This is a genomic window from Vibrio spartinae (genome assembly GCF_024347135.1).
GTDB classification, from domain to species: Bacteria; Pseudomonadota; Gammaproteobacteria; order Enterobacterales; family Vibrionaceae; genus Vibrio; species Vibrio spartinae.
Map to the genome: position 1 here is coordinate 3,052,687 of NZ_AP024907.1, position 922,746 is coordinate 3,975,432.

Annotated in this window: 732 protein-coding genes, 37 tRNA genes, 12 rRNA genes, 1 other RNA gene, 11 pseudogenes, 1 CRISPR repeat array, 3 riboswitches and 1 other annotated feature (2 of these 798 cut by a window edge); of the genes and pseudogenes, 278 read left to right on the forward strand and 515 right to left on the reverse strand. The window is 46.0% G+C overall.

Annotation, left to right across the window (positions count from 1 at the left end; translation table 11 throughout):
- From OCU60_RS13695 to OCU60_RS13715, 5 genes are all read right to left on the reverse strand, one after another.
- Positions 1 to 1,226 carry the 5' portion of a NupC/NupG family nucleoside CNT transporter gene (locus tag OCU60_RS13695; RefSeq protein WP_074371761.1) on the reverse strand. It extends 37 nt beyond the left edge of the window, so only the first 1,226 of its 1,263 coding nucleotides appear in the window; its start codon is at positions 1,224 to 1,226; its stop codon lies off the left edge, out of view.
- Between the two features lie 748 nt (positions 1,227 to 1,974).
- Complete coding sequence (locus OCU60_RS13700; RefSeq protein WP_074371763.1) at positions 1,975 to 2,802, reverse strand: TatD family hydrolase; 828 nt, start codon at positions 2,800 to 2,802, stop codon at positions 1,975 to 1,977.
- Positions 2,771 to 2,914 (reverse strand): DUF5363 family protein, encoded by a 144-nt coding sequence (locus OCU60_RS13705; RefSeq protein ID WP_159439441.1) that lies wholly within the window; start codon positions 2,912 to 2,914, stop codon positions 2,771 to 2,773. The genes OCU60_RS13700 and OCU60_RS13705 overlap by 32 nt, the downstream gene beginning before the upstream one ends.
- A gap of 19 nt (positions 2,915 to 2,933) precedes the next feature.
- Positions 2,934 to 3,707 (reverse strand): peroxide stress protein YaaA, encoded by a 774-nt coding sequence (gene yaaA / locus OCU60_RS13710; RefSeq protein WP_074371764.1) that lies wholly within the window; start codon positions 3,705 to 3,707, stop codon positions 2,934 to 2,936.
- A gap of 165 nt (positions 3,708 to 3,872) precedes the next feature.
- A complete protein-coding gene (locus OCU60_RS13715) occupies positions 3,873 to 5,300 on the reverse strand; it encodes an alanine/glycine:cation symporter family protein (protein ID WP_074371765.1) in 1,428 nt (475 codons plus the stop codon).
- A 673-nt stretch (positions 5,301 to 5,973) separates the two neighbouring features.
- Between OCU60_RS13715 and OCU60_RS13720 the strand changes: the two genes are divergently transcribed.
- Complete coding sequence (locus tag OCU60_RS13720) at positions 5,974 to 6,153, forward strand: DUF3545 family protein (protein ID WP_074371766.1); 180 nt, start codon at positions 5,974 to 5,976, stop codon at positions 6,151 to 6,153.
- A 39-nt stretch (positions 6,154 to 6,192) separates the two neighbouring features.
- Here the strand turns inward: OCU60_RS13720 and OCU60_RS13725 are convergent, their stop codons facing one another.
- From OCU60_RS13725 to nfo, 3 genes are all read right to left on the reverse strand, one after another.
- Positions 6,193 to 6,744: a hemerythrin domain-containing protein gene (locus tag OCU60_RS13725; protein ID WP_074371767.1), complete on the reverse strand. Its 552-nt coding sequence runs from the start codon at positions 6,742 to 6,744 to the stop codon at positions 6,193 to 6,195.
- 102 nt (positions 6,745 to 6,846) lie between these two features.
- Positions 6,847 to 7,524, reverse strand: a complete 678-nt coding sequence (gene ung, locus OCU60_RS13730; protein ID WP_074371768.1) for a uracil-DNA glycosylase — start codon at positions 7,522 to 7,524, stop codon at positions 6,847 to 6,849.
- 268 nt (positions 7,525 to 7,792) lie between these two features.
- Positions 7,793 to 8,671 carry a deoxyribonuclease IV gene (gene nfo, locus OCU60_RS13735; RefSeq protein ID WP_074371769.1) on the reverse strand — a complete coding sequence of 293 codons (879 nt, stop codon included), beginning with the start codon at positions 8,669 to 8,671 and terminating at the stop codon, positions 7,793 to 7,795.
- A gap of 304 nt (positions 8,672 to 8,975) precedes the next feature.
- Here nfo and grcA point away from each other — a divergent pair, with 304 nt between their 5' ends.
- A complete protein-coding gene (gene grcA, locus OCU60_RS13740) occupies positions 8,976 to 9,353 on the forward strand; it encodes an autonomous glycyl radical cofactor GrcA (RefSeq protein ID WP_074371770.1) in 378 nt (125 codons plus the stop codon).
- A 98-nt stretch (positions 9,354 to 9,451) separates the two neighbouring features.
- Here grcA and thrC read toward each other — a convergent pair whose 3' ends face one another.
- From thrC to OCU60_RS13765, 5 genes are all read right to left on the reverse strand, one after another.
- Positions 9,452 to 10,735, reverse strand: coding sequence for a threonine synthase (thrC, locus tag OCU60_RS13745; RefSeq protein WP_074371771.1), 1,284 nt, complete (start codon positions 10,733 to 10,735; stop codon positions 9,452 to 9,454).
- A complete protein-coding gene (gene thrB, locus OCU60_RS13750; protein WP_074371772.1) occupies positions 10,732 to 11,703 on the reverse strand; it encodes a homoserine kinase in 972 nt (323 codons plus the stop codon). Before thrB ends, thrC begins: the two co-directional genes overlap by 4 nt.
- Positions 11,704 to 11,707: 4 nt before the next feature.
- Positions 11,708 to 14,170 carry a bifunctional aspartate kinase/homoserine dehydrogenase I gene (thrA, locus tag OCU60_RS13755; protein WP_074371773.1) on the reverse strand — a complete coding sequence of 821 codons (2,463 nt, stop codon included), beginning with the start codon at positions 14,168 to 14,170 and terminating at the stop codon, positions 11,708 to 11,710.
- Between the two features lie 27 nt (positions 14,171 to 14,197).
- Positions 14,198 to 14,313 (reverse strand) — a sequence feature (Thr leader region).
- 184 nt (positions 14,314 to 14,497) lie between these two features.
- Positions 14,498 to 14,983 (reverse strand): putative 4-hydroxy-4-methyl-2-oxoglutarate aldolase, encoded by a 486-nt coding sequence (locus OCU60_RS13760; protein WP_074371774.1) that lies wholly within the window; start codon positions 14,981 to 14,983, stop codon positions 14,498 to 14,500.
- A gap of 75 nt (positions 14,984 to 15,058) precedes the next feature.
- Positions 15,059 to 15,496, reverse strand: coding sequence for a DUF3293 domain-containing protein (locus OCU60_RS13765; protein ID WP_074371775.1), 438 nt, complete (start codon positions 15,494 to 15,496; stop codon positions 15,059 to 15,061).
- A 315-nt stretch (positions 15,497 to 15,811) separates the two neighbouring features.
- On the opposite strand from OCU60_RS13765, the gene arcA reads away from it, so the two are divergent.
- Positions 15,812 to 16,528, forward strand: coding sequence for a two-component system response regulator ArcA (arcA, locus tag OCU60_RS13770; RefSeq protein WP_074371776.1), 717 nt, complete (start codon positions 15,812 to 15,814; stop codon positions 16,526 to 16,528).
- A 58-nt stretch (positions 16,529 to 16,586) separates the two neighbouring features.
- Here the strand turns inward: arcA and arcB are convergent, their stop codons facing one another.
- The 3 genes from arcB to OCU60_RS13785 form a co-directional block, all read right to left on the reverse strand.
- Entirely contained in the window at positions 16,587 to 18,968 is a 2,382-nt protein-coding gene (arcB, locus tag OCU60_RS13775) for an aerobic respiration two-component sensor histidine kinase ArcB (RefSeq protein ID WP_074371777.1), read from the reverse strand.
- Between the two features lie 90 nt (positions 18,969 to 19,058).
- On the reverse strand, positions 19,059 to 20,456 hold the full coding sequence (locus OCU60_RS13780) for a GGDEF domain-containing protein (protein ID WP_074371778.1): 1,398 nt from the start codon (positions 20,454 to 20,456) through the stop codon (positions 19,059 to 19,061).
- 152 nt (positions 20,457 to 20,608) lie between these two features.
- On the reverse strand, positions 20,609 to 21,553 hold the full coding sequence (locus OCU60_RS13785; RefSeq protein WP_074371779.1) for a TIGR01212 family radical SAM protein: 945 nt from the start codon (positions 21,551 to 21,553) through the stop codon (positions 20,609 to 20,611).
- A gap of 616 nt (positions 21,554 to 22,169) precedes the next feature.
- Here OCU60_RS13785 and gltB (OCU60_RS13790) point away from each other — a divergent pair.
- The 9 genes from gltB (OCU60_RS13790) (at position 22,170) to OCU60_RS13830 (ending at position 38,924) form a co-directional block, all read left to right on the forward strand.
- Entirely contained in the window at positions 22,170 to 26,702 is a 4,533-nt protein-coding gene (gltB, locus tag OCU60_RS13790) for a glutamate synthase large subunit (RefSeq protein ID WP_074371780.1), read from the forward strand.
- Entirely contained in the window at positions 26,702 to 28,171 is a 1,470-nt protein-coding gene (locus OCU60_RS13795) for a glutamate synthase subunit beta (protein ID WP_074371781.1), read from the forward strand. Before gltB (OCU60_RS13790) ends, OCU60_RS13795 begins: the two co-directional genes overlap by 1 nt.
- Before the next feature lie 344 nt (positions 28,172 to 28,515).
- Positions 28,516 to 32,979, forward strand: coding sequence for a glutamate synthase large subunit (gltB, locus tag OCU60_RS13800; RefSeq protein WP_074371782.1), 4,464 nt, complete (start codon positions 28,516 to 28,518; stop codon positions 32,977 to 32,979).
- Positions 32,980 to 32,999: 20 nt separating this feature from the next.
- On the forward strand, positions 33,000 to 34,412 hold the full coding sequence (locus OCU60_RS13805) for an FAD-dependent oxidoreductase (RefSeq protein WP_074371783.1): 1,413 nt from the start codon (positions 33,000 to 33,002) through the stop codon (positions 34,410 to 34,412).
- A gap of 181 nt (positions 34,413 to 34,593) precedes the next feature.
- On the forward strand, positions 34,594 to 35,295 hold the full coding sequence (gene mtnN / locus OCU60_RS13810; RefSeq protein ID WP_074371784.1) for a 5'-methylthioadenosine/S-adenosylhomocysteine nucleosidase: 702 nt from the start codon (positions 34,594 to 34,596) through the stop codon (positions 35,293 to 35,295).
- 20 nt (positions 35,296 to 35,315) lie between these two features.
- Positions 35,316 to 36,269: a cobalamin biosynthesis family protein gene (locus OCU60_RS13815; RefSeq protein ID WP_074371785.1), complete on the forward strand. Its 954-nt coding sequence runs from the start codon at positions 35,316 to 35,318 to the stop codon at positions 36,267 to 36,269.
- A gap of 61 nt (positions 36,270 to 36,330) precedes the next feature.
- On the forward strand, positions 36,331 to 37,176 hold the full coding sequence (gene btuF / locus OCU60_RS13820) for a vitamin B12 ABC transporter substrate-binding protein BtuF (protein WP_074371786.1): 846 nt from the start codon (positions 36,331 to 36,333) through the stop codon (positions 37,174 to 37,176).
- A 119-nt stretch (positions 37,177 to 37,295) separates the two neighbouring features.
- Entirely contained in the window at positions 37,296 to 37,907 is a 612-nt protein-coding gene (locus tag OCU60_RS13825) for a TRIC cation channel family protein (RefSeq protein WP_074371787.1), read from the forward strand.
- A gap of 150 nt (positions 37,908 to 38,057) precedes the next feature.
- Positions 38,058 to 38,924: a LysR family transcriptional regulator gene (locus OCU60_RS13830; protein ID WP_074371788.1), complete on the forward strand. Its 867-nt coding sequence runs from the start codon at positions 38,058 to 38,060 to the stop codon at positions 38,922 to 38,924.
- On the opposite strand, the gene OCU60_RS13835 is transcribed toward OCU60_RS13830, so the two are convergent.
- The 6 genes from OCU60_RS13835 to secA all read right to left on the reverse strand — a co-directional run bounded on the left by OCU60_RS13835 (position 38,854) and on the right by secA (position 48,874).
- Positions 38,854 to 39,636: a TSUP family transporter gene (locus OCU60_RS13835; protein ID WP_074371789.1), complete on the reverse strand. Its 783-nt coding sequence runs from the start codon at positions 39,634 to 39,636 to the stop codon at positions 38,854 to 38,856. The genes OCU60_RS13830 and OCU60_RS13835 overlap by 71 nt on opposite strands.
- A 189-nt stretch (positions 39,637 to 39,825) precedes the next feature.
- Complete coding sequence (carB, locus tag OCU60_RS13840; RefSeq protein WP_074371790.1) at positions 39,826 to 43,050, reverse strand: carbamoyl-phosphate synthase large subunit; 3,225 nt, start codon at positions 43,048 to 43,050, stop codon at positions 39,826 to 39,828.
- 17 nt (positions 43,051 to 43,067) lie between these two features.
- On the reverse strand, positions 43,068 to 44,207 hold the full coding sequence (gene carA, locus OCU60_RS13845) for a glutamine-hydrolyzing carbamoyl-phosphate synthase small subunit (RefSeq protein ID WP_074371791.1): 1,140 nt from the start codon (positions 44,205 to 44,207) through the stop codon (positions 43,068 to 43,070).
- A gap of 481 nt (positions 44,208 to 44,688) precedes the next feature.
- Positions 44,689 to 45,498 carry a 4-hydroxy-tetrahydrodipicolinate reductase gene (dapB, locus tag OCU60_RS13850; RefSeq protein WP_074371792.1) on the reverse strand — a complete coding sequence of 270 codons (810 nt, stop codon included), beginning with the start codon at positions 45,496 to 45,498 and terminating at the stop codon, positions 44,689 to 44,691.
- A 156-nt stretch (positions 45,499 to 45,654) separates the two neighbouring features.
- Complete coding sequence (gene mutT / locus OCU60_RS13855) at positions 45,655 to 46,056, reverse strand: 8-oxo-dGTP diphosphatase MutT (protein ID WP_074371793.1); 402 nt, start codon at positions 46,054 to 46,056, stop codon at positions 45,655 to 45,657.
- A 97-nt stretch (positions 46,057 to 46,153) separates the two neighbouring features.
- Entirely contained in the window at positions 46,154 to 48,874 is a 2,721-nt protein-coding gene (gene secA / locus OCU60_RS13860; RefSeq protein ID WP_074371794.1) for a preprotein translocase subunit SecA, read from the reverse strand.
- A 318-nt stretch (positions 48,875 to 49,192) separates the two neighbouring features.
- On the opposite strand from secA, the gene OCU60_RS13865 reads away from it, so the two are divergent.
- On the forward strand, positions 49,193 to 49,657 hold the full coding sequence (locus OCU60_RS13865) for a DUF721 domain-containing protein (RefSeq protein WP_074371795.1): 465 nt from the start codon (positions 49,193 to 49,195) through the stop codon (positions 49,655 to 49,657).
- 87 nt (positions 49,658 to 49,744) lie between these two features.
- Here the strand turns inward: OCU60_RS13865 and lpxC are convergent, their stop codons facing one another.
- From lpxC to OCU60_RS13950, 17 genes are all read right to left on the reverse strand, one after another.
- On the reverse strand, positions 49,745 to 50,662 hold the full coding sequence (lpxC, locus tag OCU60_RS13870) for a UDP-3-O-acyl-N-acetylglucosamine deacetylase (protein ID WP_074371796.1): 918 nt from the start codon (positions 50,660 to 50,662) through the stop codon (positions 49,745 to 49,747).
- 95 nt (positions 50,663 to 50,757) lie between these two features.
- Positions 50,758 to 51,990, reverse strand: coding sequence for a cell division protein FtsZ (gene ftsZ / locus OCU60_RS13875; RefSeq protein ID WP_074371797.1), 1,233 nt, complete (start codon positions 51,988 to 51,990; stop codon positions 50,758 to 50,760).
- A gap of 30 nt (positions 51,991 to 52,020) precedes the next feature.
- A complete protein-coding gene (gene ftsA / locus OCU60_RS13880) occupies positions 52,021 to 53,283 on the reverse strand; it encodes a cell division protein FtsA (RefSeq protein WP_072956012.1) in 1,263 nt (420 codons plus the stop codon).
- On the reverse strand, positions 53,264 to 54,058 hold the full coding sequence (locus tag OCU60_RS13885) for a cell division protein FtsQ/DivIB (protein ID WP_074371798.1): 795 nt from the start codon (positions 54,056 to 54,058) through the stop codon (positions 53,264 to 53,266). The genes ftsA and OCU60_RS13885 overlap by 20 nt, the downstream gene beginning before the upstream one ends.
- Before the next feature lie 183 nt (positions 54,059 to 54,241).
- Positions 54,242 to 55,705 carry a UDP-N-acetylmuramate--L-alanine ligase gene (gene murC / locus OCU60_RS13890; protein ID WP_074371799.1) on the reverse strand — a complete coding sequence of 488 codons (1,464 nt, stop codon included), beginning with the start codon at positions 55,703 to 55,705 and terminating at the stop codon, positions 54,242 to 54,244.
- 11 nt (positions 55,706 to 55,716) lie between these two features.
- A complete protein-coding gene (murG, locus tag OCU60_RS13895; RefSeq protein ID WP_074371800.1) occupies positions 55,717 to 56,781 on the reverse strand; it encodes an undecaprenyldiphospho-muramoylpentapeptide beta-N-acetylglucosaminyltransferase in 1,065 nt (354 codons plus the stop codon).
- The gene (gene ftsW / locus OCU60_RS13900) at positions 56,768 to 57,937 is read right to left on the reverse strand and encodes a cell division protein FtsW (protein ID WP_074371801.1); all 1,170 of its coding nucleotides are present in this window, start codon (positions 57,935 to 57,937) and stop codon (positions 56,768 to 56,770) included. Before ftsW ends, murG begins: the two co-directional genes overlap by 14 nt.
- Before the next feature lie 42 nt (positions 57,938 to 57,979).
- Entirely contained in the window at positions 57,980 to 59,299 is a 1,320-nt protein-coding gene (murD, locus tag OCU60_RS13905; RefSeq protein ID WP_074371802.1) for a UDP-N-acetylmuramoyl-L-alanine--D-glutamate ligase, read from the reverse strand.
- 113 nt (positions 59,300 to 59,412) lie between these two features.
- Positions 59,413 to 60,495, reverse strand: a complete 1,083-nt coding sequence (mraY, locus tag OCU60_RS13910; protein ID WP_074371803.1) for a phospho-N-acetylmuramoyl-pentapeptide-transferase — start codon at positions 60,493 to 60,495, stop codon at positions 59,413 to 59,415.
- On the reverse strand, positions 60,492 to 61,853 hold the full coding sequence (locus OCU60_RS13915; RefSeq protein WP_074371804.1) for a UDP-N-acetylmuramoyl-tripeptide--D-alanyl-D-alanine ligase: 1,362 nt from the start codon (positions 61,851 to 61,853) through the stop codon (positions 60,492 to 60,494). The genes mraY and OCU60_RS13915 overlap by 4 nt, the downstream gene beginning before the upstream one ends.
- Entirely contained in the window at positions 61,850 to 63,343 is a 1,494-nt protein-coding gene (gene murE, locus OCU60_RS13920) for a UDP-N-acetylmuramoyl-L-alanyl-D-glutamate--2,6-diaminopimelate ligase (protein WP_074371805.1), read from the reverse strand. Before murE ends, OCU60_RS13915 begins: the two co-directional genes overlap by 4 nt.
- Positions 63,344 to 63,352: 9 nt before the next feature.
- Positions 63,353 to 65,074 (reverse strand): penicillin-binding transpeptidase domain-containing protein, encoded by a 1,722-nt coding sequence (locus OCU60_RS13925; protein ID WP_074371806.1) that lies wholly within the window; start codon positions 65,072 to 65,074, stop codon positions 63,353 to 63,355.
- On the reverse strand, positions 65,071 to 65,403 hold the full coding sequence (ftsL, locus tag OCU60_RS13930) for a cell division protein FtsL (RefSeq protein WP_074371807.1): 333 nt from the start codon (positions 65,401 to 65,403) through the stop codon (positions 65,071 to 65,073). The genes OCU60_RS13925 and ftsL overlap by 4 nt, the downstream gene beginning before the upstream one ends.
- Positions 65,400 to 66,356 (reverse strand): 16S rRNA (cytosine(1402)-N(4))-methyltransferase RsmH, encoded by a 957-nt coding sequence (rsmH, locus tag OCU60_RS13935; protein WP_074371808.1) that lies wholly within the window; start codon positions 66,354 to 66,356, stop codon positions 65,400 to 65,402. Before rsmH ends, ftsL begins: the two co-directional genes overlap by 4 nt.
- 229 nt (positions 66,357 to 66,585) lie before the next feature.
- Positions 66,586 to 66,978, reverse strand: an RNA gene (gene rnpB, locus OCU60_RS13940) — RNase P RNA component class A.
- Between the two features lie 194 nt (positions 66,979 to 67,172).
- Positions 67,173 to 67,802 carry an MATE family efflux transporter gene (locus OCU60_RS13945; RefSeq protein ID WP_235862139.1) on the reverse strand — a complete coding sequence of 210 codons (630 nt, stop codon included), beginning with the start codon at positions 67,800 to 67,802 and terminating at the stop codon, positions 67,173 to 67,175.
- 11 nt (positions 67,803 to 67,813) lie between these two features.
- Positions 67,814 to 68,542 carry an MATE family efflux transporter gene (locus tag OCU60_RS13950; protein ID WP_235862140.1) on the reverse strand — a complete coding sequence of 243 codons (729 nt, stop codon included), beginning with the start codon at positions 68,540 to 68,542 and terminating at the stop codon, positions 67,814 to 67,816.
- 130 nt (positions 68,543 to 68,672) lie between these two features.
- Here OCU60_RS13950 and OCU60_RS13955 point away from each other — a divergent pair, with 130 nt between their 5' ends.
- Positions 68,673 to 69,572: a LysR family transcriptional regulator gene (locus OCU60_RS13955; protein WP_074371809.1), complete on the forward strand. Its 900-nt coding sequence runs from the start codon at positions 68,673 to 68,675 to the stop codon at positions 69,570 to 69,572.
- A gap of 116 nt (positions 69,573 to 69,688) precedes the next feature.
- Here the strand turns inward: OCU60_RS13955 and OCU60_RS13960 are convergent, their stop codons facing one another.
- From OCU60_RS13960 to OCU60_RS14010, 11 genes are all read right to left on the reverse strand, one after another.
- Positions 69,689 to 71,794, reverse strand: coding sequence for a methyl-accepting chemotaxis protein (locus OCU60_RS13960; RefSeq protein WP_074371810.1), 2,106 nt, complete (start codon positions 71,792 to 71,794; stop codon positions 69,689 to 69,691).
- 326 nt (positions 71,795 to 72,120) lie between these two features.
- The gene (locus tag OCU60_RS13965) at positions 72,121 to 73,299 is read right to left on the reverse strand and encodes a carboxymuconolactone decarboxylase family protein (RefSeq protein WP_235862142.1); all 1,179 of its coding nucleotides are present in this window, start codon (positions 73,297 to 73,299) and stop codon (positions 72,121 to 72,123) included.
- A gap of 33 nt (positions 73,300 to 73,332) precedes the next feature.
- Positions 73,333 to 74,946 (reverse strand): bifunctional 3-(3-hydroxy-phenyl)propionate/3-hydroxycinnamic acid hydroxylase, encoded by a 1,614-nt coding sequence (locus OCU60_RS13970; protein WP_074371811.1) that lies wholly within the window; start codon positions 74,944 to 74,946, stop codon positions 73,333 to 73,335.
- 12 nt (positions 74,947 to 74,958) lie between these two features.
- Positions 74,959 to 75,801: an alpha/beta fold hydrolase gene (locus tag OCU60_RS13975; RefSeq protein WP_205410465.1), complete on the reverse strand. Its 843-nt coding sequence runs from the start codon at positions 75,799 to 75,801 to the stop codon at positions 74,959 to 74,961.
- A 42-nt stretch (positions 75,802 to 75,843) separates the two neighbouring features.
- Positions 75,844 to 76,446: an amino acid synthesis family protein gene (locus OCU60_RS13980; RefSeq protein ID WP_074371812.1), complete on the reverse strand. Its 603-nt coding sequence runs from the start codon at positions 76,444 to 76,446 to the stop codon at positions 75,844 to 75,846.
- 36 nt (positions 76,447 to 76,482) lie between these two features.
- Positions 76,483 to 76,941 (reverse strand): VOC family protein, encoded by a 459-nt coding sequence (locus OCU60_RS13985; protein WP_074371813.1) that lies wholly within the window; start codon positions 76,939 to 76,941, stop codon positions 76,483 to 76,485.
- Positions 76,942 to 76,994: 53 nt separating this feature from the next.
- The gene (locus tag OCU60_RS13990) at positions 76,995 to 78,029 is read right to left on the reverse strand and encodes a VPS10 domain-containing protein (RefSeq protein WP_074371814.1); all 1,035 of its coding nucleotides are present in this window, start codon (positions 78,027 to 78,029) and stop codon (positions 76,995 to 76,997) included.
- Positions 78,030 to 78,037: 8 nt separating this feature from the next.
- Positions 78,038 to 78,832: an SDR family NAD(P)-dependent oxidoreductase gene (locus OCU60_RS13995; RefSeq protein WP_074371815.1), complete on the reverse strand. Its 795-nt coding sequence runs from the start codon at positions 78,830 to 78,832 to the stop codon at positions 78,038 to 78,040.
- 13 nt (positions 78,833 to 78,845) lie between these two features.
- A complete protein-coding gene (locus tag OCU60_RS14000; protein ID WP_074371816.1) occupies positions 78,846 to 80,339 on the reverse strand; it encodes an aldehyde dehydrogenase family protein in 1,494 nt (497 codons plus the stop codon).
- Positions 80,340 to 80,347: 8 nt separating this feature from the next.
- Positions 80,348 to 81,889, reverse strand: a complete 1,542-nt coding sequence (locus OCU60_RS14005) for an acetolactate synthase large subunit (protein ID WP_074371817.1) — start codon at positions 81,887 to 81,889, stop codon at positions 80,348 to 80,350.
- A 267-nt stretch (positions 81,890 to 82,156) separates the two neighbouring features.
- The gene (locus tag OCU60_RS14010; RefSeq protein ID WP_074371818.1) at positions 82,157 to 83,569 is read right to left on the reverse strand and encodes an aldehyde dehydrogenase family protein; all 1,413 of its coding nucleotides are present in this window, start codon (positions 83,567 to 83,569) and stop codon (positions 82,157 to 82,159) included.
- Positions 83,570 to 83,993: 424 nt separating this feature from the next.
- On the opposite strand from OCU60_RS14010, the gene OCU60_RS14015 reads away from it, so the two are divergent.
- The 6 genes from OCU60_RS14015 to OCU60_RS14040 all read left to right on the forward strand — a co-directional run bounded on the left by OCU60_RS14015 (position 83,994) and on the right by OCU60_RS14040 (position 90,487).
- Entirely contained in the window at positions 83,994 to 84,755 is a 762-nt protein-coding gene (locus OCU60_RS14015) for an IclR family transcriptional regulator (RefSeq protein ID WP_074371819.1), read from the forward strand.
- A 328-nt stretch (positions 84,756 to 85,083) separates the two neighbouring features.
- Positions 85,084 to 86,223, forward strand: a complete 1,140-nt coding sequence (locus tag OCU60_RS14020) for a tyramine oxidase subunit B (protein WP_074371820.1) — start codon at positions 85,084 to 85,086, stop codon at positions 86,221 to 86,223.
- Between the two features lie 47 nt (positions 86,224 to 86,270).
- On the forward strand, positions 86,271 to 86,693 hold the full coding sequence (locus OCU60_RS14025) for a Rid family hydrolase (RefSeq protein WP_074371821.1): 423 nt from the start codon (positions 86,271 to 86,273) through the stop codon (positions 86,691 to 86,693).
- A 63-nt stretch (positions 86,694 to 86,756) separates the two neighbouring features.
- Positions 86,757 to 88,049 (forward strand): NAD(P)/FAD-dependent oxidoreductase, encoded by a 1,293-nt coding sequence (locus OCU60_RS14030; RefSeq protein ID WP_074371822.1) that lies wholly within the window; start codon positions 86,757 to 86,759, stop codon positions 88,047 to 88,049.
- A gap of 311 nt (positions 88,050 to 88,360) precedes the next feature.
- Positions 88,361 to 89,785 (forward strand): APC family permease, encoded by a 1,425-nt coding sequence (locus OCU60_RS14035; RefSeq protein ID WP_074371823.1) that lies wholly within the window; start codon positions 88,361 to 88,363, stop codon positions 89,783 to 89,785.
- Between the two features lie 174 nt (positions 89,786 to 89,959).
- The gene (locus OCU60_RS14040; RefSeq protein WP_159439442.1) at positions 89,960 to 90,487 is read left to right on the forward strand and encodes a cytochrome b; all 528 of its coding nucleotides are present in this window, start codon (positions 89,960 to 89,962) and stop codon (positions 90,485 to 90,487) included.
- A gap of 135 nt (positions 90,488 to 90,622) precedes the next feature.
- Here the strand turns inward: OCU60_RS14040 and rsmI are convergent, their stop codons facing one another.
- Positions 90,623 to 91,486 carry a 16S rRNA (cytidine(1402)-2'-O)-methyltransferase gene (rsmI, locus tag OCU60_RS14045; protein WP_074371825.1) on the reverse strand — a complete coding sequence of 288 codons (864 nt, stop codon included), beginning with the start codon at positions 91,484 to 91,486 and terminating at the stop codon, positions 90,623 to 90,625.
- Positions 91,487 to 91,547: 61 nt separating this feature from the next.
- Here rsmI and OCU60_RS14050 point away from each other — a divergent pair, with 61 nt between their 5' ends.
- The 4 genes from OCU60_RS14050 to OCU60_RS14065 are packed head-to-tail and all read left to right on the forward strand — an operon-like array spanning position 91,548 to position 94,893.
- Entirely contained in the window at positions 91,548 to 93,356 is a 1,809-nt protein-coding gene (locus tag OCU60_RS14050) for a penicillin-binding protein activator (RefSeq protein ID WP_074371826.1), read from the forward strand.
- Entirely contained in the window at positions 93,343 to 93,711 is a 369-nt protein-coding gene (locus OCU60_RS14055) for a YraN family protein (protein WP_074371827.1), read from the forward strand. Before OCU60_RS14050 ends, OCU60_RS14055 begins: the two co-directional genes overlap by 14 nt.
- Positions 93,712 to 93,714: 3 nt before the next feature.
- Positions 93,715 to 94,305: a phosphoheptose isomerase gene (locus tag OCU60_RS14060; RefSeq protein ID WP_074371828.1), complete on the forward strand. Its 591-nt coding sequence runs from the start codon at positions 93,715 to 93,717 to the stop codon at positions 94,303 to 94,305.
- Positions 94,306 to 94,308: 3 nt separating this feature from the next.
- Complete coding sequence (locus OCU60_RS14065; RefSeq protein WP_074371829.1) at positions 94,309 to 94,893, forward strand: BON domain-containing protein; 585 nt, start codon at positions 94,309 to 94,311, stop codon at positions 94,891 to 94,893.
- Between the two features lie 107 nt (positions 94,894 to 95,000).
- Here the strand turns inward: OCU60_RS14065 and sspB are convergent, their stop codons facing one another.
- The 5 genes from sspB to zapE form a co-directional block, all read right to left on the reverse strand.
- Positions 95,001 to 95,465 (reverse strand): ClpXP protease specificity-enhancing factor, encoded by a 465-nt coding sequence (sspB, locus tag OCU60_RS14070; RefSeq protein WP_370738663.1) that lies wholly within the window; start codon positions 95,463 to 95,465, stop codon positions 95,001 to 95,003.
- A gap of 30 nt (positions 95,466 to 95,495) precedes the next feature.
- A complete protein-coding gene (gene sspA / locus OCU60_RS14075) occupies positions 95,496 to 96,131 on the reverse strand; it encodes a stringent starvation protein SspA (protein WP_074371831.1) in 636 nt (211 codons plus the stop codon).
- A gap of 381 nt (positions 96,132 to 96,512) precedes the next feature.
- Positions 96,513 to 96,905: a 30S ribosomal protein S9 gene (rpsI, locus tag OCU60_RS14080; protein WP_038183163.1), complete on the reverse strand. Its 393-nt coding sequence runs from the start codon at positions 96,903 to 96,905 to the stop codon at positions 96,513 to 96,515.
- 15 nt (positions 96,906 to 96,920) lie between these two features.
- Positions 96,921 to 97,349 (reverse strand): 50S ribosomal protein L13, encoded by a 429-nt coding sequence (gene rplM / locus OCU60_RS14085; RefSeq protein ID WP_074371832.1) that lies wholly within the window; start codon positions 97,347 to 97,349, stop codon positions 96,921 to 96,923.
- Between the two features lie 228 nt (positions 97,350 to 97,577).
- Positions 97,578 to 98,681, reverse strand: coding sequence for a cell division protein ZapE (zapE, locus tag OCU60_RS14090; protein WP_074371937.1), 1,104 nt, complete (start codon positions 98,679 to 98,681; stop codon positions 97,578 to 97,580).
- Positions 98,682 to 98,831: 150 nt separating this feature from the next.
- On the opposite strand from zapE, the gene zapG reads away from it, so the two are divergent.
- The 3 genes from zapG to degS all read left to right on the forward strand — a co-directional run bounded on the left by zapG (position 98,832) and on the right by degS (position 101,935).
- A complete protein-coding gene (zapG, locus tag OCU60_RS14095) occupies positions 98,832 to 99,275 on the forward strand; it encodes a Z-ring associated protein ZapG (protein ID WP_074371833.1) in 444 nt (147 codons plus the stop codon).
- A gap of 117 nt (positions 99,276 to 99,392) precedes the next feature.
- Positions 99,393 to 100,760, forward strand: coding sequence for a DegQ family serine endoprotease (locus OCU60_RS14100; RefSeq protein ID WP_074371834.1), 1,368 nt, complete (start codon positions 99,393 to 99,395; stop codon positions 100,758 to 100,760).
- A 110-nt stretch (positions 100,761 to 100,870) separates the two neighbouring features.
- Positions 100,871 to 101,935 carry an outer membrane-stress sensor serine endopeptidase DegS gene (degS, locus tag OCU60_RS14105; protein WP_074371835.1) on the forward strand — a complete coding sequence of 355 codons (1,065 nt, stop codon included), beginning with the start codon at positions 100,871 to 100,873 and terminating at the stop codon, positions 101,933 to 101,935.
- Between the two features lie 92 nt (positions 101,936 to 102,027).
- On the opposite strand, the gene rplS is transcribed toward degS, so the two are convergent.
- The 5 genes from rplS to ffh form a co-directional block, all read right to left on the reverse strand.
- Positions 102,028 to 102,381: a 50S ribosomal protein L19 gene (rplS, locus tag OCU60_RS14110; protein WP_074371836.1), complete on the reverse strand. Its 354-nt coding sequence runs from the start codon at positions 102,379 to 102,381 to the stop codon at positions 102,028 to 102,030.
- A gap of 42 nt (positions 102,382 to 102,423) precedes the next feature.
- Positions 102,424 to 103,167 (reverse strand): tRNA (guanosine(37)-N1)-methyltransferase TrmD, encoded by a 744-nt coding sequence (gene trmD / locus OCU60_RS14115; protein WP_074371938.1) that lies wholly within the window; start codon positions 103,165 to 103,167, stop codon positions 102,424 to 102,426.
- Between the two features lie 25 nt (positions 103,168 to 103,192).
- Positions 103,193 to 103,747, reverse strand: coding sequence for a ribosome maturation factor RimM (rimM, locus tag OCU60_RS14120; protein WP_074371837.1), 555 nt, complete (start codon positions 103,745 to 103,747; stop codon positions 103,193 to 103,195).
- A gap of 22 nt (positions 103,748 to 103,769) precedes the next feature.
- Positions 103,770 to 104,018 (reverse strand): 30S ribosomal protein S16, encoded by a 249-nt coding sequence (gene rpsP, locus OCU60_RS14125; protein WP_074371838.1) that lies wholly within the window; start codon positions 104,016 to 104,018, stop codon positions 103,770 to 103,772.
- Between the two features lie 177 nt (positions 104,019 to 104,195).
- Positions 104,196 to 105,563 (reverse strand): signal recognition particle protein, encoded by a 1,368-nt coding sequence (gene ffh, locus OCU60_RS14130; protein WP_074371839.1) that lies wholly within the window; start codon positions 105,561 to 105,563, stop codon positions 104,196 to 104,198.
- 252 nt (positions 105,564 to 105,815) lie between these two features.
- Here ffh and OCU60_RS14135 point away from each other — a divergent pair, with 252 nt between their 5' ends.
- On the forward strand, positions 105,816 to 106,610 hold the full coding sequence (locus OCU60_RS14135; protein ID WP_074371840.1) for a cytochrome C assembly family protein: 795 nt from the start codon (positions 105,816 to 105,818) through the stop codon (positions 106,608 to 106,610).
- A gap of 82 nt (positions 106,611 to 106,692) precedes the next feature.
- Positions 106,693 to 107,967, forward strand: a complete 1,275-nt coding sequence (locus OCU60_RS14140) for an HlyC/CorC family transporter (protein WP_074371841.1) — start codon at positions 106,693 to 106,695, stop codon at positions 107,965 to 107,967.
- Between the two features lie 147 nt (positions 107,968 to 108,114).
- Here OCU60_RS14140 and luxS read toward each other — a convergent pair whose 3' ends face one another.
- The 21 genes from luxS to kdgR all read right to left on the reverse strand — a co-directional run bounded on the left by luxS (position 108,115) and on the right by kdgR (position 127,173).
- The gene (gene luxS, locus OCU60_RS14145) at positions 108,115 to 108,633 is read right to left on the reverse strand and encodes an S-ribosylhomocysteine lyase (RefSeq protein WP_074371842.1); all 519 of its coding nucleotides are present in this window, start codon (positions 108,631 to 108,633) and stop codon (positions 108,115 to 108,117) included.
- A gap of 150 nt (positions 108,634 to 108,783) precedes the next feature.
- The gene (gshA, locus tag OCU60_RS14150) at positions 108,784 to 110,385 is read right to left on the reverse strand and encodes a glutamate--cysteine ligase (RefSeq protein ID WP_074371843.1); all 1,602 of its coding nucleotides are present in this window, start codon (positions 110,383 to 110,385) and stop codon (positions 108,784 to 108,786) included.
- 98 nt (positions 110,386 to 110,483) lie between these two features.
- The gene (locus tag OCU60_RS14155; protein WP_074371844.1) at positions 110,484 to 113,327 is read right to left on the reverse strand and encodes a M16 family metallopeptidase; all 2,844 of its coding nucleotides are present in this window, start codon (positions 113,325 to 113,327) and stop codon (positions 110,484 to 110,486) included.
- Positions 113,328 to 113,336: 9 nt separating this feature from the next.
- Positions 113,337 to 113,798 (reverse strand): YqaA family protein, encoded by a 462-nt coding sequence (locus OCU60_RS14160; RefSeq protein WP_074371845.1) that lies wholly within the window; start codon positions 113,796 to 113,798, stop codon positions 113,337 to 113,339.
- Positions 113,792 to 114,742: an NADP-dependent oxidoreductase gene (locus OCU60_RS14165; protein ID WP_074371846.1), complete on the reverse strand. Its 951-nt coding sequence runs from the start codon at positions 114,740 to 114,742 to the stop codon at positions 113,792 to 113,794. Before OCU60_RS14165 ends, OCU60_RS14160 begins: the two co-directional genes overlap by 7 nt.
- A 123-nt stretch (positions 114,743 to 114,865) precedes the next feature.
- The gene (locus OCU60_RS14170; RefSeq protein ID WP_074371847.1) at positions 114,866 to 115,996 is read right to left on the reverse strand and encodes a sodium ion-translocating decarboxylase subunit beta; all 1,131 of its coding nucleotides are present in this window, start codon (positions 115,994 to 115,996) and stop codon (positions 114,866 to 114,868) included.
- 9 nt (positions 115,997 to 116,005) lie between these two features.
- The gene (gene oadA, locus OCU60_RS14175) at positions 116,006 to 117,823 is read right to left on the reverse strand and encodes a sodium-extruding oxaloacetate decarboxylase subunit alpha (protein ID WP_074371848.1); all 1,818 of its coding nucleotides are present in this window, start codon (positions 117,821 to 117,823) and stop codon (positions 116,006 to 116,008) included.
- Between the two features lie 17 nt (positions 117,824 to 117,840).
- Complete coding sequence (locus OCU60_RS14180; protein ID WP_074371849.1) at positions 117,841 to 118,101, reverse strand: oxaloacetate decarboxylase subunit gamma; 261 nt, start codon at positions 118,099 to 118,101, stop codon at positions 117,841 to 117,843.
- 286 nt (positions 118,102 to 118,387) lie between these two features.
- Positions 118,388 to 118,464: transfer RNA gene (locus OCU60_RS14185), tRNA-Arg, on the reverse strand.
- A 38-nt stretch (positions 118,465 to 118,502) separates the two neighbouring features.
- Positions 118,503 to 118,579: transfer RNA gene (locus OCU60_RS14190), tRNA-Arg, on the reverse strand.
- Between the two features lie 41 nt (positions 118,580 to 118,620).
- Positions 118,621 to 118,697: transfer RNA gene (locus tag OCU60_RS14195), tRNA-Arg, on the reverse strand.
- A gap of 54 nt (positions 118,698 to 118,751) precedes the next feature.
- A tRNA-Ser gene (locus OCU60_RS14200) sits at positions 118,752 to 118,844 on the reverse strand.
- 17 nt (positions 118,845 to 118,861) lie between these two features.
- Positions 118,862 to 118,938 (reverse strand) — tRNA-Arg (locus OCU60_RS14205).
- A gap of 27 nt (positions 118,939 to 118,965) precedes the next feature.
- A tRNA-Ser gene (locus tag OCU60_RS14210) sits at positions 118,966 to 119,058 on the reverse strand.
- Positions 119,059 to 119,336: 278 nt separating this feature from the next.
- Entirely contained in the window at positions 119,337 to 119,537 is a 201-nt protein-coding gene (gene csrA / locus OCU60_RS14215) for a carbon storage regulator CsrA (protein ID WP_072955909.1), read from the reverse strand.
- Positions 119,538 to 119,626: 89 nt separating this feature from the next.
- Positions 119,627 to 120,814 carry an aspartate kinase gene (locus OCU60_RS14220; RefSeq protein ID WP_074371850.1) on the reverse strand — a complete coding sequence of 396 codons (1,188 nt, stop codon included), beginning with the start codon at positions 120,812 to 120,814 and terminating at the stop codon, positions 119,627 to 119,629.
- Between the two features lie 231 nt (positions 120,815 to 121,045).
- On the reverse strand, positions 121,046 to 123,628 hold the full coding sequence (gene alaS, locus OCU60_RS14225; RefSeq protein ID WP_074371851.1) for an alanine--tRNA ligase: 2,583 nt from the start codon (positions 123,626 to 123,628) through the stop codon (positions 121,046 to 121,048).
- Between the two features lie 229 nt (positions 123,629 to 123,857).
- Complete coding sequence (gene recX, locus OCU60_RS14230) at positions 123,858 to 124,331, reverse strand: recombination regulator RecX (protein ID WP_074371852.1); 474 nt, start codon at positions 124,329 to 124,331, stop codon at positions 123,858 to 123,860.
- A 65-nt stretch (positions 124,332 to 124,396) separates the two neighbouring features.
- Positions 124,397 to 125,446, reverse strand: a complete 1,050-nt coding sequence (gene recA, locus OCU60_RS14235; protein WP_074371853.1) for a recombinase RecA — start codon at positions 125,444 to 125,446, stop codon at positions 124,397 to 124,399.
- Positions 125,447 to 125,685: 239 nt separating this feature from the next.
- Positions 125,686 to 126,189 (reverse strand): nicotinamide-nucleotide amidase, encoded by a 504-nt coding sequence (gene pncC, locus OCU60_RS14240; protein ID WP_074371854.1) that lies wholly within the window; start codon positions 126,187 to 126,189, stop codon positions 125,686 to 125,688.
- 201 nt (positions 126,190 to 126,390) lie between these two features.
- The gene (kdgR, locus tag OCU60_RS14245; protein WP_074371855.1) at positions 126,391 to 127,173 is read right to left on the reverse strand and encodes a DNA-binding transcriptional regulator KdgR; all 783 of its coding nucleotides are present in this window, start codon (positions 127,171 to 127,173) and stop codon (positions 126,391 to 126,393) included.
- 256 nt (positions 127,174 to 127,429) lie between these two features.
- Between kdgR and kduD the strand changes: the two genes are divergently transcribed.
- From kduD to OCU60_RS14270, 5 genes are all read left to right on the forward strand, one after another.
- Positions 127,430 to 128,191 carry a 2-dehydro-3-deoxy-D-gluconate 5-dehydrogenase KduD gene (gene kduD / locus OCU60_RS14250; RefSeq protein ID WP_074371856.1) on the forward strand — a complete coding sequence of 254 codons (762 nt, stop codon included), beginning with the start codon at positions 127,430 to 127,432 and terminating at the stop codon, positions 128,189 to 128,191.
- A gap of 89 nt (positions 128,192 to 128,280) precedes the next feature.
- Positions 128,281 to 128,607 carry a cupin domain-containing protein gene (locus OCU60_RS14255; RefSeq protein ID WP_074371857.1) on the forward strand — a complete coding sequence of 109 codons (327 nt, stop codon included), beginning with the start codon at positions 128,281 to 128,283 and terminating at the stop codon, positions 128,605 to 128,607.
- A 36-nt stretch (positions 128,608 to 128,643) separates the two neighbouring features.
- The gene (locus OCU60_RS14260) at positions 128,644 to 129,285 is read left to right on the forward strand and encodes an RpiB/LacA/LacB family sugar-phosphate isomerase (RefSeq protein WP_074371858.1); all 642 of its coding nucleotides are present in this window, start codon (positions 128,644 to 128,646) and stop codon (positions 129,283 to 129,285) included.
- Positions 129,286 to 129,525: 240 nt separating this feature from the next.
- Positions 129,526 to 130,482, forward strand: a complete 957-nt coding sequence (locus tag OCU60_RS14265) for a 2-dehydro-3-deoxygluconokinase (protein WP_095533262.1) — start codon at positions 129,526 to 129,528, stop codon at positions 130,480 to 130,482.
- A 44-nt stretch (positions 130,483 to 130,526) separates the two neighbouring features.
- Positions 130,527 to 131,150, forward strand: a complete 624-nt coding sequence (locus OCU60_RS14270; RefSeq protein WP_074371859.1) for a bifunctional 4-hydroxy-2-oxoglutarate aldolase/2-dehydro-3-deoxy-phosphogluconate aldolase — start codon at positions 130,527 to 130,529, stop codon at positions 131,148 to 131,150.
- 220 nt (positions 131,151 to 131,370) lie between these two features.
- On the opposite strand, the gene OCU60_RS14275 is transcribed toward OCU60_RS14270, so the two are convergent.
- The 6 genes from OCU60_RS14275 to OCU60_RS14300 all read right to left on the reverse strand — a co-directional run bounded on the left by OCU60_RS14275 (position 131,371) and on the right by OCU60_RS14300 (position 137,691).
- Positions 131,371 to 131,550, reverse strand: a complete 180-nt coding sequence (locus OCU60_RS14275) for a hypothetical protein (RefSeq protein WP_074371860.1) — start codon at positions 131,548 to 131,550, stop codon at positions 131,371 to 131,373.
- Between the two features lie 81 nt (positions 131,551 to 131,631).
- Entirely contained in the window at positions 131,632 to 133,302 is a 1,671-nt protein-coding gene (locus OCU60_RS14280; protein ID WP_074371861.1) for a pectate lyase, read from the reverse strand.
- 109 nt (positions 133,303 to 133,411) lie between these two features.
- A complete protein-coding gene (locus tag OCU60_RS14285; protein ID WP_074371862.1) occupies positions 133,412 to 134,692 on the reverse strand; it encodes an ABC transporter substrate-binding protein in 1,281 nt (426 codons plus the stop codon).
- Positions 134,693 to 134,733: 41 nt separating this feature from the next.
- A complete protein-coding gene (locus OCU60_RS14290) occupies positions 134,734 to 135,873 on the reverse strand; it encodes an ABC transporter ATP-binding protein (protein ID WP_074371863.1) in 1,140 nt (379 codons plus the stop codon).
- A 19-nt stretch (positions 135,874 to 135,892) separates the two neighbouring features.
- Entirely contained in the window at positions 135,893 to 136,804 is a 912-nt protein-coding gene (locus tag OCU60_RS14295; protein WP_074371864.1) for a carbohydrate ABC transporter permease, read from the reverse strand.
- Between the two features lie 2 nt (positions 136,805 to 136,806).
- Complete coding sequence (locus OCU60_RS14300) at positions 136,807 to 137,691, reverse strand: carbohydrate ABC transporter permease (RefSeq protein WP_059121587.1); 885 nt, start codon at positions 137,689 to 137,691, stop codon at positions 136,807 to 136,809.
- A 603-nt stretch (positions 137,692 to 138,294) separates the two neighbouring features.
- Between OCU60_RS14300 and OCU60_RS14305 the strand changes: the two genes are divergently transcribed.
- The 5 genes from OCU60_RS14305 (at position 138,295) to mutS (ending at position 147,700) form a co-directional block, all read left to right on the forward strand.
- Positions 138,295 to 139,008, forward strand: a complete 714-nt coding sequence (locus OCU60_RS14305; protein ID WP_074371865.1) for an oligogalacturonate-specific porin KdgM family protein — start codon at positions 138,295 to 138,297, stop codon at positions 139,006 to 139,008.
- A 260-nt stretch (positions 139,009 to 139,268) separates the two neighbouring features.
- Entirely contained in the window at positions 139,269 to 141,497 is a 2,229-nt protein-coding gene (locus tag OCU60_RS14310) for a right-handed parallel beta-helix repeat-containing protein (protein ID WP_074371866.1), read from the forward strand.
- A gap of 362 nt (positions 141,498 to 141,859) precedes the next feature.
- A complete protein-coding gene (locus OCU60_RS14315; protein WP_074371867.1) occupies positions 141,860 to 143,629 on the forward strand; it encodes a sodium:solute symporter family protein in 1,770 nt (589 codons plus the stop codon).
- Between the two features lie 56 nt (positions 143,630 to 143,685).
- Complete coding sequence (locus tag OCU60_RS14320) at positions 143,686 to 144,849, forward strand: oligogalacturonate lyase family protein (RefSeq protein WP_074371868.1); 1,164 nt, start codon at positions 143,686 to 143,688, stop codon at positions 144,847 to 144,849.
- 259 nt (positions 144,850 to 145,108) lie between these two features.
- Complete coding sequence (gene mutS, locus OCU60_RS14325) at positions 145,109 to 147,700, forward strand: DNA mismatch repair protein MutS (RefSeq protein WP_074371869.1); 2,592 nt, start codon at positions 145,109 to 145,111, stop codon at positions 147,698 to 147,700.
- An 86-nt stretch (positions 147,701 to 147,786) separates the two neighbouring features.
- Here the strand turns inward: mutS and OCU60_RS14330 are convergent, their stop codons facing one another.
- Positions 147,787 to 149,349: an HD domain-containing phosphohydrolase gene (locus OCU60_RS14330; protein ID WP_074371870.1), complete on the reverse strand. Its 1,563-nt coding sequence runs from the start codon at positions 149,347 to 149,349 to the stop codon at positions 147,787 to 147,789.
- A 176-nt stretch (positions 149,350 to 149,525) separates the two neighbouring features.
- Here OCU60_RS14330 and OCU60_RS14335 point away from each other — a divergent pair, with 176 nt between their 5' ends.
- Complete coding sequence (locus OCU60_RS14335) at positions 149,526 to 151,583, forward strand: ATP-binding protein (RefSeq protein WP_074371871.1); 2,058 nt, start codon at positions 149,526 to 149,528, stop codon at positions 151,581 to 151,583.
- 43 nt (positions 151,584 to 151,626) lie between these two features.
- Here OCU60_RS14335 and hpxO read toward each other — a convergent pair whose 3' ends face one another.
- Entirely contained in the window at positions 151,627 to 152,781 is a 1,155-nt protein-coding gene (gene hpxO / locus OCU60_RS14340) for an FAD-dependent urate hydroxylase HpxO (protein WP_074371872.1), read from the reverse strand.
- Positions 152,782 to 153,370: 589 nt separating this feature from the next.
- Between hpxO and OCU60_RS14345 the strand changes: the two genes are divergently transcribed.
- On the forward strand, positions 153,371 to 154,420 hold the full coding sequence (locus tag OCU60_RS14345; RefSeq protein ID WP_074371874.1) for a pectate lyase: 1,050 nt from the start codon (positions 153,371 to 153,373) through the stop codon (positions 154,418 to 154,420).
- Positions 154,421 to 154,515: 95 nt separating this feature from the next.
- Here the strand turns inward: OCU60_RS14345 and rpoS are convergent, their stop codons facing one another.
- The 11 genes from rpoS to folB all read right to left on the reverse strand — a co-directional run bounded on the left by rpoS (position 154,516) and on the right by folB (position 162,265).
- On the reverse strand, positions 154,516 to 155,502 hold the full coding sequence (gene rpoS / locus OCU60_RS14350) for an RNA polymerase sigma factor RpoS (protein ID WP_074371875.1): 987 nt from the start codon (positions 155,500 to 155,502) through the stop codon (positions 154,516 to 154,518).
- An 81-nt stretch (positions 155,503 to 155,583) separates the two neighbouring features.
- Positions 155,584 to 156,492 carry a peptidoglycan DD-metalloendopeptidase family protein gene (locus tag OCU60_RS14355; protein WP_074371876.1) on the reverse strand — a complete coding sequence of 303 codons (909 nt, stop codon included), beginning with the start codon at positions 156,490 to 156,492 and terminating at the stop codon, positions 155,584 to 155,586.
- A 2-nt stretch (positions 156,493 to 156,494) separates the two neighbouring features.
- Entirely contained in the window at positions 156,495 to 157,121 is a 627-nt protein-coding gene (locus OCU60_RS14360; protein ID WP_074371877.1) for a protein-L-isoaspartate(D-aspartate) O-methyltransferase, read from the reverse strand.
- A 5-nt stretch (positions 157,122 to 157,126) separates the two neighbouring features.
- A complete protein-coding gene (surE, locus tag OCU60_RS14365; protein ID WP_074371878.1) occupies positions 157,127 to 157,867 on the reverse strand; it encodes a 5'/3'-nucleotidase SurE in 741 nt (246 codons plus the stop codon).
- Between the two features lie 3 nt (positions 157,868 to 157,870).
- Positions 157,871 to 158,917 (reverse strand): tRNA pseudouridine(13) synthase TruD, encoded by a 1,047-nt coding sequence (truD, locus tag OCU60_RS14370; protein ID WP_074371879.1) that lies wholly within the window; start codon positions 158,915 to 158,917, stop codon positions 157,871 to 157,873.
- Positions 158,918 to 158,997: 80 nt separating this feature from the next.
- Positions 158,998 to 159,471 (reverse strand): 2-C-methyl-D-erythritol 2,4-cyclodiphosphate synthase, encoded by a 474-nt coding sequence (gene ispF / locus OCU60_RS14375; protein ID WP_074371880.1) that lies wholly within the window; start codon positions 159,469 to 159,471, stop codon positions 158,998 to 159,000.
- Between the two features lie 45 nt (positions 159,472 to 159,516).
- Positions 159,517 to 160,209 (reverse strand): 2-C-methyl-D-erythritol 4-phosphate cytidylyltransferase, encoded by a 693-nt coding sequence (gene ispD / locus OCU60_RS14380; protein ID WP_074371881.1) that lies wholly within the window; start codon positions 160,207 to 160,209, stop codon positions 159,517 to 159,519.
- Positions 160,210 to 160,491 carry a cell division protein FtsB gene (ftsB, locus tag OCU60_RS14385; RefSeq protein WP_074371882.1) on the reverse strand — a complete coding sequence of 94 codons (282 nt, stop codon included), beginning with the start codon at positions 160,489 to 160,491 and terminating at the stop codon, positions 160,210 to 160,212. It lies immediately after the preceding gene.
- 140 nt (positions 160,492 to 160,631) lie between these two features.
- Positions 160,632 to 161,399 (reverse strand): undecaprenyl-diphosphate phosphatase, encoded by a 768-nt coding sequence (locus tag OCU60_RS14390; RefSeq protein WP_074371883.1) that lies wholly within the window; start codon positions 161,397 to 161,399, stop codon positions 160,632 to 160,634.
- 3 nt (positions 161,400 to 161,402) lie between these two features.
- Entirely contained in the window at positions 161,403 to 161,915 is a 513-nt protein-coding gene (gene folK, locus OCU60_RS14395) for a 2-amino-4-hydroxy-6-hydroxymethyldihydropteridine diphosphokinase (RefSeq protein WP_074371884.1), read from the reverse strand.
- Positions 161,912 to 162,265, reverse strand: coding sequence for a bifunctional dihydroneopterin aldolase/7,8-dihydroneopterin epimerase (folB, locus tag OCU60_RS14400; protein ID WP_074371885.1), 354 nt, complete (start codon positions 162,263 to 162,265; stop codon positions 161,912 to 161,914). The genes folK and folB overlap by 4 nt, the downstream gene beginning before the upstream one ends.
- Positions 162,266 to 162,556: 291 nt before the next feature.
- On the opposite strand from folB, the gene plsY reads away from it, so the two are divergent.
- A complete protein-coding gene (plsY, locus tag OCU60_RS14405) occupies positions 162,557 to 163,147 on the forward strand; it encodes a glycerol-3-phosphate 1-O-acyltransferase PlsY (RefSeq protein ID WP_074371886.1) in 591 nt (196 codons plus the stop codon).
- A 75-nt stretch (positions 163,148 to 163,222) separates the two neighbouring features.
- Here plsY and OCU60_RS14410 read toward each other — a convergent pair whose 3' ends face one another.
- The gene (locus OCU60_RS14410) at positions 163,223 to 164,044 is read right to left on the reverse strand and encodes an alpha/beta fold hydrolase (protein ID WP_074371887.1); all 822 of its coding nucleotides are present in this window, start codon (positions 164,042 to 164,044) and stop codon (positions 163,223 to 163,225) included.
- Between the two features lie 232 nt (positions 164,045 to 164,276).
- On the reverse strand, positions 164,277 to 165,296 hold the full coding sequence (gene tsaD / locus OCU60_RS14415; RefSeq protein ID WP_074371940.1) for a tRNA (adenosine(37)-N6)-threonylcarbamoyltransferase complex transferase subunit TsaD: 1,020 nt from the start codon (positions 165,294 to 165,296) through the stop codon (positions 164,277 to 164,279).
- A 223-nt stretch (positions 165,297 to 165,519) separates the two neighbouring features.
- On the opposite strand from tsaD, the gene rpsU reads away from it, so the two are divergent.
- From rpsU to OCU60_RS14440, 5 genes are all read left to right on the forward strand, one after another.
- A complete protein-coding gene (gene rpsU / locus OCU60_RS14420; protein WP_001145625.1) occupies positions 165,520 to 165,735 on the forward strand; it encodes a 30S ribosomal protein S21 in 216 nt (71 codons plus the stop codon).
- Positions 165,736 to 165,760: 25 nt separating this feature from the next.
- Positions 165,761 to 166,204: a GatB/YqeY domain-containing protein gene (locus tag OCU60_RS14425; RefSeq protein ID WP_074371890.1), complete on the forward strand. Its 444-nt coding sequence runs from the start codon at positions 165,761 to 165,763 to the stop codon at positions 166,202 to 166,204.
- Between the two features lie 108 nt (positions 166,205 to 166,312).
- Positions 166,313 to 168,079, forward strand: coding sequence for a DNA primase (dnaG, locus tag OCU60_RS14430; RefSeq protein ID WP_074371891.1), 1,767 nt, complete (start codon positions 166,313 to 166,315; stop codon positions 168,077 to 168,079).
- A 98-nt stretch (positions 168,080 to 168,177) separates the two neighbouring features.
- A complete protein-coding gene (gene rpoD, locus OCU60_RS14435; RefSeq protein ID WP_074371892.1) occupies positions 168,178 to 170,079 on the forward strand; it encodes an RNA polymerase sigma factor RpoD in 1,902 nt (633 codons plus the stop codon).
- 144 nt (positions 170,080 to 170,223) lie between these two features.
- Positions 170,224 to 170,300: transfer RNA gene (locus OCU60_RS14440), tRNA-Ile, on the forward strand.
- A gap of 504 nt (positions 170,301 to 170,804) precedes the next feature.
- Here OCU60_RS14440 and OCU60_RS14445 read toward each other — a convergent pair.
- The 7 genes from OCU60_RS14445 to OCU60_RS14475 all read right to left on the reverse strand — a co-directional run bounded on the left by OCU60_RS14445 (position 170,805) and on the right by OCU60_RS14475 (position 179,382).
- Positions 170,805 to 171,152: a hypothetical protein gene (locus tag OCU60_RS14445; RefSeq protein ID WP_074371893.1), complete on the reverse strand. Its 348-nt coding sequence runs from the start codon at positions 171,150 to 171,152 to the stop codon at positions 170,805 to 170,807.
- On the reverse strand, positions 171,152 to 172,618 hold the full coding sequence (locus OCU60_RS14450; protein ID WP_235862144.1) for a hypothetical protein: 1,467 nt from the start codon (positions 172,616 to 172,618) through the stop codon (positions 171,152 to 171,154). The genes OCU60_RS14445 and OCU60_RS14450 overlap by 1 nt, the downstream gene beginning before the upstream one ends.
- 299 nt (positions 172,619 to 172,917) lie before the next feature.
- Positions 172,918 to 173,823 (reverse strand): ROK family protein, encoded by a 906-nt coding sequence (locus OCU60_RS14455; protein ID WP_074371894.1) that lies wholly within the window; start codon positions 173,821 to 173,823, stop codon positions 172,918 to 172,920.
- Positions 173,824 to 173,835: 12 nt separating this feature from the next.
- Positions 173,836 to 174,639: a MurR/RpiR family transcriptional regulator gene (locus OCU60_RS14460; RefSeq protein ID WP_074371895.1), complete on the reverse strand. Its 804-nt coding sequence runs from the start codon at positions 174,637 to 174,639 to the stop codon at positions 173,836 to 173,838.
- Positions 174,640 to 174,732: 93 nt separating this feature from the next.
- Positions 174,733 to 177,402: a glycoside hydrolase family 38 N-terminal domain-containing protein gene (locus tag OCU60_RS14465; RefSeq protein ID WP_074371896.1), complete on the reverse strand. Its 2,670-nt coding sequence runs from the start codon at positions 177,400 to 177,402 to the stop codon at positions 174,733 to 174,735.
- Positions 177,399 to 177,893: a PTS sugar transporter subunit IIA gene (locus OCU60_RS14470; RefSeq protein WP_074371897.1), complete on the reverse strand. Its 495-nt coding sequence runs from the start codon at positions 177,891 to 177,893 to the stop codon at positions 177,399 to 177,401. The genes OCU60_RS14465 and OCU60_RS14470 overlap by 4 nt, the downstream gene beginning before the upstream one ends.
- Complete coding sequence (locus OCU60_RS14475) at positions 177,874 to 179,382, reverse strand: PTS fructose transporter subunit IIC (RefSeq protein ID WP_074371898.1); 1,509 nt, start codon at positions 179,380 to 179,382, stop codon at positions 177,874 to 177,876. Before OCU60_RS14475 ends, OCU60_RS14470 begins: the two co-directional genes overlap by 20 nt.
- A gap of 444 nt (positions 179,383 to 179,826) precedes the next feature.
- Here OCU60_RS14475 and OCU60_RS14480 point away from each other — a divergent pair, with 444 nt between their 5' ends.
- Complete coding sequence (locus OCU60_RS14480) at positions 179,827 to 180,063, forward strand: DUF2789 domain-containing protein (RefSeq protein WP_074371899.1); 237 nt, start codon at positions 179,827 to 179,829, stop codon at positions 180,061 to 180,063.
- Positions 180,064 to 180,179: 116 nt separating this feature from the next.
- On the opposite strand, the gene OCU60_RS14485 is transcribed toward OCU60_RS14480, so the two are convergent.
- Together OCU60_RS14485 and OCU60_RS14490 are read right to left on the reverse strand one after the other, a co-directional pair.
- Positions 180,180 to 181,268, reverse strand: coding sequence for a hypothetical protein (locus OCU60_RS14485; protein WP_074371900.1), 1,089 nt, complete (start codon positions 181,266 to 181,268; stop codon positions 180,180 to 180,182).
- A 190-nt stretch (positions 181,269 to 181,458) separates the two neighbouring features.
- Positions 181,459 to 181,797 (reverse strand): hypothetical protein, encoded by a 339-nt coding sequence (locus OCU60_RS14490; protein WP_074371901.1) that lies wholly within the window; start codon positions 181,795 to 181,797, stop codon positions 181,459 to 181,461.
- A 346-nt stretch (positions 181,798 to 182,143) separates the two neighbouring features.
- Here OCU60_RS14490 and OCU60_RS14495 point away from each other — a divergent pair, with 346 nt between their 5' ends.
- Positions 182,144 to 182,521 (forward strand): PEGA domain-containing protein, encoded by a 378-nt coding sequence (locus OCU60_RS14495; protein WP_074371902.1) that lies wholly within the window; start codon positions 182,144 to 182,146, stop codon positions 182,519 to 182,521.
- A gap of 109 nt (positions 182,522 to 182,630) precedes the next feature.
- Here the strand turns inward: OCU60_RS14495 and OCU60_RS14500 are convergent, their stop codons facing one another.
- The 3 genes from OCU60_RS14500 to acuI form a co-directional block, all read right to left on the reverse strand.
- On the reverse strand, positions 182,631 to 182,942 hold the full coding sequence (locus tag OCU60_RS14500; protein ID WP_074371903.1) for a hypothetical protein: 312 nt from the start codon (positions 182,940 to 182,942) through the stop codon (positions 182,631 to 182,633).
- A gap of 172 nt (positions 182,943 to 183,114) precedes the next feature.
- The gene (locus tag OCU60_RS14505; RefSeq protein ID WP_095533265.1) at positions 183,115 to 185,070 is read right to left on the reverse strand and encodes an LTA synthase family protein; all 1,956 of its coding nucleotides are present in this window, start codon (positions 185,068 to 185,070) and stop codon (positions 183,115 to 183,117) included.
- A gap of 593 nt (positions 185,071 to 185,663) precedes the next feature.
- Entirely contained in the window at positions 185,664 to 186,653 is a 990-nt protein-coding gene (acuI, locus tag OCU60_RS14510) for an acrylyl-CoA reductase (NADPH) (protein WP_074371905.1), read from the reverse strand.
- A gap of 301 nt (positions 186,654 to 186,954) precedes the next feature.
- Here acuI and OCU60_RS14515 point away from each other — a divergent pair, with 301 nt between their 5' ends.
- Entirely contained in the window at positions 186,955 to 188,712 is a 1,758-nt protein-coding gene (locus OCU60_RS14515) for a lysophospholipid acyltransferase family protein (protein WP_074371906.1), read from the forward strand.
- 101 nt (positions 188,713 to 188,813) lie between these two features.
- Here OCU60_RS14515 and OCU60_RS14520 read toward each other — a convergent pair whose 3' ends face one another.
- The 4 genes from OCU60_RS14520 to OCU60_RS14535 form a co-directional block, all read right to left on the reverse strand.
- Entirely contained in the window at positions 188,814 to 189,296 is a 483-nt protein-coding gene (locus tag OCU60_RS14520) for a hypothetical protein (RefSeq protein ID WP_074371907.1), read from the reverse strand.
- A gap of 62 nt (positions 189,297 to 189,358) precedes the next feature.
- A complete protein-coding gene (locus OCU60_RS14525) occupies positions 189,359 to 189,601 on the reverse strand; it encodes a hypothetical protein (protein ID WP_074371908.1) in 243 nt (80 codons plus the stop codon).
- Between the two features lie 114 nt (positions 189,602 to 189,715).
- Complete coding sequence (locus OCU60_RS14530) at positions 189,716 to 190,405, reverse strand: DUF2589 domain-containing protein (RefSeq protein ID WP_074371909.1); 690 nt, start codon at positions 190,403 to 190,405, stop codon at positions 189,716 to 189,718.
- Positions 190,406 to 190,597: 192 nt separating this feature from the next.
- Complete coding sequence (locus OCU60_RS14535) at positions 190,598 to 191,215, reverse strand: DUF2589 domain-containing protein (protein WP_074371910.1); 618 nt, start codon at positions 191,213 to 191,215, stop codon at positions 190,598 to 190,600.
- A 250-nt stretch (positions 191,216 to 191,465) separates the two neighbouring features.
- Here OCU60_RS14535 and OCU60_RS14540 point away from each other — a divergent pair, with 250 nt between their 5' ends.
- The 7 genes from OCU60_RS14540 (at position 191,466) to OCU60_RS14570 (ending at position 203,738) form a co-directional block, all read left to right on the forward strand.
- On the forward strand, positions 191,466 to 192,569 hold the full coding sequence (locus tag OCU60_RS14540) for a hypothetical protein (protein WP_074371911.1): 1,104 nt from the start codon (positions 191,466 to 191,468) through the stop codon (positions 192,567 to 192,569).
- Between the two features lie 99 nt (positions 192,570 to 192,668).
- Positions 192,669 to 193,559 (forward strand): N-acetylmuramidase family protein, encoded by an 891-nt coding sequence (locus OCU60_RS14545; protein WP_074371912.1) that lies wholly within the window; start codon positions 192,669 to 192,671, stop codon positions 193,557 to 193,559.
- A 175-nt stretch (positions 193,560 to 193,734) separates the two neighbouring features.
- Positions 193,735 to 194,496 carry a lamin tail domain-containing protein gene (locus OCU60_RS14550; RefSeq protein ID WP_074371913.1) on the forward strand — a complete coding sequence of 254 codons (762 nt, stop codon included), beginning with the start codon at positions 193,735 to 193,737 and terminating at the stop codon, positions 194,494 to 194,496.
- A gap of 94 nt (positions 194,497 to 194,590) precedes the next feature.
- Positions 194,591 to 195,637, forward strand: coding sequence for a hypothetical protein (locus OCU60_RS14555; protein ID WP_074371914.1), 1,047 nt, complete (start codon positions 194,591 to 194,593; stop codon positions 195,635 to 195,637).
- Between the two features lie 608 nt (positions 195,638 to 196,245).
- Positions 196,246 to 199,473, forward strand: coding sequence for a non-ribosomal peptide synthetase (locus OCU60_RS14560; protein WP_074371915.1), 3,228 nt, complete (start codon positions 196,246 to 196,248; stop codon positions 199,471 to 199,473).
- A 1-nt stretch (position 199,474) separates the two neighbouring features.
- Positions 199,475 to 202,594, forward strand: coding sequence for a beta-ketoacyl synthase N-terminal-like domain-containing protein (locus OCU60_RS14565; RefSeq protein ID WP_074371916.1), 3,120 nt, complete (start codon positions 199,475 to 199,477; stop codon positions 202,592 to 202,594).
- Between the two features lie 10 nt (positions 202,595 to 202,604).
- On the forward strand, positions 202,605 to 203,738 hold the full coding sequence (locus OCU60_RS14570) for an alpha/beta hydrolase family protein (protein ID WP_074371917.1): 1,134 nt from the start codon (positions 202,605 to 202,607) through the stop codon (positions 203,736 to 203,738).
- 437 nt (positions 203,739 to 204,175) lie between these two features.
- Here the strand turns inward: OCU60_RS14570 and OCU60_RS14575 are convergent, their stop codons facing one another.
- A complete protein-coding gene (locus OCU60_RS14575) occupies positions 204,176 to 204,556 on the reverse strand; it encodes a hypothetical protein (protein ID WP_074371918.1) in 381 nt (126 codons plus the stop codon).
- A 149-nt stretch (positions 204,557 to 204,705) separates the two neighbouring features.
- Here OCU60_RS14575 and OCU60_RS14580 point away from each other — a divergent pair, with 149 nt between their 5' ends.
- The 4 genes from OCU60_RS14580 to OCU60_RS14595 all read left to right on the forward strand — a co-directional run bounded on the left by OCU60_RS14580 (position 204,706) and on the right by OCU60_RS14595 (position 208,021).
- A complete protein-coding gene (locus OCU60_RS14580; RefSeq protein WP_095533266.1) occupies positions 204,706 to 205,140 on the forward strand; it encodes a hypothetical protein in 435 nt (144 codons plus the stop codon).
- A gap of 98 nt (positions 205,141 to 205,238) precedes the next feature.
- Entirely contained in the window at positions 205,239 to 205,538 is a 300-nt protein-coding gene (locus OCU60_RS14585) for a hypothetical protein (protein ID WP_074371919.1), read from the forward strand.
- 69 nt (positions 205,539 to 205,607) lie between these two features.
- Positions 205,608 to 207,077, forward strand: a complete 1,470-nt coding sequence (locus tag OCU60_RS14590; RefSeq protein WP_235862147.1) for a hypothetical protein — start codon at positions 205,608 to 205,610, stop codon at positions 207,075 to 207,077.
- 14 nt (positions 207,078 to 207,091) lie between these two features.
- Positions 207,092 to 208,021 (forward strand): hypothetical protein, encoded by a 930-nt coding sequence (locus OCU60_RS14595; protein ID WP_074371920.1) that lies wholly within the window; start codon positions 207,092 to 207,094, stop codon positions 208,019 to 208,021.
- A gap of 389 nt (positions 208,022 to 208,410) precedes the next feature.
- Here the strand turns inward: OCU60_RS14595 and OCU60_RS14600 are convergent, their stop codons facing one another.
- The gene (locus OCU60_RS14600; protein ID WP_074371921.1) at positions 208,411 to 208,959 is read right to left on the reverse strand and encodes a hypothetical protein; all 549 of its coding nucleotides are present in this window, start codon (positions 208,957 to 208,959) and stop codon (positions 208,411 to 208,413) included.
- Positions 208,960 to 210,340: 1,381 nt separating this feature from the next.
- Here OCU60_RS14600 and OCU60_RS14605 point away from each other — a divergent pair.
- A complete protein-coding gene (locus tag OCU60_RS14605) occupies positions 210,341 to 210,523 on the forward strand; it encodes a hypothetical protein (RefSeq protein ID WP_074371922.1) in 183 nt (60 codons plus the stop codon).
- Positions 210,524 to 210,580: 57 nt separating this feature from the next.
- A CRISPR array of direct repeats spans positions 210,581 to 210,848; the repeat unit is 28 nt; unit sequence TTTCTAAGCTGCCTATGCGGCAGTGAAC.
- Between the two features lie 314 nt (positions 210,849 to 211,162).
- Here OCU60_RS14605 and OCU60_RS14610 read toward each other — a convergent pair.
- The 11 genes and pseudogenes from OCU60_RS14610 to OCU60_RS14660 form a co-directional block, all read right to left on the reverse strand.
- On the reverse strand, positions 211,163 to 211,693 hold the full coding sequence (locus OCU60_RS14610; protein ID WP_074371923.1) for an ankyrin repeat domain-containing protein: 531 nt from the start codon (positions 211,691 to 211,693) through the stop codon (positions 211,163 to 211,165).
- Positions 211,690 to 213,249: an S-type pyocin domain-containing protein gene (locus OCU60_RS14615; RefSeq protein ID WP_083602575.1), complete on the reverse strand. Its 1,560-nt coding sequence runs from the start codon at positions 213,247 to 213,249 to the stop codon at positions 211,690 to 211,692. Before OCU60_RS14615 ends, OCU60_RS14610 begins: the two co-directional genes overlap by 4 nt.
- 308 nt (positions 213,250 to 213,557) lie before the next feature.
- On the reverse strand, positions 213,558 to 215,561 hold the full coding sequence (locus OCU60_RS14620; RefSeq protein WP_074371925.1) for an acyltransferase family protein: 2,004 nt from the start codon (positions 215,559 to 215,561) through the stop codon (positions 213,558 to 213,560).
- Between the two features lie 372 nt (positions 215,562 to 215,933).
- Positions 215,934 to 217,142, reverse strand: a complete 1,209-nt coding sequence (locus tag OCU60_RS14625; protein WP_261854726.1) for an IS256 family transposase — start codon at positions 217,140 to 217,142, stop codon at positions 215,934 to 215,936.
- Between the two features lie 747 nt (positions 217,143 to 217,889).
- Positions 217,890 to 219,530 carry a hypothetical protein gene (locus OCU60_RS14630; protein WP_074374991.1) on the reverse strand — a complete coding sequence of 547 codons (1,641 nt, stop codon included), beginning with the start codon at positions 219,528 to 219,530 and terminating at the stop codon, positions 217,890 to 217,892.
- Positions 219,527 to 220,000 (reverse strand): baseplate complex protein, encoded by a 474-nt coding sequence (locus OCU60_RS14635; RefSeq protein ID WP_095533347.1) that lies wholly within the window; start codon positions 219,998 to 220,000, stop codon positions 219,527 to 219,529. Before OCU60_RS14635 ends, OCU60_RS14630 begins: the two co-directional genes overlap by 4 nt.
- A 3-nt stretch (positions 220,001 to 220,003) precedes the next feature.
- On the reverse strand, positions 220,004 to 220,597 hold the full coding sequence (locus tag OCU60_RS14640; protein ID WP_235862241.1) for a DUF2586 family protein: 594 nt from the start codon (positions 220,595 to 220,597) through the stop codon (positions 220,004 to 220,006).
- Positions 220,598 to 220,599: 2 nt separating this feature from the next.
- A complete protein-coding gene (locus OCU60_RS14645; RefSeq protein ID WP_038157299.1) occupies positions 220,600 to 221,259 on the reverse strand; it encodes a phage virion morphogenesis protein in 660 nt (219 codons plus the stop codon).
- Positions 221,252 to 221,740, reverse strand: coding sequence for a phage tail protein (locus OCU60_RS14650; RefSeq protein WP_074374990.1), 489 nt, complete (start codon positions 221,738 to 221,740; stop codon positions 221,252 to 221,254). The genes OCU60_RS14645 and OCU60_RS14650 overlap by 8 nt, the downstream gene beginning before the upstream one ends.
- Positions 221,737 to 222,201, reverse strand: coding sequence for a head completion/stabilization protein (locus tag OCU60_RS14655; RefSeq protein WP_074374989.1), 465 nt, complete (start codon positions 222,199 to 222,201; stop codon positions 221,737 to 221,739). The genes OCU60_RS14650 and OCU60_RS14655 overlap by 4 nt, the downstream gene beginning before the upstream one ends.
- 108 nt (positions 222,202 to 222,309) lie before the next feature.
- Positions 222,310 to 222,561: pseudogene (locus tag OCU60_RS14660) on the reverse strand (terminase); the annotation flags it as partial.
- A 25-nt stretch (positions 222,562 to 222,586) separates the two neighbouring features.
- Here OCU60_RS14660 and OCU60_RS23045 point away from each other — a divergent pair.
- The 3 genes from OCU60_RS23045 to OCU60_RS14680 all read left to right on the forward strand — a co-directional run bounded on the left by OCU60_RS23045 (position 222,587) and on the right by OCU60_RS14680 (position 225,714).
- Positions 222,587 to 223,861, forward strand: a complete 1,275-nt coding sequence (locus OCU60_RS23045) for a replication endonuclease (protein ID WP_095533346.1) — start codon at positions 222,587 to 222,589, stop codon at positions 223,859 to 223,861.
- Positions 223,861 to 224,379 carry an ankyrin repeat domain-containing protein gene (locus tag OCU60_RS14675; RefSeq protein ID WP_074374988.1) on the forward strand — a complete coding sequence of 173 codons (519 nt, stop codon included), beginning with the start codon at positions 223,861 to 223,863 and terminating at the stop codon, positions 224,377 to 224,379. The genes OCU60_RS23045 and OCU60_RS14675 overlap by 1 nt, the downstream gene beginning before the upstream one ends.
- A 732-nt stretch (positions 224,380 to 225,111) precedes the next feature.
- Entirely contained in the window at positions 225,112 to 225,714 is a 603-nt protein-coding gene (locus tag OCU60_RS14680) for a hypothetical protein (RefSeq protein ID WP_074374987.1), read from the forward strand.
- 90 nt (positions 225,715 to 225,804) lie between these two features.
- Here OCU60_RS14680 and OCU60_RS14685 read toward each other — a convergent pair whose 3' ends face one another.
- The 14 genes from OCU60_RS14685 to OCU60_RS14750 form a co-directional block, all read right to left on the reverse strand.
- Complete coding sequence (locus tag OCU60_RS14685; protein ID WP_021019365.1) at positions 225,805 to 226,071, reverse strand: RebB family R body protein; 267 nt, start codon at positions 226,069 to 226,071, stop codon at positions 225,805 to 225,807.
- A gap of 67 nt (positions 226,072 to 226,138) precedes the next feature.
- On the reverse strand, positions 226,139 to 226,378 hold the full coding sequence (locus tag OCU60_RS14690) for a RebB family R body protein (protein ID WP_228448897.1): 240 nt from the start codon (positions 226,376 to 226,378) through the stop codon (positions 226,139 to 226,141).
- Between the two features lie 52 nt (positions 226,379 to 226,430).
- Positions 226,431 to 226,697: a RebB family R body protein gene (locus OCU60_RS14695; protein ID WP_074374986.1), complete on the reverse strand. Its 267-nt coding sequence runs from the start codon at positions 226,695 to 226,697 to the stop codon at positions 226,431 to 226,433.
- An 11-nt stretch (positions 226,698 to 226,708) separates the two neighbouring features.
- Positions 226,709 to 226,969 carry a hypothetical protein gene (locus OCU60_RS14700; protein ID WP_074374985.1) on the reverse strand — a complete coding sequence of 87 codons (261 nt, stop codon included), beginning with the start codon at positions 226,967 to 226,969 and terminating at the stop codon, positions 226,709 to 226,711.
- A complete protein-coding gene (locus OCU60_RS14705) occupies positions 226,966 to 227,406 on the reverse strand; it encodes a RebB family R body protein (RefSeq protein ID WP_228448899.1) in 441 nt (146 codons plus the stop codon). Before OCU60_RS14705 ends, OCU60_RS14700 begins: the two co-directional genes overlap by 4 nt.
- A 190-nt stretch (positions 227,407 to 227,596) precedes the next feature.
- The gene (locus tag OCU60_RS14710; RefSeq protein WP_074374984.1) at positions 227,597 to 227,890 is read right to left on the reverse strand and encodes a RebB family R body protein; all 294 of its coding nucleotides are present in this window, start codon (positions 227,888 to 227,890) and stop codon (positions 227,597 to 227,599) included.
- Between the two features lie 58 nt (positions 227,891 to 227,948).
- Positions 227,949 to 228,209, reverse strand: coding sequence for a RebB family R body protein (locus OCU60_RS14715; protein ID WP_021019359.1), 261 nt, complete (start codon positions 228,207 to 228,209; stop codon positions 227,949 to 227,951).
- A 108-nt stretch (positions 228,210 to 228,317) separates the two neighbouring features.
- On the reverse strand, positions 228,318 to 228,578 hold the full coding sequence (locus OCU60_RS14720) for a RebB family R body protein (protein ID WP_021019358.1): 261 nt from the start codon (positions 228,576 to 228,578) through the stop codon (positions 228,318 to 228,320).
- 23 nt (positions 228,579 to 228,601) lie between these two features.
- Positions 228,602 to 228,877, reverse strand: a complete 276-nt coding sequence (locus tag OCU60_RS14725) for a RebB family R body protein (protein WP_074374983.1) — start codon at positions 228,875 to 228,877, stop codon at positions 228,602 to 228,604.
- A 52-nt stretch (positions 228,878 to 228,929) separates the two neighbouring features.
- Entirely contained in the window at positions 228,930 to 229,136 is a 207-nt protein-coding gene (locus OCU60_RS14730; protein ID WP_074374982.1) for a RebB family R body protein, read from the reverse strand.
- Positions 229,137 to 229,249: 113 nt separating this feature from the next.
- Positions 229,250 to 230,428 (reverse strand): AraC family transcriptional regulator, encoded by a 1,179-nt coding sequence (locus OCU60_RS14735; protein ID WP_074374981.1) that lies wholly within the window; start codon positions 230,426 to 230,428, stop codon positions 229,250 to 229,252.
- Between the two features lie 844 nt (positions 230,429 to 231,272).
- On the reverse strand, positions 231,273 to 232,700 hold the full coding sequence (locus OCU60_RS14740) for a PTS transporter subunit EIIC (RefSeq protein ID WP_074374980.1): 1,428 nt from the start codon (positions 232,698 to 232,700) through the stop codon (positions 231,273 to 231,275).
- A gap of 344 nt (positions 232,701 to 233,044) precedes the next feature.
- On the reverse strand, positions 233,045 to 234,367 hold the full coding sequence (locus tag OCU60_RS14745) for a methyl-accepting chemotaxis protein (RefSeq protein WP_074374979.1): 1,323 nt from the start codon (positions 234,365 to 234,367) through the stop codon (positions 233,045 to 233,047).
- Between the two features lie 214 nt (positions 234,368 to 234,581).
- Positions 234,582 to 235,529 (reverse strand): LysR family transcriptional regulator, encoded by a 948-nt coding sequence (locus OCU60_RS14750; protein WP_074374992.1) that lies wholly within the window; start codon positions 235,527 to 235,529, stop codon positions 234,582 to 234,584.
- 139 nt (positions 235,530 to 235,668) lie between these two features.
- Here OCU60_RS14750 and OCU60_RS14755 point away from each other — a divergent pair, with 139 nt between their 5' ends.
- Together OCU60_RS14755 and tssD are read left to right on the forward strand one after the other, a co-directional pair.
- A complete protein-coding gene (locus OCU60_RS14755) occupies positions 235,669 to 237,090 on the forward strand; it encodes an MFS transporter (RefSeq protein WP_074374978.1) in 1,422 nt (473 codons plus the stop codon).
- Between the two features lies 1 nt (position 237,091).
- Positions 237,092 to 237,364, forward strand: a complete 273-nt coding sequence (gene tssD, locus OCU60_RS14760; RefSeq protein WP_074374977.1) for a type VI secretion system tube protein TssD — start codon at positions 237,092 to 237,094, stop codon at positions 237,362 to 237,364.
- A gap of 512 nt (positions 237,365 to 237,876) precedes the next feature.
- Here the strand turns inward: tssD and OCU60_RS14765 are convergent.
- The 9 genes from OCU60_RS14765 to OCU60_RS14805 form a co-directional block, all read right to left on the reverse strand.
- On the reverse strand, positions 237,877 to 239,796 hold the full coding sequence (locus tag OCU60_RS14765; protein ID WP_074374976.1) for a PI-PLC domain-containing protein: 1,920 nt from the start codon (positions 239,794 to 239,796) through the stop codon (positions 237,877 to 237,879).
- A gap of 161 nt (positions 239,797 to 239,957) precedes the next feature.
- Entirely contained in the window at positions 239,958 to 240,383 is a 426-nt protein-coding gene (locus tag OCU60_RS14770; protein WP_074374975.1) for a hypothetical protein, read from the reverse strand.
- Positions 240,384 to 240,442: 59 nt separating this feature from the next.
- Positions 240,443 to 240,634: a hypothetical protein gene (locus tag OCU60_RS14775; protein ID WP_139302170.1), complete on the reverse strand. Its 192-nt coding sequence runs from the start codon at positions 240,632 to 240,634 to the stop codon at positions 240,443 to 240,445.
- 343 nt (positions 240,635 to 240,977) lie between these two features.
- A complete protein-coding gene (locus tag OCU60_RS14780; protein ID WP_139302169.1) occupies positions 240,978 to 241,262 on the reverse strand; it encodes a hypothetical protein in 285 nt (94 codons plus the stop codon).
- Positions 241,263 to 241,572: 310 nt separating this feature from the next.
- On the reverse strand, positions 241,573 to 242,424 hold the full coding sequence (locus tag OCU60_RS14785) for a hypothetical protein (protein ID WP_074374972.1): 852 nt from the start codon (positions 242,422 to 242,424) through the stop codon (positions 241,573 to 241,575).
- A gap of 647 nt (positions 242,425 to 243,071) precedes the next feature.
- Positions 243,072 to 243,512 carry a DUF411 domain-containing protein gene (locus OCU60_RS14790; protein ID WP_074374971.1) on the reverse strand — a complete coding sequence of 147 codons (441 nt, stop codon included), beginning with the start codon at positions 243,510 to 243,512 and terminating at the stop codon, positions 243,072 to 243,074.
- 19 nt (positions 243,513 to 243,531) lie between these two features.
- A complete protein-coding gene (locus OCU60_RS14795; protein ID WP_139302168.1) occupies positions 243,532 to 244,092 on the reverse strand; it encodes a hypothetical protein in 561 nt (186 codons plus the stop codon).
- An 18-nt stretch (positions 244,093 to 244,110) separates the two neighbouring features.
- Positions 244,111 to 244,665, reverse strand: coding sequence for a copper-resistant cuproprotein CopI (gene copI, locus OCU60_RS14800; RefSeq protein WP_074374969.1), 555 nt, complete (start codon positions 244,663 to 244,665; stop codon positions 244,111 to 244,113).
- A gap of 67 nt (positions 244,666 to 244,732) precedes the next feature.
- A complete protein-coding gene (locus OCU60_RS14805) occupies positions 244,733 to 247,858 on the reverse strand; it encodes an efflux RND transporter permease subunit (protein WP_074374968.1) in 3,126 nt (1,041 codons plus the stop codon).
- A 79-nt stretch (positions 247,859 to 247,937) separates the two neighbouring features.
- Between OCU60_RS14805 and OCU60_RS14810 the strand changes: the two are divergent.
- Positions 247,938 to 249,090 (forward strand): annotated as a pseudogene (locus OCU60_RS14810) (IS3 family transposase).
- Between the two features lie 13 nt (positions 249,091 to 249,103).
- Here OCU60_RS14810 and OCU60_RS14815 read toward each other — a convergent pair.
- Together OCU60_RS14815 and OCU60_RS14820 are read right to left on the reverse strand one after the other, a co-directional pair.
- Positions 249,104 to 250,792: pseudogene (locus OCU60_RS14815) on the reverse strand (efflux RND transporter periplasmic adaptor subunit); the annotation flags it as partial.
- A 13-nt stretch (positions 250,793 to 250,805) separates the two neighbouring features.
- On the reverse strand, positions 250,806 to 252,125 hold the full coding sequence (locus OCU60_RS14820) for a TolC family protein (protein ID WP_370738707.1): 1,320 nt from the start codon (positions 252,123 to 252,125) through the stop codon (positions 250,806 to 250,808).
- Positions 252,126 to 252,450: 325 nt separating this feature from the next.
- Here OCU60_RS14820 and OCU60_RS14825 point away from each other — a divergent pair, with 325 nt between their 5' ends.
- Positions 252,451 to 253,659 carry an IS256 family transposase gene (locus OCU60_RS14825; RefSeq protein ID WP_261854726.1) on the forward strand — a complete coding sequence of 403 codons (1,209 nt, stop codon included), beginning with the start codon at positions 252,451 to 252,453 and terminating at the stop codon, positions 253,657 to 253,659.
- Between the two features lie 366 nt (positions 253,660 to 254,025).
- Here OCU60_RS14825 and OCU60_RS14830 read toward each other — a convergent pair whose 3' ends face one another.
- The 8 genes from OCU60_RS14830 to OCU60_RS14865 all read right to left on the reverse strand — a co-directional run bounded on the left by OCU60_RS14830 (position 254,026) and on the right by OCU60_RS14865 (position 261,003).
- Positions 254,026 to 255,354, reverse strand: coding sequence for a heavy metal sensor histidine kinase (locus tag OCU60_RS14830; RefSeq protein WP_074373093.1), 1,329 nt, complete (start codon positions 255,352 to 255,354; stop codon positions 254,026 to 254,028).
- Positions 255,351 to 256,034 carry a heavy metal response regulator transcription factor gene (locus OCU60_RS14835; protein WP_074373094.1) on the reverse strand — a complete coding sequence of 228 codons (684 nt, stop codon included), beginning with the start codon at positions 256,032 to 256,034 and terminating at the stop codon, positions 255,351 to 255,353. The genes OCU60_RS14830 and OCU60_RS14835 overlap by 4 nt, the downstream gene beginning before the upstream one ends.
- A 30-nt stretch (positions 256,035 to 256,064) precedes the next feature.
- Positions 256,065 to 256,406 carry a P-II family nitrogen regulator gene (locus tag OCU60_RS14840; protein ID WP_074373095.1) on the reverse strand — a complete coding sequence of 114 codons (342 nt, stop codon included), beginning with the start codon at positions 256,404 to 256,406 and terminating at the stop codon, positions 256,065 to 256,067.
- Positions 256,407 to 256,458: 52 nt separating this feature from the next.
- Entirely contained in the window at positions 256,459 to 256,833 is a 375-nt protein-coding gene (locus tag OCU60_RS14845; RefSeq protein WP_074373096.1) for a DUF3316 domain-containing protein, read from the reverse strand.
- Positions 256,834 to 257,116: 283 nt separating this feature from the next.
- Complete coding sequence (locus OCU60_RS14850; RefSeq protein ID WP_074373097.1) at positions 257,117 to 257,359, reverse strand: hypothetical protein; 243 nt, start codon at positions 257,357 to 257,359, stop codon at positions 257,117 to 257,119.
- Positions 257,360 to 257,378: 19 nt separating this feature from the next.
- Positions 257,379 to 257,666, reverse strand: coding sequence for a hypothetical protein (locus tag OCU60_RS14855; RefSeq protein ID WP_074373098.1), 288 nt, complete (start codon positions 257,664 to 257,666; stop codon positions 257,379 to 257,381).
- A 180-nt stretch (positions 257,667 to 257,846) separates the two neighbouring features.
- On the reverse strand, positions 257,847 to 260,567 hold the full coding sequence (locus OCU60_RS14860; protein WP_074373099.1) for a heavy metal translocating P-type ATPase: 2,721 nt from the start codon (positions 260,565 to 260,567) through the stop codon (positions 257,847 to 257,849).
- Between the two features lies 1 nt (position 260,568).
- On the reverse strand, positions 260,569 to 261,003 hold the full coding sequence (locus OCU60_RS14865) for a MerR family transcriptional regulator (RefSeq protein ID WP_074373100.1): 435 nt from the start codon (positions 261,001 to 261,003) through the stop codon (positions 260,569 to 260,571).
- Between the two features lie 903 nt (positions 261,004 to 261,906).
- Here OCU60_RS14865 and ltrA point away from each other — a divergent pair.
- Positions 261,907 to 263,298 (forward strand): annotated as a pseudogene (gene ltrA, locus OCU60_RS14870) (group II intron reverse transcriptase/maturase); the annotation flags it as partial.
- Between the two features lie 7 nt (positions 263,299 to 263,305).
- Here the strand turns inward: ltrA and OCU60_RS14875 are convergent.
- From OCU60_RS14875 to OCU60_RS14910, 8 genes and pseudogenes are all read right to left on the reverse strand, one after another.
- Positions 263,306 to 264,458 (reverse strand): annotated as a pseudogene (locus OCU60_RS14875) (IS3 family transposase).
- An 11-nt stretch (positions 264,459 to 264,469) separates the two neighbouring features.
- Complete coding sequence (locus OCU60_RS14880) at positions 264,470 to 265,063, reverse strand: hypothetical protein (RefSeq protein ID WP_235862249.1); 594 nt, start codon at positions 265,061 to 265,063, stop codon at positions 264,470 to 264,472.
- A 10-nt stretch (positions 265,064 to 265,073) separates the two neighbouring features.
- Positions 265,074 to 266,591: a TnsD family Tn7-like transposition protein gene (locus tag OCU60_RS14885; protein ID WP_074375067.1), complete on the reverse strand. Its 1,518-nt coding sequence runs from the start codon at positions 266,589 to 266,591 to the stop codon at positions 265,074 to 265,076.
- Positions 266,592 to 266,593: 2 nt separating this feature from the next.
- A complete protein-coding gene (locus OCU60_RS14890) occupies positions 266,594 to 268,252 on the reverse strand; it encodes an AAA family ATPase (protein WP_049845552.1) in 1,659 nt (552 codons plus the stop codon).
- Complete coding sequence (locus OCU60_RS14895) at positions 268,252 to 270,336, reverse strand: DDE-type integrase/transposase/recombinase (RefSeq protein WP_074375066.1); 2,085 nt, start codon at positions 270,334 to 270,336, stop codon at positions 268,252 to 268,254. The genes OCU60_RS14890 and OCU60_RS14895 overlap by 1 nt, the downstream gene beginning before the upstream one ends.
- Entirely contained in the window at positions 270,323 to 271,153 is an 831-nt protein-coding gene (locus OCU60_RS14900; RefSeq protein WP_074375065.1) for a heteromeric transposase endonuclease subunit TnsA, read from the reverse strand. The genes OCU60_RS14895 and OCU60_RS14900 overlap by 14 nt, the downstream gene beginning before the upstream one ends.
- 139 nt (positions 271,154 to 271,292) lie before the next feature.
- Complete coding sequence (gene glmS / locus OCU60_RS14905; RefSeq protein WP_074375064.1) at positions 271,293 to 273,125, reverse strand: glutamine--fructose-6-phosphate transaminase (isomerizing); 1,833 nt, start codon at positions 273,123 to 273,125, stop codon at positions 271,293 to 271,295.
- An 82-nt stretch (positions 273,126 to 273,207) separates the two neighbouring features.
- A complete protein-coding gene (locus OCU60_RS14910) occupies positions 273,208 to 273,978 on the reverse strand; it encodes a DeoR/GlpR family DNA-binding transcription regulator (protein ID WP_074375063.1) in 771 nt (256 codons plus the stop codon).
- Positions 273,979 to 274,417: 439 nt separating this feature from the next.
- Between OCU60_RS14910 and pykF the strand changes: the two genes are divergently transcribed.
- A complete protein-coding gene (pykF, locus tag OCU60_RS14915; RefSeq protein WP_074375062.1) occupies positions 274,418 to 275,830 on the forward strand; it encodes a pyruvate kinase PykF in 1,413 nt (470 codons plus the stop codon).
- A gap of 116 nt (positions 275,831 to 275,946) precedes the next feature.
- Here the strand turns inward: pykF and OCU60_RS14920 are convergent, their stop codons facing one another.
- The 6 genes from OCU60_RS14920 to tkt all read right to left on the reverse strand — a co-directional run bounded on the left by OCU60_RS14920 (position 275,947) and on the right by tkt (position 283,806).
- Positions 275,947 to 276,627, reverse strand: a complete 681-nt coding sequence (locus OCU60_RS14920) for an oxidative stress defense protein (protein ID WP_074375069.1) — start codon at positions 276,625 to 276,627, stop codon at positions 275,947 to 275,949.
- Between the two features lie 343 nt (positions 276,628 to 276,970).
- On the reverse strand, positions 276,971 to 277,846 hold the full coding sequence (gene mscS, locus OCU60_RS14925) for a small-conductance mechanosensitive channel MscS (protein WP_074375061.1): 876 nt from the start codon (positions 277,844 to 277,846) through the stop codon (positions 276,971 to 276,973).
- Between the two features lie 149 nt (positions 277,847 to 277,995).
- Complete coding sequence (gene fbaA / locus OCU60_RS14930; protein ID WP_074375060.1) at positions 277,996 to 279,072, reverse strand: class II fructose-bisphosphate aldolase; 1,077 nt, start codon at positions 279,070 to 279,072, stop codon at positions 277,996 to 277,998.
- A gap of 178 nt (positions 279,073 to 279,250) precedes the next feature.
- Positions 279,251 to 280,414: a phosphoglycerate kinase gene (locus tag OCU60_RS14935; protein ID WP_074375059.1), complete on the reverse strand. Its 1,164-nt coding sequence runs from the start codon at positions 280,412 to 280,414 to the stop codon at positions 279,251 to 279,253.
- A gap of 152 nt (positions 280,415 to 280,566) precedes the next feature.
- Positions 280,567 to 281,592: an erythrose-4-phosphate dehydrogenase gene (epd, locus tag OCU60_RS14940; protein ID WP_074375058.1), complete on the reverse strand. Its 1,026-nt coding sequence runs from the start codon at positions 281,590 to 281,592 to the stop codon at positions 280,567 to 280,569.
- A 219-nt stretch (positions 281,593 to 281,811) separates the two neighbouring features.
- Positions 281,812 to 283,806: a transketolase gene (tkt, locus tag OCU60_RS14945; protein ID WP_261854728.1), complete on the reverse strand. Its 1,995-nt coding sequence runs from the start codon at positions 283,804 to 283,806 to the stop codon at positions 281,812 to 281,814.
- Positions 283,807 to 284,176: 370 nt separating this feature from the next.
- Here tkt and metK point away from each other — a divergent pair, with 370 nt between their 5' ends.
- From metK to ruvX, 6 genes are all read left to right on the forward strand, one after another.
- Positions 284,177 to 285,331, forward strand: coding sequence for a methionine adenosyltransferase (gene metK, locus OCU60_RS14950; protein WP_074371400.1), 1,155 nt, complete (start codon positions 284,177 to 284,179; stop codon positions 285,329 to 285,331).
- Positions 285,332 to 285,558: 227 nt separating this feature from the next.
- Positions 285,559 to 286,071: a SprT family zinc-dependent metalloprotease gene (locus tag OCU60_RS14955; protein ID WP_370738657.1), complete on the forward strand. Its 513-nt coding sequence runs from the start codon at positions 285,559 to 285,561 to the stop codon at positions 286,069 to 286,071.
- Positions 286,072 to 286,224: 153 nt separating this feature from the next.
- A complete protein-coding gene (gene rsmE, locus OCU60_RS14960) occupies positions 286,225 to 286,956 on the forward strand; it encodes a 16S rRNA (uracil(1498)-N(3))-methyltransferase (protein ID WP_074371401.1) in 732 nt (243 codons plus the stop codon).
- A gap of 30 nt (positions 286,957 to 286,986) precedes the next feature.
- A complete protein-coding gene (gene gshB / locus OCU60_RS14965) occupies positions 286,987 to 287,934 on the forward strand; it encodes a glutathione synthase (RefSeq protein WP_021019828.1) in 948 nt (315 codons plus the stop codon).
- Positions 287,935 to 287,975: 41 nt separating this feature from the next.
- On the forward strand, positions 287,976 to 288,539 hold the full coding sequence (locus tag OCU60_RS14970; protein WP_074371402.1) for a YqgE/AlgH family protein: 564 nt from the start codon (positions 287,976 to 287,978) through the stop codon (positions 288,537 to 288,539).
- Positions 288,540 to 288,582: 43 nt separating this feature from the next.
- The gene (ruvX, locus tag OCU60_RS14975) at positions 288,583 to 289,005 is read left to right on the forward strand and encodes a Holliday junction resolvase RuvX (RefSeq protein ID WP_074371403.1); all 423 of its coding nucleotides are present in this window, start codon (positions 288,583 to 288,585) and stop codon (positions 289,003 to 289,005) included.
- 44 nt (positions 289,006 to 289,049) lie between these two features.
- Here the strand turns inward: ruvX and OCU60_RS14980 are convergent, their stop codons facing one another.
- Entirely contained in the window at positions 289,050 to 290,051 is a 1,002-nt protein-coding gene (locus OCU60_RS14980; protein WP_074371404.1) for a type IV pilus twitching motility protein PilT, read from the reverse strand.
- A 214-nt stretch (positions 290,052 to 290,265) separates the two neighbouring features.
- Here OCU60_RS14980 and OCU60_RS14985 point away from each other — a divergent pair, with 214 nt between their 5' ends.
- From OCU60_RS14985 to OCU60_RS15005, 5 genes are all read left to right on the forward strand, one after another.
- The gene (locus OCU60_RS14985) at positions 290,266 to 290,973 is read left to right on the forward strand and encodes a YggS family pyridoxal phosphate-dependent enzyme (RefSeq protein ID WP_074371405.1); all 708 of its coding nucleotides are present in this window, start codon (positions 290,266 to 290,268) and stop codon (positions 290,971 to 290,973) included.
- A gap of 26 nt (positions 290,974 to 290,999) precedes the next feature.
- Entirely contained in the window at positions 291,000 to 291,821 is an 822-nt protein-coding gene (gene proC / locus OCU60_RS14990) for a pyrroline-5-carboxylate reductase (protein WP_074371406.1), read from the forward strand.
- Positions 291,822 to 291,872: 51 nt separating this feature from the next.
- The gene (locus tag OCU60_RS14995) at positions 291,873 to 292,430 is read left to right on the forward strand and encodes a YggT family protein (protein WP_074371407.1); all 558 of its coding nucleotides are present in this window, start codon (positions 291,873 to 291,875) and stop codon (positions 292,428 to 292,430) included.
- A complete protein-coding gene (yggU, locus tag OCU60_RS15000) occupies positions 292,415 to 292,726 on the forward strand; it encodes a DUF167 family protein YggU (RefSeq protein ID WP_074371408.1) in 312 nt (103 codons plus the stop codon). Before OCU60_RS14995 ends, yggU begins: the two co-directional genes overlap by 16 nt.
- Positions 292,727 to 292,938: 212 nt before the next feature.
- The gene (locus tag OCU60_RS15005; RefSeq protein WP_074371409.1) at positions 292,939 to 294,402 is read left to right on the forward strand and encodes a UbiD family decarboxylase; all 1,464 of its coding nucleotides are present in this window, start codon (positions 292,939 to 292,941) and stop codon (positions 294,400 to 294,402) included.
- A gap of 124 nt (positions 294,403 to 294,526) precedes the next feature.
- On the opposite strand, the gene OCU60_RS15010 is transcribed toward OCU60_RS15005, so the two are convergent.
- Genes OCU60_RS15010 through OCU60_RS15035 form a run of 6 tightly spaced genes read right to left on the reverse strand, consistent with a single transcriptional unit; the run spans position 294,527 to position 301,161 of the window.
- Positions 294,527 to 295,657 carry a response regulator gene (locus OCU60_RS15010; RefSeq protein ID WP_074371410.1) on the reverse strand — a complete coding sequence of 377 codons (1,131 nt, stop codon included), beginning with the start codon at positions 295,655 to 295,657 and terminating at the stop codon, positions 294,527 to 294,529.
- The gene (locus OCU60_RS15015) at positions 295,650 to 298,820 is read right to left on the reverse strand and encodes a response regulator (protein WP_074371411.1); all 3,171 of its coding nucleotides are present in this window, start codon (positions 298,818 to 298,820) and stop codon (positions 295,650 to 295,652) included. The genes OCU60_RS15010 and OCU60_RS15015 overlap by 8 nt, the downstream gene beginning before the upstream one ends.
- Complete coding sequence (locus tag OCU60_RS15020) at positions 298,817 to 299,410, reverse strand: SpoIIE family protein phosphatase (RefSeq protein ID WP_074371412.1); 594 nt, start codon at positions 299,408 to 299,410, stop codon at positions 298,817 to 298,819. The genes OCU60_RS15015 and OCU60_RS15020 overlap by 4 nt, the downstream gene beginning before the upstream one ends.
- Complete coding sequence (locus OCU60_RS15025; RefSeq protein ID WP_074371413.1) at positions 299,400 to 299,864, reverse strand: ATP-binding protein; 465 nt, start codon at positions 299,862 to 299,864, stop codon at positions 299,400 to 299,402. The genes OCU60_RS15020 and OCU60_RS15025 overlap by 11 nt, the downstream gene beginning before the upstream one ends.
- Positions 299,857 to 300,228, reverse strand: a complete 372-nt coding sequence (locus OCU60_RS15030; RefSeq protein WP_074371414.1) for an STAS domain-containing protein — start codon at positions 300,226 to 300,228, stop codon at positions 299,857 to 299,859. The genes OCU60_RS15025 and OCU60_RS15030 overlap by 8 nt, the downstream gene beginning before the upstream one ends.
- Positions 300,229 to 300,243: 15 nt before the next feature.
- Positions 300,244 to 301,161 carry a protoglobin domain-containing protein gene (locus tag OCU60_RS15035; RefSeq protein WP_074371415.1) on the reverse strand — a complete coding sequence of 306 codons (918 nt, stop codon included), beginning with the start codon at positions 301,159 to 301,161 and terminating at the stop codon, positions 300,244 to 300,246.
- A 417-nt stretch (positions 301,162 to 301,578) separates the two neighbouring features.
- Here OCU60_RS15035 and OCU60_RS15040 point away from each other — a divergent pair, with 417 nt between their 5' ends.
- The 8 genes from OCU60_RS15040 to OCU60_RS15075 all read left to right on the forward strand — a co-directional run bounded on the left by OCU60_RS15040 (position 301,579) and on the right by OCU60_RS15075 (position 308,288).
- Positions 301,579 to 303,531, forward strand: coding sequence for a M6 family metalloprotease domain-containing protein (locus tag OCU60_RS15040; protein WP_074371416.1), 1,953 nt, complete (start codon positions 301,579 to 301,581; stop codon positions 303,529 to 303,531).
- Positions 303,532 to 303,691: 160 nt separating this feature from the next.
- Positions 303,692 to 304,204, forward strand: coding sequence for a lipocalin family protein (locus OCU60_RS15045; protein WP_074371515.1), 513 nt, complete (start codon positions 303,692 to 303,694; stop codon positions 304,202 to 304,204).
- Positions 304,205 to 304,251: 47 nt separating this feature from the next.
- A complete protein-coding gene (locus tag OCU60_RS15050; RefSeq protein WP_074371417.1) occupies positions 304,252 to 304,959 on the forward strand; it encodes a helix-turn-helix transcriptional regulator in 708 nt (235 codons plus the stop codon).
- A gap of 61 nt (positions 304,960 to 305,020) precedes the next feature.
- Entirely contained in the window at positions 305,021 to 305,341 is a 321-nt protein-coding gene (locus tag OCU60_RS15055; RefSeq protein WP_074371418.1) for a hypothetical protein, read from the forward strand.
- A gap of 118 nt (positions 305,342 to 305,459) precedes the next feature.
- Complete coding sequence (locus OCU60_RS15060) at positions 305,460 to 305,960, forward strand: GNAT family N-acetyltransferase (protein ID WP_074371419.1); 501 nt, start codon at positions 305,460 to 305,462, stop codon at positions 305,958 to 305,960.
- A 113-nt stretch (positions 305,961 to 306,073) separates the two neighbouring features.
- A complete protein-coding gene (locus tag OCU60_RS15065) occupies positions 306,074 to 306,448 on the forward strand; it encodes a hypothetical protein (RefSeq protein WP_074371420.1) in 375 nt (124 codons plus the stop codon).
- 217 nt (positions 306,449 to 306,665) lie between these two features.
- Positions 306,666 to 307,544, forward strand: coding sequence for a HEPN domain-containing protein (locus tag OCU60_RS15070; RefSeq protein WP_074371422.1), 879 nt, complete (start codon positions 306,666 to 306,668; stop codon positions 307,542 to 307,544).
- 315 nt (positions 307,545 to 307,859) lie between these two features.
- Positions 307,860 to 308,288: a SymE family type I addiction module toxin gene (locus tag OCU60_RS15075; RefSeq protein ID WP_205410463.1), complete on the forward strand. Its 429-nt coding sequence runs from the start codon at positions 307,860 to 307,862 to the stop codon at positions 308,286 to 308,288.
- A gap of 108 nt (positions 308,289 to 308,396) precedes the next feature.
- Here OCU60_RS15075 and OCU60_RS15080 read toward each other — a convergent pair whose 3' ends face one another.
- Both OCU60_RS15080 and OCU60_RS15085 read right to left on the reverse strand, forming a co-directional pair.
- Positions 308,397 to 308,696 (reverse strand): hypothetical protein, encoded by a 300-nt coding sequence (locus OCU60_RS15080; protein ID WP_074371423.1) that lies wholly within the window; start codon positions 308,694 to 308,696, stop codon positions 308,397 to 308,399.
- Between the two features lie 10 nt (positions 308,697 to 308,706).
- A complete protein-coding gene (locus tag OCU60_RS15085; RefSeq protein WP_074371424.1) occupies positions 308,707 to 310,488 on the reverse strand; it encodes an RHS repeat domain-containing protein in 1,782 nt (593 codons plus the stop codon).
- 268 nt (positions 310,489 to 310,756) lie between these two features.
- Between OCU60_RS15085 and OCU60_RS15090 the strand changes: the two genes are divergently transcribed.
- Entirely contained in the window at positions 310,757 to 311,638 is an 882-nt protein-coding gene (locus OCU60_RS15090; RefSeq protein WP_074371425.1) for a HEPN domain-containing protein, read from the forward strand.
- Positions 311,639 to 311,726: 88 nt separating this feature from the next.
- On the opposite strand, the gene OCU60_RS15095 is transcribed toward OCU60_RS15090, so the two are convergent.
- From OCU60_RS15095 to tssI, 10 genes and pseudogenes are all read right to left on the reverse strand, one after another.
- Positions 311,727 to 312,392, reverse strand: coding sequence for a hypothetical protein (locus tag OCU60_RS15095; RefSeq protein WP_074371426.1), 666 nt, complete (start codon positions 312,390 to 312,392; stop codon positions 311,727 to 311,729).
- A complete protein-coding gene (locus OCU60_RS15100) occupies positions 312,389 to 317,161 on the reverse strand; it encodes an RHS repeat-associated core domain-containing protein (RefSeq protein ID WP_074371427.1) in 4,773 nt (1,590 codons plus the stop codon). Before OCU60_RS15100 ends, OCU60_RS15095 begins: the two co-directional genes overlap by 4 nt.
- On the reverse strand, positions 317,158 to 318,072 hold the full coding sequence (locus OCU60_RS15105) for a DUF4123 domain-containing protein (RefSeq protein ID WP_074371428.1): 915 nt from the start codon (positions 318,070 to 318,072) through the stop codon (positions 317,158 to 317,160). The genes OCU60_RS15100 and OCU60_RS15105 overlap by 4 nt, the downstream gene beginning before the upstream one ends.
- On the reverse strand, positions 318,069 to 319,073 hold the full coding sequence (locus tag OCU60_RS15110; RefSeq protein WP_083602564.1) for a DUF4123 domain-containing protein: 1,005 nt from the start codon (positions 319,071 to 319,073) through the stop codon (positions 318,069 to 318,071). The genes OCU60_RS15105 and OCU60_RS15110 overlap by 4 nt, the downstream gene beginning before the upstream one ends.
- Positions 319,074 to 319,189: 116 nt before the next feature.
- Positions 319,190 to 319,483: a hypothetical protein gene (locus tag OCU60_RS15115; protein WP_074371430.1), complete on the reverse strand. Its 294-nt coding sequence runs from the start codon at positions 319,481 to 319,483 to the stop codon at positions 319,190 to 319,192.
- Between the two features lie 70 nt (positions 319,484 to 319,553).
- Positions 319,554 to 320,339 (reverse strand): PAAR domain-containing protein, encoded by a 786-nt coding sequence (locus OCU60_RS15120; protein ID WP_074371431.1) that lies wholly within the window; start codon positions 320,337 to 320,339, stop codon positions 319,554 to 319,556.
- Positions 320,340 to 320,671: 332 nt separating this feature from the next.
- The gene (locus OCU60_RS15125) at positions 320,672 to 321,103 is read right to left on the reverse strand and encodes a hypothetical protein (RefSeq protein WP_074371432.1); all 432 of its coding nucleotides are present in this window, start codon (positions 321,101 to 321,103) and stop codon (positions 320,672 to 320,674) included.
- Positions 321,100 to 321,738: a deaminase gene (locus OCU60_RS22965; protein ID WP_306345722.1), complete on the reverse strand. Its 639-nt coding sequence runs from the start codon at positions 321,736 to 321,738 to the stop codon at positions 321,100 to 321,102. The genes OCU60_RS15125 and OCU60_RS22965 overlap by 4 nt, the downstream gene beginning before the upstream one ends.
- Positions 321,739 to 321,753: 15 nt before the next feature.
- Positions 321,754 to 322,083, reverse strand: a pseudogene (locus tag OCU60_RS22970) (PAAR domain-containing protein); the annotation flags it as partial.
- A 2-nt stretch (positions 322,084 to 322,085) separates the two neighbouring features.
- A complete protein-coding gene (tssI, locus tag OCU60_RS15135) occupies positions 322,086 to 324,149 on the reverse strand; it encodes a type VI secretion system tip protein TssI/VgrG (protein WP_074371433.1) in 2,064 nt (687 codons plus the stop codon).
- Between the two features lie 474 nt (positions 324,150 to 324,623).
- Between tssI and rdgB the strand changes: the two genes are divergently transcribed.
- Positions 324,624 to 325,226 (forward strand): RdgB/HAM1 family non-canonical purine NTP pyrophosphatase, encoded by a 603-nt coding sequence (gene rdgB, locus OCU60_RS15140; protein WP_074371517.1) that lies wholly within the window; start codon positions 324,624 to 324,626, stop codon positions 325,224 to 325,226.
- Positions 325,220 to 326,425, forward strand: a complete 1,206-nt coding sequence (hemW, locus tag OCU60_RS15145) for a radical SAM family heme chaperone HemW (RefSeq protein ID WP_074371434.1) — start codon at positions 325,220 to 325,222, stop codon at positions 326,423 to 326,425. Before rdgB ends, hemW begins: the two co-directional genes overlap by 7 nt.
- A gap of 48 nt (positions 326,426 to 326,473) precedes the next feature.
- Here hemW and glsB read toward each other — a convergent pair whose 3' ends face one another.
- Both glsB and trmB read right to left on the reverse strand, forming a co-directional pair.
- A complete protein-coding gene (gene glsB / locus OCU60_RS15150) occupies positions 326,474 to 327,394 on the reverse strand; it encodes a glutaminase B (protein WP_074371518.1) in 921 nt (306 codons plus the stop codon).
- A gap of 204 nt (positions 327,395 to 327,598) precedes the next feature.
- Positions 327,599 to 328,318, reverse strand: coding sequence for a tRNA (guanosine(46)-N7)-methyltransferase TrmB (gene trmB / locus OCU60_RS15155; protein WP_074371435.1), 720 nt, complete (start codon positions 328,316 to 328,318; stop codon positions 327,599 to 327,601).
- A 262-nt stretch (positions 328,319 to 328,580) separates the two neighbouring features.
- Here trmB and mutY point away from each other — a divergent pair, with 262 nt between their 5' ends.
- From mutY to OCU60_RS15215, 12 genes are all read left to right on the forward strand, one after another.
- Positions 328,581 to 329,600, forward strand: coding sequence for an A/G-specific adenine glycosylase (gene mutY, locus OCU60_RS15160; protein ID WP_074371519.1), 1,020 nt, complete (start codon positions 328,581 to 328,583; stop codon positions 329,598 to 329,600).
- A gap of 69 nt (positions 329,601 to 329,669) precedes the next feature.
- Positions 329,670 to 329,945, forward strand: a complete 276-nt coding sequence (locus OCU60_RS15165; RefSeq protein WP_074371436.1) for an oxidative damage protection protein — start codon at positions 329,670 to 329,672, stop codon at positions 329,943 to 329,945.
- A 94-nt stretch (positions 329,946 to 330,039) separates the two neighbouring features.
- Complete coding sequence (gene mltC / locus OCU60_RS15170) at positions 330,040 to 331,221, forward strand: membrane-bound lytic murein transglycosylase MltC (RefSeq protein WP_083602570.1); 1,182 nt, start codon at positions 330,040 to 330,042, stop codon at positions 331,219 to 331,221.
- 134 nt (positions 331,222 to 331,355) lie between these two features.
- A tRNA-Phe gene (locus OCU60_RS15175) sits at positions 331,356 to 331,431 on the forward strand.
- Between the two features lie 78 nt (positions 331,432 to 331,509).
- Positions 331,510 to 331,585: transfer RNA gene (locus OCU60_RS15180), tRNA-Thr, on the forward strand.
- Positions 331,586 to 331,595: 10 nt separating this feature from the next.
- Positions 331,596 to 331,671: transfer RNA gene (locus OCU60_RS15185), tRNA-Phe, on the forward strand.
- A gap of 5 nt (positions 331,672 to 331,676) precedes the next feature.
- Positions 331,677 to 331,752, forward strand: a tRNA-Asn gene (locus OCU60_RS15190).
- A 385-nt stretch (positions 331,753 to 332,137) separates the two neighbouring features.
- Positions 332,138 to 332,213: transfer RNA gene (locus OCU60_RS15195), tRNA-Phe, on the forward strand.
- A gap of 23 nt (positions 332,214 to 332,236) precedes the next feature.
- Positions 332,237 to 332,312 (forward strand) — tRNA-Thr (locus tag OCU60_RS15200).
- A gap of 36 nt (positions 332,313 to 332,348) precedes the next feature.
- Positions 332,349 to 332,424, forward strand: a tRNA-Asn gene (locus OCU60_RS15205).
- Between the two features lie 11 nt (positions 332,425 to 332,435).
- Positions 332,436 to 332,511 (forward strand) — tRNA-Thr (locus OCU60_RS15210).
- A 35-nt stretch (positions 332,512 to 332,546) separates the two neighbouring features.
- Positions 332,547 to 332,622 (forward strand) — tRNA-Asn (locus OCU60_RS15215).
- Between the two features lie 67 nt (positions 332,623 to 332,689).
- Here the strand turns inward: OCU60_RS15215 and djlA are convergent.
- Positions 332,690 to 333,541 carry a co-chaperone DjlA gene (djlA, locus tag OCU60_RS15220; RefSeq protein WP_074371438.1) on the reverse strand — a complete coding sequence of 284 codons (852 nt, stop codon included), beginning with the start codon at positions 333,539 to 333,541 and terminating at the stop codon, positions 332,690 to 332,692.
- A gap of 146 nt (positions 333,542 to 333,687) precedes the next feature.
- On the opposite strand from djlA, the gene lptD reads away from it, so the two are divergent.
- From lptD to apaH, 6 genes are all read left to right on the forward strand, one after another.
- Positions 333,688 to 336,000, forward strand: a complete 2,313-nt coding sequence (lptD, locus tag OCU60_RS15225; protein ID WP_074371439.1) for an LPS assembly protein LptD — start codon at positions 333,688 to 333,690, stop codon at positions 335,998 to 336,000.
- A gap of 129 nt (positions 336,001 to 336,129) precedes the next feature.
- Positions 336,130 to 337,422: a peptidylprolyl isomerase SurA gene (gene surA, locus OCU60_RS15230; RefSeq protein WP_074371440.1), complete on the forward strand. Its 1,293-nt coding sequence runs from the start codon at positions 336,130 to 336,132 to the stop codon at positions 337,420 to 337,422.
- Positions 337,412 to 338,404 (forward strand): 4-hydroxythreonine-4-phosphate dehydrogenase PdxA, encoded by a 993-nt coding sequence (gene pdxA, locus OCU60_RS15235; protein ID WP_074371441.1) that lies wholly within the window; start codon positions 337,412 to 337,414, stop codon positions 338,402 to 338,404. Before surA ends, pdxA begins: the two co-directional genes overlap by 11 nt.
- A 9-nt stretch (positions 338,405 to 338,413) precedes the next feature.
- Positions 338,414 to 339,217: a 16S rRNA (adenine(1518)-N(6)/adenine(1519)-N(6))-dimethyltransferase RsmA gene (gene rsmA, locus OCU60_RS15240; protein WP_074371521.1), complete on the forward strand. Its 804-nt coding sequence runs from the start codon at positions 338,414 to 338,416 to the stop codon at positions 339,215 to 339,217.
- A 50-nt stretch (positions 339,218 to 339,267) separates the two neighbouring features.
- Positions 339,268 to 339,648 carry a Co2+/Mg2+ efflux protein ApaG gene (gene apaG, locus OCU60_RS15245; protein ID WP_074371442.1) on the forward strand — a complete coding sequence of 127 codons (381 nt, stop codon included), beginning with the start codon at positions 339,268 to 339,270 and terminating at the stop codon, positions 339,646 to 339,648.
- 82 nt (positions 339,649 to 339,730) lie between these two features.
- Entirely contained in the window at positions 339,731 to 340,552 is an 822-nt protein-coding gene (gene apaH / locus OCU60_RS15250) for a bis(5'-nucleosyl)-tetraphosphatase (symmetrical) ApaH (protein WP_074371443.1), read from the forward strand.
- Positions 340,553 to 340,575: 23 nt separating this feature from the next.
- Here apaH and folA read toward each other — a convergent pair whose 3' ends face one another.
- From folA to rplU, 6 genes are all read right to left on the reverse strand, one after another.
- A complete protein-coding gene (folA, locus tag OCU60_RS15255) occupies positions 340,576 to 341,064 on the reverse strand; it encodes a type 3 dihydrofolate reductase (protein ID WP_074371444.1) in 489 nt (162 codons plus the stop codon).
- Positions 341,065 to 341,128: 64 nt separating this feature from the next.
- Positions 341,129 to 341,599 (reverse strand): threonine/serine exporter family protein, encoded by a 471-nt coding sequence (locus OCU60_RS15260; protein ID WP_370738659.1) that lies wholly within the window; start codon positions 341,597 to 341,599, stop codon positions 341,129 to 341,131.
- Positions 341,600 to 341,613: 14 nt separating this feature from the next.
- The gene (locus OCU60_RS15265; protein ID WP_074371446.1) at positions 341,614 to 342,375 is read right to left on the reverse strand and encodes a threonine/serine exporter family protein; all 762 of its coding nucleotides are present in this window, start codon (positions 342,373 to 342,375) and stop codon (positions 341,614 to 341,616) included.
- 134 nt (positions 342,376 to 342,509) lie between these two features.
- Entirely contained in the window at positions 342,510 to 343,685 is a 1,176-nt protein-coding gene (cgtA, locus tag OCU60_RS15270) for an Obg family GTPase CgtA (protein WP_074371447.1), read from the reverse strand.
- A 305-nt stretch (positions 343,686 to 343,990) separates the two neighbouring features.
- Positions 343,991 to 344,248, reverse strand: coding sequence for a 50S ribosomal protein L27 (gene rpmA, locus OCU60_RS15275; protein WP_074371448.1), 258 nt, complete (start codon positions 344,246 to 344,248; stop codon positions 343,991 to 343,993).
- Between the two features lie 16 nt (positions 344,249 to 344,264).
- Positions 344,265 to 344,576, reverse strand: a complete 312-nt coding sequence (rplU, locus tag OCU60_RS15280) for a 50S ribosomal protein L21 (protein ID WP_021019783.1) — start codon at positions 344,574 to 344,576, stop codon at positions 344,265 to 344,267.
- 270 nt (positions 344,577 to 344,846) lie between these two features.
- On the opposite strand from rplU, the gene ispB reads away from it, so the two are divergent.
- On the forward strand, positions 344,847 to 345,818 hold the full coding sequence (gene ispB / locus OCU60_RS15285; protein WP_074371449.1) for an octaprenyl diphosphate synthase: 972 nt from the start codon (positions 344,847 to 344,849) through the stop codon (positions 345,816 to 345,818).
- A 70-nt stretch (positions 345,819 to 345,888) separates the two neighbouring features.
- On the opposite strand, the gene mdh is transcribed toward ispB, so the two are convergent.
- Positions 345,889 to 346,824 (reverse strand): malate dehydrogenase, encoded by a 936-nt coding sequence (gene mdh, locus OCU60_RS15290; RefSeq protein WP_074371450.1) that lies wholly within the window; start codon positions 346,822 to 346,824, stop codon positions 345,889 to 345,891.
- Between the two features lie 388 nt (positions 346,825 to 347,212).
- Here mdh and argR point away from each other — a divergent pair, with 388 nt between their 5' ends.
- The 4 genes from argR to OCU60_RS15310 all read left to right on the forward strand — a co-directional run bounded on the left by argR (position 347,213) and on the right by OCU60_RS15310 (position 352,247).
- The gene (gene argR / locus OCU60_RS15295) at positions 347,213 to 347,683 is read left to right on the forward strand and encodes a transcriptional regulator ArgR (protein ID WP_021019780.1); all 471 of its coding nucleotides are present in this window, start codon (positions 347,213 to 347,215) and stop codon (positions 347,681 to 347,683) included.
- A 337-nt stretch (positions 347,684 to 348,020) separates the two neighbouring features.
- A complete protein-coding gene (locus OCU60_RS15300; RefSeq protein ID WP_074371451.1) occupies positions 348,021 to 348,992 on the forward strand; it encodes a TAXI family TRAP transporter solute-binding subunit in 972 nt (323 codons plus the stop codon).
- Between the two features lie 188 nt (positions 348,993 to 349,180).
- On the forward strand, positions 349,181 to 351,733 hold the full coding sequence (locus OCU60_RS15305) for a TRAP transporter permease (protein WP_074371452.1): 2,553 nt from the start codon (positions 349,181 to 349,183) through the stop codon (positions 351,731 to 351,733).
- A 73-nt stretch (positions 351,734 to 351,806) separates the two neighbouring features.
- A complete protein-coding gene (locus tag OCU60_RS15310; protein WP_074371453.1) occupies positions 351,807 to 352,247 on the forward strand; it encodes a universal stress protein in 441 nt (146 codons plus the stop codon).
- Between the two features lie 123 nt (positions 352,248 to 352,370).
- Here OCU60_RS15310 and OCU60_RS15315 read toward each other — a convergent pair whose 3' ends face one another.
- The 4 genes from OCU60_RS15315 to OCU60_RS15330 all read right to left on the reverse strand — a co-directional run bounded on the left by OCU60_RS15315 (position 352,371) and on the right by OCU60_RS15330 (position 356,474).
- A complete protein-coding gene (locus tag OCU60_RS15315) occupies positions 352,371 to 353,171 on the reverse strand; it encodes a glycosyl hydrolase 2 galactose-binding domain-containing protein (RefSeq protein WP_074371454.1) in 801 nt (266 codons plus the stop codon).
- 150 nt (positions 353,172 to 353,321) lie between these two features.
- A complete protein-coding gene (uxuA, locus tag OCU60_RS15320) occupies positions 353,322 to 354,512 on the reverse strand; it encodes a mannonate dehydratase (protein ID WP_074371455.1) in 1,191 nt (396 codons plus the stop codon).
- An 80-nt stretch (positions 354,513 to 354,592) separates the two neighbouring features.
- The gene (locus OCU60_RS15325; protein WP_083602566.1) at positions 354,593 to 355,363 is read right to left on the reverse strand and encodes an FCD domain-containing protein; all 771 of its coding nucleotides are present in this window, start codon (positions 355,361 to 355,363) and stop codon (positions 354,593 to 354,595) included.
- A 121-nt stretch (positions 355,364 to 355,484) separates the two neighbouring features.
- A complete protein-coding gene (locus OCU60_RS15330) occupies positions 355,485 to 356,474 on the reverse strand; it encodes a TRAP transporter substrate-binding protein (RefSeq protein WP_074371456.1) in 990 nt (329 codons plus the stop codon).
- 313 nt (positions 356,475 to 356,787) lie between these two features.
- On the opposite strand from OCU60_RS15330, the gene OCU60_RS15335 reads away from it, so the two are divergent.
- The 15 genes from OCU60_RS15335 (at position 356,788) to OCU60_RS15405 (ending at position 373,351) form a co-directional block, all read left to right on the forward strand.
- Positions 356,788 to 357,315 (forward strand): TRAP transporter small permease, encoded by a 528-nt coding sequence (locus OCU60_RS15335; RefSeq protein WP_074371457.1) that lies wholly within the window; start codon positions 356,788 to 356,790, stop codon positions 357,313 to 357,315.
- 10 nt (positions 357,316 to 357,325) lie between these two features.
- Positions 357,326 to 358,627, forward strand: a complete 1,302-nt coding sequence (locus tag OCU60_RS15340; RefSeq protein ID WP_074371458.1) for a TRAP transporter large permease — start codon at positions 357,326 to 357,328, stop codon at positions 358,625 to 358,627.
- Between the two features lie 59 nt (positions 358,628 to 358,686).
- On the forward strand, positions 358,687 to 361,062 hold the full coding sequence (locus tag OCU60_RS15345) for a glycoside hydrolase family 31 protein (protein ID WP_074371459.1): 2,376 nt from the start codon (positions 358,687 to 358,689) through the stop codon (positions 361,060 to 361,062).
- Positions 361,063 to 361,074: 12 nt separating this feature from the next.
- Positions 361,075 to 362,550: a mannitol dehydrogenase family protein gene (locus OCU60_RS15350; protein ID WP_074371460.1), complete on the forward strand. Its 1,476-nt coding sequence runs from the start codon at positions 361,075 to 361,077 to the stop codon at positions 362,548 to 362,550.
- The gene (gene uxaC / locus OCU60_RS15355; protein ID WP_074371461.1) at positions 362,550 to 363,962 is read left to right on the forward strand and encodes a glucuronate isomerase; all 1,413 of its coding nucleotides are present in this window, start codon (positions 362,550 to 362,552) and stop codon (positions 363,960 to 363,962) included. Before OCU60_RS15350 ends, uxaC begins: the two co-directional genes overlap by 1 nt.
- A gap of 3 nt (positions 363,963 to 363,965) precedes the next feature.
- Complete coding sequence (locus OCU60_RS15360) at positions 363,966 to 364,922, forward strand: sugar kinase (RefSeq protein WP_074371462.1); 957 nt, start codon at positions 363,966 to 363,968, stop codon at positions 364,920 to 364,922.
- Positions 364,923 to 364,931: 9 nt separating this feature from the next.
- On the forward strand, positions 364,932 to 365,561 hold the full coding sequence (locus OCU60_RS15365) for a bifunctional 4-hydroxy-2-oxoglutarate aldolase/2-dehydro-3-deoxy-phosphogluconate aldolase (RefSeq protein WP_074371463.1): 630 nt from the start codon (positions 364,932 to 364,934) through the stop codon (positions 365,559 to 365,561).
- Between the two features lie 843 nt (positions 365,562 to 366,404).
- On the forward strand, positions 366,405 to 367,916 hold the full coding sequence (locus tag OCU60_RS15370) for an asparagine synthase family protein (RefSeq protein WP_074371464.1): 1,512 nt from the start codon (positions 366,405 to 366,407) through the stop codon (positions 367,914 to 367,916).
- A 4-nt stretch (positions 367,917 to 367,920) separates the two neighbouring features.
- On the forward strand, positions 367,921 to 368,688 hold the full coding sequence (locus OCU60_RS15375) for an enoyl-CoA hydratase/isomerase family protein (RefSeq protein ID WP_074371465.1): 768 nt from the start codon (positions 367,921 to 367,923) through the stop codon (positions 368,686 to 368,688).
- A 5-nt stretch (positions 368,689 to 368,693) separates the two neighbouring features.
- Positions 368,694 to 369,527 (forward strand): TauD/TfdA dioxygenase family protein, encoded by an 834-nt coding sequence (locus tag OCU60_RS15380; protein ID WP_074371466.1) that lies wholly within the window; start codon positions 368,694 to 368,696, stop codon positions 369,525 to 369,527.
- Positions 369,528 to 369,603: 76 nt separating this feature from the next.
- Positions 369,604 to 370,755, forward strand: coding sequence for a proline dehydrogenase family protein (locus OCU60_RS15385; RefSeq protein ID WP_074371467.1), 1,152 nt, complete (start codon positions 369,604 to 369,606; stop codon positions 370,753 to 370,755).
- A gap of 3 nt (positions 370,756 to 370,758) precedes the next feature.
- Positions 370,759 to 371,031: a 2Fe-2S iron-sulfur cluster-binding protein gene (locus OCU60_RS15390; protein WP_074371468.1), complete on the forward strand. Its 273-nt coding sequence runs from the start codon at positions 370,759 to 370,761 to the stop codon at positions 371,029 to 371,031.
- The gene (locus OCU60_RS15395; RefSeq protein WP_074371469.1) at positions 371,031 to 371,870 is read left to right on the forward strand and encodes a formylglycine-generating enzyme family protein; all 840 of its coding nucleotides are present in this window, start codon (positions 371,031 to 371,033) and stop codon (positions 371,868 to 371,870) included. The genes OCU60_RS15390 and OCU60_RS15395 overlap by 1 nt, the downstream gene beginning before the upstream one ends.
- A 33-nt stretch (positions 371,871 to 371,903) precedes the next feature.
- On the forward strand, positions 371,904 to 372,830 hold the full coding sequence (locus tag OCU60_RS15400; protein WP_074371470.1) for a DMT family transporter: 927 nt from the start codon (positions 371,904 to 371,906) through the stop codon (positions 372,828 to 372,830).
- Positions 372,827 to 373,351 carry a carbapenem self-resistance protein CarG family protein gene (locus OCU60_RS15405; RefSeq protein ID WP_074371471.1) on the forward strand — a complete coding sequence of 175 codons (525 nt, stop codon included), beginning with the start codon at positions 372,827 to 372,829 and terminating at the stop codon, positions 373,349 to 373,351. The genes OCU60_RS15400 and OCU60_RS15405 overlap by 4 nt, the downstream gene beginning before the upstream one ends.
- Before the next feature lie 110 nt (positions 373,352 to 373,461).
- Here the strand turns inward: OCU60_RS15405 and OCU60_RS15410 are convergent, their stop codons facing one another.
- Positions 373,462 to 374,601, reverse strand: a complete 1,140-nt coding sequence (locus OCU60_RS15410; RefSeq protein ID WP_074371472.1) for an ROK family transcriptional regulator — start codon at positions 374,599 to 374,601, stop codon at positions 373,462 to 373,464.
- A gap of 41 nt (positions 374,602 to 374,642) precedes the next feature.
- On the reverse strand, positions 374,643 to 375,518 hold the full coding sequence (locus OCU60_RS15415) for a BadF/BadG/BcrA/BcrD ATPase family protein (protein WP_074371473.1): 876 nt from the start codon (positions 375,516 to 375,518) through the stop codon (positions 374,643 to 374,645).
- 305 nt (positions 375,519 to 375,823) lie between these two features.
- On the opposite strand from OCU60_RS15415, the gene OCU60_RS15420 reads away from it, so the two are divergent.
- Complete coding sequence (locus OCU60_RS15420) at positions 375,824 to 376,972, forward strand: Gfo/Idh/MocA family protein (RefSeq protein WP_074371474.1); 1,149 nt, start codon at positions 375,824 to 375,826, stop codon at positions 376,970 to 376,972.
- 306 nt (positions 376,973 to 377,278) lie between these two features.
- Here OCU60_RS15420 and OCU60_RS15425 read toward each other — a convergent pair whose 3' ends face one another.
- The 4 genes from OCU60_RS15425 to OCU60_RS15440 all read right to left on the reverse strand — a co-directional run bounded on the left by OCU60_RS15425 (position 377,279) and on the right by OCU60_RS15440 (position 381,736).
- Complete coding sequence (locus OCU60_RS15425; protein WP_074371475.1) at positions 377,279 to 378,625, reverse strand: glycoside hydrolase family 28 protein; 1,347 nt, start codon at positions 378,623 to 378,625, stop codon at positions 377,279 to 377,281.
- A gap of 23 nt (positions 378,626 to 378,648) precedes the next feature.
- Positions 378,649 to 379,467 (reverse strand): carbohydrate ABC transporter permease, encoded by an 819-nt coding sequence (locus tag OCU60_RS15430; RefSeq protein WP_072958094.1) that lies wholly within the window; start codon positions 379,465 to 379,467, stop codon positions 378,649 to 378,651.
- Complete coding sequence (locus OCU60_RS15435; protein ID WP_074371476.1) at positions 379,467 to 380,339, reverse strand: carbohydrate ABC transporter permease; 873 nt, start codon at positions 380,337 to 380,339, stop codon at positions 379,467 to 379,469. The genes OCU60_RS15430 and OCU60_RS15435 overlap by 1 nt, the downstream gene beginning before the upstream one ends.
- Before the next feature lie 71 nt (positions 380,340 to 380,410).
- A complete protein-coding gene (locus tag OCU60_RS15440) occupies positions 380,411 to 381,736 on the reverse strand; it encodes an extracellular solute-binding protein (RefSeq protein WP_074371477.1) in 1,326 nt (441 codons plus the stop codon).
- Between the two features lie 509 nt (positions 381,737 to 382,245).
- Here OCU60_RS15440 and OCU60_RS15445 point away from each other — a divergent pair.
- Together OCU60_RS15445 and OCU60_RS15450 are read left to right on the forward strand one after the other, a co-directional pair.
- Complete coding sequence (locus OCU60_RS15445) at positions 382,246 to 382,845, forward strand: GNAT family N-acetyltransferase (RefSeq protein ID WP_074371478.1); 600 nt, start codon at positions 382,246 to 382,248, stop codon at positions 382,843 to 382,845.
- Positions 382,846 to 382,863: 18 nt separating this feature from the next.
- Positions 382,864 to 383,958 (forward strand): ABC transporter ATP-binding protein, encoded by a 1,095-nt coding sequence (locus OCU60_RS15450; protein ID WP_074371479.1) that lies wholly within the window; start codon positions 382,864 to 382,866, stop codon positions 383,956 to 383,958.
- 64 nt (positions 383,959 to 384,022) lie between these two features.
- Here the strand turns inward: OCU60_RS15450 and rraB are convergent, their stop codons facing one another.
- The 33 genes from rraB to lysC all read right to left on the reverse strand — a co-directional run bounded on the left by rraB (position 384,023) and on the right by lysC (position 423,782).
- Positions 384,023 to 384,439: a ribonuclease E inhibitor RraB gene (gene rraB / locus OCU60_RS15455; RefSeq protein WP_074371480.1), complete on the reverse strand. Its 417-nt coding sequence runs from the start codon at positions 384,437 to 384,439 to the stop codon at positions 384,023 to 384,025.
- A 37-nt stretch (positions 384,440 to 384,476) separates the two neighbouring features.
- A complete protein-coding gene (gene tldD / locus OCU60_RS15460; protein ID WP_074371481.1) occupies positions 384,477 to 385,928 on the reverse strand; it encodes a metalloprotease TldD in 1,452 nt (483 codons plus the stop codon).
- Positions 385,925 to 386,758 (reverse strand): carbon-nitrogen hydrolase family protein, encoded by an 834-nt coding sequence (locus tag OCU60_RS15465; protein ID WP_074371482.1) that lies wholly within the window; start codon positions 386,756 to 386,758, stop codon positions 385,925 to 385,927. Before OCU60_RS15465 ends, tldD begins: the two co-directional genes overlap by 4 nt.
- On the reverse strand, positions 386,755 to 390,702 hold the full coding sequence (locus tag OCU60_RS15470; RefSeq protein ID WP_074371483.1) for a YhdP family protein: 3,948 nt from the start codon (positions 390,700 to 390,702) through the stop codon (positions 386,755 to 386,757). The genes OCU60_RS15465 and OCU60_RS15470 overlap by 4 nt, the downstream gene beginning before the upstream one ends.
- Positions 390,703 to 390,721: 19 nt before the next feature.
- Entirely contained in the window at positions 390,722 to 392,191 is a 1,470-nt protein-coding gene (gene rng, locus OCU60_RS15475; RefSeq protein ID WP_074371484.1) for a ribonuclease G, read from the reverse strand.
- Positions 392,192 to 392,211: 20 nt separating this feature from the next.
- A complete protein-coding gene (locus tag OCU60_RS15480; RefSeq protein ID WP_074371485.1) occupies positions 392,212 to 392,781 on the reverse strand; it encodes a Maf family protein in 570 nt (189 codons plus the stop codon).
- On the reverse strand, positions 392,778 to 393,266 hold the full coding sequence (mreD, locus tag OCU60_RS15485) for a rod shape-determining protein MreD (protein ID WP_074371486.1): 489 nt from the start codon (positions 393,264 to 393,266) through the stop codon (positions 392,778 to 392,780). Before mreD ends, OCU60_RS15480 begins: the two co-directional genes overlap by 4 nt.
- On the reverse strand, positions 393,256 to 394,143 hold the full coding sequence (gene mreC / locus OCU60_RS15490) for a rod shape-determining protein MreC (protein WP_074371487.1): 888 nt from the start codon (positions 394,141 to 394,143) through the stop codon (positions 393,256 to 393,258). Before mreC ends, mreD begins: the two co-directional genes overlap by 11 nt.
- Positions 394,144 to 394,200: 57 nt before the next feature.
- The gene (locus OCU60_RS15495) at positions 394,201 to 395,244 is read right to left on the reverse strand and encodes a rod shape-determining protein (RefSeq protein ID WP_021019751.1); all 1,044 of its coding nucleotides are present in this window, start codon (positions 395,242 to 395,244) and stop codon (positions 394,201 to 394,203) included.
- Between the two features lie 178 nt (positions 395,245 to 395,422).
- Entirely contained in the window at positions 395,423 to 397,411 is a 1,989-nt protein-coding gene (csrD, locus tag OCU60_RS15500) for an RNase E specificity factor CsrD (protein ID WP_074371488.1), read from the reverse strand.
- A gap of 360 nt (positions 397,412 to 397,771) precedes the next feature.
- A complete protein-coding gene (hypB, locus tag OCU60_RS15505) occupies positions 397,772 to 398,866 on the reverse strand; it encodes a hydrogenase nickel incorporation protein HypB (RefSeq protein ID WP_074371489.1) in 1,095 nt (364 codons plus the stop codon).
- Positions 398,859 to 399,209 (reverse strand): hydrogenase maturation nickel metallochaperone HypA, encoded by a 351-nt coding sequence (hypA, locus tag OCU60_RS15510; protein WP_074371490.1) that lies wholly within the window; start codon positions 399,207 to 399,209, stop codon positions 398,859 to 398,861. Before hypA ends, hypB begins: the two co-directional genes overlap by 8 nt.
- Before the next feature lie 8 nt (positions 399,210 to 399,217).
- Positions 399,218 to 400,219, reverse strand: a complete 1,002-nt coding sequence (gene hypE / locus OCU60_RS15515; RefSeq protein ID WP_074371491.1) for a hydrogenase expression/formation protein HypE — start codon at positions 400,217 to 400,219, stop codon at positions 399,218 to 399,220.
- 6 nt (positions 400,220 to 400,225) lie between these two features.
- Positions 400,226 to 401,380, reverse strand: coding sequence for a hydrogenase formation protein HypD (gene hypD / locus OCU60_RS15520; RefSeq protein ID WP_083602567.1), 1,155 nt, complete (start codon positions 401,378 to 401,380; stop codon positions 400,226 to 400,228).
- A gap of 4 nt (positions 401,381 to 401,384) precedes the next feature.
- On the reverse strand, positions 401,385 to 401,636 hold the full coding sequence (locus tag OCU60_RS15525) for a HypC/HybG/HupF family hydrogenase formation chaperone (protein WP_074371492.1): 252 nt from the start codon (positions 401,634 to 401,636) through the stop codon (positions 401,385 to 401,387).
- 68 nt (positions 401,637 to 401,704) lie between these two features.
- Entirely contained in the window at positions 401,705 to 403,984 is a 2,280-nt protein-coding gene (gene hypF / locus OCU60_RS15530; protein WP_074371493.1) for a carbamoyltransferase HypF, read from the reverse strand.
- Positions 403,985 to 404,072: 88 nt separating this feature from the next.
- Positions 404,073 to 404,651 carry a HupE/UreJ family protein gene (locus OCU60_RS15535; protein ID WP_074371494.1) on the reverse strand — a complete coding sequence of 193 codons (579 nt, stop codon included), beginning with the start codon at positions 404,649 to 404,651 and terminating at the stop codon, positions 404,073 to 404,075.
- Between the two features lie 35 nt (positions 404,652 to 404,686).
- Positions 404,687 to 405,514 carry a formate dehydrogenase accessory sulfurtransferase FdhD gene (gene fdhD, locus OCU60_RS15540; protein WP_074371495.1) on the reverse strand — a complete coding sequence of 276 codons (828 nt, stop codon included), beginning with the start codon at positions 405,512 to 405,514 and terminating at the stop codon, positions 404,687 to 404,689.
- 14 nt (positions 405,515 to 405,528) lie between these two features.
- The gene (locus OCU60_RS15545; protein ID WP_074371496.1) at positions 405,529 to 407,610 is read right to left on the reverse strand and encodes a sigma 54-interacting transcriptional regulator; all 2,082 of its coding nucleotides are present in this window, start codon (positions 407,608 to 407,610) and stop codon (positions 405,529 to 405,531) included.
- A gap of 90 nt (positions 407,611 to 407,700) precedes the next feature.
- Positions 407,701 to 409,845 (reverse strand): formate dehydrogenase subunit alpha, encoded by a 2,145-nt coding sequence (gene fdhF / locus OCU60_RS15550; RefSeq protein ID WP_074371524.1) that lies wholly within the window; start codon positions 409,843 to 409,845, stop codon positions 407,701 to 407,703.
- Between the two features lie 43 nt (positions 409,846 to 409,888).
- Positions 409,889 to 410,437 carry a 4Fe-4S dicluster domain-containing protein gene (locus OCU60_RS15555; protein ID WP_074371497.1) on the reverse strand — a complete coding sequence of 183 codons (549 nt, stop codon included), beginning with the start codon at positions 410,435 to 410,437 and terminating at the stop codon, positions 409,889 to 409,891.
- Positions 410,438 to 410,677: 240 nt separating this feature from the next.
- Positions 410,678 to 411,136 (reverse strand): hydrogenase maturation peptidase HycI, encoded by a 459-nt coding sequence (gene hycI / locus OCU60_RS15560; RefSeq protein WP_074371525.1) that lies wholly within the window; start codon positions 411,134 to 411,136, stop codon positions 410,678 to 410,680.
- Positions 411,137 to 411,147: 11 nt separating this feature from the next.
- The gene (locus OCU60_RS15565) at positions 411,148 to 411,600 is read right to left on the reverse strand and encodes a formate hydrogenlyase maturation HycH family protein (RefSeq protein ID WP_074371498.1); all 453 of its coding nucleotides are present in this window, start codon (positions 411,598 to 411,600) and stop codon (positions 411,148 to 411,150) included.
- Positions 411,587 to 412,405, reverse strand: coding sequence for an NADH-quinone oxidoreductase subunit B family protein (locus OCU60_RS15570; protein WP_074371499.1), 819 nt, complete (start codon positions 412,403 to 412,405; stop codon positions 411,587 to 411,589). Before OCU60_RS15570 ends, OCU60_RS15565 begins: the two co-directional genes overlap by 14 nt.
- Positions 412,402 to 413,070, reverse strand: coding sequence for a formate hydrogenlyase complex iron-sulfur subunit (locus OCU60_RS15575; RefSeq protein ID WP_083602568.1), 669 nt, complete (start codon positions 413,068 to 413,070; stop codon positions 412,402 to 412,404). The genes OCU60_RS15570 and OCU60_RS15575 overlap by 4 nt, the downstream gene beginning before the upstream one ends.
- 7 nt (positions 413,071 to 413,077) lie before the next feature.
- Positions 413,078 to 414,817, reverse strand: coding sequence for a hydrogenase large subunit (locus OCU60_RS15580; RefSeq protein ID WP_074371500.1), 1,740 nt, complete (start codon positions 414,815 to 414,817; stop codon positions 413,078 to 413,080).
- A gap of 12 nt (positions 414,818 to 414,829) precedes the next feature.
- Complete coding sequence (locus OCU60_RS15585) at positions 414,830 to 416,434, reverse strand: hydrogenase 4 subunit F (RefSeq protein WP_228448913.1); 1,605 nt, start codon at positions 416,432 to 416,434, stop codon at positions 414,830 to 414,832.
- 4 nt (positions 416,435 to 416,438) lie between these two features.
- Entirely contained in the window at positions 416,439 to 417,074 is a 636-nt protein-coding gene (gene hyfE / locus OCU60_RS15590) for a hydrogenase 4 membrane subunit (RefSeq protein WP_235862135.1), read from the reverse strand.
- Between the two features lie 22 nt (positions 417,075 to 417,096).
- Positions 417,097 to 418,536 carry a hydrogenase 4 subunit D gene (locus tag OCU60_RS15595; RefSeq protein ID WP_074371502.1) on the reverse strand — a complete coding sequence of 480 codons (1,440 nt, stop codon included), beginning with the start codon at positions 418,534 to 418,536 and terminating at the stop codon, positions 417,097 to 417,099.
- A gap of 11 nt (positions 418,537 to 418,547) precedes the next feature.
- On the reverse strand, positions 418,548 to 419,504 hold the full coding sequence (locus tag OCU60_RS15600) for a respiratory chain complex I subunit 1 family protein (protein ID WP_370738658.1): 957 nt from the start codon (positions 419,502 to 419,504) through the stop codon (positions 418,548 to 418,550).
- Complete coding sequence (hyfB, locus tag OCU60_RS15605; RefSeq protein ID WP_228448915.1) at positions 419,501 to 421,534, reverse strand: hydrogenase 4 subunit B; 2,034 nt, start codon at positions 421,532 to 421,534, stop codon at positions 419,501 to 419,503. The genes OCU60_RS15600 and hyfB overlap by 4 nt, the downstream gene beginning before the upstream one ends.
- Before the next feature lies 1 nt (position 421,535).
- Complete coding sequence (locus tag OCU60_RS15610; RefSeq protein WP_074371504.1) at positions 421,536 to 422,141, reverse strand: 4Fe-4S dicluster domain-containing protein; 606 nt, start codon at positions 422,139 to 422,141, stop codon at positions 421,536 to 421,538.
- 279 nt (positions 422,142 to 422,420) lie between these two features.
- The gene (gene lysC / locus OCU60_RS15615; RefSeq protein WP_074371505.1) at positions 422,421 to 423,782 is read right to left on the reverse strand and encodes a lysine-sensitive aspartokinase 3; all 1,362 of its coding nucleotides are present in this window, start codon (positions 423,780 to 423,782) and stop codon (positions 422,421 to 422,423) included.
- Between the two features lie 113 nt (positions 423,783 to 423,895).
- Positions 423,896 to 424,072: riboswitch (Lysine riboswitch) on the reverse strand.
- Between the two features lie 186 nt (positions 424,073 to 424,258).
- Here lysC and OCU60_RS15620 point away from each other — a divergent pair.
- The gene (locus OCU60_RS15620; protein WP_074371506.1) at positions 424,259 to 425,389 is read left to right on the forward strand and encodes a pyridoxal-phosphate-dependent aminotransferase family protein; all 1,131 of its coding nucleotides are present in this window, start codon (positions 424,259 to 424,261) and stop codon (positions 425,387 to 425,389) included.
- A gap of 2 nt (positions 425,390 to 425,391) precedes the next feature.
- On the opposite strand, the gene OCU60_RS15625 is transcribed toward OCU60_RS15620, so the two are convergent.
- The 4 genes from OCU60_RS15625 to OCU60_RS15640 form a co-directional block, all read right to left on the reverse strand.
- Positions 425,392 to 427,104, reverse strand: coding sequence for a PglL family O-oligosaccharyltransferase (locus OCU60_RS15625; RefSeq protein ID WP_159439437.1), 1,713 nt, complete (start codon positions 427,102 to 427,104; stop codon positions 425,392 to 425,394).
- An 89-nt stretch (positions 427,105 to 427,193) separates the two neighbouring features.
- Positions 427,194 to 430,016, reverse strand: a complete 2,823-nt coding sequence (uvrA, locus tag OCU60_RS15630; protein WP_074371508.1) for an excinuclease ABC subunit UvrA — start codon at positions 430,014 to 430,016, stop codon at positions 427,194 to 427,196.
- A gap of 138 nt (positions 430,017 to 430,154) precedes the next feature.
- Positions 430,155 to 431,042, reverse strand: coding sequence for a UTP--glucose-1-phosphate uridylyltransferase GalU (gene galU / locus OCU60_RS15635; protein ID WP_074371509.1), 888 nt, complete (start codon positions 431,040 to 431,042; stop codon positions 430,155 to 430,157).
- A gap of 117 nt (positions 431,043 to 431,159) precedes the next feature.
- Complete coding sequence (locus tag OCU60_RS15640) at positions 431,160 to 431,807, reverse strand: LuxR C-terminal-related transcriptional regulator (RefSeq protein WP_074371510.1); 648 nt, start codon at positions 431,805 to 431,807, stop codon at positions 431,160 to 431,162.
- 272 nt (positions 431,808 to 432,079) lie between these two features.
- Between OCU60_RS15640 and OCU60_RS15645 the strand changes: the two genes are divergently transcribed.
- Complete coding sequence (locus OCU60_RS15645; protein WP_074371511.1) at positions 432,080 to 432,619, forward strand: single-stranded DNA-binding protein; 540 nt, start codon at positions 432,080 to 432,082, stop codon at positions 432,617 to 432,619.
- Positions 432,620 to 432,710: 91 nt separating this feature from the next.
- Here OCU60_RS15645 and metH read toward each other — a convergent pair whose 3' ends face one another.
- Complete coding sequence (metH, locus tag OCU60_RS15650) at positions 432,711 to 436,385, reverse strand: methionine synthase (protein ID WP_074371512.1); 3,675 nt, start codon at positions 436,383 to 436,385, stop codon at positions 432,711 to 432,713.
- A gap of 190 nt (positions 436,386 to 436,575) precedes the next feature.
- Here metH and OCU60_RS15655 point away from each other — a divergent pair, with 190 nt between their 5' ends.
- On the forward strand, positions 436,576 to 437,889 hold the full coding sequence (locus OCU60_RS15655; protein WP_074371528.1) for a cation:proton antiporter: 1,314 nt from the start codon (positions 436,576 to 436,578) through the stop codon (positions 437,887 to 437,889).
- A gap of 70 nt (positions 437,890 to 437,959) precedes the next feature.
- Here OCU60_RS15655 and OCU60_RS15660 read toward each other — a convergent pair whose 3' ends face one another.
- The 29 genes and pseudogenes from OCU60_RS15660 to OCU60_RS15800 all read right to left on the reverse strand — a co-directional run bounded on the left by OCU60_RS15660 (position 437,960) and on the right by OCU60_RS15800 (position 503,635).
- A complete protein-coding gene (locus tag OCU60_RS15660) occupies positions 437,960 to 438,904 on the reverse strand; it encodes a phospholipase A (protein ID WP_074371513.1) in 945 nt (314 codons plus the stop codon).
- A gap of 356 nt (positions 438,905 to 439,260) precedes the next feature.
- A tRNA-Asp gene (locus OCU60_RS15665) sits at positions 439,261 to 439,337 on the reverse strand.
- A 68-nt stretch (positions 439,338 to 439,405) separates the two neighbouring features.
- Positions 439,406 to 439,521 (reverse strand): 5S ribosomal RNA (gene rrf / locus OCU60_RS15670).
- Positions 439,522 to 439,598: 77 nt separating this feature from the next.
- Positions 439,599 to 442,489: ribosomal RNA gene (locus OCU60_RS15675) — 23S ribosomal RNA — on the reverse strand.
- A 496-nt stretch (positions 442,490 to 442,985) separates the two neighbouring features.
- Positions 442,986 to 443,061, reverse strand: a tRNA-Val gene (locus OCU60_RS15680).
- Positions 443,062 to 443,093: 32 nt separating this feature from the next.
- Positions 443,094 to 443,169, reverse strand: a tRNA-Lys gene (locus OCU60_RS15685).
- A 17-nt stretch (positions 443,170 to 443,186) separates the two neighbouring features.
- Positions 443,187 to 443,262, reverse strand: a tRNA-Glu gene (locus OCU60_RS15690).
- A gap of 58 nt (positions 443,263 to 443,320) precedes the next feature.
- A 16S ribosomal RNA gene (locus OCU60_RS15695) occupies positions 443,321 to 444,862 on the reverse strand.
- Positions 444,863 to 445,236: 374 nt separating this feature from the next.
- Positions 445,237 to 445,352 (reverse strand): 5S ribosomal RNA (rrf, locus tag OCU60_RS15700).
- A 77-nt stretch (positions 445,353 to 445,429) separates the two neighbouring features.
- Positions 445,430 to 448,320 (reverse strand): 23S ribosomal RNA (locus OCU60_RS15705).
- A 436-nt stretch (positions 448,321 to 448,756) separates the two neighbouring features.
- A tRNA-Ala gene (locus OCU60_RS15710) sits at positions 448,757 to 448,832 on the reverse strand.
- Positions 448,833 to 448,923: 91 nt separating this feature from the next.
- Positions 448,924 to 449,000: transfer RNA gene (locus tag OCU60_RS15715), tRNA-Ile, on the reverse strand.
- Between the two features lie 61 nt (positions 449,001 to 449,061).
- Positions 449,062 to 450,603: ribosomal RNA gene (locus tag OCU60_RS15720) — 16S ribosomal RNA — on the reverse strand.
- Together the 16S, 23S and 5S rRNA genes with 6 tRNA genes alongside form the textbook arrangement of a ribosomal RNA operon.
- Before the next feature lie 618 nt (positions 450,604 to 451,221).
- Positions 451,222 to 451,998 carry a phosphoadenylyl-sulfate reductase gene (locus tag OCU60_RS15725; protein WP_074375042.1) on the reverse strand — a complete coding sequence of 259 codons (777 nt, stop codon included), beginning with the start codon at positions 451,996 to 451,998 and terminating at the stop codon, positions 451,222 to 451,224.
- On the reverse strand, positions 451,991 to 453,724 hold the full coding sequence (gene cysI, locus OCU60_RS15730; protein WP_074375041.1) for an assimilatory sulfite reductase (NADPH) hemoprotein subunit: 1,734 nt from the start codon (positions 453,722 to 453,724) through the stop codon (positions 451,991 to 451,993). Before cysI ends, OCU60_RS15725 begins: the two co-directional genes overlap by 8 nt.
- Positions 453,724 to 455,577, reverse strand: a complete 1,854-nt coding sequence (locus tag OCU60_RS15735) for an assimilatory sulfite reductase (NADPH) flavoprotein subunit (protein WP_083602775.1) — start codon at positions 455,575 to 455,577, stop codon at positions 453,724 to 453,726. The genes cysI and OCU60_RS15735 overlap by 1 nt, the downstream gene beginning before the upstream one ends.
- 83 nt (positions 455,578 to 455,660) lie before the next feature.
- On the reverse strand, positions 455,661 to 455,897 hold the full coding sequence (locus OCU60_RS15740; protein WP_074375044.1) for a hypothetical protein: 237 nt from the start codon (positions 455,895 to 455,897) through the stop codon (positions 455,661 to 455,663).
- Positions 455,898 to 456,032: 135 nt separating this feature from the next.
- Positions 456,033 to 456,233: an envelope stress response protein PspG gene (locus OCU60_RS15745; RefSeq protein WP_228448917.1), complete on the reverse strand. Its 201-nt coding sequence runs from the start codon at positions 456,231 to 456,233 to the stop codon at positions 456,033 to 456,035.
- Positions 456,234 to 456,389: 156 nt separating this feature from the next.
- Positions 456,390 to 457,370 carry a tRNA dihydrouridine(20/20a) synthase DusA gene (gene dusA, locus OCU60_RS15750; RefSeq protein WP_074375038.1) on the reverse strand — a complete coding sequence of 327 codons (981 nt, stop codon included), beginning with the start codon at positions 457,368 to 457,370 and terminating at the stop codon, positions 456,390 to 456,392.
- Between the two features lie 189 nt (positions 457,371 to 457,559).
- Complete coding sequence (locus tag OCU60_RS15755; RefSeq protein WP_205410545.1) at positions 457,560 to 460,892, reverse strand: type I restriction endonuclease subunit R; 3,333 nt, start codon at positions 460,890 to 460,892, stop codon at positions 457,560 to 457,562.
- Positions 460,893 to 460,971: 79 nt separating this feature from the next.
- Positions 460,972 to 462,357 (reverse strand): restriction endonuclease subunit S, encoded by a 1,386-nt coding sequence (locus tag OCU60_RS15760; protein ID WP_074375036.1) that lies wholly within the window; start codon positions 462,355 to 462,357, stop codon positions 460,972 to 460,974.
- Positions 462,357 to 464,693 carry a type I restriction-modification system subunit M gene (locus OCU60_RS15765; RefSeq protein ID WP_074375035.1) on the reverse strand — a complete coding sequence of 779 codons (2,337 nt, stop codon included), beginning with the start codon at positions 464,691 to 464,693 and terminating at the stop codon, positions 462,357 to 462,359. The genes OCU60_RS15760 and OCU60_RS15765 overlap by 1 nt, the downstream gene beginning before the upstream one ends.
- 282 nt (positions 464,694 to 464,975) lie before the next feature.
- A complete protein-coding gene (locus OCU60_RS15770) occupies positions 464,976 to 465,407 on the reverse strand; it encodes a DUF1240 domain-containing protein (RefSeq protein ID WP_074375034.1) in 432 nt (143 codons plus the stop codon).
- Positions 465,397 to 465,696, reverse strand: coding sequence for a hypothetical protein (locus OCU60_RS15775; protein ID WP_074375033.1), 300 nt, complete (start codon positions 465,694 to 465,696; stop codon positions 465,397 to 465,399). Before OCU60_RS15775 ends, OCU60_RS15770 begins: the two co-directional genes overlap by 11 nt.
- Before the next feature lie 1,592 nt (positions 465,697 to 467,288).
- Positions 467,289 to 467,573 (reverse strand): annotated as a pseudogene (locus OCU60_RS15780) (type VI secretion system PAAR protein); the annotation flags it as partial.
- 221 nt (positions 467,574 to 467,794) lie between these two features.
- Positions 467,795 to 469,501 carry a cyclic peptide export ABC transporter gene (locus OCU60_RS15785; RefSeq protein ID WP_074375031.1) on the reverse strand — a complete coding sequence of 569 codons (1,707 nt, stop codon included), beginning with the start codon at positions 469,499 to 469,501 and terminating at the stop codon, positions 467,795 to 467,797.
- Between the two features lie 76 nt (positions 469,502 to 469,577).
- Positions 469,578 to 477,866 (reverse strand): non-ribosomal peptide synthetase, encoded by an 8,289-nt coding sequence (locus tag OCU60_RS15790; protein ID WP_261854729.1) that lies wholly within the window; start codon positions 477,864 to 477,866, stop codon positions 469,578 to 469,580.
- A 2-nt stretch (positions 477,867 to 477,868) separates the two neighbouring features.
- Positions 477,869 to 490,738, reverse strand: a complete 12,870-nt coding sequence (locus OCU60_RS15795) for a non-ribosomal peptide synthetase (protein WP_261854730.1) — start codon at positions 490,736 to 490,738, stop codon at positions 477,869 to 477,871.
- A 15-nt stretch (positions 490,739 to 490,753) separates the two neighbouring features.
- A complete protein-coding gene (locus tag OCU60_RS15800) occupies positions 490,754 to 503,635 on the reverse strand; it encodes a non-ribosomal peptide synthetase (protein WP_261854731.1) in 12,882 nt (4,293 codons plus the stop codon).
- A 1,616-nt stretch (positions 503,636 to 505,251) separates the two neighbouring features.
- Here OCU60_RS15800 and zur point away from each other — a divergent pair.
- Both zur and OCU60_RS15810 read left to right on the forward strand, forming a co-directional pair.
- The gene (gene zur / locus OCU60_RS15805; protein ID WP_095533337.1) at positions 505,252 to 505,734 is read left to right on the forward strand and encodes a zinc uptake transcriptional repressor Zur; all 483 of its coding nucleotides are present in this window, start codon (positions 505,252 to 505,254) and stop codon (positions 505,732 to 505,734) included.
- Positions 505,724 to 506,185: a chemotaxis protein CheX gene (locus OCU60_RS15810; protein ID WP_074374467.1), complete on the forward strand. Its 462-nt coding sequence runs from the start codon at positions 505,724 to 505,726 to the stop codon at positions 506,183 to 506,185. Before zur ends, OCU60_RS15810 begins: the two co-directional genes overlap by 11 nt.
- Positions 506,186 to 506,274: 89 nt before the next feature.
- On the opposite strand, the gene pgi is transcribed toward OCU60_RS15810, so the two are convergent.
- Positions 506,275 to 507,924 (reverse strand): glucose-6-phosphate isomerase, encoded by a 1,650-nt coding sequence (pgi, locus tag OCU60_RS15815; RefSeq protein WP_074374468.1) that lies wholly within the window; start codon positions 507,922 to 507,924, stop codon positions 506,275 to 506,277.
- Between the two features lie 309 nt (positions 507,925 to 508,233).
- Between pgi and OCU60_RS15820 the strand changes: the two genes are divergently transcribed.
- Entirely contained in the window at positions 508,234 to 508,653 is a 420-nt protein-coding gene (locus OCU60_RS15820; protein WP_074374469.1) for a secondary thiamine-phosphate synthase enzyme YjbQ, read from the forward strand.
- 96 nt (positions 508,654 to 508,749) lie between these two features.
- Here the strand turns inward: OCU60_RS15820 and OCU60_RS15825 are convergent, their stop codons facing one another.
- Entirely contained in the window at positions 508,750 to 510,162 is a 1,413-nt protein-coding gene (locus OCU60_RS15825; protein ID WP_074374470.1) for a replicative DNA helicase, read from the reverse strand.
- Between the two features lie 155 nt (positions 510,163 to 510,317).
- On the opposite strand from OCU60_RS15825, the gene OCU60_RS15830 reads away from it, so the two are divergent.
- Positions 510,318 to 511,073: a DUF481 domain-containing protein gene (locus OCU60_RS15830; protein ID WP_205410526.1), complete on the forward strand. Its 756-nt coding sequence runs from the start codon at positions 510,318 to 510,320 to the stop codon at positions 511,071 to 511,073.
- Between the two features lie 104 nt (positions 511,074 to 511,177).
- On the opposite strand, the gene rplI is transcribed toward OCU60_RS15830, so the two are convergent.
- From rplI to fkpA, 15 genes are all read right to left on the reverse strand, one after another.
- Positions 511,178 to 511,627 carry a 50S ribosomal protein L9 gene (rplI, locus tag OCU60_RS15835; RefSeq protein ID WP_074374472.1) on the reverse strand — a complete coding sequence of 150 codons (450 nt, stop codon included), beginning with the start codon at positions 511,625 to 511,627 and terminating at the stop codon, positions 511,178 to 511,180.
- Between the two features lie 33 nt (positions 511,628 to 511,660).
- Positions 511,661 to 511,888, reverse strand: a complete 228-nt coding sequence (gene rpsR, locus OCU60_RS15840; RefSeq protein WP_000090471.1) for a 30S ribosomal protein S18 — start codon at positions 511,886 to 511,888, stop codon at positions 511,661 to 511,663.
- A 15-nt stretch (positions 511,889 to 511,903) separates the two neighbouring features.
- Positions 511,904 to 512,206: a primosomal replication protein N gene (gene priB, locus OCU60_RS15845; protein WP_074374473.1), complete on the reverse strand. Its 303-nt coding sequence runs from the start codon at positions 512,204 to 512,206 to the stop codon at positions 511,904 to 511,906.
- An 8-nt stretch (positions 512,207 to 512,214) separates the two neighbouring features.
- Positions 512,215 to 512,598: a 30S ribosomal protein S6 gene (rpsF, locus tag OCU60_RS15850; protein ID WP_021021813.1), complete on the reverse strand. Its 384-nt coding sequence runs from the start codon at positions 512,596 to 512,598 to the stop codon at positions 512,215 to 512,217.
- 195 nt (positions 512,599 to 512,793) lie between these two features.
- Positions 512,794 to 513,270, reverse strand: coding sequence for a bacterioferritin (gene bfr, locus OCU60_RS15855; protein ID WP_074374474.1), 477 nt, complete (start codon positions 513,268 to 513,270; stop codon positions 512,794 to 512,796).
- 89 nt (positions 513,271 to 513,359) lie between these two features.
- Positions 513,360 to 513,548, reverse strand: a complete 189-nt coding sequence (locus OCU60_RS15860) for a (2Fe-2S)-binding protein (RefSeq protein ID WP_074374475.1) — start codon at positions 513,546 to 513,548, stop codon at positions 513,360 to 513,362.
- 182 nt (positions 513,549 to 513,730) lie between these two features.
- Positions 513,731 to 514,915 (reverse strand): elongation factor Tu, encoded by a 1,185-nt coding sequence (gene tuf, locus OCU60_RS15865; RefSeq protein ID WP_182287811.1) that lies wholly within the window; start codon positions 514,913 to 514,915, stop codon positions 513,731 to 513,733.
- Positions 514,916 to 515,057: 142 nt separating this feature from the next.
- Complete coding sequence (gene fusA / locus OCU60_RS15870; protein WP_074372938.1) at positions 515,058 to 517,154, reverse strand: elongation factor G; 2,097 nt, start codon at positions 517,152 to 517,154, stop codon at positions 515,058 to 515,060.
- Positions 517,155 to 517,229: 75 nt separating this feature from the next.
- The gene (gene rpsG / locus OCU60_RS15875; RefSeq protein WP_074372937.1) at positions 517,230 to 517,700 is read right to left on the reverse strand and encodes a 30S ribosomal protein S7; all 471 of its coding nucleotides are present in this window, start codon (positions 517,698 to 517,700) and stop codon (positions 517,230 to 517,232) included.
- Positions 517,701 to 517,810: 110 nt separating this feature from the next.
- A complete protein-coding gene (gene rpsL / locus OCU60_RS15880) occupies positions 517,811 to 518,185 on the reverse strand; it encodes a 30S ribosomal protein S12 (protein ID WP_004737194.1) in 375 nt (124 codons plus the stop codon).
- A gap of 133 nt (positions 518,186 to 518,318) precedes the next feature.
- Positions 518,319 to 518,594 carry a sulfurtransferase complex subunit TusB gene (gene tusB, locus OCU60_RS15885; RefSeq protein WP_074372936.1) on the reverse strand — a complete coding sequence of 92 codons (276 nt, stop codon included), beginning with the start codon at positions 518,592 to 518,594 and terminating at the stop codon, positions 518,319 to 518,321.
- A gap of 8 nt (positions 518,595 to 518,602) precedes the next feature.
- On the reverse strand, positions 518,603 to 518,959 hold the full coding sequence (gene tusC / locus OCU60_RS15890; protein ID WP_074372935.1) for a sulfurtransferase complex subunit TusC: 357 nt from the start codon (positions 518,957 to 518,959) through the stop codon (positions 518,603 to 518,605).
- On the reverse strand, positions 518,956 to 519,351 hold the full coding sequence (gene tusD, locus OCU60_RS15895; RefSeq protein WP_074372934.1) for a sulfurtransferase complex subunit TusD: 396 nt from the start codon (positions 519,349 to 519,351) through the stop codon (positions 518,956 to 518,958). Before tusD ends, tusC begins: the two co-directional genes overlap by 4 nt.
- Positions 519,348 to 520,064, reverse strand: a complete 717-nt coding sequence (locus OCU60_RS15900; protein ID WP_074372933.1) for a helix-turn-helix transcriptional regulator — start codon at positions 520,062 to 520,064, stop codon at positions 519,348 to 519,350. Before OCU60_RS15900 ends, tusD begins: the two co-directional genes overlap by 4 nt.
- Positions 520,065 to 520,261: 197 nt before the next feature.
- Entirely contained in the window at positions 520,262 to 521,047 is a 786-nt protein-coding gene (gene fkpA, locus OCU60_RS15905; protein WP_074372932.1) for an FKBP-type peptidyl-prolyl cis-trans isomerase, read from the reverse strand.
- A 138-nt stretch (positions 521,048 to 521,185) separates the two neighbouring features.
- On the opposite strand from fkpA, the gene OCU60_RS15910 reads away from it, so the two are divergent.
- Positions 521,186 to 522,166: a WD40 repeat domain-containing protein gene (locus tag OCU60_RS15910; RefSeq protein WP_074372931.1), complete on the forward strand. Its 981-nt coding sequence runs from the start codon at positions 521,186 to 521,188 to the stop codon at positions 522,164 to 522,166.
- Positions 522,167 to 522,170: 4 nt separating this feature from the next.
- Positions 522,171 to 522,398, forward strand: coding sequence for a SlyX family protein (locus tag OCU60_RS15915; RefSeq protein ID WP_074372930.1), 228 nt, complete (start codon positions 522,171 to 522,173; stop codon positions 522,396 to 522,398).
- Positions 522,399 to 522,430: 32 nt separating this feature from the next.
- Here OCU60_RS15915 and OCU60_RS15920 read toward each other — a convergent pair whose 3' ends face one another.
- From OCU60_RS15920 to tsaE, 9 genes are all read right to left on the reverse strand, one after another.
- Positions 522,431 to 522,619 carry a DUF2065 domain-containing protein gene (locus tag OCU60_RS15920; protein ID WP_021021726.1) on the reverse strand — a complete coding sequence of 63 codons (189 nt, stop codon included), beginning with the start codon at positions 522,617 to 522,619 and terminating at the stop codon, positions 522,431 to 522,433.
- Positions 522,620 to 522,695: 76 nt separating this feature from the next.
- A complete protein-coding gene (gene hflC, locus OCU60_RS15925; protein ID WP_074372929.1) occupies positions 522,696 to 523,673 on the reverse strand; it encodes a protease modulator HflC in 978 nt (325 codons plus the stop codon).
- 2 nt (positions 523,674 to 523,675) lie between these two features.
- Entirely contained in the window at positions 523,676 to 524,872 is a 1,197-nt protein-coding gene (gene hflK / locus OCU60_RS15930; RefSeq protein ID WP_074372928.1) for an FtsH protease activity modulator HflK, read from the reverse strand.
- A gap of 45 nt (positions 524,873 to 524,917) precedes the next feature.
- Positions 524,918 to 526,207 carry a ribosome rescue GTPase HflX gene (gene hflX / locus OCU60_RS15935; RefSeq protein WP_074372927.1) on the reverse strand — a complete coding sequence of 430 codons (1,290 nt, stop codon included), beginning with the start codon at positions 526,205 to 526,207 and terminating at the stop codon, positions 524,918 to 524,920.
- A 32-nt stretch (positions 526,208 to 526,239) separates the two neighbouring features.
- Complete coding sequence (gene hfq / locus OCU60_RS15940; protein ID WP_021021730.1) at positions 526,240 to 526,500, reverse strand: RNA chaperone Hfq; 261 nt, start codon at positions 526,498 to 526,500, stop codon at positions 526,240 to 526,242.
- Positions 526,501 to 526,683: 183 nt separating this feature from the next.
- The gene (gene miaA, locus OCU60_RS15945; protein WP_074372926.1) at positions 526,684 to 527,631 is read right to left on the reverse strand and encodes a tRNA (adenosine(37)-N6)-dimethylallyltransferase MiaA; all 948 of its coding nucleotides are present in this window, start codon (positions 527,629 to 527,631) and stop codon (positions 526,684 to 526,686) included.
- Entirely contained in the window at positions 527,628 to 529,589 is a 1,962-nt protein-coding gene (gene mutL / locus OCU60_RS15950) for a DNA mismatch repair endonuclease MutL (protein ID WP_074372925.1), read from the reverse strand. The genes miaA and mutL overlap by 4 nt, the downstream gene beginning before the upstream one ends.
- 4 nt (positions 529,590 to 529,593) lie before the next feature.
- On the reverse strand, positions 529,594 to 531,315 hold the full coding sequence (locus tag OCU60_RS15955) for an N-acetylmuramoyl-L-alanine amidase (protein WP_074372924.1): 1,722 nt from the start codon (positions 531,313 to 531,315) through the stop codon (positions 529,594 to 529,596).
- Positions 531,312 to 531,773: a tRNA (adenosine(37)-N6)-threonylcarbamoyltransferase complex ATPase subunit type 1 TsaE gene (tsaE, locus tag OCU60_RS15960; protein ID WP_074372923.1), complete on the reverse strand. Its 462-nt coding sequence runs from the start codon at positions 531,771 to 531,773 to the stop codon at positions 531,312 to 531,314. Before tsaE ends, OCU60_RS15955 begins: the two co-directional genes overlap by 4 nt.
- A gap of 198 nt (positions 531,774 to 531,971) precedes the next feature.
- Here tsaE and queG point away from each other — a divergent pair, with 198 nt between their 5' ends.
- Positions 531,972 to 533,087, forward strand: coding sequence for a tRNA epoxyqueuosine(34) reductase QueG (queG, locus tag OCU60_RS15965; RefSeq protein ID WP_074372922.1), 1,116 nt, complete (start codon positions 531,972 to 531,974; stop codon positions 533,085 to 533,087).
- A gap of 537 nt (positions 533,088 to 533,624) precedes the next feature.
- Here the strand turns inward: queG and OCU60_RS15970 are convergent.
- From OCU60_RS15970 to orn, 8 genes are all read right to left on the reverse strand, one after another.
- Positions 533,625 to 533,700: transfer RNA gene (locus OCU60_RS15970), tRNA-Gly, on the reverse strand.
- 23 nt (positions 533,701 to 533,723) lie between these two features.
- A tRNA-Met gene (locus OCU60_RS15975) sits at positions 533,724 to 533,800 on the reverse strand.
- 37 nt (positions 533,801 to 533,837) lie between these two features.
- Positions 533,838 to 533,913: transfer RNA gene (locus tag OCU60_RS15980), tRNA-Gly, on the reverse strand.
- 23 nt (positions 533,914 to 533,936) lie between these two features.
- Positions 533,937 to 534,013, reverse strand: a tRNA-Met gene (locus OCU60_RS15985).
- 36 nt (positions 534,014 to 534,049) lie between these two features.
- A tRNA-Gly gene (locus tag OCU60_RS15990) sits at positions 534,050 to 534,125 on the reverse strand.
- Between the two features lie 23 nt (positions 534,126 to 534,148).
- Positions 534,149 to 534,225, reverse strand: a tRNA-Met gene (locus OCU60_RS15995).
- 38 nt (positions 534,226 to 534,263) lie between these two features.
- Positions 534,264 to 534,339: transfer RNA gene (locus OCU60_RS16000), tRNA-Gly, on the reverse strand.
- 142 nt (positions 534,340 to 534,481) lie between these two features.
- On the reverse strand, positions 534,482 to 535,027 hold the full coding sequence (orn, locus tag OCU60_RS16005; protein WP_074372921.1) for an oligoribonuclease: 546 nt from the start codon (positions 535,025 to 535,027) through the stop codon (positions 534,482 to 534,484).
- 139 nt (positions 535,028 to 535,166) lie between these two features.
- Between orn and rsgA the strand changes: the two genes are divergently transcribed.
- The 6 genes from rsgA to OCU60_RS16035 all read left to right on the forward strand — a co-directional run bounded on the left by rsgA (position 535,167) and on the right by OCU60_RS16035 (position 542,864).
- Positions 535,167 to 536,228 (forward strand): small ribosomal subunit biogenesis GTPase RsgA, encoded by a 1,062-nt coding sequence (gene rsgA / locus OCU60_RS16010; RefSeq protein WP_074372920.1) that lies wholly within the window; start codon positions 535,167 to 535,169, stop codon positions 536,226 to 536,228.
- 85 nt (positions 536,229 to 536,313) lie between these two features.
- A complete protein-coding gene (asd, locus tag OCU60_RS16015) occupies positions 536,314 to 537,171 on the forward strand; it encodes an archaetidylserine decarboxylase (RefSeq protein ID WP_074372941.1) in 858 nt (285 codons plus the stop codon).
- Between the two features lie 152 nt (positions 537,172 to 537,323).
- Positions 537,324 to 538,739 carry an SLC13 family permease gene (locus tag OCU60_RS16020; RefSeq protein WP_074372919.1) on the forward strand — a complete coding sequence of 472 codons (1,416 nt, stop codon included), beginning with the start codon at positions 537,324 to 537,326 and terminating at the stop codon, positions 538,737 to 538,739.
- Positions 538,740 to 538,951: 212 nt separating this feature from the next.
- Positions 538,952 to 539,833: a DMT family transporter gene (locus OCU60_RS16025; protein ID WP_074372918.1), complete on the forward strand. Its 882-nt coding sequence runs from the start codon at positions 538,952 to 538,954 to the stop codon at positions 539,831 to 539,833.
- Between the two features lie 182 nt (positions 539,834 to 540,015).
- Positions 540,016 to 541,545 (forward strand): 2,3-bisphosphoglycerate-independent phosphoglycerate mutase, encoded by a 1,530-nt coding sequence (gpmM, locus tag OCU60_RS16030; protein WP_074372917.1) that lies wholly within the window; start codon positions 540,016 to 540,018, stop codon positions 541,543 to 541,545.
- Between the two features lie 185 nt (positions 541,546 to 541,730).
- Positions 541,731 to 542,864 (forward strand): murein hydrolase activator EnvC family protein, encoded by a 1,134-nt coding sequence (locus tag OCU60_RS16035; protein WP_370738678.1) that lies wholly within the window; start codon positions 541,731 to 541,733, stop codon positions 542,862 to 542,864.
- An 85-nt stretch (positions 542,865 to 542,949) separates the two neighbouring features.
- Here the strand turns inward: OCU60_RS16035 and OCU60_RS16040 are convergent, their stop codons facing one another.
- The 3 genes from OCU60_RS16040 to nudC all read right to left on the reverse strand — a co-directional run bounded on the left by OCU60_RS16040 (position 542,950) and on the right by nudC (position 545,755).
- The gene (locus OCU60_RS16040) at positions 542,950 to 543,588 is read right to left on the reverse strand and encodes a TetR/AcrR family transcriptional regulator (protein ID WP_074372939.1); all 639 of its coding nucleotides are present in this window, start codon (positions 543,586 to 543,588) and stop codon (positions 542,950 to 542,952) included.
- Between the two features lie 76 nt (positions 543,589 to 543,664).
- Positions 543,665 to 544,729 carry a uroporphyrinogen decarboxylase gene (gene hemE, locus OCU60_RS16045; RefSeq protein WP_074372916.1) on the reverse strand — a complete coding sequence of 355 codons (1,065 nt, stop codon included), beginning with the start codon at positions 544,727 to 544,729 and terminating at the stop codon, positions 543,665 to 543,667.
- Between the two features lie 237 nt (positions 544,730 to 544,966).
- Positions 544,967 to 545,755: an NAD(+) diphosphatase gene (nudC, locus tag OCU60_RS16050; protein WP_074372915.1), complete on the reverse strand. Its 789-nt coding sequence runs from the start codon at positions 545,753 to 545,755 to the stop codon at positions 544,967 to 544,969.
- 164 nt (positions 545,756 to 545,919) lie between these two features.
- On the opposite strand from nudC, the gene OCU60_RS16055 reads away from it, so the two are divergent.
- On the forward strand, positions 545,920 to 546,414 hold the full coding sequence (locus OCU60_RS16055; protein ID WP_074372914.1) for an Rsd/AlgQ family anti-sigma factor: 495 nt from the start codon (positions 545,920 to 545,922) through the stop codon (positions 546,412 to 546,414).
- Positions 546,415 to 546,515: 101 nt separating this feature from the next.
- Here OCU60_RS16055 and rpoC read toward each other — a convergent pair whose 3' ends face one another.
- From rpoC to OCU60_RS16120, 13 genes are all read right to left on the reverse strand, one after another.
- Entirely contained in the window at positions 546,516 to 550,718 is a 4,203-nt protein-coding gene (gene rpoC / locus OCU60_RS16060; RefSeq protein ID WP_074372913.1) for a DNA-directed RNA polymerase subunit beta', read from the reverse strand.
- Positions 550,719 to 550,799: 81 nt separating this feature from the next.
- On the reverse strand, positions 550,800 to 554,831 hold the full coding sequence (gene rpoB / locus OCU60_RS16065) for a DNA-directed RNA polymerase subunit beta (protein WP_074372912.1): 4,032 nt from the start codon (positions 554,829 to 554,831) through the stop codon (positions 550,800 to 550,802).
- A 241-nt stretch (positions 554,832 to 555,072) separates the two neighbouring features.
- Positions 555,073 to 555,441: a 50S ribosomal protein L7/L12 gene (rplL, locus tag OCU60_RS16070; protein ID WP_074372911.1), complete on the reverse strand. Its 369-nt coding sequence runs from the start codon at positions 555,439 to 555,441 to the stop codon at positions 555,073 to 555,075.
- Positions 555,442 to 555,498: 57 nt separating this feature from the next.
- A complete protein-coding gene (gene rplJ, locus OCU60_RS16075) occupies positions 555,499 to 555,990 on the reverse strand; it encodes a 50S ribosomal protein L10 (protein ID WP_074372910.1) in 492 nt (163 codons plus the stop codon).
- Between the two features lie 264 nt (positions 555,991 to 556,254).
- Positions 556,255 to 556,956: a 50S ribosomal protein L1 gene (gene rplA, locus OCU60_RS16080; RefSeq protein WP_074372909.1), complete on the reverse strand. Its 702-nt coding sequence runs from the start codon at positions 556,954 to 556,956 to the stop codon at positions 556,255 to 556,257.
- Positions 556,957 to 556,960: 4 nt separating this feature from the next.
- A complete protein-coding gene (gene rplK, locus OCU60_RS16085; RefSeq protein WP_021021755.1) occupies positions 556,961 to 557,389 on the reverse strand; it encodes a 50S ribosomal protein L11 in 429 nt (142 codons plus the stop codon).
- A 129-nt stretch (positions 557,390 to 557,518) separates the two neighbouring features.
- The gene (gene nusG / locus OCU60_RS16090; RefSeq protein WP_074372908.1) at positions 557,519 to 558,067 is read right to left on the reverse strand and encodes a transcription termination/antitermination protein NusG; all 549 of its coding nucleotides are present in this window, start codon (positions 558,065 to 558,067) and stop codon (positions 557,519 to 557,521) included.
- A gap of 12 nt (positions 558,068 to 558,079) precedes the next feature.
- Entirely contained in the window at positions 558,080 to 558,463 is a 384-nt protein-coding gene (secE, locus tag OCU60_RS16095; RefSeq protein ID WP_074372907.1) for a preprotein translocase subunit SecE, read from the reverse strand.
- Positions 558,464 to 558,679: 216 nt separating this feature from the next.
- Positions 558,680 to 559,864 (reverse strand): elongation factor Tu, encoded by a 1,185-nt coding sequence (gene tuf, locus OCU60_RS16100; protein WP_182287820.1) that lies wholly within the window; start codon positions 559,862 to 559,864, stop codon positions 558,680 to 558,682.
- Positions 559,865 to 559,964: 100 nt separating this feature from the next.
- Positions 559,965 to 560,040 (reverse strand) — tRNA-Thr (locus OCU60_RS16105).
- Between the two features lie 12 nt (positions 560,041 to 560,052).
- Positions 560,053 to 560,127 (reverse strand) — tRNA-Gly (locus OCU60_RS16110).
- A 38-nt stretch (positions 560,128 to 560,165) separates the two neighbouring features.
- Positions 560,166 to 560,250, reverse strand: a tRNA-Tyr gene (locus OCU60_RS16115).
- Between the two features lie 38 nt (positions 560,251 to 560,288).
- Positions 560,289 to 560,364: transfer RNA gene (locus OCU60_RS16120), tRNA-Thr, on the reverse strand.
- A 208-nt stretch (positions 560,365 to 560,572) separates the two neighbouring features.
- Here OCU60_RS16120 and coaA point away from each other — a divergent pair.
- Positions 560,573 to 561,496: a type I pantothenate kinase gene (gene coaA, locus OCU60_RS16125; RefSeq protein ID WP_074373007.1), complete on the forward strand. Its 924-nt coding sequence runs from the start codon at positions 560,573 to 560,575 to the stop codon at positions 561,494 to 561,496.
- A gap of 150 nt (positions 561,497 to 561,646) precedes the next feature.
- Here coaA and birA read toward each other — a convergent pair whose 3' ends face one another.
- Positions 561,647 to 562,624, reverse strand: coding sequence for a bifunctional biotin--[acetyl-CoA-carboxylase] ligase/biotin operon repressor BirA (gene birA, locus OCU60_RS16130; protein ID WP_074373006.1), 978 nt, complete (start codon positions 562,622 to 562,624; stop codon positions 561,647 to 561,649).
- Positions 562,621 to 563,667 (reverse strand): UDP-N-acetylmuramate dehydrogenase, encoded by a 1,047-nt coding sequence (murB, locus tag OCU60_RS16135; protein ID WP_074373005.1) that lies wholly within the window; start codon positions 563,665 to 563,667, stop codon positions 562,621 to 562,623. Before murB ends, birA begins: the two co-directional genes overlap by 4 nt.
- A gap of 64 nt (positions 563,668 to 563,731) precedes the next feature.
- Between murB and OCU60_RS16140 the strand changes: the two genes are divergently transcribed.
- Entirely contained in the window at positions 563,732 to 564,172 is a 441-nt protein-coding gene (locus OCU60_RS16140) for a GNAT family N-acetyltransferase (protein ID WP_074373004.1), read from the forward strand.
- A gap of 148 nt (positions 564,173 to 564,320) precedes the next feature.
- On the forward strand, positions 564,321 to 565,661 hold the full coding sequence (pssA, locus tag OCU60_RS16145) for a CDP-diacylglycerol--serine O-phosphatidyltransferase (RefSeq protein ID WP_074373003.1): 1,341 nt from the start codon (positions 564,321 to 564,323) through the stop codon (positions 565,659 to 565,661).
- 78 nt (positions 565,662 to 565,739) lie between these two features.
- Here the strand turns inward: pssA and fre are convergent, their stop codons facing one another.
- From fre to trxA, 6 genes are all read right to left on the reverse strand, one after another.
- Entirely contained in the window at positions 565,740 to 566,456 is a 717-nt protein-coding gene (gene fre, locus OCU60_RS16150; RefSeq protein ID WP_074373002.1) for an NAD(P)H-flavin reductase, read from the reverse strand.
- A gap of 15 nt (positions 566,457 to 566,471) precedes the next feature.
- Positions 566,472 to 566,741, reverse strand: a complete 270-nt coding sequence (locus OCU60_RS16155; protein ID WP_074373001.1) for a 2Fe-2S iron-sulfur cluster-binding protein — start codon at positions 566,739 to 566,741, stop codon at positions 566,472 to 566,474.
- Positions 566,738 to 568,204, reverse strand: coding sequence for a 4-hydroxy-3-polyprenylbenzoate decarboxylase (gene ubiD, locus OCU60_RS16160; RefSeq protein ID WP_074373000.1), 1,467 nt, complete (start codon positions 568,202 to 568,204; stop codon positions 566,738 to 566,740). Before ubiD ends, OCU60_RS16155 begins: the two co-directional genes overlap by 4 nt.
- A gap of 140 nt (positions 568,205 to 568,344) precedes the next feature.
- Positions 568,345 to 569,331, reverse strand: coding sequence for a hypothetical protein (locus OCU60_RS16165; RefSeq protein WP_074372999.1), 987 nt, complete (start codon positions 569,329 to 569,331; stop codon positions 568,345 to 568,347).
- A 112-nt stretch (positions 569,332 to 569,443) separates the two neighbouring features.
- On the reverse strand, positions 569,444 to 570,703 hold the full coding sequence (gene rho / locus OCU60_RS16170) for a transcription termination factor Rho (RefSeq protein WP_074372998.1): 1,260 nt from the start codon (positions 570,701 to 570,703) through the stop codon (positions 569,444 to 569,446).
- 196 nt (positions 570,704 to 570,899) lie between these two features.
- On the reverse strand, positions 570,900 to 571,226 hold the full coding sequence (trxA, locus tag OCU60_RS16175; RefSeq protein WP_074372997.1) for a thioredoxin TrxA: 327 nt from the start codon (positions 571,224 to 571,226) through the stop codon (positions 570,900 to 570,902).
- A 111-nt stretch (positions 571,227 to 571,337) separates the two neighbouring features.
- Between trxA and rhlB the strand changes: the two genes are divergently transcribed.
- On the forward strand, positions 571,338 to 572,660 hold the full coding sequence (gene rhlB, locus OCU60_RS16180; RefSeq protein ID WP_074372996.1) for an ATP-dependent RNA helicase RhlB: 1,323 nt from the start codon (positions 571,338 to 571,340) through the stop codon (positions 572,658 to 572,660).
- 8 nt (positions 572,661 to 572,668) lie between these two features.
- Positions 572,669 to 574,165 carry a guanosine-5'-triphosphate,3'-diphosphate diphosphatase gene (gene gppA / locus OCU60_RS16185; protein WP_074372995.1) on the forward strand — a complete coding sequence of 499 codons (1,497 nt, stop codon included), beginning with the start codon at positions 572,669 to 572,671 and terminating at the stop codon, positions 574,163 to 574,165.
- A gap of 187 nt (positions 574,166 to 574,352) precedes the next feature.
- On the opposite strand, the gene OCU60_RS16190 is transcribed toward gppA, so the two are convergent.
- Together OCU60_RS16190 and OCU60_RS16195 are read right to left on the reverse strand one after the other, a co-directional pair.
- Positions 574,353 to 577,808 carry a PAS-domain containing protein gene (locus OCU60_RS16190; protein WP_074372994.1) on the reverse strand — a complete coding sequence of 1,152 codons (3,456 nt, stop codon included), beginning with the start codon at positions 577,806 to 577,808 and terminating at the stop codon, positions 574,353 to 574,355.
- Positions 577,809 to 577,968: 160 nt separating this feature from the next.
- Positions 577,969 to 578,673: a GntR family transcriptional regulator gene (locus tag OCU60_RS16195; RefSeq protein ID WP_074372993.1), complete on the reverse strand. Its 705-nt coding sequence runs from the start codon at positions 578,671 to 578,673 to the stop codon at positions 577,969 to 577,971.
- Positions 578,674 to 579,095: 422 nt separating this feature from the next.
- Here OCU60_RS16195 and OCU60_RS16200 point away from each other — a divergent pair, with 422 nt between their 5' ends.
- Entirely contained in the window at positions 579,096 to 580,652 is a 1,557-nt protein-coding gene (locus tag OCU60_RS16200) for an alpha-glucoside-specific PTS transporter subunit IIBC (RefSeq protein ID WP_074372992.1), read from the forward strand.
- A gap of 86 nt (positions 580,653 to 580,738) precedes the next feature.
- Positions 580,739 to 582,067, forward strand: a complete 1,329-nt coding sequence (locus OCU60_RS16205; protein WP_074372991.1) for a 6-phospho-alpha-glucosidase — start codon at positions 580,739 to 580,741, stop codon at positions 582,065 to 582,067.
- A gap of 113 nt (positions 582,068 to 582,180) precedes the next feature.
- Here OCU60_RS16205 and OCU60_RS16210 read toward each other — a convergent pair whose 3' ends face one another.
- Positions 582,181 to 583,362 carry a 3-phenylpropionate MFS transporter gene (locus tag OCU60_RS16210; protein WP_074372990.1) on the reverse strand — a complete coding sequence of 394 codons (1,182 nt, stop codon included), beginning with the start codon at positions 583,360 to 583,362 and terminating at the stop codon, positions 582,181 to 582,183.
- Between the two features lie 292 nt (positions 583,363 to 583,654).
- Between OCU60_RS16210 and OCU60_RS16215 the strand changes: the two genes are divergently transcribed.
- From OCU60_RS16215 to OCU60_RS16260, 10 genes are all read left to right on the forward strand, one after another.
- Positions 583,655 to 585,481, forward strand: coding sequence for a DUF294 nucleotidyltransferase-like domain-containing protein (locus OCU60_RS16215; RefSeq protein ID WP_074372989.1), 1,827 nt, complete (start codon positions 583,655 to 583,657; stop codon positions 585,479 to 585,481).
- Positions 585,482 to 585,485: 4 nt separating this feature from the next.
- The gene (locus OCU60_RS16220; RefSeq protein ID WP_074372988.1) at positions 585,486 to 586,109 is read left to right on the forward strand and encodes a 3'-5' exonuclease; all 624 of its coding nucleotides are present in this window, start codon (positions 585,486 to 585,488) and stop codon (positions 586,107 to 586,109) included.
- Positions 586,110 to 586,402: 293 nt separating this feature from the next.
- Positions 586,403 to 588,352, forward strand: a complete 1,950-nt coding sequence (acs, locus tag OCU60_RS16225; protein ID WP_074372986.1) for an acetate--CoA ligase — start codon at positions 586,403 to 586,405, stop codon at positions 588,350 to 588,352.
- A 544-nt stretch (positions 588,353 to 588,896) separates the two neighbouring features.
- Positions 588,897 to 589,346 carry a type II 3-dehydroquinate dehydratase gene (aroQ, locus tag OCU60_RS16230; RefSeq protein ID WP_074372985.1) on the forward strand — a complete coding sequence of 150 codons (450 nt, stop codon included), beginning with the start codon at positions 588,897 to 588,899 and terminating at the stop codon, positions 589,344 to 589,346.
- Positions 589,347 to 589,409: 63 nt separating this feature from the next.
- Positions 589,410 to 589,862: an acetyl-CoA carboxylase biotin carboxyl carrier protein gene (gene accB / locus OCU60_RS16235; RefSeq protein ID WP_074372984.1), complete on the forward strand. Its 453-nt coding sequence runs from the start codon at positions 589,410 to 589,412 to the stop codon at positions 589,860 to 589,862.
- A gap of 14 nt (positions 589,863 to 589,876) precedes the next feature.
- A complete protein-coding gene (gene accC / locus OCU60_RS16240; protein ID WP_074372983.1) occupies positions 589,877 to 591,223 on the forward strand; it encodes an acetyl-CoA carboxylase biotin carboxylase subunit in 1,347 nt (448 codons plus the stop codon).
- A 140-nt stretch (positions 591,224 to 591,363) separates the two neighbouring features.
- Positions 591,364 to 592,248, forward strand: coding sequence for a 50S ribosomal protein L11 methyltransferase (gene prmA / locus OCU60_RS16245; protein WP_074372982.1), 885 nt, complete (start codon positions 591,364 to 591,366; stop codon positions 592,246 to 592,248).
- 140 nt (positions 592,249 to 592,388) lie between these two features.
- Positions 592,389 to 593,360 carry a tRNA dihydrouridine synthase DusB gene (gene dusB, locus OCU60_RS16250; protein ID WP_228448919.1) on the forward strand — a complete coding sequence of 324 codons (972 nt, stop codon included), beginning with the start codon at positions 592,389 to 592,391 and terminating at the stop codon, positions 593,358 to 593,360.
- Between the two features lie 25 nt (positions 593,361 to 593,385).
- Positions 593,386 to 593,682: a DNA-binding transcriptional regulator Fis gene (gene fis / locus OCU60_RS16255; protein ID WP_074372980.1), complete on the forward strand. Its 297-nt coding sequence runs from the start codon at positions 593,386 to 593,388 to the stop codon at positions 593,680 to 593,682.
- Positions 593,683 to 594,091: 409 nt separating this feature from the next.
- Positions 594,092 to 594,340 (forward strand): hypothetical protein, encoded by a 249-nt coding sequence (locus tag OCU60_RS16260; protein ID WP_074372979.1) that lies wholly within the window; start codon positions 594,092 to 594,094, stop codon positions 594,338 to 594,340.
- A 172-nt stretch (positions 594,341 to 594,512) separates the two neighbouring features.
- On the opposite strand, the gene OCU60_RS16265 is transcribed toward OCU60_RS16260, so the two are convergent.
- Entirely contained in the window at positions 594,513 to 595,277 is a 765-nt protein-coding gene (locus tag OCU60_RS16265; protein WP_074372978.1) for an SDR family oxidoreductase, read from the reverse strand.
- A gap of 75 nt (positions 595,278 to 595,352) precedes the next feature.
- On the opposite strand from OCU60_RS16265, the gene OCU60_RS16270 reads away from it, so the two are divergent.
- From OCU60_RS16270 to OCU60_RS16280, 3 genes are all read left to right on the forward strand, one after another.
- Positions 595,353 to 595,742, forward strand: coding sequence for a winged helix-turn-helix transcriptional regulator (locus tag OCU60_RS16270; RefSeq protein ID WP_074372977.1), 390 nt, complete (start codon positions 595,353 to 595,355; stop codon positions 595,740 to 595,742).
- A gap of 212 nt (positions 595,743 to 595,954) precedes the next feature.
- Positions 595,955 to 597,592 (forward strand): methyl-accepting chemotaxis protein, encoded by a 1,638-nt coding sequence (locus OCU60_RS16275; RefSeq protein WP_074372976.1) that lies wholly within the window; start codon positions 595,955 to 595,957, stop codon positions 597,590 to 597,592.
- 37 nt (positions 597,593 to 597,629) lie between these two features.
- On the forward strand, positions 597,630 to 597,812 hold the full coding sequence (locus tag OCU60_RS16280) for a type I phosphomannose isomerase catalytic subunit (RefSeq protein WP_228449039.1): 183 nt from the start codon (positions 597,630 to 597,632) through the stop codon (positions 597,810 to 597,812).
- 193 nt (positions 597,813 to 598,005) lie between these two features.
- Here the strand turns inward: OCU60_RS16280 and OCU60_RS16285 are convergent, their stop codons facing one another.
- Positions 598,006 to 598,452 (reverse strand): hypothetical protein, encoded by a 447-nt coding sequence (locus OCU60_RS16285; RefSeq protein WP_074372975.1) that lies wholly within the window; start codon positions 598,450 to 598,452, stop codon positions 598,006 to 598,008.
- Positions 598,453 to 600,303: 1,851 nt separating this feature from the next.
- Between OCU60_RS16285 and manA the strand changes: the two genes are divergently transcribed.
- The 3 genes from manA (at position 600,304) to purD (ending at position 604,705) form a co-directional block, all read left to right on the forward strand.
- Positions 600,304 to 601,506 carry a mannose-6-phosphate isomerase, class I gene (manA, locus tag OCU60_RS16290; protein WP_074373011.1) on the forward strand — a complete coding sequence of 401 codons (1,203 nt, stop codon included), beginning with the start codon at positions 600,304 to 600,306 and terminating at the stop codon, positions 601,504 to 601,506.
- Between the two features lie 223 nt (positions 601,507 to 601,729).
- The gene (gene purH / locus OCU60_RS16295) at positions 601,730 to 603,322 is read left to right on the forward strand and encodes a bifunctional phosphoribosylaminoimidazolecarboxamide formyltransferase/IMP cyclohydrolase (protein ID WP_074372972.1); all 1,593 of its coding nucleotides are present in this window, start codon (positions 601,730 to 601,732) and stop codon (positions 603,320 to 603,322) included.
- A 96-nt stretch (positions 603,323 to 603,418) separates the two neighbouring features.
- Positions 603,419 to 604,705 (forward strand): phosphoribosylamine--glycine ligase, encoded by a 1,287-nt coding sequence (purD, locus tag OCU60_RS16300; protein ID WP_074372971.1) that lies wholly within the window; start codon positions 603,419 to 603,421, stop codon positions 604,703 to 604,705.
- A 175-nt stretch (positions 604,706 to 604,880) separates the two neighbouring features.
- Here purD and OCU60_RS16305 read toward each other — a convergent pair whose 3' ends face one another.
- A complete protein-coding gene (locus OCU60_RS16305; RefSeq protein WP_074372970.1) occupies positions 604,881 to 606,548 on the reverse strand; it encodes a methyl-accepting chemotaxis protein in 1,668 nt (555 codons plus the stop codon).
- Between the two features lie 305 nt (positions 606,549 to 606,853).
- Here OCU60_RS16305 and greB point away from each other — a divergent pair, with 305 nt between their 5' ends.
- Entirely contained in the window at positions 606,854 to 607,333 is a 480-nt protein-coding gene (gene greB / locus OCU60_RS16310; protein WP_074372969.1) for a transcription elongation factor GreB, read from the forward strand.
- A 24-nt stretch (positions 607,334 to 607,357) separates the two neighbouring features.
- Positions 607,358 to 609,667: a Tex family protein gene (locus OCU60_RS16315; RefSeq protein WP_074372968.1), complete on the forward strand. Its 2,310-nt coding sequence runs from the start codon at positions 607,358 to 607,360 to the stop codon at positions 609,665 to 609,667.
- Positions 609,668 to 609,797: 130 nt separating this feature from the next.
- Here OCU60_RS16315 and OCU60_RS16320 read toward each other — a convergent pair whose 3' ends face one another.
- Positions 609,798 to 610,274 (reverse strand): ATP-dependent Lon protease, encoded by a 477-nt coding sequence (locus OCU60_RS16320; protein WP_074372967.1) that lies wholly within the window; start codon positions 610,272 to 610,274, stop codon positions 609,798 to 609,800.
- A 150-nt stretch (positions 610,275 to 610,424) separates the two neighbouring features.
- On the reverse strand, positions 610,425 to 611,189 hold the full coding sequence (gene bioH, locus OCU60_RS16325; protein WP_074372966.1) for a pimeloyl-ACP methyl ester esterase BioH: 765 nt from the start codon (positions 611,187 to 611,189) through the stop codon (positions 610,425 to 610,427).
- 90 nt (positions 611,190 to 611,279) lie between these two features.
- Between bioH and OCU60_RS16330 the strand changes: the two genes are divergently transcribed.
- The 4 genes from OCU60_RS16330 to cysQ all read left to right on the forward strand — a co-directional run bounded on the left by OCU60_RS16330 (position 611,280) and on the right by cysQ (position 614,213).
- The gene (locus OCU60_RS16330; RefSeq protein ID WP_074372965.1) at positions 611,280 to 611,981 is read left to right on the forward strand and encodes a phosphoribosyltransferase family protein; all 702 of its coding nucleotides are present in this window, start codon (positions 611,280 to 611,282) and stop codon (positions 611,979 to 611,981) included.
- Positions 611,982 to 612,064: 83 nt separating this feature from the next.
- A complete protein-coding gene (gene nfuA, locus OCU60_RS16335) occupies positions 612,065 to 612,652 on the forward strand; it encodes a Fe-S biogenesis protein NfuA (RefSeq protein WP_074372964.1) in 588 nt (195 codons plus the stop codon).
- Between the two features lie 164 nt (positions 612,653 to 612,816).
- Positions 612,817 to 613,395, forward strand: a complete 579-nt coding sequence (gene nudE, locus OCU60_RS16340; protein ID WP_074372963.1) for an ADP compounds hydrolase NudE — start codon at positions 612,817 to 612,819, stop codon at positions 613,393 to 613,395.
- Positions 613,392 to 614,213 (forward strand): 3'(2'),5'-bisphosphate nucleotidase CysQ, encoded by an 822-nt coding sequence (gene cysQ, locus OCU60_RS16345; RefSeq protein ID WP_074372962.1) that lies wholly within the window; start codon positions 613,392 to 613,394, stop codon positions 614,211 to 614,213. The genes nudE and cysQ overlap by 4 nt, the downstream gene beginning before the upstream one ends.
- 69 nt (positions 614,214 to 614,282) lie before the next feature.
- Here cysQ and OCU60_RS16350 read toward each other — a convergent pair whose 3' ends face one another.
- Genes OCU60_RS16350 through gspC form a run of 12 tightly spaced genes read right to left on the reverse strand, consistent with a single transcriptional unit; the run spans position 614,283 to position 625,549 of the window.
- Positions 614,283 to 615,053, reverse strand: a complete 771-nt coding sequence (locus tag OCU60_RS16350; RefSeq protein WP_139302110.1) for a type II secretion system protein N — start codon at positions 615,051 to 615,053, stop codon at positions 614,283 to 614,285.
- Positions 615,054 to 615,058: 5 nt separating this feature from the next.
- Positions 615,059 to 615,550 (reverse strand): type II secretion system protein M, encoded by a 492-nt coding sequence (locus tag OCU60_RS16355; protein ID WP_074372960.1) that lies wholly within the window; start codon positions 615,548 to 615,550, stop codon positions 615,059 to 615,061.
- Between the two features lie 9 nt (positions 615,551 to 615,559).
- The gene (gspL, locus tag OCU60_RS16360; RefSeq protein WP_074372959.1) at positions 615,560 to 616,771 is read right to left on the reverse strand and encodes a type II secretion system protein GspL; all 1,212 of its coding nucleotides are present in this window, start codon (positions 616,769 to 616,771) and stop codon (positions 615,560 to 615,562) included.
- Positions 616,740 to 617,768, reverse strand: a complete 1,029-nt coding sequence (gene gspK, locus OCU60_RS16365; protein WP_074372958.1) for a type II secretion system minor pseudopilin GspK — start codon at positions 617,766 to 617,768, stop codon at positions 616,740 to 616,742. Before gspK ends, gspL begins: the two co-directional genes overlap by 32 nt.
- The gene (gene gspJ, locus OCU60_RS16370; protein ID WP_083602637.1) at positions 617,755 to 618,393 is read right to left on the reverse strand and encodes a type II secretion system minor pseudopilin GspJ; all 639 of its coding nucleotides are present in this window, start codon (positions 618,391 to 618,393) and stop codon (positions 617,755 to 617,757) included. The genes gspK and gspJ overlap by 14 nt, the downstream gene beginning before the upstream one ends.
- The gene (gene gspI / locus OCU60_RS16375) at positions 618,371 to 618,733 is read right to left on the reverse strand and encodes a type II secretion system minor pseudopilin GspI (protein WP_074372957.1); all 363 of its coding nucleotides are present in this window, start codon (positions 618,731 to 618,733) and stop codon (positions 618,371 to 618,373) included. The genes gspJ and gspI overlap by 23 nt, the downstream gene beginning before the upstream one ends.
- Entirely contained in the window at positions 618,720 to 619,307 is a 588-nt protein-coding gene (gene gspH / locus OCU60_RS16380) for a type II secretion system minor pseudopilin GspH (protein ID WP_074372956.1), read from the reverse strand. The genes gspI and gspH overlap by 14 nt, the downstream gene beginning before the upstream one ends.
- A gap of 24 nt (positions 619,308 to 619,331) precedes the next feature.
- Entirely contained in the window at positions 619,332 to 619,781 is a 450-nt protein-coding gene (gene gspG / locus OCU60_RS16385; protein ID WP_074372955.1) for a type II secretion system major pseudopilin GspG, read from the reverse strand.
- 44 nt (positions 619,782 to 619,825) lie between these two features.
- Positions 619,826 to 621,055 (reverse strand): type II secretion system inner membrane protein GspF, encoded by a 1,230-nt coding sequence (gspF, locus tag OCU60_RS16390; protein WP_074372954.1) that lies wholly within the window; start codon positions 621,053 to 621,055, stop codon positions 619,826 to 619,828.
- Positions 621,055 to 622,554: a type II secretion system ATPase GspE gene (gene gspE / locus OCU60_RS16395; protein ID WP_074372953.1), complete on the reverse strand. Its 1,500-nt coding sequence runs from the start codon at positions 622,552 to 622,554 to the stop codon at positions 621,055 to 621,057. Before gspE ends, gspF begins: the two co-directional genes overlap by 1 nt.
- Positions 622,532 to 624,571, reverse strand: coding sequence for a type II secretion system secretin GspD (gene gspD / locus OCU60_RS16400; protein ID WP_074372952.1), 2,040 nt, complete (start codon positions 624,569 to 624,571; stop codon positions 622,532 to 622,534). Before gspD ends, gspE begins: the two co-directional genes overlap by 23 nt.
- Before the next feature lie 33 nt (positions 624,572 to 624,604).
- Positions 624,605 to 625,549: a type II secretion system protein GspC gene (gspC, locus tag OCU60_RS16405; protein WP_083602636.1), complete on the reverse strand. Its 945-nt coding sequence runs from the start codon at positions 625,547 to 625,549 to the stop codon at positions 624,605 to 624,607.
- A gap of 206 nt (positions 625,550 to 625,755) precedes the next feature.
- Here gspC and hslR point away from each other — a divergent pair, with 206 nt between their 5' ends.
- The 4 genes from hslR to OCU60_RS16425 all read left to right on the forward strand — a co-directional run bounded on the left by hslR (position 625,756) and on the right by OCU60_RS16425 (position 631,062).
- The gene (gene hslR, locus OCU60_RS16410; RefSeq protein ID WP_074372950.1) at positions 625,756 to 626,142 is read left to right on the forward strand and encodes a ribosome-associated heat shock protein Hsp15; all 387 of its coding nucleotides are present in this window, start codon (positions 625,756 to 625,758) and stop codon (positions 626,140 to 626,142) included.
- 23 nt (positions 626,143 to 626,165) lie between these two features.
- Positions 626,166 to 627,041: an Hsp33 family molecular chaperone HslO gene (hslO, locus tag OCU60_RS16415; RefSeq protein ID WP_074372949.1), complete on the forward strand. Its 876-nt coding sequence runs from the start codon at positions 626,166 to 626,168 to the stop codon at positions 627,039 to 627,041.
- 339 nt (positions 627,042 to 627,380) lie between these two features.
- Entirely contained in the window at positions 627,381 to 629,012 is a 1,632-nt protein-coding gene (gene pckA / locus OCU60_RS16420; protein WP_074372948.1) for a phosphoenolpyruvate carboxykinase (ATP), read from the forward strand.
- A 121-nt stretch (positions 629,013 to 629,133) separates the two neighbouring features.
- Positions 629,134 to 631,062, forward strand: coding sequence for an AsmA family protein (locus tag OCU60_RS16425; RefSeq protein WP_074372947.1), 1,929 nt, complete (start codon positions 629,134 to 629,136; stop codon positions 631,060 to 631,062).
- On the opposite strand, the gene OCU60_RS16430 is transcribed toward OCU60_RS16425, so the two are convergent.
- The 4 genes from OCU60_RS16430 to typA form a co-directional block, all read right to left on the reverse strand.
- Complete coding sequence (locus OCU60_RS16430) at positions 631,048 to 631,965, reverse strand: bifunctional GNAT family N-acetyltransferase/hotdog fold thioesterase (RefSeq protein WP_074372946.1); 918 nt, start codon at positions 631,963 to 631,965, stop codon at positions 631,048 to 631,050. The genes OCU60_RS16425 and OCU60_RS16430 overlap by 15 nt on opposite strands.
- 21 nt (positions 631,966 to 631,986) lie before the next feature.
- Positions 631,987 to 632,421, reverse strand: coding sequence for a D-aminoacyl-tRNA deacylase (gene dtd / locus OCU60_RS16435; protein WP_074372945.1), 435 nt, complete (start codon positions 632,419 to 632,421; stop codon positions 631,987 to 631,989).
- Positions 632,393 to 633,304: a virulence factor BrkB family protein gene (locus OCU60_RS16440; protein WP_074373009.1), complete on the reverse strand. Its 912-nt coding sequence runs from the start codon at positions 633,302 to 633,304 to the stop codon at positions 632,393 to 632,395. The genes dtd and OCU60_RS16440 overlap by 29 nt, the downstream gene beginning before the upstream one ends.
- Positions 633,305 to 633,528: 224 nt before the next feature.
- Entirely contained in the window at positions 633,529 to 635,358 is a 1,830-nt protein-coding gene (gene typA / locus OCU60_RS16445) for a translational GTPase TypA (protein WP_074373008.1), read from the reverse strand.
- A 543-nt stretch (positions 635,359 to 635,901) separates the two neighbouring features.
- Between typA and glnA the strand changes: the two genes are divergently transcribed.
- From glnA to glnG, 3 genes are all read left to right on the forward strand, one after another.
- Positions 635,902 to 637,311: a glutamate--ammonia ligase gene (gene glnA, locus OCU60_RS16450; protein WP_074372944.1), complete on the forward strand. Its 1,410-nt coding sequence runs from the start codon at positions 635,902 to 635,904 to the stop codon at positions 637,309 to 637,311.
- Positions 637,312 to 637,627: 316 nt separating this feature from the next.
- A complete protein-coding gene (gene glnL / locus OCU60_RS16455) occupies positions 637,628 to 638,677 on the forward strand; it encodes a nitrogen regulation protein NR(II) (RefSeq protein ID WP_074372943.1) in 1,050 nt (349 codons plus the stop codon).
- Positions 638,678 to 638,783: 106 nt separating this feature from the next.
- Positions 638,784 to 640,187, forward strand: a complete 1,404-nt coding sequence (gene glnG, locus OCU60_RS16460; protein ID WP_074372942.1) for a nitrogen regulation protein NR(I) — start codon at positions 638,784 to 638,786, stop codon at positions 640,185 to 640,187.
- A gap of 344 nt (positions 640,188 to 640,531) precedes the next feature.
- On the opposite strand, the gene OCU60_RS16465 is transcribed toward glnG, so the two are convergent.
- From OCU60_RS16465 to OCU60_RS16510, 10 genes are all read right to left on the reverse strand, one after another.
- A tRNA-Asp gene (locus OCU60_RS16465) sits at positions 640,532 to 640,608 on the reverse strand.
- A 68-nt stretch (positions 640,609 to 640,676) separates the two neighbouring features.
- A 5S ribosomal RNA gene (rrf, locus tag OCU60_RS16470) occupies positions 640,677 to 640,792 on the reverse strand.
- A 77-nt stretch (positions 640,793 to 640,869) separates the two neighbouring features.
- Positions 640,870 to 643,760, reverse strand: a 23S ribosomal RNA gene (locus OCU60_RS16475).
- A gap of 301 nt (positions 643,761 to 644,061) precedes the next feature.
- Positions 644,062 to 644,137: transfer RNA gene (locus OCU60_RS16480), tRNA-Ala, on the reverse strand.
- Positions 644,138 to 644,199: 62 nt separating this feature from the next.
- Positions 644,200 to 645,741 (reverse strand): 16S ribosomal RNA (locus OCU60_RS16485).
- Positions 645,742 to 646,114: 373 nt separating this feature from the next.
- A 5S ribosomal RNA gene (rrf, locus tag OCU60_RS16490) occupies positions 646,115 to 646,230 on the reverse strand.
- Positions 646,231 to 646,308: 78 nt separating this feature from the next.
- Positions 646,309 to 649,199 (reverse strand): 23S ribosomal RNA (locus OCU60_RS16495).
- A 436-nt stretch (positions 649,200 to 649,635) separates the two neighbouring features.
- A tRNA-Ala gene (locus OCU60_RS16500) sits at positions 649,636 to 649,711 on the reverse strand.
- Between the two features lie 91 nt (positions 649,712 to 649,802).
- Positions 649,803 to 649,879 (reverse strand) — tRNA-Ile (locus OCU60_RS16505).
- Between the two features lie 61 nt (positions 649,880 to 649,940).
- Positions 649,941 to 651,482 (reverse strand): 16S ribosomal RNA (locus tag OCU60_RS16510).
- Positions 651,483 to 652,084: 602 nt separating this feature from the next.
- Here OCU60_RS16510 and OCU60_RS16515 point away from each other — a divergent pair.
- Positions 652,085 to 652,537 (forward strand): RNA recognition motif domain-containing protein, encoded by a 453-nt coding sequence (locus OCU60_RS16515; RefSeq protein WP_074375293.1) that lies wholly within the window; start codon positions 652,085 to 652,087, stop codon positions 652,535 to 652,537.
- Here the strand turns inward: OCU60_RS16515 and murI are convergent.
- Positions 652,476 to 653,297 carry a glutamate racemase gene (gene murI / locus OCU60_RS16520; RefSeq protein ID WP_074375292.1) on the reverse strand — a complete coding sequence of 274 codons (822 nt, stop codon included), beginning with the start codon at positions 653,295 to 653,297 and terminating at the stop codon, positions 652,476 to 652,478. The two genes, OCU60_RS16515 and murI, sit on opposite strands and share 62 nt — an antisense overlap.
- Positions 653,298 to 653,420: 123 nt before the next feature.
- A complete protein-coding gene (locus OCU60_RS16525) occupies positions 653,421 to 655,259 on the reverse strand; it encodes a TonB-dependent receptor domain-containing protein (protein WP_074375291.1) in 1,839 nt (612 codons plus the stop codon).
- A gap of 40 nt (positions 655,260 to 655,299) precedes the next feature.
- A riboswitch (cobalamin riboswitch) is annotated at positions 655,300 to 655,520 on the reverse strand.
- 138 nt (positions 655,521 to 655,658) lie between these two features.
- On the opposite strand from OCU60_RS16525, the gene trmA reads away from it, so the two are divergent.
- Positions 655,659 to 656,768, forward strand: coding sequence for a tRNA (uridine(54)-C5)-methyltransferase TrmA (gene trmA / locus OCU60_RS16530; RefSeq protein ID WP_074375290.1), 1,110 nt, complete (start codon positions 655,659 to 655,661; stop codon positions 656,766 to 656,768).
- A 154-nt stretch (positions 656,769 to 656,922) separates the two neighbouring features.
- Here trmA and OCU60_RS16535 read toward each other — a convergent pair whose 3' ends face one another.
- Entirely contained in the window at positions 656,923 to 660,735 is a 3,813-nt protein-coding gene (locus OCU60_RS16535) for a hypothetical protein (protein ID WP_074375289.1), read from the reverse strand.
- Between the two features lie 465 nt (positions 660,736 to 661,200).
- Between OCU60_RS16535 and OCU60_RS16540 the strand changes: the two are divergent.
- A pseudogene (locus OCU60_RS16540) lies at positions 661,201 to 662,353 on the forward strand (IS3 family transposase).
- 5 nt (positions 662,354 to 662,358) lie between these two features.
- Here the strand turns inward: OCU60_RS16540 and OCU60_RS16545 are convergent.
- Positions 662,359 to 662,556: pseudogene (locus tag OCU60_RS16545) on the reverse strand (Arm DNA-binding domain-containing protein); the annotation flags it as partial.
- A 362-nt stretch (positions 662,557 to 662,918) separates the two neighbouring features.
- Positions 662,919 to 663,116 carry a hypothetical protein gene (locus OCU60_RS16550; protein WP_074375287.1) on the reverse strand — a complete coding sequence of 66 codons (198 nt, stop codon included), beginning with the start codon at positions 663,114 to 663,116 and terminating at the stop codon, positions 662,919 to 662,921.
- Between the two features lie 169 nt (positions 663,117 to 663,285).
- Here OCU60_RS16550 and OCU60_RS16555 point away from each other — a divergent pair, with 169 nt between their 5' ends.
- From OCU60_RS16555 to OCU60_RS16595, 9 genes are all read left to right on the forward strand, one after another.
- On the forward strand, positions 663,286 to 664,029 hold the full coding sequence (locus OCU60_RS16555; RefSeq protein ID WP_074375286.1) for a helix-turn-helix domain-containing protein: 744 nt from the start codon (positions 663,286 to 663,288) through the stop codon (positions 664,027 to 664,029).
- Entirely contained in the window at positions 663,999 to 664,400 is a 402-nt protein-coding gene (locus tag OCU60_RS16560) for a VOC family protein (RefSeq protein ID WP_074375285.1), read from the forward strand. Before OCU60_RS16555 ends, OCU60_RS16560 begins: the two co-directional genes overlap by 31 nt.
- A gap of 1 nt (position 664,401) precedes the next feature.
- A complete protein-coding gene (locus OCU60_RS16565; protein WP_074375284.1) occupies positions 664,402 to 665,610 on the forward strand; it encodes an MFS transporter in 1,209 nt (402 codons plus the stop codon).
- A gap of 366 nt (positions 665,611 to 665,976) precedes the next feature.
- Entirely contained in the window at positions 665,977 to 666,291 is a 315-nt protein-coding gene (locus OCU60_RS16570) for a hypothetical protein (protein WP_074375283.1), read from the forward strand.
- 451 nt (positions 666,292 to 666,742) lie between these two features.
- Positions 666,743 to 667,261, forward strand: coding sequence for an Hcp family type VI secretion system effector (locus OCU60_RS16575; protein WP_074374046.1), 519 nt, complete (start codon positions 666,743 to 666,745; stop codon positions 667,259 to 667,261).
- Positions 667,262 to 667,699: 438 nt separating this feature from the next.
- The gene (locus tag OCU60_RS16580; RefSeq protein ID WP_074375281.1) at positions 667,700 to 669,850 is read left to right on the forward strand and encodes a type VI secretion system Vgr family protein; all 2,151 of its coding nucleotides are present in this window, start codon (positions 667,700 to 667,702) and stop codon (positions 669,848 to 669,850) included.
- Positions 669,851 to 669,853: 3 nt separating this feature from the next.
- Positions 669,854 to 670,420, forward strand: coding sequence for a DUF4123 domain-containing protein (locus tag OCU60_RS16585; RefSeq protein ID WP_074375280.1), 567 nt, complete (start codon positions 669,854 to 669,856; stop codon positions 670,418 to 670,420).
- Positions 670,413 to 674,465: a LysM peptidoglycan-binding domain-containing protein gene (locus OCU60_RS16590; protein WP_261854732.1), complete on the forward strand. Its 4,053-nt coding sequence runs from the start codon at positions 670,413 to 670,415 to the stop codon at positions 674,463 to 674,465. Before OCU60_RS16585 ends, OCU60_RS16590 begins: the two co-directional genes overlap by 8 nt.
- Complete coding sequence (locus OCU60_RS16595; protein ID WP_139302181.1) at positions 674,452 to 675,618, forward strand: SEL1-like repeat protein; 1,167 nt, start codon at positions 674,452 to 674,454, stop codon at positions 675,616 to 675,618. Before OCU60_RS16590 ends, OCU60_RS16595 begins: the two co-directional genes overlap by 14 nt.
- Positions 675,619 to 675,666: 48 nt before the next feature.
- On the opposite strand, the gene OCU60_RS16600 is transcribed toward OCU60_RS16595, so the two are convergent.
- On the reverse strand, positions 675,667 to 675,852 hold the full coding sequence (locus tag OCU60_RS16600) for a hypothetical protein (protein WP_074375129.1): 186 nt from the start codon (positions 675,850 to 675,852) through the stop codon (positions 675,667 to 675,669).
- 562 nt (positions 675,853 to 676,414) lie between these two features.
- Here OCU60_RS16600 and OCU60_RS16605 point away from each other — a divergent pair.
- Positions 676,415 to 679,168, forward strand: a complete 2,754-nt coding sequence (locus tag OCU60_RS16605) for a hypothetical protein (protein WP_261854733.1) — start codon at positions 676,415 to 676,417, stop codon at positions 679,166 to 679,168.
- A gap of 3 nt (positions 679,169 to 679,171) precedes the next feature.
- Positions 679,172 to 680,308 carry a tetratricopeptide repeat protein gene (locus OCU60_RS16610; RefSeq protein ID WP_074375118.1) on the forward strand — a complete coding sequence of 379 codons (1,137 nt, stop codon included), beginning with the start codon at positions 679,172 to 679,174 and terminating at the stop codon, positions 680,306 to 680,308.
- 48 nt (positions 680,309 to 680,356) lie between these two features.
- On the opposite strand, the gene OCU60_RS16615 is transcribed toward OCU60_RS16610, so the two are convergent.
- The gene (locus tag OCU60_RS16615) at positions 680,357 to 680,542 is read right to left on the reverse strand and encodes a hypothetical protein (RefSeq protein ID WP_074375119.1); all 186 of its coding nucleotides are present in this window, start codon (positions 680,540 to 680,542) and stop codon (positions 680,357 to 680,359) included.
- 840 nt (positions 680,543 to 681,382) lie between these two features.
- Here OCU60_RS16615 and OCU60_RS16620 point away from each other — a divergent pair.
- The gene (locus OCU60_RS16620; RefSeq protein ID WP_074374604.1) at positions 681,383 to 682,519 is read left to right on the forward strand and encodes an SEL1-like repeat protein; all 1,137 of its coding nucleotides are present in this window, start codon (positions 681,383 to 681,385) and stop codon (positions 682,517 to 682,519) included.
- 46 nt (positions 682,520 to 682,565) lie between these two features.
- Here OCU60_RS16620 and OCU60_RS16625 read toward each other — a convergent pair whose 3' ends face one another.
- A complete protein-coding gene (locus tag OCU60_RS16625; protein WP_074374605.1) occupies positions 682,566 to 682,751 on the reverse strand; it encodes a hypothetical protein in 186 nt (61 codons plus the stop codon).
- Positions 682,752 to 683,594: 843 nt separating this feature from the next.
- On the opposite strand from OCU60_RS16625, the gene OCU60_RS16630 reads away from it, so the two are divergent.
- Both OCU60_RS16630 and OCU60_RS16635 read left to right on the forward strand, forming a co-directional pair.
- The gene (locus tag OCU60_RS16630) at positions 683,595 to 684,728 is read left to right on the forward strand and encodes an SEL1-like repeat protein (protein WP_074374757.1); all 1,134 of its coding nucleotides are present in this window, start codon (positions 683,595 to 683,597) and stop codon (positions 684,726 to 684,728) included.
- Positions 684,729 to 685,387: 659 nt separating this feature from the next.
- A complete protein-coding gene (locus OCU60_RS16635) occupies positions 685,388 to 686,536 on the forward strand; it encodes an SEL1-like repeat protein (protein ID WP_074374756.1) in 1,149 nt (382 codons plus the stop codon).
- Positions 686,537 to 687,224: 688 nt separating this feature from the next.
- Here the strand turns inward: OCU60_RS16635 and OCU60_RS16640 are convergent.
- The 6 genes from OCU60_RS16640 to OCU60_RS16665 all read right to left on the reverse strand — a co-directional run bounded on the left by OCU60_RS16640 (position 687,225) and on the right by OCU60_RS16665 (position 695,224).
- Entirely contained in the window at positions 687,225 to 688,082 is an 858-nt protein-coding gene (locus OCU60_RS16640; protein ID WP_159439496.1) for a Calx-beta domain-containing protein, read from the reverse strand.
- A 139-nt stretch (positions 688,083 to 688,221) separates the two neighbouring features.
- Positions 688,222 to 688,713: a hypothetical protein gene (locus OCU60_RS16645; protein ID WP_074374754.1), complete on the reverse strand. Its 492-nt coding sequence runs from the start codon at positions 688,711 to 688,713 to the stop codon at positions 688,222 to 688,224.
- A complete protein-coding gene (locus OCU60_RS16650; RefSeq protein ID WP_074374753.1) occupies positions 688,713 to 689,357 on the reverse strand; it encodes a YMGG-like glycine zipper-containing protein in 645 nt (214 codons plus the stop codon). Before OCU60_RS16650 ends, OCU60_RS16645 begins: the two co-directional genes overlap by 1 nt.
- Positions 689,341 to 691,461 carry a hypothetical protein gene (locus OCU60_RS16655; RefSeq protein WP_074374752.1) on the reverse strand — a complete coding sequence of 707 codons (2,121 nt, stop codon included), beginning with the start codon at positions 691,459 to 691,461 and terminating at the stop codon, positions 689,341 to 689,343. Before OCU60_RS16655 ends, OCU60_RS16650 begins: the two co-directional genes overlap by 17 nt.
- A gap of 6 nt (positions 691,462 to 691,467) precedes the next feature.
- Positions 691,468 to 693,741, reverse strand: a complete 2,274-nt coding sequence (locus tag OCU60_RS16660) for a hypothetical protein (RefSeq protein WP_139302158.1) — start codon at positions 693,739 to 693,741, stop codon at positions 691,468 to 691,470.
- Between the two features lie 16 nt (positions 693,742 to 693,757).
- Positions 693,758 to 695,224 carry a glycosyltransferase gene (locus tag OCU60_RS16665; RefSeq protein WP_074374750.1) on the reverse strand — a complete coding sequence of 489 codons (1,467 nt, stop codon included), beginning with the start codon at positions 695,222 to 695,224 and terminating at the stop codon, positions 693,758 to 693,760.
- Positions 695,225 to 695,449: 225 nt separating this feature from the next.
- Between OCU60_RS16665 and OCU60_RS16670 the strand changes: the two genes are divergently transcribed.
- Positions 695,450 to 695,608: a hypothetical protein gene (locus tag OCU60_RS16670; protein WP_159439495.1), complete on the forward strand. Its 159-nt coding sequence runs from the start codon at positions 695,450 to 695,452 to the stop codon at positions 695,606 to 695,608.
- A 654-nt stretch (positions 695,609 to 696,262) separates the two neighbouring features.
- On the opposite strand, the gene OCU60_RS16675 is transcribed toward OCU60_RS16670, so the two are convergent.
- The 8 genes from OCU60_RS16675 to yihU all read right to left on the reverse strand — a co-directional run bounded on the left by OCU60_RS16675 (position 696,263) and on the right by yihU (position 704,389).
- Entirely contained in the window at positions 696,263 to 696,493 is a 231-nt protein-coding gene (locus tag OCU60_RS16675; RefSeq protein WP_074374749.1) for a hypothetical protein, read from the reverse strand.
- 296 nt (positions 696,494 to 696,789) lie between these two features.
- Positions 696,790 to 698,172, reverse strand: a complete 1,383-nt coding sequence (locus OCU60_RS16680; protein ID WP_074374748.1) for a carbohydrate porin — start codon at positions 698,170 to 698,172, stop codon at positions 696,790 to 696,792.
- Positions 698,173 to 698,470: 298 nt separating this feature from the next.
- Entirely contained in the window at positions 698,471 to 699,721 is a 1,251-nt protein-coding gene (locus OCU60_RS16685; protein ID WP_074374747.1) for an AGE family epimerase/isomerase, read from the reverse strand.
- 56 nt (positions 699,722 to 699,777) lie between these two features.
- Positions 699,778 to 700,050 carry a PTS transporter subunit EIIB gene (locus tag OCU60_RS16690; RefSeq protein ID WP_074374746.1) on the reverse strand — a complete coding sequence of 91 codons (273 nt, stop codon included), beginning with the start codon at positions 700,048 to 700,050 and terminating at the stop codon, positions 699,778 to 699,780.
- A 47-nt stretch (positions 700,051 to 700,097) separates the two neighbouring features.
- The gene (locus OCU60_RS16695) at positions 700,098 to 701,387 is read right to left on the reverse strand and encodes a TRAP transporter large permease (RefSeq protein ID WP_074374745.1); all 1,290 of its coding nucleotides are present in this window, start codon (positions 701,385 to 701,387) and stop codon (positions 700,098 to 700,100) included.
- 16 nt (positions 701,388 to 701,403) lie between these two features.
- Positions 701,404 to 702,021, reverse strand: coding sequence for a TRAP transporter small permease (locus OCU60_RS16700; protein WP_074374744.1), 618 nt, complete (start codon positions 702,019 to 702,021; stop codon positions 701,404 to 701,406).
- Between the two features lie 74 nt (positions 702,022 to 702,095).
- Entirely contained in the window at positions 702,096 to 702,959 is an 864-nt protein-coding gene (locus OCU60_RS16705) for a class II fructose-bisphosphate aldolase (RefSeq protein WP_074374743.1), read from the reverse strand.
- Between the two features lie 530 nt (positions 702,960 to 703,489).
- A complete protein-coding gene (gene yihU, locus OCU60_RS16710; protein WP_074374742.1) occupies positions 703,490 to 704,389 on the reverse strand; it encodes a sulfolactaldehyde 3-reductase in 900 nt (299 codons plus the stop codon).
- A gap of 209 nt (positions 704,390 to 704,598) precedes the next feature.
- On the opposite strand from yihU, the gene OCU60_RS16715 reads away from it, so the two are divergent.
- Positions 704,599 to 705,486 (forward strand): PfkB family carbohydrate kinase, encoded by an 888-nt coding sequence (locus OCU60_RS16715; RefSeq protein WP_074374741.1) that lies wholly within the window; start codon positions 704,599 to 704,601, stop codon positions 705,484 to 705,486.
- 18 nt (positions 705,487 to 705,504) lie between these two features.
- Complete coding sequence (locus OCU60_RS16720; protein WP_074374740.1) at positions 705,505 to 706,263, forward strand: DeoR/GlpR family DNA-binding transcription regulator; 759 nt, start codon at positions 705,505 to 705,507, stop codon at positions 706,261 to 706,263.
- 148 nt (positions 706,264 to 706,411) lie between these two features.
- Here OCU60_RS16720 and OCU60_RS16725 read toward each other — a convergent pair whose 3' ends face one another.
- A complete protein-coding gene (locus tag OCU60_RS16725) occupies positions 706,412 to 707,476 on the reverse strand; it encodes an aldose epimerase family protein (RefSeq protein WP_074374739.1) in 1,065 nt (354 codons plus the stop codon).
- A 305-nt stretch (positions 707,477 to 707,781) separates the two neighbouring features.
- Here OCU60_RS16725 and OCU60_RS16730 point away from each other — a divergent pair, with 305 nt between their 5' ends.
- On the forward strand, positions 707,782 to 708,522 hold the full coding sequence (locus OCU60_RS16730) for a sulfite exporter TauE/SafE family protein (RefSeq protein WP_074374738.1): 741 nt from the start codon (positions 707,782 to 707,784) through the stop codon (positions 708,520 to 708,522).
- 138 nt (positions 708,523 to 708,660) lie between these two features.
- On the opposite strand, the gene OCU60_RS16735 is transcribed toward OCU60_RS16730, so the two are convergent.
- From OCU60_RS16735 to OCU60_RS16750, 4 genes are all read right to left on the reverse strand, one after another.
- Positions 708,661 to 709,743: a glycerol dehydrogenase gene (locus OCU60_RS16735; protein ID WP_074374737.1), complete on the reverse strand. Its 1,083-nt coding sequence runs from the start codon at positions 709,741 to 709,743 to the stop codon at positions 708,661 to 708,663.
- Positions 709,744 to 709,801: 58 nt separating this feature from the next.
- Positions 709,802 to 711,439 (reverse strand): dihydroxyacetone kinase subunit DhaK, encoded by a 1,638-nt coding sequence (locus tag OCU60_RS16740; RefSeq protein WP_074374736.1) that lies wholly within the window; start codon positions 711,437 to 711,439, stop codon positions 709,802 to 709,804.
- A gap of 179 nt (positions 711,440 to 711,618) precedes the next feature.
- Positions 711,619 to 713,625: an alpha-glucosidase gene (locus OCU60_RS16745; RefSeq protein ID WP_074374735.1), complete on the reverse strand. Its 2,007-nt coding sequence runs from the start codon at positions 713,623 to 713,625 to the stop codon at positions 711,619 to 711,621.
- A gap of 93 nt (positions 713,626 to 713,718) precedes the next feature.
- Positions 713,719 to 714,768: a TRAP transporter substrate-binding protein gene (locus OCU60_RS16750; RefSeq protein ID WP_074374734.1), complete on the reverse strand. Its 1,050-nt coding sequence runs from the start codon at positions 714,766 to 714,768 to the stop codon at positions 713,719 to 713,721.
- Between the two features lie 522 nt (positions 714,769 to 715,290).
- On the opposite strand from OCU60_RS16750, the gene OCU60_RS16755 reads away from it, so the two are divergent.
- Positions 715,291 to 716,169, forward strand: a complete 879-nt coding sequence (locus OCU60_RS16755) for a LysR family transcriptional regulator (RefSeq protein ID WP_074374733.1) — start codon at positions 715,291 to 715,293, stop codon at positions 716,167 to 716,169.
- A 173-nt stretch (positions 716,170 to 716,342) separates the two neighbouring features.
- On the opposite strand, the gene OCU60_RS16760 is transcribed toward OCU60_RS16755, so the two are convergent.
- Positions 716,343 to 716,699: a YijD family membrane protein gene (locus tag OCU60_RS16760; RefSeq protein WP_074374732.1), complete on the reverse strand. Its 357-nt coding sequence runs from the start codon at positions 716,697 to 716,699 to the stop codon at positions 716,343 to 716,345.
- The gene (fabR, locus tag OCU60_RS16765) at positions 716,699 to 717,331 is read right to left on the reverse strand and encodes an HTH-type transcriptional repressor FabR (protein WP_182287877.1); all 633 of its coding nucleotides are present in this window, start codon (positions 717,329 to 717,331) and stop codon (positions 716,699 to 716,701) included. The genes OCU60_RS16760 and fabR overlap by 1 nt, the downstream gene beginning before the upstream one ends.
- 252 nt (positions 717,332 to 717,583) lie before the next feature.
- Here fabR and sthA point away from each other — a divergent pair, with 252 nt between their 5' ends.
- Positions 717,584 to 718,984 carry a Si-specific NAD(P)(+) transhydrogenase gene (sthA, locus tag OCU60_RS16770; RefSeq protein ID WP_074374730.1) on the forward strand — a complete coding sequence of 467 codons (1,401 nt, stop codon included), beginning with the start codon at positions 717,584 to 717,586 and terminating at the stop codon, positions 718,982 to 718,984.
- A 162-nt stretch (positions 718,985 to 719,146) separates the two neighbouring features.
- Here the strand turns inward: sthA and OCU60_RS16775 are convergent, their stop codons facing one another.
- The 3 genes from OCU60_RS16775 to OCU60_RS16785 all read right to left on the reverse strand — a co-directional run bounded on the left by OCU60_RS16775 (position 719,147) and on the right by OCU60_RS16785 (position 721,198).
- Positions 719,147 to 719,959 (reverse strand): class I SAM-dependent methyltransferase, encoded by an 813-nt coding sequence (locus OCU60_RS16775; RefSeq protein ID WP_074374729.1) that lies wholly within the window; start codon positions 719,957 to 719,959, stop codon positions 719,147 to 719,149.
- Between the two features lie 160 nt (positions 719,960 to 720,119).
- Positions 720,120 to 720,743, reverse strand: coding sequence for a transcriptional repressor LexA (gene lexA, locus OCU60_RS16780; protein WP_074374728.1), 624 nt, complete (start codon positions 720,741 to 720,743; stop codon positions 720,120 to 720,122).
- 92 nt (positions 720,744 to 720,835) lie between these two features.
- Positions 720,836 to 721,198, reverse strand: a complete 363-nt coding sequence (locus OCU60_RS16785; protein WP_074374727.1) for a diacylglycerol kinase — start codon at positions 721,196 to 721,198, stop codon at positions 720,836 to 720,838.
- Positions 721,199 to 721,426: 228 nt separating this feature from the next.
- Here OCU60_RS16785 and plsB point away from each other — a divergent pair, with 228 nt between their 5' ends.
- Positions 721,427 to 723,850 carry a glycerol-3-phosphate 1-O-acyltransferase PlsB gene (gene plsB / locus OCU60_RS16790; protein ID WP_074374726.1) on the forward strand — a complete coding sequence of 808 codons (2,424 nt, stop codon included), beginning with the start codon at positions 721,427 to 721,429 and terminating at the stop codon, positions 723,848 to 723,850.
- Between the two features lie 142 nt (positions 723,851 to 723,992).
- Here the strand turns inward: plsB and ubiA are convergent, their stop codons facing one another.
- On the reverse strand, positions 723,993 to 724,853 hold the full coding sequence (gene ubiA / locus OCU60_RS16795) for a 4-hydroxybenzoate octaprenyltransferase (RefSeq protein WP_074374725.1): 861 nt from the start codon (positions 724,851 to 724,853) through the stop codon (positions 723,993 to 723,995).
- 13 nt (positions 724,854 to 724,866) lie between these two features.
- Entirely contained in the window at positions 724,867 to 725,430 is a 564-nt protein-coding gene (locus tag OCU60_RS16800) for a chorismate lyase (protein WP_315972120.1), read from the reverse strand.
- Between the two features lie 131 nt (positions 725,431 to 725,561).
- Here OCU60_RS16800 and OCU60_RS16805 point away from each other — a divergent pair, with 131 nt between their 5' ends.
- Complete coding sequence (locus OCU60_RS16805) at positions 725,562 to 725,972, forward strand: flagellar basal body-associated protein FliL (protein WP_074374723.1); 411 nt, start codon at positions 725,562 to 725,564, stop codon at positions 725,970 to 725,972.
- 81 nt (positions 725,973 to 726,053) lie between these two features.
- On the opposite strand, the gene glpG is transcribed toward OCU60_RS16805, so the two are convergent.
- The 6 genes from glpG to ftsY form a co-directional block, all read right to left on the reverse strand.
- Entirely contained in the window at positions 726,054 to 726,890 is an 837-nt protein-coding gene (gene glpG / locus OCU60_RS16810) for a rhomboid family intramembrane serine protease GlpG (RefSeq protein ID WP_074374722.1), read from the reverse strand.
- A 91-nt stretch (positions 726,891 to 726,981) separates the two neighbouring features.
- Positions 726,982 to 727,305: a thiosulfate sulfurtransferase GlpE gene (gene glpE / locus OCU60_RS16815; RefSeq protein ID WP_074374721.1), complete on the reverse strand. Its 324-nt coding sequence runs from the start codon at positions 727,303 to 727,305 to the stop codon at positions 726,982 to 726,984.
- 398 nt (positions 727,306 to 727,703) lie between these two features.
- The gene (rpoH, locus tag OCU60_RS16820; RefSeq protein WP_074374720.1) at positions 727,704 to 728,558 is read right to left on the reverse strand and encodes an RNA polymerase sigma factor RpoH; all 855 of its coding nucleotides are present in this window, start codon (positions 728,556 to 728,558) and stop codon (positions 727,704 to 727,706) included.
- Between the two features lie 171 nt (positions 728,559 to 728,729).
- Positions 728,730 to 729,713 (reverse strand): permease-like cell division protein FtsX, encoded by a 984-nt coding sequence (ftsX, locus tag OCU60_RS16825; protein ID WP_074374719.1) that lies wholly within the window; start codon positions 729,711 to 729,713, stop codon positions 728,730 to 728,732.
- Entirely contained in the window at positions 729,703 to 730,377 is a 675-nt protein-coding gene (gene ftsE / locus OCU60_RS16830; RefSeq protein WP_074374718.1) for a cell division ATP-binding protein FtsE, read from the reverse strand. The genes ftsX and ftsE overlap by 11 nt, the downstream gene beginning before the upstream one ends.
- Positions 730,378 to 730,543: 166 nt before the next feature.
- On the reverse strand, positions 730,544 to 731,791 hold the full coding sequence (gene ftsY, locus OCU60_RS16835) for a signal recognition particle-docking protein FtsY (RefSeq protein WP_074374717.1): 1,248 nt from the start codon (positions 731,789 to 731,791) through the stop codon (positions 730,544 to 730,546).
- Between the two features lie 242 nt (positions 731,792 to 732,033).
- Between ftsY and rsmD the strand changes: the two genes are divergently transcribed.
- Positions 732,034 to 732,636, forward strand: a complete 603-nt coding sequence (rsmD, locus tag OCU60_RS16840; RefSeq protein ID WP_074374716.1) for a 16S rRNA (guanine(966)-N(2))-methyltransferase RsmD — start codon at positions 732,034 to 732,036, stop codon at positions 732,634 to 732,636.
- A gap of 35 nt (positions 732,637 to 732,671) precedes the next feature.
- Here the strand turns inward: rsmD and OCU60_RS16845 are convergent, their stop codons facing one another.
- The 5 genes from OCU60_RS16845 to OCU60_RS16865 all read right to left on the reverse strand — a co-directional run bounded on the left by OCU60_RS16845 (position 732,672) and on the right by OCU60_RS16865 (position 736,269).
- Complete coding sequence (locus OCU60_RS16845; protein ID WP_074374715.1) at positions 732,672 to 733,259, reverse strand: YhgN family NAAT transporter; 588 nt, start codon at positions 733,257 to 733,259, stop codon at positions 732,672 to 732,674.
- Between the two features lie 133 nt (positions 733,260 to 733,392).
- Complete coding sequence (locus OCU60_RS16850; protein ID WP_074374714.1) at positions 733,393 to 733,986, reverse strand: lysoplasmalogenase family protein; 594 nt, start codon at positions 733,984 to 733,986, stop codon at positions 733,393 to 733,395.
- A gap of 333 nt (positions 733,987 to 734,319) precedes the next feature.
- Positions 734,320 to 734,505: a hypothetical protein gene (locus tag OCU60_RS16855; RefSeq protein WP_139302157.1), complete on the reverse strand. Its 186-nt coding sequence runs from the start codon at positions 734,503 to 734,505 to the stop codon at positions 734,320 to 734,322.
- Positions 734,506 to 734,842: 337 nt separating this feature from the next.
- Positions 734,843 to 735,214 carry a DUF4145 domain-containing protein gene (locus OCU60_RS16860; RefSeq protein ID WP_074374712.1) on the reverse strand — a complete coding sequence of 124 codons (372 nt, stop codon included), beginning with the start codon at positions 735,212 to 735,214 and terminating at the stop codon, positions 734,843 to 734,845.
- A 50-nt stretch (positions 735,215 to 735,264) separates the two neighbouring features.
- Complete coding sequence (locus OCU60_RS16865; RefSeq protein ID WP_074374711.1) at positions 735,265 to 736,269, reverse strand: acyltransferase; 1,005 nt, start codon at positions 736,267 to 736,269, stop codon at positions 735,265 to 735,267.
- A 215-nt stretch (positions 736,270 to 736,484) separates the two neighbouring features.
- Here OCU60_RS16865 and OCU60_RS16870 point away from each other — a divergent pair, with 215 nt between their 5' ends.
- Positions 736,485 to 736,955, forward strand: a complete 471-nt coding sequence (locus tag OCU60_RS16870) for a Dps family protein (RefSeq protein ID WP_074374710.1) — start codon at positions 736,485 to 736,487, stop codon at positions 736,953 to 736,955.
- A gap of 107 nt (positions 736,956 to 737,062) precedes the next feature.
- On the opposite strand, the gene OCU60_RS16875 is transcribed toward OCU60_RS16870, so the two are convergent.
- Together OCU60_RS16875 and rhtB are read right to left on the reverse strand one after the other, a co-directional pair.
- The gene (locus OCU60_RS16875; protein ID WP_074374709.1) at positions 737,063 to 738,289 is read right to left on the reverse strand and encodes an EAL and HDOD domain-containing protein; all 1,227 of its coding nucleotides are present in this window, start codon (positions 738,287 to 738,289) and stop codon (positions 737,063 to 737,065) included.
- Positions 738,290 to 738,298: 9 nt separating this feature from the next.
- On the reverse strand, positions 738,299 to 738,916 hold the full coding sequence (gene rhtB / locus OCU60_RS16880) for a homoserine/homoserine lactone efflux protein (RefSeq protein WP_074374708.1): 618 nt from the start codon (positions 738,914 to 738,916) through the stop codon (positions 738,299 to 738,301).
- Between the two features lie 72 nt (positions 738,917 to 738,988).
- Here rhtB and OCU60_RS16885 point away from each other — a divergent pair, with 72 nt between their 5' ends.
- Both OCU60_RS16885 and OCU60_RS16890 read left to right on the forward strand, forming a co-directional pair.
- The gene (locus tag OCU60_RS16885; RefSeq protein ID WP_074374707.1) at positions 738,989 to 739,987 is read left to right on the forward strand and encodes an alpha/beta fold hydrolase; all 999 of its coding nucleotides are present in this window, start codon (positions 738,989 to 738,991) and stop codon (positions 739,985 to 739,987) included.
- A gap of 154 nt (positions 739,988 to 740,141) precedes the next feature.
- Positions 740,142 to 740,963 (forward strand): Cof-type HAD-IIB family hydrolase, encoded by an 822-nt coding sequence (locus OCU60_RS16890; protein ID WP_074374706.1) that lies wholly within the window; start codon positions 740,142 to 740,144, stop codon positions 740,961 to 740,963.
- Between the two features lie 123 nt (positions 740,964 to 741,086).
- Here the strand turns inward: OCU60_RS16890 and OCU60_RS16895 are convergent, their stop codons facing one another.
- The 4 genes from OCU60_RS16895 to OCU60_RS16910 form a co-directional block, all read right to left on the reverse strand.
- A complete protein-coding gene (locus OCU60_RS16895) occupies positions 741,087 to 744,692 on the reverse strand; it encodes a non-ribosomal peptide synthetase (protein ID WP_074374705.1) in 3,606 nt (1,201 codons plus the stop codon).
- 13 nt (positions 744,693 to 744,705) lie between these two features.
- On the reverse strand, positions 744,706 to 744,918 hold the full coding sequence (locus tag OCU60_RS16900) for an MbtH family protein (protein WP_074374704.1): 213 nt from the start codon (positions 744,916 to 744,918) through the stop codon (positions 744,706 to 744,708).
- Positions 744,919 to 744,969: 51 nt separating this feature from the next.
- Positions 744,970 to 745,659, reverse strand: a complete 690-nt coding sequence (locus tag OCU60_RS16905; protein ID WP_074374703.1) for a 4'-phosphopantetheinyl transferase family protein — start codon at positions 745,657 to 745,659, stop codon at positions 744,970 to 744,972.
- Positions 745,660 to 746,087: 428 nt separating this feature from the next.
- The gene (locus tag OCU60_RS16910; protein WP_074374702.1) at positions 746,088 to 746,540 is read right to left on the reverse strand and encodes an EVE domain-containing protein; all 453 of its coding nucleotides are present in this window, start codon (positions 746,538 to 746,540) and stop codon (positions 746,088 to 746,090) included.
- A 61-nt stretch (positions 746,541 to 746,601) separates the two neighbouring features.
- Between OCU60_RS16910 and OCU60_RS16915 the strand changes: the two genes are divergently transcribed.
- Both OCU60_RS16915 and OCU60_RS16920 read left to right on the forward strand, forming a co-directional pair.
- Positions 746,602 to 747,615, forward strand: coding sequence for a hypothetical protein (locus OCU60_RS16915; RefSeq protein WP_083602754.1), 1,014 nt, complete (start codon positions 746,602 to 746,604; stop codon positions 747,613 to 747,615).
- Positions 747,612 to 748,271, forward strand: coding sequence for a tRNA-uridine aminocarboxypropyltransferase (locus tag OCU60_RS16920; RefSeq protein WP_074374701.1), 660 nt, complete (start codon positions 747,612 to 747,614; stop codon positions 748,269 to 748,271). The genes OCU60_RS16915 and OCU60_RS16920 overlap by 4 nt, the downstream gene beginning before the upstream one ends.
- Before the next feature lie 37 nt (positions 748,272 to 748,308).
- On the opposite strand, the gene yigB is transcribed toward OCU60_RS16920, so the two are convergent.
- The 6 genes from yigB to lptM are packed head-to-tail and all read right to left on the reverse strand — an operon-like array spanning position 748,309 to position 752,967.
- Complete coding sequence (yigB, locus tag OCU60_RS16925; RefSeq protein ID WP_074374700.1) at positions 748,309 to 749,025, reverse strand: 5-amino-6-(5-phospho-D-ribitylamino)uracil phosphatase YigB; 717 nt, start codon at positions 749,023 to 749,025, stop codon at positions 748,309 to 748,311.
- 3 nt (positions 749,026 to 749,028) lie between these two features.
- Entirely contained in the window at positions 749,029 to 749,958 is a 930-nt protein-coding gene (xerC, locus tag OCU60_RS16930; protein WP_074374699.1) for a tyrosine recombinase XerC, read from the reverse strand.
- 37 nt (positions 749,959 to 749,995) lie between these two features.
- Complete coding sequence (locus OCU60_RS16935; protein WP_074374698.1) at positions 749,996 to 750,682, reverse strand: DUF484 family protein; 687 nt, start codon at positions 750,680 to 750,682, stop codon at positions 749,996 to 749,998.
- Between the two features lie 42 nt (positions 750,683 to 750,724).
- Entirely contained in the window at positions 750,725 to 751,555 is an 831-nt protein-coding gene (gene dapF, locus OCU60_RS16940) for a diaminopimelate epimerase (protein ID WP_074374697.1), read from the reverse strand.
- A gap of 8 nt (positions 751,556 to 751,563) precedes the next feature.
- Positions 751,564 to 752,817, reverse strand: a complete 1,254-nt coding sequence (gene lysA, locus OCU60_RS16945; RefSeq protein WP_074374696.1) for a diaminopimelate decarboxylase — start codon at positions 752,815 to 752,817, stop codon at positions 751,564 to 751,566.
- A 30-nt stretch (positions 752,818 to 752,847) separates the two neighbouring features.
- Positions 752,848 to 752,967 (reverse strand): LPS translocon maturation chaperone LptM, encoded by a 120-nt coding sequence (gene lptM, locus OCU60_RS16950; protein WP_072959588.1) that lies wholly within the window; start codon positions 752,965 to 752,967, stop codon positions 752,848 to 752,850.
- A 76-nt stretch (positions 752,968 to 753,043) separates the two neighbouring features.
- Here lptM and cyaY point away from each other — a divergent pair, with 76 nt between their 5' ends.
- Entirely contained in the window at positions 753,044 to 753,358 is a 315-nt protein-coding gene (cyaY, locus tag OCU60_RS16955; protein ID WP_074374695.1) for an iron donor protein CyaY, read from the forward strand.
- A gap of 130 nt (positions 753,359 to 753,488) precedes the next feature.
- Here the strand turns inward: cyaY and OCU60_RS16960 are convergent, their stop codons facing one another.
- Complete coding sequence (locus OCU60_RS16960; RefSeq protein ID WP_074374694.1) at positions 753,489 to 756,026, reverse strand: class I adenylate cyclase; 2,538 nt, start codon at positions 756,024 to 756,026, stop codon at positions 753,489 to 753,491.
- 405 nt (positions 756,027 to 756,431) lie between these two features.
- Here OCU60_RS16960 and hemC point away from each other — a divergent pair, with 405 nt between their 5' ends.
- From hemC to OCU60_RS16980, 4 genes are read left to right on the forward strand one after another with little or no spacing between them, the layout of a single operon-like run.
- Entirely contained in the window at positions 756,432 to 757,370 is a 939-nt protein-coding gene (gene hemC / locus OCU60_RS16965) for a hydroxymethylbilane synthase (RefSeq protein WP_074374693.1), read from the forward strand.
- 2 nt (positions 757,371 to 757,372) lie between these two features.
- The gene (locus OCU60_RS16970; RefSeq protein WP_074374692.1) at positions 757,373 to 758,125 is read left to right on the forward strand and encodes a uroporphyrinogen-III synthase; all 753 of its coding nucleotides are present in this window, start codon (positions 757,373 to 757,375) and stop codon (positions 758,123 to 758,125) included.
- Positions 758,122 to 759,276 (forward strand): uroporphyrinogen-III C-methyltransferase, encoded by a 1,155-nt coding sequence (locus tag OCU60_RS16975; RefSeq protein ID WP_074374691.1) that lies wholly within the window; start codon positions 758,122 to 758,124, stop codon positions 759,274 to 759,276. The genes OCU60_RS16970 and OCU60_RS16975 overlap by 4 nt, the downstream gene beginning before the upstream one ends.
- Positions 759,276 to 760,460 (forward strand): heme biosynthesis HemY N-terminal domain-containing protein, encoded by a 1,185-nt coding sequence (locus OCU60_RS16980; RefSeq protein ID WP_074374690.1) that lies wholly within the window; start codon positions 759,276 to 759,278, stop codon positions 760,458 to 760,460. Before OCU60_RS16975 ends, OCU60_RS16980 begins: the two co-directional genes overlap by 1 nt.
- A gap of 139 nt (positions 760,461 to 760,599) precedes the next feature.
- On the opposite strand, the gene hemN is transcribed toward OCU60_RS16980, so the two are convergent.
- The 4 genes from hemN to OCU60_RS17000 all read right to left on the reverse strand — a co-directional run bounded on the left by hemN (position 760,600) and on the right by OCU60_RS17000 (position 763,823).
- Positions 760,600 to 761,985 (reverse strand): oxygen-independent coproporphyrinogen III oxidase, encoded by a 1,386-nt coding sequence (gene hemN / locus OCU60_RS16985; protein ID WP_074374689.1) that lies wholly within the window; start codon positions 761,983 to 761,985, stop codon positions 760,600 to 760,602.
- Between the two features lie 141 nt (positions 761,986 to 762,126).
- The gene (locus OCU60_RS16990; protein ID WP_074374688.1) at positions 762,127 to 762,615 is read right to left on the reverse strand and encodes a DUF2489 domain-containing protein; all 489 of its coding nucleotides are present in this window, start codon (positions 762,613 to 762,615) and stop codon (positions 762,127 to 762,129) included.
- A 12-nt stretch (positions 762,616 to 762,627) separates the two neighbouring features.
- Positions 762,628 to 763,185, reverse strand: coding sequence for a Der GTPase-activating protein YihI (gene yihI, locus OCU60_RS16995; protein ID WP_074374687.1), 558 nt, complete (start codon positions 763,183 to 763,185; stop codon positions 762,628 to 762,630).
- Complete coding sequence (locus tag OCU60_RS17000; protein ID WP_074374686.1) at positions 763,185 to 763,823, reverse strand: class I SAM-dependent methyltransferase; 639 nt, start codon at positions 763,821 to 763,823, stop codon at positions 763,185 to 763,187. The genes yihI and OCU60_RS17000 overlap by 1 nt, the downstream gene beginning before the upstream one ends.
- An 850-nt stretch (positions 763,824 to 764,673) precedes the next feature.
- On the opposite strand from OCU60_RS17000, the gene yihA reads away from it, so the two are divergent.
- Positions 764,674 to 765,330 carry a ribosome biogenesis GTP-binding protein YihA/YsxC gene (gene yihA / locus OCU60_RS17005; protein WP_074374773.1) on the forward strand — a complete coding sequence of 219 codons (657 nt, stop codon included), beginning with the start codon at positions 764,674 to 764,676 and terminating at the stop codon, positions 765,328 to 765,330.
- Positions 765,331 to 766,058: 728 nt separating this feature from the next.
- Here yihA and polA read toward each other — a convergent pair.
- Both polA and hemB read right to left on the reverse strand, forming a co-directional pair.
- The gene (gene polA / locus OCU60_RS17010) at positions 766,059 to 768,830 is read right to left on the reverse strand and encodes a DNA polymerase I (RefSeq protein WP_074374685.1); all 2,772 of its coding nucleotides are present in this window, start codon (positions 768,828 to 768,830) and stop codon (positions 766,059 to 766,061) included.
- Positions 768,831 to 769,537: 707 nt separating this feature from the next.
- Positions 769,538 to 770,584 (reverse strand): porphobilinogen synthase, encoded by a 1,047-nt coding sequence (hemB, locus tag OCU60_RS17015; protein WP_074374684.1) that lies wholly within the window; start codon positions 770,582 to 770,584, stop codon positions 769,538 to 769,540.
- Positions 770,585 to 770,919: 335 nt separating this feature from the next.
- On the opposite strand from hemB, the gene OCU60_RS17020 reads away from it, so the two are divergent.
- Positions 770,920 to 771,684 (forward strand): TatD family hydrolase, encoded by a 765-nt coding sequence (locus OCU60_RS17020; RefSeq protein WP_074374683.1) that lies wholly within the window; start codon positions 770,920 to 770,922, stop codon positions 771,682 to 771,684.
- Positions 771,685 to 771,739: 55 nt separating this feature from the next.
- On the opposite strand, the gene OCU60_RS17025 is transcribed toward OCU60_RS17020, so the two are convergent.
- Entirely contained in the window at positions 771,740 to 772,708 is a 969-nt protein-coding gene (locus OCU60_RS17025) for a LysR family transcriptional regulator (RefSeq protein ID WP_074374682.1), read from the reverse strand.
- A 204-nt stretch (positions 772,709 to 772,912) separates the two neighbouring features.
- Here OCU60_RS17025 and OCU60_RS17030 point away from each other — a divergent pair, with 204 nt between their 5' ends.
- Positions 772,913 to 773,437 (forward strand): NAD(P)H-dependent oxidoreductase, encoded by a 525-nt coding sequence (locus tag OCU60_RS17030; RefSeq protein ID WP_074374681.1) that lies wholly within the window; start codon positions 772,913 to 772,915, stop codon positions 773,435 to 773,437.
- A 39-nt stretch (positions 773,438 to 773,476) separates the two neighbouring features.
- Here the strand turns inward: OCU60_RS17030 and tatC are convergent, their stop codons facing one another.
- The 8 genes from tatC to OCU60_RS17070 form a co-directional block, all read right to left on the reverse strand.
- Positions 773,477 to 774,226, reverse strand: coding sequence for a twin-arginine translocase subunit TatC (gene tatC / locus OCU60_RS17035; RefSeq protein ID WP_074374680.1), 750 nt, complete (start codon positions 774,224 to 774,226; stop codon positions 773,477 to 773,479).
- Positions 774,227 to 774,326: 100 nt separating this feature from the next.
- Entirely contained in the window at positions 774,327 to 774,650 is a 324-nt protein-coding gene (gene tatB, locus OCU60_RS17040) for a Sec-independent protein translocase protein TatB (RefSeq protein ID WP_074374679.1), read from the reverse strand.
- A 6-nt stretch (positions 774,651 to 774,656) separates the two neighbouring features.
- Positions 774,657 to 774,878: a twin-arginine translocase TatA/TatE family subunit gene (gene tatA / locus OCU60_RS17045; protein ID WP_074374678.1), complete on the reverse strand. Its 222-nt coding sequence runs from the start codon at positions 774,876 to 774,878 to the stop codon at positions 774,657 to 774,659.
- Positions 774,879 to 774,922: 44 nt separating this feature from the next.
- Positions 774,923 to 776,560, reverse strand: a complete 1,638-nt coding sequence (gene ubiB / locus OCU60_RS17050; RefSeq protein WP_074374677.1) for a ubiquinone biosynthesis regulatory protein kinase UbiB — start codon at positions 776,558 to 776,560, stop codon at positions 774,923 to 774,925.
- On the reverse strand, positions 776,557 to 777,162 hold the full coding sequence (locus OCU60_RS17055) for a ubiquinone biosynthesis accessory factor UbiJ (protein ID WP_074374676.1): 606 nt from the start codon (positions 777,160 to 777,162) through the stop codon (positions 776,557 to 776,559). The genes ubiB and OCU60_RS17055 overlap by 4 nt, the downstream gene beginning before the upstream one ends.
- A 13-nt stretch (positions 777,163 to 777,175) precedes the next feature.
- Positions 777,176 to 777,928: a bifunctional demethylmenaquinone methyltransferase/2-methoxy-6-polyprenyl-1,4-benzoquinol methylase UbiE gene (gene ubiE / locus OCU60_RS17060; RefSeq protein ID WP_074374772.1), complete on the reverse strand. Its 753-nt coding sequence runs from the start codon at positions 777,926 to 777,928 to the stop codon at positions 777,176 to 777,178.
- A 156-nt stretch (positions 777,929 to 778,084) separates the two neighbouring features.
- Positions 778,085 to 779,650 carry a DNA recombination protein RmuC gene (gene rmuC / locus OCU60_RS17065; RefSeq protein ID WP_074374675.1) on the reverse strand — a complete coding sequence of 522 codons (1,566 nt, stop codon included), beginning with the start codon at positions 779,648 to 779,650 and terminating at the stop codon, positions 778,085 to 778,087.
- Positions 779,651 to 779,747: 97 nt separating this feature from the next.
- Positions 779,748 to 779,981 carry a hypothetical protein gene (locus OCU60_RS17070; protein ID WP_074374674.1) on the reverse strand — a complete coding sequence of 78 codons (234 nt, stop codon included), beginning with the start codon at positions 779,979 to 779,981 and terminating at the stop codon, positions 779,748 to 779,750.
- Between the two features lie 275 nt (positions 779,982 to 780,256).
- Here OCU60_RS17070 and OCU60_RS17075 point away from each other — a divergent pair, with 275 nt between their 5' ends.
- The gene (locus tag OCU60_RS17075; RefSeq protein WP_074374771.1) at positions 780,257 to 781,165 is read left to right on the forward strand and encodes a DMT family transporter; all 909 of its coding nucleotides are present in this window, start codon (positions 780,257 to 780,259) and stop codon (positions 781,163 to 781,165) included.
- Positions 781,166 to 781,214: 49 nt separating this feature from the next.
- Here OCU60_RS17075 and araC read toward each other — a convergent pair whose 3' ends face one another.
- From araC to OCU60_RS17100, 5 genes are all read right to left on the reverse strand, one after another.
- A complete protein-coding gene (gene araC, locus OCU60_RS17080) occupies positions 781,215 to 782,051 on the reverse strand; it encodes an arabinose operon transcriptional regulator AraC (protein WP_074374673.1) in 837 nt (278 codons plus the stop codon).
- A 161-nt stretch (positions 782,052 to 782,212) separates the two neighbouring features.
- On the reverse strand, positions 782,213 to 782,737 hold the full coding sequence (locus OCU60_RS17085; protein WP_228448933.1) for a hypothetical protein: 525 nt from the start codon (positions 782,735 to 782,737) through the stop codon (positions 782,213 to 782,215).
- Positions 782,738 to 782,782: 45 nt separating this feature from the next.
- A complete protein-coding gene (gene araA, locus OCU60_RS17090; RefSeq protein ID WP_074374672.1) occupies positions 782,783 to 784,285 on the reverse strand; it encodes an L-arabinose isomerase in 1,503 nt (500 codons plus the stop codon).
- Between the two features lie 9 nt (positions 784,286 to 784,294).
- Positions 784,295 to 784,996 (reverse strand): L-ribulose-5-phosphate 4-epimerase, encoded by a 702-nt coding sequence (locus tag OCU60_RS17095; RefSeq protein ID WP_095533342.1) that lies wholly within the window; start codon positions 784,994 to 784,996, stop codon positions 784,295 to 784,297.
- 56 nt (positions 784,997 to 785,052) lie between these two features.
- A complete protein-coding gene (locus tag OCU60_RS17100) occupies positions 785,053 to 786,771 on the reverse strand; it encodes a ribulokinase (protein WP_074374670.1) in 1,719 nt (572 codons plus the stop codon).
- 497 nt (positions 786,772 to 787,268) lie between these two features.
- Here OCU60_RS17100 and OCU60_RS17105 point away from each other — a divergent pair, with 497 nt between their 5' ends.
- From OCU60_RS17105 to araH, 3 genes are read left to right on the forward strand one after another with little or no spacing between them, the layout of a single operon-like run.
- Entirely contained in the window at positions 787,269 to 788,273 is a 1,005-nt protein-coding gene (locus OCU60_RS17105; protein ID WP_074374669.1) for an arabinose ABC transporter substrate-binding protein, read from the forward strand.
- Between the two features lie 54 nt (positions 788,274 to 788,327).
- Positions 788,328 to 789,845, forward strand: a complete 1,518-nt coding sequence (araG, locus tag OCU60_RS17110) for an L-arabinose ABC transporter ATP-binding protein AraG (protein ID WP_074374668.1) — start codon at positions 788,328 to 788,330, stop codon at positions 789,843 to 789,845.
- Positions 789,846 to 789,857: 12 nt separating this feature from the next.
- Positions 789,858 to 790,847 (forward strand): L-arabinose ABC transporter permease AraH, encoded by a 990-nt coding sequence (gene araH / locus OCU60_RS17115; RefSeq protein WP_095533341.1) that lies wholly within the window; start codon positions 789,858 to 789,860, stop codon positions 790,845 to 790,847.
- Between the two features lie 135 nt (positions 790,848 to 790,982).
- Here araH and OCU60_RS17120 read toward each other — a convergent pair whose 3' ends face one another.
- On the reverse strand, positions 790,983 to 791,468 hold the full coding sequence (locus tag OCU60_RS17120) for a hypothetical protein (RefSeq protein WP_205410537.1): 486 nt from the start codon (positions 791,466 to 791,468) through the stop codon (positions 790,983 to 790,985).
- A 186-nt stretch (positions 791,469 to 791,654) separates the two neighbouring features.
- On the opposite strand from OCU60_RS17120, the pseudogene OCU60_RS17125 reads away from it, so the two are divergent.
- The 5 genes and pseudogenes from OCU60_RS17125 to OCU60_RS17145 form a co-directional block, all read left to right on the forward strand.
- Positions 791,655 to 791,882 (forward strand): annotated as a pseudogene (locus OCU60_RS17125) (type B chloramphenicol O-acetyltransferase); the annotation flags it as partial.
- 175 nt (positions 791,883 to 792,057) lie between these two features.
- Positions 792,058 to 792,228: a hypothetical protein gene (locus OCU60_RS17130; RefSeq protein WP_182287908.1), complete on the forward strand. Its 171-nt coding sequence runs from the start codon at positions 792,058 to 792,060 to the stop codon at positions 792,226 to 792,228.
- Between the two features lie 243 nt (positions 792,229 to 792,471).
- Complete coding sequence (locus OCU60_RS17135) at positions 792,472 to 792,951, forward strand: Hcp family type VI secretion system effector (RefSeq protein WP_261854748.1); 480 nt, start codon at positions 792,472 to 792,474, stop codon at positions 792,949 to 792,951.
- A gap of 85 nt (positions 792,952 to 793,036) precedes the next feature.
- Positions 793,037 to 793,741, forward strand: coding sequence for a hypothetical protein (locus OCU60_RS17140; protein ID WP_074374666.1), 705 nt, complete (start codon positions 793,037 to 793,039; stop codon positions 793,739 to 793,741).
- Entirely contained in the window at positions 793,738 to 794,187 is a 450-nt protein-coding gene (locus OCU60_RS17145) for a hypothetical protein (RefSeq protein WP_074374665.1), read from the forward strand. Before OCU60_RS17140 ends, OCU60_RS17145 begins: the two co-directional genes overlap by 4 nt.
- A gap of 218 nt (positions 794,188 to 794,405) precedes the next feature.
- On the opposite strand, the gene OCU60_RS17150 is transcribed toward OCU60_RS17145, so the two are convergent.
- On the reverse strand, positions 794,406 to 794,801 hold the full coding sequence (locus tag OCU60_RS17150; RefSeq protein WP_074374664.1) for a hypothetical protein: 396 nt from the start codon (positions 794,799 to 794,801) through the stop codon (positions 794,406 to 794,408).
- Positions 794,802 to 794,849: 48 nt separating this feature from the next.
- Entirely contained in the window at positions 794,850 to 795,728 is an 879-nt protein-coding gene (locus tag OCU60_RS17155) for a LysR family transcriptional regulator (protein WP_074374663.1), read from the reverse strand.
- Positions 795,729 to 795,852: 124 nt separating this feature from the next.
- Between OCU60_RS17155 and OCU60_RS17160 the strand changes: the two genes are divergently transcribed.
- Both OCU60_RS17160 and OCU60_RS17165 read left to right on the forward strand, forming a co-directional pair.
- Complete coding sequence (locus OCU60_RS17160; protein WP_074374662.1) at positions 795,853 to 797,061, forward strand: hypothetical protein; 1,209 nt, start codon at positions 795,853 to 795,855, stop codon at positions 797,059 to 797,061.
- Positions 797,062 to 797,067: 6 nt separating this feature from the next.
- The gene (locus OCU60_RS17165) at positions 797,068 to 798,057 is read left to right on the forward strand and encodes a DMT family transporter (protein WP_083602753.1); all 990 of its coding nucleotides are present in this window, start codon (positions 797,068 to 797,070) and stop codon (positions 798,055 to 798,057) included.
- Between the two features lie 116 nt (positions 798,058 to 798,173).
- Here OCU60_RS17165 and OCU60_RS17170 read toward each other — a convergent pair whose 3' ends face one another.
- From OCU60_RS17170 to OCU60_RS17190, 5 genes are all read right to left on the reverse strand, one after another.
- Positions 798,174 to 806,219 (reverse strand): non-ribosomal peptide synthetase, encoded by an 8,046-nt coding sequence (locus OCU60_RS17170; RefSeq protein ID WP_074374661.1) that lies wholly within the window; start codon positions 806,217 to 806,219, stop codon positions 798,174 to 798,176.
- A 664-nt stretch (positions 806,220 to 806,883) separates the two neighbouring features.
- Positions 806,884 to 808,458 carry an acetolactate synthase large subunit gene (locus OCU60_RS17175; RefSeq protein WP_205410536.1) on the reverse strand — a complete coding sequence of 525 codons (1,575 nt, stop codon included), beginning with the start codon at positions 808,456 to 808,458 and terminating at the stop codon, positions 806,884 to 806,886.
- A 267-nt stretch (positions 808,459 to 808,725) separates the two neighbouring features.
- Complete coding sequence (gene queF / locus OCU60_RS17180) at positions 808,726 to 809,547, reverse strand: NADPH-dependent 7-cyano-7-deazaguanine reductase QueF (protein ID WP_074374659.1); 822 nt, start codon at positions 809,545 to 809,547, stop codon at positions 808,726 to 808,728.
- A 22-nt stretch (positions 809,548 to 809,569) separates the two neighbouring features.
- Positions 809,570 to 810,424, reverse strand: a complete 855-nt coding sequence (locus tag OCU60_RS17185; RefSeq protein WP_074374658.1) for a queuosine precursor transporter — start codon at positions 810,422 to 810,424, stop codon at positions 809,570 to 809,572.
- Positions 810,414 to 811,016, reverse strand: a complete 603-nt coding sequence (locus OCU60_RS17190) for a helix-turn-helix domain-containing protein (protein ID WP_074374765.1) — start codon at positions 811,014 to 811,016, stop codon at positions 810,414 to 810,416. The genes OCU60_RS17185 and OCU60_RS17190 overlap by 11 nt, the downstream gene beginning before the upstream one ends.
- A 285-nt stretch (positions 811,017 to 811,301) precedes the next feature.
- On the opposite strand from OCU60_RS17190, the gene OCU60_RS17195 reads away from it, so the two are divergent.
- Positions 811,302 to 811,514 carry a hypothetical protein gene (locus OCU60_RS17195; RefSeq protein ID WP_074374657.1) on the forward strand — a complete coding sequence of 71 codons (213 nt, stop codon included), beginning with the start codon at positions 811,302 to 811,304 and terminating at the stop codon, positions 811,512 to 811,514.
- A 265-nt stretch (positions 811,515 to 811,779) separates the two neighbouring features.
- Here the strand turns inward: OCU60_RS17195 and OCU60_RS17200 are convergent, their stop codons facing one another.
- The 22 genes from OCU60_RS17200 to OCU60_RS17305 all read right to left on the reverse strand — a co-directional run bounded on the left by OCU60_RS17200 (position 811,780) and on the right by OCU60_RS17305 (position 840,752).
- A complete protein-coding gene (locus OCU60_RS17200) occupies positions 811,780 to 812,955 on the reverse strand; it encodes an MIX and LysM peptidoglycan-binding domain-containing protein (protein ID WP_074374656.1) in 1,176 nt (391 codons plus the stop codon).
- A 252-nt stretch (positions 812,956 to 813,207) separates the two neighbouring features.
- Positions 813,208 to 813,681 (reverse strand): EVE domain-containing protein, encoded by a 474-nt coding sequence (locus OCU60_RS17205; RefSeq protein WP_074374655.1) that lies wholly within the window; start codon positions 813,679 to 813,681, stop codon positions 813,208 to 813,210.
- Entirely contained in the window at positions 813,678 to 814,061 is a 384-nt protein-coding gene (locus OCU60_RS17210; protein WP_074374654.1) for a VOC family protein, read from the reverse strand. The genes OCU60_RS17205 and OCU60_RS17210 overlap by 4 nt, the downstream gene beginning before the upstream one ends.
- A 106-nt stretch (positions 814,062 to 814,167) precedes the next feature.
- Positions 814,168 to 814,869: a helix-turn-helix transcriptional regulator gene (locus OCU60_RS17215; protein ID WP_074374764.1), complete on the reverse strand. Its 702-nt coding sequence runs from the start codon at positions 814,867 to 814,869 to the stop codon at positions 814,168 to 814,170.
- A gap of 280 nt (positions 814,870 to 815,149) precedes the next feature.
- Positions 815,150 to 816,211 (reverse strand): hypothetical protein, encoded by a 1,062-nt coding sequence (locus tag OCU60_RS17220; protein ID WP_074374653.1) that lies wholly within the window; start codon positions 816,209 to 816,211, stop codon positions 815,150 to 815,152.
- 36 nt (positions 816,212 to 816,247) lie between these two features.
- On the reverse strand, positions 816,248 to 817,507 hold the full coding sequence (locus tag OCU60_RS17225; protein WP_074374652.1) for an eCIS core domain-containing protein: 1,260 nt from the start codon (positions 817,505 to 817,507) through the stop codon (positions 816,248 to 816,250).
- Positions 817,508 to 817,519: 12 nt separating this feature from the next.
- Entirely contained in the window at positions 817,520 to 818,881 is a 1,362-nt protein-coding gene (locus OCU60_RS17230) for an ATP-binding protein (protein WP_083602757.1), read from the reverse strand.
- Positions 818,882 to 819,007: 126 nt separating this feature from the next.
- Complete coding sequence (locus OCU60_RS17235; RefSeq protein WP_074374650.1) at positions 819,008 to 820,132, reverse strand: hypothetical protein; 1,125 nt, start codon at positions 820,130 to 820,132, stop codon at positions 819,008 to 819,010.
- A gap of 22 nt (positions 820,133 to 820,154) precedes the next feature.
- Positions 820,155 to 821,921, reverse strand: coding sequence for a hypothetical protein (locus tag OCU60_RS17240; RefSeq protein WP_074374649.1), 1,767 nt, complete (start codon positions 821,919 to 821,921; stop codon positions 820,155 to 820,157).
- A 69-nt stretch (positions 821,922 to 821,990) separates the two neighbouring features.
- On the reverse strand, positions 821,991 to 825,887 hold the full coding sequence (locus OCU60_RS17245; protein ID WP_139302156.1) for a contractile injection system tape measure protein: 3,897 nt from the start codon (positions 825,885 to 825,887) through the stop codon (positions 821,991 to 821,993).
- Positions 825,874 to 828,999 carry a hypothetical protein gene (locus tag OCU60_RS17250; protein WP_074374647.1) on the reverse strand — a complete coding sequence of 1,042 codons (3,126 nt, stop codon included), beginning with the start codon at positions 828,997 to 828,999 and terminating at the stop codon, positions 825,874 to 825,876. Before OCU60_RS17250 ends, OCU60_RS17245 begins: the two co-directional genes overlap by 14 nt.
- Positions 828,999 to 832,898, reverse strand: a complete 3,900-nt coding sequence (locus tag OCU60_RS17255; RefSeq protein ID WP_074374646.1) for a baseplate J/gp47 family protein — start codon at positions 832,896 to 832,898, stop codon at positions 828,999 to 829,001. The genes OCU60_RS17250 and OCU60_RS17255 overlap by 1 nt, the downstream gene beginning before the upstream one ends.
- Entirely contained in the window at positions 832,882 to 833,319 is a 438-nt protein-coding gene (locus OCU60_RS17260; RefSeq protein ID WP_074374645.1) for a GPW/gp25 family protein, read from the reverse strand. Before OCU60_RS17260 ends, OCU60_RS17255 begins: the two co-directional genes overlap by 17 nt.
- A gap of 2 nt (positions 833,320 to 833,321) precedes the next feature.
- Positions 833,322 to 833,621, reverse strand: a complete 300-nt coding sequence (locus tag OCU60_RS17265; protein WP_059123105.1) for a PAAR domain-containing protein — start codon at positions 833,619 to 833,621, stop codon at positions 833,322 to 833,324.
- An 87-nt stretch (positions 833,622 to 833,708) separates the two neighbouring features.
- Positions 833,709 to 835,496, reverse strand: a complete 1,788-nt coding sequence (vgrG, locus tag OCU60_RS17270) for a type VI secretion system tip protein VgrG (RefSeq protein ID WP_074374644.1) — start codon at positions 835,494 to 835,496, stop codon at positions 833,709 to 833,711.
- Complete coding sequence (locus OCU60_RS17275; RefSeq protein ID WP_205410535.1) at positions 835,496 to 836,167, reverse strand: CIS tube protein; 672 nt, start codon at positions 836,165 to 836,167, stop codon at positions 835,496 to 835,498. Before OCU60_RS17275 ends, vgrG begins: the two co-directional genes overlap by 1 nt.
- 42 nt (positions 836,168 to 836,209) lie before the next feature.
- On the reverse strand, positions 836,210 to 836,380 hold the full coding sequence (locus OCU60_RS17280; RefSeq protein ID WP_159439494.1) for a DUF5908 family protein: 171 nt from the start codon (positions 836,378 to 836,380) through the stop codon (positions 836,210 to 836,212).
- Positions 836,381 to 836,391: 11 nt separating this feature from the next.
- A complete protein-coding gene (locus OCU60_RS17285; RefSeq protein ID WP_074374643.1) occupies positions 836,392 to 836,868 on the reverse strand; it encodes a phage tail protein in 477 nt (158 codons plus the stop codon).
- A 41-nt stretch (positions 836,869 to 836,909) separates the two neighbouring features.
- Positions 836,910 to 837,374, reverse strand: coding sequence for a phage tail protein (locus tag OCU60_RS17290; RefSeq protein WP_059123109.1), 465 nt, complete (start codon positions 837,372 to 837,374; stop codon positions 836,910 to 836,912).
- A 122-nt stretch (positions 837,375 to 837,496) separates the two neighbouring features.
- Positions 837,497 to 839,077, reverse strand: coding sequence for a phage tail sheath family protein (locus tag OCU60_RS17295; protein ID WP_162841958.1), 1,581 nt, complete (start codon positions 839,075 to 839,077; stop codon positions 837,497 to 837,499).
- A 236-nt stretch (positions 839,078 to 839,313) separates the two neighbouring features.
- The gene (locus OCU60_RS17300) at positions 839,314 to 840,162 is read right to left on the reverse strand and encodes a hypothetical protein (protein WP_074374642.1); all 849 of its coding nucleotides are present in this window, start codon (positions 840,160 to 840,162) and stop codon (positions 839,314 to 839,316) included.
- A complete protein-coding gene (locus OCU60_RS17305; protein WP_205410534.1) occupies positions 840,162 to 840,752 on the reverse strand; it encodes a DUF4255 domain-containing protein in 591 nt (196 codons plus the stop codon). The genes OCU60_RS17300 and OCU60_RS17305 overlap by 1 nt, the downstream gene beginning before the upstream one ends.
- Positions 840,753 to 841,050: 298 nt before the next feature.
- Here OCU60_RS17305 and OCU60_RS17310 point away from each other — a divergent pair, with 298 nt between their 5' ends.
- The 4 genes from OCU60_RS17310 to OCU60_RS17325 all read left to right on the forward strand — a co-directional run bounded on the left by OCU60_RS17310 (position 841,051) and on the right by OCU60_RS17325 (position 842,775).
- Positions 841,051 to 841,701 carry an NAD-dependent epimerase/dehydratase family protein gene (locus OCU60_RS17310; protein WP_074374761.1) on the forward strand — a complete coding sequence of 217 codons (651 nt, stop codon included), beginning with the start codon at positions 841,051 to 841,053 and terminating at the stop codon, positions 841,699 to 841,701.
- A gap of 204 nt (positions 841,702 to 841,905) precedes the next feature.
- Entirely contained in the window at positions 841,906 to 842,121 is a 216-nt protein-coding gene (locus tag OCU60_RS17315; protein WP_074374640.1) for a DUF4177 domain-containing protein, read from the forward strand.
- Between the two features lie 10 nt (positions 842,122 to 842,131).
- Positions 842,132 to 842,347, forward strand: coding sequence for a membrane protein insertion efficiency factor YidD (gene yidD / locus OCU60_RS17320; RefSeq protein ID WP_083602751.1), 216 nt, complete (start codon positions 842,132 to 842,134; stop codon positions 842,345 to 842,347).
- Positions 842,347 to 842,775, forward strand: a complete 429-nt coding sequence (locus tag OCU60_RS17325; RefSeq protein ID WP_235862231.1) for a hypothetical protein — start codon at positions 842,347 to 842,349, stop codon at positions 842,773 to 842,775. The genes yidD and OCU60_RS17325 overlap by 1 nt, the downstream gene beginning before the upstream one ends.
- Before the next feature lie 107 nt (positions 842,776 to 842,882).
- Here the strand turns inward: OCU60_RS17325 and OCU60_RS17330 are convergent, their stop codons facing one another.
- From OCU60_RS17330 to OCU60_RS17345, 4 genes are all read right to left on the reverse strand, one after another.
- Entirely contained in the window at positions 842,883 to 843,242 is a 360-nt protein-coding gene (locus tag OCU60_RS17330) for a hypothetical protein (RefSeq protein ID WP_139302155.1), read from the reverse strand.
- A 118-nt stretch (positions 843,243 to 843,360) separates the two neighbouring features.
- Positions 843,361 to 850,758, reverse strand: coding sequence for an RHS repeat-associated core domain-containing protein (locus tag OCU60_RS17335; RefSeq protein WP_159439493.1), 7,398 nt, complete (start codon positions 850,756 to 850,758; stop codon positions 843,361 to 843,363).
- A gap of 29 nt (positions 850,759 to 850,787) precedes the next feature.
- Positions 850,788 to 851,114, reverse strand: coding sequence for a hypothetical protein (locus OCU60_RS17340; protein WP_139302154.1), 327 nt, complete (start codon positions 851,112 to 851,114; stop codon positions 850,788 to 850,790).
- A gap of 381 nt (positions 851,115 to 851,495) precedes the next feature.
- Positions 851,496 to 852,212, reverse strand: coding sequence for a GntR family transcriptional regulator (locus OCU60_RS17345; protein WP_074374634.1), 717 nt, complete (start codon positions 852,210 to 852,212; stop codon positions 851,496 to 851,498).
- A 251-nt stretch (positions 852,213 to 852,463) separates the two neighbouring features.
- Between OCU60_RS17345 and OCU60_RS17350 the strand changes: the two genes are divergently transcribed.
- The 7 genes from OCU60_RS17350 to OCU60_RS17385 all read left to right on the forward strand — a co-directional run bounded on the left by OCU60_RS17350 (position 852,464) and on the right by OCU60_RS17385 (position 859,871).
- The gene (locus OCU60_RS17350; RefSeq protein WP_074374633.1) at positions 852,464 to 853,951 is read left to right on the forward strand and encodes an FGGY-family carbohydrate kinase; all 1,488 of its coding nucleotides are present in this window, start codon (positions 852,464 to 852,466) and stop codon (positions 853,949 to 853,951) included.
- Positions 853,951 to 854,976 carry a 2-hydroxyacid dehydrogenase gene (locus tag OCU60_RS17355; RefSeq protein WP_074374632.1) on the forward strand — a complete coding sequence of 342 codons (1,026 nt, stop codon included), beginning with the start codon at positions 853,951 to 853,953 and terminating at the stop codon, positions 854,974 to 854,976. The genes OCU60_RS17350 and OCU60_RS17355 overlap by 1 nt, the downstream gene beginning before the upstream one ends.
- A gap of 47 nt (positions 854,977 to 855,023) precedes the next feature.
- Positions 855,024 to 855,671: an L-fuculose-phosphate aldolase gene (locus OCU60_RS17360; RefSeq protein ID WP_074374631.1), complete on the forward strand. Its 648-nt coding sequence runs from the start codon at positions 855,024 to 855,026 to the stop codon at positions 855,669 to 855,671.
- Between the two features lie 63 nt (positions 855,672 to 855,734).
- Entirely contained in the window at positions 855,735 to 856,304 is a 570-nt protein-coding gene (srlA, locus tag OCU60_RS17365) for a PTS glucitol/sorbitol transporter subunit IIC (RefSeq protein ID WP_074374630.1), read from the forward strand.
- 12 nt (positions 856,305 to 856,316) lie between these two features.
- A complete protein-coding gene (locus OCU60_RS17370) occupies positions 856,317 to 856,859 on the forward strand; it encodes a PTS glucitol/sorbitol transporter subunit IIB (RefSeq protein ID WP_074374629.1) in 543 nt (180 codons plus the stop codon).
- Between the two features lie 925 nt (positions 856,860 to 857,784).
- On the forward strand, positions 857,785 to 858,855 hold the full coding sequence (locus OCU60_RS17380) for a nucleoid-associated protein (RefSeq protein ID WP_074374628.1): 1,071 nt from the start codon (positions 857,785 to 857,787) through the stop codon (positions 858,853 to 858,855).
- Positions 858,852 to 859,871, forward strand: coding sequence for a GTP pyrophosphokinase (locus OCU60_RS17385; RefSeq protein WP_074374627.1), 1,020 nt, complete (start codon positions 858,852 to 858,854; stop codon positions 859,869 to 859,871). The genes OCU60_RS17380 and OCU60_RS17385 overlap by 4 nt, the downstream gene beginning before the upstream one ends.
- Positions 859,872 to 859,934: 63 nt before the next feature.
- Here the strand turns inward: OCU60_RS17385 and OCU60_RS17390 are convergent, their stop codons facing one another.
- Positions 859,935 to 861,404: a TniQ family protein gene (locus OCU60_RS17390; RefSeq protein WP_074374626.1), complete on the reverse strand. Its 1,470-nt coding sequence runs from the start codon at positions 861,402 to 861,404 to the stop codon at positions 859,935 to 859,937.
- A gap of 112 nt (positions 861,405 to 861,516) precedes the next feature.
- Between OCU60_RS17390 and OCU60_RS17395 the strand changes: the two are divergent.
- From OCU60_RS17395 to lamB, 19 genes and pseudogenes are all read left to right on the forward strand, one after another.
- Positions 861,517 to 861,732 (forward strand): annotated as a pseudogene (locus OCU60_RS17395) (DUF4158 domain-containing protein); the annotation flags it as partial.
- A gap of 847 nt (positions 861,733 to 862,579) precedes the next feature.
- Positions 862,580 to 864,916 (forward strand): heavy metal translocating P-type ATPase, encoded by a 2,337-nt coding sequence (locus OCU60_RS17400; protein ID WP_205410533.1) that lies wholly within the window; start codon positions 862,580 to 862,582, stop codon positions 864,914 to 864,916.
- 11 nt (positions 864,917 to 864,927) lie between these two features.
- Positions 864,928 to 865,281, forward strand: coding sequence for a cupredoxin domain-containing protein (locus tag OCU60_RS17405; RefSeq protein ID WP_074374625.1), 354 nt, complete (start codon positions 864,928 to 864,930; stop codon positions 865,279 to 865,281).
- 81 nt (positions 865,282 to 865,362) lie between these two features.
- Positions 865,363 to 865,650 (forward strand): DUF2933 domain-containing protein, encoded by a 288-nt coding sequence (locus tag OCU60_RS17410; protein WP_074374624.1) that lies wholly within the window; start codon positions 865,363 to 865,365, stop codon positions 865,648 to 865,650.
- Between the two features lie 26 nt (positions 865,651 to 865,676).
- A complete protein-coding gene (locus OCU60_RS17415) occupies positions 865,677 to 866,312 on the forward strand; it encodes a methyltransferase family protein (RefSeq protein WP_074374623.1) in 636 nt (211 codons plus the stop codon).
- 40 nt (positions 866,313 to 866,352) lie between these two features.
- A complete protein-coding gene (locus OCU60_RS17420) occupies positions 866,353 to 866,805 on the forward strand; it encodes a hypothetical protein (protein ID WP_074374759.1) in 453 nt (150 codons plus the stop codon).
- 108 nt (positions 866,806 to 866,913) lie between these two features.
- Positions 866,914 to 867,303 (forward strand): hypothetical protein, encoded by a 390-nt coding sequence (locus OCU60_RS17425; protein ID WP_139302153.1) that lies wholly within the window; start codon positions 866,914 to 866,916, stop codon positions 867,301 to 867,303.
- A 145-nt stretch (positions 867,304 to 867,448) separates the two neighbouring features.
- Positions 867,449 to 868,090 carry a c-type cytochrome gene (locus OCU60_RS17430; protein WP_139302152.1) on the forward strand — a complete coding sequence of 214 codons (642 nt, stop codon included), beginning with the start codon at positions 867,449 to 867,451 and terminating at the stop codon, positions 868,088 to 868,090.
- A 16-nt stretch (positions 868,091 to 868,106) separates the two neighbouring features.
- Entirely contained in the window at positions 868,107 to 868,547 is a 441-nt protein-coding gene (locus OCU60_RS17435; protein ID WP_074374621.1) for a DUF411 domain-containing protein, read from the forward strand.
- A 771-nt stretch (positions 868,548 to 869,318) separates the two neighbouring features.
- On the forward strand, positions 869,319 to 869,765 hold the full coding sequence (locus tag OCU60_RS17440) for a MerR family transcriptional regulator (protein WP_074374620.1): 447 nt from the start codon (positions 869,319 to 869,321) through the stop codon (positions 869,763 to 869,765).
- Entirely contained in the window at positions 869,755 to 872,475 is a 2,721-nt protein-coding gene (locus OCU60_RS17445; RefSeq protein WP_074374619.1) for a heavy metal translocating P-type ATPase, read from the forward strand. Before OCU60_RS17440 ends, OCU60_RS17445 begins: the two co-directional genes overlap by 11 nt.
- 177 nt (positions 872,476 to 872,652) lie before the next feature.
- Positions 872,653 to 872,976 (forward strand): hypothetical protein, encoded by a 324-nt coding sequence (locus OCU60_RS17450; protein ID WP_074374618.1) that lies wholly within the window; start codon positions 872,653 to 872,655, stop codon positions 872,974 to 872,976.
- A gap of 100 nt (positions 872,977 to 873,076) precedes the next feature.
- A complete protein-coding gene (locus tag OCU60_RS17455) occupies positions 873,077 to 873,370 on the forward strand; it encodes a hypothetical protein (protein ID WP_074374617.1) in 294 nt (97 codons plus the stop codon).
- A gap of 178 nt (positions 873,371 to 873,548) precedes the next feature.
- Positions 873,549 to 875,501 (forward strand): HAMP domain-containing methyl-accepting chemotaxis protein, encoded by a 1,953-nt coding sequence (locus tag OCU60_RS17460; RefSeq protein WP_074374616.1) that lies wholly within the window; start codon positions 873,549 to 873,551, stop codon positions 875,499 to 875,501.
- A gap of 1,188 nt (positions 875,502 to 876,689) precedes the next feature.
- Positions 876,690 to 878,036, forward strand: coding sequence for a hypothetical protein (locus OCU60_RS17465; RefSeq protein WP_235862230.1), 1,347 nt, complete (start codon positions 876,690 to 876,692; stop codon positions 878,034 to 878,036).
- Positions 878,037 to 878,399: 363 nt separating this feature from the next.
- Positions 878,400 to 878,783 (forward strand): DUF3316 domain-containing protein, encoded by a 384-nt coding sequence (locus OCU60_RS17470; protein ID WP_261854734.1) that lies wholly within the window; start codon positions 878,400 to 878,402, stop codon positions 878,781 to 878,783.
- Positions 878,784 to 878,947: 164 nt separating this feature from the next.
- Entirely contained in the window at positions 878,948 to 879,631 is a 684-nt protein-coding gene (locus OCU60_RS17475; protein WP_074374615.1) for a heavy metal response regulator transcription factor, read from the forward strand.
- Complete coding sequence (locus tag OCU60_RS17480) at positions 879,628 to 880,965, forward strand: heavy metal sensor histidine kinase (protein WP_074374614.1); 1,338 nt, start codon at positions 879,628 to 879,630, stop codon at positions 880,963 to 880,965. The genes OCU60_RS17475 and OCU60_RS17480 overlap by 4 nt, the downstream gene beginning before the upstream one ends.
- Positions 880,966 to 881,480: 515 nt before the next feature.
- A complete protein-coding gene (gene lamB, locus OCU60_RS17485) occupies positions 881,481 to 882,710 on the forward strand; it encodes a maltoporin LamB (RefSeq protein ID WP_074374613.1) in 1,230 nt (409 codons plus the stop codon).
- 311 nt (positions 882,711 to 883,021) lie between these two features.
- Here the strand turns inward: lamB and OCU60_RS17490 are convergent, their stop codons facing one another.
- The 14 genes from OCU60_RS17490 to ftnA all read right to left on the reverse strand — a co-directional run bounded on the left by OCU60_RS17490 (position 883,022) and on the right by ftnA (position 901,346).
- Positions 883,022 to 883,378, reverse strand: coding sequence for a hypothetical protein (locus OCU60_RS17490; RefSeq protein WP_139302151.1), 357 nt, complete (start codon positions 883,376 to 883,378; stop codon positions 883,022 to 883,024).
- A 252-nt stretch (positions 883,379 to 883,630) separates the two neighbouring features.
- The gene (gene copI / locus OCU60_RS17495; protein ID WP_074374611.1) at positions 883,631 to 884,125 is read right to left on the reverse strand and encodes a copper-resistant cuproprotein CopI; all 495 of its coding nucleotides are present in this window, start codon (positions 884,123 to 884,125) and stop codon (positions 883,631 to 883,633) included.
- A 30-nt stretch (positions 884,126 to 884,155) separates the two neighbouring features.
- Entirely contained in the window at positions 884,156 to 887,275 is a 3,120-nt protein-coding gene (locus tag OCU60_RS17500; RefSeq protein ID WP_074374610.1) for an efflux RND transporter permease subunit, read from the reverse strand.
- Positions 887,272 to 888,744 carry an efflux RND transporter periplasmic adaptor subunit gene (locus tag OCU60_RS17505; protein ID WP_074374609.1) on the reverse strand — a complete coding sequence of 491 codons (1,473 nt, stop codon included), beginning with the start codon at positions 888,742 to 888,744 and terminating at the stop codon, positions 887,272 to 887,274. Before OCU60_RS17505 ends, OCU60_RS17500 begins: the two co-directional genes overlap by 4 nt.
- Positions 888,745 to 888,759: 15 nt before the next feature.
- On the reverse strand, positions 888,760 to 890,124 hold the full coding sequence (locus OCU60_RS17510) for a TolC family protein (RefSeq protein WP_083602747.1): 1,365 nt from the start codon (positions 890,122 to 890,124) through the stop codon (positions 888,760 to 888,762).
- 619 nt (positions 890,125 to 890,743) lie between these two features.
- Positions 890,744 to 891,121 (reverse strand): DUF3316 domain-containing protein, encoded by a 378-nt coding sequence (locus OCU60_RS17515; protein WP_074374607.1) that lies wholly within the window; start codon positions 891,119 to 891,121, stop codon positions 890,744 to 890,746.
- 532 nt (positions 891,122 to 891,653) lie between these two features.
- Positions 891,654 to 893,243 (reverse strand): TnsD family Tn7-like transposition protein, encoded by a 1,590-nt coding sequence (locus OCU60_RS17520; RefSeq protein ID WP_074374606.1) that lies wholly within the window; start codon positions 893,241 to 893,243, stop codon positions 891,654 to 891,656.
- Positions 893,244 to 893,264: 21 nt separating this feature from the next.
- Positions 893,265 to 894,473, reverse strand: coding sequence for an IS256 family transposase (locus tag OCU60_RS17525; protein WP_261854726.1), 1,209 nt, complete (start codon positions 894,471 to 894,473; stop codon positions 893,265 to 893,267).
- A gap of 110 nt (positions 894,474 to 894,583) precedes the next feature.
- Positions 894,584 to 896,023, reverse strand: a complete 1,440-nt coding sequence (locus tag OCU60_RS17530) for an ATP-binding protein (protein WP_074374800.1) — start codon at positions 896,021 to 896,023, stop codon at positions 894,584 to 894,586.
- Complete coding sequence (locus OCU60_RS17535) at positions 896,024 to 898,135, reverse strand: transposase (protein ID WP_074374799.1); 2,112 nt, start codon at positions 898,133 to 898,135, stop codon at positions 896,024 to 896,026.
- Positions 898,122 to 898,958 carry a TnsA endonuclease N-terminal domain-containing protein gene (locus tag OCU60_RS17540; protein ID WP_074374798.1) on the reverse strand — a complete coding sequence of 279 codons (837 nt, stop codon included), beginning with the start codon at positions 898,956 to 898,958 and terminating at the stop codon, positions 898,122 to 898,124. The genes OCU60_RS17535 and OCU60_RS17540 overlap by 14 nt, the downstream gene beginning before the upstream one ends.
- Positions 898,959 to 899,087: 129 nt before the next feature.
- Positions 899,088 to 900,275, reverse strand: a complete 1,188-nt coding sequence (locus tag OCU60_RS17545; RefSeq protein ID WP_074374797.1) for a BaiN/RdsA family NAD(P)/FAD-dependent oxidoreductase — start codon at positions 900,273 to 900,275, stop codon at positions 899,088 to 899,090.
- Positions 900,276 to 900,428: 153 nt separating this feature from the next.
- On the reverse strand, positions 900,429 to 900,752 hold the full coding sequence (gene uspB / locus OCU60_RS17550; RefSeq protein WP_074374796.1) for a universal stress protein UspB: 324 nt from the start codon (positions 900,750 to 900,752) through the stop codon (positions 900,429 to 900,431).
- 66 nt (positions 900,753 to 900,818) lie between these two features.
- A complete protein-coding gene (gene ftnA / locus OCU60_RS17555) occupies positions 900,819 to 901,346 on the reverse strand; it encodes a non-heme ferritin (protein ID WP_074374795.1) in 528 nt (175 codons plus the stop codon).
- A 158-nt stretch (positions 901,347 to 901,504) separates the two neighbouring features.
- Between ftnA and uspA the strand changes: the two genes are divergently transcribed.
- On the forward strand, positions 901,505 to 901,930 hold the full coding sequence (uspA, locus tag OCU60_RS17560) for a universal stress protein UspA (RefSeq protein WP_074374794.1): 426 nt from the start codon (positions 901,505 to 901,507) through the stop codon (positions 901,928 to 901,930).
- A gap of 58 nt (positions 901,931 to 901,988) precedes the next feature.
- Positions 901,989 to 902,852, forward strand: a complete 864-nt coding sequence (locus tag OCU60_RS17565) for a carboxylate/amino acid/amine transporter (protein ID WP_074374793.1) — start codon at positions 901,989 to 901,991, stop codon at positions 902,850 to 902,852.
- 147 nt (positions 902,853 to 902,999) lie between these two features.
- On the opposite strand, the gene OCU60_RS17570 is transcribed toward OCU60_RS17565, so the two are convergent.
- Together OCU60_RS17570 and OCU60_RS17575 are read right to left on the reverse strand one after the other, a co-directional pair.
- Positions 903,000 to 903,365 carry a hypothetical protein gene (locus OCU60_RS17570; protein WP_074374792.1) on the reverse strand — a complete coding sequence of 122 codons (366 nt, stop codon included), beginning with the start codon at positions 903,363 to 903,365 and terminating at the stop codon, positions 903,000 to 903,002.
- Positions 903,366 to 903,481: 116 nt separating this feature from the next.
- Positions 903,482 to 904,261, reverse strand: a complete 780-nt coding sequence (locus OCU60_RS17575; RefSeq protein WP_083602758.1) for a class I SAM-dependent methyltransferase — start codon at positions 904,259 to 904,261, stop codon at positions 903,482 to 903,484.
- A gap of 197 nt (positions 904,262 to 904,458) precedes the next feature.
- Between OCU60_RS17575 and asnC the strand changes: the two genes are divergently transcribed.
- Positions 904,459 to 904,923, forward strand: a complete 465-nt coding sequence (gene asnC / locus OCU60_RS17580; protein WP_074374790.1) for a transcriptional regulator AsnC — start codon at positions 904,459 to 904,461, stop codon at positions 904,921 to 904,923.
- Between the two features lie 43 nt (positions 904,924 to 904,966).
- Here the strand turns inward: asnC and tsrA are convergent, their stop codons facing one another.
- Complete coding sequence (gene tsrA, locus OCU60_RS17585) at positions 904,967 to 905,251, reverse strand: H-NS-like global regulator TsrA (RefSeq protein WP_074374789.1); 285 nt, start codon at positions 905,249 to 905,251, stop codon at positions 904,967 to 904,969.
- A gap of 252 nt (positions 905,252 to 905,503) precedes the next feature.
- Between tsrA and OCU60_RS17590 the strand changes: the two genes are divergently transcribed.
- The 7 genes from OCU60_RS17590 (at position 905,504) to choV (ending at position 914,454) form a co-directional block, all read left to right on the forward strand.
- Positions 905,504 to 907,300, forward strand: coding sequence for an aminopeptidase P family protein (locus OCU60_RS17590; RefSeq protein ID WP_074374788.1), 1,797 nt, complete (start codon positions 905,504 to 905,506; stop codon positions 907,298 to 907,300).
- A 265-nt stretch (positions 907,301 to 907,565) separates the two neighbouring features.
- Positions 907,566 to 908,180 (forward strand): transcriptional regulator BetI, encoded by a 615-nt coding sequence (gene betI, locus OCU60_RS17595; protein WP_074374787.1) that lies wholly within the window; start codon positions 907,566 to 907,568, stop codon positions 908,178 to 908,180.
- Positions 908,177 to 909,661: a betaine-aldehyde dehydrogenase gene (gene betB / locus OCU60_RS17600; protein WP_074374786.1), complete on the forward strand. Its 1,485-nt coding sequence runs from the start codon at positions 908,177 to 908,179 to the stop codon at positions 909,659 to 909,661. Before betI ends, betB begins: the two co-directional genes overlap by 4 nt.
- Positions 909,645 to 911,348 (forward strand): choline dehydrogenase, encoded by a 1,704-nt coding sequence (betA, locus tag OCU60_RS17605; protein ID WP_074374785.1) that lies wholly within the window; start codon positions 909,645 to 909,647, stop codon positions 911,346 to 911,348. Before betB ends, betA begins: the two co-directional genes overlap by 17 nt.
- Positions 911,349 to 911,372: 24 nt before the next feature.
- Entirely contained in the window at positions 911,373 to 912,320 is a 948-nt protein-coding gene (locus OCU60_RS17610) for a choline ABC transporter substrate-binding protein (protein WP_074374784.1), read from the forward strand.
- A gap of 69 nt (positions 912,321 to 912,389) precedes the next feature.
- A complete protein-coding gene (gene choW, locus OCU60_RS17615; RefSeq protein WP_370738701.1) occupies positions 912,390 to 913,235 on the forward strand; it encodes a choline ABC transporter permease subunit in 846 nt (281 codons plus the stop codon).
- A 4-nt stretch (positions 913,236 to 913,239) separates the two neighbouring features.
- A complete protein-coding gene (gene choV, locus OCU60_RS17620) occupies positions 913,240 to 914,454 on the forward strand; it encodes a choline ABC transporter ATP-binding protein (protein ID WP_074374782.1) in 1,215 nt (404 codons plus the stop codon).
- 349 nt (positions 914,455 to 914,803) lie between these two features.
- On the opposite strand, the gene thiH is transcribed toward choV, so the two are convergent.
- From thiH to OCU60_RS17660, 8 genes are all read right to left on the reverse strand, one after another.
- A complete protein-coding gene (gene thiH / locus OCU60_RS17625) occupies positions 914,804 to 915,916 on the reverse strand; it encodes a 2-iminoacetate synthase ThiH (RefSeq protein WP_074374781.1) in 1,113 nt (370 codons plus the stop codon).
- Between the two features lies 1 nt (position 915,917).
- The gene (locus OCU60_RS17630) at positions 915,918 to 916,694 is read right to left on the reverse strand and encodes a thiazole synthase (protein ID WP_074374802.1); all 777 of its coding nucleotides are present in this window, start codon (positions 916,692 to 916,694) and stop codon (positions 915,918 to 915,920) included.
- Positions 916,695 to 916,740: 46 nt separating this feature from the next.
- Positions 916,741 to 916,947 carry a sulfur carrier protein ThiS gene (gene thiS / locus OCU60_RS17635; protein WP_074374780.1) on the reverse strand — a complete coding sequence of 69 codons (207 nt, stop codon included), beginning with the start codon at positions 916,945 to 916,947 and terminating at the stop codon, positions 916,741 to 916,743.
- Positions 916,925 to 917,776, reverse strand: coding sequence for a HesA/MoeB/ThiF family protein (locus OCU60_RS17640; protein ID WP_074374801.1), 852 nt, complete (start codon positions 917,774 to 917,776; stop codon positions 916,925 to 916,927). Before OCU60_RS17640 ends, thiS begins: the two co-directional genes overlap by 23 nt.
- Positions 917,766 to 919,367, reverse strand: a complete 1,602-nt coding sequence (thiE, locus tag OCU60_RS17645) for a thiamine phosphate synthase (protein WP_074374779.1) — start codon at positions 919,365 to 919,367, stop codon at positions 917,766 to 917,768. Before thiE ends, OCU60_RS17640 begins: the two co-directional genes overlap by 11 nt.
- Before the next feature lies 1 nt (position 919,368).
- Complete coding sequence (thiC, locus tag OCU60_RS17650; RefSeq protein WP_074374778.1) at positions 919,369 to 921,345, reverse strand: phosphomethylpyrimidine synthase ThiC; 1,977 nt, start codon at positions 921,343 to 921,345, stop codon at positions 919,369 to 919,371.
- Positions 921,346 to 921,503: 158 nt separating this feature from the next.
- Positions 921,504 to 921,602, reverse strand: a riboswitch (TPP riboswitch).
- Positions 921,603 to 921,646: 44 nt separating this feature from the next.
- Positions 921,647 to 922,030, reverse strand: a complete 384-nt coding sequence (gene crcB / locus OCU60_RS17655; protein ID WP_074374777.1) for a fluoride efflux transporter CrcB — start codon at positions 922,028 to 922,030, stop codon at positions 921,647 to 921,649.
- A 446-nt stretch (positions 922,031 to 922,476) separates the two neighbouring features.
- Positions 922,477 to 922,746, reverse strand: the end of a protein-coding gene (locus OCU60_RS17660) for a glycoside hydrolase family 43 protein (protein ID WP_074374776.1). The gene runs 672 nt beyond the window's last position; 270 of the gene's 942 nt are visible here — the last part of the coding sequence; its start codon lies off the right edge, out of view; its stop codon occupies positions 922,477 to 922,479.

Genomic DNA, 922,746 nt, shown 5'->3' on the forward strand with positions numbered 1-922,746 from the left:
ATCAGATTAGATAATGTTCCAGCAATGACAGCCTTCACACCCATCCGGGCAATATCATGTCTCCGGGTCGGTGCAATGCCCCCCAAACCGCCTAACAAAATGGCAATTGAAGATAAATTAGCAAAACCACATAGAGCAAAAGAGATAATTGCAGTTGTTTTCTCTGACATCACTTGCCCTGTCGCAGCAACAAGCTGAGCATGATCACCCATATAAGGCACAAAGTTGGAATAAGCGACAAACTCATTCAACACAATTTTTTGCCCAATAAATGAACCGGCTGTTGTTGCTTCTGCCCAAGGAACACCAATGATAAAGGCCAATGGCGAGAACAACCAGCCAAGAAGCAAATTCAAAGAAAGTTCAGGCATCCCGAACCAACCACCGATACCGCCAAGCATACCGTTGACCAAAGCAATCAAGCCGATAAATGCCAGTAACATTGCACCGATATTTAACGCCAGCTGCATCCCTGTCGATGCACCACTTGCTGCGGCATCAATCAAGTTCGATGGTTTGTCATTGCCTTCGTCAAAATCCGTCATTTCCTGACTATCTGGCGTTTCGGTTTCTGGTTTCATAAGTTTCGCAAACAGTAAACCACCGGGTGCGGCCATAAAAGATGCAGCAACCAGAAACTCCAAACGAACCCCCATCGCAGCGTATCCGGCAAGTACGCTGCCCGCAATCGAAGCTAAACCACCACACATGATGGCAAATAGCTCAGACTGTGTCATTTTCGATACGTAAGGACGCACCACTAATGGTGCCTCGGTTTGCCCGACGAAGATGTTTGCAGCCGCAGACATGGATTCCGCACGAGATGTCCCCAATGCTTTCTGCAACGCACCACCAATGATTTTAATGGCAACCGGCATAACACCGATGTAGTACAGCACCGCAATCAGAGAGCAGAAGAACACAACAGCCGGGAGCACTTGAAACGCGAAGATGAAACCTAATCCATCAACCGAAAAGTTCACTAAGCTGCCGAACAAGAACCCTGTGCCGTCCTTGCCGTAATTAATGACGTTCTGCACACCAGCGGTTAATCCCGCCAGAAGATCGCGTCCCCAAGGGTTATAAAGAATAAAACCACCTAATAAAAATTGGATGGCAAAAGCACCGCCAACCGTTCTAAAATTGATCGCTTTACGATTATCTGAAAGCAGAAAGGCAATTCCAATGAGAACAACCATTCCCACTAAGCTCATAAACAAGCCCATAGTTTATGAATCCTTATATGTGAATTATTCGTTTGAGTGGAGGAAGACGTTTCGGTGGCGGATTATACGATGCCCCAAACCAAAAGCAATTACGGGTCACACATTTATCCACAAAAGAAAAATCATTCACCACAATTATTGATGCTAATCACAAAAACTGCCAAACCAAAAACCATTCAACGTCATCAGTTAACAAAAAGTCAACATCAAGCAAACAAGGTTATATGCAATAGACATACAATACGACAATTTGCAGATATCAAACGATTGCACCAAAAAATAGAATCAGTCAGCAAAAATAACCATATCAGATAAACCATTCGAGAATTTTGTGGCATATCAAATATTACATTATATAGAAATATCAACTATTTGATGTTGAATGTTCTTGCCCTTGAAACTGCACCAAAATGAAACAAAATTAATTAAATTACAAAAATAAACGATATGAGTAGCAAAAAATCACATCTTTTATGATAAAACATGCCGATTTTAACAAAAAATAAACACAAACAGTTAAATACCACATTAAACGTCAATAAAAACGTGATCTACATTAAAAAGCCATTCTTTTACTGACTCAATCGATAGGCTCATCGTCTACCTATTGATGTATTTATAAATGCATTCAGTGAATATGTTGATATTAAAGGTAGACCAAGAATGGTCTTTCAATAACGGGATATAGAAATATAAAAGAGAAAAATGAAGGGGCTTATCGCTCAATAAGAAGTATGTTTTAAACCAGTCAGTCCGCGTCAAGGCCAAAGATCTGATGGCTGTTCAGCCATAAGCGCTCGGCAATATCTGTGACTGCACACGCCCTCAGCTGCGCCAAAGCTTGCAAAACCAGTGGTAAATATTTGGGGTGATTTGACTGCCCCTGTAATCCGCACAATGGCATATCCGGAGCATCTGTTTCTAGCACCAAAGCCTCTATCGGAAGCTGAGCAACAGCTCGGCGCGTCTTGGCTGCCCTTGAATAGGTAATCACGCCACCAATGCCGATTTTAAATCCCAGTTGAATAAATGCCTGCGCTTGCTGTTCACTGCCTGAAAAGGCATGTAATACACCACCACGGGTAAATTGATGGTATTTGATCAACTGTAACAAGCGAGACTGCGTCTTACGACTATGGAGAATCACCGGTAATCCGGCATTCTGGGCGATACTCAGTTGAGCAATAAAGATCGCTTCCTGAAGCGCCGGCGGAACATCGACAACGGCATCCAATCCACACTCTCCGATTGCAACACAGTTTTCATCAGAAGCGGCCAAACGCGCTTCTAAAAACCGCATGCGTTCAGAGCAGCTCATTTCAGCGCAATCGGTATTTAAAAAATAAGGGTGGAAGCCAAGGGCATAGAAGCATTGCTGCGGTGCGGTGATCGTCAGTTCTTGCACCGCATCCCAGTTACTGATCCCCACCGCAGGAATCAGCAGCCGTGAAACACCGGCATCAGAAGCCTGCTGCCAGTGTAACGTGCTCTCAGACTGAAAGGGCTCAAAATCAAAGTGACAATGCGTATCAAACAATCGCGGCTTAACGATCTTGGCTATGTTCTTGCTTTGCATCGGTCGTTTCACTCCGATAAGGGACACAACTTCGTTTTTGTGCCGGTGTTAAGCCCATACGCAGACACCAGCTATCGTAACGTGCCAGACAACGTTTCAACCAACACCACATCAGTCAATCCTCCGAACAATTATTGTTCTTCCCGTTTAAACACCAACTCGGTTGCTGTGGACTCTCCTGCCTCATAACGATACCCGGCAACATCAAAGTCCAACAATTTCTCTACAGACGAAATCCGATTCTCAATAATATAACGAGCCATCATACCTCTTGCTTTTTTCGCATAGAAACTGATCACTTTATATTGACCATTTTTGCAATCTTTAAACACTGGCGTGATCACTTGGGCATCCAATGCTTTAACATGAACCGATTTAAAATACTCGTTGGATGCGAGATTGACCAAAATGTTATCTCCCTGCGCCTGAATCGCCTCATTGAGCTTTTCAGTAATCACACTCCCCCAAAACTGATAGAGATTACTGCCACGAGGATTGGCCAGTTTGGTCCCCATTTCCAACCGATAAGGTTGCATTAAATCAAGGGGTTTTAGTAAACCATAAAGGCCAGACAACATCCGCAAATGCAACTGAGCATAATCCAGATCATCGTCAGAGAGGGTTTCCGCTTCAAGGCCCGTATAAACATCCCCTTTGAATGCCAGAATCGCTTGACGAGAATTTTCAAAAGAGAATGTGTTTTTCCACTCAGCGAATCGGGCGACATTGAGGCCGGCAATCTTATCACTCACTTTCATCAGTGAAGCAATATCAGCCGGGGTGAGCTGACGACAAACATCAATTAAAACTTCTGAATGTTCGAGCAATTCAGGGAGCGTATGTTTATCGGTCTTTAAAGGCGACTCATAATCCAGTGTTTTAGCGGGGGAAACGACGATTAACATACTCTATTCCTTTCTCTGCTGATCATTATATTGATGTTATATGTATGACGGTCATGACGAACCAGTTTCACAGTGAATCTGGCACGTTCTATTGCATAGCGTACAAAAAAAGCCATGCGTTGTCTGCATGGCTTTTTCAATCCTTATTATTGGTTTTACCGATAATTAATCTTTCGGGTTTTCCCAGATGCCTTCTTCTAACTGAGATTGCAATTCAGGGTAGTCCTTCACATTAAAAGTTGGTAGTTTTCCGGCTTTCAATTGGCGGTTATAGTCTTTTGCCAATTTCACCACAATGCCGGATAACAACAGAATCGCAATCAGATTCACAATTGCCATCAGTCCCATGGAGACATCAGCCATCGACCAAACGGTCGGCAATGTTGCTAAAGAACCAAACATAACCATTGCAAGGAAAACGATCCGGAAAATCGCTAAGCCTCTTTTATTGTTGTGTTCCAAGAACACCAAGTTCGTCTCAGCATAAGAGTAGTTGGCAATAATTGACGTGAAAGCAAAAAAGAAAATGGCAAAGGCAACAAAAATACTGCCCCATGCACCAACCTGAGAATCCAACGCACGCTGGGTTAATTCAATCCCGGTAATTTCACCATGCGGCACGTACTCACCTGACATCAAGATAATCGCAACCGTGGCAGAGCAGATCACGATGGTATCAATAAACACGCCCAGCATCTGTACATACCCCTGAGATGCAGGATGCGGTGGATACGGTGTAGCCGTTGCAGCTGCATTCGGCGCCGACCCCATCCCGGCCTCATTTGAAAACAGTCCACGTTTGACACCATTGATCATCGCTTGAGCAATCATGTAGCCCAAACCACCGGCAGCAGCTTCCTGAAAACCAAAAGCACTTTTAAAAATTAGGCTAAAGACTGCTGGAAGCTTATCAAGATTCGTTAGCATAATGAAAACCGCAATCGCCAAATAGGCCAAAGCCATCACCGGAACAATTAATTCAGCCGTACGAGCAATTTTCCGGATACCACCGAAAATCACAAACGCGGCTAAAATCACAATGCCAATGCCGATATGCATCGGTTCATAACCAAATGCGGTATTCATAGCATTGGTAATCGAGTTGGCCTGCACAGCATTGAAAACCAGACCGAATGCAATCATCAGGAAGATGGAGAACAACACGCCCATCCAACGCATCCCCAAGCCTTTCTCCATGTAATAAGCGGGGCCACCACGATAGTTACCATCGCGATCTTTGGTCTTATACAATTGCGCTAATGTACTTTCGGCAAAGGACGTCGCCATCCCGACCATCGCAGTCATCCACATCCAAAAAATGGCGCCCGGTCCACCGGCTGTCAGTGCCACAGCAACCCCTGCCATGTTTCCGGTTCCGACTCTGGCAGCGAGACTGGTACATAATGCCTGAAAAGAAGAAATGCCTGCCTTATCTGATTTACGGCTATTTTTCAACACACTGAACATATGGCGGAAATGACGAATTTGAATAAATTCAAGTCGGATAGTAAAGTAAATCCCGACGCCCACCAATAGATAAACAAGGATTGACCCCCAAAGCAGGTCATTTAATAAGTTGATTAAGTCTGTCACAAGAACCTCTTTAAGAGTTCAGAGCATAAATTTGCTCTACACCATCACTTGATATGTCCCTATCTTATAATAATTTAATTTAGCAACAGTCCCTGTTGTTTCTCGCATATATATCCGAATAAATCGCAAACACATTCACTCAGCGCGGAAGATAATGCTATCGAATAAACAAAAAATCAATACACAACACTGTTCGCAAAAGCTATTTTTATAATCATACACACAACAAAACAATACGAACTAAAAACAAATAATTAACATTTATTTAAAATAACACTTTACAAACCGGTTAAAAAAAGCGAATTTTAGAGCGACAGAGGCATTGCATGATTCAAGCGTTTCACCAATGTTGACAGTTACCGAAGACGTTACCGAAGACAAGTCACCTGATTCGCTTAGAACATCACCTCAACATTGACACATTCAGTTGTCTATCACTCAAATTTGTTAACAATCTCAGAAAAATTTGCAGTATACTCGCGACGCTCAGTAGCACAAAAAACGTACAGATTTATTTCTCTCAGTATGAAAATAGGGATCTTTGTTCAGAAATAAGTCATCAAATCGAAACAAATGAGAAACATATCATAGATATACTTACTGCGATTGTGATATTTAAGACTCATACAGAGCAGATTTCGTCATAGAGCATACATAATAAAAGAGGCTAATTATGGATGATTTGCACTTTGAAGATATACTTGAAAAAGAGATTAGTAAAATCCGAGTAACCCGCTCTAAACCAACAAAGCGAATGTGGAGAGAAATAGAAGCAATACGCGATAAACGTCGATTACAGAAAGAATTAATGGAAATTGATATCAGTCTTGAACTCGATGATATCGATATCTGAGAAAGTAAAAAGGTTCCCTCTCGGGAACCTTTTTACTTATTACTTACTTTCCAGCATCTCTTCTCTCACGAGCTGAGCGAGCTGTTTATATCGATCTGCAATGGTCTCACCAAAAACGGGGTCATCTTCGTTTTGCGTCCATTTCCCTTCTACATGCTGCCAATCCTCAACAGTAAAGGTCTGCTTAATCAGCGGTAAAATTTCTTTTTCTTCCAAATCCAAATGACGTTTCTGTTCCACAATAAAATCAGATAACTGATTAATAAATACATCCTGAGGGACAATTACGTCCTGCAAAATCATATCAATCACGCCAAGAAACTCATGGGTTTTCTCCGACAGATTACGATGGTCAGCTTCCAGATCAGCGATATACTCCCTTTCCCCGTACTTTTCCATATAGTACTGGTAGATTAAATCCTCTTTTGGATGGTGTGCGGCTTCTGAATGTGAACACAAATAATCGACAATCTCTTTAATCAGGGAATAATTGACCGCCTGTTCATTCTTCAGTGTTTGCAACTTCCGCTTGAGGATGGCTAATAACCGGGTCATGTAACCATGTTCCCGACGAATCCGTTCTATCATCATGTCGCCTCTCCGGTTCATCATATGATAAACAAATTGTATATAACTTATCGGGGAACTGATTTGATTCTGGTCGTAAAAAATACAATTTCTCTCAGTGATGCTCTAATCCAGAATAGGCTGCCAGTTGATCGGTGTCTCACCATGTTCTTGAAGATACTGATTTGCTTTAGAAAAATGTTTACAGCCAAAAAAGCCGCGATGTGCCGATAAAGGAGAAGGATGTGGCGCAGTCAAAACACAATGTTTTTGACGATCAATGAAATGCCCCTTTTTCTGCGCATGAGCGCCCCACAGGAGAAAGACCACGTCTTGCTGATGCTGGTTAATTGCTGCAATCACTTTGTCTGTAAACGTCTCCCAGCCGGTACCTGCATGAGAATGAGCTTGACCTTGTTCGACGGTTAAAACGGTATTAAGCAAGAACACGCCTTGCTCAGCCCAACTTTTCAAATAACCATGCTCCGGTATCGAAAAACCGGGAATATCTTGAACAAGCTCTTTATACATATTGGCTAAGGAAGGCGGTGTTTTCACGCCCGGCAACACCGAAAAACACAGTCCATGAGCCTGATTCGGCCCGTGATACGGATCTTGTCCAAGGATGACAACCTTCACTTCACTGAATTCCGTATAACGAAAAGCGTTAAACACTTCTTTCGCTGGCGGATAAATGACCTTTCCTCGCTGACGCTCTTTTTCTACATAAGTAAGCGTTTCTTGAAAATAAGGCTGTTGTTTTTCCGCACCGATAACATCGTGCCACGTCAGTGAGTGTGTCATGAACCATCCTAAAATAATGTCGAGAATGGTTCTATTCTACTCATAAAAAGAATCGAGTTGCACCAACAAAGAGGTTAATCCGTTTTATCGACCCCGTGGTGGCACAACACTGCGATGACGTCCACCCGGACCAGAAACATGACGGTTCGGTATCGGTAAAGGAGATGACGGGCGGGATATTGAATGGATCATGCATGGCATAACGGCCTCCAGAGACATAATGTCTGAAAATAAAACACCCAATATTCCATGAAAAAAATATGCCAAGTTATGCGGGGACAATTTCTGAATGAACTGTGGCAGCATAATCCCGTAATGTCTGGATTTCTTGCGGCCATAACTCTGGTTTAATTGTCTCTAAAATCAATGGGATATTATTGAATCGTGGGTCTTTGGCTATATATTCAAAACATGTCCAACCAATCATCCCTTCGCCCAATGAATGATGACGATCAACGCGGCCCCCCAGATCGATTTTTGAATCATTAAGATGCATTGCTCTGAGGTAGTGCATCCCAACATGTTGATCAAATTCAGTAAATGTTTGCTGACAAGCTTTTGCCGTTCTCAGATCATATCCAGCGGCAAATAAGTGGCAGGTATCCAGACACACACCGACGCGTTCCTTGTCATCGACCAACTCAATAATTCGAGCCAGATGTTCGAACCGCCAGCCAAGATTACTGCCCTGTCCTGCCGTATTCTCAATCACGGCAATCACTTCAGGCACCTGTTGATGAGCGAGATTAATCGATGCGGCAATGGTTTCCAGACACGCATCTTCACTGATCCGGTTCAGATGACTACCCGGATGAAAATTCAGTAAGCGTAGTCCGAGCAACTGGCACCGCTCCATTTCATCAATGAAAGCAGCCCGTGATTTTTCCAGCTTTTCTGGATCCGGTGTCCCTAAATTAATTAAATAGGAGTCATGCGGCAGAATATGTTGGGGTTCAAATCCATATGTCCGGCAGTTCACCCGAAATGCATCAATGGAACTTTGCAACAACGGTTTAGCCTGCCACTGCCGCTGATTCTTGGTAAAAAGTGCAAAACTATTCGCACCGATCTCGTATGCACGAAGTGGTGCATTTTCAACACCACCAGCGGCTGAAACATGGGCACCGATAAATTTTTGCTCTTGCATTGAATCACCTCACATCCACGAATTGAGTTGATATACCCATTTCTTCACTCAGTTTTTTGTTGTAAATTTACTACACCAGAATATTTTAAAATAATTTTTAAATATTAAAAAAAATTTAAATTTATATTTTTTAATAGCTTATTGACAAAAATCAATAAAACAGCATCGAACCACCTCGATTTTACTGTTATTTTTTGACTTATATCAATACAATAAGAAAGGTTATTTGCTATACAATACTTAACTCGACTTATTTTGAAAGTTAACACCAATCAGCGCCACATCAGTGGATGAGGAGAAAGCAATGCTTCAAGGTATCCAAATTACAAAAGCCGCGAATGACAATCTGATCAATTCTATCTGGTTACTTGACCAAGAAAAAAACGAAGCACGTTGCATGGCAGCAACCGCCGGTTATCAATACGATCAAGTCATTCCTGCCAGCGATCTGGGTGAGTATGAATCTCGCGAACTCGCTATTGAAAAAGCACCACGTATTGAAGGCGGTCAGCATCTGAACGTCAATGTCTTGAAAAGAGAGACGCTGGAAGATGCTGTTGCACATCCAGAAAAATACCCACAATTAACGATTCGTGTCTCTGGTTATGCCGTGCGTTTCAACTCACTGACTCCGGAACAGCAACGTGACGTCATCGCACGTACTTTCACAGAATCGCTGTAATTTTATGAGAAACCAAGCATAGTCAATAACAACTTGCTTGGATGCCTCGACAGGCCATCAAAAACGGCACCTTTCGGTGCCGTTTTTTTGTGTGATATTTATGACTGGACTCGACGTAAAATCGTTTTCAGTGCCTCAAAATCATCATCAATTTCTTCAGAAAGCAGTGCCATTTGGGCATGTTTTGCCAATGGTCCCGGCAACGGGATATCGGTCTCTAGAATCTCATCGACAACTTCTTTAAATTTCGCAGGATGAGCGGTACAGAGGAATAACCCCGTCTCTCCCGGTTGTCGTTGTTGCTCTAAAGTTCGATAGGCAATCGCACCATGCGGCTCACACAAATAGCCCAACTCATAAAGCTCACGTACCGATGCTGCACTTTGCTCATCCGTAACCGCGCCTTTGCCAAGCGTTTCTAAGCCCCATCCCTGAAGACGGCATAACTCTTCAATGCGTGGCCAGTTATTTGGCTGGCTCACATCCATTGCATTGGATGTCGTGGCAATCGTAGCTTTCGGTTCCCACTTACCGGTTTCCAAATAACGCGGTACAGTATCATTCACATTGGTTGCCGCGATAAAACGCTGAATTGGCAATCCCAATGCTTTGGCTAACATGCCAGCCGTCAAATTACCAAAATTACCACTTGGTACAGAAACAACCAGATTTTCGCGCTCTGCTTTACTCATTTGAGCCGCTGCTTCAAAGTAGTAACAAATCTGAGCCATCAAGCGGCTGATGTTAATTGAGTTGGCAGAATTCAACCCGACTTCATCACGCAGTGCCTGATCATCAAAGGCTTTTTTCACCAAAGCCTGACATGCATCGAAATCACTGTGAATGGCAACGGTATGGATGTTTTTACCCAGTGTGCAGAATAACTTTTCTTGCAACGGACTAATCTTTCCTTTCGGATATAAGATCACAACCTGAATATTCTCCATGCCATAGAAAGCATGTGCCACGGCGGCACCGGTATCACCGGATGTTGCCGTCAGAATGGTGATTTTTCCACCATTTGATACGACAGCCAAGGACTGAGCCATGAAACGCCCCCCAAAGTCTTTAAAAGCCAATGTCGGGCCGTGGAACAGCTCTAATGCGTAAACCTGATCTTTCACCTTCTGGATCGGTGCAGGAAACTGAAACGCATTCTCGACCAAAGTCTTCACCGCTTCAGGAGACAGCTCATCACCAATCAATGCAGACAGAATTTTTGCACTGCGGGAGACAAAATCCTCAGCTAACAATGCATCAATATCATCAAACCGAGGGAGTTCTGATGGGAAAAATAGTCCTTGATTACGGCCAAGCCCCTGACGGACAGCCTGACCAAAAGAAACCTGCTCATCATTCTCTTTAATATTATAAAGCTTCATAGCTTACTTCCTGTCTGTTTGGAGCCTTGCTTATTCAGGCGACAAATATGGACGAATCCACTTTCATTCTGTACATAATTCTGTTCGAGCCATTGAGCGACACGTTCTGCGACATCACGCTCCCGGCAGACACTAAACAACGTTGGACCACTTCCGGAAATCCCCGTTGCTAAAGCACCGGCTGAAGCCGCATACTGGCGAGCCGCAGCAAAACCGGGCAGCAGTTTCTCACGGTATGGTTCGGCAATCACATCTTTAATCATTTTTGCCGCCAACTCCGGCTGATTCGAGTGACAAGCATGGATAAAACCGGACAAATAACGACCATGCGCAATGATGTCCTGACGCCGATATTGGGCCGGTAAAATGGCGCGCGCTTCAGCAGTCGAGACTTTGATTCCCGGATAAGCCATCACCCAGAACCAATCATCAAAACAAGGCACTTCTTGGCTGATAATTCCCAGTTCTTCAATCATCAGTTGCACGCCGCCAAGATAGCACGGTGCAACATTATCATAATGAACGCCACCGGAGATCTGTCCTTCCATCTCGCCCATCAGCGCAAGGAGTTCCGTCTCATTCAAAGGATGACCATGAAACTGATTCAGGGCATCCAATGCTGCCACAATCGAACAGGCGCTCGAGCCAAGTCCTGAGCCGATTGGCATGTTTTTCTCAAGTGTCATTTCAAGCGGTTTTAAATCAACCGCTTTCTTTTTCAGTTCTCGTCCAAAAACAACCCAGCAATCATAGACAATATTGTCTTGCGGATTGGCTGGTAATTTATCCACAAAGCGCCCGACAGCGTTGAGAGAAAACGCAGCCTCGCCGCTTTTCACTTCCACACGATCGCCAAGCAATGTGCCGTCTACCGGAGACACCGCAGCGCCCAGAACATCAAATCCGACACTGACATTGCCGATAGAAGCCGGTGCATAGATCACCACACTCTCTTGTTGTGTGCTCATAAAATTAAACCCCTAGTTTCCAACCGAGTGTCCGCATCACATCAGCAAAGACACCAGCGGCCGTGACTTCTGTCCCTGCGCCATATCCTCTCAGCACCAGAGGAATCGGTTGATAATAACGACTATAAAATGCCAATGCATTCTCGCCATCTTTGATTTTAAACATTGGATCATCTTCACTCGCCTGCGCAATACGTACGCGGCAACGCCCATCGGCAATTTCTCCGACATAACGTAAAACTTTCCCTTCATCGGCCGCTTTTGCATAAAGCGATGCAAAATAATCATCAGCTTGCGGTAAGCGCGCCATAAACTCATCGATACTGCCTGAAGAATCAAAACCCGGTGGCAATGCCTGATCAATGTCGATATCACTCAGTTCAAGCTTCATTCCGGCTTCACGGGCCAGAATCAATAGTTTACGGGCAACATCCATTCCTGATAAATCATCCCGAGGATCGGGCTCAGTAAACCCTTTATCTTTCGCGACTTGAGTTGCCTGACTTAACGTCAATCCTTCATCCAGTTTACCAAAAATAAATGAGAGAGAACCAGACAGAATCCCATTGAAACGCTCCAGCTCGTCTCCGGCAGCAATCAGATTCTGAAGGTTTTCAATCACTGGCAGACCGGCACCGACGGTTGTCTCATACATCAGTTTTCGACGCGAATTTCTCGACACTTGACGCAGTTGCTGATAGTACGCCATGCTCGCGGTGTTCGCCCGCTTGTTCGGTGTGACGACATGGAAGCCGGCACTGAGAAAATCAACATATTGATTGGCAATGACTTCACTTGAAGTACAGTCAACTAAAACTGGGTTAATAATATGATTCCGTTGCACCAAAGCGATCAGCCTTGTCAGACTGAATGACTCAGAAGCACCTTCTTGCAAACGCTGACGCCAGTTGTCGAGCGGTAGCCCTTCGGCATCCAATAAGCAACCTTTACTATTGGCAAGACCACACACTCGGATCACAATATCTTTCGATGCTAACTTTTCTTGTTGGCGATTGATTTGATCAATCAGCTCACCGCCGACACCGCCGACACCAACCACAAAGACATCCAGATAATGTTTTGAATTGAACAAATTTTCATGACACGCTTTGATCGCTTCAGAAATCTTATCTTCCGGAATCACCGCTGAAATCGCACGTTCCGATGATCCTTGAGCAATCGCCACAATATTGACGTGAACTTCAGCCAGAGATGAGAAAAATTGCGATGCAATCCCCCGCGCGGTTCTCATTCCGTCACCAACCAGCGTCACAATCGCCAGATCATCCATGAAATCAACGGGTTCCAGCAAACCATCTTTCAGTTCTAACTCAAATGATTCAGACAACGCTCGTTTGGCCTTCTCTTTATCCTGAGATTCGATACAAAAACTGATTGAGTATTCAGATGAAGACTGGGTAATCAATACAATGGAAACACCGGCAGAAGACATTGAACCAAAGACTCGGCTGGCCATGCCAACCATTCCTTTCATTCCGGGACCAGAGACATTGACCATCGTTAAGTCATTGAGCGTGGTAATGCCTTTGATTGGCAGTTTGTCTTCACCGGTATCTTGACCGATAAGCGTCCCGGGACCCTGTGGGTTAAAACTATTTTTAATCAGACAGGGAATCTGGAAGCGAGAAATCGGGGCAATGGTTTTAGGATGTAACACAGAAGCGCCGAAATAAGAGAGTTCCATGGCTTCTTGATAACTCAGCGACTTGAGTAATCGGGCATCATTCACTAACCGCGGGTCACAGTTATAAACACCGTCAACATCGGTCCAGATCTCACAGCATTCAGCCCGTAAACAAGCAGCTAAGACAGCTGCAGAATAATCCGAACCATTGCGCCCTAAACAAACCAGCTCACCTTTCGGATTACCCGCTGTAAAACCGGGCATGATATGCACATGATTTTGAGGCAGTGGTGACTGTTTAAAGTTTTCTGTGGATGCGTCGACATCAACCATCGCTTCAAGATAACTACCGTTGGCCCGCAAGTATTTCACTGGATCAATCAGACTGACATGATGGCCTTTTGCTTCGAGAACCGCCTTCATCAATTGGATGGAGATGCGCTCCCCTTTACTGATAATCCGTGCATTCACATGTTCCGGGCACGCGCTTAACAATCCGATCCCATGGACATAACTTCTCAACTGGGCCATTGACTGACTGACTGTCTCGTCAAATGCTTCCCCTTTGAGGTTGGGTAATTCAGATTGAATGTCTTGATACAAACTGTGGAAAGAGGCTTCCAACTCATTGATCTGTAATCCAGCTTCTCCGATTGTCTGTGCAGATTCAATCACTGCAACTAACTTGTTGGTCGTTTTCCCCGGCGCTGAAAGCACTACAGAAATATCTTCTTGTTGGGCATTATTGGCGATAATTTGTGCAGCTCTAAGAAAACGGTCGGCATCCGCCAAAGATGACCCACCAAACTTTAATACACGCATCCCTTCCTCCAGTGTGATTAAATAGTATAAAAAAAGGCCTGTATCTTGTGGGATACAGGCCTTTTTTTGAAGTTTTTTCGCTCAGCAGCCTGCCCCAACATTAATGGTGTTGGTAATAATAATGGTGGTGGTGCTAATCATTACTACAGGGTGGCTGAATGTCATGTAACTTCGACTCAATAAGATAACGTTTTCCTACGTGTACCTTATTATGAGGGGGAGAGTCAATTAAAAATTATACTTTTTTGCCCATTCGAGAGAAAATACGCTCAAAATAAGATTCTTCATAACTTTCCCTGAATGTCTCCAAACGAAACCATAAGTGAATTAGTTAACTTCTAATGGTTGCTCTGAAACCAGAATGCCATTCCAGTCGGCATAAATGTAGTCTCCGGGTTGAATCATCTGATTCATGATAGAGAGTGTCACATTGACATAACCGGCACCCTTTTTCTCGGTACTAAATGGACAAACACCTAAAGCTTTCACGCCTAAGTTCAACTCTGACAACGCCATGACATCTCGGACTGCACCATAGACAATCACACCTTCCCAGCCGTTTTTTACGGCGTCAAATGCCACTATATCTCCCATAAGCGCTTTCTTACATGAACCATGCCCATCGATGACTAAGACTTTCCCCTTACCATTTTGCTTCAGTATGTCTCTCACTTTCGAGTTATCGTGATAACAACGAATCGTGACAATTTCGCCCCAAAAGGCATCTCTCTGCCCAAAATTCTGTAAGGGCAGGTCAAGCAAAGTCACCTGTGACTCGTACTTGTCGCAAAGATCTGGTGTTATATCTCTCATCGTTCCTCCATGATTTCTCATTCTAAATTTGGCTACAGACGGATCACGAGTCACCTCTTCATCTTTGGTCGAGGTCTATCTCAACCGCCCTGAAGAGGTCAATATTCGTGAGCCGGACACATCAATTCTTTCGGACAATACTCCCAATTCATCACATCTGGAATCGACACAGGAATGCAAGAAAACAGTCTCACTTTGGACATAAAATATAGCATTCTGTTCAAACTTTCGGCCTAAATTCAAAGCTAATTCAAGACAAATTGCAACTGCAAAACTTTCTTCTACCCACTCAAAAACAGCATCACCTGCTAAAACGGGGGTCCACGGGGAGGTGTTGAAGTGCTGACATAATTGTTCATTATTCGTTTTATTGTCCTGATAAGACAACTGACAGCTTCGCGGGTTCCATGCCGTGATGATAGAAAACTCAGGCCCCGGCAACGGCTGAGAAAAAATAAAATACGTCGATGCATAAGCTTGCCACAGTCGATCATCAATCTGATATTTTCCCATGATATCAACCCTATAAAGATGCCGATGTTTCTGGCGTTGACCTCTATTGACATAAATCAACAAACTGTTGGGTATTAACAATCTATCGTTGTTACCATGCTGTTAACAATATAAAATCCATCGCAACAAATAGTAGAAACAGACAAGGTTACGGAGCACCTTGCATAACACATCCACGGATGGCGGGACAATGAGCATGTTGTATTCTATGTGAATACTTTGCTTTTTTATCAACATATTATTACTGGTGTGTTATATATTACCAATAATAAGTTCTATATTTAGTACAAATTTTTCATAAATTAGGTACCGCCGATGCAAACCCCGCAGATTCTTATCGTAGAAGACGAGCAAGTCACTCGTAACACTCTTAAGAGTATTTTCGAAGCAGAGGGATACGCTGTATACGAAGCTAGTAATGGCGAAGAGATGAACCATATTCTCTCAGACAAATCCGTTAATCTAGTGATTATGGACATCAATTTACCCGGCAAAAATGGACTACTTCTCGCTCGAGAGCTCAGAGAACAAGCCGACGTTGCGCTGATGTTCCTGACCGGTCGTGATAATGAAGTCGATAAAATTCTTGGCCTAGAGATCGGTGCCGACGACTATATCACCAAGCCATTTAACCCGAGAGAACTCACGATCCGTGCTCGCAACCTCCTGAGCCGCTCCATGAGTTCAAATACCGCATATGAAGAGAAACGTTCAGTCGAACGCTATATTTTCAACGGGTGGGAATTGGATATCAATAGTCGTTCGCTGATCAATCCGGATGGTGAAAGCTATAAGCTCCCTCGTTCCGAGTTCAGAGCACTGCTGCATTTCTGTGAGAATCCCGGCAAAATTCAGACGCGTGCCGATCTGCTGAAAAAAATGACAGGGCGTGAGCTCAAACCGCATGATCGGACAGTTGATGTCACGATCCGCAGAATTCGGAAACATTTTGAATCCATTCCAGGTACCCCTGAAATCATCGCGACCATTCACGGTGAAGGTTATCGCTTCTGTGGTGATATCGAAGAATAACCACTTCGGGTTGTGCACTGATTAAAAAAAGCCTCCTTGTCCGGAGGCTTTTTATTGGTCATTTTTCACTGAGCCATTGACGAAGACATTGAATATCTTGCGCATATTCAGTCTTGATTTCTTCAACCCAATCGGTAATATTTTCCCACCAGGCTGGTGCTTGTGGGGATTGCGCTTTTTGTGCCACCGCCTGAATTCGGGCTAAACCGATAGAACCAGCTGCACCTTTGATTTTATGCGCTTCAGAAACAATGCCACTTTGATCTTTGGCGACCATATTTGAATCCAGAATATCGAGATAATCCGGCATCATCGCTTCGAACATCTCAATACTGTCCAGTACCGGTTGTTTGCCGACAATATCAACATAAGCACCCAACATATCCAAATCCAGAATACGGTTATACTGTTCTTTTTTCTTATCGGCTTCAGAATGTGGATGAGGCGTCTCCACCACATGATCAATCCGATGCGACACCTCACGTTCGAGCTCATGCTCCGCCCCGAAATAACGATGAATGATGCTCTGGACAGCCCCCACGGAAAGCGGCTTACTGATCGCATCATCCATGCCTTTCTCCAGATATTCCCGCTTATCTTTTAGCACATTGGCCGTTAAAGCCACCAGTGGCGGCAATGGGTAGTTTTGGCCATATTGTTGCCGATAGAACTGAGCGACATCAAAGCCGGTCATATCCGGCAACTGGATATCCAGCAAGACCAAGTCATAACGATCCGGCACAAACAGTTTTTTCGCTTCTTCGCCACTCATGGCAACCGTGATTGAATGCCCTAAACTTTCCAGCAGCGATTTGGCGACCGTCACATTCAATTCAATATCTTCAACCATAAAGATATTCAGCGTTTTCTGCGTCACAGGAGAAGCGGGCGTCAACAGCGCATCATCAGCCAAAGGTACATTCAGTGAAATAGTAAAGGTACTGCCGAACCCTTCTTCACTACTGACGGTTATATCCCCATCCATGAGGTTTATCAGTTGTCGTGATACCGCCAGACCAATACCGGTCCCGACGGCATGCAAGTTATCCTTACCAGATTTCACCTGGTAATACATGGCAAAAATCTTATCCAATTCTGCTTCAGCAATCCCAATCCCCGTATCCTCAATATCCATGATGATATGCGCACTATCTTCCTCAATCTCAGAACTGATGGTCATCACGATGCCGCCTTCACGGGTAAACTTCATCGCATTACTAATCAGGTTCCAAAGCACCTGTCGTAGCCGAGTACCATCGACCATCACTACATATGACAGTTCGGTCAGCCTTTCCAGATCAAAGCGCAATCCTTTCTGCTCCGCCATTAATGCAGCCAGATTCTCAAGTTCCGTGACAAATTCACCAAGATTCAGCGGTTGCGGGAAAAGCTCTAGTTTGCGCTGATCAAATTTATCCATATCGATAATATCGTTAAAAATATTGCCCAATGTGATCGCACTGATATGAATGGTTTGTAGATATTTCCGTTGTTCCTGAGTCATGGTCGTATCCAATAGCATCCGACTCAGCCCCACAATCCCATTCAGTGGGGTTCTTAACTCATGACTGATAGTGGCAATAAAGGTAGTTTTATCGCGGCTGGCTTTCTCCAGTGACTCTTCATGACGCTTACGCTCAGTGATATCCCGACCGAAACCAACTAAGCCCAAATGGCGGCCTTCTTTGCTGTAAAACGGTACTTTTCTGATTTCAAAGTAGTTCTTACGACCATCAGGGTATTCCAACCACTGTTCATAGGTTACGGCACAGTTTTGGGAGAACAACTGTTGATCCGTTTCCACAATCGGCTGAGCAATTTCTTCACTGTAAACATCCCACGGTGTCAGTCCAACCAGCTCTCTTTCTTTTTTCCCCGTCAACTCTTCCATGGCCCGGTTACAACCGGAGAAAACGCCCTCAGCATTGCGGTAATAAATTAAATCAGGCGAAGCATCGATAAATGATCGAAGCAGTGCGGTTCGCTCTGCTAACTCCAACTGGGTCTTTTCTCGCTGATAGACCTCGTTTTCCAGATCCGCCATGGCTTCTTCCCGCGCTTCCTCGGCTTTGATCCGCTCTTCAATCTCCTGATTCAGTTTGACAATATTCTGCTGTAACTGATAATTCAGCTCTTGATCGCGAGAGCGCATATCTTTTAATTTTGCGACCAGCTTAGATAACCGTTGTCTCGATTCTTCAAGTTGATCCACCACGACAGAAAGAAAATAGACAGCCCAAGGTGTAATAATCAATCCAAAAAACACCGAACGGATAATATCGATATTATCGACATAGCCATGCAGTGCGAGGGTAATCCCGACCTGAACAATCACCGCCAGTGCCATCAGAGCCAAGGCTAAAAGAATTGAAAAACGGAGAATCCCCAGCTTAACCAATAGGTCCACATAATACTGAGCCAGATTTTTCATCGGTTTCATTAAAAACGCTCCAGACAACGATATCGCGCTAAATTCGGTAGGAAGAACATGTTCAGACCAAGGCCGTCCAAACGACAAACAGGCAATCCATTATCGCCTGCCCAAAGATTCATAATAGATACATGTGCGGTTACGCCCCTGCATTTTTGCCTGATGCAGGGCCTGTTCCGCATAGGCAACAAATTGTTCAGATAACTCATCGGTTTTGGGCACTAGAGAGACAATGCCCATACTCACCGTAACGTGATTCGAGACATCCGACACCGGATGAGGCAACTGAATCTGTTTAAATTCAGAATGAATTTTTTCAGCGACCCAACAGGCGCCGTCAATATGGGTATTGGGCAAAATAAAAGCAAACCGATCACCATCATAACGGGCAATACAATCTGAAGAACGACTCATCACCCGTTGCAGCGCCAATGCAACCGTGCATAGCGTCTCATCCCCTTGCTCATCGCCATAATGTTGATTGTAACTCTCAAAACAATCGACATCACATAGGATAACCGCCAGTGGCTGCTTCTCTCGAATATGAATATGCCATAGTGTTTCCAACGTTTCATCAAAACGCTTGCGGCTGATAATCCCCGTCAGTTGCTCAAAAGAGTGAATGTGGTGAGCATTGACCAGTTGCACTGAAGGTTCGCCAGAATACCACGCTGTAATATCGCGGATAATCAACAGCGCAAACACTTGATTGGTCGCTGGTGAACGATACACAGATTTCAGCACATCAAACCATTGTCGTGGCTCTCTTGCTAACTGATCAATGTAACGAATGGGTTGTTCAGCCTCTACATCTTGTTCGGTCAACGCAAACATCTGTTGAAAAAAGGGCGCCTCTTGTACCGGCCAAGTCAGCGGCTGACCGGTCACTTGTGCCATCTCATCCTGACCCAATAAATGTGCAAACGACAAATTACAGGAACGACAGTAACCATCATCTTGAATGACCGCGATCGCATCCGGAGAGGCATCCCAGAGTTGTTGCATCAGATCATCGGTTCGAATCGAGTGATGGTCCTCAGTCGCTTCTGCGCACTCATGATGAATCAGCATTTGTACCATCCAGGCGGTTTGTCCTTGGAACACCGTATCCTTGACCTGAAATTCAATTTGTACTGAATGATCTTCACCCACCGGCCAGTCGATGAACTGGCGGGAATGCTCTTGATAACTTTTATCAATGAGTTCAGAGAAATACTCGCGTTGAGAAGCACTCACCCAAGGAGAGAACTGAACAAGACGCCCATGCGTCTGAAGCTGAAGTGCATGTTGTGCCAGCGCGTTGGCAAACAAAATTTGATGATTTTTCCGCGACACCATTAACAACGCACATGGCACATGAACAAACATATCGTGCAAATGGCGAATTTTTCGGCGGTATAACATCCATAAGGCAATCCCAGCGAGTACAGCAATGATACTCCCCATACCAAGCGCAATTTCCAGCTGAGTATAATGTTCCCATGTCAACTGCGACATCGCTATTACCTTCTGTTAACAATTCTTCTTATAAGAATAACAAGTTATTTCATAAATACTCTATACGTTTGAGTAAGATATCTAACTGTGTCACTGAAAAAAGGCAAAGCACCGCAAAAACAGCCAATCGGTCCGCGATTCACGACATGTCATCACTTGATGCTGTGAACCTGAGGAAACACAAATTCTTTGCCGATGAAGGAACCTTGTCCCCCTTTTTGATTGAGAGCACGTTCAATTTCCGTCATCGCCAGCCAGCGATTTTCACACCATAACGGTGCGAGCAGCGTCGGTCTGCGGGCTGATGCGGAGACCCGATGATAAATCACATCGGCCGGTGTTCGGCGGATGATGTCACTGGCTGTTTCAACATAGTAAGATAATTCTGGTGCATGGAGTCTGCCGGCGCGCCAAGACTTTGCCATCACACTGCCTTCCACAATATGTAACCCATGCAGTTTAAGACCATCCGTGCCTGTATTCAGAACCTGATCAAGCGTCTCAAGATTATCACACGATGATTCACCGGGAAGTCCGACGATCAAATGCGTGCAAACTTTCAGCCCCAATGCCCGGGCTTGTCTCGTGACCTGATCATAGCAAGCAAAATCATGTCCCCGATTAATCCGTTTCAATGTTCGCTGATGTGCGGTTTGCAATCCCAGTTCCAGCCAGACTTCATAGCCTTGCTGTTGATAATCGGCTAGCAGTGCCAGCACACCGGGGGCCACACAGTCCGGACGAGTACCGACACACAATCCCACCACATCTGCCGTACAAAGCGCTTCTTCATACATCTGTTTGAGCCGTTCAACCTCAGCATAGGTACTGGTATATGCTTGAAAATAAGCTAGATACTTTCTGGCACGCGACACTTCGCCCGCTCGGGCGACCAGTTGCTCACGGATACTTTGATGCTGAGTCTGTTCATCCGCAAATGAAGCCACATTGCAAAAAGTGCATCCGCCCCGACCTATCGTGCCATCCCGGTTGGGACAGCTGAACCCGCCATGTAATGTTAACTTATGGACCCGTTCACCATAACGACGTTTCAGATCTTGTCCTAATGTATTAACCAGCTCATGTAACTGTTTCAAACCCAGCCTCGAAATAAATATTCAATTGCATCAATGACAGATGTTGCCTGACTCATTAGCACGCTGATCGCCAACCGCTCAATTTATGTGAGGAAACAACAACTTCTCAGAGGAAACCACAACCTGTCACGAAATAAAATTACAACATACTGATAATTTTTCTCATTTTAGAATAATCCATCCGGGGACGCCCTAACCCACATCAATAAATAAACAGCCATTCAATGTTAAATAAAAGTTAACTTTTACCGCCTTCGCAATCGATTAACTTGCATAAAAATTCCAGCGCTTTGCTATTGGATTTTATGTCACAAAAATGTAGGATAGTTTCAGTTTCGTTCGTATTTGTCATATTTGGAGACGACGCAGCGGATGAAACTTCGGTGATAAGCTAACCCACCAAAATAAAGCACTAGCTGCATATAAAGAATAACCTGCATATCACTAAGGATTGTTTTCCCCACCCTATTTCCGGTGGGAGACGGAACGGATTCAGGCCGGCGCCACCCGTCGGTTTTGAGACAATAAAGATAAAAAGAAAGGACCAGACACACCATCATCCGGGGGAAATTTCTCCGGCCCGTGTGCGTCTTTATTGAACTGGAAGGATGTATCAATGTTAAATTCATCAGGGCTATATACGCCCGAACTGGAGCATGACGCCTGCGGTATCGGCTTTGTTGCCCATTTAAAAAACCGCAAATCCCATCAGGTTGTCACTCAGGCACTGGACATGCTGGCCCGAATGGAACACCGCGGTGGTCAGGGATGTGATCCATGCAGTGGCGACGGTGCTGGCATTCTCCTACAGAAACCCCATGAGTTTCTTCTTGAAGAAACCGTCAAACTCGGGATTCGTCTGCCCTCATTCGATCAATATGGTGTGGGTGTGGTGTTATTTCCGCAGGATGAATACAAACGAGGACAGTGTCGTGACATTCTGGAAAGGAATGCCAAGCGTCTGGATTTAGAAATTCTCGGATACCGCATTCTTCCGACCGATAACCATATGTTAGGGGCGGATCCACTCAGTAGCGAGCCACAATTCGAACACGTCTTTATCAGTGGTGGTCCGGGCGTCACCCCGGAAGAACTGGAACGCAAACTCTATGTGCTGCGTAACTATACGGTGCGCGTTTGTCTGGAAAGTATCTCCAATATCGGGGATGACTTTTACATCAACTCAATGTCATATAAGACACTGATCTACAAAGGACAGTTGACCACCGAGCAAGTCCCGCAGTATTTCCTTGATCTGCAAAATCCAACGATGGTCACCGCGCTGGCCTTGGTGCATTCTCGCTTTTCTACCAATACTTTCCCGAAATGGCGTCTGGCTCAGCCTTTCCGTTATATTGCCCATAATGGTGAAATTAATACGGTTCGCGGCAACCTCAACTGGATGAAAGCCAGAGAAGCAATTCTTGAATCTGAGCGGTTTACCCAAGCTGAAATCGACATGCTGTTACCGATTTGTCAGGAAGACAGTTCCGATTCATCAAACTTCGATATGGTGCTGGAACTACTGGTTCTCTCAGGCCGCAGCTTGCCTCATGCGCTGATGATGATGATTCCCGAAGCATGGCAGGAAAATAAAAAAATGGATGCCAAGCGTCGTGCATTCTATCAGTATCATGCCAATGTCATGGAACCGTGGGACGGTCCGGCATCTGTCTGTTTCAGTGATGGGGTGATGGTCGGTGCGACGTTGGATCGTAATGGCTTGCGCCCTTCCCGTTATACCGTCACGAAAGATGATTTCCTGATCATGGCATCAGAATCAGGTGTCGTCGATATCGCAGCAGACAATATTCAATATCGGGGTCGCCTCCAACCCGGCAAAATTTTTGTCGCCGATCTGGAAGAAGGACGGATTATTTCAGACGAAGAGATCAAAGAGAGTATTGCGAACGCACAGCCTTACGAGCAGTGGGTTCAAGATAACTTACTCAGTCTTAAATCACTTCCTGAAGCTGAAACCGGACATAATCAGCCGCAACCAGAACGATTGCTACATCGTCAGCAGGCATTTGGGGTCAGCAGCGAAGAAGTCAATCAGATTATTCTGCCACTGGCTCAAACCGGCTACGAACCCTTAGGCTCGATGGGAGCAGACTGGCCTCTGGCTGTGCTGTCTCACCAGTCTCAGCATTTATCTCACTATTTCAAACAGCTATTTGCTCAGGTCACCAACCCACCGATCGACCCGATCCGTGAACGGATGGTGATGTCCCTGAACACCTATCTGGGAAAAGATCAAAACTTGCTCAGTGAGTCACCGGCACACTGTCGTAAAGTCGAACTCGAATCACCGGTCATTTCCAATGCTGAGCTTGAAAAACTCAGAGCAATAGATAACGAGCACCTGCAAGCAAAAACGCTGGATATCGTTTTTCAGGCCAGTGGCGAACCGGGTAAACTGGAACGCGCACTGAAACGGATTTGTCAGTATGCGGAAGACGCCGTCATCGATGGTTATTCGATTATTTTGCTGACTGACCGCGCAGTGAACTCAAACCATGCCGCCATTCCGGGGATGCTGGCTGTCGGTGCAGTCCACCATCACCTGATCCGCAAAGGATTACGGGCCAAATGCGGTATCGTCATCGAAACGGGCGATGCACGGGAAACGCACCACTTTGCCACATTACTCGGTTATGGTGCCAATGCCGTCAACCCATATTTGGTTACGGAAACCATTGTCGATCTACAACTGAAGAACAAGCTGGATCCGCAAGCGAATATCAATACGCTCTTCGATAACTATCGCAAAGGGGTCAACGGTGGTCTGCTGAAGATTTTCTCGAAGATGGGAATTTCAACCCTTCAGTCTTATCACGGTGCGCAAATTTTTGAAGCCCTGGGCATTAGCAAAGCCGTCGTGGATAGATACTTTACCGGAACAGTGACCCGGATTCAGGGGCTCACACTGGACGATATTGCCAAAGAAGTTCTGATCCGTCATCGCCTCGGCTATCCATTACGCGAAATTCCGCTGCAAGTCTTAGATGTCGGTGGGGTTTATCAGTGGAAACAACGCGGTGAACAACACTTGTTCAATCCGGAAACCATTCACTTGTTACAACAATCAACGCGTCATCAAGACTATGCGCAGTTCAAAGCATATGCCGAAGCCGTGGATCGTCAGGGTGACAAAGCCGTGACACTCCGTAGCCAGCTTGAGATGGTGAAAAACCCGGCTGGGCAGATTACTCTCGATGACGTTGAACCGATCGAAAGTATCGTCAGACGATTTGCCTCCGGTGCCATGTCATTCGGTTCAATTTCCTATGAGGCGCACGCCACGTTAGCCGTTGCGATGAACCGCCTCGGCGCAAAATCAAACTCAGGTGAAGGCGGTGAAGACCCGATCCGCTTTGAGAAGAAAGAAAACGGTGACTGGGAACGCTCCGCTATCAAACAGGTTGCTTCAGGTCGCTTCGGCGTTACCGCCTATTATCTGACCAATGCGGATGAATTACAGATCAAAATGGCTCAGGGAGCAAAACCCGGAGAAGGCGGACAACTTCCCGGAGATAAAGTCGATGATTGGATCGGTGCCACCCGTCACTCCACTCCGGGCGTCGGTCTGATTTCCCCGCCACCGCATCACGATATTTATTCTATCGAGGATTTGGCACAGCTCATATTTGACTTGAAAAATGCCAACCGTGCCGGTCGTGTCAACGTTAAACTGGTTTCTGAAGCCGGTGTCGGCACAATCGCTTCCGGGGTTGCCAAAGCCAAAGCCGATGTCGTGCTGATCGCAGGTTATGACGGCGGTACAGGGGCATCCCCGATTTCATCGATTCGTCATACTGGTCTGCCGTGGGAGCTGGGACTGGCTGAAACGCACCAGACCCTACTGAAAAACGGGCTACGCAACCGAATCGTCGTTCAGGCGGACGGACAGATGAAGACACCGCGCGATCTGGCAATTGCAACCCTACTCGGCGCTGAAGAATGGGGCGTTGCCACCGCAGCACTGGTGGTCGAAGGTTGTATTATGATGCGTAAATGTCACAAGAATACTTGTCCGGTCGGCATTGCCACACAGAACAAAACCCTGCGTGAACGATTTGACGGTCGCGTCGAAGATGTGGTGACGTTCTTCCGCTATATGGCGCAAGGACTCCGTGAAATCATGGCAGAACTGGGCTTCAGAACCATTGATGACATGGTCGGTCAGGCCCACAAACTGAAAGTCAGAAGCGATACCGAACACTGGAAGTATCACAACCTTGACTTGAGTCCGCTGCTGTATATGGAGTCACCAAGAAGCGATGATGGCATTTTCTGCCAGACCACTCAGAATCATGCTCTGGAAAATATCTTAGATCGCCAGCTCATTCAGATCGCCCAACCTGCCTTAACGCAGGGGAAAGCCGTTCAGGCAGCCTTCCCGATCCGCAATACCGACCGGAGTACCGGCACCATGCTCTCGAATGAGATTTCGAAAGTCTATCGCGATCAGGGGTTACCTCAGCTCATGCAAGTGAAATTTACCGGCTCTGCCGGCCAGTCTTTCGGTGCATTTCTGAGTCCAGGCGTTCAGTTCGAAGTTGAAGGCGACGCAAATGACTACTGGGGCAAAGGTTTATCCGGTGGCACACTGATTCTTTATCCAAACCACAATACATCTCTTGTTCCTGAAGAGAATATCGTGGTCGGTAATGTCTGTTTCTACGGCGCCACATCCGGTGAGTCTTACATTCGGGGGAAAGCCGGTGAGCGTTTCTGTGTCAGAAACTCCGGTGCCCGTGTCGTGGTTGAAGGCATTGGTGATCACGGTTGTGAATACATGACGGGCGGTGTTGCTGTCATCTTAGGTTCAACCGGCCGTAATTTCGCAGCCGGCATGAGTGGCGGCGTCGCCTATGTCTGGGATACCGACGGTGATTTCCAGAATAAACTCAACGCTGAACTGGTTGATCTGGATCCACTGGATCAAGAGGATATCGATTTGCTCGAGACTATGCTCAACAATCACATCCGTTTCACCGGGAGTGAAGTGGCACTGCGCTTTATGGATAACTTTGAGCAGAACCTGCAATCTCTGGTGAAAGTCATGCCGAGAGATTACAAAGCCGTCCTGCAAAAACAACAAGCAGCACAACAAGTACCGACAACGGAAGCGGAGGCCGTGTAATGGGAAAACCAACTGGATTTTTAGAACATGGCCGGGAGCTGCCTGCAAAAGTGGCACCGGAAGTCAGACTCAAGCACAACCAAGAGTTTGTGCTCAATGATGAGTTCGGTGACAAAATTAATACGCAGGCTTCTCGCTGTATGGATTGTGGCGTGCCCTTCTGTCACAGTGGCTGCCCGATCGGCAACATCATTCCTGAATTTAATGATGCGGTTTACCGGAACAGCTGGCAAGAAGCATGGCAAATTCTCAGTTCAACCAATAACTTCCCGGAATTTACCGGCCGCGTGTGCCCGGCGCCCTGTGAAAGTGCATGTGTGTTGGGGATCAATCAGGATCCGATTACTATCTGTAATATCGAGAAAACGATTGTCGAAACGGCTTATCGCGAAGGATACGCTCAACCGAAAACCCCACGCAGCCGTACCGGCAAAACCATTGCGATTATCGGCTCCGGCCCGTCGGGATTATCCGCTGCCGAGCAGCTCAATAGTGCCGGTCACACGGTCACTGTGTATGAGCGGGATGAGAAAGTCGGTGGATTACTGCGGTTTGGGATACCGGACTTTAAACTTGGTATGGACATTATTGATCGCAAGATCGAGTTGATGCGTCAGGCTGGTATCAAATTTGTTGTCGATGCCCATATTGGGGTCAACATCAATGCTCAGCAACTGCGTCAGGAATATGATGTGGTTCTGCTGACTGGTGGCTCGACCGTCCCTCGCGATCTGCCGATTCCGGGCCGAGACTTGAACGGTGTTTATTTTGCGATGCAATTTCTTGCTCAGAATAATCGCCGCGCCAACAACATGGATCTCAAAAGCGAAGACATCCACGCGAAAGGGAAACATGTGGTCGTGATCGGTGGTGGCGATACAGGCTCCGACTGTGTCGGAACCTCAAACCGTCACGGGGCAGCAAGCATTACTCAGGTTGAGATCATGCCAATGCCACCGGAGAAACGTCCGGCTAATATGCCGTGGCCGCAATATCCGATGATTCTTCGCACTTCGACTTCTCATGAAGAAGGGTGTGACCGTCACTGGAATATCCTGACCAAAGCATTTATCGGCAATGAGCAAGGTCAAGTAACGGGGCTGAAAGTTGCCGACATCGTTTGGCAACCAGCCAAGGCCGGTGAACGTCCGACTTACGAGGAAGTCGCTGGCAGCGAACGGGTCATGCCATGTGATATGGCATTTCTGGCCATGGGCTTTCTTCACCCTGAACCGCATGGTGTGCTGGCCCAGTTGGACATTGCGCTTGACGAGCGTGGTAATGTGGCGACAACGGATTACCAAACCAATCAGGCTGGTGTGTTTGCCGCTGGTGATATGCGTACAGGACAATCGCTGGTCGTCCGGTGTATCAATGAAGGGCGCGAATGTGCCCGTGCCATTGATGGCTATCTGATGGGTGAAACGAACCTCGAAGCCAGAGCGGATTCTCTGATGCGCTCGGCCTAAATCATCATATATCGACCTCTCTGTCTCCCCCAATCTGACGGAGGGGTCGCCTCAACCAGCGACGCCTGAATACCGCCCTATCAGACACATTTCCCGCTTAAACCTGAGACATATCAACCACTCATAATCGTTACTTATTCACCAACGTCATTTATTGCCGCAATTTTCTATGAATCACTTGATCTTTGGTTCTATAAAGGATAGCGTTTAACCTCGCATTGTTTTGGGCGCTCAATTGAATGTATTTTTAACCCAATTTAATGCATAAAGATTCAAAAAAATAACAACAACATAGAATAGTTAGTCATTCACTGTCGAAGACAGAACGCAAAGGGAGACTTGCAATGGCTCTATATGATCCAAGTCTTGAGAGAGATAACTGTGGGTTTGGCCTGATCGCGCACATGGAAGGTCAGGCGAGTCACAAACTGGTTCGTACAGCAATTTCAGCACTGGACCGCATGACACACCGTGGCGGTATCGCAGCCGATGGTAAAACGGGAGATGGCTGCGGTTTACTCCTGCAAAAACCAGATTCTTATCTCAGACACATTGCACAAGAACAAAACTGGAAGCTGAGCAAACAATATGCTGTCGGGATGATTTTCCTGAGCCGGGATCCGGTAAAAGCACAATCAGCCTGCGACATTATCAATCAAGAACTCGCTCAGGAAACTCTCTCCGTGAGCGGGTGGCGTCAAGTGCCAACCAACCCAGACGTGCTCGGGCCTATCGCAGCCCAATCATTACCGGATATTCAACAAGTCTTTATTTCTGCACCAGCCGGATGGCGGCAGCAGGATATTGAACGACGCCTGTATATCGCCCGACGTCGTATCGAGAAAAAAATCACCGATGATGCTGATTTCTACATCTGCTCACTGTCTACTCAGGTCATCGTCTATAAAGGGCTGTGTATGCCCGCAGATTTGCCCCGTTTCTATCTGGATCTCGCAGATTTACGGATGGAATCGGCTATCTGTCTGTTCCACCAGCGCTTCTCAACCAACACACAACCACGCTGGCCACTGGCTCAGCCTTTCCGCTATCTGGCTCATAACGGTGAAATCAACACCATTGAAGGGAACCGTCAGTGGGCAAGAGCAAGAGCGTATAAATTCGTTTCACCTTTATTGCCAGACCTCCAGTCAGCGGCTCCGTTTGTCAACGAAACCGGCTCTGACTCATCAAGTCTCGATAATATGTTGGATCTGTTCCTCGCCGGTGGCATGGATCTGTTCCGGGCGATGCGGATGCTCGTGCCGCCAGCATGGCAGAACCATCCGGATATGGATTCGGAGTTACGCGCATTCTACGATTTTAACTCCAAGCATATGGAACCATGGGATGGCCCGGCCGGGATAGTCCTGTCTGACGGACGTCATGCAGCCTGCAACCTCGATCGCAATGGACTGCGACCAGCCCGTTATGTGATCACCAAAGATAAACTCATTACGCTGGCGTCAGAAGTCGGTATCTGGGATTACGCACCGGATGAGGTCGCGACCAAAGGTCGGGTTGGCCCCGGAGAATTGCTGGTGATTGACACCAAAACAGGCAAGCTGTGGCAATCGTCAGAAATCGATAACGAACTGAAGAGTCGCCACCCTTATCAAGAGTGGCTGGAACATAACGTTTATCGCCTCAAGCCATTTGCAGAATTGGGTGACGATCAAATTGGTCAACGTGATTTTGATAATGCACAACTGAAGATTTATCAGAAACAGTTTGCCATGACCAATGAAGAAATGGATCAGATCCTGCGGGTATTAGGCGACATGGGACAGGAAGCTGTTGGCTCAATGGGTGACGATACCCCAATGGCTGTGCTTTCCTCCAAAGAACGTCTGATCAGTGACTACTTCCGGCAAAAATTTGCGCAGGTGACCAACCCACCGATCGATCCATTACGTGAAAAACATGTGATGTCGCTGGCAACCAGTATCGGTCAGGAGATGAATGTCTTCTGCGAAACCGATGGTCATGCGCACCGGGTAACATTTGATTCACCGGTACTGCTCTATTCCGACATGCAGCAGCTATTAAGTCTGGATGACGAGCACTATAAAAACACCATCTTTGATATCAACTACGATCCACAGGAAAAAGATCTCAAACAAGCGATTCTTGACCTGTGTGACGCTGCCGAACAAGCCGTGCGTGATGGAACCGTCCTGATCATTTTATCGGATCGAGCGATCACCAAACATAAACTACCGATCCCTGCCGCGATGGTTGTCGGTGCTGTTCAGACCCGGCTGGTCAATACCCAGTTGCGTTGTGATGCCAATATTATTGTCGAAACGGCAACCACCCGTGATCCACACCAATTTGCGGTACTGTTGGGCTTTGGTGCGACAGCGATTTACCCCTACCTCGCTTATGAAGTGCTCAGCAAAATGCTGGATGAAAGGGTGATCGACAAGAGTTATCGGGAAGTGATGCAAAACTATCGTTACGGCATCGATAAAGGCCTGTATAAAATCATGTCGAAAATGGGCATCTCAACCGTTGCTTCTTACCGTTGTTCCCAGCTTTTCGAAGCCGTCGGACTACACCGGGAGCTGGTTGATCTCTGTTTCCACGGTGTCGCCACCCGGATTCAGGGTGCGAGCTTCGCGGACTTCCAACAGGATCTGTTTAACCTGTCACGTAAAGCCTGGGCAAAACGCAAATCAATTGAACATGGTGGACTGCTGAAATTTGTCCACGGTGGTGAATACCACGCATATAACCCCGGTGTTGTGAATCATCTGCAAGCTGCGGTTCGTTCCGGTGAGACGCAGGACTATCAACAGTTTGCCGCACAAGTCAACCAACGCCCGGTGGCGATGTTACGTGACTTGATGAAACTGAAAAAATCAGACACACCACTCGCACTGGAGAAAATTGAACCAGCGACAGATCTGTTTAAGCGCTTCGATTCTGCCGCGATGTCAATCGGTGCGCTCAGTCCGGAAGCGCACGAAGCGCTGGCAACGGCCATGAACCGTTTAGGCGGTCATTCAAACTCTGGTGAAGGGGGTGAAGATCCACGCCGTTTCGGTACCGAGCGTAACTCTCGCATCAAACAAGTTGCCTCAGGACGCTTTGGGGTAACACCTCATTATCTGACGAATGCCGATGTCTTGCAGATCAAAGTGGCTCAAGGTGCGAAACCCGGTGAAGGCGGTCAGTTACCCGGTCATAAAGTGACGGCTGAAATTGCCCGTCTGCGCCACTCAGTCCAAGGCGTGACCCTGATTTCACCGCCACCGCACCACGACATCTACTCAATCGAAGATTTAGCCCAACTGATCTTCGATCTGAAGCAAGTCAATCCCAATGCACTGGTCTCGGTAAAACTGGTTTCCGAACCGGGTGTCGGCACCATCGCAACCGGCGTTGCCAAAGCCTATGCCGACTTGATTACGATCTCCGGTTATGACGGTGGAACGGCAGCCAGCCCGCTGACGTCAGTCAAATATGCCGGTAGCCCTTGGGAGCTGGGGCTTGCAGAAACACAGCAAGCACTGGTGGCAAATGGCCTGCGCCATAAAATCCGCCTTCAGGTCGATGGCGGTCTGAAAACCGGATTAGATGTGATTAAAGGGGCGATTCTGGGGGCAGAAAGCTTTGGATTTGGTACATCACCAATGATTGCCATGGGATGTAAATTCCTGAGAATCTGTCATCTGAATAACTGTGCAACAGGGGTCGCCACTCAGGATGAAACCCTGCGTCGGGATTATTTCAAAGGATTACCGGAGATGGTGATCAACTACTTCACCGGATTAGCCAATGAAGTCCGTGGCTATCTGGCTGAATTAGGTGTTGAGAAATTAACCGATCTCATCGGACGTACCGACCTGTTGGAAGTGGTTGAAGGCTTGACGGCCAAGCAGACCAAACTGGATCTGTCCGGCATTCTGGAGGCACCGGTGTCTCCTGCAGGTCACCCACTGTTCTGCACAGAACCCAATACACCATTTGATAAAGCTGCGCTCAACCAAAAAATCGTTGAGGATGCACTCAGTGCTGTTGAAAGCCAGCAATCGCTGAACCTGTACTACGACATCATCAACACCGATCGCTCTGTCGGCGCCCGGTTGTCCGGAGAAATCGCCAAACGTTACGGTAACCAAGGGCTGGCGGCATCGCCAATCCGGATTTACTTACAAGGGACTGCCGGACAGTCGTTCGGTGTCTGGAATGCCGGCGGAGTGGAGCTTCATCTGACGGGTGATGCGAACGACTATGTCGGCAAAGGCATGGCAGGCGGTAAAATTGTTATCAAGCCGCATTTGGGCACAGCTTTCAAATGCAATGAAGCAACCATCATCGGGAACACCTGCTTATACGGTGCAACCGGCGGTAAACTGTTCGCTGCCGGTAAAGCAGGCGAACGTTTCGGAGTTCGTAACTCCGGAACCATTGCGGTGATTGAAGGCGCTGGCGATAACGCCTGTGAATACATGACCGGTGGCGTGGTGGCAATACTGGGGGCTACCGGGGTGAACTTCGGTGCCGGAATGACCGGTGGGTTTGCCTATGTCCTCGATGAGAACGAAGACTTCCAAGGCCGTGTGAATAATGAATCTGTTGAAACGATTTCGCTGCAAGAACTCTACATTCATCAGGAACATTTACGTGGTTTAATTGCAGAACATCTGGAGAAAACCGGCTCCGTTCACGCTGAATCGATCTTAGCGAATTTCGATGCGTGGATTCCGAAGTTCTATCTCGTTAAACCACAAGCGGCTGATCTGCAAACACTGCTGGGGCATCAAAGCCGCAGTGCTGCAGAACTTCGCGTTCAAGCACAATAATTGGAAGGAGCCAGATTATAATGAGCCAGAACGTTTATCAGTTCATTGATGTCAATCGAGTCGATCCGGCCAAAAAGCCGCTCAATATACGCAAAATAGAATTCGTTGAAATCTATGAACCATTTACCCGCCAACAGGCAACTGCTCAGGCAGATCGCTGTCTCGACTGCGGTAACCCTTATTGTGAATGGAAGTGTCCGGTCCATAACTACATCCCTCAATGGCTAAAACTGGCCAATGAGGGCCGGATTATCGAAGCCGCGGAACTCTCACATCAAACCAATAGCCTGCCGGAAGTGTGTGGCCGGGTTTGTCCCCAAGACCGTCTGTGTGAAGGGTCTTGTACGTTGAATGACGATTTCGGTGCCGTCACCATTGGTAATGTTGAAAAATATATTACCGATAAAGCCTTCGAAATGGGCTGGAAACCCGACCTTTCTCAAGTCGAGTGGACAGACAAAAAGGTGGCAATTATCGGTGCCGGTCCCGCAGGTTTAGCGGCAGCGGATGTGTTGGTCAGAAACGGTGTCAAAGCAGTCGTCTTTGATCGCTATCCGGAAATCGGCGGATTGCTCACTTTCGGAATTCCGTCATTCAAGCTGGAAAAAGAAGTGATGCAAAACCGACGTCGCATCTTTACCGAAATGGGGGTTGAATTTCGCTTGAATACCGAAGTTGGTAAAGATGTCGAACTTCAATCGTTAATCGACGAATACGATGCGGTGTTCCTTGGCGTCGGCACCTATAAAAATATGCGTGCCGGACTGGACAATGAAGATGCCAACGGCGTGTACGATGCTTTGCCGTTCCTGGTGTCCAATACCTATCGGGTCATGCAGTTGGAGGATCCTCAACCCTTCATTGATATGGCCGAAAAAAAAGTGGTCGTCCTCGGTGGCGGCGATACAGCTATGGACTGTGTCCGAACGTCTATCCGTCAACAGGCAACCCATGTGATTTGTGCCTACCGACGCGATGAAGAGAACATGCCGGGCTCACGTCGTGAAGTTAAAAATGCCAGAGAAGAAGGCGTCGAGTTCATGTTCAACCTGCAACCACTCGGTATCGAAGTCGATAGCCGTGGTCAGGTCACCGGTGTCAAAGTTGTCAAAACAGCGCTGGGGGAACCGGATGAAGCCGGGCGGCGACGTCCTGAACCTGTCCCTGACAGTGAACATGAGCTTGCTGCCGATGTGGTCATTATGGCATTTGGCTTCCAGCCTCATGCGATGCCTTGGCTTGAGCCTTTCGGTGTCGAGCTTGATCAATGGGGCCGCCTCAAAGCACCGGATAACGGTCAGTACCCTTATCAGACCACCAATGAAAAAATCTTCGCCGGTGGTGATGCAGTTCGCGGTTCCGATCTGGTTGTAACGGCCATAGATGAAGGCCGCAAAGCAGCCGATGGTATCCTCGATTACTTGGATGTCTGATTTCGTCGCCGTCACGAGCATGTCATTCAAAACACATGTTTGAGAACACAAGTTATTATCTCCCGGCACTGGCTTCAGTGCCGGGATTTTTTTGCGCTGGATTCCGGCCCGGATAACTAGTTGAATCCCAAAAAATCATGCTAAACTCAGCGCTAATCTGAATAAAGAAAAGAGACTTGATATGAAAATTGGCATCATTGGCGCAATGGAGCAAGAAGTTGCAGTTCTCAAATCGTCAATCCAGAATCTGCAAGAAGAACAAAAAGGCGGCTGTACCTATTACTCTGGTCAAATCAACGGCTTGGACGTAATCCTTCTCCAGTCAGGTATCGGTAAAGTTGCAGCGGCAGTCGGCACTGCCTTGTTGTTAGAACTCTACAAACCCGATGTTGTCATCAATACAGGTTCAGCCGGTGGTTTTGATCCATCACTGGCGATGGGTGATGTGGTCATTTCCACTGAAGTCAGACACCACGATGCAGATGTCACTGCTTTTGGCTATGAAATCGGTCAAATGGCGGGCCAGCCGGCAGCTTTCCAAGCCGATGAAACATTAATTCAACTGGCAGAAGATGCACTCGCACAGTTGGGAGATAAACATGCGGTCCATGGGCTGATTTGCACCGGTGATACTTTTGTCTGCCAGCCAGAAAAACAGGCATTCATCCGCCAAAACTTCCCGCAAGCGATTGCTGTTGAGATGGAAGCCTCTGCGATAGCTCAGACATGTCATCAGTTTAAAACACCGTTTGTGGTGGTCCGGGCAATCTCTGATGTCGCCGACAAAGCGTCACCAATGTCGTTTGATGAGTTCTTACCGCTCGCGGCTGCAAGCTCTTCAGAAATGGTACTGAAGATGCTAGAACGTCTGCGTCAGGCATAATCGAGCCCTATCCGCCACTTATGAATCATGTTCAAGAATTACTGCAAACCCAAAGTGCGCTCCTCATCATGTGGGGAGCGTTGTTGATCCATCTCATATTGCCTTTGCCAAGAACGGCTCATCCGGCGCTTTTGTGGCACAAGTTTGCAGAAATTCTGGCAGAAAAGGTCAATACGCAGGGCAGCTATGCACAGCGGACACTGTCCGGCATATTAGCCACATGTTTGATGCTCATTCCGGCACTGATGGTTCTGGTTGCCCTGGAGCCATTGGTCTGGCAGCCTGAACTCTATCACCTGCTGTTATTAATTCTGGCTCTTGACTGGCGAGGATTAACCACCTTGAGTAAGCCGCTGTTTCAGGCGCTGGCGGTACAGGATAAACCCCAAGCCCGCCAGTTACTCGCGGAACGGCTGAATCGTCAGACTGAGACGTTGTCAGTGGTTGGATTAGGCAAGGCAAGTGCGGAGTTACTGATTGTCGGTCAAGCCCGTCAGGTTATCACAGTCCTGTTCTGGTATGGCTTACTGGGTGGTATCGGCGCATTCATGTATCGTCTGATTGTCGAACTGAGCCGTGTCTGGTCACCGTCTGTGCCGGCCAACTATCCTTTTGGTCTGGCAGCAAGTCGCCTCAATGTTTGGTGTGAATGGATCCCGGCCCGTCTCTTTGCGCTGTTACTGATGGCGGGGCAGAGTCTGTCATCAACCTGGACTCAGACTCGTCGGCAAAGTTGTACTTGGCCGTCCCGAAATATTGGTTGGCTCCTATGTTCTGTCGGACATAAACTCAATCTTTCACTCGGCGGACCGGCCATTTATGAGGGCAAAAAGAGTGTCCGGGCTAAACTCGGTGGCAGGGTTATCCCGTCGGTCTTACATCTGTCCCAGATCCAGAAACTACTCAATCAACGCACTTATATTTGGATCGGTATCGAAAGTCTGCTGATATTGATTGCTGCACAACTGCTCTAAATAATAAATAGCCCAGTTTATAAAACGCATTCGTAAATCATCTCAATCACAAGGTTGCCACATGTTGATTCACCGACTTTATTTATTCACGTTGCTGCTTTGTATCCCGGGGCTCATAATGGCAGCGACATCGGTTCAGCGTATTATTACCCTTGCACCGCATGCCACCGAACTCGCCTATGCTGCCGGTCTCGGTGACAAAATTGTGGCCGTGAGTGATTACAGTGACTACCCGCCTCAAGTGAAGAACTTACCGAAAGTTGCGAACTATAAGGGCATCAAGATTGAAAAAATCCTCAGCCTCAAACCCGATTTGGTGATCATCTGGCCGGATGGCAATCCGCCCCGGGAATTACAAAAATTAAAACAGATGGGGATCCGAACCTACCCTTCTCAAATTCACCGACTGACCGATATTGCAGATAACATCGAGGCGCTCAGCCAATATGCAGATAACCCGCAAATTGGTCGTAAAAACGCGCAACAATTTCGCCAGAAGCTGACAGCGCTCAAACAGCGATATCAACATGTCCGCAAGGTTCGCTTCTTCTACCAGCTCAGTGAGAAACCCATCATCACCATCGCTCAAGATCACTGGCCCAGTGAAGTGTTTGAGTTTTGTGGCGGAGAAAATGTATTTAAAAATAGTCCGGCTCCCTACCCGCAAGTGAGCCGAGAGCAAGTATTACTGGCACGGCCTGACGTCATTTTCAATTCCCGTCATGCGCTTGAAAATCTAAATATGTGGGCAGACTGGCAGCGTATTCCAGCCGTTCGCTTACATCATGTCTGGACGCTGAATTCAGACTGGCTCAATCGCCCCACCCCCAGAACCATTCGGGCGATTGAAGAGGTCTGTGATTACCTTGATGAGGCCAGAAAAAGTAACCCCGACCTGAGCCACTGAAAAGCCGGGTTATAAAACTATCGGTTGACACCTTTTTCCCGTACAATGCGCCCTGTTTTTGTCTATACCTAAAAAATAATAGCGCTGTGCGCAAGTAATATTGTGGACCCACTCAACGTATGTTTCTTTATCTGATCGATTTATTCGGAACAATCGTATTTGCCATTTCCGGTGTGCTGTTAGCAGGCCGTTTAAAAATGGATCCATTCGGTGTTGTCGTACTTGCCAGTGTTACCGCAATTGGTGGCGGAACCATGCGCGATATCGCTTTGGGCGCGACCCCGGTGTTCTGGATTACCGATACCACCTACCTTTGGGTCATTCTTGCCACCAGCTTCCTGACAATGTTAATCATCCGTCGCCCCAAACGCCTCTCTTGGTGGGTACTGCCAGTCTGCGACGCGATTGGATTAGCGGTATTTGTTGGCATTGGCGTCGATAAATCAATGCTTTATCAGGAGTCGTCACTGGTCGCAATTATTATGGGCGTTCTGACCGGATGTGGTGGCGGTATCGTTCGGGATATTCTTGCACGGGAAATACCGATGGTGCTGCGCAGCGAAGTGTATGCCACCGCCTGTATCGTCGGCGGTATTTTCCATACCACGGCACTACAAATGGGCTACGACCACAATACGGCATTCTTATCCGGGGTCCTCTCAACCCTGATCATTCGTCTTGGCGCAATCCGTTGGCACCTATCACTACCGGTTTTTGCGATTAATCGATAGCATTTTTGTCATGAATCACTCGTTTTAGCATCGACCAGTCGTCTCCCTGTCCGTTACGGACAATTTTCCCGATCAAACATTCCTTTATCGCAATCAGAGACAGCTTTCGCTAAAGTAAGCGCATGCTCTCTTTGATTGATTCTGAAAACTATGTTGCTTGAAGGTATTGAAACACTCCTCATTCTCAGCAAAGAAAAGACCATGAGCCGGACCGGCAGCGTGCTGTATATTAGTCAATCTGCCGTCAGCAAGCGCATTGCTAATTTAGAAAACCGACTGGACAAGAAACTGGTGGTTCCCGATGGGCGACACATCAAACTCACAGCGGACGCTCAGGCATTAATCGAGCGTGTGGGTCCGAGCTTTCACGAATTAAGCGGACTGATATTTGAACAACAGGCACTGGAAGAGCATACACTGATCCGGTTTGATTGCTCAGAAACACTGGTAGCGGGGTTGCTCAGCCATGTGATGGGAGAATATTTCAGTCATGACCACAAAATTACCATCACTACGAACCACACGCCAAGAATCGTTGAACATGTCCGGTCAGGCAAAGCAACACTTGGGCTTTGTGCCGGTTACCTGCCCGGAAATCATGGTCTGCAAACATTTCATCTCTATAATGAACCGGTTTTCATTGTGAGTCAGGCACCGTTACAGCAACTCCCCCAACAAATTATCACCACGGATCTGTCTAACAGTGCGAACACTTATCAGGCATCCGTGCTGGAGCATCTCGCGATTACCCCCATCATGGAAATGGATTCATACACAGCCGCGGCACAACTGGCGTTAAAGGGAGTCGCACCAGCTTTAATTCCACTGTCTATCGTACACACCCTGTCGATCGCGCCCCGTTACTGCTTCAGCTTTGATGAACTTCAGCCATTATTCCGACCGATTCATCTCTGTTTGAGGGCAATGACCTACCGTTCTCCACGGATCAGAACACTGATAGCAGCCATTGTTGATGCTGTTCCCAAAGTAACTTCAGTGCCATCGACAAAGACATGAAAATAACCAACGGCCGAATCCATTTCTGACCTTTATTCATGACGATACGAGCGCCGACTCGCGCGCCGATAAATTGTCCGACAGCCATCACCAATCCAATTTTCCATATCGGTAATCCTGCTGCCAAAAAGAAAATCAACGCTGCAATATTCGATGTAAAATTCAGCACTTTTGCGCGCGCTGTCGCTTCAATAATCGACAATCGGCCAATAACGACAAAGCAAACGGCAAAGATCGCCCCGGTTCCCGGACCAAAGAAACCGTCATAGAACCCGATACTTGTTCCGACCAGCAAAGCAAATAATCCATCGGATAAAGCCGCTTGTTTATTCGTCTCAGCCTTGGCTTGAGGGGCCAGTAAAAAATACAGCGAAATGACAATCAATAAGCCGGGAATCAGGCTGGTCAGTAACTCACCATCAAGAATCTGTACTAATTCAGCACCGATAGCAGCACCGGTAAAAGTACAAACAATGGCCAACCACATTTGCCGGAGCGAAACCAAACCATGACGAACGAAGTAAAATGTAGAAGAGAAGCTACCAAACGAACTTTGCAGTTTATTAGTTGCAATCGCTTGTGCAGGAGATATCCCCGTAGCCATTAACACCGGGAGTGTAATCAAACCACCACCACCGGCAATCGCATCAATGCATCCTGCCAGTGACGCAGCCACAAAAAGCAATGCCAGGATATCGATTGAAATTTCCATAGGATTCCTTAACCGATTAGATAAGGCTCAAAATTACCATTTAAAAATAAACAGATATAGTGAAAACTCGGACAGCGTCCTATTCCATATATTCATCATTGCGTTTGATGCACAGATGAACATATCACGATCAAAAAACCCGGGGAAATCCCGGGTTTTGATAACACTCAACAATGGACGAGTGATGGATTAAGCATGTCTGACTTGCTCGTGCATTTCTTGTACGGAAATGACAGAAGCTTTCGGGTCAGCGGTGTGCCCCATCGCCGTCGCAAATGCAGCGTTCAGGGTCGTTGCATAATTCACTTTCTCAGCCAACGCACCGCGGCGGAGAACTTTTGAATCTTCAATGGCCTGACGCCCGGAAGCAGTATTGATAATGTAGGTATATTCATTGTTCTTGATCCGATCAAGAATATGAGGTCGACCTTCATGAACCTTGTTCACCAGCCGAGGATTGATCCCGGCTTCACCAAGAACGACTGCCGTACCATGTGTCGCATCCAACTGATAACCTAATTGAATCAACTTCTCGGCCAAAGCAACCGCACGCTGCTTATCACTTTCGCGAACAGAAATCAGCGCGCGTCCACCTTCAGGGTAAACACAGCCACATGCTAACTCTGCTTTTGCAAAAGCCTCGGCAAATGTGCGTCCGACACCCATCACTTCTCCGGTTGAGCGCATCTCAGGGCCAAGTAATGGATCAACACCCGGGAACTTGTTAAATGGCAATACCACTTCTTTCACCGAGTAATACGGGGGAATGATTTCTTGGGTAAAGCCTTGCTGTTCCAGACTCTGTCCGGCCATCACCCGCGCAGCAATTTTTGCCAATGGTGCACCGGTTGCTTTAGATACAAACGGCACTGTCCGTGCAGCACGTGGGTTAACTTCGATGAGATAAACTTCGTTGTTTTTGACCGCAAACTGCGTATTCATCAGTCCACGTACACCCAGTTCAAACGCCAGCTTTTCAACCTGCTCACGCATCACATTCTGGATATCCAGGCTCAGCGTATAGGCAGGCAATGAACATGCTGAGTCACCTGAGTGAACACCGGCCTGTTCAATATGCTCCATGATGCCACCGATAACGACACGTTCACCATCGCAAATCGCATCAATATCGACCTCGACGGCATCATCAAGGAAATGATCCAGCAAAACCGGAGACTCATTGGACACACTGACCGCATCATTGAAATAACGACGCAAATCTGCTTCATCATAAACAATTTCCATCGCACGGCCACCGAGCACATAAGACGGACGAACAACCAGTGGGAAGCCAATTTCTTTGGCTTTATCGACGGCGTGCTCTAGTGCTGTAACGGTTGCATTTTCAGGCTGCTTGAGACCTAAACGCTCAACAGCGTGTTGGAAACGCTCCCGGTCTTCAGCACGGTCAATTGCATCCGGGCTGGTACCGATGATCGGCACACCGGCAGCTTCTAAGGCACGAGCCAGCTTCAGCGGTGTTTGACCACCATACTGAACGATAACACCCGCAGGTTTCTCAACACGGGCAATTGCTAAAACATCTTCCAGAGTCACGGGCTCAAAGTAGAGACGATCCGAAGTATCGTAGTCGGTTGAAACCGTTTCAGGGTTACAGTTAACCATGATGGTTTCATAACCGTCTTCCCGTAATGCCAATGAGGCATGAACACAGCAATAGTCGAATTCAATGCCTTGGCCAATACGGTTCGGACCACCGCCCAACACCATGATTTTCTGATTATCCGTTGGATAAGCTTCACATTCTTCATCATATGAGGAGTACATATAAGCGGTTGAAGAAGCAAATTCAGCGGCGCACGTATCGACACGCTTATAGACCGGGTGGATGTCGAACTGATCGCGCAAGCGACGAATTTCATGTTCAGAAACCCCAACCAATGTCGATAAACGTGCATCGGCAAAGCCTTTACGCTTCATCCGCCGGAGTACATCTTGGGTCAGTCCGGCAAAACCATAGGTTTTAATCTCTGCTTCCAGCAGAATTAATTCTTCAATCTGCACAAGGAACCAACGGTCAATACCTGTCAGGTTAAAGATGGCGTCAACCGACATACCGGCACGGAAAGCATCACCGATGTACCAGATCCGCTCAGCACCGGCTTCTTTCAGCTCATGACGAATCTTCGTCAGTGCTTCCGGAGATGCCAGATCAACCATTTCATCCAAGCCATCAGCACCAACTTCAAGGCCCCGCAGTGCTTTTTGCAAAGACTCTTGTTGGTTACGCCCGATTGCCATCACTTCACCAACAGATTTCATCTGCGTGGTTAGCTTCGCATTCGCGCCAGCAAATTTTTCAAAGTTAAAGCGTGGAATCTTGGTGACAACATAGTCGATCGTCGGTTCAAACGATGCTGGCGTCGCTCCTCCGGTAATATCATTCATCAATTCATCAAGCGTGAAACCAACCGCAAGCTTTGCTGCAATCTTCGCAATCGGGAAGCCCGTCGCTTTCGATGCCAGTGCTGAAGAACGAGAAACCCGTGGGTTCATTTCAATGATCACCATCCGACCATCTTCCGGATTGATGCCGAATTGCACATTCGATCCACCGGTTTCAACCCCAATTTCACGTAATACCGCTAAAGAGGCGTTTCTCATCAGCTGGTATTCTTTATCAGTGAGAGTCTGAGCCGGAGCAACCGTAATTGAATCTCCGGTGTGAATCCCCATCGGATCAAAGTTTTCGATTGAACAGACGATGATACAGTTGTCGCTCTTATCCCGAACCACTTCCATTTCATACTCTTTCCAGCCAATCAGCGACTCATCAATAAGTAACTCATTGGTTGGAGAAAGATCTAATCCGCGGTGACAGATTTCTTCAAACTCTTCTTTGTTATAAGCGATACCACCACCGGTTCCCCCCATCGTAAATGAAGGACGGATAATACATGGAAAGCCGACTTTCTCGAGGACGCCGTAAGCTTCTTCCATGGTCTTTGCCGTATCGGCCCGAGGGCATTCCAAGCCAATCGACTTCATCGCAGCATCGAAACGAGAACGATCTTCAGCTTTATCAATCGCATCGGCAGTTGCCCCGATCATTTCAACACCGAACTCGGCCAGAACCCCTTGACGATCCAGCTCAAGCGCACAGTTCAATGCCGTCTGACCACCCATTGTCGGCAGAACAGCATCAGGACGTTCTTTTTCAATAATTTTACGGACAACTTCCCATTGGATCGGCTCGATATAGGTTGCATCAGCCATCTCAGGATCGGTCATAATCGTTGCCGGATTCGAGTTGACCAGAATAACCCGATAACCTTCTTCTCTCAGAGCCTTACATGCTTGTGCTCCGGAGTAGTCAAACTCACAGGCTTGGCCGATGACAATCGGGCCCGCACCTAAGATTAGAATACTTTGTATGTCACTACGTTTTGGCATCGTCTACTCGCTCCGAATTAAGCACGGTGTTGTTGGATAAGTTCAATAAAGTGATCAAATAGAGGCGCTGCATCATGTGGCCCGGGGCTCGCTTCGGGATGCCCCTGGAAACTAAACGCAGGTTTATCAGTACGATGAATGCCCTGAAGAGAACCGTCAAACAATGATTTATGGGTCGCTTTCAGCGTTGCCGGCAAACTGGTTTCATCCGCCGCAAAGCCGTGGTTTTGCGAGGTAATCATCACAACATTTCGCTCGATGTCTTTGACCGGATGGTTTGCACCATGGTGACCAAACTTCATTTTGATCGTTCCTGCACCGGATGCCAGCGCGAGAATTTGGTGCCCCAAACAGATACCAAAGAGTGGAATCCCTTTTTCCAAAAAGGCTTTTGTCGCGTCAATGGCGTATGTGCAAGGTTCCGGGTCCCCCGGTCCATTTGACAGGAAAATACCATCAGGATTCATGGCTAAAACCGTTTCCGCTGGGGTTTCTGCCGGAACAACGGTCAGACGGCATCCACGGTCAACCAACATCCGCAAAATATTTCTCTTGGCGCCAAAGTCGTATGCAACGACATGATAAGGGAGCTCACTTTCACTTTTAGCCTGAGGGAGTCCACTTGCCAAAGACCAAGATCCTTGTGTCCACTCATAAGCTTCTTTGGTTGTCACAACTTTGGCTAAATCCATGCCTTTCAGGCCGGGAAACTCTTTCGCTTTTGCAAAAGCAAGTGACTCATCCAAGTTATCACCTGCCATAATACAACCGCTTTGAGCACCTTTCTCACGAAGGATCCGAGTCAATTTTCGTGTGTCGATGTCCGCGATTCCAACGATATTTCGACCCTTCAGATACTCAGATAAACTTTGCTCACTTCTGAAGTTCGACGCAATCAATGGCAAATCACGAATAATGAGTCCTTGGGCATGAATGTCTGAGGATTCTTCATCTTCTGAGTTAGTGCCGGTATTACCAATGTGGGGATAGGTCAGTGTGACGATTTGTTGGGAGTAGGAAGGATCAGTGAGGATTTCTTGGTACCCCGTCATCGAGGTATTAAAAACGACTTCACCAACGGAGACGCCATCTGCGCCAATGGACAGTCCGTGGAACACTGTCCCATCTTCTAGGACTAACAGTGCTGACTTGCTCAAGACAACCTCCAGAATAAAAATGCAAAAAATTTAGATTAAACTGCAAATTTGCCTTCCTTAGTCACTATAGGTTAGGACCATAGTGTATTTCGGACAAATTAGACGCATCTTATAGATATCTGTGATTTGTGTCAATATTCAAAATTTATTAAATGTGTTTTTTACCGTGTTATATAAAAAAACAAAATGAACAGAGTAAAAAGACACATTAAATATGCATTATCAAACGACAAAAGGGAGACATAAGTCAAAAAAGGAGAAATGTATAAAAAGAACTCACAAAAAAAATAAACAAACTAACGCAATCGATAACGGAAGCATTAAAAGATAACTTTTCTTGCCTTTAACACCAATAAATTGTCATGTCTTTTATTATATAAAATAAAAGAGCCCCTCGCATGGCTGATGATAGAGCAAAAGTGAGATTTATAATTTGAGAAGAATCGAATGCGCCGGAGACATCCAGCGCATAATTATGTATTTAAAGTTGATTAAGAGAAAGGACATCCGTCATCGTATAAAAGCCAGCGGGTTTGTCTGATAACCAAATCGCAGCTTTCACGGCACCATTGGCAAAAGTCATCCGGTCAGAAGCTTTATGAGAAATCTCAACTCGCTCACCAAGATCAGCAAACATTGCTGTGTGTTCACCGACAATATCTCCGGCCCGAATCGTCGCGAAGCCTATTTCTTCCCGGCGTCTTTCACCCGTAATACCTTCTCTGGCATAGACAGCGACATCTTTCAGTTCATTGCCCATTGCATGAGCAATCGCCTCTCCCATCCCTAAAGCTGTCCCGGATGGTGCATCCACTTTGTGGCGATGGTGCGCTTCAACGATTTCGATATCACAGTAGCTGCCCATGACCTTGGCGGCCTTTTCCAGTAGTTTGAATACCAAATTCACGCCGACACTATAATTAGGAGCCATGATCACCGGAATCTCTTGTGCAGCCTGATGAATTTGTGCAATTTCAGAATCAGAAAATCCAGTTGTACCAATGACAATACTTTTGCCGTGCTTTTTACATAACGCGATATTTGCCAAGGTGCTCACGGGTGATGTGAAGTCAATAATGACGTCAAATTGATCAATTGCATTTTCCAGATTATCAACCAATGTGACACCAAAGTGCCCCTCACCACATAACTCTCCGATATCGACACCAACCAGTGATGATTCCGGACGCTCAGACCCCACACCGACAGTTGCGACATCATGATGATGTGTAGCTTTGACGAGGTTACGCCCCATGCGACCGGCAGCACCTGCTATTGCAATTTTAACCATTGCTAACTTCTCCATTCTACTCAGATACGAATCGAAAAATTCCATCCGTATTTCATATGTCTTGATTTATTTATCTAAACTAACAACATTCCATCAATGTGGCTAGGCTTGTTCACGCTTCATGGCCTAATATCGCTCTATTGACGCCAGTTCGGCTCAACGGGAAAAGTCATCAATGAGTTGTTCAACGATGGGCTGATTCGCTTCCGGAAATTGATAGTCAGTCAGTGCAGCAATAGAAACCCATTGCCCTTCCTGACCTTCTCTGCCATAAGGCGTGCCGGTAAAATCCGTCACCGAAATAAAGTCAAACACCAGTGACTTCTCCGGATAATCATGAGTCAGATGCTGATATGGATGTTGAACAACAACGTCAATGCCAATCTCTTCGTCTAACTCACGGTGAATCGCTGCTTCAATCGACTCCCCGCTCTCGACTTTGCCACCGGGAAATTCCCAAAATCCGCCTTTATGCAGATGCGCTGGCCGTTTGGTAATATAGACTTGTGATTGATCCTGATTGAAAATGATCGCAGCAACAATATGTGTTCTTTTCATACATCCCTCTGACACGCTGTAATCCATCGAGTCTAACGATAATTGCTTGGCAAAAAAAGAGCCGCTTGGTCAGCGGCTCTCTAACTATGTTGAATTTTTATGCAATACGTCCATGGCACTGCTTGTATTTTTTGCCGCTACCACATGGGCAAGGCTCATTACGTCCAACTTTTTTCTCTTCACGAACCAGTGGCTGATGGCCTTCTTGTGATTCGTCGCCTTGCAAGGTATCACTCGTAGCATGTTGAGCTTGCGCATGACGAGCCGCCTCTTCGACTTGAGCCTGACGACGAGCTTCCATCTCATCAACTTCTTCAGGTTGTTGAACCCGAACTTTTGACAGAATTGTAATCACATCAGATTTCAGAGAATCCAGCAGACCTTCAAACAGTTCAAACGACTCGCGTTTATATTCCTGCTTAGGATTTTTTTGTGCATAGCCACGTAAATGAATTCCCTGCCGTAAATGATCCATCGCTGCCAGATGTTCTTTCCATAATGTATCCAGCGTTTGTAGCATGACGGATTTTTCGAAATTACGTAGCACTTCCACGCCAACTAATGTCTCTTTCTCTTTGTAAACGTTGACGGCTTCTGTAATGATGCGCTCACGAAGCACTTCTTCATACAACTTATCATCTTCATCCAACCACGCCTGAATCGGCAAATTCAGATCAAAATCGTGCTTCAGGCGATTGTGTAATCCCTGAATATCCCACATATCTTCCAGAGACTGCGGTGGAATATATTCGTCAATGACAGCAGTGAACACATCGAAACGGTTCTGCTCGAGCATTTCCTGAATATCTTCCGCTTCCATCAACTCATCACGGAGCTCATAAACAACCTTACGCTGATCATTGGCAACATCATCATATTCCAGCAACTGCTTACGAATATCGAAGTTGCGTCCTTCGACCTTACGCTGTGCTTTTTCTATGGAGCGAGACAGCAGCTTGCTTTCAATTGCTTCACCTTCATCCATACCACTTTGAATCAGACCGGCCATTCGATCCGAAGTAAAGATTCTCAGCAGTGCGTCTTCCATTGAAAGATAGAAACGCGATGACCCCGCATCCCCTTGTCGGCCAGAACGTCCTCTCAACTGGTTATCGATCCGGCGGGATTCATGTCGCTCGGTACCGATAATATGCAAACCACCAGCTTCAAGTACCTGTTCATGTACTTTCTGCCACTCCGCTTTGATTTGGTCAATCTGTTCCTGAGTCGGGTTGTCCAGAGTATCAACTTTTGACTGCCAACTACCACCTAAGACGATATCTGTCCCACGACCAGCCATATTGGTTGCAATCGTAACAGAACCGGGCTTACCCGCTTCAGAAACAATTTCAGCCTCTTTTTCGTGAAACTTAGCATTCAATACATTGTGTTTTACTTTAGATTTTTTCAGCGCCTGAGACAGAAGCTCGGATTTCTCAATTGAAATCGTCCCCACCAAGATGGGCTGCCCTTTTTGTACCCGCTCTTTAATATCCTCAATGATCGCTGCAAATTTTTCGGTTTCAGTCCGGTAAACAACATCCGCCATATCATCACGGATCATCGGTTTATTGGTTGGAATCACCACAGTCTCCAAACCATAAATGGTCTGGAATTCGAATGCTTCTGTATCGGCAGTCCCTGTCATACCTGACAGTTTGTCATAGAGGCGGAAGTAGTTCTGGAAGGTAATCGAGGCTAATGTCTGGTTCTCATTCTGGATTTTCACCCCTTCTTTGGCTTCAACGGCCTGATGCAAACCATCAGACCAGCGACGACCGGCCATTGTCCGCCCAGTATGTTCATCAACAATAATCACTTCGCCTTCGTTTGAAACGATATAATCGACATCTTTCTCAAACAAAACATGCGCTCTAAGCCCTGCATTCACGTGATGGAGCAAGCTGATATTCGCTGGAGAGTATAGGGTATCCCCTTCATTCATCAGGCCATTTTTCACCAACAGTTCCTCGACATATTCTTGCCCGGTTTCTGTCAGGTAGACCTGTTTCACTTTCTCATCAACGGTGTAGTGTTCATCGCCACGGTACTCTTCCGAATCTTCCTTTTCTTGCCTTTTCAGCAAAGGAATCAAGGTATTAATACGAGTGTACAATTCAGAGCTATCTTCAGCAGGGCCGGAAATAATCAGTGGTGTTCTGGCTTCATCAATCAGGATAGAGTCCACCTCATCGACTATCGCGAAAAAGCGAGCTCGCTGAACACGGTCTTCTTTACGAAACGCCATATTATCGCGTAAGTAATCGAATCCGAACTCATTGTTTGTCCCATAAATAATATCGGCCAGATAGGCTTCTTGCTTCTCTTGAGGCATCATTCCGGGGACGTTGACACCAACGGTCATGCCCAAAAATTCAAACAGCGGCCGGTTGGTTTCAGCATCCCGTTTGGCAAGATAATCGTTCACGGTGACGACATGGACACCATGTCCCGGTAAAGCATTCAGGTAAGCGGCCAGAGTCGCTGTCAGCGTTTTCCCCTCACCTGTACGCATCTCGGCGATTTGCCCGCCATTAAGAACCATCCCACCAATCAGCTGAACATCAAAATGACGCATGCCAAACACGCGTTTCGATGCTTCGCGAACCGTTGCAAACGCTTCAGGAAGGAGTCGGTCGAGTGTTTCTCCCTGAGCCAAACGCTCCCGAAATTCAATCGTTTTCGCTTTTAAATCTTCATCAGAGAACGCTTCATAAGCAGGTTCATAATTATTGATTTCTTTAACAATTTTTCTCAGGCGTCGCAATGTTCTGTCATTGCGGCTACCAATAACCTTAGTCAGTAGCTTAGTTATCATTTTTATCCAAATCTCTCTGTGCTTAGATCATTTGAGATCTATTCTTGTTCCATCAGTCTCTACCCGTCATCAACTAAGTGTACTGAGATAAATCATGTCTATCCGATATTGAGGCTTATCGATGGTTTTTCAAGGCAATCCTTTTAAGAAGGATATAGTGTAAGGAATTTTTAGCCTGATCACCAATATCAGCAATGATTTGTTTGATTGCAATACTTAAAATCATTCATCAAACGAAGAAAGAAACACCGGACACGCCATTGACGAGCGATTTGAGATAGAATAGAACAGCAAAAGTGATGCAAATTGGATCCCATAATGAGAAACCACCGCCCGACTGCGACCAATGAATTAATCAGCAATTCAAAGCTGAAAGAAATTCAGAAACATGCTGAGTCAATCAATCAGCTCAGTCAGATTATTTTGCCACTGCTGCCAAGGGGCTCCCAGCCTTATGTTCGCGTGGCAAATCTTCGCCGCAGTCATTTAGTGCTGGAAGTGGCCAGTGCGGCAATCAAGATGAAAGTGGACTATGAGCGCTTACAAATCCTGAGTCATTTACGTAATCAGGGATTTGCTCACCTGATCAGTCTCGAAGTGGTGATCAACCCATCAATTTATCGAATCAAATCATCTTCAGATGAAGATAAAACGCCTAAAAATCCACGAATAATTTCTTCTCAAACAGCAGATCTACTCAAATGCATCGCGGATCATGCTTCACCGAAAGTGAAAAAAAGACTGGAAAATATTGCCTGTCTTGCCAACAAGAAAAACGAATAAGTCAGCGGCTCTCGCATATAAACAACAGCCTGATGCAAAAAAACCAGACACAAAGTCTGGTTTTTTTTTTACGAAAAAGATTGTCGATTAAGCCAGTACAGTACTCGGATCGGCAAAAGCAACCGGAGAACCAACGTCTTCACCAAACGTCGCCCATTCCCATGCTTCCTGGTCTGCTAGAAGTGCTCGTAATAACTGATTGTTCAGACCGTGTCCTGATTTGTAAGCTCTAAATTCACCGACGATAGAATGACCACACATGTATAGATCACCAATGGCGTCCAAAACTTTATGCGTGACAAATTCATTCGCAAAACGGAGTCCGTCTTCATTTAGAATTCGATAGTCATCCAGAACGATGGCACAATCGAAACTACCGCCCAGACAAAGATTCTGTGACTGTAGGTATTCAATATCACGCATGAAACCGAATGTTCTCGCCCGAGAAATATCCCGAACAAACGATTGAGATGAAAAGTCAAATAATAGACGTTGCTCATCGGATTCAATTGCCGGATGGTTAAAGTCAATCTCAAAATCCATCCGAAAACCTTGATAAGGAACGAGTTCGGCCCATTTATCACCATCCTCAAAACGAACAGGCTTCTTCACCCGAATGAATCGCTTCGGTGCATTCTGAACGTCAATCCCAGCTTGCTGTAAAAGAAATACAAACGGGCTGGCACTTCCGTCCATAATCGGAATTTCCGGTGCATCGACTTCAACCACTGCATTATCGATTCCCATCCCTGCCAGAGCTGCATTTAAATGCTCTACGGTAGAAATCCGGATGCCTTCGTCATTCACCAGCGCAGTACATAACATGGTGTCACGTACATCTTCTGGGTTTGCCGGAAAATCAACAGGTGGTGTTACGTCAGTTCGGCGATAAATGATACCGGTGTTTGCAGCGGCAGGGCGAAGAGTTAACGTGACTTTCCGACCAGAGTGAAGTCCCACCCCAGTTGTTTTCACTATCTCTTTCAACGTACGTTGTCTGATCATCTACTTGCCTCAATGTCAGTGCTACAAAACACGGCCAAAATAACTATTGGCCGCAAATAATATCACAATTGTGAGCGGTGTCAAATTATGATAAATCAATCAGCCTGACGACGTAAAAAAGCCGGAATATCGAGATAACCACTTTCTTTCTCTTTCGGAGCCGTACTCTGACCGGCGCCTTGAGAATTTGCCGATGAAGGCTGAGATTTTGACTCAACATTCCCCTGCAATTTCGATGCCGCTTTCTCTTCTGTCTTCGCAGCAACGTGAGAAGCACCGCTTTGCTGTGGTGATACGGCTTGCTGTTGAGTGCTAGCTGCTGCCTGAGCATTTGCTTTACCACCGGCAACGAGCGTGATATCTGGTTTCTTCTCATTGCCGATGCCTGTTGCAACAACCGTCACACGAATTTCATCAGCCATATCCGGGTCAAGCGAGGTACCGATAACAACGGTTGCATTATCTGAAGCAAATGCTTTCACCGTATTACCAACCGTCTCAAACTCATCCAGACGCATATCGAGACCAGCGGTAATGTTAACCAGTACGCCACGTGCGCCAGCAAGGTCGATATCTTCCAATAGCGGACTGGAGATAGCCATTTCAGCGGCTTCTTCTGCCCGGTCTTCGCCTTTTGCGACACCACTCCCCATCATTGCATGTCCCATTTCAGACATGACCGTTCTCACATCTGCAAAGTCCACGTTGATCATACCGGGGCGGGTAATCAATTCAGCAATCCCCTGAACTGCATTCTTCAATACGTCGTTCGCACTGCCAAAGGCTTCAAGTAACGTGATACCGCGTCCCAAGACCTTAAGCAGCTTCTCATTCGGAATCGTAATCAAAGAGTCAACATGTTTTGATAACTCTTCGATGCCTTGTTCTGCAAAGGCGAGTCGTTTCTTTCCTTCAAAGCTAAACGGCTTGGTAACTACAGCAACTGTTAACACGCCCAGTTCTTTTGCGACTTCAGCAATCACTGGCGCCGCTCCAGTACCGGTTCCGCCACCCATACCAGCTGCGATAAACACCATATCGGCACCTGTTAGGTATTCTTTAATTTTTTCTTTATCTTCAAGAGCAGCATCACGCCCTACTTGAGGATTTGCACCAGCACCTAACCCTTTGGTGATATCACCACCAATTTGAATGACAGCACTTACACTCGTCTTACGTAGTGCCTGTGCATCAGTGTTAACACTGATGAATTCCACGCCTTCGATGGATTCACGCACCATGTGTTCTACAGCGTTACCGCCGCCGCCGCCAACTCCAACGACTTTAATTACAGCATCGTCAGACATTTCCATCATCGGTTCAAACATGTGTTATCTCCGTTTTTCCTGCAACTCAGGTTAAAACTCTTTCTGTATCCAATTACGCAAACGACCAAATAGTCCGGACATCGATTGGCGTTTAGGTTCGCTATATTCTGTCTCATCACTAATTTGACTATCCCTTGCATAATGAAGTAAACCAACTGCCGTAGAATGATACGGCTCTTTTACGTAGTCCGTGAGTCCACTCACTTCAAGTGGTTTCCCAACACGGACCTGATTGCGGAAAACACGTTCCGCACACTCGACCAGTCCTTCAATCTGAGCGGCACCACCCGTCAAAACGACCCCTGCAGCTAAATGATGTTTGATCCCTTCGGATCGTAACTTTTCTTGCACAGTATCGATAGTCTGATGAACCAGTCCCATTAATTCAGTGTAGCGAGGCTCTATCACTTCCGACAGGGTTTGACGCTGCAAACTCCGGGAAGGACGTCCTCCGACACTGGGTACATTAACCGTGTCATCTTTACTGACTAACTCGCTCAATGCACATCCATATTTTACTTTTATCTCTTCAGCATCGCTGACGGGCGTCCCGAATGCAAATGCAATATCACTGGTCACAGCATTACCGGCATACGAAAAAACTTCCGTATGGCGTAGTGCTCCGCCGGTCCAGATTGCAATATCCATCGTTCCAGCACCGATATCGACCACACAGACACCGAGTTCTCGTTCATCTTCAGTGATCACGGCGTTGCTGGCTGCTAGTCCTGAATAGACCAACTGTTCAACTTTCAACCCACAACGCTCGACAGCCTTAATGATATTTCTAGCCATATCATTATGGCAGGAAATAAGATGCACACTGACTTCCATGCGCACGCCTGATAAACCAAGTGGATTTTTAATTCCTTCTTGGTAATCGATCGTAAACTCTTGGGGAATGACATGCAGGATTCGCTGCTCATCGCCAATCTTAATCGATTTCGCTGTATGAATCGCCCGATCCATATCTTCCTGAGAAACTTCTTCCTCAGAAATTGTGCCCATTCCCTTTTCAATCCGACTCGCAATATGTTTACCAGAGATTGATAAAAAAACATTGCTAATCTGACATTCCGCCATCAGTTCAGCTTGATCGATCGCTCGCTGAACGGACTTTACAACCGATTCCAAATCATTGACACCACCCTTATCCATGCCTCTGGATGGGCTTGTTCCTGCACCGATGATATTAATCTGCCCATCAGGCAATATTTCTCCGACCAAAGCAGAAACAGTTGCCGTGCCAACATCGAGACCTACAATTATGTTGTCATCGGTCATTTTTGTCATCCGTTGTATTCTCTTGTTCTAACTCTTGTTCCGAAAACCACCCGACAGCAGCTCCGGTATCATATCTGAGGTCAATATAGCTTATTTTTTCAGCTTTTTGACCAAAATAACGATAAAGTGCAACGAACCTCATGATTCGCTCCTTGATGGATTCTTTCCCCAGCTCAAGTCGAATACCGTTATCCAGTATTATCTGCCAAGCTCTTCGCTCATTGAGCAATAGAGAGGAAATATTCAATCCTAATTTTTGAAACTCAGGATTATATTTTCGCCACATATCAAGTACTTCAACCGACGAATTTTCAGGGCCATATAATTTGACATGTTCCCCTTGCACAACCCCTAAATCGCCATGAAATACCACACCATGTTCATCTAAAAGAGACTGACCATTCCATATCGCCTGAACTTGGTGTTCAGTCAGAAACACTTTAATCGTATCAGGCCATTGCTTACGAATCGACGCATGTTCAACCCATGGAATCATTTGAACACTACGTTGTAACTGATCCACATCCTGAGACATAAATGTTCCGACATGTTCCAACGAGGCAAACGCCTGCTGCACATCATGTGCCGTGACATACTTTAAGTGTCCCTGCAAAATAATTCGGGACAGTGGTAATCGGTCTTCATCCCACATCCAACTTAACGCTGAATAAAGTAACAATCCGATGAAGAAAGTCACCGAGAACAGAAAAATCCCACCCCAGACTCGTTCTCTGAGCCATGGCGACAGTGATAACTGATGGCTTTTCATTAATCTTTGCTTCATTCAAGTTCACCATCAGCCATCAATTGATTTTGTTGTTCCTGCTTTCGAATTACAATTGTGGCAAAACATTCACTATAACTTTCGGATTATACTGAGCTCACTCAAAGTATCAAATAAAGAAAAACAGAAATTTAGCTCTGATGCCAACTTCCACATTATTTGAAACGGATAAATATTAGTTTTTTATCCTACTTGTTGCATCTTATCGATATTCAACTGCAATGATGCTAATTGTCTCGCTACTTTGCCAATATCACCAGCACCTTGCGTCAACACTAAGTCACCATCTTGTAATACATTGGCGAGAACACTCGGTAACGTTTGACTATCGGGAACAAATATTGGGTCTATTTTGCCACGACTCCGAATCGTGCGGCATAATGAACGCCCATCCGCGCCGGCAATCGGTTTTTCGCCTGCCGGATAAACATCCAGCATAATCAACACATCAACCTGCTCAAGTACATTAGCAAAGTCATCGTATAAGTCTCGGGTGCGACTATAGCGATGCGGTTGAAAAATCATCACTAAGCGTTTTTCAGCCCAACCGCTTCTGGCAGCCTGAATCGTCACATCAACTTCTGTCGGATGATGACCATAGTCATCAACCAGCATCACTTCTCCTCGTCCAGAATCGAATACACCTAAGTGATCAAAGCGGCGACCGGTTCCCTGAGTACTTTCCATCGCTTTCAAAATCGCTTCATCACTAATGTCATCCTCAGTGGCAACAGCAATTGCTGCGGCTGCATTCATCGCATTATGACGGCCGGGAATATTCAAAGTAATCGATAAGTTCTGGCGTTCTTTGCGAACCACGGTAAATTGACCCTGTTGACCACGTTGCTGATAATTTTCGATACGAACATCAGCATCTTGTGAAAAGCCATATGTGACCACATGACGACTCAATTGAGGAATCAGTTCTCGGACGACAGGGTCATCAATGCAGAGGATCGCCTGACCATAAAAAGGCAAATTATGTAAAAACTCGATAAACGTTCGTTTCAGGGTTTCAAAATCGCCTTGATAGGTGTCCATATGATCCGCTTCGATATTGGTCACAATACTAACCATCGGTTGCAGATGTAAGAAAGAGGCATCACTTTCATCGGCTTCAGCGATGAGGATCCGGCTACTCCCCAATCGTGCATTTGTGCCTGCACTTTTGACTAACCCGCCATTGACGAATGTCGGGTCTAACCCGGCTTCGAAATAGATTTGTGTCACTAAAGCGGTCGTCGTCGTTTTTCCATGTGTTCCCGCGACAGCAATCCCATGACGGAAGCGCATCAGTTCAGCCAACATCTCTGCCCGACGCACAATCGGTACACGTCTTTCTCTGGCTTCGACGAGTTCAGGGTTATGCATATCAATGGCAGTCGAAACAACGACAACACTCGCTTTCGCAACATTTGCCGCCTGATGCCCAATGTGAATGATCGCACCTTTCGCCTTTAAACTATCGGTGATCGCATTTGCCGCGATATCGGATCCGGTGATCTGATAGCCTTCATTCAACAGAACTTCAGCGATACCACTCATACCTGCGCCACCAATCCCGACAAAGTGAATACTCTTCACCCGACGCATTTCAGGAACGATTGTTCTAAGCTGGGATAAGTCAGGCGTATAGGTCATTGTCATGAAACTTTCCATTATTCAGTTAAAGAGATGATCGCATTCGCAACGATCTTATCGGCATCAGGTTGCGCTTGTTGTCTGGCTTTCGCAGCCATATCGCGCAATCGGCTTCGATCAAGTTGAGCGATCGCATCAGCCATTTTCTGCGCACTCAGTTGTGGTTGCTCGATCATCATCGCAGCATCTGCTGCAACCAAATGATCAGCATTCAGTGCCTGTTGGCGATCTTTGTGCATAAAGGGAACAAAAATTGCTCCCACACCAGCGGCTGCAATTTCAGAAACCGTTAACGCGCCAGACCGACAAATCAGCAAATCAGCCCATGCATAAGCTTCGGCCACATCATCAATAAATTCTGTCACGCAAACATGTTCAATGTGTTGTTGACGATATTGTTGTTCAACAGACGACTGATTTCCCTTACCGGCCTGATGACGAATTTCAACCGGATGATTCGCCAACAATGCCATCGCATCAGGCATCGTCTGATTCAAAATTCGAGCCCCTTGGCTCCCGCCCATCACTAATATACGAATGGGACCATGGCGATCTTTCATTCTCTGCATCGGCTCAGTCAATCGGGCCACGTCAGTGCGTACCGGGTTACCGACGACATCAGCATCCGGAAACGCTCCGGGAAAAGCCTGAAAAACACGTCGGGCAATGCGAGCAAGCCAACGATTGGTTAAACCTGCAACCGCATTCTGTTCATGTAACACAACCGGAATCCCCAACAGCCATGCTGCAACGCCTCCGGGACCGCTCACATAGCCGCCCATCCCTAACACCACATCAGGTTGCCATTGTTTGATATAAGCTCGGGCCTGAAAAATTGCATTGATAATTTGAAACGGCGCTTTCAATAAGCGCAAAATGCCCTGTCCCCGCAATCCTTTGACTTGGATGAAATCAATCTCAATCTGGTGCTTAGGAACCAATTCTGCTTCCATTCGGTCAGCGGTTCCCAACCAACGAATTTCCCATCCTTGCGCTTGTAGTGCTTTGGCAACGGCAAGTCCGGGGAAAACGTGTCCACCGGTACCACCTGCCATAACCATTAAACGTTTATGTTTGTTCATCTGCGTTCTTTACAACTTCTCTTTCCACATCTGCGAGTCGGCATTCAAAATCAATTCTCAATAAGATTGAAACCGCAACAGACATTACAATTAAGCTCGAACCACCATAACTGATAAGTGGCAGCGTTAACCCCTTGGTCGGAACAATCCCCGCAGCCGCCCCAACATTGACTAATGTCTGAAAGGCAAACCAAATACCAATACCGAAAGCAAGATAACCACCAAACTGTTGCTCATGCTCAAATGCCTTTTTACCGATGAATATCGCTTTCATCACTAACCACATCAGTAACAGCAAGACCAGAACAACCCCGACAAATCCAAGTTCCTCGGCTAAGACAGCAAAGACAAAATCGGTATGCGCCTCAGGTAAATACTCCAGTTTTTGAATCGAATTTCCAAGTCCCTGACCAAACCAGCCACCGCGGCCGAAAGCCATCAGTGATTGTGTCAACTGATAACCACTGCCGAAAGGGTCTTCCCACGGGTCGAGAAACGATGTCACCCGACGAATACGATACGGTTCAGCGATGATCAGTCCGATGACTGAAATCACCCCGGCAACCATCAACGCAATAAACTGTGACAACTTTGCACCGGCAATAAATAGCATGCCGAATAAAGTCACCAACATCACAACGACCGTGCCAAGGTCTGGCTGAAGCAACAGCAAAATGGCCAGACAGGAGAACACCATGATCGGTTTCATGAACCCGCCAAAAAAGGTTTGCCGGACTTCCTCATGCTTTCTGACCAAATAGCCAGACATAAAAATAAACAATGTCAGTTTTGCAACTTCAGCAGGCTGTAGGTTAAACAGTCCCAAAGGAATCCAACGAGATGCACCATTCACCGACTTCCCGGCAATCAGGACAATCACCAACAACACAAATGAGAGCGCTAATAACAATGAGCTGTACTGAAACCAACGATATAACGGTATTTGCAACACAACCGCAGACACAACTAAGGCTAACGCTAAAAAAGTCGCCTGACGAAACATAAAATGAAACGGTTGATCGGTCAGCCGTGAACTCACAGGAAATGATGCCGAAGTCACCATCACCAAACCGATTAACATGAGTCCCAATGCAATCCATACCAATTGTCGATCAAACAACACCTGAGGACTCGGGGTCTTCAGCCATCGGATCATTCTGGCGGTCGCTTTCGATACGAGTGACACAATATCCCTACACTATGCGTACTGGTGCGCTAAATCGGCAAAAGCATCACCTCTTGCCATAAAATTCTTAAACTGATCAAAGCTGGCACAAGCGGGTGAAAGCATCACGATATCCCCTTGTAACAACTGAGGTGCAATATCGGCAACAACATCAGCCATCGTTTCGTACTGTTTCGCTGCGGGGTGTAACGGCATAAACTGCTGACCATCACGACCAAAACAACACAGCCGAACATTCAGGGAATCCAGAGCCGGAGCCAGCGGCGAAAAGTCAGCCCCTTTACCGACACCACCGACCAACAAATACAGTGTCCCTTTTAAAGTCAAACCTGAGAGTGCTGCCAATGTACTGGCAACATTCGTCGCTTTAGAATCATTGACCCATTGAATCCCTCGATTATCTTCAACAACCTGGCAACGATGTGTCAATCCAGTGTAAGACTTGAGTACATCAAGGCCTTTTTCATAGGCAATGCCGGCGTGTTGCAACAATGCCAATACAGTTAAGACATTCGCCAGATTATGTCGTCCGACTAATTTGAGTTGCTCACAGCCAATCACCGGACGTCCATTCACCACCAAATATTCACATTCATCGAGATACTGAAGAGAAAAATCAGCCGCTTGTGAGATAGAAAATGAGACGACTGCTCCAGAAAAAGTATCAGGGAATGTGCATGGGTCATCGCGATTGACAATGGCAGCTTCGGCATGAGTAAAGATCCGCAATTTGGCTTGACGATATCCCTCAATATTCCGATATCGATCCATATGATCTTCAGATAAATTCAAAAATGCCGCAGCTTTCAGCTTGAGATGACTCGTTGTCTCCAATTGAAAACTGGAAAGCTCCAGAACATACAAGTCAACCGACTCATCAATCAAATCCAGTGCCGGAATGCCGATATTACCACCTACAGCAACCCGGAGACCGGCCGCTGCGGCCATTTTTCCGGTTAAATCAGTGACGGTACTCTTACCGTTGGAGCCGGTAATGGCGATGACAGGCTTGTCGATATGCCAGGCAAATAACTCGATGTCACCAACCACGGGCGTTCCCGTCTTGATAACTTGTTGAATGTCTGGCGTCGATAAGGCGATACCGGGATTAATGACGACTAAATCGGCTGCCGCTAGCCATTCACTGCACCAGCCGCCTTGATGACATTCAACACCAGCCGGTAACTCACTCAATCCCGGTGGATTGTCCCGGGTATCAATGACTTTGACAGACAGATTCGGATGATATCTACCCAGATATTTCACAACCGAAAGGCCTGTAATCCCCAATCCAACGACAACGACATTCTTTATATCTTGCCAATCATTCATCTTATACCAGCCATTCCAAGTCGATTCTTAAACGGTCACCCGCCGATAGATAACATCGTCATCCCCAAACCACCATAGCGCTTGCCCTTCAACTCAACTGAAGGAACAAAGCATCAACGGACTTTCAGTGTTGCCAGACCAATCAGAACCAGCACAATTGAAATAATCCAGAAACGCACGATCACACGAGGCTCAGGCCACCCTTTCAACTCATAGTGATGATGGATCGGTGCCATTCTGAAAATACGTTGTCCACGCAATTTATAAGACCCGACCTGTAGGATCACCGAGAGTGTTTCCATGACAAATACTCCGCCCATGATCACCAGAACAAATTCCTGACGAACAAGCACAGCGATGGTTCCCAGTGCACCCCCTAAAGCGAGTGAGCCGACATCTCCCATAAATACTTGTGCAGGGTAAGTATTGAACCATAGAAACCCAAGCCCGGCTCCGACAATAGCGGTACAGACGACCGACAGCTCTGAAGCATAAGCGATATAGGGAATATGGAGATAATTGGCAAAATTCACATTGCCCGTCGCCCAAGAAATCACGCCAAAACCGGCAGCCACTAAAACGGTCGGCATAATCGCCAGACCATCCAGTCCATCCGTTAAATTGACCGCATTACTGGTTCCGACAATGACGAAGTAAGTCAGAACAATATAAAGCATCCCCAATTGTGGCATGACATCTTTAAAGAAAGGCACCACAAGTTCCGTCGCACTGGTATCTTTGCCATGAATATACAAAGCAAATGCGACACATAAAGCAATCAGAGATTGCCAAAAATACTTCCACCGAGCGATCAGACCATCGGTATTTTTGCGTACAACTTTACGATAATCATCAACGAAGCCAATCGCCCCGTAACCGAGTAGAACAAACATCACCGCCCAGACGTAAGGATTGGACAAATCCGTCCACAATAATACCGTAATAAAGATGGATGCGAGAATCATCACCCCGCCCATCGTCGGTGTCCCACGTTTGCTGAAGTGAGATTCAGGTCCGTCATTACGAACGACTTGCCCGATTTGTAGCAATTGGAGTCGCTTAATGAGGAGTGGTCCCATCCAGAGGGAGAGCCCCAGTGCGGTCAAAATACTGAGAATGGCTCTGAATGACAGATATTCAAACAAACGAAAGAAAGAAAAATATGGCTGTAATAATTCTGCAAGCCAAATAATCATGCGTATTTCTCCTTGAGAGCAGCAACTATCTTACCCATGCCAGCACTATGCGCACCTTTGACGAGTAAGACATGCTCTTGATTTTGATCATTATCGAGTTGCCGCTCGATATACTCCATCATGTGTTGATGTGAAGAAAAGTGTACGCCTTGACACACCTCACTGATAACTTTGGCATCTTCGCCATATGTCAGCACATAATCAAACCCAAAGGGTGCTGCATGTTCACCGACTTGACGGTGAAGTGCAAGACTTTCATCGCCGAGTTCAGCCATATTCCCTAACACAAGCCATCGCACCGCTGAGAATGTTGCCAGAAGATCAATGGCAGATTTTACAGCTGGCACACTGGCATTATAGCTATCATCAATCAGACAAATTTGGGAGGTCAGCATCGACACATCCACGCGCCCCGGCACATTTTCCGCGTTTTCTAATCCATTTTTTATTTCATCTAACGTGGCACCAGCAGCCGTTGCCAATGCAGCCGCAGCCAGTGCATTGGTAATATTATGTTCACCGATAATATTTAATTGCACATCTCGCTGACCTTGAGGTGCAATCAGAGTAAAGCTTGGACGGGCAGACGCATCCAGACGAATGGATTGTGCATAGAAATCAGCAGACGTCTGTTGTTGTGAAAAAGTCACAACGTGCTTATCAGCGAGAACCTTGTCCCACAAGGCATTCCCCTGACTATCGAGGTTAATGACCGCTGTCGCTCCGGGAGCCAGTCCTTCAAAGATCTCCCCTTTGGCAACCTTGACTCCCTCTAAAGACCCAAAACCTTCTAAGTGAGATGCAGCAACATTATTGACCAATGCCGCATCCGGTCTGACTAATCGAGTCGTATAAGCAATTTCTCCGACATGATTCGCCCCCAGCTCAATAATAGCAAAATCATCTTCCGGGCAGGATCGGAGTAATGTCAGAGGTACGCCGATTTCATTGTTGAAATTCCCTTGTGTATACAGCACCCGCCCTTTTTGGGCTAAAATCTCTGCAACCATTTCTTTCACGGTCGTCTTACCACAGCTTCCCGTAATTGCGACGGTTTTCGTCTGACACTGCTGATGAACCCACGCAGCAACTGTGCCTAAAGCCTGGCGGGTATCGCGCACAACAATCTGAGGCACATTCACTTTCAATGCCCGACTCACCAGTAATGCCTGAGCGCCTTGCTCGATAGCTTGAGCGGCAAAATAATGAGCATCAAAACGTTCACCGACCAAGGCAATGAACAATGCTCCCTTGTCAATATGGCGGGTATCCGTCGAAATTGCGTGAATATAAACATCGTCGCCAATCAACTCTGCTTCAAGAACGTTTGCCAATTGTGATAAGGAAACCTGAATCATGCCGTTAACTCCAACAGTCTTGTTGCCGTCTCTCGATCAGAGTAGTGGTGAATCCCTTCAATAGTAATCTGATAGTCTTCATGCCCTTTGCCTGCGAGCAAGATAATATCGTTCTCATCTGCATGGGATAGCGCGTATTCTGTCGCTTTTTGCCGTTGATGCTCGATATGTATATCCGCCGGAGACTGTAAGCCTTGCAACATATCCTGAATAATCAGTTGAGCCGCTTCACTGCGTGGATTGTCATCCGTCAGAACCACATGATCAGCCAGTCGCTCCGCAATGGCAGCCATCAACGGACGCTTACCGCGATCTCGATCACCACCACAGCCGAAGATAGCCCACAGTTTGCCGTGACAATGAACCCTCAGAGCAGAAAGAGCCTTTTCCAGGGCATCGGGGGTATGCGCATAATCAACGACTATTTTCGCGCGTCCCGCTTTCTGGAATAACTCCATACGCCCAACGACAGGCGCTAAATGCCCGGCTGTCGCGACTAAATCATCTTTATCAAATCCAAGCGCCAGCATCGTCGTAAACGTCAATAATACGTTACTGGCGTTAAAAGCCCCGATTAAAGGTACCGAAAAACTGCCGCTTCCCCATGAACCATCAAAAGACAGGTGAATGCCATCTTCACGATAGTCGATATCCGTCGCCCAAACACCAAGTTGAGTCGGTGGTCGCTCCGACAAAGAGACCCCGATCGCTTCATCCAATTCATCACACCATGACCGACCAATCGGATCATCGACGTTTATTACGGCTCGCTGGCACTGATGCGTACAGAATAATAACTTCTTCGCTTGCGCATAACTTTCCATATCACCATGATAATCAAGGTGATCACGACTTAAGTTGGAGAACACTCCCACATCAAAAGATAACGCTTTCACTCGCCCTTGAACCAGACCGTGGGATGAGACTTCCATCGCTGTATAGTTCGCCCCCTGATTCACCAAAGCGGATAATGTTTCCTGAATTTCAATCGCGCTACCGGTTGTGTTGCCAACGGGTTGTAACTGTTCAAGAAACCCATTTCCGGTCGTGCCCATCACGGCACACTGATTGCCCAATAAATTCAACCATTGGGCAATCAATTGAGAAATCGTTGTTTTACCGTTTGTTCCGGTGATTCCCACCAATGAGTGATGTTGACTCGGATGATGATACAGTCGCCCGGCTAATTCAGACAGATGTGCATTCAGTTCATCCAGATAGATGATCGGCACTGAAGCATGAGATTCGATGGTGCCGTGTTGTTTGTGTGAATCAGACTGCGCAATCACCAAATTGGCGCCCGCTGTAACCGCTGCATCAATAAACGCCCGCCCATCGATTTGATGGCCGATGACGGCAACAAAAGTATCACCGGAGTGAATCTGACGACTATCGAGTACCAGCCGGTGAATCGCGATATCAGCATATGTGGTTGCCTCTAATTGAAGCCAAGGAGAAATCAATTCCGCAATCGAGATACTGTCACACATACACGTTCCTTATTTACTTCGGGGCTGGTTATCATCGGGAGCAATATTCATAATCTGAAGTGCTCCTTTCATTATTTCGGCAAAAACAGGCGCGGCAACCGAGCCGCCGTAATATTCATCGCCCTGAGGCTCATTGACCACCACAACCAAAGCCAAACGAGGATCACTTACCGGAGCAATCCCAGAGGTAATCGTGACATACTCATCACTATATCCCCCTTTGGTTGCTTTCCGTGAGGTTCCCGTTTTTGCCGCAATCCGATATCCGGGAATCGCAGCTTTCGTCGCAGTTCCTCCGGGTTGAGTCACCGTTTCCATATATCCCAGCACTAACTTTGCGGTATCATGGTCAATCACCTGCTTCGACATGTCCTGCTGGTTATTCTCGATAATATGCAACGGTTGATAAACGCCATAATTTCCCAGCGTGGCATAAGCATGAACCAGTTGAATCGGAGTAACAGAAATGCCATATCCGAATGCTAAAGTCGCAATCTCGAATTTGGACCATCGAGTCCGGTTCGGGAAGATCCCCACGGATTCCCCAACCAAATTCAATCCGGATAACTCTCCTAAGCCGACGGAACCATATACCCCCAATAACGACTGAATCGGCATCCGTAAAGCCAATTTTGCGACCCCAATATTACTCGATTTTTGGAGAATTTTTTGTAGGTTGGCTTTTCCGACCCGAGACACATCCCGAACACGGCTGCCACCAATGCGGAACACACCGTTCTTGGTATCAATCACTGTATCTGGATCAGCAACACCATTCTCTAGTGCAGCAATCTCGGTGAAAGGTTTAATGGTAGAGCCCGGTTCCATGGCATCGGTCAGAACTCGGTTTCTCATGCGAAAGGTTTGGAGATCTGAACGATTATTCGGGTTATACGATGGCGCATTGACCATGGCCAGAATGGCACCACTTTTCACATCGACAATCACAGCTGATGCCGATGTTGCCCGGTGATCCGCCTTCGCTTGCTTCACTGCCCGATAAGCGATGGCCTGAATCCGTTGATCAATCGTGAGTTGTAACGGTTTTCCTTCCTGCTTGGCTTCCAAAGCAATATTCTCAACCACCCGCCCATAGCGGTCTTTACGAATCACCTGCTTGCCAGCTTCACCGCTGAGCCAGTTGTCATAACTTTTTTCTACCCCTTCTAATCCGTGACCATCAATCCCGGTGACACCAATTAAGTGAGCACTAACTTCACCAGAAGGATAATACCGTCGGGATTCAGATTTCAGGCCGACACCTTTTAATTTCAATTCACGGATGTATTTTGCCATCGGTGGATTCACCTGACGCTGCAAGTAGATAAATCGACGACTTTTATTGTCAGTAATTTTATCAATCAAAGCCTGCCGATCGAGTCCCAGCACATCGGCTAAAGCGTACCATCGGTTCCGCTCATCCAATTCATGATATTTAAAAATGGTTGCGGGGTCAGCCCATACGGCATCGACAGGGACACTCACAGCCAACGGTTCTCCGTTTCGATCGGAGATGATCCCTCGTGCTGATGGGATTGTTTTCGCGCGAATTGAGCGCAAGTCTCCTTGATACACCAAGTTATCAGGCTCAATGACTTGAATATAAGCGGTACGCCCAACCAGAATAGCGAAGGCCGAAAAAACAAAGAATAAGATGATATAGAAGCGCCAACGGATGAAAACATGGCTTTGAGAAGGCTGCTTTTGGGGAGAGGGCTCTATCTTTTTCATTTCAGAGGAACTACCACTTCCTTGTCTGCATCGGGACGAATCATATTCAGGTCTTTCTGTGCCAGATCCTGAACTCGACTGTTATCTGAAAGCGCAGTTTCTTCCAATAACAAGTTACGCCATTCACTATCTAAGCGCTCTCGTTCAACCATCTCATGTTCTCTGGCTGTGATAGCGAGCCGAGCTTGATGGGTCGTAAATACGATTCCCATCGCTGTAACAAACATAATGAAAAGCAAAAACAGCGCTAAACGACCCGCGGTGAATAGGTCGGTCAAAATCAATCGAACCAAATTCGGACTGAGTTGGCTGTTTTTTGTCTGTGTCATGCCAGTTTTTCCGCAATCCGGAGCACTGAACTTCTGGAGCGGGTATTCTGTGCGACTTCTTGTTCAGAAGGTTTGATAGCCTTACCAATCGTCTTCAGACTAGCACTGCCCAACGCCTGAATCTGAGCATCCGTTAAGGGAAGTCCATGAGGAACTTCAGGCCCTTTGCTTTCTTTACGCATAAAGTGCTTCACCATACGATCTTCTAACGAATGGAAGCTAATCACGGATAAACGACCTTGCGGCGCAAGGATCGATAACGCACCTTTTAGTGCACAATCAATCTCTTCTAGTTCACTATTGATATAAATCCGAAACGCCTGAAAAGCGCGCGTTGCCGGATGTTTCTTCTCTTTATAATTTTTCGGCACGACATCGGCAATCAGTTGAGCCAGTTGCCGGGTCCGCAATAACGGTTCATTTTCTTCATCATTGCGATAACTGATAATTGCTTTGGCAATTCTGCGGGCATAACGATCTTCACCAAATTCACGAATGACCCAAGTGATATCATCTAAATCCGCCTCATCCAGCCACTGAGAAACCGGCATACCGGATGTCGGATCCATGCGCATATCGAGCGGACCGTCTTTTAAAAAGCTGAATCCGCGATCAGCGTCATCCAACTGCGGTGAAGAGACGCCTAAATCAAGCAAAACACCGTCCACTTTACCGTTCAAACCATATTCCCCGGCATAATCAGCAATGGCGGAAAACGGGCCATGAATGATTGTAAAACGGGGGTCATCGATCTGTCGGGCGACGTCAATCGCCTGTGGATCACGATCGATACTGTAGAGTTTTCCTTGTGGCCCTAATTTGGACAAAATCGTACGCGAATGCCCACCCCGACCAAATGTGCCATCGATGTAGGTACCGTCCGGTTTGATATCCAGTCCCCGGATTGATTCATCCAATAGGACGGAAATATGCTGAAATGCTGTTTGCGTCATTCGTTCTCTCGTAAAACCTATGCAAGTAACCATCCCATATGCAACAGACACAAGGGCCGAATACGTTCAACTTGCTCAGAACACTATGGTAGTAGAATGCCTGAAACACTGCTACCGTCTTCCCGAATACCAGACGTGATATTGCGCCAAGTTTAAACGATCTGGGACAGATAACGTCAATATAAAGCAAAAAACCCATCATGACTGAATATCATGATGGGTCAAGAATAGCCGGAGTTAACCTATAAGCCGGGTTCTGTTCCGTTTTGCAACGGTAGTAGCCATTCCTCTAGGCCAGCAATCACTCACTGGCTCAAGCAACCTACCCGCTCCCAGACGCGAGCCACGCCATATGAGAGCCTATTTGGTCTTGCTCCGGGTGGAGTTTACCTTGCTACGAACTGTTGCCAGTCGCACGGTGCGCTCTTACCGCACCCTTTCACCCTTACCTGACCACAAGGGTCATCGGCGGTCTTCTCTCTGCTGCACTTGTCGTAGGCTTGCGCCTCCCAGGCGTTACCTGGCACCCTGCTCTATGGAGCCCGGACTTTCCTCCCCTCTATCAGTCTCCCCCAGAAAAACCAAGGGACATCAATAAAGCAGCGGCTACCCAGTCAACTCCGAGCGCGAATTGTATAGAGAAAGGGGAACGCTGTCTACCGATGAAAAAGCGACTGGTTATTTTTCCATCCAACGTCAACACAATTCGACCGCATCAATCCAAATGCTCTGGTCCCCACTGAATCAAGCGTGTTTTTCTTCAGAGCATCAATTGCAGCCACGCGCGGTGTTTCTTATTTATACACCTAACACCGATTAGCTAAAATTTGTCAGTGTCATCACTTGAGCATTCTCGCTACGGTACAATCTCATCAAGCCTTTTAAGTTCATGAATAACAGAGGCAAAACAATCGCGGTAAAGGCGATGTTCGATAACGGTACTGCCAGCCACACGCCCTCAATGCCAAAAAACCTTGGTAAGATAAGCAAGAATGGTAGTTGCACCACCATATTCCCGACAGAGACAAATAAGGCCTGACCGCTCTTTCCCACCGCAACAAAGTAAATAGAGGCCATAAACAAGAAGCCATCTAAAAACAACGCCATCAAATGCAAACGAATGCCGACCTTGGTAGCCTCAATCAAGGGTTCATTAACATTTGCAAAAAAGCTGGCGAAAAATTCAGGAAAAAGGTTCAGCACAATCACCACCACAATCCCTGAACCAACGGTCACCGAAAATGCCAACTTGACGGTTTGGATAATTCGTTGGTACTGCTTCGCACCAAGGTAATAACTCACCGGTGGCTGCAAGCCACTGACCAACCCTTCGGCAAAAAAATAGTAACAACTGGCTAAATAGCCCACGATAGCAAACGCCGCTAATTGAGTGGTGTCACCGTAGTCGATAAATAATCGATTATGCAGTGCGATAATAAAACTCATGTAGATAAACATCACCAAGTTCGACGCCCCAAGCTGTATAATCCGTTTGGCAATGTTTTTATCAAACTGACGGAGCGATAAAACGGTTTTTGCTTTAGACGAGGTGAAATACTGACACACGTGGCAAGCTGAGCAATCAAGGTGGCCACCGCTGCCCCTTTTAAACCCATTCCTAACGTCCCTAAAAAGATATAATCCAAGACAATATTCAATAATGCCCCGACCACAATAAAGAGAGTCGCCATGTTCGGACTATCATCATTTCGTACTAACATGGGCATGGCACTGGCACCAATGGAAATCAATGCCCCATAAGACATGATCTCAACATACTGCCAACTGAGCATCAGGGTGTTGCCCGTGGCGCCTTGCAGATGCAGGCTACTTTTCCCCAAGGCCGTAAACACCAAAGAGGCCAATAAACCAATACCAACAACCAAAAACAAAGCGGTCACCAGCGTCGATCGCGTTGCTGAATCATTATTCTCGCCGCGATATTGGGACAATACACTACCGCCGCCCATCCCGATAAGCAGACCAAAGCCCATGATTAGGCCCAATAATGGCATCGCCATATTGATTCCGGCCAATCCTTCACTGCCGACATAATGCCCGACAAAGAAACCATCGATGATCTGGTACAAACCACTCACCAGCATGGCGACAATAGAAGGAATCGCAAAGCGCCAAAAGGCCTGTGCGACCGATTTGGGTGGTTGAGTTGGTGTCACGGTTGGCATTTTGCCTCTCCCATTGCATCGATATGGAAGAATGATATAACAAATTGAGATACAATAAAGTTAGCTACTATCTGCTTATAGGATAGGTCGAACCACATTCCATCTGCAAATCATGCTATTGGAGAACGACATGAACTGGACCCTTGACCAACTGCTTGCTTTTGTAACTGCCGCCGAATCAGGCTCTTTTTCTGCCGCTGCAAGAAAGCTTAATAAAGCACAATCACGCATCAGCAGTGCGATTTCCAATTTAGAACTTGATTTAGGCTTTGAGCTGTTTGATCGCAGTTCTAAGTACCCGGTACTTACCTCACTAGGAGAAGAAATACTGCCTGAAGCTCAAGCCGTTCTAAACCAATGCTTACGCTTGGAATCAAGGGCCTTAACGGCCGCACGTCAGGAGCCGATTTCATTACGCATTGCCATAGACGAAGCGCTTCCCTTAGAAACTATCCATACCATTTTTCCCCAATTCGGCGATATGTTCCCCAACACTCACTTGGTCATCACCAATGGTTCCCAAGATGATATCGCCGTTGCCATTGCCCATCACAATGCGGATATTGGCCTCATGCTCAGTAACAATCAATTGCCCGCTAAATTACAATTACATCCGCTTGGCTATTTAAAACAGGTTCTCATTGTTGGAAAACAGCACCCTCTGGCCAGTAAAGACATACTAAGTTTGGCGCAATTACAGCAGTATCGACAATTCGTCTTATGCAACCGCTCAGGAGAAAATCGGGAACACGCTTTAAGTCCAGATCATTGGGATATAGACAGTTATTATTTAATTTGTGAGTTGGTCACGCAGAATCAAGGATGGGCCATCGTGCCTGAGCACATTGCCAGCGACCAGTCGTTTTCGCAGAACATCAAAATCGCCAGAAGTGACGTGTTATCGGATCGCTTTATTGAAGTAGGCATTGTCACGCTCATCCAAAGCCCTCGCTCTAAGCTCACGGATTGGATTATTGATAAAATGCGTCAGTTAATGGCAAACCGCCCGAATGAAAGAGCAACACCATGACACCGTGATACGCTTATACATGGGTAAAGCTCTAAATAGATAAAAATCTAAATGGATAAAACGTGATATTCTTATGAAGAATATCACGCTTACGTAAGCCAGCGATGAACCGCTGATTATTTCACTTTCAACAGAGACAAAATGGCGGAGAGTTCTGCTACAGCCTTAGAACTATTCGTATTGCTACTTTCCAACTCACTTACTGTTTCTTTCAGCTTGGCAGAAGATTCATGAATCCCAACCAAACTTCGAGTAATACTCTCAGCCACATTCGATTGCTGCTCTGCTGCTGAGGCAACTTGGATCGTATTATCCGAAATACCGGCAACTCTTTCGTTCACAACGCCTAATTTATCGGCATTTTCAATCGAAGAGGCCACCGTTCGCTGAGCACTGTCCTGGCTCTGCACAATCAACTCGACAGCCGATTGAACATCCTGCTGCAAGTCTTTAATCAGTTTATCGACTTCTTCTGTTGACTCCTGAGTCCGTGCCGCCAAGTTACGCACTTCATCAGCCACCACAGCGAAACCTCGGCCTTGTTCACCTGCCCGGGCGGCTTCAATGGCTGCATTCAGTGCCAATAGATTGGTTTGTTCGGCAATGGCCCGAATCGTATCCAAAATACTGTAAATAGAATCACTGCGTTGGGACACTTGCGCAATTTGATTGCTGGCATCGTTTAACTGATCAGCAAGACCTTCGACCATCTGTCGATTTGATTGAACCAGCTCAAACGACTCAGTCAGGTACTGGCTAATTTCCGTTGCAGCTTCGCCATTATGCCGGGCCAAGTTCGCCACTTCTGTTGCCGAGCTGGACATTTCCGTCACAGCAGAGACCACAGAATCTATCTGTTCCGCCTGCAACATCGTGGACTGATGGGCTGTCGCTGTCTCCTTGGTAAACTCATCATTCGTCGTGGCAACCACATCCCGTTGCTGAATCAGGCGAATAATCATGTCCTGCAATTTGCCCGCAAACTGATTAAATCCTCGCGCCAACAACATGAGTTCTAAATGTTTTTGCGAATCCAAACGCTGAGTTAAATCTCCATCTTCTGATGCCAACGTTTCCATGCGTAAAGCAATACTACGTAGCGGTGACGTCACCGTATTGACGACTAAAAAGACCAGCACAAGCCCAGCCAATAAAAGCCCGACGGACAAACTCACAAACAAGGTGATTGAGCTTTGTGTTTTATCGCCCAATTGACCGGATATTTTCGTCACCGGTGCCAGTAACACCGAGGTTGGAACAGAGACATAAATTTTCCAGACATTGGGGGCTGTATTGATGGTTAGGTTACCGCTGTATATCCACTGTTTAGCACCTTCGTTCAGCCCTGATTTTTGATTCGCAAAGGAGAGCCCCTGCTTATTAATGTTTTTACCGATGGCATCAGGCAGCTCACTGGAGCCCACGACCACACCTTTATCACTGACAATGGTGATCTCACCGGCCCCATCAAATAAAGTACTGCTGATTTGCTCTAGCTTTTTTTGAATCTCAGACAAATTGATATCCGCCCCAACCATGCCGACAAATTTGCCATCTGCCATAACAGGTGCCGAATAGGTGGTCATCAATACTTTTTGACCACTTGTCAGTTCAAATAAATAAGGGTCTAACAGACATGCTTTTTTCGTGTCCATAGGACACAAATACCATTCAGATACCCGAACGCCATTTTCATCCCGCTTCTGAACATATTTCAGGTCAGGCTGCCCCGCACTATAAATATAATGACCGTTATCGTCTTTTAACCAATAGGTGTCTAATGTACCGACAGAGGAGGTATGGTCTCCTGTTCCCATCGACGCTTGGTCTTTTCCATCGTAACCATTCGGTTCAAATTGCGCATACAGTGCATTCATATTCGGTGAGCTTTTGAGTAAAGACAGGGTCATCTCTTTGACTTTTTGACGCGTCAAAGGCGTCCCATCATTATTCACTGCCGTATCCGTTAAAATTTTAGAAAAGCTTGAGACAATCGCAGCAGTATCTCCAAGGTAATTAGACACTTGGGCACGAACTTCATTGGCTGCTGATTCTAATAAAAGACCGGCTTGATCTTCTTGGTATAGTTTTAATTCATTGGCAGAAAAGTCACTCAAAGAACGAATTGAGTGAGCAGATAGATAAATAAGTATACCAATAAGACAAGTAAAGAAGACGCCGGTTATCACAACCAATTTTATTCTGATACTGAATTTAGACATAAAGATACCTCAGGTCATACTGAATATACTTTCCACACCCGATGTAAGTAAGAAAACATACCCTTAGATTTAAGTAGCACCCAAAACAGCATCGAACTAAAAACAGGGTGCGCCCTTATAAAGATTAGTATTGTTTTTATATAAATCACTTTATCGGTTTTTGTGACAAGACACATCAATTTCTATTGAAAAAAGGCAAGGTAACTCACTGGCGAAAAAAGCAATCAATGATGATCGCTTCATACCACTCACCGCATTTCTGTTATGTCTTTGATGGTAAGGTACCTGTTGATTATCTTGGTGATGAAAAGAAGACCGTTATCGCATTAGGCAAGGTCTGGTGCATCTAAATCCAAGCCCATTTCCTTTAGTACAGCGCCCGCTGTGCGAAAAGCATCAATCGACGCCGGTACACCGCAGTAAATCGCCACTTGTAATAAAACTTCACGAATCTCTGCGACCGTGACGCCATTGTTCACGGCACCTCGCACATGCAAGGCCAATTCATGAGGACGATTCAGCGCGGAGATCATCGCCAAGTTAATCAGACTGCGCTCTCGCTTGGCTAAGCCTTCCCGCTGCCAAACTTCGCCCCAGCAATACTCAGTGACCAACTGCTGAAGCGGTCGTGTAAATTGGGTCGCATTATTGATTGAGCTGTCAACGTATTCTTCACCTAACACTGCCTTACGGGTGGCAAGGCCTTTATCAAATTTATCTGTCATCGCGTTACCTATAAATGACTTATATTGAAGTTCTATCGTCTGATCGAGTAGTCGGAGACGATAGGTCTGTCCCGATATCATATCAACAGGCTTGGTCAAAGAGCCGCTCAAAAAATGCTGTCCGGCACGCACTTCGCCAAAAATAGTCAATATGCCTCGTATCATGCGCACGATTGACCCTAGCGGCCCAGCCAAAACATTCTCCGCAGAGCCGGCTTCACTGGTGCCCTCGGCGGTTTCCAATAGACAGGAACAACCTGACTGTTCAAGCACATTGGCATCAAACGGAACCATATTGCCAACCTGATAAAAACCCGCTGCGGCGTTGTCGGACACAAAGTGACTAATATCAAATTTCCAGCCCTGAAGACGACAATCTGCGACTTCAATCGCAGGCGCCATCCACGCAATGGCTGCCAATATTTCGTCGTCAGAAACATGATTTCCAGCGAGATCGTTCCCTAAAACAAATACCATTTCAGATTCAATTTTCGGGGCAATGACTTGCGCCTGCATGAGCTCACCGCACAGTCTATTGGCGGCAAACAGGGGCGCATAAATCGGCTCTTGCAAGGAAAAACGGTCTAAAGCTGGCTGACTGGACAACGCGACTTTCCAGCCGGTTAATTCATTACCTGCTTGTTGATTCAGGCGAATAAAGGCTTTCTGTACCTGATAGCCAAATGCAATATCTTGTTTGGAAAGCGCGTCGATTAAAGGGATAGCAATACATTTACGACGCGCTTCCATCAATACCTTAGCAACTTGCTCTTCTAACACGAGACTCTCCTACTTCGGGTGACCATGTCGCAATTATTTGGCTGCGAGTTTGGCCCGCAATTCATCTAACACTTCGTTGAGACGTTTTGGTGAGGTTAAGGCTGCCACAAAACGGTCTGGGCGAATCACCACGATTTTATCCCGCGCCTGACTAAACCAATCGGCTAAGCGGTTCTCTAAATCCTCAACACTACAACAGCCAGATGCGGTCAAACGTTCGTCATAGCTGAATCCACTCCGCGAGGGATTGACCTGCACATATTGGGTCTGCATATCATTCCAGAACGCTTTATTTTCATCCGACATAAAGTCCGTCGGATTCATGCGATAGCCGACAATGGAGAACCAATCGCCCAATACGGTATCGAACTTCTCTTTGTTGCCTGTCACCGTTTCTATATTTGGCTGGATAAAGAGTTTACCCACGAGGCTATCCTCATAGATTTCCTCACTCTCGTGATACACAATGCCCTTGATAATGTGCGCTTTGGGCTTGAATTTGAACTCCACCAAATGCTCGCGCAGGCTGTCCACCGAGTCCGTTGCCTTGAACATCCAGTCACGAATACCCGCCATAATCGGATTCGTCATGCCCAATACCGCGCCCATGTTGTCAGCCAAGCCAACCAGATCCGTTGCATGACCACGACGTTCATCATCATAGGTTTGCAAAATGCTGGGGGAAGCCAAGCCTTTCACCACTGCGGCAACTTTCCAGCCGATGTTCGCCACATCGCGAATACCGGAGTTCAGACCCTGACCAGCCCAAGGGGGCGTGATATGGGCGGCATCACCACACAGTAAAACACGACCTTTAACGAACGTATCTGCAACACGGGAATTATGGGTATAAGCACGAATACGCACGATATCCAGATCATCCACTTTGTCACCGATATGGCGACGAATCAGGCCGCGAATTACCTCTTCCTGGCAAATATCTTCTTCTTTCTCATGCGGGAACAACATGAATTCCCAACGACGATGTTGATAAGGCAGATAAATACAAACGAAAGGTCTCACCGGATCGCCATGTAAGGCAGTAAAAGGCGCATCCAACGTGTCATTCGCCGCATCCACCACCACCCATTTTGCCGGGTGAGTCAGACCGGTGAAGCCCACGTTTAATTGCTTACGAATCTCTGAACGACCGCCATCGGCAGCAATCACATAGCCGGCTTCCAGACAGTACTCTTCACCGGATGGGTCGGTGATTTCCAACATCACTTGATCGCTTTTGTCGTGGATACCGGTCATCGTATGACCCAAACGCAGATCCACCGAGTCAAAACGCTTCAAGCCATCACGCAGGGTCACTTCCAATAACTGCTGCATAAACATATTACGCATCGGCCAGCCATACTGGGCAGCGGTGGGTTTGACTTCCGCAAAACACACACCACGGGCGTTGTAATAGCGCAGTGGTACATTACTGATCATGTCTTTGACCGCCGTATCAGCCAGCCCGACACCTTGTAAAACACGCAAAGCTTCATCATCCATCCCCACGGCTCTTGGGTATGGCAGAATCTCTTCTGAGGTTTCAATCAACACCGTATTGATATGATACAGCCCCATATAATTGGCTAAGGTCACACCATTTGGCCCACCGCCAACAATCACGACATCTGCTTTTTGTGTTTTCATCCCTCAAGACCTCTAATCTGTAAGAACTGTTTGCATGAAACGCACCACCGCCTCATTAAATTTTTCTGGTTGATCGTCGTGGACATAATGACTGGCATGCTCAATTTGCACCGCCTGAACCCGCTCACTCGATGCAACAATTTCCGCCACGGTTTGACTGGATAAAAAGTCGGAATGGCTGCCTTTAATCAATAAAGTCGGACAAGCGATAGCCCGGAACGCAGGCCATAAATCCATCGGTTCAATGGTTAAGCGTGCCTCCGCAATGCCCTGCTGATCGTGTTTCCATGTTATTTTTCCGTCCACTTCACGGAATGAGTAAGTCAAGCGTGCTTGCAAGGCTTGCTCGGTTAAATTCGGGCGCGAACCTGTCCAAAAATCTTGCGCAGCTTGCCAAGAATCAAAGCTTAACGGTGTATTGCTCATTTCCCGACGAATCCGTTCTGCCCCTTCCCCTTGTTTGGAAGAACCGGGACCAATGTCTTCAATCACCATCGCCATCACTCGTTCTGGATACTGCCGTGCAAACTCAGCCACGTTCTGACCACCTAATGAATGGCCAATCAAGACAAAACGTTGCAACCCCAAATGATCGATGAACCGGGCTAGGTCTTGTACGTAAGTTTGTGCGTGATAATCCTTGGTCGGCCCCCAGTCGCTGTCACCGCGTCCCCGTTGATCCAGGGCAAAAAAGGTAAAACCGTTTCCCATCGCATCAACGAGGTCTTGCCAGGTTTGCGCAAAACCGCGTAGCCCGTGCAACATCACCACCGGTACGTTGCCATCGCCCCATTGGAGGTAATGCAACTGAAGTCCATCACTGGTGAAAAAATGGCTGCTACTCGACATTGTCATGGCTATTACCTCTACAAAAATGATCGCTATAAAAAATGACCGCTAAATAAGGCCATTTTCTCCTTTAACATCTGCTGCTTGTAGGCCACCTAAACGTGCATGCAAGCGACCACGAGTCGCAAAGGACCAAATGATCAAAATCTCATCGTTACGAGGTGCATCATTAAAAGACACTGCAATCGAGTCATAATGAGAACGGACATAGAGCGCGTTTTTATGGGCTAACGGCACATCAATAATGGTGCCGGGTGCACCGACTTTACCGGTAGAAGGCACCCAGGACTTCCCCCCACCGACAGCATCGCGGACAGGGTTTGCCGCAGGATTGGTCAAAAATGCATTGCCATGTTCATACTCACCAAAGGCGCCCACCAGAACGGCTTTACCATAGCTCACGATCTCGTTATCGCCCGCCAGCGCTTGAATGCGGTGACCAAACTCTTTCCCCAACTCGGGTGAATTTTCCACTAAGACAGACAAATCTTCAGCGTAAGTATTCGCCAATGGATTATGAATTGCTGCTGCAATGACGTATTTTTTAACGGGCTCACCATCGGCCAGTTTGCCAGTTTCATTGGCCAGGGTTTCTTCGTAATGGTAGAACCACTTACGAATATGATATGAACTGAAGTTTGCTTCTTTCATGGTTTGAAATCCTTAGTACATCGGTACAAAAGTACATCAGTCAAAAATAGGGTCGAGTTTGATCGGACGACTCGGGGCATGCGCATGTTTAAAGCGATACTTGCCGAGCTCATCATCGTGTTCTGTCTCAAGGAAAAACTCTAAGCGGTTGCCGTCCGGGTCTTCAAAATACAGCCCAATCCCCACCTCATGATCCGTGGTTTTGACAATCGGAACCTTTTTCGTCAATAACATGCCATACAGTCGGCGTAAGGTCGTTAAGTCACCATCAATCTCCATACCATAATGCTGAAGACCGATGATGCCTTTGCTCGCCCCTTCCGGCGCTTTAATCAACGCAATATCATGGTGCTTGTCACCAAAACTCATCATCACCCACTCGTCACCATTGCTGGCATTTTTCTCCATCGATAACACATCTGCATACCAATCTGCGGAGGCAACGGGGTCGGATACAAATAAAGAGATATGAGTACGATTGATTTTCACCTTCATCTTCATCACCTATGTTTATGTGATCACTCGCGACTATGTGTTGTGATCACCGACTATTTCTTGATTACAGAGGCATGAGCAGCCTCAATAACGGCTTCTGCTGGTGTCCAGAGTACATCTGATATTTCACTGAACTCACGCCATTCCTTTTTCCAGGACAATCCCGCTTTCTCACTGGTAAACAAATGTCCGTATTTGGTGCCGGCAACCATTTGGTCCGGGTTTGCAGGGTTCACATGAATCCCCCAGACACACGAGTTTGGCTGCTGTGGCAAAGGTAATAGTTGCCAGGTTGCAGCGGCATCGTGAGAAACATAAACCTGACTGGTCGTCCCCGGTGTCCCATCTGACACACTTAAATAAATCGTACTTTCCGTCCCCATTGGCACGGCAGTGGAACGCGCGTAGTACAACCCAAAGGCTTCCTTGGCAATCACACCTTCCCATGTTTCTCCATCGTCAAAACTGCGATATACGGCATTGACACATACTGCGACCACCACCTTTTTACCGTGATTCGGGAGTACCTGAATGGTATGGATGTCGGAGTTGAAGTCCCATAACAAACGATCATCAACCCGTTCCCACGTATCGCCACCATTTTCACTTTTAAACAACCCGCCTTCTTCTAAGCCAAACCAGACTTTATTGGAATCGGTCGGGTCAAATGCAAAGGCCAATAGCCGCGGTTTGCTTACGCCGGCACAAAACTCAGGAATCTCAACCGGTGCACGATCCCACGTTTCACCGGCGTCTTTAGTGCGCCACAGTACCGCGCGAGACGGTGCCCCCGTGCCCACAAAAAGACGCTTTGAATCATTCGGGTCGACCGCCACTTTCCACACGGTTTCACCATTAAAAGGGGAATCAATACGTGTCCATTTCGTGCCCGCATCTTTACTGACACACAAGCCCGTATCCGTACCAATATATAAGGTACTTGGATTCTCCGGATCCACATCCAGAGAACGGGTGACCGCATCAAATTCAATGTCCTGACCTAAACCAAGACGATGCCATGTTTGACCATTATCGGCACTTTTCACCACGCCTTGGCCAACTGTCGATACTAAAATCGTGCCACTCATACTGCCTCCTAAAGGAAAATACCGCGGGTTAACCCACCATCAATACCAATCGACTCGCCCGTGACCGCACCCGCTTTGGGTGAGGCCAAAAAGCCAATCAAGTAAGCAATTTCAACCGGCGCTAAGGTCCGACGGATTGGCGTGACATCGATGTACCCCTGTTCCACTTCTTGTGGCGTTTTGTTTTGGAGATTCCCTTCACGCTCATACAACTCTTGAATGTGCGGGGTATCCACCACACCGGGATGAATGATGTTGCAGGTAATGCCGTGTGGCCCCAGTTGATCCGACAAGTTTTTGGTCATATGAACAATGGCAAGGTTGCGCATCCCTGACATCACCTTACTACTACGACCAGTTAAACCACCAATATTGATAATGCGACCAAAACCTTGTTCTTTCATATAAGGGGTGACGGCTTTCGCACAACGGAAATAACCAATCACTTTGGTATCTAAATCGCCCAGTAATTCGTAATCATTAGCAAACTCAATAGCGTTACGCACTACACCAGAAGGCGCTGCCGCACCATTGACCAAAATATCTACCCGGCCAAATTCTTTGGCTGCGACTGCCACCATGGTTTCGACAGAATCCATGTCCGTGGTGTCACACACCACAGGCAAGACGCGACGACCGGTTGCTGCGGAAATCTCAGCTGCGGTCTTTTCAAGCACTGACATAGTGCGTGAGCAAATCACCACATCACAGCCTTCTTCAGCTAGAAATCTGGCGACATCTTTGCCAATCCCCATGCCGCCACCGGTGACAATGGCAACTTTATCTTTGATTTCTAAATCCATAATCCACTCTCTGTTAACCTAAATTGACGAAAACACTCTTGGTTTCGGTATAGGCATCAATGACATTTTTGCCCATTTCACGTCCCCAGCCTGATTGCTTGTAGCCACCAAATGGCGACGCAGGATCCACCACATTCCAGCAGTTAATCCACACGGACCCTGCTTTTATGCGACCGGCAATGGTGTGTGCCTGAGTCAGATCATTGGTCCAAAGACCGGCGGCCAAACCAAAGGGGGTATCATTGGCGCGATGTACCAACTCATCCACATCAGACCAGCTCATGACCGTCACCACCGGGCCGAAAATTTCTTCACGGGCGATGCGAGCCTGTTCTTGTTTGTCCAAAAACACTGTCGGCGACATAAAGTAACCATCACCTAACTCACTGGGTTTATGACCACCGCAAACCAGCTCCGCCCCTTCGGACACGGCACTGTCTACGTAACCTTTGACGACATTAAACTGTGCGGAGGAGACTAAAGGCCCCATGGTGGTTCGTTCATTCAAACCGGGCCCAACCACATGGGCAGCGGCATGCTTGCGCAACTCTTCCAAGGTTTGATCGAGTACACTTTCATGAACATATAAGCGAGAGGCAGCGGTACACACTTGGCCTTGGTTATAAAAAATGCCGTCGGCGGCACCCTTCGCCGCCTTGATAATGTTGGCATCGGGTAAAATGATGTTGGGGGATTTCCCCCCCAATTCGAGGGAGACTTTTTTCATATTGCCGGCTGCACTTTGCGCAATCAGACGTCCCACACCGGTTGAACCAGTAAAGGCGATTTTATCCACACCGGGGTGGGCTGCCAGTGGCGCACCAGCGCCCTCACCAAAACCGGTTAACACGTTCACAACACCACGAGGAATACCGGCTTTTTCGATCAGATGCGCCAAACGTAAGGCGGATAAAGGCGTTTGTTCCGCTGGCTTTAAAATAGAGGTACAACCGGTCGCCAACGCAGGCCCAAGTTTCCAGGCACACATAGACAGCGGGAAATTCCATGGCACAATCAGCGCACAAACCCCTACCGGCTCTTTAACCGTGTAGTTGAGCATGCGCTCGCCAGTACGCGGTGACACAGGAATGGTACTGCCTTCAATTTTGGAGGGCCAGCCAGCAAAATAGCGGATGATACTGGCGGTAATAACGACTTCACCGTTTTTCGCATTACTATAGGGCTTGCCATTTTCCAGCGAGATAATTTGCCCAAGGTTTTCCGCGTCTTCCTCGATCAAATCCGCTAAGCGTAACATCAGTTTGGTGCGCTGAGCTGGTGACACTCGATGCCACTCACCTTCTAACGCTTGACGTGCGGCTTGAACCGCGTGATCCACATCAGCAGCAGTGGCTTTGGCCACACTGGCGATGTTGTGTGTTGTCGCAGGATCCTCAACATTAAAATATTCGCCTGTCGCAGGCTCAACCCACTCACCGCCGATAAACAAACGTTTTTGTTCGGCAAGAAAGCCTTGTACTTCAGGAAACAGTGCCATGGTAGTCATGATCAACCTCACAAAGACATTTCGATTAAGCGTGGCGCTTTTGCGTCGCACGCGGCTTTAAATTCACGCATGAGTTCCGCGTTATTGGTGACGCAGACCGAGTCCACACCATATGCCTTAGATAAGGCTCGCCAATCGACGCGAGGTCTATCCAACTCAGTTAACGCCAAGGAATTTTGACCAAACTCGGTGACGCCATAACGGCGCAATTCATTTTGTAGAATGCTGTATTTATGATTGGCAGCGATCAGGATCACCACAGGCAGGTTCTCGCGAGCGATGCTCCACAAGGCTTGAATGGTGTACTGGGCACTGCCGTCTGATTGCAAACACACGACGGTATTCCCCGGCTCAGCCAATGCCGCACCAAAACCGGCGGGAATACCTTGGCCAATGGCACCGCCGGTATTGGTTAACACGCGATGGCGCGGTGCCAAAGCCGATTCGGTGAAAAATGGGTAACCACAGGTGCCACCTTCAACGGACACAATGCAGTTATCAGGCAAAGTGCTGGAGATGATTTTGCCAATAGATTGCGGGGTCAAAGCTTCATTCGCCGCAGGTAACTCAATCGTGCCCACCAGATCTTGATGGGCGGGTGCATTGAGCAACTCGGCGAGCGCTTCCAGCGCACCGGACACATCGTCGCCCACTTCCGCCAGCGTCACCAAACGATCGGTTTGGGCTAAACGCGATGGCATCCCTTCGTAACCGAAATAGGCAATCGGCTCAACCACACCGGCACAAACCACTTCGTCGTATTGTTCTAACTCAGCAATCGCTTTTTCAGGGAAGTAAGGCAAACGGTCAAGGTCTGGCAAGCCCCCCCCACGATAAGAAATACGCGGGAACGTCTCAGCAAACATTTTGATGCCGGGTAACTGACCAATACGACCAGCAGCGATTAGGCCTCTTTCATCTAAACCGTTATCCCCCACAATAAAGACCAAACGCTTGCCCGCTTTAATACGCTGTGCCACGACGTCAATATAGTCGGCTTTAAAATGGCGTTTCGGTGGCAGAATAGACACCTTAGGCATCCCTTCTGCCAACGCTTTGGCTTGTAAATCCATCGGTAAGACAAGGGTCGAAATCGCACCGGAAGGTTGCCAAGCAGCACGCATAGCTGCTGCAAAATCTTCGACCATGCGATCAACGGATTTAGAGGTACGGAAAAATGCAGAAACCGGACGCGCCAGAGACTCAATATCACTCGCTAACGGTGGATCATAATTCACATGCCAAGAGGCGTGATCGCCCACCAGATTAACAATCGGGCTGTTGGCACGACGCGCGTTGTGCAAATTGGCAATGCCATTGGCAAAGCCGGGGCCCAAATGGGTCAGCGTCAATGCCGGACGACCCGAAACTCGACCATAGCCATCCGCAGCCCCAGTACACACACCTTCGAACATACTGAGAACAGGGCGAAATTTTGGCTCACTGTCCATCGCTGCCACAAATGGCATTTCGGTGGTTCCTGGATTTGCGAAACAGTACTCAACGCCTGAGTCAACTGCCGCTTTAACAATTGCTTCTGCACCATTCATAGGAAGACCTCTTTATTTGGATAATTCTCACAATATGCGAAAACAACAACAAATGTCAACGAAACAAAGCCAACAAAATGAAATAAAATGAGCCAATATAAGATTTTTGTGACAATTTGCGTCTTTTTATTAATTATTTTTTCATGATTCTCAAAATACGAAAAAGAACTGCAAACACACATAAAAAAACAGCGCCAGCAGATAAACCGCTGACGCTGTCAACATGGGAAGGATGGTCTAGAACAGAAATATCTAAAACAAAAACAATTATTTATTGATATGCACAACCTGCAGAGAGGTAAACTCCAGTAATCCTTCCTCTCCAAACTCCACCCCAAAGCCCGACATTTTACAGCCGCCCATTGGGATATTGGGCTGAATTTTAGCGTGAGTGTTGACGAATGTTGTACCACACTCTAAACGAGCAGCCAGCGCTGTTGCTTCTGCCGTGTCCGGCCCCCAGACCGAACCGTCGAGCCCCACATCCACACCGTTAGCCATCTCTATCGCATCATCAACATTTGAGAATTTGATCATGGGTAAAGCCGGACCAAACTGCTCTTCTTGAACCAGCAGAGCATCGTTGGAAATATCAGCAACCAGCGTCGGAGGATAGAAGTAGCCCACCCCCTCAAGAGGCTGACCACCCGTTAATATGGTCGCCCCGCCTTGACGGGCATCTTCCACAAAATCTACAACAATTTGCAGTTGGTCTTTGTTTTGCACCGGACCAAAGTTCACGCCTTCATCCATACCGTTACCAACCACTTGCTCATTGGCAATCGCAACCAGAGCAGCACACATATCATCATAGATCGACTCGTGTACATAAAGACGTTTGATCGCCCCGCAGGTTTGTCCCATGTTCAAGAAAGCCGCGGCAAAAATATCCGGTGCAACTTTGGCGACATCCGTACCTTTTAGTACGATTGCCGCATCATTACCGCCCAACTCAAGGGTCAGACGCTTCAAGTTATCAGCCGCATTGCGCATTACCGACTGACCCGTTTCTGTAGAACCAGTGAAGACAATCTTACTAATCTGAGGATGAGCCGTCATGCCACTGCCAATACCACTTTCGCCAGTGATGATGTTAATGACCCCTTTCGGCACATGGTTACTGATAATTTCTACCAACTTAATGGTACTTAAAGGCGTTAATCCGGATGGCTTATTGATCACCGTATTTCCCGCACGAATGGCAGGAATGATGTGCCAGATAGCAATCATTAAAGGCCAGTTCCAAGGGGTAATAGAAGCGACCACACCAAGCGGTTTATGATGTACCTCAATACGTTTAGTGTCGGTCTCTTCCGCGACTTCGACTGGAATGTCTTGCGATGCGGCAAAGCGTAACCAAGCGATACCCGCTTCCACTTCGCCCATGGCAAGCGGGAAAGGTTTTCCTTGCTCAGCGACAATCAACGCTGCCACTTCACTGGCGCGCGCTTCCAGTTCGTCACCGGCCTTGTTTAAACAACGCTGACGCTCTTCATGGCTGGACACAGACCAACTTTTGAAAGCGGTTTGTGCCGCCTTAACCGCTTCTTCTAGTTGGGATTTATCCCCATTCGCACATGTTGCCACAACGTCAAATGTAGCGGGGTTGATGACATTGAAAGGTGCATGATTCCCTTCTACCCACTCCCCATTAATCAGAAATTTAAAGTGACGACTCATTGCTAACCTCCACTTGCTTGCGATGCTTCGTACCCATACGACACGACAGCATGGCATCGACAATAAATTAACCCGGCAGCGCCATCAGCATGTTGATATCAACTTCACTGATTTCGCCAAGACACAGCATCGAAAAACACAATGTAAGATTTATTGCACACAAAAGCACTCATGTAAACGATAATTTATCATTTTTTCTCAAATTAAGAAAATACACTTAAAATATAACCCTTAAGATAACCGTTTAGCAGCATTCATTATCCGGAATATGAGAATAGAGACATTTTTCAGCAGCAAATAAAATGCTATATTGACGGCATAAGAAAAGAAAAAGTCTCATCATGTTAGAAAAAAACACAAAAATGAGTTAAATCGCGCTTTCGAACATATAATCTAAACACTTATCGATCATTAAGGGGTCTTCGTGTCCAGTCTCAATAAAATGCTAAACGTCCTCAATATTTTTGGGCCAGGTTCTCTCGTCATTAATGTCGACGACATCGCCAAACAACTATCCCTTTCCCGTGCAACTGCCTATCGTTATGTACGGGAGCTATGTGATGCCGGCTTATTGACCCGTATTGAGACAAGCTACACCCTTGGCCCCAGAATCATCGAACTGGATTGGATGATGCGTCAACATGATCCGCTGATATCCCACGGGCGCGAAGTGATGGCCGAGCTCTCCAAAAACACCGGACTCACTGTCTACATGAGTGTCTTTTACGATGGACACATCATCAATACCCATATCGAATCCGACATTAAAAAGTATGGCTTCACCTTTGGTCGGGGGCGTCCGTTGCCGATTTTTAAAGGGGCACAATCGAAGGTGCTGGTCGCATTTCAAAAAACCAATCGCCTGAAAAAAATCTATGATGAGCAGATTGAGCCCAGTGAAGACTATCATCTCACCTGGAAAGAATTTAATACGGAAACCAAAAAAATCCGTAAAGATGGTTTTTGCGTCACGCATGATGAGCTCAATCTCGGCCTGACGGGAATTGCAGCGCCCATTCTTAACCTTGAAAACGATGACATTATTGGCAGCATCGCCTTTGTCGGTACCACCAGCGCATTTGAACTGTTCCGTCTTGAAGCGGTTGTTGAGCGTCTGCAACAGGCCACAGCCCACATCGAAAGAGGTACCTATTTAGACAATGAGCAAGCCCCCGATAAAACGTAAAAATCGCTCACCAAACAAACGCCCCGCACATCAAAAGCAGAGTCAGGCATAAGCCTCTCTGCTTTTTTTATATGATGACTCAATCACGCTTAAAGCCACACGCAACTCCCACATTCAACATTCAACATTCAACATTCAACATTCAACATTCAACATTCAACATTCAACATTCAACATGATTCTCACCCCATCACTTGTAAACACAAAAATAGAAAAATGTTAAAAAAATGATAAAAGATACTTTAAAAAAACACATTTTTATCGTAATGTGAGAATTAATATAAAAACAATTCATCAAAATAACAATTGATCCTTTGAGGTGAACCCCATGCAAGAGAACACAAAAATCGATTTTATCTATCTTTCAGAGCCAGACATGATTAAAGCTGGTGTCATGGATATGCCTCGCTGTGTAGATACCATGGAAGACATGTTTGCTCTTTTATACAAGGGGGATTATCGAATGGCGGGAGCGAATAGTGACTCACATGGCGCCTTAATTACTTTTCCTGAGCAATCGCCTTTTCCCACCATGCCAAAGCCTACAGCCGATCGTCGTTTGATGGCTATGCCAGCCTACCTTGGCGGTGACTTTCAAACCTCCGGCGTGAAGTGGTACGGTTCAAATATCGCCAACCGCGAAAAAGGTCTGCCGCGCTCCATCCTCACCCTTATCCTCAATGACATTGATACGGGCACACCTCTGGCCTTTATGTCTGCCAACCTTTTATCCGCCTACCGTACCGGGGCGATCCCGGGCGTTGGTGCTCGCCACCTTGCCCGTAAAGATTCTAAAGTGATTGGTTTATTAGGCCCTGGCGTCATGGGCAAAACCACCGTATCTGCGTTTATGGCGACCTGCCCTCATCTTGATACGATCAAGATAAAGGGTCGTGGTCAAAAGAGTCTGGATGATTTCATCGGATGGCTGAAGGAAACTTTCCCACAAATTACCAACATCCAAGTCGTCGATAGTATTGAAGAAGTGGTTCGGGGGTCTGACCTGGTCACTTACTGTAATTCCGGTGAAACGGGTGACCCATCCACTTATCCAATGGTGAAGCGCGAATGGGTGAAACCAGGGGCTTTTCTAGCCATGCCAGCGAGCTGCTCTTTAGATGAAGGCATGGAAGATTCCGGGGTTCGTAAGGTGTTGGATAATACGCGCCTATATGAAGCATGGTATGAAGAATTACCGAAACCTGCCCATAACTGTGTGCCGCTCATTGGCGTTCGTTTTATGGACATGATTGCCGCAGGTCAGCTTGATAAAGCAGAACTGGAAGACATTGGCAAAATTGTGGCGAACGATGCACCGGGTCGCCAGAACGATGAAGAAATCATCATTATGTCAGTCGGTGGTATGCCGGTCGAAGATGTTGCTTGGGCGACGGTGATTTATCGCAATGCGATTGAACAAGGCATTGGCGTGAAACTCAACCTTTGGGATACACCGGTTTTACGCTAAACGTACAAGTGTGACTCTCCTCTGATGCTATTTTTAGGAAAACTCAAATGACCATGATTACCAAAGTAAAAACCGGCTCAAAACTGGAAGAACTCAGTAGCTACTCACGCCTAGTGTGCGTTGATAATTGGATTTTTGTTGCCAATACCGCAGGCAGAAATCCCGTCACCAAAGAAATCCCTGAAGATGTACTTGAGCAAACCCACCAAGTATTCAGCAATGTTGAAGCCGCGCTAAAAAGCGTCGGCGCAAGCCTTGCCGATGTTGTGATGTCGCGGGTGTTCATCCAAAATCCCGCGGATACCCAAGCCGTCATGACGCTCATCGGTGATAAGTTTCGCGGCGTCGATCCTGCAACAACGGTGACTTGCCCGCCATTGGGTTCAACCCTCTACAAGATGGAGTTAGAAGTCACCGCGTATCGTGGTGCTGCCAACGCTGATGTTGAAACGATTACCCTTACTCAATAGAACCGCTTTGTCAGGCAGAGTCTCACTGGCTCAGCCTTTCGGACAATATTCAGGAAACAAATGATGACGAAAACACTTGAGGCTATTCATACACAGGATGAACTACCAGAATCCACGACGGTTGTGATTATCGGTGGCGGCATTATTGGTGTAACAGCCGCATTAACACTGGCCGAAAGAAACATTCCCGTGGTCTTGCTCGAGAAAGGTCATATCGCTGGAGAGCAATCTTCTCGTAACCTTGGGTGGATTCGGAAAACCAATCGTCATTTGCACGATGTACCACTAGCACTCGCCGCCGATAGACTTTGGCAAGAAATGCCGGAGCGAATCGGGCAATCCGTCGGCTACAAGGCATCCGGCATTATGTTTTTAGCCAAAACCGAAGAACAGGTCGCAATGCATGAAGCGTGGCTAAAGTCGGTGGAATCGCTTTCTTTGGACGCCAGAATGCTCAGCGCCCAAGAAATCGGCCAGCATGTTCCCGGTGGTAAAGGGGATTGGCAAGGCGGCATATACACCCCTTCAGATGGACGAGCAGAACCTGCCATTGCCACCACCGCAATGGCCAGAACGGCGATCGAGAAAGGTGCCATCATGGTACAAAACTGTGCGGTTCGAACCCTTTCCACAACAGGCGGTAAGATCAGCGGTGTTGTCACAGAACAAGGTGAGATCCGTTGTGAGCAAGTACTACTCGCCAGTGGTGCGTGGTCGCGTCGTTTCCTCGGCAATCATGGGATATCTCTGCCAACGCTCCCATTGGTTTGTTCCGTATTCAGGACCAAACCCATGGAAGGCCCAACCGACATCTCCGTCGGTGGTCCGGATTTTTCCTTTAGAAAACATAAAGACGGTGGTTTCATTATCACCCAGCGTGGTGCCTTAGATGCCCATATTACCCTGGACCATTTACTGATCGGCTGGCGCTACTTGAGTCAGCTTCGTACACAACGCAGTTTCTTACGCACTTCATTTGGCAAAGCGTTCTTTCAAGACCTGAAACTAGCACGACGTTGGAAGGCTAACAGTCATTCACCTTTTGAGCAGATCAGAACCTTAGATCCGAGTGCCAACCCAGCGCTCAATAACGAAGCACTAACCAACTTAAGAAAAGCCTGGCCTATTTTTGAAAAAGCAGAAATGGAAGAATCTTGGGCAGGAGTGATTGATATTACCCCGGATTCAAACCCAATCATTGATAGCATCTCTGCGCTCCCCGGTTTAACCATTGCGACCGGCTTCTCTGGGCATGGCTTTGGTACCGGACCGGCAGCAGGACAGTTGGCAGCAGATATTGTCACCAATTCAGCGCCGATTATTGACCCAAGCCCATACCAGTTCGAGCGACTTTAAGCTCCCCCCTGAAGTCTTCGCTCATGCCAGTATCACTTCGAGTATGCTGGCATTTTTTATTGATAATCCCGACCCAACCCACCGAGATAACCACTAAAAACAAAACTATCAGTTACCAAACAAGATAAATAAGAGAAAAAAATCCGTAAAAAACCGATTAAAAAAACCAAAAATCTCATTTTGTGATATTTTTTCAATTTTTAGTAGGAAACTTTGTCATTTTCCGATAACATAAAGTTAACAAGTTATTAACGAACTATTGCTCGCTCAATAGACGGAAATAACAATTAACATAGTTAGGAACCTTTGATATGAAACAGACCACATTAAAAAAAGAGAGCTTAGGACTATGGTCGATAGTATTTTTCGTCATAGCCGCAGCTTCTCCTCTCACCGGTGCGGTGGGGGCATTACCTATTGCTTTTATGGCTGGAAATGGTGCAGGGATTCCCGGGATCTATGTTGTTGCGGGTATTCTGCTGACTTTATTTAGCTTTGGCTTTATTGCAATGAGTCGTCATGTCGTCAACTCAGGCGCATTTTACTCCTACGTCAGCAAAGGCCTTGGCCCTTCTACTGGTTTAGCGGGCTTTTTTATTGCGATTCTTGCCTATCTGTCGATGGTTTTTTCTGTCAGCTCATTATTCGGTTTCTTTACCAACATTTTCTTAGTTAACAACTTCGGCATCGATGTCCCTTGGTGGATGCTGGCCATCGCCAATCAGGTGATCGTTGTTTTACTTGGTATTGCCAAAGTAGAAATTGGGGGGCGCATTCTTGGGGTTTTGATGTTACTCGAGGTCGCCATCATCCTATTGGTTGACCTTGTTATCATCAAACAGCCGATTGCCATGACGTTTTCCTCTTTCACACCTTCCGTGACTTTCAGTGGTAACGCTGGTGTCGGACTTATATTCGCTATCTGTTCATTTATCGGCTTTGAAGCCTCTGCGATTTATTCGGAAGAGTGTAAAACACCGGAAAAAACCATTCCTCGAGCCACACTCGTGGCTGTCGCCATTATCACTGTATTCTATGCTGTTACAGCATGGGCAATCGTTCAATTCGTGGGCGACACTAAAGTCGGTGAAGTTGCTGCACAAGACCCGGGGATGTTCATTTACAATATTGCGGACCAATTGCTTGGCCCTTGGTCAAGTCAAGTGATGTCTATTTTACTGATCACGAGCCTATTTGCAGCAACTCAGGCCTTTCACAACACGCTTTCTCGCTACTTATTCTCTTTAAGTCGTGATGGGTTGTGCTGGTCAAAGTTCTCAACGCTGCATCCCAAATACCACACACCTTATGTTGCCAGCCTGATTCAAGGGATCGCCATTGTCGTTGGTTTACTGATTCTGGTCGCGATGGGCCTTGATCCAATGGCAAATATTTTTGCTTGGGCATCAGCACTTGGCGCAATTTCCATACTCACCCTACAGTGTGCGGTTTCATTTGCAGTTGTAGTTTTCTTCATAAGAAATCCTTCTTTACAAGCCTCACTTTGGAGCCGCTTCATTGCGCCAGCGCTGGCATCTGTAGGAATGGTTATTTCTCTGTATATGGTGATTAATAATCTAGACGTCCTCAGTGGGTCTGATTCACCGGTTGTTAAGGCTCTACCTTATTTAGTTGTCGCTTTTGCTGCTCTGGGATTTTTTATCGCCAAACGATTGCATCAGGCCAACCCCGAACGCTTTGCAAGCATCGCTAAAGTCGTAGAGACGTTGAAGTAACATTCGGGAAATGGGCGAATGAGTCATCAATTTCTCTGCTTTGTTCACCCCTTGCCTAACGGCTTAAGACGTATAGAAAGCTTGTTTCAAACCGTTAAGAAATAACATTACCGATTAACTTAATGGCTTTAGTAATTTTTACTCAGTCATATTGAAATACAGAGGAACTTCAAATTGAAATACTCTAAATCTATCAGAGCAATACACTGGTTAAGCGCGACTATCGTTATAGGATTACTTTCATTAGGTCTCTATATGACACCGTATGATGAAGCTAACGCAGCGTTTGCCGACAACTTATATTTTTGGCACAAGTCATTTGGAGTACTATTTTTTATCATCGTGCTGGTGCGTATCATGGTGCGCAGAAGAAGTAAATTACCACCGTTACCAGACGGCATATCTAAACCAGAGAGAATCGTTGTCAATCTGGCTCATAAATTATTTTACATTTTGATGGTCGCTATTCCTCTACTGGGCTATGTGCAATCTAGCACTTACGAATACAGCGATGGGGTCCATTTCTTCTTTGTTGATTTGCCTGAACTATTGCCAAAAAATCAAGCGGTCTATGAGGTAGCCAACACATTACATAAATGGTTGTCATTTGTATTAATCGGTCTGATTGCACTCCACATCCTTGGCGCTTTAAGACACCGTTTATTCGATAGAAAAAATGATGTCTTAAAGAGAATTTTATAAAGTCCGGCAGGAATACTCCGATTCGTCCAAGGTAGCGGAAAAAACGCATCAGATACAATGTCAGACGAGACATGATGCCGCTCAAGCCCCGTTCAGCAGCGACTGAACGGGGCTTTCAGTTCACAACTCATCGTATCAATCCAGATGTTCAAGCCCCCATTTATAGAGTGCGTTTTTCTTCAGATGATAAATTTCAGCCACAAGAGCAGCCGCTTTTTTTAAAGGCAGCTCCTGAGTCAGAATTCTGAGTGTCCGAATCGCCTCTTGAGGAAATTCATCCTGTTCAGAACGCCGATAGCCATGGATCAGTAATACCATCTCCCCCTTGCGGCGGTTGTCGTCTGCCATCACCCACGGGAGCAGCTCTCCCAACGGCAATCCCTGAATGGTCTCAAAGGTTTTCGTCAACTCTCTTGCCAACACAACTTCTCGCTCAGGGCCGAGCACATCCTGCAAATCATGTAGTGATTCAATGATACGATGGGTTGATTCATAGAAAATACAAGTTCGCTCCTCATGGGCGATCGCTGCTATTTTATCTTTACGAGCTTTCGTTTTCGGGGGAAGGAAACCTTCAAAACTGAATCGGTCCGACGGTAAACCGGAAGCGCTTAATGCCGCGATAACTGCACAAGCCCCGGGCAGAGGAACCACTTTTACACCCGCCTGACGACAAAGTTTCACAAGATGATATCCTGGATCGCTGATCAACGGTGTTCCGGCATCAGAGACTAAAGCAATCGACTCTCCGGATAGCAGTTTATCAACCAATACCGACGCTTTCTCCTGTTCATTATGATCATGGAGAGAAAAAGTTTTGGTTCGAATGTTCAGGTGAGATAAAAGTTTCCCAGTGTGGCGCGTATCCTCAGCAGCAATCATGTCAACCTGAGAAAGAACATCAATGGCTCTTTGCGTTATATCGCCTAAATTACCAATTGGCGTAGGAACAATGTATAGTGTTGGCGCTTGCTCCTGCAACGTTTTATGATTTGTCATTTGTTTATCATCACTTCAAAGATTATTATAGAGACAATTTTACCGGAATAAATTACAGCTTATGGCTCAGAAAAAGCATAACAGACTCAATGTGGCACGCCTGATCACTCAGATTACATTCACAATCCTTCTTGCGGCATGTGCTTCCAATTCAATAGACTCGAACCGTGTCGATATTACTCAACGTCCGACACTCAGTTCTCAGGACTATCTCATGAGAGCCGACAGCAATGAAGGGTCAATCCAAAATGACTGGCTGATCATGGCGCTAAAAGCAGCGGTGAAAGAAAACCAGGTCGCCCAAGCGAATCTACTGTTATTCCGACTGACCAAACAGAAACTGACCGAAACGCAGCAAGCGGAATGGCAACTTGCCCGAGCCAGACTATTTCTCAATAATGATCAGAATGAAACAGCACTCAAACGACTGAATTTTAAACCCTGGTGGAAACTTCCTGATGCTCAATGGTTAGCATTCTATCAGACTAAAGCTGATATTTTTATGAGTCTTGAAAAATGGTTTGATACCGCTCGGGCTTTAGTCGAGGTCTATGACCTGAGTCCGCAGAATATCCAACCTAAAGTTGCCCGTCAGATCTGGCAGAATCTTTCCCATTATTCCGCGACAGAGATTACAGAGTTAAACGTGGCATCCGATGAAGATGAATTAGCGGGTTGGCTGCAACTCGCCATTTATATGAAAACGCTGGATGGTGATCTCTCACAACTCAAAAACACACTGGAAAAATGGTTAGCAGAGAATAGCCATCACCCGGCTGCCATCCATATGCCCGGAGGTGTCAAAGCGGTTCTGGCAATGAAAATCTCAACGCCAAAAAACACAGCTTTACTCCTGCCACTGAGCGGTAAGTTTTCTCAGCAGGCGCAGTTAATCCGAGACGGATTTATGTTTGCGATGATGAATGATCGAAACAGAGATACCGAGATGACACTGAATGTGATCGATACAAACGAACAATCATTTTCAGACACCGTCAGTCAATTGATGCAAGAGCATATCGATTTCGTTGTCGGTCCGCTGATCAAAGAAGATATCACCCAACTACAACAGATAGAGAAGCAAAAGAAACATCAAATCCCCATGCTGGCCTTAAATATACCCGAAAATATCAGCTCGAATTCGGCCGCGTGTTACTTTGCCCTGTCTCCTGAACAAGAGGCCAGCCAAGCCGCAAAACATTTGTTCCGCTTGGGATATCAGTATCCAATGATCCTTGTGCCTCGGGGAAGTTATGGTGAAAGAGTCGCAGATGCCTTCCAACAAGAGTGGCAGAAATATAGTAAGCATCCACTGACGATCAGCAGATTTGGCGATAAACGTCACTTACAGCAAAATATCAATGCTGTTTTCGGCCTACAGAGCAGCCAAAAAAATATTGCTCAAATGGAATCATTACTGGATATAAAGCTGAAAAGTCAGCCTCGTAGCCGACGCGATATCGATACCGTTTATATTGTTGCCAACAGCGCTGAGCTGACACTCCTCAAGCCATTTATTGAAGTTGCGATCAACCCGGATACAACGCAGCCGAAACTGTTTTCAAGTTCCCGGAGTAATAGTAACAATCAATATGAAGATCTCACGGGGGTCACATTCAGTGATATTCCGTTACTGCTCAAGCCACAAGCAGCGACCAAAGAACAGATGGAAGATTTGTGGCCGAAAGATTCCAATGCTGAGAAACGATTGAAAGCGATGGGGATGGATGCGTACACTTTAATGACATCGCTCCCGCAAATGAAAGCGGTCGAGGGGTATCAAGTTCAGGGGCAAACCGGCACGCTCAGTATTGATAAGCAATGTATTGTTCAGCAAGAATTAACTTGGGGAGAGTATGGCTCGCTTTAGCCATCGGGAGATTGGCGCTCACTATGAACAAGCCGCCTCGGCCTTTTTAATCGCGCGAGGCTTACACTTGATCACCCAAAATTTTTCATGTCGTACTGGTGAAATTGATCTAATCATGCGCGATCAACAAACGACTGTATTTGTTGAAGTAAAATATAGAAAGAACCGACACTTCGGTCATGCGGCTGAAGCCGTGACACCGACAAAAACCAAAAAATTAATTCAGACAGCTCAGTTCTGGTTATTAACACAAGGCTTGTCACCTTATGACACTGATTTTCGTTTCGATGTGATTGCCATTCATCAAGATGGCGATGACATCGATTGGTTCCAAAATGCAATAACGCAGGGATAATCGATGCTCGAAAGCATTAAAGCTAGTTTTACTGAAAGTATCCAAATTCAGATTGCTGCCGCTGAAGCATTACCAGATGCTATTACACATGCAGCACAGGCCATGGTTTCCAGTTTGCTTAATGGGAACAAGATCCTTTGTTGTGGTAACGGGGGCTCATCAGCAAACGCGCAACAGTTTGCGTCTTGCCTGCTCAACCGTTTCGAAACTGAGCGCCCTAGCCTACCGGCTATGGCCCTGACGGCAGACAACACAACGATGACTGCCGTTGCCAACGATTACCATTACCAAGAAATTTTTTCCAAACAGGTGCGAGCCTTTGGGCAAACAAACGACATCTTGTTGGCAATTTCAACCAGTGGTAATAGTAAAAATATTATCAAAGCCATGGAAGCAGCAGTCACCCGGGACATGACCATCATTGCCCTGACAGGGAAAGATGGTGGTGAAATGGCTGGCCTATTGGGAGAAAACGATGTAGAAATTCGCATTCCTTCTCTCCGGACTGCCCGTATTCATGAAGTCCACATGGTGACACTGCACTGCCTCTGTGACCTGATTGATCAAGTTTTATTTCCGCCCCATGAAGAGTAAATCATGAAAAATTTAACCATTCTGATTACGTTATCTCTTGCTGTCATGTTATCCGGATGTGTTGGGTTGTTTATTGCTGGTGCAGCAACAACAGCCGATATCGTCACGGATCCACGAACCACTCAAGAAATCTGGGATGACAATTACATTGAAGCTGAAATAACCGGCTTAATCAGAAAACCACCTTATCGTGGCAAGACCCGAATTGTATCCAACTCTTTCCGTGGTATCGTTGTGTTGATGGGTCAATCTCAAGATAACAATTTATTGAAATCATTAGAAAAAGACGTACGTCAAGTTAAGGGCGTTAAAGATGTTCATGATCAGGTTAGAATTCGTAAGCCCTTAAGTACATCGGACATCAGCCAAGATAGCTGGATCACCACAAAGGTTAAATCATCACTGCTAACAGACGATCAACTGAGCGGAGTGAAGATTAAAGTGATTACAGAAGATAAAGAAGTGTTCTTATTTGGCTATGTCACACCGGAACATGGCAACCATGCTGCAGAAGTAGCACGTAATATCTCTGGTGTGAAACGAGTGATTAAAGCATTTCAATATTCGCCCAGTCAGCAGAAACAATAATAAATACTGGGTGATAACAGCATCACCATCGTTATCATGATGACCGAAACAAAAAAAGCAGCAAAAGCTGCTTTTTTATTACGAATTTTGACCATTCTACTGTATGTCTATTTTACGACTCTCAAACTCGGTTTCCCGCGAGGTCGTGGAGGCTCATCATCAGGGGAAACGGTGTCATCCGTATCAGTCGTCTCTACGACATCAATGCTTTGCAGTTCTTCCTGCTCTTGTTCTTGAGCCTGTTCAAGTTGCTGAATGTATGAGTCTTCCGGTTCAAACATCGTCCCTGCACCATTTTCACGTGCATAGATCGCCTGAACAGCAAAAATAGGAACAATAACAGAATGAGGACGCCCGCCAAAACGAGCGTTAAACATAATTGCATCGTTACCTAGCTCTAGATTCCCGATAGCCCTTGGGGCTATGTTCAGAATGATCTGCCCATCCTGAATAAATTCGACAGGTACCCGAACGCCAGGCAGTGTTGCATCAACAACCAGATGAGGTGTCAAATCGTTCTCTAATAACCAGTCATAAAAGGCCCGAAGCATATACGGGCGCCGAGGCGTCATATTATCCATGAGTTATACATCCTACCCGAACTAACGAGATAAACGCATCTCACGCTCAGTTTCAGTTAAAGAAGCCAAGAATGAATCTCGTTCAAAAACACGGTTCATATATACTTTCAACTCTTTTGAACCCGGACCGATGAGCTCGATACCCAACACAGGCAAACGCCATAATAACGGCGCAAGGTAACAATCCACCAGACTAAATTCTTCACTCATGAAGTACTCAAACTCAGCAAACACTGGCGCTAATGTCAGTAAATCATTTTGTAACTTACTTCTTGCTGACTCAGCTTCGCTAACAGAACCATTTATAACTTTGTCAGCGAGTGAATACCAGTTCCGCTCAATACGATAAACCATCAAACGGCTATTACCGCGTGCTACAGGATAAACCGGCATCAGTGGTGGATGTGGAAAACGCTCATCCAGATATTCCATAATAATTTTTGAGTCATAAAGTGCAAGTTCACGATCGACAAGGGTCGGTACTGATTTATATGGATTTAACTCAATCAGTTCCGCAGGTAAGTTTGATTCATCAACTAACTCTACCTCGACACTCACACCTTTCTCAGCCAGAACAATTCTCACCTGATGACTATACATATCTGAGGCACTTGAAAATAAAGTCATCACAGAACGTTTATTGGCAGCAACAGCCATGGAATCCTCCAGCACACAATAATAATAAAAACAATGGAGGCAAGCCTCCATTGATAATTCAAAACCCTGACAAACAGCACGACATAATAGCATAATTCGTGTACATCACGCCAACACTCTTTCTTCAGAGAACAAAGAATCACCTAAGGATACTTATCTAAAAGATAATATGTCATACGCCTTGCTCAACCCTGCCCTCACCATCGATTACATGCGAGAGCCTGACGTGTCGAATATTCACCTCTCGGGAAGAGACTTAAACCAATAACACAATAAGTTCGATACTTCACTCTTTCAAACCGCTCGAATAGCGAATTCATAAACAACCGATATAAAAAAACCCGGCATATTGCCGGGTTTTCGAAACCACATAAAACGTAATTAACGTTTTGAAAACTGTGGACGACGACGTGCTTTACGTAGACCAACTTTCTTACGTTCAACGCGACGAGCGTCACGAGTAACGTAGCCAGCTGCACGTAGAGCAGGACGTAGAGACTCATCGTATTCCATCAGAGCACGAGTGATACCGTGACGAATAGCACCTGCCTGACCTGAAATACCGCCACCTTTAACAGTGATGTACAGATCAAGTTTGTCAGTCATCTCAACCAACTCAAGCGGTTGTTGAACAACCATACGAGCTGTAGGACGACCAAAGTATTCATCAAGGCTACGCTTGTTGATTACGATGTTACCGCTGCCTGGTTTAATAAAAACACGTGCAGCTGAGCTTTTGCGACGGCCAGTGCCGTAGTATTGATTCTCTGCCATTTCCGAAATCCCCAATTAGATGTCTAGTACTTTTGGTTGTTGAGCAGCATGGTTGTGCTCAGCGCCAGCGTAAACTTTCAGTTTACGGTACATAGCACGGCCTAGAGGACCACGTGGAAGCATACCTTTAACCGCTAGCTCGATAACCATCTCTGGTTTGTAGTCGATCAACTTATTAAAAGTGATAGACTTGAGGCCACCAGGGAACTCAGAGTGACGATAATAAGTCTTAGCTGCAGATTTATTACCTGTTACAGTCACTTTTTCTGCGTTAACAACGATGATGTAATCACCTGTATCAACGTGAGGCGTATATTCAGCTTTATGCTTGCCACGTAAGCGAGATGCAATTTCACTTGCCAGACGACCAAGAGTTTTACCCTCTGCGTCCACAACATACCAGTCGCGTTTTACAGTTTCTGGTTTAGCAACGAAAGTTTTCATGCTAATAATAACCCGTTATTTAAAATTTACACTTAAGGAGCAATTGCTCCCACTGTCTAGAGCCCAGTCATCACCCCTTCGAGTGGTTGGCACTCTCGGCCTGAATAAAAAAACAGACCTACAGTAACGGTGGGTCGCAGGATTATAGAGAAGTGCGAAAAAAAAATCATCTTTTTTCTGACAAAAATTTATTTTTTAATCCAATTCATTTAGAAGCTTGTTAAACGATTACGACAAGTGCTCTTTCAGCAAATATTCACGACTTTGCATCTCAATCAAACGAGACCGGCAACGCTGAAACTCAAATGCTAACTGCCCACCTTGATATAACGCATCCAAGGCTACTTCTGCTGAAATGATCAATTTAACATGACGCTCATAAAACTCGTCAACAAGGGCAATGAAACGCCGGGCGGCATCATCCAGCGTTGCATTCATCTGCTTCACATCAGCTAATAAAACGGTATGGTACAAACGAGACAATTCAATGTAGTCATTCTGACTTCTCATACTCTGGCATAACTGTGCAAATGTAGCGAACAACACACCATTTGCTGCTTTTAATACTGGTATCTGCCGATGGTTGACTTCAATACTAGACATAACATCCGAGTCATGGCTGATGAGTTGACGATAGTAACTCTCCAAACTGGTTCTTGATTGCTCATCATTCGGGAAATGGTAAATTTCTGCCTGTTCGAGCGTTCTCAACCGATAGTCAACGCCACTATCCACATTCATCACAAGACAATGCTCTTTGATTAACTCGATTGCAGGGAGGAAACGTGCTCGTTGTAAACCATTCCGATATAAATCGTCCGGTGGAATATTCGAGGTGGCAACCAAAATGATATTCCGAGCGAAAAGCGCCTGAAAAAGAGTCCCCAAAATCATAGCATCGGTAATATCTGAGACAAAAAACTCGTCAAAACAGATAATCTCGGTTTCCGCGCTAAACTTATCAGCAACCATTTCGAGTGGATCATTGACATGATGAAGTAGCTTCAGCTCTTCATGAACACGATACATAAAGCGGTGGAAATGCACTCTCATCTTTTTCTGAGTCGGGAGCGAATCATAAAAAGTATCCATCAGGTAAGTTTTCCCTCTCCCGACCCCACCCCAGAAATATAACCCTTTGGGGGGAACTGGACCCTGGACTTTTTTTCTGAGCAAACGAGTCAGCAACGAATCCCGTTCAACCGGCTTTTCCAGATAGGCGAGAAATCGATGATACAGTTCATCTAAAGCCTCGACAGCCACTAACTGGGCGTCATCTTTCTGAAAATTATTGTCTTTCAAATCCTGATCGTAACGTTGCCTAGGTGTCATAAATATCGAGTAAAATAAGAGGAGAGGAAAGTGTGCAGCGCAACACATGCTTTTTGCTTTATCAGCCAAGGAAGTCATAGTACCATGTCCTTTGAGCATGTGTAACCTTTTGGTAAAAAACATGTTAAATAACAACAATAAGGAGCGGTTATGCCTTGGATCTATACCATCATAGGTTTGCTGATTGGATGTGTCGTCGGTGTCGTGATCACTCGCCTGACAACCCCTCAATATAAAAACCAGAAGTCCGTACAAAAAGACTTGGATAATACGAAGTTTGAGCTGGAGCAACAACGGCAAGAGCTAATGGATCATTTTGCCCAAACCGCAGAGATGCTGGACACAATAGGCAAAGATTATACCAAGCTCTATCAACATTTAGCGAAAACATCTTCAGAGCTGATTCCGAATCTTCCTGAGCAAGATAATCCATTCATCAAAACAATCGCCAAACACCAAGAGGTTGAATCGCAAGAATCTCAGGATCAAAGCCTGCCGCCAAAAGACTACGCGTTGGGCGCTTCAGGCCAGCTAAGAAATGAAGAAAAACCGATCATCCACTCAAAAGATATTATTAACGCGCAACCAAATTAAAAATTTTTGTGAACTTTGCTAAGGTTTTTGAGTCTTAAAACACACTGACGCTGTTGAAAATTTTATATCAAGATATCAAATAGTTACAACAGGTGATTTCCAAAGAGGAGTTTTAAGATGAAAAAACCTTTGCTTGCATTAGCAACCCTATCATTATGCATGAGTTCGATCATCACCCCGCTACCAGCAGCGGCAGCTCTGCCTATTGCCGTTAACGGAGAGCAATTACCAAGCCTGGCGCCAATGCTTGAGCATGTGACACCAGCCGTCGTTTCTATCGCTGTTGAAGGGACACAAGTATCTCATCAACGCCTGCCAGAACAATTCCGTTTCTTCTTTGGCCCGAACTTTCCAACTGAACAGCTCCAGGAACGTCCTTTTAAAGCACTGGGTTCAGGGGTCATCATTAATGCAGACAAAGGGTATGTCGTCACCAACTACCATGTGATTAACGGTGCCGACAAAATCCGAGTAAAACTCTATGATGGTCGTGAATATAAAGCCGAACTCGTCGGTGGCGATAAAATGTCAGATATCGCGCTGATTAAATTGGATAAAGCGAAAAATCTCACTCAAATCAAACTCTCCGATTCAGACAAAATCCGGGTTGGTGATTTCGCAGTTGCGATTGGTAATCCATTCGGTCTGGGACAGACCGTCACTTCCGGCATTATCTCTGCTTTAGGTCGAAGCGGACTGAATATTGAAAACTTCGAAAACTTCATCCAAACCGATGCCGCAATTAATAGTGGTAACTCGGGTGGCGCACTGGTGAACCTAAAAGGCGAACTGATCGGGATTAACACTGCGATACTTGGCCCGAATGGCGGCAATGTGGGCATTGGTTTTGCGATTCCAGCCAACATGATGAAAAACCTGACGGATCAGATCCTCGAATACGGTGAAGTCAAACGTGGGATGCTTGGTGTTCAAGGTGGAGAAGTGACTTCAGAGCTGGCACAAGCGATGGGTTATGAATCGAGCAAAGGTGCTTTTATCAGTCAAGTCGTCCCGGATAGTGCCGCAGATAAAGCTGGGTTAAAAGCAGGTGACATCATTATCTCCATCAATGGTAAAAATATTGATTCTTTCTCTGAACTGCGTGCCAAAGTGGCGACACTCGGTGCAGGTAAGAAAGTGAAACTGGGTATCCTCAGAGATGGAAAAGAACAAACATTCGATGTCACACTAGGTAAACAGAATGAGACCAAAACTCAGGCTAAAGCCCTGTATGAAGGACTATCTGGCGCCGAGCTGTCTAACACGACTTCAAGCGACCCAATCCAAGGGGTCAAAGTGACTCATGTTGAAAAAGGGTCTCCAGCTGAAGGTTATCAGCTTCAAGAAGGCGATATCATTATCGGTCTGAACAGACAGCGTGTGAAAAATATTGCTGAGTTGAGAAAGGTTCTGGAGAAATCACCAAGTATTCTAGCTTTGAATATTCAGCGTGATGATCGCACCATCTACCTCGTCATTCGTTAATTCCATTCATTATTGGGCCTTTCTGATGAAAGGCCCATTTTCTATTGATTCAGAGAGTGCTATTCTTTCCACCCTATATACATGTTTATAATGGTTCTGTGGATTGAAATATGATAGCTAACTTACTTCGTTCTGTTGGAATTGGATTAGTGACCGCACTCGTCATCGTCATTTCTGTTCCTTCTTTGAGAAGCCATATTTTCCCACCGGCAAAGAACCCACAACCAACCAATATCAACTCGCTGCAAATTACTTTCAATCAAGCGGTGCGCAGAGCTGCACCGGCAGTGGTTAACATTTATAGCCGTAAATATGCTGCTAATGACCGCTCAAAGTTATCAACACAAGGTTTGGGCTCTGGCGTCATTGTCAGTGAAAAAGGCTATATAATCACCAATTACCACGTCATTGCTCAGGCCGATCAAGTGATCGTTGCACTTCAGGACGGCCGGGTTGCAGCAGCACAACTGGTCGGTAAAGACCGTCGTTCAGATATTGCCGTACTCCGGATTGAAGACTCGAACTTACCCGTTATTCCTCAAAATCCAAACTATTCGCCGCAGGTCGGAGATGTCGTCCTCGCGATTGGTAACCCCTATAACCTAGGTCAAACGACCACTTTCGGAATTATTTCGGCGACGGGGCGCTCTTCAATCAGCATTGATGGTCGACAAGCATTTATTCAAACGGATGCGGCGATCAACGAAGGTAACTCTGGTGGCGCTTTAGTCAATACCCAAGGTGAACTTGTCGGTATCAATACGGCTTCGTTTCAGCAAGCAACTGATCTGGAAACTTACGGTATCTCTTTTGCCATTCCCTATAAGCTTGCCAATAAGATTATGGAAAAAATCATTGCTGACGGACGCGTGATTCGAGGGTATATCGGGATTGACGGGCAGGATATCAGTTCGGTTGAATCTCGGCTTCTCGGGAATGAACATATCGGTGGGATCATTGTTCTCGGTGTCGATCCGAATGGGCCGGCAGCTTCAGCAGGCTTTAAGCCTCAAGATATCATTATAAAAATTGATGGTAAAAAAATTAACGGACGTCAAAGCGTCATGGATTTAGTGACCGATCTGCGTCCGGGGACAACCATTCATGTCGATGTCATCAGAAAAGGCAAAGAGATCACCATTCCAGTCACTGTCGCTGAAGATACTCGGGATTAGTTCAGTTCTCTGAATATCTCGTATCATGAGAAGACATAAAAAAACGGAGCCTGATGGCTCCGTTTTTTTGAGAACGCATGTCTGAGACAGCATTACTTCTTAGTAAGTTTCTCTTTAATACGAGCAGACTTACCAGAGCGTTCACGTAGATAGTACAACTTGGCACGACGTACTGCACCACGACGCTTAACTTCGATACTGTCAACAGCAGGAGAATGTGTTTGGAACGTACGCTCAACACCCTCACCGTTAGAAATTTTACGAACGGTAAATGCTGAGTGAAGACCACGGTTACGAACAGCGATTACAACACCTTCAAATGCCTGTAAACGCTCACGCTCACCTTCTTTAACCTTGACTTGCACAACGACAGTGTCGCCTGGTGCAAACTGAGGTAGGTCTTGTTTCATTTGCTCTTGCTCAAGAGCTTTGATGATATTACTCATTGTTAATTTTCCTAGAATAAACTGATACTCAATTAATTGAAGTTACTTAGCTTGATACTCTTGAATGAACTCAACTAGTAACTGTTCCTGTTCGTCAGTCAGAGCTAGGTTTTCCAGGAGCTCCGGTCTTCTTAGCCAAGTACGGCCTAGCGACTGTTTCAGTCGCCAACGACGAATGTCACGATGATTCCCCGATTTCAATACGGCGGGAATGTCTTTCCCATCCAATACTTCCGGGCGCGTATAATGTGGACAATCCAACAATCCATTAGCAAAAGAATCTTCTTCTGCTGATGCAAAATCCCCAAGAACACCGGGGACAAACCGAGCTGCTGCATCAATCATTGTCATTGCTGGCAATTCACCACCAGTCATAACAAAATCTCCGACAGACCACTCTTCATCGACTTCAGACTCAATAATACGCTCATCAACCCCTTCGTACCGACCGCAAATCAAAATTAAATTTTCATCTGCTGCCAGTTCTTCAACCCCACATTGATCGAGTTTTCGTCCCTGTGGAGAAAGGTATATAACTTTCGTCTTTCCGGGAGCGGATGCTTTGGCCGCATGGATGGCATCACGCAAAGGCTGCACCATCATGAGCATACCAGGCCCACCCCCATAGGGTTTATCGTCAACTGTACGATGTCTATCATGCGTAAAGTCTCTCGGATTCCAGACTTCAACTGATAGTAACCCTTTTTTTACCGCTTGACCTGTGACGCCATAATCAGTCACAGAACGAAACATTTCAGGAAAAAGGCTAATCACGCCAACCCACATCATTTTCTCGCTCTGTACCGTGGAATCAGAATCCAGGATCCCAGTCAACTTCGATCCGTTGAGCGGAGCGATCAATATTCTTAATCACTTGCTCTTCGAGGAACGGAATTAAACGTTCCTTTTGTCCAAAAGCATCTTTTAGATTCGCTTTCACAACCAAAACATCATTTGAGCCGGTTTCCATGAGGTCAATAACCTCACCCAGATGGTAGCCACCTGTGGTGAACACCTGCATCCCAAATAATTCTCGCCAGTAGAACTCATCTTCTGACAGTTCAGGTAATGAAGCAGAGTCGACTGAAATTTCAAAATTGGTTAAAAGATGGGAGTCTTCACGAACATCCAACCCTTCAAGCTTTATCACCATCCCTTTGTTATGGCGTTTCCAGCTTTCAACTTTGTACTCAATCCACTCTCCCTTATGGTTAATATACCAAGGACTATAATCAAAAATACTTTCCGGATTGTCTGTGAAGGAAAGAACCTTAAGCCAACCGCGGATGCCGTAAGTTGATCCAAACTTACCAACAACAATTTTACTTTTCGGTTCACTCATTTTGTCTTGACCTTCCATCGACATTTACTAGTCATCTACCAATAGATTAAGCCGCTTTTTGAGCGTCTTTTACTAGTTTTGCTACACGTTCAGACAGAGATGCACCTTGTCCAACCCAGTGGTTTACACGATCCAGATCAAGGCGAAGACCTTCTTCCTGACCAGATGCAGTCGGGTTGAAGAAGCCTACTTTCTCAATAAAACGACCAGTAGCAGCGTTGCGGCTATCCGCAACTACAATTTGATAAAATGGACGCTTTTTAGCGCCGTGACGTGCCAAACGAATGGTTACCATATCGTCCTCTTTGCTTGCTTATATAATAAAATTAACCCCAAGAACTGTTTTTCAGAACAGTCGATTGGGGTCTCGTGCCAATTTAAAGCCCCCGAATTTTACTCTTATTCAGAGTCATTGCAAGGGCTTTAGCTATTTTTTAGCCATTGTGCGTCAACATGTCGAAACTGCAGTAACTTACCGTCCAAATGGGTTAAAACCACCACCCATCATCCCCTGCATATTTCTCATCATGCCTTTCATGCCGCCTTTCTGCATTTTTTTCATCATTTTCTGCATTTGCGTAAACTGCTTCAGTAACCGATTCACATCTTGAACCTGAGTGCCGGAACCAGCAGCGATTCTCTTCTTCCGGGATCCTTTAATCACATCGGGATTCTGACGCTCTTTCATTGTCATCGAGCCGATAATCGCTTCCATCTGTTTGAACATCCGATCATCAACTTTATCTTTGATGCCATCTTTCATGTTTGCCATTCCGGGAAGTTTATCCAGCATTCCCATCATGCCACCCATATTTTGCATCTGCCCCAGCTGCTCCCGGAAGTCTTCCAAATCAAAGCCTTTTTTCTCTTTAAACTTTTGAGCAAGTTTCTGGGCTTTTTCCTGATCAACGTTACGCTGTAAATCTTCAATGAGAGAAAGCACATCCCCCATCCCCAAAATACGTGAGGCAACGCGATCAGGATGGAAGGGTTCTAAAGCATCGGTTTTCTCTCCGACACCCAAAAATTTGATTGGCTTTCCAGTCACATAACGAACAGATAGCGCGGCACCACCCCGAGCATCCCCATCAACTTTCGTTAAGACCACCCCCGTCAGAGGCAGCGCATCACCAAAAGCCTTGGCGGTATTTGCAGCATCCTGACCTGTCATTGCATCGACAACAAACAGCGTCTCAACAGGATTAACCGCACGATGAAGATCCTGAATTTCAGACATCATCTCTTCATCGATAGCTAAGCGCCCTGCCGTATCGACGATGAGAACGTCGTAAAACTGTTTCCGCGCCTGATCAATTGCAGCTAAAGCAATATCAATCGGTTTCTGGTCTGCACTTGAAGGAAAGAAGTCAACGCCAATATCACTTGCCAGTGTTTCCAATTGTTTGATTGCGGCAGGACGATAAACGTCTGCGGAAACAACCAAGACTTTTTTCTTATCTCGTTCTTTCAGTAGTTTCGACAGCTTACCGACACTGGTTGTTTTACCTGCACCTTGTAAGCCCGCCATCAAAACCACAGCCGGTGGCTGAGCGGCAAGGTTCAGCGCTTCATTTGAGGCCCCCATCACCGCTTCAAGTTCCGCTTGTACAATCTTGATGAATTCTTGCCCCGGCGTGAGCGATTTGGAGACTTCGACGCCAACGGCACCTTCTTTGACCCGCTTGACAAATTCACGGATAACAGGAAGTGCAACATCAGCCTCAAGCAGAGCCATCCGCACTTCTCTCAGGGTTTCTTTGATGTTTTCTTCGGTCAAACGACCTTTACCACTGATATTCTTCAGCGTCTTGGACAAACGATCAGTTAGATTCTCAAACATACTGCATCTCTTCGCGGTGCTGTGAATTTCTATAAATTAGGTCCGAGTATACCTTAGCCAAAGCAGATAGTCATATCTGTTCAGTCATCGATATTACTTCTCTGGCCTCGATATTCCAGCGAAATCGGCAACCACTCATTTCGGCTGTAAACGATTTGTTTTATGTCATTCAAAATTAAGTAGTCAACCGTGGCTCATTGACACTTAGCCATGTATAATTCATCTTCTTTACAATCTTTTTTGATGAGATATATGGATAAATTTATCGCAATAGTTGCTTCGCTTTTTTACTTTCTCGCTATTGCAACCATCATTCCGGGACTGGTCAATCAAACGGGCATCAAAGCAAAGGCCGTGTTGATTTTTGCTGCAACTGCGCTGCTATTACATGCGTGGTTACTCAGCGATCTGATCTTTCATCCTAACGGCCAGAATCTAAGTATTCTGAACGTGGGGTCTCTCATCAGTTTCATCATTGGCTTAGTGATGAGCGGTGCGATGCTAAAAACTCGGTTGTGGTTTATGCTGCCCGTCGTTTACTGTTTTGCGGCAATTAATTTGTCGGCAGCAGCAAGTCTCCCCGGAAACTTCATCACTCACATGGAAGATAACCTGCCGCTGCTAATTCACATTTTCCTGGCGCTGTTCTCTTATTCAACACTGACAATCGGTGCACTGTATGCGCTCCAATTAGCTTGGTTAGATCATAAACTGAAAACAAAAAAATCATTAGCGATTAATCCGAATCTCCCTCCTTTACTCCAAATAGAGAGACAACTATTCCGTATCATTCTGATCGGTAATCTGCTGTTAACTGGTACCTTAATCACCGGTTTTATCTTCATTGAAGAAATCTTTGCTCAAGGGAAAGCACACAAAGGAATCTTGTCGGTCATTGCCTGGATTGTGTATACCGTGCTTCTGTGGGGCCACTATCAGAAAGGATGGCGGGGAAGAAAGGTGACTTGGTTTGCGATTGCCGGGGCTTTCATTTTAACTCTGGCTTACTTCGGTAGCCGTTTTGTCCGAGAATTCATCTTACATTAACTTGTTGAAATACTTTATGGATTGACAGAAAAACAGCGTTCAGCCATAAAGATCACAACATCAATAAAGGAAGTCATTAATTTTGGACGACATATCAACTGGTGTCTTATTTACGCTACTTGCGTGTCTTATCATCATCTCAGGATATTTCTCCGGTTCAGAAACAGGCATGATGGCATTGAACCGCTATCGCCTGAAGCATCTGGCTAAAACGGGCCATAAAGGTGCAAAGCGTGTTGAAAAACTATTAAGCCGCCCAGACCGTCTGATTGGTCTGATTCTGATCGGCAATAACTTAGTCAATATTATCGCTTCCGCAATTGCTACGATTCTCGGAATGCGGCTAGGTGGCAACATGGGTGTTGCGATTGCAACCGGTATTTTGACACTGGTGATTTTGGTCTTTGCCGAAGTCACACCGAAAACACTCGCCGCACTCCACCCAGAAAAAGTTTCTTATATCAGTAGTTTGCTACTGATGATTCTCATGAAACTCCTGTCTCCACTGGTGTTCTTCGTCAATCTAATTACCAACGGATTTATTAAGCTGCTGGGTGTATCGGCACGACAAGGTGGTGGTGATCATCTCAGTTCGGAAGAGCTGAGAACCGTGGTTAATGAGGCGGGCGGGCTGATTCCGAAACGACATCAAGACATGCTGTTATCTATTCTTGATTTAGAGCACGTCACCGTAAACGATATCATGGTCCCTCGTAATGAAATTACCGGTATTAATATCAATGATGACTGGAAATCGATCGTCCGTCAGTTAACCCATTCACCTCATGGTCGAGTGGTTCTCTATCGGGATAAAATTGACGAAGTCGTGGGTATTTTAAAACTCAGAGACCCCTTCCGTCTGATGCTTGAGAAAAACGAGTTTAATAAAGAGATGTTACTTCGTGCCGCAGACGAGGTGTACTTCATTCCGGAATCGACGCCACTCAATGTGCAATTGCTGAAATTCCAGAGAAATAAAGAACGGATTGGACTGATTGTTGATGAATATGGCGACATCAATGGCCTCGTCACGCTTGAAGATATTCTTGAAGAAATCGTTGGCGAGTTTACGACCTCGATTTCTCCAAGCCTTGCGGATGAAATAACACCGCAAAGTGATGGTAGTTTCTTAATAGAAGGCAGCGCCAACATTCGGGATATCAACAAAAGCCTGAAATGGAAATTACCAACCAACGGACCAAGAACCTTAAATGGTTTAATTCTGGAGCATCTGGAAGATATACCTCAAACTCAACTCAGTCTCAATGTTGCCCAACATGCGATGGAAATTATTGATATTGAAGAAAATAGAATTAAGCTCGTCAAGGTTTTTCCGGATCAAGCCAAAAAGTCGTAACGCATTATTTTTATAACAGATCATTGATAACTGATCATTGGTGATGGCTTTAACTTCAGTATTTAGAATCAACTGACACACCCGTTAAAAGTAAAAAAGCTTGGCACAGAGCCAAGCTTTTTTGTGAACATGAGCTGTCAGGAACAATCAGTCCACTTTCAGTTCCTGAAGCATTGATTCCGGTAGCGCCAGATCATCATTCTGATTCACGCGAATACCACTTGAAATCACAGTTTTGGCAATGTCTTTCGCCTCACCCAGAGAGTGCATCGCTGCAGTTCCGCATTGATAAATGTTTAATTCCGGAATTTTGTTCTGGTCTTCAACCTTCAGTACATCCTGCATTGCGGCTAACCAAGCATCAGCAACTCGCTGCTCAGAAGGTGCACCGATTAAGCTCATGTAGAAGCCAGTCCGACATCCCATCGGGGAAATATCAACAATTTCAACACCGTTACCATTGAGATGAGCTCTCATAAAGCCCGCAAATAAGTGTTCTAATGTATGAATACCTTTCTCGGAAAGGATATCTTGATTCGGTATGGTAAAGCGTAAATCAAACACCGTAATCGTATCGCCTTTCGGGGTATTCATTGTTTTAGCAACACGGACGGCTGGGGCATTCATACGTGTATGATCCACCGTAAAACTATCTAATAATGGCATAATAACAATTCTCCATTTCGACTGATTCGAACAATCAGCATCAATTGTATCTCGTTGGTCGTACGACGTTATCTCAAATAACCGTCACTAAACTTTGATGTTTAGGCACGAGTCATTACAGCGACAACCCGACATCTGTGTTCCCAGTGATCATTCACATGCAGCCTGGGCCGGCTGTTCTTCCTGAGTATCCAAATAAGAAAAATACTGCTGCAAAAATGCATCGAAGTCACAACGATCATTTTGTTCAATCTGATCTTGCTCCATCATAGAACGAGTGACTTCTTCTTCCATCAATTTTTGCGAGTAATACTGATAATTATGTGCCAGATGATACTGACGATAAACGCCACCAAGCGCTCTGCCTGTTTTCCCTAATCCACCAGACTGCTTAATCTGTTCCAAGAACTGTCCGGATAATGTATTTTCCGGCAGATCAATACAACGAGATAATTGTTCGCAAACATCCTGATAAGCGTGATCACCCGCGGCTTGATCCATCCATTCAGCGACGAGCTTTAACTCACCGAAAACCCGCTTCGCCCAAGCTTGTAAAGTCAGCACTTCACCATGACACCCGATTTGCAGCTCTAATCCGGGCTTTCTTCCTTCCAGAATGACTTTTTGCCAGTTTTCTCTCCAACAACTTAACTCACAGTCATCCATCGGTTCTGAGTCCGATAATGCCGCCCAAGTCAGGAAAAGATCTAAGAAACGTATTTGAGTTTCAGTAATGCCTATCGGACTAAATGGATTAACATCCAATGAACGCACTTCAATGTATTCAATGCCTCGATTAGCCAATGCTTCAGAAGGCTTTTCGCCACTTTGAGTCACTCGCTTGGGTCGAATCGGGGCATATAATTCGTTTTCGATTTGAAGCACATTACTATTCAGCTGATTGTACTCATCATTGACTTTCACACCAATCTGAGCAAATTCTTCCGATGGAGAATGAATCGCCTGACGAAGCCCTTCAAGATACTGTTCGAGGCTATTAAAACCGATTTTGAGAGTACTCTGAGCACTATTGGTATAACCTAAATCACTCAGTCGTAACGAGGTTGCATGTGGCAGAAATAACGTTTCACCAATATTTTCAAAAGGCAGCGACGTTTCACGCCCTTTAATAAATGATGAACATAATGCTGGCGATGCACCAAACAGATAAGGAAGTAACCAGCCGAACCGGTAGTAGTTTCGAATCACGCCCAGATAAGCTTCTGACTTTGAGGCGCAGCGTTCACTGTCAGACTGCGTACCGTATATAGCATCCCAAAAGGATTCCGGAAAAGAGAAATTAAAATGAACCCCGGAAATAATCTGCATCAGGCTGCCGTAACGATTCTTTAATCCCTGACGATACAGCGTTTTCATCTTACCGATGTTCGACGTCCCATATTTTGCGAGTTGAATATTCTCTTCATCGCCGACATAGCAAGGCATTGACATTGGCCATAGCCCCTCGTCACCGATTGTGACCTGCGCAAAACGATGGATGTCGGATAGTTGCTGAACCAAAGTCGAAATATCCTGACTCACCGGTGTAATAAACTCAAGCAACTGCTCTGCAAAATCTGTCGTAATAAACTGGTTTGTTAATGCAGCACCCAATGCTTCCGGGTGTGGTGTCTGTACTAACTGTCCATCCTTGGTATATCGTAACGTCTCTCGCTCAACACCCCGATTAAAAGCGTTGACGATACCCGGTTGTTGAGCAACCAACTTTAGTCGTGTGGCAAAATTAGTCAAAATATTATTCGCTTCTTGTAAGTTTGTCGTACCCAGTCAGAAAATCCCAAGACACACCGACAGTATAATAAGCTTCTCGTATAGTCTTTATGTGTACTCTAGTGGACGATTTCAAGATCTTCCATCGGGATTTTTAACTTTTCTAACTGCGGTTTTAGGGTCTTCATGTCACCCACAACAATAATCTGATAATCCTTCGGATTGAACCATTTTTTTGCCAGTTGATCCAATACATCTCGATCGACAGTCGCAACAATCTGATTTCTCTGCTGAAGATAATCATGGTCCAAACTATAGGCCATAATACCATTGAGCAGTTGAGACTTCTGTGACGGTGTCTCATAAGACAATGCATCCTGCTGCCCAACAGCAAGTCGCATAAAATGCACCTCTTCCGGCGTCATCCCCGATTGACTGTAACGTTTCATTTCACGCTGCATTTCCCGAATCGCATTCACTGTTGCATCATTGCGAACCGAGGCACTATAGACGATGACACCAATTTCCCGGTTTCCCGCCAGCGTGCTACTCACGCCATAGGTATAACCTTTGTCCTCTCTCAGGTTCTGATTCATTCGGCTGTTAAAGTTCCCAGCCAAATTAAAATTCGCCAATTGGGTCAGGAATTGCTCCCCCGTCGCATCAAACGGTAATCCCTGACGGACATAACGAACAATACTTTGCAAAGCGCCGGGCTTGTCAACAAGATAGATTTTCTGCCCATGCAGCTCAGGAACAATTTGGGGATCCAATAAAGGCGCATCATCGCCTTTCCATGCCGATAAAGAAGCAACTGATTTAATCGCTTCTTGCTTGGAGATATCACCAACGACAGCAATCTGAGTACCATGAGGGGTATAGTGCTGACGATAAAAAGACTTCACGTCATCTAAAGTGATTGCAGCAAGCGACGTTTCCGTTCCCTCACTGATACGTGAAAACAACGAATCACCGAACAACACTTGCTGAGTAGCTTGTGAAGCAAGCCAGCTCAACTTTTGATGTTGATAAATCGCACCTTGAATCATTTGGTTTCGAATCCGCTTAAAGTCTGACACGGCAAACTTAGGCTGGAATAGCATCTCATCAACAATTGCCAGTGTTCGGGCCAAATTCTTACTCAAACTCGATATGGTAATACGCGTGGTATAAGTTTGAGTATCAACAGATATCACGGAGCCGAGCTTATCCAGCTCAGATTGTATTTGCTCCGCTGAGTGAGTCAGACTACCTTCCGATAATAGCAGAGCCGTTAATTCAGCCAGTCCCTCTTTTCCCTGAGGAACAAAGCGATTTCCTGCCGGTAAATTAATGCTCACCAAGACCGTCGGTGTTTCTGTCGTGACCGTCCCCATCAGCGCAATACCATTTTCATAATATGCGCTATAGAGCTTCGGCATGTGCAACGTCACAGGACCCAATGTAGAGGGAATCACCGAGCGGTCAAAAGAGTCGCTAACGGTCCGAAGTGCCAGAGCCTGATCATTAATATGACGAGGGGCGGCACTAATATGCTTTGGTGCGACAAAGTTTTCAGGTCTGACCGCCAGATTATTTTTTCCTTGAGGTACCACACTTAAAGTCACTTTATGATGGTGAACAATAAATTGCCGCAACACATGCTGCACCGACACAGAAGAAACCATGTCCAGATCATCCAGCTCCTGCTGCAACCGATCCGGTTGCCCGTAGAATGTTTGGTTGCTGGCTAACTGAGCAACCTTACCTTTAACACTTTCCAAGGCAAAAACGGCATTGGCTTTTGCCATCCCTTTAATTTCATCCAGTCGTTCCTGTGCAATGCCTTGTTTTTCAAGCTTTCTGACAATATTGAGTAGTTTCTGAGATAATTGTTGCAAATCATGCTGCTTGTCTGATGCTGCCATCGCATAAACATAGAATGTACAGGCAAGCTCACCACACTTCTGAAAAGCACCGGCACTTAACGCTTGCTGAGTTTTGACCAGTGACTGATAAAGTAAACTATTATTCCCATCACCAAGCACCTGAGCCAGAACATCAAGTGAAGCTTGGCTTTTTGCCCCTTTATATTCCGCCGGCCATCCAATCACAACCATCGGTTGCCGGATACGATCTTCCATCGTGACATATCGGTCACTCGACAACGTGACTGGACGTTTTGGGGGCGCTTTCACCTCTGGTCCTTTAGGAATCGAACCAAAATACTTTTCGACCCAAGCGAGTGTCCGTTCAGTATTGATATCCCCCCCAATCGTCAAAACAGCATTATTCGGGCCATACCAACGGAGAAAGAATGCTTTTAAATCATTGACATCAACATGATCCAAATCCTGAACATATCCGATCGTCTGCCATGAATAGGGATGATCCTGAGGAAACATTGCTTCCCCCATTTTTTCCCACATCAAGCCATAGGGACGATTATCATAATTCTGAGCCCGCTCGTTTTTAACCGTATCGCGCTGAATTTCGAATTTTCGTTGAGAGACCGCGTCCAACAAAAAGCCCATCCGGTCAGACTCAAGCCAAAGCACTTTTTCAAGCTGGTTAGCCGGCACCGTTTCATAATAATTAGTGCGGTCCTGATTTGTAGATCCATTCAAAGAGCCACCCGCTTCGGTAATCAACTTAAAATGCTGTTGATCCTTCACATGCTTTGAGCCTTGAAACATCATATGTTCAAAAAAATGAGCAAACCCAGTTCTTCCCTGAGACTCTCTGGCTGAACCGACATGATAAGTGACATCGACATGCACTAATGGATCAGAGTGATCCGGAGACAAAATAACCGTCAGGCCATTGGCTAATTTATATTTAGAATACGGAATTTGTACTTTACCGGGTTGAGGCAATTGCTGATCAACCAAAGTAACACCTTGAGGAAGAGCATCAGAATCACGAGCGGAAGAACAACCGGAAAGAACAGCCAGACAGAGAAGGCACAGCAATAGCTTTCTCATCTTATCTCCTTAAAACAAACCATAAAATAACGCTGCCAATATGGCATATCGAATCGCTTTACCAATCAGGATCAAAAACATAGAAGGAAGAAAACGCATTCGAAGCCAGCCAGCGGCAATACACATTGCATCACCAATCACAGGTAACCAACTAAATAACAAAGCCCAGTAGCCATATTGTCTTAACCAAGCTAAAGACTTCTGACCACGTTTATTCTCTTGAGTTCTGTTCGGAAGCCATATACCGATGCCATAATTAACCATACCACCAAGCGTATTGCCCAAAGTAGCGATCGCAATAATCGTGAAAGTCGGATATTGATGAAGATTGAGGGTCGCAATTAAAGCAGCTTCAGAACCGCCCGGTAGAATGGTAGCACTCAGGAATCCGCCCATAAATAGCACCCAAAGCGCTGATTCCTGCAAAGAAAATCCGAATCCTGAAATAAATGCTTCCAAGAATTCTAACATTGCATATCAAGCAAAATTTTGCCTCGGGTATGACCGGTTGCAACTTGGCGATGCGCTTCTTGCACCTCATGCAGCGGATAAATATGCTGAATTTCTGTTTTCAGTAAGCCGACCCCGACCATATAGAGCATGGTATCAAGTTGTTCCGGCTCCGGATCGACCAGCATTCCCATCGCATTAAAGCCGAGTAACTTGGCTTTTTCACAAATCATCTCAGCCGTCACCGTCGGTACTGTAACAACGGTTGCCTGATCTCTTAGACATTTCAAGGCATCCAATGCAACCTGCCCGCCGACCAGATCGATCAATACATCAACATCTTCCAGTCGTTCAGATACTGGTGCAAAGTTATAATTAATTGCGTGCGCACCCAGCGTTGCCAGATAATCAAGATTCTCTTCACTACAAGTGGTGTAAACTTCCGCTTTGGCAGCCACGGCTATCTGGACAGCTAAATGCCCGACCCCGCCAGCTCCGGCAAGAATCAAAACTCGCTCGCCTTCTTTCACCTGTGCTTTATTTAATGCCTGAACCGCCGTCTGGCCCGCCAATGGCAATACCGCAGCGGCTTCCAGCGTGACCGAAGGTGGCACATAGCTTAATTCACTTTCAGGTACACAGACGTACTGACTGTAGCCACCGCCTTTCAAGGGAAAACCAATAAAGCCAGCGACAAAATCACTCACCTGAAACCGTTCAGCATCTTGACCACATCGAATCACGGTCCCGGAAATATCATAACCGGGCACCCATGGCAGTTGATCTTTATTCTGATCGGCAGCCCACCCCAAACCGGATCGGGTTTTTACATCGATTGGATTGATACCAGCAAAAGCAACTTTGACCAAAACTTCTCCGGCTTCGGGTTCTGGTATCGAATTGGATTGAATCACCAATACGTCTTCGTCACCAAACTGGGTTATCGCAATTTGCTTGTTATCCATATCCAAACTTCCTTTACCTATTCATATCGATGTAAAAATCAAAGGAACACCCTAGGGTATTCCTTTGAATATATATCATTTTACCCTGTATCGTGAACAACTGACGGTAAATTTGCAGAAAAATTAACCGACTAGCGCTAAAAGAATCCCCGCAGCAACCGCAGATCCTAAAACGCCAGCCACATTGGGGCCCATTGCGTGCATCAGTAGAAAATTCTGCGGGTTTGCCTGCAATCCGACCTTATTCACCACCCGAGCGGCCATCGGTACAGCGGAGACACCCGCCGCACCAATCAGCGGATTAATACTTTCTTTAGACAGCTTATTCAATAACTTAGCCATCAATACGCCACCGGCAGTCCCGATACTAAATGCCACCGCACCCAATGCCAGAATACCTAATGTTTCAAGATTTAAGAATTTATCGGACTGTAATTTAGAGCCGACCCCTAATCCAAGGAATATGGTCACAATATTAATCAGCTCATTCTGAGCGGTTTTCGATAAACGCTCGACAACCCCAACTTCCCGCATAAGATTGCCGAGACAAAACATGCCAACTAAAGGCGTGGCTGATGGCAACAAGAGGATCGTCATCAATAACACCAGCATCGGGAAGAAAATTTTCTCTAGCCTGCCAACATAGCGCAATTGTGCCATTTGTATTTGCCGCTCTGCCGGTGTTGTCAGCGCTTTCATGATTGGTGGCTGAATAATTGGTACTAACGCCATATAGCTATATGCTGCAACGGCAATCGCCCCTAATAAATCAGGCGATAAACGACTCGCCAGAAATATCGCTGTCGGCCCATCAGCCCCACCAATAATTGCGATTGACGAAGCATCCGCCATGGAGAATTCCATCCCCGGAACCAAATTGAGCAAAATCGCCCCAATCAAAGTGGCAAAAATCCCCAATTGGGCTGCGGCCCCCAGCCATAACGTCTTCGGGTTCGCAATCAACGCCCCAAAATCAGTCATAGCGCCGACCCCCATAAAGATCAACAGCGGAAATACACCAGACTCAATACCGACATGATAGATATAATAAAGTAATCCGCCCGGCTCGGTAAAACCAGCGTTGGGAATATTGGCTAAAATGGCGCCAAAGCCAATCGGTAATAGCAGTAAGGGTTCAAACCCTTTGGCAACCGCTAAAAATAGCAACAGACATCCGACAAGAATCATGCAAATCTGACCAAATTCAAAATTTGCAATACCAGTCTCCGTCCATAAGGTTAGTAATCCGTCCATGAGTCACCCTTATGCCAAACTGAATAGCGGTGAACCGACATGCACCGAGTCACCTTCTTTCACCAGAACGTCCTGCACAGTGCCATTTTTAGCAGCGCGAACCTCTGTTTCCATTTTCATCGCTTCTAATACAATCAGCACATCGCCTTCATTCACGGGGTGACCGGGCAAAGCATTCACTTTAAAAATCGTTCCCGCCAAAGGCGCAGCAATCACCTCAGCCTCGCCTTTCGAGACCGTCTCGGTCGGTTGTGCTGCCGCATTCGAGGCGGATGCCACAGACGTTAACTGCCCTTGCGGACCAACTTCAACCGCATAGACTTGACCATCGACTTTCACACTATAAGATTCGACACCTTTATTGTCAGAAACAGTGTTGTTGGAGACAGTACCATCAGAGCCAGCTCCAGGCGCAGCTTTAACTGCTGTCGCATCTTCAACGGTAGGTAGAGGTTCGAACGCGTCAGGGTTATTTCTATTTTTGAGGAACTTGAGTCCAACCTGCGGGAAAAGAGCATACGTCAGCACATCATCAACAACTGACTCAGCCAAGTTGATACCTTCCGCTTTTGCTTTCTCAGTCAGCTCATCGGTGAGTCTCGCCATTTCAGGCTCAATCAAGTCCGCCGGGCGACAAGTAATTGGCTGCTGACCGTCGAGTACTCGCGCCTGAAGTTCAGCATTGACAGGAGCCGGTGCAGCGCCATACTCCCCTTTCAAAACCCCGCCGGTTTCTTTGGTAATACTCTTATAACGCTCACCCATCAGCACGTTAATCACAGCCTGAGTCCCGACGATTTGTGATGTTGGTGTCACCAGTGGGATATAACCAAGATCATGACGAACTTTCGGAATTTCAGCCAAAACTTCATCAATACGATCGGCCGCACCTTGATCCTTTAGCTGACCTTCCATATTGGTTAGCATGCCACCGGGTACCTGAGCGATCAGAATACGAGAATCGACCCCTTTAAGCTGTCCTTCCCATTTCGCATATTTCTTACGAACATCACGAAAATAAGCAGCAATGGGTTCTAACTGATCCAGAGAAAGCCCGGTATCCCGCTCACTTTTCTCTAACATGGCAACAACCGTTTCCGTCGGTGTGTGTCCATATGTCTGACTCATCGATGAAATCGCTGTATCTAAAATATCGACTCCCGCTTCAACAGCTTTAATTGCTGTTGCTGTCGATAACCCCGTGGTCGCATGGCAATGCAATGCTAACGGCACATCACAGGCCTGCTTAATTCTACGGATTAACGTTTCAGCTTCATAAGGTTTCAACAATCCTGACATGTCTTTGATACACAAAGAGTGACAGCCAAGATCTTCCAGACGCTTCGCCAAATCAACCCACATATCGATATTATGAACAGGGCTTGTGGTGTAAGAAAGCGTACCTTGCGCATGAGCGCCGACATCAATTGTCGATTGAACCGCTTTCTTGAAGTTACGCACATCGTTCATCGCATCAAAGATTCGAAAGACATCCATCCCATTTCGATGTGCACGTGCCACGAACTTTTCAACGACATCATCTCCGTAATGACGATATCCCAATAAATTCTGACCACGCAACAGCATCTGCATCGGGGTTTTCGGCATCGCTTGCTTCAACGTTCTGAGCCGCTCCCATGGATCTTCTCCCAGAAAGCGAATACAAGAATCGAACGTTGCACCTCCCCAAGTTTCTAAAGACCAATAACCAACCTGATCAAGCGCTGAAGCGATAGGTAACATATCTTCAATACGCATCCGCGTCGCAAACAAAGACTGATGCGCATCACGGAGAACGACATCAGTAAGTGCCAATGGTTTAGACATACAACACTCCTATTATACTATTTATGTTTGGCTGATGAGCGATATTGGTGTACAGCGGCTGAAATAGCAGCAACAACCTGAGGGCTAACATCCGTTGAATGGGTAAGCGTCTGTGGAGACTGACTGACGTTAGGCGGTAGTGGTGGTGTCTCTTGAGGAACAATCTTGGACATCAGACTGACTAGATAGACCATAATCGTCAGAAACGCGAAGACAACCAGCATTCCTGTCATCATTAGGGTAGCAGCTTCTGATAATAAGCTTCCTATATGACTCATTCTATTTCCTTTTCATCGATTCCCTGAGTCGGGCATTTGTTAAATATCCGTATCAACAAACTTAAAACGGGTTTCTCTCAAATCCTGATAGATCTCATTTCACCATACATATGGTCGAGATCCCGTATATCACATCAAAAATTCAATGCAAACAGTATCGAATAAAGTTTATGCAAATGCTGGGATAAAGATAAGAAAAGGAATAAATCAAGGCAGCAATACTGTGAGTAAGCTATCAAAAAATAAAAGAATAATCGAAAAACAGAGAGGAAGAAAAATAAGGAAATGGCGCGCTCGGAAGGATTCGAACCTTCGACCGCCTGGTTCGTAGCCAGGTACTCTATCCAGCTGAGCTACGAGCGCGCTGATGAAATGCATCATTGATCAAAAAATTGAAGTAATGGCGCGCTCGGAAGGATTCGAACCTTCGACCGCCTGGTTCGTAGCCAGGTACTCTATCCAGCTGAGCTACGAGCGCACTGTTAAATCAATTTACTGATATTGCCGTCAACATTAAAGTGGCGCGCTCGGAAGGATTCGAACCTTCGACCGCCTGGTTCGTAGCCAGGTACTCTATCCAGCTGAGCTACGAGCGCGCAATACTTCAATATTTACTGCTGTGTTCCATATTCACGAATAATTCGTGCTTATGGCGGTGAGGGAGGGATTCGAACCCTCGATACGGCTACAAACCGTATACTCCCTTAGCAGGGGAGCGCCTTCAGCCTCTCGGCCACCTCACCACAACACAATCACAAAGTGGCGCGCTCGGAAGGATTCGAACCTTCGACCGCCTGGTTCGTAGCCAGGTACTCTATCCAGCTGAGCTACGAGCGCGCAATACTTCATGTATCAAGCAAGACATGGCGGTGAGGGAGGGATTCGAACCCTCGATACGGCTATAAACCGTATACTCCCTTAGCAGGGGAGCGCCTTCAGCCTCTCGGCCACCTCACCGTCTTGCGGAGGCACATATTACGATTTACCAAAAATATGTCAAACATTTTCTTGGAAAAAATGGTAAAAAGCGCATTAAGCGTTGGGTATTTAATCAATGTGAAATAAATTGATTCTTTTATCGCCAGACGAGACACTGCTCGCCTTAAGTTACCAATCTATCGATTTGTGACTCGAATCATCAACATGATAAAAAAGTAGGAAGACAGAAGAGTTATCACGATCTGGTTTGCATAAAAAAGGCTGACAAAAATGATTGCCAGCCCTTCATCGAGGGGTTAATAGCTCGGTGTACCTGAGCTGCTATTCCCCCCCTTTTCTGCTTGAATGCGCATGTATATTTCTTCACGGTGAACAGATACCTCTTTGGGAGCATTGACACCAATTCTCACTTGGTTGCCTTTCACACCGAGTACAGTTACTGTGACTTCATCACCTATCATGAGCGTTTCGCCTACACGGCGAGTCAAAATTAGCATTCTTTGGCTCCTTGAGTTATCTCTGTTTTGCCTTAACTACATTATTATCTATTAAAAACCCTACAGGGGGTAAATTATCTCATACAAAATCAGCCCATAAAACGCTGTTTGGGCTCATGATCAACAAATGAACCGGAAATGACATAAGCTTCATGGATGACATTTGCTGCACTATCTATTTGTTCAGGCGCGATCACCAAACTATGAGATAAGCTATCAGAATAACCACTATCTATCAGAATACTGGCAGAACAAAGCAACTGATATGTTGAATCAATCAAATCATTCGCTTTCTTGCCGACAATCGTCAGTAAGCTAACTGGCTTACTATTACGGATTTTATCTTCAAACACCAGTCCCAACTTAGCACTAGCATCCGGTTTAATCAGTAAAGCTGTAAATTCTGCCTCCCCGATCACATTCCATACATCAATTCCTAACAAATGACACTGTTTCAGAATGGAATCAATATGATGAGGTTCAAAACTCAGCTTGACCATCTCTTTTTGGACCGCGATACCACACACATCATATGGTGAACTTTCCCCATGAATGAGCGTCCCCTCATTTTGTTCAAATGTCGATAAAACCCTCAACGGAACCTGATATTGCCACGCATATTGGACACACGGCAAATGGAGCACTTTTGCGCCTTTCCGGGACATCTCTTCCATTGACGGGAAATCGATAACATCGAGTTTTCGGGCATTGTCGACAATTCTGGGGTCCGTGCTATAAATGCCATCAACATCGGTAAAGATCTGACATTCATCTGCTGCCAGCATTCCGGCAAGCGTCACCGCAGTCGTATCAGAACCGCCCCGCCCCAGTGTCGTGATATCACCTTTCTCATTCACGCCCTGAAAACCAGCAACAATCACGATTGTATCTTCATTCAATAACTGCTGAATTTTCACTGTATCAGCTTGTAGAATCGTCGCATCATTGTGCTGATTTGTCGTCATAATACCAAGCTGGGAACCTGTGAATGAACGCGCTGCATACCCCATTTTATGCAGCGTCATTGCCAGAAGAGACATCGATACTTGCTCTCCAGCGGATAAAATCACATCCAGTTCCCTAGCATTTGGAACCCGATCAACCTGATGGGCTAAATCTAATAACCGATTGGTCTCACCAGACATCGCCGACACCACGACGACCACCTGCTGACCTCGTTCTTTCGCATCAATTACATGTTTTGCTACCATATGGATTCTTTCAATCGAACCCATCGATGTCCCACCAAATTTTTGAACTATAAGGGGAGTTTTCACCAGTCGTCACCTTCCTAAGACAGAGTCTCACTCAGAAATCAACCCAGACAATCAGTTTGGGCCTTATTCGGTCCATAGCGATGTCATCTCAGTATTCAAGAACATCACCGTAAAAATGTGCTAAAAACAAAACCAAGTGGCTTATCAGCTTAGTTTACAGAGGCTAATTAAACCACTTGGTCAAGGATAAATAATTATTTTGAATCAATCTAAAGATAGATGTAACTCAGATTACAACTGGGACTCAATCCATGCTTCAGCCGATGCCAAAGCTTGAGGCAGTGCATTTACATCGCTACCGCCAGCCTGAGCCATATCCGGACGACCACCGCCCTTGCCACCAACTTGCTGAGCAACCAGATTGACAAGCTCACCGGCTTTCACCTGCCCCGTCAAATCTTTCGTTACCCCGGCAATGAGGCCGACTTTGTCATCATTCACATTGCCCAACAAAATCACCCCGCTACCCAGTTGATTTTTCAACTCATCAACCATACCGCGAAGTGCTTTATTGTCGGCACCTTGTAATTGAGCCACCAAGACTTTAACGCCAGCCATTTCTTTCACTTGCTGGAGCAGATTTGAACTGGCCTGAGATGCCAGTTTATCTTTTATCTGCTGGATTTCTTTTTCCAACTGTCTGGCTTTCTGCGCGGCTTCCGCCAGTTTATCTTCATAAGTGGCTTGCTGCTCATCAATCATATCCAGCGCAGATTCACCAGTGACCGCTTCAATCCGACGAACACCCGCAGCGATACCACTTTCAGAGACAATTTTAAACAACCCGATATCACCGGTACTGCTCGCATGGACACCACCACACAGCTCGGTCGAAAAGTCACCCATCGACAATACGCGAACTTTGGTATCGTACTTTTCGCCGAATAAAGCCATCGCGCCTTGTGCTTTCGCTTCATCGAGCCCCATGATATTCGTTTCAACCGTATGGTTCGTCCGAATATGCTGGTTAACCATCCGCTCAACTTCTTTCAGCTCTTCAGCCGTCATGGCCTCCATGTGAAAGAAGTCAAATCTCAGGCTTTCCGCCCGAACCAATGAACCTTTCTGAGTCACATGCTCACCCAAAATGCGGCGCAATGCTTCGTGCAACAAATGTGTCGCAGAATGGTTCAGTGATGTGGCCGATCTCCTTTTGGCATCAACCTGAGCATCAGCTGTTTCACCTTGGGTCAGAACGCCTTCAACCAGTGAGCCATAATGAATGATGGCACTGCCCTGTTTCTGAGTGTCGACAACCTGAAACACACCGCTATCGGTACGGATAACACCGGCATCGCCACACTGACCGCCCGATTCCGCATAAAATGGCGTTTCATCCAATACCAGCATTGCGTGATCACCAGATGAAAGTGTCTCAACCGGTTCGCCATGAACAAACATCGCAACAATTTTGCCTTGTCCTTCCGTGCCTTCATAACCACAGAAATGGCTTGAAGCGTCAACTTTAATCATGGTGTTGTAATCCGTGCCAAACTGTCCGGCTTCGCGAGCACGTTGACGTTGTGCTTCCATCGCCTGTTCAAATCCGGCTTCATCAATACTGAGACCATGTTCACGCACAACATCATTAGTCAAATCTGCAGGAAAACCATAGGTGTCATAAAGTTTGAAGACCGTCTCTCCGTCGAGAACTTTTCCATCCAGATTTTCCAGCGCGTCATTCAGAATAGACATGCCGCGTTCTAGTGTTCGCCCGAAGTTTTCTTCTTCGATACGGAGCACTTTTTCAACCACAGCTTGCTGTTTTTTCAATTCTTTACCGGCACTGCCCATGATCTCAGCCAATGGACCAACCAATTTATGAAAGAATACGCCCTGAGCACCCAGTTTATTACCATGACGGACAGCACGACGAATAATGCGTCGTAGAACATAACCACGCCCTTCGTTAGATGGCACCACCCCATCAACAACTAAGAACGAACAAGAACGAATATGATCCGCAACCACGCGAAGTGACTGATCTGAAAGATCATCACACCCAATCACTTGTGCAGCATCTTTAATCAGAGTCTGGAATACGTCGATTTCATAATTGGAGTGCACACTTTGCATGATGGCAGAAATACGCTCAATCCCCATTCCTGTATCGACAGATGGTTTTGGCAGCGGTTCCATCGTGCCATCAGCATGACGGTTGTACTGCATGAAAACGTTATTCCAGATTTCAATGAATCGGTCACCGTCTTCTTCAGGTGATCCCGGAGGACCACCCCAGATATGGTCACCATGGTCATAAAAAATTTCAGAACACGGACCACACGGGCCGGTATCGCCCATTTGCCAGAAGTTATCCGACTCGTAAGGCTTGCCACCCTCTTTATCGCCAATGCGGATGATCCGATCAGCAGGAAGACCAATCTGCTTGTGCCAGATATCGAACGCTTCATCATCAGTCTGATAAACGGTGACAAGCAAACGCTCCTGAGGCAACTGAAGGATTTCAGTCAGAAACTCCCACGCATACTGGATTGCGTCTTGCTTAAAATAATCACCGAAACTGAAGTTACCCAGCATTTCAAAAAATGTATGGTGTCGTGCAGTAAAGCCGACATTTTCCAGATCATTATGCTTTCCACCCGCCCGAACACAGCGTTGCGCGGTGACAGCACGGGTATAGTCACGCTTTTCTAATCCAAGAAAACAGTCTTTAAACTGGTTCATCCCCGCATTCGTGAATAGCAGTGTTGGATCATTGGCAGGGACCAAAGATGAACTGTCTACGATTTGATGTCCTTTTGTCTCAAAGAACGAGAGGAACGCCTGGCGAACCTCGTCAGTGCTCATGTACATGCGCTATTCCTGAAATATTCAAAGATTCAACTAAAATTTTGCGACCTATTGTAAAGCATGGATAAGTGTTCGCCTAGTTTTGTTTTGAAGTGTAAATATGGATAAATAAGGTCGAACATCGACTTCATGCGATTGAATAGAGAGCGCAATCTATAACGCGTCAATAAAAAGATGGGTCAGCGACATGAATCTGGACGGGGGCTTAAACATAGCAGTCGATGATCTGTGGTTAGGTGTACTCATTCAGGTGAGGATTCAATGCATATTGAATCTGTTCAAAATTAAACCCTCGATACTGCAAAAAACGGACTTGTTTCGCATACACCTTGGGATCTTTCACAGGCTCTCCGGTACTGATGCCAAACTTTCTTTCCGCTGTTGATGTTGCTAATTCAAACCAATCAATATCTAACTCAGCCAACTGCTCAGCGATAATTGACTCATCAACTCGCTTTTGCTTCAGCGATTGATAAATTCTCTGTTCACCGTGACCTTTGGCAATATGATGCCGAATCATACCTTGTGTATAGCGAACATCATCCAAGTAGCCGTTCTGTTCACAGGCCTGAACAGCCTGAGCAACTTCATTGTCGTCAAAGCCTTTCGTCATCAACTTATGGTATAACTCGATTCGACCGTGATCCCGGCGACTCAATAGCTGAATAGCCGTTTCCAGACATGTTCTTGAATGTTCTCTACTCATCCGGAATTTCCTTAAAAAAAGCCCCGCATCTGCAGGGCTGTTTCAACATCGGATCGCGTTGCGGATTAATCTTCTTCTTGTGGAAGAGCTTGCTCACCCCCTTCATTCCCATCTTCAGGAAGCGTGGCTTTGCTCAGCAACATTTCACGAACTTTATGATCGATGGCCTTGGCAACTTCAGGATTTTCACGCATGTACTTACATGCATTCGCTTTACCCTGACCGATTTTATCCCCGTTATAGCTGTACCAAGCACCGGCTTTTTCAACCAGCTTATGCTTGACACCCAGATCAACCAGTTCCCCTTCACGGTTAAACCCTTGACCATACATAATTTGTGTATTTGCTTCTTTAAATGGTGCAGCAATTTTGTTTTTCACAACTTTAATGCGGGTTTCATTACCAACCACCTCATCGCCTTCTTTTATTGAGCCAGTACGACGAATATCAAGACGAACAGAGGCGTAGAATTTTAAGGCATTACCACCGGTTGTTGTTTCAGGGTTACCAAACATCACCCCAATTTTCATTCGGATTTGGTTGATAAAAATACACATACAGTTCGATTGCTTCAGGTTTCCGGTCAGCTTACGCATCGCCTGAGATAACATCCGCGCCTGTAGCCCCATATGGCTATCACCCATCTCACCTTCAATCTCGGCTTTTGGCGTCAGTGCCGCAACCGAGTCAATAACCATGACATCAATCGCACCAGAGCGCGCCAATGCATCGCAGATTTCCAACGCTTGTTCACCGGTATCTGGTTGAGAAACGAGCAATGCATCAATATCAACCCCAAGTTTTTTCGCATAAACAGGATCCAACGCATGTTCAGCATCGATAAATGCACAGGTTTTACCGACACGTTGTGCAGCAGCGATCACTTCCAGAGTCAAAGTGGTCTTCCCTGAAGATTCAGGACCGTAGATTTCAACGATCCGGCCCATCGGCAAACCACCGGCACCTAAAGCAATATCCAGCGAAAGAGACCCTGTAGAGATCGTTTCAACATCCATGGCACGGTTATCACCAAGACGCATGATTGACCCTTTACCAAACTGCTTTTCAATTTGTCCCAGTGCCGCGGCCAGTGCTTTTTGTTTGTTCTCGTCCATTACGTTCTCCAGACAGTCACTTTCAAGTATTAAGTCTATGGGTTGTTTCCCCGAAATATGTTGAATGATTATACTGTAAATTCATACAGTGTCCAGACCTGTCGATGAATTTTCCTGACAGGTTTGAATCCTTGGGATCATATCACTTTCAGGTCATGTCTTGATACGGCATGTCGTTCATTCAATGCCATTATCAATGCCCTTAATAGCAGAGACAAGCAGCTCAAACGGTGGTTATTTCATGACTGTGGCGCTCGTTCATGTAGCAGATAATCATGAATCGTCTGCAAAGCATGGTAAACCGCTTGTGAACGAACTTGCGTGCGACTTCCTGAAAAATGTACAGTTTCAACCTTATTCCATCCCGAGCGTGTTTTCCAAGCAAAACAAACCGTTCCCACCGGTTTCTCAACGCTACCGCCACTGGGCCCGGCAACGCCACTCACAGAGACTGCCAGCGATGCCTGAGAATGTAATAAAGCCCCCGACGCCATTTCTAAAACCGTCTGCTCACTGACTGCCCCCCACTCTGACAACGTTTCCTGCCGGACACCCAACATTTGCTGTTTGGCTTCATTAGTGTATGTGACAAACGCACGATCAAACCAAGCTGAGCTCCCGGCAATCTCTGTAATGGCAGTTGCAATGCCGCCACCGGTACAGGATTCAGCCGTCACCAGAACATCGCCACATTCAAGAAGTAATTCGCCGATACGTTGGCTTAACGTTTCATGTAATTCCATTCATGTTCCCTCCGTATTGCAATTGCTCAGGCGGTCTCAATTCGATCATCCTAAGCGCTCACCCAACCAGATAAAAGCAGTTACCCTGAAACCGACTCACCGACAAAATTTGTCTCCGGCAAGCCATATTCACGATGACTGTCCCCAATAAAAAATGGCAGCCTTTGCTGCCATTGACAAATAAATCCGATCATTGAAGGGCTAGACTGGATATTGATGATACCCAAGTTGCTCAGAAATATTTTTGCCGGCCTGATGTAGCAACCCGACATAATAAGACATCCGTTTTTCATCGAAACGAATCGTTGGAAACGAGATCGACAAACCGGCAATAATATTCCCAAAGCGGTCATACACCGGTGCAGCAAGGCAACGCAAACCGGATTCTTGCTCTTCATTATCTTCGGCAAAATGTCGTTCTCTGACATACGCCAACTCTGCTAATAGCTGATCAACATTCTCTAATGTTCTATCGGTATGCTTCACAAATTCAACAGACTCGAGAACCTGACGAACAAAAGACTCATCTCGCTCAGACAGTAAAACTTTACCTATCGCGGTACTGTAAAGTGGATTACGTCGCCCGATACGAGACTGCATTCTTAAGTTGTACCCAGAATCAATCTTATGGATATAGATAATTGCACCATCATCCAAAGCGCCCAAATGCACCGCTTCATTAGTTTTTTCCGAGATACAGTGCATTTCTTTATCAGCAAGAGAAACGAGATCAACATACTCGAGTGATTTTGCGCCGAGTTCAAACAATTTCAGGGTCAGAGAATATTTATCAGCTTCGCCTTCCTGAGAGATATATCCTAGAGACTTCATGGTCTGCAAAAAGCGGTAAGTCGTCGCTTTAGACATCATTAAACGTTGAGATAACTCAGACACGCCGATTTCTTTTTGTTCGCCTAATGCCTGAAGAATACTAAATACTTTCAATACCGAAGAAACGGCTTCTGGCTGGGTAGATTTCTGCATGAATAATCTATTCCTACAAGTTTGGCTTTTTCTCATTATAGCGAAGAGAATTCAGAGAGCCAGTAATTTAAAAAAGCCATTTCAAAATTTTAGAACCAGAGCTGCTCACCAGCAAAATAAATACGTGAATCATATTTTATGAAAAACTGTTTCAAAAAAATTGCCAGATTTATTTTTTTTGTGTAGGGTAAATCATACAAACCGTGAACGAACATGATTCATTCGCGCTGCATGTTACCACTGGAGGAAGCAGAATATGATTCTCGATTCATTTAACCTGCAAGGAAAGGTTGCAATTGTCACTGGATGTGACACAGGATTAGGTCAGGGAATGGCATTAGGTTTAGCAAGTGCTGGCTGTGATATTGTCGGAGTCAACATTGCTCACCCCACAGAAACAATTGAAAAGGTTCAAGCACTCGGCCGAAAATTCGTTGCGATTCAAGCGAACTTAATGACGCTGGACGATATTCCTAACATTATTGATCAAGCCATCACTGAACTTGGTCACATTGATATTTTAGTTAACAATGCGGGTATTATCCGCCGCAATGATGCGATCGAATTTTCAGAGCAAGACTGGGATGATGTCATGGACATCAATGTGAAGTCAGTGTTCTTTATGTCTCAAGCGGCGGCCAAACAGTTCATTGCACAAGGTACCGGTGGCAAAATCATCAACATCGCTTCAATGCTTTCTTTCCAAGGTGGTATTCGTGTTCCTTCGTATACTGCATCAAAAAGTGGTGTGATGGGCATTACGCGCCTCATGGCCAATGAATGGGCGCAACATCAGGTTAATGTCAACGCGATTGCACCCGGTTATATGGCGACCAATAACACGGCAGCTCTCCGGGCTGATGAATCGCGTAATCAAGAAATTGTTGAACGGATCCCGGCGGCACGTTGGGGACTTCCTGAAGATTTAGCCGGACCGTGTGTATTTCTGGCATCACCAGCATCAGACTATATCAATGGTTATACGATTGCCGTTGACGGTGGCTGGCTCGCTCGTTAATTCGGGGAATGGGTAAAAAACCCACCGCATCGGGAATCGAAGTAGATTTCCGATTGATGGTCCTTCCGTCAAATTTAAAGAGGGAAAACATGTTCATTTATAATCAAGACGTTGCGCTGGAAGATCTTGGAAGTGGCGTATCACGAAAAATCCTCGCCTACAGCGATAACATTATGAGCGTCGAAGTTCATTTTGAAAAAGGTGCTGTTGGTCCGATGCATAACCACCCTCACGAACAACTTACTTATGTATTGTCCGGTGAATTTGAATTTACGATTGGTGATGAAACAAAGATCGTCAAAACTGGGGACGTTCTTTATAAAGAGCCCAATGTTATGCACGGGTGTACCTGTCTCGAACCCGGTGTGTTACTCGATAATTTCACACCGATGCGGCAAGATTTCCTCAAATCATAAATTTATATTGCGGTATTCGACCGCAGGAGCATAAACATGAAAATCGCGTTAATGATGGAAAACAGTCAAGCGGCTAAAAACGCTGTGGTACTGAATGAGCTGACCCAAGTCGTCACACCACAAGGCGACTCAGTCTACAACGTGGGTATGAGTGATGAAAATGATCACCACCTCACCTACATTCATCTCGGCATCATGGCAAGCCTGCTTCTGAATTCAGAAGCCGTAGATTTTGTCGTGGCCGGATGTGGCACGGGGCAAGGTGCGATGATGTCACTCAACATTCACCCGGGTGTTGTATGTGGGTACTGCCTAGAACCGTCCGATGCATTTTTGTTCAATCAGATCAACAACGGTAACGCCCTCTCACTCGCCTTTGCTAAAGGTTATGGCTGGGGAGCAGAGCTCAATATCCGCTATATTTTTGAAAAAGCATTCACCACTGGCGAACGTGGACAAGGTTACCCACTGGACCGTGCCGTGCCACAAAAACAAAATGCCGGGATCCTCAATCAAGTCAAATCTGCGGTTGTCAAAGATAACTATCTCGATACATTAAAAGCGATAGATCAAGAACTGGTCAAAACGGCTGTGTCAGGACCCCGCTTTCAGGAATGTTTCTTCGACAATTGCAAGAAACCAAACATTGCCGCATACGTGCGTGACTTGCTGAAGTAGTTTCCACTGATTGTTCTACCTGCCAACTCAAGATTAAGAATCCGTTGTTTGTCAGCCTGTCATGGGCTGACTTTTCTGTGTCCAGGTTCCCGCAATCATGACGAGTGAGTTTGGATGATGTTTCATGCCAAACAATCAATAACCAAGATCTTAATCACATAAAAATGAAACGTTATTTTATTTTTTATTAATTATAAATAGAATAACTTTTTTACTCGGTTGTTATTCTCAGGAGCTTTTATGTTGCCAATAACTCAGGTCGCCATTATTGGTGAATGTATGGTTGAATTGCAGCGAGCCAATGATCAAGTCAAACAAGGGTTTGGCGGGGATACGCTCAACACCGCAATCTATCTGTCAAGATTAACTCACTCGCGAGGGCTCACCACAGCTTATGTCACAGGATTGGGAAGAGATCCATTCAGTCAAGATATGCTCAACGCGTGGCAGCAAGAAGGCGTTGACACGAGTATGGTTACAATTTCACCTGACAAGTTACCCGGTATTTATGCCATCGAAACCGCCGCAGATGGTGAGCGCAGCTTTTACTATTGGCGTAATGACTCAGCAGCAAAATACTGGTTACGACAGCAGACCCCAACCGAGCTTGCCGCTCGATTAGCACAGTATGGTTTAATTTACTTAAGTGGGATTAGTCTAGCAATTCTACCCGCAGACTGTCGTGAAATATTACTTGAATCATTGCGCCTCTGTCATCAGGATGGCATTTCTATTGCGTTTGATAATAATTATCGGCCGACTCTGTGGGAGAATGCAGAAGATGCCCAACATTGGTATACCCAAGTCTTATCTATTACCGATTTTGCATTTCTGACCTTTGATGATGAAATCGCACTTTGGGGCGATACGCAAGTTTCCCAAACACTGGCGCGCACGCGCGGCCTCGGCGTCAAAGAAATCATCATTAAACAAGGGGGAGAAGCCTGCCTTGTGGTGAATGAAACGGCCCAATGGTCAGTCGCACCAGCGCCCGTCACACAAATTGTTGATACAACCGCGGCCGGTGACTCTTTCAGTGCCGGATATCTCGCCGCTCGACTTCTGGGTAAATCTTGCGAATCATCGGCTCAATCAGCCCACCAGCTTGCCGGATTCGTCATTCAACATCGTGGTGCCATTATTCCCAAACAAAATATGCCTGAGATTGAGACGTCAGTTGATATGGAAACAAGGTAAACAGAATTGCTCGAATATTCAGTATCGGATAATGAGGAAACAAGATGAAAACACTCGAACAACAGTTAGAAACCATTGGTGTCATTCCGGTAATCGCGCTAGATGATGCACAAAAGGCAGTCAAGCTGGCACAGGTTCTCATTGAGAATGGTCTGCCTTGCGCTGAAGTCACGTTCAGGACAGCACAAGCAGCACAGGCGATAGCCAGTATGCGCGAAGCATATCCAGAGATATTAATCGGGGCGGGAACGGTACTCACTCCCACTCAGGTTGACGCTGCAATGAATGCGGGTGCCGATTTTATCGTCAGTCCGGGATTGAACCCGACAACCGTGAAATATTGCCAGCAGAAACAAATCGCGATTATCCCGGGAATCAACAACCCCAGTCTGGTTGAACAGGCAATGGAAATGGGACTGAAGACACTGAAGTTCTTCCCTGCCGAACCATCCGGTGGTACCGCGATGCTCAAAGCGATGTCCGCCGTCTATCCGGTGCGTTTTATGCCAACGGGAGGCATTAATCCTCAGAATATTAAAGATTATCTGGGCATCCCTAGCGTACTGGCTTGTGGTGGCACATGGATGGTACCTAATGCGCTGATTAATGAAGAAAAATGGGATGAACTGGCTGCACTCGTCAAAGAAGTGGCTAACATCATCCGCTAAACCGGCAGCGATTCAACAAATAGTCGCTAAATGAACCGTTCAACCAAACGGTTATCGATATGAGGGCTCTCGCAGAAATCACACCGCTGTGAATCAATCAGGTGTTTTTGGGCGAGAGTTTTTTCTATGTTTATCCGATATCCTTCGATAAGAAACTTTCTATGGCAAACGAGGGACTAGGATAGTCTTTTTCTCCGATAGACGGTCAACCAACCTCAAGTCACCATGCGGTAGAAATAGACAACAATCCAAGTACGACTATCGGCAATGCCACCGCAGCAGTCTCTTCCGGACCAAGTCGGCTGACCAGAATCGTACTGATGATGCTCACCATGACAACACAAGTCAGTTCAATAAAAATCGGCCAAGCGAATGGCCAAATATCATGTTGAAATAACACGTTGAAATAACACCCAGTGCCGTTTACGTAACCAACAGCGTCTGCCGGAAGCCGAAATTGTCACCGAGAAAGAGGTTTCGCTCACTCAGTAGGTCCCGTTGACATCGCCATCTCAGGATAAGGCTGCTCGTAGATAACATCTCGGTCGTACACGACTTTGATCTCTCCGGCAATACGTTGCTCTCCATGTAAATAGCCACCAGTGGACAACAACGGTGGGAGCTGCGCATAGCACTGTTGATATGCCGCTTCTATCGCCACTAAAGCATAGGGAATCGGGTCATCGAGTCGCGCATTTTTCTGTTGAGAATGTGCAGTAAACAATCCACTTCCCGCATGATAGTGTCGTGCCAGTAAATTTTCCGCGACTAAATCAGCCAAATGTAATACCTCAGGGACAGGATGATGTTGATTCAGCTCTAACAGCGCAAAAATCAGATAAGCCGATGCACATGTCGTTGTTTGAGTCAGATGGGTGGGAACCAGCGTGACCGGATCAAGCGCTCCTAAATTGAACCGCGCAAACATACGGCTCACCAGTTGATATAACTCAGGATCACCCGTCAACAATGCTGCTTTCACCAACGGAAATAAATAAGCCGGATCTGCGGGCTGACGCGACAATATGGTGCCTTTATCACCATAGTAACCATCCCGGACAAATGTATACCCAGTCATATCCTGTCCGCTATTCCACATCGGGATCATTTGATTATCGTGTTCATCCCAAGCATAGCGAAAATAAGCTTTTAATCCGTCACAAACCCATTCAAGCCACTGCCGATCACCGACTTGCTCGGCACAAGCCATCATTGCCAGTGGGTTATCCATGATCAACGGCCAACAATCCCGAAACAGGACATTAGCTTCACGGGCAATCGCACCAAACTCAGGACCAAACTGACGGGCCGCCCGATCCCCAAACCAAGAGTAAGTTAAACGATCATCGTCCGGGACGGGTTCACGCTGCTGCGGAGAAGAAAACTGATAAACCGGCATCCCGGTCTCTGGATGACGAGCCAAAACAAACTGATGATATAAATGCTTCGCCCAGTTTAAAGCATCTTGATCACCGGTATAGCGATAGTAATGAACAGCCGCATAGATCAAATCGGTTGACGCATTCACAAATGTCAAACCGATGGTTTCCGGCAAGCGTGGCCATTGATGCGGATCCACCACGGGCTCAGGAGCGTGCTGTTGAAAAATATTCTCGGGAAATGGTTGGCCATACTCACCGTGTCGGGTGAGATCCAGTTTTTGCCAATCGGTCACATGGGCAGCCCAAAATCCTTTCAGGTAATGCTTCGTTACCTCGGGCCGAATTTGATGAAGCAGATCGTAATAAGGGAAATGATGCTTCAACTCATGCACTCGGGCTTTACTCTCCGGCCCTTCCGGATGATCTGAATTGAGAGCAACAAACAGATGTCCGCCCCAGTGAAATAAGCCACTGTCATGATCAACATGGTGATCCAGAAAATAAGCCGTCGTGGCTTGTGCCTGTCGCAGAAAAGCGTCATCCCCGGTCACAATACTGATGGCTGTCAGCCCACGCATCAGGTTTTGCTGGCTGGCAAAGTTACTCATCGCAACACGCTGACCATCCGGATAAACCCAGCAAACCGGCTCCCTTGATGTAATACAGAGACCATCGGCCAACAGCGGAGAAAACTCAGAATGCGTCAATGTCAGCACCTGTTGATAAAAACGAGTCACGATAGCCAGCCGCGAGTGTCGAGATACAGACATGCAACCCCTCCAATTCAAAATAGATATAGCCCCGGAACCGGGGCTTTTATCGAACAGAACCACAGAATAAAAAAGTGCAATAACCTATCAGGTGAGCAGGACCATGACGTTAATCAGCAATCCGTTTCAACACTCGGTTACCACGACGCAGGAAGTTTTTAGCTGCGCCTTCGACATCCGTCTGACCATAATCCAGTTGCTGCATTGACTCTTCAAACAACTCCAACAATTGTGCATTATCGGTATAAGGGGTCGGGATAATGTGCTTCGGTAATTGCTGAGCTAAACGATAGCCCTGATAAGACAAGCTTTTATCATCAATCTGACCATCCTCCCGTAAGGTTTTAAAGCCTGTCAGACTGATCGGCATGCCACGAGCCAAGCCCATAGCTTTCACTCCCGCAGGATCATTGAGCAAAAAGTCGACCAGCAACGCAGCTTCTTTCGGATGCTTGGTGTTCCGCCCGATAGAGAACATCATCGAAGGTCTGGCCAACAATCCGGAGTCTGTCGCACCATCAAGCATGGGATAAGGCCCGAGTTCCAACATCATCGGTGGTGCTAAGTTCGCAGCATATTTACCGATGGCGGTGTCCCACATATACAGACCACCAAAGCGACCGTCGATCCACGGACGCATCTCATACATATTCCCTTTTCCGTAAGAAGCAAACTCTTTGGTTGATGGGAAAAGATGATTTTTGACCTGATCGACGTAAAGCTGGAAAAACTGAGCCATTTCTTCTTGGTTAAAGTTGATCAAGTTAGTGTCGTGATTGATGATATCTTTGCCGTATTTCTGAATAAAATAAGAGCGGTTCATGGCAAAAACATCACGGGCTTCAATGACCAACGGATAGTAATCCTTACCGAGCTTTTCTTTGAAAGCCAGCCCGACTTTCATCAGTTCATCCCATGAATGTGGATAACCGACACCCGCTTTCATCCACATATTGCGATTATAAAAGAACACGCGGGAAGTCATACTGACCGGTAGCCCATCCAATTTCCCGTCAATGGTTGTCAGTCCGAGCGCACCGGGAAAATTAAACAAATGCAGCGTTTCAGCTTGGGCATTCATGTCATAAAAACCCTTACCATCGCGGGAAAAAATCGGCATCCAGTTCCAGTTGGTCTGCATCACATCCGGTTCAGTATTACCGGCAATTTGGGTGGTCAGACGAGACAAATGTCCGTCCCAACCGGTATATTCGCCTTTTACTTTAATATCAGGATATTTTTCCTGAAATTTTCCCAACGCTTGCAAAGTCGCTTGGTGACGGCTATTGCCTCCCCACCACGACATCCGCAGTTCAGTTTGGGCTTGTACAGCCACAGAGGTGGTTGCAATCACAGCAGAAATCAGTGTAGTCAGTACCTTGTTATTCATGGATTAGTCTCCAAATAAATGATTGTTGTTCTCCGGTTTATTTATTGTTGTATAGAGATATTCTTTTCCGTCTCCTTGTCGAAGATGTGGGCTTTGTTCATATCCACCACAAACGTCACCCCTTTCCTTAATTCCATATTGAGCTTATCCCGGGCATCATCGATCGAGATTCTGGCAATGAATTGATACTCACCGACCAAAAAATGGACATACACTTCATGCCCCATGTTTTCCATACGAATTACATCCCCGATGATGGTCTGTTGACCGATTCCCGGCTCCGTCAGCGCAAGCGTAATGCTATCCGGACGGATGCCTAACACGGTATGTTGATAACCATGACTACGGATTGTGGCCGCCTTATGTGAAGGGAGGTGTAAAATTTGATTATCGAGCTGGACTGCCATGTCATCTCCCTGTTCAGAGAGCGAGACATCACACATGTTCATCTCCGGAGCACCGATAAATCCGGCCACGAACATATTGACGGGGTTGTTATACAATTCATCCGGTGTATCAACCTGCATGATCTCGCCCTGCTTCATCACACAGATGCGATCCCCCATCGTCATTGCCTCCGTTTGATCATGGGTCACATAAACCGCTGTTGCCGGGTGATTTTCACGCTTCAGATGACGGTGCAGGTCGGTGATTCGAACCCGCATGGATGCACGCAGTTTGGCATCAAGGTTTGATAGCGGTTCATCAAACAAAAAAACATCGGGTTTTTTGACAATCGCCCGGCCGACAGCAACACGTTGTGCCTGCCCACCGGACAACTGTCTTGGCAAACGGTCAAGTAATTCCTCGATCTCAAGAACATTGGCAGCTTCTTCGACGCGCTGGTTAATTTCATGCTTGGGTAGTTTTTGAAGTTTCAGACCAAAACCAAGATTTTCCCGTACCGTCATATGCGGATACAACGCATAATTCTGGAAAACCATCGCAATGCCCCGATCTTTCGGGGCCAAGTTGTTGACGACTTGCCCACCAATCACGATTTCGCCGCTCGTCACATTTTCCAGACCGGCAAGCATTCGTAATGTCGTCGATTTGGCGCAACCAGAAGGACCGACGATCACCATAAACTCACCGTCATTAATGGTTAAATCAACACCATGGACTGCTTTAAAACCGTTCGAATAGACTTTCTCTAATTTGTTAAAATTCACTTCCGCCATTGTGATTACTCCTCAGAATTTAACCTTTAATACCACTGCTGGTGACGCCTTCGACAAAATATTTCTGTGACATGAAGAACACCAGAATTGAAGGAATGATAGCGATGGAAGCCATTGCCAAAATTTCGTTCCACCTTGCGCCTTCCGTAACATCAATGGACATTTTCAACGCCAGTGCGATGGGGTATTTTTCAACGCTGGAAATGTAGATAAGTGGGCTAAGAAAGTCGTTCACCGACCACATAAACTGGAACAGTGCCACGGAAATAATTGCCGGACGAATGACCGGCACAACCACATGCCAGAGCACTTGAAAAGAATTACATCCATCAATCATTGCAGCCTCTTCCATATCGGTCGGAACCCCGCGCAAAAACTGGATCAGCATGAAGACAAAGAATCCCTGTGTTGCAAATGCAAAAGGCAAATAGAGCGGTAAATAAGTGTCGAGCAATCCCATTTCACGAAACATCAAATATTGTGGAATCAGCAGAACCGATTGCGGTAACAAGACCGTGGCGATGAGCGTGGCAAACCAAAAATTTTTCCATGGGATATCAAACCGGGCAAACCCATACGCGACAATGGTTGACGACACAACCGTCACGAAAACCTTCGGTAACACGTAAGCAAATGTGTTGAAAATATAGTGACCAAACGTATATTCCGTGCCGGTCTTCCACCCATTGATGAACCCATCGAGGCTCCATTCACTCGGAATCAGATTCATCGACGAAAAGATTTCATGGTTTGGTTTCATTGCGGCAGAAAACATCCACAGCAACGGATAGAGCATCATGACACCGACAGTAATCAGAATCGTATAACGAATTGCTGCATTGATTTTTTCACGACGAACCGTACGATCATTCGCCACATAGCTATGATTATTTTTTTTCTGTTCGGCAGAGACACCAATCACTGAAGCCATAATTATTTACCTCCCTTATCACCTGAATAAAACACCCAGTACTTCGAAGAACGGAATGTGATTGATGTAAATATTGCCACGACAATAAACAGCGCCCATGCCAGTGCACTTCCGTACCCCATATCAAAAAACTTAAACGCAGTTTCGTAGATATAGAGCGAAATCAGATAGGTTGACTTCATCGGCCCGCCGCCGGTAATCACATAAGGTGCGGTAAACTCCTGAAAAGCCTGTGTGGTTTGCATAATAAAGTTGAAGAAAATGACTGGCGTAATGAGAGGCACCGTGACTTTGATAAACATCTGCCATTTGCTGGCACCATCAATCAATGCCGCCTCATACTGAGATTGAGGCACATTCTGCAAAGCAGCCAAAAAAATCACCATGGCCGACCCAAACTGCCAAGCTCGCAGCAGTGTGATCGAAAATAGCGCAAAAGATGGTTCACCAAGCCAGTTCACTGCATCGATACCAACGAGGGCTAACATACCGTTTAATACCCCGTCGATGGCAAACAATGCCCGCCATAAAACCGCGATGGCAATACTACTCCCAAGGATTGAAGGGATATAATATGCCGTTCTGAAAAAGCGAATCCCTCGTAATTTAAAATTCAAGATAAACGCAATGAATAAGGCAAATGCCAACTTCACTGGAATGGTCAGGAACACATACAAGAATGTGACACTCATTGATTTCCAGAATAGGTCATCTTCCGTCAGCATATACCGATAGTTTTCAATACCGACGTACTCTGGCGATGTCATCAGATCGTAGTCGGTAAAACTCATCAGAAATGACGATACGAAGGGAAATGCAGTAAAAACCAATAGCCCGATAATATAAGGCGACAAGTAAGCAAGTCCCAGCTTACGACTTTCATACATATTGCTCTCGTCCTCTGAAAAAAAACAACAGTGGCCGAATGGTCAATTCAGGTAAACGTCTCATCCGGATTCGTTATTCTATTAAACTGAATCCCACCTGAACTACTAGCATTCAACCTCATATTTGTGATCCACAATACCATTTTAAATATTAAAAACAAAAAATATGAAATAGAGTTTTAATTTTTGATATCAAATAAAAACATCATTGATAGGTTTAAAAAATAACATGTATATGCTGCATATTGGATATAATAAAAAATTAATATGGACGCAAAAACACGGAAAAATGCGATTAAAATCAAATAAAACTTAAGTATAGTTCAGATATTACACATCAAACCCTCGGTAACAATAGTGATAAAATATAAATATTATCAATCATATAAAATAAAAATCATTAAAAAGTACGCCATTCCGCCTTCTCATCAAGACAAAAACACCAAGAAAATTCTACAAATACTAAAGAGATCACGTTTATTGACACATTTATATTAAAACATCGCTTCACAGATCACGTTATTCATACCAAGCAGTTCAAAGATACTAGGATTGTATATAAATTAAACCAATACAATATAAATAACAAAACGGTGTTTCATTATGAACAACAAGCTAATTATCTCTGCTCTACTTCTTGGTTTAACTGCAAGCGCAGCACATGCGACTTCACTGAATGTCCGACATGAGTTCATTCCTGAACAGGGAGAAAAAGCAGCACGTCATCGCGATCGATTATCGATTTCACATCGATTCGATAATGGCATTGGCATCAGCGAAGAAGTGAAATGGGGCTACGAAAAAGACAGCGTCAATTTCGGCGAGATGAAGAGTGCCGGTCACGAAACGAAAATCGGTTACAACTACACCATCAATGAAGATTTTAAACTTCAACCTGCCTATGCGCTCGACTCATCTTCCAGTGCCATCGTGCATAAATTTGAGTTGAAAGGGGTCTATAAAATCAGTGACAACTGGAATGCATCCCTTCGCTATCGCTACGGGATGAAAGTACCGTCCAACGACTCACCGAACTCACATTACAGTCAGGTCAACTTTGTCACCGCATATAAAATGGAACAATACAAAGTGGGCGTTGACTTCGAAGGCAAGTTCGAGCAATCCGCTTCCAGCGGCTACGACGGAGATAACAATTACCTGAATCTGGTTAACTTGTTCGCTGAATATCAGGGGTGGGACAACGGCTGGCGTCCGTTCGTCGAATTTGGGCTGACATCTCAAAACACGAACAAAAGTACGGCAGGCAAAGACCAATACGTCCCACGCTACCGGGTTGGTTTGAAATACAACTTCTAAATACCTGCTTTTGAACATTGGTCATTCAGGCAGATATCGAATCAGCACTGCACTCGGGATGCGACCGCCCAACAACAGGGACTGCGCCGCATTATATCGATATCTGCCTCCCCAAAGTGGGGCTTCGGCAACGCAATCGAATGTGACCGTAGCCCAACAATAGCGCCACCACTCATGCATCAGGCTGTCATATGGGGACATGTGAGAATGTCACACGACTTCGAATTCAGCCTTTTCTTTTCAATACGAGGTTCACCATAATGAAACAGTACAGAACGACATTACTCATGACGTCGATTTTGTCTTTATCTGCCTGCTCACAATATAGCGCCCTACCCGCGCCTCAGGATTTAACTTGGCAGGCGATCACCTTCGGTCAGTCAACCGATCTGAATTTTGCATCAACAATTTTACCGGAAAAAGTCGGACTCAATGCTGTCACTCTGAATGGCCAATCCGTACAACCAGGTCATCTGCTCAATAGATTTACCATTGAAAGTCGTGGGGGCAAACTGGCGAATTCACATGAAGGTATGACGTACTACTACACCAAGCTCCCAGCCAATGCGAACTTCACCTTATCAGCAACCGTCACACTCAACCAACTCGGTCCGGAAACAGGCTCAACCCCGAACCGTCAGGAAGGGGCCGGTATCATGGTCCGTGATATTCTGGGCTCTCCGCGTTTAGAACCTCAGCCTCCCGGCGCAGAAGAATTCCCCTCGGCATCGAATATGGTGATGCATGTACTGCGCGCCAACAAAAAGAAAAATAATGGGCTGATCAATGTCAATGCCACTTACCGGGAAGGGGTTTACCAACCTTGGGGAACCAAAGGAAACCACATCGTCCGCAATGAATTTGTCAAAGGCGTTCCCTACGGAAACAACATTGCCTACCAGATGTCACTCAGCCGGACCGATGCCGGCTATACTGCGACCTATCATTATGGTGACATCAACGAAAGTCATCACATCAAAGGCGCGAGAACCAATATCATCGCCATGCAGGATCCAAAATATCAATATGTTGGTTTTTTTGCTTCACGTAATGCCAAAGTCACCATCAGCAATGCTCAGCTGACTGTTCAGCCGGGTACGCTGACCAATGCACCAGCCTATCACCCTCAATCGGCACCGCTGGTGCTGCAACCGGCATCTCCCAAGCAATCAGCCACAGCAGATTATCGGTTTCAGGCACGGGCTAGTGACACGGGTGAATTTACCCTCTACCAAGACGGCAAATTACTGGTTAAGCATCAAAAAGTGCCAGCGGGCCAACTGTTCAGTGTTGCAACATATTTAGCAACACCAAAAACGCTATTTTCGCTCCGCTTTACCCCCGCAACCGGTGTTGATCGTTCTCCTGAACAGTATCAGCAAACCGTCACTAAAGTGGCACTCAACGATCCAATGCATCTCCTCGTCAATCCCAATGGCGATCATGGCCGCCTCACCCTCAGCGATGCGATTCGACTACTCCCTTCGGGTGGCACGATCACACTCGAAGATGGCGAATATGGGGCACTGAGCATTCCACTGACAGCAAGTGGGCAAGCCAACCAGGTCAAAACCCTGAAAGCCGGGGGGGATCATGTTCGTTTTACGGGGGACATTACCCATCAGGCAAACTACTGGCATGTGTCTCACCTTGAAGTTGCTGGTGCGCGCTATATTGTTTATGGCAGTCACAATACATTTGATCGCATTATCACCCATGACGCGTCAGATACCGGTTTTCAAATTACCTCACCGGCAAAATCTCCCCGGGCATTTTGGGCGAGTCATAACCTTGTGCGGGACAGTCAAAGCTATAACAACATGGATCCATCCCAGATCAATGCCGACGGTTTCGCGGCGAAAATGCGCATCGGTAATGGCAATACCTTCATCCGCTGCATCTCTCACCACAATATCGATGATGGCTGGGATCTGTTCAATAAAGTGGAAGATGGCCCCAATGGTGTCGTAACCATCATCGATTCGATCTCTTATAAAAATGGTCAAACCCTACAGGTGAAAGCCAGAGGCGGGAGCCGAGGCAACGGATTTAAACTGGGCGGAGAAGGACTGCCGGTGCCGCATATCATTAAGCATAATCTTGCTTATCAAAACAATATGGACGGCTTTACCGATAATTTTAATCCGGGTCGTTTATCCCTTGAAAACAATGTTGCTATAGATAATAAGCGTTTCAATTTCCTGATCAGGAAAAGTCCTTATACCGACACTCAAAAACAAGGAACCTTCATTGGCAATCGTTCTTATCGGTTCTATTCTACGAGTCCATACGATGATGTCGTTCATGCGGATACACGTCAGAACAATACGTTAATTGTCGATGGTCAACCAACCGATGATAACGGAGAGCATCCTACGAACGCGATGCTATCTAAATTGAAACAGGCTGCCAAAATTTCCTCTCAAGAACCAATCCCCGGTCAAATGGCCGTTCACAACATCCGGACATGGCTGTATCAACACCCCTGATCAACCTCTTGTCTATGTTGATGTTACTTGTCAGGTTTCATCCAGAAACCTGACACTCATCGCAAATAAATCAATATAACCATCTGATTTATATAGATTCAATGCCTACTTCTACCAAGGTATTCTACACTCATTCAATGATGACTCGTGAGCAAAGGCCGCACCTTTCCGGTGATGGTGCGCTTCTCCAGTTGTGACATCCTGCTGACCGAATCCCCGTCAGCTCGTCGTTCATAATCACGACACACATCACACTTAATTATAAAAAAACAAAATTGAACCGTCGTTTTGATATTAATCACACACCTTTTCACTTTTTTGTTTAAGAATGGGCACATCAAATATTCATAAAGGGATAAGTAATGCAATATGATTATCTTGTGATTGCAGGTTACTTCATACTGATGATCGCGATCAGTCTACTGTTTAAAAAGATGGCGAGCGCCAGTACCAGTGATTACTTCAGAGGTGGTGGTAAAATGCTCTGGTGGATGGTGGGTGCAACCGCATTTATGACCCAGTTTTCTGCTTGGACGTTTACCGGCGCTGCCGGAAAAGCATTTAACGATGGGTTCGCAGTTCTTGCCGTTTTCATCGGCAATATGGTGGCTTATGTTTTTGCACACTTCTATTTTGCCCGCCGTTTCCGCCAAATGCGTGTTGATACACCAACCGAAGGCATCAAACGCCGTTTCGGTAATGGGAACGAGCAATTTTTTACGTGGGTGATTATTCCACTGAGTGTCATCAATGCCGGGGTGTGGTTGAATGGACTTGGCGTTTTCGCCTCAGCAGTCTTTAATGCCGATATTATTACCACGATTTATATCACTGGTGCCGCGGTTTTAATTATTTCGCTACTCAGTGGTGCTTGGGGAGTGGTTGCATCGGACTTTATCCAGACACTCATCGTGGCCGTTATTTCTGTAGCCTGTGCTATCGTCGCACTTTACTTTGTCGGTGGCCCGGGTGAAATAATCCGTAAATTCCCCGGCGGGTTTGTTTCTGGCCCGGATATGAATTACCCACTGTTGTTGGTTTGTACATTTATCTTCTTTGTGGTCAAACAGTTACAAAGTATCAACAACATGCAGGAGTCATATCGTTTCCTCAATGCCAAAGATTCACGTAATGCGAGTAAAGCAGCATTAATGGCGTTAATCATGATGATGGTCGGTGCGGTGATTTGGTTTATTCCACCTTGGGCATCAGCCATTCTTTACCCCGATGCAGCAAAAGCCTATCCAGAGCTCGGCGCTAAAGCCAGAGATGCGGTGTATCTGGTTTTTGCCAGAGAAACCATGCCGGTAGGCACCGTCGGACTCCTTATGGCGGGTCTGTTTGCAGCCACCATGTCATCGATGGATTCTGCGCTGAACCGAAATTCAGGGATCTTTGTGCGTAGCTTCTACGCCAATATTGTCCGTCATGGTAAAGCGAATGACAAAGAACTACTGCGCGTCGGCCAATTGGCTTGTCTGGTGAATGGTATTCTGGTCATTTTGATGGCTCAGTTCTTTAATTCACTGAAAAGCTTAAGTCTGTTTGACTTGATGATGCAGGTTGCAACGTTACTGCAATCCCCGATACTGGTGCCATTATTCCTTGGAATCTTAATCCGTAAAACACCGAAATGGGCACCTTGGGCAACGGTTGTGGTCGGCATGTTTGTATCTTTACTGGTTGTGAAGGTATTCACCCCACAATTCGTCTCCGGCTGGTTCGGTATTGAAACGCTGACCGGAAGAGAAACCAGTGAAATGCGGACGATGATTACTATCGCTGCGCACTTATTCTTCACTGCTGGGTTCTTCTGCCTGACAACGCTATTTTACCAAGAAGCCAGCGACACCAATAAAGTCGAAACAGACAAGTTTTTTGCTGATGTCGAAAGAGAATGTGTCGTGACCGATAAAGATCAGGATCAATTTGACCGGATGCAGCGTGCCAAACTCGGAACATTGGTCACCTATATGGCTTGTGGTCTAACGCTGATGGTTCTCATCCCGAATCCACTGTGGGGACGACTGATGTTTCTTGCCTGTGCCGGGGTCATCTTTATCGTCGGGTTCGCTTTGAAAAAAAGTGCCAGAGTGGAACAACTTCAGGGAAAAGCAGTTCCCGTTCGTTAATCAAATCATGAGGACTGCCGGCATCGGCAGTCCGACTATATAACAGGAGAACATTCATGGCCAAAGGTGATGTAATCAACCTTGATTTTGAAAGCTTCGTCGATTCAGATACGCAAGTCAAGGTGACACGACTGACACCCAAGAATGTGATATGCCATCGCAACTATTTTTATCAGAAATGCTTTACCCAAGACGGACAAAAATTGTTATTTGCCGGAGATTTCGACACCAATCGAAATTACTATTTGCTCGATCTCACCACCCAACAAGCAACACAACAGACCGAAGGCAGCGGCGATAACACCTTCGGTGGGTTTATTTCATCCGATGAGCAAAGCTTCTTCTATGTAAAAAATGAACGCAACTTAATAAAAGTTGATTTCAAGACCCTCGAAGAAACACTAATTTATACGGTTGATGAAGCATGGAAAGGTTACGGCACATGGGTGGCGAATTCAGACTGTACCAAGCTGGTTGGCATCGAAATTCATAGAGATAGCTGGCAACCGCTTACATCATGGGAGAAATTTGCTGAGTTCTATCATACCAATCCGACCTGCCGCCTGATTCAAGTCGATATTGCGACAGGTGATGTCAAAGTCATCCACCAGGAAGATACTTGGCTGGGACATCCGATTTATCGTCCGTTTGATGATCAGACCATCGGGTTCTGTCATGAAGGACCTCATGATCTTGTCGATGCCAGAATGTGGCTGGTTGACGGAGACGGCAATCACATCCGTAAAGTCAAATCTCATGCTCCGGGAGAATCTTGTACTCATGAGTTCTGGATTCCGGACGGTCGTGCGATGGCATACGTTTCCTACCTGAAAGGGCAGACCGAACGAGTTATTTGTCGTGTCGATCCCCAAACATTAATCAATGAAGTCGTGATGGAAATGCCACCGTGTTCTCACTTAATGAGTAACTTTGATGGTTCGCTGATGGTCGGTGACGGATGTGACACCCCACCGGATGTTAACGACACCGATAGCTACAACATCGAGAATGATCCTTTTCTCTATGTTCTCAATACACGCAAGAAAACATTCGCCCGATTAGCAAAACACAGTACCTCTTGGCAAGTGCTCGATGGTGATCGCCAAATCACCCATCCCCACCCTTCATTTACACCCAATGATCATGGGGTGTTGTTTACCAGTGATTTTGAAGGAGTGCCGGCAGTATATATTGCTGATCTACCCAACGAGCTAAAGTAACACTCACTGTTTCGTGGAGAGGTGTAACACCTCTTGCCCAATACGATTAGAGCCCTCAAACGTTTCACCTCCCCCAATTCGAAGCGTTTGTTGCGCTCTTCATTGCAGGTTTGCTATTCTTTTCACCCACTGCTCAACACTCGCATATGATTATTTCGGGTGCAAAGCACTCATCATTCGAGCCACCAGCGCATTCAACAGAATCGTATTTTTCGGTGAGCCGTTTTATCACGACCTAATTGGCATTGAAATATAAAAAATGATCGATAATCCCACCTCAAATAAAGCACCAGAAAGTAAACATACGCCCATGATGCAACAGTATCTGAAGCTCAAGGCCGAAAATCCTGATATTTTGCTGTTTTATCGTATGGGGGACTTTTACGAACTATTCTATGATGATGCGAAACGCGCTTCTCAGTTGCTTGATATTTCACTGACCAAACGTGGCGCATCCGCCGGAGAACCTATTCCGATGGCAGGCGTTCCTTTCCATGCCGTTGAAGGTTATTTAGCCAAGCTGGTTCAGCTCGGTGAGTCGGTTGCTATTTGTGAGCAAATCGGAGATCCCGCGACCAGTAAAGGTCCGGTAGAGCGAAAAGTTGTCCGTATCGTTACACCGGGAACCATTACTGACGAAGCCCTGTTGCCAGAACGACTCGATAACCTGATTGCTGCCATTTACCAACAAGGCCAACAGTTTGGCTATGCCACACTTGATATGACTTCAGGTCGTTTTCAGCTCTGTGAGCTAGATAGTGAAGAGGCAATGGCAGCCGAATTACAAAGAACCGCACCGAAAGAACTGCTCTTTCCTGAGGATTTTCAGGCCGTTCATCTCATGGGAAGCCGTAAAGGAAACCGCCGTCGTCCGGTATGGGAATTTGAACTGGACACAGCCAGACAACAGTTAAACCAACAGTTCGGTACCAAAGATTTAGTTGGCTTCGGGGTCGAAACGGCCGAAAAAGGGCTATGTGCTGCGGGTTGTCTGATTCAGTATGTCAAAGATACTCAAAGAACCGCGCTCCCTCATATTCGCTCTCTGATCTATGATCGCCAAGACGAAACTGTGATTATGGATGCCGCCACCCGGCGTAATCTGGAACTGACCCAAAATCTTTCCGGAGGAACGGAGCACACGTTGGCCGAAGTGCTCGATCACTGTGCCACCCCGATGGGAAGCCGAATGCTCAAACGTTGGTTGCATCAACCGATGCGTCAGATTGAAGTGCTCAATCATCGGCTTGATGCCATCGGTGAACTCAAAGAACAAGGGGTGTTCAGCGATGTACAGCCGGTATTGAAACAGATTGGAGATATCGAGCGGATTCTGGCTCGCTTAGCCATTCGTTCAGCCCGCCCACGGGATCTGGCTCGTCTGCGTCACGCCCTGCATCAATTGCCGGCGTTACAGACAAGCCTCTCATTACTGACACATCCGCACTTGCAGCAACTGGCTCAATATTGTCAACCGATTGAATCGATCACCACCTTGCTAGAACAAGCGATTGTCGAAAATCCTCCCGTGGTGATCCGTGATGGCGGTGTTATCGCAACGGGCTATCACGCTGAACTGGATGAATGGCGTGATTTGGCCGATGGTGCGACCGAATATTTGGAACAACTGGAACGTGACGAGCGAGAGCGTCATGGCATCGATACACTGAAAGTCGGTTATAACAATGTCCATGGCTTTTATATTCAGGTGAGCCGGGGACAAAGTCATCTGGTCCCCCCTTACTATGTGCGCCGTCAGACGCTGAAAAATGCGGAACGCTACATTATTCCGGAACTCAAAGAGCATGAAGATAAGGTGCTGAATTCAAAGTCAAAAGCACTGTCTCTGGAAAAACAGCTCTGGGAAGCATTATTTGATCAGTTACTGCCTCATCTGGCGCAGCTTCAAGAACTCTCCGCTGCCATCTCACAACTTGATGTACTGCAAAATCTGGCGGAACGAGCGGATACGCTGGATTACTGTCGTCCGGAACTCACCACAGACGCTGGAATTCATATCCAGTCAGGTCGTCATCCGGTTGTCGAACAAGTGATGCAAGACCCCTTTATTGCCAATCCGGTGGCACTACATCCTCAACGGAAAATGTTAATTATTACCGGTCCAAACATGGGCGGTAAATCAACCTATATGCGCCAAACAGCGCTGATAGCATTGATGGCACATATTGGCTGTTATGTCCCTGCCGAATCCGCTAATATCGGCCTCATTGATCGAATTTTCACCCGAATTGGTGCTTCTGATGATCTGGCTTCAGGCCGTTCAACCTTTATGGTTGAGATGACGGAGACAGCCAATATTTTACACAATGCCACCCAATATAGTTTGGTGTTGATGGATGAAATCGGGCGTGGTACCAGTACCTACGATGGGCTTTCTCTGGCATGGGCAAGTGCCGAGTGGCTGGCGACAGAGATTGGCGCACTGACATTATTCGCCACACATTATTTCGAATTAACCGAACTCCCTGAATTACTGCCGCACCTCGCCAATGTCCACCTTGATGCTGTCGAACATGGCGATAACATTGCATTTATGCACGCAGTTCAGGAGGGGGCAGCGAGTAAATCTTACGGATTAGCCGTCGCCGGACTGGCTGGCGTGCCGAAAGCGGTGATCAAAAATGCGCGGATGAAGTTATCTCAGTTGGAGCAAAGCCACCAACTGGATGGAAAACAGACGGGACAATCGCCCATGGTTGATATCGCCAATCAACTGAGCCTGATGCCGGAACCATCCGAAGTCGAGAAACAACTCGCTGAACTCGACCCTGATAGTCTCACACCGAGACAAGCGCTCGAACAGCTCTATCGACTGAAACGTTATCTCTGAATCAATCGTTACTTGAATTAATCGTTCCCCTCAATCAAGCGCAGCTAAATGGCTGCGCTTTTCAATTGGGTCTTCCCATTGGTTCATTATACTGCCGGCATATACGACTGACTATCGTCATACTCCTGAAGAATCCGGTAAAAGTCCGCTTGTCGGCGCTCAAAGATGTCTACCAATTGTGGATCAAACTTCTCACCCGAATGTTCATGGATATAGGTGACGACCTCTTTTTTACTCCATGGCTCTTTATAACAGCGCCGACTCGCCAATGCATCAAAGACATCGGCCAATGCAACAATACGACCATAAATATGAATGTCCGTACCGGATAGCCCTCGCGGATAGCCGAGACCATTCCAACATTCATGGTGCTGACTGGCAATAATTGCCCCGGCCTGCATCACGGGTTGATGCGAGCCTTTCAAACAATTCTCTCCCACGGTGGTGTGCTTTTTCATGATCGCCCGTTCTTCATCATTTAATTTATCCGGCTTATTCAAAATATAATCAGGGATGCTAATTTTGCCGATATCATGGAGGGGGGCGGCATAGAAAATCTCTTCACACTGAGCCGGACTCAAACCGAGCTCTTCAGCCATAAGTCGGGAATAATAAGCAACGCGACGAACATGGTTACCTGTTTCTTTAGAGCGACTTTCAGCCAAGCCACAAATCGCATAAACAATCTCTTTCTGAGTATTTCTCAAGCTATCATTGAGCCGTAAATTATCCAAAGCAATCGCCATGTTATTACAGAACATAGCAATAAGGTTGATATCAACATCTTTAAACTGATGCTTGCCAGTAATATTCAGGATGGTCTCCACACCGTTAGTATTGGAAATATGGCAAATATTGTCTTCTTGATAATAAAGTGCTTGGTCACTGCCCGGGGCAACATCGAGATTATCCTGAGAGATTGATGCTTTGAACGCCGGTGTCGCGATATCTCCAATCTGAGCCAATACCTGTACATCATCGATATTTTTTTCAACCAGTCCTCCTTCGATTTCAGACAGCATCGTGCCATCTTTCATATACAGCAACGATGAGACCTGCTCTAGAACCCCCTGAGCAAAACTTCCCACTGATTTGTGTTTGAGGATATTGGCTGTCGCAGCGATGACTTTTTCCAGACCGAGCTTATGATTCTCTAAGGCTGAGATATCACGGTAGGAACGTATTGCCGTATAAACCGTCGAATGAAGTTTGCGTTTGGTCAGTTCGGTTTTCTCCCGATAATCATTAATATCATACTGTTCAATAATATCTTTTTCCGGAATGGTTCCCGGCTGACCGGTGCGCAAAATGATCCGAACCAGGTGATTGTCCTGCACATCACGAATATATTCAGCCACCGCTAACCCCGCTTCTTCCGTTTCCATCACCACATCCAATAAGACCACAGCGATATCATCTTCAGATGACAGAATTTCTTTTGCCTGGGCGACATTATATGCACTGAAAAAAGTGAGTCCTTTCCCGTCAAATTGGGTTCGGTTCAAAGCCAGCTTGGTGATGGTGTGAACGCCGTCTTCATCATCGACGATCAGAATCTTCCAGCTTGAAGGTGAGTCTTTACATCGGTTAATTTGTGCTGATTGACTAAGCTTACCTGACTCATCAAATAGCATATCCTGCTCTGACATTTTCCTACCCTCTCTGATCCCAGCTGAACCTGACTGCTTTCATTCGTCCATTCACCATGTGGAACTTGATTTCTACTACTTACTTAATCAATTTTAGTATATGAATAAACTTTTACATACATGAATAAGAAGCAACTAGACTCTTATTATTCTCAGCTGTGATCATTGGAGATAGCATGTCTATCTATTACCGAATTACAATTTTTTGCTTATTTCTGGTTTTCTTATGCATGGGGGCATTTGGCTACATCTCAAATCAAGCGGGGGCAAACCTGCTGAATCAATCGGTTGATAAACTCTTAAATGCGGTCGCAACAAACCAACAAGACCGGCTCCATAATCTCATTCATGCTTGGAAAGATCGGGTCGCATTGATCGCCAGCAGGACGCAACTACGCTTAAGTTTCAATGATTATTTACGCAATCCAAACCAGCAATCATTAACAAAAATGGGCAGTATCATCCAAGATGCCATCAGCTCCGCCGCAAACGTGAAGTTTATTCAACTAAAAACAGTCAGTGGTGAAACCGTCATCCAGACAGCACCAAATCAAGCCAACAAAGTAGCTGCCACACTTGTACTGACCGACAACAGCCCAACCGATATTGTATTAAAGAGCATCACTCGCGATTTGAATGGGGGACTGTATATTCACATCGAATCTCCTATGCGCCTTCAAGGTGAACAAATCGGTGTGATGGTGGTGACGCTGGCAGCCGATGAACTACGGAACAGCACTCAAATCTATACGGGCATGGGCATATCAGGAGAGACGATTCTCTTCACCGAAAACCGAGCCGGGAAGTTAGTCTATATCACCCCACTCCGTTACCCTCAACATTTAACAAACCCAGCAGATACGGCCTCTTTTGCACTCGCAAATGATGATGAGCTTGTTCAAGCGACTGAATATCATACCCAAGACATCATTCAGGCACGTGATTATCGAAATACAAATGTGATTGCTGTAGCTCGTTATTTGGAAGTACTGAACTGGACCATTATCGTGAAGGTCGATCAGCATGAAATGATGCAACCGATGAAACATTACCAATACTTACTGGTGATGGCAGCCGGAGTGCTGGGGATCATCGCGATCATCATTGGTCTGGCACTGGGACGAGCAATTTCATCTCCGATTATCAAACTTGCCGCCGATAGTCGCAGAATTCGTCTCGGTGAGCATCAGTTGAGAGCGACTGTCAGTCCGACTCAAGCAAAGGAGCTCAATGAACTCGCGCGCAGTTTTAATAACCTTGCCGAAAACCTGCTCACCACCAATAACGAACTGGAAGATAAAGTTGCCGAAAGAACTGTTGCGCTACAAGAACTGAATGAAACACTGGAACAACGAGTTGTAGCCAGAACCGTTGATCTGCAACGGGCCAATCAAGAAATTCAAGAAACACTTGAAGATCTCAAGCGAACTCAGCGTGAACTCGTGGAATCTGAAAAAATGGCGGCGCTGGGCGGGTTGGTTGCCGGGGTTGCGCATGAGATTAATACACCATTAGGCATTGCCATTACCGGAACCTCTCACCTTCATGAGGAGATACAGGAAATTCAGACGAAAGTGCTATCAAGCAAATTGACCCGGGATGAATTAGAAGGTTTTGTCGAAAACGCCAGTCAAGCCACTGACTTAATGGGTTCACAGTTGAAGCACGCTTCAAAGCTCATCTCTAATTTTAAAGAAATTGCCGTTGATCAATCGAGCCCGGACTATAGAACCATTTCAGTACAAGAATATCTCTCGAAGATCGTCGCGACCATGCAACCCAACTTTAAGAAAACACCGCATCGCCTTTCTATCAGCATTGAGCAAGATCTTCATCTGGTCACTTGCCCCGGTGCACTGGCGCAAGTGTTAACCATTCTGATCACCAATAGTCTTATTCACGCATTTTATTCACCTGATAGTGATCAATCCGACACGATCAACGGAGAAGTAACGATTTCAGCCCAAACATCGCAAGGCAAACATTTAATCATCGTGACCGATAACGGCACAGGCATCCCTCCTCAAGATTTGCCCAAGCTCTTTGAACCTTTTTTTACCACCAAACGCGGTCATGGCGGCAGTGGTTTAGGACTCAGTATTGCGCATAATATCGTCACAGAGATTCTGCACGGAAAAATACACTGTGAGAGTCAATTCGGTCAGGGAAGCACTTTTATTATCACATTACCGGAGCAACCTGTCCCCGACTCGCAGCTGTCTCCGACTGAGTGACTCACTGTGATATCCATCATTCAGACAGGCGCATCGACCGCTTTCATCCCAGCGGCCCGGCAACAATCGTTTCTCTGAGCCCTTCGATAATATGCAGCCCCGTTTCGGTTTTTAATGATTTATACCAAGCCAATGTCTGCTCCATCTGTTTTCCATGGGTCAGATCACACCGTTTTCTTGCTTTCAAAACCAGATCCCTCACTCGTTCTAATCGTTCGTTTTGGTAATGAAGTAACGCTGTTTCAATATCATGATGCTGGGAAAAAGATAGTCCTAAAACCACCGCATCTTCCATCGCTGCACATCCCCCCTGACCAATATCCGGTGTGGTACTATGCCCGGCATCTCCCAGTAAAGCGATCCGCCCGTTAACCAACTGTTCAAAAGGATCAATGTCATGGATCTCAATTCGGTTGGTTGTTTCAGGATCAAGCTGCTCAATCAGAGTCTGAACATGAGGGGTCCAATCCCGAAAATAACGACGCAGATCGGCTTTCAGCGTCGTCCGATCTTCTGGTAAACCTTTCGGCAAAGGCACATCAAAAAAGAAATAAAATCGGTTGTCAGCAATCGGCATCACCGAAACCCGCTTTCCCTCAGCGACAAAAGTCGTCCATTGATCTGCTGGTGCAATGGCTGTATCGATCTCAACCAATCCATTCCAGTTGACATAACCGGCATATCTCCGTTCGACCGAATGACCTAAAACATCAGCACGAACTACCGAATGTGTGCCGTCCGCAGCAATCATAAAATCGCCTTCGGCAACAGAACCATCGGCAAACCAAGCCGTCACACCTTGAGCGGTTTGTTCAACCCGCTCAACCCGCTTATCAAAATGAATTTGATCACGCCCCCACCAATCGAGCATACTAGCTTGCAAATCAGCACGGGAAACCGGACAAGGTCTTGTTCCGACCGCTTCAACCAACGGCATCAAACTGAAGTCTGTCATGGTGGTACCAGAGAACCCATCCTGATAAGACATCGAGTTCATCGCCCCACCCAGCTTATCCATAATATGGCCCATACCGAGATGCGCCATACACTTCACCCCGTTAGACCATACCGAAATAGCCGCCCCTACCGGTTTAATCTCTCTGACTGCTTCATAGATTTCACATGTGATTCCATTTTGTTTCAGTGCAGCTGCGGCAGACATCCCACCGATTCCAGCCCCAATAATGAGCGCTTTCATGACTTCACCTTATCCTTATTATTGTGCCAAACAATAGATGACAAGCATTATTTATTCCACGGCAACCTCGCCACTAAGAACAGTTAATTGATTGTTTTTCAATATAAAAATAGCGGACCATTTGACGTAACTGTCACGGTGATTCAAATCAGTGCAAGCCGCGGAATAAACGTTTTAGTTTGGTGCACACTCGCCGTTCGTTACCCGTCTGCGGGCCATTGCCCAACGGCAACATCATCAACACCACGATTCATTGGATATATCGATAGCACCTGCAACATGCAACATGCAACATGCAACATGCAACATGCAACATGCAACATGCAACATGCAACATGCAACATGCAACATGCAACATGCAACATGCAACATGCAACATGCAACAATATTGCAAGTAACAAAAATGCAAGTAACAAAAATGAGTATTTCACAATAAGATGATCGCTGATTCAATAATTCAAATAAATGAAACATTGTTTTGGATTTTTTATAATTCAAATGGTAATAGTATAAATGAGTATTTTATTTACTCAGCATATTTATAATAAGCATCGATATCCTGTCCATATAAAAAACAAAAAGGGAACATATGATGATTCATCGAACAACGGTGGCTTTACTTTCATTACTGTCATGTCAGTTTGCAATGGCGAGTGATTTGACACTCATGCTATACCAGCAAGACGCACAAACCATCCTGAGCTGGTCATCCGATCAGAATCGTGTCGTTCGGCAAGAAGTTTACCGAAAATCCACATTATCAGACGAAGGAGAAAGAATTGTGGTTCTGACCCCGGACGAAAGAACGTTTGAAGACACAACAGCAGATAGCTACACCGATTATTACTACCAGATCAAGGCAGTAGACGATCAGGATCACACCTTTACTTCAAATGACGCCAGCACAAACAGCAGCGAAGACCATTATTTAACCACCAGTCTCGCGGCTGCCAGATCATCTGAATGCTACGCTGGCGCCGTGATTAGCAACAAAACCGTTGACTGCGGAGGCAAGACCATCGGATTAAGTTGTAACGGGGATGCAGAGGGTCAAAAAGCCGTGCTCACCTTACACAACGCAACGGTAAAAAATGTCCGTATTTCCCGAAATGGTGGTGCTGATGGTATTCATTGTGAATCCGGGAATTGCACCTTACAAAACGTCATTTGGGAAGATATCTGTGAAGATGCTGCAACCAATAACGGCAAGAGAATGACCATTATCGGGGGGGTTGCCTATAACAGTGCCAATGGCCCGGGCGGCAAACCTGATAAGGTATTCCAGCACAACTCAAAAAATAGCACCACCGAAATTCGCGGCAACTTTACCCTCACCGGCCAACACGGAAAACTGTACCGTTCTTGCGGAAATTGTACCAACAATGGTGGGCCCAGATACCTCTCAATCAATGGGGTTAAAGTAGATGCTAAAATTGGCTCAATTGCTGGCATCAACGGCAACTATAGAGATTCAGCAACGATCAGAAACCTGAAAATCAAGAACTACAAAACGGGGAAACCCAAAGTCTGTGTCGAGTATGTCGGTATTCAGAAAGGTCAGGGTGAATCGAGAAAAATTGGTGAGAAATGGAATACAAGTGCCTGTAATGTATCCCATTCAGATGTTCGAAAGCTGTAATCCATATTGAGCAGAAGAATGAAAACAGAAACCCCGTATAAACGGGGTTTCGCTTAAAATGATCGATTACTAATTTTTAGATAATAAATGACGTCTTATTCTTCACTCTCTACATCGAACAAAGACTCCATATTCAAGCCTTGTTTCAGTAGAATTTCTCTCAAACGACGCAGGCCTTCGACTTGGATTTGACGAACTCGCTCACGGGTTAGATTAATCTCTTTACCAACTTCTTCTAAAGTGGATGGTTCATAGCCGAGCAAGCCAAAGCGTCTTGCCAACACTTCTTTCTGTTTCGGATTTAGTTCATCTAACCAATGTAAGAGTGAAGATTTGATATCATCATCTTCTGTCGAATATTCTGGGTCATAGTGTTTTGCATCAGGAATGATATCCAACAATGCTTTATCACCATCACCACCAATCGGTGTATCAACAGAACTAATACGTTCATTCAGACGGAGCATCTTACTGACATCATCAACCGATTTATCCAGCTCAAACGCAATGTCTTCCGCTGTTGGTTCATGGTCTAACTTCTGTGATAGCTCACGTGCTGTCCGTAAATAAATATTCAGTTCTTTGACAACGTGTATAGGTAAACGAATCGTTCTGGTTTGATTCATCAACGCCCGTTCAATCGTTTGTCGGATCCACCAGGTTGCATACGTAGAAAAGCGAAATCCTCTTTCTGGATCAAACTTTTCAACGGCCCGAATCAACCCGAGATTACCTTCTTCGATTAGATCCAGCAAAGCCAGACCACGGTTACTATATCGGCGAGATATTTTAACAACGAGACGTAGATTACTCTCAATCATTCGTTTACGAGCGGCCTCATCACCCCGGAGAGCCCGACGTGCATACAGGATTTCTTCCTCTGCGGTTAACAAAGGAGAAAAACCAATTTCGCCTAAATAGAGTTGAGTTGCGTCTAAGCTCTTGGAAGTTACTTCGTAATCTTCTCGAGTTTCGACGGGTGTAGCGTCAGAACTGACCTCATTGTCCAATGTATTGAGATCAAACGCTCCTGAATCAAAATCAAATTGACCGACCTTAGTTACTGAATTGCTTTTACTCATGATGCCTCCCCCTGGCGAGCTAGCAAGACACTACTACTTTTAATGTCGCTATATGGTGCTTACGCTTATCAATTCAAATACTTATGGTAAGTAGCGTTTTGGATTCACTGGCTTACCCTGATAGCGGATTTCAAAATGTAAACGAACACTGCTGGTACCGGAACTTCCCATTGTTGCGATTTTCTGACCAGCTTTTACACTTTGTCCCTCACTCACTAGCAACCGATCATTGTGCGCGTACGCGCTAAGATATTTATCATTATGCTTTATAATCACAAGATTTCCGTAACCTCTTAAAGCATTGCCCGAATAAACCACGGTTCCTGCTGCCGAAGATACGATGGACTGACCTCGCTGTCCTGCAATATCAACCCCTTTGTTTCCTTGATCAATAGCCGAAAACTGTCTGATAACCCTCCCTTTTGTTGGCCATAGCCACCTATCAATTTTTGTGGCATGTGCTAAATTAGTAGTTAGTAAATTAGAATTAACATTTTCTTTACCTTTGGATTCACCATACCCCTTTGATTGTGAAGATTCAATACTTTTACCTGCCGGTTTTTTAACTTTGTCATATTTATTCTCTAAATTATTAGAGATTTGCTTATTCTTAGAATCTTTTAATGAGACGTGAGTTAATACGTCATCAGAACCTTTGATCCCTATCCCATTTTTTGTCGCAGCAACGGATTGAGACTTCCCGTAAGAAGGTGGCGTATAAGCGGGTTTCCACAAGTGTATTTTTTGACCAGGATAGATTGTATAAGGGGGGGAGAGATGATTATAACTGATCAAATCTTCTACATCTTTGTCAGTCAGGTAGGCAATAAAGTAAAGTGTATCTCCTTTTTTAACTTGATAGAAACTCCCACGGTAACTTCCCCGGGAAGCCTTCTTTACTTCAGACACCGGCGCGGGTGATATCGCGGCACATCCCATCAGATATGTTGATAAAACTGCCAAAATTAAAAGTCTGATGCTGCTTCTCATTGTTAGGCTAAATCACCTGCAACTAAAGGAACGAACCGGACCATTTCAATGATTTCTGAATGAAACGACTCATGATTCCGGGTTATTCTCAGTAACTGTTGCTCATCATAACCAACGGGGATCACCAATCGTCCCCCGTCAGCCAACTGATCCAACAGCGCCTGAGGTATTTCAGAAGCAGCAGCTGTCACAATAATGGCATCAAAAGGTGCCTTGGTGCGCCATCCCTGCCAACCATCGCCATGTTTCATGGATACATTATAAATATCCAGTTGTCTCAAACGACGCTTTGCTTCCCATTGCAACGTTTTAATTCGCTCAATCGAACACACATGCTCAACTAAACGTGCCAATACTGCGGTCTGATACCCAGAGCCGGTTCCGACTTCCAGTACCCGACTTGTCGGTGTCAGTGCTAACAGTTGGGTCATCTTGGCAACAATATAAGGCTGAGAAATAGTTTGCCCCAACCCTATTGGTAATGCGTTATTTTCATACGCCTGATGGACCATCGCCTGTGAAACGAAATTCTCTCTCGGTAGTTCACGCATAGTGTCCAGAACACGTAAATCTTCAATGCCGTTTCTGACAAGAAAGTCGATCAACTTATCAGCGAGTGAATTTGACATATCAGCTACCTTTCTAACCAATCTGCCACTGCATTGATCGACTCATGGGCGGTCAGGTCCACTCGTAATGGCGAGATCGACACCAATCCATGATCAACCGTGTAAAAATCAGTGCCTTCCCCGGCATCCTGTTCTTTACCCGGCGGTCCCAACCAATAAATATCATGTCCTCGCGGATCTTTTTGCCGAATCATACTCTCCGCATGATGTCGAGCTCCCAAACGAGTCACTTTCATACCGTTAATGTGTTCCAACGGCAGATCAGGGATATTGACATTCATCAATCTATTGGTCGGAATCGGAGCATGCAAATGCTGTTTGACCATCTGGCGGGCAATATGAGCAGCGGTGTCAAAATGAGTCTCACCCACCAAAGAAAATGCGATTGATTGTACCCCTAAAAAATGTCCTTCCATTGCTGCGGCAACTGTCCCCGAATAAAACACATCATCACCTAAATTCGCGCCGTGATTAATACCACTCAAGACTAAATCAGGTAAAGCGTCTTTCATTAATTCATTCAAAGCGTAGTGAACACAGTCAGTTGGTGTGCCTTGAACAGAGTAAACCGCTGGTGCGATTTGCTGAATACGGAGTGGTTGCTCCAGTGTCAGTGAATTAGAAGCCCCGGAGCGATTTCGATCCGGAGCCACAACCACAACTTCAGCCAAATCAGACAATGCTTCAGCTAAAGTATTAATTCCCCGAGCATAGACACCATCATCATTGCTCAACAAAATTTTCATCAATCAGAACTCCCTTTCCACAGGTATTTCTTCAACTAACTCTCGTAATAAAGAAGTCGCAAAGCATCCCGCATCAAGCGAAAAATTCAATATAACCTCATTTTTCCCCAGCTTCCAATCCAGTTGCTGAGGTTTGAGAGCAATATTCCGCCTTTCATGCTTCATTCGGTTCCCGCGAATCAATTTCATCAAATCTGGCTCATCATCAACAAATCGCTGTTCTAAAGCGAGAGCTTCACTATGGGTTGGCAGCGCATTATCTCCGGCCAGCGCCGCTGAAATACCAGCTTGCCGCTGCACAACAGATGATTGCCACTGAGCAAGCATATCATCTCCTTCAACGAGGATCTGTTCATTGCCCTGAAGCACAATGTCTCCATCAATCAAATGATGGAAACAATCCTTTGCAATCCGTTCAGAAACGATCTGGTTAAAAATCCAAGAGCGGGCAGTAGAAAGATAGAGACTGCGCTGATTTTGGTTGCGAGTACGGACATTCTCTCGTCCCCATCGCCGAGCCTCATTCAAATTATTGCCCTGATGACCGAAACGTTGTGCACCAAAATAGTTGGGTACGGCCTGCTCACAGATCATGTTCAACCGCTGCTCGACATCCGCGATGTCTGTGACTTCTGTTAACGTAATCTGAAAATGATTTCCCCGTAGATCTCCCGGTCTTAATTTGCGTTGATGACGGGTGGTTTCAAGGATCTCGATGTGGGGGTAACGTGCCTGAAAAGCAGAAAAGTCCGGTGTATCCCCTTTCGGTAAGTGAACGCTCAACCATTGTTCGGTGACGGCATGGCGATCTTTTAAACCCGCCCAGCTCACATCTTTCGACTTCACACCACATGCTTTGGCTAACTCGTTGGCGACGAAGCTGGTATTTTCTCCGGTCTTACGAATGCGAACCATCAGATGCTCACCCAATCCATCCAGTGGAAACCCGAGATCTTCCGTGACAATAAAATGTTCTGGTTTTACTTTAATTTTCGCCTTTGCAACTGGTTTTCCATACAAATAGGCCAGATTGGCTAAAACATCATCCATTCGGATATCCTCGTTATGATGGTCAAGCCATCCCCCCTGACGGGGTTAATTACAACTAAATTCATGACTAAATGAGAGCATTACTTCATCAGTAACACAACCGCTTCACAGGCGATTCCTTCCTTACGTCCGGTAAATCCCAATCGCTCTGTTGTGGTCGCTTTCACATTGACATGACTGATATCTGTCGCCAAATCATCCGCAATCAAAGCTCGCATTTGGTCAATATAAGGCGCCATTTTCGGTGCCTGAGCAATAATCGTAATGTCGGCATTGCCCAATCGATAGCCATGCGCGATAACTTTCTGATAAACATGTCGCAGCAGCGCTCGGCTATCCGCGCCTTTCCACTGTTCATCCGTATCTGGGAAATGGCGTCCGATATCTCCGGCAGCAATGGCACCCAGCAATGCATCGGTTAATGCATGCAAAGCAACGTCGCCATCGGAATGAGCCAACAACCCCTGTTCATAAGGGATAGATACACCGCCAATCATGACTGGCCCTTCACCGCCAAACTGATGAACATCAAACCCATGACCAATTCTAAACATAACCATTCCTTACTGCTTTATTTAGGTATTATTCTTTCAGGGGTATTATTCACGGCTGAGGTAAAACTCAGCCAGTGCTAAATCTTCGGGTTGCGTCACTTTTATATTATCGCTCCCCCCCAAAACAATACGTGGTTTGTCACCATGCCATTCCATCACTGATGCTTCATCCGTCACGGCTATATGCTGACCAATCACCCGGGATAAAGCCCGATGCAAGTCATCAGTTCGGAACATCTGGGGGGTCAATGCATGCCAGAGGTTCTCTCGCTCTACGGTGCCGACAATATCTTGGGCATGATTCGAACGCTTCATCGTATCCCGAACCGGTGTTGCCAGTATCCCGCCAACATCATGTGACATAACCGCGTCAATCAAGCGATCAATATCACTCAAACGAACACATGGACGCGCAGCATCATGCACCATCACCCATGTTGTCGGGATATGCTTCACCACATAATCAAGCGCTGCAAAAACAGAGTCTGAACGTTCCTGACCACCGGCAACCCGAATAATGTCAGGATCAGAAGCGAGGGATAATTGACTGAAATAAGGGTCATCATCACTGACGGCAATCACGACTTTGCCAACCTGCGGGTGAGCACGCAATTTTTCGACTGTATGCTCCAAAATTGTTTGGCCGTGAATCGTCAAATATTGTTTCGGTTTATCGGTTAACATCCGACGGCCGACACCAGCAGCCGGAATAACAACTGAAATTCGTTCCTGTATCATCTAGGGGCGATCCTCATGAATAACCCGGTAAAATGTTTCACCCTCTTTCACCATCCCAAGCTCATGCCTTGCTCTTTCTTCAACTGCATCCAGCCCCTGACGTAAATCATCGATTTCCGCATACATTTCTTTATTGCGTTTTTGTAAATTCACATTCACAGAATGCTGGGTTTTGATGTCATCAGAGACACGATGAAAATCGGAAACGCCATTTTTGCCAAACCACAGAGAATACTGGAACAGTATTAAAAATAGAGTCAGTGTTAAAGCAAATACTCGCATGACGCTCACTTGTGATTGCAAATAGGATTTCTGGGAAGTCTATCAAAAATGGCAGAAAAGAACTTCCCTCTTATTATGATAAGTCCGTTAAAGGACAACTTGCTGGCCGGCAGATCTCACAACACGACGGTTCCCCACGATTAATACGCCCAATACAGTAAAAAAACACCGAAAATGATGCGATAAATACCAAACGCATTGAATGTAAAGCGGTTCAGAAAAGCGAGAAACAGTTTCATGACAACCCAGGCAGCAATATAAGAAGTGATAAAACCAACAATCAGAGGTAACGCACTTTCACCTTGAAAGTTCTGATGATTTTTCAATAAGTCCAAACCACTCGCAGCAAGCATCACGGGTAAGGCCAACAGAAATGAAAATTCAGCACTCGCTTTACGGCTGACGCCCACGAGTAAAGCACCAACAATTGTTGAACCGGCCCGACTGGTTCCCGGAACCAAAGCAAACACCTGAGCAACCCCGATCCAAATCGCTTGCCGATAGGTGATCTGATCCAATGTTTCAGCCGTCGAAGCATGATTTTTCAAGAAGCGCTCTACAATCAGAAAAATAATCCCCCCGATAATGAACATGATCGGGACAACCTGAATATTAAACAGCGCTTTCACTTGATTTTGGAACAAGAAACCGATGGCGGCGATGGGTAAAAATGCGATGAAAACTTTTATCCATAATGCAAGATATCGAGGATGGAAACGCTCTTTATAATTCGTCAGCACAGCTAAAATAGCGGAAAGCTGAATAATGACTTCAAAAGCTTTATTACTCTCTGTTTGAGAGAGACCAAGCCAATCGCTGACAATAATTAAATGTCCGGTTGATGAGATTGGTAGAAATTCGGTGATACCTTCAACCAATCCAAGTATAACACTTTGAATTAAATCCATTACTTACTCTTTACATTGAGAAAAATTAGTTTCAGTGAACCAGAATTCTACAGGCTTCAAAACTTCCAGATTGTCAGCCTCAAGCCAAATTTGTCGGACACGTCTTCCGTCGCCCGGCAATAAAAGTTCAGGGCACAGTTCACAAAGCGGCTGAATCACAAACGGATACTGATAAATATCTTGACGGGGCAACTGCGGCGCTTCCGCGCTGACAACATCACCAAATAAAATGATATCCAGATCCAACGTCCGATCCTGATATTTTTGGGCATTGGGCTGTCGCCCCCAGTTTAGCTCGATATCCTTTAGCATTCCGGTAAAAGCAGCCAATGAAAGGTCAGTATGCATTTCAATCACTAAATTGAAAAATGCCCCGCCCTGAAACCCTTGTGACGGAGATTCATAAATCGTTGAAAGACGAAGTTGATCTCCCAATTTTTTCAGTTCACTGACAGCGGCCTCGACATGCTTATGCCGGTCGATATTAGAACCGACACCGACATAAACCAGCGTCATAGCTGTCCCCTTTCAATCACCACACCGACGCCAGCCGCCTGAGGAACCGCTCCCGGTTTTGTCAAACGAATCCTGAGCCAAGGCACAGCAAAAGTCGTCATGAGCAAATGAGCGACCTCTTCAGCGACACGTTCTATGAGTAAAAATCTTCCATTTTCAACATACTGGATGATTTGTTGGCTCACCTGAGCATAATCCAATGCATCAGTGACATCATCACTCAGGCCTGCCGGGCGATTATCATGCGCCATTTCAATATCGAAAACGAGTTTCTGCTTGATCTGCTGTTCCCAATCGTAAACGCCGATCGTTGTAACAACAACTAACTGTTCTATAAATACTTTATCCATCAATTATCTCACCATACTTCAATCCCAAATATCGAATTGAGATAAAAAATCATCCTGTATTATTGCCAAATATAATCTCAAAGATGCTCAAAAAGAGAGCGTCATCAGATATACAACAAATAATTCTGTTTAAACCTGTATTTTAAGACCATTTTGGCATATACCCAAGCCTCCTGGGATGACTTAGGTATAGTGATTATCATATACTTAAATGATTTCAATATGCGAAATTAATATATATTTTTATAGATCGAATCATACAGTTAAACTTGCACACAACTCAGGGCCCAAATGACGCCATTGATACTTTTGATCATTATCTCAGCTTACCTGCTTGGATCGATTTCAAGTGCGGTGCTCGTGTGTCGTTTACTCCGGCTTCCCGACCCCAGAGCGTCGGGCTCTCATAATCCGGGCGCAACAAACGTTCTAAGGGTCGGCGGCAAAAAAGCGGCCGTCATTGTACTGTTATGCGATATGTTGAAAGGCACAATTCCTGTCTGGGGAAGCTACTTTCTGGGTGTAACGCCCTTTCTGCTTGGCGTGATCGCAATTGCCGCTTGTTTAGGACATATTTATCCGATCTTCTTCCATTTCAGAGGGGGAAAGGGCGTCGCGACAGCATTAGGCGCAATCGCACCGCTCGGACTCGACTTAACCGCAGTGGTCATTGTGACGTGGCTGACAACGCTGCTTATCACCCGATATTCTTCGCTAGCAGCATTGATGGCCGTGTTACTCACGCCGCTATACACTTGGATGATCAAGCCCAACTACACCCTGTCTGTCGCGATGCTGTGTTGTCTGATTATTTTCCGACATCAAGAGAATATTAAACGTCTGCTCAATGGCACAGAACCCAAAGTCGGTGAAAAAAACTGACTATACGCTCAAGGCCAGAGTAAAACGACAATGACCAATCGCTATGAATAAGGTTGATTGAGGAAAGCGTTGAGGCTAACGCGCAAGTCGCTCAAAGAAATCTTGTAACGCTTGCGTGACAAACTCGGGTTGCTCCAGATTACTGATATGACCGGCTTGAGGAATCACAACCAACCGACTTCCCGCGATAGCATCCAACATCAGATGAGACTCTAACACCGGCCGAGGCTGATCCCGCTCCCCCACCATGATCAATACCGGCAGATTCAAAGCATCGACTTCATCCATCAGATCCCGGCGATCAAACACGATCTTGCCGATACGTCCCATCTCCGCAACCTGCGGCCCCGATATTTCCAGCAAAAACGTTCGAAACGCAGTGACAAAATCGGGTTCCGGCGTTTGCTGTAAAGCACCGGCAGAGAAAAACATCGCTAAGACTTGTGGAACCATCGGCTCAGGAAAAGACTGCGTTGCAATTGCCGTATCAAGCATCGCAAAATATTTGGCGTGCATCACTTCCGGCTCAAGCCCGATAAACGTATCCATCAAAACCAGCGCATTCACTCGCTCTGGTGCAATTAATGCTAACTCAGTTCCCCACATACCACCGACAGACAGCCCAATGATTGAGAATGATTCAATCGCAAGATGATCCATGAGTGCCAACATATGCCCGGCATAATCTTTCAGCGAATGCATGTCGTCAGGAGCAGCGTCAGATTGACCATGCGACCATAAATCAGGCACGATACACCGATAATTCTGGCTCAACGCTGCAATTTGTGGCTGCCACATCTGGCTATGCCAAAGGTAACTATGACCGAACAGTAACACCTCGCCAGTACCGATATCCTGATAACGCATCGTTTTGCCGTTCACTGTAAATGATTTCATTCGTTTGATGACCTTCTATGCTGTTCATACTGTTTATTTTTTAATGCTCGTTATTTTTAATGCTCAGTTTCTTTTTAATGCTCGGGGATTGTTAATGCTCACTGACAAAAAAACAGCCCCCGTTATCTCTATTCAGTCTAATCCAGTGAAAAACCAATCCAGCAAGAAAAAACAGGTCGAGCGTAACATTTGAGCTGCTGTTATTGAGAATAACGTTTATTGAGAATAACGTTCAGGAATGAATGGCCTGAAGCTGATCAATTGGCCAGCGGGGCGTCGCCTGTACGGCAAGACCGGATACTTCACCATTTTTGAAACGTTGCATACCGGCATAAGCAATCATGGCACCATTATCGGTACAAAATTCAGTCCGCGGATAATAGACGGCTCCCCCGACTTTCTGAGCCAATTGTGCTAAATCGGCTCTCAACCGTTGATTGGCACTCACTCCGCCGGCAATCACTATCCGCTTTAATCCCGTTTGTTCCAGTGCCCGACGGCATTTGATCACTAACGTATCACACACGGCTTCCTGAAAAGCATAAGCGATATCTGCACGCGTCTGCTCATCATTATCATGTGCGGCAATCGTATTGGCAGCAAACGTTTTTAATCCGGAAAAACTCATATCCAGCCCCGGTCTGTCAGTCATCGGCCGAGGGAAACGAAATCGTCCCTGAGTCCCTTTTTCAGCCAAACGCGCCAATAACGGTCCTCCCGGATAATCCAGTCCCATTAACTTCGCCGTCTTATCGAATGCTTCTCCGGCTGCATCATCAATCGACTCACCAAGGATCTGGTACGCACCAATCCCTTGGACTTCGACAATCATGGTATGTCCGCCCGAAACCAACACCGCAACAAAAGGAAACTCAGGCGGGTTTTCTTCCAGCATCGGTGCCAGTAAATGCCCTTCCATATGATGTACCGGTACGGCCGGCACATTCCAGGCATAAGCGAGACTACGCCCGATTGTGGCACCAACCAGCAAAGCACCAACCAACCCCGGGCCGGCAGTATAAGCCACCCCATCAATGTCTTCCGGGCGACAATCGGCCTGCGCCATTGCAGCCAGAATCAGAGGAATTGTTTTTTTAACGTGATCCCTTGAAGCAAGTTCCGGGACAACACCACCATAATCAGCATGAAGTTCTATCTGACTATATAATTGATGAGCCAGTAAGCCTTGTTCATCATCGTAAATCGCAATCCCCGTCTCATCACAAGAGGTTTCAATACCTAATACACGCATAATTTTCCGGAAAACTTCCATCTCGACATCAAAATTGACGCCATGTTACCTTGCCTTCACAGGACAGACAAATTTTGTACAGAGATTCATCCATAAAATACTTTACAAAGCCTTTCCATTCAGATTAAAATTCCGCACCATTTTTGATTGTGCTGGTAAGTACCGGATATATTCCAACTAAGCGAGACCAGCGTTAACGAATATCCCCTGAGGTGAAAGGCATATGCCAGTAGTTAAAGTACGTGAAAACGAACCGTTCGACGTCGCTCTGCGTCGTTTCAAGCGCTCTTGCGAAAAAGCAGGTATTCTTTCTGAAGTGCGTCGTCGTGAGCACTATGAAAAACCAACCACTGTTCGCAAACGCGCTAAAGCAGCAGCTCAAAAGCGTCATGCTAAGAAGCTCGCTCGCGAAAACGCTCGTCGCGTTCGCTTGTACTAATAACTCCTTCGGAAAGGAATGAGTTATGGCTCTGATTGACAAGCTCAAAGAAGAGCAAAAATTTGCGATGAAAGCCAAGGATAAAATTCGTCTTGGCACTATTCGTTTGGCCATGTCAGCAATCAAACAACGTGAAGTCGATGAGCGGATTACGCTAACCGATGATGATATCGTTGCTGTTCTGACAAAAATGGTCAAACAACGTCGCGATTCTGTCGCACAATATGAATCTGCGGGACGACAAGATCTGGCAGATGCGGAAAGCAACGAAATCACAGTGCTTAAGGAATTTATGCCTCAAGCATTAACTGATGATGAAGTGTTGCAACTCATTGATGACGCAATTATCGCTTCCGGTGCTCAAAGCATGCAGGATATGGGTAACGTCATGGCTGTATTGAGACCGCAAATTCAAGGGCGTGCAGATATGGGAAAAGTCAGTGGCTTAGTTAAAAGCAAACTCACTTAAACCCACTCCTCTAAACATCAAGCCGTGCTATTCTATATGGCACGGCTTGTTTGTATACACGCTAACATGTAAATTAGCTATCCACAGTAACATTAGCTATCAGGTCTTATGGCTGGGTATATTCCTCGAAATTTCATCAATGATTTACTCGCTCGACTGGATATCGTCGATGTTATTGACGCTCGCGTCAAACTTAAAAAAAAGGGAAAGAACTACAGCGCTTGCTGCCCTTTTCATAATGAAAAAACCCCATCTTTCAGCGTCAGTCAAGACAAACAATTTTACCATTGCTTTGGTTGTGGCGTGCATGGGAATGCCATCGATTTCATGATGGAGTACGAACGTTTAGAGTTCGTCGAAGCGATTGAAGAGCTCGCAGGCTTACTTGGATTAGAAGTCCCGAGAGAAAAAGGCGCAACACCATTCGATGCCCAAAAATCACAGGCGCGCAAAGAACAAAAACGCACCTTGTATGATTTAATGGAACAAATTGCGCAGTTTTACCGCCATCAACTCAGGAATCCAAGCAGCAAGGTGGCTATCGATTATTTAAAAAATCGCGGGCTATCCAAAGATATCGTCCAAAAATTCGGTATCGGCTATGTCGCTGATGAATGGGATCTGGTCCATAAAAACTTTTCCCGTACGCCAGAATCAGAGCAGATGCTCACCGCTGCGGGAATGCTGGTTGAGAATGACAACGGGCGTCGCTATGACCGCTTTCGAGGTCGGGTCATGTTTCCCATCCGGGATCGCCGTGGTCGTGTGATTGGCTTCGGTGGCCGAGTCCTCGGGGACGGAACACCCAAATATCTCAACTCGCCGGAAACCGATATTTTCCACAAAGGAAAAGAGTTATATGGTTTATACGAAGTCCTTCAAGCGCATCGAGAACCCCCACAAATTCTGGTCACTGAAGGTTACATGGATGTCGTGGCATTGGCTCAGTATGGCGTTGACTATGCGGTTGCGTCTTTGGGGACATCCACAACCAACGACCATTTACAGGTACTTTTCCGACAAACGAATGCTGTCGTTTGTTGCTATGATGGCGATAATGCAGGACGACAGGCCGCGTGGCGAGCATTAGAGAATGCGCTCTCACTACTCAGTGGTAATAAGAGCCTGAAATTTATGTTCTTACCGGACAAAGAAGATCCGGACTCATACATCCGTCAACGTGGTACAGAAGCATTTGAATATCAAGTTCAGCAGTCAATGTCTTTCTCTGATTTTCTGTTTCAGGGATTAATGTCTCGTGTAGTAGACAACAGTAGCCGGGAAGGCCGTTTTCGAGTCATCCATCTGGCAGAACCTTTAATTAATCAGGTTCAGGACGAGGCGCTGAAAATTTATCTATGGGAAGAATTGTCATTACGCACTGGCCTCAGCGCAAATGCGATTCAATCGGCATTGAATAAAAAGCAAGTTTCGGAACAAACATCAGCGATTCGCCCACAAGCGGAAATGAAGCGCACACCGATGAGAGAAGTTATCGCTTTGCTTCTGCAAAATCCGAACTATGCTGATAGAATACCGGATCTATCAAGCGTCGCGACACTTGATATTCCCGGTTTGAGCTTATTTATTGAGGTCCTTGAAAAATGTCGAAATTACCCCAATGTAACAACAGGTCAGCTACTCGAAAACTGGCGAGGCCATCGAAATGAGCCTCTTCTGTCACGTCTCGCGAGTTGGGATATCCCACTCGTAGAAGACTATCAAGAAGAAATATTTTTAGATTCACTGGATAAGATAATTACCCAGTGTGTTGAAAAACAAATTGAAAATCTGCAGGCAAAAGAGAGAAGCGTTGGTTTATCAGCTGACGAGAAAAGGGAACTGCTAGCGTTGATGCTAGATTTGAAAGCGTAATCCCTTATTTATAGCCAACAAATGATTAATTTGTTAGAATACGTGGTTTGCATTCTGCATACTAATTCCGTCACTAGAAATGAAGTTGGATACCGTCTATGGATCAAAATCCGCAGTCACAGCTTAAATCACTTGTCATCAAGGGCAAAGAACAAGGCTATCTGACCTACGCTGAAGTCAATGACCACCTCCCTGCAGAAATTGTAGATTCTGAGCAGGTAGAAGACATTATTCAGATGATTAACGACATGGGTATCAAGGTCGTAGAAACTGCACCTGATGCTGATGATCTGGCACTGAATGATGATACAAACATTACGGATGAAGATGTTGCAGAAGCAGCCGCAGCAGCTCTATCCAGTGTTGAAAGTGAAATTGGTCGTACGACAGACCCTGTCCGCATGTATATGCGTGAGATGGGAACTGTCGAGCTTCTCACTCGTGAAGGTGAAATCGATATTGCAAAGCGCATTGAAGATGGGATTAACCAAGTTCAAAGCGCTGTTGCCGAATATCCGGGAACCATCCCTTATATCCTTGAACAATTCGACAGAGTTGAAACTGAAGAGTTAAGACTAACCGATTTGATTTCAGGCTTTGTCGATCCAGATGCCGATGAAACAGCATCACCGACTGCTACCCATATCGGTTCAGAACTGACGGGTACAGATCTGGAAGACGAAGATATGCCTCTTTCACCAAAGAATAAAGGTGAGGAGGAAGAAGATGGAGAAGACGAAGAAAGTGCTGATAACAATAGTGATGATGACGATAGTGACGACGATGTCGGTATCGATCCTGAGCTAGCACGAGAGAAGTTCAATAACCTTCGTAACAAATATCGTGATTACCAGTTAGCCCTGAATGAATTCGGTGAATCTAACGAACAAACGTCACAAGCATCGGAACTTGTTCTGGATGCCTTCCGTGATTTTCGTTTGACCCCAAAACAGTTTGATAATCTGGTTGAAACACTTCGTGGTTCGATGGATCGGGTCAAAACGCAAGAACGTTTAATCATGAAGCATGTTGTTGAACATGCCAAAATGCCGAAAAAAGCATTTATCAGTGCATTTACCGGTAATGAATCTAACGAAAATTGGTTGGATACGCTTTTAGCATCTGACAAACCTTATGTTGACAAAATTCGTAAGAGCGAAGAAGACATCCGCCGTTCGATCCAGAAACTCAAAGCCATTGAAGAAGAAACATCTTTAAGGGTTTTGCGTATCAAAGATATCAGCCGTCGTATGTCTATCGGTGAAGCGAAAGCGCGTCGAGCCAAGAAAGAGATGGTTGAAGCGAACTTACGTCTGGTGATTTCAATTGCGAAAAAATACACCAACCGAGGCCTACAATTCCTTGATTTGATTCAGGAAGGGAATATCGGTCTGATGAAAGCTGTCGATAAGTTTGAATACCGTCGTGGCTACAAGTTCTCAACTTACGCAACATGGTGGATTCGTCAGGCAATCACTCGCTCGATTGCGGATCAGGCTCGGACGATTCGTATTCCGGTCCATATGATCGAAACGATCAACAAGCTGAATCGGATTTCTCGTCAAATGCTTCAGGAAATGGGACGAGAGCCACTGCCCGAAGAGCTGGCAGAACGGATGCAAATGCCGGAAGACAAAATCCGTAAAGTGCTGAAAATTGCCAAAGAGCCAATCTCAATGGAGACACCAATCGGTGACGACGAAGATTCGCATCTGGGTGATTTCATTGAAGATACGACACTGGATCTGCCAATTGACTCAGCAACCGCAACCAGCTTAAGGGCTGCGACACGTGATGTTCTGGCAGGCCTGACACCTCGTGAAGCAAAAGTTCTTCGGATGCGTTTTGGTATCGACATGAACACAGACCACACCCTTGAAGAAGTGGGCAAACAGTTTGATGTAACCCGTGAACGGATTCGTCAAATCGAAGCCAAAGCACTACGTAAATTACGACACCCAAGTCGTTCAGAAACACTGCGTAGCTTCTTGGATGAGTAGACTGATTCAATTCAATGAACAAAAGGTGAGCAAATGCTCACCTTTTTTATGCGCTATGATTTAAGTGAATAAAATATAAGCATATTTAGTCATCATTGAGGCTAGACAGTATCAGGCGTATCCCCTATAATCGTCCGTCTTAAGGGGCCTTTAGCTCAGTTGGTTAGAGCATCCGACTCATAATCGGCAGGTCCTGGGTTCAAGTCCCGGAAGGCCCACCATATTTATCAAAGGCTTAGCGTTATATTTAATGCTAAGCCTTTCTTGTTTCTATCGGCTGTAGCAGGAAGAACAGCGATTCCCCGCTTAGATGTTCCATAGAACCTTTCTGAGCGATTGCCAAGGCCGACAATCCTAAAACTATTTCGTGAGCTTCATGAATGAGATCGGAAGGGTCTTTAGATAAATCACAATGGCACATGATGAATTCTCCTTTTGGTTTAGAGGATTCACCACCCGGCAAGTTCCTAGGCTGTAGGGTGGTGAACTGATTGGGGTTAGGAACTTACCGCCCAAAAGGAAACGGCCTGACCGAAGTCAGCCCCGCTCAGTCCACCATAATTAGGGTGCAACAAAGCACACACAGAAACGCCAGCAAAAGCTGGCGGCATCATGCGCCTTTTGGTTATCTCGGGGTTCCTAAGCCCGGCACTGGATTTTGCCAGTACACGGGTAGATGAGTTCTGTTGGAGGGAGGTGTCAAATAATGTTTGTATGGACTGAAATCAAAGAAAACGTTCAGCAATAACAGAAAGCCAAAAGATAAAGAAACTGTAGAAACAGGCCGAGTTCAGGGTCATCAAAACCCGAAAACCTTTAGATGTTGTCGTCATCCGGTGATAAATAAACGGATACGCAACACAATAACGGTTAAAACGCCCACCTATGGCAAAAAATGTCATGTGAAAAGGCTTTTCATAGACTTCATTAACATCTTTCGCCAACTGCTCATCTATAAACAGAATACGCTTTGAATTACCTAATGAAATACTGATAGATTGAATTCCCAAAGGAACAATCCAGCCTATAAAAAAACCGCCCGAAATCAGTTGTATCCAGTCAATGAGATTCACTATTCGAGTCCTTCCATCGTTTTTTCATAAATAATATCAACTGTAGCTTTACCTGCCATAGATCCAAATGTACCGCCAATGAATCCCCCAGCAACAGCACTACCAACCAAAGCAATGGCAATCACTGGTGCAGACGCTGCCCCAACAAAGCCTAATGCAAGAGTTGCAATAGCAACTCCGATTTCTCCCCCCCAGACGCCAGCAATCCATCCAGAGAAAAAGCCTACAACTTCCCTTGCAGTTGTTTTACCACACTCCCCTCTACCATCGACTGAACAAGCATCGTAAATATTATTTACTCCACTAGCTGCTGCTAATCCAAGGCCTAAATAACCAACACCTCTAGCCCCCCAAACACCAACTGAAATATTGGCAATTCGTTTGCCAAGGTTCGGGACGACTCCACTCTTAATAATGTCATCCGCATTATGAATTACAGATTTGGTAGAAAGCCTGAGTGATTTTTTTACCTGCCGAAAAGCTGGGATGTTTATAGCGCGGCTTGAAAATCGGGTAAATGACTGGTCCAGTTTATTGAGCAGTGCCGCACGTTCAGCAACAAAAGAACCATAATTAACGCCCCCGTTACGACTTGCCATCGCCACTTGGGTTACATAAAGAGAATTTATTTCCTGAATGATACTACCGACATGCTTTAAGTGACTTTCAATCCCCGTCGCAACGGCACTAACACCGACTGATGCATAAGCATATTGATCCGAAGGTAAGCCATTATCCCGGATATATTTCAAACCGTTCGAAGCATAATAGTCTAATAATTCAAAATGGCGGTAAACAGTTGCGACTTCTTCATCACTAAGCTTCGCTAATTCGGTACTAGCCGCCTTTGCTTCTTCCTGTAACTCAGTTAATGATTGCTTCTCTTTATCGGTCGTAGGCACCGTGGTTGGTAATATAACAATTTCACCCTGACGAACGGGTTCATTCAGATGAGTATTATACTTTTTGACTAATTGCTTTTGTGTCGTGGTCGTGTCAGAAGTGAACAGACTTGCCCACAAATCTTGCTGAGATTGAGTTGATTCGACCTGCATCCATCCCAGAGAAAATTGCTGTTCCTGTTCCTGTGCCTTTTCCTGAGCTTTTCTTTCCTGAAGCATCGCCCACGTTTTTTCACTATTGAGATAATTTTCCCGGCATTGCTTCTCATAACGCTCTTTCAGGGATAATTTCACGGGTTCAGGCTCAATGTAAGGCTCGGTATAAACCGAAGCATTGACACTCCCTGAATAGAATGAACCAATGCCATGATTCACCAGTTCCATTCTCGCGGTATAGGCTTTATGGGCCAACGAATCAATATTGGGCTCGATGGCAGGATTCACCCGCCAGTATTGATTGCCCCATTCATCCCGATCCCGAATTAACAAGGGAACAGACGGAACATCAGTAAGCAACACCTGATGCCCGGTGCGAAGCTGTTCAAGAAAGGTTTGAAATAACATTCTGTTCGGGAGCACAGATTTTAAGTCGGACTCGCGCAGGGAAGCAAAATCCCCTTCAACCTGAGCAACTTCGATTACCCCGCCAAAGTATTCAATTTTGACTCGTGGGTCATCTTGCTGTTTTAGTTGAGCGCTGAAGGTTTCACTAAGGGATGTGACCTGCTCCCCATCATCTAGTCCAGTCTACACTTAGTCATGTTCATTCAACCAAGGAGATCGAGTACAGCATTGCTGCCTTGTTCTCCTCGATGGAAAATACGCCAACCACATCAGTGCTGATTGGACAAATATCTGACGAATCAATTTGTTGCTTTAGCCAGTCGAGCGGCACCTCGTATCCCGCTACTATCGCCATATTCAGCTTTTTTAAACTCAGTTTTCAACTCATTACCAAAGATGTAATGCCGGATCTGGATTGGAATATCTTCATAAATTTCTTCAACATTAGACAGGCCGCCACCAATCACAATAATATCAGGATCCATCATATTGATAAGAGCGGCAAAACTTCTTGCCATTTGATCGATCAACAAATGGTAAGCAGATAATGCAGTAGCATCGCCATTACGCTTTGCTGCTATGATGTCTGACGCATTCAATGAAGACTGAGCTAAGGCGTTGTAGGTGATTTCCAGCCCCGTCCCCGATATAAATTGCTCAATACAGTTTTCTTTCCCACAGTAGCAACTGCGCGGCTCTCCATCTTTAAGTGGCGAAAAGTTCGGGAGAGGGTTGTGTCCCCACTCACCACCGAGTGCATTCGCTCCTTCCCAAAGGATTTTGTTAAAAACAATTCCCCCACCACAACCAGTGCCAAGTATCGCGCCAAAGACTAATCTACCCTTCTCCCCAGCACCATCTATCGCTTCTGACAAAGCCAAACAGTTTGCATCATTCGCGATATAAACTGGTTTATTTAACTGATTTGAGAGATCAGATAATAAATCGTGGCCGTTAATAAACGTACAGTTAGAGTTTTTCATCAACCCTGTGGCTGGGCTAATTGTTCCGGGTAGTCCAATCCCCACATGCGTAAAATCATGATTAACCGCAGTCTCTGCTTCTACAACGAGGGCGCTGATTGTTTCTAGAAACAGTGGATATTTTTTAGGCGTGGTTGTCCTTGTTTTAAAACATGTATTTCCGCACTCATCAAGGACGCAAACTTCAATTTTTGTTCCACCTATGTCAAAACCAATTAGCATCGTGACCTTCTCTTATTTGGATAATAAATAGTGTTTCTCTGTTGCCATCCAAGTATCGATTGATGACCTATATGTATTCACGTAATGCCCATAAAGAGAATCTACAGCCATTAACAATGGAAATTGAGGTGATATCAGACCGGTTGACTCTTCACCATTTAACGACGGCGTAAATAATACGTATTGAGAAAGGCTGACCATTTTGGATTTTTTATTGGCAGTCATACACGCAATCGTCACGCCTCGCTCTTTTAAATGATTTAAGTATTTAATTAACCTTTCATTACGCCCATTTAGCGAAATGATGAGCAACAAATCATTAGATTGCATCGGCGGCCCGTACATATCCATTGAATCTGTGTCTGGGATAATATCGACGAATTTCCCCAACCGTCTAAACCTTAGCTTTAAATCCTGAGCAACAAGAGTGCTAAATCCTTCACCATAAACATGAATACCAGGACGGGTGTGAATTTCTTTAGCTAAGGATTGAGTCACTTTATCATCGAATACGTCATATCGATTTTGTAATAGATTCACATATTCGTGATGTAACGCACCTTGTTGATCTTCTTCGATATCCGGAGTCGTTTCCTCTACACGTCTTTGATAACGATAGTAAAATTCTTTAAAAGATTGACAGCCAATTTTTTTAGTAAAACGAGTAAGCGATGAAGCCGACACATCAATCGCTTTTGCAAGCGTTTCTATCTTGTCAGGCACTGGGTTTGCCAGTAAATAGTCTGCAATTTGATTTTCCTTTCGAGTAAATTTGACTCGAGAATAGGAAATCACCATATCCAGATCATTATTCATAATATTTGCTCGTCTTATTTAATGCATTAATTTAACGAATGCTCCTAGAAGCACTAGTTAAGTTAACTCCACTTGATCGTGTGAGGACGATCATTACGAATGCCCCACACACACCAAGAAAGTTTTGATTTGCTTTGGTTTAAAGTTTTCTAATTCTAACCTGCCACTTTCTATGGTTAGCGCTTCACTGATTTTTTCTGAGAGTTCAACCAAGTATATTTGCTCTACTGACATCGAAAATTCGATATAACCAGCCGTTTCTATGGCCTCTTCTGAGGGATTGTAGAGCCGAAGAATCAGGTCTTCACTGCCTTGAGCTTGTTTTAATGCGCTATAAACCAAGTCTGGTGCATTAATCGTCAATAAACTGGTCATTGACTCACGCTCACAAGCGACTGAGTTAATACCAAAATACTTCATCGTGTTCGTAAACCGATTGACTTCTTGTTGCTGATAACTTTGCACAGGCACCGCCAACTGTTGCCAGTTTCTCATGTTTCTGGCAGCGCTGTACTGATCATCAAGCGAGATGGCAATATCGAAAGTAAGCGGCTCGAGAAGCTGACTATCCGGCGTCGGTATATATTTAAACTGCTGCCCTGATGCGATTCCGGGCCGTCTGACCAGATCGGGTTTTCCTAACCAGCCAACAGAACGGAATAACGTTAATGCAATTTTTCCGGTGGTGGGGCTGTTATCGTCGTTAATGACTTCATATTCCTTAATGCCATTGCTAAAGAAAGTGAGGGAATGGTGCTCATCACAAATTGAAGCCGAGTGGATCATTGGATATATGCTTGACGGCTCTTCTTTCCACTGCTCTGCCCGCCACGTCTGCCACTTGGGATGACGATTAGGACGGCGAACAACGCCAAATGGTGTATTTGCGATCGACTCGGTTGAGTGTATATCACTATCAACAACGACCTGCATTCTGTGGTCTTTCGCGATATTATTGATCGATAAACTCATCTCTAGCGGACGATTTCCATCAGAGAGAGTAAGCTCGAGTGTAAAATCTATGAGTGCTGATGTTTGACGTTTTTCTCGCTCTTCAAGGTCTTTAGGCAATAGCCATGTTCCCTGAATAATCATTGACTGACTGAACGATGTTTTGGTTGTTGTAACAACGCTGTTTAAGAAATTAAAACGCAATTCCCAGTCATTTAGCGGTGGAGAGTAATCGTAATTGTCACCATCATCACCGACGTCACGAATAAAGATCGATTGTTTTAATGGCTTTTGACTCGCTGTATCTGTGAGCACTAATTCGCCATTTGCCAGTGTCAGCACATAGTGTTGGTTGTGAATGAAATTATCTTCAGACTTAAAGCTGCTACCTTTTTCACCGATGGGTTGGCTATGCGCCTGAATATTGAAACAACGATAGCCCAATGCTGGTAGCGATGTCTTTAATTCAACTTGATGGTGATAGTGATATAACTCTGCAAGCTGTTCCGCTACTGTTCTGCGGATCGAGCCATGGTAAGTTTTTTCTGAACTCAGTACATTGAATGCTACAGGCGTCCCGGTATCATCAAAAAGCGAAAACTCAGGCGTTAACGTATCCACTTCAAGAACGACGCGCTCGTCCCTGACATAAGGCAATGTATTGATAAGCAACAGATTGTTATCACTGTCAGTCAACACAGACTCAGAAAGTTTTCGAACTAAATAATCACTGTTGGCAGCGGACATTTCATCCGCAGTAATCAAACGCTGCTTAATATGACGGTTAGTTCGATCACTATTACAGCCACCGGCACTATCATGTGCATGACAACGCAATAACATCTTCCATATATGATTCACGAGCGCAGTCTTATACGGAATGTTTCGATAATCAGCCAAAGCCATAAGCGGTTCAAGAATGTAGCTTAAACGGGTTTCGACTCGGTCATTCAGTTGCTTGTGGTCATACCGAGTTGAGTAGATTGAGCGATGTATTTTTGAATACTGTGCTTCGATCATTTCTCCTTGATAGACAAAAGCATCATCATACGTGTTCGTTAAACTTTCAAACAACGCATTGTAATTACTTTCGATAAATTGGTGCCCCGTTTGCGAACCGGCGTTGAAACGGTGAATCTTGCTTTTGACATCGAAATCGACTTTGATCTGGTCGGCACCATAAGGATATGGTATCGCATTTGCTGAGGTATCTTCCGCTATTTGGGCAACCAGTTCATCGGGATCCATCCCTGCTATCTGCGGTTCAGCGAGATAATATCCATTACGGATTTGGTAGCAATTCACTTTGCTGCCATCTTCACTCGTCCAGACAAACTCTCTCGCTTCACAAGTATCACGAGACAAGCCTCGCCAGAAGACGGAATGAGTGATACCAAACCCGTTATATATTTTAGGCATATCGATACTTTGACCAAAAGCATCCGGCACATAACCGATGTCCCAGCTACCGCCTAATGACTCAGCAATACGAGAACCAATCAGCAAATTCCGGACGATAGATTCACCGCTGATAATAAGCTGATCGGTTTGAGTATACCAAGGGCCGATCTTCATTTGGCCGTGAGTCACAAGCTCTCTCAGCTTACTTGCCTTTTCTGGTGCCAGTTCAAGGTAATCTTCTACAATGCTGGTTTGCCCATCTAATAAGTATTGCTGTATTTGTTCTTGTTCGAGAGCCTGGAAAACATCGTCCATATGATAGGTCAGCTGAACCGAAGATTCAGGGTGCGTGAAATACCATTCATAATCCCAATGAGTGTGGGGAATCAGATGAACAACCCTGGCTTTCATATCCCCTCCTTAAGTACATTTTCAATTTCACTGACAACGGTATTGTTTTCACCATTTTTAACAATATCTCTAAATTCAGCTTTCATATTTGCTTTAGAAATCGCAATAAGCGATTTCATGACATCTTCGCTTCCTTTATTTGGAATAGAAAGAGCGATCACGGTTTGTACATCAGAGTTATCCATTGTTTCCCACTGAATCGGATTTGAAAAACGAACAACCCAAATACCAGCGCTTTTTACTTGCTTACTTTTTGCATGGGGTGTGGCAATTCCATCTTTAAATCCTGTCGAATCGGTGTCCTCACGAGCGATTAAATCGACAAGAAACTTATCCTGATGAGTGATGTAATTGCGGTTGAACAATTCTCTGGCAATAAATTGCAAAGCTTCATCACGAGTCTTAGAAGATTCATCAATCAGTACATGAGTTGCATCAAAAATAGGCCGTGACTCGCCACCTTTTAACCCTTTAAACAGTTTGCTGAGCATATAACTTCTCCATATTCTTCTCAGACTTTGTGCGCCAAACACCAATGATTACCGCAGTAAGCAGAATTCCGGCACCAGTGCAAAGCACCCAAGATACAATTGGAATAGGTTGTTCAACGTAGCCGATAATCGTGCCCAGAGGTGAACCTAACCCGCCAAAGTTACGAATCCCCCATAAGCCAACTAAACCGCCAGCTAACGCCGAACCACAAACGCTCGCAACGATAAGTTGAATGGGGTTAGCCGCAGCAAATGGGATCGCACCTTCAGAAACACCAACCATACCCATGGCACATGCAGCGTTTGCTGTGTTTCGCTCTTCACTAGAGAATCGTTTTTTAAATAAACGTGAAGCGACAAATATCCCAAGCGGTGCGATTGAGATGGAGGCTTGCACAGCGGTAAATGGCAGTAAATTTGCGCCATCGACACCGTATTGCCCTAATGTGTCAACAAAGACAGCAGTACTAAACACATAAGCCGTTTTATTAATTGGCCCGCCAAAATCGAACCCAATCATTCCACCGATGACAGCACCGATTAAGAATGACGAGCTTTTATGCTCAGTAATCAGGATATTAAGCCATTGATACATAGTATCCATCGCGAATGAAATAGGTTTACCAATGCCGTAAAGAACGAAAATGAAAATTAAAAAGGTGGATATCACAGGGATGATCATAATCGGCACTGCCGGGCGAAGAATCTTCGGCCAAGAAATGCGTTTTAGATAAAGCACCATATAGCCAACAATGAAGGCAATTAACAATGCAGCTAAAAAGCTCCCACCGGTTTTTGTTCCGAGAAAAGCGGGGTCATTGGCGATATAGGCACCAATCATAGCAGGTGCAATTGCCGGGCGGTCAGCAATCGAGTTCGCGACAAAACCAGCAAACAGAGGAATCATCAAAGTAAAGCCGACTTTACCAACCATAAATAAGTGCGACATGAAGTAGCCTAGAGCGGTTGATTCATCAAACCCCCAATTGACTAGATGCCCCTGAGCATCACTATTGAATGCAAAAATATTGGCTAAAGCCAGAAGAAGACCACAAGTCGCCATTGGTATCATGTAACCAACACCACTCATTGTATGACGGAAGAATGCATTGTGTTTTGAGGTGCCAATCGTCACCCCTGCCCCCACATTTTTTCCTTTAGATTCTTCGATTGAGGACATTGTAATTTCAGCTTTTGCTGATGCATCGCGAATAACCGTTTTTGCATCGGCAATGGCATCATTTGTCGATACTTGATAAATCCTTTTACCACTAAAGCGCGCCAAAGACACCGTAACATCACTGGCAATCACAACCAAATCAGCATCTTCAATTTCTTCTTGAGTTAAAGGGGTTTGTGTTCCTATATTGCCTTGAGTTTCCACTCTGATTTGATAACCAAGTTCTTTGCCTGCCTCAATCAAAGCTTCTTCAGCCATGAAGGTATGAGATATACCGGCAGCACAGGAAGTAATTGCAACTATTCTCATAATTATTTTCCATTCCAGATAGTGGTGTAAGGTTCAGTTACTTTTGTTTCCAGTTATTTTGTTTCCAGGTATTTTGTTTCTAGGTATTTTGTTTTCAGTTACTTTTGTTTTCAGGTATTTGTGTATTCAATCGTTATTTACAAAATACCTATTAATACAAGTACTGCAAAAAAGATTCAAATAAAGCACAACCAAACTCACAAAATAACTTTGTTTTGAATTTTATTTTCAATATTAATTGCGTACTTTGATTTTATTTTCATGAAAGCTGGGGTCGGGTCAAGCTAACCAGCAAGATGACGAAAAAGAAGTATGTACGATATCTTTGACCAATCATTATGCCGATTTGTCGCAACAATATTGCTCACATCACCGCGATAAAACCGACTCCATTTAGCACAGCATATATACTTCAGGTAAGTGGACGTAACTCAGGAGGCAATGATGGAAATCTATCAACACGACATGTCAGCTCTATTCGAACAGCTGGGTCTCGGGAGTTCACCAGAAGAAATTCAAGCGTTCGTGAAAAATCATCGACATTCAAGAGACTCAACGCCGATACATGAAGCGAGCTTTTGGACAGCTTCCCAATCCGCTTTTTTGAAACAGGCAATTGAGGACGATGCGGATTGGGTCGAGTTGGTGGATCAACTCGATGTGATGCTACGCGACGAATAGCTCACGAAAATACACGGTGAACTTACGGTGAATTCTTTTTGCTGTTGGAAAAAATGAATCACAGAGCTTTCTACTCAGGAAGCTCTGTGATTCATTTAGGACGTGACAACGTTGCTTCATAGACTCACAGCCGGACACAACTTCAACGCTTCTTGGGCACGAACATACCGGGCTTTCGTGGCATTTAATTTCTCTCGCGTGAATTTGATACGACCGAGCAGTTGATTGACAGCAGATATCGATTGCTTAAGTGTAGGCGTGAAACGACTTTCCTCGTCTTCTACTGTGCCATCGACACTATCTACCGATTGAAAAATAGCATCATACATCCCCTCTTGTGATGCAGATTTTCGGATATTGGTCATTTGAGTATTCAGGTTTGCAATGATGGTAGTGATATCCGGACGATTGGATAGCGCTTGATTTTTTACCGCGAGATTGGCGTCTTTCGTGGCAGCAATTACCGCATCAGGCATCGAAGAGAGCAGGTACTGCGATTCATGCGCCTCTTGGAACAACCCGGCTCGATTAGCCAGTAATGTTTGATAAGTCTCCAAGGCCGTCTTCCCTTCTGCGACAACATCGGCAGCAGTTTCAGTACCATCTACCCCTTTTTTAATCTCCTTGATATGATCAAGAAATGTGTTAGAGCTCAACTGATTCAAACTGTTGATCATATTCTTACCAAGTGTTTGAACTTGCTGTTCAGAATTTTTATCCTGTAATATCAAATGACTGGTTTTGGTAATACATGCCATTTTCTTTTCAGCTGATAAATATAACTCGGTTCTCGATATGGGCTGATGATAGCTCTTCATCCCCGTCACCCCAGCGATGAATACCCCAGCAGATTTGATCGCATCGATATGAGCATTGCCGAGTAATATCACCCCTGATGCTAAAGCTCCGGCCAGCAAAGCTGCATCATAACCTGTATTCAATTTGTATTGAGTATCCGCTGCTTTGGCGTATCTGAATTCTAATTGCTCAGCCCAAGCATAGGCACGACAAAGCCTCGTTTCTTCCGCATTTGAGTCCTTATCGACACACTGAATACCGTTATAAAAAACCTTCGTTTCTGGTTTCGACGCGTCAAAGGGCATGAGGAGCGTATGGTTATACTCTTCTTGCGGGTTTACAGCAGTCATCGAACATCCGGTTAAAACCAATGCTGTAATACCAACTGTCAATATCTGAGTCTTCATACAATAATCCTTTTCTTTATATTTGTTATATCAATAAAAGAATAGATTATTTTTTAACCCAGCGAGTATTTGCGAGTTTGCATGAATGAACTATTGATAGTGCAATCCCCCAACCGTTTTAAGACCATCATGGCGCTCATTTCATACCAGCAGCCCAAAGAACTACGAAAGCCGGGGGATAATAGACTAACTACATACCGCCTCGGCAATAGCTCACCCAGACCTGATCACTGCCACAACCGCTATCGACGACACAATCGAGACTTTTCTTTTGCACCTGCATTGAAAGCAACCATGAATAGAACTCTTTAAAATGTGGTTTATCCATATTGAGTCTAAAATATTGCGGTCTAACACCTGCACATTGTCCTTGATGAGTCCCATTGAGATAGAATCGGCCGTCTGTTCCCATGTGAATATAATTGGGCACACCTAAACTAATCCATCCATTGCCATTACCTTGTGCGTCTAAAGCGAATGAATTCACATGTACCATCAGGCCAATAACGAAAATAAATATTTTTTTCATAAGATTCCAATTCTATGATTTTTAAAGTAAGTGTTGGGATTTCAAGAAGTCATTTAAAAATATTTCCCAGTCAACATAATCTAGACCAGTCAAATTTAAATCGCTGCATCTGATATGCGTGAGGTTTATATCACATAGATATAATAAGGAGAAGTTCATCCACTATTCGGTAAACCACAATCGCTTTATGTCTGAACTTAGTCTTGATTCTGGTCTTTCACTGTCAGTCGAATATGATTAAAACATCATTAAAAATGATGATTTATTAGACATACATCAAAATAACACTTCAAATTGAATCCTAAATCATAGAGAATGCGCGCTTTGCAAAAATCATGGGCGAAACATGAAAAAACTTTTAATCAGCTTTATCTTGCTTGTCACACTTTCTGGCTGTGCAGCAATGTTTAACGGCACAAGTCAACAAGTATCGATTCGTAGTAAAAACCCAGCAGCTAAAATCTATGTCAATGAGGCATACCTTGGCGCTGGTAATGTCATGACCGTATTCAAGAAAAATCAAAACTATACGATTCGCGTTGAAGAAGATAATTGCCACTCAGTCACGATTCCTGTGACAAAATCATTCGACCCAACCACGTTGTTAGGCGTATTCATCGACTTTGGTCTTGTTTCCATTCTTGTCGTAGATGGCGTAGGCACTGGCGCATGGCAAAAATTTGACCAAACGAGCTACATCGTCGATACAAATTGCTCGAAGTAAAAAATATCAGGCAGCATCATGTGCTGCCTTTTTATACCGTTATATCACACTCTCTTTGAGACAACCTGCCAGTCCGATACATCGCTCATCCCATCACCCATCCTATTACTTATGGCCAAGCGCGTTTTTTACCACCGTTAGCTTTGATCAGCTCAATCGCTTTCTTCGACTTATCTTCAATCGAGCGTAAACTACGCGTGACGGTCTCCTGAAACTCAGCTTTACTCTGACCATACTGCTCAGGTGATGGGGATGACACTTGTGATTGTAATTGGCGGACCATCTGAACCAATTGCTGATTCTGCGTTTCGAGTGACTTCACCTTCGCAGTCAACTCTCGTAGCATACCATTTTGCTCTTGAATTCGAGATTCTATATTATTGAAAGACTGGAGTATTTGTCCGATATTTTGATCTGGCATCGCTATATCCAATTAGACCTACATCCCTCAAGTGTAGGTCAAACTTAGCGATTTATTCGGCCAATGTGGACGCTCAATATCATGATGATAGAAAACCCTGTTTGTCATCATCATCCGTGATTTGAAGCGGGGCGTCCTAAGCCGCCCCCGAAACAACCCACCATATCTGAGACTAGTGATAATCTTCTTGCGCTTGATAATAGTTGTCTTGAAAAGCCAGACTTCCCCACATTGCATAGGCGTGGGCTCTTGCTAAGACAGCATCAGTCACAGGATGGTCGGTTAACGTGTCATGTTGCGGATCATACTGATACGTGGTAATCCCCTGCTCAGGACGAATCACCACCACTTGATTATCGACCGTCATCCAGCCAAAGTTCTTATCCCGTTGCATCAATGCCCGCTGCTTATCGACCGGCACCGTTTGAGTCATATCATTGCCGACCATCGGATTGGTACTACTGACTCCTGCCAGAGATAACAGCGTCGGTGGCAGATCGATCTGACTCACCAAACGATCATCCAGCCGGTGTTCAATGCCACCACCAAAGATAATCGCCGGAATTTTAAAGTGGCCGATAGGCACCGGTAAGTTACCGCTGGTTCGAGCATCATGGTCAGCCACGGCCACAAAGATCGTGTCATTCCAATACGCAGACTGCTTCGCCTTCTTCACAAATTGCCCCAAAGCATAGTCGGCATACTTCACTGCGTTTTCTACCGTATTCTTCGGCTGGTTATACAGTTCAAACGGACGATCCGGAAACTCATACGGCGTGTGATTTGAGGAGGAAAACACTAAACTGAAGAACGGTTTATGCTGTGCATCCAGCCGGGTAAACTGCTCATCCGCTTTTTTGTACAAGTCACTATCGGAAGCCCCCCATGATCCCACAAATTCAGGAGACTTAAAGGTTGGAAAATCCTGCATATCCACAAAGCCATTGCCGAGGAAGAAACTCTTCATATTGTCAAAATGGCTCTCTCCACCGTAAATAAACTGCGTATGATATCCCTGCTTTTTCAAGAGATCGGCAATGGTGAAAAAGTTCGTTTGACTCTTACCCAGTTTCACCACCGCTCGCGCAGGCGTCGGTGTAAACCCAGTCGTCACCGCTTCTATCCCACGGACAGAGCGGGTTCCCGTGGCATACATCCGGGTAAAAGCCCAACCTTCATCGATTAAGCGGTCTATATTCGGCGAAGCATTGATGCCCCCGAGACGACTGACGAACTGAGCCCCGTGGCTCTCTAATAGCAAAATGACAATATTCTTCGGCTTGCCCTGATACTGTGCCTGATGGCGAGCCAATGTCGGTCTATCGCCCGGCACAAAATCTTGCGGCTTAACATTCATCGAGGCTTTCACTTCTTCGATAATTTTGTCTTGAGCCATTTGCGGATAAAACTGAAATGCACTGGCTTCAGAGCCCATCTGTTTGGCAGCAAAGATCACCGAGTAAGAAGAGTTTAAGGCAAAATCATTCATCAATGGATCACTGGAAAAAGCCACCATCGCCGGATTCATCGGACGATGCTCAAAGCTCGAACGAGCGCCCATCACGCCCAATGCGACCACGCCAACTGCAATCACCGGACGCCAGTACCAGCGTGGGAAAGTAAGCCCCGTCACCAATTTTTTCGACCAGCGCCAACCAATAGAAATCGCCAGCACCGATGTTATCAGACCAATCAGCAGCTCCAGTTTATAGCCGCTCCAAAGCATCCCAAACACTTCTTTCGGATAGATCAGGTACTCAACAAATAATCGATTCGGACGAAGGTCGTATTCTAAAATAAACGGAACGGTTGCGACCTCCATATACACAACCAACCATAATCCGGCAGTCAGCCAGATACGGAGAATCACATGCCAGCAACGCCCAATCAGATGATCGCCTGAAAAAAGTGCAGAAATAAGTGCAGGTAAGATCAACAAGTAACAGATCGACGATACATCAACCCGTAAGCCGCCCAAGAAAATATTTCCCCACCCTTGGGCATCATTCACCCGTTCAATCTGCCATAGCGACAGACCCAAACGGGAAATCGTAAAAAGAAGAATAAAAACAACCGCAGCGCTAACGATCGGATATAACGGCCCCAGCAAAACTTTTACTTTATACAATGTCAATTTCCTCAAAGATATAGTGATGCTCTCCTCTGATATAAATGATCATCAAACCTTCAACTGAATCATTTTCAAGCCAGAATCCAACACCCTGTTTTCATTCGACCAGTAAATCTGAAATAAATTCAAACAAATAAACCAAATGAAATTATTATCATATTAATTTTAAAGGTAAAATCAGTCAGCCATTGCTGCTCATAACACCCATAGAACATGCAGATTATTCCTAAATATAGAAAAACTTGGGCAAAATACAAAAATACAATCTATGTGTATATAACATTTTCGCAGTAGCATCACACCATCATTCACCCGTGATTGTTCTCTCATATGAATTGATGCTCACTAACGGGTCGCATCAGCAAACATGGGTGGGCTAATCATTGGTGTTTGAAAAGCCACGCTTTGAAGATTCATTGCTTAATAATAAATAGATTAATGATAACTAGTTTGGCGATGAACGATATGAAAGTAAACATTTGCATCGTAAGGTGTGAAAGGGGGATTGAAGGAAAGATGAATGACCAACCTTAAAAGCATCACCGGAGAACAAGTCTCCGGTGATGAAAATGACAAGTCTGTCAGGTCAATCAATCCTGATTGACATCGACAACCACACGCCCTGCCACTTTACCTGCCAGTAAGGCCTGTGCGGTCTCAACCACTTCCGACATACCAATCACTCGGCTGGCCTGTGCGATGAGATCTGCATCAACCAACTCGGCAATTTTTGCCCATGCCATATGTCTTGCATCCATCGGACACATCACACTATCGATCCCGACTAAAGTCACACCGCGTAAAATAAACGGTGCCACACTGGCAGGGAAATCCATCCCCTGAGCTAACCCACATGCAGTGACGACGCCACCATATACCGTTGATGCACAAGCATTGGCTAATGTGTGGCTACCGACTGAATCGATGACCCCAGCCCAACGTTCTTTTGCCAGCGGTTTTCCCGGTTGAGATAAACTCTGCCGCTCAATAATCTCTGATGCACCGAGCGCATAGAGCCGGTCTGCTGCTTCAGGACGCCCCGTGGAAGCGACAACCTGATAACCGAGTTTTGCCAAAAATGCGACCGCAAATCCACCCACACCACCATTGGCCCCGGTCACCAAAATCGGGCCGTTCTGCGGTAATACGCCTTGTTTCTCTAAGGCCAGAACAGAGAGCATCGCCGTATAACCGGCCGTCCCAATCGCCATCACATCAAAATTACTGAGCGTCGCCGGAACCGGTAGTAACCATTCACCCGGAACTTTGGCTTTTTGTGCCAGACCGCCCCAGTATTTTTCGCCCAGCCCCCAGCCATTGATTAAGACCCTCTGACCAACTGAAAAATCAGGGTGCTGACTCGACTCAACCACGCCAGAAAAATCAATCCCCGGAACCATAGGAAAAGAGCGGACAACCGGTGAACTTCCGGTAATCGCCAACCCGTCTTTAAAATTCAGTGTGGAATAATCAACCCGAACGATCACATCGCCGTGTTCAGGAAAATCCTCATCTTGTAAGGTTTTCAGTTCACATTGATAATCATCACCTTGTTTGTCGATATAGAGAGCTTGGAACATAGTTTTCCCCTCATTGGTATCTCTTGATTCGATGTAGAAAGAGTATAGTTTGATCGTCTAAAGCAGTCATAAAACCATAAGTTGTTCAGTCTCTTACTTCAAGGTAAAAGCTTCAAGCAGAAAGCCTGACTACAAGCACTAAGCTACCGTTTCTTTGAACTACATCAAATGGTGCTCACTATCTTGCAACAACGAAGTCATCAGAACGTCACCAGCATGACATGAAAGCCTCATAAAACTGAAGCGCGTCTGCAACAAATCCTCCCTAGCATGAAGATTATCATCATGATTCGAGGTTAATATGCTAGCGAACAGTCCTTTTAAGCTCCCGAAAAAGACGCCATTTGGTGTCGGAGAACACATTGCGGAATGGGCAACAGGCTTAACCAAACTAGACAAGTTTTATGCACAGCGTCCCGCAAACTGCGATACTCAGGCCTTTTTAAGGTTCACTCTGGAAATTTTAGGTATCGATTATCGAGTAATAAAAGGAAACTTGAATCATATCCCCGCTGCCGGCCCGACCGTGGTGGTCGCCAACCATCCACTCGGCTGCGTTGAAGGCGTGATTCTGGCTGAAATGCTGCTACAAATTCGTTCTGATATACAAATTCTCGCCAATCATTATCTGAAAACGGTTCCCGAGTTAGATTCACTATTTATCGGCGTTGATGTATTTAACACCAGCGAATCACAACAGGCGAACCGAAAAGCAATGCGTGCCGCCCATCGTCATCTGGAACAAGGTGGCCTGCTGCTGATTTTCCCTGCCGGGGAAGTCTCTCATCTGGTCGATATCAAACAACAACGGCTACAGGATAAAGCGTGGAGCACATCTGTCAGCCGCTTAATTAAAAAACACCACGCAACGTCAGTGCCCATCTTTATTAATGGGCAAAACTCCAAGCGTTTCTATATGGCAGGGAAAATTCACCCGCTATTGAGAACGCTGATGCTCGGGCGGGAACTCCTCAATAAAAAATCCCGCTCAATCGAGATCGCCATCGGTCAGCCAATTCAGTATAAAGAAGTTACCCCACTCAATAATGAGCAACTCGTCCACTACCTTCGCTTCAACACCTACCTGCTCAATCCGGCAACCCAAAAACAACGCAATAAGCAAGATGGCGATCTCACCCTCCCCCCTGTCGCACCTCGTCTGCCGCTGGGTGATCTGAAAAGTGATCTGGCTCGGTTATCCGCAGAAGATCACATATTGCAATACAATGAATTTGATGTGTATTGCGCCAAAGCGGCCTCAATCCCATGCATCATGCACGAAATCGGCCGCGTTCGGGAGATCAACTTCCGTCAGGTCGGTGAAGGAACAGGGCTGGCGCTGGATATTGATAAGTTCGACCGTCATTACTTCCACTTGTTTATCTGGGATCGGGAAGCCGAAGAACTGGTCGGTGCCTATCGCTTGGGGCTGGTTGATCAACTGATGGCGGAACATGGTCTGGCCGGGCTGTATTCCAGTACCTTGTTCAACTACGACCCGCAGTTTATTCATCAAATGGGTAAATCAATAGAGATGGGCCGCTCTGTGGTCGCGCAACCTTATCAGAAAAGCATGGCATCACTGCTACTGCTCTGGAAAGGGATCGCCACCTTCGTCACCCGTCATCCACAATATACACATCTGTTCGGTCCGGTCAGTATCAGTAATGAATATAGTGATGATGCCCGTCAACTAATGGCACAAACCATGACTTTGAATTACTACGATCCTGAGCAGGCGCAGTTAGTCAAACCGACCAATCCACTACCGACCCACAAATCCCATGACTGGAGTATTCACCTGCTCAGTGCCTTGGCGGACTTACAACTGCTGTCCAAAGTCATTGCCCGAATCGATGAAGGGAAAGGTGTACCGGTGCTATTGCGGCAATATTTGGGACTGAACGGCAAATTTGCCTGCTTCAATGTTGACCCGGATTTTCATGATTCGCTCGACGGCCTGATTGTGGTTGATCTCCGCCAAGTGTCAGAAAAGACCTTAACCCGCTATATGGGCAGCGCTCCGGCCAAAGCTTATCTGGCGCACCATGCTGTATAAAGCTATACGTTTATAAGACCATGCTTGTATAAGGCATGACTTGTATAAAATTATCATGGTATAAAAACCAGACTGCACACAATAAAGTGACATCCCCAGAGTCAATCCGTCTCTGGGGATGGCGCTGCGGGCATGGGCTCATCACACTCGATACTGATCGTTTGCCCCGATGACTCTGAAAAATGCAGCGACATTTTGACCGGTGTATTGTTTGACCACCAGTGGGCTTTTTTAGATAACGTCACCTGTGGCGCAACCGCGGTTGTGTCATCTCGGTCACCTTGTTCAAGGTAGGCATTCAACTCAAGTGACAAACTCTCAACTTTGAAAAAACGACACGGGCACAACATGTATAACGGTATCCATTGAATTTGGTAACGAATGCCCTCATCAGTCACACAAGGCATTTTGATCCCGACCGGTTTGGCCGTCATCATCGCATCGTCATCAATGGAAAAGTAATCCTCAAGCGGTGAGAATTTTTCATCTTCCGTGCGTGCTTTGGCCCGGAGAATATCTCGCATCAACCACTCAGCCAACACCCCGCGAGATTGGGATTGTGCCTTTGTAGACTTGCCTTTCATCACTCACACCTTCATCTCAGTTATTATCTCAGTGACCGATTTCTCAGTGAACGATTGTCCGGTTAGTCACGATTCAGTTTCGGCCGCTCGCCTTCTGCTTTCAGCCCGTGAGTCACCATTTGATACTGGCGATACTTATCTAACCCCTGACGATAAACAGGATAACTACTGATCGACAGCGCCACCGAGCTATGACAGACCGGACACGAAAAATACGCACCGGATAATAACAATTCAGACTCAATATAAATGATGCTTTTCTTACCGTTTTCCAGGCAAGTCGGACAAGGTAATTGGGTATTCATGGGCAACACCTCTGTTCAGAGCAAGATAAAAATTATCATAGAGAAAAAGGACCAGCCCCAGGGCATAGACTAGCAGGCTGGCCAAATGAGGTTACATCATCACAACGGCAATGATTATTTGCTATCAGTCACCATAATTGGTGCAATATTGTCGGTATAAGCTTTAATGATCACGCCAACCCCCTCTGGTAAAGGCAGTTGACCGGCATGAACTTTCACGTCATAACTCGCTTTATTACTCTTTTCATATTTTTCTGTGTTGCTGTTGCTCTTTTCAGAAGATTTCGAAACGCTGCCACTCACACTGGCAGAAAAAGGGCCGTAGCCGATCTTCGCTTCGAAACTCCCCTGAGCACTCATATTCTCTTTCTCTTGCTGACTTTGCTCATTCGAGAAGCTGGACTTCACTTCCATATTGAATTCAATGCTGACATCATCAACGGCCAGCGCATTCAAAGGAAGCAATGTCAGCAACGGAATCGAAATCGATGATTCCGCGGTATCGGTACTAACGGTCGATTCCCCTTCTTTTTCACCTTTGGTGGTCGTAATCACCGGCCGCTTGAGTGTCAAATCAACCATCACCGGCTGATATTCTGAACTTTGTGACTGATCGTCGTTGCCACCCCCCTTTGGAGCCTGTTTACTGAAACAGGTATCAAGCATGAACTTCACCTGCGTCATCGCCATTTTATTGTTCGCATCGGCTGCCGCCATCAACGGCCCACCGATCAAATCCCCCATCGGAAGACCACTGAATTGTTGTGCCATTGAGACCAGACCCGGCCCTGAATTGACTGCCATAAAGACTCCTTATCTGTGTGTAAACATCTGCTTTTCAGTCATCAGAGAGCACTCAACTCCGTGCCCGATGTGATAACGGTCAGTGACGGCCCGCGCCACTATCTGTCGTGGCGATCCATCCTGTCGTGGTGATTCATCCTGTCGTGGTGATTCATCGAGTTTCTGCTTGATTAATCATGATCTGCTAATGAATTAACCCGGAACCTGCGCTCTCAACGCTCTTTCATAACCATCAACGATATATTTCAGCCCGTCCGGGGTTTCCATCGCTGCAATTTTCACCTCCAGCTTGGCTTTACCACCATGGCCCTGATTGGCCCCTTCTTCTGCCATTTCTTTGGCTTTGAGCGTTCGTTTCGGAAATGAAACTTGCAGTGCATCACCGCTGATACTGAGCTCCAATTCGGTAGAAAAACTCATTTCCCGCAGTTCAACCTGAGATAACGGAATCAGGGTAATCAACGGAACATTCACCGTTTGTACACTCGGTCCGTTGCGCGTCACCGTCGGATACTGCATCGCCACCATTTTCGGTTTAAGAATCGGAATATCTCCCCCATATTCGCCATGCATAAACATTTTCGGTGCATCATCCGACGGTGGTGGATTTTTCTCACTACGCTTGGGTGTCTTGCCTTCAACTTTGGCATCGGAACGGCCGACATCTGCCATATGTGTGATGTCTTCATCATCGTCATCCGCCGGTTCAAAGAATCGCTCCAGCAAATCAAGGTTTTTCTGGATGAGCGCTTCTCCGGCTGAAGCCGTCGCCACATGAATCGAATGGACAAACTCTTCTAAGTTGATCATGCATCTCTGTTCCGTTAGTTCACATGGACTCAGTATTGTTGACGCCACCGAAAAGTTATCGGCTTAACACAGGGATTTTCAGGTCAAATCGATGAATGGTTATCTTCTCTGAATCCTTAGTTTCAGGCTCTGTCATGGTGAGTGGTTTCACCGTCAAAAAAACGATTTTCGCCAAGCGCTCACATCACGAATGCGCTGTGATCAATGAATAAGCGCTGTGATCAATGAATAAATAGAGAGGAAGGTGCCAATGAAACCATTACTGGAAAAATTAAAGGCAAAAAGTCGGCCGATATTATTAGGGCTGGTCGGTATCGCATCAGCATCGGTGATCCCGGTCTGGCAGATTTATTTTGTCGAAACCTCGGATGTCACACTAGAAATTACGGGGATCCAACGGATCGAATCCGATCACCTCAAAACCACACTCGATACCGATGAACTCCAGTTGCTTGAACCTTATATTCCTGAACAACTGCGCTATGAATACAACCCTCAAGGGGAAAAGGGAGATAAAATCGACTACCCCGAATTCACCGTATCCACCTTAACGGATGCGTATCATGCTGCCCGTCAGGATCTGAAAAACATTGCTGAAACTCGCGCCAAGCTAGAGCAATACATTGCGACTATCACAGCCTATCTAGATCCGAAAGATCACGAGCATCTGCTCAATGAATTCAGGGTCAGTGAAATGAAACAGTGGACGCTCAGTAACTATATCGATGACTCAGAGGCCCATTACTACGAACAACAGGTGCTGACAATCACCCGCAACTATGCCGAGTTGAAATTTACCGGTAAACAGACCCCCCAATTCAATCTGCCGGCCCTGAAGTTTTTGCTGTCCGATGTGAGAGATGATCTCGGTGAAGTCATCAAACAAAATAATCATCGACTGGAACAACTGCGGGACAATATTCGCGGTATCGAAGCGCAACTCAACAAATTAAAAGCCGAAAAATATCACCAATATAGCTATTTCACCCTCGATGTTGTCGCTGGAAATATAGGCCGGGTCAGTACCTCACTCCGTCCTGTAGCACTCATGCGGGTACAAATCAGTGACAATAACTATGTCGATGTACGTTTGCTGATGGAGGATTATCAGAATAACGCAGAGCTGCCGCCGGCATCGACCAAAGTTCTCCACTATCGTTCTGCTGAATTAAATCATCTGCCCAATGATGATCGCACGCTCGTGAACACCTTCTGGGGCAGTACCGGCCTTGCCAGAATTCTGACGCTCGATACCGGCGAACATATTTACGCCTCAAATACCATCGCTTTTGCCGATAATCAGAACCAGAAAGTGATGGTCGATAGACTGAAAAAAGCCGCTGGGTATTTTTAAACGGATTCCCCCGACTTCTTGCTCGATTGCCCCAATATTTCTGCGGTGTTGTCCACTATTGTGGCCTGGTATTCACCCATATTATACAAGGAGCGAGCCATGCAAGAGCTGGAACTGACGGCATCAGTCGGTAACGGGGCAGACAATACCCCGGAAGATACATTGAATATCCAGAAGGCGTTGAATCAGATTGCCGGCAAGATCGGCCTGCAAACGCCCCTGGCAGAAGACGGACAAATTATCGATGCCCATGATCAATCGCCGACCTGTCAAGCCATCGGTCTGTTACAAACCACTCTATTAGGGTATCGGCATCCCGATAATCGGATCGACTGCGGTGGCAAAAGTGAACAAGCACTCAAGCAAGCACTCCTGCCGACTCCGGCTTATATTCCCGATCTGGCGTTACCGGAATCTGCGCCACAAAGAGGACTCAGCGAACCGGATTATCAGGATGCCAGCGAACTGCTCTCATGTGACGTTGCTGCAATCAAAGCGGTCTCGGATGTCGAATCATCCGGCAGTGGATTCTTTGCATCCGGTGCCCCCTGCTTATTGTTTGAAGCCCATCAGTTCTCTAAATATAGTGACCATCAATTTGATGATTCCCATCCGAATATTTCTTCTCCCAGTTGGAATCGCTCGCTGTATGCCGGCGGAGAAAAGGAGTATGAACGGCTGCAACAAGCCCTGACTCTGGACCGCGAAGCTGCCTTGAAGTCAGCATCTTACGGACGCTATCAAATCATGGGATTCAATCATCAAAGCGCTGGCTATGATGACGTCGAAAGCTTTGTCCGGGATATGTTTTTAGCCGAGCGCCATCACCTGATGGCCTTCGTTCATTTTATTCAGTCCAACCCGAAACTACTCAGTGCCATTCAATCCCTCGACTGGGCAACCTTTGCCCGCTATTACAATGGTCCCGGTTATGCTGAAAACCACTACGATGAGAAGCTACAGCGGGCTTATGAGCGCCATCAAGGATAGGTAAATCCGTCTCTGATATACCGCACGATGGTATCCACTTCAGTTAGCATCCACTTCAGTTATCTGGATATCACCGCATATCAGTCAACCTGAATCAACCACTGGTGATGATTCACCATATGCAGGCAGGCAACCCGATTGCCACCACGGACTAAACAATAAAAGGAGACCGCCCGTGTCAGACACTATTTTGAAAACACATCAGCTCTGCCAAGAGATTCTGTCAACCGCTCCCTTAGAAGACACCAAGATGGACGACTACTGGACCAAACTGAACGATTTGCAAATGAAGTTTTATCTCCGAATTTCCGGGCTGGATTTTCGCGGGGAGCCCGACAACAATGAGTATGTCACCATTACCAACCAAGGCCATATGGTTTGGGACATCAGTCAATTCAGTCTCAATGCCGGCTCTCCCGGCCAGCACTACGTTTTCCCCGAAAATACCCTGATCCGTGGCGGTGAATCGATAGCCGTTTATACTCAGCCCGGAGCCCAGTATAGTTTCAACTCAAAACGCCCTATCTGGAACAATCTCGGAGATACCGCCACACTATGCAATCGCACAGGTGACATCATTTCAACTTGGGTCTACGGTCGTGCCGCTCATGAATATGTCATAATTACCCATCTGAACTATGACGGCAAGGAGTCCAAAACGGAAGGTGATGAATATGTTGCGTTAGACAACCTCTCAGAACACCGGGTTGATCTCTCTGGATGGCAGCTTATATCAGTACCGAATACGCACATCTTTACCTTCCCGTCAGGAGCCATTCTTGAACCATCAGGGACAGCTCTGGTTTATACCAATCGTCCGCCCAAAGCCGACAACGAATATAGTGTTAATAGCCAGACAGCGCTCTGGAACAATACCGGAGGCCGGTGCAGCCTGCTCGATAATAACGGGAGTGAGATCTTTAATTATGTGTATTAAACGATGGATGATCGTTCTGGGATGCTCGTTCCGGGATGCTCGTTCCCAAGCGTCATTCAGTCACACCGTTCAATACAAATGAGTGCTCATCGATATGGTTATTCGCGCATTCAGCCGTCGCTCCCCCGGGAGTGCGGCTTCCGTACCGCCATCAAGTGCAGATAAAACAGCACCGACACCAGTTCTGACCGAGACCCAAACGCTGATCAATGATGGCATTCGCCTGTTACATTATGTTGCCCGCTCGGGGAACTTGAATGTTGATCCGGACATCGCAGCAGGCATTATCAACGCGCAAAACAACCTGCACAGCCGCAATTGGGGTGAAGAAGACGAAAGCCGCTTATTGCGTTGCTATGACAAGCTCGCCAGTCAGGTCTGGCCGGTGACCGTCGAGAGTATCAAAGCCGTTGTTCCCAATGCCGTCAACGGACAAATTGAGTCCCCCCGCGCCAATCGCACCATTATCTGGTATCGCCGTTATACCGTCTTTACCTTAATCATTCTGCTCAGCGTCCAGATCTATTACCTGTTCGGCTACGGATTAACTCAAACCCTGTTGCAATATACCCATCTCCCCCTGTCATCCCCCCCGGTGGCGCAAAAGCAACCCGCTACGGCTTCGCCGCCAAACGACAAACTCTACGAAAACCATCTCCGCGCCAGTTATCAGTTATTACAATATTGGAATCAGGTCTGGATGCTCGGCCATGATTTTAAACGGGTACCGGCTGATCAACGGATCCCACCCGGTCAGGAAGAACGGACCATTCACTTTGCCACCCATTTGATCGCAGCTCAGTCCGTACTCCAAATGTTACAAAACTATGTTCTACCCTTAATGTATGGTTTGTTAGGCGCCTTTATTTTTGTCCTGCGGAGCCTGTTACAACAAATCAGAACCCTGACCTATACAGCCAGCCGCGAAATCGGCTATCGACTACGACTGACGCTCGGCTGTCTGGCTGGCATGATCACGGGTTGGCTGCTCAAGCCAGAAATCGGCACAATGACACTGTCACCGATGGCACTGGCTTTTATTGCCGGTTACAGCATTGAAGTGCTCTTCAGTACACTTGATATGATCATCGATAATATTCGTAAGAAAACACCGCAAACCAAAGATTCAACCCCACCTTAGCAGCCATCATCAGCTTATTTTATGATTCGATACAGTGTTCATGGTCTCCATGAACATGTAACAAGATTAAAAACCAAAAAAAACTAAAATAAAGTGTTTTTAAGCATATAAAACTGTATAAATAATTATTATAAAAATTTAATTTCAAAAACATATTATTTTTGAAAATGATAATCACTCATCCAGCAGATAAACCCACTCAAATGTAACAAAATATTTCTTGACTTCTAAATGGAAATGTATAGTTTATCAAACTAATTGAAGTGAAACTCCATGCATTATATGTTACTTTAACAATAATTTTCATCCTGACTTGGGACACTGACTTGCCCAATCATGATGGCGTATGCATCTCTTATCAATTAAATACGACCAATTATATTTTTATTTATATTTTCAATGAATATATATATGAACACATTATTAGTGCACTCGTATAGTTAAATTTAAATTAATTATTTAATAATCACAATACTTAGTAGAAAGGCTACCCTCAATTGTAATGGTTATTTATATCAAATTAATAAATACATTTGTATATGAAATATTATTGATAAATCATAACAATTGAAAATATAAAACAATTAGATTTACAGGAATTCGTCAGTATGATTAGTACCGAAGGCTATGTCGTTTCATGTGCTCAAGAAGCCATGTGGTTTGTCGATGGGTTTCATTCAACCAGTCGGGAGAATGAAATCAGGATCGCGTTTAAACTAGAAAAACAAACAGATACAACAGGTTTATGTCAAAAATTCATGGATATCATCAATCAGAACCCTGAATTAAGAAGTCATTTCAGACCCAGCGAATCTGAATTATTAAAATATAAAACGCCACATTTTAATATTGATGAAGTTATTAAATTACATGAAGAAAAAAATGAAGATGAATTCATTAACAATGTATTATTAGAAAGATTTGATTTAAAAACAGATTACTGTTTAATCAAATTTCACATCAATCAAATTAACGACAAAAACCTCATTATAATTAGATTGCATCATATTATTTCTGACTTTCATCTTATTGAAACTATCATTAAACAGTTATTTGAACATGATGTTAAACATTCATTCCCTTCAACAGCGCTGAGTGAATTACAGTGTGAATATATCAATAGTGATGAATACCATGATGATATTCATTTCTGGGTGGAGCAATTAAAGCAGAAGAAGACTGCGCTTGAGCTATTACCGAATACGCCGCCTCACAATGACTTCAATGGCAGTATTTGTAAAACCCAGATTCAAGGATCGCTATATTCTAATATCAAACACGACTGTGAGCACACCAGTATCAGCCCGGCACGGTTACTGAGTCAGATATTTGCGATGACGTTATACCGGCTGAGCGGGCAAAACGAATTCTGTATGGGCTTATCTGTCAGTCAGCGAAAAAGCTTCCCGGCGCTCGGTTTAGGTTATGCTGTCAATGTTCTGCCTATCCCATACCATTTTTCACCGGATCAAACCGTCAGCGACATGCTCTCAACTGGCAATGCGGTGATACTCGACGCACTCCGTCACAGTCGTCTCCCCTTGAAACGTATCGTCGAAGCCTGTACACCGGAACGCTCATCGGGGGCCAACCCGCTGTTTAATGTGTGCTTCAACTATCAAACACTTTCCCAACCCTATCAGGGCAGCCTATCCTCTTTGTTGTATGGCTCCCTAGGGCAATCCATCACGATCAATCAGACAACACTTGAGCCTTTCAACATCGATCAGATCGATTGTCAGTTTGACTTACTGATGGTGGTGGAAGAAACCACGGACGGATTTGATGTTTTTCTTCTCCATAAAGATAACGTGATCAGTCCTGCAACCGCTGAAGGTATTTTGGCTAACTTTGTCCATTTTGCTGACATCTGTCTGCAACAGCCGGAATGCGCACTCTCGGAATTTGCTTTCATCACGAACAAAGCTCAGCGCCCTTTAACAACGCCACCGAGTACCACCAAACGAACACTGGTTGACTGGCTGAATGAAACCGCAGCCAAATATCCCGAGCATCTGGCAATTCGCGACAACGATACGCAACTCACCTATCAGTCATTATTCAATCTGGCCGACAACTTGGCACATCAACTGATTCGCTATGGCGTTAAGCGCGGTGACAAAATCCCGCTGTGCTTCAACCCCGGTACCGAGATGATTGTCGCAATCCTTGCCGTGTTGAAATGCGGCGCCTGTTATGTGCCGATCAACCCCGCTTACCCCGACAGCCGCGTGGGTGATATTTTATCCGATATTCAAGCGGTAAACGGCTTGGTTGAAGAGAGTCTCACCGCAAGATTTGAACCACTGCTGGAACGCGTGATCGTGCCTGACCTCAATGCATTGGCACAAGAGACTTCAACCGGATCGCTGACATCATATCTGCCGGACAGTGAAGATCTGGCCTATATCATTTATACCTCGGGTTCGACCGGTAAGCCCAAAGGTGTTCAGATTTGCCACCGCAATGTTGTCCGCCTGTTTACCACCAGCGACGATAGCTTCCATTTTTCTGAAGCAGATGTCTGGACGCTATACCACTCATTTGCTTTTGATTTCTCGGTTTGGGAGATCTTCGGTGCTCTGCTCTACGGTGGCCGTCTCGTGATTGTGCCTTATCTGATCTCACGCAGCCCTGAAGAGTTCGCGCAATTGGTCGAGCAAGAACAAGTGACTGTCCTCAATCAGACACCAACCGCCTTTGCCCGCTTCAGTGAAAGTTGTATTTGCAATCAACTCCCACTGAATCGACTCCGAGTGGTCGTATTTGGTGGGGAAGCCCTCAATCTGGCGAGCTTATTACCTTGGTACACCACCTACGGTGAACGCATCAGCCTGATCAATATGTACGGCATCACCGAAACCACAGTTCACGTTACCTATCGCAAGCTAACGCAACAAGACTGTCTTGACGACCGGGGGAGCCTGATCGGAATGCCTCTGAATGACTTAGGCGTCGTGGTCATGGATACATTTGGTCACCCATTACCGATTGGCTGGCCGGGAGAAATGTATGTCGCCGGTGAAGGGTTAGCCAAAGGATATTTCAACCGCCCTGAACTCACGGCAGAAAAATTCATCGAAAAATCACTGGGAGGTGAAACGCGACGTTTGTATCGCTCCGGTGATCTGGCGCGCTGTATCAGTGAGCAAGAAATTGACTATCTGGGTCGCATCGACCATCAGGTTAAAATACGCGGATTCAGGATTGAGCTGGGTGATATTCAGGCCAAACTATCTCGCATTGCGGCCGTATCTCACGCATTTGTCACGACCCAAAAAACCGATAGTGACACGATTCTCATCGCTTACTTATTGGTGAACGCTCCGATTGGTTACGAAGAGATTATTCAAGAGATCGCAGCCGACCTACCGGAGTATATGATTCCGCAACAATTCTATCTCACCGATGAAATTCCACTGACCGTCAACCACAAAGTCGATATGAAACGGTTGCATGACATTTCAACCCAATTATTGCCGACAGTCCGAAATCAGGTCGCAGAGTCAGCAACAGAAGTCACCATCTTGTCGATTTGGCAGCAAATTCTCGGCCTCGACGAAATTGATCTGGAAAGTGACTTCTTCACCATGGGAGGAAACTCAAGCTCTATCTTAAAAGTGTATCAACAACTGAATCAACACTACCCCAATCAGCTATTGGTTACCGATTTATTTAAATACAGGAACATCCGTAGCTTAGCCCGATTTTTATCCGATAAAACCACAATAGCGCCCAACACAGAGACCGGACCGAAAAAAACGGCAAGAGCGCAGAAAAGAATCAATCAATTAAAAAACAGAAGACAACGTCAACCCCAATTAAATGGTGCATAAAATGAAAAAAAATGGCATAGAGGTAGCAATCATCGGAATTGCAGGAAAATACCCACAAGCTGATAATATTCAAGACTTTTTTGATAACCTTAAACACGGCAAAGAGTGCTTAACCACATTCACCGATGAAGAGTTACAAGCAAGTGACCCGTGGTACACTCAGGACGCAAACTACGTCAAACGAGCTGGCATCATCAATGACGCAACCGGATTTGATAATAAGTTTTTTAATATCTCGAACCGGGACGCGCTACTCACTGACCCACAACAGCGGATCTTTTTACAAACCGCATGGCACGCATTGGAAGATGCCGGGTGTGATCCATTTACCTATCAGGGGGATATCGCCCTGTATGGTGGCAGTAGTTCAAATACGTATCTGTCCCACCATATTTTTAATTCAGATTATCGCCATGAAATCAATCAATACCCCGTTATCCTCGGTAATGAAAAAGACTTTCTCTGCACGCGAGTCTCTCACGCCCTGAACCTTCGTGGTCCGGCGATGACAATTCAGACCGGATGCTCAACCTCTCTGGTTGCCGTTCATATGGCCTGTCAGAGTCTGCTTAACGGTGAGTGCGATATTGCTATGGCAGGCGGCGTGACCATTCGCTTCCCCGTCAAAGCAGGCTATAAATATCAGGATGGCGGTATCTTATCGCCTGATGGTCACTGCCGCCCGTTTGACCAAGATGCCTGCGGCACTGTCGTCAGTGATGGCTGTGGCATTGTCGTGCTGAAATTACTCGAAGACGCACAGCGTGACCGCGACCAGATCTACTGTGTGATCAAAGGATCCGCAATCAATAATGATGGTCAGGATAAAATGGGCTTCACCTCCCCCAGCATTTCCGGACAAACTCGTGTCATCGAAGATACGTTACAGTTATCCTGTATCGATGCCAGTCAGATCAGTTATGTAGAAACCCATGGCACCGGCACCAAACTGGGCGATCCGATTGAAGTCAATGCCCTCAAAGAGGTTTATAGCGGCCATCAAGGTCAGAAAGTCAAACTCGGCTCAGTCAAAGCCAATATCGGCCATACCGATAGCGCTTCAGGCATCAGCGGATTGATCAAAGTTGCACTGATGATGAAACATCATACCTTGCTGCCCCAGATTCACTTTAATCAACCCAATCCACTACTTGAACTCGACAACAGTCCCTTGGAAGTCAACACCCAACTGGCCGACTGGTATGATCATGACACCGATATACGCTATGCAGCCGTCAGCTCTTTCGGTCTGGGTGGCACCAATGCCCATATGATTGTTGAGTCTGGCGATATCTATCAGCCCACCTCACAACACACACCATCGAAACCACAATACATCTTACTGTCCGGCCGGACAGCACAAGATTTGATTCGCAATAGTCAGCAAGTCGCTACCGCGGTTCAGCACTACACCGATCAAGATTTGGCAGGTATTGCCTATACACTGGCAACCGGAAGACACCACTTCCCATATCGTCAGTGGGTTCAAGCCGCGAATGTTGACGAGTTACATCATCAACTCGCAGCGCTCACCGAAAATACGGTATATCAGCCCACCGGAATCTGTCGGATTAAAATCTACCAAACTCAGGATCTGACCTTATCAGAAACCTTCATCAATAATGCTAACTATTTAAACTTTGCGGAACTGCCTGAAAAACACCGTTTCCTTGCAGAATTATGCGAACAAATGGTCGTCGAACCACTAGAAGTTGAAATGATTTATACCAATGAACTGATCGATAAAGTGATGATCCATGCCTACAGCGCAGACATCAAGAAAGTGGCGGAGACCGACTGCGAAATTTCCTATCTGAGCAACGACGATATATTCAATATACTTTGCTGGTTATGGCAACAGGGCCTGACCATCCATTGGGAAAAATTCTACGCGGTTCAGCCCGTTCGGAAAGTCTCACTGCCGGGTTATGCATTTAATCAAACCGTCTTTGAAATTGAGCCGACTTATCCCAGCAACGCGCTCACCACCCAACCGGAGGCGGAACAGCCAGCTTCTGACGACTCAGCCATCACATTGGAAAGTATTCAAGAAAAAATCCGGCATCTCTGGCTCGATGACTTAGGCGAAACGATCCCTTCAGCAGAAACCACCGACATCTATGAGTTATGCGGTGACTCATTTACCGCACTCCAGATGAATATCGAGCTGGAAGATTTCTATGGCATCTCACTGTCAAATAAAACTTTCATTGAAAACAATACCTTAAACAAGATTTCTGAAGTGATTTATCATCTCAAACATGGCAATGAACATTCTACTTTTGATGAGCACATTGTCTGTTTCAATGACCAAGGCGATCTTGCTCCGGTATTCCTGATTCACCCGGCAGGCGGCACCGTCATGGGCTATAAAGAAGTCGCGCGTAGCCTGCCAGAAGGCCACCCCGTTTATGGGATTCAGTATCCCTTCCGTGATGAAGGCAATGACATCATGTCCATGTGTGATTTAGCCCGTCACTATAATGAGAAAATCACCGCGCTCTATCCCACCGGTAATCTGATCCTCGCCGGTCACTCATTCGGGGGCAATGCTGCACTGGAAATGGCGCTTCAGTTCGAACAAACGGGCAGAACCATCGAGCAAGTGATCATGTTTGACAGTCACCCACCGCAAGCATACTACTCGAATACCGTCTTCAGCGAACAGCAGTTCCTGGAGTCATTCCCCGTTATCTGCGGCATGTTCTTTAACACCAAAGAACCGCTCAATGATATGCAAAGTAACACCCTTGAAGAAGTAGTCGACTACCTCAAACAAAAAGGCTGGGTACCTTGGGGATTCAGTACCGAAGAGTTCAAGTTGTACTACGAACTATGGCGCAGCAATCACAGTACCTTAAGAACACACATGCCATCCGAGAAACTGAAAGCAGATTTAATCTTCTTCAAAGCAGCGGTATTCCAACCCCAAGAGATACTGGATGTGCTGAACATCTCGTTGGTTGAAGGCACCGAAATTGTGCAATGGCAGTGTTTTGCACAATCCACGATCAAAGAATTCGAGGTTCCCGGAACTCATTACACCATTCTGGACAAAGAAAATGTCAATGTGATAGCCAATGCATTGCATGAATTACTCACCGTTGCCATTGCAGCTTAGGAGAAACAAAATGACTCAACTACGCCCATTCCCAAAAGGACAAACGCCAGCCCGATTAAACGCCCGGGGGATTGATTTTTCTGACTACAAAAAAATTGATTACCAAGTTGCTCGCAAAGGTAAAGACTACCTCGAAACCTGCTGCTCACTGGCAACGCACCTCGATGAAGTTGCCTGTGAAAAACTCGCCGCCGGACATCAGCTTAGCGCCTGCCGATTCTCATATAAAGCAGCGGCTTTATACCGGATTGCCCATTATGGTCTCTTAGAATTTGATGAAGAGAAAGCAGCGTTATATCAAAAAGAGTTGGAAATTTTTTCCCGGGCACTGGCGCTCGATAGCCGCTTTAGCGCAGAAAGAACCGAAATTCCCTACAAAAACGGACAATTGGTCGGCTGGCTGATGAAGCCATCGAATTGTAGCGATGATGTCCCTGTCGTGATTGCGACCGGTGGCATCACCGGCTTTAAAGAAGAAGTCCATTACGTGATTACCCATTTTCTCGAACGGGGTATCGCGGTCTTAAATATTGACGGTCCGGGGCAAGGAGAAACCTTCTACCACTATAACATCGGTGTTGAACCCGAATCAGAACAAGCCCATGAGGTGATGATTGATTACTTGCTCAATCGCGCTGATGTCGGCAACGATATTGCTTTATATGGTTTATGCATGGGCGGATTATTAGTTGCCAGAACCGCAGCGGCGCATCGGGATAAGGTCAAAGCGATTATCTCGATGGGTGGCGGCTATGAGCTGTCAAGCTGCATCAAAGAACATCCTCAATTTGAAGCTGTATTTGCCTATCGTGGCAATGTGGCAATCGAAGATATCTATCCATTTGTTGATCGTTTCGCCATGAATACACTGTCCACTAAAGTTGATTGTCCGCTGTTGATCATCCACAACCGTCCGGACTTTTTAATTCCGTCGTCGAACGTCAAGCGCATTTATGAAGAGGCAACCACCACCGATAAACAACAGGTCTTCTTCAAAGGTTCAGAACACAATGCACATAATGCCAATGCAGAAGCTTGCGCTCTGGCTGCCGACTGGCTGGTGGAGCGATTATTCAATCGCCAAGCAACCATCACCCCAACGACCCAGACCAAACAAGCCGATTTGGATTTAGTCACCGGGTAGTCCGCTGAAAACAGCATGAGCCTTGCACCCGCAAGGCTCATTTTTATACATCTTCATACATCGCCAATGATCAATCGCACAATTGCAATATCGGCTGAAATCTCATCCTGACCATGATAAAACTGTGCTACTATATAAGCACTCTTTTGCATAAATGTGAGTTCAATTCAATCCCTGATTCAAACTCACCTATTTTCCTTTAGGGCGTCTTGACCATGATCTGGGTATTTTTACCACTGATAATTGTCCCTTTCCGCTGGAAATCATTTGATCTCTCACAATGGCGTTTTACGGCTTACTATCTGTTGTATGCCATCACTCTGGCTCAGTTCTATCCTCTCCCAGTCTCATCGGATCTCGCCAGCTTTTATCTGGGCATTCCCGCGATTTGTTATATCTCTTTTCTGTTTCCCAATTTGCAAAACTACTATCCGGAGTCAGCGGTCAGAATGATCAGTATCATCGGGCTCTCGGGAACCTTTATCACGTTGCTCTACAGCTTGATCGTCAACGGGATCTGGTGATAACTCATGCTGCGTTGAATGATGCCCGTCCGCAGGCTTTTCGAGTCCGGATGTCGCCTGTTCAATCTGTTTCGGGATCTGTTGAACAAAGGTTTTGATCAACGTCTGAATCAATTTATCCGACTCATCCTTCACCCGATCAAGGGTTCCCAGTTTCAACCGGAACAAATGAATGGACGACTTGACCTTCGCCATCTGTGCCAACTGCTTCGGATTCAGTTTCTGCTGCTGTTTCGGTGGCTTCGGCTTGAACGCTTTTTCTACCTGTTTCAAAAGCTTGTTCGTATTGGTCATCGGATACTCCTCAACACAACCTACGATTCATTTTAGCGTTTCCTCCCCACAGAATATCGGTGAAATAACGGACATATTCCCCTATCTCACTGGGTATTTTGGCGCAGAAATAACATAATCAAACCACATCGTTTATCAGGAAAGATCCTATGTTCAAAATACCTTCACGTTGGCTTTTCACGCTGATCCTCTTGCTATCGGGATGCGCCGTTCAACTCGTTGCTGAATTTGATCCACAAACCTTGAATCAACTTCAGCAAATCAATAACCAAATCGACCGACTGTACCTCCAGATGTCGGTTTTACCGGTAACACAGCGTCAATATCAGCAATTTCAGCCTCAATATTTGGATATTGATGTCACGATTCGCGGATTCGTCCGGCGTCAGGAGTGGCGAAAAATGAATGAAGAAACCTACAAACAAGCGCAAATTCTGGCAAAACTCTGGCAACAGGACATGCAGCAACACCAGAAGAGCGGTCACCTCTCTGATTTTCTGCTCAAACGTCACCGCGCGCAGTATCAGCAGTTGATCAACACCATCGCACAGGGTGAATTAGCGAAAAAAGCGGCGCATCCCTGAGGCTCACGCATCAATAACGTTTATTCATCACTAACCATTATTTATCACTAACCGTCATTTGTCACAAACCCTCACTTATCACACATTAAGGAGTCGCTATGCCCTTTTCTATAGAGACCACCATCGAACAGATTACAGCGCAATTCGGCCAGTCCCCTTTAAAATCGACCCTCGAAAATGCGCTCAAAACAAGTCTGAATCAGAAACAGGGAGAATTTGAGGCACTACAAGCCGCATTGCAAAACGGAGACCTGACGCAAGAAGAGTTTCAAATCGAAATCGAGCGGGAAAAAGCCCTTCTGGCCGCAGAGATGGAAACCCTCAAGATCATCGCCAAAGCCGAGATCCAAAAAATAGTGAATCAGGTATTTCAGGCCATTACCAGCCAGTTGAAATAACCCGGCACCGACCATTACAAATCATCATCACCGGTACGGACAGACAGCACAGGTACAGGAGGAAAAACGATGAGACGCGTTCGAATCACACGCATTATTTGGGTTCCGTCCGGTTACCACATCGTCCGCCGTACCGCAAACCGGATGGAGAAACCGCGTTCAACCTCAAAGATAGTCACCACTCAGAACACGGGCTCGCAGTCGCAGCAAGCGACGGAAACCATGGCACAACCAATCGAGCCGGATACGGTGCTTGTTACAGAGAATCCTGCCAAGGCAGAGGCAGAGGCAGAGGCAGAGGCAGAGGCAGAGGCAGAGGCAGAGGCAAGTATGATTGCCTCGTTTCCCGAACAATGTAATCCCTATCAGGATTTTTTACAGCATTTACCTCACTATTTGGATTCGATGCCAACAGGCACATTTGTGACGCATTCCCCTACGGAAGCACCTCACTCATCTCCCCCGACATCCCAGTTACCGGTGAATACCGCCCCCACAATCCCTCAGCCGACAGAGCGCGCGAGAGAAGCCGATAACTCTCCGGCACCACCGTCAGACAATGCAGAAAATCATGACGATAAGGTGCACCAGCCACCGGCCGAGTGCTCATGGCCAACACCGCATCTCCGCCACCTGACCGGTATCCGCCATGTGTTGCGGGCATCAGCCGTTGCCAATCCGGCAGCATTGCAGGCAACAGCCCAAACCGCATCAACACCGAGACACACAACTTCATCAGAAAACAGCCATTACACATTCATTCAGCCAAGTTTCTCAACATCAAAATCTTTAGGATCACCCTGTCATGACTCAACTTGGAGAAAGAGAATGAGACAATTGCTATTTCGCTTATGTGAAGCCGCCGATGGCCGTCACTTTGCTTTCCTCACTGATCAGCCGGATGTTGAAGATTTATTCGACAACGGCTACAAAGTTGCCTATAAAAACCGCGATAACAATACTGGTAACGGTATGCTGGCACGCTGGAAAAAAGCCTATTCCGTCAAATCGGTAAATTACGAGCAGTTGCCAGAGCAAGATGGTTTACCCGATGGTGTCCAAAGCGCTTTTGATATGATGATTCGCAACTTAATTCCCGGTGTTGATATTTTCTTTTGTGACTACAATTTAGCCATTGAAGCCGATTTACCCATCTGTAACCATATGATGGAACAATACCGCTCAACCGACTTTGTACTCTTTTCCTGCGAAGAGTTGATCGGGAATGATCCCACGACTCAACCTTATATGGTCTCTTACGCTGCCCCGCGTTACCAGAATGGCGGCAATACCAGTAGTCAGCATCGAATTTATTGTAAAACCGACGCTTTTGCTTTTTGTCAGTCCATTCATGCCATTGTCATTCAGCAAGAAAAAGATGCCCTGAGCGGTGGACATATTCGCACTGAAGTCGATACATATATCGGTGAATCACCCGTCGAATCCGCAGTTGCCGAACAAGTCATCAATCGATTTGTCGAAGCACTGCCACAATACAATAGTTCCGTCAAAGCGCTGAAGGCGCCGCAGACAGAATAAGTTCTGGAGATGGTATGAAAGCAGAACGACTGTATTATGCGGCCTTGAGTGCCGCATTAATGGCAAAAGCTGAACCCGCACTCGCCCAACAACTGGCCTACCAACTCGCTTATCTCAGCGCCAATCCGAAGCTGTTGGGATACTCAGCGACCACAGCAACTGATTCAGCGCCAACGGTGCCAATCAACCATGCCATGCAGGCGCAGCAAACAACCGATTCAGGCACGCTCTCGCGACAGGCTCATCAGGCATTGAATCCACAGGTACAACATACTCAGCAATCGCCTCAACGCTGGCCGATTAATCCGCTCAACCATGTCGATTGGCTTAGTGGCGGCCGCCTGAATGAACGTTGGCTCAAACAACAGAAGTTTGCCACAGGCAGACACCCGCACAAGACCACACGCACAACATCCCGCACGTCTCAGCGCATTTCCTCTCCCGCTGATGAGGCGCATATTTTCAATCGCATCAATGATGCGATCATGCGAGCATTGGTTCAGTCGGATCCTGATGCGCAGCATAAATTTGCTGTAGCACTCTTTGCTGGCCTCTGTCACCACCGCTGGCCCGCGCCTGACGCTGAACGTGAAATCTACTGGCTGATCATGCATTCGGTCCGCTGCTACCTTTACGGTACCCGACTACAATGGGGCAAAGCGTTCGTTGATAGTACCGAGGCCAGACAGTCCCGAAATCCGATGTATCAGATCGTGTCAGAGTGCCTGAATCATCCACAGCCAGAGTGTTCACCCATCACGCTTAAGCAAGTGATGATGCAACTGAACCTGCTGCCACCGATCCTTCAGATACAATGTTTGACTCTCGGGATTGTCTATCGGGATCCCCATGCGGCCGCAACTGACAAATGCAGCGCATTACATGATGTGCTTCATCCACCGGCTCTGGATGCGGCCTTGGAGTGGTTTGGGGATAGAGGTTAATTTTTGGGCTTCAGCGCACGCGTTCAGGGGTGGGATGATTCACATCCTATTCATACAATCCTGAAAAATCTTCCCTGATCTTTCCCCCTGAGCCCATCAATCAAATTGGCTTTTACTATATTTTACTCAACTCAAATCAGTCGCTAAATCAAGCAAACCATTCCGGGAGAATGGTTAGGCTTTTCAGGGCATAAATGCCCGTAAAAGCTGGTTCTGGCCAATGCATGACCAAGCCAAACAAAAAAATTTCAGGTGACTCTTGCAACTTGGCAAGAGTCACTGTCGCGCAGAATGAGAAGGTTTCTGAAATCGAGGAACGAATTGTGCGTCATATTTCGAAGCCTGAAACCGAAACAATAAACGTAGAGAACAACGAGAATTGTGTAAGCCTATTTCCAACTCATCACACTATCGTAGCTCTCACAGTTCTCTACCGCATCAGATGCATTGGTGATAAAAACTTGCTGCTTCTCCGAAACTGGATAACTGAGATATTCTGAGCATCGGGCGCTTTGACCATTACCGACAACAACTTTCGTTCCGACCTTCAATGTACATTTCACCAGCTTATCGAGCGGTGACCATTGGTAACAAATTTCATAGTTTTCTCTATATTTCGCTGTATTGCCTGACGGGAATTGAAATGACCACCACTGACCAAACTCACTATGAGGGTTGGTACTATTCCATGCGCGATAAACTGTAACTTCATCTGTGCTTTCATAAACCGCCCCCTGACATAACTTCCCCTTCAAGGGCTCACCGATAGCCTGAGCAAGAAACGCTGAGTCTTGAACCAATTTAAATCGGCTACTCAAATCACCTGCAACAATCGTAGTACCAACACAAGATGACGGTGGAACTTGTTCGGTGTTCTTCGGTTCATTCGCACACCCCTGTATCGCAATGATCAATGCACCAATTAAAATCCTTTTCATTTTGTTCACCTATTTTTGATTCATGGTCACCAAGGCATAACAACGTCTTTTAACCAGACTGTGCCTGTATAATTTTGTCAGAAAATGAAGCACTCATATTCATATTAGTCTGTTTTGGCGCACTGTACGCCAATGCCTCTGAAATCGAGGGACAAACTGTGCGTCAAAATTTGGTGCCGGAGGCTGGGGAGATGAATATTGTGGCTCTGTTGTTTGAGGCGCAATGAGTTTATTAATTTCTTCGGCATCTGATGCACGCGCCCCAGATACTTTTGGCGTTCCAAAAGTACCCAAAAGAACGTTTTAGTTTGTGGACGCTGCCCGGGGCGCTTTTATTCGCTCCTGCTCACGAAAAGCTTAAAATTCTTCCCTGAATTTTACCCTGAGAGCATCGATCAAGTTGGCTTTTTAAAATGTTTCACTCAACTTAAATCAGCCACTCAACCAAGAAAATCATTCAAGGAAGAATGATTAGGCTTTTCCGGGCAGGACGCCCGTAAAAGCGGGTTCTGGACAACACTCAACTCAGCCAAACAAAACAAGATTTTCTGGTTCGTCTTTCATCTCTGAAAGATGAACTGGCGCACAGAACACCGATGCCTCTGAAATCGAAAAACAAGATTGTGCGTCAAAATTTGGAGCCGGAAGCTGGGGGAGATGAATATTGTGGCTCTGTTGTTTGAGGCGCAATCAGTTTATTAATTTCTGCGACATCTGATGCACGCGCCCCAGATACTTTTGGCGTTCCAAAAGTACCCAAAAGAACGTTTTAGTTCGTGGTCGCTGGCCGGGTCGGATTGATTCGCATCCTGCTCAAGCAATCCTGAAAAATCGTCCTGATTTTTCACCCTGAGTCCTGTGACCAAATTGGCTTTTCACTATGTTTCACTGAATTCAAATCAACCACTCAACCAAGAAAACCATTCAAGGAAGAATGATTAAGCGGATTGTGCGTCAAATCTGGAGAGCCGAAGGCTGGAAAAAACAGACACTGAGACCACAAACCCCCTCCAATACTTTGAAATCACTCGCAAAAAAATGACAAACCAAGTATTAGAAAAGTATGAGATTTAACAACACCACTCGCGTTTCACACTGCGACCACTCGTCAACATCCCTGATGCCACTTACGCTGCACAGGCACCGAAAAAAACGGTGTCGGGATTGGAACACCGATAAAACTCGATAGCACATAATATGCTGAACTTGTCTCAGTGTTTTTTTATGTGTAGCCTTGATTCGCTCAAATTATGGTGAGCTGACAAGGCAGCGTATGCTGGCCGTACTTCGAGGCGGTTGTTCCAACCTTGTTCAGCTCACCACCTAAAGATTGGAACCTTTGCGTGGTGGGGGCAATCCATACTCTCGAAGAGGCTTTTCCATGTCAAAAACCAACCTCGATTTACACCTGACTGCTCGCGGCTATCTGATTGATTGTCTTATTACCAATACGCACCCCAGTATCGATCAAAATGAACTGCGAGAGGTGCTTTTGTACCTCAATAATCTGATTACCTTTGATGAAATAAATCTACGGAAAGAAGAAATCATGCTCGATGAGTAAGCCAGTGGCTGATTGAAATAAATCGGAGTGGCATCAGCCTCAACTGAGTGTCACTCCTTTCTAAGCTGCCTATGCGGCAGTGAACAATTTCGGGGGCTTCAAGCGTGATGCTGTGATTTTCTAAGCTGCCTATGCGGCAGTGAACTGGTTAACCGAAGTGGCCGCAAAACAGTGGCTTTTCTAAGCTGCCTATGCGGCAGTGAACAGCCAATGGTTGAGGCGGAAAGCACCTCAATATTTCTAAGCTGCCTATGCGGCAGTGAACCACAAACTTACGTCGTCAATTCAGGGGTTACTTTTCTAAGCTGCCTATGCGGCAGTGAACAATGAACATATCACGAAAAAATAAGCACTAGCAAGATGTTAGCTACAAAAACCCTTTTTTACCTTGTTAAAATCGCCCTTCTGTATCTTGCTGTTTTTATTGGTTATTTTTTAGGGGCAAAAAAAGAAGGTCTAACATGCTTAAATTTTTCCTAATTCCACCAATCAAGTTAGCTTCGCTTTCACTATGTTTCCCTCAATTCAAATCAACCACTCAACCAAGAAAACCATTCCGGGAGAAAGATTAAGCGGATTGTGCGTCAAAATTTGGGGGCCGGAGGCTGGAAATGTTGCTTGATTGATAGTGGGTTCTATTTAGTAATGACTGACTAATTCAATAATCTTAGGATCCATGTCATCGAGTAAGTTAACAAGCTCTCGGGCTGATTTTCCCTTTTCTGTTTTAGCATCAGGATCAGCACCAAAATCAAGCAATAGTTTGACAACATCATATACAAATGGTTTTCCTCGAAATGCCATTCGAAGGGCGTTTATGCTATCTATACCTCTGTGCTCAATCAATTGATCAGCACCGTTTTCCAACAAGAGCCGCATCCCCTCAGCGTTGCGTTGACGAACGGCATAAATCAGTGGCGTATAGCCATAGCTATCAATTGCGTTGACATCCAGCCCTTGGTCAATCAGGTATTGGACAGACTCAATCGGAGGACTTTCCTCTGGGTCTGTAGACGTTGACATCAGGATTTTATGCAAGTAACTCCATTTTTCCGATTCTGATATTCTGTGAATGTCTGCACCGTCTTCAATCAATGTTTCAGCTTGTCGTATTTGCCCATTCCTCAAGGCCTTAAAAAGCTTATATTCCGGTCTTTCCGTATATTTCATTTCAATTGTCTCTTCTCTAAAAATTTGTCCATATCTTCAAGAATTTTTTCTAGGTCATCACTGCCCGGTTTTTCGTTTGCATGACTAAGGTTGGTCTTGGCACCCTCAATCAGGAAATAGTCAGGGTGTGAATTCACAAAATCATTTAACTCTTCCTGCGTCATTCCCATCTCATCAGCGGCTCTGAGTATCCGTCGGTTTTCAACCCCAAATCGATGTCCGTAATGCCAATCTGTAATTACGTTGCCATCTTCATCGACGAAATGACCATTTAACTTTTCTGCCTCTGCTTCAATCTGTCTTTTGGTCTCAGCCCGCAGGGATGTTCGGTTCAGCTCCGGTTTGGGGGACTGACTCGCACCAAACTGACCATTCGGTTGACGGACTTGATGACTATATACCACATACAATGGTGGTAGTCCGGTATCTGCCGGAAAGGTCAGAATATAGTCTTGTAAATCCGCATCCGCGATTGGCGTGATGTAGGTGTTATCAAATTCTTGGCCTTGCTCAGCCTCCGGATGGATCCAGATATCGAACTTTTCCATCTCTGGGATGGGATTAATCAGGATCGGTTTGCCGCCAAAATCGCCACTCATCGGCACCCATTCAATGGTGACATCCGGCTCTAACGCAACGACAAATTTATCACCGACCCGAGTCACTTCACGCTTGGGAATATTCACCCCATTGACGTGATAACCGTAAATCCGATTATCAGCATTGAACCCTAAGCGGATATTGGTTTCAACCGTGGTTTTGTCAAGCAGGTCATTTTCATTGTACAGCGTCCCGTCACCAAACTGGCTGGGCAGAAATGCGGCCAGAATACCCACCCGACCGACAATTTTCATCGTCAGATTCGGCAGCGCTGCCAGTGCTGCACCGCCAATACGCGTTAAAAAAGCGTCTTCAGTTGCGGCCGTCCCAATCCCCTGACCAATCGCCAGCATATAGGCAGCATACTCACCCAGAGAAGAGAGTTGCTCTCTTTGTGTACCGATATCACACGTTCCCCTCGGCACAAGGGCAGATTTAGCGAAACGTGAGGGTTTGATCGGTGGCTTGTTAAACGCGTCTTGCCATGATGACGGGGGCAGTTGTATGTTCTCTAATTCTTGTAACCGCTCCTGACGCTGCCTGACTAGCCGCTCTTGTAAAGTCAGCTTCACAGGTTCACGTTCAACATAAGGCTCGGTAGACACAGAAGCATTCACACTGCCGGAATACGTTGCACCAATGCCATGATTGACCAGCGCTACTCTGGCGGTATAAGCCTTGTACGCCAGCCCGTCGAGCTGAGGCTCAACCTCGGGATTGACTCGCCAGTATTGATTACCCCATTCATCCCGATCCCGAATCAATAAGGGGATGGATGGCGTATCCGTGAGTAAGACTTGATGGCCGCTGCGTAGCTGCTCAAGAAAATCAGCAAAGCGTATTCCAGAAGGTATGACAGATTTCACATCTGACTCGCGTATGGAGGCAAAATCCCCTTCAACTTGAGCAAATTCATACCTCATTAGGTTGTAGATTTGAGTGGTTTGATCGTTCATTGACGTTGTTGACTATGCTGTGATTCTTTTTTGTGGATGAAAGCTTATTGATAACACTGTTTTTATATGAGTCAATAATTATACTCAATAGAGTTTATAAGTCATATTTGAATTTAGCTTTCTGATGGGGAAAGGTAATTTTTGGAATGGGGGTAACAGGGAAGCTCGCTTGAGATGATTAAATTGTGGTTTGGTATGTGGCCATCTCACTCTTTTATCTTTAAATACTTAAAAGTCAATTATTTATCTGAAATTGTCTTATCGATTGACAAAAAAGTGTCCACAGATTTCACTATGTGCACTCTCCTTTACTCGAGAATAGAAAGATCCGATAAATTTAGCTTATCTATAACCATTTCTGCACCATGCACTGATAAATGATCATCATCAAAATAGTAAAGACTAGAAGCATTGAGATCATAGGCATAACACTTATCTTCGCGGCACAATGACTTTTCAGGGTAAAGACGTATCACCCGTTTCCCTTCAACTGCATCCAACAACTTATAACTATCCTTTGAACGGTTCAAAAAATGATCTCTACTTATAGTAAAATTAAAGTTTTCCAAAGCTTCAATTTTAGATTTCATAGAAAATTCTCTTCGCACTATTTGGTTGAGTTTTCTAGGAATATCTATTGCGAGCTCTGGTTCTGGATATATAAGAACAAGTGTATTGTTTCTAGCCCATAAGTTTAACTTAGATAGAATCGAATCATATACCGATGAACCGTCATTTGGTTTTTGTATGTTATTCAATTTATGTTCTACATCGCCATATTCATTTGTGTATTGAACACCAGACAAGTACCAGTTAAGTCTGGCTGAAAATACAACCACATTATTTCCCATCTCTATAAATTTGGAAAAGCTCTTTGACCTAGTCTCACATGAGATATGTAGTACTGAATTGTCATACATTTTTATTGTGTCCATTCCTAAACACACATCACTAGTTAACTGGACGAAATTAAAATCATCTCCAAACTTTTCTTTAATAGACAAGCCGTAGCTACCTGCATGACTATCACCAACTAGAACGATGTTTTTTTTATCTGCATCAATATCAGAAACGCCACATGCTTGATTGAAATCTTTATCATGACAAACTACACCATCAATCTTATTAAGTTTATTCCCATTAATATCATAGAACATATGACTTATATTATATCCAGTCATTTGGTGTAACTTACCATCTTTATAGACAACATACATTGAAAAAATAACACCTGATAGTGAAATTAAGAATAAGAATAGTTTCTTATTCTTTAAGTTCTTTCTGAATGGATTTTCTATTAAGTAGTATGAGATTACCGCAAAAAACAGTGTCAATATAGAAACCAATAGTAATTGTTCTATGTTAAGGTTATCTCCTTTGATAGTCCTAACTGTAGCTAAGACAGGTTGGTGCCATAAATATAGAGAATAGGAAATCACCCCAACAAATGAAACAAACCTCAATGTAATCAGACTATTGATTAGATCACCTTCTTTGTTGAATATGATAAAAAGTGCACCTCCAAAGATAGGTAATAGAGTTATAAATGAAGGGTGCCTAGCAGAATCAGGTATAAATAAAATACTATAAATAATCAATACAATACCAAGCAGTGATAATGACTGGTATATTATATTTCTATTATTACTATTATTTAGTAAAAAGTCTCTATTCACGAATGCAATCAACCCACCTATTAACAACTCCCATGCTCTAGTTGGAAATGAATAGAACGCGAAACTTTCATTATATGCGGATAAAAAATGGGATATAGAGAATGATATCAAAGTTAAAATAAACAAGATGATGAAAATATGATTTCTTGCTAATTTATACGTTAATGCATATATAAATGGATATATAAGATAAAATTGCCATTCAGTTGATAGACTCCAAGTATGAATTAAGAATTCATACATATTTGATACAGCCGTATAAGGGTCTTGCGCATAGAAATAATAGTTAGAAAAGAATAAGATTGAGCTTAAAAAAGATTTAGCAAAATTAACCAAATCATTCGGCAACAATAATTGATAAGATATAACACAGAAGAATACCATCATAAAAACTAATGCAGGGAATATCCTCTTAAATCTTTTATTATAAAAATTTAGTATGTTAAATTTACCATTAGATATTTCATTATTTAATATATTAGTAATTAGATAGCCAGATAAAATGAAAAATAAATCCACTCCTAAATACCCACCTTGGAATATCTGGATATTATACATATAAATTTTGAAGTGATATAAAATTACAGAAACAACGGCTATAGCCCGAAGTCCGTCTAAATCTTTTCTATATAACATACTACACTGCCAGTTAAAAACTAGATTTAAAAATTGAAGCCATTATACATAGAAAAGAAACCATATGCTATTTCAAACATACACTAAGTAAGATTAACGCAGTTGATTAGTCATTAAACATCAATAGCTTACTTAATGATTTCGCACCAAATGGCGATGAAGTGGCGATACAATTTAGTGGCGACACTTTTGTTTTATAGCATCTTACAAATCAGGCTTAGATGACTGGCTTGGAATGTGTTTGCGTAAAGGGTAGACGAAATAGGCTTCTTTTTTACAATTCGTACAGGTGTGTCGCCATTGGTTATTGCTAGGTAATGTCGAGCTATCGACTCGGTAGAGACTGTTCATTATTCTGTGTCACGCCCATTTTTATAAATCCAGATATGGAGTGAGTCTGCCTTCAAAGTGGATGCTGAGCTGAGACAGTGTCAGGTTCCAGTTCTGCACCGGATGCGTCCACTTTTCACTGGCTTTCAACATACCTGCATACAACAGCTTGAGCAAGCTGGTTTCATTAGCAAAACCGCCCTTGGTTTTGGTCAGTTTGCGGAACTGACGATGTACCGCCTCAACCGCATTGGTGGTGTAAATGGCTCTGCGGACCTGTTCGGGATATTTGAAATACACCGATAAGTTCTCCCATTTATTGCGCCATGACTGAATCACCAGCGGGTATTGTGGTCCCCATTTGGCTTCCAGCTCATCCAGCTCATGTTCGGCAGCTTTAAGGGTTGCCGCTTTATAAACACATTTTAAATCCGCCATAAACGCTTTCTGATTTTTGCTGGCGACATACTTCATCGAGTTACGGATTTGATGGATAACACAGAGTTGGACTTCAGTCTGCGGGTAAATGGTTTCAATCGCCTGAGGGAACCCTTTGAGGCCATCGACACAAGCAATACAAATATCTTTGACACCGCGATTTTGTAAGTCGGTCAGGACACTGAGCCAGTAATGCGCGCCTTCGGCATCAGAGAGATAAATCCCCAGCAGCTCTTTTTTTCCTTCGATATTGAGTGCAAGGATGGTGTAAATGGCTTTGGAAACAAAGCGACCGTTTTCCTTGATTTTGTAGTGAACGGCATCAAGCCAGACGACCGGATAGACGGGGTCTAAATCCCGCTCCTGCCATGCTCTGAGCTCAGGGATAAGACGGTCGGTGATGGCGTTAATCGTGCCATTGGAAACGCTGATACCATACATATCCAGCAGATATTCCCGGATATGTTGATAGCTGTTGCCAAGGGCAAACAGGGAGAGGACATTACGTTCCATCTCATCGGTCAGTCGGGTCTGGTGCTTCTTGACAGTTTGCGGGTCAAAAGAGCCATTTCGGTCACGGGGCGTTTCAAGTTCAAATTCCCCGGATGAGGTTTTAACGGTTTTGCGGGATTTTCCATTTTTGCGATTGTCGGGCTCAGCTTCAAGGTGCTGTTCGATTTCAGCCCCGAGCGCGGCTTCAGTGATTTGCTTAATCAACGGGGTGAGCAAACCGTCTTTGCCGTTGAGGCCCTGACCGGATTGCAATGCTTTGGCAAAAGCTTGAATATCAATTTCGAATTTATCGTCAGACATAAGGTGTCATTTCCTTTTTGGTTCAGTTTAAAGAAATGACACAGAAATTTGAACACTACCACTCGGTACACACCACCGCTGCATTCATCACATTCAAACTCCACCAATCCCACTGTAATTTGCTTTCTTTTCTTCATAATCAGTTAACAAAATCCGCTTTTTTGTGGTATCACTTTGTCTAATGTTTCCGTAAAGCTTTTCTTTTTTTCCTCTGTTCTGTTTTGAAAAAATACAAATCCACTAAAATTCGCTTTCAAGCCTTGTCCTATCTAGCTTAACAAGACACAGAAGAGATCTTTAAAAATCCTTTTCAGATCATCTAAACAGTGACAAAAAACATTCCACCCATTATTTATCAATAGCTTACAAGCAGGCACTAGATCTTTTCTGATCGTTAATTTTTCAATTTACTGAAAAAAACTGAAATGACTGAAATTCTATATAGGGCTATATGAGCCATTTTGATAGGGGTTGCCCCACCCCGAAGCTCCTTATAGCAAAAGGCTTTGCTCCTCATCCGCTTGGTTTGCTGCCCCCCTGATTTTTCATAACTCAAAAACTGTAAAAAAACTGTTCGAAAAACCGCGCAGGCGGGTGAGGAGAGTGCGGATTTTGTCATCCGGTCGTTGTGTTTCGTGGCTCTGTGGTCGCTGTTTGCCCCGTAGTGGTGTTGTTCTGGTTTTGCCTTGATGCAGACATAAAGAAACACAGCCGTTTGGCTGCGTTGATTGTGGGGATTTCTGTGGGCTAACTTGTTTGTGTAATTGGGTCGAGTCGCCCTTTGAGGTTGGAACTATCCGAGCCATGGCCACTAATGGCACTCGCTTGAACTGGTGCTTTAGTTGTTGCCGGGCCAGCTACTACACCACTATGCGTATGAGTCGCTAATGTGTCGGCAAGTTCTTTCACTACCTGCATAAGTTCAGACAGAAGAATTAAAACGTTCTCTTGCTTAGAGCCTACCCACGTTTTTGGTGACTGCAACCATTGATGCTCAGCGGCAATACTTCGGCGAACTTTGCCGATAGTCTCTACCAGTTCGCCAGCAGTCGCGGTTTGCATATTGCCCAAGCTGCCTAGCACTATGTCATCACCTGCTATTAGGTTAATTGCGCCTAGTGCTTCAATAAGCTTTTTGCCGATCACTTCTTCAATGCTGTGCTCATCAACCAAAATATGGTGCTGACCAAATGCACCACGATAGCGTTCCACTTGGTCGAGCTTTTCGAATGCTCTTTGGCTTTGCGTTTGGTCGGTTTTCTGGGTGGTGTTTCCTGCTGCATCAATTCGGTTGCTGACCTCTTCACGCTGCTGCTGCAGTTGTTCCCCCGGCTCTATCGACGGCAATGCATATTCACGGCCATAAACACCACGAATGATAGGTTTGTCATTGCGACCATAGGCGAAAGCGATTTCAACCAATGTTCCCTCTAGCGGGTAAGACAGCAATCCAGATTCATGCCCACTAATATGAACAGGCAATGGAATCGAACGATAGACAGGCACGTTAATGTCAGGGTTTAAGTTTTCATCAAGAACCTGAACATCTACCGCAAATCTTGGGCGGAATGGGTCAGCAACTTGCCCGGCTGTCGCTGTGTCTCTTACTACCTCAACACGGCCAAACTTAGGCAAATGAAAACCTGCTGCCAACTCTGGGAAGTTCTGCAGCGTTTCACGTTTCTTCGGTGACACTTCGGATTGTTCAGTTTTCCAATAAGCGGTCATTTCGTCTTGAATTAAATCAACTCGATTAACTCGCTTGTCGTTCATGACTCTACCCGGTCTTAACATAGGAAACGGAACAAAGGTGACACTGTTACCACTTTGGCGACTAGTGAACTCTTCCGGTACTGGCATGGGTTTATTGCCGAAATGACTATCTTGATACGAACCGAAGTACACGACCTGATCAGTATGTTGGAACCAAACACAATCAGGAATAGAAAAAGCCTTAGCGATTTGCTCTAAACATTGATAGCCCGTTCCTTGGCAAACAAAGTTTGGAATAGTGGTTTTGATGTAGTCAGCATCAGGCAAATTAAACTCAAGCCCTGTCAAATCAGAAAGAACGCCGATCACCTGCTCTGCGGTCGGGTGCTCTAGACTAACCGCCCAACGTTTAGACAAAATGCCAGCCAGTTCTTTAACCGTAATCTTATGATAGCCATTTGCTGCAGGTTGAACTTTGTCGATATACCCCTCAAACCAAGGGGTGGTTTTGTTCTCGTAACCAATATCAAAACGTACAGACGCAAACTGCTCTGGCTTTTCCTTGGTTTCAACTTCGAAGATCGCAACACTGCCTAGTGATAGCTTTAGGCTCACCATGTTACTAATCAGTTTGACTTCTTCACCACTAATAAACAGGCGTTTTTCTAGCTTCATTGCGTTGCTTCCTCTGCGTTATTCAGTGCTTGTTTTAGTCGTGTGTTTTCTCGCTGTTCTGGTTTGGTTTGCTCTTTGGCTCGTTGCTCTTTTTGTTCTGCCACACTGTTGTGCTCTCGCAACTCAAAAGAGACGTTCCAAGCCTGTAATGTTTCATGCTCTCTCGCATTGATACGGCCAGTAAATTTCACATTGCGAATCTTGAGTGCTAACGCAATATCATTACCAATCCGATAAACCCTGCGCGTATTGGTGTCGTCTTTGTCCGATGCAAGCGAATACAACTGAGTGAGCGTTTCTACACGTGTGAATGGAACACGACCACTAAAGGTCAGTTTCTTGCCTTTATCGCCTTGCTCTGCCGTATCTGTACCCGATGATTGACCGCTCATGTCTTGGTCTTTTAACTCCATCGACATTTCAACTTTCATCGAGTCTAAGTTAACCGGCACACCATCGAGAGCTAACATTGACTACCTCCCGTTTGCTAAACGGCCAGCGTAAATACCGACTGTTGAGTTTTCTTTGTGAACTTGAGGAACAACGGTGATGTACTCACTTGCGATGCTTGTTGGTACCGCTACTGTTGCTGCCAACCACTCCGCCCATGTTTCACCCGTCACAGAATCATCATTGATACCCGGTAAGGTGCAGATCATGAATACTTCACGGCCTAACTTGTTTTTCAGTTCAGTACGAAAAGCAACAGCATCTTCAAGAGTCGATGTGCCTGTATCTGGCTTATCAAGGACAACGGCTTCAAAGCTTGATGTTTCATTGGCTTTAAACACTGCGGCTTGCCAACTGTCTGCTGGGTCTAAGACGATCACACCTGCAGTCCAGTTCTGTTTCCCGTTTAACTGGGCGGCTTTTAGCGTAAGCATGTGCACAGGGTCGATGTTATCGAACGTGCTGTCTGCAAAATCCGTGGTGTTGTCCACCATGATTAGGTTGCGCTCTGTTCCTGCGACTGTGCCGTACACAACAAACAGAAAGTGAAATTCAACGCCCGGAATCGGTCCGCGCATCATGTTCAGAATGTTAATAATGACGGTAGGCCATGCCATGTTTAGTTGCTCCTGTTTCGATTCAATTCCCGCTTGATAATCATTGCTGCCCGTTTGGGACTAATGCCTATCAATCGGCGTTCTGGGCGATCTACTTCCCACTTACGTGATGGAGTTTTGTTTTCCAGATCACTAATCAGTTTTGCGGCTTCGGCTACGGTCATATTCTGAGTAATGAATTTGAGCGTTGGCTTTTTGCCTCTCTTCTGCCTGCCTTGGGGCGGAAGTCTGTAACCTAAATCGCGTAGCTCTTTCGCTTGCTCTCTAGTTGCCGGGTCGGTTTTCTTTGGCTCTTTCGCTTTCTTGGCTTGCTTGAACCTCTGCTGCAAACCGCTTTTCTCTGCTTCACCTGTATGATGAGCCAGTGCTACGGTTCCTCGTCTTGAGGGCCAACCAACAACCAAAACCCGGTTATTGTCTTTTTGAAAATGCTTTAGCTTCTTGGTGAAGCCTCTAAGCATCTTGCGCCTGCCTTTTTTGCGCTTTGACCACGATTTACCGTCTGGGTCACGCTGTGCTCGAATGTTCTTTTTGGTCGTCTTGGTGATGTATTTACCAAGCTCTTTCAGCACTCTGGCTCTGGCTTTTTTATCAAGCTTTAACAGCTCGAATTGCTCTTTAACTCGCAGATAACTGCGCTTATCTGCCCGTATCTCATACATTGCGAATAACTACATTTGATAGCCTTTCCGCCTGCCAAATCTCGTACTCTTCAATCTTCCAGCGTTGACCATTCCAATAGATTGGCCCGTCTGGGTCAGCGGTCACTTTGACTGGTTCTTCAAACATCACTGAGATCAGCACTTCGGCGTTTTTCTCATCTTCCAGCACTACATCTACGTCTGGGTCGTCTAGGTCTTCAATGTGGAAACGGTCAGAATCGTTGTCCATCAACCAAGCCCCAACGTTAGCAAACAGCACTGCAGGGTCGTATTCTTTGAAAGGGAACTTATCGAAGTAGAAATCAGCAACATAACGTTGATAAAGCAGGTCAAAGCCATGGCCCATGTGCTTGGTTTCGAGTTTCAACTCAACCTTGCCCATTTCACATTCCATGCGCTTGGCTATCTTGTCGCCCACAACGCTGATTAAAAATGCGTTTAGGTCACGCAGCTTGTAACCTGCTTGGTACTGCGTACTCATAGCAAATCCACCGATGAACGGTTTAGCCCTTTCATGTTTCGAATAATGCGCTGACTTTCAGAAAGCAGTTCAGTGCGCACCTCGGCGCTTCTGTCTGCCATATGGTCGCCTTTGTCCTTGGTGTGAACAGTGGCAATGTCTGGCAGCAAGTCAGCTTTGGCTCTCGCAAACACTGCTGATTCGTATTGATATACAACACGGTTTTTACCAAGCATCTCCGGAAAAGCAGGAACATCGCCAGCAGTTGCGTGCCCCTCTTCCTGATACTTAGCTTTCAAGTCTTCAAGTTGCTGATTAACTTCCGAAACAGCATTAACTAGAGCAATAGCAATACGTTCTGAATCTTGAGCTGCAGGAATACCGCGACGTTTTTCAAAGTCACCTGCATTGATGTTCGGCCAAAAACCGTCATTGGTGATTTCTGTCGCTTGATAATCCGAACCGGAAGATCCCGAAAACATCGTTATTCCTCTTTAAATAAGTGAGCCTCTAGCCACTGGGTCGACGGTATTGAGTTAGCCTATTGGCACTCTTACCTCACCAGCCGAGGCTCGGCGGCGTAGGAGTCTTTACAGATTCTTGCCATCTTTAATGGCACGAATGCGTTGCTCGATTTGACCAATTTTGGTTTTCACACCCACTTTGTCGTACTTGTCGTGAGCGTGTTGCAGTAGCACCAAAGCTTTTTCTAGTGTTTCCAGACACCCAATAGCCGTTGGTTGTGGTTGACCCTCTTCATTTCGAATAAGGTACAAGCCTGCGAATCGGTACCACTTGGCATGAACTTCTTCATGCAATCGCCACTCTTTTTCGACCTTTTTATTACTGGCATTATCACAAAAAGGTGTGGCTGACCCGAAAATCAGAAAAGGTGAGCTGATGGTCAGAGCCAGAGGCTTTGAAGAGTTGGCGCAAGACTTAGGGCATGAAGCGACCTTTTTAACCATCACCTGCCCGTCAAAGTATCACCGCAGTTATTCCAAATCAGGTGCTATCAATCCCAAGTGGGAAGGATTGACCCCATTAGACGGGCAAGCTTATCTCAATAAACAGTGGCAGCTTATTCGAGCCAAACTTAATCGGCTAGACATCCGCTTTTATGGCTTTCGGGTGGCTGAGCCACAACACGACGGGACACCACACTGGCACTTACTGTTATTTGTCGAAAAGCATCAATATCAAAAGATGGTCAATATCATGCGTGATTATGCCTTGCGTGAAGACGGTGACGAAATCGGAGCCGACAAGCACCGTTTTACCGTAGTAAAAATTGACCCGAAGGCTGGCATTTTGGCTGCATTTATGCCCAGCCAACTTGGTGACGGCACGCTGTACAATGAAAATGACCTGATGGATAAAACCACGGTTGAAACCAATATCCGCTTAGGGTTCAATGCTGATAATCGGATTTACGGTTATCATGTCAATGGGGTGAATATTCCCAAACGTGAAGTGAATCGGGTCAGTGATAAATTTATCGTTGAGTTAGAGCCGGATGTCACTATTGAATGGATACCGATGAGCGGCGATTTTGGCGGTAAACCGATCCTTGTCAATCCCATTCCTGACCTGCAAACTTACAATATCTGGGTGTATCCGGAGGCTGAGCAAGGTCAAGAATTTGATAACACCTACATCACGCCAATTGCTGATGCGGATTTACAAGACTATATTCTGACCTTTCCGGCCGATACCGGATTACCACCACTGTATGTGGTCTATAGTCATCAAGTGCGTCAACCGAATGGTCAGTTTGGTGCGAGCAAGCACCCGAAACCAAACCTTGACCGGACAACGTTGAGGGCTGATACCAAACGGCAGATTGAAGAAGAGGCCGAAAAGAATGCACAAGGTCAATTTATTGATGATAAAGGTAATGTGATTACGGACTGGCACTATGGACATCGATTTGGTGTTGAAAACAGACGTATTCTCTTAGCGGCTGACCAGATAGGTATGACGCAGGAAGAATTGAATGATTTTGTGAATTCACATCCTGACTATTTTCTGATTGAGGATGCCAAGACCAACCTTAGTCATGTCAATGAAAAACCGGGCAGTGATGATTTAAGAAAAATTCTCAGAGATATGAGAGCATTTTTGAAAAATAGGAAGACATAATGAGTTACGAATACGAATTATACGATGCTGTACTGGATGGCGAGCTTGATGAAGTCAAAGCGCTTATTGGTAAAGGTGCTGATATTCATGAAATCACAGAATCAGAGCACTGGACATACCTACATCACGTATTTATGTCTCCCTCTACAAAACTAGAGGAAAGAGCACCACTTGAATCGGTGCAGTTTCTGATTGACCAAGGGTTGGATGTCAACGCAATTGATAGCTATGGCTATACGCCACTGATTTATGCCGTTCGTCAACGCAACGTCGAGGGGATGCGGTTATTGTTAGAAAATGGAGCGGATAAGCTGATTGAGCACAGAGGAATAGATACTGTAAATGCTCTTCGAATGTCATTTAAAGGCAAACCATATTTATATGATGTCGTGAAACTATTGCTTGATTTTGGTGCTGATCCTGATTCTCGCCCAGAAGACGGAAAATCATTTCGGGAACTGGCAAATATGCTCGCTGATGTTGATCCAAAAATCATTGAATTAGTCAGTCATTACTAAATAGAACCCACCATCAATCAAGGTAGTGTTTAAAACGGAACCCATTCAGAGCCGCATGATGTTGTGGCTCTTTTTGTATCAGTCCTTTTCCTGCAAAATCAGGGCTTGCAAAGATAGTCAATATGTTTAAAAATCAAGCAAACCTTAAATTAGGCACTTCATTGTTGTTCATGTAAGTCTATGATTATTCAAAACAATTGCGTGTAGCAATGCGTGTCTAAAATTGGTTTTTTAACAAGCAAAAATTTAATTAATTTCAATAAAATCATTTGGTTATAAACAAAAATAAAAAATCGTCCATGATTTTTCACCCTGAGAGCATCGATCAATTGAGCTTTGTTGATTCAATGTTTCACTTTATTCAAATCAACCACCCACCAAAGAAAACCATTCAAGGAAGAATGGTTAGGCTTTTCCGGGCAGGACGCCCGTAAAAGTCGGTTCTGGACAACGCGTAACTCAGCCAAATAAAAAAGATTTTCTGGTGACTCTTGCATCTTGGCAAGAGTTACTGGCGCACAGAGCACCGATGCCTCTGAAATCGAAAAACTAAATTGTGCGTCATATCCCGTGGCCGGAGATATCTAAAAAACCGAACAACTCAACGCCAACACCAACCGAAAGCAGCGCTTTGAGAACTCAGGAAAAAACACCGAGATCCAACACCTCTAATCGCTTACAGTCACCACTGTACACCACACCATCGATGAATCCATCATGTAAGGAGCACAGATGAACGCCCAACAACTTCTCAGCTTTTTTGCCAAGCATTATGATTTTCAGCGAGCCAATCAGTATCTTGCCGATCCGGAGATCCGCGCCTTTGCGAAATCCTGGCTGACGGTCGAGTTGGGGCAAACGCTGCGACAATATCATCCGCATTCACAACTGACCTATACACCACGCTATACCGTCCACGATAACTACCTTCATTACCAAGAAAAGGATGATCAAGTTGACGTTTGTAGTAAACGGAGAGCCTCTTACGCTGATTTCGGTATCCGACAGGAACATAAATCCGTCTGGTATGAAGTGTTCTCAATGCATGAGCAACAGTTTCGTCACGCCCGTGAGCGGCAGAGAATGCATATGAATATGGCCCGAGTGATGGCTTTTCAGCACTATCTGAAAAGTGATCAGGTCTGTTTACTGAGTGTGTTGTGGGGGGCTTTTGATACCCAAGATGCCGCAATGCTGGCTGAATTTGATCATCCGTCCCGCTGTACATATGCGCTGGATTCTCAGCGCTCGGGGAGCGGCCAGATTTCGCGGTTATGTCAGATTGATAAGCAAGCGAAGCCAAGGCTGATTCTGACGGCCTATATGCCCAAGTGATATGCCAAGGTTATATGCCAAAGAAATATTCGTTCCCAAGTCATTATCGACTGAAGTGAGGTGAAGTGAGGTGAGATGAGGTGCGTCGCTTTAATCAAATTTCTTCGCGACTTCTGCCGCTTTATTCCCCAGTTCAGAAAAATTCGCAGTCCCTTTTTCCATCACTTGCTGAGCTTGTTCAATGACCTTGATATATTTTTCATCACCGGTCGCCAACAATTGTGACAGTGCCACCCCAATCGCAGTGGTACTGATCGTATTGAGGTTGCGGAGATTATCGACAGCATCCTGAACGGCAATCGCCGTTGACTGTGCAACGGACTGTTTCGCCTTGTCAGTGGTTGATCCTTTCGACATGGTTCCTCATCAAAGCATCACGCTGAATCAAGATAATGCGTCAAGCGGTGACTTTAATCGTCAGCGCTTAACCTTGCTGTAAAATCAGAGCACAAGCGGTGGATGTTGAAGCATTACTGATGGCTTGCATTCCCTGTTGAATTGTCACCGCATTTTGCATATGCAGTCCCATGGTGTCTGACATGGCTGATTCGGTCAGTTGATTGATCATCTCATCGACCTGTTCCAGATCGGTATTTTCTTGTTTTGCCATGATGCCTTCTCCGTGGATGAAAGGGGTGCCGTTGGTTGAAAGGGGATTCGCCATTCACAGCCCTTGGTTTGAATGGCTGCCCCTTTTTGTTAACCAATGCCAATCGCTAACCTTTTTCGACAATATCTTCAGCAGCACGACCCAATACCGCAGTACCGATAGCTGTCAGTGAGTTAATGCCTTGAACCGTTGCCGATTGCATCGTGATGCCAGCCTGTTGCTGTGCCGATGTGGCGTTATGATTGAGATTCGACATCGCCAGACTCATTGAGGTATAGAAGTTGCCCATCGCATTGGCTGGGGAACTCGCCAGTACCTGCGTATTGGTCTGAGTGATTGCATCTGTAATTTGTTCGTTGACTTTTTTAGACATAATTTCCTCGTTTATGCGTGCTGCTCAGGCAATACCTGCTGAAGTTGCTGATTGATTTTTTGCATTTCCTGCTCGATCTGGGTGTGAACATCTTCAAACATCTGATTCACTTCCTGATGAACCTTCTGAATACTTCCACCCATCTCCAATGCATCAAATTGATCCTGATTCTGGCGAACCATTTGCTGAATCTCTTGCATCTGGTTTTCCGTAGCTTGCTGAATCTGGTTCAGTCGTTGTTCGATATTGGTGGATGACGGTTGCTCACTCATTCTTGTATTTCCTCCGGCTGTTGTTTATTCCGTTTTAAAAACTTGAATAAGTTAAAACGCTTGGTTGGTTTGGTGTTTACCTCTGTATTGTCTGATTCGCTCGCATCCGGAGACAAACGATCCGATCCATCGACAAAAATCGCAGGCTCTGGTTCTGCCTTCGAATCTTTTCGGGGTGACGCTGACATCTCGGGAGACTGCGTTTGCAGAAGCCGGGCGCAAGCGTTAGTCACCGACGCTGCGGTTGTCATTTGTGACTGTTGTTGATTGGTAATCGCGTTATACATCGACAGCCCTAACGTATCTGCCAATGTGGTTTCCAACAGGCTGGTCGGCTGGGCTGTATATACCTGCAATGTATTGAAATGTTCAATCGTCTGCTGAGGTAACTCTTGGCGCGATTCATTTTCATAGCGGGGATTCTGCTCTTGCATCATCGTCACTCCTTGATTGTTGCTTATGATCCTGATTTGCGATGAGGAAAATCAAAGACCATGACGTGGATTGAATCAGGATCTATCACTCATATCTCTTCTCTTGCATCTCTCTTCTCTTGCATCTCTCTTCCCTTGCATATCTATTCCCTGACGGAGCTTCGATGCGGGATCGCCGTATCAGTCGCAACGGTTATTTGGAAGAGTCGTACAGCACTGTGGCAATTTTTTCCCCGACGACGCCAAAGTTATCGGCACCATTGGTCACGACTTTTTGGGCCTGCTCAATGACATCGGCATACTTCAAGTCACCGGTTTCTAACATCTGACTCAATGCGGAACCGATTGCCGTGGTGCTGAGCGTGTTGAGGTTACGCAGGTTGTCTGTCGCATCCGATAATGCCAGTGCAGTCGATTGAGCAACCGACTGAAAAGCAGAATTGAACGCACTTTGATCCGGCTCAGGAGGGCGTACAGTGTCTTTCATCCTATGCTCCTTTTAAGTACCTTTGCCGGCTTATCCGGCAAAGGTAGTGAAAGCATGATTAATCTTTCTCAATAATGCCTTCAGCGCTACGTCCAACCACCGAACCACCGATAGACATCAATGAGTTGACACCTTGCACGGTGGCAGCCTGCATCGTAATTTGCGCTTGCTGCTGAGCAGCCGTTGCATTATGAGCAGCCGTTCCTAACGCTTGGCCGGTTGACATCAGTAAGTTACCCATTGCCATTGCTGGCGTTTCACCGACGACTTTAGTATTGACTTGTGTGACCGAGTCTGTTACTTGTTCATTCACTGGCATTGTGATTTCCTTTTACGAGTTAATTAATAAAATGGTGTCCTGCTCACGCCACAATTGGATTTGCACCACAATCGGATGTCAGACAGAACGCGTTAACACGCGCGAGTGTTAACCTTTTTCAATGATGCCTTCAGCACCCCGTCCGATAACGGAGGAACCGATGGCCATCAAAGAATTGACTCCCTGCACGGTCGCGGCCTGCATGGTAATCTGAGCCTGTTGCTGAGCCGCGGTTGCATTATGTGCTGCATTACTTAATGCATGGCTGGTTGACATCAGCAGGTTACCCATCGCCATCGCGGGAGTTTCCCCGACAACTTTTGTGTTCACCTGTGTTACTGAATCGGTGATTTGTTCATTCACTGGCATAATATTCTCCTACGTTCACTGAATTAGCTTTTCTTCTTACCACTTGGTTCTAGAATCAGCTCGACACTACGACCGACAATTGCACTACCGGTACTCAGCAATGAATTGACACCCTGTACTGTCGAGGTCTGGTGGACCAAAGTTCCCTGCTGGTTCGCACTTACACTGCTGTGCGCTGTCAGCCCCATCGCATGGCTCGTGGAAATCAGCAGATTCCCAATCGCCGCAGCCGGTGTACTGCCAACGGCTTCCGTGTTGACTTGGGTTACCGAATCAGTAACCGCATCATTTACTGGCATAGATATGCTCCTCTTGGTCATGAAAGATGACGATTCATCTTCCAAAGCCGGTTCAGGACGACGAACTTTTCAGTGCAATGGCGTAAATCAAACTCGAACTCAATGCACTGTTGGTGACAACTATCGTCTGTATTTGCTGCTGAACCTGAGTTGCATTCTCTGCGGCCCGGCCAAGTGAGGCAGCAACCAGATTCAATTGCGTGTTTCGTGAAACCTTGGGTGTCAATTCGCTTAACAACTTCTGAACATCAACTTCCATCTTCCGGCTCCCTGACGCCATCCTGTGACTGAGTTTCATATTAAAAGTAAGGCGATGGGATAACTTGGCTTAACAGATGAATAATCACGGCTTATTCAGCAATAACGCGGTGATTAATGGGCGATGACATATTCGTTTTCCCGGCGTTGCTCTTGCCGGTACTCTCTTGGCGTACAACCGGTATAACGTTTGAACATCTTTTCAAAATGGCTAAGGTCACCAAACCCGGCACTCATGCACACATCGGTAATTTTGATCAATGGATTGGTCATGATCAGACGCTGTGCTTCACGGATCCGAAGCTGACACAGCATCGTTTTGAATGACGTCCCTAGATGTTCACGGAATAAATATGATAAATGAGAGGCACTGGTATAACTGGCTGCGGCTATTTGGCTCAAAGAGATCTCTTCGTGGAAGTGCTCACTTAAAAACAGCAATGCTTTAGATAATGCAGGATGCAAGTTGGTCCATAATGTTTGATCATGACTGAGTAAATGCTCAATCAAATCTACTTTTGGTGTTGCTTTTTGACAGAGACCTAAACGCACCAGATCATCGGCAGTAATCTCAGTTTGATCCAATGAAGTAATTAACAACAATATATTTTGTAACTGACTAATATTGCCGGGCCACTCATATTCTGTCAGTTGTTCCTGAGCATCATCAGAAAATAAAACTTGTCGTTCAAATCGGCTCAAGATGTATTGAACATGCTGCTCTATGTCTTGTTTTCTCTCGCGTAGCGGTGGCAAGTGAAAATTAAACTGAGGGACTGAAGACCCTAATATCTTGGCAATAAATTGCTGTTCCGAAGGTAAGTTATAAAAAGGTTCAGTACAGGAGACAATTAAACGAATCTTATTTTTTCTTAATGCTTCTTGAAATGAATCTTGTGTTAATAAGAAAATTAATTCGTCTTTGAATGAGGGGTCTAACTTGTCAACTTCTTCCAGATAAATAGAGCCTTTCCCAACGTGATCAATACAATGATGCAGATAGTCGCGATAGGTTTGCGCATTATGCAGATTTGCGGGAATACAGATGAACGGCTCCCGGGAGCGAGCGCTGTGATAGTGAATATTACATGCCACATCTTTTTTTTCACACCCCTGATCACCAGATATAAAGACAGGAAAATCGACTTCCGAGGCAAAACGAATTTGTTGTTTAATCCGCTTCATCAAATTCGAATCACCAAGAATAGGATAGAAAAAACCGTTGTCGTGATTGAAAGTCTCTGAGGTTCGTGATGTAGATGAATCGTATAAGTGATGTGTCTTATTTATCATTGTTTAATTCCTTTTATTTACCATTGACGTCAACGTTTATGCTAAACGGGACAATCTGGTTAATATTGGAATTTACAATGATCTTTACGGTTTAAATGATGCTAATAATATTTGTACACATTACTTTTTTTCGCAAATAATTTTCACAAATAACATTTAAAATATGCAAATTTCTATCAAATCTGTGATTATTAATCATTTAGTAAATTTATCATTAACGATGAACCAATTAATTGAATCGTGCTAAACCCATTCAGTCGCTCAAGTCAATGCGATCAGTTTTCCTTTATGATATTGAATAAAAAGCAGCGCCTCTTTTGGTGTAACAAATGCAAATAACACCTCGAATCGATCATATTTTTAATCGTTTTGTTCCATCGTATTCATCGTTAACATTCATTTTATTTATAGAATTTTATCAGTGTATACTCGATTCTGGGCAGAAAAGGGCTTTTGTCATACATGAAGGAAGTCAGCATGTATGACAAAAGCTTTTTAAACATAATCATAGGACGGAGATTGGCTTTGACAAGTCAGGCTCAGACGCTGACTGAGATGGAAACGAGCAACCAAGCTCGACACTCAATGGGTCTGAAGATATTCAATCTCGCGAGGAAATCCCCAAACTCACTGACGTTATCAAACTGAATCAAAATATAATCTATTTGGCTCACGAGACAATACAGCGCTGTTCTGCCCGAATAAGACGCTGTCTCGTGAGCCATTCCCGATCAGTATCATGGTGAAGTCGGTGTATCACGCACCATCTCTATCACGGTGTTCCGGCACCCCTTCAAATTAAATCAGAAACCAAACCGCCACCTGCTCAGCTTCTGCTCACCTGCTATTTTGCAGCCGATGCAGCCACTGGGCTGGCAGCCTTCTCTTCACGGGGTTCACCGAAAAAGAAAGTCAGCCCGGCAGCAAGAACAATCCCGACAACCGAACCGGCAATCGCAGCCCAGACGGATGCATCCACCCCGGTTGGAGGAATATATTGCGGAAATGCCAGAATGCTGGGCAATGCAAATGAGAAAACTTTGGTCTGGTACAACCCAATAATCCCGCCACCGATCGCACCACCGAAACATCCGAAGATGAACGGCCGTTTACGCGGTAAAGTTACCCCATAAATCGCAGGTTCAGTAATGCCGAACAATCCGGTCGTAAACGCGGAACTGGCCAATGCTCTGGTTTTCGTATCCCGGGATCGGAGGAAGACGCCCAACGCTGCACCAGCTTGTGCCAATACAGCGGCCAGACAAAGCGGCCCAATGGTATCAGCCCCCAATATACTGAGGTTGTTGACCATGATCGGTACAAAGCCCCAGTGCAGGCCAAAAATCACAAAAACTTGCCAGAAAGCCCCAATCACGACCCCGGCAATCATCGGGCTGGCGCTGTAAATTGCCTCGAATCCGCTGGCCAATAAATGGCTGACCCATGTTGCAGCAGGACCAATAAGCAGAAAAGTCAAAGGCGTAGTAATCATGATACACAGCATAGGGGTAAATAGGTTTGTGACCGCGCTGGGGATGCGATTTTTCAAGAGTTTCTCGAGTTTACAACTCACAAACGCGGCAAAAATAATCGGCATCACTGAAGAAGCATAATTCATGAAGGTTACCGGAATACCGAGGAATTCTATGCCTGCGGCATCGGGTAATTGTTGGGCATGAAAGGCAGCGAGCATCGACGGGTGGACTAACGCGCCACCAATCGCCATCGTCACAAATGGATTGCCACCGAATTTCACACCGGAGGTATAACCAAGGGCTATCGGAAAAAAGAAAAACAGTGCATCGCTGGCTGCATTGAAGATTTGGTAAGTACCGCTCGTCGTCGTCAGGACCTCCAGCGCAACGCCCAATGCCAGCAGACCTTTCAGGATCCCCGAAGCCGCCATGATGCCCAGTAACGGTGTAAAGATACCGGAGACAATATCAATAAACGTACTCAGGAGACTCTGTTTTTCTGCCCCGTCGGCTCCGGACGTTTCTTCACGCTCAGCCGGCATAACCCCACCATGCTTCAGAAAAGACTGGATTGCGCTGAATACATCACCAACATGGTTACCAATCACCACCTGAAATTGACCGCCGCTTTCCACCACAGCAATCACTGCCGGATTGTCTTGCAACGACTCGCGGTTCGCTGCCGACACATTGACCAGTTTGAATCTCAACCGAGTCGCACAGTGGACCAGACTGTTAATATTCGCAGCCCCACCGACCGCCTCAACGATCTCGGAAGCAAGTTTCTCATAAGCCATAAAGTAAGCCTCATATTATTTATTCACATACCGAGGAGCAAAAAAAAACCTGAAAGCGTTGGTTCATATTTCAATGAACCAACGCTTTCAGGTTTTGCCCGCTTTCACGGTAACAATCCAATATGAGTACGTTTTACCCTCTATTATTCAATCAAACAATGAAGAACAATTGCGACTGTGATACGGATCAGGTAAAGGATACTCTCACAGCAATGCGGTGACAGACTCAGGGGAAATCATGATTCGAATCGCGACTGATGACGAAGAAATCAGTAATTCTGAACCATTGATTGCCTGATAAATAGACTCACCACTGGGGTAAAGCCGTACCAAAGGGACATTCGTTATGACACATTTTTAACCTCAATCATGTTGCTGTCTGTCTGAGCTGCGTTATCGATTAATCCATCAATTTTTCTCATTTTTTCGAGCTGATCCTGAAGTTTCAATGAAAGATCACTCAGCTCCGCAGCAGAGAGGGAAGTCTCTTCCGCAGATGTTGCCGTTGAATGAACCACCCCATCAATATCTGACATCCCCTGATTGACCTGACTCAATCCGGTCACCTGACTTTGCGATGCACTATCTATTTCTTCGATGGTATGAGTGATCGTTGCCACGTGCTTAACAATCTCGCTCAATGCAGTCACACATTTTTGTGATATGGCATTCCCCTTCTCGACATTTCCTACTGATACCTGAATATACTGTGCTGACTCGCTAGCCGCTGTTGAACTGCGCTCAGCAAGTTTTCTGACTTCATCGGCTACCACAGCGAAACCGCGCCCCATTTCCCCGGCCCGGGCTGCCTCAATAGAAGCATTCAGGGCCAATAAATTAGTCTGAGATGCAATATCATCAATGACATTAATAATCTCACTAATCGCCTCGCTTGAACGATTAATTTCCTGCATCGCTTGCTCAAGTTCTCTGATTTCATCGGAGGCCATGGTCGCCGCTTGCTGTGCCTCAGACGAGATGTCACTGGCCCTTGATGCACGCTCGGCATTGTCATTGGCCTGAGTAAGAATCTCATTCAGTGAGCTACCGATTTGGGTAATAGAGGCCGCTTGCTGAGTTGACCCGACTGTCAGAGCCTGGCTGGCATCACTTAGGTTGTTTGCCCCTGCTGTCAGGTTTTCACTGATGGCATCCACATCTTTGTACACGGCTTTTAGTGCAACCTTTTCTGATATTTCCTGTACATATTCAACATGGCCGATCTTGTTGTCATCTAATCCACTGATGTAAAAAGTGTCTACACGAAAATTCTTTCCCCATTGGTAAAAGGAAGTGGTCTGTTTACCATTTCTTAAACAGTTCACACCACAGTCCTCCGTGTTACAGATATTTGCCCCCCAATTTGAACAGTGCATTCCGAGTACATCCTCACGTTTTACGCCCAATGGATCGGTAGCCGCTCGATTGACAAACGTCCACTTCATATCCATGTCAGTGACAGAGAGTGGATTAGGGATAGTATCCAGAATCTGTTCATAAAAGTTGAATTTCTCTCTTGCCAAACGTTCCATCTTTATCAGGCAACCGAACACCCCCGCCATCGCTACAACCAAAATCAGCAGATTTGTGTTTTCTATCGCGAATAGTAAGGCAACGACTATCGATACAGTATTGATACCCAATGCCAGACGGTAATACTTTTTCATATGCTTTCCTCTATCGCCCACTTCTCAAAATAATTATCCGTTTAAATTGTAGGCTAAAAATCACTGGAAACAGATACGTACACATGACATTCATAGCCGTGGTCACAAGTTCAATATCAAGCCCCCCAGTTTTAACGGGGAGAGTAACAGTTTTAGATATGCATAGAGATGAATTAACTTCGAGTTGGCAAAGGCCGTGTGTGAATCCGCGACTTTACTGCCTGATAGGATGATACGACACTTCCCTTAATTTCATCGCTTCCTTGCAGACATTCTCAACTTGTTCTCGCAGCCAAATATTCGCGGAATCTAATTGCAGTCGAGGATGCCACATCATAGAAACCGTAATGTCGTCAGTCTGAACAGGCAGTTCGAATGCCCATAGGTTTGAGTGGTCACAATTCAATTGCTCATTTAGCAAAAAAGAAGCAGGCACTAAAGCAATTAAGTCTGAACACCTGGCGACCTCAAGTGCAGCGGGGAAGCTGGGTACTGTGGCCGCGATATGTCGTGTGACACCTTGTGATTCGAGTTGTTCATCGATGGGGCCTGAAAAATCACCTCTTCGGGAAGCGATAATATGACTAAATTGACAGTACTGCTGAATCGTGACTGATTCACACTGGTCAAGTGGATGTCCTTTTCTGACCACGCTGACAAATCGATCATAAAACAAAGCCTTGATTCGGATTTCTGGCCCCATATTTTTGAGCACGCCAATTTCTAAATCAACGTTTCCTTCTCTGAGAGACTCGGGACTTTTCTGAGGTTTAGGCATAAACCGCAAACGCACCCTCGGCGCATATTTAGCAAAATGAATAATGAGTTGTGATGCAAAGGTTTCAATAAATCCATCGTTTGCCCGAATAGTAAAGGTTCGCTCAAGGGCGGATAAATCAAGCGGACGGATATTGGGTTGCAGGATATCTAATACTTCGAACACCGTATGTCGTGTTCGCGCTTTGATCGATTCGGCATAAGGGGTGAGCACCATGTTTCGCCCGGCACGAACCAGTAATTGGTCACCCGTGATTAAACGTAAACGGGCCAATGTTCGGCTGGTCGCTGAGGTACTTAAACCTAAACGGTTCGCTGCTATCGCAACACTTTTCTCCGTCAGTAAAACATCGAGCGCCTTTAGCAAGTTCATATCAGGCATCATTATCGTTTTCCCCTGCGTTTCCATCACACATCAACACACATGGCGTTTCATGCAACTATAAAATGATATTGGTGCGTCTTCCGCCATGTATGCTAGCAAATTATACTCAGTTCGTTCAAACAAAAGGGGGAAATAATAGATGACACTATTTATGAGTGAGCCTGGTGACAACGGGTTACCAGGAAAACAACGATTATTTGCAATGCTGGCTGTCATGGTCACAACGGCGATGAATGTGTTCGACGGCTCCATGATTAATATCGCATTGCCTCAGATGGCGAAATCACTCGGCGTTAGTGCATCGGACGCAGTTTGGGTTGCCAATGGTTACTTACTTGCTGTCGCGATGTCACTGGCTATTTTTTCTGCATTAGCAACACGTATAGGTTTTCGTAAACAGTTCATTTGCGGTTTGATTGTTTTTACGCTGTCCTCTGCCGGATGTGCTTTATCATCGTCATTATCACAACTGGTTGTGATGCGTTATATTCAAGGGATCGGTGGTGCTGCAACGCTCAGCATTGCTCCGGCACTCCTGAGAACCATTTTCCCAAGTCGTTTACTCGGACGAATCTTAGGTCTTAACGCACTACTCATTGCGACATGTACAGCAATCGCACCACTCATCAGCGGCACTTTATTGGTGACGTTAAACTGGTCGTGGTTGTTTATGATTAATGTTCCGTTAGGCATTGTGGCGATTGCTTTTGCGAAGCAATTTCTTCCCAAGCCAGAACAGCTTGATACGCGTCCATTAGATAAAATAGGCTCTCTATTATCTGTGATTATGTTGGGTAGCACTATTTTGTGTGCGAATGCGTTTTCTAAACATGGCTCTGGTTATCACGAACAACAGGCATTCTTGTATGCAATAACCGCGCTGGTGAGTGGTGTCGCATTTATTTTTCATCAGAGAAAATCCACTGCTCCTTTATTTCCGTTAGACATGTTTTCCAACCAACGTTTCTCTTTATCGGCGATGACATCTTTCGTGTCGTTTATCGCGCAGGGGATTACTTTCATCGCACTGCCATTTTTATATGAAAGTGTTTATGGCTATAGTCCACTGACTTCAGCACTCCTTTTTCTTCCGTGGCCGGTCGGTATTATGTTGACTGCACCTCATGCCGGAAGATTGGCAGATAAGAAAAGTCCGCCCATAATTTCAACATTCGGACTGATCGTCTTTGGTGTCGGATTACTGTTATTAATTGGCCTGCCATCAACACCGTCAGTTTTAGATATCATCTGGAGAAGCTTAGTTTGTGGTGTGGGTTTTGGCTTATTTCAGAGCCCGAATAACCGTGAAATGATGGCAAATGTGGACGAGAAGTATAGTAGTTTTGCTTCTGGCGTATTAGCGATGATGAGGACATTTGGTCAATGTCTTGGTACTGCGATTATAGGTATCATGCTCTCTCAGGCTGATTTCGTGAATTCAGAACAAACACCGTTCTCTGCTGCAAATGCAGTCCATTTGGGATTATGGTTTGCTTCCGGTGCCGTACTTTTAGCGAGTCTACTGAGTGTCAGTCGACTGAAAAGAGCCGCATCAACATGAGTTGTCCCGCGATTCTGTTCATATTACCAAGCATATCGACAAGGCGACGCCACTTTTGGCAACCGCATTTGCCAGACAGGAATACTTGGAAGGAAGTATCGATTTCTACCGAACCAACGAGAAGGGCTACAACGAAAAATTCTATTCGATTGCCTTACAAAAAGCCGTTATTTCCGGGATCAATTCGGATTCACCTCATGCAGTTCTGGCACATGACCAAGAGATGCTTAGTATTTTCTGGGTAAGAGAGAAAATGGCGAAAACGCATTCTTAAATCGGGCATTTGTCCCCGCAAATTATAAGCAGAACCGGTATACCGCTTACTGGATACCTAGTTATCCAAATATTTCAGCCAGTTACTTACCATCTAGTTTAGATGCCTTTATCTTCACCCGATTCGGGGAAAGGTCTATACCGGGCCGTTCTAAACTAATATCTCGAACCAGCCGTGAAACACGAGAGTGACGGGAATCCATTAAGCTTCGAGCTGCCAATTAAAAACAAATAGCATATTCAAAAAGCGCCTTAGGGCGCTTTTTTTTTGTTTAGGAACAGGCGACTTTTTTCAATGAAATTGCTACCGAACTGGGCCAAGGTCATCCCGTCCTAGCTGACCTAAGTTGCTATGGTCTCTCAGTGAACCAGAAGCTCGGTTGCTCTGACACGAAGCTGGACACAAACGAGCTAGAGATTCTGCTCTAACTCGAGTGGTTTGGATTAAATAAAATATTGAAAATTGAGTTGACAAAAAGCAAAGCCTGACATTTGCCGATCTTCTTGTATAAGTTAACCAAATTTTTGTTCATTCAGGCGAATGGCAAAGTCCGTCAAGAAGTCCGTTAGCATGTTGCTCTCGATAATATTAACGTTGTTATCAAGTAACAATTCAGTGAGCGATGCTAGGTAACTGTTAGTGATAGGCTCATAATCGTAATCCCAATTTAGAAGTTGCGAATAGACGCTGTTCGAGGTGAGGTGGGTTTGCAACACATAGAGCTGGGCTTTAGTCTTCGGCTCGGTTCTCTGTTCTACGTATTGCTTTATTTTTTTGTAGTAGTTGGCGTTCAACGACTTTTCGTTGTGCCAGCAGGACGTTAGGCACCCGCTTTTGGGCCAAAATACTGGGTATTTTTCTACGACGGATGGCTGCAGATCTAGAACGATGAGCAGTTGCTGCTGCTGTTTTAGATATTGGTCTAGTGGCGTCCTGTCGAGCGGTGCATTGGCATCAAAAGGTACTATCTTTTCAGGTAAGAAGTGGTTAACTAGCGTCTGAAAATCTTCGAGGTCCGTATTGGCGTTTAATTGGCTGTGAGATAACCCAAGAATACAGAACTCCTGAGTTTTTGCTTCGTCGTGGTTATCAATATGCCCGAGCTCGACTCTATTTTCTTCAATGATCAGGGGCTGATACCAAATATTAGCGAGTAAATCAGCGTCTGATTCGAAGGAGAGCAGCGACCGACTCTTGGTGTGATAAAACAACGCTGATGCTTCAGCATTCCATGAAGGGTAATCGTTGCCGAAGTCTGTTTTTGTACAGTCGATCAAGGCTCCTTTAGCGTCGATATGTACTACGGCATAGCTTCGATTCGTATAGGTTGGCTTGTGGTTCTTCACGCTGAGTGCGATCTGAAGGGTACCGTCTTTTTCTTCCATTAGTACCGCACTGATAGCGCTTCCTGAGACACATAAAGAGACTGGCGTCGTAAAGATGACCTCGCCATTGTTGTAGGACGCTTCGGTGAACACAGCGATACCCTCGCTGTCAGTATAAAATACCAAGCTTCGGTTCAAACGCGGCACAGCTACTTGTGTAGGGAAGCTGCCTGTGACAGAACACGAAGGTGTTGATACTTTTTTAGCCAAACTAAGTGTCTCTAAGCGCGTATACTCGTTGGTGGGAGAGAGTACTAGATACCATAGTGTATCGTTATTTTGCGATTTATGAACTTCTAGAAAGCAAGGTAGTTCTCCCTCTGTTATCTGGCCAATCGACGGTTGCTGGCCTGTTGTGTATTTTTCTTGGTTGCTCAGGTTAAACGTGGGATCACCATTGATGATGCTGCCCAGTGTGTAATATAAATCATCGTAGTTTTGTGACTGGTGTACCTCCACAATGAGCCCGCCTGGTGTCACTGTCGCGTCGGGCGTGATGCCAAAATTATAGGGTTGCGGTTTTTGCCACTTTATTTTTTGGTTTTCATCGTTGAAGGAGCCTATTACATAGAAAAGACGTGTGGAAAATACAGATTTACCTGAATCATTCGTTGAATCATTGGAAAGTTCAGTGACCCGCTCACTGTGGTAAATTACCGCAAAACGGTTGCCCGCTAATGGGATAACATTGGGTGAAGAACCAAAATCTACGAGTGTATTGTAACCATCGAAGTAGTCTTTGAATTGGCGTAATATGGTGTTGTAGCTGGCACCAAAGCTCGCTTGGTGGGAACCATGATATTCAACCAACTGGTTCTGGTTGTCTTCGTTCACGGTGGGCCGTGAATCAAAGTACCGAATACCATTCATTAATTGAGCGTAAAATGTTGTATTTTGCGTTACATACTTGCCCGTATTCCCTGTAAAAAACGAGTAGGACGCTGGGTGATGCACCCCGGGTAGTGCGATGTGAGTTAGGGGGGAGTCCTTTATGAGCGCGTTCAGTGATTGCATCCAACTGTCGCTCGAAATGTTAGCGTTAGACATGACGAAGTCCTTCCATTAGTATTGCATCAACCGCTGCACCATCAAAATCTAGGAGCAACGGTTATGATTGGAAATGTGAATGAGGGGCTTGGTAATTTAGGGCGTACATACAAGCGATTTGCTTGCACCTCTCAACCAAGCCATTTGATGGTTCGGTTGAGTTATTCTAATTTACCTAAGTGATAATATAGGTTGTTATTGCCTCCGCCATTGTGCATTTCGACTGTGTTTCCGTTTGGCATGATGGCCAGCGCAGGTCGATCGCCTGTATCGAATTTGATTCCTTTAGTGCCTACCCAAGTGAGCCGTCCGTCAATCACTTTACCTACCAGATAGTAGAGATTGTTCGAGCCACCATTGTTAATTTGCAACAGCGTGTTTTCTCCAACGCTAGCGATCAGTGCCGTGCCGTCCGGTATCGGTTTGATGTTGTCGAATGCATCGATATCAAACACATAGTGTTTTGAAGCACCTTCGCTACTGAAAGTGTAGGGATCTATAGTCAAAATGTTGTAACCACGGCCCAGATAGTCAATGTTTTTCAACATGTGGATATCGTTTGTTTCTGCGTCCTGATTGATACTCATATTTTCACCTTTATGTTTGCTAGCCCAGACTTGAACTGACAACTAGCCATATTTCGGAGCTAGTACCAGATTAGATTTGAGCTTAATTCTGATCCGCCCAAATCTGCCATCCACCGTTCAATGTCGCCATTGGTATTCTTCAGTGGTACGCCTTGATAAGCAACTAAGCACACAATAGCACAGGTTAAATTAGAATTCAGGACAACCGCATGAGCGTTTGTTTTTGTCACATTGAAATGGTCAATATGCATATTTGGCTCTCCCAAAAGCGAGTACAAGATCACAAATAAATGGATCGTAAAATCGTTCATTTTTGCTCAATAAATGTTCATGAACTAGCTCTGAGTTCCTAGTCTAGAAACAAATTTCAGTGGAACTGGAAAACAGGCTTTTGCATATTTGGTTTTCCAAACAGAACCACTAACTAAAGTTATGGTAAGCGACTCGCCATCAAACACGTTTGGAGGCATTTCTGAGCAAGGAAGCGCCAACTGTCACGGTTCTAGAAATCAACACGTTAGAGTATCCACCGTAATATGAGAGTTTCGGATGAAAAAAGTATCTGGAAAACTAAAGCGTTTATTAAGCTTGTAGTTACGTGAGGCGCACCCAACCATGATTAGGCATACTTACATGGGCTTCGGGGGTTGATCCAATTTTGACGGTTATTTCATCGATTGAAAACGCGTCAGGGAATGAACTCCCCGTAACCGTCTCAATGTACCTTATTAGCATCGCTAATGTTACTTTCTTTAAGATCATGTAGTCTGAGTTATATTCATACTGCTTAGAAACAGGTTTAGCCTCTGTAGGCAAAGTCTTAGGCAAGCCAGCAAAAGTTTTTCCATCCATGTTTTGAGAGAAAGCTTCACACGCCAACAAACCCACAATCCTATGCAAAACCGTTTATCTCTTTCACTCAATAACGACGACTCACTCGCCCCCCCCAGAGAAGTGGCAGAACACCAATGGAAACATTGCTTGACGGGAAAATCGATTTGGGTAGAAAAGAATCTAACTCAAATCTAGACTGACAGTCACCGATTGAAAAACAGATAACTGGCAGATATAGTCTGGACTAGTACAGATGAATTACTCGCGCATCTGGTATTAAGTTGGGTTCTTAATACCAGATGCCTAAGCGATACAACTACGATTTACGATTGCCCCTATTTCAGCTACTTCAAGTTTATCTATTGGCCAGTGGATTGTGAATAGGTGGCCGCTGATGTTTTTCCAACCAACTCTCGCAGTTATTATTGCCAGTCTCTTTTTTTAGCTCTTTAACTATTTCCTTTTTACCATCATTGTCACTTTTGATGTAGGAATCGAAATAAGTCTTTAGTGGCTTCGTTGCCGTTTTCAAATTACCACCATCAGGAAAAACCCAAGCACCTGAACCTGCAAAACTATCATTTTGTCTGCGGGCAACTTTGGTTTGCTCTTGGTTCAGTCGGGTATAGACCTTAAATGTATCATCAGTCGCCCATGCATCTGCCCAATTGAGTATATCATTTTGGGCTTTTTTGCTCGGTATTGAGTAAGGACAGACGTGTTCAACAAGAGCTTTCCAAGTATTGAAGTCTGACTTTTTACCAATTTCTTCTAATAATTGCTTCAGTTTTTTAGCATATTGATAAGCCTCAATCAAAGCCTCTTCTTTTTCCCAACCCCCATCATCCATAGGGTCATCGATTCTTCGTGTATTCATAGGACCTGGAATGACATTTCCCTTAGCCCATAAAATAGTTTTCATCAGTTCGGCACAATTTTCCTTGTCATTAGGATTAGAGCCTTGGTCGATGGTTTCAAAATCTATAGCGTATTTGGTTGCATCTTTGAGATGTTTGTCCGTTGCATTCATGATAGCATTAGTTCGCAATTCAATAATTTTGTTTTGAGGCATGATGTGATGGTCTGTTACAACACTCAGTTGTAACAACCCTTTGCGTTTGGCGGCGGTGATAGCTTCTTCTCCCCATTCGCGCCAATTCTTTGGTGTAGCTTTTTCTGCAATCAATACACCTTTATCAAACGGCATAGTAGCCTCCAGTTTGCTGTAATAAGAATCAACACTTTAAGTGTTTTGTTAAGCCCTTAATTGGTCAAATAGATGATAATTTAAGACAAAAGGGCGCAGTTACTATTTCAACCACCTTAAGGGACACACACGCCTTACTATCATGGTAGCTTACGGGGACAGACACTTTTCCCCAAAGAAGAAATACGTATGCGCGGTTATAGTAATAAGAACGGAAAGTGGTCTAGTCTAATAACGTAGAAAGGGGCATTTTCAATTTAGAATGGCAGTGAATCGCTGCCATTTCAGGATGATACTTTATTACTCAGTATGAGATGTCGAAGGACATTAAAGTTTGAAACTTTTCTATCCTGTAAGGTTTAATACCAAGTAGCTCTAGATACAAAAAGTGACAATAAAGTTTGAAACTAAATTGATCAATAACCTTCTGTACAACAGAATTATGACAGTAAAGTTTGAAACTTTTTGAGCGTTACAAGAGACAGTCCTTTCTAGGCATTTAGTTGTTGGTCAACCCGAGTCTCGCTTAGCAAACTTTTGGATAAAGCGGAATGATGGGGGCTCGTTTCAGTTAGTGTAAGTGCTGCTTTTAATTAAATAAAAGAGCTCCTCTCTTACCTCAAGAGCCCAAAATGCTTAATCGACTTTTAGTACTTATTGTACAGCTTCATGTGACCTGTCTTGTCAAAAGACACCACATTAAAGCCTTTGTACTCTTGCCCTGGTCGTGCCATTCCCGGCGAATGCTGCGGCATACCAGGAGCCGCAATTCCTGAAATATTTTCAAGTCTCTCCTCAAGCAAACGTTTGATATCAGACTCAGGAACATGCCCTTCAATCATATAGCCACCAATGACAGCTGTATGGCAGGACATCAGTTGATTAGGCATACCAAACTCTTGTTTGACATCACTCCAATCACGAGCATGGTTAACATTCACTTCATAGCCTTTCTTCTCCATAATTGCAGCCCATTCCTTGCAGCAACCACAAGTAGGCGATTTATAAAGCTCAATAACAGGCTTAGCAAAGACGTTAAAACTCAAAATCAAAGATGAAAGTGCAATAAGTCTCAAATTTTTACTCATAAAGTTACCTAACCAAAATCTATTTTACGTTAATACTGACGGCTTCATCGCCATAACTCAGCTCATATACTCCCTTTTCAGGAAGCCACTCAAAGTACTGAGTTTCATACGGCTCTACACGCAGTGTTAAATGTTTACCAGCCAAAGGGGAGAGATCAATTGACATCGACTCAAACATTTTATTTAGTACCACCAACTGACTCTTCTTGCCGCTATCTATAGAAACTGAGAGTAGCGCCCCCTTGGTACCTTCATACATCCAATCCACTAATTGAAACGTTCCAAGATACTCCATGTATTCTGCTAGATTTATCTTATCTTGTTCACTTAGTGCGTCGCCTAAAAGCTTCATTGTTTGTTCATGCTCTAGGCTGTATTTCAGGTCATTTAAGGAGTTACCTCTGATATTCCCACCAACGTTACCTCCCCCTTGACCATAAAGCCCATGACACGCAATACATCCATATCCCCCTACAGTACGAAAAGTCGACTCACCGGCTGAAATTGAGCCTTCCGACGCATAGGAGAATAAGCTCACACTAAACATCCCCACTAGCATGAATGAACGCTTTAACATCATCAGATTCCTTTATAGCGCCTATAAACTCACTTTTTTAATCATGCCTGCTTCTGCATGCCCTGGAATATTGCATGCAAATTCAACCTTGCTATCCCCGTGGAAGTGCCAAAACAACTGCTTAGCTTTACCCGGTTTTACTGTAACTGCATTCCCAGAATCATGCATATGATGAGGCATTTTCTTCATCATTTCTCGATGTTCAAGTTGCTCTTTCGCTGAACCAATAGTGAACTCGTGATCAATCTTGCCAGCATTCATAACCACAAATTGAACGACATCATTCGGTTCAATTTGTACTTCTTTTTTGAACTTGATTGTCATGTCATCTGCCAACACAACATGGACCACTTTATCTGGCTTTGCACCTGTTGCTGGCATGCCAACATCAGACATGCCTTCCATCGACATCATTGAATGATCCATTTTGCTATGGTCCATATCGCCATGATTCATATTACTGTGGTCCATGCTCTCACGGTTCATAGAACCGTGGTCCATCTTTGAATGATCCATCTCTGCCATAGCTGACGCTGCTGTCATTGAAAGTAATACGGCTAGTAGTGTCTTTTTCATGGTTATATTCCTTACTATTTCATTAATAAGTTTACGGGCTAAGTTCGTTCTTAGCCCGTATGTGTATTTAGTGGTGTTTGAGTTCGCGTATTTTCCAAACCTTGAAAATCGCAGGAATAACGAGAAGTGTTAGTAACAGAGCTGAGGCCATGCCACCAATCATCGGTGCTGCGATACGCTGCATTACCTCAGAGCCAGTGCCCTCACCGTACATGATTGGGATAAGACCGATGATCACCGTAAGTACCGTCATCATTACCGGACGAACACGTAATCCAGCTCCCTCTCGAATCGAGCTACTCAAATCATCTACATTCAGTGATTTGCTCTGTTCTTGGGCATCCAGTTTGGTGTAGTGCCATGCTTGGTTGAGATACACCAACATGATGACTCCGATCTCGACGGCAACCCCAGCCAAAGCAATAAAGCCAACGCCCACCGCGATAGAGAAATTGTAGCCAAGGTAATACATCAACCACAGCCCCCCAACCATGGCTAACGGTAGAGTTAGCATGATGATCATCACTTCACCAATACGGCGGAAACTCAAGTAAAGCAAAAGCATAATGATGGCAATCGTAATAGGCACCACGACAACTAAGCGCTCTTTCGCTCGCTCCATGTACTCATATTGGCCTGACCAAGCAAGTGAATAGCCAGCTGGCATATCAAGTTGTTTTGCAACCGCCTGCTTTGCCTCTTCAACGTAAGAGCCTAAGTCTCTGCCATCAATATCAACAAACACCCAACCATTTGGACGAGCATTCTCTGTTTTAATCATTGGTGGACCATCTTCATAGCGAATATCGGCAACATCAACTAAAGCAATTCTAGCGCCACTTGGGGTAACCAATGGTAATTGCTGTAGCTTAACGACTGAATCACGATAGCCTTGAGGGTAGCGAACATTAATTGGGTAACGCTCGAGGCCTTCAATCGTTTCACCAATGTTCATGCCACCTACTGCGGTAGAAACAACTTGTTGGATCTCCTTAATGCTAAGAGCGTAGCGAGCTGCAGCTTTGCGATTGATATCAATAGTCACATAGCGACCACCTGCAACACGCTCTGCATATACAGATGCAGTGCCTGTAATGTTGTTTAGGATAGGTTCAAGTTGAGCACCTATTTTCTCAATTTCAGCTAAATCACTTCCAGCTATTTTTATTCCAATTGGAGTTTTGATACCGGTTGCCAACATATCGATGCGCGTCTTTATAGGCATCACCCATGCGTTAGTTAAACCAGGAAATTGAATCAAGTCATCAAACTCTTTTCGTAGCGACTCAGTTGTCACGCCCTCACGCCACTGATCACGCGGTTTAAGCTGAATAACGGTTTCAATCATAGTTAAGGGAGCAGGGTCTGTCGCAGTGTCAGCACGACCGACTTTACCCCATGTTGTCTGTACTTCGGGTACCGTCTTAATTAGCTTGTTTGTCTGCTGAACCAACTCTCGCGCTTTACCAATAGAAATACCTGGATAGGTGGTTGGCATATACATCAAGTCACCCTCATCAAGAGGAGGAATGAACTCACTACCGAGCTTCATTGTTGGATAATAAGCAGACCCCATAAGAGCAATAGCCAATACAATCATGCTTTTCGGGTGCTTGAGACTAATATTCAGTAAGGGCTTGTAAAGGGCAATTAGACCTTTATTAATAGGGTTCTTGTTCTCTGGTAATATTTTACCGCGAACAAGATATCCCATGAGCACCGGCACTAACGTAATAGCAAGGCCGGCTGCTGCCGCCATTGCATAAGTTTTAGTAAAGGCGAGTGGCGAGAACATCTTGCCTTCTTGACCTTCCAATGCGAATACAGGAACAAAACTTAGCGTGATGATCAGTAGCGAGAAGAACAGCGGTGCACCAACCTCTTGCGCCGCATCACCAATCACTTGCCATCGGTTTTTGTCAGTCAATGGAGTCCGTTCAATGTGCTTATGTACGTTTTCTATCATAACGATAGCACCGTCTACCATTGCACCTATCGCGATTGCAATCCCTCCTAGCGACATGATATTGGCGTTGATACCTTGCCAATGCATGACAATAAAGGCTCCTAAAATACCGACAGGGAGACTCAATGCGATAACGAGCGAAGACCGAATATGGAATAGGAACAACGCACATACAATAGCGACAACAATGAACTCTTCTGCAAGCTTTTTCCAAAGGTTCTCAACCGCTGCATTGATTAACGTAGAACGATCGTAAGTAGCCACTATCTCAACACCATCAGGCAAGCTACCCTGAAGCTCGTTTAGCTTATCCTTAACATTATTGATCACTTCGCTCGCGTTTTCTCCAAAACGCATGACAATTACGCCACCTACGGCTTCGCCCTCTCCATTTAATTCAGAGATTCCTCGTCTCATCTGTGGTCCGAGGTCAATATCAGCAACGTCACCTAATAATAGGGGGGTTCCTTTTTTGCTTACCTTGAGTGGAAGCGCTTTAATGTCATCAATACTAGACAAGTAACCAGTGGTTCGAACCATGTGCTCAGCTTCTGCAACTTCTACTACGGACGCACCACTCTCTTGGTTACCATCTTGAATAGCCATATTAACTTGTTGTAACGTGAGGTCGTATGCACGCAATTTAGCCGGATCAATTTGCACTTGATATTGTTTAACCATACCGCCAACAGTCGCAATCTCAGACACCCCATCAACTGTTTGTAACTCATATTTCAAGAACCAATCTTGTAAGCTACGCAATTCGGCTAAATCATGCTGTCCGGTTTTGTCTTGCAATACATAACTATAAATCCAGCCCACACCTGTCGCATCCGGACCAAGGGTTGGCTTAGCGCTTGGGGGAAGGTTTGGAGCTACTTGACTTAAATATTCGAGCACTCGAGAGCGAGCCCAATACATGTCAGTATCATCATTAAAAATGATATACACGTAGGAATCACCGAAGAACGAATATCCACGAACAGTTTCTGCACCAGGAACGGCAAGCATAGCCGTTGTAAGCGGATACGTGACTTGATCTTCCACCACTTGGGGTGCCTGACCCGGGTAACTTGTTTTTATGATAACTTGTACGTCTGATAAATCAGGTAAGGCATCTACAGGAGTGTTTTTTACGCTATAAAGCCCACCAAATACGAGGGCAAAAGTGGCTACCAACACTAAGAAGCGATTGTTGATAGACCAGCGAATAATGGCACCTATCATTACTTATCCTCACTTGGGTTCTACCCATATTTTACGGACACATCTATAAAGAGGCATACTATGCCTAAAAGGAGTGTCTATGACCAAGCGAAGAAAATATTCTGCAGAATTCAAACGCGAAGCCGTTGCGCTGACTCAGCAACCGGGTGTGAGTTGTCGTCAGATAGCATTAGATATCGGCATCAATCCTAACTTATTAAACCGTTGGAAACGAGAGGCGGAGCAGTCACAAGATAAAGCATTTCAAGGCAGTGGCTCTCCTCGTGATGAAGAAATGGCGAGGCTAAAACGCGAATTAGCGAAAGTGAAAAAGGAACGAGATTTTTTGCGAGAAGCGGCAACGTTCTTCGCCAAAGAGTTACCGTAAGGTATCTTGCGATATCGCGTTGCCGCGATGTGTTTTCTATTCGCCTCATGTGCCGTTGTTTGCGCGTCTCTCCTAGTGGTTATTACGCTTGGGTGGAACGTCAGCCAAGTGCGCGTGCTCTTGCTAACGCAACGTTATTAAAACGAATGCGCGAGATCCATGATGATAGCGGTGGTATTATCGGCGCACCACGTATGCACGAAGATCTGCAAGCCGAAGGGTTGCAAGCGAGCTTAAATCGTGTCGCCAGGCTGATGTCAGCGAATGGACTTTATGGCAGGCCGCGTAAAAAAGGTCGAGGGGCAAAGCGACAGTCCGCACGTCCTGACGGTTTAAAGAATCATCTTGAGCGGGACTTTCATGCTTTGGAGCCGGAAACCAAATGGGTCACAGACATTACAGAAATTGGGACACTTGAAGGGAAGCTTTATCTGTGTGTGGTGCTTGACCTGTTTAACAAGCTCATCGTTGGCTGGTCGATGCATCATCGACAAGACCGTCATATGGTGATTCGAGCCGTCGAAATGGCGGTTTGGCAGCGACAGGAAAGACATCATGTTATCTTACATTCAGATCGTGGCACACAATTTACCAGCGGAGATTATCAGCGCTTTCTCAAGCAAAAGAACCTAACCAGCAGCATGAGTGCTGTAGGCCATTGTGCAGATAACGCGGCTTGTGAAGGGTTCTTCGGTGTGATGAAACGGGAACGAATCAATTATCGACAATACCGGACAAGAAATGAAGCCAGAGCAGATATTTTTGATTATATCGAACGGTTCCATAATCCAAGAATGCGACGTAGACTGGCGAATCAAGACAGCAAGTTTACGTCTTTACTAAACCGTCCGTGAAAACGGGGTAGAACCCCTTTTAACTAACTCTTTGAGAAGATAATCGGATCCTTGTTTCTCAACTAGAAACCGAACTTTGTCACCCTCCTGAAAACCTGAGAGTTCAAAGTCACCACCGACTGAAAAGTTGAGCTCACCTGCATCCCAGGACCAATCAGCCACAGGGGCATGATTTAGTGTCACCATACCAAAGTCCGCCATTAACATAGAGACATCACCGTCTATCCATACTTCTGTATTTATGCTCAGCTCACTTACTTTGTAATCAACGATTTCATATTGACCCGATTCAGATTTTTGCATTTCAAAATCAATCGTTTGACCTTTTGAAAGTTGGTCCATTTCAACGTTCTCTGATACCATAAAATTCATGGTCATTCTTGGCCAGTCCCACTCAGGAACAGGTTTATGATTAATAGTTAGCATTCTATGCCCAGCCATTACGTCTGTAATTTCGCCGGTTGCCCACGCCGTTTCAGCAGTTGGCTCAACACCATTGATTCTGGATAGATCGGCAGACTGACTTGATTCAGAGTCCAACATGAAGTGCGCGGACGTAACAACACGATCTCCTCGTTGCATTCCCTTTATGACCTCAATCTTGTCAGCGGACTCACGACCAACTTCAATTCTGGCAGAGCGATATTTTCCATCTCCCTCAGCCAGAACCACGCGAGTCATACCGCCAGAGCGGATGACTGAGGAACGTGGAATGGTTAACACTTCATCACTTGATACCGGTTTTAGCGCGACGTTAGCGAACATATTCGGCTTAAGTTCACCTTGTGGGTTATCGAATCGAAGGCGGACACGCAATGTACGCGTACTAGGGTCAAGAATGGGATAGACATAATCCACTTCACCATTCCATTCTCCACCTGGTAAGGCATCCAATGTCATAGATGCTTGACTGCCTTGTTTAATCCAATGTGATTGACGTTCAAAGACTTCTGCATCTACCCATACTTGATTCAAAGGACCTGCGCTGATCACCGCTTGAGCTGGAGAAAGGTAGCCACCTTCACGAATATTGAGGCTTGCAATAACGCCGTCTGCCGGTGCTTTAATTTCAATGGATTGTGACGCTTTACCTCGACGGGCGATGGATTTAATTTGATTGCGGTCAACCCCCAAAGTGATCAAACGATCGGTAGCACCTTGTATCATTCCTTTACGTTGGGTCTTATAGGCACTGATCAGTTCTTCTTGTGCTTTTACAAGCTCTGGGGAATACAGAGTGAACAGCGTGTCACCTTGATTCACTTTTTCACCAACGGCATTGATATAAAGCTTTTCAACCCAACCCGATACTCGAACATTGGTCTGCCAAAGTTGACTCTCATCAAAGGCGACATAGCCGACAGTTTCGATGCGTGGTGCAAGGACCTCTTGCTTTACGGTATCTGTTTTTACACCGAGGTTATTTTCAACCGCAGGATCGATTTTTACTGTTCCTGGCTTGTCGTTACTACCATTGAGGTCATCAGCATACACAGGAATAAGATCCATCCCCATAGGCGACTTTCCCGGTTTATCTCGCTGATAGTTTGGGTCCATCGGTGCGACCCAATACAGTGGTTCATCACTTGATTTAGACTCAGAAGCTGTCATTCCAACCATGTTATAGTTCATGCCTGAAAGGTAAATATTCGCTCCATAACCCAATGCGCTGCCGATCAGTAACGCTAGGCTTGCAACTTTAAATGTACTCATCTTGATTCCTTTATTATTGTTCATTGTACTGAGTGTTTGGCGCAGAAACTTGATATTCGAAACCACCAAGTAACATGGATAACTTGCTATTGACCTGGTTCATATCGGTTATTAGGCGAGCAAGCTCCATTTGAAGAGCCAATTCATCGGTTGATGCAGTAATGACATCACCAAACTGAGCAGTATTGTTCTGATAACCGCGCTCTATCGCTTCAATGCGGGCTTTGGACTGAGGTAATAAGCGCTCTTGGTAGCGCTGAATGCGTTCAATGAGATTCATTCTGTCCGTCATTAATGCGTTTACTTGGGCGTTCATTTGAGCGAGCAGCGTATCTTTTTGATATTGCGCTGCGCCCACTTGGTATTGAGCGGCCGCTACATTTTTATCTTGGCGGTTATCAGTGAACAAAGGGATATCCATAGTAAGATAGGCACTCAGCAAATCTGAAGCTGGTTCACCTTTCATGTTGTCAGATTGACGGTAGGCATACATCACTTCGACACCAAATTGTGGTGTATAAGATTGTTCAGCAACCTCAACTTGGGTGCGATTAGCAGAAATGTTGGCGTCAGCCATTTGCGCCATAGGATGTTGATTAAGCAGCATGTAGTACTGGGTGTCACTCGTTTGCTGATCTAAAAGCGCATTCAAATGCGACCAGTCTAATTGATAGCCAGCCTGATTCGAGTCAATAGAACGACGATTCAACCACTCTGAACCTAGCCATTCCGATAACTGGGCAACGACTCGATTTTGCATTTGTTGATTCGATTGCAGTTTTTCGTCGAGCTTATTGACTTGAAGTTGGGTGTTAAGCAGGTCTTGCGCTTCGCTCTTACCAATTGAGTAATTGGTTTGAATATACTGCTCCATCTCTACCATGAGACGTTGATTAGATTCAATCAACGTTTCTGCGTATTGAAGGTAGCCCAGCTCCAACCATAGTTGAGTAATACTATTCGCCACTTCACGTTCACGAACTTGAACCTGATACGCCATACCATCGGCCTGTTGATTCGCTTTACGTTGGTTAAGATCTAACGTTGCACCCCGTTCAAACTGTTGCATTAATCCAACAGAAATGTTCGTCATAGGATCTTCGTCAAACTTAAATGAATCCACAGGTAAACCGCCAAAGCCCACCTTAAGTTTTGGATCCATGAGAGTCGAGCTTGCAACGCCCGTTTCACGCATCGCCTGTGACTGCGCAGCATATTGAGAGCGACTCGTATCATTTGCTAGAGCCGCTTCAATTAGGGCATTCAACTGCTGCGTCGAAGCCGCGATAGTTTGTGGAGTCGCGTTCGACCCCGAATGTGACAGGGCAGGCATTGCATAAAGTGCAATTGCAACCCCAAGACTCAGGGATTTAAATGCCCTGAAGCCGTTTAATTCAATACTCATTGTTGTTTATCCTCGATAAAACGATATGGACATACCTCAACCTCTGCCTTCCAGCAGAAAGAATTGAGAGCTAAATAGCTATGATAGTTGAATTAAACAGAGGGTGGACGCAGTAAGCTCTGAATACGAGTTACTGTAACGCCTATTTTGATTGGGTGACGCAGGGCTAAATCAGATTCAGATGTACTGATTAGGTAGTGTTCAAATTTCTGTGTCATTTCTTTAAACTGAACCAAAAAGGAAATGACACCTTATGTCTGACGATAAATTCGAAATTGATATTCAAGCTTTTGCCAAAGCATTGCAATCCGGTCAGGGCCTCAACGGCAAAGACGGTTTGCTCACCCCGTTGATTAAGCAAATCACTGAAGCCGCGCTCGGGGCTGAAATCGAACAGCACCTTGAAGCTGAGCCCGACAATCGCAAAAATGGAAAATCCCGCAAAACCGTTAAAACCTCATCCGGGGAATTTGAACTTGAAACGCCCCGTGACCGAAATGGCTCTTTTGACCCGCAAACTGTCAAGAAGCACCAGACCCGACTGACCGATGAGATGGAACGTAATGTCCTCTCCCTGTTTGCCCTTGGCAACAGCTATCAACATATCCGGGAATATCTGCTGGATATGTATGGTATCAGCGTTTCCAATGGCACGATTAACGCCATCACCGACCGTCTTATCCCTGAGCTCAGAGCATGGCAGGAGCGGGATTTAGACCCCGTCTATCCGGTCGTCTGGCTTGATGCCGTTCACTACAAAATCAAGGAAAACGGTCGCTTTGTTTCCAAAGCCATTTACACCATCCTTGCACTCAATATCGAAGGAAAAAAAGAGCTGCTGGGGATTTATCTCTCTGATGCCGAAGGCGCGCATTACTGGCTCAGTGTCCTGACCGACTTACAAAATCGCGGTGTCAAAGATATTTGTATTGCTTGTGTCGATGGCCTCAAAGGGTTCCCTCAGGCGATTGAAACCATTTACCCGCAGACTGAAGTCCAACTCTGTGTTATCCATCAAATCCGTAACTCGATGAAGTATGTCGCCAGCAAAAATCAGAAAGCGTTTATGGCGGATTTAAAATGTGTTTATAAAGCGGCAACCCTTAAAGCTGCCGAACATGAGCTGGATGAGCTGGAAGCCAAATGGGGACCACAATACCCGCTGGTGATTCAGTCATGGCGCAATAAATGGGAGAACTTATCGGTGTATTTCAAATATCCCGAACAGGTCCGCAGAGCCATTTACACCACCAATGCGGTTGAGGCGGTACATCGTCAGTTCCGCAAACTGACCAAAACCAAGGGCGGTTTTGCTAATGAAACCAGCTTGCTCAAGCTGTTGTATGCAGGTATGTTGAAAGCCAGTGAAAAGTGGACGCATCCGGTGCAGAACTGGAACCTGACACTGTCTCAGCTCAGCATCCACTTTGAAGGCAGACTCACTCCATATCTGGATTTATAAAAATGGGCGTGACACAGAATAATGAACAGTCTCACGCTTTTACAGCAGTCACCACCAGAGGTAGATGAGCTATCGCAATGAATAGAACTATCGCTCTTTGTCACCTCCATCGATGGGCAGCCTATCATCGCATGATGACTTGCTGTGGCCTCAGACATTTCCATCGAGTCATGATTAGAGGGTTGAACTAAATAGGTCGATATTGGACTCATATCCATCATTGGCATACTTGAGACGTAGCTCGACATCAACATCGCTAAGGTGCTGATAATCAAAATGCTTGTTTGTCTCAAAGAGTTTGTCATGTCGTACCTTTTCACTTTGCGTTCATTATAAGAACTGGTGGGCAATAGTGATATTAAAAACTTATTGGAGCTCAGGATTATTGAAAATAAATACGAATTCAGTTCGCTCATCCTTCGCATTGACTAAGATATCCCCGTGATGTGCTTTCATAATAGCCTTAGCTATAGGAAGCCCTAATCCAGCACCAACACTTCCGTTATGGACACGCGACTTATCGGAACGATAGAACCGTTCAAATATATAGGGCAAAGAGCTCAAAGGGATAGGCTCACCAACATTGCTAATTGTCACCTTAATGCTCGTTTCTGATTCTGAGATTACTACTGATATATCCGTATTATGAAAGCAGTGCCTCAACGCATTAGACAACACATTACCAAATGCTCGTTGAAGCATATCTTTGTCACCATACAGAGTCGACGAACCATCTAGAGTAAATCGAACGTTTTTCTCTTCCGCCAACGCTTCGTAATACTCAAGTAAGGGTGTGATAACCTCTTTCAACTCTAACTCTGATTCGGTCTTATGCAGAAGTTGGTTCTCTGATTTAGCTAGGTACAGCGTATCTGAAATGGTCTTATTGAATCGCTCCAACTCTTCGACATTAGATACCAAAATGTCTTGGTACTCTTCAACGGAGCGCTCTATACCAAGTGCAACTTGAGTCTGGGTCTGGATATTGTTCAACGGTGTTCTTAACTCATGAGCAATATCTGATGAAAACTCACTCAACCTGAGGTAGCCTTCTTGTAACCTCTCTAACATTTCATTTTGAGAAATAATTAAGCTGCTTAACTCCTTTGGAAGTGAGTCACTTGGTATACGCATGCTGAGGTTGCTCGTATTCACTTGCGCGATATACTCTTTTAATTGCTTCAGTGGCTGTAATCCATTTCTAACAATAATTAATGCGTAAGCACCTGACAAACTCAGTGTCAAAACTAATGTCCAAAATAGAATAGTATTTAGCTTGTCGAAAAACACCTTATGGTGAGTTACATCCATTGCCAGAACAATCTCACCACCTTTTATCTCAGGGTAATCAAACTTAAAAGCATGAAAACGGTTATTGCCTACACTCCATTCATATGAGGATCTGCCTATCAGCTCAGATGGAAAATCAATAGTTTCATTATTTGTTTTCACCACCTGTTTGTTGTTTAAGACCCAAGCGGAAATATCCCAAGAATGGAACAAGTCTAAATCACGCTCAACAGTGCCTATCAAAGGGCGGAGTTTTGTTTCTAGGTGCCTATAGTCCTGTTCATTAAAGTGGTTCTTGATAGCGTGTTGGATCGTTAAAGCAAACACGACTAAAACCACAAAAGAGGCTGTGACAAACATAAACACCAGTTTGCGTGCGATTGATTGATTTAGTAATTTTTTCATTCTACGCCGTCATCAAGCTTGTACCCCATACCTCGCACGGTCTGGATGAGTTTGTTTTGATAAGGCTTGTCGATTTTCGACCTCAATCTTTTCACTGCTGCATCAATAACATTCGTATCACTATCAAAGTTCATATCCCAAACAGCGGACGCTATCTGAGTGCGAGTGACGACTTGACCTCTTTTCGCAAATAGATATTCCAACAAAGAAAACTCTTTTGCTGTCAGAGGGATCGTGTCATCATTACGAGTCGCCTTTCGTTTAAGCAAGTCGAGGCTCAAATCAGCAACACATAGAACAGACTCTGTCTTGACTGTTGCGGCTTGATGACGTAATGCGTTTTTGACTCTTGCTAGCAACTCAACAAAGGCAAAAGGTTTGACAAGGTAATCATTCGCTCCTAGCTCAAGCCCTTTCACTCTATCTTCCACCTGATCTTTAGCGGATAGAATAATGACAGGTGTAGTAAGTTCACTGCTGCGAAGCGTCTGTAATAGCTGCCACCCATTCAGCTTTGGTAGCATAATGTCTAAGACTATAAGATCATATTCATTGGTCGTAGCTAAGTACAAAGCATCTACACCGTCGGTAGATAGATCTACATTGTACCCTGACTCCATTAAACCTTTTTTAAGATAGGATCCTGCTTTCTCTTCATCTTCTACAACGAGTAACTTCATATAAGAAAAATACCTTGGTTTCCTTCGGTGTTATACATCAAGCTTGTGATTATATGATGGGTTAGAAATCTGTTTTTTCATATTATTATCAAACAACAAAACGTTCTCTATAACAGACGTAACACCATTGCCTTCTTGTGACACACATAGGGTATCCAGTAGTGCCCCAACCAAGCTCTGAGTATGGCTATGACCAATGAAAACATCTAGTTGGTAATGTGTGTTTAAAGCATGGGTATCAATTACGTTCGTATGCCTTCCACGCCCTTGCACTTGACTAATCGTGAAGTTTCGCACACCTTCCTCTGCGAGGATCGATTCTATATCGTCAAGCTTTTGCTCCTGAAATATTATCGAAATTTTATCAATCATAGCTGCTCCTTAGCCCTTAGAACAAGTTAAGGTTCTAAGGGCTCTGCTGAGTTTAGTTGTTGTCTCGTTCTTTATAATGGACATAAAGATGTACTTTCGCTACATATTCTAGCTGACCTTGAGTATTCAATCTTTCTTGAACAGTTACATACCCTCCATCTTCTAGGTGAGTCTTATCTCGATCAATACCATAACTTATAAGGACTAGAGCTGCATTTAAGTCTCGCCCGCTCATACCCTCAAACTCTAACAGTTTTTCTGCCCCTAACGTGTATGCTTCTTGTTTAGAGCCCACTGCCTCAATAGATACCGTTTTATGATCTACTCGACTAATGTAATTGCCACCGGTATACAACGGCTGAGCAATTGCAGCGGCGCTAGTCAGCAAAATAGAGCTAGTTAATAGCATTTTGTTTAATAAGTTCATTTACTTTTCCTTTTCTGTTTTGACGAACTAAGTTTAGCTAAATTATTGTGACGATTTCCGGCACTCAAATATGACACTTTTGTCATATTGAGATTTAGGTGGTAGGTAATCAAAAAACTTTTCACCACAACGAAATCAAGCAACCCTATAAGCAGCCTTGTTGTAATTGCGATGAATCCTGTGGCAATAAACGATAAAGAGCCGCCCAGTTAGCTGAGGCGGCTCTTTTTTACTAGAAAAAGTAAAGGGGATCTCTTTTTCTGATTACGAGTATTTCATTGGTTCAGCTACTCATCATTTTTTTGCACTCTTCTGGCATGTCTTCCATGTTCATGCTTTGCATCATTTGCATGTGTTCTATCATCCTATCGTGATCCTTCATCTTATCCGCGTGAGATTGCTTAACATGCACTTTCTCATTTTGCGCGACATTGTGATGTCGATGCTGATCATCGATGGAACTTGTTGCTAACACCGGCATCGCAACTAGACCACTAAATAACACTGATACATATAACTTTTTCATAACATCACTTAACCCTTACTTATGCTTTGAACTGTTGATTGTTTTCAATTTTTTCCACCGATTGCTCGTTGGCTTCGGAGTCTTTCTTTTCACTTGGCATCATCATCTTCATCATTAAACCATGCATAGCTAAACAGATGATTAATGGAACAATCGCACTACTAAGGTATGCCCAACTAAATATCTCTTGGCTAGAAGAGAGAATAAATAATGGAATACCCACCATTAATAACGCGCATAGAACCATCATCCATCCATGACCTTTATGATGACCATTCTTGTGACAATCTGATTTTTTGCTTTTCATTCTCTTGCTCTCCAAAATAACTTTAACTCGTTTAACTGAGACTCAGTTTATCGCAACGCTTAGATCAGGAGTGGGGAGGGGTTCATGACAATTTTGTCACCTTAGCCGTTTTTCTTACCCCAAAACCACCAGACTATAAACACGATTGCTGTAAGACCTAATATATTGACTAACATAGTATTACTCCTCATTGGTTGTAGAGGCTGAAGCTGGTGTATAAAAGCGCAAGCGATTAGCATTGGTTACAACAGTAACAGAGGACAGTGACATCGCAGCCCCAGCGATGATCGGACTTAATAGCCAACCCGTGAACGGAAACAGAAGCCCTGCTGCCACAGGAATACCCAAGCTGTTATAGATAAACGCCCCCCACAAGTTCTGCTTAATGTTTTTCATTGTGGCAGTACTGATCCCAATCACATCTGAGATACCGTGGAGTGAGCTGCGCATCAAGGTAATATCGGCACTTTCAATCGCGACATCCGTACCACTGCCAATAGCAAAACCAACGTCTGATTGAGCAAGTGCTGGCGCATCATTGATACCATCACCGACCATGCCGACAACATGCCCTTTCGCTTGCAACTGTTTAATCCAGTCAAGCTTATCCTCAGGCATCAATTCCGCATGATATTCATCAACATTCGCGAGTGATGCCACCGCCTTCGCTGTATTGTGGTTATCCCCCGTTAGCATCACGACATGAATGCCTTGCTGATGAAAACGATTTATCGCACTTCGAGCATCATCTCGAATCGGGTCACTGATACCGAACAGCGCTTGCACTTGAGCGCCTATCGCAAAATACACCACTGTGGTGGCTTCTTGCTCCCACTGCAATGCATGCTCTGTAACCAATTCAACATTGACGTTAAACTGTTTCATCAGCTTGCGATTGCCAAGCAACACGCGTTGACCCGCATACTGAGCCTGAACACCAAGTCCGGTTAATGACTCGAAATCTGACACTTCTGGTAAGCGCGCTTCATCACGCACCTCACTTTGAGTAAATGCGATTAACGCTTTAGCTAGCGGATGGTTAGATCCTTTCTCCAAAGCATTGACCAGAGGCAGAAACTCTGAATCATCTGACAACGAGACAAAATTTGTTACTTCAGGTTTACCTTGAGTAATCGTACCGGTTTTATCCAGTACGACGACATCCAACTCACTGGCTCTTTGTAACGCTTCTCCATTTCGGATTAGCCCGCCAAACTCGGCTGCCTTACCGACACCGATCATAGTAGAAATCGGCGTTGCTAGACCAAGTGCACAAGGGCATGCGATGATCAACACCGAGGTAGCTGCCACTATCATATAGACTAAGGAAGGTTGAGGGCCAAAGTTATACCAAACCAGCGCTGTCAGAATCGATAGAATCATCACGGTTGGTACAAACACTGAAGACACTTTATCGGCTAGATGGCTGATTGGTGGCTTTGAGTTTTGCGCGTTCGACACCATGCTGATGATCTGAGCAAGAACGGTATCACTGCCCACTTTCTGCGCCTCAAAAACGAAACTTCCGTGGTCATTAATCGTCCCGGCAGACACTGAGCTGCCCACTTGTTTAACAACAGGAATTGGCTCTCCAGTGAGCATAGACTCATCAATCGTTGTCTCGCCCTCTGTAATCACACCATCAACCGGGACTTTTTCACCGGCTCTAACCCGAATCAAGTCGCCGGTGATAACTTGTTCAATCGATAAAGACATCTCCTTGCCGTCACGAATCACCATGGCAGTTTTGACTCTCAAATCAAGCAAACGCTTGATAGCCTGCGAAGTTCTGCCTCGAGCCTTTAACTCAAGCGCCTGTCCTAAATTGATTAAACCAATGATCATGGCTGTAGCTTCAAAGTAGAGGTGCCTTGCACTTTCCGGAAGCCACTGCGGCCCGACAACGACCACCATTGAATAGAGCCAAGCGGTACCCGTTCCCAGCGCTATTAATGTGTCCATGTTCGCATTACGGTTCAGAAAGGCCTTCCAAGCTCCAGTAAAAAAGTGCTTGCCCGCACGGACTAAAATGAAAAATGTCACTAAACCTAAGGCCAACCATAGTAACTGCTCAGATTGCGTATTGACATTCATTGGTCCGCCGAACAGACCGTACACCATCAACGGTACTCCGAGACCAAGACCAATAACGCTTTGTTTTACTTTAAAGCGATACTCCTCAGATTCACGCTCTTCTTTGAGGTCACTTGCTAACGCCTGATCGACAATTTCTTCTGCGTCATATCCTGCGCCTTGTATCGCCTCAATTAGTACGCTGGCAGGCTGACTTGAAACCACGGTCGCCGTTCGATTCGCAAAGTTCACGTCAACAGAGTCGACACCTGACACCGATATAAGAGCACCTTCAATCGTGTTAACACAACTTGCGCAAGTGACACCGATTAATGACAGCTCGATACTGACATCCAACGCCTGTGTTGTTTTCACTTTGTTCGATTTAATTACATCCGTAGTTTGTGGTTGCGTGTCATCAGTCATACCGCTATAACCCAGTTCGACTAATACGCTTTCAATGTCATTGCCGTTCAAACTGCTATTCACAACCAATGTTTGATTTTCTAAATCAACAACCACTTGAGCAGCACCATCCAATGCACCTATCGCTTGAGTGATTTTACCCACACAGTGTTGGCAAGTAACATTAGATACTGATGTACGGTACTCTTGTTGCGTAGGTATTGAAGCCGCATAACCTAACTTTGCAAGGACTTCTATCGCGCTTTCTGGCAGCAACGTGGTTATGAGCTCTGCTCTGTTTTTCGTATCATTAATAGTGAAAGATACATCAGGGTCTCTTTCACGTAACCCATCTACAATTTTAGCGACACATCGGCCACAGTTAATGCCGGAAAGTGCTAGAGAATACTGTGTTGTGTTCATGTTAGTTTTCCTCGGGTAATACTTGATGGTGCTTCTCAGACCAGTCCTCGATTAAGCAACATAATGCGTTGCCGTTGGGCTCCATATCCGGTTTTTCATTCCACTCTGCGTAAGTTGCTTCCATCATGGCTAAATGGCGTTGTTGCTCTTCGATCTTTTGCTTGGTTTCTACGATTTTATCAGTCAGCATTTGCCTCACAGCTGGGCAAGGAGTCAGCCCTTGCTCGGAGTAATCAATGATTTCTTGAATCTGGCTAAGGCTAAAACCAATAGATCGCGCATGAGAAATGAACTTCAGGCGATTAACCGCACTTTGCTGGTACATCTTGTAGCCATTGTTGGGGTCTCGCTCTGCATAAAGAAGGCCTTTTCTAGTGTAAAACCTGACTGTTTCAGCAGTCACACCTGCTGCTCTCGCAATTTCAGTTGTCAACATAATCCATGCCTCTGAAGGTTTAACGCACATGAAACTTTATTCGTTTTATGTTGCTAGCCAAAAATAAATGCGACTAAAAATATAATCACAAACAACCCAATAAACAGTTTAAGTAACAACTTAGGGTCACTGCTCCCACCGTTTGGGGCTTTGTTACAACAACTCATAACTATCTCCAATTCGTTACCAATGTGTATTAGTTGTAGCTTAAAACCTATGTGTTAGACATAGGTCAAGCATATTGAGAAAAAATTTAAGAGGTATGTTATTGATGAGTAATAAATTGGGAGCTAATTACAATAATGTAATGAACTCTAAATGATTTGGGGGCGTGCGACGTGAGGTCGTATGAAGCGCTGTTCACCGCTTAACGAGTGAACCATCTGTATCACCAGATGAACCTAGGAGCCTGAATAAAGTAGCGGCTCTGACAATGTAACGAAGGTTGGTATCTGCCAATCGGGATTGAAATCGTGAGAGGACGATCCTCCTGATAACCACAAAATCGGGTGAGTGCTAGGTAGTCAGCATGATGAACATAAGTAAATCCGCGTAAGGTGCGTTAATCGATGAACAGCGGAAGTGGTTAATACGCTGTAGCCAAAAGGCACGAGAGTCGGAAAGAGATTGCCCCATGCTCTTTCGTGATCGTTGAACTCTCCGCACTATAGCGGGCATCTAAACTGACATTGCGCGACATACGGAACACGGTAAGCCTGTATCACTCCCTCTGGGAAAGCCTCTGTGGCCGATAGTGATGCAGGTATAGGATGTTGGAAAAAGCGAAGGCTGCATTGTAACGGTGCAGATACAGATCCTTATCTGATCACGAAAGTGAGCTGACTTCCGACTGGTCTCCCATTGCAAGAGAATTTGAAGAACTTTATTCAAGGAGAAAAGCAAATGATGATTTCAAAAGAAATTAGTGCCTCTCCTGACAGTGCTCAATGGCAATCCATAAACTGGAAAGCCGTTGAATCACATGTTTTAAAGCTTCAGATGCGTATTGCAAAGGCAACTAGAGAAGGTAAATACGGCAAGGCTAAGTCCTTACAATGGATACTGACTCACTCTCGCTCAGCAAAGCTTCTTGCTGTTAAGCGAGTATCACAAAACAAAGGTAGTAAAACGCCTGGAATAGACGGCGTTATCTGGAACACAGATACGCGCCGTATGAAAGCAGTCAATCAGCTGAGCAGAAAAGCGTATCAAGCCAAACCGCTCAAGCGTATCTACATCCCCAAGAAAAACGGCAAACTCAGACCACTTGGTATCCCCTGCATGGTCGATAGAGCGCAACAAGCGCTTCATCTTCTTGCACTAGAACCAGTATCAGAAAGTCTTGCTGACCCCAACAGCTATGGTTTTAGGCCAAACCGCAGTACTGCCGATGCTATAGCGCAGTGCTTCAAGTGCTTGGCTATGAAACGATCGGCTCAATGGGTTCTTGAGGGTGACATCAAAGCTTGTTTCGATAAGATCGGACATCAATGGCTGATGGATAACATTGCCATCGATAAACGTATGTTGGAACAATGGTTAAAGTCTGGTTTTATGGACAAGGGGTTGTTCTATCGCACTGACGAAGGAACGCCACAAGGTGGGGTCATATCCCCAACCTTGATGCTAATAACTCTTGCAGGGCTTGAGCAACGCATAAAGTCTACCGCACTCAAAAAGGGTGCAAGAGCCAACTTTATTGGATACGCCGATGATTTCGTCGTCACTTGTGCTTCAAAGGAAGTACTGGAGAACGATATCAAACCGTTGATTGCTGATTTCTTAACAGAAAGAGGCTTAACACTCTCCGAAGAGAAAACGCACATTACTCACATCAGCAGAGGTTTTGATTTCCTAGGTTTTAATCATAGGAAGTACAAAGGGAAGTTGCTCATTAAACCGAGCAAATCCAACACACTACTGTTCTTGAGTAATTTGCGCGAACTCATCAAAAAGCACGCAACCATCCCTGTTAACGATCTTATCAAGCTGATAAATCCGAAACTCAGGGGCTGGTCGAATTACTATCGACACTGTGTTGCGAAACAGGTATTCGGATATGTAGGTCACAAGCTATTCCATACGCTATGGCACTGGGCTAAAAGGCGTCATCCAACAAAATCTAGAACTTGGATCGCCCTTAAATACTTCATCAACCGTCAAGGTCAATGGCAATTTCACGGTTGGCAGAAGATCATGAATATGGATTGTCAGTTCAATCTGTTTCAAATAGCTAAGGTACCAATAGAGAGACATGTGAAAATCAGGAGTGCCGCTACGCCTTTTGATCCTCAATAGGGTTCTACCCCGTTTTCACGGACGGTTTAGTAAAGACGTAAACTTGCTGTCTTGATTCGCCAGTCTACGTCGCATTCTTGGATTATGGAACCGTTCGATATAATCAAAAATATCTGCTCTGGCTTCATTTCTTGTCCGGTATTGTCGATAATTGATTCGTTCCCGTTTCATCACACCGAAGAACCCTTCACAAGCCGCGTTATCTGCACAATGGCCTACAGCACTCATGCTGCTGGTTAGGTTCTTTTGCTTGAGAAAGCGCTGATAATCTCCGCTGGTAAATTGTGTGCCACGATCTGAATGTAAGATAACATGATGTCTTTCCTGTCGCTGCCAAACCGCCATTTCGACGGCTCGAATCACCATATGACGGTCTTGTCGATGATGCATCGACCAGCCAACGATGAGCTTGTTAAACAGGTCAAGCACCACACACAGATAAAGCTTCCCTTCAAGTGTCCCAATTTCTGTAATGTCTGTGACCCATTTGGTTTCCGGCTCCAAAGCATGAAAGTCCCGCTCAAGATGATTCTTTAAACCGTCAGGACGTGCGGACTGTCGCTTTGCCCCTCGACCTTTTTTACGCGGCCTGCCATAAAGTCCATTCGCTGACATCAGCCTGGCGACACGATTTAAGCTCGCTTGCAACCCTTCGGCTTGCAGATCTTCGTGCATACGTGGTGCGCCGATAATACCACCGCTATCATCATGGATCTCGCGCATTCGTTTTAATAACGTTGCGTTAGCAAGAGCACGCGCACTTGGCTGACGTTCCACCCAAGCGTAATAACCACTAGGAGAGACGCGCAAACAACGGCACATGAGGCGAATAGAAAACACATCGCGGCAACGCGATATCGCAAGATACCTTACGGTAACTCTTTGGCGAAGAACGTTGCCGCTTCTCGCAAAAAATCTCGTTCCTTTTTCACTTTCGCTAATTCGCGTTTTAGCCTCGCCATTTCTTCATCACGAGGAGAGCCACTGCCTTGAAATGCTTTATCTTGTGACTGCTCCGCCTCTCGTTTCCAACGGTTTAATAAGTTAGGATTGATGCCGATATCTAATGCTATCTGACGACAACTCACACCCGGTTGCTGAGTCAGCGCAACGGCTTCGCGTTTGAATTCTGCAGAATATTTTCTTCGCTTGGTCATAGACACTCCTTTTAGGCATAGTATGCCTCTTTATAGATGTGTCCGTAAAATATGGGTAGAACCCATGCCGAAGGAGGAAAGTTTGATGTTTGCAACACTTCGATATTGGCATAGTCCTCCTTGGTGTTAACTTCGACCTTGAAGTCTGTAAGCAAACGAGAAGACATTAATGACGCTCGCGATAAGTAAGAGCTGGCATAAAATAGGACCCTTGCCAACTCTAGCTGAGGAATAATCAGTTTAGGGGCAGCGCCTCGGTCTAATACAAATGCATGTTGCGCTGACTCTTTCTTTCTCAAAGACTCTGCTGACTCTGAGTCGGGGAACTCACTCAAGTTACTGTGTCGAAGGAGCTCATTACTTCTAAATTTATGACGCCCTCGTTTAGCGTAACTTTCTGATAACCCTCTTTGATTAATTATTTTTCCTCGATACAAAGCAGGAACGTTAGAAAATGCAGTCGCATGAAAATTATTTTTCTGCTGTGGGGGATAGCACCAAACCTCAATTAAAGGCCGGTAAGACTTATCACTTTCCCGCACCAATATCTTACCAGTATGAACTACACGCACATCATCATCACACTTGTAAAACCTCGCTCCCATCAGTACATCCTTATTTTAGATTTGATCCCGTGGCTACCCAGCCAAGTAAGTCGTCGACAATTGGCACTATTCTTTCTTTAGGAAGGCTTGCTGAACGCATCAATTGCCAGCGACTCATTCCTGAACCTGTTTTTGATTTTGCGATTACAGCTATGACTAGCCGACGAGCTTGAAACTCAAAGACGCTTTCTTGATACCGATTCAAAGCAAAAGATAGCAAGGGTAATAAGTTCAGTTTTTTGCTCACCGAACCGTAATCATCTAGCTGCTTAAGTAAGAAATTTTTGCTTCTTCGAGGACCATCAACAACAGTATCTAATCGTTCTACAATCCTAATAAGCTGCTTAGTTAGTGATCGGTCTCTTGCTCTCCAATCTACTTTTTTCTGCCTTACATGAGGATGGGATTGATGGACTCGATTGAAAGCTAATAGCCAATCTCTATCATTTCGGTACAGCCAAGCATACAGTGCACCACCACCAGGAAGTTTGCGTGCTCTCTTAACCGGGGCGTTACCTATTAAGTGACGCCACAGCTCACGTTTTTCTTCACTTGGATTTGGCACAAGCTGAGCATTGTCCTTCGGGATCGATACCGTCACTTTATCTTTTGATTTTACTTCTTTTATGATCTCACTAGCCGACATTTCAGGAATAAAAGCACACCAAACCGTTAAGTGCTGTAGATAGCTAAAAGCTTTACGATGACGGCGAAATAACGTGCGAAGCCAGTTAGTATCTCTATCAGAATTGATGGTTAGCTCAGGGGTAACGATCTTGCTTACAACTAAGTCCGCAATCTTATCGTGAGCAACCTGTTTAGGGCCTTTTCCACACCCAAAGTCGTGTGCTAGATGATTGTAGAAAAGGCTCCATTGATGCTGAGTCGGGGAGCCTTGGGCTGGTAAACACATTACCTCTTTAGCTTTGCTCGCTAAGTAAGCAAACCGCTGCGCTGTTATATTCTGGTGGTTACATAAAAAGGGCTGACATTGTATTCGGCCACATGCATGGTACGTGTGCCGACTATCATGGTAAGAGGTTGTCGATTTATTCAGAAGGCCGTGCTCAGGGCAATAAGGTAAGGATGGTAAAAACCACAACCTAGACCAATAACTTTCCCCAAATTTTTGTTTTTGCTCCGCGACACAAGCTGGGCAAACACAAAAATCATCTGATGTTTTTACAATAGAAGCTGGGGCTCCTAGCATTAGATGAACAGAGCCCTTAGCGCAATGTTCCATTCGCTCCATCGCTCTAACCCTAATGCTTTCGTCAACAAAAGGAGCGTAAATCGGGAACATTGTATGTTCATAAATAAGCTGTTGGACGTCAAATCGTCCCGTGTTAACTAGCTGCTCTGATATTGAAGATAAATGACTAGGCAGGTCAACTGTCGCAATCACTTTTCTGTCACCATACACTTCATCTAGTAGCTGTTTAGAGCTTGTTATCGCACTGCGAATTCCAGCTCTAGCTACTAAGCTATAGATTAATTCATCTGGGTAAGGGACAGGGAAGCAACGCAATATTAAACCGCCTTTTCTAGTAATGACTGAATGTCTAGAATCAGACCCGAATTTGACATTGCGGTGTACACTTCGCTATCAGAATCAGATTGAGAGTGAACAAACCTCAAATCCTCACTATCAAGGGTATGCCATTGCGCCTGTTTAATTGAGGAGGCCCTCTTGCCTTTACTTGGCTTAGGCTCTTTTTTAGATAGTAACTGTTCAGGGTTAGTGAGTTGCTCATGTACCAGTGGCAGTAAGCTGACCCATGTCAAATCTGGATTCAGGTCAAACAGCTGTCGTATTACAGGAGCTAAAAGTGTTGAGTCAAACTCGTCTTTTAGGGCCATATATACACGTCGCTCTTCATCGGTTCTGAGCTGTTGATATGCAAACTCCTCTGGTGTCTGCTTAACAGTTGTTGCTACCTGTTTTTGTAACTCAAGTAACCTTTTATCAGTATTGCTTAGTTTAAGATCTGAAAACTTAATCATTTCTTCAACATCACCTGAGCGAAGCGCTGCTAGCATTGGATGAACAGGTTTTAATTCATCCTCATAAACTTGTTGCATTAATTTAGGTGTGATCCTTTCTACTTTTGTCGCTATTGCTCTCAACTGACACAAGACATATAGCTTAACCACAATATCTAGAACACCTTGGCTCAGGTCATACCATAGAGAACGAATGTCATCCGACAGCACCTCATCACGTTTTTGTAGCCATTGAAGAGTCCATAACTTATCCGTGAGCGCTTTCCATTCTCTTCCTTCTTCCATTGGATCCCAAAAAATCGCTCCAAGACCAGAGCCTCGCCTTGCAGATCTCATATCAGCCTCAAATATCTCACGAGCTCGTGGTGTCCCGACCAAAATCACAGGAAGACCAATGGTATTTACTAACGTCACAAAGAAATTGAGCATTTTCTCAGAGCCACCAGAGCGAGAACGACTAAGGTGCTGTATTTCATCAATAATAAGAACACCTACTGCGTGAGCATTTGCAACCTGAGCCATTGCTGCTAAAAGTGTTTCAATACTCGGTCTTTTGCTCATCGAGTATTGTCTTTCGTAATTTGATGTGCCTAACGCTCTATCCATCGCACGAAAAAAGTTCAAGCACAGCTCTTTAAGTGATCCATCATGGGAGCAGTCAATTTTTAGATAGACGACTTGCTCAAGGTTTCTGTCAGGGTGGTAAATAACTTGAGGGTATAACGACAAAAGCTGCTTGATCGCTGTTGTTTTGCCATTACCGCTACATCCAATCAATGTCATACTTTGGGCTGTAGAACTAACTTCCGTGAACTTTATCGCCTTTAAATCACCAGTTAATACACGTTCGTAACCATTTTGTATATGTCTTGCCCAATCACCTGTTTCGGGGTTTCTTCCAACATAACCACGCCGTATCATCAGTGACAGTCGTTCGTGCAACTGTATGTGCTGACTGAGGGGTTGAAAAAAATCATCAATAACACGACAGATACTATGCGCTCTTTCAATACCATTTCGATGGATATCTTCTGCGGTACACCTCAACGAGCCCTTTAGAGCACTCGAGTCGTCCAAGAAACTATTTATTGGTGGTAGTGCCTCTATCAGCGGGTTACCTCGATAAGCTGAGAGTGTTGCACCTTGATAGACTGCAACTACACGATGATCTTGATTTCTCTTCATCAGCTATCACCCTCATCATCAAAGAGCTCCGGTATGAAGTCAGGCAGTTGATAACTTTCCTCCTCTCCATGTATAGGTATAACCGGTGCAACTTCTTCTTGTTTTGCCCTCGCGGGCTGTATTGCTAGTTCCTTTCTCTCTTGCTCTCGCGCATTCCGTTTATTGCCTTTGATGTCATTTATCTTTTGCGCGTTGCTCAATGTACTGGTTTTACGATTTTTTGTAGCTTTCTTCAGTTTCTTTTCAAGAAGATCATCAAAATCTCGTTCTACGGGTGCAAATTGATACTTAGCTTCAGCTAAAATCTGCTTTTGATCTGCTTGACGCTCCCATACTTGATACCAAGTTAGATCACGGAACTCTCTACTTCGACTAGAAAGATCACAAACCCAAAATGTATTTTTTCCTTCTTCAGGAAACAGATATATGTGATTAGCAGAACCAAGCTCATAGGCTGCAAATAGTTTTTTAGGTCTAGACACTTCCGAAGAACGGTGCATCCAACCTGTCTGAATAATTTCTTTTCCTGTGTAGGTTAATCCCCATAACTTTATGCCCAATTCAGATACAGTGACTTTTTGACGAGGTAACAGCAGTATTTTTGCAATATCCGTATCAATAGCTCGTAAACGCCCAGTACGATTCTGTAGGCCCCACCTCCAAAGCTCAATAGGGATCGATGGAAGGCTTTCTGGCATATCAGGAGCACGATCGTACTTATCCAATGGCTTGTTTAAGTTGTGAGCAAGTATTGAATAGAGCAGTATTTCAATAAAGTCTGATCTCGCCACAGCAGCTTCAACTCTATAGTCTCTTTCACCATGCTTCTTAACCTTGTTACCAGTTACGACACCTGGCATATAGGGCTTGAACTTAGCCTGCAATGTACCAAATGATCTCTCGACAATGCCTTTAGCATCGCCTCTTCGAGGTGGAGCACTTTCAAGGCGAACACCAATAGCATCAACCAAATAATTTGCTTGATGGCTCATCAATTCGCCACGATCAGCCAGCAACACATCGGGAATGCCTATGCATGGCCACTGTTCTTCTGAAATATTGATACCATATTTTGCGCAAGTTTCTATTTTGCTGCTAAAGCTGCATATCAGTGCTTTCATTGCAACGGGGAAAGATGGGTTATCGAAACCAATATAAAACCCTGCAACCATACGGCTAAAAACATCAATGACCATATAAATCGTCGGCCGACCGATAACCTTGTCTGCATCGTCATCATCGACCAAGTAAATATCTGCAATGGTGGCATCAATCTCATATCGACTCCCTGGGCCTAAAGCTTGCTCGGTTGCAGTTCCATGTAGTGGCCTAACATCTTTATTGTAATTGCCTTGAGGTGTTTGAACGGTAAGCTTTGTGACATTGCTATACTCGGTTTTGTAGAAGTATCTAAATTGGCGGAGTGTTGGAATTTCATGCTCTTCAACACCTGGGTTCTTTAACTTATATGCTTTTGAAAACTTTCTATGTGCATAAGCAACGGAGTTCCCTTTATCATTCATCAAATATTTATCACAAATAATTCGGAACTGTTTTCTGATTTCTTCAGTGACTTGTTTGCCATCACCGACACCGTAAACCCTAGACTTACCAGCTTTATTTGTTGTGAAGTTTCTTCTCTTTCCGGCAGCGCCTGAGTTTTTGTAGTCTGGTATTAGGGCATTTTTTATTTGTCCACGCTGCCAATATCTCCGAACTAAACGATAGATGGTCGATTTGGTTTTATTTGAATTGGCAACCGCATGACTAACCCTTTTTGCTCGAACCCTTTTGTCAAATGCTCCTTCACCATCTACGATAGGCTTAATCAAATCAAAGTCGTTCTGCCTTTTCTGATATGCATTTGACTCTTTGGTCCAAGACTCTCCTTGAAGGTATGAATAAGGGTCCGGAATTTTTTCTATACGCCCTTCATCAACCCAGTTACGGCATTCATCAAAATAGACTCTTTCCGGTAAACCTTTATCCTCATCAATAGCAATCCAATAGAAGTAATTTGTCTCGGTAAAAAGCACGCGGTAAGCCTTACCGTCAAACGCTAGAGTTTCGTTAACTGGCCACATTACGATGCCCCCCGAACAAAGAAACGCTTCTAAACGCAATTTCTTTCGCTTTCAAACGATGAAATGGTAAACGAATATCGAACGTTATAAGCCTTGCTGCACACATTAAACGAATATCATAAAGCGACTGACCAAGATCTTGCTGGTATGCCATGTCATACTCTTTACACAGATCAACGACTTTTCTTTCTGGGTGTTGAACAAAATAAGCACTGATATGCCCAAAAGTAAGCGATAGCTCATCCGTTATTACTTCATCAAAGTACCCCTTAACCCCGTATAACCACTCAATATTCGATACGACTGTTTTGTCTATCTCTTTATCTGTTACGAGGAACCAGGGGATTCTTTTTAGCTGCCAATAACGGCGTTCTATTTCTAGCTTCTCAATAGTTCTCGGATCTTTTAAGTCTTTGGAATATTTTGCTTGAATAGCGAACTTGGGCTGAGTTTTAGAAGCGGTGCTAACCAAAAAGTCAGAGGACATGACAAGATTTACCCCTCCTTGCGAAGGGTGCCAAAGTTGACCGTCCTTGGAAATATTGAGAGTGTCATCTCTGTTGAGTGGAAACTGCTCACGAATGTCTGTTACGGCAGGGTTATGGTCTAGAAGGAGAAAGACTGCGAACTCAAGATCCGATAGTACATGATGAATCCGCCCCGTTAGGTGAGAGTAAACTCTCTGAGATCGACCTTCTGAAGGAACCTCATTGACATACAGCCACGGCTTATAGCCAGAAAGCCTTCCTGCACCTCGGCCTTCACTTATCCGCTTGATGATCTGCTTTTCAGTTAAAACGTACTTTGATTTTGCCATAACAAAAACCCGGTCAACTTTTAATCAGTTTAACCGGGTTTAAAAAGTTTTCAACTTTAGTGGTACAGTTTCAAACTTTAATGTCACAGTTCCAAACTTTAATGTCTACCGACATGGGACTTTATTCCTCTCCTACACCTTACTCAACGGTCACCGCTTTTGCTAAGTTACGCGGCTGATCAACGTCGGTGCCTTTAATCAGGGCGACGTGATAAGACAGAAGCTGCATTGGCACCGTGTAGAATATCGGGGCAGTGACTTCATGGACGTGTGGCATCTTGATGATTTTCATGCCTTCACTCTCTTCGAAACCGGCTTTCTCGTCAGCGAAAACATAAAGTAATCCGCCACGAGCACGAACTTCTTCAACATTCGATTTCAGCTTTTCCAACAGGTCGTTATTCGGTGCAATCACAACCACTGGCATATCGGCATCGATCAATGCCAGCGGGCCATGTTTTAACTCTCCGGCAGCATAAGCTTCCGCATGAATATAAGAGATTTCTTTAAGCTTTAATGCAGCTTCCATGGCAATCGGATAATACTCGCCGCGTCCTAAGAATAGGGTGTGATTCTTATCCGCAAAATCTTCCGCCAGTGCTTCAATCGCCTTATCAAAGGCTAAAGCACTTTCAATCTGGACCGGTAATTCGTGGATTGCTTGCACAATATCGGCTTCTTTGTCAGCATCGATATGGCCTTTCTGACGTCCCAGTCCGACAACCAACATCAGCATCGCTGTCAACTGAGTAGTGAAGGCTTTGGTCGATGCCACACCGATTTCAGTGCCGGCACGCGTCATAAATGCAAAATCGGATTCACGAACCAAAGAAGAGCCGGACACATTACAAATCGTCATTGCAGCCATATAGCCTTTTTCTTTTGCGATACGTAAGGCAGCTAAAGTATCCGCGGTTTCACCAGACTGAGATAAAGTGATCAACAAACTGTTCGGCCGAACAACAAAGTTACGGTATCTGAACTCCGACGCAATTTCGACATCACAACTGACACCGGCCAATGACTCAAACCAATATCGGGCGGCCATACCAGAGTTATATGATGTGCCACAAGCAATGATCTGAACATGTTCGACTTTGCTCAAAATTTCTCTCGCATGACTGCCAATACTGTCGATGATGACAGAGTTATGCGTCACCCGCCCTTCCATTGTCTGTTTCAGAGCGTTCGGCTGTTCAAAAATTTCTTTTTGCATGAAGTGACGATATTGGCCTTTATCACCCGCATCATGTTCAGCACTCGACTCAATGATCTCACGTTCAACCGGATTGCCCTGTCCATCGAAAACGGTAACGCTTCTGCGAGTAATTTCAGCGACATCCCCTTCTTCAAGGTACATAAAGCGGCGCGTCACACTTAATAAAGCCAGTTGATCTGAAGCCAAGAAGTTTTCACCGACACCAAACCCAATCACAATCGGGCTCCCTGAGCGCGCAACAACCAAACGGCTTGGATCACGACGATCAAGCGCAACGGTGCCATAGGCACCTTCAAGCTGCGTGGCGGTTTTTTGCAGCGCTTCAACCAATGATTCACTTTGGCGCAATTCCCATTCGACTAAATGGGCAATGACTTCAGTATCGGTCTGAGACTCAAACACATACCCGCGGCTTTGAAGCAGTTCTCTCAGGGCCTCATGGTTTTCAATAATCCCATTGTGCACCACGGCAATATCACCGGAAGCATGGGGATGGGCATTGACTTCAGAAGGCTCACCATGCGTCGCCCAGCGTGTATGGGCAATACCGGTTCCACCGCTCACATTGGCAGCGTTGACGGCATCGGCCAACGCCTGCACTTTGCCAAGACGGCGAATCCGGGTGCAATGGTTGTCCGCATCAACAATCGCAACCCCTGCTGAATCATAACCACGGTATTCGAGACGACGTAACCCTTCGACTAATATTTCTGCAATATCACGCTGTGCCACAGCACCAACAATTCCACACATAATTTATAACTCCGCTTCAATCTCAATATGTTCAGCCCCGACAGGAGAGTCTTGATTCAGACACCTTTCCTATCCGACCCCTTTAATTGGTTTGACTTTGAATCACTCTCACTTGATTCGCTTCAATCATTGCCACTTGCTCATCAGTAATCTTGCTATCGGTAACCAGTACATCGATCTGCTCCCAACCCAGCTCCAGATTCGGGATTTTGCGGCCAATTTTGTCCGATTCAGCCATCACGACAACTTCCCGGGAAACTTCCGCCATCACTCGGCTCAGCCCAGTCAGTTCATTAAATGTCGTCGTTCCCCGTAACAAATCAATCCCGTCACATCCGATAAATAACTGATCAAAATCGTAAGAACGCAACACTGACTCGGCAACCTGCCCCTGAAAGGATTCAGAATGCGGGTCCCAAGTGCCTCCCGTCATTAATAATGTCGGTTCGTTTTCCAGTTCATGAAGGGCATTGGCAACCTGAAGCGTGTTCGTCATCACAACTAAGCCACGTTTTTCATTTAATTGTTGGATTAACGCTGTGGTTGTCCCTCCACTATCGATCACGATGCGGTGATGATCACGAATCAATTTTGCAGCTTCCTGAGCGAGCGATATCTTTTGAACCGAAACATTCTTATCAAATTCATCAGTAACAACCTCTTTCGGCAGAGCAATCGCACCGCCATAACGTCTGAGTAACAGTCCATTTTTTTCTAAAGAGGTGAGATCCTTACGAATCGTGACTTCTGAAGTATGAAATCGTTCAGAAAGTAGCTCAACGCTCACCTCCCCCATCTGATTGACGAGTTGAACGATTTCATGACGTCTGACTTGCGTGTTTCGTTTCAGCATAAATTTAAAAGCAACTAAGTTTCGGTATGAAATATATAATAGTCATTTCGAAACATTGTTGTCCATTTATTTCGATAATAAAAATTAATCTTTCATGCTAAAACATTGTTCTAAGACAATTCTTAGACCGTGATATTCCATTCATTCGGTGGTAGAATTCTGCTCGGCAAAAGTAAGAAAATTACAAAATTGAATGTATACTTACTGAAAAACCACCTCGCGATGGTGAAAATAACAGAGCCTTGCGCGGTTTTTACGCAAAACAAGCGGTTGTATATAGTTATAAAATAACCGTTTTGTTGAAAGAGTTTCAGCTTTAAAGTGTATTTGACAGAGAGAAACAATCCGGCACTTCAAGAGTAAAAGACAAGGGCCACTGACTACACTTTACGGCACTCATTATCTTTCAAATTGATACAATTATCGGAGAGTATTTTCCATGAAGAAGACCAAAATCGTTTGTACGATTGGCCCTAAAACTGAATCCGTAGAGAAGCTAACAGCACTTGTTAACGCAGGCATGAACGTCATGCGTCTCAACTTCTCTCACGGTGACTACGAAGAGCATGGAACTCGTATTGTGAACTTTCGTCAGGTGATGAAAAACCTTGGCAAAACATTGGCAATTCTACTGGATACCAAAGGACCGGAAATCCGTACAACGAAGCTAGAAAATGGTCAAGATGTCGATCTCGTCGCAGGACAAACGTTTACGTTTACGACAGATACAACCGTCATCGGTAACCAAGAACGAGCTGCTGTGACTTACTCAGGTTTTGCACAAGATTTAAGTGTGGGTAATACCATCCTGGTCGATGACGGCCTGCTCGAAATGAAAGTTCTCGAAAAAACAGAAACCGAAGTCACCTGTCAGGTACTCAACAATGGCGCTTTAGGTGAAAACAAAGGGGTTAATTTACCGGGTGTTTCAGTCAAACTGCCGGCTCTTTCAGACAAAGATAAATCTGATCTGAAATTCGGTTGTGAGCAAGGTGTTGATTTCGTTGCTGCTTCATTTATCCGTAAAGCAGACGATGTCCGTGAAATCCGTGAATACCTTGCAGCTCATGGCGGACAAGATATTCAGATCATTTCTAAAATTGAGAACCAAGAAGGTGTCGATAATTTCGATGATATTCTCGAACTTTCTGACGGTATCATGGTTGCACGTGGCGACTTGGGTGTTGAAATCCCAGCCGAAGAAGTCATTTTTGCTCAAAAAATGATGATCGAAAAATGTAACCGAGCCAGAAAAGTGGTTATCACTGCTACTCAAATGCTGGATTCAATGATTAAAAATCCACGTCCGACTCGTGCAGAAGCTGGCGACGTTGCAAACGCAATCATGGATGGGACGGATGCTGTCATGCTGTCCGGTGAAACTGCGAAAGGTAAATATCCGGTTGAAGCTGTACGTATTATGGCGCAGATTGCGACTCGGACAGACCTTGCACAGAAAGCGGAGCTTGGTTCTCGTCTAGACAGTCCTCGTCTGAGAATTACAGAAGCTGTATGTAAAGGTGCGGTTGATACCGCAGAAAAACTGACTGCACCACTGATCGTGGTTGCTACTGAAGGCGGTAAATCAGCGCGTTCTGTCAGAAAATACTTCCCGACAGCACACATCATCGCTTTGACGACGAACCAGAAAACTGCAGCGCAATTAGTCTTGACGAAAGGTGTAACACCGATTGTTGTTGACTCAATCGCGAGCACGGATGACTTCTATATCTCTGGTAAGAAATTAGCTCTAGAAACAGAGCTGGGTCGCAAAGGAGATATCGTGGTGATGGTTTCTGGTGCATTAGTTGCTTCAGGCACAACCAACACTGCATCGGTTCATGTACTGTAATCGGATATTCTGCTGAAAAGCAATCCGCTGAAAAGCAATCAACAAACGGGGCGCAGAAGCGCCCCGTTTTCTTTGACTTTCATCGAACTGACTAACCGAATGAATTTTATCGATAATTAATTTAATCGATAGAGCACATCAACGCTGTCACTGATCACTATCGTCTTGTCCTGATAGTCCTGAAAACCTTCTTTCTGGTTCATGGAAACAGCACGCATCATCATCGGTTCGGCTTGCTGGGAGTGGTAATCAACTTGCCACACCGGGCCGAGTGTACGTTTAAATCCTTTCGCAATCGAGAGTGCTTTGGTTGATGCATCCTGAATGGCTTTGTCTCTTGCCTGTGCCTGATACTTTTGATGATCTTTCACCTGCAGCTTTATCCGATCAACCCGGTTAATCCCGGATTCCAGCGCGGCATCCAGATATTTATTCAACTTATCCAGCTGTTCAACAGAGACGGTGATTCTGCGGCTTGCCCGATATCCGACTAGCTCAGGTTTTCCTTCGTCAGGATAATGATACTGGGGAGCAAGAGACAAATTAGAACTGGAAATTTGCTCAGCTTTCGCCCCCAATCCCTGTAATTGTTCTGAGAATTGACGCACAACCGAATCGACACGCTCTTTCGCCTGTTCAGCATTGAGTGTCGATTGCTCCACCTGAACAGAAAAGACCGCACTGTCCGGTACCACTGTGACTTCACCAAATCCGGTTACAGATATATGTGGGAAATTCACTTCCGCTGCATAACTGTGTAGACACAACACCATTAAACTCAGGATCATCAACCGCATCATCTTTACTCCCACATAAACATATTAAGGGTTATTGCCAAATCGCAGAATTCATACATTGAATCCTTATTTTGAAATCACTTCAGTATTCAATCATAAGATAGTTTGCTTGTAATTAGATCGGATTGTGGCAAAAATAACAAAACGCTAACAACAGGCTAAAATAGCCACAAACCATTCCGATAATTGAATAGATGGTGTCCCTTTTACGCTGAATTGAACAATACACTCAAGCATCACCCGCTGATTCACTGCCAGAAGAAAGAGTCACACCGAATGCGTCGATACCATATTTTAGTCATAAAAAAGCGGTGTATACGACACCGCTTCACTCAGGAAAGTATTAATCCGCTTGCTCAACTTTATTCAAATGAACACTCATTTGTGGGAATGGAATTTCAATACCATTCGCGTCAAGAGCTTCCTTAATATTCAGCATTAAATCGAAATAAACGGGCCAATAATCGGCAGTTTTCACCCAAGGACGAACGACAAAATTTACCGAAGAATCCGCTAAAGTATGAACACCGATGGTGATATCCAGATCTTTCAAAATCCGCTCATCACGTTCAACCGTTTCACGAAGAATTCGTTTGGTTTTCTGCAAATCAGCGGCATAGGAAACCCCGATCATCAGGTCAATTCTCCGCGTCGCATGGCGTGAATAATTGGTAATCGCCCCACCGATAACAGAAGAATTCGGGACAACAACCATTTTATTGTCCGGTGTTTTTAAAATCGTTTGAAAAATTTGAATACTTTCAACTGAGCCGGCGACACCAGCCACTTCAACATAGTCTCCGGATTTAAACGGGCGGAATGCAACAATCAAGATACCCGCGGCAAAGTTTGAGAGCGATCCTTGTAGCGCCAAACCGACCGCTAAACCCGCGGCACCAATGACGGCAACAACCGATGCGGTTTGTACTCCGATTCGTCCTAATGCAGCAATCAGAACGATCACAAATAATAGATAACGCACCAAACCATGAATGAATTCGACAACAGCCGGATCCATATCCTTTCTACGCAAGACCTTCGCGACACTACCGGCAATCACTTTGACGAAAATGTTCCCGAAGAACAAAATCAGAATCGCTGCGATAATATTTACGCCATACTGCAGTAAGATATCCGAATTATTTTCTAACCATCCATTTATCTGGGATAAACTATCAGACAAAGGTATTGCTCCATTCACGGGCGATTCTCCAGCCATTTGCATTCTCTCTTTTTATTATCAAACTCTTTATTTTTTATGATATCAACGAACAAACAAGTTATACCAACATCATCTGATTATATCAGCTATAAAAAAACCCGCTCATCAGAACGGGTTTTCTAACAATAATTTGATATAAACTCAAATTATAGTACGTCAATCGCATTCAAATCTGCAAATGCTTTTTCAAGACGAGCCACCATAGAGGCTTGACCGGCACGCAACCAAACACGTGGATCATAGTATTTCTTATTGGGTGCATCTTCGCCACTTGGGTTACCGATTTGGCCTTGCAGATAATCGTGGTTGTCAGCTTCATACTGACGGATACCATCCCATGTTGCCCACTGCGTATCAGTATCGATGTTCATTTTGATCACACCGTAGCCGATTGATTCTTGGATTTCTGCTTCGCTAGAACCAGAACCGCCATGGAAAACAAAGTTCAGCGAGTTTTCAGGCAGACCGAATTTCTCAGAAACATACGTCTGAGAATCACGTAGAATCGTCGGAGTCAGGACAACGTTACCTGGTTTGTAAACACCGTGGACGTTACCGAAAGAAGCTGCAATCGTGAAACGATGGCTGACTGCATTCAGTTTTTCGTATGCATAGGCAACATCTTCAGGAGAAGTGTACAGCTCAGAAGAATCCATCTCTGAGTTATCAACGCCATCTTCTTCACCGCCAGTACAACCCAATTCGATTTCAAGCGTCATGTTCATTTTTGCCATGCGCGCTAAGTACTTGGTACAAGTTTCGATGTTTTCTTCCAGCGTTTCTTCTGACAGATCAATCATGTGAGAAGAGAACAGAGGCTTACCTGTTTCAGCGAAGAATTTTTCACCGGCATCCAGCAGACCATCGATCCATGGCAGTAGTTTCTTCGCAGCATGGTCAGTATGCAGAATGACAGGAACACCATAAGCTTCAGCAACCGTATGGACATATTTTGCACCAGCAATCGCACCCAGAACCTGCGTTTGCTGACCTTCAAGTTTCAGACCTTTACCGGCAAAGAAACCTGCGCCACCGTTAGAGAACTGAACGATAACCGGAGACTTAACTTTTGCAGCGGCTTCAAGTACTGCGGTCACAGAATCAGTACCAACACAGTTAACTGCTGGTAATGCGAATTTATTTTCTTTCGCTACTTGAAAGACTTTCTGAACATCATCGCCAGAAATGACTCCTGGTTTTACAAAATCGAAGACCTTAGACATGGATTTGATCCTATTTTCTGTCGTTTAAAATAAAACAATTCAATAAATTTTTTACAAATATATGCTGTACATGCTTACCTATAATGGCAACTATTCTAGCAAATAACCATCGCTCTTGCACAATCGCTGCCGGAGGCAAACAGAAAGCGGGAGTTTTGTTCTCTCCCGCTTCATATCATTATGCCTTTGCGCGTGCTTCTAGCATTTCTACCGCAGGCAGAACCTTGCCTTCAACAAATTCAAGGAATGCGCCACCACCAGTCGAGATATATGATACATCGGCTTTAATTCCGAATTTATCGATTGCAGCAAGCGTATCACCGCCACCTGCAACAGAGAACCCTTCAGAATCAGCGATCGCTTGCGAGATGCCTTTCGTACCCGCTTCAAAGTTCTTGAATTCGAATACGCCGACAGGACCATTCCACAGGATTGTTTTTGCTTCTTTCAGAATTTTTGCCAGTGCCGCTGTTGAGTCAGGGCCTAAGTCGAAAATCATGTCATCATCTTGAACTTCAGAAACATCTTTGATTTCTGCTTCTGCATTTTCGTCAAATGCTTTTGCACAAGCGACATCGGTTGCAACCGGAATTGCACACTCGTCCATTAATTTTTTCGCAGTACCAACAAGGTCTGCTTCATAAAGTGACTTACCAACATTGTTGCCAGCTGCTGCAATGAAGGTATTCGCGATACCACCACCGACAACCAATTGGTCAGCAACTTTTGACAAAGATTCAAGCACTGTCAGTTTTGTGGAAACTTTTGAACCACCAACAATTGCAACCATCGGACGAGCTGGTTTGTCCATCGCTTTACCCAAAGCATCCAGTTCGTTTGCCAGCAAAGGACCAGCACACGCAATCGGTGCATGCATTCCCACACCGTGAGTCGATGCCTGAGCGCGGTGCGCGGTACCGAATGCATCCATCACAAATACATCACACAAAGATGCATATTGCTTAGACAGCGCTTCATCATTCTTCTTCTCGCCTTTGTTAAAGCGAACATTCTCAAGCACAACTAACTCACCGGCATTGAGTGTTAAGCCATTGAGGTAATCTTTGGCGAGCTTCACTTCACAATCCAGTGCATCTTGTAAGTAATTCACAACAGGTTGGAGTGAAAATTCTTCAGCGTATTCACCTTCAGTCGGACGGCCGAGGTGAGATGTCACCATGACTTTTGCGCCAGCCGCAAGACAGTGTTTAATCGTTGGCAGTGATGCCAGGATCCGTGCATCTGATGTTACTTTGCCATCCTTTACCGGCACATTCAGATCGGCACGAATAAATACGCGTTTACCTGCTAAATCCAGGTCAGTCATCTTGATTACAGACATGGTTGTCCCCTCAAATTGCAATATTGGAAAATATTTTGACAGTTCCGCAACCCTGCCGAACCATCGTTTATCTTGATATTGTATCCACCCGCAGAAGACTAGCTTATTTATTTCATTCTAAAAAATAAATACATCTTCGTTCTCGTAAACTTCTACTGTAGTGAATCCATTGCCAAAGCCGTATCCAACATACGGTTTGCAAAGCCCCATTCGTTATCGCACCAGACCAGCATTTTTACCAGACGTCCGTTACTAACTCTTGTTTGTGACCCATCAACGATGGCGCTATGCGCATCATGATTGAAATCGGTCGAAACAAGTGGCGCCTCAGTATAGTCAACAATGCCTCGTAATGTACACTGAGAAGCATCAATTATGGTTTGATTTACGTCATTAACTTTCACATTTGTATTAATTGTGACACTTAAGTCCATCGCGGTAACGTTGACCGTCGGCACCCGCACCGAAATTGCTTCAAATTTATTTAAAAATTTGGGGAAAATTCGCTCGATCCCTTTATGTAACTTAGTATCGACCGGGATAATCGACTGACTGGCCGCCCGGGTTCTACGCAGGTCATGATGATAAGCATCAATGACAGGCTGGTCGTTCATCGCAGAATGAATCGTGGTGATGGTGCCAGAATCAATCCCAAAATTTTCATCCAGTACCTTGATAATCGGTACAATACAGTTGGTCGTACATGAGCCATTCGAGACGAGACGATGCTCTGTTTTCAACGAATCGTGGTTGACTCCGTAAATAATCGTGTTGTCTAAATCATGCCCGCCGGGGTGTGAAAAAAGAACCTGCCGCGCCCCGGCTTCCAAATGGGCAAGACCATCATCCCGACTACCGAAAACACCGGTACAATCGAGCACGATATCAACGTCCAGATTACACCATGGCAGAAGTTTCGGCTCAGACAAATGAAGAATCCGGATCGCATCAGAACGACCATCGTCATGGCTGATATATAAATGTTCTTGATCGTAGCGAACCTTTTTAAAAAAACGGCCATGACTCGAATCATACTGGAGAAGATGAGCCATCGCGTCAGGTTGTGCCAATTCATTGACGGCCACTACTTCAATGTGCTGATTCTTGCCACTTTCATAGACAGCCCGCAAAATATTCCGGCCAATCCGGCCAAAACCATTGATGGCGATTCTTAGCATTCTTCTCTCACCTTCTTGTTCTTCTTTATTTTAAATTAGAGCGATGATAGTAGCGGATTGTATAAAAAAATAACATTGGTAATCGCCTTCTGTCACCGCATGACGCCAAATACAGACAGACTTACTGACCACATCCAGTATGACAGACCAATCATCCGACGAAAAAATGCCGGACATCAGGCCCGGCATTCAACAGATGATCAGCCACTTTGCTTATCTTTACCCCAAAGACAGTGCCACTTCCACGACATTATCTACGGTAAAGCCGAACAGTTTGAACAGTTCGCCAGCCGGTGCCGACTCACCAAAGCTATTCATACCGACAATGCGACCATTGAGGCCGACATACTTGTACCAGTAATCCGCAATCCCCGCTTCAATCGCAACTCGTGCAGTCACTGAAGCTGGCAGTACCGCTTCACGGTAAGCTGCATCCTGACGGTCAAATGCATCGGTTGAAGGCATGGAAACCACACGAACCTGCTTGCCTTTCGCTGTTAATTCCGCTGCCGCCTGAACGGCTAAATCAACCTCAGAGCCGGTGGCAATCAGGATTAAATCCGGGGTGCCCTGACAATCTTTCAGGATGTAGCCGCCTTTGGCGATGTTTGCCACCTGAGCCGCATCACGCGCTTGTTGCGCCAGATTCTGACGAGAGAAAATCAGCGCAGTCGGGGCATCTTTGCGTTCAATCGCCAACTTCCAAGCCATCGCGGATTCAACCTGGTCACAAGGACGCCATGTGCTCATGTTCGGTGTCAGACGCAGTGAAGCAATTTGTTCAACCGGCTGGTGGGTCGGCCCGTCTTCACCCAAACCAATGGAATCATGGGTGTAGACCTGAATGTTCTGCACTTTCATCAGCGCTGCCATGCGCATTGCATTGCGCGCGTATTCCATAAACATTAGGAAGGTCGCACCGTAAGGAATGAAACCGCCATGCAGCGCAATCCCGTTGATGATGGCCGTCATGCCGAATTCACGCACACCGTAATGAATATAGTTGCCGGATGCATCATCGGTCGTCAGTGATTTCGAGCCAGACCACATGGTCAGGTTAGATGGCGCAAGGTCAGCCGAGCCACCCATGAATTCAGGGAGTAACTTGCCGAAGGCTTCCAAAGCGTTTTGCGACGCTTTACGAGAAGCAATCGAAACCGGATTGGCTTGCAAGTCAGCAATAATTTGGCTGGTTTGCGTTTCCCACTCCGCAGGCAGTTCACCATTGACCCGACGCTTGAATTCAGCCGCCAGCTCAGGGTAAGCCGCCTGATACGTTGCGAACTGCTCATCCCATGCCGCTTCTTTCGCTGCGCCGGATTCTTTCGCATCCCACTGCGCATAAATGTCAGCCGGAATCTCAAACGGGCCATATTCCCACCCCAGTTGCTCACGCGTCGCTTTGATTTCATCCGCACCCAGTGGTGCACCGTGGCAATCATGAGAGCCGGATTTGTTCGGTGAGCCAAAACCAATCACGGTTTTGGTACAAATGAGTGTCGGACGTGAGGTTTCCGCTTTGGCTGCGGTAATCGCCGCTTCAATTGCCGCCGCATCATGTCCGTCGACAGCCGGAATCACATGCCAGCCGTACGCTTCAAAGCGTTTCACGGTGTCATCCGTGAACCAACCGTCCACATCACCGTCAATCGAAATGCCGTTGTCATCCCAAAACGCAATCAGTTTGCCCAGCCCCAAAGTACCGGCCAAAGAGCACGCTTCATGAGAAATTCCTTCCATCAGACAGCCATCACCAAGGAAGGCATAAGTATGATGGTCAACAATATTGTGCTGCTCACGGTTAAACTGCGCGGCAAGCGCTTTTTCCGCAATGGCCATACCGACCGCGTTGGTGATGCCTTGTCCGAGCGGCCCGGTTGTGGTTTCAATCCCCGGTGCATAGCCGTACTCCGGGTGACCCGGTGTTTTTGAATGTAGCTGACGGAAGTTCTTCAGGTCATCAATCGACAGGTCATACCCCGTCAAATGCAACAGCGAATAAATGAGCATCGAGCCGTGGCCGTTAGAGAGCACGAAACGGTCGCGGTCAGCCCAATTCGGATTTTGTGGGTTGTGGTTCAAGTGAGAGCGCCACAGCACTTCAGCGATATCCGCCATCCCCATCGGGGCGCCGGGGTGACCTGAATTGGCTTGTTGAACACCATCCATACTTAAAGCGCGGATTGCATTCGCGAGACGTTTTTGGGAAGACATGTCAGCTCCTGAAAGTCATAAAGCAAAAAATGAATGTAGATTACGACGAAATAACACCGTATTTGCAAAATACCATATTAAAAAAAGCACCATATTGTCGCAAAGCCCTTTACTTGGCGCAATCGATTTACTGTGCCAATAAGTGCGCGATCTGTCGCAGATTTATCGGTTATTTCCCCAAAAGTAAAACATTGTCATTCCAAATAAGCATCGTGATGTTTATCAATCATCAAAAAAAGCTTGTAATTCCATTAATGCTGCATAGAATGGACGTCTAGATGTAAAAACATCTCTTGCGTTTAGCGCTTGTTTTCAAATAATTTCGAGTAAGTGTTCAGTATGACTTGCTCATCATCTGAGTGGAGTTCTCATGACAAAGCATCTGTTTACTTCTGAATCCGTATCAGAAGGACATCCTGATAAAATTGCCGATCAAATTTCCGATGCCGTACTTGATGCGATTTTAGAACAAGACCCCAAAGCGCGTGTTGCCTGTGAAACCTATGTCAAAACAGGCATGGTCATGGTTGGTGGCGAAATCACGACATCAGCTTGGGTTGATATTGAAGAATTAACCCGGACCACTGTGCGTGAAATTGGCTATACCCATTCAGACATGGGATTCGATGCAGACTCTTGCGCGGTTTTAAATACCATCGGCAAACAGTCTCCAGATATTAATCAGGGTGTCGATCGCGCTGACCCGAAAGAACAAGGCGCCGGTGACCAAGGCATCATGTTCGGTTATGCAACCAACGAAACCGATGTTCTGATGCCAGCGCCAATCACTTACGCGCACCGCTTGGTTCAACGTCAGTCTGAAGTGCGTAAAAACGGCACACTGCCATGGCTGCGTCCGGACGCAAAATCACAGGTAACTTTCCAATATAACGACGGCAAAATTGTCGGTATCGATGCCGTGGTCTTATCCACGCAACACAGTGATTCCATTTCAACCGAATCATTGAGAGAAGCGGTGATGGAAGAAATCATCAAACCAACGCTGCCGACTGAATGGTTAAACAAAGAGACCAAATACTTTATCAACCCAACCGGTCGTTTCGTTATCGGTGGCCCGATGGGTGACTGTGGTCTGACTGGCCGTAAAATCATTGTTGATACATACGGTGGCGCAGCCCGTCATGGCGGTGGTGCCTTCTCCGGAAAAGATCCATCCAAAGTTGACCGTTCAGCCGCCTACGCAGCGCGTTATGTTGCCAAAAACCTCGTTGCAGCCGGTCTGGCTGATCGTTGTGAGATTCAACTATCTTACGCGATTGGTGTTGCGGATCCGACATCAATCATGATTGAAACATTCGGCACAGAAAAAGTAGCACACAGCATCATCATCGAAGCCGTTCGTCAGTACTTCGATCTCCGTCCATACGGGCTTCAGGAAATGTTGAATCTACTCCAGCCGATTTATAAAAAGACCGCAGCTTATGGTCACTTCGGTCGGGATGAATTCCCATGGGAAGCAACCGATAAAGCAGCATTACTGCGGGACTTCGCTGGGCTAAAGTAAGCCGCTCTTGTCCATAAACCGTATTATCTTGAATTGATAGCCCTCCACCCGGAGGGCTTGCTTCTATATACGGAAACCGAGATGATAAGTGACTTGCATTGCTTTATGCCTCGCAATTGTTTTAGCCAATAATTGTTTTAGCCAATAATTGTTTTAGACAAGAATTACTTTAGCCAAAAACTGCTTTTATCCCAAAAGAAGAGCCCCAAAAGATAAGGGAGAAAAACGTGTCAGCTTCACCGATACCTGCTGAACTCCATACCCAAGTCACTGCTCGGATCCAGTCTTGTATTGAGCAAGCATCGCACGACTTTCAACACCCTTTCCCGCAACCAAGCCTTAGCTATCAACTGCGTGGTAAAGCGGCCGGAAAAGCTTATTGTCATCGCTGGGAAATTCGTCTGAATCCGGTACTGCTTGTTGAAAATCAAAGCGAGTTTTTACAACAAGTGATTCCTCACGAAATAGCGCACCTGCTGGTCCACCACCTGTATGGGCGAGTAAGACCACACGGTTCAGAATGGCAATCGGTGATGACGCAGGTCTTCGGTTTGCCACCCCATACAACCCATCAGTTTGATACACGTTCCGTGGCCGGAGAAACCTTCCCATACCATTGTCAGTGTCAGCAATTTTCGTTGTCGATCCGTCGTCATCGGAAAGTACAACGTCAGCAAATTATCTATCGTTGTACACAATGCCACCAGCCACTGAGATACAATGGGAGCGGATATGAATGACAAACGAGGTTTTTCCTTTTTGTTTTCAATTATCCCTCTTGTAATTTCAGTTTGCAGCGCCCATCTTATACCCAATAAAAGCGACAAGCCTGTTTAGGACAAATCGGTTGCAGAAAAGTCGTCGGTTCAGGAAAAGTCGATTTAGGAAAATTTATGAGAACGCCTCGTATTTATCATCCGGAGAAAATCTCCCCCACAGGTCTGGTGACATTAAGCGAAGATGCGGCCGGTCATGTCGGTCGTGTGCTGAGAATGCAAACAGGTCAGGAAATCTTATTATTTGATGGCCATGGCTCAGAATATCCGGCCGTGTTGGCCGAAATCAGTAAAAAAGCAGTCACGGCACAAGTCGGAGATGCTGTTGTGCGGGATAATGAATCCCCGCTGCATCTTCATCTTGGTCAAGTCATTTCTCGCGGAGACAAAATGGAATTTACCATTCAAAAATCCGTGGAGCTTGGCGTCAATACCATCACCCCTCTGCTGTCAGAACGATGTGGTGTCAAACTGGATCAAAAACGCTTTGAGAAAAAATTGCAACAATGGCAAAAGATTGTGATTGCTGCCTGTGAACAATGCGGACGCAATACCATTCCTGAGATCAGACCGATCATGCCACTGGCAGATTGGTGCAGTGAAGCAACAGACTCGCTCAAACTGAACCTTCACCCTCGCGCATCGTATTCAATCAACACCCTGCCGGCACCGGACAAAGGTATTCGTCTGTTAATCGGTCCGGAAGGCGGATTGTCCGCTGAAGAAATTCAGATGACGAAAGATTATCAATTTGAAGAAATATTACTCGGTCCCCGCGTACTCAGAACAGAAACGGCAGCCTTAACGGCGATCACCGCACTACAGGTGCGTTTTGGTGACCTTGGCTAAGTGCCAATTCAAGACTTGGAGAATAAAGAAATGATTAAACTAGGCGTTGTGATGGATCCGATTGAAGGGATCAATATCAAAAAAGATACCACCTTTGCGATGATGCTTGAAGCACAACGTCGGGGCTATGAAGTTCACTATATCAAAATGGATGGACTTCATTTGGATCAAGGTGTCGCTTATGCAGACACCCAAATTGTGCGTCTGCAGGAAGATCCGAACCACTGGTTTGATATTCAGTCGAGTCAGAGCATTGCCCTGTCTGAGCTGGACGCCGTGCTGATGCGTAAAGATCCGCCATTTGATACTGAATATATCTACGCCACCTATATTCTGGAAAGAGCAGAAGAACAAGGTACCCTGATTGTCAATAAACCGCAGAGTCTGCGTGATTGCAATGAGAAACTGTTTACGGCTTGGTTCCCGGAATTAACACCAACCACCATCGTGACCCGCAAAGCGGAGAAAATCCGCGCATTTCAACAGCAACACGGCGACATTATTCTCAAGCCGTTAGACGGGATGGGTGGCGCTTCGATCTTCCGAGTGAAATCAGGTGATCCAAACCTTTCCGTCATTATTGAAACGCTCACCAACCAAGGCCAAAATTACTGCATGGCACAAACCTTCGTACCGGATATCAGTAATGGTGATAAACGCATCCTTGTGGTGGACGGAGAGCCGATGCCATATTGTCTGGCCAGAATTCCTCCCAAGGGTGAAACGCGAGGCAATCTGGCAGCCGGAGGGACAGGAGAAGCCCGGCCACTGACAGAAACGGATCGTCAGATCGCTGAGAAAATCGCCCCGGCACTGAAGGAAAAAGGTCTGATTTTTGTCGGCCTCGATGTGATCGGTGATAAACTCACCGAAATCAATGTCACCAGCCCAACCTGTGTTCGGGAAATTGAAGCGAAATACAATATTTCAATTACAGGGAAGCTCATGGACGCTATCGAACGTCGCGTGAAAGCATAAATGGTGTCAGAATTTCTCTCTGAATAATGAGGGCTCATCCGATGAATTTAACCAATCATTTTCTTGTGGCAATGCCGGGAATGCAGGACCCTTACTTCAAAAATAGCGTGATTTACATTTGTGAACACAATGAAGAAGGAGCCATGGGGCTGATGATTAATGCCCCTATCGATATCACAGTAGGAACTATGCTGAAGCAGGTCGAGGTTGACCCGATTTATCCGCAGGAAAAAACCGATAGTCTGAATAACCCGGTCTTTAATGGCGGGCCGATTTCTTCTGATCGGGGCTTTATTTTGCACCGCCCCAAAGATCACTATGAATCCAGCCTGCAAATGACGGATGAGCTGAGTGTCACCACCTCAAAAGATATTCTGACGGTGCTCGGCACTGATGTCGAACCGAGTCATTATCTGGTCGCACTCGGTTATTCCGGTTGGGAAGCCGGGCAACTGGAGAGTGAATTAACTGACAACTCCTGGCTGACCATTGAAGCCGATCCGGAAGTCATTTTTGACACACCGATTCATGAGAAGTGGAATCGGGCGGTCAAGACACTGGGCATCACCCCAACACAGCTATCGACGGTGGCCGGACACGCTTAATCCCGTCGTTGGCTGAAGTGTATCAATAGAGTGAAAATAAAATATGTCCAAAACAATCATGGCCTTTGATTATGGTACGAAAAGTATCGGCAGTGCGATCGGACAGGAAATTACCGGCACCGCATCCCCTCTGAAAGCTTTTTCGGCGAAAGACGGGATTCCGAGATGGGAGGACATTGAGAAGCAGATTCAGGAATGGAAACCAGACCTGCTAATTGTGGGCTTACCGACTGATTTACAAGGTAAAGATTTGGAGAGCATTACGCCTCGGGCCAGAAAATTCGCCAACCGATTGCATGGCCGTTTCGGTGTACCGGTTGAACTGCATGATGAACGTTTATCCACGACCGAAGCCCGCAGCACACTGTTTGAGCAAGGCGGCTTTCGGGCGCTGAAAAAAGGCAATGTGGACTGTCAATCAGCCGTTATCATTCTGGAAAGCTGGTTTGAAACCCAGTGGGGGTGAGTCTCTCCCCCCGCTTGTTCTCCGTTTTTCTGTTCCGAATGCCCTCACGCGGATGTCGGCAAAATCTTTCCGAGATTCAATAAACGCTGTCGATCTTGCATCATGGTTCTCATCCCACGCTCGGCCCCAGCCTGCATGACCGATTCAATCTGAGGCAGTCGATTTTCCCGGATCAAATTCCGCACTGCTGAGGTTGCTATCAACACTTCATAACAGCCAACCCGACCTCCCCCGACTTGGGGCAATAATCGCTGGGCAATCACTGCCTGTAACGATTCGGCCAGCACAGCACGAACGCGGTTCTGCTCATCTGCGGGAAACACGTCAATCATCCGATCAATGGATTGTGCAGCACTACGGGTATGCAGTGTTGCCAACACCAAATGTCCGGTTTCTGCGGCGGTCAAGGCCAAACGAACCGTTTCCGGATCGCGCAATTCCCCGATCAGCAACACATCGGGATCGGCCCGCAATGCAGCACGTAGCGCCTCGGCAAAAGAGCCACTGTCGCGCCCGATTTCGCGATGATGCACTAAGGACTGCTGGGAATGATGCACAAACTCAACCGGATCTTCAATCGTCACGATATGCTTCGCATCACCGCAGTTAATGGCATCAACCATCGCAGCTAAAGTCGTTGATTTACCGGAACCGGTGGCCCCGGTAACCAGAACCAATCCCTGACGATAACGACAAATATCGGCAAGAATATCCGGTGCATCGAGTGATTGAAGCGTCGGAATATCACTCGGAATATAGCGCATCACCGCAGCATAGCCACGGCTTTGCACAAAACGGTTCACCCGAAAGCGGCCATGTTCACTCTGATAACACCAGTCCGCTTCTTGGGTCAGCCGAAACTGCTCTCGCTGCGCGACGCTCATCATCGATTCGGTCAGAGACAGCACCTTCTGGCTGGATAAAGTTTCACATGCCAACTTTCTCAATCCACCATCGATCCGTAACATCGGCGGGTGACTTGCAGAAAGGTGTAGATCAGAGGCGTTCTGTTTTACACTAAGAGCCAGTAACGTTGATATATTCATAAGTTGATTCAGTCACTCTTGTTTATTAGGGAATGTTGTTTATTAGGAAATGTTGTTTATTAGGGAATATGTTTTATTAGGGAACGTGTTTGATTAAGAATCATGTTTTATTAGGAATAGTGCATCGATTTAGCATTTATCTGCTGACGGTGTTCTACTTACCAAGAACGGTTTACAATGAACGGTTTACAACTACCTGTTTAGACAAATAATTATGAGTACGATTGCACAAAACATTCAACATATCATGTCAGACATCGAGCGGGTTCAGGAAAAATGTGGACGTACTCGAAATTCTGTTCTTTTACTGGCAGTCAGCAAAACCAAACCGGTCGAAGCGATCGTTGAGGCGATTCAAGCCGGTCAGCTTGCTTTCGGTGAAAACTACGTGCAGGAAGGGGTCGAAAAAGTACAGTATTTCGCCCGGCACACACAGGACAACGCTTTAGAATGGCACTTTATCGGTCCGATACAGTCCAATAAAACACGTCAGGTTGCTGAGCACTTTGCATGGGTTCATACCATTGATCGCGAGAAAATTGCCCAACGCCTCAACGATCAACGCCCCGCAGGCATGCCACCGCTTCAGGTGCTGATTCAGGTCAATACCAGTAGTGAACACACCAAATCCGGAGCCGGGGAACAAGAGATTTTTCAACTGGCCGCATTGATTTCGACACTCCCAAACCTCACCTTAAGAGGATTAATGTCGATTCCGGAAAATGTGCCGGACTATGACGCTCAACTGGCTGCGTTTAAAAAATTGGCCACACTGAAAGAAAAACTACAAGCAATCTATCCCGAAGTGGATACGCTTTCCATGGGAATGAGTGGAGATATGGAAGCTGCGATTGCAGCGGGTAGCACCATCGTCAGAATCGGAACCGCCATCTTTGGCGCTCGAGATTATTCAAATACCTGACGCCAAAAAACTAAGGAAAACTATCTATGGAACAAAGACAGATCGCCTTCATCGGTGCCGGCAACATGGCAAAAGCGATCATTGCAGGATTAGTCGGCAACGGATATCCCGCGACACAAATCACAGCAACAGCACCGTCAGACCGGCATTTGTTACCACTGGCGAATGATTATGGTATTCGGACATCACACGATAACCATCAAGTCGTCCAGCAAGCAGATGTGATCATTCTTGCAGTGAAGCCTCAATTGATGGCTGATGTTTGCCGTCATTTTCAGGATATTGATCTGTCCCAAAAGCTAGTGATTTCAATCGCTGCCGGCATCACTTGTCAGCGTTTAAGTGATATGCTCGACACGCCGAATCTCAACCTGATTCGGGTGATGCCCAATACGCCATCTCTGATCAATCAAGGTATGAGCGGGTTATTTGCCAGCGCATCAGTGACGGAAACGGATCAGGCATTTACCACCGAACTGTTTCAATCCGTCGGAGAGGTTTGTTGGATCAATCATGAATCTCAGATAAATGGGATTATTGCCGCAGCCGGTAGTGCACCCGCTTATTTTTTCCTATTCATGGAAGCGATGCAAAAAGAGGCGATTGCCCAAGGATTTGATGCCGAGACAGCCCGCCTGCTGGTTCAACAAAGTGCGGTGGGAGCCGCGGCAATGGTCACAGCAAATCCGGACACCGACTTCACCGCACTCAGGGAACAGGTTACATCAAAAGGCGGGACGACAGCTGAAGCAATCCGGACCTTCAATGAACATGATCTCGCTGAAATGGTTGCACAAGCCATGCAAGCTGCGGTACAACGTGCCGAAGCGATGGAAAAACAATTTTAATCATCATGACGGATAGACCGAGACGGCATATCCACGAATTAAGGGCAACTTATGAATTCAATGAGTTTTCTAATCTCTACCCTGTTTAACCTGTACATCATGGTCGTACTGATGCGTCTCTGGCTTCAGGCCGCGCGCGCAGATTTTTATAATCCGTTTTCCCAGTTTGTGGTGAAAGCAACGCAACCGGTCGTCGGTCCACTACGCCGTATTATTCCGTCAATCGGCAACATTGATCTGGCAACGGTATTATTTGCCTACGTGTTGTGTGTCCTGAAATTTACCATCCTGGTGATGATCGCTTCCGGTGGTGCGGCAGGATTCAATACCTACTTTTTATTCTTGGGGCTACTTGCACTGATAAAAGCGGCGGGCGGATTGTTGTTCTGGGTATTGTTGATTCGTGCAATTCTGAGCTGGGTCAGTCAAGGCAGAAGCCCGATAGAATACGTCTTCATTCAAGTGACCGAACCTTTCCTGATGCCAATCAGAAAAATCTTGCCCGATTTAGGGGGCATTGATTTGAGCGTGCTGATCGTCTTCATTTTGTTGCAGTTTATCAACATCATGGTCGGTGACTTTATCGGTCCGGTATGGCATCAGTTGTAATGCCCCCCGTCTGTCAGGAAGGGCTGGATATTATCCTCCGGTTATACATCCAGCCCAAAGCCAGTCGTGACAATATTGTGGGGCTACATGGCGATGAACTCAAAATCGCCATTACCGCCCCACCCGTCGATGGCAAAGCCAATGCCCATCTGGTTAAGTTTTTGTCCAAACAGTTTAAAGTCGCGAAAAGTGCAATTGAGATTGAAAAGGGCGAGCTGGGCAGACATAAGCAAGTCCGGATCCACTCCCCGAGCCAAATCCCTCAGACGATCCAGCCATTGTTGTCATCGCACTGAGTCCACCGACTGCGCAGTATCTCTTTCAGCCATCACATCACATCACGCGCCATCGAATCACGTCCTCACATCAACTGCCACATTCGCAACAGCAACACGACAAACAATATGAACCTCAACACACAAAAAAATTGTTCGTATACGAACGTAGGAGTACACTCCTCAGAGAGAAATCAACATTATTCACAGCGACTCTATGAGGTAATGACGTAATGCAACACATGAAAGACCTTCGTCAATATATTGAAAAACTGGAACAACTCGAAGATATCCGTCACGTTGACAGAGCTGTTGACCCCCATCTTGAAATGGCTGCCATTACACGACGTGGCTATGATCTTCACGCCCCCGCCCCACTATTTAGCAATATTCTTGGTACCGATAAAGGCATGAGAGCGATGGGTGCACCAGCGGCAATCAGCTCAGTCGCAGGGAAACCGGCTGCGCGCGTTGCCCTCTCTGTCGGATTGTCTGAAGATGCTTCGTGGCAAGAGATTGTCGAATGTCTGGCGACATCAACCAAAGCAGAAGGCATTCCACCGAATATCGTCACAACCGCGCCCTGTAAACAGAATATTCTGCATGGCGCCGATGCGAGCCTTGACCGATTCCCGATTCCTTATCTTCATGAAGGTGACGGTGGTCCCTACTGCAATACATGGGGCACCATTGTGGCGCGGACACCTGATGGCAAATGGACCAACTGGTCGATCGCCAGAATCCAGAAATTAGATGCGCATCGTATGACTGGGCTGATTATGCTGCCACAACACATTGCTTGTATATGGGAAGAATGGCGTAAAATTGGCAAACCGATGCCTTATGCATTAGTACAGGGGTGTGAACCTGCCTTACCTATCGTCTCATCAATGCCACTCGATGATTACGAAAATGAAAGTGACTACCTTGGGGGACACTTTGGCGAGGCGATTGATGTCGTGCGGTGCGAGACTATCGATCTTGACGTTCCGGCAAGTGCTGAAATCGTCATTGAAGGGCATATTTCTATCGAACGTGAAAGTGAAGAAGGCCCATTTGGTGAGTATCCCGGTTATATGGTGACCGAAACCAGTATGCAGCCGACCTATCATGTTGAATGTATTACTTATCGTGATGGTGCAATCTGGCCATTCGTCCCGGAAGGCCGCCCGATTGACGAATTCCATACCGCTGTCGGGGTCGCGATGAGTGCAGAAGCACTTTCAATGCTGCGTGAAGCCGATTTACCGGTGACGACCGTCTGGTCACCGCTGGAAACAGCCAACCATTGGTTATTTGTCACCGTCCCCTTTGACTGGCGTGACAAGCTGCCCGGAGTGAGCAGTGAAGCATTTGCCCATCAAATCGCACAAAAGATCTGGCAAACGAAGTACGGGTCAAACTGTCCGGTTATCTATGTGCTGGATGATGATATTGATCCGACCAATCCGGCCGATTACCTCTGGGCACTGCCGACACGGACCCATCCCACCAAACGTCGTGTGATTGATCATGGCCCGATCCTGCCATTGCTAGCCTGTTATACCGATGAAGAGTGTCAGGAACATACCGGAGATCGTGTGGTGCATGACTGCCTGCAACCCGCGCCGAACCGCGGACGCCTGCGCCATAGTTCATTCGAAGGCGCTTATCCGGAAGAGATTCAAGCGCGAGTGATCGAGCTATGGGATCAATAATCGATTAATCAAAACAACAGATCTGAAAAAGCCTCTCAGCATTCATCACCCAACGAATGGGTGACGTCAAATATGAATAGAGGCTTTTTCATTGCAGACACGATTCAGCGGCACAACCATTCTCTCAGCCTTTATTTTGGTTACCGGACGGAAAAGAGGCTTCATGGAACCCTTCATCTCTGTAGGTTCGGGCGGTCTCCTTAAACTGCTGTTCAATGGCCAGAAAAGCCGCCACTATTGCAGGTTCAAAATGTGTCCCTTGTCCTTTTTTGATGATGCTGACCGCTTTCTTATGGGTAAATGCCGGTTTGTAGACCCGTTCAGAAATCAGTGCATCATAAACATCAGCGAGCGCCATCAAACGGGCGCTGAGCGGAATTTCATATGCTTTCAGCCCCTGCGGATAACCCGTGCCGTCCCATTTTTCCTGGTGACTCATGGCTATTTCCTTGGCAAATTGCAGAAAATCACATTTGAAATCAATCGCAGACTCCACAGAAACAATCACATTACGCCCAATCTCAGTATGTGTTTTCATTATCTCGAATTCATCTTCAGTCAATTGACCAGCCTTCAGAAGAATCGCATCAGGGATGCCCACTTTACCGATGTCATGTAAAGGTGCAGATTTAAACAAATTCTCAATCGTCTCAGGGGACAACTGTTCTACATAGAGCCCCTGCCGGACGAGTTCTTCCGCCAGATATTTGATATAACGCTGGGTCCTACGGATGTGATTACCGGTTTCATTATCTCGGGTTTCTGCCAGCGAGGCCATCGCTTCAATCGTTGCATTCTGCAAGCTTTCCAAATGATGGGTTCGCTCCCGAACCCGTTCTTCCAGAATATAGTTTTGGCTCGCAAGATCTGACATCGCCTGTTTCAGACGCAGATGCGTATGTACTCTGGCAAGCAGGATCGGGGGACTGATCGGTTTAAGAATATAGTCAACGGCACCCACATCAAACCCTTGTTGCTCATCTGCTATCTGCGATTTTGCCGTCAGAAAGATCACCGGAATCGCTTGGGTTCGCTCATCAGATTTCAGACGGCGACACACTTCATAGCCATCCATTTCCGGCATCATGATATCGAGCAAAACGATATCAGGAAGATGTTTCTGACACACTCTTATCGCCTGTTCACCTCTTGTTGTAATTAAAATATGAAAATAAGGCTTTAAAACTTCGCCTAGCAAAGCACGATTCTCGGCATTGTCATCAACAATTAATACCGTATCTTTTGCATCATCCATTCTCTCCCCCTGTCACTGTCGAAAGGTCAAGTGGATAAATACTGACTGCTTTTCTGAGCGCTTCACTTGCCGCTTCGAAATCACAGTCATGAATAGACTGACAACAAGTGTCAAATGACGCGGAAGCGAGTACCACTTTGAGGAACGGATAATGCTCATCAAGATACTCAACCGCCTCATTATCATATGCTGCTAAAAGAGATGCTAACTGCTCAATTACCGCGATGTGAGCTTGTGTCAGAGCCCCACCCTGCTGCGCTGTCGGCTCCAGACGCTTGAGTGTCTGACATAGTGCAGGAATCAACTGTGCGATGTGTTCTTCAGCTTCACGCAATATCGCAGCCAGCGCCTCATCATCTTGTTCTTGCTTAATGGCAGTTTCAATCCGGGCTGCAATATCGGAAAGTCGCATCAGCCCAAGGTTCGCGGCTGCTCCTTTCAAGGTATGCGCCATCAGCGTCGCTTCCGTCCGCTCCGCTTGCTCTAACGCAGTTTGAATACGAGGAACGATATCATGCTCTTTATCAATCAACTGAGAGAGCAACCGCTGATAAAGCTGCTCATTGCCAGCCACTCTCATAAGCCCGTTGCGGTAATCCAGAAAAGAGAGTTCACTGAGCTGAGGCGAGGATGATTGTGTTAAAGTGGACATGTCAGTCGGCGCTGGCTCTTGCGCCTGCGGGGTATCAACCACAGCAGGCTTTTCGGCATGACACCACTTTTGAATGGTACTCAACAGGATATCCGGATCAATCGGCTTAGAAATATGATCATTCATCCCCAAACCAAAACAACGCTCCCGCTCCTCAACCATCGCATGAGCCGTCATCGCAATCAGAGGAATATCATCGTAAGCGGGAATACGACGAATATGCTCACTGGCTTCATAGCCATCCATCACCGGCATTTGCAGATCCATAAAGATCACATCAAACCCTGCCGCCTCATTCAGAGACTCAGCAAGCAGCGAGAGCGCTTCCCGACCATGATTCGCAACCGTCACATCCATTCCCCATCCTTCCATCAACTCCAGTGCAATCTGTTGGTTGATTTCATTATCCTCAACCAACAACACCCGAATCTCGGTCAGATCATCCTGAGGTCTGACAAAATGATCCACCGATGAACGATGGGATGGATGTTCTGAAGCCCCAAACAACGTCATCAATAAATCAAACAGTTTCGATTGCCCGACAGGCTTAGATAAATAACCGGATAATTGCAGCTCTTCGGTGACATGGGCAAGTTCATCTTTATCATAAGCGGTCACCATAACAATATGAGGCTGATGTTCTGACGGCACCGTCTGGCGAATCTTGCGGCAGGCCTCAACCCCATCCATATCAGGCATATTCCAGTCCATCAAGACCAGATCGATCGGTTTCCCTTCTGCTATCGAGGCATCAATATGTGCCAGCGCTTTATCAGCATGATTCACTAATATCGGTTGATGCGATAGTACATCGAGCATATCACCCATAATCATTAAGGCATGTTCATTGTCATCAACGACCAGTGCCCGAATACCATCCAGTGTATTGGGCAACCCATCAGCAACAGTCCGGGCCTCCCGGTCAGCTTTCAGCCAGATATCAAAAGTAAAGTGGCTCCCTTGACCCAACTTACTTTCAACCCGAATCTTACCGCCCATCAACTCAACCAAACGCTGACAGATAGACAGCCCCAATCCTGTACCGCCATACTTACGAGTCGTACTGCCGTCAGCCTGAGTAAATACGGTGAATAATTGTTCTATCTGCTCAGGGCTCATGCCAATCCCTGTATCTGAAACGATGAACTCCAACTGAATTTGCTCCATTTGGCGCTTCACTTCTCTCACAGCAACTGAAATCTCCCCCTGTTCAGTAAATTTCACCGCATTGTTGACCAAATTAATAATTACCTGCCCCAATCGTAGCGGATCACCATACAACTTTTTCGGCAACCCTCGCGGTACGGAAAACAGCAGTTCTAACCCTTTATCAAATGCTTTCTGCCCATTAATTATGGATACATTATGAAAAATATCGTCCAGTTCAAAACTGACATTCTCAATCGTCAGCTTTCCGGCCTCAATTTTACTGAAATCGAGAATATCATTGATAATCCCCAATAAGAGTGAGGCGGAATTATGAATTTTAGACAGATAATCATGTTGTTTGGCCGTTAAGTCGGTCTTTAAAGCCAAGTGAGACATGCCGATAATGGCGTTCATCGGAGTTCTGATTTCATGGCTCATATTGGCCAGAAACATCGATTTAACCTTCAGTGCCTCTTCTGCCTTTTCACGTGCATCATACAACTCATTTTCGACAACCTTACGCGCAGAAACATCACGTAAAAATAAAGCCGCCTGACAGCGGTCATTGAGGACAAAAATCGTCACCCCTAAATCCACCGGAATCATCACACCAGACTTGGTATACGTTTTAATCTCAAAAAACTCACCATACACTTTGGTCTGATCTTGAATGGAGATGGGGGGCTGTAAGATCGCTGCCAATGCCCCCGGCATCACCATCTTCAACAATGTGATACAATCCCGCCCTAAGACATCTTGGCTCTGATATTGATAAATCGCTTCAGCCGTTTGATTCCATAGCAGAATTTTGCCCTGCTCATCGATAATCACCACGCTCGATGGTGCACCGTCAATAATCGTCCGGGCAAAAACTTCACTGTCTTGTAAATCCTGAGTTCGTCGTGCGATTTCTTGCTCTAATCCAACCTGATGTTGTGCCAGTTGCTGATTTTTATGCTGCAATTCATTCATCAGCTCATCACGACTTTTCTCGCGTAACTGCTCTGCCAATTGTTCGAATTCAAACGCTGTCGGCAGATAATTGGCAACACATGGAACCACCCAACTGATCGCCTGACTATGTTGTTCAATCGCCAGCCCGGGGACGGTTAATGTTCTTGATTCAACCGATTCAGGAATCAAACAGCTCACCGTAACCTGCTCCTGCTGAAAAACAAAATCAATGGCACACTCCCCGTAAGCCTCAAGCAACTGCAACACGAATTCAGCACTCATCAGCATGAAATAATCCTGCTGTTCAGCACTAAAATGGTAACAACGGAAGATCGCCTGAAATTTACGTCGAATCGCCAGTTTACTGATATTGTCGTGATAGACAGAGCAGCGGATCGATTCATTCATGCGTTGTACTCCAACACTATCACGGTAATATCATCATGTGATTTGCCGAAATGTTCGACCAAAAATGAAGCAAACTGCGGAAGCGGACGATATTGAGCAAAATGGCACTGTCTCAGATCTAAATTTTCCTTAATCCCATCGGTGGTCAGTAAGAAACGTTCATTGTTGCCAAATGAGCCTTGAAACACATTCAATGTCGGGATCATTTCACCGACAATACCGGGCTGAGCGCAATAGGAGCGCCAGTCATCACCACACTTTCTCATCAGCGTATTGCCGACACCAACCCCTTGAAAACATCGCGTCTGAAGGTTAAAGAAAACCAATGTCACAGCAGCACCCAAACTGCCGCGAAAATAATCATGCATCTGCTCAAGTCGCCGCGGGAGCTCATCTGCTGACTGGGTATGAAAACAAGCATCGAGATAACCTTCCATCTCTCGCGCCAAACGTGCGGCTTCTGGCCCATGTCCTAACACGTCAATAATCGCAACCATCAAACCCGAGTCATTTTCTCGCACCAATACACCATCTCCGGACTCTGACTCCCCCAAACAAGGGATGCAGCGAGAATACCATTCAAACGGCATCGTCATTCCCCCATTTGATCACGCTCACGATGGTCCCGCGCGTCTCTGTGCCAGACGCTTCTGTAAACGATTGGATCTCAAATTGATCAACCATTCTGCGCACGCCCGGTAACCCCATTCCTAAAGAGCCACTGGTCGAAAAATGATCCGCCATCGCCTGCTCAATGTGTGGAATTCCCGGCCCGAAATCCCGGGCAACAACCCGTATACCATGTTCATTTTTTCGTTCAAAATCGTGCATTATTTCGGCCAGTTCAATACGACCACGCCCTGCATACTTGACAATATTGGTTGCCAGCTCAGAAACAATCGTGGCGATTTCACTCGTCACCGTCGGAGAAAAATTAAGTTGCTGGACAAATGTAAATGTCCCGACCACAGCCATCACAACATCAGCTTCACAATCAATAGAATAAACATCCCCCAACGCTTTGACCGATACCGGTTCATCCATTTCTGCGCTCCTGTGACTGCCGGAGCAACACAAGCCCTTGCTCCAAATCTGTAGCACAACTTAATGCCGATGTATCAACCCCTAAGTTCATCAAACCCATCACGATTCCCGGTCTGAAACCGACAAAGATACATTGCCGCCCCATCACTTGCACATTCAGGGATATCTGGATCAGTGCTTCAATATCTTGCCGATCCAACGTTTTTACGTCAGACATATCAATCAAGACACCGTGGATATAATTTTCAGCAAGCTGGCTCAACAGTTCATGACAAAAATCAGCCAGAACACCCGCCGAGAGATCCGCCTGAATAGATGCAACAAGTGCATGTTTGAGCTGACTAATCGCAATCGATTCCCGCATAACTGTGCTCCTGCATTATTCCGAAAACTGATTCAACGATGTCACATTAAGACCAATCATCTGAAAAGCGTATTCAAGCGCATCCCTGAGTGTCGCATTGGCTTGCACCTCTCCGACATTCACCCCCAACTGAACCATGGTCTGAGCAATTGAAGGGGAAACTCCCGATACCAAACAGGTACACCCCATGAGCTTGGTCGCTTTAGTGATTTTAATGAAATGGTTGGCAACCGCGGTATCCACAACCGCCACCCCGGAAATATCCATGATAAAAATCTTGGCCCGGTTGACGGAGATTTTATTCAAAACCGCAGCCATAATATCTTGGGCCCGTTTGGAATCGATGATACCCACCAGCGGCAGCATTAGGATATCCTGCCAAATCATTGTGACGGGGGTTGACATGGCCATCAGCGCCTTACTTTGTTCGGAAAAACGTTTATTCGTCAGGCGGGAATAAGTCTCGACGACAATCGAGGTATCCATATGGAGCAATTTCATAAATGCGGTCACATAAGCGTTATATGCCTCTGTTTCCATCGAATCATCGTATAACTGCTGGGTAAAAATCAGCATTGAGGTATTCATACCGGCAAAATAGATCGGGAGCGGTAAGCCAACGCGAGCATGCACTTCTCCCACATCCCGGCGCTCCTGAACATAGTCGTCATCAATATTCGCTTTGAAGAAGGAGGTCCAGTAGCGAACCTGTGAATCCTGAACATAGCGTAATCTTCCGGGGTCACCGAAAAACTGAGCATACTCAGGGAGCTTCTCCAGCCAGGTATAAAAATATTTAACGTATTCCCCCAGCTTCGGAATCATCACCTGACCGAACTGGCGAACGGTATCTAAATCCTCATCTGTTACGCCATGCAGGTGCAATAAAGATTGCACGTCTTTCATCTGAGTGAGTTTAACATCCGGTGACATACGTAGACTCCCTTGCCCATCAGTGCTCTTCTATCCTGCATTTATTCAGCATTGTGCAACACAGCCTTTCGTCACAGGTAGAATCATATGTACAGATTTTAATCATAGTCGATAAATTCATCCCCCCAATCAAAATGGATCACATGTCATAAATAAACTGGTCACATATATTCACTCATCCTACCACTCGCTATTTTAGGGATATTCTGTCAAGCGAAGAATTAATAACCCACACAAATAATTACATTTATATCAATAAAGAATTATATATTTATTAAGTTCCCCCAAGAATGAAATTATTTCCATAAATCTATAGAACTTATGGAGAAAAAACCTTCGATAAAAAATAACCACCTTGATACAATTTAAATCGTAACAAGAATAAAACATTATTTTAAAAAACAAAGAGCATTTATTATGAAATTAAAAACAACCGTTGGTTTAATGAGCTTATATTTAATTTGCCAACCCGCGTTTTCAGCAATTCCTTATCATGGCTATCAGTATGATTACACTCAACCGAATGGCGATGTCATTACGCTTACGCTTGAAGGGAATGACTATTACGCCGAGCAGAGAACACCTTCCGGTCAGCTTGTTATTTATGATAAGCAACTGGGTGGACTCGCTTACGCGAAGGTCTCTGATGACGGGTCAGCCCTTGTATCTAAAGGAGAATTGGTCACTCAAGCAAAAGAGCAGCTTGAACAAGATCTGAGAAGCAGTCTTCATTCCACCATTCTTTCTCAGACTGAACAGCAACCCGGTTTATCCGCCAAAGCGAGAGAAAAATTAGCCCAAGAAAACCGCGATAAATTATTACATATCCCGGAAGATGTCAGTCGAATTGCAACATCTCTCGTCCAAACTGCCGATTCATCGAGCCATATTACGGGGAATGTACGCGGGTTAACAATATTAATTGACTTCCCGGATGATCGCCGAGAAATTAGTCGTTCAGACGTCAACAGTTTTTTAAATGATTTAAATTATAAAGGATACGGAAATTTCCAATCGATTCGTGGTTATTTCCGTTCTGTATCGGGTGGCAAGCTCGATTATACAAATACAGTCAGCACTTACTATACGGCGAAACACAACAAATCTTACTATACCAACCCTAACCTTGAGTTCGGTGTCCGGGCACAGGAGCTGATTCATGAAGCATTAGAGTGGATGGAATATCAACAAGGATTTGATTTCTCGACTCTGACGACCGATCGCTGGGGCCGTATCAGAGGGCTTAATTTTTTCTACGCCGGGGATTCAAACAGTGCCTGGTCAACAGGCTTGTGGCCACACATGGGTGGCGTGAACCCACAATTCTGTGCTGATGGTGTCTGTACCAATTCGTCACAGATATCCGATATGGGAAGCAGCTTATCGATCGGAACCTTCGCCCATGAATCAGGACACCTGATCGCAGACTGGCCTGATCTTTATGATTACGACGGCAGCTCAAACGGTTCTGTTGCGCAGTACGGTATCATGGGTTACGGCAGTACCAATGCCCGCTCGATGCGACATCCAGTGCCACCGGTTGCGCCACTGCGTGATAAGGCTGGCTGGGAAACCGTCATTGAGTTAAACCCAGCGGTCAACTCGAATGCACCGACCGGCCGTATCTCAGCAACATCCGGCAGCAATACATCCTACAAATGGTCTAACCCGAACAATCCGGAAGAATCCTTCTATATGGAAGCGATTTATCAAAGCGGACAAAATACCGAGCAATTGGGTAGCGGGCTCGCTATCTGGCACGTCGATCCGAAAGGCAATAACTCCGATGAATGGCACCCTTACATCCAGATGGAGCACGCCGACGGCAACCGTGACCCAGAATACTTGCGTAACCGCGGTGATGAGTACGATGTTTATGGTCAATACGGTGAGTTTTCTGCGATCTATCCGAATGATTTAACATCCCGGGGGACAAACTCATTATGGTGGAATGGCCGTGATTCAGGCCTGAGCGTCAGTGATATCTCCCAACCGGCTCAAACAATATCGTTTGCGATTTCAGAAGACGGTAACGGCGGCGGTGATAATGGCGACGGTGGCTCCTCAACCGAAACCAAAGTGTATACCAACACCATTGCGCAAGGCGGATACACTGCCGAACCAAACAATCAGGCATTCCGTTATGAAGGCGGCACCATCAACGCGACTCTGGTCGGCCCTGACGGTACAGACTTCGACATGAAACTGATGCGTTGGGACGGCAATAACTGGCAGCAAGTTGCAGCCTCTGAAGAGCCAGGATCCAGAGAGCAGATCACCTACACGGCCGATGCGAATTTCTACTACTTCCAAATTTATGCATACAGTGGTTCAGGCCAGTACAATCTGACGATCTCGCTCACTCATTAATCACATCAATCGGGACACGATAACCCCATCAAAACGCGGTGTTCAGCACCGCGTTTTTTTATTCGCACACACTGACGAATCAGCTATGCTCATCACATCATTGATGATTCCGGTGATTCAAACCGGACGAGACGAAAAGACACAATCACGAGGAACGCTCATGAAAAAATTGCTGCTGATGTTGGTGACTCTCACATTAACGGGTTGTCTCGGGATGCCCGAAACCGTTCAACCGGTCTCTAATTTTGACGTGCAACATTATTTGGGCAAATGGTATGAAATTGCCCGTTTAGATCATTCGTTTGAGGAAGGCCTCACCCATGTGACCGCAGACTATACGCCCAGAGATGACGGTGGTATTACGGTGCTGAACCGCGGCTTTTCCGCTGCCGATAACCAGTGGGAAGAAGCGCAAGGGAAAGCCTATTTTGTCAACAGTGACTCTGAAGGCTATTTAAAAGTCTCGTTCTTTGGCCCTTTTTACGGCTCCTACGTGATCTTTGCCCTCGATGACGACTATCGCTATGCCTTTATTTCTGGCCCGGACACCGATTACCTGTGGCTATTGTCTCGCACCCCGACCGTCGATCAGCAAGTGATCGAGCAGTTTATTCACATGGCGAAAGCTCGCGGTTTTGATACCGATCGTTTGATTTTTGTGGATCAGCAATGAGCGGCTGCCTGTGTGAACGATTATCCGCTCAATAGATAGGTTCAAGTATGCGCAAATCAGACCGACTTTTTCAACTGACAAATATGCTCCGTAAACACCAGCCCATAACCGCCAAACAATTGGCAGAAAAATTACTGGTGTCTGAAAGAACCGTTTATCGCTACATCGATGACTTATCGTTATCAGGTATCCCGATTTATGGGGAATCGGGTGTCGGATACCGGTTGTCTGAGGGATTCGAACTACCACCATTGCAATTATCACCGGGTGAGTTAGAGGCACTGATCACTGGCGTGAGTTTTATCGCATCTTTAACAGGAAAGAACCTTGCTGCTTCAGCACAATCTCTGCTGTCAAAAATCGAGGCGGTGCAACCCAGTAAATTGATCCAGACCACAGGTCAGGATCGTGTGGTGAGAGTTCCTGCCAATCACCGAGATACAAAGGCGTATCAAATCTGGGAGAAAATCCATGTGGCCATCGCAGAAAAACGCTGGCTCAATATCGCCTATCACTCACTTTCAGAGGTCATCACAGCGAGAACCATCTTCCCCTTAGGGTTATTTTATTGGGGCGGTAAATGGACGTTAGGCGCTTGGTGTGACATGCGCGGCGACTATCGCGACTTTAGAATTGACCGCATCGCTCAATTAGAGCGGTGCGATAATGAGCCTTCTCTGCCTGATTTTGTTTCTTTGTCGGCATACATCGAATTGAAAGATTCACCTGAATTTAAAAATATCAATATTGACTGACACAATGGTGTCAGTAGCAAAGCCTTAGACTCATAATTCAATTCATCACTAAGGCACTAACATGATAAAGAACAATCACATTGATAACATTGGTGGTATGGAATTTGCGACCTTCAGACTCAAAAAAGGGGTGACAGAAACCACATTAGTCGAACTATCGAACAAAGTAGAGCAAGAATTTCTGCGCCAGCAAGATGAACTCGTGCTCCATTTTCTGGTTCGGGGGAAAGATGGGATGTATGCTGATGTCGCGCTTGCAACATCACAAGAAAAGGCCGAGGCGTATTGCCAGCAGTGGTTAAGTCATCCCGTGGCGCTTGAATACTTGGAACTGATCGATGAAACGTCGGTAGACATGACGTTCTGGACAAGAATTAACTAAAAGTCCGAACAACAAACACAACCGTGACCGCTTTTTAGCCTCGTGCTTTTAAGCGGTCACCTATACGTTCAATGACCGTCAAGTCACGGACATTAATGAAGGAGAACTGGCAGAAAAAATGGAAGTTCAGCTAACCAAAATAAAAAAAGAACAACGAAAAATCCTTGAGAATCTGTTTTTCTATTACATATACGATATGTCAGAGTATATGAAATGGAACCCCGACCAAGACGGCAAATTCAGCTACAACCCGTCGATGTTTGACCCGTACTGGGAACAAAAAGATCACGTCCCATACTTTATCGAGGCCGACGGTGAACTGGCAGGGTTTGTTTTGATTCGTCGTTATCCGAGTGATCCATCCCGCTATGATGTGGCTCAGTTTTTTGTCCTGCGTAAATTTAAAGGTCAGGGGATCGGTAAACAAGCACTCGCGCAAATCGTCAAGGCTTTTCCCGGTAAGTGGCAAATTCGCGTACTGCTGGAAAATTCAGGCGCACTAAGTTTTTGGCAGTCCGCGGTCTCTGATATTGTCGGCGGGCGTTACCAGTTATCCCAAGCCAATGACGTTGACCTGCTCATGCACTTTATTCATTTTGAGACAGATGATAAGTATTGAAAAACTCGAGCTGTTTCTATGAACGCTCATACCTCTTTTAACCTCACTCGATTCAGGACTTGTCCATCATTTAGGGCAACGTTAAAGTAAGTCACAATCTGATAGTTCATCATATGGGAGAAAGAGAATTGAGTCGCATTGGATTCATTGTTTACTGGCTGGGTTGCATTGTTGTTTTTGCTTATTTATTGAACCATGATTGGCAGCAATTTTATGATTCCTTTTCTTTAATTTGCACATTTGTTCCTGCACTTTGTGCGTTATTTCTCCGAAAAAATGAGTCTATTGACAAAAAATGCTTAAGATTTATCAAAGTCAATTGGATCAGTGCGGGATTGACAACCGTGTACGGTATAATTTTATCAATGAGTTATATTCCTTTTGATCCCGAAGGTTTAGTTGTTGGTTTCAGTGTTGCAATACTACCCATTTTTTATGCATTTTCGGCGACGTTAGTATTAGCACCATTCATGACAGAGAAGCATTGATAGCCCCCACCAAAGCATTAAAAAAGTATGAGTTTTCCTGAATTGTGTCGCAAAGTGACCCTGTGTACCTCGCCACTGCTAACAAAATCAATCACGATACCAGTATTAAATAACAGCAAGGTATCATCATGATAAAACTGACAATGTTCAGCAAAAACAACACCGCTCAACGCAGGAATGGTTTGTTTTACCCACGGCTCATAGTAGGATAGCCACGATGAAAACAGCACTCGATCACCTCCCTGAGCGGAAGCAACAAGAACTTCACACCATCACCACCGTATTGCGCGATACGCTGGATGATTTTCTGCATAACAAAAACGGCAGCAAAGCTGAGTTTCGCATTCTTAAAATTATCTTGTTCGGCAGCCATGCCAAAGGGACTTGGGTTAGTGATCGGCCCAACGGTTATATCAGTGACTACGACATTCTGGTGATCGTCAACAGAGCGGCATTGGTCGAAGAGTATGCGGTGTGGCACAGTGCTGAAGAGCAGATCGCGCGTCGGGTCACCTCTGCCCCACTCGGCTTGATCGTCCACACACTTAATGAAGTCCATCAGCAGCTCCAGCAAGGTCACTACTTCTTTAAAGATATTCGAGAACAGGGCATTGAACTGTTCAGCGCCGATAAACGGGAACTGCCCATTCCGGGGAATTTAAGTGAAGCAGAGCGAGTTGCAATTGCCAGTAAGCATTTTCAGCACTGGATGAAAAGCGCCCAGTCTTTTTTGATCGATTTCGGTCACTGTACCGATCGTCAGGATTTCACAAAAGCGGCTTTTGAACTCCACCAAGCAGCCGAACGCCTGTTCGCCTGCACCCTGTTAGTGTGTACCAACTACCTGCCCAAAACCCACAACCTTGAAAGCCTGCGCTCAATGTGCGCCCAGCAAGATCCGGTCTTTGCCGATCTATTCCCGATGGACAGCAAATTCCACCGTCGCAGCTTCCAGCGCCTCAAACGCGCCTACATCGATGCCCGTTATTCCGAGCATTATGAGATCACCGCAGAAGAGCTGAGGTATTTACAAAGTGAAGTGGAGAAATTACGGGAGATGGTAGAGCGGGTTTGTCGGGGGAGGATAGATGTTTAATTATATGGAGCGGATGCTCCATATCAGTGATGATTAGATAGAAGTTGTATAGAATAATGAACTGTCACTCTCAATTCACCATTTAAATAAATTATTAATTTAAGTCAATATCAATAACCGCCGAACTATTGATTAAAATATCATGACTATTTTTTCAGGATCATATGCATCATCAACCACGCCCATTATTAAAACTTCATTCTCTGTATAACAATGAATAATTCAGCCGGGAGTTCTCCTCTGATAGGGTAATTTTATCCGGGATACTGGTGTTTTTATCTTTTTGGGTAACTACCTGTGAAATCAACAATTCTTATGAATCAGGAAGAACATTCACGGATGAATGTTCAGGTTTTTCAGCACAGGGAGGTGCTTAAAAGCCGGTTCCGGCCAGCGATCAAAACAGTCAAAAATTCAAAGCAGTTTTGGTTCCTTTTCCTGCGTGAAAAGGAACTGGAGCGCGTGTACCACAAGCCATCTGGATCTGAAAGACCAATTGCGCACCATACGATACCACGCCAGTTGGGATCTTCCGGAAAAACAACATCTGGAGAGCCCCCCCACGGCGATACCAGCACCCCGGATATTCATCTGAAAGGCAAGTGGCTGCGCGAGGCCGGGTTTGAGACCGGCACACCCGTCACCGTCAAGATCGCCGGGGACTGTATTGTACTCATCCCGGACAGCCCGCAGGAGCAGGCATTGCGCGAGCAACTGGCGCAGTTAAAAGCGGCGCTGAGGTGAGTTGAATCAAAGGCCGGGAGAGTTGATCCCGGTCGTTGATTTTGAGGATGTATCAAACCTTATCGGATTTATAAAAGGGCGTGACACAGAATTATGAACAGTATCGCTCTAACGCTTGGCCTCAATAAAGACCTTTCCAACTTTATGTGGTCCTTCGTATATATAAAATGAGTCAAATATTTCAAGTTTGTCTTTTGGAGCATCTTCTGATAGAAATTCAGCTGTTCCATAGCTGAACACATATTCATCACAGCTTTGGGGAGCTTCAAGATCTAATATGATACTCCAGAGATTAGCACTATCTTCATTATTTGAAAATTTAGCAATAGGGAAATAACGTCCAATAGGAGGGGGGCTTTTTCTTCCTCCCTCACTTTTGTTCATCCACATAACTTTTACTTTAATCATATCTCTCTACCTATTTACAGGCTTTAGATTTTGCTTTGATTTCTCTACTCCATTTAACCTTTACTTTTGGTTCATTAAGAGCGTTAACAGCGTTGAGGTCTTCAAGTTCCGCATATCTTGCTGAACCAATATTATCCAACTTTTCTACTCTATAAAAATTATCTGCAATTTCATCAGGAACATCTACTTGAACAACTCTGAATGTATCGCCTCCATGTCCCATTCTATGCCCCCACGCCACAGCATCATTATAAGATTCAGCAAACCATTTACCTTCCATTGAACCATTGCCATACGCCCAGGTTTGATTTTTTATTAAACTGTTGTACTCATCAATATTCATTCCTCTATACAGGAGCACTAAACCGTATGGATCACTATACATTACCGGATTATCCACATACCCCTGTGGCCTAATTCCCCCCGCCATCCCTATGGGGTCGGGGCTGAGGTATTGCCCGCTATCTGCATCGTAGTAACGATTGAGGTTGTAGTAAAGCCCGGATTCCCGATCTTCGATCTGCCCCTGATAACGCAGGTCGCAGCTCAGGGCTTCGTTGGCCGCATCTTCCAGATAACCCCGTTGAATTTTGAGATTGAACTGTTGCTGTTGGTATTTACCCCATAGTGCTTGTTCGCCACGCCATTCAATGTCGCCGATTTCGGTGACAAGCTCTTGCGGCGTCCCTGCATGATCGGTGACGATATAGTGCAGGTCTTGGCGGTTGCTGTTGTGACGGGTGGTCACCTGCGCCATCGGGCGGAAAGTCCCCGGCTCATACAGATATTCGGTGCTAGTCAGCGCCGTGCCGTCGGCGGTGATTTGGCTCTGCTGTACCAGCGTGCTGCCGTCCCACAGATAATGGGTCTGCTGCTGAGTTTGCAGGCACTCTTTGGCGATGCGTCGCCCGAACGGGTCATAGCGGTAACGGTAACGTCGCCCGTCCGGCAGCTCAATATGAGTCAGGCGGTCTTCGTCATTCCAGATCAATGTCGTGCTTTGCGGCCGGAAGCCGTCTTTCGATTCGCTTTTCTCTATTACCCGGCCGCATTCATCGTAACGATATTGAAAGCGGCCAACTTCAGTCACCCGACCTGCTTTATCATAGTCACGCTGCTGGCGCTTCATCCGTTCATCGGCCAGCGACACCACATTGCCACCGTATTCACTGCCGAAACCTTCTTCATTGAGATTCAGCTCGCTGTCATATCCGAACAGGTGGACGAACCCGGCTTTGGTCTCCCACGATTTACGCTGGCGTACTGCGGTAATCTGACTGTTGGGGTTGAGGGTGAATTCGGCACTGCCGCGATGACTATCCTCAATCCCCGTTAATCGATCTAAGGCATCATAGCGATACCGGCGCAGCGATTGATTGCCGAGTTGCTGCCCGAGCAATAATCCGGTCGCACTCCACTCATGTTGCAGATTAAATCCGGTATCCGTCTGGCGGGATTGCTCCTCGCCGCCCGGCAGATAAGCAAACTTCAGCGGATTGTGGTGACCGACTTGCAACTCAGATAATCGTTGCTGCTGCCATTGATAGCTGCGCTCAGTCTGTGTGCCGCTAAACTGGATGCGTCGCCCGGCTGCATCGTACTGGTGGGTCAGTTCAGTGCCGTTGATATTTTCATTCAATAATTGCCCTGCCGGGCTGTAGGTGAGTGCAATCCACGCATCACCGTTTTCTGCGTAGGTCAGCCGTGAAGCCGCATCATATTCATACCAGCTTTTCCCGGTCGCATTGTCCTGATTATCGAAGCTTTCACTCTGGAGCAGCCGGCCGCACACATCGTACTGATAGCGGAAAGTGTGACCGTCCGGTTTGCTGCGCTAGTTCGATATATTCATCACAAGCATTAGAAAAGTATGAGTTTTCCCGAATTGTGTCGCAAAGTGACCCTGTGTACCTCGCCACTACCAACAAAATCGCTCACGATACCAACATTGAATCACAGCAAGGTATCATTATGATAAAACTGACAATGTTCAGCAGAAACAACACCGCTCGACGCGAGAATGGTTTGTTTTGCCCACGGCTCATAGTAGGATAACTGCGATGAAAACAGCACTCGACCACCTCCCTGAGCGGAAGCAACAAGAACTTCACACCATCACCACTGTATTGCGCGATACGCTGGATGATTTTCTGCGCAACAAAAACGGCAGCAAAGCTGAATTTCGCATTCTTAAAATTATCTTGTTCGGCAGCCATGCCAAAGGGACTTGGGTTAGTGATCGGCCCAACGGTTATATCAGTGACTACGACATTCTGGTGATCGTCAACAGAGCGGCATTGGTCGAAGAGTATGCGGTGTGGCACAGTGCTGAAGAGCAGATCGCGCGTCGGGTCACCTCTGCCCCACTCGGCTTGATCGTCCACACACTTAATGAAGTCCATCAGCAGCTCCAGCAAGGTCACTACTTCTTTAAAGATATTCGAGAACAGGGCATTGAACTGTTCAGCGCCGATAAACGGGAACTGCCCACACCGGGGAATTTAAGTGAAGCCGAGCGAGTGACGATTGCAACCAAGCATTTTAATCATTGGTTTAGTAGCGCAGCACAATTTTATGAATCAGCATATAAACCAATGCTTGAAAATAAATACTTCAACTATGCTGCATTTCAACTACATCAGGTAACGGAGCGCCTGTTCGCCTGCACCCTGTTAGTGTGTACCAACTACCTGCCCAAAACCCACAACCTTGAAAGCCTGCGCTCAATGTGCGCCCAGCAAGATCCGGCCTTTGCCGAGCTATTTCCGATGGACAGCAAATTCCACCGTCGCAGCTTCCAGCGCCTCAAACGCGCCTACATCGATGCCCGCTACTCCGAGCATTATGAAATCAGCGCAGAAGAGTTGGTCTATTTGCAGAGTGAAGTGGAGAAATTACGGGAGATAACGGAACAGGTTTGTCGGGGGAGAGTTGAAGTTTAGCGATATGGAGCGGGTTGCTCCATATCGGGGTAAAAAGCAGGGATGGAGATCCCAGCTTGATAAGCTAACCAGCTCCTTTGCTGGAAGCTCACAAATTTAGTTCTAAATCTTTAACGTATAGTTCATATATTGAATCACCAAACTTATCTAAAACTACCAAAGAACCATTCCTTAAAGTTACATCTTTAAACATAGGGATATAAACAACTTCATCAGGAGCAGTTCTTAATATTTCCTTCTGCCAAATTATACTGTTTTCCTTTTCTATAACTAAATTCAAGTGAAAATCAGTTATTGTCAATCTACATTCAAGAGAGCATTTAATCCCTATTTCTTTAATCATCTTACTCTTATAACACCACTCATTTAAAAAGCCACCTTCTTTAAATTTCGCAAGGCTCTCCCTTAATTCATGGCTTGGTATACTATATTGTCTTTCACATTTCGTTATTCCAAGTTCAAGAAGCTCTCTAAAGAAGTCATTCAGTTCACTATTATCAAGTGATAAGTAGTTCTTCTCATCAAACTTAAATTCAACAATTAGTACTTTAGATGAGTTGATATAGCAATCTTTACTTGGTACAGATTTCCCAATAAAACATATCCTCTTAAAGCCATTAGCGTCAAACTTAACAAGCTTTAGTTCTCTTTCAAGGTAATTACAAATACTTCTAGATTGATCTCTGAATGGATGAACAATCTCATCAGAATATTCTACCAAATCAGGATATAAATATAGTTCTTTTAAAATCATGGTCTTGAATGCCTACTTGGATCTAATTCTTTTCTCAAACGCTTTGCATTGTCTCTTTCCCATTTCAGTATATTTTCTCTAGCGCCCGCTCCAGCTGGAACCTTTTTTACAACTCGAGCTTTATATCGCCCATTATTACCAGGTTCTTTATTCCATCGATTCACCTGAGAGTTAGCACGTCGAGAACTACCATCCTTATTAAGTTTCCCTCCACTCACACCTGTTTTCGCTACCTTTCCTGTCCGAGTATCGACAATTTCATACCCATGCTGAGCTTTTGAACTTGATTTAGAATTACCATTAACTTTCTTACAAACACTAGGAGCCAATCCCAACGGATCGACCCACTCAACCGGATTGTCCACATACCCCTGCGGCCTGAGTCCACCGGCAAATCCTATGGGGTCGGGGCTTAAATACTGACCACTGTCTGTATCGTAGTAGCGATTGAGGTTGTAGTAAAGCCCGGATTCCCGATCTTCGATCTGCCCCTGATAACGCAGGTCACAGGTCAGCGCTTCGTTGGCCGCGTCTTCAAGATAACCGCGTTGAATTTTGAGGTTAAACTGTTGCTGCTGGTATTTGCCCCACAGTGCCTGTTCACCGCGCCATTCGATTTCACCGTCTTCTCGGACTAACTCCTGTGGCGTCCCTGCGTGGTCGGTGACGATATAGTGCAGGTCTTGGCGGTTGCTGTTGTGACGGGTGGTCACCTGCGCCATCGGGCGGAAAGTCCCCGGCTCATACAGATATTCGGTGCTAGTCAGCGCCGTGCCGTCGGCGGTGATTTGGCTCTGCTGCACCAACGTGCTGCCGTCCCACAGATAATGGGTCTGCTGCTGAGTTTGCAGGCACTCTTTGGCGATGCGTCGCCCGAACGGGTCATAGCGGTAACGGTAACGTCGCCCGTCCGGTAGCTCAATATGAGTCAGACGGTCTTCATCATTCCAGATCAATGTTGTGCTCTGCGGGCGGAAGCCGCCTTTCGATTCGCTTTTCTCAATCACCCGGCCACATTCATCGTAACGATATTTGAAGCGGCCAACTTCGGTCACTCGCCCGGCTTTATCATAGTCACGTTTCTGGCGCTTTATCCGTTCATCGGCCAGTGATACGACATTGTCACCGTATTCGCTGCCGAAACCTTCTTCATTGAGATTCAGCTCGCTGTCATATCCGAACAGGTGGACGAACCCGGCTTTGGTCTCCCACGATTTACGCTGGCGTACTGCGGTAATCTGACTGTTGGGGTTGAGGGTGAATTCGGCACTGCCGCGATGACTATCCTCAATCCCCGTTAATCGATCTAAGGCATCATAGCGATACCGGCGCAGCGATTGATTGCCCAGTTGCTGCCCGAGCAATAATCCGGTCGCACTCCACTGATGTTGCAGATTAAATCCGGTATCCGTCTGGCGAGAATGCTCCTCACCGCCCGGCAGATAAGCAAACTTCAGCGGATTGTGGTGACCGACTTGCAACTCAGATAGTCGTTGCTGCTGCCATTGATAACTGCGCTCAGTCTGTGTGCCGCTAAACTGGATGCGCCGCCCGGCTGCATCGTACTGGTGGGTCAGTTCAGTACCGTTGATATTTTCATTCAACAATTGCCCTGCCGGGCTATAGGTGAGTGCAATCCACGCATCACCGTTTTCTGCATAGGTCAGCCGTGAAGCCGCATCATATTCATACCAACTTTTCCCGGTCGCATTGTCCTGATTATCGAAGCTTTCACTCTGGCGCAGGCGTCCGCACACATCGTACTGATAGCGGAAGGTGTGACCGTCCGGTTTGCTGCGCTGCACCAATCGCCCGGCCGGATCATAGGCGTAGGTTTCAGTGCGACCGTCGTAGTGACGCTCACTGGCAACCTGCCCCAGTTGGTCAAATCCGTACAACCACTGCTGGCCGTGACTGTTGGTCACACCGGCAAATTCGGCTTCGACATTGTAGTGATACTGCGTGGTTGCACCCAGCGGGTCGGTGACAGCTTTAAGCTTATCGAAGGCGCCATATTCAAAGCGCTGGGTTTGACCGAGTGCATCGGTAACCGAAATCAGATTACCTTCAATATCGTAGCTAAAATGCGCTTCTGTGCCGTCTTCGTAGATAACTTTATCGGGAAAAGAGTTTGATTCATGGTAATGCCACTGGCGGGTGAGATTACCCTGAGCATCACGTTTATCGCTGACCCGTTTCACCAGTCGGTCAAAGCGGTCATAATGGAAGGTCATACCATAGCCAGTTGCAGGCTCCAGCCTCATCAGCAGACCGCGTTCATTGTAGGTATAGCGGGTCACGCTGCCATCCGGCTCGGTCACGGAGTCACGCAAGCCGTGCTCGGTATAAGTCATTTGCCAGACCCGACCTTCCGGGTCAGCAATCTGAATCACATCGCCCTGCGGATTATGTTCATACAACCAACTGGCACCGAGTGGGTCAGTGTAACTTGTCAGCCATCCCTGCTCGTTGTAATCATAGCCGTGTACCGTTCCATCCGGCAAAGTAGCAGTGGTGAGATTTCCCCATTCATCATAGGAGTAGGCTGTCGTCTCACCCAAGATATTGGTTTCAGCCACCAGCAAATCATCCAGCCACTGCTGCTCAATCCGGTTACCTGCCGCATCCACGATGGCATAGGGGCGGTTGCGCTCATCCAGATGGTAGGCTTTGATCCCACCGAAACCACTTTTGTAGTAATGAATATGGTTGTCATCGTCATAGCGGATTTGGTCGGTCCATAACCCGTCAGCACAACGGCTGGCGATCGCCCGGCCCTGTTCATCATAATCGTGTTCAACCCAGGTATGTGCCAAATCCTGCCAGCGGGTCAGATAACCGGCTTTACTGTACTGATAATCGAAATTGCGGCCTGATTCTCCCCGTACTGAAAGCAGCCTGCCGGATTTGTCGTAATCATAGCGGGCCAACTCCTGCAATGGCGTTTGATCGGCTTCGCATAAGATCAACTGAGTAATTCGGTTACGCTCGGTTTTGACCTGAATCAGTCGCTCATCGCTGAGAATGACCCATTTGAGCGTGCGACGGTCGTAAAGGAACTGAATAGTATTTCCGTAAGCATCTGATATTTTGGACAAGCGCAATGTCGCACCAATCGCATGACCGAAATGATAGGTCAGACCATCTTTATGCCGAAGAGTTAATTCCGCCTGTTCGCCCCGGGTCAACCGCCACTGGGGTTTCAGTAAAGATGTACTTTCTTCTTCCGGATCAGGGAGTTCGAATATGCCCTGGGTATAGTCGGTATCGGTAAAGGTTGCCAGCATCCCTTCGATAGACAGCGAGATATCCCAGTTGCTGCGCCACAAGCATCCCATCAGGCCCGTTTCTCTCAAACCTGCTGAATGATAATAACGCTGATGCTCCAGAGGCAGTATTCCTGCCAACACAAAATCCTGCCGTTCTTCATACACCTTCCCTGTATACAGATCTATCGGTTCTCCTTCTTTACCACAACCGCCGTTTTTTTTCTTTTTCTCTTTTCTCTTACGGCGTTTCTTTATCTTATCTTTTTGAGCCTTACTCCTGCGACGAACCTTTTCTCTGCCAGCATTCAGGTTATTCGCATCCACGACGGTATTCTTCGAATGGGGCATGCCGTTTTTACGGGTCACAACCTTACCAATAAATTCATCGACCTTGGCACTGATTTTGCCGACCATCTCATCGATTTTGCCCTGTAGGCGCTCCATTGCCTTCACCAGTTTCTCAAAAGAGTCCCGGAGTAATCTCACCGCCCAGTTCTTACTGTTTTTTATTGCTTTGTTCAGCCCGTCAATGATTTTACTCAGTAATGCTTTGGCCTTCCCTGCATACTCACTCAGTTGTCCACTGAACTTTTTCAGGTACTTGACCAGATTGCCGTTTGACAAACTGCGCAGCATTTTCATCGCTTTTTTAATGGTGCGTGAGTCCGCATTTTCCAACGCATTGATAATGGTCTTGCCAGTTTTCTTGGTCGCATCACCCAACCCAGGAACAAAGCCAACCACTACCAGTACACCGGTCGCCCAATGCCAGAAGCCCAGTTCCTTTTTGGTACAGGTATCCCAGCCCCAGCACCCTAAGTCGTACAAATCCATCGCCTGCCCCACCACCGGCACAAAGCCGAGCGCAATCTCACAAAACAGCAGAATCGCCGTATTGTCATGTGCCATGCCGGCCATTTCTCCGGCCAGACTATGGTGAATTTTGTTGATCGCCTTTTTCAGAGCAGTAGAACCACGGTTGATCTCTTTTTCCAGTTCCCAAAAGCGACGATAAGCAGCCTTATACTCCTTATCGATCCAGGTAAATAATTTACGATCAATATCAACAAACTCGTCAGAACTACCATCCTCATCATAAGTCAGATAACCCTGACGGCTCAGTAAAGAATAAAGCGCAAAGTATTCACCGGCTTTGGCAGCATATTCGGGATTGGCCTGAATCACCGGGTTATTTTCTGCCGATTCTTTGGGGTTGAATTCATCGCTGCCTTCGCCGAGCAGAATCTCAAAGCCGCCGCAGCCCATGTTCTGGATTTTGCACATCCCCTGCTTATCCGTCTTGCCTGAAATCTCGGTCTTGTTGCTATCGGTGAGTACAAAGTCAGCTTCCGGTATGGGCTTATTATCATCATAGTGATAGCGGATAAACACTTCACAGCCACATTCAACGCAGCCGCCATCGAGGACATTGTCGGTGGAAAAGTTCTGGGTCGCCGCTTCAGCACTGGAGAGTAAATCGGCTTTCTTATTGTCGCTCATGACTGTTCTGACTCCTTATCCAATTCATCTAACCCACGTTCAAATAACCGATCCATCCGACTTTGCGTGCCCTGATAATCCGGTGATTTTAAAATCTGCTCGGCCCACGGCTGAGTGGTAAACTGCTCACCGAAAACGACCGTCAGGCTCAGATAGCGGACCACATCATTCGGTTGGGTAAATCCCAGTTGATTGGCCTGAGTGATATGCTGATAGAGATATTGATCGAACTGCGCCTGTTCCCAGCTTTGGGTTTCGCTGTGATGGGCTTGTAAATGATCCTGATACTGACGGTAGATCTGTTGGCTGGCCCAGATACTGAGTGCCTGATATTGTGCTTTGGTCAGCGGCGTCGGTAACGGGAGTGTGGTTTCTTCCAGAATCGGCGTCTGAAATCTGAGAACCTTCGCCTTCGGCTGCTCCGGTTCCCAGTAGGCTATCTGTCGTAACGGCCCCTGAATATGTTGCTGATAAACAGCATCGCTGGCCTGCCAGAGCACACCCAGCACATCCCAGTCCGAAAGACGCAGCAGAAACTGTTCCTGTGTCGGGGTTTCGACCAGTGTCCATGCCCGGAAATAACGCATGGCTAAATCGCTCTGGCGGCTAAGCGGCAGTGCATGAAAACGGGGATCCAGCTGAATCGCAATGCCCCAGTGTGGTTGTGTTGCCACCTGCTCTTCGAACCATGCCCACGATTGCAGTGGCATAATATAGGGAGAAATCGAGGCATGAATATCGCCCATATCGCCCCAGTACAGGCGTGTTTCAAACTCTGGCATCTGTTCTGCCAGATCGCGGATTTCCGGATGAATCGCAGCTTCAGCAACCACAAACCATCCCGGGTCTTCCAGCGTGGTTTGCCAGTTTTCCAGCGGGACATCTTCCCACCACTGTTCAGTGTCTGTCATTTCTTACTCTCCATAACCACGTTCTCTGGTTCCGGTGTTGCCAAAGCAGAGTTGTCCGCTGAATCAGGCTCTGCCAGCCATCCCGGTGAACGGTATGCGGCAAGTTCATCCTCACGCCCCAGATACTGATGGTGCAGTTCGCCAATCGCCTGACGGAGCGAATAGAAATGCAGCAAACGCTGGAATTCCGGATGTTCATCAAAGCGATCTCCCAGATAAAAGCGATACAAGGCGAAGGTTTCTTTATCCAGTTCGGATGCTCCGGCATATTTCTCCGTTGCCAGCGCCATGCCCTCATGAAAACGGTTTTCCACCAGTTCAAGAGACAAAGATTCACCATACTGCGGTAATAATTTCCGGTATAAGGTTTCAACCAGCGAATGAAGCTGTTCCGGATAGAAAAACCGGTCAAATTGCTCCTGGGTCAGTTGTAGTGGCAATTGGATCACACCCGAAGATTCCTCCGGGTCAGATGCTGACGACAGATCAAATGCACGCAGTTTAAGCTGCTGTTCATCCCGGACCGGCAGATAGAGCCCCTGATGTTTCCCCTGAAAGCACTGTTGCTGTGCCGGGGTTAAAATGCGCCACCACTGAGGTAATACTGCCGGATCATAAAAACGCAGCATCACTTGCGTAAGATCCGGATAGAGACAGGAAACCCACGGATGCCAGTGTGCCCGCAGAGCAGAAAAATCACCGTCAAACAAACCAACCAGCCCGAACTGCTCAGCCCGCGGTTCGTTTTCTGCCAGCCAGTAATAAAGTGTCTCTCCCGGATTACCATCGCGAATATCGATAAGTAATGGCGAAACATCGGTCAGGTACTGAAGCTCACTGCCACGCAGCAGTTCACACCATGTGACATCTTCGCGTCGCTTCATGGTGTTCCAGAATTCAGTCGCTTGCGGAAACTGAATGCGATCAAACAATAAGTAGCATGTTTTTCTTTCTGACGTATTTCCTTCTGACATGCTTAATATGTCGAATAAGGATTTCATTTTTTATTTTTCCTAGCCTGCGTCAATGTATGAAATATTTATATTTTATGAAAAAAAATTAATGATTTAAAAAACATAGGGACCACTGTAGTGAATCTGACCCAACCATATTATTGCTACGGAGTTGTCTCATTAGGAAAAACTCTACTCCATAAGTTCTCGATGACATACTCCTTTGCATCTTCCTCATCATCTGCCGGATAAACGACATATTCCTCATTTTCCAGTAGTTCAGACCAACAGATAGACTTATCTTTGAAAAGCTGTTTCAACTCACTCTCAATTTCTGCTTTCTGAATCGGATCACTAAGCACCCGTTCTAAAGCAGCAATTTCATCACTTTCTTCTAACCCTACATCTACTGAAAAAATGGATATCAGTAAGTTTCTTAAAGAAGGATAATCGTTCATTTAATTACCTCGATGGAAATATAGTTATCGTTTCCCAGACCTGTTTTACTTGGTTAAATTCATACGTTGCCTAGACACTTCTCAGGTTTTCTACCATATTCGTTGCTCCCTGTAATTCCGGATTGAATTTACTTCCAGCAATCCTCTCGAAACCTCTTCCCAAATCAACACCAAGATCGCCGACATCTTTAGGCGTAAGTGTGAGAATAGATTTATTGGGATTTTGCGCAATGATCGCCTGTAGTGCACCATTATTTCGTACAGCCTGATCGGCACGAACCAATAACTCATCGGAATGGAACGCAGAAGACATCGGGGGAAATATTGTTTTTCCTTTAACGACTTTTACATGACCGTCTGGCGCAACTCCCGTTAGAGCTCTATGCATCAGTTGTTCATCTGTGACACTCCCCCCATGACGCGCAATTGAATGAGCATTTGGATGGCGAGTTACAAGCTCTAGGTGCTGTGAATTGATCTTACCTGAAACGTCGCTATTCTTCTCCTCAACAACTTTCTGCTTATTTTTTGCCGAACGCTCATAAACCTCTTCCACAAACGGCAGACTGGCCCAGTCAAAAGGTGGGGCTTCGGCAAGTGGCTGGATACGCAGGAAAGGCGACTGCTCCATTGCGGCTCCTTCGCCACACTTATGAGTCGGCGACTTATATGGCGTATCACCAATCAATACATTGCCGGAACCCGCGGCGACCGAGCCGCCGCAGTCAATCGCATCGCCGACCCGGGCTGCCGGTTTGCCGTTGATCGAGACATCACCGCTCCCGGCCATAATCGGCGTCGCCGGGAAACAGCCATGGCCTGAGCCATTATCGCCGAGTCGTGCTGCTGCTGGCATGGTTATCCATTTCCTTTCCTAATAAATTGACCAAAAATTAACCAAAAATAACTACCATGACACAAAATATTTCCCCTAGAATCATCTAAACTAATCATCTTCAGGCTCAATGAGAGACAGAAACTCGATCTTTCCTTCTTCAATCTCCTGAAGACGTTTCAATACATCTTTTCATGTTGGTTGTTGAATATAGCTCTTTCCTGAATCCCCCACGCGTATTGCATCAATTTGGCTATTTCAAACCTCCTTGCTTACCTGATTTAAAATCGTTCGGTCTATTAAATACCACAGTGTTTGATCTCCTAAACATATTCACATCTCAGCTATGATCTTTAAAATCCATGTTCGAAATCTAGATCATAAAGCTCAACCCATTGAAATTTTTCTGTTTTCATTCCTGACACAATAAAATTTTGAATAATAGTCCAAGCATCAGCTTTCGGGAACAGACAACAGTCCGGGAAACGGAATTCATTACCACCAATATGATGTACCAATGTTTCCTGCACTTTATTATTTGTTGATGAAACTACAGGAACTTCATAATCAGGTGACAACATAATGAAGACACCACGGTCTTGGTAATTAAAAAATATCAATTGTTCATTAACCCCCTGAATTTCAATACCAGATTCACCACTTCCTTGTTTCCAGTAACCCTCATTCTCATACAAAACAATATTTCTGATTAACTCAACATCAGGGTTTTCAATATCATCACCATCAGGGGGACAATAGGTAACATTTCCAAATTTGTTACTCATAACTTAATAGACTCCAAAACGATAGGTTTAGTACTACCACCACTGTATATATTCAATTTATCTACCCCCAAGCGTTTAAGCAACGCGGGCATTTCACCTCGGCACATATTGCAGGTTTTTCGATCCACATACATACTAAGTTCTTTGGGTAATTGATTCCCAAGACGCTCATATGCTCTAATCAGTGAGTGAGATTCTCCATGCGTTAGCGACTGAACCTGCCCAAGGTGTTTCGGTTTATTCTTCTTCGGAGGAACCCACTCAACTTCCTTCATCCATTTTTCTCTTAGTGCTTTTTGTGACACTTGTGACGTCTTCGTTATCTGCGAGTTAACACCAAAAAACTTCTTACCATTGATTTCAATAAACGCCACTGTATCCCCTGAGGTAGAGCTATATGGCTGAAGCCCAGCTTTTTTCCTGAAAGATGATATAACGTTATATCCATCACTAGGCGACTGAATCTTATGATTGTAATTTGTTCCCTTTCTAATTTTTTTAGACTTCTTCTCAACAACTTTCTGCTTATCTTTTGCCGAACGCTCATAAACCTCTTCCACAAACGGCAGACTGGCCCAGTCAAAAGGCGGGGCTTCGGCAAGTGGCTGGATACGCAGGAAAGGCGACTGCTCCATTGCGGCTCCTTCGCCACACTTATGAGTCGGCGACTTATATGGCGTATCACCAATCAATACATTGCCGGAACCCGCGGCGACCGAGCCGCCGCAGTCAATCGCATCGCCGACCCGGGCGGCTGGTTTGCCGTTGATGGAAACATTGGACGACCCGGCGGAAATACTGCGCCCATGCATTCCGTGAGGAAATTGCGGGCACGGGCAGGCATGGAGCAATACCGTGTCGCCTTTGCGGGCTGCGGGTTTACCGTTGATCGAGACATCACCGCTCCCGGCCATAATCGGCGTCGCCGGGAAACAGCCGTGACCTGCACAGTTGTCTCCGAGTCTTGCTGCGGCTGGCATGATTATCCCCTCCGATCCGGCGCTTCCGGCTCTTGTGGTTTATCGGTATCATCCGGTTTAACCATCGTCGGTGCAGTGCCTTTATCCGGTGAACCACCTTCATTGATTTTGACCTTGCTGCCGGAGATGGTGACACCGCCACTGTCTATTTTGACAAAACCGCCCGGTCCGTGGATGGTCAGTGAATCGCCGGCATCCAGAATAATCTGTTTGGCTTTCAGGTAACTTTCGTTACTGACCGCAACCCGCTGATTCGCACCAATTTCTTTCTCTTCAGAGGCACTCATCTGCGTCACCAGACCACCGTCGATTTTCTGAATAATGCCTCCGGAAATAAACTGGCTGAGTTTCCCGACGATCCGCTGCACGACATTCCGGCCGACTTTGACATGATGATCCTGCCCGAACTCTTCGGTGACATTCTTACCGACCAGACGATGGACATTCTCGGTAATCATCTGGTAGAAATGCCGTCCGACACGCCGGTGACTGTCCAGTCCAACCGATTCGCGGTGAATATTGTTGGTCACAATATCCTGATCTTTCTGGGCATGGATATAGATCTGCTCAACACCGGACTGATCTTCAAAACGCACTTCGTTAGAACCTTCGCCCTGATGGGTCTGCGTTTTCAGCACGGTGCGGGTTTTATGATTGGGCAGAATATAAGGAGGAACATTGGTTGCGTGGTAAGTCCGGCCGGTAATGATCGGTTGATCCGGATCGCCGTTGAGAAACGAGACGATCACTTCGTGACCAATCCGGGGAATCGCCATAAATCCGTACTGAGCACCAGCCCAGCCCTGCGCAACCCGAACCCAGCAAGAACTCTGTTCATCGGATTGATCATAGCGATCCCATGGGAAATGCAGTTTGACCCGACCATGCTCATCACAGTAAATTTCTTCGCCTTTGGGGCCGACCACCGTCGCAATACAAGGGCCGTCGACTTGCGGTTTCGGCTGTGGTGTTGCTCGCCAGAGGCTCTCTTTCGGAATCACGGTAAATTGGTTGGCGTAGGTCGTCGCGCCATGACCACCGGCTTCTTCTAATGCTTGTGGCTGAGTCCCTTGATGACTGACGGAGACCGCGAGCCACTCGCGATTCATCGCTGCATCGATATGTTCTTCTAGCTCAAAACGCACCCCACCTTGCACGCGGGCATCATTACTTTTACCGCTGGCGGTATGTGTAGTGCGCCGTAGGTATTCCAGTCGAATCTGGCTGAAGGCTTTACCATTGGCGTCGTCTTTGAAGCGCCCCGGATGGTCAAAGTATTCATAATCGGATAGCTGATAGCTGAGATCCGTCCCGTCCATTGACTGGGCGAAGTTATAGTCCGGTTTTTTAAAGCTGTAATCTTGCATCAACACCGAGCTGACTTCTGACTGATAATGCTCTGTCATAGTCGAAACATAGGGGGTCGTCATATGCCCGCCGGAAAGCGCGTTGTAAGGAACCGGAGAGCCTAATGGCGCAAATCCTTCACTGTTGTCGGTCACAACCAGTGTATGTTTGCCTTCTTCATGCGTGAAGGTATACATCAGGCCTTCTTCCGCCGCTAAACGATGGAAAAAGTCGAGATCCGATTCCCGGTACTGGACACAAAACTCGCGCAGGGCACATTCACGTTTGACCGAAAAGACATAATCGGTAATGTTCATCTCCTGAAATAGGATCTTAAAAATATCGAGAATGTTTTTTTCTTGAAAAATCCGACTATTGCGGCGCAACGAGAGACGTTCCAATGCCGGAACCAAGGTGACGGAATAAAAAGTGTGAGAGTGTCCGGTATCCCCTTTACTGAAATGGCGCACAATGCCATGAACGCACTGGGTCACTTCCCCATTTTGAATCACTTCCAGCAATGCAGTTTTATCGACAATTTGCTTGGCGGCGAGATCTGCATTGCGACTGGCCAGTTCGATTTGATAGCGAAAGCCGTAGACCCGTTCTCTCGGTCCGCTGAACGAGTCTGATACCGACTCTTCTCCTTGGTATTCACGAACCACCAGCGTCTCATCATGCACACCATCAATCGTGAAGCGAAAACCTAACGTTGTCATTTGAATTGCCTTTTGTCTTATTGAGAATAATCCCACCAAAAATAAGAAAGTGAATGCTTATTTTTTAGTTTGATTTTCAACTTGTTGATCTCTGTTCCAAATCGGATCAACCTTTTTATTCAATAAGATAAACGCAGCAACAGTTGTGCCAATCACACCTCTATAACGAAATCAATTTATTATATTATGTGATCAGTTATTACAGGCAATTTGTTGCCTAGAGGCGAGCAAGAAGTTGCCCGACGAGCAAAAAGTTGCCTGAAGAAAATGGGGGGCATGTCACAAGCTCAAGGCTCTGATATCCGTGCTCTGATGCGTACTTTGATCAAACGAGTTCAGCCGCTGCTTTGCGACGACAATGCCGCCCTTTTGACACAGATATCATCCCCCCATTGGTGGAAGTCGTTGATGGAAGTAAACGAGGCAAGGTACACTATGCTCCCTATTCGCCTATCTCAGAAAAACGCCTCTATCATGCAAAAAATTGTTTTAGCGACCGGAAACCCGGGAAAAGTCAGAGAAATGTCTGACTTATTGGCCGATTTCGGCTTTGAAGTGCTCGCACAGACGGCGCTCAATGTCTCTGACGTTGCAGAGACGGGAACCACATTTATTGAAAATGCAATTATTAAAGCGCGTCATGCTGCCGCAGCAACCGGATTACCTGCCATTGCTGATGATTCAGGCCTTGAAGTCGATGCGCTCGACGGTGCACCGGGCATCTACTCCGCACGTTATGCAGGCACTGGTGCGACTGATCAGCAAAATATCGAAAAGTTGCTAACCGCAATGGCGGATGTCCCCGAACAACAACGCAGCGCACGCTTTCACTGTGTGCTGGTCTTCATGAAACATGCCGCGGATCCGACCCCGTTGGTTTGTCACGGTGTCTGGGAGGGTTCAATCCTGCATCAGCCTGATGGTGAGCATGGGTTTGGCTATGACCCGGTATTTTGGGTTCCCACTGAGCAATGTGCATCGGCAACATTACCGCCGGCCCGGAAGAAGCAACTTTCCCATCGCGCTCAGGCGCTTCATCTGTTGATGCAACAGTTGAATGAGCAACCATCATGCTGACACCACCGAAGCTGAGTCTGTATATTCACATCCCTTGGTGTGTACAAAAATGTCCTTACTGTGACTTCAACTCTCATGCCCTGAAGTCCGGTATTCCTGAACAGGCTTATATTAATGCGCTGCTGGAAGATCTTGATCAGGATCTCCAGCGTTATCAGCTCAGCGCGTCATTCGATCATGACAAACGTGCTCATGACTCGTCGGGTCATGACCAGCCGCGAAAGCTCCATTCGATTTTTATCGGTGGCGGAACGCCGAGCCTGATTAGCCCCAGTGAAATCAAAAGACTGCTGGACGGTGTGCAGGCAAGGCTGGCTTTTCAACCGGATATTGAAATCACCATGGAAGCCAATCCGGGTACTATCGAAGCAGAACGGTTTGCCCAATACCGGCAGGCTGGTGTCACTCGAATTTCCATTGGTGTTCAGAGTTTTGATAACGAAAAGCTCACCAAACTCGGCAGAATCCATGGTTCCGAAGAAGCGACCCGAGCAGCCCGTCTGGCACATCAAATTGGGTTAAAAAGCTTTAATCTGGATTTAATGCACGGCTTACCGGGCCAGACGCTGTCACAGGCAATGGCGGATTTAGATCAAGCAATCGCGTTAGAACCACCGCATTTATCCTGGTATCAGTTGACGATAGAACCCAATACGCTGTTTTATTCCCAGCCGCCTCGTTTACCGGATGATGACCTGCTGTGGGATATTTTTGAGCAGGGACATCAAAAACTGACGCAAGCCGGCTATATCCAATATGAGATTTCCGGGTATTCGAAACCGGGGTTTCAATGTCAGCACAACCTCAACTATTGGCGTTTCGGTGACTATCTCGGTATTGGCTGCGGCGCACACGGTAAAATCAGCTTTGCCAATGGCAGTATCATTCGCACCACCAAAGTCAAACATCCCAAAGGGTATTTGAATTTACTCAAACCGTATTTGGATCATGAAGCGGAGGTGTTGGCAAAAGATCGACCGTTTGAATTTTTTATGAATCGATTTCGCTTGATAGAACCCTGCCCGAAACAGGACTTTCCGGAGACGACCGGCTTACCGATCGCAACGGTTCAGCCGACCATCGACTGGGCGAAACAGCAGGGGTTTCTGGATGAAACCGAACAACACTGGCAAATCACAGAACGTGGCAAACTCTTTCTCAATGATTTACTGGCAGAATTTATGGCTGATGAGGAATAAGGATGTTCCCGTCATCAGCACATGGCTTATCCCTGAAAATATCACGACTTAAAAAATAGAGCGCCCGATACGCCCGGAAAGTAGCTCCAGTGCTTTGCTGCCCGCCAACGAGTTCCCAGAGCTGTTGAGTTCAGGCGACCAAACGGCAATGGTCATCTCTCCGGGTACAATTGCGACGATACCGCCCCCCACACCGGATTTACCCGGCATTCCGACCCGATAGGCGAATTCTCCGGCTTCATCATACAGACCACAGGTTGCCAGTAATGCGTTGATCTGTTTGGCCTGAACAGCAGTGATCACCGACTTGTGATTCAACACGGCAACGCCCTGATTGGCCAGATAACTCAATGTTTTGGCTAACTGGACACAACTCATTTTCAATGCACATCCGTGGAAATAGTTTTCCAGCACCGGCAGCACATGGTTTTCAAAATTACCGAACGAGCGCATCAGGTAGGCAATCGCAGCATTCCGATCGCTGTGTTTCATCTCTGAGCGTGCGACCACTTTGTCATACAATATATGGGTATCATCACTTAATGCCCAGACAAACTCCAGCAACCGTTGGCGAGGCGCAGACAGACGCGTCTGTAACATATCAGCGACGACAATCGCACCGGCGTTGATAAATGGATTACGCGGAATACCGTGCTCAACTTCCAACTGGATCATCGAATTGAATGCTTGTCCTGAAGGCTCTTTCCTCACTCTTGACCAGATCTCATCCGGGGTATAGATCCCCATCGACAGGGTGAGATTGAGCACTTTGGAGATGGATTGGATGGAAAAGCCTTCTTCTGCGTCTCCGGCCTGAAACAATTCGCCTTCATTGGTCAGGATCGCGATCCCCAATTTATCCGCCTGAACTTGCGCAAGCGCTGGAATATAGTCAGCCACTTGACCTTGTCCGAGCAACGGACGCACTTCATCTAATATTTCGTTCAGTATCTCGTTTGTTAATTTCATTTGGGTTGCTTCACAATGCATGATGGTTCGACAGAAAAAGCCAGCATGTTTATGCTGGCTTTTATCGTTTCACTGACTTTATAACGAAAAACAACGCTTATCACCAAAACAATGACTATCATCGGAATACAGAGATGATGAAGAAGCCATCAGACTGGACAAGTCTGTCTTTACCAGTGATTCAGATCCGCGGATTCAGTTCTGTCATTCAACACAGCGAAACTGGATATCCCAGACCCCATGCCCCAAACGTTGTCCACGTTGTTCAAACTTCGTCAACGGGCGTTCATCAGGCCGGGGAATAAAATCACCATCGGTCGCGACATTGACATAGCCGGGCGCCTGATTCATCACGTCAATCATATGTTCAGCATAGTTTTCCCAGTCGGTTGCCATATGGAAGATACCTTCTCCGATGATCAACTTCTGACGCACCATCGCTGCAAATTCAGGCTGTACAATCCGCCGCTTGTGGTGACGCTTTTTATGCCACGGATCAGGGAAGAATAGCTGTAGCCGATGCAGGCTATGCTCGGGAATCATATATTCGAAAACTTCGACGGCATCGTGACACATGACCCGCAGGTTGGTTACGCCAGCTTCCCGTGCAGAAGCCAGACAAGCCCCGACTCCCGGACCATGCACCTCAATACCGATGAAATTTTGATTCGGAGAATTTTTAGCCATTTCAACCAGCGATGATCCCATACCGAATCCGATTTCCAGAATAACGGGGTTATCGTTGCCAAACACAGACTGCCAAACTAATTTTTGCGGCTGGAAATCGATTCCCATCAGAGGCCAGCACTCATTCATCGCAGCTTCCTGACCTTTGGTCAGACGTCCTTCGCGGCGAACAAAACTGCGAATTTTACGCATGATTTTACCATCATCGGTATATTCGTTGGTTGTTACTTCACTCATGGTTCTCGCCTGTTTTCTTGCTCCCGGATATAAGGAGGTGTGATTATCCAAAGAATACGTGTCGGTTCAAGTCCTGAACTGAAAATTATATCTAATCCTGCATGATTTATGTGTTTTACAACGCAACTTTTCTGTGCTGCAATCAGCGTTGTTTCATCAGGATCTGCATCAATCATCGCATAAGATGGATACAATCGTGGGCTCAGCCCCCGATAAAACGGTCATTCATAAAAATCATTCAAAAGTAAAGTCAGCCATGCACATGCAATATCCAATATCTCCGCCACAATTTCAGCAACACTTGATCGATTGGCAACGCGCCCATGGGCGTCATGATTTGCCGTGGCAACAGAATCCATCCCCGTACCGTGTTCTTGTTTCTGAAGTGATGCTGCAACAGACTCAGGTGGTGACGGTCATTCCTTACTTCGAACGTTGGATGACGAGTTTCCCGACTATCGAAGCGCTCGCCAGCGCAACAGAAGATGAGGTCATGAATCATTGGCAAGGTTTGGGCTATTATTCCCGGGCCAGAAATCTGCGCAAAGCGGCCCAATACATCATGGCACACCATCAGGGGCAATTCCCCGAATCTCTCGCAGCACTGCTGGATATTCCCGGTGTCGGACGCTATACGGCCGGGGCGATTCGTTCATTTGCTTATGACCGCTACGGCCCCATTGTTGATGGGAACGTCAAACGGCTGTTTTGCCGGTTTTTTGCCCTCGATGGTGTCCCGGGGACTTCTGCGGTTGATAAACAACTCTGGCAACTGGCTGAGACATTCACGCCAGAGACTGATAACCGTGTGTTTGCTCAGGGCTTACTCGATATTGGTGCCACTATTTGTAAACCCAAAAATCCCAATTGCGAACATTGTTGTTTCCAGAAAACGTGTCTGGCTTTCAAATATGACAGAGTTCAAACATTACCAACGCCAAAACCGAAGAAGACGATTCCAACCAAAGCCGGGCAATTTCTATGGGTTGAGTCGGACAATAAGATTCTGCTGGAAAAACGGGCCAGCGATGGGATTTGGGGCGCACTCTGGTGTCTGCCACAGATTCACCTACAACCCGAACAGTTCGGTGAGCATATGCAGCTCAAAGGAACCTTCAAACACACATTCACCCACTATAAGCTGGATGCCAATGTGTGGATGATCGACCGTTTAGGGGTCATGGAACCCCAATTACAGTGGGTCGAAAAAAGTAAAGTGTTCAACCTCGGACTCCCCACTCCGATAAAAAAATTCCTGACCCGTCACCTTGAGGGCTGCTGAAGTGGCAGGAAATGGGACTCTCTGGTATAACATCAGTAGTTTTTAACTCCGAACAATGAGGATATCCTTATGGGTCGCACTGTTTTTTGTGCACGTTTGAAGAAAGAAGCCGAAGGGCTGGATTTTCAACTTTATCCCGGTGAATTAGGGAAAAAAATTTTTAACAACATCTCTAAAGAAGCTTGGGCAGCGTGGCAGCATAAACAGACCATGCTCATTAATGAAAAGAAACTGAATATGATGGATCCAGAGCATCGCCAGTTGCTTGAAACAGAGATGGTGAATTTTCTGTTTGAAGGGAAAGAGGTCCACATCGAAGGATATACACCACCAAGTGAGTCATAAGTTGTTGTTCACACAGTCACCATTCACGGTGATTGTGTGAGTGTTTCCCGTACAGGTACCATGGATGACCAATCTGATTCGACACTTTTTTTCAATGTTCAGCTTAACGCACAGCGTTTCTCTCAGGCAGCGAACGACCCGACTCAGCACTCTGATCTTGTGTGTAATTCCGCTCTTAACCAGCGGTTGTAGCCGTGAGTTGATCGAAAAAATATACGATGTGAATTACGAACCGACCAATCGGTTTGCCAAACATTTAGCCCCCCTCCCCGGCCAGTTTATGAAAGATGCGGCAGCATTAAATGCCCTCATCAGCAGCTTCACCGGCAAAATAGAACATCGCTGGGGAACCAAAGAAGTTAAAATTGCCGGCAAAACAAACTACGTGAAATATATCGATGACTATCGCAGCCGTGCCGATGTCAATTTCAATCAAGGACAAATCACCGTCGCAACGGTCGCAACGACCGAGCCGTTAGTCCATTTGAAGAAAGCGATCATCACCACTCTCCTGACCCCGGATGACCCCAAGCATGTCGATTTATTCTCATCCGAGAAAATCGTCCTCAAAGGGAAACCGTTTCTTTATCAACAAGTAGTCGATCAAGATCATAAGGCGATCCAGTGGAGCTGGCGAGCCAATCGATTTGCCGATTACCTGATCAAAAATAAGTTACAAGTCAAACAAGTCGATTTTAAAAAATCTTACTATGTCGAAATCCCGATGGTGGAAGATCAAGTTGAAATTCGCAGCTATAAGTATGCTGATATTATCCGCCGGGCCGCTCGAAAATATGGTATTCCGGAAGACCTGATTTACGCCATTATCAAGACTGAGAGCAGTTTCAATCCTTACGCTGTGAGCTGGGCCAACGCTTATGGCTTGATGCAAGTCGTGCCGAAGACCGCAGGAAAAGATGTCTTTCAACGGATCAAAAAGCGCTCAGGACAACCCTCTCCTGAATATCTGTTTAATCCAGAAAACAATATTGATACCGGAACCGCCTATTTCTATATTTTAAAACATAACTATTTGAATTCAGTCGCCAATTCACTGTCTCTCGAATACAGTATGATTTCTGCATATAACGGGGGCGCCGGTGGTGTACTCCGAACATTCAGCCGCAATAGAAAGACGGCACTGAGTAAAATCAATCGCCTAAAACCTAACCAAGTTTATTGGGCGCTGACGAAAAAACATCCGAACGCAGAGTCACGTCGCTATCTGGAAAAAGTGACGCACTACAAACAGATGTTTAATTCGGGGAAACTATAAATCAATCTTGCATGTTTGAACCGCTTGGATTGTGAACAACAAGGTTAAAAACCATGCAAACAGTCACTTTTTTCATAGAAACATGAAAAACTAGTTGACGATTGGCGTGTAAATCCGTTTAATAGCGCTCCGTTGCCCGGATAGCTCAGTCGGTAGAGCAGGGGATTGAAAATCCCCGTGTCGGTGGTTCGATTCCGCCTCCGGGCACCATAATTCATTTAATCTGGTGTTGTAGATACCTGATTAAATAAAAGTAAGAAAAAGAAAAGCATTGAGAATAAATATTGTGCCGGCTTAGCTCAGTAGGTAGAGCAACTGACTTGTAATCAGTAGGTCGCCAGTTCGACTCCGGCAGCCGGCACCATTTATTCCATGCCTCGATAGCTCAGTCGGTAGAGCAGGGGATTGAAAATCCCCGTGTCGGTGGTTCGATTCCGCCTCGAGGCACCATCTTTTCCCCCTTAGTTCAGTTGGTAGAACGGCGGACTGTTAATCCGTATGTCGCAGGTTCGAGTCCCGCAGGGGGAGCCATTTTCAAGAAGCCACAGCGTTTGCTGTGGTTTTTTTTTGCCTCAGTCATGCGATTTATCATCATGATGCTTTACCGTTGCCCCCTCCTCTTCTCTCTTATTTTTACATCACCGGAGAAACAGTCAGCCACTTTTTGGGTACTCTGATTGACTTAACCGAAACAAGCATCGTTATCCATCTTCAAGCAGCCGTCATCCCCCTGAAGATTCTGGTTTTGCACCGCAACGACACCTATCTTTTTCTCATTTTTATCCTATCATCTTCTGATAAAATATGGCTTTAAGCCTGTATTTCTGGGGAACCTGGGTATAAAAGCAACAAACGATACTTTTTTTGCATTTTATTGTTGACCTTGTCTGAGAAAAACTTTTTAATACACCCCGTTGCCCGGATAGCTCAGTCGGTAGAGCAGGGGATTGAAAATCCCCGTGTCGGTGGTTCGATTCCGCCTCCGGGCACCACAAATTATTTGAAAATGATCATTGCCGACTTAGCTCAGTAGGTAGAGCAACTGACTTGTAATCAGTAGGTCGCCAGTTCGATTCCGGCAGTCGGCACCATCATTTTCATCAGACAGTAATGTCTTAAAGGTTTATTCCCCCTTAGTTCAGTTGGTAGAACGGCGGACTGTTAATCCGTATGTCGCAGGTTCGAGTCCCGCAGGGGGAGCCATATTTTATATCGCCGGCTTAGCTCAGTAGGTAGAGCAACTGACTTGTAATCAGTAGGTCGCCAGTTCGACTCCGGCAGCCGGCACCATATTTTGTATAGACAGCGATGTCTTAAAAGTTTATTCCCCCTTAGTTCAGTTGGTAGAACGGCGGACTGTTAATCCGTATGTCGCAGGTTCGAGTCCCGCAGGGGGAGCCACTTTCCAAAAGCCACAGCAAATGCTGTGGCTTTTTTGGTTTTATATTGGTTTCATCCTGAAATGAGCTTAAAAGCCTTTGGCCTTTTTGATCAGATCATAAGCCTGTTGGATTTCTTGTGATTTTTCTTTCGCCATCGTCATCATTTCCGGAGGCAAACCTTTCGCCATCAGTTTATCGGGGTGATGTTCATTCATCAGCTTCCGATATGCTCTTTTTATCGTTTTTGCATCTGCGCTTTCATCAACACCCAGCACATCATATGCATCGCTCAGATGGTTCGAGGCATAGGATTGCCCGAAACTGCCCTGCTGATGGTTTTGATAGCTTTCTTGGCCTGAATCCGCATGATGTTGAAATCGAAAAGCCGCTTCCTGCATTCTCAGCCGTTGCTCAAGCTGCGCTTCTGAGAATGCCAGTCCTCTGGCAATTTTATGCAAAATATCGCGTTCACTCGGATGCAGTTCTCCATCGGCAAAGGCAGCGGAAATCTGTAATTCTAGAAAAAATTGAATTAAATCACGTCGCCCACCGGTTGAACGCATCACCTGCTCAAGCACTTCTTCCAAAGGAAAACCCGACTCTTTTCCTTCACGAAACGCCTCCTGTGCCGAGCGTTGCTGCGCGTCGTTCAGATTCATCCGATCCATCATGATCGTTGCTAGACGAATCTCTTCTTTCGTCACCTTGCCCTTGGCTTTGGCGACATGCCCCATCACTGAGAAAGCGGCACGAAAGAACTCATCTTGACGCTCTTCCTGAGATGCGCCCCCATTCCCCCCAACTGAGAATGGTGCCCCTTGATACTGTCTTCGGGCTTTATCAAACTGATGCCCAAGAAAAAGCCCGAAAATGGCCCCTAGAGGACCACCCAGCAATAAGCCAAAAAAAGTACCCAAAATTTTGCCGAAAATATGCATTATTGACTCTCATTCAATGAATTTTTTACGAGTTGCGCAGTCTACTAGTGCTGTATGATTGAATTTCTATTATGATTAGAGACATTTTTAGTTCAACTGATGCTGATCATCCGAATCAACTCAATTTAACAGGATAACACAACTAGATGTCAGACTTTCCTCGTTCGTTGCTAGCTGCTTCGATCTGTGCAGCGCTTTTTATCCCATATAGTTATGCAGAAACAGCTCCGCAAAGCAATACGGTTACTATCGGTCAGTGCCGTGCCGGAGACATCGAACCAACCAACCAGAATGAGCAACCCATTAATGTTGAAGCGGATAAGCTCGAAGCAGTGAATGGCGATAAAGCGACATATGTTGGTAATGTTGTCGTAGTCCAGGGCAAAAAACGGATGACTGCCGATACCGTCACCCTGCACCAAAAAGATAACATTGTGGTCGCACAAGGGAATGTCAAGTTCGATGATGGTGAAGTTCAAGCGGTCTCTGAGCGGGCAATCAATGACCTCAACACCGATAAGTTGACTCTGGAAAAAACCAACTATCATTTTCTCTGCCAGCCGGGTCGGGGAGATGCGGTTTATATCGCCAAAACAGGTCAGGCGATGTATGAAATAGAAGACGGTTCGATCACGTCCTGTCCTGACGGAGATAATGCTTGGCGTTTAAAAGCCTCTAGTATTTCGATTGATCAGAATGAAGAAACCGCAACATTTTATAATCCTCGTATGGAAGTACTGGGAGTCCCCCTGCTCTATTTACCATTACTCAATGTGCCGATTGGAAATACACGGAAAACCGGATTTCTTTATCCGACATTTTCTTTCGGTTCAAAGGACGGCTTTCAACTCAATGTCCCGATCTACTGGAACCTTGCCCCCAACTATGATTTGCAGACCAACCTGAACTACATGGAAAACCGGGGAACACAGCTGAACAGCCATTTTCGCTATTTGAATACTTTCGGAAGTGGCAATATCAGCTACGAATATCTGCCGGATGATAAAAAATATCCGGAAAAAGATGACCGCTGGGGATTCCAGCTCACTCACGCCGGTATTTATGATCAATCTTGGGCACTAGCGATCAATTACGCCGAAGTGAGTGATATCGATTATTTTTCAGATCTAGGTTCAGAAATAGGAACCCGACAAGATGGTCAGTTAACCCAAGAAGCAAGCGTCAGTTACCGTTCAACCGACTGGGATCTTTCTTTGCTCACCCGGGATTTCCAAATCCTGACAGAGACTGGCAATCAACCGTACAAATTAATGCCTCAGGTTGCATTTAACTATTACGCCCCTGAGCTGATGCGTTATCTTGATTTTGATCTCATTAGCCATGTGTCAAGATTCGATACCGATGAAAATGACGCACCTTCGGCAACCCGAGTCCATATTGAACCGGGTATCAAGATTCCGTTCGGGGCCACTTGGGGAACCTGGACAACAGAGGCTCGATTACTTTCAACCTATTATCGACAAGATTTAGAAGGGGTCGATGCTTCAAAGGGCTATAAAGAAAATGTGTCCAGAGATATTCCTGAATTTCGCTCGAATGTCGGCCTGAACCTTGAGCGGGATACCGTCGTTTTAGATGGTTATACACAAACGTTGGAACCTCAGGTGCAATATCTTTATATTCCCAAAAGAGATCAAAGCGACATAGCCCGTTACGATACAACCCTGTTACAGACCGACTACTATGGTCTGTTCCGAAGCCGTAAATACGGTAGCGTTGACTTTATCGCCCCGGCGAACCAAATTAGCTATGGGGCAGCCTCGCGCTTTTTCGATGACCAATATAAAGAACGCTTGAATATCGCTTTTGGCCAGATATTTTATTTGGATAAGGGTCTGAAAGATAACTTGAATCGTTCAACGACAGAAAACTCAGATTATTCAGCTTGGGCTGTAGAAATGGATTTCAACTATGACGATACGCTGTTCTATCATGGGGGTATCCAATATGACGTTGACACGTCTCGTGTACAATTGTCGAACAGTACCCTTGAATACCGACATGATAAAGGCTTTATCCAGACGAACTACCGTTATGTCACCCAAGAGTATATTGAGGATACCGTCGGTGACACTCTGGACGTCAATTCTCTGACCAAAGATGGTATTTCCCAACTCGGTGTTGTTGCACAATATAACCTCAGCCCGAAATGGCAAACAAAGGCGCTCTACTATTATGATCTCACCACAGATAATCAATTAGAGTGGCAGGCCAACCTGACTTATATCTCTGACTGTTGGTTTATCGGCCTGACATACAGTCGGGAACTGGATAAATGGACACCGTCATTCCAACAATATCCTGATGCCGAAGCAAGATATGAGAACAATCTGAGTGTCAATATTGGCATTATCGGCTTAGGAACGAATATGACACATAACAATGAACTAACGTCGAATGCAATTGGTTATGGACGCCCCTTTGTGCTAAGTAACTAATCACCAGCAGCAATACAGCAATAACGCGGCTGTCGAGCTCATTCGTTGGGTTCATCTCGGTGTTTGTAAATCATTATATTTTTGAACAACAAGTGGCATGCATGATATGCCCAATCAATAGGATTCTCGATGAAACTGTGGCAATACTTTCTAATCACAATCATCAGCCTTTATAGTCTGAACATTAGCGCAACCCCGGTCGAACTTGATCGTATCGCCGTGATTGTCAATGACAGTGCGATTTTAACCAGTGATATCGACACGGAGATGAAGCTGTTTAAAGCAAATGCAACGCATCATCATCAAACCCTTCCGTCGGACAATGTTATTCGTGCACAGGTTATCGATAAACTCATTTCAGACACACTGCAAAAGCAGGAAGCTGACCGTATTGGGGTAAAAATTGACGACAGTCGTTTAAATCAGGCGATTGAAAAGATTGCCAAACAAAATGACCAAACAGTGCAGGAACTCAGAAAATCAATCGAACAGTCTGGCGTCAGCTACGGCACATTCAGAGAAAAAATTCGTGATGAGATAGCCATTTCAGAAGCGCGTAATGCTCTCGTGCGCCGTCGAATTAATATTTTACCGGCAGAAGTAGATTCACTGGCAGATATTCTCAATCAAGAAACAGATACTTCCGTTCAGTACAAAATCAGCCATATTCAGCTCCGTATCGATAATGATAATGACAAATCAAAAGTCGAAGCACTGGCAAAGTCGTTAGTCCGCCGGCTTGCCAAAGGCGAAAGCTTCAGAACATTGGCTCTTACCTATTCAAAAGGCCCCAAAGCGCTGCAAGGCGGTGACTGGGGCTGGATGAGAAAAGAAGAAATGCCGACCATTTTCGCGGATCAAATCAAGATGCAAAGTAAAGGGACGATTATTGGCCCATTCCGTAGTGGCGTCGGACTCCACATTTTGAAAATTGATGACGTGAAAGGGCTACAAACCGTGTCCGTGACTGAAGTTAATGCGCGTCACATTCTGCTCAAACCCTCCATTATTTTAAGTGATGACGGTGCCAAAAAAGAGCTGAATTCTTTCATTCAGAAGATTCATAACAAAGAAGCGACTTTTGGTGAACTTGCTCAACAGTACAGTCAAGACCCGGGGTCTGCCTCACAGCAAGGCAAACTCGGCTATCAATCACCGGATATTTATGTACCGGAATTCAAACATCAGATCGAAACGCTGCCAGTAGGTCAAATCAGTCAGCCATTTAAAACCGTTCACGGCTGGCATATTGTCGAAGTCTTGGGGCGCCGTCAGGTGGATAAAACTGATGCTGCGCAGAAAAATAAAGCTTATCGAATTCTGTTCAATCGCAAATTTAATGAAGAATCCAGTACATGGATCCAAGAGTTAAAAGCGAGTGCCTTTATTGAACGACTCAAGGACAATTCGAATGACAATTAAGCGTATTATCGTCACAGCAGGAGAACCGGCGGGCATTGGTCCGGATCTGGTGCTGGCACTTTCTCAAGAAGATTGGTCACATCAAATCGTCGTCTGTGCAGATAAATCTCTGTTACAACAGCGAGCAACTCAGCTGGGTATCAAGGTTGAACTCAATGATTATGACCCGACCCAGCCTCCGGTTGTTCAAAAAGCCGGCTCGCTGGTGGTGGAACATATCGCGCTGGCAACTCCGGTTACCGCAGGACAACTCGATGAAGCCAATAGTCGCTACGTTCTGCAAACACTGGAACGGGCGACAGAAGGATGCCTGAACGATGAATTTGATGCCGTCGTTACCGGCCCGGTTCATAAAGGCGTTATCAATCGTTCCGGGGTTGCCTTCAGCGGACATACCGAATTTTTTGCCGAAAAATCCAATACACCACTTGTGGTAATGATGCTCGCCACAGAAGGGCTTCGGGTTGCGTTGGTAACAACACACATTCCACTTGCGTATGTAGCCAAAGCCGTCACGACCGAGCGTCTCCAAAGTATTATTCGCATTCTCCATCACGACCTGAAAGAGAAATTTGCGATTGACGACCCACATATTTACGTGTGTGGACTCAATCCTCACGCCGGTGAAGACGGATGCTTAGGCAATGAAGAGATAGCAACAATCACGCCAGCGCTGAATATGTTAAGAGATGAGGAAAATATGCGCCTCACCGGGCCTCTACCGGCCGATACGATATTTCATGACAAGTACCTCGAGCAAGCTGATACAATTTTAGGCATGTACCATGATCAGGTGCTTCCTGTACTAAAATATAAAGGATTCAGCCGTTCGGTCAATATTACGCTGGGGCTGCCTTTTATCCGCACTTCGGTCGATCATGGTACCGCCTTGGATCTTGCAGGCACCGGGACTGCTGATACGGGCAGTTTAAAAACGGCTTTACAACAAGCTATCGAATTAGTAAATAAAAGAACAAAGTAGTTGATGATGATGAAAAATGATGTCCACTTAGGGCACAAAGCCCGAAAACGCTTCGGTCAAAACTTCCTCAATGATCCTTATATCATTGATGGTATTGTTGCTGCGATTAATCCGAGGCCCGGACAAAATCTGGTCGAAATCGGCCCTGGTCTGGGGGCGTTGACCGAGCCAGTCGGAAGAGAAATCGATAAACTCAGCGTCGTCGAACTCGATCGAGATTTGGCTGAACGGCTGAGAAATCATCCTGACTTAAAAGACAAACTATCGATCTACGAAGCGGATGCGCTACGTTTTGATTTTAGCCAATTGGTGCAGTCTCAGAACAAACTGCGTGTGTTTGGTAACCTGCCATACAATATTTCCACGCCCTTGATGTTCCACCTGTTTGAATTCCAGAATCAAATTCAGGACATGCATTTCATGTTGCAAAAGGAGGTCGTCAACCGACTCGCAGCAGGGCCAGGAACAAAAGCCTATGGACGCCTGACAGTGATGACTCAATATTACTGTAAGGTTATACCGGTACTGGAAGTACCACCGGAGTCGTTTGTACCGCCACCGAAAGTGGATTCGGCAATCGTCCGACTCATACCACATCAGGAGTTACCTTATCCGGCAACCAGTCTCAAATGGCTCGACAGAGTCTGTCGGGAAGGATTTAATCAGCGGCGTAAAACCGTTCGTAACTGTTATAAGTCGCTACTCGATGTTGCAGTCTTAGAAGAGCTAGGTATTAATCCGACGAGCCGTCCGGAGAATCTATCCCTCAGTCAGTTTGTCGCGATGGCAAACTGGCTGGACAGCAACAGCTAGCTGCATAATTGCCGCGGTACTGTCCGCGGCACACCGAGTAAGGAGGTTATATGGATATATCCAAGCCATGCATTAAAGTGCAAGTTCATACCAAATATATCCCCGATCAATCACTCCCAGAACAAGAACGATATATTTTTGCATACGTGATTACGGTGAAAAATCTCAGTCAGGAAACGGTGCAGCTGATCGGACGCCGGTGGCTCATTACGGATGCGAATGGGAAACAGATGTCCGTCGAAGGCGATGGTGTCGTCGGAGAACAGCCGTTTATCGCATCCAATGACGAATATACCTATACCAGTGGAACCGCCCTCGAAACACCGGTTGGCGTCATGCAAGGACAGTACATCATGCATGATAGCGAGGGAGCAGAGTTTACTGCGGAAATTGAACCTTTCCGCCTCTATGTTCCGAATATTCTCAACTAAGCGTTCAATGAATTGACTGAAAATAATTGTCTTAAGCGAAGCGTTTTAAACGCATTGCTTTAAATGAAAAGGGACTATCGAATTGGCGAATTATATTGTTGGCGATCTGCAAGGGTGTCTGGACGAACTCGAACGACTCCTTTCTCAAGTTGACTTCAGCCCTCAGCATGATCAACTGTGGGTTGCTGGCGATCTGGTTGCCAGAGGTCCGAAGTCACTGGAAACACTGCGCTATATAAAAGCATTGGGAACATCCGCCAAGACTGTATTAGGCAATCATGATCTTCATCTGCTGTCGATTGCTCTGGGAATCCACCCTCTCAAAAAGAAAGATCGTACAGATGCAATTTTTCAGGCACCAGATAGAGACGAACTCCTCGAATGGTTACGATATCAACCCCTTCTTCAAGAACATGCTGAATTTGTCGTCTGTCATGCAGGCATTTCTCCTCAATGGGATCTGTCAACAGCACGACAGGCAGCTCAGGAAATTGAGTCCCTGCTCCAAAGCGATCAATGGCCATGGATTATCGAGCATATGTATTCAAATATGCCCAATCAGTGGCACGACTCACTATCCGGTCTGGAACGCTATCGTTATATCATTAACGCCTTTACCCGAATGCGTTTCTGTACCCCCAGCGGGGCCCTGGATATGGACTGTAAGTTACCGCCTTCAGAAGTAGATCCCACTCACCTACGACCATGGTTTGATCTCCCAAGGGTGACGCCAATCGAGAAACGTATTATTTTTGGTCACTGGGCTGCATTAGAAGGCTGTGTCAGAAAAGATGTTATCGGACTTGATACTGGTTGTGTCTGGGGAGGAACATTAACGATGATCCGCTGGGAAGACCAGCAACTTTTCAGTCAACCTGCGCTGACCGAAACTCAGAGGCGTTAATCTCCTCTGAGCCAGCGATCAGATTAATCTTGCTTTTGCTCCAGGATCACAAATGACATGCCATAGGCATTTTTTTCATCTTGTGAATACGCTTCCCGATAGGTCTCGTGCCATTCAACACCGAATTCAGGGAAGCAAGTATCCCCTTCAATGTCAGCCTGAATATAGGTAAGATATAATCTTGAAGCCATCGGTAAACTCGACTGATAAATACTTCCCCCCCCTATAATCATGACTTCATCAGCCTGAGCTGCGAGCGCCAATGCATTTTCAAGGGAATCCGCCACCTCGACCCCAGCCGCGCAAAACTGAGGGTTGCGAGTGATGACGATGTTTTGTCGTCCGGGAAGCGCCTTACCAATCGACTCGAAAGTTTTTCTTCCCATAATGATTGGTTTACCCAGCGTACAACGTTTAAACCAAGCAAAATCCGCAGGTAAATGCCAAGGCATCTGATTTTCTTTACCGATCACCCGGTTCTTTGCCATCGCTGCAATCATACTGATAATCATAGAAATACCGCCATCACATCAAAAAATAAGCTGCTATTCTATCGAGATTCGAGCTTCAAGCAATCTAAACGACTGGCTTTCTACGGTAAAATAATAAGCCGGGAACCGCTAAGCCAACCGCCAAGCCAGCAATAATAAACATCGCCTTCAGAAAATTTTCCATCAACACTGAAAATAGATCCGGTGTAAAGCCGAGATGATTAATTTCAACCATGGCAATCATGGCACGATAAGTAAAAACGCCCGGAACCATCGGAATTAATGCGGCAACGGTAAATACTTTCGGATGGGCCAGAAAGCGATGAGACCAATGAACACCGATCATGCCAACCAGTGTCGCGGCAAAGAACGTTCCCCACTCAATCGGCATTCCATATTTCATTAACAGAAAACGGCAACCGTGACCGATTGCACCACCCAGCGCACAATATTTCAATGCTGGTGCAGGAACGTTAAAGACCAAGGCAAAACCGACTGCCGGAATTGATGCAAAAAACATATCGTTCAACAATCCTAGGAATAACGTCATGATCATATCTATATTCATCATTACCACCCCGAAACACCTGTCACAAACATCGCTGCAATAATCCCTAAACAAGTTGAAAGAGTCAGAAGCGATGCAATCATGAACCGAGCCATCCCCGTATTGGCATAGCCCTTCAGCATATCAGCCACTGAATTAATCAGCGGAAAGCCCGGTACCAGCATTAATACAGAGCAAGCCATCACTAACGTCGGGTTATTTCCCCATTGATAACTGACGGCTTGCGCTGAAATTAAAGAGGTTACAAATGCCGTAGCGGCAAAATTAAGCAGCGGGTTGAAATGACGATGAGCAATTTCCTGCCTGACACACATGCCAACAGAAGAAGCGACAAAAGTGGCGGCAAAGATGACCCAGTCTCCGCCAGCAAGGCGACTAAATGACGCACAAGACAAGCCAATCATGACCAGAACCAGCCAACGATTATAACGTTGCGGGGTAATCCGATTTAATTTTTGTTGAGCAAGCTGATAATCAACGATACCTTTTTCCATCATAATACAAATCCGTTGAATATCAGTCACAACCTTCATGTTGATGCCACGATCCTGACATCGACGTGCCGTCGTTATACAATGCGCCTCATAAACAGTGGTCACCACCAGTGAATTCGCCGTAAGCGCAACTTCGACTTCATCCATGTCACTGGCTATCCCTATCCGTCTCATGATATCCGCGACTAAAGTGCTCTCTGCACCATGAGCTAACAGCATCTGCCCCGCCTGAGCAATCAGACGAGAGACTGCTCTCTGTTTCGATGTCATGATTCCATTCCCAACCTAATTCATTCGTCAATAGCATACGAAACTTAGAGTTTGCCCGAAAATTATACGTTGAGAAATGATTTAGACAAAAAAACCGCAATAAAAATCGCGGTTTAAAAAATTAAATGCATTGATTAGTCTCGAACATAGATCACATGACCGTCATCATCATCGTCGTCGTCATCCCAATCCTCATCATCCCAGTCTTCGGTAATGACATCGGGACTATTCATAGCCGATTGATGGTAGTCATCCCACATAAATTCGACTTTTTCTTCTTCAGTCTGTTCTGCCGTCTCTTTTGGCAAAGATTCCATAAAGTCAGCCAACTTCATACAGAGCTCAGGCGTCCCCTGTTTATTGATTGCTGAAATCCGGAAATATTCACCTTCCCATTCAAGCTCGTCCAGTACAGATTGAATAATCTTGTCAGATTCATCTTCAGGGAGCAGATCAACTTTGTTAAATACCAACCAACGGGGCTTTTGTGACAACTTGTCATTGTATTGGCTTAATTCGTCGACAATGATCCTGGCATTTTCAGCCGGATCACTTTGATCAACCGGCAGCAAATCGATCATATGGAGCAATACTCGGCACCGCTCAAGATGTTTCAAGAATCGAATCCCCAGCCCGGCACCATCTGCCGCACCTTCGATCAATCCGGGAATATCGGCAACAACAAAACTCTTTTCAGGGACAACACTGACAACACCGAGACTAGGGATCAACGTCGTAAACGGATAATCCGCCACTTTCGGTTTTGCAGCCGAGACAGCACGAATAAAGGTCGATTTTCCTGCATTGGGTAAGCCCAACATACCAACATCAGCCAGCAATAGCAGTTCTAAACGAATTTCCCGAACTTCACCTTTCGTTCCCATGGTTTTCTGTCTCGGGGCACGATTAACTGAGGACTTGAAACGGGTATTGCCTAAACCATGCCAACCACCTTTGGCAACCATTAGCTTTTTGCCATGCTCAGCGACTTCACCAATCACTTCATTGGTATGGATATCGATTGCCCGGGTTCCCACAGGAACACGAAGCACTTTGTCTTTCCCGCGTTTTCCCGTACAGTTCCCGCCACGTCCATTTTCGCCACGTCCAGCGTCATAAAAGCGCTGAAAGCGATAATCAATCAGTGTATTTAAATTTTCATCAGCAAGCATATAAATATCCCCGCCATCACCGCCGTCGCCACCGTCAGGGCCACCTTTTGTGACAAATTTTTCACGCCAGAAGCTGACAATGCCGTTTCCGCCATCACCCGCCTGAACCTTTACGACAGCTTCATCAACGAATTTCATCTTTCACTCCGCACAACTTGCGTTGCAACATTACTGGAATATCATTGCTATAAACTTTAGCAGGACTCCAAGTAAATCATTCATAATATTCTTTCAGCGGCTCGTCTCCGGCTCAAAACAGACATGACACCTGCTCGCCGAAGCTCAAAACCGAAGTCGATCACTTTAAATTCTGGTTTTAAATCGTTTTCAGCATCTCATCATCGTGCTGAAAACTAAATATGTAAAAACCAAACTGACAGACTGGAAATAAACAAAAAACCCCACCAAATGGCAGGGCTTTTAAATTCATCAGGAAACTAAAATTATTCAGTTTCGATACTAACGAACTTACGGTTTTTAGAACCTTTTACTTCAAATTTCACTTTACCATCAGATAAAGCAAAAAGAGTATGGTCTTTACCGATACCTACGTTAGTTCCAGCATGGAATTTTGTTCCACGTTGGCGAACGATGATGTTACCTGCTAATACAGACTCACCACCAAAACGTTTTACACCAAGACGTTTACTTTCTGAATCGCGGCCGTTACGAGTAGAACCACCAGCTTTTTTGTGTGCCATTGTTAAACTCTCCTACTTAAGCGTTGATAGCAGTGATTTTCACTTCAGTGAACCACTGACGATGGCCTTGTTGCTTGCGAGAATGCTTACGACGACGGAACTTAACGATTTTTACTTTATCGCCACGACCGTGTTGTACAACTTCTGCAGTTACTTTTCCGCCATCAACAAGAGGCGCACCAACAGTGATTTCTTCACCGTTAGCAACCAGAAGAACTTTATCAAATTCAACAGTTGCGCCAGTTTCAACGTCTAATTTCTCTAAACGAAGTGTTTGACCTTCGCTTACTCGGTGTTGTTTACCACCAGACTGGAAAACAGCGTACATATTTTACTCCGCTCTTTCCGCACAGCCATCCTACTATTTGAGTAATTTTGGGTGTGCGCTAAACTAATCATCAATAGGGCGCAGATTCTACGCGAATGGCGTTTTTAAAACAAGCTCTATTTTTAAAAAATTGGCGAAAAACAACTCACCGGACAAAAGTCTCTCGAGCCCATCATTATAGCATGTATTCATCCCTGTTTTTTAGTGTATTATGAACAGATTCAAAGAACATTATTTCCTTACAAATATCGAACTTCAGCCGGATTTACAATGGATTTTAAAGCTATCCAAGCACTCACTGCCGATGACATGGCAAAAGTTAATGAGACCATACTTGCCCAACTCAATTCTGATGTTTCATTGATCAATCAGCTTGGTTTTTACCTTATAAATAGTGGCGGTAAACGCCTGCGTCCTCTGCTGGCAGTGCTCTCTGCCCGAGCTCTGGGTTACACTGGTGACGCGCACACGAAAGCGGCTGCATTTATTGAGTTTATACACACCGCGACGTTACTTCACGACGATGTTGTTGATGAATCAGACATGAGACGGGGAAAAGCCACAGCGAATGCGACTTTTGGCAATGCTGCCAGCGTATTGGTCGGTGACTACATTTATACGCGTTCATTCCAAATGATGACACAACTTGGCTCACTCCGAGTGCTGGAACTCATGAGTTACGCAGTCAATGTTATTGCGGAAGGCGAAGTCCAGCAGTTGATCAACTGTAATGATCCGGATATCACCGAAGAAAACTACATGCAGGTGATCTATTCCAAAACAGCCCGTTTGTTTGAAGCCGCGACTCAGATCGGAGCGATCCTGAACAACGCTGATGCTGATACAGAAAAAGCATTTCAAGATTATGGCCGCTATCTGGGGACTGCATTTCAACTGATTGATGATTTAATGGATTACACATCAGATGGTGACGAAATGGGTAAAAACGTCGGTGATGATCTTGCAGAAGGAAAACCGACCATCCCATTACTGCATGCCATGCGCACGGGAACGCCCGAACAAGTCCAGATGATCCGGGATGCCATCGAAAAATCAAATGGTATGGAGCATCTAGAAACGATCCTTGATATTCTGGAACAAACCGACTCTCTCAGTTACACCCAGCAGAAAGCTCAGGAAGAAGCCGACAAAGCAATTCAGGCTCTCGATATTATTCCTGACAGCGAATACAAAGAAGCGCTGATTTCACTAGCTCATCTCGCAGTTCACCGCAGTAAATAGAGTCATTCAATCATTGTAAAAAAAGCTGGCTAAGCCAGCTTTTTTATTTTGAACAAAATATATCGAATGATTATGACGCGAAATCAACACCAAGCTGAATATCACCATTCAATGTATCCAACATTCCGTCCAGTGCTTTTTGTTCAAATGAACTCAATTCACCATAGCTCAGCACTTCTTCAATGCCGTCTTTGCCTAATCGGATGGGTTGAGCAAAGAAAGGCGCAAGTCCGCCATCGCTTTCAATATAAGCACACTCGATAACATTGGATTCACCCTGAAGCGCTTTCACGAGCGACAAACCAAAACGACAAGCCGCCTGCCCCATCGATAATGTTGCACTACCACCACCCGCTTTTGCTTCAACCACTTCTGTTCCTGCGTTTTGAATGCGGTGTGTTAAAGCTGCAACTTCTTCATCAGAAAAAGTGACATCTTTGACCTGAGAGAGTAAAGGAAGAATAGTCACACCTGAATGTCCACCAATCACAGGCACGTTCACATCCAGTGGATTTTTTCCTTTTAATTCACCGACGAATGTTTCTGAACGGATCACATCCAGCGTTGTAATACCGAATAATTTACGCTGGTTATAAACACCCGCTTTTTTCAGAACTTCAGCAGCAATAGCAACCGTCGTATTGACAGGGTTGGTGATAATCCCGATACATGCTTCAGGACAAACAACCGCAATTTTTTCAGCAAGTGATTTAACAATCCCTGCATTGACATTAAACAGATCCGAACGATCCATACCCGGCTTACGAGCGACACCCGCAGAAATCAACACGACATCCGCCCCTTCAAGGGCTGGTGTTGGATCTTCTCCTGAGTAGCCATTGATTGAAACAGGGGTCGGGATATGACTCAGATCTTTTGCCACACCCGGTGTCACAGGTGCGATATCGTAAAGGGCAAGATCAGAACCAGCAGGTAGATGATTCTTCAATAACAGAGCAAGGGCTTGACCGATACCGCCAGCGGCACCAATAACAGCGACTTTCATTTGTAATTCTCCTTGAGCGTTCTCTCGATATTTCTTTTGTAGGGTAATTATGCAACTGGGAAAGCTATAGCAATTACAACTTGATTACAATTGACTCGCGCTAGCTTTGCGAAGTGACGCAAAAACCAGTATGAAGCTTCCGCCTGAGCAAGCATTCCCCCACAGCATTTTTAGCGATTATACAGTATTTTATGCTTTATATATCCATTAATACCAAATAGCTGACAACTGATTCTCTACACTGAATTTTAAATCAGTTGGAGCATTGTGCATAACTATGCGAAAATATTCAAAGGATACATAAGGTCTCTCTTCGCCTTATGTAGTAATTTTGATAACCATGAGGTTAATGCAGCCCATCGGCTCAGAAGCCCTTTCTAAGTAAATTATGAAAAACGTAGATAAACAAGATCTGTTAGTCCGCTCATTTAAAGCATTACTGAAAGAAGAACGTTTCGGCTCTCAAAGTGATATTGTCGAAGCGCTGCGCAGTGAAGGATTTGAGAACATCAACCAATCCAAAGTCTCCAGGATGTTAACAAAATTCGGAGCCGTCCGGACTCGAAACGCCAAAATGGAAATGGTGTACTGTCTTCCTGCTGAATTGGGAGTTCCTACCGTTTCAAGTTCTTTACGAGAACTTGTTCTTGATATCGATTATAACCCGGCCTTAGTGGTGATTCACACCGGCCCCGGTGCCGCGCAACTCATTGCTCGCTTATTGGATTCGCTCGGTAAATCAGAAGGGATTCTTGGTGTTGTCGCCGGAGATGATACCATTTTCATTACCCCGACCCGTCAAATTTCCGTTGAAGAGTTACACCATTCTGTGTGCGAACTTTTCGAATATTTCGGATAATTTTTGCAGCATAAAACACTAGTGATAAGAAGAATAACATTCTGTTTATTGAAATAGTTAACGTGACTTACATCACATCTTCAACATCTCTAGTGTTTGATTTTACTCATATTTAACCTATTGATTCCACTCACCAATTCGATTACCGCTTACCAAATTTTTCTCTGATATTTTTGTCATATGTATAATTTTCATTAACAATATTTCAGTTTTGTGCCAATTTTTTGATATTATCGGCCCACTTTTCGAGTCATGTGAAAAGTTGCTGTTTCTTCAATAGGAATGCTCTTCAGTCTATATTCACTGAGAGACAACAAGCAAAAAGGAAGGAATATTCATGGTATTGAATAAAATTATGAAACTTAGCGCAATCGCTGCTGCTGCCATCTGTGCAAGCTCTGCCGTCAGTGCGCAAGAATTCATTACGATAGGAACAGGCTCTGTCACTGGTGTCTATTACCCAACTGGTGGTGCAATCTGTAAACTCGTGAATAAAGATCGCAAGGAACACGATATTCGTTGCTCCGTTGAATCAACTGGTGGATCGATTTATAACGTCAATACAATTCGCTCCGGTGAACTTGATTTCGGTATCGTCCAGTCAGATTGGCAGTATCACGGCTACAACGGGACCAGTAAATTCGCTGAACAAGGTCCTTACAAAAAACTACGTGCAATGTTCTCCCTTCATACAGAACCATTTAACGTCATTGCCCGTACCGACGCCCATATTAACAATATCAAAGACTTGAAAGGCAAACGTGTCAACATCGGTAACCCAGGTTCCGGTGACCGGGCCACAATGCAAGTGATTATGGAGAAAATGGGTTGGACGAAAGATAGCTTTAAACTCACTTCAGAGTTGAAAGGTTCAGAGCGTTCTCAGGCACTGTGTGATAATAAAATCGATGCATTTATCTACGTTGTTGGTCACCCGAATGGTTCTATCAAAGAAGCAACCACATCATGTGATGCGAAACTTGTGCCTGTGACCGGCCCGGAAATTGATAAGATCGTTGCAGAAAACCCTTACTATACTTATACAGATGTACCCGCCGGTATGTATCGGGGAACCGATCAAGACGTGAAAAGCTTCGGTGTTGCCGCCACATTGGTAACCAGTGCTGACGTCTCCGACAAAGTTGCTTATAACGTAGCCAAAGCTGTGTTTGAAAACTTTGACACGTTCAAGAGACTTCATCCGGCATTTGCTCACCTGAAAAAAGAAGACATGGTGAAAGCGGGGATTTCAATTCCGCTCCATCCGGGTGCAGTCAAATATTATAAAGAAGTTGGCTTACTCAAATAAGCACCTCCTCAGGCTAACGCTTTGATAAATCATGAGGAGGCCGAGCGCCTCCTCATTTTGTATTTTGGTATTGCATAAATCACTCATTTTTATTTTCGCAATATCTTTTCTGACTTTCCGTTGGAGTGAAAGTCATGGTGTAACTTCATCATTAGACCATCAATAATTCAATAATAAGGATAACGTACATGACGCAGGCAAATGTACAGGATATGGTGGCACAGGCAGATACTGGTGCCCGGAATCCCAAGGGCCTTGCAGGCCGGATTCTCTGGGTTGTTCCGGTCTGTTGGTCATTATTCCAACTTTGGTATGCCTCACCGCTACCATTCATTTTTAATTTTGGCGTTCTCAACGACACACAGGCTCGTTCAATCCATCTGATGTTTGCAATATTCCTTGCATTCACAGCGTATCCGGCCATGAAGAATTCTTCTCGGGATCATATTCCCCTGATTGACTGGATACTGGCATTACTCGGTAGCTTCTCCGCTGCTTATATTTACCTATTTTATGAAGCTTTAGCCGGACGCTCAGGGGCTCCGACAACCGTGGATGTCGTGGTTTCTGTAATCGGCATGGTGTTACTCCTCGAAGCCACACGCCGGGCTTTAGGTCCGCCATTGATGATGGTGGCGATGGTATTTCTCTTTTATACCTTCGCAGGACCATATATGCCGGATGTCATTGCTCACAAAGGTGCCAGCTTAAATAAAGCGATGTCCCACCTCTGGCTCACCACCGAGGGGGTCTTCGGGGTTGCTTTGGGTGTTTCAACCTCATTTGTATTTCTGTTTGTTCTTTTCGGTGCGATGTTAGAAAGAGCCGGAGCCGGCGCTTATTTCATTAAAGTCGCTTTCTCGCTCCTAGGACACATGCGAGGCGGCCCGGCTAAAGCTGCGGTTGTTGCATCCGGATTATCCGGCTTAGTTTCCGGTTCTTCGATTGCAAACGTGGTGACAACGGGTACATTTACCATTCCGTTAATGAAGCGAGTCGGCTTTCCGGGCACCAAAGCCGGAGCTGTAGAAGTTGCCGCGTCAACCAATGGTCAGCTGACCCCACCGATCATGGGCGCAGCCGCTTTCCTGATGGTCGAGTATGTCGGTATTTCTTATGTTGAAGTCATCAAAGCTGCAGCTCTGCCTGCCATTATCTCTTATATCGCGCTGATTTATATTGTCCATCTCGAAGCCTGCAAAGCTGGCATGGAAGGACTGCCGCGTCGCAAAACAGTCACATTGCTTCAGAGCATTCTGTCTTTTACCGGTACCATTCTGGCGCTCGGAGCAATCAGTGCTATCGTCTATTACGGAGTGGGTTGGACAAAAGCAGCCTTTGGTTCAGCAGCAACGCCTATCGTCACTTTGGCACTACTCGTATCCTATGTCGGTTTGGTTAAAATATCCTCCCGCTATGCTGGGCAAACCATGGATATTGATGAGGACTTACATGAAGTACCAGATCCGGGGCCAACGCTGAAATCAGGTCTGCACTTCCTGCTACCGATCGTGGTGTTGGTCTGGTGTTTGACCGTTGAACGTTTTTCTCCGGGATTATCGGCCTTCTGGGCAACCGTATTTATGATCTTTATTTTGCTGACCCAACGCCCGTTAATGGCTTTCATGAATCAATCCGGTGATATCGCTGAACAGGCAAAAGTCGGCTTGAACGATTTCTTTGAAAGCCTGGCATCCGGTGCACGTAATATGATTGGTATTGGTGTCGCAACGGCTGCCGCCGGGATTGTCGTTGGTGTGGTCACCTTAACGGGAATCGGGCTGGTGATGACTGACTTTGTAGAATTCATCTCCGGTGGCAGCGTGATCATGATGTTGATCTTTACCGCTGTGATCAGCTTGATTCTGGGGATGGGGCTACCGACAACGGCAAACTATATTGTTGTTTCGACGCTGATGGCACCGGTGATCGTCACCCTCGGGGCACAACACGGCCTGATCATCCCGTTGATCGCGGTGCACTTGTTTGTGTTCTATTTCGGTATTCTGGCTGATGACACGCCCCCTGTGGGTCTGGCGGCTTTTGCAGCGGCTGCGATTGCCAAATCTGATCCGATTCGGACCGGTATTCAAGGCTTTACCTATGATATTCGGACCGCCATCTTACCGTTCATGTTCGTATTCAATACCCAACTGTTATTGATTGGTATCGATACTTGGTGGCATTTAATCCTAACCATTTTCTCTGCCATCACCGCAATGTTGCTGTTCTCTGCTGCAACGCAGGGATGGTGGTTTACTAAAAATAAATGGTGGGAAACAGTCTTACTCCTTGCGCTGACCTTCACATTCTTCCGTCCCGGATTCTGGTGGGACATGATCTACCCTGAGCATGACCTCTATCCGGGCACTGATATTTACCAAATCACGGAGCAACTTCATCCGGGTGAAGCATTGAAGCTGGTCGTTTCAGGCGACAAAATGAATGGTGAACATGTGACGAAAACGGTCCGGTTACCATTCGAGGAGCGTGCCAAAACAGCGGAAGAGAGAGTCAGTTCAATGGGCTTGATGCTGACCGAAAAAGGGCAAGATATGATCGTCGATATGGTTGAATTCGGTAGTCCGGCAGAAGCCTCCGGCATTGATTTTGACTGGAAAATTGACTCAATTATCGTCGAATCTGAACGCCCGATGAAAGAGTGGGTATTTATTCCGGCATTATTCCTCACGTTATTATTAATCTGGAATCAAAAGCGCCGCATAAGATCATCAAAATAGATGCCATATCAATATGCCTGATTCCAATCAGGCATATAATGACTCCGATTCTGGCTAGAGAGGTTATATACCCATGTACAAACATATTCTTGTACCTGTTGATTTAAATGAACAAGGCTTTGCCGATAAAGCGGTAGAAATCGCAGTCTGGCATGCAAAGCATTCAAATGCCGAAATACATCTGCTCAAGGTTTTGCCCGGTATTCATATGTCCATGGTTTCGACCTATTTCCCGAAAGATGCGGCAGCCAACATGAAAGCTGACGTCAAAGCGCAACTCAAAACTTTCGCAGAAACACATATTGATGAAGAAGTGGTCTATCACCTCCACATTGCTGAAGGCAAACCTTATAGCACCATTTTGGACTATGCCGAAAAACTGGGCTGTGACCTCATTATCATGCCAAGCCATAAACGTTCCAAAATTGATAAGGTGGTATTAGGCTCAGTCGCCAGTAAAGTCGTGCAGAGCTCCCCCATTCATGTACTGGTTGTCAAACCTCAAGAGCTCTAACCTCAACGACCTTGAACTATCGTCAAAACAAGATGAAAAGAAAAAGGTGCAGATTCAGTCTGCACCTTTTTTAAATCGTCTGCTTGTCTCAACCGGGATTGGTTCGACAGTGCAATGTCATCATCAAAGCGGAAAGTGAGTCACGCAGATACCTTCACTCAGACCAATCTGACAACTCTCTTCCTGCCCGTCCAGTTGAACGGTTAATACATATAAATCCTGAGGATCCGGATGCCGAGGATCAAAATAGCGGGGAGCATCAACCTGAAACACAGCACTGGCCTGATCGCTTCTCATATCGATGGGTATCTGATAACTCATCCCATCAAATTTAATCACCGCAGACACCAGTCCGGGCTTTAACATATCAAAATAAACATGCACCAACAGTTCACATCCCCCACCGTGATGCCATACCTGCTCCGTTGCCAAATGCGTCAGCCTCACATGGCGGATACATTGCAGATAAGGTTCTCGCCAGATACCGACGCGTGAGTCATAGTGGCGAACCGGCTCTTTTCCTAGAAAACAGAGTGGATGTTGCTCGACATCAACCAATGGCTCATCATCGGGTTCGAGAAATAGAATCTCAAACCGATTCCGGCCGGGCTGAAGTAAGGCTCGAATATCTTTGCGATATATCGATGACAACCCGTCACAATCAAACAGCGCAACGCCATTGAGACGGATTTCGGCATGATGGTCGATCCCTTCTAAAACGAGATCAATCCCCGCATAGCTCAGCAACGCATCATCCACGTCAATATCATGCATGAGGTGCCATTCCTGTGCTGTAATCTCTGTTTCAGAAAGCGTGACAGGAAGAGCGTCACTCAACGGTGCGGGAAAACAGATATCATCCTGAGGAACAGTGAGATCAGTCAGCGGAGAAAGCTGCCAATAACCTGCCAATGAATATTTCATATACCACAATTTGTTCTGGATCAATTTTTACATTGTCCCAGAGTCACGCTCATTTTGAAAGAATCAAATCTCTGCCCATAAAAAAAAAGCCGCTAAATAGCGGCGAAGTCAATCAACAGCAAAGAACGTAACTAGGTACAGATAAATCATTTATTTATTGGTGTAAAACGCCCGTTTCAAAGCAAGTTCAACGCCTCGAATCTCAGCCAGTCCTTTCAAACGCCCGATACAGGAATAGCCCGGATTGGTTTGTTTTTTCAGATCGTCAATCATCTGATGACCGTGATCCGGACGCATCGGAATTCGACGAACATCGCCTTGTGTTTCACGTCGGTGCTCTTCTTTGAGGAGTGCATGAATCACATTGTACATATCCACATCCCCATCTAAATGGGCGGCTTCATGGAAATTCATGGGATGACCTTCTTCACGCAAGGTCGAACGTAAATGCGTAAAGTAAATTCGTTCACCATACGTTTCTATCATCCGCACCAGATCATTGTCTCCGCGCACACCGTAAGAGCCGGTACACATGGTAATTCCGTTCATCAGGCTTGGCACCGCGGTGGTCAGTGCTTCGATATCTTCGATGGTTGAGACGATCCGAGGTAAGCCAAGAATCGGACGCGGTGGATCATCCGGATGTACGGCTAATTTAAGGCCGTACTGCTCACATACTGGTATTAGCTCTTGTAGAAACAACACCATATGTTCACGCAGTTTTTCTTTGTCAATGTCCTGATACGTATCAAGACGTGTTTGAAATTCTTCTAACGTATAGCCTTCTTCTGCACCGGGTAAGCCGGCAATAATATTGGATGTTAACTTCTCGATTTGTGCCTGAGTCATCCCCTCGAAACAGGCTTTCGCTTGTGCTTGTTCCTCTGCGGTGTAATCGGCTGCCGCACCCGGCCGTTTGAGAATAAATAGTTCAAATGCCGCAAATTCAATCTGATCAAACCGCAGAGCTTTGGACCCGTCAGGTAACTGATACTCCAAATCGGTACGTGTCCAATCGAGTACCGGCATAAAGTTGTAACACACCGTATCAATGCCACATTCCGCCAGATTGATCAGTGACTGTTTGTAATTCTCAATCCATTGCGCATAGTGACCGGTGCGCGTCTTAATCTCTTCATGTACCGGAACACTTTCGACAACGGACCAATTAAAACCGTTCTCTTCTAACAGCGTTTTACGCTTAAGGATTTCATCTTTGCGCCATACTTCACCATTCGGAATATGATGCAATGCGGTTACAATTCCCGTCGCGCCTGCTTGTTTAATATCATCTAAAGACACAGGATCGCTTGGGCCGTACCAACGCCAAGTTTGTTCCATAATTGTTTCCTAGTTATTCGTTTTATAGTGATTCATTGTTGAGCCATGCAGCCGTGTGCGACATGGTTCGATTCAGAGAATTAGCGAAATAGATAACCATCAAATAACGGATCATCCATATCGGATAATTTAAACAGCGTCTGCTTCACATTTTCGATGTGCTGCCACATCACTTGTCTGGCACTGTCCGGATCACGCTTTTGTAATGCCAATAAAATTCGCTCATGATCTTCTAACCATTGATAACGGTAGGTATTGCTCTTGATACGTGAATGCAGTTGTTGCCACATCGGACTGTCGTTACGTCGCTCCCACAAGTCATGAATGATGTCGCTCAAGACACTATTTTGAGAGGCTTCAGCGATCGTCAGGTGGAATAACCGATCATATTCGTAATCCTCGGTATTATTTTCCAGATTGATGCGTTCTTGATCCAAATAGTATCGAAGGCGAGAGATCTCATTCTTCGTGACGTTCAATGCAGCAAAACTCGCAATCTGACTTTCTAATACCTGCCGTGCTTGTAACAATTCAAACGGACCGACGTCGCTACTGCGATTTAATTCTGGCTCGTGCTCTTCTTGTAATGTGCTCGGCAGTTTAATGACATAAACGCCTGACCCTTTACGAACTTCAACAAACCCTTGCAGCTCTAACATGATAATGGCTTCCCGAACGACGGAACGACTCACATCAAGTTCCTCGGCGATCTCTCGTTCAGGCGGCAACCGATCACCGAGACCAAACTCCCCGGATGCAATCCGTTTTTGTAATCCAAGGCCTATTTTTTGATAAAGACGCTGTGGATGAGCCATATCAACACGAACACTCAAGTCTGTTTGAATACCCATATGATCTCACTTAGTAACTACCGTTAGTATGGGGGACAGGGATTGTTGGATAAGAATACAACCACATCGCCCCTAAAAACCGGTTGACCAATACACATTGGCCAACCATTAATGGTATTGCTTAATTGGATGCCAACGCATCAATGTCTTTCACGTACTTGGAGATCGCCTTATTATTCAATGCTTCATCATGCATTGGTTTGACCGCATCAATAAACGGCTGCTTCTCAACCTTCACGAAAGTAACACCCATCGCTGATTTGGCTTTTTCTTGCGCTTTGGCAATCATTTTGGTCCAAAGATCTTTGTGATACAGCATGGACTCTTTCGCTGCTTTACGAATAGCAACTTGCTGATCCGGTGTGAGTTTTTCCCAAGACTCTTCACTGATCACGAGAACATCAGGAATCATCGTATGTTCATCCATACTAAAGAATTTCGCCACTTCACCATGACGAGAGTTGGTTAAAGCTGTTTCATTGTTCTCAGCACCATCGACCACACCTTGTTGCAGTGCTGTATACAGTTCACCATAAGCCAGCGGTGTTGGTGATCCCCCCATGAGTTTAATCATGTTGACTGCGGTAGGACTGGGTTGTACACGAATTTTCATACCTTTCAGATCAGCCGGTGACTTGATCGGCTTCTTCGCATAAAAGCTACGGGCACCACCATCATAGTAAGTTAAACCAATGAACCCTTTTCCTTTGGATGCATTTAAAATGTCATCTCCGACCTTACCGGTCATTACACGGTAAAAATGGTCGCGATTATGGAAAATATAAGGGATGTTAAATGCACCGTAGGCGGGTTCAAACGACTCCAGCTCACTCGCATTTGATTTCGCGATGTCCAAAGCGCCATTTTGCAGCAATTCCATCGATTCACGCTGCGTCCCTAACTGGCCGTTCGGGTAGATACGAATTTTTACCTCACCGTGCGTATACTCTTTCACTTTGTCTGCCATATATTTCATTGACTTGTGAACCGGGTGATTTCTGTCTTGGTTATGGCTCAACTTTAAAATGGTTGTCGCAGATGCTGTAAAAGAAATTGAAGCTGCCGCCACACAAGCCATCAGGGTAGACAGCGTTTTTTTATTCAACCGCATAATATTCTCCATTTAGAGTGATGTTGTTTTCATGCGTTATCTTTCAGATTATCGGATGAGCAATCCATGTCTATTTGTCTCATCTCTAGTAGGTCACTATTAAATTAACTGTCAATGCAGACCAATTTCAAGACAAAACTTTAAATTGGTTGACCAACTTCATAAAAAACGACCACAACTGTTCAGACCAAATATTAATGAGAGTTCGATCACAGGCTATTTTTGTGCGACATGCTCTAATGCCAAGCGATTTTAAGGAAATAATTCCCCCCCAACATGCTTATATAACAAAATTGGTTTACCAGGAGTCATTATGGACAAGTTAATAGGCGTCATTAATCGAGGACTATCGATGTTCTGCATCGGGTTATCCAGCGTCCTCGTTATTTGCGTCGTCTGGCAAGTTTTCTCTCGGTATGTATTGAACACACCCAGTACAACAACAGACGAACTCGCTCGCTTTCTTTTTATATGGGTCGGCCTGATGGGCGCGGCATATACATTGGGGCAAAAACGCCATTTAGCCATTGAATTACTTGAACAAATATTAGAGAACAAACCCGCCAAACTCAGTATTCTCCGTCTTGTCGTTAATGTAATCAGTCTCCTTTTTGCCAGCGTGATCATGGTTTATGGGGGGGGCAAACTCATGTTGCATGTCCTGGAAACCGGTCAGATATCGCCTTCCCTCAGCCTCCAGATGGGATACGTTTACGCGGCCATCCCTCTCAGCGGCATGTTCATGTTGATTTATCTATCCACTGACTTTTTGACCAACCTGAGAATCCTAATGTGTAATAAGTCACATAAAGCGGATTCTGTGGCTAACCAATTAAAATAGGAACCGACTCATGGATTGGCAAATTATTATTGTTTTGTTTGGCACCTTCTTTATTTTCTTAGGATTAGGCGTACCCATCTCATTTGGTATTGCAATCTCATCCCTGTTAACGGTGATGCTTTCACTCCCTTTTGATGCCGCCATTGCGGTCATCTCACAAAAACTGGCCTCAGGTCTGGATAGCTTTTCTCTGTTAGCGATTCCCTTCTTTATTCTTGCGGGGAATATCATGAATCAGGGTGGTATCGCCCTGCGGTTGATTAATTTTGCCAAAGTGTTGGGCGGTCAGTTACCCGGCTCATTAGCGCACGTCAATGTACTCGCGAATATGATGTTTGGTTCGATTTCAGGCTCAGCCGTTGCGTCCGCAGCAGCGGTGGGTGGTACGATGGCTCCCCTGCAAAAGAAAGAGGGTTATGATCCGGCATATTCTGCGGCAGTCAACATTACCTCTTGCCCGACCGGATTGCTGATTCCGCCCAGTAACACTTTTATTGTCTACTCATTAATTTCTGGCGGAACATCGATTGGGGCGCTGTTCCTCGCGGGTTATATCCCTGGCCTGCTCATGGGATTAAGCTTAATGGTTGTCGCTGCGATTATTGCCAAAAAACGGCACTACCCCTTATCCGAAAAACCCACAGGGCAAATCGTGCTGCAAAGAACATTAGATGCATTACCCAGCCTTAGTCTGATCATCATCATCATGGGCGGTATTATCGGGGGAATTTTTACCGCGACTGAAGCCTCTGCTATTGCTGTGGTTTATACACTGATGCTGGCCGTGGTGTTCTATCGTGAAGTCACCTTAAGACAGTTACCCGGGATTATTTTAGAGTCAGTCATTACAACGTCGATTGTGCTGTTGCTGATCGGTGCATCGATGGGGATGTCTTGGGCGATGGCCAATGCTGATATCCCTTACATGATCAGTGATGCGTTGATGAATGTATCAGAAAATCCGCTGGTCGTGCTCCTCATCATTAACCTGATTCTGTTAATCGTGGGGATCTTTATGGATATGACGCCGGCCCTGTTGATTTTCACACCGATCTTTCTGCCGATTGCGATGGATCTCGGCATGGATCCGGTGCACTTCGGGATCATGATGACTTTTAACCTCTGTATCGGTATCTGCACACCGCCAGTCGGTAGCGCACTATTCATCGGTTGCTCCGTGGGTAAAGTGAAAATCGATAAAGTCATCAAACCGTTACTGCCTTTCTATGCAGTCTTAGTTCTCGCACTGATGCTGGTCACCTATATTCCGGAAGTCAGCTTAGCGCTGCCTCAAGCCTTCCTCGGCTATTAATCTCGCTTGTATGCATAAAGGGGTGTCCGCTCAGTACGCCCCAATGTAAGGACTCAATCATGAAAACATTAAAACATTGGCAATGGGATTCGGCTCGGGGTAACGAAGTGATTCTTCGCTGTGATGCGAAACATACACTACATATTTTTATCCTCGAACAAGACATCTTCCGTGTATTAGTCAAGAAAAACGAAAGCTTACGCCTCGACAGAACCTGGACGGTTTCACCGTCAGCCGATGATATCGACTGGCATGGCCGGGCAAGAACCTCAACACAAGGCTATTCGCTGCCCGATTATCAGTTAAAGCACAATGATGATGAGGTTGAAATCGCCACTGAGCGCCTTAAGCTGACAATCACACAACCTCTGCAACTGCACTGGCATCACCGCTCTCAAGGCGACTGGCATCCCCTCGCCCATGATCGTAAAACCGGGGCGATTCAACTTGCCACAAGTTCGGAAGGGGTCGCACACTTCATGCATCGGGGTGATAACGAGCATTACTTTGGTCTCGGAGAAAAGACCGGCAACCTCAATCGTGAAGGCCGTCGCTTTGAAATGCGCAATCTGGATGCCATGGGATACAATGCCAGCTCAACCGACCCGCTCTATAAACATATCCCGTTCTACATTACCCGAACCCCAGACAATGTCAGTTATGGGTTGTTCTACGATAACCTCGCCAGTTGCTGGTTCGACTTGGGGAATGAGCTCGACAACTATCACATCAAATATCGCAGTTATCGCGCTGAAGATGGCGATCTGGATTTCTATTTTATTCTTGGTCCTCAAGTGATTGATGTGACTCGCGCGTTCGTCAAATTAACCGGCGGGACAATCTTCGGCCCGAAATGGAGTTTAGGTTATAGCGGTTCAACGATGCGTTATACCGATGAACCCAATGCACAAGAACTGCTGGAGAGTTTCGTGGATCAGTGCGAAGCGCATCAAATCCCGTGCGACTCTTTCCAACTCTCATCCGGTTATACCTCGATTGGCGATAAACGTTATGTGTTTAACTGGAATCACGACAAAGTGCCCAATCCGACGGCCATGTCAGACCATTTCCACCAGCATGGTTTGAAGCTCGCAGCCAATATCAAACCCTGTTTGCTGCATGATCACCCCATGTATCAGACCGTCAAACAACAGGGGCTGTTTATTCAGGATTCAGAAAGCGATACCCCGGAAATCTCAGTCTTCTGGGATGCCGACGGCTCACACCTCGATTTTACCAATCCGAAAACGGTGGACTGGTGGCAAAGTAATGTCACTACACAACTGCTTGAAAAAGGTATCGACGCGACCTGGAACGACAATAATGAATACGAAATATGGGATCGCGATGCGCGCTGTTACGGATTCGGCAGCCCTATTCCTGTTGGCTTAATCAGACCATTACAGCCACTCCTGATGATGAAAGCGTCTTACCACGCGCAACGAGAATTCGCACCACAATTGCGGCCTTACCTCATTTCCCGTTCCGGCTGTCCCGGCATGAACCGATACGTGCAGACTTGGAGTGGTGACAACCGAACCAATTGGACCAGCCTGAAGTACAACATCAAAATGGGCTTGGGCATGAGTTTATCGGGGTTGTACAACCTCGGGCATGATGTCGGGGGATTCTCCGGAGATAAGCCCGATCCGGAACTCTTTGTTCGCTGGGTTCAAAACGGCGTAATGCACCCACGTTTTACCATTCATTCATGGAACGACGATGGGACGGTCAATGAGCCGTGGATGTATCCCGAAGTCACACCGATTATTCGCAAAGCGATCGCGCTGCGTTACCAATTGATGCCTTATCTCTATGATGCGCTTTGGCTGGCCCACCATGCCCATGAACCGATGCTCCGTCCGACATTCCTCGATCATGAGCATGATGCCAACACTTGGTCGGAAAATGATGACTTCATGCTCGGCCAGTCACTGCTGGTTGCTTCGGTGGTTGAACCGGATCAACGTCAGCGCGATGTTTATCTCCCGGAGAATACCGTGGGATGGTATGACTTCTATACTCACCAATGGTTTAGTGCCGGTCAAACCATCACGCGACCAGCCGCATTAGAAACCCTGCCGCTCCTTGTTAAAGCTGGCTGTGCATTACCACTCAATCCGGAAGCTGGCGTCCCCAACACGCAGCATGACAACCAACGTGTCATGCTGATCTTCCCGGCTCAGGGCAACCATCATTTTTCCCAAACCATTTTTGATGATGATGGTGAAAGTTATGCCTATCAGGACGGGCACTATTTAGAACTGTCTCTGGCTGTCACGAGCGATGCCAAAACAGTTCAGGTCTCTGTCTCGACATCTGGTGACTTTAACCCCGATTACAATTGCGTCGAGATTCGACTCCCGATGACAGAAAACCGCCAACTCATCGTCAACGGTCAACCGGCCGAAAAGCATCATCGCATTTCAATCTGAGAAGAGAGCAACATGAATACGATTGCAAATACACAACTGAATTCTGGCGTATCTTTACCAGAATATGATCGAAGCCGTCTGGTCACCAGAATCGTTCACTTAGGATTCGGCGCATTCCACCGCGCACATCAGGCACTCTTTACCGATGAAACTTTACAAAAAACCGCCAGTGACTGGGGGATCTGCGAAGTGAGTCTATTTAGCGGAGAAGACTTGATCACCGCACTGCGGCATCAGGATCACCGCTACACCGTGGCCGAAAAAGGCGCCCAGGAAACGGCCGTCAAAGTGATTGGGGCAGTGACAGAGTCATGCCATCCTGAACTGGATAACATTCAAGCTGTTCTGGAGAAAATGGTGGCCCCTCAAGTGGCAATCGTCTCGATGACGATCACCGAAAAAGGTTACTGTGTCGATCCGGCAACCGGTCAGCTCGATCTGGATAATCCTTTCATTCAGCAAGATCTACAAACACCACACGCCCCGAAATCAGCGCTGGGTTATATCGTTGAAGCGTTAAAACAACGTCGTGACCTCGGATTACAACCCTTTACGGTCATGTCGTGCGATAACATTCAAGAAAACGGGCATGTCGCCAGAGCAGCGGTACTTGAATTTGCTCAGCAACTTGATCCACAACTTCGTCTCTGGATTGAAAATCATGTCACTTTTCCTTGTACCATGGTCGATCGCATTGTACCGGCAGCCACGCCTGATACACTCGACGAGATTGCAACCTTACTGGGTTGCCACGATCCATGTGCAATTGCCTGTGAACCGTTCAGACAATGGGTTATTGAAGATAATTTCGTCGCCGGACGTCCCGAATGGGACGTCGCTGGTGCAGAGTTTGTCGACGACGTCGTCCCCTACGAAGAAATGAAACTGAGAATGCTTAACGGAAGTCACTCGTTTCTCGCTTACCTAGGCTACCTCGGTGGCTATGAGCATATCTCTGATACCATGACTGATGCGGGCTATCGTCAAGCAGCTTTCGATATGATGATGAAAGCGCAGGCTCCCTCACTCAATATGCCGGAAGGAACGGATCTACACGCCTATGCCACTCAATTGATTGAACGTTTCACCAACCCAAGCTTGAAGCATCGGACATGGCAAATCGCGATGGACGGCAGTCAGAAAATACCACAACGGATGGGGCGCAGCCTGAGCTATCATCTGACGCATGGCAGTGATTTTTCGTGGATTGCGACCGGAATTGCCGGCTGGATGCGTTATGTCTCTGGTGTCGATGAAGCCGGCAATGAGATTGATGTGCGCGATCCGATGGCAAAACTGCTGCGCGATATCTGTGATCAACACGGTCTCAATGTCTCGGTTGTGCCGGCATTACTCGGCGTAGAAGCGATTTTCTCTCGTGAACTGGGCCAAAACCCACAAGTGATTGAGGCTGTCAGCCGTGCCTATCAATCGTTATTGGATAACGGCGCCCGCGCAACAGTCGCCGCGCTGTCAGGAGAAAAATAATGAAAAACTTTATGGATGAAGACTTTTTACTTGAGACGGAAACAGCACGTCGTCTGTACCACGAATATGCCTGTCATCAACCCATCTATGATTATCACTGTCACCTGAGTCCGGCAGATATCGCCAATGACCGTCACTTTGAAAACCTGACTCAAATCTGGCTGGCGGGAGATCACTACAAATGGCGAGCCATGCGCTCAGCGGGTGTATCTGAGCACCAGATTACCGGTGACGCCAGCGACTACGACAAGTATCTCGCTTGGGCACACACGGTACCACAAACGTTAGGTAATCCTCTGTATCACTGGACCCACCTCGAACTGCGTCGCCCGTTCGGTATCACCAAGACCTTGTTGGGGCCACAAACGGCTGATGCTATCTGGGAGCAATGCAAAGCATTATTAGCCACACCCGACTACTCGGCCCGGGGGATCATGCAACAAATGAACGTCGTCATGGCCGGGACCACCGATGATCCGATTGATTCGCTCGAACACCACCAAGCCATCGCTCAGGATGACAATTTCGACATTGCTGTCCTCCCAAGCTGGCGCCCGGACAAAGTATTCAAAATTGAACTCGATGGTTTTTCTGACTATATACAGAAGCTGGGCGAAGTCGCTGATATCAATGTTCAGCGCTTCAGTGATTTATTGAGTGTACTCGATAAGCGTCTGGCCCATTTCGATGCACACGGTTGTCGCGCAGCAGACCATGGGATCGAAATTGTCCGCTATGCGCCCATTCCGGATGAAAAAACCCTCGATGCCCTGCTGACGCGTCGTTGCAATGGCGAGATGCTCTCTGAACTGGAATGCGCTCAGTTTTCAACTGCGGTACAAGTCTGGCTTGGTCAACGCTATGCCAAACTTGGCTGGGTGATGCAGCTCCACATTGGCGCCCAGCGTAACAATAACAGCCGCATGTTCGCACAACTCGGCCCGGATACAGGTTTCGACTCGATTGGTGATCGGCCGTTTGCCTTTGAACTGGCTCATCTTTTAGATGAGATGGATAAAACGGATGCTTTACCTCGGACCATTTTGTATTGCCTCAACCCCAGAGATAACGAAATGATGGCAACCATGATCGGTAACTTCCAGGGAGGCGGAATCGCTGGCAAAGTTCAGTTTGGGTCTGGATGGTGGTTTAACGATCAGAAAGACGGGATGCAGCGCCAAATCGAGCAACTGTCACAGCTTGGTCTACTCAGCCAGTTCGTCGGAATGCTGACCGACTCTCGTAGCTTTCTCTCTTACACCCGTCACGAGTATTTCCGCCGGATTCTGTGCAATATGCTAGGGCGCTGGGTTGAAAACGGTGAAATGCCGAATGACTTCTCCTTGCTCGGTCCGATGGTTGAAAATATCTGTTTTGGCAATGCGAAACGCTATTTTGAGGCGAGGGGCTAACGGATGAAACATATCGCCATTATCGGTGAATGTATGATTGAGTTGAATGGCAAACCGTTCGGCCCGATGCAACAAACTTTTGGCGGTGATACCCTCAACGCAGCCGTTTATCTTTGCCGGGGTTGCGCTGCCAATGTTGAACCGGAGAGGATTCAAGTCTCCTACGTTACGGCTTTGGGTCGCGATCCGCTTAGCCAAGGTATGATCTCGCGTTGGCAACAAGAAGGACTCGATACCGAATTGGTATTGTGTGATGAACAACGCTCCCCGGGGCTGTATTTAATCCAGCTCGATGAGCAGGGTGAACGCACATTCTTGTACTGGCGGAATCAATCGGCAGCGCGCTATTTGATGCAACATCCGGATATTGACCAGATCAAAACGGCGCTGACCGATGTCGATATGGTCTTCCTCAGCGGTATTACCCTCGCCATTTTGCCTGAGCAAGATCGGATGGAATTACTGAACCTGTTGGCGAAACTGCGTCAACAAGGCGTAGAAATCGCATTTGACAGCAATTTCCGCCCGGCACTTTGGCCCGATGATCATCATGTCACCGTGAAAACCATCTATGAGGCCATGTATCGGCTCACCGGTTTAGCCTTGGTGACGTTTGATGACGAACAGCAACTGTGGGGCGATCCCACACCGACACACACGCTGAATCGCTTGAAAAAGCTTGGGGTGCAGCACTGCGTGGTTAAAATTGGGGCAGATGGATGTCTCGTCCAAGGGGATGACACATCGGCTCACACCGTGGCCACCACGCCGGTTGCACAGGTCATTGATACCACCTCGGCCGGTGACTCATTCAATGGCGGTTTTTTGTCTGCCTACTTAGCCGGATACGGACTGATTGAATCGTGCCAACGCGGCAATCAACTCGCGGGGACAGTCATTCAACATCGCGGTGCGATTATCGATCCTATCTATACTCAGGCTGCGCTACTCTCTCAATAAGGAACAACCATGTCTGACATTAAACAGCAAATCAAAGCAATCAAAATCATTCCTGTGATTGCGATCGACAAAGCCGAGGACATTATTCCTCTGGGTAAAGTATTAGTTGAAAACGGCCTGCCCGCAGCAGAAATCACCTTCCGTTCTGACGCAGCCGCGCAAGCCATTCGCCTGCTGCGTGAATCACAACCGGACATGCTTATCGGGGCAGGCACAGTGCTTAACCGGGATCAGGTCATTGCCGCCAAAGAAGCAGGTGCGACATTTATTGTTTCTCCCGGTTTTAACCCCAATACGGTCCGAGCCTGCCAAGAGCTGGGAATTGAAATCATTCCGGGCATCAACAATCCGAGTGTCGTTGAAGCCGCGCTTGAAATGGGCATCACCACCATGAAATTCTTCCCGGCAGAACCATCGGGCGGTATCAGTATGGTTAAATCTTTGCTTGCCCCATATACCAGTCTGGAGCTGATGCCGACCGGCGGGATTAAGCCATCCAACGTCAAAGATTACCTCGATATCCCTCGCGTGATTGGCTGTGGCGGAACTTGGATGGTCGAAAAATCACTGATTGAAAATGGCGACTGGGAAGAACTCGCCCGTCTCACTCGTGAAGCCGTCGCTTTGATTCAAGACTAAGACCTGACGCTCCCTCGCAATAACAACCGAAAAAGCCTTGTGAACAAGGCTTTTTTCACCACGACCAATCACAATGAATGTGGTAATTCATACGCTTCATTACCGTCGAATACCGGGACTTTCCCTGTATAGCGAGCCCTGTATCGCTATCCCTGTATAAAAAGAACTCAACCGTCATCGACGTCGCACTTCTCTCTCACATGCCTTAATTTTTCAGCCCCCTGACTATCAATTATTTCCTCATGCAGAGATGAGCACAGCACATGGTTATTTCGTAACCAAATGATCATCTCACAACAAAACAGTAGCGACTCATTTTTTTAGTCAATTTCTATTGCTATATACAATAACTCAGTCAATGAGTAATAAAATTAATCAAATACTGACAACTCGAATAATTAAACAATTGATAAAAACCAATTTAAATATCATCAAAAAACACAATAAAATCTATTTAATAATTAATAACCATAATTCATAAACATAGAGTGACCAAACAGAAAATTAAACAAAATGTAACAAAACAAATAATATATTTACAATTAAAAAATCCTTAAAAATCATATAGATATAAACACAAATCAACCAACAAAAATATATAGATATCTAATTAATATTGTTATTCAATCAGATAAAAAAATAGTTTTAATAATTATTAAATTCATGATAATAATTTAAAATTAGTTGCAAAATTTAATCTGTTTTAATTTTGTTAATGATTTATTAATAGTGTGATCTATATAGCACTTTAATATTTAACAACATTGACAAAAAATTAATGTTGTTTAGATTATCCGCCACAAAGGAATCATTAAAAACCAATTAAATTCAATAGAGGTTTCCATGGAAACAGGATTTTCTTTAATCAAAAAACCCGGAACAAATATAGAAAATAGAATAGAAACATCTTTTAATTGCAATGTAATACCTATCTCTGATGGAATATTGTGTGTAGGAAAAAAAGACAAGTACAGCCAGTACAATGAAGAAAATACTATTCATTTGATTGGCGATATACATAATTTAGATTTTATTAATGAACTTATATCAAACTTGTGTTCAAATGCGAACAATGCAGAACCTGCTCATATCATCATGATCATGATAAAGCAATTAGGTATTCAATCGTTGTCTTTACTTGAGGGCGATTTCTGTGTCATTATAGAGAATAAAAACTCAACGTACCAAGTAATTACTAACCCATTTGGAATGAATCCTGTAAGTATTATTTCATCTCACGATAATCATTCATTATGGATTACAAACAACCTAAAAGTATTTGCAAGTGTTGAGGGCGATAAAGCTATTCATTTCAAAAACCCGAACTTAGTTTGTGTCGATGGACCAAGACAAAATAACTATTCTCCGATTCATAATGCGATTAAACTAAAACCTGCCAGTATCAATGAAATATCTTTTGATCGCAAAGGATACTTTTATAATAAAGTTTCAGATCTACTTTTTTGTAGCAATCATTGTGAAACAAATTTTGATGAAGATCTACTTCTTCAAATCATTGATAAATACATACAATCACCGATCAGTGATTCGTACAACAAGTATAAAAAGGTCGGCATCCCTCTTTCTGGCGGACTTGATTCCAGTCTTGTTACGCTCTTAGCAAGTGAGCAGTTTGACAATATTTATACCTATTCAATTGGTACAGAGTCCTTCAATGAATTTCCATATGCAGAAATCGTTTCCGAGTGTCTACATACCCACCATGAAAATAAAATATTAGATGAGAAAGATATTATCAATGGTGTCATTGAATCTATTTACTACAATGAAATTTTTGACGGGCTCTCTGCAGAAATTCAATCTGGTTTATTTAATGTCTACAAAATGGCAAATAAAAACTCAGAACTGCTATTGACTGGTTATGGTTCAGATTTATTGTTTGGTGGTGTAATTAACCCGAGTAGTCAGCATGATCCAAACCAAGAGTTGAGCCAATTAGTCTATAGAACACAGTGGACTTCTGAATTCTCAACGCTTGGCCCTCGTGAACTCGGCATTGATATCAGACATCCTTTCTGGACAAGACGGTTAATGTCATTGTGTGAAAACATGAATCACAAATTAAAAATCAGAGACAATGAAAATAAATATATTCTCAGAAAATATGTTGATTCATTCAAAAAATTACCCGATGAAATCGTTTGGCGAAAAAAAATCGGCATCCATGAGGGATCGGCTGTTAACCAATCGTTTGCCAATACACTCGGTGTGAATGTTAATAATTACTATGAGAAGAATTTATTTACTTACAAGATGTATCAGTCATTAATATTAGGCCGAATCAATATTCATGATTACAACTTAGATGAAATTAAAAAAATAATTACGGAGTAATATCATGACAATTAAAACATCTGATATCAATTCTGTCAGAGTGATTACACTCAATCATAAAAGTATTCATAACCCATTTAGTGAAGCGCTTGAAGATGCAGTGAAAGCCGCTTTAGTTGAAGCAGATCATGATACCAATGTCAGTGCTATCGTAGTTCATGGTGGTGATCATCGTTCTTTCAGCGCCGGCGGTGACTTTAATGAAGTCCGCAATCTAAAAGGCGGGGCTGAAGTTGATCGCTGGATAGATAGAGTGATTGACTTGTATCAAACCGTACTCAATGTCAAAAAACCAACGGTTGCAGCAATCGATGGGTATGCAATTGGGATGGGATTTCAATTCGCCATGATGTTTGATACCCGGATTATATCATCCACCGGTAAATTCATTATGCCTGAATTAAAACACGGGATTGGTTGTTCTTTGGGCGCTCAAATACTATCACACTGCATTGGCTATAACGCGATGAAGTCTATTGTTTACAGTTGTGATGAGTTGGATGCAATCGAAGCGACTCAGCTTCACCTCGCTGATGCAATGACACAACCAGAACAACTTTTATCAACCGCGATAAGCGAAGCACAAAAATTGTCGACTTACCCAACGCCATCTTTCCAATCGACGAAAAAAGTAATGAATCATGGCTACTTTGAGCTTTTGGAAACCGCGAGAAAAGAATCGAAAGAAGTTCACCGACTTTCGTTTGGTGCCGGAGATGCACAGAAACATTTTAACCGAGTATTAAAAACAACGTCAGAAATAGGAGTATAAAACCAATGGATTATGAACCAATCATGAGCACCAGCTTTGGTGCACAGATGACCGAAGAAGGCTTTAGGCAATCAACACCTGAAGAAATCAAACAGCTCTTAAGAGAAAAAGGATTCTTGGTTGTTCAAGACATTAAACTTGATGCTAATGATTTCCGGGATTTTTATACCACTTATGGTGAAATTGTTGAGTATTCGGAAGAGCGAATCGGGGTTGGATTTGGTTATGTCGATACACTCAAACTCGATGGTGAGAAAGGAAAAATTGTCACCGGTCGTGGACAATTACCACTCCATGCGGATGGTGGATTATTACTCACGGCAGTGGACCATGTTTTTCTTTATTCGAACACCATCGAAAACATGAAATTCAGAGGTGCGACAACTGTTGTCGATCATGTTCTTGCAAACCAAGAAATGCCGAGTCATCTGAAAGATATACTTGAAAATGAAACATTCCAAGCGCGTGTTTTAGAAAAAGGGTATTACGCTGATGTTTCCCCGGAAGATTGGTTTGATGTGCCAGTTTTTACAGATTTAGGCTGGATTAAAAAAATGCTGATCTATTTTCCATTCCATGACGGCCAGCCAGCAAGCTGGGAATCCAGAATCGTTGGTTTTTCACAGGAAGAAAATGACAAGTTCTTCAGAGAACTTGAAGCGTTCTACAAGCAAGACCGATATTATTACAAGCATTATTGGAAAAGTAATGAGCTTCTCATTATGGATAACCGAAGAGTGATTCACGAAAGAGAAGAATTTCAGGATGACAATATAGTTCGACGTCTATATCGTGGCCAAACATCTGAAGCGAAAGAACCAGCTGAATTATCTGCTTAAAAGAATACAGGCAAGTAATATGTAATAGTTACTTGCCTTATTTTTATAATAATGAATATCCTATGGAGAGGCATTCATGTATTATCGACACTCAAACTTAGAATTGATATTTAAATATTTTTCATCTGTTATTTTATCTAATAGATACATTGGAATGATATTTGTAAAATTATTTAAATGGTTAATCACTAAAGGTGTTCGATCGAAGTTTCACAAGATTATATATAAAATATACTTTGGTGGAGAAAATATCAACGAAGCCATTCACACATCAGATAAACTCAGCCGAGATGGAACTGCGAGTTTACTCGACTATGCTGTCGAAGGTATTGATCACTCATCTGGATTCCAAGCTGCACTCGATAATACAATAAGATTGATCAAATTATCGAGCCATAATAAACATCTCCCATTTGTTGTGATTAAGCCTTCTTCAATTGGTTCTAGTCTGATTTATCAAAAGATATCTCAACAGCAATGCCTTTCGACAAGTGAAATCAATGACTGGAACCAAATCAAGCAACGTTATGAAGATATCTTTCAATTTGCATCTCAACATCATGTAAAAGTTATGGTCGATGCGGAACAGTCCTGGATTCAACCCGCTGTAGATGAACTGGTCATCCAATCGATGAAGCGATACAACACCACCCAAACCGTGATTTATTTAACGATCCAATGCTACCTTAAGGATAAACTGACATTTCTCCAGCATTGCTATCAAGAATCTATTCAACATCACTTCAAAGCAGGGATTAAATTAGTTCGGGGAGCCTATTTGGAAGATGAGCGAAGACATTGTACGGATATAACTGAGTTTCCTATTTTTTCAACGAAGGAAGAAACGGATAATAATTATTCATCTGCTATTGAATTTATTGCCAATAATATTAAAAACTTTTCTCCTTTCTTTGCGACACATAATAATGAAAGTATTGATAAAATAGTCCAATACTCTGTACTCTCTCATGCTTGGTCTGGTCAACTTTATGGGCTTTCTGATCATTTAACTCTTCGTCTTCAACAATATGGATTTAAAACAAGTAAATATGTTCCCTATGGCCCGATGGAAAGCTCCCTTCCCTATCTACTGCGGCGAATTGAAGAGAATTCAATTTCTACACAATCTTTTATTGAAGAGCAAGAAACGATTAGAAAAGAGATTAAAAACAGGTTATTTCATAGAAAACCGCCTTCAAAATTAGATCAATTAGATAACAAGAGATAGAGAATGGAAAATAATAAATGTATCATCAACCAAAGAACGGTTGAGTTTCCTCTTGATAAGAAAAATTCAATATTAGATGCCGCATTGAAACATGGCATTGACTTACATTATAATTGCCGGGCAGGGTTTTGTGGCCGATGTAAAGTATTATTAAAAAAAGGTCAAATCGACATGGACCACTCTGGTGGTATTTCTCGAATAGAAATAAAAGAAAACTATATTTTAGCTTGTTGTTCCACGCCCCTGACCCCAATTGAAATCGAGGTTATTAGTTAATGCGTTACTTTGTATTTTTATGTATTTATTTTATCAATTTTTCTGTCTTTTCATCGACTGATAATATACCTAAAGTAAAAGAATCACTTGTTCAGGCAGGAGACTATTACGTGGGTGACGTTTTTGGTCAACAGCCGTATGAAAAACACACAAATGTGACGATAAAGTCTTTCTATATCATGCAAAATGAAGTAACACGATCATTGTTTGACCAAGTCAAAAACTGGGCAATCCAAAATGATTTAATGAAGGGTGCTATCATTAAAGAAAAAAATAAAGATGAGTCAAATATAGCTACAGCGAATGTATCATGGTGGGATGCCATTATTTTCTCAAATATGATCAGTCGGTATTATGATCTATCTCCTTATTATTTAGACAAGTCAAATCATCCTATTTTTGAACGCCCCAAAGATGGGATCGTCACAGTCGATGACTCAGCTTCCGGCTATCGTCTTCCCAGTATTTTTGAGTGGCAAATTGCAGCGCGAGGTGGACAAGAAGCATTAAAAAATCAGACGTATGGAACATTGTTTGCCGGTTCAGATCAGAAAGATACGGTGGGTTGGTTTCCAACTGATGATTTATCACAGCAAGAAATGCCTTATCTTGTCGGACAGAAAAAACCGAATGAACTCAATCTATTCGATATGTCTGGTAATGTCGCTGAATGGACTGGGGAAGTCTTTAATCTCGATGGCAACAACATCCTTTACTTCTACTGTGGTGGGAGTTTTATCATCAGTGATGGCTCTCTGGCGAATTGTGATATCCATTCCCGCGGTCATAAAAGACCTGACTTGGGTTTTCGATTGGTGAGATATGCCTCGCAGCCTTAAACATCCTACAACGGACACGGTGAGAAATCTATTTTGAATCATGCCTACAAATATTATATTGGCGTACTGATTGCTGTCATCCTATGGGGAAGCAATTTTGTAGTGATAAAAATCGCACTGCAGCAGGTGGATACGTTAGCACTACTCTCGATTCGTTTCGTGTTGAGCACCATCATTCTCGGAGGCGTCTGTCTTTTTAGACAGCAAGCAACACCACCACTGTCATTGAGAAACTATGTTTTCCTTTTTTTCCTGGGGATACTCGGAATCGCGGGGTTTAATCTGGGACTTTTTTACGGACTCAACGACACATCACCTATTCATGCGTCGCTGATTGTATCTCTTTCTCCTTTGATGACCTTATTTATTGCCAGTCGTTTTAATATAGAGCGAGTTAATCTGTCTCACATTATCGCCCTTTTACTCTGTATGATTGGCGTTGTTTTAGTGATTGGTTCACCACTGGATGATAGTCAATTTATGATTAAGGGCGATTTGATTATTTTTGCAGGCACACTGTCGTGGAGTGTCTATACCATTTTTTCAACGAAAATAAAATCTCAACTAGAACCACTTCAGTTAACATTTCTTGTGATGCTCTTTGGTTCAATTTGTATTGTCTTGCTGAGCTCATTTCAGCTGAATTTGTTCAGTGTATTGACAGAAATAAACACTCAGACTTGGGGACTCATTCTATATATGGCGATATTCACAACCTGTATTCCTCACATCTTATGGGTTCACTCCGTAAGAAAAATCGGGCCAACTGAGTCCTCTTTGTTTTTCAACTTAATTCCAGTCTTCGCCACTATATTTACAATTTTTACCGGTTTCATCCCTGATCAATACCAAATCATCGGTATTATCATCTCGTTTGCAGGATTAGCGCTCCCGACCCTATACACCTATCTCATCAATCGCTCTCATTTGGTAACCAAAAAAGAGGCGATCAACAAATGAGATATTTATATTTATTCGTCCTGTTATTACACCCTTTTTATGCTTACCCTGCGGCGACCTTTTTCGAACTCAATAGTGGCTTGAATCATTTAGACTTAAACTCAGACGGCATTCTTGATGCTGTTTTTTATTCGCGGTTTGATAACAACACATCTCATCCGGACCCGACGCTTTCGGTTTATATCAAAAATAACGATGCAACCTACTCGATTGTACCGACACCAGCAGGTGACCGATTTACGCTATTTGGTATTAATGTCTCTGTTTCAAATGTCTTGGTGAGAAGTTTTGGCTTTATCAAAACGTCAAAGAAGGTCTATCTGATTGTTGCTGTTAAATCCGGGGACTCGCCTCACTTAAAGCAACAGTTCAAATTCAAAATTTATCAAATAGAGAAAAACCTAGAGCACCCAGGCATTCCTCTATACGGCTGGACTCAAACATCGGAAAAAGTCAGTCAACATCAATATATGTCAGCAGATGTCGCAATCCGTGAATGCCCCCAAACATGTTTTGAGTAACCGGCGTCATAAAAAAACCTTGCTTTGCAGCAAGGTTTTTTACTTGAATTGCCATCCGATAAGATTCTCACTTTTGGATAATATGGAACGATTTGGACAACAACGACAAATCAGTTCACCTGTTTTTCATTATCTATCTCACTAGCTAACATATCCAACAATCGATTAACTGCAAAACCGGCGGCACCTTGTGCCCACATCCGTGATTCAGTGAGAAAATGAAGCGGCGTCACCTGAGGCGTGACACGCAGTCGGTATTTTTGAAAGCTCTGAAGCACTTGATCAAATAAAATACGCGATACCGTTTGAGGCTCTGTGGTCAAATAAACAATATCCGGGTCAAAGGCAATGGATAAATTAGCCAAAGACACACCGAGGTGATGCCCTGCATTCGTCAGAGTTTCAATCGCCATCGGGCTCGGGTTAAGCTCTAGCTCTTGTAAAGTACGTGGCGGATTTCGCTTATCAATATCTGGGTCATGATTCAACAAATACTGCAAAATTGCCCGCGACGAGGCCACGCTTTCTAATTCTTTTTCAGAACCATCGCCCAACAACCCATTTCCTATTTCACCGGCATTACCATGACGACCACGATACAACTGGCGATTAATAATAATCCCCGCGCCGATGCCTTGACCAAAAGTGGCAAGAATTGCTGATGAGGACTGCCCAATTTGGCCAAATACGACCGAAGCCAGCGCTAATGCATTGGCATCATTTTCAATAAATACCGGAATCGAAAAACGCTCAGTCAACTGCGAAGCAATATCGACATTATTCCAATCAAGCAAAAATGAACGTAAACAGCGGCCAGAATCAGGATCGACAACCCCTGATATAGCCAGGCCAATGGCACCGATATGTCTATGTGACGCAGTCGATTTCATAAATTTAGCTAACGCGTCACCAAGCTGCTTTGGTGTTAACTTGCCTATTGAAATCTGTTGCTCACCAATCAAAGTACCGGCCAAGTCAGTCATCACAATAAGATTACGCTCTGTATTAAGCTGAACACCAATCACACATGTAAAATCGGGGTTGATACCCAACAGCGTTTTCGGTCTCCCCATTGAGACCTTACGTAATCCTAACTCACGAATAATGCCTTTGTTCAATAGCTTATTCGTCGCTTGGGAAACAGCTGACATACTCAGTGAACTACGCACTTTTAAATCTGACTGACTGATTGAAGCATGTTCAACAATCAAACGAAGTAAACGAGTAGTGATGGACGGTGGTGTCGGCATAATTAAACTCAAAATTATCTAGTGGTTACGGCGTTCGTGCATTATATGTATTCACAGGACAAACGCGACAATATCAATGCACCATCAAGCGCATCACCTTTGGCATCGATGAGAACAGCCTGATTACGAGGTGATAGCCATGGCACAATCGGCTTAGCCAGCCCACCCATCAAAGTCGCTCCGTTCTCACCTTGATGTGTTAAATAGTCCAGCATTTGATCTATTTCACTTGCAGTCTTTCGCACAAGTTGTGTTGCAACCACATCGCCAAGTTCAGCGTAGTGAAAAATTGTAGGCGAAAACTGGCCCCAATCAGCTGGAGTCGCGTTGGTTGACCAAGTAAGCATCTGTTCTGGCGAGTTGTCAAATTGACTCATTATTTTTCGAGTTAGGGCTGTCGGTTCAATTAAATTCTCATGAGCTTGTAGTGCGCACCGAACCGCTCGGCGTCCTAAAATCGCACCGGATCCTTGATCGGCAAGACTAAACCCCCAGCCTCCGATTCGACTAAATTGCGTACCATCCCATCTCACACCTTGACTGCCTGTACCTGTGATTAGCACGGCACCGCTCTCACCTAAGTGACCGCCAACACAAGCAATTTCAGCATCAGATACGACTTTCATATGAGCAAAACCTTTAAGCGCTTTTTGAACACACTGACGATAGGACTCAACGTTGGCTCCCGCTAAGCCAAGTACCACACTAGTACAAGCCGAGGATTCAAAAGGCAAATTGGCCTGTAAGTAAACATCAGCGATTAGACGACTTACGGTTTCGAATGCTTTATCAAACGCAGAATAGATATTAGCTGAACCCGCTGCACATTCAGCGAGAATCTCACCATCAACATTCATTAAACGAGCTCGACATTTAGTGCCGCCACCATCCACACCGATAAAATATTGACAATCCAAATTGTGTTTCCCCTTGATACATGGTTGAAATGGGTCAATTTGTAACCTTTAGCCAAAATAGATAAAAACAACACCAATATCAACAAAAAAGATTTCATATAAAAAAACTAAATAAAATAAAATAACTCTAATTTATTGATTTATATTTATATATTTAAATTAACACCTAAAATAACTTATTAAAAATCTTTATTTACTTTTTTTTGTGAAGTAAATGAGATAGATTAAATAACATTCATCTATTGATACTATTTGTCTTACCAGAACCGAGCTCGGCTCATAACATAACTGGTCAGGGAGGAAAAATGAAAGTAGGGATAATTGGATTAGGGCATCGCCTTTCTCACGTCCTTAGAGACATGAACAAAGCGGACCCAGATTTTTCAATCACAGGTTATGTCGACCCGGCGCCAGCCGGACTACCAAATTTACACCAATTTGGCATAGAGCCCGGCCAGTCTTATGAAAACCTTGACGCAATGCTAAGTGCCGGAGGCTTTGATTTGCTGATGGTGGGCACCCCCAACTTTATGCATCTTGAGCATATCCGTGCTGGTCTACAAGCAGGTTATACCGTGTTTACGGAAAAGCCGGTGGTCATCAATCAGGAACAAAGCCTTCAGCTAGCCAAACTGGTGAAGGAATACGGTGAAAATAAAATTATTGTGGGGCTGGTACTACGCTATTCTCCGTTATATCAGGATTTAATCATCGCGAAGGAGCAAGGTACACTCGGCGAAATCACCTCGATTGAAGCGACCGAACATATTCCTCCCCACCATGGTGCCTTTTTCATGCGAGACTGGCGCAGAATGGAGAAATACGCCGGACCTTATATTTTAGAAAAATGCTGTCATGACATCGACCTTTACCAAGGGCTCGTTGGTGAGCGTCCGGTGCGTGTTGCCAGCTTCGGCGGTAGAAAATCATTTACGCCCGAACATGCGCCGACAGGAGCCGTTACCGTCGATTCTGAGATGTACCACACTAAGCCCAGCGGCTGGAATAGCACTGACGCCGTGTTTGATAGCGATGCTGATATCATTGACTACCAAAATGCCATTATTGAATACCAAGGCGGTGCCACACTATCGTTTCATGCCAACTTAAATGTCCCTGATGAGTTCCGTCGTTTTTGCGTGATCGGTACCGACGGAATGGCAGAAGGTGATTTTGTCCGTAACTTTTTTAAAGTCCACGATGCTCGAACCACAAACTGCTTAACCGACAAACAGTACGAAGGCACCGCTTATGATGGTCACTACGGCTCAGATGAATTGATGGCACAAGAAGTCGTCAATCACATGCTGCATGGTACACCTCTTAAAGTTTCTGTTGTGGATGCTCTGGAAGCGGGCTTAACGGCTATCATGATCGACCAAGCAAGAAAAAACAAAACCGTAATCGATATGACAGAATGTTGGGCTGAATTCGATAAAGCACTTGGGCGCTAACGACTGATAGTCAGCAGGCCTCCAGTTAGCTGGAATCATGTTCAAAATTAAGCCGCAGCACTAAGCTGCGGCTTTTGTTTTATATACACAAACCTTACATTTGGGCGACACCCCAAAAAATAGACATCCCCCGCAACACCAAAGTGATCAAAGGCGATAAAAAGCGTGAGCAAATATGGCCTATCTATATCAACAAGCATGTCTATATCAACAAGCATGACGAATAAAGTTAGGAATTCGTTAATGGGGATAAGTCACAGAAGGGCTCACGACTCTTGGTAACTAACTGAACACCAGATGCTCATATTAAGTCGTGTCTCCATCGTGAACAAAGACGACTTTTTCCGGATTCCAATTTGAGCCTTCTTGCTGAGTAAAATAGCAAGACTCTAACCTGATCTCCGTCTTACAGATGTTATGAGCAAACACGGCTGGTAATCCATTTGGGTAGAGCCAAACTCCCCAAGGACGAGTCTGTCCTTCTAATATGGTATAGGCATTGTCCATCCCTGAATTATCACTTTGATGTGGGTTACATGGCGGACGAACGTCATAAGTGCCACGATCAGGGTGATGGTGCCCAAGCTGAGCTTGACTGACATTAAACAAACGAATGTCTTTAATCAGCCCTGCCTGCTCGGCATGGAGGTTAATCGCGCCCTCTGAACGAATCGTAATATTAGACATAGTAATATGTTTAATAACGCCACAAGGGCGAGCGGCTTGACGTCTTTTTGCAGTGATATAAATAGAGTCAGCTTTCCCCCAATGACATGGCGCTGTAAACTTGGTTTCGATTGAAATATTGTCAAAGCTAACATTTCGAATATCCCCACCATCACGAGAAACCAACGCTAAGCCTCGATTTGAGTCACTGATAATGCAGTTGCTAAATTTGATATTTTTGAAATCATTGAAACTTTCAGTGCCTATTTTCAACGCAGAGCTATGCGAGTGAATCAAGCAATTTTCGACTAAAATATCTTCGCATGCCTGATCCATTCGAGCAGCCTTACGACTGGTTTTAAGGCACACGCCATCATCGGCAGTGCGCAACTGACAGCCACTCACGATAAAATGGCGGCAACCATCTAAGTCAATCGCATCGGTATTCGTGTATTTAAAGCTATTTTTCACCTTCACATTACTAATCCGTCCGTACTCACATGAGACCATATGCAATGTCCACATTGGCGAATCAATAATGCTGATGTCCTCGATCACCACATCGCGACACTCTTCAAAAATAACAGTACGAGGCCTTTCAGCATCTGGCTTACGGTAGCCAAGTTCATCTGCTATTTCAGCGTTATAAGCCGGTGCGTTACCATTGATCTTACCTTGCCCTAAAAGCCCAACATTTTGTTTGCCTTTGGCAAAGATAAAACCGTAGTAACTTCCTTCAGCGGCGACTTCACTTACCCCCGCAGAAAAGTCGTTATAATTGGGAGAAGCAATTAACTCCGCCCCAACACTCAAATACAGTAACACATTGTTTTCTAGGCAAATACTTCCACTTAAATAGCGGCCTGGTGGTACATACAAGATACCGCCACCTTGTGCGCTCACCGTTGCAATAGCCCGTCGAAATACGTCAGTATTTAGGTTATGTCCATCGGCAATGGGGTGAAAATCATTAAGATTGGTATACATGATAATTCTCTTTGCTTCCTAGATTATTTCACCGCACCCTCAGTGACACCACTGATAAATTTTCGCTGGAATATCAAAAAGATAATAATAAGCGGAAGAATAACAATCATTGCACCAGCCATCAGAACAGGGATGTTTATCGTATTCCTGTTCTGGAAAAACATCATACCAATAGGTAGTGTTCGCAATTCTTCCTTATTCACTAATACCAACGGGATGAGGAACTCATTCCAAGTCCAGATGAATAGCAACAGCCCCAACGTTAATAAGGTCGGACGAATAGCCGGCAACAAAATTTTCCATAAAATCGTAAATCGTGGCGTGTTATCCATAACTGAAGCTTCAATGAGCTCTTTCGGTACTTGATTAAACGCAGTCGCTATCATCAAAGTACTAAACGGAATCGAAAGTGCTACCTGAGGCAAAATAAGTGCTAAACGGGTATTTATTAGTCCGAGCCAGTGCATTTCATGATACAGCGGAATCATAAATGCCTCAGAAGGCAAGACCATGCCAAGTGCAAGCAATAAAGCAAGAAAAGGCTTCCCGGGCAACTTCAAAAACGCGAATGCAAACCCCGACAAAGTACCAAGCGCCATACTTGCAATCACAACCGGGAATACGATCAAAAGCGAGTTCACAAAATATGTTTTAAAGTGTCCTTCTTGCCATGCAGACACATAGTTCTGAAAGCTAAAATGCTCTGGAAGAGAGAAAAAACCTTGCAACATTTCCGATTGAGACTTAAACGATGCCGATAACACCAATAAAAACGGTGCGATGGTCAAAATGGCAAAAAACCACAGTAACATGCGAGATAGCATGGGGTTATTCGAGGTCATTAATGTCGCTCCCTAAGCACAAAATGCAGAAATCCATTTACCGCAAATACAATCGCCATACTGACTAAAGCAACAGCAGAAGCATAACCAAAATGGTGTAAATCAAAACCCTGCTGGTACATATACATATTCGTAATTAAAGTTGATGTTCCCGGACCACCTTGGGTCATTACATAGATCAGATCAAAGGCTTTCAAACTGGCAATAACGGTAAGAATCAAGGCAACACGTACTTCTGGCAGCAATGCTGGTAAAGTAATACGAATGAATTTTTTCCAATGCGTTGAACCATCCAGTTCTGATGCTTCGTGAATTGACGGATCCATACGTTGGATGCCCGACATAAAAAGAACCAGACAAAAACCGAAGAAATACCAAACCGCAACAAAGCCAGTTGCCGGAAGTGCCCAATCAAAATCCCCAAGCCAGGCTTTGGCCATGGACGGCATACCAATATATCTAAAAAATTGATCAATCGGTCCAAATGCTGGGTTATAGAGCCAGCGCCAAACCACACCCAATACTGCCATCGGCATAATATAAGGCATGAAAAATAAAATTCTCATCATGGTGAGCTCTTTTTTATTTTTCAATTCGTTGAGAAAACTACACAGTACCAACCCCAAGCCAATCGGTATCACGGTGTAAAATCCCATCAGTTTGACATTGTTGCCGACCGCTATCCAAAATTTCGGATCATTGAAAATCCCGATGAAATTTTGCAGACCGACAAACACAGGATAGCTACCGCCATCCCATTCCGTCACGCTAACACCCAGTGAGGTCATCAGTGGGAATAAAAGAAAAACGCAGTAAATAAACAATGAAGGTAATACATAGAGCGCATTTCTTGTAATAGAAAGGTTAAGCATGGGCACAATCCCTGTACGACAAGAGGCTGGCTCGTAAGCGCCATGCGCTTACGGCCTCACTGAGATAAAAACTATTGGCGAAGAGACTTCATATAACTTTGGTAATTTTCATCTAGATGACTCGACAGTTGCTGTGGTGTAATTCTGTCCGCCATTAACATCTGTACATTTTCATTAAGCGTAGCCAGCATACTTGGCGTAGACCAGTCGACATAGTGACCAAGTGCATTATCCTTGTTCACTTGGACCCAAGCCGTATAAATATCACCAAGCAATTGATTATCTGCTGGTAAAACGACTTTATCAGCTTGAGCCGCTGGAAGAAAACCATGGCTTAACCAATTCGCTGCCACTTCGCTTGAAACAAGATAATCGATAAACTTCGCGGCAGCCTGTTGCGCTTGTTCGGTGTTAGCGGTAGAGGTAATTGAGAAAGGTAAATCCGTGCCACCGACCATTAAAGGTTTGTCGACACCGTCAAATTTAGGCATGCCAATAAAATGGATATCTTTGTTCGCTTTAAACTGACCGGAGTACCAAGTACCGCTGATGAAGAATGCCGCTTGACCATTTTGAAATAACGTTGCTGCGTCATCCTTACCAATCCCTTGGAAACCTGAGAAAAAGTAACCTTGTTTATTCCAGCTTTGCATCAACGCTGCAGCATGTTCAAGCGCTGCATTTTTAAAAGTACCGCCTTTGCCGTAAATCAGCTTATCCAGAGATTCACGTTTGCTAGCATCAATCTGACTTTCCCAGATAGCACTTAACATTTGTTGCCCGGCGTTACCATCAAGCAACCCAAGTATGATTGGAGCGATACCTTTTGCTTTGAGTTTAGCCATATCCGCTTCAAATTCAGCCATTGTTTTCGGAACGCTAAGACCGGCTTGATCAAGCAAAGCTTTGTTATAATACAAACCTATCATTTCGCCCAAACAGGCAACACCATACAACTCGCCGTCACCAAACTGACCGCTTTTCGACCAGCGATTACGTTTTAAAATCGATTCAGGGAAGCGGGTTGTCCAGTGGTAAGTTTTGTCCAGATCGTCCATTGGTACTAACAAATTTTGCTTGACCAGAGCACCCATATCTCCAACCCCTTGGTTAACCTGAGCAATCTGAGGACCGTCACCAGAGGTCAGCGCAAGTTTTAGCGGAATACGCATATCTGCAAAAGAGTGGATCGAACGTTCAACTGTAATATTTGGATTCTGTTGACTAAAGGTTTTAATCGCGTCTTGAATCACAGCCGATTGACTGGGGTAATTATATATATCCCAGGTATCCACAGTCGTTTTGGCTTGAGTCGAAAACGCCAAACCTGACATAACAATCGGGGTGATTAACGCACATATTTTCTTACGGTTAAAAAAGGGGAATTTACGATCCATGTGGAATCTCCAATAACACAACTCATCATTTCACTAGACGAACCAAACCTTACTTCCTGTACAAGCTTTCGCCTAACCTACAAATAGACTTACTTCTTTTAATGAACAAAGTAAAGCTTTATTTCAAAAATGTTAACAAAATTGTTGTTACGTCAAACTATCAATCAACCAAGTGAATATTCAATTTATAGCGCCAGCTCCGCCCCCCCATCCCCCCGACACTCGACAAAAGCGCTCACCTTAAAATATACATATAACTTATTGTTAATTTATATTTTTTGTAATATCCAAAAGAAATAAGTTCGGTTCCATATCAGAGTCAACACTTAAAATCACATCGCTTCCTAGAGAATTTTTCATGTGAAATACCTGTTTGAAAATGAACAAAAATTCGCCACATTGCACTTTACATATCCGTAATTAAATCTTGCTTAATGTTTTTATTTATTATTTACTGAGAATTAAGTTGATTAACATTCACTCGTAAAGTACAGAAAAGGAGTTCTGTCATGTCAACCCGCTGTTTTATTCGCCAGGCTCGCGTAGAAGATGAAGAAGCCCTTTATCAAATTTGTCTTAAAACCGCTAAGGCAGGTGATGACGCCAGTGATGTCTATAGCGATCCTCACTATCCTGGTCAACTATATGTAATGCCTTATGCCCGTTTTGAACCTGAACTAGCATTTGTCCTAATCTGTAATGAACAAGTGGTCGGCTACGCCGTTGCTACTTCAAATACTCGGCAATTTGAACAGACTCTAGAAAATAAATGGTGGCCGGTACTGCGTCAGGCATACGCAAATCGCGAAGAGCAAAAGCCATTTGACAATAAGGTACTGAATCAAATTCGTCATCCTCATGTTGCCGCCCAAGAGCTAGTATCAAAGTGGCCTGCACACCTGCATATTAACTTACTTCCTCAAGCACAAAGTGGTGGATGGGGAAGTAAACTCATCAGTGCTGTAGTTGATGTCCTTCAGAAAAAGCAAGTCCCTGGGATTCATTTAGGTGTTAACCTACAAAACGAAAAAGTATGTGAATTTTATAAAAAACAAGGATTTACCCATATCATTCGCAGTAACGCGATCTATATGGGTCGCGAACTGTAATGCATAGGAAGGCAGAAAATGGCAAAGCTTGAACTTATCGGCATTAGAAAAAGCTGGGATAATCAGGAAGTCATACACGGTGTTGACTTAAAAATCAAAGATGGCGAATTTATTGTATTTGTCGGCCCGTCAGGTTGCGGAAAATCAACCTTATTACGGATGATATCCGGACTAGAAAAAATCAGCGAAGGCTCTCTAGTGATTGGTCGCAAAGAAATGACGAATACCCCAGCGGCAAATAGAGGCATTGCGATGGTATTTCAGTCATACGCACTGTATCCCAATATGTCAGTCCATAATAACCTCGCTTATCCGCTCGAAATGGCCAAAGTACCTAAAGCAGAAATTGAACAAAAAGTTGCTGAAGTGGCAAAAACACTGCATCTTGAACCAATGCTTGACCGGCACCCCAAAGCACTTTCCGGAGGTCAAAGACAGCGTGTGGCGATTGGCAGAGCCATCATCCGCGAACCCGAAATCTTCTTATTTGACGAGCCACTATCTAACCTTGATGCTGAACTACGCCTCCAAATGCGAATTGAGATAGCCAAACTGCATGAATCTCTGGGGACAACCATGATCTATGTCACTCATGATCAGCTAGAAGCGATGACGTTAGCCGATCGCATTGTCGTACTTCGTGATGGAAGAATTGAGCAAGTTGGCTCACCACTTGAGATCTACCATAACCCGAACAATATCTTTGTCGCCGGATTTATTGGCTCACCCAAAATAAACTTACTTCCGGCAGAAGTGGTCAACGCCTACCAAGGCCAAATCCAAGTTCGCGTACCTGCTCTTGGGCTTGATCACCTGATTTTTAGTCTGGAAGCTCCCGTGAACGAAGGCCAGAAAATTTCTATTGGTTTCCGACCAGAACACATTATTGACGACATCAATGATGTCGCAAATAGTCAAGTATTTAAGATGCCAGTGTCCTATAGCGAGCATCTTGGACATACCAATTACCTTTACCTTAATGTGGGCGAAGAAGATATGTTTGTCGTTGAATCACGCCAAACTGAAGCTATCGCCAATCATAAGCTAGTCGCGTTTGCTGTAGATCCGCAAAAGGCACTGATATTTGATGAAAACGGTTTACGACTTCGCTAATGTCTCGGTGTCATCGGATTACAATACATAAAAAAACCAGCGATCACTCGCTGGCTTTCCATTCTTATTCGTCTTCGTCTTCGTCATCCGGATACAGGGCATCTTCGCCTTCGTAGTAAGTTCCCCAACCGTCATAGATGATGTCAAATTTCTCAGCCAGATGGATCAGCTTTTCAACCTGCTCATCAATGGTTTCAGCATTCAGCGCTGACTGCATTGTTGCATCGCAACAAAACAGGATTTGCTCATCTTCATCATCTTCAACTTCTTCGGCTTCCAACACTTCAAACCCCATCTTAAATGCTTCAACTGCGACTTTTTCAAGCTGCTCAAAAGTTTCAGCAAACAAGTGGTGCTCTATCTCATATAGCGCTTCAGGATCACTACCATCTTCGAGGAGTGCCTGAATAATTTCTCGGGTATCTTCTTTCTGTAATTCGATCAACGACTCAACAGAAACATAATCGTCTTCATGGGACATGTTCATACTCCAGCTTGATATTTAAAAATATTGATGATTAATCCGTCCCACCAACAGTAATTGCATCGAGTTTGAGAGTTGGTTGTCCGACACCGACAGGTAAACTCTGTCCGGCTTTTCCACACACACCAACCCCTTTATCAATTTGTAAATCATTGCCAACCATCGAGACTTGTTGCATCGCTTCAATTCCGGAACCGACTAATGTCGCCCCTTTGATAGGTCGGGTAATTTTGCCGTTTTCGATCAAATAGGCTTCAGATGCAGAAAAAACAAACTTTCCGGAGGTAATATCCACCTGTCCACCGCCAAAGTTTGGGGCATACACGCCCTTCTCAACCGTTGCAATAATTTCTTCCGGTGTATGCTGACCGGGAAGCATATATGTATTAGTCATTCTCGGCATCGGTAAATGCGCATAAGACTCCCGGCGACCATTGCCGGTCGGTGCCATCCCCATCAGGCGTGCATTCAATTTGTCTTGCATATATCCTTTCAGCACACCATTTTCGATCAGGACATTATACTGCCCCTGAACCCCTTCATCATCAACATTCAATGATCCGCGGCGATCTTTTAATGTGCCGTCATCAACGATGGTACAAAGATCTGAGGTGACTTTTTGCCCAATCTTACCGGAAAAGACAGAAGACCCCTTGCGATTAAAGTCACCTTCAAGCCCATGACCGACGGCTTCATGTAGTAATACGCCCGGCCAACCGGCTCCGAGGACAACAGGCATGGTTCCCGCTGGTGCGGCAACCGCGTCGAGATTGACTAATGCCTGCCGGATGGCTTCATCAGCAAATTCATAAGCCACGGCCATGCCATCTCGCTCAGTCAGAAAGTAGTCATACCCCACTCGACCACCGCCTCCGGCGCTACCTTTTTCACGCCGATCACCTTTTTGTGCCAGTACACTAATAGATAATCGGACTAACGGCCGCGTATCTCCGGCATATGTTCCATCGGTGGCAGCAATCAATACTTGTTCATAGACACCACTCAGACTGATCGATACTTCTTGAATCAGTGGCTCTTTGGTCCGGATGTAAGCATCTAATGCTTTCAGTAATTCGGTCTTCTGTTGCTTTTGCCAGCTATCCAGCGGATTATCCATACCATAATAATCCTGCGTATTGCTGCGGGAAAATGGCCGGACTCGCTGTTGACCGCTTTGGCCTTGCTGAGCGATCCCTCTTGCTGCGGTCGCACTCTGCTGCAAAGCCTCTTCAGTTAACTGATCCGAATAAGCAAAACCGGTTTTTTCGCCACTGACTGCCCGGACACCAACGCCCCGATCAATATTGAAAGATCCGTCTTTAATCAAACCATCTTCCAGAACCAGCGATTCATGCCAACTGGACTGAAAATACAGATCCGCATAATCGATCTGCCGAGCCATCATAGTCGACAACGTTTGCTCAATGAATTGTTCAGAAAGCCCGGTCGGATGAAGCAGTGCTTTTTCTATATGTTCAATTGTCATAATTCGCTCTTCTGTTCCAAAAACTGATTGCTAAATCTTGTATGAGATAATACCGGCATTGAAGTTCTCACCTGAGCTAACAAATCAAGATCAATATCGGCGACCAATGTCGCTGCGGTTTGTGCCAGACTTGCTACGATCTCTCCCCAAGGGTTAATCACCATGGAGTGACCCCAAGTTTCCCGGCCTCCCTCATGGACACCGCCCTGATTGACAGCAACGACCCAGCATTGGGTTTCAATCGCTCTGGCTCTCAGGAGTATCTCCCAGTGAGCACGTCCGGTCACAGCGGTAAACGCGGCCGGAACCAATATCACCTGAGCACCTTGCTGGCGTAACACGGAATAGAGATGCGGGAAACGCACATCATAACAAATCGATAGTCCCAACTCACCAAACGGTGTTGACGCGAGCCGGACTTCCGAGCCGGGAAGAAAGATATCTGACTCGCGATAATGGCGGTGTCCATCGGCAACATCAACGTCAAACATATGCAGCTTATCATAAGATGTGACGAGCTGACCGTCAGCGGAATACACCAGCAGAGTGGTTGTCACTCCCTGTGGCGTTCTCACCGGAAAACTACCGATAAAAAGCCAGACTGAAAACGCTTTCGCAATCCGGCTCAAACCATCCTGTAAAGGACCGTTCCCCAGCACTTCAGCATGATGATGATAGTCCTGTTTAGAACCGAAAACGATGGCATTTTCCGGTGTCACAATCCACTCAGCTCCCTGAGCAGATAATGCTTCAACCTGTGCCTCAATCCACCGTATATTGTGCTCCGGATCAGACCCGGATGTCATCTGAATTAAACCGACTCGGCTCATTGGGTTGCTCCTTGTTTGTGTTGCTGTGCTTCTTCTCGTAGTTTTTCCGGCAGTTTGAACTCTCCTTTACTACGAGAGATCTCTTTCACGACAGGACTGTCAATCGACCCTTTCACTTCATAATTGACTTCCGAGAATACCTCAACCACCGGGGAGATCACTGTTGTGATGGCTAACACATAGAGTGCTGTTACTGGGTTGACGGCAAAAGCACTAAGCACAGGTAATCCTGAAGTCACATCGGGCACAAAATTAACTTCAGCATCAATGGTATTGGCATTCAGGTCAACCATACCTTTAATGGTCATATTGCCAGCCAAGGCATCCATCTCAATATTATTGGTCACGAACACACCCTGTGATATTTCTCCGCTCCCTTCAATGGAGTCAAACGCCATTCCCTGATCAAACACATCACTGAAATCGAGCTGCATCTTACGAATAATAGAATCTAAACTAAATAATCCCAGAAAACGTGCCGTCCCACTGACATCGGAGATGCTGCCTTTGCCAAGCTTGGAACTGACCGAGCCTTTGAGGGTATCAACCTGTGCCGCCCATGGCGCGCCATCCCATGCCATCTGCGTCTTGATCGAGAACGGGGCATTTTGAATCCCCGACGTGATACCAAAGCGCTCCATCAGATCACTATTATTATCACCTTTCAAGTCCATGTTTAGCACAGTATGGGACTGTTTCCCATCCAGTGTCCACTGACCATTGGCATGAATTTCATTGCTTCCGCTGACGATATCAATCTTTTTCCATGACAGTTCTTTCCCCTGACGCTGGAAATCCATATTCAAATGACCAACTTTATACCCCTGAAACCAGAAGTCTTTGATCACTAATGTCAGGTTTGGCATCAGCTGATGAAACTGACGATCAAAATGAGTAATACGGCGCTCACTGTGACGAGATTCATCAATAAATAATGAATCGTGCTCTTTGCGCTTTTCCAAGGCAGGGATATAAAGATGCAGTTGATCCAAAGCCACACTCAAATCATAGGGCGCAATATAATTGGCTTTCCCTTTCACTTCTTGACTCTGGAGATTCATACGCCAGCCAAAACTTTTATGTCGGGCAAGAAAATCCACATCATGCCATTCCAGTGTCGCCAGTGTCAGATCTTTCACCTGCAATTCGACATGATCCGGTATCGGAATTTGTGGCATTGACATCGCTTGACGGGCGCTGGTTTTCGGTGCACCAGAAGGTACGTCTTCTTTGGTCAGCAATGTAATCCACTGATCGAGGTCGAAATGGTTCAGGCGGATAGAGGCTGAATGACCGACAATCGGACTGACTTTAAAGCTCCCGTTCCCTAAAATCAGGTTGGTTGCCGTGAGCACCGGCTCAGACTGTGTGACATCGATTTCTGTCTGATACTTAGCATGAGGCATTTGGATCCGGGCACTGATCGTTTCCTGATTACCAGAAATCTGTAGTACGGCTTTCCCGGGGTCCTGAGCCTTTTTATTGAGTGGATAAGGATACTGACTGGCCATCGCTTGCAAATCAGTATTCAGGTTTGCCTGATAAGAAAAACCAATATCATTGAGCTGAATATCAACGCCCATCTCCCACGGTGCATGACCGGAGAGCGGTGTAATCCATTTTTGGCCGACATAAGATGCCAAGGGCGTGACTTCCCAATCGCCTACCGTATCAATGTGAACATTGTATCCCTTACTGCTGCTTTCTCCTTGAAAATCCCATGTGACAGGTTGGCCTAACATTTCCCCCTGCAACGCTGACGCGGTGACAACATCATTATCAAAACGAATACGGCCGAAAACTTTGCGTAAATCAAGTGAGGGGGATTGAATATCAACGCGATTATTCTTCAGGTCTGCCCATCCCCATGCTCTCGGCTCTTGGTGACTTTCAAAAGGAATATTGAGCTGAAACTCAGATTGGATCTTACCATTAACCTGCACGGTTGTTAATGCGGCACCGACCGAATGAACCAACGGGGTCGATGTCATAAAATCACGTAAAGCATTGCCTTGGGCTTCTGCTTTCGCTTCAATTTCAATATGTCCTGAATGAATTAAAGCCGGAATCCGGCCGGTAATCCGTAGCGCATTCACATCCATCAGATGTGCTTGTCTCGAATCCAGATACATGGATTCATTCTGAAACAGCAGATTTAGCTGTAAATCGGTTAGCGGTGGCCATGCCGTATTGTAACTGAACCGGGCGTTTTTTAACCCGACCCAAGCCTGAAAAATACCGTCATGACGCCGATAAGGAAAATCTTTAAGACGCCCGTACCACAGTATCTTCGCCGTCTTGACCTTTCCACCCTGAATAGAAGACGACAGATAATCGGTCAATTCATCGCCTAATGCCCGAACCGGCAGATAACGCCATGTTTCTCCGGCTTGAAAGAGATCAACTTCGGTATACAGTGACAGTAACGGACTCTGATCATGAACAACATCCAGTTTAAATTGACCAACGGTCTGTAAATCCGGCGTTCGTACGGCAACGTGATCTGACCATAATGACCAGCCATCCGCCGTAGACTGCCAGACTAAATTGACTTGGCCTTTTTGGATAATCAGCGGTGCCTGAAACACATCACCGTAAGGGAGTGTGTCATCATCCAGATTGGCGCGAATCACCGCTTTATCGGTATTGCCACGGATACTTGCCTGAAGATGATGAACTTCCGGCAACAAATACCACTGCTGAATTGCCCCTTCGGAAAGTTGTGCAGAATATTGCCGGATGCCCTGCATATCACCGGCTAAGCGAATATCATGCAATGTGCCTTCCGGTTTCAGTTGTGCCAACATTCCTTGCAATTGCTCTGACAAAGGCATCCGTTTCATCAGCGGCACTAATGAACCGATGTTGATCTCACCGATATTCATCAGCCAATGATCCGGCTTCCATTTCATCAAAAAATTGAGTTCCGGCCATTGGGTCTCATCTGTTTGTAATACCACAGACTGAGCTTGAATCACCATGCCATCTTGCTTCGGAATCAGCCGGAATACCCCTTCCTGCATGTGTAAACGATGTCGTTTACCTGTCGCTGAATCTGGATGTTGATTGGATAAATCCGACCAGAACAGATCGGAAGGACGAACCTGAACATAACCATCTTTCGGGGTATTATGCTCGAACGTTAACCAGCCATCAAAACTGACTTGACCGCTCTGAATACCCGTCTCTTTTTTCAGGTACTGAGTCAGCCATGGACCAACGCTAATATTGTCCGAACTGACATAAAACTGGCCAGAAATATCATGGAATGAGTCAAAATCCTCAAAGTCAGCACGAACAGAAAGAGAATTAATACCGGTATTGGTGACACTCACCACGCCTTGAGCCTGATGGTGGTGATCATTATTCTTCCATTTCAGTCTGGCAATTTCCAGTTGTCGGATACCCCCCGAGATTGAACGGTAACGAATGGTCGAGTCCACAACCGAAAAATCATCGAGCTGACGCAGAAAAATATTGTCCAGATGACGAATGGTTTCCTGTTGTATTTTTTTTTGCTCTTCCCGGTCGAGGGAGTCATTGGACGGCAGTTGTTGAAACAGATCAACCGAACTCACATCGAGTTTTGACCGGTGAATCACTAAATTTGCAACCACGGGCTGCCATTGCAGCAGTGATTTAAATAAATCGAATTCAATATCAACCCGATCAGCGGCAAAATGGATATTCGATTCATCGGGTAAATGCGCTTGAAACCCCGTCAAAGAAAGAGAAGGGTGGCGATTACGCCAGAATCCTTGTATATCCTTCACAGAAAACTGAATTTCAGCCTGCCTGTTCATCCATTCGGTCATCGGTACCTGATACTGATTCATATGAGGTAAAGCCACTCTCAAAGCTGAAATCAGAATCGCAAGCAAAACCAACAGGCTTAATAAAAGCCATAGTAATGTCCGAACAAGACGAGAAACTATAAAACGCACAATACCCTACTCAGTTAAGTCACATCATGACAACATCAAACTGTTCCTGGACATACAAATGTTCCGCTTGAATCCGTACCTGTTTGCCAATAAAGAGCTCAAGCTCAGCCAACGCATGAGATTCATCCCCCTGTAAAGAATCGGCGACTGCTGGCGAAGCATACACAACAAAGTTATCGGCATCGTAAGCCCGGTTAACCCGGGTGATTTCACGCAAAATTTCAAAACAAACGGTTTCAACGGTTTTGACTTGTCCACGTCCTTCACATGTTGGACAAGTCGAACACAACACATGTTCAATACTTTCTCGTGTTCTCTTGCGTGTCATCTCTACCAATCCCAAATGCGTAAAGCCATTGATATTGGTTTTAACACGATCTTTACTCAGTGCCATTTCTAAGGAGGTCAACACACGGGTCTGATGCTCTTCCGAGCTCATATCAATAAAATCAATAATAATGATGCCCCCCAGATTGCGCAGCCGAAGTTGACGGGCAATCGCTTGGGTTGCTTCTATATTGGTGTTGAAAATCGTCTCTTCCAGATTGCGACGGCCGACAAACGCCCCCGTATTAATATCAATGGTGGTCATGGCTTCCGTTTGATCGATAATCAGATAGCCACCGGATTTCAGCTCAACCTTACGCTCCAGAGAACGCTGGATTTCATTCTCTGTATCATACATATCAAAAATAGGTTTATCGCCTTCATACAACACCAGTTTCTCGGTCAGTTCCGGCACATATTCAGAGGTGAATTCTTTGAGATTTTCAAACTCCAGACGCGAATCCACCAAAACTTTGGTTAAATCAGTTCCGACGAAATCTCTGAGAATCCGTTGTGACAGCCCCAGTTCGCCATAAAGGGTGGTACGCGTTTTATACTTTGCCCGCCGCTCGATGATCTTGCTCCACAAACGCTTGAGAAAAGCGGCATCCTGAGACAGTTCTTTCCCATCCGCACCTTCTGCCGCAGTCCGGATAATGAAGCCTCCCAGCTCATCACAATAATTGGCGACGATATTCTTGAGACGTTCTCTTTCGCATTCACTTTCAATCCGTTGGGAGACACCGACATGACTGGCACCGGGCATAAAGACCAGATAACGGGAAGGCAATGTAATATCCGTCGTCAGGCGAGCCCCTTTGGTACCGAGAGGATCTTTGACAACCTGCACGACGATATCTTGTCCCTGGCGGACAAGTTCAGAAATATCGCGTACCTGAAACTGTTGCTTCTCATTTTCCGCCACACATTCGGTGTGGGGAACAATATCCGAAGCATGAAGAAAAGCAGCCTTATCCAGACCGATATCAACAAATGCAGCCTGCATACCGGGCAACACCCGGCTCACTTTTCCTTTATAGATATTTCCGACGATACCGCGTTTTGCATCCCGCTCGATATGGATTTCCTGAAGGACGCCACCTTCTATCATCGCCACGCGACTCTCACTCGGAGTTACATTCAACAACAACTCTGCACTCATGAGCGCACCTCAATTTGATTTTATAAAAATTTATGCAAGAGCTGGTCAGTTTCAAATAGCGGTAGCCCGACAACGGCAAAATAACTACCTTCAATCCGAGTTACAAATTTTCCACCCAATCCCTGAATACCATAACTGCCAGCTTTATCACACGGTTCTCCCGATTGCCAATAACGGTCTATTTCATGATCCGACAACGGCTTAAACCATACATCGGTGGTTACAACTATCGTGTGTGTTTGTTGGGCATCAGTCACCGTCACTGCGGTCATGACCTGATGGTTTCGCCCAGAAAGCTGCAAGAGCATCTGTCGTGCATGAGTCAAACATGTCGGTTTTTCGAGAATATGCTGATCAATCACCACAATCGTATCAGCGCCTAAAACAACCGCTTGCTCTGACGTCACCATGTCCAAACCTGCGATTGCCTTTTCCCGGGATAATCTCGACACATAGGCTTTCGCGGATTCATGAGCCTGATGCTCTTCTGCAACCTCAGGTAAAATGATATCGAACGAGTAACCTAACTGCGTCAGGAGCTCTTTTCGTCTCGGGGAAGCCGATGCAAGATAAAGTAGCCGGTCATTCATCGAATATTCCAGTAGCGTCTCACGCGCCTCAGCAGCAGGAAAAGCCACGGCCATAAAATGCAACTAATGATCCCGCCCCATAAAGAAAGAGCATTGAACTCAACAGGCCGGAACAAAAACTCCCCGCCCAGAACCATGATATCCAGCGCGATTGTCAGGAACCCAATCACGATCGCCTGCTGCCACAACGCCATATTCCGCAGAATCAAAAAATTCATCGCAACAATATACACAATAATAGACAACATCATGCCACGGATGCCTAAGGTCGAACCGAGAATCAAGTCCCAGAGTAACCCAAGCACCAGCGCAGTTCCGACATTCACACGATGAGGCAGCGCGAGTACCCAATAACAGAGAATCAGTAAGACCCATGAAGGACGCAATAACTCAAGCGCCCCCGGCCATGGAATGGTCTGCAAAACGAGCGCACAAAAGAAGGATACCCAGATCACAATATGTCCTTTCAGGACTCTATTGGCCACGCTGCCCCTCCTTATCCAATGTATCGATTAAAGACTGACGAGCGTTCTGTTGTCGATCCTCGTTCGGCCAGACCAGCAACAAATAACGTAAGCGATCAAAATCAACCACCGGCCTTGCTTCAATCACAGCGAACTCTCGACGGGTGTCTTTATCCACTTTAGACACTCTGGCAACAGGATAACCTTCCGGATAAATGCCCCCTAATCCTGAGGATGCTAATAAATCTCCCACTTCAATATCGGTACTACTCGGAATATGTTCCAGTTGAATATACTCCGATTGCCCATTACCGGAGGCAATCACTCGAATATCATTACGTAGATCCTGAACAGGAATCGCACTATTTGCATCAATCAGCAGCAAAACCCGGCTATTATGCGCTGCCACAAAAGTCACCTGACCGACAATTCCGTTTTCATTAATGACGGGTTGGCCTTCATAAACACCATCGGTCCGGCCTTTATCAATCACAACTTGGTGGGTATAAGGTGAGGTATCGACAGCCATTACTTCCGTGACCATCTTGCGCTCATCCCGGACAAAAGAAGATCCCAGGAGCTTTCTTAAGCGCTGATTTTCTTCTCTATACTGGTTGAATAAAATCAAATCACTTCTGAGCGTCAACACTTCTTGTTTCAGGCGTTGATTGGATTCTAATAGCGTCCGATGACTCTGCATCCGTTCATATAAACCATCAAATAAAACCCGTGGCAGATCGGCAGCATACTGAATGGGCGCAACGAAACTGTTGAGGAAATAACGTACGTGAGAAAAAGTATTTAAACGACTATCAGCCAGCATGAGACTGGCTGATAAGACAACGGCAAAAAACAGACGTAGCGAAAGAGATGGACCTCGCCCAAAAATTGGCTTCATGATGACAATCCCGTTTTGCAGCGTCTCTTCATCTCAAACAATGACACAAAGATGGCACTACTCTTCACTAAATAAATCACCGCCATGCATGTCGATCATTTCTAGCGCTTTACCACCGCCCCGGGCGACACATGTCAGTGGATCATCGGCGACAACGACGGGGATCCCCGTTTCTTCCGTCAGCAAACGATCAATATCTTTCAGCAGTGCACCACCACCGGTCAGCACCATTCCGTTTTCAGAAATATCGGATGCAAGTTCCGGTGGACATTGCTCTAATGCAATCATCACAGCAGAGACGATACCAGTGAGAGGTTCCTGAAGGGCTTCCAGAATTTCATTCGAGTTCAGTGTAAAACTACGTGGCACACCTTCTGCCAAGTTACGACCACGAACTTCGATTTCTCGGACATCATCTCCCGGATAAGCCGTCCCGATTTCATGTTTAATCTTTTCAGCCGTCGCTTCACCAATCAAACTGCCGTAGTTCCGACGTACATAATTGATAATGGCTTCATCAAATCGGTCACCACCAATCCGTACTGAAGATGAATACACGACACCATTCAGAGAGATAACTGCAACTTCCGTCGTCCCACCACCGATATCAACAACCATTGATCCGGTCGGTTCTGAAACTCGAAGTCCGGCACCGATGGCCGCAGCCATAGGTTCATCAATCAAATAAACTTCCCGGGCACCGGCACCTTCTGCCGATTCTTTGATCGCACGCCGTTCAACCTGAGTCGAACCACAAGGAACACAGATCAACACCCGAGGACTCGGTTTAAGAAAACTATTGTCATGGACTTGTTTGATAAAAGTTTGCAACATTTTCTCAGTGACGTAAAAATCAGCGATCACACCATCTTTCATCGGGCGGATCGCTGAAATATTTCCCGGAGTTCGTCCCAGCATCTGTTTCGCCGCATGTCCGACGGCAGCGACACTACGACCACCACGCCCTTTATCTTGGCGAATTGCGACAACGGAAGGCTCGTCAAGAACAATACCTTGTCCTTTGACGTATATAAGCGTGTTGGCAGTTCCTAAATCAATCGATAAATCGTTTGAAAACATGCCACGAAGTTTCTTAAACATATTCTTCGTTCATCCTGCAAGAAAATTGAAGATTAAAATTCCGTTAAATGTACCAATGCCTTGCTTTCACAGCAAGATATAGACACAGAAACATGGACAGAAACACGCAATTTCTAACAGTTTTCTTACTCAAGGCCAAGATTCAGTCTGAAATAGTGCCGAATCTTAGTCTGTTCTGTCAGCGCTGAGCGTGTTTCGTTTTCCAGCGTTTCCGTTTCCCCGGTTTAACATTTGTTATTCGAGGCTTAGGAATCCATTGAGATTCGATATCAAATAATCGTCCCTGAACGCCATTGACGCCCAAAGACTGAAGTATTTTCCATTCGCCTTCAGATTCAACGCCTACAGCGATAATCTGAGTGTCCGCACCACGGCAAACACCAACCATACTCCGAACGAACAACTGGTTCTCGGAGCGTCGTTCAATACCTTTGATCAGACTACGGTGAAGTTTCAGATAGTCAATTTTGAATTCCTTGATGTAATGCGTACTGACAATCGTACGCCCGACCTGTCCAACAACAATCTGGCAGTTGAACGCAGCAATCATTTTTAACACAGGTCGCATATAGTCAAGGTGTTTGACTAAATGACTTTCCGTAAACTCAAAGCAGAGCCGCTGACGATACGTTCGAGGCAGTTGCATCAGCAAATTCCTGAACCAGATAAAATGCGCACGCTGAGCAAATGAAGTGACATATAGATTGATCGAATATATATCAGTCCCTGCGCCTTCCTCGCGGAGAAACCGAACGATCCGATGACAGGTGACACGATCCAGCACCATCTCGTATCCGACAGCGACAATCGCTGAGATAAACCGAGACGTTTTCATAAAGCCCTGCCCCGGTTCGGGAATTCTGACAAAAAGTTCTCGATGAGCAACCGAGAGTTGTTTCTGACGCGAGATGACATAACAGTCCTGTTTGAACAAACATATTTTCTCTTCTGTGAGATTATGTTCAAACAGACTACGCCACCGGACGTTGCCTCTTTCATCATCGACCGATTTGACCTTGTTAAAACGGCTCCACGCATTGCTCCCTTCCAGTTGGGCGCTTTTTAACGCGGTCTCCACCTCATCAATGATTCTCCCCCACTGTTCTCCTTCAGTGTACATCGTGATGCCGATATGGCACCAATGACTCCGGTCCAGAGGCTCCGGTGGACTGAGCCGATCAATCCCTTTCAAGCATTGGACCGCAACTTGAGCCACTTCTTTCGAATTTTGGTGGGGGATCAACACCGAGAAAACAGCGTCATAATAACGCGACAGAATGGCATCCGGGTAACGTTGGATCATATTCGAAATACATTCCCCGACCTGAACAACCAGATGATCAAATTCCGCTTTATCACGCCCGTCCAGCTCATCGATCTGTAACATCAGTACACCACCGCGAGCATCATTTTCGAGTAACGCCGCTTCCAGCTTGCTATCAAATAGCACCCGGTTGGCAGTCCCCGTCAGTTGATCCAAGAATGTCTGTGTGCGGATAAAGGTATCAAAACGACTCCGTTCCTGTCGGGCATCCTGAAGCTCTTCAATCAATCGGTCGAGCGCCTCACTTGCGGTATAAGGCCATTCTCTTTCATCCCCCTTCGCATAGCGTTCTACCTGCCCTGCGAGAATCATTCTGCCGCGTTCTTCAAGCAATTCAGAACCAAGCAATTGAGCCTGCAACCATTTCACGCCCCGGAGCAGACACACGATGATCAACATCACAGCGAAGGTTGTCGACCACATGGCACTAAAAGAGTAAGTAAAGCCTATATAGGGCGGGACAGCCTTAAAATGCAAAGTGTAATCTTGATTGCGTTTCAGACCAAAACTCGCATGATACAACCGCCCCTCCTCAACCGAGGAAGTTGTATCTTTAAATCGGTACACAACACCCGCTTTCGAAGTGAGCGTCATTTCAACGATGTTACTGGCATGAAGTAACTTGGGAACCCAGCGTTGCATGGAATAGGCCGCGTCAGGCTCATCTAATTCTTTATCAATGACTTCAACCACACCATGTAGGTAGTGATTGAGATATTCATGTCCCAAGCGTTGAAAAGAAAGGGTTCCGCCAATAAACAAGATAAAAATCGCCCCAGTCACAATCATCGTGACCACCGCAACCAATCGGGTGCTGAGCTTGAGCGTTGGCGTATATCTCATGAATATCAAATCCTTTTATATTCATTGAAAAATTGAATTGTCTTTCATTCAGGATACAACAAATCATGTCATATGACGGTGAGTCGTATAACATGGTCAAAAATAACAGGGAAATACTAACCATCCCCATCAAGGACAATATATACCTGAACTGAAGTATCCAAAAGAACACCTTCATTCACTTTTGACGCGCAAGCTTGGTTTGATGCTGCCTGTTCTTTTCTTTTCTCAGATAATTTCCCCCATTTCATCAAGATATCCGTCGTAATAACGGCTTTTCTCTAACTTAACCTCACCGAAGTGGTTCAACGTAAATTTGGGAGATTCCTTCCATAAATCAGCGCATCAACCACCGCCCAATCAGGACACGAGTTGCTTTTGCTGCTGAGAGAGCCAGTCAATCCAAGCAGACATTCCTTCACCGGTAGTGGCGGATATCTTGATCACTTGGATCTGCGGATTGATCTGGCGTGCATTCGCAATACAGGCTTCGACATCAAAATCGACGTAGTCCAGCAGATCAATTTTATTCACCAGCATCAACTGAGACGCCGCGAACATATTCGGATACTTCAATGGCTTATCTTCCCCTTCAGTAACCGATAAAATGGTGACTTTATGCTGTTCTCCCAGGTCAAAGCTCGCAGGACAAACTAAATTGCCGACATTTTCAATGAACAAAATACCGGATGTTTGCATGTCAAGCTGATGATAAGCACGGTGGATCATCTGAGCGTCCAGATGACAGCCTTTCCCTGTATTGACCTGAATCGCCGGTACATCTGTTGCCCGAATTCGGTTCGCATCCTGACTGGTCTGTTGATCTCCTTCAATCACTGCACATGAATAACTTGACTGCAACTGCTTCAACGTTTCTACCAAAAGTGTCGTCTTACCGGATCCCGGACTCGACATCAGATTCAAAACCAGTTGACCCTGTGCTTGAAAATGAGCTCGGTTCTCATCGGCGATGAGATCATTCTGGCTCAGAATATCTTGCTCCAGATGGATTAACTGACGCTGAGATACCCCGGTGACATGTGTTTGAGCCGCGCCCTGACCATAGTGAAGATCACCCTGCATCGTCACTGTCGGTTGATGAGGGTCTTCGTGGGGATGATGATGCGCTTCATGGCTGTGAGCTTCGTGGGGATGCGCTTCATGATGATGGAGCTCGTGGTGGTGGGGCTCGTGGTGGTGATGAGCACCAGCAGACTCATGCACCGTATTCATCTCTGACGACAACTCATCCTGATGTACATGATAATGAATATGATGATGAACATCGCCCTGATGGCGGTAATGATGGTGAACGACCAACGGCTGAACTGTTGACGGTTCAGCATGTGTATGAGAATGGGAATGACCATGATGGTCATGATGGTCATGATGGTCATGATGGTCATGATGATGCTCGTCCAAGTGACTCTCGCCACAACCGCAAACACTACACATAAGATTCTACCTCTATCGATTTAATTTTTAATTCTTGTCCGGTTTCAACGATTAACTGGTATGAATGACACAACGGACAGCCGGTATAATGGGTCTCAATGTCAACTTGCTGTTGGCATACTTCACACCAAGCTGTGGCAGGAATCATCTCCACCAAAAATTGTGCGCCTTCCGCCAAAGTCTCGCGACTCGCAAACTGCAGGCCGGTCAATAACGCATCCGGCTCAATACAAGACAGCACACCGATCCCCAAGGTCACCGTCGTCACCCGATGAGACTGGCGCTGATAGGCATGCTCGACGACAAGATCAATCGTTTTCAGACTCAGAGATAATTCATGCATGATGACTCCTAGCAAATGCGCGGTAACAACTCACCGGCAGGAAAGTCAAGATAGCGCCGACTTCCCCACGCGGTATGCAAGACGGGTTTCGCCGGTGATAAAGAGACCGCTTCGCCAATCACCGCGGCCTGTGAATGAAACTGATGCAAGATGTCGAGCGTCCGCTGCGCCTGCGTTGCAGGGACCGCAATGACAAACGTCCCTTCATTCGCCAAATCACAGGGCTCAAAGCCGCATAATTCACAGATTCCCCGTACGGCATCATCGACTGGAATTTGTGCTTCCTGAATCGCCAGTTGCAGTCCGCTACTCTGACACCACTCATTCAACACCGCAGACAGCCCCCCACGCGTTGCATCGCGCATCGCATGAATATCGATTGAATCCGCTAACAACGCCTCAACCACCGGCCACAATACGGCACAGTCACTGATGATCGGGTGAGCAAGCCGCAATGATTCTCTGGCAGCCAGAATACAAGCACCGTGACAACCGATATCCCGGGAAACCAAAATTACATCTCCCGCCATAATCCGGTGAGCCGAGACATCCGCTTTTTGTATTGCACCAATCCCCGTGGTGTTGATGAATACCTTATCAGCCATGCCTCTGGGCACGACTTTGGTATCGCCGCAGACGATCTGGGTCTGACCGACAGCAAGCTCTGTTGCCATGGCATCGACAATCGCCTCTAATTCGCTGATTAACGTGCCTTCTTCAATGATAAAACTACAACTCAGATAACTCGGTTTAGCCGCAACCATCGCCAAATCATTACAGGTGCCGGCAACTGCAAGTGTCCCGATGTTACCACCGGCAAAAAAATGGGGAGAGACCGTGAAACTGTCGGTTGTCATGGCCAGCGGTGACGGGATGTTCAGGGTTGCAGCATCTTCAGCCTGATTAAGAATATCGTTACCAAACCGCTGCCAAAACAGATGCCGGATCAGGTGGTTCATCTCCACACCGCCGCCACCATGACTCAGTTGAACTGTCTGTTGTTTGTTCATGAATGATTACTCCTGAGGCTCGGTATGAAAACCGGCATAGCGATAATAAGCATTACAAGCCCCTTCAGAGCTCACCATGCAACTCCCCATCGGCCGACTCGGTTGACAGGCTTTACCAAAGACTTTGCAATCCGTCGGACTGGCAAGCCCGCGTAAAATATCCCCACAGCGGCACGCTTTGTGATCCGGCACCGGGTCTTGTGGTAGCAGCGATGCAAATAACACTTCCGCATCCATGTCCGCATATTGTGCCCGGAGCTTCAAGGCCGACTGCGGAATATTCCCCAACCCACGCCAGTTGAATGCAGCCCGGATGTCGAAAATATCTGCGATACATGCCTGAGCAACCGCATTTCCCTCAAATGAAACCGCTCGTGTATATTGCGTCTGCAACGCCGGCTGACCACCCAACGCGAGTTCCACCAGCATCAGTACCGATTCCAAAACATCAACCGGCTCAAATCCGGCCACCACCACCGGGATGTGGTAATGCTCGACGATCGGTTGATAAATTTTTGCACCGGTGATCACGCTGACATGGGATGGGCCGAGAAATGCATTGACTCGAGTGAGTGAATCCGCCATGACCGCATTCATTGCTGGAGGCACCAGTACATGATTAATATGAAAACAGAGATTGGTCAGTTGTAGACGTCGTGCTTGTTGCACTAAAACTGCGGTCATCGGGGTTGTGGTTTCAAAACCGATTGCGAAATAGACCACCTTCTGCTGCGGGTTTTGTTTCGCAATTTCAAGCACATCCATCGGGTCATAAATCGGCATAACCGAACCGCCATTAGCCCGGCATTCCGCCAAAGACAGACGAGAGCCCGGAACCCGAATCATATCGCCTAAGGTCACCAGAATAACCCCTTCGGTTTGCGCCAGTATAATGGCATGATCAATCCGTTCTTTCGGCATGATACAGACCGGACACCCCGGTCCATGCACAAAATGTAAATTCTCGGGCAATAATTGCTGAATACCATATTTCATAATGGTGTGCGTGTGCCCGCCACACACCTCCATCATGTAGAGCGGCTCCGGTAAATCACGCGCTTTATGTCGAATCTGTTCCGCCAAAGCGCGAATCACTGCCGGTTGCCGAAAGCCCTGATACAAAGTCCGAGCCGAATCTATCACGGTTATCTCGTCATTCATCGCTTTACCCTAGCCACATGTCATCAGAACCAACCTGACTGATCAGTTCGTGATAGGTTTGCAGACTTTCCTTTGCTTCTTGCTGATCAATTTTACTGATCGCAAATCCCACATGAATCAGTAAGTGTTCACCAACCTGAATTGGTTCTGATATCAAGTGAGTACTAACCTCTCGCGCAACCCCTAATGTATCGACGACAGCGGTCATCTGTTCTTGATCGACACTGACAACACTCGCGGGAATACATAAACACATCACTCATTACTCTCTGCTGTCCGACCAATCAGTCACAAGGGCTGCCTGATCGGATAATTCTTGATTACTCAGCACTGGTGAATGCCATACCAGAGCTGTCCCATCGCAATACCGCTATCATTGACTGGAACCATCTTGCCGCTATATATCGGCTGTTTGCTCTCATCCCAGTTGTGCCACAAGACATCCATCAACAATCGATTCTGAAAAACGCCACCGCTGACAATCACCGGCAGTGATGGATAACGACGAGCCATCTGCTGAATCGCATCGGCTAATGCTTCAATCAACCCCCGACAAGCGCCAGAAACCGCCTCTTGGCTCAGCCAAATTTTCGATTCAATCCCCCGAATCAACAGCGGTTGCCAATCCAATACCGAGGCCCCGTCTTCCCAGTTCATCTCCCACGGCGTATCAGCGTGCCCGGCTGTCATTGCTGCGGATTCCACCAGTAAACCACTTTCGCCGTCAAAATCAGGCCGCCCCAGCAATGCCCCTAAACAGGCCCACGCATCGAACAGTCGCCCGACAGAAGTACACAGTGGTGAGTGTTGACCGGACAGCCACAGTTGATGAAGGTTGAAAAAGTCATGTTCATGCCACGATTGAAAGGCCGGATGTGCCAGTGACTGAATGTCTTGCAGCGAATAACATTCAAGGAGCATCGCCAGAAGAATCCGGGCGGGCTCACGAATGGCCTGCTCTCCGCCAATCAAGCGAAACGGTCTTAAATGACCACAACGCTGATAGCCTTGGGTATCCGCCAGCAGAACTTCCCCACCCCAAACCGTGTCATCATTCCCCATTCCGGTGCCGTCAAATGCAACCCCTAATACGGGGCCGGTTAACTGATATTCCGCCATCACAGCCAGAATGTGGGCGTGATGATGTTGTACCTGTAAAAGACGGCCTGATTGTGCTTTAGCGGACTGGGTCGAAAAATATCCCGGATGATAATCACAAATCCACTGTGAAGGTTGACATTGATATAGATGTTGCAATAACGAAATCGTCTTTTCATACCGTTGTTGTGTATCCAGATCATCCAGATCACCGATATAGGGCGACACGATTGACTGTCCGGATACAGCCATGGCAATCGTCGATTTCTGCTGAGCGCCCATGGCCAAAACAGGCGCCCCCTGATAATCACTGTGATGGCTGAATGGTGCGTAACCTCTTGCCATCCGCAGCACCCGAATGGCGTGACCGGCCTGATGGACAATGCTATCGTCACAGGGATTGGCAATCGGCCGGTTATGATCCAACACGCCATCTAAAGCCTCGCCAAACAGGCACAACATGTCATCGCAGTCAGTCACTAATGGCATCCCGGAAAGATTACCGCTGGTCATGACGAGAATCGGCTCACGCCGGTAGTGACGATAGTGCTCAAATAGCAGATGATGTAACGGGGTATAAGGGAGCATCACGCCCAAATAAGGACTGTCGCACGAGACGTCTGGGACAAGCTGTGGATGAGGGCGACGCTTCATCAGCACTATCGGGGCTGCACTGGCGGTCAATGCCTGCCATTCAGCTGATTCCCCAGTGACATATTGCATCGCGGTTTCAACACAATCGACCATGACAGCAAAAGGTTTACGCTGCCGGTGCTTCATTTGGCGCAATTTCATGACACTTGCTGATAAGGTTGCATCACCAACCAGATGAAAGCCCCCAACGCCTTTCACGGCAATGACACCACCACGGCTGAGTATCTCGGCAGCATGTTCAAATACCTCATCATACCGGGTGGCCTGAGCACGCTGCGCATAACGCAGAGAAACCCTCGGTCCACAATGGTGACAACTGGTAGGCTGCGCATGATAACGTCGATTGACCGGCTCTTGATAAGCCTGTAAACATGACGGGCAGAAATCAAATGCTTTCATTGAGGTGTTTGCCCGATCATAAGGCAGTTGCTCAATAATCGAATATCTGGGACCACAATGGGTACAGTTGATAAATGGATAATGATAATAAGGAGAGTCTTCATCATTCATTTCAGACAAACACTCAGGACAGATCGATTGATCCGGAGCAACACTGACAGCGACATGTGTCTCATGCTGACTCGAATGAATGGTAAATCCTTGTGTGCGCCCCAAATGTTGGCGCGAACAGACAACCTCATCAACCCGGGCAAGCCGGGGCGGGCGTTCATGCAGCGCCCGCACAAACAGATCAAGTGCCTCTTTGCGTCCCTGAACGTCAATTTTGACGCCTGCAGAGCTATTCATCACCCAGCCGGATAAATGATGCTGAACCGCAAGTTGATAGACAAAGGGGCGGAAACCGACCCCTTGAACAACACCGGAGACACAAATAAAATATCGTTCATTCATGGCGCAACCAGCCCTGAGAACAGAAGACACGCGAGCGCAAAGCGCGCTCACTGAAAACACATTCTCACAGAATAAAATACTTGCTCACTCAAGAGAGTAGAAACGAACCACCCAGCATGGCAACAATCGCACCGAGCACTTTGACCAAGCGGCCGCTGGCTGAAAAACGCAAAACAGCGCTGCCAAGTACGATCCCCGTCATATGTAACACAAAAGTAGAAAGCACAAAGCCACTGAAATAAGCCAATGCATGGCTGTTGAACGGCATCTCGGCACCGTGTGCCATGCCATGAAATACCGCAAATGCCATGACTAAAACCGTGACCAACTGATGAGAAACCTGCACACTACGCCAAAGCAAAATGCCCATCACAACCACACTGAGCCCGATATACAGTTCGACGCTTGGTATGACCAAACCAGACACCCCTAAAATGCCACCAACAATCATCAATAAGATGAAAGAAAGCGGCATCTGCCAACGACTTCTTCCCCCAAATAAAGCCGCCAAGATACCAACACTGATCATCACACTAAGATGATCGACACCAGTCAGTGGATGCAAGATGCCACTTTCAAAACCATGATCTCCCCCATGACCGGAGTGTGCGAATGCCAATGGAGAAAACAAAACCAGTAACCCGAGGAGTAAATTCTTTATTTTCATGTTTATCTCTTATCTAAGACTAAATATATTCCCAACTATTGATTCAACCCGAGAATCCTTTCTGCGTGCGTATAAATATTGGCTTGTCCCGGACGGCAATAACCACACAACGTGACATTGAGACGCTCCGCTAAATCAACCGCCATATCAGTCGCGGCAGAGATAGCACATAAAATCTCAACCCCGCCGGCTGCGGCTTTTTGCACCATTTCAAAGCTGGCTCGGCTCGTGACCAATACCACCCCTTTTTGTTTATGATGCCTGGTAACCCACCCGATTAATTTATCGAGCGCAATATGCCGTCCGACATCTTCAAATGATGCTTCCAACTCACCGTGTGTATTCATATAAGCCGCCGCATGACAGGAGCCGGTCAGTTGATTCAGTTGTTGGCTCTGTTTCAAACGATCTAAAGCATCATCCAATTTCTGCAAATGAAATGTTGTATGGCTTTCCAGTGGTGTCTGTACACGACAAACATGAGTCAATTGGTCCGTACCACAAAGACCGCATCCGGTCATTCCCGCCATCGTACGCCGTTTTTCCTGAAGACGACCGATACAGCGATTGGCAATATCGATCGAGAGCGTGATGCCATCAGCACTCATCTGAATATTGATATCATGAATATCACGATCATGGTCAATGATGCCTTCTGTCAGCGAAAAACCAACAGCAAACATATCCAGATCTCTGGGGGTACACATCATAACGGTGTAAGCGACTCCGTTATATTCCAAAGCGACCGGCACTTCCTGAATCAGCGTATCATCAACCAGATGGCACTGACGATCCTGCCGATAACGAACAATTTTTTTATGACTGACAGAATCAATATTCTGTACCGTGAAAGATTCATTCATAGGTCAATCCTGATTCATGACGAGGTTGATTCAGTCTCAGGCAAATAGTCCTTGCTGCTAATCCCCATCCGTTGCATTCGTGACAGTAATGTGGTCCTTTTTAAACCAAGCTTTGCAGCCGCACCACGCGCGCCAGCGACAATACCATTACTTTCTTTCAGCGCTTGAATCACCGTATCACGATTTATTTCAATCGTATCGGTTTTCTCTTGATGAGCCGCCGAGACATGCTCCTGTTGCTGCGGTTCAGCTTTCGGAACTTCCAAACCTAATTTCACTAACTCGTCCAGTGGAACATTCAGCACATCACCGCGCGTTAAAATCACGGATCGCTCAATAAAGTTACGTAACTGTCTGACATTACCCGGCCAAGAAAACGCGGTCAGTGCTCGCATCGTTTCATTGGTGATCGCGGTAATATGTTTCCCCATTTGCTTGGCAATCACCCGAGTAAAATGCTTCACCAATAAGGGGATATCTTCCGGCCGCTGACGCAGCGGCGGGATTTCTATCGGAAAAATATTCAACCGATAATACAGGTCATTGCGAAACGTTTTTTCCTGAGCCATAGAGAGTAAATCGGCATTGGTTGCAACCACGATCCGCACATCAACCTGAATCAACTGGTTTTTCCCAACCCGCTCAATTTCATTTTCCTGCAACACCCGCAACAACTTCGGTTGTAACGCCAACGGCATATCACCGATTTCATCTAAAAACAGCGTCCCTTGATGCGCCTGCTCAAAACGTCCTACCCGCTGATGTACAGCCCCGGTAAACGCACCACGCTCATGGCCGAAAAGCTCACTCTCAAATAAACCTTCCGGCACCGCGGCACAGTTCATTTTCACCATCCGTTTTTGGCTACGCCGACTCATCTTATGAATCGCCCGGGCAACCAGTTCTTTGCCCGTCCCGGTCTCACCCAGAATCAAAACCGTACTATCACAATCAGCCACCATCGCAACCTGATCAAGCACTCGGTTCATCGCCTCACTCTGACTGATAATATCGTCAAAAATACGCTGCTTCTCATCTTTTGACTCAATCGCAATGTATTCACTTTTAGGCAGCACTTTCGTATGCGTCTCATGCACACTTAAGCTATGCATGGCCATCGCGACCCGCGCAGCCATTTGCTGAAGCAAGTCGAGATCGCGTGCCACATTTTGATCTTTCTTATGCAGCATATAGACAATGTATCCGACACGATTGGTACGGAATACCATGGGAATCACGATCAGTTGTTCGATATCTTCTGCAAACTCAATTGCATTCTTCTGAAAAAATAATGGCCTTAAATCATCGCCCTGAATTAATACAGGAGAATAAGGATCTTTCGTGTTCTGAAACGCACTGTCATCACTAAAAAAATGGCAATGATGATGAATGTCGCCCTGAATCAGATCACTGGTGTACTGTATGTAATGCCCTTGATAAGGTTCAATCAGTGCTAAATGATGCATCGCAAAATGTTGGTTCAGACAACGGAGCAAAGAATTGAGCAATGTTTCTTTACTATTTTGGCTGATAACCGCATTCGTGACGTCCACCAGAATATGATAGTTATCTCGCTCATGGCTCAGCTGCTGAGCCATATTTGACGCTAATTCATGCTCAACAACATGCGCAATGAAAGAGACGAGAATACTACTGACCATGCGAAACTGCTTTTCGCCATCTTCCATATGACTCAGCTTAGGATTGATGAATTCAATCACTCCCAATTGCTGACTGACCGTGTTCAGCGGCATTTTGCAATAATGGTCGATGTCCCGGTAAGCCGGATGATCAGCGAAATGGGGATAGTAATAAGCAAAGCCATCACGATCGAGTTCATAGACGCCATCATCATAAGACTGATGATATAAACCAATCTCTTGCGGATGAAATGTCTCATGCTGAACTTGCCGATCGCTATCAACATAGTAAAGGAGCAATTCATCAGAAACTTCTCGATGCAGGATTATATTCATCCGCTCGACTTGCAGAAATGAACATTCATCTTCATTTAGAAATTTCAATAAGTCAGACATATCGTGGATCGATAGCATGGCTTGTGAAAAGTTCATCAACTCTTGAGCAATTCTATTCATAATCAGTCACAACTCAATCAAAGGCTCTTTACACCAGATGAATACATACAGAACATTGTACACATACATAAAGAGCCCATATTGATCTAATTACGCATATGCAACATGTGATTTGAGCCGCGCTTTCATTTGACTATATTCAGACTGAACATGGTTTTCTGCCCATGTCTGATCCTCAATCGATTCAACCTTGACTGCACAATACTTGAATTCAGGTGTACTCGAAATCGGATCGACATGTTCAATCGTCAGCTCATTACATGCACCAATCCACCATTGATAAGTCATGTAAACCGCACCAACATTGACCCGTTCTGAGATATTGGCACGCGTAATCACTTTGCCTCGCCGAGAAGAAACCCACACTAACTGCTGATCAGCGATGCCCCGCTGCTTCGCATCCAGTGGATTCATCTGTACATATCCCGGTTCATCAGCCAACGTTGAAAGTGCTTTGCAATTCCCCGTCATCGAACGACATGAATAATGACCGATCTCACGAACGGTAGAGAGAACTAAAGGATACTCCGCATCTGTTTGTTCCAACGGTGGACGCCAAGGCGCGCCGATGAACTTCCCTTTGCCTGATGGGGTCGCAAACTTATTGCCCTCAAACAGGAATGAGGTTCCGGGGTGATCTTCCGTCGGACAAGGCCACATCACAGATTTCAGCCCTTCCATTTTCTCGTAGGTCACACCGGCAAATAATGGTGCCAGTACCCGCATTTCATCCCAGATTTCTTGCGTATTTTGATACTGCATCGGGTAGCCCATGCGCGTGGCTAACAGACTGAAGATCTCCCAGTCAGGTTTCACGCCTTCAGGCGGCGTGACCGCTTTGTAGAAACGCTGGAATCCCCGGTCAGCACTGGTATACACACCTTCATGTTCACCCCAGCTGGTCGATGGGAAGATAATGTCAGCCATTTCAGCGGTTTTGGTCATGAAGATATCTTGAACAATGACGAGGTCTAACTGACGCATGGTCTCGCGCATCGCATTCAGATCAGCTTCGGTCTGCGCAGGATCCTCACCAAATATATAGAATGCTTTACAAGAACCATCAGCAACTTTATGACCGATATCAGTCATACGATAGCCAGGTTTTGCTGATAAGGTCACGCCCCAAGCCTGTTCAAATTTCTCACGAATCTGATCGTCAGTGACCGACTGATACCCCGGAAATTGATGCGGTAACATCCCTAAATCACAGGTTCCCTGCACATTGTTCTGGCCCCGAACCGGACCACAACCCACGCCACGGCGGCCAAAGTTGCCCGTCATTAACGCCAAACCAGCCAAACCGCGTACCACATCAACCGCCTGACCGAACTGGGTGACCCCCATGCCCCATAAAATCATTGCACCGGAAGACTTAGCATAAGTCCGGGCAGCTTGCCGAACTTCAGTCGCTTTCAGTCCGGTCAGATGCTCGACTTTTTCAGGCGCATAATCCATGACGATCTGACGGAACTCATCAAATCCTTCGGTATAATTTTGCACATAAGATTGATCATAGAGATTTTCATCAATCAGCGTATAAGCCAACGCATTGACAACCGCCATATTGGAGCCATTTTTGAGTGCTAACCATTGATCAGCAACTCGAACAGATTCAATTTTCCGTGGATCACAGACAATGACTTTTGCACCGTTGTCACGCGCTTTAAAAATACGTCTCGCAATCACGGGATGAGAGTCGGCAACGTTGTAACCAAAGATCAGCAAGCATTTGGCTTCTTCAATTTCAGGAATGGCATTACTCATCGCCCCATTTCCCACGACAGATTCCAAACCGGCAACTGAAGGGGCATGACAAACCCTTGCGCAGTGGTCAACGTTATTCGTGCCAATCACCGCCCGGGCTAATTTTTGCATCACATAATTGGATTCATTTCCCGGCCCCCGGGCTGAACCTGTGGTCATAATCGCGTCGGGACCATATTGCTGCTTGATTGCCAACAACTTCTCTGCCGCAAAATCCAATGCTTCATCCCAAGAAACCGCTTCAAGCTTGTCACTTTTGGTGCGACGAATCATTGGCTGTTTCAAACGTGGCGTCAGCAGTTGGGTGTCATTTAAGAAATCCCACCCATAGTATCCTTTTAAACACAGTTGGCCTTCATTCGTTCTGCCATTTGCAGGCTCAGCACCAACCACCTTATCGTTTTCAACCAGTAGGTTTAACTTACATCCTGTACCACAATAAGGGCACACGACTAATTTTTTTTCGATCATAATTCTCTCACTATCCCCAATGTTCCATTCTCGTGCTGCTTCAAGCCGAAATAACAGAAGCCTGACTCGCTGCCGCTTCTCGTTTCTGTTGGCTGGTTTGTTGCAGTGACTCAGGTGCAATCAAACGAATGGCCTCTGTTGGACAAACCTCAACACAAGCAGGTCCTTCTTCTCGCTGTGAACACAGATCACACTTCAGCGCTTGGGACTGAGGCACTTGTTTTTGGAAAAGCGCGGCATGTTCAGACACCGTATCTTTCATTCGGGTCATGACACTCATCGCGCCATACGGACAGGCAATCACACAGGTCTTACAGCCAATACAACGGGACTGAATCACCTTCACATAACCATCTTCATGAACAATGGCATGATTAGGACAAACTTGCGCACATGGGGCATCGTCACACTGACGACACATCACAGGAACGGAAACTTCTGCATTTTTCACCAGTTGTAAGCGTGGCGCAAATTCCTCGGTTCCATTCAAAGTACCCGATGACTCATCCTGATGAGCGACCGCACATGCAATCTCACAGGTTCGACAACCAATACACTTATTGGCGTCAGCAAAAACAAATCGATTCATGCTGTATCCTTTTTGTGTCAATACAACAGAGTATCTTCAGACTCTGGGGGGTGGTTAATCATTACAGGCACAAGACGTGCCAATCCGGGAGTTACTATTTGAAATCATTTAATTCAATGATTTATAAGAAAAAATAAGTGACAAATAAAAAAACAAATCCAATCAGGAAGCTCAGCTTTCCACTTGACCCGATTGCTTAATGACAAAAGTGTCGAACTTCGACACTTTTGTCGATTCGTACTAACAATGCCCAAAATCCATGTCGTCATGCCATTTGGGCAAAGATTGATAAATTGTATCGACGGCGTCTTTGACCATGTCGGTCATTGGTGCCGCAAATGCCACAATGGCTGGCTGAATACCGATAAACGTGACATGAGGCACAAAGGTTTTCAGCTCATCGATTAAAAAGTTCAGCGGTAAGCTATGGGTGGACACCATAAACATCTCAGCAATCGTGTCGGGATCAATGATGCGAATCTCCCCCGCCTTTTCACCGAAATCTGCCGCATCAACGACCAACACGCGCTCAGGCTTGATATGACGAATCCGATGCAATGTATCTTCTGGCATCGTGCCGCCTTCTAACACTTCCCAACGGTCTATCGGTTGTTCCAGACAACGCTTGGCCAGCAAGGGGCCGGCGCCGTCGTCGCCCATCATGGTGTTCCCGACCGTCAACAATATTTGTCTGCTCATAATCTGTCTGCTCATTGCACCGTTCCTCGAATCATCAAATACATCGTCGGCTCTCGATGAATGGCATTGAGAATCTCGATCAATCCTGCGGTCAAACGCTGTGATGTCTCAGACTGTGTCGCGGGGCTGATTTGCTGGAATGCCAGCGCCAGCACATGAATATGCTCGGGAAAGATCGTGATCTCTCCGAATTTGAGAAAACCGGCCATCTTCCGGTATGCTTCGCTGTCTTGCGGTAATCCCTCAATCCACGCCAAATATTCTTCACCGTGACAATCCATCTCTGACTGAAGGCAATCCACAATGCCAAGGTGATGTCCAATCGCCAGACTGTAGTACATGATCTGTTGCGCTTCTTTAGGCACTTCTTTTTCATCAACAAACTTGCGCGTTAACCGATAAAAGCGTACTCGCTCCTTTAAGTGTCTTGAATGCATTTCGGTTTGCATATCAGCCACAACCATGACAAGGACCTCCTTTAAGCTCATCACCAACAAGCTGTTTCATCACCGAACGCATGAGCGTTTCAACAATCTCGGTCAAACGCGGATCGTTATGCTGATGAATATAGGCTTGAATCTGCGCATCCACATTATCGGCATGACACCCTTCCAGCACAGACATCAGCTCATCTGCAATACGATTTCCCTGACGATAACCGGCCAATAAACGCGCCTCTCTTTCGAGCATGACCCGGATATCCTGTGGAATACCGGTATGACTCAAGCTGGCAGGTTCCGCCTCCGCATCATGCGTTTTGGCATGCATTTTTTGCTCAAGTAACCCTAAAGCGACCGCGAATCCATAAAGCGTAGCAGCAGGTGTCGGGGGGCAACCGGGAATATAAACGTCAACCGGCACAATTTTGTCTGTTCCGCCCCAGACACAATAGAGGTCATGAAAAATACCGCCATCACAGCCACATGCGCCATACGACACGACAATCTTCGGATCGGGGGCGGCTTCATAGGCCCGTAACGCAGGCGCACGCATTGCCCGTGTGACTGCACCGGTAAAGAGTAAGATATCGGCATGACGAGGGCTGGCAACCACCTTGATCCCGAATCGTTCGGTATCATAAACGGGTGTCGTGGCTGCAAAAATTTCAATTTCACACCCATTACATCCCCCACAGTCCACCCGATAAACATAGGCTGACCGTTTGATCTGTTGCAAAAGTGTTTGCTTTAATGCTTGATGTTCAGGGGTAACTTCAACAGGCTGTGTCTGCGTATGATGAACACCCGATAATTGCTGAATACCTTTCACTGTACCTCCTCACGACTCATATCGGCGGGATTGATGTTGGGCATGTGGTTCGCAGAACAACCGTTCTCTGGCGTACTGGGATCAGACTGATGAGTTGCAGGTATATGCTTAACCGGTATCGGCTCTGCAGTGACGTAGCGGTGACATGCTAAGTTCTGCCCATCCAGCATATTGGCCTGACGCCGACATTCAGGACAACTTTCCAACTGATGACGACGCATTTCCAACGACTCACCACTCAACCCAGCGTGCTGAAGCGTCTCCATAACATAATCGAATAATTTTTTAGCGATGAAAGGGCGATCACATTCTCTGCAATTGACCAGCTCGAACTCGGCCTGTTCATACAAATCTGCTTTGTTGGTCACAGCCAGTTCAAACTGTTGTGACAAGACCAGCGCATGAGTCGGGCATACTTCTTCGCAGCGTCCGCAGTAGATACAACGCGCCAGTGAAAGCTCCCAGCGACGGGTGCCCTTCTGTTCATCGGTCTCCATCACTAACGCATTGGCAGGACAGGCCCTCATGCAAGCACCACACGCAATACACTGCGCGGCGTCCAGTTCTGGTTTGCCCCGAAAATCGGTGGTGACTTCATACGGCGCAAACGGATACTTGGCCGTGGCATCTCCTGTTTTTAAAACGGTTTTGAGTAGCTTTAACATCACAACCTCACATTGATTTCAGGGGTGAGTTTTTCCGATTGATGCTGTACTGCTCAATCGTTTTATAAGGCACGGTCTGAGACCGTTTTTTCTTGGTATCAATGATGGTGACGCGATCCGTACAGGAGTAACAGGGATCAAGGCTCCCGATAATCAAGGGGGCATCGGCAACCGTATTGCCCCGCAGCATATAACGCAACGTCGGCCAGTTGGCATAAGTCGCTGCCCGACAGCGCCAGCGGAAGAGCTTCTGATTATCCCCCGTCATGCTCCAGTGGATATTTTCACCGCGTGGGGCCTCGGTATATCCCAAAGCAAACCGATGAGGAACATACTGAAAGTCTTCAGTCAAGATAGCCCCCTCGGGGAGATGATCTAAACCAAATTCAGCAATATTGAGTGAGTCGAATACTTCACGAATTCGAATCAGGAGACGCGCCTGCACATCACCACTGTCAAAGTGGTGTAAATCAAGCGGTACCTGACCATAAGATTCCAGCGACTGGCCGTGTACAATCCGGGCGTCCCGGGCAAACCCACTCCCGCGCACCAAAGGACCAACCGGACTAAAATCACGGGCAATGTCTTTCGCAAGCACACCGACGCCTGAGATCCGACTGTCAATATTCGGGGTCGAAAGCAGGACATCGACTAACTCGGTAAACGACTGACGAACTTCACGAATCATGGCAATCCCTTTGGTGCGCTGTTCTTTGAGGAAATCACGCCGCACCCCGCCAATCAAGTTCATACCATAGGTTTTTCTGGCACCGGTCAGAAGCTCCGCGAGTTCCATGGTTTTTTCACGAACGCGGAAAAATTGCATGAAACCGGAATCAAACCCGACAAAATGGCTCGACAGACCGATATTGAGTAAATGACTATGCAAGCGTTCGACTTCCAGCAACACCGTCCGAATCATCTTGCCGCGCGCCGGAACCTGAATGTTCAGTGCGGTCTCGACGGAATTGTTATACCCCACGCTATGGGTAAATCCACAAATTCCACAGACCCGATCCGCAAGGAAACCCACTTCATGATAGCCCATCCGCGTCTCAGCTAACTTTTCCATACCGCGGTGAACATAAAACATCCGATAGTCGGCATCGATAATATCTTCACCGTCAACAAACAAGCGAAAATGGCCGGGTTCATCACTGGTGATATGCAAAGGCCCGACAGGAACGATGCGGTCAGAATCACTCCCCAATTCATTGATAAACGGGTAAGTTTCCGTCTCAGTTGTCGGCTGCGGACGCTGACGGTAATCCATCGCGTCTTTACGCAAGGGGTGCAAATCTTCCGGCCAGTCATCAGGAAGAACCAGACGACGTTCATCCGGCAGACCGATGGGGCGCAGACCGAACATATCGCGAATTTCGCGCTCTCCCCACACGGCGGCCGGGATCTCAGGGGTGATCGAGATAAATTCCTGATCGTTTGCATTCACCAAGACTTTGACGATCACCCAGCTTTTGACTTCGCCTTCCATCGATAAAGCATGATAAACACCGAAGCAGCCGTTCAATACACGTTCATCATTACCAAAAGAAACCGATAACCATCCCCCTTGGTCATAGTAGAGCCATTTCATCACCTCAACCAACGAGGTCATTTTGACGGTCAACGTCACCTGATTGTCGGCCTGCCAAGCTTCATCCTCGATTGCCGCAGGAAAATGTTGACGCACCCCATCGACATAGAGCTTCCCGATCTGATGTTGCGTATTTCTGTTCAATTGGTCCATGTCATAAGGCCTCTAGTTGATCGATTCAGTCAGAGATACAGCCGATAGACTGTCACTGCTTGAAGAAATGTGTTCGATTCCTTGTTGCCAAGGGAGATTGAGTGTTTCAAGAAGCGGTTGATTGGGGTGATTAATGACAATTTGTGTCGCTTGCTCGACACCATGCAGAATCGTATTCGGAATATGGGTCCCCATCACGACCATCAACACAATCAGCACCACCAGCGGACACACGGTCAGATAATTCACTTCCCCTTTTTCAACATGCTCAGGAGCCGCTCCCATGACGCATCCCGCGACCATCCGGGCAAATCCAGCCAGCACCAGCGTCAACAGTAAAAGTAAAATGATGATTAACACCGGGTGTTGGGCATACAACCCGGAACAGATAATCAAAAATTCACTGACAAAGAGATTAAATGGGGGCACACCGCCAAGCGCGAGTGCACCGGCGCCAAACAGAATACCGGTCCATGGTGCTATCCGTACCACGCCTTTGATGATACTCATGTCCCGGGTACCGTACTTCAGCATAATATTACCGGCCCCGCAGAACATCAGTGTTTTACCAAGACTGTGATTCATCATATGCAGCAGTGCGGCAAAAATACCCAACGGACCAAGACCAATCGCGAAGGCGATTAATCCCATATTTTCGACACTGGAGTAGGCTAACAACCGCTTGATATCTTGCTGAACCAAAATAAATAGAGCAGCAACCCCAACCGAGAGCAGCCCGAATCCGAGCATCAGAGAGCGGGCAAAATCACTGCCCAGCACGATAGAACTGATGGCAAAGTGACGCAGAATGATCAGCAGTGCGCAGTTTAACAACCCTGCCGAAAGTAATCCGGAAACCGGGCTGGGCGCTTCTGAGTGCGCATCCGGCAACCAAGTGTGCATGGGAAATAAACCGGTTTTGGTCCCAAAACCAATGACGATAAAGATAAAGGCAATTTGCATCAGGCGCGGATCAAGTAAATGCGCGTGATCCCGTAGTGTCGTCCATAGCAACGCTTGCTCCGGTGCATCGAATACAGCAACGGCATTGGCATAGGTCATTACGGTGCCAAATAAGCCAAACGCAACCCCGACACTACACAACATGATGTATTTCCAAGCCGCTTCCAGTGATGAGCGCTGATAATACAAACCAACCAGAAAGACGGAACTCACGGTGGTAGCTTCAATCGCGACCCACATCATCATGATATTGTTAGCAGTTAAAGCAACCAGCATGGTCGCCAAAAACAGATTGAACAGCCCGTAAAACAGCGAGACTTGCTTACCTGACAATTCACCGTGTTGATGCTCATGCCCGATATAACCGATCGAGTGAATCCCCGTACACAATGCCACCAGCCCGAGCACCGCAAGGAACAGCGCGGATAGTCCATCGAGCATCAACCAATTCCCGGCAGAGAAAATCGCACCATGCTCAAACACTTCAGCGGCCATCCCCCAACTGATGCCCCAGGTTGCCACAACACTGACAAGGTGAACCACCATAGATAAGTGCCGGAATTGGTCTCGCAGAGCAATACAAACAAAAGCAATCATTGCTGCGATCAAGGGAATGCCAAGCAAGAACGGAAATAGATTATTCATTGACATCATACAATTACCCTTTCAATACAGTCAGTTGTTTCACATCCAACGTATTGAGTCTGCGAAAAATTAACCGAGCCAGAATCACCATCACCATCACCGCAAAGATCGCGTCAATGGTGATACCGATTTCCAATAAGTGAGGCGCGCGATGTGCAACCAGCGCTAACATCAGCGATGAGCCATTCTCCATCAGGCAATAGCCGAACAACTGCTTCAGAATGTTTCTTTGCGTGATAATACAAAGCAGCCCAATCAAGAAATGCGCCAGCGATACAGCGAGGGCAGGTTTGAGCGTTTCAACCATCGGCAGTGCCACGGGCTGGATGATATAGAGACAAACCAGACTAATCACGGCAACGAAGACCGCAATCAACGCCGGATGAAACATGGCCTTTTCCGCCGCTGCATCCCGCATTTTTCCTAATTGGATATATAAAATTGTCGGTAACAAAACTACTTTCGAAATAAAAGCGGTCATCGACCAAAGGTACAAATCACTCGCGTCATAATGGTCAGCAATGACCACAAAGAGCAGTACCAACACCAAAGACTGACAGGCATACAGCCAAGACGCAGTTCTAGCCTGACGGGCAATCACCACAAAATAGGACGTGATGACTAACAATCCAGCAAGATTATTCATCATGAGATCATCCATTATGCATCTCCTATTGAAGCCATGTTGAAGCAATCACACTCGATAGCACCGACATTGCAATTAATACGACTAACGTTATTTTCATTGAACTGGGTAAGGGAGACATTCGCTCAACCGCTTCAGAAGGCTCACCGATAATGGTGCGGCCAAACCAATACAGCAGCCAGCCAAATGTCGCGATGGATTCAACCAGCGCCAGAATCAAAAGCGGAGTCAGCCAAGCATGAGTCGCAGAAAGATGGAATCCCGCTTCAAACAACGGAAATTTACTGAAGAAGCCATTCAGTGGCGGAACCCCTGCAATTGCCATGGCAGCAATACAGAACGCAACACCTAATAACGGTGATTTGCGAATAACCCCTTTCAGTTGAGGCAGCATTCGGGTCCCGCAGGCATAGCTGAATGAACCAGCAACAAAGAAGAACAGACATTTGGCAAAGGCATGGTTGAAGATGTAAGCAACACCACTGTCCAGTGCCAGAGATGATCCCATCGCTGCCATCGAAAGCGCCAGAAAAATATACGCCAACTGGGTGATCGTCGAATAAGCCAACAGCCGCTTCATATCTTTCTGCGGCAAATACATCAGAAAACCGTAGATCATGGTGATCATTGCCCCGATGATCCCGACAATCCCCACGACTTCAGGAATCGTACCGGCAGACAGAATGCTACGGGCAAAAATGTAAACACCAACTTTAACCATCGAAGCTGCATGTAAATAAGCACTGATAGGCGTCGGTGCATTCATTGCGTCAGGAAGCCACATATGCATCGGTAGTTGCGCCGATTTCCCCCACGCAGCAAACATGATGCCAAACAACACCACCATTTTGGCAATCGGGTTCAGCCCTGCAATTGCGGTCAGTTCAAACGTCCCTGCCTGAACAAACAGGGTCGCCGCAGCGATGAATAACCCCAATGAAGCAACATGAGTGACAATCAGGGCTTTCAGTGCCGAACGAAACGCCAGTGGTGTTTGGTAATATCCGATCAGAGACCAAGAACAAGCCCCGGTAATTTCAAAGAACAGCAATTGTCCCAGAATTGTTGAAGAGAAGACCAGCCCAGCCATCGCACCGATAAAGATCAGCAGAAACACATAATATCGTTTCGCGCCATGTTGCGCGTGTTCTTTGTTTCTGGCACTCATATATCCCAGAGAATAAACTGCAACAATCAACCCTAATCCGACAACTGCAACAGCAATCAGAGTGCTGACTTTATCGAAAACCAGACCAAAAATCAGGACATGTCCTACATGCAACAGCGGCACCGAAAGCGCTTCGCCACCTGTCGAGAAAAAGAGATAAGACAATCCCCATGTTCCCAATGTCGCCAATACTGCAAAAAACTGACAGATCCACTTTGCAGACTGCTCAGAGGCAAACAAGATGAGTATTGCCCCCAAAAAAGGAAGTCCAATAGTGAGTAATCCAATGATTTCCATCGTTTAATACCTCACAATCGAATGATATAAAATGCGAGTGCTAAAACCGCACAAGCAAAGGCAGACCAAGTCAGCCGATGAGTATTCAGAAAACGGACACGTGCCATACTGTTTTCAACCAATGCTGCCAGAAAGAACACCACAATGAGCTTGAGCAACAGAATCACGCCCGCAATCACCACAGCAGTCAAAGTCAGTTCAGCAGCCTTTCCCCATGGAAAGAAAATCGCCAAGAATAGCTGAGCAACAACCAGTTGTTTCAGCCCCAGTCCCAGCTTCACCATCGCTAATCCCGAACCGGAATATTCAGTCACCGGCCCTTCTTGCAGTTCCTGTTCAGCTTCGGCAGCATCAAACGGTAGTTTTCCCATTTCGATAAACACGGCAAAAGCACAGGCGACTCCTGCCAGAATCACAGGAATCGGCTGATTGAGACTTTCCGTTAACATGCCCTGACTGATGTACCCCAAATCGGTCGACCCCACCATCAAAGCCATCAGAAAAATTGCCAGCATTAAAATCGGCTCAACCAAAACCCCCAATGTGAGCTCGCGACTGCTACCGATCCCCCCAAACATGCTATTGGCATCAATCCCGGCTAAGGCAAAAAAGAACCGAAAAATCGCCAGCAGATAGATATCGGTGATCACATCACCGGAGATCGGAAATGGCGACACCTGCGTCAAAGTCGGCAACGCCATCGCAATCAGTAACATTGTGACGATCAGAATCCACGGCATGGCCCAGAAAATGCCACCGGCATTCTCCGGAGCGACTGGCTGACGACGCAGTAACTTGGCGATATCTCGATAATCTTGTAGCAACCCCGGTCCGCGTCGGGAATGAATTCTGGCTCTGAGTACACGTGAAAATCCGGTGGCTAGTGGTGTCAAAAGCAGCATGAATAAAGCCTGACCAAACGCAAGCACCATCCAGCTCATCTCAGGCATATGTAGTTCAGGCATCATTTCACTCCTGATTCAAACGGAATAATAAGTAACACAATCAGTGCTATCACAATGTAGAGACAGTAGATTCGAAAATCCCCGCCCTGTAGCTTTCTCACCCAGTCACCGAGCTTCAGAGCGACACCACAACAAGGTCGAACCAAGAATCGGTCAAATACAGGCTCAACAGCCGCAGCTGAAATCGTGGCCCGCTGGTAGGTTCGCTTCATCCATCCAGACGGGTCGAGCGAGATCCGCAAACGATAGACCGGTGAGAACATATAGCGCAGGGGTTGCGTAAACCCGCTCGCAGAAACCGTCATGCGTTGTTCATACGCATACCCACACGCCCACGGATCACCTTGATGACGCCGTTCGAGGCGATGTCTCTTAAACAGAGACAAAACCAGAAACGGGACAATCAACAGGACAATCAAACTGATGGTAATGACCGGTGTCGAAAGAATGGCCTGCGTGGTTGAGACCGGATGAAGGGCAATCCCCTGCTGAACATCAACCGGGGTAATTGCCAGTGTGTTAGTGGCAACGTCAGCAATGTAAGGCGAAATCCACGGAGAGCCGACACCGAGAATGATACATAGCAAAGCAAGAAAACCGGTGCCGACCAGCATTGACCATCCGACTTCTCGTGCCTGACTGCCGATTTTGGTCCGCGGTGCTCCGGTAAAACAGATACCATAGACTTTCACAAAACACATACATGCCAAAGCCCCGGTTATCGCCAGCATCACAACGGCTCCGAGTCCGGCGGTCACCATGAAGACATGGTGTTGCTGACTCATCTGGAACAAAGACTGATAAATAAACCATTCACTGACAAAACCATTAAGTGGCGGTAATGCAGAGATCGCCATGGTGCCAATCAAGAAAGTTATCGCGGTATAAGGCATCAGCTTACCTAGCCCCCCCATGCTTTCCATATCTTTGGTATGCACCTGAGAGATGACCGAGCCGGCACCAAGGAAAAGTAAGCCTTTGAACACCGCATGATTAAGCAGGTGATAAAGCCCGCCCAACAAGCCTAAAGCCGCGAGAACCGGATGACCGGATGCCGTCCCGATCATCGCAACACCGACGCCCATTAAGATAATGCCGACATTCTCCACGGTGTGATAGGCGAGCAAGCGTTTGATATCATGCTCTGCCAGTGCATACATGACCCCCAACACAGAGGAGAAAGCGCCAAAGGCGAGCACCAGATATCCCCACCAAACTTCTGCCCCTCCCAGAAAAACAAGCCCCACTTTAATGATGCCGAATACACCAATTTTTACCATCACACCGGACATCAATGCTGATGCATGAGAAGGGGCAGCGGGGTGAGCCTGAGGCAACCAGCTATGTAACGTGATCATGCCAGCTTTCGCCCCAAAGCCAAAGAATGCCAGTAAGAAGATGACTGACGACTCCCACGCGGGCAAGGACAGATGGGAAAAATCGGTGAAATTGAGAGTCCCGGTTGCCCGGTAAAGCATAAAGAAGGCAATCATGATGAGTACAGAACCGGCATGAGCAATGAGAAAATACTGCAAGCCAGCGCGAATACTTTTTTCACTCTGCTCAACCAACACCAGAAAGTAAGAAGCCAGTGACATCATTTCAAAGAACACGATGAAGTAAAATGCATTATCTGCCACAACTAACGCAACCATCGATGCAACAAACAGATTGAGGAAAATACTGATCCCCCATGCCCCTTTGCCCTGATACTCTTTCATGTAATGCAAGCCGTATATGGAGGCAGCAATGACAATCAGAGAAATAACCATCACCATAAATGCCGCTAATCCGTCAAACCGTACGAGCAGTTGTGCAAAAGGGAACGGACTAAAAAGCTGTGCCTGCCACACCTGATGGCTGACAAGCGCAGACCCAGCGCTGATCACGCCGGCGATACCGCCAACCGCAGTACACAGGCTTGCAAGAGATACAAAAAGAGATTCCCGTCGAGAATTACCAAACAAAGCCACAACACAGGCGATGAGATAACACCCCATCGATAAAGCCAACAGCGATAAAGGACTCATCATGTTATTTCTCCATATCCACAGTCGGTGAGCTGTTGGCCGTCACTTCTCGCTTGAGCTTGCGGGAACGCTCCGTTGCTTCGTCACTCACCAACACAATTGCCCCGGTCGGACAGACTTCCATACAGGCGGGTCCATCCTCTCTGAATTCACATAAGTCACATTTCACCGCGATACTTTTAACCCCCGGTTCCCAAGCCAAGAGATCATGCCCAAACGTCTGGGGCACAGAAGTCGATGGATTGCTGGAACGTGGTGTTGACGGTATATATGTGTCATAACTATTGGCATGAGAAACCGGACGACTCCCATCCAGTGCAATCGCACCAAACGGACAAGCCACTGCGCACAATGTACACCCGACACAAATGGATTCATTCAGAAATATCCGGTCAGCTTCTTTGGTGATTGCCTGTACCGGACAGACCGTTGCGCACGGTGCATCTTCACAATGACGACACATGACCGGAACCGTTGTATCGTTATTTTTCACCACAGTCAGACGCGGGTGACTTTGCAATCCGACTTTCTGGTGAACATCAGAACAGGCAGCCATGCATGTTTGACATCCGATACACTTCTTAGGATCGGCAACTACAAATTTTTTCATAGCATCCCCTGACAGCTAAATAATCAACTAAGGGGCAATAACCATGCCATTCGTATGATTTTATTTTTTATACATTAAAATCAAATGGTTAAATTAATACAACCTTTAACATGGCTCATCTCACAAACGAATCGCCACCAGATCAATCCTGCTCGACACTTGGTCTCGACACTATTGACGAAGCACAAGCAAACTCAGGATTGATCGAAAAATGCCATAAAAAAAGAGGTTGGCATCGCCAACCTCTTATCAATGTTCTGACTTGTTTTCTCGACGGTTTTAGCCGTTGTCTTGCGGCTCAAACAGATCCTGATGCAGTTTCTGGATGACACTTTTTGCGTCGTCAGCATCGACAAGAAAACACAGATTATGATCACTGGCGCCATAACAAATCATGCGCATGTTGTAATCGCCCAGCGTGCTGAAAACCTCTTTGGCATACCCCTTGGTCTCCATATGGTTGCCAATCAAAGCCACCAGACTCAGGTTTCGTTCGACTTCAATATGAGCGAGTTCTTCCAGCTCTGCCCGGGCAGCAGCAGGAAGCTCTGGCGCACCACCAGCGGTGTCCGTCTGATCAAGCGTGATCGACACACTAATCTCTGACGTGGTAATCAAATCAACTGAGATTTTATGCTTGGCCAGAATTTCAAAAACCTTGGCTAAAAAGCCATACGCGTGGAACATTTTAGCACTGCGAATCGTCACCATCGTTTGATTGGCCCGCAATGCCAGTGCCCGGAAATAAGGCGAATTTTCAACGCGTTTCCGAATCCATGTCCCCCCTTTCTCAGGCTCTCTTGATGAACCGACAAAGACGGGAATCCCATGCCGAAGCGCAGGAAGCAATGTTGAAGGATGCAAAATTTTTGCGCCAAAGTTCGCCATTTCTGAAGCTTCATTGAAGCTAATTTCAGGAATCGGCGCTGCGTTAGGCACGATGCGTGGATCCGTGGTATAAATTCCGGAAACATCTGTCCAGATTTCCAGCCCGGATGCCTGAACCGCTTCTGCAATCAGTGCTGCTGAATAGTCACTCCCGCCACGACCCAGTGTGGTTGTATTCCCCTGCTCATCAGAACCGATGAATCCCTGTGTCACCACCAGATGTTTTTTACACAATGGTGCCAGTTTCTCTTTGGCTTGAACGGCTGTGAATTCGACTTGTGGTTCAGCCCGGCCATAGTGACCATCGGTGCGTAACACATCACGAATATCAAATCTGACAGCATCGATGTCCCGTTCTTTGAGGACCTGAGTCAGAATATGTGTCGAGATTAATTCACCACAGGCAACCAAATGGTCGGTCAGTTTGTTGCTGGCCTGAAAAGATGCAGCGTCCGCGAGACTCGTCACTGTATCAAGAATCGCCTGAACCGCACCTTTGACTGATTCTTGTTCTTGCAACGATTCAATGATTGAAAAATGGATGTCAGATAATTGTTCTAAGATAGCGGTACGTCTTTCCGTGTCCTGAACACCGTTGGCAAGTTCGACCAGTAGATTTGTCACACCAGAACAGGCACTACTGACAACAAGCTTTGTGTCCGGATTACTTTCGATGACAGCAGCACAACGACTCATTGCTTCGAAGTTTGCCACGCTTGTTCCGCCAAATTTGGCGACATTAAATGCACTCACGGCATTTCTCCCACGACTTCCTAAAAATAAAAAAATGTTGTGTTGGATAACCAACGTCCAATGTTCGAAGAGAGTATTTCTAGAGCAAAAATAGAGGCGATTTGATGAAAGTAGACCTCAGAAGCTCTTCATCAGTGAGCACTGATGACAGTTGACGGGATTCAACCCGTTCACCCGACAATCCACACCCACAACTATGGACTGTCTCGGCACTACTCCCCCTGAGTATTCTGTCTTGGAGTTGAGGCTCCACAAAATACCTGCCTGGGCAGTGCTCCTCTTCTGCTTAATAGCTTAGGTATTGAACGTTGTTGTCCTATCAATGTCAATGACAAATTGAATCAAGCTGGGTAATTTTTACCCAAATACCCAGATCGCAGAAAAATATTTGACTAGACTTGTGTCGAATAGCTTTCCTCACAGATAAACGTTAGCCTGAACACTTGCCGATAAGTGTCAATGAAAGGAGTCAGCTTGTGACTGTACACAGTTTTTTTCCACCGCAAAGAACACTCATGGGCCCCGGCCCGTCTGATATTCACCCTCGGGTTTTACAGGCCTTAAGCCGGCCGACAATCGGGCACCTTGACCCGTTATTTATTCAAATGATGGATGAATTGAAGTCTCTTTTACAATATGCATTTCAGACCGAAAATGAATTTACGATTGCGATTTCTGCCCCCGGTAGTGCCGGAATGGAAGCCTGTTTCGTCAATTTACTGGAGCCGGGAGACAAGGTAATCGTCTGCCGAAACGGCGTCTTTGGCGAACGGATGCGGGAAAATGTGGTGCGCTGTGGTGCCAACGCAGTGCTGGTGGATAACGCATGGGGAGAAAGTGTTTCAGTTGAAAAAGTCGAACAGGCGATTCAACAACATCCGGATGCGAAAGTGTTAGCGTTTGTCCATGCCGAGACCTCGACCGGAGCGCTCAGTGATGCGAAAGCGCTAGGTCATTTGGCCAAACAATATGGTTTGTTGACCATCGTGGATGCAGTCACTTCATTAGGAGGTGTCCCTTTAGCGGTGGATGAATGGCAACTTGACGCCGTTTACTCAGGAAGCCAAAAATGCCTTTCCTGTGTTCCCGGCCTGTCTCCTCTGACCTTTTCTCAGGCGGCAATTGAGGCAATCAAGGCGCGAAAAACCCCAGTTCAGAGTTGGTTTCTCGATCAAACCTTGGTCATGGGATACTGGAGTGGCCAAAAAAAACGAAGTTATCATCACACCGCACCGGTTAATACGTTATACGCACTCCATGAGTCATTGGTGCGCTTACAAGAAGAATCACTGACGTCGTCATGGCATCGCCACCAGCAGATGCACCAACAACTGAAACAAGGTCTAGAACAATTGGGGCTGACGTTTGTCGTTGAAGCATCAGAACGCTTACCACAATTGAATACCGTCCGAATTCCTGAAGGGATTGACGATGCATGGGTCAGAAATTATTTACTACATCAGTATAATTTGGAAATTGGTGCGGGATTAGGTCAGTTTGCCGGTAATGCATGGCGGATCGGGCTCATGGGATATAGCGCCCGCGCCGAAAATATCGCACTCTGTCTGAAAGCATTGGAAGATGCACTGACTCAGAGCAAGCAATGAAATCACTTAAGATCGGACGATGCAATAGGCGGTCTGTCCTGAGGCGTAAAAGGATATTGAGGAAATAAAAACTCAGCCTCTATCCGTGATTGCTCTGCACGATTGGTATCTCCGATATGCTGATATAACGCTATAAGCAACTGATAGTATTCTGGCCTTGGCTGCCGCTGGATTAACTCAAGCAGCCAAGGCACATATGTGCTCAGCGGCCGCCGATGCGGTTTTGTATTCTTTTGCTTCAACTGATCAATGAGCTGTGCTTTCATCAATTGATCATGCCAGACTAAAGGCACGTACATTTGTGCCTGTCGTGAAATATATTGCCCCTGTTGATATTGCATCAATAAGCTTTGTGCCCGGAGAAATGCGCCACAATAAAGCAATGCTAAAATAGGAAGTAAGATCCCCACCCCATTTAACCCACGGATTGTCAGACGATGGAGAGGTACACTGCTATATTTTGCAACACGTTGGTCAATCCAAAACAAGAGAATAATAAATGTAATCCAGTGAATCGTAGACTGGCTGAACACATCATCAACCTGACTGGCCATTGTAATAGGAACAAGCAGCGACAGGGTCGCAAGACGGGTTTTAGGTTTCGCACCATAGATGCGTCCCAGTACAAATAAAGTGGCTAACATGATTGCAAAAATGGGTAGAATGCCACCTTCAATGCCCCAATAAAGCACTTCATTATGCGGATGAGACAACCCGGCTAAAGGGGATGGATAGTTTGGGTTTAATTGATGTTGTCGGGCGCTATAAAGCACATATTCTTCTTCAAAGTGGCCGTAGCCATACCCTGTAAACGGTTTCTCGATAAACATATCGACAGTCTGAGCCAGACTGTCCGATAACGGTGATAAACGTTTAATAGACTGAGCGTTAAACGGTGTCGTGTAAAGCGCCTGAATCAGAATAAGTCCACTCAGCAGACCCAAGATAATGGAGATGCCCCATCCCCAAAGTCTTTTGCGACTGGCAAATCGATACAGATAAGGAAAAATCATCACAATACCGATCAGGGTCACCCCCCAGCCGGTAACCGAGCGGAGCAACACCAATAGAGGCATACACAGTAATGGTGTGATATAGAGCAGGCTGGCAATGCTAAATTGGGCCTGATACTTTTTCAAATGTCGGGAAAGCAAATATCCTGATGCCAGAAGACCTGTTGCAAGATACGTCGCGAATGTATTGACCGAGGGAAATACGCCCAGTGGCATTTGGGCCGGATCGGCAAATAACTGATAATAAGCCAGCCCGCTTTCAACCAATGCGGACAACACGATCAACCAGATGAGCCGATGTTTATGCTTGTTGCTAAAGCGGAACTGTTGCAGCACCACAAAGAGCAAAAATCCGCCCCATAAAGCCATCACACGATATGCGGCAAGCGAGACAGAGGCGTGATCATAAAATAGTGGCAGAGTCAGCAGTAAACAGCAGATCAAGAGGCCGAACGTCAGTTTTGAATATCTGACTTTCCCGGCTCTGATCACCTGAAATACACCGACTGAAATAGCAATACTGACCCAAAACCAAGTCGTAATATTAAACAGCAGTGTTAAACCGGCCCCGATATTCAGGTCACTCGGAAAATGCAGAAAAACGAGATATAGCATCCCGAGAACAAATAAAAAAGGTCGATTTAAAGGAAGTTTTACCGGAGATGGCTCGAGCCTTGTTCCCCGCACGATCAGTATCGCCATAGTCTCATTCATGTTGTGGGGGAGACGATGTTGCCACGTAAACTCAATTCGTTACGCTTCGTCTCCCTACAGGAAGTATGTTATGGAAACTATTCTAACATAGGTTTCAGGAAACGTGCGGTATGAGACCCCGCGACTTTGGACACCTCTTCCGGCGTCCCTTGCGCGATGATGTCTCCGCCGCCTTGCCCGCCTTCAGGCCCCAGATCGACAACCCAGTCAGCCGTTTTGATCACATCTAAGTTATGTTCAATCACCACCACGGTATTTCCATGATCTCTCAATCGATGAAGTACCGTTAACAATTGCTGAATATCGTCGAAATGCAGCCCTGTTGTCGGCTCATCAAGAATATACAAGGTTTTACCTGTATCTCGCTTAGAAAGCTCTCTGGCAAGCTTGACCCGCTGAGCTTCACCACCGGAAAGCGTAGTCGCTGCCTGACCTAAACGAATATAAGAAAGCCCGACATCTATCAATGTCTGTAATTTTCTGGCAATCACAGGAACCGGCTCAAAGAAACTTCTGGCATCTTCCACTGTCATTTCAAGTACTTCGTCAATGGTTTTGCCTTTATATTTCACTTCCAGAGTTTCTCGGTTATAACGTTTCCCTTTACAGATATCACATGGCACATACACATCTGGCAAGAAGTGCATTTCTACTTTAATCACACCATCCCCCTGACACGCTTCACAACGCCCGCCCCGGACATTAAAGCTGAATCGCCCTGGTTTATAACCTCTGGACCGAGACTCTTGTGTTCCGGCAAATAACTCACGGATCGGAGTAAAGATTCCGGTATACGTTGCCGGATTCGAACGCGGTGTCCGACCAATAGGGCTTTGGTCGATATCTATCACTTTATCAAGCTGATCCAGTCCTTTGATTTTTTTGTAAGGCGCTGGTTCTTCAGCACTGGCACCATTGAGCTCAATGTGGGCAATTTTATAGAACGTATCATTGATTAAAGTCGATTTACCAGACCCCGAAACACCGGTTACACAGGTAAACAGTCCCATCGGTATTGTCAAAGTAACATCTTTGAGATTATTGCCACTAGCACCGGAGAGTTCGACAACTTTCTTAGCATCGTATGGTGTTCTTTGCGTAGGAATGACTATCGATTTTGCCCCACTCAAATATTGGCCGGTCAATGATTCCGGTGTCGCAATCACTTGCTCGACATCGCCCTGAGCAACAATATATCCGCCATGCACGCCGGCTCCCGGTCCAATATCGACAATATAATCAGCGGTCCGAATCGCGTCTTCATCATGTTCAACGACAATCACGGTGTTGCCTAAATCACGCAGGTGCGTCAGCGTTTGCAGTAATCTTTCGTTATCTCGTTGATGTAACCCTATCGAGGGTTCATCCAGCACATACATCACCCCGACCAGACCCGCTCCGATTTGGCTCGCTAAGCGAATTCTTTGTGCTTCGCCACCGGACAGCGTTTCGGCACTTCGAGAGAGGTTGAGATAATTCAGGCCGACATTGACCAGAAACTGGAGTCGGTCATTGATCTCTTTCATGACCTTCTCTGCAATTTGTGCTTTTTGCCCGGTCAATTGCAACGACTCAAAGAAAGTCAGTGCTTCAGCAATACTCAGCTCAACAACTTCAGGAAGCGTGGTTTCATTGACAAACACATGGCGAGCTTCTTCTCGAAGCCTTGCTCCGTGACAACTGGCGCAAGGTTTGGTCGAGATAAATTTAATCAGATCTTCCCGGACTGAATTCGATTCAGTTTCTCGGTATCGCCTTTCGAGATTACTCAGAATTCCCTCAAAAGGATGGGATTTTATCCGGATATCACCGCGATCATTGACATATTTAAACTCTATCGACTGTGTTCCTGAGCCTTGCAGAATGACATTCTGGATTTTCTTCGGTAATTTTTCGAAAGGGGTCGTCAAATCAAAATCGTAATGCTCAGCAAGTGACGTCAGCATTTGGAAATAATAGAAGTTCTTCTTGTCCCAACCACGAATAGCCCCATTTGCCAAACTGAGACTTTTATCCTGAACGACGCGGGATGGGTCAAAATATTGTTGAACACCTAACCCATCGCAGGAGGGGCAGGCCCCTGCTGGATTATTAAATGAGAACAATCGCGGCTCCAGTTCCTGCATACTGTAACCACAATGTGAACAGGCAAAATTAGATGAAAATACGATTTCATCGCCCGCCTCATCCATCGGTGCGACCACGACAATGCCACCAGACAGTTCTAACGCGGTTTCAAAAGACTCAGCCAAACGCTGCTGCAAATCTGAACGCACTTTAAAACGGTCGACAATCACCTCAATCGTATGCTTCTTATGAAGTTCTAATGTCGGCGGATCGGAGAGATCACTGATTTCACCATCAATTCGGGCGCGGATAAATCCCTGTGCAGCAAGGTTTGCCAGTGTTTTAACATGTTCCCCCTTCCGTTCTTTAACAATGGGAGAAAGCAACATCAGTCTCGCCCCTTCCGGAAGCTCAAGAACTTTATCCACCATCTGACTAATCGTCTGTGCAGCCAGCGGGGTATGATGCTCCGGACAACGGGGCTCTCCGACCCGGGCATAAAGCAAACGCAGATAATCGTAGATTTCAGTGATAGTACCGACCGTTGAACGCGGATTATGTGAGGTTGATTTTTGTTCAATGGAAATGGCTGGAGACAAACCTTCGATATGATCAACATCGGGTTTTTCCATTAAAGACAGAAATTGTCGGGCATAAGCCGACAGAGACTCAACATAACGCCTTTGCCCCTCAGCATATAACGTGTCAAAAGCGAGGGAAGACTTTCCTGAACCGGACAAGCCAGTGACAACGATGAGTTTGTCACGCGGAAGTGTCAGACTGATATTTTTTAAATTGTGGGTACGAGCGCCCCGAACGTCAATACTATCCATCTTCTATGCTCTGGTAACATGTGGCAATGGCCTAGTATTACATAGAGTCAGATATGAGCAAAGTATTGCTGTATAAAAAAACAGTATATTGATAAAAGAATGAGCGCCCGATGTCGCTCATTCTCGTAAGTCATCAAATCAAGCTGAAACCGCTTGTTCACCTTTCTGCGTTGAATGCTTGTTGAGTTCAACTTGGTCTGAATTCCTCTGATAAAGGTTTTCGAAACAGTAGTTCGTAGCTTCAATATAGCCTTCAACACTCCCACAATCGAAACGATGTCCTTTAAATTTATAGGCCAGCACGCATCCGGCTTTCGCCTGTTTTAACAAAGCATCGGTAATTTGAATTTCCCCACCTTTACCGGGTTCTGTCTGTTCGATTAAATCGAAGATGTCAGGCGTCAGAATATAACGACCAATAATGGCCAGATTACTTGGTGCAGAACCTGCCTCTGGTTTTTCGACCATATCATCGACTCGGAACAGATCATCTTTGATCATTTCACCAGCAATCACACCGTACTTGTGTGTTTCATCTTCAGGCACTTCCTGCACAGCAACGATTGAACAGCGGAATTGTTTGAATAACGCCACCATTTGGGCAAGAACACCATCCCCGTCACTGACACACAGGTCATCAGCAAGTACAACAGCGAATGGTTCATCTCCGACAAGTTCCCGGCCAGTAAGAATGGCATGGCCCAACCCTTTCATTTCACGCTGACGAATATAAGTAAAATTTGTGGTTTCAATAATTTTACGAATATCGACAAGTAACTTTTCTTTGTTGGTTCCTTTGATCTGGTGCTCCAGTTCATAGTTCATATCAAAATGATCCATGATCGAGTGCTTTCCTCGCCCAGTAACAATACACATCCCATTCATGCCTGCCTGAATCGCCTCATCAACACCGTACTCGATCAAAGGTTTGTTCACGACCGGCATCATTTCTTTCGGCATCGATTTAGTTGCGGGCAAAAAACGGGTTCCATAGCCAGCTGCTGGGAAGAGACATTTCTTAATCATATTTCGTTACCTTGTTGTATTCAGGTTTTCCATCAACTTTATTCACTGTATCACGACTTACTCAGCAGGGTGATTTAGGGATTGAAAAGATACGGTCAAATCATACTACTGACTCATTTATGAGACTAGATTTTGTTTTGCCCATGTTGTGGCTTGAGTGCGGTTTTTCACCGAGATTTTTTTAAAGATCTGATACAGATGTGACTTGACCGTGAATTCGCTGATAAACAGATTATCTGCAATTTGTGTATTTGATGCCCCCGTTTTCAGACAGCGCAGGATTTCCAACTCTCTGGAGGTCAGAGATATCGCTGCGCTGACGTTTTTATTATTAAATAGATGTCGATAGTAATGGAGCAGCTGACTACAAATATGTCGCGGTAAATAAATTTGCCCTTCTCTGATTTCGCGCAGCGCAGCGATAATCAGTTCAAGCGGATCACTGCGATAAAACAGCCCTTTCAAATTACCTAGCTGGAGAAGTTCTTCTGTTCTCAGGCGTTTCTCAACATTGACAACCACGGTTTCGAGACATAAATCCAGTGCGTTCTCCATATTCAAACGGGATAGCAATACTTCTTTCTGTTGATAATCAAACAGGAGTATTTTGTGCCGATCTGTCTGATGGGACAGCATGAATTGCCGCGGTTGAATTTTGGGAAGTATCTGTCCTAGTGCGACCTCGATTTCATGATAGAACATTGAAGGTTCTTGATTATCGGGGTAGAGGACATAAAGCACTCTGCTGTAATTTGATCTTTTCATCGGTCTGTCGGTGTGCTGATGGAATTTCACTCAACATGCCAGAACAGAAAAAACTCTTCTAATTCAATCAATTGTTTATCGTGTAACATCTTGTGACCTTGAAAATATGAAGTCTATCAGTTTTAAAAAAATCGAGTGGGATTGAAAAAGTAGTGTAATTTCCGAGACTTTTAGATGAATTGCGATCAGAATTCAGTAAGGTAGTTGAGACCTTTATCAAGCGTGGTATCCTATGCGCTTAATCGATACATCATGAGATGACGGAGCAAAGCATGGCAAGCCGTGGAGTAAACAAAGTTATATTAGTTGGGAACCTTGGAAGTGATCCTGAAGTTCGTTACATGCCAAGTGGCGGTGCAGTTGCGAATATCACGATTGCGACGTCGGAAACATGGCGCGATAAAACAACGGGTGAGCAAAGAGAAAAAACCGAATGGCACCGTGTCGCCCTGTTCGGAAAATTGGCAGAAGTCGCAGGAGAATACCTACGCAAAGGTTCTCAGGTATATATTGAAGGGCAGCTGCAAACGCGGAAATGGCAAGATCAAAGCGGTCAGGAACGTTATACGACAGAAGTTGTTGTTCAAGGATTTAACGGTGTAATGCAAATGCTAGGTGGTCGTCAGGGTTCTGGTGGCCAAGCTCAGTCTCAGCCCGGGATGCAGTCTCAACAGCAAAACAGTGGATGGGGACAGCCTCAGCAGCCTCAATCACAAGCGGCTCCAGCTCAACAGCAACCCCAGCAACAATCGACACCACAACCACAATACAATGAGCCACCAATGGATTTTGATGACGATATTCCATTCTAGGCTTTAATATCCTGACTCAATCGGGTAAATGATATAGCAATAAAGCCCCGCAGTGTGGGGCTTTATTGCAACTCAGTCATGCAAAAACGGGTTACGCTATATTCGGTGCAAGCCATTTCTCGGCGTCTTCCCGCCCCCAACCTTTTCGTTCAGCATAGCTCAGCAGTTGATCTTCCTGAATCCCCGCCACAGCAAAATAGCGGGAATCGGGATGAGAGAAATACCAGCCAGACACTGATGCCCCGGGCCACATCGCATAGCTGCTTGTTAAAGACATTCCGATCTTTTTTTCGACTTGAAGCATTTCCCAGATGGTAGCTTTTTCCGTATGTTCCGGACAAGCAGGGTAACCGGGAGCAGGCCGGATGCCCTGATATTTTTCCCGAATCAGTTCATTATTCGTCAAGCGTTCATCGGCTGCATATCCCCAGATCTCTTTGCGAACCTGTTCATGCAAGTATTCAGCAAAAGCTTCAGCCAACCGGTCGGCAACCGCCTGAACCATGATGGCATTGTAATCATCGCCTTGCGCTTTATATGCATCAGCAAGTTCTCGTTCACCTATCCCACCGGTGACAGCAAAAGCACCAATCCAGTCTTTTTTACCACAGCTTTTTGGAGCGATGTAGTCAGACAGGCAATAGTTATACCCTTTCGGCTTTTGTGTTTGCTGACGCAAGTGATGTAAACGATGGGCAACTTCTCGACGAGATTCATCATGATAAACCTCAATATCATCACCAACGCTTGCCGCAGGAAACAAAGCACAAATACCTCGAGCTTTCATTAGACCTTCACGCTCAACGCGATCCAGAAATTCATTGGCATCTTTCAACAGACGACGCGCTTCTTCACCCACTTCGTCATGATCCAAAATAGCCGGGTATTTGCCCATCAGTGACCATGTCATGAAAAATGGTGTCCAGTCGATATATCGACGTAATGTCCCAATATCAAAATCATCAAATACGTGTATGCCACTTTTCACAGGTACAGGCGGCGTATAATGGTTCCAATCAATCGCGACACGGTTCGCCTGCGCTTCTTCCAGCGTAACCGGGCGGGTTTTAGGCGTTTTACGGGCATGTTGATCCCGCGTCCGTTCATAGTCAATATTTAGCTTCTCAACAAATCCCGGCCGTAACTCATTCGAAAGCAGAGAGCTACAAACACCAACGGCCCGGGATGCATTGTTTACATAAACCACAGGCTGATGATAGTTTTGCTCAATCTTCACCGCAGTATGTGCCTTCGATGTCGTTGCACCGCCAATCAACAACGGGAGCTCAAATCCCTGCCGTTCCATCTCTTTGGCAACATGAACCATCTCATCTAATGACGGGGTAATTAATCCAGATAAACCGACAATATCAACCTGCTTTTCTTTTGCAACTTTAAGTATCTGTTCACAAGGAACCATCACCCCGAGATCAATGATCTCGTAGTTGTTACATTGCAATACAACACCGACGATATTTTTCCCAATATCGTGTACGTCCCCCTTCACGGTTGCCAGCAATATTTTTCCGTTTGTACTTCCGGCTTGTTTCTCCGCATTAATGTACGGTTCAAGAAAGGCAACCGCCTGTTTCATCACCCGAGCTGATTTAACCACCTGAGGGAGAAACATTTTCCCTTCACTAAACAAATCCCCGACAACATTCATCCCATCCATGAGAGGACCTTCGATCACTTCTAATGGTTTCGAGGCTTGTTGTCTCGCTTCTTCAGTGTCTTCTGTAATAAATTCAGTAATACCTTTCACTAATGCATGTTCAAGACGCTTCGAAACAGGCCATGTCCGCCATTCTAGTGCCGAGGCATCATCCGCTTTACCCACCGCATTTTCACGATACTCATCGGCAATTTCCAGCAAACGCTCGGTACCATCTTCTCTTCGGTTGAGAATGACATCTTCAACGGCATTCCTCAGTTTTTCAGGCACATTGTCATAGATCTCAAGCTGCCCGGCATTAACGATCCCCATATCCATACCATTCTTAAAACAGTGATAAAGGAATACGGCATGAATCGCTTCCCGCACATAGTTGTTGCCGCGAAATGAGAAAGACACATTCGACACCCCGCCCGAGACCATGGCATAAGGCAGGTTTCTTTTGATATCACCGACAGCATTGATAAAATCAACCGCATAGTTGTTATGGTCGTCAATTCCCGTTGCAACGGCAAAAATATTAGGATCAAAGATGATATCTTCCGGAGGAAAACCCACCTCATCAACGAGTATGCGATAGGCTTGGGTACAAATGTCTATTTTCCGCTCACGGGTATCTGCCTGACCGATTTCATCAAATGCCATGACAACGACGGCTGCACCATAGCGACGGATCAATTTAGCCTGATGGACAAATTTCTCTTTGCCTTCTTTCAAAGAAATTGAATTCACAATCCCTTTACCCTGAAGGCATTTCAATCCTGATTCGATGACCTCCCATTTGGATGAGTCAACCATCACCGGAACTTTAGAAATTTCAGGCTCAGAAGCACACAAATTTAAGAAACGAGTCATACAGGCTTCGGCATCGAGCATCCCTTCATCCATGTTGATATCGATAATCTGAGCACCATTCTCGACTTGTTGTCTGGCAACATCTAAAGCTTCATCGTACTGCTCTTCTTTAATCAGACGTTTAAATCTGGCCGAGCCCGTGACGTTTGTCCGCTCTCCAACATTGACAAAAAGCGTTTCCTTCTCAATCAACAGCGGCTCTAATCCGGATAATCGACATGCTACGGGAATGTCTGGTAAGGCGCGAGGTTCAACCCCTTCGACGGCTAAAGCGATATGACGGATATGCTCAGGGGTCGTCCCACAACATCCACCGACAAAATTCAGAAAACCGGCTCTGGCCCATTCGCCGATATGCTCCGCCATCTCTTCGGGAGACAGATCATATTCACCGAAAGCATTGGGTAATCCAGCGTTGGGGTGAGCAGAGACAAAAGACTCAGAAATTCGGGATAGTTCTTCAACGTAAGGACGTAATTCATCGGGACCAAGCGCACAATTCAATCCAAATGATAAGGGCTGGATATGGCGTAATGAGTGATAAAATGCCTCGGTTGTCTGGCCGGATAGGGTTCGGCCAGAAGCATCGGTAATGGTGCCGGAAATCATGACGGGCAAAGTCGTATTTAATTCTTCAAACACGCTATCAACAGCGAAGGCACAAGCTTTAGCATTCAACGTATCAAAGATCGTCTCCAGCATAATCAGATCAACACCGCCTTTAATCAAAGCGCGTGTCGATTCAGAATAAGCTTTTACTAAACGATCAAAAGTAACGTTACGAAAACCGGGGTCATTTACATCAGGAGAAATTGAACATGTCCGGTTAGTCGGCCCCAGTACACCAGCAACATAGCGCGGACGATCCGGTGTTTTCGCGGTCCATTGATCCGCAACCTCCCGAGCTAACTGAGCAGCGGCAAAGTTGATCTCTTCACTATATGACTGCATATCGTAATCAGCCATGGCAATAGCGGTTGCGTTGAATGTATTGGTTTCAAGAATATCAGCACCCGCTTCAAGATAACTCGAATGAATTTCTTTAATTAAATCAGGTTGAGTCAACACCAGAAGGTCATTATTACCTTTCACATCGCAGTGCCAATCAGTAAAACGTTCTCCGCGATAATCTTCTTCTTGTAAGTTGTATCCTTGGATCATGGTGCCCATGCCACCATCAATCAATAAAATACGTTGTTGAAGCTGCTTTGCTATCTGATGCTTTACACGACTCACTTTTCCGCCCTATCCCTTGCTTTTTGTTTATCCTACCACACAATCATTAGATATCTAGACGTCTATACTGTTATATGATAGAACACTTTAACCGAAAAGAGATCCCCTCATGACCCGAAAAAGTGATTGCTATTTATCCGACATCAAAGGAAAATTTCAACCTCCGTTTTCAAGATGTGAAGAGAAAAAAATGTCGGTCTACCATACACTATGCTTTCTTGCTGCTGCTGCAATGTTGATTGCTTTTTTAAACAGTAAAATAAGTAAGATGCAAACTACTATCGCAATTACTGCTGGTTCAATGATGCTGTCTTTACTGATCTTAATTGCTGGTCAAAATAATTGGTTCCATTTGACACAAATTGCGATAACGACCATGAGTAGTATCAACTTTGAAAACTTTCTTCTCAAAGGAATTTTAGGGTTTCTTCTTTTTGCCGGTGGTCTGGGCATCAAACTCCCTAACTTAAGGGATCAGAAGTGGGAGATCACTATACTTGCTCTTGGTGCCACACTTTTCTCGACTTTCTTCATCGGCTTCTCTTTATATGGCATCTGTCAATTGATCAGCATTCAATTTGATCTGGTGTACTGTCTACTATTCGGTGCGCTGATTTCTCCGACTGACCCGATAGCCGTTCTCGCCATTGTGAAAAAGCTGAATGCCCCCAAAAGAATATCAACTCAAATTGAAGGCGAGTCCTTATTTAATGATGGCTTCGGCTTAGTCATCTTCGTCACGATATTTACGATTGCTTTCGGTTCAGAGCCGCCAACGGTTATCAGTGTTTCCCAGTTGTTTATGCAAGAAGCACTTGGTGGTATCGCATATGGATTCGTTCTAGGAATGATATTCCATTATCTTATCAGTGCGACTGATGACCATTCGATGGAATTATTACTCACGATAGGGATTCCCACAGCTGGTTACGCATTTGCCGAAATCCTTCATGTCTCCGGCCCGCTGGCGATGGTTGTTTCTGGAATTATGATTGGTAACTGGACCCGATTTATTGGATTTTCCAAAGAAAGTGAAGAACATTTGGATCATTTCTGGGAACTCGTTGATGAATTCCTCAATGGTGTGCTTTTCCTTTTAATCGGGATGTCGATGCTACTTTTCAGATTCCACGAAGAAGATTGGATCATGATGGCGATTGCCGTCCCATTGGTACTACTAGCACGCTATTTAAGCGTTTACGTGTCATATATCGGATTCAAACGCTACCGCCAGTACAATCAATGGTCAGTGAAAATATTAACCTGGGGCGGGCTGCGCGGTGGATTAGCGTTAGCGATGGCACTCTCCATTCCATCGGGTGTCCTTATCATTCCAGAAAAACTTATTGATGTGAAAGAGATTATTCTGGTGATGACTTATGCTGTCGTTGTCTTCTCAATTCTGGTTCAGGGGTCAACCATTACATCAATGGTCGAGAAAGCCAAAAAGGCAGAACTCGACAAAGAAATAGAAGCAGCTCAAGCTAAAGAGAATCAGGCTTAATCGGTTCAAAAAAGATGGTTCACGAAAGTGAACCATCTTAAAAATAAAGTAGAGATTTCAATACAATTCATCACAATAGATCATTAAGTGCAATACCAATCCCGATCCGCTGAGTATGGACATTATAATCCACCAAACTTTCACCATAACCATTAAAGTACTGCATATAAAATCTCAGATTATTGGCTTCTTTTAATATTGGATAACTCCAACTCAAACGTAATGCACCCCGGTTATTTTTCTCCAAATTGTCCCGGAGTAGTAAAGTAAACCGATGTTGACCGACACCGTACAGAGAGACAAATTCAAAGTTCCCCATATAATGTCTGATATCTGGGTTATCATCTCCTGAGGTGTCCATCGGAGAAGTTTTATCTCGTTCAGGGATCCGCCACCACGTTTTCAAACTCAAGGCAAGCGGGCCGCCATCATCAAACATCATCTGACCATAAATTCGGTTCCAACTTCTTGATAATGTTCCAGATTGGCCATTAGACTGGTGGTTAATCCCGAATAACCATAGAGAGTTGGTCAAATTACCGATCTTCCAGTCATTATCAAACTGCATAAATAATTCAGGTTCATGAACGATCTCACGAAATGGTGATGAACTCCCCCGATTGTAAACTTGCCACCAAGATTGATTTGTATAGGCGAAATAAAGATCTCCCGTATCACCAATTAAGTGACTGGATATAGGCATCTTAAAACTAATCTGAAATTTAGCCTCATATTTATCCAGTGGTTTATGGTTAAAAGTATCAACATCAGAATAAGGATCACTGTTGGGGTGTGGGTTATATGTAATAGGGAGTATGTAGTTCTCCCTATGGGGAATAATGACAAACTCTTTATTCTCTACCGATTTTTCTTCAGCGACCCTTTGCTCGATTAAAGACTCATCACTCACTCTCTCTTGATCTTTATCTTCCGCGGCTTGAAGAAGATGACAATAACCACCAAGCCCCAAAAATATCAGAAATGAATATTTAAAATAGCAATATATTTTTGTCATTAATCAATATCTCTTCATTCAAATCAGCAAATAAACTAACATCATTTAACAATAAAACAATAGCGTTGGTATCCATTGCATTTTCAAAAACTGAAGACGCCTCGCACCTTGCTGCTGTTAAACGAGGCTAACAAAAACCCCCGACATTGCTGTCAGGAAATTCTCTACTTTTAATGATTTTTTCTTCACGGATAACAGGACCCGAACCCGCGATAGCCTCACGGCAGCATGACAGGCCGCTGTTTTTAAACAGAAAAGCGAACCCACTGAACTACCGCAGTTGGTGAAACCATAGGAGTTGCTCTATCCGCCAGACACAAAAAAACCCTGACATTGCTATCAGGGTTTCAGATAAGTGGCGGAGTGGACGGGACTCGAACCCGCGACCCCCGGCGTGACAGGCCGGTATTCTAACCAACTGAACTACCACTCCGCATTGGTCAGACTATGAAGTCTTTTCTAGCTTTTGCCTTCAGATTCTTCTGAAAACAATTAATTAAAGCCTGGCGATGTCCTACTCTCACATGGGGAGACCCCACACTACCATCGGCGCTGTTTCGTTTCACGTCTGAGTTCGGCATGGATTCAGGTGGGTCCAAAACGCTATGGTCGCCAAGCAAATTTCTTTCAATTCGAAAAGCTGATTCTCTTACACAATCAAGTCTCTAGAGTCCTAAAACCCCTTCGGTGTTGTATGGTTAAGTCTCACGGGCAATTAGTACAGGTTAGCTCAACGCCTCACAGCGCTTACACACCCTGCCTATCAACGTTCTAGTCTCGAACAACCCTTCAGGACGCTTTAAGCGCCAGGGAGAACTCATCTCAAGGCTCGCTTCCCGCTTAGATGCTTTCAGCGGTTATCGATCCCGAACTTAGCTACCGGGCAATGCGATTGGCATCACAACCCGAACACCAGTGGTTCGTCCACTCCGGTCCTCTCGTACTAGGAGCAGCCCCTTTCAATTCTCCAACGCCCACGGCAGATAGGGACCGAACTGTCTCACGACGTTCTAAACCCAGCTCGCGTACCACTTTAAATGGCGAACAGCCATACCCTTGGGACCGACTTCAGCCCCAGGATGTGATGAGCCGACATCGAGGTGCCAAACACCGCCGTCGATATGAACTCTTGGGCGGTATCAGCCTGTTATCCCCGGAGTACCTTTTATCCGTTGAGCGATGGCCCTTCCATTCAGAACCACCGGATCACTATGACCTGCTTTCGCACCTGCTCGAATTGTCATTCTCGCAGTTAAGCGGGCTTATGCCATTGCACTAACCACACGATGTCCAACCGTGTTTAGCCCACCTTCGTGCTCCTCCGTTACTCTTTGGGAGGAGACCGCCCCAGTCAAACTACCCACCAGGCACTGTCCTCGACCCGGATAACGGGCCAAAGTTAGAACATCAAAACTACAAGGGTGGTATTTCAAGGATGGCTCCACACAATCTAGCGACTGCGCTTCAAAGCCTCCCACCTATCCTACACATGTAGGTTCAATGTTCAGTGCCAAGCTGTAGTAAAGGTTCACGGGGTCTTTCCGTCTAGCCGCGGGTACACTGCATCTTCACAGCGATTTCAATTTCACTGAGTCTCGGGTGGAGACAGCGTGGCCATCATTACGCCATTCGTGCAGGTCGGAACTTACCCGACAAGGAATTTCGCTACCTTAGGACCGTTATAGTTACGGCCGCCGTTTACCGGGGCTTCGATCAAGAGCTTCGACCGAAGTCTAACCCCATCAATTAACCTTCCGGCACCGGGCAGGCGTCACACCGTATACGTCATCTTACGATTTTGCACAGTGCTGTGTTTTTAATAAACAGTTGCAGCCACCTGGTATCTGCGACTCCCAACAGCTCCATCCGCAAGGGACTTCACCGTCAAGAGCGTACCTTCTCCCGAAGTTACGGTACCATTTTGCCTAGTTCCTTCACCCGAGTTCTCTCAAGCGCCTTGGTATTCTCTACCCGACCACCTGTGTCGGTTTGGGGTACGATTTCTTGTGAACTGAAGCTTAGAGGCTTTTCCCGGAAGCATGGCATCAATGACTTCACATCCGTAGATGCTCGACATCGTGTCTCAGCCTAACGCAGAGCCGGATTTACCTAACTCTACAGCCTACGCACTTGAACCTGGACGACCGTCGCCAGGCCCACCTAGCCTTCTCCGTCCCCCCATCGCATTCACAACAAGTACGGGAATATTAACCCGTTTCCCATCGACTACGCCTTTCGGCCTCGCCTTAGGGGTCGACTTACCCTGCCCCGATTAACGTTGGACAGGAACCCTTGGTCTTCCGGCGAGGGAGTTTTTCACTCCCTTTATCGTTACTCATGTCAGCATTCGCACTTCTGATACCTCCAGCAGACTTTACAATCCACCTTCAACGGCTTACAGAACGCTCCCCTACCCAATACTCTCACGAGCATTGCCGCAGCTTCGGTTTACAGCTTAGCCCCGTTACATCTTCCGCGCAGGCCGACTCGACTAGTGAGCTATTACGCTTTCTTTAAATGATGGCTGCTTCTAAGCCAACATCCTAGCTGTCTGAGCCTTCCCACATCGTTTCCCACTTAGCTGTAATTTGGGACCTTAGCTGGCGGTCTGGGTTGTTTCCCTCTCCACGACGGACGTTAGCACCCGCCGTGTGTCTCCCGGATAGTACTTACTGGTATTCGGAGTTTGCAAAGGGTTGGTAAGTCGGGATGACCCCCTAGCCTTAACAGTGCTCTACCCCCAGTAGTATTCGTCCGAGGCGCTACCTAAATAGCTTTCGGGGAGAACCAGCTATCTCCGGGTTTGATTGGCCTTTCACCCCTAGCCACAAGTCATCCGCTAATTTTTCAACATTAGTCGGTTCGGTCCTCCAGTTGATGTTACTCAACCTTCAACCTGCCCATGGCTAGATCACCCGGTTTCGGGTCTATATCCAGCGACTGAACGCGCAGTTAACACTCGCTTTCGCTACGGCTCCCCTAATCGGTTAACCTCGCCACTGAATATAAGTCGCTGACCCATTATACAAAAGGTACGCAGTCACCCCACAAAGGAGGCTCCTACTGCTTGTACGTACACGGTTTCAGGTTCTATTTCACTCCCCTCACAGGGGTTCTTTTCGCCTTTCCCTCACGGTACTGGTTCACTATCGGTCAGTCAGGAGTATTTAGCCTTGGAGGATGGTCCCCCCATGTTCAGACAGGATATCACGTGTCCCGCCTTACTCGTTTTCACCTAAACAGCGCCTTCGGTTACGGGGCTATCACCCTCTATTGCGTGCCTTTCCAGACACTTCACCTAACGCTGCAAAAGCTTAAGGGCTACTCCGATTTCGCTCGCCGCTACTCTCGGAATCTCGGTTGATTTCTTTTCCTCGGGGTACTTAGATGTTTCAGTTCTCCCGGTTCGCCTCATTAGACTATGTATTCATCTAATGATAACTGCTGCTGCAGCTGGGTTTCCCCATTCGGAAATCGCAGACTCAAGTGGTTTTTACTACCTCATCTACGCTTATCGCAAGTTAATACGTCCTTCATCGCCTCTGACTGCCAAGGCATCCACCGTGTACGCTTAATTACTTAACCATACAACCCGAAGAAGTCTTTTTTGCTTGTCCTTTTTCCCTGAATACGGCGTTAGCGTCGAAGGCTGCTTGGTCACTATCAGACGATAGCTCCCTACGACATCCTTCTTGCTGCCTTGTCTCAGGCAAAAATTCTCAGCGCAAAAACCTAAGGGTTGATATCATCAACTAATTAGGTGTCACACAATATTTTATACATGAGTGTGTGACTTGGTTTTGCCGGACTCAATTGAATGACACAGAAAAACTGTGCATTTCCAAGAACACTTGATTGTGTTGGTCTTTCTCTTTCGAGAAAGTATTGAGAACTTTTACAAATAATCGTCTGTTTCCAATGAAACACACATTATTTTGTCAGCTTTCCAAATTGTTAAAGAGCAAAGTGTAATACTTCATTAATTCAAGCAACACTTTCTAATGACTTTCAGCGCCACAAAATCGAACCACATCGGTAAAAACCGCTGGTTTGAGCTGTCGAGCTAAAAATAGTTAGAAAGTGGTGGGCGATACCGGGTTCGAACCAGTGACCCCCTGCTTGTAAGGCAGGTGCTCTCCCAACTGAGCTAATCGCCCACTTTCAGGCGTTTCCCCAAACAGAAGGAAAATGGTGGGTCGTACAGGATTCGAACCTGTGACCAATTGGTTAAAAGCCAACTGCTCTACCAGCTGAGCTAACGACCCAGACTTCACTAAAGAAGTGGTATCCCGTAGGGGAGTCGAACCCCTGTTACCGCCGTGAAAGGGCGGTGTCCTAGGCCTCTAGACGAACGGGACAATACACTCTACATAAACCAAATCAATCTGTGTGGACACTCATCTCAATATCTGTTCGTAAGGAGGTGATCCAGCGCCAGGTTCCCCTAGCGCTACCTTGTTACGACTTCACCCCAGTCATGAACCACAAAGTGGCAAGCGTCCTCCCGAAGGTTAAACTACCTGCTTCTTTTGCAGCCCACTCCCATGGTGTGACGGGCGGTGTGTACAAGGCCCGGGAACGTATTCACCGTGACATTCTGATTCACGATTACTAGCGATTCCGACTTCATGGAGTCGAGTTGCAGACTCCAATCCGGACTACGACGTACTTTTTGGGATTCGCTCACTTTCGCAAGTTGGCTGCCCTCTGTATACGCCATTGTAGCACGTGTGTAGCCCTACTCGTAAGGGCCATGATGACTTGACGTCGTCCCCACCTTCCTCCGGTTTATCACCGGCAGTCTCCCTGAAGTTCCCACCCGAAGTGCTGGCAATCAAGGATAAGGGTTGCGCTCGTTGCGGGACTTAACCCAACATTTCACAACACGAGCTGACGACAGCCATGCAGCACCTGTCTCAGAGCTCCCGAAGGCACACCAGAATCTCTTCCGGCTTCTCTGGATGTCAAGAGTAGGTAAGGTTCTTCGCGTTGCATCGAATTAAACCACATGCTCCACCGCTTGTGCGGGCCCCCGTCAATTCATTTGAGTTTTAATCTTGCGACCGTACTCCCCAGGCGGTCTACTTAACGCGTTAGCTCCGAAAGCCACTCCTCAAGGGAACAACCTCCAAGTAGACATCGTTTACGGCGTGGACTACCAGGGTATCTAATCCTGTTTGCTCCCCACGCTTTCGCATCTGAGTGTCAGTATCTGTCCAGGGGGCCGCCTTCGCCACCGGTATTCCTTCAGATCTCTACGCATTTCACCGCTACACCTGAAATTCTACCCCCCTCTACAGTACTCTAGCCTCCCAGTTTCAAATGCAACTCCGGGGTTAAGCCCCGGGCTTTCACATCTGACTTAAAAGACCACCTGCATGCGCTTTACGCCCAGTAATTCCGATTAACGCTCGCACCCTCCGTATTACCGCGGCTGCTGGCACGGAGTTAGCCGGTGCTTCTTCTGCAGCTAACGTCAAAAGGCAGCTCTATTAAAACTACCCCCTTCCTCACTGCTGAAAGTACTTTACAACCCGAAGGCCTTCTTCATACACGCGGCATGGCTGCATCAGGCTTGCGCCCATTGTGCAATATTCCCCACTGCTGCCTCCCGTAGGAGTCTGGACCGTGTCTCAGTTCCAGTGTGGCTGATCATCCTCTCAGACCAGCTAGAGATCGTCGCCTTGGTGAGCCCTTACCTCACCAACTAGCTAATCCCACCTGGGCATATCCTGACGCGAGAGGCCCGAAGGTCCCCCTCTTTGGTCCGTAGACGTCATGCGGTATTAGCCATCGTTTCCAATGGTTATCCCCCACATCAGGGCAATTTCCCAGGCTTTACTCACCCGTCCGCCGCTCGTCAGCAAAAGAGCAAGCTCTTTCCTGTTACCGCTCGACTTGCATGTGTTAGGCCTGCCGCCAGCGTTCAATCTGAGCCATGATCAAACTCTTCAATTAAAAGTTTTTTTGACACTTGCGTGTCGGCTCAATGAATACTGCTTTTCGTCTCCGCTTTTTAAAAAAGCAGAAGCAAAAAGTCACATTACATAAGTAATGCTGAATTGACTGTGCTCTCGTTAGATAACAGTAAAACTGCTTTCCAACTTGATATTGGTCACTCGGTTCATTGATAAAATCTTATTGGATATTTATCGACGAGTGCCCACACAGATTGATTGGTCTATATTGTTAAAGAGCTTTGCTTTCAGTGCTTTAGCACTTAGGCAGGACGCGTATATTACGCTACCCACTTTGAAAGTCAACATAAAACTTTCATCTTCTGAAAAGATTTATGGTGACTTGCCTCAAAAGAAGCAAGTGACAAAATTAAAGCCTGGCGATGTCCTACTCTCACATGGGGAGACCCCACACTACCATCGGCGCTGTTTCGTTTCACGTCTGAGTTCGGCATGGATTCAGGTGGGTCCAAAACGCTATGGTCGCCAAGCAAATTTCTTCAATTCGAAAAGCTGATTCTCGTACACAATCAAGTCTCTAAGAGTCCTAAAACCCCTTCGGTGTTGTATGGTTAAGTCTCACGGGCAATTAGTACAGGTTAGCTCAACGCCTCACAGCGCTTACACACCCTGCCTATCAACGTTCTAGTCTCGAACAACCCTTCAGGACGCTTTAAGCGCCAGGGAGAACTCATCTCAAGGCTCGCTTCCCGCTTAGATGCTTTCAGCGGTTATCGATCCCGAACTTAGCTACCGGGCAATGCGATTGGCATCACAACCCGAACACCAGTGGTTCGTCCACTCCGGTCCTCTCGTACTAGGAGCAGCCCCTTTCAATTCTCCAACGCCCACGGCAGATAGGGACCGAACTGTCTCACGACGTTCTAAACCCAGCTCGCGTACCACTTTAAATGGCGAACAGCCATACCCTTGGGACCGACTTCAGCCCCAGGATGTGATGAGCCGACATCGAGGTGCCAAACACCGCCGTCGATATGAACTCTTGGGCGGTATCAGCCTGTTATCCCCGGAGTACCTTTTATCCGTTGAGCGATGGCCCTTCCATTCAGAACCACCGGATCACTATGACCTGCTTTCGCACCTGCTCGAATTGTCATTCTCGCAGTTAAGCGGGCTTATGCCATTGCACTAACCACACGATGTCCAACCGTGTTTAGCCCACCTTCGTGCTCCTCCGTTACTCTTTGGGAGGAGACCGCCCCAGTCAAACTACCCACCAGGCACTGTCCTCGACCCGGATAACGGGCCAAAGTTAGAACATCAAAACTACAAGGGTGGTATTTCAAGGATGGCTCCACACAATCTAGCGACTGCGCTTCAAAGCCTCCCACCTATCCTACACATGTAGGTTCAATGTTCAGTGCCAAGCTGTAGTAAAGGTTCACGGGGTCTTTCCGTCTAGCCGCGGGTACACTGCATCTTCACAGCGATTTCAATTTCACTGAGTCTCGGGTGGAGACAGCGTGGCCATCATTACGCCATTCGTGCAGGTCGGAACTTACCCGACAAGGAATTTCGCTACCTTAGGACCGTTATAGTTACGGCCGCCGTTTACCGGGGCTTCGATCAAGAGCTTCGACCGAAGTCTAACCCCATCAATTAACCTTCCGGCACCGGGCAGGCGTCACACCGTATACGTCATCTTACGATTTTGCACAGTGCTGTGTTTTTAATAAACAGTTGCAGCCACCTGGTATCTGCGACTCCCAACAGCTCCATCCGCAAGGGACTTCACCGTCAAGAGCGTACCTTCTCCCGAAGTTACGGTACCATTTTGCCTAGTTCCTTCACCCGAGTTCTCTCAAGCGCCTTGGTATTCTCTACCCGACCACCTGTGTCGGTTTGGGGTACGATTTCTTGTGAACTGAAGCTTAGAGGCTTTTCCCGGAAGCATGGCATCAATGACTTCACATCCGTAGATGCTCGACATCGTGTCTCAGCCTAACGCAGAGCCGGATTTACCTAACTCTACAGCCTACGCACTTGAACCTGGACGACCGTCGCCAGGCCCACCTAGCCTTCTCCGTCCCCCCATCGCATTCACAACAAGTACGGGAATATTAACCCGTTTCCCATCGACTACGCCTTTCGGCCTCGCCTTAGGGGTCGACTTACCCTGCCCCGATTAACGTTGGACAGGAACCCTTGGTCTTCCGGCGAGGGAGTTTTTCACTCCCTTTATCGTTACTCATGTCAGCATTCGCACTTCTGATACCTCCAGCAGACTTTACAATCCACCTTCAACGGCTTACAGAACGCTCCCCTACCCAATACTCTCACGAGCATTGCCGCAGCTTCGGTTTACAGCTTAGCCCCGTTACATCTTCCGCGCAGGCCGACTCGACTAGTGAGCTATTACGCTTTCTTTAAATGATGGCTGCTTCTAAGCCAACATCCTAGCTGTCTGAGCCTTCCCACATCGTTTCCCACTTAGCTGTAATTTGGGACCTTAGCTGGCGGTCTGGGTTGTTTCCCTCTCCACGACGGACGTTAGCACCCGCCGTGTGTCTCCCGGATAGTACTTACTGGTATTCGGAGTTTGCAAAGGGTTGGTAAGTCGGGATGACCCCCTAGCCTTAACAGTGCTCTACCCCCAGTAGTATTCGTCCGAGGCGCTACCTAAATAGCTTTCGGGGAGAACCAGCTATCTCCGGGTTTGATTGGCCTTTCACCCCTAGCCACAAGTCATCCGCTAATTTTTCAACATTAGTCGGTTCGGTCCTCCAGTTGATGTTACTCAACCTTCAACCTGCCCATGGCTAGATCACCCGGTTTCGGGTCTATATCCAGCGACTGAACGCGCAGTTAACACTCGCTTTCGCTACGGCTCCCCTAATCGGTTAACCTCGCCACTGAATATAAGTCGCTGACCCATTATACAAAAGGTACGCAGTCACCCCACAAAGGAGGCTCCTACTGCTTGTACGTACACGGTTTCAGGTTCTATTTCACTCCCCTCACAGGGGTTCTTTTCGCCTTTCCCTCACGGTACTGGTTCACTATCGGTCAGTCAGGAGTATTTAGCCTTGGAGGATGGTCCCCCCATGTTCAGACAGGATATCACGTGTCCCGCCTTACTCGTTTTCACCTAAACAGCGCCTTCGGTTACGGGGCTATCACCCTCTATTGCGTGCCTTTCCAGACACTTCACCTAACGCTGCAAAAGCTTAAGGGCTACTCCGATTTCGCTCGCCGCTACTCTCGGAATCTCGGTTGATTTCTTTTCCTCGGGGTACTTAGATGTTTCAGTTCTCCCGGTTCGCCTCATTAGACTATGTATTCATCTAATGATAACTGCTGCTGCAGCTGGGTTTCCCCATTCGGAAATCGCAGACTCAAGTGGTTTTTACTACCTCATCTACGCTTATCGCAAGTTAATACGTCCTTCATCGCCTCTGACTGCCAAGGCATCCACCGTGTACGCTTAATTACTTAACCATACAACCCGAAGAAGTCTTTTTTGCTTGTCCTTTTTCCCTGAATACGGCGTTAGCGTCGAAGGCTGCTTGGTCACTATCAGACGATAGCTCCCTACGACATCCTTCTTGCTGCCTTGTCTCAGGCAAAAATTCTCAGCGCAAAAACCTAAGGGTTGATATCATCAACTAATTAGGTGTCACACAATATTTTATACATGAGTGTGTGACTTGGTTTTGCCGGACTCAATTGAATGACACAGAAAAACTGTGCATTTCCAAGAACACTTGATTGTGTTGGTCTTTCTCTTTCGAGAAAGTATTGAGAACTTTTACAAATAATCGTCTGTTTCCAATGAAACACACATTATTTTGTCAGCTTTCCAAATTGTTAAAGAGCAAAGATTTTGTTTCTCACAAAACCATCTTTAAAGATTCTTTTCAAAAACCCTTAAAGATGGTGGAGCTATGCGGGATCGAACCGCAGACCTCCTGCGTGCAAGGCAGGCGCTCTCCCAGCTGAGCTATAGCCCCATCGTGTAGTCAATTTTTCTTATTCAAGCCACATTGTGAGCAAGCATAGTTGACTATGCGATGAACAATGTAACGCCGAAGAAGGAAAATTTGGTGGGTCTGAGTGGACTTGAACCACCGACCTCTCGCTTATCAGGCGAACGCTCTAACCACCTGAGCTACAGACCCAAACTCTCTTTGCTTATAAACCAAATCAATCTGTGTGGACACTCATCTCAATATCTGTTCGTAAGGAGGTGATCCAGCGCCAGGTTCCCCTAGCGCTACCTTGTTACGACTTCACCCCAGTCATGAACCACAAAGTGGCAAGCGTCCTCCCGAAGGTTAAACTACCTGCTTCTTTTGCAGCCCACTCCCATGGTGTGACGGGCGGTGTGTACAAGGCCCGGGAACGTATTCACCGTGACATTCTGATTCACGATTACTAGCGATTCCGACTTCATGGAGTCGAGTTGCAGACTCCAATCCGGACTACGACGTACTTTTTGGGATTCGCTCACTTTCGCAAGTTGGCTGCCCTCTGTATACGCCATTGTAGCACGTGTGTAGCCCTACTCGTAAGGGCCATGATGACTTGACGTCGTCCCCACCTTCCTCCGGTTTATCACCGGCAGTCTCCCTGAAGTTCCCACCCGAAGTGCTGGCAATCAAGGATAAGGGTTGCGCTCGTTGCGGGACTTAACCCAACATTTCACAACACGAGCTGACGACAGCCATGCAGCACCTGTCTCAGAGCTCCCGAAGGCACACCAGAATCTCTTCCGGCTTCTCTGGATGTCAAGAGTAGGTAAGGTTCTTCGCGTTGCATCGAATTAAACCACATGCTCCACCGCTTGTGCGGGCCCCCGTCAATTCATTTGAGTTTTAATCTTGCGACCGTACTCCCCAGGCGGTCTACTTAACGCGTTAGCTCCGAAAGCCACTCCTCAAGGGAACAACCTCCAAGTAGACATCGTTTACGGCGTGGACTACCAGGGTATCTAATCCTGTTTGCTCCCCACGCTTTCGCATCTGAGTGTCAGTATCTGTCCAGGGGGCCGCCTTCGCCACCGGTATTCCTTCAGATCTCTACGCATTTCACCGCTACACCTGAAATTCTACCCCCCTCTACAGTACTCTAGCCTCCCAGTTTCAAATGCAACTCCGGGGTTAAGCCCCGGGCTTTCACATCTGACTTAAAAGACCACCTGCATGCGCTTTACGCCCAGTAATTCCGATTAACGCTCGCACCCTCCGTATTACCGCGGCTGCTGGCACGGAGTTAGCCGGTGCTTCTTCTGCAGCTAACGTCAAAAGGCAGCTCTATTAAAACTACCCCCTTCCTCACTGCTGAAAGTACTTTACAACCCGAAGGCCTTCTTCATACACGCGGCATGGCTGCATCAGGCTTGCGCCCATTGTGCAATATTCCCCACTGCTGCCTCCCGTAGGAGTCTGGACCGTGTCTCAGTTCCAGTGTGGCTGATCATCCTCTCAGACCAGCTAGAGATCGTCGCCTTGGTGAGCCCTTACCCCACCAACTAGCTAATCCCACCTGGGCATATCCTGACGCGAGAGGCCCGAAGGTCCCCCTCTTTGGTCCGTAGACGTCATGCGGTATTAGCCATCGTTTCCAATGGTTATCCCCCACATCAGGGCAATTTCCCAGGCTTTACTCACCCGTCCGCCGCTCGTCAGCAAAAGAGCAAGCTCTTTCCTGTTACCGCTCGACTTGCATGTGTTAGGCCTGCCGCCAGCGTTCAATCTGAGCCATGATCAAACTCTTCAATTAAAAGTTTTTTTGACACTTGCGTGTCGGCTCAATGAATACTGCTTTTCGTCTCCGCTTTTTAAAAAAGCAGAAGCAAAAAGTCACATTACATAAGTAATGCTGAATTGACTGTGCTCTCGTCAGATAACAGTAAAACTGCTTTCCAACTTGATATTGGTCACTCGGTTCATTGATAAAATCTTATTTGATATTTATCGACGAGTGCCCACACAGATTGATTGGTCTATATTGTTAAAGAGCAACTCTTCAGGACATTTACTGTTTGAAGAGGCGGCTATTCTAGCGAGATAAATCTTGGTGTCAAACACTTTTTTCAGATTGTATCTACGTTCTTTATAACCTTGTTGACATCGCTCAAATTCCGTAGAAGCCTTGCCTGTCAACGAGTGCGCATTATAGAGATCCAGTTCACATCCGCAAGTCTTTTTTTACAGAAAATGTAAAAATAACAGCTAATCGATGAATAATCCTTCAATGGCTTATTTATACCAATTTACTCAACGATAAATCACAGGTTATCCACAGAATTATCCTTTTTGACATGGATGGAATATAAAAGAGGGATATAAAGAGGGATATAAAAAAGCTGCAATCGCAGCTTTTTTTATTCAGTGAGGATTAAATACCTGATCCATAGAACTCGCCATCATCTTCATGAAGACCACACTCTCTTTTCAAACCAAAGAAGCGGGTTTCTTCTTCTGACATACCCGGTTTCCATTTTTGAGTCGTGTGCACATCACCGACAGAGAGATAACCTTCATCCCATAGCGGATGATAAGGCAGATCATATTCTTTCAGATAATAATGGACATCTTTATTCGTCCAGTCGATAACTGGCAAGAATTTAAAAACACCATTCTGGACTGCAAGCACCGGTAGATGAGCACGAGACTTCGACTGCTCGCGACGCAATCCAGAGAACCAAGTACCGACGTCCAATTCTTTCAGTGCTCTTCTCATCGGCTCAACTTTATTGAGTCGGTTGTATTTCTCAATTCCCTCAACGTCCTGTTCCCACAATTTCCCGTAACGGGCTTCCTGCCAAACAGGCGTAAGTTCCGCACGATATATTTTCAGGTTCAGATTCAATTTTTCCGTCAACAGGTCAATAAACCGATATGTTTCAGGAAACATATATCCCGTATCAGTCAGGATAATCGGCACATCATTTTTAACTTGAGAAACCATATGTAACATCAATGCAGCTTGAATCCCAAAACTAGAAGAGACTGCAAATGTTCCTTGTAAGTTCTCAAATGCCCAAATGATCCTTTCTTGAGCCGACAAACTTTCCAGATATCCGTTCAATTCAGCCAAGTGTAGCGACTGCTCCACTTTTGTCATACTGAGTAACTCAGAAAGCTGTGGCTGATATAACACACTATCAGGCATAGAAATCCCTCTTTGAGACGACGACTTCTTCAATGATTCCACTTCGAATCACGAAGTCACCAAAATATTCACCTTCACGACGCTCTGTCGCCCAACGTTCTACCAGTTGGTCGATCTCTGCTAATATTTGCTGTTCAGTAATATTTTCTTGGTACATTTTCGGGACGCGCGTACCAGCGCGATTCCCACCAAGATGCAGGTTATAACGCCCCGGTGCTTTGCCGACGAGTCCAATTTCCGCGAGCATCGCTCGACCACATCCGTTCGGACAGCCTGTTACCCGCAAAATGATATTCTCATCTTTTCCTAACTGATGTTTTTCCAGAATGCCTTCAACATCGGTTACAAATTCAGGTAGGAAACGTTCAGCCTCAGCCATAGCTAACGGACATGTTGGGAATGCGACACACGCCATTGAGTTCTTGCGCTGTTCACTCACACTGTCATCCATCAGACCATGCGCTTTGGCAATGAATTCTATCTGCTCTTTTTGATCCGCGGTAACACCAGCAACAATCAGATTTTGATTGGCGGTCATCCGGAAGTCTCCCTGATGGATTTTCGCGATCTCAGCAACGCCCGTCTTTAATGGTTTCCCCGGATAATCCAGTAACCGACCATTTTCAATAAAGAGGGTCAGATGGAATTTGCCATCAATCCCTTCAACCCATCCGATGCGATCGCCACGACTGGTGAACTCGTAAGGTCGGCTTTCAGTAAATTGGGTACCCGCTCTTTTTTCGACTTCAGCCTTAAACACATCGATACCGACGCGATCTAATGTGTACTTAGTCTTGGCGTTCTTACGGTTTGAGCGATTTCCCCAGTCTCTCTGTGTCGAGACAACAGCGGTAGCGATGTCGAGTGTTTTTTCCAGCGGGATGAAGCCAAAATCATCGGCACGACGAGGATAGGTTGATGTATCACCATGCGTCATCGCTAAACCGCCCCCCACCAGCACATTGAACCCAATTAATTTGCCAGCTTCAGCGATCGCCACAAAATTTAAATCATTTGCGTGAACATCAATGTCATTATGCGGTGGAATAACAACCGTTGTTTTAAACTTCCGAGGCAAATAGTTACTTCCCAGGATCGGTTCTTCGTCAGTCGTTTCCAGTTTTTCGCCATCAAGCCATATTTCAGCATAAGCTCGGGTTTTCGGTAGTAAATGCTCACTGATCTTCTTCGCCCATTCATAAGCTTCCTGATGAAGCTCAGATTCAACAGGGTTCGATGTACACAGCACATTACGGTTTACATCACCGGCAGTAGCAATCGAATCAATCCCGGTTTTATTGAGCATCTGATGCATCATTTTAATTTGAGGCTTCAGCACGCCATGAAACTGAAAGGTTTGCCGGGTCGTCAGACGGATGCTGCCATATAGTGTATGTTCCGTGGCAAACTGGTCGATTGCGAGCCATTGTTGTGGCTGAATAATGCCACCGGGCATCCGGGCACGCAGCATCACATTATGAAGCGGTTCCAGCTTCTGCTTTGTTCGCTCGGCCCGAATATCACGATCATCCTGCTGATACATCCCGTGGAAACGAATTAACTGAAAATTATCTGCCGTAAATCCACCGGTAAGTGGATCCTGAAGATCTTGCGTGATCGTACCACGTAAAAAATTACTCTCTCTTTTCAGGCGCTCGTTATCAGACAATGGCCCCAGCACTTGTCCCAATACTTCTTGGTCTTTAGTTTCTTGATTCGCACTCATTAGTAGACATCCCTTTGATAACGCTTCGCTTTACGGAGTTCGTTGACATATTCTTCAGCTTGTTCCCGATCCAAACCACCTTGCTGTTCGGCAATGGTAATTAAGGCTTCGTGAACATCTTTTGCCATCTGGGTTGCATCACCACAGACATAGAGATAGGCCCCACTTTGCAACCAATCCCAAACTTGCCCGGCTTTCTCCAGCAGGCGATGCTGAACGTAAACTTTGCCGGCCTGATCGCGGCTAAAAGCAACATCCATCTGAGTGAGCGCACCTGACTTCATATATTTCTGCCATTCAACCTGATAGAGAAAATCTTGCGTGAATGTCCGGTCACCGAAGAACAACCAACTCTGACCTGAAGCGCCACGGTTATCTCTTTCCTGAATAAAGCTTCTAAATGGCGCAATCCCTGTTCCCGGGCCCACCATGATGATTGCTGTATCATCATCCTGAGGAAGTTTGAAGTTATTATTATGCTCAATGAAAACTTTGATGTTTTCGCCTTCTTCAAGACGATGCGTTAAAAATCCAGAGGCGCCTCCCTGACGGGCTTCACCATTTTGGTCATATTCAACCACCCCAACCGTCAGATGAACTTCTTCATCAACTTCACTTTGACTGGATGCGATTGAATAAAGACGAGGCGTCAAACGACGTAATAGTCCGACCAACTCATCTGCCGATAACTGCACAGCGGCTTGTTTTAACACATCAATAATCTGTGTATGCGCTGAATACTCACGCAGTTTATCTTTATCTTCGACAAGTTCTTTCAAGAATGTCGATTCAGATAGCTCCGCTACCCGAGTAATCAACTGAGGGTTGGATGAGGTGATTTCAAACTGATGAATTAAAGCACTGTGAATCGAAATACTGTCACCATCAACATCGACACTCTCCACACCAGATAACCCGACACTGCTCAAAATCTGGCTGGATAACGCGGCATCATTTTCATACCAAACCCCTAACGCATCACCCGGTTGATAAGTAATTCCTGATCCTTCAAGGTCAATTTCAACATGGCGGACATCTTTACCCGAATCACGGCCGGTAATTTTCTGATTGGTCAGCAACGTCGCAGTGTACGGTTTCAGCTTGGTATAATCGGCAACGGCACTACCTGCGGAATGAATCGGTAACGGCACAACCTCGCCTTGACCTTCCGACATCGATTCTTTGAGAATCTCCAATGCTTGTTGACGCCACTCTGCTGCTGGTGCGTCATAGTCGACATCACAGTCAACCCGTTCCAAAAATGGTTTTGCGCCCAGTTTGGCGAGGAAAGCATCAAAATCTTTACCAGTCTGGCAGAAGAATTCATAGCTTGAGTCACCCAGACCAATCACGCCATAGTGTAGATTCGGGAGTTTCGGGGCTTTTTTGGACTGTAAGAACTCGTGGAACTCAAGGGCATTATCAGGCGCTTCACCTTCACCGTTGGTTGAAGCCACGATGACAACATGGGTTTCCTTGGCCAGATCTTTACCTTTGTAATCACTGGCATCAAAAATCTGTACCGGCAGTCCCTGTGCTTGTGCCTCATGTTCCAGCGCTTCAGCAACTCCTTTTGCATTCCCGGTTTGGGAAGCATAAATAATCGTGAGTTTATCGGCAGGTTTTGCAGCAGCGAGCGGAGACATCGTCGCCGCACCGGCAACTTCACCAGTCTGAGACTGACTCAATCCCCAGAAATATCCGCTTACCCAAGCTAATTGCTGCGGCGACAATTGTGAAACAGTGTGTTGCAACTGACTGAGTTGTGTATCATTGAGTGGGCTAGAAAATAAACCACTATGGTTAGAAATATTATTGTTGGCTGAAGACATCGTCACGACTTCCCTATTCATTGCATGACGATAGAGTAACCAAGCTCACTAATAACAAGAAAGAATAGATGAGAATGTTTTATAACTTTTGGGAGTAAGGAAGGCTATAACTCGAGAGATTCGATCCTGACTTGTTTAAAACCGACATCCATTGCTGATTTAGAAGCCATATCTAAATTGGTGTAATGGCACTCTTCGCCATCTTCATCTGTTAACAGAATAAAAGGTCCATGCGCGTGTCTGAATTCAACAATCCACATTCCATTGTCAGAAAAAGGTTCGACAATCGCTTCCACCAGAAGGTTTTCCCGATACAGGGCTCTCAATTCTTCAAGCGTCATCTCTTGTTCCTCCATGTTGATCACCAACACGCTCATTTCATCATGGAAGATGATGGTCGAAAAGTTAAGCTTTTGCTGATAAATATATAAAAATAAAATATAAAACCAGCAATCAATAACTAAAAGAAATAATAATTATGCATATTTCTTAAATAACCAAATACCAAACATAATCACGAGTAACCAAGGCAGCATCTTAATCAACATGGCGAACATACCAAACGCCAAAACAAACAAGAATGACAGACCAAGCGACAACATAATCCCAAACATCGTCACACCAGTAAAAAATAGCACGCCTGCAAAGATCAGCAAATACAGCACTTCAATCATCATTATTCTCCTTTATTTTCCAACCTTTACTTTTCATAAGTAAGCAGAAATCAGGCCAACTCGACACAGCCTGAATTCACTGATTTTTCAAGCCTCAGAGTGAGCTTATGTCAAATCAATCACTGACAATTGGTCAATCTGACGAATCTCAGGTCAAATTTACACATTTAAAGACTCTGGGATTTTCAACAGCGCTGTTTGAATCACTTCGATTCCCGCGCCTTTCTTATGCGCATTCTCACTAATATAGCGACGCCATTGTCGGGCTCCGGGCATATTCTGAAACAATCCGAGCATATGACGAGAGATATGTCCGAGATAAGCACCTTTCGATAATTGTGACTCAATATACGGATACATTTCCTCGACAACTTGTGAGCGCTTCTTCACGGGCGTCTCTAGCCCAAAGATCTGTTGATCCACGTCTGCCAGTAGATATGGACTCTGATATGCTTCACGACCAATCATCACACCATCGAGTTGTTCAAGATGGGCTTTGGTTTCTTCAAGGCTTTTGATACCACCATTTACGGCAATCTGCAAATGAGGAAAATCCCGTTTCAACTGATAAGCTCTGGGATAGTCTAATGGGGGAATCTCTCGGTTCTCTTTCGGGCTCAGGCCATTCAACCAAGCTTTACGTGCATGGATGGTAAACTGCTCGCAGCCACCTTGTTCAGCAACGATCGTGATAAAATCCGTCAGAAATGGATAAGAATCCTGCTCATCAATTCCGATTCTTGTCTTCACCGTCACCGGAATATCGACTTCAGCTTTCATCGCCGCAACACAATCAGCAACCAACTGAGGCTCAGCCATCAAACACGCACCAAACCGGCCATTCTGGACTCGGTCAGACGGACAACCAACGTTAAGATTAATCTCATCATAGCCACGTTCCGCAGCCAATTTAGCACACGTTGCCAGATCCTGTGGATTTGAGCCTCCCAGTTGCAACGCAACCGGATGTTCCTCATCATTGTAAGCGAGAAAGTCACCTTTCCCATGGATGATCGCCCCAGTCGTTACCATCTCGGTATACAACAGCGCCTGCGAAGTCAGCAACCGATGGAAATAGCGACAATGACGGTCCGTCCAGTCCAACATGGGGGCGACAGAAAAGCGGCAAGTAGGATACATAGTTAAAATCTCACTATTTTTCATAACTTTAGCTATATAAGCCACTATAGCCAAGCAAGGCAAATCTAGAGACACGATGCTGGTCGTTCGAGTCTAAGGAGGCGGGATTATACATACCGCCACCAATAGCTTCAAATGAAGTGCTCTCTACCGGAACGAGAGCATCCTCAGCCCACTCATCAATTACCATTACTTCACCCCGCTCAATAGATCAAAAATCACCCGAGCAAATTGCTTGGTCTTATTCGGGTCGGATAGTAGCTGCATCATCTGCTCTTGGTGGGCATCACTACTATTCAGAATTGCGTCATCAATCGCCCGTGGAAAGTCACCCAACATGGCTTGCTCACGAGTGTTATTGGCGATTTGGCTCATCACCGTTTCGTTTTCAGTCAACTTGTCACGCACGGTGAAGGCATAATTGATCATGTCTTTATCGGTCAGATTGTCAGTGACAAACACTTCATTCAGTCGCTCAATGATGTGAGACAGGAACTCTTCTTTCTTATCCTTTGGTTTGGCTGTGCCTACATCGTTACTTGGGTGCAACTTGTACTCAGGCGTATTTTCCTTTAATTGAATGTCCTGTTGACGAATCTTCGACAGGCGATAGTGACTCATCACCACATTGCCCAGATCTAACTCATCTTCTTCAATCACCTTCTCGCGCAGCATAGGACGCAGATGACGTGCATAAAGGCTGAGTTTTTCCAACTCTTTATCGTCGTAATCAACAATCTGCGACATAAACTCATAAAAGCGCACAAAACTGCCTAAATCCTTTTTGAAGATCTCTAAACGGTCTTTCTCTTGCTTACACTCTTTGAAGGTGTTTTCGGCATTGGCGATTAACACCGCATCACCGGTCTTCTTAGTGCGCTCAAACACGTTCTTGGCATGAATATATTCTTCAACCGCAGAGGTATAGCGCTTGCGCCATCGATCAATGGCTGGCTTACAGATATTACTGATGGCCGCATTAGACTTGTTCTTAGTAAAAAAGGCATCAATGAACTGCTCGACCTCCGACCATAAGAAAATACCGCTAGCACGCAGCTTCTCTGATAGGTCGAAAATCTTGTCAGGGTCAGTGACATCCTCAAGCTCCGCCACTTGATAATAAGGCTGGAAAGCATCAAGAATATCCTGCGGGTCGTTGTAGAAATCGAGCACGAAAGTGCCGCATTCTGCTTTACCCGGATAGATGCGGTTGAGGCGAGAAAGGGTCTGCACACACTCGACACCTGCGAGCTTTTTATCCACGTACATGGCGCAGAGTTTGGGCTGATCAAAACCGGTTTGGAATTTATTCGCCACCAGCATCACTTGATAGTCATCACTATTAAAGGCTTTGCGCATTTCACGGCCTTTTAGCTCCGGGTTCATGTTGTGTTCCGTGAACTTCTGATCCATAAACGCTGCGCTGTCTGGATCATTGGCGTTAAACTCGACTTCGCCAGAGAATGCGACCATCGCCCGAATGCCTGCGTAGCTACTGTTGCTCTCAGAAAAAGTCGAAACGTACTTATCAAATGCCAGCTTGTAGCGCACTGCCTCTTTACGAGAGCTAGTGACCACCATCGCCTTCGCCTGCCCACCCAATAAGCCCATCACGTTCTTTTTGAAGTGCTCAACAATCACTTTCACTTTTTGTGAAATGTTATGGTCATGTAGGCGTACCCAATTATTGAGTTTCACCTTGGCTTTGCCAGAATCGACCTCTTTGTCTTCCGCTTCCAGCTTCTGTTTGAGCTGATAGATCACCTTGTAGTTGGTGTAATTCTTCAGCACATCAAGGATAAAGCCTTCCTCAATCGCCTGACGCATCGAATAAATGTGATAAGCCTCGGGCAAATTACGCTTAGACGCTGGCTGCTCTGGGTCAGGTCTGCGACCAAACAACTCCAGCGTTTTTGGTTTGGGTGTGGCGGTAAAGGCGTAATAGCTCAGGTTGGCACTGCCTCGACGCGCTGCAACGGTGGCATCCAGAATATCTTCAGAGGAAAGTTCGGTATCATCGTCTGCTTCATCGGTCATCAACACTTCTTTGAGCTGGCGAGCGGTGGCGCCTGTTTGAGACGAATGCGCTTCATCGGCAATGATGGCGTAGCGGCGCTCTTTCAGTGACGTTGAGTTCTCAATCGCCTTTAACACATGCGGGAACGTTTGAATGGTCACGATGATGATAGGCTGAGACGTTTCCAGTGCCGATGCCAATTTCTCTGATTTCGAGCCATCACCCTCTTTACGGTTGATACGCCCCACCACGCCATCGGCATGTTCAAACTGATAGATGGTGTCTTGTAGCTGATCATCCAGTACGGTACGGTCGGTCACCACAATCACCGAATCAAACTGCTTGTTGCCGTTGGCATCATGCAAGGTCGAGAGTTGGTGAGCTGTCCACGCAATCGAGTTCGACTTGCCCGAACCTGCGCTGTGTTGGATGAGATATTTATTGCCTGTGCCCTCAACAATGGCCGCTTCAACCAATTTGGTTACGACATCCCACTGGTGGTAACGCGGGAAGATCAGGGTTTCTTTCTTGGTTTTACGCCCTTCCCAATCTTCCTTTTCTTCAATTTGCAGATGAACAAAACGAGCGAGAATATTTAACAGATTCTCAGGGGTTAAAACGTCATTCCACAGGTAGTCGGTGGCGTAGCGGTTTACTTGTTCTGGAATAGAAAGGTCTGGAATATCATTGCCCTTGCCACCATCATGCGTACCCTTGTTAAACGGCAAAAAGTATGTATCGGGGCCTGCCAACTTGGTTGCCATATAAACTTCGTATTGGCTGACCGCAAAATGCACTAAGGCACCGCGTTTAAAGCTTAACAGCGGTTCTGGCTTTTTGGTGGCTGGGTCTTTGGGTAAACGGGTCAGCTTGTACTGCGCAATCGCGTTTTCGACTGCTTGCTTGAATTCCGATTTCAGCTCAAGCGTCGAGACGGGCAAACCATTCACAAACAATACTAAATCAATGCGCCAGCGTTTTGCGCTGTTTTTATTCAAAACAGGTTGTTCGCTCAAGGCTGTCGCCTGCTTACCTGTCGCTTCGAATTTTGCTTGCGTGGCCTGCTCTTTTGAAATATGCGGGCTATACACCAGCTCTGGCACAATCCGGCAGATGTTGTGCTGATAACGCGCCAAGGTTTCTGGGTTGAGGTTATGCTCGGGCTTAAACTGACACAACTCAAAACGGGCATTGCGAATTTTCAAACCATGACGCAACACGCCCAAAGTGCCAAAGGTACGGGATGCGCGGTCGGTGGCGTTCTCATCGGCTTTTTTAAGCTGCGTGACCAAGGCCTCAAGGAAGTGGCGATCTGAGTCGGTCGGGAAGACTTTGCAGAACTTCTCCCACTCTTTCGGCTGCGTCTGTTTCACAAACGCTAGTACATCAGTCTCGAAAAGCGCAGATTCGCGGTTGTAGCCCTCGCCCGTGCCTTGCACCCAGCCATTAACCACCATCTGGCGGATGATGTCATCCTGAAATATCCGTTCTTGTGTTGTATCCATATTCAACTCTTTTAATTCTTGTTAGCCAACTCAAGTGAAAAAGCCACTCCACTTTCTTAAAGCGAGGGAGACAATAGACTTAGGCGGTTTGTTCCAGCGCTTGCTCTTGATGTGTTGGTGCCTGCCAACTGCGAACGTCGATCTTGCCAGTGACTGCGGCAGAGATTAAGGCTGTTCGGCGTTCTTGGGAAAGCTCAACAAAGTCCATTGTCTTTTTAATAATTTGATCAAAGCGATTTAGTTTAGTGTTGATATCTACCACTATCTGCTTTTGCTCATCAATTGGGGGAATCGTAACTTTGAAATTACTGATTAGCTCACAATTGAGAGCCGCTTGGTTCCCTCCTCGAGCACATTCACGTATTTCATTGTACGCAGCTTGCAAGACTAGATGACCGTATTCGGAATCCAACCTGCTATCTGGAATTATTGCTGCTAAGTTTTGGTTAATTGTTGCCTCTATCCGAGTAATAGCAGACATTCCTCTGGTTTTACCCTGACCAATCATTCCCATAACAAGAGTGCCAACAGGAAGTAGCTCCACTGAGCATTCTTTCAGTGCTTTCTCAGAAATATAGTCTGATGCAGTAGTGATGTTATATTGATTAACGGAACCGGATGACAGCCAAGGCACTTCCTTTTTATCCCAATAAGATAGGTTTACTTTACTTGGAGTCGAACCATTTATAACTCTGCTGTAATAACCTAACCTACCAACATCCCAATGCTCTGGCACTTCTCCTAACCATTCCACACCTGAATCTTTCATGGGTGCTTGCGGGTTCAAGCCTTTGGTCACCGCATGGCTAATCACCGCTTGGCGCTTTTCTTTCAGCAACTTAATCAGTTGCTGCTGCTTTTCGATCAAAGTGTCGATTTTGGCGGTTTCGTGATCGAGGAAGTTGGCGATTTGGGTTTGTTCTTCTAGTGGAGGAAATGCTGAATCATAAGCAACCATTGCAGTATCACTGATATTTGGCTGCGCACCACCAAAAGCTGTTAACCTGATATATTCTTGATACCCAAGCGTTTTCAATACATACCAAAGAAAACGATAACTTAATTTGTCATCGTAAACTTCGAATCGTCCAACTCGTTGATTGACCAAAGCGGGATATTCGCCACTATATATACCAGCCTTACCGATGGTTGCTCCTGTCATTGCCATTAGTAATTGACCGTTTGATACAAGGTACTCTTGACTATTTTCCGCTACAACTTCAGGAACATATTTACAAGATTCCAATGAAATAGAACCATCTTGCTTAATATCTCCAATTCTGATGATTGGCTTACCGACATCGCCAAACAAGTCACTAGAAAAAGCAAAGCCACCCTTTACGTAGGTGTATCGTTTTAAAGATGTAACCATCCAGTGGATTGGGATGGAACCAACACACTCAACCCCAGAATCTTTATACTCTGGATACGCCTGATATCTTTTTGTTTTGCTCAAGGCTGTCATTACGAATGCACCTCTTGCAGTAGCTTCATAATCTCGTCACTGACGGCATCCAAATCGGCATCAATTTCTGCCAAATCACGGGGTGGCTGATACACATAGAAGTGGCGATTGAACGGGATTTCATAGCCCACCACACCAATCTCATTGTCTTGCTCATCACGCTTATCTGCGTTAATCCACGCATCGGCAACGTGCGGCTGCACTTCACGCTTGAAGTAACTTTCGATGAGGTTTGAAGTTGTTACCAATGGGTCAAGTGGCACGTTCTCGTTATCACGTAGGTCGCCATCTTGCTGGAATTCAACCACTTTGCCCTTGTAGTCAAACGCACCGTAAAGCGGTTGAGGTTCTTCTTTGAGCACTTTTTTGACAACTGGCTCAGCGTCTGGATTTTTCCATGTGACCGCATCAATAAACTGTTTCTTCTGCTTGGCGTCAAACTTGATGCCCGTGGTCTTGAATGCGCCTTTGAGGGTCAGTTCAAACTGGTTAAAGTCGTCTGATTGCTGATACTGACCACCAAGAGCCTGTCCACCGGCGTTTTCATCAACCGCCACTTGCAGGGCTTTGGCCGCATCCAGCAGGGTTTTCTGGCTGAGCCATAATTTGCTGCCCAGCACATCCTTAATTTGCTTTTCTTTTAGCTCGGTGAAGTCGGCTTTGATCATAATGCGGACTTCTTTTTCTACATCGGTGAGTGAGCCGTAGGTGTCGTCATTCCATTCGGTGCCAAACTGTTCATAAATGGCTTGCATTACCCCGTTTAATGGCTTGGGTGCAAAACGCAGTGACGCCACGGCTTGATCCGTGATTTGCGCCGATAAACGCAGTGGTCGTTCAATGGTTAAACGGCGATAACCAAACTGATGGGTCGCGAACGTCTTGCTTGCGAAGTGTTTTTGGTTATCCGTCACACCGTCTTGAGTCAAGGTGTCGATGTCTACAAAGTCACCAAACGTTTTAGTCATGGTGCGAATTTCTTTATCGGTTAAATAATGACGCTTCGAGCCTAATGACTTGCGCATTTTGGTACTTAAATTCGCGCCGTTAATCAGTTGCACTTTGCCTTGACGCTCTGGTGCTTTTTTGTTGCTCAGCACCCACACATAAGTGGCAATACCTGTGTTGTAGAACATATCGGTCGGCAGCGCGACAATCGCTTCAAGCAGGTCAGTTTCTAATACATAACGACGGATTTCGCTCTCACCACTACCCGCTCCACCAGTAAACAGCGGTGAGCCATTGAGGATAATCCCGATGCGCCCGCCATCAGACACGCTACCATCGCTGTTGTGGGTATCGCGCATTTTGCTGATCAGGTGCATCAAAAACAGCAGCGACCCATCCGAGACGCGTGGTAAGCCAGGGCCAAAGCGACCATCAAAGCCTTTGAGTTGGTGCTCATCTTTGATATCGCCTTCGATCTTTTTCCAATCCACCCCAAACGGCGGGTTCGATAACATGTAATCAAACTTGTCGGCCGGCAGTTGATCGTTCGACAAGGTATTGCCGAGCTTGATGCGACCGACATCCTGCCCTTTGATCAGCATGTCGGCTTTACAAATGGCGTAGGACTCAGGGTTTAACTCTTGACCAAAGGCGCGCATGAGCGCGTTAGGGTTCATCTCCGCCACATACTCCATCCCCGATGACAGGAAGCCACCGGTGCCAGCGGTGGGGTCGTAAATGGTACGAATAATCCCATCTTGGCTGAGCGCCTCATCATCAGCCATAAACACCAAAGATGTGGTCAAGCGCACGATGTCACGTGGGGTAAAGTGTTCCCCCGCGGTTTCGTTGGAGCTTTCTGCAAAGCGACGGATCAGCTCTTCAAACACCAAGCCCATCTCATAGTTGGAAATCTTGCTTGGGCTCAGATCGGTGGTGGCAAACGTCTTCACCACTTTGTATAGCAGGTTGGCATCGGCTAGCAGGCCGACAAATTCATCAAATTTAAAATGTTCAAAGATTTCACGCGCGTCGGTAGAGAAAGATTGAATGTACGTCTCAAGGTTCGCTTTAATATTGCTCTGGCCCATGTTGCCAAGGTTCATCGGCGAGGTATTAAAGAAAGCCAAGCCATCTGGCTGCTCAGCAGATGGAGTCGCGCGTAATAAGAATTTTTCTTGTGCTTCTTCTGGCAGATTCATCGCTTTAATGCGCTCATACTCCGCCAACACGGCATCTTTGCTGGGCTCAAGCACACACTCAAGACGGCGAAGTAAGGTAAATGGCAGAATAATACGGCCGTATTGAGATTGTTTGAAGTCACCGCGCAGCAGGTCAGCCACCGACCAGATGAAGGCAGCGGTTTGAGAAAAGTTGTTGTTGGTCATCAAGAATAGCCCAAAAGCGTTAAATACGACATTGGGGACATTATACTGGAGAAGCGACTAAAGTCCGACGGTTAAGTCATTAAAAACACTTATATGCTCAAGCTCACCAGTTTTTCAAAACTAGCATCATCCTGATTTTATGTAGCAAGTGTCACGAAAGCCAAATGTCAGGCCCCGTCTCATGATGGAAAAATTGGAGTGAGTTACCTCTATATGGCATAAGATAACTGATTGATACTAAAAGGCTCACCATTTTGTGAGCCTTTTCTCTTCTGTAACAATTTATGTTTTTTCACATAGGTTAATATTATTTACATAATCCCGCATAAGATTTTCTTTGTATCCACTTTTACGCGGACATTCAATAAAGTTATTCGCTTTAATAATCAAGAAATAATTAGCATAGTTAACACTTAGACCTAATATGGCAGACGCTATTAGTAATCTTATTAGAGTTTTATTCTTTGGTTTAATATCACCATATTTTTTGTTTTGAACAAATTCACATGAACGACAGTAAGTACCAACAGAAAGCCATGTAACCAGAATAAAACAACTAATTGGAACAATACCATCAAAGGAAAAAATGACCGCATTGCTACTTCCAAACAAAGTCTGAATAAAAGCTTCCCATATAACCCAAGCCATTAATAGAATAAATATAACTCCAAGGGTTATTATTATGATTTGCTTTGCTTTAATTTTATTTTTCATCAAAAGTTTCTATTGTTTTTTCTACGATTTTCTTTTCAAAATCTGTAACTTTGTCAACAGCCCAAACACCAAAAGATACGATAACAAGAATTGCTAATTTAGCGACTACAGTCTGAGGAGCTATGATAGCACTCGCAAGAAGTTGACCACTTGCAACTGCAAACGCATTCACCAACAGTTTCGCCTCGTCTATGCCTAGTTTTCTGAGAGTATATTCATCATTCACAATGAACTGGAGAGAATTAATTGCAGAGCCAACCAATATCTCTAGTGATCCTGATATTTTCACATATCGTACCATGCCTTTTGTGGAATCTAACGCCCCAAGTCATAATTTTTCAGGATAAGATATTCAACCCCGTCAACCTCTTTGATAAAGGCTATCGCTCCCAGACCACCTAACGCCCTCCAAGCTTAGGAACCTTGGAGCGTGGTTATTCTAACTAACTTCCGAGAATTTATATAACTGAAAATAATTACTCCCGTCTTGATCTCCCCATACAGCAAGGTTGTATCTTATTGATTTAATTGCTTACGCTAAGCAAGATGATTAACATGAATTAAGAGAAGTATTGGTCTATCTTAATAACCTGATCACATTTGATGAGCAGGAAAACCTCAGCGGTAGATATAGATTAAAATTTCTTACATTGATTAATATTTTTTGTATAGTCTCGCATAATATTTTTTTTGTATCCAATTTTTGAGGGGCATTCAATAAAGACATCTGAGTTAACAACTAGCCTGTAATTCATGGTATTAATAAACATAAAAAATATGCCACATATAAGAATCGTCTTATTGATTATTCCACTGCTTATTTGTTTATTATATATTACTCTATATAAAACATTTAGTGTTGCTAGAATAGAGAAGGCAAATGCAGCCCCCAATAATAAAGATATGATGAAATAAGGGTCAATACTTACTATTACAACATCAAAAAATAATGGTCTTAAATATAACTCATATGCAGTTATTAAACTAAAGTAAGATACAAAAATACAGATCACAAGTAAGAATAATTGTTTAATCATCAAAGTTATCCATGACTTCTTTGACTATCTTTTCACTAAAGTTAGTCACCTTATCTACTCCCCACACCAAGGCATTAGATATAACTAATATAACCCTCGAGCCCACAACAGTTGCAGCATAAAGTGGTGCAGCCTCAGCCCATACTAAAGCCAATCCTGCCGCCAATATCGTATTGGTAAGAATCTTAGCTTCATCTACACCCAACTTTCTAAGAGTATACTCATCATTAACAATGAACTGGAGTACATTAATTGCAGAACCAATAAGTATTTCTAGTGGTGCTGATATTTTCACATATCGTACCATGCCTTTTGCTGAATCTAACACCCCAAGCCCTAATTTTACCACTTGTTCATTATTGGCCTTGAACACACCGCCATGAAGTAAGGTTTGCTTCCATTTGTCATAATCTTTCAGGATAAGATACTCAACCCCGTCGACTTCTTTGATAAAGGCTATCGCTCCCAGACCGCCCAGAGCCTTCGCGGTTTCTCTGGCATTGTATAAACCGCTGACGGTATCTTTCACTGTCTTTGCTGCATCCAGACTATCAAAGAAAGCTTTCCATTCATCCGGAGCCAGAACCGCTAATTTCACAGTCTCCTGCTCATAGACAACTTTGACCTCTTTCGATAAGCCATATTCAGGCCAGTACATGGTATCCGGATTCATTTTAATTGTGCGCGTGCCGCTTTCGGCCTGAACTGCATTTGATGCACTGGCAACATTGGATGTATCTGCTGAATGCTGCGCTGCGACAGATGACGCGGATTGATTTGCCCGACTTGCTATCTTAGCCAGCGGTTTAACCGGAGCACTTGCCGCCGTTCCTCCCGGGCCATCACCGATATTGACTGTCCCACCGCCGACATTCACGACACCGCCACAACTGATAGAGCAACCGGACATCGCTGCCGGTTTGCCATCAATCATCACGGTTGATGAGCCAGAAGAAATCGTCCTTGGATGCGGGGGATGTTTGGGCTTATCGTGAGCGGTCAGCGGATCACCAACGCGAGCCGCTGGAATCCCATCAAATTTGACAGTCGGTGAGCCAGATGTAATCGGCGTTGGCGGAAACCCATCGTGATCGCTTCCCATGTCGCCGACTTTTGCGCCTTGAGCCATAACCTTTATTCTCATCTGAATAAAAACAGAGATAATAAGATGGTTATCCTCTATAAATAAACAATATTGAAACTATTTTTTAATTCATTTGAAATAAATTCAGAAAAGGGAATTTTTTATTGATGGTGTAATCGATATATTGCTGACCGCTTTCAATAAAACTCAGGGCGGTAGTTCATCACTGCCGCCCTGAGTCGTTCAAGTCCAATGTTAGCTTGATGTTAAACCGATATTGTCACCATTTCTTCTTCCTCAACGGCTTCGGTTACTGCGACCTTGTGTTTATTCGGAATGAGATTTTCCACAATATTACCGCTTTCGAATTTAATCAGCTGATCAGCAAGGTGGAAATAACGATCATCATGACTGATCACCAACACCAGTTTGTTCTGACGTTTCAGTTCAGGAATGATCCGGGTGTAGAAGATCTCACGGAAACGCGGGTCTTGATCCGCAGCCCATTCATCGTAAAGGCAAATCGGCGTATCCTCAATGTAAGACATCAGTAATGCCAAACGTTTTTTCTGTCCCTGAGACATCGCAACGGAAGAGAGTTTTCCATCTTTGGATGTGACTTTCGTGGTCAGTTCCAAATCGGTCAGATATTTTTGGATCACTTCGTCTTTTTCCGGTTCCCCTTCACCATTGAGAACGTGCTCAAATAAATGGAAATCCGAGAAAATAGTCGAGAACATCTGTTGATATTCATGGGTATCAATTGCCTCCGAGACTACTTTATCATCGAGCTGAATCGTGCCTTGATTCGGGCGATACAAGCCGACCAGCAATTTGGCAAATGTCGATTTACCACTGCCGTTCCCGCCGGTCAGGAAAATTGCCTCGCCGCGCCGAAATTCAGCATTCACGGGACCAACATGGAATGAGTATTCATCATCTTCCGATTGATACTGAAACATCAAGTCCCGGACCGTCAGTTGCTGCCATGACTCATTTTCCGCTTGCGGTTTTTTCTCTCCTTCAGTAGTACGATGAAAATCATCCAATTCTGCCAGTTCGAGGCTCTCGATATTCCGGTAAGAGCTCGAACAGTCACTGAAGCGACTCATTGAATCAATCACACCTTGCAATGGATTGACCATATACAGAATGGTTAACACAAACGTCACGATCACTTCCAGCGGCACATTGGGGAAATAAATCCGACTGCCGAAGACAATAATGCCAATCACGAAAAACACCAATGTCGAAGCCATACTGCCCATCATGGTAAAGATCACGGATACTTTAACGCTCCGCTCACGAATCGCTTTAAAGTTCGGCTCAAGGAGCTGATTGTAGGTAAAACGGCGACGATTGGCATTAATGCTCAGCTCTTTAATCCCGTCAACCAAGGTTTTGAGACCACTGAACATGTCATCTTCATACTCACGCAGCAGCATGTAATGATGGAATCCTCGTTTCAGGAAAAACTTAGCAATCACGACGATCAATGCGATCAATACGAAGACCACCGAGAACAGTTCCCAGGAGGTATATACCATATATCCGAGACACAGCATCACCGTCACGAGACTGTAGATAAAGCCCGGTAACATCAACAGCCCGTCAGATAACTTGGAAGCATCCGTTTTCATCGCGGCCATCACCCGGTGACCACCGATCTGTTCCAGCATCGCATATGACGTTGAAAGCAGCCGCTTCGCCAGTGAATCACGAAACTCATACACCACCCGGGCACTCAATTTTGCCAGCAGATAACGGGATGCAAGGCTAAATAATAATACCGTTGCCACCACACCGACAAAAATCAGAAACGCGTGCTGGCCGGGCGATTTTCCGGCACCAATCAGGCTAACCTGAGCCGTGATGATTCTCAGCATCATAATCCCCGCTAATGCACCAACCACACTCAGGACGGTTGCTGCGAAGATCTGCCATTTAAAACGACTTAAAATGGATTTAAACATCTCAATTCCTCATCTATTTGAATGTGGCCGTACTATCGAATACAACGTTCGAATACAGCAGCCACAACATCTTCAGTTAAATAGCAGTCTTACCCTGTATCGTATCAGTCAGCAGACGAACGTCAGGTTGCTTTAATAATGTCATATGATTTCCCAAACTTTGTAGCACGCTAATCTCGGGCATCAGTGTCTTCCAGCCGACAAAACGTTCCGGTGACGAACCTTGTGCCATCACCAGCGTGGTCGGTGTTTTCGGTAAAACATCCGGTGTAAACCAAATACGAATGTGTGTCGCAAAAGCGCGATAAATCGCTTCAAAGTCACTGTTCCGGGTACTTTTCGGCAGTAATCCGCTGTCAATCAAACGACTTAACGTCAATGCCAGACGCGCATGATACGAAAGCGGGGCCAGATCGGTTGGTGTTAATCCGAGGGAACAACCGCGCATTTCAAATAACTCAATCAAACGGGTCAAGGCCTGAAGATCACTGTATTCCTGATGGTATGTGCCCATCGGCACCCGGGAATCCGCAATTGTCAGAGATTTCACCGAGATACCCTGCGCCTCCATTTGGGTAACCAGCGACAAAGCAATCCAGCCACCAAATGAGTGACCGACAATGTGCAGCTCATGTGCACCCAGCTGGTCTCGTAATGCATCGAGATAGAAAGAGGCTGCGGCCTCAACACTGCTATGAGGAATACCACCGCCCCATAACCCCCGCGGTTGAATCGCCAGAACCGTCCAATCAGATGGCATGGTCTGAACAAAATCAACAAATGAGAACACATTATCCCCGGCTCCGGGAATGCACACAGCCAGCGGTTTGCCGGGTTTCCCGTTCTGCAATTTCATCACCGGGGTTTCATCCGCAACCTGATATGCAGGGTTAGGGTTGTGCCGATAAAAATCTGTGCGACGGGCAATGACTTGTGAAATCGTTGCACCGACATCTGAAATATAAGGGGCACTCATCAACTCATAATGTGTCCCGGGGACGGTGACACAGTAGATATTCTCACTTGGTAGAATATGTGACCACCCAAGCAGCGGGTCAATCGCCAGTGATTGTTGGGTTGCAATCAAATCGAGATGAACCGGTAAAGGTAATGGCTGATACGCCGCACGGAGAAAGTCTTTCTGATGGATTAACATCTGATGAAAATACGTTTCCGTCCATGCCTGAGGTAAATATCCCTCACGACATCCGATATGATAATAGTCCTGCCAATGGTCTTGCTTCGGCAGTTCCACGGGGGTTCCGCGCATCTGTCCGGCAAGATATTCGACGATATTATGGCTCAGTGCCATGATCATTTCGTCATCAGTCTGCACCGGCTGTTCGATGATGCCCGGTACCCAGCTATCTAACATGCCCACAAATTCAATCTGCTGATCCTGACCGAGTAACTGCGCTGCAACTTCATAAGCCAACACACCACCGGAAGACCAGCCAAACAGACGATATGGTCCTTGCGGCTGGGTCTGACGGATCATACTGACATAGCGCTCAGCCATCCGTTGATAGGTTTTTAATGAAGTCTGCATCCGATCCGGTGCCGATAATCCATAGACCGGGACATCGGAATCGATATTCGCGGTCAACGCCGGTCCGTATAACAACTCTCCGCTGAATTCAGGAACAATAAACAGCGGCAACTGTTTCCCGGTGGTCCGGAACGGAATGACTTGATCATGCTGCACTGCGCTGGCTGTGATTTGTGTCGCTGCATCCTGCGTCTGACCAAATGTTGCGGCCAGCTCATGCAGAACGGGCGTGGTCATTAATCTCGCCAAGTCCAGCGTCATCCCCTGTCGCTGCGCTTCACTGACCATCCGCACCGCCAGCAAGGAGTGACCGCCCAACTCAAAGAAGTTGTCGGCGCGCCCCACTTGCTCAACACCCAGCAGCGCTGACCAAATCTCTGCCAGTTGGGTCTCCGCATCGCCCACCGGCGCTTGATATTCATGCCGTACCATCGCGCTGATATCCGGCTCCGGTAATGCCTTACGGTTCACTTTGCCGTTCGGGGTCAATGGCATCGTATCAATCACTACATATACCGCCGGCACCATGTGCGCCGGTAAGCGTGCCGTCAACTCTGCCTTCAGTGTCGCGACATCCGGCACCGCATGCGTATCAACCGCAGTGTAGTAACCGACTAACTGTTTCTCCGCGCTTTGGTTTTCAGCACTTTGGTTTTCAGTACTTTGGTTTTCAGTACGGCCACCAAATGACCGGGCAACAACCACGCCATCCTGCACGCCGGCACAACTTTGCAGCGCCGAACTGATTTCACCCAGCTCGATGCGGAAGCCGCGGATTTTCACCTGGTCATCATTGCGGCCCCGATACTCAATCGTGCCGTCAGCTAACCAGCAACCGACATCGCCGGTGCGGTACATCACCGGATGAGCGCTCTCATCACTGGCATACGGGTTGGCAACAAACCGCTCCGCTGTCAGTTCATCGCGGTTGAGATATCCCCGCGCTACCTGAACACCACCAATGTATAACTCGCCTTCAACACCCACCGGAACCGGATGACCGTCACTATCCAGCACATACATCTGCGTATTGGCAACCGGACGACCGATTGAAACCCGGTCTCCCGCCAGTTGCCGCGGACAGTGCCATGCCGTTACATCGACAGCCGCTTCCGTCGGACCATACAGGTTATGTAATTCTATTTGCGGTAAGCGCGCATAGCTCTTGCGTATCGCTTCCGCCGGTAGCGCTTCACCACTACAGAACACCAAGCGCAGGCTCGGACAATCATCAGGGCGGACCACCTCAAGGAAACTCTGCAACATTGGGGGGACAAAGTGCACGATAGTTACCCCTTGGGTGGTCATTAGACTGATTAAGTAATCCGGGTCTTTGTGACCTTCCGGCTTGGCCATCAGTAATGTGGCCCCTGACCATAGCGGACAGAAGAACTCCCACACCGACACATCAAAACTGAACGGGGTTTTCTGGAGCACCACATCATCCGGACCAAAACCGTAGTCGTGTTGCATCCAGTGCAGACGATTGACCACCCCGCGGTGCTCGTTCATCACCCCTTTCGGTAAGCCGGTCGAGCCCGAGGTGTAAATGATGTATGCCAGATGACGGTTGGTCAGCGCTGCCACCACCGGATTGGTCTGTGGACTATCCACCCATGGCTGTACCGGTGACGTTAAATCCACCAACCGGGTTGTCGCGGGGATTGCGCCCAGACACTCAACTAAATGCCCGCTGGTCAACAGGGCGACCGGCGCACTGTCGGATAACATATATGTCAGTCGCTCACTCGGATAGCCCGGGTCCAGCGGGACATACGCGCCGCCCGCTTTGAGAATCGCCAGCAGAGAGACCACCAGCTCGCAGCTTCTTTCCAGACAGACCGCCACCCGGCTGTCCGGACGCACGCCTTGTTCAATCAGCCAGTGTGCCAGTTGGTTTGCTTGCGCATTGAGTTCGGCATAGCTGAGCGACTGGTCTGCAAACACCACCGCGGTTGCTTCTGGGGTGCGAGCCACCTGCGCTTCAATCAGGGTATGCAGGCATGATGTATCAGGGAATGTGGTTTGGGTCTGGTTGAACTGGTTGAGGACAAGGTCTCGTTCAGTATCTGGCAGAACGATTAACTGACTAACCGGACGCTCCGGCGCATCAGTTAAAGTTGTCATTAACGCCATCAGCGCCTGCTCAACCATTACCGCCATCCGTTCCGCGCCGATACGGTGATCAACTTTGAAATCTAAACTGAACCCCACACCTTCGAGATCATCGACCGACAGCCCGACTGGATAGTTGGTCCGCTCTTCATTGGCGAGCATCTCAATCCCCTGCCAAGCCGAAACCGACTGTTCCGCGTCGATATCCGTTTGGGCACTGCCGCCTTGATAACGGTAATTTAAAAGTGACGTGAATAATGGTGCCGGGGCACTGACGCCACTACATTGCTGCACTTGTGAGAGCGGTGCATGCTCATAGTTGAGTAATTCGGCCAGTCGCTGATGGGTCATCTGCACCGCTTCCCCGGTCTTCATCTGCCCAAGAGACAAACGCAGCGGTAAGGTATTGAGAAACATCCCTAACGCGCGATCCGCCCCGTCACCGCCGGCCATCCGGCCGAACAATACGGTGCCGAAAACCACATCATCTCGCCCAGTCGTGGCCCGAACCACTAATCCCCAAGCCAGATGGAACAGGCTCGCGGCACTGACGCCATATCGCCGAGCGTGAGAACGGATCTGCTGTGCCAGCCGGTCATGAACCGGATGGCGTAACGATTCGATCTCATAGCCATGACTCTGTGTTTCTAACCAATCAAACGGTGCCGAAGGTTGCTCGATGTCAGCCAACTGCTCACGGAAATAATCGCTATATGTTTGCTGACTCAGTTCGGTTCGCGCCTGAGCGACAAAATTCCGGAATGAGATGGGCCGCGGTAGCGTATGTTCCTGTCCCAGCAAATGTGCCTGAACTTCCTCGATCACTAATTCCAGCGTGGTGTGATCCATACATAAATGGTGCTGAAGTAAACACATCACCCAGCGTTGCTGCGCTGGATCCGCAATATAATGAATAGCGAACATTGGCGCCTGAGAGACATCCATCTGCACACGAGAAGGCGCAAAGTATGCCTGTAATTGCTTAACAATATCGAGCGACGACTCAGCGTTTTTGTCCAGTCCGTCATGCGAAGATGAAACCGCTGATAATTGCTCAGCCTGTATCTCATGAATCGCAAGCGGTGCTTGACGCCACACCACCTGATGCGCTTCCCGTAGTCCGTCCCAGACGATACCGGTCCGTAAAATATCATGACGCTGAATCACAGCCTGTAATGCATTGAGAAAATCCGTCATCCGTGATTGCTGATCAAAGGTGAGGATCACTGGCGTAATGTATGGGTCACTCTCCTTTTGTAGGATATGGTGATACAAAATGCCTTCCTGTAACGGTGCCAGCGGATAAATATCCTGAATATTGGCAGCGCCACCCGACACACTGGCGGTAATCACATCAATCTCTGCGGCTGTCAGCTCGGTGAGCGTCAACATCTCAGGAAGAATCCGCGTACACGCCTCAGGAATCTGATTGCTCGGGACACTGACCGCCTGTGGGGCAGTGTTTTCTGTCAGCACATTTGCCAGCGCAGCCAGTGTCGGATAATTGAACAACGCTTTGACACTCAGATGATATCCGCGCTGACGTAGCTGTTCGATCAACTGAACCGACAGAAGTGAGTGCCCGCCCAGTTCGAAGAAGTGATCTTGGCGACCGATCTGTTCAAGACCGAGTAAATCACACCAGATGGTGGCGAGTAACTGTTCAACGTCTGTTTGTGGCGCTTCATAGATTCGGTGAGCAAATGCGTTTTCATCGGCCGGAGGCAAGGCTTTATGATCAACTTTACCATTCGGTGTCAGCGGTAATTTTTCCAGTAACATATAAGCCGATGGAATCATGTAATCCGGCAAGGTCTGATGCAAACGAGATTTGAGCGCAGCCAAATCAACAGTCATACCAACGGTCTGCGTGTAATAGCCGACCAAACGTTGATTACCGCGCTGATCTTTTTGCGCCGTGACCACGGCATCCTGAATCCCCTCGCAGCGACGCAGTGCGGTTTCAATTTCCCCCAACTCAATACGATAGCCGCGGATTTTGACCTGATTATCACAGCGTCCCTGATAGTGGATCAGGCCATCTTGCTTCCAGCATCCCAAATCACCAGTACGATACATCCGCGCATCCGCTTGGGATGAAAATGGATCGGGCAAGAAGCGCTCTTCCGTTAATTCAGGACGATTGAGATAACCACGGGCAACCCCGATGCCACCGATGTAGATTTCACCGGTTACGCCTTGGGGCACCAGCTCACCACAGGCATCTAGAATATAAATCGTGCTGTTGGGTCTTGGCAAACCAATCGGTGGCTCACCATCGAATCCCTGATGTAACGCGCATGTTGTCCCCCAAATGGTGGTTTCTGTCGGCCCATAACCGTTATACACCATGCGATCTTCGAGCAGCCAAGGTTCAATCACTGTTCGGGTGACGGCTTCTCCTGCCGTCAACAGCATTTTCAAATCCGGTAATGGCACATCGGTCCGCATACTCGCCAGCGCTGCGGGCGGTAAAGGCGCATGCGTAATGCGGCGAGATTTCAGAATTGTCAGTAACTCTTCTCCGAGCGGCTGACCCGACCCGGCAAAATGTAACTCGGCACCAGAACAGATGCCCAATACGATCTCAAACAAACTCGCATCAAAGCTGATCGAACTGAACTGTAAGACCCGACTCCCCCGGCCGACAGCGAGCATATTTCGCTGCGCATATGACACGTTACAGACCCCTTGGTGGGCAATCATCACCCCCTTCGGTTTGCCCGTCGAGCCAGAGGTATAGATGATATAGGCCAGATGTTGCGCCGTCAGGCCAAGCGCTGCGACACTCAAATTGGTCGTCGCATAGTCAGCCCACATATGGCGATGGGCATCGATATCCACGACCGTGCAGTCCGGCGTGATTTCACCGAGACGCGGCAGAACGTCTTCATGCGTGATCAACACCTGTGGCGCACTGTCGGTCAGCATATAAATCAGACGCCCGTCAGGATAATTGGGATCCATCGGCACATACACGCCACCCGCTTTCATTGTCGCTAACATCGCAGTCAACAAATCGGCCCGACGGGGAAGAGAAATCGCGACACGACTGTCAGGACCAACGCCATGTTCAACCAACCAGTGCGCCAACTGATTCGCCCGCAAATTAAGCTCACCATAGGTCAACGATTCACAATCAGTAACCAGCGCGGTTGCGTCCGGTGCCTCATCAACAAACGACTCAAACAGTTGATGAATACAGGCATCATCAGGATAATCCATTGCGGTCTGATTCAACGTTTTGATGAGATAGTCGCGCTCAGATTGCGGCAAAATCGGCAACGTACGGACATCCGCATCACGCTCAGCAACCATGCCTTGCAACAAACATTTCCAGTAACCGAAATAACGTTTGATCGTGGCAGGATCAAACAGCGCAGTCGCATAGTTCAGTACGCCGGATAAATGGTCATCACGTTCGGTCATGATCAGCGCCAAGTCTACTTTGGCTGAGTGATCGGGGACATCGACATGAGACAACCGCATCTCGTCCAATGCCGCTTCAACGCGAGGCTGATTCTGCAAGGTAAACAAGACCTGAAAGACCGGAGAATAAGACAGACTGCGTTGCGGTGCGACGGCCTCTACCACTTGTTCAAACGGAATATCCTGATTGGATTGCGCTGCCAGTGACGTCGCTTTGACCTGAGCCAGTAATGCCTCGGCATTCAACGGTTGCGATAAATCAACCCGCAACGCCTGGGTATTGACGAACATCCCAATCAGATGACCGACTTCTTTGCGGGTTCGTCCGGCGACCGGTGTGCCGATCACCACATCATCCTGTCCTGCCAGACGTCCCATCAGTGCCGCCCAACTGGCGAACAATGTCATATACAAGGTACATCCATAGCGTTGACTTAACGCTCTCAGTCCTGCGGTCAGTTCGGCATCCAACGTCACAGTGACATTATCACCGAGATAGTCCCGCTGTTCAGGACGAGGGCGATCGGTCGGTAATGACAGCAGTTCAGGCGCACCTTGCAGATGCGAGACCCAGTACTGTTGCTGTTGCTCAAGCACTTCACCTTGGATATGGTCTTGTTGCCACTGTGCGTAATCACCAAACTGGATTGTCGGTCTCGGCAGTGGATCAACGCCATTCTGTGCATACGCATGGTATAACACACTTAACTCTTCAGTCAGGATTCCCATCGACCAACCATCAGCAACAATGTGGTGCATCATGATATACAGAGTGTGATCGGTATCGGTTTGACGAATCAGACGCCCTTGCACCAACGGCCCTTGGGTGAGATCAAACTGGGGCTCTTCATAAGCGGATTCAACCTCACCCGCAACCGGGTGGCAAATCTCCAGCGGTAAACCGCTATCCGGTGCACCGATGATTTGCATCGGCTGCCCTTCACGAACCTCAATATGAGTTCGCAACGCTGCATGGCGAACCACCAACTGATCCAAAGCCTGCGTTAAAGCCGTCATATTTAACGGCCCTTCAATGCGCAGCCCTGAGGCAATCACATAAGCCGCCGTTGTCGCAGAATCCATTTGTGACATCACCCATAACCGCTGCTGGGCCAGCGACAATGGAAATTCTCGTTGGCTTTCATCAGCGGCCACGATGATATCTTGCCCGGGAAGCTGGGGCTGTGATGCCCCGTCTTGTTCAAGTTGTTCCAGAATTGCCATCATTTCTTCGGGTGACAATTCATCAATAGAAAAACGTGTATCAGTCATGGTTATTTCTTTCCTTTGGCTAAACGCTGCGCCATATTTTCAATATCCTGTGATGCAAAAGCAGAAAGTTTGATGTAAGCCAGCTTCATCGCTAACGCAGATAGCACTGAGTGCTCAAAAAGTTCCGTAATCGTCACTTCAATATGGAGGCGGTGCTGTATTTCTGAAATCAGCCGGACCGCCAATAATGAGTGTCCCCCTAATTCAAAGAAGTCATCCTGACGTCCCACTCGTTCAACATTGAGTAACTGGCGCCAAATGTCAGCCAGCGTCGTCTCCATCGCATTTTTCGGTGCTTCGTATTGCCGTACGACAAACGCCGCTTCATCCGGCTCCGGCAGGGCTTTGCGGTCGACCTTACCGTTCGCCGTCAGCGGCATCTCGGCCAGTGCAACATAAGCCGCCGGCACCATGTAACTCGGTAAACATGCCGCTAAGCGTGATTTCAGCTCACTCGCTGTCAGTCCTTCATCACCTTGGGTGAAGTAAGCCACCAACCGTTTGGACGCAGAATCACCCGTGGCTATCACCACCGCCGAAGCCACGCCACTCGACACTAACGCCGACTCTATCTCGCCCAGCTCGATACGGAAGCCTCGCACCTTGACCTGAAAGTCATTGCGGCCGACGAACTCAATCGTTCCGTCTGCGCGTAAATAACCCAAGTCTCCCGTCCGGTACATCCGCGCATTCGCTGTCGATGCATATGGGTCCGGGACAAACCGCTCTGCGGTCAGCGCATCTTGATTGAGATATCCCAATGCGACCCCGTCACCACCGATATACAGCTCACCCACCACACCTTGCGGCACCGGCTGACCGTGACTGTTAAGTAAATACACTTGGGTATGACCTATCGGACGGCCCAGCGGAATACTCACTGCACCCTCATCAACCGCCTTGATTTCATGGGTTAACGCGAATGTCGTGGTTTCTGTCGGGCCATAACCATTGAGAAGATGCGCTGGCGCACTCTCTGACAGCACCCGACGAATCACCGCCGGGTCAAGCGCATCACCGCCGACCAACAAATAACGCAGGTTGGGTAATACGGGTTTCAGGCCTTGTGCATACTGATTGAACAACCCGACCGTCAGCCACAGAATACTGACCTGATGCTGAGTTAACGCTTGGCCGAAGGCCTGGACGTTCAATAAGGTCTCTTGCTCAATCACCACCACCGCGGCACCATTGAGTAACGGGGCCCATACTTCTAACGTGGTCGCATCAAATGCCGGGTTGGCTGCCAGCGCCACCCGGTCTGATGATTGCACCGCCATATAGCCGTTGTTCAGTACCAGCCTTGCGATTGCCCGATGTGGTACCACCACACCTTTAGGCTGACCGGTTGAGCCCGAGGTGTACATCACATAGGCCGGTGAGTCACCTTGCACCGCAACCGACACCACTTCTTTGCGATGTTCGTTCAGCAGTGATTCACTCAGCGTCAAAACTTTGAGTGACAAGCTATCTGATGTCGTTTCCGACTCAGTCAGCAACACACTGGCACCACAATCATCCAGAACATAACGCTGACGTTCGTCAGGGGCTGCCGGGTCGAGCGGCACATACACACCACCACATTTTAAAATCGCCAGCTCTGCCACCACCAACGCGGCTGAACGCGGCAATCGCACTGCAACCCGCTGACCGGGTGTCACACCCAGTGTTTGTAACCGGTGCGCCAGTGCATTGGCGCTTCCCTCTAACACGCCATAACGCCATTCACCTGCTTCGGTGATGACTGCGATGGCATCCGGTGAAGTGCTCGCCTGTTGGCTGAACAGCGTATGAACCCCACAATCGGACGGATATCCATAGTCGGTTTGATTGAAGTGTTGCAGCACATGCTGCTGCTCACTGTCCGTCAGCATCGGCAGTGCGTCCACCGGTAACTCAGGCTGACGGACCATGCCTTCTAACAAGGTGATCCAGTAGCTGAGATAACGCTGCACGGTTTCCGGCTCAAACAACGCGCTCGCATAGGTCAGATAACCATGGAGACCACCGTCGTGTTCATGAATTTCAAGACTCAGGTCAAACTGGGCCGTTGAGAGTTCACTGTCTAATGCTTCCAGTGTTAAATCAGGGAGTTGTATCTGCTCCGTCGGCGTATTTTGCAACGCGAACATCACTTGAAAAATCGGTGCATGAGACAAACTGCGCACCGGTGCAACGGTTTCAACCACTTGTTCGAACGGCATATCCTGATTCGCTTGCGCTGCCAGTGCAGTCTCTTTGACTTGCGCGAGCAACTCTTGAGTGTTGAGCCCTTCGGTCAACTGAACCCGCATCGCCATACTGTTGACAAACATCCCGATCAAGCCTTCCACATCACTCTGGGTTCGTCCGGCAATCGGAGAACCAATCACGATATCGTTCTGACCGGAGAGACGCCCCATCGCCACGGACCATCCGGCCAGTAACGTCATGTAGAGCGTACAACCACTGCGTTGACTCAATTGCCGCAGTTGCTCGGTCAGTTCGCGACTGACTGAGATCGGCAAACTTGCACCGCTGTAGTCTTGATGCGCCGGGCGAGGACGATCCGTCGGCAATGTCAGACAATCCGGAATATCACGTAACTGCTCATGCCAATACTGTTGCTGGCGTTGCAACACCTCGCCCTGTATATGCGTCTGCTGCCATGCAGCGTAGTCACCATACTGGATCGTCAGTGGCGACAGCGGATCAGCCTGACCATTGCAGTGAGCGGTATAGAGTGCAGCCAGCTCGCGATTAAAGATCCCCATCGACCAGCCATCGGTAATCATATGGTGCATGACAATCCGTAACCAATGCTCACGTTCTGATACGCGAATTAATTGCCCCTGAATCAATGGGCCCTGAGAGAGATCAAAGGTTGGCGACAGTGGCGCAAGTTCATCCATCACGCCTTCCCCGTCAAGGTAGGTTAACGGAAACCCGACACTCGGAGCTTTCACTACTTGTATCGGCTCATCTGCAACCCGAGCAAAATGAGTCCGCAATGCAGCATGTCGGGCAACGATCTGATCCAGTGCCCGTTGTAATGCATCGACATCTAACTTGCCTTGCAGCCGCACACTTCTCGGCACGGTATAAGCCGCTGTGGCTTGTGCATCCATCTGAGATAAGAACCACAACCGTTTTTGTGCCAGTGACAATGGAATTGCTTGCCCTTCCGGCAATGGGGTAATCGCAGGTAAAGTTGAACCTTGTGCATCCTCAAGCAGCGCAGCAACTTCATGTAATGTCGACTGAGAGAAGAGTGTCGTTAGTGATAATTCTCGGCCCAGTTGCTCACGTACCCGTGACACCATCCGCACCGCCAGTAAGGAGTGTCCGCCCAACTCAAAGAAGTTGTCGGCACGACCCACTTGGTCAACACCCAGCAGCGCTGACCAAATCTCTGCCAGTTGTTGCTCCGCATCACCCACCGGCGCTTGATATTCATGCCGTACCACTGCACTGATATCCGGCTCCGGTAATGCCTTACGGTTCACTTTACCGTTCGGGGTCAATGGCATCGTATCAATCACCACATACACCGCCGGTACCATGTGCGCCGGTAAGCGTGCCGTCAACTCTGCCTTCAGTGTCGCGACATCCGGCACCGCATGCGTATCAATCGCGGTGTAGTAACCGACTAACTGTTTATCAGCGCTGCCACCGAATGCTCGCGCAACCACCACACCATCCTGTACACCGGTACAACCTTGTAGCGCTGAGCTGATTTCACCCAGCTCGATGCGGAAGCCGCGGATTTTCACCTGGTCATCATTGCGGCCCCGATACTCAATCGTGCCGTCAGCTAACCAGCAACCGACATCACCGGTGCGGTACATCACCGGATGAGTGCTTTCATCACTGGCATACGGGTTGGCAACAAACCGCTCCGCCGTCAGTTCATCGCGGTTAAGATACCCCCGCGCCACCTGAACACCACCAATGTATAACTCGCCTTCAACACCCACCGGAACCGGATGACCGTCACTATCCAGCACATACATCTGCGTATTGGCAACCGGACGACCGATTGAAACCCGGTCTCCCTCAAGCTGGCGTGGACAGTGCCATGCCGTTACATCGACAGCCGCTTCCGTCGGGCCATACAGGTTATGTAATTCTATTTGCGGTAAGCGCGCATAGCTCTTGCGTATCGCTTCCGCCGGTAGCGCTTCACCACTACAGAACACCAAGCGCAGGCTCGGACAATCATCAGGGCGGACCACCTCAAGGAAACTCTGCAACATTGGGGGGACAAAGTGCACGATAGTTACCCCTTGGGTGGTCATTAGACTGATTAAGTAATCCGGGTCTTTGTGACCTTCCGGCTTAGCCATCAGTAACGTGGCCCCTGACCATAGCGGACAGAAGAACTCCCACACCGACACATCAAAACTGAACGGGGTTTTCTGGAGCACCACATCATCCGGACCAAAACCGTAGTCGTGTTGCATCCAGTGCAGACGATTGACCACCCCGCGGTGCTCGTTCATCACCCCTTTCGGTAAGCCGGTCGAGCCCGAGGTGTAAATGATGTATGCCAGATGACGGTTGGTCAGCGCTGCCACCACCGGATTGGTCTGTGGACTATCCACCCATGGCTGTACCGGTGACGCTAAATCCACCAACCGGGTTGTCGCGGGGATTTCGCCCAGACACTCAACTAAATGCCCGCTGGTCAACAGGGCGACCGGCGCACTGTCAGATAACATATATGTCAGTCGCTCACTCGGATAGCCCGGGTCCAGCGGGACATACGCACCGCCCGCTTTGAGAATCGCCAGCAAAGACACCACCAGCTCGCAGCTTCTTTCCAGACAGACCGCCACCCGGCTATCCGGACGCACGCCTTGTTCAATCAGCCAGTGTGCCAGTTGGTTTGCTTGCGCATTGAGTTCGGCATAGCTGAGTGACTGGTCTGCAAACACCACCGCGGTTGCTTCTGGGGTGCGGGCAACCTGCGCTTCAATCAGGGTATGCAGGCATGATGTATCAGGGAATGTGGTTTGGGTCTGGTTGAACTGGTTGAGGACAAGGTCGCGTTCAGTATCCGGGAGGATATGCAGTGAGCCAACCGCTTGCGTGGGGGCCGACACCATCTGCTGTAGCAGAGCTTGCCAGTATCCGAGATAGCGTTGAACCGTGACGGTATCAAACAGAGCAGTGGCATAGTTCAGTGTCCCGGTGAGCTGACCATCCGTTTCAAAAAGATCCAGCGTCAAATCAAACTGCGCGGTCCGACGCTCGGTTTCCAATAAAGAAAGTGTGACACCAGACAGTGCCTGCGCTGCTTGAGGTGTATTTTGCAAACTCAGCATCACTTGGAACAATGGCGGATGAGACATATTTCTCGTTGGCGCGACCGACTCGACCACCTGCTCAAACGGAATGTCCTGATGCATTTGTGCCGCCAGCGTGGTCGCTTTGACCTGTTTCAGCAGATCAATCGTGTTCAGATGATCAGACAGATCAACTCGGATCGCTTGCGTATTGACGAACATGCCGATCAAAGGTTCAACCTCAGCACTGGTACGCCCAGCAACCGGAGAGCCGATCACCACATCATCCTGACTGGCAAGACGTCCCATCAAGGCTGACCAACTGGCTAATAAGGTCATGTAAAGGGTACACCCCTGACGACGGCTTAAATCTCTCAGCCCGTCAGTGATGGTCTGATCAAGCTGTACAGGAATGACAGCACCGTCATAGGACTGATAAGCCGGTCTGATACGATCAGTCGGCAAGGTCAGACATTCAGGAATGCCTTGCAACTGTTGCGTCCAATAAGCTTGTTGCTGTTGCAGAATTTCCCCTTGCAGGTAGCGCTGTTGCCATGCGGCAAAATCGCCATACTGAATGGTTAGCGGCGGCAGCGGATCCGCATCACCTTGGGTAAACGCGTTATACAATTCTCCCAACTCACGGATGAACACGTTGACCGACCAGCCATCGGAGATGATGTGATGCATCGCAATTCTCAGCCAATGCTCCTCATCACTGACACGAATCAACTGCCCTTGAAGTAAACGCCCGCTCTCGAGACTGAATTGTGGTTGGAACGGGACGTCCGTTTGCGTTGCCATCATCAGAGGAAAGCCAACCGTTTCAGATGCGACGACCTGAGTTGCCAGCCCGTCACATTCCGTGAAATGTGTGCGTAGAATTTCATGCCGGGCGACAATACGATCCAGCGCCTGTTGAAGAGCTTCAACGTTCAATCGTCCGCGCAGTCTGGTTCCGCCGGCAATGATATAAGCCGATGATGCCGCAGGATTCATCTGTGACAAGAACCATAACCGTTGTTGTGCCAACGATAATGGAGGTGTTTGCTGATCGGAGAGTGGCATAATCGCTGGGAGGCGCTGCTGTGACGCAAGGTGACTGTCTTGCAACGTGGCAGCCAGCTCAGACAGTACCGGATGAGCAAATAGCGTGGTCAGCGAGAGCTCAAGCCCAAGTGCAACTCGGATCCGGGACACGAGCTGAATAGCGATTAATGAGTGCCCGCCCAGTTCAAAGAAGTCATCATGACGCCCGACTTGCGTCACACCCAACAGACCCGACCAAATCTCAGCCAGTTGGACTTCCACATCGCCCTGTGGCGGCTCATAAGCCCGTTGCGGTAAGTCACTTGCATCAACTGCCGGTAAAGCCTTCCGGTCAACCTTGCCATTCGGCGTTAACGGAAAAGCATCCAACGCAATATAAATCCCCGGCACCATGTAATCCGGCAGACGACACCGTAACTCGGCCTTTAACCCGTCCACCAGAGACTCACCGGACTGCGCTGCATCTGCCGCCACATAATAACCCACCAACCGTGGCTCTCCGTCCGCCATCTCAGGCGCGGCAACCACTGCATCTGCAATTCCGGTATATCCCTGCATCAGGGACTCAATTTCACCCAGCTCGATTCGGAATCCCCGGATTTTGACCTGAAAATCACACCGACCTAAACAGCTAATCCGACCGTCACTGTCCCACCGGCCCAAGTCACCGGTTTGATACATCAACGCACCGGATTCAGCGGTAAACGGGTCCGGGATAAACCGCTCTGCGGTCAAATCATCGCGGTTGAGATACCCGCTCGTCACCCCGGCACCGGCAATGTAAATCTCACCACTCACACCGACCGGCACCGGCTGGTGCGCATCATCCAGAATATAAATCCGGGTATTGTCTATCGGTTTGCCAATCAGTACGCCCTCATCACGCAGACTCAGAGGATGCGTCGCTGACCAGACTGTCGTCTCGGTCGGACCATACATATTCCACAAACGACCGACGCGACCAAGAATCTCATCCGCCAACACTTTCGAGAAGGATTCCCCCCCTATCAGTCCGCTTAACCGGGGCGAGCCTTGCCAACCTGCTGCCAGCAAAAGTTTCCATGTCGCCGGGGTCGCCTGAAACAGGGTAATGGCTTGGTTATCAAGGTAAGCCGCCAGCGCTTCACCATCGCGTGATAATGCTTTATCGGCTAAGTGCAGCGCAGCACCACTGACCAGCGGCAGATAGATTTCAAGCACATGAATATCGAAGGAAATGGTCGTCACCGCCAGTAAGCGGTCATCGCCATTCACCTGATGTTGATGCTGCTGACTGGTCAGAAAGTTGACTACCGCGCGGTGCGGTACCATCACGCCTTTGGGTTGTCCGGTCGAGCCGGAGGTATAAATCACATAAGCCAGATGCTCGCTGCTCAGGGTTGCAACCTCGGGGTTCACCACCAGCTCATCCGTCAGCGATTCATGATTGAGGTCAAGCACCTGCAACTGAGCAGCCTGCTCTCCAAATGTCTGCGCCACATCAACCGTGCCGTCGGTGATCAGAACCACCGGACGACTGTCAGCCACCATATATTGCAGTCGCTCGGACGGGAATAACGGGTCTAGCGGAACGTATGCACCGCCCGCTTTGAGAGTTGCCAGCAAGGTCGTGACCATGGCACAGCTGCGCTCAACCATGACAGCGACATAACTGCCCGGTGTCACACCGAGTGCAATCAGGCGATGGGCTAACTGATTGGCCTGTGTATTCAGCGCAGCATAACTCAGAGAATCATCCCCCGAGACCACGGCGGTGGCATCAGGCGTCTGCGCGGCTTGTGCGGCAAATAACTGGTGCAGACACGCTTGCTCAGAATATGGCATTGCGGTCTGGTTAAAGCGGCTCAGCACATTGTCTCGTTCATCAACAGGCAAAAGATCCAATGTGTCAATTGAGGTATCGGCCGGTGTCATCAGCGTGCTCACAACCCCATTCAGTGCCGTCACGATCATGGCACCAATTCGCTCGCCACCGATACTCCGGCTGACATGGATATCTAACGAAAACCCACCATTGACAATGTCATTCACCGCCACGGTCAATGGGTAGTTGGTATTTTCAGCGGCAAAGACCACGGTTCCCAGCGCATCACTCTCCTCAGTGTGCTGAGCACTGCCGCCTTGATAGCGGTAGTTGAGGAGCGAACTGAATAATGGCGTCTGATTGCTCAAACCGCTACATTGTTGCGCCAAAGCCAATGACGTATGTTCATGTTCCAGCAACTCACCCAATCGTTGTTGGGTCTGAGCCAGTGCTGACGCTACCGATGCCCCGGCAAAAGAGATCCGTAATGGTAGCGTATTAAGGAACATTCCCAGCACGCGATCAGCCCCTTCACCGCCAGCCATCCGACCGAACAGTACCGTACCGAAGACGACATCGTCCTGCCCCGTAGCCATACGAACCACCAGTCCCCAGGCAAGATGGAATAAAGCGGCAGGGCTCAGACCTTTCTGACGAGCCAGTACTCGCACCTGCTCCGCCAGATGCGGCTCAATCGCGACATGTACGCCTTCCGTCAGTTCACTCTGTGTCTGTAATCCAAATGGCACACACGGCTCATCAAGGTCGCCCAACAATGCCTGGAAATATCGTAACTGTTCATCGCGGCCGGATTGATTCAGGGTAGTTTGCGCGACAAAGTTACGGAACGGTAGCGGCTTGGGCAGCGTAGCCTCCTGCCCCGTCATGTAAGACTGTACCTCTTCAACCAGTAATTCCAGCGTGGTGTGATCATTACACAGATGATGGAATAAAAAGCATAACAGCCAGCGATCTTGCGCCGGATCTGCGACTTTGTAGATTTCAATCATGGGGGCATGCTGGGTATCCATCCGCGTCCGGGTCGGGTCAAAATGACGACTCAGCGCATCAGCCACATCACCCGTCTGTTCAACGTGTTCAAGCTGAGAAGCCTGAAGTGTTTTCAACACGACAGGCGCTTCGCGCCATACCACTTGGACAGGAGTATTCAATCCATCCCAAACCACGGCAGTCCGTAAAATATCATGCCGCTGCACCACATGCTGAAGTGCGCTTATAAACGTCTCGATTTCTGCTTCACGCCTGAAACTCTGAATAAATCGGGTAATGTACGGGTCGCCTTGTTCGGCCAGTAGATGGTGGAATAAGATCCCCTCTTGGAGTGGCGCCAGCGGATAAATATCTTGAATATTCGCCGCACCGCCAACAACGGTCTGACTGATCCGTTCGATTTCTGGCTGGGTCAGCGTCACCAATGGTAACATCTCCGGTGTAATATGCTGACAATCCACCGGAATCAAATTCGGCGGAATCTCGTTCGGCGGGTTCGTAGTATGAGCCACCAGTGTTTCAGCCAGAGCCGCCAAAGTCGGCCGGGCAAACAGATCCCGGATCACCATCTGATAGCCCTGCTGACGTAACCGTTCGATCATTTGCACAGCCAGTAATGACTGACCACCGAGTTCAAAGAAGTTATCATCCCGGCCCACTTGTTCAACACCGAGTAACGCGGACCAGATATCAGCTAAAATCGATTCAACGACACCTTCTGGTGCGGTGAACTCCTGACGGACAAAAGCGCTTTCATCGGGTTCCGGCAGTGCCTTGCGGTCAACTTTACCGTTGGCATTCAACGGCATGCGATCCAGTGCAACATAGGCTTTCGGCACCATGTAATCAGGCAAACGCTCAGCTAATCTCGATTTCAGTTCGGCTGCCGTTACGTGCTGATCTTGGGTGGTAAAATAAGCCACTAAACGTTTCGCCCCGGCATCTTCACCCTGGGCAAGTACGACCGCACTATCGGCACCACTTGCAAGCAATGCCACTTCGATTTCACCCAATTCGATGCGAAATCCACGAATCTTGACCTGAAAGTCATTCCGGCCAACAAACTCGATTGTTCCGTCTGCGCGTAAATAACCAAGGTCTCCCGTCCGGTACATCCGCGCATTCGCTGCCGATGCATACGGGTCCGGGACAAACCGCTCTGCGGTCAACTCATTTTGATTGAGATACCCCAACGCGACCCCGTCACCACTAATATGCAGCTCACCGACCACGCCTTGTGGCACTGGCTGCCCCTGACTGTTCAACAGATACACTTGGGTATTGCCTATCGGACGACCCAGCGGAATACTCACTGCTTCCTCACCGACTGAGGTGACTTCATGGGTTAAAGCAAATGTGGTGGTTTCTGTCGGGCCATAGCAGTTCAGCACATGTTGTGGCGCACTCTCAGACAGCACCTGCCGGATGACTGCCGGGTCAAGCGCATCACCGCCGACCAACAGATAACGCTGGTTGGGTAATACGGATTTCAAGCCTTGCGCATACTGATTGAACAAGCCGACCGTCAGCCACAGAATACTGACCTGATGCTGAACCAGCGCTTGGGCGAAGGCTTGGACGCTCAGTAATGTGTCTTGCTCAATTACGACCACCGCAGCACCATTGAGTAACGGGGCCCACACTTCAAAGGTGGTTGCATCAAATGCCGGATTGGCCGCAAACGAAAAACGATCAGAGGGCTGAACCGTCAAATAGCCATTGTTGATCGCCAATCGCGCAATACCTCGGTGAGGGACAACAACCCCTTTCGGCTGACCGGTCGAACCTGAGGTATACATCACATAGGCAGGGCTGTCACCGCTGACTGACACAGAAACGGCCTCATCACGAGTCTCATTGACCAGCGAACGATCCATTTCTAAGACATGCAGTGACGGGTAGTCTACTGCAGTACCGGGTTCTGCAATCAGAACGGTCGCACCGCTATTGTCCAGGACATAGTCCAGTCGGTCGGTCGGGGCCGCCGGATCGAGCGGTACATATACCCCGCCGACTTTAGCAATCGCCAGTTCCGCCTGAATCAATGCCGCAGAGCGAGGCAGCATGATCGCGACGCGTTGCCCCGGTTGAACACCAAGAGTTTGCAGTCGATAGGCCAGCGCATTGGCGCGTGTCTCCAGCGCTGCGTATGTCAGAACGCCATCATCCGTCACCACGGCTGTCGCATCAGGAGATGCACTGACCCGTTGCGTAAACAGCGTATGAATTCCTGCATCCGCGGGATAATCGTAGCGGGTCTGGTTGTATTGGTGGATGACGGTTTGAAATTCATCCTCATCAAGAATCGGCAATGCGGTCACTGGTAATGCAGGCTGTTCAACCATGCCTTGCAGTAAACGGATCCAATAGCCGAGATAGCGCTCAACCGTCGTTTTTTCAAACAAGGCAGTCGCATAATTCAGATAACCAGATAGGGTGTCACCCGATTCGCTGAGTAATAGGCTCAAATCAAATTTAGCCGTTTTAAACGGTTCTTCTTCCGGAGATAAAGAGATACCGGGAAGACTCAAGGTTGAGTCCGGCAGATTTTGGAGAGCAAAGATGACCTGAAATAACGGTGTATACGCTGGGTTACGGTTCGTCAGCACCGCCTCAACCACCTGTTCAAACGGAATATCCTGATTGGACTGGGCTGCCAGTGCCGTTGCTTTCACTTGTGCCAGTAACTCGGATGTGTTGGGTTGTTGACTTAAATCAACCCGCAACGCCTGCGTATTGACAAACATCCCGATCAAACCTTCCAACTCAGCACGATTTCGTCCGGCGACCGGTGCACCGATCACCACATCATCCTGACTGGCCAGACGACTCACCAATGTCGCCCAACTGGCAAACAGGGTCATAAACAGCGTGGTATCATGGCGCTGCCCTAATGCTTTCAACGCAGCCGTTAACGTGCGGTCCAAAGTAAAATTCACACTGTCACCGGCATGGTCTTGCACCGACGGACGAGGGAAGTCGGTTTTAAGCGCCAGATGCTCCGGTGCATCTTTCAGTTGCCCGACCCAGTAGTCTCGTTGACGGGGAATCACAGACTCAGCGAAAGATTGCTGCCAGTGGGCATAATCGGCAAACTGAATCGGTAAGTCTGGCAGTGGGTTATTTTGCCCCTGACACAGTGCGGCATACAAGGTACCGACTTCGCGGATAAATACACTCATCGACCAACCATCGGCAATGGCATGGTGCAGCGCGACGCGCAGCACGAATTCATGGTGTTGAACATGTACCAGTTCGGCTCTGACCAGTGGCCCTGCCGATAGATCGAAATGGGGCAGATAGGGTTCAGAGAGATCCAGCTGATCGACTTGATCAAGATTGATCTCTTCGAGTAAAAAACCTGTATCCGCAGGCATAATCCGTTGTAATGGTTGTCCGTCCCGTGTGATAAAAACGGTTCTGAGGGCTTCATGGCGGGAGACCATCTGATCCAGTGTTTGTCGTAATATGTCGATATTCAACTGACCTTTCAGCCGAAACGAACCGTTAATAATATAGGCATCGGATGCACTCGGCTCCATTTCAGACAGAAACCAGATCCGTCGTTGTGCCAGCGCTAAAGGCTCTCCTTCCGGAGAGCGGGATACAGGTTCAATGGCTGCGGGCTTTTCTTTCTTTTTCCGTTTCAGGCCTCTTGCTTTTGCCAGCTCAAATAATTTGACGACATCATCGCCAGACAAGTTATTCATCGATGCACCCAAATCATCATTTGTACTCATGGTGTATGACTCCCATTATTCTGCTAAATCCATTAAATCGCTGACATCAAATTCAGCAAGACCGATATAAGCCACACGTTGACTAAACGCGGCTAATGTGGGATGAGAGAAAAGCTCAACCAATGGCACTTCCAAATCCAATTCATTGCGAATTCTTGAAATTAATTGGGCAGCCAGCAATGAATGTCCTCCCAACTCAAAGAAGCTATCCTGACGACCGACAACTTCCACCTGAAGCAACGCTTGCCAAATCTCAGCAACCATCTCTTCCAGTTCACCCAGCGGTGCTTCATATTCCCGGTGAACCAACGCCGCTTCATCCGGCTCCGGCAGAGCTTTGCGGTCGACCTTACCGTTCGCCGTCAGCGGCATCTCGGCCAGTGCAACATAAGCCGCCGGCACCATGTAACTCGGTAAACATGCCGCTAAGCGTGATTTCAGCTCACTCGCTGTCAGTCCTTCATCACCTTGGGTGAAGTAAGCCACCAACCGTTTGGACGCAGAATCACCCGTGGCTATCACCACCGCCGAAGCCACGCCACTCGACACTAACGCCGACTCTATCTCGCCCAGCTCGATACGGAAGCCTCGCACCTTGACCTGAAAGTCATTGCGGCCGACGAACTCAATCGTTCCGTCTGCGCGTAAATAACCCAAGTCTCCCGTCCGGTACATCCGCGCATTCGCTGCCGATGCATACGGGTCCGGGACAAACCGCTCTGCGGTCTGCGCATCTTGATTGAGATATCCCAATGCGACCCCGTCACCACCGATATACAGCTCACCCACCACACCTTGCGGCACCGGTTGACCGTGACTGTTAAGTAAATACACTTGGGTATGACCTATCGGACGGCCCAGCGGAATACTCACTGCACCCTCATCAACCGCCTTGATTTCATGGGTTAACGCGAATGTCGTGGTTTCTGTCGGGCCATAACCATTGAGAAGATGCGCTGGCGCACTCTCTGACAGCACCCGACGAATCACCGCCGGGTCAAGCGCATCACCGCCGACCAACAGATAACGCAGGTTGGGTAATACCGGTTTCAGGCCTTGTGCATACTGATTGAACAACCCAACCGTCAGCCACAGAATACTGACCTGATGCTGAGTTAACGCTTGGCCGAAGGCCTGGACGTTCAATAAGGTCTCTTGCTCAATCACCACCACCGCGGCGCCATTGAGTAACGGGGCCCATACTTCTAACGTGGTCGCATCAAATGCCGGGTTGGCTGCCAGCGCCACCCGGTCTGATGGTTGCACCGCCATATAGCCGTTGTTCAGTACCAGCCTTGCGATTGCCCGATGTGGTACCACCACACCTTTAGGCTGACCGGTTGAGCCCGAGGTGTACATCACATAGGCCGGTGAGTCACCGCTGACTGACACAGAAATCACTTCATCACGGGTTTCATTGAGCAGCGACGGGGTTATCTCTAAAACGTGCAGAGATGAATCATCATCCGCAGTCCCCGGTTCTGCGAGCATGAGGCTTGCACCACTGTCACGGCACACATAATCCAATCGCTCCGCCGGGGCAGCCGGGTCGAGCGGTACATACACACCACCACATTTTAAAATCGCCAGCTCTGCCACCACCAACGCGGCTGAACGCGGCAATCGCACTGCAACCCGCTGACCGGGTGTCACACCCAGTGTTTGTAACCGGTGCGCCAGTGCATTAGCGCTTCCCTCTAACACGCCATAACGCCATTCACCTGCTTCGGTGATGACTGCGATAGCATCCGGTGAAGTGCTCGCCTGTTGGCTGAACAGCGTATGAACCCCACAATCGGACGGATATCCATAGTCGGTTTGATTGAAATGTTGCAGCACATGCTGCTGCTCACTGTCCGTCAGCATCGGCAGTGCGCCCACCGGTAACTCAGGCTGACGGACCATGCCTTCTAACAAGGTGATCCAATAGCTGAGATAACGCTGCACGGTTTCCGGCTCAAACAACGCGGTTGCATAATTCAGCGTACCTTCAATGCGATCTGCTGATTCATGGACGATCAAACTCAGATCAAACTGGGCGCTGCTGCTCTCTTCCGCTAACAACGACAAACACATGCCATCGAGCTCAATCCGCTCTTCCGGTAAGTTCTGTAATGCAAACAGCACCTGAAAAATCGGGCTGTAAGCGAGACTTCGTGTCGGCGCAACCGCCTCCACAACCTGCTCAAACGGAATATCCTGATGTGCCTGTGCCTGTAACGAAGTCGTTTTGACCTGATTCAACAGCGCAATACTATCCGGCTGATCGCTCAGGTTGACCCGCAATGCTTGCGTGTTGACAAACATCCCGATCAAATCTTCCAGTTCGCTTTGCGTCCGTCCGGCAACCGGAGAACCGATCACAATATCTTCCTGACCGGAAAGACGACTCATGACCACAGACCATCCGGCCAGTAAGGTCATATAAAGAGTACTGCGATGTCGCTGGCTGAATTGACGTAAAGACGCGGTGAGCGACGGTGATAAACTGACTGAAACCGCAGCGCCTGCGTAATTTTGCGTTGCCGGGCGGGGTCGATCCATCGGCAATGTCAGACAATCCGGAATATCACGCAGTTGTTCCGTCCAATACTGCTGTTGACGTTGCAACACCTCACCTTGCAAGTGTGCTTGCTGCCATGCAGCATAGTCACCATACTGAATACGCAATGGTGGCAATGGATCCGGTTGTCCTTGACAGAATGCACGATACAAGGCTGAGAGTTCAGTGGTCAGCACCCCAATTGACCAACCATCAGCAATCATATGGTGCATGGCAATTCGCAACCAATGCTCGTTTTCATGAATACGGATCAGCTGCCCTTGAATCAATGCCCCTCGGGTTAACTCGAATTGAGGCTGAAACGGTGACAACTCATCGATTAATGTCTCCCCATCCAGCCAACTCATCGGAAACTCATGCCAAACTTTGCCAACAACCTGTACAGGAACACCATCGAGATCGACAAAGTGCGTTCGTAATGGCGCATGTCGGGACACAATCTGATTCAGTGCCCGCTGTAATGCATCAATGTTTAACTGACCTTCCAGTCGTAAACCACCGGTAATCACATACGCTGAAACGGCATCAGGATCCATCTGAGATAAGAACCACAACCGTTTTTGTGCCAGTGACAATGGAATTGCTTGCCCTTCCGGCAATGGGGTAATCGCAGGTAAAGTTGAACCTTGTGCATCCTCAAGCAGCGCAGCAACTTCATGTAATGTCGACTGAGAGAAGAGTGTCGTTAGTGATAATTCTCGGCCCAGTTGCTCACGTACCCGTGACACCATCCGCACCGCCAGTAAGGAGTGACCGCCCAACTCAAAGAAGTTGTCGGCACGACCCACCTGTTCAACACCCAATAACGCCGACCAAATCTCTGCCAGTTGTTGCTCCGCATCACCCACCGGCGCTTGATATTCATGCCGTACCACCGCACTGATATCCGGCTCAGGTAACGCCTTACGGTTCACTTTGCCGTTCGGGGTCAATGGCATCGTATCAATCACCACATACACCGCCGGTACCATGTGCGCCGGTAAGCGTGCCGTCAACTCTGCCTTCAGTGTCGCGACATCCGGCACCGCATGCGTATCAATCGCGGTGTAGTAACCGACTAACTGTTTATCAGCGCTGCCACCGAATGCTCGCGCAACCACCACACCATCCTGTACACCGGTACAACTTTGCAGCGCCGAACTGATTTCACCCAGCTCGATGCGGAAGCCGCGGATTTTCACCTGGTCATCATTGCGGCCCCGATACTCAATCGTGCCGTCAGCTAACCAGCAACCGACATCGCCGGTGCGGTACATCACCGGATGAGCGCTCTCATCACTGGCATACGGGTTGGCAACAAACCGCTCCGCTGTCAGTTCATCGCGGTTGAGATATCCCCGCGCTACCTGAACACCACCAATGTATAACTCGCCTTCAACACCCACCGGAACCGGATGACCGTCACTATCCAGCACATACATCTGCGTATTGGCAACCGGACGACCGATTGAAACCCGGTCTCCCGCCAGTTGCCGCGGACAGTGCCATGCCGTTACATCGACAGCCGCTTCCGTCGGACCATACAGGTTATGTAATTCTATTTGCGGTAAGCGCGCATAGCTCTTGCGTATCGCTTCCGCCGGTAGCGCTTCACCACTACAGAACACCAAGCGCAGGCTCGGACAATCATCAGGGCGGACCACCTCAAGGAAACTCTGCAACATTGGGGGGACAAAGTGCACGATGGTCACCCCTTGGGTGGTCATTAGACTGATTAAGTAATCCGGGTCTTTGTGACCTTCCGGCTTAGCCATCAGTAACGTGGCCCCTGACCATAGCGGACAGAAGAACTCCCACACCGACACATCAAAACTGAACGGGGTTTTCTGGAGCACCACATCATCTGGACCAAAACCGTAGTCGTGTTGCATCCAATGCAGACGATTGACCACCCCGCGGTGCTCGTTCATCACCCCTTTCGGTAAGCCGGTCGAGCCGGAAGTATAAATGATGTACGCCAGATGACGGTTGGTCAGCGCTGCCACCACCGGATTAGTCTGTGGACTATCCACCCATGGCTGTACCGGTGACGTTAAATCCACCAACCGGGTTGTCGCGGGGATTGCGCCCAGACACTCAACTAAATGCCCGCTGGTCAACAGGGCGACCGGCGCACTGTCAGATAACATATATGTCAGTCGCTCACTCGGATAGCCCGGGTCAAGCGGGACATACGCACCGCCCGCTTTGAGAATCGCCAGCAAAGACACCACCAGCTCGCAGCTTCTTTCCAGACAGACCGCCACCCGGCTGTCCGGACGCACGCCTTGTTCAATCAGCCAGTGTGCCAGTTGGTTTGCTTGCGCATTGAGTTCGGCATAGCTGAGTGACTGGTCTGCAAACACCACCGCGGTTGCTTCCGGGGTTCGGGCAACCTGCGCTTCAATCAGGGTATGCAGACAGGATTGGTCAGGGAATGCGGTCTGGGTCTGGTTGAACTGGTTGAGCACGAGGTCGCGTTCACAATCCGCCACAATAGTGAGTTGGTTTACGGGTGCCGACGGCTGAGCTGAGAGTGTACTCACCAGCCCAGTCAAGGCCGTTATAAACATGGCCCCGAGTCGCTCGCCACTGAGATGCGGATTAACATGGATATCCAATGAAAAACCACCCGTGACAATATCATTAACTGCCACTGTTAACGGGTAGTTGGTATTCTCTGCGGCAATCTCCAGGGAACCGAGTACCTCTTGGTCTGCCGAATCGGTCTGGGCACTGCCCCCTTGATAACGATAGTTCAGGAGCGAACTAAACAGTGGGGTGTGATTGCTCAAACCGCTGCACTGTTGTGCCAAGGCAAGAGAAGTATGCTCATGTTCCAATAATTCAGCCAAACGCTGCTGAGTCTGTATCAGTACCGATTCAACCGATACATCCGCAAAAGAGAGCCGTAATGGTAACGTATTGAGGAACATCCCCAAGACCCGATCTGCACCTTCACCTCCGGCCATCCGCCCGAACAACACCGTACCGAAGACCACATCATCTTGTCCGGTGGCACGCTGAACAACCACCCCCCAAGCGAGATGGAACAGCGCCGCAGGGCTGATACTGAAATGACGCGATAGCTCACGAATCTTCTGTGCAACATCGTCTGCAATCGCCACGTGGGTTGCTTCGACATGTGCATCGTCACCGGATGCCTGCAACCCGAAGGGATCGCAAGGTTCATCGATATCACCAAGCAACTCACGGAAGTAGTGAAGGTGCTCATCTTGATTGGCGTTCAGCGTTGTTTGTGCGACAAAGTTACGGAACGGTAATGGTCTCGGCAGTGATGCTTCACGACCGGTAATATAGGCCTGTACCTCTTCAATCAGTAATTCCAATGTCGTGTGATCGTTACACAAATGATGAAGCAGAAAACAGAGTAGCCAGCGCCCTTCCGCCGGATCGGCAACTTTATAGGCTTCAATCATCGGTGCTCGCTGGATATCCATCCGAGTATGGGCTGGGTCAAAATGGTGACACAAGCGATCTGCCACACGCTCGGAGTGTTTCTCATCGCCAGAATCAGCACTGTGTAGTTGAGTCGCTTGCAACGTGTGCAAAACAACGGGCGCTTCACGCCACACAACTTGAACGGGGATATCGACCCCATCCCAGACAACCGCAGTGCGTAAAATGTCATGCCGTTGCACGACATGTTGCAGAGCAGAGATAAAAGTATCAATGTCCGCTTCATGTTTGAAGCTTTGAACCACTCGCGTCACATAAGGGTCACCTTGTTGTTCCAACACATGATGGAACAGAATTCCTTCCTGCAGTGGCGCCAGCGGATAGATATCTTGAATATTAGCGGAGCCGCCCTCGACAGTCTGACTGATCACATCGATCGCCTTCTGATCGAGTGTCACCAACGGTAACATCTCCGGTGTGATGTGCTGGCAATGGGCAGGGATCCGATTTGGTGGAATCTCGCTCTCCGGGCTCACATCTTGTATTTCCAATGTTTCAGCCAGTTCTGCCAGTGTGATACGGGAAAACAGATGACGAATCACTAACTGATAACCGCGTTGCCGCAAACGATCAGCCATCCGTACCGCCAGTAAGGAGTGTCCGCCCAACTCAAAGAAGTTGTCGGCGCGCCCCACTTGGTCAACACCCAATAACTCTGACCAAATCGCTGCCAGTTGGGTCTCCGCATCGCCCACCGGCGCTTGATATTCATGCCGTACCATCGCGCTGACATCCGGCTCAGGTAACGCCTTACGGTTCACTTTGCCGTTCGGGGTCAATGGCATCGTATCAATCACCACATACACCGCCGGCACCATGTGCGCCGGTAAGCGTGCCGTCAACTCTGCCTTCAGTGTCGCGACATCCGGCACCGCATGCGTATCAATCGCGGTGTAGTAACCGACTAACTGTTTCTCCGCGCTTTGGTTTTCAGTACTTTGGTTTTCAGTACGGCCACCAAATGACCGGGCAACAACCACGCCATCCTGCACGCCGGCACAACTTTGCAGCGCCGAACTGATTTCACCCAGCTCGATGCGGAAGCCGCGGATTTTCACCTGGTCATCATTGCGGCCCCGATACTCAATCGTGCCGTCAGCTAACCAGCAACCGACATCACCGGTGCGGTACATCACCGGATGAGCGCTTTCATCACTGGCATACGGGTTGGCAACAAACCGCTCCGCCGTCAGTTCATCGCGGTTGAGATATCCCCGCGCTACCTGAACACCACCAATGTATAACTCGCCTTCAACACCCACCGGAACCGGATGACCGTCACTATCCAGCACATACATCTGCGTATTGGCAACCGGACGACCGATTGAAACCCGGTCTCCCGCCAGTTGCCGCGGACAGTGCCATGCCGTTACATCGACAGCCGCTTCCGTCGGGCCATACAGGTTATGTAATTCTATTTGCGGTAAGCGCGCATAGCTCTTGCGTATCGCTTCCGCCGGTAGCGCTTCACCACTACAGAACACCAAGCGCAGGCTCGGACAATCATCAGGGCGGACCACCTCAAGGAAACTCTGCAACATTGGGGGGACAAAGTGCACGATAGTTACCCCTTGGGTGGTCATTAGACTGATTAAGTAATCCGGGTCTTTGTGACCTTCCGGCTTGGCCATCAGTAACGTGGCCCCTGACCATAGCGGACAGAAGAACTCCCACACCGACACATCAAAACTGAACGGGGTTTTCTGGAGCACCACATCATCCGGACCAAAACCGTAGTCGTGTTGCATCCAGTGCAGACGATTGACCACCCCGCGGTGCTCGTTCATCACCCCTTTCGGTAAGCCGGTCGAGCCCGAGGTGTAAATGATGTATGCCAGATGACGGCTGGTCAGCTCAGCCACCACCGGATTGGTCTGTGGACTATCCACCCATGGCTGTACCGGTGACGCTAAATCCACCAAACGGGTTGTCGCGGGGATTGCGCCCAGACACTCAACTAAATGCCCGCTGGTCAACAGGGCGACCGGCGCACTGTCGGATAACATATATGTCAGTCGCTCACTCGGATAGCCCGGGTCCAGCGGGACATACGCACCACCCGCTTTGAGAATCGCCAGCAGAGAGACCACCAGCTCGCAGCTTCTTTCCAGACAGACCGCCACCCGGCTGTCCGGACGCACGCCTTGTTCAATCAGCCAGTGTGCCAGTTGGTTTGCTTGCGCATTGAGTTCGGCATAGCTGAGCGACTGGTCTGCAAACACCACCGCGGTTGCTTCCGGGGTGCGGGCCACCTGCGCTTCTATCAGGGTATGCAGACAGGATTGATCAGGGAATGCGGTTTGGGTCTGGTTAAACTGGTTGAGGACAAGGTCGCGTTCAGTATCCGGGAGGATATGCAGTGAGCCAACCGCTTGCGTGGGGGCCGACACCATCTGCTGTAGCAGAGCTTGCCAGTATCCGAGATAGCGTTGAACCGTGACGGCATCGAATAATGCAGTGGCGTAGTGCAACGTTGCCTCAAGTTGATCTTCTGACGGATGCACGAAGAGGTTCAAATCAAACTGTACGGTTGAGACTTCAGCTTCAATCGGTGAGATCGACAGTCCCGGTAATTGCAACTCGCCATCAGGGACGTTCTGTAAAGCGAACATCACTTGAAAAATCGGTGAATGAGATAAGCTGCGTCTCGGTGCAACGGACTCGACCACCTGCTCAAACGGAATGTCCTGATGCGCTTGTGCCGCCAGCGCGGTCGCTTTGACCTGTTTCAGCAGCTCAATTGTGTTCGGATTGTCAGACAGATCGACTCGCATCGCCTGCGTATTGACGAACATACCGATCAGTGACTCAAGTTCAGTCCGAGTCCGGCCAGCGATCGGTGAGCCGATCACCACATCCTCCTGACTGGCAAGACGTCCCATCAAGGCTGACCAACTGGCTAATAAAGTCATGTAGAGGGTACAACCATGTGTCCGACTTAACTTTTGCAGTGCTGCGGTCAATTCTTTATCGAGAACAAATTTTACTTCTGAACCATCAAAGGACTGTTTGGATGGACGGGCGCGGTCAGCAGGCAATGTCAGACACTCAGGAATACCGCGTAACTGTTCAGTCCAATATTCACTTTGCTGCTGTAGTTGCGCATCTTGGATGTATTGCTGTTGCCATGCGGCAAAATCACCATACTGAATCGTCAACGGTGACAATGGATTGGGCGTATTTTCGACCAGAGCACGGTAAAGTTGGCTGACTTCTCTCATCAAGAGATTGATCGACCAACCATCGGTGATAATGTGATGCATTGCCAGACGCAAAATATGTGTTTCTGCATCGATAGCAATCAGTTGCCCCTGAAATAGCAGCCCTGTGGACAGATCCATATCTGTCGCAAATGAGGCAATCGCTTGAACATCATCGGCATCGATCTGGGTGAGCATCATCCGCTGGCCTTCCGGCAGCACTTTCTGCACTGGCTCACCATCGCGGATATCAATGCAAGTCCGTAAGATATGATGGCGGGAGATCATCTGGTCAAACGCTTGTTGCAAAGCAACGATATCCAGTTGACCGCGCAATGTGAAACGCCCGACCATCACGTACGCAGTGATTGCCGCATCATCGATTTGCGATAACATCCATAGCCGCCGCTGAGCCAGAGATAAGGGCGGAACCACATCAGAGGTTAACGGTTCAATGATCGTTTTCAGTTGCGTCGGCGTGGCTTCATCAATCGCGCTTGCCAATGCAGATAACACCGGTTGGTTGAATACCATGGCTAATGCCAGTTCAACCTGAAATTGTTGACGAACTCGGGAAATCAACTGCATCGCGACCAGCGAATAGCCGCCAAGTTCGAAGAAATCATCATGACGGCCCACTTGTGTAACACCCAACAGACCCGACCAAATCTCAGCCAGTTGGACTTCCACATCGCCCTGTGGCGGCTCATAAGTCCGTTGCGGCAAGTCACTTGCATCGACCGCCGGTAAAGCCTTCCGGTCAACCTTGCCATTCGGCGTTAACGGGAATGCATCCAACGCAATATAAATCCCCGGCACCATGTAATCCGGCAGACGACACCGTAACTCGGCCTTTAACCCGTCCACCAGAGACTCACCGGACTGCGCTGCATCTGCCGCCACATAATAACCCACCAACCGTGGCTCTCCGTCCGCCATCTCAGGCGCGGCAACCACTGCATCTGCAATCCCGGTATAACCCTGCATCAGCGACTCGATTTCACCCAGCTCGATTCGGAATCCCCGGATTTTGACCTGAAAATCACACCGACCTAAACAGCTAATCCGACCGTCACTGTCCCACCGGCCCAAGTCACCGGTTTGGTACATCAATGCACCGGATTCAGCGGCAAACGGGTCCGGGATAAACCGCTCTGCGGTTAAATCATCGCGGTTGAGATACCCGCTCGTCACCCCGGCACCGGCAATGTAAATCTCACCACTCACACCGACCGGCACCGGCTGGTGCGCATCATCCAGAATATAAATCCGGGTATTGTCTATCGGTTTGCCAATCAGCACGCCCTCATCACGCAGACTCAGAGGATGCGTCGCTGACCAGACTGTCGTCTCGGTCGGACCATACATATTCCACAAACGACCGACGCGACCAAGAATCTCATCCGCCAACACTTTCGAGAAGGATTCTCCGCCAATCAGTCCGCTTAACCGGGGTGAGCCCTGCCAGCCTGCCGCCAGTAAAAGCTTCCATGTCGCCGGCGTCGCCTGAAACAGGGTGATGGCTTGGTTATCAAGGTAAGCCGCCAGCGCTTCACCATCGCGTGATAATGCTTTATCGGCTAAATGCAGCGCAGCACCACTGACCAGCGGCAGATAGATTTCAAGCACATGAATATCGAAGGAAATGGTTGTCACCGCCAGTAAGCGGTCATCACCATTCACCTGATGTTGCTGCTGTTGACTGGTCAGGAAATTGACCACCGCGCGGTGCGGTACCATCACGCCTTTGGGTTGTCCGGTCGAACCGGAGGTATAAATCACATAAGCCAGATGCTCGCTGCTCAGGGTTGCAACCTCGGGGTTCACCACCAGCTCATCCGTCAGCGATTCATGATTGAGGTCAAGCACCTGCAACTGAGCAGCCTGCTCTCCAAATGTCTGCGCCACATCAACCGTGCCGTCGGTGATCAGAACCACCGGACGACTGTCAGCCACCATATATTGCAGTCGCTCGGACGGGAATAACGGGTCGAGCGGGACGTATGCACCGCCCGCTTTGAGAGTCGCCAGCAAGGTCGTGACCATGGCACAGCTGCGCTCAACCATGACAGCGACATAACTGCCCGGTGTCACACCGAGTGCAATCAGGCGATGGGCTAACTGGTTGGCCTGTGTATTCAGCGCAGCATAACTCAGCGAATCATCCCCCGAGACCACGGCGGTGGCATCAGGCGTCTGCGCGGCTTGTGCGGCAAATAACTGGTGCAGACACGCTTGCTCAGAATATGGCATTGCGGTCTGGTTAAAGGTGTCGAGCACGAGGTGGCGCTCTTCATGAGACAAAACACTTAAGTGCGCGGGATAAGTCACATCCGATTCTGCACGAACACAGTCAGTCAGAAAGGATTCCAAACGTGTCAAATGACGCTGAATGTCGTGCCTTTCATACAGGTCATGGTTGGCATTGAGATAGAGCGTTAATCCCTGCTGCGGCCCGCGATCATAAAATGTAAACGACAGATCCTCAACCGGGCCAATTGCTGTATTGATGACTGTTGCAGAAACATCGCCAAAAAACAGTTCATATTCCGAAGGAACAAAATTAATTACCGTGCTATACCAACATTCTTGCTCGCTTGAATGCTTCGATTCTTGTCGCAGGTCATCACTGTAATAACGAGAATGGCGGGATGTTTTCCCAACATGCAGGGCAACTTGTTCGAGCAGCTCATCGAATGTCATATCCGCATTAATATGAATACCGAGAGGCAAAATATTGACCGCGATACCTGTTGTTTTGCGTAGCGTTCGCCCCATTCGTCCTCGATGCGTAAAACCGAGCATCATCGACGATTCTCCGGTCATCAAATGTAGATAAACCGAAGTCAACGCGGTAATCAGTGTTGCGAGATTGGTTTTGTAACGCTCGGCTAACCTCTGTAAACGCTGATAAACATCAAGAGGAAGCTGATGCCATTCACTGAGCACTTGAGAACACGTCGCACTTTGCCCAGCCAGACAAACCGGTTGGTACGTTTGCATCTGCGCCATATAGTTCAGCCAGTATTCACGATCACGCACAAAACCCGTAGAATCGCGATAAGCGCTTTCAGCCGCCAACAGGGCTTCAACCCCTAATAACTGACACTCAGGAATTGGCTGATCGGCATCTAATGCAGAATATATTTCAGCAAAACGCGCCAAGACCATCATGAAACCATATCCGTCAGTTGTAATATGGTCGGCGCTACAGTAGAGATAATATTGTTCGGCATGAACTTTTAACAAAGCAAACTCAAACAGGAGAGGTCTGTCGCCAGCCGAGACAGGATGATCGAGTCGTTTTTCCATCCATGCCATTGCGAGAGCATCAGCATCCGCCTCCTGAGACAGGTCAATGAAAGGCAATTCCCAATCAAAAAAATATTCAACCGTTTGCTTTAGTCTCTCTTCGTGATACTCAGTTTTGATATGAAATGTTTCAGTTTCTCGGACACCCTGTCTTACCGCCACTTCCATCATTTCAGGATTAATCTGACCCGGCAGATCCAGATACCCAACGACTTTGGATACCCGGGGGCTGACATGACTGACAATATGCTGGGCGAACCAGATTCCTTTCTGTGGCGTCGAGAGTGGTAAAGAAGAAGACACATTTGACTGAGCGTGGAGATGCGAACTTTGCTGACTTGCTTCGCGAATATTCGAATTCATATAGCACCAACCTTCATTTGTTATTTTTTTATTATTTATATTTTACACATAAGACAAAGAGCATCTGATATGTGTAATACCAGACACAAAAACTTCATACATGCTAGATATGACGTAACCAAAAACGACAATCAATTAATGACAAATGTATTATTATTTATATTTTTATCCTTAATATTTATATTTAAAACGAACTTAATCTGATGGTTAACATTTACATTCCAAATTACATCATTCGTTCTCTGACAATCAAGTTATATTATTTTGACACTATCCTGTTACAGCAAAATCATCGCAACATCTAGAAATTAATCAAAATAATAAAATTATAAATATTAAAAGTAATTACAATCATCATCATATAATGACAATAAAATCAAAAACACACCTAACGTCTTGAATGAACCACTCAAAATGTGAGTCATCCACAAATGAATAGTGATAATTTTATATAATTAAATTCAAAAAAAATTTAGCTGAACGCAAGTCACATTTATGGGGCAAATTTTGCACAAAAAATAGAATAATCATTAAAAAACATAGAGATATAAAAAATAAAAAATACCGATAATTTATAAACATAACAGAATCATACTTCAGCTTATGGTCGAACCAGATAAAAAATAAGAATATTACAAATAAAAATAACGAAATTAAAGAATAAAAAACCATTTTAAAACAAAAATACAACATATTAATCAGAGTGTTCTCTACCATCGCTCTATCTTACATTCTATAATTCTCAACCCAAACAAAGGCCATTTTTTAAAAGTTTGATCTAGTTCAATAATAATTATAAAATTTGCACAATGTTTCATGGTCACTACAAAAATACAGGCTAAATACAAAATCATCAGTTATCCGGTTGTATTTTTACAATTTAAAGCACACTTTCATGCATAACATCGAATAAAAACCAGCAATGACAAAAGTAACATTAAATAGATAACGAACGGAGGTAACTCTTGTTAATAAATTTCTGGCATACATCTATACCGCTCCGAAAAATTAGTGTAAAAACTCAAAAAACCAATTAAATAAAATTTATTTTATATGCATTCCGGTAAGGAATTTCACAAAAAACACATATTAAATGCGTATAGTGATATAGGTAAGATTATTAAATTAGAATAAAGTAAAAAACAAAAGTCATTTTATTTTAATAGAGAACAATAAAATCTATCCATTCTGAGCCCCCTTACCCCCAATGCGCTACTGATAAACAGACCATAATAAATACTCGCATTTGAGTAATGAAAGACTCATACCCCCTGATTCACACATTCACTCAGACATCACCGCATGCATCGAGTCTACGGATGCCAATATAAAGAGAGATGTAAATCACAAATAAGGAGTCTGACACGCCTGATGGCGTCAGGATGACAACATGATTTTGAAATAAATTGGATCACAAACAAGACTATTGCTCGAGATATACGGTATAAAAGAGTTGAGTCAGATAGCTGCGTTTCCCTCAGAAGGGAAGGAGACATGAAACCATCTGAGAGAATGTTGCTCTACTGACAGGATGATTGCTGTTACACTGGGAAATATTAGAAAAGTTGAACGATATTACAGTTGAAATAGTATATTATTAAAAGACTCCAGTGGTTATGGTGATGAATTTGGACCACAGTTTAACAAAACAGATAGAAGAGATATGCACAGCAAGAGGTGTCAGGTTGACTTCTCAACGCAAACGGGTCTTTGAGCTTATCTGTTCCAGTAGGAAAGCATCTAGTGCCTATGAGCTGCTTGAAGCGCTACAGCAAAGCGAACCGCAGGCAAAACCCCCAACCGTTTATCGGGCACTTGATTTTCTGATGGGGCAAGGCTTCATCCACCGCGTAGAATCAACAAACAGCTACATTTCATGTTGCTCTTGTAATGCTCATAAACACTTCTCACATCTTTTAATCTGCAAACAATGTAGTGATGTGACCGAACTTCAGGATGAGACATTGGTCTCATCACTGGAACATAATGCAGAGAAGCACGGATTTAAGATTACAAACCATGTCATTGAATCTCATGGTATTTGCCAAACGTGCTCCTCAGAAACAAAGAGAGATACAGTAAAAGATTATGCGCGCTGAGTTTGTAAATCCGTTTTTAGCGTCTCTGATGAACGTGTTAAAAACAATGGCTTCACTTGAATTGAAACCTCAGAAGCCAAGAGTCAAAAAAGATGAAATTGCTCGAGGTGATATTTCGGGTCTGATCGGTATGGTTGGGGATCAAGCCCGAGGATCGATGTCGATTACTTTTGATGAAAGTCTCGCATTGGAAATCATGCAAAACATGTTGGGCGAACGCCCGAATGGCTTGAATGAAGAAGTGACCGATATGGTGGGTGAAATCACTAATATGGTGACTGGCGGGGCTAAAAGAATACTTGCTGAAAGTGGCTTTGATTTCAATATGGCAACACCTATTGTCGTATCTGGCCGTGGTCATACGATTCGCCACAAATGCGAAGGTGCGATCATCATCATGCCTTTCACCTCTACATGGGGCAATGCATTTATCGAAATCTGCTTCGAGTAGCTTTCCGATTTGATTTGTACCAATGTAAAAACAGGAGATGGTATTACCATCCCCTGTTTGTTTTTTTGCATCACGCTAAATGGTCAATCTTAACGTAGTGCTTTATACGCATTAATCAGTCCATTGGTTGAACAGTCATGAGATGTCACTTGGCCATCACTTTCCAGCTCAGGCAAAATCGCATTTGCCAGCTGTTTACCCAGCTCAACGCCCCACTGATCAAAAGTGAAGATGTTCCAGATTGCTCCCTGTGTGAAGATTTTATGTTCATAGATTGCAATCAACTGACCAAGCACACGCGGTGTGATTTGCTTCACCAGAATTGAGTTGGTCGGACGGTTCCCTTCAAATACTTTAAACGGCACAAGTTCAGCAACTTCCGCTGCTGTTTTACCGGCAGCAATAAACTCAGCTTCCACTTGCTCTTTGGTTTTACCAAACGCTAAAGCTTCTGTCTGTGCAAAGAAATTAGACAACAACTTCGGATGATGATCCGATGTCGGATTATGTGAAACCGCTGGCGCAATGAAATCACAAGGAATCATTTTTGTACCTTGGTGAATCAGCTGATAGAAGGCATGTTGACCATTGGTACCCGGTTCACCCCAGATAATCGGCCCGGTTTGATAATCAACAGGCTGACCATTACGATCAACATATTTACCATTCGATTCCATATTTCCTTGTTGGAAATAAGCCGCAAATCGGTGCATGTATTGATCATAAGGAAGGATTGCTTCTGATTCCGCACCATAAAAATTGTTGTACCAAATACCAATCAGTGCCAACAGTACTGGGATATTTTCCTCAAATGGGGTCGAGGCAAATGACTGATCAACCTCATGAGCACCAGAGAGCAATTCAACAAAATTATCAAAACCGATGCCCAAAATGATGGAGAGACCGATTGCAGACCACAACGAATAACGGCCACCAACCCAGCTCCAGAATTCAAACATATTGTCGGTATCAATACCAAAAGCAGAAACCGCTTCAGCATTGGTTGAGAGCGCCGCAAAATGTTTTGCGACTTGAGATTCGTCTTTTGCTTCGGCAAGAAACCAATCGCGCGCAGTGTGGGCATTGGTCATTGTTTCCTGCGTAGTAAATGTCTTGGATGCAACGAGGAATAATGTTGTTTCTGGATTAACCTGCTTGAGCACTTCAGCAATATGTGTCCCATCGACATTAGAGACAAAATGCATGTTGAGGTGGTTTTTATAAGGCTTCAGCGCTTCTGTCACCATATATGGTCCTAAGTCGGAACCACCGATACCGATGTTCACAACATCAGTGATTGCTTTGCCGGTATACCCTTTCCACTCACCCGAAATAATACGTTCGGAGAAGTTCTTCATTTTCTCCAGCACAGCATTCACCGCTGGCATCACATCTTCACCATCTGAATAAATCGGTGTATTAGAACGATTTCGCAACGCTACATGCAAAACAGACCGATCTTCTGTCCGGTTAATTTTTTCACCACTGAACATGGCTTCAATTGCGCTTTTCAGGTCCGTTTCTTCTGCCAGAGCCAACAAGAGTTTCAGTGTCTCTTCATTGATGAGGTTTTTAGAATAATCGACCAGAATATCATCGCCAAAACGTAGAGAGAACGTTTCAAAGCGCTGACTGTCTTGATTGAAGAGTGTTTTTAAGTCAACACCTTTCATCGATTCAAAATGAGCAGACAGTGCTTTCCAAGCCTGTGTTTCTGTTGGGTTGATATTTTTTAGCATGGTATCTATCCCGAATTTAATAGGTCCTATTCTGCCGAGCAGCATCAGTGATCGTTACAGAATTCCAGAGACAAAAAACAAATCAATTGCAGCTGATGCACCAATACATCTAATAAGGTCACAGCCATATTCCGATTTGTAGCCGATTCGCTGATTATACTTAATTTCCAGAGCGAAATTATGTTTTAGCTCAAATCAAACGAGTCAATTTTTATTTCCATTGGTACAAAAAGTGATTGTACGGTAACTAGAAACACCTCACTATACAGACACGAGTGAAATTAACAATCGTTCTAATAGGTGCTTACAATGTGGTCACAAACCCTCATCTATCTTCAGGAGAAACAACGCGGATTTCACCTGATTACAGACGAAGTTGTCGAACAACTCCCTCAAATTCAATCGGTTTCCGTCGGGCTGCTCCATTTGTTTATTCAGCATACATCAGCCAGTTTAAGCATCAATGAAAACGCAGACCCGACAGTTCGTCTTGATATGGAAGCCCACTTTAATCGCAACATTCCGGAAAAAGCGCCCTACTATCAGCATACCGACGAAGGTGACGACGATATGCCCGCTCATATTAAATCGTCTACGCTTGGGGCAAGCCTGACGATTCCGATTACTCAAGGGAAACTGGCGATGGGAATCTGGCAGGGGATCTATTTGGGGGAGCATCGGAATCATGGCGGGCAACGACGGATCGTTGCAACCATTTCAGGAGAGTAGCCGCTGATTTTATTCTGATAACTGGTTTACTACGGACTACTTTACTACTACGGACAGCTGGTTTGATACGAACAATAAACCTGATGAGTGAAACGATCACTCATCATCAAAGTCAAATGCAGGTCCTGCGTAGTTATCGAAGCGGGAGTATTGGCCTTGGAACGTTAAGCGCACCGAACCAATCGGCCCGTTCCGCTGCTTACCGAGTATGATTTCAGCGGTCCCTTTCATCGCACTATCCGGATGGTAGACTTCATCACGGTAAATAAACATAATCAAATCCGCATCCTGCTCGATAGACCCTGATTCCCTCAGATCTGAGTTAACTGGTCGTTTGTCCGCCCGCTGCTCCAGAGAACGGTTTAACTGGGAAAGCGCAACCACTGGCACATTTAACTCTTTTGCTAACGCTTTCAGGGAGCGTGAGATTTCTGCAATTTCCAGAGTCCGGTTATCAGACAGTGCCGGAACCCGCATTAATTGCAAGTAGTCCACCATGATTAATGATAATCCGCCATGCTCTCGGGCAACTCGGCGTGCGCGTGAGCGAAGTTCTGTAGGTGTCAGCCCCGAACTGTCATCGATGAACATATTCTTCTTCTCCATAAGAATTCCCATGGTAGAAGAAATTCTGGCCCAATCCTCATCATCCAGATTACCGGTTCGAATTTTAGTTTGATCGACACGAGACAGAGATGCCAGAATCCTCATCATGATTTGTTCAGAAGGCATCTCCAAAGAAAATATCAGAACGGGTTTTTCTTGCTCCATCGCTGCATTTTCGCACAAGTTCATCGCGAAAGTTGTTTTCCCCATCGATGGACGAGCAGCGACAATGATTAAGTCGGAAGGCTGCAATCCAGTCGTCTTCTTGTTCAAATCCGTAAAGCCGGTATTGACCCCAGTAACACCATCCTGAGGGCTTTTATACAAGATTTCGATTCTCTCTAACGTTTTCTCCAGAATTGAATCGACATTTTGTGGACCTTCATTTTCATTGGTTCGAGACTCAGCAATCGCAAAGACTTTACTTTCTGCAAAGTCCAACAGATCTTCTGAACTGCGCCCCTGTGGATCATAGCCTGCATCGGCAATTTCATTGGCCACACCAATCAGATTACGAACCAAAGCCCGTTCAGCAACAATATCCGCATATGCGTTGATATTTGCAGCACTTGGCGTATTTTTAGCAAGATCGGTCAGGTAGGCAAAACCACCGACATCATCCAGTTGCTCACGTTGTTCCAGAAACTCAGAGAGTGTAATCAGATCAAGCGGTTTACCGCCTTCCAGAATCGATTTAATACCATCGAATATCAATCGGTGTGGTCGGCTGAAAAAATCACTGGTCACAACACGTTCGGCCACAGTGTCCCACCGCTCATTATCCAGCAACAATCCTCCCAGAACGGATTGCTCCGCTTCTAGCGAATGGGGAGGCATTTTAATGCCTTCAACTTGTGCGTCAGTTTGCTTACGATTTCTGTTTTCAAACTTGGAATTAACCATGACTTTTCTCAATAACACGACAAAGTGTGCCCATTATAACGAGAATATCGAATTTGTAATTATCTCATGCAGAATTAACCCAGAACTGACTATTGACTGGGCTATTCACTCTAGTATTGTCTTTAGCTTTAATGGTCAGTCTTTAGAGGTTTCGTGTGTTTAGGTGTTGGCTGATGTCCTTCAGTCTTTGTATTATCAGTGCTGTTCATGCAGAAGAAGAATCAACAGAGCAAGAAATGCCTTCTCCGCTTCAGGGTCAGGTCGAGCTCGGCTACCAAAGACATACGGGTAATACAAATACAGAATCACTTAATGTAAATATATTAGCTGAATATACCAAAGGGAGACACCGAACGACGGGCAAATGGGAATTTTACCGACTTGATAAATATGGCGGTGAATACAAGAGAAAATCGACCTATACGCTACAGTCCGACTACAAAATTAGCCCTAGGGGCTATGTGTATGGTAGTTTCAATGGCATTGATTCTAAATACAGCGCTTATTTTAAGGACTATACCTTCTCGGCAGGTTACGGTTACCAATTGACACATACTGATGTGCTAACCATTGAGCTTGAAATCGGCCCAGGGTATCGATATCAAAAACCTAATCTCGATGAACTCGACGATGATGATCTGATTTTTCCTGAAACGGTAAGAGAACCGATTACCCGAGGAAATGCCAGAATCGATTGGAGTCTGACCAAAACAGTGACACTGGGCGGAGATGTTACCGTTGTCTCAGGGGATAGTAACACATTGCTGACCACCAATATCAATCTGACCAATGATATTACTCAAAACCTCGCTTTGAAGCTGGATTACTCTCGTTCATATCACTCACGCGTCCCTGATAGTCTCAAAAAAGCGGACAGTGCAACCTCGATCAATGTTGTCTATCATTTCTGAACGCTACAACATTTCTGAATACTGAAACAATATTTTCTGTGGTTTGCAAGCATAAAAAAACACCAGCATAAGCTGGTGTTTTTAATACTGGATCGGCTGGGAAATTATTCAGCAACAATCTGTAGTTTAACTTCTGCAAACACTTCAGAATGAAGTTGAATGCTGATGTCATACTCACCAACGTTGCGTAGAGCACCTTCAGGAAGACGAACTTCACTTTTGCTCACTTCAACACCAGCAGCAGTCACTGCATCAGCAATATCGCGAGTACCGATAGAACCGAACAGTTTTCCTTCTTCACCAGCTTTTGATGCAATCACAACCGCTTCCAAAGCGTTTACTTTGTCAGCACGTGATTGTGCAGCAGCCAATTGCTCAGCAACTTGAGCTTCTAATTCGGCACGACGGTGCTCAAACATCTCAACGTTTGTTTTAGTTGCCATAACTGCTTTACCTTGAGGGATAAGAAAGTTACGAGCATAACCAGATTTTACGTTGACTGTATCACCAAGACCACCTAGGTTACCGATTTTATCAAGTAGAATAACTTGCATTGTTTAATCCTCTTTCTTAATAAACGGTGCCGATTACTGATGCTTGTCAGTATATGGCAATAGAGCTAGGTAGCGAGCACGCTTAATAGCACGAGCTAGCTGACGCTGATATTTAGCGCTAGTACCAGTAATACGGCTTGGTACAATTTTACCAGCTTCAGTAATATAGTTTTTAAGAGTTGCTACATCTTTGTAATCAATCTCTTGGACGCCTTCTGCAGTAAAACGACAGAATTTACGACGGCGGAAGAAACGAGCCATGGGCTATCTCCTGATCTAAATTTGAGTAATCTCTTGAGCATGAAGCACCAGTTTTCCGACACCATTTCGGTCGGTCTGGTAAGTAACAAAGCCACTGACCTTGATGCTGCTGCCCTGTACTAAGTTATGAGTGAAAGACTGTGACCGCTGACCACTAACCACGACGGGCATACGACAATAAACCTGTCTGGGTAAATCCGCTTCAACAGCAACCGAACGATGTTCTAACCAAAAACGACAATGTTCGATACCTGACGGACTCTGGCTTCGAATGGGATGCTTGACAATCGTACCGCTAAGTTCCATCCGATTGGTCATAGAATTAATTACTCAGCAACGTCTGCACTGTTGTTTTCTTCTGATTTCACTTCTTCACGCTTAGAACGCTCTTCACGAGCTTTCAGCATGATTGATGGTTCAGTCACAGCAGACTTAGTACGCATAATCATGTTACGCAGAACTGCATCGTTAAAACGGAAAGCAGTTTCCAGTTCATCAACAACTGACTGCTCAGCTTCTACGTTCATCAGAACATAGTGCGCTTTGTGCAGTTTGTTAATTGGGTATGCAAGTTGACGACGTCCCCAATCTTCCAGACGGTGAATAGTACCGCCAGCTTCAGTGATAGAACCAGTGTAACGCTCGATCATGCCAGCAACTTGCTCGCTTTGATCTGGGTGCACCATGAATACGATTTCGTAATGACGCATGTTTGCTCCTTACGGATTATTCAGCTTCCACAATTGGCCCGGTCGTCCAGAGGAAGCAAGGAACGATAAATAAGTGACCAGGAATTTAAGAGGTGGAATAGTACAGAAAGGAAGCAGTATTAGCAAGCGAAATATGACTTGGAGGCACCATAAAATAAAGGACGAACATCTTGTTCGTCCTTTATATCAATCACACTAATCTTCATCGACAAATTGAGCCTGAAGATAGTTCTCTAAACCCGTCATTTCAATCAAACCAAGCTGGGTTTCAAGCCAATCCACATGCTCCTCTTCATCTGCTAAGATGTCTAGAAACAAGTCTCTGGAAACATAATCACGAATATCTTCAGCATAAGCAATTGCCTCTTTCAAATCAGGGATGGCAGCCATCTCTAATTTAAGATCACATTCGAGCATTTCTTGAGTATCTTCACCAATCAGCAGTTTTCCCAAATCCTGTAAGTTCGGGAGACCTTCTAAAAACAGTATCCGTTCAATCAAATGATCAGCGTGTTTCATCTCATCAATTGATTCATGGTACTCTTTATCCGCCAACTGTTTGAGCCCCCAATCTTTATACATTCGTGCATGTAAGAAATACTGGTTGATTGCAATCAGTTCATTGGCCAGAATTTTGTTCAGATGTTGAATAATTATTGGATCGCCTTTCATGACAAAACCTCCTCTTTGGCTCTATTAACTTTAGAACCCAACAGAAAAGTGTCAAATTTTAATCTGTAAAAACAGATAATTAGTTTTAACTAACTTACTTGTTGATACTGAGATGCAACTGTTTCGTTCAAGATTTCCTTTGCCTGACGGACACACTTTCCGCATTGAGTCCCCAATGCAGTACAGCGCCGAATTCCTTTCATATCGCAAATGCCATCTTCAAGAATGAGCTTACGCAGCTTTTTATCAGAAACAGAATGACAGAGACAAACGATCATAATGGCACCACACATATGACAATACATAATACAAATATAAACGATAATCGTTATTATTTCTATAATTAAGTATTGCTCTGCATATTACCATGAGCTGACCGTCTTCAGCGGGGTTTTAGAGATGGCAATAAAAAAGGGAAGCCAGTGGCTTCCCTTTTTTTAACTCGTGTTAGCTCAAATCATTATGCAACGATTTTTGCTACAACACCAGCACCAACTGTACGACCGCCTTCACGGATCGCAAAACGCAGACCTTCATCCATCGCGATTGGTGCAATCAGGTCTACAACCATTTTCACGTTATCGCCTGGCATGACCATCTCTACGCCTTCTGGAAGCTCGATGCTACCTGTTACGTCTGTTGTACGGAAGTAGAACTGTGGTCGATAGCCTTTGAAAAATGGCGTATGACGACCACCTTCATCTTTCGACAACACATAAACTTCTGATTCAAACTTCGTATGCGGCGTGATTGAACCTGGTTTCGCCAAAACTTGACCACGTTCTACATCATCACGCTTCGTTCCACGCAGTAATACACCTACGTTCTCACCTGCACGACCTTCGTCAAGCAGTTTACGGAACATTTCTACACCTGTACAAGTCGTCTTCGTTGTATCTTTTACACCAACAATTTCAACTTCGTCACCAACTCGGATGATACCTTGCTCTACACGACCTGTAACAACTGTTCCACGGCCCTGAATTGAGAAAACGTCTTCGATTGGCAGCAGGAATGCTTGGTCAATAACTCGCTCTGGCTCTGGAATGTACTCATCAAGTGCGTTCGCTAACTCAACGATTTTCTCTTCCCATTGCGCTTCACCGTTCAGTGCGCCCAGCGCTGAACCCTGAATCACTGGCAGATCGTCTCCTGGGAAATCGTATTCTGAAAGCAATTCACGAACTTCCATTTCTACCAGCTCAAGCAACTCTTCATCATCAACCATGTCACATTTGTTCATGAATACGATGATGTAAGGAATACCTACCTGACGACCAAGCAAGATGTGCTCACGTGTTTGCGGCATTGGACCATCAGTCGCTGCCACAACAAGGATACCACCATCCATCTGCGCCGCACCTGTGATCATGTTTTTAACATAGTCAGCGTGTCCGGGACAGTCTACGTGTGCGTAGTGACGTGACGGAGTATCGTACTCTACGTGCGAAGTCGCGATCGTGATGCCGCGCTCACGCTCTTCTGGTGCGTTATCGATTGACGCAAAGTCACGGGCTGCTCCGCCGTGTACTTTAGCAAGTACCGTACAGATTGCTGCTGTTAGTGTTGTTTTACCGTGGTCAACGTGGCCGATAGTACCAACGTTTACGTGCGGTTTCGTACGTTCAAATTTTTCTTTAGACACGATCGTGTTCCTTCCTAATTATGATTCACTCTAAGTAACGTCCACCTAAAGTGCGCCAGAAATTGCTATTTTATGCGTCAACGTTCGTCAACGCAATAGATTCGTTATTAACCAGTATTTGTGTTTTATCGACAAATAAAGGTTAACCACGCTCAGCGACAATTGCATCAGCAATGTTTTTCGGCACTTCTGAGTACTCAGAAAACTCCATTGAATACGAAGCACGCCCTTGCGTCGCAGAACGCAGATCAGTTGCGTAACCAAACATCTCTGAAAGTGGGACTTTGGCATGCATAATCTTCAGCCCTGCCGGACCATCATCCATACCTTCGATAAGGCCGCGGCGGCGATTCAAGTCACCCACGACATCACCCATCCAATCTTCCGGAGTAGTTACTTCAACTTTCATCAGCGGTTCAAGAATAACAGGGGTCGCTTGAAGCGCTCCTTTCTTGAATGCCATTGAGCCAGCGATCTTAAACGCTATCTCACTTGAATCGACATCGTGGAATGAACCATCAAAGAGTGTCGCTTTGATATCCAAGACAGGATAACCAGCAAGCACACCGTTGTTCATTTGTTCCTCGATACCTTTTGCGACCGGGTTAATGAATTCCTTAGGAATCGCCCCACCCACAATTTCGTCGACAAAAACAAAGCCTTCACCGGGCTCAGAGGGCTCAATTTTTAGCCATACATGACCATACTGACCACGTCCCCCTGACTGGCGAACAAACTTGCCTTCGACTTCCGCTTTACCACGAATGGTTTCACGATAAGCAACCTGAGGTTTGCCCACGTTGCAATCCACGCTAAATTCACGCTTCATTCGATCAACAATGATATCCAAGTGAAGTTCACCCATGCCTGATATCAATGTCTGACCAGTTTCAGCATCCGTTTCAACACGGAATGATGGATCTTCAGCTGCCAGTTTTCCGAGGGCAATCCCCATTTTTTCCTGATCAGCTTTAGAGCGGGGTTCTACAGCGATTTGAATCACAGGTTGAGGAAACTCCATTCGTTCCAGAATAACCTTATGATTTTGATCGCAAAGCGTGTCCCCTGTTGTCACATCTTTTAAGCCAATCGCAGCAGCAATGTCACCGGCACGAACTTCTTTGACTTCTTCACGTTTATTCGAATGCAACTGAACAATACGTCCAACCCGTTCACGTTTTTGTTTGACCGAGTTGTAGACAGAATCCCCGGAATTCAATACACCGGAATAGACCCGAACAAAGGTCAGAGTACCAACAAATGGGTCTGTCGCGATCTTGAATGCAAGTGCTGAAAAGGGTTCCGAGTCATCCGCGTGACGCTCGATATCATTTTCATGCTCATCAATTCCTTTAATCGATGGGACATCGACCGGTGACGGCAAAAATTCAATCACAGCATCCAGTACAGCCTGAACCCCTTTGTTCTTAAATGCACTACCGCAAGTCGCCAGAACAATCTCATTATTCAGAGTGCGAGTCCGCAAACCGAGCTTAATCTCGTCTTCGCTTAATTCACCCTCTTCCAGGTATTTATCCATCAGCTCTTCATTAGCTTCAGCAGCAGACTCCACCATATGGCTACGCCATTCTTCAGCCAATTCGAGCATATCTGCTGGGATATCTTCATAGGTGAAAGTCATTCCCTGGTCTTCCTCAGTCCAGTTAATTGCTTTCATCTTGAACAGATCAATAACACCTTTAAATTTATCTTCTGCACCGATATTCAATTGAATCGGTACAGGGGTTGCGCCTAGTCGATCTTTAATTTGATTTACCACACGCAAGAAATCTGCACCAGCACGGTCCATCTTATTCACGAAAACTAATCTCGGAACATGATATTTATCCGCCTGACGCCATACTGTCTCAGACTGAGGTTCAACACCAGAGGAACCACAAAAAACGACCACTGCACCATCAAGTACACGAAGAGAACGCTCGACCTCAATGGTGAAGTCAACATGTCCGGGAGTATCGATAATGTTGATACGATGATCGGGGAATTGCGCCTGCATACCACGCCAAAATGTGGTCGTCGCAGCAGAGGTAATGGTGATACCGCGTTCCTGCTCTTGCTCCATCCAGTCCATGGTTGCTGCACCATCGTGAACTTCGCCAATTTTATGAGACAGGCCGGTGTAGAACAGAATACGCTCAGTAGTGGTTGTCTTTCCTGCGTCTACATGAGCACATATACCGATGTTACGGTAGCGCTCGATAGGAGTTTTACGAGCCACGGTTGTATCCTCTTAACTAAGGTGGACCTTAGAAAATAGAAAAGTACTGCGGGTATCCCCGCAGTACAGGAGGTATTACCAACGGTAATGAGCAAACGCTTTGTTTGCATCAGCCATACGGTGAACGTCTTCACGTTTCTTAACCGCAGAGCCTTTGTTTTCAGCAGCATCTAGCATTTCAGCAGCCAGACGAGCAGCCATAGATTTCTCACCACGCTTACGCGCAGCTTCAACTAACCAACGCATCGCAAGTGCGTTACGGCGAACCGGACGAACCTCTACAGGAACTTGGTAAGTTGAACCACCCACACGACGAGATTTAACCTCAACCGCTGGGCGAACATTTTCAAGAGCTTCTTCAAATACAGATAAGTGGCCTTTACCAGATTTCTCAGCCATAGTATCTAATGCAGTATAAACAATCTTTTCTGCAACTGATTTCTTTCCGTCAACCATAAGGATGTTGACGAATTTTGCCAGCAGTTCAGACTTGAACTTCGGATCTGGAAGGATCTTACGCTGACCAATTACGCGACGACGTGGCATGGATATTCTCCGTTGTCTTCTTCAGGTTATCCAAAACTTTTCAGTTTCTTCAAAATTAATATTTAAATTAGTGTTTGGCCTTACTTAACGCTTATTTCAACAGAGAAACATTAAGATTTAGGACGCTTCACACCGTACTTAGAACGACCTTGTTTACGGTCATTAACACCCGCACAGTCAAGTGCGCCACGGACAGTGTGGTAACGAACACCCGGAAGGTCTTTAACACGACCACCACGGATCAAAACAACACTGTGCTCTTGTAGGTTGTGACCTTCACCACCGATGTATGAAGTAACTTCAAAACCGTTGGTTAAACGTACACGACATACTTTACGAAGTGCTGAGTTAGGTTTTTTTGGTGTAGTTGTGTAAACACGAGTACATACACCACGTTTTTGTGGGCACGCTTCTAGTGCTGGCACGTTGCTTTTTACAACTTGCTTCACACGAGGTTTGCGAACCAACTGGTTAATAGTTGCCATTAACTAGCTCCTGATTTACTGAAAGTAAGCTTTGTGAAAAATCTATACCCTATACAAATAGGGACGCAAAATTCTATACACCGCGGCTAGATGTGTCAAGAAATATACAGTTTTTTTAGAGGGGCAGGAAATCTTATTCCCAAGTCATTGTACTGTGGCTATGTTCCGTCAATTCAACAAACCCCAAATAATCAGTTATCGTTGTCGAAGGACTGATACGGTGATAAATGCCTCGGGCTTTGGCATCGGCTTGCAAAACAAACACAGTTTTACCTTCCAGCAATTCAAACGCATGATGCAAAGGGTTTGCCGCATAAACTGCGTCTTCGATCAATAAGATAGTATCTTGCTCAGAATAAAAGGGGTGGACTCGCTTCAATGCAGCGTCTGTTTTAATCACATGTAGCATAAGGTGTCTCAAAAACTCAAAACTTTATCTGCCTGATGCAGAATCTCTATCATGGCTTGGTCCTGCACAGAGGTCACAGGGATGATCAAATCATCTTGCGTCACTCCCCGCTGCAATAATGCCGTCTCGGAGACAAAGACCTGATCAATATCGTACAGATCGAGTAGTTTAAGCATTGGTGCATAATCCTTGCAGAGAATATCGTCTGTTTCTTGCTCCTGCAGGAGTTGTAATACGCCATCTCCCATGAAAACGACTGCAATATTTTCACTATAAGCAGAGGCCGCTAACAACGCATCAACCCCTTCTCTTCCGGAACTTCGACCGTGAGGTGCGTGATGAAAAACATAAATCAAACGATTCAAAACTGTATGACCCTATCTTGTGTCAACATTGCTTCAGCTAAACTCCCCAGACCTGTCTGCACAAATTCGCCGGCCAGATTATCTTTAAAAACACAATGTTGGGTCGCCTCTTTTTCACTCAAAATGCCTCGTCTCAAAGACGCTGCAACACAGGTTTCAAGACTGACACTATGCTCTTTCGCCAAATTTTGCCAAGCTTTGGCAAGATCAAATTCATCATTGGCCGGTACTGATAATGAAGTTCCATTCGTCACACCGTCCTGATAGAAAAACACACTCACCAGTGTGTGACCTTTCTGGAGTAAAGCGCGCGCAAACTGATAAGCACTCCGGGCTGACTGGGTGCCGTACAGTGGCCCATTGACCACCAACGTGTAAGTCAGAACACTCATTTTTCATCATCCTCTGTCTTACGCTGACGAATATAGAGGTACACCGTATGTTTTGATATATTCAGACGAGCAGCAACACGATTGATCGCATCTTTAATATCAAAGATGCCTTTATCGTATAATGCCATCACAATCTGTCGGTTCTTGGTATTATTCGATACCGATTTATCCGCATTGATTTCTTCGATCGTTCGCTCGACGGTCTGATCCACCAGCTCTTCAACATCACTGGCAAAATTGACTGATGATGCCGCATCTTGTACATCTTGATTTGGCATGAATGACTGTAGTATCTGAGAAAACGGGGCATCGAGATTGACATTAATACAGAGCAACCCAATCACTCGATTTTCACCGTTACGGATAGCAATCGTGATGGATTTCATTAATACACCACCTTTTGCCCGGGTAAAATAAGAGCGGGAAAAATTCCGTTCTGACCCTTCAATATCTTTCAGCATCTTCAACGCTAAATCCGTAATCGGAGAACCAACCTGACGCCCGGTATTCTCACCATTGGCAATTCTGATAGCAGAAGTATTCAAGTCTTCCAATGAATGCAATACGATTTCACAGAAAGGACCGATCAGGCTTGCCAGACCATCTACCATTGCCTCATAAGAACGGAGAATGATTTTATCATGCTCTGTAAACGGTTTTACATGCACAGATTCAATTTCCAGTAACATGTCAGCATTGAGTGTCTCTGTCATCGCCACGTTGTTCCAGCCTTCGAAAATATCAACAAATAAATGTAAGTTTATCAGAAAATTTTAAAGTACCGCTAAGCTATCGTATCAACAACTGATTTAAAACAAATTTATGACGACAAATAAAAAAAAGACCTGATAAATCAGGCCTTTTTATTGCATATAAATAGCTTGAACGACTATTTCACCGTCACAGCTTATTATTTACTTGTTTTCTTAGCGTTATCCGCTTTTTCAACTTTCAACAATTCAACTTCAAATACCAGTGTTGAATCAGCAGGAATCGACGGAGTATCTCTGTCACCATAAGCCAGTTCTGGTGGAATGACAAACTTGTATTTAGCCCCAACTGTCATCAGTTGAACACCCTCAGTCCAACCCGGAATGACGCGATCCAGTGGGAATGTCGCAGGCTCACCACGGTCATAAGAACTATCGAACTGGGTACCATCGATCAGTGTCCCTTTATAGTGGACTTGAACTGTATCTGTCGCTTTTGGTGATTTGCCAGTCCCTTTCGTGATCACTTGATACAGCAGACCTGACTTCGTTTTCTTCACACCGTCTTGTTTTTCAAACTTGGCACGGAAATCATCACCAGCTTTTTTGTTCGCTTCTGCTTTCTCTTTGGCTTTTGTTGTTGACAATGTATTGAGTCGCTTATCGAAATCTTCCAATGCTTTACGAGCATCTTCATCTGTCATCGCTGATTTATCAGCAAATGCATTTTGAATCCCTTGCAGCACAATATCTTTATCCAGCGTAATGCCATATTCTTTGGGTTTTTCAAGACTTGTACTCAGATAATTAGCAAAAGAGACACCAATGGCATAAGCTGCTTTCTCATCATCTGACTTAAACTGAACCGCTGCTGGTTTAGCAGCATCCTGAGTGGCAGCTTGCGTTTCTTGTTTTCCTTCATCTTGACAGCCTGCTGCAAGCATCACAGCGGCAGCAAGAAACGACACTTTTAACAATGATTTCATTCAATTCTCCAAATATGTGGGCAAACCTTTTGTAATTACTCATAATTTCTTGACTAAAATTGATGAGCAACACATTGTTATACAAATATAACGTGATGTGATCCGAATGTCTTTAACTCTCAATGGAAATTCAGACTGATGCGAATATTTTCCCTTTATCTATTCATGTTAATTGTCAGTGTGACGTTAAATGGGTGCTTTTTCTTCACATCTCCTATTCAAAAATGGGAGATCACCCCAGAAGGAGCAACGGCTTTCGGTCTGAGCCGGGACGGTAGATTTGCCCTAACCTATTCTCAAAAAAATCAGCTCCAGCTCTGGGATCTTTCTGAAAACAAACGACTCGCACTCCTTGGCTCCCTCGATCAACAAAACAGCACTGTGACCAAAATTAGAATTTCAGACAATGATCGCTATGCCGTGACAGCCGGACAGAATAATTTCGCGGTCTGGGACTTAGCCTGGACACAGTCTAAAGGGCTCTGGTCGATTTCGGATGGACTCATCAGAGATATTGATCTTTCAAAAGATGGCGAACAAGTTCTGATGGGTCTATCCAACGGTAAAGCGATTTACGTGGACTTAGTCAGCGGAAGACGCATGGAGTTCCTTGCACATCACGAGAAAGTTAACTCTGTTGCATTATCGCCCAATGGTCGCTTTGCCCTAACCGGTGGCAATGACTATCAGGCCTATCTATGGGACACGAGATCGGGTCAAATACTGAGAAAATTTGAACATGAACAACGTGTTGTTCGCGTCGCACTGCAGAGAGACGGTAATTTTGCATTTACATCCGATGGCGGAAATGAAGCTAGAGTTTGGGATTTACATTCCGGTCAGGAAGTCTCCCATCTCCACAGTTTCGCCAGACAACTCATATTTTCTACGGTGCGATTTTCTGATGACGGGACGCAACTCATTACCGGAACCCCTTCCGGCTACGTTGCGGTCTGGGATACACAAAGCGGCAAACAACTTGCTAAATTTTCAACGGAGCCACCAAAAGTGGATCCACCACCACGTTCTGTCGTGTATGATGTTGCCTTTGATCAACAACATCATGTCATATCAGCAAGCTCTGCTGGTATTGCAGAAGCTTGGGAATTGGATGAGTAATAAAATGGCCGCAGAAGAAGTAGAACGACTAGAAGCTCGAATCAATGATTTGGAGTGCCAATTGGCATTTCAGGAAGATACTATCGAAGCGCTCAATCAAGCTCTCAGCCAACAGCAGCAAACCATTTCTCGGATGCAGGACCAGATGAAATTCATCGTAGGGAAGCTCAAGAACGTTAACGAGTCACCGATGGCAGATCAATCTCAAGAGACGCCACCACCTCATTATTGATGTGACCAAGAATAAGTCAGAATCTCATTAATCTAATACAGATAAAAATAGACAATCACAATACCAGCAACAACTAAACAGCCACCGATTCGCCGTAGCAAAGAATTCGGTTGCTGGCTTAACTGGGAAAGCATTCGACGCCAGCCATTGGGGATAAGTAATGGACCAAGTCCTTCAGCAATCAGCAATAAACCGACTGCCAACCATATTGAATGAGACATAAAATTTAATTCCAAAATAAAGGCTCCGAAAGGAGCCTTTATACTATGCTTGCGACAGATATACTATGCTTGGTACTTATTTCGCATTTTTACCCTTTGAGTTCTTCATATAACGGAAAAACTCACTTTCCGGATCAAGCACCAAAATATCACTTTTCTGGTTGAAAGACTCTTCATAAGCCTTTAAAGAACGCAGGAAGGTAAAGAACTCAGGATCTTGACTATATGAGTCCGAATAAATTTTAGCAGCTTTCGCATCCGCTTCACCACGCGTTACACGAGCCGTTTTATCGGCCTCTGCAAGAATCGTGGCTACTTCAAGCTCAGCCTGAGCCTTAATGATTTCAGCCTTCTCACGACCTTGTGAACGGTGTTTACGCGCGACAGACTCACGTTCCGCTCTCATCCGCTTGTAAATCGACTCACTGATCTCATCGGGTAAGTTGATTTTTTTCATCCGAAAATCAACAACATAAACACCCAAATCTTTCATCGCACTTTCACGAGTACTCAACAAAACTTCGTCCATAATCTGATCTCGCTGACCATCTATTTTCAAAGCTTCCTTGGCCGCTTCCGTGGTCACAACTTCCGCATCTTCGCTATCAGGCAGGACATCATCATTCAGCGGACCAGATACGATCTGTTTAATCTCCCGAGAACCGATTTCAGACCGTAATACGTCGGTCACCTTTCTTTCCAACAGCGATTGAGCAGTTAAAGCACTCCCGCCTCCTGTTGCCAGATAATAGGTACCAAAATCCTGAATCCGCCACTTCACATAAGAATCGATGATGACATCTTTTTTCTCTGCGGTCACAAACCGATCTGAACGGCCATCCATGGTCTGAATACGGGCTTCAAGCACTTTGACCGAGTCAAATAACGGCATTTTAAAATGCAGTCCCGGCTCATAGATACGTGCGATTTCACCATCTTTTAAAACGCGTCCAAAGCGAACGACGATGCCGCGCTCTCCTTCATGAATGACAAATACAGACATGAGAAAAACAATCAGAAATAGCACCAATACAGGGATTATTAACTTACGCATTCTTAGTATCTCCCTTGTCGTGAACCAGTACGTGGCTGTGCTTTATCTTTCTTACCACTTTTCTGTGATTCAAGTTCGATATGATCATAAAGTGGCGATGATTTCAAATCTCTCTTGGTCTGCGTATCTCCTTGCCCTGATAATTTATCAATTGGCAGATAAAGCAAGTTACCGCTCGATTTCGAATCAATCAGAATTTTCGATGAATGAGTATAAACAGCTTGCATCGTATCGAGGTACAAACGGTTTCTTGTCACTTCCGGTGCTGCTTTATATTCAGGAAGCAATTTGTCAAACTGAGCGACCTGACCGGAGGCTTCATTTAACACCCGTTCACTATACCCTAGAGCTTCTTTTTTCACTCGCTCTGCACGACCAGTCGCTTTAGGAAGCACCTCATTTTTATAGGCTTCAGCTTCACGAATGAAACGTTCTTCATCCTCCCGCGCTGCAATTGCGTCATCAAACGCATCTTTAACCTGTTCCGGCGGACGCGCCGACTGGAAGTTCACATCAACAATCATTAAGCCCATATCATATTTCTTAATGATGTCATTCAATGTGTTTTGAGTCGTTTCGCGAATCTTCTGACGGCCACTGGTCAAAATGCTATCCATCAACGAGTCACCAACGACGGCTCGCAATGCAGAATCAGTCGCTTGACGTAAACTATCATCAGCACTCGTGACCTGATAAAGATACTTATATGGATCCGCCACCCGATACTGAATATCCATTCCGACGGTGACCACATTTTCATCTTTTGTCAGCATCAGACCTTGTGCCCGTAATGAACGGATCGCCTGCACATTGACGGGTTCTACTTCATCAATAAAGCGAGCCCGCCAGTTCAGACCGGGACTAACAATGTGATCGAACTTACCCAATCTCAGTAGCACACCCCGCTCGGCTTCACCGATGGTATAAAATCCGGAGAAAAACCAAACTGCAACAGCGATAACAGCAATGATTCCAAATCCAATAGAACCACCTCCAGGAAAAGAGGATCCTTTACTGCCGCCTCCTTTCTTACCAAATTTACCGCTAATTTTTTGGCTCAGTTTATTGAAGACTTCATCCAGATCCGGTGGTCCCTGATCTCGTCCACCACGGTCACCATGGTCCTTATTGCCCCACGGATCTTTATCACGGTCATTATTACCATTACCGTTGTTATTACCAGGCTCATTCCACGCCATTAGTAATCTCCATCATTTGATATGACGTTATACTGTAGCAGTCCTTTAAGTAACTATAAAGTCACACAAAACTGCGTGTTCTCTTTTTTCTAGTCTAGACCAATCCGCCTGTTGCATACGAATAGAAATTAATAAATTTCCTTGTTGATCATATGATTCCTGCAAAATTGATCGATTCTTGAAGAAGAAGCTGCGCATACGGCCCTGATGTTCAGGTGGAATACACAGTTGATATTGAACGATTTGTCCGGCTAAACGTTCTGTCAGCGCTTGGAAAAGTAGCTCAATACCAAGTCCTTCCATTGCTGAAACCCAAACGATTCGAGGGACACCTTCGTCATCTCGTTCAATTCTGGGTTGCTGACTTTCCATATTGTCGATTTTGTTCATCACCAGCAGAACCGGAACTTCATCTGCTTCAATTTCAGCAAGCACATCATCGACAGCTCTTATATTGTCACGAAAACGCTCATCACTTGCATCGACAACATGTAACAAAATGTCAGCTTCCTGAGTTTCTTGTAATGTTGCTTTAAAAGCAGCCACCAAATCGTGGGGCAAATGACGAATAAATCCCACCGTATCGGCCAAAATTGCAGTACCCACATCTTCGAGTTGCATTCTTCTCAACGTGGGGTCTAATGTTGCAAATAGCTGATCGGCAGCATAAACACCGGCCTCGGTAATACAGTTAAATAGTGTCGATTTACCAGCATTTGTATAACCAACGAGTGATATCGTCGGAACTTCAGCACGGTTTCGAGCTCTACGCCCTTGTTCTCGTTGTTTCGCAACTTTTTCTAAGCGACGCAGTATCGCTTTAATTCGTTCACGCAATAGACGTCGGTCTGTTTCTAGCTGTGTTTCTCCAGGCCCCCGAAGACCAATCCCGCCTTTCTGGCGTTCAAGGTGTGTCCAACCCCGAACCAGTCGTGTGGACAAATGGCGAAGCTGGGCAAGTTCGACTTGTAGCTTCCCTTCATGGGTTCGAGCTCGCTGAGCAAAGATATCAAGGATCAAACCAGTACGATCAATCACTCGACATTGACACAACGTTTCAAGGTTGCGCTCTTGGGCAGGAGAAAGGGCATGGTTGAAGATCACGATTTCAGCTTCAGTTTGCATCACAGCTTGTGCGATTTCCTGAGCTTTGCCCTCACCGACGTAGTATTTGGGGTGCGGAGCCTGACGACTACCCGTTATCACTTGTAGTGTCGTGACTCCAGCGGAACTAACCAGCATTTCACACTCGCTGAGATCTTCCCACTCCCCTTCTTGCGTAAAGTTGATATGAACAAGTACGGCTCGCTCACCGGCTTCATAACGGTCAAACAAGCTATCAACTCCTTATAAGATATTGTATATGATTAATCGTCTGATTTATCTGATGAACGCTCATTAGCAGGACGATCACCATGATGGCTTACCGCACGGGCTGGCACAACAGTTGAAATCGCGTGCTTATACACCATCTGATTCACTGTATTTTTCAACAGAATAACAAACTGATCAAACGATTCGATCTGGCCCTGCAATTTAATACCATTAACCAAATAAATGGATACAGGAATACGCTCGCGACGTAATGCATTTAAGAATGGGTCTTGTAGAGATTGCCCCTTAGCCATTTTATTTTCCTTATTTTCTATTTGTATTAATTATTTAGCTAGTGGTACACCAAGCTTTGTGCAGCCTTTGCATCCGAGCTAAACGAATAAAGTAACATCCTGAGACACTCAAGTTATGGCGCTTCTGAACCAAAATTTCAAGTGACATGTCCATAAAGGATGTACGACACAAAAACGATCACATTATACACAGCGTACCCGATAAGAAGCTATCGAATTCGATATAATTTCATACGCTTGGTCAATATTTTCACTATCTAGCCAAGTCAGATCATTCCAGCTACGGAGCCATGTGATCTGGCGTTTGGCTAATTGACGTGTGGCACAAATACCACGATAAATCGCTTCATCAAGCGAACAATTCCCGTCTAAATACTCCCACATCTGTCGGTAACCGACACAACGAATAGAAGGCAAATCAGCATGAAGCGCTTGACGAGCATATAACGCTTTGACCTCATCTTCAAATCCGGCTTCGATCATCTTGTTAAAGCGAATTTCAATTCGCCGGTGAAGCTCGGATCGTTCCTGAGGTGCAATCGCGAACTGTACCACATCAAATGGTAGCACTTCTCCCTTTGTTCGCGTCAATTCCGTCAAAGTTTTTCCAGAAATTCGATAAACTTCTAACGCTCTGGATAACCTTTGCGGATCATTCGGATGGATCCGTTCAGCCGACTCAGGATCAATCTCAGCAAGCTGTTGATGCAGGGCCGGCCATCCCGAATCGGCAGCTTCTTGTTCAATTTGTTGTCGAATCTCAGCGTCAGCTGCCGGTAAAGGGGATAACCCTTCGAGTAATGCTTTAAAATACAGCATCGTGCCACCAACTAAGAGGGGGATCTTACCGTTGCGCACAATTGCTTGCATATGCTGAAGCGCATCCCGACGAAAATCAGCCGCTGAATAGGCTATTTCCGGTTCCAGAATATCGATTAATCGATGGGGAGCCTGTGCCAGCTCCGCTGCCGTCGGTTTAGCGGTGCCGATATTCATGCCTCGGTAAATCAATGCTGAATCAACACTAATGATTTCAATAGGAAAATGCTGACATAGTCGGATTGCTAAATCAGTTTTCCCCGATGCGGTTGGCCCCATTAAAAATAAGGCCAGAGGTCGTTGTTGGCTCATGAGTTAAATGCTGTAATCGTTGCCGAAAAATCCACCGGACGAACAAACGCCCTATCTTCTAAAGGTAGTTGCTCAACATAAAGCTGCTCAACTTCAGCGATGAGTTGAATCGCTTGTGACAAAGTGTAGTCACTTGGGTCGGCATTCGCATAATCAGCGAGCCATTCTGTCACACAGGCTAGCACTGCGGATGGATCGTTCTGGTTTAAAGAAGAGGCGTAAGATACCAGATCTGGAATTAATTTCTGCAAATTCTGCTGCCGGAGCGGTTGCGGGACACTCATCACCATCAAGGTATCGGTTGAACGCTTTTTCAACTCAATGCCGAGTCGTAAGAAAACGTCCTGATACGATGTCGCGCAGGATAGCTGCTCACGCGTCACCTTCAAAGATAGGGGAACTAAAAGCGGCTGTCCTTTGCGGGATTGCGAGGTGGCATCAAGCTGTCTTTGCAGCCTCAAGTGATTAGCTCTCGCAAGTGCAACCATACAACAGGATGTCCCTGAACTCATGAGTAGGAACTTCCCTTGAATCACCGCAACAGCTTTACCCAGAGCCCTGACTTCATTCGTCTCAATACTATCAAACACGTCTTGGGGATGATGTGTATCCGCTACAGATGACGGCTGATCAGAGGAACCATGGGGGACGCTCATTAATTGCTGATAAATTTTTGCTTCTTTCAGGGACGTCGCTTTGGTCTGACTCCGGCTCCCTGAGTTGCCCCCTCCAGCAGGAGAAGAGGAGCGACCAGATTGTGACTGCCAAGGTTGGGAGATGCTGCTTTCCCGAACACCACCCCGAGCATCCTCTGAACTCACTCTTCCCGGATAAGATGGCGTTTTGTCAATTGCATCGAATAATTGCGGTGAAAGTTGAGTCGGTTCTGACGGTTCATCTGCCTCATCTGCCGTCTGATGATGAAATGCGGATCGACTGACCTCCGGCTCATCAATATGTTGCCCTTGTGCAAGCGCACTGCTGATGGCCTGATAGATAAAATCGTGAACCAAACGAGCCTGATGAAAACGCACTTCATGTTTCGCCGGATGAACATTGACATCGACCTGTCTCGGATCTAACTCAATATACAGCGCATAAGCCGCATACTGGTCAGGACTTAGGCTCCTTTCGTAACTCTGGCGGATGGCATGATTAATCAGCTTATCTTTCATCATACGGCCGTTGACATAACAATATTGCAAGTCACTTTGTTGTCTCGCCCCTTCAGGGGTCGAGATCCATCCATGTAGTATCAGTCCTTGATGTTCAAGTTCAACCTTCAACATATGCCGGACGAATGGCTGGCCAAAGACGGCAGCAATGCGTTTTTCTTTTTGTGGTTCAGTTTGCGCGGCACGATACTGACGTACCATTTTGCCATTATGTTTCAGGAAAATCGTGATATCAAAGCGACTTAATGCAATCCGCTTGAGCACTTCTTCGATATGGGTAAATTCGGTTTTCTCTGTCCGTAAAAATTTCCTTCTGGCTGGCGTATTAAAAAACAGGTCCAAAACTTCAACCGTTGTGCCCACAGGATGGGCGGCAGGTTGCAGTTGCACGGCCATATCCCGACCTTCACTATAAGCCAGCCATGCCTCATCCTGCGTTGCCGGACGCGATGTTAACGAAAGACGAGAAACTGAACTGATACTTGCCAGGGCTTCTCCCCGAAACCCCAGACTGATAATCGCTTCCAGATCATCAAGAGAATGAATTTTTGAGGTCGCGTGACGACTGAGCGCCAGCGTGAGTTCGTCTTTTTCAATCCCATGCCCGTTATCTCTGACACGGATCAGCTTCGCCCCCCCTTTCTCAATATCAATATCAATTCGGGTTGCACCGGAATCCAGACTATTTTCAACCAACTCTTTTACGACTGAGGCAGGTCTTTCAACAACTTCTCCGGCCGCAATCTGGTTTGCCAGCCGAGCAGGTAAAATTTTTATCGTCATAGGGTTATCTATTGGGAATAATGAGTACCTGTTTAATCGCTAACTGATCAGAATGTAGCTGATTTGCCTGACGGATGCTGTTGATGCTCACACCGTAGTCTTTTGCAATCTTACTTAAATACTCGCCACGTTTGACTTGGTGTTTTCGTAAGGGCTTATCTTTCAGGCTCACGGTGATTTTGAGTTTCTGCCCGACACGCAAGACAGATGATCGAAGTCGGTTTTCTTTACGTATAGCACCAACACTTACTTTATACTTGCTGGCAATCGCCCCCAAATACTCACCGGATTTAACCGTATGAGTAATCACTTCGGTTTCGACCGGATTTTTGATTTCAGGTACCACAATCGGATTCGAATGACTACTTGGAATGATGAGAACCTGTCCAACCTTCAACATTGATGAGTTCAAGTGATTTTTACGCGTTAATGTCGCAGCGGTAACACCATATCTCTGGGCAATTACAGACAAAGACTCACCAGCCTGAACCACATGCTTTCTGGCTTTTTTACGGCTGGCAAACAATGTCCCTTCAGGAGGCCGATCTTCAAAGTAGTTCACAACGGCCTTTGCTATCGCTTTCGAGAGCTTATTCTGATGACTGCTCTGAAATAACAGACGCTCTTCTCTCGGATTAGAAATAAACCCGGTTTCAACCAGAACAGACGGAATATCCGGAGATTTCAGTACCGCGAGACTCGCATTGACCGGTGTTTTTTTATGTAATCGGGCCACCTTTCCTAACTCTTTCAAGATATCTCTGGCGACGGTATAACCTTCTTTCTGAGAATGGCTAAATTGTAAATCCAATAAGGTCTGACTAATGTTTTTGTCATTATTTCTTTTCGCCAAAACCTGCCCGGCCCCACCAAGCAATTCAGATTGTCGTTCATGATCTTCGACCCACTTTGCAATTTCGGTATTCGCACGACGGGTATTCAGCACAAACACTGAAGCGCCTCTGGGTTGTGGAGACGTAAACGCATCCGCATGAATGGAAATTAACAGATGTGCTTTATTTTTTCTGGCAATCTCAGAACGTCGGTTGAGATTGACAAAATAATCCCCTTTACGGGTCAGTACCGCCTTCATTCCGGGAACGGCATTTAGTTGGGCGGCAAGCTTTTTCGCCACACTTAATGTTACATTTTTTTCGTATTTACCCTTTGGCCCGATAGAACCGGGATCTTCCCCACCGTGTCCTGCATCAATCGCGACGACAATATCAGCATTCCCTTGATATTGAGAAGCATCTTTCGCGACCTGAGCCGCTGAAGAAGAGGAAGCACCAGCATTTGAACTCGACTCATCGTGAGGCAAATCAATCACGAGGCGATGCCCATATTCCTGTTTTGGCGTGGGAGCCAGTTTAAATATTTGTGCCGATACTTTTTTCTTGAGTTCGAACACCAGACGATAAGTGCCTGACTGTGGTGGAGAACTCTTTCTGATTTTTTTCAGCACATCACTATCACTGACCGAGATCGGAAGCTTGGCCCGAACACCAGTATCCACGAGATCAATCACAAGTCGACTAGGATGACTCAACGTAAAATAACTATAATGGGCTTCTTCACTCAGATCGATAACAACACGTGTTTCATCCGGAGAGGGCCAAACTCGAATACCTTGAATCGAATTCGCCTGCGCAAACTGGCTGACCGTTAAGGTAACGAACCCCAAAAAGACAAAAATAAAAGAATAAAGGTACTTAACGTTTCTCATAACTCCAACTGACTCAGTAACGTTCGTCCATATTCACTGTTTGCAGAGAGAACGACAATTCTGCTCTCTCCATCATAGCGAATATCTATCTCTATATCAGCCGCGGGCAACAGACCTGCACCTTTTTCCGGCCACTCAACCAAACAGATTGCATCAGGGGAGAAATAATCTCGGATGCCCATAAACTCGAGCTCTTCAGGATCGGCCAACCGATAGAGGTCAAAATGATAGACTTGCCATTGCTCTAGCTGATAAGGTTCGACCAAAGTGTAAGTTGGGCTTTTCACATTCCCCGGATGTCCTAAGGCTTGAATAAACCCTCGGCACAACGTTGTTTTTCCTGCCCCTAAATCGCCATGCAAGTAGAACGTTGTTTGACGAGAACATATCAAAGCAAGATGACTGCCTAATCTTACGGTTTCAGTCTCATCCTTTAATAACAGTGTCTTCGTCTCCATCAATTCGATCTCTTATATTGTTAACAAATTCATTTATGGACTCCGATAGTAAACTGGGTTGGAATCAAGAGACAAGTATTCTTCTGTAAGGGATTGGAAAAAACGTTCCTGACATTCCCATTATTCTCCAAGATCACTCGCTGGATCTCCCCATATGGATCCGTTAAGATCCTTGTCCCATTTTACCGAGTGAGCATCATGGACTATCAAGCATTAGCAGATAAAATCAAAATCTGGGCTCAGGCGCTTGGATTTGAGAAAATCGGTATCTGTGATGTTGATCTCACCGAACATGAGGCTGAGCTACAACGCTGGCTAGATGCCGGATATCACGGTGATATGGACTGGATGGCACGTCACGGTATGTTGCGGGCAAGACCGCAAGAACTTCATCCGGGCACAATCCGCGTTATCAGCGTTCGCATGAATTACTTGCCACCACAAGCCCACTTTGCCAGTAATCTGGACTCCCCCACACATGCCTACATTAGTCGTTATGCGTTGGGCCGTGATTACCACAAGCTGGTGAGAAAACAGCTGAAAAAACTCGGGGATAAAATCAGACAAGAAGTCGGGGAACTCAATGCTCGGCCTTTCGTTGATTCAGCTCCGATTCTCGAACGCCCCCTTGCGCAAAAAGCCGGACTAGGCTGGACGGGGAAGCATTCACTGATTCTGGATCAAGATGCGGGTTCATGGTTTTTTCTCGGAGAGTTATTGGTCGATATCCCACTACCAGTTGATCAGCCCAGCCAGAACCAATGTGGTCATTGTCGAGCGTGCGTCACCTCTTGTCCTACCGGTGCAATTGTCGCTGACGGTGTCGTAGATGCGAGACGCTGCATTTCATATCTCACCATTGAATTTTCGGGAATCATCCCACTTGAGTTTCGCAAAGCGATCGGCAACCGCATTTATGGATGTGATGATTGTCAGTTGGTTTGCCCTTGGAATCGCTCAGCCTCCCTCACCGAGCAATCAGACTTTCATCGTAGAGATGTTTTTGCTCACCCAGATCTGGTCGAGCTATTTGCGTGGGAGGAAGAAACTTTCTTACAAAATACTGAAGGTTCAGCGATTCGACGTATCGGTCACCAACAATGGTTAAGAAATATTGCAATAGCCATGGGAAATGCCCCTTATTCAGAACGGATTGTGCTAGCCTTAGAAAATCGGCTGGGAGAAACAGAATTACTGGATGTTCATATCCGTTGGTCATTAGAGCAGCATCAACAAAAACAGCGGCAAGAACAAAATCGGCAGCATGAAAGGCTGATTCGTATTATTCAGAAAGGATTGCCGAGAGACGCATAGCTCACTGCCCCGTCAAGCCCGCCACTCAAGGCAACATTACAACTTATTTTGACATGATGCCCAAATATTTTGATGTGGAAAAAACTTTCACTTTCACTTTTTTTATCTGTTATCGGAAGAGTTAACCACATTGCAAAGATATGACAAGGATCAATGCATATAAAACAAAAGATCAACCTCAAATGCTGCCCATCACTGTAAAAAATAACTAAATTCATTTAAAAACATATAGTTAATAAAAATAAGCATTTCCAACTATAACTCAGTTATTTTACAAGATCTTTTGCTATCCCCTTTTCCTGCCTCGCCAAAAATAGATTACCCACCGACTTATCCACAACACATATTTTGTGGATAACTCTGTTAGCGAAAATTAGGCATCGCATGTGCAGCACTGATTTCATCAGGGTTTGTCAGTGTACAGATTGGGTAAAAACAGGAGTATATGGGCCGGCCTGTTTGACTGGATATTCTTGCAAGGAGTTTATGCTTCACAGCATGAAGAAAGAGCGTGACAAAATTTAACATTAATTGAACTGGAGCGACACACGGGGTTCGAACCCGTGACCTCAACCTTGGCAAGGTTGCGCTCTACCAACTGAGCTAGTGTCGCAAGTCGTCAACTAAAATTAAAATTGGTTGCGGGAGCCGGATTTGAACCGACGACCTTCGGGTTATGAGCCCGACGAGCTACCAAACTGCTCCATCCCGCGTCCATCAATATTACTACTCAGGTAGTAATAGGTACTCTGGAGCGACACACGGGGTTCGAACCCGTGACCTCAACCTTGGCAAGGTTGCGCTCTACCAACTGAGCTAGTGTCGCATGTCGTCAACTAAAATTTAAATTGGTTGCGGGAGCCGGATTTGAACCGACGACCTTCGGGTTATGAGCCCGACGAGCTACCAAACTGCTCCATCCCGCGTCCATGATATTATCGCTCAAGCAATAATATGAATTCTGGAGCGACACACGGGGTTCGAACCCGTGACCTCAACCTTGGCAAGGTTGCGCTCTACCAACTGAGCTAGTGTCGCATGTCATTAACTAAAATTTAAATTGGTTGCGGGAGCCGGATTTGAACCGACGACCTTCGGGTTATGAGCCCGACGAGCTACCAAACTGCTCCATCCCGCGTCCATCAATATTACTACTCAAGTAGCAATAAGGTACTCTGGAGCGACACACGGGGTTCGAACCCGTGACCTCAACCTTGGCAAGGTTGCGCTCTACCAACTGAGCTAGTGTCGCACAAAACAACGCTTTACGTCGTTCAGGGCTGCGAATTATAAGAGCATTTTTTTTTGATGCAAGCTTTTCATTTAAAAAAACCGAGTTTTTTTTAGATTGCAGAAAAAGCGAACAATATCGCATTGTAATGTTCTCAAATTATTCAAATCGTCAATATTGTTTTTCGATAATATTGCAGCTCAGCAATTGATTCCCGAATGTCATCCAGTGCTAAATGGCTTCCCTTTTTCTGGAATCCATCCAAAATGTCTGGCTGCCAACGTTTTGTCAGCTCTTTCAGCGTACTCACATCCAGATAACGATAATGAAAATAAGCTTCCAATTCCGGCATATACTTCACCAGAAAACGACGGTCCTGACCAATACTATTGCCGCAGATTGGTGAATTTCCTTTTGGGACCCACTGTTCTAAAAATTTTATCGTCAATCGGACCGCTTCTGCTTCGGTCACTGCACTTTGCTGGACCCGTTCAACCAAACCACTTTGGGTATGCGTCGTTACACACCATTCATCCATCTTAGCCAACTCTTGCTCTGACTGATGAATAGCGAGCACCGGGCCTTCAGCCAGAATATTTAATTCGCTATCTGTCACAATCGTGGCAATTTCAATAATCTTGTGTACTTCCGGATCGAGACCTGTCATTTCTAAATCAATCCAAATCAGATTTTGATCATTTAAAGCCATTACACTTACCTGTATAGGTTTGATAATAAAAAATGTACTATACCCAAATTATACGCGGTGAGATAGTTTGAACCGATGAATGCTGTCAGCGGCATCGGTGGTTCACACAACTCAGCTTTAATACAGTGAAAGAAATATTGTGGGTAAACAGAAAAAATTAACCAAAGGACAAGTCCGTCGTGTCCGGCATAACCAGACAAAACGCTTAAAACAAGAAACAACGGTGGAATGGGATGAATCGATGCTGGGCGCAACCAAACCAGGGTTGGTTATCAGTCGTTTTGGTCAACATGCCGATATTGAAGATCTTCAAACTCGGGAAATTCATCGCTGTAACCTGCGTCGAGGCATCGAAACATTAGTCTCTGGCGATCGGGTTATCTGGCGTTCAGGGCTAGATATAATGGCTGGTATTTCCGGTGTTGTTGAGGCGGTTGAGCCAAGACATTCGATTCTGACCCGCCCTGATTACTATGATGGTTTAAAACCGGTTGCCGCCAATATTGATCAAGTCATTATTGTTTCTTCCGTCCTGCCTGAACTGTCGCTGAATATCATTGATCGATATTTGATCGTCGCGGAGACACTGAACATCCAACCACTTCTGGTGTTGAATAAAGTCGATTTGCTTAGCACTGAGGAGCAGCAGGCGTTCCAAAACTGGATGACAACTTATGAAAAACTTGGTTATCCGTCTCTTTTCGTCAGCCGCAAATCTGGGGAAGGTCTTGAACAACTCGAGTCCTACTTACAAGATAAAATCAATGTTTTTGTCGGTCAGTCGGGTGTCGGCAAATCCAGTCTGGTCAATGCCATTTTACCAAATTTAGAATCGGTCATTGAAGAAGGGGATGTTTCTGCAAACTCAGGCTTGGGACAACATACTACGACAGCCGCGAGGCTCTATCATATTCCGACAGGCGGTGACTTGATCGATTCTCCCGGGGTCAGAGAATTCGGACTATGGCATTTGACACCTGAAGAAATCACTCAAGCTTATGTTGAATTTCGCCCCTATTTAGGCGGCTGTAAATTCCGGGACTGTAAACATGACGATGATCCCGGCTGTATCATTCGTGAAGCGGTAGAAAACGGTGATATCAGTGAAATCAGATACGAAAACTATCACCGAATTCTGGAAAGCATGAGCGAAAATAAAGCCAACCGTCAGTATTCAAGAAATAAAAAAGCGGATCTGTAAAATCGTGACTACTGACATCCTGATGGATATTCAGTAACATTCCGCTGTTTAACTGATATGGAGTCGATGAGACTGGATGAAAACCATGGATAAATTTAAAATTGGATTACAATACTGGTTGCCTCAACATGCGCTCACGCGACTGATGGGGAAGCTTGCTGCCGCAAAAGCCGGGATGCTGACGACTTCGATTATCCGCTGGTTTATCAAACACTATCAAGTCAATATGCATGAGGCCTTGCATTCGGATCCGTCTCACTTTAAAACCTTCAATGACTTCTTTGTTCGTGAGCTCAAACCGGGGGCCAGACCACTCACCGAAGGAGACGATGTCTTAGTCTACCCTGCGGATGCTTGTATCAGTCAGTTTGGTCCGCTCATCGGTGGACAACTCATTCAGGCAAAAGGCCACACTTATTCCGCACTTGAACTCCTTGGCGGGGATGCTGAGCTGGCAGACCAGTTTGCAGGTGGTGGGTTCGCGACATTATATTTATCACCACGAGATTATCACCGCGTTCATATGCCTTGTGATGGTGTCTTGCGGCAAATGATTTATATCCCTGGCGATTTATTTTCGGTCAACCCTCTCACTGCCGAAAATGTCCCGAATCTATTTGCCCGGAATGAACGTGTTGTCTGTATTTTTGATACGCCATTCGGTCCTTTAGCTCAGGTTCTGGTTGGGGCAACGATCGTTGGCAGCATTGAATGTGTTTGGGACGGTTGTATCACACCGCCACGAGGTAATTCGATTTATCGTTGGGATTATCCATCAGAAGGAGACAAAGCGGTTCACCTGAAGAAAGGGCAAGAAATGGGACGCTTTAAACTCGGCTCTACCGTCATCAATTTATTTGCAAAAGATCAAATCCGTTTTGATGATGCGATGGATATAACACTGCCCACGTTAATGGGCGATGTGTATGCCCACCGGAAATAGTAATCCTCAGGGTTGCGACATCAATAGCGAGCGCAACCCTCCCCCAGACATCATTTTTCTCATACCGATGCTCAAAAACATTAACTCTCTCTAAGACCGATTCCCGTCTATAAATTATCCTTATATGTAGATTCTAAATATGGGTGTCGTTTATGAAAACAATCGATCTCAACCAACTCACCAAACTGCTTTTCTGCTTTCTGCCGCCACTTATTCTGCTCTGGATACCGATGGATGCGATACCCATTCCGGAAATGACGCTGATCCAGCATCGATTACTGGCGATTTTCTTACTGGCAGCCCTCTTGTGGATTCTGGAGCCAGTTCCTGTGTTCGCGACCTCGATTCTCATCATCACCCTTGAACTCATTATGATTTCAAATAAGGGCTTACACTGGTTCCGTAAACCACCGGAAGGTCATACATTTGGCGAACTGATTCCTTACACCGACATCTTCAGTGCTTTTTCCTCGCCGATCATCATATTATTCATGGGCGGATTTGCACTGGCAATTGCTGCCTCTAAGTATGAACTGGACAATAATCTGGCACGCGTGCTGCTAAAACCATTCGGAACACAACCCAGATTCATCATGCTCGGGTTAATGCTCATTACCGCCTGCTTTTCGATGTTTATGTCCAATACAGCGACAACAGTCATGATGCTTGCACTACTAGGACCAATTGTTGCGTCCGCCCAGCCGGGAGATAAAGGCATCAAAGCGTTGGTACTCTGTATTCCGATAGCCGCCAATACGGGGGGGATCGCCACACCAATCGGTACACCACCCAACGCAATCGCACTCCAATACCTGACCGGAGAAAATAGTATTAGTTTTCTATCTTGGCTGCTCATGGGACTACCATTCGTACTGATACAGATGACAATTGCCTGGTTTTTACTACAAAAATTTTTTCCATCGTCCCAAAGCCATCTGACACTGAATCTAGAAGGACAATTTAAAACCACATGGCGTGCAATGACCGTTTATATTACTTTCGCTGTCACCATTCTATTGTGGATGACGACCTCACTGCACGGCATGAACACCTATGTGGTTGCAATTATCCCACTGGCGGTTTTCACCCTGACGGGAATCATGGGTAAAGAAGAGCTGAAACAGATTAACTGGGATGTACTCTGGTTGGTCGCAGGGGGGATCGCGATTGGAATCGGATTAGAAGAAACGGGACTTGCCAAAGCATTAGCTCACTCGATCAATTATCAAAACCTATCACCAATGTCAGTGGTCATTTCGTTATCTCTGGTTTGCTGGCTGATGGCAAATTTTATGTCCAATACCGCGACAGCCAACTTATTAATGCCAATCGCTGCTGCCATCGGTAGTTCAATGACCAGTCTGCAAGCAATCGGTGGATTACAAGGACTGCTCGTAGTGGTTGCATTCTCCGCCTCATTAGGGATGATCCTGCCGGTTTCTACGCCACCCAACTCATTGGCTTACTCAACAGGTTTAATCGAAAGTAAAGACATGGCGAAAATCGGAACGATCATTGGTATTATTGGTTTGCTCATCGTCTATACCACGGCTTGGATACTCACCTGACAGGCAATACGTCCCATTTGTGCATGTCATTATTTTCCCTCAGAAACGTGTTACTTTGACTTCCGAGTAACACGTCAACGAAGTCATGCACCACAATCTCAAATGCCATAAAAACGCTTTAAAATAAACCATATAAACTGCTTTGTTTTCATATCCGCTTCAGGCATATTGATGCGCTGTTTTTTTGCGACTTTCGATATAGAGACACATCTATGGGTTACGAGTGGTTAGCACTTGCTGCGGCTTTTTTATGGGCTATCGCCAGTATATTGTCTGTCACCCCGGCACGACATCTGGGCACATTTTCCTATAGTCGTTGGCGCATGGGTTGTACATCCCTCATACTGGGATTGTTTGCTTGGTTCACTCAAGGATGGACCACTGTCGAATCCGTACACATCATCCCGATGATGTTATCCGGCTTAATCGGTATCTTCATCGGCGATACAGCACTATTCGCTTGCATGAACCGTATGGGTCCGAGACAGGCGGGACTACTCTTCTCCTGCCATGCGGTATTCTCTGCCATTCTTGGCTATTTCCTGTTTCAGGAAACGATGACCACCGGAGAGTTCCTTGGTTCAGTGCTCGTTTTTAGTGGTGTCGTGATCGCCATATTCTTCCGTAAAGCTCAGCCCGGTACGCTCGAAATGATTCATGGAAAGGTATGGATCGCAATCGCATTAGGGCTACTTGCAGCACTCTGTCAGGCCCTCGGTGGCATTTTGGCCAAACCGGTGATGCAGACATCCGTTGATCCGATTGCCGCTTCCGCACTACGTATGATTTCAGCCTTTATTGCACACAGTGTTTTATTTCTATCCGGCGCTCGGATCGCAAGACCAACTCAAGCGATGAATCGTAAAATATTTTCGACAACATTGCTCAATGCTTTCCTTGCGATGGCGCTGGGGATGACACTGATTTTATACGCGCTCCGAGACGGAAATGTGGGAATGGTTGCACTACTTTCATCAACCACTCCGATTATGTTACTGCCGATCTTATGGTTCTATACCAAACAACGTCCGAACCGATTTGCTTGGGGCGGTGCCATCATTGCCGTTCTTGGGACGGCCATGTTGGTGTACTAATTCGGGGTACTCAAGGCGGTACAAAGACAACAGAATAAAATAGTGTGATTTATTACCTGTAAGGTAATATGGATGGAATTGATAGGGAGAATCATTGATCTTAACCCTCATCACACCGTGTAAAATGTAGTAAAATTACGTTAGTTTTTCATTTAAATATTTGAATTTGACGAGGTATCACTATGTCATCCAAGAAGCCGATGGCTCTGGTCATTCTTGACGGTTGGGGTTACCGTGAAGACAACGCAAGTAACGCTATCAACAACGCGAAAACCCCTGTACTGGATAGTCTGATTGCCAACAACCCTCATACACTGATCTCTGCTTCCGGTCTGGATGTGGGCCTGCCTGATGGTCAAATGGGAAATTCAGAAGTTGGTCATACCAATATTGGTGCCGGACGGGTTGTTTACCAAGATTTGACTCGGATTACCAAAGCGATTGCCGACGGTGAGTTCCAAACCAATGCAACACTGGTTGCTGCAATTGATAAAGCCGTTGCGGCTGGAAAAGCAGTTCATCTGATGGGATTAATGTCTCCGGGTGGCGTTCACTCTCACGAAGATCATATCTATGCTGCTGTTGAACTGGCAGCGGAACGCGGCGCAGAAAAAATCTATCTGCATTGTTTCCTTGATGGACGTGATACACCGCCACGCAGTGCTGAAGATTCACTAAAACGGTTTGACGAACTATTCGCGAAGCTCGGTAAAGGCCGAATCGCTTCCTTAGTCGGACGCTATTATGCAATGGATCGTGACAACAACTGGGAGCGGGTACAAAAAGCCTATGACCTGCTGACGCAGGCAAAAAGTGAGTTCACTTACGACAGTGCTGTGGCTGGTCTCGAAGCGGCCTATTCCCGTGAAGAGAATGATGAGTTTGTTCAGGCTACGGTCATTCAGGCTGCGGATGAAGCATCGGCTGCAATCGAAGACGGTGATACGATTATCTTCATGAACTATCGCGCTGACCGTGCCCGTGAAATCACACGGACGTTTGTCGCAGACTTCGCAGGTTTTGAACGGGAAAAATTCCCGGCAGCTGAGTTTGTCATGCTGACGCAATACGCAGCGGATATCCCGCTCAACTGTGCTTATCCGCCAGAGTCTTTGACCAATACCTACGGTGAGTGGCTGTCTAAATCAGGAAAAACGCAACTCCGGATTTCTGAAACAGAGAAATACGCACACGTTACCTTCTTCTTCAATGGTGGTGTCGAAAGCGAATTTGAAGGCGAAGAACGTCAACTCGTTGCCTCACCAAAAGTTGCGACTTACGATCTACAGCCAGAAATGAGTTCTGAAGAGCTAACTGACAAACTGGTTGCAGCAATCCGCTCTGGCAAATTTGACGCCATTATTTGTAATTATCCGAATGGCGATATGGTTGGTCATACGGGTGTTTACGATGCAGCGGTTCAAGCTTGTGAAGCCGTCGATAAATGTATCGGCCGTGTTGTTGAAGCGATCAAAGAAGTGGATGGTCAACTGCTTATTACTGCAGACCATGGTAATGCAGAGATGATGGTAAACCCAGAAACGGGTGGAACACATACAGCACATACCAACCTGCCTGTGCCGCTGATCTATGTGGGCAATCAGGCAATCCAACTCAAAGACGACGGAAAACTTTCTGATCTGGCACCAACCATGCTTGCTCTGACAGAGACAGAAATTCCTGACGAAATGTCCGGGAAAGTCTTGTTTTAAGCTTTGATAATCTGATGAATCAAATTACGTAAAATAAAAACAGCAGCCCTGTATGTACATATAGGGCTGTTATTTTTAGAGCCAGAGAAAGTTTTTTACATTTCAGTGTCGAGGCGCTTCATTGTTTCTGTATACTGAGGGGCATCTTCTTCAATTAAGCATGATACAAGAGCATGGTGCCGTTTTTGACGATTCGATTTTTCACACTTTCGCGTTATTTAAAACCGCGTCATATTAGTCTTTTACTCCTCACACTGTTATTTCCTCTTTGCAGCTATGCAGCATCGAAGCAAGAGTTGCAGGGGGTTAAGAATGAAATATCCCGACAGCAACAGTCACTTGATTCTCAAACAAAACAGCTGGATAACTTACAAAACACACTCAAGAGTCAAGAACTGGAGATAATTTCATTAGAGAAACAAATCTCCCAGACCCAAAGTCAGCTCAAACGTTCAACTCACAACCTGGCCCAGTTAAAAGAGCGCATCAAAGCACTGGCACACCAAAAGAAAGATCAGTCAGAACGATTAAAGCAGCTGCTACATACCTATTACATCACACGACAGTCGAATCATTTGTCCGGTCTCCTGAAAGATGATGCCGATGAAGATCGTATCAGCCAGTACTATCAACGCCTGGCACAAGCACGTTCGGAGACAATTAACAATTTAGAACAAACAAAGCAGCAGCTAGCTCAACATGAACTGCAACTCACGCAAGAGCAGGAACAGATCCAATCTCTCCTTTCTCGGCAAACACAAAAGCGGAATCAACTTCAGCAAACCCAGCGAAAGCGCAAAAATACAGTCAACAAAATCAGCTCTCGAATATCCGGTGATAAAAACTACCTAGCGGAATTACAGCGCAATGAATCAAGGCTCAAAGCTGAAATCGCGAAAGCTGCCAAACGCAGCCAAGTACCGATGGATGGCTTTGCCCGCCAGAGAAGAAAACTCCCTTGGCCGATCAAAGGAAAATTATTGCACCGTTTCGGCACATACCAAACAGGTCAGATTAAGTGGAAAGGTATTGTTATCAATGCTGCATACGGGCAACCCGTCAAAGCGGTTTACTCCGGGAGTGTAGTTTTTTCTGATTATCTACGCGGGTATGGGCTCGTCGTCTTAATCGACCACGGTAAAGGCGACATGACATTGTATGGTTTCAACCAAACGCTGCTCAAAAAAGAAGGCGATAAAGTAAGAGCCGGAGAAACCATCGCCCTAGCAGGCGATACGGGAGGGCAACCCGTTCCTTCACTCTATTTTGAAGTCCGTAGAAATAGTAAGGCTTCGAATCCACTTCGCTGGTTACAATAGAACACCTTTGCCACACGATAAAAAATCATCCCCCAATACTGCCTTTTTCACCAGAGTTGGGGGATTCTACGCGATAGGATGGTATTTATTCAGTATGCATCGCTCTGACGCCTTCTTCCAGTATCTGCAACTGTTCTGCGCCACCGATTGTCGCTCTCGGCTTGACCACCGCAATCACATGTAACATACCTTGATGAATGACTTCTTCGGTCACTTGAGCTTTTTGTGACATCGCGGCACGATAACTCAACCAATTCGCAGTAATCATATGGAGCGTCGTTACAAAAGATTCCATCTCAGAGTCCGGTATCTCAAGCAACTCGATCTCGATAAACCGACTGACAATACTCACCAAATTATGTCTCAGTTTGTCTTGAACGCGAATATAAGAATCATGTAGTTCTTCATCTCTTTGGAGAATTTCCGGCAAATTCGCGTAAAAAAAGCGGTATTTCCACATCAGTGTAAAAATAGAATCTAAATAATGTTTCAGAAGCGACAGACTCTCTTTATGCCCATGAGGCGGCGCAAAGCGTTCAAGCAACTCACTAGAGTAAAGCTCAAAAATCGCTCTGATAATCTCTTGCTTATTCCGAAAATGATAATACAGATTCCCCGGGCTAATTTGGATATGAGCAGCAATATGGTTTGTTGTAACCGTGCGTTCACCCTGTTCGTTAAAAAGCTCTAGCGCTGCAAAAATAATTCGATCTTTCGTTTTCATATCAGGCATTATCTGACCAAGTTCTACACGTTTTCATCATGGCATCAAAAAAAAGCAGACCCACAATGAGCTGAGACTATTTGTGGTAAGGGACTGACAACTCATGAATAGCATTCACAAAAATATCAACATTTTCAGGCGGCACATCTAAATGAATGCCGTGTCCTAAATTGAAGACATGCCCACTTCCCTCACCAAATCCTGCCAGTATTTGAGCGACTTCATCACGAATTCGCTGTGCTGGCGCATATAACATTGAAGGATCCATATTACCCTGCAAAGCAACTCGTTCACCGACACGAGCTTTCGCGTCTTCAATATTGATTGTCCAATCAAGTCCAATTGCATCACAACCGGTTGCAGCAATCTGTTCCAACCACATTCCACCATTCTTGGTGAAAAGCGTGACCGGCACTTTATAACCCTCGTGTTCTTTGATCAAACCATCGACGATTTTATGCATATATTGAAGCGAAAAATCACGGTAATCACGCGGGGTCAGTACACCTCCCCACGTATCAAACACCATCACTGACTGAGCACCCGCCTTAATTTGAGCATTCAGGTATAGAATAACGCTGTCAGCAAGTTTATCGAGTAGCGCATGTAACGTCTCTGGCTCAGCGTACATCATCTTCTTGATTTTGGTAAACGCCTTCGAACTACCGCCTTCTACCATATAAGTCGCGAGAGTCCACGGACTACCGGAGAATCCGATTAACGGAACAGAGCCTTGTAAATCATGACGAATTTGTCGAACAGCATTCATCACATACTGCAATTCACACTCCGGATCAGGAACTCCAATTTTATTCACATCTGCCCGACATTGAATTGGATGTGTAAACTTTGGTCCTTCACCTGTTTCAAAATAGAGCCCGAGCCCCATTGCATCAGGAATCGTCAAAATATCAGAAAACAGAATCGCGGCATCGAGAGAGAAACGACGTAGTGGTTGCAACGTGACTTCTGAAGCCAATTCAGGATTTTTACATAAAGTCATAAAATCCCCAGCCTGAGCCCTCACTTCACGGTACTCAGGGAGATAACGCCCTGCCTGGCGCATCATCCATACTGGCGTTCTATCAGTGGGTTGCTTCAAAAGCGCACGCAGATAACGATCATTCTTTAATTCAGTCATTTTTTATCTTCCAAATCAGGGCTTTTATCACTTCTTATATCAGATCAATTTTTTAATTCTTTGCAAGCGAGATCATGTTCCAGACGAAAAGAAAATCAGATTGTTTGCAACAACTCAGCTTAAGTGTTAAAAATTTGTTCAATAATGAAAATTATTAATAATAATAAACAGAGTACTTGCTACTCAACATCTCATAACGACATCTTACTTACCCCTCCGTTTACGCGGAGGTTTTTTTTATCGTATTGGCGAGCTGACCGCACGAATATCCGCTAGCGTCTGCTCTATCAATGCTCTGGCAATGGTCCCTTCCGGTGCAACCTCCGGCATATTTTGCGGAGAAAACCAGTTCGCATGACTAATTTCATGTTCATCGATCAGGATTTCTCCTGATGCATAATCAGCCAGAAAAGCCACCATCATACTTGAAGGAAAAGCCCAGGGTTGACTACCGAAATATCGGATATTCTTCACTCGAATACCCGTTTCTTCAAAAATTTCCCGAGCCACGGTATGCTCCAGTGTTTCTCCGGCCTCAACAAATCCGGCGATGACAGTATACATCCCCCCCTGATGACGGGCATGTTGCGCCAAAAGAATTTCATTATCACGACGTACCGCAACAATAATACAAGGAAAGATGCGGGGATAATGAATGGTCCGGCACTCATGGCACTGCATTGCTAACTCGCGGTGATGAAAATAATTCCGTCCGCCACATTGTGAGCAGAACCGCTGTGTCTGTGTCATGTGACCATACTGAACCGCCTTACTTGCGGCAAGAAATAATGATTCAGAAACATTCAGTAATGTTCTCAGTGATGACATTGGCAGACGCTGGTCCAAATCTGCTTCATTCAACCAAAAAACTGGGTATCCGTCACATTCTGCAATCTTGACTGCTTTAGCTTCAGGAAGAGACCAATGCTCTGCAGTTCCAAAGGGGAGCATATGATCCACAGTCCAGAGTTCGCTTCCAGAAACAACACACCAATAAGCGTTTCTGACTTCACTATTTTCTAACATGATCGCTCCTATATCCTTGCAGTCTGACTATTTTACTGGCAATCTAGTTTCATACCAGAGTGGGAAGTGTACCATGTTATCACCCTCTCGTATGAATAAGATATTGTGTCTCTAGACACAACTGCCAAAGCAGGATCTCCCTATGGGGAGTAGATCATGAGGGCATGACCATGCTTAAAAAATTCAAGAGAATACAAGAGCAGTGGGGAGGTTCCAGCGATGTCATTGATCAATGGTTAGACTCCCGACAAACGTTACTTGTTCAATATTGTAAACTTGCCTCATTGCAGCCCTGTACGTCCAAAGCGGCTCTCAGTGAACTCCCATCAGCCAATGATATTCATGAGTTTTGCCAAAAACTGGTCGATTATATTTCCACAGGGCACTTTAAGATTTACGATACCGTTAAAGCCAAATGGGAATCAACCGGATTTACTGCTACGGACGAGATCAACCAAACTTATTTTTCAATTGCTGAGACAACAGATCCCCTACTCAATTTCGCAGATAAGTACTTGGATATCAGAAATGATGAACATCTGGAAGGTTTTGACCGAGATTTATCTCACTTGGGGGAAACATTAGAGGCACGATTTGAACTTGAAGATGAACTGATACAAATGATAGCTGACAGCTTATCTGTTCCTCCCGGAGCATGAGTTCTCACTCAATCGTATGATTCATCTCAGAGCACATAAAATGAAATTAGACTGATATAAAAAAGGCGCCTTGCGGCGCCTTTTTACATATTTAGCAATGATTAATCATCAGACGAAAAACCAGCATTCAACAATGCAGCCAAGTTGTCCGTTGCCTGTTCAGCAGATGGACCTTCTTTCTGCGCTTCACGTCGTGCATGACGTTCTTGATGGTAGGCAAAACCAGTACCAGCAGGAATCAATCGACCAACGATAACGTTCTCTTTCAGACCACGTAAGTCATCACGCTTACCAGAAACCGCGGCTTCTGTCAGTACGCGAGTCGTTTCTTGGAACGATGCAGCAGAGATGAATGATTCTGTTGCCAAAGATGCTTTAGTAATACCTAACAGTTCACGTTCATAACGTGCAGGTTCTTTGCCTTCAGCAACCAATTCGCGGTTGGCAATTTTCACCTGAGAATATTCTACCTGCTCACCTGCTAGGAACTCAGAGTCGCCAGCAAAGGTAATGGTACACTTACGTAACATCTGACGAACAATCGTCTCAATGTGCTTGTCATTAATCTTAACGCCTTGTAAGCGATAAACATCCTGAACTTCATTCGCAATGTACTGTGTAACTGCATGGATACCACGCAGACGCAAGATATCGTGCGGAGACTCTGGACCATCGGCAATCACGTCACCGCGCTCGACTTTCTCACCTTCAAACACGTTTAACTGACGATGCTTAGGAACCATTTCCTCATAATTATCACCACTTTCACGCGTGATAATCAAACGGCGCTTGCCTTTCGTTTCTTTACCGAATGACACAGTACCTGTGTGCTCAGCCAGAATCGCAGGTTCTTTTGGTTTACGTGCTTCAAACAGATCCGCAACGCGAGGCAGACCACCGGTAATATCCCGGTTACCGCCAGATTTCTGAGGAATCCGAGCCAACGTATCACCAACACCAACTTCCGCACCATCTTCCAGGTTCACAATCGCTTTACCCGGTAGGAAGTACTGAGCTGGCATATCGGTACCAGGAATCATCACATCACGGCCTTGCTCATCAACCAGTTTGATTGCTGGACGCATATCTTTACCGGCAGAAGGACGAGCAGCAGCTTCTGTGACTTCACTTGAAGACAGACCTGTTAAGTCATCCATTTGACGAGAAACCGTCACGCCATCAATCATGTCAACATATTGAACACGACCTGATACTTCAGTAATGATTGGCATGGTGTGCGCTTCCCAGTTCGCAACAACTTCGCCAGTGTCAACTAAGTCACCGTCAGCTTTGCTCAACAAGGAACCGTAAGGCAATTTGTGTTTCTCTTTCGTCCGACCGAACTCATCGATAATCGTCAGTTCAGTTGCACGAGAGGTAATGACAAGCTTACCGTTTTTATTGGTTACGAATTTCGCATTATTCAGTTTCACAGAACCTTTGTTCTTCGCCTGAATACTGTTCTCTGCCGCGGCTGTCGATGCTGCACCACCGATGTGGAACGTACGCATCGTTAACTGAGTACCCGGTTCACCGATAGATTGTGCTGCGATAACCCCTACAGATTCACCTTGGTTCACCAGATGGCCACGCGCCAGATCACGACCATAACATTGAGCACAACAGCCGAAGTCAGAATCACATGTCACAACCGAACGAACTCTCAATTGATCAACTGAGTTTTCATCGAGGATCTGACACAATTTCTCGTCGATCAATGTGTTACGAGGAATCAGAATTTCTTCAGTCCCTGGCTTGAGAATATCTTCTGCAACCACACGACCCAAAGCAAGTTCAGTCAAAGCAACTTTAACATCCCCACCTTCGATATGCGGCATCATTTCGACACCTTCCTGCGTACCACAGTCATACTCAGTGATAACAACATCTTGTGCCACATCAACCAGACGACGAGTCAGGTAACCTGAGTTCGCAGTTTTCAGTGCCGTATCCGCCAGACCCTTACGAGCACCGTGCGTTGAAATAAAGTACTGAAGAACGTTCAGACCTTCTTTAAAGTTCGCGGTGATCGGTGTTTCGATGATCGAACCATCTGGACGAGCCATCAGACCACGCATACCGGCCAACTGACGAATCTGAGCTGCAGAACCCCGGGCTCCGGAGTCAGCCATCATATAGATACTATTGAATGACTCTTGCTTCTCTTCATCACCCTGACGGTTGATAACCGTTTCAGAAGACAGATTTTCCATCATGGCTTTAGCAACACGATCGTTGGTTGAAGCCCAGATATCGATCACCTTGTTATAACGTTCACCAGCAGTCACAAGACCAGATTGGAATTGCTCCTGAATTTCGCGAACTTCTTCTTCTGCTTCAGAAATCTCTGTATATTTCGCTGGCGGTACAACCATATCGTCGATACCGACAGAAACGCCAGACAGTGCCGCATAAGCAAAACCTGTATACATAATCTGGTCAGCGAAGATTACGGTGTCTTTCAGACCCAGTTTACGATAAGCCTCGTTTAACAGATTAGAAATCTGCTTCTTACCCAGCTTTTGGTTGACCAGGCTATATGGCAGACCTCTCGGCACAATTTGCCACAACATTGCACGACCGATGGTCGTATCAACCATTTTCGTTTCTGTCGTTTCATGGCCATCCTCATCACGGATAGTTTCTGTGATGCGGACTTTAACACGTGCATGGAGCGCAGCAGACTTAGTGCGATATGCTTTCTCTGCTTCCTTAGGACCGGCAAGGTACATTCCCTCACCCGGTGCATTAACCTTATCACGCGTCATATAGTAGAGACCCAAAACAACGTCCTGTGACGGTACGATGATTGGATCACCAGATGCTGGCGACAGAATGTTGTTGGTTGACATCATCAGCGTACGCGCTTCAAGCTGTGCTTCGAGTGTCAATGGTACGTGAACCGCCATTTGGTCGCCATCGAAGTCCGCGTTATAAGCCGCACACACAAGTGGGTGTAGCTGAATCGCTTTCCCTTCGATCAAAACAGGTTCAAAAGCCTGAATCCCCAAACGGTGTAGTGTTGGCGCACGGTTCAGAAGTACAGGGTGTTCACGAATGACTTCATCCAGAATATCCCATACGACTGGCTCTTCACGCTCAACCATTTTCTTCGCAGCTTTGATCGTTGTCGCCAGACCACGCGTTTCTAACTTGCTGTAGATAAATGGTTTAAACAGTTCCAAAGCCATTTTCTTCGGCAGACCACACTGATGCAAACGCAGGTATGGACCAACGGTGATAACAGAACGACCCGAGTAGTCAACACGTTTACCCAGCAGGTTTTGACGGAAACGACCTTGCTTACCTTTGATCATATCCGCAAGTGATTTCAGTGGACGCTTGTTCGAGCCAGTAATCGCACGTCCACGACGTCCGTTATCTAGCAATGCATCAACTGATTCCTGTAGCATCCGTTTTTCGTTACGGACAATAATATCCGGAGCAGCAAGCTCAAGCAGACGCTTCAAACGGTTGTTACGGTTAATCACGCGACGATATAAATCATTTAGATCAGAGGTCGCAAAACGACCGCCATCCAAAGGCACCAAAGGACGTAAATCCGGTGGCAAAACGGGAAGCACGGTCAGAATCATCCACTCAGGGTTGTTTCCTGAAGAGAGAAAGGCTTCAACCAGCTTCAAACGTTTCGTCACTTTTTTACGCTTTGTTTCAGAGTTTGTTGTATTTAACTCTTCACGCATGACTTCAGTTTCATGGTGCATATCCATTGAACCTAACAGGTCCTTAATGGCTTCAGCGCCCATTTTCGCTGTAAATTCGTCGCCCCATTCTTCCAGCCGATCCAGATATTCTTCTTCAGTCAGCAACTGACTTTTTTCCAGATCGGTCATACCGGGTTCGGTAACGACATACATTTCAAAATAAAGTACACGCTCGATATCACGCAGCGGCATATCCATTAACAGGCCGATACGAGACGGAAGCGATTTCAGAAACCAGATGTGAGCAACTGGAGACGCCAGTTCAATGTGTCCCATGCGGTCACGGCGAACTTTAGTCTGCGTGACTTCAACACCACATTTTTCACAAATCACACCACGGTGTTTCAAACGCTTGTACTTTCCGCAAAGACACTCATAGTCTTTTACCGGACCAAAAATACGCGCACAAAACAAACCGTCACGCTCCGGTTTGAACGTCCGGTAGTTGATAGTTTCAGGTTTTTTCACTTCACCAAATGACCATGAACGGATCATATCAGGTGAAGAAAGACCGATTTTGATTGCATCAAATTCTTCGGTCTTGTGCTGTGCTTTCAGAAAGTTTAATAAGTCTTTCACAATCAGCTCCTGTAAGGAGTTAAAAGGCGCGAGGTCGCGCCTTTCCACCAGATAACTCTATTCTATAACTCAAGAATAGAATTACTCTTCGTCTTCTAGCTCAATGTTGATACCCAGTGAGCGAATCTCTTTCAACAATACGTTGAACGATTCAGGCATACCCGGTTCCATGCTGTGATTGCCGTCAACGATGTTTTTATACATCTTCGTACGACCATTCACGTCATCCGATTTCACCGTCAGCATTTCTTGAAGTGTATAAGCAGCACCATAAGCTTCAAGTGCCCACACCTCCATCTCACCGAATCGTTGACCACCGAACTGAGCTTTACCACCAAGCGGTTGCTGAGTGACAAGGCTGTAAGATCCCGTAGAACGAGCATGCATCTTATCGTCAACTAAGTGGTTCAGTTTCAGCATATACATATAGCCAACAGTAACCGGACGCTCAAAAGAATCACCGGTACGGCCATCAAACAATGTCAACTGACCGGACTCAGGCAGATCTGCTAATTTCAGCAGTTGCTTGATTTCTGGCTCTGTTGCACCGTCGAATACAGGCGTAGCGACTGGAAGACCGTTGCGTAAGTTATTCGCTAGAGTACGAATGTCTTCATCTGAAAGGGCAGAAATATCCACTTTCTGACGAATGTCATTACCTAACGCATAAACTTCCTGCAAGAATTCACGTAGTTTCGCAATCTCTTGCTGCTCTTTAACCATCTGGTTGACTTTGTCACCAATCCCCTTCGCAGCTGCACCTAAGTGAACTTCAAGGATCTGACCGATGTTCATCCGTGATGGTACACCCAGAGGGTTGAGTACGATATCAACTGGACGACCGTTTTCGTCATATGGCATATCTTCTACAGGGTTAATCTTGGAGATAACCCCTTTGTTACCATGACGACCGGCCATTTTATCACCCGGCTGGATACGACGTTTGACCGCTAAATAAACTTTAACGATTTTCAGAACACCTGGGGCGAGGTCATCACCCTGAATGATCTTACGGCGCTTCGCTTCAAATTTCTTATCGAAATCGGCTTTCAGTTCATCCCATTGCTCAGCAAGCTGCTCAAGTTGTGACTGAAGCTCATCATCTTCCAGCGTTTGTTCCAGCCATTTCTTGCGTTCAATCGAATTAAGCTTCGCTTCAGAATAACCACCAGACAGCAATACCGCTTTCACACGGGCAAGCAAACCACCTTCCAGAATTTGGAACTCTTCTGTCAGGTCTTTTTTCGCTTCTTTTAACTGCATCTGTTCGATTTCAAGTGCACGCTTATCTTTCTCAACGCCATCACGCGTGAAGACTTGAACATCGATAATCGTTCCTGAAACTGAATTAGGTACGCGCAATGAAGTATCTTTAACGTCTGAAGCTTTCTCACCAAAGATTGCTCGGAGTAGTTTTTCTTCCGGTGTCAGTTGCGTTTCGCCTTTTGGCGTCACTTTACCAACCAGAATGTCGCCGCCTTTAACTTCAGCACCGATGTAGACAATCCCAGACTCATCCAGTTTGGATAGTGCAGCTTCACCGACGTTTGGAATATCCGCAGTGATCTCTTCAGAACCTAGCTTCGTATCACGAGCGACACAAGAAAGTTCCTGAATGTGAATGGTTGTAAACCGATCTTCCTGAACAACACGCTCAGAAACAAGGATCGAGTCCTCGAAGTTATAACCATTCCAAGGCATGAATGCGATACGCATATTCTGCCCAAGCGCAAGTTCACCCAAATCTGTTGAAGGACCATCAGCAAGCACATCACCACGCGCCACAGGTTCACCTGGCATCACACAAGGACGCTGGTTAATACATGTGTTTTGGTTAGAACGCGTGTATTTGGTGAGGTTATAGATATCAATCCCTGCTTCGCCTGGGATCAACTCATCTTCATTGACTTTGATCACAATGCGAGAAGCATCTACAGACTGAACATGACCACCACGTTTGGCAACCGCAGTCACACCCGAGTCCACAGCAACATTACGTTCAATACCAGTACCGACCAACGGCTTATCAGCACGAAGTGTTGGTACCGCCTGACGTTGCATGTTCGCCCCCATCAAGGCACGGTTCGCATCATCGTGCTCAAGGAATGGGATCAACGACGCCGCAATTGATACGACTTGGTTTGTCGCAACGTCCATATAGTTGACGTGTTCACGAGGGTGCAGACCTGATTCACCTTTCTGACGAGCAGTGATCAATTCATCGGCAAAAGTCCCTTCGTCAGTCAGTTTGGCGTTTGCCTGAGCAATCACGAACTGACCTTCTTCGATCGCAGATAAATATTCCACGTCATCCGTCACAATCCCATCAACAACACGACGGTATGGAGTCTCAAGGAAACCATATTCATTACAGCGTGCAAATGCAGACAAGGAGTTGATCAGACCGATGTTTGGTCCTTCTGGTGTTTCAATCGGACATAAACGTCCATAGTGAGTCACGTGAACGTCACGGACTTCAAAACCTGCACGCTCACGCGTCAGACCACCAGGACCTAATGCAGAAATACGACGCTTATGCGTTACTTCTGACAGTGGGTTGTTCTGGTCCATAAATTGAGATAGCTGAGAAGAACCGAAGAACTCTTTCACTGCTGCCGAAATTGGCTTGGCATTGATCAGATCTTGAGGCATCACGTTGTCTAGATCACCCAGACTTAAACGTTCTTTTACCGCACGCTCAACACGAACAAGACCAACCCGGAATTGGTTTTCAGCCATTTCACCGACGCTACGAATACGACGGTTACCCAAGTGGTCTATATCATCAACTTCACCGATACCATTACGGATCGCGATCAGTTTTCTCATTACTTCAATGATATCGAATTCGTCAAGCGTCCCGAGATTTTCAGCATCATTCCGCTCAATAGAACTATTGAACTTCATCCGTCCAACCGTTGAAAGATCATAACGGTCTTCAGAGAAGAACAGACTGTCAAACAGTGTTTCTGCGGCTTCTTTTGTTGGTGGCTCACCAGGGCGCATCATTCGATAGATTTCAACAAGTGCTGAAATACGATCAGTCGTGCTGTCGACACGCAACGTATCTGACATAAATGAGCCATGATCAAGGTCATTCGTATATAGAACCTCAATCTTCTTGTAACTCGCTTGAGAGAGATTTGCTAGCACTTCAAGACTCAGCTCTTGGTTTGCTGCAATAATTAGCTCTCCCGTCGCTTCGTTCACGTAATCTTTCGCTGTGACCTTGCCGACAATATATTCGACAGGTACTTCGATAAATTCAACGGCGTCTTTTTCCAGCTGACGAATATGACGAGCAGTAACGCGACGTCCTTTTTCGATATAAACCTTTCCGTTTGCTTCGACATCAAAGCTGGCAGTTTCGCCACGTAAACGTTCAGGAATCAAAGCCATCATCAGCGTTTGATCTTTCACTTCGAAATGTATTTTTTCGAAGAAAATATCCAAAATCTCTTCTGTTGTTTTCCCTAACGCACGCAGAATAATAGAAGCTGGTAGTTTGCGACGACGGTCGATACGAACATACAAGTTATCTTTCGGATCGAATTCGAAATCAAGCCAAGAACCACGGTAAGGAATGATTCGTGCGTTATAAAGGACTTTTCCAGATGAGTGGGTCTTACCCTTATCGCTGTCGAAGAACACGCCGGGGCTTCGGTGCAGCTGGGATACGATAACCCTCTCAGTACCATTAATTACAAAAGTACCATTATCTGTCATGAGTGGGATTTCACCCATGTAGACTTCTTGTTCTTTAATATCTTTGACAGTACCCGCTGGTGCGTCTTTATCAAAAATAACCAAGCGTAGTTTTACACGCAGAGGCTTTGAATAAGTTACACCACGAATTTGACATTCTTTAACATCAAAAACTGGCTCACCAAGACGGTAGCTAACGTATTGCAGCTCAGAGTTGCCATTATAGCTCTGGATAGGAAACACAGAACGAAAAGCAGCCTCTAGACCATATTGTCCTTCAGGATCCTGTTCGATAAATTTGTCGAACGAATCGAGCTGGATCGATAGCAGGTATGGAATGTCCAACACTTGTGGACGAGTACCAAAGTCCTTGCGGATGCGCTTTTTCTCGGTATAGGAGTAAACCATGGGGTTCCTCAGCTCGCTGATAAGTGACCCAAACTGCCCACCTTTGCATTAAAGGGGAAACGGCAGTGACTAACTAACTGTTTACTGTAGTGACGTCTAACCACGTTGAGATAAACGTTTTTTTGCACGGATGTCGAATGACTAAACAGTAGGAAAATTCATCGACACCCTACAGCGCAAAAAGGCCGGTGGTCAATAAACCACCAGCCATTAGCCTTTCGGCTAAGCGATTAAGTAAGAATTACTTAAGCTCAACAGTTGCACCAGCTTCTTCAAGTTGTGCTTTAAGAGCTTCAGCTTCTGCTTTCTCAATACCTTCTTTGATCGCAGCCGGAGCACCGTCAACAAGAGCTTTCGCTTCTTTCAGACCCAGACCAGTTGCGCCACGTACTGCTTTGATAACAGAAACTTTGTTACCGCCAGCAGCAGTTAGGATTACGTCGAATTCAGTTTGTTCAACAGCAGCTTCACCAGCAGCAGCGCCGCCAGCAACAACAGCAGCGGCAGCAGAAACACCAAATTTCTCTTCCATTGCTTCGATCAGTTCAACAACTTGCATTACAGACATTTCTGCAACAGCGTCTAGGATTTGCTCGTTAGTAATAGACATAACAATTCTCTTCTAAGTCAACAATTAGTTTAATAAGCAACCAGTAAAAAGCAAGCCTTATGCAGCTTCTTGTTTTTGGTCGCGGATAGCAGCGATAGTACGTGCCAACTTGCCAGCAGAAGCTTCTTTCATACACATCATCAGACGTGCAATAGCTTCGTCGTAAGTTGGTAGAGTTGCTAGTACTTCGACATCAGCGATAGAACCTTCGAATGCAGCTGCTTTGATCTCAAAATCTTTATTCTCTTTAGCAAAGTCTTTGAAAAGACGAGCTGCAGCACCTGGGTGCTCATTAGAGAAACCAATCAAAGTAGGACCTACGAATACCTCTTTCAGGCATTCATAGTCTGTGCCTTCAACTGCGCGGCGTGCTAGTGTGTTACGAACTACTCTCATGTAAACACCGGCTTCACGAGCCTGTTTACGTAGAGAAGTCATCGCACTCACTTCAACACCACGAGAATCAGCAACAACTGCAGAAAGTGCACCACTGGCTGCTTCGTTGACTTCAGCAACAATTGCTTTTTTGTCTTGAAGATTTAAAGCCATCTTGGATTTACTCCTGGTTGTCGTTACACCACTCACTATTTTCATCAACAGTGAGAGCTTTTTAGGTGCAGTCCCAGAAGAAAGTTATAAAAATAGAGCTTTCGTCAGTTCGGGCACCATCTACGTAGGTTTGATTAAGCCGTCAGAGACGACGCCTACGGTCTTGGACGGAGACTGGGTTATAGTTCAAAGAACTAAAATTCAGCCCCAACCACAAATATTAGGCGCAAGATTATACATAAATTTTACGCCTTAGCAAATAAATTAAGCTTGAGTGCTTAAAGTTGCCTGATCAATTGCAACACCAGCGCCCATCGTTGTAGAAAGACTTACTTTACTCACGTAAGCCCCTTTCGATGTAGATGGTTTTGCTTTTTTCAGTGCAACAATCAGTGCTTCTAAGTTTTCTTTCAATTGTTCAGCATCGAAAGAAACCTTACCGATTGTTGTATGGATGATCCCATTTTTGTCATTACGGTAACGTACCTGACCAGCCTTCGCGTTCTTAACCGCTTCAGCAACGTTTGGTGTTACAGTACCAACTTTAGGGTTTGGCATCAGGCCACGAGGCCCAAGGATAGTACCTAACTGACCGACAACACGCATTGCATCTGGAGATGCAACGACAACGTCAAAGTTCAGTTCGCCTTTTTTCACTTGCTCAGCAAGATCTTCCATACCAACAAGGTCAGCGCCGGCTTCTTTTGCTGCATCAGCGTTTGCACCTTGAGTGAAAACAGCAACGCGGACTTCACGACCAGTACCATGAGGCAGTACAGTTGCACCACGAACGTTCTGATCGGATTTACGTGCATCAATACCCAAGTTCACAGCAACATCAACAGATTCAACAAATTTTGCAGTCGCCAGCTCTTTCAGTAATGCAACAGCTTCGTTGATTTCATACTCTTTAGTCGCATCCACTTTTTCGCGGATAGTGCGCATACGCTTAGTTAGTTTTGCCATGATATTAACCCTCTACCACTAGACCCATTGAACGAGCAGTACCCGCGATAGAACGCTTCATTGCTTCGATATCTGCACCAGTCATATCCGCAGCTTTAGTCTCTGCGATTTCCTGAATTTGCGCGTCAGTTACTGTACCCACTTTTTCTGTATTAGGACGACCAGAGCCAGACTTGACGCCTGCAGCTTTCTTCAGAAGCACAGCGGCTGGTGGAGTCTTAGTTTCAAAAGTGAAAGAACGGTCACTGTATACAGTGATAACAACTGGAATCGGAAGACCTTTCTCTACAGATTCTGTTTTTGCGTTAAACGCTTTACAGAATTCCATGATGTTAACACCACGCTGACCCAGTGCTGGACCAACTGGTGGACTTGGGTTTGCCATACCTGCTGCAACTTGCAGCTTGATATAAGCTTCAACTTTCTTAGCCATGATATTTCCTACATAATGGGTACTAACGCTAATCCACTGATCAGCTCCCCGTTTCTAGTGAAGACCTGTAAAAAGGCGCGAAATTATAGTCAAATCTCGCGCCTTAAACAAGTCTAAAAAGATGGTTTTTTAATCTAGTTTTTCAACCTGACCAAATTCAAGCTCGACTGGTGTTGCCCGACCGAATATTGAGACAGAGACTTTTAAACGGCTCTTCTCGTAATCAACCTCTTCAACAGTACCGTTGAAGTCAGCAAATGGCCCATCGTTAACCCGAACGACTTCACCAGCTTCAAACATCGTTTTCGGCCGTGGTGCTTCGTTCGCTTTCTCCAAACGATTCAATATCGCATCGGCTTCTTTATCGGTAATAGGAGCCGGACGATCAGATGTCCCACCGATAAATCCCATCACTCGGGGAACACTACGCACCAAGTGCCAAGATTCATCATTCATGAACATCTGGACGAGTACATAGCCAGGGAAGAACTTTCTTTCACTTTTACGGCGTTGGCCAGCACGCATTTCGACAACTTCTTCCGTTGGTACTAACACTTCACCAAACGACTCTTCCATTCCATGCATTTTGATATGTTCACGTAGTGACTGCGCCACTCGACCTTCAAATCCAGAGAAGGCTTGAACAACATACCAGCGTTTTTTGGGAGCTTCACTCATGAATTAAACCCTCTATACTCCAGTCGCAAATGCAACAAGGCGAACCATAATACCGTCAATACCCCATAGTGCCAGAGCCATCACAACACAGACGGCCAGAACAATTAATGTGGTTTGTATAGTTTCTTGGCGCGTAGGCCATATTACTTTGCGAATTTCCATACGCGCTTCGCGCGCGAAGCTCACCGCTTCTTTACCTTTCACAGTAATCGCTGCAATACCTAATGCGGCAGCAATTAAGACAATAACACCAGCAGAACGAATAACGACAGAAACCGTTTCACCATAAAAGGAGTTACCCACAACAGCGGCAGCTAACAGAACAATAGCGATCAACCACTTCAGTTTATCTGCTGCATTTGAGCTCTCAGGAGTTTCAGCATGATTTGCTTTCATAACCCAACCTGTCACAAATCTAAATATAGACGACAATAAACCCCACTGTTGCAGGGCAAACTAACAAAAATAAGCCTCAAATGCTTATTTTCAGAAACAAAGACACCTTTTCTGTCTCAAACCTTTTACTTTTGACTAACAAATCGTCAAAATAAATCTTCAGCGCAGAAAAAGGGCATCAAATGATGCCCTTTTTACTAGTGCTGAGTCAAATCATTATGCAAAGATTTTTGCTACAACACCAGCACCAACTGTACGACCGCCTTCACGGATCGCAAAACGCAGACCTTCATCCATCGCGATTGGTGCAATCAGGTCTACAACCATTTTCACGTTATCGCCTGGCATGACCATCTCTACGCCTTCTGGAAGCTCGATGCTACCTGTTACGTCTGTTGTACGGAAGTAGAACTGTGGTCGATAGCCTTTGAAGAATGGCGTATGACGACCACCTTCATCTTTCGACAACACATAAACTTCTGATTCAAACTTCGTATGCGGCGTGATTGAACCTGGTTTCGCCAAAACTTGACCACGTTCTACATCATCACGCTTCGTTCCACGCAGTAACACACCTACGTTCTCACCTGCACGACCTTCGTCAAGCAGTTTACGGAACATTTCTACACCTGTACAAGTCGTCTTCGTTGTATCTTTTACACCAACAATTTCAACTTCATCACCAACTCGGATGATACCTTGCTCTACACGACCTGTAACAACTGTTCCACGGCCCTGAATTGAGAAAACGTCTTCGATTGGCAGCAGGAATGCTTGGTCAATAACTCGCTCTGGCTCTGGAATGTACTCATCAAGTGCGTTCGCTAACTCAACGATTTTCTCTTCCCATTGCGCTTCACCGTTCAGTGCGCCCAGCGCTGAACCCTGAATCACTGGCAGATCGTCTCCTGGGAAATCGTATTCTGAAAGCAATTCACGAACTTCCATTTCTACCAGCTCAAGCAACTCTTCATCATCAACCATGTCACATTTGTTCATGAATACGATGATGTAAGGAATACCTACCTGACGACCAAGCAAGATGTGCTCACGTGTTTGCGGCATTGGACCATCAGTCGCTGCCACAACAAGGATACCACCATCCATCTGCGCCGCACCTGTGATCATGTTTTTAACATAGTCAGCGTGTCCGGGACAGTCTACGTGTGCGTAGTGACGTGACGGAGTATCGTACTCTACGTGCGAAGTCGCGATCGTGATGCCGCGCTCACGCTCTTCTGGTGCGTTATCGATTGACGCAAAGTCACGGGCTGCTCCGCCGTGTACTTTAGCAAGTACCGTACAGATTGCTGCTGTTAGTGTTGTTTTACCGTGGTCAACGTGGCCGATAGTACCAACGTTTACGTGCGGTTTCGTACGTTCAAATTTTTCTTTAGACATCAGTTGTCCCTCTAGGTACGGATTAAGGTGGCTTTCATGACCACGCAACCAAAATTTACTGGTAGTAAAGTATATAACAAAAGGAAATATTTGCTTAGAGTGGTGCTGATACCCAGATTTGAACTGGGGACCTCACCCTTACCAAGGGTGCGCTCTACCGACTGAGCTATATCAGCACTCGGAAAGGTTGGAGCGGGCAGCGGGAATCGAACCCGCATCATCAGCTTGGAAGGCTGAGGTAATAGCCATTATACGATGCCCGCACACGTATTTAACCCTAAGAGCTATTTCCTTAAGAATATGGTGGAGGGGGACGGATTCGAACCATCGAAGGCAGTGCCGGCAGATTTACAGTCTGCTCCCTTTGGCCACTCGGGAACCCCTCCAAATTTTTAAATTTTCTCTTTATATAACAAAGAGAAATTGGTGCCGACTGCCGGAATCGAACTGGCGACCTACTGATTACAAGTCAGTTGCTCTACCTACTGAGCTAAGTCGGCGCATAAGTGGGGCGAATTCTATTGAATGATTTCTTTGCTTGCAAGTGTTTCAAGGAAAAAAAATACAAATTTATTTCCTTTTTATCTATTTGTTGTTTTTTCAAGCAGCTTTCGTAGGAACTGATGAAATATATAGCCATTCTTTGTTGCTTTATCTTCTTCTTGAGGTATGTTGCTCTTTTATCCGATTTCTACCGTTGGAAAGATTATGGATCCTTATCTCTCATTCGACAGACGCCAGTGGTCGGATCTTCGTAACTCCGTTCCCATGACTTTGTCAGAAGATGATTTAGTTGAGCTACAAGGCATCAACGAATCATTAAGTATGAAAGAAGCTGTTGAAATCTATTTACCATTAGCGCGACTACTGAATCTCTACGTTGCAGCCAGACAAAGCCGTAATACTGTCTTAAACCAATTTTTAGGCCATACCGACATTGCACCACCGTTTATTATTGGTATCTCAGGCAGTGTCGCAGTCGGGAAAAGCACAACAGCAAGGCTGCTCAAAGCGTTATTGTCTCGCTGGGACAACCACCCCAAAGTTGAACTGATTACCACGGACGGATTCCTTTATCCCAATGAGGTGCTGTTAGAAAAAGGCATCATGCAGAAAAAAGGATTTCCAGAATCGTACGATATTAAACGTCTGGTACAGTTTGTTTCTGATGTCAAAGCAGGAAAGAAAAACATCTCTGCCCCCATTTATTCTCATCTGACTTATGACATCACCGATGAAGTTAAAATGGTTCATGCACCCGACATCTTGTTGATCGAAGGTCTCAACGTTTTACAGAGTGGGATGGATTACCCCCATGCCCCGCACCGCGTTTTTATTTCAGACTTTCTGGATTTCTCCATTTATGTCGATGCTGAATCGTCTCTCGTTGAAAAGTGGTATATCGAACGTTTTATGAAGTTCCGCCATAGTGCCTTTAAAAGGCCGGGTTCCTATTTTAGTCACTACACGAAACTGAGTGAGTCGGAAGCCAACTCTATCGCGAGGAATATCTGGAAAGCGATCAATGGGAAAAACTTGCAGGAAAATATTTTACCAACGCGGGAAAGAGCACAACTGATACTTCGTAAGGGCATCAACCACACCGTTGAAGAAATTCTGCTACGACAATAGTTTTGATAAGACAGTCGTTTCGATAAGACAGCCGTTTTGCCACGACAGACAATAGCTTGCTGCTGTGAGCATAGTTTTGAGTGGGGCTCATCATATTACCCTGAGTAAACCGATGCCCCATGCCTGAAATGATCTCAATCTCTGCATAACTCAGGACGTTGCAGGATGATCATGACTTCGCAGAGAAATCTCCCCACCGACATAACTTTCAATCCCCCGCTCCGTTTCCAATAACACAGCACCGTGGGCATCAATACCCCGTTCAATCCCCGTGATCACTCGCTCTCCCATGAATAGCTTAACGGGACGATCAATGAAGTTATCGACCTGATTCCATCTCTCGACGAAGTTATTCATCCCTTCTCTCTCGTATGTTTCCAGCGTCCGCGTCCAAGATTGAATCAAGGCAACGGCGAGCGCATTACGATCAATGTGATCGTTGCCGATCACCTGAGCCAGACTACTCCAAGGTTGATCAATTTGTTGCGTCTGCGGTGCCATAGATAAATTCATCCCCATACCAATGACGAGATGTGCGGCTTCACCGGCTTGCCCTGACATTTCAACCAAAATACCGGCCAGTTTCTTATCCTGATAGTACAAATCATTGGGCCATTTCAGTTTAATATCATCAACACCGAGCGTTTTCAGTGCATCAACAACGGCAACGCCAACAACCAAACTCAGCCCCATGGCTGCTGCCATGCCTGCATCCAGTCGCCAGTACATTGAGAAATATAAGTTTGCTCCAAATGGAGAGACCCAGTGTCTGCCCCGCCGTCCCCGGCCTTTTTGCTGATATTCAGCAAGACAAACCGTCCCGGAGGTTAACGAACCGACACGATCCAATAGATACTGGTTGGTCGAATCAATGATCGGGTGCAAATATACCGGTGTCGAAACTTGAGGTTGAATATAATGTTGATCCAGTAACTGCATCGGCTGAGCCAGTTGATATCCCTTCCCTTGCACGCGAAAGATATCAACGCCCCAATCCTGAATTCCTCGGATATGTTTACTGATGGCAGCTCTGGAGATCCCTAAAGCGGCCCCCAATGCTTCACCGGAATGAAAACCACCATCGGCTAAGGTTGACAGAATCGTCAGCTTGGCATGATGTTCTTTCATAATTGTTGCTCCTTCAGCCACATATCCAAATAAACTTCGCTGCTGCGACCGATAAATCGTACTTCGTGCTCCAAAGCAACACCATATTTTTCGTAGACACAACGGTATACATGAGTGGCAAGCTGAATGACATCCGATGCCGTCGCATGCTGACGATTAATCAAAACTAACGCTTGTTGTTCGTGAATAGCAGCGCCACCAATTTGAAACCCTTTCAAACCACATTGATCGATCAGCCAGCCGGCTGCGACTTTCATTCCCGATGATGCGGGATAACTCACAACCTCCGGATAATTCGCAGCCAGCGCCTCAAATTGTGCCGCTGTCAGAACCGGATTCTTAAAAAAGCTACCAGCGTTACCGATCACTGTCGGATCAGGCAGTTTACGGGTGCGGATATCACAGATACAGTCAAAGACTTCAGCGGATGAGCAATGACTTGCTAACTGTTGCAATGGCCCATACTTCAGACGAGGTTGCCATGCTTTAGCAAGCTTAAGTCCGACACCGACAACAACGGCCTGCTGGTAAAGCTGATGTTTGAAAATCGAATCACGGTAACCAAATAAACATTCAGCACGATTCAAGCGAATGATTTGAAACGTCTTGAGACAGAGATAATCAACATAGTCACATACATCCTGAAATTCGAGACCATAAGCACCGATATTCTGGATTGGCGCACTTCCGGCACACCCGGGAATCATAGCTAAATTCTCCAATCCGGGAATCTGCTGCGATACGCTCCATCTCACCAATTCAGGCCAGTCTTCTCCGCCCTGAACATGAAGAAAATAGTGACTTTCATCTTCCCGGACATCAATCCCCCGCAGTTGATTGATAATCACGACACCTTCATAGAACTCGGAAAACAACACATTACTGCCTTTGCCGAGCACGATTTTTGGCAACAATTGCCATTCTGGGTGACGATAAACATCAATTAATTCTGCAACAGTATTGACTGTCACCAACACCTGACAAGACTGCTCAATACCAAACGTATGATAAGCACTGAGATTTTCGTTGAGATATATTTGCATGGTTTTCTTTAAATCACATAGACTACGGCTATTCTATATCAGATGAGGACCATTCAGACATCCTATGGATCATTTATCTTTTGAAATGTTAGATCCACTCAAACTTCCTTTGGTGCAACGCTTTTATAAACAGCACTACCCGACAGCAAAACCGAAACGCAATGAACGCATTTATACTGCGAGTGTTGCCAATCAACTCTGTGCTGTGGTGCGCTTCCGCCATATTGGAACTTCCCATCTGCTTTTAACGGGAATGGCCGTCGCCAAAGAATTGCGCGCTCAAGGCATTGGTCATCAGCTACTGAATTACTGTGAAACCCATGTTCTCAATCAGCATGTCTTCTGTTTTGCTTATCGTCATTTAGAGAATTTTTATTATCAACATCATTTTGTAGTTCAATCACCACAAGTGCTGCCGGCAGAAATAAATCATCTCTATCAACGTTACCGTCATCAAGGCAGAGATATCACTCCGATGCGATATTTTCCGCCATTTCAGAATTAAGGTGCTATCATTTTCTGTCCATTTTTTGCTGACGAGCAGAAATGATCGGTCTTGAAGTGACTTAGATATAGCAATTCATTCATCGAATTTGATAGTATCAGGGCTTTGCTATATCGCATCCACTTGAATTAAAGGTACCGCATCCACGATGATTGCTCGTAGAAATCTATTCGAACAGCTACCCACTATTGCGTTAGAGCCGAAAGATTTTCAAGTCCTGTACTCCGCAGAACAATTTCGGCATCACTTGATTCAGGCGATTCGACAAGCCAATCACAGAATTTATATTGTTGCACTCTACCTTGAAGCTGATGATGCCGGTCAGGAAATCCTGTCGGAGCTTTATGCAGCGAAACAAAGAAATCCGCAACTGGAGATCGTGATCTGTGTGGACTGGCACCGCGCTCAAAGAGGCCTGATCGGTGCAAAACAGTCTCAGGGAAATGCAGTGATGTATGAATCATTTGCCCAAGACAGTGAACATCCTATCGCGGTTTATGGTATCCCAGTCCGAGGACGGGAAGTGTTCGGAGTGCTGCACCTCAAAGGCTTCATTGTTGATGATGAAGTTATCTACAGTGGTGCAAGCCTGAACAACATCTATCTGCATTATCAGAATCGTTACCGTTTTGACCGCTATCACTCATTCCACAACCGCTCTCTTGCCGACTCGATGGTCGAGTTTATCCGTGATCACTTATTATCTCATCCGGCAGTCAATAACCTGGCCAATCCGTTACGTCCTGCAACGAAGGATTTGAAAACGATCATTCGCCAGTTTCGGACCCAGTTGGCACAAGCAACCTATCAGGTGCCTGATCAGCCAGTCTCGCAGGACCAGATCGGTCTGACGCCATTAGTTGGCGTTGGTAAGCGAAGTAATCGCTTAAATCAATATATCAATCACCTGGTTGCTCAGGCGAAAGAAGAAATTATTATCTGTACGCCTTATTTTAATTTCCCGCATACTATTGCTACTCAGGTCAAAAAAGCCCTCAAGCGTGGTGTAAAAATTCATATTATCGTGGGCGATAAAACCGCGAATGATTTTTATATTCCACCAGAAGAAACATTTAAGACCATCGGGGGATTGCCCTATTTATATGAATTGAATCTGCGTCGTTTTGCTAAATCGAACGAAGCCAGAATTGCCAGTCGGCAATTATCGATTCATCTGTGGAAACATAATGACAACAGTTTTCACTTAAAAGGGGTATGGGTCGATAAACGTTATATGATTATCACCGGCAATAACCTCAATCCCAGAGCGTGGAAGCTTGATCTGGAAAACGGCATTTTGATTCAGGATCACCATGCCCATCTTCAGACTCAATTTGAACAAGAATTCGACAACATCCTGCAGCACACACAGTTAGTCTGTACTTATAAGCAGTTGGACGATTTCGAAAATTATCCGCCCGAGGTTCAACGCTTACTGAAACGGATTCGTCGGGTAAAAGCTGACCGGATTTTAAAGCAGATTCTTTAGATGGATTCAGACATCCATTTCACGCATTAAAAAAGCCTCCGAACGGAGGCTTTTTCGTGCATATCATGACAGTTCGACTCAGATAAATGCAAATGCGTCGCCATAGATACGTTCACTTCTCGCGTGCTTATTTTGAGTAAACTGTTCCCGAGCGGCCCCTGCCATATCAAATCGACCCGCAATATAGATATCAAATTCTTCCAACGATTCGAAATCAGCACTGACGGCTTGCAATACATTGCCGACTTTTCCGTCCCAAAGCGGATCGGTTGATATCTCGACAACTGGCGTAAACGTGAGTCTGGTATGTTGAGTCGCTAAATTACGTAATTCGTCGAATGCATAGAGCTGGAGCACATCTTTTGCTCCCCAATAAAGAAAGATATCACGCTGAATATTCTGGTTCAGGCAATGATCCAGAATCGAGCGTACATAACTGAATCCTGTACCACCGGCAATCAGCAATAAAGGACGCGTCGTATCTTCTTTCAGCCAAGCATCCCCATGAGGTATATCAATGGTGATCTCGCCATCGTGCTGCAACGCGGCATTCATCGCATCAACAACTTCACTGGCATAAGCGTTATGTTCAGCAGCACCAATATGTAATTCAAGTTCGCCACCTTGCCGGCATGGGCTACTGGCAATCGAGAACGGACGTTTATCTCCCTCTGCCATCACCACCATCAGGTACTGACCTGCATGGAAATCAACGGGTGACGCAGGTTGGAGAAGAATACGGTATGTATTACTGGCTAAAGGCTGAACTGAGTTTACTTTACATGTTATGATCATTCTAATTCCTCTTCCTTACTCATCCCAAGTAAGGACTAAATGAGTTTGAGCATAAGCCTGACAGGAAAATATCCATCCCTGAGACTGCTCTTCTTCCGTCAGCATTGGTTCGAGTTGATAAGAAACTTCTCCCGAAAGCTTTTTGCACAAACACATCCCACACGCACCAACCCGACAACGATATGGGAAAGGGATCTGCTGACGAATTGCCGCATCCAACACGGTTTGACCGCGCTCTATAGTGAATTCAAGATCTTCGGGCAGCAAGCGTACCGTAAAGGTCATAAGATTCCTAACTCATCCCAGATCGCATCGATTTTGCGAACAACTTCCGGATCTTTACGGATCTCCTTACCCCACTCTCTGGCTGTCTCGCCTGCCCATTTATTGGTTGCATCCAATCCCATTTTAGAGCCAAGCCCTGAAACCGGTGATGCAAAATCCAGAGAATCAATTGGCGTGTTTTCGACCATCGTCGTATCCCGGGCAGGATCCATCCGCGTCGTTATCGCCCAGATGACATCTTTCCAATCTCGAGCATTGATATCATCATCACAGACAATCACAAACTTGGTATACATAAATTGACGTAAGAAAGACCAAACTCCCATCATGACTCGCTTGGCATGACCGGGATACTGCTTCTTGATCGTTACGACAGCCATCCGATAGGAACATCCTTCGGGGGGAAGATAAAAGTCGACAATTTCCGGAAACTGCTTTTGTAAAATAGGGACAAAAACTTCGTTCAATGCTTCCCCGAGAACGGCTGGTTCATCCGGTGGTCTTCCCGTATAAGTACTATGATAAATCGGCTGCTTTCTCATTGTCACATGAGTTACAGTAAAGACATGATGACGCTCAACCTCATTAAAATAGCCAGTATGATCGCCATAAGGTCCTTCGTCTGCATACTCATTCGGATCAATATATCCTTCGAGCACAATCTCTGCGCTAGCCGGCACTTCCAGATCATTACTGATTGATTGGACAACTTCGGTCTTACTGCCTCTCAACAATCCGGCAAATGCATATTCGGAAAGTGCATCTGGCACTGGCGTCACAGCCCCCAGAATTGTGGCCGGATCAGCGCCGAAAGCGACAGAGACCGGAAATGGTTCCCCGGGACGCTCAACTTGCCAATCCCGGAAATCTAATGCACCGCCACGATGCTGAAACCAACGCATGATCACTTTATTTTTACTGAGTTTCTGTTGTCGGTAGATCCCTAAATTTTGTCGTTTTTTCGTCGGTCCCTTCGTGATCGTCAGCCCCCAGGTTAACAGCGGAGCCACATCACCCGGCCAACAACGCATCACCGGAATTCTATCCAAATCAACATCATCACCTTGCCAGATGATTTCCTGACAAGACGCTTTTTTCAAACGTTTCACCGGCATATTTAAGACCTGCTTAAAAACCGGGAGTTTATCGAGTGCATCCTTAAAGCCTTTGGGCGGCTCAGGTTCTTTAAGGTAGGCAAGCAACTGGCCGATTTCACGAAGCTCACTGACATCAACACGCCCCATCCCCATCGCGACGCGTTGCGGCGTACCAAACAGATTTGCCAGTACCGGGATGTCATACCCAACTGGATTTTCAAATAAAAGTGCAGGCCCGCCCGCTCTTAAGGTCCGATCACAGATCTCAGTCATTTCATATTGAGGGTCAATCGGATGATGAATACGTTTCAATTGACCATGCTTTTCCAAATAGTCGATAAAATCGCGTAAATCCTTAAAAATCATAAGACTTCTGCCTGAATGTGATATCGAAGCAGTATAACAAAAACGAAACAACTCTGAATTTTCTTTTTCCTATAGTGTTAACGTTCTTGAGTTCTTCAATGGTGCTGCCATAAAGCAGTCGGCGATAAAACATGGTGTGGCTATCTCAATGCCTGACTCAGTACACGAAGCTTCATTTGACGGTTTGCTTTTAGCAATTCATCCAGCCAATTACCATATCCGGCATTCACCAATACTTGTGCAGCATAGGGCGCTTTTTCTTGACTCAGCGCCTGAACCAAATAAGTTTTGACCGGTTCAGGCATCGGATTAAGCAGAACTAAAGCCTCAATCGCCTGTGCTCTCAAACTCGGGTTCTTGCTAGCCGCCATCACTTGCTGCACCGAAAAATCATCCGTCAAACCAGACAGCCGGGTCAATTCAGCTACAGAGTGAACATCTGATTTCATCAACCACAATAACCGATAAACATCTTGATTCTGACTTGTCCGAGCCAGTGCAACCATGACTCGCGTCGAAGGCAACCAGCTACGAATACTTGCATCAATCACTTGCTTTGCCAAATAATCCAGCCCCGACTCCGATAAGCTCCCCAACTCCTGAATCAACAAAGATTCCCGGGCATGAAGCTGACGTTTATTTTTGGATAACCATGGTTGTAACGGCAGATCATGCTGTTCAACTTTTAGCACAAAATCGAGGACACTTTTCTCCTGTTGCCAGGTTTTGACTAAGCGATTGGCAACCGAAGGATAATCAAATGCCGGTGTAGAAAATTCGAATCCTTCACTTTGATTGGTGAGATAGTAAACCGGTGAAATCAAACGCTGTTGTTCGATAAAGCGCTCCACTTGTGCAGAAAAGATAGTTTTTTCTTGTTCGAGAGCCCGGAGTAATAAAAAACGAACAGCCTCTTGCTGAGGCAAGGCCAACCGTTGTAAAGCAAAATTTAAAGAATCAATTTGATCATCAGCAATCAGCTGTTTGAACGCTTCAACTTGGTGCTGAACTGTGGGGGCTTGTAACAGCTGATTACGGCTTTGTGCATCCAATGATTGCGCAGCAACCGAAAAGCAAATGAAACAACAACAGAGCAGGAGTTGCGATACCCACGTTCCTTGTGGCATGTGTTAACCTCCATGTAACATCTAATTTTCATTTTCGGTGCATCTTTTATGAAATGCAAGAAAAAGCGCCACCGTTTCCGGTGGCGCTTTCATGATTAGAACAGTCTAGATTTTACTGGCGTCTCATCGCATCAAAGAACTCATCATTCGTCTTTGTCATCGCCAGTTTATCAATGAGGAATTCCATCGCATCGGTTTCCCCCATCGGGTGAACGATTCTGCGCAAAATCCACATTTTCTGTAACTCGTCAGTTTTGGTCAGCAACTCTTCACGACGTGTTCCGGAACGGTTGAAGTCGATCGCAGGGAAGACACGTTTTTCTGCTATCTTACGGTTCAGGTGTAATTCCATATTCCCTGTCCCTTTAAACTCTTCGTAGATAACTTCGTCCATTTTCGAACCGGTATCAACCAAGGCTGTCGCGATAATCGTCAAACTACCGCCTTCTTCAACATTCCGAGCCGCACCGAAGAAACGCTTAGGACGATGGAGCGCATTCGCGTCCACACCACCAGTCAGGACTTTGCCCGAAGAAGGAACAACCGTGTTATATGCACGCGCCAAACGTGTAATTGAATCCAATAAAATCACAACGTCTTTCTTGTGTTCAACCAAACGTTTCGCCTTCTCAATGACCATTTCTGCCACTTGAACGTGACGAGATGCCGGTTCATCAAAGGTAGAAGCAATAACTTCACCTTTAACCAAACGTTGCATTTCTGTCACTTCTTCCGGACGTTCGTCAATCAGCAACACCATCAAAATACACTCGGGATGGTTGTAAGCAATACTCTGAGCAATGTTTTGCAGCAGCATCGTTTTACCAGCCTTCGGTGGTGCAACAATCAAGCCACGCTGACCTTTTCCGATTGGTGATGCTAAATCCAAGACACGAGCGGTAATATCTTCAGTCGAACCGTTGCCGCGTTCCATCACCATTCGTTCATTGGCATGTAGCGGTGTCAGGTTTTCAAACAGAATCTTATTTCGGGCGTTATCTGGTTTATCAGCATTGACGGTATTGACTTTGAGTAACGCAAAGTAGCGTTCACCTTCTTTCGGTGGCCGAATCTTCCCAGCAATTGAATCACCTGTACGCAGGTTGAAACGACGAATCTGACTCGGTGACACATAAATATCGTCCGGCCCAGCCAGATAAGAGCTGTCTGCACTACGCAAAAAACCAAAGCCGTCCTGGAGAATTTCTAATACGCCATCACCAAAGATGTCTTCACCACTTTTTGCGTGAGCTTTTAAAATAGAGAAGATAATGTCTTGTTTTCTTAAACGCGCGAGGTTTTCAAGCCCCAAGCTTTCACCCAGCTGCACGAGCTCAGACACAGGGTTGTTCTTTAATTCTGTTAAATTCATTGTGGTGGATACTTGTTTAGTCAAAATTAGGATCTGTTTAGTAGTGTTAAGATGGATTTGGCCTCAGGATTGACCAAGAAGTGAACATATGATTCATTAGTGTGCGATAACCTAGCACTATTTATCAGGCTAGTCTAGATTTTGTTTTATTTCCATGTGCAAAACCGTACATATCTCTATGTACGGTTTTCAGCCATTATAAATTGGCGTCTAAAAACTCTTTGAGCTGAGTCTTTGACAACGCACCAACTTTTGTTGCTGCAACACTACCATTTTTAAACAGAAGCAATGTTGGGATACCACGAATACCATACTTTGCTGGCGTACCTGCATTTTGATCGATATTTAATTTACCAATCTTGATCTTACCTTCGTACTCATTCGCTATTTCATCCAAAATCGGTGCAATCATTTTGCATGGACCACACCATTCTGCCCAGAAATCAATAAGTACAGGAACTTTAGCATCGGTCACACTACTTTCAAATGTGTCATCGGTGAGCTGCAAAATCTTATCACTCATCTTAACTCCAATGTATTTTCTTGGACCAGTTGCATAACAACCAGTAATTTTGATGCTCTATTGGAATGTATTTACTTCCGTATTGCAAGCTTAAGCTGATATTCTATAGTGATGAAAAAGACGCATATCACAGAGCAAAAATTCGCCGACTTGGGTTTAGCCCCTCAAGTCACCGCAGGTTTGGAACAAAAAGGGTTCGCTTATTGCACCCCAATCCAAGCCTTGGCGCTGCCGGTAGTGCTCTCCGGCCATGACATTGCAGGCCAGGCCCAAACAGGGACTGGTAAAACGCTTGCGTTTCTTGCTGCAACCTTTAATCATCTGCTAACAACACCTGCTCAAGAAGAGCGGGAGCCAACACAGCCACGAGCAATTATTATGGCACCAACTCGTGAGTTAGCGATACAAATTTTTAACGATGCAGAACCACTCGTTCAAAGTACCGGCTTAAAAGTCGCACTGGCTTATGGTGGTGAAAGTTACGATAAACAGCAGTCCAAGTTACAACAAGGTGTTGATATTCTTATCGGAACCACCGGTCGGATTATCGATTTCTACAAACAAAAAGTGTTCAATCTGAACCATATTCAGGTGGTCGTTCTCGATGAAGCAGACCGAATGTTTGATCTCGGTTTTATCAAGGATATTCGTTTTCTGTTCCGCCGAATGCCGCCACCGAAGAACCGACTGAACATGTTATTCTCCGCCACCCTCTCTTATCGGGTTCAGGAATTAGCATTTGAGCACATGAACAGTCCGGAGCATGTTGTCGTCGAACCGTCGCAAAAAACCGGACATCGAATTAAAGAAGAACTGTTTTACCCCTCGAATGAGCACAAAATGGCTTTGTTACAAACCCTCATTGAAGAAGAGTGGCCGGACAGAGCAATCATTTTTGCCAATACCAAACATAAGTGTGAACGAGTCTGGGGACATCTGGCTGCCGATGGGCATCGCGTCGGACTACTGACCGGTGATGTGCCGCAGAAAAAACGGGAACGCATTCTAGAGCAATTTACGCAGGGCCAGTTGGATATTTTAGTCGCGACCGACGTTGCTGCGCGAGGACTACATATCCCTCAGGTAACTCACGTCTTTAACTACGATTTACCAGACGACAGTGAAGATTATGTACACCGGATTGGCCGGACGGGCAGAGCCGGAGAAAGTGGTCATTCGATTAGCTTCGCCTGCGAAGAATACGCGATCAATGTGCCGGGAATAGAAACATATATCGAACATTCAATTCCGGTTTCTGATTATGATTCATCGGCACTATTAACTGATTTACCCAGTCCGTTAAAACTTGCTTCATCAAAAACATCAAGAAGAACCAATACTGGTGGTTCACGGTCTGGACGTCAGAATGGACGAGGTAATAATCCATCCAGAAAACGGCCGCGACAAAACAACCACCAGAATAAAAATAGCTGAGTGAATCTATGAGCCAAGCCGTATCTTCACCTCTCTATGCTGCAATCGATCTGGGTTCAAACAGCTTTCATATGCTGATTGTTCGTCATGTTGAAGGCAGTATACAGACGATGGCCAAAATTAAACGGAAAGTGAGACTTGCCGCCGGACTGGATGAGAATAATGCACTCAGCCAGGAGGCGATGCAGCGGGGTTGGGACTGTTTGAGTCTGTTCGCAGAACGATTACAGGATATCCCCAAAGAAAATATCCGCATTGTCGGAACGGCAACTCTTCGGACGGCCGTCAATGTCGATGTATTTTTGCGTCAGGCCAATCAGATCCTCGGACATCCGATTGAAACCATTTCAGGTGAAGAAGAAGCCGCTACCATTTATAAAGGAGTCGCTCATACTTCCGGTGGCAGCGGACGTCGGTTCGTGGTTGATATCGGTGGCGCAAGTACCGAACTGATTATTGGTGAAGGTTTTGAAGCCAAAGCCTTAACCAGTTTAAAAATGGGCTGTGTCACTTGGCTCGAAAAACACTTCAGAGATCGTCAGCTCTCTCAAGAAAACTTCGAACATGCGATCGAAGACGCGAAAAAAATGCTAACGCCGATCCTGCAACAATATCGCACGATCGGCTGGGATATCTGCGTCGGGGCCAGCGGGACAGTACAAGCGTTACAGGAAATCATGCTGGCTCAGGGGATGGATGAAGTCATTACACTGAGCAAACTGAAGCGCCTCCAAAATCAGGCAATGCGAGCGGATCATCTCGAAGAACTGGAAATCGAAGGACTGACGTTGGAAAGAGCACTGGTTTTCCCAAGCGGTCTATCGATCCTGATTGCTATATTTGAGGAATGCCAAATCGAAGCCATGACATTGGCAGGCGGAGCCCTTCGGGAAGGACTGCTTTATGAAATGATTGATGGATTACGTCAGGATAATATCCGAGAGCGAACCATCCACAGTATTCAGAGTCGCTATCAAATCGATACGGTATACGCGGCTCAGGTCTCAGACCTTGCCAGTAAATTGTTTAACCAGTGTGGTGGCGTCGCATGGATCGTCGAACCTCAGGCAGAAATGCTACTCAGAGCCGCCGCACAGTTACACGAAATCGGTTTAGCGGTGGATTATAAAAAAGGCGGGGAACACAGTGCTTATTTGATCCAGCATTCGGAACTGCCCGGCTTTACCCGCGCACAACGTTATTGTCTCGGTGAATTGATCCGTCGCTATCGCGATAATATCACGTCAATGCCAGAGCAATACGCCCTTTCAGGAGCCAGTAGTAAACGCTTACTCAGACTTTTACGTCTTGCAGTGTTACTTAGCCACCGACGCAATTCAGCACTCGAACCTCGTGTCAAGCTGGCGTGCTCGGAAGACACGCTCCAATTATCGCTGAATGCCCAGTGGCTCGATGCGAACCCACTGACCAAAGCTGAACTGGAAATCGAAGCAAACCGACAAACCGATATGGGATGGCCACTGGAAGTCATTGCCCAACCCTAGCATGGGTTGGTTTTATCCGCGTCTTGGATGTACAGAAAGCCACGAATAAAACCGCCTGATTCGAGCAAACACATTGACTGACCCGACCCAATCGGTCGGGTTATTTCTGTCCCATCCGGCACGCGATCTGATACTCAACAGACCCCGTACACCCGAACGCTCAATCTTCGTTTACTGTCTCATGACCTTAACCGTGAGCACGCGTTTGCTGTCGCACACGATTGAGTACCGCCCGTAATTTCAAAGGCTTGACCGGTTTCGGTAAAAAACCAAATCCGTTTGACTGAATCGCATCCATCATTTCTTGCGTCCGATCAGCACTGATAATAATCCCTTCAAACTGATTCCCCAGACGCAAACGGCACTGTTGTAGGACTTCCAGCCCAGTCCGTCCCTGCTCCAATCGGTAATCGGACAAAATAACATCCGGTATCCACGCATCATCCAGTGTTCTCAAGCTCTCGACTAAATTGGTTGAGGTGCGAATATCACACCCCCAACGAGATAACAGATCAGACATACCAGTCAGAATATCGACTTCATTATCCACACATAACACTTTAATCTGCGACAAATCAGTCACGTCATTTACGGCAGGGGCAACTTTATCTGCAACTTCCCCGGGATGAGAACGTTGCAGTGACAGCGAAAACACACTGCCATGCCCGGGCCAGGAGCGCATTGAGATTTCATTCCCCAACACATAAGCAATCCCTTTTGATATAGCCAATCCAAGCCCGAGTCCCTGTTCAGAACGAACCTGCCCGCCACGATTAAACTCTTCAAAAATTTCATGCTGCTTATCTGGCTCAATCCCGATCCCGTTGTCCCATACTTCAATCCGGACTTGCGCACCAACATGACGGATACCGAGCACAACTTTCCCATGGGGGGCATAGCGGAACGCATTGGTCAGGAAATTCTGAATAATCCGTCGGAGTAGCTTCGGATCTGACTTCACCACCACCGACGAAGGCACCAGCGTAAAATCGATCCCCTGTTGTTTGGCAATCGCATGAAATTCAGCATTCAAATTCACCAGCACATCATGAATGGCGAAACTGTGAATATTGATATCCAGCTTCCCGGATTCGAGTCGGGAAATATCCAGCAAATCCCCGATTAATTCCTCGGCCGCCCCCAAGGCGCTTTCAATATGTGCAGAAAGGCGTTGTACTTCAACTTCCCGGGCAATTTCCGACAACGATGATGCAAATAGCCGGGCGGCATTGAGCGGCTGCATCAAATCGTGGCTTACCGCAGCCAGAAAACGAGATTTTGAACGGGATTCGCGTTCCGCCCGTTGTGTCTCCTGCACCAACTGACGATTGAGTTTTTCCAGCTCCTGAGTCCGTAGATGCACTCGCTCTTCCAGCGATTCATTGGCCTGTTTGAGGGCATCTTCAGCCTCCCGGAACGCTGTAATATCGGTAAAGCTCATGACAAACCCGCCACCGGGCATCGGATTGCCTTGAACTTCAACCACTCTCCCGTCCGGTCGGACTCGCGAGGAGGTGTGCCGGGTCCCGCTCTCTAAATGATCGACCCGTTTGCGAACATGGGTTTCAACATCGCCCGGTCCACACAACCCCTGTCGCGCATTATGGCGAATGATATCGGCAATTGGTCGGCCAACCTGAATCAACCCCGGAGGGTAAGAAAACAGCTCCAGATAACGCTGATTCCAAGCCACCAACCGCAACTGTTTATCAACCACCGTCAATCCTTGCCCGATGTGTTCGATGGCGCCTTGAAGCAGACTGCGGCTGAAGTCGTACAGTTCTGACGCTTCATCCACAATTGCGGCAACTTCTTCAAGGTGCATATTTTTACCCTGCAACGCAGAAGCAAGCACTAACTTCGCTGAAGATGCACCGAAAACACCGGCCAACACTCGCTCGGCATGACGGATCAGTGCCGCAGGAGCCTGCTGATTGGGTAAATAACGCTTCTGCTGCTGCGCCCAGAATTGCTCGAACGCCGTCTTCATCCGACCTCGCCCGACAAAACGGGCGACCAGCATTTCCAGCTCCGCGACAGATACCCGGCTCTGATATAGCGTCATATTTTCATTATCAGGGAATGGCGTACCGACGAATGTTGCTGACTGTAAGCGCTCACTCAGGGTCGGACGAGTAATGATGGAAACACTCCAATAACAGAGGGTATTGAGCACAACACTGAGGATCATCCCCCAATCAGACCTCGATATACCTAAACCGGCAATCGCCTCCGGGGGGCTAATCAGCCAAATGAGTGGGTTAGACTGAGCATCTCCGGCCAATAGATGCGTCTGAACCATTAAGGTCATCAGCCAGAGTGAAAAACCAACCGCCAAACCGACATAAACACCTTTTTTATTCCCGTCACGCCAGTAAATCCCACCAATCAATGCCGGTGCAAACTGAGCTATTGCCGCGAAAGAGAGAAAACCAATGGCAGAAAGCGACGGAACCGCATCCAGTACGCGATAGAATCCCCAAGCACAAGCCAGTAACACTAAGATCAATCCGCGACGGATTCTGAGTAACAAGCGGGAAAAATGACGATGCCCCTGATGAGAAAACCGTATCCGCCGGAGTAAGAAAGGCACCACCAGATCATTAGACACCATAATGGTGAGCGCAATCGTCGAAACAATGACCATCCCGGTCGCAGCCGAGGTCCCGCCGAGAAACGCAATCATCGCGATCACATCCGAGTCAACAGCCTTGGGGATACTAATCACGAAAGTTTCTGCCAAACTGGCATCCATCATCCCCGAACCGACCCATGATATCGGCAGCACAAACAGCCCCATCAGAATCAGATAGACAGGAAATATCCGACGGGCAACATGGAGATCCTGTGGTTTTTCATTCTCGACAACCATGGTATGAAACTGGCGAGGCAAGCAAATAATGGCCAGAATGGTCAACACAAGGTGAATGATCAGGGTCGGCCAATGCGGTGCAACCATCGATTCGAGCACAATATGCCCCAAGTCGAATGATGTCTGGTGCCAACCGATATAGACGATAAACAGACCGACCCATAAAAATGCCACCAGCTTCACCAACGACTCAAACGCAATCGCCATCATCATACCGCGGTGATGCTCAGTATTATCGATATGCCGGGTGCCAAACAAAATAGTAAACACCGCGAGCGCCAACACGACCACCCAAGAAATGTGACTTTCGGTCAACTGCTCAGGGAAAGGGAAATCTGACGTCACGACATGGATTCCCATCGTCACACCACGAAGTTGTAGGGCGATATAAGGCAGAATACCGATGACCGCAATCAGCGTGGCAGCCACAGCAAGTCCTTGAGATTTGCCATAACGCGCAGCGATAAAATCAGCAATAGACGTAATATGTTCGCGCTTCGCAATCAGCATCAGACGGGCTAATATCCGCCAGCCAAAGACAAAGACGAGTATCGGTGCGAGATAAATCGGTAAGAATGACCAAGCATGATTAGTGGCTTGTCCGACCGTGCCGTAGAACGTCCACGAAGTACAATAGACACCGATAGATAAGCTATAAATCCAAGGCCGAAAGCGTGCCAGCCAGTTCAGATTTTTGTCACCATACCAAGCGATAAAGAACAGCAGCCCTAAATAAAGAAACAGAACCGGAATGACAATCCATGACGGCATGAAGTGCTCCTTATCGCCCAAGTCAGAAAATAAGACAGAAAGTAAGAATAGCTGGCTTCATTTTCTGAGTCACTGAAATCAAAACAATTTTATACCGAAAATGATTCACGTTGCAGCACAGTGACAAACCAATGAGATCCCATACGCATAGATTTATTGTTTACCGGGTTCTCCGGAAATAATACGTGGACTGATAATGGTGGATATTTTCAGTCGTGATGGAAAAATCGAGGATGGTTCCGTCAGGGGCGTTACTGATCGAAGTCACTTGCATTGTCGGTGTTCCTTCTTCGACCTTCAGGTAGGCCGCAATCGAAGCCGGCGTTAAAATCGGCAAAAAGGTAAAATAATTCCCCTCAATGACGAATCCGGCCTCTTTCTCAATATAATCAAACTTTGATTTTTCCAGATGAGCAATCGACAACGTGGGATAGAGTTTAACGGGGAGATAAGACTCTTCGTAGTGCACGGGCCGGTCATCCAGATAACGAACACGAACAATGTAGTAGACCAATTCACCATGTTGAATTTTGAGCCGCTGAGCGACGCTGACCGGCGCAGGAATCATCGAAAAGCTGAGTACCTGACTCACTATCGATTTATTGTTTTTTTGACTCAGTTCAGTCAGGCTGTTGAGCCCTTTATTCTCATGAGCTATCTCTTTATCAATCACAAAATTTCCGCTACCGTGACGACGCTCGATGAGTCCATCCTCAACCAAACAATCAATTGCACGCCGGAGTGTCATCCGGGAAACCTGATATTCTTCGGCCAACATCACCTCTCTCGGTAATGGCTGATTCAAACGAAATTCATCAGAATTAATTCGTTTTCTCAAGTCATTGGCAATTAATATATAGATCACTTTTATACCTATTACTGTTTGGTTGTCTATTTCATATTTATAAATAAAAATAATATATATCAATAAATTAAAATATAATTTCTATTTTTAAAATAAGTAAAAATAGAATAGGTCTAATAAATAGAGTTTACTTATACAAAACATCCACATAATTATTAGTGATAAGTATCACATTCCAATTCTCTGAGCAGATAAATCTCAACTATTAATTTCTATTCTGAACTCGCCGGCAAACAAAAAACAATCCAAATCAACGTGAAAATATATTCCCGAAACATTGATTTTTCAGCGGGATGACCAACAAGTCCCCCGATATACATCACTTCACCGTTCGTTCGGAGGAGACTGAGACTTCAAATTCGGAGGATATAAAGGGAACCAATAAATCGCTTTACAGCGATAGCATACTGGAAGGGTAAACCATGTTAAGTCAAATACAACGGTTCGGTGGAGCCATGTTTACACCAGTCCTCCTATTCCCTTTTGCAGGGATTATCGTGGGGCTGTCCATCGTACTAAAAAATCCTGATTTTATGGGATCGCTTGCCGACACCAACAGCACTTTTTTTCAATTGATGAAAATACTGGAAGAAGGCGGATGGACCATCTTCCGTAACATGCCACTGATTTTTGCCATTGCCCTACCGATAGGTCTGGCACAAAAAGCGCATGCCCGGGCCTGCCTCGTGGTATTTCTCTCCTATCTGACCTACAACTACTTCATTGCAGCCATGGCAACCGTTTGGGGCAGCGACTTCGGTGTTGATTTTTCTCAGTCACCCGGAGGGGTCAGCGGCCTGACACTGATCAGCGGCATCAAAACTCTCGATACCAGTATTGTCGGTGCCATATTAATCGCCAGTCTGGTGACTTATCTGCATAACCGTTTCTTTGACACTAAATTGCCGGATTATCTCGGTATTTTTCAAGGAACCGCATTCATTGCCATTCTTGCTTTCTTTGCCATGCTCCCCTGCGCATGGGCCACACTAATGATCTGGCCGAAAGTTCAGGCAGCTATCAGTTCTCTACAAGGACTGATGCTGGCATCCGGCACGCTGGGCGTCTGGCTATACACATTTTTAGAACGCGTCCTGATCCCGACCGGATTACATCACTTCATCTACGGTCCATTCATCTTCGGTCCGGTTGCCGTAGAAAACGGCATCATGATGAACTGGGCACAACACATTCAGGAATTCAGCCAATCGACATTACCGTTGAAAACGCTATTCCCTTCGGGTGGTTTTGCCTTACACGGTAATTCAAAGTTGTTCGGTTCAATCGGGATTGCCCTTGCCATTTACATGACAGCCGATGAAGAAAATAAAAGCAAAATCGCCGGATTACTGATTCCAGCCACCTTAACATCCATTCTGGTCGGTATTACCGAGCCGCTTGAATTTACTTTCCTCTTTGTTGCTCCGTTCTTGTTTGTGATTCATGCCATTCTGGCCGCCACGATGTCTGCCATCATGTATAGCCTCGGTGTCGTCGGTAACATGGGTGGTGGACTGATCGAAATCGTCTCACAAAATTGGCTCCCGATGTACAACCATCATGCTTACGTGATGTTGACCCAGATATCGGTCGGGCTCTGTTTCACCGTCATCTACTTCTTCTTGTTCAAAATGTTGATCATCCGGTTCGACCTGAAAACCCCCGGTAGAAACAGTGAAGCGAAACTGTACAAGAAATCGGATTACAAAACGAAAGCCAGTAGAGAGACACATCCGGCCGGCAGCCTTGCCAGTCGCCTTATCGAAGCACTAGGCGGTGAAAGGAATATCGAACAGCTCAATAACTGTGCCACACGTTTGCGGGTCACTGTCATCGATCCGATGCAGATTGTTGGCGACCAAATCTTCACAGATATGGGCGTACACGGTGTCGTACGCAACGGCAAAGCCATACAAATTATTATCGGGCTCAGCGTGCCCCAGGTCAGAGAAGAGTGTGAGGGGCTACTTCATATCTGAACACGCAGTTTGAAAGAACCGTATCTTCAACAAGACATGAAAAATACATTTAAAGCGCATGAAAATATGACCGAAAGGAGATCAACATGAAACAGTTTTCAATCGTCATTGCTGGTGGCGGAAGCACCTTTACCCCCGGTATCGTTCTGATGCTTCTGGAGAATCTCAACCGCTTCCCGATTCGTCGTCTGACGTTTTATGACAATGACGGTGCTCGGCAAGAAGTCGTTGCTGAAGCCTGTAAAATTTTATTGAAAGAGAAAGCACCGCAAATCGACTTTGCCTATACCACAGATCCACAAACAGCATTTACCGACGTCGATTTTGTGATGGCGCATATTCGCGTCGGCAAATATCCGATGCGCGAGCTGGATGAGAAAATTCCGCTGCGGCATGGCGTGCTCGGTCAAGAGACCTGTGGACCGGGTGGCATCGCTTATGGCATGCGTTCTATCGGGGGCGTGCTTGAACTGGTTAAATATATGGAACAATACTCACCGAATGCGTGGATGCTGAACTATTCCAATCCGGCCGCAATTGTAGCGGAAGCCACCCGGGCACTCTGTCCCCAGAGTAAAATCCTCAATATCTGTGATATGCCGATCGGTATTGAGAACCGGATGGCCAGTATTCTGGGTTATTCATCCCGCAAAGATTTCGATGTCATGTACTACGGGCTCAACCACTTCGGTTGGTGGAAAACGATTACCAATAAACAGGGTGAAAACTTAATGCCGAAGCTAAGAGAGTATGTCGCCCAACATGGTTATGTACCGCCGACGCCGGAAGCCGGCCAACATGTTGAAGCCAGTTGGAATGATACCTTTGCTAAGGCTAAAGCGGTGTATGCACTCGACCCGGAAACCTTGCCGAACACTTACCTGAAATATTATCTGTTCCCGGATGACGTTGTTGCTCATTCAGATCCAACACATACTCGGGCCAATGAAGTGATGGAAGGCAGAGAAAAACATGTCTTCGGCGAATGCCGTAAGGTGATAGAGCAAAAAACTGCGGCAGGATGTGCATTAGAAGTCGATGAACACGCATCTTATATTGTTGACTTGGCAAGGGCGATTGCCTTTAACACCAAAGAACGCATGTTACTGATTGTGGAAAACCAAGGTTCAATCGAAAACTTCAACACCGATGCGATGGTTGAAATACCTTGTCTGATCGGCAGTAATGGACCGGAACCGCTCCGGGTCGGTGCGATCCCGACATTCCAACACGGGATGATGAGCCAGCAGGTTGCTGTCGAAAAATTGGTCGTTGAAGCTTGGACCGAAAAATCCTATCAGAAACTCTGGCAAGCCATTACGCTCTCGAAAATAGTCCCGAGTGCTTCCGTTGCCAAGGCCATTTTAGACGACCTGATTGAAGCCAATAAAGACTTTTGGCCAACACTAGAATAGCCCCAGCGTAACGTGGTTGAATCGCTTTCTAGATTGTATCGTTTTCTAAAAAGTCACTCGGATTAGCGGCTATTCAAAGCCTCTTTACCTGACGTAAAGAGGTTTTTTCTGTTCTACCCCTGCCCGGGTGCGGAATTTAAACGATTTTCTCGCACAGTACGACGCGGCTCCAGCCGAACAAAGAGTGCCACCACGCCCATCAGGGCCATTCCCCAGAAAATGTTAGCGCCCCAGCTTTCAAACCCCCAACCACTGATTGCCGTCATCGTTGCAATCACCGCCCCCAGAGGAATGGCATTGTACAGTGACTGTAACGCGACCATTTTCTCCGGGACAGCTTGTTGGATGTAACGAATGGTCGCCAGATGTGCGACCGCAAATGTCAGGCTATGGAGCAACTGAATGAACACCAGAGCAGCAATCTCAGTGGTGGAAGCCGTCAAACTCCAGCGCACCACAACCGCACAGGAAGAAAGCAAAAACATCCCCCGAATCGACCACGAACCGAACAGGCGACGACTGAGCGCAAAAATACAGATTTCTGCAATGACGCCCAAACTCCACAAATAACCAATAATTTCTTCTGAATGGCCGACCGATTTCCAATACACGGAACTGAAACTGTAATAAGCCGCGTGACTCCCCTGAATCAGAGAAACCAGCACTAAGAACTTAATCACTTGCTTGTCTCTCAGCATTTCGATCAGTTTAGGGCGAACCACTTGAGTTTCGGTGTGAGTCACCGGATTAGGATTTGGCGCGCGCAGACTGATTAAAAATGTCACGCTCATCCCCAATAACGCCGTATACAGAATCCAGTCATTTCCCCAATGCGCAACAATCCAGCCAACCACCAGCGAACCGACAATAAATGCAACCGACCCCCACAACCGAGTCCGGCCGTAATCGAGCATTTTCATATTGGTGTAGTAGTTCGCGACCGTGTCCGAAAGCGGAATGATCGGCCCAAAGCAGGAATTAAACAGGATGGTTACCAGCGCAATCCAAATCAGATGCTCCACGGCAAAAATATGCGCCGCAATGAACCCTATCGCCAATAACGTCAACACCCTCAGCATCGGCACGTACCATTCAGCACGGTGGACTTTCGGCGTTATCAGTAAATTAGCCAGACAGCGGGTGCCAAACGCCAGCCCCATAATCAGTCCGATGTCTGTTGGTGCCACGCCTTCACTTTTGAGCCACAATGCCCAAAATGGCGTATAGATGCCATAGACAAAGAAAAAACCGAAATAGTACTGAGAGATCCAGCGGAACGGAGAAATACTGAGCATAACAACCTACTGATGCGAAAAGCGACGGATGACGGATATAGATAACCGCGACTATTATGCTTTGAATGCCATATCAGGAAAAGGGAATATTACTCAACACTATGTTTCCCCTATATCTTATATTTCCCCGATGAGGATTCACCCTGATGCTTATGCGTTGCGGGCATTATATTTCTCCCCCTTGAATTCATAGCACTTGAGCCATTGTTGCTGGCATTAGACCAAAGTCGTCTGGAGGCAAATCAGATTTCAGCCAAAATTAAATCAGATGCCCTCAACCAGAAAGGTTGCTATGCCGGATAAGTTCAATCTTCACTCTTCCCCGTTTGATTGCCTGACCCCAGCGCAACAGCAGCAGCTTCTCTCTGCGCTGGATGTCGCTTACTTTCGGTCGAGGGACACATTGCTACGTCGCGGTGAGACCGGACAATATCTGCACATTCTCATCAAAGGTGTGGTTGAAGAGCGCTCAGAAGATGGTCAGGAAGTCTTTGCTCACTACGCGAGCGAAGATATTTTCGATGTTCGTTCCCTGCTTGACGGAACAGTCAGACATCAATACGTCGCACTGGAAGATACGCTGGTCTATCAATTGCCCAAATCGGTTTTTCTGGATTTTTATCATCAGAACGGACAATTTGCTGCTTATTTCGATAATAATCTCGCCACCCGTCAAGCACTGCTCGAAAATGCACAACAACAACAGAACCTCGCAGAGTTTATTCTGACCAAAGTGGATCGGGCGATTTATCATCCGCCGATCATCGTCACCCCAGAGCAAACCATTGCAGACGTCAGCGGGCTGCTCAAAGACAACAATTGCGATGCCGCATTGGTACAACTGCCAGCGAACGACGCTCGGCTCACGCAGACAGCGCATACACATCCGTATGCCATTGTCACCCGCACAGACATGCTCCATGCTTTGGCATTAGACATGCAGCCAGTCAACACCCCGGTCGGTCAAATCGCCACCTTCCCGGTATTTCATGTCAATGATGGTGAATTTCTATTTAATGCGATGGTGATGATGATCCGCAACCGGATCAAGCGGATTATGGTGTGTGATGGCAACCAAGCGGTTGGCATGTTGGATATGACTCAGATTCTCAGTACCTTTTCCACCCACTCCCATGTACTGACACTGAGCATTGCCAGAGCATCCAGTATCGAGGCGCTGACAATCGCTTCCAACCAACAACACAAATTAGTCGAAAACCTCGTCAGCAACGGCATCAGAACCCGTTTTATGATGGAACTGATTGCCGCCGTCAATGAACAGATCATCGAGAAAGCCTTTGAACTCATCGTCCCGCCGGTGATGCAACAGCAATGCTGCCTGCTGGTCTTAGGCTCAGAAGGACGCGGAGAACAGATGCTCAAAACGGATCAGGATAATGCGTTAATCATCAAAGATGATACCGATTGGCCGGATTGTCAGCATGTGATGGATAAACTGACCCATACACTGCTACAACTCGGCTATCCGGTCTGCCCGGGCAAAGTCATGGTCAACAACCCATTCTGGGTAAAATCCCAACGGAACTGGCAAGCAGCGCTCTCACAATGGGTCGAACAAGCCAAACCAGAACAAATAATGAATATCGCCATTATGGCGGATGCTCAGGCCGTTGCCGGCAATCGGATGCTGTTACACCCCGTACGAGAGCACCTCTCCGAGCTGATGGCAGATCAAGAACTGATCTTGTCAGCTTTCACCCGCCCTGCACTGAATTTCTCCCTGCCGCTGACATTATTCGGCAACGTAAAATCCTCCAAATCAGGGCTGGATATCAAACAAGGCGGTATTTTTCCGATTGTCCACGGTATCCGGGCCCTGAGTCTGGAGTACCGGATGACCGAACAAAACACGTTCAAGCGTATCGAAGCGCTCACCCAAAAACGCGTGCTGGAACGACAGACCGCAGACAATCTGAGTGAAGCGCTAAAACTCTTCTTTAAGCTCCGACTCATGCAACAGCTGCAACAACCGGAGCGCCATAATCATTTGGACATTAAATTGCTCGACAGCACTGAACGGGATCTGTTACGTCACAGCTTGCATATTGTCAAAAAATTCAAACAGTGGTTGTCATACCACTACCAGATTAGAGACTAAGCCCATGAACCGAATCTCACGCCGATACTGGTACTACAAACTCAAAGATTCCGCTTATCGGAGCTTGTTCTTATCACCGGAGCATCAGGAATTCGTCTCACTGGATTGCGAAACAACCAGCCTCAATCCGCAACAGGCAGAACTGGTTTCAATTGCCGCCACAAAAATTATCGGCAATCGGATTCTGACCAGTCAGTCGTTTGAAGTGAAGCTGTGCGCCCCCAGAACGCTGAATGCTGATTCAGTCCGCATTCACCAGATCCGTCATCAGGATCTCAGTGATGGTCTGACCGAAGCCGAAGCGCTGATCCAGTTGTTAGATTTTATCGGGAACCGGCCACTGGTGGGTTATCACATCCGTTATGATAAAACCATTCTCGATATCGCCTGCCGCAAACATCTGGGCTTTCCGTTGCCGAACCGCCTGATTGAAGTGAGCCAGCTCTATCATGAACAACTGGAAAAAATGCTACCGAATGCCTATTGCGACCTCAGTCTGGAAGCCATCTGTCGTCATTTGGATCTACCGTTACAAAATAAACATGATGCCTTGCAAGATGCGCTCTCTGCGGCGCTGGTATTTGTGCGTTTGACTCAAGGTGATCTGCCATCCTTCTCTTCCGCCTGAACGCTGTCATTTCCTGCGGGGAAGCACCCAAAACAAACAGCGTTCCCAATCATTGTGACACCTTGAATCACAATGATTTTTTACTCACAGATCTCATTTAGCCTAAAGTCTAATTGTACAATCCCTCTATCTGAACAAGAGTTATTACACCTAGGTCACCTCAAAGCACGCCAATCGGGTGAGTTCGAGTTCATTTGGGCACAAGAATTTCAGATCCTCCGGAAATCTTTATTAAAAGTCGAATCAATCATGATGAACCGGAGCGGTCCCAGCATTCAAAAGGAGAAGAAGCTATGAGTGATGTTCATGTTTATCCGGTCAAGAACAATATTAAAGAACATACCCACGCGGATAACGACACTTACTTATCAATGTACCAACGCTCAGTTAGCGACCCTGAGGGATTCTGGAAAGAACACGGGCAGATCGTCGACTGGATAACCCCTTACACCAAAGTCAAGCAAACCTCATTTGATACCGGCCATGTGGATATCCGCTGGTTTGAAGATGGTACTCTGAACGTCTCTGCCAACTGTATTGACCGCCATCTCGCGAAGCATGGCGATGACGTGGCGATCATCTGGGAAGGCGATAACCCGCATGAAGATAAAACGCTGACGTTCAACCAACTCCATCAAGACGTCTGCCGCTTTGCCAATGTTCTGAAAGATCAGGGTGTGCGTAAGGGCGACGTTGTTTGTCTTTATATGCCAATGGTACCGGAAGCCGCAGTTGCGATGCTGGCTTGTACCCGTATCGGTGCAGTGCATACCGTGGTCTTCGGGGGCTTTTCCCCGGAAGCACTTGCGGGAAGAATCATCGACTCCGACGCCAAAATCGTCATTACCGCAGATGAAGGCGTCCGGGGCGGACGAGCAGTTCCACTGAAAAAGAACGTTGATGAAGCCCTGACCAACCCGGAAGTCAAAACCATCAGCAAAGTCGTGGTGTTAAAACGCACGGGTGGCAGTATCGACTGGCATGATCACCGGGATGTCTGGTGGCACGAAGCGACGTCTAAAGCATCTGAGCACTGCCCGGCAGAACCCATGAAAGCAGAAGATCCACTGTTCATCCTGTACACGTCCGGTTCCACGGGGAAACCCAAAGGTGTTTTACATACAACCGGTGGTTATCTGGTTTATGCCGCCATGACCTTCAAGTATGTTTTCGACTACCAGCCCGGAGAAGTCTTCTGGTGTACCGCGGATGTCGGCTGGATCACCGGTCACACCTATCTGGTTTATGGCCCGCTCGCCAATGGTGCGAAAACCATTCTATTTGAAGGTGTCCCGAACTATCCGGACACCAACCGCATGAGTCAGGTGGTTGATAAACATCAAGTGAATATTCTCTATACGGCACCGACGGCAATCCGGGCACTGATGGCAAAAGGCAATGATGCCATCGACGGCACCTCACGAGACAGCTTGCGCATCATGGGATCGGTGGGTGAACCGATCAATCCGGAAGCGTGGGAATGGTATTACCGGACCATCGGTAATGAGAAGTCTCCGATCGTCGATACATGGTGGCAAACAGAAACAGGCGGCATTCTGATCACACCGCTTCCCGGCGCAACCGCGTTGAAACCCGGCTCAGCCACGCGGCCATTCTTCGGTGTCCAACCTGCACTGGTCGATAACATGGGCAATCTCATTGACGGGGCCGCTGAAGGGAATCTGGTGATTCTCGACGCTTGGCCCGGCCAAATGCGCACGGTATACGGGGATCACGAGCGATTTGAACAGACCTATTTTTCCACGTTCAAAGGCATGTACTTTACCGGTGACGGTGCCCGCCGCGATGAAGACGGCTATTACTGGATTACCGGTCGTGTTGATGATGTTCTCAATGTTTCCGGTCACCGCATGGGAACCGCAGAAGTCGAATCAGCGCTGGTGGCATTCGATAAGATTGCAGAAGCCGCTGTCGTCGGGATTCCACACGATATTAAAGGTCAGGCAATTTATGCCTACATCACGCTCAATGATGGTATCTATCCCTCTTCTGAATTGCATAAAGAAGTCAAAGATTGGGTGCGAAAAGAAATTGGCCCAATCGCCACGCCGGATGTGCTGCACTGGACCGATGCGCTGCCGAAAACCCGCTCCGGAAAAATCATGCGGCGGATTCTGCGCAAGATTGCCAACGGAGACACCAGCAATCTGGGCGATACCTCAACACTCGCAGACCCAAGTGTGGTTGATAAGCTGATCGCTGAGAAAGCTGCACTCAATTAAAGCGACCTGAAACTCAAACGAACGTTCCTGAATGGTGAAGCCATCTCTCCGATGGCTTCATTTTTTTTAAGACCAGCCCAAACAACACATGATCGGGTTGCACAATCTTCGCCCCCCTGCCTTACTTATTTGAATGAATATCACAGTTTTGGAATTCAATATCTTTTTATCGCCAAATCACCATCCTGCCCGCACTGAAAAACAAGTGAGGAGGTCTCTTCCGGCTGTTATCCTTTTCTGTCCCGCGGTTCGCTGGACCAAGTTTGTTGTGATTTCCACACAACCATTTCTGATTTTTATGGTCATAAGACGATAACGATATAATTATCAATTTTCCGCAGAGTCCGTAGAACTTGGGGTCAACCCTTTCTCATATCGCCCAAAGAGGTGATTAGACCAGTAATTTGCTGCCATTTGTATTGAATTAGCTATAATCAGGAGCAATTCACCATTTTTTGATTTTCTTGAAGAAAAATTGTGTGAAAAAACCTAAAATATGGGAACATGTAAATAAGACCTCATTATTGAGTAAGATGACGACACAATGACGACACAATTACGCATTCTTGTGCTAAACGGTCCTAACCTGAATTTACTGGGTCTGCGTGAACCGGCACATTACGGTTCTCAAACGCTCCCTCAGATCATTGACCGACTCCGTCACCAGGCCGATCAAGCTGGTGTTGAACTAGTGCATCTGCAATCGAATCGTGAGTATGAACTGATCGAAGCGATTCATCAGGCATACGAGAACATTGACTTCATCATTATCAACCCAGCCGCATTCACCCATACCAGTGTTGCACTGCGGGATGCGCTTTTAGGGGTCAATATTCCTTTTATTGAGGTACATCTTTCTAATGTTCATGCTCGGGAACCTTTCCGTCACCATTCCTATTTGTCAGATAAGGCACAAGGCGTGATTTGTGGTTTAGGGGCTCAGGGCTATGAATTTGCGTTGTCGGCAGCCATTACCAAACTGCAGGCAAAATAACACTCGACATCCCGCGGCTGTTGTTCGGGTTGTCTTATTCACAAGATCTAAAGAGAAAAGACAATGGATATTCGTAAAATAAAAAAGCTTATCGAATTAGTTGAAGAGTCAGGCATTGCTGAACTGGAAATTTCTGAAGGTGAAGAATCAGTACGCATCAACCGTTACGGTGCGCCAGCTTCAGTACCAATCCAGTATGCGGCAGCACCTGCGCCAGTCGCTGCACCAGCCCCAGCGGCACCCGTAGCGGAAGCGGCTCCGGCTGAAGCACCACAACCAACAGGCCATCACGTGCTTTCCCCAATGGTTGGTACTTTCTACAGCTCTCCGAGCCCAGATTCAGCACCATTCGTAAAAGTGGGTCAGAAAGTCAATGTCGGTGATCCACTGTGCATCGTTGAAGCCATGAAAATGATGAACCAAATCGAATCTGACAAATCAGGCGTCGTCAAAGCAATCCTCGCTGAGAACGGTCAGCCAGTCGAGTTCGATCAGCCTCTTGTTATCATCGAATAATTGAGGTCAAATTGATGCTAGATAAAATTGTCATCGCGAACCGGGGTGAAATTGCACTTCGTATTCTTCGCGCCTGTAAAGAGCTAGGGATCAAAACGGTCGCTGTCCATTCCACAGCAGACCGAGATCTCAAACATGTCTTACTTGCTGATGAATCCATCTGTATTGGACCAGCACGTAGTATTGATAGCTACTTAAATATTCCACGCATTATCTCGGCAGCAGAAATCACCGGCGCTGTTGCGATTCACCCGGGTTACGGCTTCCTGTCTGAAAATGCAGATTTTGCTGAGCAAGTTGAGAAATCAGGCTTCATTTTCGTCGGCCCGACCGCTGATACCATCCGCATGATGGGTGATAAAGTCTCTGCAATCTCTGCCATGAAGAAAGCCGGCGTGCCTTGTGTACCGGGTTCAGACGGCCCGCTCGGGGACGATGTCGAGAAAAATAAATCCATCGCGAAGCGCATCGGTTATCCGGTAATTATTAAGGCATCCGGTGGTGGTGGTGGTCGTGGTATGCGTGTGGTTCGCAGTGAGGCAGAACTCATTCAGTCCATCACCATGACTCGTACCGAATCCAAAGCAGCATTCAACAACGATATAGTCTACATGGAAAAATTCCTGGAGAACCCACGTCACGTTGAAGTTCAGGTCATTGCCGACGGTCAGGGTGGCGCGATCCACTTGGGCGAGCGTGACTGTTCAATGCAACGTCGTCACCAGAAAGTTGTTGAAGAAGCACCGGCACCGGGCATTACCGAAGAAATGCGTAAATACATCGGTGAACGTTGTACACGCGCCTGTATTGAAATCGGCTACCGGGGTGCGGGTACATTTGAATTCCTCTATGAAAACGGCGAATTCTATTTCATTGAAATGAACACTCGGATTCAGGTCGAACACCCAGTGACAGAAATGGTCACCGGTGTGGATCTGATCAAAGAGCAACTTCGCGTTGCGGCAGGTCAACCACTGTCATTCACGCAGGATGATATCAAACTGCGCGGTCATGCGATTGAGTGTCGTATCAATGCCGAGGATCCGGAGCGTTTTCTCCCGTCACCGGGTAAAATTGAGCGCTTCCACGCTGCCGGTGGGATGGGGGTTCGTTGGGAATCTCATATCTACTCAGGTTATACCGTGCCAGCGCACTATGATTCGATGGTTGGTAAACTGATCGCCTACGGTGAAAACCGTGATGTTGCGATCGCGCGGATGAAAAATGCCCTCAACGAAATGATTATTGAAGGGATCAAAACCAACATCTCGCTCCAACTGAAAATCATGAATGATGAAAACTTCCAGCATGGTGGTGCCAACATCCACTATCTGGAGAAAAAACTCGGTATTAACCAATAATCCGCAGTCGATGAACAAAACGTTAAGCCTTCCTCTGGGGAGGCTTTTTTGTTCAACGTTTTTGTTCAAGACAAGCCCTATTCAAAAAATGAATATCTGCTACACTCTCGGCCATTCAACCCACGGAAAGAGTCAATCACATGCCTTGGATTCAAATTAAACTCAATGCCAACAACGATAATGCCGAAACCATCGGTGATATGTTGATGGAAGACACAGGCGCGCTCTCCGTCACATTTCTTGACGCGAAAGACACCCCCGTCTTTGAACCCCTTCCGGGAGAAACTCGCCTTTGGGGAGATACCGATGTGCTCGCGTTATATGATGCACAAGCGGATACCGATACCATCGTGGCACAAATCAAAGCCAGCCAACTGCTGCCTACGGACTTCTCTTATAAGGTCGAGCAGATTGAAGATAAGGACTGGGAACGGGAATGGATGGACAATTTCCACCCGATGAAATTTGGCAGCCGTCTGTGGATTTGTCCAAGCTGGAAAGAAATTCCCGACCCGGATGCAGTGAATGTGATGCTGGATCCCGGCTTGGCATTCGGCACCGGCACACACCCGACAACAGCCTTATGTTTAGAATGGCTCGAAGGGCTGGATCTCACCGGAAAAACCGTGATTGATTTCGGTTGCGGCTCAGGCATTCTGGCGATTGCAGCCATTAAACTGGGTGCCAAACAAGTGATTGGGGTCGATATTGATCCACAAGCCTTGCTCGCTTCCAAAGACAACGCCCAGCGCAACGGCGTTGAGGACCAGCTAGCGGTTTACCTGCCACAAAATCAACCCGACAACCTTAGTGCCGATATCGTGGTGGCAAACATTCTGGCAGGCCCGCTCAAAGAACTTTCTCCGGTCATTCAGTCTCTGGTTCGTCCGGGCGGACAACTGGCAATGTCAGGCGTGTTAGAGACACAGGCAGAAGAAGTTGCCAGTTTCTATCGCAACCAGTTTGATATCGAGCCCATAATTGAAAATGACGAATGGTGCCGAATTTCTGGTCGAAAGAAATAACCATCGCGAATGTAACCGACTAATTGACTGAAAAATAGACAATTTACATAAACAAATTGTAAATGCTCAAATATTAGTCTTTTCACACCGCGAAAAAATGCGTAAAATGCGCGCCCTTGCTGCCTTATAACTGTAATGACGTGTTAAAAATCGGAAACCACCAACTCAAGAACAGTCTGCTCGTTGCCCCGATGGCTGGTGTCACCGACAGACCTTTTCGTGAGTTATGTCTTCGCTATGGTGCTGGCATGGCTGTCAGTGAAATGATGTCATCCAATCCGGCATTGTGGAAAACATCAAAGTCGAGACAGCGGATGGTCCATGAAGGCGAATCCGGGATTCGTTCGGTTCAGATCGCAGGTTCCGATCCACAGTTAATGGCAGAAGCTGCGCAATTCAGCGTTGAGAACGGTGCGCAAATCATCGATATCAACATGGGCTGCCCGGCAAAGAAAGTGAATAAGAAGTTGGCAGGTTCCGCCCTGTTACGCTACCCAGATCTAATTGAGGATATCCTCACCACGGTAGTTCAGGCTGTTCGTGTGCCTGTGACGCTAAAAACACGAACCGGTTGGGATACAGCGCACAAGAACTGTGTTCACATCGCAAAGCTGGCCGAAGACTGCGGCATTCAGGCACTCGCGCTTCACGGAAGAACCAGAGCCTGCCTGTATCGCGGTATGGCAGAGTATGACAGCATTAGAGCGGTCAAACAGGCCATCTCGATTCCGGTGATTGCCAATGGTGACATCGATAGTCCGGAAAAGGCCAAATATGTACTGGAATACACCGGCGCTGACGCATTAATGATTGGTCGCCCGGCACAAGGACGACCTTGGATTTTTCAGGAAATCCAACATTTTTTGGAAACCGGCACAACAATGCCTGCGCTTCCGGTTCAGGAAGTCAAAAGCATTTTGCTTGATCATGTACAAGCGCTCCATCAATTTTACGGAGCGTATCTGGGGCCACGAATCGCACGTAAACATGTGGGGTGGTATCTCAAAGAACATGAACAAGCAAATGGGTTTCGACGGACCTTCAATGCCATAGAAGCAGCCCCGCTGCAACTGGAAGCACTCGAAGGTTATTTTGATAACGTTGCATCATAAAATTAAGAGAAGAGCTAGACCGAATATGTTCGAACAAAATCTGACTTCAGAAGCTTTAACCGTTACTACCGTTACTTCACAAGACCAAATCACGCAGAAGCCTCTTCGTGATTCCGTTAAAGCATCTCTTAAAAACTATCTTTCCCAGTTAAATGGCCAAGAAATAAGTGAATTATACGAATTAGTTCTCGCTGAAGTTGAGCAGCCGCTACTCGATACGATCATGCAGTACACTCGCGGTAACCAAACTCGCGCAGCAACCATGATGGGTATCAACCGTGGAACACTTCGCAAAAAACTGAAAAAGTACGGCATGAACTAATCACAGTTCATTAACCATTTGAATTTAAAGCCCGAAGTTGAGCAATCAGCTTCGGGTTTTTGTTTGTGTGAAGCCGTACCTGATTATGACCAGCAACCAATGTTGTGAGGACAGTTAACCTACACACCGAATTTTTTGATCAGTGCAGTTATAAACAGAAAGCTGTAAAACCAAATACAATTTAGAAGGAGATTCCTTGCCTTCAAGGTCCATATTTGACTGCGTTTCTCACTATATGGACGATACGGCGCTGGATATGCACATTTGTGCCGCATCGATGGCATCCGAAAAGCCCTTCAGGCTGTCTACACAAGCAATGAAAATGTCCATGTTTAGCGGTATCAAAGAGTAAACATGAACCTTTTATTATGCTACCGTAGACCGATATTTAATTTGATGGAGATAAATAATGAACAGCGGTTGGGTAAACTTCTTTCCGTACTTTGCTGGCGCTTTGAAGCTTATTGTATTAGGTATTGGAGCCTACTTAGCTATTAAATGGCATTTTGATGAAGATAAGAGGGTGAAGGAAGCAGCTGGTGAGGTATTTGATAAACCAAGCGCCATGAAAAAGGTGGCAATGATACTAGCATTCCCAGTCCTTCTCACCCTTCTCATTATTCTCGTTGTTTATGCAACTAACTGGGTACTCTACTGATAGGCTTTGGTGATACGTTCGATGCTTATCGATTTCAAATAGTGTAATGAAATTACGAAATATGCAGCGAAACTGATAATACAACATCAGACAACAGGGTCACTATTAATGAAAGAAGTGTTCAATGATAAAACAACGTCCCTCATTCTCAGTAGAGTTAAACCCTAAAAATTTATAAATTCCCGACACCGCCATCAATAAGCAGTTCGGAGCCAAGCATATAAGAGGACTCATCGGAGGCAAGGAAAACAGCCGCTTTTGCCAGTTCAAGCGGTGTGCCCAAGCGTTTCAATGGAACCAGCTCTTTCACTTGGTTTATCAGCGCCTCTTGTTCGTTTTCTGGTAAGCCAAATTTGTCAAATGCCTCCGTCAATGTCGGTCCCGGACTCAGTGTATTTACGCGAATTCCCAGATGTTTCAGCTCTCCCGATAATGTCCGGGCAAGCGATATCAGCCCGGCTTTACTGGCTGCGTAAACACTACTTTGCGGTAATCCGATTTGTGCTGACACACTCCCGCATAAAATCACCGAAGCCGAATCAGACAATAACGGCAGTAATGCACGAATCAGGAAGAAAGGCCCTTTTAGATTAGTGTTCATAACCCGGTCAAAGTCTGCTTCCTCCCATTCATTGAATGGCTTGTGTGTCACATCTCCGGCATTGATGTAAATAACATCCAGCCTCGGGAACTGGGTTTTAATTTTGTCCGCCAAAGCCTGTTGCTGTTGGATATCGGCAGCATCACTTTGAATCGTTACCGCATTTTTACCTAAATTTTCACCTAAATAGCTTTGTGCCCTTTCCAAGCCCGCTTCACTGCGACCTGTGATTGCAACGCAGGCGCCTTCCAAACAAAACTGCTTTGCAGTTTCCAAACCGATCCCCGCAAAGCCGCCCGTTATCAACGCATATTTATTCTGTAGTCTTGATGTCATGATGTCCTCTGTTGTACTGGTCCTCATTCAGGGGCATTATGACAACCATGGTTTCAATTGAATAGTAGGTACCAAATGGATACTAAAGGAAAAAATTCAAATAAAACCATCAATAGCGTATCAGGTTGTCCTATGGTGGATTTTGTCAACATTGTTTCAGGTAAGTGGGCAATCCCAATTCTCTATCGGCTCATCGTGACGAACGATATGATACGGTTTGGGGAATTACAGCGGGCAATCGGGCCAATCACACAAAAAGAATTAACCAAGCAACTGAGGTCGTTTGAAAAGCTCGGACTCGTGATGAGAACTGTCTATCCGGAAATGCCCCCCAGAGTCGAATATTGTGTTACCGATTTGGGCAGAACACTGAAGCCGACTTTAGATTCCTTGGCTCACTGGATGACCGAGCATCGAGAACAACTGATTCAAGAGTCAACGCCATCAGGTTCGGTAGACAATTGAGTTGGCCAAGTCTTAATTTTAACGAACTTGAATGAACATGGTTTAAAGCGCGCCCGTGATATCGCGATGAAGATGTTGAATCAACTGCAATGCATCAAAGTGAATCAGTTCGCTACCCGCTTAACAAAAAAGTAATTTATTTACATTTATACAACAATTTTCTGATATACCTAAGTTGGAACACTATCTCTATAAAGAGAGGAATTGTTGTTATGTTTTTCAGCCTACGCCAAACCAAAATAAGAACACGACTGTATCTGCTGCTTTTCGCAAATATTTTATTAATTATGATGTTATTCACCAAACTCTTAATAGAATATAAGCATGACCTCATGGAAGATAAGCAGATTAAGACACAACATTTAATTGAAAGCACCTATAGCCTGCTCTCTTACTATCACCGATTAGAAACGGAGGGAACGCTGACCCGTCAAGTCGCACAACAACAAGCACAACAAGCCATCAAACATCTTCGCTATGGCAAAAATGATTACTTCTGGATCAACGACCTCACTCCCACAATGATCATGCATCCCTTTAAACCGCAGCTGGATGGCAAAAACCTTTCTAAGGCCAAAGATCCGACCGGAAAAGCGCTCTTTTTAGAGATGGTGCAAGTTGCCAAGAATCAAGGCGGTGGCGTAGTCCATTACATGTGGCCCAAACCCGGTTCAGAGACCGATGTAGCAAAGGTCTCTTACGTAAAACTATTCAAACCTTGGGGATGGATCATTGGTTCAGGGATTTATGTGGATGATGTCGAGCAACTGGTTGCAGAGAGAACGACAATGGCCTTGTGGTCTGGATTGTTGATTGTGTTGGTCCTGAGCGTATTATCAGCATTGATCATCCGCAGTATCACGCGTCCCTGCGATACAACCCGTCAAGCTCTGAATGATATTTCTCAGGGAGAAGGTGATTTAACCCGCCAGCTCCCCGTCAATGGCAAAGATGAGTTTGCCCAGATTGCAACCGCATTCAACCGCTTTACCGTTAAAATTTGTGACGCGATCCGAAACATTAAGCCAATTTCTGCCAATCTCACCCAGTCTGCAAGAGACCTCAACGCGGTTGCCGAACAGTCTATCGAAAAATCGGAACAGCAATTACAAGCAGCCAATTCCGTGGCCTCTGCGATGAATCAGTTGCAATCAAGCACGCAAGATGTTGCAACAGCGGCAGATGAAGCAGCCCACGCCGCTCAAATTGCCCATCAAAAGAGTCAAGATAGTCGTCAAGTTCTCATCAACGCCTCCCAATATATGACCTCCTTATCTGAATTACTCACTGAAACCGAACAAAATACCCAATATCTGACTAAAGATGCAGATAACGTCGGTGAAGTATTGAATGTCATTCGTGGTGTCGCTGAACAGACCAATTTACTGGCACTCAATGCTGCAATTGAGGCTGCTCGCGCAGGTGAACAAGGACGAGGATTTGCCGTCGTCGCTGACGAAGTACGAACCCTTGCAACCCGAACACAAAAGAGTACTGATGAAATTGAAGAAATCATTACGGTCTTACAGAAACGAGCAAGTCATTTAAATTCGTCCATGGTTCAAACCAAACAACAGTCGCTCGAAACGCAACAAGAAACCCATAAAGCACAAGAGATGCTCAATGACATCAATGAGCAAATCCATACGATTCAAGCACTCAACGAAAATATTGCAGCAGCCTGTCTGCAGCAATCTTCGGCAAGTCGGGACATCAGTCACAACATCACCAATTTAGCCGAGCACAGCCAACAAATCACCGAAAGCGCACAGGATATTGGCAACACCAGCCAGAGACTGCTCCAAGACAGTCAATCCTTAAGTCAGAGTTTTAGTATTTTCAGAACCTGACCACTCTCCCGGTGGTGGGGGGTACAAGGGGCTGAACATTCCGCTCAATGCGCCCGAACGTAACTATAAAGATCCAAACCATAAATCCGAGTTGGTGTGTGCTTTAACGCCTTATCATGCATTGAACGGGGTTCGTCCGTTAGATGACATCATCCAGACGTTAACGAAAATGAATCTTCAGCCGATTGAATCACAGGTCAATCAGCTTCGTGCAGACTGAACCACCACATCACACAAACGAACCCGAGCAATTCGATTTGTTCCGGACCGGTTGAAGGAGCAATGCGCGCAAATATACTGTGCCATAGCATCGGGATGCCGAGAGCAATACTGACCTCATTTTATTGGTCAAAAGTCAGGATAAATCATATCCCGAATGAATATAAATAGATATCAGATCGAGCCGTCTCCGATTATCTATGATTGAGTAATTTGAGGTCACAATAGCTAGCAAACCGAGAATAATCACCGTTTACACCAAAGACAAATCCAGTCACCACAGCATTTGAGAGTTCCAGTTGGAGCTCAAGTTGATTATCAATTTGTATCGTTATACTTCGAGTCACAATATCTTGTGCCTTAAGTCCCATCATCTCAGGAATGTTTCTCCTGACATGTTTAAAGAGCTGATACTGTCTTAAACAAGAATAAAACTTCCCCAGCCGGCCCGATTTCGGTATCCCTTCATACCCACCAGAGACAAACTGATACGACGAATTTCTGTTAATTTTATGATCCAGTATCTGCTGAAATTCAAACAGCATCGTCTTATCAACCTTGCTCTCTTGCGTTAAGTCAAATACAAGCAGAGCCAAAAATGGAATCGCGACAATCAAGCCTAAGATATTTTTTCGCTTCAATTTTCTTTCCTATTTTTGAACTAAAAATAACTTTCATAACACCCCCTTTTTAACATAAAATAACCTACTGTATAATGTAAATAGCATTATTCTCAAGCTAGGAGTACATTTATGACATGTATCATTGCAATAGGAACAATATTAATTTTTACTAGCATTGTTACATTGATTATCATTTTTATTCTAGGTATTTTTTTAGGTCCAATGCTAAAAAAACATGACCCAATGGCTTATAAACGCCTATTCGTTTTTTTTATGCCTTTCTCTGGTGTTCTTTTATATAGTTATGCATACTCCAAATCAAACATAAAAATCTTCCCATTACGTTTAAAGAGGGTATTAACGGCTTTAAAGTATTTAATACCCTATCTGATGATATCGTTTGTCTTAGGCTGTATTTGCTTCCTTATTGCAAATGGAACAAGTCAAGTATTAAACAGTTAATTATTTTCCAAAAACATAGTTGTAAGCACCTTTAAGTCATTTATATCCAGCATCAAACCCATTTTGCACACCTAATACCATACCAGCCAGCCAGCCAGCCAGCCAGCCAGCCGACATTATTTCTGGTTAATGATAGTGAGCCAGACTTAAAAAATAATACATAAATATTTTTCTACAACTAGTAAATTATAATTCTATCACTTCTAATTCAGTAGCATAAAAATCACAGAAGATATTTGTGGTAACACACTTAAGAACAATAAGAAAAATCCATTTCTTATGCACACAGTTCTTTTCTGAACGGTATTATATTGTTCTAGAAAAAGCTTCCCCTGCAAGTAATAGCGTTCTCTAACACAAACCAAATATACTATCAAACCCGCGATGGTAGCCCACCCTATAACTGAAGTAAAAGGCCCTAAGAAAGACTGAAAATTAAAGAGTAGAAATATGATGCTTCGGCCGCCATATAAAAAAGCAAACACAATTAAACTAACATACATGAATGCATGAGCGTGCCAATCCACACTAGGCTCTTGCTTAAGCTGATTGCTACACAAATACCAATAAACGACTCTAAGCCTTAATAAAAAGTTAAAATTCATTTGTTCACCAATTGTCATAAATAGACTGCCAGCCAGCTTTAGATGCCTCACTATCAATAAATAAATTACCGAGCCCCAAACGATTCCTACTCGAACGGCAACTGGTGCAGAAGCCACAAGTGCAGTACCTAGAACAACCGTTGTACTGGCTATTTGCAAACCATTATATATTACATTACCAGCACTGATACTCTCCGTTGTTGAGTATTCTGTCCCAGATCATAACCAGAAAGCCCATAAGAAAGAATCGTTCTCGCTGGCCTCGCGATCTTTGCTCCCGTCTTAAGTGTTGATGATATAGATTCTAGTCCTGCATAGCATAGCTATCGACAACGCTCCTGGTGCCAGGGGCGTATTTTCCAATTCCCCAAGTATAAGCCGTTGGTGAACCAGAATTAGTAAAGGATGAAAGGAACCCAGACCTGCTTTACCTGTCGAATACAAGGAAAATGCCGGAATAGCATCAGCCACACCAATAGCGGTTATACCTTTATTCGCGACATCACCTATCGTTTTAACCGTTTGATATAGGACAGATGACCCCGATTCAGAAGGAGAATTACCACGCCCCCAACATAAGCCCAAGCGTACGGCTCAACTTGTGTTTTACTTAACCCAAGCGGGTTATCAAGTGAAAAATTTTTTTGTTAAGCGAATCCGAGAAAAAATTTTCAGTTCATCCGTTTACCTCACGAAAATCTCTCTGCATTAATGTTGATACATTTGATATAAGTACAAAGTCGGATACCATAAATATGATTCAATATTTATTTTCTAAATGAGTTACATATTCAGGATGACCATGAACAATACAACCATACTTCCCTTCTATTTGATGCAGAATGTAATTCAACACTATGCGTGGGGAAGTACACAATCCATCAACAGCCTATTTAATATCCCCAATCCGGAACATTTGCCTCAGGCTGAAATCTGGATGGGTGCGCATCCGGGCGGATGCTCTCAGCTCGTCACAGGGAATCAATATGACTCTCTTGCTGAGTTCATTCAGCGTCATCCGTCCTTATGTTTATCAGACCAAACCCATCAGACGTATGGTGAGCTGCCATTTTTGTTTAAAGTGCTCGCGGCAGACAAAGCCCTGTCGATTCAGGTTCATCCATGTAAAGCCGATGCGGAAACAGGATATGCGCGTGAGAATCAGCAGGACATCCCGCTCAATGCGCCCGAACGTAACTATAAAGATCCGAACCACAAGCCCGAGCTGGTGTATGCTTTAACGCCTTATCATGCATTGAACGGGTTTCGTCCATTAGATGACATCATCCAGACGTTGACGAAAATGAATCTCCAGCCGATTGAATCACTGCTCAATCAGCTTCGTGCAGACCGAACCACCGCCGGATTTCAGTCATTCTTTATCCATTTGCTGTCTCTGTCCGGAAAGCAGAAATCACAAGCGATTCAGGCGTTGCTGGCTTACGCACAACAGGCTCAGCAAGACGATCCTCTCGCTCGGTTGGTCCTCGATTTAGCCCAAGACTACCCTGAAGACATCGGGCTGTTTTGCGCACTTTTACTCCATTATGTGATTCTACAACCGGGTGAAGCGATGTATCTGGATGCCAAAACACCCCACGCCTATTTGAAAGGGACCGGTTTGGAAGTGATGGCCAGTTCAGATAATGTCCTCCGAGCGGGCCTGACACCGAAGCATATTGACGTTGAGGAATTGGCGAAATGCACATCATTCGCGCCGAAGCCGCAAGAAACCCTGTTGATTGCCCCGGAAAAATCAGAGGATGTTTGTCATTATCCGGTCCCGGTCAATGACTTTAAATTCTCAATTTATCCGGCTCCGGGCGATATCACCCTCGCCACCACCAGCGCAGAAATCATTTTTGCGATCGATGCAGATATCCACCTGCAACATGAAAGTGGTCTAACACTCACTTTACACAAAGGTCAGTCCGCATTTATTCCTGCTGTTGCCGGTGCCTATCTGCTCAACTCATCCGGCCGGGTTGCGCGAGTGTATAACTAGCCGTATCCACGCATATTACCGATTCAAGAAATGGCATCGTTCTCCCTAAACTCGATGCCATTCTTCAAATTCATTCCCAGAAAAAATAACGAATTGGTAATTAATTTACTCATGCCAAACGATTGCGCGAGCTTTTTAGTGATTAATTCGCTAGAATGTGCGCCACAAAATTTAACATCTATATCGTTCAATTAACTCTGTGAATTTGAGGAAGAAGGAAGCCATGAATAACGCTCGCCCTATTCGCCGTGCGCTTATCAGCGTATCAGACAAAACTGGTATTGTAGAGTTTGCCAAAGCACTGGCTGACCGTGGCGTTGACATTCTGTCAACCGGTGGCACCGCCCGCCTTTTAGCTGAACAAGGTCTCTCTGTAACTGAAGTTTCCGACTACACCGGATTTCCTGAAATGATGGATGGTCGTGTCAAAACCCTGCACCCCAAAGTTCATGGCGGGGTTTTAGGGCGTCGGGGACAAGACGACGAGATAATGGCGCAACATGGCATCCAGCCAATCGATATGGTGGTTGTTAACCTGTATCCATTTGCAGCCACCGTTGCCAAAGCAGACTGTTCACTGGCTGACGCGGTTGAAAACATTGACATTGGTGGCCCGACAATGGTGCGTTCCGCAGCGAAAAACCATAAAGATGTCACCATTATCGTCAATGCCTCTGACTATCAACGCGTGATCACAGAGATGGATACGAACAGTGATTCACTCTCGCTGGAAACACGCTTTGATCTCGCAATTGCAGCTTTCGAACATACCGCAGCTTACGACGGCATGATCGCTAACTACTTTGGCAAAATGGTTCCTTCTTACGGTGAAAACAAAGAAGGCGATGCCGATTCGAAGTTCCCTCGGACATTCAACATGCAGTTCGAGAAAAAACAAGACATGCGCTACGGTGAAAACAGTCACCAGTCTGCGGCTTTTTATGTGGAAAGCCATCCTGAAGATGCATCTGTTGCAACTGCTCGCCAGATTCAGGGCAAAGCGCTCTCTTACAATAATATTGCAGATACAGATGCTGCTTTAGAGTGTGTGAAAGAATTCTCCGAGCCTGCTTGTGTGATCGTCAAACACGCTAACCCATGTGGTGTCGCTTTAGGAGATTCGATTCTCGAAGCCTATAACCGCGCCTATCAGACCGACCCAACCTCTGCTTTTGGCGGGATTATCGCATTCAACCGTGAACTGGATGCAGCCACGGCACAAGCCATTGTCGAACGTCAGTTTGTTGAAGTGATTATTGCCCCAACCGTGACCGATGACGCGATTGAAGTCGTCACCGCGAAGAAAAATGTCCGTTTGTTGGTCTGTGGTCAATGGCAAAGTAAAACCACCGGTTATGATTTCAAACGCGTCAATGGTGGTTTGCTGGTTCAGGATCGCGATCAGGGCATGGTCGGCATCGATGATTTAACCATCGTCTCAAAGCGCCAACCTTCCGCCGCTGAGCTAAAAGACGCCCTGTTCTGCTGGAAAGTCGCTAAGTACGTCAAATCGAATGCCATTGTCTACGCGAAAGGTGACATGACGATTGGTGTCGGTGCCGGTCAAATGAGCCGCGTTTACTCGGCGAAAATTGCAGGCATTAAAGCCGCGGACGAAAATCTGAAAGTCGAAGGAACCGTCATGGCTTCCGATGCATTTTTCCCTTTCCGTGATGGTATCGATGCAGCGGCTGAAGCGGGAGTCACTTGTGTGATTCAACCGGGTGGCTCGATGCGCGATGATGAAGTCATTGCTGCCGCTGATGAACACGGCATGACCATGATCTTCACGGGTATGCGTCATTTCAGACACTAATCTGAGTAAGTGCCCGCTGTCAGGGCACTCAATCACATCTTCTCAACGTGCTGTCTCTGATGGAGACAAACAACTTGAACACAGGAATTCATCTTTATGAACGTACTTGTTATCGGTTCTGGTGGACGTGAACATGCACTCTCTTGGAAAATCGCGCAAAACCCACAGGTCGAAACGGTTTTTGTCGCTCCCGGCAATGCCGGATCGGCGCTGGAACAAAAAGTAAAAAATGTCAGTATTGACGTGGAAGATATCGATGGCTTGGTCGCTTTCGCGCAGCAAAATGCTATCGACTTAACGATTGTCGGCCCCGAAGCACCATTAGTGATTGGTGTCGTTGATGCATTCCGTGCAGCCGACCTGGCTATTTTTGGCCCGACAAAAGGCGCGGCACAGCTCGAAGGCTCGAAGGCATTTACCAAAGACTTTCTGGCGCGTCACCATATCCCGACGGCTGATTATGCCAACTTTACCGAAATCGAGCCGGCACTGGCCTATGTTCGGCAAAAAGGTGCGCCCATCGTGGTCAAAGCGGACGGTCTCGCTGCCGGAAAAGGCGTCATCGTCGCGATGACACTGCAAGAAGCAGAAGATGCGATTAAAGATATGCTGGCTGGCAATGCATTTGGTCATGCAGGTAGCCGGGTTGTAGTCGAAGAGTTTCTTGACGGCGAAGAAGCCAGTTTCATCGTAATGGTTGACGGTAAGAACGTATTGCCAATGGCAACCAGTCAGGATCATAAACGTGTTGGCGATAAAGATACCGGGCCAAATACCGGCGGTATGGGGGCGTATTCTCCGGCACCGGTTGTTACCCAAGCGATTCATGATCGCATCATGGAGCAGGTCATTTATCCGACCGTAGAAGGTATGGCGGCAGAAGGCTATCCATACACCGGATTTTTGTATGCAGGTCTGATGATCGACAGTCAGGGAAATCCGAAAGTTATTGAGTACAACTGTCGCTTTGGTGATCCAGAAACGCAACCGATCATGATGCGTCTTCAGTCGGATTTAGTTGAACTTTGCCAAACCGCAATTGCTGGTAAATTAGACCAAGCCGAATCAAAGTGGGATTCACGCGCATCGATTGGGATTGTTTTAGCTGCCGGTGGCTACCCCGGTGATTATAACAAAGGGGATGTCATTTCAGGCTTGCCGCAAACAGACACGGAAGGCGAAAAAGTTTTCCACGCCGGCACCAGCGAAAAAGACGGCCATGTCGTGACCAGTGGTGGACGCGTCCTTTGTGCAACGGCCTTAGGCAACACAGTCTCCGAGGCTCAGCAACGTGCTTATGCATTAGCCAAGCAGATTCAATGGGATGGTGTTTTCTACCGCAGTGACATCGGCTACCGGGCAATTGCCCGAGAGCAGCAATAATTACGTCCACATCGAGCAATCAATCTGGCTGTATCAATCCCCACAGCAGCGACAATCATTGCTTTATTCAGCACGACAACCACCGCCTCCAAGGCGGTGGTTTTGTTTAAGCATAAAAAAATCGACCTGTTCAGTCGGCCGATTGGGGATTTTTGTATCTACATCTACTGTTGCACTAAACCGTAAACCGGTCCACCAGCGCTTTCAGTGCTTGCGTTTGTTCGCGCAAATCATGGCTGCCTTTACGGTTTTCATCCGTCACATCGGCCACTTGTAAACTCTGTTCGGAAATAATTACAACGCGTTCAGAAATATTTTGTCCCACCTGACTCTGCTCTTCAGTGGCCGTCGCAATCAATGTGTTCATATCCATAATCATACTGACAGAATCGAGAATCTCTGCCAATGCGTCACTGGCCTGATATGCTTTTGCCACCGTATCTTCACTTTGAGAACGACTATCCAGCATCGACTGAACCGCTTCTTGGGTGGCCCCTTTCAATTGTTCAATGATGTGATGAATGTCTCCGGTACTTTGTTGGGTCCGGCTGGCGAGTTTTCTGACTTCATCAGCAACGACCGCAAATCCCCGCCCCTGCTCACCGGCTCGGGCCGCTTCAATCGCCGCATTCAGCGCCAGTAAGTTGGTCTGTTCGGCAATATCCTGAATCACATTCAATGAAGAAGAGATGTTGCTGACATTGCTTTCGAGCTTATCCATCACCATGTTGGCTGATTCGAGTTTCTTAGCTAAGGCAGCAACAGAGTCAACCGCAGAGCCAACCGTCGCCATCGCTTCTTTTGCTTTCCCATCAGCAGACTGTGCAGCCTCAGCAGCACTCGAAGCATTCTGAGAGATATCATGTGCAGTCGCAGTCATTTCCGTCACCGCTGTCGCAACTTGTTCCGTTTCTTCTCGTTGTGTGTTCGATAAACGATCGACTTGATTAGAACGCTCAAGCATATGCCCGGTTTCATCACTAATATCATCACTGTTCGCTCTCAACTGGCGAATAATATTCTGAAGATTTTCGACAAATTTGTTGAAATTCTCGCTCAGAGAGGCAAATTCAGGAATATGATAAGCTTCCATACGAGCGGTTAAATCAGCATCCCCATTGGCAAACCGGGCAATCGACTGATCAAATCTTTGCAATGGCCCCAAGATGCCACGACTAAACAAGATCGTGAACACGGACACCAGGCACAACATGCCAGCGCCCACCGATATCATCCACATAAAACTCCGCTTCATTTCATGCTCGGACTTCGCTGCCATCTGCGATGTAATCGCTTCGACATCATCGATATAAAAACCAATGCCGATGATCATGTCCCACTGAGGTTCATCGATCGAATAACTTAATTTTTCAGAGGCCTCTTTCTCTCCGGGTTTTGGAAAAAAATAGCTCGAAAATCCACCACCACTCTTGCCCTGTTTAATTAAATTCTGAATCAGAAAGTTACCTTTGCTATCTTTCATATCCCAGAAATTTTTACCGACCCCCTTCCCGGTATCTCCCAAGAAAAGGCGGTTGCCTTTGCTGTCGTAGCCAAAGACATAACCACTGTCACCAAAATGAATCTGAGAAAGTTTGTCAATCACATCTTGTCGGTCGGCATTGTGCTCTTTCAAAGCGGTTAAAGAAGAGTCAATAATATCGATATACGCCTTCAATTCGGAGCGCTTTTGTTCAGAAAGGCGTTGGTGAATTAACTGCTGCTGGGTGTGATTCAAGTTAGACATTTGCGTATATGAGATAAAAATCATCCCAAAACTAATCAATAACAAGGGGAGTATAGATAGTGCGTAAACACGTGTTTTTATGGTCAATTTTGACATGATGCTTTCCTCAGGATTTTCGCTGACAAAAGCCGATGACGTTGGCGCTTATTTTTTTTATTTAAATAATACTACACTAAATTCATGCCATGCATGCATGTTTCTTTAATCACACTACCGCCACTCATGGAAAACAACGCGTAAAAAATACCCATAACCGCAATACCACACTTCTATTGAAAAGAGGAAAAACGCCAAGCGTGTAAAGCTTTCGTCATCTCAGAAAAACAACCATTAACCTTTCTGCTATTTTTCGCTAAGGTATAGCCCCATAAATGCACATTGTCTGCGATGAATAACCACTGATGAAAACCAACCTGATTACCCGGGAAGGCTATAATCGCCTCAAACAAGAACTCGACTTTCTCTGGCAGAAAGAGCGCCCGGAGGTCACCAAAAAAGTGACTTGGGCCGCGAGTCTGGGCGATCGTAGTGAAAATGCGGATTACCAGTATAACAAAAAGCGCCTGCGGGAAATTGACCGCCGTGTCCGTTATCTGCGTAAACGTATGGAACAAGTCAAGATCATTGATTACTCACCTCAGCAAGACGGGAAAGTCTTCTTCGGTGCGTGGGTCGAAATTGAAAATGACGAAGGAGAGACAAGGTATTTTCGCATCGTCGGCCCGGATGAGATCTATGGAGATGCGAGAAACTACATTTCTATCGATTCGCCAATGGCCCGCGCGCTCCTCAAAAAAGAACCCGATGATGAATTCACCGTTGAAACGCCTCAGGGGCCAAAAACGTGGTTCATTAACCGAATCGAATATAGACAAGACTAACGACATCGAGAGAGAAAAATACGGATGAGCCAAGCTATCTGTCATACGATTGCTTCAGAGCTGAATGTTCGCCCTGAACAAGTTATTGCCGCGGTTAACCTGATTGACGACGGCAGCACCGTCCCCTTTATTGCCCGTTACCGGAAAGAAGTCACGGGCGGACTGGACGACACCCAATTACGGACGCTGGACTCACGTCTCTCCTATCTACGGGAGATGGATGGCCGTCGTCAGACGATTTTGAAATCGATTCAAGATCAGGGAAAACTGACGCCCGAGCTGGAACAGGAAATTCTTCAGGCTGACAGTAAAACCCGTCTGGAAGATCTCTATCTTCCTTACAAACCCAAACGCCGCACCAAAGGGCAGATTGCCATTGAAGCCGGATTAGCCCCACTCGCTGATCAATTGTGGGAACAACCGCAAACCGAGCCGGAACAGGCAGCACAAGCTTATCTCAATCCTGAGCAGGGGATTGCTGACACCAAAGCCGCTTTAGATGGTGCCCGAGCCATTATCATGGAGCAAATTGCTGAAGATGCTAACCTACTGGAAAAACTGCGCCATTATCTGCTCAAACATGCAGTTCTTGTCTCGACTGTCATTGATGGAAAAGCGCAAGAAGGTGAAAAATTCAAAGATTACTTCAAGCATCAAGAGCCGATTAGTAAGGTACCTTCTCACCGTGCACTCGCGATGCTGCGAGGCCGCAACGAAGGTATTTTGTCACTGGCACTCAACGCAGATCCAGAACAAGAAGTCGGCAGTCGAGGCTCTTATTGCGAAACGTTGATCGCACAACACTACCGACTTCACCTGAGTGATGCACCGGCAGATGCATGGCGGCAACAGGTCATCAGTTGGGCATGGCGGATTAAAGTCTCCATGCATATGGAGACTGAACTGATGTCCGCGATGAAAGAGCGGGCAGAAATTGAAGCGATTGACGTCTTCGCCACCAACTTGAAAGATCTGCTGATGGCCGCGCCCGCCGGGCCACGCGCAACACTAGGGCTGGACCCCGGCTTGCGTACCGGTTGTAAAGTCGCGGTTGTCGATGCCACCGGTAAGGTACTGGCAACCGCGGTTATTTACCCACATCCACCGCAAAAACAGTATGAAAAATCCATTGAGATCATTGGCGGTCTGGTGCACAAATTCAATGTGGATTTGATTGCGATCGGCAACGGCACGGCTTCTCGTGAGACCGATCTGTTTGCCGCAGATTTAATCAAACGGGGTAATCTGAAAGCGCAAAAAATTGTTGTCAGTGAAGCGGGGGCATCGGTCTATTCTGCATCCGAACTGGCGGCAAAAGAATTTCCGGAGATGGATGTATCACTGCGTGGCGCGGTTTCGATTGCCCGGCGTTTACAGGATCCATTGGCAGAATTAGTTAAAATCGATCCGAAATCGATCGGGGTTGGTCAGTACCAGCATGATGTCAATCAGTCACTCCTTGCCAAACGTCTGGACGCCGTCGTAGAAGACTGTGTCAACGCGGTCGGTGTTGATGTGAATACCGCCTCTCCGGCGCTACTCACCCGCGTAGCCGGACTCTCGGCAACCCTGGCGGACAACATTGTGGCTTTCCGGAATGAACATGGCCGCTTTGAGAGCCGCACCACCTTGAAAAAAGTCTCTCGCCTTGGGCCAAAAGCTTTTGAGCAGTGTGCCGGTTTTTTGAGAGTGATGGACGGCAAAAACCCGCTGGATGCTTCGGCAGTCCACCCAGAGGCCTATCCGGTAGTTTCAGCGATCGCAAACAACAATCAGCAAGAGATGAAATCATTGATTGGGAATAGTGAATTTCTTAAAAGCCTGAATGCAAGAGATTACACTGACGATCACTTTGGCCTGCCGACGGTCACCGATATCATCAAAGAACTCGATAAGCCGGGACGCGATCCTCGTCCTGAATTTAAAACGGCCACGTTTGCCGACGATATTCACAAAATATCGGATCTGGAACCCGGAATGATTCTCGAAGGCGTCGTCTCCAATGTTGCTAATTTTGGTGCTTTTGTCGATATCGGCGTTCATCAAGACGGATTAGTTCATATTTCCGCGCTGACTGATCGGTTTGTGTCTGATCCGCGAGAAGTGGTCAAAACCGGTGAGATTGTCAAAGTCAAAGTCATGGAAGTTGATGTCGCAAGGAAGAGAATTGGCCTCTCGATGCGTCTGTCTGATGAACCGGGTCAAGCGCATCGTCCCACAGCACGTAACCAGACTTCACGTCCGGCTCAAAAAAAACCTCACCGTGATGCGACTGCCACTAATAATGCCATGGGGGGTGCATTTGCCGAAGCCTTTGCGAAAGCGAAAAAGTAATTCATTCGCTCCCACCGGGAATAATGGTTTACTGAGGCTCAGCTCAATCCTGCCATAAAAAAAACCCTCACTTCAGCTGAAGTGAGGGAATTCCATAGCAGCAATATGCTTTCCTCGGTAACGATGAGGTTTACAATATTGCGATGACCTCCGAAGGTGTGTTTGGTGCGATGGCGTGTCCATAATGATATTTTATGACCGTTCGCCTTCGCGCCATTTGTCCTTCGGTTATCGCTGCATCAATGATGTGTTTCGGTAACCGGAACCGTATTGTATAACCTTTGCCCTGATCTTGACTGTAGGTCGATAAAGCTAACAATTTGAAAAGCCGCTCAAGTTCACTTGGTGCTTCTTCCTCATGGGAAGAGACAATGTCCTGTTCCTGCTCAGAATCAATCTCATACTGAGGATGATCTGCTGCATCCCAAGACGCTCGCTTGCGCTGTTTATCATCGGATTTCAACCGCCGCTCTGCGTTGGTTTTTTCCAGTTGTACAGTAGGTACGATAGGCGCTCTGACACGATTATCATGCTCTGCCTGTTCCGTCGGCACATTCACCGATGGGGCGATAAGTGGCACACTGATATTATTTGGTGACACAATCATTGCCGAAACCTCCTTCAGCATCGCCCAGCCCATTCAATGTCCAAGCACTGATGAGTTAGAATCTATATCGACCCAACCGTTCAAATATTTAACAAAAAAAGCTGATATTTTGAACAATATGACAAAAAACTGACAATCGTCAAACATCAACTACTGTGCGAACCCACGGATCTGCTGACAAAACAGTTCAGTTTCGGTCATAAATGGTGCATGAGATGACTGAGTAAAAATATAACAATGGCTATCCGGTGCCATTTTGTCCAATTGCGCAGCAATCTGCACGGGGACTAAACCATCAAGCCGACCGTAAAGACGCAACATCGGTACCGAAATCTGAGTCAGATGATCACGAAAATCAATATTCGCGAGCATGTTTAATCCCGCCATCAAAGCTTGCGGCTGTGGTGCCGGACGAGAAAAAACCATCTGTTTTAATTGTTTCACATCTTGTCGGGCTGTCGGGCTGCCCATCGCTTGAAGCGCCATAAAACGCTCAATGGTCAACTGAAAATCATCGACCAGTTGCGCCGTAAATGCTGACAAAACCTGTGGCTGAATACCTTTCCACCCCTTTTCAGCAGCAAACTTAGGAGAACTGGCTACAGTGATCAGCTGACTGACATAATCAGCGTGATGCAACGCCATATGCGTCGCGACCAGTCCCCCGAGTGACCAACCGACCCAGACGGCATCTTTGGGAGCTTGCCGGATCAAGAGTTGGGCAATCTCTTCCAAAGTCTCCGCATGGATGTCTGCACTATGTCCATATCCCGGTAAATCAACCACATGCACCCGAAAGCTCTGTTTAAGCATTTCAACGGTATTATGCCAAACGCCCCCGTTCATCCCCCAGCCATGGACCAATACGAGATCTTTGCCACAACCTTCCACCTGCCAATACAAAGATGCCACCATGTTCACGTTATCTCCTACAAAACTCATACTTTCACTGCCTTGATCGCCAATACAATATAACGTCTTCCTTCATCACCGGAGAAGTACCACATGTTATTGCAACGCATTCAACACGCTGTCCGTCACCGTACCCCCCGATTATGCGCGCTCTGTGAGTTACCATTAACTGCTTGGGACCATCACTGGTGTGCCAGCTGCCTGACATACTTTCAATCAACACCCCGTTGTACACGATGCGGTTTATCGATGCCATTCCCAACGGACCGATGCGGCACTTGCCTTCAGTCCCCGCCACTGTGGAACGCGCTCTATTGCCTTGGTGATTATGCCTACCCATTGGCACCCATGATTCACCAAATCAAATACGGACGCCAGTTCTGGCTTATACCGTCTCTCGCTGCGCTTTTGGCGCAGGTCATCCCTTCCCCTGCACCATTGCTACTGCCGGTTCCCCTACACTGGCGACGTTATCTTTATCGCGGGTTCAATCAGAGTGACTTACTGGCACACCATCTCAGTCAAGCGCTGTCAGTGAGCTATCAAACCAAACTGTTACAACGAATTCGTTCAACGCCACCGCAAGAAGGTCTGCATAAAAATGAAAGAGAACAGAATCTGAGAAAAGCGTTTATGTTACGCAACCGCCCCTCAGCCAAACATATTGCGATCGTTGATGATGTGGTGACAACAGGTAGTACCATCAGTCAATTATGCCAATTATTACTTGAAGTCGGCGTCGAATACATTGATATTTATTGCTTATGCAGAACTCCTGAATATCACAACCAATAATTACCGTAAAAAGGATTGGATCTCTGATTTCTCAGGAGTAAAATGGTGAATTAATAGCCTACAAAATTACTCAGGTATTCGTCGTGTCAAATTCTATTACTATTACTGAATCCGCTCAGGAACATTTCGCAAAACTTCTCGAACAACAGCCGGAAGGAACCAATATTCGGGTCTTTGTTGTCAATCCAGGTACTCAGAACGCTGAGTGTGGTGTCTCTTACTGTCCGCCTGAAGCGATAGAAAGTGCTGATACTACAATCCCGTTTCAGGCGTTCTCTGCTTACGTTGATGAATTGAGCCTTCCCTTTCTCGAAGATGCTGTGATCGACTATGTGACCGATAAAATGGGTGCTCAGCTCACGCTCAAAGCACCCAATGCAAAAATGCGTAAAGTTGCGGATGATGCGCCGCTGCTTGAACGTGTCGAGTATGCCATCCAGACGCAAGTCAATCCTCAGTTAGCCAGTCATGGGGGTCATATTCAGCTGCTGGAAATTACAGATGACGGTGTCGCCATTATCCAATTTGGTGGCGGGTGTAATGGCTGCTCAATGGTCGATGTCACACTGAAAGACGGCATCGAAAAAGAACTGCTCGAGCAATTTTCCGGGGAGCTGAATGCGGTCAGAGACCTGACGGAGCATGACCATGGAGAGCACTCATACTACTAAATGGATCAACCCAAGCCTGTCAAAAGAAGTCGATGTCCATGCATCGACTTTCTATTATGTGACTCTTGTTGGTAAAACTATTGTGAATATCGTCAGACAAGTGTTTTCATCCCCATCAGTTTTTTCATATAGTTAAGCTATAGATATCACGGAGGAGTATCAGCATGACGTCTAAACAGAACCCAGAGATCCTGAATATCACGACGGTTGCCCGCTCGCGTCTTTTTACAGTGGAATCTCTGGATTTACGTTTTTCCAACGGTGAACAGCGCACGTATGAACGGATGCGCCCCAGTGGACGCCATGCAGTGATGATGGTTCCAGTGACCGAACAGGGAGATATTCTGCTGGTTCGTGAATATGCAGCAGGCACACAACGCTACGAATTGGGCTTTCCGAAAGGATTGATTGACCCAGGAGAAACACCTGAAGAAGCAGCCGTACGCGAGCTTAAAGAAGAAGTAGGGTTTGGTGCAAAACAGCTCACCCATCTCAAAGATCTGATTCTTGCCCCCTCTTATTTCTCAGGACAAATGTCGCTGTTTATCGCTCAGGATTTATACCCGGAGCAACTCGTTGGCGATGAGCCAGAACCCCTTGAAATTATCCGTTGGCCGTTAAATCAGGCAGAAGAACTGTTAACTCATCTCGATTTTGGTGAAGCCCGTAGTGTGGCAGCGCTTCTTCTCACCTTAAATTATATGAAGCAGCATCCGCTGCTGCCAGAGGTGAACACATTATGAAACGGGATTATTCACACCTGTTACCACAACTGATTGGTATTGCCCGTTCAGCCGGGCAGCTCATTCTGGACTATTACCAAACTAAATCCTATGAGTCATTTACCAAATCAGACCAAACCCCCGTCACTAGCGCTGATTTAGCGGCCCATAAACTCATTACCGAAAAACTCACCGCGCTGACTCCCGACATTCCGGTCCTATCGGAGGAAGATGCTGATATCAGTCTGGAAAAACGTTCGGAATGGTCTCGCTACTGGTTAGTCGATCCCCTTGATGGTACGCAAGAGTTCATCGCACGCAGTGGCGACTTTGCGACAGTCATCGCACTGGTAGAAGACAATCAGCCCGTGATTGGGGTGGTTTACGGCCCGGTATCAGGTGTTACCTATTATGCCTGTCGTGGTAAAGGGGCTTGGAAGATCCCTGATTTATCGGACAGCTTACGGATTCAGACTCACCAGCATGAATTTCCCAGTCAGTCGATTGCGATTGCCATCAGTCGCCGCCAAAATATCAACCGGATCACCAATCGGCTGAGTACAGCATGGAATTATGATTTAGTACCGCTCGGTTCTGCAGCATTGAAAGCGTGCCTAGTTGCCGAGGGGGCCGTTGACTGTTATTTGCGGCTGGGTCCAACCGGAGAATGGGACACCGCAGCAACACAATGTATTGTGGAAGAGGCTGGCGGAAAGATCCTCAGTACGAAACTGTCACCGCTCTCTTATAACCTCAGAGAAACATTGGAAAACCCGAATTTTATCGTCATCGGTGATCCAACACTTCCCTGGCAAGAGATTCTCTCCCATAAAGGCTAACGCGCCTAACATGACCGATGTCAGGCGCGTATCAATGCGTTGCGGAATGCGTTGCGGAATGCGTTGCTATCAGTTGGGGAGTGTCAGTGTACCATTCGACTGAAATGAGTACCGCCCCTGAGCATCGGTCGATGCATAAGTCTGAATCCACTGGTTGAACATTTTAGGTAAACGTTCACCCGGTTTTACCCAGCCTTGTACTTGATAGTGATCCTGTGGTGTCAATACCATCGAATACTCACTTTGTAGTGCATCCGATAACTGTTGGCCTTTCAGGCTGATCCGGCCATCTTCACAAGTGAGTCGGGCGGAGACTTTTTCTAATGGGACCGATTGAGAGAGCATCGAAATTTGTGCATTTGTCCAAGTAATTTCCCCTTCCCCCTCAGCACAAAACGGTGGCTGGTATCGATAATTATCAATGACAAGTTTGAATGCGCCATCAGCACTCACCGGCAGCGGTAAATGCATATTTTCGGCCACAAACCGAGCCGGTGCCCTCATTGACAGGTTGCGAACATAGGCACCAGAAAAATCGACGCCGACCTCACCCGTTCCCCGAAGCGCCACCTCATGACGCTTACCTAAAGCAATATCGGCAGCGATCTGACCTTTAAATAGAGAGAAAGGGCGCATATTCCAAACCAGTGAGCCCAGATCATAGTTCATCCATTTAGCAGACTGGATTTCACCATGCCATATTGTTCCGCCAACCCCACTCAGCAATAGCTCTCGGGGCTGAGGAATAAATTTCAAAGCCATATTTGCAGGTAAGTGGACCAACACACTGACCACAAAAACAAAAAACAAACCAACGACGTACATAATTTTTTTCTTCACTTTATTTAACCTCGAACTAATTCCAGGCGTTTTATATCAATCATGCCATTTTTTTCAGCCCTATCGATATCCATCATCATCACCTGAATACCATACTGCTGCCGTAGAAAAGCCAACCAGTCGATAAACTGATTAAACGCTACCGGTTCCACCCAAATTTGTAAGCCTTCACCTTTGGGTTGCATTCGAATTAACCGAACACCAAATTTACCAGTAGACCCCGCAACAGCTTGGTTCATCGGCTCATTTGAAACGGGACCATCCCCATGCTGTCTAAGCTGAGTTAACGTATCGGCTTTTTCTGTGACCCATGCATATAAATTCTTCTCTGCGGTCAACTTATTTTGCGCCAGAACACGCTGTTCCTGAATGGGGCGAACAACACCACCATACAGCAGTGCCAAAACACTAAAACCGACAGTCACCAGTAATAATCGCTGCTCTCTGGAGGACAATGTCTTCCACCAAGCATAACCACGACTCATCCATTGATTCATATCGTTCACCTACTGATTTTTTAAGATGAAAGACCCTGAGACCTGATTGTTATCTCGGTTGAGAGGTCCTTGCTCCACATCAAACTTCTGGGACAGTTTCTTACGAGTTGCTTCAAATGCCTGAAAATCAGCACCTCGAACATCAATACGAATATCACCCCGCACGCTATCATAGTGAATACGTTGTAATTGTACGCCTGAAGTACTGCCAATCATCTCCGCCAGCGACGTGAATAATGACAGTGCAGAATCTTGCCCTTCACCACCAGACAACGTCTGAATTGCATTGGTAAACTGGCTTTTCAGATAACTGACTGTCGGGATTTTGTGCCGCTCCGGAAATATCGTTCTGAAAATATGTTCACTTTCTGTTCTCAGGGCTGTTGCCTCTTGAGACATTCGGCGGATATCAACGGCATGATGAATCAACAACAAAGTCATCAACGCCACCAACGCGATAAGACTGCCTCGCCAGATCTGCCAGTATTTCATCACCGAAGAAGACTTCTTAAACGGACCGGTCAATAACGTGATCGGGCTACTTAATGCCCCGCGGTACAGCAACAAGTCTATAGAATCAACCAGCTTCTCGGTCCAGACTTGTGAACTCGAATCATTCAATTCCGGCACCTGACTGTAAGACGTAATCTCAAGTACCGGGCTTTCCTCTTCATCTTCATTCATCTGGGTCAGTATGGGTAACCACGAATGTTCAACACAAACACCACTGAATTGACCCTGACGAATCAGCCATTCATGACCGAATTGAACAGCCGTTGCATTCTCTTCTGTCGGTAATGCCAGCACATCCGGCAACACATTTTCGACTTGAAGTCCGCAGGCTTCAAACTGTTCCAGAATGCAACTCAGCCAATTCCGATCCACTGCGACGGTATAAACCTGATCCTCTTGTTTGGCTAATACGGAAAAATGCAATCCATCCACATCCTGTGCGAGTTCATCTTCCACTAAGTACGGTAGCATTTTTTCATACTGACGAGCACCACCAGCCGGTAATGAAACGGTCTTCATCACCACATCGGCCCCCGAAAGTAACACGATCACAGGCCGGCCTTCAGCATGAGGTACTAGCTCATCTATATTGGTCCAGGATGCTATCTCTCCTGACTTTTCAATCGTTGTCGCATGCTCAGCACCGATCCACCAATGCCCTTTGGCTTGGGGTTGCTTACTCAGCCGGACGAGCAGATATTCGCTCACGCTCTCCTCCATAGCGACGGCGAATGACCGTCACAGTTTTTCTATCTTTACTAAACATTAGACTCCGAACCCTCACCCGGGCATCATCGACCATGACCTGAGCATCCAATTCAAAATAATTGCTATCAATCCCGAGAAAACCGGTGGCGTCTGATTTGATGGTTTCATCAATCCCACTCAACTCACCCTGTGCCCAAAAATCATCGAGACTATCCCACCCGGAATAAGGCCGATCCTCAATCAACTGCACTGCTGCGGACGAACTGAGATAGGGATAAAACATCGCAACTAAAATGTTTGCCTGTTTGACAGAAACGGTGTTGATGTTCAATCGCCATTCTTTGGTCGGCAAAGTGCATAAACTCGGCATACTTTTCATCATAATCTTACCACTGACGCCCTGCACTGCCCGAATCTCTGTGGCATCGGCTAATAAACTATCGGGGGCATCATAGGCTGGCGACATCGACTCATAGAAGCTGTCTTCGACCCCGCTGACCGAATTAATCGAACGATTCGAATCAATAAATTCCCAAACCGAATTGGCAGCAACTTCAGCCTGATAATTATCAATTTCTTCCGCTTCAAACAGATGCTGTAATACCTGTACTAAATAAGGTGTCCCGGTGTCCGCCGGATTCCATTTAATTCCCGCCAATGCGTTAATATTTATACAAGACTGCATGTCTTGAATATTTCCTTCCACCGTGCCGTAATCCAGTGGGTATTGTTTATCTTTTACCGCCCAAGGCTGACTCAGGTTGATAGCCTCATCATTATCTTCATAACTCTGCTTTATGGCCGATTTAGCCAACGCTTCAACACCGAGGCTATACCAATATGCCTGTTGATATTTGAGTTGGTTTCCTGAGCGATGATACTGAGTAAACAAACGCTCTGACATTGTAGCCGCGATGGAAACCATCATTGCCAATATCAGCAACACCAGAATCAGGGCAACGCCACGCTGTCTTTGCAACGATCTAATGGGATGCATTGGATACACTCAACTCACTTCCAGAGACCAGATAAATCCGTTCAATCTCTCCATAATCTTTCAGTGTTAGTTTTACACTGATCGCTTCCGGCAGAACCCCTTTGTCTTCCCATCGGTCAACCCACTGATGATGACGATATAAACGAAAGCTGATTGACTCAACCTGTGTCAATAATGGCCGAACGATGTCATTATCACCGGCAACCGTATCGGGATAACGCCACCATACTCTTTCCAGACGCTCTCCTGTTAAACGGTATCCGACCTTAATGATATCCCCTCGGGGAAACTGCATTTGAGGGTTGACCCAACCATGTCGTGTAAAAAGAATGCCGACACTCTCAGAAGATAATAATCCGTCCTGCATCCACAACAACTGAGATCCGGGCTCTTCTCCCTGATTACGAAACTGGCGGGACGCCATCTGGCGAAAATCACTATCCATAATCGCTAACGCCTTCTGAATTTCACCCAGCCGTTTTTCACTCTCCTGGCTGACAACGTTACTACGCTGAACTTGGTTCAAGACCTGATACGCAGCAATCGTCAGACTCGCCAAAATCGTCAGCGCAACCAACACCTCAATTAAAGTGAATCCCCGACTATGACGCTTCATTTGCAACATAACTTCTCACAATCACCACCGACGGGCCGGATTTACTTTGGGAAACGCTCACATCAAAGGCTTTCAGCACATCATTGCTCGTTTCAACCAAAGACACTTTCCAATACCAAGTCGTTCCAGCCATTTCTTCCTTCCCTTCTTGGTTAGACAAAGTTTCCGGCGCGAGCATGATTCGAGCCATTTGATTATCAACCACCATTGCAGCAAACATCTTCTCTTCGAGTGTGTGCACTGTATTGACATGTTGGCTGACAGCCTTAATCACACTGATCGATGCCGTTGCAAAGATTGCCAATGCAATCAGCACCTCCAGTAATGTCATTCCCTTAATTTGCTTCATCATCTTGATCCGAGGGAGTCCGAATATGCAGAATGCCGTCTTCAGCGGTTTCCACTAACCACAATGAATCCGGTGTGGAATCCGCCCAAAACTGGATAGAAAATGGTGTAACATCACCACTAGAGAGAATAAATATCTGCGGTGTCGGGATGGGCTTCTCATCCTCGTTTTGGTCGGGAAAATCCATGTCTTCAAACAAAGATTCCTGACTGAACAAACGCTCCGGATTATTCCAGACACCACCACCGCGTTCAAAACGGAAAGTCGTTCCCTCTTCAGCCGTCAACTCACCTTTGATAGATGACTGAGATTCAAGATCTTTCCAGCCCTCATCCGATAGCCTCAAAAAGCGGAATTCATGTTTTTTTTCATCGACATAAAGACCATAAGTCCGCCCACTGAAAATCGCATCTTCACTCAAAAGCTGTAAACGCTGATAAAGCCGTTCAGCCGTTTGTTGCACCTCATCCTGAGACCTATCAGGCAGAGACATCACGACGACCATACTGCCCAGCGAAATCACCACCAGAACCAACATAATTTCCAGCAGAGTAAAACCACGGTGGTATTTCATGAGCAGTATTCATCCATTCCGCGATTACTGGAAGTCAAGTAAGTTCCAGTTACCGATGTCGCTGTTATTCCCTTCACCGCCTTCCTGGCCATCAGCACCATAACTAAAGACATCAATTTTACCCTTATCGCCAGGGCTCAAATATTGATAGTCATTTCCCCAAGGGTCCTGTGGTAACCGCTTGATATAACCGCCTTCGCGATAGTTGCGCGGTTCGGGATTGGACGGTTTGGTGACCAACGCCTCTAACCCTTGATCAGTGGTTGGATAAACATTGTTATCTAATCGGTACATATCCAATGCATTTTCCAGAGAGACAATATCGGCAATCGCTTTTTTCTGATCGGCTTTCTCTTTATTTCCCAATAGGTTCGGGACAACAAAACTCGCCAAAAGCCCAAGGATGACAATCACGACCATCACTTCTAACAGCGTAAAACCACCTTGTTTGCTTACTTGATTTTTTATTTTCATTCCTACTCCAACACTCACGTTTCTTACCCAATGAACAGCTAAGACTAGCGCGTCATTAAATTGTTCATTTCTAAAATCGGCATCAGGGTTGCCATCACAATAAACAAAACCAACCCAGCCATTAATGCAATCAGCATCGGGGTGAACAGACCCAAAGCAATATTCACCGTTGCTTCAAACTGCTCATCCTGATTATCTGCGGCACTAATGAGCATGTTCTCCAATTCACCACTCTGCTCACCACTGGCAATCATATGCAGCATCATCGGAGGAAAAAGCTTCGTTTGTTGCAAAGACTTACGAATACTCGCCCCTTCTCGGACGGACTCTGCCGCTTCCTGTACTTTCTGTTTCATGTATGTGTTTTCCACAACATCTTTGGCAACAAGCATTGCATCGAGAATCGGAATACTACTCGAAGAACATATCGCCAGTGTTCGTGCAAAACGAGAGGTATTCAGACCTCGAACAATTTTACCAATCATGGGGACACTCATCAGTTTACGATGAAATGCAAAGCGGATATGTGGCCGTTTTAATGCTGACTGGATGAATACCCACCCACCTAACGTCAGCAGCAAAACCAACCAGCCCCAGTCCTGAACAAAATGGCTCATATTTAATAAAATCTGAGTCGATGTCGGCAGCGTTTGCCCCATTTGAATAAATTGCCCCACAATTTTGGGCACCACAGCAGCCAAAAGAAAAGCAACAATCGTGACCGCAAATACAACCAGAACAATGGGATAAATCAATGCCTGTAAGAGCTTCGAGCGCATCTTCTGTCGATTTTCGGTATAACTCGCTAATCGATTCAGAATCATATCCAAATGCCCGGATTTCTCGCCGGCTGAAATCATGGAACGAAACAAACCGTCAAAAATATGTGGGTAATCGGCCATACTATCTGCGAGGGAAAAACCTTCCGTCACTTTTGACCGGACACGGGTAAGAACACTGCGAATTCGTGGTTTTTCTGTCTGTTCAATCACCGCTTGCAGACACGCTTCCAGCGGCATTCCTGACTGGAGTAATGTCGACATTTGCCGAGTTAACAGTGCAAGGTCCGTCGCCCCAATACCTCTTTTCCACGAAGTCGACGTGGTGCTGCCTTGGGTTTGATTATTTTTCTGGACTTGCGTGGCCTGAACAGCAATCGGCGTCAGCCCTTGCTCTTTCAAGCGTTGGCGAACGTGGCGGGCACTATCCCCCTCGATCACACCTTTTTTGCGTTTTCCTTTGAGATCAAGCGCCTGATATTCAAATGCAGCCATCAGACCTCCTCGGTGACCCGCAACACTTCTTCAAGTGTCGTGATCCCCACCTGAACCTTACTCAATCCATCCATACGAATGCTTGGGCATGACTCGCGAACTTGCTGTTCAACGGCCTGCTCACCGGCTTCGGTATGGATCAGTGATTTGACTTTTTCATCAATCACTAATAATTCATGAATCCCAGTCCGTCCCCGGTAACCTTTGTAATGGCATTTCTCACACCCTTTTGGTGCATAAAGCGTCAGAGGCTCATCCTCTTGAATATCGAATAGCTCACGCTGTTCTTTATCGGCCTCAAATGGCTGCTTACAATCGGGACATAACGTCCGAACCAACCGCTGAGCCAGAACACCAACGAGAGAAGATGACACAAGAAAAGATTCAATCCCCATATCTCGCAGACGTGTTACCGCACCAATCGCGGTATTCGTATGCAATGTCGAAAGAACCAAGTGCCCGGTGAGAGATGCCTGTACCGCAATTTGTGCCGTTTCCAAATCCCGGATTTCTCCGACCATGACGACATCAGGGTCCTGACGCAGAATCGCTCGCAGCCCTCGGGCAAAAGTCATATCGACTTTCGGATTCACCTGAGTCTGACCGATACCGTCAATATCAAACTCAATCGGGTCTTCAACCGTCAGAATGTTTTTCTCATTCCGATCCAATTCTTGTAAACCGGCATAAAGCGTCGTCGATTTACCAGAACCGGTTGGCCCCGTCACCAATAAAATACCATGTGGTCGCTGCAGCAGTTCTCGGAACCGAACGAAAATTGTCTGGGTCATTCCCAGACTGTAGAGATCCATCTGAGTCGCATTTTTATCCAAAATACGCATGACGACCCGCTCTCCATGAGAGGAAGGCATGGTAGAAACACGGACATCAACGGCCCGACCACCGATTCTCAGTGAAATACGGCCATCCTGAGGTACCCGTTTTTCAGCAATATCCAGCTTCGCCATGACCTTCACGCGTGAAACCAATAAAGGCGCTAGCTTACGGCTGGGCGATAAAACCTCACGAAGCATGCCATCAACCCGAAAACGGATCGATAAAGATACTTCAAAGGTTTCAATATGGATATCGGAAGCTTCTTCTTTGATAGCCTCACTCAACATGGCGTTAATCAGCTTGATAATCGGCGCATCATCATCTGAGTCCAACAAATCCTGATTATTGGGCAGTTCCTCTGCGAGGGCAAAGAAATCATCATTATCTGCACCGAGATCTTCCATCAACTGGCGAGTTTCGGACGTATCACGCTGATAGACTTTTGTCAGCCTTGCCTCGAACTCGGCTTCAGGAAGTGCCACCAGCTCAAACGACTTTTGCAACACCCGCTTGGCCTCAACCAAAGCCGTAATCGATACCGGCTCCACATAATAGAGATAAGGTGTCTCATCTTCATGTGAGGCGTCAAATACGAGCTTATACCGGTTTGCGAAACTAAAAGGTAAACGCTGCACAACGCTACTCCTGATCCTGATCCTGATCCTTAGGAATCTGATCGATAAAGGCCTGTAATTCTTCCGGATAATGGCTCTGTAACTTAAATTCGGGTATCACTGGCGTTTTCCTGTCACCCATCAATCTCAGACCTCTCTCGGCTTTAACAAGCTGCTCAGCACGAATGAAGTTATACTTTCGCTGAGTCACACCATCCGCGGTCATACCATCACGAATGATCGTTGGCTTGATAAAGACCATAAGATTTCGTTTCTCAACTTTGGTACTGGTTGAACGGAAGAGGTAACCGAGCAGAGGGATATCCCCAAGAATGGGAACTTTTGAGTCGCTTTCCTGAGTGCGTTCGTCGATCATACCGCCCAAGACCAGCATTTGACCATCTTTGACCATAACCGAGGTATTCAACTGCCGTTTGGCAAAACGGACATCGACAGCACCATTAGCGGCCAGAACATTCGAGACTTCCTGCTCGATCTTGAGCATCACCGAATCCCCTTCATTAATTTGGGGAACAACCTTTAACTTAATCCCAACTTCTTTCCGATCTACGGTTTGGAAAGGGTTATCATTCCCGGAGCTTGACGTCGCCCCAGTCAGTACAGGAACCTCTTCACCAACCACAAATGAGGCTTCACCGTTATCCATGACGGTAATACTCGGTGACGACAGAATATTTGAGCTGGAGTCTTTAGAAACCGCACTGATCAGAGATGTCCAATCGCCCATCACGATACTGACCGCAGCACCTTCTACACCACTCAATGCATCAGACAATGATGAATAATCACCGGATTCTTTGGTCGTATAAGGCCGTCGATTACCGTTGTTATCGGTATAATATTCAGTGGTGCTCTGATCTTTCGCTTCTTCCAGACCAACCATGACCTTACCGATAGAAGCGCCACTATTCCCAAACTGGATTTCCGATCCACTTTCAATCGAGCCCCATTGAACCCCGAGGTTGATCCCTTCACCTTCAGACATTTCGACAATCAGGGCTTCAATCAGTACCTGAGCCCGACGAATATCCAATTGGCTAATCACATCCAGCAAAGGTTTCATAATATCTTGTGGCGCACTGAGAATCAGTGAGTTGGTATCCTTGTGTGCGGCAATCGTGACATCAGCCCGACTCGAAGGAGCAGACTTTTGCTCACCTTGCTTTTCCGACTGAATATTATCAGAGACGCCTTTCAACACATCGACTAAATCTTCAGCTTTGGCATACTTCAGATAAACAACCCGGTGGTTACTCTTGGTCGCCATTTCAATATCAAGCCGTTTAATTAAGCGGACGATCCGTTTTCTGACTTTCGGATCACCCGAGATCAAAATCGAATTGGTTCGATCATCTGCAACGACTTGTGGCTGGAGAATCTGAGGCAGGCTTCTCGTCTCTTTACTGGTATCAAGTGCACTGACAATCCGCACAATTTCCGGTGCCGAAGCATTATTCAGTGTCACGACATCAATATCCGTGTTTCCTGCTTGGTCAACGCGATCAATAATCTGAGCCAAACGGTCAACGACCGCGGCACGTCCGGTCAACAAAATAATATTCGCAGGTTCATAATGAACCACGTTACCGGAACCCGCATTGTTCACTAACTGACGCAACAATGGAGATAATTCTTTAACGGAAACATTGTGAACAGAGACAACCCGGGTAATCACACTGTCCGCATTTGTGTTACCGGACGAATCCAATACAGGGATGGCTGAGGTTTTTGCATCTTTGGATTTAATGACTTTCAGAACACCGTTGTCCATTTCAACCACGGCAAATCCATAGACTTCCAAAACATTCAGAAAAAAACCGTAGTATTGGTCATCACTGAGCGTGTCATAACTCCGTACATCGATTTTCCCTCGCACAGAAGGATCAACAATAATTGTTTTATGTAGGTTACGACCGACAATATTAATAAATTCCTGAATATCAGTGCCTTTAAAATTGACGCTGTACTCGTTCGCCAAAGCTGCCGGAGAAAGCATCATACTTCCTAGTAACAACCACGCGCTTTTTTTTAGCCAATACTTCACGTCTTTACTCCCTCAATGCCTAGCGACGCTGCACTAAAATTGAATATATATATCATGAGTCTGTCCATCTCTCTCTACCGTGATTTTTACATTCGAAAGGTCTGATAAAACGGAGGCAATATCTGACATTGCACTTTCCTTCCTTAAATCGACATCATTCAATGCAACGGCAATATCACCACTCTTTAATCCGACAGATTGAAATAACTCAGGTGAACGTCCGGGACTCAAACGGTAACCGAGAATATCATTGTCACGTTTCATTTGAGATAAACGAACATACTGAAATAAAGTCTGTGGATTCTCCGCGATTTCATGTTTGATTTCAGTCAATCGTTCCTTCTGGGTGCTGACCTTTCCGGTATCATAATTCACAAAGTCATCCGGAGATGGGGTGTTTAGCATAGAATGAGGCTGAGTCTTCATACTCCCCAGACGGCTGTACTCCACATCTTTCAACATAAGCGTTTCGCTTCTGCCAGCATTACGGATAATCACTCGGTCATTCAGAACCGACTCCAGTGTCACTCGAGTCCCTTCAATTCGTTCCTTCAATCCATAAGTTGCCTGAACACCTTGATAATCAATAATGGCAAGATCTTCAGTGTCGTTATCACTCACAACAACACCGACAAGCTTTAGATTTAATTTTGTTTTCGGGGCATTAACGACATGCTCTTGAACAACTGACTTATCACTCTGCTTTTGCAACTGGCCAAAAAGTTGTTTTTCTTTCACAAATGCGCTGTCAAAGCTATTTGTTGAACCTCGCGCTTCATTTGCAGAAGGGGGTTTCCATGACTGAACCGGCATCGTCTCAAATGGTGCCCAGACCAGCTGACCGAATATCCAGACAGCAACCAACCATATTCCTGCTGAAATAATGGTGCTGAACAATGATTGATAGTGAATGAAAGAACGCAATAAAGATATGAATAACGCAGGTACTGAGTTCTTTAGTGTGTCAACGTGTGGCAATCTCTAACCCTTTGAATTTATCCCTGATTAATTGGTGTAATCAGTTTGGACTACACCATATTAAGACCCTGACTAATATAACACACCCATTTTACTATCCACTGTTTTATACTCAAATTTCATCATTTTCTTGAAAACCTAGGTATAAACCACCATTTATCCTTTTATTATTGAGTAAAACAACAAATTCAGAGGACGATTTTGCGATGAGTTCTAATGAAGAACCGATACGGCTAGATAAATGGCTCTGGGCTGCGCGATTTTATAAAACCCGTTCGATTGCCAGAAATATGGTTGACGGTGGTAAAGTCCACTATAATGGGCAACGGTCTAAACCAAGTAAAATCGTAGAAGTCGGAGCAACTGTCACGCTTAGACAAGGCCAAGAAGAAAAAGTTGTCATTATTGACAAAATATCGGCTCAACGCAGGGGTGCGCCCGAAGCTCAAACCTTGTATACAGAAACGGATGCAAGCATTCAAAAACGTGAGGCACATGCGGCGCAACGCAAATTGAATGCGCATAATCCGAGTCCGGATAAGCGTCCCGATAAAAAGCAACGACGCGATATCATCAAATTTAAACATCAATAAAGAACAAAGCTGGAGTTTCCTTCATGGCAAGCAATATGTTAAATCGCTACCTGTTTGACGAGTTATCAGTACGTGGCGAACTGGTACAACTGGATGACGTTTACCAACAAGTCGTATCCAGTCAGGAATATCCGGCACCGATTCAATCTCTGCTGGGAGAGTTACTCGTTGCAGCCTCTCTTTTAACCGCAACCCTCAAGTTTGAAGGCTCAATCACCTTGCAGCTCCAGGGAAATGGCCCTGTATCTCTGGCCGTCCTCAATGGCGATCACGAGCAAAATGTCCGGGGCGTAGCCCGTTGGAAAGGCGATATTCCTGAGGATGCGACCCTGCATCAAATGATGGGAGACGGGCATTTAGTGATTACCATCGACCCAGACCAAGGTGAAAGATATCAAGGGATTGTTGCTTTAGACGGGGATTGTTTGGCGAATGTTCTAGAAACTTATTTTGAACAGTCGGAACAGTTGAAAACTCGGTTATGGATCAAAACAGGACAATCAGAAGAGAAGCTCTGCGCGGCAGGAATGCTCCTACAAATTATGCCGGATGGCACCGGTTCTCCAGACGACTTCGAACATCTTGAACAGTTAACAGACACAATTACTGATGAAGAGTTGTTCTCTCTGGAAGCAAATGAATTGCTCTACCGCTTATATAACCAAGAAACCGTGCGACTGTTTGAACCACAACCGATTACTTTCCACTGCGGCTGCTCTCGCCAACGTTGTGGTGCAGCAATCATTACCCTTCCTGAAGATGAAGTGCAGGAAATGCTGGCAGAAAATCCCACAATTTCTCTCCATTGTGAATACTGTGGCACCGACTACCAATTTGATGAAAATGATATCAAAGAGTTACGCTACAGTTCGCTGGCACAAAACAAAACCATTCATTAATTCCCGTCACTTATTAAGCATTTTTTATACTTTAAGCCAGTTGAAAAACTGGCTTAATTGCTAATAATTCAATACAAAAAACTATAACCGCTATAAAAACCAACATATTATCAACACTTAATTTGCATAAATTAATAATTTCTATCACCTAGTCTAAACTAGTCTCTATACGTTAGAATAACTTACCCTGATATGTGACGACACGCTTAAATACTCATAAGAAATGTGGATGTTTTTTGAACCACCTCCCTGTTTTCGATGGTTCTCGTTGCTAGCATGGCGTACAGATTACATAAAAATTTCTTACAAAATCCCTACAATTCCTACGAAGGAGCACCTATGACCGTAATGGAACAAATAAAGGCTGCAAATATGGATCTGACCTCTTATGGCATCGCCGATGTCACAGAAGTGATTCATAACCCAAGTTATGAGCAGTTATTTGAAGAAGAAACAGCACCTCACTTAGATGGTTATGAGAAAGGCATCGTAACCGAATTAGGCGCCGTTTCTGTTGACACCGGTATTTTTACCGGCCGTTCTCCGAAAGATAAGTACATTGTGAAAGATGACACCACCAAAGATAATTTTTGGTGGACGTCTGACACAGTAAAAAATGATAACAAACCCATCACTCAGGCAGTTTGGGACGATCTGAAACAACTCGTCACCAAACAGCTTTCTGGGAAACGGTTGTTTGTGGTCGATGGTTACTGTGGTGCCAACCCTGACACTCGTCTTTGTGTTCGTTTTATCACGGAAGTTGCTTGGCAGGCACACTTTGTGAAAAACATGTTTATCCGTCCCAGTGATGAAGAACTGACAACATTCGAACCTAATTTTGTGGTAATGAATGGTGCAAAATGTACCAATCCTGACTGGCAAGCGCAGGGCCTGAACTCAGAAAACTTTACGGTCTTTAATCTGACAGAGAAAATGCAGCTGATTGGCGGTACTTGGTACGGCGGCGAAATGAAAAAAGGTATTTTCGCCATGATGAATTACTTCTTGCCACTCAAAGGCATTGCAGCAATGCACTGCTCTGCCAATATGGGAAAAGATGGTGATGTTGCTGTTTTCTTCGGTCTATCTGGTACCGGGAAAACAACATTATCGACGGATCCTAAACGAGCACTGATTGGCGATGACGAACATGGCTGGGATGATGATGGTGTCTTCAACTTTGAAGGCGGGTGCTATGCCAAAACCATCAAACTTTCCAAAGAAGCCGAACCTGATATTTACCATGCCATTCGCAGAGATGCATTGCTTGAAAACGTCACCGTGCGTGCTGATGGTACGGTTGATTTCGATGATGGATCCAAAACGGAAAATACCCGTGTTTCTTATCCGATTTATCATATTGATAATATCGTTAAACCTGTATCGAAAGGCGGACATGCAAGCAAAGTCATCTTCCTGTCTGCTGATGCGTTCGGTGTTCTGCCTCCGGTGTCTAAACTCACCCCTGAGCAGACCAAATATCACTTCCTCTCTGGGTTTACCGCAAAATTAGCGGGTACAGAACGAGGTATCACGGAACCGACACCAACGTTCTCCGCCTGTTTCGGTGCTGCGTTCCTGACATTGCATCCAACCAAATATGCGGAAGTGCTCGTCAAGCGTATGGAAGCAGCAGGGGCTGAAGCATACCTTGTCAATACAGGCTGGAATGGCACAGGAAAACGGATTTCAATCCAAGATACCCGGGCAATCATTGATGCCATCCTGGATGGTTCGATCGAAAATGCACCGACCAAAACTGTGCCGATCTTTAACCTTGAAGTCCCAACGTCATTACCGAACGTGAATTCTGAAATTCTCGATCCTCGGGATACATATGTCGATGAACTACAATGGGAAAGCAAAGCCAAAGACCTCGCCTCTCGTTTCGTGAAAAACTTTGATAAGTACACCGATAATGATGAAGGTAAAGCGCTCATTTCTGCCGGACCACAAATCGACGCATAAGCCGTTAAACATATCAGTAAGCCCCTATTTCAGGGGCTTTTTTTTGATCGTGCGAATTTTGTTGAAGCAAAGCGGTTTTTGTTCCAATCTGTTAGAGCGAATGAACCAATGGTCTTAAAAAATGAAAACAGGTATTACCCGGGTATTCCTTATATGTCTTCTACTCATCCTGATCGGGATCACTGCTGGAATCGTGATTGTCCAGTCTCGCTATATTACACCTGTTGCCCAATGGACGATTCAAAAAATAGGGTTTCCTGAATTCCATGCCCAGAAAATCAGCTACCAATATCCATTCCATCTGAAATTTGAGCACGTCACTCTGTCTCAACAACTGACACCGATCCAGACGGTGGATGTTTGGCTCAATCCCTATCAAAGCACCCTCAATCAGCTCGCATTCGATAGTGTGCTCATTGATGGTCTCACTCTAGACAATGCGCAAGCATCTCTACCAACACCATCAGAGACATTAAAAATCAACCAGCTTGCTATCCGCAACCTTTCTGTGGCAACCACAGACGATCTGATGATTCACGAGCTCAATGTACAAATTCAAAACCCGAGTTGGCATGAGACCAACACCTATCTACCTGATGGTGACATCCAACTTTATGCGCCTCAGGTTATGTGGCAGGGAGAAACTCTAACCGATTTGCTCATTCTTGGCAGCCATCAATCACAACATAGTCAGATTGATAGCCTGACCGCAACATGGCGAGGCGCTTCACTCTCCTTGCAAGGAAAAACCGACGGACAACGCTGGTCAATCGAAAACCTAACCACAGACAAACTGAACTTGTCTCTGTCTCAGTTTCAGCAACTGTCTTATAAATTCAGAGATCTGATTGAACAACACATCGCGCAGATTGATCGACTTGATCTGTTAAACAGCCAGTTCAAGATGCCACATATTCAACTCAATCATTTCGATTTATCGCTCACTGATTTTCATCCGACCGTCTCTGAATCACTTTGGAAACAGACTCATGCAGAGCTCTCGTTGGATGCGGAAAGCCTTGTTCTCGATGAAATGATGTGGGTAGAGCCCAGTATCAACCTCATCCTGACGCCCGGTCAGTTAGATGTCGATGACTTCAATTCAACCCTCATGGACGGCCAAATCCATGCGTCCGGCTCAATCACACCGGAGACGGTGACCATTCGGGATTTACAGATACAAAGCATGAAAATGTTTATCGAGTCAGGATCTGAGCCGGACTTCACGTGGCTCGCATCAATCATATCATCATTCAAACAAGTGAACGTCGAACAGCTGAAAATCCGGAATAGCCAGATTATCCAACTCGCCCACCAGCCCTATTGGCAATTATCAGGGGTCAATACAGATATCGATCATGCTCAATTGCTCGATGCTCAACGGTGGGGATTATGGCAGGGCGCTGCAAGGATTTCAGTCAATAATCTTAGCTATGGGCAGTTCGTGGTATCCCAAGGATTAATCGAAATGCACAGTCAAGAGAATAACTGGATACTGGATCGACTATTTCTTCCTTTCTCTAAAGGATATCTGGCCGCTAAAGGACAATGGCAATATGGATTGAAAGGCGCCCCATGGCAGTTTTCAATTGACGCGGATAGCCTTCCCCTGGACCTGTTCAAACATCTGCCACTCCAGATGAAAGGACTCGCTGATTTGTCAGGTTCCGCTCAGGGGCTTTCCGGAGATTCAGTGATTATCAATCACACGTTAAGTGGCTTATTGAACCTAGATATCAGAAATGGTCAACTCCAGCTACCTGATAACCATACTCAACCAAAAGACTTTATGCTGAATGCCTTGGAAATCATCGGAGATCGGGGAAACATCACCGTCCCTGAAATTCACCTCAAATCTGACAACCTCAATGCAACCATCAGTGGTCGTTGGGATTTGACTCAATCTGATAAAGGCTCGTTCACTCTCTCGGTGACAACAGGGGAAAAACAGATCCATTACAACTTACTGGAACCATCGCAAACAGAGCCACCAGCCCCTCAGACCGAAACCGGCCCCATACAAGAGACTTCGAATTCATCGGCCAATTAAAGCCTTATAATTCGGGATCAACATGTATGTTCCGACAAACTGGACTGCAGGTTTATCCCCACTTTTGATGATCACATTGACGATGATCCGAGCTTTACGCCCAGACTCAAGACGATCCAGATCACCACTAATATCATCTAGAGAGGTCACGGCAATCGGATTCTCACAAATGGGCAGCCGATACCGAATACGGCTATCGACCATCACAATGTCCCCATAAAGACTGCGTTCCCGCATGAGTAGCCATGCCATCCCCCATCCTGTCAATGTCGCCAAGGTGAAAGCGGAACCGGCAAACATCGTGTTATGCGGATTGATATTGGGATTCATCGGCGCGTAACACTCGAACTGATAACCGGTATACTGATTAATCTTAATCCCCATTTTTTCACTGATCGGGATCTGGTTTTCCCAACGTTCCTGCAACTCTGAACACCACTGCGGTTTACGCTGAACATTCGCCATCGGATCCAGTGTTTTCACCATCTGTTGATGCTGGATAGGTCCGCGTTCATCACTCAGTTCACCGCGACGCTCAAACCCATTTTTCTCATAAAAAGCAATAGCATCTTCTCTGGCATTACATACCAGCCGTTTCGCGCCTTCCTGACGGGCAAGCGATTCTAATGTCACCAAAAGTAGTGACCCCATCCCCCGACTCCGACGGTTCGATTTCACCGCCATATAACGAATTTGTCCTTCACAGTCAGGGGTAATGTACAATCGGCCGACCGCCATAGGACGCCCCCGGCTATCGACAATCATCCGATGATGACTCATTGGATCATATTCGTCCCGTTCCGATCCCAACGGCAAATGCCATGGTTCACGTAGCATTTGCCAGCGAAATAAATAGTATTTACTCAGCTGGTTCTCCGTCTGAGGGCTAACAATCTTAAACATGAACTGTCCCTATCTTATTGATTAAACCTGTAACCAGAAGGTCACCGGTCCATCATTGACCAACGCCACTTTCATATCCGCAGCAAAGCGTCCTCTCTCCGTAGAAAGAACGCTTGCACATTGCTCAGCGAAATAATCGTACAAACGCTCAGCATCTGCAGGTGCCGCACCACGAGAAAATCCAGCGCGTGTTCCCTTTTTCGTATCTGCCGGTAATGTAAATTGTGAAACCACTAAAACTTCGCCGCCGATCTGCTGAACATTGAGATTCATTTTTCCCTGTTCATCTTCAAATACTCGGTAGGTCGTCACCCGTTCAACCAGACGTTTCGCCTTAGCTTCATCATCATCTTTTTCAACCCCCAGCAATACCAGCAATCCTTGCCCAATATTTCCCACAACCGAGCCATCCACAGTAACGGAGGCTTCACTTACTCTCTGAATCAGTGCGATCACAATGTCTTCCCTTCTCTCCACCATTATCAGCCGCTTGCTCGGATTTTAGCATGTCTGCTTGCCAAGATTCATATTCACCCAGAGAGGCGGTTACTTCTGCGCCCAATAAGACAATCAACCAAGAAAAATACACCCAGATAAAGAGAATCGGAATCGCGGCTAATGCCCCGTATATGAGCTGATAAGATGGAAAGTGTGTAATATAGGCAGCAAACCCCGCTTTACTGATTTCAAACAGTAACGCGGCAACCAACGCCCCTGACAGAGCATGACCCAACTTCACTTTTTTATTCGGGACAAGGACGTACAACCCGGTGAATGCAGCAAACGAGAGTAAGAATGGCAGCCTTCTGAGTACCCATTGAGAAAATCCATGCAAGGTTTCATTGGAGACCAAGTTCAGTGACGTAATGTAGGATGTCACAGCAAGACTCGCCCCAACCAGAAACGGGCCTAACGTTAAAACCATCCAATACATTGAAAAAGAAAAAACCCAGCGACGCTTCTGATCAACCCGCCAGATATAGTTCAACATCTTATCAATATTAGAAATCAGCGTCAGTGCGACGACGAATAGGAACAATCCCCCCAACGCTGTCATTTTGCTCGTATTCGAGACAAAATCATGCAATGCCTGATTGACCGCTTCACCCGCAGCCGGCAAGAAGTGAGTAATAACAAATGATTGAATGACTTCACCGGCATCATTAAAAGCAGAGAATGCAGATAATACTGAGAGTAAAACCGCCACCATCGGCACAAAGGACAACAACGAGATATAAGCCAGATATCCCGCATTGACCTGAATTCGATCATGAATCAACCGACGCCATAAGTATCGGGAAAAAGCAGCACCAGTATCGATGATTATTTTTGTATTCAACACAGATACCTCATCAGCACACCGTGGTGGTTTTATAGATAACAACATCGTTGTTTGAAGATGATATATGAGTCAGAGGAATAATCTTATCCCTTTTCTTATATCAATTAAGCAAGAATATGCATTTAGATTAGCAGGATATTCACTGAGTGACTATCTCATCCCGCTGATAAAAAAGGCGGAAACAATGTTCCGCCTTTATCACATCATCAGTCTATAAGGACTTACTTTCCGCCACGAAACGCTCTTTTACGATCATTTTCAGTAAGATGTCTCTTACGAATTCGGATGCTCGCAGGCGTGACTTCAACCAGCTCATCATCATCGATAAACTCCAGAGCTTGTTCCAGAGTATATTTGATTGCAGGAGAAAGAACCTGAGCTTCATCAGTACCCGATGCCCGAACGTTCGTTAACTGCTTACCCTTAAGACAGTTCACGGTTAGATCATTCGAACGGTTGTGAATACCGATAACCTGACCTTCATACACTTCATCCGCATGCTCAGCAAATAAACGACCTCGCTCTTGCAAATTAAACAAGGCATAAGTCAACGCTTTACCCGTTGCGTTAGAAACCAGCACACCGTTATTACGCTGACCAATCGTGCCGCCTTTGTGAGGGCCATAATGATCAAACGTATGATAAAGCAAACCGGAGCCGGAAGTCAGTGTCAGAAACTCAGTTTGGAAACCAATCAAACCCCGAGATGGCATCACAAAATCCAGACGAGCACGTCCTTTACCATCCGGAGACATATCTCTCAGTTCACCTTTACGTATGCCGATATTCTCCATAATACCGCCTTGATGCTCTTCAAGAACATCGATCGTCACGGTCTCAAACGGTTCCATCAACTGGCCATTTTCTTCACGGAGGATAACTTCTGGGCGAGAGACGGCCAATTCAAAACCTTCCCGGCGCATATTCTCGATCAGAATCGACAAATGCAGCTCACCACGACCAGAAACACGGAATTTATCCGGATCATCTGTTTGCTCAACGCGGAGGGCCACATTGTGGACCAATTCTTTTTCCAGACGCTCCAGAATATTACGAGAAGTAACGAATTTCCCTTCCTTACCCGCAAACGGAGAAGTATTGACTTGGAAAGTCATCGTCACCGTCGGCTCATCGACAGATAATGCGGGTAGTGCTTCAACAGCATTGACGTCACAAATCGTGTCTGAAATTTTCAATTCACCCAAACCCGTAATTGCAACGATATCACCAGCATTTGCCCGTTCAACATCGTATCGTTCAAGCCCTAGATATCCCAAAACAGTGCCGACTTTGCCATTTCTTTTCTTACCGTCTGCACCAATAATGGTCACTTGCTGATTCGGTTTTACGGCACCTCGGGTTACCCGACCAACACCGATAACACCGACATAAGAGCTGTAATCGAGCTGAGAAATTTGCATTTGTAACGAACCACCAAGATCAACCTCTGGTGGTGCCACATTGTCAATAATGGTCTGGAAGAGAGGTTCCATATCCGTCCCCTCTTTTCCTTCTTCCAGAATTGCCCATCCGTTCAGCGCCGAGGCATATACAACCTGAAAATCAAGTTGTTCATCGGTTGCACCAAGATTATCAAACAGATCGAATACCTGATCCATAACCCAATCAGGTCGAGCTCCCGGTCTGTCAATTTTGTTAATCACCACGATCGGTTTCAGACCATGGTCAAATGCTTTTTGGGTAACAAAACGAGTTTGAGGCATCGGGCCATCAACGGCATCAACGATAAGCAAAACAGAGTCAACCATAGACATAATACGCTCAACTTCACCGCCGAAGTCCGCGTGTCCAGGGGTGTCAACGATATTGATATGGTAATCGTGCCAGTTAATCGCTGTATTCTTAGCTAGGATTGTAATCCCTCGCTCTTTCTCAATATCATTCGAGTCCATGACTCGTTCTTCAACTTCACCGCGAGACTGTAAAGTTCCGGATTGTTGTAATAGCTTATCAACCAAGGTCGTTTTACCGTGGTCAACGTGCGCAATGATCGCAATATTTCTTAGTTTATCAATCTGTGGTGTTGTCATGGATTCATCATCATTGTCAAAGTTCAATTCCCGCTCTTTGGTGTTACTGCATTTCGGGATAAAAAAAACGCTCAATAATGTACCAGATTTTGAAGAAATTCCCAGAAATATGTGATCTAAAACAGGCTTATTTCTTCTATTCGTACATCAAGTCACTCTTCTATAGTTTAGTCTTTGGAATCCATCATGTTAAAAAACAATTGCGATCAAACCTTTTTCACGACCAGAAAGCAGAAAAAACCATCAAATGCTGTTTGACAAATTGCCTATTCATAGGGCTGAATAGAGGGGCGGTTGGCAACTATTGGTGCAACTTTAATTTTATCGCACCATGTCAGTGCAAAGCGCAAATCATTTTAGTGCAATGATTGATAATCGAAAGCTCGTTATCTTATTAATGCATTGAATCAAAAGGATTTTTAATCATGGCACGATTTTGGCTTATAAAGTTTCAGCTTCAGTTAACGTGATCATCACAAAGTTAATTGATGCTTAAACCAAGTCGAGCTTTTACCGATTTTTTAACACTGGAGGTTGTCCAAGATGTCAGTAGAAAATGTTCTATCGCTGATCCAAGAAAACGAAGTTAAGTTTGTTGATTTACGCTTTACAGATACAAAGGGTAAAGAGCAACACGTTTCTATTCCTGCTCACCAAATCGATGCTGACTTCTTCGAAGAAGGTAAAATGTTTGATGGTTCATCTATTGCCGGCTGGAAAGGAATTAACGAATCTGACATGGTTCTGATGCCAGATGCCTCAACTGCTGTTTTAGACCCATTTACAGAAGACTCCACATTAAATATTCGTTGTGACATTTTAGAGCCAGCAACTATGCAAGGCTATGATCGTGACCCACGTTCTATTGCACAACGCGCTGAAGAATACATGCGCTCTACCGGTGTCGCGGACACCGTGCTATTCGGTCCTGAACCAGAATTCTTCCTGTTTGACGATGTAAAATACTCAACAACCATGTCCGGTTCTTTCTACAAAATCGATGATATAGAAGCTGCATGGAACACAGGTTCAGAGATCGAGGGCGGAAACAAAGGTCACCGTCCTGGCATTAAAGGCGGTTACTTCCCTGTTGCTCCGGTTGACTCATCTCAGGATATCCGTAGTGCTATGTGTTTGATTATGGAAGAGATGGGACTGGTTGTTGAAGCACACCACCACGAAGTCGCAACTGCTGGTCAGAACGAGATCGCTTGCCGTTTCAATACCATGACATTGAAAGCAGATGAAATCCAAATCTATAAGTACGTTGTCCATAACGTTGCTCATGCATTCGGTAAAACTGCGACTTTCATGCCGAAACCACTTGTCGGAGACAACGGTTCTGGTATGCACTGTCACCAATCTCTGGCAAAAGATGGTGTCAACCTGTTTGCTGGTGATAAGTACGGCGGTTTATCTGAAACAGCGTTGTTCTACATTGGTGGTATCATCAAACATGCTCGAGCAATCAACGCATTCGCGAATGCTTCAACAAACTCATACAAACGTTTGGTCCCTGGATTTGAAGCGCCGGTAATGCTTGCTTATTCAGCTCGTAACCGAAGTGCATCGATCCGTATTCCTGTCGTGCCAAGCCCGAAAGGACGCCGTATCGAAGTTCGATTCCCAGACCCAACAGCTAACCCATATCTGGCTTTTGCTTCGATGCTGATGGCTGGTCTAGACGGAATTAAGAACAAGATTCACCCTGGCGATTCAGCAGATAAAGATCTATATGATCTGCCAGCAGAAGAAGCAGCACAAATTCCAACGGTTGCAGAGTCTTTCCAACAAGCATTGGAAGCTTTGGATGCAGATCGTGAATTCTTGACTGCGGGTGGCGTATTCTCTGATGATTTCATCGATTCTTATATTGCTCTGAAATCAGATGATGTAACTCGCATCAATATGACGACTCACCCACTTGAATTCGATATGTACTACTCTGTATAAGTCCATATTTCATACCCATATTATCAGGCCCGCCTCTGGCGGGCTTTTTTTACACCAACTGAAGATTAATTATTGAAATATCATCATAAATCTTTTCGAAAATCTCACAAACAAAGAGCATATCAGGCAAGATAATTGCATTCATATCTAATGTAATAAACCATGGCTACAGCTGTTGTGAAATTGGACTCAAAGCGCTGTTGAACTGACTGATTTCAAAGAAGAGAGACTTGTATTTATCCCTTAGTTAGCCATACTCATTCTATCAATGCACCATTTTTGTGCAATGCGTCATTTTGGAACATGGTGATCACTCATGAGTAGTGAACTTAGTACAACAATATTGAACAATATTGTGACATCCACACTAATACTGGATGAGTCTTTATGCGTCCGCTATGCAAACCCTTCAGCAGAGCAGTTATTCTCACAAAGTGCCAAGCGGATTATCAATCAACCCCTATCCAATTTAATTCAACATGCATCTCTTGATCTCGCACTCCTCTCACAACCATTACAGAGTGGTCAAAGTATTACCGACAGTGACGTGACATTTGTGGTTGATGGTAAACCCCTGATGTTAGAAGTCACGGTTAGCCCGTTAACTTGGCAAAAAAAATTAATGTTGTTAGTCGAAATGAGGAAAATTGGTCAACAGCGCCGTTTGAGTCAGGAATTGAACCAACATGCCCAACAACAGGCCGCTAAGTTACTCGTCCGGGGATTGGCCCATGAGATTAAGAATCCACTGGGGGGGCTACGAGGAGCGGCACAATTATTAGAGAGGATGCTCCCAGATCAGAGTCTGACAGAATACACACAAATTATTATTGAACAGGCTGATCGGCTTCGATCTTTGGTTGATCGACTCCTTGGGCCTCAAAAGCCAGGGAAAAAACAGTCTGAAAATTTGCACTTAATTCTGGAGAAAGTCCGTCAATTGATCGAACTCGATGCCCGTTCTCACCTTGTGATTGAACGCGATTATGACCCCAGTTTGCCCAATATTATGATGGATATGGATCAAATTGAGCAGGCACTACTAAATATCGTCAGTAATGCTGCACAAATTTTGTCATCACAACAACATGGTAAAATCACGCTTCGCACCAGAACAGTGCATCAAGCCAATATACATGGACAACGGCATAAGCTTGTAGCCCGAATTGAAATCATTGATAACGGACCGGGAATTCCAAACGAGTTGCAAGATACGCTCTTCTATCCAATGGTCAGCGGAAGAGAAGGTGGTAGCGGACTAGGATTATCGATTTCTCAAAATCTAATTGATCAACATAATGGCAAGATCGAGGTTGAAAGCTGGCCGGGACAGACCGTTTTTACCATCTATCTACCGATAAACTAATGATGATCCGTTCAATGAAATGAACCAATGAACGAACCATTTACGGAATAAAAATTTTAACGCTTAGCGAACGTTAGTGACAGATGCTGTTTAAGGAATACTAATTATGAGTAAAGGATACGTATGGGTTGTCGATGACGATAGCTCTATTCGATGGGTGATGGAAAAAACCCTGTCTTCAGCCAACATTAAATGCGAAACTTTCTCCGATGCAGAGAGTGTTCTGATGGCTCTGGAAAGAGAATCTCCTGACGTATTAGTATCCGACATACGTATGCCCGGTATCGATGGTATCGAGCTATTACATCAAGTCCACTCCCGCTCACCAGAGCTCCCTATCATCATCATGACGGCTCATTCTGATCTAGATGCCGCAGTAAACGCCTATCAAAAAGGTGCTTTTGAATACCTCCCCAAGCCTTTTGATGTTGATGAAACACTCACGTTAGTTGAACGCGCCATTGCTCATGGCCAAGAGCAACGAAAAGATCAGTCGGGTCGTCTGACAAATATAGATGATACCCCTGAGATTATTGGCGAGGCTCCGGCCATGCAAGAGGTATTTAGGGCCATCGGACGTCTTTCACGTTCTTCAATTTCCGTACTAATCAATGGTGAATCAGGAACAGGGAAAGAACTGGTCGCTCATGCTTTACACCGACATAGCCCACGTGCGCAGAAGCCATTTATTGCCTTAAATATGGCTGCCATTCCGAAAGACTTGATTGAGTCAGAGTTATTTGGTCATGAAAAGGGGGCATTTACCGGTGCAAACAATGTCAGGCAAGGCCGCTTTGAACAAGCGAATGGCGGAACGCTATTTCTAGACGAGATAGGTGACATGCCACTCGATATTCAAACTCGATTGTTGCGAGTGCTGGCTGATGGGCAGTTTTATCGTGTTGGCGGACATTCAGCAATAAAAGTAGATGTCCGAATCGTTGCTGCAACGCATCAAAACCTTGAGAAGCTTGTTCATCAAGGTAAGTTCCGGGAAGATCTGTTTCATCGCTTAAACGTCATCAGAATTCAAATTCCCGCACTCAGAGAGCGTCGTCAGGACATCGAAAAGCTGACTAAACATTTTTTAGCACTTGCGGCCAAGGAACTCGGTGTGGAAATGAAAACACTGCATCCTAAATCATTAGAGACTCTCAATCGTCTCGACTGGCCGGGTAATGTACGGCAGTTAGAGAACATGTGTCGTTGGCTAACTGTCATGGCAAGTGGTACAGAAGTCCTTCCTAATGACTTACCCTCAGAACTGTTGTCAGAAAAGAAAAATGTTGAATTCGATAATGATTCCAGCTGGCAGAAACAATTGGACGCTTGGGCAAGAACGGCACTGTCTGCCGGAGAAACGGATCTCCTATCCTATGCTTTACCTGAATTTGAACGAATTCTCTTAGAAGCGGCATTAAGTCATACCAATGGACATAAACAAGATGCAGCAAAAGTGCTGGGGTGGGGGCGAAATACATTGACTCGCAAATTAAAGGAACTTTACTAAACCTCACTCATTCTTTTGACAACAAAAATATGTTTCAGTGACTATTTCTCCATCCAATAGCAATATAGTCACTGTTTCCCCAACCATAATCATGATATGACAGTGCTAATTCATCCAAGCAGCAAAAAAGACAGGATGACCATTCAGCAGTTATATTCTTTTCAATATATAAAGTTATATCGAAGATAGAATAAATTAAGTCTCATTGCAGAAAACAGAAAGTCCCAATCTTTTGGCTGAGGCTTAATAGCATTGGGGAATAGCAATATAATCATGAAAAATGAGAATGTCTTATCCGTCAGACACAAAAAAACCCTGATATTGCTATCAGGGTTTCAGATAAGTGGCGGAGTGGACGGGACTCGAACCCGCGACCCCCGGCGTGACAGGCCGGTATTCTAACCAACTGAACTACCACTCCGCATTGGTCAGACTATGCAGTCTTTTCTAGCTTTTGCCTTCAGATTCTTCTGAAAACAAATAATTAAAGCCTGGCGATGTCCTACTCTCACATGGGGAGACCCCACACTACCATCGGCGCTGTTTCGTTTCACGTCTGAGTTCGGCATGGATTCAGGTGGGTCCAAAACGCTATGGTCGCCAAGCAAATTTCTTTCAATTCGAAAAGCTGATTCTCGTACACAATCAAGTCTCTAGAGTCCTAAAACCCCTTCGGTGTTGTATGGTTAAGTCTCACGGGCAATTAGTACAGGTTAGCTCAACGCCTCACAGCGCTTACACACCCTGCCTATCAACGTTCTAGTCTCGAACAACCCTTCAGGACGCTTTAAGCGCCAGGGAGAACTCATCTCAAGGCTCGCTTCCCGCTTAGATGCTTTCAGCGGTTATCGATCCCGAACTTAGCTACCGGGCAATGCGATTGGCATCACAACCCGAACACCAGTGGTTCGTCCACTCCGGTCCTCTCGTACTAGGAGCAGCCCCTTTCAATTCTCCAACGCCCACGGCAGATAGGGACCGAACTGTCTCACGACGTTCTAAACCCAGCTCGCGTACCACTTTAAATGGCGAACAGCCATACCCTTGGGACCGACTTCAGCCCCAGGATGTGATGAGCCGACATCGAGGTGCCAAACACCGCCGTCGATATGAACTCTTGGGCGGTATCAGCCTGTTATCCCCGGAGTACCTTTTATCCGTTGAGCGATGGCCCTTCCATTCAGAACCACCGGATCACTATGACCTGCTTTCGCACCTGCTCGAATTGTCATTCTCGCAGTTAAGCGGGCTTATGCCATTGCACTAACCACACGATGTCCAACCGTGTTTAGCCCACCTTCGTGCTCCTCCGTTACTCTTTGGGAGGAGACCGCCCCAGTCAAACTACCCACCAGGCACTGTCCTCGACCCGGATAACGGGCCAAAGTTAGAACATCAAAACTACAAGGGTGGTATTTCAAGGATGGCTCCACACAATCTAGCGACTGCGCTTCAAAGCCTCCCACCTATCCTACACATGTAGGTTCAATGTTCAGTGCCAAGCTGTAGTAAAGGTTCACGGGGTCTTTCCGTCTAGCCGCGGGTACACTGCATCTTCACAGCGATTTCAATTTCACTGAGTCTCGGGTGGAGACAGCGTGGCCATCATTACGCCATTCGTGCAGGTCGGAACTTACCCGACAAGGAATTTCGCTACCTTAGGACCGTTATAGTTACGGCCGCCGTTTACCGGGGCTTCGATCAAGAGCTTCGACCGAAGTCTAACCCCATCAATTAACCTTCCGGCACCGGGCAGGCGTCACACCGTATACGTCATCTTACGATTTTGCACAGTGCTGTGTTTTTAATAAACAGTTGCAGCCACCTGGTATCTGCGACTCCCAACAGCTCCATCCGCAAGGGACTTCACCGTCAAGAGCGTACCTTCTCCCGAAGTTACGGTACCATTTTGCCTAGTTCCTTCACCCGAGTTCTCTCAAGCGCCTTGGTATTCTCTACCCGACCACCTGTGTCGGTTTGGGGTACGATTTCTTGTGAACTGAAGCTTAGAGGCTTTTCCCGGAAGCATGGCATCAATGACTTCACATCCGTAGATGCTCGACATCGTGTCTCAGCCTAACGCAGAGCCGGATTTACCTAACTCTACAGCCTACGCACTTGAACCTGGACGACCGTCGCCAGGCCCACCTAGCCTTCTCCGTCCCCCCATCGCATTCACAACAAGTACGGGAATATTAACCCGTTTCCCATCGACTACGCCTTTCGGCCTCGCCTTAGGGGTCGACTTACCCTGCCCCGATTAACGTTGGACAGGAACCCTTGGTCTTCCGGCGAGGGAGTTTTTCACTCCCTTTATCGTTACTCATGTCAGCATTCGCACTTCTGATACCTCCAGCAGACTTTACAATCCACCTTCAACGGCTTACAGAACGCTCCCCTACCCAATACTCTCACGAGCATTGCCGCAGCTTCGGTTTACAGCTTAGCCCCGTTACATCTTCCGCGCAGGCCGACTCGACTAGTGAGCTATTACGCTTTCTTTAAATGATGGCTGCTTCTAAGCCAACATCCTAGCTGTCTGAGCCTTCCCACATCGTTTCCCACTTAGCTGTAATTTGGGACCTTAGCTGGCGGTCTGGGTTGTTTCCCTCTCCACGACGGACGTTAGCACCCGCCGTGTGTCTCCCGGATAGTACTTACTGGTATTCGGAGTTTGCAAAGGGTTGGTAAGTCGGGATGACCCCCTAGCCTTAACAGTGCTCTACCCCCAGTAGTATTCGTCCGAGGCGCTACCTAAATAGCTTTCGGGGAGAACCAGCTATCTCCGGGTTTGATTGGCCTTTCACCCCTAGCCACAAGTCATCCGCTAATTTTTCAACATTAGTCGGTTCGGTCCTCCAGTTGATGTTACTCAACCTTCAACCTGCCCATGGCTAGATCACCCGGTTTCGGGTCTATATCCAGCGACTGAACGCGCAGTTAACACTCGCTTTCGCTACGGCTCCCCTAATCGGTTAACCTCGCCACTGAATATAAGTCGCTGACCCATTATACAAAAGGTACGCAGTCACCCCACAAAGGAGGCTCCTACTGCTTGTACGTACACGGTTTCAGGTTCTATTTCACTCCCCTCACAGGGGTTCTTTTCGCCTTTCCCTCACGGTACTGGTTCACTATCGGTCAGTCAGGAGTATTTAGCCTTGGAGGATGGTCCCCCCATGTTCAGACAGGATATCACGTGTCCCGCCTTACTCGTTTTCACCTAAACAGCGCCTTCGGTTACGGGGCTATCACCCTCTATTGCGTGCCTTTCCAGACACTTCACCTAACGCTGCAAAAGCTTAAGGGCTACTCCGATTTCGCTCGCCGCTACTCTCGGAATCTCGGTTGATTTCTTTTCCTCGGGGTACTTAGATGTTTCAGTTCTCCCGGTTCGCCTCATTAGACTATGTATTCATCTAATGATAACTGCTGCTGCAGCTGGGTTTCCCCATTCGGAAATCGCAGACTCAAGTGGTTTTTACTACCTTATCTACGCTTATCGCAAGTTAATACGTCCTTCATCGCCTCTGACTGCCAAGGCATCCACCGTGTACGCTTAGTCACTTAACCATACAACCCGAAGAAGTTTCGAGCTGCATTATCAGTAACCAAGGTGTCTCTCATTGATTTACATGAGCGAGAGACTGGTTTTGCCGGACTCAATTGAATGACACAGAAAAACTGTGCATTTCCAAGAACACTTGATTGTGTTGGTCTTTCTCTTTCGAGAAAGTATTGAGAACTTTTACAAATAATCGTCTGTTTCCAATGAAACACACATTATTTTGTCAGCTTTCCAAATTGTTAAAGAGCAAAGATTTTGTTTCTCACAAAACCATCTTTAAAGATTCTTATCAAAAACCCTTAAAGATGGTGGAGCTATGCGGGATCGAACCGCAGACCTCTTGCATGCCATGCAAGCGCTCTCCCAGCTGAGCTATAGCCCCATAACTCTCTTTGCTTATAAACCAAATCAATCTGTGTGGACACTCATCTCAATATCTATTCGTAAGGAGGTGATCCAGCGCCAGGTTCCCCTAGCGCTACCTTGTTACGACTTCACCCCAGTCATGAACCACAAAGTGGCAAGCGTCCTCCCGAAGGTTAAACTACCTGCTTCTTTTGCAGCCCACTCCCATGGTGTGACGGGCGGTGTGTACAAGGCCCGGGAACGTATTCACCGTGACATTCTGATTCACGATTACTAGCGATTCCGACTTCATGGAGTCGAGTTGCAGACTCCAATCCGGACTACGACGTACTTTTTGGGATTCGCTCACTTTCGCAAGTTGGCAACCCTCTGTATACGCCATTGTAGCACGTGTGTAGCCCTACTCGTAAGGGCCATGATGACTTGACGTCGTCCCCACCTTCCTCCGGTTTATCACCGGCAGTCTCCCTGAAGTTCCCACCCGAAGTGCTGGCAATCAAGGATAAGGGTTGCGCTCGTTGCGGGACTTAACCCAACATTTCACAACACGAGCTGACGACAGCCATGCAGCACCTGTCTCAGAGCTCCCGAAGGCACACCAGAATCTCTTCCGGCTTCTCTGGATGTCAAGAGTAGGTAAGGTTCTTCGCGTTGCATCGAATTAAACCACATGCTCCACCGCTTGTGCGGGCCCCCGTCAATTCATTTGAGTTTTAATCTTGCGACCGTACTCCCCAGGCGGTCTACTTAACGCGTTAGCTCCGAAAGCCACTCCTCAAGGGAACAACCTCCAAGTAGACATCGTTTACGGCGTGGACTACCAGGGTATCTAATCCTGTTTGCTCCCCACGCTTTCGCATCTGAGTGTCAGTATCTGTCCAGGGGGCCGCCTTCGCCACCGGTATTCCTTCAGATCTCTACGCATTTCACCGCTACACCTGAAATTCTACCCCCCTCTACAGTACTCTAGCCTCCCAGTTTCAAATGCAACTCCGGGGTTAAGCCCCGGGCTTTCACATCTGACTTAAAAGACCACCTGCATGCGCTTTACGCCCAGTAATTCCGATTAACGCTCGCACCCTCCGTATTACCGCGGCTGCTGGCACGGAGTTAGCCGGTGCTTCTTCTGCAGCTAACGTCAAAAGGCAGCTCTATTAAAACTACCCCCTTCCTCACTGCTGAAAGTACTTTACAACCCGAAGGCCTTCTTCATACACGCGGCATGGCTGCATCAGGCTTGCGCCCATTGTGCAATATTCCCCACTGCTGCCTCCCGTAGGAGTCTGGACCGTGTCTCAGTTCCAGTGTGGCTGATCATCCTCTCAGACCAGCTAGAGATCGTCGCCTTGGTGAGCCCTTACCCCACCAACTAGCTAATCCCACCTGGGCATATCCTGACGCGAGAGGCCCGAAGGTCCCCCTCTTTGGTCCGTAGACGTCATGCGGTATTAGCCATCGTTTCCAATGGTTATCCCCCACATCAGGGCAATTTCCCAGGCTTTACTCACCCGTCCGCCGCTCGTCAGCAAAAGAGCAAGCTCTTTCCTGTTACCGCTCGACTTGCATGTGTTAGGCCTGCCGCCAGCGTTCAATCTGAGCCATGATCAAACTCTTCAATTAAAAGTTTTTTTGACACTTGCGTGTCGGCTCAATGAATACTGCTTTTCGTCTCCGCTTTTTAAAAAAGCAGAAGCAAAAAGTTACATTACATAAGTAATGTTGAATTGACTGTGCTCTCGTTAGATAACAGTAAACTGCTTTCTAACTTGATATTGGTCACTCGGTTCATTGATAAAATCTTATTTGATATTTATCGACGAGTGCCCACACAGATTGATTGGTCTATATTGTTAAAGAGCTTTGCTTTCAGTGCCTTAGCACTTAGGCAGGACGCGTATAATACGCTACCCACTTTGAAAGTCAACATAAAACTTTCATCTTCTGAAAAGATTTATGGTGACTTGCCTCAAAAGAAGCAAGTGACAAAATTAAAGCCTGGCGATGTCCTACTCTCACATGGGGAGACCCCACACTACCATCGGCGCTGTTTCGTTTCACGTCTGAGTTCGGCATGGATTCAGGTGGGTCCAAAACGCTATGGTCGCCAAGCAAATTTCTTTCAATTCGAAAAGCTGATTCTCGTACACAATCAAGTCTCTAAGAGTCCTAAAACCCCTTCGGTGTTGTATGGTTAAGTCTCACGGGCAATTAGTACAGGTTAGCTCAACGCCTCACAGCGCTTACACACCCTGCCTATCAACGTTCTAGTCTCGAACAACCCTTCAGGACGCTTTAAGCGCCAGGGAGAACTCATCTCAAGGCTCGCTTCCCGCTTAGATGCTTTCAGCGGTTATCGATCCCGAACTTAGCTACCGGGCAATGCGATTGGCATCACAACCCGAACACCAGTGGTTCGTCCACTCCGGTCCTCTCGTACTAGGAGCAGCCCCTTTCAATTCTCCAACGCCCACGGCAGATAGGGACCGAACTGTCTCACGACGTTCTAAACCCAGCTCGCGTACCACTTTAAATGGCGAACAGCCATACCCTTGGGACCGACTTCAGCCCCAGGATGTGATGAGCCGACATCGAGGTGCCAAACACCGCCGTCGATATGAACTCTTGGGCGGTATCAGCCTGTTATCCCCGGAGTACCTTTTATCCGTTGAGCGATGGCCCTTCCATTCAGAACCACCGGATCACTATGACCTGCTTTCGCACCTGCTCGAATTGTCATTCTCGCAGTTAAGCGGGCTTATGCCATTGCACTAACCACACGATGTCCAACCGTGTTTAGCCCACCTTCGTGCTCCTCCGTTACTCTTTGGGAGGAGACCGCCCCAGTCAAACTACCCACCAGGCACTGTCCTCGACCCGGATAACGGGCCAAAGTTAGAACATCAAAACTACAAGGGTGGTATTTCAAGGATGGCTCCACACAATCTAGCGACTGCGCTTCAAAGCCTCCCACCTATCCTACACATGTAGGTTCAATGTTCAGTGCCAAGCTGTAGTAAAGGTTCACGGGGTCTTTCCGTCTAGCCGCGGGTACACTGCATCTTCACAGCGATTTCAATTTCACTGAGTCTCGGGTGGAGACAGCGTGGCCATCATTACGCCATTCGTGCAGGTCGGAACTTACCCGACAAGGAATTTCGCTACCTTAGGACCGTTATAGTTACGGCCGCCGTTTACCGGGGCTTCGATCAAGAGCTTCGACCGAAGTCTAACCCCATCAATTAACCTTCCGGCACCGGGCAGGCGTCACACCGTATACGTCATCTTACGATTTTGCACAGTGCTGTGTTTTTAATAAACAGTTGCAGCCACCTGGTATCTGCGACTCCCAACAGCTCCATCCGCGAGGGACTTCACCGTCAAGAGCGTACCTTCTCCCGAAGTTACGGTACCATTTTGCCTAGTTCCTTCACCCGAGTTCTCTCAAGCGCCTTGGTATTCTCTACCCGACCACCTGTGTCGGTTTGGGGTACGATTTCTTGTGAACTGAAGCTTAGAGGCTTTTCCCGGAAGCATGGCATCAATGACTTCACATCCGTAGATGCTCGACATCGTGTCTCAGCCTAACGCAGAGCCGGATTTACCTAACTCTACAGCCTACGCACTTGAACCTGGACGACCGTCGCCAGGCCCACCTAGCCTTCTCCGTCCCCCCATCGCATTCACAACAAGTACGGGAATATTAACCCGTTTCCCATCGACTACGCCTTTCGGCCTCGCCTTAGGGGTCGACTTACCCTGCCCCGATTAACGTTGGACAGGAACCCTTGGTCTTCCGGCGAGGGAGTTTTTCACTCCCTTTATCGTTACTCATGTCAGCATTCGCACTTCTGATACCTCCAGCAGACTTTACAATCCACCTTCAACGGCTTACAGAACGCTCCCCTACCCAATGTGATAAATCACATTGCCGCAGCTTCGGTTTACAGCTTAGCCCCGTTACATCTTCCGCGCAGGCCGACTCGACTAGTGAGCTATTACGCTTTCTTTAAATGATGGCTGCTTCTAAGCCAACATCCTAGCTGTCTGAGCCTTCCCACATCGTTTCCCACTTAGCTGTAATTTGGGACCTTAGCTGGCGGTCTGGGTTGTTTCCCTCTCCACGACGGACGTTAGCACCCGCCGTGTGTCTCCCGGATAGTACTTACTGGTATTCGGAGTTTGCAAAGGGTTGGTAAGTCGGGATGACCCCCTAGCCTTAACAGTGCTCTACCCCCAGTAGTATTCGTCCGAGGCGCTACCTAAATAGCTTTCGGGGAGAACCAGCTATCTCCGGGTTTGATTGGCCTTTCACCCCTAGCCACAAGTCATCCGCTAATTTTTCAACATTAGTCGGTTCGGTCCTCCAGTTGATGTTACTCAACCTTCAACCTGCCCATGGCTAGATCACCCGGTTTCGGGTCTATATCCAGCGACTGAACGCGCAGTTAACACTCGCTTTCGCTACGGCTCCCCTAATCGGTTAACCTCGCCACTGAATATAAGTCGCTGACCCATTATACAAAAGGTACGCAGTCACCCCACAAAGGAGGCTCCTACTGCTTGTACGTACACGGTTTCAGGTTCTATTTCACTCCCCTCACAGGGGTTCTTTTCGCCTTTCCCTCACGGTACTGGTTCACTATCGGTCAGTCAGGAGTATTTAGCCTTGGAGGATGGTCCCCCCATGTTCAGACAGGATATCACGTGTCCCGCCTTACTCGTTTTCACCTAAACAGCGCCTTCGGTTACGGGGCTATCACCCTCTATTGCGTGCCTTTCCAGACACTTCACCTAACGCTGCAAAAGCTTAAGGGCTACTCCGATTTCGCTCGCCGCTACTCTCGGAATCTCGGTTGATTTCTTTTCCTCGGGGTACTTAGATGTTTCAGTTCTCCCGGTTCGCCTCATTAGACTATGTATTCATCTAATGATAACTGCTGCTGCAGCTGGGTTTCCCCATTCGGAAATCGCAGACTCAAGTGGTTTTTACTACCTCATCTACGCTTATCGCAAGTTAATACGTCCTTCATCGCCTCTGACTGCCAAGGCATCCACCGTGTACGCTTAATCACTTAACCATACAACCCGAAGAAGTCTTTTTTGCTTGGCCTTTTTCCCTGAATACAGCGTTAGCGTCGAAGGCTGCTTGGTCACTATCAGACGATAGCTCCCTGCGATATCCTTCTTGCTGCCTTGTCTCAGGCAAAAATTCTCAGCGCAAAAACCTAAGGGTTGATATCATCAACTAATTAGGTGTCACACAATATTTTATACATGAGTGTGTGACTTGGTTTTGCCGGACTCAATTGAATGACACAGAAAAACTGTGCATTTCCAAGAACACTTGATTGTGTTGGTCTTTCTCTTTCGAGAAAGTATTGAGAACTTTTACAAATAATCGTCTGTTTCCAATGAAACACACATTATTTTGTCAGCTTTCCAAATTGTTAAAGAGCAAAGATTTTGTTTCTCACAAAACCATCTTTAAAGATTCTTATCAAAAACCCTTAAAGATGGTGGAGCTATGCGGGATCGAACCGCAGACCTCCTGCGTGCAAGGCAGGCGCTCTCCCAGCTGAGCTATAGCCCCATCGTGTAGTCAATTTTTCTTATTCAAGCCACATTGTGAGCAAGCATAGTTGACTATGCGACGAACAATGTAACGCCGAAGAAGAAAAATTTGGTGGGTCTGAGTGGACTTGAACCACCGACCTCTCGCTTATCAGGCGAACGCTCTAACCACCTGAGCTACAGACCCAAACTCTCTTTGCTTATAAACCAAATCAATCTGTGTGGACACTCATCTCAATATCTATTCGTAAGGAGGTGATCCAGCGCCAGGTTCCCCTAGCGCTACCTTGTTACGACTTCACCCCAGTCATGAACCACAAAGTGGCAAGCGTCCTCCCGAAGGTTAAACTACCTGCTTCTTTTGCAGCCCACTCCCATGGTGTGACGGGCGGTGTGTACAAGGCCCGGGAACGTATTCACCGTGACATTCTGATTCACGATTACTAGCGATTCCGACTTCATGGAGTCGAGTTGCAGACTCCAATCCGGACTACGACGTACTTTTTGGGATTCGCTCACTTTCGCAAGTTGGCTGCCCTCTGTATACGCCATTGTAGCACGTGTGTAGCCCTACTCGTAAGGGCCATGATGACTTGACGTCGTCCCCACCTTCCTCCGGTTTATCACCGGCAGTCTCCCTGAAGTTCCCACCCGAAGTGCTGGCAATCAAGGATAAGGGTTGCGCTCGTTGCGGGACTTAACCCAACATTTCACAACACGAGCTGACGACAGCCATGCAGCACCTGTCTCAGAGCTCCCGAAGGCACACCAGAATCTCTTCCGGCTTCTCTGGATGTCAAGAGTAGGTAAGGTTCTTCGCGTTGCATCGAATTAAACCACATGCTCCACCGCTTGTGCGGGCCCCCGTCAATTCATTTGAGTTTTAATCTTGCGACCGTACTCCCCAGGCGGTCTACTTAACGCGTTAGCTCCGAAAGCCACTCCTCAAGGGAACAACCTCCAAGTAGACATCGTTTACGGCGTGGACTACCAGGGTATCTAATCCTGTTTGCTCCCCACGCTTTCGCATCTGAGTGTCAGTATCTGTCCAGGGGGCCGCCTTCGCCACCGGTATTCCTTCAGATCTCTACGCATTTCACCGCTACACCTGAAATTCTACCCCCCTCTACAGTACTCTAGCCTCCCAGTTTCAAATGCAACTCCGGGGTTAAGCCCCGGGCTTTCACATCTGACTTAAAAGACCACCTGCATGCGCTTTACGCCCAGTAATTCCGATTAACGCTCGCACCCTCCGTATTACCGCGGCTGCTGGCACGGAGTTAGCCGGTGCTTCTTCTGCAGCTAACGTCAAAAGGCAGCTCTATTAAAACTACCCCCTTCCTCACTGCTGAAAGTACTTTACAACCCGAAGGCCTTCTTCATACACGCGGCATGGCTGCATCAGGCTTGCGCCCATTGTGCAATATTCCCCACTGCTGCCTCCCGTAGGAGTCTGGACCGTGTCTCAGTTCCAGTGTGGCTGATCATCCTCTCAGACCAGCTAGAGATCGTCGCCTTGGTGAGCCCTTACCTCACCAACTAGCTAATCCCACCTGGGCATATCCTGACGCGAGAGGCCCGAAGGTCCCCCTCTTTGGTCCGTAGACGTCATGCGGTATTAGCCATCGTTTCCAATGGTTATCCCCCACATCAGGGCAATTTCCCAGGCTTTACTCACCCGTCCGCCGCTCGTCAGCAAAAGAGCAAGCTCTTTCCTGTTACCGCTCGACTTGCATGTGTTAGGCCTGCCGCCAGCGTTCAATCTGAGCCATGATCAAACTCTTCAATTAAAAGTTTTTTTGACACTTGCGTGTCGGCTCAATGAATACTGCTTTTCGTCTCCGCTTTTTAAAAAAGCAGAAGCAAAAAGTCACATTACATAAGTAATGCTGAATTGACTGTGCTCTCGTTAGATAACAGTAAAACTGCTTTCTAACTTGATATTGGTCACTCGGTTCATTGATAAAATCTTATTTGATATTTATCGACGAGTGCCCACACAGATTGATTGGTCTATATTGTTAAAGAGCGTCTAGTGTCTGGCTTGTCGCCTTAGCTAGGGGTGCGTATCTTACGCTTTTCGAAAATCAAGTCAACAGATATTTGCTAACAATTTTAAGGATTTTCTTTTACCTTGAGTTTGTCGTTTTCAGACACTCTCTGTCGGTGAGGCGGCATTATAGGGAACAAATAACTTGTAGCAAGTGATTTCTTTACTTTTTTTTTCGTTTGCTCAAAAAGAAATCAGAAACGTTATAAACAATGTCACAACCTTTGAAGATTATCACAGCAATAGGTTGGAAAAACCTTGGACATAAACGTAAGATTCATTTATCTGTTCTATTTTATTTATGTATTCATCTTCCTTATTAATTGATAAGTAGTATTCCATATGAATTTAACTAAATCTTTTTTGTGGCTTGCCACGTTTGCTGTATTAGGTGTTATTGCACTTTCTCAGCTCGCAATTCCCTCAATCGTTGCTTTTCTTGTCGGGTTGGCAGGAGCGACGCTTATTTTTATTCTCACTTCACAAAATTCGTCTTCTCAACAACAATCACAGATGGCGACAACAACATTATATGTCGGCAATCTCCCTTACAAAGCCAATGAATCGAATGTAAAAAGCCTATTTGCAGATTATGGTGAAGTCTTCGCAGTACGTTTAATGAAAGACAAACGGACAGGAAAGCGACGTGGATTTGGTTTTGTGGTGATGCCAGAGGCTGACGCACAAAAAGCAGTTACGAAACTGAATGAGTCTAGTTATATGGACCGGACTCTCAAAGTTCGGGTTGCGAATGATCCGAAAAACCCTGAATCGGATCATTCTCAATTTGATTAAACCCCCAACCGGATAAAACTTTTGTCAGTGCTTCGCCATCATATGGCGAGGTGCTGGCAAAAATCCGAGGTGTTTGGGGAGCATGTCTACACATTGCTTCAGAAATCAAACTCTCCACCCTTCGGGCAATCGCTTTACCAGAATCCACCAGAATAACCTTACTGCCTAATACCTGCTGAATCTCATCTCTCAATAACGGGAAATGTGTACAGCCGAGTACCGCAACATCAATTTTCCCTTGAATCGGCTGAAGAATGCTTGCCAGTTCAAACATGTTCACTGTGACGCCACGTAATTTCCGCTCAGCCATATCGACCAACGCTGTTGATCCAAGCAGACAGATATCTTTATCAAATGAGAAATCCCGAATCAGCTCATGCGTATAAGGCCGCTTGATGGTTGCGGGAGTCGCAATAAGGCCGACACATCGCTGAGCCAAATTACAAGCAGGTTTAATTGCGGGAACCACACCGACAACAGGAATATCTAATCTCTTCCGTAATCCCGGCAAAACAATCGTACTCGCGGTATTGCAAGCAATCACAACAAGATCAATTGCCATTCTCGTCACGATAGATGTGACTAACGCTTCAACCCGGTAGAGTAATTCTTGTTGGGGCAGCTCTCCATATGGATAGCCTTCATTATCGAACAGATAGACGTAGTTATGCTCGGGGAGTCGCTGATGAATTTCCCGATAAACCGAAAGGCCACCGACACCGGAATCAAAGATTAGGATATTAGAAACTTGTAAGGACACGTTTAACTACATCGAAGAACTAAAGATGAAAATGCATGATACGCTTCCAATCGATTTTGACAATCATGATTTTCTAAAGAAAATAAACCGCCCGAAGGCGGTTTTTTGGTCTAGAGATGAAACTTAGAACTGATAACCGACTTCAGCAAAAAGCGTTCTTTCATTTCCTTTATAATAGGTGTTGGCAGAACCGTAATAACCGGTCTCATAATCTTCATCGAACAGATTTTCGACTTTTATACCTATGGACGTCTGATGATTCCACAAATAAGAAACGCCAGTATCCACTGTAATATAAGATCCTAACCATTTACTTGAGTCTGCACGGTTACCAACGTAGTTTGTTGTAATTGTCCCGCGCCACTGATTCTGTGAGTACAGCATCGCCCAGCTATAGTTGTTCTGAGCTCTTTTATCAAGCAATGAACCATCTGATGCATCTTCTGCTTTTTTCCATGCAGCACTTAATTTATGTTCAATTGGACCAGTCTCTACAGTAGCGCTTAGCTCTATTCCCTCAATTCGTGCTCGCGCAACATTTGACGGTTTCCATACACTACCTCCCACATTTTTCCAATCGATCATATCTTGAAGATCTGTTCGGTATACCGACAGCTCCCAAGAAAGAAGCTCGTGAAAACCTTTGACTGCCAACTCTCTTGACTTCGAATCTTCTGGTTTTAAATTTGGATTACCACTATTCGGCCAATATAGATCATTAAAACTTGGCTCTTTATATGCTGTGCCAAAGTTCCCCAATATTTGGAGTTCATCTGTAATCCAATAACCAATACCACCGTTCCATGTTGTGTGGTGCCCAAAAGTACTGGAGTCATCATAACGACCACTAACTTCAAACGTTACATCATTGACATCAGTAGACGACGTAAAAAACACCGATTGCATGTGCTTTTCCGTTTCGTCATAACTATTCGAATAGCTACCGAGTAAATCGGCCTTATCTTGTGAGTACTCCAGCCCTACCTGCAAATGTATTACATCTGCAAGAACACTATTATTGAGCCAACTCAATACGTTTTGACGCGTTCGAATGATTTGCTTTGCATCAGAATCATCAGCTAATCCATCAGTCGCTTCGTTGTATCGAGTTGAAATTTGCAACTCTGAGAAAAAGTCACCCTGAGCATAACGAAGTAAACCAGCCAAAAGTTCAGATTCAGTATCAGTTTTTTTCTGCTTCAGCTCGATCATATTGCTAGTCGCATATTTAGCATAAGAATCTGCTTTATGAAGCGTCAATTTGCCCTGCCACTCGGCATTAAATTGATGCTGAAGATGACCAACAAAAGTCTGTGCTTTATATCCATCTTCTTCACTATCAGGAGATGCTGCCAACACTTTGTAACCATCACTCTTCTCTTGCGATACGATGACTTCACCATGAGTGGAGTCGTTCAACTGGCCAACACTCTTCCATCCCAATAAACTATGGCCATGTGAACCATATCCTACACGCCCCTGATGCTCGGAAGTAAAATCCTTACTTGTCGTAATGCTAATGATTCCGCCAATGGCATCAGAACCATAAGCAGCTGCTCGATGTCCCTTGATAATTTCAATCTTCTCAATCGCAAAGGCAGGGATTAGACCAATTGAAGACCCACCAGTTGTTGATGAATTGATTCGTACACCATCCAGAAGCATCAATGTATGCTTAGATCCTGTCCCCCGGAGAAAAATAGACGTTGCTTGTGCCTTTCCTCCAGAAGAAACGACTTCAACACCAGATAAAGTTCTCAACACTTCTAATGCACTATGAGCCTGAAGTGCTGCGATATCTTGCTTTGTGACTGTAATCGTGGAAGCAAGAACCGATTTAGCCGGTTGCTCAAACCGATTCGCTGTCACCACCATCGTGTCAGCATTTGAACTGTCTGCATAAGAATAGAAAGCACAAGGGAGCTGCGATACCACTGCTATCGCTAAAACTGTTTTTTTCATTTTTATATCCTGAATTCGCGTTAATCTGACCGGGACGCCTGTTTTCTCCCGGTTGCTGGCAGGTCTTCGGACTTAAGAATATGATTACCCTGAGATAACCGCCAAAACCTCGACTTCCCACATCTGGTGCAGTGTCTCTTGAGATCTTGTCTTCTATTTACCGCTGCGCGTCAGTTCTGGATTTTCACCAGATTCCCTTTTCAACACCCCAGCAAATGCATACTCGTTGTCACTGGGGGTACCAACTGGCACGATAGTATTGGCCTACCTAACCCTTGTCCAGATGATATTCACGGTATGTATGAAGAAAATTCTTGCGGATCGACGAACAGACTGGACATCATGATGGAATCGAATAAAATCTGCGCTCTTTAACTGTTCGCTCTGTAAGGTAATACGATGACTACTCTTGATGTAAATCCCGAACGCTACCAGAATCAACTAAAAGAGAAAGTCACTCGGCTTACTGAGATGTTCTCTGAATTTCAAATGCCAGAACTGGCCGTGTTTGAATCACCAGAACAACATTATCGGATGCGTGCGGAGTTTCGTGTCTGGCATGAAGGGGATGACCTCTACTACATTATGTTCGATCAGGAGACCCGCCAAAAATATCGGGTCGATCAGTTTCCGGCAGCAAGCCAGCTGATCAATCAACTGATGCCTGCCTTGCTCGATCAGATGCGTGATAACCATACCCTGCGCCATAAGCTGTTTCAGGTTGATTTTTTATCGTCACTCAGCGGCGAAATTCTTGTCTCACTACTCTACCATCGTCAGATTGACGAACAGTGGCAACAAGCCGCTCAAACCTTGAAAGAGACATTACGTCAACAAGGCTTCAACCTAAATTTAATTGGTCGGGCGCGAAAAATAAAAATGGTCTTAGATCGCGATTACGTGGTTGAAAAACTGTCCGTCCATGATCAAACCTACACCTACCAGCAAGTTGAAAACAGTTTCACTCAGCCCAACGGACGTATTGCCGAAAAAATGCTGACGTGGGCGGTTGACTGCACCCGTGACAGTCAGGGCGATCTGCTAGAACTCTACTGCGGAAATGGCAATTTCTCTCTGGCTCTGGCGCAAAATTTCAACCGTGTACTGGCAACAGAACTGGCGAAACCTTCGGTCGACTCTGCGCAATACAATATTGCTGCCAACCATATTGAGAATGTACAAATCATTCGCATGTCCGCGGAAGAATTCACACAAGCCATGGAAGGAAAGCGTGAGTTCCGCCGCCTCAAAGATGCCGGTGTTGATCTCAGTAGCTACCAATGCAACACAATTTTTGTCGATCCACCGCGCTCAGGGATGGATATCGATACTTGTAGAATGGTGCAGAAATATCCTCGAATTCTTTATATTTCTTGCAACCCGGAAACCCTCAAGGAAAACCTGGCCGTTCTGAGTGAAACGCACCGCGTCACTCGCTTCGCGCTGTTCGACCAATTCCCCTACACCCACCATATGGAAGCGGGCGTGCTATTGGAGCTTATAAAATAAGGGAAAACCAGGATCTATAACATCAAAAAATACCTTTGGGTACGGCCCTAGGTACGGATAGAGCTTAAGACTTTAAAACTAGAAGTGTTAAAAAACAAAAAGAGGATGCGCTTGGCATCCTCTTGTTAGTTCATACTAAAAGACATTGTTTAGATTAATACTCATATGGATTACGCTTTTCGTCTTGTTCAGCTTGTCGTTCATATCGCTCAGCAAACTCTCTCATTTCAGTCGCAAACCTCGTGTATCCGTTCGCATCTAAGGCCTCCGCTTTATCCCTATAACCTCTTGCTAGGTTACGTTCCTCTTGCCCATGCGTAAATCCATAAACTCCACGATCATTGAAAAGTTGATTGGTAAAGCCTGAGCGCATATCTCCTGTATCACGATAATTTAAGACCGTCGCAACCGCTTTATGAATCCATAAACCATCAGGGTCTGGGGGAGCACAGGTTAATACATGGCCAACCTGAATCAGAGCAACTTCTGCATGTCCCGATTCTTCTGTTAATTTACGCACTTCACTAAACCAAGTATTAAATGATTCAGTAATAAACGTCCCATCCTCTTGGGTTCCAGGGCAACGCTTCCATTCAGTAAGAAGTTTATAAGCATTTTTTGCTAAGCTTTTTTTATGTTCATCGAATTGTTCATTATCTTCTTGATGAGACTTTTTCGAACGATAAACAAGCCCAACAACCTCCGCAAAGAAACCTGGTTCAGACGCCAATCGCTTTTCTAACGTAACTGGTGAGCCGGATGAGAAACGATCTAACCATGGAAGGAAATTCCATTCGATTTTGAACAAGGCATCCTGATCTGCGGTTTTAGATTTTTGAAGATGTGTTATCAATTCGACAGTTTGATGAGCATTAAGCTCCGAGATTCCACTACCTTTTTCAATAACATCTAACAAAGCTTGTATCGCGAGGGATTCATTAAATTGAGAACTTCGGTCAGCCATTCTAGAAACGCACGTTACTGCCGAACCTCCACGCCCGTATTTTAACAAATTTTCAATCGCTACAGTCAAATCTCGAGCTGGACCATATGGATTCACAACCACATTTTTCCAATACAGTGACTCTTGCTCATCTAAGAACGATGAAACCCTCTCCCATATATTCTCTTCAAAAGGAAGATGAGTTAAAAACTTAGCTTTTTGCTCAATAGTCCAAGCTCTTTGAAGGATTTCATCAACCCACTCTATTTGAAATTTCCAGTATCTAGACCAAACATAACCAGCAACAAGTCGAGCAGATATATCATCGTTACGTTCTAAAAAAGAAGGAAGAATCGACAGCTCCAAATTATCTGACGCAACAGTTCCTAGCACCCGTCCAACTTCATTGGGAACAGTAACGCTTGAAGCAAAGTGAAACACGGCATCACTATCGTCATCATTTATAATCTCTATGATAGCTCTTTCGCGTAATGAATCGAGTCGCTTTTGTTGCTCATCAAAATCTCCCTTTTCGTCATAAAGGTCAATATCTCTGCCACTAAAAAGGTGCCGATATTTTAGCTCAGGCAAAGTAGGAGCAAGTATTTGTGCTGTATTCGCTATTTTGTTAACCGTATTTTCAGGTAACGCCCAATCGGCATCAGCGAACTTCCTGTGGTGCCGAACTAGCTCATCAACACACTCCCAAATAGGCAGACGCTCTACTTCTGGTAAGGACACAATTAAGTCGGAATTCAAATGTTCAAGTAAACTGTCGTGAGCAGGCTCTGGTAAGTCAGATAACCTCTTTATTAACTCACACAACTTCTCTGAATCACTTTTAGCTAAATTAACAGCGAGAACCGTAAATGTATCAATCTGCTCCCAATACTGACTTTTTAAAACGCCATCTTTCCAATCTCTAGGAATAAATTCACGCCAGACAGGGCGATGGCACCCACTTGTAAAGCCATGGTTGTGTGGCAAAAGTGCAAGAATAAGCTGCCATCCAACCACAGGGTGCTCCCTAATCACAGACTCAATAGCAGCTTTGCGTTTATCAAAAGTAGCCGTAGTCTGTACATGCCATGGTAAAAAAATGTCAGCTAAAGAATTAGAAGGACGATTTGACCATTGCCCGCCAGTATCAAATGAAGCAATATCAGCCAAGATAACTGATACACGAGACAAATATTCCGGACTCCAAGCCAATGTTTCCAACGCCCAGAGCAAGCCAACCATATAATTCTCGCCACCTACGGCCCCACTTCCCTCTTCACTAAAAATTTTATGAAATGGTGTGTCTCGCAGATCCATAAGGACAGAGTCTAATGCATCAAGGAACTCGTCAGGAGCAGCTTCTGCTAAAAGTGGCATGAGAGAGTCTAAACTTGCCCAACGTTTCCAGTCTGCTTTATTTAGTAACTCACGTACAACAATAACAGCCGTAGAAGTCGCTTTTCCGAAGGAGCATGAAGTCAATGCTTGAGGGCGACAACCAATTAAAGCTAGCGTTTCGGCAATACCCTTTCTAACTAGGGAAGAATGTGTAAGGACTTTTCCATGAACACTGGCAGCAAACCGATCTTCCTTAGCAAGTTCAAACTTAGGATCTTCCTCTCCTAATACAAAAAGGGCGGTCTTTTCAAACCTTTCTAGGTCATCATCAGTAACTCGCGATCCGAGAGCCCCCCAGGCTTCACCACGCGCGACAAATCTCCACTTCTCATCATGTTGAACTAGGGGAGAGTCCGAGCGAAGTGTGCCAGGCCTAAGAGTTTCGATCCACTCCCCGTAATCTTTTCCCAGCAGCATCTCAATTAAAGCTCGATCTGAAGGATTAGAACCGTCCCATTTTCCAACTAGCCCAGCCTGAGCTAAATGAGCTGCAGCATCCCAAGTTGCATATGGTGGTAAGGCCCCATATCCTCTTAAGTAACGTCGAAGTGCAGAAAGCCTCTCACCACCGACTCTTGCAAGTTCTGTCGCTCTTCCTTCGGTATAACCCGATTCTTTTAGAACCGATTCAATTTGTGATTGTGAAGGGCTTCTTAGCTTTAAAATTTCTGGATTATCACCAGACCAAGCACCACATAGAGGAACAACGACAGCATGACCTTTACGACGAGCTAAAGCTTGGAGAGTAGCACCTTCATCTGTTTCTAAACCAAGGCGGGGATCTGCAACTAAAACATGTGGGGAACGAGTTTCAACGATGCTACGCCAAGCTTGTTCATCACTAATGTAGAGACAACGATTACTGTATGCTGCTGATGCTTCCGGCTCTAATTCTGCAATAAAAGCTGAGACGAAATCAGCTACATCATTCGAACTCTCCGCAAAAAGCATTAATACCGATGTCCTTCCTTCAAATAGTGCCTGCAGCGCTTCACATGCACTATTTCTTCCTATAGTAAATAGCTTAGGCGGGAGAGCTTCACCATCCTCACACTCGGAGTTTACATTTTCCCAATGTTCAATCGCAGTCGCGATACCTCCTAAATTGGCAGTCAAGTTCAGCTTCTTGGCCATCCATTTTCCAATAGCTGGATATTCTCTTAACCAATCAGCAAGCTTAACTCCATCTATTATGCGAATCAGTTTCCACCCTGTATCTTTTCGTGTCTCCAACCATTGAGTTTGTGCTGGCTCACTCCATCCACCAGCTCCTGATGATCGCGGAGTTACAAAAACAAAAGACGAGCTTGCACGTTCGACATCATCAATTTCCTCTGTTCGTTTTTTAAAATCATCTGTAGCCTTAGCTCTTGGATTAGAGTTTGTACCTATCTCCCAAAAAGATTTACCACTTGGAACAAATTCGAGAAACCCTTCCTCAACTTCAACCATACCATCCCAACCTGGTTGGTTGACGGCATCACCATACGGAATTCGACATAAAACGAGATTGGAACAAGATTGGGTCACAAGCCAATAAATTAGTTCCGGAATAACTGACTGACTTTCTCTTGTTGGAGCAAATCGGTCTAGATCGCCAGCTTGGACTATATGAGTGTGATCCATGCTCATGCTTCCTTGATTGAAAAGTGCTTCATGTAGGTAGTTCTCATATTTGATATACTGATTACCATTGAGCTTCTATCCGACACCCGATAGGGATGTAGTCTGATTCATTAATATTTACTACATTGAAGTTCAATATTCAGAATGAATACCAGATTGCCATACCCAAATAAACTTTTGATATTTATATCAAAAGCAATCTATCAACACTTTTCAGATCGAAGTACCCCTCCCCCCTAAAAAATGCACCAGATTGCTTAATAGATTAGCAAAACTAGCACTTAAGCGTATATAGGCATAAGACACAAATCGAAACCATAAATTCCTTTGCTCTTCGTTTCTACAACAGGGGCATCCTCTCATCTCAACCTCAGAACCTTCAGTCTTCGTACAAATCCCATGGGTTCTACCCATATTTTACGGACACATCTATAAAGAGGCATACTATGCCTAAAAGGAGTGTCTATGACCAAGCGAAGAAAATATTCTGCAGAATTCAAACGCGAAGCCGTTGCGCTGACTCAGCAACCGGGTGTGAGTTGTCGTCAGATAGCATTAGATATCGGCATCAATCCTAACTTATTAAACCGTTGGAAACGAGAGGCGGAGCAGTCACAAGATAAAGCATTTCAAGGCAGTGGCTCTCCTCGTGATGAAGAAATGGCGAGGCTAAAACGCGAATTAGCGAAAGTGAAAAAGGAACGTGATTTTTTGCGAGAAGCGGCAACGTTCTTCGCCAAAGAGTTACCGTAAGGTATCTTGCGATATCGCGTTGCCGCGATGTGTTTTCTATTCGCCTCATGTGCCGTTGTTTGCGCGTCTCTCCTAGTGGTTATTACGCTTGGGTGGAACGTCAGCCAAGTGCGCGTGCTCTTGCTAACGCAACGTGATTAAAACGAATGCGCGAGATCCATGATGATAGCGGTGGCATTATCGGCGCACCACGTATGCACGAAGATCTGCAAGCCGAAGGGTTGAAAGCGAGCTTAAATCGTGTAGCCAGGCTGATGTCAGCGAATGGACTTTATGGCAGGCCGCGTAAAAAAGGTCGAGGGGCAAAGCGACAGTCCGCACGTCCTGACGGTTTAAAAAATCATCTTGAGCGGGACTTTAATGCTTTGGAGCCGGAAACCAAATGGGTCACAGACATTACAGAAATTGGGACACTTGAAGGGAAGCTTTATCTGTGTGTGGTGCTTGACCTGTTTAACAAGCTCATCGTTGGCTGGTCGATGCATCATCGACAAGACCGTCATATGGTGATTCGAGCCGTCGAAATGGCGGTTTGGCAGCGACAGGAAAGACATCATGTTATCTTACATTCAGATCGTGGCACACAATTTACCAGCGGAGACTATCAGCGCTTTCTCAAGCAAAAGAACCTAACCAGCAGCATGAGTGCTGTAGGCCATTGTGCAGATAACGCGGCTTGTGAAGGGTTCTTCGGTGTGATGAAACGGGAACGAATCAATTATCGACAATACCGGACAAGAAATGAAGCCAGAGCAGATATTTTTGATTATATCGAACGGTTCCATAATCCAAGAATGCGACGTAGACTGGCGAATCAAGACAGCAAGTTTACGTCTTTACTAAACCGTCCGTGAAAACGGGGTAGAACCCAGGTTTTGACTGAACATATCGCCCCATAGAGATTTTTTCGTGTTTCTTTCCAATCTGAAACCGAAATGTCCATGTCATTGTACCGGTAGGACGAACGCGTATATTTAGCCCTTCAATTTTTTTATCTGGGATTAGGTACTCTTTATCTTGTGGCTTCAGAGCTTGTAGCGTGGCATTGCTGTTTATTCGTTTTGTCATTATAAGCAACTCTCTAAAATTCTGGGTACGGCTCGGGGTACGGCAATGATGAGGTTTTTATTGTACCTATAAAGACTTTAATGGACAACGAATCTAAACAAACCAACATAAGATATTGATTTATAAAACAACAACAAACATTAGTGGACGTTAATGGAATTATGTCACCATACACCCACCATATGGAAGCGGGTGTGATGCTAGAGCGCATAAAGAACTTCGTTATTGCAAATGACTATCAGGTACGGCTTGGGTATGAGGGTAGTAATTATTCTCAAAAATCTAACTGCCCAGTCAGTCGTGATTCACAGCCATCACATTCAATTGCTGAACGAAGATTCGTGTTGTATCTCATAATTTCTTCAGGCTTGTCCCTTGGAATCACCAATCATCAGTGATTCCATATTCAGACTGATGGTCGTCTGTAATGCCTCAATCGAACGAAGCAGCGCTGCTCTTTCTCGATTTTGAGTCGGGCATGCTTCTTGGTGTTTACGGCACTCCATCACCACGTTGCACCAAAAAAAGATTTCGTCAAGTTTATGTTGGGTACTATTCATAAGCCATATCTCTAACCAAATTTTTGATTTTTATCGTTTGATCATGCCGCAAAAAAATATAAAAAACAGGTGGTATTTTTTGACAGGTTGCAAATGGAATAGCAACTAGTAGTATACTCGTGCCAGTTCTTTTATATGCATGGTAAGTAACATAGGAATCCACCAAAAAATGGATGTTAGTTCAATAGAAATGGCAAAGGCTTGTACTCAGTTCGGCCGACTTGTTTCCAAAATATATGACGATGCCATACATATTAGTTATTCAGTGGTTTCGCTGGACACTCGGGAAATCTATACCTTATCGACAGATTATGACTGGCACCTCAGCTACTGGGATCAAGGATTAAACAAGACTGTGGGAAAACGCATATCACCGGGGCTTTCATCATGGCGGGACAAAGATGAAGAATATCATCATCTATTAAGAAAACATCGTATCCCGGATAAAGTAGACTATACATGGTTATGTCCACAACGGGCTGAAATCGTTTCTTTGGCCTGTCGCCACCAGCTAACCAGTCAGGAGAGTCATCAACTGGCAGTCCTTCGCCCTTATCTGGCTTATCATGCTCATAAATTATGGCTGAAACATCAGGTTGCAACGCTCCCCTATCAGTCAATGCCGGTTTCATCCGATACACCTGATACTCATATGTATGATCAAAACCATTTCCGGTTTGGTGATATTGTCCTGACCGCGAAAGAAGTGAGTACCATCCGCCTTCTGTTATCTTTTCATTCCCCCAAAGAAATTGCCTGGCAACATCACTGCAGTGAATCAGCGGAACGAAAACGCATTGAAACAATCAAGAGAAAGATTAACTGTACCGGCAATCGTGCCACCTTCTTTCAGTTACTACACAAACACGGGATACTTGATGCATGTCTGGATGTTTACACCACGTCTCTTTAACGTGTCGTGATCTCAACGCAAGCCAGAGATTTTACGAACAGTTCGGCTACGCCACACTCAAAAGCTACACCGATGAACAAGTCTCTATTGTCATAATGACTTCAGACTTCGGACCAGCGATAGAGATTTTCTGTTTCACAAGCCGCGAATATGACCATTCACCCGCTTCACGTATCGATTCTATGCCCAATGTTCAAAGCATTGGAATCACGCATATAGCAATTCAGGTTGACGACATTACGGCGACACGCCGGCAACTCATTAAGTCAGCCCCTTGTACAGAAATCCGAACGGCCCGGCTGGGAGGCTTTGTCTATTTTTTCACGCATGACCCAGACGAAAACCAAATAGAAATTATTATGGAGAATTAACATGTTAAGTTGGCCACAACGGTTAGGTATTGTCTCGGGTAATGCATTCGAGTTTTACGATATTGCAGTCTACGCTGCCATTTCTCCTTACCTGTCCCATTTGCTATCCAGTCATGGAATCGCTCATTCTGAATGGATGGTCTGGGGCATTTTCGCGCTAAGATTTCTGATCCGTCCATTAGGGGGACTGGTGATCGGCAAAATTGCTGACACTCAAGGAAGAAAAAAAGCGCTGATCATCACCAGTAGCCTGACAGGAACCGCAACACTACTGATGGCGGCTTTGCCCGTGAATATATTGGGAGAGAGCCTTGTCATACTCCTCTTATGTCTACAAATGGTTCAGGCTTTCAGTTTTGGCGGAGAATATCCGACCATCATTCAATACCTGCATCAGAGTAGTCGTAGCGAACAACATGCTCGTATCAGTAGCCTGATTGTTGCCAGTTCAATAATTGGTGTAATTGCGTCCGTCCTGATCGTTATGGGGCTGAAAGACACCTTGTCGGAGAGCCAGATGCAATCTTATGGCTGGCGGATTCCTTTAGTCATCGGTGCAATCAATATCGCGATGAGTTTTTGGTTCCGGCTGCGGTTGCCTGCTGTACTTTCTGCTCCACCGTCTCCCCGCTTAACCAATGACGTCAGAGCCACCGTGCGGGTCGGATTGGTATCGATAACCGGAGCGGTCGTTTTCTATGTGCAAAATATCTCCAGCAGCATTTTAGCGAAAGATTTTCCCATTCAGCCTTTTGCCTTAGTCAATTCAGTCACCTTACTGATGATGATATTGTTGGTCGGGTGGCTCACTGACAAATACATATTGTCACCAAGAACAAGTTTTTCATGGGGACTGCTGGCTGGTCTAGTGATTTCTTATCCGGCCTATTATCTTTTAATTCATAGTCATTATGGCTGGCAGCAATGGATAGCATTTATGGCTATCAGCCTGATTTCAGCGCTTATCCTAGCCAATCTGGCCACCGTGCTATTTTCCATTGCCCGAAATAACACAACCTCTCTGGGGCTTGGCTATAACATTGCGCTCTCTATTTTTGGCGGGATGAGTCCGTTAATTGTGAGTTTCTTATCTGAGTATGATGCCAGTTATGTCGGTGCATATGCCGCATTGACAACCATACCGGCACTCATTGGTATTTACGTATTCTCTGCGCCATCGTTATCTCTCCGGACAGAAACGAATACATAGCCCATATTTGCCGATTCAGAAAATTGGAATAGGAGTCCCTTACATGAATGTGGGGGACATCCTGTAAGAGAAAATGGCGGAGCTCGCTTCGGTACACTGCTGTTTCTAACTCGAAAATGCCCACAAAATCATCTAGCCATAGGTTTTGGATACGTTTCTCTTGTCATTAGTTGACCTACTTTTACTAATGGTCAATTATGTGCTTGGTTCTATACGAAGTTAGATAAATTCCGTCTCTTATTGCCGTTTTATTAATATAACTTTGTGAGATAAAACAGATTGATATGAGTGGAATGTCTGTATTCTCTACCAGACTTATACAGATAATATCTAGTTAAAAGACACTGTTATAACTGAGGAGTATCAGTGAAAAAATTGATTTGGTTAGTCATATTGTCGATAAGTGGAAGTGTTTATGCGGATGCTAATCTTCCACCCCAAACAATATCAAGAATAGAGACCGGTTGGGGAAGTGAAGGCATCTATTTATCCTTTGCTGAAAACAATAAAGTTGAAGGTTGTACTAATTCTAGAGTTCTTTTTGAACGTGATGACCCAATGCTAAAAAGCATACTATCCATCGCTTTATCTGCTTTCCATACAGGTAAAAAAGTTCAAGTCAGAGTTTCAGGCTGCCTAAATGCAAACCATAAAGGTATCGCGATAGCAGTTATTAAGTAACTTTATAACTATCTATTCAGTAACTTTATAACTATCTATTCAGTAGTTTTCAGTTTATGCACTGGCAAGAGCTGACCCGATGAATCAGCTCTTGCCCCCTCCGAAAGTTCATGCCAGTAACGCTCAGGAAGCCAAAAGAGTTCTTATCTCCGTTGGTTGCTCACTTACCCGCAGAAATCGCAACGTTTATCATTGTCCACTCTGTTATCAAAAATGAGACACTTCCGTGATACTTATTCCACTTCTTTCGGGCAACTTCTTGCTCACTGGGCAACTTCTTGCTCGCCTCTGGGCAAGAAGTTGCTTGTATCTATATTTGTATCTTTATAACCATTTGATTTTATTGATATGTATGGGTTGGCACAGCCCTTGCTCTGACTGTACAAGAGCCTAAAGGTTCTCTGTGTATTAAAAACATGAACTTATTATAGATAATTAAAGGAATTTCAGAATGCCAACTCCATGTTATATCTCTATCGAAGGCGAAACTCAGGGGCTAATCACGTCAGGCGCTTGTACTGCTGATTCTATCGGTGACTCTTTTGTTGAAGGTCACGAAGATGAAATGATGGTTCAACAGTTTGACCACGTTGTCAGTGTTCCGACTGATCCTCAGTCTGGTCAGCCTGCGGGTCAACGTGTTCACAAGCCTTTCCAATTCACTGTGAACCTGAACAAAGCTGTTCCTCTGCTGTATAACGCATTGGCTTCAGGTGAAAAAATGTCTGCTGTTACTTTGAAGTGGTACCGCACTTCAATCGAAGGCAAGCAAGAAAACTTCTTCACCACAACACTTGAAAACGCAACTATCGTTGACATCAAGTGTGAAATGCCACACTGCCAAAATCCAGCAGACTCTGATTTCACTCAGAACCTGACTGTGTCAATGTCTTACCGTAAGATCACTTGGGACCACGTTAACGCGGGTACTTCAGGTGCTGACGACTGGCGTAAGCCAATCGAAGCTTAATTGTCTGATGAACAGGCACCGTGCGTGTCTGTCCGACAATGCTTTGATGGTCATGTTGCTCACCCTTGGTGGGCAACATTATTTTCGTTCAATACATCGTATTGAACTTCTAATCAATAAGACAATATACCTGAACAACTTTAATCAGAAGATACTCGCTTCAGAGGTTGCTCAGGTATATGTGTTGTTAGGCAAGATGGCTGGGGCGACGGTTCAAAAACTGAGAGATTCCTTCAGGAAAATTGCTTTCTCATTGATTTCCCCGCCAATTTTTCATTTTCATCAAGACTCATATATTCATCCGGTTATAATCGAAAACCGGGCCGAACCCATGTCATTCACGGCGGCGAAGATCCTTAAGGACGCGCTGATTTCACAGGTGACAAAATCAATGGGTATGTGAAAACTCAGTCAACTCAACAATGTCAGGTAAAAACTATGGGGACTTTGAACTTCCGTCTTGTCAGTGGTGTCGGTGAAGCGTTGGTGGTTCGTGACTATCAGGGACATGAATCTGTTTCTGATTCATTGGATGCACAGGGCAACCCGGTCTACGGCTTTCGCTACCAAATCGAGCTCGCCAGCCGCAATTCAAGCATCAGTGCCGAGCAACTGGTCGATACGACCGCCGTCTTAGAAGTCATCCGCGATGGTGAAGTCGTGCAACAAGTCCACGGCATTGTGCGCAGCTTCAGCCGCGGTGATACCGGCCACCATCACACCTATTACGCCCTGACTCTGGTGCCTGCCCTTGAGCGGCTCTCTTTGCGCCACAACAGCCGGATTTTCCAACACAAAACCGTCCCGGAGATTCTGGCGATTCTTCTTGAGGAAATGAACATCACTGACTACGCCTTCTCCGTCAAACGGGAATGCGCGCCGCGCGAGTTCTGTGTTCAGTATCGGGAGACGGATTTAGCATTCTTCCACCGATTGGCGGCAGAAGAAGGGTTGATGTATACCTTCAGCCATCAGGCCGAAAAACACACGTTGGTGGTCACCGACAATACGGCCGGATTTACCCAGCTTGATGGCACGGTCCCCTATAACGTGTTGTCCGGTGGCGTCGCGGATACCCCCTATGTTTCCGCCATCAGCGAGACCAAACAATCTGCGGTGACGGAAGTCGCCATGCGGGATTACAGCTTTAAAAAACCAGCCTACAACTTTAAACAGTCGGCCCTTGGCAGTGAGATGGCCTACCAGTTGCCGGACTACGAGTACTACGATGCACCGGGACGGTATAAAGATGATGCCAGCGGCAAAGCCTTCAGCCAGATTCGGTTGGAACATCTGCGCCGGAACAGTCACACCGCATCGGGCAAAAGTAACCAAGCCAAGCTTCAGGCCGGGGTGGTATTCACTCTGGCCGACCATCTGGACAGCGCAATGAACCGCCCTTGGCTGATTGTCGGGATTGACCATCAGGGCAGTCAGCCACAAGCACTGGAAGAGTCCGGTGGCAGCGGTGCCACTACCTACAGCAACCAGTTTACAGTCATTCCGAATGAAACGCTGTGGCGCATGCAGCCACCCCCTAAACCACAAGTGGACGGCCCGATGGTTGCCACCGTGGTCGGGCCGCAAGGTGAAGAAATCTACTGTGATGAACACGGCCGGGTGAAGCTTTCCTTCCCGTGGGACCGTTACAGCAATGAAGATGAGCACAGCTCTTGTTGGGTGCGCGTCGCCCAAGGCTGGGCAGGCGCACAGTATGGCATGGTCGCAATCCCCCGTATCGGCCACGAAGTGATTGTCACCTTCCTCAACGGGGACCCGGACCAACCGCTGGTGTCCGGACGCACCTATCATGCGACCAACACCCCGCCTTATTCTCTGCCGGATAACAAAACCAAAACCGTGATTCGCACCCAGACCCATCAGGGCACCGGCTTCAATGAATTCAGTTTTGAAGACCAGTCCGGCAGCGAGAAGATTTACCTCCACGCGCAGAAAGACTACGAAGCGCTGGTTGAAAACGACAGCACCACCCAGATGAAGCATGACCGCCACCTCACGGTCGAAAACGACCGTTACAGTCATGTGCAGGTCAACGACCACCTGAGCATCGACGGTGAGCAGCGCACTGCCATCAAACAAAACCTCACCCTTGCAACCGATGCCTCGCTGCATCAGAAAGTCGGCCAGAAAACCATTGTTGATTCCGGCAGCGAAGTGCATCTCAAGGCCGGTAAGGCCGTCGTCCTCGATGCCGGTAATGAAATCACCGTCAAAGTCGGTGGCAGCTTTATCAAAGTCGATGCGGGCGGTGTGCATGTGGTCAGCGGTGCCATCAACCTCAACTCCGGCGGCAGTGCCGGCAGCGGCTCCGGTTACGGCGGCCAGCCGGCAACCATGCCGAATCTCCTCAAAGCACTGACACCACCGACCGAGGCGCAGGCGCCAGATATCACAGCCACACAAACACCGGCATCACCAGAGATCTACACACAGGCTTCACCGAAAAATATTCAGGCAGAAGCATTTGAGCAAGTATCGATGCAAAACACCCCGATGTCGAAAATGTGTCAGCGACAGAAAGATGGCAGTTGTCCGCGTTCAGACTGCCCTTGCACAGGGAAGGCATAACCTATGAAGATTTTTCCAGAATTACAGGACAACTCATTGACCCACTGGCTGGTTGTCGATTCGGTGCGAGTGCCGGATATTACCCAGCTCGTTTATCAGCATGAGCAGAATGTTGAGCTATATCGTCTGTTTGCGAATACACCGTTCGATCATTTAATTGAGCAGAGTCCGGTTGCTTTTCGCTATAGCGGTGTGGCAGAAATCGAGCGGCAACTCAAAGAAGACTTTGCACTACGCACCAGCAGTGTGCTGTTTTCCTGTGAGCCGTCGGTTACGACAGAATCGGTCATTCAGCATTTTCAGGCACTGCTTTATGTGGTCGTCGCAGAGTCTCCGATTCTATTTCGTTACTACGCCAGCCCGATGTGGGATGAAGTTGCACCCGAACTATCCGCAGAGGATCGATGTACGCTACTGGGCCCGTGTCGGGTATTAAGCTGGGTAGACAGTCAACAGAACGGCCATTCACTCAGGCAGTATCCCGAGGCTCAAATCGAGGCCGACCTTCAGTTACCGTACCATTTAAACTCCCCCGTATTCAACGCATTGGTAGAACAACGTTATGGCTAATCCAACCGAGACACCGAAAACTTATACAATAGAACCCGGTGACTGTTTAAGTCTGCTTGCCGACCATTTTGGTACCGAACAGGAAATCATCGCAAAACTGAACAGCGATCTGATTGATGATATCGATCTAATCTATGCCGGTGATACCATCATTCTGCCCGGTGAAGATGCAAACTCTGCAATCGATAACCAGCCCGGTAGCCGGGATGAAATCCCCAAGCCCCCCGAAAAATCAGCTTGTGCAGGCGATCTCTGCTCTGGGAAGGATACGCCGTTTACCGATATTTTGTATGTGCCGTCGCATCCGACCAAAAAACAAAAGCGGTTTTACGCCATTACCGATGAAGTCAAACAAGCGATTCAGGCGGAACATCAACTATTAGCAAAATCGATCGTTGAAGATCAAACCGAGACCATCCAAAACCTCAACCGCCTCGGTATTCTGTCGCGTTTTTATACCAGCCCGCATGAGATGTTCCTCGAATCAGAAAATGACCTGAAGCGTTACCGCTTTCTGTTCCATGCACGCAAGACCATTCGCTCTGGTGCGGCGAAAGATTATCAACACGGTGGCGAAGATGGATTTATCGTCAGTCTTGCCAAACAAGAAGGCCTTGATACCGAGAAACTCCTTGACCGTTATACCACTTGGGAAAAGGTCAAATACTGGACATTTATCGGTGTCATGTGGACCAGTCCAATTGCTCAGACATTACTGCTCACCAACGATAATATGAAAGATTATTTCAAGGAAGCCAGTAAAGAAGCCTATCAGCTCGAGCAAGCCCTAAAGCACTTAAAAGAAACCTTACAAGATCATCTCGACGATGAGCTCGAAAAACTGGATAAGGTCGCAGAACTGACCGCAAAAAACAAAAAGGCCGATGACGGCTCTTCTTATGTTTATGACAAAAAACTGAGTTACTTCACCAGTGCGCATGAAAAAAAGGTCGAGCGTGCGGTGAAAGCTGTGAACCTGATACACAAGAGACGGGGGAGCGATGCAACATTGGCTCTTCATTCCCATGAGCAGGCAACAAAGAGCATTGAATATCACTGGGATCAGGAAGTTAAACAGGCGAACGAGTTTGCCAAAAGAGCTGAGGAAGCACGGGCTGCCGGCAAGTCGGATAGAACGCTTGGTCCGCCGCCATTGCTCTTTTCTCGAATGTTTGCTGAGAATCTGAATCAATTAAACTTGTATGGCTATGTTCTCAAAGAGCAATGCCTGACCATGGCTGAGCTCGAAGGTACCAGCCCGGCACATCTTGGCCCCAAAACCCTTGAGAAAAACTTTTCAGAATGGCGGAATAACAAGTTCCTCACAAACGACGGGCTGCCGGTCAAAATTACCGAAGGGACAAAACTGGTCAACGACTTGCTGAACGAACTCCAAGTGAATAAAGCTGACCTGCACACCAAAAATATCGACGGTACCCGCAAACAGACCGAAGAAAAACTCGTTAAGTCACTGCTCAGTCAGGGCTGCGCAGGGCAATGGGCCTACTACCCCTGTCTGGCGCTGGTCAAACTGGTCGATGCCACGATCACCAAATGGATAGCCGATCTGGACGAACTGCTCGGCCTTGATAAAGATGAGCAGTATAAGCGGATGCCGGCCCCGGATATGTTCAGTGACTTACTGTGGCTGAAAAAGCTCGCGATGGCGCGGATTGATGCGCTGAAAGTCATCGCCACATCAAGAGCCAAAAAAGGCACCGACTCACTGCGCAACTTCTACCTCAGCGGTGATAAAATCCCGACTAGCTACCTGCTGCTATGGGACGAAAAAGAATATCAACCGAAAGAGAAAAAGACCAAAGTATTCCACAAAGAAACAGGGAAAGCCGACCTTCAGGTGGTTGAATGTGTGTTGATGTCTGAAGGGACGCTGGGCTGGGTGCGCGGCCCGGCTTGGTATTTGCCTAAAGATGATAAGGACACCCTGCTGGCCAAAGGCCACCTCAAAGATATTACCACCAAGGTTGCGCTGGTCAGCCCGGCGGCTGACAGCAAAACACCGGAAAACATTAAGACCGCACAAGCCAATGCATTTCCGACCCTGTCTGAGGCAATGAAAACCATCCGCACATCCATCAAAGAGGGAAGCGTTCAGGGTAAATTCATGCTCAACCCACTCAATCTGGCTGCGGAGAAAAAATCAGAGCCACCGGCATTCTGGTCAGACAGCTATCACTGGGAAGAAGGACTCGGGCCGGACAGCAAATCCTCTCAATATGTGGTCGATGCCTCCGCCCAATTTATGCGCTTGTCATCCAGTATGAAAGCCAACCTTAATCTGCCGTTAAGCGAATACAATAAACTCACGACAAATACCGATATTACTGCCGGAGGCTCGCTCAATTTCAGTGCTGATTTGTTCCGGGCACAATTGACAGCCAAAGCATGGTTCCCGCTTCAGCCTGAAAATGATGACAATAAAGATAAACGTCAGTTCAAAGGGAAACCGGTAACAATCCATTATCTGAAAAACGTCGATGGGCAAGATAAAAAGGACATTTATGATGCCGGTGAGATGTTTATGCGCGTCTCCGCCACAATCTATGGCTTGGCGGCAGCCAGTGTCAGTATTGCCGGAAATCTGTGCTTCGGCCCGGCAACAACGAAATCAGGCGAACTTGGTGTGCGGGGTAAGGCAATTACCACCGCCGACTATAATGCCGGAGAAATCAGACAAGTCCGCGCCGCCTCACCCCAACCCCTGCCCCAATCAGAGCAATCCGTCGGGCAAAGGGCACTCGGCACACTCAAAAAGAACTCAGCCGCACAAGCAGGGATAACCGTCGATGCCTTTGCCGGGGTTGAAGTCGGGGGTGAGCTGAGCGGTGAAATCTACTGGCGCCCACCGACGATTGACATCTCCAATAGCGCGGAGCGCGGTAAGATGATGCGCTTAGGAAGTTTAGCGGTTCAGGCAGCCGTCAGTTACGGGGTCGGTTTATCGGCTCAGTTCAGCATAACCTTCCACCGCGGGGCCTTATATGTGATTGCCGCTGCAAAACTGGTCTGCGGCCCCGGTGCGTCCGGTAAAGTCGCCATCGCCCTTGATGCGCTCAACGTTGACCGCTTTATTCAATGCCTGCTCGCCATGCTCAATGAATCGGGCTTTAAACGCATTGAAGCCTTCGGTGAAGTCGATGAGCAAGGCCGCAACGAAGACTTTGAAGAGCTCAACCGCCGCCTGACCGTCGCAGTCACGCTCGGCCTCACGCTGGGCGAAGTCCTGCTCCTGCCCGCCAAAGCCTTGTCATTTATCCACAAAGACGGCTTGCAGGAAGATTATGCGCCATTGGTTGCCAGACGGATCATCAAAAAAGATGAAGGTAAAGAGGGTAAAAATAAAGTTCAGCTGTGGGTCTCTGATTTACCACCGGAGACACTCTGCAACCTATTGGATTGTTTAAGCAATAAAAATGAAAGTGCTTGGTTTGAAAACGACGAAGAGAAAACCGCCCGACTGAGTCAAGAAGTCGATAAAGCTTTAGCCATTGTGCAGATTCTTAAGTGGATCTCGCCGAAAACAGGCTCCAGTGAAGCGGATATTGAGAAAAAGCGCCGACAGTTTGAGAAAACCCTGATTCGTATGGGCGGTAACTATGAATCAGCCCGACTCCCGATGGAGCAGTGGCGACGCTTCACCCAAAGTTGGATGCAATTGGCAGAGTTTATGGTAAGTCTATCACCCGATTCAAAACGCGGTGGCCCAACAGGTAAGGGGGGTGACATTCATCGAGCTAAAAATGGTTTCATTGAAGTATGTCGCATCCTATGTGGCAATATGAGACGCTACCACTATGAAGCAGAAGAGCGAACGGATGCAATCGCTCATTTTGTCGATGGCGAATATGACTATTTAACCATTCGGGTTGCCAAAGAAGGTGACAAGCCACAAGTAGTTGCAGACCGCAAGCGCCTTGAAGAGACGATTCAAGCGATCGAAGACAAAGGTTACTTCTGGAACAAAACCACCTATAAACCGTGGAAAGAACAAAGCTGGACACTTATAAATCATGAAGATGAATAAAAAACTGATCTACAAAACACTGTTTACACTGATTGGCATTGTCATTCTGAGTGTTGGCGGCTTTATGGCCTACCTGATGATTCCATCTGGCTTTCAGTCCCGCCAAGCAGAAGGCCCTAAGGTGTTGACGGAACTGTTAAAAATGGCGGAAGAGAGTCAGCCATTTAACCCGGATCCGTATATCTCCAGCACCTATCGCCCCGGAGATCCATTGTATGAACCATTGCTGTATATTCAAAGGCATCGTCAGGGAAAAGCCGAAGAGCTGTTGCAACCATTAGTCGAGCAAGGTAACCCAGATGCCATGTATTGGCTGGCTCAAATCACCTATGACGATAGTTACTACTCCAGTGGCCCGGCAGCGAAATTATTCCAGAAATCAGCGGAGCTGGGTAACCCGTATGCCGCGCTACGGTTAGACATCAGTAACCGTGAATGCCAGATGTTTATGAGCGGTTACTGTGATCAAAAATGGGGGGAGCTTGGGCGGAAACTACTGCAAGAGCGCACTGCTCAAGGCGATAAAAAAGCAGCATATTACCTCCTTCAGTATGATAAAAACAGCTCAGAAGAAGTGCATAAGAAGTTAGAGGAACTCGTTACAGAGAATGCTAATAATCATTATTACCAGCCCTTAATGAATATGATTATTGATTATTCAACCCAGTATTATCTAAATTATTTCCAAAAAGAAAAAGAACTACCATTAGAAGATAAAAAAATCATAAATAAGTTATCCATGCTAATGGCAAACAATAACTTTTCACCAGCTATTGATGGTTTTTTTTATACTGGAGATATTAAAAGCCCTAACAAATATATTCATCATTATTTTAAAATAGGTGGTAACTGGTCTTCTTGTGAACATTACTACAAGGACAGAATTTATGAAAGCAGAACAAATATTATAGATGCAGTAACATGTATTATCATTGGTAACATATTTAAAAAAGCCACCAACAACTGGACTTCTTATGATATAAAAGAAGCAGAGAATGATTGGAGCATTCAGTTTATTAATGAGGATCTAGAAAAATCTGGTAAGAATGTATTAAGTGAAAAAGAAATGGATTTAATTAGAAAAAGAGTAGTCAAAATAGTGCAAGAGATGACACCAATGATTTATATCGACGAAATGAATCCAAGACCATAGATTTGGTGTAATGGGGATCTTAATCATAGATCCCCTCTTTTATTCTAATTAAACCCCTTCTTCGTCTTCCTTCCTCAAGTTTATTTCATCAAAGGTAATCAGGTTATTGAGAAACAACAGCACTTCACGCAGTTCGTTTTGATCAACGAAAGGTGCGGTGCTGGTAGCAAGGAAATCAATCAGATAACCGCGAGCGGTGAGATGGATATCTAAGTTGGGTTTTGACATTGGCATAATAATACCTTCTTGAGTGATTGAATGTCTTTACCACCAACAGGTTCGAATCTTTTGGTGGTGAGCTGAGAGGTTCGAACTGCCGCACTCAAGAAGACGGCCTGACCGAAGTCAGCCTCATCAGCCCACCATAATTTACATCTGTGAGGCTGCATATAGTAAGGCCAGCATAGGCCAGCGTCTACATGTCTTGAGTGTTAAGGCGGGGTTCGAATCCCGACACCGCTTTTATCGGTGCAAATTCAGGGTAAGCAGAGTCTGGTTTGTTGGCGAGTTGAGAGAAAATAAAGCGCGAGTGATAGAGCAAAATCCCATACTTTGCTCACACTGGGTTCATCATTATTTTGCGAGTAATTTCACAGTGTGCTGTTTTGAAATACCAATTCATCATGATTCATATTGAGATTGGGTTACAATCAAACCGCTCAAATGAAGTCATTCACAAGGTTAACCTGAAACAAAGTGATTTAACGTAAATCTCAGCAGCATCGCAGTATCAGTTTGATCGCCCTGTGTGCTTATGTCGCTTGAAACGATGAACTCAAGGAGAAAAATTATAAGGATGGAAGGTACCAGCCCGGCACATCTTGGCCCCAAAACCCTTGAGAAAAACTTTTCAGAATGGCGGAATAACAAGTTCCTCACAGACGACGGGCTGCCGGTCAAAATTACCGAAGGGACAAAACTGGTCAACGACTTGCTGAACGAACTCCAAGTGAATAAAGCTGACCTGCACACCAAAAATATCGACGGTACCCGCAAACAGACCGAAGAAAAACTCGTTAAGTCACTGCTCAGTCAGGGCTGCGCAGGGCAATGGGCCTACTACCCCTGTCTGGCGCTGGTCAAACTGGTCGATGCCACGATCACCAAATGGATAGCCGATCTGGACGAACTACTCGGCCTTGATAAAGATGAGCAGTATAAGCGGATGCCGGCCCCGGATATGTTCAGTGACTTACTGTGGCTGAAAAAGCTCGCGATGGCGCGGATTGATGCGCTGAAAGTCATCGCCACATCAAGAGCCAAAAAAGGCACCGACTCACTGCGCAACTTCTACCTCAGCGGTGATAAAATCCCGACTAGCTACCTGCTGCTATGGGACGAAAAAGAATATCAACCGAAAGAGAAAAAGACCAAAGTATTCCACAAAGAAACAGGGAAAGCCGACCTTCAGGTGGTTGAATGTGTGTTGATGTCTGAAGGGACGCTGGGCTGGGTGCGCGGCCCGGCTTGGTATTTGCCTAAAGATGATAAGGACACCCTGCTGGCCAAAGGCCACCTCAAAGATATTACCACCAAGGTTGCGCTGGTCAGCCCGGCGGCTGACAGCAAAACACCGGAAAACATTAAGACCGCACAAGCCAATGCATTTCCGACCCTGTCTGAGGCAATGAAAACCATCCGCACATCCATCAAAGAGGGAAGCGTTCAGGGTAAATTCATGCTCAACCCACTCAATCTGGCTGCGGAGAAAAAATCAGAGCCACCGGCATTCTGGTCAGACAGCTATCACTGGGAAGAAGGACTCGGGCCGGACAGCAAATCCTCTCAATATGTGGTCGATGCCTCCGCCCAATTTATGCGCTTGTCATCCAGTATGAAAGCCAACCTTAATCTGCCGTTAAGCGAATACAATAAACTCACGACAAATACCGATATTACTGCCGGAGGCTCGCTCAATTTCAGTGCTGATTTGTTCCGGGCACAATTGACAGCCAAAGCATGGTTCCCGCTTCAGCCTGAAAATGATGACAATAAAGATAAACGTCAGTTCAAAGGGAAACCGGTAACAATCCATTATCTGAAAAACGTCGATGGGCAAGATAAAAAGGACATTTATGATGCCGGTGAGATGTTTATGCGCGTCTCCGCCACAATCTATGGCTTGGCGGCAGCCAGTGTCAGTATTGCCGGAAATCTGTGCTTCGGCCCGGCAACAACGAAATCAGGCGAACTTGGTGTGCGGGGTAAGGCAATTACCACCGCCGACTATAATGCCGGAGAAATCAGACAAGTCCGCGCCGCCTCACCCCAACCCCTGCCCCAATCAGAGCAATCCGTCGGGCAAAGGGCACTCGGCACACTCAAAAAGAACTCAGCCGCACAAGCAGGGATAACCGTCGATGCCTTTGCCGGGGTTGAAGTCGGGGGTGAGCTGAGCGGTGAAATCTACTGGCGCCCACCGACGATTGACATCTCCAATAGCGCGGAGCGCGGTAAGATGATGCGCTTAGGGAGTTTAGCGGTTCAGGCAGCCGTCAGCTACGGGGTCGGTTTATCGGCTCAGTTCAGCATAACCTTCCATCGCGGGGCCTTATATGTGATTGCCGCTGCAAAACTGGTCTGCGGCCCCGGTGCGTCCGGTAAAGTCACCATCGCCCTTGATGCCCTCAACGTTGACCGCTTTATTCAGTGTCTGCTCGCTATGCTCAATGAATCGGGTTTTAAACGCATCGAAGCCTTCGGTGAAGTCGATGAGCAAGGCCGCAACGAAGACTTTGAAGAGCTCAACCGCCGCCTGACCCTCGCGGTTGCGCTGGGTCTGACTTTGGGCGAAGTCCTGCTCCTGCCCGCCAAAGCCTTGTCATTTATCCACAAAGACGGCTTGCAGGAAGATTATGCGCCGTTAATCGCCAAAAATATTTTGGATAAAACCAAAGCAAATCGAAATCAGAGCTGGGTCACTAACCTGCCACCGGAAACTTTGTGCCATCTGCTCGACTGTTTAAGTAACCAAAATGAAGCTGGCTGGTTCGAAAATAAAGCAGAAGAAAGAGTCAGACAGAGTCAGGAAGTAGACAAAGCATTAGCCATTGTGCAGATCTTAGAATGGATATCCCCCGGAAGAGGTGCCAGTGAAGCGGATATTGAGAAAAAACGCCGACAGTTTGAGAAAACTCTGATCCGCATGGGGGGCAACTATGAATCAGCCCGACTCCCGATGGAGCAATGGCGACGCTTTAGCCAAAGTTGGATGCGGTTGGCTGAATTTATAAGAACTATACCTTCTATTAGAGAAAGAGAAGTCGAAATTAAAAGGGGTAAATCGTTTTTTATTTCATATAGTAAAGTCTTATGTGGCAATATGAAACGCTATCATTATGTGGCTGAAGAGCGTACAGATGCAATTGCTCATTTTGTAGATGGCGAATATGACTATTTAACCATCCGGGTCGCCAAAGACGGTGATAAGCCACAAGTGATTGAAGATCGGAAGAGACTTGAACAGACCATCAAAGAGACCGAAGATAAAGGTTACTTGTGGAATAAAACCACCTACACCCCGTGGAAAGAACAAAGCTGGACACTTTAAATCATGAAGATCAATAAACGACTGATTTACAAAACACTCTTTACCTTAATTGGCATTGTTATCTTAGCCGTAGGTGGCTTTATGGCCTACCTGATGATCCCTTCCGGCTTTCAATCCCGCCAAGCGGAAGGCCCTAAGGTACTCACTGAATTGCTGAACATGGCTGAAAAAAGTCAGCCATTTAACCCGGACCCATACATTTCCAGCACCTATCGCCCCGGAGACCCATTGTATGAACCTGTACTCGCTATCCAGCGGGAACGCTGGGATATTGCGCAAAAACTCCTGCAACCCTTAGTTGAACAAGGCAATGCTGATGCAATGTATTGGCTGGCTCATATTTCTGGGGGCAGTATCTACGCAGGCAAAGAAATTGCTCGACTATTCCGGAAATCCGCTGAATTGGGCAACCCTTATGCAGCTCTTCGTTTGGATGTGAGCAGTGAAGATTGCAGCCTTTATCTGCGTGGCTACTGTGACCCCAAATGGGGAAAAATTGGGCGAAAACTACTGCAAGAGCGGGCAGAGCAAGGTGATAAAAAGGCAGCATATTATCTACTTCAGTATGATGAAAACAGCTCAGAAGAGGTACATAAAAAACTGGAGCAGTTAGTCACTGAAAATGCCAAGAATCATTATTATCAGCCTTTAATGAGATTAATCTATGACTATTATGATGGTCGATATTTATCCTTCTTCAATAGAGGAACCCCCCCAAGTGAGGAACAAAAAAAAATATTAGTTACAATCTCAAACATACCAGCTAATAATAATTTCACACCGGCAATTAATAAAGTTTTATATACTGATAGAGATCTTTTAGATAAAGCATATATCTCAAGAATTATAGATAAGTGTCTAACATTAAATTCTCAGCAATATTCATGCATGGAGTATTTATCAAATTCTAACGATCGTAAAAAAATAATAGAAGGTGCTGCATACGCATACGCAACCGACATTACAAAGAATAAGACTAAAAAAGAAAATGAGCTAGGTTTATTCGAATTTATGTTAGATAAAAACGATGTAAAAGCTTTGACTAATGAGGAAATTGACCAAGCACGTGAAATGGCTAAGTTAATACTAAATAACATGACTCCTGTCATCTATATTGATGAAATGAATCCAAGACCATAAATTTGATGTAATGGGGATCTTAATCATAGATCCCCTCTTCTATTCTAATTAAATCCCCTCTGCGTCTTCCTTCCTCAAGTTTATTTCATCAAAGGTAATCAGGTTATTGAGAAACAACAGCACTTCACGCAGTTCGTGTTGGTCAACGGAAGGCGCCGTATTAGTGACGAGAAAATCAATCAGATAGCCGCGAGCAGTCAGGTGTAGATCATAATTCGGTTGTGAGTTCAGCATTGTAGCCTCCTGTAGTTTGTCGAAAATCACCACCGGAGGTCCGAATCTCAGAGGTGGCGAACTGGGAGGGTTCGAACTACCGCACCACAGGTTGCAGCCTGACTGAGTCAGCCCAACCCAGCTCACCATAATAGGAGTGAGTAAAGGCTACACACAAAGGTTCATCAGGACAAGATGAGGTAATTTGTGCGTCTGTGGTTGAAACGGGGTTCGAATCCCGACACCGTTTTTTATCGGTGCGAATTCAGGGTAAGCAGTGTCTGGTTTGCTGGCGAGTCGCGAGAAAATAAAGCGCGTGTGATAGAGCAAAATCTCATACTTTGCTCACACTGGGTTCATCATTATTTTGCGAGTAATTTCACAGTGTTGTCGAGGAACAAGCAATTCATCATGATTCATATCTGGGTTGCGTTATAATCGGAATCATTCAAATGAGTTTATCGAAATTATTAAAATGAAATGAATCTTGAATCATGTCGGCTCCGTAAATGACGCACCATCATTTTGGTGGCTTCAAAAACATATACGCCATGTTTGCCGATGTATATTCAAGCGATGAACTCAGGGAAAAAGTTCAGGACGAACTTTTTAGCTTTTCGTGAGCAGGATGCGAATAAAAGCGCCCCTGATAATATGCACTGAAGCTGAACAACTGGCCTTTTTGGGTACTTTTGGGGCCAAGCCAAAAGTATCTGATGCGCAGACGCGGCAGTGACTGAGATCGAAAACATTCAGCGCATCATACAATGCTCGGAAACAGAGACGAGAAAAGACAGAGGTTACTTCTGGAACAAAACCACCTACACCCCGTGGAAAGAACAAAGCTGGACACTTTAAAGCATGAATATCAATAAGAAACTGATTTACAAAACACTGCTGACCATCGTTGGTGTGATTATTTTAGCGGCCGGTGGACTACTGGCCTACCTGATGATTCCATCTGGCTTTCAGTCCCGCCAAGCGGAAGGCCCCAAGGTACTCACTGAATTGCTGAACATGGCTGAAAAAAGTCAGCCATTTAACCCGGATCCGTACATCTCCAGTACCTATCGTCCCGGAGATCCGCTATATGAGCCCTTGCTGTATATTCAAAGACATCGGCAGGGAAAAGCCGAAGAGCTGTTGCAACCATTAGTCGAACAAAGCAATCCTGATGCCATGTATTGGCTGGCTCAAATCACCTATGACGATAGTTACTACTCCAGTGGCCCGGCAGCGAAATTATTCCAGAATTCAGCGGAGCTGGGTAACCCATATGCTGCATTACGGTTAGACATCAATGACCGTGAGTGTCAGATGTTTATGAGCGGTTACTGTGATCAAAAATGGGGTGAACTCGGGCGAAAACTCCTGCAAGAGCGCGCTGAGCAAGGTGATAAAAAAGCGGAATACTATCTGCTTCAGTATAATGAAAACAGCTCAGAAGAAGTGCATAAGAAGTTAGAGGAACTCGTTACAGAGAATGCTAAGAATCATTACTACCAACCATTAATGAGATTAATTTATGATTATACCAGCAGATTATATTTACCATTTTTAGAAAAAAATGAATCATTATCTTTGGAGAAAAAGGAATTAATAATAAAACTATCAAAATTAGCCGCAAACAATAACTTCCTTCCATTGGTCAATAACACTATATATAGCAATGTGGATTTAATTTCTCATTCTTATATGTCAAAACTAGTTAAGCACACTATATATAACTATAGTAATTTATATCTATGTAGAAACTACTATTCTGATATAGATAATAGTGACAGAGATAATATAATAATGGGAACTGCATGTTCTATTGTTGATGATACGTTGCAAGATAAAACGAGAAACATGAGAATATATAACTATTCGATAAATAACAATAGCATTAAATCATTAACAAAAAATGAATTAAAAAAGGCTCAGTCAATAGCAGGAGAAATTATTAAAAATATGACTCCTGCAATTTATATTGATAAAATGAACACAAGACCATAAAAAATACAAAAAGAGGGATCAGCAATCTGATCCCTCTTTATATTCCTTAAATCCCTTCGACGTCTTCCTTCACTAAATTCATCTCATCAAACGTAATCAGATTATTGAGAAATAACAGCACTTCACGCAATTCGTGTTGGTCAACGGAAGGTGCCGTATTGGTGACGAGAAAATCAATCAGATAACCGCGAGCAGTCAGGTGTAGGTCATAATTAGGTTGTGAGTTAGGCATCGTAACCTCTTTGGTGTTAATGAGAGAACAGCCACACTGAAGGTTCCAATCTCCATGGGTGGCAAGCTGAACAAGGTTTGGAACTACCGTTAACACCGAACGGTCAACACGAGGTTGCCTTGTCAGCTCACCATAATATGAGTGAGCCAAGGCTACACATAAACATGAAATAGCACAAGGCGATGGTTTATGCGTTTGGTGTTATTACTCGGTGTTCCAATCCCGACACCGCTTTTATCGGTGCAAATTCAGGGTAAGCAGAGTCTGGTTTGTTGGCGAGTCGCGAGAAAATAAAGCGCGAGTGATAGAGCAAAATCTCATACTTTGCTCACACTGGGTTCATCATTATTTTGCGAGTAATTTCACAGTGTTGTCGAGGAACAAGCAATTCATCAGGATTCATATCTGGGTTGCGTTATAATCGGAATCATTCAAATGAGTTTATCGAAATTATTAAAATGAAATGAATCTTGAATCATGTCGGCTCCGTAAATGACGCACCATCATTTTGGTGGCTTCAAAAACATATACGTCATGTTTGCCGATGTATATTCAAGCGATGAACTCAGGGAAAAAGTTCAGGACGAACTTTTTAGCTTTTCATGAGCAGGATGCGAATAAAAGCGCCCCTGATAATATGCACTGAAGCCGAAAAACAGGCCTTTTGGGATACTTTTGGGGCCAAGCCAAAAGTATCTGATGCGCAGACGCGGCAGTGACTGAGATCGAAAACATTCAGCGCATCATATAACACTCGAAACAAAGACGAGAAAAGACAAAGGTTACTTCTGGAACAAAACCACCTACACCCCGTGGAAAGAACAAAGCTGGACACTTTAAAGCATGAATATCAATAAGAAACTGATTTACAAAACACTGCTGACCATCGTTGGTGTGATTATTTTAGCGGCCGGTGGACTACTGGCCTACCTGATGATTCCATCTGGCTTTCAGTCCCGCCAAGCGGAAGGCCCCAAGGTACTCACTGAATTGCTGAACATGGCTGAAAAAAGTCAGCCATTTAACCCGGATCCGTATATCTCCAGTACCTATCGTCCCGGAGATCCGTTGTATGAGCCATTGCTGTATATTCAAAGACATCGGCAGGGAAAAGCCGAAGAGCTGTTGAAACCATTAGTCGAACAAGGCAATGCTGATGCGATGTATTGGCTGGCTCAAATCACTTATGACGATAGCTACTACTCTAGCGGACCGGCTGCCAAGTTATTCCAGAAGTCAGCCGAGCTGGGGAATCCCTATGCCGCACTCCGTCTAGATAGCAATAACCGTGAGTGTCAGATGTTTATGAGCAGTTACTGTGATCAAAAATGGGGGGAGCTTGGGCGGAAACTACTGCAAGAGCGCGCTGAGCAAGGCGATAAAAAGGCGGAGTATTACCTGCTTCAGTATGATGAAAATAGCTCTGAAGATGTGCATAAGAAATTGGAAAAACTTGTCACAGAAAATGCAAAAAATCATTATTACCAGCCATTGATGAGACAAATTTATAATTATACTAGTGGATTATACTTACCATTTTTGGAACAAAATAAATCTATTTCTATAGAGAAAAAATTAATTTCCAATTTATTGAGACTGGGAGCAAATAATAATTTCCCATCATCTATGTATTATGTATATTCTTATAATGACATGTATTCTGAAGATTATGTAAAACGAGTAGTTGAACACAGTATATCTTTGAATGTTTCATCTTATATTTGTGAAGCTTATTTTTCTAAAGTATCTAACAGACTGAGAAGTGATGTGGTGAAAGGGGCTGCTTGTGCAATGGCGAATGATGTAGTTCGTGACAATGGTAATAATAGGATTTCTATCTTTGATTTTAACTTGGATAAAAATAATATTGCTCCACTTACAGATGAAGAAAAAAGAGAATCAGATAGAATTGCAAAATTAATACTTAATAATATGACTCCTGTTATCTACATTGATGAAATGAATACAAGACCATAAATTTGATGTAATGGGGATCTTAATCATAGATCCCCTCTTCTATTCTAATTAAACCCCTTCTGCGTCTTCCTTCCTCAAGTTTATTTCATCAAAGGTAATCAGATTATTGAGAAACAACAGCACTTCACGCAGTTCGTGTTGGTCAACGGAAGGCGCTGTGCTGGTAGCAAGAAAATCAATATTTTGCGAGTAATTTCACACTGTGCTGTTTTTGAAATACCAATTCATCATGATTCATATTGAGATTGGGTTACAATCAAACCGCTCAAATGAAGTCATTTACAAGGTCAACCTGAAATAAAGTGATTCAACGTAAATCTCAGCATCACGCACAATCAGTTTTATCGCCCTGTGTGCTTATGTCGCTTAAAGCGATGAACTCAGGGAAAAAGTTCAGGACGAACTTTTTAGCTTTTCATGAGCAGGATGCGAATAAAAGCGCCCCTGATAATATGCACTGAAGCCGAAAAACAGGCCTTTTGGGATACTTTTGGGGCCAAGCCAAAAGTATCTGATGCGCAGACGCGGCAGTGACTGAGATCGAAAACATTCAGCGCATCATACAATGCTCGGAAACAGAGACGAGAAAAGACAAAGGTTACTTGTGGAATAAAACCACCTACACCCCGTGGAAAGAACAAAGCTGGACACTTTAAATCATGAATATCAATAAGAAACTGATTTACAAAACACTGCTGACCATCGTTGGTGTGATTATTTTAGCGGCCGGTGGACTACTGGCCTACCTGATGATTCCTTCCGGCTTTCAGTCCCGGCAGGCAGAAGGCCCCAAGGTGTTGACGGAACTGTTAAAAATGGCGGAAGAGAGTCAGCCATTTAACCCGGATCCGTATATCTCCAGCACCTATCGCCCCGGTGACCCACTGTACGAACCATTGCTGTATATTCAAAGGCATCGTCAGGGGATAGCGGAAGATTTGTTGAGACCACTGGTTGAGCAAGGCAATCCTGATGCCATGTATTGGCTGGCTCAAATCACTTATCGAGACAATTATTATTCAGGAGGACCAGCAGCCAAGCTATTTCAGAAGTCTGCCGAGCTGGGGAATCCCTATGCTGCATTGCGATTAGATATCAATAATTACGAGTGCCGCAGGAGAATGAGTAGTTACTGTGATAAAAAATGGGGTGAGCTCGGGCGAAAACTACTGCAAGAGCGGGCAGAGCAAGGTGATAAAAAGGCAGCATATTATCTGCTTCAGTATGATGAAAATAGCTCAGAAGAGGTACATAAGAAGTTAGAGGAACTCGTTACAGAAAATGCTAAGAATCATTATTACCAGCCATTGATGAGAATAATGATCGATTATGAAAAAAGGTTGTACTATCCTTACTTTGATAGAAAATCACCATTATCAGAAAGTGAACATCTGATTTTATCAAAGTTAACAAAGCTGATGATTAACAATAATTACCCTCCTGCATTTGAAAGAACACTTGCATATATTTCTATTTATTCCAAAGAGTATTCTGAACAAGTTGTTGAGAGGAGTAATCTACTAAGTAGTAGATATTTTTTATGTACCTACTATTACCCTGAATTAAAAGAGCACACCAGAGAAGACATATTAAAGTCTGCGGCATGTGCAATTGGAGATGATATACTTATAGAAAATGATAAGGATAGAAATTTATCTTTGTATGAATATAGTTTATATGAAAAAAAAGTAAACCCTCTAACAAAGGAAGAAATAGTATCAGCAAGAAAATCGGCAAGAGAATTAATTAAGAATAAACTACCTATTATCTATATAGATAAAATGAACCCAAGAGTTGATATCCGATAATTTATATTCTCCTTTAAAATAGTTCTGATAGTTAATCCTCTCTACTTTGCGAGTAATTTCACAGTGTTGTCGAGGAACAAGCAATTCATCAGGATTCATATCTAGATTGGGTTACAATCAAACCGCTCAAATGAATTTATTCACAAGTTCAATTTGAAACAAAGTGATTTAACGTAAATCTCAGCATCAGAACGTCCTGTGTGCTTATGTCGCTTGAAGCGATGGACTCAGGGAAAAAGTTCAGGACGAACTTTTTAGCTTTTCATGAGCAGGATGCGAATAAAAGCGCCCCTGATAGCGTGCGCGGCCGCTCAATAAAGCGCTTCTGGATACTCTGTCCCAGTGATCCGTTGTAAATGCCAATCCAGAACTGGAATATGATATTATTTCAACTGGCGATTCACTTCGATGGCCGCTTGGATAATGTCTTAGATATTTAACCAAAATTGGCTAACACAGATTTTTGAACGCCCTCTCTATAGATCAAAATAATATTAATCTATTAACTAAACACGAATTATTAAAAACTCACTCAATAGCTGAAAAATAATTAATCATATGATCGGAATGCTCCTAAATACGCAGAAATACCCCTGAAATTTTTTAAGACATACGATTTAAAGCTAACAGCTAAACAAACTTAAAGTTAATTTAACAATCATAGAACCAGGTTATGCAAAACTACAGTCTAAGCACTTAACCTGGTTTCGTTCTCATCAGTTTCCTGCGGCACTTGTTCAACTGTTACGAGTTCCCCTAGCTCACTTATCCATAAATCGAGCATAGGAATTTGATCATTCATATAGTTTATAAGTTGCTTTTCCATCAACGTAGTGGCAATCAACTGATGTTTGTACCCTTTTTTTTCCAAGGCGGTGAGCCTTTTTTTGATACTGAGCTTTATCACTTCAGGATCAAGAGCTAATGCATCTTTGAACAGCAATAAATAACGCTCTCTCTCACTGGATAAATTGCTTTTTACCATCTCGTAACGACTGGCTAACTCTTTAGATGGTGCAGACACCCCCTCTATAATTTTTATCGTGGCTATATCGTTGGCAATATCAGCAGCTAACACTGACAAAGACGCAATAACCAATTCACTTTTCGCCAGTAAATCCTTGTTGACTCCTTGCTCTAAGATCACAATCGTATGCTTAGGTTGGTACCTGACGTTGGTCAAAATAATGTCAAATGTCTCATTAGGTTCACTAATGTTTCTATCTGGCTGAATAGAAACAAACAAACTTCTTTGAGTGTCGCCAGTTGAAAAGTGCACTGTACCTTTGGTATTCGTGTAATCGACTCCAGACTGTGCTGTCCTATCCCGCGTCTCATACTTAACGTCAATAGCCTGAGTCGCTGGGTGCTCGAGGAGCAACACTACTTCTGCGATCGCATCCTCCTCCTTTACTTTCGTGACCGTTTTACTGAACCTGACCCCTTCAATATCCGGTTTAAATATAACATTTGAAAACACCCAGTAACCAACCGCAATCAAGCAACCCCATGCTAAACATGCCACAAGATTGAGCCTGAACTTCATTCGCAACAGCTTTTCGCCACACTTCGGACACCGTTTTTCATCGAGTAAGTTGAACACCAATGGCCTTCGAACCTGAGCACAGTGGCAGGTGGCAACATTAGTACACACATAAGTATACGAATACGGAGACAGGTTCATATCAATGCCCCAATAACATAATGATTTCATTGGTCAGTTGTTCATTTTCAGCTGCAATTTTCTGTAATTCTTTCTGAATTACCATTTCTGACCGATGCTCTTTAAACTCCAGCAATACTTGTTCTCGGGTTTTCGCTAGCCACGGATTATTGGTTAACATCGACTGATACCGTGTCTCAGACAATTGGTTACTCTGGACCAACTGCTTGATCGTCACCAAAAGCCCCTCTTTTTCAGAAATCAAAGTGTTCAGTTCCTGCTGGTAGATACTCAGCTGCTGCTCCAGGTGATGCTGACTTTGGGCCAGCGCACTATTTTCCATTTTGATAGCCACAATTTCGGCTTTTTGAGCTTGCATGGTGTCGTTCAATGCCTGTTGACGAAGTTTCGCCTTGTCTTCATCCCAGCCCAAAAGTCCCCCTTGACGGGGATCCCCCGTAGTAGTGCAGGCCACAAGAGCCCCCCCCAAAAAAAGAACGGTGACGACTCTCATTAATACATCTTCCTCTGATCAAGCTGAGCAAGCTGAACCCTGACTAGCTCTAGTTGCCTCTTCTCAGACTGCATTGAAGAAATAACGGACTCTCCGCGATCAATCATCGCCACAGAAATCAAATCTTTTTCCTCTTCCATGGTTTTCTGTTGGATTCGGAGCTCTTCATCTAAGTGAGCCAGCAATTTCTGGGTATATTCCAAATCTTGCTGAGCCTGCTTCTTAGTGTCTCTCAAAATCTGGTTTTTTTCCGTTTGTTCTAATCTCTTGTTTTTTAGTTGTGCTAGTAGCTTTCTCTGTGCCTGTACATGTTTTGTCAGATTAATCCGCTCACTTTTAATTCCTACGAGAGTCTCCTCTCCTTCAGAGATAACGGCATTCATATAACTTTCTGTCGAGGCATAGTTTTCTTTTTTCTTTGCTACAGAATCACCATAAATGCTGCCAACCGCTGCCCCGATAACCCCCCCGATGAGCGCACCTTTGGAATCACCAAATACTGCACCAATGGTTCCACCGACAATACCACCGATAGCTGTCCCCTCGTATACAGTCCTTTCTCTGTCCGTTGAAGCACACCCAGACAATAGTAAACATCCAAACAACCCGATGCTCACGAATCCTTTGCTATTCCTTGCTATCATTACTATCTTCCTCAATTACACTAACATTCCCCAGCACATCTTCAAGCTGTTTAACCGTACCACTGCGGCCACCTCCAAGCTGGCGGGAGACTATATCCTGCAAGCTTTCATCTTTACTTACTGACACCAGACTATTGCTATACTCTTCCAGTGGAACGTCGTCGTTGTCGATCATTTCTATTTTTTTATCAGTAATCGTACTGGACAATTTGTGACTCTGACTCGCCTCATGCAGCAGTTGATCATGCTGCTGTTTCGCTTTTTGCTCTTCGAGAGTTTTTATATTTTCAAACTTTCTCTCTTTTTGCTCTTGTAATGCAGAGTTCAGAAGATGGTTTTTGATCTCAAACCGGGCAATATCGATTACCAAGCCACGGCTTTTCTCAATAGCTTTTTTAGCCTCATCGATTAGTGCCTGTTGCACCATTTTGTTATGCTTCCGATCGTATAACCACGAGTGAATGTCGGCATTGAGGATGTCGGATGCACTCACACAATGTATTAACTCTTTACGAATATCCTCGAGTTCAGCCTGTATCGCTTGTGTTTTCCACTCTCTATCGGTGCGGGTAATTTCTTGCTCGAAACGTTGAGGGGAATCAGCCCTGTAGCCATAGTCATGCCGCTCAAAAGCCTCCCAGGCAACAGGTGATACATGTTGATTCCCAGCACTGTCCATTGCGGTAGACAATGAAATTACTTCAAAAACACTTTTCAAAGTCAAGTTATCCCCACTGGGAACATTGAAGAAATCGAACTCAAAAGCACATTTTTTCCGGCAAAGCTCCGCCTGTCTCGAAGCATCCTCAGACTCAACCGGGGCAATATTCTTTACATAGACATCCAAACCATGCTGTTCACGCATGCTCTCAACAATATGAGCCTCAAGCTCTGGTTTGACATCGGTCTCAAACCTGGAGATCAACGTAAAATGATCTTGTTTTTCCAGCCTCATGGCCTGGCGGCAAATTGTCGCCAAAATCACCTTAATCCTTTCTATAATCTGACATTTAGTCACTTGAAGTAAGTCAACCTGTTGATCGTTATCCGAATGAGTAAACAGGTGGCAGTATTTTTTAAATTCTCCATCAACCGACTTAATATCCATGTCCATATGTAATCGAATCTGCCCACCAAACTGGCCAGTTCGAAACGCACCGTCATTTTCATCAAATATCACCTGAATCCCATTCAACAGATCCAAAGGAGCGATATCCGGTAAGGTATGGAAAGACTTCAGTTCGTACCCAATTGATAATGCATCCTGAGAAACACTGTTCTTGACTTGATCAGAAATAGAAACATCCTGACTCGATGGCCGATTAAAATTACTTAACAACTCCATATCCGACTTTCCGAGTATGTGTTGACGGACCGCTCGGTCAATCGCTGATTTCATAAATGTTTGGACATCGTCGACACCGTTCAGGCCAGACTTTCGAAATGACTGAAAGTTAGAAAGTCTTAGTTGACACTTAGAGGTCACTTCCAACCCTGTTTCTTCAATCTCGCTAAGATAATTGAAATTAATAATTCTTTCTGGCGCATTTCTTAGCGTAAAACCTATGGCAAAGTCGAGCCCCTCCAATTCACGTAACATCATCTCAGTGACCGCCTGATTCAGCTCCAGACTCTCACCTTTTTGTAGCTCCAGTTGATAGAATTCATCTAATAGATTCTTGCCTGGTTGTGATTTGACTTGGTTATACAAATCAGTCATACACTGGTCTAAGCATTTATCAATGAGCCTTACCAACCCTTCTTCTGGCCGACCTGTCTTTGCCACCACTTCGACAAGTTTTTGTGCATCTCCCTCAGAGGTGAGCCGAATTTTAAATATGGCATCAAATTCAAGCTCAATATCACTAGTGCCTTCATTCCACTCAAACGGCAATTGCTTGACTACCAGGGGCTTAGGGTGGAATTTGACAAAGTAGTACTCAAGACTTTTTTTACTTCGAAAAGAAGAAAAAAGGCCTTTCTTCGTAACCACATTTCCCGCATCTCTATTCCAACTGACGACGACACCATCACCATGATACTGAGGGTTATAGTAATCGGATTCCTGCTTAATTAAGAGCTCATTGAGTGGGTGTAATGACATCTGGGCTCAGCCTCCTTCTTTGACTCGTCGGAAATGTTTACTTATGTAATAACATGCCTGCCGATACTCCCTGTACCGAACGCGTATCAACTTATTATCACTCTGATAGACCAGTTCACGAGCTTGATCTACCTGGTGTTTATAGCTGTTTTTCACTTTCTGGTAGTTTTGTCGCGACAATTCGCTAGCAAGTTGTGATAGCAAAGTTTTGATGTTTGCTTCTGTTACCGATTCCAACTGCTCAAACGCATCTTTATTAAGCGGATCAACGGTCTGTTTTAAGGTGGCTATCTGGTATTTGAGTGTGATAAGTGCTTCCCCTGCACTGCGAACACACTGATCTGCTTTATGGTTCTCTGAAACCAATAAACGACATAAAAAGGGGTAAGCATGAGGTACACTGACAATTGCGTACAGATAATTCAAGTCCTTATAAAAGCTAGCCTGTTCACTTGAAAAGTCACACAGTCCATCACAAACAGACTGAAAGAATGTTCGGGCCAGACCATCTAAGTGTGGAAGCCGAACCTCGCCGTGTGCCCGGTGCGTTATCAGCATATTAGTGAATCGCAGATAGTCATCTGCCGAGCAATAAAGGCGCCCACAGAATAGGTGATACAATGTTTTTGAGTTCAGACTTTGAGAGTACGCTTCCAACTTGCCACTGTAATCGAGGATCTGTTCGAGGTATTGCATTCCTCGTACATCACCAATTCCAATAGACCAAGTCACGACATTAAACGTCGCATAAACTAAATCAATCAGGTTTTCACTGACGTCATCTGCTGGCGCAGCAGTTTGTGACGCAAGAGAACTCAGCGTAGAATGCGCTGTAGCCTGTTCACTTTGTCCAATATTCCAATGTAGAGAGTCAGCTGAAGTTGGCTCAAAGTTGGTGATTCTCTTTGTTAATGCTTCCACAAAGCCGTATAACACAGGACGTATCTGAGGGTGTTTGTACAAATAAGATAGAAACTCGACGTAGCGAAAAATAGTGTGTTTCGATTGGGTTGTCGCAAACCTGTATTTAGCAAACATATCGAGTAGATAATCGGTATTCAGTGTGAGGATGCCATGCTCATTCAAGTGAACATAAAACCGAGCCAGTTCCGCAAGTAAATTCCCTTCAGTGTGTTCCACTCGGTAGTTTTCCATCTTAAATAGTTTGTCCGTAAGTAAACGGACAATGTCTGAGAGCATATAAGGAGAACCTGAAACAAGTTTATCTTGGTAGCGTTGTCGGTATACTCCATCTGCGAGACCAATCCCATGTACATCCATGGAGTATCGCGATTGTTTCAGTCCCATTGTCCGTAGAAGAGCATCAGGATCGATGCTCCATTGCTTACGCCACTGGAGTAAAGAGACATCCTCTGCATCATGAGCCCCGTCTTCTGAAAATAGAGTCTGGCGACACTTGTACTCTAAGTAATCGGTGACGAGAGCGTGAAAAACATTGGATGGTAAAACCGTAAACCAACTGACGAAGCCAAACATCACCCTCCTCAACAGATTGTCTTGCTCCAAAACAGATATTTCCTCATCCTTAGGTTGGGTGAGGCGAGGAGACCAATACGCCATCCTGTCATATTGACCGATCAGTTTAGCAATGGCATCCACTTGGTCATTTTCCTCATCTCGTTCAACAATAAGCAATAAAGTGTTGTTGCTTGACGTTAGGGCATCAGACAGCTGCTTCAGGTTTTCTCTGGTTTCAATAAAACGTCGGAATGCTTTTAAATCATCTACCACCAATTTGACAAACTGTGAAGTATCGCTATAAAAACGCTTACTGAAATTTAAGTAGTGCTGACACTGAATGAAAGGGGGTTGCTCGCTATACTGGCTGTTTGACTCCTCCTCAATCAGGTTCGCGATCGCCTCTGAGATATAGTAATAATTGTCGCGATTAGACTCGATTACTATCCAGTTGGCACTTTTGTAAAAACAGCGCCGACCATTAAGCAAGGAACAGTCTTCAAACGTCATATTGTTGTTCTTTTTTGGAAATGGGAGAACCCTTATAGGGTTTTTAAAATGTTCGGGAAGTATTCCCCACTCCCCTTGGGAATGACTCTGGTGATAATGAACCTGAGCATTCCCTGTAATCACCTGATGGTTTCCTGATATTTGCTCCTGCCGACCATGAACAACTGTTTGCGCCTCAGACGTTTCCACAAAAGCTTCTCCGCATCCCCCTTCACTATCGCATTTTAACGTTTCTTCTTGCTGATCAACTGGGAGATTTGTTCTGTTACCTGAATCTTGCTCGTCACTCATTTTCATCCCACCCCGATTAATATTTGTTATCATGAATAATGGTCACATGCCCTCCCGTTATCACTTCCTGATTACCTGTGATAATCTGCTGATCTCCATAAATCACATTTTGGCATCCTACATGTGTATTTGGCTCTGAGCGCTGTTGCTGCCCCATAGAATCGCCTTCCCCCGGTCTATTGCTATCAGCCCGATTGCCATGATCTGGAATAGTCTGCCGGACAGATTCCCCTTCCACATACCAACCAAGAGCGTGAAAGAAAATTTGAGCACAATTTCCCCAAGTATAATGCGCAAGCTCTGATTTGAGTTTCAGGGCTTTCTTTCTTGCACCAAGAGTATCTCGGGCGATTTCTATCACCGCTTTGCTTATGTTATGAAGATCATGATCAGAGAAATAAGGTGCGGTCACCTGACCGCCAATATCGACTGGCCAAGTGAAACCACTGGCAAACTCCGCGTGGTTCTCTTTGAGCAGTTGATAAACCCCGCTATTTCGGCTGAGAATCACCGGTACACCAGCAGCGATCGCTTCCCAGGCCACTAGGCCAAATCCTTCATGCCATGAAGGCATCGCAGCGGCTGAAGCCAACCTCAGTTCTTCCAATACCACTGCTCTTTCCGTCGCGTAGGGCAAAGGATTTATATTTATCACCCTGCCCGCATAATCGGCTGCAAATTGCTTTAAAGATTTCTCCGATTGCACAAAATCATCTTCTGCACCCGGATCAAAATCCACTCCTCTTAAGATCAGCTTGGGATGGGTCAGATTTTCTGGAAACTGATGCTGCATTGCCTGTTTTACACTTGAAGCAAACGCAGCCACAGCTAACTGGCCCTGTTTCAATTTTGAAGTATCAATACTTAATCGACCACTAACATACAGTGAAAAGGTTTTTCTGATATGACTTCGGGGGGAAATGTCAGCTAAACCCGGCACCAGCATATGGACATCATCGGTATCCAGAAGATCGCTAAGTGCATCTCTCAGCAAAGGACCTACCGCAAATTTGACGTCAGCCTGTTCAAAGATGTGTTGTTGTATCCTACGCTTTGCTTCGGCTGACGCTGCGTTTTCTGCCACACTTTCATAATGCTCATAACTCATATGGTGAATAACGGAAGAGCGGATGTTGAGCTTCTGGCCAACTAAAATAGAGATCTCTCCCGTAATTCGATCATGCCCCAAAATAATCGTCCGATCTCTATTGAGCTGCACATCCAGCTGTTTGAGCTTGCTCACAACTATGTCCACTGCGTCTTCAGGATCGATGTCATAAGGTGCTACAACTAGCCTGATATTGTTCTTCGCAGCATTCGAAATGTCTTCCTTTGTCGCTTTTAAAACAACGCAAATAACCTGCACTTCATCCTGATAGAACTCTTTTATGCCGCCCAAAAAATCAGTGTTAAACGCGTTAATTCCACCTCTCGTATACCCCCAACTACTGGCGAAAGAGATAAGTGTGTAACCTCCTTTCATAGATCCCTCTTTAATGCAAACAATTTTAAAGCCTGACACCTAACAATATATTTAATATATGACATCAGTCCAGAATATTATTACAATTACTTGCTGTTCGTCATGTTGTATAGAGAGTGTTAATCATGCTCCACTGGAAGCAGTGACTCTAGCGCTATCAAATCCGTCAGAGTATGGATCTTCGAGGAGTTTGCTGGAATAATTGTTCCACAGTTTAAAATCTGAATGAGTATCAGAAGTGGGTTACTCATCGTTCTGGAAGCAAAACAAGATATCAGCTACTACCTGATGAACGACCACCAATTCTCTGGCGTCGTCCTAAACACCCTATCGATGTTATTCCAACATAGGCTGGACTTAGCCGTATTGGCCGAGACGAAATAAGCAACCATCTCCGTGCTATTTAAAAAGCCATATGCCGATGCTGTAGGCATGGCAAAAATACTGGGCGGTAACACGTTAAAATCGATAAGTGTTGTCCCAGTGAAAGGTAAAAAATTGAAGGTATGAGATTGGGCTCAATGGTTCCGGCACTAAATCTAGGGTGAGTCTGAGCAGTCGTCAGCGGCCTATCGTAATATGCAGGAATAACTGATTGCTCATGGTGATTTGTCGGTAGACGGTGAGAAGATTACATCAACCAGTAAAGCCCTAATACCCAAAAACGCAGGTCTGGAAATTCAACAAAATTTACAACTGCTTGTGCTGAAAACTGCTTGTGCTGAAAGATGTTAACTCAGATGCAGCTCAGTTTATCAAGAACAATCATAAGCTGATTGATAAGTTCAAAACTGCTGACTTGTCAATAACGCATGTCACTTCGGTGAAGACCCGTCTACCGGAAAAGATGACTATACATTTTTAACCCAGCAGACGAAAACAGGCCTTTTGGGATACTTTTGGGGCCAAGCCAAAAGTATCTGATGCGCGGACGCGGCAGTGACTGAAATCGAAAATATTCAGCGCATCATACAGTGCTCGGAAACAGAGACATAACAGACAAAGGCGAGTAATTTCACAGTGTTCCGGTGCGGTAGGTTACTCTTGTTTTAACTGTTTCAGTTTTTTCATATAGGCCGACAGTTTGACACAGACCGTGCTCACCCCGACAAACAAAAGCGCATAGCATACCGCGACGCCGTCAAACTCCAATAGACTAAGTTTATTGACTAACAGAGCCAGAAGCCCGCCACAAATCAATGTCAGGATCCAATAGTTTGCTTTCGCATGAATTAATTTATCTTGTAATTGGTCATGATCTAATTTCACGGCAACCTCAATGATTACAACCCGGTTTATTTTTCATAAATATATTGAACGTCTTTGAATAAAAATCTTACAAACGCTCATCTACGTCTGTAATTTGTCATCTTATTATTTTTACTGCTCATATCAGTGCACATGATTTTATATCCATTATCATAAATATGATTCAGCAATAATTTATTAATCAGCAGAAATAACCTATACAGAAACAGCAATCATTAAAATAAAGTAAGGAGAATCTCTCCTTACTTTAGTCAGAGATAACTTGAATCAATCATTAAGCTTTGGGGTTCATTCGGCTAGAACCAAATTTCAGCCTGAGCACCAAAGGTAAAGCTATCGTCATCATTTTTGTTATAACCATCTAGGCTAGCAGCATTATAGTCACCCGTGAATTTTGCATACGTGGCATAGAAGCGAATTTCAGGACGGCTAAAGAAGGCTTTTTTCAGCTTGAGAGTCGGCGCGAATGTAAAGGTTGCTAAGCCGCCTTCTTCTTTGGTTGTTGCACTAGAATAACTACTGCCGTTGTAACCCGCTTCAAACTGGAGTGCCAAATTGTCGTTGAGATAATAGGCACTGCGTGCGCCAAGCGTCCACCATGTATTCTCACTGCCATCGAAATCGACATCTTCCTTATGTTGGAATAAAGCGATGGTATTGATTTCCCATTGATCAAATGTGGCTAAGCCATCAACAAACACACGGTAATTTTGTCCGTCATCATTCGACTGGTTCGTATCGCCATTACGCCCCAAAAAGGCCGCTGCTGTTCCTGTTGCGTATTGCGCGACGTATTTAACTCGTCCGTCGGTCAACCCAAAATAGGATGGCTGGGTGTAACGGGCCATCACATGGGCACCGGCTGTGGCGGCTTTCCCGGTATAAACGCCGGTGACACCATTAATCGTTTTGGTTACCGAATAGCGGCTGTCATCACTGTTCGTCTGCAAACTACCGGCAAACCACCATTGCCCGGTACGATATTCAACCCCCAAAGTATGGGTTCTTGGTCTGGCCTCATCATCGTAGGTGACGGTTGTGCCGCTCTCATCCGTATAGGTTTTATCATTGTCACTATCGTGAGAGGTGATGAACAGATCCATTTTCCCATCACCAAGGTCAATGCCTTTGACACCAATACCGGGCGAACGAATTTCATAATATTTGCGGTCAAGAATATGAATATCGTCAGACCAGTTTACCCGACCGGCCCAGAATGTAACGTCTGGTGCAAACGATAAATTCCCCATTTCGACATAAGCTTTGTCCATAAAAATGGTTTTATCTTGCGTATCAAAAACCCAGCGTCTGGCATCACGGTCTTCGTATACCAAGCCAAAATATGCTTTGGCCCATGCCCCGTTGACGTTGAATTTTCGGCTTAAAGCTGTCGCTGCATAGTTACTTTCGCCACCACCAAGCCGGTAAAATCCGCCTGAGTTCGGTGCTTTTATGGTTGTATTTCCGGAGCCCGAACCATTTTCATTCGAAGTAAAACCGGCACGGAAATAACCATTCCATTGCACCGCTTCTTCTTTTTGTGTATCAAGCTGCGCTTGCATTTTTTCAATGGCTGCTGCATTTGCTTGGCTTAAATCTTCTGCGTTGGTATTTACCGACATAACGACCAAGCCCGCACAGATCATATGTGCGATGTTTAAAGGAATTATATTTTTCATTGAATTAATCCTAAGTGTAGGGTTTATCATATTATTAGAAATTTAGGACATGACTATTCGCGCCTCATTCTGTGTATTGAATAAGGAAATTAATTGAATAACCACCAGCATTTTCATGTTATCTAAATTCAGTGACTGAATAACTCAGTGATTTATTTTATTGAATATAATGTCTCCTATTGAGGGTGATGAATAAAATATAGATATCGTTATATCAATGCGCGTTTTTCATATATTTTGACGGACGGGCAACCCGGTATGGATTGCCCCGGTAAACATCAGCCTGAGCACTCGGTGATTATTTCAGGTTCGTATCCAGTAATCCCTCAGCCAACGCAGGTGCCAGCCCCGGTGTCAAAGGCAAACGCGGAATCACCAAACAGTGCATTAAATGATAAATATCTTGCTTGCCATCCCACACTTTACTGCCACCGGCATGGTTATTGGCATCAAGTTCCTGCCACCATGAACACCCTTCGTAATCGATAAAGTATGTCCGGCAGTAGTCCCACCAAGTGCGATACCACGCTTGATACTTATCATCACCGGTCACGGCATACAGTGCATAAGCTGTCCCGATGGCTTCGACGGGAGCCCAGCGGATCCGTTCGCGCACAACGGGTTGCCCTTCCCAGTCAACAGAGTAAACAAACCCGGGGGCACCATCAGCAGCCCATGCATCGCGTACTGTTGCATCAAACAAGCCGATGGCATCTTCTAATAACCAGTCAGGGCAGTCAGCACCGATCTTCAAGAAAGTAGCACGCAGATGACAAATCAAACGCCCCCACTCGATCCAATGGCCCGGTGTACCACCATAGGCCCGAAAGTGGCTGGCCGGAGTTTCTTTGTTGTAATCCGGCAATGGATTCCAATTGGCATCAAAATGCTCGTTGACTCGATAATTGAGCCCTTTCGCTGTTTTATGAATCATAAACTCGGTGATATTCAGCGCCCGATCGAGCCATTTACGGTCTTGGGTTACATCGTAAACAATCAGGAAAGCTTCTACCGAGTGCATCGCCATGTTGCCACCACGGTAGTCTTCGGTCTCGGTAAATGCTTCATCCCAAGACTCGTAGCACATTTGCTTTTCTTCGGCCCAGAAATGTTGTTCATAAACATTGATCGCTTCATCTAACAGCGCCTGAGCTCGTGGGTGGCCGGTGGTTACCGCGCTCGCCGCACCAAGCAGGACGAATGCATGTTGGTAGCCTTGCTTCGATGCATCAAGAATATCTTGCCCTTGATTGGCGATGGTTGCGTACCACCCCCCGTATTGCTGATCTTTCAACGGGCCTTCAAGCGCTTTGATACCGTGTTCAACCAATTCGTAGGCGCCCGGACGCCCCATATGGGCAGCCAGCGCATAACTATGTAACATCCGTGCGGTGATCCAAAGACACGTCCCCATCTCTTCGCGCACTTTGCCGTTATTGCCAATCCAGCCGAAGCCATTCGGCACCACGGCATGACGACCAAACTCGAAAATCCGATCCGTCTCCGTTTCCAGCCACGAATGATGAGACCGCGTATTAATCCATTTCATTTCAACATTACCTTTCAGTTAAATTAATTTATATTGCAAACCTGTATCGCGGGGGGTTATTCATGCTCAGCGACTTGTTTTCTTAATTCATCCGCTAATTTATGCACATCAAAAAACACCACCTGAATTTGATTATTCGGCAAGTGGATAAACCCTAATGCCCCCTGTCGGCGAAGCAGTTTTTCATCCACGGCTCCCATATCTTTGACTTGAATCCGTAAACGGGTTGCACAGTTATCAATATTTTTAGCCTCAATATTGGTGATCCCTCCCAATGCGGTCAGTATCTTCTGTGCTTTGGCCTGCAAATTGCCTTTGTCATTGATCATTTGTTATCTCCTACTGAAATAAGCCTGTACCTGAGTGCGTATATCACTTACATAATGCCGACCAGTTTCGGCAGACCAATCACTAGTTCAGGGAAGCAGGAGATGACAAAAATCAGCACCACTTCAACGAAAAGGAACGGAATAATTTTCTTGGATATTTCAGAGACCGGAACCTTAGACACCCCAGAGGCAACAAACAGCACAAGCCCCATTGGTGGTGTGGCTAATCCAATGGATAGGTTGGCACACATCACCACCCCAAAGTGAACCGGGTCGATACCTGCATTAATCATGATGGGCGCAAAAATCGGCGCGAAAATCAGAATCGCAGGGCCGGCATCGAGGAACATCCCGATGAGAAACAGCAACACGTTAATAATGGCGAACAACAAATAAGGGTTTTCAGTAATGCCATTCATGAAATTGGCAACCATGTTCGACACACCCGACAAACTGATCAACGATGCAAAACCACTGGCCGCAGCGACAATGATTAAAATCGATGCTGCATTGACCGCGACCTTGGCAAACAGGGCGTAAGTTGTTTTCACGTTGGTCACTTTAATGATGAACAGAGACACCGCGATGGCGTAAGCAACCGCAACGGCTGCCGCTTCTGTCGGCGTAAAGATGCCACCGTAAATCCCACCCAGAATAATGACCGGTGTTAATAGAGGAATGATTGCAAGTCTGAACGCTTGTTTGCGTTCCATTGCGGGTGCGCGCTCCATCGGATGAACATCCGGATATTTTCTAATCTGAATGCGGTTCATGAGCATCAGACCGATACAGAAAATAAGCCCCGGTGTCACACCAGCCAGAAACATGGCTGCAACCGAGGTATTCATCACAAATGCATACAGCAGCATGATGCCTGACGGGGGGATAATATTCCCCAAAACAGTGGCGGCAGCCGTCAGTGCGGCTGAATAACCGGCATCATATTTATACTTCTTCATCTCCGGAATCAGCATACCGCCGATCGCAGAAGTTGCAGCAACCGCTGAGCCCGTCAGCGCCCCAAAGATAGTTGCAGCCAGAATCACAACGTGACCGAGCCCGCCGCGCAGGTGTTGTACCATCGTTTGTGCGAAAGCGATAATCCGTGGGGTTATCCCGCCCGCAGTCATGCATTCTCCTGCCAGCATAAAAAATGGCAGCGCAAGCAACAGAAAACTATCAAGACCAGAATACAATCGCTGATACAGCATATTTGCAAACAGCATCTGATCATTCTGGAATAGTGCAATCACAGGTGATAAGCCCAAGGTAAACAGTACCGGCACACCAACAACTAAAAAAATCAAAAAGTAGAGTAAAAAAATTGGAGAAACCATTGTCGTACCATCCTCATTAAGCCGTCTTCGATCCAAGCGGCTGTGTTTTCTGTTGCTCATGCGTTGAGTCTTCGTCATCTTCTGACGCTTCGAACAGTGCCGCTGTCAGCGCGGTGTGAGAGATATCCTCAAAATCACCGAACATATTCCGTAAGGACGACACACATTTTTGCAAAGCGAATAAGAGCGTGACACTCATCATCACCGGAGGAATGACATAGATGTAGTACATTGGAATGGGCAAACTGTCCGCCATAACCGCTCCGGTATGGAAGAAGTTCCAACCAAATTTGATCCAGACGATAAAGACGAATATTGCCGAGATATGAGCCAGTAAGGCAAAGAAAGCAAACAGTCGCGGTGTTTTCTTTTCCAGAATTTCAGTGACAAAGGTCATCGCGATGTTTTTGTCGGTCAGATAAACAAACGGCAAACATAAATACGTCATGTAAATCATCAGGAAGCGGGAAGATTCATCCGTCCAACTTAACGGAATATTGAGGATGTAACGGAACAAAACTTGGATAACAACGATAACCGTCATCACGAGTAGCAAAATGCCGCCCATATGACGGAGTATCTTCGACAAAGGCGTCGTCACAGTGTTTAGTGCTTTTTCGATGGCTCTTAACATAGAATCACCATTATTGAATGAGAAAACCATCGGGTGCTGATGCTCAGCCCCCGAAACAGACTGTCATATTGTTATTATTTTGCTTTACCATTTGAGCCAAACAGACGAATCTTATGCTGTACAACTTCTTTCATTCCTGTAATGCCTTTATTCATCACATCAGCCAGAATGTAGTCTTTCTCATTTGCTTTCCAATGAGCCTGTACACCGAGGATAAACGCCTGACGCAGCTCAGTATCGACGTTGACCTTTGCGACCCCGCGCTGCACCGCTTCAACGATCTGATCATCCGGTACCCCGGAACCACCATGCAGGACGATGGGTTTTTTTACTGCCTGTTTAATTTCAGAGAGTCGGTCAAACTTCAGCTCTGGTGTTGTTTTATAGACCCCATGCGCCGTACCAATAGAGACCGCGAGATAATCAACCCCAGTACGCTCAGAGAAATCTAATGCTTCAGCGACGGTGGTGATCATCGCATCTTTCTCATCAACGGTGATGTCATCTTCTGTGCCGCCAATCTTACCGATCTCCCCTTCAGAGCCGAGCCCTAAAGCGTTGGCAACTTCAACAACCGCTTTCGTAATCCGGATATTGTCTTCAAAAGGCAATGCAGAGCCATCAAACATCAGTGATTGAAAATCACGTGTCGCAGCTTCCATACACTGTTCAAACTGACGGCTATGGTCTAAATGAACACATACAGGTACGGTGATACGGTGATATTTCATCAGAGAATCAATCGCGTCCCGGAGCGGTTTCATTCCCATTTCATTGATCGCTTTTTGACCAATTTGAATCATGATCGGTGACTGCTCTTCTTCAGCAGCAAGGAGTACCGCTTTAATCGTTTCTAGGTTGTGCGCGGTAAAGGCACCAATGGCATAACCATTTGTCCACGCTTCCTGAATCATTGTTTTACCAGATACATACGACATTTATCGTGTTCCCTTATCATTAATTTAGTCTTTAAGACGGTGGTTTGTTAGGAACAATTTACCAATCGTATTTGTCAATTTCTGTTACCCACATAACAATTATGTCCATAAAGTGACATTTACCACCAAAAGTTTACACACGATCACATCGAAATGAATCATAATGCTCATATATTCGTTTCACATATAATCAGGCATCGGTTGCCAATCCAGAAAGGTTCGGACACCCAATGATGGGTTGAGGATGACAGCACCCATTATCATAAGATATTAATTATCAATCCCTTATGCATAGCGGGTTATGGCGGTTATTTTATTGGGAATCACGGGCCAATGAAAAAGAGATAATCAAGATCACGGTGATGAAAAGCCTTGCTGAACTTGATCGGTAAAGAAAGGCTGTGAACGGTGGGGGAAACAGCAGAGAGCGACTGATGAATCGTCATCAGTCGTTGTGTCGAAATGTCAAAAAATGTCAGATAATTATCACTTGCAGTAGGACAATTTTTATCAAGAACAACGTTATGATGTTACGATGATTTCACCTTTGCAGCGAAACCAGAAGTCACACGCAATTGTTCAAGAATAGCAGTCCAGTCTTGACGTCCACGTCCTGCCGCCCGGGCAGCACTGTACAGTTCACGAGAAGCAGCACCACAAGGCATCGGGACATGCACCTGATTCGCCAGATCGAGAGCAATCCCTAAATCTTTATGGGCCAGGTCAATCATAAATACAGGAGAGAGATCACCGGCAAGAACTTTACCCGGCCATGTGGTGGTAAAATGGCCTTTGCCGGCAGGTGTGCCACTCATAACTTGCATTGCGGTATCCCAGTCCAACCCTATCGCTTCAGCCAGTGTTGCCGCTTCTGCTGAGAGCGCGTTCAGCGCGATACTCATATAGTTATTGATGATTTTAACGCGGATACCTTTTCCCGCACCGCCCGCATCAACCGTCTCAGAGCCCATGCAGTCGAATAACGGCTGAGCCCGCTCGATTTGTGCTTTCGTACCGCCGGCCATAATCAGAAGCTCACCCCGGACAGCATGCTCTGACGTACGACCGACAGGTGCTTCCATCATGGCAAACCCTTTATCGGTCATGGCTTGAATCAGTGCATCCGTTTCTAGTGGATGGATGGTTGACATATCAATCACGAGCGCATCTTTATTTAAAGTCGATACCACGCTGTCCTCACCAAAAAGAACATGGTTTACAAGGGTACCATTGGGCAACATCGTCACCACAAATTCAGCATCCAAAGCCGCATCAGCGGGTGATGTCGCTGCGGTAGCCCCTTGTGTCACGAGTTGCTGGACAGCCCCCTCATTGATATCGAAAACTTTGAGAGCATGTCCCCCTTTGAGCAGATTCAGCGCCATGGGCATTCCCATCTGGCCTAAACCAATAAAACCAATTGCCGACATATTGTTATTCCTTCACATAGATAGATAAGTGAAAAACAATATAAAACATTTATGCGGACTCTCTCCACAACAAATGTCACATTTTGTCCATTTTTGTTTGTTTTAGTTATTTTGTGATAAAAATCCCAGCCAAATGTCAAAAAATAATTATACTGCGCTATCATCACGCTGGCTGTATCAGCCAACAGTAACGAACCAAGAGAAAGACGATGACGATTGCATGTATAGGTATTACGGTACTCGACCGAATTCAACGGGTAGAAAGCTTACCGGACAAGGGTGGCAAGTATATTGCCAAGGATTACTTTGAAGTCGGTGGCGGCCCGGCGGCAACCGCGGCTGTTGCTGTTGCAAAATTAGGTCATGCGGTCGATTTTATTGGCCGCTTAGGTCAAGATAGTGTCGCAGAAACGCTGCTGACAGAACTGAAACAATACGGTGTCAATACAGACAGAACTGTCCATATTCACGAGGCATCCTCCGCATTTTCAGTGGTACTGGTTGATGATCAGGGCGAGCGGATCATCGTCAACTATCAAGATCCGTCACTCAGTCGCGATCCAACCCCGCTTGAAAATATCGACTTTTCCCGCTATACCACGATTCTCACCGATGTGCGCTGGCCAGAAGGCGCTGAGTATGCCCTGCAACAAGCGAAACATTATGGTATTCCGTCGGTTCTGGATGCGGATATGTCCCCGGATCCGATTGACTCACTGGTCAAACTTGCTGACCACGTCGCATTTTCTGAACCTGGGTTAGAGAAATTTACCGGTTGTGCCGACCCGATAGAAGGGCTCAAAATAGCTCAAAAACAAACATCGGGAAAAGTCTATGTTACCGTTGGCTCTCAAGGTTGCTACTGGCTAGAAAATCAGGAGCTATGCCACGAGCCGGTTATCAAAGTTGACGTTGTTGATACCACTGGAGCCGGGGATGTATTCCATGGGGCGTTGGCCGTTGCCGTAGCCGAGGCTAAACAAAGCCGTGAAAGTATTGTATTCTCAAATACCGTAGCAGCGTTAAAATGCACCAAAAGGGGTGGTCGGGAAGGAATCCCGACTCGGGTTGAAGTGGATCAAAAACTACAAAAATAAACAAAGCGAAGGGTTAATGTGACTAATCCCAGACAAGATAAATTAATTCATTTAGTCAACGAAAAAGGGTATTACGGCGTCGAAGAACTCGCAGAGCTGTTGGAAGTATCAACGCAGACGATTCGCCGTGACATCAAAAAACTCAGTCATGAGCGACTGGTGATTCGCCACCACGGTGGTGCAAGCTCTCCGGCCACCAAGAATAACCTTGATTATGAAGTACGTAAGGTTTCCGGCACGGCCCAAAAACATGCGATTGGCAAGGCGATTGCGGATCTCATTCCTGATAATTCGACTGTTTTTATTACGATAGGCACAACGGCAGAAGTGATTGCCAGTTATTTGGCACAGAAAAATAATTTACAGGTCATTACCAACAGCCTTCGCGTTGCCAATGTACTGCATACCAACGCGTCTATCGATGTGCTGATCCCGAGCGGAAAAATTAAAGCGTTTAACGGGGGGATTGTCGGTACGGAAGCAATTGATTTTATTGCGAACTTCCGGTTCGATTATCTGATAACCAGCGCGGCATCGATTGATGTTGACGGCACATTACTTGAGTATGATCTCAACGAAACGATGATCACTCAGATGGTGATGAAATCAGCACGGCATGTCTTGGTTGCCATGGATTCGAGTAAGTTTATCCCACGCGGATCAATCACTTTAGCCAACATCAAAGATGTCGGTTACTTCTTTACCGATACCCAGCCTAGCCCCACCATTGAGGCCGTTGCAAAACAAAATGATACCGAGCTGGTGATCTGTCCGTAATGACGCGCCAGTGTTCTACGCATGCGCATACCGACTAACGAACTGAATGCTAACGAACCAAATGACTAACGAACCGAAAATAGGCAGAGCCACTCTGCCTGAAACTGTTTCTGATATAAAATGCTGCCGGTATACCGCTCTTATCGAATCATGACTTGGTAGAAAAACGGTATATCGTTTTCTCTTCGAAGACCTCGCCCGGATTCAAACGTGTTGTCGGAAAATGGACATGGTTCGGACTGTCAGGGTAATGCTGAGTTTCGAGACACAGCCCCTGATTCGATTGGTAACGCTGACCATGACGACCGATCCAATGTTTATTCGATAACTTAAATCCATTGTAGAATTGAACGGCAGGTTGCGTGGTAAGCACCGTCATCAATCGCCCGCTTGTTGGCTCATACAACGCTGCGGCATAGTGGTATTCCCCCTCTTTCTTGAGGCCATCTAAGATAAAGTTATGGTCAAATCCGGCGTCGTCTGTCCGGGACAGATTAGCGCTAATACGCGTTGCTGCCGTAAAATCCAGACCGGAGTCCGTCACCGCACAAATTTCACCGGTTGGAATCATTTGCTCGGTCACCGGGGTATAGAAACGGGAAAACAGTTGTAGCTCATGGTGATTCACGGTTCCTGAATCATGTCCCGCAAGATTGTAATAGCTATGGTTCGTCAGGTTGACGACGGTCGGCTTGTCCGTGGTCGCCTGAAAGTTGAAATGGACTTGATTCTGTTCATCTAAGCCGATGGTATGCCGAACCTGCAATGTGCCCCCATAACCGGATTCACCATCCGGAGAAATGCGACTCAGATGGAGATAGATCGCATCATCTTGTGTTTCGACCGCAAAATCCCAAACGTATTTATCAAAGCCTTGCTGTCCACCATGCAAATGCTGTTGGGTGGCCGGCTCGTTTCTTTCCAGTTGAAAGGCTGTGCCATCGATGGTGTAGCGACCGTCTTTTATCCGGTTTGCATACCGTCCTGCCAGTGCACCAAAAAATGGATGTCCCTCGACATATTTGTCCAGACATTCATATCCCAGTACCACATCAGCCTGATGACCATCACGATCCGGTGTTTCTATCGATGTCACGATACAGCCATAGTTGGTGACACGCAGGATCATTCCCTGACTGTTTTGCAGAGTGATTAACTTCACCGGTACGTGTTGTCCCGCAATCTGTCCCCAGTTTTCAATATTCAACTTCACGCGCTTATCTCTTTATTGGTTTATTCATATGCTTGGTTTATTCATATGATTGGTTTATTCATATTCGTGATTTGATGCCCATTTTCAGAGTGACGGCTCAGACACAGACCTTGGTGCTTTAATCATGCTGAAAGACCGAAAGCAGGTTAATTGATTATACAAAACCGGTCACAACCATCTGCGTTTGTTGTCACAAAATGAAAACAACCAAACACATTCGGACAAAATGTGACAAATTCGATGGTAATTATTTTTGATAAATTTATAGTATATGGACATTCACTCAGTTCAAAAACTCAGGATATATGGACACCACAATACTATTCATCTCGATGATTATCGCGCTGGCAGGTTTCACACAGGGACTGACTGGGTTCGGGGCGGCTTTAGTCTCTGTTCCGTTACTCTCACTCCTTGTTACAGCCCAGACAGCAGTACCGATTGCCGCCATTTTCGGCTGGTTAGTCACCCTGCCCGTCGTATGGAAAATGCGTCATTCGATCCAGCGACAGACGGGCCTCATTCTTTTTGCCGGCTCCATCCCGGCATCATTCGTTGGCGCGAAATTACTCGCAAACATGCCATCCCAGTACATTTTGATCACCATGGGAGTGGTTCTTATTGTATCCAGTATTCACTCCATGACCTCGAAGAAGCCATTGTTTAAAAAGACATCGGTACCGATAACGATCGGGGCTGGTTTTACATCCGGGGTATTAGGTGCCAGTGTCGGAGAATCCGGTCCACCCGTGATTGCATACACATCGATGCAGCCATGGACAGCCGATCAAACAAAATCAACACTCGCCTTTTTCTTCATGCTACAAATGATCGGGGCCAATATCGGTTTCTGGCGAGAAGGCCTGATCACCGACACCGTCGTCTCACATGTCATGTCTGCCATGCCGGCTTTTGCCATTGGCCTGACCGGCGGTATGGTGGGGTATCACTTACTCCAGAAATATAAAATTAATTATCACCGGATTGTGCATATTTTTCTGTTGGTCATCGGGTGTGCCCTTGTGTTTAAAAATGTCAGTTTTTAAACACGGAGAATCCGTTTGAATCCAACAAAAAAGGCGGCTTTCTTAAGAAAGCCGCCTTTTGATTTGAGTCCGGTTTACAAGCTGTCAGGCCTACAAACTGTTAGGTTTACCAACGATCCAGTTTACCAACAGTCCGCTTTACAAACCAAGTTGATGCGCCGTCAGAATCGCGGCATACACCGAGTCAGCCGTGACTGGGAATGGCATGTTATGGATGGTCTCGCCTTCTGCGCATGATGCTTTCGCAACATCCATCAGTTTTTCATGGTTCAGCTCTTGAACGCCCATTTCATAGAGGTTTGTCGGTAAACCGACGGTACGGCAGAAGCACAGAACCTCATCAATCTCTGATTGTGGCGCGTTCTCAAGCACTAGCTGAGTCAACGTACCAAAGGCAACTTTCTCACCATGCAACAGGTGATGACACTCTTCCAGCTTCGTCAGACCATTATGAATCGCATGTGCAGCAGCCAGACCTGAGCTTTCAAAACCGATACCGGAAAGGTACGTGTTCGCTTCAATAATGTTTTCTACCGCTTTGGTCGCCACACCATTTTCAACCGCAACTTTGGCTTTTTCACCATCGGCAATTAACGTGTCATAACATAACTTCGCCAGTGTCTGAGCCGCCCGGGTCGGTAAGCCGCCCGCCATTGTGGCTTTATTCGACAGACCATTCGCACGCGCTTCAAAGTAGGTTGACATCGCATCACCCATCCCGGCAACCAATGTGCGAACCGGCGCTGCCGCGATGATCCCGGTATCCATAATCACCATATTCGGATTTGACGGGAACATCAGATATTCGCTGAACTCTCCCTCTGGCGTATAAATGACCGCCAATGCAGAGGTCGGCGCATCGGTTGATGCAATGGTTGGCACAATCACGACTGGGATTTTCGAGTAATACGCGACTGATTTGGCGGTATCCAGTGTTTTCCCGCCACCGATACCAATGATCACATCGTTTTCTTGAGTACGGCATACATCGACCAGACGCTCAATTTCCACCCGAGAGCATTCACCGCCAAATATATCAAAGCTGGTCTTGAGGCTTTTACCTTCACAGCTCGCTGCAACACGTTCACGCGCTAACCCCATCACGAAGTTATCCGCAATGGCTAATGGTTTCTGACCAAACACCGAAACATATTGACCAATATTATCCAGTGCACCATTGCCCTGAATGTACTTACTTGGGGAGATAATAATCGTGTCCATAACTGAATCCTTTTTTATGCTTAATTTTATAGGCGTGTACGACCAACCCGGCCGTCACCTATTTGGATGAAAACTGGCGAAAGACAACTTCAACGGCAAAAGCACCGGGATCTTTGTTACCAGACAGGTTGTCACTGTTCAGATAAGAGGAACGACCTGCTTTCGCGTGTGTCATCACAACTGTCGCTTCGGCACCGGCTTTGGCGGCATCAATCGCTGCGGCAAAACCATCTTGTTCCCAAGCGTCCAGCGCCGGAGAAAGCGCATCGATCATGGTGCGATCACCGGGTTTTGCCCCGCCATAAGCCATCATCTGCTCAAGACCGGATTTCAGCGCTTTGGGGAGAGAACCATGCTGTTCATAATCGCGACCAGCCGCGGTGAACAGGATCGAAAGTAACACACCGGATGATCCTCCCATGACGGATGTCAGGCAGTCTGCGATAGTGGTCATTAAATGAGCTTTATCTTGTAACGGTAGCTGTTTTGCTGCCAACTGCGCGAATACCTGACGAGCGCCGGCGGCAAATGTCGACCCGGTGTCACCATCGCCGACAATCGCATCCAGATGATTCAGCTCCGCTTCGATATTAATGATTGATTGACAGACTCGCTGCAAAACCACCGCTGTTTCTTCATCGTGAGACGGCTCAAACGTTTTCTTATGAATCGGGTTATCACACGGAGTCACAGGCAATTCACGACAGTGGGCCACACCCGGCCAACCAGCCGTCTCGACCTCAGATGAGAGTGCTTGAGCGATATCGTCTGTCAGTTGAATCGTTGAAAGCGAGAAACCTTTCATATCAACGGCTGTCATTAACGCACCGGTGATCATCAACTTCGCCTGTTGGCCCAGCGCTGATGCCATGACTTCGTTCGCCACAATGTTCATCTCAATCGGGGATAAGCCACCGAGGTTATTGAGTAAAATTGCATGCTCTGTGGTCGGTTTAGCCTCTGTTAACTTACTGACCATCATCGCAACGAGAGCTTTGGCTTTCGGTAAATCAATGGTCTCAATGCCGGGTTCACCATGAATGCCCAAACCAAGCTCTGCTTTGCCTTGTGCAATACGCTCGGCGCGTTCTGTGTCTCCCGGTAAAGAACAACTGGTTAATGCCACACCGATCGAGGCGATTTTCTCATGAGCTTCCAGAGCTGCCTGTTTTACTTGCTCAAGCGTGCCACCGTTTTCAGCCACATAGCCTGCAACTTTCTGTACCAAGAGCGTGCCGGCAATCCCGCGGGGTTGGGGGTTTTCCGGAATAGAAATATCATCACCGACGACGACCAAATCAACGTGACGTCCCATCTCTTTAGCTTTCTCAACAGCAAGCCCGAAATTGAGGCGATCGCCAGTGTAATTTTTGATGATGACTAAGCATCCGGCCTCTCCTGTCACATGCAAAATAGCACTCAGCACAGCATCGACACTCGGGGCCGCAAACAAATCACCACACACCGCAGCGGTAAGCATACCTCTACCGACAAAGCCGGCATGTGCCGGTTCATGACCAGAGCCGCCGCCACAAATCAGCGCGACTTTATCTTTGTGCCAGTCATTACGCGCGACGACTTTGATACCGTTATCAAAATCAAGCAGGGTTAAATTATCACGGCAAGCGGTGTACAACGTGCCCCGAATCGAATCCATCACGAAAGATTCTTTATGATTAAAAATTAGCTCAGACATAGCGTTTCACTTTTCTTTAAATAAGTCGGGATTGCCCCTCCGGCTCCCGGAGGGACACATACATTTCATGTCAGGTTGAAAATCATGCGTGGACTGACGATCGTCAGTCCTATGACAGACAGTTCGTTCTATAACAGACAGTTAGTCCTATAACGGACAGTTATTCCCATAACAGACAGCTAGTAGCGGCTGATCTCAGCCAGCAACCGCGCATCTTTTGACTGTTGACGATAAAATACTGGGGGTTGCCCGATCGGTGCATCGACTTCAACCCAGCCACCGGTATACGTTTTACCGGACCAGACATGAACCCATTCATCTTCCGGCAGATAGAGATGTTTCACGGTTTCACCCTGGTTATAAACCGGTGCGACCAGTAAATCACGACCAAACAGATATTGATACTGTATATGATAGGCTTCGCTATCTTGCTCATAATGCATAAACAGCGGACGCTGTACCGGAATACCTTTTGTCGCATTCTCAGAGACTGCTGACTGAATATACGGTTTCAGGTGCTTGTAGATTTTTGTCATCCGCGCTAAATGAGCCATCGTTTCCGCATCAGTGTCGTATTGATGATTGTCATCAGGGCGGTTTCCTTCATGGCTGCGCATCAGCGGTGTAAAGGCGGCCATTTCAGCCCAGCGTTGGAACAGTTCTTTCGACCGCTGATTACCATGCAAGGTCGTGTAACCGCCGATATCGCTATGACTGATACCGTTGCCCATCAGCCCCGCAGATAACGCTGCCGGAATAACCGAAGCTAAACCATCATCTTTTTCCCAGATAACAGACTGATCCCCCGCCCATAAGGCGTGGCAATGCCCCTGAATCCCGGTCCCGCCGGCACGCATGAAGAACAGAATATCATTCGTTTTACCGGCTTCTGCAACTGCTTCATGCTGCACTTTTGCCCAGCGGTAAGGCCATTTGTTATGCTCTATTTCTGCACTCTCCCCGTTGAATAAAGTGCAATCAGTCGGTAAATATTCACCGAAGTCGCCCATCCAACCGTCCAGTCCAAAATCAATCATGTTGTGACGAATGATATCTTTGTACCATGTGCACGCATCCGGATTGGTAAAGTCAACCACGCCGCAATAGAACTCGCCAAAATCAACAAGGTATTTTGAGCCATCACTCTGGGTTGCCAGATAACCTTGACGCTGCGCCTCGTTATAAAGCGGAAAGTCTTGCAACACATAGGGGTTGATATAACCGAGGAAACGAATACCTTGCGCTTTCAATTGATGGATTTTGCTATCCAATTCCGGGTAAAGCGCTGCGTTCCACTGCCAGTCCCATTGCAAGCGTTTACCAAATGAGGTCATCTTGATCCCTTGCCAGTCCTGACACCAGACACCCGCCACCTCAATGCCAGCCTCTTTTGCGGCGGCGATTTTATCCAAGGTAATCTCCGTGCCGCCCTGAATACCTAAAATGACGCCGTTATATACCCATTCAGGCAATTCTGGCTGACGCCCAAATACATCGGTAATATTAGTCATTAATTCAGGAAATGAATCTTCAGCATCCAATAATAAATACTCAGGAATATTCCAGCACTGTAGTTCATGATAGGGTGCGTGAGTAAAATCAAAATCAGCGTAAGCGGTAGTTTCTAAATGGCAGAAGTATTTTTTATCTGACACAAAAGTCGGTTGCGGATAATTGGTATTGTAATAATTCCCACCCGCTTTATCTTTAACGTCAGCTTGCCATGTCGTGTACGTATTTTTGTTACGACCAACCCCGGGCTCTGAACTCCACAGCGGGAAGTTTTTGCCACGCAAATTAAAATAACTCAACTGCTCACCACACCCGTAAACCGCTTCATCCTCAGCCGCAGCGATGCGAATCCAGAAACGGTTATAGGTTTTATCCAATGCGGTAAATTCTATTTTCAGTCGTTTTTCTGCGGTTTCAAACACCCGTGCCGTCAGTGCATACTGACCATTCAGACTAAAGGTGATCACACTATCATCAGAATTTTCAGTCACGGTAAATTGTGTGAGCGGCAAACGCTCAGTGAGATAGTCTTTAATATCAAAATTCCCACGATACATATCGAAGGTACTTTGACCCACACCTAAATAAAATGCAGGACTTGTTGGTGTGTGTTCTAAAATAACTCGACCCTTATGGGTGATTTTAAAACCAGTATGACTATAGGTCAGTTCCATAATGGCGGCTTCCAAAATTTTGAGAAAATAAAGGTGCACTCAGAATAAAGTGCACCTGATTGTTTTTAATATTTTCAGGATGTAGCTATAAAATTAATTAAGCTGAAGTTTGTAGTTTGCTTTAATTTTCATTTCGCATGTATTAATTTCCTTCTCGAAACGCTGTAGCCATTTTTTACCTTCCGCTCCATTTTCTTTCAAAAATTCAGTTTTAACGGGTTCGGCAGCAACTCTAAATGCGTCTTTCTCTTTTGCTGTCGGGTTATAAATAACACCACCAGCCTTTTTAAATTCTTCGTAAGCGGAGTATTCTTTATGTTTGGGATAGGCACGTAAATATTGGTTCTGGGCAGCAATCCCATCGACAATGACCTGTTTCAGATCATCCGGGAATGCGTTGAATTTCTTGTCATTAAAGACCCAAGCGCCCCCCATGTAGCCGTGCCCATCCAGAATCATGTAACGAAGACTCTCATGGAATTTGTTCATGATGATGTCAACAATACCGTTCTTCGTTCCGTCGACCATGCCGGTTGACAGTGCCGTATAAACTTCAGGCCATGCAATCGGTGTTGGAGCCCCACCCAGGGCTTTGACTAAATCCTGCTGGGTTTTGGCCGGAACAGTACGCAACTTCAGTCCTTTCACATCTTCCGGTTTTTTTACCTGCTTTTTAGTGGTTGCGATATTACGCCAGCCACCTGAGTTTGATACCGCCATCAAGCGCACATTTGGCGCATGTTTTATAATCTCTTTGCGTACATCGCTAATGAGCTGTTCATCGTCATAAACACATTCTGCCACGCGATCGTTTGGCAAGAGATAAGGCAGATCGAATGCACCGATCGGCTTCCAAAAGTTACCCAGCTCAGGAATTGTGGTTTGAAAATAGTCAAACATCCCGGCCTGTACCCCGGCGATACACTCTTTTGCATTAGAGCACAACTGGCCTGAAGGGTAGATATCAACTTTGATTTGGCCATTTGAGCGAGATTCAACATAGTTTTTAAATACCAGCAGTGATTGGTGGTTATAACCATCGGTGGAGGTGACATGAGGCACCGTTAATTTGTATGTTTCAGCGTTGGCAGCCCCGGCAAGCGCAAGTGAAGCAATCGCCAGGCTCAGTAATGTCTTTTTCATATATTTTCCCTTTTACATTATTGGATTATTGATTCCGACTCTTCTTATTATGCTTTATTCCGTCGAAGAGCAGTTTTTATAATTCTTAGATAACTCACGAGAGTGAGGCTAGTCACAACCTTATTTTGTGTTCCATTATCGTGAAAAAATATAATCAATTTAAAATTTCACAATGAAATAATATCGTTCTGAAAATATGTATCTCAACACACAAGTAAAGTGCAACGAAATAACGAATATGACCTTAAGCAATTCATCTTGTTGCATTGCAATATCACAACAAAATAGCGAATAAATATGAATCAAATGCCATACCTTGAATATGGTAATAACCGGTGCACGAAAATAGCCCGTAAACAGATTGACACCTGTAAAGAGAGCACCCCATCAATCAAAGTAAACCGAACAATAAAACCAGCAAAAGACATCAATGCGCTTATTTTCGTTCCCACATACTTGACTATAAAAAACCTGATCGATTAGTTATAATGAAAAAAATTCAGTTTTTGAGTCCAAAACGGAATGGATATAGATTTACTTCGCACTTTCTGCCAGCTTGCTGCTGATAAAAACTATCGTGTCGCTTCAGAGCACCTATATATTACGCAGTCTGCACTCACCAAAAAGATCAAGCGGCTAGAAGAACAGCTCAATGTGGTATTATTTGATCGAGGTCGCCATGGGGCAGCATTGACCCCGATGGGAAGCGTCCTGCTACCGGAAGCGAAACGTGTGCTGAAAGGATTTGAGTCATTCCGGACTCTGGCTGCATTTGTCGCTGAGGGCACCTCAGGGCATCTGAACATTGGTTATGGTATTTCTTCATTTCATGAAGCCCCCGAGTACATCGCTCGCTTCAAGCAGAACTATCCGGATGTTCATGTCACCCTCAATGATTACCCATCTCATAAACTGGTCGAAGAACTCCTGAGCGGCAATCTGCAACTGGGGTTTGATCGTCTCCCGGTCGAGCCGCCATTAACCGCAATCCCCCTCTTCTCTGATCGGCTCTCCATCGCCATTCATCAAGAAGAAAATATTGATGAACAACATTTATGGCAGTCATTGAGCCATCATCATTATCTTGCGCTCAGTCGGGATAAAAACCCGACGATGAACAAACATATCACCACTTATCTGTGGGAAACGCAGCAAAGACCGAATGTTGTTGAAGAAGCAGACGACATTATTACCTTGCTTGCTTTAGTCTCTGCCCGTTTGGGTTACACCATTATTCCGGCAAGCGTTGCACGTATCAGTCAGCCACAGATCCGCTTTATTCCGTTAGAAGGTGATCATGCTAAATGGTTGGTCGGTTTGTTATGGAATGCTAATTTTTCCGACCCGGTACGGCGCGCGTTTATTCAGAAAGTGGAAGAAGATACTGAAACAACGCAATAATGTCGGAGAGAGCTCAGAGGACAGCGATATGCCTTTAGAAACATGACTTTCTTGTCGATGATTTCCCAGCCGTTTTTCATTTTCACCAAGACTTATCGCAGCTCAGCCTCTGGGTGCGCTGGTCGCAACCAGAGGCTGACGACAATAAAAAGGCGTCCGGCGCCAATAGTCGCCTAATGTTTGCCCCAGTAACCCATTTTCCGGGCAATCCAGGTCATGAGCAGTAATACCACGACAATCGCGAAAAAGTTCGAACCAGACTCGGGGTACTGCGCTTTGACAAAGGCCGAGTGACCAAAAGCACCGACAAAAAAGCAGGCGAGTCCGACCAGCGGAAAATCTTCAGAGACCGGCTGACGCAAGTACTCTTGATACAATGCCTGAACAGCGAGAATTAACGCGATCCAAGGAAAAATAGAAAACGTGATTTCACTCATTGTCATAGAAGACAGAATGGCATCACCACATACGCCGACAATAAAAGCAAGAATCAGATTCTTGCGCTCTGAAGTATTTTTTTGACTCGACATTAATCAACTCCATCTCTCTGTTGATGTTTACGCGCAGCAGCCCGATAGCTTGCCGCACCTTTGGCAATCATTCTTAACTGAACAATTAATCGTTCTGCCAGTTCGTCCCGCTCACTCTTATCCAGATCCATCGCTTCTGCGCCTGAGCTAAACACCAGTGTCACGGAAGCTTCTGCCTGAGGCGCTGCAATTTCTCGCGCTAAGCCATTGAGGACAAGGTATTCGGTCAGTTCGGCAGAAAAATGTTGGATCTCTCTGGCAACGGCTGCCCGAAAGTCATAAGACGTTCCGGAGCGTTCTCTCAGCAATAAACGAAACACATTGGGACTGTTTTCAATAAATTCCATGAAGGTCTCGACCGAGGTGCGAATCACACTGCCTTTGGTCGCAATACGCTGTCGTGCCTGGCGCATCAGTTGTCGCAGTAATAATCCCCCTTCATCAACCATCGTCAGCCCTAACTCATTCATGTCACCAAAATGGCGATAAAATGAGGTCGGAGCAATACCGGCTTCTCTGGCGACCTCTCTCAGGCTCAAACTGGAAAAACTCTGTTGTGCGCTCAATTGGCGAAATGCAGCATCAATTAATGAACGACGGGTTTTTTCTTTCTGTTGAGCACGGATTCCCATGGCGTACAATTCCTAAATCACAGCTAAAAACAATCTACTATAACGCGAATTACTTTTTTATCGATAAACAATATCTCATCCCGCCCAAAATTGTCTATTCAAACTGATTTCACGCGACTATCAACGATCATGATCACTGCTCACATAGCAGAACAGCGACACAGGTAAACAATACGTTACAATGATCTGTTACAATAATGCGTTACAATATAAGTACCAAAAAAAACCAACGTATATTCATCAGGAAGTCATATGTCAGAGACTCATCATTTCGATGCGATTGTCATCGGTAGTGGTCCCGGCGGTGAAGGTGCCGCGATGGGGCTAACCAAAGTAGGGCTGAATGTCGCCATCGTTGAAAAAGAGCAAAGTGTCGGGGGCGGATGCACCCATTGGGGCACGATTCCCTCAAAAGCCTTAAGACATGCCGTCAGCCGTATCATCGAATTTAACAGCAATCCGCTGTTTTGCCATAACAACACCAGCCTCCATGCCACATTCCCCAATATTTTGTTACACGCCAAATCCGTCATCGATAAACAGACGCGATTACGGCAGGGGTTTTATGATCGCAACAAATGTACGTTACTGTTTGGTGTCGCCCAGTTTGTCGATAGTCACACCATCGAAATTCTTCAGCCTGATGGCAGCAAAGAACGTTATACCGCAGATAAATTTGTGCTCGCCACCGGTTCGCGCCCCTATCAGCCTGATGATGTCGATTTCAATCACCCTCGGATCTACGATAGTGACTCGATCCTCAACTTGGAACATGATCCGCGCCATATCCTCATCTATGGTGCTGGGGTAATTGGCTGTGAATATGCGTCGATCTTCCGTGGACTTGGGGTAAAAGCTGACCTGATCAATACCCGTGACCGTTTATTATCTTTTCTGGATAATGAAGTCTCAGATGCGCTGTCATACCATTTCTGGAATAACGGTGTGGTGATTCGTAATGATGAAACCTATCAAAGCATTGAAGGTTGCCAAGACGGGGTGATAGTTCACCTGAAATCAGGCAAGAAAATGAAGGCTGACTGCCTGCTCTATGCCAACGGCAGAGCGGGCAACACGGATCGATTAAATCTTGAAGTACTCGGATTAGCCGCTGACTCTCGTGGTCAACTGGCCGTCAATCGCAGTTATCAAACCGAGGCGGAACATGTTTATGCCGTCGGTGATGTGATTGGCTACCCGAGCCTCGCCAGCGCGGCTTATGACCAAGGCCGGTTCGTGGCACAAATCATTGCATTCGGGGCGAGTAACAGTCAGCTAATTGAAGATATTCCGACCGGGATATACACCATTCCTGAAATCAGTTCCGTCGGCAAAACCGAGCAGGAGCTGACCAATGCCAAAATCCCTTATGAGGTGGGCCGTTCTTCTTTTAAACATCTGGCACGCGCGCAAATTGCAGGTACGGATGTGGGGAGTTTGAAGATTTTGTTCCACCGGGAAACCAAAGAGATCCTCGGGATTCACTGTTTCGGTGAACGGGCTGCGGAAATTATTCATATCGGTCAAGCCATCATGGAACAAAAAGGCGCCGCCAATACCATTGAATATTTCGTCAATACGACCTTTAACTATCCAACGATGGCGGAAGCCTATCGGGTCGCGGCATTAAATGGGTTGAACCGCCTGTTCTAATCGAGAGGCAATTTACTTGCAGGCTTCACTTGCGCAAGGGGTTTTGTCTTTCCGTCTTTGATGCTTGGTTTTGTCTCGTGGCCGGTTTTTTTTGCACACTCGGTTTTTTACACGCTCGGTTTTTTTGCACATTAAGCCTGCCACGATACGAGCAATACCTCATTACCAATGACAATGAATCACAACTGGCGTGTAACGGAATTGGCAGCTCGTCAGGCGACACACCAAACGCTGCCATATTTTCCAACGTCGGCAAGGATAATTTAATGGTGAGACGCTGTGTACCGCTTTGATCCACGGTAAACAGTTCAATACCGCATGCTCTGGTGCAGCAAAGCCATGTTGGTAAGCCCCGGATCCCAGCCGTTGCCCTAAACGTGTCCCGGTTTTATCGCCGGCCAGCAGTAAACACGCATGTGCATGAGGAAAGGTCAGCCCGAGTGTCTTGATAAAAGCGGCCACGTGCTCTGACTGCGTTTCAAGCAACGCATGTTCACAAAGAATCAAGACCGGGACAGACTCTGAAATATTGATGGTTTTTAACCACGTCAATGAAGTAACGCTGCCACTCATATGCTGATAACGTTCACTGGGATGGAATAATCGTTGTCGCCAGATCAAATGCTCAGACACATCGACTTCCAGCCAATGGCAACGACCATTATCAACCCGATAAAACCGGGTATCTAAGCCGGCACCGACGTTGATCACCCAAGCATCCGGATAGGTAGAAAGAAACTCACGAACCTGTTGATCACAGATTTGAGTCAGCGTGACGTGTAATAGCTGCTTTTGATCAATATTGCCACTCCGGCAATCGGGAGCAACCTGACAGGATAAGCAGGCTTGGGCAGCAATCGGATCATAGATCAGGCCGTTGTCTGCTAAGCTTTCCCGGCTTCTGAACCAAAGCGGCTCAATGAGATGTGCGGGAATTTGATAGTGTTCTCTATGCTTCCGGCAATAATATGACATTGTCATTATCCTCTAAAGTCGGCTTAGATGATAATGAATATCAATTCCATTAGCAAGCTATTGAGATCCATTCTCAATAACTTGCGCTGTCAGATGTGTGCCCATCTATTTCACCATTGATCGGTTACATTCAATTGATCGGCAACATCCAATCGGTCAGTTACATCCAATCAGTATTCCGGATAATTCCGACGGCGACCCCTTCAATGGTCAATTCCTGAGAAGTGAGATCCACCTCTATGGGAGTAAAGTCTTCATTTTCCGCATGTAACAACACTTTGGCGCCCTGGCGATCAAGTCGTTTCACCGTGACATCATCTTCGACACGGGCAACCACAACCTGACCATTTCTGACATCCTGCGTTTTATGCACGGCCAGCAAATCACCATCCATGATGCCAATATTTTTCATACTCTCACCATGGACTCGCAGCAGAAAATCAGCTTGAGGTTTGAACATGGCGGGATCGACCTGATAGTGTGCTTCCACATGTTCCTGCGCCAGAATCGGTTCACCCGCGGCAACGCGGCCAATCAGTGGCAGACCCTCTTCAACCGAATCATGCGCTGAATTGAGCAGAATGCGTATGCCACGCGAAGCGCCCGGAACAATTTCAATCACTTGTTTACGCGCAAGCGCTTTCAAATGTTCTTCAGCCGCATTGGCAGAACGGAACCCCAATTCTTTGGCAATTTCAGCGCGAGTCGGTGGCATTCCGGAATCTTCAATCCGGCTTTTGATCAAATCAAAGACCTGTTGTTGGCGTGGTGTTAAAGGCTTCATAATTCACCTGTCTTTTTATACAGTTAACTGTGAGTATATCCAGTATTCTGATAAATGAAAAGTGAATCTTTCAAACCCAGTCTTTGAAAGACTTAGAATACAAAAATATCGACCCAGATATAGAGCGACATGAAAATCGAGAGTAATACGGCTGCAGACCCCATATCCTTGGCCTGTCCCGCCAATTGATGGTGCTCAAACCCGATGCGATCGACAACTGCCTCAATCGCACTATTCAACAGCTCCACGATCAAAACCACCAGCAATGAACTAATGAGCAGTAAGCGTTCGATTTGGGTCACATCGGCGAACAAGGCGATCGGTATCAGGATAAGGCACACGATCAACTCTTCCCGAAAAGCAGCTTCACCAGTGATCGCGGCACGAATGCCCTGATAGGAATATTTCGCTGCGTTCAATATACGTGTTACACCTTGAGCGGGTTTCTGTTGCATATATTTTTCCGATTAATGAGTGTGAATAGGGACATCTGGACAAGCAGAAAGAATCCTATCACGACGGTGGCAGAGAACTGTAGTGGTACACAAAAATAGTCGTGAATAGTAAAAGGTTGCCCCTGTTTCTGTTATTCTAAACCACATTCCGGCGACTAGGTTGACGTGATTGATATTGTGACAATCTGGTCCCTATTTCGTTATTCATTCTTGAGAGTCCGAGCTTTTATGTCAGTCCGACAATCAGTATCACGTTCGCTATTAACTATCCCTGTATCTGCTTTGACCAAGAGCACGGTTGTTCCTGCCGATCCCATCGCAGATCACCATATTGATCTGGAGAAGCCCATCGTCTATGCGCTCCCGTTTCAATCGACCGTCGATCTGCTGACTTTAAAACAGCAAACGGAGAAACTAGGGCTACCGGATCCATTTCAACCTTTAGAAATTGATGGTAAAAAACTCACGCGTTATATTTTTATTGCCTCCCGCCCAACGCTGATTCGCAGCGATGACGATGTACCATACGGCTCCGTCACTCAGTTCACAGAGTTACTTGCATTGCATCAAGCCAATTCTGAGCTTGATATTCAGTTACTGCCGACATCCGTCCTGTGGGGCAGAAAACCCGGCAAAGAAAACCAGAGTAAAGCTTATCTGGAACCCATGAACGGCCCACAAAAGGCCAAAGCGGTATTGCTGTCCGGCAGAGACTGCTTAGTGCGTTTCAGCCCTGTGGTTTCTCTGCGCTATATGGCAGACAGCCACGGCACGGATGCCGCCATTGCCCATAAAGTTGCACGGGTCGCCCGGATTCATTTTTCACGCCAGAAACTGGCAGCCTCAGGGCCGCAACTGCCGGAACGTGAAGTATTATTGCAACGGTTGATGCAATCCCAAGCCATTCGCCATGCGATTAATGACGAAGTTAAAACCAAAAATATTTCGCAGAAAAAAGCGCAGAAAGAAGCGCTGAAAATATTGGATGAGATCGCAGCAAACTTCTCTTATTCTCTCGTGCGTAAAAGTGATCGCTTGCTGAAATGGCTCTGGAACCGAATCTATCAAGGGATCAATGTGCACAATGCGGCGCGTGTCCGCCGTCTGGCTCAAGATGGCCATGAAATTGTCTATGTGCCGTGCCACCGGAGTCACATGGACTATCTGTTATTGTCCTATGTGCTCTATCACGAAGGGATGGTTCCTCCCCATATTGCTGCGGGGCTGAATCTGAACTTTTTCCCGGCAGGGCCGTTATTCCGTCGCGGCGGGGCGTTTTTTATCCGACGCAGTTTTAAAGGCAATAAGCTTTATTCGACGATTTTCCGCGAATATCTGGCTGACTTGTTCGCGAAAGGATACTCCGTTGAATATTTCAGCGAAGGGGGACGCTCGCGAACCGGACGCTTACTACCCGCCAAAACGGGAATGCTGGCGATGACGATCCAAGCCATGTTAAGAGGTCTCAACCGCCCTGTCACTTTGGTGCCCGTGTACATTGGCTATGAACATGTCATGGAAGTTTCGACCTATGCCAAAGAACTGCGCGGTAAGCAGAAAGAAAAAGAAAATGCCAGTCTGGTGATCCGGACAATTCGTAAACTGAAGAACTTCGGCCAAGGTTATGTCAATTTTGGCGAACCCATCTTGCTCAACCAGTTTTTGAATGAGGAAGTGCCTGACTGGACCAAAGATATTGATCGGGTTGGGAGCAGCCGTCCTCAGTGGATTACACCGCTTGTCAATCAACTCGCCACCAAAGTAATGACCCGTGTCAATGATGCTGCGGCAGCAAATGCCATGACGCTATGTGCAACCGCGCTGCTCGCTTCCCGTCAGCGTGCGCTGGCCCGGGAAAACTTGATCAAACAGATCGACTGTTATCTTGAACTGTTACGCAATGTCCCTTACTCGGAAACGATGACCGTTCCGGTAGATAGTGCTGAGACATTGGTGGAACATGCGACGTCTCTCGATAAGTTTCTTATCGAATCCGACAGTATTGGTGAAATCATCTCACTGGATCGACATCAATCGATTCTGATGACTTACTATCGAAACAATATTATTCATCTGTTGGCATTGCCGTCACTGATTTCTCAGATATTGGTGAGCCATCAATCGCTATCGCTCGATACGCTGCGCAATTATGTGGCGCTTATCTATCCATTCATCAAGCAAGAGTTGTTCCTGAGTTTCCAACCGGAAGCACTCAACAATCATATTGATGCTTATCTGTGCGAACTACAGCGTCAGGAATTAATCCAATGTGAAGATGACACGGTGTCGATCAATCCGGCCAAAACACAAGTGTTAATCTTACTCGGCAGAACGATTTCCGAAACACTACAGCGTTATGCGATTACGTTAAATTTACTGGTCTCGACACCGGATATGACGAAAAGCGAGCTCGAAAAAAATAGTCAGGAAATCGCCCGTCGGCTGGGACGGCTCCATGGTATTAATGCACCGGAGTTTTTTGATAAAGGTGTATTTACGGCCTTAATGACCACGCTGAAACAGCAGGATTATCTCAATCATGATCAGCAACTCTGTGCGGAAAAGTGTCAGCAATTGTCTGAACTGATGTTCACCTTGCTCTATCCTGAAATCCGCTTAACCATCAGAGAGAGCATCTATCTGATTGAGTAAATCAGTGCTGGGTAAACCTGTGTCGGATGAATCGATGCTGGGTGAACCTGTGTTAGAGGTAAACATTGAGGCTCGGGATCATCCGGGCAAAAAGAAACGGCATCATTTGATGCCGTTTTTCTTGCCGCGTTTCATGTACGGCTCAATGGGACCACATGGAAACCAGCAAACCCGCAGTAATCACCATGCCGACATAATTGTTGTTCAAGAATGCTTGTAGACACAGGGTTCGCTGCCGATGTCGAATTAAATGCTGTTGATAAACAAATAGTCCGCTCACGATCAGCACACTCCAATAAAACGCGGCACTCAACTGATACATCACACCCACGCCAATCAGCATCAGTAACGTGATCAGTTGGAGAACACCAATGATCAGCTTATCAAAGTGGCCAAACAGAACAGCGGTTGACTTCACGCCGATCTTTAAATCATCTTCCCGATCGGTCATCGCATACTGTGTATCATAAGCCACCGTCCAGACCGAATTAATCAGAAAAATAAACCATACCACGCCCGGTAAGCTATTTGACTGGGCCGCCCAAGCCATCGGAATCGCCCAGCTAAAAGCCAGTGCTAAGAAAACCTGAGGTAAATGTGTATAGCGTTTCATGAAAGGATAAATAAACGCCAATACAATCGCAGCAAAAGAGAGCTGAATGGTGAGTTTATTCATCGTCAGAACCAGCGCAAACGAGAACAACGACAGAATAAGAAATAAGCCGACCGCCTCTTTCTCGGTCACGAGGCCAGCCGGTAAGGGACGCATATGTGTGCGCTGAACATGACCGTCAACATGACGATCCGCAAAATCATTAATCACACAGCCGGCAGACCGCATGAAAATCACCCCAAGAACAAATACAAACAGCACATTCAGATCCGGAATGCCTTCGGCAGCAAGAATCAATGCCCATAACGTCGGCCATAGCAACAGCAAAGAGCCGATGGGGCGATCCATCCGCATCAACTGCCAGTATGCTTTTGCCTTTGATACCGTCATTCTTTGTTCTCCTTCACATACACGGGGCGTCAGGTAAAAATAGTTCAGTGACAAGCATCGGTTGATGAGCCATCCATAGCCTTGAGCGACGCGCCCACAATACGCCATCTTCAGTGTCTACTTTTGCGACCTGTAACGCATCTCGTTGAACATCCTCAGATTGAAACACAAAATCCCCCAGTGAACTCGCTCCCAATTGAAAGAGACGATTCGATAAGTCACTCTTGTCCAGTCGCGGAATCAACGTATGACCAATCACCCATGGTGTGTTGTCTCCCGACAATAACACCTGACGGATCAGACATCGTTGAGGAGAAGACAACAAGCTTTGCTCTTGCACAGAAAGACAGGCCCTATCCACCCAGTCATGCCGGAGTACATCAACGGAGAGGGAATGGCAATAGTTTTTCATCAACAGGGAAAGCGATCCCTGTTCTTGTAACCATTGTCTAATCTTTGGCGTCGGAAAATAGAAATTTCCGCATTCTTGCCAAATTATCTGGTTTAATAGCGGTAGATAAGGCGAAACTGATTGATGCATACTACTATTTTTATGTGAATGCCTTTGTGATTGCATAATATCCTGATTAGGATATTGTTTTGAAGCGAATGTCGAAGGCTGTCAGCTTTGTTATCAACGGGTAAACTATTGTAACAAGATCAGAGCGATTCGAATATCATCAACCTTTGTCAGATTATAACATTATTATGCTGAAACGTTATTTAGCCCTCATCATTTTCATGACAGGCCTATGCACTGTCTCGCTTAGCCATGCGGCTGAGGATTCAGGCGCACCTAAACTTGCCTATTTTACGCTGGAACCCGATCTCACCACCAATTTCTTTACCAAAGGGAAAGAGCTTGGATATATTCAAGTCCGTATCGAGATTATGGTTGCCAGTAATTCAGATCTGCCGATCATCGAAAAGCATCAACCACTGATTCGCGATACGGTGGTCGAGCTGATGGGGAAACAGACCGCTGATACGATTCGCTCTCTTGCGGGAAGAGAAGATCTGAGAAAGATGTTGGTGAAAAAAATCAATGATTTGCTTTTGCCGGAAACGGGACGTTCTATCGTCGCTGATTTGCTATTTACTAAATATATTTATCAGTAAACGCCGCACAGAGGCCATCTGCTACCATCTGCTCACAAGAGACCGCCAACCTGTCCGGCAAGGTTCCACGAGTTTGTTTACCTATACGTTTACCGGGGCTCGCTTAGCTTCATACAGTCCGAGTCCCATTCCAATCAACAATCCAGCCACGTGCGCACTATTGGCAATGGGCATAAAGGGCTGCACAAAAGCAATCACTAACCAGATCAGCATGAAACCGAGTAGCGGTTTCTGAATCGATAATCCAAGTTCAGGTCGCTTCCAGCCGAACATCCAAATAAAGCCGACCAACGCATAAACCACACCGGATAAGCCACCAAACCCCGGGCCATCACTCCAATATTGTACGATCCCGGATCCGGCTGAAGACAACACCAATAGGTTAGCCAGTCTCCAAGCGCCCAAACGTTTTTCGAGATCGCCCCCCAGATACCACCACCACAACAGGTTAAAAATGATATGGAGAATAGAAAAATGCAGAAAAGCCGGTGTAACCCAACGCCAGATCTGCCAAGCGCCAGTTTGAGAGGTGGGAAAATGGAGTAGATTGAACATCGTTTGTTGCAATCCAAACATCTGAAGCACAAAAACAACGATACACAATAAGCACACGCCTAATGTCATATAACCGGCTTTGGCATAAAACAGTTGTAAAACACTTGGTGAACGGTAACGAAATAATGGTTTTTGCTTGCCGTCGGTCTGCCAAGATGCCGCACTATATTTCGGGTCTTCAGGGTGTGCTAAAAACTGCTTCAGCTCGATGTCGGTTTCATGCAAGTGTTCATCTTTGACTAACCATAAACAGAACGTTGCTTCTACGTCCGGTACCATCACAATCTCTATATGCTTTAAAGCCATATAATCGATAAATGCCTGCCCCAAACGAGGATTATCGATCGTAATCAGACGCATCATATCTCTGTCTCTTCTTCGTCGAATAGTGGGAACATTGGATGATTCACAACGTCATGTTATGCGCTCACAATGGCCATTGAGGGCGCTGATATTATGACAACGATGAGACCGGTAAATTCGCCCGATGCCAAGCTTCAAAACCACCATCAATGCTATATACCGCTTCAAACCCCTGATTAATCAAATACTGTGCCGCGCCCTGACTACTGACACCGTGATAACACATCACAAGCACCGGGTGCTCATAATCAATATCGGCCATAAACTGATTGATCGTATCGTTGGTCAAGTGAAACGCAGATTCAGCATGTGCCACGGCAAACGACTGGGGATCACGAATATCGACTAACGTTGCGCCCAGCTCTTGCATCATGTTCAGCGCCCCCTGAACATCAATATGTTGAAATTGCTCCATGATTTATCACTCCCGCACTCTATCGGTGAATCCTATTGTAACCTATTCAGGTCCTATCAATACAATCGAATCACAAGGGTTATCCATGATTGATCATTTTTTCACCATCAGTGGATAAAGCTGTGAATTGTGTTGATAAAGTAGTCAGAGTGAAAATGATCCACAAGATGTAGTGATGATCTTTATTTTACTGTGTGTAAATCTTTTGATATCCCCAAGCGAAACAATCCGTTCAGCGCTTGGTAATGACGTCTCATACACCGTAAGTCAATCATTTAAACACAGACTTATCCACAGGATGATATTGACAATACTGCACAGGTTTGGATCAAAAAATAAAAACCGGGATCGCTGGGATCCCGGTTTCTGAATTTGGTCTTGCTGAGAAAAATGAATGTCTACATTTCTCCGACAGCATCCTTCAGTTTCTTCATGGCATTTTTTTCCAGCTGACGGATGCGCTCAGCGGATACACCATAATTATCGGCTAAATCTTGTAAAGTGACTTTGGGCTCATCCAACCAACGAGACCGGACAATATGCTGGCTACGCTCATCCAGACTCGATATCGCTAACGACAGACGATGATTGGTATGCTGTTCCCAGTTGGTGCTTTCCAAGCTTTCAGCAACATCAGAATTTTTATCTTCGAGATAAAGGACCGGCGCTGAAGCTGCATTGCCTTCGTCGTCATCAACAGACATATCAAAGGTCGCATCCTGAGCCGCCAAACGAGATTCCATCTCCCGAACTTCTGACGGTTCAACACCCAGCTCTTTCGCAACCGTTTCAACTTCACTATGGTTAAACCAACCAAGACGCTTTTTCGATTTTCTTAAATTAAAGAAAAGTTTCCGTTGCGCTTTCGTTGTAGCGATTTTGACAATACGCCAGTTGCGAAGTACATATTCATGAATTTCAGCTTTAATCCAGTGCACAGCAAAAGAGACCAGACGAACACCAACTTCAGGATTGAAGCGCTTGACTGCTTTCATCAAGCCGATATTACCTTCCTGAACCAGATCTGCCATTGGCAATCCATAACCGGAATAACCACGAGCAATATGAACGACGAAACGAAGATGCGACAGAATCAAACCTTTCGCGGCTTCAATTTCACTTTTGTAATATAATCGTTCCGCAAGCTCATGTTCTTCTTCTGCACTCAGCATCGGATAACTATTCACAGAACGGATATAGCTGTCCAGGCTATCTTTTGTCAGAGCTGCCATTGGATACGTATGGTTTGTCATTCAATTCCTCATCAATTTCTGATTAAGAGTGTACTCAACCTATTTATGTAGGACTCTATCATCTTGTTGCTTACGAGTTAAGTCCAACAGATACAGATAAACAATTTTCTATCGGAAGTCAAGCTCCCACTTTTACTCACTATGCATTTCAGGAGATAAGACACGTCTTTTTTACACAGGTTCAATTTCTTTCAAATGTCGTTGTGCCGATAACTTGGCTGCGATACAGCTGAGTAATGTACCGACCATCAGAAGTAGCAAAGATTCATCCCAGCCTAATCCTAACAGACGGAACTGACTGTCGTAGAGTGTTGCAATCTGATTCACTGCACCATTGAATAATATAGTCAGCAAAGCCGTAAATAGCCATGCACTGACTGAACCGAGAAAACCAAACCACATGCCGGAGTACAGATAAGGACGCAGAATAAACACATCTGTCGCTCCGATGAGTTTCATCGTTTGAATTTCTTCTTTGTTGGCTAACACATTAAAACGTAACGTATTCCCGACAATTAAGAACACAGCGGCAAACATCAGCAATGACAAGCACACGACAACCATTGTCGCCAGATGTTCGATCGCATCCAGACGTGTCAGCCAATCTTCGTCAAGGCGCACATCCGTCACATTCTGCTCATGCTGAAGACTTTCAGCTAACTGCTTTACTTCGGATTGATTGTTCACCGTAGGCGTAATCACGATCACCCCGGGTAATGCATAATCATCCAACAGACTGATCGCTTGCTCAAACCCCGCATGTCGGCTCATTTCGGCCAACCCTTGTTGCGGAGAAATGTATTCAACCTTTTGAACGCTCGGACGCACTTCTATTTCATCTTTCAGCACCATCACCCGAGCTTCCGGCGTCCCTTCTTCAAGATAAACACTGATTTGCGAAGGCGTAGCAACATGGCTGGCAACCGAAGCAACATTTTTACTTAACAGATACAGACAGGCAGGCATCGTTAACGCCATCGAGATGACCGCCAATGTCAGTAAGTTTCCCATCGGTCGCTGCTGCCAAAGGGCCAGAAAAGACAACTTCGCCTGCTTGTAATGTATTGCCAGAAAGTGATCGCGAGGCGGACGCTTTTGTTCGCGTTTTTTCTTTGAGTTGGAGGAGGCGCGTTTGTTTTTCGGCTTAGTTGCCATAATCTTCAACCTCGCTTAAGAAACCCTGATTTAACTCGAGATGACGATACATCGGACGGGAATTGACCAGATTAATATCATGTGTAGCAAGAAGAATTGTCACACCTGCCCGGTTGAATTCCTCAAACAAGCGAAGAATCCGGTTGGATAAATCCGGATCGAGATTACCGGTTGGTTCATCAGCCAATAGCAAAGTCGGCCGATTCACCACCGCTCTTGCGATACCGACACGCTGCTGTTCCCCGCCGGAAAGCTGACTCGGCAGGCAACGCGTTTTATCCAGTAGTCCGGTTTTATCCAAAGCCGCTGAGACGCGTCTTTTGATCTCATTCTCAGAGATCGATTCAATCCGCATTGGGAGTGCCACGTTATCGAACACGCTGCGATCCATCAACAACCGGTGTTCTTGAAAGACAATCCCGATATTACGCCGTAAAAACGGAATATCGGGATTTGGAATACGTGTAATATCGTGTCCGTTAAAATGGATCCGCCCGTCAGTCGGGCGTTCGATAGCACAAATCAATTTCAGTAATGTACTTTTCCCAGCACCTGAATGCCCACCAACAAATGCCATTTCCCCACGACGGAGGTAGAAGTCGACTTTTTGTAAGGCTTGTCGTCCTCCTCGATAGGCTTTACTCACTTGCTGAAACCTGATCACTCGCTATCCCCTTCCTCAAGCATAATCCATGTTTGTTGCCCGTCTATATACTTTCTTTACAACAGTCTGTTTGCAGCATCGTCAGTTTTGAACCGCGCCAGTTTGACGATCCCAGTTTGACGATCATTATTCACAGGCATGACCTGAACGATTGATCTCACTGCTGCTATTCATCCCGACTGAACAACGCCTCAATAAACTCTTCCGTTTGGAAAGGACGTAAATCATCAATGCCTTCTCCGACGCCAATAAAGCGAATCGGGATTTTAAACTGATCAGCGATCGCAAAAATCACCCCACCTTTGGCAGTTCCATCCAGTTTTGTCAGGGTAATCCCCGTCACTGGTGCAACCTCACTGAATAATTTGGCTTGGCTGATCGCGTTCTGGCCGGTACCGGCATCTAAGGTCAGCATAATCTCATGAGGCGCCGATTCATCAAGCTTCTTCATAACGCGTACAATTTTGCGCAACTCTTCCATCAGGTTGCCTTTATTTTGTAATCGTCCGGCAGTATCAGCAATGACCACATCGACACCCCGCGCCTTGGCAGCTTCAATGGTATCGTAAATCACGGAGGCACTATCGGCGCCGGTATGCTGGGCAATCACTGGCACTTGATTACGCTCCCCCCAGATTTGCAACTGCTCAACGGCAGCGGCCCGGAATGTATCCCCGGCAGCAAGCATGACCTTTTTACCCTGCATCTGATATTGTTTCGCCAGCTTACCAATGGTTGTCGTTTTCCCCACACCATTGACACCGACCATCAGGATCACGTAAGGGGTTTTCTGCTCATCAATCACTAAAGGCTGCTCGACGTGAGAGAGAATCTCTCCCATTTCTTCTTTCAGCAAGCTGTATAATGCTTCACCGTCTTTTAACTGTTGGCGATTCGCTTTTTCTGTCAGGTTATTGATGATCTTGACCGTTGTATTCATACCGACATCGGCAACTAACAACTGCTCTTCAAGTTCTTCGAAAAGATCTTCATCGATCTTTTTCCCTTTGAATAAACCAAAAAATCCGGCACCGATATTAGCTTTGGTCCGGCTCAGGCTTCTTTTTAAACGTGTAAAAAAGCCTTCGGTCGGTTTTTCCTGTTCGGCAACTCTCACGGGTTGCGGTGCTGCCGGGACAGCGTCTGCTTCACTCGCTTCACTCGGTTCCTGGATACGATCCGTTTCCACCTCGATTTGACGTTCAGGAAGCTCTGCTACTTCACTGGCCGCGCTTTCCTCTGTCGGCGCTACATCTGTCGGTGCAACATCTGCCAAAGACTCTTCCGCCTCAGGGACATCTTCACCAACATCGCTATCGGTCGTTGTTTCAGTCAGATCATTTTTTTCATTGGGAGTCTCATCATCACCAAAACCAAGCCATGACAGCAGGCCACGCTTCTTTTTTTCTGTCATCTGGAAATATCCTAGATTTATTCATCGCTTCAAAACGTTATAATACCAGTTCTACTGATGACGTCATTGGTATCATACTTTTCTCAGAATATTGATATGCTCAAGAAAAGAAAAATGACAAAGCCGTGAAAAATCTAAACTCAGGCTGTTAAACTTCATCATGCTTCAATTCGTACCTTCACCCGTCTGCAACAACACAGGCCGGGCGGCTATATTAACACTTTATTTTCGGTCAAAAAATCATGGGAAAACATCGTCAGCCAAACCAGTCACAAAAAAAAGACAAATCAGGCTTTATTCGGATTATTAGTGGATTGTGGAGAGGCCGAAAACTGCCGGTTCATGATGCTGAAGGTCTCAGACCCACCACAGACAGAGTCAAAGAAACCCTGTTTAACTGGCTGGCGACCGATATCCCTCAAGCCCGTTGTCTCGATCTGTTTGCCGGCTCAGGGAGTCTGGGCTTCGAAGCGGCATCACGTCAGGCTGAACACGTGACGATGATTGAGAAAAACCCAGCCGCATTTCAGCAACTCAAGAAAAATCAGCAGGCGCTGTCAGCAACGCAACTCCAAGTCATTCAGAGCGATACGCTGCTTTATCTCGCCCAAACGCCGCCAGAAAGGGCCTACGACATTGTGTTTATCGACCCACCGTTCCGACAAGGGCTACTAGAGGATACACTCCGGTTACTGGAGAGCAACCAATGGTTACACGAACAGGCAATGATTTATATCGAGAGTGAAAAAGAATGGCCAGTCGCCGCCATTCCTGCATCTTGGCAACTCTACCGAGAAAAAATTGCCGGACAAGTTTGCTATCGCTTATACCAAAAAGCCCCTTAAAACGGGGCTTTTCCAATGGCGGGCCTGAAACAGACTCAGCCTGCCACATAACTTTTGATGCCATCCAAAAACATCTGCGTTGAAACCATCACCAAGAGTAATCCCATCAAACGCTCGGCTGCTTTCAAACCTCTTTCGCCTAAAATCCGGTGGAAAAAGTCATAAAACATCAAAATAACTGAAGTGCCGGACCATGCCAGAAAAACAGCCAACGCCAACTCTGGTAAGTCATTTGGCGATTGTGTAGAAAATACCAGTAACGATGCGATCAAAGACGGACCGGCAATCATCGGAACAGCCATCGGTACGATAAAAGGTTCTTCGCCAGCAGCCAGACCCGTAATTGAACCGGCACTGGGGAAAATCATCTTAATGGCAATGATAAACAGAATCACACCGCCGGATATACTCAACGTCTCCGGTGCCACTTTCAGGAAACCAAGGATGTTTTTGCCGGCAAACAGGAAAATCATCAGAATGAGTAGTGCAAAACACAATTCCCGGATCAACACGATGCGTCGTCGTTTCGGGTCGAGGTGTTTTAATATCGCAAGCACGATAGGGAGGTTGCCAAGCGGATCCATGATCAAAAACATCATGGTCGCGACGGAAATAATTTCCATACTTACATCTCAGACGGTTCAGTAAAAAACGGAGTATAACAACCTGCAAGCAAGATTTCGACGTCCGAATGAGCTCGTCGGAATGCTCTGTATTCGGTCACTTCCATCTGTCAGAAGCACCCAAAGAATCAACTCAGGGATACGCTGGCAATATCGCAACAACAAGCAGACATAATGCCACTAAAAACCCGCAGGTCGTGACTAAAGAGAGTTGATTCACCTTTTTTTGACCGGGATAAACCATGACCCGAAAAAACACGACAAACCATAGCGTGGCACCGACAGAAGCTTCCAAAGCACTCCAACTGCGAGCCTGAAGCCACCAGCCACTGGCAGACCAAATCAGCCCGAGTAGACCCGTGCCTAAAACAGCAACAACGGTCATTCGTTTATCGATATAAGGCAGGAAAAGCAAATAGAGAACAATACCAAGCGCGATCAGGGTAACCGGCAACCACCACTGGATCGGAGACAAAATATGTTGCCAAAAGGCCAAGCTGAAAGCGATGCAACTCAATAGGAAAGCGGAAAAAGATAAGCGAGATTTAGTTTTCCCGACAAAAGACCAAGTAAAAATCAGACAGCAACATAATGCGACTGAACTCCAGACAATTGAAGCACGCCATTCTGACGTAAGGCTCCACATCAAAACCAGTAATACTGTGGTACAAATGAGCCCCAAATAAAAAGAGAGTCTGTTTTGGTGACCGACATGGCTTTCCTGCATACAAGCTACCTTCGTGTTGAACAGCTGCTAGTTTATAGCCGTTTTATGAGAAATCCACCGATGACGTCAAAAACTTGGATCTGGGTAAAGAAGTAAACCTGCACGATATAAAAACCGTAAAAATCCGCTAAAAAACCATAAAAATGACGAGAAATGAATGAACCCTAATTTTTAGCAAAAAACCCCAACAAACAGATAAACATTTAACCCGTTTTAAATGTCACAAGCAGAACACCTTAAGATAAAAACACCATTATAAACAATTATTTAAAATAAAACCTCAAAAAATAAAAACACAAGTTAAAATTCGGGCATAACCGATAAAAAAACACATCAGACCACTGAAAAATGACGTTCACGACGTTCAATTTGATAACCACTGTCAAATGCATCGATAAATAGACCGTTTTCTTGCTTAAAAAGCCCCATAAAAACCATAGAACCACCTAAACAACCAAAACCAACAAGGCTATATAACAACCACCCCTCAACAGTAATATTATAAATAAAAATCAACAAGTTAAATAACATTTTATAGCTAAATATCGATATAGAACAAATAACAAACAAACAAAACCAACATTAAAACCAGCCACAAACCGTATCTAACGCATCATAAACATAGTTTTTCAAAGATTTTACAAAATAAATTTGATCAATCATGAAAAAATGATATTCTGTATAAATATTAACAACTAAATTTTAGGAGCAGTGTGTTATGATCACGCCATCGCAAAAGCAGGGACTTGTCATGATTGCAGTTATTCTCGGCCTTATGACACTGCCTCTGTTTTATTGACATCTTGATAAACAAAAAGGGACGCTAAAAAGCGTCCCTTTTTGTTTATCAAATGATTCATTCAAATAACTTCGCAGATACAAACTCCCAATGGATGTAATAAACACCGAGAGCAATCATCGTCATCACCATCATCACAGAGATCGCTGCACGCCAGATAAAGCGACCACTCCTTGGCATTAACTCTTTCATACACTCATCATAAGCATCCAAAAATGCTTCACAATCGTCTAATTGATAGTCGGTTTCATGCATTAACTTGTTCCGAACCGTCGCGATATATCTCAATTTTTTGATAACATCATGCGGTAATCGATTTTCACAACTCGAGATCAGTTGATGCAACCCTCGTCCTTCTGCGTGATATTGAACACGAAGGAGATGTTCCAGTTTTCGTGTTCTGATAACAACTTTTTCAATCTCTGACATGGCAATCCCCTCGATTTCTCCTGATACCCAGAGAACCTATGATGCTGACATTATGGCAACAACCAGTGAGTCAACCGGAAACGAGCACATACCCAACTCATCACCAAAGCACCGATATAGCTCATTATAATCCATAATGGAATCACCCAAAGCGGATGCCCCGATAAATTTAGCTCAAAATGATGCATGGGCCATAAAACCAGCGGATGCAGGATGTAGATCCCCAAACTATAGCGGCTGGTAAAGCGTATCACTTTTTGCCACATCGGAGATAAGCGCTCCCCCCAGTGTCGGCACATGACAAAAATCATCCCTGCAACCACAACGGTATTGATCGTTTTGTAGGAAAGCCAGCGCTTGACGGTATATTCCCCCGCTTCCACACTCAGATGAATCACCATATACGCGGTTACCATCAAGCCAATACTTCCCAGCAGCCCCCAAAGCCAGACATGAACCGCTTCCCGGGACAGATAATATCCGAACAGCAGATAACCGGAGTAAAGCCATAATGAATAAGACCAAAACCCATTCCAATAAAACAAATACGCGACTGAACTGAAAATCCATAGCAACAGATAGCCTTGCGTAAACCATTCATATCGTCTGACAGCCCAGTGAAAGAAAGGGATTAAAGCGTATAACGGGATAAAGTAATAAAAGAATCCAAGATGATAGTAGGTCGCTTCATGGGGCATCTCGATGAGTCGTTCCTTGACATTATCCCAATCAAAACCAGTCGCATCCCACCCGGATAAATAGGCATAGAATACGGACCAGATCAGAAACGGAATCACGACTTTCATGACTCTGCGCTGAAGATAGTATTTCCCGTCGAAAGGACGGGCATCACTGATAAGAAGCGCACCAGAGACCATGATAAATACCGGAACGGCCCACCGGCTGACACTATTTAAACCGGCAGCAACCACCCAGTGCTCAAAAGGAATCGCACCGTATTGATGACGAAATGGCCCCAAGACATGAATACCGACAACAAACAGTGCAGCCAAAGAACGCAGTAAATCGAAATAGAAAACCCGACTGGGACTCATCTTGAATCTCTCCTCTTATCTTGTCGATGACTCTAGCGAGATTGTCCTGTCAGATACAACAATCTATGGTTATCTTTTATTCAAGCTTATGTCAGAAATTCATTTTGATAGGAATTACCAATTAATAAAATCAACTTAACCGAATTTATTTCATTGTTTGGCCGACGTATGATGAACGGGAATTAAACAGAATTCAGCAATAGATGGAGTGTCTTATGAAAACGAATGTTATCGGCTTAGACAGTACAACGAGCCAAAAACTTGCCACATCTTTAAATCAACTCCTTGCCAACTATCAGGTATTTTACATGAATGTCAGGGGTTACCACTGGAACATTAAAGGGCCAGAGTTTTTTGAACTTCATACCAAGTTTGAAGAGATCTATACTGAACTACTGACTAAAATCGATGAAGTCGCTGAGCGAATTCTGACGTTAGGAAGCACACCGCTGCATACCTTCAGTGATTATGTAGCATGCTCTGAAATTCAGGAGCATAAGCAAGCTTCACAGGCAAAAGCAACGGTTGAAGGTTTAGTACAGGGGTTCGGAACGCTGGTAAAACAGCAACGAGAAATTTTAGGGATTGCAGGTGATGCAAGCGATGAAGGAACCGCAGCATTGATGAGTGATTACATCAGAGAACAAGAAAAACAAATCTGGATGTTTAACGCTTGGCTACAGTAAAGTGATTGGTTTTCGAACTCGCGTATCACACCCAAGCTAAATTCTGAGAACGTTCTATAACTATCGGTCTGAGGGATGGCGGTCTGAGAGATCGACGGTCTGAGGAGTCACACGATATATTGAGCATTGTTACTCCAACACAATGCTTCATGGAGTGACAGACTGACTTCCTCAACCGATAGGCCGATTTTTGCGCTCTCCGTTTCAATGCCATGCCAGTCACCTCGTTCAAAATATTCCTGAATCGTCAGTAGGTCGCCAAAAGCACCTTTGCGCTTCGCCAGCGCTTCTTTCGCTAATTCAGGTAATGGTAACTGTTCCATTAAATCATCAATGGAAACGTCCAGAATGGCATCGAGCACAGAAAACAGACCGATCATAAATGCCTGCCCTTTCAACTCATGAAAAACGTCATGGGATGACATCAACTGACAAAAATGAGCGCGCTGGAGCGATAAACGATAGAGTTCTTTCGGCTTATCCACGGCAATGTAAGATGCAACGGTCAGAGATACAAAAGACTTGAGTCGGTCTTGACCTAAATAGATAAGCGCTTGGCGGAACGAGGAGATGCTGACACAAAGGCGATCTGAAAGTGCATTCACAAAACGTAGTAGTTTATAAGACAAAGTCACATCTTGTGAGAGGATTTCTTCAACTCGGTCAAAATCCACTTCGGGCCGACAGACTTCAATAAATAAATTCATTGCAGTCAGGTATTCTGGAACCACATAGCGCTTTTTCATCACCTGTGGCTTTCTAAAATAATAACCTTGAAAAAAGGAGAAGCCGGCAGCTTTGGTTTGCAGAAACTCTTCTTCCGTTTCTACCCGCTCCGCAAGAAACCGACACTGACATTTCTCGGCAATTTTTTCTTGGACAAACTGACAAGCTTCATCCACACCCAAAGCCATAATATCCAGTTTGACGATATGAACATAAGGGAGAAAGCGTTCCCACGCTGGTGAATAGACGAAATCATCGAGTGCCAGTAAATAGCCGTGGCGATGTAAATCACGGATAACATAGTATAACTCATCGGTCGGTTCACAAGTTTCCAATACCTCGACGACAATCCGGTGCTTGGGCAGCGTAAAGGGAAGGCGACGAATCAGACTTTTATAGGGAAAATTGATAAAACAACGCGCTGACCGTCGCTCAGATATTCTGCCAACTGCCAGGAAGTTTTCAGCGATTAAACGATAGGTTGCCCGCTCTGAACTGATGTGAGATGGAAACGCATTCATTTCTCCGTCACGAAAAAGTAATTCGTAGCCTAGCGTGACGCCTTTTGCATTAAGAATTGGCTGACGAGCAACATATGTATATCGCATTTTTCGAACCTAGGCTTTTGCCACAGCCAATAAAGCACCACAACCCAAAAATGCAGATCCAAACACCTTATTTAAACGACGCATCACAAACTCCGAGCGCATATATCGTCTGAGCTTCGCAGCAAGCGAAGTATATGTCAGCATCACCAGTGTATCGATAAACATGGTTGTGACACCTAAAATAATGAGTTGAATCATCTGAGGGCCTTCCGGTTGAATAAATTGAGGGAAAAGTGCCACCAGAAAAACAATTGATTTCGGATTGGTTAAATTGATCAACATCGATTTACGTAACATAACCCAAGGTTGATGCGAAGTCTGTGATTCAGTTGTAAAAGACGTGCTAGTATCGCGCCATTTTTGGATTCCCAACCAAACCAGGTAAGCAACGCCAACCCATTTAATGATGCTAAACGCAAGCACTGACTGAGCCACCAAAGCACCGACACCAACGCCAACCAACAAGATATGAAAGCACAATCCCAACTGTAGCCCTGCAACCGCAAACAAAGACCTGCGGATACCGTAATTGAGACCATTGCTGATAGAATTCACAGTGCCAGAACCGGGAGCCAAACTGAAAATAATTGCCGTGGCTACATAAGCAAGCCAGACGTGTAGTTCCATGGGAATTCCTCTATAATAAAGACACTTAACGCAATACGAATAGTTCTCATACTATCAGCAATCAGTTGGATTATGAATCAACATAAAATACTGACCTTCCCTTATACGCAAGAGTTTCTCTTTGAGCAAGCCGTCAGCACCGATATTTCAACTTTCTGGCAGGAGAGACAGGAGGGGACACTCCGTACCTTTGATCAAAAGCGACTCTACTGGTGCCGCTTCACTCATCCCGATCATGACCAAATGATATTGATTGCAAACGGACGCATAGAGTCCGTGTGGAAATATCAGGAGCTACTCTACGATTTATTTCACCAAGGGTATGATGTTTATACGTATGATCACCGCGGACAAGGGCTGTCTGAGCGACTTAGCACTGACAAGCAAATCGGCCATGTCGGTAAGTTTCATGACTATGTTCGTGATATGGAGACCATCCTTGCCCAAACTTTAGCAACCAAAACTTACCGGGCCCGTTTTCTCCTCGCCCACTCGATGGGGGGCGCAGTCGTCACGCGCTATATTCAGACCCATCCAGAGCATGGCTTTGATGCCATGGCATTAACCGCACCGATGTTCGGAGTCCACATCCCCTACTTACTGCGTCCGATTGCGCTCCCTTTGACTCAGATTTTGTCTGCACTAACATCTGAGCCGAAATATGCACCGGGCTATCAGGGATACTTGTCTAAACCGTTTGAAAATAATCCGTTGACCCATAGCCAGACAAGATATCGCTGGTTCAGACAGCTGTATGATAATCATCCTGAATTAAAATTAGGCGGGCCCAGTGCGCAGTGGGTCTGGCAAAGTCTCATGGCAATCAAACAATGCCATCAACTGACGCGGCAAGTCACGCTGCCCACGCTGATCGTACAAGCGGGAGAAGACAGAATCGTCAGTAATCATGCCCAGGATTTGTTCTGTCGCAAAGTCGCGAAAACCAACCCACACAGCGCCTGCCTTAAGATTGAAGGTGCAAATCATGAGTTGTTATTTGAAAGCGATCAATATCGGATACCCACTCTGGATGCGATTCTCCGACACTTCTCATCCCATCGCTCAGCCTGATTTGCCCATTGATGACAAGTTTGGTAACAGAATAGCCGGCAGCAATAAAAGAGGAAAACTGATAAGCTAGATTTTACCCTCTTTTTCCCCTTTATATTTTCGTAAAATAGTCAATAAAGCAGTTTTGCATTTCATTTTTTCACATGAGGATTTTATGACGTTGACCAGCAAAGATATTCGTATTGTTGCTTCTGATCTTGATGGTACATTACTCGCTCCAGACCATAAGTTAAGCCCATTTACTAAGAGCACACTGAAAGACCTCCATCAGAAAGGGTATACATTTATCTTTGCAACCGGACGTCATCATATTGATGTGGCAGGTATCCGTGAAATTGCAGGTATCCCTGCGTTCATGATTACCTCGAATGGTGCCCGGATCCATAGCCCGGATAATCAGCTGATGTTCAGCCGTAATGTCCCAAAAGAGTTGGTTCAAAGCCTGATTGATCTCTGCAAAGATGATCCGGATATCTTCATTCATATATACCACGATGATCAATGGCGACTCAGCGCGATCGATGAAACGATTCGACAATATCACAATGAATCTGAATTCACGTTTCAGATGTTTGACCCGGAAAACCCACCGTTGGATAATGTCGCAAAAATTTTCTTCACGCACAGTCAGTCCAGCCACGATGCGCTGGTGCGCTATGAGAAAATCCTCAATCAACGTTTCGCAGGGAAAGTGACGATCGTATTCTCCAGCGCGACGTGCCTTGAAGTTATGGGGCCGGATATATCAAAAGGCCATGCATTACAAGTGGTTGCCAATTCACTGAATCATACATTAGACCACTGTATCGCATTTGGTGACGGGATGAATGATATTGAAATGTTGTCGATGGCAGGCCGGGGGCTGATCATGGAAACCGCACATGAAAATGTCTTCTCCGCCTTGCCACAGACTGAGCATATCGGTAGCCATGCGGATGATGCTGTCGCCCACTATCTACATCAACACTTACTGTAGTTCACACGTAACGCTTCCTCCGCGCATCCGTTATCTATCCGATCCACCAGCAATCGATATTCGATAGTGCTGGTGGTGAATGTCCGACAGTCGGGATTGAATATAACGACAGAGTGATATCGCTCAGTTGACGGATATCGGTATAGTCGTTTGCACAAAGTGACTTGCGTCAACCGATGCCGCTCGGTTTTCGCCCCCCATCGTCGGTAACTCGGTTGACACGGCGAAGTCAGGCGCCAAAGTATAGTGTTTCAGCGCCATCATCGGTTGCTCAATGATCTGCACCAGCAGTTGTTCAAACCGCCTTGCCAGACGCTGAGGTGAATAGCGGATTGACCGATACGCAATCAGCACATCCAGAGATTCTCCGGGGGTCACGAAAACGGTCAGTGGCAAATGAGTATAACCTCGGTTTTCCATCGCTGTCAGTTTCATGCCATGGTAATCGATGCTAAACCAATGATCATAATTCGGATAATTATCCACAGACAACATGGTATCAAACCAACACGCCTCTCCCGTCAGTTGCTCGATCTCATCCAACCCCAACATATCGTGTTCACACAGATGAATCTGTTCCGACTGAACGTCTTTCAGTTGTTCAATCAATGGACGATTTGGCTGGAGTCGCATCCGGACGGGAACCGTATTGGTAAACAGACCGACATAAGATTCGATGCCTTCAATGTCACAAAGACGTCCCGAAACCGGTGAACCAAAAATAACATCTTCACATCCGGAGATATCACGCAAGATCATTCCCCACACCCCTTGCATCAACGAATTGACGGTTAAACCATTGTGTTGGCAGAGCGTCATCAGCTTCTGCGTCATCAGAGGTGATAACTGAAAAGATGCATCTCTGACCTGTGCTGACGGTGATTCACCTTGATAGAGAAGGGTTGGTTGCGCGCCAGCCAATGCCTGTGACCACGCTTGTCTGGCGACAGATTTATCTCGTGAAGCTAATTGTCTAATCACGCTGGCATAACGATCAGGACTTTGCGGTGTGACCAACCCCGTAGCCTGAACATAAGCCTGAAGCAGATCGCGTAGCAAAATCGGCATTGACCACCCGTCAATAACCAAATGGTGTTCAGATAAAAACAGCGTATGCTGATTGTTATGGTGATGCACTAATACGGCATAAAGTAATGGCTGGCGGGTATCATCCATATCAAAGGGACGTAAGATTTCCCGGGACTCAATGGTGGCCAGCACGGCATCTTGCTCCTCACTCGGTAATTCATTGAGAGAACAAATTTCCAGCGGCCATAAGCTGCTTCCTTGTTCCACTGCCGCCACTGTAATTTGGGGCAGCACTTGAACCGCTTGATCTAAAATATGAACGTCAAAACGAGCCAGTAATTGTGGGTGGCGTAATACAACACAATCGAGCGCTTGCTGTAAGCGTTGCACATCCATGTCACCGACGAACTGCATCTTTGTCAGGGCGTTATAGTTGCTCTGTTGCCCGCGGGTACGGGCATGAGACAGCAGACCATTCTGAACCGGTAAAGTCGGAATAATGTCACGAATTGCACCATATTCAGCCGTAAATTGTGCCCGAACATCATCACTCATCCGGAGCGGGACTGCGGAATCATCCACATGCGGCACACGGGTGTGCTGATGGTGATCAATTTGCAATGCTATTTTTTCCAGCGTCTTTTCCACAAAGATATCTTTGACCTTCAAAATGTATCCTTGCTGACGTATCCGGTTAACCAAAGCCATTGCCGAGATGCTATCACCACCGAGTGAAAAAAAGTCATCTTCCGCAGAGATCACCGAGACCCCGAATAATGACTGCGCTTCCTGACACAATAGTCGTTCGATATCAGTCTGCGGTGCACGACCAATCCGTCGGGTCACCGACAGCGGCATCGCAGCCAACGCTTTGCGATCAATCTTACCGCTCGCATTAATCGGCATTTCATCAAGGATCTCAATCACCGAAGGAACCATATAGTCAGGCAGAACTTGCGCAAGAGCCGCCGATAAACACTCCTCATTGCGTTGACAGGCATGCTCAGGCGTCAGCACACAAAACCCGATCAAGCGGTGCGTTCCAGCAAAAGGCTCTGCGACAACGACAGCCTGAGCAACACCTAGCTGCACTGACAATGCATTTTCAACCTCGCCCAGCTCGATTCGATAACCCCGGATTTTCACCTGATCATCACAACGTCCGATAAAAGCAAGTTGCCCCTTTTCAGACCAACGCACTAAGTCTCCGGTCCGGTACATCACCTCACCGGCAACAAATGGATCCGCGACAAAGCGTTCTGCGGTCATACCGGGTTGATTTAAATATCCCTGTGCCATGCCCGCCCCGGCAAGATAAAGCTCTCCTACATACCCTGTCGGCACCGGTGTCAGTGTTTCGTCTAATACATAAGTCCGCGTATTGGCGATGGGGCGGCCGATCACTGGGGTATCATCCGCTTTAAAACTGGCACTGACCGCATCAACCGTATATTCCGTTGGCCCATAGAAGTTTTCAACCATCAGCGCAGGGTACTCTCTCACCTTCTGCCACAATTTATGCGGTATTGCCTCACTTCCGACCAAGACGAGCGTCGGCACATGCGACATCGTCATCAGTCCGGCTTCCAACATCTGATAAAACAACGACGGAGACAGATCTAACGCGTCAATTTGATCGTGTTCAACCAACCGGGTCAGTTCAAACGCATCCCGACGTTGTTCATTTGAATAGAGATACAGTGTATGTCCGTGAATCATCCATAAAATTTGTTCCCAAGACGCATCAAAAGAAAAAGAGGTGGTATGTGCAGCCCGGACCACAGGGCAATCGCACGTTTGCTTCAACTGCGACAACGTCCGTTCAAAAATCGTCTGTCGATGAGACAGCGCGAGATTCAGTAGTGCGCCATGATGGTTTAAAACCCCTTTCGGCTTGCCGGTCGAACCGGATGTAAAAATAATATAAGCCGTATCCTCTCTCTGCGGGGCGGGATAATCGGAGGGAAAGTCTTCCCCGGCGCACAGCAAGGTCGCGAGCCGCCATTGTAGTATGGTGGGCCGTGGTGTGGTGGATTCTCGTTTGGTAGATTCTCGCTTAATAGATAGCGACGAGGTAGACAGCGACGAGGTAGATAGCGACGAGGTAGATAGCGACGAGGCAGACAGCGGCTTGGTGACATGCTGCATCGCTTGTTGCAAACCACACGATGGATGCTCATCGAACAGCACACCCCGGGGACGCGCCTGTTCCAGAATCGCCTCAATTCGTTCTTGAGGGTAATCCGGATCAATCGGGAGATACACAGCACCGCACTTCATCACGGCCAAAAGCGCAATCACCGCCATCCCTGTTCTTGGCAGAGCGACGCCAATGACATCGCCATGACGGACGCCAGCTTGCAGGAAGTTGGCAGCAAGTGTATTAACCTGTTCATGCAGTTGCGCGAACGTCCATGATGTCTGCCCGTCGCACAATGCCAGTCGTGCTGGCAATGATTCAACTTGCTGCCCCAGCAGGTCAAGAATGGTTTGATACTCATTCGGAAGCGCTAATGTCGCACCGGTAGACCAAGGCTGGATAGCGAGTTTCGCTTGCGGTGTACGTGCTGCGAGGCCACCGGCCGGGTTCAATGGGAAGGTACCCGGCTCCGTATCTTTGACAAAATCAATATCTTCTGGCTGTCTTGCGGCCTGCGACCATTGTGCCGGCGATTGATCGATCATATTGCTCATAGACATAGCGATAATTCCTTCATGAATTCAGCCCGGAGAGATGACCATGCTGCCAGTTTTGTTCGACATAACTGAGACAGTCAGATTTATCTTTCGGACCGAAGATCGCTTGCCAACCTTGAGGAACCGGACTAAATTCCGGCCACAAACTGTACTGACCACGGTCATTGGTCAGTACCAGAAATCGATGATTCACATCATCAAATGGATTGGTATATTTTTTATCATTCATTATGTTTAAGCCACCCTGCCAACTAAGGGAAATATTCATACTTTGTTTACATCAGGCATCTCGTTCAATCGGTATCAATGTTACGAGTGCGTCTTCCAGAAACAGATAATGTCCATGACAAAACTGTATTCCGGTCTGTTGCTGAAGTATTGGGGAGAGTTCAAATGTGAAATGTGAATACTGCGGCTCAAGCGAAATCAATTGCGCATCATGGAAGTCAAGGTAACGTTTTACTAAAGGATAAAGCGCCTTAAACAGGCTCTCCTTGGCAGAAAACATCAAAGACATAAACTGTGCTTTATGCCAATCGGTGACATCCTGAAGCCGGATTTCCTCAGGCGTGACGATCATTCTTCCGATCGACTCGCAGAGTGTTTCATCCATGATGTTTTCGACATCAACCCCGATTGATAACCGCTCCGCTTTCGTCGCCACAGTAGAGATAGCCGTATCATCCGTATGTGAGATGGAGCCGATAAATCCGTCAGGCCACAGCGGTGAACGATGCTCTCCGATTCCGACCCAAGGTTCAGATGCGCCTCGGTGCAGCAAGGCATATTTTGCAGCAATTCTGCCGGCAACAAATTCTGCTTTTCTTTTGCTGACCGCCCCGAGCAGGGACTCAGGTAAGGTGATGCCTTCTTGTGCTGCCCCTGCCGTATACTGATCACGCACATAGCGATTCATAAAAAGCATCTGTCCACCCAAGCATAATTGCTTTTGCCAGATCAGAAATGTCATCACTTATCTTCCCTAAACTCGTTCATCATATGTGCAAATCAATTGAAAATAGGTCTCAAACAATGGAGTAAGCCACCCCCATCCGGGCACTCAACCTTGTCTGCCAAAGCAAACATTCATGATTATTTTTCTGGATCTCTCGTTAATACTTGCTTCACCGTTGCACTGCAACAGCAGCTATTAGCATACAACCAATGCACGTATAAACTCCAATATAAATCCTCTTAACTCACAGCAAAGATCGCATTATTTCCTATATTTCTGACTCATATAGTGTTAATTCACATGATAACAGACCGTTATCAGACTGTTATCCATAAGCAAATTGATGAATCAGAATCGTTAAACGTGAATTAAACGTGAATGTATTGATGGCCGATGCATGAACAATAGACAGGCGGTGAGAGCCGCGTATGGGTGAGCGGATTTCAACGCAGGGAAAGTATTGCCAACCACTCCGCTTCAGTGACTGGCATAATGGAAAGCCGGTTGCCCTGTTTCACCAAAGGCATCTGCGTCAGTTCGGGCATTGTTTTCATAACAGCGAGGGGAATAATCCGCGCCATTTGGCTGACAAAAGCAACATCAACCATTACCCAACGCGGGTTTTCCGGGGTTGATTTGGGATCGTAAACCTCGCTGGCGGGGTCAAATGCAAAGTGATCAGGATAGGCTTCACGGACCACCTCAGCAATACCAGCTACCCCAACCTGTTTACAGGATGAATGATAGATCAGGACCTGATCCCCACGACGGACTTGATCGCGCATCATATTACGCGCTTGATAGTTTCTGACGCCTTCCCAACAAGCGCGCTGCTGCACGCGTAAAGTATCAATTGAAAAAGTATCAGGCTCTGTTTTAAATAACCAATATGCCATAATGTTATGCTGTCGCTATACGAGACGATGTCTAATCCGGTTAAGGTAAGGAAGATATACCATGAAGCCCTTGAAAATTCTAATATTCAGCTCATTGATGTTACTCTTGCAAGCCTGTACATCATCAATGGTGTCTTCTCCTTCCGATCACGTTACGCTGGGGCAATCGGCAGAGATTCAGCTCCCGCGAATCATGTTCCGGGGTCAGCTCGTGATTGGCCCGCAAACCAGCTCATTCACCCCCTGTAACAGTAACCAACAATTTCTATTGACGCTGTCGGCACAACAATATCAGACACTGAGTCAACAGGTCGCCTCACCTTATCAATCGATCTACGGCGAAATCATTGGTTTCCTGACTGCGCCAAGTCAGACAGGTTACAACGCTGACTTCAGAGCGCGATTGATTGCTCATCAGATTAACTATGTCTCACAGGATGCCGTCAAAGGCTGTAGTCAGCCAGTACAAAGCACCGAGACGCAGGGACAAAAACCGCCCTGGCGTGTTCGTATGACATCACCAGAGACCTTGGCGGTTAAATTTGGCAACTCATCACCTCAGCAGTGGCCCGTTAAACGGGTGAACCACACCGAAGAACATCGTGTGTATACAACACCTCAGGGAACGCTGACACTATCACCATCAGTCTGCCAACTGAATCATCAGGCCTTATACGGCTGGATGGCAACCTTCAACACTCAGAAAGGCCGATACCGGGGCTGTGCCCGACTCGGCAATCAGGATCCGTCCACAACATGGATCGCGACCTATCATGCAAGCTCAACCCGACAAGACAACTTTTCTGTGACATTGACGCTAAAGGCGGATCACACCGCTCGAACACTTTATCGTTATCAAAATGATCCGGTTCCCATTGTCGAAACTGGCTTTTGGCAGGCACTGAATGCCGATCAGATTCAGGTGGTCATGACCCAACATCAACAGCAATACCTGCTCTCCCAACGGATTTTCACACGCAAGGGCGATCAAATTCACGCCCCCAAAGAACAAGTCGGGCAGCAGATCTATCATATCAATGAGGGCGGGTTAACCCTGTACCGGAGTGAGCCATGAAAGTGAATCAACAGCCGGAACAATTACCGACCCCATGCCCCGGCTGTGGTTTGGTCTATCAGTGCATTTGTCAGGCCATTCCCCGTTGCGCGAGTGGCATCAAGCTGTCCTTGCTGGTTCATGAACGGGAGATCAATCGGGCAACCAATACCGGACGCTGGCTCGTCCATGCACTGCCGCAGTGTCAGTCATACCTCTGGCAACGCAAACAAGCCGATGTGCAATTCCAACAACAGTTGGACGATCCCCGATTTTTTCCGGTGCTGCTATTCCCGGCTCCCGACGCACTTACAGCGGATGAACTTTGCGCTCAAATATACACTGAGCACAAACCTCAGACTCAAGCGCACGATCATCAACCACAGCAACCCGTGCCACATTTCATTTTGCTCGACGGGACTTGGCAAGAAGCGCGGAAGATGGAAAGAAAGAGTGCTTGGCTGGCAGCACTGCCCCGCATGCAGATCACGCCAAATACAACCTCATCTTACCGGTTGAGACGCAACCAACAGCCTGACTCACTCTGCACATTGGAAGTCGTAGCCGCCCTGCTCGAACAACGCGGTGAGACCAAGGATGCTCAGGCATTAAACGATTTTTTACACCTGTTTATGGATGCCTTGCAAGCGGATAAAAACCGCGCTCCGGGACGATAGGTTCAGCGATAGCGGAACATGTCAGATCATCATAACGTTACACAAGACCTAACAAGCTTGATAACTGCTTAATCTCGACATCCGGCAGTAACATCGCTGCCGGTTCGGTACGGATATTTTTATGTTGGTCATTCAACCAGCAGGCTGCAAACCCATTCATTTTGGCGCCATAAACATCAGTATTCAGATGATCACCGACATGCAGAATCTGGTCAGCAGGCAGATCGAGAGTGCGTTGCGCTTTGATAAACAGATCGGGATAAGGTTTGGCAAAGCCGTCAGGACCCGCTTGCAGTGTTTGCTGAAAATAGTGCCCCAGCCCAATTTTATTCGGGTCGACATTGCCATTGGTCACAGCAATTAACGGGACCTGTCGGCTCAATAAGGTCAGCACACGGTGTGTTTCTTCCGGAACCGCTATCTGATGACGCCAATAGAACATTTCATTGATTGCATCTTCAGCGGCTTGACGAGCGTCATCGGCTGAATACCCCAACAGTATCAACCCCTGCATAACCTGCTCATAACGCCATTGCGTCACATCATGCGCCAACTCAGGAGATTGCTGGGCGACATTGGTTTTCAATTGCTTCCACCACGCCATCGGATGCAACGCACTGACCGGATGATTCAAATGCATCCAATCCAACATTTTACGTTCCAGTTGGCGAATCACAGGGACGTTATCGTAGAGCGTATCGTCCAAATCAAAGGTCATTGCCTGAATCACAGGGAGAGAGCGATAATAAAACATGCGCTATGGTTTCCGTTTCTTCTTGGCGCGCGGATGAGCTTGATCATAAGCCTGCGCTAAATGCTGAAAATCGAGATGGGTATATATCTGAGTGGTTGAAATATTTTCATGCCCCAAGAGTTCCTGAACCGCACGCAAATTATGGCTTGATTCAAGAATATGAGTGGCAAAAGAGTGACGTAATTTGTGGGGACTGATATGGCTGGCGACCGACTGCTTCATTCCCCACTCTGACATCCGTTTCTGGACATTGCGATGCGAAATTCTTCCGCCACGACTCGAAACAAACAGAGCAGGCTCATCGGCATGAGCAAGTTGCCCGCGAACAGCCATCCATTTTTTCACCCACGTCACAGCCTGACCGCTAAACGGTACTTTACGTTCTTTGTTACCTTTCCCAATCACGCGGATTTCTCCCAGACCGGGGTGAATATCTTTCAAATTGACGCTGACCATTTCCGCCAGACGCAGACCGGCACCATACATCAATTCCATCATAGCCCGATCGCGAATCGCGAGCGGATCATCTTCATTCACTTCAAGTAACTGAGCGACTTCATCGACATCTAAATTTTTAGGCAAGGGGCGTTTCTTCTTCGGTGCAGAAACACCTTTGGCCGGATTTGCGGTTAAATCCCCCCTTAATACCAGAAAATCCAGAAAGCTACGCAAGGCAGACAAGCGCGTCGCTAAACTACTGGCCTTGATGCCGTCACGCATCCCTTTCGCTGCCAGTTGTCTGACCCATGCCGAATCCAATTGCTGCCAGCATGTCACCCCATTGCCAGCCAGATAAGCCGTCATCTGAGTCAGTTGTTGCTGATAATTCTGACGCGTATATAGACTCAACCCCTTCTCACTTCTCAGATATTCATAGAAGCGTTGAAGGGGTTGCTGTAATTCATCCGGTAATCTCAGACTTTCACTATTCATACGACGAACTTGTTCATCTCTATGTTACTGACTCATATTAGACGCGTTTCCATGGCAGTACAGATAATAAATGGGTCAACACCTCCGCCAGATAACGCAAGAACAATGTATCCATACTTGGCTGGAAATGACCGCCGTCTTCACTGGAAAAAGCCAGAATACCATGCGTGTCTGTGCTTCTGATCGGTAGTACCACGTAAGAACCGAACTCAGGCGCGCCTGAGTGTTCACCAAACAGACCATCGCGATCCGCTTTACGCATTCTGCCTAAATAAGCACGGTTCCCGTTAAAATTGTTGGTGGAAAAACGTTGCCAATAGGCCAAGTCCAAGGCGTATGGTGTCGGCACACCCGACAGACGGATATGCGCTTTCAGCGACATCTGCTCCGCTTTCCGTTCAATCGCCTCAATGACCTGACTCAACTCATCACACCGAAACATCTGTTCTTGCAGATCCATAAATGCATGCAGCGTCCGGTCATTACTTGCTGCCAGAGACATCAACGCCGTAATTTCTTCTTCAAGCTCTTCGATCCGGTGTCTCTGCCGGTTCAACTGAATGTGAACCAAAGACACTGCGCCAAGTTGCTGATGTGGTAGTGCAAGGCGATCAACCAACGCCGGACGATTCATAAAGAAATCCGGATGATTTTGTAAATAATCAGCCACCACTTCAGCGGTTAACACATCATTTTCATTAATTTCAGTTTCAGTGTTTGACACAACAACCCTTTCTACAACGTTCTTCAATAGTTTCAGTGCTTCTCAGCACGCAATCTGACCTTCATAAATATGTGTGGCAGGTCCGGTCATATAGAGTGGTTGTCCCGGCCCCTTCCAGCTAATATTCAGGTCACCACCCGGCAAATGTACGGTGACATTCTCGGCCAACTGCTCTTGAATAATCCCCACAGCAACAGCGGCACAAGCGCCACTGCCGCACGCCTGAGTTTCACCAGCCCCACGCTCATAAACCCGTAACCGGATTTCATTGGGGCTCACGACCTGCATAAAACCAGCATTCACGCGTTCAGGAAAACGTTCATGGGACTCCAGTAGTGGCCCAAGGTGATCCACATCTGCGATATCGACATCCTCAACTGTTGTCACCACATGGGGATTCCCCATACTGACCACGCCACAAAACAGTGTCTGTTCTGCAATGCGTAAAATATAAGTCTTTTCTGACTGCTTTGCCTTAAACGGGATTTTCGCAGGTTCAAATACTGGTAATCCCATATTCACGGTAATCTGGTTGTCGTCTTCGACATTCAGAATCATCTTTCCTTTCTTGGTGCTGACATGAACGCTGTATTTGTTCGTCAAACCTTTCAGTCGAACAAAGCGCGCAAAACAACGAGCACCATTTCCACACTGCTCAACTTCACTGCCATCTGCATTGAAGATCCGATAGTGAAAATCTGTTTCCGGATCATAAGGCGCTTCAACCAATAACAATTGGTCAAAACCGACACCTGTGTGCCGGTTCGCTAAGCGACGAATCAGATCCGGTGAGAAGAAAATATTCTGGGTAATACAATCAACGACCATGAAGTCATTACCCAAACCGTGCATTTTAGAAAAATGAAAATGCATAGGTTTCTTTACTCCGGTAAAACACTTTCCAAAGCCCACAAACTACTGAGAGGCTCGCGCTGGCGTACCAGATGAACCTGTTCTCCATCAACCATGACCTCAGCGGCGCGTGAACGCGAATTATAGTTTGATGACATGGCAAATCCATAAGCACCTGCCGAACGAACCGCCAGGAGATCACCTTCCTCAAGCACCAGCTCGCGCTCTTTACCGATAAAATCACCGGTCTCGCAAACAGGCCCCACTAAATCATAAACCAGCGCCGTTCCTTCCCGGGGAGTAACCGGTACAATTTTCTGCCATGCCTGATACAAAGCCGGACGCATGAGATCATTCATCGCTGCATCAATAATCGCAAAATTCTTATACTCGGTATGCTTCAAGAATTCGACTTTGGTCAGTAGAATTCCGGCATTTGCGGCAATCGCCCGCCCCGGTTCAAACACCAGCTCCAAATCTTGATAACTTCCCAGACGCGAGAGTAATGCTTTGGCATATTCTGCCGGCTGTGGTGGCGTTTCTGCATCATAGACCACACCCAAACCACCACCGACATCCAGATGGCGAATATGGATGCCTTCCGCTTTAAGCGCATCGATAAGCGCCAGAAGACGGTCCGTTGCATCAATAAAGGGATCGATTTGAGTCAACTGTGAACCGATATGACAATCAATCCCATGAACGTCCAGATGCTCCAATTGATGCGCTAAGCGATAGACTTCGCGCGCGCGGTCAAAAGCAATCCCGAATTTATTGTCACGTAGTCCTGTCGAGATATATGGATGTGTTTTGGCATCAACATCCGGGTTAATCCGTAGAGATACCGGGGCCTTCACACCAAGAGACTGAGCCACACGGTTCAAACGGTGTAACTCGGATTCGGATTCAACATTGAAGCACTTAATCTTCAATTCGAGTGCACGTTTCATTTCCGCTTCGGTTTTACCCACACCGGAAAACACGATTTTCTCGGGATTTCCGCCAGCCGCTAAAACCCGCTCCAGCTCCCCTTGGGATACAATATCAAATCCAGAGCCAAGCCGCGCCAAGACACTCAACACCCCTAAATTGGAGTTTGCTTTCACGGCATAACAAACCAGATGTGGATGTGCGCCAACAGCCTGATCAAACGCATTCCAGTGGCGTTCTAGCGTTGCTTTTGAATAAACATAAAGTGGTGTGCCATAGTCCTTTGCCAGCTCTGCGAGACGAACCCCTTCAGCACATAGCTGTCCATCGTTCTGGTAATTAAAATAATCCAAAATACTTTCCTAATTATCAATGACTAAGGATTAAGGTTGTGATTGATTTTGCGGTGTATTGTCTTGAGGCATATACAACGGTCCGGTCTGTCCACAACCTGCCAACGCTAACACGCACAGCACTAAAAGTGCAGTAAACTTTTTATTCATTTTGCATATATCGTGATTATTCATTCAATGCCCCCTATAATCGCACCAGATTCAGGAAAAGCAATAGGATGTGAGGATGAACGATACTGAATTCCACCAACTTGTTGATCAAATGCTAGAACAGATTGAGCAAATGATTGATGACTCAGGTGCCGACATTGACTACGAGACAACAGGCAATGTCATGACACTGGATTTTGAAGATCGCAGTCAGATTGTGATCAACCGTCAGGAGCCGATGCATGAAATTTGGCTGGCCTCCAAATCCGGCGGATTCCATTTCCAGTACACGGATCAACAATGGATCTGCTCTAAAACCGGTCTGGAACTCATCGCATTAATTCGTCAGGAATGTGAAAAACAAGCCGGAGAGTCAATTGAGTGGGATTGAGACAAGCAATACCTGCCACATCGATTGACATCGGAGTCCCGCTGATAAGTCTAATCTCGGGGCTCTGACCAACAGCCGGATTCAGGAATAACCAGACACGAACAATGAAGGAACGCGTGCTCGGCCTCGTTTAGGCGTTTACTGCTTTGGTTGGCACCACAGTCCCTGAAGATCGGTCACTACGGTAAGGAATGATACAAGTGCTGCCATTATCCGCATGGATCACCTGATAATACTGCGGCAAATTGAAGTTAATCAGTTTCGATGCCACTTTGTTTTCATCCAGTATCGACGAATAAAAACTATTTAGGCTATGAATCATCTCATTTTTACTACCACTAAATTGATGGTAGACCTCGACACGATTCGACTCATCAAGGACATAGATATTAAAGCCGGTCTCGCTATCTTCGAAGAAAAACTGAATGAGACCTTCACTGGCAAAACCATCGATCGCTTCAGGCAAGTGATAATCCTGCTCCCGATCAATCATCATCAATGGCGAACCTTTGAGTTTGTTGGTCGAGATACTGCGATAAAAATCGACCGAATTTTCCAACCGCTGGACAGACACGCCCCGCCGTTCAAAAAACAGCCCGTACATTTGACGACCGACCCGCAATGCTTTGAAACGGCGTCGCTTTTCCGGCTCGATTTCAACTGGTTTCAACCGTAAATCAATACATTCAGCCAATAACTGATAAATGGCATTGCGGATTAATCCCCGCAAATTTTTACTGTAGCAAAACACGTCCACTGATTCTGGTGGTAACGCATCCTGATGCATCTTGCACAATACCGTTTTAAGCGCATCAAGAACCGCACCTTCGCCTTCGAAATGAAGTGTTCTGACTTCATGCCACGAATTACGATAAACCAGATCAATACTACCGACGAGGCAGCGCTGTTCCGGCCCGAAGCTTAAAATATCGACCGTTTTTAAATCAACGCGAAGAGATTTTCCCGACACGGCATAAGTGGGGTCTTGTTCAAAATTAATAAACATCGCCAATTGATTAATTTCACAAGGGCTAGCGAGTGCGTGCATGGTTGGACGACGTTTATGCAAAGAGAAGGTATTTCGCAAATCACCAACCATCTGATAAAACTTGTCAATATCAAGCTGAGCATCCTGAACAACGGCGTTAAGCCTTGTTGATTCAGTGATCAAACCATTAAAAAATGCCCAAGCGACTAACTTACTCAGATATTCATGATGTTCCAGATAATGCTGCCCCATCATCCGACGCGGTACCAACGGTTGCTTATAAAGGTACCAGCCAGCAGGGTTACTACGGTTCTGTTGCACTTCAATAAAGGTCAGATCTGACTCATGCAAGTCAGGAGAAATCTGCGGATTAAGCAGCGTGACTTTTCCCGGAAGAATTTCAAAAGCAGCATACAGTTTACGGGAAAGAATCGAAATATCCTGAGGACTAATAGAAGACGTAATATCATTGCGCCGGGCGAATTGAATGAGATTACGGTAGCTCTGCATCAAAGCATCCAGTAGCCCCGTATGCATGAAAGAAACTTGTTCGACTTTCCAGTTTCGTCGATTATCCAGCTCGGCAATAATACCTGCCGACCATTGCCAGACTTGCGTCAATTCTTCCAATACCATCCGTCGCCATGGAACGGAGCCGGCACCCGGTTCACGAGATAATTTCTCATGTGTTTTCAGATAAAAGCAGCGCCGTACCAAATCCAATCGAGGCTGATCATTAATCCGTTCTAAATAACGAGTGACCTTTTCCAGCATCAGATAATAAGCATCCATCCCATACAAATCGGGCTCATGGGTAAAGAAGCGCCGCTTGGTATCGATACTTAAGAGTTGCGTAAATGGATATTCCCAAGAATACGCTTCGAGTAAGATCGCTTTAAGCACTGATTTATAAGGAGAATCAATGCTTTTATACAACTGCCACAAACTGGCACCAAAATATTCTTCTGCCGGGATATGATTGAGTCGGCCAAAATCAAACCATTCATTACAGTTGATATAAGAATAACTACACAAATGGCTGACATATTCGTCATAGCACTCTTCCATCTCCGGTGGCACGATTTGCCACAAAAGACGTTTCCCGGCCATCCGCACGGCAGAGCGGTAGAATTCATCCAGTAATAATAGGTGTTGCGAAGAACCACAGTTTTCACCTGTCATTTCATCGGACTGCTTACACCGGAAACGCTGCTCATCCATGATAAAAAAGTTGGCTTCAACACCTTGTGTCTTTGCCCAGTCGGTCAACAGCAAACATTTATTGGCCAGTTTTTCCCGACGGCTGGCACTCATCAGCGAAGAGACACACACCCAGATATCGAGATCACTGGAAGTACTCTGCCCGATCGATGAGGTGCTTCCCATGGTGTACAGCCCCTGAATTTCAGGCTCGCTTGAAATCGGAAGTGACTGCCCCAACGCTAGTTCTGTATCGTGGATAAGCTGTTGTTGTGCGTCATCCGCTTCAAACCCCCACACCCCGAAAGGCACGTCTTGGGCATAGTAACCGGGAATTAATGGATGATTGAATTGAAAGAATGCTGGAATTAAGTGAAAAACACGACGACTTTGTAAATCCATTAACGCCAACGCACGCTCGGTGCGCTGCCGATTCAGATTATCTAATCTTTTGATTAAAGTCTCGGTGTATGTCTGCAAGGGTGTTTCCTTGGTTGGCTCAAAACTCAACGAACTGATTGCCCTTTGTGCAAAATCGCCGTCAAAACGTGATCAATTTAACACTTTATCTATCGATGGTAAAGATATCTCTCCCGGAGAACCATGTGGGTCATCCAGAGAATTTAGGGATACTTTTTCGTTGATACATATCTCATTCATATTATCTAGCTATCATAGCTCAAACTATAAACAAGAGCTACATCACATATTTCAAATTAGACTATGGTCGTATATCTCAAAATTTACAAGTTTTCCTATGCACTTTTTCATGAATACACTTCTCGGCACCAAGTGCTATTTTTCAACCGTTTAGGTGAACTTGGGGATCGAAAAAAACAGTGATAGGATGTGATCTATCATTTTTCTCTGACCGACTCATAACCTATGACTGATTCATCTCCTATTCGTATTGCTACCCGAAAAAGTCCGCTAGCCCTGTGGCAGGCCCATTATGTAAAGGATGCGCTTCAGGCGGCCCATCCGGGTCTGACCGTTGAACTGGTTACGATGGTGACGAAAGGCGATGTCATTCTGGACACCCCGCTGGCAAAAGTGGGCGGTAAGGGACTCTTCGTCAAAGAACTTGAAATGGCAATGCTCGAAGACCGGGCTGATCTCGCAGTTCATTCGATGAAAGACGTCCCGGTTGAATTTCCACCAGGATTGGGACTCGTGACGATCTGTGAACGGGAGGATCCGCGTGATGCTTTCGTCTCCAATCATTATGCAACCTTCGATGAACTTCCCAATGGTGCCATCGTCGGGACTTGTAGTTTAAGACGCCAGTGCCAATTAAAAGCAGCCCGTCCGGATATCGTCATCAAAGAACTCCGTGGCAATGTCGGCACCCGACTCAGCAAGCTGGATGCCGGAGAATATGATGCGATCATTCTTGCTGCTGCCGGTCTCAAGCGTCTCGAACTTGAAAGCCGAATCCGGAGTTATCTGACACCGGAGCAATCGCTGCCGGCGGTTGGTCAGGGAGCTGTGGGGATTGAATGTCGTTTAGATGATGAGCGATTAATTGAATTATTGAAACCACTGAGCCATCAGGAAACCACGGATCGGGTCCTTTGTGAACGCGCAATGAATACTGCCCTTCAAGGCGGTTGTCAGGTACCAATCGGTAGTTACGCGCTATTGGAGAATGATCAACTCTGGCTACGGGCTCTGGTCGGCGAACCGGACGGCAGTCAAATCATTCGCGGGGAGATCAGAGGCGCTCGCAACGATGCGGAACAACTGGGAGACGCGCTCGCCCAACAACTCTTGCAGCGTGGTGCCCAAGAGATACTCGCCAATCTCTACCATGAGCACGACTAATCATGTCGGTACTGGTGACCCGCCCCGGTCAACCGGGAGAAGCACTCTGTCATCAACTTCAGGCCGTTGGTATCAAAGCGGTCCATCATCCTTTAATTGATTTTCATGCCGGTTCGGAACTTGAACAACTACCGGTTCGACTGAAACAGTGTGATCTGGTCATCGCTGTCAGCCGGCAAGCGGTTCTTTATAGTCAGGAATATCTCGACTTGCACGGCTTTTCATGGCCGTCTGACATTCGATATCTTGCCATCGGTCAAAAAACCGCACAGCTTCTAAGTAATTTTACCCAACAAACGGTAAACTATCCTGCGATAAGCGATAGTGAAAATTTTCTCTCTCTCCCCGAGCTTAGTGCGCCTGTCGGGTTACGCGTTGAAATACTGAGAGGAAATGGCGGCCGGGATTTAATCGCCCGACAGTTAAAATCTCAGGGAGCAGCGGTCAATTATTGCGAAGTTTATCAGCGAGAGATGCTCCCTTTTAATACTCGGGTTGCAGTTTCCGAATGGCAAAAGGCAGCGATAGATTGCGTCATCATCACCAGTGAGCAACAACTCCGGTTTTTCGTCACGCAGCTCGCTGAATACAATATGCCATGGTTATTAAATCAAACATTTTATGTTCCCAGTGAACGGATTGCACATGATGCACAGTCGCTGGGAATCAAGCATACCATTGCTGTGGGTAGTGCCAGCAATTCAGACTTAGTGGCCGCAATTCTGGCCGAGAAGAATGACAGGAATCATGAATGACTGATACAAAAAAAGCCGTTACCCCAACCTCAGAAGATAAGCAAAAATCAGCCACATCTTCTTCCGCATCAGCATCTAAGCCTGAAGCAACAGCACCTTCTGGCGCGAAATCAAAGCAAAAAACTCCCGCATCGGGTGCGAGGCTCAGTAAAATTGCCATTGTGCTGACCTTACTCAGCGGTGGCGGAATTGCCGCTTATGTTCAGTACACCATGCACGGCTATCAGCAACAAATCACCCAACTTCAGCAACAACTGAGTCAATCCGTAAGCCAAGTTGAAACACAAGTGACGCAACTCAATCAAGACGTCGATAAAAAAACAGCCACGGTCATCAATCAGGTTGATACTCATTTGGATCAACAGCAAAAAAGTATTGATAGTCTGCAACATGCGCTTGCTGATATGAAAGGACGTCGTCCGAATGACTGGCTGTTGGCTGAATCTGATTATCTGGTCAAACTTGCCGGTCGGAAATTATTCCTCGAGCACGATGTGCTGACTGCGACTCATTTGATGGAAAGTGCTGATGCACGAATCGCAGCACTCAATGATCCGAGTCTGGTATCACTGCGTCAGGCGATGGCCAATGATATCACCACGCTGAAGTCTCTCCCTTTGATCGATAAAGATGGTCTGGTTCTGCGCCTCACCAGTCTGGAGCAGCTCATCGATAAACTGCCGTTGGCCAACGCCATTCTTCCGGATGCTCCTCAAGAACAGAAACCACAAGTCAGCGAGGACATCAGCCACTGGCAAGATAACCTGCTCACATCGATGAAAAGTTTCGCTGAGCAGTTCATCACTTTCAGAACCCGAGATGGTAACGTCATTCCGTTACTGTCTCCAGAACAAGATTTTTATCTGAGAGAGAACCTGAAAGCCAAAATAGAAACAGCAATCAGAGCCATCTACGACGAAAATCAGGAGATTTATACAACGGCTTTAACCACAGCGAATCAATGGTCAATCTCGTTCTTGAACCCTGATAATGCTCAGGTCAAACAGTTTAACCAAGCCACTCAATCCCTGAGTCAGAAGAAAATTACCATTCAATATCCGATAAAGCTGGCATCTCAACAACCGCTCACTGATCTCATTCATGAACGTTTGCGTAAACAAGTCTCCGGTTTGATGAAGGAGGAAGAGTAATGATTCGAGCCATTTTTCTCTTTGCGGTCCTCGGTATCGGATTATATGTCGGCACCCAATATTCCGGTCAACAGGGATACGTTCTGATTTCAATTGCTAACAAAACTATTGAGATGAGTGTCACCACGTTGATCCTGCTGGTCATTGCTTTACTGGCAGTCCTGTTCGGCATCGAGTTTTTGCTCAAAAAAGCGCTGCATATTAGTAGCAGCACTTGGAACTGGTTTGGCTCACGAAAACTAAAACAGTCTCGTCGGGATACCAACGAAGGCATCGTGAAACTCATCGAGGGAGACTGGAAACAGGCCGAAAAGAAAGTCACCCGACTGGCAAAAAATCACGATATGCCACTGCTGTGTTATCTCATTGCCTCTGAAGCGGCGCTCGAGCAAGGCAACCAAGAAAAACGGGATCACTACTTGTCTCTTGCCGCCAAACAAGAGAACTCAACCCTCGCCGTCGAACTCACCAAAGCAAGACAGTTCACCAAAGAGCAGCGTTATCAGGATGCATTCAACGTGTTGAGTGAGGTCGCTATCCAGCATCCGGATAACCCGGTGGTCGTCAGCCTGCTGAAGACGACATATCACCATCTCCGCCAATGGCAGCCGCTACTCGGTCTGATGCCGCAGCTCAGAAAGCTCAAATTAGCCGGAGAAGAGGAAATCATCCGTCTGGAAATCGAATCCCGCAGCCACCTCATGGAACAAGCCGCAGCGATCCGAGGAAAAGAGACCCTGACCGAATACTGGAAAGATTTGCCCAAGCGCCTGAAAAACACACCGGAACTGATGGTGTGCTATGTACAGTTACTCCTGAAGCATCAAGGCGATGAAGAAGCATTTTCGCTCCTGAAAGAGCAGATCAAGAAGCATCCAAACTCAAACAGTTATCCACTACTGCCTGAACTCAACCTAGAGAGTCGCCAGCCGGTAATCAAACTATTACAAGATGTGATTCGTAAAGATGAGCAACATGCCGAAGCGCACAGTGCATTAGCACAGCTCTATTTTCAGGAGAAAAAATTACCGTTGGCACAAGGGCATCTGGAAAAAGCGCTGCAAATCAGAAACAGCATCTCAGACTATCAGCTGCTTGCTCAGGTTCTGGAACAGCAAAATATGTCTCAGGCAGCCCATCATGTCAGTAAAAAAGCACTCTCACTGATTGAGCCGACCTCTTAACCATATTGGCAGTTTTAGCGCAACCAACAACAAAAAAGCCAGCATCTGTTCTGCTGGCTTTTTTGGTACGGTGATATCAGTTGTACCGTGGTATCAGCATCGTGAGTTGTGTTACGCAGAGCCGCAACACGACATGCAATCATATCACCCGGGAAAACTGCTGCTGTCTTGCTCTTTCTCGCAAATAACGGTCAAAGCACATACAGATATTACGAATCAACAGGCGACCTTTTGGCGTCACCGTCAACTGCTTATCACGGACTAAAACCAACCCATCTGCGATGAAATGTTCCAGTAGTGCTAAGTCTGATTGGAAATACCGATCAAAGTCGAGCTGATGAGCGCGCTCGATCTGAGTTTTATCGAGAGCAAAGTTACACATCAATTGCTTAATCACATCCCGACGGGCTAAGTCATCCTTATCCAACGCCACCCCTTTCCATAACGCATGACGCTGATGTTCCACTTGCTGATAGTATCTCTTCAGCTCTTTCTGGTTCTGAGCATAAGCATCACCCACCATCGATATTGCTGACACCCCAAAACCAATCAGATCACAATCACCATAAGTGGTATACCCCTGAAAATTACGATGAAGACAACCTTCTCTTTGGGCAATCGCAAGATCATCTTCGGGCAGCGCAAAATGATCCATACCGATAAACTGATAGCCCGCATCCGTCAGCGTACCAATGGTCATCTGCAAGATATCCATTTTTTCTTGCGCTGTCGGCAGAAAATCTTCTCTAATCTTCCGCTGTGCAGCAAACAATTGAGGCATATGTGCGTAGTTAAAAATGGATAACCGACCCGGTTTCATTTCCAGAACCCGGCTTAACGTCCGCGCAAATGAATCGGAGGTCTGCTTGGGCAAACCATAAATCAGGTCAAGGTTGGTCGAACGGAAACCCAATTCCCGGGCACGTTCTGCCAAAGCGAAGATGAACGTTTCATCCTGAATCCGATTGATGAGCAGCTGAACTTCTTTGTTGAAATCCTGAACCCCGATGCTTAAACGGTTAAAACCTTCTTGATAAAGATGGTCCAGAATATCCAGTTCTATCTCGCGTGGATCGACTTCAATACTGATTTCAGCCTCAGGCTCAAAATCAAATTCTTGCCTGATCAGTGTCATCAAACGCGTGATTTGGGGAGCGGTCAGAAATGTCGGAGTACCACCACCGAAATGAAGCTGAACCACACGGCGACCCGCTAACAGTGCTGCACGCTGACGAATCTCCAGCTCCAGCATATCCAAATACTCATCCGCTTTATGGGAATGACGCGTGACCACCTTGTTACAACCACAGTAGTAACAGAGCTTATGGCAAAAAGGGATATGGACATAAAGAGAAAGTGGACGCTCCGGATACTGAACACAAGCCATATCAAAGTCCGCAATCGTAAATGCTTCATGGAATTCGACGGCTGTCGGATAGGAGGTATAGCGAGGTCCGGAGTAATTATATTTATCCAACATTGCCTGATCCCAGACAACCTGCTGACGAGATACCTGCTGAAACATATTTATCTTTCCGAATGGGTCGATGAACCCCTATTTTGCCACACTGCGATACTGACAAGTCGGGCAGCAAAATAGAAATCCATGATTATTGTGTGAAAGTGCTACAGAGATCACCGAATGAGTCGCTGTAAGACTCGAGATTTAAACCATCTGAACCTGAATTTGTTGATTCAATGGCTGAATCATATCCTTCAGCGTGGTCAGCTCTCGGATAATATCATCCTCCAGCCGACTCTCAGCCTTCATCCGTTCCAGATTTTGCTGCATCCTTTCTTTTTTAGGCATCTCTTGCCGCACCTCGCCACGAGGCATATCTTTAACGGTATGATAAAGCTCTGAAATCGCTGGGAATTTGTTGTCAAAATCAATACGATTCTCACCTTGAACATAGTCCATGATGCAATAAACACGAATACTGATTTCCGACAGATCACATTGTCCTTGAATCCCGACCATACAGAGTGTGTTTACGTTCTCGAAAATATTTGCATTTCGCTTTTCAATCGCCAACTCACGATGTTTGGCAACCAACGCTTTCTGCTGCTTCAACTTCACCAGCAAGTATCCGGCATAAATCGCCAGACCTGCAACAATCAGACACCCAACAATCACGAGTACAGTCAGATTCATATGGCACTCCTATTACTGAAAATCATCCGAATTCAATCCGGTAAATTTCTCCAGAAGTTCGTCATCTGATGCGCCTTGCTTTGATTTCACCACCGGAGACTCAGAGGATACCTCTTCATCACTCTCTTCATCACTATCTTCATCAAATAGCCCAAGCTGTTTCATCAGCTGTTCAATTCGATTGAGCTTCTCATCAACATACTGCTGCAAGCCTGCACCCAGCTTTTCCCCCTGATCTAACCGAGCAAGTAAAGCATGAAGCTGCGCATCATTTTCGAGCAAAGCCAGCTCTTGTTCTGCTTGCACTTGCCGTTTCTCAGCGATGACTTTGGGCTGGGTTTCGACGACCAGCGGAATTTTTTTCTTACTCCCCAGACGAGGATCCTGCGTTTGCGAAGTACTCAACCGACGTGCATTGCCGGATTCTTCCGAATGACGGCTGCCGGTTTTCAAGCCTTTTCTCTTTTTCAGCTTCTTGCGCAAACGCCCTTCAATATCAGTCTGAGAGCGCTGACGAACGACAACGACTTCTGTATTCCCAGATGATCTTACTTTCTTGTTACGGCTCATTACTGGCTCTTCCTCAGTAAAATTACATCACTACCGATAAATTCAATTTCGAGAGCATCCCGTTCTGCTAGAAAACAGAAAGTCTCTCGGCTAAAAAAGCTTACATGGGTGAGATCATTTTTATAATGCCACCGTGTAAACGCGTCCAAATTTTTGACTAATTTGGTCATGATTCCGATATATCCTCCCGGCTTCACCAATGTCAGCCACTGCTGCCACACTTGGCCCGGAGAATATAAGTGTTCAATCACTTCTGTTGCGGTAATAAAATCATAGGTTGATTCTAACACCGTCTTCTGTGGGAAATAAAAGACATCGTACACAGCCATCCGGAACCCTTGCTCTTCCATCATGAAAGAGAGCGTTGGCCCGGGGCCACATCCAAAATCTAACCCATGTGCATCTGGGGCGATCCGCGCCACCAAAGGCACCGTCAGGCGAGACAAAAATCGCCGATATCCCGTATCAGATGGATGATTCTCATGCAGATCATAGATGGATTTTTCTGATTCTGCATCCAGATGGAATGCAGGTGCGACACTCACCAAATAGCATTGGTGGCATTGCCAATAGTCGCGATGTTTATCCCGATGATAAACCCCCAGCGATTCAGCACCGCACAGTGGACATGAGATCATATGGGCTCCTTGTTACAGGATGCGCAACATACCAGAAACTCACTCGATAGTGGAGTATTTAAGCTTATTTTTTCTTCAGCTTTTTATTCAGCAGATAGACGCGATGACTTTCAGTTTGGCCAAAAGAGAGAGATAAAAAAAGCGACAGAATGGTCTGTCGCTTTCTAAACAGTCACCGTAGTGACGGAAACCATTCTGGCACATAGCGATGCGCACAATATTCCTTTTGTTTTTCGTGCTTTCCTTGCAAAAACATTGTTGTTCGTCATCAATCCTGATGAATTTTCCCTATCCCTGAAAACATCATTGTAACAAAGCACTTCCGTGGCTTGGTTCCATTACATCCCCACTCCATAGGGCCAAGCAGACCATCCTTATCAGACAAACATCCTGTTTGTCAGTCACTTCAGAATGAGCGATTCATCCCTGAAGCAACACAGCAACTTTACCCCTTCTCCCGTCAGACACAACCCATCAAAAAATGATTCTGGTCACATTTCATACGCAATATTAAAAATAATAATAAAATCATTAAATTAAAATCATTTCTAGTGTAATCATCAGCTTATCTATAGCAGATCTCGCACAATCTATATAGAAAAAAGGGAACACCCCGGGCCAGAGGCATGTCAGTCCCCGTCAAACCCGTCACTCGCCACACCACCACTCACGAACTTCTGCCCGTTGAGCGGTGATAATGTTCCAGATCCTGATAGGAGTCGTGTATAATCGCCAGTCCCATTGAATCAGGGGAGCGTTTCGCAGAGATCATCTTTAAGATTAGAGCTGTGATACCATTGCATTCCGGCACATGATTCATCAACAGCAGACAGTGACCATGGAGTCTACCTTGAGTGTAAAAATCCACTATCAAAATACGCATTTTATTACCAGTGCCCCAGATATCCGCCACTTACCGGAAGATGAAGGCATCGAGATCGCGTTTGCCGGGCGCTCCAATGCAGGAAAATCCAGTGCTTTGAATCGCTTGGCAAATCAAAAAAACTTAGCCAAAACCAGTAAGACACCGGGACGAACTCAGTTAATCAACCTCTTTCAGGTTACGGATAGCTGCCATATTGTCGATCTGCCGGGATATGGATTCGCCCAGGTCCCACCGGAACTCAAGAAAAAATGGCAAAAAGCACTCGGAGAGTATCTGCAAGCACGCCAGTGTTTGAAAGGGCTGGTCGTCTTGATGGATATTCGCCATCCCATGAAAGATCTCGACCAACAGCTGATCGATTGGGCGGTGGAAAGCAATATTCCGGTCCAGGTTCTGCTGACGAAAGCCGATAAACTCAAAAGTGGTGCGAGAAAAGCACAAGTGCTGAAGATTCGCGAAGCGGCACTGGCATTTTGTGGTGATGTCTGTGTTGATGCATTTTCCTCAACTTCAGGACTGGGCGTTGATGTGCTGCGCCAAAAACTCGATAGCTGGTATGCACCGGCATTTGCCCCTCAGGATGAGCAAGATAGTGACGCGAACAGCGAGTCTACTCACTAAATCAAGCGCTCTGAGCTTCGGAAGAAATAGCGCAACAAACATGCTTTTCTTCCGGGCATAAAAAACCCCGCCTTCCTGGCAGGGTAATGGGAGAGATAATGAACTTCTTCTAATTGTTTTGTTTTTGTGTCCCTATAAGCATCGTTGAATTCATCTGATTTTTCAATCCTTCCGCACCGATCCCTCATCGACCTCAAAATAGATCTAATCCCTTGAAAAACATAAAATTTAACTAAATTTTAACACTTTGTTTCTTCAATGAAATAACTATTCTGTGAAGGGTAATTAATTACAGAATCGTTACATTACTTCATTTAAGAATTTTAACGTGCCCGAAGAGAAACCAAGATTTTTATCAATGATTTGTAGAATAGACGTTGGAACATGAGCATTAAATACGGATGGGAATTCAAATTTATTGATGAATAACATAGGCTTAACACAATAAAAAACGCCCCAGTCAAAAACTGACTGGGGCGGCTGAAACAGCCTAATCCAATAACGTGAAACAAAAGGTCTGAAAGATAGAACATCTTACCTCTGTACCCTACGTCATTAAATGTACAATAAACTGATGAAAAAGAAAACCCATTTTGTAGTTTTTTTTCACTCATATTAAATCAGACAACATAAGAAACTGATATTTTGTTACTTTTTTTATGTCAAAAAAAAGCTGACACTTGTGCGCCAGCTCATAAAAACCATGCCATTTTGGTCAAAAAAACTAATTAATGGGCTTTTTCCCAGCTTTCACCCCGTCCTACCTCTGCAACTAAAGGCACACGCAGGGTTGCTGCGGATTCCATGAGTTTTTGTATTTTACTTTCAATTTCGGTCAGAGATGACTCTTGGACTTCAAAAACCAGCTCATCGTGTACCTGCATCAATAACCGGACTCTCCCATGACCTTCTTGCTCGATCCACGCATCAACAAATAGCATTGCTTTTTTGATGATATCAGCGGCAGTTCCCTGCATCGGTGCATTGATCGCAGCGCGTTCTGCGGCTTTTCTCCGCATTCCATTACCAGAGCGAATTTCCGGCAGATGCAAACGACGACCAAAGAGTGTTTCGACATAGCCCTGCTCGCTTGCTTGCGCACGGGTATCTTCCATGTACTGCATCACACCGGGATAACGTTCGAAGTATCTCTCCATATAAGATTGCGCTTCTGTCCGAGGAATACCAAGCTGTTTAGCCAGACCAAACGCACTCATGCCATAGATCAAACCAAAGTTAACGGCTTTGGCGCGGCGACGCTGTTCGCTGGAGACCTGCTCGAGTGAAACCCCTAAAATTTCAGCGGCCGTGGCGGCATGAATATCTTTCCCTTGCTGGAAAGCATCCAATAGCGACTGATCACCAGACAAATGTGCCATAATTCTCAACTCAATCTGAGAATAGTCGATCGCGACAATCTTCCAACCGGGTTCAGTGATAAATGCCTGACGAATCCGCCGGCCTTCTTCATTCCGCACCGGAATATTCTGTAGATTCGGATCCGTAGATGAAAGCCGTCCGGTTGCGGTCACCGCTTGATGATAAGAGGTATGCACGCGCCCTGTGACCGGATTAATCATTTTGGGCAACTTATCGGTGTAAGTCGATTTCAGTTTCGCCAAACCACGATGCTCCAGAATCACTTTCGGTAACGGATAATCCAGTGCCAGCTCCTGTAAAACTTCTTCATTAGTGGATGGGGTCCCCGACGGTGTTTTTTTCACCACCGGCAGCCCCATTTTTTCAAAGAAGATATGTTGTAGCTGCTTCGGAGAACTCAAGTTAAATGACTCTCCGGCAATCTCAAATGCCTTGCTCTCCAATTCCTCTAAACGCTGAGCAATTTCCTGAGACTGAACATTCAAACGCATGTCGTCGATATGAACACCGGTTCTCTCCATCCTTGACAACACGGGCACCAGTGGCACTTCAATGTCTTGGTAGACGCGCAATAGTGCTTCATTCTGCGCTAGATGATCCATCAAGCGATGGTGTAACCGGAGTGTGACATCCGCATCTTCTGCCGCGTAAACACCCGCTTGTTCCAGATCGATCTGGTTAAATGTCAGCTGATTTTTACCTTTGCCGGCAATTTGTTCGAATGAAATACAACTATGTTGCAGAAAACGGAGCGCCAGACTATCCATATCATGCCGACCGCCCACACTGTCATATACGTAAGAAGCCAGCATGGTATCGTGCGCAATCCCGCGTAACTCAATGTCATAACGAGCCAGAATACTCATATCAAATTTCAGGTTCTGTCCGACTTTATGGCAGTGTTCATCTTCCAGAACCGGCTTAAGCTGAGCTAATACCCAATCGCGATCCAACTGTTCCGGTGCATCCATGTAGTCATGCGCAACCGGCACATAGGCCGCTTCACCCTCGTTAATTGCAAATGACACCCCGACGAGATTGGCTGTCATATAATCCAATCCATCGGTTTCGGTATCAAAAGCAAACAGAGATGCATTTTTTAGCTTGTCTAGCCAAGCCATAAAATCAGATTCATTTAAGACAGTCTGGTACTGGCTGCGATCAATATTGACCGCCGATGTATCCATCGTTGCCGAAGCCGCATCAGATGCCTGATTCATTTCAGGGCTTCCCTCCGGACTTTCAAGCAATTCATTCAGCCAGGATTTAAATGTCAGTTGCCCATACTGCTGAATCAGTTCTTCTCGATCCGCAGGGCGTTTGACCAGCGTATCTAGTGTGTCTTCCAGCGCGACATCCAGTTTAATCGTCGCGAGTTGGTAAGAAAGCCACGCATTGTCTTTATTCTCTGCCAGCTTCTTCGCCATCGTCTTGGAGCCGCGGAATCCCAAGTCAGCAATTTTATCGAGATTCTGATAGATCGCTTCCAAACCACCGATTCCCTGAAGCAATGCAGTCGCCGTCTTTTCACCGACACCCGGCACGCCCGGAATGTTATCAACTTTATCACCCATCAATGCCAGATAATCGATGATCAGTTCCGGAGGTATCCCGAACTTCTCTACCACACCTTCGCGATCCATCACGAGATTCGTCATGGTGTTAATCAAGGTCACCTTATCGTTCACCAATTGCGCCATATCTTTATCACCCGTGCTAATCAGCACTGGCATGTCGGCATTGGTCGCTTGCATTGCAATCGTCCCGATCACATCGTCGGCTTCCACACCTTCGATGGCGAGCAACGGTAATCCCATAGAACGGATAATCTTATGCAGCGGCTCAATCTGGCAACGTAATTCATCCGGCATCGGTGGGCGATTGGCTTTATATTCGGCGTACATTTCATCGCGGAACGTTTTGCCTTTGGCATCAAACACGACTGCAATCCGCTCCGAAGGATACTGACGCATCATGCTACGGATCATATTAATGACACCATAAACGGCATTAGTGGGGATTTCACCATTGCTCATGGTGCTTGGATAGGCATGGAATGCACGATAAAGATAAGAAGAACCGTCAATCAAAATGAGTGGGTTATCAGGAATATGGGCCATAGTTTTTGGTATCCGAGGTGGAGGTCTCAAAATTATCTGCTTAGAATGCCATGAGTTCCCCGAGGATGCCACGTTCTACCGGGTTTTTACCGAAATCCCAAACGGCTGAAATCCATAGAAGAGACTTGATATTGTGGATAAGTCTGTTCATAGTTTTATTCCCATTGATATAAAACCAGTAAAAAAAACTAAAAACACATATATAAACACTTGATTTTTAATTGTTAAATAAAAGATCTGTGTAAAAACACATGATCTTTCCGGGATCAATCACTGTGGAAAAGTATATCGTTCTGTTAACAGAACTTATCTCATTAGAAAAGAAAAAAGCGACACCCAAAGGATGTCGCCTAGCATAAGCAAGAAAGTGATACGTGTGACCAGATCGCTTTCTTATAAAGCTATAAATACACTGGAAGCAATGTGAGCAATGTCGTGTCAAAAAGAAGAGTGCAAGCCCGTAAATACCATCGCATTAAGCAGCAAAAATAAATTGAGCTACATCTAAGCGCTGTGGTGGACTTCCTCATTTCCCTAAGACGATAGTAATAATAATTATTCTCATTTAAAAGATCAAGCATTAAATGAGAAAAAATCTCATTTACTTGCCGTAACTGGTGTAACTCATTCATAAGTAAAACAATAAAGGCTGACAACGGTCAGCCTTTGATACACTTTTTAACTCAATGAGAGCACCGACATTGATATCACTGATGCTTTTTCAGCGCGGCAACCCGCTCCTCTTGCTCTTCAGCAAGCCACTGCGCAACATCCTTCGCAAAATAAGTCAGAATACCGTCCGCACCAGCCCGTTTAAAACAGAGTAACGATTCGATGACCGTCTCTTTTTCCTTCAACCAGCCATTGATGAAAGCAGCTTTATGCATCGCATATTCACCGGAAACCTGATAAGCAAATGTTGGTACCTGAAGCTCAGATTTAACCCGACGGACAACATCCAGATACGGCATCCCCGGTTTCACCATCACCATATCAGCCCCTTCACCAATATCTAACGCCACTTCTTGTAAGGCTTCATCAATATTCGCCGGATCCATCTGATAGGTTTTTTTATTGCCGCCTTTCAGGTTACTTGATGAACCAATTGCATCGCGGAAAGGCCCATAATAGTTCGATGCATATTTCGCAGAGTAAGCCATAATCTGCGTGTGAATATATCCCGCCTCTTCGAGCGCATCGCGAATCAAGCCAATCCGGCCATCCATCATATCTGACGGTGCAACCACATCTGCACCGGCTTCAGCATGAGACAAGGCTTGCTTAATCAGCACTTCAGTTGTCACATCATTGATCACATATCCCGCTTCATCAATGATGCCATCCTGACCGTGGGTGGTATATGGATCCAATGCTACATCGGTAATGACACCGATCTCAGGCACATGCTCTTTCAAAGAATGGACCGCCCGTTGAATCAAACCTTCAGGATTATAAGCCTCGGCAGCATCAATACTTTTTGCATCCTGATTGACAGAAGGAAACAGGGCAATGGCTGGCACACCGAGACTCGCAAGATACTGCGCTTCTTCGAGAAGAAGATCGATCGATAAACGATTCACCCCCGGCATCGATTCAACAGGTTCACGACGATCTTTGCCCATCAACACAAATATCGGATAAATCAGGTCACTGACTGATAGCTGATTTTCTGCAACCAAGCGACGGCTAAAATCATGTTTACGCACACGACGCATACGACGGCCGGGAAACTGACCTACGATAGAAACTGACACATGTAACTCCTTCTCTAATGTGGGTTGTAAACAACATCAAGCCTCGCCACACCCTGTACCTATCACGAACCATTCTATTTATGAGCCGTTCTGAAAACGGAAAGCACCGATAAAACGTACGCGGCGACAAAGACCTGCTGCTCTCACAACACGAATATGACCTGCTCATCTGACAATACGGTGGTTGAGGAGACGCAGTATTGTCACTGGCAGTAAGCTGAAATCATATCACTGTCCAACTGACACACCATGCCTATTGAGATAAAAATTCAAAAAATGATCTCAAGGCGATGATCTTTTATAATGCCTCATTCACCCCATGACTGGAAAATACCATGATTGATACGCACGCCCATGTTTATGCCCGCGAATTTGACCATGACCGACAAGACGTGATTCAACGAGCGCTGACACAAGGGATCGATATGATCTGTATGCCGAATATCGATCTCGACTCTATCGAACCGATGCTGGCAACCGAAGCCACCTATCCTGAAATATGTCGTTCGATGATGGGATTACATCCTTGCTACGTGGATCAAAATGTTCATCAGACGCTGGATATCATTCATGCATGGTTTGATAAACATGAGTTCATTGCCGTCGGTGAGATTGGCATCGATCTATACTGGGACACCACGTATCAAGCACAACAAGAGGAAGCGTTTCTCACTCAGTTGAGCTGGGCAAAAGAAAAGCAGCTCCCGGTGGTGATTCATACCCGCAACTCAATGCAAGAAACCATTCAGCTACTCAGCCAGGCACAAGATGGTTCGCTGCAAGGCGTCTTTCACTGTTTTGGTGGCAGTGTTGCAGAAGCCAAAGCGATTCAGGATTTAGGCTTTCATCTTGGTTTAGGCGGTGTCACAACATTTAAAAATGGTGGCATGGACCAAATCGTTCCTCATCTGGATATCCGGCAAATCATTCTGGAAACAGACTGTCCTTATCTGGCCCCGGTGCCTCACCGCGGGAAACGCAATGAACCGGCCTACACTCACCTTGTCGCCCAACGAATTGCAGCACTGAAAAAGATGTCGCTTGAAGAGGTGGACAAACTGACCACGGATAATGCGCAGCAGTTATTTCGCCTGCCTTGAGACAAAACAACAGCACTGCCGTACCATTGCCATTGAACGAGATTGAGCAAGGGGGTCACTCATCCCCTTGTCGAAACTGGTACGCGGTCAGTTTTTCTTCGGGAAAATGCAGCGACGGGTTACGCGCGAAAGCTGCCAGCAGATAATCAACCGTAACTTTCACCCGGGGTGCGATCAGCGTGCGATGCGGATATTGAATGACCATCTCATAACTTCCGGGATCATACTGCCCCAAAAGTACAGCCTTTAACTGACCGCTTTCAAGATATTGCATCGCATGATGAATACCGATTTGTGCAATCCCCATTCCGGCAACAGCAGCCTGAACCAAAGCTTCAGGGGCTGAGAGGGTCAATACCGCTGGCTGCGGATCCACCGTCGTCAGACTGCCGTCCTGACTCTTGAATCCCCAAGGATTAATACGCCCGCCTAAGAAACGTCGGGCAATCAGACGGTGTCGCGTTAAATCTTCCGGTATCTGGGGTGCACCATGTATGGCTAAATAGTCTGGCGAAGCAGCGAGAACCGTCTTTAACCGACAAACCGGCCGGGTAATCAACGACGAATCGACAATTCGTCCCCCACGAATCGCAATGTCATAACCATCGTGAATGAGCTCCCTCATCCGGTCATCAAAATCCACATCAACGGTCAATCCCGGATAAAGCTCAAATAATCCGGGTAACACCGGTAATAAATATTCCCGGCCGAAAGCAGCACTGGTTGCGATCTTAACATGACCGCTCATTTCGACCTTGCTTGCCACCAGATTATCAACCGCACTATCCAGCGCTCCCAAAGCAATACGAGCCTGAGATAAAAAAGCAGCGCCTTCCTCCGTCAAATTGATTTTTCTTGTTGTCCGGTTCATCAGGCGAACACCTAACACCTGCTCCAGAGCAGCGACATTCTTACTGACCGCCGCAGCGCTGATGCCCAGCTTTCTGGCCGCGGCAGAAAAGCTACCGACATCGGCAGCTTCGACAAATGACAAAATGGCGCGGACATGCTGCGAAACTTCCATGACGACTCCAAAAGAAGATTGTTGTTAAAGCACACGAAGCCGCATTATTAACTTTAAGTTGAAAACTGTTCAACCATACACGCCATTAAAGTTATAAATAAATGCATTCATACTATCAATCCTGAACAGCGAACGGGGCCAGATAAAAACGTCTGCGGACAGCTTCAGCCCCAAAATTCATATGTATTCCCGGAGATAGATTGAATGAAAACACTGGTTATTGTTTCACACCCTTACGCAGAGCAGTCCACCGTCATCAAAGCACTTGAACAAGTGGCACTCGATACGACGGCGGTCACCGTCCGCAATCTGGACACAATTTATGGCAAGAATGTCAGTCAGTTTGACATTGCCACAGAACAGGCCGCCTACGAAGGGATGGACCGAGTCGTTTATATGTTCCCGATCCATTGGTTCAACATCACGCCGATGCTGAAAGCCTATCTCAATGAAGTCTGGACTTATGGCTGGGCATTTGGCCCGGAAGGCAAAGCGCTCCAAGGCAAAGAAATGCTGATCGTCACCTGCACCGGCGCAAATGAAACGACCTATTCATCGACCGGACGGGTTCAAAGTACCATCAAAGAAGTGCTGACGCCGATGAAAGCCAGTGCATTATATGTTGGGATGACCTTTATTGAACCATTAGCGTTTCATGAAGCGATGGATATAACGCCCCAAAAGCTGACGTCATTCCAAAGTCAGCTCGCACAGCGATTGCTGGCTTAAACAGACTTCGGCAGCAGCAATGACAAGATCTGGAATCAATCATGCGTCCAGATCTTCTTTTTCAGGTTGTTTTTTGCTGTAGAAACGGGCACAAAAAACCCCGACCTCAAACAGTAAACAGATCGGAACAGCCAGCAGCGTCTGAGAAATAATATCCGGTGGGGTCAGCACCATCCCGACCACAAATGCTCCGACAATAATGTAAGGTCGTTTTTGCCGAAGAGCTTTTGGTGTGGTTGCCCCCGTCCAACAAAGCAGCATGATGGCAACCGGCACTTCAAATGCAATCCCAAATGCTAAAAATAGCGCCAGCACAAAATCAAGATAGCTGGCAATGTCGGTCGCAAAAGCCACGCCCCCGAGCGAAATTGCTGTAAAGAAACTGAAAATTAAAGGAAAAACCACAAAATAAGCGAATCCGACCCCACAATAAAACAAGATCGAACTCGAAACGATCAGGGGCATCACCAGCTTGCGTTCATGTTTATACAGCCCCGGAGCAACAAAGGCCCAGATTTGGTAAAGCAGATACGGTACCGTCACGAACAACGCAACAATCAATGTCAACTTGAGCGGTGTAAAGAATGGTGAAGCGACATCGGTGGCAATCATGGTGGCGCCTGAGGGTAACCGCTCAACCAGCGGCCGGGCAACAAACTCGTAAATATGACTGGCAAAATAGACCAAACCAAAAAATACAACGATAACGGCCACAATGCAGCGCAGCAATCGATCACGTAATTCCAGTAAGTGACGAATTAAAGGTTGGGTTTGCTCAACAGACGACATATTGACTCCATATTACGTCAGGAACAGGTGACGTCAGAAAAAACCAAGTTTAAGCAACACACAGCATGCAAAATACATCGCAGCAGTTATATCACCGCTGTTATTCAGACGGTTTCTCTGCACTTTTATCATCCGTTGGAGGTTGCTCAACATCACGAATGGGCGTGTCCACGGATTCATGTGATTGGTGTAATTCAGGAAATGGATCGTTCGCTTTCATTTGCTCAGCTTGTTGATGGTTGTCTTTGAGTTCCTCAATCTGCAACTCTTGAGACAGTTCATGCTGGACATGATTAGCGACTTTTTTCACGGACGCAATCAATCGGGCGAGACTTCGAATCGCCTGGGGCAAGCGCTCCGGCCCCAGAACAACCAGTGCAATCACCGAGATTAATACCAGCTCCCAAAAACCGATATCAAACACCGAAATCTACTCTTTGTCTTGATGGTTCTGCGTAGAAGAAGCAGATTTCTGTTGTGTTTCATCCGGCTTTTCACGCTTCGCTTCAGCAGGATCTTCATCCATTGCTTTTCTAAAGCCTTTCACGGCACCACCGAGATCGCTACCCATGCTCCGCAGTTTTTTAGTGCCAAACAGTAACACCACAATGGCTGCAATAATTAGTAATTCCGTAACACCAATGCCACCCATATCACAATCCTTTTATGCTTCGTCAAACTTCTCAGCAGATATGCTTACCGACGGTAGAACATCCAACTGATTAACCAAGACATCCCTCCGACCACAGCAGTACTGATTGACAGATGTGGCGCTTGCCCACTCGCCAAAAAGACCGCTGAACAGATCAGCGCAGTTGCCCCAATCCCTAAGAAAAACTTTCCTCGGGCCTGATCCCGTTTCACCTGACGGTAATCCTGATACATCGCATTGACCCGTTGATTCATCACGCGCCCTTGCTTGAGACTTTCGTAGACCAGTTCTGGCAATTCCGGTAACTTTTCTACCCAGAATGGTGCCTTCTCACGGATAGAACGCAATACTGCCCCCGGCCCAACCTGATCCATCATCCAACGTTCCAAAAACGGCTTGGCCGTTTTCCATAGATCAAGTTGAGGATATAACTGTCGCCCTAAACCTTCCACATAAAGTAACGTTTTTTGCAGTAAGACCAGTTGCGGCTGGACTTCCATATTGAAGCGGCGGGCCGTGTTAAATAAATTCAACAGCACATAGCCAAATGAAATCTCACACAACGGCTTGGCAAAAATTGGTTCGCACACGACCCGAATAGCACTCTCGAAGGCATCAATATCCGTATCATATGGCACCCAACCGGACTCGACATGGAGTTCAGCAACGCGCTGATAATCACGATTGAAAAACGCCAGAAAATTTTCCGCCAGATAGCGTTTATCTTCTTTATTCAGCGTTCCGACAATCCCGCAATCCAACCCGATCCATTGCGGATTCTCAGGGTGAGCCGGCTGCACAAACACATTGCCCGGATGCATGTCGGCATGGAAAAAACTGTCTCGGAAGACCTGCGTAAAAAAAACACTGACGCCTCGTTCCGCCAACAACTGCATATTGGTGCCGTTTGCCTGTAACGCATCAATATCCGAGACCTGAATCCCATAGATACGCTCCGATACCATCACGGTTTCATTACTGTATTCCGAAATGACCTCCGGAATGTAGAGTTCTTCACTTCCCTCAAAATTACGTCGCAACTGAATCGCATTCGCAGCTTCTCGCCGTAAGTCTAGTTCATCCAGCAACGTTTTCTCATATTCCCGAACCACTTCAACCGGCTTTAATCGGCGTGTTTCGGGCAGTGCTTTGGCAACAAGACGAGCCATTCGATGCATCAGTCTAATATCCGCGGCAATCACCGGCTGGATATCAGGACGAATTACTTTAAGCACCACCTCACGGCCGTTGGATTTCAATGTTGCAGTATGTACCTGAGCAATTGACGCGGAGGCCAACGGTTCAACCGAAAAATCATCGAACCAAGTCTCGACCGCACCGCCCAACGCTTTTTCAATCTGTAGCTTCGCTAAGTGACCGTCAAACGGTGAGACTTTATCCTGCAACAGCGCTAATTGATCGGCGATATGCGGGGGAAACAAATCCCGTCGGGTAGACATCATCTGACCAAACTTAATCCAGACCGGGCCCAACTCCTGAAGCGCCAAACGCAGACGCTCACCTAATGGTTTCTCAGGATAACGATTCTGCAGCCAGAAGAGCGCTTTTCTCGCTAATAATGGGGCACGGAGCAAGTGATGATCAGGGAGAAATTCATCAAGACCATATTCCAGCTGTACCTTGATGATCCGGTACAACCGCTTGATTTCTGTTGGTGTCATAGTTTCTCCGCCAGCGACTGAATCCGGCTTTCAAGCCGGGCTAACTGACTGTGTACTTCGTCCACTTGATCACAAAAATCAGCCACCGCGAGTGGTCCCGGAGCGATTTGCCACTCTTCGGTTAAAACCTGTGCAACATGGGATTGGTGACGCTGATGTTGTGTTTGCAGAAAATGACTAAAATCTTTGGCGGCTTGCGTCACCGTATGGGCGACGACATCTCCGCTCAGGCGTGATAACCACTCTTCCCAATCCGGCTTGCAGTCCGTCATCAGTTGAGCAAACTTCTGAGCCAGTTGGATATCACCTTCCAGTATCAACTTATCCTGTTTGATCAGTTGCGTGATGTTGGCCTGCTCCCGTAACTGCGGCAGCGTCGATAATGTCAGAGACAGATAGCAATCCGGTGTGCCTTCGTACCGTGCTAACACATCAATTTGCTGGCTGAAAACAAACGTCAACGTTTGATTAAGCTCTTTCAGATGAATCTGAATCACATGACCTTTCAGGCGGGCAAGCTGACGAATCAGCACAGGATCATCCTGAATCAATCGGTTCAGGATGGTTTCAATCGTTGCGGTCAGTAAAGGTGCAAATGGCATAGACACCGCCTTGTCAGAATTTATAACCACGGTGAAGCGCCACAATACCCGCAGTCAGATTGTAATAACTTACTTGCTCAAAACCCGCATCAACCATCATCCCTTTTAACGTTTCCTGATTCGGATGCATCCGGATCGATTCGGCAAGATAACGGTAACTGTCAGCGTCGTTGGCAATGAGCTGCCCCATCTTCGGCAGGAGATGGAAGGAATATGTATCATAAACCTTGGATAACGGTTCAAATACGGGTTTCGAAAATTCCAGTACCAACAGACGCCCACCGGGTTTGAGCACCCGAAACATCGAGCGTAACGCTTGATCTTTATCGGTGACATTGCGCAGGCAAAAGCTAATTGTAATGCAGTCAAAATAATTGTCGGGGAATGGCAGTTCTTCCGCATTCGCCTGAACATAATGTACATTGCCGATAATACCACTATCGCGCAGCTTATCCCGACCGACACATAGCATTGAATTGTTGATATCCGCCAGCACGACGTGTCCAGTGTCACCCACCATCCGGGAAAACTTGGCCGTCAGGTCTCCAGTACCACCGCCCAGATCCAAAATTCGCTGTCCGGCACGAACACCGCTGCAATCAATCGTAAATCGTTTCCACAATCGGTGAATACCACCGGACATCAAGTCATTCATGATGTCGTACTTCGCTGCGACAGAATGAAAAACTTCTGCCACTTTATGCGCTTTCTCCGCTTTGGCGACGGTTTCAAAACCAAAATGGGTCGTTTCTTGATTTTCTGCCATTTTTTCAGATTGCACGCCTTTACCTACCTTGCATGATCGAATATAAGCCACACATCACATTACCACATCATCCATAATGCTGAATAAACAGATGCTTGATAAACCAATGTGACTGATTGGTTGCGCTAGTTTACTGGATCCCCTGACGGATGTCTTTCAGCAATCGGCAGATTTTGTGCCGATGTATACACTGTCATTTTCTCCGCTCTCTGCCGGTAAAACCGCCTCAGACGAACCGACATCAGCCCCCTCTCTCTGCGACGCCTCAACCCACCGGGGAGCAATCGACCGTTTCACTTCAACGCCCAGTTGCCTAAAACTTTCCGCCTGTCGAATTGCGTTGCCACGCCCGCTCGACAGTTTATTCATGGCACTCTGATAACTCTGTCCGGCCTTCTCTATTGCATTGCCCAGCGTGTCCATATCGTCAACAAATAAGCGTAATTTGTCATAGAGTTTTCCGGCTTTTTCCGCAATGCGTTGGGCATTTTGATTCTGAAATTCATTGCGCCATAAATTATCGATGGTGCGTAAAGCGACCAGTAGTGTGGTTGGACTGACAATAATGATGTTTTGTTCCATCGCATCTTTGATTAAAGCGGGATCTGCCTGTATGGCCAATTGGAATGCCGGTTCGACCGGAATAAACATCAAGACGTAATCTAACGTCTGGATACCTTGCAACTGCTGGTAATCTTTCTTACTTAGTCCTTTGATATGAGCGCGAATCGCAAGTAAATGTTCACCAAGTGCTTTATCCCGCTCAACGTCATTCTCGGCATGGAAATAACGTTCATAGGCGACCAGTGCCATTTTTGAATCGATCACCACCTGCTTCTCATTCGGCAGGTTGACAATTACATCCGGTTGATAGCGCTTACCCGCTTCATTTTGCAAACTGACCTGCGTCTGATACTCATGTCCTTCGCGTAACCCTGATTCCGCCAGAACCCGGGCCAACACCACTTCTCCCCAGTTACCCTGTTGTTTATTATCGCCTTTGAGTGCCTGCGTCAGATTCAGCGCTTCTTTCGCCATCTGTTCATTGAGACGTTGTAGATTCTTCAACTCATGGGTCAGTGTATGGCGTTCCTTCGCTTCTTGGCTGAAACTGTCATTGACCTGTTTTTTGAATCCTTCCAATTGTAACTTCAGCGGATTCAGTAATCCTTCCAGACTCTGTTTATTCTGCTGATCAACCTTCGCTGTTTTGACATCAAATAACTGATTCGCCAGCTGTTCAAATTGCTGCTTCAAGCGTTCTTCAGCGCGTTCCAGCAACTGTAATTTTTCTTGACTGGCAACCATCTGAGCTTGATGTCGCGCTTCCTGTTCTCGAAGCTCCCCTTGCAATTGCGCGTGCTGTTCCCGTAACAGAGCCAGCTCATCATTCAGTTGTGTCCGCTCTTGCTGTAAGGTCGCCATTTGCCCCAGTTTTTCAGTGGCTGCCATATACTGCCCATGCAACTGTTTCAGCTCAGCCATTGCCAGATCATGGGCATCTTCTGATTCATGCAAATCAGCCTGGGTTTGTCGCAATTGCGTGGTGAGCTGATCCAACACTTGTTCGTGGAGTTGCTGTTGACTCGCCAGTTGTTGCTGCAACTGACTCAATTGCAGTTGCATTCTTTGCTTCATCCACCAGCCCGTGATGCCAGCAGAACCGACAATACCGATGGCAGACATCAACAGTAGGGATTGGTATTCAATAATCCATTGCATCATGGGAATCAATTCTGTTTCTCAGCATATTCGAACTAAAAATGGTATTGCGGGACTGGATCAATGTCCAGTAGATTTGCGGTACAAACCGGTCAAACTAACCTCCGATGACAGGCGGAGTGAGCTGAGCATATGCGGTTGTGACCGATTCCAGTGATTCATCCGGAACATGCACAACCTGTCGACATTGCTTGCACGTCGTGACGACAATGCCCATCACCATGCCGGTTTGCCCCAATAAATGCACGTTTCTCAACTGAGAGCGCAATTCCACCGGACCACATAACGGACAGATCCCCCAAATTTTCCCACCAGATTGCGTCTCCGTCATCCTCTTTTCCTTAGTAACTTTTCCCTTATCAACCGTGCTGAGCAACGATTGCGAAAGCGCGAATTTTCGCCCGAAAATCTTACCGCCAGATCGCAGGCAATCCGAATCCCGTCACTTCGTCATGCGAGCAACATCTCACCAACTCATCATGTTGTAACACTTGGATTTATTGTTTATATGACACAAATAACATGGTTGGCAGAAGCTTATGTTATGCTCAGGCCATCGAGTGGCGGATTGAAATACATGGCTTACCCAAGATGAATAACAACCTAATCAATGAAAAACAAGCCTTGCTCTTCGGTCTGACAGCGGTCTTATTGTGGTCAACGGTCGCAACAGCATTCAAACTCACACTGGCACAACTGACCCCCATTCAAATGCTGGCTGTCGCGTGCGTTATTTCAGTCATTTCATTACTGATGATTTGCGCCTATCAGCGTCAACTGGGGCAAATCCTGCCGACATTTACCGCCAATCCCAAATATTTCATCATTTCCGGATTGATTAACCCGCTCTGTTACTATCTGATTCTGTTTCAGGCCTATCGCCTGCTCCCCGCCTCTCAGGCACAATCGATTAACTATAGCTGGGCCATGATGTTAACCATTATGGCGGCTATTTTTCTGAAACAAACGATCCGCAAACAAGACTATCTGGCAGCGGCTCTGTGTTATTTGGGGGTGTTGGTGATTGCGACCCGGGGCAATTTGCTTGCGCTGGATTTCGCGAGCCCTGTGGGTGTCGGACTCGCCCTATTATCCACACTGCTGTGGGCCGGTTACTGGATTCTCAATACCCGTAACACGGCGGATCCTGTCGTTAGCCTGCTATTAGGATTCCTCGTTGCTCTCCCTTGTACACTCATCCTGTCACTCTACGAAGGTGCCGACTGGTCTCATATCACAGCACAAGGCTGGCTCAGTGCCGTTTATGTCGGGTTGTTTGAAATGGGCATCACCTTTTTCCTTTGGCTGAACGCACTGAAACGGACCCGCCACACTGCCAGAATCAGCAATCTGATTTTTATTTCTCCGTTTATTTCACTGCTGTTGTTAGCGGTGATCATTCAAGAACAGATTCATCCGGCAACGCTCATTGGACTGGTCTGTATTATCACCGGGCTGACGATTCAGCAATTCAAGCCAAAACGCGCAAACACACCTCAAGAAACCGAACAATAGCTTCAGGACTTGTCCTGAAGCTTGCTCCAAGATTAGGCAAACGTCGAGCTTAGGTAATTTGCTCCCGATAGCGTTTGGGGCTGACCCCCGACTTACGTTTAAACACCCGGGAAAAATAGAGGGGATCGGTATAGCCGACAATTCGACCGATTTGGTTGACCGAATAGTTAGTGGTGACCAGCAGCTGTTTGGCACGGCTGATGCGCTGATCATCACGCCATTGCGTAATGGTCATCGACATTTCTTCACGGAACAGGTGTCCTAACCGCGACGGAGACAGGCAGATGTGCGAGGCGACCATTTCCATGGTGAAATCCTGATTGAGGTTCTGCGTCATATAATTCATCGCCTCGATCACACGCGGATCGAGCGGTTTACTCACCACATCCGGTTGCAAACTCTTACAACGAATCAGCAGTTGTTCCAGCAGATTGATCGATAAATCACTCCGATAAGGTTCATCGGATTTGGCGGTATACTCGATATCAATGAATAAACGTTCCAGATGATGAACTGTGGTTTGGTCCAATCCTCGGGTGATATACACCCCGTGTTGCTCTTCCTGCCAATTCAACCAATCATGCCAGAAAGCTCTGGGACGAAAATAAACCCAGCGATGGAACCAGCACACACTGTCTGCTTCACGATGGTAATAGTGAGCCGCTGTCGGGGGAAACAGCACTAAATCACCGGGGCCGACATTGATTGCCTGATCACCGGCAAAAAGCGTACCCTCACCTTTACTCGTCAGGTTGATAATATACCCTTTCATACCGTTGGGGCGGTCAATGGTGAAATCCAGTTCGTCTCCTTCAATAATCGGCGTCAGCCCTGCCACTAAATGTGCATCGAAGTTATACCCTGGTTTGAGCGGATCGTCTTGCATCCTACATCCTATACTACTTTCCTTTAACGACCGAGTGTACGCTAACTCTCCGATTTCATACGATTTAAGACTTCACAGTTTCGTATAAAACTTGTTACACCTGTTTGCTCTAAAAGCCACTCGATACTCGCAAAAATATGACGTAAAACTAAAACCGTAAGCTATGACAGGAAAATCCACTGTGTGGCAGAAAATGCCTCTCTGAAATGTTGATTCCCAGACTCAACCAGATAATCACTTGGCCGCTCATTATTCTGGCGCTGTAACTGATCCACCCGACCCTTCATATCTGCCACGGATCGCGGTTCAGAACCGTGCTCAGTCTGAATCGCCTGAATATTATGGCGTATATCCAAACGGGTCGGTACACGGTTTCGTGCCATATATTCGATCACCAACGCATCCGGCTGAAAAGAATAGGTGATACCGAGTGAGAGGGTTTCTCCGAGCTGCACGTTACACCACTGCTCAATCCGGTTATCTTTGATCCGAAACCGCCAGTGAAAGTCATCGGTATTGACAACCTCATCATTGTTGATCAGCTCTAACTGACCACTAAAAAACAATTGACGACGGAAGAACAACTGAAATACCACCGGTGTATGTGACACAATTTCCAGTTGCCAGTGATCATGAAACAACTGTGCCCGATCCGACACCTGAAATTCATCCGGGTCTATCTTCACATTGGCTCCTTATGAGGTGCCTGCCAGAGCAGGCACCATCCGATGTTATATCTGACCATTCAGCCGATAGTACAAACTGTTATGTTTCAAATCCTGTTTATACTGACGTAAATGAGTCTGCTGATCGATCAGCGCCATTTCAATGCCTGCAATCTCAGCATAATCTGTAAGCATATCGACAGAAACTGACTGACTATAGACTGTATGGTGAGCACCACCGCCATAAATCCAAGCGCTTGCAGCGACTTCAAGACTTGGGTGCGGTTCCCACAGTGCATGAGCAACCGGTAGATTCGGTAAACCCTGAGGCGGCGTGACTGCATCAACGGTATTCACCAGCATCCGGAAACGATCCCCTAAATCAATCACCGAAACATTCAGCGCCGGGCCAGGCTTACCGGTGAAAATCATCCGTGCAATCGGACAGTCACAACCGATCGTATGCCGATGAATTTCAATTTTCGGCCGTGCAGCGGCAATCGACGGACACACTTCCAGCATATGGGCACCAAGCACCTGACTACGCTCACTAAAGTTATAAGTGTAATCTTCCATGAAGGACGTTCCACCGGGCTTGCCTTGTCCCATGACTTTCATCATCCGGACCATTGCTGCGGTTTTCCAGTCGCCCTCACCGCCATAACCGTACCCTTTTTCCATCAAGCGTTGTGTTGCTAATCCGGGCAGGTTCGTCAAGCCGGTCAGGTTCTCAAATGTATTGGCAAATGCACGCGCACCGTGCTCAATCAAAAACTGCTCCATTCCCAATTCAAGGCGGGCTTCCTGTTGGAGGATTGCCAGTGAATCCCGATCATTGAGCAAGCCGGGGGCAATCTCATAGCTTGAGGCATATTCATCAATCAGCGCAGCCACGTCGTTATCAGCGACTGCATTGACGCGCTCGCTCAATTCACCCAAACCATAGGCGTGAACTTCATAACCGAATTGAATTTGTGCTGAGACTTTATTCCCTTCCGTCACAGCGACTTGGCGCATGTTGTCACCAAACCGGGCCACTTTGAGTTGCTGTGCTTCAGCAATCCCGACCGCTGCGCGACACCAATCATCAATCTGACGATGCACCGCAACATTTTCCCAATGCCCGGTAACCACTTTCCGGTTGAGATTCAATCGTGTGCCGATGAAACCAAACTCCCGACAACCATGTGCACTCTGATTGAGGTTCATAAAGTCCATATCAATCTCTTGCCACGGTAGTTCGGCATTAAACTGCGTGTGTAAATGTAAGAACGGCTTGTTGAGCTGACTCAGACCGGCAATCCACATTTTGGCGGGAGAGAACGTATGCATCCATAACACCAGTCCCACACAATCCGGATCATTATTTGCTCTGCGACACACTTCAAGAATTTCATCCGGCGTTTTCACCACTTCCTGCTCAACCACTGCAACAGAAATATCAGCAGCCGCATTCAGCCCGGCAACCATCTCATGGCTATCGGCAGCAACTCGCTGCAAGACCTTTGGTCCGTACAGATGCTGGGAACCCGTGACAAACCAGATCTGTTTCTTATCGAAAATTTTCATCGTGTATCCTTATTTTTCGTGATGTTCCTGCTGTCCGTAATAAGCATTCTTACCGTGTTTACGCAGGTAATGCTTATCCAGCAATGTTTGATTGATCGCCTCAACTCCGGCATTGATTTGCAGTGTTTTCAATGCCATCTCAGCCACTGTTTCGAGTACCACAGCATTGTGTACCGCCTGATCGGGCGTTTTACCCCAACTAAATGGGCCATGCTCTTTGATAATAATGCCCGGCACGGCAAGCGGCTCTTGCGTTCCTATCGTCTCAATAATCACTTTGCCGGTATTCAGTTCATAATCCTGTTGAATTTCAGCATCAGAGAGCGAGCGGGTGCACGGCACATGACCATAAAAATAATCCGCATGCGTTGTGCCTAAGGGGGGAATCGATTTCCCAGCCTGAGCCCAAGAGGTCGCATTCATCGAGTGGGTATGCACCACTCCCCCGATTTCAGGGTAGGTTCGATATAACTCCAGATGCGTTTCCGTATCTGAAGATGGATTCAAATCGCCTTCGACGCGCTGACCAGCCAGATTCACCACAACCATATTCGCAGGGGACAGATCTTCATAAGCGACCCCGCTCGGCTTAATCACCACCAAGCCGGATTCCCGGTCAACACCGGAGACATTCCCCCATGTGAAGGTCACAAGATTATGCTTCTGCAAGTCCATGTTGGCTTTCCAGACCTGTTCCCGTAGCACATCCATCCGGGCTTTCCATGCCGCATTGACCACAAAGTCCGGTGTGAAAGAAACATCTATGTTCATGCATCCTCCTTTGATAACGATGATGTCGCATCATCTAAACGATCCTGAGATAACTGTTCGAGTGACTGACCTAAATGGCGATACATGTCGTAGCGCGTTGCCCGGATATTTGAGATAGCGGAGGTCGGTGTATAGGTTCGGCTAATCGGACTCGCCATTTGTGTCTGAGCATCTTGCGTCGTCGGATAGACACCCGCAGCCACGGCTGCAAAAATTGCCGCACCCAGCGCACAACATTGTTCAGATTCAGCGACGACAATTTCCCGACCAATCACATTGGCACAGGTCTGCATGACATAGGGGGATTTTTGCGAAATCCCACCAATGGCAATCAGTCGGTTCACATCCACGCCCTGACTGACAAAGCAGTCCACAATCGCTTTCGCACCGTGTGCAGTGGCTTCAACCAGCCCGGCAAATAAATCGACAGCGGTCGAGCCAAGGTTCAGTTCTGCGATCGCCCCTTTCAGCCGTTGATTGGCATTCGGTGTCCGACGGCCGTTATGCCAGTCCACAGCCAGCGCCTGATTACCGCCCTCTTCCAACATCGCGGCAGCCTCGGCTAATTGTGGAATGAGCGCGCTTTCAAACTCAGCCAGATCAAAATTGACATCGGGATGGTCATGCAGATATTGCTCAACCGGCCAGACCAACAACCGTTTATACCAAGCATAAATATCGCCGAACGCAGACTGCCCGGCTTCCAGTGCGGTCATATTCGGCAGTGCGCTGCCCAACACCTGACCACAGATGCCAGCAATTGCCTTATCCGCAACCTGCTGCGGATCGACCATCAAAATGTCGCAGGTCGACGTGCCAATCACTTTGACCAGATCATGAGCTCCGGCTCCGGCTCCGACTGCTCCCATGTGACAATCAAATTCACCGACCGCAATCGCAATACCAGCGGGTAAACCAAGCTGAGCAGCCCATTCATCCGTCAGATGTCCAGCAACCTGATCCGCGGTATAAACCTCGTGATACATTCGATCCCGCAAACCGGCTAACGTCGGGGAAACTGCGGTCAGGAACGCTTCTGAAGGGAGTCCGTCCCATGACTCATGCCACATCACTTTGTGCCCGGCGGCACAAACGCCCCGGCGCAACACATCCGGATGTTGGTGACCACTCAGTACCGCAGGCACCCAGTCACACAGCTCGACCCAGCTATAGGCGTGTTGTGCAACGGCTGCGTCTTGTTCACTGACCCAAGCCGCTTTCGCCCAGAACCATTCTGAAGAATAAATCCCGCCGACATAGCGGGTATAATCAGGAAAGTCACTGCTGTGTGCCAGTTGGTTAATCCGTTCGGCCATGGGGACTGATGTATGATCCTTCCAGAGAATAAACATGGCGTTCGGGTTATCGGCAAACTCCGGTCGTAGTGCCAATATCTGTCCATCTGCATCAATCGGTGCCGGTGTTGAACCCGTTGAGTCCACCCCGATCCCGACGACCGATTGCGCGATGTCGGTGCTCACTTGAGCCACAGCATCTTGTATGGCTTGTGTCATTGACTCCAAATAGTCCTTTGGATGATGACGAAACTGCGATTGTGCCGGTTGGCAGTACTTGCCCTCTTTCCATCTGGGATACTCTGCAACCCCGGATGACAGCTCAGCACCGGTACGAGCATTGACCAATAAAGCCCGGACCGAATCTGAACCGAAATCCAGACCAATCACATAAGGCTCACTCTTCTGCCTATTCTCCATAACTATCCCCATATTCAAGTCACTTGCACCATGCAACGCTTATCACTATCGACAAACGACTGGCATCAACAAGTCATCATCACGAACCGTTCATCACCACGGATAAATCGTCGCCATCATGAGACGGTATCGCAAACTCACAGCTAATATTCACTGTTGTCAGTTATAGCGGTGTAACGAAGAAGGGAACATGAACGCCACAGCTAAAAATATGGATAAAAACGTTACGACTGTTTTTTTGAGGTTTCGCTTAAAAAATATGCTTATTGAGGATTTATCGCGAGATGAGTCATAAAAAGTTATGCACGTAAGGATAAAAGGCTATTTAAATCGTAGATAATATTATTTTGAGAGCTGAGTCATGTTGTCTCACGCTATATGCATGGACAAAACCGCTACCTTTCATTGCTGTGATTTTCATCACTTCAATCCGAAGCTGCTTATATAAATAATGTGCCCGAAACACCCCTACAACAACCAGTGGATGGAATAGCAAAATGAAGACGATAAGAAAAAAACTCGCTGTCGCCGCTTTAGCAGGGACTGCACTACTCAGTGCCTCTGCTCATGCTTTCTTTGGTAACGATGATGACACGCTCAAACTCGGTTATCTGGTAAAACAACCAGAAGAACCTTGGTTCCAGACTGAATGGAATTTTGCGGAAAAAGCCGGCAAAGAGTATGGCTTCGACGTGATTAAGATGGCCGTCCCCGATGGAGAGAAAACCCTCAATGCGATCGATACCCTTGCGGCGAGCGGTGCCAAAGGTTTTGTCATTTGTACCCCTGACCCTAAACTCGGGCCAGCCATTATGGCAAAAGCCAAGAGTTATGATCTCAAAGTCATCACGGTTGACGATCAGTTCCTCAATGCCAAAGGCAAACCGATGACCGATGTCCCATTGGTGATGATGGCCGCCAGTCAAATCGGTCAACGTCAGGGAAAAGAGCTGTATAAAGAAATGACCAAACGCGGATGGAACCCGGCTAACAGTGCCGTTATGGCAATTACCGCAGATGAACTCGATACCGCTCGTCGTCGGGTCGATGGTTCCATCTTGGCACTGAAAGAAGCAGGCTTCCCAGCAGATCAAATCTATCGCGTACCAACCAAAACCAACGACATTCCCGGTGCACTGGATGCCGCCAACTCGCTGTTGGTGCAATATCCGAATGTCAAACACTGGCTGGTGGTCGGCATGAATGACAACACCGTGTTGGGTGGCGTTCGGGCAACTGAAGGTCAGGGTTTTGATGCGAAAAACGTGATTGGTATTGGTATCAATGGTGTGGATGCCGTCAACGAGCTGGCAAAATCCAAACCAACCGGGTTCTACGGATCGTTACTCCCGAGTCCGGACGTGCACGGCTTTAAGAGTATCGAATCGCTATATAAATGGGTTGAAGATGGTGTCGAACCGAAGAAATTCGTTGAAGTCACTGATGTTGTTCTGATTACCCGCGAGAACTACAAAGCAGAACTGAAGAAAAAAGGACTGTAATCCCCGGTCGGTGGCACCGTGTTGTGCCACCTTCTGAACCCACAGGAGGCCACTATGGCAGCATTGCCCTCTTCTTTAGAGTTTAGTCAGATTTCTAAGCACTTTCCGGGCGTAAAAGCGCTCTCGAATATTAGTTTTCGTGCCCAAAGCAACAGCGTTCATGCGCTGATGGGAGAAAATGGTGCCGGGAAATCGACCTTGCTGAAAATTCTCAGCGGGCTCTATCAACCTACAGAAGGACAATTGATCATTGATGGTCAGTCCGCTGTATTTTCCTCAACCGTTGATGCACTCAATCACGGTATTGCGATTATTTATCAGGAGCTGAATCTGGTTCCGGAACTCAGTGTTGCTGAAAATATTTATCTGGGCCAGTTACCGACGAAAAATGGATCGGTTGATCGGGAAACCCTTCACCGTAATGCACGAGAACAGTTAATCCGACTCGGGGAAGATTTTGACCCCTCCCGTCCACTGAAAGAATTCTCGATTGGTCAGTGGCAAATGGTTGAAATTGCGAAAGCCCTCAGCCGCAATGCACGCATCATTGCCTTTGACGAACCGACCAGTAGTTTGTCACAACGGGAAATCCAGAATTTATTTAAAGTCATTCGTGAATTGCGTGATGACGGCAAAATCATTCTTTATGTGTCACACCGAATGGAAGAAATCTTCGAGCTGTGTGATGCCATTACAATTTTCAAAGACGGTACCCACGTCCAGACTTTCGATACATTGACCGATCTCACCAATGACCGACTCGTCGAACTGATGGTCGGGCGAGAAATCAATGATATCTATCATTACCGCAACCGCGAGCACGGTGAAAGCGGACTTAAAATTGACGAGCTGATGGGGCCGGGGCTTACCCAGCCAGTTTCTCTCGACATTCGTCGCGGAGAGATTCTCGGACTCTTCGGCTTGGTTGGTGCCGGTCGGACGGAACTGACACGGCTGATTTTCGGGGCAGATAAAGCGACTGCCGGCACACTCACCATCCAAGGTGAAACCGTCCGGATTAACTCCCCCAGTGAAGCAATTCGGGCCGGTGTAACCCTCTGCCCGGAAGATCGTAAAGCTGATGGTATCGTGCCGATTCTTTCAGTCCGGGAAAACACCAATATCAGTGCCCGGCCAGACTTTCTCAAGCCCGGCGGATGCATTGATTTTAGCTGGGAAGAGAAAAATGCCCAGTTACAGTGCGAAGCACTAAACGTGAAAGCCGCCTCCCTTGACCAACTTATCGGTGAGCTCTCAGGCGGCAACCAGCAAAAAGTGATTCTTGCCCGTTGGCTTTCAACGGACATGAAAGTCATCCTACTCGACGAACCGACCCGGGGAATCGATGTCGGTGCAAAATCTGAAATTTATGAATTGATCTTCAAATTGGCAGAGAACGGTGTCGCGGTACTCGTGGTATCCAGTGACCTGCCAGAAGTGTTGGGGATCTCCGATCGATTACTGGTCATGAAAGACGGTGCGATCTCCGGAGAACTACAACGTGAACAGTTTGATGAACAAACCGCATTACGTCTGGCGATGTTGGGTACAACCAACCCTGTCGCAGCATAGAGGAAATCAGTAATGGCCATTACAACCACCAAACCGAATACCAATGAGACGAAGAAACCGGGCCTCGATTTCTCCCACATCTGGGACAAATTCGGGATGCTCATTGTATTTGCAGGGCTATTTCTGCTCTGCGCCTTTTTTGTGCCCTATTTCGCCACCTTTATCAATATGAAAGGATTGGGACTGGCGATCTCCATGAGCGGCATGGTCGCTTGTGCCATGTTATTCTGCCTTGCCTGTGGTGACCTTGACCTCTCGGTTGCCTCAGTCATTGCCTGCTCCGGCGTCGTTACCGCTGTCGCAATCAATGCCACCAGTAGTGTCACTCTCGGCATCATTGCCGGATTACTCTCTGGGGTCTTTTTTGGTCTGATCAATGGTTTCGTCATCGCCAAACTACAGGTCAATGCCCTGATCACCACACTGGCGACTATGCAGATCGCGCGCGGACTGGGTTACATTATCTCTGACGGGAAAGCGGTCGGTATTACCGAAGAAAACTTTTTCGCACTGGGTAACTCTTCAGTGCTGGGCATTCCGACACCGGTCTGGCTGACAATTATCACATTTATTGTCTTTGCATTCCTGCTCAACCGGACGGTTTACGGCCGCAATACGCTCGCCATCGGAGGCAACGAAGAAGCCGCACGATTAGCTGGGGTGAATGTAGTAAAAACCAAACTCATCATCTTCACCGTATCGGGATTTATCTCCGCGCTGGCCGGTGTGATTCTCGCAGCACGGATGACCAGTGGACAGCCGATGACCTCTGTCGGTTTCGAACTGGTCGTTATCTCCGCCTGTGTATTGGGTGGCGTGTCACTGAAAGGCGGGATCGGAAAAGTATCCTACGTGATTGCAGGGGTGCTGATTCTGGGCACCGTCGAGAATGCGATGAACCTACTGAATATGTCTCCGTTCGCACAATATGTGGTTCGCGGTTCGATTCTGTTAGCAGCCGTCATTTTTGACCGCTACAAACAGAAATCCAGAAAGGTTTAAGTTATCGGCGTTGTGATATTTAACAGCAGATAATGACTTCCCCCCAAAGCCCTCGGCAGATTTCCCTGTCCGGGGGCTTTGAATATTTAAGGCACTTCTGCGCATTATCAGGGAGAAAAACTCAGGAGGCCGGATTTATTTGTTTTTCCAGTCGGTACTGATTGGATTGGATACCGTGTTTTTTTCCAAAGTGTAAGTACCATTTTGCTGTGCGATCGCTTCCCCGGTATCGACAATTGCATTCTGGATAAATATGTTTTTAGCATTATCGCCCCGAACGAAAGTCAGCTGATGATATGCGGTTTTATTTCCCCAGTCTGGAGAGGGCAAGGATATAAATCTAACCGTATAGGTTTCATCACTAAAATCCCCTTGCATAACATAAACACCGTAATGGTTTTCGCCTTGAGAAATGATTTTATACGTCCCGTTGTTATAGTAATAAACCTCTGCATCGGGAAACGGTTTCTTACTGTACATTTTCCGGTAGTGAAGCACTTGTTTATAGGTTGGCTCACCAAAGTTTACGGTTAACGCCTTCCCATCATTAGATGTGGTTAACCCTTCTGCATACGCCGTACAACCTAGCATTAACAAACCCGCTGTTGAGAGTATTTTCACTGGGGGATTCCTTCAGTTGATTGAATAAATTTCTGCTTTCAAATGTTTTTATGATGATGGTTGCACAATTGTTTCATTACTTGATTATTTCGGTCAAGTTAAACCGAACTTATTTCAATCATTTCCTCAGAGACAGTTCATTATTACGTACCCGCCCTCTTTTGACATTCGCGCAAAACTTTCCCAATCACCGGTAGCCGGGCTTTGGTGACCAAAGATGTCGACCCCTACACCATTGTTGGCGGTAATCCCGCAAAAGCGATAAGAAAACGCTTTTCAGAACCGGAAATTGCAATGTTGTTGGAGATGCAATGGTGGGATTGGCCGTTGGAACAGATTAAACAAGCAATGCCGTTGTTGTGTTCGTCTGATATTGCCGGTCTTTTCCAGCAGTGGCAGCGCTCAAAAGCCTGATCAACCGCTGCCGTCTCCCCTTTCAAGAGACGGCTTATCGCCTTTATCAGGATCAGTTTCATGTTGTAACGCAGCGGTTGATGCTGAAGCTTTAATTAAAGCTGAATAGCAAGCAGGTGTTAGAGCTTTGAATTAAATCGAATTTTTATTAGCAACATGCACAAAGTCGGGGGCAATGGTGTTCTTTGTTAGCCCCTTCCGCCGACTGCAACGGGCGTATATTGAAGCCCGTTATTCAGAGCATTATGAAATTACCGCAGAAGAGCTGACGTATCTCGAAAGTGAAGTTCAGCGCTTAAAAGAATTGGTGGCACGGGTTTGTCTGTTGCGGCTTGGGTCAGCCTGAGTGTGTCATTGGTGAATGACACTTTAGAGCAAGGATATTACACGCAGAACTTTTATACCTACAATTCTGAGTGGGAGTTGTATGTGTAAACTCACTAGCAATATTAAATAGTGACAATGCTTCCAATCAAGAACTGGCGGATAGAGGACTTTATTAATGGTAGTAGACACATATAAACCAGAATCTTAGACTCACGTTATCAACTCATTATAACAACAGGTTCATATATCTCATATTGCGTATATTACAATAAATGGTGCGACTCAAGGATTAATTTCTAGTGGCTGTAATACTAAAGATTCTATGGGGAATAAATATCAGGAATCCCATACTGATGAGATTACAATTTTATCCTGTGTTCATCATATGGCAAAAGATGCACAGCAACATCGGAAAAATCATAATCCGATTATCATTTCCAAAAACATAGATAAATCAAGCCCTCTGCTTGCCACAGCATTTGCCAAGCAAGAACACTTAAATTGTACTATCAATTTTTACCGAACCAATGAACAAGGTTATAACGAAAAGTTTTATACAATTGAACTCGAAAAAGCAGTAATTTCCAGCCTCGATTTTTCTCTTCCTCATACGACTCATGCTCACAAAGAAGAAATGCATGAGGTGATTGCACTAAGCTATCAAAACATTGTGTGGAAACACAATGTTTCAGGAACTATGGGCTACGATAGTTGGGGAAATGGTGGCAGGGGAAGTGAATAAGTTTCCCCAAAATCTAGGGCTTATCGTTTTACTATAATAGGTTTATTTTTACTTTATTCACCAGTTACTGAGTAGGGAATCTGTAATGGTTCAATTAAATGAGGATCAGTTAGAAACGGCATTATCACAATTGGAATCCGCTACATTCAATTTTGCTTATAGATATATCAATGACGGAAATGTCAGACAAAGCTACATCAACCAGACGAAGAAATTATCTCAAGAATATCGTTTAAAAGTTTCTTCAGGAACGATTTCTGCGTCTGATGCCGCAAGGCAAGTCAATCAACTGCGAAATGAGATACTAGAAGTATCGAGACTGCGTTCCAGTGATATTGGCAAAGCAAAAACAGTCAGCCTCAAGAAGACAGGACTAACTCTGGAAACATTAACGGAAAAATATTCTCTTCGTCAGTTCAATAAACCTTTTGAACAATTATCTTCCTTTGAACAGAATAAGGTCTATCTGGAAATTATAGAAAGTTCTGGCAGATCGAGACCATCAGTCAATGCAGCAGCAATCAGATATTCCCGTTTAGGACGGGGATTATTAATTGTGACCTTAGGTGTTTCCGTATACAACATCGCAACAGCTGAAGATAAATTAGAAGCCACAACGAAAGAAGGTGTTGTACTTGGCGGTGGTTTTGCTGGAGGTGCATTGGGTGGAGCAACAGCAGGTCTTATTTGTGGTCCAGGAGCACCAGTATGCGTGACCATAGGGGCATTCATCGGTGGAGCATTAGGTGCACTTGGAGCTGATATGACATTTGGGTGGTACTTTGAATGAACAAAATTAATGTATTCAATGTGATGAAAGATATCTCAGCAAACAGTGATGTCTCCCAAGTTACCCTCTCCCACCGAGAATTGAATCAGGAGGTTGAACTAAGTGGAAAAATTCTGGAGGCCCAGTATCAAACTGACGCAGGAGACTACCTTTTGTTTCTGACTGAAGATGTTCCTTATGAAGAAGCGCTCCATATGTACCTGCTCGATCAATCACTGAAGATTATTGAAACATTAGAACTTTCAGCTGAATATACCGCAGGAATACTTCGGGATATTCGAGTCATTGAAAAAAATAAGATCCGTTTTTTCTTCTTTGATAATGATCAATCTTGGCAATTAGAAGTTCTGCAAGCTCCCAAGCGAAACCCACTCCGATCTATCTATCCGGTAAAAAAGAAAGGTAAGTTTTGGGAGAAATCCCAATTACGACTCCAACCTCTATAGGTGTTATAGCTTTGAATTACAACAAATTTTTATTAGCAACATGCACAAAGTTGGGATTAATGGTGTTCTTTGTTAGCCCCTTCTTTTATGCTACCTCAATCTGCCGAACGTTTTCTGACCAGTGCCCTGCTTACCTGCACTAACTATCTGCACAAAACCTCCACACTTTCAGTGTTTGAAATAACGCACAGGTCATTGACGTCGTTTCAACACAAATTCTATTGAGTGTATTCAAGAAACATTAAGGATTGTACTGCACCATCTTGGACATCGGTCAGTATAATTTCAGATGTTCCTTGTCTGTATGTCCTGTGGGTGCTATCTCCAATGTACTTTTTCTGAGATAAATATGAGTGTAAGGTTTTTGTGTCTAGATGACAGTCTAGTTGCATCATCATCGGTTTCGGGCCATCCGCTGAACGATATCTAAACTGAGGAGCTGTCTGGCAGAGATCTTTTATATCGACAATGTCTTCAGGCGTTAAAATTAAATAATCGAGACTATTCTGGCTGTATTGGCGATCCTCTGCAAACTGCATCATCAAGGCATAAATAAAAACCGATAGAAACAATACAAATACAAGGGAAATCGTTACAAATGACCTTTTACTCATATCAATGTACCACCTGATATAATTTACCTTCCAGAATAGGACACACAATCACGCCCCCACCGAATGCAACTGTTGAACCAGGGTAATGAATGCCTTGACCGCAGGGCTGACCTGATAACTGTCCAACACCGCCAGACCAATACGCCGCTTGATCGGCGGAGACAATGGCCGACAAACATAACGATCCGAGTCGTAATCCGGTAGCGACGATTCCGCCACAACGGAAATCGCATCACCACTTTCAACGAGCGACAGAATACTGAGCAACTGCGACGTACGATAGCGAATCTGCGGCTGCAACTTTTCGGCATGAAACAGGCGAATAACCCACTCACCGGATCCCGCCCCGGTCAAGATAAACGGGTCATAACACAGTGACGATAACGTCACCGACTCAAGCCGACTCAGTGGATGTGCCGCAGGCAGTAAAGCCACCATCTGATCGTCCAATAACGGGAACACATCCAGATCATTTTCCGGCAAAACCACAAAACCCACATCGACGCGACGCTCTCTCAACCACTGAACCACCTGCATATCCGGCCCTTCATCGATATAGACTTCGATCCCCGGAAATTTTTTCTGATACTGGTGAATCATATGCGGCAACAAGCGGACCGATGAGGTCGGCCCAAATGAACCGATACGCAACATGCCTTGCTTCATCCCCTGTGCATCGGTCGCTTCCTGACGCATTGTTTCTGCGATGCCCAATAAGGTCCGTGAGCGCGCTAACAACCGAGTGCCGATATCGGTCAGCTCGACACGGCTCTGATGACGGTGGAATAGTTTCACCCCAAATTCATCTTCTAACGCTTTGATCGCATGTGACACCCCCGATTGAGAGATGCCGAGCCGCTGGGCCGCAATCGTAAAATGCAGGCTATCCGATAAAACCGAAAATATTTCCAACTGTGTGAATGTCATACCCACCCCATGAGTAAATGCTCATTTCCTTATGAGTGATCATATCGATAATTATATAAAACCATATGAATCAAATCTTTTCTATGGTCAACACCATAAAAAATGATGGCAAAGGAGTGGAAGTATGGTTCATCAGTCACAACGCTCGACGGATGGCGTTTCATCTTTATGGCCGGCAATGAACGGCTATTTTTTATCTTTTCAGGAAATTCCGGCACATTGTCAGCCCCAAAATAAAACGCAACAGACGGTCTATCAGCTCTTGGCCGGATTTGACGGCACTACCAGCTGTGAAATCCGAGAGTTTTATCGGTTTAATTTACATCTTGCCCAAATGAACTGGCGTGAAATCCAAAGACCGGAATTCAAACTCATCTATCAGGCTTGTGAAGCTTGGGCGCGGTTTCAGTATGAACAAGCCTATACGCTGATGAGAGTTCACTTAAAGCGCTTTCCGACCGATGTGATTGCGCTGTATATCTTGCATATGTTTGAGTTCTGTACCGGGCGAACCACACGGTTGCTCGATGTGCTGGAACATTGTGGAGCGGCCTTACCCCGCACCCATGCGCTCTACCCTTTCTATCTCGCGATCAAGTCTTTTGTGCTGTGTGAATGTCAGCAATATGAGCCAGCCTTAGCCGCTGGCTGGGATTCTATCGAAAACTGTCCGGACAATGTGTACGGTATTCACGCGATTGTCCACACGTTGCACGAAACCGGCCAATGGGAACAAATCATCGAATTCTTAAATCACCGAGCCTCATCATGGATGAATAATCCCGGAATGAAAATTCATATCTGCTGGCATCTTGTCATTGCCTATGAACAAAATCAGATGCCGGAAGCTGCCTTAGAGACCTTCCACACCTTGTGTGACATGAAAGAAACACCGTTTGCGAAACAGGATCTCGATGCCGTCGGGTTTCTATGGCGACTTCACCTGAAACAGACCGATCATGGATTTCAGACACAGTGGCAGAGGCTTGCAACACTCTGGACGGGTGTGATTGAAAACTCTGTCTCTTATCTTCACAAGCTCCATGCCGCGTTGTCATTCTCTGCGACCAAACAACCGCTTCTGATTGAAAAGCTCATCGCTGAATGTGACGGCTTCGGGATTGACCCGCAAACACACCGTACTGGTGTCGCCATTTTAAGAGCGATTCATCAGTTGACACTCGGACAGTATCAAACCTGTGTATCGGAACTGGAACAGAGCCAGCAATCTTGGCACCTCATCGGTGGCAGTCATGCACAGCGCGACATCCTCCGCCTGACCAAAGTGTATGCGGCACAACACACACAACACGCCCTCAATATAGCGAGTTAATGAAAGATGAGTCATACAACAAATCCCCTCTCTCAGCTGCATGACAGCCGAGCCCGCCACCCCGGCATCTATCTCAAACTCGCTTTGGTTTCAGTCATCTGGGGCGGAACATTTGTTGCCGGACGGGCAATCAATCCGGAAATCCCGCCGCTCGTCTCTGCAACACTGCGTTTCTTGCTGGCCGGTGCGACACTGGTACTGGTGTTAACCTTGAGCGGAAAAGGGTTTGTCCGCATCACCAAAAAACAAGTCGGTGTCCTGTTGGGGCTTGGTTTCTGTGGTATCTATACCTATAACCTGTTTTTCTTTTATGGATTACAACATATCAGTGCTTCCCGAGCCTCGCTGATCGTTGCCGCGAATCCGGCCATGATTGCTATCGCGTCTTTTCTGTTCCACAAAGAACGGTTTTCACTCACCCGCCTATGCGGGATTACCCTTTGTATCGCCGGTGCAGCAATGGTGATTATCAGTAAATCCCCTCAATCCGTGTTTCAGGCACACACCTCAATCATCGGTGATCTCATGATTGTCGGCTGCGTACTGAGTTGGGTTGCCTATAGCGTTTTCGGTAAACACACCGTACAAACCATCGGCCCGCTGCATACGGTGACTTATTCGGTGTTAGCCGGTGCAGCCATGCTCACACTGACCACCCTGTTCAGCGGTCAGTTTCATCTCGGGACACTGGCATCGATTCATGTTCAGGATTTCATGAGCCTCAGTTATCTGGGGATTATCGGGTCAGCGCTTGCTTATATCTGGTACTACAGTGGCATTGACAAGATCGGGGCAACCCGGGCTGGTGCTTTTATTGCACTCAATCCAATTGCAGCGGTCTCTCTGGGCGCGCTCCTACTGGATGAGCGTCTCAGCGTGTTAATGGGTGTGGGTGGCTTGCTTGCGATTGTGGGGATTCTACTCTGTAACCGACCGGATAAATTGAAGCCGGGTCAGGTCACACCGGATCCGTTACTGGCGACTCAAGGCCGCTAATCCGGGATTCCAGAAGACCCGTGATTTAAGCCATAAGTAATGACCGATGATTCACTCGCAAAAAATTGCCCGCCAGACGGTGGGCAATTGGTTTTATGACGTTGCGCTAAGTTTGCCTAGATATCGGTCACCAAAGTGCGGAATGTCGGCTGCATGATTTCAGCAATCAAATCGACGAAGGGTGGTCTGAGCAAACTGAAATGATCAGCACGACTCTCAATGCAATGGAGATTGAGTGACTGCGCCTGCCAAGCTTCTTTGACACCGGATTTCATATCCTGAGTAAACACCAGATTGACCAAAACCTTGGGTTGTACCGCCGGTTGGTAATGCGTTCGGATGTTGGTCGCAAAGACCGAGAAAATACCATCCAAGTCATCCACACTGGTATTGCCCGTCAGCACGCCTTGCTCAACCAGATAACCATGCACCAACGTCAACCGTTCTCTGTGGCTGAGAGCTTTCAGGTCTTGCTCTGTCAGGCCTAAAGCCGCACCTTGTCTTTCAAACTGCTCGATGAGCAACATCAGTGCGGACAAATCGCTGTATTCACGTGGCGTTGCATCCGGCGCTTCAGAATCCGCAACCGTCAGTGAGGCCACCGGAATCCCTGCTGCTTCGAGCAATGCGGCCAGCGCCAAGGCAACCCAGCCCCCGAACGAGTGTCCGACAATATGAATCGGCCCGACACAAGGCCTTGATTCCAGCGCTTGCAGATAGAAAGCCGCTGCTGCCTGTACCGTGGTATGCGGAATCTCATGGCCTTTCAAACCACGCGGTTGGAGCCCAAGAACCGTCCAGTCCGATTCAATGGACTGCACCAGTCCCATAAAGGCACAAACATTCACGCCGGCACCGGGAATACACAAGACGGTCGGGCCGTGACCATGGCCTTCCTGAAGGGTTACCAGTGGATCATACTCGGCATTGCGCATCACGTTACCGGCAGCATAGTCTTTTTCGCGATCATGCAGATCGTTTGAGATCGCCTGACCGACATAGCCAATATATGGTTCCACAATCAAGTGATAGTGTGTTGCCCCCGGAATGGTCGTCGGACGAATCGACGCTTCAGGTAAGAAGCGATCCCAGCGCAAATAAGGCACGACATCGTCCTCTTCACCTTGAGGACGCAGCTCAGCAACATAAAGATCGATATCGACCGGTAGATTGTTGTACTCATATTCCGCCCGGATCAACGCCTCGCGGTGCAACATCCAGTTCATGAAATAGGTGTCTGTCCAGCCAGCCGGTAACATGCCCATATCTTTGGCCATCCGGTAGTGATCTTTCCATGTCATCCCCGCTTCCAGCGTACTTTCCGATTCAGCCAGACCATAGATGTCATACGCAAGACCATCGTAAATCTCTTTACTCATCAGTAGAATTTTCTGCTCTTCGGTCAGATGCTCTTCACCCACATGACGCGGAACAAAGGCTTTCTCTGCTCTCGTATCAATCACACCGACGTATTCAATCTCCTGATCTTGCCCGAGCAGTTGTCTCGCCACTTCATAAGCCAGTGTGCCGCCCAGCGAAATGCCCGTCATCCGATACGGCCCTTCCGGTTGGGTTTCACGGATAATTCTGACATAACGTGCCGCAGCGCCCTGAATGGTGTAGAACGGTGGTGTATGACGTGCCGGAGCCACCAGACCATAAACAGCAATATCTTGATCGATATAAGAGGTCAGCAAAGGTGAATACAGCATCTCTCCGCTGGCTTCCGGCACAATAAATAGTGGCCGCTGATTACCGGTTGCAGGACGAAGTGCCACAGCATGTTCAATTAACACCTCAGAACTGCGCTGAATGTAATCTGCAATATCGGCGAGTCGCGATGCAGAAAACAGTGTTGAGAGTGTCAGTTCATAACCATGCTGACGGGCTTCATTGAGGAACTGTACCGCCACCAGTGAGTGACCGCCCAATTCAAAGAAGCTGTCGTTGCGACCGACTTTTTCAACCCCGAGCAATCGCTGCCAAATCGCAGCAATGGTTTCTTCCACTTCACCTTCTGGCGGAATATAAACTTGCGTGACAAAGTCATCGCCTTCCGGCTCTGGCAGTGATTTATGATCAACTTTGCCGTTCGGTGTCAGCGGAATCTGATCGAGTTTGACATAAGCCGCGGGCACCATGTAATCCGGCAGACGCGCAGACAAGTAAGCACGCAGCGGGGCAGTTTGCGCATTGCCGACATAGTAAGCCAGCAAGCGCTGATCATGATTCTGTGTTTGCACCGCAATCACGACGGCTTCAGCGACCCCGTGATGGGTACTCATACAGGCACTGATTTCTCCCAGCTCGATTCGGAAGCCCCGAATTTTAACCTGACTGTCATTGCGACCAAGGTATTCAATCGTCCCATCGGCAGTCCAACGGCCTAAGTCGCCACTACGATACATCCGGGCACCGAATTCATAAGAGTACGGGTCATCGAGGAAACGTTCTTCCGTCATGTCGGGGCGGTTGAGGTAACCTCTGGCGACACTCTTACCACCGATATAGATTTCTCCTTTGACACCGACAGGAACCGACTGCAGATATTCATCCAGAATATAGATACTGGTATTATCGATCGGTGAACCAATATGTAATAAATCGTCTGTCGGCTGAATCACGCCCGATGTTGCAACCACGGTGGTTTCGGTTGGTCCGTAGTTATTGACCAGCGTAAATGAGGTCTCCGGATGCGGATGATGGTTTAATCGATCCCCTCCCACTAACAATGTCCGCAGCGTCGGGTGGTCAAGTCGTCTTGACAGGACCAGTTCAGCGATCGGTGTCGACAAGAAACCCACTTCAATCGGTCGTGATATCCACCACGCCAGTAACTGCTCCGGATCGCGAGAAATCTCAAGCGTCGGCAACATGATATGTGCCCCGGTACACAGCGGCGGCCAGACTTCCCAGACGGTTGCGTCAAAACCAACCCCCGCCACACTGGAAACGCAAGTACCGGCCTGAATCTCAAACGCCCGATTGTGCCAATGCACCAGATTTGCCAGATTGCGATGTTCAACCATCACCCCTTTTGGCTGTCCGGTTGAGCCAGAGGTGTAAATGATATAAGCCAAGTGATCCGGTCGAATATGCTCAGATTGCGGATTGTTTGCCGGATAATCGCGCCACATAAACATGTCGGTACTGACGTTAATCACACGGATTCCCGCTTTGCCGACAATCGTTTCCGCATCGAGGATGCCGTCAGACAAAATTAATGTTGGCTGACTGTCCGACACCATGTATTGCAACCGATCGGCCGGATAAGTCGGATCCATCGGGATATAACAACCACCAGCCTTGAGTATCGCCAGCATCGCAACGATGAGATCGGTATTTCGGTCAAAACAGAGGCCAACCCGCTGGTCGGGAGAGACGCCCTGAGCCCGCAGATAATACGCCAGACGGTTGGCTTGCTGGTTCAGCTCTCGGTATGTCAGTTTCTGAGCATCACTCATGACCGCCATCACATCCGGATACGCGGCAGCCTGCTGTTCAAACAGCGTATGAACACCGATATCAGTAACCGCAGACGTGCGTGTTGCATTCAGTTGGTTAATCACTTTGCGGTATTCATCTTTCGGCAAGATGTTCAACGAATGGATCAACCGTTTGGGGTCATTTTCCAGTGCCGAGAGCACCTCGCGCAAAGCGCGCGTGACCATGGCACCGACACGTTCACAACCGATACTCTCATCCACTTGAATATCTAAAGAAAAACCTTGTGTGGGGTTGTCATTGACCGACAGCGTGATCGGATAGTTTGTTCGCTCTTCCGTAAACAGCAGGTTCATCGGTCCGGTGTCAATCCCGGTCTGACTGTTGCCCCCATCGTAACGGTAGTTGAGTAAGCTGCTGAACAACGGCGTTGGTGGTGCCACGCCGCTACACTGTTGAGCCAGAGACAATGAACCATGCTCATACTCAAGCATTTCCGCCAGATGCCGATGCGTATACTGCACGGCTTCCGTGACCGTTTCATTGGCCAGTGACAAACGTAACGGTAATGTATTGAGGAACATTCCCAGAACGCGGTCAGCCCCTTCGCCACCGGCCATCCGGCCAAACAGCACCGTGCCGAAAACCACATCATCACGGCCAGTCGTCGCACGAACCACCAACCCCCAAGCCAAATGGAACAAGCTGGCAGCACTGACCCCTTGACGGCGAGCCTGTTCACGGAGCAACTGAGACAGATCATCATCAACCGGCAAATGCAGTTCATGAATTTCGTGACCATCACCTTGCACATTGAGTAATCCGAATGGCGCAGAAGGCTCATCAATGTCACCAAGACACTCGGTGAAGTAAGCTCGCTCTTTTTCCGGATCGCTATCAAGCCGACTCTCAAACACAAAATTTCTGAACGGGAGTGGCGCTGGCAGTTGTTCCACGCGGTTGAGCAGATGCGCCTGTACTTCTTCCATCATCAATTCTAATGTGGTGTGATCCAGACAGAAGTGATGCATCAGCAAGCAGAGTAACCATCGCCCTTCCGCAGCATCTTCAACCTGATAAGCTTCAATCATCGGTGCCCGATGAACATCCAGACGGGTATTGCTTGGGTCGAATCGCTGCTGAATCGCTTTAACGGTGTTCGAACCATCGAGAGTCAGTGAGGTCAGCGGCAACACCGCATCACGCCATACCACCTGAACCGGTACATCCAACTGATCCCAGACGAGGCTGGTTCTGAGGATGTCATGACGTTTCACGACTGCCTGCAACGCATCAACAAACTGTTGCAACGCATCCTGACTGGCGAACGCTTTAATCGCACGTGTTACGTAAGGGTCGCCTTTTTCTTCCAACAAATGGTGGAATAAAATCCCTTCCTGTAACGGTGCCAGCGGATAGATATCCTGAATGTTTGCTGCACCACCGGGAACGGAAGCCGTAATGGTGTCGATCTGAGACTGACTCAACGCCACCAGTGACAGCATGTCTGGGGTAATTTGCGTACATCCTTCCGGAATCAGGTTCGCTGGAACCTGACGCTCGGTCTTCGATGACTGACTCAAAGTTTGCGCCAGAGCAGCCAGCGTCGGTGTCGTAAACAGCGATTTGATCGCCAAATGGTAACCGTGATGTCTCAACCGTTCGATCAACTGTACCGCCAGCAGTGAGTGTCCACCCAGTTCAAAGAAATGATCATGCCGTCCCACTTGCTCAACATGCAGCAAGGATTGCCAAATCGAGGCCAGTAACTGCTCTACGTTGCCACGTGGTGCTTCATAACTCCGGTGCACAAACGCATCAGCATCGGGTTCGGGTAATGCCCGATAATCGACTTTGCCGTTGGCTGTCAGCGGAAGCGTATCCAACCCGACAAATGCCGCTGGCACCATGTAGCTGGGCAGTGATTCACTCAGCCGCTGTTTTAACGCTTCAATGTCAATCGATACCAGGTGTTGACTGGTATAGTAAGCAACCAAACGCTCGGATGATTCACCGGCATGCAAGACGGTGACGACCGCGCTCTGAACCTCCGGACAAGCCTGCAATGCCGTTGCAATTTCACCCAGCTCGATCCGGAAGCCCCGAATTTTGACCTGACTATCATTCCGGCCCTGATATTCAATCGTTCCATCTAAACACCAGCGCGCAAGATCCCCCGTGCGATACATTTTGCTCTCTTGCTGCTTCGAGAAAGGGTCGGCCAAGAAGCGTTCTGCGGTCATCTCCGGACGATTCAAGTACCCGCGGCTGACACTATTCCCGCCGATATAGATTTCACCGGTCACCCCAAGCGAGACGGGACGTAATAATTCATCAAGGATATAGATACGCGTATTCGCAATCGGGCTACCGATATGCAGCACATCATCCGCTGCCCGAATCGCGCCCGATGTCGCAACAACAGCCGTTTCCGTCGGACCGTAATTGTTGACCAAAGTAAAAGAGACCGATTCAGCCGGTTGGCGCGTCAGCCGATCACCGCCAACCAACAGATAGCGTAACGTCTTCGGTGCAACCTGACGTGCAAATGCCAGTTCAGCAATCGGTGTCGGTAAAAAACTGACCTCAATCGGTTGTTCAACCCACCAATGAAGCAGTTGCTCGGGATCACGGGAGGCTTCCAGCGATGGCATCGTCAATGTCGCACCGGCACTCAATGGCGGCCACACTTCCCAGACAACCGCATCAAACCCGAGACCCGCGACACTTGAAGTACACGTTCCTTGTTGAACATTGAAGGCCCGGTTATGCCAGTTGACCAGATTCAGCAGTTGACGGTGTTCAACCATGACGCCTTTCGGCTGACCGGTTGAGCCAGAGGTATAGATAATATAAGCGAGATTTTCGGCACCGAGCGCACTAACTGTCGGATTTGACGACGGTTGTTCAAACCATAAGCCCCGATCTTGCTGGGTATGAATCAGCCGAGATTCGGGTAATGTTGCTGCCATCAGGTCACTGAGATCAATCACCCCGTCGGTCAACACCACGGCCGGTGCACTGTCGGCAAGCATGTACTGCAAACGTTCTGCCGGATACGCTGGATCAATCGGCACATATCCCCCACCGGCTTTCAGCGTTGCCAACATCGCGATCAGCAAGTCTGGTCCCCGACCACAGCAGATTGCAACCCGGCTTTCGGGACCAACCCCGAGAGAGCGTAAGTAATGTGCAAGACGGTTAGCACGAATGTTCAGTCCACCGTAATTGACACTTTCTCCGGCACACACGAATGCAATATGTTCCGGCTCTTCACTGGCCTGTCGTTCAAACAGTTCATGAACATACTGTGCCGGTGGAAATGCAATTTGCGTCTGATTCCATGCATCAATCATCGACGCCTCTTCCGGCATTTGCAGATGATAATAATTCACGCCCGTCAGTGCCGACTCAGCCGCTACGCAAGAGAAAAAGTGCATCAGACGATAGAAATGAGAAGCTAGGGTCATTTCACTATACAAAGCGGCATTGGCATCGATACACAGCTCCAGCCCCTGTTGAGGCCCCCGATCACAAATGTTGATCGAGAGGTCGTCAATTGGCCCCAGCGTCAGGTTATTGACATTGACAGGCGCTTCACCAAATTTCATTTCATATTCAAACGGCAGGATATTGATATCGGTCGAGAACAGTTGTTCACTCTCGGTCAGAATGCCAAGATCTGACGCCAGATCTTCACCGCGGTAACATTGGTGCCGCACGGCACCGAGAATGCGCCGTTTTACCTGAGAGACGATATCGACAAGCGTATCCTCAGTACCGATATTGAGCCGCAAGGGCAGCACATTGGAAACCATGCCGGGGAATAAACGCAGTTTCTTATGGGTTCGGGCCACCATCGGGCACCCGACAACCAAATCATCTTCTCCGGTGACGCGGTACAGATAAACCGCGATTAAAGCGATCAGCAGTTGTGGCACCTGACTTTTACATTCAACCGCCAGTTCTCTTAACATTCGGTTGGTGGACGCCGGTAAATACATCTGTTTGCGAATAATATGCGTGCAGGGGGCTTGTTTGTCAGACAAACTGACAGGCGCAGGCCGATCTTTCAGAACCTCTTGCCAATACGCTTTGTCTCGGAGGTAGTGCTTCGATGCTTTATATTCCTGCTCAATCTCAATTGCTTCAGCCAACGAAATGAACTGACAGGCTGGCGGCTCTTCTCCTGCCACCAGTGCAGAATAAATTTCAGCCACACGGCTGGATAACAGAACCCCGCCAAAGCCGTCCAACACCAAATGGTGAACACAGGCGTAATACCAAAAACGTTCCGGGCCGAGTTGTAACAACGCAAAAGAAAACGGAGGTCCCTGCTCTAGGTCAAAGGGGCGGGCCAAGTCGTCATCGAGCCATGCTTTAGCAGCGCGTTGTGGATCTGATTCTGCCTGAAAATCGAGCATGGGTAATTCCCAACTCGGATCGACACCAAACCGCTGCTTCGGTCCTTGAGGCGTCAGCTCAAAAACCTGTTGAAAGGACTCGATCTCTCTGGCAGTCCTGCGGATAGCCACTTCAAAAAGATCCGGCTGAACCACACCAGAGATTTCCAGATATTCGGTAATTTTAAAGAATTTGCCATGAGCATCGGGCTTGAGCTCTTGCGCAAACCAGATTCCCCGTTGAGCCGATGATAATGGAAGCGCCAAATGACTTTCTCGCTCTAATTGAATAGAGGATTTATGGTTATCGTTCATATTGATATTCACTCACACATTCTGATAAATAAAATTCAAACACACAGACAAAATAAAAAAGCCAACAAAGTGACAATGTTATTAAGATGAAATCTTTTTACTTTGTATAATAAAACACTATTCAATTCAATCATGAGAATGTAACGAATATATTCAATAAACCGATGAGTAATGAATAATAAAAGCAATCAAAACAACCGATAAAGCACGAAATCCATGAAAAACACAATATGAATATTTTCCAGTGAGATAAATTATTTTTTCTCGTTTTTGGTAAAAGATCAAAGTTAAAATAAATTTAATTGACAATAACCATGTTCAAATAATATCCAAAAAACAAAAATTAAAATAAAATCAATTAAAACAGATAGTTATAAAACAAAAATGGAAGTAAAAAAACAGGGGCAGTTGAGTGAAAAATTTGTGGTCTAATTTGTTTATGCCTCAGATGAGTATAACATGAAGAAAATAAGTGGATAAAAAAGTCACAGCAAATAAATAAAAAAATGCCAAATAATAAATAAACATCATAAAAAACAGGCCGGAAATCATTTAAATAATAACCACCAGCCAAACGATAATAATATTCATCCAAATACAAAAATTAATATTACATAACAAAATCACCTTCAATAAAATACAACTGGTGATTAAAATTAAATCATCACAAAATAACCTCAATTAATTTCGGCCCGAATTCCTGCATCGCCTTTTGAAAAACCATATCAAATGACCGACGCGTTTCAGCCTGAACAGCAGAAACCCCCATCCCCGAAGCTAAACCAAGCCAATCAATGGATGGATTTTCCAAACTCATCAGCGAAGCCGCAGATTGCCCCTGATTTTTTGCCCCGACACGTTGGAGTTCATGATTCAGGATCCTGTATGAACGATTACTGAATATGACCGTCACAATATCTAAGTTTTCCCTCGCTTGGGTCCAGAGTGCAGGCAACAGATACATAGCACTCCCATCCCCTTGCAAGTTGACCACCTTACGTGCCGGACACGCAATCGCCGCACCAATCGAGACCGCCATCATGCTCCCCAAAGCGCCGCCGGTCAGATTAAGATAGTCATGCGCCGCAGCGGTTTCGGTAACCTCATAATGGGGGAAACCGGATGATGCGGATTCATCACTGATAATGGCATTGTCCGGTAAATATTTGGCAATGACCTGCATGACAAATTCCGCAGTGATCGGACCATCAAGCGTATACTGCGGTACCAGATGTCTGGTGCGGTATGGCTCAATGTTCCCGACCTCGCAAGCTTCGGCTAAATCTTCAAGTGCACGCGTACTCTCTTCATGAATCTCGGTTAATCGAGTCAAACGACATCCTTCCGGTGTCAGCCAGCTCGGTTTATCGGGATAAGCAAAAAAGCTGACCGGCGGCTTGGCACCAACCAAAACAATCAATTCCGTGCCAGCCAGAAAATCAGCAGCCTGTTCGGAAAGATAAGGGAGCCGTTCAACCGGAACCCGGCCTGCCCCGCGTTGAATACGCGGTGCGAACGTATCACACAATAATCGGGCACCCGTTTTTGCAGCAATCTTCCCAGCCGCCGTTAATCCCGGCTCTAACAATGCAGAACCTCGCATGAGGATCGCTGTTTTTAGACCGCTGTTGATCAAACCGGCAACGTGATTAATTTTCTCGGCCGAGACAACGGTCGGTGCAGACGGAGCAAGTGGTGAAGCAACACACTCAGCGTCACTCCATGCTGTATCTGCCGGCAGAATCAATGTCGCAATTTGCCCCGGAGCTTGCGCAGCGACATGCACAGCCCGGGCCGCATCCTCTCCGATTTGTCGCGAACAAGAAGCGGTATAAACCCACTCAGAGACTGGGCTCGCAAATCCGTGGATATCAGATGTTAATGGTGCATCATACTGTAGATGTGTGGTGGCATGATCACCGACGATATTCACAATCGGAGAACAGGCTCGTCTGGCATTATGTAAGTTGGCCAGACCGTTGGCCAATCCCGGTCCCAAATGAAGCAATGTACATGCAGGTTTGCCTGTCATGCGCCCATACCCGTCAGCCGCACCAGTTGCCACATTTTCCTGAAGCGCCAAAACCGGACGCATCCCCGGCACGCGATCCAATGCTGCAACGAAATGCATTTCTGACGTCCCCGGATTGGCGAAACAGACTTCAACGCCACTTTCGACCAATGTCCGCAACAGACTTTCAGCCCCATTCATCGGACGGCTTTTTGTTGCATCACTCATTGCCTGAAACCTCCTATTTCTATTCTGCAAGAGAGGAAGGACATTAATGCACCTTTTTATCAAATTTAATACACTTGATGCATATTATTTCATAATTTTGTGTCTTCATACCTATTTAGCACTGCTCGGAGCTGCAACCAGTTATTATGCAATCGAGCTCAAATCAATTATTGAGACATATGACTCAAAAAAATGTATCAAGGCAGGCACCATAAAAAAGGCCTCCCTTCGATAGGGAGGCCTTTTTTTATGGCAAGAGGTAAGCGATTACTGACGGTATTCTCGTCCGACCAGCATGACGTCTTCAAAATCACTCCGGAATGGATTGATATCCAACCCACCCCGACGGGTATAACGAGCGAGTACGGTTAGTTTTTCGGGGTTACAACACCGCTTGATATCAGCAAAGATACGTTCAACGCACTGTTCGTGAAATTCATTATGTTCCCGAAAAGAGATGATGTATCGCAACAGAGTTTCCCGATCAATCTCAGCACCTTGATAGTGGATATAGACACTTCCCCAGTCTGGCTGATTCGTGACCAGGCAATTCGATTTCAGCAGATGCGAACAAAGCTTCTCTTCAACAATGTTTGCAGAGGTCGCCCCTGACAAGCGATCTTCATCATACTCATAGCTGTCAATTTCAATATCCAGATCATCAATACAGGTAAAAGATTTATCTGCACGAATTTCTAACGTTTCATCTACGGGGATCAGCTTCACCTGAACATCGCCACCCGACGTCGCACTCAAATCCTGAGTCAACGTTTCGACCAGTTCTTGCTCTGATACAAAAGAGGTCTGATTAAGGCTGTTCAGGTACAACTTGAAAGATTTGGACTCAATCAAATTTGGGCTGGTACACGGGATCATAAATTCTGCAACGGCCACCATCGGTTTGCCTTTAGAATTCAACCAGGACAGTTCATAACCGGTCCATAAGTCATACCCGGAGAAAGCGGCACTATCACATGCTGTAATATTGCCGCGCCCGCGTGCCCGAGGAATTGGGTCAAGCAGTTGGGGGGTGTAGGTTGATACATAGTCTGTTTTCTTACCAAGATTTTTAGAATAAGTCGTATCCATAATGTTCCACTAACGTTGTCGTTTATCGATTGATATATTTATTAAATAACGCCCTTGCACCGTATATCGGGCCAACACCGATAATCGCATAGATACTTTTCACCAGCACTTGGCAAATAAACATACTCCATAAGACCGTCGGACTGAGGATATGGCTGAATGCCAGATAGATGAAAATCGCACTATCGATTAACGACGCAAAGAATGTACTGAAAAAGACCCGCACGACCAATCGTCGGCCATTGGTCAGTTGTTTGATTTTCTGCAACAGATACGCATTCACGTTTTCCGAAACAAAGTAAGCAATCATTGAAGCCAGAAAAACTGAGTTGATACTATGAATAATCGATTGATAACTCTCATTAACCACTTGCCAGTCGCTGATTGTCGGTGCGTAACCAGAGAGATTGAGCATCAATAGCAGAAAAGCATTAGTCACAGTAGACAACAGAATCGCAGCCCGGGCCATGCGTAGCCCATAAAATTCATTGAGGATATCGACCAGAATAAAAGAGATTGGATATAAGAAAATCGCAAAAGGGACGATAAAACCAGAGTTGGCAATCTCAATCGGCTTCACACCGGTGATGTTTGACAAGATAAAAACAGCCGAAAGTATCGTGGCGATGATGGCAAATGTAATCCAGTACGATTCTTTGCGATCTTGGATATCGTAAGCACCTTGAAAGCCTTCGGCACTGTATAACTTGCGACAAATTTCTTTGGTCTCTATCGAGCTCAGGTCTTCGGCCACCGTACTGTTAAATATTTCAGTCAGTGGAATGGATAATTGTTTGCCGGTCGCCAGTACCATGACATTCGCGACATGTTCCGGATGGCGACTGAACCCAATTAATTTATACTTTCTATTCTGCATGTAACCTTTCCTCCCTGACGCATCCAATTAATATTTCACCATCTCTGAGTACATAATTTTCAGATTCAATTTTTAAAGAATTTCTGGATGTTAAAATAACAAGATCATCAATATCATTATGCTTAAACCGTTCAATCACCAGTAATGAACCCACCTGATATCGATGTGTAAATGGCGTTGTAATATTCAAACCGATCATATTGGATTCATCCGAGAAATAATACGTCGTCGGATGAACAACAATTAACTCACCAATATATTTATCTAGTGAAGCAATGAGCTCTTTTTCATTAACAATCGGGATACACAACGGATTTTTATTGCCGTCCGGAGAGATTAATTGATTGCGGTACTCAATGGCTTCCAGATTACTCTCTTCGATGACCCGACACGTCGTGCCAAAGAAACTCGCAATCTTCTCAACCGTTTGAGTCTGAATTCGATCGACTTTACCGTCCAGAATATTGTAAATGGTCGTTCTGGTTATTCCCGTGCGTTCAGAAAAGGATTTCTTACTTTCGTTACGACTTTTCATCGCATAAGAAATATTACTTTTAATATTATCTATTTTTTCTTGTTTACTTAATTTCATGTACCGCCCAACCATACGCCGTATCATAGAGATCAATAAATCGATACCTATTCAAAGCGAAACAAATTGCGTGATCTAGATCAACATTAAACAACCAAATATTGAACATTTTTGGCTACGTTCTGTAAAATAACTAAAAGATTCCGTTTTTAAAATGATAAACAGCAAATTTACGACTATTGGTTAACTTTTAAATTTATGATCAGTAGTCTTCAAAATCAATATAATATTAATTGTAAATTGCTAATTACATAAATATCAACAATCGGTGGTTAGGGTAATATTATGGGCACAATGTCAGAACTAAAAGAAAATGAAAGCGGTGTGGATGATGTCTTATTCTGGTGCCACGTCGTTAGCCAGTGCAGCGTTCCAACGTCAGGAGAACTTTCGCCGGCTGAAAAAGATGCACTACACCGAGCCATCATGGCACTGCATACAACCACAACACTCTATACCAATAGTGTCACTGAGACCGCAGTGTCTGAAGTCATTTGAGTCTGTTGACTGGCATATTTGAGTCTGTTGACTGGCATAGAAGCACCGTTGTTGACGCTTTGTGAACCGGATTGCAGTCGAGTTTAGCAATCACCATGATTGCACCACAATTCCTACCAATAAAACGGCTTGGTCACGCACTTTCCCTCATACCAGTCGTGTCATTTCTCATTACCAGCGTTCTATGTTTCACCAATATTGGCGGCCAGTCGTTCTTTGTGACAGAGCCGCGTTGGTCTGTCGGTGTGCATGCTCGACGAGCAAACTAACCGAGGCGGTTGAGACGCACCACCGGAATATCTTTTCTAATCAAAGCACGGCTATTAATGGCTTTCATCGTCGTACCGTTAAGGTAGGACGCCTGATGAGCATAATAACTGTTCAGCGGATGATTATAGGTTTGGGGCGCTCTGGGGGGCAGGCCAATCAAGGTGTCTTGCCGGGCGTTGCTCTTTTGAGATTGAATCGTCAGCACATCGCCAATTTTCAACACCATCGGATCAGCATGATACTGAGGATTTAAATCTAATAGCGCTTTGGCTGACAAGCCATAACGCACCGCTATCTCAAGCCAGCTCTCTCGTCGGTTGGTCCCGGGAATCCGCTGCACGGTATGGAGTGTATCTGCTGCGTTTTTTTGTGTATTCTCAACATGCTGCTCCAACGGCCGCAGGACAACCGGCTCACGCGTGATCTCTAGTAAAGCCTGAAGATCTAATCTGACAGCATGTTTGTCCAGCCACGTTTCATTCAAAGCATCCAGTTGAGCTCTTGTGATCGGTTTCTTCAGGTAAAGCAGATGCTGATTATGCACATCCCGGCAACCCATCTTCCAGAACACCAGCAACGCATCATGGGCACAAGGACAACCTCGCGCCTGATTGAGTTTTTCATGCCGCGATAACGTGGCATAGAAACTCCCCGAACCACCCGGCATCAGATGGTATTCCTGCACCAACCGGGCCTGATGAAAATGGTAAATATATCCTTCGGTTGGCAGCCCCAGATGGTCACCAACCTGAATTGCCGGCTGGACCGGTATAAATGCCTCGCGCACAAAACCGGAACCAATCGGCTTGACCTGAATCGGATGCGGAACACTAATCCCCAAAGGACTGAGGTCATTAAAAGCCATAATCCGTTTCGGGTCGTTATAAGCGGTATAGTAAGTATAACGGGTGCCATATTCTGTCGAATATTGATTCTGCGGGCTGGTCGTCAGCTCAACCTCCTGCCCTCTCAGGGCAAACCCATAGCGAAGCATTGCACGACGGGATTCATCCGAACAGGCGATTTCCAAATGATATTCGAACCTGACATTCGGGATCTGATCCGGACGTTCCGGAAGCGTCGGTGCTGCACAGTGAGAAGAGGTTGAAAAGGAAGACTGAGAATAGTTCGATTCTGCAAGGATATCGGCACTGATTTTTGACTGAATCATACGGGTTCACTGACGTTTCTTATTGATGAATACGGGACTATTTTAACCAACGCGAATGAAACGCTACAAGGTGCTTATTCTACACAAAAACAGACCGATGTGTATGCAATGCTCAATTGCAATTTAAAAACCTTGAACCAATGTAGCGATTCTGCGCACTTTCTATTAAACGTATCAATCATAACGTCAATACGAGAAATTAAGTCAAGGTAAAGCAAAATGACAATAGCACAATGTGAAAAGATTACCGGTTCAGGACATCCCGCGTCCTGAACCAGAAAACAACGCCATTTGCACCGGTGAAGAGAACTGACGCAGCATCGCATGCATAATCGTCTCAAAATCCCCTTGTGAAATTTCGAACAGACCATAGCGAAACTTCGCTCCCCAGGAACGGCTTCCATCGTGAAAGTGCAAGGCGGGTAACAGCGGGTAAATATCCGTCGGATAAGCATCGAACCACTGCACATTCCGGCGATATGGAAGAAACCCGTTCCCCATATCAACCTGATATGGCTGTCCTTCCCGAATTCTCCCTATCGCCGTAAACGCCTGACATTTTTCCGGGTAACCAAAACGTTGCTTCGGTGAATAGTACACCACACCATCTCCGGGAGAGAGCCGTTTGAGCGGAGCCGACTTACCATGACAAACCTGCATGATTCCCCATTCACGGCCATTCCTGACATGATCGGCCGAAGCGACCGCAATCCAGTAACGAGTCATTTGCCAACCGCATACCGGATCCGATGACCATCCGGGTCTGTGACTGTGAATGCCGTCGCAAAATCCATCACGGCGGGTTCCTGAAGAATAGGAAACTCATTCAGCAAACAATGTTGATGCATTTGCTGGAAGGCATCCTGATCTTCCACAAACAGACACAACTCTCCCTGATTCTTTGATGGCAATGCTGAACCTGGGGTTATTGTCGGTATAACCGCACTTTGTTTCCAGATACCGAAAGTTAAACCATCATGTACCAGATACAAAACAAACTCACCGGAAGCTTGAACCGGATGACATCCAAACAGCGCACTGTAAAACACCTGACTTTTTTCTATATCCGCTACGTAGAAAACAACTGTACTTCTTAAAACTGACATCACATCACTCCTGCTCTTTATAAGTTACAAATAGCTTACTCAGGCATGTTGTCAGTTTTTGTCAGTAGTGTTTGGGTCTATAGAATTTTGATCAATCGGGCTGTTTTCAATAGCGAGTTTGTTTATCAGCCACCCCCTGAGTTGCCTGCCATGCTTTTACTAAGTCTCGCTGACGACGGGGATAACGCTGTGTCGTATCATGGAAAGTCCGAATACGATCAACCCGGAAATGGCGGAATGCCTGCCGATTCTCACACCAAGCAACTAACATATAACAAGCTTCAAAAAATCCCAGCAACACCGGCCAAAGTCGGCGAATTGTCAGGTTGCCCTGTTGGTCGACATATTCAATTTCAATAATGGACTCCTGACGTATCGCCTGACGTATCAGGGCTAAATCCACCAGTAACGGGGGCTTTTCCAGACCGGGGCCAACCCGGAACGTTTCCCGCTCCAATTGCCATTTCAGCGTATCGGGTAAGATCGCCGAAATCTTCGCAATCGCATGTCGCGCCGCCTGAGTCATGGCTGAATCATCCTGATGGGTTACCCATTCAGCTCCCAGTAACAGAGCTTCCAACTCTTCGTAACTGAACATCAGCGGCGGCAACATAAAATTCGGCTTGAGGAGATAACCTAGGCCAGCCTCTCCTTCAATTTCAGCCCCCTGAGACTGTAAAGTCGCGATATCCCGGTAAATCGTCCGGACACTGACGTTCAGTTCATCTGCCAGTGTCGCAGCAGCAACCGGATATTTATGGCAACGGAGTAATTGCAGCAAGTCAAACAGACGTTGGGTTCGGGACATAACGGGATTATTTTCCTGAATATGGGAACAAGGGGATAAAAGTAATTCTAACTGATTCTCTGACCCACTGTCATTGCCGGGAGACATAGTACAGATAACGTTCGACACCTATCCTCTGGCGCATATGGCACTGATATCCCTGAAATCGGAAAAATTCATTGTGCGTCATATTCATGCCGGGATTCGGGAGGATTGGTAGAACGGTTTTGTTTGGAACGGATCTGTACCCGAAGAATCCCATATCAAGCAAAAACTTGTTCCGATCTCAAACCTACTGCCTCTAAAACTTCGTCACCCATTTGAGTTTTTTATCGCCGACGGGATGACCTTCGTTTTCCAGATTACAGAACTTATCAATCGTAAATTCTGGACTTAATCCCCCCGTATGAGCAACGGGATGTTTGTTATGTGTGGTCACATCAAAAGTCGTCGCGTCTGTCGCACCAATTTTTCTCACCTGCCGTGAATTAAAGTCTTGCAGACCTTCAATACTGGCATTGATTTTCACGTGATATTCACCAACTTTCGCGGTTGCCGTCACAGCAGTGCCACGCATTTCTGTTTTCAACTGGACCGGAAATGTTTTCTTATCCCATGTCACATTAAAGTCCAGCCACTCAGATGCAGAATATGTGACGAAACCATTCGCAGCTTCTGCATCAGCAATCCCATAGGGAAGAAAGCCACTCAGAGTCTCCAGACTTTCACCAACAGCCTCTTTGTATTTCCCCCAGATTTCCTCTGCATTCAAACTAAGAATCGAGTCCCATTTCAGATAATCATCCATCATCAGGTAAGAAGCCCGGTTGGGCTGACCCACCGTATTCACCCGATCAACAATGAATTTATCTCCACTGCCACCATGTAGTGCCGCACCATGAGCCCCCTCATCATCACGAATCCCGGCGACATATCGCTTAAACTTGTGAAACCAGTCTGCCGTATCCGACAATTCCGAATGTGTCTTTCCTTTAAGTTCAGCGTCATAAAATGCATTCAGTTCATTGAGTTGGTATAGGTTATTGTCATTATGAATATCCACAGCGATCAGAGCCAGATTGTCTCGTACCAATTTCTTGTTTGATTTCGTCTTCGCCCAATTGACCGCAGTCCCCATATCTTCAACTGTTCTTTGTACAATACCGGATGTGTTATTTCCGGACTGCGCTGCAGTCATTGAAGGAGCAGAATACTGCATTGCTGATCCGCTCCGTTCCTGCTTTTGCTGGATGACCGGCGATGCAGATCCTCGGTTATCTTCAAGTGCCGTACGGCGCGCTTGACGCCGAGCCGATTGCTGTTGTGACACATCCCGCCCATGTTTAAGGTTCATCCGATACATCACTATTTCCTTCTTTGTTTAGTTTCCGGAAGCCGCTCAATACTTCGATTCCAGTTCCTTAATCATGTTGTAGAGTGTTCTGACCACATACAGGTTGTTATCAGACCCTTTATCAATGGTTGATATTTCTTCCGACATTTTATGGGCAGTTTCACCATAGACTTCCAAATCATTCTCTTTTTTCTTCGCGGAATGACTGATTTTCTGATAAAGCGTTTCTTCCATCTCTATCAGTTCTCGGGCTTTTTGTTCAAGAAAATCAACTTTCTGATCTTCCGTTGTGAATTTCTCCCATTTCGTCAACCACCCCTGAGTGCGGTCCATGCCATACGAGACCCGTTTGGCTCCGGGATGTAAATTCTCGTTCATCAGGACATTGTGGTATTCCAGTAGCAAGGTCGTGGTATTGTCCCCATTAAATCCTGACACGGTATTCTGCTTATGGTGCCCCAGTTCATGCAGAAGATTGCGTTCATAGTTCACCATTTTGGCAGTGATAAACACGGCCCCCAGATGGTGATTATAAGCAGCACCACCAGCCAGACTCAGGAGATCCTGAGCCGTTGCTTCTTCATATTCGGATTCCTGGCCTGTACCGTACTGAGCCGACGTCATTGATAAATCCAACTCTTCTGCGCTGAATCCGATCACATGTCCCGGGGGATAATCCTTAAACTTGGTATTCGCCATCACTTTAGGTGGAACTTCAACAATTTTATGACCGGAATCTGGGAGTCCTAATCGTTGGCAGGCAGCCCGAACAACAGCCGGATCGATGACTCGCTGGATCACTGAAGTCGATAATTGCAAGGGGCCTCTTGTCTGATAAACCGATATCTGTGACGTGTTTGGTTCTATCGGGTATCTTTGTAAGGCTATTGCTCCCATCTGATCAGCTTCATGCTCCAGAACCGGACTATCATTCACCGCAACATGACCGACCGAAGTGGTTGCCTGAACCTGCCCTTTCGCCTGCTGAACCACATGCCCCAGCTCGTGAGGAAGATGTTTCTCCTGCCCGGAAGCAAGATGGATTTCACTGCCCTGCGCATAAGCGTGTGCCTGAACAGTTGCCGGTTTATCAGAGTTATAGTGCACTCTGACGTGATCCAGACTCATCCCGGATAAGTTTTCCATGCCCGATTTCAACTGATCCGGCAAACCAGTATGGTTCGGTTGCTGCTGAATGACCGGCGTTGCAGATTGCCGGTTATCCGCCAGTATTGCCCGACTCTGCCGCTGCGCCGCCTGTTGCCGGGACAGCGTCGGTTTGGATTTCAGTTCTGCGTGCGTCATACAACCTCCTGCTCAGTTGAGCTTGATGGTTTTATTATCTTTGAGAAATTCCTGCCGGATGCTATTGAGCAATTCATCCCGCCGGACGACCCTTGCTCCGCGACGAATCGCTTGGAGCGCACACTGGCGAAGAATATTGACGATCTGCCCGCCGGTGACTTCAAACTCTGCGGCAATGTGCTGTAACTGAATCTCCGGACTCAGCTCACAGACATTGTCAAAAGCATTGCGCCATAGCTGTAAGCGCTCTTCCGAGCCGGGGATGGCAAACTGGATCATACTTTGGAAACGGCGGGTAAAGGCTTCATCCATATTGGCTTTAAGATTGGTTGCCAGAATCACCGTCCCGGGGAAATCTTCAATACGCTGCAACAGATAACCCGTTTGCTGATTGGCATGACGATCATTCGATGAGGTCGCCTCAGTGCGCTTACCAAACAACGCATCCGCTTCATCAAAGAACAGAATCCAGTCTTTATAGCTGGCTGCATCAAAGACTTTGGCAAGGTTTTTCTCGGTTTCACCGATATATTTGGAAACCACCATCGACAAATCGACCCGATAGACCGCTCTTCCGGTCGATTGACCCAACAATGCTGCCGTCAGGGTTTTTCCGGTTCCGGGCGGGCCGAAGAACACAGCACGAAACCCCGGTTTGACCTTCTGATCGAGATGCCACTCATGCATCAGCGTGGCACCATAAGCCAGCCATGCGCGGATCTCTTCAACCTGATTCATCACCCGATAATCAAGCACTAAATCTTCCCATTGCAGCGGTGTTTCCAGAATATGAGCCGGGAAGCTCGTACTCAGCTCCGGGCGAATCTGCTCACCGGTGATCAGATAATTGAGCCACGATTCACTGGCTTTAAAAACCCCGGCCCAGTCAGGCAAAGCCGGATCGACAGGGAGCAGTTCAGTGACCTGTTCGGCCATCAATCGGTGATGCGGTGAAAGAATATACATCACTTCCAGTCGCCACTGCGGGTCATTGGCTGTCACTAAAAAGTTCAGCGTCTGACCGGTCGGGATAAAGCCACTGAATGCTTTGTCCGTGATACCGCCAAACTCACTGAATCCCCGCTCAATCATTTGGTTCATGCCAAACAGAATATCCAGCACTTCCGGGCGAATCGCAGGTGCCAGCGCTAAATCAAGCGCCAGACGCTCAAAGGTGTTCAGCTCCCATTCCAGCATCAAATTGGCAAACAGGCTGTCATTTTGTTCAAGCGATGGCGGTGGAATCTCTAACCAGTGATTTTCATACCCATCCTGTTTGAGGTAGCTACAAATCACTTGATTGATAACCATAGAGAGCCACTCCATCTCCCGATAGAGTGCATTTAAGTTACGTTCCGGCGGGATAATCATCATCCCCTCCTTCGTTGTTGAGACGCTATAATCGAGACCCGTCGTGACCATCATCGCCACGATAACCCCCTGAATACACCAATATCACTCGGTCATATTCAGGGACAGCGGCATCGCGTCTCAACCCGATTATGCAGCGAAAGCGGCTGCTTTGGCTGCATCCAAACCAGCTTGCAGTGAATTGAGTTTGGTCGTTGCCCGCGCCAGCTCAGCCTGCGCATATTCCAACTGAGTCTCAGCCATATTACTGGCCTCAAGTGCTTGCTGATAATCACTGACTGCCTGATGATAGGCCTTCTGAATCAGGGTCAATAACGCAGTATCCTGCTGACTTTGAATAATAGTTTTGAGCCGGGCAATTTTCATCTCAGACTGCATAGAAATATTAGCCAACACAGTTTTGACCTGCTGATACGCTTTTTTGGCCTGCACCACATCCGCACGAGATTTCACGAGGTTTTGCTGCACTTCAGAAGCGGCCTCATCATCTTTGGCATCTTCGAGTTGTGCCGTCAGATTGGCGTGATTTTCTTCCACATCGAGCATATGGCTGAGTCGGGATTGTGTCTGTTGCTGGACATTCTGTAGCTGAGTCATCAGTGTTTCTACACTTTGTAATGCTGCCGAAGCACGATCAAACAGCGTATGACTCTGAGCATGATCGATATCACCACCGGTCAGAAGTGATTCAAGATCGACGGACTGTTGCAGTTCAAGGTCTGAAATTGAATAGGATTCACTGGCAAAAGAGACCGTTGCATAACAACTCTGCAAGGCGGTCAGTGTCGTCGCAATGGCTTGATTTGCATCTGCTGTCGCCTGCCCGAGCATGCTGACCAACTCATTTGGTATGGCCTTGTTAACCGATTTCTGCCGATTCACGAAATCGGTCAGTTTTTCAATCACATCAACCGAGAAGATCAACTGATTCACCAACTGGGCAACCTGCTGAGAGGTCTCTGTCACTTCTGATTTGGCAGTTCCGGTTTGCTGATTGACGACTTTAGAGTATTGCTTCAGCTCCTCCACCTGAGACACCACCAGTTTAATTTGGTTAAACTGACCCAATGCGGTATTTTTCTTCGCTTCAGCATCTGTAAGTAGCTGAGCAAAATGGCTCTGTTTATCGGTAAGCGAGTTGACGACAGCATTCATCTCATCAATCTGATATTGCACATTGGCAACCTGACTGGTCAATGACTCAATCTCAAAATTCTTCTGCTCAGCGATACCAACTTTCATTGTTGTTTGCATAAATAATTCTCCAGATTATTGATTATTCCTGCTCATCATCGGCTTCGTTTTTTTTAGCGGAACGACGTGTTTTCTTTTCTTCACTGTCATCTTTATCCGTCACTTGTGCTGTCGATGCTGAGGGTTGTAGCTGCCCCAGATGATCTTCACTAGGAATAATTATGACGGGATCAGTATCCAGTGCGGAAAGTGATGACGCATAGCATCCCTGATCCACACCAGACGCTGGTGTAGTGAGCACAACGGGGATATAGGATGCGCCCGCAATCAGTGGATTACCGAAGTTATCAGTCATGTCATCAGGCACTGCAGCGGCCATCCTGTGGACACGTTTCCCGCTTTTCACCTTGCTGGATTCGATATGAGCCAGTTGATAGTTGGCACTGGATACCTGCATCGCAATTGACTGATTAAAATAGAAATTCAGTGCACTGCACCCGGCTTCCGGTGGCAAAGGTGCGACCATCAATCCGCCGGTCGAAGGTTGGTAGGCGGGTAACAACATGACACGGAACTCGGGTTCATACTTCCCTTTGCTGCCCGTCACCATGAACAGGATTTGCCGGGAGTCATCATCAAAGCTGATTTTTTGTGCAACAGGTAGCTTGGTCAGTAATGTCACCGCCGGAGAAGCACTTGAGAGTACATTACTGTATGAACCGATATATTTCTGATACGTCAAATCCAGTACAACATACATATACACCAGATAATCGCGTCCCAGTTGCAGAGGTTTTCCGGAAAAATCTAAGCAGGAATCGCCGTATTTAAGGGTAGTCTGATAATGCCCTTGATCGTCTGGCGTTACCTCGGTAAACCGATCTTTCTGGTATTCGGCAAAGGTTGATTCAACCTGATCCTGTTTGATGCTGGACTTTTTATCAGCACTGACGACGAAGACAAAATAATGTTGTGCGGGATCCCGTAATGTACTGCCGTCGGTCTTACCTAACTGTGTAGCGCATTGCTCCGGCAGTTGAGTGAATGCCGATGTAAATGGCTGGAAACTCACCGTGATCTGCTGATCCCCTTGGGCAACCGCAGTCAGATTAAAGTTCAGAGTGTCATTGCTGTCCTGAACGGTTCCATCGATCGCACTTTCCGCCGACTGTGCATCTTCCAGTGCACCTTCTGCTTTTTTCTCGGTTTGACTGGCGGTGAATAGAGCCTCCTGATCCGCAACTCTGGCAGACGACAGCGATTTGAACTGAGTCTGAGCAGCTGCCAGCAGTTTTTCCAGCTCCGACTTCGAACGGGTCGCGCTCGACTCCAGCTCTTTTGCAATAACTTCAGAGCTGGAAGACGACGCTTCCATCGCCTTCTGAGATGCATATTCGGCCTGATTGGCCGTTTCCCGGATAAAAGCGTTGGCCTCCAGTGTCTTTTTGTAAATATCTGTACCGTAGCAGGCAGCAGCGGCAATATTCAGAGCACTACCGATATCACCCGCCAGTTTGGCAACGGCGGTCGCCGCCGTCTGAACATTGGTTGCAGCCGTCGCACTATTGCTCACGGTTGTGGCAACATTGCTCTGAATCAGGTGAGTCGATTCAACCAGATTGTTCATCAGATTATCGTTTTTCACCCCTTGTTGATTGCTCAACCGGACAGCTTCCAACTGTTCACTGGTAGATTCCAGATTATCGAACGCTGTCAGTTGTGCTCCTTGCGCATAATACAGACTGTACTGTGCGCCCCGCCGCTGAGATGCCAGCTTTTGTTGCTGGGCATACAAAGCATCAAGAGATGTCCCTACCACTTCTTGCAAGTTTTCCTGATACGAATTCATAAGTTCACCTTACCCTTCGTCGGTTAATTGGTGATTCACAATTCACAGTACAAACGACCAACCCGAAGGTTAAGTTGGCCAGGTGACGTAAATCGGTTTCTTCATCCAAGGTAACCTGATGATCGAATAAGACAGCGGCGCTCGTGCAATCAACATATCGTAAGGCCGTTTTTCAACGATCAAGTCCCAGTGGTCCTGTGATTCAGTCAGGGTGCCGTTCCTGACCAGCCAGTTACCGCGAAAACCGTCAATGGACGTTTTCCCGATTGCTGGCCAATAGTCGATCACCGCCTCAATCAGGCTGTGAACGATGTCTGTTTCCTCCGTTGAAAGAGAGACACTGGTTTCAACCGGTTCAGAAGATGGCAAGCCGCATAACACTTTATTGAGTAACAGGTAAGGCTCTGCGGTTTCCTGAGCACCGGTCGCTAAAAATTGTAAGCAGTGGACCGCTCGCCGCTGCATTGCAAAAGTCACAAACTGGTTGTCTTGTGTCAGCTGCAACCGTTCGAAAAATGCGGGAATAAAACTCTGGAGCAATACCAAACCGGCATTGAATAGTGCCATGGGAACTGTATGGCATGATGCTTGATGTGGGTCGTCTGCAAGCCCCCATCGGCCAATCTCATTCCGGGAGTCCGGCCGTAAGGTGTCAATTGAGATTTCACGCTCGTTCGGAGCACAGCTCGAAGCCGATATTGCCTCAGACGATATGGTTTGACGCGCCGTCGCACGCTGAAGTATACGAATGAACGTTTGAATCGACGGTGCCAATGTATGTGTCGTCACAAGACCCGGACGGGATAACTGCTGTACTAGTAACGCGGGCAAAACCGTTCCGACCTGTAATATCTTTCCGAATAGCGCTGCAACCAACGCATCAGGGGTCAGGTTTTGCCAGTGCTGACGCAGCCAGTTCTCTACAACACAACTCAGCAAATGCTGCTGTCGCTCTGCAAACGACATCTGCGGCAAATTCAATTGCAATACCAGTCGTTCCAATATCTGAATGGTCTCAATCTCAGCCTGAAGTGACAGCGGCGAACGTGCCATGACGTCCAGTAGTGATGCTAACGACAGATGAATCAATAGCCGATGATAGACAATTGAAATGCGCATCAGTGGCATGATCTGCTGCCGGAATGAGTCCGGATAGAAATAGAGCCAATCCAATAACGCCTGCTGCCAGTCAACCGGAGGTCTGTCATGTGTTTGGGACGGATTCTGCCCTGATTTCAACCATTGCAGCACCCGAGCACGCCACTGCGGTTGTTGCAGATATTGTCCGCGTTGATCCTGATACCAGGCAGAAATATCATCAGGTTGGTGAGTTGAATCGATACTCTCACCTGTTGGTGCCGGAGATAGTGGTAACAACACGGAGGTCGCCGCAACAGTGGGATGAATCATCGGCAGTGGCGGGGCAACAAACTCAGCATCATGATGAACCGGATTGAGTTGTGCAAGAATCGCGACCCAATCCAGAACACCTGATGAGTCAACCGATTGCTGTAACCGAAGACGCGAGGCAAGCACTGACCAGCGAACATTGTGTCGTTGTGCCCAATGTTGTAATGACGCGGCAACCCAGCCAGACACCTTGAGCCTAAATCCCCTCACACGGTGATGCAAATGCCGGTAGGCCCGCAACTCCTTGAGCCAAATCGCCCAACAACTCCGAGCAAGACTCTCCTTCAGATCGGATGGATAGCTCCCACCGATTCCCGCGACACTATCAGCCAGCTTCCGTAACCATTGCTGCCAATCAGCCGATCGCTGTAACGCTGTCGGTAATAATGGTGCCAACGCCTGTTGCCCTGCTGAAGTCCGGGCAAATTTCATCAAGTATCCGACTGCATCAGGGTGTTGCTGAAGAACAGTCCATATCTGCTCCGAAGAGGAGATTTGCGATAAGGGGACCGTTCCATCGGATAAAGTAAAGACTTCAGGCCGCCATCGTGCAGCAGCAGCGACCATCTCAGCACAGACCGACACGCTGGCCACCGCCGCACATAAATGTGCAAGAGCTTCATGCCACACCTGAAAATCCTGACCGGTTTCACGCTGTAATGCTGAAAAAAAACGGTCCTGCCAGCGAGATATCGGCGTCGGATATGTCAACGGATTGAATAAGGCTTGGACCATCAGGGTCGCCAGCCAATGCATCGGATCAGCAGCAGGAATCCGGGGTAATCCCCCCTGTGTTTGCCACCGCTGCAGCATAGCCAGCAACAGGAAGGCTGACGCTCCTGCTTGCGGTGATAGTGTGACCAGCAGTGCGCGAAGTTCACTCAGGCTCAGGTGACCACGCGCTGCCAGTGAATGCACCCAAAACTGACTGAGCGCCTTGGCTGGACGTGCCTGCCACTGCTGTTGCCGGAACAGGTATTGGAAATGCTGGTGACACGTTTCCGGGCGTAGATGTAAGATAACAATCAGTCTCCGGATAGGATCAATATCAAGCCCGGTCGCATCATCCGCTTGAACGCGGAACCACGCTGCGGCGCTTTGCTGATTGAGCGCTGCACGTTGTAGTTCCTGAAGAATCGCCAGCAACTCAAAGTGATGAGGCGCCAATTGCCACTGCACCGACGTCTTCACTAACATTGTCAGTAGCAACACATAGTCGAGATGATACTGACGACTCAACCCGACCAGCGTGGTATGCACCAATTGACGACGATTGAAGTAACTGCCACTACTTGCCAGCAGATAATCCAGTAAAATCCGCCAGATCAACAATGGGTCAAGCCGCTGTGCCCGAAGCATTGTTTGGGTATGCCGGACATGCGTCTGAATAAAAAGCTGATCGCCCGGTGCAATGATCGCGACGAGTGTGTACAACTGTTCGTGACTCAGTTGCTGGAGTAAAAACAGCCGAACCTCTTCGCGCCGCCCTGCCTCACGAATGATCCGGGCAGTCCGACTCGCATCCTGCCCGGCTAAGCGGACAAACAACTCATTGAAGTAAACCGGTCGTATCGCTTGCTGATAGAGGCGCTCGCGACTGTGCAGCATCTGTTGTAGCCGTTGCCACAAGTCCGGTTCAGTCACAACAACGGCATTGGCCGGCCGCTGCTGCTGCTGTTCCAACATCCCCAAAACCTGTAAAAACTGCGGTGCCATCAGCCCCTGTGACAACATCTGACGAGCGATATCACTGAGACGATGTAACAGCGTGGAGAAATCTAGCTGCTCATGCTGTGCCATCTGAAATAATGTCGAGCGAACAAATTGCAGCGTATTAAACAGTGTTCCCCGCTCCACCAGCAGGTGGGTCAGAATCCAGTACCAAATATTGGATTTCAGCGTCCGCGAATGCATACCGCCCGAAGGTTGTTGTTGCTCACTCAAAGCGAGATGATCGGCATAACGGAGAATGAATTCCGAATGCCACGGTTCTAATAGCTGAATGGTTACTCGGATCCGAGGTTCACCCCACTGCCAGACGATTCTGCGTCGGACTGCGGCTGATGCCCCAACCTGACGCAACAGATCAGCCACAGCCTGGGGTTGCTGCTCAAAGAGCTGCTCAACCATAGTCATCGGATGACTCAAGCGCGGTGTCCACCATGGGGACGTCCCGTGCAATAAGAACCACCGAAGTTGAGCAAGTGTCGAAACATGTAAATCGACAATCCGTAAACTTTGCCCACTGTCCATATACGACCCGGAACGATGCCGACGGAACAACTGTATCAGCGCATCTTCCAACGCATCTCTGACTCGCTGTGGGAGTTGCCGATCCAAATCCTGTAATGACAGGGTTCCCAGATCCAGTTCCAGTCGCTCGATTTGCCAAATCTGGGCAGCCGGACAATAACGCTCAAAACTCTGACTCAGAATACCGGGGAGCGCCTGATTACTCCACTGACTCAATGCATTCTGCAACGCGACGGCATGTTCCCGGTCATCAAACTGCGTTTGCCATTGGCAGCAGGCAACCATGTGCTCATGTCTCATCATAAGGCACCTCTCGCATCACTGAAATCGCCCGCAACAATGCGGCCTGACAGTCGGATTGCTTCATATTTGCCGGAGCCAATGCATTACACAGTGACGTATTGGTCTGATGGATCTGACGGTTATACCATCGACAGTAGCAGGCTATCAGTGCTGACATTTGCTGATAGTTGCCCTGACGCCACTGTAACCGAATGTGTGCGGGCCAATGAAACTGAACCATCTCGGCAAGAAAAGTCTGAAACTGATGTTGTTGCGTGAGTACGACATAATCGGGAAATGCTAACGTCGCACACAACCCTTCGGCCTCATTTGCTGGGATTGCATCTTCTGCATTTTCTGCATCTTCTGCACCGCTCGTTCCGCTGTCTGCCTGCTTCCCTGCTGTCTGTTCGCTTTTCGTCACACTTTCATTCACAGACGGATCGGGCGGTAACGGATCAGATTGCAACAAGGTTTGCTCAACCAGTACGAATCCACGCCGGACCCGCCCGAGCCAGTCCAACTGGTCAATATATTGCTGTAACTGTATTTGCCCGAAGTCGCCTTCTGCATACGGTAATATCAACACCGGTTGTGTCCCGATTTGCACCACCAGTGCATCGGTTTGTCTGAGGACGGAAATATCACGCAGTGTCTCCGCCATATCTGCGGCTGTGTTTTGGGTTGGGAATCGCTCCCCGTCTTTAGGGTTAGCAGCCAGCCAGCGGAGAAACTCGGGCACCAGTTTCAGCCGAAGCAGTGCAGTCGCGAGTGTTTGCAGATGGCGGGCAATGCCTAACAAAATGGCACATTTGAGTTCAAATACGGAAAAATCGGCATAATCCTGATCGGTCAGCTTCACAAACTGATCCAATGCGCTGGCATCTAAAACACCATCTCTCATCAAAGCCTTGTATTGTGTCCGCTCGCTCTCCAGCAGTTGTTGATTGCCATCTTGCAATGGCAATGACGCAGCGATAGCCTGACAACGCTTCACCACCTGATCATGATGAATGTCCTGCTCGGTTTGTCCCTGCTTTGCGAGTATGGTCCGCAAATGGGCGATCCGGGCCTGAGCCATCGTGGCAACCAAGGTTTTTTGATCGATAAATCCTCGCCGATAAATTCCCCTCAGCAGTGGGGCCAATGCATTCGAATAGCGGGATACCATGAGCTGACGATAAGCTTGTGTCTCTAACCGATAGCGTCCCGGTGTCGTTAACGGCTGAGCTTGTGAGAAGTCTCCCGCCAGATTACGCCGATAAGAAAGTGCCTGTAAATTTTGCAGCCAGATCCCTTTGATGATAATCCGGGTTTTCAAATGCCCCCCGAACCACTGGCAGCCATCGATAATTTCATCATAGCGATCAGCCGGTTCACCGTGGCGGGCGAGCAAATGACTCAACATAGCATCGCGCCGCTGTTCTGCCTCTTCTTGTGTTTCAGTGCACTGATTGAGCCCGTAGGCATACGTATTGAATGGATCGCGCCGAAAACGTTGCCAGACGAGTTTCTCGCGTTGTTTGGGCTCATCCGGGTCATCGGGATAAAAATATTGGTAGCGGTTTTTTCCCTGCAATAGCGCTTGAACATCCGGCACATCATAGAGTGGCTGATAGAAATAACTGCGAACGAACGACTGACTGGGTATCGCCATGAGACGCGGATCGGCACAATTTTGAGCATAACGCTGAATCAAGGTGTTTTCTGCGGTCGCTCCACTGCCAAAACTAAAAGAAAACAGGTGGCCGAGGTTGGCCAACTGAGAAAATTGATTTGCCATTACCTGATCGAATAGCAGCAGATAACCTTTCAGCTGACGAGCCTGAGCCACCCGAAAATCCGACATATCGGACTGCAATGAGTTCGCTCCCACACCATAATTGGCCGGAAAAGTATGTTGGATCGAATAATAACTTTCGATATTCCGATAACGCCCTTGGGGCAACGGAGGAGCAATATCAACGCCCGCATCAACAGGGCTGGCCTGATGCTGCGCATGTAACCGGGTCAGAAAACGGCTCCGCTCCCATTTTGTAGCAACATTCAGTGAGACCTGACGACTCTGTATCTGAAAGTCATCACTGAGTACAATGGCAGCGACCTTGTCAGCAGCCACGGCTATCGACTGATGCGACGGTTGATCACGAAAAGCCAGCTGTACCACAACCGCGACCCCAGACACCTCACTGATGCGTGACATCAAATCGATCAACCGGACTTCCTGTCGTTTTTCACCGAGTCTGCTTTTAGCCCCTTCCCCCGCAGATTGCTTCTCATGACAGTTCCAGCCATGTTGCAATAAAGGGCCGTTGAAAATGGTATCAGCTTCATAACCGTCCTTGGCTAGTTGCTGATACCCCTGTTGCCGGAACGGAGGACTGACATAATCAGCCAAAGCTAAATCGATTTGCCCAGCGACCAGATGCGGATCTGCATCGGGCGCCAGTAGAATCTGTCCGGAAAGCGCAATCACCTGAGGTTGTAGTAATACCGGCAATAAAAAATATTCGCCCAGATTGCGGTGTTGATTGAGTAAACGGTGCACCGATTGAATCAATATATCCGCAGCCATCTTTTCAGTTGAACGATTCGGGGCTGATGACCCTGTTTCAGAAGCACGGCTTTCTACGTCATTGTTTTCTGCTGTCTCTTTTTTAACCACAGTGGTCGATTCGTGTTTGACATAAACCTCAACCTGATACAAACCTGTGGATTGACCGGCAATGAGCAGCGGTGTCAGATAGAGATTCTCGATACAATCAACCCGATCCAGAACTAGCTTGCGGTAATCATCAATAGTCACCGGAGCCGTCGTTAGAATTTCCTCCGCTCGGAAGAACTGCTGCGCATAGTCGATCTGGCCGTCAGACTGAGTTAATACATCCACCACTGGAAAACTGTTGACATACCCCAGTTCGGTCAGGGCATAACAGAGCTGTTCCAGAATCGTCACGCCCGGATCACTGTCATTGAAGTTACTCCAAATGTGACCGACCTGTGATTTCAGTTGCCGGATGCCCTCCTGCTTCAAAAAAGTAAAATCTTGCTGTGGCGGCAGCGCTCCGGCAGAGATGCTGTTTTCCTGAACCAAGTATTGCAATGCTGACGACTGTAAACGGGTCTCATTCATCAGTAAGCCTCCGTCAACTGGTTCTGTGCGATGTCGGACGATTGACTCTCTGGAGAGCCAGCACGGGTGAGCCGAAAGGTATGCTTGAATGACGAAACAAAAATGCGATCCGGTGCTGAGGGCATCAGCCTTTCCGGACCAGACTTATCCGCACTTGTCATCGCCTCAGCACGCTCTGAATGTGGTTTCTCTGCTGTATCGCTTAATGTCAGTTGCAGCGATGGCACGGCAACAATTCCATCAAATGTTGCCAGAAACCGCGTCACTGCCGTACAGCTTAAGCCATCACCAAGCTGATATTGCTGCTGTTCTGCATCAATCCACGGTGACAGATAGAGATTCATCCCTTCATGCAGTGCATTCAACAAATCACTGGCATTGGTCGTCTCGCGGATCACCACCGTTGCAACCACTGACACCGGCTCATACTGGAGGTTTGTCACTCGAACCTGAGTCATCGCTGATGTTCTTTGGGTCAGACTTACAATGATTTGTTGAATTTGGTCACGCGGGACAACAGGCCGAAATGCATGAACGACTCGCGCCGACGGATATGACTGGACAACCCCTAAATGAATACAACCTGAAGCCTTTTCCTGAAGATGGCGGACATGAAACAAGGACGGATATATCTGTTTGGTCAGTAAGATATAATCCCAACCCGCAACCGCACGATCTTTGGTTTTCAGTCGTTGACTCACACGCTCCCGGAATACCGGTTCAGACTCTTGCGCCCGTCCCCCGAAGGAAGCAAAAGGCTGAACCACACCGGCCAATGCTGGATTTTTGACTGCCGGCGCACTGATTTTCCCGGCAGCTAAAGCCGGGGGGGATCCCACAGGTAGCGTTATCGGTGCCTGCCGGATCACCTCGATGCCCTGTGTATTGCAATAAACACAGGCGACCCGACGCGCTGAAGCCTGTGTCATCAATAACCAGGCACATCCTTGGGTTATCGGGTCAACTTGCTCTGTTGCATCACTGGCTGTTTTGCCCTCTGCTTGAGGAAATTGAGGTGGGTTCAAAACCACGTTTTGCGGTAAATCGATCTGTACCAAGCCGGAACGAGTCAGTCCACAGGTTTGATCCAACAAGACCGACAGCGCCTCCCAACCATTGTCCCCCCAATAATATAAACTCACTTCACTTCGCTGTGGTTCACGAGATTGCGACTCACGACTGAGATCCTGAGCCAATTCAATCAGCAAGTTTACCCGGCATGGTCGTACAACGTCGGTCAACTGAATATACAGACTATTGGCCGGACGGCTGACACCACTGTAGAGCGCCAGCCCCTGAGACGTTCTCTCTGGACTCGGAACTGGTTGCAATCTCACATGGCGCAGATCAAGGCTCGGATGCGCCTGACCGGACTGACAACAAAAATAGGGATACGTTGCCAGTGCCCCGATATGTAGCAACGTCAGTGTCCCATGCCCTTGTTCTTTGTCGGCTGGCGCTGCTGGGTCGGTAAAATCGAATGATTGTGTGGCCTGATAACTTAATGTCGCCTGTTGTGCCTTCACCCCCCATGGTAAGGGGGGGAGCGGTTGTACCTTGCCCAACGATTTCATCCCGACCAAATGTCCCAATCCGCGCAGAATTTTCACAACCGGACCGAGTAACCCGGCCCCGTTCATGAGCACCTTTGCGTTCTCTAAACTGGTCGCAGACACCAGCTGCGCATAAATTGCATGACCGAATCCATCGGCTGGGGCGATCAGGGTCATGCGTAGCTGAGGTTGTCCGGTGAGCGGCGACTCAAGACATCGCTGCGGTTCGGAAAAAGAGAATTGATAGTGGGTTCCCAAGGCATTCTCTGCAACCGTTTTGCGTTTATGCCTCCCCCACTGCTGCGCAAATAAACCATCGTGTTGCTGCACGATCGGCTGAGGAGGAGAAGGTTGTCGGTGCCACAAACGTTGCCACCAATGCCGATTCGGTGACGAGGGCTGCGCATCGGTTGCTTCATCGTTATCGGAGACAGCCGAGATCTGTGCTGACGCAGGCTGCCAGCCATTGGCCGTATAGACTTGCCACGCGATCCGAAAAGCGGTGTTACACCATGTCTGTTTCGCGCCGCCCTGATGGTAGAGGAAGGCGTTATATGCTGAAAAATAAACACTAAAATCAGCTGGTATGTTCTCCCACGATAATGTCAAATCAAGCTGAGTGAGCGGCTTATCGACAATTTCCGCATCACGAATATAACAGTGACTACCGACCTCCGGGATAGCCCCGAGAATCGGCATCGGCTTGCCCGGCACTAACGGACCGTTATCACTGAGCAGAGAGAACGAATCACTCTGCGTCACGGAGACCTGCATATCGAGGGTCAACAAACGGGGAACCGAGCGTAAATCGAGAGACTCCGGGAGCATCATCCGACAATAAGGCAGAATGGCCTCATAACCGCCCGGAGGCTGACTAAAAGCTTCAACCGCAGGCTCGTCAGATTGCAATGTGATCGTCAATCGGAGCTGATGTCCGGTCTCCCCTTGTGTCCACCGGACATCGGGAGCCTGAAACCATCCCTTTTTACCACTGAACCAACTCGTTGCTCCCTGCCACGATTCGGCATTGACGGGCTGATCGAGTGAGAAAGTTATCGTCAGCACCCGAATACCGCTTTTCAATACCAACATCGGGCTTGCCAGCACAAATCCCTGTTGAACCGTTTGGGTTGGTTGTCCGCCAAACCAATCACAGGCCAATACTTGTTGGGTACTATCGTGCCGAATCTTGCGAGTATCGGGTAATTGTTCGAGATATTGCCGCCGGCTGACTGAATCGTGTTGCTGTGTCTCATTTGACGGAAGCTCATCGCCCACCAGACGATAACTGCTGCTGAACAGTTGTCCCAGTTGTGCCGTATTCACCTCACAGGGACGAATTGATGCAAACAGAATTGGCGTATTATCTGCATAACGTCCCCCAGTGAATCGGGTTCCGGCCGGTAATGTCAGGCTGGTATGCCCCGGTGCCAACGTCAGGCAAAGGTAGGCCCGATCCGGCAGCACACCTCTCGCCTGCTGGTGCAAAATATCCCGATAGTAGAATTGCAGATGTTGCTGACTGTACTGATTCAAGCCCTGTTGGGAAAACATCAGTAAGCGATGGAATGCCATCAGCAGTGCCGTATCCGGAAAATCACAGGGTTGCTCACTCAACTGTTCAAAGGCCTGACGGGCTGAAGTAATCACTTGCACGTAGCAGGAAAAAACCTGTTGATAGAGCTGCTCCAGCAAATCCATTGCTTCAGGCACGGAGCCAAATTGTGTATTAATGCCGGCAGACGATTTCCATAAAGGTAACCAATGACGAAAGGCTTGCGCAGCCATCGGTGTCACACATGACTTCATCGTGGCTGCCAGATAATTTTGGGCCGCAACACGCTGCGACAATGCCGGTGCAAGTGAATACCGAATTTTCTGTTCGAGAAACTGACGCAGATGATAATCCTTTTCCCCCGCCGACATCACGGTCATCCAGCCTTCGAGTGACTCAAACATTTTATCCAACAGACTCAACAACTGACAGACCGTGTTCCGCACGCGTTCAGGCCAATCGGGCGATGCTGATGCACCAACGCCTTCCGGTTGCGACATCTGCTGTCTGATCAAATGAAAAGACGGCTGAACACGACTGAAATGAGCATCGAGCTGCTGATAGGAGGTTTTACTGATCACGGCCAACAAAATCACGGGGTCTTTGAGAACAAAAGCACGCCAGTTACCAGCCGGCTGATTGTGCTCATCGTAGAACACAATTAGCTCTGCAAGTGAGGCGATAAAGGCCAGCCGATCCCTAAGATTCCGGTCATCAACCAGAATACGATTGGGGTCAAGTCTGGCACTGATATCACGTAACAGTGCATCGGTATCAACGTGGCTCTGCACCGTTCGGTCCCACCGTTAAATTAGTTCCTTCGAGTAAGGAAAACGGAAAAACATGATTATGCCGGGTATTGGTTTGGCGGATGGTGTAATCCACCTGAATCACGACCAGTTCATCGGATTCCGCCAGATAGAGCACCTCAACTTGATCGACATGGATTCTCGGCTCATCGTGGAGCAGTGTTTGTCTGACGGACAGAGCAATCTCATCCTTCAGTGTCGCATCACGGTTACGAAACAGGAAATGATGCAAATCACTCCCAAAGTCAGGCAGTAGACTGCGTTCTCCCCGATAAGTCTGTAACACCAAATTAATCGACTGATTAATATTGGCTTCACTCTCATTCATCATCACCTGATGGTTGCCGGCAGAAAACGCAGGGGGAAACTGCCATCCACGCCCGAGAAACTGATTCTTGTCCATGACTAGCCTCCGATCATCACGGTAAAATCGCCCAACACGATACTGCCGCCATGCGCGGTCGAATCACCGATCCGGGCAGCCGGCATCCCACCGATTAAAACCGTCGCTGAACCCGCGACAATCGTATCCGGTGGCCCGACACACACCAGCATGTCACCAATACGTGCAGCCGGCAGACCGCCGATCAGGACCGTTGGACATCCCGGTCCGGTGATTGGCCCACCGACATGAGGCACCGGCGGAATACCGGGGGTCACCATCGGGCATTGATGAAAATCCGTCAATCTTGCTGCAGGTGGCATGGTTTACTCCTTGTGAATCATGTTGTTCTTGAGAATGACGATTGAACAGTGCCATCCGTTAATCAGAACTACCGTTGTTTCGGGCCATTAGTTGATCATGACAATACCGCCTTTCAGCGTCAGCTCTGCGCCTCCCTGAACCTCTGCCGTCGCACTCCCTTTGGCGCTGAATTGCATATCAGCACTGGCATTGACGTTCATCCCGGATACTTTGACATCCCCTGCCGATGCTTCGATAGCAACTCCGGTTTGTCCTTTAATCGTGACATTCTGATCCGCCTGAATGGTAATACTGGCCGGGCTTTTCATCTCTATCCCGGCCGAGGACATCACCAGTGAATTGCTGTTCTGATCCTGAATCGAGATTTTCTGGTCTTGATCACTGAGCGTGATGACATTGTTGTTTTTGGTGGTAATCGTCATGACACTATTCTGGTCATCAAACACAATGCGTAGCTCACTTTTCGTCACAATCGCTTTCTTCGAGTTCTCCGAATCTGGGGACAGCTCGCTGTATGGTTTACGGTTCTCACTGTACACACTGCCCAGAATGACCGGAAAACGCGGATCCTGATTGAGAAAACCGACCATGACTTCATCCCCGATTTCCGGCAAAAAGAACGCGCCAAACCCGCTACTGGCGTAGAAATTCGTCAGGCGCGCCCACAAACCTTTCCCGTTATCATTGAATAACGGTAGCTCGATCAGCACCCGATAAGCATTGTCCGGATCCTGATCGATTTGTTTCACGGTGGCATTGAACAGCCCGTCAATACCCGGCAGCAGACCGGCAGCCGGCGGAGCCATTACGTCATGCTCTTGCACAAACCAGAAAGGGGAAAGCCCGACATCAGCCGTGGTAAACCAGTTCCCGTCGGAATAGTCGTGTTCAACACCAGAAACAAAATGGTCACCGTCAAAACGACTTCCCATACCGTCGAGGGTCAGATAATGACCGACGGAGACGCTGGCATCGCCCTGAAAACGCACTTCTCCGGTAATTTTCGCCAGTTCGCTTTTCAGCATCTGGGCTTTGGCCCACTGAGTCAGGTTATCTTCAGCAACTGCGGCCGTGGTCTGTAACTCAAAGTCCGTCAACCCCATCACGTCCGATAACGTTTTACTACTGAGATTTCCCGGTCCGCTCAGATTATTACCGGCCGACTCAGAGACCAGTTTTTGGTTTTTATAATCCCAGGCCGTAGACTTGACGTTTGCCAGTTGGGTAACCGCATCCAACTGTGCATTGAAGTGGTAGAGATTGTCGCCATAAGTCACGGTGAGAACGGCGCTGGTTTGTGCCGTCGGGGAGAAAACCGAGACTTTGCCACTATCAGTCGATACGACTAGGCTGTTCACCTCAGCCCGGCTCAGCAGAAAATCCCAGTCACTGGTGTAGTATTGAACCAACTCAGGCTGCGTTGCTGATGTGCTGGTCACATCAGCACTCAATCCGCTGTATTGTCCGATCAACGTTGACATTACGTCGCTGTCGGTCTGATTCTGATAGGCTGAACTCTTGCGCCCAACGGTCATCTGAATGGCCTTATCCCGACACTCAACCTGTAATATCGGTCCCCCTCCCGGATTCACATGGAGTGACTGCTTGGTCACAATACCGGAGAAAACTTTGTTATTAGTGCCTTCATAACCGAGGTTAATCACGATCTCAGCTCCGGGGACAAACGTATCCGATGCACTGATCTGAAAGGTTTCTGCAGAAGGGTTACCATCGAGTATTTCTAACGTTGCCCGACCAATGCGGTTCAGATGTTGCTGCACCTGAATACGATGCACCTGATAATCACCGGGGATGGTACTGCCATTGGCTGTGATTTCCATGGTCGCCACCGCACCATTTGATTCACTGCTCATCAGTCACCTCCGCGTTTTAAAGGCGGCACCACGATCTGGCTTCCGGCTGAGAGATGGCGAAATTTATCCAGTTGGTTAAACGCTGCCAGCTGCACATAGAGGTTCGGACGACGATAAACCTGTTGGCTGATTTGCGGTAGGCTGTCGCCATCGACGACTGACACCAAATGCGTCAGATCCGGTGACTGTTTATCTTCTTCCTGCGCAGCGGTAGCCGGGTCGAGGTAAGAAGTAAAATGCAAAGAGATTTTAGCCCGCAGCGCTGTACCATCTGGTTTGAAATAGGTATAGCTGGTATCCATGCCCGTCAAGACACCTTTAAATGACAACCCCTGCCCCCAATAAACCGCAACATAGTTAGGACGGTGAATACTACCCTGATAGTCATAGACAACATTTTTGAGCTGTTTGATTTCCTTCGGCATATTCGTCCGGGAACTATCCACCACACCACTACAGTCAATCACCAGATCGAAACTTAACCGCTCTCCCGGTGTTGAGCGGTATTTCGGTGAGCTTTTCCCGGCATCGGGAGCCTGCTCATCGTTATAATTTACGCCCCGATCAATCTTGAGCGATTCCGGATTCAGCATCACCACGTATTCCCCCGCTTTGCTAGAGAATTTTTCGTCGCTGTAGGCAACTATCCGCATTTTCTTCAATCCACTCATTCATCCGCCTCTGTGTTGTCCGGTTCCTTCATCTGGCTGGCTTCACCGTTCCAATGGCGAGTTGCGGGCGCGGTGGCGCAGCTGCTTCAGACACTCCTGAATGATTTGCTGTTTCAGCGCGTTCAACTGCTGTTCATTCAGGGTGTCCTGTTTCGATTCCGGCTGGCTCTGAATCTCAGTTTTGATGACCAATTCTCGTATTTCTACTGGCATAGATATTCTCCTTAGCTAAATAAACCTATCTGTGATTCCCGGCTGTCATCGATCTCGAAATATTGGTAAGCAAACTCCAGTGTTTCGATAAACACTTCGCCCTCCTGAGATTTCAGATCGCTGGCAGACCACTTCACCGGATAGGCGCAAACAAAACTCCAGCTCATGCTGACATCACCGTTTTCATTCAGTAACTGAACTTTGATGTCTTTGGTTTGAATCGCAGTCGCCAATCCGTTATCCAGCGTATCTTTCACCCAATCAATCAGTGAGGATTCCGCGGAAGTGATCCCCCGTTTTAAAACCAGATTCTGAAACGTAGCGACGGTGGGAAGTCGGTACTTAAATCGATTTTCTCCACCGCATACCACATCTTCCGTACCCAGTTCTTTGCTGAGCCCCGACACTTCCTGAAAGGCAGCATCACTACTGCTCGTTCCGGGAACAGAAACCCGAAAATAAAAACTGGTCTGAAGGGAATCAGTCATCGTGGTGCCATTCCGTATTCATCTCCTCATGAACGCTTTCTTTATGAACCATTCGTGACAATCAATTGCTCATGCGCAATTTCCAGCGTATCGACCGCAACTTCATTGGCATCCGATTTCAAGTCAGTCCCGGTGATTTTGGTCGGCCATGCATTATTCAGTTGCCACTGCATCGTTACCGCACCATTCTCATCAAGCAGTTTGATCAGCACGGTTCGCCGTTTAATGGTGTTCATTTTGATTTCGTCCATCCACTTCCAGAAGTTGTTGTCATTGACAAATACCCCTCGCTTCATGGTGACATTGTTGTATTTCGCGATACCCGGCATTTTAATAGTCGAGAATAACGTGCTGTTACTGTGACGATATTCAATGACCTGTACTTCCTTATCCATCCCGGATACTTCCTGAAATGCGACACCTTTGAGTTCCGAGCCCAAATCAACTTCGAACCGGAATTTCGGCATGGGCCATGTGCTGCCTTCTTTGCTGCCGTCATCTGCCATGATATTTCCCCTTATATTTATTTAGTCCCGATCGGTTCACTGACCGATCGATTCAATCACAAGCATTCAGTCATCAACCGTGTCTGCCGAAGCCGACATCAGTCGTACAAAGACAAAGTGGCTTAGCCAGACTTCGCCATTTCCTGCTCAAAGGTGATCACAATAAATTCTGCCGGACGAACGACCGCAACAAGAACCGTCACTTTTAAAAATCCATTGAGAATATCTTCTGCGGTCATGGTTGAACCTAATCCGCAACTGACCTGAAAAGCATCGGATGCTTTGGCTCCTTGCAGACCGCCTTCTTTCCAGATATTGGTCAGAAAACTACCGATCTCACTTTTCACCGCAGCCCACGTATTGGCAGTATTCGGTTCAAACACATAGGCACGGGCGGCTAATTTGACCGACTGCTCTAAGAACGTCATGGTGCGACGCACGGAAACGTAGCGCCAGTCCTGACTATTGCCATCGAGCGTTCTTGCCCCCCACACCAAAATCCCCTGACCATTGAAAAAGCGAATCGCATTGATGGATTTGCCAGAAACCGCATCCACATTCAGATCTGCCTGCTGAGAATCAGTCAGACGAATCGGCAGATGGGCGGCACCGACAATGCTGGTATTTGCCGGGGCGTGCCAGACACCGTTCTCATTGTCATTGACGGTATAGACGCCTGCCATGCCGCCACTCGGCGGTAATATATTGGCATCGGACAACACATGTTTGATGATTTGACTGTAGGTTTTCGACGCATTCAGCAGTGCTGAATTCAGTTGCGAATGAGTCAGCGGATTGGCTGGCGGCTTCTCAATCATGCCAATAATTTTCTCAACGGCAGCATTCGGTGCAGCCGGTGGATTGAGCAATGCACCGAGCTGTTTGGTATCGCCACCGAACAGATTGGTAAAGTTGATATCGGCATTTTGCATAATCGTCGTGCCGATAAACGGATAGTAAGCAGCGCCAAACTTCAGTCCATTACTGCCGGTATTATTGCGAAATGTTTCGATATCGTTGGTATACATGATCGGATCAGGCGCGTTGCCGCCAATGATGTCAAACAGACAGACTGCGGTTTGCATCTCTTCCGCCTGTAATAACATGTTTTGCATCAAGGTACCGTTATTGTCCACGGAGAGCAGGGTTGCTTCCGGACAGATATACATCGTTGGTTCCTGCTCATTTTTCAGCAATGCCAATCCCCGTTTCAAATCGGCCAACTGGACATTCGGATTCACAATCTGAGTACCGATCTCCCCCGGTTTACCACTGGGTTGACCATAAGTCCCCACTGAAACGATGTAACAGTCTCCGCCACCATTTTGAAAAAACAGGCGAATGCTGTTGTAGAGGTAATAAATGGTATTCGGATCCGGGACAATCGAATAATAGCTCCCGCTAATCATCAGGTAGTCCCCTTTGGCTGGCTGTTCTTTTTGCTCAACCAAATAGTATTCGGGACTGTATTGAGATGACGGGTCGGCCGGTGGTGCAGGATTCGGCTTCATGTAGATCGCTTGAAATTCAGCAAACGATGTGATTTTTTGCGGCCGGTTATAATAAGATTTCCCCTGATATTCAGCGGTCGGGGTATAGCCAATAAACGCAGGTACCGCAGTTGCCACCGGCACCACTGAATTCGGAAATGCATTGACTTCATCAATGTATACTCCCGGTGTTTTTATATTGGAAGTTATCATGTCATGGTTCGCCTTTCGTTCATGTAGTGAAAATGTTTCCGCTCTCCTACGCTGTCGTAACGGCACAGCAATTCTTTATCCGGTAAAGAGAGCACCACCAACATCGGTCGAAACTAAATACTACTGTCGCCTTTGCTGTTAAACCTGTATCCAAAGATACAGTTACTTTGATCAAAACAACCTGTTTTCCTGTCCTGACGGGTTACCTGATGATGACATCCCGAACAACAAACGACTCAAAGATAGACATACATGACTGAAACCAGATCCCCCTCCTCTTGCGCTTGTTCCACGTGAAACTGATCGGTGCCCGGGGTCGGTAAAGCCGACAGAATCGTCCGTTGAATCGATTGACCTGTCTGAGCATCAATCACCTGTTTGTCGATCAGTTTAAATCGTTGTTCCGGTACCTGAGCCAGCGGCAAACGCTGTGAACCGCTACTCATCCGCCACCCCGATTCTCCGGTTGCTGTCTCATAGCGGGTTGGTGCCGGAAACTTGAACTCCCCGGATTCATCAACCACCTGTGGCTGATGCAGTTTCAACTGGCCTTGTTGAACCATTCGATATTCCCAGCGAGAAGTTCGGCTCTGTAATGAAATCGTATAGTGCGCATACTTGGTCAGCGCCTCTGGATAAAACAGGACTTCAGCCACGGCACCATCCGGAGCATGGTCAAAAGGCACATGTCCCATCACAAGACTGACCGAATCCGGCTGTACTTCATGATTTTGATGGTCAGTAACAATATTTTGATGGTCAGTAACAATCTGTCGGTTATCGTAATGCAACAGTCCCTGCCAGTTTGTCGGTAACGCGGTCAGCAGGACAAAGTTGTCCAGCGGCTGGCAGATCCAGAACCGTAACGGCTGGCCGTCGCTCAACAGTGTTAACCCGTCTAAAACGGCAGATCGTCCCGATAGCGCAAATCCATACAACGACCAACAATTGAGGTTGGACCTCAATTGCAACTGAAAACGAGACATCCAGCCACGAGTTTGAGTATCCGGAATCAACCGCGTACCCAGCCACTGAGCTTGGCGGAAATACTGATGTTGAAGTCGCAGCGAGAAAAGCATAAACATCAGGGTTTCGCCTCATTGGCTGTTTGCTGAATACGAGCGACTTCACCTGAAATTTGATCGGCCTGAACCGTCACATGGCGAACCTTATAAATAATTGAAGGCTGATATTTGGCGCCGAGGGCACTCCATAGGTTATGGGTTCGTTCGTAGGGAGAGTTTTCAATTTCAAACTGAAGTTGGTCCAGAGATGACGGCATGTCAGGAAATAATTGCGAGGTCATGGTGGGATGTGCTTGAAAGAAAGCGATTGTTGCCGATAGAAATTTGAGCGCTTCACTATATACATCAAAATGTGCGGTTATCAGGATATCGAGATTAAAGCGGATAGCCGGCTGTACTTGCTGAGCGGTCTTGGTCGAATAATCGGGGCGCGTCCCACCATAAAACTGCTTTGCGGTTTCATGCTCAAGATTGATGAGTGTCAGCACCATTTTATTCTGATTACTGAGAGGTACCGACCCGCCGGATTCCACCAGATGATTCAAAATTGCCGGCTCACCATCAACACCAAATTGATGGCTCAATTGTCGGCTTAAGACCGTCCGGACATAGTTCAATGCTTCATCAATCACTTGAACATCCTTATTCAAGATGGAGAGTTCATCACATAATCATGACGACATGTCCTCCAAGAATGTGCTTCAATAATATGCCGATTGAGGTGAAAACATCTAAGCGTCAGAACACTGAAATCGACGAAGAATCAATGTATCAACTTCATTTATGAAACCTAGCACAGTGCTACGTTTTTTCAAATTTGCGTTCATTTTTTTGCTACAGCACTATCAGCCAATGGAAGCATGTGTTGATTACTTCTACACTCAGGTTCAGAACTTTACAGGCTCTACGTTTCTGGCTGAAACAGATGTCACAACAAAGGAGATACTGATGACAGGCCAACGGCATATAGCGATCGCAGGGGCATCGGGTCTGGTTGGCAATGCACTGTTACGCACCGCACTCGATGATCCGTCAATCGGAGAAGTTCATGTGCTTTGTCGTCGCCCCGTGAAAGTCAGTCACCCAAAACTCTTGGAACATCAGGTCGATTTTCAATTGATTCCTCCCTTGCCAGCAATCGATGAAGTGTATCTGGCAGTCGGAACCACCATGCATCAAGCTGGCAGCCGTGCTGCATTTCGGGCGGTTGATTTGGCGATCAATTTAGCAGTCGCGCAAGCGGCACTTGCTGCCGGCGCCCAACGAATCGGAGTGGTCAGTGCCATGGCGGCCAATCCAAAGTCACGTTTTTTCTACAATCGCGTTAAAGGCGAGCTGGAACAAGCTTTAACCGCGCTGTCCCCTGACGGTTTGGTCATTGCCCGCCCGTCCATGCTTCTGGGAGATCGGCAAACGTTAGGACAATCGGTCCGTCTGAGTGAAACGCTCACAAAATATGTCAGTCAAGCGGTCAGGCCGCTCATTCCACGAGACTATCGCCCGATTGAGGCACAAAAAGTTGCCCGGGCATTGTTAAGTCACGTCCCCACAGCCAGCCAGACTATTATTTTACGTTCCGGTGAGATGCAGATGGCCTGAAATACCGTCCTATTCAGAATGGTAATATGTTGATGACTCTGAAGCTGAAATAAAATGCAATAGAACACCATCAAAATGTGGCAACCAAGTCATATTTAAAGAAAATAGACCTTATAAAATTATATAAATCATAATGTTATTCGTTGATGAAACAATCAATTTTAGATAATATTCTGTTTTCAATAAAATAGGTTGATAATCAACATGACTCAATATAAAGAATATAAAGTGGTTCATATCGTGGAAGGGGGTTGCGGTACAATCTTGCTTGGTTCAAGTGGTTTGCCTGTGCAAAAAATGGAAGCAGATCTGAACATGTATGCCGCCGATGGCTGGCAAGTCGTCTTTCAGGTGATTGAACAAAAACGTTTTATGCTGTTCTGGAAACGTGAAGCGATCCTGCTGACTTTAGGTCGTTGATTTGCTGAAGATGATGTCTCTTCGTTTGATCCGCCTTTACCAACGTAAAGGCGGTTCTAAACAGTTGCTGAATATTGAATGTAACTTCGAACCAACCTGCTCGGAATACACCAAACAATGCATTGAGAAGTACGGTGCGCTCAAAGGGTGGCAACTCGGACTTGCCCGCATCAGACGTTGTAATCAGCCGGATTTGGTCGAAAAAATTTATGACGAGGTGCCCTAATGAGTTCCCTGATGAACTGGCTTGAGCCCCAGGAACAACTCGAAGCCAGAGAAGAACAACTGCGAGAACAGATCAACGCGCTGTCTGATGCCGAAAGAAAAGCCTTTTATCATGAGCAGTCAAAGCTCATCAAAGACCCCGATAATTACGCGGTACTCAACTATTTCTTTCTCGGTGGCGTTCACCATCTGTATCTTGGCAGGTATAAACGGTTTTTCGCGGAGCTGATACTGCTGATTATTGCTATCTTGAGTTTTATTCTCGGTGGTAACGGGCTAGGCATTGTGATTTTGATTGCGTTATGTGGCTACGAACTCCCCCAACTATTCCTCTCCCAGAAAATTGTCCGTCAGTATAACGAAGCGATATCCAGAGAACTCTACGAGCAGATAGCCAATACGCGTTTACCTGATCACAAGTCAAAATGACCAATGAATCGCTGCAACAGATTTGCTCTGGTTCGCAGCTTCATCAACAATAAAAAAGCTTCAAGTCGCTGACTCAAAGCTTTTTTCCAAGAAAGATAGTCAACGAATTACTGGTTTATCACTCGAACACCATAAAGTAGCGGAACGTTGTTAGCACGACAGAGATACGTGTAGATCTGCACTTTCTTATTCTGAGCTTGTGCCGTGAGTAACATCGAAGACCACGTCTGCATCCAAGCATTGATATCTCCGGTATCATAGACCGCCAGCTTCTCGGTTGCGGCACATACCGAGGTGACCGGAGGCTTATCAAAGGTTACCCGAAGCTGAGCTGCACCAGAAAATCTGCCTTCGGAAGCACTCACAGACACATCTTTAACCGTTAATGGCTCCGTCCAAGCGCCGGCAAATGCGGTCGAAGAGAGCAGCAGACCGCCGAGCAATAGTGTTTTTGGTAATTTCATCATAGTTCCTTGCTTTATCATCAGTGGCCACTGTGTCGCATGTCTGCTGGGCCGGTTTTACAAAACTTCATCATGTGTGATGACGGTACGCGCTGGCATACCGTCGAGAGATTCATTCGGGTTAGCATTTTCCATAAGCGGAACAGTAAGGGTGATTTTTATCCAGCCTAAAGATCGGTGGATAAAAACCGAACTGACTGTAAGGGCTGGAAATCAGAGAACCGGGGTTAAAAAGTCCTCCGAGCATGCCACCGCTGACCCCGTCATGCATTCCGTTGGTCACGGTCACTCCCGGCCCGCCGATATTGGTCGCAGGCAGCGCATATACATGAGCACTTGATGCGTATCCGCGACGCACGAGGTTGGTTGAACGCAAAGCTCCAAGGCTATGACCAATCTCGATTCGTCGTCCTTCAGCCTGACGAATAAAGCTCCGCCCAACGGCATCGATTTCCCCTTGGTAGCCAAGGATGGTGTCGTTTATATCCCAGAGCACGCCCCACATGCCATGTTTGTTCCGGGTGGTAAACCCATAAATCTGGACACCTTTGTCATCGATTTTTACCGTATCGCCCGCGACAGATAACCCCAACTCCGAATTCAGTTGCAGTAAGACATTCGCCTCATACAGACTCAGGCCGAGTTTATCCGCATAGTGCTCGACTCGCGTTTTCCAGTAATAGTTTTTCGCCTCCACCACCGCATTCGCAGCAACCTGGCCGAAACTGCCGCCCAGCCCATATAAGGCGAAATTCACCACCGTAGACTGCTCACGGCTTAACGTGGCGGAGGTCACAAAGGAAACCGTCCCTCTGACTGAGCTTAACGGATTGCCAACCCCATAAATTCTTGCGCCGGCATATGAGAACGCGCCAGCACGGAATGCATCACTATATGAGCCGGTATTCCCCAAAGTCGATGCCGCTGCATAACCGGCACATCCGGCCGGGCCGCCGATGACACAGGCCGCAGTCTGTAAGACCGTGTTCAGATACTTGACCTTGGCCACCCCTTTAAAGATTTCTCGGGTGACTTTCTTTATGCCTCGACTAATTGCCTTTCTGATCCTTTTCCAGAAATGTCCCGATGGATCGTAATACTTCATCGGGTTATTCATCACATAGCTATAGCGGTTATAGGACTGACTGTGATCGGGAGCCTGAATATAGGTGTCGGCACTCAGAAAGCGAGCCAGCGTGGCATCGTAGACCCGCGCATTCATATGAATCAGGCCGACTTCTTCGATCTGTTCATGCCCGGTATACCCCCGATTTTGCATCAAGGCCTGCGGGACATTTTGTGAGTCTTGCTGCCATGCGAATGGTCGGACTTTACCCCAGGCATCGTAGTTTCTGCGCTCAACCACATTCCCCCACATATCGGTCACCAGATCGATTGAATGCAGTGCATCGCTGTGGCTATAGCGGATCTGCCGGTCAACCGAGGCCGCATGACCTTCGCCATCGGTTTTAGTGACATCAACATTGAGGGCAACGAGACGGCCAGCCACATAAATAAACTGTTTATGCTGCGTATTACCGTCCGCATTTTCAACGCGTTCATACACTTTGCCCAGATACCAGGTTTTTTCACCTTGCTGATTCTGTTTCAAGTAGCGCTGACGGGCCGGATCGTATTTGAACGCAACCCACTGCTCACCCGAGGTTATCCGCTCAGGTTTGTTGAAGCCGTTCCAGTCTATCTCTCGCCCGCCACCGGAGACCATATTGCCGTTGGCATCATATGCATACGTCTTGTTTCCGGCACGCGTCACCGCGTGCGCATGATCGGGATCGGCATAGAAGTAACGACCAACATCGGATTTATAGGTGATATTACCCTCAGCGTTATACCTGACCGTATAATCCCGATTGAACAACGGATTATCCTGATGTTGATGGTTGGTACCGGTGAGACGATTGGTGGTCAGGCGATCCAACTGGTCATAATAATATTCTTCCCGGATATTATTGATGGCATCATAACGCGACGTGACGTTATCCATCCGGTCATAGGTATAGTGCAGAGATCGAATAGTCTGACTGCCCTGAAGCGTGGTGATATTGAGTAACTGACCGCTATCTTCCTGATAGTCGTACTGGTTGGTCAGACCATTGCCATAGATTTCCGCAGCAATGCGGCCTTCAGCATCAAGATCACTGAGCTTCCAGTAGCTGAGCCTGCCTTGAGCCGGGCTGTCATCTTTCAGTGCCTGTAACAGGAGTGACTCGGTGCCGCTTTCTTCCCCTAAATTCCGGTACCGTTGTGAAACCAGCTTGACCTGTTTCACCAGTTGAACCAGTTGGTTAGCCGCCTGTATGTAGCTGGTTGCTTTGCGATGGGTGTGATCCGCAACATATTCGAGGCGACCGACATCATCAGCCAGTACCGTCAGACGACTGAACATCTCCCGGACGCGCTGGTCGTATAATGGATCGTCTCTATCTAATGTGAAAGTCACCAACCCGCCACGATTGTTGTCAGCATAGTGACCGTAATAAGCAATTTGATTGGCAGCGGTTAAACCAGACTGAACACTTGCCCATTCCGCCAGACTCACTTTACGTAATAGATTGCCCTCCAGCTTGAGGTGGAATTTAGGTTGCTGCACCACGGTAATCGTGACCGGTGGATTGATCAGCACCGTCCGGCTCGGCACTTTAAAATAGCGTTCGCCATTTTCATCATAAAATGCTTCCAGAGCACGACCATGAAGCTCAGCATACATTTGCTGCGCAAACCGCTCATTCTCTGCAACACCATCGGCTGAAATGACATGGTCTTTCAGTGCCTGATATTCTTCTTTGCGGGCCTGATAGAAATGTTGCTGTCTGCTGAGTTCTTTGGCTTTGCGCAGATAATCCCCTGCCCGAGCGAGCGCTTGATCGATCAAGGGCTTAATCACGCGATCATATTCTTCGGCACTAAAGTGGATCTGTGCCTGACTGATATCGCCCCAAATCTCGGTATTAATTCCGGTTTGCGCATCACGCTGATAGTTAAGCGTGAACTGGTTCGGCCGATGCTCAGCAATCAACTGACCAAAGTTGTTATATTCAAACTGACGAGTGAGTGTCTGCTCGTCGGTAATCAGCTCTTCTTTGCTCGCTCTGCCGACAGCATCAACATAAAAATTCTTAATCAGCTCGCCTTTGACTTCACTTTGCAGCAATGCCCCGATCCATTGACGGGTACCGGTTGCCGTTGACACCGTGTCATAATGCCATTGGGTCGTCCGGATCTGTTTTTGTTTGCCTTCAGCCGTCGCTGTGATCGTCTCTTCGTTGCTCTCGGTCATCCGGCCAAGCGCATCATACGTCATTGTCGTCTGCTGGCCTTTAGCATCGGTCTGACGCAACAGGTTGCCAAACCCATCGTAGACATACGTCCGAGTGCCTAAATCCGGATCACTGCGATAGATTTCTTTGCCCTGCGCGTTGTAGCGGGACTCAGTCATATTGCCGGCAGAACTAATCACGAATTTCAACTTCCCATCCGCGTAATATTCCTTGGTGAGACTCCCGCCGGCCGGTTCCAGTTTCTGAATCTCCCAGCCCATCACGTTAAGGTAGGTTGACTCTTTTCTTCCCTTAGCATCAATTTTTGTGGTGACAAATGGCTGGTACTGGTAAGACACCCAACTCAGGTCTTTCCCTGCCGGGCCCGGCTGAGAAACGGTATGGATACGGCCCAACCGATCATAACGGGTATACGTATACTGTGGTACATCACCGGCATAGTAAGGACGGGTGACGGAACTCACCTGCCCCAACGGCGTATACTGATGATTGACCAGTACCCATTTACCGTTCAGAGCTCGGTGCGCATCGCGCACCTTGCGCTGCAACTTGTCGTAAAACGCGACTTGGGTTGCGCGTCCCGGGGTCTCAGAGACCACACAATAAACCGCATCAGACGGTTTGATACCACAGCGGTTATCGGATGCCGGCAGATAGCGATATTGTGTTTTGATAAAGCTGGTCTCAGCCTGTTGCCAAGACTCGGTCCGCCGTCCTAAACCATCAAGATAGACCCGCGACTCAAGTCCGTTCGGATCCCAGTTGGTCATAACACCGAGCAAGCGGTCTCTGACAGTACGGCTTTGATGCCCTAATGGATTGGTGTTGGTTGCTGTCGTCAGATGTTGTGCATACGTCAGGGTATGCTGCGATTGTTGACGAACCTGTGCGCCATTTTGTTGTGCAGCAATCGTCTCTGATGCAACCAAACCGTCGCTGTTATAGCGGTAGGTTTTCGTCACAGCCAGCGCATCACCGGGATCGCGCACTTCCTTCACGACTTTCCCGGTCACCGGATCATAACTAAATTCGGCAACATGGCTGACTCGGCTACCATCGGTATGAATATTGGTCGTCTGTGAGCGGGTCAGTAACCCCAGCAACCAAGAAGCAGCATGATTGCTGAACTGATTTTCAACAATTTTACGGTAAGTATCAGTGGCACCGGTCACTGGGTTAAGCCCCTGTGTCACCGTTGTCGTTTTTCCGATGTTACCATAATCATCAATTTGCTCATGACTGACCGTCGTGGTCATCAGTAGGTTTTTATCCAGATCATAGCTTTTATCCGTCTGTTGTTGGATATAAACCTGATAACTCGAATGACGGGTTACCTGTGGCGTGTTACTCACCAACTGCTGATACTGTTCGTGGGCAATAATCTGAGTGGTGACCGTTTTCTGCTGCATCGCCAGTTTTTGTTGCAGCGCGTCATCAACCGGGGATAAAACCGCCTGTGACCCCTGCGCCAGTTCCGGAACTGCCTCTCGGTTTTCGACCAGATAATATTGATGACTCGGTTGAATGATCGAGATAATTACCGGCCCCGGAATCAGCAATGCCTTATCCGGTTTTTTAGCATAAGTTTTATCTTGGTATTCGATCAATTCATACCGCTGAGCGAGCGCTTCGACTGACTGCTGAATTTGGGCTTGAGATTTTGGTCGCGCCCATCCCTGACGCGTCACCGATTGATGCTGATAGACAGCATCAGATTCATTCAATAGCGTCAGATGACGGAAGTTCCAGAAATTCGTGTCATGACAAGTACGACAGTTTTCATCCAGCGTGTCATCATTGCCTAAAAATTCTCGACGATGCTTCTGGTACTGGCTATAAGGGAAGGCCGTGTAAAACTCGATATATCGGTTGCGGTAGTTTTCTCCATTGACGAATTCGCGTTGTTTCAGCCACTGAAAACCACCCGAGCCTTCGCCTTGGGTATCATAGCTGTATGGCCCATATTGGAACACATAACTCGTGGTCCCACTGCCATTATCACTGTCCAGCCGATAAGCAACCGGATGAGCAAAAGACAGATTCTGTTTGGGTAATACCACGGGAGAAATTGTGCCTCGATCCGTATGTTGCCCGTAAGCACCAAACCATACACGTGATGAATGACCAAGCCCGTTGGTCACTTGAGACAACAGTAAAGCCCGATTGACGAGATTTTCCGCGGTCTTACAGATCAACTCACCCCCTTTATCGTGACAGTAATCGAGTTGACCATCCTGATTCAGATCCTGCCACCAGCGCTGAGTGCTTCCCCAAGTATCAACTTTAAACTGATAGTTCTCTCGATTGATATTGGTACAAAAAACCTGAGAGCCACTGCCCCGACAGAAATCAATCACCCCATCTTGATTCAGATCCTGCCACCAGCGTTTATTGGCATCTCCCCAGTTTCCGTTCCAGTCCGGTCCTCCGACCAAAACCAGATCATTCTTCAGGCCGGAAACTTTGCCGTGAGAGCCATAAGAACAGGTCAGATTCTTCTCCTGACCGGCGTTATTCTTGGTTGCCCGGCACAGATCAGTGGCTCCGTCGCCATTGATATCGACCCACCAGCGTTTATCTTTGTTACCAATATCGGCCAACGAGAACACCCGTACTCGCTCACCTTTCACCTCGCTGGCATTCCATAGCGTGCACTTGACAATATTGCCACTGATGCGACAGAAATCCATACTTCCGTTGCCATCAAGGTCAACCCAATCGATGTCACTCGCTGTATCCCAAACCAGATGATTCAGGCGCACAGTCTCCTGCCATGCATCCGTTGTACTTTCTTGCGCGGTACTTTCTTGGTCTGAGATAATGGCTTGCGCTGCTGCGCTTGCCCGCTTCAGTTGACTACAAACCAAATCATCATCGATGCGACGGCAGAATTCAGGACTGCCGTCGCCATTGGTATCGATCCACCAACGGTTCTCTTTTTTGCCAAGCGGTGGTAACGGATAAGTTTCAGAAGTCTGTTGGCCATTCAGGGAGAATTCCGTACACACCAGCTGATCATTATCATTACGGCAAAATTCACTTTTATTGTTACCATTGAGATCCAACCACCAATGGGCATCACTGTCCCCCCATTTTGTCAGCGGATATGCCATGGTTCTGTTTTCACCGGCAACACTGAAATGACAGTGAAGACCACCGGTGGCGGTTTTACACAGATCAAGCTCACCATCGCCATTCAGGTCAATCCACCATGACCGCGGTTTATTCTTCCAAGACGCGGGAATACTGTTATTCCCCCATTTACCCACAGTGGTACTGACAACCTGCCGGTTAAAATATACCGCCGACTGACTCGGCTTAGGGATGGAATGCCAATTGAATTGCGTCTTGGGTAAACACAAATGATGCTGATCACAATATTGAATCGCACGCACGGTATGCGTATCAATTGAAGAGCTTTGCTCGCCGGTCGTGGCTTGATAGGTGAACTGATAATAATTAGCCAACTGCCCGCTGGTTTTCAGCTCAATCCGGGATAATCGCTCCGCGGACTGAGCAGTTTCGCCATCTTGATTGAACCGAGACAGTTTGAATTGCGGATTGGCCATCGGTTGATAAACAAACACCAGAGCGTAAATATCATAATCAACCCGGGCTATCGTGCCGTGCGTCGTATAACTGTATTTAATTGGATTCTTGCGCGATGGATTGGTCACTTCACTCAGTAACCAAGAACGACTTTGCGGATGATAACGATACGTCATCCGTTCACCGCTCTTACTCTGGGAAGTAAAATAGCTGTCTGACGCGAATGCATCACCGCTCAATGAAACACGCGTAAAATCATCCTGCTGTAAAAAATAGACCGAACCATCTTCACCACGGACACCATCGGCAATAATGAGCCGATTGCCATCCATACAAAAATTATCCTGACTGCTGTTTTCAACCGGACGAAATTGATGATCGGTAAATACCTGACTGCCACAGCGATAAATTGCGGAGAGGCCGGCAATATCAAAACCGACGCCAAATGCTGAATTCGTTGCCCCCTGACTGGAATACTGAATCGCCAACTGTGGCGTATTCCCGCCACGACCTTCCGGCAGTTCAATCGGAATCTGATAAGTCGCCATCCCTTGATGAACACTGAGTTCTCCCGGCAAAGTACCGACTGTTTCAGTGATAGCGGCAGATTGTGCATATGACGCAGACACAAAAAGACCCAGACCTAACAAGAGGCCAATCCGTTTATTCATACTTAACCCACTTAACATTTAATACCGCGCTACTTTTCCTGACTGAACTGCTGTAGCGCTTGCTCAAGTGATTCAATTTGCTGCTCAAGATCCTGATCGGAGACGACCTCAGTCGCTGACAGCGGCTGTTCATGAATCAGAGCTTGTCGTAACTGTTTCACCTGAACCTGATGATTTAATTTTTCTACGGTCAGTGTTGCTGCGTTTGGCGGCAGGCTATTATTTTTTTCGGGGCGCGGCAGCGTCGGTTCAATCACAGCGCGATTGGATAACCAAAGGTTGATGCTGGCCATAACTGCAACCAGCAGTAAAAGCGCTAACACCCAGCGAATCACCGTTGTTTTATGATTTATCATGAATAATTTATCAGTACCTGAAGCCAAATCGCGGATAACATACAACTTTATTGCAATAATCATTAGCACGCATATGCAAAAAGTTTGATTGGGTCACAAAAATATTGACTTCTATCCGATTGATTCGCTGAATTGCAGCGCCCGGGGATGGATAACTGTCGCGCTTTTTTGTGCTCTCGCGAGTCCATCGGGAGATCGGTCAATTAGTCTTGCGCAGCCGGAAGAGACAGGCCGTTCATTGGGGAGAGGGGGGCTTTTCTGAAGGAAAGAATAGCGGCATCGCCGCTATCATGGCAACAGACTGCCATGCACAATTTACCTCGATATTAACAGCTATCAGGGGCTTCGGTGGAATGGATGAAAGCGTGCCTAACAGCCACGCTATGAGCGTCTGCGAATAATGTCGAAGCTAAAAATCTCATCGGAATAGTAATCTTCGGTATAACAAAAAACTTCGCCTGAATCACTATAATAGGTTTCTTCTAACAAAATAAAGGGTTCCAGCGCCACCTCCATTTCCGGGATATCTCGCTGTGTCAGGACAACGGATTTTATTTTGGTTTTCGCGTAAGAAATACTTTTACCGGTCTCCTCAAGATAATCGAACAGAGAGCCACACAACGCATCATCACTCGCATGTTCAATGGCATGCAGCCTGAAATGATGAATATTAAACACCGCTATTTTGTCATTGGCATACCTCAATCTTTTGATCTCAACATACTTATCCCCTTCATCAATGTTGAGCTTGCTGGCCACTAACTGAGAGGCAGTTTTCACATGCTTGTATTTGAGGATGGTTTTTGGAGACAGGCCACAACTTTTGATTGCATCACTGACACTAAATAGCTTCGTTAAATCTAAATTCAGCGATGTCAGACCACGTCGCAGATAAGCACCTTTTCCCCGCACACGATATACCACCCCTTCTTGGATCAATTGGGCGAGCACTTCCCTGATGGTTGAACGAGAGACTTCCAACATGGAACACAAAGAGAGTTCAGAAGGCAGTTTCATGTCGCCACAACTCTCTGATAATTCACCCATTTTCAGAATCGCATCTTTCACAAAGTCTTTATTTTTGTGGCTTTTATCCATAACTACTCCAATTCATTCTTATCTGAATTCTACTCTTCATTTTCTTTTTTTATTCGGCTCTATTTCAAAATGAGATTTTAATCACATTAATCCAGCTAGAATTTTAACAACATGATAACGCTGTCAGACAACGATAGATAATAAGAACAAAAAACAGTCTAATAACGTATAAAAACAAATGATTTAAGCCAAAGACGTCAGACAACTAGGGGAATTTAAGATAAAAACAATAACCTTTAGGACCCTACACAATGAAAAACTACTATATCGGGATAGACATAGGCACAACCAACATAAAGTCGGTTTTGTTTGATCGTTCTTTTAATCAGGTGTTTGCCTCATCGATTCCAAATGAAACCATTTATCCACAAGATGGATGGTGTGAGCAGAACATGAATGACGTTTTCAACAAAACCATTCAGTCACTCAAGCACTTAACCAACGACGCGGGTGTCGATGTAAAAGACATAAAAGCGATTGGTATCAGCGGGCAAGGTGAAGGGGCTTGGTTGGTGGACCAAAATGGTCATCCTGTCAGAAATGCAATTATTTGGAGCGATACACGAGCATCATCCGTTATCAGCAAGATTGACCACGATTTAATCAAAGCGTTGGCATGTGAGACAGGCTCGGAGCCTCAACCGGGCAATATGTCAATGATTCTCAAGTGGCTGTCAGACAATGAACCAGCCACGTTAGCAAAAGCCAGCTACTCAGTCTTTGCGAAAGATTGGATCCGCTTCGGTCTCACGGGCCGCATGGATTTAGAACTGAGTGATGTGGGCACCTCGATGATAAACCTTAAAACACAATCCTTATCTGATTTAGTGTTTGAGAAACTCAATTTAAATGCCTGCTCATCACTATTTCCTCAGATCAAGAATAGTACGGAGATAGCCGGTAAAATCACCGATGAAGTGGCAAAACTCACCGGATTAAGCGCAGAGACTGTCGTGGTGATGGGCGGTGTCGATGTTTCTTGTGCTGCATTAGGTCTGGGGGCATGTGAAGAAGGGGATGTATTTAGCATTCTTGGCACCACCTGTTGTACCGGCGTGATTAGTAAAATCCCTGAAATTAAGGGCGAAGGACTGCGATGTATTCCCAATGTCGTCTCAGCGTCTTTCATTGATTTAATTGCAACACTTTCAGGAACACCGAATCTAGACTGGGCGATCGAGAACCTGTCTTGTCCTAAAGACTTTAAAGCAATAGAAGCGCTCATCTCCAGCGTATCGGTTGGTGCAGGCGGTGTCTGGTATCACCCTTATATTGGTGGCGAGCGAGCGCCGTTTCTAAATACCAATGCCAGAGCCTCCTTCTTCGGTATCAGTCAGGGAACCACTCAGGCACATCTGTTACGGGCCGTCTTTGAAGGCATTAGCTACACCATTAAAGATGCATTACAAGGACACCCCAAAGGCGAGTTTATCTATTTAGCCGGAGGAGGCTCTAACTCTAAATCGTGGTTACAAATTATTGCCGACATGACGGATCGAACCGTGATTGTTCCCGGAGATAAAGAAATTTCGGCCAAAGGCGCTGCGATGTTGGCTGGCATTGCCGTGGGCGATTTAAACGATATTCATGATGAAAAGTATTTCAACGTAGACGAAGAAATAAAACCGATTCAAGAAAATGTCATTGCTTATGAAAGATTATATTCTTTTTATAAAGAATTCCGAATTAAAGCAAATGATCTATGGAATTTAAGAGCTGATATAAGAAGAGGAAATTAATGAAAATTCTATTTACAGCGGAACATGATAATAACTTGGATAAATTAAAAGAACTCGGTGATGTGATTATATCAGGATGGGCATTAGGGGATCCCAAACTTACCGAAGATGAATTAATTGAATTAGCGAAAGACTGTGACATCATCATTACATCGTATGATGATATTACCGAAAAAGTCATTGTTGCATGTGAACAGTTAAAATTAATTGCTTGTACACGGGCAACCCCTGTGAATGTTGACTGTAAAGCAGCGACAAAACGAAATATTCCTGTCATTTATACACCGGGGCGAAATTCTGATGCCACCGCTGAATTGACAATTGCCCATATGCTCTGTGTCGCGAGAAATATACCGCAAGCCTATATGGCGTTAAAAAACGGTGAATATACTGACGCGAATCGCGCAGATTTATCAGGAGACGGTGTACAAAAAGACGCAATATGGGATGTCACATCAGACAGTCCTTATGAAGTATTTAAGGGTTTTGAGCTCCATGGCAAAACACTGGGTATTATTGGCTATGGTTCTATTGGCCGAAGAGTGGGTCGAATCGCCCGGGGTTTCGGCATGGCGCTGGCGATTTATGATCCCTTTTTATCCGCCGTGGATGTCAATGAACCTGGCGTCAAAATTGTGAGTCTCGATGAACTACTCTGTCACTCAGATTTCGTCACCTTGCATTTAAAAGTATCGGAATCAACCATTGGTTTCTTAAATCAAGAACGAATTGGCATGATGAAGGAAAGTGCATTTTTAATTAATACATCAAGAGCGGCTGTTTTGGATGAAGAAGCAGTGATTGAAGCATTGCGTGAAAATAGAATTAAAGGTGCGGGTTTTGATGTCTATGCACATGAACCCATTCATGCCGACCATCCTTATATTAAAGAACTAAATAATGTCACGATCACACCACATATTGCCGGCGCAACGGTAGAAGTGCTAACCAACCATACCAACATGATTATTGATGACATTAATCGCTTTTTGAAAAATGAGCCGATGTTACATCAATATAATTAATTACCCGTAATTAAAAATTAAATAAACATATATTAAGGACATTGATTATGTTAATGAAATACGAACGCGAAGAAATTATTGAAACATGTAAAAAGCTAGTCACCCATGGTCTTACGATTGGTACCGGCGGTAATATTTCGGTATTTGACCGACAACAGGGACTTATGGCAATTAGTGCATCTGGTGTCGATTATTTTTCCGCAAAACCAGAAGATATTGTTATTTTTGATATGGATGGAAAAATTGTAGATTCCCAAAGAAAACCCAGCTCAGAATGGAGCATGCATAAAGTTTTCTATGATCGCCGTGATGACATTAATGCGGTTGTTCACGCTCATTCTACATACGCCACCGTCCTCGCCACACTCCGCCAAGGTCTGCCGGCATCCAACTACTTAGTCGCATTTTCAGGGCTGGACGTTCGTTGTGCAGACTACGAAACATTCGGGACGCCAGAGCTTGCCGAAGCAGCATACCAAGCCATGATTGACAGAAAAGCGGTTTTACTGGCCAACCATGGCTTGTTGGCGGGTTCAGGAACGCTAGATGCGGCATTCAATATTGCTGAGGAAATAGAACACTGCTGCAAAATTCACTGTATTGCTTCTGCAATGGGTCAACCTGTTGTACTTCCTGAAGATGAAATGGTTTTGATGCAAGAAAAATTCAAGACCTACGGACAACCACAAAAATAATAAAAACAGGCTCTGATTGTTAATCATACAGAGCCTCTGTCCCCTACAAAAAAGGAAATAATAATGGAATACATACAAATATTTATCGGCTTCTTTGGCAAAGCCGGAGAAACATTTATGAGTATGGCCGGTGGCATTATTCCGATGCTAATCGCGCTCCTTATCGTTGTGAATACTTGTTTCCGCTTCATTGGTCAAAAACGAATGGATAAAGTCGCAACATTATTAGGTAAAAATAGGATTTTGGCATATGGCATCCTGCCCCCGATTGCATGGCTGTTAATGTCTTTCCCTGGCGCATTAACAATCGGCAAGTTGTTACCTGAAAAAAACAAACTCGGATACCAAGGTGCACTTGTGACGACCGCCCACCCTCTCACATCACTTTTCCCACATGTTTTGCCATCTGAATTATTTATTTGGCTCGGTGTTTCTGCGGGTATCACTCAGCTTGATTTACCGGTTCAAGATTTAGCGATTCGCTTTATCGCTGCAGCAATATGTATCGGCATTGTACGAGGCTTTATGACAGACGCGATTCATGCTGTGCTGAAGCGTCGAGCGCAATCATCGACACCAGATGAAAGCGAGTCACTGGATTCAACGTTATCGCCTGAAGAAACCAAATCATAAGGATTCCATATCATGAATTTGAATATATTTTTAAACGTTGTGGAAAAGTTGGGTGGCAATATCGGGACTGTCGTTGGCCATGTATTTGCCGCTGCACAAGATGCCTTTGAATTGGTGATAAAAACGGTACTGCCGTTTATGGCGTTTGTGGCGATTTTGATTACGTTTGTCAAAGAAACGGGGTTAGGCGATCTGATAGCCCACGTATTGACACCGCTCGGAGACAGTTTAATTGGCCTTATCATTCTTTCGGCGATTTGCGGATTTCCGTTAATTGCCCCGATCCTGAGCCCGGGCGCCGCCGTTGCGCAAGTTGTCGGGGTCACCGTCGGCGGACTCATTGGTACTGGTATTATACCGCCGATGTACGCTTTACCCGCGCTATTTGCGATTAATGTCCAAGCGGCAGCGGACTCTATTCCTCTGATGCTATCGATGCAAGATGCTAAACCTGAGACCATTAAAACAGGTGTTCCGGCATTATTAATATCGAGGCAAATTACAGGGCCGATCGCGGTACTGATTGGTTACCTGTTTGCCCTTGGTTTATATTGAAACTCAAAAATATGTCGTTTGACTCTCATCAGATCGTTTGGAATTTGATCGTTTAAAAATAGTATTGTTGCTTCATTAGCGTCATAGAAACGGCTACTCTAAAATAGGGTAGCCGATTTTATTTTTTCATCCGCGTCACGACCCACTCAATCTATTGTCTCTACACAATTGTGCAGCGACAATAAAGTTTGTATTTAATTGTATTTTTAAGACAAGTAGATTCTGTACTTAACCTAAAGCCCGAACCTATTGCTTCCCCTAAATTTACACGAAACGTGAATTTACATGAATCATGTAAATATTCTTTCCGTGTAAATTTGACCACTATCCCTCATTTATCCATGAAATCCATCTATCTTTCTAGAAAATCACACTTCCCTGTGGATCCATAAGAGGTCTCTGATGAACGAAAATCTCGACGAGTTGCTCCCTACACTAAAAGAATTCAACCTAGAAAATGTATCCTTTAAGGTGGTCGACCCATCACTATTACCAGAAAAAACGCTAAAGTCTTTCAATATCTTTATGTCAGGTTCAACTGTCCCACACAGGACTTACGTATACAGTTATGATTATGCAAGATTTTGTATGCTCGTTCGTAGGGGTGATATACTTATATTGTGTCAATTATTTATTTACTATCAATTAGTTATATATATAACAGTAATCCGACATAAATCGATATAGCTAAGTGAATCGTAACGGTTGAGCCTGACTCAACCTATAAATCTAGTGTTCAGCAATAACCTTCAGAATTAAAATTAGGTTTCATTTGGCAAAAGACCTAACCCAGACCAAATGCCATATGACTATAATGTGTGCCATATCATAAACATATCGCTTGAATATAGAGTAAGCTACCACTGATGCATATATATACAAATTGGAATCTATTCACCTAACGTCATCAGGGAAGGAGCCTTTAATGGCCGAAACATTTAGCAATCTAAATTTCAAACGAATCATTCTCCATAACGTATACCCACCAAATGATGAAGGACTGGTAACACCATTTTGCAGTACTGTTTTAACGCAACTAGATCATAACGCTTCACAGAAGCTCGAAGAACGTCTTACATCAGTTTTAGGGTCTAGTTCACATAGCTTACAGATGAACATAGCCCAAGACGGTAAAGCAAGTTGCTTTCACTTTTCCAGTCAACTACTGGACGCATCAGACAGTGACTTCATAAAAGATTCGTGTGAACTTGCAAATTTGCATACTTCCGCCCATACAAATAAATCTTGGCCCGGTGGCACACTGGTAATCATCGACGGAACATCTGGTGCAGCTAACCGGAGATGCTTATTCATAATAAAAGCCGAGCAGCAAGCCGGATTTATTGAAAGCCAAGAAGAAAACACTATCAAACTGTCTTACATAGAAAATCTGATCCTTACTCCCCAAGCGAGGCTTTACAAAGTGGGGGTTTTTGTCGAACAAGATGACAAATCCTTAGCTGATGAGATTCGCGATAAAGACGAATTTGAGGCCTATGTTTTCGATAGCAACATTAAGGCAAAAGATGATCGTAACGCGGCTAAATACTTCTATTCCGGTTTTCTAGGCCTTCAAGTGCCTGAAAATGCAGAACAAAGAACTCGTGACTTTTTCGAATATTCTAGAGAGTACATAAATGGTTCTCGGCTACCTGATGAGAAAAAAATAGATGTTCAACAAGCTCTACACACCTACCTAAAAACTGATCAAAGTAATACAATCCAGGCCTCCGAATTCGCAGAAAAATACCTGCCGGAGGAGTACCGGGATGACTATAATGATTATGTCGTTAAAAAAGGTTTTCCTGCTACTGCAGTAGTAAAAGACACCTCTCTGATAAAGAGGAAGTTAGCCACTCGTAAGATGAACTTTTCTAGTGATGTAAAGCTAACTGCACCAGCAGAGAAGTTCTCAGAGTTAGTGAAGATTATTGAAGCAACTGATGACCATACAACAATCCAGGTCAAAGGTAAGCTTTCAGAACAAGACAAATGACCCAGGAAGAATTTGCTGCACGTTATGAACAAGAAAAGCCTATGTATGAAGCATGGGCTGATTTTGTGTTGTCTGAGATTAAGTCCGGCTTACTTAATTTGCTAGGTAACAGTAAACCTAAGTACGATGAATACGTAAAAATGACTCCATCCAGCAGAGTCAAAACAACAGAGTCTCTTCTTACAAAGGCTTTTATTCGAAAAAAAGATAAATACCAAGATCCTTACTCACAAATAACGGATAAAGCTGGGATTCGTTTTGTCGTTCTCTTAACACAACAATTGGATCAACTTTGTTCTATCATCGAAAACCACAAATCTTGGACATATTCCAAAGACAAAGAATTTGATGAGTGGCGAACATCAGATCCTCGAATGTTCGATTATCAATCTGTACACTACATCGTTCGCGCCCAAATGACCTTCGTCCATAAAGGCGTAACAATCGATGAAGATACACCTTGTGAAGTTCAGTTTAGAACATTGCTACAACATGCCTACGCAGAATTAGCACATGACACCATATACAAAGGAGATGTGGATGCATCTCCAACAGTCAAACGCTGCTTTGCTAAAAGCATGGCCTTAATGGAAACCACAGATGAACTATTGTGCGGAGCAAAAGCCGAATTAGAAAAATGTGCAGGCATTATTACACAATGGCGAGAAGTGGCACTAAGTCAAGCCAGCAAGCTTTTACCAGCTTCGCATTGGATTGATGATACCAAAAACATTGAATTTTACCTGTCAGAGTTCCAACCATTGCTCAGTACGTTAAGTATTGATGACTTGCTTGAATTTTTAGGTGACCATGAATATTCATTTTTGGCATCACGAATTGAATCCCACCAAAATAATAAAGCTTTTGTTGAATTTAAACTTCCTGTGATTCTTGTCTGTTATTTTTTAGCCAAAAAGAAAAAATCAGTTATAAAAAAATATTGGCCAACAGACTTTCATGTTTTACAAATTATTTTTAACGATCTCGGTTTAGCACCTAACTGGGCTACACACTAAAATCCAGAGATTACGCACCATTTCCTAGAACAACCAATTTAGAGTTATCGATTATATTTAGCGCTAAACAGGCAAGATATTTTCTTTTATCAGTTGAGAAGCACCTAACCCTGAAGCCTTTGTGACATATTGCATATTGGCTCCAGCTAGAATTGCAGATACCGCCATTATATCTCGGATTGAGTGCAAAGTTTTCCCTTCGGCTTGAACAGTATCAAATACTTTAAAAGCTTCTCTGAACATCTTGTTGAGCACCTTAGGATCAATCGGCTTTAGACCAGACTTAGAGACTAACAAAGGACTATTTGAATTAAATTTGCCATTAAGCCTACTCTCGATATACCTTTTCATTTTCTTTTCAACATTCCTTGGTAACAGAGCCGTTCTATAGGAGCAACCAACCCTCTCTCTTTTCAATCGAATAACTAATAAACCTGATATAGGCTCACGACTAATGTCATCAAATATTGGAAAAGTCTCTCCTATAGATGTTAATTCACTATGTGTACTAAACGTCGATTTCATGAGCGTGAACAGCCACTCGACAGTATCAGCCTCATAGCTAGATGGTTCAAAAAAATGGCCAATATGGGATAGTAAATCAGAATAAATCGATATTTGACGATCACTAATATGGACGGGCAAACTCGAATTTTGAAATATTGACACAAGAATACTTCTTACATCAACTTCATCGACCGGCCTGAAAGCAGTACCATCTTCAATATCTGTACAATACTCTCTATAAGGACATGAAAGGCAGTCGTGACGTGCTTTATAAAAATAAAAACCATCTCTTACACAAGCTTCAACGCTGGCATATAGAAACGTTTTTAATACCTCTTTTTCATTATCAGGGAAACTATTCAGGTATTGATAAAACAAACTGATCGTATTGGAGAAAGCCCCCTCATAACCATTAAAATCAAAAAAACCAAAGCTACGAGTACTTTTAAAATACTCAACCAATACACATGGAGCAACTACACTAGATCTGTTTTCGTATAAGTTTTTTGTTGAAATCGCACTCTCTGGATAAGAGAGGAAATCTCCGTCTAATACTTTCATAAATGTATCGGACAGACTTAATCCTAATTTATCTGACGTATCAAAAATGCTTAACAACTTGTGTCCGTGGACTAGACACCGATGATTAAACATCCAATCTTTCCTTAGCCACGAATGCCCATAGTAATAGATCTGTTCAGAGATGCAATCCGGACAATAACGCATTGATTTATCATTTTTCTCATCAGGAAATACAACCTCATTACTCCCAAGAGATTGTGAAGTAATGAGTTGACTGTTCGGAGCACTTTTGGCTCTTTTACTAGCTTCTTCAAAGAGCAAACTGTGACTTTCGCCAACTAATTCATATAACTTATCGGATGCTTTTTTAGGATTAACAAAATTTCCATTTTTCAGGAGGATATACTTGTGAAAAAACGGTGCAGTTAAAATACTATTAAAACGAGCAAGCCTATATATGTAACTGTACAGAGACTCACTTGCCTTCAGATGTGGAACAAACATATCTATAACCTAAATTAGTAAACGCGTTGATCTTGCCCTAGTTGAAGGTGAACAGAAAGTCTGGGATTACTCAATGAATGTAATTAAAGAGTACTTGTAAGGGAAATCAGATATGCCCGTCGACTTTCTAACAACTGACCAAAAGCAAAGTTACGGGCAATTCAGCGGAGACCCAAATGATGTTCAGCTTGCACGTTACTTTCACTTAGATGAAACCGACCTGGAGTTTATAGCTCTGCGTCGCGGTGATCACAATCGGTTTGGTGTCGCCCTGCAATTAGGCTGTGTTCGCTTCCTGGGTACTGTCTTAACTGATTTAAGTCAGGTTCCAGTGAATGCCCCAAACCTTTCTAGTTACATTTTCTTTTCAACTGTTGGTAAACTGGTTTTGCTATACTAAAACTTACTTGGGAGCAAATATAACTGATAGTCATAATATCTAAAGGGGGATTATTTTGACTCTAGATAAAAACAGAAGAGATAGCGAAGATATAGATGTTGAAGGTGCTATCAAGCGTATGCGATCTCATTCAAGAAATACCAGATCATCATTTGGTAAACATCTTAAAGTTAAAGCGCCCAAGTCTGCATATGGACGCTTTGCTGGGCCAACCAAAACATAAAAGAGGTATTTTTAACCATGTAATCCAGAGTTTGCTTCTTTAATTCAGTGATGTCATTGATTATCTGAGATGAAGAAAATGGCAGCGATAACATTGATTTGCTGCCAAACCTGAATCAAAAATGCCCCTTTCCAATTTAACGTAAATACTCAGTGATGAGTTACTCCACGGACTTTTCGATACTTTTTCTAATATCGCAACATCAAAACAATGGTACCTTCTGAGTCGCTGGCTATTCTGATAGATATTTACTTAGAATTATGGGCCACGCGTTTCCCTCCACGATTAAAAACACTTTTACGTCGACGAAATTTAACCATTAAAGATTAATAGAACCTGGATAACCGGCCAATGAGGTCACAATTCTCAGAATCTACTCATTTCGTTTGATGGTGTATGAATTATAATTAATAACGTTATACGAGCTATAATGTAAGTAAATATTGCAAATGCAGAGTCGTATGCAATGAGTTTGTTGAAGTGTTTGAGGCGGGCTAGGTCTTTCGGCGGTAGTTATCCGTTAGCTGTCACTGCTCAAACCGGGAGATGTGTATGAGTTCAACAAATACCAAATCTGGTGCCTCCTCTTGTCATGAAGGAGGATCAGCAACTTCACATCATGCACATGAGACGCACAGTCACTATCAAGCTGATAACTCAGCTCTACAGGAACTCATCATTGAGGGTGCGGGTTGCGCAAGCTGTGTAGGGAAAATCGAATCAGCGTTAAAGGCAGTGCCCGGAGTGGATGGCGCTGAGATGAATTTTTCCCAGCGTACGGTAAGTGTGACTGGAACAGCTCAGACAGATACTTTGGTTAAAGCGGTAGAAAAAGCAGGCTACAAGGCAAAAGTTGCTGTTGCTGAGAGTGAAGATGATGCACTGAACGAAAAAGAGCAGGAAGACTGGGCTTACTACAAACGACTAATGCGTGAAATGACCATCGCATTGTCACTGGGTGTGCCCTTGATGGTTTACAGTATTATCGTTGGCGAAATGACGGTAAGCACAACAGGCGAGCGTCTTGCCTGGCTGGTTGTTGGGCTACTGACCCTTGGAGTCATGGTGTTTTCGGGCAAACACTTTTTCGTAGGAGCCTGGCAGTCCTTTAAAAATCATTCGGCCAATATGGATACCCTGATTGCATTGGGTACCGGGACCGCATGGGTTTATTCTATGGTCGTTGTGTTCGTACCTTATGCTATCCCGGAAATGGCTCGCCACGTCTATTTCGAAGCCACGGCCATGATTATTGGTTTAATCGATCTGGGGCTGGCACTCGAACTCAAAGCCCGTGGACGCACATCGGAGGCCATTAAGCGTCTAATAGGTCTGCAAGCCAAAACTGCCAGAGTTATTCGCGATAATAAAGAGTTGGATGTTGCCATTGAAAAGGTGCTGATGGACGATGTTGTGCGTGTCCGTCCTGGTGAAAAAATTCCAGTTGATGGTGACGTTATCGAAGGGCATACCGCTATTGATGAGTCTATGTTAACAGGTGAACCTATGCCCGTTGAAAAAAACGTAGGTGATTCTGTCGCGGCGGGTACCATCAATAAAAGTGGTTCCATTTTGTTTAAAGCAACTCGTGTTGGTAAGGACACAGCATTGGCGCAGATCATTAACATGGTTAAACGGGCGCAGAATTCGAAGCCACCAATAGGCCGTTTGGTTGATGTAATATCCGCGTATTTTGTTCCTGTGGTGATGATAATCGCAGTCAGCAGTGCACTGGTTTGGCTCAACTTTGGTCCGGATCCGGCTGTGGCATTTTCCATCGTATCGGCAACGACAGTACTGATTATCGCCTGCCCTTGTGCGTTAGGTCTTGCAACGCCTATGTCGGTCATGGTGGGGGTGGGTAAAGCGGCAGAAGTTGGTGTGCTGATTCGCAATGGCGAAGCGTTGCAAACCGCATCGAAGATATCTGCAATGATTCTTGATAAGACCGGCACCATCACCCAGGGCTCACCTAAAGTCACTGATGTATTGGTTGCGGGTGAGCAGAATGAAGACACCATACTCAAACTGGCGGCAACATTAGAATCCGGCTCCGAACATCCGTTGGCACTGGCGATTGTGGAATCCGCCCGGGAGAAAGGTATCGAAATGGGGAAGGTTTCCAATTTCAAAGCTATCGCCGGGCACGGTGTGCAAGCAGAAGTGAATGGCAAAACACTACTGTTCGGTAATGAAAAACTGATGCGTGAGCATAACATCGAACTCGGTGATTTTATTGAAAAGGCACAAGCCCTGGCCATCGAAGCAAAAACCCCGATGTACTTCGCTGTGGGCAACCAGCTTTCCGCGATTATTGCGGTGGCCGATCCTATTAAGGAGGATTCAATCGCTGCCATCAAACGCTTACAACATAACGGCATCCGCGTCGTCATGTTAACCGGCGACAATCGAGCCACTGCAAAAGCCGTCGCCGATAAAGCGGGCATCAAAGAGTTCTTTTCTGAAGTACTACCGGAAGATAAATCCAAAAAGGTTCAGGAATTACAGATGGAAGGTGAAGTGGTCGGAATGACCGGTGACGGAATCAATGATGCACCGGCTCTGGCAATTGCTAATGTGGGCTTTGCCATCGGCACGGGTACGGACGTGGCGATTGAGAGTGCTGATATTACCTTAATGCGCGGATCACTGCATGGGCTTGCCGATGCCATTGCCGTAAGCAAAGCCACAATGCGAAATATCAAACAGAATCTGTTCGGTGCTTTTATTTACAACGCTGCGGGAGTGCCTTTTGCAGCGGGTGTGCTGTATCCATTTTTTGGTTTGCTGTTAAGCCCTGTCATAGCCGGTGCTGCGATGGCATTTTCGTCATTAACTGTTGTGACGAACGCTAACCGCCTGCGGTTGTTTAAAGCGCAGGAACATTAAGGGGAGCAGGTATGTGGTTTATTAATATTGCTGGCATGGTTCTGATCGCACTCATTATTTGGTGGTTTTGGCTTTACAAGCCCAAAGAAGCGGAGTTGGGAGACAATGATCTGGTGATTACAGTTGAAAACGGCACCTATTCGCCTTCGCGAATCAAGTTGCCCGCAGGCGAACCTGTCGAACTTAAATTCCTGCGCAAAGATCAATCCCCTTGCTCAGAAACTCTGCTCATTCCTGAATTGCAAATCAGTGACACCTTGCCACTCAACAAACTGAAATCCGTCCAGTTGCCTGCACTGAAGTCAGGTGAATACGCCTTTCATTGCCAGATGCAAATGTATCGTGGCCAGATCATAGTTAGTTAGGGGTGGTTTGTTTTGCTCCATTAAATAATTTGAGCGCAGTGCGATAGGTGGCGATTTTCAATTTCATTTGTGAGGTGTGATATGTCAACACAAAAATCATCATTCTGGTTAACTCCTAAAGGGTTGGCGGCGCTTGGGCTTATCGGTGCAGCAACGTATTTCCTACTGACGGAACACCAGCAGCATGTCTGGCAGTTTTTGCCGTACCTGATTGTCTTAGCGTGCCCCTTTATGCATCTATTTATGCATCATGGTGGGCATGGTGGGCATGGTGGGGACCATCGGCACGAAGGTAAGTCTGATCAAGATGCTAATCAACGTGGATTAGATGATGGACACAGGGACAACGATCATCGGCATCACCATTGAAACGATTTAGAACGGGAGAACGATAAATGCACGACGATTCCGCTTATGGTTTTTGGCCGCTGGTGATATTGAATTCGGCTATCTTTATTTTCTTCGCTTTTAGCTTTACCAAGCCGAAAACGAAAACTGACTGGCGCAGTCTTGGGGCTTTTTCTGCCTTTATCATTGCGCTTTTTACCGAGATGTATGGATTTCCGCTAACAATTTATTTTTTGTCCGGTTGGTTGAGTAAACACTATCCAAATGTGGACTTTTTCAGTCACGACAACGGACATCTGCTGCACACGATTTTGGGTTTCGAAGGCAACCCTCATTGGGACCCGCTGCATATCGCCAGCAATATACTTATCGTACTTGGCTTCTTTTTGTTAGCGTCGGCATGGAATGTCCTGCATAAAGCACAGCAAGCTCATTCCTTAGCGGCTACAGGTTGGTATGCTCGCTGTCGTCACCCGCAATATATTGCTTTCATCATGATTATGTTTGGATTCCTGTTGCAGTGGCCTACGCTTCCCACATTGGTGATGTTCCCTATATTGGTGGTGGTTTATGTACGACTGGCTAAACGTGAAGAGCGTGTAGCCATTGAAGAGTTTGGCGATGATTATCGCCATTATATGGAATCGACACCAGGATGGATTCCCAAAATTACTATCGATTAAACGACTATAACCTATTAAGGATTATGCTATGAAAAATTCTATGAAAGCACTGTTTTCCACCATCGTTGTTGCCGCTGTAATGTCTTCACCGATCTTTGCGGAAAAAGGATATGCACACGGTGATGAAAACCAATCCATAGGCGGCTCCATGATGATGGGTATGATGAGCCGAGAACAGATGGCAGATATGTCTGAGCACATGCAAAAAATGCTCAAAATAATGGACAAAATCAAAGGTGAAACCGATCCGGAAAAACGTCAGCAATTAATGCAGGAACATATGCAGGCCATGCAGGAGGGGATGCAGATGATGAATAAAGGTATGCCTATGCAAGACAGTATGAAAATGACTGAACATCAAGGTAAAGGCATGTCGGATAAAATGGGTGAGCCAGACATGATGAAGCGTATGGAGATGATGGAAGAGCGCATGGGGATGATGCAAATGATGATGGGACAGATGATGGAGCATGAATCTGAAGCGAAAGATTAACAGCATTACTTTCCCTGTGTCTATTGACCTTCCCCTAAGGGAAGGGTTTATAAGTTCTCTTAGGTTGTGTCATAAACACAATTTTGTAAGGATACCTGAGAGGTTGTGATGCTAAAACCGTTGCATACAATTTGGTTAACCGGACTCACACTGTTTGCTTTATTGCTCTCTAGTGTATCTGCCAGTGCCTCTCTTAATATGCCGCTCAAAAATAGGGGCGATTCTTTAACTGTATCGTCTCTTTCACATGATGAGCATTTAAAGTGTTTGTCATCACAACTCGAATCAATAATGACCGAAACAGATTGTCATGATTCAACCAATGATATGAATCCAGAGCATCAGTGCTACCCTTCGAGCTGTTTAGCTAGCGCTCTGCTGATTTCTCAAGTCATCATTACAAACTATCAAACACCCCAACGTATCCCTTTCTTCAGGGAAACTGCTGAGTATATCAACTCGGTAACAGGCAATTTGTATCACCCTCCAATAGTCTGATTCCTTCTTAACGGTTAATACCCTCGTCAACAGTGGCTTTGACATGCTTATTTTGCATGACGTTTGTCTGTATAACCGGCTCAATTTCGTTATTAGCTAACGAGCATTTTTGCAGTATCTATCAACTCGAAAAGGAAAATCATCAGTGAATATGCGAAAACCTTTAGCTTGCTTTGCTGCCTTGCTACTTGGATTGAATTCGATCACAGCATTCGCTCATGAAGGTATGCATGACTCAGAGAGGGACTCTGGTTTGAAAGAAGTGAACCAAGACGTACCAGCATTAGCACTGGATTCTGCTGAATTTAAACAAGCCCAAAACCTTTTTCGTACGGTTGGTGGCTATGGCTGCACCGCATGCCATGGTCTGTTTGCTCAAGGGGGCGGTAACGTGGGGGGAAATATAAGAGACCATTCACTAAGCCAGATAAATTATGCCCTTCAGAATGAGCCAACAATGAAGCTACTGAATAATGCACTTAGCGATGGAGATAAATATGCTCTGGCTGGATATCTCAAAGCTTTGGGTAAATTGGAACTCATTGAGTGGACGATTGATGGAGAGGTTTCATACACCAAGGTGGAAATTGATAAAGAATCAGATAATCAACTGGTTATATTCAACAAAACTTTTGACTCTATCGATTTGTCTTTGATGCCGATTGGTAATAATCACACACTTTCAATCGAACCCTATGCAACAGAATCGTATACGTGGAAAGCACAACCCGGTGAATACAGATTGCAATACAACCAGCATGTTCTTGATATGTCCTTCAGGTTCTGAATAAAAGGAAAATTTAATGAATAAGTATCTCAACATTACCGCTATTTCAGCTCTTATGTTTAGTGCAAGCACTTTTGCTAATCCTGTCGTGGAGCTTTATAAGTCGCCGACATGTGGCTGTTGCAGTCAATGGGCAGCCACAATGGAAAAGGCGGGATATTTCGTCAATATTCACAAACAGGAAAACTGGGCGTCGGTAAAAGCCCCATTCAATATGCCTAAACAGCTAGCGTCTTGTCATACGGCGCTTATCGACGGATATATGATTGAAGGCCACGTTCCTGAAGCAGATATTGCTCGTCTCTTAATAGAAAGACCTCAGGATATATCAGGTTTGTCAGTCCCGGGAATGCCTCGTTATTCACCAGGTATGGCTAGAGAGGGTGAAGAATATCAAGGCTTTAATATTGTTGCTTTTGATAGAGAAGGCAAACTAAGTCTGTTTAACAAATACTAGCAACTGACAACAGTTCTGCTGATGTCTGAGTATCTTAATACCGGCACAGTATTCAACAAATGACATGGAGAAAATATTATGAGTTGTTGTAATCGGCCTCCAGCTGGAGGTCCCAATAGTAATGAAATGGGTACCATGCTTAAAGGGTTAGGCGTGTTTTTAGTCTTGATTTTAGTTTTGGCTTATTTCTTTGGCTAACAACCATTTTGCTGCCAAATAGTAATTCCGGCTACTCCTTTCAGTAGCCGGATTATATATCCAATAATCATTGTTTCTGTTCAATATACAAGGATTTTAGTACAGGTGCGTTAACGCATCGGGGCAGCGCAATAATATGGGTACTTAGGTCTATCAGGTTTTTATAATCTGGGTTTAAAAATACGAAGATGTCAGTGATTATGCAAAATCTATAGGGCATGTAACTTAGCGATTAATAATCAATTTATTCTAAGTTACTCATCTTCATGTTCTCTTCTTTTATCGTATAGGGTTAGACCCCAATGAGCACCGAAAAAATTGACGATAGTCTCTTGACCTATGTGTTGCACACAGGTTTTAAACTTAAAATAGAAACATAGATAAAGATGTAAGGAGTTCGTTATGAGTTGTTGTAATAAAGCGCCTAATGGCGGAACCAGTGACCCTAAATTATTGTTGAAAGTGACTTTAGGTATGTTAGCGGTCATTGTGTTGTTAGTTTTTTTATTTGGTTGATTATCCTTAGGAATTTTGTGTTATCTCACTATTTTGTTGCCATTCGGAGGGTTAAGTATGCTGACAACTGAAATTGCCCGGACAGTAGGTGTTACTGCGGAAACGGTTCGTTATTATACCAGAAAAGGACTGATCTCTGCGACGAAAGATCCAAGTAACGGCTATAAAATTTACCCGCCGAGTGCTGTGGATAGATTACGGTTTATTAGTCATGCACGAAGTATTGGCTTTAGCTTAAGCCAGATTGAAGAGATCATAGAATACTCTCAGCAAGGAAATTCTCCCTGTCCGAAAGTACGGAAAATGCTGAGTGATAAAATTTCTGAGACACAACAAAAAATTAAAGAATATCAGATGCACCTGGCTGTTATGGAAGAAACTTATTCCCAGTGGGTGCATGAACCAGACATGACTCCCGACGGGAAGGCGATATGCTGCCTGATTGAAGACTGGTCAGATAAACATCCATCGATTAACTCTCAGGAGGAAAAAAATGAAGGTTAAAGAATATTCTCTTGCGTTATCAGGTGTCAGTTGCGGCAATTGTGTTACAAAGATCGTTTCCGCTTTAAGGGAAAGCGATCCTGATATCTCGCTGGTTATTAATAATAGTAAAGATAAAACAGATCTTATTACCACATTGGAACCAGAAAACGCGATACAAATTATTTCCAGCACTGGATATGCTGCGACTTTGCCCGTAATTCACCAATACGAAACAACATTGGCTAACGTTTCTTGCCAAAACTGCGTTAAAAAAATCACGTCTGGCATTAGAGATGTGGATAACAACGCTGATGTGTCAGTGGACATTTTGGCTCAGCGGTTAGTTGTCAATAGCCATGTCAGTGATTCAGAGGTGGAACGTATTTTACTGGAGTTAGGATACAGTGGCCGAAACGGAGAGCGGAATACCGCTGTTCCCGATGTGGCTGAATCTAATACGACCAGTGTTCATATGGATTTATTGGCTCAAAAGCAGACGGTGAATCTGGCTTTAGTGGGAGTGACATGCGCCAGTTGTGTCAATACCATTGAGGGGGCTCTGACAAATCTGGAAGGTGTTGAATCAGTGGATGTCAACTTTGCCAACCGTACAGCGACCGTTCAGTCTCATCAATCAACACTATCACTTATTCAGGCGATTCAGGCGGTTGGTTACGATGCCAGTGAAATCGTTGATGCTGATGAGGCGGAAGATATCAAAGCAGAGCAGGAAGCCCAAGAGTATCGGTTTAAAATCAGGCAAAGTATTATCGGTCTGGGACTGGGTATTCCATTGATGGGTTATGGCCTGCTGGGTGGCCCTATGAACGTAAATACCCTCTCAGAGCAAGCTCTCTGGCTTGGTATCGGTTTGTTGACATTGGTTATTTTGTGGCGAGCCGGCAGGCATTTTTTTAAGGGAGCCTGGAAAGCGTTCTTAAATCGTAACGCCAACATGGATACCCTTATTGCACTCGGCACTGGGACGGCCTGGCTCTATTCAATGGTGGTAGTTTTAGGACCTCAATGGTTACCTGAAAGTGCCAGACACCTCTATTTTGAGGCGACCGCAATGATAATCGGTTTGATCAACCTTGGGCAAGCGCTTGAGGTTCGGGCTAGAGGCAGAACGTCTCAGGCTATCAGACGGTTACTTGATCTGAGAGTAAAAACTGCGGTGGTGATTCGTGACGGACAAGATGTCTCCGTTCCTGTCGAACAGGTAATGCGGGGTGACAAGATCCGGGTAAGAGCAGGTGAGAAAATTCCTGTGGACGGTGTGGTCACTGATGGGCGTACGACGATAGATGAGTCTATGTTAACCGGTGAACCGATTCCCATAGAGAAGCAACCCGGCAGCCAGGTATCCGCAGGCACGATAAACGGTCAGGGAAGTTTTGTGTTTGAAGCGAAAAAGGTAGGTAGTGACACTGTTCTTGCTCAGATTATCAGCATGGTCTCCAATGCGCAGAACTCGAAACCTCCTATTAGTCACTTAGCCGACAAGGTTTCTGCCGTTTTTGTACCAACAGTTATGATCTTATCCATTATGACTGCTTTGATATGGTACAACGTTGGTCCGCAGCCAACTCTGGCCTATATGATTGTTGCCGCAACCTCAGTACTTATTATCGCTTGTCCCTGCGCTCTCGGGCTGGCGACGCCAATATCTACCATGATTGGAGTTGGGAAGGCGGCAGAGTTTGGTGGTTTGATCCGCAACGGAGAAGCCTTACAGCGGGCAAGTGAATTGGATGTTGTCGTATTGGATAAAACCGGGACCATCACACAGGGTAAACCTGAGGTCACAAACTTCCGTGTCTTTTCGGGTGAAGAAAATATTTTGTCGCTGGTTGAGACTTTGGAAAAAGGCTCTAACCACCCATTGGCTCAGGCATTAACCAGCTATGCGCAACACCACGCTCAATCTGGAGAGTCACCACAAGTATCCGAGTTTGAGTCCTTAACCGGTATGGGAGTGCAGGCTCACTACAACGGGAAAAGATTGCTCCTTGGTAACGATAAGCTTATGAATCGGTTTGGACTGAAAACAGAGACCGTGAGTGAATACGCCATCCAGTGGGAACAAGATGCAAATACTGTGGTGTACTTTGCTGTTGATAACGATATTCAGGCTCTTTTTGGTATCAGCGATCCTATAAGAGAAGATGCCCGAAGTGCGATTGAGCGTTTTCACAAACAAGGTATTCATGTCGTTATGCTAACCGGAGATAACGAAAATACGGCTAGGGCGGTTGCGAGCTTGTCCAATGTTGACGAGTTTTACGCAGGGCTAATGCCAGAGGATAAGCTTAGCTGGATTAAAGAGTTTCAGGTACAGGGAAAAGTTGTCGGCATGGTTGGCGATGGGATCAATGATGCTCCGGCACTTGCTCAGTCCGACGTTGGGTTTGCTATCGGAAGCGGCACCGATGTTGCCATTGAAAGTGCGGATATCACTCTGATGCGAAGCTCTCTGCATGGTATTTCAGATGTTATAGGGATCAGCAGTGCAACGATGACAAATATCAAACAGAACCTCTGGGGGGCGTTCATTTACAACTCCCTGGGTATACCGGTCGCAGCAGGATTACTATTTCCATTTACGGGCTGGCTTCTAAGTCCAATCATTGCAGGAGCAGCAATGTCGCTGTCATCTGTTACGGTCGTCACTAACGCAAACCGGTTGCGCTTATACAAGCCTGGCCGTTCTATCAGTAATAAATAGGAGGTTGATATGTGGGTGAACGTAATAGGTCTTACAGCCATTGTACTGATCATCTGGTGGTTTTGGGGGAAACAACTCGGCAGAAAATGACAATATTGTCATCATTACCGTCCGGTTACTGACAGGTACTGTAGGCTAAGATCAGCACTAGATAGAGTAAGTAATTTGGAGAAAGTTATGAAAGCTAACAACAAAAATCACAGTTGCCATTCGGGACACGGCGAGCACAAAGGCCATGGTTGGATGATGCTTCTATGTGTACTGTTTATGGTCGGAATACCGTTCCTGGTTATCTCCTCAACCATGAGTTCGTTTAGTCCGTCTCTGCTTGGTACCGCACTTGTGCCTCTGATTTTATGTCTGGTCATGCACGGGGTGATGATGAAATTTATGATGCCAGGAAGTACAAAAGATCAGGATGCTTCTCAAGAACCGCAGGATAAGAAAGAGGTGCAAATGGTAGAAGATAAAACGAATGATGGTGGTCGATTTAGCGCTTGATTTATCTCATTCAAAGCAACGAATCAGGAAACCAAGATTTCTAAGTCTTTTGATAACGCCGTACAACTTTAAATTTAAAAAAGAGAATAAGGATTGAATAATGAAAACTGTTCTTACAACAATGCTGATCGGTAGCCTTATTTCTGCACCAATATTTGCACAGGATATGGTAAAAGACAGCGCAACCGAAGGTTCTCATAATCAGCACCACGGTTCGGAGAGTAACACTTCTTCATCCGCTGAAATGCCGATGATGGATATGATGCAGAACATGGAAAATCACCAGCAGATGATGTCGCAGATGCATGCCATGATGACTGAAATGCATCAGATGATGTCAGAGAAAGGTTGCGACAAAGCAATGGGAAAAAATATGATGGAAAAAGAAAGCTAGTTACCGATTCCGTACATAATTTCTCTTTATCTACTTCAAATTTAGCTCGTGCTTATGGCCGGGCTTTTTCTTTTTTTCAAAATTTTAATTGATATTTAGCATGATATAGATCATCTGAATATTTTGTAACTTCATGTATAACCATCTGATGTGTCGAATGTTTTCTGGATTAATATAAATGTTTAATAACTTGAAACTTGGTCAAAAGATAGGCTTGGGTTTTGCGACTCTTATGGTATTTCTTTCCATTATAGTGATGATGAGTATTTTCACGCTGAATAAGGCTGATTTGGGTATAGAATCGTATAGTCGCCTTAGTGAAGTGTCTGACTTTAGTTATCATATTCGAAATAAATTGATTGAAGTGAAAGAAGATACACGAGCGTACTTATTGTCAAATAGTGATACAGACATTCAACGCTACAACAAACATATCTCGGAGTTGGACAAAGCCCTTCAGATGCACTTACCCTCATTCGACATGAAAAATGCAAAAGTGCTTAACGACATATCAAATAAACTGCATCAATATGATGAAATATTTTCAGATGTAATCAACCAAACAAAACAGAGAAGCGATGTTTTGAATGGTGTCCTTGAACCGAGTGGTGAGCATATGTTCAGTACCATGCGTCAACTTGCAGTCAAGGCTTATGATTATGGTGACACAGACTCTGCGTATCGGGCATCTCTGGTTCAGGAAAAGCTGCTATCAAGTCGGATCAATGTGTTGAAGTTTCTACAGTCAAGCAGTGATGAAAATTACGATATAGCCTTGAAAGATATGCAAGAGTTGAAAGGCGAAGCTATGGCGTTAAAGAACCTGTTAACCGAGGATTCATTGAAAGGCCTCCTTACTCAGTATCACACGTCACACAAATCGTATCTTCAAGCAATGAGTTTGATTCAACAGGCCGAAGTTGCCCGAAAAGAATTGATTCAAGTTCGCCTTAAAGGTTTAGAAACTGAAATAGAAAAAGACATATTAGAGATTCAATCTACCGTCAATGATAGCAAGAGAACAACCGAACTGGCATTGAAGTCAACAACAAAGCAGAGTATCCAGTTTACTACTGCTATTTCATTTATTGCCATTTTAATCGGTACTGTCTTGGCGTACTTGATGACTATCTCGATTACTAAGCCCATTTTGAAAGCTATCGATGCAGCAGATAAGCTTTCTCAGGGAGATTTATCGGGCTGCTCTGACGAATCAAGTGTTCGAAAAGATGAGGTCGGAACGTTACTCAATGCGATCAATGTTACGACGATACGATTGAGAAGTATGGTCAGCACGATTGCTGAAGCCGGTAAAGAGCTGAATCAAACATCTTCGGTGATGATCAATCTGACGGAGAAATACTCCAACAGTATCCAGAGACAAGAACAGGAAACCGATTCCGTAGCAACTGCAATGACGGAAATGACAGCGACCGTAAAAGATGTTGCTCAAAATACTTTAATGGCTGAACAAACAGCAAGTGAAGCAAGGGAGCGAGCAACGAAAGGTTATATCATTGCAAAAGAGACCACGCAGATAATCAATAAGCTAGCTCAATCCGTTGGTGATTCTGCTGAAAAATTATCTGTAGTGGAAGTTGAGTCCGGTGATATTGGCAATATATTAAATGTTATCTATGAAGTCGCGGAGCAAACGAATCTTCTCGCTTTAAATGCGGCCATTGAGGCAGCAAGAGCGGGGGAACATGGTCGTGGTTTCGCGGTTGTTGCTGACGAAGTAAGGCTACTTGCACAGCGAACTCGAGAGTCAATCACTCAGATACATACTATCACTGAAAAACTACAACATGGTATCCAAGATGCTGTTCAGGCAATGAACAATGGTAAAACTCAAACCGTGTCCAGTGTTGAACAGGTTAGCCTCATGGGCGACGCACTATCGGCTATTGAAGAGTCCGTGTCGGTTATTTCTGATATGAATACTCAAATTGCTAGTGCTTCTGGTCAGCAAAGTATTGTCGCGGATCGTGTCGGTGAACATATGAAATCCGTTGGTGAAATTGCTCGTAGAAATACAAACACGATTATGGATATCAACTCGTTATGTAGTGATGTCGGTAGTTTATCAATTCAACTGAGTAAGCTGATCAGTCAGTTTAAGCTTTCATAAATCAGCAAATTATTTGGATGGTGCCTGGTTGAGCTGAGATGCATAAAAATTCGCTTTAATTAAAAAGAGACGTTGGGTAGCTGAGCCACATGAAATGAGGTTGATAGGTTGTTCAGGTTGGTTCTCATATATTGAAGTGCTGTGTCTGCGCGGGCTTACCGTGGCACTCTTTCTTTCTCTGCCATTGAAGAGACAAGGAAGTTCAACAAATATGAAATTTGGTGCACTCTTCCTTAGGTGTATTGCGAATAATTCATTTTAGTACTACTTGTTTCTTTGGTGAAAAGATCGAACCAGATTTTTCGTATTCCTATCTTCTGTCGTTATTATTCATCCTCTCCTATGTTTAATCTCGTATTAGAGATAACGTTTATTAAGTAGTGATAATAAAAAAAGCTGAGCCTAATGCTCAGCTATAAATGATAAATAAAATAATGAACCTCAAATGTTACCATATGAGTAAGCAGTGGATCTCTAGTATAAATGCAATATAATGAATTTTTCCTGACCAGAGAATGACAGATTTGTCATGGAATTAACAATAAATATAAGATATAACGCCATTGTTCTTAATCATTAATTACAGAAAAATTAATAGGATGAGAGGTAAAGGTTAAACTTTACGATGCAGATGATGTTTTGTTGTCTTTTATCTATAAACTTATGATTTTTTTGTTTTTCATCCCAAGTGTTGCTTTTACTAATATTACATTCCCAAATATTTTCCTACCGCAATGAATTGCTTGTATCACTATTTTCTATATTTATCCCTGTGCTGGGAATACTTAAAATATAAATAGCAAAGGATATTAAAATTACACGAATGTCATTTTTGAGTCATGTTTATGACATGAATGAATTGTTAATTTCTCCGTTATAGAAATTAGATGAATGATTACCTATTCAAAAATATGCATGGTTAGAATAAATTAAGCAGCTTTGTCTGCTTAATTATTGTTTGAGTAGAAAGCAGCGTGATATTGCTTTGCCAGTATTTTAATTTTGTTGAGTGGGGCGATACCATAATATTATATGGCATATTTTTCTTTGTCTCCCTCGTGACTTTGTTAGTACTGGCATGCAATTAAATGGCCCCTCTCTTTCTGTAGTAGGGGGTAGGAATGTCGAAAATCATATGAGAATCGATAGATTTTTGTCCTGTTTCGACGACACAAGGAAATTGCATAAATGATTGAAAAAAAATTAAAAATGGCTGCTCCTTTGGCAGTGGTACTAATTACAGCTCCGGCACTGGCTGATGTCGCTTCACCATCGCTAGATGGTTTGAAGGGTGAAATTGATCAACTGACCGCAGAAGTCGCTAACCTAAAAAATGACCAATCTGCTATCAGGCTTAATGGTTATTACCGTATGCAAGGCACGGCGGAAAGCCTCGATGAAACTGACGATAATAGTAGTACTTGGGTTGATCAGCGTCTGCGCATGAAGGTCACCGGCGACCTGAATGAAAATGTTACTGTGGTTTGGTACGGTGAGTACGATGCTCCCTTTGGTGAAAAAGGTAGTAAGACGGTCGCAGGTTCAGGTGGCAAACTCAGCTCTGATGGCGTTGGTATTGAGACAAAAAACGCTTACGTTGATTTTAGACTACCGAATACGGACTGGAAGGTACGAACGGGTATTCAAGGGTATGGTTTTGGCAAATATGAGAGTTTCGTGACTGATGATGACATGAACGGCATCTCGTTTTTGGGCAATATAGACATGGTCAACCTGAGCGGGGGTTGGTTTAAATGGGATGAAGGAGAAAGAGATTCGTCAGACGACGTCGACTTCTACGTGTTGAATGGTGAGTTAAACCCTAACGATAATCTAAGTTACGGTTTTACTGGAGGCTCAATCAACAACAGGAACGAAGATGCCATTAATGGCACGGCTGCTCGAACGGACGATATTTATCTTGGATCCTACGTTGACTACACTTATGGTGACATGGCTTATAGCGGTTCTGTACTCTATAAGATTGCGTCAGGAATGGACTCAAATGCTTCTGATGGCGAAGCATTCATGTTAAATCTCTATGCTCAAAAGCATTGGACTGGCGGTTATATTAAAGTCCACGGTATCTATATTCCTGCTGACGACAGCAGTAATGGGACAGATCGTTTTGCTGAAAACAATTCAGGTTATGAGCTCAACAGTAGTAACCTGATGATCTTTGGAACCGATTCATACTACAACAACGGCTCGCAAGGAGGTAAGGCAGTTTTAGATGCAGCTTACCAAGGGTACGGCTTGTTGGGACTGATGCTTTCTGGTGATCAGATGCTAGAAGATGACTACTATGTTAAGTATGGCGCTGGTTACTTCAGAGTGGCTGACGATGCCCCTCAGAGTGCTTCACAGGCAAATGGTTCGAATCTTGGTGCTGAATTGGCTGCACAGTTTGGCAAAAAATTTGCGGGTATATATGACTTGAGTTTGCGTGGTTCTTACGGTTTTATGGGGGATTTCTATCAAGAAAGCTCTGAGGACACATACAAGATTGTTGCTATGCTCAATGTCGTATTCTAATTGAATCATTAAATACAATTAATTTTATTATGACGGTCAAGCAGTCGCTTGACCGCTTTTCTGTTTTATCAACTCATTCAAGATTATTATTTTATTGAATCCAGGATGTTCTTCTCATGAGTCTTAATCAAAGTCGAGCCTTATGGATAACCTTTTTCGTTAATGGATTAACCGATTTTTACCATTCGGACCGTTTCCATTGATAATCTTTCTGTGTATAGCGTTAATATCAACCAATGAGTTCAACTCATTAAATTTTAAAGAAATATGACAAAATTGTCATCTTAAAGACCAGAGTTCGACACCATGGCACCATTAAGATGTGATCAAGTTACAAATATCAACGCAACAAAAGGAAATCCAATGAAACTGATGAAAACGACTTTTACGACAGCAGCCTTGATTTTACTAAGTGGAAACGTCCTGGCAGGTCAGTATATTAATACTTATGGCAATTTTGAGGAAAGACTGGACACTCGTACATTTCACACCGAAGCGGTCTCTTCAAAACAGGAAGCCTATAAGCTGGGGTTACAGCAACTACATGAACTTGACAATAGCTCGACACAAGAGCTCAATCATAAATTATTGGTCACCAGCGATAGTAGTAATGATATCCATTTGAATAAAAACGGTTATGTAACCGTACAGGAATTTATGAACGATGCTGGTCAGATACTGTACAAAGGTAAGTTAACGTCAGCTATCATTACGCAGAACGTCGTGACGATTAAAACGATTAAATAACAATGACTCGATACTCTAGCGTTATAGGGTAATCGAGTCATTGTTATTTTTTTTGCGCTAAATGACATCGGTTGAACAGTCATTCGGCAATATCCGATTCAAGTTATTTGAGCTAGTCTGTATATTAACGCTCTAAGTACATAACACTATAATATTTATTAGAAATGAAGCTATTAATTGTTGAAGATGAGCCTAAAACAGGCAGTTACTTAAAAAAGGGATTTACAGAGTCAGGCTACGTTGTTGATCTTGCTTATGACGGCGTCGATGGACTCTACCAGGCGACCACCAATCATTATGATCTCATTATATTAGATATCATGCTTCCGAAGTTAAATGGTTGGCAAGTGTTACAAACAATGCGAAGCAGTCAATTAGATACACCAATCATTATGCTTTCTGCAAAAGATCAGGTAGAAGACAGGGTTAAGGGACTGGAGTTGGGAGCGAACGATTATGTCGTCAAACCTTTTGCTTTTGTTGAGTTGCTTGCCCGGGTTAAAAATGCGTTAAGACACCAAAACGGGCAAGTGAAGAATGATGCGACCTTAGCTATCGCTGATTTATCTCTGGATCTTTTGAAGCGGACAGTTCACAGAGGGGGGGACGCGATCCTTCTGACCGCCAAAGAGTTCTCTTTATTAGAACTCTTTTTGCAAAGACGTGGCGAAGTTCTGTCGCGTTCACTCATCGCCTCTTTGATATGGGATATGAACTTTGATAGTGATACCAATGTTATTGATGTGGCGGTCAAAAGGTTGCGATCTAAAATTGATAAACCTTTTGATGTTAAATTAATTCATACGGTGCGTGGTATGGGTTATAAACTCGATGATTCTGTAGAATGAAGCTGAAACTTAAAAACTCAATGGCAACAAAGCTTATTGTCATGTACATGGCGTCTTCATTTGTCGTCCTTACTTCATTTGCCTTAATTGTTCAGTATTCAATTAAACATCATTTTTATCAGCAAGATTACCAACGCCTTAATAACAATTATCACACGATCTTTTCCGCGTTTGATAGTTTAGGTAATAATGATATTACAGCGTTAAAAGCAGAATCGGCTTACCTTTGGGTATTAGACCGGGATGGCATACCTTTGTTCACAAACACGACGTTATCTCTGCCCGAGGATTCAAAAAAGTTAAACTCGATGGAATGGACGGTCGATGGACACACATATCGCGCTTTCCGGTTTCAGCTAAAACATCCACAATACGGCGCTATTGTACTTGGACTCAATATTGACCTCCATCTCTTATTTATTAGTAAATTCAATATTGTTCTGTTGTGGACGTTTGTCATAACGAGCGTGATATCAGGGGTGTATGCGGTGTTTATTGTTCACAAAGGCCTAAAGCCTCTGCACGTTTTGCAGAAGTATCTGAGTAAAGTTAGCCCGAATCGGCTGGATATCAGAGTTCCGGTTGAAGCACTTCCTGTAGAGCTGGTGCAACTGGTTGAAACACAGAATGAAATGCTGGAACGCTTACAGCATGGCTTCAACCGGCTGAGTGAGTTTTCTTCCGATATTGCACACGAACTCCGAACTCCGTTAACCAACATTATGACCCAGACGCATGTCACTTTATCTTCAAAAAGAACCGTGGAGGAATATGAGGAAATACTCCTTTCCAATGTGGAGGAACTGGAAAGGCTGAACAAGACTATCCAAGATACACTTTATTTGGCTAAGTCTGAAAATCATTTACTTCATACTAATAAAGAGATGCTCCAATTAGCAGAAGTTATCAGGCCACTGCTTGAATTCTATGAATTTATGGCTGACGAAAAGGAAGTTTGTGTAGAGTTACGTGGAGATGGTGAGCAGTTTGGTGATAAACAGATGCTGCAACGTGCAGTTGGAAATATTATTTCTAACGCGCTGAGGCATTGTGATGTTGGCTCTGTGGTATCCATACAGATTGCAGAAGGTGAAGAATACAATTCTATCAAGATAAAAAATACCGGAGAGACAATCCCGGAAAGTTCTTTACCCTACCTGTTTGACCGGTTCTATCGAGCCGATAAATCCAGGAAACATAGCAGAAGTATTGGCGCTGGGCTTGGTTTAGCCATTACCCGAGCTATTGTTCAGGCTCATGGTGGTGAAATCACTGTGTCTTCCAGTGAAAGAGTCACTGAGTTTGCTCTGACAATGAAAAAGGGTGAGGTATAAATGGGCCTGGTCAGGTTTTTTTATTGATTCTGTTTTGTGGCGGATCGGGTATTGTTGTCTAGCTTAAACTAAGAACCTATTGACTCCGCTTCATGACATTATTGTCATATTTCAGTCAGATAAAAATCAGTATGTATCCTTTATTCTAACCTTGTTCTCATAATTAATTGGTTCGATGAGAATGTTAAAGCAATAGTACTTTTTTCATTTCTTATTCATTTTATGCTGAGTGACAACTCAGCATTTTTTTGCTCTCCAATTACTTCCCAATAGAAATAAATATCAAGTTAGACAGCCATGTCAATTTTCATGCACTCAGTTGTTATTGCTATATGTTAAGTTTATTTTAGCGTTAAGTTACAGAGTATGGTCTGTAACCACATTTTAGTGCGCAATTTTATCCGCAGATACCTCATATTATGGTTTTGTCATTTTTCTGACAGTTTCTGGTCATTTTCAGCGACTTAGTCTGACACCACTCCGTAAATAAAACTTCATATAAAGAGGTGTTAATAATGAAACTCAAAAAAACAATATTAGTGGTATCTGTATTCAGTGCTTTTAATGCATTAGCCGATTCTGATACTTCTTATTTTGGGTATATTCGTAGTGGTATTGGTATGAGTGGAAACAATGGGCAGGATGTTCAGTTCCACAAAAACCAACTAGGTCGCTTAGGAAATGAGAATGATACCTATGGTGAATGGGGTATTAAGAATGAGGTATACAATCAAAATGGCGTATCTTTTGACGTTGAGTCGATGGCTGCTATTTACACCGATGGCTCTACGGGATGGGAAACCAGCGAAGATGAAGATTTCACCGTTGCACTACCTCAGATTGATGTTCAGGCGAAAGGGATAATCAAATCTGCCCCTGAAGCAACGCTTTGGGCAGGGAAACGTTACTACCAAAGACATAATGTCGATTTGGCTGACTTTTACTACTGGAATATTTCCGGAGCAGGTGCAGGTGTTGAAGGCATACAAACTGGATCAGGCAAACTCTCGGTTGCCTGGATAAGAACAGACCGTGATGAAGTCGTCGATGAGGGAAATAATAGCGGAGTCTTGAACGTCAATGTCCTGGATGCTCGATTGGCTGAGATCCCGCTTTGGCGTAATGCTTCTTTAGAAGTGGGTGGAGATTATGCTATCGCAAATGAGAGCAGTAGTTATGAAGGCGATGTAAAAAATGGTTTTTTATTCAATGTAGAGCTGACGCAAAATTTTAGTTTTGGTAACAATAAAACGGTTTTCCAGTACGGTACAGAAGGCTACGGTAAAACGATAGCTGACTATGGTGACGGTTCCTGGTACGGGGCTGAAGCTGAGAGCGGTGCGGCAGCGTACAGAGTTATTAACTGGGGCGTTATTCAAATTGCAGACCGTTGGGAAATGGGGCACCAGCTTGTCTGGTCATCTTCAACCGATGATATTGATGCAGGTCAGACGAAGGATATCTCCTATTTTTCTTCCGTTGTGCGCCCGGTTTACAAGTGGGATGAGAACATGAAGACCTTGTTTGAAGTCGGATATTTTAATAGAAATGTAGGCGACGGCTCCGAAGAGTCAGGGAGTAAAATTACAGTGGCGCAAGCTTGGACGGCAGGTTTAAGTTATTGGGCAAGACCAGAAATTCGTTTGTATGCCAGCCACTTTACTGATTTCGATAATACGGATGCTTTAGGAGCAGGGAAAGACAGTGAATTCAATTTAGGTGTACAGGCGGAGGTTTGGTGGTAAGCAAGATAAAACATCATTGAGTTGATTGCTTTATAGCAAACCATAATCCGAGTGGTATTAAGTCACTCGGATTTTTATGTACGCAATTCTATTACTTTTGCATGATTGAGCGCTTTCATTTCAGATGTAATGGTGTCTATTGGGGTTTATCAGAAAGATAAAATACGTTTATGACATTATTGTCATTCTTTGGTCAGGCGAAGTTCAGGTGTGACTCTTTATACTGACTCCGTTCCCTAGTTTACTGATGATATAGAACATCATCATAATCGTATTTTTCATTCAATCCTGCCTTATGTTTGAAGCTGAGCTTATTGCTCAGCTCTTTTTTTACTTGCGAGATAAACTATTGGAGGGATGACAATCCATTGAAAAAGTGGAAACAAACCTATGCCAATTATTGGCACAATCGGCATAAGCGGGTCATATTCCCAGCGCGAATAAAATCCAGTATTGATGTGCTCCAGCACAATGGTCAATGCGATTCCTGGAAGAATAAAAAGAAAAACATCCACTAAAGAAGCGGTTGATAGCCAATGCTTTTTGTTTGTGTAGAAGACAAAATAGTATGAAATAACAGCGATGACACCATCCCCCAGAGAAGCCTGAGTGCACATCCAGTTCATTGCTGGCAGGTCTGTCGACTGAGAGAACGTAAATAATGGCATCTGCCACATCTCCCAGAAGAAGTGTATGAAAAAAGAATAAAGGAAGACATATAAGGCAGAATAGTTTCTATTTGAGCCTGATTTATATATGACTGTCATGTCGAATTATCTACAGTAAACATCGGTTACAGATCAGTGATTCGTATCTTTTATAAATTGCAATAAGAGTCACTTGATGGGGAAAAGTTACTTTGATTGTAGTTTAGTGAGTTAAATTGAGCCCCAAAAGATAACTCTTGGGGCTTATCGGGGTTAAAGCGTCATGTTTTTAGTCATACCCGCTTCAGCGTGGCCCGGAACATTGCATGCAAGCTCTACATTTGTATCACCATGGAAATGCCACGTTAGCTGTTTGGCTTTTCCTGGCTCGACAGTGACTGAGTTGCCTGAATCATGCATGTGTTGGCCGCCCATTTTTCTCATCATTTCTCGGTGTTCTAACTGCTCTTTTGCAGAACCAATCGTAAATTCGTGGTTGATTTTTCCGGTATTCATAACCACAAACTGAACAACGTCATTAGGTTCAATGTTTACCTCTTGTTTAAAGGTGATTTTCATATCGTCTGAGAGCATGACATAAGCAATTTTAGTCGGTTTTACGCCTGGGGCAGGCATGCCGACATCTGACATCCCCTCTGAACTCATCGTGTTGCCATGATCCATTGATCCTTGGTTAGTCATTGTCATATCCGCTAGTGCAACAGAAGAACTTACCGTCAGGGCAATAGCTAGAGCGAGTTTTTTCATGTTTATATTCCTTAATATAATGGCTGGTATCTATTTTGTTTCGCGCTGTTTCCACAGCTTAAAGATTGCAGGGATAACGAGCAGAGTCAGCAACAAGGCTGATGCCATACCCCCTATCATGGGTGCAGCAATGCGCTGCATGATTTGTGAGCCGGCTCCTTCACCATGCATAATGGGGATGAGACCAATGATAACGGTGACGACAGTCATCATTACCGGGCGGACACGCAACCCGGCGCCTTCACGAATGGCGTTATTCAGATCATCAGGCAGTAAGGGCTCTTTTTTATCCTGAGCTTTCAGCTTGGTGAAGTGCCAGGCCTGATTGAGATAAACCAGCATGATCACCCCAATTTCAACGGCCACACCTGACAGAGCGATAAAACCGACCCCAACCGCGATAGACATGTTGTAATTGAGGGCGTACATGAGCCACAGTCCGCCAACCATAGCCAGCGGCAGTGTCGTCATTATGATCAGTACTTCTCCCACACGGCCAAAGCTGAAAAACAGCAGTAGCGTAATAATGGTAAGCGTTATTGGAATAACAATGCTGAGACGCTGTTTAGCACGTTCCATATATTCATACTGACCAGACCAGGCAAGTGAATACCCCGATGGGAGTTTCAGTTCGTCGGCAACGCGCTTTTGAGCCTCACTGACGTAAGAGCCCAGGTCACGGTCTTCAATGTCGACGAATACCCAGCCATTCGGGCGGGCATTTTCGGTTTTAATAACAGGAGGACCGTCTTCATAGCGAACATCTGCGACATCAGCCAGCGCAATTCGGGCACCGTTTTGAGTGACTAATGTTAAGTTTTGCAGTTTATCGACAGAGTCGCGGTAGTCTTGTGGATAGCGAACATTGATAGGGTAACGCTCAAGCCCTTCAATGGTTTCACCCACATTCATTCCGCCAACGGCTGTTGATACCACCTGCTGAACATCTTTAATGCTCAACCCGTAGCGTGCAGCGGCGCGACGCTTGATATCCACAGTCACATAGCGCCCACCGGCAACACGTTCTGCGTAGACAGAGGCGGTACCTCTGACACCATTTAAGATAGGTTCAAGCTCAGAGCCAATACGTTCAATCGTTTTTAGCTCCGGACCGACAATTTTAATACCAATAGGCGTTTTGATACCGGTAGAGAGCATATCTATACGGGTTTTAATCGGCATTACCCAGGCATTGGTGACTCCGGGGAACTGGATCAAACTATTGAATTCTTTACGCAGAGATTCTGTTGTGACTCCTTCTCGCCATTCTTCGCGAGGTTTCAGTTGAATAACCGTTTCGATCATCGTCAGTGGTGCCGGGTCAGTTGCAGTATCAGCACGGCCAACTTTACCCCACACAGATTTCACTTCCGGAACGGTTTTTATCAGCTTATCCATTTGTTGCAATAATTCACGGGCTTTACCAATGGAAATACCAGGGAAAGTGGTTGGCATGTACATTAAATCTCCCTCATCCAGAGGAGGAATGAATTCACTGCCAAGTTTGCTGGTTGGATAGTAAGCGGAAGCCATTAGAGCAATCGCAATGACTATTATAGATTTTGGATAATTAAGGCTAATGTTAAGCAGCGGACGATACAGCCCAACCAGTATTCTGTTCACCGGATTCTTATGTTCAGGGAGAATTTTACCGCGGATAAAATAGCCCATTAACACAGGGACTAATGTCACCGCCAGGCCCGCAGATGCTGCCATCGCATAGGATTTCGTGAAAGCAAGAGGCGAGAACATCTTACCTTCCTGACCTTCCAGAGAAAACACCGGAACGAAGCTTAAGGTAATAATAAGCAGCGAGAAAAATAGCGGAGGACCGACTTCCTGAGCAGCATCACCAATCACCCTCCAGCGGTTCTCGTTGGTGAGTGGTGTGCGTTCAATGTGCTTGTGCACATTTTCTATCATTACGATGGCACCATCGACCATCGCACCTATAGCAATGGCAATACCGCCCAGTGACATGATGTTGGCGTTAAGACCCTGCCAGTGCATAACGATAAATGCAGACAGAATCCCGACAGGCAGGCTCAGTGCAATCACCAGGGATGAACGAATGTGGAACAGAAACAAGGCGCAGACAATCGCCACAACAATGAACTCTTCCGCCAGTTTTTTCCAAAGGTTATCGACGGCTGCATTAATGAGCGTTGAACGGTCATAAGTCGGAACAATCTCAACACCTTCTGGCAGGCCACGTTTCAACTCCTCCAGTTTGGTTTTGACATTACTGATTACCTTGCTCGCATTCTCGCCAAAGCGCATAACAATAACGCCACCAACAGCTTCCCCTTCACCATTTAACTCTGAGATACCACGGCGCATTTGCGGGCCGACTGAGATATCAGCGATATCACCTAACATCAGAGGAGTCCCCTTTTTCGTTACTTTGAGTGGTAACGCCTGGATGTCCTCAATACTGGTCAGGTAACCGGTGGTACGAACCATATGCTCAGCTTCAGCAACTTCGATAACGGAGGCCCCGGCCTCCTGGTTACCGTTTTTAATCGCCATATTTACTTGTTGAAGTGTCAGGTTATAGGCTCGTAGTTTTGCAGGATCAATCTGGATCTGATATTGCTTAACCATGCCGCCAACGGTAGCCACTTCTGATACACCATCGACGGTTTGCAGTTCGTATTTCAAGAACCAATCCTGCAAACTGCGTAGTTGAGCTAAGTCATGCTGTCCGGTTTTATCCTGCAATACGTAACTGAACACCCAGCCGACACCAGTCGCATCTGGCCCAAGCGTCGGTTTGGCATTTTCAGGCAATTTAGGCGCAACCTGACTTAAATATTCCAGCACCCGGGAGCGAGCCCAGTACATATCGGTTTTATCATTAAAAATGATATAGACGTAGGAGTCGCCGAAGAAGGAGTAGCCACGAACGGTTTCCGCACCGGGTACAGCCAGCATTGCTGTCGTGAGCGGGTACGTGACCTGATCTTCCACTACCTGTGGTGCCTGTCCCGGATAGCTGGTTTTGATGATAACCTGCACATCGGAAAGGTCCGGAATAGCATCGACCGGAGTATTCTTAACACTGAACAGGCCTGCGGCGACCAGAGCAACCGTTGCCAGTAGCACGATAAGGCGATTGCTCAGGGACCAGCGAATAATGGCGTTGATCATTGTTCGCCTCCCAGGTGCTCAATGTCTTTTAACGAATAATTATCCTTATCTTTTTCAACTAGAAATCGGACACGGTCACCTTCCTGAATACCGGATAGCTCAACGTCGGGGTCAACGTTGAAATTCATTTCTCCTGCATCCCAGTGCCATTTGGATACGGGTAAGTGCTGAAGGGTAATCATGCCAAAATCGGCCATCAGCATGGTGATGTTGCCTTCAACCCATACGCTCTCATTGGTGCTAACACCATTAATACGTGATAAATCAGCGGATTGACTGGACTCTGAATCCAACAAGAATTGAGCGGAAGAGACGACGTTACTTTTATCGGTCAGACCTTCAAGAACTTCGACCTCATTTCCGGCTTCACGTCCGAGACGGATACGGGCAGAGCGGAACTTACCTTCACCTTCGGACAGTACAACACGCGTCATGCCTCCTGAACGAATGACCGCTGATTTGGGAATGGTCAGTACGGATTCATCGGTGACAGGCTGTAAGGTGATGTTGGCAAACATGTTAGGTTTCAGCTCGCCTTGTGGGTTGGGGAATTTAAGGCGCAGTCTGAGAGTTCGGGTTTGTGCATCTAAGATAGGATAGACGTAGTCAATTTCACCATCCCATTCCTGGCCCGGAAGTGCATCCAGCGTCATTTTCGCTTTGCTACCGGCCTTAACCCATTGTGACTGACGTTCAAAGACTTCGGCATCAACCCACACGTTATCAAGCGGGCCCGCACTTATCACGGTTTGAGCCGGTGACAAATATCCACCCTCTCGAACATTTAAGCTGGCAACGACGCCGTCTGCTTTCGCTTTGATATCAATGGATTGAGACGCTCTGCCACGTTTTACGATGGATTGGATTTGTGGGCGGTCTACGCCTAATGTGATGAGACGCTCAGTTGCGCCTTTGATTAATCCGCTACGACCGGTACGGTAAGCGTTCAGAAGTTCTTCCTGTGCCTTAACGAGTTCAGGTGAGTAAAGGGTAAACAAGACATCACCCTGATTCACTTTATCGCCGATAGCGTTGACGTTAAGTTTTTCTACCCATCCGGCAACACGGACGTTGATTTGCCATAAACGGCTTTCATCGAACGCAATGTAACCAACTGTGTCAATGCTTGGTGACAGCGGGGTAAGCTGAGCCTTGACCACTTTGACACCTAAGTTGTTTTCAACGGAAGGATCGATAGTGACCGTTCCTGGTTTACTTTCTCCGGCGCCATCTTCGGCATAAACGGGAATTAAGTCCATACCCATTGGGGATTTACCCGGCTTATCGCGTTTGTAACTTGGGTCCATGGGTGCGACCCAGTAAAGAGGCTCATTGCTGGCTTTAGCATTACTTGCGGTATTGCTGGTTGTCTCATTACCCAAAGCCGAATGCGTTAATATCGTTTGCGCACCAAAGCCCAGTGTCGCGCCAATAATGAGCGCAATGGTTGTTACGTGAATAGTTTTCATTAGTTGACCTCGTTATTACTGCTCTGACGATGTAGCGAGTTGTGGCGTATCTACCTGATATTGGTAGCTATTGAGTAGCGCTGACAGATTGTTATTCGTCAGATTTAAATCGGTGATAAGGCGTTGATATTCGAGTTTTAGAGCGAGCTCATCTCGGGTGGCGAGGATCACATCATTGAATTGTGCTGTGTTGTTCTGATAACCACGTTCAGTGGCTTTCACCTGAGAAATAGCCTGAGGTATCAGTGTTGATTCAAAACGTTCAATGCGTTGTGACAAGTTGTTTTGATCAACAAATAACGAGTTTACCTTAGCATTGAGCTGTTTGAGTAAGGTATCTTTTTGAGACTGAGCGGCTCCTACCTGATATTGAGCCGCGGCTAAGTTTTGGTCCTGACGGTTTCCTGTGAATAAAGGGATATCCATAGTGATAAAGGCGCTGACCACATCGGATGCCGGTTCACCTTTCATGTTGTTGGCCTGACGATAGCCATATGCCATTTCCACACCAAATTGTGGTGCGTAGGACTCTTTTGCAATATCGACCTGAGTTCGGCTGGCTTCAATAGAAGCATCAACCATACGAACCGTTGGGTATTGGTTAAGTCGCGAGTAGTAGTTGCCATTACTCGCGGTGTTTTCCAACGCCTGCAACACGGACCAGTCAAGTGTATTTGAAGCCTGTAACTGATTTGCACTGAGTAACCAATCAGATCCAAGCCACTCGGATAATTGAGCCGTCAGTCTTTGTTGTGTCTGTGCATTGGCCTGAAGTTTTTCATCAAGCTTAGTGACCTGAAGCTGGGCGTTAATCAGATCCTGAGCTTCACTTTTACCGATGGAGTAGTTGGTTTGAATGAAAGCTTCCAGCTCTTCCATCAGTTGTTTATTTTCTAACAGAATCTTATGTGCTACCTGCTGATAACCCAATTCCAGCCAAACTTTTGTGATCGCATTGATGACTTCCAGCTCTCTGGCGGTCACTTTTAATTCGATTCCACTGGCTTGCTGGTTGGCTTTAACGCTGTTTAACTCAAGCGTATCCCCACGGCCAAATTGCTGTGAGATACCAGCAGAGATATTGGTCATCGCATCTTCATCGAATGCGAAACTGTCTACCGGCAGGCCGGATACCCCAAATTTGAGCTTTGGATCTTGCTGGGTAGAACTGGCTTTCCCTGTTGCTCGCATGGCCTGTGCCTGTGCATAAAATTGACGACGAGAATCGTCATTCGTCAGTGCTGTCGCGATAATTTGAGACAGCTGATTGGCGGCCATAGACTCTGCGTTACCTGGCTTTTGCTCACCAGCGTATACAGACGCAGTCGTCCATGCCGCAGCGCTGATAGACAGCGCCAAAAGACATTGTTTAAATTTCACTTTTTTAATCCATCACAGAGCGCGTGACGCGCACGAGAGCTTTTCCGTATGAATTTACGGAACCTAAATATTTGAGATGGAATTAAGCGATCGGAGGTCGATAGAGGCTTTGCGTCTTACGGATAACATCACCAGAGATTGGTGATGTGACCAGAGCGAGTGAGGTACTTACAGTGATTAAAACATGAGGTGTGGTCAGAGTCGCCACAGAGGCTACGCAGGTAGTGTCACAGCAGCTTTGGGCTGTATCAGAGACGACTTCACAGTGCCCTTTAGTGCTTACAGTGTCTTTTTCCTCAATAGTTTGATGATGAGATGACATCTGCTGTGCCTGACAACTCATTAAGGAAACCATTTGTTGTAAGTCGTGCGAATTTGCGCTGTTCATCACTGTTGAACCTGATGCAAATCCAGACACAAGCAAAGCTGCTAATGTCCAGAGAGTGATCCAAGTTGTCGGAATGAAATTTAAGCGCATACTCTATATCTATTTTTGAATGATAGTATTAAGTAAATCGATACGATCCTATATACGTCCCAATAAAATCGATTTAAATTACTGCAAACTAAAACGCGATTCTACTTATTGGCTTTAAGTAATACAACAAAATATTTATTGCTATCGATTATTGTCACGCTCTACATAATGTACTTTAACATTAACCTTACCCACGTATTCCAGCTCACCATTTTCATTCATTCGCTCTTGTACTGTTACGAAACCGGCATTCTCTAAATGTGTTCTTTTTGAATTCACGTTAAAAGTTAGAACACGGAGTTCATCATTTAGTTCTTGTGCTGACATCGTTTTTAGATGATGCAGTTCAGATAATGCTAATCGATAGGCTTCATCTGACGTTGACGTTGGAGCAACAGAGACAGTTTTCATGTCTTCGCGGCTGATGTAATTACCACCGATGTACAACGGTTGTGCGAATACAGGTACAGTTGTCAGTGCCATTATAGAAACAACAAGAGCAGTTTTGATTGTGTTCATGTTTTTATCCTCAGAGTTATGATTTTCAGTACTAACATTTTGGACTATTGCTACTGACATTATGCTTTCTGAAAAATGACTTTTTTGTCATAAAGTGTAGGTATGTAATCCAATTATTGGATTACATAAAAGGCTATTAACTCAATGAAGAAAGACACGTTATATGTGTAAGTTTGCTACTTCTTTGTCTGATCTACCTCGGGTTGAATTTTCTAAGTAATCGAGAATACCTCAGTGTACTAATCAACCCAGAGTCCGACGGAAGATCGTCATAGTGGACTGCTAAATTTGGCAGAGAAAAAGGAGTTTCCCCTACGTAAAGTAATTCGTGTTTTACTAAATTAAGTAAAAAATCTAAGTAAGTTTTGTCCAAAAATCAGTTACTTTGGACTTGGTAGTAGCTGTGACTTGGTAGTAGCCATTAGTATGAATCTTTATTTTTGGTCTCGTTTAATCTTAAACGGTTCGATCAGGGTTACTTGGCTGTTTAATATGAACTTTATTCCACTCTTACAACTAGATGGATATGAATTTAATTAGGTGAGTTTTTGTCGCTGGGGAATAGCTTATACTGCTGTAAGGCTTCCTTAGTCTTAGGTAGGTTGAACAGCTTTGATGTCAGCCAACCATGTGCTCCCAGTATCTTGTCCAGTTTTGTCCTGCAGATCGGTGGATCGCAAGACTCTATGATTGAACAGACTTTTTTAGAGAGTTCATTATCTCTCTTTTCCCAATCAACCCTGTCTACATGCTGTGTTTTTTGAGGTACAGGAAGGTGTTGTTCCAACCACTCTGGATTATGCAAATACAACCAGAAAAAGGCTGCCTCACATTCTTCTTTAGCATTTTTCCGTATGCCCTTAGGGTGACTCTCAAAATATCGTAAAATTTGACACTGATAACGCCTTCTTTTTGAGTCCGCTTTGCATTTTTTTCGCCATTCAACCAAGCCCTCAATAGAGGAGATAATCGCCTCTACACTACCTGAAGAAATACCAAGTTGCAGAGCAATAGTAGAGCGATGCACCCCTTTATATGCGAGTCTAGATACTTTATCTTTTAAGCTATCAGTTATTTTATAAGGCTTCAGGTTTACCGGGATATGATGTCTGAGTGCAACCGCCTTAACATAGCATCGACTTTTACCTATATCACGCCCTACCTGTGCCATCGAGTATCCATTAAGCAGCAAATCACAGCAGCGAGTTTCGAGCTCTTTAACATCATCGTCCTTGGACCTAGATGTAGAAACATGCTCATCAGGATTTTCAGATAACTGAGTCTGAGTAAGTAAAAATTCAAGTAACAAGTGTTTGAATGGGTGTACTTGATAAGTACCATCAATCAAAGACGACATGTATTTCAAGTCTTGTGCTGAAGTGATACGCAGTGGGTTATCAGGTAAGAGTATTTTTTCAGAGATAGAATAGAGTGCTGCCATCAATTCTATACGTTTAATTCTACCGGTAAACGTTGTAAACCCTTTATCAGATAAATGATTTTTATACCCGCTTGGCTTAAACTGAAGATATGCATTGTCTTGGATCGAACGAAATTTTCTTTCGGCGTATTGAGCAAATGACCAAGCTAAGTCGCTACACTGCACTTTTACATCACATGTCGGCGGGAATAGATAAGATCTAAAATGTTCTCTTTCGTGCAACTCTTGATGTATCAACCAAACACCGTGTTCAGAGCAAGCATCCACACCAGGAATTTGATGAGAACAATGCCAATAAGCCACGCCTACGTTATAAATATCTTCTTCAGCACATACAGGGCAATACTTTAATGTTAATGGTTCATGTTCTCTAAATGTGGACAATTGACAAGCCCTTACAAGCTCATTAGTACCAATAGAACAATCATTAATGATTTCTCTGTATTTCGGTAGAAAGTGAGAAAACAAAGGTCTTAGCGTTTGCTCCCTGCATAGATAATTAGCAGATTCATTTGTGAATCTACTAATCAAATCAAGATCTGCTGTAAGGTAAGGATGGATCACTGCTCGTCTATTACCAACTAAGGTATTTAAACACCGCTCTTTCTGCAATCCAGATAAAGAGATATAGCGGACAATACGGCTAAAAAGGGTTTCATCGGGTTGTGCGAGACTGTTCATTATTCTGTGTCACGCCCATTTTTATAAATCCAGATATGGAGTGAGTCTGCCTTCAAAGTGGATGCTGAGCTGAGACAGTGTCAGGTTCCAGTTCTGCACCGGATGCGTCCACTTTTCACTGGCTTTCAACATACCTGCATACAACAGCTTGAGCAAGCTGGTTTCATTAGCAAAACCGCCCTTGGTTTTGGTCAGTTTGCGGAACTGACGATGTACCGCCTCAACCGCATTGGTGGTGTAAATGGCTCTGCGGACCTGTTCGGGATATTTGAAATACACCGATAAGTTCTCCCATTTATTGCGCCATGACTGAATCACCAGCGGGTATTGTGGTCCCCATTTGGCTTCCAGCTCATCCAGCTCATGTTCGGCAGCTTTAAGGGTTGCCGCTTTATAAACACATTTTAAATCCGCCATAAACGCTTTCTGATTTTTGCTGGCGACATACTTCATCGAGTTACGGATTTGATGGATAACACAGAGTTGGACTTCAGTCTGCGGGTAAATGGTTTCAATCGCCTGAGGGAACCCTTTGAGGCCATCGACACAAGCAATACAAATATCTTTGACACCGCGATTTTGTAAGTCGGTCAGGACACTGAGCCAGTAATGCGCGCCTTCGGCATCAGAGAGATAAATCCCCAGCAGCTCTTTTTTTCCTTCGATATTGAGTGCAAGGATGGTGTAAATGGCTTTGGAAACAAAGCGACCGTTTTCCTTGATTTTGTAGTGAACGGCATCAAGCCAGACGACCGGATAGACGGGGTCTAAATCCCGCTCCTGCCATGCTCTGAGCTCAGGGATAAGACGGTCGGTGATGGCGTTAATCGTGCCATTGGAAACGCTGATACCATACATATCCAGCAGATATTCCCGGATATGTTGATAGCTGTTGCCAAGGGCAAACAGGGAGAGGACATTACGTTCCATCTCATCGGTCAGTCGGGTCTGGTGCTTCTTGACAGTTTGCGGGTCAAAAGAGCCATTTCGGTCACGGGGCGTTTCAAGTTCAAATTCCCCGGATGAGGTTTTAACGGTTTTGCGGGATTTTCCATTTTTGCGATTGTCGGGCTCAGCTTCAAGGTGCTGTTCGATTTCAGCCCCGAGCGCGGCTTCAGTGATTTGCTTAATCAACGGGGTGAGCAAACCGTCTTTGCCGTTGAGGCCCTGACCGGATTGCAATGCTTTGGCAAAAGCTTGAATATCAATTTCGAATTTATCGTCAGACATAAGGTGTCATTTCCTTTTTGGTTCAGTTTAAAGAAATGACACAGAAATTTGAACACTACCGGTTGTGCTTTTGGTACCTGCATATCCGCCCTCTTACTTTGAAAAAATTCCTACTGCAGATCTTCTAAAGGATTTTCGTACAAAATACCTGGAAGGTTAGTAGAGTTATACGTCTCTTCAGATTCCGATAGTTGCTGGAATAAATCAGCAGATTTTATCGGTAGATTTACCATACCTAACACGTCTCTGATTAACATTTCAAACTCAGGATGCTGAGCTCTGGTTATATCTCCGAGAATCGCTGGCTTTTGCTTTGGCGTAGTCTTGGGCTTCGTGTTATCTTCGTCTTTTGTAGCAACTGATTTGTTGCGACGAGGAAGATGAATTCCTAATTGATCACGGAGATCATTAACTTCAGCAGTTTCATTTGATAACGCACAAGCGTAGTAATACGCGTTTTCTAGAACCGTGGCATTTATACATTCGTCTCCACTTCCTATAACGGCCCTTTGTGCCTCCCGATATATACGACAGCACATATCAAGATTGCCGAGTGAAAGCTCGTACATTTTTGACATCAGTTCCTTTGTCAAAGGTGTTTTTGTGTTTGTCCATTGAAGATCCCAAAGTTCACAGATAAATGCTTCCCAATCTTTACTATTCCGACGTAAAGGATGCATCTTCCAATAGCCACCACTTTCAGCTCTCCTAGCTGCTTTCAGTTTTTTTGATAGTGTTTCATCAAAAGGTGGGTTCGCACAGAAAAGTAAAGGAATACCAAGCTTATTTACTAAACTATGTAAAAAATTCAGAAGATTATTTTCGCCCCTAGTTCTTTTTAACTCTAAGCGTTGCATTTCATCTATAACTAGAATGCCTAAGTAATTAATTTTAATCCTCTGTTCGATTTGTCTCATAAGAGAACCAATCGTTCCAGCCGGCTTAGTTTGTTCCACTCCAGTAGCTAGATCTAATCTGAGTAATATTTCTTCACATAGATCTCTGACACTAGATTTATCAGGACAATCAACCTTAATCCACACAACTTGCTGACTAACTTCTAAACTCTGTCCACGATATTGCGTATGTTCTATAACGGAAGGAAAATAATTAAGAACTTGCTCCAACATACTTGTTTTACCAGTACCGCTTTCGCCTATAAGGGTTATGGTATCGGCTTTAGGTTCAAAAAATCCTGAATACGGTTGGGTTTGTGGTCTATCGTCCATAAGATAATGCACATATTGAACGGTTGATGGACTTAAAGGGTTCTTACTGGAATAGCCATCCTTAATAGCTCGCTCAATGAGACGAAAACACCGAATATAATCACTAAGTGGCTGTCTTAAAGTTTTTAATCGGCTTAAATATTCCTCACGAACTAGCGGATCTTGGTGCATCCGAATATGCTCGTCTAAGTCAGGATAATAAGTAAAAGCATCGATAAGAATTTCATCTTTAACTTTTGGAGGCAGAGCCTCAATAAGAGGGTTTCCTTGATGCTCAGGTAGAATTGCTTCTCTGTATACTGCTTGTATTCTATTTCTCATTTACACATCCTGAGCTCTTTTATTACGCCTTGGCAAAGTTACGACATTATTATTCTCGACTATGTCATGATCCTTTACCGATTTACTCACTTGAGTGGTATCTTTTCCGTTCATTAATTCAAGCTCTTCTTTTCTATTTTGTTGAATCCCCTTAGATCTATCTTTTCGAGGAGTAGGGTTATCTTTTGCTCTGTTCTTAGCTCGCTTCGTTATTGCATCAGTTCGGTGTTGCATATCTATAGATTCAGCAGTAACAATCATCTTTTCGCTTTTCTCGTCTGTCCAGTCCAAAACAAAATCGGATTCAACGATAGGTAAATCTCTAAACATACGACTTTTGGGAGACAAATTGCATTTAACGAAAGGCTCTCGACTATTAAACCTCACATATATGTAGTTTGAACTATTTTCATCAATCCTAGCCTCAAGTTGCCACCATCCTTTATCTCTAGCAATCGAAGCCAGATCATCCTCTATGATACGTTTATTGGTGAAATACATACCATTGTATAAAATACCATCACCAGTCATGCTAACCATTTCTGGAGGGAGTAGCCTTGAAATCACGTCATCGTAATTAGCTTCAATTAGACTGTGTCTTTGCAACTCCACATTTACTTTCCAGCAATTGATTGGGGTAGGTGCCAGATCTTTTTCTATAAGCAATGGGGTTTCAAACGCAAGTCGTTTTAGAATATCTCTGTTATGTTCTAAAACAGCTTCGATCAATAACTGTGTTACTTCATGAAGCGTATAAATAGCTAATTTGCGAGGATCAATTTCTCCTCGTACGACCTTACCTCGCCTTGTAGCACCTAATAAGGGGTGAATGGCCTTCTTATTTAAAATATCAAATCGACGCTCTACGAAGCTTTTACGATCTGGACGGTATGGAGGGGCAAAACTTAATTGGGTAAACGGTACTAAATGTTCTTCAGGTTGAAGGCCTATCATCTCACCATTATCACACACAAGCTCCTCCGGAATATGATGGCAAGGCCATTCGGCCTCACTGATATGAATACCATATTGAGAGCAATATTCTTGTTTCGGTAAAAAACAATTTACTAAGGCTTGTCTAGCAGCCCTCCAAGAGGCGAAATAAAGAGAAACATGAAAACCTACAATCATGCGAGTTGCTCTATCGACAATAGAATATATCGTAGGTCTACCCAATACTCGTTGGTTTGAGAAAGTAGAGACTATATGCACATCTGCAACGGTAGCATCTATTTCAAATACGTCACCTGGTATAGGAGATCTTTCTGTCGCACTACCAGTTGTACCGCGTTTATTAAGTAAATAATCTCGAACTGATGTCCTAGCTTGTATCTCAACATCTTTACTTATCAACTTAGACTTCCAATAAGCGAATTGTCGCAAAGATGGCGCATGTGGAAATTGTTCAAGAGCTTCCGCAATTTTTACTTCGCTAGCAAAATACTTACGCAAGAACTTTTTATAGGTTTCCACAAGGCTGTCCCCACCTTCCTTAAGGTAGTGCTTTTTAAGTGATTTTTTTATCTTTTCTTTGTCTTTTTCAGTTAGGATATATTTTCTGGACCGAACTACTGCAAGTGTTCTAGAACGTTTAGGGGCACCTAAAGGAACCGTTGCTTTCCTTTCCTTTCCTGCGCCCCCACTATTTGCATATGCAGGCAATAAGGCATTTTTATCTTGTCCATACTTCCAATATAGCTGCAGCAGCCTGTCGACTGTATTTCTGTGTTCGCTTATATTTTGAGCATATTTTACAAGCAAGTCTGAGCGTTTGGATATGCAATACTCAAACAAAAAGTCCTTGTCTTTAATGATACGTTCTATTATTTGTAAGTTTTTGTCTCTTTTGGCTTTTTGTTTATGTGGAATATCAAGCTCATCTACCTGCATATATATAGGTAAGGCAAAATCTTCTTTAGTTGTTGTGCCTAGTTTAATGGTCCGATGAAAGGAGCTAAGTTTTGTTAGGAGGGGCTTAATTGGTCTAGTATGCTCTAACGGGAAGAGTACAACGGCATCAAGGTCTTTAAATATTTCCAAGACTCGATACACACCATTTTCAACACCTTCGAGTCTAGTAATTTTCCAAACACTATTTTTAGTTAGAACCATTCGCAGTCCGTCCATATGATGTTAATGCTACATCTTGAATAATTAATATTCCGGATTCAGCAATTAGATAAGACATATCTACTAAAATCAGTTTTAAAGAGATTAATAACTTTATTTCAAGAAGAGCACTTTCTTTAGATATCTTTAACGTTTGGCTTATCTCATCACATAAATCGGTGATTAAAAATCGTCCTGTACTTAGCATCCCAAGTAGCGTATTGGTATGAATGCTCTGCTCTAGGCTATCAGGCTTTGAACGGAAAGGGGCAGTGGCCCATTTTATGTTTTTACTCTGGTTTCTAGTGAGTTCATTACCAGTAAAAAGTTTGAATTCAACACCCAATAACTCCCACCAAATTCGCTCTATGTCTAACTTTTCAGCAGTACGTTTATCGAGCTCGCCAGGTGGCTTAATGGCTACAGCCTGATAAACAGGTTCGGCATTTTGAGGTTTGTACAACGTCAGCAAAAAATCTGTCGTCATAATAATAGGGGACTTACTTTCAGGATGAATGGGATGCTTCACACAAATAGTGGAAGCAATCCTTTGGGATAAAGTTAGAGGGAGTAAGGGGAACTGCTCACGGATATCCAAGACAGAACCACTAAAATCAGCGATATAAAAAAATTCGCTTTCTATCGAAGACAGGGTGTGATGGTTTCTACTTGTTTTAAAGCCAAAAATCTTTGAACGATTCCCATCAGATTTTACATCCTGAGCTCTGTACCAAGGTAAATAGTCTTTATAACTACCTAAACCATAACCATTTTTTAGAGCTCTCTTAAAGTCTTCCTCTGTTTGAAGTTTTCTGCCTCTGCCCATGTAATTCCCTTAAATTTGTTCTAGAAAGTGTAGTTTACCTTTCATAAAATACAAACTTTATTGGAAATAATCAAAATAAAGTACAAACCTAAAACATTAAATACAAACTTTATTGTCTATATACAACAATCAAACCCACTGTCCGGCGACCCAGCCGGAAGACCAGCACCACTGGAAGTTATATCCGCCAAGCCAACCGGTCACATCCATCACTTCACCGACGAAGAACAGACCGGGGACGGATTTACAAGCCATGGTTTTCGAAGAGATGGCATCCGTATCGACGCCTCCCTGAGTGACTTCGGCAGTCCGGTAACCTTCGGTGCCATTGGGCAAGATCTGCCAGTGAGTGAGTGTTTCAACCAAGGCAGTCATTTCTTTGCCGTGCAGTTGCTTGAGCGGCTTATCCACCAGCTCGCCCCGCTCGATCAAGACTTCGACCAAACGCTTGGGTAACACTTTCGCAAGGGTATTTTTCACACTTTGATTGGGGTGCTTGGCACAGGACCGGTTCAGCATTTCCCCGATATCTTCATCCGGCACCAAATTCACCGTGACCTTCTCCCCCGGCTGCCAATAGGAAGACAGTTGTAACACAGCCGGTCCAGATAACCCGCGGTGGGTGAAAAGCAGCGCTTCTTTAAATGAGGTACCGTTTTCAGCCGTGAGTACCGCAGGGACAGCGATACCCGATAATTCAGCAAACTGCTCTTTCTCTTCTTTATGAAGCGTAAAAGGCACCAATGCGGCTCTGGTCGGAATAACCGGCAACCCAAACTGCTCAGCAACTTGATAACCGAAAGGGGTTGCGCCCAGTTTCGGCATCGATAAACCACCGGTTGCAACCACCAGCGACTGACATTCAATGGTTTCCTGCCCGGTCTGAAGACGAAAGCCTGCTTCCGTTTTCTCAATGGCCTGAATGTCAACCTGATAACGCTGTTCGATATGAGGCAAATCACACTCTTGCAGGAGTAAATGGACAATCTCTTTGGCACTATCAAGACAAAACAATTGCCCGTGATCGCGTTCTTCAAATGCAATGCCATACTGAGTGACCATAGTGATGAAATCCCAGTTGGTATATTGAGATAGTGCGGATTTAACAAAATGTGGATTGCGGCAAAGGTAATGGCTCGCAGAGACATCATAGTTGGTGAAGTTGCAGCGTCCCCCACCGGAAATCAGGATTTTCCGCCCCGGCTTTTTCGCATGATCGACAACCAAGACTCGTCGTCCCCGTTTACCAGCCTGCGCAGCACACATCAGCCCCGCGGCTCCGGCGCCGATTACAACGACATCAACCTGTTTGCTCATTCTTATCTCACCAACATCGAACTAAAACGATCTATAACCATGAAAGACACGAAAAAAGGATGTGCCAGTCAGCACATCCTTCATCAATTGAAGAATGATTCTAACGTCAAGCGCGTCATTTTACCAATCAAGCGCCCGACGTGGCAGTTCTCTTTACAGAATCAGCGAGGTAAGCATCGTGATTCCGACAAGAGCAGACGAGAGTATAAAGAGTTGTCTTACCCGTTCACATTTACCCGTAAACACTGAGTCATGATGATGGAGATACTCTTTACTTTTGATGTAATGAAATAAACGGACCTGTTTATTCATATTACCGTGAGTGGTGAAAAATCCGGGACCGTCTACTTGCTGATACAAGAGAGGATGAGCTTCACGCATGATATAAATCAATGCCCGAAGCGCTGTGAGGTACCGCGCAACATTAACCAGTGTCACTCCCATGAGTGCGAATAAGATCGTATCTTCGCTGATCATCTTTTCCTCCCTACATCTTCACGAGGCTCTCAAAGAAAAAGACAATCAGCAGTGATATTTCTGAGATTACCCGGCTTGAGAATCCATTACGGAAGATGAACCTTCATTTACCATGTCTGCTAAATCTTTATCGATGAAGAACAGGGCTTTACCATCTTCACCAACCAGCTCTAACTTGTCTAAAATCCCTTTAAACAATTTTTCTTCTTCATGCTGCTCAGCCACATACCACTGAAGAAAATTAAAGGTCGAGTAATCTTGAGATGTGAACGCTGCATGGGCCAACTTATTGATTTTTTGAGTTATCATTTGCTCATGTTCGTATGTTTCGCGGAAAACCTCTCCTAAACTGTCATAATCATGTTTGGGCGCATCAATCGCACCGAGAATAGGCAACGCTCCTGTCTCACTCACATAAGTAAACAGACGCTGCATGTGCTGCATTTCTTCCTGAGCATGAGAACGAAGAAACATTGCTGCACCTTCAAAGCCTTTATCTTCACACCAAGCACTCATTTGTAAGTATAGATTGGATGAGAAAAATTCGAGATTAATTTGATCATTTAGTTGATCAACCATTGCCTGTGCTAGCATAACTGTGTCTCCTGATTTACTCTCGTATTGATTGAAATATAACACCGTCAACACTTTATCATCTTCTGACTGAGAAGTGGAACTGAGATCATTCCGACAATTTTTTTTTCAGGGCGATGCTAAAGTGAAATTATCAGATATGAAACGGAGACAATACAATGAGCTATAAACATATCTTAGTTACAGTCGATTTGTCTGAGGAAAGCCGAGTTCTAGTCGATAAAGCTGTGGCATTGGCAAAACCTCTCGGAGCAAAATTGTCTTTCATTCATATTGATGTGAATTATGCCGAACTGTACACAGGGCTAATCGATATCAATCTGGCAGAGACACAGCATCAATCCATGGAAATGTCACAAAAACATTTACAAGATATTGCAACGCACGCTAATTATCCGATTCATCACACCTTGGTCGGCAGTGGTGATTTAGGCCATGAAATTTGTGAAACGATCAATGAATATGAAATCGATTTAGTTGTCTGTGGGCATCATCAGGATTTCTGGAGCAAACTACTGTCCTCAACCAAACTCCTCATCAACTGTTCTCCGGTTGATATGCTGGTCGTGCCACTCAAAGACTGACGTACGGGGAAAACTTCGCTAGACTCTGAGCCATTATTGATCATGTTGAAATTATCATATGGCTTATCTTTCTGCGATTACCCTGTTATGGGCTTTTTCATTCAGCCTGATCGGTGTTTATCTCGCCGGTCAGGTTGATTCTTGGTTCTCCGTTCTCATGCGCATCGCGCTGGCAAGTGTGGTGTTTTTACCCTTTTTGAAATTCCGGCAGGTTGCTAAATCTCTGATCATCAAACTGATGGCTATCGGGGGGATTCAACTTGGTCTGATGTATTGCTTTTACTACCAATCCTTTTTGTTACTCAGTGTCCCTGAAGTGTTGTTATTTACGGTATTTACACCGGTATATGTCACGTTGATTTATGATCTGCTCAAAGGCCGTTTCTCACCTTGGTATCTCGTCACCGCTGTTGTCGCCGTTTTAGGGACCGTCATTATCAAACAAACCGACGTCCAAGAAGACTTTCTACTGGGTTTTTTGGTTGTTCAGGGGGCGAATCTTTGTTTTGCTATCGGTCAGGTCGGTTACAAATATTTAGTGGAAAATAATGACACAAAGCTCCCGCAACACACGATATTTGGCTATTTTTATCTCGGTGCTTTGATCGTCGCAACCATTGCTTTTCTACTCTTTGGTCACTCAGATAAGTTACCGACCACTTCGCTGCAATGGGGCATACTAGTCTATCTGGGGTTAATCGCTTCAGGATTAGGATTTTTTATGTGGAATAAAGGGGCTTGTCTGGTCAATGCCGGTGCGCTGGCGATCATGAACAATGCGCTTGTACCAGCCGGTTTGATCGTAAACCTCTTGATCTGGAACCGAGATGCCAATCTACCGAAACTAATCCTCGGTGGTACCATCATTATGCTTTCGCTGTGGATCAATGAAACTTGGGTCAAACGCAGAGTTGCGCAGTAACACCATTATTTATAACAAAATCCATTTATAACAAAAACGCATCACGAAGACCGTATAAATAAAAAGATGGCCTATGACCATCTTTTTCTCTTTATACATCCATATTTGATAAAACCAAGAGATAAGTGATTAATCACTTACAAGCGTTCAGCAAGCTATCTTCTCCAGCCTTTTTTGAATTTTCCCGGATTCTTTACACAATTTCTTTTGCTGGCGGATTAATTTCTTAATCTGCTTACGGGCTTTCTTGTCTGTCTGCTGCTTCTTAAATTGTTTGAGTGTTTTTTTATCCCATAGCGGCAGGGTAATATTCAGCTGTGATGATGATATTTCCGGAGTGATCGGTTGATGCATCGGGGCGGGAAGTTCTACCGGCTTGCATAAACGAGAGCATTGGTTCGCGCTTCTCGCACAAGACAGGCAGACAAACTTTGGGGCACTCACCAAATGGTGAATATCTCCTAGTGTATGGCGGATTTCACGTCGGTCAAACTGACACAGGCGCTTGCTCATGCTTCACCCCAATAAAAATAATAATTATTCTTAATTAGATATACAAAGCAATCGTCCGGGAATCAAGTAAAATTATCAAGTCAAACGATCATATCGCTTGGGGATTGGTGGGCAGGCTATACTTTCTCATCCATGGCAGCATTGACGTAAACATCAAAGCGGTTTTTCTTGGTTTCTACAGCCATGGTTGGTCGCTGTTCATCAAGCCACGGCGCGTAATCCGGACGCTTAACCACGACCCGCTTTTTCGCCAAACGCAGTGCTGGTATTAACAACGCATCAGCATCTTCATCGGCACCAACCAAAGATTGAAAGACGCGCATCTCTTTCTTCACCAATGCCGTTTTCTTCTTACTCACCGGATGAGGATACATCGGATCGAGATAAACGACGTCTGGCTGGATGTGATGCTCAAGATTCTCTAGCGCCCGGTGACTACTCTCATGCAATAGTGTCATCCGCTCACTGACCCATGCGCCGATCTCAACATCTGCACAAGCTCGTCTCAGTCCGTCTTCCAATAAAGCCGCAACCACAGGGTGACGTTCAACCATCAAAACCTGACAGCCTAAAGACGCCAGTACAAACGCATCACGACCCAATCCGGCCGTTGCATCAAGCACAACAGGCGTTACACCTTTGTTGAGTCCAACCGCTTTAGCAATTGCCTGACCTTTGCCACCACCGAATTTACGCCGATGAGCAACCGCACCACCGACAAAATCAACGTAGATAGCGCCCAATTTGGGCTCATCCAACTGACGCAATTCCAACCGTGTTTCGGTCAGCACTAAAGCAAACGGGCTGGCAGGGGTATGTTCAAGCTGCCAACGCTCAGCAATCGCATCTAAGGTTGACTGTTTATCAGGGGACTCTGTTAACAACTGTTGTGGCAAAAAACATTCTCCTCTGATCACCGCTGCGGTAATCCGTATGAAATCAACTTGACGGTATACATCATTTGGCTATTTGAATGATAGAATAGCCTGATATGATAGCACTGTAATATCGATATAATCTCTAAACCTCAGAACGTCATGACGTTCTGAGTCTATTTCCTATAAAAACATAAAAGCTCAAACAAGGAATAATCATGCATCCCAATACGGCTAAGCTAGACGATTTGGATCGCGCCATCCTCCAAAAATTAATGGATGATGCCCGCACACCCTACGCAGAAATGGCAAAGCAATTTAATGTCAGCCCGGCAACAATCCACGTTCGCATCGAAAAAATGAAAAACGCAGATATCATCCAAAAAACAGAAGTCGTCGTGAACACCAAAAAACTGGGCTACGACGTCTGCTGTTTTATTGGTATTAATCTGAACGCCGCAAGAGACTATCACTCAGCCTTAGAAAAGCTGAATGCGCTCGATGAAGTTGTCGAAGCCTATTATACAACGGGAGCATACAATATATTTGCAAAATTAATGTGTCACTCAATTGAAGAACTTCAATACGTACTCATCGATAAATTGCAAAGTATTGATGAGGTTCAATCTACTGAAACATTAATTTCATTACAAAACCCCATCAATCGAAACGTCATCCCATAATGGACGGTATAAAAACCATGTAAATACAGTTGACTTTATAAAGCTATTTTTTACTTAAATAATCCAAGAGCTCTTCCGCGGAAATACCTTGAGCTGCTAAATTTTTTGCCATTGTTTCAACTTGCTCATATTTGCGGGAGTCAATCACTTGCTCAAATTGATAAACCAAGTCACGCAGCACAGGAACAGGCACTTGTTTAGCGGCACTACGAATGCGCTCACTACTCTGGTTGCCCAATTCACTGAGCAATTTTCCAAACATGACCTTCTCAGGTGTTTCATCAAGTTGCTCTAAAATTCGAGCCATTTCATAAGTTGTCATCGACATATGTGATTTCCAAAAAATATTATAATGTTAAAGATATGTCTAAATAATAATCGGGAGCGAACATATAAATATAAACGGTTTCGCAAACGATTGATTGCTATTTATTCATATAGAACATCACATTCGATGTCCTATATGAATAAGGATACTTATCATGCAAAATTGCGAGTCAGAGAAAAAAAGCGTAGCTTATTTTACATCACTCACTCACGAGTAGCATTTTACTATCTACGACAAAAAGGATAACAACAGATGCAAGGTCATATATCTGAACGCATATCAAATATAAGAAGCTGGCTAAAAGAAAACCAACTTGATGCGCTGATTGTTCCTCATGAGGACGAATATCTGGGAGAATATCTACCCGCCCACAATGAACGCCTGCAATGGCTTACAGGCTTTACTGGTTCTGCGGGTGTTGCCGTCGTTACCCAAGAGCATGCATCAATTTTCGTTGATGGCCGCTATACGGTCCAAGTTACCAAACAAGTACCAGAATCAATATTTGAATATCATCATCTAATTGAAGAACCATTTCTCGATTGGATAATAGACCATCTTTCCCCAAACAGTAAAGTCGGATTCGATCCGCGTCTTCACCGGAGCCTATGGATAACACATGCTCAACAAAAAATCTCGGGAAAATTCACACTGTGTCCGCTACAGGATAACCCAATTGATCTGTTATGGCAGGACCGTCCAGTGCCATTTTTTTCAAAAATGTGGTTCATGGACCTCAAACAATCCGGTCAGAGCAGTGAAGATAAACGACAAGCCATTGCCGACATCCTCAGAAAAAAAACCGCTCATTGCGCGCTATTGACGCAATCAGATTCGATCTGCTGGCTACTCAATATTCGCGGACAAGATATCGCTTGCCTCCCAGTACTGCTGACTTATGCCATTATTTATGACGATGCCAGTGTTGATCTGTTCATCGACCCACAACGTGTGATTGAAGAATTTGATCGCCATGTCGGGCCGGGGGTCAGAATCTGCCCACCGGAAACACTGGAACACGCACTAACAAACTTACAAGGCAAACAGGTTTTACTGGATCCCGACACCTGCAATGCTTGGTTCAGCCTGACTTTACAAAATGCCGGTGTCTCCGTCATTCACGGTGCCGATCCTTGTATGCTACCGAAAGCAGCGAAAAACGCCAGTGAAATCGCAGGAATGCAAGCCTGTCACATTCGTGATGGCGCTGCAATGGCGAAGTTCTTATCTTGGTTGGATCAAGAAGTTGCTCAAGGCCATATGCATAATGAAGCCACATTATCGGATCAATTGGCTGAATTCAGACAACAAGATCCAACGTTGCTGGACTTCAGTTTTAGCACCATTTCCGCCGCCGGAAGCAATGCAGCCATGTGCCATTATAATCACCTCAATCAACCGACCCCCGGGCAGCTGACACCGGACAGTTTCTATCTGGTCGATTCCGGTGGTCAATATACCGATGGTACGACAGATATTACCCGCACCGTTGCGATAGGTACCCCATCGGCCCTAATGAAACAGCAATTTACACTGGTTTTAAAAGGTCATATCGCACTGGCAAGCGCGCGTTTCCCACAGGGAACATCCGGACATCAGCTTGATGCACTGGCACGTCAGCATTTATGGGCCCATGGTTACGATTTCGACCACGGTACGGGTCATGGTGTCGGCCACTGCCTCAACGTCCATGAAGGGCCACAACGTATCAGCAAAGCCCCGAATACCGTCGCATTACTGCCGGGCATGGTCGTGTCAAATGAACCCGGTTATTACCGTGCGGATCAGTTTGGCATTCGTATCGAAAATCTGGAACTGGTTACTCCGGTAACAACCGCAGGCGATTTTAATATGTTGGGATTTGAATCTTTAACACGCTGTCCGATCGACCAGCGCGCAATTGATCGGTCATTACTCAACGATGCTGAAATTCAGTGGCTCAATACATATCACCAAAAGGTCTGGGATGAGGTTTCACCGCTCGTCAGTGGTACCGTGAAAGCATGGCTCAAACAAGCAACTCAGCCAATCGCTGAATCATCATGCTGATCTAACTTTCCCGCGTTGAAGTACACCAGTCGATCACTTTGATTGACTGGTTTTTTAACAACCGTATAACCCCCACTATATCCCCCACCAACAAAGATTAGACCACTAAATACTATTTATGATTTAAATGTCTAATTTAAAACAAAAAATACCATACAAAAACTAAATTGAGACAGTTTTTGATCAAAAAAGATTTGAAATCAAAACAATTTGCGTGTTACTTTTTTGTTAATTAATCGTTCAATTAAAAAAATATGGAGTCTCTATGCCTAAACTCGGCATGCCAGATATCCGCAAACCGCAACTCGTTCAGGCGACGATGAATGTGATCGAACGAGTCGGATTACACGGCGCAAGTATCTCGCTTATCAGTAAAGAAGCGGGGGTTTCGACTGGCATCATCAATCACTATTTCGGTGGAAAACAAGGATTGCTCGAAGAAACGATGCGCGCCATTTTGCGTGAACATTCCCGAGAGATCACAGCCGCTTTAAAGCAGCTCCCACCGAATGCTCACTACGCGCGTATCAACGCCATTATTGATGCGAATTTCAATGAATTTCAGACCGAGAGTGAAGTGGTCAAAACGTGGCTGGCATTCTGGTCCTATGCGATGCATGCCCCCCAGCTCCACAGACTTCAGCGTGTCAACGAAAAGCGTTTGATTTCACACCTCAAAATCGAATTAAAAACCTTAATCCCCCAGCCCCAAGCTTCATCTGTTGCCCATGGTATTGCAGCGCTGATTGATGGTATCTGGCTGCGGGGCGCATTAAATCCAAAAGGCATTGATGCTGCATTTGCCAAAACCATGATTAACGATTATCTGGACAAACAGATTTGGTATCACGACAACAGCAAGGTTAGGTCCCAACAATGAAATCACTGTATATACATGGAAAGCGATGCAACGCCACTTCCGGAAAAACATTTACTTCGTATAACCCTGCGACCGGTGAAGTGCTAGCTGAACTTGGACAAGCCTCCGCGCAGGATATTGAAGCGGCCGTCACCTCAGCGAAACAAGGATTTGCCCGCTGGTCAGCGATGACCGCGATAGAACGTAGCCGTATCCTGCTTAAAGCCGTCCAGCTTCTCAGGGAAAGGAATGATGAACTGGCGAAATTGGAAGTGCTCGATACCGGCAAACCATTACAAGAAGCAATTGAAGTCGATATCGTCACCGGTGCAGATGTCATCGAATACTATGCGGGTCTGGCACCGACCTTAGTCGGTACACAGCAACCACTGACACACCATCAGTTTTTCTATACCCGTCAAGAGCCGCTGGGTATCTGTGCGGGCATCGGTGCCTGGAACTACCCCATCCAGATCGCCATGTGGAAATCTGCACCAGCACTTGCAGCCGGTAATGCGATGATTTTCAAGCCTTCAGAAGAAACACCGCTGACCGCCCTTGAACTCGCTGAAATTTATACCGCAGCGGGTCTTCCCGATGGGGTGTTCAATATTGTTCAGGGTGATGGTCAGGTTGGAGAGCAACTGACATCTCACCCTGATATTGCCAAGATCTCTTTCACCGGAGAGGTCGAAACGGGCAAAAAAGTCATGGCAAACAGCGCCCGGACACTTAAGTCTGTCACGATGGAACTTGGCGGAAAATCGCCACTGTTGATCTTTGATGATGCACCACTCACTCAAGCGGTATCAGCGGCAATGGTTGCTAATTTCTACACTCAGGGTGAGGTGTGTACCAATGGCACACGCGTATTTGTCCACGAATCAATCTACGCAGATTTCTTACAACAACTGAAAGCCCGTACAGAGCAATTGATTATCGGTGATCCCATGGACATGGCAACGCAAGTGGGCGCGTTGATTTCCCAAAAACATTGTCGCCAAGTGATGACTGCCATTCATGAAGCCCGTGATAGTGGTGCTCAGCTTCTGACCGGTGGTTTCCAAGTCACAGAAAACGGGTTGGACAACGGTAATTTTGTTGCTCCGACCGTCTTCTATGACTGCGATGAAAGCATGGCACTTGTCCAGCATGAGATCTTCGGTCCGGTCATGGCGGTGATGAAATTCTCAGATGAAGCAGATGTAATTCAACGGGCGAATGATACCGCTTACGGGTTAGCGGCTGGGATATTTACCCGAGATATATCACGCGCTCACCGCATCATTCATCAGCTTCAGGCCGGTATCTGCTGGATAAATACCTGGGGGAACTCTCCGGCGGAAATGCCTGTCGGGGGATACAAACATTCCGGGATAGGCCGAGAGAATGGCCTCGAGACACTCACTCACTACACACAAACCAAGAGTGTCTTTATCGAGTTAGGCAACTTTGAAAGCCCTTACCCGTATCAGGATTCTACAGATGAAACAGCAATTTGATTATATCATTATCGGTGCCGGATCAGCCGGTTGTATTCTGGCGGATCGATTAACAGAATCCGGAGAATACAACGTCTTGCTTCTCGAAGCCGGAGGCAGTGACAAAAGTATCTTCATTCAAATGCCAACGGCACTCTCCTATCCGATGAATACCCCGAAGTATGCCTGGCAGTTTGAAACAGTTCCGGAAACAGGACTGGATGGCCGCCGACTTCACTGCCCCCGTGGCAAGGTTTTAGGCGGCAGCTCGTCAATCAACGGCATGGTTTACGTCCGCGGTCATGCCTGTGATTTTGATGAGTGGGAAGCACAAGGCGCAACAGGCTGGCATTATGCCAATTGCCTGCCCTATTTCAAACGCGCCGAATCTTGGTCAGGAGGCGGCGATCAGTACCGTGGTCAAGATGGTCCGGTTGCAACGTGCAACGGCAACGAGATGAAACTTAACCCACTCTATACTGCATTTATTCAAGCAGGTGTCGAAGCGGGTTACCCAGAAACGATTGACTATAACGGCTATCAACAAGAAGGCTTCGGCCCGATGCATATGACGGTTGATAATGGTGTCCGGGCCTCGACAGCCAATGCCTATCTCAAGCGCGCATTCAAACGCACTAACCTGACATTATTAAAGCATGTTGTGGCAAGAAAAATTCTGCTCGACGGTAAGCAAGCGACCGGTGTTACGTTTGAATATCAAGGGGCAATTCAAACGGCTTTTGCCAGTGCAGAAGTGATTTCATCAGCCGGTTCTGTCGGTTCAGTACAACTGCTGCAATGTTCAGGGATCGGTCCCAAAGATGTCTTAGAAGCTGCCGGTGTCAAAGTGAATCACGAGCTCGCAGGCGTTGGCGAAAATCTTCAGGACCACCTTGAAGTCTATTTTCAGTATCAATGCAAACAGCCAATCACCCTCAATAGTAAGTTAGGACTCATCAGTAAAGGATTCATCGGGGCGCAGTGGATGCTCACACATCAAGGACTCGGTGCAACTAACCATTTCGAATCCTGTGCCTTTATTCGCTCCAGAGCCGGATTGAAGTGGCCGAATATCCAGTATCACTTTCTCCCTGCTGCGATGCGTTATGACGGCCGGGCAGCATTTGCCGGACACGGCTTTCAGGTTCATGTCGGCCCCAATAAGCCACAAAGCCGGGGCACGATACGGATTACCGCAGCGGATCCGCATATCAAACCAAGGATTGAATTTAACTACCTGTCTACAGCACAAGACAGACAGGATTGGCGTGATTGTATCCGCCTGACCCGGGAGATAATGGCTCAACCGGCACTCGCCGCTTACCGTGGTGATGAAATCCAGCCCGGACTGGATATTGAAAGTGATGCAGCGATTGATCAATGGGTCCGAGAAAATGTCGAAAGTGCTTATCACCCCTCTTGCTCCTGCAAAATGGGCAGCACGGATGACCCGATGGCGGTCGTCGATTCTCAGTGCAAAGTGATTGGTATTGACCGACTACGTATCGTGGATTCGTCAATATTCCCCACCATTACCAACGGCAACTTAAATGCACCCACCATGATGGTTGCAGAACGAGCGGCTGATTTTATTTTAGGCAAAACACCGCCCCCCGGCACCGACGCACCGGTATGGATTGCAAAAGACTGGCAGACAAAACAACGGACAACTCAGCCTCAACTCACTTCTGTATCCGTACGGAAATGAAATGATGAATAGGAAGGAAATACGATGAATTTCAGAAAATGGTCTTTTATTACGAAAATTGCAGCATTGAGCCTATGCTGCGCTGCGCAAAGCTATGCTGCGGACCGTTGTGAAACGGTCCATTTTTCCGATGTAGGATGGACAGACATCACCTCAACAACCGCGGTCACGACGGAGATATTGCATGGTCTGGGTTATCAAACCAAGACCGATTTGCTTTCGGTCCCGGTGACTTATTCCTCAATGGCCAATGGCGACGTTGATGTTTTTCTGGGGAACTGGATGCCGACGATGGAAGGTGATATCAAAAAATATCTTGATAGCGGCCGCGTCGAGCAGGTTCGGGCAAACTTAACCGGTGCGAAATATACCCTTGCTGTCCCTCAATATGTCTATGATGCGGGAGTACACAACTTTGCCGACTTAGCGAAATTTGCCAGTAAATTCCACAGCCGAATCTACGGTATTGAGCCCGGAAATGATGGCAATCGACTGATTCAAAAAATGATCGATACCAATGCGTTTCAGTTAAAAGATTTTGATCTGATTGAATCGAGTGAAGCCGGCATGGTGTCACAAGTTGCCCGCGCAATTCGTCGTCATCAGTGGATTGTGTTTCTCGGCTGGGCACCTCATCCCATGAACAGCAATTTTAAAATGACTTACCTTGCCGGTGGGGATGACTATTTTGGCCCGAACTACGGCGGTGCAACGGTCTATACCAACGTTCGCAAAGACTATACCTCACAATGTCCGAATGTTGGTCAACTGCTTAAAAATCTGCAGTTCAGTCTCCCTATGGAGAACCAGATCATGGACGATATCCTCAACAAAAAAATGCCCCCGCAACAGGCTGCAAAAGCTTGGTTAAAGGCCAATTTAAATGTTTTAGAACAATGGCTTGATGGCGTGACAACACAAGATGGTAAGCCTGGTAAAGCCGCATTACGCCAATATTTGCACGCCAGTTAATTCTCTATCCGTTAAATACCATACTGAACAGCCGGTGCCGTTCACTCAGCATCGGTGAGGGACCTTATTGTGAATAATTTCATTACAGATGATAAAATTCCACTCGGCCAATGGATGGCGTCATTCGTCGATTGGTTAACCATCCATGCTGCTGGTTTTTTTGACACCATTTCATACACACTTGAGACGGTGATTATGTTTCTGGTGGGTATTTTCCAATCCATGCCGCCTGCAATTCCGATTCTGCTCACTGCCGCACTGGCTTGGTGGCTTCATCGTCGGATATCTTTGGTCGTCTTTATCGTCGCCTCTCTATTACTGATTCTAAACCTCGGCTACTGGCAAGAAATGCTGGAAACGTTCGTGTTGGTATTTTCTGCCACCACCATTTCCGTGTTAATCGGTGTCCCCATAGGTATCATGGCGGCTCATCGGCCTTGGTTGTATACCGTGATTCGGCCGATTTTGGATCTGATGCAAACCGTACCAACGTTCGTTTATTTAATCCCGACGCTGGTGTTATTCGGCCTTGGTGTCGTCCCCGGATTGATCTCGACAATTATCTTTGCCATTGCATCCCCCATTCGTCTGACCTATCTGGGAATTGTTCGTGTGCCGGAAGAGTTGGTCGAAGCAGGCAAAGCATTTGGTGCCAGCCATATGAAGCTGTTATTTAAAGTCGAACTTCCGGCAGCAATGCCCAGCATTATGGCAGGTGTGACACAGTGCATTATGTTGTCTCTGTCTATGGTTGTGATTGCTGCATTGGTCGGTGCAGACGGCTTAGGAAAGCCCGTTGTTCGGGCATTGAATACCGTTAACATTTCACAAGGATTTGAAGCAGGACTCGCCATTGTATTGGTGGCCATCATCCTTGATCGACTGTGCAAAACGCCAAATCAGACCAAGGAGTAATTAAATGAATCAACATGTGAATCATACCGCAGCGGATGCGATTGCAATTGAAAACTTGGATGTTGTTTTTGGCCAGCATTCAGAAAAAGCGACGATACGGCTCGATCAAGGCAAAACTCGCCAAGAGATTATTGATGAAACTGGATTAGTGGTTGGGGTAAATAACGTCAGCCTGACCGTAAAAGAAGGTGAAATCTGTGTGCTGATGGGATTATCGGGCTCTGGTAAATCAAGTCTGCTACGCGCCGTCAACGGACTCAACCCAATCACCCGGGGCTCGCTAAAAGTCAAACACGGCCAAGATTTCGTTGATGTGGCAAATTGTGATGCAGAAACATTACGCACGCTCAGAACGCAACGTGTGTCGATGGTCTTTCAAACTTTTGCGCTCATGCCTTGGTTATCGGTCCTCGACAATGTGGCCTTTGGTCTTGAAATGCAAGGGATGGCCAAGAAAGAGCGACGCCAACATGCGCATAATCAGCTCGAAATGGTCGGCTTGGCAGAATGGCAAAATAAATATCCACATGAACTTTCCGGAGGAATGCAGCAGCGAGTGGGTCTCGCACGAGCTTTTGCCATGGACAGTGATATTTTGTTAATGGATGAGCCCTTCTCTGCCCTTGACCCACTCATTCGAACCCAACTGCAAGATGAGCTACTCGCCTTACAGAAAAAGTTAAACAAAACGATTTTGTTTGTCAGTCATGATTTAGATGAAGCATTAAAGATTGGTAATCGCATCGCCATCATGGAGTCAGGTCAACTGATCCAACATAGCCGCCCTGAAGAGATTGTCCTGCAACCGAAGACTGACTATGTCCGAGAATTCGTTGCACATACCAATCCATTGAATGTGCTCAAAGGGCGGTCACTGATGAAACCCATCGATGAACTGCCCCGTCAGGAAGGACGCTGGCAAATCTCTCAATACCATGATTTATGGTTAGAAAATCAAAATGGCGAGCTCGTCATTCAAGGCTCGGCGTCTCTCAAAACAGTTCACTGGGAGCAACATCATGACATCACAGCACTGGATAAACATTGCATTATTCTGGCGTCACCAGATATAGAAATGCGTGATGCGATTGAAATTCGCTACCTGACAGGGCATCCGGTGGTGTTAGTTGAGGATGGTCAGTTGGTTGGCATTCTCAGTGATAACAATTTCTATCATGCACTGCTTGGTAAATATAACCAGACCGCCAAAGTGGCATAGCCAGTGTACTGATTAAAGGTTGTGTGCTAATTGAAGAAATCGCGCGTGAGAAACGAAATAAGAGAGAAACGAAATAAGAAGAGAAGACTTTAATCTGATTACGATGATAAGCCTTCTCTTCTGCTTACTGCATTCTTGCGCCTTCTAACTTGCTCTTACTGGCTCACAAATATTCAAACGAGCCGATATTCAAAACAGATGAGAACATGTCTCAATGTTTCACGTGAAACATTGAAAGAACCAAGTCCACCGCTCTTAATCTTAGCCATTGGTTCTTATACTCGCCAACAAACAGCCTTGAATAACACCGGCTTATGGATATTTGTTCACGCGTATCAGATGAAAGATCTTAGCCTGAAAAAACAGCGTGCCAGTCATGCCATACCGGCGCCAATCCTTGATGGATAATCGCTTGTACCACCTCTTCGACTGAACGATCATCACCAACACTAAACTGCTCTAATGCTGAGGATTGATCGGCATATCCTCCCGGCTGGGTTTTAGAGCCGGCAGAAATAGCAGTAATACCAAGAGGTACCACATTATCTCTGAAGCTTGGTGATTCCCGGGTTGAGAGCGATAGTTCAACTTCAGGGTCGAACAGGCGAAATGCGCAAATCGTTTGTACCAGTTGTCTGTCCGTCATGACAGAGACAGGCTCAACACCACCGGCACATGGCCGTAAACGAGGAAAAGAGACCGAGTAACGAGACTGCCAGTAGGTTTTTTCCAAGTAGGCAAGATGTAAAGCAACATGAAAAATATCAGTTCGCCAGTCATCTAACCCGATCAATGCGCCCAAACCAATTTTATCAATGCCCGCTTTGCCAAGTCGATCCGGCGTCATCAAACGATATTCAAAGTCGGTCTTGTTACCACGCAAGTGATGTTGGGCATAAGTTGCGGGATGATATGTTTCCTGATAAACCATCACCCCATCCAAACCTAATTTTTTTAGCTGAATATACGCCTCAGTATCAAGCGGCTGAACTTCCATCGCCAGATAATTAAAATGCTGTTTAACCAGAGGGACAACTTGCTCGAAATACGATAGACCGACTTTCGTTTCATGTTCACCCGTCACCAATAAAACGCTATCAAACTTCATCTGTTTAATCGCAGCGATTTCAGCCGCAATATCCTGATGACTCAATGTTTTTCGTTTCAGTCGGTTCTCCATTGAAAAACCGCAATAGGTACATGAGTTGGAACACAGGTTAGAGAGGTATAGCGGGATATAAAATCCCACCGTATTACCAAATCGTTTTCTGGTCAGTGCCATTGACTGTTGGGCCATTTGCTCAAGAAAAGGCTCAGCAGCCGGTGAAATAAGCGCTTTAAAATCCTCTAACGACCGCTTGGTTTTACCTAAAGCGCGCACCACATCCGCGGATGTTTTGCTATAGAGTGAAAGGCGCACATCATCCCAGTTGAATTGACGAAGAACGTCGAGAAAACTCATCTCACGCCTCCCCTAAAAACTGAGTCAGCGGACTCGTCGCCACAGCATAAGCAGATGCAGCACCGATGCCTGACTCATAAGCCATTCGCCCGGATTCAATCGCAAGTCTGAAGGCTTTCGCCATCATCAGCGGATCGGCTGCACTGGCAATTGCAGTGTTAATCAACACCGCATCCGCCCCCATTTCCATCGCTTGCGCGGCATGAGATGGCAGACCAATACCGGCATCAACCACAACCGGTACATTGGCCTGCTCGATAATGATTTCCAGAAAAGCTTTGGCCGCGAGTCCCTGGTTAGAACCAATCGGAGCCCCAAGCGGCATCACGGCAGCACACCCCACATCTTCAAGACGTTTACATAACACCGGATCAGCATGGCAGTAAGGCAAAACAACAAAACCATCATTGACCAACTGCTCAGCGGCACGAAGCGTTTCAATTGGGTCTGGCAGCAGATACTTGGGATCGGGATGAATTTCCAGTTTTATCCAGTTTGTATCCAGCGCTTCTCGGGTTAAGTGCGCAGCAAAAATTGCCTCTTTGGCTGTTTTCGCGCCAGAGGTATTGGGGAGAAAATGCAGGTTCAACGTATTCAAAGGCGCCAGAATATTATCAGTTGAATGTTGTAGATCGAGCCGTTTCAAAGCCATTGTTGTCATTTCTGAACCTGACGCTTGAATCGCTTTAATCATCATTTCAGCGCTGGAAAATTTACCGGTTCCGGTAAATAGGCGCGAACCAAATGTCCGGTCTGCAATATTGAGCGGTGTATTCATGTCGAACGATGCTCCGTGATTGAACTGTGTTTTGCTTGTCATTGACTTAACCTCCGGCGATGATCTGAAAGAGCGAAATCTGATCACCATCATTGAGCATCACCTGAGACCATCGACTTTTAGTCATCACTTGCTCATTCAGCGCAAAAACACACCCTTGTTCAGGTAAATGAAGCTGGTTGATCACTTGTGCGAGTGTGATACCAGCAGGAAATGTATAAACTGCCTCATTAAGAATTATCTGTATGCTCATTGCATCTTCCCTTGTCATCGCGAAAGTCATCAGCACCGTCTTCATCAATTGCATAACCACAGACGGGGCAAGCGATATCTTTTTCATAGCGTAATGATTTCAGTTGCATCCTTCGTCCATCAAAATGAATCCATTCTGACGGTTCGTCGGTTGCTTTATCTTTTATGAAAGGTGAGCGCTGGTGAATATCCATCAATAGTTGTTGAATCACTTGAAGCGCCTGAAGCGCAGCAATCGTCCCGACAACCGGGCCTAACACACCCGATTCATGACATCGTTTCGGGGAATAATTCGCAGTGTCACCAACTAAGCAGCGATAACAGGGCGTATCACTTGAGAAGCGATGAACGGATAACTGCCCGTCCCAGCCAATCGCAGATGCAGAGACGAGCGTTGTCTTTTGTTGATAACAGATACGATTGATTTGATGACGTGTCGGAAAATTGTCACTACAGTCAATCACCACATCAGCCAACATCACCTCAAGCTGAAGTTGTTCATCATCCAGTCTTTTATCAATCGTTCTGATCCGGCATCCATGATTAAGATTTTGCAGTTGACTGGCAAGTGCCCGCACTTTTCTGGCCCCGATATCACTTTCCCGATAAGCAATTTGTCGATGCAAATTACTGACCTCAACGACATCATGATCCACCAAAACCATCGAACCGATGCCAGCACCGGCAAGATACAATGAAACACTGGTTCCGAGTCCGCCGCACCCAATCATCAGGACATGTTTTTTGTTCAGCTCACATTGGCCGGTTTCGCCAATTTCTGGCAAAGCAATCTGTCTCTGATAGCGAAGAAATGTATGATCATCGAGCAATGCCATGGGCTTTCCTCCTTGGCTGAGACTGAACATTCCTCGACAACACCCCTTCCCGCGATAAAAATAAGCGCTGAAAATCATCAACTGCACTTGCGGTGTTTGTCGCCTGTGTGACGGCACGGACCACCGCTAAACTTGAGACACCCTGCGCTAAAACCGTCGCGGCGTTATTTAAATCTATTCCGCCAATTGCAACGGTGGGAATCACCCGATGATGTGCCTTTGCAATAGAATCGACGAACTGTTGATAAAGCCGCAATCGGGCAAGACCTTGAGGCTGAGAAGGCATCTGTTTCGTCGTCGTCGGGAAAATATGCCCAAGTGCGATATAACTTGGATGCAGTTGTTGTGCCTTGAGAATCTCCCAGTAGCCATGCGTTGAAATCCCTAATCGAATACCAGCATGACGCAACGCCTGAATATCTGCGGTGTGTAAATCATCTTGTCCCAGATGCACACCAAATGCCTGATATTGAATCGCCAGTTGCCAGTAGTCATTAATGAAAACTTGCGCTTGATATGTTTTCCCCAGCAAAACAGCTTGTTTAATTTGCTGCTCAAGGTCGGCCTGATGTGGATTTTTAATCCGTAGTTGAATGGTCTTCACCCCTAAGCGAAGTAATCGATCCACCCACATCACATCATCGACCACTGGATAAAATGATAAGTCTGCTGCATTGACCGCGTTAAATAAGTGTCGATTGTCATTTGTATCAGAGATAGAGGTCTCTGGGATAGAAGCCTCTGAGATAGGTAGCACACCGACAGCTGATGACTTTCCTCCAGATGTATTTTCTATATCTCTATTTTCAGCGGTAATCGAAGGAATAATCGGAAAATCATCCACACTTCGCGGCCATGTTTCACGTGAAACATTCAGCGATGCCCGGGCAATGATTAAAGCATCCTCAAGTGGAAAGTCTAAAATCAGAGCCCCTATCAACCAAGCTAAATGCTTTGAGACTAATGAATGTTGTGAAACAGGGAGATGTTTTGATCCATCAGCATGAGATACTTTCGATACTGATGTTGTTGGAGAAGGTGTTGTTGGAGCAAATAATATTGCTGGAGAAAGTATTGTTGAAGGAAAAGCCGCTGAAGTAAGTGAGCGAACTTCATCCCCCGCCAACCATAATTCAGAGAGCGGTGCATCTTGCAGTGGTGAACACGCGATCACCACATAAGAAGAAAGATGAGACGTAACATTGACAGCATCGCCACCCTTTGGCTTTATTGTGGAAAGCGGTTGTGCTTGCCACTCTGTCTGTTGCTCACTCTGTTCATCAGCCAATGATGCATCATCGATTTGCTCACAGTAGGTCACATGATAGCGCTGCTGAATGTTCAGCTGCGGGCGTTCATCTGCCATCAGCATGATGCTTTTTTTACCCACCCCCTCGACATGACATTTATCCGGCGCTCTCAGATCGATTGACCAGCCATCATCGTTCACATCAAAAAAGAGACTCGTATCCGGTGCAGCTAATCCTTCAGTCTGGGCAATCTCCAAGAAATGGTGAAGTTCAACCTTCACCAATGTATTCATTTCTGCTGTCAGAAGCGCTTTAGAAATGCGTAGCCCTATCATCCTACACCTCCTGATCAGTATCCTGAGCTAAGCGATATAATGCTGAACCTTGCGCTTTAAACTCCTGAGATTTTTGCTTCATACCAACCAGCCGCTCATGATCTGAACGTGCATCATCTGAAGAAATATCTAGCATCTGGATATTCACTGAATGATCATGCTCTGAATGACTATCCTGCTGTGCTTTCGCGTAATCACGAACTTCCTGAGAGATCTTCATTGAACAGAATTTAGGGCCGCACATTGAACAAAAATGAGCGACTTTTCCCGACGCTTGAGGCAGCGTCTGATCATGGTAAGTACGAGCAGTGACCGGATCTAAAGACAGATTGAATTGGTCTTCCCAGCGGAATTCAAACCGTGCTTTTGATAAAGCATTATCTCTGACTTGCGCACCGGGATGTCCTTTTGCTAAATCCGCCGCATGAGCAGCAAGCTTGTAGGTGATTAATCCCGTCTTCACATCGTCTTTATTTGGCAGTCCGAGATGCTCTTTGGGTGTGACATAACAGAGCATCGCACAACCGTACCAACCAATCATGGCCGCACCAATCCCAGAGGTAATGTGATCGTATCCGGGGGCAATATCAGTCGTCAGTGGGCCTAATGTATAGAACGGTGCTTCCGAACAATGGCGTAACTGTTCTTCCATATTCGCTTTGACGAGATGCATTGGCACATGCCCGGGGCCTTCAATCATGACCTGAACATCATATTCCCATGCAATTTTGGTCAGTTCCCCAAGCGTTCTGAGTTCAGAAAACTGGGCTTCGTCATTTGCATCAGCGACAGAACCGGGCCGGAGTCCATCGCCCAGAGAGAGTGAGACATCATATTGTGCACAGATCTTACAGATATCTCGGAAGCGGGTATAAAGAAAGTTTTCCTCATGATGTGCCAGACACCACTTCGCGATGATAGACCCACCCCGGGAAACAATCCCCGTGACTCGCTTCGCTGTCATCGGAACATACCGCAACAATACGCCGGCATGAATCGTGAAGTAATCGACGCCTTGCTCTGCTTGCTCAATCAATGTGTCGCGCATCACTTCCCAAGTCAGATTTTCGGCAACACCGTTTACTTTTTCCAAAGCTTGGTACATCGGTACTGTACCGATAGGCACAGGACTGTTGCGTAAGATCCACTCTCTCGTCTCATGTATATTGCGTCCAGTGGAGAGATCCATCACCGTATCTGCGCCCCAACGCGTTGACCAGACGAGCTTCTCAACTTCCTCTTCAATTGAGGATGTAACCGATGAATTACCAATATTGGCATTCACTTTGACCAGAAAATTTCGCCCGATAATCATGGGTTCAGATTCAGGATGATTGATATTTGCCGGAATAATCGCTCGACCTTCTGCCACCTCACGGCGAACAAATTCAGCGGTGATCGCTTCCGGCATATGAGCACCGAAACTTTCCCCCTGATGCTGTAAGTTCAATTGCTCATCACGATACTGCTGACGCTGCATGTTCTCACGAATCGCAATGAACTCCATCTCAGGGGTGACAATTCCCCGCCGCGCATAATGGAGCTGAGTGACACAATGGCCGGACAGCGCTTTGCGAATAAGCGGTAAATGACCGTATCGCAAATCGTCTAGCGTGCTATCAGCAAGACGCTCTTGCGCATAATCAGAGGTCATTTGATCGAGTCTTTCTGTATCAGACCGCCCTTCTATCCACGCCTGTCTCAAAGCTGGCAAGCCTCGATAAACATCGATTGTATATTGCGGGTCGGTATACACCCCTGATGTGTCGTAGACACAAATCGATTCATTAGGCTCGTAGACGGGGTCATCCTTTACATGACCGACCAGACTATCGGCCAGTTGAATGGATCGCATCGGTACCCGAATATCTTCCCGGGAACCCTGCACATAAATTTTTGTTGAATTGGGATAAGGTGTTGACTGGATGTTTTCAATAAACTGCTTTGCTTCCAGTCTGGATTGTTTACGGTTCGACATGCATTTTTCTCCAGTAAATGGTTAAGAAATAAATGCTTGGCGGAAGGACGTATAGACAAGAGGTGAAAATCAATTATCGCATCGTGAGGAAAACAACATAACGATATACAGACAGATTTTCGGACAATAGAGAGGCTGTGATGAAATGTAATATAGCCTGAATATTCTCTCTTGTTCCCTTCGCAGGTATTAACCTGATCAGGTTCAACGGATCCCGAATGAACGGTCTCAGCCTTTTGGCACTCCGACAAGTAAAAACATTATAGAGAATGGATTTGATTAAACAAAGTAAAAAAATAGTTTAGCTTTTGGTAATCAACTGAAAACCAACCCACGCAGCAGAAATACTCAAAATCACATTCAACAAAACATTCAGACCAAACTTGATGAATGCCCCCTGCTGCATCAGTAAAACATTATCCATAGAGAAAGTAGAAAAAGTCGTCAAAGCACCTAAGAAGCCTAATCCAATGATTTGACGCCATGGATCAACAGAAATCAGTTCCCCTTGAATCGCTGCAATTAACAGCCCCATCATAAATGAGCCTAAAATATTCACGGTCAAGGTTCCATAAGGAAAACCTTTACCGAATAAGAAGACACAAAGTTCTGAAATTAAATATCGGGAGCAAGCACCAAATGCACCCCCAAAGGCAATAAAGCCAAGAATAGAGAACTGATTCATCACCATTTCCTCAAAAAATTCCCTAATACAACCTTTTCGTCATTAAAAAATACGAGTAACAAAGGTCATAAACATTCACAGAATAAAAAAGTTACAGGAGTCACTTTATATCGAAATCCTTCACTTAACCCACCCTTAATACTCATCAAGTATCACACTATGGGTTTATACCGAACATCGGCACTAAACTCATATAGGCATTGATGTGCAATTGTAAAATATGTCATTCACCTCAGTTACCCATTGTTCAAAGGAGATGAATAAGATGATGGTACTGTGTGACATGAAGAAGATCAAAAATATAAATTTTTTCTCATGCTCCAGAATGAAGTATGGGTGAGGATAACTGTGCGCAGTTGATTCCTCACCCATCGAGGCAGGTTTTTAGTGTTGGTGTTCTCTCTTACTATTCAGGTCTGAACTGCGGCAAACACCAAATCAATTTGTCATTCAGCCTCTCCAAGCACAAGCTGTTCACCATCCCAGATAATCTGTTTCATTCGGGTATGGCGGTTAGGGTCCCATAACGGATCCCCTTCAATCTCCGTATAATCACGGGCGTGATACACCAAAATATCATTACCTTGCTCATCTTGAGTAAAACAGCTGTGTCCGGGACCAAAAACCTGATCGCTGGCATTGGTGACGAAAACCGGATGTGGTGATTTGTACCAACTTTCAGGGTTAAGCAAATCCGCATCCTCATCCGCTTGTAA

Coding starts and splice junctions, on each gene's coding strand:
- OCU60_RS15035 (WP_074371415.1), bottom strand. CDS start 301,161: ATGTCACCGGATGTTAAACTCACTCAGATGAAAGACGTGCAATCTTTA.
- OCU60_RS14270 (WP_074371859.1), top strand. CDS start 130,527: ATGAAAACACTCGAACAACAGTTAGAAACCATTGGTGTCATTCCGGTA.
- thiH (WP_074374781.1), bottom strand. CDS start 915,916: ATGAGTTTTCTCGACGTTCTTCGTCAATTCAACTGGGATGATGTGCGC.
- OCU60_RS15395 (WP_074371469.1), top strand. CDS start 371,031: ATGCGTTACTTTGTATTTTTATGTATTTATTTTATCAATTTTTCTGTC.
- OCU60_RS16550 (WP_074375287.1), bottom strand. CDS start 663,116: ATGAATAGTACCCAACATAAACTTGACGAAATCTTTTTTTGGTGCAAC.
- rplJ (WP_074372910.1), bottom strand. CDS start 555,990: ATGGCTTTAAATCTTCAAGACAAAAAAGCAATTGTTGCTGAAGTCAAC.
- OCU60_RS14410 (WP_074371887.1), bottom strand. CDS start 164,044: ATGAAATCATTTACAGTGAACGGCAAAACGATGCGTTATCAGGATATC.
- OCU60_RS15585 (WP_228448913.1), bottom strand. CDS start 416,434: ATGATGTCAATGAATAATCTATTTCCGTTCTTGCTTGGCATTCCCTTG.
- OCU60_RS16755 (WP_074374733.1), top strand. CDS start 715,291: ATGGATATAGATTTACTTCGCACTTTCTGCCAGCTTGCTGCTGATAAA.
- OCU60_RS16910 (WP_074374702.1), bottom strand. CDS start 746,540: ATGGCATATTGGTTATTTAAAACAGAGCCTGATACTTTTTCAATTGAT.
- gspG (WP_074372955.1), bottom strand. CDS start 619,781: ATGAAAATAAAAAATCAAGTAAGCAAACAAGGTGGTTTTACGCTGTTA.
- ubiB (WP_074374677.1), bottom strand. CDS start 776,560: ATGACACCAACAGAAATCAAGCGGTTGTACCGGATCATCAAGGTACAG.
- OCU60_RS14310 (WP_074371866.1), top strand. CDS start 139,269: ATGAAACAGTACAGAACGACATTACTCATGACGTCGATTTTGTCTTTA.
- OCU60_RS17220 (WP_074374653.1), bottom strand. CDS start 816,211: ATGTATCGGATGAACCTTAAACATGGGCGGGATGTGTCACAACAGCAA.
- OCU60_RS16885 (WP_074374707.1), top strand. CDS start 738,989: ATGAATCAACATAAAATACTGACCTTCCCTTATACGCAAGAGTTTCTC.
- mtnN (WP_074371784.1), top strand. CDS start 34,594: ATGAAAATTGGCATCATTGGCGCAATGGAGCAAGAAGTTGCAGTTCTC.
- OCU60_RS17610 (WP_074374784.1), top strand. CDS start 911,373: ATGAATTTCAGAAAATGGTCTTTTATTACGAAAATTGCAGCATTGAGC.
- OCU60_RS17360 (WP_074374631.1), top strand. CDS start 855,024: ATGTTAATGAAATACGAACGCGAAGAAATTATTGAAACATGTAAAAAG.
- OCU60_RS15545 (WP_074371496.1), bottom strand. CDS start 407,610: ATGAATAGAATTGCTCAAGAGTTGATGAACTTTTCACAAGCCATGCTA.
- OCU60_RS17310 (WP_074374761.1), top strand. CDS start 841,051: ATGACAGGCCAACGGCATATAGCGATCGCAGGGGCATCGGGTCTGGTT.
- OCU60_RS17000 (WP_074374686.1), bottom strand. CDS start 763,823: ATGATCTCATGTCCACTGTGCGGTGCTGAATCGCTGGGGGTTTATCAT.
- OCU60_RS13780 (WP_074371778.1), bottom strand. CDS start 20,456: ATGTCGCAGTTGACATGGGAACATTATACTCAGCTGGAAATTGCGCTT.
- hypA (WP_074371490.1), bottom strand. CDS start 399,209: ATGCATGAATTATCTCTGAGTCTGAAAACGATTGATCTTGTCGTCGAG.
- OCU60_RS15465 (WP_074371482.1), bottom strand. CDS start 386,758: ATGAGCCGAGTCGGTTTAATTCAGATGACATCCGGGTCTGATCCGGAG.
- surE (WP_074371878.1), bottom strand. CDS start 157,867: ATGAAAATTTTGTTGAGCAATGATGATGGTGTCTATGCTCGGGGAATT.
- choV (WP_074374782.1), top strand. CDS start 913,240: ATGAATCAACATGTGAATCATACCGCAGCGGATGCGATTGCAATTGAA.
- OCU60_RS17175 (WP_205410536.1), bottom strand. CDS start 808,458: ATGAGTGATGCAACAAAAAGCCGTCCGATGAATGGGGCTGAAAGTCTG.
- OCU60_RS15090 (WP_074371425.1), top strand. CDS start 310,757: ATGAAAACAGCACTCGACCACCTCCCTGAGCGGAAGCAACAAGAACTT.
- OCU60_RS15645 (WP_074371511.1), top strand. CDS start 432,080: ATGGCAAGCCGTGGAGTAAACAAAGTTATATTAGTTGGGAACCTTGGA.
- OCU60_RS15610 (WP_074371504.1), bottom strand. CDS start 422,141: ATGAAAAAATTTGTAGTTGCCGATCCTAAGAAGTGTATCGGATGTCAA.
- carB (WP_074371790.1), bottom strand. CDS start 43,050: ATGCCAAAACGTAGTGACATACAAAGTATTCTAATCTTAGGTGCGGGC.
- rsmE (WP_074371401.1), top strand. CDS start 286,225: ATGAGAACGCCTCGTATTTATCATCCGGAGAAAATCTCCCCCACAGGT.
- OCU60_RS14540 (WP_074371911.1), top strand. CDS start 191,466: ATGAAACCATTACTGGAAAAATTAAAGGCAAAAAGTCGGCCGATATTA.
- OCU60_RS14065 (WP_074371829.1), top strand. CDS start 94,309: ATGAAAAATTTAACCATTCTGATTACGTTATCTCTTGCTGTCATGTTA.
- OCU60_RS14705 (WP_228448899.1), bottom strand. CDS start 227,406: ATGATGCAAGAGCAGAATCCCCGCTATGAAAATGAATCGCGCCAAGAG.
- OCU60_RS15005 (WP_074371409.1), top strand. CDS start 292,939: ATGCAACACATGAAAGACCTTCGTCAATATATTGAAAAACTGGAACAA.
- glmS (WP_074375064.1), bottom strand. CDS start 273,125: ATGTGTGGAATTGTTGGTGCTGTGGCACAGCGTGATATTGCAGAAATA.
- OCU60_RS17355 (WP_074374632.1), top strand. CDS start 853,951: ATGAAAATTCTATTTACAGCGGAACATGATAATAACTTGGATAAATTA.
- truD (WP_074371879.1), bottom strand. CDS start 158,917: ATGGATGATGTTTTAGCCAATCTGGCCTATTTGTATGGAAAACCAGTT.
- OCU60_RS16665 (WP_074374750.1), bottom strand. CDS start 695,224: ATGAAAGGAGGTTACACACTTATCTCTTTCGCCAGTAGTTGGGGGTAT.
- OCU60_RS17095 (WP_095533342.1), bottom strand. CDS start 784,996: ATGGATGTGCTACGGGAACAGGTCTGGAAAGCCAACATGGACTTGCAG.
- OCU60_RS15105 (WP_074371428.1), bottom strand. CDS start 318,072: ATGACAGACACTGAACAGTGGTGGGAAGATGTCCCGCTGGAAAACTGG.
- OCU60_RS17565 (WP_074374793.1), top strand. CDS start 901,989: ATGGCTTATCTTTCTGCGATTACCCTGTTATGGGCTTTTTCATTCAGC.
- OCU60_RS16220 (WP_074372988.1), top strand. CDS start 585,486: ATGAACCGAATCTCACGCCGATACTGGTACTACAAACTCAAAGATTCC.
- OCU60_RS17335 (WP_159439493.1), bottom strand. CDS start 850,758: ATGAATAAACGGATTGGCCTCTTGTTAGGTCTGGGTCTTTTTGTGTCT.
- OCU60_RS15445 (WP_074371478.1), top strand. CDS start 382,246: ATGTCAACCCGCTGTTTTATTCGCCAGGCTCGCGTAGAAGATGAAGAA.
- fbaA (WP_074375060.1), bottom strand. CDS start 279,072: ATGTCTAAGGTCTTCGATTTTGTAAAACCAGGAGTCATTTCTGGCGAT.
- OCU60_RS17195 (WP_074374657.1), top strand. CDS start 811,302: ATGGGCACAATGTCAGAACTAAAAGAAAATGAAAGCGGTGTGGATGAT.
- OCU60_RS17465 (WP_235862230.1), top strand. CDS start 876,690: ATGATTGAAAAAAAATTAAAAATGGCTGCTCCTTTGGCAGTGGTACTA.
- betI (WP_074374787.1), top strand. CDS start 907,566: ATGCCTAAACTCGGCATGCCAGATATCCGCAAACCGCAACTCGTTCAG.
- OCU60_RS17235 (WP_074374650.1), bottom strand. CDS start 820,132: ATGCAAACAACAATGAAAGTTGGTATCGCTGAGCAGAAGAATTTTGAG.
- OCU60_RS16700 (WP_074374744.1), bottom strand. CDS start 702,021: ATGTTAAGAGCCATCGAAAAAGCACTAAACACTGTGACGACGCCTTTG.
- ftsX (WP_074374719.1), bottom strand. CDS start 729,713: ATGGCAACTAAGCCGAAAAACAAACGCGCCTCCTCCAACTCAAAGAAA.
- thrB (WP_074371772.1), bottom strand. CDS start 11,703: ATGAGCACACAACAAGAGAGTGTGGTGATCTATGCACCGGCTTCTATC.
- OCU60_RS17500 (WP_074374610.1), bottom strand. CDS start 887,275: ATGATCAACGCCATTATTCGCTGGTCCCTGAGCAATCGCCTTATCGTG.
- OCU60_RS17505 (WP_074374609.1), bottom strand. CDS start 888,744: ATGAAAACTATTCACGTAACAACCATTGCGCTCATTATTGGCGCGACA.
- proC (WP_074371406.1), top strand. CDS start 291,000: ATGGAACAAAGACAGATCGCCTTCATCGGTGCCGGCAACATGGCAAAA.
- OCU60_RS14425 (WP_074371890.1), top strand. CDS start 165,761: ATGGCTCTGATTGACAAGCTCAAAGAAGAGCAAAAATTTGCGATGAAA.
- OCU60_RS16635 (WP_074374756.1), top strand. CDS start 685,388: ATGAATATCAATAAGAAACTGATTTACAAAACACTGCTGACCATCGTT.
- OCU60_RS15555 (WP_074371497.1), bottom strand. CDS start 410,437: ATGAATCGATTTGTTTTTGCTGACGCCAATAAGTGTATTGGTTGTCGA.
- OCU60_RS13990 (WP_074371814.1), bottom strand. CDS start 78,029: ATGAGTGGCACGATTTTAGTATCGACAGTTGGCCAAGGCGTGGTGAAA.
- OCU60_RS17410 (WP_074374624.1), top strand. CDS start 865,363: ATGTCAACACAAAAATCATCATTCTGGTTAACTCCTAAAGGGTTGGCG.
- OCU60_RS13915 (WP_074371804.1), bottom strand. CDS start 61,853: ATGATTCAGGTTTCCTTATCACAATTGGCAAACGTTCTTGAAGCAGAG.
- OCU60_RS17425 (WP_139302153.1), top strand. CDS start 866,914: ATGCTAAAACCGTTGCATACAATTTGGTTAACCGGACTCACACTGTTT.
- lptM (WP_072959588.1), bottom strand. CDS start 752,967: ATGAATAAAAAGTTTACTGCACTTTTAGTGCTGTGCGTGTTAGCGTTG.
- OCU60_RS14755 (WP_074374978.1), top strand. CDS start 235,669: ATGACACTATTTATGAGTGAGCCTGGTGACAACGGGTTACCAGGAAAA.
- yggU (WP_074371408.1), top strand. CDS start 292,415: ATGGCATCAGTTGTAATGCCCCCCGTCTGTCAGGAAGGGCTGGATATT.
- OCU60_RS13945 (WP_235862139.1), bottom strand. CDS start 67,802: ATGAGTTTTATTATCGCACTGCATAATCGATTATTTATCGACTACGGT.
- OCU60_RS13970 (WP_074371811.1), bottom strand. CDS start 74,946: ATGAAAACACAAAAAGCAGATGTCGTGATTGTTGGCGGTGGGCCAAAT.
- uxuA (WP_074371455.1), bottom strand. CDS start 354,512: ATGGAACAAACTTGGCGTTGGTACGGCCCAAGCGATCCTGTGTCTTTA.
- OCU60_RS16740 (WP_074374736.1), bottom strand. CDS start 711,439: ATGTCTGAGCTAATTTTTAATCATAAAGAATCTTTCGTGATGGATTCG.
- OCU60_RS17400 (WP_205410533.1), top strand. CDS start 862,580: ATGAGTTCAACAAATACCAAATCTGGTGCCTCCTCTTGTCATGAAGGA.
- mutS (WP_074371869.1), top strand. CDS start 145,109: ATGATCGATAATCCCACCTCAAATAAAGCACCAGAAAGTAAACATACG.
- OCU60_RS16610 (WP_074375118.1), top strand. CDS start 679,172: ATGAAGATCAATAAACGACTGATTTACAAAACACTCTTTACCTTAATT.
- murB (WP_074373005.1), bottom strand. CDS start 563,667: ATGCAAATATATCTCAACGAAAATCTCAGTGCTTATCATACGTTTGGT.
- OCU60_RS14050 (WP_074371826.1), top strand. CDS start 91,548: ATGGCTCAGAAAAAGCATAACAGACTCAATGTGGCACGCCTGATCACT.
- OCU60_RS13825 (WP_074371787.1), top strand. CDS start 37,296: ATGTTTCTTTATCTGATCGATTTATTCGGAACAATCGTATTTGCCATT.
- lexA (WP_074374728.1), bottom strand. CDS start 720,743: ATGAAGCCTTTAACACCACGCCAACAACAGGTCTTTGATTTGATCAAA.
- OCU60_RS14320 (WP_074371868.1), top strand. CDS start 143,686: ATGGCCAAAGGTGATGTAATCAACCTTGATTTTGAAAGCTTCGTCGAT.
- hyfE (WP_235862135.1), bottom strand. CDS start 417,074: ATGATGAATAATCTTGCTGGATTGTTAGTCATCACGTCCTATTTTGTG.
- tatC (WP_074374680.1), bottom strand. CDS start 774,226: ATGTCGTCTGTTGAGCAAACCCAACCTTTAATTCGTCACTTACTGGAA.
- OCU60_RS15800 (WP_261854731.1), bottom strand. CDS start 503,635: ATGAATTCGAATATTCGCGAAGCAAGTCAGCAAAGTTCGCATCTCCAC.
- OCU60_RS16670 (WP_159439495.1), top strand. CDS start 695,450: ATGAGTATCAGAAGTGGGTTACTCATCGTTCTGGAAGCAAAACAAGAT.
- OCU60_RS15740 (WP_074375044.1), bottom strand. CDS start 455,897: ATGACGCTTGAAGAATTGAGAGCCCTGTATCGGGAAAACCTTCTGGTG.
- OCU60_RS14720 (WP_021019358.1), bottom strand. CDS start 228,578: ATGCCAGTGAATGAACAAATCACCGATTCAGTAACACAGGTGAACACA.
- OCU60_RS17435 (WP_074374621.1), top strand. CDS start 868,107: ATGAATAAGTATCTCAACATTACCGCTATTTCAGCTCTTATGTTTAGT.
- OCU60_RS14845 (WP_074373096.1), bottom strand. CDS start 256,833: ATGAACTTATTAAACAAAATGCTATTAACTAGCTCTATTTTGCTGACT.
- OCU60_RS15325 (WP_083602566.1), bottom strand. CDS start 355,363: ATGGGTATTCAAACAGACTTGAGTGTTCGTGTTGATATGGCTCATCCA.
- OCU60_RS16605 (WP_261854733.1), top strand. CDS start 676,415: ATGGAAGGTACCAGCCCGGCACATCTTGGCCCCAAAACCCTTGAGAAA.
- OCU60_RS16895 (WP_074374705.1), bottom strand. CDS start 744,692: ATGTCTATGAGCAATATGATCGATCAATCGCCGGCACAATGGTCGCAG.
- OCU60_RS15165 (WP_074371436.1), top strand. CDS start 329,670: ATGGGTCGCACTGTTTTTTGTGCACGTTTGAAGAAAGAAGCCGAAGGG.
- OCU60_RS16920 (WP_074374701.1), top strand. CDS start 747,612: ATGAAAGTGAATCAACAGCCGGAACAATTACCGACCCCATGCCCCGGC.
- OCU60_RS14650 (WP_074374990.1), bottom strand. CDS start 221,740: ATGAGTACGCAGTACCAAGCAGGTTACAAGCTGCGTGACCTAAACGCA.
- OCU60_RS15020 (WP_074371412.1), bottom strand. CDS start 299,410: ATGCCGTTTGAATGGTATTCTCGCTGCATCCCTTGTTTGGGGGAGTCA.
- OCU60_RS16745 (WP_074374735.1), bottom strand. CDS start 713,625: ATGGAACTGACCTATAGTCATACTGGTTTTAAAATCACCCATAAGGGT.
- mutT (WP_074371793.1), bottom strand. CDS start 46,056: ATGAAAAGAACACATATTGTTGCTGCGATCATTTTCAATCAGGATCAA.
- surA (WP_074371440.1), top strand. CDS start 336,130: ATGAAACTGTGGCAATACTTTCTAATCACAATCATCAGCCTTTATAGT.
- gspJ (WP_083602637.1), bottom strand. CDS start 618,393: ATGTTGCAAATGAAGCGTCATAGTCGGGGATTCACTTTAATTGAGGTG.
- OCU60_RS17230 (WP_083602757.1), bottom strand. CDS start 818,881: ATGATGATTATCCCGCCGGAACGTAACTTAAATGCACTCTATCGGGAG.
- OCU60_RS14690 (WP_228448897.1), bottom strand. CDS start 226,378: ATGGCGAATCCCCTTTCAACCAACGGCACCCCTTTCATCCACGGAGAA.
- OCU60_RS14855 (WP_074373098.1), bottom strand. CDS start 257,666: ATGAAAAGCAAAAAATCAGATTGTCACAAGAATGGTCATCATAAAGGT.
- OCU60_RS14005 (WP_074371817.1), bottom strand. CDS start 81,889: ATGAATGGTGCAGAAGCAATTGTTAAAGCGGCAGTTGACTCAGGCGTT.
- OCU60_RS17545 (WP_074374797.1), bottom strand. CDS start 900,275: ATGAGCAAACAGGTTGATGTCGTTGTAATCGGCGCCGGAGCCGCGGGG.
- OCU60_RS14055 (WP_074371827.1), top strand. CDS start 93,343: ATGGCTCGCTTTAGCCATCGGGAGATTGGCGCTCACTATGAACAAGCC.
- OCU60_RS14525 (WP_074371908.1), bottom strand. CDS start 189,601: ATGAATACCCAATTACCTTGTCCGACTTGCCTGGAAAACGGTAAGAAA.
- OCU60_RS16020 (WP_074372919.1), top strand. CDS start 537,324: ATGAAAACAATCGATCTCAACCAACTCACCAAACTGCTTTTCTGCTTT.
- OCU60_RS14910 (WP_074375063.1), bottom strand. CDS start 273,978: ATGCTGAAACGAAACACGCAAGTCAGACGTCATGAAATCGTTCAACTC.
- OCU60_RS14770 (WP_074374975.1), bottom strand. CDS start 240,383: ATGAGTATCAATCAGGACGCAGAAACAAACGATATCCACATGTTGAAA.
- OCU60_RS14315 (WP_074371867.1), top strand. CDS start 141,860: ATGCAATATGATTATCTTGTGATTGCAGGTTACTTCATACTGATGATC.
- OCU60_RS14455 (WP_074371894.1), bottom strand. CDS start 173,823: ATGCTAATTGGTTTTGACATAGGTGGAACAAAAATTGAAGTTTGCGTC.
- zapE (WP_074371937.1), bottom strand. CDS start 98,681: ATGACACCTAGGCAACGTTACGATCAGGATTTGAAAGACAATAATTTT.
- rplI (WP_074374472.1), bottom strand. CDS start 511,627: ATGCAAGTTATTCTACTTGATAAAATCGGTAACCTAGGTGGTCTTGGT.
- folA (WP_074371444.1), bottom strand. CDS start 341,064: ATGATTATCAGTATGATTGCAGCGATGGCAAAGAACCGGGTGATCGGT.
- thiS (WP_074374780.1), bottom strand. CDS start 916,947: ATGAGCATACAGATAATTCTTAATGAGGCAGTTTATACATTTCCTGCT.
- OCU60_RS15860 (WP_074374475.1), bottom strand. CDS start 513,548: ATGATCGTTTGTCTCTGTCATTCTGTTTCTGATAAAAAGCTGCGTAAG.
- rpsL (WP_004737194.1), bottom strand. CDS start 518,185: ATGGCAACTATTAACCAGTTGGTTCGCAAACCTCGTGTGAAGCAAGTT.
- OCU60_RS17170 (WP_074374661.1), bottom strand. CDS start 806,219: ATGAACGATAACCATAAATCCTCTATTCAATTAGAGCGAGAAAGTCAT.
- araA (WP_074374672.1), bottom strand. CDS start 784,285: ATGAAAATTTTCGATAAGAAACAGATCTGGTTTGTCACGGGTTCCCAG.
- OCU60_RS16165 (WP_074372999.1), bottom strand. CDS start 569,331: ATGCCACAAGGAACGTGGGTATCGCAACTCCTGCTCTGTTGTTGTTTC.
- hfq (WP_021021730.1), bottom strand. CDS start 526,500: ATGGCTAAGGGGCAATCTCTACAAGACCCATTCTTAAATGCATTACGT.
- purD (WP_074372971.1), top strand. CDS start 603,419: ATGAACGTACTTGTTATCGGTTCTGGTGGACGTGAACATGCACTCTCT.
- OCU60_RS17140 (WP_074374666.1), top strand. CDS start 793,037: ATGGTTCAATTAAATGAGGATCAGTTAGAAACGGCATTATCACAATTG.
- OCU60_RS17455 (WP_074374617.1), top strand. CDS start 873,077: ATGAAAACTGTTCTTACAACAATGCTGATCGGTAGCCTTATTTCTGCA.
- cysQ (WP_074372962.1), top strand. CDS start 613,392: ATGAAACGGGATTATTCACACCTGTTACCACAACTGATTGGTATTGCC.
- ispD (WP_074371881.1), bottom strand. CDS start 160,209: ATGATACAGGAACGAATTTCAGTTGTTATTCCGGCTGCTGGTGTCGGC.
- OCU60_RS16980 (WP_074374690.1), top strand. CDS start 759,276: ATGATTCGAGCCATTTTTCTCTTTGCGGTCCTCGGTATCGGATTATAT.
- OCU60_RS14570 (WP_074371917.1), top strand. CDS start 202,605: ATGACTCAACTACGCCCATTCCCAAAAGGACAAACGCCAGCCCGATTA.
- OCU60_RS14345 (WP_074371874.1), top strand. CDS start 153,371: ATGATGATTCATCGAACAACGGTGGCTTTACTTTCATTACTGTCATGT.
- OCU60_RS14000 (WP_074371816.1), bottom strand. CDS start 80,339: ATGACTACCATGGCACTGTTTCCTGAAGTACAAGGCTTTCTTGCCGAA.
- murC (WP_074371799.1), bottom strand. CDS start 55,705: ATGACAATGACCTATACGCCTGACTTATCCCAGCTTAGAACAATCGTT.
- OCU60_RS17275 (WP_205410535.1), bottom strand. CDS start 836,167: ATGAGTGGATTGAAGAAAATGCGGATAGTTGCCTACAGCGACGAAAAA.
- OCU60_RS13975 (WP_205410465.1), bottom strand. CDS start 75,801: ATGACAATGTCGAGTAGCAGCCATTTTTTCACCAGTGATGGACTTCAG.
- OCU60_RS17460 (WP_074374616.1), top strand. CDS start 873,549: ATGTTTAATAACTTGAAACTTGGTCAAAAGATAGGCTTGGGTTTTGCG.
- gltB (WP_074371782.1), top strand. CDS start 28,516: ATGGCTCTATATGATCCAAGTCTTGAGAGAGATAACTGTGGGTTTGGC.
- rpsR (WP_000090471.1), bottom strand. CDS start 511,888: ATGGCTCGTTTCTTCCGCCGTCGTAAATTCTGTCGTTTTACTGCAGAA.
- sspB (WP_370738663.1), bottom strand. CDS start 95,465: ATGACGCCTCGGCGCCCGTATATGCTTCGGGCCTTTTATGACTGGTTA.
- OCU60_RS13835 (WP_074371789.1), bottom strand. CDS start 39,636: ATGGAAATTTCAATCGATATCCTGGCATTGCTTTTTGTGGCTGCGTCA.
- OCU60_RS13805 (WP_074371783.1), top strand. CDS start 33,000: ATGAGCCAGAACGTTTATCAGTTCATTGATGTCAATCGAGTCGATCCG.
- OCU60_RS16200 (WP_074372992.1), top strand. CDS start 579,096: ATGTTAAGTCAAATACAACGGTTCGGTGGAGCCATGTTTACACCAGTC.
- OCU60_RS15425 (WP_074371475.1), bottom strand. CDS start 378,625: ATGTATACCAATCTTAATGATTTTCACCCCATTGCCGATGGACATAAC.
- OCU60_RS17190 (WP_074374765.1), bottom strand. CDS start 811,016: ATGAAATTAAGTAAACAAGAAAAAATAGATAATATTAAAAGTAATATT.
- tsaD (WP_074371940.1), bottom strand. CDS start 165,296: ATGCGTGTATTAGGTATTGAAACCTCTTGTGATGAGACGGGGATTGCG.
- OCU60_RS17345 (WP_074374634.1), bottom strand. CDS start 852,212: ATGGATAAAAGCCACAAAAATAAAGACTTTGTGAAAGATGCGATTCTG.
- OCU60_RS17325 (WP_235862231.1), top strand. CDS start 842,347: ATGAGTTCCCTGATGAACTGGCTTGAGCCCCAGGAACAACTCGAAGCC.
- OCU60_RS16990 (WP_074374688.1), bottom strand. CDS start 762,615: ATGAATCTGACTGTACTCGTGATTGTTGGGTGTCTGATTGTTGCAGGT.
- rpsU (WP_001145625.1), top strand. CDS start 165,520: ATGCCAGTAGTTAAAGTACGTGAAAACGAACCGTTCGACGTCGCTCTG.
- OCU60_RS14545 (WP_074371912.1), top strand. CDS start 192,669: ATGCAAGAGCTGGAACTGACGGCATCAGTCGGTAACGGGGCAGACAAT.
- bfr (WP_074374474.1), bottom strand. CDS start 513,270: ATGAAAGGCGATCCAATAATTATTCAACATCTGAACAAAATTCTGGCC.
- trmD (WP_074371938.1), bottom strand. CDS start 103,167: ATGTGGGTTGGCGTGATTAGCCTTTTTCCTGAAATGTTTCGTTCTGTG.
- OCU60_RS17480 (WP_074374614.1), top strand. CDS start 879,628: ATGAAGCTGAAACTTAAAAACTCAATGGCAACAAAGCTTATTGTCATG.
- hemW (WP_074371434.1), top strand. CDS start 325,220: ATGCTGACACCACCGAAGCTGAGTCTGTATATTCACATCCCTTGGTGT.
- OCU60_RS14645 (WP_038157299.1), bottom strand. CDS start 221,259: ATGTATGAGATACGGGCAGATAAGCGCAGTTATCTGCGAGTTAAAGAG.
- OCU60_RS15535 (WP_074371494.1), bottom strand. CDS start 404,651: ATGAAAATAAAGAATTTACTCCTCGGGTTACTGGTTTTGTTTTCTCCA.
- OCU60_RS17370 (WP_074374629.1), top strand. CDS start 856,317: ATGAATTTGAATATATTTTTAAACGTTGTGGAAAAGTTGGGTGGCAAT.
- ftsZ (WP_074371797.1), bottom strand. CDS start 51,990: ATGTTTGAACCGATGATGGAAATGTCTGACGATGCTGTAATTAAAGTC.
- OCU60_RS17295 (WP_162841958.1), bottom strand. CDS start 839,077: ATGATAACTTCCAATATAAAAACACCGGGAGTATACATTGATGAAGTC.
- arcB (WP_074371777.1), bottom strand. CDS start 18,968: ATGAAACCGATGAAAAATCTGGCTCAGTATTATGTGGACCTATTGGTT.
- OCU60_RS17390 (WP_074374626.1), bottom strand. CDS start 861,404: ATGTTTGTTCCACATCTGAAGGCAAGTGAGTCTCTGTACAGTTACATA.
- OCU60_RS14840 (WP_074373095.1), bottom strand. CDS start 256,406: ATGATTGATAAAATTTCGATAATATTTCAGGAGCAAAAGCTTGACGAT.
- rhlB (WP_074372996.1), top strand. CDS start 571,338: ATGAAAAAGACGCATATCACAGAGCAAAAATTCGCCGACTTGGGTTTA.
- OCU60_RS14865 (WP_074373100.1), bottom strand. CDS start 261,003: ATGTTGACAACTGAAATTGCGAGAGCAGCAGGTGTGACTGCTGAAACA.
- OCU60_RS17205 (WP_074374655.1), bottom strand. CDS start 813,681: ATGACTCGTTACTGGATTGCGGTCGCTTCGGCCGATCATGTCAGGAAT.
- OCU60_RS16800 (WP_315972120.1), bottom strand. CDS start 725,430: ATGCAATCACAAAGGCATTCACATAAAAATAGTAGTATGCATCAATCA.
- OCU60_RS17405 (WP_074374625.1), top strand. CDS start 864,928: ATGTGGTTTATTAATATTGCTGGCATGGTTCTGATCGCACTCATTATT.
- OCU60_RS14155 (WP_074371844.1), bottom strand. CDS start 113,327: ATGAGAAAGCTATTGCTGTGCCTTCTCTGTCTGGCTGTTCTTTCCGGT.
- OCU60_RS17535 (WP_074374799.1), bottom strand. CDS start 898,135: ATGGTTCTAACTAAAAATAGTGTTTGGAAAATTACTAGACTCGAAGGT.
- OCU60_RS14460 (WP_074371895.1), bottom strand. CDS start 174,639: ATGAATAATGATCTGGATATGGTGATTTCCTATTCTCGAGTCAAATTT.
- OCU60_RS13950 (WP_235862140.1), bottom strand. CDS start 68,542: ATGCCAACCGTGACACCAACTCAACCACCCAAATCGGTCGCACAGGCC.
- OCU60_RS13985 (WP_074371813.1), bottom strand. CDS start 76,941: ATGAAGGTGAAAATCAATCGTACTCATATCTCTTTATTTGTATCCGAC.
- hypD (WP_083602567.1), bottom strand. CDS start 401,380: ATGAATGACGAGATAACCGTGATAGATTCGGCTCGGACTTTGTATCAG.
- asnC (WP_074374790.1), top strand. CDS start 904,459: ATGCATCCCAATACGGCTAAGCTAGACGATTTGGATCGCGCCATCCTC.
- OCU60_RS15370 (WP_074371464.1), top strand. CDS start 366,405: ATGGAAACAGGATTTTCTTTAATCAAAAAACCCGGAACAAATATAGAA.
- arcA (WP_074371776.1), top strand. CDS start 15,812: ATGCAAACCCCGCAGATTCTTATCGTAGAAGACGAGCAAGTCACTCGT.
- tkt (WP_261854728.1), bottom strand. CDS start 283,806: ATGTCTTCCCAAAAACGTCTCGCGAATGCAATCCGCGCTTTAAGTATG.
- OCU60_RS14450 (WP_235862144.1), bottom strand. CDS start 172,618: ATGTTATTTCAAACCTTTCTTGAACAGCTTCGCACCGGGCATCAGGTG.
- pckA (WP_074372948.1), top strand. CDS start 627,381: ATGACCGTAATGGAACAAATAAAGGCTGCAAATATGGATCTGACCTCT.
- OCU60_RS17590 (WP_074374788.1), top strand. CDS start 905,504: ATGCAAGGTCATATATCTGAACGCATATCAAATATAAGAAGCTGGCTA.
- OCU60_RS17105 (WP_074374669.1), top strand. CDS start 787,269: ATGAAGACGATAAGAAAAAAACTCGCTGTCGCCGCTTTAGCAGGGACT.
- grcA (WP_074371770.1), top strand. CDS start 8,976: ATGCTTCAAGGTATCCAAATTACAAAAGCCGCGAATGACAATCTGATC.
- OCU60_RS14470 (WP_074371897.1), bottom strand. CDS start 177,893: ATGCTCAGCAAACTGTTTAAAGGGTTAAAAGGTGGCGAGTCACGGCCT.
- glpG (WP_074374722.1), bottom strand. CDS start 726,890: ATGATGCGTCTGATTACGATCGATAATCCTCGTTTGGGGCAGGCATTT.
- OCU60_RS16575 (WP_074374046.1), top strand. CDS start 666,743: ATGCCAACTCCATGTTATATCTCTATCGAAGGCGAAACTCAGGGGCTA.
- OCU60_RS16260 (WP_074372979.1), top strand. CDS start 594,092: ATGAACAGCGGTTGGGTAAACTTCTTTCCGTACTTTGCTGGCGCTTTG.
- OCU60_RS14495 (WP_074371902.1), top strand. CDS start 182,144: ATGAAAAAACTTTTAATCAGCTTTATCTTGCTTGTCACACTTTCTGGC.
- OCU60_RS14715 (WP_021019359.1), bottom strand. CDS start 228,209: ATGCCAGTGAATGAACAAGTAACAGACTCGGTCACACAAGTCAATACT.
- glpE (WP_074374721.1), bottom strand. CDS start 727,305: ATGGAGCAATTTCAACATATTGATGTTCAGGGGGCGCTGAACATGATG.
- OCU60_RS16265 (WP_074372978.1), bottom strand. CDS start 595,277: ATGACATCAAGACTACAGAATAAATATGCGTTGATAACGGGCGGCTTT.
- hemN (WP_074374689.1), bottom strand. CDS start 761,985: ATGTTTCAGCAGGTATCTCGTCAGCAGGTTGTCTGGGATCAGGCAATG.
- OCU60_RS17530 (WP_074374800.1), bottom strand. CDS start 896,023: ATGAGAAATAGAATACAAGCAGTATACAGAGAAGCAATTCTACCTGAG.
- folK (WP_074371884.1), bottom strand. CDS start 161,915: ATGACGCTGGTTTATGTCGGTGTCGGTTCTAATATCGACCGGCATAAG.
- OCU60_RS15360 (WP_074371462.1), top strand. CDS start 363,966: ATGAAACATATCGCCATTATCGGTGAATGTATGATTGAGTTGAATGGC.
- nudE (WP_074372963.1), top strand. CDS start 612,817: ATGACGTCTAAACAGAACCCAGAGATCCTGAATATCACGACGGTTGCC.
- araG (WP_074374668.1), top strand. CDS start 788,328: ATGGCAGCATTGCCCTCTTCTTTAGAGTTTAGTCAGATTTCTAAGCAC.
- OCU60_RS15755 (WP_205410545.1), bottom strand. CDS start 460,892: ATGGATACAACACAAGAACGGATATTTCAGGATGACATCATCCGCCAG.
- OCU60_RS16430 (WP_074372946.1), bottom strand. CDS start 631,965: ATGTTTAAGATTGTTAGCCCTCAGACGGAGAACCAGCTGAGTAAATAC.
- OCU60_RS14285 (WP_074371862.1), bottom strand. CDS start 134,692: ATGAATAACAAGGTACTGACTACACTGATTTCTGCTGTGATTGCAACC.
- OCU60_RS15955 (WP_074372924.1), bottom strand. CDS start 531,315: ATGAGAAACGTTAAGTACCTTTATTCTTTTATTTTTGTCTTTTTGGGG.
- OCU60_RS14355 (WP_074371876.1), bottom strand. CDS start 156,492: ATGAGAAGCAGCATCAGACTTTTAATTTTGGCAGTTTTATCAACATAT.
- OCU60_RS14180 (WP_074371849.1), bottom strand. CDS start 118,101: ATGAGTCATATAGGAAGCTTATTATCAGAAGCTGCTACCCTAATGATG.
- uspA (WP_074374794.1), top strand. CDS start 901,505: ATGAGCTATAAACATATCTTAGTTACAGTCGATTTGTCTGAGGAAAGC.
- OCU60_RS16535 (WP_074375289.1), bottom strand. CDS start 660,735: ATGGATCACACTCATATAGTCCAAGCTGGCGATCTAGACCGATTTGCT.
- OCU60_RS15260 (WP_370738659.1), bottom strand. CDS start 341,599: ATGATCATGACGTTATTCCTAGGATTGTTGAACGATATGTTTTTTGCA.
- OCU60_RS15420 (WP_074371474.1), top strand. CDS start 375,824: ATGAAAGTAGGGATAATTGGATTAGGGCATCGCCTTTCTCACGTCCTT.
- priB (WP_074374473.1), bottom strand. CDS start 512,206: ATGACCAATCGGATGGAACTTAGCGGTACGATTGTCAAGCATCCCATT.
- gspH (WP_074372956.1), bottom strand. CDS start 619,307: ATGAAATACCACCGTGGTTTTACTCTGCTGGAAATTATGTTGGTTCTG.
- srlA (WP_074374630.1), top strand. CDS start 855,735: ATGGAATACATACAAATATTTATCGGCTTCTTTGGCAAAGCCGGAGAA.
- ispB (WP_074371449.1), top strand. CDS start 344,847: ATGGATTTTAAAGCTATCCAAGCACTCACTGCCGATGACATGGCAAAA.
- OCU60_RS15495 (WP_021019751.1), bottom strand. CDS start 395,244: ATGTTTAAGAAACTTCGTGGCATGTTTTCAAACGATTTATCGATTGAT.
- OCU60_RS15655 (WP_074371528.1), top strand. CDS start 436,576: ATGTCGGTCTACCATACACTATGCTTTCTTGCTGCTGCTGCAATGTTG.
- OCU60_RS16560 (WP_074375285.1), top strand. CDS start 663,999: ATGTCTGGATGTTTACACCACGTCTCTTTAACGTGTCGTGATCTCAAC.
- mdh (WP_074371450.1), bottom strand. CDS start 346,824: ATGAAAGTCGCTGTTATTGGTGCCGCTGGCGGTATCGGTCAAGCCCTT.
- plsY (WP_074371886.1), top strand. CDS start 162,557: ATGACGCCATTGATACTTTTGATCATTATCTCAGCTTACCTGCTTGGA.
- OCU60_RS17350 (WP_074374633.1), top strand. CDS start 852,464: ATGAAAAACTACTATATCGGGATAGACATAGGCACAACCAACATAAAG.
- OCU60_RS16750 (WP_074374734.1), bottom strand. CDS start 714,768: ATGAAAAAGACATTACTGAGCCTGGCGATTGCTTCACTTGCGCTTGCC.
- rho (WP_074372998.1), bottom strand. CDS start 570,703: ATGAATTTAACAGAATTAAAGAACAACCCTGTGTCTGAGCTCGTGCAG.
- OCU60_RS17020 (WP_074374683.1), top strand. CDS start 770,920: ATGATTGATACGCACGCCCATGTTTATGCCCGCGAATTTGACCATGAC.
- OCU60_RS14160 (WP_074371845.1), bottom strand. CDS start 113,798: ATGTTAGAATTCTTGGAAGCATTTATTTCAGGATTCGGATTTTCTTTG.
- OCU60_RS14475 (WP_074371898.1), bottom strand. CDS start 179,382: ATGAGAATAGTTGCAATTACTTCCTGTGCTGCCGGTATATCTCATACC.
- glnL (WP_074372943.1), top strand. CDS start 637,628: ATGAGTAGTGAACTTAGTACAACAATATTGAACAATATTGTGACATCC.
- OCU60_RS15660 (WP_074371513.1), bottom strand. CDS start 438,904: ATGACAAAAATATATTGCTATTTTAAATATTCATTTCTGATATTTTTG.
- yidD (WP_083602751.1), top strand. CDS start 842,132: ATGATGTCTCTTCGTTTGATCCGCCTTTACCAACGTAAAGGCGGTTCT.
- OCU60_RS14830 (WP_074373093.1), bottom strand. CDS start 255,354: ATGAAAAAATTACTAAATCAATCAATCGCACGCAAACTGGTGTTTATG.
- OCU60_RS13980 (WP_074371812.1), bottom strand. CDS start 76,446: ATGAAAGAAGCAAACTTCAGTTCATATCATATTCGTAAGTGGTTCTAC.
- OCU60_RS17130 (WP_182287908.1), top strand. CDS start 792,058: ATGGTGTTCTTTGTTAGCCCCTTCCGCCGACTGCAACGGGCGTATATT.
- OCU60_RS14265 (WP_095533262.1), top strand. CDS start 129,526: ATGTTGCCAATAACTCAGGTCGCCATTATTGGTGAATGTATGGTTGAA.
- OCU60_RS17445 (WP_074374619.1), top strand. CDS start 869,755: ATGAAGGTTAAAGAATATTCTCTTGCGTTATCAGGTGTCAGTTGCGGC.
- OCU60_RS17225 (WP_074374652.1), bottom strand. CDS start 817,507: ATGACGCACGCAGAACTGAAATCCAAACCGACGCTGTCCCGGCAACAG.
- OCU60_RS15915 (WP_074372930.1), top strand. CDS start 522,171: ATGGCCGCAGAAGAAGTAGAACGACTAGAAGCTCGAATCAATGATTTG.
- OCU60_RS15595 (WP_074371502.1), bottom strand. CDS start 418,536: ATGGAAATCATTGGATTACTCACTATTGGACTTCCTTTTTTGGGGGCA.
- tsrA (WP_074374789.1), bottom strand. CDS start 905,251: ATGTCGATGACAACTTATGAAATGGCTCGAATTTTAGAGCAACTTGAT.
- OCU60_RS17450 (WP_074374618.1), top strand. CDS start 872,653: ATGAAAGCTAACAACAAAAATCACAGTTGCCATTCGGGACACGGCGAG.
- OCU60_RS14305 (WP_074371865.1), top strand. CDS start 138,295: ATGAACAACAAGCTAATTATCTCTGCTCTACTTCTTGGTTTAACTGCA.
- OCU60_RS15340 (WP_074371458.1), top strand. CDS start 357,326: ATGGATTGGCAAATTATTATTGTTTTGTTTGGCACCTTCTTTATTTTC.
- pdxA (WP_074371441.1), top strand. CDS start 337,412: ATGACAATTAAGCGTATTATCGTCACAGCAGGAGAACCGGCGGGCATT.
- OCU60_RS14060 (WP_074371828.1), top strand. CDS start 93,715: ATGCTCGAAAGCATTAAAGCTAGTTTTACTGAAAGTATCCAAATTCAG.
- OCU60_RS17100 (WP_074374670.1), bottom strand. CDS start 786,771: ATGGAGAATAGGCAGAAGAGTGAGCCTTATGTGATTGGTCTGGATTTC.
- OCU60_RS14555 (WP_074371914.1), top strand. CDS start 194,591: ATGGTTATTCGCGCATTCAGCCGTCGCTCCCCCGGGAGTGCGGCTTCC.
- argR (WP_021019780.1), top strand. CDS start 347,213: ATGAAAAACGTAGATAAACAAGATCTGTTAGTCCGCTCATTTAAAGCA.
- polA (WP_074374685.1), bottom strand. CDS start 768,830: ATGGCCCATATTCCTGATAACCCACTCATTTTGATTGACGGTTCTTCT.
- OCU60_RS17260 (WP_074374645.1), bottom strand. CDS start 833,319: ATGGACAAGAATCAGTTTCTCGGGCGTGGATGGCAGTTTCCCCCTGCG.
- OCU60_RS15010 (WP_074371410.1), bottom strand. CDS start 295,657: ATGGATGATGCAAAAGATACGGTATTAATTGTTGATGACAATGCCGAG.
- araC (WP_074374673.1), bottom strand. CDS start 782,051: ATGCAAGACGATCCGCTCAAACCAGGGTATAACTTCGATGCACATTTA.
- OCU60_RS15385 (WP_074371467.1), top strand. CDS start 369,604: ATGTATTATCGACACTCAAACTTAGAATTGATATTTAAATATTTTTCA.
- OCU60_RS15410 (WP_074371472.1), bottom strand. CDS start 374,601: ATGCCGACACCACCGTCCATCACTACTCGTTTACTTCGTTTGATTGTT.
- vgrG (WP_074374644.1), bottom strand. CDS start 835,496: ATGAGCAGTGAATCAAATGGTGCGGTGGCGACCATGGAAATCACAGCC.
- OCU60_RS17300 (WP_074374642.1), bottom strand. CDS start 840,162: ATGTTTATGCTTTTCTCGCTGCGACTTCAACATCAGTATTTCCGCCAA.
- OCU60_RS14260 (WP_074371858.1), top strand. CDS start 128,644: ATGAAAATCGCGTTAATGATGGAAAACAGTCAAGCGGCTAAAAACGCT.
- OCU60_RS14560 (WP_074371915.1), top strand. CDS start 196,246: ATGATTAGTACCGAAGGCTATGTCGTTTCATGTGCTCAAGAAGCCATG.
- tssI (WP_074371433.1), bottom strand. CDS start 324,149: ATGACAACGTTAGGTTTTCGCTTCACGATTGATGGTGTGCATGATGAG.
- OCU60_RS14600 (WP_074371921.1), bottom strand. CDS start 208,959: ATGAAAAGGATTTTAATTGGTGCATTGATCATTGCGATACAGGGGTGT.
- ftsB (WP_074371882.1), bottom strand. CDS start 160,491: ATGCGAGTATTTGCTTTAACACTGACTCTATTTTTAATACTGTTCCAG.
- OCU60_RS16970 (WP_074374692.1), top strand. CDS start 757,373: ATGTCGGTACTGGTGACCCGCCCCGGTCAACCGGGAGAAGCACTCTGT.
- OCU60_RS13955 (WP_074371809.1), top strand. CDS start 68,673: ATGAACTGGACCCTTGACCAACTGCTTGCTTTTGTAACTGCCGCCGAA.
- OCU60_RS14520 (WP_074371907.1), bottom strand. CDS start 189,296: ATGAAAGGCAAGTCTACAAAGGCACAATCCCAATCTCGCGGGGTGTTG.
- OCU60_RS15065 (WP_074371420.1), top strand. CDS start 306,074: ATGGGAGAAAGAGAATTGAGTCGCATTGGATTCATTGTTTACTGGCTG.
- OCU60_RS15070 (WP_074371422.1), top strand. CDS start 306,666: ATGAAAACAGCACTCGATCACCTCCCTGAGCGGAAGCAACAAGAACTT.
- OCU60_RS14590 (WP_235862147.1), top strand. CDS start 205,608: ATGAGACGCGTTCGAATCACACGCATTATTTGGGTTCCGTCCGGTTAC.
- OCU60_RS17025 (WP_074374682.1), bottom strand. CDS start 772,708: ATGGAAGTTTCGCAGCATGTCCGCGCCATTTTGTCATTTGTCGAAGCT.
- OCU60_RS15030 (WP_074371414.1), bottom strand. CDS start 300,228: ATGCGGGAATCGATTGCGATTAGTCAGCTCAAACATGCACTTGTTGCA.
- OCU60_RS17030 (WP_074374681.1), top strand. CDS start 772,913: ATGAAAACACTGGTTATTGTTTCACACCCTTACGCAGAGCAGTCCACC.
- OCU60_RS15735 (WP_083602775.1), bottom strand. CDS start 455,577: ATGAATAGGGAAGTCGTGACGATGTCTTCAGCCAACAATAATATTTCT.
- OCU60_RS15380 (WP_074371466.1), top strand. CDS start 368,694: ATGGATTATGAACCAATCATGAGCACCAGCTTTGGTGCACAGATGACC.
- OCU60_RS14465 (WP_074371896.1), bottom strand. CDS start 177,402: ATGAAAGCCAGGGTTGTTCATCTGATTCCCCACACTCATTGGGATTAT.
- djlA (WP_074371438.1), bottom strand. CDS start 333,541: ATGCATATTTTCGGCAAAATTTTGGGTACTTTTTTTGGCTTATTGCTG.
- murD (WP_074371802.1), bottom strand. CDS start 59,299: ATGAATGATTGGCAAGATATAAAGAATGTCGTTGTCGTTGGATTGGGG.
- OCU60_RS14630 (WP_074374991.1), bottom strand. CDS start 219,530: ATGAAGCTAGAAAAACGCCTGTTTATTAGTGGTGAAGAAGTCAAACTG.
- rplU (WP_021019783.1), bottom strand. CDS start 344,576: ATGTACGCTGTTTTCCAGTCTGGTGGTAAACAACACCGAGTAAGCGAA.
- OCU60_RS16805 (WP_074374723.1), top strand. CDS start 725,562: ATGCTGAAACGTTATTTAGCCCTCATCATTTTCATGACAGGCCTATGC.
- pykF (WP_074375062.1), top strand. CDS start 274,418: ATGAAGAAGACCAAAATCGTTTGTACGATTGGCCCTAAAACTGAATCC.
- OCU60_RS16915 (WP_083602754.1), top strand. CDS start 746,602: ATGAAGCCCTTGAAAATTCTAATATTCAGCTCATTGATGTTACTCTTG.
- OCU60_RS17490 (WP_139302151.1), bottom strand. CDS start 883,378: ATGCCATTATTTACGTTCTCTCAGTCGACAGACCTGCCAGCAATGAAC.
- OCU60_RS14330 (WP_074371870.1), bottom strand. CDS start 149,349: ATGTCAGAGCAGGATATGCTATTTGATGAGTCAGGTAAGCTTAGTCAA.
- OCU60_RS16585 (WP_074375280.1), top strand. CDS start 669,854: ATGAAGATTTTTCCAGAATTACAGGACAACTCATTGACCCACTGGCTG.
- OCU60_RS14735 (WP_074374981.1), bottom strand. CDS start 230,428: ATGATAAATAAGACACATCACTTATACGATTCATCTACATCACGAACC.
- rng (WP_074371484.1), bottom strand. CDS start 392,191: ATGAGTGCAGAGTTGTTGTTGAATGTAACTCCGAGTGAGAGTCGCGTG.
- copI (WP_074374969.1), bottom strand. CDS start 244,665: ATGAAAAAGACACTACTAGCCGTATTACTTTCAATGACAGCAGCGTCA.
- OCU60_RS14295 (WP_074371864.1), bottom strand. CDS start 136,804: ATGGCTTCAGTGATTGGTGTCTCTGCCGAACAGAAAAAAAATAATCAT.
- OCU60_RS14135 (WP_074371840.1), top strand. CDS start 105,816: ATGGATAAATTTATCGCAATAGTTGCTTCGCTTTTTTACTTTCTCGCT.
- murE (WP_074371805.1), bottom strand. CDS start 63,343: ATGTGTGACAGTATCTCGATTGCGGAATTGATTTCTCCTTGGCTTCAA.
- hycI (WP_074371525.1), bottom strand. CDS start 411,136: ATGAGCAGACAAATATTGTTGACGGTCGGGAACACCATGATGGGCGAC.
- OCU60_RS14900 (WP_074375065.1), bottom strand. CDS start 271,153: ATGGCAAAATCAAAGTACGTTTTAACTGAAAAGCAGATCATCAAGCGG.
- murG (WP_074371800.1), bottom strand. CDS start 56,781: ATGAACAAACATAAACGTTTAATGGTTATGGCAGGTGGTACCGGTGGA.
- mutY (WP_074371519.1), top strand. CDS start 328,581: ATGCAATATCCAATATCTCCGCCACAATTTCAGCAACACTTGATCGAT.
- OCU60_RS15305 (WP_074371452.1), top strand. CDS start 349,181: ATGACGCAGGCAAATGTACAGGATATGGTGGCACAGGCAGATACTGGT.
- rsmH (WP_074371808.1), bottom strand. CDS start 66,356: ATGACGCAAACAGCATTTCAGCATATTTCCGTCCTATTGGATGAATCA.
- OCU60_RS14575 (WP_074371918.1), bottom strand. CDS start 204,556: ATGACCAATACGAACAAGCTTTTGAAACAGGTAGAAAAAGCGTTCAAG.
- plsB (WP_074374726.1), top strand. CDS start 721,427: ATGTCAGTCCGACAATCAGTATCACGTTCGCTATTAACTATCCCTGTA.
- tsaE (WP_074372923.1), bottom strand. CDS start 531,773: ATGGAGACGAAGACACTGTTATTAAAGGATGAGACTGAAACCGTAAGA.
- OCU60_RS15310 (WP_074371453.1), top strand. CDS start 351,807: ATGTACAAACATATTCTTGTACCTGTTGATTTAAATGAACAAGGCTTT.
- OCU60_RS17570 (WP_074374792.1), bottom strand. CDS start 903,365: ATGAGCAAGCGCCTGTGTCAGTTTGACCGACGTGAAATCCGCCATACA.
- OCU60_RS14895 (WP_074375066.1), bottom strand. CDS start 270,336: ATGTGGCCAGTTAACGAAACTCTAGCGTTTGACGGTAAGGCTTACCGC.
- OCU60_RS15790 (WP_261854729.1), bottom strand. CDS start 477,866: ATGACTGATACACGTTTTTCTATTGATGAATTGTCACCCGAAGAAATG.
- OCU60_RS15125 (WP_074371432.1), bottom strand. CDS start 321,103: ATGAGTAACAAATTTGGAAATGTTACCTATTGTCCCCCTGATGGTGAT.
- OCU60_RS14515 (WP_074371906.1), top strand. CDS start 186,955: ATGCTAGCGAACAGTCCTTTTAAGCTCCCGAAAAAGACGCCATTTGGT.
- pgi (WP_074374468.1), bottom strand. CDS start 507,924: ATGCTAAAAAATATCAACCCAACAGAAACACAGGCTTGGAAAGCACTG.
- ruvX (WP_074371403.1), top strand. CDS start 288,583: ATGTCCAAAACAATCATGGCCTTTGATTATGGTACGAAAAGTATCGGC.
- uspB (WP_074374796.1), bottom strand. CDS start 900,752: ATGATCAGCGAAGATACGATCTTATTCGCACTCATGGGAGTGACACTG.
- OCU60_RS14280 (WP_074371861.1), bottom strand. CDS start 133,302: ATGTCTGTATCTCGACACTCGCGGCTGGCTATCGTGACTCGTTTTTAT.
- yigB (WP_074374700.1), bottom strand. CDS start 749,025: ATGTTTTATTATCGCTCTCTCCCTGTGATTCAGGCAATGACCTTTGAT.
- trmB (WP_074371435.1), bottom strand. CDS start 328,318: ATGAGTGAAGTAACAACCAACGAATATACCGATGATGGTAAAATCATG.
- rpoB (WP_074372912.1), bottom strand. CDS start 554,831: ATGGTTTACTCCTATACCGAGAAAAAGCGCATCCGCAAGGACTTTGGT.
- betA (WP_074374785.1), top strand. CDS start 909,645: ATGAAACAGCAATTTGATTATATCATTATCGGTGCCGGATCAGCCGGT.
- fdhD (WP_074371495.1), bottom strand. CDS start 405,514: ATGAATGAATCTTTCACGGTACAGAATATTGATTCTGTCAGTCATAAA.
- hslO (WP_074372949.1), top strand. CDS start 626,166: ATGGCAAGCAATATGTTAAATCGCTACCTGTTTGACGAGTTATCAGTA.
- tusD (WP_074372934.1), bottom strand. CDS start 519,351: ATGAGTGTTCTGACTTACACGTTGGTGGTCAATGGGCCACTGTACGGC.
- OCU60_RS15770 (WP_074375034.1), bottom strand. CDS start 465,407: ATGAAAAATAAAATTAAAGCAAAGCAAATCATAATAATAACCCTTGGA.
- OCU60_RS16320 (WP_074372967.1), bottom strand. CDS start 610,274: ATGATTGTGTCACCAAATAATATCAGTGTGCCACTTATCGCCCCATCG.
- greB (WP_074372969.1), top strand. CDS start 606,854: ATGAAAACCAACCTGATTACCCGGGAAGGCTATAATCGCCTCAAACAA.
- ftsA (WP_072956012.1), bottom strand. CDS start 53,283: ATGACAAAAATGACCGATGACAACATAATTGTAGGTCTCGATGTTGGC.
- manA (WP_074373011.1), top strand. CDS start 600,304: ATGAACAATACAACCATACTTCCCTTCTATTTGATGCAGAATGTAATT.
- hpxO (WP_074371872.1), bottom strand. CDS start 152,781: ATGAAAGCGCTCATTATTGGGGCTGGAATCGGTGGGATGTCTGCCGCA.
- OCU60_RS16055 (WP_074372914.1), top strand. CDS start 545,920: ATGACCATGCTTAAAAAATTCAAGAGAATACAAGAGCAGTGGGGAGGT.
- OCU60_RS17155 (WP_074374663.1), bottom strand. CDS start 795,728: ATGACATTCACACAGTTGGAAATATTTTCGGTTTTATCGGATAGCCTG.
- hemC (WP_074374693.1), top strand. CDS start 756,432: ATGACTGATTCATCTCCTATTCGTATTGCTACCCGAAAAAGTCCGCTA.
- OCU60_RS16140 (WP_074373004.1), top strand. CDS start 563,732: ATGGATCATTTATCTTTTGAAATGTTAGATCCACTCAAACTTCCTTTG.
- OCU60_RS17515 (WP_074374607.1), bottom strand. CDS start 891,121: ATGAACACAATCAAAACTGCTCTTGTTGTTTCTATAATGGCACTGACA.
- OCU60_RS14500 (WP_074371903.1), bottom strand. CDS start 182,942: ATGCCAGATCAAAATATCGGACAAATACTCCAGTCTTTCAATAATATA.
- OCU60_RS17340 (WP_139302154.1), bottom strand. CDS start 851,114: ATGATAAATCATAAAACAACGGTGATTCGCTGGGTGTTAGCGCTTTTA.
- OCU60_RS14980 (WP_074371404.1), bottom strand. CDS start 290,051: ATGAATATATCAACGTTACTGGCTCTTAGTGTAAAACAGAACGCCTCT.
- OCU60_RS14610 (WP_074371923.1), bottom strand. CDS start 211,693: ATGAAATATACGGAAAGACCGGAATATAAGCTTTTTAAGGCCTTGAGG.
- tuf (WP_182287820.1), bottom strand. CDS start 559,864: ATGTCTAAAGAAAAATTTGAACGTACGAAACCGCACGTAAACGTTGGT.
- OCU60_RS16210 (WP_074372990.1), bottom strand. CDS start 583,362: ATGCTCAGTATTTCTCCGTTCCGCTGGATCTCTCAGTACTATTTCGGT.
- OCU60_RS16620 (WP_074374604.1), top strand. CDS start 681,383: ATGAATATCAATAAGAAACTGATTTACAAAACACTGCTGACCATCGTT.
- OCU60_RS15330 (WP_074371456.1), bottom strand. CDS start 356,474: ATGCGGTTGAATAAAAAAACGCTGTCTACCCTGATGGCTTGTGTGGCG.
- OCU60_RS15565 (WP_074371498.1), bottom strand. CDS start 411,600: ATGGTTGTGGCTGATATGCAAACCGAAATGCATTCAAGACACTTAAAG.
- rpsI (WP_038183163.1), bottom strand. CDS start 96,905: ATGGCAGAGAATCAATACTACGGCACTGGCCGTCGCAAAAGCTCAGCT.
- rpsP (WP_074371838.1), bottom strand. CDS start 104,018: ATGGTAACCATTCGTTTGGCACGTCACGGCGCTAAAAAGCGTCCATTT.
- OCU60_RS14030 (WP_074371822.1), top strand. CDS start 86,757: ATGACGAAAACACTTGAGGCTATTCATACACAGGATGAACTACCAGAA.
- aroQ (WP_074372985.1), top strand. CDS start 588,897: ATGACGACACAATTACGCATTCTTGTGCTAAACGGTCCTAACCTGAAT.
- OCU60_RS15100 (WP_074371427.1), bottom strand. CDS start 317,161: ATGAGCGACAATAAGAAAGCCGATTTACTCTCCAGTGCTGAAGCGGCG.
- OCU60_RS16155 (WP_074373001.1), bottom strand. CDS start 566,741: ATGACCTTTACGGTACGCTTGCTGCCCGAAGATCTTGAATTCACTATA.
- kduD (WP_074371856.1), top strand. CDS start 127,430: ATGATTCTCGATTCATTTAACCTGCAAGGAAAGGTTGCAATTGTCACT.
- OCU60_RS15640 (WP_074371510.1), bottom strand. CDS start 431,807: ATGAAAAGATCAAATTACAGCAGAGTGCTTTATGTCCTCTACCCCGAT.
- OCU60_RS17210 (WP_074374654.1), bottom strand. CDS start 814,061: ATGTCAGTTTTAAGAAGTACAGTTGTTTTCTACGTAGCGGATATAGAA.
- OCU60_RS16650 (WP_074374753.1), bottom strand. CDS start 689,357: ATGATAGCAAGGAATAGCAAAGGATTCGTGAGCATCGGGTTGTTTGGA.
- fis (WP_074372980.1), top strand. CDS start 593,386: ATGTTCGAACAAAATCTGACTTCAGAAGCTTTAACCGTTACTACCGTT.
- OCU60_RS15480 (WP_074371485.1), bottom strand. CDS start 392,781: ATGAATGACCGGCTACTTTATCTTGCATCGGCTTCCCCGAGACGAAAA.
- OCU60_RS16270 (WP_074372977.1), top strand. CDS start 595,353: ATGGATACTAAAGGAAAAAATTCAAATAAAACCATCAATAGCGTATCA.
- dapB (WP_074371792.1), bottom strand. CDS start 45,498: ATGGTTAAAATTGCAATAGCAGGTGCTGCCGGTCGCATGGGGCGTAAC.
- uxaC (WP_074371461.1), top strand. CDS start 362,550: ATGAAAAACTTTATGGATGAAGACTTTTTACTTGAGACGGAAACAGCA.
- OCU60_RS16860 (WP_074374712.1), bottom strand. CDS start 735,214: ATGTCAGAGATTGAAAAAGTTGTTATCAGAACACGAAAACTGGAACAT.
- OCU60_RS15900 (WP_074372933.1), bottom strand. CDS start 520,064: ATGACAGAGACACTCAATGCTGACATGTTACTGGAAATTGAATCTGTG.
- OCU60_RS14765 (WP_074374976.1), bottom strand. CDS start 239,796: ATGTCTAACGCTAACATTTCGAGCGACAGTTGGATGCAATCACTGAAC.
- kdgR (WP_074371855.1), bottom strand. CDS start 127,173: ATGCAGAAATCTACCCAGCCAGAAGCCGTTTCTTCGGTATTGAAAGTA.
- OCU60_RS13995 (WP_074371815.1), bottom strand. CDS start 78,832: ATGGATTTAGAAATCAAAGATAAAGTTGCCATTGTCACCGGTGGCGGC.
- cysI (WP_074375041.1), bottom strand. CDS start 453,724: ATGAGTGCGAATCAAGAAACTAAAGACCAAGAAGTATTGGGACAAGTG.
- OCU60_RS16355 (WP_074372960.1), bottom strand. CDS start 615,550: ATGAATCAATGGATGAGTCGTGGTTATGCTTGGTGGAAGACATTGTCC.
- OCU60_RS14605 (WP_074371922.1), top strand. CDS start 210,341: ATGTCAAAAACCAACCTCGATTTACACCTGACTGCTCGCGGCTATCTG.
- fabR (WP_182287877.1), bottom strand. CDS start 717,331: ATGGGAATCCGTGCTCAACAGAAAGAAAAAACCCGTCGTTCATTAATT.
- OCU60_RS14850 (WP_074373097.1), bottom strand. CDS start 257,359: ATGAAAAAGTTATATGTATCAGTGTTATTTAGTGGTCTAGTTGCGATG.
- ispF (WP_074371880.1), bottom strand. CDS start 159,471: ATGTTTAGAATTGGTCATGGGTTTGATGTTCATCAGTTTGGCGGTGAA.
- OCU60_RS15390 (WP_074371468.1), top strand. CDS start 370,759: ATGGAAAATAATAAATGTATCATCAACCAAAGAACGGTTGAGTTTCCT.
- OCU60_RS16025 (WP_074372918.1), top strand. CDS start 538,952: ATGGGTTACGAGTGGTTAGCACTTGCTGCGGCTTTTTTATGGGCTATC.
- OCU60_RS16590 (WP_261854732.1), top strand. CDS start 670,413: ATGGCTAATCCAACCGAGACACCGAAAACTTATACAATAGAACCCGGT.
- tldD (WP_074371481.1), bottom strand. CDS start 385,928: ATGACAATTGAACATATAGAAAAAGCACTGCTTCATCCGACCGGGCTT.
- OCU60_RS17240 (WP_074374649.1), bottom strand. CDS start 821,921: ATGAATTCGTATCAGGAAAACTTGCAAGAAGTGGTAGGGACATCTCTT.
- OCU60_RS13765 (WP_074371775.1), bottom strand. CDS start 15,496: ATGGGAAAATATCAGATTGATGATCGACTGTGGCAAGCTTATGCATCG.
- OCU60_RS15055 (WP_074371418.1), top strand. CDS start 305,021: ATGATAAAGAACAATCACATTGATAACATTGGTGGTATGGAATTTGCG.
- OCU60_RS16905 (WP_074374703.1), bottom strand. CDS start 745,659: ATGACATTTCTGATCTGGCAAAAGCAATTATGCTTGGGTGGACAGATG.
- OCU60_RS17380 (WP_074374628.1), top strand. CDS start 857,785: ATGGCCGAAACATTTAGCAATCTAAATTTCAAACGAATCATTCTCCAT.
- csrD (WP_074371488.1), bottom strand. CDS start 397,411: ATGAGATATACGCCAACGCTCAAGCTCAGCACCCGATTGGTTGCGGTG.
- hypB (WP_074371489.1), bottom strand. CDS start 398,866: ATGTGTAGTGTTTGCGGTTGTGGCGAGAGTCACTTGGACGAGCATCAT.
- hslR (WP_074372950.1), top strand. CDS start 625,756: ATGAGTTCTAATGAAGAACCGATACGGCTAGATAAATGGCTCTGGGCT.
- OCU60_RS17245 (WP_139302156.1), bottom strand. CDS start 825,887: ATGATGAGACATGAGCACATGGTTGCCTGCTGCCAATGGCAAACGCAG.
- OCU60_RS15575 (WP_083602568.1), bottom strand. CDS start 413,070: ATGTTAAAGCTACTCAAAACCGTTTTAAAAACAGGAGATGCCACGGCC.
- ung (WP_074371768.1), bottom strand. CDS start 7,524: ATGACACACTCACTGACGTGGCACGATGTTATCGGTGCGGAAAAACAA.
- OCU60_RS17070 (WP_074374674.1), bottom strand. CDS start 779,981: ATGACGGAGACGCAATCTGGTGGGAAAATTTGGGGGATCTGTCCGTTA.
- OCU60_RS14585 (WP_074371919.1), top strand. CDS start 205,239: ATGCCCTTTTCTATAGAGACCACCATCGAACAGATTACAGCGCAATTC.
- OCU60_RS16865 (WP_074374711.1), bottom strand. CDS start 736,269: ATGAGTCCCAGTCGGGTTTTCTATTTCGATTTACTGCGTTCTTTGGCT.
- acs (WP_074372986.1), top strand. CDS start 586,403: ATGAGTGATGTTCATGTTTATCCGGTCAAGAACAATATTAAAGAACAT.
- OCU60_RS16330 (WP_074372965.1), top strand. CDS start 611,280: ATGTTATTGCAACGCATTCAACACGCTGTCCGTCACCGTACCCCCCGA.
- OCU60_RS15600 (WP_370738658.1), bottom strand. CDS start 419,504: ATGATGCCTGAACTACATATGCCTGAGATGAGCTGGATGGTGCTTGCG.
- rimM (WP_074371837.1), bottom strand. CDS start 103,747: ATGTCGATGGAAGGTCAAGACAAAATGAGTGAACCGAAAAGTAAAATT.
- asd (WP_074372941.1), top strand. CDS start 536,314: ATGGATAAATTTAAAATTGGATTACAATACTGGTTGCCTCAACATGCG.
- OCU60_RS14750 (WP_074374992.1), bottom strand. CDS start 235,529: ATGATGCCTGATATGAACTTGCTAAAGGCGCTCGATGTTTTACTGACG.
- OCU60_RS15300 (WP_074371451.1), top strand. CDS start 348,021: ATGGTATTGAATAAAATTATGAAACTTAGCGCAATCGCTGCTGCTGCC.
- glnA (WP_074372944.1), top strand. CDS start 635,902: ATGTCAGTAGAAAATGTTCTATCGCTGATCCAAGAAAACGAAGTTAAG.
- OCU60_RS16660 (WP_139302158.1), bottom strand. CDS start 693,741: ATGAGTGACGAGCAAGATTCAGGTAACAGAACAAATCTCCCAGTTGAT.
- OCU60_RS16975 (WP_074374691.1), top strand. CDS start 758,122: ATGACTGATACAAAAAAAGCCGTTACCCCAACCTCAGAAGATAAGCAA.
- OCU60_RS14920 (WP_074375069.1), bottom strand. CDS start 276,627: ATGCGGTTGATGATCCTGAGTTTAATGGTGTTGTGTCTACACAGTTAT.
- ubiE (WP_074374772.1), bottom strand. CDS start 777,928: ATGGCAGAAAATCAAGAAACGACCCATTTTGGTTTTGAAACCGTCGCC.
- OCU60_RS16685 (WP_074374747.1), bottom strand. CDS start 699,721: ATGAAATGGATTAATACGCGGTCTCATCATTCGTGGCTGGAAACGGAG.
- hypF (WP_074371493.1), bottom strand. CDS start 403,984: ATGAATGAACGATATTTTATTTGTGTCTCCGGTGTTGTTCAAGGGGTC.
- OCU60_RS14020 (WP_074371820.1), top strand. CDS start 85,084: ATGCAAGAGAACACAAAAATCGATTTTATCTATCTTTCAGAGCCAGAC.
- OCU60_RS14825 (WP_261854726.1), top strand. CDS start 252,451: ATGTCTGACGATAAATTCGAAATTGATATTCAAGCTTTTGCCAAAGCA.
- gshB (WP_021019828.1), top strand. CDS start 286,987: ATGATTAAACTAGGCGTTGTGATGGATCCGATTGAAGGGATCAATATC.
- OCU60_RS15115 (WP_074371430.1), bottom strand. CDS start 319,483: ATGAACGATTATCCTTCTTTAAGAAACTTACTGATATCCATTTTTTCA.
- OCU60_RS14530 (WP_074371909.1), bottom strand. CDS start 190,405: ATGGCAGTCAATTCAGGGCCGGGTCTGGTCTCAATGGCACAACAATTC.
- OCU60_RS17630 (WP_074374802.1), bottom strand. CDS start 916,694: ATGAATACACCGCTCAATATTGCAGACCGGACATTTGGTTCGCGCCTA.
- OCU60_RS14725 (WP_074374983.1), bottom strand. CDS start 228,877: ATGCCAGTAAATGATGCGGTTACTGATTCGGTAACCCAAGTCAACACG.
- tusB (WP_074372936.1), bottom strand. CDS start 518,594: ATGCTACATGTGATTAAAACAGACGCTGCATTGAAGCGAGTCCACCCC.
- OCU60_RS13925 (WP_074371806.1), bottom strand. CDS start 65,074: ATGAAAAAGATAGAGCCCTCTCCCCAAAAGCAGCCTTCTCAAAGCCAT.
- csrA (WP_072955909.1), bottom strand. CDS start 119,537: ATGCTAATTTTGACTCGCCGTGTAGGCGAAACGCTCATGATAGGTGAT.
- xerC (WP_074374699.1), bottom strand. CDS start 749,958: ATGAATAGTGAAAGTCTGAGATTACCGGATGAATTACAGCAACCCCTT.
- OCU60_RS15625 (WP_159439437.1), bottom strand. CDS start 427,104: ATGGCGATACTGATCGTGCGGGGAACAAGGCTCGAGCCATCTCCGGTA.
- OCU60_RS14535 (WP_074371910.1), bottom strand. CDS start 191,215: ATGATCAACTTAGAAGAGTTTGTCCATTCGATTCATGTGGCGACGGCT.
- OCU60_RS17250 (WP_074374647.1), bottom strand. CDS start 828,999: ATGAATGAGACCCGTTTACAGTCGTCAGCATTGCAATACTTGGTTCAG.
- OCU60_RS17315 (WP_074374640.1), top strand. CDS start 841,906: ATGACTCAATATAAAGAATATAAAGTGGTTCATATCGTGGAAGGGGGT.
- metK (WP_074371400.1), top strand. CDS start 284,177: ATGACAAAGCATCTGTTTACTTCTGAATCCGTATCAGAAGGACATCCT.
- rpmA (WP_074371448.1), bottom strand. CDS start 344,248: ATGGCACACAAAAAAGCTGGTGGTTCTACTCGTAACGGCCGCGATTCA.
- glsB (WP_074371518.1), bottom strand. CDS start 327,394: ATGAAATTAACAAACGAGATACTGAACGAAATATTAGATGAAGTGCGT.
- OCU60_RS17145 (WP_074374665.1), top strand. CDS start 793,738: ATGAACAAAATTAATGTATTCAATGTGATGAAAGATATCTCAGCAAAC.
- OCU60_RS15760 (WP_074375036.1), bottom strand. CDS start 462,357: ATGACAGCCTTGAGCAAAACAAAAAGATATCAGGCGTATCCAGAGTAT.
- OCU60_RS15265 (WP_074371446.1), bottom strand. CDS start 342,375: ATGACATCGAAACAGAGAGCAGTCTCTCGTCTGATTGCTCAGGCGGGG.
- OCU60_RS15785 (WP_074375031.1), bottom strand. CDS start 469,501: ATGTTTAAATCCATTTTAAGTCGTTTTAAATGGCAGATCTTCGCAGCA.
- OCU60_RS16705 (WP_074374743.1), bottom strand. CDS start 702,959: ATGTCGTATGTATCTGGTAAAACAATGATTCAGGAAGCGTGGACAAAT.
- OCU60_RS16715 (WP_074374741.1), top strand. CDS start 704,599: ATGACGATTGCATGTATAGGTATTACGGTACTCGACCGAATTCAACGG.
- araH (WP_095533341.1), top strand. CDS start 789,858: ATGGCCATTACAACCACCAAACCGAATACCAATGAGACGAAGAAACCG.
- coaA (WP_074373007.1), top strand. CDS start 560,573: ATGGATCCTTATCTCTCATTCGACAGACGCCAGTGGTCGGATCTTCGT.
- OCU60_RS13705 (WP_159439441.1), bottom strand. CDS start 2,914: ATGTGGTGTTGGTTGAAACGTTGTCTGGCACGTTACGATAGCTGGTGT.
- OCU60_RS17160 (WP_074374662.1), top strand. CDS start 795,853: ATGGTTCATCAGTCACAACGCTCGACGGATGGCGTTTCATCTTTATGG.
- OCU60_RS16870 (WP_074374710.1), top strand. CDS start 736,485: ATGAAAACGAATGTTATCGGCTTAGACAGTACAACGAGCCAAAAACTT.
- OCU60_RS15345 (WP_074371459.1), top strand. CDS start 358,687: ATGAAAACATTAAAACATTGGCAATGGGATTCGGCTCGGGGTAACGAA.
- OCU60_RS16875 (WP_074374709.1), bottom strand. CDS start 738,289: ATGCGATATACATATGTTGCTCGTCAGCCAATTCTTAATGCAAAAGGC.
- ubiD (WP_074373000.1), bottom strand. CDS start 568,204: ATGATTTTTAAGGATTTACGCGATTTTATCGACTATTTGGAAAAGCAT.
- OCU60_RS17525 (WP_261854726.1), bottom strand. CDS start 894,473: ATGTCTGACGATAAATTCGAAATTGATATTCAAGCTTTTGCCAAAGCA.
- betB (WP_074374786.1), top strand. CDS start 908,177: ATGAAATCACTGTATATACATGGAAAGCGATGCAACGCCACTTCCGGA.
- OCU60_RS13725 (WP_074371767.1), bottom strand. CDS start 6,744: ATGATGATAGAACGGATTCGTCGGGAACATGGTTACATGACCCGGTTA.
- OCU60_RS13700 (WP_074371763.1), bottom strand. CDS start 2,802: ATGCAAAGCAAGAACATAGCCAAGATCGTTAAGCCGCGATTGTTTGAT.
- OCU60_RS15580 (WP_074371500.1), bottom strand. CDS start 414,817: ATGGACCAATTGAACAGAAATACGCAACATCAGATCGGGAAGCTCTAT.
- OCU60_RS15920 (WP_021021726.1), bottom strand. CDS start 522,619: ATGTCTCATTCAATATGGTTGGCAGTCGGTTTATTGCTGATTGCTGAA.
- OCU60_RS14165 (WP_074371846.1), bottom strand. CDS start 114,742: ATGGATAACAAGCAAATTGCGATAACCCAGTTTGGTGACGAAGACGTA.
- uvrA (WP_074371508.1), bottom strand. CDS start 430,016: ATGGATAGTATTGACGTTCGGGGCGCTCGTACCCACAATTTAAAAAAT.
- dnaG (WP_074371891.1), top strand. CDS start 166,313: ATGGCTGGGTATATTCCTCGAAATTTCATCAATGATTTACTCGCTCGA.
- dapF (WP_074374697.1), bottom strand. CDS start 751,555: ATGCATTTTCATTTTTCTAAAATGCACGGTTTGGGTAATGACTTCATG.
- secE (WP_074372907.1), bottom strand. CDS start 558,463: ATGAAAGCAAATCATGCTGAAACTCCTGAGAGCTCAAATGCAGCAGAT.
- OCU60_RS17440 (WP_074374620.1), top strand. CDS start 869,319: ATGCTGACAACTGAAATTGCCCGGACAGTAGGTGTTACTGCGGAAACG.
- OCU60_RS14620 (WP_074371925.1), bottom strand. CDS start 215,561: ATGTTATATAGAAAAGATTTAGACGGACTTCGGGCTATAGCCGTTGTT.
- OCU60_RS13720 (WP_074371766.1), top strand. CDS start 5,974: ATGGATGATTTGCACTTTGAAGATATACTTGAAAAAGAGATTAGTAAA.
- rpoS (WP_074371875.1), bottom strand. CDS start 155,502: ATGAGTAAAAGCAATTCAGTAACTAAGGTCGGTCAATTTGATTTTGAT.
- OCU60_RS13795 (WP_074371781.1), top strand. CDS start 26,702: ATGGGAAAACCAACTGGATTTTTAGAACATGGCCGGGAGCTGCCTGCA.
- zapG (WP_074371833.1), top strand. CDS start 98,832: ATGCCTTGGATCTATACCATCATAGGTTTGCTGATTGGATGTGTCGTC.
- OCU60_RS14035 (WP_074371823.1), top strand. CDS start 88,361: ATGAAACAGACCACATTAAAAAAAGAGAGCTTAGGACTATGGTCGATA.
- OCU60_RS15725 (WP_074375042.1), bottom strand. CDS start 451,998: ATGCCTGATAGTGTGTTATATCAGCCACAGCTTTCTGAGTTACTCAGT.
- OCU60_RS14100 (WP_074371834.1), top strand. CDS start 99,393: ATGAAAAAACCTTTGCTTGCATTAGCAACCCTATCATTATGCATGAGT.
- OCU60_RS15405 (WP_074371471.1), top strand. CDS start 372,827: ATGAGATATTTATATTTATTCGTCCTGTTATTACACCCTTTTTATGCT.
- OCU60_RS16275 (WP_074372976.1), top strand. CDS start 595,955: ATGTTTTTCAGCCTACGCCAAACCAAAATAAGAACACGACTGTATCTG.
- lptD (WP_074371439.1), top strand. CDS start 333,688: ATGTCAGACTTTCCTCGTTCGTTGCTAGCTGCTTCGATCTGTGCAGCG.
- luxS (WP_074371842.1), bottom strand. CDS start 108,633: ATGCCATTATTAGATAGTTTTACGGTGGATCATACACGTATGAATGCC.
- OCU60_RS16785 (WP_074374727.1), bottom strand. CDS start 721,198: ATGCAACAGAAACCCGCTCAAGGTGTAACACGTATATTGAACGCAGCG.
- OCU60_RS17215 (WP_074374764.1), bottom strand. CDS start 814,869: ATGTCCCGAACCCAACGTCTGTTTGACTTGCTGCAATTACTCCGTTGC.
- secA (WP_074371794.1), bottom strand. CDS start 48,874: ATGATAACTAAGCTACTGACTAAGGTTATTGGTAGCCGCAATGACAGA.
- OCU60_RS15910 (WP_074372931.1), top strand. CDS start 521,186: ATGCGAATATTTTCCCTTTATCTATTCATGTTAATTGTCAGTGTGACG.
- OCU60_RS14615 (WP_083602575.1), bottom strand. CDS start 213,249: ATGAACGATCAAACCACTCAAATCTACAACCTAATGAGGTATGAATTT.
- OCU60_RS13865 (WP_074371795.1), top strand. CDS start 49,193: ATGAGAAACCACCGCCCGACTGCGACCAATGAATTAATCAGCAATTCA.
- OCU60_RS17330 (WP_139302155.1), bottom strand. CDS start 843,242: ATGATGAAATTACCAAAAACACTATTGCTCGGCGGTCTGCTGCTCTCT.
- OCU60_RS15430 (WP_072958094.1), bottom strand. CDS start 379,467: ATGACCTCGAATAACCCCATGCTATCTCGCATGTTACTGTGGTTTTTT.
- mutL (WP_074372925.1), bottom strand. CDS start 529,589: ATGACGATAAAAATTTTACCTGCTCGGCTGGCAAACCAGATTGCGGCC.
- oadA (WP_074371848.1), bottom strand. CDS start 117,823: ATGTCTAAACCATTGGCACTTACTGATGTCGTTCTCCGTGATGCGCAT.
- gppA (WP_074372995.1), top strand. CDS start 572,669: ATGAGCCAAGCCGTATCTTCACCTCTCTATGCTGCAATCGATCTGGGT.
- nusG (WP_074372908.1), bottom strand. CDS start 558,067: ATGAGTGAAGCTCCCAAAAAACGCTGGTATGTTGTTCAAGCCTTCTCT.
- OCU60_RS16305 (WP_074372970.1), bottom strand. CDS start 606,548: ATGTCAAAATTGACCATAAAAACACGTGTTTACGCACTATCTATACTC.
- galU (WP_074371509.1), bottom strand. CDS start 431,042: ATGATTAAGAAATGTCTCTTCCCAGCAGCTGGCTATGGAACCCGTTTT.
- rpoD (WP_074371892.1), top strand. CDS start 168,178: ATGGATCAAAATCCGCAGTCACAGCTTAAATCACTTGTCATCAAGGGC.
- folB (WP_074371885.1), bottom strand. CDS start 162,265: ATGGATAAAGTATTTATAGAACAGTTAGTTGTTGTTACAACGATCGGC.
- ftsL (WP_074371807.1), bottom strand. CDS start 65,403: ATGACACAGACAAAAAACAGCCAACTCAGTCCGAATTTGGTTCGATTG.
- hflK (WP_074372928.1), bottom strand. CDS start 524,872: ATGGCGTGGAATGAGCCTGGTAATAACAACGGTAATGGTAATAATGAC.
- OCU60_RS16850 (WP_074374714.1), bottom strand. CDS start 733,986: ATGCAGGAAAGCCATGTCGGTCACCAAAACAGACTCTCTTTTTATTTG.
- OCU60_RS14740 (WP_074374980.1), bottom strand. CDS start 232,700: ATGGCTTATGAGAAACTTGCTTCCGAGATCGTTGAGGCGGTCGGTGGG.
- OCU60_RS15810 (WP_074374467.1), top strand. CDS start 505,724: ATGCGCGCTGAGTTTGTAAATCCGTTTTTAGCGTCTCTGATGAACGTG.
- OCU60_RS15375 (WP_074371465.1), top strand. CDS start 367,921: ATGACAATTAAAACATCTGATATCAATTCTGTCAGAGTGATTACACTC.
- OCU60_RS16845 (WP_074374715.1), bottom strand. CDS start 733,259: ATGGAAATTATTTCCGTCGCGACCATGATGTTTTTGATCATGGATCCG.
- OCU60_RS14775 (WP_139302170.1), bottom strand. CDS start 240,634: ATGCATATTGACCATTTCAATGTGACAAAAACAAACGCTCATGCGGTT.
- OCU60_RS14985 (WP_074371405.1), top strand. CDS start 290,266: ATGAGTACGATTGCACAAAACATTCAACATATCATGTCAGACATCGAG.
- OCU60_RS14490 (WP_074371901.1), bottom strand. CDS start 181,797: ATGAAAAAAATATTTATTTTCGTTATTGGCCTGATGGTACATGTGAAT.
- OCU60_RS16215 (WP_074372989.1), top strand. CDS start 583,655: ATGCCGGATAAGTTCAATCTTCACTCTTCCCCGTTTGATTGCCTGACC.
- OCU60_RS14010 (WP_074371818.1), bottom strand. CDS start 83,569: ATGAGTCGTCACTTTAAATTTCTGATTAATGGGGAGTGGGTAGAAGGG.
- OCU60_RS15350 (WP_074371460.1), top strand. CDS start 361,075: ATGAATACGATTGCAAATACACAACTGAATTCTGGCGTATCTTTACCA.
- OCU60_RS15765 (WP_074375035.1), bottom strand. CDS start 464,693: ATGACCAACAACAACTTTTCTCAAACCGCTGCCTTCATCTGGTCGGTG.
- OCU60_RS16625 (WP_074374605.1), bottom strand. CDS start 682,751: ATGCCTAACTCACAACCTAATTATGACCTACACCTGACTGCTCGCGGT.
- OCU60_RS16515 (WP_074375293.1), top strand. CDS start 652,085: ATGAATTTAACTAAATCTTTTTTGTGGCTTGCCACGTTTGCTGTATTA.
- OCU60_RS14635 (WP_095533347.1), bottom strand. CDS start 220,000: ATGTTAGCTCTCGATGGTGTGCCGGTTAACTTAGACTCGATGAAAGTT.
- apaG (WP_074371442.1), top strand. CDS start 339,268: ATGGATATATCCAAGCCATGCATTAAAGTGCAAGTTCATACCAAATAT.
- OCU60_RS16315 (WP_074372968.1), top strand. CDS start 607,358: ATGAGCCAAGCTATCTGTCATACGATTGCTTCAGAGCTGAATGTTCGC.
- yaaA (WP_074371764.1), bottom strand. CDS start 3,707: ATGTTAATCGTCGTTTCCCCCGCTAAAACACTGGATTATGAGTCGCCT.
- OCU60_RS16205 (WP_074372991.1), top strand. CDS start 580,739: ATGAAACAGTTTTCAATCGTCATTGCTGGTGGCGGAAGCACCTTTACC.
- OCU60_RS14805 (WP_074374968.1), bottom strand. CDS start 247,858: ATGATAGGTGCCATTATTCGCTGGTCTATCAACAATCGCTTCTTAGTG.
- rmuC (WP_074374675.1), bottom strand. CDS start 779,650: ATGCAATGGATTATTGAATACCAATCCCTACTGTTGATGTCTGCCATC.
- OCU60_RS17540 (WP_074374798.1), bottom strand. CDS start 898,958: ATGGGCAGAGGCAGAAAACTTCAAACAGAGGAAGACTTTAAGAGAGCT.
- OCU60_RS15110 (WP_083602564.1), bottom strand. CDS start 319,073: ATGAAATCCTTATTCGACATATTAAGCATGTCAGAAGGAAATACGTCA.
- rplK (WP_021021755.1), bottom strand. CDS start 557,389: ATGGCTAAGAAAGTTGAAGCTTATATCAAGCTGCAAGTTGCAGCAGGT.
- nudC (WP_074372915.1), bottom strand. CDS start 545,755: ATGTTAGAAAATAGTGAAGTCAGAAACGCTTATTGGTGTGTTGTTTCT.
- OCU60_RS16900 (WP_074374704.1), bottom strand. CDS start 744,918: ATGAATGATAAAAAATATACCAATCCATTTGATGATGTGAATCATCGA.
- sthA (WP_074374730.1), top strand. CDS start 717,584: ATGTCAGAGACTCATCATTTCGATGCGATTGTCATCGGTAGTGGTCCC.
- OCU60_RS14640 (WP_235862241.1), bottom strand. CDS start 220,597: ATGGCATGGCCTACCGTCATTATTAACATTCTGAACATGATGCGCGGA.
- OCU60_RS16890 (WP_074374706.1), top strand. CDS start 740,142: ATGACGTTGACCAGCAAAGATATTCGTATTGTTGCTTCTGATCTTGAT.
- OCU60_RS17055 (WP_074374676.1), bottom strand. CDS start 777,162: ATGCCATTTGCACCTTTACTGACCGCAACGATTGAAACCATCCTGAAC.
- OCU60_RS14680 (WP_074374987.1), top strand. CDS start 225,112: ATGAACGCCCAACAACTTCTCAGCTTTTTTGCCAAGCATTATGATTTT.
- OCU60_RS14700 (WP_074374985.1), bottom strand. CDS start 226,969: ATGAGTGAGCAACCGTCATCCACCAATATCGAACAACGACTGAACCAG.
- OCU60_RS17420 (WP_074374759.1), top strand. CDS start 866,353: ATGAAAGCACTGTTTTCCACCATCGTTGTTGCCGCTGTAATGTCTTCA.
- cyaY (WP_074374695.1), top strand. CDS start 753,044: ATGAACGATACTGAATTCCACCAACTTGTTGATCAAATGCTAGAACAG.
- rplL (WP_074372911.1), bottom strand. CDS start 555,441: ATGTCTATTACTAACGAGCAAATCCTAGACGCTGTTGCAGAAATGTCT.
- OCU60_RS14565 (WP_074371916.1), top strand. CDS start 199,475: ATGAAAAAAAATGGCATAGAGGTAGCAATCATCGGAATTGCAGGAAAA.
- rpsF (WP_021021813.1), bottom strand. CDS start 512,598: ATGCGTCATTACGAAATCGTATTCATGGTGCACCCAGATCAAAGCGAG.
- OCU60_RS14485 (WP_074371900.1), bottom strand. CDS start 181,268: ATGAAGACTCAGATATTGACAGTTGGTATTACAGCATTGGTTTTAACC.
- OCU60_RS16735 (WP_074374737.1), bottom strand. CDS start 709,743: ATGGACACGATTATTATCTCCCCAAGTAAGTACATTCAGGGCAATGGT.
- crcB (WP_074374777.1), bottom strand. CDS start 922,030: ATGAATCAGTTCTCTATTCTTGGCTTTATTGCCTTTGGGGGTGCATTT.
- OCU60_RS15825 (WP_074374470.1), bottom strand. CDS start 510,162: ATGGTTAATTCCAAGTTTGAAAACAGAAATCGTAAGCAAACTGACGCA.
- OCU60_RS14480 (WP_074371899.1), top strand. CDS start 179,827: ATGGAAATCTATCAACACGACATGTCAGCTCTATTCGAACAGCTGGGT.
- rsmD (WP_074374716.1), top strand. CDS start 732,034: ATGGGAAAACATCGTCAGCCAAACCAGTCACAAAAAAAAGACAAATCA.
- OCU60_RS15335 (WP_074371457.1), top strand. CDS start 356,788: ATGGACAAGTTAATAGGCGTCATTAATCGAGGACTATCGATGTTCTGC.
- OCU60_RS15095 (WP_074371426.1), bottom strand. CDS start 312,392: ATGATTTTAAAAGAACTATATTTATATCCTGATTTGGTAGAATATTCT.
- hemE (WP_074372916.1), bottom strand. CDS start 544,729: ATGACTGAATTAAAGAATGATCGTTATCTGCGTGCGCTTTTGAAGCAA.
- fkpA (WP_074372932.1), bottom strand. CDS start 521,047: ATGAAATCATTGTTAAAAGTGTCGTTTCTTGCTGCCGCTGTGATGCTT.
- btuF (WP_074371786.1), top strand. CDS start 36,331: ATGTTGATTCACCGACTTTATTTATTCACGTTGCTGCTTTGTATCCCG.
- yihU (WP_074374742.1), bottom strand. CDS start 704,389: ATGTCGGCAATTGGTTTTATTGGTTTAGGCCAGATGGGAATGCCCATG.
- OCU60_RS15015 (WP_074371411.1), bottom strand. CDS start 298,820: ATGAATGAATCGATCCGCTGCTCTGTCTATCACGACAATATCAGTAAA.
- OCU60_RS16595 (WP_139302181.1), top strand. CDS start 674,452: ATGAAGATGAATAAAAAACTGATCTACAAAACACTGTTTACACTGATT.
- lpxC (WP_074371796.1), bottom strand. CDS start 50,662: ATGATCAGACAACGTACGTTGAAAGAGATAGTGAAAACAACTGGGGTG.
- rsmA (WP_074371521.1), top strand. CDS start 338,414: ATGAAAAATGATGTCCACTTAGGGCACAAAGCCCGAAAACGCTTCGGT.
- recA (WP_074371853.1), bottom strand. CDS start 125,446: ATGGACGAGAACAAACAAAAAGCACTGGCCGCGGCACTGGGACAAATT.
- OCU60_RS16565 (WP_074375284.1), top strand. CDS start 664,402: ATGTTAAGTTGGCCACAACGGTTAGGTATTGTCTCGGGTAATGCATTC.
- miaA (WP_074372926.1), bottom strand. CDS start 527,631: ATGAGCCAACAACGACCTCTGGCCTTATTTTTAATGGGGCCAACCGCA.
- OCU60_RS15435 (WP_074371476.1), bottom strand. CDS start 380,339: ATGCTTAACCTTTCTATTACAAGAAATGCGCTCTATGTATTACCTTCA.
- mreC (WP_074371487.1), bottom strand. CDS start 394,143: ATGAAGCCAATTTTTGGGCGAGGTCCATCTCTTTCGCTACGTCTGTTT.
- ubiA (WP_074374725.1), bottom strand. CDS start 724,853: ATGACGGTATCAAAGGCAAAAGCATACTGGCAGTTGATGCGGATGGAT.
- mraY (WP_074371803.1), bottom strand. CDS start 60,495: ATGATTATTTGGCTTGCAGAATTATTACAGCCATATTTTTCTTTCTTT.
- accB (WP_074372984.1), top strand. CDS start 589,410: ATGGATATTCGTAAAATAAAAAAGCTTATCGAATTAGTTGAAGAGTCA.
- gltB (WP_074371780.1), top strand. CDS start 22,170: ATGTTAAATTCATCAGGGCTATATACGCCCGAACTGGAGCATGACGCC.
- OCU60_RS13815 (WP_074371785.1), top strand. CDS start 35,316: ATGAATCATGTTCAAGAATTACTGCAAACCCAAAGTGCGCTCCTCATC.
- OCU60_RS17290 (WP_059123109.1), bottom strand. CDS start 837,374: ATGGCAGATGACGGCAGCAAAGAAGGCAGCACATGGCCCATGCCGAAA.
- hflC (WP_074372929.1), bottom strand. CDS start 523,673: ATGCGTAAGTTAATAATCCCTGTATTGGTGCTATTTCTGATTGTTTTT.
- OCU60_RS14695 (WP_074374986.1), bottom strand. CDS start 226,697: ATGTCTAAAAAAGTCAACGAACAAATTACAGATGCAATCACTCAGACC.
- queF (WP_074374659.1), bottom strand. CDS start 809,547: ATGGATACGACTTATTCTAAAAATCTTGGTAAGAAAACAGACTATGTA.
- OCU60_RS15315 (WP_074371454.1), bottom strand. CDS start 353,171: ATGAAATATTCATTGGCAGGTTATTGGCAGCTTTCTCCGCTGACTGAT.
- OCU60_RS14300 (WP_059121587.1), bottom strand. CDS start 137,691: ATGTATGAAAGTCGTAAGCTGGGACTTGCTTACTTGTCGCCTTATATT.
- orn (WP_074372921.1), bottom strand. CDS start 535,027: ATGGCTTTAAATGATCAAAATCTGATTTGGATTGATTTAGAAATGACA.
- hyfB (WP_228448915.1), bottom strand. CDS start 421,534: ATGATGAGTCCTTTATCGCTGTTGGCTTTATCGATGGGGTGTTATCTC.
- OCU60_RS14970 (WP_074371402.1), top strand. CDS start 287,976: ATGAATTTAACCAATCATTTTCTTGTGGCAATGCCGGGAATGCAGGAC.
- bioH (WP_074372966.1), bottom strand. CDS start 611,189: ATGGTGGCATCTTTGTATTGGCAGGTGGAAGGTTGTGGCAAAGATCTC.
- OCU60_RS15525 (WP_074371492.1), bottom strand. CDS start 401,636: ATGTGTTTATGTATTCCCGCGAGTGTTGTCAGTGTCGATCAAGAACAG.
- OCU60_RS17385 (WP_074374627.1), top strand. CDS start 858,852: ATGACCCAGGAAGAATTTGCTGCACGTTATGAACAAGAAAAGCCTATG.
- OCU60_RS14790 (WP_074374971.1), bottom strand. CDS start 243,512: ATGAGTAAAAATTTGAGACTTATTGCACTTTCATCTTTGATTTTGAGT.
- epd (WP_074375058.1), bottom strand. CDS start 281,592: ATGCTAAGAATCGCCATCAATGGTTTTGGCCGGATTGGCCGGAATATT.
- fre (WP_074373002.1), bottom strand. CDS start 566,456: ATGATCATAACATGTAAAGTAAACTCAGTTCAGCCTTTAGCCAGTAAT.
- ftsW (WP_074371801.1), bottom strand. CDS start 57,937: ATGATCCGATGGCTGAAGACCCCGAGTCCTCAGGTGTTGTTTGATCGA.
- rhtB (WP_074374708.1), bottom strand. CDS start 738,916: ATGGAACTACACGTCTGGCTTGCTTATGTAGCCACGGCAATTATTTTC.
- purH (WP_074372972.1), top strand. CDS start 601,730: ATGAATAACGCTCGCCCTATTCGCCGTGCGCTTATCAGCGTATCAGAC.
- OCU60_RS14730 (WP_074374982.1), bottom strand. CDS start 229,136: ATGGAAGTTGATGTTCAGAAGTTGTTAAGCGAATTGACACCCAAGGTT.
- OCU60_RS13830 (WP_074371788.1), top strand. CDS start 38,058: ATGTTGCTTGAAGGTATTGAAACACTCCTCATTCTCAGCAAAGAAAAG.
- OCU60_RS14820 (WP_370738707.1), bottom strand. CDS start 252,125: ATGCCTGCCCTGTCACATTCGGGGTCGAACGCGACTCCACAAACTATC.
- OCU60_RS14255 (WP_074371857.1), top strand. CDS start 128,281: ATGTTCATTTATAATCAAGACGTTGCGCTGGAAGATCTTGGAAGTGGC.
- alaS (WP_074371851.1), bottom strand. CDS start 123,628: ATGTACATGAGCACTGACGAGGTTCGCCAGGCGTTCCTCTCGTTCTTT.
- OCU60_RS17415 (WP_074374623.1), top strand. CDS start 865,677: ATGCACGACGATTCCGCTTATGGTTTTTGGCCGCTGGTGATATTGAAT.
- gspI (WP_074372957.1), bottom strand. CDS start 618,733: ATGAAGCAAATTAAGGGAATGACATTACTGGAGGTGCTGATTGCATTG.
- OCU60_RS13760 (WP_074371774.1), bottom strand. CDS start 14,983: ATGAGAGATATAACACCAGATCTTTGCGACAAGTACGAGTCACAGGTG.
- degS (WP_074371835.1), top strand. CDS start 100,871: ATGATAGCTAACTTACTTCGTTCTGTTGGAATTGGATTAGTGACCGCA.
- OCU60_RS17265 (WP_059123105.1), bottom strand. CDS start 833,621: ATGCCACCTGCAGCAAGATTGACGGATTTTCATCAATGCCCGATGGTG.
- OCU60_RS14890 (WP_049845552.1), bottom strand. CDS start 268,252: ATGAAGAGAAATCAAGATCATCGTGTAGTTGCAGTCTATCAAGGTGCA.
- pncC (WP_074371854.1), bottom strand. CDS start 126,189: ATGGAATTACATGAAACGTTAAGCCAACGTATCGGCGAATTACTTCTT.
- OCU60_RS15025 (WP_074371413.1), bottom strand. CDS start 299,864: ATGGATGAACCGGTATCGGTCAAAGCGTTGGGGGATGTTTATTCTATT.
- nfo (WP_074371769.1), bottom strand. CDS start 8,671: ATGCAAGAGCAAAAATTTATCGGTGCCCATGTTTCAGCCGCTGGTGGT.
- queG (WP_074372922.1), top strand. CDS start 531,972: ATGGACTATCAAGCATTAGCAGATAAAATCAAAATCTGGGCTCAGGCG.
- OCU60_RS14785 (WP_074374972.1), bottom strand. CDS start 242,424: ATGCCGTTTGATAAAGGTGTATTGATTGCAGAAAAAGCTACACCAAAG.
- OCU60_RS14595 (WP_074371920.1), top strand. CDS start 207,092: ATGAAAGCAGAACGACTGTATTATGCGGCCTTGAGTGCCGCATTAATG.
- OCU60_RS16580 (WP_074375281.1), top strand. CDS start 667,700: ATGGGGACTTTGAACTTCCGTCTTGTCAGTGGTGTCGGTGAAGCGTTG.
- OCU60_RS16695 (WP_074374745.1), bottom strand. CDS start 701,387: ATGGTTTCTCCAATTTTTTTACTCTACTTTTTGATTTTTTTAGTTGTT.
- yihI (WP_074374687.1), bottom strand. CDS start 763,185: ATGAGCCGTAACAAGAAAGTAAGATCATCTGGGAATACAGAAGTCGTT.
- rpsG (WP_074372937.1), bottom strand. CDS start 517,700: ATGCCACGTCGTCGCGTAATTGGTCAGCGTAAGATCCTTCCAGATCCG.
- sspA (WP_074371831.1), bottom strand. CDS start 96,131: ATGGCTGTTGCTGCCAATAAACGTTCTGTGATGACTTTATTTTCAAGT.
- OCU60_RS14655 (WP_074374989.1), bottom strand. CDS start 222,201: ATGTTTTCGGGATCTTCCGGTTCGGATTATCAAGCGACAGAAATCACC.
- OCU60_RS16645 (WP_074374754.1), bottom strand. CDS start 688,713: ATGAGAGTCGTCACCGTTCTTTTTTTGGGGGGGGCTCTTGTGGCCTGC.
- OCU60_RS17280 (WP_159439494.1), bottom strand. CDS start 836,380: ATGCCAGTAGAAATACGAGAATTGGTCATCAAAACTGAGATTCAGAGC.
- OCU60_RS14880 (WP_235862249.1), bottom strand. CDS start 265,063: ATGGGAGCGAGGTTTTACAAGTGTGATGATGATGTGCGTGTAGTTCAT.
- OCU60_RS14025 (WP_074371821.1), top strand. CDS start 86,271: ATGACCATGATTACCAAAGTAAAAACCGGCTCAAAACTGGAAGAACTC.
- OCU60_RS14675 (WP_074374988.1), top strand. CDS start 223,861: ATGAGTTACGAATACGAATTATACGATGCTGTACTGGATGGCGAGCTT.
- OCU60_RS14860 (WP_074373099.1), bottom strand. CDS start 260,567: ATGAACACAACACAGTATTCTCTAGCACTTTCCGGCATTAACTGTGGC.
- OCU60_RS16190 (WP_074372994.1), bottom strand. CDS start 577,808: ATGCCGTCATGGATTGTCATTCCGGTTCTGTTTCTTTATTTAGGGCTG.
- prmA (WP_074372982.1), top strand. CDS start 591,364: ATGCCTTGGATTCAAATTAAACTCAATGCCAACAACGATAATGCCGAA.
- thrA (WP_074371773.1), bottom strand. CDS start 14,170: ATGCGTGTATTAAAGTTTGGTGGGTCATCTTTGGCGGATGCCGACCGT.
- OCU60_RS15045 (WP_074371515.1), top strand. CDS start 303,692: ATGAAAAAATTGCTGCTGATGTTGGTGACTCTCACATTAACGGGTTGT.
- OCU60_RS17185 (WP_074374658.1), bottom strand. CDS start 810,424: ATGCAGAATAGAAAGTATAAATTAATTGGGTTCAGTCGCCATCCGGAA.
- mltC (WP_083602570.1), top strand. CDS start 330,040: ATGTTCAGCTTAACGCACAGCGTTTCTCTCAGGCAGCGAACGACCCGA.
- ffh (WP_074371839.1), bottom strand. CDS start 105,563: ATGTTTGAGAATCTAACTGATCGTTTGTCCAAGACGCTGAAGAATATC.
- accC (WP_074372983.1), top strand. CDS start 589,877: ATGCTAGATAAAATTGTCATCGCGAACCGGGGTGAAATTGCACTTCGT.
- OCU60_RS15050 (WP_074371417.1), top strand. CDS start 304,252: ATGCGCAAATCAGACCGACTTTTTCAACTGACAAATATGCTCCGTAAA.
- OCU60_RS14995 (WP_074371407.1), top strand. CDS start 291,873: ATGAATTCAATGAGTTTTCTAATCTCTACCCTGTTTAACCTGTACATC.
- gpmM (WP_074372917.1), top strand. CDS start 540,016: ATGTCATCCAAGAAGCCGATGGCTCTGGTCATTCTTGACGGTTGGGGT.
- OCU60_RS15060 (WP_074371419.1), top strand. CDS start 305,460: ATGGAAGTTCAGCTAACCAAAATAAAAAAAGAACAACGAAAAATCCTT.
- OCU60_RS14335 (WP_074371871.1), top strand. CDS start 149,526: ATGTCTATCTATTACCGAATTACAATTTTTTGCTTATTTCTGGTTTTC.
- OCU60_RS15820 (WP_074374469.1), top strand. CDS start 508,234: ATGTGGTCACAAACCCTCATCTATCTTCAGGAGAAACAACGCGGATTT.
- OCU60_RS22965 (WP_306345722.1), bottom strand. CDS start 321,738: ATGGAGCAGTCGCCTTTCCTGCGTATCCAGCCACTTGCCGAAGCCCCG.
- OCU60_RS14685 (WP_021019365.1), bottom strand. CDS start 226,071: ATGTCGAAAGGATCAACCACTGACAAGGCGAAACAGTCCGTTGCACAG.
- OCU60_RS17285 (WP_074374643.1), bottom strand. CDS start 836,868: ATGACTGATTCCCTTCAGACCAGTTTTTATTTTCGGGTTTCTGTTCCC.
- lamB (WP_074374613.1), top strand. CDS start 881,481: ATGAAACTCAAAAAAACAATATTAGTGGTATCTGTATTCAGTGCTTTT.
- OCU60_RS15040 (WP_074371416.1), top strand. CDS start 301,579: ATGAAATTAAAAACAACCGTTGGTTTAATGAGCTTATATTTAATTTGC.
- OCU60_RS14710 (WP_074374984.1), bottom strand. CDS start 227,890: ATGAAAGACACTGTACGCCCTCCTGAGCCGGATCAAAGTGCGTTCAAT.
- thiE (WP_074374779.1), bottom strand. CDS start 919,367: ATGATAGGGCTACGCATTTCTAAAGCGCTTCTGACAGCAGAAATGAAT.
- OCU60_RS16655 (WP_074374752.1), bottom strand. CDS start 691,461: ATGTCATTACACCCACTCAATGAGCTCTTAATTAAGCAGGAATCCGAT.
- OCU60_RS16600 (WP_074375129.1), bottom strand. CDS start 675,852: ATGCCAATGTCAAAACCCAACTTAGATATCCATCTCACCGCTCGCGGT.
- gspF (WP_074372954.1), bottom strand. CDS start 621,055: ATGGCTGCATTTGAATATCAGGCGCTTGATCTCAAAGGAAAACGCAAA.
- OCU60_RS16775 (WP_074374729.1), bottom strand. CDS start 719,959: ATGTCATATTATTGCCGGAAGCATAGAGAACACTATCAAATTCCCGCA.
- OCU60_RS14795 (WP_139302168.1), bottom strand. CDS start 244,092: ATGATGTTAAAGCGTTCATTCATGCTAGTGGGGATGTTTAGTGTGAGC.
- dusA (WP_074375038.1), bottom strand. CDS start 457,370: ATGTATCCTACTTGCCGCTTTTCTGTCGCCCCCATGTTGGACTGGACG.
- OCU60_RS16525 (WP_074375291.1), bottom strand. CDS start 655,259: ATGAAAAAAACAGTTTTAGCGATAGCAGTGGTATCGCAGCTCCCTTGT.
- recX (WP_074371852.1), bottom strand. CDS start 124,331: ATGAGTAGAGAACATTCAAGAACATGTCTGGAAACGGCTATTCAGCTA.
- rplS (WP_074371836.1), bottom strand. CDS start 102,381: ATGAGTAATATCATCAAAGCTCTTGAGCAAGAGCAAATGAAACAAGAC.
- hypE (WP_074371491.1), bottom strand. CDS start 400,219: ATGAACAAACAACAGACAGTTCAACTGAGTCATGGTGGCGGCGGTGTG.
- OCU60_RS16555 (WP_074375286.1), top strand. CDS start 663,286: ATGGATGTTAGTTCAATAGAAATGGCAAAGGCTTGTACTCAGTTCGGC.
- rpoH (WP_074374720.1), bottom strand. CDS start 728,558: ATGACAAACCATACGTATCCAATGGCAGCTCTGACAAAAGATAGCCTG.
- acuI (WP_074371905.1), bottom strand. CDS start 186,653: ATGTTCCAAGCTCTCTATATCGACAAACAAGGTGATGATTATCAATGT.
- OCU60_RS16425 (WP_074372947.1), top strand. CDS start 629,134: ATGAAAACAGGTATTACCCGGGTATTCCTTATATGTCTTCTACTCATC.
- OCU60_RS16730 (WP_074374738.1), top strand. CDS start 707,782: ATGGACACCACAATACTATTCATCTCGATGATTATCGCGCTGGCAGGT.
- OCU60_RS16680 (WP_074374748.1), bottom strand. CDS start 698,172: ATGAAAAATATAATTCCTTTAAACATCGCACATATGATCTGTGCGGGC.
- OCU60_RS14580 (WP_095533266.1), top strand. CDS start 204,706: ATGTTCAAAATACCTTCACGTTGGCTTTTCACGCTGATCCTCTTGCTA.
- OCU60_RS17470 (WP_261854734.1), top strand. CDS start 878,400: ATGAAACTGATGAAAACGACTTTTACGACAGCAGCCTTGATTTTACTA.
- rsmI (WP_074371825.1), bottom strand. CDS start 91,486: ATGACAAATCATAAAACGTTGCAGGAGCAAGCGCCAACACTATACATT.
- OCU60_RS14935 (WP_074375059.1), bottom strand. CDS start 280,414: ATGTCTGTAATCAAGATGACTGACCTGGATTTAGCAGGTAAACGCGTA.
- gspK (WP_074372958.1), bottom strand. CDS start 617,768: ATGCATCCCATTAGATCGTTGCAAAGACAGCGTGGCGTTGCCCTGATT.
- OCU60_RS16615 (WP_074375119.1), bottom strand. CDS start 680,542: ATGCTGAACTCACAACCGAATTATGATCTACACCTGACTGCTCGCGGC.
- OCU60_RS14745 (WP_074374979.1), bottom strand. CDS start 234,367: ATGAAAAAGTATTACCGTCTGGCATTGGGTATCAATACTGTATCGATA.
- copI (WP_074374611.1), bottom strand. CDS start 884,125: ATGAAAAAACTCGCTCTAGCTATTGCCCTGACGGTAAGTTCTTCTGTT.
- trmA (WP_074375290.1), top strand. CDS start 655,659: ATGACTACTCTTGATGTAAATCCCGAACGCTACCAGAATCAACTAAAA.
- rdgB (WP_074371517.1), top strand. CDS start 324,624: ATGCAAAAAATTGTTTTAGCGACCGGAAACCCGGGAAAAGTCAGAGAA.
- OCU60_RS16640 (WP_159439496.1), bottom strand. CDS start 688,082: ATGAAGTTCAGGCTCAATCTTGTGGCATGTTTAGCATGGGGTTGCTTG.
- ftsY (WP_074374717.1), bottom strand. CDS start 731,791: ATGACAGAAAAAAAGAAGCGTGGCCTGCTGTCATGGCTTGGTTTTGGT.
- OCU60_RS15120 (WP_074371431.1), bottom strand. CDS start 320,339: ATGCCAGCAGCAGCACGACTCGGCGATAATGGCTCAGGCCATGGCTGT.
- OCU60_RS16760 (WP_074374732.1), bottom strand. CDS start 716,699: ATGTCGAGTCAAAAAAATACTTCAGAGCGCAAGAATCTGATTCTTGCT.
- OCU60_RS15450 (WP_074371479.1), top strand. CDS start 382,864: ATGGCAAAGCTTGAACTTATCGGCATTAGAAAAAGCTGGGATAATCAG.
- typA (WP_074373008.1), bottom strand. CDS start 635,358: ATGACAACACCACAGATTGATAAACTAAGAAATATTGCGATCATTGCG.
- OCU60_RS17475 (WP_074374615.1), top strand. CDS start 878,948: ATGAAGCTATTAATTGTTGAAGATGAGCCTAAAACAGGCAGTTACTTA.
- OCU60_RS16630 (WP_074374757.1), top strand. CDS start 683,595: ATGAATATCAATAAGAAACTGATTTACAAAACACTGCTGACCATCGTT.
- OCU60_RS14360 (WP_074371877.1), bottom strand. CDS start 157,121: ATGTCAAATTCACTCGCTGATAAGTTGATCGACTTTCTTGTCAGAAAC.
- thrC (WP_074371771.1), bottom strand. CDS start 10,735: ATGAAGCTTTATAATATTAAAGAGAATGATGAGCAGGTTTCTTTTGGT.
- thiC (WP_074374778.1), bottom strand. CDS start 921,345: ATGTCGAACCGTAAACAATCCAGACTGGAAGCAAAGCAGTTTATTGAA.
- glnG (WP_074372942.1), top strand. CDS start 638,784: ATGAGTAAAGGATACGTATGGGTTGTCGATGACGATAGCTCTATTCGA.
- cgtA (WP_074371447.1), bottom strand. CDS start 343,685: ATGAAATTCGTTGATGAAGCTGTCGTAAAGGTTCAGGCGGGTGATGGC.
- OCU60_RS14835 (WP_074373094.1), bottom strand. CDS start 256,034: ATGAAGTTACTCGTTGTAGAAGATGAAGAGAAAGCAGGATCCTATCTT.
- OCU60_RS13960 (WP_074371810.1), bottom strand. CDS start 71,794: ATGTCTAAATTCAGTATCAGAATAAAATTGGTTGTGATAACCGGCGTC.
- OCU60_RS16040 (WP_074372939.1), bottom strand. CDS start 543,588: ATGAAAACGAAAGATCGAATTATTTTTGCAGCGCTAGAGCTTTTTAAC.
- trxA (WP_074372997.1), bottom strand. CDS start 571,226: ATGAGTGATAAGATTTTGCAGCTCACCGATGACACATTTGAAAGTAGT.
- rraB (WP_074371480.1), bottom strand. CDS start 384,439: ATGTCCCATGAAGACGATTATGTTTCTGTTGAGTCGTTGATCGAATTA.
- OCU60_RS14625 (WP_261854726.1), bottom strand. CDS start 217,142: ATGTCTGACGATAAATTCGAAATTGATATTCAAGCTTTTGCCAAAGCA.
- OCU60_RS15745 (WP_228448917.1), bottom strand. CDS start 456,233: ATGATGATTGAAGTGCTGTATTTGCTGATCTTTGCAGGCGTGCTATTT.
- OCU60_RS17150 (WP_074374664.1), bottom strand. CDS start 794,801: ATGAGTAAAAGGTCATTTGTAACGATTTCCCTTGTATTTGTATTGTTT.
- rplA (WP_074372909.1), bottom strand. CDS start 556,956: ATGGCAAAACTAACTAAGCGTATGCGCACTATCCGCGAAAAAGTGGAT.
- birA (WP_074373006.1), bottom strand. CDS start 562,624: ATGAAAGAACATCATGCCAAGCTGACGATTCTGTCAACCTTAGCCGAT.
- zur (WP_095533337.1), top strand. CDS start 505,252: ATGGTGATGAATTTGGACCACAGTTTAACAAAACAGATAGAAGAGATA.
- ftnA (WP_074374795.1), bottom strand. CDS start 901,346: ATGCTAGCACAGGCAATGGTTGATCAACTAAATGATCAAATTAATCTC.
- tatA (WP_074374678.1), bottom strand. CDS start 774,878: ATGGGTGGCATTGGTGTTACGGAATTACTAATTATTGCAGCCATTGTG.
- OCU60_RS15075 (WP_205410463.1), top strand. CDS start 307,860: ATGAATCAGGAAGAACATTCACGGATGAATGTTCAGGTTTTTCAGCAC.
- OCU60_RS14290 (WP_074371863.1), bottom strand. CDS start 135,873: ATGGCGGAAGTGAATTTTAACAAATTAGAGAAAGTCTATTCGAACGGT.
- OCU60_RS16690 (WP_074374746.1), bottom strand. CDS start 700,050: ATGATCAATGACAAAGGCAATTTGCAGGCCAAAGCACAGAAGATACTG.
- rplM (WP_074371832.1), bottom strand. CDS start 97,349: ATGAAAACTTTCGTTGCTAAACCAGAAACTGTAAAACGCGACTGGTAT.
- OCU60_RS14170 (WP_074371847.1), bottom strand. CDS start 115,996: ATGGACGGATTACTAACCTTATGGACGGAGACTGGTATTGCAAATTTT.
- OCU60_RS15440 (WP_074371477.1), bottom strand. CDS start 381,736: ATGGATCGTAAATTCCCCTTTTTTAACCGTAAGAAAATATGTGCGTTA.
- OCU60_RS17200 (WP_074374656.1), bottom strand. CDS start 812,955: ATGATTCAGTCAAAAATCAGTGCCGATATCCTTGCAGAATCGAACTAT.
- OCU60_RS13885 (WP_074371798.1), bottom strand. CDS start 54,058: ATGAAGCAAAGATTAATGAAAAGCCATCAGTTATCACTGTCGCCATGG.
- mscS (WP_074375061.1), bottom strand. CDS start 277,846: ATGGCTGGAGAATCGCCCGTGAATGGAGCAATACCTTTGTCTGATAGT.
- OCU60_RS14390 (WP_074371883.1), bottom strand. CDS start 161,399: ATGGATTTAATTCAAAGTGTTATACTTGGATTGGTTGAAGGTATCACC.
- OCU60_RS15365 (WP_074371463.1), top strand. CDS start 364,932: ATGTCTGACATTAAACAGCAAATCAAAGCAATCAAAATCATTCCTGTG.
- pssA (WP_074373003.1), top strand. CDS start 564,321: ATGATTGCTCGTAGAAATCTATTCGAACAGCTACCCACTATTGCGTTA.
- OCU60_RS15080 (WP_074371423.1), bottom strand. CDS start 308,696: ATGATTAAAGTAAAAGTTATGTGGATGAACAAAAGTGAGGGAGGAAGA.
- OCU60_RS15795 (WP_261854730.1), bottom strand. CDS start 490,738: ATGAGTACAAATGATGATTTGGGTGCATCGATGAATAACTTGTCTGGC.
- OCU60_RS17165 (WP_083602753.1), top strand. CDS start 797,068: ATGAGTCATACAACAAATCCCCTCTCTCAGCTGCATGACAGCCGAGCC.
- OCU60_RS17520 (WP_074374606.1), bottom strand. CDS start 893,243: ATGAACAGTCTCGCACAACCCGATGAAACCCTTTTTAGCCGTATTGTC.